A 922,746-nucleotide genomic window follows, 5' to 3' on the forward strand; every position below is an offset into this window, starting at 1 on the left:
ATGCTATCAAAATAACGACCAAAAATTGTCATTGGGCAAAAGACTTTATTATTCCTAATGGTCGTCAATATGCCAATAAAAAAATACTGTTCACGTCTAAGGCACATTATAATAGTGATGTTGTTTACGGGGATAATAAAGTCAGCATCGTCACTAATGATAGTCTTCTTTTTGTCAGTGACCAAAATGGTATTTGGTCCATCGCAGAGACTCAATCCAATACCCAAGAAAACAGCTATTATGATATTCCCAATTCATTTGCTTTAAAGATTAACACCAATAAAGAATTACTAACCCTATCCAGAGATATTGATTATTTTAATAAAATTATCGAAAATAATGATACAATTCATATCGCAACACGCAATGCAAATTGGGCAAGACATTTTACATTAGAAAACAACGTTAAATTTAAAAATAAAAAAATCTATTTCTCTTCTGAGGCGGATTATAGTAGTCATGTTTTTTATGGCGATAAAAAATTAACCATAAAAACGAATGAAAATCAGTTGTTTGTTTGTGATGAAAACGGCTTTTGGCGCACTTCTAAAGATGAGCCACTGATCAATGAGTTAACTGAAGAGATAAAATATATCAAAAATGGTTGGTCTATTTCTCTCCCTAGACACATTATTAAACCCGGCATTGAGCTTGAATTTAATTACAAAAATCAGAAAGGTACTTTATCGGATATTAAAGTTGGAGCTGCTAGTGAGCTCTTATTGCATACAATTGATATTGGAATGTTAACGCCAAACAAAAATCAATTCGCGTTTCAAACAGACCCTGAGCTTCAGCGTCAATACTATCAACAAATTCCTGTCAATCGTATGATTGTATCTAGTTATGCCCCTGTCTATTTAAAAGAAATTGTTTTTCCTAATGGGCAATATTTAATTGAACGTTCAACGGATGAAGGTGGAGGCCATAAAGGTGATATGAGGGAAATAATCGGTAAAGGCCTGATTTCCGATGGCATTAACTTGGCAAATTATGGGGTTAACTCTTCCTCACTAGAAGAAAACCGTTTTTTACCTACCTCACAAATCACTCTCCATCATTCACGTGGTAGGTATAAAAATGGCCTACAAGTACACGGCTGGTCTGGCGGTGCAGGAAAAGCCACATTGTCGAAATCAGTAGATAATGAATTTAGCCATGAACTTGGTCATAACTACCACATAAGCCACTATTTTAAAGGATTCCATGGTGGCGTTCATGCGACAGCCGATAAACCTAATTCAACTTGGGGCTGGGATGCAGACAATAACTTCTTTATTCCAAATTTTGAAAAGGCACAACGAAACCAAACAACCTATTTAAAAGAGAAGAAAGAAGGTGAAATGGCGGCAGAACCCTTTATGCAACACTCTATGGCGAAAGATGCGATGTCTGGCGGAGAAATCTATGATGTAGATTATAACGCCTATACATTACACACGCCTGCAAGTTCAGAAGCTATTCAACAGTATTTCGAAAATAATGCGGTCTTTAGTAAAGAATCATCAACAGGTTATAAAAAATGGAATTCAGATACACAAAAAATGGAAGATTTTTTACTTCCTCATAGCCTAAAGAATATATTCATTGAGGCAAAAATCCAGAACGGTCATGATGTAACCGAAACTCAGCTAATAGACTTACTTAACGTCAATGACCATATAAAAATCAATAGCTATAACGCGCATTACCCACCAAATGTTTATATACCCAAAGCAGATGTAACAAATATCAATAAAGTCATTGAAATCGATTGTACTTCTCAGCTCAGTATAGCGCTACACGTTAATGATCAGGTTGAAACAATCAAAGAAAATACAAAAATTTACTATATTTCAAATGGAAACACATGGGAGACTCATTCTGAATATACTTACAGTAAGACACCTTATAAACAAGGTGTTCCCGTTTTCACCTTGGTAGGTTTTTATGATATCAATAATCAATTAAAGAGTTACATTTACCCCGCTTTAGAAGGATCTTATGGCATGGTGTATGACACTCATACGATTAATAAAACCAAACCTTATATTGCAGTGACATTAGCAGATGGAACTAAAAAGAAATATCAGCTTGATGAAAAACAAACGAATAAAGATTTAATGAATAAATTCCACATCAATATTGAGCGTGATTTAAACCCAATAAAAGCGGAGTTATTTATTGATGATCAGCTTATTTCATCAAGAGATATAGCACTTAGCAATCTCTCTCTTAATACGATGGTAAACGGTATTATTCAATAAATTGATGCCTTCTAGCCCTTTTTATTATTGATAAAGGGCTAGAACATTTCTTGCATTAGCAATAATGGCTATTTTTCCCTCGATAACGACTTTCAAATTGCAGTTTTTACGAGGCTATGCTATTTCCAGTATCTCTATTGATGCTTTTTGAGGCCACTATGCTAAAAATTTTAGGTCGTACTACATCCATCAATGTTAGAAAAGTGCTTTGGACTGTAAGTGAAACTCAGCTACCTTTTATTCATGAACCTGAGTGGGGAAAAGAATTAAGTTTAAAATCAGCTGATTATCTTAAACTTAATCCTAATGGGCTGGTTCCCGTACTTATTCATGACAGTGGCGTGTTATGGGAAAGTAATACGATTTGTCGCTATCTTGCCACAAAGGCACAACGTGTCGATCTTTTACCTGAAAATCCTGAAGCAAGAGCAGATGTTGAAAAGTGGATGGATTGGCAAGCAACAGAACTCAATAGTGCATGGAGAGCCGCTTTTTTAACTCTCGTTCGCAACAGTGACAGTTTTAGTCAATACCCTGAATTAATTGCTAAGAGTACCCATGATTGGAATAGTAAAATGTTACTTCTTGAAAAGGCGCTGGAAAAAAACGGTGACTTTATTAGTGGTCAGCAATTTACTGTCGCAGATATTACAATTGCGTTATCGATTCATCGCTGGTTACTCACGCCTATTACTCGGCCAGAAGCTCCCGCGATCGCTCATTATTATCAAAAAATGTTAGCTCGCCCTACTGCAAAATTATATTTAGACCCGAATATTGCTTAAACCCGTTATAGCAGCAGAATAACCTATATAAAGTGGTAGCAGAGATAACTGCCCCACTTTATTTTATAGAATCAATAATAAATATTTAAATTTATTAATAAAAAATAGACAACTCGTTGAGAGTAATTGCCTACTTCACTAATTTACAGATACGGCCTTTGTCATCAGAAACGCGTTTATTGACGACATCATCTTCAGAAATTGAGGCTAGATTAAACTCATTTTTTCCTTGAGCCCATAACTGCATATTTTCCCCAACATAACGAGCACCACTTGCCGATGGAGCACTTTTTAATACGATAAGTTCATCGCTATAAAGCATCACAGCCGTATCTTCGTCTGGGAATGAAACTCTAATTTTTTGATCTTCGCACTTATAGGTATCTGTCTTTGCTGCAAAAGCAGAAGATGCTGTTAATGCAGATAAAAGCGCTATTGCCGAAACTGTAATAACTTTACGCATAAATTCTCCTTGAAACACTTAGAACCATTATGACTCTACGCCTATATCATTACAAAAATCGTTATTTGATACATAAGATTCATCCGTAATTACTCTTTTTTTGACCTGTAAATTTCGCCCATTAAATTAAAATAAGAATTTATACTTATTAAATTAGTATCATGTATAAACTACATGCTAATGCTGTTCATTTAATGACATTATTGTTATAACGAGAATATGTTTTTAAACGGAATAGGCGAAAAAATAAAAATGAAAACCATTGGTTTAATCGGGGGAATGAGCTGGGAATCAACTTTACTTTATTATCAGCAACTCAATGAGGGTGTCAAACGGCAACTGGGTGGCCTTCATTCAGCAAAAATTGTTTTATACAGTGTCGACTTTGCTGAAATAGAACATATGCAAGCGACAGGTCAATGGGCGCTGGCTGGTCAACATTTGGCGCAAGCAGGAAAAAGTATTGAAAGCGCTGGAGCCGATTTTATTGTGTTATGTACTAACACGATGCATAAAGTCGCCGAATATATTGAAGAGAGCACTAATATCCCACTACTTCATATTGCAGATGCAACTGGAGAAAATATTATCGAGTCTGGAATAAAGACCATCGGTTTATTAGGAACCGCTTTTACAATGGAGCAACCTTTCTATAAACAGCGACTTCAAGATAAATATGGCCTTACCGTGATCACGCCAATGCCTGAAGAACGAAAAATTATCCATGACATTATTTATCAAGAACTTTGCATGGGTGAAGTGAAAGATACATCAAAGAAACAATATCAACAAATCATGGCTTCATTAGTAGAAAGAGGTGCTGAGGGGATCATTTTAGGCTGTACTGAAATAACCCTTTTAGTCAATCAAGACGATACTTCCGTGCCTATTTTTGATACAACCGCCCTACACGCACAAAAATCCATTGAATTGGCCTTAAGCTAAATATTGCGTTAAGTCATATTTGGACTCACTATGATTACATGTCTGCTATTTATTAAAATGGCAGTCACTTTTTTCATCAGACTAAGTAACTAATTGATATTAAATTTCATTTTTAATCTTAGTTTATATTTACAATGAAAAATAAATGAATAAGCATATTTTATATGGTTAATCTAGCGATAGTATCTCCATAATCGTAAATTAGTTTTATTTTCTTCAAATTCACCAATTAGCTATTTTTTTACTTAATTTATGGGTAAATCCAATATTTAATAAAGCGACATTTTATCGCTTTTATTTTTATTTAACATAGGAATTAGACTATTGAATTATCCATTTTATTTCTGATAATAGTATTACTCTTTTATGCTAGGGATAATAGAATCATGAGGCACTCAAATTCTAGAGGGATCGCTTTAGGTAAATATATTAGAGAATTACGTATATCCCGTCGTATTTCAACATTAACAATGGCAACGGCACTGGAGATATCAGAGAGTCACTATATTCAATATGAAACAGGAACTTCTTCTATTTATGTTGAGCATCTTGTGATTATCTCAAGTATTCTTGATATTGATATTAAGCATCTACTTAATGCTTTCGAAGGCGCAGAAAAAAACATATGGATATAAAAAGTCCATCATTCGTTGAATATTATAGAGTGAGCAGTGAGGCCCCCCCCTTACTGTTCAAGCATCATCATATTTATTATCTTTTATAAATCCTCTCCGTACTATTATTAGTCGACATTTTAAAAATTGATGATTCATATATCTTTATATTATCGCTTCACAGAGAATAATAATCATATTTTGAGTAATCGATATAACCCTATGCTATTTTAAAAATAATAATTTTATAAAGCTGTTTTTACTTTAATGACGGCAGATTTTGATAAATACTTGTATTTTATAATAGTATTAACGCTATACTTATTCCGTTATTACACTTCAGAATGGAATACTCAAAAATTTTTTTAAATTAATATAAATCAGTTAGATATAAAATGATCACCCCCACAATAATCATAATACTGGTCTGATAATATTCATTTTTTCATTTGGCTTCTACTTGTATTGCACCCCGATAGAGGCGCAGTGACCCACTACAGCCCCAAAAAAATTGTTCTGTCTAGACTTATCCATACCAAAATCCCCCCTGTATCTGTTATTATGGCCTCCTTTTTGATAATTTAATGGATCGTTTGTCACATGTAACAGCCTATTCTTTCTGTTTGTGAGAGAAAATATTCATAGGTTGTGCAAATTGTTATATCAACTTAGCATCCAAAAAGAACACATAAGCCATTAATTATCATTAAGTTAACGTATAATCAGCAACGGTACAGAACAGCAAAACATGAACGCACAGAAAGAACAATATAACTTCAATAAGCTACAAAAAAAATTACGCCGTGACGTAGGACAAGCTATTGCCGATTTCAATATGATTGAAGAGGGTGATCGCATTATGGTATGCCTATCTGGTGGTAAAGATAGTTATACTTTGCTATCTATTTTGCAAAGCTTACAAAAAAGTGCGCCAATCTCTTTCACGCTGATTGCCGTTAACTTAGATCAAAAACAACCCGGCTTCCCCGAGCATATTTTGCCTGAATATCTCGATAATTTAGGGGTTGAATATAAAATTGTTGAAGAAAATACTTACGGCATCGTCAAGGAAAAAATCCCTGAAGGAAAAACGACCTGTTCATTATGTTCACGCTTACGTAGAGGTATTCTATATCGTACAGCGACAGAATTAGGCGCAACTAAAATTGCGCTAGGACACCACCGAGATGACATATTACAAACACTTTTTCTGAATATGTTTTACGGTGGTAAATTGAAAGGGATGCCCCCTAAACTAATGAGTGATGATGGAAAACATATTGTTATCCGCCCTCTTGCTTACTGTCGTGAAAAAGATATTGAACGTTATTCGCAGGCAAAAGAATTTCCAATTATTCCGTGTAACCTGTGTGGTTCACAACCTAACTTACAACGTCAAGTGATCAAAGATCTGCTTCGTGATTGGGATAAACGTTACCCAGGGCGTATTGAAACGATGTTTAGAGCAACACAAAATGTTGTTCCATCTCACTTGTGTGATACTGAGCTATTTGATTTTAAAAATATTTCTCATGGTGATGAAGTCGTTAATGGCGGTGATCTTGCCTTTGATCGAGAAGAGATGCCTGCTCAAACTCAGCTCGACGACGATGAGCGACCGGCATTCACGGCACAACGTCTGGATGTGATTGAAGTTAAATAACCAGCCCACCACCCTTGATAGAGGGTGGTTGTTTTGCCCATTTGAGCATTTATTTCCTTACTCACAGAATCTATTCACTCCCGATAAGCTATCTGTAAAGTGAACGTTTGCAGCGCTAATGCTTCAAACACCGCTAATGGCTGTGGATTGCGTAAATTTAGAATAAAAAAAAGCCGATGTAACATACATCGGCATTACAGTGGTCAATTATTCTGTATAAGAACTCAATATGAGAAAAACTACAATTATGGAGCACAACGTTCATCGCTCAACGTTGCATTCACCTGCGGGATTAATAGTGCCCCAAAACCATAGGTCTTTTATTGATTTACCTCAAACTAGGGTCGGTTTATGCCAATAACTTGCAGACTACAGCCAGCGACTTTTTCTCAACCACCAGAAAACGGTTCCGATTAATGCAGCAAGTAAAAGACAAAATACACTAAAAGCGAATCTGGATTCACTACCAGGAATACCGGTTAAATTGACACCAAATAGCCCCGTTAAAAAGGTAGTTGGCAAAAAAATCATCGCTAACATAGACATCGTATAAATACGACGATTCATCATCTCGGTGATCATGTTCGTTATTTCATCGGACATAATCGCGGTACGTGCTACAAATCCGTCTAAATCTTCAATACAACGACCTAAACGATCTGAAATTTCTTGTAATCGTCTTCTATCAGTATCGTCAATCCACAATAGTTTTTCCGTCGCTAAACGTGCCAGCATATCACGCTGTGGCGCCATATAACGGCGTATAACAATAATCTGTTTACGCAATAATGCGAGCTCACCACGTTCAGGGATATCACCATTGAGAATGGTATCTTCCATTTCTATCAAACGTTCATGTAAGGTATCTGTAAAATCGCTGATTTCATCGGTAATGGCATCAGCAACTTCCACCAGCCAATCTCCGGTACTTTGTGCACCCACGCCTTCTTTCAGGTCTGTTATCACAGAATCTAATGAATTGACTTTTCGATGGCGACTGGAAATGATGAGGCGGCTGTTAATAAATACTCGAAAGGCAACGAGTTGTTCGGGACGTTGGCCAGCATTCGTATTTAATGTTTGTAACGTTAATAAAACACCATCCCCTACTCGTAAGATCCGCCAACGGCCAGCATGACCGCAAAGTGCCGCTTTGACTTGTTCGCCAAGTAGCTCTGACCGTTGGATCCATTTCTCACTCTCACGATTTTTATAGTCATAATGCAACCAAAAAGGAGATTGCTGAGTTGCACTCGCATTAACATCAATGGGAAGAAACCCACCGTCTCCATTTAATTGAAATGCATGTACGGGGTTTGAGCTCTGAAATAATGAACCATAAATCAGCGCCATGCGGCATTCTCCTTCCATTTAAGCGATTTATTAGTTATAGCATAGAGGGAATACAGCAGGAATATCAAGCAAAGGTTATAAAACAAGCGCATATTGAGAATAACACTGAGACCTAATGTTAAAAAACCTGCAATTAAGGAGAGGTCATGAAATAACGACAAACACCGAACCGCCATAATTGCTAAATAACAACGGCTTTTTGCCACAAAAGAACAATAAATTAACATCGGACTACACTAGTATTCTCTGTGTAGTGTTTATTCCTTTTTTGGTCCTCCTTCTGACTCTCCAGCAGAAGGAGTTTTTTCTTTTTTAGCCGCACAAAGAGACAGCCCATATCACCTATATAGGCTGAATGTACGATTAATGTGCAATAATATAAAAACTATGACTGTAAGCCACATCTTCTGGGTTTTCTATCGGATATCCTTTTAGCCAAGGTTTAATCAATCGCCCATTAGTATATTGATAAATTGGCGCGATTGGCGCTTCTTGTGCAATTATCGCTTCCGCCTGATTATAATAACGATTACGTAAATCTTCGTTAGTTTCTATACTTGCTGAAGCCATCACCGCATCGTAATTTTTATTATTAAATTTTGGAATATTGCCATTATGCTGTGAGGTTAATAGCGACAAAAAGGTTGATGGCTCATTAAAATCACCTATCCAAGATGCCCTAATCACATCAAAGTTACCTGTATTGCGGCTATCAATATAAGTTTTCCATTCTTGGTTAACTAATTTAACCTCAACGCCCAATTTTTTCTTCCACATTGAGGCAACGGCAATCGCAATTTTTTGGTGATTTTCCGAGCTATTGTATAAAAGCACTAATTCAAGTGGTTTTTTGGGCCCATAACCAGCCGCTTGCAATAAGACTTTGGCTTGCTCATCCAATTCTTTTTGAGTGTAATTTTCATAAATACTTTTTTGTGGTTTAAAACCAGCGGTTACATCCGGTGTAAAACGGTTTGCAGGCTTCTCTCCAGTACCTAATACCTTTTTGGCTATCACTTGCCTATCTATCGTCATCGCTAACGCTTTGCGTACACGAATATCGTTAGTCGGTGCTCGCTGCGTGTTGAAGGCATAATAATAGGTGCCAAGTTGATCAGGGGTAAACACCTCATTCGGTATTTCGGCAAGTAATTTTTGATAACGTTGTTTAGGGAATGATTCAGTAATATCTAAATCTCCCGCTAAATAACGATTAGTCGCACTGGACTCTTGGTTTATTGGCACAAACGTCACTTTGGTGATCACCGTATTCGCATTGTCCCAATAGAATGGATTTTGGGTTAAAACGATTTTTTCATTAACCACTCTATCGGTAAGTTTAAATGCGCCATTTCCAACTAAGTGGTTCACTTTTATCCAGTCTGCGCCATATTTTTTAACCGTATTCGCATGAACCGGAAATAAACTAAAGTTAGCCGTTAATGAAGGGAAATAAGGAACTGGTTTATCTAAAACGACTTTAAGCGTCTGTTTATCAACGGCCTCAACGCCTAATTGCTCAGCAGGTAGTTTTCCATCAATAATTTGTTGTGCATTATTGATCCCAGCTAATGCCGCAAACCATGCAAATGGAGAGGTATTTTCTGGCGTCACTAAACGTTGCCAACTATAGACAAAATCTTCCGCTGTTACAGGTTCGCCATTCGACCAGCGCGCTTCTGGACGTAATTTAAAAAGCCATGTTTTATTATCCGTCGTACTCCAACTTTGAGCCACGCCAGGAATCGGTTTGCCATGCTTATCTTGATTCACTAATCCTTCGAATAAGTCACGCATAACTTGTGCTTCGGTCAACCCAACCGATTTTATTGGATCTAATGATGCCGGTTCATCTTTAAGATGACGGGTTACCTCTTGCTTTGTTGCCAGTACTGTTCCGGCAGGAACCTCTGCCGAAATAACAGGAGCTGCTGTAAACATCGCGGTGAAAACAATCGCTAAAGATGAAAGTGTGCGTTTATGCATGTTGGGAATTCTGTCGTATTAGCAAAAGTGAACTAGCAACTCTCTCTTATGGATATAAGTCAATGGACAAACAGAAAGAATTAACTAAGCAAATAAGAAGGTACTTTAAATACCATTAATCAATAAAATACCTCGGTTAAAGGTTGCTGACGTTATAAAACGGCCAAAAAAACCTTTCCAGCATCATATTCTTTCAGCGATTAAAAATCTATACACGATGACTTAATCTGTAAGCAGTTCATACTTTTAAAATTTATCCTAATTTCTTCAAGGTATTATGAACAATTTTTTATCAATTCATATGATTGTTCATCGGCTTAGCTGACTTTTTTTCGCGCAATAATGCGTAAACGCAGCTATCCGCAACGGCATCCCCCCGAAGCCAAAATCACTGTGCTATGTTGATATTGAATGCATCTAGTGCTAGCTTGGTCGTTAACAAATTGATCAATAATAATATCCACGCTTTCACGCACTGACTCATTAATGGGAGAAATCGATATGTCACAGTCAGTTAAATTAAAAGGTAATGATGTCACTGTTAGCGGTGAGTTTTTACAAGCTGGCCAACAAGCAAAAACATTCACTCTAGTGGCTAAAGACCTGTCTGAAGTCACTTTAGAAAACTACAAAGGTAAACGTAAGGTACTGAATATTTTCCCAAGCGTCGATACCGGCGTCTGTGCGGCATCTGTGCGCAAATTTAATCAATTAGCAAATGACCTTAACAACACTGTTGTACTGTGCATTTCAGCTGATTTACCGTTTGCACAAGCACGTTTCTGTGGTGCAGAAGGTTTAGATAACGTCGTTACCCTCTCTGCTTTCCGCAATCCTGAGTTTGCTCAAAACTACGGCGTTGCAATGACCAGTGGCCCACTGAAAGGCTTAACTGCGCGTTCCGTTGTTGTCTTAGATGAAAATGATAAAGTGATTTATAGCCAATTGGTTCCAGAAATTACAGAAGAGCCTGATTACGATAAAGCACTTGATGCATTAAAATAAGTCTATTATGCAGCCAGTTTCAAACTGGCTGCTCATCCCTAATCAATTACTCTACGTAAAGCCAATTGAGGGTTTTATGCTGTTTTGCGTTAACCACATTCGCAAATAACTTATTTTCACTCATCATATTCACGAGTGAGTGAGAACAACAGCTGAGAATTTTCAGTGCCTGCTCTTTATTGGCAGGGCATGACGAGGTGAGAATATCAATAATCAGATCACGGGGTTTGTTACCATTTTTGACCAACGCTTCCCAAGTGAAACGATTTCTTTTTTCTAGGTAACGCACTGCCGCTCTATTCATTAAATATAACTCTGCTGCTGAAGCGGCGGACTCAAACATATCATTTTGATAATGACGTTGATTGAGATATTCTCGCAGTTTGGTATTCACAATAAAGTTAAGAGCAAATTGATCCATAGCAACTCCTTGCAGGCACACGGGCGGCCTTGCTGTTTTCGTTATCATCAATCAAAATATCGCTTTAACACTTCAAATGAATATTCAGTTAATTTAAGTATAGTTTGCTTTCTGTGCTAAAAGATATCACTGTAGTCGAAAAAATCGCCAACGATCACATATTTTCAAAAAATGATGAGTTACTTGCATAGGGCGCAGCCTGATTAATCAGGAAACATCCTTATTTCGAGCTTAGTTCCCTTTGCCTCTTCAGTATATTTGTAAGTTGTTTCTCCACCTTCAAATAGTAAACTGATATCTAGCTGTTTATCATTCGGCCAATAATACTCTGCTTCAACGCAACCACCCTGACTGCATGTCACCTTCATATTTTTATTTCTAACCAGTTTGTTAATAAAGTTAGCGTTGTTTTCAATATCCAGCTGTTTATAGCGTTCAAATGCCGAAGGAATATCTGCCCCATCAAAATGACATTCGATTAAATAACCATTCTCATAAGTCTCTTCAGGTGTTTGTTGTTGATTGCGGCACAGATCCTCTAATACTTGTGAATGTGTTGACTCCTGCCCATAGCTCGGCCCAATGAAGCAGACGAATAAAAAGCCTAATGTGAGGGACTTATTCATTATCCGGCTCTTTTTTCTGGTTTAGCCCATATTCACGTAATTTATTGGCAATCGCGGTATGAGACACTTCAAGACGTTTTGCGAGTTTACGCGTGCTTGGGTAATCGCGGTATAAACGTGATAACACTGAGGCTTCATAGCGTTTGGTTATTTCATCTAATGAGCCATTTAATGAATCAACAGCTACTGCGGGCAAATTATCTGTTTCTGGTAAATCAATATCATGCGAATTTAGCACTTCCCCTTCTAGCTGTATCAATCCTTGATAAATCGCATTTCGTAGTTGTCTGACATTACCAGGCCAATAATAACGGCTTAAATAATCAATTAGAGACGGTGCTAGTCGTGGTTTTGTAATATTCAGTTCTTTAGAAAAGTTAGCTACAAAAGCTTCTGTGAGGGGTAATATATCTTCTTGTCTTTCACGTAGTGGCGGAATAGTTAACGTCAAAACATTTAAGCGATAATAAAGGTCTTCTCGGAATTTCTTCTGAGCGACGAGTTCTGGCAGGTTTTTTTGTGTTGCACAAATAACCCGCACATCCACTTTCACTTCTCGCTCCTCACCCACCCGTCTAAATGTGCCATCATTTAAAAAACGCAGTAACTTGATTTGCATTTGTGGCGACATTTCGGCGATTTCATCTAATAAGACGGTTCCACCATTGGCTTGTTCAAAGAAACCTTTTTTACCATCTACTGCATTTGGATATGCACCAGCCGCATAGCCAAATAATTCACTTTCAACCACATCATCAGGCATTGATGCGCAATTTAAACCTAAGAAAGGCGCATTACCACGCGGACTGTGCAAATGGCATGCTTTCGCTAAAATATCTTTTCCTGTGCCAGTTTCCCCAACCAATAATAATGGTTCATCTAACATGGCAATGCGTTTTGCACGTTCAACCACATGTGACATTGCGGGACTATTGGCGATAATTAAATCGAATCCTTCCGTATCCACACCAACGATTTGTTTTCGTTGCTTTTCGAGTAATGCGACAGATTTTAATAATAAAACAGCACCGGTACAGTGCAACTTACCATTCTCATCCGCCAAAACAATCGGCGTAACTTGCATCAGATAATCATTGCCTTTAACGGTGACTCTTTCTGTGTAAGGTTCGGGATCTTCGCGTTCAAACCAACGTTGTAAACCATGATTGCCAACGAGCTGTGAAAAGGTTTTTTGTTTTATCTTGTTTTCATCAACCCCAAAAATCTGTAATGACATCGGGTTAACTAATTCAATATTCAACTTATTATCAATGGATAGGACAGGCTCAGGGAATGAGTTTAACAGTGCCCATACCGCCTTATGCTCTCGCTCTGACGGCATGAAATAGATGCGACGTACATCAATCACACCATTAATACGACGTATCTCCGCCATTAGTGTGCTGAATACCTGAAAATCAACAGGTGTGAAATTAAGGTAAATCCGTCTCTGTGCTGATATCTCAATACCCTTAAGATCAATATTCTGTAAGACTAATAAGTCAAGCAATTCACGTGTTAGACCGATCCGATCTTGGCAAGTTACTTCGAGACGCATGGATAAAAACCTTTAGCAGAAATGATATAGGCTTATTATTTTAGCTTGATTTACGGTAAGAATACAGCACATGTGTCACATATTGTTGACACCCGTGATTTACAATAAGGAAAAACAGAGAAAATCACTATCAGAACAAGGAATAATAAACGCATTTAATCGGACAAATAACAATTAGGCGTTTTTTTGCTGGAAAGTGTACTTTACTATTCAGTCCACCTACCAGCAATATCGTGATTTATTGGGGTGCTTTTTTACTGGGCATTGCCCTTTTGATTTGGCTCAGTAATTGTCCACGAAAATCGGCTAACCTTGGCTTATCCTCAATCCATGGCAATGGTCGACACAATTCCATCGCCTTGATGCCTAACCGAGCGGTTAATAGTCCTGCACCAATACCTTGTGCCGCACGTGTAGATAAACGAGCCGTAATATCTTGAGATAGCCAATCCATGCCTACTTCACGAATTAATTCCGAAGCTCCCGCAAAAGCGATATTAATCAGTACCATTCTGAATAATCGAATGCGACTGTAATAGCCCAACTCAATACCATAAATGGCTGCAATTCTATTTATTAAGCGAATATTGCGCCAAGCAATAAATGCCATATCAACAATTGCAAGTGGGCTGACTGCAATCATCAAAGCAGACTCTGCCGATGAACGGCTAATTTCTTTACGTGCTTGTTCGTCAAGAACGGGTTGAACTAACTGGCTATATAACTCAACAACTTCACGGTCGTTATGCGAGTCATGAAGCGTGGCCTGCCAATGCTGTACTGCTGGGTGTTGAGCAGAAAGGGCGGATTGTTTGGCCAGTTTTTCACAGAATGCTTTCCCTTGCCCCATGCCATGGCTATGGAGTAACTCACGCGCAATATCACGTTCCTGAGCGCGCTCTTTTAAACGATACAAACGACGCCACTCTGTGACCACAGAACCAACACCAGCAACAACAATTAATCCGCCAGCTGCCGCAGTACCTAGTGCTGTCCAATCTTGAGTTACCCATGAGGTATGGATCCAGATCCCCAATTGCGCGATCACACTCACCCCAAAGATACCTATCGCTGTCCCGACTAGCTTACGCCAAAAACTACGTTTTGGTCTTAGCGCCTCATTGATGAGACTTTCCACTTCCCCTTCCTGAATATCTTGTTCCGCTTCAGCTTCTACGGGGATAAATTTATGTTGCTCTTGTGAATCAAAATGATGGGCTTTTTTTAGTGTTTCAGTCTGTTCAACACGACTATTTTCATTAAAATCGACGCGTTGTTTGATAGGTTCATTCATTTCAATTTATCTCCCAACAAGAACTCAAGCGCACTATCCATTCGAATATGAGGCAACGGCTGGTCAAACGGTGTTTGTCGAGGACGAAAATTTTCAAACTCAAACCGCTGATTTTGCCAAAATGTTTCACTCGGTAATCTTTTCGGTACCTCGCCAGGATAGAATGTCATTGAGTGACCATCACTCAAACGCTCACCTTTTAATGCGGGTAGCTTTTCCCCTTGATAATCAATAATGCCGCTTTCGGTAGCTTGAATTGAGGCTAGCCCCATACAGTCCATGCTGATCCCTTCAAATGCTGCATTTTGCCATGCTTCTTGTACCAGCTGTTGCAATAGCGATACTAAATTAGCATGTTGATCAGGCGTGACATGGTCTGCTTTGCTTGCCGCAAACAAAAGTTTATCAATACAGGGAGAAAATAGGCGTCTTAGTAAAGTACGCTTACCATAATGGAAGCTACGCATCAATTGCGTCAGCGCCATACGCATATCATTAAAGGCATCAGGCCCACTATTTAATGGCTGTAAGCAATCAACTAACACAATTTGGCGATCAAAACGCTGGAAGTGATCTTTATAAAAACCTTTTACCACGTTTTCGCAATAATACTGGTAGCGACGCTGTAACATGCCAAAGTTGGTATGTTTATCAGCCTGAGCAAGTTGTTTTTCACTATATTTTTCAATATTAGGCCATGGAAAAAATTGTAATGCCGGTGCACCTGCTAATTCACCAGGCAGAACAAAACGTCCAGGCTGAATAAAATGCTGTCCTTGTGCTTTACACTGCTCTAAATAAGCAGTGTAGGCTGTCGAAATCGCTGCCAATAAATTCTCATCAGCGGGTGCCAATGGGTCACAGGACTCACACAAAGTTAACCATTCTTGCGCTAATTTACCGCGTTCCCCATTTTGCAGTTTTTGCATTTGAAGTGACCAATCTACGTAGTTTTGGTCAAGCATCGGGAGGTCAAGTAACCACTCGCCGGGGTAATCGACGATCTCAAGGTATAACGATGAGTTATCCACAAACCGCCGGAAAAAAGAGTCATTTGAACGATAATGTAATTTTAAACGTATTTCGCTCACGCCGCGCGTCGGTGTTGGCCATTGAGGTGGATTGCCATATAGTTGCGCAATGCCTTCATCATAGGTAAAACGTTGAATTGAAAAATCACGTTGAGGAATGCGCTTTACCCCAAGTAAACGTTTATCCCGCGCAGCAGAAAATAGCGGTAATCGAGCACCACTATTCACATTCAATAGTTGATTCACAAGAGAAGTAATAAATGCCGTTTTTCCACTACGGCTAAGTCCGGTTACTGCGAGTCTGACATGGCGATCGACACTACGATTTACCATATCGGTCAATTCATTTTGCAGCCGTTTCATAGTTCTCCCACTCGCTCAATATTATTAATGCCTAATTTAGCATAAATTCAGCATTTCTAATTTGTTGAGTGCAAATTGTTTTTATATCGTTCAATAAATAAACACAACATTTAATATGATTATTTCACCATCCTTTTTGTGAAATAGCCTATCACCCATTTACTGCCTACTATTTTTAATATTTTACCAATAATCCCACCGGGCCCATAAGTGATTGCAAGAGTGACAATGATTTTTAACCCTTTACTAATCGCTTGCTTTTTGGCTTGCCGTTTTAATTTACGTTTAATATCCATTTGCATGGTGCTACCACATGAATTTAATGAATCAAGAAAGCCATTTTAGGGAATAAAACCCGAGTTCTATTCCCCGAAAATGTGAGGGCATTCATGTATTATAAATGACGGAACTTACTATTCACGGTATAGGTATCAGACGTGACATAACGTTCTATTTGACGTAGACGTTGTTCTCCCGATTTTAACTGCGCATCAACCTCATTAAATAAATTCGTTACTTCCACACTGATATCTTGTTCGCTTTGATAACCACTCGGTGCTTTTGGCACCACAAAACACATCACAATATAGAGGATCAGTGTTATCCCAAAGCTCATAAACAGTGCTAATACAGCTAATGCTCTGACTAATGCAACCGGTAGGTCTAAAAACTGTGCAATACCAGAGCATACCCCACCAAAAACACGGCGGTCAGTTAAACGATATAATTTACGGTTGCGAAAATCAGTCATTATTTTTGCCTCCAATTAGGATGTTCCGCATCCAGAATATCTTCTAGCGTCTTGATACGTTGTTGCATACGCTGTGATTGTTCTGCAAGCTGCACTAAACGCTGAATTTCATTTTCTGTTAGCTGGCTCCCCTGCCTATTATTTTGCTTGTTGTAATGCAACCACAACCAAAATGGCAGAATAAAAATAAGAAAAACAATTAAGACGAGAGACAGAAAAACATAGCCCATCACATTTCCTTATATCAAATGGTTATATCCGTTTCTCCCTAGTGCAATCGTGAACCGCACTAGGGATTAGGATGATAAATTACTGTTCTTTATTAGTGTTAATTTTAGCCTTAAGAGCAGCTAACTGTGCACTGATTTCATCATCCGCTTTTAATTCAGCGAATTGTTGATCCAACGATTTTTGCTTACCGATACCGTAGCTTTGCGCTTCGCCTTCCATATGGTCAATACGACGCTCAAACTGTTCGAAACGCGCCATCGCTTCATCAAGTTTACCACTATCAAGTTGGCGACGTACATTGCGGCTTGATTGCGCAGCTTCTAAACGAACCACCATTGATTGCTGTTTCGCGCGAGTTTCTTGCAGTTTGTTTTCGAGCTCAGTAATTTCACCTTTTAAGCGAGCCAGCGTTTCTTCAACAATAATAAGCTCATGTTTCAAGGTATCAACCATTGAATTAACTTTCTGTTTTTCAATCAGTGCGGCACGCGCTAAGTCTTCTTTGTCTTTAACTAAGGCTAACTCAGCTTTTTCCTGCCAATCCGCAATCTGTTTTTCGCCCATTTCGATTCGGCGCTCTAAACCTTTTTTCTCTGCCAAAGTTCGAGCCGATGTAGAACGAATTTCAACCAACATATCTTCCATTTCCTGAATCATCAGGCGAATCATTTTTTGTGGATCTTCTGCTTTATCGAGTAAAGATGCGATATTTGCATTAATGATGTCGGCAAAACGAGAAAAAATACCCATTATTTATATCCTCTTGATGGATTTATCATTCAGTAGAGCCTCAACCCACTTTGGCTTCCAACCAATACGTGACGCTCCATAGTAAAACTGACTTAGCCAAATGATGGCAGTGATAGTTTGCTTATTACAATCAGTATATTGCAACCACTGTGCCAACTTATAAAAATAAAATACAACATGTTGATTTATAATGAATTAATTATTTTGGTATCAATCATTCTCGTTCTAGACTATAGTCTTGAACTGGTCAATAAAACCAACTATTGGTGAAAATAACCATGAAAAATACGAACGATATCATTATTGGTAATTCTTCCAACTTTTTAGATGTACTTGAGCGAACTTCAGAACTGGCCAAACTTAATAAACCTATATTAGTTATTGGTGAACGAGGAACCGGAAAAGAGCTCATTGCAGATCGTCTGCATTATCTTTCACCTCGCTGGCAAGAGCCTTTTATCTCTCTCAATTGCAGCGGACTCAATGAGAATTTACTGGATTCTGAATTATTTGGCCACGAAGCGGGATCTTTTACAGGCGCTCAAAAACGACATCAAGGCCGCTTTGAGCGCGCCGATAAAGGCACACTCTTTCTCGATGAGCTGGCTACTGCGCCCATGTCAGTACAAGAAAAGCTCCTGCGCGTTATCGAATATGGTGAATTAGAACGAGTAGGCGGTAGCCAATCATTAAAAGTTGACGTTCGTCTGGTGTGTGCAACTAACGCAAACTTACCGATATTGGCGAAGGAAGGCCGCTTCAGGGCAGATCTACTCGATAGGTTAGCGTTTGAAGTCATCCGCATACCACCATTACGTGAACGAATATCTGACATTATGTTGCTCGCGGAGCACTTTGCTATCGCCATGAGTGGTGAACTAAAACGCCCTTATTTCACAGGTTTTACCTCTACGGCCCAACAGGCCTTAGAGCAATATTCATGGCCCGGCAATATCCGTGAATTAAAAAACGTTGTAGAGCGTTCCGTTTATCGTCATGGAAATAAAGAAGCGCCTGTTGATACTATTATTTTTGACCCATTCGGCGAAAAACTCGCTGAACTTTCAGATACAAATACGCCAATAGTGCATAAGTCTATATCCCTTCCTTCTTTACCGTGTAATTTACGCCTTTGGCAGCAACAAAGTGAAAAACAATTAGTCGAGCAAGCTTTGCAGCAGAGTCAATTTAATCAACGAAAAGCGGCTCAACGATTATCTCTGAGCTACGATCAAATCAGAGGTTTAATTAAAAAGCATCAGATTGAACTTAATTTAAATTTTGATAACGATAAGTTTTCTAATTGAAATCATATTTAATTTATTCATTATTTTTGTAAAATAACACATCAGTTGAGTAAGTCTAAACAATCGGCTTACTCATCATCAATGCATTATTTTTCTTGTAATGTTTTCGTTCTCATTTCTGTTTGCTCTATTTGACAAGCGAGATAAATATCGCCTGCGCCACTCCCCCCTAAAAGGGTATCTGATTGACGTTGGCATTCGCTATTACGATATACGATAAAATCTTTTTGCGATGTCGCCAATGATTCAAGTGCTGGTTTAGTGGCGCTAGAATCAACGGCAGCTAAGCTTTCTCTGGCTTTTAACAGAGATTCATTCATATTTTTTTCTGCAACAACTAATTTGACTTTTAAACAATCCGCTATTTGTGTCCGTGGATTATCACCTATTTCTTGGTAACATTGCGCTAATGAATTCGCTATATTTCCGTTTGCAGCGAATAACATACTTGAATAAGATAATAATAACGTAGTTAAAATAATAGGCATTGTTTTTTTCATATTGTTAATATTCATATATCACTCTACTATTATCTAATATATTGAGATTTAACCACCTCAACACCAAATGAGTAAAATTACGTACAATCAAATAAATATAAAATAATTCATAACGAAAATATATGACATTTACTTTAATTTAATTTATATCGATAACAATTGAATTTCTAACTTACTCATTATTTGCACTTATAACTGCTTATGACTACTATTTGAGGGTAATAAATGAAAATCATTAAACAAGTGACCTTGTTTTTTTTATTTATGGGTCTTACCTACTCTGTCAATGCCAATAGTATTATCGAATCCCTCTCGTTCTGCGATCATCGGTTTTTTGATAAAGTCAAACACGATTCGCAACTTGATACCCTTCCTCAAAATATCACGCTTTCACAATTATTTAGTGATTCCGGCCTCACCATTCCACTGCAATACACGACCGAAGAAGGCATTGAGTTGACTCGTTTTGTGGCTATCGCGATTGACCTCGAGCGTGACAACAAAATTTCGAATAATAAAATTGATGAAACCTTTTATTATTGGGGGTTTGAAACATCGCTACCTGAACAGGAGGTCATTCAACGTTTATCCACCCAGATCCCACTCACTGAGGGAGGTGAGTTTTATGTCGCTAATTCAATGATAAGAGATGCTATTTCAGCGCCTTGGCAAAAAAATCTAACGCCGATTAGTCGTATCTCCCCAACAAATGACTGGGCAGAAAAACTCTTTTTTATTGAAGCAAACAAGGAAAGTGGGATCGTCAGGATAATGTGTACTTTACAGGGTAATGTGAATGAGAATGATTTGAAAACAGTGGGTTTAATCAATTAACTCTCACACAGACTAGCTAAAAACCACTTTAAACCCATAGTTTTTAGATAAAAAAAAGCCAGCACCCATGCTGGCTATAAAAAAACACTGGAAGCAATGTGAGCAATGTCATGCCAGACCGTAAGCTTTTCACTTAGGTGGCAAAGCGAATGATAATAGTTATCAGTACCATTTGTAAAGCTTTTTAATGAGATTTTTTCTCATTAAAAAGTAATAATATGATTTTAAAAATAATTATATTTTCTTTTTAGATAATTTTTCATCATAATCATTGGTATTAGAACGAAAAATAAGCACAATTTTGCTTATACCCTGTTGAACCATTTTTACGATACAATACGTTTTTTAAGGTTAACGATATCAGTGCTATGCGCCTAATAACTCTTTGGCTTCTATATACTCTTTCACTAACAGCTCAGGCTCTTAGTGGCAATATGTCATACAAAGATACCATGGCAAACGATGTTCCTGAGAACATCCGCCAAAATGGCTTTATCTATTGTGTTAATGGCATTGTCACCACATTTAATCCACAGTTAGCGAGCAGTGGCCTGATCGTTGATCCTTTAGCAGCACAAATCTATGACCGTTTACTGGATGTTGACCCTTTTACCTATCGGCTAATTCCGGAGGTTGCCTCTAAATGGGAGGTTCTTGATAATGGTGCCACTTACCGATTAACACTGCGTAAAGACGTAAAGTTTCAAGAGACGCCGTGGTTTACACCAACACGTAATATGAATGCGGATGATGTCGTTTTTAGTTTTTCCCGCATGTTTGAAGTCAATCACCCCTATCACTATATCAGTGGGGGTCATTACCCCTACTTTGATAGCTTGCAGTTTGCTAATAGTGTGCAGAGTGTCCGTAAATTGAATAACTACACTGTCGAATTTCGTCTTAATGCGCCCGATGCTTCTTTCTTATGGCATTTAGCCACACACTATGCCCCCATTTTGTCAGCCGAGTATGCAGACCATCTTTCTCGTATTAATCGACAAGAAATGATTGATTGGCGTCCAGTAGGAACCGGCCCATTCCGTTTTGATGATTACCAAGCAGGACAATTTGTTCGCTTACTGCGTAACAATCACTATTGGAAAGGTCAGCCTCGTATGGAGGAAATTGTTATCGATATGGGAGCGGGTGGCACAGGGCGCATATCAAAATTACTAACGGGTGAGTGCGATGTACTGGCTTATCCCGCAGCTAGCCAACTTTCTGTCTTACGTGATGACCCTCGTTTACGTATTTCGATGCGTTCAGGTATGAACATTGCTTATTTAGCGTTTAACACTAGCAAACCACCGCTTAACCAATTGAAAGTACGTCAAGCGATTGCTTATGCAATTAATAATGAACGTTTAATGCAATCAATCTACTATGGTACCGCGGAAACAGCAGCTTCTATTCTTCCTCGCGCGTCTTGGGCTTATGATAATCAAGCCAAAGTAACAGATTATAATCCTGAGCTATCAAAAAAGATGCTACAAGAACTAGGTCTCGAAAACCTGACCCTTGATTTGTGGGTGCCTATCTCCTCACAATCCTATAATCCCAGCCCACTTAAAATGGCAGAGCTTATCCAAGCCGATCTAGCACAAGTTGGGATTACCATGAACATTCGTTCTGTTGAAGGGCGTTTTCAGGAAAACCAATTAATGGATCGCTCCCATGATATGACCCTCGCTGGCTGGGCAACTGACAGTAACGATCCCGATAGTTTCTTCCGTCCGCTGTTAAGTTGTGCCGCGATAGCCTCTCAAACCAATTTAAGTCATTGGTGTAGCCCCTCTTTTGATGAGATATTGCATAAAGCTTTATTGACAGAACAACTTGCCGCTAGAATTGATTATTATCATCAAGCACAGCAGATATTAAGTGATGATTTGCCTGTTTTACCCCTAGCCTATTCTTTACGTTTGCAGGCATACCGTTTTGATATGAAAGGATTAGTGATCAGTGCATTTGGCAATACCTCGTTTGCTGGCGTATACCGAGATATGAGTGAATATGCTCAAAAAATCAAACCTAAACAGGAGCAGCAACCATGATCATCTACTCGCTGCGCCGTATACTGTTGCTATTAGTTACCGTCTTCTTCCTTTCTTTGGTAAGTTTTAGCCTCAGCTACTTTACGCCTAATGCGCCTTTAAGTGGTGCCTCATTAGTTGATGCTTATTTATTCTATTTCGATGGTTTACTCCATTTCGATTTTGGCGTTTCCAGCATTAATGGCGAACCTATTACCGAGCAATTAAAGGATACCTTCCCCGCCACCATGGAGCTGTGTATTTTAGCCTTCATGTTTGCTCTCATCGTCGGTATTCCTCTTGGTATGATCGCCGCATTTTGGCGCAATAAACCTGTTGATGTCGCAATCAGTACGTTTGCATTATTAGGCTTTTCGGTGCCTGTATTTGTACTCGCATTAGTACTCACACTGTTCTTTTCATTGCGCCTCGGTTGGCTCCCCGTTTCTGGACGTATTGACCTTCTCTATAATTTAAAGCCGATTACTGGCTTTGCATTAATCGATGCTTGGCTTTCTGATTCACCTTATCGCCAACAGATGATTATCAATGTGCTAGAACATATGGTGCTTCCTGTATTAACTCTCGCGTTAGCACCAACAACCGAAGTCATTCGCTTAGTGCGAAACAGTACCGAGGAAATTGCCAGCGCAAACTATATAAAAGCCGCTGCAACGCGTGGGCTATCAAGGCTGACGATTATTCGCCGCCATATTTTTCATAACGCAATTCCCCCCATTATTCCTAAATTAGGCTTACAGTTTTCTACCATGCTAACATTAACCATGGTGACTGAAGTCGTATTTAACTGGCCCGGACTAGGCCGTTGGTTGGTGACAGCGATACGCCAACAAGACTATTCCGCTATTTCAGCAGGTGTCATGCTAATCGGAGCCTTAGTGATTGCCGTTAACGTGTTATCAGACATTTTAGGTGCGATGATGGATCCGTTAAAACATAAGGATTGGTATGTCCTCAGATAATTTTTATCGTGAACAAAAAATGCCTTCCCCAACGCGGGTAGTTTGGAATATTTTTTCATCTGATATTATTTCGATGATTGGCTTCTATGGCGTATTGTTTTTATTAGCCCTTTCTTTTATAGGCAGTTACCTCGCACCTTATACTATCGACCAGCAATTTCTAGGTTATCAATTACTGCCGCCCTCTTGGTCTCATTACGGTAATGTGGCATTTTTTCTGGGTACAGATGACCTTGGAAGAGATATCCTTAGCCGGCTTATTCTGGGTACTAAATCCACTTTCGGTGCGGCTCTATTGGTAACATTTATCGCCACCATGATAGGGCTGGTGCTTGGTTGTCTTGCCGGTATGACACGCGGTTTAAAATCCGCCATTTTTAATCATATACTCGATACCCTTCTCTCAATTCCCTCTCTGCTACTTGCAATTATTGTCGTGGCATTTATGGGGGCGAGCTTACAAAATGCGATGCTGGCTATCTGCTTAGCCTTGATCCCTCGCATGGTCAGAACCATCTATGTCGCCGTTCACGATGAGCTGGATAAAGAGTATATTGTTGCGGCACGTCTTGATGGCGCTTCAAATATTTTTATTTTGTGGTATACCGTATTACCTAACATCACCCCGATATTAGTCACCGAATTAACCCGAGCGCTCTCTATTGCCATTTTAGATATTGCGGCTTTAGGATTTCTTGACCTTGGTGCACAATTACCCTCTTCAGAATGGGGCGCTATGCTCGGTGATAGCTTGGAACTGATCTATGTTGCACCTTGGTCTGTGATTTTACCTGGCGCTGCCATTATGATGAGTGTCTTATTCGTCAACTTATTAGGCGATGGTTTACATCGAGCCATTAATGCGGGGGTTGAATAATGCCTTTACTAGACATCCGCAATTTAACCATTGAGTTTATGACCGCCAATGGCCCCGTCAAGGCGGTTGACCGTATTTCTATGACGCTGACCGAAGGTGAAGTTCGAGGCTTAGTCGGTGAGTCAGGCTCAGGTAAAAGCTTAATCGCAAAAGCCATTTGTGGGGTAACTAAAGACAATATTCGCGTCACGGCAGACCGCTTTCGTTTTCAAGATATCGATTTATTAAAATTGAGTCCGCGTAAACGCCGAAAACTAATTGGTCACAATATCTCGATGATTTTCCAAGAGCCGCAATCTTGCCTTGATCCTGCTGAGGATATTGGCAAACAATTAATACAAGCCATCCCAAGATGGACGTATAAAGGCCGTTGGTGGCAGCGATTTAATTGGCGAAAACGTCGTGCTATTGAACTGTTACATCGTGTTGGTATTAAAGATCATAAAGATATTATGCGTAGCTACCCTTATGAACTGACCGATGGTGAATGCCAAAAAGTGATGATCGCTATCGCTATTGCTAATCAGCCTCGTTTATTAATTGCTGATGAACCCACTAACGCGATGGAATCCACGACGCAGGCACAAATTTTTCGTTTACTCGATAAGCTAAATCAAAACAATAACATGACTATTTTATTGATCAGTCATGATATGGAAATGATGTCAAAACTCGTCGATAGAATTAATGTGCTTTACTGTGGGCAAACCGTTGAAAGTGCCACACCTGAAGATATTCTACAGCGACCTCATCACCCTTATACGCAAGCACTTATTCGTTCAATACCTGATTTCGAAAGCCCTATTCCGCATAAAGGACGGTTAAATACGTTACCCGGTGCGATCCCATCACTGGAGCATTTACCCATTGGCTGTCGCTTAGGCCCTCGATGTCCTTATGCTCAACGAACCTGTATCGTGGCACCCCCTTTACGTAATATTAAAAACCATCTATTTGCTTGCCACTACCCGTTAAATACGGAGGAACCAAACTGATGGATACCTTACTTGAGGTACGTAACCTCACAAAAACATTTCGTTTTCGTGAAGGGTTATTCCGCCGATATGAATTAGAAGCCGTTAAACCGTTAAGTTTTAATCTGCAAGCAGGGCAAACTTTAGCGATTATTGGCGCGAATGGTTCAGGAAAATCAACACTGGCGCGCATGCTATCAGGTGTCACTGAACCGACCGCGGGTGAAATTATGATCCGCGGTCATCGACTTAGCTATGGCGATTATAGCTATCGTAGCCAGCGGGTGCGTATGATATTCCAAGATCCTAGTACCTCATTAAACCCACGACAACGTATTGGGCAAACACTTGAATTACCGTTAAAGCTCAATACTGATTTGACCGGAATTGAACGAGAACGCCGTATTATTCAAACACTACGGCAAGTAGGCTTATTAGCCGATCATGCAGAATATTATCCGCATATGCTAGCATCTGGGCAAAAACAGCGTGTTGCGCTCGCAAGGGCACTGATTTTACAACCCGAAATTATTATTGCGGATGAAGCATTGGCTTCACTCGATATGTCAATGCGTTCACAAATCATTAACCTCATGTTGGAACTACAGGCCAAACAAGATATTGCCTATATTTACGTAACCCAGCATTTAGGGATGATGAAACATATTAGCGATAAAATGCTCGTCATGGATAAAGGCATTGTTGTCGAACGGGGCAATACCGCTGAGGTACTCGCATCACCACTTCATGATGTGACACGCCGATTAATTGAGAGCCATTTCGGTGAACCACTATCCATTGATGCATGGCGCCAGGATATTTGACTGCTCCGAGGAGAACAGCAAAATACCCTTCTTAATGTAATACATGGTAAGATATCGATAATTCGTCAATAAGGAACGCGAAAACTACCCAAGGCACGGTGTCTTCTGGTATATTCGCGCTTTCAATAGAAAATAAACAAGGATAATGCTATGGGTTTTTTAACCGGCAAGCGCATTCTAATCACTGGTGTTGCCAGTAAATTATCAATTGCATACGGTATTGCTAAAGCAATGCATGATCAAGGCGCTGAACTGGCGTTCACTTATCAAAACGAAAAATTAAAACCGCGTGTTGAAGAGTTTGCTGCATCTTTAGGCTCTAACCTCGTTATTGAATGTGACGTTGCTGTTGATGCAAGTATTGACGCTCTGTTTGCTGAATTAGGAAAATCCTGGCCTAAATTTGATGGCTTTGTCCATTCAATCGGCTTTGCTCCAGCAGACCAACTCGATGGTGACTATGTTGATGCGGTCACTCGTGACGGCTTCCGTATCGCTCACGACATCAGTGCTTATAGCTTTGTTGCAATGGCAAAAGCATGTCGTGAAATGCTGAACCCAGATGCCTCTCTGTTAACGCTGACCTACTTAGGTGCTGAGCGTGCGATCCCTAACTATAACGTCATGGGCCTGGCAAAAGCCTCTTTGGAAGCTAATGTGCGTTATATGGCCAATGCTATGGGTCCTCAAGGTATCCGTGTGAACGCGGTTTCTGCCGGTCCAATCCGGACACTAGCGGCATCTGGTATTAAAGATTTCCGTAAAATGCTTGCGCATTGTGAAGCTGTAACGCCAATCCGCCGTACTGTCACGATCGAAGATGTTGGTAATACAGCCGCCTTCCTGTGCTCTAACCTTGCAGCCGGTATTACTGGTGAAGTCGTTCACGTTGACGGTGGTTTCAGCATCGCTGCGATGAATGAGTTAGAACTAAAATAAGTGTCAGTTTATCTTGAAACGCCATCTTATGATGGCGTTTTTCTTATTAACGTCCAATAGCAATCTTTCTTTTATATCGCTAATATATCGCTAAGGTGAACGATAATCATAAAAGTCACGCTCACCAATCATGGCTAAGCCTTCCACTCCCCTGTATACATCATTAATCACGCCTCCATTTAAGCTGGATATCTTCAAGATCAAAGCAAGGAACAATCGTAATTATTTATTGATATCGCGCGATTTATCGGTTTGCATTAAGCCAATTAACTATTTTGCGATTAAACTGACACCTTAAAGCAAATTCTTTCCCGCCAGTCATGATATACTCTATAAAATATGTGTCTTCTGATTGCCAACATAACTATTTAGGAGTTTTATGATGAAATTGTATTATGCTCCCGGTGCTTGTTCTCTTTCTCCTCACATTATCTTGCGCGAAACAGGGCTGGACTTCAGCATTATACGCGTCAATTTAAAAGATAAAACAACGGAAGATGGCCAAGATTTCTTAGCTATCAACCCTAAAGGGCAAGTTCCTACCTTGATTTTAGATGATGGTGAACAGTTGACGGAAGGTGCAGTGATTGTGCAATATCTCGCTGACCAAAAACAAGATAGACATTTAATCGCCCCTGCTGGCACGATGAAACGTTATCATCAACTTGAAGCACTGAATTTTATTTCCACTGAGCTACATAAGAATTTTGCGCCTTTATTCACACCAGGAACCCCTGAAGAATACAAGCAAATAGCCAAAGCAACTCTCTCAAGAAAATTCCAATATGTTGATGATGTATTAGCTAAACAAGCTTTCTTTGCAGATGATAGCTTTACTGTTGCAGATGCTTATTTATTCACCGTGAGCAATTGGGCAAAATTAGTGGGTGTTGATATTACTCACTTGAAACATTTGACTGAATATTGCGGCAAAATTGCTAAACGTCCTAAAGTTCAAGAAGCATTATCGGCTGAAGGGCTGATCTAATTTATCATAGCGCTTCATCACTGGAGCGCTATGTAAACGATAAAAATATTAATCGAGTTCTGTGGCGCAAAATTTATGGTTTGGCGTCACTAATTTATCTTGAGCCGCCACTAACTGAAGCTCATACTCGCCCATTTCTTTGGTGGTTAGCATCACTTCATACACTGCTGCAGTAACATGTTCCAGAGCTTTTGGTAAACTTGCGCCTTTTAATAAATTCACCAACATTAAACCGCTGGTTAAATCACCTACGCCCACGGGCTGTTTTTCGCCAAAATCAACCAGTGGACGACTTACATGCCAACTGTGTTCAGCCGTCACTAAGATCATTTCAAAACGATCAGCACGATAGCCAGCTCGGCTCAAATGTTTGACTAAAACAATTTTAGGTCCTTTACGACACAATTGCCGTGCCGCATGTACCGCCTGCTCTACCGTTACAATCGTTTCACCTGATAACGTTTCTAACTCTAGTAAATTAGGCGCAATCACATCACTCATTTGTAGGGCTTGCAGACAAAGAAATTCAGCCACTCCCGGTGCAACAATACAACCTTTTTCAGGATGCCCCATTACTGGGTCACAAAAATAAATTGCTTGTGGATTAGCCGCTTTGACTTGCTTAACAATCGATAGAATATCCTTACCTTGTTCCGCTGAGCCAATATAGCCACTTAGGACAGCATCACATATTTCCAGTTTATGAATTTTGGCTAAACCACTGGCAATATCTGTCAAATGCTGAGCTGGAAAAACCGTTCCCGTCCACTGTGGATACTGCGTATGATTCGAAAACTGTACAGTGTTAAGTGGCCAAACATCGACCCCCATACGGCACATAGGAAATACCGTAGCACTGTTTCCAGCATGACCGAAAACTACGTGGGATTGAATTGAAAGAATACTTTTCATGGAAAATCCAAGGATTTATTATGACGAATGAAGAGAAATTAGTGATTAGCCATTGTCGATATACGCTAATAATTCAGAGACATAGCATTGGTGACAAACACTGCTTGCTATTGTTATCTTGCCAACTGTCGATGCAAAGCAATCCGTAAAGCACGTTAATACATCACACCTGCCAAGTAGCTTGAACTATCACAAGTACAAATAGCCCGAGATTTTCTCGGGCTATTATCACAACGGTTAGTCAGAGTTATTTCCAGTTGATTAAACAGTCGTTTTTCTTACCACGACGAATCAATGTGAAACGACCGAATAAGCGGTCAGAATCATTAAATACATACATAGGGTCAGTTTGTTTCTGACCATTAATGGCAACGGCATTTGAGCTAATCGCTGTTCTTGCTTGGCCACGTGATGGTGTTAGCTCTGAATCAACTAATGCTTGTTGTAAGTCCGCACCATTTTCAAGCGTAATACATGGCATACCATCTTGAGCAAGCTGTTCAAAATCCGCCTCAGTCAAATCAGAAACAGCGCCTGAGAAGAGACTTTCAGTAATACGACGAGCAGCCGCTAAGCCTTCTTCACCGTGTACCAGTCGCGTGACATTTTCAGCCAAAACATATTGTGCACGTGGAGCTTTACCACTGTTTTTATCTTCTTCTTCTAAGGCGTCAATCTCACTTAACTCCATGAAAGTGAAGAACTTCAAGAAGCGATAAACATCGGCGTCTGCGGTATTGATCCAGAATTGGTAGAATTTATATGGGCTTGTTTTCTTCGGATCAAGCCACACTGCCCCACCTTCTGTTTTACCAAATTTTGTCCCGTCAGCTTTTGTGATGAGTGGCACCGTCATACCAAAGACTTGGTTTTGATGTAAACGACGGGTTAAGTCGATCCCAGAGGTAATGTTACCCCATTGGTCTGAACCACCAATTTGTAATTCTACGCCGTGCTCTTTGTTCAGATTTGCAAAGTCGTAGCCTTGGAGTAAGTTATAAGCAAACTCAGTAAAAGAGATACCTACATCATCACGATTTAGACGCTGTTTAACGGCTTCTTTATTGATCATCTGGTTAACAGAGAAGTGTTTGCCGATATCACGTAAGAAAGTCAGCACATCCATTTTGCCAAACCAGTCATAGTTATTGGCTAATTTAGCGCTGTTATCGCCACAATCAAAACTCAGGAAAGGCGAAACTTGATTACGGATTTTTTCCACCCACTCTTGGACGGTCTCTGCGGTATTTAATTTACGCTCAGAGGCTTTAAAACTCGGATCACCAATCAGACCCGTCGCGCCACCGACCAACGCCACAGGCTTGTGCCCGGCTAGTTGGAATCGTTTTAAACACAGCAAGGGAACCAGATGTCCCAAATGCAAGCTGTCGGCGGTAGGGTCGAAGCCGCAATAGAGAGAGATAGGGCCTTGCGCCAGTCTCTCTGCTAACGCATCCTCATCCGTTACCTGGGCAACGAGGCCCCGCTCTTGCAATTGTTTAATCAGGTTATTGCTAGACATCAATGACTCCATCAGTTGAATTTTGTCTATCTATTTTTAATAAAAAGCCCCTGAGATGAGAAGACTCTCCCGATCTCATGGGGATCGCTTGTCAGTTTTCGTAAACGAAGCTATAGCATAAAGCGCCTAGCTTTTAAGTGCCAGCTAAAAAACAATTTATTACGGCGCTAACCTATCAATTTTCCATCCGTCCCCATCACGCTGGTAAATAAAACGGTCATGTAAACGATTAGCTCCCCCTTGCCAAAACTCAACACTATTAAAGACCACGCGAAACCCGCCCCAAAAACTAGGAAGAGGTACTTCGCCATTTTGGAATTTTTGTTTTAGCTCTAAAAACTTACCTTCTAAAATACTCCGAGCCGAAATTCTCGATGACTGTTGAGATGCCCAAGCTGCAATTTGGCTATCTTTTGGCCGACTATGAAAATACTTCACCACTTCAATCGGATTCAAACGTTCTGCCACACCTAAAAAACTCACTTGTCGCTCAAGTGGATACCATGGAAAATGTAAGCTCACCTTATTATTTTTTTCTAGATGCTGAGCTTTACGGCTCCCCATATTCGTGTAAAAAACTAACCCTTTTTCATCGAAGTGCTTCAATAACACAATACGTTGATAAGGTTGACCTGTTTCATCAACCGTCGCGACGCACATAGCCGTTGGATCACTGAGATTTGCCTCACAGGCCTGTTTTAACCATCGTTCAAATAATGCCAGAGGTTCTGGCGTTAAATCGGTTCGTCTTAAGCCGCCTTGAGTGTATTCACGGCGTAGTGCTGCAAGCTTTAAGTTTTGTGCGTCGTTCATCGTTGTCTCATTTCCTTAACGCAATTATTTTTCATCGGTATTGGCAGGGTAAATCGCGCCAAGAACAGTGGCACGCTCAGCACCTGTCACTGACGCAAGGTTACCCGGTAGATTCGCGATCGTTCGTGCAGCGAGCCAAGCAAAAGCCAGCGCTTCCATATCATCACCACTTAATCCATATTTATCGCTTGGGCCAACTTCTGTTCCCGGCAGTAACGCAGCAAGGCGCTGCATTAAAAAGGTATTTTTTGCTCCGCCACCGCACACGATTAAACGCTCACAGCCACCACAAAGCAATATTTGTTCAGCAATGGACACCGCGGTTAATTCACATAAGGTGGCTTGCACATCTTGAGGTAACAGTGCGGGGAAATTCGCTAAATGTTTATCTAACCATTGCATATTAAAATATTCTCGCCCCGTGCTTTTAGGCGCCGAACGTCTAAAATAGGGATCGCGTAACATCGCTTTAAGTAGTGGTTGATGCACAATTCCCGAGCTTGCCCAATTACCGTTTTCGTCATAGCCACATTGTTTATGACGCCATACCCATATATCCATCAACATATTCCCAGGCCCGGTATCATAACCTTTGACATAAGCGCCTGGCAGTAAAGCTGTAATATTCGATATGCCACCAATATTTAATATAATTCTTTTTTCTATCGCATGACCCAATACCGCTAAATGAAAGGCAGGCACAAGTGGTGCCCCCTGCCCGCCATACGCCATATCTCGCCGTCTAAAGTCACCGACTGTCGTAATACCCGTTAATGCGGCGACCCGATTATTATCACCAAGTTGCATTGTGAAAGGTGCTTCACCATCAGGCTCATGCCAAACTGTTTGCCCATGACAACCTATTGCAATGATATCGGTAGCCGCGACTCCCGTTTTAGCTAGCAACTGGTTCACAGCATCTGCATAAAGAGAACCTAACTCACGATCAATTTTTCCAACTTCAGATAATGTGGTTTCCTGACCTTGGCATATATTGAGAATTCTTTTTTTCAACTCAACAGGAAACGCAATACTAATACTGGATTGCTCAGCAACAAATTTATCGCTGATCGCTGCAAGAACAACATCGACCCCATCTAAGCTGGTTCCTGACATGATCCCTATATAACGACCTTGCTTTATCATTATCGTTCCTTTAGTTAGCGTTACGGCTTGTGAGTTTAAACCTAAAAAGATTGTGCTTTGATGGAAGTTTTTGTCAACCAGACATTGTGATTTCTCGGGCTGACTCGCAGAAAAAAAGAGAGTTAACGAAATAATCCCCTTCTATGTTTAAAATATACGCAAATCTCATTATTTGAACGTGTAATCCCCCCACTTTTCACAGTAACTATTTATAGAGTTTAAGCTACCTGTAATCGCTGTCTCGGGGGTATTCCTCCAATCGCCGTATTCGGCCGCTCATTGTTATAAGTCCAAAGCCACTGTGTGGCAAGTTCTTGAGCGTGCTCAACGCTCTCAAATATATTTAAATCAAGCCATTCATGACGAGCTGTTCGGTTAAAGCGTTCAATGTAAGCATTTTGTGTAGGCTTGCCAGGCTGAATATAAAGTAAGGTAATTTGCTGCCGTGTTGCCCAGTTTATTAGCTCTCCTGAAATATATTCTGGTCCGTTGTCGCATCGTATCGCTTTGGGTTTACCGCGCCACTCGATGACTTGTTCTAACGACCGAATAACTCGTGCGCTAGGCAACGATAAATCAACATCAATCGCTAAGCATTCACGATTAAAATCATCAATGACATTAAAGGTTCGAATGCTGCGGCCACTGGCTAAGCTGTCTGACATAAAATCCATAGACCATACTTGGTTAATGGCTACAGGCACACTGAGGGCATCAGGCTTATCGCGTTTTAAGCGTTTGCGAGGCCTAATTCTAAGATTAAGCTCCAACTCACAATAAATTCGATAAACGCGCTTGTGGTTCCATGCGAAGCCCTTTACGTTGCGTAAATACAAGAAACATAGACCAAACCCCCAACGTTTTTTGTTTTCGGTTAGGCGTATTAGCCAGTCAGCAATCTGATCGTTTTCAGCATTAAGTTTACTTTGATAGTAAAAGCAGCTTTCGCTCACATTCATGCACAAGCAAGCAAAGCGAATGCTTATGTCATACTTAATTGCGGCAGCCTTAGCCATCTCCTTACGATGAGATGGCTTTATAACTTTCCCTCAAGCGCCTCCAAACGAATCTCAGCTTTGAGACGTTCTTCCGCATACATTTTTTTGAGCCGACGGTTTTCGTCTTCGAGTTCTTTCATTCGCTTCATCAACGAAGCATCCATACCGCCGAATTTAGCTCGCCACTTATAAAATGTTGCAGAGCTAACACCATGTTCTCGGCAGAGTTCTGGAACGGGCATACCACTTTCATTTTGTTTAATGATTGCCAATATCTGGCTATCAGTGAATTTTGATTTACGCATAGAAAACTCCTTGAGTTTATTTTAATAGAATTTTCTATAAATAACTGCTGCGATTTTTCGGGGGGATTACAAACGCACTGATATCTATATCTCACTAATTATAATTTAGTGTATAATTACTAAACTGAATTTAATAAAGACAAAGATAATTGATCGTAAGAACATATTTTTTTGTATGATTAATACTCAATTATGATTGTTCATGAATTTGTGTCATGCAAGAATTTAACAAAGTGTGCCTTAGTTTATGAAATATTTCCTACTTTGAGATATTTTACCTAGTGTTTACACTCTGTTTAAATCAGAATCAGTAGTCTTATACCCGTTTTAACTTGACCCAAATGTAACATTCATATTGCGAATATGGTTAAAACAACTATCCAATGCTATGTTAGTGCCACAGACAGCAAGTCTCATAGGAGTAATTATGCTTAAGAAAGTTTTCGTCGGTGTTGTAGCAGTCGTTGTATTATCTGGCTGTGTCAATACCAGTACACTTTCTGGTGATACTATTTCAGCTAAAGACGCTAAACAAGTACAGACTGTAACTTACGGTACTGTATTGAATGCACGCCCTATTACCATCCAAGCTGGTGAAGATGAAAATGTTATCGGTGCGATTGGTGGTGCAGTACTAGGCGGCCTATTGGGTAATACCATTGGTGGCGGTTCTGGTAAAACGCTTGCTACCGCAGCGGGAGCAATTGCGGGTGGCTTAGCCGGCCAACAAGCTCAAGGTGCGCTGAATAAGAGCCAAGGTGTACAATTAGAAATTCGTCTTGATAGCGGTAAAAATATCGTCGTTGTTCAAAAACAAGATCCAAGTGTTTTCCGCTCTGGCCAACGTGTCATGATTGCGAATAGTGGCGGCACAGTCACTGTATCACCACGTTAATAATAATGAGTATATGTTCACCGGTACCCTACCGGTGAACATACTTTTTATCTTAGGGAATTTATAAACTATTTCCGTATAGCCTCTTCATACCTCTAGTTGTCTATATACTCACCTAATTTGTATTTACATCATCTTGGATTCTAATAACCGATTGATAATGTATAAGTGATTTACCACCATCAATTGCTAATCCTATTTGATTTATTGTTTGTTTGCTCTGTGTGACTTATTCCTTAAAAACCAGTTAATCTTACAAACGTTTATGAATACTAAAGCTTGTCATGAATACTGCTTTGAATAACTTTTCATCTTTAATTGGTCAATTTAGTTAAAAACGAGTTATTACTAAACAATAAGCTTAATCAATAATTAAATATCAAAAAACATCTATTTAGCAAAAACTCAGAACAATAATGGCCCAGCAAAATAGAAAATTAATTCTGCTGTAATAATTGAAACACTAATAATACACTTAATTTATTATTAAACTCTAACTACAAATCTCCTTGTAATCTTAAGATATTTTTTTCTAGCTTTAACAACAGAACGGATAATTGACCAAGCTCATCTTGAGATATATTGCCTAAAATTTCTTTCCTTGTGTTATCAATAACTTCATCTACTTTCTTAATAAAAGGTTCAGACTCCTCCGTTAACTTTATTCTTTTCGCACGTCTATCATTGACACAAGTGTGTCGAGATATCAGTTTTTTTTCTTCTAACTGATCAAGTGTTCTCACTAATGATGGCTGCTCAATACCGATAGCTTTTGCGAGTTGAATTTGAGACTGTTCAGGTGGTAATTGACTAATATTGTGCAATGTAATCCAATGCGTTTGCGTTAACTTAAGCGGTTTCAAACGATGATCAATGAGTGATCTCCACATGCGTACTACACGTGATAAATCAGTTCCTATTTGTGACTCCAATGTTCCCTCCTTATATAACACTATTCTGCCTAACAAATATACAACCAATAAATTATTTTTTAAATTATATATTCACTCCCTCTCGCTATGACAACTAATTATTAAAAATAACCATGATAAATACCCATTTATGGTCATAGTCAATCATTTGATTTGTGATTTCCATCATAAATCAAATTCAATTTTCTTATATATTAAATATCATTTTATTCACTAATATGAACTCTCAATTATCTTGTTAATAAGAATAGCCTTACTCTTCTTTCAAATCTATCTATTTTAACCCTTATAGTAATTACAATTAACAATAAAAAAGACAATTCCAAATTACTTCTTAAAAAACAATTAAATATAGTTATTCTTAAAATCATGCTATTTTTAATCACCGACACTTTATTTAATAATTATTTTGAATAACTAAAATTTAATTGAAGAATATGTGTGGTTATTAACTTTTTTGAATTAATTAGAATTGAAATTAATTATATTCGAATAAAATTTACTTTTTAAAATAGTTACTCTCTATTTCAGTTTAGATATCGACTAAAACAGTTCTTGTTGCGTTGAAGGTGGCTCATCTTTTTGTGTTTTAACCGAGATTGAACGAAGGTAGCGCTGGCGACATAAACGTAGAATATTGCGTTTTTGGCTATCTGTAAATTTTAACCACTGAAAGCGTTCTTCCCTCGAACGAAAACAGCCTCGACAATAACCTTGTTCATTGGTTTGACAAATTCCACGACAAGGGCTTTGAATTTCAAAAAACTCGAGTTGCTCCGCCATATTGATATCACCTAACTAAAAACACCCATTAATGATATACTCCATGAATTAGATTATATCTACTATTTGGTTAATAAATAAACCTATTTCATTGTGTTCGATACTATAGGTGCGTTATATTGATCGTTAAACGATTCAGTTTCACTTAGTTACTTTTAAGGGAGTTCTTTATGCGCTTACTACATACTATGTTACGTGTGACAGATATGCAGCGTTCAATAGATTTTTATACTAAGGTTTTGGGTATGCGTCTACTGCGTACCAGTGAAAACCCTGAGTATAAATATTCGTTGGCATTCGTCGGTTACAGTGACGAAAGTGAAGGTGCAGTCATTGAGCTAACCTATAACTGGGGTGTTGATAGCTACGAGATGGGAACCGCTTTTGGCCATATTGCGCTTGGTGTCGATAATGTTGCTCAAACCTGCGAAGATATTCGTCACGCGGGTGGTAACGTCACTCGAGAAGCAGGCCCTGTAAAAGGGGGCAGCACGATTATTGCTTTTGTTGAAGATCCCGATGGCTACAAAATCGAGTTGATTGAAAATAAAAGTGCCAGTAAAGGCCTAGGTAATTAATTTACCTTGATGAGTGAATCACTAGGCAGTGTGCTTCCTGCCTAGTTTTAGTTTATCTGCAAAATTTTTTTGGCTTTGGCATAATAGCCACTAACCAGAAACCTAATATAAAAACCTAATGTCTGATAAAAATAATCCCAATGCACTCGTTAACCGCTTCAGAGGATACTATCCTGTCGTCATTGATGTGGAAACGGGTGGGTTTAACGCCAAAACGGATGGCCTACTTGAAATTGCCGCCATTACTTTAAAAATGGATAAAGACGGCTGGTTATCCCCTGATGAGACCTTACATTTTCATGTAGAACCCTTTGAGGGAGCAAATTTAGAACCAACAGCTTTAGCCTTCACCGGCATTGATCCCACTAACCCATTACGTGGTGCAGTTAGTGAATACGACGCTTTGCACGCTATTTTTAAAATGGTACGCAAAGGGATGAAAGCTACCGATTGTAATCGAGCCATTATTGTTGCTCATAATGCGACATTCGATCATAGTTTTGTCATGAATGCAGCTGAACGTGCAGGCTTAAAACGTAATCCATTCCACCCATTTGCCACATTCGATACTGCGGCATTAAGTGGTCTGGTTTTCGGACAAACGATTTTAGCGAAAGCTTGTGTGACAGCGGGTATTCCATTTGATGGCAAGCAAGCTCACGGGGCCTTATATGATACGAATCGTACCGCACTGTTGTTCTGTGAATTAGTAAATAAATGGAAAAAGCTAGGTGGTTGGCCACTCGCAGAGCAAGAGTAACCCCGCCCCCTTAAGCCCCTTAAGATACAAAAAAACCGCATTAGCTTAACCTATGGGGCTAATACGGTTTTTTAGATTTACTCGGCGTTCTTAACTAAGCAGATACTTACTCCGCACGAGTCTCATCCGCAGAGCGATACTTATCAGCAGTTTCTTTAATCAGTGACTGGAGTTCACCGCGCTGATACATTTCCATGATGATATCGCAACCGCCTACTAGCTCACCATCAACCCATAATTGTGGGAAAGTTGGCCAATTAGCGTATTTTGGTAGTTCTGCACGAATATCTGGATTTTGCAGAATATCGACATAAGCGAAACGTTCACCACAAGCAGATAAAGCTTGAACTGCCTGAGCAGAAAAACCACAGCTAGGGAGCTTAGGAGAGCCTTTCATGTACAGAAGGATTGGGTTTTCTTTAATTTGGCGCTCGATTCTTTCAATTGTCGTCATTTTTACTTCCTTAGAACATGGGTGCTGATTTGCAGTCAGTCGCCATCGTCAGCCATTTTCTCAACGATGGCGACTAAGCTAGAATATTTGACCGGAATGTTAAAACGTGATTGTTTCATACAATATGCCAGTTTTACAGGGGTATTACTATAGCACTCCAAGCTGGAAAAAGGGATTTTTTCTAGAATCCTGTTTTAAGTTACACGAACTTCCTTCAACAAGGCAGAAAAGCGCGATCTTAAACTCTATTGATTAAGATAATTATCTCTATGATTTTAAGGTGTTTTTGTTGAAAAAATTTGGTAATATATGACGCAGAATATCCATGCCTATAACTCGGCAAGCATCTCATGCTATTATTAATCTATTAAAGAATAAGCAAGACCGCATGAACGTTCGGTTCGTGTATAACTCATAGCAAGATATACGTATTAAATTATTTGCTCACTTTTATGAGCACCACACCCATATGTGTTGTTTTAAACGCAAACAAGGAGTACGCAATGTCATTTGAACTTCCCGCTCTACCTTATGCTAAAAATGCGCTAGAACCTTATATCTCGGAAGAAACCTTAGAGTATCACTATGGTAAACACCATAATACCTATGTTGTTAATCTCAACAATTTAGTCAAAGGTACGGCTTTCGAAGGTAAATCACTGGAAGAGATCATCAAGACTTCAGATGCGGGTATTTTTAATAACGCCGCACAGGTTTGGAACCATACTTTTTACTGGCACTGCTTAGCACCAAATGCGGGTGGAGAACCAACCGGTAAAGTTGCTGAAGCCATTAATAAAGCTTTTGGTTCTTTCGCTGAATTCAAACAACAGTTCACAGATGCTGCGATTAAAAATTTCGGTGCCGGTTGGACTTGGCTGGTTCAAAAAACCGATGGCAGCTTAGCTATTGTGAATACATCAAATGCGGCAACCCCTATCTCTGGTGATGATAAACCTATCCTCACTGTCGATATTTGGGAACACGCTTATTACATTGATTACCGTAATGCGCGCCCTAAATACCTAGAGAACTTCTGGGCCTTAGTCAACTGGAAATTCGTTGAAGAAAACCTCGCTTAATCATTTTCTTTAGAGAATAGCTAAAGGGCGAGTCAACACTCGCCCTTCTTAATTTCACCTTTAATTAAACAGTAAAATTAAAAAATATGTACTGCAAAAGCAATGATCACAGCCAAAGAACCTAACGCTGCTAATAGTCCAAATTTAAAATCTGTATCCATGAGTCCCTCTCATCATAACGAACAGTTAACCAGCAAAATAACCATAACTTATACATGGTTAAATAAGTATGACATGACGATTTATAAAAACCAGTGTCTATATCACAGGTTATAACATCAATTATTTCTTTTGTTTTTGCGCTAGATCAGACAAAATCGATAACTAATCGCTAAATTATTGCCAGTTAAGGCACTATGCCTCAATATGTAGGTAATATTAGGTAATTTTTTAATAAGAATTCATAACAAGACCGATTATTGGTCAGGAGTTTTTTTTTCCCATGGCAACGATTAAAGATGTGGCGAAGCGCGCTGGCGTCTCCACCACAACCGTATCCCATGTAATAAACAAAACGCGCTTCGTAGCTGATGATACTAAAGCGGCTGTTTGGGCTGCGATAAAAGAACTCAACTATTCACCGAGTGCTGTTGCTCGTAGTTTGAAAGTTAATCATACAAAATCAATTGGCCTACTCGCGACATCAAGTGAGGCGCCTTATTTTGCTGAAGTGATTGAGTCAGTCGAGAATAGTTGCTATGAGAAAGGTTATACCCTTATTTTATGTAACTCTCATAATAACTTAGGTAAGCAACAAGCTTACTTACAAATGCTTGCGCAAAAGCGTGTTGATGGGCTACTCGTCATGTGTTCTGAATATCCCGATAAACTAATCCATATGCTGGAAGATTATCGCAATATTCCTATGGTCGTCATGGACTGGGGCACTTCCCGTGGTGATTTTACCGACAGTATTATTGATAACTCTTTTCATGGCGGTTACCTCGCAGGTCGTTATTTAATTGATCGGGGTCACCGTGACATCGGCGTGATCCCTGGCTCTTTAGAACGCAACACCGGTATTGGTCGACTGACGGGTTTTAAAAAAGCCATGGAAGAAGCGAAAGTGACTTTACGTGATGAATGGATCGTGCAAGGCGACTTTGAACCAGAATCTGGTTATAAAGCAATGATGCAGATCTTAAGTAATAAGCAAAAACCTACTGCCGTGTTCTGTGGCGGTGACATTATGGCGATGGGCGCAATTTGCGCTGCGGATGAGATGGGATTGCGTGTTCCTCAAGACATTTCTATCATTGGCTATGATAATGTGCGCAATGCGCGTTATTTTACTCCCGCGTTGACGACTATCCACCAGCCTAAAGAGCGTCTAGGCCAGATGGCATTCGCTATGCTGCTTGATCGTATTGTGAACAAGCGCGAAGATGCACAAACGATTGAAGTCCATCCTCGCCTAGTTGAGCGTCGCTCTGTCGCTGACGGACCATTTATTGACTACCGTCGTTAATTAAGGCGCTAACCATTCGGCGTTGAGTGTTTCACTATCCCCAAGATATTCAAGTAACCAACTCAACGCCGGTGATGTATTCTTTTCCACCCACGTTAAACAGCAAGGACTCGGAGGGAATGGCTGAGATAGCTGCAATTGGGCTAATTTCCCCTCATCACAAAAGGGCTTTGCTCGGTGCTCAGGTACCATGCCAACACATAAGCCATTAACAAGACATGTCATACCATTTTCCCAAAATGGCACCACTAAACGCCGCTGATTATCTAATGCCCATGTATCTCTTTTCGGCAAGTTACGTGAGGTATCTTCAAGGCATAAACTTGGGTATTCGCGCATTTGATCGTCTGTCAATTTTCCTTTTAGCTGTGCCAGAGGGTGGTTTGGACTGGCCACACAACGCCATGACATAAACCCCATATCACGAAAACTATAACGCTCTCCGATGGGTGAAGCACGCGTCGCACCAATCGCAACATCAACACGCCCATCGGCGAGTGCATCCCATACACCGTTAAACACTTCAGGATGAATATATAATTCGATATCAGGAAAATGACGATAGAAATCTAAGATCAGTTGCTCTGTTCGCTGAGGTTTGACAATACAATCTACCGCGATACTAAACTGCCCTCGCCAACCATTTGCTGCCTGTTGACATTGGTGACGCGTTTGTATCATTTTTTTGATAACGGAGCGACTTTGTTTGATGAAAATCTCCCCTGCCTCAGTTAAGGCAACATCGCGGTGACGACGTTCAAAGATAGGTACAGCAAGCCATTCCTCTACTTGCTTAACCGTATAGCTAATTGCTGAAGGAACACGATGCAGTTCTTCCGCAGCGCCACTAAAACTTCCCGTTCTTGCAACGGCATCAATAACTTCTAGAGCATGAGCTGACCACATAATGATACCTTTCAAAAATTTTGATAGCAGATTCCAAATATTACCGTTTCACAATGTAAAAATACAACCTATAAAATAGAGTCTCTGTTAACAATTATGTAAATTCTGGATAAGTAAGCTTCCATGACAAATTCTGCGACAAAAAACTCCCCAGGCTTTATGCTTTACCTTGCTGGTTTGAGTATGCTTGGTTTTTTAGCCATCGATATGTACCTGCCTGCATTTGGTTCAATGCAAACGGCATTAAACACTTCTGAAGGTGCGATTAGTGCTTCTTTGAGCATTTTCTTAGCTGGTTTTGCCTTTGCACAACTTTTGTGGGGGCCATTATCTGACAAACTGGGACGCAAACCGATATTGATCGCAGGTTTATCGTTATTCATTGTGAGCTGTTTAGGCATTTTATGGGTAACGGATGCGACTCAACTCCTTATTTTGCGTTTTTTACAGGCGGTTGGCGTCTGTAGTGCGGCTGTGCTCTGGCAAGCTCTGGTCATTGACCGCTATGATGCTGCGAGCACTCAAAAAGTCTTTGCTTCGATTATGCCTTTAGTGGCTCTTTCTCCGGCTTTAGCACCGTTATTAGGTGCATGGGTTCTTGAACATTATGATTGGGAAATTATTTTTATTGTCTTAATGGCTGTTGGTATTTTATTGTTAATTCCAACCCTGTTATTGAAAAAGAATCCTTCAAAAGACATGACGGTGGATTCCCATGACCAAGAATCTATTTCGTTTTTAAAACTACTGGGTTCACGTATCTATAGTGGTAACGTGTTAGTCTACGCTTCATGTAGTGCGGGTTTTTTTGCTTGGTTAACAGGTTCACCATTTATTTTAAGAAATATGGGTTTTAACCCTGCTGATATTGGTTTGAGCTACATCCCACAAACGCTAGCATTTATTATTGGTGGCTATGGCTGCCGTTTTCTATTAATCAAAATTCGTGCTGAAGTATTATTTCCATTACTGTTGGTCGGTTATGCGGTGAGCATGTCGATACTCTTTTTGATGGCGATATACACAACACCGAGCCTCACCATGATCTTAATTCCATTCTGTTTTATGGCAGCAATGAATGGGGCGTCTTATCCAATCGCGGTGTCAAAAGCACTCAATACCTATCCACAGGCTAGCGGTAAAGCCGCTGCATTACAAAATGCTTTGCAACTTGGTTTATGTTTTTTAGCCAGTTTATTGGTTTCAGCGTTACCTTTCGATCCTTTATTGTCGACAACCGGTGTCATGGCGGCAACCATCATACCGATGATTATTGGTTATTTTATGCAATATACAAAAGATTGCACTAAACAGACTAATGAAAGAACAAGTTATCAGAATTAACAACCAGTTAACTCATCAGCCACTGCTTTGTCGTGGCTGATTTCCTCAAAAAACCCTCTTCCGACCATCTTTCTATGATTATCCACACTTTATCTGATACTCTAATTCAGTGTTATCGTTTAAAATTCTCCTTTTTTACCAAAAGTGACATTTTTCGCCATTGTTAAATAAAATTATCACTTCTATACTCGGATAATACTTAGTCCGAAGTGATTTTTGAGTTAATACGATATTCATGGTTTAAACTCAGGGCGCGACGGTATAAATGCGTTCCTGTCTTTGTGAAGCAATTCTTCGCAATCCTACACCTTCAGCAAGCTGAAATTCTATCTCAAAAACCTTCATCTCAAGTTGGAGAGCATATGAGCACTTGTGTAGATGAAACCAAAACTAAAGTTTCTAATTGGCAAAGAATCGCAGAATCTTTATTAAATCAAGCTGGAATTGAAATAAACGGCTCTAGACCGTTCGACATCCAAATACATAATACTGATTTTTATAAAAGGGTTCTGCAAAAAGGTTCTCTCGGTCTAGGCGAGAGTTACATGGACGGTTGGTGGGACTGTGAACGCTTGGATATCTTTTTTTATAAAGTTTTAAAAGCCAAGCTTGATACAAAGCTGCCAAATAACCTCACAGATATCATGAAAATCGCCATGGCGCGCCTACGAAATTTGCAAACAGAGAAACGCTCTTGGATTGTTGGGGAAGAACATTATGATTTGGGAAATGATCTTTTTACCCTAATGCTAGATCCTTATATGCAATATTCTTGTGGCTATTGGAATAATGCAACGACACTTGAGCAAGCACAAGAAAATAAATTAGATTTAATCTGTCGCAAATTGCAAATTGAGCCGGGTATGCGTCTGTTAGATATTGGATGCGGATGGGGTGGCCTAAGTGCTTATGCTGCACGCCATTATGGCGCATCTGTTACCGGTGTTACCATTTCTAAAGAACAACAAAAATTGGCTCAAGAACGTTGCGCTGGCCTAGATGTTAATATTATTTTGCAAGACTATCGCGAACTAAATGATAAATTCGATCGTATCGTTTCTGTCGGTATGTTCGAACATGTTGGACCTAAAAATTATGCAACCTATTTTGATGTAGCACGCCGCAATATTAAAGACGATGGCTTATTTTTGTTACATACCATTGGCTCTAATAAAAATAAGGTAAATGTCGACTCATGGATCGGTAAATATATATTCCCCAATGGCGTACTTCCTTCCATTCAAAATATAGGTCAATCCAGTGAAGGAAAATTTGTCATGGAAGATTGGCATAATTTTGGTGCTGATTATGACAAAACGCTCATGGCTTGGTATGAGCGCTTTTTAAATAGCTGGCCTGAATTAAGCGAGAATTATACGCCTCGCTTTAAACGTATGTTTAGCTATTATTTAAATTCCTGTGCTGGTGCTTTTCGAGCCAGAGATATTCAGCTATGGCAAATTCTCTGGAGCCCTAATGGGGTCAGCGGCGGAATGAGAGTACCACGTTAATTAACCAAGCGAGTATTCTTTAAAACCGTCGTTAAGGCTCTATTATTGAGAAAAAATCTCTTGATAGAGCCTTAATTTCGTCGTGAGTATTAATTTATTAGTCTTTCGACTAAAAAACGTTATTATATGTTATCTTAATAACTCTTTACGTATAGACTATGCTCAAACAGTATTATCCACCAGCTGAATTGAATGGTTTTATTAGCTCCATCTTAATTTTTAAAAAATTTACTAAACCCATTAAAATTTTTCCTGGTACTGGCGCTGAGATTTGGGTTTCCACCAAAGAGTTACATTTATCAACAGCACACCAACAACAAGTTAGCCAATATCAACTTGTCATTCCCCGAGTCGAGACATTTACAGCAAAACCGAATCAAGGAAAATTAATTATATTACGTGTGCGTCATGATGCGGTGCGTTTTTTACTGCCTGAACGTACTTTAGCTTACACGGATAATCCCACCTCGCTTGAGAGCATATGGTCAGAACCTTGGTATCAAAACTTAATCAATGCTTCTTTTAAAGAGTTATTAGAATGTTTTACTGTGACTAAGGCCTCAAAACAGCATCAATTAGTCGATGATATATTGGCTATTCTCTATCGCCATCCAAACAAAAAGATTAACGATATTGCCGATGAAATGGGATATAGTGCACGTTTTATCCAAAAAGAATTTGTCAAAGAATATGGGATCACGCCTAAAAGATATCAGATAAATTGCCGTTTAGAACAATTACTTAAATGCATGCTTCACGAGCAAGATACCTATCGTTGGCTGGAAACAGGCTATTATGATCAGTCTCACTTTTACCGTGATTTTAAGCGTTATTTCACCATGACCCCGTCCGCCTTCTTAAAGTCCAGCTATTCGTTTTTTTACAATACAAAAGTCAAGTACCCTTTAAGATAGTTCTCAATACACATTAAGGAGAACGGAATGAGTATTGTTGTATATGCACAAATCACAACGGAAAATAAGGATGGGTATTTAACCAAGGATATTATCAAAAATTTAGCTAAATTAAGTCGACGTGAACAAGGGTGTATCAAATACGACCTCTTCACTAAAGATGATGGCTACATTGTTTTTGAAGAATGGGAAAGTGCTGATGCTCTTGAGATGCATAAAAAATCAGCGCATTTTAAACTGTTGGTTGAAGCTATTGAACGTGATAATGCAAGCATCTCGATTAATTTTAGTGAAAATTATCAATGCAAAGATTAATTAAGTAAGTTAATGGCAAGGGCTGCAAAGCGCCCCCTCACCGTTAACTTTTCAAACAAATAGGTTTTCACGCTAATGCATAACACCTTTAATTTGTTTGAATTTTTTAATGCTATAACCGCCGTTGATCTTACGGTGTTATAGCATTTTAAGTAAGCCTCACAGCCTACCCCGCTCGGGTATTTAACTATCGCTCTCTTGTGTAAGCGCTTCTTGGGCTTTCTTTTCTTGTTCTTTCTGCGCTAAAACCCTTTCCACTGTATCTACAATGGCTTGCGTTTGTGGGTCTATTTCTATATTCACTTTGTCCCCTAAGCGTTTTTTACCTAATGTCGTTCTTGCTAGGGTTTCAGGAATTAAATGAACACAAAAACGATTATTGATAACATCGCCTACCGTTAGGCTTATACCATCAATCGCAACAAACCCTTTGTGCAAAATATATTTCATCAGCGATTTGTCATAAATAGACAGCCAAATTTGATGGTTATCTTCTGAGGTGAAAATTTTGCTAATTTCCGCGGTCGTCACAATGTGTCCTGATACCACATGACCACCTATTTCATCACCATATTTCGCGGCTCTTTCGATATTAACGACATCGCCAACTTTCAATTCGCCAAGATTGGTCAGCCTTAATGTTTCCTTGATGAGATCAAAACTAACATACTCGCCATCTATTTTTGTCACGGTCAAGCAACAACCATTATGCGCAACTGAAGCGCCGGTTTCTAACCCGACAAGTAGTTCTGGTGTAAATTTCATCACATGGGTACGAAAATTCGCTCTTTCCGTGACCTCAATAATTGGGGCTGTGCCTTGAACAATACCTGTAAACATAATGATTCTCAGTGCTGTGAATTGATAGACTCAGTTTACCTGACATTTCTTAGAGATCTACCTAATTTGAGTGGTTTTATCTAACCTCGTAATGAATTCTTCTAGACCATCACACTTGTCTATTGATGACTTTATTTGATATTCAGACTTGCGAGCCATTGGATTAAATTATTAAAAGAGTTAAAATATAACGTTGCTATTAACTATTTGATATATCAAAAATCATTAGCATTTCTTTCTCTAAATTCTATTAATCAGTGTTTATTACTCTAAAGGTGTATGCGTGCAGAAATATTTTACAGAAGCGCGTAGCTTGCTAGCTCTCGGCATTCCGATCATTCTTGCCCAATTTTCACAAACTGCAATGGGTTTTGTGGATACCGTCATGGCAGGTAGCGTCAGTGAAACTGAGATGTCAGCAGTTGCAGTCGGATTTTCTATCTGGCTGCCAGCTATTCTTTTTGGTCAAGGGCTATTAATGGCATTGACACCTATCGTCGCTCAGATGAATGGTTCCGGTCGTCGTAATTTAATTGGCAATCAAATTCAGCAGGGATTATGGCTCGCCTTCTTTCTTTCACTTGGCGTGATTTTTTTACTTTATAATAGCAAGTTAATCATCGGCAACATGCCACATATTGATGAAGAACTGGCAGATAAATCGGTTCGTTTCTTGCATGCCATTATGTGGGGGGCGCCTGGTTATTTATTTTATCAAGTGTTCCGTAGCCAGTGTGAAGGCCTGTCAAAAACCAAACCGGGGATGGTGATTGGTTTTCTGGGTCTAATGGTTAACATTCCGATTAACTACATCTTTATTTATGGCCATTTTGGTGCGCCTGCGTTAGGTGGCGTGGGTTGTGGTGTTGCAACGGCGTCGGTTTATTGGGTTATGTGTTTAATGATGCGTTGGTATGTTCGAAGAGCGCCGACACAACGTGATATTAGAGCGACCCAACGATTTGCGTCCCCTAACCCACAAATTATGAAACGTATTTTTGTATTAGGTGTACCTATTGGTTTAGCGTTGTTCTTTGAAGTGACATTATTTGCCATCGTTGCCTTGATGGTCGCGCCATTAGGTGTTGTCGCTGTAGCGGGTCACCAAGTTGCATTAAACTTCAGCTCAGTGATGTTTATGTTCCCATTGTCATTAGGCATTGCAGCGACGATTCGTGTTGGCTATAACCTTGGGCAGCAATCCACTGAAGCCGCCAAAGTCTCCTCTTATACCAGTTTGGTTGTTGGGTTATTAGTCGCTTGCATGACGGCGATCCTCACTGCAACCTTACGTGAACCTATCGCCTTAATGTATAACAAGAGTCCTGAAGTCGTCGTACTGGCTTCAAGCTTAATGCTATTTGCAGCCATTTATCAGTTATCGGATTCAGTACAAGTTATCGGTGCAGGTATCCTACGTGGCTATAAAGATACTCGTTCTATTTTCTTTATTACTTTTACCGCCTATTGGATTTTAGGGTTACCTATTGGATATGTGCTCGCTTTAACAGATATCCTCTTGCCAGCGATGGGGCCTCAAGGTTTTTGGATTGGCTTTATTGTTGGCCTGAGCGCTGCCGCTATCGGTATGGCAACGCGTATTTGGTGGATCCATAAACAACCTGATAGCGTTGTGCTGTTACGATCAACGCGCTAGTTGAGCGAATAATCAGCAAATTATCGTATTGGGGAATGTATTTTCGACTTAGTCGCCGTAAATACGAGCAAACTATCACGAAAATACATTTTCCCCTTGCCAGAACGGCGACAGAAAGTTAATATTCGTTCCCGTTGTCACCCAGACAATTTTGAAATGCGTCCGTAGCTCAGTTGGTTAGAGCACCACCTTGACATGGTGGGGGTCGGTAGTTCGAGTCTACTCGGACGCACCATTCAAAAACGTCAATGAAATCATAATGCGTCCGTAGCTCAGTTGGTTAGAGCACCACCTTGACATGGTGGGGGTCGGTAGTTCGAGTCTACTCGGACGCACCATTTCAAAGACGTCAACGAAATTGTAATGCGTCCGTAGCTCAGTTGGTTAGAGCACCACCTTGACATGGTGGGGGTCGGTAGTTCGAGTCTACTCGGACGCACCATCTTATCGTTCTCTAGTATCATCAATATCCGCTTATATTCATGCATTAGTGCACATAACTTGATTTTGTTGCGCAACTTCCCATCTTAAAACCATCATTTTTTGATCTGAAATATCCCTTCGCTCAATTTTGTAAAATTTGATTTGTCTCACAGTTTTTTGTTGTCTATAATAAGCTCACTAGCTGAAAGGTTTCATCAAAAATAAATCAGTAAGTTAGCTTTAGTGATTTAGGTTACAATAACAATAATTTGCATAAAAAATGAGATCTAATTCACAACATAATTGGATTAAACACCAGACCGTCGCCTATTCTTAATACAATGTGTTGCGCAACTTTTAATATTCTGCGCACCGTAAATAAGCCGGCGACGATACCGATTTCCTTTATAACCTTTAGATAGACTGCCATGAAAAAAACCAAAATTGTTTGTACCATCGGCCCAAAAACCGAATCAGAAGAAAAATTGAGTCAACTTCTTGATGCAGGCATGAATGTCATGCGTCTTAACTTCTCCCACGGCGACTATGAAGAACATGGTCAACGTATCAAAAACCTACGCGCAGTCTGTGCGAGAACAGGCAAACAAGCCGCTATCCTGCTTGATACTAAAGGACCAGAAATCCGCACAATGAAACTCGAAGGCGGTAATGACGTTTCTTTAGTCGCTGGTCAAACTTTCACATTCACGACAGACACCTCAGTCATCGGTAATAAAGATAAAGTTGCCGTAACCTATGCGGGTTTAACGTCTGATCTGAATGCTGGTGATACCGTTTTAGTTGATGATGGTTTGATTGGTATGAAAGTGAAAGATGTCACCGCAACAGAAGTTATCTGTGAAGTCTTAAATAATGGTGACTTAGGCGAGAAAAAAGGCGTTAACCTACCAGGCGTATCTATCGGCCTACCTGCTCTCGCAGAAAAAGATAAAGAAGACTTGGTGTTTGGTTGTGAACAAGGCGTTGATTTTGTCGCTGCCTCTTTTATCCGTAAACGTTCTGACGTTGAAGAAATTCGTGCGCATCTGAAAAAACATGGCGGCGAGAATATTCAAATTATCTCAAAAATTGAGAACCAAGAAGGTTTAAATAATTTTGATGAGATCCTTGAAGCTTCTGACGGTATCATGGTTGCTCGTGGGGATTTGGGTGTTGAGATCCCAGTAGAAGAAGTCATTTTCGCGCAAAAAATGATGATTGAAAAATGTATTACTGCACGCAAAGTGGTTATCACAGCGACACAAATGTTAGATTCAATGATCAAAAACCCTCGCCCTACTCGTGCCGAAGCGGGTGACGTAGCGAACGCTATTCTCGATGGTACCGATGCCGTGATGCTTTCTGGTGAAAGTGCGAAAGGTAAATACCCTATTGAAGCAGTCACTATCATGGCAACGATTTGTGAGCGTACTGACCGTGTTATGCCTTCACGAATCGATAACCAAAAACCTGGTCAGCGTTTACGCGTCACCGAAGCCGTTTGCCGTGGTGCAGTAGAAATGTCACAAAAATTGGAAGTACCACTGATCGTTGTGGCAACTTTCGGTGGTAAATCTGCAAAATCGGTCCGTAAATATTTCCCTACCGCACCAATTTTAGCATTGACCACCAATGAAGAGACGGCGCGTCAGCTGTTATTGGTAAAAGGGGTTATTCCAATGATGGTCGGTGGATTCACGTCAACAGATGACTTCTATCGTGAAGGTAAACGTGCAGCGCTAAATAGTGGTCTCGCAAAAGAAGGTGATGCCATTGTCATGGTTTCTGGCGCACTCGTACCAAGTGGAACAACAAATACTTCATCAGTACACGTTTTATAATCGTAATATTACCTATAGCATGACTTTACTATAGGTACTCCGATTATCTTTGAAACGGGAAAAACTCACTTTTTCCCGTTTTTTTATTTATCTCCGACATTTCAATAACACAATTCACAGGACTTTGTCCTAGCGCAATAAACAGGTCGTCGTTATCCGCTAATTTCAGACTAATACTATTCGTCTAATATAGAAGGCTATTTTGGTTTAACATAAAATGCTTTCATTAGATAACTTTTTAATTTATGACATTATTGCAATCTATTATTCATTTGCTATATTAGACTAATATCTGAGAGCTAACTGAGTTCTACCGAATAATAGCCTTGAGAGTTAAAAATTAATTTTCTTATTTTTCCTACTATCTGGCGTAAAGTATTTCTAGCAAAACTGGAAATTAAGTACTAGCATAAGACTAAGTGGGTACCATTCCACAACACATTAAGTGTTAAAGTGGATAAGTAGATGTGGAGCAATCTAATATCTATTTTGTTGGTAGCTTACTTTGATATTTTCAAGATAAATCTATCTAGAGGGTAAAATAATGATTCGTACTAAAATTGTACTGGGCTCTATCGTATTAGCTTCAGCATTACTGGCGGGTTGTTCTAACAGCACTGAAGTGCAAAAACTCTCTTCAGACGTGCAAACTCTGAATGGTAAAGTTGATCAACTGAGCAACGATGTTCAGACTATCCGTGCTGAAGTACAAGCTGCACAACAAGAAGCAGCTCGTGCTAACCAACGTCTTGATAACCAAGTTCGTTCTTACAAAAAGTAAGTTTAAATTAGCTGCGATATAGCAAGTATGTTTTGATATCGTACAATAAATAATAATAAGAGGGCCTAATTTTTAGGCCCTTATTTTTTGTACTTTAAAACCCCAATCAGTGGCTTTCAGACTCCTGATACACAGGCTGAGGCTGTGTAATGGTAAACTGATCGATCGGTTTTAATTCAGGGTAATGCCCCTGATCAGAAGCTTCCTCACTCTTTTCTGGTTCGTTGACTGCGTATTCAGGTTCATATTGTCTCTCTACGCCCTGCTCTACATTCACCTTCACAGGCAACCCTGAACGTCTTGCCAGCTCTTTTTCCACTAAGGATTTATCAATGCCTTCATTCTCAAGGAAACGTTTGAAATCATCAGATAGCGGGATAGGCATCGTTTGGGGATCATCTGTCGCTTTCTTCGAAAGGGGTTGGTGTACTTCAATATAGTAGCTACCATCTGGCTCTTTGGAATACTTAACAGGCTGGTTAATAACCTGAACGCGCGTTCCTTTAGGTACCGTTTTAAACAAGGCTTCAATATCATCAGGGCGTAAACGAATACATCCCGAGCTCACACGCATACCAATCCCAAAATCGGCATTAGTCCCATGAATTAAGTATTCACCTCTGCCGTAGGCTAAGCGTAGTGCATAGAGTCCCATTGGGTTATCTGGCCCAGCAGGTACTACCGCTGGTAATGTAATACCTTCTTTTGCATAATTTTTACGAATATTGGCTGTAGGTGTCCACGTCGGATCTTTAATTGATTGACTAACCGACGTCACCATTTCCGGTGTGTCACGACCTAATTGACCAATACCGATCGGGTAGACGACCACTTCTTGGCTACCAGCAGGATAGTAATAGAGCCTTAATTCAGCAAGGTTGATAACAATGCCCGTTCTAGGCGTGGCGGGGAGTAACATTTGAGTTGGGATAATCAACTCTTTTCCCGCTTCCGGTAAATAAGGATCAGTACCTGGGTTCGCTTCTAACATCGCAAGTAAACCGATTTGATATTCACTGGCGATCATTTCTAGCGAACGCCCATCATCAGGTACGACATAACGCGCATTTTCCCCGATAAGACGCGTATTGCTATCTGGTAATGGATAATCCATTGCTTGCACTGGCGACAGCAATGCACTCGCTATAAACAAACTTGCTACAGTTAACGCTTTCTTCATACCGACTCCAGGGAATAATACCATATGCATACTCTAATTATTCAAGGTGCAACTTAAAGCCTCATGAGTATACCGTTTAGTGAGAGATGTACATAATAGCAACTATATTACATATCTTTAATAGCTATTAAATATTTTAGGCTGTAACCGCTGCCGTGGGCTGACGAAACGACATACAATCATTAATGAATAGGTTAACAATTCACTTAAGTACCGTTGATAGGAATAACACGAAAAAAGAGCAGGGAAATGCATTCCCCTGCTTACCGCTTATTGTAACTCGGTTGCTCGAGACAAAATGGTACGGATCATTGCATTTAACCCTTGAGTGCGTGACGGGGTTAAATGCTGCTCTAAAGCAAGTTGCGAAAAAAATGCTTTTACATCTAACGACAGAATATCTGCTGCTGTTTTATCCTGAAAAAGAATAATGACTATTGCCACTAACCCTTTCACAATAGCTGCATCACTGTCACCAGCAAAATGAATGCGGCCATCCGCTTGCTTTTGCATGTCTATCCATACTTGGCTCTGACAACCTGCAATCAGGTTCTTGTCACTACGCTGTTGCTCTGTTAATGCCGTTAAACGTCCACCAAGCTCTATCATATACAGATAACGCTCTTCCCAGTTTTGGCAACGTGCAAAATTCCGTAGCAATTTATGTTCATCGGGTAAAGCAGGCATACTTCTTTCCTTAATAAGTCACAAATGTATCTAAGCTTAGTTGGCCTGATTAACGCTTTGTTTATTATCGATTCATGATGGAGATAAGGCTAACTCAGTACAAAACTCGTTATGCTAATAATTAAAAAAGCCAATCGTGATTGGCTTTTTCAGTCAATAATAACAAAAAATCATCAGGCGTTAATGCTTAGCCTAATAATTTTTTAATGCGCAGTAATGCATCACATAAAGAGTCTATCTCTTCTTTCGTCGTATAGATACCCACGGATGCCCGACACATTGCAGGAACATTATAGCGCTCCATTAATGGCAGTGCACAATGATGCCCAGTTCGAATGGCGATACCGTATTGATCTAAAAAAGAACCGACGTCATAAGCATGATGAACTCCCAGATTGAAAGCGATCACCCCTTCACGCTGGTCGTTACCATATAACGTTAACGATGGAATCTGTTTCAGCTTTTCGGTGGCATACTCCATCACTGCTTTTTCATAAGCAAATGCGTCAGCGCTTCCTAAAGCATTCAGATAATCAAACGCTGCACCTAGGCCAATAATTGCGCTGACATTCGGGGTTCCTGCTTCAAAACGCCATGGCGCATCGGCATAGGTAATACCTTTCTTAAGGCTAACATGGCGGATCATCGCTCCACCACCTTCCCATGGCGGCATCTTATCAAGAAGGGATTTTTTGCCATAAAGGATACCTATCCCTGTTGGCCCATACAATTTATGTCCAGAAAAAGTATAAAAATCACAATCTAAATCCTGCACATCAACAACACTGTGCATTGCGCCTTGAGCACCATCAACCAGTACATAAAGCTTTGCACCACGCTCGGCGGCAATCGCTCTTGCATCTTGAATAATGGTTTTCACAGGATTGACAGTACCGAGCACATTAGAGATATGAGTAAAGCTCAACAAGCGCGTATTCGCATCAATCAATGCGTCAAGTTTTGCTAACTCTAACTCACCATGATCAGAAACAGGAATGAGGCGAATTTCACAGCCGATCTGCTCTGCCAATAAATACCAAGGAACGATATTGGCATGATGTTCCATCTCGGTAATGACAATATTGTCGCCTTTACCGATAAATTTGCGGCCAAAGGTGTTCGCTACCAAGTTAATTGCTTCTGTTGTTCCTTTAACAAAAACAATTTCCTCTGCTGAGGCGGCATGAATAAAATCCGCGGCATTTTGGCGAACGTTTTCCATCATCGTTGTGGCTTGAGCACTAAGCGTATGTATGCCCCGATGTACCGCAGCATATTGATGCAACGTAAACTCGCTCTCTTTTTCAATCACCTGAAGAGGCTTTTGTGCACTAGCCGCGCTATCAAGATAAACCAAAGGATGATTATGGATACTTTGGGATAAGGCAGGAAAATCCTGCCTAACTGCTGCTACGTTGAATGTCATACGCGTATTAGACCTCTGCTAAGCGCTGACGAATATTCGCCATAACCGCTTGTTTGAGTTCTTCAGATTCGATCGATTCTGTCAATTCAGCTGCAAAAGCAATAATAATCATATGTTTTGCTGCTTTACCGTCGATCCCTCTCGAACGCAGGTAAAACAATTGTTCATCATCGATACGACCAACCATTGCACCATGTCCGCATTTCACATCATCAGCATAGATTTCTAACTGAGGCTTAGTATCAACTTCGGCCTTATCACCCAATAATAAGGTGTGATTACTCATTTGACCATCTGTTTTCAACGCATCCGGAGCAACTTTGATCATGCCGTTGAAGACGGCTTTACTGCTATCCATCGCAATAACTTTATGTAACTGACGGCTTTCGCAGTGACCGACATTATGTTCGAGATAGGTACGAGTATCGACAATTTCATTATCTTTAGGCAATAACATGCTATTCAATGAAAAGTCAGCATTTTCACCCGATAACTGTGCGCTAGTATGGTGGCGAGTCAAAGTACCGCCAAGCAGAAAACTGCTGCTCAACACTTGGCTATCACGACCAACGACGATGTCATTATGCGCAAAATGTTGTGCTTGGTTATTCTCGTTATTCAATTTGAAGTGCTGATATTGTGCGTTATCGCCCACCTCAACCGTTAAACGACCACCCGTAAAGTGCGGTTTATCATTCACACTGACATAGTGCTCAATCACTTGTGCCTTGCTATTGGTATCCAATGTCATGTGATAACGATAATGACTGTGATTCACGGTTTCCTCATCATCACCACTCGAAATATTCAGCAGATAAAGTGGTTTTGGTGCGATTTGGTTTGCACCGAGGTGAATAACAATCGGTTGTTGCGCAAGACTTTCTGTTAAATGCAAGAAAACCTCTCCATTAACAGCATCTGGTAACATATCTTGGCTGTCTAATAACGCAACTTTGAACGGCCCCATATCAATTGAACTGAGTGTCGAATTATAACGACCGTTAACAAGTACAATTCGGTAAGCATCGATAGGTAATGCCAATAACTCACATGCTTTTTCATCAACAACGTTTTCAGCAAAGCGATATTGAGTATTTAAGACCGTTTGCAATGGCGTATAATGCCAATCTTCATGACGAAAGGCAGGTAAGCCAACGTGGTTCGCTTTTTCCCAATGTGCTGCTGCATGCTGGGATTTATCCCCAGAACGTTGTTCGAAAAGTGTTGCAAAACGCGCCATTGCTTGCTCATTTAGTGCAGCGACCTGAGCACGTTTGTTTGCTCTTTCACTGTTGGTCAATAAGCCAGCCATAACCTTGCTCCTCCAGTTTTTTCGCCAAGCTGAAATCACCTGATTTGATGATTTTCCCCTGATACAGTACATGCACGAAATCAGGTTTGACGTAATCCAGAATGCGCTGGTAATGCGTCACGATAATAAAAGAACGTTCTGGAGAGCGCAGTGAGTTAACACCATTTGCAACAATCTTCAATGCATCAATATCCAAACCTGAATCGGTTTCGTCTAAGATACACAGCTGTGGCTCAAGAGCTGCCATCTGTAAAATATCATTACGTTTCTTTTCCCCCCCCGAAAAGCCAACATTCACTGAGCGAGTCAGTAGATCTTGTGGCATTTCAAGTAAGTCGATTTTATCTTCAATAAAATCTTGGAAATCAAAACGATCTAAGGGTTCTTGCTGACGATATTCACGTACCGCATTCACGGCTGTTTGCAAGAAAAACTGGTTACTCACACCCGGAATTTCAACCGGATATTGGAACGCTAAAAAGATACCTTCCCCTGCACGTTCTTCAGGGTCTAACTCGAGTAGATCTTTCCCTTTAAAGATCACCTCGCCGCCGTCAATCTCATATTCTTCACGGCCAGCTAACGTCGCAGATAACGTACTTTTACCGGAACCATTTGGGCCCATAATGGCGTGAACCTCACCCGGTTTAACTTCCAGTGATAAGCCCTTTAAAATTTCATTACCTTCTACACTTACATGTAAATTTTTAACACTTAACATATCAACATGCCTTTGGCGCTTTTGCGCATATAAACCTGATTGTGATCAGCCGACGCTATGTTCTAAGCTGATTGCCAGCAATTTCTGTGCCTCTACCGCAAACTCTAATGGAAGTTCCGAGAAAACATCTTTACAGAAACCATTTACGATCATTGAAATCGCATCATCTTCACTAATTCCACGCTGTAAGCAGTAAAATAGCTGATCTTCCCCAATACGGGAGGTGGTTGCTTCGTGCTCGAGTTGCGCAGTGTTGTTTTTGACTTCAACATAAGGGAAGGTATGTGCTCCACACTGAGTTCCAATTAACATTGAGTCACACTGAGTGAAATTGCGTGCATTATGAGCGCTTGGTAATATTTTGACTAAGCCGCGATAGCTGTTTTGACTTTTACCGGCGGATATACCTTTAGAAATGATCGTAGAACGGGTATTTTTCCCGATATGGATCATTTTTGTTCCCGTGTCCGCTTGCTGATTACCGTTCGTGAGTGCGACAGAGAAAAATTCACCAACAGAGTTATCCCCTTTTAAGATAACGCTTGGGTATTTCCATGTGATAGCCGAGCCTGTTTCAGACTGCGTCCATGACATTTTCGAATTTTCACCTTCACATAACGCGCGCTTGGTCACAAAGTTAAGGATGCCCCCTTCCTCACTGTCTCCACCTGAAAACCAGTTTTGTACAGTTGAGTATTTGACTTCGGCATCTTTATGAATAATAACTTCCACGACCGCGGCATGCAGCTGATAGCTATCACGCACAGGTGCAGAGCATCCTTCGATGTAGCTAACATAGCTACCTTCGTCGGCAATCAAAATAGTCCGTTCGAATTGCCCTGTTTTTGCGGCATTAATACGGAAATAAGTCGAAAGTTCCATAGGGCAGCGTACCCCTTTCGGGATATAGACAAAGGTGCCATCTGATGCAACTGCTGCATTTAAAGCGGCAAAGAAGTTATCGTGACTGGATACGACAGTACCTAAGTACTTTTGTACCAGCTCAGGATACTCTTGAATTGCTTCGCTGAATGAACAGAAAATAATACCGTGTTTCGCAAGATCATCACGATATGTAGTAGAAACAGACACTGAGTCAAAAATCGCATCCACAGCAACGGCTTTCCCCTCACGTACAGGAACCCCTAACTGATTAAATGCTTCTTCAACTTCAGCTGTCAGGTAATTATTCGTTTCTGTCATGCCAGTTGCTTGTGTCGCACCGGTTTGCGAGCCACAACTATCGTCACACGAACCACAAGACGGTGCTGAGTAATAACTGTAGTCTTGATAATCTAAATTTGGGTAATGGGCTTTTAACCAATGTGGCTCTTCCATACCTTTCCAATGATGATAAGCATCAAGGCGGAATTTTAGCATCCACTCGGGTTCATTACGTTTCGCGGAAATAGCCCGGACAACATCTTCGTTGATCCCTTTGGCCATTTCATCTGTCGCGACATTTGTAAAAAAGCCTTCTTTATAACGCTGGTCATTAAGCCAGCTTTGAACTTCATCGCCAATTTCTACATTGCTCTGAGACATAATCTGACTTCACATATTAAATACCAAAGCTTTCACCACACCCACAGGCATGTTGCGCTTTCGGATTATTGAATTTAAATATACGATTAAGACCTTCTTGGACATAATCGATCACTGTGCCATCGATAAATGGCATTGCTTCTTTAGGTACAAATAGACATGCACCATCGTGCTCAAAGAGTAAATGGTTCTCTGTTGGGTTTTCTATCATTTCGAAAACATAGCCAAAACCGGCGCAGCCTGACTGTTTAACTCCCAGCGAAAGCCCTTTAGTTTCAGGATGTTGTTCCATCAATTTTTTGATTTGTTTCGCTGCGCTATCAGTCAGGTTAACACCCTGCCAATTCGTTTCATCTATAGAAAAAGTTTCTACATTGTCATTCATTTTTGCAGTCATATTGACCCCACAATTTTCATGGCTTTTCAGCCAGTTATCAGGAGAATTCACTCCGTTTGTACTATGGTAGCGATAACCCTTGTCACTTCAACCATTTGTTTTGAAAGGTTATACCTATTTCAGTCTATTTTTTAGGCATTATGAGCCTATTTATTAGGCAAGCAGAGCAAGAAGCTATTCTAACTTATTAAATATTAACGATTAAAAAAAGTTACATTTTTTTTAATATTATGTACTCATCAATACATTTAAATGGCACAAATTAATAAACATACATTTATTATACAACTTAATTTACTCAACAAGAATTGAAATTATAATGAAATAGTTGAAGTAACCTCAACTCGATATGAATTGAGGTTAACGAGGATTAATCAGAGAGTACTGCTGTTGTTAATCGAGAAGTACAACACAGTTGCCCTTTCTCATTGAAAATATCAATGTTCCAGACCTGCTGACGACGTCCAAGGTGAATCGGTTTACAAATACCTTTAACCGTACCTTGTGTCGCTGAACGAATATGATTGGCATTAATTTCAAGGCCAACAACACGCTGTTCACCTTCACTGCACAGATAACCTGCTATTGACCCCAATGACTCCGCCAAAACCACTGAGGCGCCACCATGTAATAATCCAAATGGTTGCTTGGTACGCTGATCAACAGGCATCGTTCCTTCAATATAATCATCACCATAACCTGTGATTTCAATGCCGAGATGGCCTAACATACAGTTTTTTGCCATTTCCGACATATGGTCAAGCGTAAATTTACGTTTCCAAATCATTCAACTATCTCCAATAGCGCCTGTATAGGGTGCTTAATTTGCGTATTTTCCATCCGCTTCACTTGGCTACGGCATGAATACCCAGTACTCAGACAACGTTCTTTAGGTAACTTCTCTATTGCTGGCTTCCACGACAAATTATAGATGCCTTTTGAGTTTTTGATATTCGCAACTTCATGACCATATGTTCCCGCCATGCCACAACAACCCACGCTGATATTCTTCAACTCTTGCCCATAACGTTTAAATAAGTTTGCCCATTGGGAACCACTGTTTGGCAGTGCTGTGGTTTCAGTGCAATGAGCAAAGAAGTACCACGGCTCCGACGGTGCTGTTTGGCGTTGTGGCGGCTCTGGCAATGTAGCAAGCCATTCATGCGCAAGTTGCACAGTAAACTGACACTGCTGTTTTCCTAAGATTTCATGATATTCATCGCGATAACACAGTACCAACGCAGGATCCACACCCACCATAGGCAGTTCTAACTTAGCCACTCTATTGAGAAACGTTGCTGTTTTTTGTGCTGTTTTAGCAAAACGAGATAAGAAACCTTTGATATGTTGGGCTTTACCATTTGGAGAGAATGGTAACAATACTGGTTTAAAGCCCAATTTTTCGACTAATTTAACAAAATCCGCGACAACTTTGGCGTCGTAATAACTCGTAAAGGGATCTTGTACAACCAAAACATAATGTTCACGTTGTGATGCAGACATCGCTTCTAACTGCTCGAGCGTCACAGTTATCGCAGCATGGCCGGAGAGTTGCTGTTTCAATGTTGGCTGTGAGAATAAAGGCAAATCGACCATGCCAATGGTTTGTTCACTTAACTTTTGTACCCAAGGTTGACGCAAGAAGAAATTAAATACGCTAGGGGCCTTAGACAATAAAGGGGCGCTATTTTCAACTCCCGCAACGATATGATCACGAATCGGCCTCAAATAACGCCCATGATATAACGCCAAAAATTTTGCTCTAAATGAAGGTACATCAATTTTAATCGGGCATTGCGTTGAACAGGCTTTACAGGCTAAACATCCCGACATAGCCGCTTTAACTTCATGAGAGAAATCATAATCCCCTTTTTGTGCCCGCCATGTGTTACGAGTTTTATCTATTAATCCACGTAGTGATGGGCGATCTTCTTTGATACCTTTTTCAAGGCTTTCAGGGGTTACTCCCTGCTCGGAAAGTAATCGTAACCATTCACGCACTAAGGTCGCACGACCTTTCGGGGAGTGAATTCGCTGCCCACTGATTTTCATCGATGGACACATAGGGCTTTTTACATCGAAATTAAAACACAAGCCATTACCGTTGCAATCCATAGCGCCACGAAACTCTTGACGTACTGATATGGGTATTTGGCGATCATAAGTGCCTCGTTTCGCCGCATCAACTTGCTTCATCGGCGCATCGAGACCAGCGGGAGGACAAATTTTTCCGGGGTTAAGGCGATTGTCTGGGTCGAAAGCGGCTTTAATATTTCGCAGCTCACCGTACAGCACTTCACCAAAGAATTCAGGACTGTATTCTGCCCTAAAGCCTTTACCATGTTCTCCCCATAGCAAGCCGCCATATTTTGCGGTGAGCGCAACAATTTCATCCGAAATTTGTTTCATCAATACTTCTTGCTGTGGATCACACATATCTAGGGCTGGGCGAACATGTAACACCCCAGCATCCACATGACCAAACATACCATAGTTTAAACTATGGCTATCCAAAAGCGCCCTAAACTCAACAATATAATCGGCTAAATGCTCTGGGGGCACGCAGGTGTCTTCAACAAATGGAATTGGTTTCGCCGCGCCTTTACTGTTCCCTAATAAGCCAACGGCTTTTTTACGCATATTATAAATACGGTTGATATCATCTAGGTCATCACAAATTTGGTAACCAATCACACCCGCTTTATGCTGCTCCATTAACTCATCTAGACGCTGGCACAAGCTCATTGTCAAATGATTAATTTCGTCTTCATCATCACCACTAAACTCGACAATATTCAGGCCAAGCATCTCTTTATTAGGCACATCGGTAATCAATGCTTTTACTGAATGCCAAACGATATCTTCCCGCGCTAGGTTTAATACTTTTGAGTCGACCGTTTCAACAGATAGTGCTTTCGCTTGCACCATAAAAGGGGCATTACGCAAGGCGGATTCAAATGAATCATACTTTACGTTAACCAAACGGCGCACTTTTGGTAAAGGCGTAATATCTAACGTCGCTTCCGTAATAAAAGCTAACGAGCCTTCTGAACCCGTTAAAATACGCGTTAAATCAAATTCGCTAAGATCGTCATTAAAGACATGACGTAAGTCGTACCCAGTTAGAAAACGATTGAGTTTGGGAAATTTTTCTTCAATCAAAGGGCGTTGCTCCAAACAACGCTCAAGTACAGTTTTATAAATACGTCCCGTCACAGAATCTTCTGACGCAATCGTTTGGGCAAGCGCAACAGGCATAGCGCGAGTATCGATGCATTCGCCCCCCAATAAAATTGCTTTAACGCCGAGAACGTGGTCAGAGGTTTTGCCATACACCAAAGAGCCCTGTCCAGACGCATCGGTATTGATCATGCCACCTAACGTCGCGCGGTTACTGGTCGATAACTCAGGTGAGAAAAAATAGCCATAAGGCTTGAGGAATTGGTTTAGCTGATCTTTGATCACCCCCGCTTCCACCTTCACCCAACCTTGCTCAGGATTAATCTCTAATATGCGGTTCATGTAACGGGACATGTCCACCACAATCCCTTCCGTTAGCGATTGACCATTGGTGCCCGTTCCCCCACCTCTTGGAGTGAAAGTCAGCTCACGGAATTTCTCTAGCCCAGCGACCCGAGCAACAATTTGCACATCGGCACTGGAGCGTGGAAAGACGACCGCCTGAGGTAATAATTGGTAAATACTATTATCCGTTGCCATTGATAGACGTTCTGCATAACTAGTACCATTATCACCGGTAAAACCGTGCTCTTGCAGTTGATGTAGAAATTCAATGACAAGCTTACTTAAATTAGGTGCTTCTATTATACGCGGGATCATTATTAACGATGACTCTTGTTGTTTAGTGTTCGCATTACTCGTTATGTACTATCTTTACTTTAAGTAGCACAATAGTGCCTGATTGGTTTGCAGAGTTTCGCCTGCAAAACCTGTTGTTGATAGAGAGAGTACAACCGCTGATGACATTGTCAGTGATGAACCATATCACAATATTGTTTTTTTTTGATCGTGAAAAAAAATTACATTATTTTCACCTAAAAAAACGGCTCACTTGCAGTGTTTTTATTTGTTAAGGATTAGGCATTAATGGAAAAATCGCAAAAACGACTCGACTTACCCAAACTTATCTTTGGATTGGCATCTATCATTTTAATGATAGCCGCCTGCTTTTGGGTACTAAATCCCTTTATTCTTGGCTTTGTGTGGGCTGGTATGATGGTGATTGCTACATGGCCTTTACTGTTACGTATCGAATCTCGATTATGGAATAAGCGCTGGCTTGCAGCCTTGATCATGGTCTCATTAATACTCCTTCTATTTGTAATACCTCTCGGTATTCTCATTGGTAGTATCATTCAAAATAGCACCCCGCTTGTTGAATTGGCGAAATCGCCAAACAGCTTACGCTTACCGGATTTAGAATGGCTTAATACAGTCCCCTTTATTGGTGAAAAAATTTATTATGCTTGGCATAGCTTAGTGGCTAGCGGAGGCAACGCATTATTAGCGAAAGTTCAACCTTATTTTGGCCAAGCGGCTGGCTGGTTTCTCGCTCAAGCCATCAATGCAGGACGCTTTATGTTCCATCTTGCATTAATGCTGCTCTTTAGTGGATTACTGTACCTAAAAGGGGAATCCGTGATGCTTGGTATCCGCCATTTTGCGGTTAGGTTAGCGGGGATCCGGGGTGATGCAGCGGTGGTATTAGCCGCACAATCTATTCGAGCAGTGGCATTAGGTGTCGTTGTAACGGCATTAATTCAAGCCATTGTCGGCGGTATCGGCTTAGCACTATCAGGTATCGGCTACGCGGCTATCCTCACCGTATTATTGTTTATCTGTTGCGTCGCACAACTCGGCCCCCTTTTGATTATGGTTCCTTCTGTGATTTGGTTATTTTGGACGGGGGATACAACATGGGCGATTATCCTTGCTATATGGGCTGCCGTTGTCGCAACCATGGATGGTGTGTTACGCCCGTGGCTAATAAAAATGGGTGCTGACTTACCTATGGTACTCATTCTTGTCGGCGTGATCGGCGGCATCCTCTCTTTTGGTATGATTGGATTATTTATCGGTCCTGTCGTACTTGCCGTTTCATATAGCCTATTAAAAGCGTGGATGAATGAAGTCGCAATGCCAAATGAAAACCTTGAAGAAACCGAAAAGTTTCTTGAGGAAGAGTTTATGAGTAAAAAATAAATTAAAGTAAAATTCACCAACAGTATGCTTGCTATTAAGCATACTGTTGGATTAATGTTTATTCTCATTAATATTTAGAAACAATATTTAACAGACTTATATTAGTATTCAAACTTATTTGTGATATTATCCTTTGCGTTGAAACGAATTCTATTTATCTTACAGTCACTAAAGTTTACATTAAGAGTCTTCTTAATGAATATAAATTTTAAATAAATTATTATTAGTAAGCTAATGATTTACGTTTTGATTAATACAGATCTCAAAATCATGCCTCTTTTTTAAGCGTGATTGTCTCAATAGAATTGCTGTGTGTAGTCTTTGCCTGTCAGCCCATGATAGGCTTTTTTTTTATCTCCCCATTCAACATGAAGTTTATTCATATTCCCTAAGCGAACACGTTTCCATAGCAATAATTTCCCCCATGACATTACTCTAATTTAGAGTAAAGCATTATCGCATTGGGTTTATATGTTTATTTACTTATTCAATTCGAATTTTACTTAAAATGATTAACACTAATGGATCGGTTTATTAACCTTCTTAGGATTCTAATATGAGTAGTTCTAATTAAATTTTTTATGACTTATCAAATAGCTTCTTTTATTTTAAAACCAATAACGGCAATGAAACCTATCGATAGATTTTATTAATTTCTTTAATTGGTATATTCAATTTGATTTATAAAAAAGCCGACAATAAATTTGTCGGCTTGAGACTCTCGTCTTAAATAACGTATTAAGTTATTAAGAATCCGCTAATGTTAACCAAGTTTGGACAACAGTATCTGGATTTAAAGAGAGGCTATCAATCCCCTCTTCAACCAACCATTGTGCAAAATCTTGATGATCTGAAGGACCTTGCCCGCAAATACCGACGTATTTATTTTGACGTTTAGCGGCTTGAATTGCCATCGATAGCATTGCTTTCACGGCATCATTACGCTCATCGAACAATTCAGATACCACACCTGAGTCACGGTCTAAGCCTAACGTTAGCTGTGTCATATCGTTAGAGCCAATTGAGAAGCCATCAAAATGCTCAAGGAATTGATCAGCCAATAACGCATTAGATGGGATCTCACACATCATAATCACTTTCAAGCCGTTCTCGCCACGTTTAAGGTCGTGCTTCGCTAATTCGTCTACAACCGCTTCAGCTTGAGCAACGGTACGCACAAATGGGATCATAACCTCAACGTTCGTTAAGCCCATATCATTACGTACTCGTTTAACTGCTGCACATTCAAGTGCAAAACAGTCACGGAAGCTGTCAGACACATAGCGACCTGCCCCACGGAAGCCCAACATTGGGTTCTCTTCTTCAGGCTCGTAAATATCCCCCCCCACAAGGTTGGCATATTCATTAGATTTGAAGTCAGACAGACGCACGATCACACGTTTTGGCCAGAACGCAGCGGCTAGCGTTGAGATCCCTTCGGTCAATTTACCCACATAGAATTCAATAGGGTCATCATAACCTGCCATCATGGTCCGTATTTCATTTTGTAGCGCTGGTGTTTGAGCGTCAAACTCCAGTAATGCTCTTGGATGAACACCAATCATGCGGTTAATGATAAACTCCAGCCTTGCTAAACCAACACCTTCATTAGGTAAGCAAGCAAAGTCAAATGCACGATCAGGATTCCCCACATTCATCATGATCTTGACATCAAGGGCAGGCATTTCATCTACAGCGGAACTATGAATTTCAAAGCCAAGTTCACCTTCATAGACAAACCCCGTATCGCCTTCTGCGCAAGAGACAGTGACTGGGCTATTTTCAGCTAGGCGTTCTGTTGCATCACCACAACCCACAACAGCAGGGATACCTAATTCACGCGCAATAATTGCAGCGTGGCAAGTACGCCCCCCACGGTTAGTGACGATCGCGGCGGCTTTTTTCATGATAGGTTCCCAATCTGGGTCAGTCATGTCCGTCACTAATACATCACCAGGTTGGATACGATCCATTTCATTTAAGTTATGAATCACTTTAACTCGCCCTGCACCTATGCGATGACCAATTGCACGCCCTTCAACCAAAACATTACCTTGCTGCTTTAATTGATAGCGTTCCATCACTTGCTGATTTGAACGAACCGTTTCCGGACGAGCCTGAACAATGTACAGACGACCATTATGACCATCTTTTGCCCATTCAATATCCATCGGACGGCCATAGTGTTTTTCAATCTGCAACGCTTGGCGAGCTAACTCTTCCACTTCCTGATCAGTTAAAGAGAAACGATTGCGCAATGCTTCTGGTACATCTTCAATCTGTACCTGTTTGCCATGTTCTTGGCTATCTGCATAAACCATTTGCAGTTTTTTAGAGCCAAGGGTACGACGGACGATCGCTGGACGCTGATTGATTAACGTCGGTTTATGAACATAAAACTCATCAGGGTTAACCGCGCCTTGTACAACCATTTCACCTAGACCATAGGCGGAGGTAATAAACACGACTTGATCAAATCCTGACTCAGTATCAATGGTAAACATCACGCCAGAAGACGCTAAGTCTGAACGAACCATCCGTTGAACACCCGCAGAAAGCGCAACGCCACGGTGGTCATAACCTTGGTGAACACGGTAGGAAATCGCACGATCATTAAACAAGGAAGCAAAAACATGTTTAATCGCGACCAATACCGCATCAATACCTTGAACGTTCAAGAAAGTCTCTTGCTGCCCAGCGAATGATGCATCCGGCATATCTTCTGCCGTTGCAGATGAACGCACAGCAAATGAAGCATCCTTTTCGCCTTCCGACAACGTTTGATACGCGGCGCGAATATCACTTTCTAACTGTGGTGTGAGAGGTGTATCAATTACCCATTGACGGATCTTTTCACCCGCGGCAGCGAGTTGATTAACATCATCAATATCCGTTTCATCTAGCAGCTGATAAATGCGTTGATTGACGCCGCTCTGCTCAAGAAAATCATTAAACGCCTGTGCGGTTGTCGCAAATCCGTTAGGTACGGATACACCAAGATCGGACAGGTTGGTAATCATTTCACCGAGCGAGGCATTTTTGCCGCCAACACGGTCAACATCATTCATCCCTAATTGGTTATACCAAAGTACATTACACGGAGTGAGGCCATTTGTGGACATTGAAAGCGATCCTTTATCTTTATCTAGCAATTTAGTGACAAGGTACAAATCGTAAAAAAATCTCATTGGCGATAATTCGCCTCACGAAATAGACTAGCACAGACAATATATGAAGATAGATAGGTGAATCGTTCCAACTAACAAGAAAAAATTTTTGTTCTAAAAATTGTTCAAATATTGGCTATACTTGTAATCCCCCCGAAAAATCGCAGCAGTTATTTATAGAAAATTCTATTAAAATAAACTCAAGGAGTTTTCTATGCGTAAATCAAAATTCACTGATAGCCAGATATTGGCAATCATTAAACAAAATGAAAGTGGTATGCCCGTTCCAGAACTCTGCCGAGAACATGGTGTTAGCTCTGCAACATTTTATAAGTGGCGAGCTAAATTCGGCGGTATGGATGCTTCGTTGATGAAGCGAATGAAAGAACTCGAAGACGAAAACCGTCGGCTCAAAAAAATGTATGCGGAAGAACGTCTCAAAGCTGAGATTCGTTTGGAGGCGCTTGAGGGAAAGTTATAAAGCCATCTCATCGTAAGGAGATGGCTAAGGCTGCCGCAATTAAGTATGACATAAGCATTCGCTTTGCTTGCTTGTGCATGAATGTGAGCGAAAGCTGCTTTTACTATCAAAGTAAACTTAATGCTGAAAACGATCAGATTGCTGACTGGCTAATACGCCTAACCGAAAACAAAAAACGTTGGGGGTTTGGTCTATGTTTCTTGTATTTACGCAACGTAAAGGGCTTCGCATGGAACCACAAGCGCGTTTATCGAATTTATTGTGAGTTGGAGCTTAATCTTAGAATTAGGCCTCGCAAACGCTTAAAACGCGATAAGCCTGATGCCCTCAGTGTGCCTGTAGCCATTAACCAAGTATGGTCTATGGATTTTATGTCAGACAGCTTAGCCAGTGGCCGCAGCATTCGAACCTTTAATGTCATTGATGATTTTAATCGTGAATGCTTAGCGATTGATGTTGATTTATCGTTGCCTAGCGCACGAGTTATTCGGTCGTTAGAACAAGTCATCGAGTGGCGCGGTAAACCCAAAGCGATACGATGCGACAACGGACCAGAATATATTTCAGGAGAGCTAATAAACTGGGCAACACGGCAGCAAATTACCTTACTTTATATTCAGCCTGGCAAGCCTACACAAAATGCTTACATTGAACGCTTTAACCGAACAGCTCGTCATGAATGGCTTGATTTAAATATATTTGAGAGCGTTGAGCACGCTCAAGAACTTGCCACACAGTGGCTTTGGACTTATAACAATGAGCGGCCGAATACGGCGATTGGAGGAATACCCCCGAGACAGCGATTACAGGTAGCTTAAACTCTATAAATAGTTACTGTGAAAAGTGGGGGGATTACATACTTTCCCCTATAAACTATTTTTTAAACTTTAATCAAATATAATATCTCTCTAAAACCAACGAAAAATACAATAAAAGATAAAATATATGAGTGAAATAACCGCAACTAATCGTAAAACAAACCTCGCAGAACGAACGGTTTTCTTTATTTCTGATGGAACAGCCATTACCGCAGAAACATTAGGGCATGCTGTTTTGTCGCAATTCCCTTTAGTTTTCAACTCTTATACGCTGCCCTTCGTCACGACAGAAGCACGTGCTCAAGAGATAAAACAGAAAATAGATACCATTTATCAAGAAACACAAAATCGCCCCCTCGTGTTCTATTCCATTATTTCACCTTCTGTTAAAAAAATTATTACTGAAAGCGCCGGTTTTTGTCAGGACATCGTACAAACCTTAGTTGCCCCCATCCAACAAGAAGTGGGCCTTGAACCAGAACCTAAACTGAATCGCACTCACGGTTTATCCCTACAAAATATCAACCAATATGATGCCCGTATTGCCGCTATCGAATATACCTTAGCGCATGATGATGGCATTTCATTACGTAATTTGGATCAAGCCCAAATCATCTTGCTGGGTGTCTCCCGTTGTGGCAAAACGCCCACCAGCCTATATTTAGCCATGCAATTCGGTATTCAAGCAGCAAACTACCCTTTTACTGCCGATGATATGGATAATTTACAACTGCCAGCCGCATTACGTCCGTATACTCACAAATTATTTGGTTTAACCATTAGCCCAGAACGATTAGCTGCCATTCGTGAAGAACGTCGGGAAAATAGTCGTTACGCCTCATTGAGGCAGTGTCGTATTGAAATTGCAGAAGTAGAAGCATTGTTTCGACAAAACAAAATTAACTACCTCAATACAACCAATTATTCTGTAGAAGAAATTTCAGCCAAAGTCATTGATACAATGGGCTTACAACGACGAATTTTTTAATTCGTCAGCATTTTTAAAAAAATCTTTCATTCAATCTCATGTTGTTGGTTGAATTTGAGCCATTTTCGTTTATTGTGATCTCAATCACTGATATGGCTCAGCCTATTACCGCTTTTGAGAAAAAAGAATGCAAAAAACTGATGAACTACGTACTCAGCGTGTTGATAGCTTGATTACACCACAAGCACTCGCTGATGAATTTCCTATTTCTGAAAAAGTCGCACAAAACGTGACAGCGTCACGTCAACGCATAGAAAAAATATTATCGGGTGAAGATCCTCGTTTATTGGTAATCGTGGGTCCTTGCTCTATTCACGACATTGATGCCGCTCTAGAATATGCAAATAGGCTTAATGTATTACGTGAACGTTACCAAGATCGCCTCGAAATTGTCATGCGGACCTATTTTGAAAAACCACGCACTGTTGTTGGCTGGAAAGGATTAATCTCTGACCCCAATTTAGATAATTCTTGCCAAGTTAATACCGGGATCCGTCTCGCGCGAAAACTGCTTATTGATGTTAACCAACTTGGGCTACCGACTGCGACAGAATTTCTCGATATGGTCACTGGACAATATATCGCCGACTTAATCAGCTGGGGGGCAATTGGCGCGAGAACAACCGAAAGCCAAATCCATCGCGAAATGGCATCGGCCCTTTCCTGTCCGGTTGGTTTCAAAAATGGCACTGACGGCAATATTCGAATTGCTATTGACGCTATTCGTGCGGCAAAAGCACAACATATGTTTTTGTCCCCAGATAAACATGGCCAAATGACCATCTACCAAACCAGCGGTAATCCTCATGGTCACATCATCATGCGTGGTGGTAAACAACCAAATTACTCTGCTGGTGATATTGCCGCCGCTTGTGATACATTGCGTGAGTTTGAATTAGCTGAGCATTTAGTCATTGATTTTAGCCATGGCAACTGTCAAAAAATTCATCGTCGCCAACTGGAAGTGGCTCGAGATATCGCGGAACAAATCAAAGGAGGCTCTACAGCCATTAGTGGGGTTATGGCTGAAAGCTTTTTAATCGAAGGTACTCAGAAAATTATACCTAACCATCCTCTCACTTACGGTCAATCCATTACTGATCCTTGCTTAAGTTGGGATGATACTGAACAACTAATCGACGTTTTAGTGGAAGCGGTAGAAAGCCGATTCAAATAATATCGACGAATGATTTAACCACATCGGCTTTTTTCATCCTATCCTGAGTAAAAAAGCCGATTTCTCTCAAATTTTCTGAACAAATCCCCCAGCTATTCAACTAGGTAAACGATTAACATACCGATTGTCGCCATTTTGTCACCTAAATGTAAAAACCTCTTGATGTTACCAAACAACTTAAAGATAATGATTCTCACTATGAGTTTTATTATCACTTGGGTTGATTATGACTGATAACATGACAAAACCAGCCGTTAAAAATATCGCCAAACCCGTGGTTCAACCAGTCAAAGTTGATGTTGTCGATAGCCTGCAACTATTAGGTTCTGAAGGTAAACTGACCATTCAACATCATGGAGAGATTTACCAATTAAGGCAAACTCGCGCTGGAAAACTTATTCTCACTAAATAGTTTTTTATTCAAAATTTGTTCATAGCAAGCCACCCAGATCTCGTATCAAGGCAGCCAGCTTAATTCACCACATAAGGAAAGGATTTCCTATGGAGTTTAAACTGATGTCTGCTACACCTACCCTATCGTTAAATGGATCAAAACTCACCGCTTCCGCCATTGCGACAACACTTGCTATTTCAGGATTTAGCGCGGTGGCAACAGCAAAAAAAACGATAGGTGATACTGTTCATGTCACCGCCCCCCCTTATCATCACGAAAACATTGCCGTCGCCGAGCAAGTTGATGTCATTGATGCGCAAACCCCTGAATATCAATCAGCAACTTCTGCACTCGATTTGCTCAAAGGCCAAGCAGGTATCTTTGTTTCAGGTACTGGGGGAACTTATGGCCAAGAAATTCATATGCGTGGCTACGATTCTCGCGCAGTAAAAATCACGGTGGATAACGTTACTCAAGATTTTAATTCTGGGTTATATAACGCGACATTTATTGACCCGTCACTGGTAAAAAACGTCTTTATCCATAAAGGTGCATCCTCTGTTGCACACGGTAGCGGCGCATTAGCAGGTGTTGTGGCCATGAAAACCGTTGATGCTGCCGACTTATTAAAAGAAGGTCAGCGTGTAGGTGGTCGTTTATTCAGTGGGATCAACCGCAATGACCATAGCTACCTTGCTGGGGCATCTGTATACGGATATACAGGCCCTCTGGATATGCTATTGAGTTATAGCCAACGTAAAAAATACTCACTCGCATCTGCGGATTTTCCGACCCAAGATAATCACGAGAAAGTGCATAACTGGTTATTAAAAACCACTTGGTATGCACAGCCTAATTATCATTTAGCCCTACAACTACGTGAATATCGCAATGATGGATTGGGTCTCAAACAACCGACAGTAAACAATTTCGCAGATACGCGTTTTAAAAACACGCCCCACGAGCGCAATAGTCACCAGCGTGATGTTTCAATTAGTCAGTATATTACGTCAAACCGTTTTCCTAACTGGCAAACAAATTGGGAGCTGTACTATACCGACCTCGCTTTGAGCCAGTTAGATAGAGAAAAAGCAAAAGCCGATCATCAATATCAACGCGAAAAGCGGATGCAATATACCTATGGTACAAAATTGACGAATCACGTTATCGTCCCTATTGAGAGTTGGGTGAACAACCAAATAGAAAGTGGTCTCGAGTATTATCAACAACAACAAAAACCCAATCAACACGCAATCAGCTATCCCCCGACTCGACTCGCTAATATTTCGGGCTGGATTAACAACGATATGACGTTGCACCACCTGCCTATTACGCTTTCAACGGGAACCCGTTTCACAAGCTATGAAGCTTCACGCCAAGGGTTTGCAAAAAATAGAGACACGAATTGGTCGTCACGTTTTGCGGTCAGTATCACGCCGGCACATTGGTTAAACCTATACTCCTCTTACTCCGAAGGTTATCGGACGCCTCGTATGGCAGAGCTGTATAACAATTCTAATCACTTTTCGGTGATGGGCGGCTGGCTAACTTCCGATTTTAGACCTACGCCTGACTTACAACCTGAGACAAATAAAACAGTAGAAGTTGGTTTAAAAGCAAGTTTTGATGATCTGTTATCAAATGGCGACGAGCTGCAATTCGGATCCACGTATTTTGATACCAAAGCGAAAAATCATATTGCCGTTGAAGGTCGTTACACCAAAAAATACCATTTCATGAAAGGGCAATATCAATGGTTCCCTAATGAAATTTATTTTAGCAACATTCCTTCCGCCACCATTCGAGGTATTGATAGCTTTATTCGCTATAAAACCCACTGGTTTGATTTAAATATCAGTCATAACAAAACAACAGGTAAAGAGGACGGCACAGGCTATTCCCTCTCTTCCATTCGCCCTGAAACGTTACTTGTTCGCTTCAATGCCCCTATTGCAACCACTGGCCTTAGTCTTGGCTGGGTAGGTGAATTTGCGGCTAAAACACAGTTCCAAGGCAATGCTAAGTACCAATTAAAACAACACAAATCTCAGCATGGACTCGATCGTTACCATAAAGAAGTCATCCAGTATGCAGGCTATAGCCTTCATGACTTTTATATGCACTATCAAGCTGACCAATTTATAAAAGGGTTGAATACGACATTAACGATGAAAAACGCCTTTGATCGTCAATATGTCTCTTCGATGGGGGTTCCCCAAGAAGGCCGTAATTTCTATTTCAATGTGAGTTATCAATGGTAACCATTTAATAATTATAAAATAAATAATACTCGCCGGTTTGTTTCCCTGCATACGGCTTTAGGCAAAATCGAAACTTAGGGAGCAAACCGGTAACACTTTATGGAGTATAACTATATGTCTCATGTTTTACGTTTATCCGTTCTGACAAGCGCAATACTTTCCGTTATGGCAAGCGCTCATGCAGAAACAACAACATCAAATCGCAATGATGTGATGACCGTCTATGCTACAGGTACTGAAAGAGATAGCTTCGATGCCCCTATGATGGTGACTGTTATCAAAAATAATTCACCTGAAACACAAACGGCAAGTACTGTAAATGACATCTTACGTAAAGTTCCGGGTATTGGTGTCACAGGCACCAGCCGTGTAAATGGGCAAGATATCTATATGCGTGGTTTCGACCGTCGCGGTATTTTGACATTAGTCGATAATGTGCGCCAAGGTACTGATACTGGCCATGTAAATGGTACTTTTATTGATCCGGCATTGATAAAACAAGTTGAAATTGTTCGCGGTCCTTCAGCTCTACTGTATGGTAGCGGCGCGATGGGCGGTGTGATCGCTTGGGAAACCGTAGACGCTAAAGATCTATTACGCGAGGGTCAAAACAGCGGTTTCCGTGTTTTTAGCCAAGCGGCGACAGGGGATCATAGTTTTGGTTTCGGTGGTACATCTTTTGGGCGAACTGAACAATTTGATGGTTTATTCAGTTTTGTCACCAAACAAGTGGGTGATATTCGCTTGAGTAATGGCGATGATATGGAAAACAAAGAAACCATAGCCAACATGCTTGCCAAAGGCACATGGCAGGTGAATGATGACCAAAAGTTATCAGGGCAATTACGCTATTACAATAACAATGCTTATGAACCCAAAGACCCACAACAAATCGATATTACTAAGGATAATCTAAAGGTTAACCGCACTACACGTCAACGTGATGCCCAAGCGACTTACCAGTTAAATCCAGAATCAAACGATTGGTTAAATCTTAAAGCGACCACTTACTATTCTGACGTTAATATTACCGCTAAAGGTAAAAATACTCACTATGAAGGCCGTACCCAAAAAACTTATGGTCTGAAAGTTGATAATAAAACACACTTGTATGACTTACCTATCGCAGCCCATAACTTTACTTATGGCGGCGAAACATACAAACAAAATCAAACACCTTACGCGTCAACAACGCAATTCCCTGATGCTGATATCACCTTTGCATCCGGTTTCTTGCAAGATGAAATCGCCTTAAAAGATTTACCTGTATCGTTTATTGTTGGCACTCGCTATGACCATTATAAAGCAACCGCTAAAGATAATGAGGACGTGAAAGAAGGCAAATGGTCTTCTAAAGGCGCCGTTAGCATTACCCCAACAGACTGGTCAATGTTATTTGCCTCTTATTCAGAAGCTTTCCGAGCACCTTCTATGATGGAAATGTATAACGATGAAATTCATTTCCAAATGGGCCCAATAGTCAATAGATGGCGACCAAATCCCAACCTCAAGCCAGAGTCTACGCGTACTGCTGAATATGGGTTTGGGCTAAGGTTTGATGACCTCCTAACTGAGCGTGACAATCTACAATTTAAAGCTAGTTATTTTGATACTAAAGCAAAAGACTATATCAATACCTATGTGAACGTTGACTTTAGAAATCCTCAGAATAACTACACAACCTCCATCAATACAAAACGAGCTAAAATTTGGGGTTGGGATGCTTCAATGGACTATAAAAACGACTATTTTGGTTGGAATTTGGCTTACAACCATACCGAAGGTAAAGACGAATCAAATGGTAAATCAATTACCTCCATTAAACCTGACTCGCTAACCAGCAACCTTAACGTCCCCATTTCAGACAGTGGTTTTTCTGTGGGTTGGTTAGGTGAATTTACTCGTCATACCGATTTCAACGATGCATCCAAAGCACCACGCCAAGCAGGCTATGCAGTTCATGATTTTTACGTTAGCTATCAAGGTGAAGGCCAATTAAAAGGTCTAGGAACCAGTGTCGTTTTAGGCAATGCTTTCGATAAAGAATACTACTCATCACAAGGCGTCCCGCAGGATGGACGTAATGCGAAGCTATTTGTCAGTTTTCAATGGTAATTTATTGTTAATTAAGGAGATACACTGTGAGTTCAACACTGTTTGAGCGTTATCAACAAGCAAAAGTAGAAAACAAAGCCAAATATGCTCGTGATCTAGCTGCTTATCTCAATGTTTCGGAAGGCGAACTTTTACATAGCCGTGTTGGCCATGACAAAGCGCAAAGACTGAATGTTGATGCCCCTACACTACTCAAAGCGTTAGCGGCGGTTGGCAATGTTAAAGCCATCACTCGCAATGAATATGTTGTTCATGAACAAATTGGTCGTTATGACAATGCTAAATTCAGTGCGCATGCCGGATTGATTTTAAATCCACGCGCACTCGATTTACGCATGTTTTTCAGCCATTGGGATTCGGTTTTCACCTTGACTGAAGACGCTAAAAACGGTGAACGTCATAGCATTCAGTTTTTTGACAAACAAGGTGATGCGCTACATAAGGTCTATACTACAGATGAGACCGACATGGCTGCTTGGCATGCATTGATTGAACAATATGCAACCGCTGATAATCCTCCATTGGTTATTGAAGCCGCAGAGCCTTTCTCTGAACAGCCTATCAGCGATGAATTGAAACAACAGCTTGAGCAAGAATGGCGCAACATGACCGATGTTCACCAATTCTTTATCTTACTGAAGAAAAACAATTTAAGTCGCCAACAAGTCTTTCGCGCTGTCAGTGATGATCTCGCGTGGCGAGTGCCTGCTGATTCATTTAACCAATTGGTTAATACTGCGTTTAACGATCAAAATGAAATTATGATTTTTGTCGGTAACCGCGGTTGCGTACAAATTTTTACAGGCCAACTCAAACGTTTGATGCCATATCAAGCTGAAGGTTCTGATATTAAATGGCTGAATATTTTCAATCCAGATTTTACCTTACATATGATTGAAAATGGTGTTTCAGAGTGTTGGGTAACGCGCAAACCAACTCAAGATGGTTTCGTAACAAGCCTTGAAGTCTTCGATAAAGACGGTCATCAAATTGTACAGATGTATGGGCAACGTACAGAAGGTACGCCTGAGCAAGAACAATGGCGTAATCAGGTTATGGCGCTACCGCACATTTAATCGTAGGTAAATAAAATGAAACAATGGCTTCTAATTGCAGTCACTTTAATCATGAGCTTCACTGCTCACTCGGCAGAACGTATCATCACACTTGGTGGTGATGTCACTGAAATTGTTTTTGAGCTTGATGCAGGTTCACAAGTTGTTGCTCGGGATAGCACCAGCCTTCATCCCGCTCAAGCTGTTAAGCTACCCGATGTCGGTTATATGCGAATGCTCAACGCTGAAGGCGTACTTTCTATGCGCCCAACGCTTGTGCTAGCCAGTGAACTAGCAAAACCCTCAATCGCACTTTCCCAAATAGAAAAAAGTGGCGTAAAGATTATCAAAGTCACTGGTAAACCTGCATTAGAAGCCATTCCAGAAAAAATTACGACTGTTGCCAACGCAGTTGGCAAAACAGAACAAGGTCAACAGTTGGTGGAACAATTTAATCAACAAGTTGCCGCCGTAAATACGTCACCAATAGATAAAAAAGTATTATTTATCATGAGTCATGGTGGTGTACTCCCTCTTGCCGCTGGACAACAAACTGCCGCAGATAGCCTGATCAAAGCAACAGGGGCTAAAAATGCAATGACAGGCTTTAATAGCTATCGACCTTTATCACAAGAAGGCGTTATCGCGAGCCAACCTGACCTCATTATCGTGACTCATGAAGGCATTAAATCGTTAGGTGGAGAAGATAACGTTTGGAAACTCCCCGGATTAGCCATGACTCCGGCAGCAAAAAATAAAGCACTGATCGTTGTTGATGATATGGGAATGCTTGGTTTTAGTCTCGGTACGCCAAAAGTCATGCAGCAAATGCGAGAGGCATTAGAGAAGTTTCAATGAATCGAATTAAACACCCAAGGTTAGCTATTGTTGTCCTTTTACTGCTTTTGAGCGTCATTGCCTTACTCGCTTCCAATGCGGGTGCAATGAATGTTTCCTTTAAGACTCTGTGGCAAACACCAGCCACAGACCCCGTTTGGCAAATTTGGCTTAACATTCGCCTACCGCGTATCTTATTGGCTATTTTAGTCGGCTTAGCGCTTGCCGTTTCTGGCGCTATTATGCAAGGACTCTTCCGTAATCCTCTCGCCGACCCAAGCTTATTAGGGATCAGTAGCGGTGCGGCTTTATGCGTTGCCGCTTTTATCGTTTTTTCATTTTCATTGCCAAGTGTCTTACTTAACTATGGGCATATCGGTGCGGCTTTCATTGGCAGCCTTATTGTTTCAGTGATTATTTTTAGCTTGAATCGTTACTCTCATGGCAACCTGTCACGCTTATTACTTGCTGGTATTGCTATCAATGCATTATGTATGTCATTCATTGGGGTGTTAAGTTATATCAGTGATGACCAACAATTACGTACCTTTAGTTTATGGATGATGGGAACACTGGCGAATGTCGATTGGTCCTCACTGGCCATTGCCGCTAGTGTGATTTTACCTACCTGCTTTGTCTGCCTTTGGCAAGGTAATAAACTTAACCTACTTCAACTGGGTGATGAAGATGCGCACTATCTCGGATTAAACGTTGAACGCTCAAAATTTATTTTGCTTTTCCTCAGCGCTCTACTTGTCGGGTGCGCTGTCGCAATGAGTGGTGTGATTGGGTTTGTGGGATTAGTCGTGCCTCATCTCATTCGCATGACTCTGGGTCCAGATCATCGTTGGCTGATCCCTGGTTCCGCAATTGTTGGCGCAACGTTACTCCTAGTCGCAGATACTCTTGCACGGATCGCGGTTTCCCCCGCTGAAATCCCAGTTGGGTTACTTACCGGTTTAATTGGTGGCCCTTACTTCTTATGGCTAATTTTACGTCAACCAACAGGGAGGGTTTAAAAACCATGACGACATCATCTCTCCTAGAGGCACGCAATCTCAGTTACCAAATCGGTGATAAGCGACTAATACAGGACATTAGTCTATCCATACAACCGCATGAAATGGTTGTCATTATTGGGCCTAACGGTGCAGGTAAATCCAGTCTACTAAAGCTACTAACTGGATTTACGCCCCCAACCACCGGCGAATGCTTATTAGAAGGCATAGCGCTGGGCCAATGGCAACACAAGGCATTAGCAAAAAAACGTGCGGTGATGAAGCAGCAAAATAGCCTATCATTTGCTTTTACCGTTGAAGACGTCGTTGCCATGGGGCGAAGCCCTTACGGTTCAGAGCATAAGCAACAAGCCATCGAAGAAGCTTTAACACAAACAGATTGTCTTGAACTACGCCAGCGTGATTTTCGCCAACTTTCAGGCGGTGAACAGCAACGGGTTCAACTTGCGCGAGTACTGGCGCAAGTGTGGCAACCAAATACGACGCCAGCCTGTTTATTTCTGGACGAGCCAACATCTGCTCTTGACCTTTATCATCAACAACATAGCTTACGTTTATTGCATCAGCTAACTCGTGAGCGCCCATTTGGCGTATGTTGTGTTTTGCATGATCTCAACCTCACTGCACTTTATGCTGATCGGGTTTATTTAATTCATCAAGGGCAACTCGTTGCAACAGGTACACCTGAACAGGTACTCACTACCGCAAATTTAACTCAATGGTATAAAGCCGATCTCGGTGTGATCTCACACCCAGAAATTGCAACACCTCACGTATACCTACGACGCTAACAATCTCTTAGGTTTCTTGGCGCATTTTATTCAAGAAACCTTCTTTCCTTTTTATCAATTTATCACGCCATACAGTCGCGACAAATATGCGTCATGACCGCTTCCCCCTCTCCCATCACTGACCTTTTATTATCATCGATAAATGACTCTTTAGGTTGTTACCAATAAGTTAATACGAATTACTTGTCAAATTAACTTCCTAAAATTAAAAATACAGTTAATAACATTGAAAGATAAAAATTATAAAGCATTTACATCCATTACTATTAGCTCGGTATTTCCTAACGATTGATGGTTAAAATCGCGTCTCACTACAGATTTAAGCAAAATTAATTTTTCAATATTTTACTTGGTTAATAATTTCGAATGCTTCCGACAAAAAATTTGAATAAGGGGTCAAATAAGGATACAGATTGATTAAAATAAAACACACAATTCATATCATATTGATTTGAAATAATAAATAACATACGCTAATGTATGTATAAAATTGACCGATTGGTAAAAACTATCGAAGTTATTATTATTCTCATTAAAAAAAAGCACGTTATGCCTATCGATATATCGGAAAAATAGGAAGAATAGATACTAATTTCTTTAGTTATTATTAGTTATTAATGAACAATAACCCATAGCAGTGGGAGGTAAATATGTCTGAGAGTGTAGTCAACGATATCGTTAAATGGCTGGAAAGTCAGTTACAACGCAATGAAGGCATCAAAATCGACACTATTGCCGATAAAAGTGGTTATTCTAAATGGCATTTACAGCGTGTTTTCAAAGAAATGAAAGGCTGCACGCTTGGCGAATACGTCCGTAAACGTCGTTTACTCGAAGCAGCAAAATCATTACGTGATGGTAATCTACCTATTTTAGATATTGCTCTACAGTATGGCTTTAGCTCACAAGCGACATTCACACGTATATTTAAAAAACATTTTGATATCACTCCAGCAAAATTTCGCCAAAGTGGTCAAATGCCTGAGTGTAAAACCTTTATGTCTTGCAATTGTAATAGCTAAGTAAATTTCAGTTGTATAGTTGAGTATTATTAATCCCCTTAACAATTTTTTCATTCCCTAAACATTGAAGTCTATGTCCGAGCCGGTAAATACCGGCTCTTTTTTATACCGCGTCAGCCCCACACTAACGTTGAATCTTTCTTTAAAAAGAGAAAAATTTCCGCCTGCTACTATTACGTTCGTTCCAATAATCGCTTAAGTTCGCTTTCTTTTTAAATAAAACGCTCGCTATGATCTTTTGACATTCTACAAAAAAAGCAATAACCTTCTTTCAATTATTCTACAGCGTTATAATTAAGTTACTCTTAAGTATATTTTAAAGGCTATTTGTGAAACACCCCAGATTATCTGAATGGTATAAAAATAAGTTACAAGATAAGATTGTAAAAATAAAAAACTTACTTATCTACATTATCCCTCTTATCATACTTATTATTTCATCTAAATTAATGTTGAAGGGATCAGGCTACGCCCATCCAACCCCTAGAGATATTACTCTCGTTTGTGCTCTTTATATTATTCTCTATGCATCCAAGAAAGCCTATGTATGGATAGGAATACCAATTGCTATTCTGTATGCAATTTATACGCCCATTGGCTTAACATTTGATAAACCGACATATCAATATTTTGCATCGGTTATTGCAACCGATGCGATCGAAGGGATTGAATTTTTTACACAGATTTCAATAGTAAATTATTTTTATGCCATATTAATTATTATTGGTATTTTAGCCTTTAAAAAATTATGCTCTAAGCTAAATATTAATTACTATCGCAACAAAACATTAATGATTGTTTTAGTCATAATCGCTTTGATTAATCAATCTCCATTTGAATATTTCTATAACGTTTATGAATCTGCCACCAAGGTGAAAGAAGAAATTATCACACTACGTGATTTTACTAAATCTAGTGAGTGGGGAAAATCGACATTAGATAATAACCAACATTATGATGATTATGTGTTAATCATTGGTGAAAGTGTGCGCCGTGATTATATGGGAATTTACGGATACCCGATAAACAATACGCCATTTTTGAATCGCGTGAATAGTACCATTATTGATGGTTTAAACAGCGCAGATAACAACACCATTGGTTCATTGCGGTTAATGCTAACGTTATCGGATAAAGAAACAGTTAAACCAAATTACGGACTTAATATTGTTGGATTAGCTAAATCAGCAGGTTTTAAAACGTACTGGATATCTAATCAAGGTTATATTGGTCAACATGATACACCGATTACGTTTATCGCAAAACATGCCGATGTCAAAAGATTTAATAAACTTGGCGCATTTAATTCTAATGATGAGAGTGATTTTTCACTGATCCCTCTCTTTAAAAAAGAATTGACTAGCCCGACTCAAAAAAAGCAAAAAAGGCTTTTTATTATACATCTCTATGGCTCTCACCCGAACCCATGTGGCAGAATTGAGGACTATGATAATCCGTTTACCACTAAAGATATTAAATATCACAATATCTCGTGTTATGTCGCTAGCATCAATAAAACAGATGAAGTGATTGAGGCAATTTACTCATTACTAGAAAAGCAATACAAACAAAAAGATCGTACATTCTCAGTGATTTATTTTGCTGACCATGGTCTTTCTCATCAAGACACAGAAGAACAAATAAAAATTATGCATGGAAAAACGAAATATGCGTATCGCGTACCTTTAATTCAGCTTTCTTCAGATCAGGTATCGACACAATATATTATCGCTAAAAAATCAGGCATGATGTTTATTAATGGATTAGCAAGTTGGCTTGGTATTTCTAACCCACATTTAAAGGAAAGCTATCATTTATTTACTCCAGAGAGCGATGAAGAAGATTTTGGCTTAAGTGAAAAAATCGAAGCTAGAATGGATGATGCGATTAATATTCAAGGAAAATAAATAACGTTAACGGTTACTTGGCCTCCATTTATTTAGGTTCAATGGCTAAGTAACCGTTAACGAAAAGTGAATTTTATTTAGCTTAATTCGTGTATTAACCAACCTTCTAGGTCTGAAATTTGTTCAGCCAGTTCAGGCCACATCTGACGCATTTGTACAATCAGTTTACGGATAGTGTCAGTTTGATAAACTTGTTCGCTCAACTGCTGACTAAGCCATTCTAACGGTGATGGTTCAAGACTATCTGTGAAAAATTGACAACGTTTAATGACCCCTTTCTCGATATCAAAATGAAACTCAATACCTCCCCAAGGGAAACGAGTATCACTGTAGTGAGTAAAAGCAGGTGCTTGCCCAAAATTCCACTCCCAACGACTTTGTTTCGCAAAAGTGTCACTAAAATTGGGTAAATCTGGCAGTTTTTCAGGGGAAATAAATTCAGCGTCAACAGTTTCGCCGTAATAATCGAAGAAACTTTGTATAATGCCTTCACACACCTTTTCATGGCTAATATCCGCGACCAATTCGCACAAATTAGCCACTCGTGAGCGAACCGAGGTGATCCCTTTCGCCTGTAATTTTTTGGGATCGGGATTGAGGTAATCAGCTAAACGGTTTAAATCTGAATTAATTAATAAAGTGCCATGATGAAAGCCTCTATCTTTTGTTTCACGGTACGCTGAGCCGGAGATTTTACGCGGCCCATCAATCGTATTTAAGATTAAATCATTGCGTCCAGAAACTTCAGCGTCGATCCCCACACGCATCAAACCATCAACAATAATTTTTGTCGATATACTTTTATCATATTCAGGTTTGCCCGCCATAAAGGTGAAACAGGTATTGCCTAAATCCTGAAAAACAGCCCCTCCTCCACTACTACGGCGAGCTAAGCGGACATTATCTTCTTCCATACGACGCGTGTTACATTCTTTCCATGGGTTCTGCGCGCGTCCAATGACGACGGTATCCGCATTGCGCCATAAAAACATGACCCGCTGGTCTGCTGGCATTTGGCGAAAAATAGTTTCTTCTACAGCAAGGTTAAACCAAGGATCGAACGATTCAGATATCAATAAACGTAAGCTAGACATAGTGCTACCTTAAAAGCAAAATTTGCTCTTAAGATAGCATAAATGAAGATAAAAATGAGGCAATAACAATGAAATCAGATGCGGCGAGCTTGCCAAAACACTTTTCGCCAATAGACGTTATCCATTGAAGAACGGATGACACCTTTACTGGTTGAAGCGTGAATAAAGGTATTATCTGTATCATAAATCCCAACATGTAAGCCATTTTCACCTGAACCGGTTTTGAAAAAAACCAAATCACCTGGCATTAAATCTGATTTATCAATACGGGTACCTAATCGGGTTTGATCTATCGTGGTACGGGGTAATTGAATGGCAAAACGATCATTAAAGGTTCGATAAACAAAACCAGAGCAATCAATACCGCTTTGACTCATCCCACCATAGTTATAAGGCGTGCCATACCACTGTTGTAATTGCTCCTTAAGTTGAGCAATTGTCATAATGGGATCCGATAATTGTGTTTTTAATGGCGGGGGCGGCGTCTTTTTTACCGATGTAGACGAACAGCCGATTAACACCAATGAAAACAATAATGGTAGATACTGCCATTTTATTATCATGCTGCACCCTGTGAATAAATCAGTGACATGTTTAATTTATTATCATAGCCGCTGAAAGATGAAAAATAAATAATCAGAAGTTTAAACTACCTCATTCTATTATTGAGACTTTGCTTTCACAGGTCGACTAATCAACCAGACGCCCAGAATAATAAAAGCAATTCCCCCTGCTTTTAGCCATGTCGCAGGCTCATTATACCAAGGCAAAATAACGGCTAATAGATAAACAAAAACATAGCTTAAGCTAATCAATGGATAGGCTTTATTAAGTGGAATTGATTTTAATGCCAATAGCCAACACAGCATCGATAAGGCATAACAAACTAAACCAACGCATACAATACTCAGATTAACCACATTGGTGATTAACCATTCGAGTTGCAACCAATGCCAGCCTAAAGTAAATGAAGGCAATCCCACAACGCCAGCTTTTAAGCTTAATTGTGCAATCGTGACTAATAGTGCGCTACCTATTACCCAAAAATAGCCTTTATTCATCCACTTATACTCATCAAGAAAATACCAAACATAATTGCCGCTACCCCTAACCAATGATTAAGACCTGTAGGTTCATGGTAAACAAATTGGCCAATTAAGGTAACTAACACAAAATTAATACTGAGCATAGGGTAAGCAATACTGAGTGGCATGCTTTCCAGTAGTTTTAACCAAAACAACATACCTAACCCAAGCATCAATACTGCTAGCAGCAGCCAACGAATGGCCGCTGCTGTTTTATTATGTTTATCACCTTGCCAACAGACAACGGCTTGTTTTTGTGCAATTTGCCCAAGACACGTTAGTACGCTGACGAAAAGCAATAGGAATAATTGTGCAATCATTGTTTGTGATATACCACTATCGCAATACGCGAATTACTAATGACTTCATCAGGTTTAGGAATGTCAGGTAATCCCTCTTTACGGCCGAGTAAGAAGACGACCGTTACTTGACCTTCTTGACGCGCTTTTGCTAGCCAAGCTGCAAATTGATCCGGTTTCACCAAACGATGTTGACTGTCTGGATACTCTAGGCCGTAAGTCAATTCACCACTGCTATTATACAAGTAAATATTTGAGTTTTTAGTTTCCCAAGCCAGTCCAGCCGCAATACCAACGTTACTTGCCATTAAGTATTTGCTATCCATTAATAAATCATGATGCTTATGAATAAAACTTTGTGGCAACTTTGAATTAATGGTGTTGTTTGGCAGAGCACTACCGATACATAAGCTTACTGCGAGTGAACAAGATGCAGCCCATAACCAATACTTCGCATTTAACACGGTACATAGGTAACCAATGATGCCCCAAATGGAGAAAGCAACGATACCAAGCACCATTTTCGACCACTCATCCGCTTCATACAAAGGACGCTTAATCACCGTTCCCGCCACAATAATTGCGATCACTGCTAGAACACCAATTGCAACATTGATGATCCCATTGGCTTTTAAAGCTTTCATTTTACCGCTACGCACACAATCCACACCATATTTGGCCATAAGTAATGCGAGCGGAGCCATAAATGGCAACATATACGTAGGAAGCTTACCGCGCGAGATACTGAAGAAAATAACTGGCACAATAAACCAACAAAACAAGAAAAACATATCTGGATTGGATTTACGCTCTTTCCAACCTTTAATTAGCGAGCCTGGTAGCAGACCGGCCCAAGGGATACTTCCTAACAGGATAATAGGAATGTAATACCAAAATGGGGCGATATGCTGAGCATCATCAGCGGTAAAACGCTTAATATGTTCTATCCAAAAGAAGTAATTCCAATAATCAGGCTCTTGCTTGGCGATAGATAGTGCCCAAGGTAAGCTAATGATTACTGCGGAAATAATCGCCAATGGCCCATACTTCACCATCTCTAAGAAGCGTTTTTGATAAAGGGTAATCGGTAACATCACAATCACAGGAATCGCTAATGCTAAGAAGCCTTTTGTCATAAAGGCCATCCCACACGCTAAACCAAGGCATATCCAAGCGCCTAGTTTTTCTTTTATCCCTCTCGCCTTCATCGCCCATAGGCAACAGTACATACTTGCCGCAATCCACAATGATAACATCGGGTCGAGTACACTGTATGTTCCTACGGCAAATACGAGAAACATAGACACATAGATGAAGCTGGCAACATAAGCTACATGATTGTTACGCCACATCATTTTTGCCATGCGATAAATCAGTAGCGCACTGAGCAAGATACAGAATACTGAACCAAAACGAACCGCAAAGTTAGTATCACCAAAGATCATTTGGCTGATATTGTTAATCCAATAGCCCGCAACAGGCTTTTCAAAATAGCGTATATCCAGCATATACGGCACGATCCAATCACCGCGTTGCAGCATTTCACGGCTAATTTCTGCGTATCGTGTTTCGTCTGGTTGCCAAAGTAAACGGCTATTTAACGGTAGCAAATAAGTTAAGATAAAAAAAAGAGCCAGCAGAGAGGCTCCTACTTTGCTCGCTCGGTTATTCAACATGCTTATACTATCCCTCTTCTTGGTAGCCAAGCCAGCCCTCACGCCCTGGGAATGGTGCACGAACCACTTTTCCTTTAGGCAGTGTGTTTATGTCTTCTGGCAGTAAATCACTCAATGTACAGAATTGGATTTCTTCTTGGGCAATTCGTTCCAATAATTGTGAAAATTGTTGTGATTTCGACATCCCTTCAACTTCGGTATGAATGGTGTAAACAGGCACACCTAGATCATCTTTAATGGCCTGTAGGATAAAATCATTAAAATCCTCATCACTCACAACAGTCCCAACAACTTCATCATAAGTGGGTAATGTGACAGGAATTTGCACTGTACCTATTGAACCATCTCGTAAAACAGGTCGAAATGGGTATTTACCACGACAGTCACTGTTGTAGTGAAACCCAAATTTTTGTTTAACGTCCAAGACACGCTCATCGCCTCGCCACCCTGCAACAGCCGAACAGGTCACTGGTTGCCCAATCGCTTGCTGCAATGCATCGACCCCCAATTTAACTTGCTCAGTCAATTGAGCATCGCTCCATTTGGCGACTTTAGCTTGCCAACCTTGATGATCCCAAGCATGTAATCCAACCTCATGGCCTTCATCTAAGGTTTGTTTCATTAAATAGCCTAAATCTTTAGCTATTTTTTTGCCGGGCCACGCCGTACCCGCAAGTAAAATATCGAGTCCATATAAAGAAGCTGCATTCGACCTTAGCATTTTCCACAGGAATTTAGGACGCAAAAGGCGCCATAAATGGCGCCCCATATTATCGGGTCCTACACTGAAGAAAAAGCTGGCCTGAATATTATGCTGTTTAAGCACTTTGAGTAGCTGTGGTACACCTTCTAATGTGCCTCGATAGGTATCCACATCAATTCTCAAGCCAACTTTTTTCATTAGTTCTTACCTAATTCTTCCACTGCACCTTGCAAGAAGAAATCCAGCGTTTCTTCAATGGTATCTTTCATGTCAATGGTTGGCACCCACTCTAGCAGGCGACGCGCATTTTCAATACTTGGTTTACGATGCTCAACGTCTTGATAACCTTTACCATAGTAGCTGCTACTTTCAATTTCACGGAAGCCCGCAAACGGAGGGAAGTGGCCACGTAATGGGTGATTTTCAAAGCTTTCAAGCAACATTTCCGCTAACTGACGAATGCTCGCTTCGTTCGTTGGGTTACCGATATTGATAATCTGACCGTCACATTTACCATCTTTGTTTTCAATGATACGGAACAGCGCTTCAATACCATCTTTAATATCAGTAAAGCAGCGTTTTTGTTCACCACCATCCACCAACTTGATTGGCGAACCTTCAACTAAGTTCAAAATAAGTTGCGTGATAGCGCGTGAACTACCGATACGAGCCGAATTCAAGCTATCTAAACGTGGTCCCATCCAGTTAAATGGACGGAATAGTGTAAACTTCAAGCCTTCTTTCGCACCGTATGCCCAAATCACTCGGTCTAACAATTGTTTAGACACGGAATAGATCCAACGTTGTTTGTTGATTGGGCCAACAATCAAGCGTGATTCGTCCTCATCAAACTCTTTATCATCACACATACCATAAACTTCAGAGGTCGATGGGAAGATAATACGCTTGTTATATTTCACACAGTAACGCACAACTTTCAGGTTTTCTTCAAAGTCTAATTCAAAGACACGCAGTGGGTTACGCGTGTATTCAATTGGCGTTGCAATGGCCACCAACGGCAAAATGACATCACATTTTTTGATGTGATATTCGATCCATTCAGTATGAATGCTGACATCGCCTTCAATAAAGTGGAAACGTGGGTTACCAATGAAACGATCAATCGCCGATGAACTGATATCCATACCGTAAATATCATAATTATCATCTTGCAATAGACGCTCAGTTAAATGGTTACCGATAAACCCGTTAACACCAAGAATCAGAACACGCTTACGACGCTTGATTTGAGCGGTTGGCTTTGGTCCTACACGAACATCGGTGACGATGCCCATTTCGTTCGCCAGACGGTTTCCTTGCATATATAAGCCGGAATCGCCTTGTCCGCTAACGACTTCAATCGCACCTTCACCACAAGCGATACGCAGAGGATCGCTTGAGAGTACCGTTCCCGCACGTTTACCTTGATTGTCATCTAATACACGGGCACGCCAAATAACCATTTTACGCTCACCTAAATAGGTGAATGCTCCTGGATATGGTTCAGTCACTGCACGAACTAAGCAATCAATCTCTTTTGCAGAACGATTCCAATCGATCAAACCATCTTGCGCAGTACGACGACCAAAATAGGTTGCTTGGCTCTCATCTTGAGCGATCGCTTTATAGCTGCCCGCTTCAATTAATGGTAATGTTTTGTCTAACAAAACTTCAGCAGCTTCACGAACTTTGGCATGTAAAGTCAATGCGGTATCTGTGTCAGTAATCGCGACTTTTTCTTGCGCAATAATGTCACCAGCATCCGCTTTCGCAACCATTTTATGTAACGTGACGCCAGTTTCTTTCTCACCGTTCAATAGCGCCCAGTTAATAGGTGCACGGCCACGGTATTTAGGTAATAAAGAACCATGTAGGTTAAATGCCCCCTTAGGAGCGAGAGCCAACAGTTCTTCACTCAACATATCACGATAATAGAATGAGAAAATCACATCTGGTTTTAATTCACGAATACGTTCAATCCACAGTGGATGGTTCACGTTTTCTGGCGCGTAAACAGGAAGTTCCATGTCTGCGCTGACACGCGCTACTGAAGAGAAAAAGTGGTTTTCGTTAGGATCATCAGTGTGAGTAAAGACTGCCTGAATGTCGAAACCTGCTTTTTTAAGCGCTTTCAGCCCTACACAGCCAATATCATGATAGGCAAAAACAATAGCTTTCATTAGTTTTCTTCCTGATTTTTGTCAGTCTTATCACTAGCACCGACGACTTTTTGAATAAAATAACGGGGTCTCGCGCGCACATCATTATAAATTCTGCCGATATACTCACCTAGTAAGCCCATCGCGACAAATTGTGCACCGATAAACATAAACAGTATGGCGAACAGTGTGAATACGCCGTCGGCAGCCCAAGTTGCACCGAAGAGTAGACGTAATACAATTAACAACACTGCTAGCAAGAAACCACCGACTGCAATAATACTACCAACGACACTTAACAAACGTAGAGGCGCCGTTGTTAAACAAGTCAGTAGGTCATACATTAAATTAATCAGCTTCATAAAGCTGTATTTTGAATCACCAAACTCACGTTCAGCATGAGCGACATCAATTTCAATGGTTCTACGCGCAAACGTATTTGCTAAAATTGGAATAAATGTGCTTCTTTCATGGCATTGCAACATCGCATCAATAATGTGACGACGATAAGCGCGTAACATACAACCGTAATCGCCCATTGAGCGGCCAGTTGCTTTCGTGATCATCGCATTAATCATTTTAGATGCGGTTTTACGGAACCAAGAATCCTGACGATTTGCTCGGCGCGTACCAACTACATCATAACCTTGAGCCGCAGTTTGGACTAAACGTGGGATCTCTTCTGGAGGGTTTTGCAAATCTGCATCCAGAGTGATAACTAAATCACCATCTGCCTGATTAAAACCAGCCATAATTGCAGAGTGCTGCCCATAATTACGATTCAAAATAATCGCGATAACGTGGTTATCAGGATTTTCTGCCGCCTCAGTTAACATTTTAGCTGAACGGTCGCTACTGCCATCATCAACTAAAATTAACTCATAATCTTGCGTAAGTTGTTTACATGATTTAATTGTACGCTCAAGTAACTGAGGAAGACTTTGCTCTTCATTATAAACAGGGATTACAACAGAGACCTTTTTGATCTCTTCAAATTCATCTACAAATGACACTATTTTGACTCCAAAAGGATTTCATTTATCGCTTTAACAACCCGGTCAACATCTGCATCAGACATATCAGGGAAGAGAGGCAGAGAACAAAGCGTCGCGGTGTTCCATTCTGACTCTACAAGTGAGAGTTGCGGATATTTCTCACGGTAATATTTCTGTGTATGTGCTGCACGGAAATGCAAACCTGTACCGATATCATACGCTTTCAATTTTTCCATAAAGCTATCTCTATCAATACCACAGACATTTTTATCAACACGCACCATAAATAAGTGATTGGCGTGTAAATGCGGGTATTCAGGAACTGAAAGCATTTGCAATGGCGAATTTTTCAGCGCTTCACGGTAACGTGCCACCAATTGTGCGCGTCGTTGATTCATCTCTTCAACACGGGACAACTGAACAACAGCTATCGCAGCATGAATATCAGATAAATTATATTTTAGACCGGGTTCAACCACTTCGGCTTGTGGTTTTCGTCCTTGCATTTGTCTATCAAAAGCGTCAACACCAAGTCCATGGAATTTCAATGTACGAACACGTTGCGCCAGCTCGTCGTCATCAGTAACAACAAGACCACCTTCTGCACAGGTGACATTTTTAATGGCATGGAAAGAAAAAATGGCCGTGCCGTGTTGACCAACCCATTCCTCTTTATAACGGGTGCCGACCGCATGGGCAGCATCTTCAATTAATGGAACCCCCGCTTTTTGCGCAATAGCGCGTAAAGCGTCGAGATCACAAGGAGCACCTGCATAATGCACAGGAATTATCGCTTTCGTTTTCGCAGTGAGCGCTTTTTCTACCGCGTCAGGTTGCACCATTAGTGTATCACGGTCGACATCGATCATAACCGGTGTCGCACCTAGTAACTCAATCATATTGAGGGTGGATACCCACGTTTGTGAAGGCGTGATAACTTCATCGCCGGGACCAATCCCCAATGCCATTAACACAACGTGCATACCCGCAGTGGCTGAAGCTAATGCTATGGCATGCTTGCAACCATAACGCTCACAAAAATCTTGCTCTAACTGGTGGTTCTGAGGACCCGTAGTGATCCACCCCGAACGCAGAACTTTCTCTACTGCCTTAACCTCTTCGTCACCGATTGCCGGTTTTGAAAACGGAAGGAAATTGCTCATATAGTTTGCAGCCTAATTTTTTTATTAAGAAGAGAGTATTCTAGTCAAAGTTACTTTAACCGAACATCAACACCTGAAAACATTTATTATTACATAAAGCATAACCAAACAGACGATTAAAACAATTTTTCTACTCATCGTCAAAACTAATTACTCGCCAACTTTTGGCATCATTATTTGTGATTAAACTTATTTTACTTGCAAATATCTCAGATAAATTAACCTCAGTCATAACTTGCTCAGGTTTACCTGAAAAAATAATTTTACCTTCTTTTAACATCCAAATTCGGTTGGCATGTTGATAAGAGTGGCTAAGGTTATGACCACTCATTATAACCGTTCCTTGGCAATCACAAAAATATTTCGCCCATTTATCGAATCTGGATTGTTGAATAATATCCAAATTGTTCGTTGGCTCATCAAATAGGATAAATTTTCCACTTAAATCTTGACGCTCCCAAACTTGCAAAAAAGTTGCAATAATACGTACTCGCTGCCACTCACCACCTGAAAGTTGTGCAATAGGTTTCATGAGCAACGATGTTAACTGAAAATCTCGGCATAGTTCCTCAAACAGTGCAATTTGATAATCCGTTGACGAATGGAAAAGGGTTAAATATTGAAACACCTTTAAAATAGGCTGTGTCGCAACTTGCTGAGGAAAATAGGCTCGCTGTTGACGTAGATCTTGAGTTCGATACTCTTTAAGTGCCCTACCATTGATATTTAACTGACCTGTAAAATTCAAAAAACCGCTCATCCCATTCAACAGCGTACTTTTACCAGCCCCATTTGCGCCGAGTATATGGATTTGCTCACCCGGAAATACGGATTCATTAATATTGATAAGTCGATGGTCTATTGAAAATTGAATTAGCTCAATGGTAGGTTGTTCATTCATGCTCATATTTATCGCCATTGGTTATTACGCGCTAAAAGCCAAATAAAAATAGGGGCTCCTAAGGTTGCCGTTATCACGCCAATTGGCACTTCGGCATTAGCAATTAATATGCGGGACAAAATATCGGCTAATAATAACCCGCCTGCCCCCGCAATAGCACATCCTGGTAATAATGTGCGATTATCCGTCAAGCCAATTAAACGTAAAACATGTGGGATCACCAAACCGACAAAACTGATAGCCCCTGCAATAGCAACACTCAATCCAATTAAAACCCCCGTTACTATAATTAATACAAGGCGCCAACGATGATGAGAAAAACCAAGTTGATAAGCTTGTAACGAACCGAGGGACAAATAATTAAGTGTATTACCTTGGCAAATAGCCCATAACAAAAAAGGAGCACATGCCACAATTAATCCAAATTGACGCCAATCGATACCGCTAAAACTGCCCATCATCCAATAAAGTAGCTGACGCAAATCCAAGTTACTACTCATGTAAACCATCCATGTCATGATGGCACCGCATATTACGCCAAGGGCAACCCCTACAAGCAACAAGCTACTATTATTAAAATGTTTTACACGTGCGAAAAAAGATAATAGTAAGGTTAATAATAATGCACCAATAATGGCACCAACACTGATTAACCCATACTGAGTGATGCCATGGGATAATAAGACGGTCAATACGACTGCTACCCCCGCCCCATTACTGATACCCAATAGCCCTGGTTCCGCCAATGGGTTTTCAAATAGGGCTTGCATAATAGCCCCCGTCACCGCCAAAGATGCACCAATCGTAATAACAGCCAATAAGCGAGGAAAACGAATTTGCCAAACAAATAATTGCGCTGCCTCTTCACGCCATTGATGAGGCCATAACCACACTTCCCCCGCACAAAGAGAAAATAGTGCGATCACTATCAGCAATAGCCCTAGTACAGCAATACGTCGGCAGTCTGTTTTACGCTGTTTGGCCTGTAAGTATTCAACCGATTGATTCATTTAAAAATTATCTGATTTTTCCAATGGATTAAAGGATTATAGCTTTTTATGAAAGCAAAACCAAAGCAACGATTTTATGCTCCAGCTTAGTTCTAAGATCATTATTAAATAAGGTATTATATGGCTATAAAAACTTCAAACACTCCAATAAATAACCCCGTATCGTTGATTGAATCCGTCTTTCATCATGAGCAGAAAGGCTTTCTGGCTTCTATTCGCAAGATCATTAATTGTTGTAAAAATTACTTTGGCATTCCTGCTCAATATCAGCATGAGTTAATAGAACAAAAAAATAAATCTATTGAGCCAATAAGTATCAAACGATTAGATATACAGGAGCAAGAATCTTTGTTGCCACCTTCGCATTATAAAACATTTGATGAATTACAAGAGATGGAATCAAGAATAACACAGCAACAAACAGCAAAACGGATTGAAAAACAGAATGTATGCGCTATCAATGAATATATTGGTATCGCTTATGAAGATCGCCTTAAATACCAACAAATTAATGAGATTGGTACGGCTATTTTATCTCATCCAAATTACTTACATGAAACAGGACCCTTTCGAATCTCAGGCAACAAACAGAGAGTTGAAATAATATTGCAGCATCTCGCTAGTAATAAATCTATTGATTCCTTTTTTATTCAACAAAATAATATTGAAGTATCTGATCTAACATCAGCATATAAAAAATTAGTTGGCAACGTGTTAGATGGCTCATCGAGTGAACGAAAAACATTATCGACTCTCTTCACAAAATATCATGATGCCGTCGTAAACAAAGCCACCGTTAAACGTTTTATTGAAACAAAACCAACATTAGCAACAAGCGAAAATCATATTTTAGCCGTTTCTGATACAAAAATTGCAGACTCACTGCCACCACTAAAAAAACAGCCATTGATATTACAAATAGCAGTACCTCTGCTGATCGAAATTGGCCGTCATGCAGAAAAACACCAGATGACCCCAGAAAATTTATCGATTGCCTTTGCCCCGACTCTCGATAGAACCGATTATTCTAAAACAACGGGAAATCCGCTTGATCAACTCAAACAAATAGAACTTGCACAATTACCGATTCATTATTTTAGCGCATTATTGCATAGATAGACGTCTGAATATAAATTTTTGCACCTTTAAATCTATAGCTACCGATACCATTGGTAGCTATTTAAAATATCGATAAATACATTCGTGTTATCCATTCTCAATAACCTCTAACGATTTTTTAACTGACCGTCTGAAAGTCCTCTTCTGCCTCAATATAGATAGATAAAATTTATTGAGATAATGCTTTGCTATTAAAAAAACAAAAGACCGCCTAGGCGGTCTTTTATTAGCACTGCAAGTTTGCAATTACTCTTTCGGTGTTGCTTTTTCCACACGGCTTTTCAATTTTTGGCCAGGGCGGAAAGTAACAACACGGCGTGCAGTAATTGGAATATCTTCCCCAGTTTTTGGGTTACGTCCGGGACGTTGATTTTTATCACGTAAATCAAAGTTACCGAATCCAGATAATTTTACTTGCTCACCATTTTCTAAGGAAAGGCGGACCTCTTCAAAGAAAGTTTCCACAAGGTCTTTAGCATCACGTTTGCTAACACCCAGTTTTTCGAACAAATTTTCTGACATTTCAGCTTTAGTAAGCGCCATAGGTTTAGTCCCTCAAGGAGGCTTGGAATCGCTGTTTTAACGCAGCAACACACATATCAACGGTCGCGGTTATCTCTTCTTCTTCCATGGTACGAGCGGTATCTTGGAAGATGAGACTGATAGCCAGACTCTTGTAACCATCTGCTATCCCTTCACCACAATACACATCAAACAAGTTTATGCCAACTATATGATTTATGCCAACTTTTTTACACTCTGCCAGAACATCTGCGGCGGCAACGTCTTCTGGCACAACAACAGCGATATCACGGCGGTTCGATGGATAGCGTGAAATCGCCTTTGCATCAGGGATTACACGTTCTGTTATCGCATCACAGCGAACCTCAAAAATCACTGTACGACCATTTAAATCAAGTTTACGTTCTAACTCAGGATGAACAACACCAATGATACCAATATGTTCATTTTCCAGATAAATCCCAGCACTTTGTCCAGGATGCAACGCTGGATGTGCCTCAGGTTTAAATGTAATTTGATTCAGTTTGCCAGTCAATTCTAAAACAGCTTCGAGATCACCTTTTAAATCAAAGAAGTCCACAACTTGCTTATCTAATGACCAATGTTCTTCGAATCGATTTCCCGCGATCACGCCCGCCAGCATGGTTTCTTGGCGTATTTGATATTCTGCTTGATTATCAGGGATAAAGCGTAGGCCTGTTTCAAATAATCGAATTCTATTTTGCTGACGATTTTGATTATAGACGACGGTTGTCAAAAGTCCGGTTAACAGCGACAAACGCATCGCTGACATATCCGCTGAAATTGGGTTTGGTAACACTAACGCTTCTTGTTCAGGGTGAAGCAAGGCTTGTACTTTAGGGTCGACAAAACTATAAGTAATCGCCTCTTGGAAGCCACGGTCAACCAACAGCGCTTTGATACGCTTAAGTGGCAATTTTGCCTCTTTGTGTTCGGTCATGACAAGATCGGCACGTAACGGTACATCAGGAATATTGTTATACCCATATACCCGTGCAACTTCTTCGACCAAATCTTCTTCAATCTGCATATCGAAACGCCAGCTAGGTGCAACAACATCCCAACGGCCTTCAGACACCGCAACTTGGCAACCTAATCGCGTCAAAATATCGGTCACGACATCATCGGCAATAACATAACCAATCAATCGATCGAGTTTATTGCGTGTTAACGTAATATTTGCCGCTTTTGGTAAATATTCTGCATGGGTCGCATCGATAATTTCACCGACTTCCCCACCACAGATATCTAAAATTAATTGTGTCGCACGCTCAATTGCTTTGAATTGCAATTCAGGATCAACACCACGCTCAAAACGATGAGACGCATCCGTGTGCAAACCATAATTACGCGCACGACCCGTAATAGATAGTGGATTGAAAAATGCACATTCTAAAAGAATATTTTTCGTTTCACTGTTAACACCAGAATGTTCACCACCAAAAATACCCGCGATACCAAGTGCTTTTTGCTCATCGGCAATGACTAATGTATCCGTTTTCAGTGTCGCTTCACTACCATCTAGCAAGACTAGCTTCTCATCCTGCTTCGCCATACGAACGACGATAGCGCCGTTTAAGCGGTCAAGATCATAAGCATGCTGAGGTTGACCTAATTCGAGTAGTACATAATTGGTAATATCAACAACCGCATCAATTGAACGGACACCACCACGACGTAATTTTTCTTTCATCCACATCGGAGTTGGTGCGGACACATCAATATTTTTGATGACACGACCAAGAAAACGAGGACAAGCTTCTGGTGCTTCAACACGGATTGGGAATGTCTCTGAAGTGGTTGCTTTCACTGCGTTAATTTGCGGTTCGATCAGCTCATGCTTATTAATCACCGCAACATCACGAGCAACACCGAGAATACTTAAACAATCCGCTCGGTTCGGTGTAATGCTAATTTCAATAACACGGTCATCAAATTTCAAATAATCACGCAAATCAGTACCAATTGGCGCATCAAGTGGCAATTCTATGATACCACTATGATCATCAGAAATACCGAGCTCAGAGAATGAGCAAAGCATCCCTTCTGAAGGCTCACCACGCAATTTTGCTGCTTTGATTTTGAAATCACCAGGCAACACGGCACCTACCGTTGCAACTGCGACCTTCAAACCTTGACGGCAGTTTGGGGCACCACACACGATATCGAGTAGACGCTCACCACCCACATTGACTTTTGTGACACGTAATTTGTCCGCATTTGGGTGTTGGCCACACTCAACCACTTCACCAACAACCACACCTGTGAATTGCCCTGCCACCGGTTCAACACCATCAACTTCCAAACCGGCCATCGTGATTTGTTCAGATAATGCTTCACTGCTAATGGCTGGGTTTACCCATTCACGTAACCAAAGTTCACTGAATTTCATGAGAAAGTCCCGCCTTATTTAAACTGTTTGAGGAAACGAAGGTCATTTTCGAAGAATGCGCGTAGATCAGAAACACCATAACGCAGCATTGTAAGGCGCTCCATTCCCATTCCGAATGCAAAGCCAGAGTAGACTTCAGGGTCAATCCCCACATTACGCAGAACGTTTGGATGAACCATACCGCAGCCCAACACCTCTAACCATTTGCCATTTTTCCCCATAACATCCACTTCAGCAGAAGGCTCTGTGAATGGGAAATAGGACGGACGGAAACGAACCTGGACTTCTTCTTCAAAGAAGTTATTCAAGAAATCGTGCAATGTGCCTTTAAGGTTAGTAAAGCTGATATCTTTATCCACAATCAGCCCCTCTGTTTGGTGGAACATTGGGGTATGCGTTTGGTCATAGTCGTTTCGATAGACACGGCCTGGGGCAATGATACGAATTGGCGGTTGCTGACCGTTCATAGTACGAATTTGTACACCCGAAGTCTGGGTACGCAATAAGCGTTTAGCATCAAACCAGAAAGTATCATGGTCTGCTCGTGCTGGGTGATGAGCAGGAATATTCAAGGCATCGAAATTGTGGTAATCATCTTCAATTTCTGGCCCCGTTTCCACACTAAAGCCTAACTCACCAAAAAATTCTTCAATTCGCTGAATGGTACGGGTAACTGGATGTAATCCACCATTTTCCATACGACGGCCAGGTAATGAGACATCGATCTTCTCCGATGCCAAGCGTGCATTCAATATATCAGCCTGCATGGCTTCTTTACGCGCATTTAATGCATCTTGTACCTGTACTTTGGCTTCATTAATCACAGCCCCTGCTGCTGGACGTTCATCAGCTGGCAGATCACGCAACGTTTTCATCTGTAGTGTGAAGTGGCCACTTTTGCCTAAATATTCAACACGAACTGACTCTAACGTAGCAACATCTTGGGCCTGTTCAATGGCTGCTTTTGCCTGTGCAACCAACTCAGCGAGATGTGGCATTGTTTCCCCTTTATGACCTTCTGGTCGTTTTGCTAGTTATTCACCGATTTATTAAGTTATCACTTGCCATTCGTTAAATGGATAAGCACTTAACTGATTTTACTGCATTTTTCTTCAATCAAAAACAAAAAAGCCTCCTAGCGGAGGCTTTAGCGTAACTTTTAGTTTCTTTTCTTACGCGCGAAAGCCCCCGACATTCAGGTGCTAAAGTAAAAGAAGAAACGAAAAGCGACGATTAGCATATAATTAACTCGGTAAATAATGTGTACTATTAATGTAGTAACATAAAACAACATAAATGAAAAGAGGAAGTTACCTTCCTCTTTTCAAGCAAACATTAAGCTAAAGCGCCTTTCGCTTTTTCAACTAAAGCAGTAAATGCTGCTTTATCGAATACGGCGATGTCTGCTAGGATCTTACGGTCGATTTCAATAGATGCTTTTTTCAAGCCATTGATGAAACGGCTGTAAGACAGACCGTTCTGACGAGCCGCAGCGTTGATACGCGCGATCCACAGTTGACGGAACTGACGTTTACGTTGACGGCGGTCACGGTAAGCGTATTGACCAGCTTTGATTACCGCTTGAAATGCTACGCGGTAAACACGAGAACGTGCACCATAGTAACCTTTCGCCTGCTTCAGAATTTTTTTGTGACGTGCACGGGCGATTACACCACGTTTTGCGCGAGCCATAGCTATCTCCTATCGTCTTTAATCTTATTAACCAATGTTTACTTATGCGTAAGGCAGGCAGGCAACTACCAGACCCAGATCGCCCTTAGATACCATTCCTTTCGGACGTAAATGGCGTTTACGCTTAGTAGACTTTTTAGTCAGAATGTGACGAAGGTTTGCATGCTTGCGCTTAAAGCCACCGCCTGCAGTTTTTTTAAAGCGCTTTGCTGCGCCACGTACAGTTTTAATCTTTGGCATTTCTTTAATTTCCAACTTCGCATTGTGATAAACTACGAATTAATTAGGCGAATAATCGTGCATTACTGCACAGTTACTACTTGATGGCCTAATTATTTCTTCTTCGGTGCCAGCACCATGATCATCTGACGTCCTTCAATTTTTGAAGGGAATGACTCCACTGACGCCAGCTCATCTAAATCAGCCTTAATACGGTTAAGTACTTCCATGCCGATTTGTTGGTGAGCCATTTCACGACCACGAAAACGTAGTGTAACTTTGGCTTTGTCACCATCTTCGAGAAAGCGAATCAGGTTGCGTAGTTTGACCTGATAATCACCTTCATCTGTACCAGGGCGGAATTTAATTTCCTTCACCTGAACAACTTTTTGCTTCTTCTTCTGTTCTTTTTGAGATTTGCTCTTCTCATAAAGGAATTTGCCGTAATCCATGATACGACAAACTGGCGGTTCGGCATTTGGGCTGATTTCAACAAGGTCTACCCCTGCTTCTTCTGCTTTTTCTAGCGCATCGCGCAAGCTCATAATGCCAAGCTGTTCGCCGTCTAAACCGGTTAAACGGACTTCAGTCACACGAATTTCGTCGTTAATACGATTTGGACGTGCTGTTGGGATTCTTTTTCCGCCTTTAATACTTTATTCCTCCAACTGGATAAAGAGAATTGCTAATCTTCTCTAAAGCATACATTTCAATAATCATTAAAGGTAACATATTCAACATGTTGATTACTAAAATGTCATATTCATTTGCCTATATGGGTTCCAATCTCTACGGACCGATATGGCGATTCGACCGCGGATTTTAATGCTTATTGCCCGATTACTCAAGTAGATAATCAATTTTTTCGCATTAATCGTTGCCTTTTGTTATTACCAATAGGGCCTAACAGAACGAAATATAAACAAATAAACACGTTTTAGGTTATTTGGTCTGCCGTGGCATCGCGTCATTCAATATACCACTAGCGTATAGGCAAAAAGGCTATTAACGCCGGTATACTCAATAACCTTGCTAATGACAATAAGGCAGTATAGCACCCACTTTTACTGTGGGTGCTGGTCATTATGACTTAATTATTTTTTCTTTGGTGCTAATACCATGATCATCTGGCGACCTTCAATTCTTGAAGGAAATGATTCCACTGACGCCAGTTCATCCAGATCAGCTTTAATGCGGTTAAGCACTTCCATACCAATCTGTTGGTGAGCCATTTCACGACCGCGGAAACGCAATGTCACTTTGGCCTTGTCACCATCTTCCAAAAAGCGAATGAGGCTACGCAATTTAACTTGGTAATCACCTTCATCTGTTCCTGGACGGAATTTAATTTCCTTCACTTGAACAACTTTTTGTTTTTTCTTCTGCTCTTTTTGAGATTTACTCTTCTCATAAAGATACTTACCGTAATCCATGATTCGGCAAACAGGTGGCTCAGCATTAGGGCTAATTTCAACTAGGTCAACACCAGCCTCTTCCGCTTTAGCGAGTGCTTCACGAACACTCATTACACCGAGTTGCTCACCGTCTAAACCGGTGACACGGATTTCAGTTGCACGGATTTCTTCGTTAATACGATTTGGACGTGCTGTTGGGAGTTTTTTTCCGCCTTTAATACCTTATTCCTCCATCTGATTGAGCTGACGACTGCGAATTTCTTCCAGCAGTTTGCTTGTAAATTCATTAACATCTAGGCTGCCTAAATCTTTACCACGACGGGTACGAACAGAGACTTTACCTGATTCAACTTCTTTATCACCACAAACTAGCATGTAAGGAACACGACGCAAGGTGTGTTCGCGAATTTTAAAGCCGATTTTCTCATTACGTAAATCCGCTTTCGCACGAATGCCAACACTTTGTAGCTTGCTAACTAATTCTTGAACATAATTTGATTGAGCATCCGTAATATTCATCACAACGACTTGTTGCGGCGCTAACCAAGTTGGGAAGAAACCTGCATATTCTTCTGTCAAAATACCGATAAAACGCTCAAGAGAACCTAATACCGCACGGTGAATCATCACAGGAACGATACGTTCGTTGTTTTCACCGACATAAGATGCATTGAGACGCCCTGGTAAGAAGAAGTCCAACTGGACAGTTCCGCATTGCCAAGCACGGTCTAAGCAGTCATACAGCGTGAATTCAATCTTAGGACCGTAGAATGCCCCTTCCCCTGGTTGGTATTCAAATTCAATACCTTGATCTTTTAATGCCTGAGCCAGATCCGCTTCTGCGGTATCCCACATATCGTCAGTACCGATACGTTTCTCTGGGCGTGTAGACAATTTAACAACTATTTTTTCGAAACCAAAAGTTGCATAAACGTCATAAATCATTTTAATGCAGTTAGTGACTTCACCTAAAATTTGCTCTTCGGTACAGAAAATATGCGCATCGTCTTGTGTGAAACCACGTACGCGCATTAATCCATGCAGTGCACCTGATGGTTCGTTACGATGGCAGCTACCGAATTCCGCCATTCTTAACGGCAAATCACGATAAGATTTCAAACCTTGGTTGAAAATTTGCACATGTCCTGGGCAGTTCATTGGTTTAACACAATATTCACGGTTCTCTGAAGAGGTTGTAAACATCGCGTCTTTATAGTTTTCCCAGTGACCTGTTCTTTCCCAAAGTACGCGATCCATCATGAATGGACCTTTCACTTCTTGATAGTTATAAGCTTTTAATTTAGTACGTACAAAGGTTTCCAATTCACGGAAGATAGTCCAACCGTCATTGTGCCAGAATGCCATACCAGGCGCTTCTTCCTGCATATGGTATAAATCTAATTGCTTACCAATTTTACGGTGGTCACGCTTAGCGGCTTCTTCAAGACGAAGCAAATAGGCATTCAATTGTTTTTTATCTGCCCATGCGGTGCCGTAAATGCGTTGCAACATTTTATTATCGCTATTACCACGCCAATATGCGCCTGCCACTTTTTGTAATTTAAAGTGGTGACAAAAACGCATGTTTGGCACGTGTGGACCGCGACACATATCAATATATTCTTGGTGGTGATATAACCCAGGACGATCATCTTGACTAATATTTTGATCAAGAATTTCCACTTTATAATCTTCACCACGCGCAACAAATGTTTCACGAGCTTCAGCCCAAGAAACACGTTTTTTAATTACGTCATAATCTGTTTTGGCAAGCTCCAGCATGCGCTTTTCAAGCTTCTCCAAATCTTCCTGCGTCAGCGCATAGTCCAGATCAATATCATAGTAAAAACCGTTATCAATCACTGGACCGATAGCCATTTTGGTATTTGGCCAAAGTTGCTTAATGGCATGACCTAACAAGTGAGCACAAGAGTGACGAATAATTTCAAGGCCATCGTCATCTTTACTTGTGATGATGGATAGATTGGCATCATTTTCGATGATTTCACAAGCATCAACTAGCTCACCGTTTACACGACCCGCGATACACGCTTTTGCTAGACCTGCGCCAATATCGCGCGCAACATCCATGACAGAAACGGCATGGTCGAACTGACGCTGACTTCCATCAGGAAGAGTAATAACAGGCATTAATAAATCCTTATCAGCAGTGGTGACCCACACGAAAGATCACTTGCTTGATTATTCCAAAGTTTATAAATCAATACGTTACCTTTAATTTCTCGCTGCACAATGCGAGGTATGCACACCAGTCTGTACACAAATGACAAAAATACTATGCACATTAAATGCAACTCAAAGACAATAATAACACAGACATATTTTAAGGCGATAGAGAGATAAGATTATTAATCCATTATATAAAGCCGCTAAAAAAGATATGCCTGTATAAAAAGGACCGAAAATTTAATCAATACTGCACAAAATTATTCAGCAACTCACCCCATTGAAAAGCGTAAATATAAAGTTGCTGATATTCATCATCGCTAGCCTAGCCGTATACTCAGCGACAAGTCAGCAAACAGTAATTATCTAACTGACATTGACTCCAAATAAATTAGGTTGTGCTTAGACAACACATAATCAGATCTGATAATCGTTAATAGTGAATTAACTCAGATAGCGTCGTTGCCAATCTTATTATCTGCACAACTTGACTTATAAGGAGCATAAGTGAGGTGTAATATGAAAAGCTTATGTAACGCTATACTATCGTTCTGTGCTATTGGTGTTATGTTACTCCTGTCGTCATCCCAAGTGAGTGCTCATGGTTACGTGTTAAGCCCTGAAAGCCGTGCTTACCAATGCTATAATGGCTATGGAAATGGCAAAGAACCAACCAACTTTGATTGTGGTATTAGAGGCACATCTGACCCACAAAGTATTGAAGGTTATAAAGGTTTTCCAGAAGCTGGCCCTCCAGATGGTCATATTGCAAGCGGAAATATTTCAACCTATTCTGAGTTGGATGTACAAACCCCAGATCGTTGGACAAAAGTTGATATGAAAACCGGCGAGAATACTTTCGTTTGGTATCTAACAATGAGCCATACATCGGCTTCATGGCGTTTTTTCATCACTAAAGCAGATTGGAACCAATCAGAAGCTTTAACTCGAGCAGCATTTGATTTAGAAAACTCTATTTGTGATCCTGAGCCAATCAGTGTGAGTGGCATTAATCCACCCACAAAAGAAAATATAGAGTTTAAATGTTATATTCCGACGGACCGAGAAGGCTACCATGTTATTCTCGCAATATGGGATGTTGCTGATACCAATAATGCTTTCTACCAAGTTATTGATGTTAATTTAAGCAATTAACGCAATAATGACTCTCTTTATCCCTTTATTAAGAAGAGAGGCTCTTTAATGTAAGAGCCTCTCTACACTCAAATCATGATGGATTAACCAACAGATTATCTCAGTATCGACTTAGCGTTATTGATATCCTTAAAAACTATCAATAATCAGCAATATACTTTGTCACCGTTAATTTCTTGCCGCCGCGAGATAGATCTCTATCATCGGGTTTTTTATGGGGTGTTTTTATGAAAAAAATTATACTGTTACTGACTTTTTTTGTATCAACAGCCTCTTTAGCTGATTGCCATTTAAAAAAGCCGCTAGGAATAAAATGTTGGATCAAAAAATTGGAATCTCCGGCCGTTGTGACACACAAAAAGCGATTAAAGATCAAGCAACCAAGCAACCAAGCAAATCGATGAACGTTTGGGTATTCATTCTCAAAACATCAAGCAAAATATCAGCGATAAAAAAGAACATATCGAGATTCAAGCCACTCGCGTTAATATCAATAAAGCTACCGACAAAACAACATAGTTTAAATATGAGTACTATTTAACCATCCCATCATGGACAATAGTACTCGTATGATTTGATTATTGAAAAAGAACAGATATTGCACTGGCTGCTAATAATAACCCCATCACTAGGTTAAATTTTTTCAATACCTGTGGATTTTTCAATCGCTCTCTTAATTCACTACCAAACATTGCCCAAATCGTCACACACGGAAAATTAATCAAACTAAAAATAATGGCGACTATCAACATGGAGCTATAAGGATTCATAGATTCTGTATACAAAGCCATCCCTGACACGGCCATCATCCAGGCTTTAGGGTTAACCCATTGAAAGAGTGCGGCTTCTAATAGAGTTAATGGCTTTTCATTACCGTCTTTCGGTGAGCCAACTGAACGGCTAATCGTCGTTTTCCATGCCAGCCACAATAAATAAATAATGCCTATATATTTCAGAATATTGTAAACCACTTCTGAAGATTGAATTAAGGCCCCTACACCTAGGCCAACAGCAACCAACATCACAAAAAAGCCAAGGGATACCCCTAAAGCATGCGGCATAGTCCGTTTCAATCCAAAGTTCATTCCTGACGCAAGCAACATAATATTATTGGGTCCAGGCGTGATGGAGGTTACGAAAGAAAACATCGATAAAGATAAGAAAGTTTCAATATTCATAGTGTGTGCATCTATTGAGCAAATTATTAATAAAAAATAACCACAGAACCTTTACTCAATGCAGCAACTTTTATCCCGCTGAATACTGAGTAACTCGCAGTGTAAAGCGGTTTGATTTCAACTTTTTTATCTCTACGTGCGCATGCTTAGCTTAACCCCATTAATTCACAAACAGATATAACTGGTCATTGCTTTTTCTACCTATCTATAAATCAAACTATGTGGTCAATCGCGATATATTTCTCTAGCTGTCATAAAGAGAAATAATATTTAGTCGCTATTTTAGTCACGATTCTATTGTGTATGGTTACAACCAGCGCCGAGTCTGTTGGCGATAACGTTGCCACTCTGCTTTAAAGTGTTCCGCTAAACATTTTTCTTCTTGCGGGATGGTATACAAATCGGTGATTAACCAAAACACTAGGCCAGACACCAAAAAATAGGGGGATTGAGTGAATAGCGCTAAGCTAACGCACATTGAAGTAAAAGCGAGATAGAGAGGGTTGCGAGAAAATCTAAATGGGCCTTCGGTAATTAAAGCTGTCGCAGGGCTGATAGGATTAGGAGACGTTTTGAAACGATAAAAATAATATAAACTGGCGGCTATCCATCCAAAACTTTCTAAAGCAACTAAGATACCTAGAACCCCCGTCCAACCAGAAAAACTCCACGCCAATATATTTTTTGCGTAGAGCGCATAGAAGGCAATTGTGTTTAAAATTAACCAATTTAAGAAGGGCAATCTAAATATGCTCATGACAATCTTCCTGAATCAACCTAGCATACGTAGACTAACATAAATCAATTAGCTTGTTTTAAGTCGCCAATCATATTTTTTGATCTTGGGGGGATAAAGCGGCTGTGCGTTTGTACCATCAACGCTGATTATGTCCTAAAAAGAAAACACTTTTTAATCCTTCAAGACGAGCATATTCTTGCTGACAGACTAATTTACGCACTTGCATTGGCATACTATCAATACGCGAGCGAATTCCATTGAGTTGATCATCTAGCCCATTCATCCCTTTGATACTGACGATATCTTCATTGGTCTTTAAATAGTCTGCGAACGTTTGTAGGTTACTTTCTAAACTATCGCATACATTATTATTGACATCCCGACTTGGTATTAATGAGCTAATGGATTCCGGCAAAAGGTTTGCAACACTAGGATAAATATTTTGTTTCCATTGTTGTGGGAAAACAATAAATAGTGCAGCCATTGAGATACCAATCAGCATCACTAAGGCTGTTAGAGCCGTCATTACATTTTTCATTTACAACCCCAAACTGTCCTGTTTCACTGTCTCTAGGATACTGCATAAGGCGTAAAGCAATTTTTATAATAAAAAATTGTTTGTAAAGAAAACTTTAGCTAGCGTATTTTACTAATAAAAGCAGACAAATTAAGATGATACGTTATTGTCCAATAATTTATAGAAGAGTGTTGTACTTTCAAATTCATGCTGTGCATTTGTCACAAAATGAGGGATTTCTCCCGCTTTAATATAGCCTTGTTTACAATACAAATGAGACGCGGTATCCCCCGTTCGGGTATCCAGTACCAATAATGTCCGTTTATGATTAAGCGCTAACTGCTCAATATTCATCAACAACTGTTTCGCCATACCATGCCCCCGAAAAGCAGTATGTACCATGAGTTTTTCAACTTCTGCTCGATGACGTCCATTTGCTTTTAAACATAAAGAGAGTTGAATGGCGCCAACTAACTGTTGATCAATATATTTCACCACTAATAGGCGCTCACCTTTACGTAAATCATTATCGACCTTTTGCCAATACTGTCGGGCGTCCTTCGGCATTAATGGTGCAATAAATCCGATTGATGCTCCACTATTAACACTATCGATTAATAGAGACTCTAACTGCTGTTCTATGCCTTCTATAGATGTCATTTCTTTGATAGACATTGTATTTTTCCTTAATACCTTATTTTGTTATTAGCATCAAAAATAGTTATTTTGTAAAGGCCAGTTAACAAGGACACTAATCGTAAAACACCATATTCTCATAAGGTGCTTTTTGGCAATGTGCTAAACGCCCTATTAATGAACCAACATGAATTTCTAGCTTATGGCCATCCGGATCCAAAAAGTAAAACGAATCCCCTTCGCTACGATTATCTTTCCAAACGGTAACATCTGCACGTTGTAGCTTTTCAACTACCGTAGAAAAGTCTTTTGATGATACGGTGAAAGCATAATGCGTATAGTCTGTCTTCTCTGGTCGTTGGGCCTTTCGGGTGGGATCGACTGAAAGACATACCCATAACTCCCCGCATGTGAGGTAAGCACCATTTTTCCATCTTGCATGAAGCTTCATTCCTAATATTGAATGATAGAAGAACAGGCTGCTCTTAATATCTGTGACTGCCAGAGTCAAATGATTAATCCCCGTAAGCATATAACCTCTATATTAAATTGCCAGAAAAAATATGTTTTTTATATATATTCAATTAGTTAAATAATATACGGATGGGTATTTCGATAATAATAAACAATAAATGTTTATTCTTTTAATGAATTTACATAACCAATAGTTAACTAACATAATTAAGCGTATAACTTAAAGCATATCGAAATTTTGACAACCTACTAATAGATGCCCTTTCCCTTTTTATGTCCCCCATAAAAAGGGTTTTTTTTACCCTAAAAATTGAACACTTTTAAAACACAAGCCTATCTAACTGTTATATAAGAAATAAGATAAGTTATTCACAATGGAATGCTAATGTTATCCACAGTTAATGTGAACAACTGCTCTTATTTCATATTATTTGAATACACCTCTTTGTAATTTAGAAATGTCATTATGAGACTCGTCATGGCAATATTTTATCGTTAACTTCACTAGCAAACAGCAGTCGGAGTGCTTTTACGGGGCATACAATAATAATTTTTGTTATAGTGCTCATTCATACTCAAAATTGTTAACATCTATAAGAGCTTAATTTGCCTATTATGAATGATATTTTGGAACTGTTTCAGGCCATCGGTATTGGATTGGTTTTATTACTACCACTTGCCAACCCTCTGACAACAATCGCTGTAATGCTCAGTTTGTCTGGCAATATGACCAAAGAACAACGAAACCATCAATCACTTTTGGCTGCCATCTATGTTTTTGCAATCATGACAATTGCCTTTTATGCTGGGCAGTTAGTCATGAATACATTCGGTATATCCATCCCCGGTTTAAGAATTGCAGGTGGGCTCATTGTGGCCTTTATCGGATTTGGAATGCTATTCCCTAGCAGTGAAAATAACGATGACACTAGTGCATTAGCGCCTGATGATTCGACTATTTCTAAAAAACGTCAACGATCTCCAAATATTGCCTTTGTTCCCCTCGCCATGCCAAGTACTGCTGGACCAGGAACTATCGCTATCATCATTAGTTCTACGGCATCTTTGCAAGGTGATGTCGGATTTGCACCTTGGATCTTAAAAGTTGCTCCTGTTTTGACATTTTTTATTGTCAGCCTAATCGTGTGGTTAGCGCTAAGGGGCGCAACTTCAATTATGAAATGGTTAGGTAACGGTGGGATTGATGCTATTTCTCGTATTATGGGATTCTTATTAATTTGTATGGGAGTCCAGTTCGTGATCAACGGTATCGTTGAAATAGTCGCACAACTCCCACATTTAATCGCAACACATCAATAGTTTATGGCTAATGCATTATAGGCATTTTTTACTTTCCACAAATAGCGCGGAGCTTGAGGCGCTGGATGCTTAGATTGAACGTGCTGGTAGAACTCTTCAGGCGTCAAACTATTAATCATCGCAATAGCTCTGCCCTTATCATTATCAAATGTTCGCAATAACGCCCCTGCACCATTAACGTAAGCAACAACAGTCGCATAGTACATGGTTTGTGGATGATTAATCCCCGCTAGGTGCTGCTCTTTAAGTATACGAATATAAGTGGTACCGATATCAATATTGGTTTTTGGGTCTTTTAATTCATGACTTGACGGTTCCCCCGACTTACCCTGATAACGATAAGCATCCCGACCCGCTGTCGATGCTTTTATTTGCATTAGGCCAATAGCATTGGATTTACTCACCACTTCAGGTCTAAAGTTGGATTCGACCTCAATTATCGCTCTAATCAACGTTTCATCGACATTATACCGATTTGCTGATTCTCGAATAAATTCATCAAATGGCGTGCGAGGGAATGAAATATTTTGCTGTACGGTTGATAAATTGCTACTTTTATTTAACATCCGTTGTGTTGATACTTGTTTTTCTGGTTCACTGGAGCATCCCGCCAGTAACAGAAATACCAATGCGCCACCGATATTTTTTTTCACCGAGATATCCTCTGCTAACAAAACTGACGGAAGAATAACTAATCGTAAGAAAAATAAAACAATTTTTACTTAACTTTTACTTTAAGACATGTTCTATTCATACCAATATATAATCACAATAATTGATGAATCACACACTTTTTGTCTTGACTTTATCCAATTGATATTGATAATCATTATCAATTGAGTTTTAATCCTGTTATGCTTTTTTGTTAATAACAGTACAATTAAAAAATCCACTAAGCCAATGATGTCAGGGTCTGAACTATGAACAAAAAATTTTCGCTCTTTTCTAAACCACTGCTTTCTGCTCTCTTTGCTTTATCCGCTATTCTACTAGTCAGTCAACCTGCTTTGGCTAAAAAGTTTAAGGTCGTCACAACTTTTACTATTATTCAAGATATCGCACAAAACGTGGCGGGTGATGCCGCAATCGTAGAGTCCATTACTAAACCTGGGGCAGAAATCCATGGTTATCAACCTACCCCGAAAGATATTATGAAAGCTTATGATGCTGACTTAATCTTATGGAATGGTCTAAACCTTGAAGTGTGGTTTCAACGTTTCTTTGAGAATTTCCAAAACGTTCCTGCCGTCGTAGTCACTGAAGGTATAGAACCTATGCCAATTCGAGAAGGTGAATATAAAGGAAACCCAAACCCTCATGCTTGGATGTCTCCTGCCAATGCCAAAATTTACATCGAAAATATTCGCAAAGCCTTGGTAAAGTATGATCCAGAAAATGCAGAAATCTATAACGCAAACGCTAAAAAGTATGCTGAAAAAATCGCACAACTTGATACACCGCTTCGCGAACGTCTTAACCGTATCCCTGAAGATAAGCGTTGGTTAGTATCCAGTGAAGGTGCATTTAGTTATTTAACAAAAGACTACGGTTTAAAAGAAGTGTATCTATGGCCTATCAATGCTGAAGAGCAAGGCTCCCCACAGCAAGTTAAAAAAGTTATCGATACCGTACGCGAATATAATATCCCTGTTGTTTTTAGCGAAAGTACTATTTCAGATAAACCCGCACGCCAAGTTAGCAAAGAAACTGGGGCAAAATATGGTGGGGTACTGTATGTGGACTCATTATCAACTGCTGATGGCCCTGTACCCACCTATATTGATTTGCTAAATACAACAGTAGACACCATAGCGAAAGGATTTGGTCAGTAATGATGAGTAGCTCAAACCGCTTTGAACACCCTAAATTGATTGTTGATGATGCCACTGTAACGTATAACAACGGTCATACCGCTATTTATGATGCAAGTTTTAATATTACTGGTGGCTCAATTTGCGCACTCGTTGGCGTCAACGGTAGTGGCAAATCAACCTTGTTTAAAACGATCATGGGGTTAGTCACCCCATCATCTGGTAGCGTCACTTTAAATGGCGAGCCAATTAAAGCTGCGCTAAAAGAAAATATTATCGCCTATGTTCCACAAACAGAGGAAGTTGATTGGAACTTCCCTGTGCTCGTTTCTGATGTAGTGATGATGGGACGTTACGGTAAAATGGGCTTTTTCCGTATCCCCAAAAATGAAGATAAAGAAGCAGTCAAAAAAGCGCTAGAGCGCGTGGACTTAGCAGGGCTTGAGCATCGCCAGATAGGTGAGCTGTCTGGAGGCCAAAAAAAACGGGTCTTTCTCGCTCGTGCTCTTGCTCAACAAGGTAAAGTTCTGTTGCTCGACGAGCCTTTTACTGGGGTTGATGTTAAAACTGAAAATGCCATCATTGATTTACTACGCAGTTTACGCGATGAAGGCCACCTGATTTTAGTATCAACCCATAACTTAGGTAGCGTACCCGAATTTTGTGACCAAGTGATTTTGATTAATCGTACAGTACTGGCCAGTGGCCCAACTGAAACCACCTTTACCCAAAAGAATTTACAAGTTGCTTTTGGTGGCGTACTGCGTCATATCAATCTCTCCGGACAAGAGCTTCATGATGATGATGACCCCCGCTCTATCACGGTCATTACCGATGATGAAAGGGCTGCTGTCTTCTATGGTCACGACCACGATGCACCCGTTAGAACGAACCAACCTAAGGATTCAGAATGATCGAGTTGTTACTTCAGCCTTTCGAGTACAACTATATGGTTAAAGCCATCTGGGTAAGTGCCATTGTAGGTGCCGTCTGTGCATTTCTGTCCGCTTATTTGATGCTCAAAGGCTGGTCATTAATGGGGGATGCCCTTTCCCATTCTGTTGTTCCTGGGGTAGCAGGCGCTTATGCGTTAGGGTTGCCTTACGCCGCTGGTGCTTTTTTTACTGGGATCTTGGCAGCTCTTGCGATGACGTTTATCAAGCATATCACCCGTTTGCGTGAAGATGCCGTAATTGGCTTTATCTTTTCCACCTTCTTTGCTGCGGGCTTATTGATCGTATCGTTAAACCCCACTTCAGTGAATGTGCAGACTATTATATTTGGTAATATTTTAGGTATTGCAGATGCCGATGTGCTGCAAGTTGAAATCATTATTGCCGTCTCTTTCATTGTATTACTCGCGCTTTGGAAAGATCTACTCGCAGTATTTTTTGATGAAAGCCACGCGCGTTCAATTGGGTTAAATCCACTACGTTTAAAAATAATCTTCTTTACCTTGCTGAGCGCCTGTACTGTTGCTGCGTTACAAACAGTTGGGGCAATTTTGGTTATTGCAATGGTCGTGACACCTGGGGCAACCGCCTACTTACTGACTGACCAATTTAAACGTTTATTGATCATTGCGGTGGCTATTGGTACAGCAACCAGTGCAATTGGTGCTTATGCGAGTTATTTCCTCAATGGTGCAACTGGTGGATTAATTGTTACTTTACAAACAATTATTTTCTTGTTGGCTTTCTTCTTTGCACCCAAACACGGTATTTTTGCATCACGACGCAAAGCAAAACAAGAAGTGGAGAATTTGCATAAAATAAAGCAACAAGGAGCCTCTAATGAGTGATTTTATTGACTTACTAACGGCACCGTTTCTCTTCCCTTTTATGCAAAAAGCGATCATCACCGCCATTGTGACAGGTGCTGTATGCGCCATTTTATCTTGCTTTTTAGTCCTAAAAGGCTGGTCATTGATGGGGGATGCTATCTCTCATGCCGTATTACCAGGTATCGTCATCGCTTCTGTGGCAGGTATTCCTCTTGCTATAGGCGCCTTTATTTCAGGGCTATTTTGCGCATTCGCGACGGGTTATTTAAAAGAGAACAGTCGAATAAAAGAAGATACCGTGATGGGAATTGTGTTTTCCGGCATGTTTGCCGTCGGTTTAGTGATGTTTGCTAAAATCGATACAGAACAACACCTTACCCATATTTTATTCGGTGATATTTTGGGAATTACTGATGCCGAGTTTAAACAGAACTTATGGTTCGCAGGTATCACGATCGCCATAATCTTACTAAAACGTAAAGATTTTATGTTGTACTGTTTTGACCCTAATCAGGCAAGGGTCATTGGACTCCCCGTTAAACTCATCCATTATGGTTTACTGTCCTTACTTGCTTTAACTATTGTCGCCTCGCTACAAGCCGTCGGGATCATTTTGGTTATTGCCATGTTGATTTCACCGGGGATCATCGCATTCGTGCTATGTCGAAGTTTTGGATGGATGTTGGTGGTTGCCGTCATCGCCTCCGTCACTTCCAGCGTGATTGGTACTATTATTAGCTTCCACATTGATGGGGCAACCGGCCCTTGTATCGTGATTACCCAAGCGGTTTATTTCATTATTGCTCTGCTCTACAGCAAAATGGTATTAACACGCAAAAGAGCTAAAATGCCGCAAGAAAAGTTACAATCAGCCTAAAAATTCTTTTGTTATTAAAAAATAAAGGCCGCTTCCTATAAGAAGCGGCCTTTGACTATGCAGAGTAATCATGAGTACTTAAGAAGCTACATCAACTTTTTCCAATACGATTGGAATATTTTTATAAGCAGGAATACCGCTTTGTGGATCAAAATTATCCAAAGCGATTAAGTTATTCGCTTCAGGAAAATAGGTCGCAACACAACGGTCTGCCATATCATAAATCACGACTTTCAAGTTATCTAAACGGCGATGAGTGCGTTTTTGATCACTATCAAGTGCGATAATGTTGACCCTATCACCAGCTGCCAAGTTTTGTTTTTTCGCTTGCGCTTCACTGATAAACATCACGTCACGTTGACCAAACACGCCTCGATAACGGTCATTTAATCCATAAATCGTGGTGTTATATTGATCATGGCTGCGAACTGTCGCTAAGATTAACTCGCTGTTCACGGCTGATTTAGGATCTTCAATCACCCCTTCTGTGGTCATGAAATTTGCTTTACCAGACTTCGTTAGCCAGCGTCGTTCTGACGCCGCGTTAGTGAGGTGAAAACCGCCAGGCACACGAATACGCGCGTTATAATCGTCAAAACCAGGTAAAACAGCTTCCATTGCGTCGCGGATTTTATCGTAATCATCAATAAAATCATCCCATTCCACTTTAGTATTTGGCAATGTGGCTTTTGCCATACCAGCAACAATGGCACATTCTGATTTTAAATGTGGGCTAGCTGGTTTTAACTTACCGTGAGAAGCATGTACCATCGACATGGAATCTTCTACTGTAATACTTTGTGGCCCTGTTTTTTGCATGTCACGTTCAGTACGCCCTAATACAGGGAACAAAAAGGTATTTTTTGCCGTTAATAGATGTGAGCGATTCAGTTTTGTCGCTGCATGTACCGCCAAATCTAATTTTTTCATGCCATTAAAACAAGCATCTTGATCAGGCATTGCTACTGCTAGATTTCCTCCCATGCAGATCAGTGCGCGAGCTGTTCCCTCCGCGATTGCCTGCATGCTTGCAACTGCGGCATGACCAAACTGAGCTGGTGGTTTAAATCCAAAGCGCTGCTCAAGTTTATCCAAGAAAGATTGGCTTGGTTTTTCGGTGATCCCGACAGTACGGTCACCCTGAACATTGGAGTGCCCACGTAAAGGACAGATACCCGCCCCTTCACGACCAATATTGCCTTTTAGCAAGAGTAAATTGACCAATTGTTGAATATTTTGCGTACCATGTTGATGCTGAGTGATCCCCATGCCATAGCAAATGATCGTTCTGTCCGCCTCAATATATAACTGTGCTATTTGTTCAATGTCTTCTTTTGAGAGACCACTAACACGTAAAATATCTTCCCAGCCTGTTGTCATGACATCATGCTTAACGGCCTCAAAACCAACGGTATGAGTTTGAATAAATTCGTTATCCAAAATAGGTGCTTTTCCTTGTGCAATCGCAGCTTCATGCTGCTCAATCACACAACGCATCACGCCTTTTATCAAAGCGGTATCACCACCAATGCGTACTTTATAATAGTGCTCAGCTAACCGCGTTGATTCAAACGTTAACATTTCAATCGGGTCTTGAGGGTACTCAAAACGCTCCAATCCACGCTCTTTCAACGGATTAATGGCAATGATTTTAGCGCCTCGTTTTGACACCTCACGCAATGAACTTAACATTCTTGGGTGATTCGTTCCCGGATTATGACCAATACAAATGACTAAGTCGGCCTTATCAAAATCCTCCAGCAATACCGTACCTTTACCAACACCTATCGATGCAGCAAGCCCAACACTCGTTGGTTCGTGGCACATATTGGAGCAATCGGGAAAATTATTAGTACCGTATTCTCTCGCAAACAGTTGATAGAGAAACGCGGCTTCATTTGACGTACGACCTGAAGTATAAAACTCTACACTGTTTGGATCAGGATAACTTGATAAAAGCTGACCTATTTGTGCAAACGCGTCTTCCCATTCAATCGGCTCATAATGGTCAGTTTGTGCATTATATTTCATTGGAAGCGTTAATCGACCTTCGTTTTCTAAATCGTAATCATCCCATTTTAATAATTCGGAAACAGAATATTTAGCGAAAAATTCAGGTGTGGTTCTTTTTGATGTTGCTTCCCATGACATGGCTTTTGCGCCATTTTCACAGATATCAAATGAGGCATAATGTTTTGGATCAGGCCATGCACAACCTGGACAATCAAATCCTTGAGGTTTATTCATTTCAAACATTGCTATCACATCATGACCAATATCCATTTGGCCTCTAATGGCTTCCGCGACGGCTTTTACCGCGCCCCAGCCCGCAGCCGGGCCAGTGTAATTTTCAATTTTTTCTTTCATTTTCATTACTCTTTTAAATTTAAAATATTACAAATAATGAACATCAAATAATTACAATCTAATTTTGATTAAACTTTATTTAATTATATACACAGAAAAATATAGCAAATAATATTAATAACAATAAGCCATTATTTTTATTAATAGGCAAATAGAATTAAAAATATGTCATTATTACGACTCAAATTTAATTCACTCTATTTATTGTCATATTTCAATATTTAATTACGATGATTTATCAACGTCATAATGATTATTTAATTACAACACATTTTCAAAAAAGCCATATTCCATCAAATGTTATCACTGGGTAATTTCGTGATAGGCTCTTCTTTTTAAATAATTATTGCTGTTAATTCCTAAACTGTCGCTATAGAATTGTGTTAATGAAGACCAAAGCAAAGCGAGGTGTGTCATGTGGCAAGCAATGTATCGTTTATTAAGCGAACACTTGGGTGAAGCAGAACTTCATAACAAAGAGATCCTGTCTGGAGGAGACATTCATCACACGATGAAAATCGATTATGGTGAACATACCATTTTCGTCAAACAGAACCTGCGTGAATTTTTGCCTTTGTTTAAACAAGAAGCTGAGCAGCTTGAGATGCTTGCCAAAAGCAATACTATCACCGTGCCAAAAGTCTACGGCGTCGGGAGTAATAAACACCATAGCTTCCTGCTACTCGAATATTTTCCGTTGAAAAAATTTGATGCAACCAATGCATGGCGCTTTGGTCAACAATTAGCACAACTTCACCAATGGGAAGAGCAGCCTAGTTATGGTTTTGACTTTGACACCATGTTAGGGACCATCACTCAGCCAAACGGATGGGAAAAGCGTTGGAACTCGTTTTTTGCTGAAAAACGCATTGGCCTACAATTACAACTTGCAGCAGAAAAAGGTATGGTATTTGGTGATATTCAACAAATCGTTGATATTGTCAAAAAACGCCTTGCAGGACATCAGCCTCAACCCTCATTGTTACACGGTGATTTATGGCCCGCCAATTGCGCTATTACCTTGGAGCAAAACGGTATTTTATATGATCCCGCTTGTTATTGGGGGGATAGAGAATGTGATATCGCAATGTTACCGCTGTATCAAGAATTACCAATCCAGATTATAGATGGCTATCAAAGTGTTTGGCCATTACCAAACGGTTTTCTCGATAGGCAGCCCCTTTATCAACTGTACTATTTACTTTGTCAGTCAAACATATTTGGGCTTGAAAAGAGCTACTTGCATGCTCGAACGATTACCGATGAGTTACTTGGTGAAAAGTAACGACGTGTTTTGGCCCAGTTTTGTTTGACTGGGCCTGACTGATTACCAATTCAAAAATTTTAACGCGAAATAAATTGCGACACCTAACACGATCGGCCAAAAATACAGAATAAAGAACTGAGTAAAAATGGTATGACGAGGGATCGTAACCTTGGCTTCCAATTCCTCTTTCGAAACGTCGTTACCTTTCGCCTTTTCTAAAATCACATGGTCTTCAATACTTTCACGAATAAACTTAATTTGTCGATACATTCGTAGGCCCGACGCACTTAGCGCTATACCAACAAAGATAAAAATAAAAATGATTATAAAACCGATATTCGCCCCGACAAACCCTTCAGAGACTCGGGGAATGGGAGAGTTATGCCAAAACAGATTGAGAAATGGTGTACTTTGACGGGTCATTTCAGCCATTAATTTAATAAAATCATTGGCGACCGCGTTAATTCCCTCACCTTCCAGCCCTTTTATTGCTGCAAGTTTGATGAGTGAAGCTAAGGTAGAAAGCAATGCTACAAGAAAAACAATCCAACCGAGAATACGTTTGCCGATTGCGACATAACTTGCAGTCTGGTAATTCATTATTAACCCTCAAAAAATTTTTTTTATAACTAATCATAACTGAATTTTCATAAACCCACCAAATTTACAACACTGAATAATAGTGTTCCGACTATTTTCAGATTTTTTAACTTGTTATTTATTAAGGCTATTAACAAAGATCCCCGTTCTGATATATATAATCAAGTAATGACTTGCTACAATATCTCGTCACACGAAAGGGCTAAGCATTTCAAGTTGTATGCCACTCATTAACCAAGTGACCAGTGAAATCAATCCATCATTTCACTGCATACAACGGATTGAAGCATGGCAAGGTCACACATACATGAATGGAGTTTTGACATGTACCATAATTTAACCATCCAATCTGTTATTTTTGATATGGATGGCTTGCTGATTGATTCTGAGCCTTTTTGGGCACAGGGAGAGCGAGAGGTGTTTTCTCAGTTAGGCATCGACTTGTCTATTGCCGATAAATTACCTGATACTCTCGGTTTACGTATCGACCATGTTGTAGAGCTTTGGTACCACGCTTCTCCATGGCAAGGCCATAGCCTCAAAGAAGTTGAGCAAATGATTATTGACCGTGTCATTGGATTAGTTGAGGAACAACGTCCTCTCCTACCTGGTGTGCATCATGCCCTTGAACTGTGCCGTTCAATGGATCTCAATATCGCGCTCGCTTCAGCATCCCCACTCTATATGCTGGAAAAAGTCTTAAACTTATTTGATATTCGCGATTATTTTTCTGCGGTCGTCTCTGCTGCTGATTTACCTCACAGCAAACCACACCCAGAAGTTTATCTGAATGCCGCAGCGTTGTTAGACACCAAGCCTATTCATTGTGTGTCATTAGAAGATTCCTTTAATGGCATGATTGCCGCTAAAGCAGCACGGATGCGCTCGATCGTCGTACCCGATAAACAACATTTTAATGACCCGCGTTGGGGCCTCGCTGATGTTAAGCTATCTTCACTCAATGAATTAACTGAAAAACATTTGCGTTAATTTTTATTCATTTCTTTTTTTATCTAATCCCTATCATTTTTTGATAGGGATATTACGAAAAAGTATAAAGCTCTGATGTTATTCGCTAATAAATAAGCGTTTTTTTCGCTACTCACCTATCATATTCCTTGTAAACACTTTATACTTCCCGCCTAACTGTATAGATAAACAGATGGTAATTTATCCACCATGACTGCTGAAGGGCACCTGCTATTTTCTGTCGCCTCATTAATAATGGCACATAAGCTAGAAATCACGACTGAGCTTGCTCAAGGTGACTGGCTACATATGGTGCCAGGCGTTCTGTTGGGTGCCTTATTGCCAGATATCGATCACCCTTCTTCTATTCCAGGGCGGCTATTAAGGATTTTATCAATACCGATTTCTAAATTATGCGGACACCGTGGATTCACGCATAGCTTGATTGCTTGGCTACTATTAATGATCGCCTGCTACCAGTGGTTACCATCACAATGGGCTATCCCGAATGATTTACTGCAAGCATTCTTACTCGGTTATATCAGCCACTTAATTGCAGATATACTAACGCCTTCTGGAGTGCCATTCCTATGGCCACTGCCGTTACGTTTTTGCCTGCCACTACTGCGTAGTAAGTCAAATAAACGGGCTGAGCGCTTTGTTGCTATTGCATTGACGGTTTGTGCTTGCCTTCTACCTGCTGGCTACAACTTTGATCTGCACTCACAATTTGATAGCGTCATAAAATATATTCATAATCAAATAGATACATACTTACCTACCTAATCAATCGTTTTGTAATATACTGTAAGTATCAATCTTTATATGTTATTACTTTTCATTATAAGAATTGTATTTTATCTACTGTTAACATATAACCAGTTGTTAGGATAAGCTAATCCCTTATAACCTTTAAGGTTTACAGTGCTAATAACATAATTCAAAAACTGCGATTGGAGTTCGGAATGAATATTCCTTTAATAATTAATGTGCTCATCTTTGTAGCACTGCTTATACTGCTAGCAAAATTAGGGGCAAAGGGCTGGAGTCTATCTAAAAAAGTTTTATTAGGCTTGGTTTTCGGTGTTGCTTATGGTGTAGCGCTACACTATGTGTATGGTACTGGTCACCAAACGCTGAAGGATTCCATTCTCTGGTTTAATATCGTCGGTAATGGTTATGTGCAATTATTACAAATGGTTATTATGCCATTAGTATTTGCCTCAATACTCAGCGCTGTTGCACGCCTACACAAGGCTTCCTCTTTGGGAAAAATTAGTTTTTTAACGATTGGTACACTACTATTAACGACAGCCATTGCCGCACTGATTGGTATTTTGATGGCTAATCTGTTTGGCTTAACGGCCGAAGGTTTGGTTCAAGGCCAGCAAGAAACCGCACGTCTTGATGCGATTCAAAATAACTATGTCGGTAAAGTATCTGATCTAGCTGTTCCACAGTTAATTTTATCCTTTATTCCAAAAAATCCATTTGCTGATCTGACTGGGGCTAGCCCAACGTCAATTATTAGCGTCGTGATTTTTGCAGCCTTCTTAGGTGTCGCTGCCTTACAATTATTCAAAGATGACCAAGAGCGTGGTGAGAAAGCATTAGCGGCTATCGATGTGTTACAAGCTTGGGCGATGAAACTGGTTCGTTTAGTGATGCGTTTAACACCGTATGGTGTAATGGCACTAATGATAAAAGTTGTCGCAAGCTCTAACTTATCTGATATCATCAACTTAGGTACTTTTGTTATTGCCTCTTATGTCGCAATCGGATTAATGTTTATTATCCATGGTATTTTCATTGCGGTAACTGGCCTAAGCCCGATTAAATTTTTCAAAAAAGCAGGTCCAGTATTAACGTTCGCTTTCACAAGCCGTTCTAGTGCAGCGAGTATTCCATTAAATATTGAGACGCAAACTCGCCGTTTTGGTGTGCCAGAGTCTATCGCTAGCTTTTCCGCTTCCTTTGGTGCCACTATCGGCCAAAACGGTTGTGCAGGTATTTATCCTGCGATGTTGGCGGTAATGGTTGCGCCAACAATGGGAATTAACCCATTTGATCCTCTATGGATTGCCACCTTGGTTGGTATCGTCACAATCAGTTCCGCTGGGGTTGCGGGTGTTGGTGGTGGTGCAACATTTGCGGCATTAATTGTATTGCCAGCGATGGGTCTCCCCGTCACGCTTGTGGCATTATTGATTTCCGTTGAACCATTGATTGATATGGGCCGTACCGCATTAAACGTGAGCGGTTCAATGACTGCGGGTACCGTAACCAGTCAGTTAATGGGTGAAACCAACAAAACAATTTATAACCAGGAAGAGGATGGCGAACTAAAACACGTCTAATCTTCGCTCATGATTAACTACTCACCGTCCTATCGGGCTCGGTTAGTAAAATAACAATCACACCCTGTGAGTCTTAGGCTGACAGGGTGTTTTTTTATCTCACGCCTTTAATTAAATTTATTTATCGTATGGATAACGATAAATTTCAGTGTTTAATTCTAAAATACCTTGCCAATAGTCAATAGTACGTAAGATAATAGCGGCTGAGTAACGATTCTAGGCTATCTGCCTATGTTACGTCAGCCCGTGTTCTGCGGGTCACCATCATCAATATTTTTTAGTGATTTTATATATGACCAATATTCATATACTAAAAACTGATCCTGAAAATAACCCATGTGTAAGTTGCGGTGCATGTTGCGCTTATTTTCGCGTCTCTTTCTATTGGGCTGAGAGTGAAAGTGGTGGTGGGTTAGTCCCTCAAGAGTTAACTGAGCAGATCACCCCCTTTATGAGTGCAATGAAAGGGACGAACCAAAAACACAATACGCGCTGCACCGCATTGACAGGTACCATTGGCGAATGTGTCTCTTGCTCAATTTACACACAACGACCAACGCCTTGCCGCGAGTTTGAACAATCATGGTTATCAGGAGTTCACAATGAAGCTTGTGACCGAGCTCGAGCAGCCCATGGCCTTCCGCCTTTAGAACCTCACTTGCCACAGATCGCGTGTTAACCGTCTATGACCCAGGTCACTCTGGGTTATCTCTTTGAATCCATTGATGATACATCTTACTTCGATGAAGAAATTGAGCTTATTCATCTCAATAGATTAATTGAATAACAATGAAAAATGGTCATCTCCTTTAGCCACACCCCCTCTTCTTTAATGCCTCTGAATGATATTCAGATCGACTGTTTATCTAACGTCAATCAACATAACCCGAATGGGTTATGTTGAGGATTTAAATGGCTTCCAAGGACTATTTCTTTGTTTTACGGATGTTAAAGCGTTATCTACGCAAAAAAACGCTAATATGTTTATTCTTCCCTTAACTCTGTCATGGCTTCCATTGCTAATTCAAATGAATATAAGCGAGCCTGATGGTCAAAAATTTGCCCATTAACCATGATTTCATCGGCCTGAGTTTGCCGCAATATAGACGCTATCCCATGACGAACTTTCGCCTTATCTCCTACCAATGACATCCCTAGGGCTTGCTGCACCCCCAATTGCTCGGCTGGAGACCAAATTTTATCCATATCTTGAACAGGCGGTGGCAATTGAGCAGGATGTCCTCTACGCAACATAACAAAAGCTTGCTGCATTGATGTAAATAAAAATTCAGCATCACGCACCGTATCAGCTGCAATTATATTGATACAAACCATTGCATAAGGCTTCTCAAGCCTTGCTGAAGGCTGAAAGTTTTCACGGTATACATGCAGTGCCTGTAGTAACAAATCAGGTGCGAAATGTGATGCAAAGGCGAAAGGTAAGCCCATCTGAGCAGCAAGCTGTGCGCTGTATAAACTTGAACCTAATAACCAAACTGGAATTTTTTCGCCATAACCGGGAACAGGCCTAACAGGTGGGTTAGGATCTATTGCATCAAACCAATTGACTAATTCAGCCACATCTCGCGGAAAATTATCAATATCCTGACTCATGTGCCGACGTAGTGCCCTCATGGTCTGTTGATCGCTTCCCGGAGCACGCCCTAGTCCTAAATCTATTCGATTTGGATATAAGGTATTCAATGTTCCAAATTGCTCAGCGATCACCAGAGGTGAATGGTTAGGTAGCATAACGCCTCCCGAACCTACACGTAACCTTGTGGTATTCGCAGCAAGATAGCCAATCAGCACTGATGTGGCAGCACTTGCTATCCCAGTCATATTATGATGTTCCGCTAACCAATATCGATGATAGCCGAGTTTTTCAGCTAATTGAGCTAAATCGAGAGAATGAGAAAAGGCTTCCTTAGCGGTAGCACCTTGAGGGATAGGCGCAAGATCTAACACGGAAAAAGGCATATTGATATCAGACATAATGACTCACTTTGTTATCATTTTGTTCGTTATACAACATGCTAATCGATTACTCTCTCACCTGCCAGTCACTCTGTTTCCTACAGCACAAGTGATGCTATCTCGCTATACGAACACCCCATAATAAAGCCTTAATTGACTCTGCTATTTGTGTTAGGAAGCTAAATAAGTAGAAAATATGGAAAAAGTGCAGCAATTGTGAAGCTTCAGTCAAAGCAGGTAAAACCGATTGCGGTAAAAAACCAATTCATTGATTATTCAAATCAGTGCAAATAAGAGGATATATCAATGACAAAATTAAATTCTGGTTTACTTGCTATCATGTTGATGTCAATTGGATTTTCGGCTGCTGCTAATGGCCCTAATAATAAAGTGCCACGCAGCCATATGGGGAATCACCCTAATATGCTATTCAGTGTGACTCAACAGACAACAACCCCAAATGAAACATTGAAAAAACTTGCTAATGATGCACCCAAAGTGGCAGAAGGTAAACGTTACATGGTTAAAATGAGCATTGTAGAAATGCCTGAGTATGCCCCCATGAAACGAGGTGCAGCACCGCAACCGGCCAATGCAGCTACAACGACTCCAGCACAATAGTTTTTTAAGATAAAATACCTCATAGGTATTACCTTTTAGACTAATACGCAGAATCAAATAGCATCTCTTGCAAATGTTCGTTATCTTAAGCGAATAACAAGTAGATCTATTAATCCTACGAATTGCCTCTATTTATAGAGGCTTTTTTTTATCCTAATTAAATTTAGTCTAAAACTAGTAAATTTCCTTATTTATTTCTAATCTTAATAAGCAACAAACAGTATTGTGTAGACTTGAGTATCTATTTTTATACAACCGTTGGAGCAAATCATGGGTTATTTCGAACTGAAAAAATCGACAAAAGATACGGCTCAGCCATACTATTTTGTTCTTAAAGCTGCAAATCATGAAATCATCGCAAGTAGCGAGATGTATTCGACGAAGCAAGCTGCATTAAAAGGAATTGCATCTGTCCAAAAAAATGCCGCAACAGAGGAAATCAAAGATCTCACCGCTTCATAGCGTCAAAAAAGGTTTTTCGACTTAACGGCTGAAACGCCTTGTGAACCTACGAGGCGTTTTATGCGCAACTCGCCTAATAAAGCACACTCATTCAGTCACGACAAAGACTCATCGTATAGGGGTAATAAAAGGATTCTGATATCACCAACCGAAATTGCCATGACTTTGTTATGTCAGAAAAGTGTTCGTCTTCAAAAGCCATTGATGTCATTGCTTCTGGAAATAACGTCATAATAGCCATAGCTGAAATCGTGCTTTCCTATTATCAAATCCCTCCAATGCACCTATCCAGTCAGTTTCCAGCAGCGATAATAAAATACCACTTCACTGACAGAGATAATCTCCATGTAACGTTATAAATAGTCACACACGATCACTTGCCACAGCGATAAGAATTAAAGCCCTAATGATGATAAGGGCTTTGTGATAAACTTCACTGAACCTACACTTTATAATGCAAGAAACGTTTACGACTGATAATGCAAGAAACGTTTACGACTGCCAAAAATAATCGTTTTTTTCTTGCCAGCCTTTACGTTTCATACAACGAACATATTCTTGACGACGACTCTCTTTATTAACATCTAAAACATAGCTCTCTGTCTTCGGTACTTTCTCTTCATAAGTTTTTTCTTTACCGCATTCATCGTCTTTCTTGCACTTTTTTGAAATGGTTTCATACACAGTGTGCTGGGCGACTTCGTTACGAACGGGAAATCGTTTAAAGGCATCAAATTCACATTGTGAATCCGCCTCCTGATATGTCCATTCAGATAAACCTACGGGTTCCCATTTTGACGTGCAGGCAAATAACAACAAACACATCAACATAACGGTTAATTTCAATATCTTATTCCTATGCTTGTCTTAATATAAAAATACGCTAATCACTACTTATAATAAATAAGGAGACCGACATTCCATATGTTATAATCTTTTCATCACAACGATTGGAGGATGCTATGCAACACTATAAAAATATCGTTAAACACGTCGATTCGCTATTAGAAGAGAATTCGATCCCTAATATGAATGCGTTACTTATGCAACTTTCCCACGATGAATTGTTAACACAAGAGCAACGCTTCGAACAACAGCAACGCTTAAGAAACGCAATTTTTAAACATCATGAATCGTAAAGCCAATGTGATGAGTATAAAATAAAACATTTATTACCCATCACATGCTTAATCGAATTTTGTCTAATTAAATTGGTCATGTCAATATATAGCATCAATTACGCTAAATATATAATCGATTGTTTAAATTAAATCAGTTTATTAATATCATTGTATATTAAAAACAATAATAATTATTTTATTTATTCGTCATTTCAGCGCAGCTTTGTCTCTATAAATAATCATAAATAACTGTTCCCTTAAACTCTCACTCTTTATTTTACTTGCTTAGCAACCTCTAACTTGATTAGCTTACCTATTTAAATTCAATAAGTTATAGTGATGATAGGTTTTATTTTAAACAACCCTGAATACCCCCAATAATAACACCCTATATAGTAAGGCAATTCCCTAAAAATTAAACACATAAAAACCATTAGCACCTTTAAATTCAAAAAAACCATCTAGCATTACCTATTTTTGAAATTTAATTATCGACAATTAAATAATCAATAGATTGTATATGAGAATTTTTATGTTCATTTTTAAAAGTAACCGCACTATTTTTACTCATTTACGCCTAACTCACCTCAATAGCATTTTACTTGATGACAAGAATCCTTCTTTTCATATGTAGGATAAAGTGTGATGATTGTCATAGCGCGATCATGAGTTTGAAAATAGGCAGTGGAGAGACGTTTTTGAGAAGGGAATCGGCTTATATTGTCAAAAATATAAACCTTGTCGCTATCGTCACGACAAGGTTAACGCGGTTAATTAAAATTCATCTTGTTGCAAATAAGACCAAGCGTATTGAGCATAAAGTTCAGCACCTGTCACCATTGCATCTTCATCAATATTAAAACGCCCATGATGATGTGCCCATTGTGTATCTTTATCTGGATTACCTGATCCCAATAAAGCGAAACAGCCAGGAATGTTTTCAATATAAAAACTGAAATCTTCACCACCCGTTGTTGGTTTCTCAAACATCAACGTGTCTTCACCAAATGCTTGCGTAATAACAGATTGCGCCAACAATGCACTACGTTCCTCATTAATCACAGGAAGTGTGCCATAAGTATAAATAACTTCCGCTGTCGCGCCATACATTGCGGCGGTATGTTCTGCATAACGTCTGATTGCCGCTTCAATACGACTGCGAGTTTCAAGATTAAAACAGCGAACAGTTCCGTCTAATACCGCATTTTCAGCAATCACATTAAAGCGAGTACCAACCTCCATCTTCCCAATACTGACCACTGCTGATTCCAATGGCGATGTCTCACGAGAAATAACTGATTGTAGATTCATCACAAAAGAAGATGCCACGACAGCGGCATCAATTGTGGCTTCAGGCATTGAACCGTGACCACCACGCCCTTTAAACTTCACGACTAACAAATCAGCGGAGGCAAATGTCCCCCCTACGTTACAAGAGACTTTTCCGGAAGGCGTCGTTGACCAGATATGCATGCCAAATACATTATCCACATTTTCCACGGCACCTTGTTTCACCATTTCTTTAGCGCCTTGGGCTATCTCTTCAGCCGGCTGAAAAATCAACCTCACATTGCCTTTCAAATCCGCGCGGACATCGTATAGCGCTTTTGCGGCTGTCAATAACATCGAGGTATGTGCATCATGTCCGCATGCATGCATTTTTCCTTGATTCTGTGATTTATATTCCAAAGAATCATTCAATTCCAGCACGGGTAACGCATCAATATCAGCACGTAACGCCACCGTTTTGCCTGGTTTTCCGCCCTTAATTTCAGCAATAATCCCTGTTGGCTCTGTTAGTCGATATTCGATACCAATCTTAGTTAACTCTTCTGCAATCCGTTTTGTTGTCCGTATTTCTTCCCACGGTAATTCAGGATGCGCATGCAGGTCTCGACGAAAGGCAATCATCGCTGTTGTGTATTTTTTGATTGCTTCAGTAATTGTTGTATTTACCATTGTTCTACCTTTACCTCAGAGCAGAGATCTCTTCATCTGCTTAATCACGATAAGACTGATTATGAGTTCAACATTCGGTTAATGACCGCACAGTCTCAAACATAACGTCAACACCACGAGCGATTTGCTCATAATCCGTCCATTCATCTGGATGATGACTTAATCCATTACGACTCGGTACAAAAATTAGCCCTGTGGCTGTGATACCGGCAAAAATCATCGTGTCATGCCCTGCACCACTTACCATCGTTCGATAACGTAATCCCTGTTTTTGTGCATGATTTACCATCAATTGATGAATTTCAGGGGCTAATTTTGTGGGTGAAACATAAAGAGGCTGAATAACATCACTTTGAATATTCCTCTTAGTACTTTCCTGCTCAACCAGCGCGATGATTTGTGCAATGGCTTGACGTAACGCCGTTTCATTTCTCGAACGAATATCAACACTGAATGTGACTTCACTCGGGATCACATTTGCCCCATTAGGTAACACATTCAATCTTCCGACTGTTGCAACCGTACTTTCACCTACTGTTATCGCTATGTTCGCAATTTGGCTGATAATGTGACTCGCGCACACCAATGCATCAGCACGCATATGCATTGGTGTCGTTCCTGCATGCCCCGCTTTACCCGTTAATTTGACTTCAAGCTGAGCAATACCAACAATGATATCAACAATGCCAACGTCTTCATTTGCTTGCTCTAAGACGGGGCCTTGCTCAATATGCAGTTCTAAGAAAGCTTTCACTGTCGACGGTACAAGTACGGCTTCTGCTGCTTTATCGGCATTAAATCCCGCATCAGCCATACGTTGTGCCGCAGAAATACCTTGTCTGTCAGTTAATTGGTGCAACTCTTGGCGACCAATCAGACCTGTTATCACACTCGAAGCCATCAAACCACGCCCAAAGCTGGTTCCTTCTTCTTCAACCAATGCAATGACTTCAAGGGGATAACGTGGTTGAAGTTGTTGCTCACGAATACGCGCCACAACATCCAACCCTGCCACAATCCCTGCTGGCCCATCGAAAGCGCCACCATGGGGTACAGAATCAAAATGTGAACCAATCATAACGGCAGGCAACCCACTTTCCGTGCCTTCTAATCGTCCATAGAGATTACCGATGGCATCCTCACGTACCTGTAAGCCAAGCAGATGCATTTGCTCTTTTAAATATGCTCTAGCTTGCTTATCTTGCTCACTATAGCTCATACGAGTCGTTCCTTGACCCGGTGTCGATGTAAATTCGGCCAACTGCTCTAAATGCCGTTGAATTCTGAATGTGCTTGTTTCCATCATCATTTACCCTGCAAGTGGTGTAATAAAACCAACCATAATTCCAGCAAGTACCACAGAGACCATGGTCACTGAAATAAATCCACCGACTAACATGGGTCCTAACATATGGCCGGTCAGAATTTGCCTTTCTTTCTCATCTTTCGTCAGCGCATTAATCGCTTCATTCGTAATGATATAATCGGCTGGAAAACCATAGAGTGCGGTTAACGATACGGCGAATGCCATTTCTTTAGAGACACCCAGTATCTTTCCGACTATCCAAGAAGCGAGATACATCCCAATTACTGCGGCAGCAATTAAAACAATCATTGGATAAACCAGTCGTAATAACATGTCTGGAGTCGCATGGTTTAAGGTATCGAAAATAAACAGCATCAACGCCATAATGGCAAAGCCAAACCCATTGGCTTTTTGTAAAGGTTGCCTTTCTAAAAAGCCGAGTGAAGAAGCGATAACCCCAAATAACAGACATAATACAAATGGGCTAATGCTCACAATAGGGGCAGCCCATGTTGAAACTAAATAGGCAAGATACCCAACCGCGGCTAAGCGTAAAAACTTAAAATAACTGGTATTGTAATGTGAAGGTATTTTCTTGAATAAACGCGGCATCTCTTCTTCAGAAACCACCGTTTTTACTGCAACATCTTTTGCCCCTTCAACAGATAATGACGCGTTCCATTGACCATTACGGTATTGTTCAAGAACTCTGCGCCCTTCTCTTTTTAACATGACCGCTGTTAATGGGTATCCGGCAAAACCTTGCATAACATAAATTAAAATAGCAAACACGGATAAATCAATCAGGCCAGCATCCGCTGCCCCTTTAGACATAATAAGTGAAGAAACAATTCCCCCCACTAAGGGTGGAATAGCAACCAAGATTGTATTGAGATCAAATAACACCATTCCCACAGCGAATATAAATATAATAATGCCTAAAATTCCAGATAAGGAAATTAAAATGGTTTTCCACTGCCGTAAAAGTTCCTTTAGCGATAACAGTGTTCCCATATTGGTTATTAACAGATACATCAACATCACTGCAACCACTTGCGGTATTCCAGCAATACTTACAATATCCTTTGGAAAGAATGTCCAATAACCGAATAGGAATAAAACGGCACACACGAATACAGAAGGGATCCAAGCTTTGGTTCTCACCGCAATTGCATCGCCGATATACAATATCAAAACTATGATAAACAGAGCTAACATCTGTGACATAACTTTTCCCCGTCAATATCTTTTTCTAATTCAATTTTTTTAAGGCTATACGTTTTATTATTTTTTATAACGCGCGATATAACTTCATAATTAGTTTGATATATAGCCAAATATGAGATTATTTCGCTATCGATAATGGAAAATAGCAACAAAAATCATAATATCATCGAAAATCAATATGTATAGATAACGCTCTGGAAGACTAGGCAAATTGCCAAATAGAAAACTCATTATTAAAATAGTGATAAATAATAAAAAATCTATTGCAACATCAGGAATACGCTGATAATGGCGTGATTTTTTAGCGATATATTTCACAAAATACAGAGTTAATAATAAATAATTTCTTGGTTTATTTTTTGTTCAACGAGATTATATTCTGTTGTCGACCGCCATAATTCCAAAAAATACACTTATGATTTAGGAAAAAAGGTTGTTTTTCTCATAATAGAATCAAATTACTCCAAACAATCTACTTTATTAGCATTTTGTTAAAATTAGTGTGTAAAAAGTGTTTTTTTGCTAAAAGCCATTCTGAAATAATGCGTTCTTCATTTTAAAGATACGATGTGAGGATAATTGATCATATTTTTAACTAGACAAAATTTCACTCATTGAGAAACGTAAATACAATATAAAGAGATTCAATATCGTCTCCTTTAAAATAACTGATCGTAATTAGGGATTAATAAGGAATATTCATTTATAAAAATTATCTTAATATTTATAAATACCCACCTTACCCGTTGTCATTAACAAATAAGCGCCTAGTTTTTGCAACCAGAGTAAGGCGGTGATATCAATACTTTTCTTCTAAGCAGCCCTTGTGAGCTTACTCCTATTTTTCGCCTATTATGCATCCAGCCGAAAATATTCAATTTATCGTTAATCATCATCCACAATGGAAGAGCCGTTTTCAGGCATTACTGTTGCAATAGCCAATGATGACAAAGCATGCCTAAGAAGGTAAAAAATAACGCTCCTACAACATGAATTGCGATAGTACTCAGCGCAATCATCAATTTTCCTTCTTGAATCAGCATCAAAACTTCCCATGAAAACGTTGAGAACGTCGTAAAGGCACCACAAAAACCAGTCACAATAAACAATTTATAAGCTGGATTTAAATTTGAGCTAGCAAAATAAGCAATAGCAAAGCCAATAACAAAGCCCCCGACTAAATTCACAAACACTGTGCCCATTGGAATGTTTGGATAAAGATGATTAAGCCTTAAACTGACAAACCACCTTAGCCAACCGCCCAAGACGGAACCTAACGCAATAGAAAAAAGTGATGCATACATAGACAATCCCTTATAGCTGTAAACAGGGGATAAATGAGAAGGAAACGTTGAAAGCATTTATGCCCCAAAATATTCAGGGCGCATAATCGCTACGCCCCCTATCAATTGAAAAGGTTAACGTAGGCATCATTAGCCCTTTTTCTTTGGGCGGTTTTTGATAGGAGGAATGCCATCTCCTATCAATAGGATATCCATAATGAATATTAAGGTAAAGCGCCGAGTCTTGCAGTCATATTAACTCAACAATAAAACGTAAATTTTATTAATATCTTTTTCCGATTGGCATTCTATTTCGTCTTAATATGTAAATTTTAACGTAAATGGCGCATAATGTTTTGCACTGCAAAGCATATAACGGCTTATATCGTTTCATGTCACTATTGAGATCGATAATCAATGATAAAATTTCCACATGAAGTCAGATTAATTTTCATAGGATAAATCTAAAATGGATAAAAAACGCACACTATTGACCGCGGAGAATATTGGATACGTCATTGATAATAAAGTCATACTAGACAAAGTAGATTTTCGTTTATATGAAGGTGAATTCAAATTAATAACAGGGCCTTCTGGTTGCGGAAAAAGCACACTACTAAAAATAATCGCTTCGTTACTCTCGCCAACTTCTGGACGTCTGCTTTTTAATGGTCATGATTATACGACTCTCTCACCGGAAGAATATCGCCAACAAGTTTCTTACTGTACACAAACTCCCTCTTTATTTGGTTCTACTGTTTACGACAACCTATTTTTTCCTTATCAAATACGTAAGCAAACTTTTAATAAAAACAAAGTGCTTCAAGATCTAAGCTATTTTTCTTTACCCGAATTGTAATCCCCCCACTTTTCACAGTAACTATTTATAGAGTTTAAGCTACCTGTAATCGCTGTCTCGGGGGTATTCCTCCAATCGCCGTATTCGGCCGCTCATTGTTATAAGTCCAAAGCCACTGTGTGGCAAGTTCTTGAGCGTGCTCAACGCTCTCAAATATATTTAAATCAAGCCATTCATGACGAGCTGTTCGGTTAAAGCGTTCAATGTAAGCATTTTGTGTAGGCTTGCCAGGCTGAATATAAAGTAAGGTAATTTGCTGCCGTGTTGCCCAGTTTATTAGCTCTCCTGAAATATATTCTGGTCCGTTGTCGCATCGTATCGCTTTGGGTTTACCGCGCCACTCGATGACTTGTTCTAACGACCGAATAACTCGTGCGCTAGGCAACGATAAATCAACATCAATCGCTAAGCATTCACGATTAAAATCATCAATGACATTAAAGGTTCGAATGCTGCGGCCACTGGCTAAGCTGTCTGACATAAAATCCATAGACCATACTTGGTTAATGGCTACAGGCACACTGAGGGCATCAGGCTTATCGCGTTTTAAGCGTTTGCGAGGCCTAATTCTAAGATTAAGCTCCAACTCACAATAAATTCGATAAACGCGCTTGTGGTTCCATGCGAAGCCCTTTACGTTGCGTAAATACAAGAAACATAGACCAAACCCCCAACGTTTTTTGTTTTCGGTTAGGCGTATTAGCCAGTCAGCAATCTGATCGTTTTCAGCATTAAGTTTACTTTGATAGTAAAAGCAGCTTTCGCTCACATTCATGCACAAGCAAGCAAAGCGAATGCTTATGTCATACTTAATTGCGGCAGCCTTAGCCATCTCCTTACGATGAGATGGCTTTATAACTTTCCCTCAAGCGCCTCCAAACGAATCTCAGCTTTGAGACGTTCTTCCGCATACATTTTTTTGAGCCGACGGTTTTCGTCTTCGAGTTCTTTCATTCGCTTCATCAACGAAGCATCCATACCGCCGAATTTAGCTCGCCACTTATAAAATGTTGCAGAGCTAACACCATGTTCTCGGCAGAGTTCTGGAACGGGCATACCACTTTCATTTTGTTTAATGATTGCCAATATCTGGCTATCAGTGAATTTTGATTTACGCATAGAAAACTCCTTGAGTTTATTTTAATAGAATTTTCTATAAATAACTGCTGCGATTTTTCGGGGGGATTACAGAATCTATCTTAGAAAAAAGCATCAATGAGCTATCTGGAGGAGAAAAACAACGCATCTCATTGATTCGTAACCTTCAATTTTTACCTAAAGTTTTATTATTAGATGAAATAACCAGCGCTTTGGATGAGGCGAATAAAGTGAAAGTCAATGAATTAATCCATCAATTAGCAACACAACAAAATATTGCCATCTTATGGGTTACACATGACCAAGATGAAATTTCACATGCAGATAACATGATTACCCTTCCCGCTCATCATACCGAAAAATAGGAATAAGCCATGCACCAACCTAATATTACCAATGAATCCTTGGCTTTCTCTATCATGCTTGTTCTGGTTGCCATTTTTATTAGCCACAAAGAAAAACTCACTCTAGAAAAAGACATCATTTGGAGTACATGCCGTGCGATCGTCCAGCTATTAATTGTTGGTTATATTCTAAAGTATATTTTTCATGTTGATCATGAAATTCTCACTATCGCTATGGTTATGTTTATCTGCTTTAATGCTGCCTGGAATGCGAGAAAGAGAAGTAAATATATAGAAAAAGTTTTCGTAACCGCTTTTATCGCCATTACCTCCAGCACACTTTTAACCTTATTGATCTTGATTATCACCAAAGCCATTGTCTTTACACCTATGCAGGTGATTCCAATTACAGGCATGATTGCCGGCAATGCGATGATTGCTGTCGGTTTATGTTTTAATAATTTAGGGCAGCGTTTTAGTAATCAACAACAGCAAATACAAGAGATGCTAAGCCTAGGTGCAACCCCAAAAACGGCCTCTATTTCTATCATTCGTGATAGTATCCGAGCATCACTCATCCCAACAATTGACTCAGCAAAAACAGTCGGTATCGTCAGTTTACCCGGAATGATGTCTGGATTAATTTTTGCTGGTGTTGATCCATTGGAAGCAGTTAAATATCAGATCATGGTAACATTTATGTTATTAGCTACGGCCAGTTTATCGACCATTTTAACGGGATATATGACCTACCTTAAATTTTATAATAATCGTCATCAGCTACTTATAAACACGCTAAATAAGTAATCACAGAGGAAACACTGGGTAACAGCGCAATTATCCAGTGTTTTCTTATAAAGCGAATTTTCGCAATTTCCGATTTGGCTATTAGATCATAAAAATAAGTTATTTGAGTGGTTATATACTATTCTCTATTACAGCTAAATTCACTAAGCATTAATTTAGCTGCAATATCGCTTCCATAACGATTCCATCACTGACAACGGTAACAGATCATAATCCCCTTCAACTAATGGAATTGACAATACTGTTCTGCCGTCTTGATTTTTGTAAACCTTTACCGTGAACCGTTTATATCCTTCTATTTTTGCATTTTTTACCCTTAATACTTCCCCACAAACATAACCGACTTCCCCTTTGTCAGTTGTTGCACGAATAAAATTATATTTTATATTTCTAAATGCCGCTGACTCAGGATAAGACAAATAATCCACTACACTATATTTAACCGATTTGATCAGGTCCGGTTGAGGCTTATAATTAAAAATAACCCCTAATAGAAATGCACCACCGACAATCAGCACGATCGTGAGCAATTTGACTATATTCATACTTTACGCTCTTAAAAAACCAACACATTGATAATTAAACAAAAAGATATTTAACAAGCGTGTTAATTAAAGCATCTCTAAATAGTATAAGGTAGAGTACAGCTTTAGGTAACGATACGTCTCACATTAATAACTTAAATTTTTCTTACTATTATCTATTAAAAATAATTATGATAAGGCGAGAAACAGCGATGAAAATATAACAGTTAAAAATAACTCAGTTTAATAAAATTAAATTATTTTAACTCGTCTCACACAATCAAAGAGTAATCCTATCAGTAATAACGATTGAAAATAAGAGTTATTGCCCCACCAAACTGTTACAGTTTGTTTCTTTTAGCGAAAAAGAATATTTTCAGCATAATCACCATAAAACATTTAACTTAAGAACAAATAATATGGCATTTTAAAACATGAATAAATAAAAATATTTCCTTCAATAAGCAAATATTTGTATCTAAATATTTACACTCCCGCAAAAGGAGTAAATGAAGGATAAAAAATAGAAATCATAACGATAATTCATAATACAATCTAAATTTGTTATCTGTCGTTCGGCTATATCACCAGTACCGGCGGTCTTTAATTTATACAGATGAATCAATAAACCACTTTTTTCTATTTTGTGCTATTTTACCTTTCTCGTCGACTAGACTAATCGCGCTTCACTCATCTGGGAAAATATGACTCTAATCTCACATCACCATAGCGCGTCAAAACACGACATAGTGAGAAACTCAGTACATCAATAGAATAAGAGGTTAGCATTCAACACGCTTTTAAGGTGCAATTTGCGCCAGATACCCCTTAAAAATATACTTAAAAGCCCAATAGAAATAGTGAATACACCATGCCTTATTGATTGCGGACACAAAATAGCAGGCGTACCAATACAGAATATTCCTATAAATCTATCTTGAATGAGAAAACTAAAATTTTACGGCCAATTTTGACAATGGATTTCATTTTAGTCAGGTAGCATTTATACGTCTCTGTGATAGGGTGTATTATGACAAATACTCAATTGCTCTTACTTGCAATCAACAATATAAATGCAAATATCGATCTTTCAGATACACAAGCATCATATGTATATCAGTTTTACCATACACAAATTGCTCATAAGAATCTAAGTATTGATGATTTTTTAAAACAATTTATCGAACAAGTGGAACCCACTTTGGCGAGCAATAGCAATTTATGCCATAAATCTGAGCAGATCTATCAACTCATTCTGAGTTATTTGCAACAAGCGGAAGCGCGTTTTATTTATAATAAAACGTTGATTAATAAAAAATAAGAAATCAAACGCCTCTTTAACTTGCCCTAAAGAGGCGTTCACCGGAGATATAGCGCATTTCATTCAAAGGACAGCAACTCAGAAATCATCAATCCTTACGACCATATCGATAACTGTCACACTCACTTATCACTTAAGCGGTGAGTTATTTACCTTCCCCTTGAACCTCATAGAATTGTGTTTCAATCACTAAAGACTGCTTTTGAGTTTGCATTTTTCCATCAACATCATAGGTCGTTAAAACTTGGCAAGTTGTTGGTGCTCCCGACGGATTATATTGACATTTTCTGTCAACGCTATACCCCAAATCACCAAGCATTTTCTGTTCTATCCGAATATCCGCATAACGCTCACTATCGGCTATTGGCGTGTAGATCGTCTGCATATACAATTGATTGTTATCATAGTAATTCATTTCCTGAAGCTCACCTAAATGACTATAAACTAATGTATCAATGGTATCGCTACTGCTATTGGTAATACTCTTGATATAACCCCGTTCATTGTATTCAAAATACGCAGTACCATAATGATCTTTTTGAGAGATAAAACGACATTGGTCGTCTAAATTAATAATAATCTCCCCTTGAGCGCTACGACCTTTTAATTGGTTATCTTCTCTTGCTAATTGTATATGCTGGTTAGCGGCAGAAGAAATGGACTCAAAACTCTCAATACAACTGTTTTCGTCCAATTTTAAGTTAATCTCATGAGCGACTATATTATTTTCAGTATAAAACGTCGCATTTATTTCTTTTACAGGCCCCTTTATTAATACACCACTGTACAATGCGTATATATTTTGTATTGCTGGCAGATATCCCTTTTCTGCTGATGCCGTCGACATTAATAAACTCGCTAATGTGAAAGCGAAAGTTATAAACTTCATCATTATGCACTTTGCCTTGCTTCAAATTTATAAGGAAAGATGATCTCTTCGTGTTGATTCGAGTAATCACTATCAGGATCTGCTAACCATTTTTGTAGTTTCTTCGCCGTCTCTTTTGCCATTTTGCTATAATCAATACGCACAGAGGTTAATGACGGATGAATATAATCACAATTAGATGATCCTTCAACGCAAGCAACCGCTAACATAGACGGTACTTTTACGAGTCTTCTTTGACATTCAAATAACACACCTAATGCAATCATTTCATGGCTACATATGACGGCATCAAGCTCAGGCTGCCGTGTTAGCATTTCGCTAATCGCTTGGCGCCCAAAATCCATCGTCGCAACATAGGGCGTCGTAATACTTTGTTCAGCGCTATGATAGTGACTGAGCATGGCTTTTGTCCAACCACTCAATTGCTGACTTTGTACTTTGCTATCCATCTGGGCGCCTATATAACCAATTCTTTGATACCCTTTTTGCAGCATATAGTGGGTTAAAAAAAACACGGCTTCACCAATATTACTTCTGATGTTTAATGACAGCGGATAATTCGATTCACCTGCAACACCGATGACGGGAATATCAATATTTTTAAGGTAATTAAAAACGCTCTCGGAATTAATTGCCCCAAAAATCACTACAGCGGCAGGATTACTTTGTAATAACGTAAATAGAACCTCTGCTTCTTTTTTTTGCTGATAATCATGACTACCAATAACAACCTGATAACTATTTTTATTCAGCACGTCTTGTAATGGTTGCAGGAATGCCGAACTCGCGTAGTCCCTTAATGACGGTACTAACACTGCTATGGTTCTGCTTTGGCCTGATGCTAATATTCCAGCCGCAGAGTTTGGTATGTATCCCAACTCGGCAACGGCTTCATTAATTTTTTCTCGCAGTTTATCTGATACCAAATCAGGAGTACGCAACGCTCTCGATACAGTCATTGATCCCACACCTGCATATTTGGCCACATCCTGAAGCGTTACCCGTCCTGTATTTTTTCTTTTGCGTATTTTTTCCATAAAAGGTTTTTTTGCTCTATTTCATTCTCTATCTGGCTATAAGTTACCACAGGTTAGTTTTGTTAATGAGCGGACTTTTATGCTCTTTGCTTTTTATTCGCTTTATTTTTGCGAAATGATAGCGCTATCACGAAAATGAATAATTCAACTAGATAGCGCTACCATTGATCACTACTATGCTCTTAGTTAGAAGAAAAGCTAAAAAAAGAGTTTTACATTACCAGGAGCAAATTTAATGCTAACGACATTACTGACCCCCAATGTTATTCAGGTTGTCGAAAACGCCACTGATTGGCGAGAGGCGATTAATATCGCTTGCGAACCCTTGATTAAAAACAATTCCATTCAACCTTCTTATATTGATGCCATCATTCATTCACATGAAAAAATTGGTCCTTATTATGTGCTAGGTCCAGGCATTGCAATGCCCCATGCTCGCCCGGAAGACGGTGTTAACCAATTATCACTGGGTTTAACCGTTATCAAGAATGGTGTGGAGTTTGGATCTGAAGGCAACGACCCAATCAAGCTGTTAATTGTTCTTGCTGCAACTGACAGTGATAGCCATATTGGCGCCATTGCTAAACTTGCAGAACTTTTTGATAATCAAGAAGATATTGACAGCATTATGCAATCAGAAAACATCGATGACATTCTCAATATCATCGCTCGTTACTAATTATTAAAAGGAAATCACATGAAAATCACAGTCGTATGCGGAAATGGTTTAGGTACTAGCCTAATGATGGAAATGAGCATCAAAACAATTTTGAAAGACTTGCAAGTCAATGCAGATGTTGATCATGTTGATCTTGGTTCAGCAAAAGGAACTGCAAGTGATATTTATGTCGGAACTAAAGATATCGCGGAGCAATTAGTCGCACAACACGTTAATGGTGAAATTGTTGCGCTAGAAAATATGATCGACAAAGTTGCAATGAAAGAACATTTGAGTGTCGCTCTGCGTAATCTCGGCGCACTATAAACGGAGGCGGTATGTCATTTTTTCGTTTTCTGATGGAAGATGTGCTATCAGAACCCGCTATATTAGTGGGTCTGATCGCACTTATCGGTCTGATTGCTCAAAAAAAACCGGTGACCGAATGCATTAAAGGCACCATCAAAACCATCATGGGTTTTGTCATTTTAGGTGCAGGTGCTGGTTTAGTCGTTAGTTCACTCGGTGATTTTTCAGCGATTTTCCAACATGCCTTTGGCATTAACGGTGTCGTTCCAAACAATGAAGCGATCGTCTCTATCGCTCAGAAGAGCTTTGGCCGTGAAATGGCGATGATTATGTTCTTTGCCATGTTAATCAACATACTCATTGCACGCCTGACACCATGGAAATTTATTTTCCTCACCGGCCATCACACATTATTCATGTCAATGATGGTTGCCGTTATTCTAGCAACTGCTGGAATGCAAGGAACAATGCTAGTCGTCGTTGGTTCACTGATTGTCGGCTTTTGTATGGTGTTTTTCCCAGCCATCGCGCACCCATACATGAAAAAAGTCACGGGTTCTGATGATGTCGCCATTGGTCACTTTTCCACTATTTCATATGTCCTCGCTGGTTTTATTGGCAGTAAATTTGGTAATAAAGAACATTCAACTGAAGATATGAATGTGCCAAAGAGCTTGCTTTTCTTACGTGATACCCCAGTGGCTATTTCATTCACTATGTTCATTATTTTCATTATTACCTGCCTATTCGCGGGTGGTGATTATGTACGTGAAGTGAGTGGCGGTAAAAATTGGTTCATGTTCTCATTAATGCAATCTATTACATTTGCTGCGGGTGTTTATATTATCCTGCAAGGTGTTCGTATGGTGATTGCTGAGATCGTACCTGCTTTTAAAGGTATTTCGGATAAATTAGTACCAAATGCAAAACCAGCTCTAGACTGCCCTGTCGTCTTCCCTTATGCGCCAAATGCTGTATTAGTCGGTTTCTTAAGTAGCTTTGCTGCCGGCATAATCGGTATGTTTATTCTCTATGCGCTCAATATGACCGTCATTATTCCAGGCGTTGTGCCACACTTCTTCGTTGGTGCAGCAGCTGGCGTATTCGGTAATGCAACAGGCGGACGTCGAGGTGCCATTTTAGGTGCCTTTGCGCAAGGTTTATTGATTACCTTCTTACCTGTATTCCTATTACCTGTTCTTGGTGATATCGGTATCGCAAATACAACATTTAGTGATGCTGACTTTGGAGCTATCGGTATTCTGTTAGGTATTATTGTACGCTAGAAATAAAATCCCCATAGCCACCTTGGCTACGGGGATTTTTCACTTCATTAAGCAATCAATTTCCAAATGCTATTAGCCCAACTTACCCACTAACGCCCCTTCTTTAAATAAGAACTCCTGCAAAGAAATCAAATCATCCGGAGTCACATGAATAACCCCTTCTCCCGGAATATCAATCTCTGCAATCATAAATAACGCTAATGTTGTTAAGGAAGGCAATATTAAAATTAACCCGTTCTTTCCTTTCGTGCCTCGGATGTTGTATCCAATCAAGATATTAGAACAAATCGCAAAGAAAATGAGTAAAAACCAAGCTGCGTTTGGTATTTGATGACGCCAACTTGCCATGGTTTTTTGCTGTGAAAGATAGAGGTCACTAAACGCAGTGAGTACAGAAGCAATGACTGGGTTGGGAGATTGGTTCGCTTCCTTAACGGCGATATCCCAGAGTGCGGCTTGCTTTTCTAAAGATACCCTTCGCCATTGATTATTTTCATCACTGATACCCGATTTAAAAAATTCAATTCTTGCTTCTAAATACTGCTGTAATAGATGGATTGCATCATTTTTATCGCTATTGTTGAGTATTTGTATCCGTTGATAAGCATTGCCAATCGCAATCGCTTCATTTTCCTCAGTTTGTTGGCGGTTATTATAGCCATTGATTGAAATTGACAACACAAAACCAATCAATAACCCCAGTAAGGATAAAATTGCGCCTAATATTATTTTCGCTTCGTCATCCGCAATGTCTTCATGTGCATTCCTACGCTTAAATATAAATTTACCGATGTAAGCTGAAATCACTAACAAAATAAACGTAATAACAAATAAGAGAATAGAGTCAATAGGTGTGTCATTAATTAATTCAGAAAGGCTAAACATAGAGAAGTTCCAGATAAGAAATTTCTCGATGATATAACATATCCAGAATAACACTTTCTAGCTTTTTAACGACCAAAAACAAGTTCAGATTTTAACGCTAAAATGCCATCTAAAAATGATTATTTGCTTGCCATTACTCATGTTCACACCTAAAAAAACAGCTAGTTAACCTACTGTTTTTTAATTGGTTTTTGATGTTCAAATTCAAGCTTTGGCATACACTCCTCGAGTTTCCCCAATTAAATCCCAGTGTGTCATCGTGAATTAACCCAAGTCCCTTTTAATACAAAATTTCATCAACCTAGTTTTAGTGTTTGCATATAGTCAGAATATCTACCGCCACGTGTATGCAATGAGGTAACATCGTTCCCTTGGCAAAGTCGATTAGCTCCGCAGATCAAATGCCCTACGCTTTTCTCTACAATAAGATAATTTTGACCGGATCTCTGACGCGTTGTTCACACACATGACCGCACGTCTGGAAAACGCATAAATTGAATTATAAATCTTAACAAGAATAACCCAATGAAAGGAATGAATTAATGGATTAATGGATTAATGGATTAATGGATTAATGGATTAATGGATTAATGGATTAATGGATATAAGTTATCTCTGTTGATGAGACGGGCCAATTAAGTTTTATATTAGCGATTACTCTTTTTATGAATAACAATATACTTCGATAAGCCTCATTAGGGCTTATCGTACTACTCAGTTTTCATTCTTCATTACTCGGAAACTAAAATGACACGTTACTCTTTATCTCCATAGCGTTTTTTTATTGAAATTAAAAAAGAATCAATAATCCAACTTAATTTTTTTGTCCCAAGAAAACCTATCATCGCTCCACAAAACTCCGCAAGGGATGACCAAGCCTCAGAATAATTCATATATACAAGTAACCATTGTAGAGTACGAATAGCACTAACGGTAATAGCACCACATATGACTGCTTCGGCTAATGATTGCCATGCGCTGTTACCATCTCGCCATTCTCTAATAAATGCAATTAGCGTTGCCAACATAACACCACTTAATAAAGGAAAATTGAGTTGAATCCAGCGAAAAACCTGCTCCCAAAAATCAATATTTTTCTCATGCATAATGAAACCTCCTAAATGGAGTGAAAATTATTATCAATAAATGAAGCCCCCTTATCATTGATATCAAGTCGTAATTAATCTCAATTACCCTTGATATTTTTTATCGCTACTGACACAGAAAAATCTCCCAAATGACATTATTGCAAAAACCTCCTTTTAACTTTGAGAAATAAAACTAAAAGCATTAATTGAAAACATATTTAACTTTATATTATTTTTATATATAGCAGCTGATAGATTTGTATCCTCACACACACAAAAGCCAAATTAAAGACGTTAATTTTTTAGTCATTAATAATAATTACGCTTACCGAGAAAATGTAAAAAACGCTATTATTTATATACCATGCAGCTCTCTAATAATTAAAGGTATTTCCTTGTAATTATGACTTTCAATTATCATTTTTAATGTGAATCAAGTACTCAAAAACGCCGATAACTTGCTATATTAGTAAAACCTAATAAATTTATTTATTGAAACAGAATGGCCAGCACGAATTTATTCACTGAGTCATCGCCAAAATATAGCTATTATTGTATAAAATCAAATTGTTATAAAATTATACATCTGATTAACTCAATAACATGATGTCGGATTTAAATGTGCAACTTAGCATTGTAAAAGTGACTAAAAACATCAGTGTTATCACGACAACGACAGAATGGTATATGACCAAGCCAATGGCGAGTCAATCGATTCATACAGTCAAAAGTCTGTTAGACGTGATGTTATTCTACTGTCAATGCAGCATATTAACTTGAGTGAAATCAGTAAAATCAAACTGAGCTTTTAACAGCAACGCATTCCCTTAGTAAATAAAGGAATAAATAGACAAAAAGCCGCATAAGCGGCTTTTTACACTCATTTTCGCTCTATTAGAGGTGATGTTTAGCGACATAAGCCTTTTCTTCATCGCGCAGGGTTAGCACTTCATAACCTGTTGCTGTCACTAAAATCGTATGCTCAGATTGTGCTGACAACTTCTTGTCTCGAGTCACCACAGTCCAACCATCTTTTTTAGTTTTAATTTTCATGCCACCTTGGTTAATCATTGGTTCGATTGTAAATGTCATCCCTTCTTTCAACACCGCTCCTTGACCCCGTACGCCATAGTGGAGGACCTGAGGATCTTCGTGCATTTCGCGGCCTATACCATGACCACAGTATTCACGCACAACACTGTACCCGTTGGCTTGTGCATGGTGTTGAATTGCGGCACCAATATCTCCCAAAGTTGCACCAGGTTTGACCTGCTTGATCCCTTCCCACATCGCTTCATAAGTATCTTTAACTAGTTTACGCGCAAGTGGAGAAGCCTCTGGCATGACATACATTTTGCTTGAGTCAGCAATAAAACCATTTTTTTCTAATGTAATATCTACGTTGATAATATCTTTGGCTTTTAAATATTCATCAACTTTCGGTACGCCATGGCAAACGACCTCATTCAACGAGGTATTTAACACATATTGGTAATCATACTGCCCTTTACTGGCCGGCCTAGCTTGTAGATCGTTTACAATATAGTCTTCAACCTTATTATTGATTTCCATGGTGGTAATACCTGGCACGATAAACGTATCCAGCATGGCAAATACTTTAGCTAGCAAGCGGCCTGACTCACGCATCAATTCAATTTCTTCCGCTGTTTTGATTGTGATATTACTCATGCTACTTCCCTTTATGATTAACAGATTCTTTTTCTAACATTTCACTAATCAGTGTCGTGAAGGTTTTGTCTGGATTTAATTCTGCTTGAATACCTATTTTTATCCAAAATTCCGCCTGAGAATTAATAGAACGTGACATAACATGGCTAGCTCGACGCAAATAGTCATGTAATTCATCTGAAATTTTGACAATTCCCAAAATAGTCCCTCAAAGCATATAAAACGTTATGGTTTATATATAAACCATATAATATCTACCATGATAAAGATAGGTGTTAAATAACTATCTAGAAATAAATCGCACGAATGAACCTGTTTAAAACAGCCAATTTTAATTTTCTGACTTGAATCCTCCGTCAAAGTATCAAACGTTATCATGTTGTACTCTAATTGTTAGTTAGCGCTATATTTATACTTGTATTAAGAGAGAGTTTTTTACCGTGCAAAAGCTAGGGTGAATGTTGTTTCCAGCGATTGTTTTAATCAGATAAGTTTTGAGCATACTATTCATGATTGTTCGGAGAACAATATGTACAAAAAAATCTTAGTCCCCATTGATATCACAGAAAAAAATTTAGCGAACCTTGTCCTTCCTCACATTCAATACCTTTCTGAGGAAGAAAATGCTCACGTTCATTTTTTAGCCGTCATTCCAACCATTCCTTTTTATACTTCTATGGGATTTGGTTTTGCTGAAAAAGCGGATAGTGAACAAGATAAAGTGACCAATCAATTGATTGATATAATTAAAGATTTCAAATTATCAAAAGAAAAATATACGGCTCAAGTTGTCATGGGCACACCGAGAGATGAAATTTTACGTATTGCAGATCAGATACAAGCAGATTTGATTGTTATCGGCTCAAAACGGCCCGGTATGTCCACCTACTTCTTAGGTTCTACCGCCTCAATGATTATCCAAAACTCTAACATTTCTGTTTTAACTATACGTTAATATTTGCACCCACTTTATCGGTGGGTGTTAATACCTATCAGTTAACGAATAATACAATACATGGTGTTATCAACCCGTCTTTGCTGACAAGTTTCACCTCCCTACCCGTGGGATATACGCCAAAATAATATTCAGAATCGTTCTACCGCCTCATCGTTTAAACCTTTCTTAACCACCTCTTTTTACAGTCATTATTCCTTGCTGTAGGCACGCTAGCCTAAACTGAATACTCGACAATTCAATGTATAAGCGACCCTTATGCTGTATTTCCCGATACGGTTTCTTATATGAAACCAGAAATAACGATAAGCTCGACACAACGCACATTTTAAAACAAATATTTTACATATCCGCAACATTAGATTGACTGTTTATCGCTCAGCCCATTAGTCTGGTTTTAAATAATAAACAATGTTTTATATATGAAACAAACTGTCTTGCTGTGGAGGAAGTAATATGAGTTGGGTCGCCGTATGTAATGTCTCACAAGTACAAGAAGAATTTCCTTATTCCGCCAGAGTCAATGATGCAGAGATTGGTATTTTCTTAGTGGAAAACCAGTACTACGCCATGGAGGACGTTTGCCCCCATGCTTACGCTTTACTGAGCCAAGGTTTTGTTGAAGATGGCAAAGTTGAATGCCCACTGCATGAAGCGGTATTTGATATCAAAACAGGAAAATGTCTGCGCGAGCCTGGGGGACGTGACTTAAAAACTTATCAAACTCGCGTTAATAACAACCAAATCGAAATTAGCTTCATTGAGGAGTAGAAATGGAACCGATACAGAATTTCAACCCTTATTTACCTGCTAATCATCAGATTATACCTGCACGTGAAGGCGGTAAAGGGCAAATCCAGTCGCCTGGTACAGCACCCAATATTATTTGGCAAACTCGTTCACGGCTCCCCGATGAATACGAAATCGCACTCATTGCCGCATTAGAGACCCTATTTGATTCCGGTATTGAGGCTCTCGAACAAATCATCAGTGCACTCAATCAAAAGCACGTGTTTGATAGGCAAGGCCAACCATGGAATGAGGCAAGTTTCCGCGAATTTCTCCAAGTAAATGGGTATTAATTCACTGCCGCTAGCGCAGAAATAATAATAAAGAATGATACCGCTGATAACAGGAAGCAAATTATGACAACTAATACACAACCTCAGAACTATCAAGATTATTTAGACATTGGCCTTAGAGGCCAGTGGTACCCTGTTTTATCCAGCTGGGAAGTCACCAGTAATCCGATCGGAATTACTCGCTTAGAAGAGCAAATTGTTTTATGGCGAGACCAACAAGGTCAAATTCACGCATTGGAAGACCGTTGCCCACATCGCGGCGCTCGTTTATCGATGGGATGGAACCTTGGTGAACGTATCGCTTGCTGGTATCACGGTGTTGAGGTGGGAGGTGATGGCGTTGTTAAAGATGTGCCGGCTGTTAATCAATGCCCATTAGAAGGCCAAAAATGCCTAAAAACTTATCCAGTTCAAGAGTGTCATGGCGCGATTTTTCTTTATTTCGCCATCGCCGATGAAACACCACCGCAGCTCGCATTCCCTGAAGAGCTTGCTGATAGTGAAAACCATAGCCACTTTTTATGTACTGCAACTTGGCATTGTAATTATCAATATGCACTGGAAAACGTCATGGATCCAATGCATGGCACTTATTTACACTCCTCTTCACATTCCATGGCTGACGGTGACAAACAGTCTGAAATGATCTTAGAACCGACCCAAAATGGTTTTATCTTTCGCAAAAATGACCAAATGGGTGTCAATTTTGACTGGGTAGAGTTCGCGAGCACCGGCGCTAATTGGCTTCGACTCTCGATCCCTTACCAAAAGCGCTTCGGGCCCGGTGGCCATTTTTGGATTATCGGTATGGTCGTGCCTGAAGATAGAGACAATACCCGAGTCTTCTTCTGGCGTATCCGTAAAGTTAAAGATTGGCAACGAGATCTTTGGCGTTTTATGTACCGCAACCGCCTAGAGGGTTTGCACTGGGATGTTTTAGAGCAAGACAGAGTTATTCTTGAAAATATGGCGCCTAATGCACGTCAGCGTGAATTCCTCTACCAACATGATGTCGGGTTATCGCGTCTTCGTCGAATTATGCAACGTGAAGCCAAAAAACAATTTGACCAAATCTACAAAGAGGAAACGTCAAATGCATGATTTGTTGGCAGGCAAACGTATTGTGATCACCGGCGCAGCGAGAGGGCTAGGGTTTGATTTTGCCAAAGCGATTGCTCAACAAGGAGCGCAAGTGGTGCTTTGCGATATCCTCAGTGATCGTTTGCAACAAAGCGTTGCTCAGCTACGTCAAGAAGGTTTGGCTGCCGATGGATTGACTCTGGATATTGCCGATCCCAAAGCGATAGAGGATGTATTCCAGACTATTGGTCAGCAAGGCAAGATAGACGGCTTGATTAATAACGCAGCCCTCGCAACAGGCGTAGGGGGTAAGACATTAGAAGAGTACGACCTAGAGTTATGGGATCGTGTTATGACGGTCAATGTGAAAGGAACTTGGCTCGTGACCAAAGCCGCGCTGCCTTTTTTGCGCCAGAGTAACAATGCCAAGATCGTGAATATCGCCTCCGATACGGCATTATGGGGTGCCCCTAAACTCATGGCTTATGTTGCGAGCAAAGGAGCCATTATCAGCATGACACGTTCTATGGCAAGAGAGCTGGGTGAACAACGAATTTGTGTCAATGCTATCGCCCCTGGGTTAACCAAAGTTGAAGCCACCGAATATGTTCCTGTGGAGCGCCACCAGCTATACGAAAATGGACGAGCTCTTCAAGGTGAACAAAAACCTGAAGACGTCACTGGTACGGTTTTATATTTGCTGTCACCGCTGGCCAATTTCGTCACTGGGCAACTCATCCCTGTGAATGGTGGTTTTGTATTTAACTAAAGGCGCCGCTTTAATGCGGGGAGGTTAAGGATTTGAGTTCAACATGCAAGTATTTGATCCCGGGTCTGGAAAAAGGATTGCAGCTTTTGTTACTCCTCGCACAACAGCACCGCGAGCTAACCTTCGCTGAGATTTTACGCCTAGTTGATATGCCAAAGGCCACTGCTTATCGCGCGATACAGACGTTAGTACATTTAGATTTTATTGAGCAACACCCACGCACTGGGGCTTTTTCACTTGGTCGCAAAGTACTTAGCTTAGGGTTGGGCTATATCGCGTCACTGGATCTTACACAATTAGGTCAACCCATTATTGAACAATTGCGTGACCGTAGCCAATGTAACAGCCATTTAGTCATACGTGATGGGCGTGACATTATTTACATTGCTCGGGTCAGTGGCGCAGAGTCAAAAATTAACCATGTCAGCGTGGGAACACGTTTATTAGCTCATCGAACATCACTTGGACGTATGTTACTCAGTGGATTGAGCCGAGAGGAATTTGATGCTCTCTACCCCGATGATGAATTACCGGATGATGCAGGCAGTAAACAAGCGTTTTGGGCAATGATCCAAGCGGATAGATTACGTGGCTACGTGATTGGAGAATCATTTTATCGCCGAGGCATCTCCTCGATTGTTTATCCTGTTTTTAATCGTGATAACGGTGTGGAAGCTGTGATCAGTATTATGGTTCCTATGGATACCATCCCTGTACAGGAACGACAACGGCTACAGAATGAAGTGAGCAGCGCCGCGCAAAAACTTACTGAGTTTATAGGTGGTATGACATCCGCTAAAGCGATATAGCGTTACCCATAAAAAAATCAAACATTAGGTTTATTGCCATAAGCCTCGGGTTTCTGCTTGCCCAAAATCAAGGTGGGCAATAACAAATGCATACATAGAGGGTCAAATTATGTCAGTCATTGGTATTGAAAAATTAGAATTTGGTGTGGATAACATTGCCGATTGCCAGCAATTTTTACAGGATTTCGGTCTGCAAGCATCACCCAATACCCCTTCTTATTTTACAACACTGTCCGGTGCTAGCGTGACATTATCAGCCATTGATGATCCCCGCTTACCCACCCCATTTGAATCCGGTTCGACCTTACGCCGAATCACTTGGGGCGTGAATACTCGTACAGAACTTGAACACATTATTCAACAAATCGAAAACAGCCCCAATTTCCAATTGACGCCTGATGGCGCACAATGCCTTGATCCGAATGGAATGACTGTCGCTTTTTGTATCACGCAACAACAACAAGTCTCCGTTGATATTTCGCCCATCAACCAATGGGGGGATATTCGTCGTATTGATGCACCAAGCCCTGTTTACGACAAAGCCACCCCTATTAATATTGGTCATGTCGTCTTTTTTGTTGATGACCTAGCAGCAACAGAAGCGTTTTATTGCGATAAGCTCGGTTTTCAAGTCTCTGATCGCTATATCGATCGTGCCGTTTTTTTACGCACGCAAGTTAATGGCTGCCATCACAATTTATTTTTACTCAAACTCCCTCATCGTGGGCGTGGCTTGAATCACGTAGCCTTCACCGTTCGCGATATCCACGAGGTTATTGGCGGCGGTCTCGCAATGAATCGGCAACAATGGAGCACCTTTATCGGTCCCGGTCGTCACCCTATTTCGTCAGCCTATTTCTGGTATGTCAATAGCCCAACTGGCGGGGCTTTTGAGTACTACACCAATGACGATTATTTAACCGAAAAATGGCAACCACGTGAACTTGAACATTCCCTCGTTTCCTTTACCGAATGGGCTGTGGAAGGCGGTATCGATCATGAAACTCGTCGACAAGTGAAAAAAGGTCAGGGGTGAAGCGATGAAACCATTAATTGAAGGCGGTATCGTGATTATCGGTGGTGGACAAGCCGGAGGCTGGGCAGCCAAAACATTACGGGACCAAGGTTATCAAGGGCGTTTATCCGTCATTAGTGATGAACCACATGATTTCTATGAACGACCACCGTTATCAAAAGCAGCCCTTGTTCAAGAAAACACCACATTATCACGTCTATTCAGTGAAGAAGAAACCAAGGCGTTAAATTTAACGTGGTATCGCCCTATTCGGGCCACTGGTATTGATAGCGAGAAAAAACAGGTTCAACTCAGTGATGGACGCGGCTTAACATTTGATAAGCTATTGATTGCTACAGGCGGGCGGCCTCGCTACCTTTCCTCTGCTTGGCAGTCCCACCCACGAGTATTTGCCCTTCGCTCTTGGGATGACGGGCAAAAATTACGCCGCGCGCTATTATCAGCCAAAAAAATTGCCATTATTGGTGGTGGATGGATAGGTTTAGAAGTCGCTGCCTCCGCACGCCTAATGGGGATCGATGTCACTATTTTTGAACGCCAAGAGCGTTTATGTCAGCGAAGTGTGCCCAGCAGCGTATCAAACGCATTAGCCCTACGCCACCAACAAGCTGGCGTGAATGTTATTACCGATTGCGGTGAAATTTTACTTGATGAAAATACAGACGAACTCTGTATTCGCTGTGCAAAGCGGCCTAACCAATCATTTGACCTTGCCGTCATGGGAATTGGTGTTGAATTAAATCTTGAATTAGCGGCTCAGGCAGGCCTTGAATTAACCCATGGCATCGTTGTCAACGGACAGGGGCAAACCTCACACCCTGATATTTATGCCGCTGGCGATGTCGCTTGTCACCCCACGTTATCCCTTTGTTTGCAATCTTGGGCTTATGCACAGAACCAAGCCATTAGCACCGCAAAGGCCATGCTTAACCACCATAGTGAAGGGTTTAATGAGCTCGCGTGGCTATGGTCAGACCAATACCAAGATAATATCCAGATTTTAGGAGTCCCTACTTCACAGGCAACCCAACATATTCAACGAATAACGCCAACGTCCGAAGTGCATTTTTCACTGAATAATGACAATGAATTAGTTCAAATGGTCGCATTTAACGATGCTCGCACCATTAAATTAGGCAAAAGGTGGATGCAAAACAGCCGTCAATTATCCCCTTTAGCGCTAGCTGATCCTCAATTTTCACTCATGTCACTGAAGTAAATGTACAGACAGGAGACATACTATGGCAAATCAATCAATATCTGTGCCCTCAGTGACACAAACCGGTGAAACAGCTACCCAACACACAGAAAAAGTGAATTGGCTCATCCCAATCGCTCTATTTTCCTGTGTATTGCTAGCCTTTTTCGACAAAATCAGCATCGCCGCTTTATTTTCTGATGAACAATTCCAAAAAGCATTAGGGATTGATTTTGATCCAACTCGTCTTGGATTGTTGATGAGTGCTTTTCTGTTTTCTTATGGTATTTCATCCATGCTACTCAGTGGTATTGGCGATAAATTTCATCCAACAAAAATGCTACTGTTTATGATTAGCAGTTGGTGTATTTTGATGATTTTTATGGGCTTTACCCATCACTACACAACGATGGTTGTCTTACGTGTCTTACTGGGCATTGCTGAAGGCCCCTTACTGGCGATTTCTTATGCCATTGTTCGTCGCACCTTTCCACAAAAAATGCAAGCAAGAGCGACAATGCTTTGGTTATTAGGTACACCGATTGGTGCCGCACTCGGTTTTCCTATTTCTATCTATTTACTGCACAGTTTTGGCTGGCAAAGCACCTTTTTTGTTATGGCGGCTTTCACGGTGCCTGTGTGGTGGCTTGTCGTTATTGGTATTCGCCACCCTAATTTAGTCAATCAACACGCTAAAAAAGTTGATGGAAAAGTATCCATTACCGAGCTTGCTGAAGCCAAAACACAACGCAACATCCTCTTACGCAATAGCCATTTTTGGATTATCTGCTTATTTAATATTGCGTTCCTCGTTTATCTATGGGGAATGAATGGTTGGTTACCCAGTTATTTAATCAAGGGTAAATCCATCAATTTAGAGCATGCAGGGATCCTTTCTTCTCTCCCCTTTATCGCCATGTTGTTTGGTGAAGCAATAGGCGCATGGCTTTCAGATCGTTATGACCGTCGCGCTCTGGTTTGCTTTATCTCATTGCTAGGCGCCGTCGCTGGATTGGCAGGCGTGTTATTCCTAAGTACGACCTACAGCATCATTTTAATGATGGCTTTTAGCATGTTCATGTGGGGGGCGGGAGCACCCAATATTTTTGCACTACTCGCCAAAGCCACACAGAAACAAGTCAGCGCACTCGCTGGTGGCATATTTAATGGACTCGGCAATCTTGCTGGCGCGGCAGCACCGTTATTGATGGGGGTATTAATCACACTGACCCACGATATGGATAGCGGCCTACTATTTATCGTCATTATCGGTTTAATCGGTAGCGTCTTGTTGCTACCTATCATCAAAAAATACTGATTTTACTACTCAATATCCGGAGATATCACTATGTCACAACAAGCCCAAATAAAACCACAAGACACCTCGATGGCAGATTGGGTTGAATCACGCATCGCCCGCTTCGAAGGTCGTAAATATGATTGGAACGCGTTGAAATTTCAGGCTGATTTTGATCCCAAATATCGCCGTGCACAGATGCGCTACATCGGTACAGGCGCGACAGGTGTTGCTAACGATGTAAATACCGTTCCCGCTGAAAATTTTACCTTTTCAACAATGGTTCTTCCCTCAAAATGTGAGGGCCCTCTTCACTTACACCCTGATGTTGAAGAGGTTTTCTTCATGCTAAAAGGAACAATTACCCTATTCATTAAGGATGGTGATGAAGAATATGAAACGATACTTAAAGAGCGCGACCTGATTTCAGTTCCAGCAGGTATTTATCGCGGCCTATTCAACCATGGTGAAGAAGAAGCATTAATGTGCGTCATGATTGGTACACCAAAACCTGCGATTCCAACCTATCCAGACGATCATCCATTATCAAAAGTGAAACGTGGTTAACAGGAGAATTGAGTGATGAAACTGCCTATTGAACAATTGCCAACTATTCGGTCCGCTGATTTTGGTCAATATCATGTTAACTGGCGTGAAGCAGGTGAAGGAGAAACTATCATTTTACTTCACGGTATCAGCTCTGGATCTGCATCGTGGATTTATCAACTGGCGGATTCATCACTGACTCAACAATACCGACTACTCGCATGGGAGGCGCCGGGTTACCTCAATAGTCTAGCCCTGACGACCGACACACCAACAGCTAACGATTATGCAGAGGCATTAGTGGCTTTGATTGACGGTTTAGCTATTTCGCAAGTGGTGCTCGTTGGTCATTCCCTTGGTGCCATTATAGCCAGTGCATTTGCGGCAAAATACCCACAGCGTATTAAAGGATTACTATTAGCTAACCCAGCGCAAGGTTATGGAACTAAAGACAAAACGGAACAAAAACAAGTTTATGAACAAAGACAGACTATCGTCTTCAATTCCGGTATTGAAAATTATGCGCAACAACGTGCAGCCGCCTTGTTAAGCCCAACAGCCAGTGAGCAACAAATAGATTGGGTTAGGCAGACGATGCGTAAACTCAATCCTAAAGGATTCTTAGCGGCGGCTTGGATGCTGGCATACGATGATATTAATCGTTATCTCAGCCATTATTCTGGTCCGCTCCAGATGCTAGTAGGCCTTGATGATACCATTACGCCGCCTCAAAAAGTCCAAGCGATCGCTCAACAACAAGGTTGTTCACTCGTCTATATCGAACAGGCTGGACATGCAAGCTATCTCGATGCATCTCAGCCATTTAATCATTACCTGAAACAATTTTTGGCGACTCTGCCGTTGTAGAAGTTTAATTAAGGAAAGCGCTATGAATTTACAGCTAAAAAATCGTGTTGCCGTCGTCACCGGTGGCAGTTCAGGGATTGGATTATCAACCGTTCAATTATTGCTCGAAGAGGGATGTAAAGTGGCTTTCTGTGGGCGTAATCAAGACAAATTGATGCAAACACTCACGATGTTACAAGCTGATTATCCACAAGCGGAGCTTCTTGCTGTCTGCTGTGATGTTATGGATAAAACACAAACAGAAGCCTTTGCACAACAAGTACAATCGCACTTTGGCCAAGCTGATTTACTGATCAATAATGCGGGACAAGGGTATGTCGCTCACTATGCCGACACGCCCGAAGAGGCATGGTTACACGAGGCCCAACTAAAATTATTTGGTGTCATTAACCCCGTTAATGCATTTATGACATTATTGGAGCAATCTGAGATTGCCTCCATTACTTGTGTCAATTCACTGTTAGCCTTACAACCAGAACCTCACATGGTAGCAACCTCTGCTGCACGTGCAGCATTACTCAACCTCACTCTAAACCTATCAAAAACCCTCTTACCAAAAGGCATCCGTGTGAATTCTATTTTGCTCGGCATGGTTGAATCAGAGCAGTGGCGGCGCCGTTTTGAACAGCGCAGTGATAAAAGTCTTAATTGGGAAAGTTGGATTGGCGAGATTGCCCAAAAACGCGGTATTCCAATGCAACGCCTTGGTAAACCTGAAGAGCCAGCTAGAGCTCTCGTCTTTTTAGCTTCACCAATGGCTTCTTTTACCTCAGGTGCGGCATTGGATGTTTCAGGTGGTTTCTGCCATCACATTTAAAGGAATTATGATGAAAACATTAATGCTGATCGGATATGGTGCAATGGCCAATGAAGTAATTAGTCGCTTACCCAAAGGCATTGAATTGCGTTGGATAGTGGCAAGAGAACATCATCATCCTGATATCCAACAACGCTTTCAAAACCGTGTGACGCCACTCAGCTCGCCGACTCAGGCCATACAACAACCTGATTTGGTTCTAGAGTGTGCAAGTCAACAAGCTGTAAAACAATATGCTGCCAAAATATTAGAAAAGGGGTGGACACTCGCGATTATTTCAACCGGTGCTCTTGCTGATGCGCAATTCGCTGACACTCTCCGTCATCAAGCTCACCAGCATCAAGGCACATTGATACCCTTATCAGGTGCGGTTGCTGGATTGGATGGCCTACGCTGCGCAAAAGAAGCCACGATCAATCAAGTGACCTACCAATCAAGAAAGAGCCCTGCCAGTTGGCGTAATGGCCCCGCTGAAAATTATATCGACCTTGATGCGGTTTCCGAACCGACGGTGTTTTTTAGTGGAACTGCACGAGAAGCGGCGTTGAAATTTCCTGCCAATGCCAATGTCGCAGCAACTGTCGCTCTTTATGGTATTGGCATGGATGAGACTAAAGTTGAGTTAATGGTTGATCCAATCACCACCCAAAATAGTCATCGCATCGATGTCTCGGGGGATTTCGGCCATTTTTGTATCGAACTAAACGGCAATCCGCTGCCTTTAAATGCCAAAACATCTTTGTTATCAGCATTAAGCGCCGTCGAAATTTGTCGTCGCATTGCAGAACAAAAAGCCATTATCTGACTGGAGTAGGACCATGAAAAAAATCGATATCTTTGTCGGGGGAAAATGGCAACTAGGCCGTGGTCACGAAATGCATTCACGTTTCCCTGGTGATCAACATATTGTTGCAACACTTAACAGCGCCAGTTTAGACGATGTTGAAGAGGCTGTTCTCGCCGCGGATAACGCATGGCGTGACCCCGATTGGCGCTATATGCCCGCCCACCAGCGAGCCACAATTCTGCTGAAAGTCAGTGCACTCATTGAAGAACGCGCTGAGGAATTAGTACGTTTACAAACTCTCGATAACGGTAAACCCTGGGCAGAAGCCCGTGGCTTAGTAATGAGTGCAGCGGCAACAGCGCGCTATTTTGCTGCCGTTTGTGAGGTCAGTGGTGGCGAATTACCCCCTCGCCGCCAACCTGATATGATGACATTAAGTACCTACCAACCTCTTGGCGTTATCGCCGCGATAACGCCATGGAACTCCCCTATTGCCAGTGATATGCAAAAAATTGCTCCAGCAATAGCGGCGGGAAATGCGGTGATATTAAAACCAGCGGAAGCAACCCCATTAATTTCGTTAAAACTAGCCGAATTATTTGAAGAAGCCGGATTGCCCTCAGGGCTACTCAGCGTGTTGCCCGGTAAAGGCTCTGTTGTGGGTGATGCCCTTGTTCGTCATCCATTAGTCAGAAAGATATCCTTTACTGGTGGTACCAATACCGGCAGACAACTCGCTCATATCGCTGCTGACAAATTGATCACCACCTCATTAGAGCTTGGAGGCAAATCACCTACCATCGTCTTAGAAGATGCGGATCTCGATCTTGCTGCACATGGTGTTTGCTACGGCATCTTTAGCTCGATGGGTCAAGCATGTATCGCAGGCTCTCGACTCTTTGTTTCACGTGCAATTTATCAACCGTTTTTAGAAAAGTTAACTGCACTCACACAACAATTAATTATTGGCGACCCCCGTCAAGAGCGTGTGCATGTTGGCCCATTAATATCACCAGCGCATCGAGAAAGTGTAATGCGCTATGTCGCTCAAGCAATAACAGAAGGCGGCAGTATCCGCTTGGGCGGAACAATACCTCAAGATCCTCACTTACAAGAAGGTAATTATTTCTTACCGACCATTATTGAAGGACTAAATAATCAAGCTTCTGTATGCCAAGAAGAAATATTTGGTCCTGTATTAGTCGTGATCCCTTTTGATAATGAAGCGGAGTTGATAGAAGAAGCCAACGACTCGCTTTATGGCCTCGCAGCAGGTATTTGGACTAAAGACTATACACGTGCATTTAAACTCGCAGATGCATTAGATGTTGGCACAGTTTGGATCAACACCTACAAAGTTTTCTCCATTTCAACACCTTTTGGTGGGTTCAAAGAGAGCGGACTCGGTAGAGAAAAAGGCTTAGAAAGCCTAAAAGCTTATATGCAACAAAAAAGTATTTTTCTGGCACTAAACCCACAACCAAACCGTTGGTGTGAATAAATGACCATTGATATGCAGCCCTACACACGTCGCTGTTAATTGGTTATCAAATTCTTAAGGAGAACACTATGCATGAGACAATCACGGTTGGCGAGGCGATCGCCAGAACATTAGAACAATATCAAGTTAGCACTGTTTATGGCGTTATCTCAATCCACAATCTCCCCATTGCCGATGCCATTGGTCGACGAGGCCTTATTGATTTCACACCTAGTCGTGGGGAAGCGGGAGCCGTTACCATGGCTGATGCACATAGCCGCTTTACAGGATTAGGCGTTGCCTTAACCAGCACAGGTGCGGGTGCGGGGAATGCTGTAGGCTCTATGATTGAAGCAATGAACGCGTGCTCACCACTCATTCACATAACTGGGCAAGTTGAAAAAGCCTATCTCGACATGGATGCTGGCTTTATTCATGAAACACGTGATCAACTCGGTTTTTTAAGAGCCAGTTCTAAACAGGCTTTTCGTGTTCACAGCGCTGCCCAAGCAGTCGCAATTTTGCATAAAGCGATTCAAGTGGCTCAAACCATCCCTTGCGGACCTGTTTCTATCGAAATTCCTATTGATATTCAAAATACCCCCGTTCCCTTATCAATACTCAGTACTCCCCTGACCACTCAACCGCTACCCGCCGCAACCACAGATCAAGTTGATGCGATTTGGCAAAGATTACAACATGCACAACGCCCTTTATTATGGATTGGAGGCGGCGCTCTCCATGCTTCAGCAGCGGTTAAAAAACTAGCCGATTTAGGCGTCGCCGTGATAAGTAGTACCCATGGTCGAGGCATTTTATCTGATGACCATCCATTCAGTTTACGGGCTTTCCATAATGCGGATTCAATTGATAAATTAATGCGCACTTGTGATATCACACTCGTTGCAGGTTCACGATTACGCAGCAATGAAACCAAAACCTGGTCATTGCCATTACCGCAACCTTTAATTCAAATTGATATTGATCCTCAAGCGGCCAATCGCAACTATAGTGCAGACCTTGTCGTTACCGCGGATTGCCACAGCATTCTAAGTGCATTGGCTGAAAGACTTGAAAAAGCGAATAGTGTGATTTCACCGCAATGGCGACAACAAGTACAAGAGGCGACTCATTTAGCAGAACAACAACTTAGAGAACAGTGTGGCCCCTACAGCCAACTCAGTGATGCCGTCGAACACGCCTTACCGACTCAAGGTATCTTTGTTCGAGATATTACAGTTTCGGGTAGTTTATGGGGGAGCCGATTATTAAAGGCCACTCAACCACGGCATAATATACATTCGTTAGCTGGAGCTATAGGCCTTGGTTTAGCCATGGCGATTGGCAGTGCCAAAGCCAACCCACAAATTCCAGTTATTGGTTTAGTCGGTGATGGTGGTTTGATGTTAGGTGTCGGTGAACTCGCCACCATGGCCCAAGAACAATTACCCATTGTCTTAATTATCATGAACGATCATGGATACGGTGTTATGCGCGGGATCCAAGAAAAATATTTTGCTGACCGCCAATATTATAATGACCTACTGACACCTTCATTCACTCGATTAGCCGAATCAATGGGAATTAAAGCATTAACTATTGATAAAGCAGACGATTTTAAGTCAACTTTACAGCTTGCCGTCGACTTAAAACAACCTGTTGTTATCGAGGTTTTAATGGAAAATATTGGTAAAATGAATTTCTCTGGGCCTCCTCAGAAAAAATTATTTTAATCATTTATTATTAACGTTATTCATCTACAACGATTTCTGATGATCACACCATAGAGTGAGTCTTATCGCCTCACTCTATTTTACTTAATTGATGGATTTTTAGCTTTTCTGTATGTTACACAGCCTAATGTGGTTCGTTTAAAATAGCTGGTATATGTTAAAACTGAAATTAATCAAGATATTATAAGAGTAAAAATGGGTTGTTTAGATTCACTTTAAACGATTTCAATACTGAAAGATGAAAAATCGTTTAAAATAATCATCATTTATACTGCCCAAAGTAACACCAAATAAATAACCTTTATTTTAAAGTTATTTTTGTTTGTCAGATTACAATATTCTAAATAAAGATCTAAAAGGAATATAACCGCGAAAACATGTCACATCGCTTGATGGATAACATAACGCATCAACCACAGCGCTTTGAAGGTACAGAAAATACGGTCAATGTCGCCCTACATGCTGAAAAATTAACATGAAATTTTTACACTTCATGCAACCCCGTAGCGGTTCTCAATAAAGTTGAGCGACAGATATTACCTAGTTGAGTATCTTCTTTTATCGTAAAAAGTTATCTCTTTCCTAGCCGTTTCTCGACCATAAAAAGCCTTCGGTTTACTCGCATAATTAAGATATAAGGTTACAAATATTTACCTATTTTATTTCACTGTCATTAAAGGTAGATGTTATATTATGAGTAATAGGAAAACAAACACCTCTGCTATAGTAATAATTTTTAAGGGAATATAATGAAAAAATATTTACTACCCATTAGCCTCTTCATCAATCTCGTTTTACTTATCGCTATTATCGTGATGGCAACACTATTTTTTAACTTAAAAGGCAAAATTGATACAACGGTTGCACAAATAAAAAATGGTCAATATGCTGAATTAATTAAAGATAATACAGCCAAATTAATTCCTGAGGGGTTAAAGCGCATCGATACAATTCAACCTGGCCAAAGTCAGTGTGCCTATTTCTACCAAAATATAGACTCAATAACTGAATATTTAACAGCAAACCCAACAATTGCTGGTGCTGAGACCTATATTAAACAATTAAATAATTTAAAAAAATCAGCAGAAAAAGCCCCTTCTGCACTCAAAGAAACAGCGTGTGAAAAAGGTGTTTCAACGATTAATTATATCAGTGAAAAAATATCTACAGTGACAGATTGATGACTCTAGCCCTTTACTATTAGTATCAGCGATCTAAATTCAACCTCAAATAGCGCCAGATGATTAAAGCCAACAGGGGGAGCACCCGCTGATTGGCTTGTTTGTACCGCAATAAGCCCTGCATTATCAATGCCATTGTATCGCTCTTCTCAGCAAGACCCACATTAAACAATCCGCTATCTTCACCACCCTATATCGAATTAAAAATTCACAATCAATTCATATGTAAAATAAGTTAAATTTGTTATAGGGCCAATTGACCTTAACCTTAGGGGAAGCTTTATGGTTACTTCCGTTTAATCTATCATTTCATAAGGACATTACCATGAAAAAAATACTTCCTATCGCCACACTTATTGCCGCTAGCGTTTCATTGAGTGCTTTCGCTAACTCAGGTCATTCAATGCATATGTCTTCTTCAACAACAAATGAAATGCAGAAGGAGTTAAACCAATCTATGAATAAAATGCATTCAGATATGGCCAAAAGCATGAATGAACAAAATGCAGATGTCGCCTTTGCTCAAGGCATGATCGCTCACCATTTAGGGGCAATAGAGATGGCTAAAATTGAACTAAAATATGGTACAGATCCTGAAATGAAAAAACTCGCAGAACAAATCATTAATGCCCAAGGCCCAGAAATAGAGCAAATGCAAAAGTGGTTAGAAAAAAATAAAGATAAAAAGTAATAGACATTATCTTTATCACTAAGAGTCCAATAAGCGAGTATTAATCGTAGTATCCATTTAAGAGTGTTTATCTAAAAAACCAATAGTGGCTATTTATCTCTCGCTTTAATTAGATTTCTGCGTGTTTAATCACTGAGTCACCAAGATGTATGCCTAAGGCATATTGCAAACAATAAAGCCCCCATTTAATTTATCTAAATTAAACGGGGGCTATAAAATAATTATTGAATCGCTAACCCACTATTTAAAGTTAATTAATCAAAAACATCATTAATAATTGTAGTCACGATTGCTGTACTCAACGCTATTAATACTAAGTCATTACCTACAATATTCCATTCATATCCTGGATAATGTGGCAATTGAAGTAGCATGGATTGAGGAACGGCTTTCTTAGCAATTCCCGGAGGCAATGGTTTACCTCTTGCGAAATTTTTGGCGATACCCGGCGGTAAGGCATTATAACCTGTAATACCACTATCTAAAGCCAATGCTCTCGCTTCATTGTATGTCAACGCCACTGATAAGGTATTATTTTTATCTGAAGAAGCATCATGCCTTTTATCTTTACCGTTCCCCTGATTACTCTTATTTCCTTTATTTTTAGGGTGCTCTTTATTTTGTCCATGACCTTGGCCACCATTTGGATCCGCGTAAGAGACGTACGGCGCTAATGATAAGCTTGTCGCTAAAATCAATAGGCCTGACAATTTAGTCATTTTATTCATGATGATACCCTCATTGACGCTGTAGCATCCAAAATACACCTCAATAGACCTTGCCTCTATAGGTAATATTACTAGAATAAAGCCCTAATTAAAGAATATTATCATCCATAACCCTGACATAGCACATTAATGCAGTCATTTACTCTAAAATCGGCAGCTAACTAAGACAGATTTATAAAGTGAATATATCAATAAGACTAACAATATCATTTTGTGCTGATTACGTTAGCCTATTACCCTACAATTGACACACCCTAATTTAGTCACATAAAATCAGACTAATCTTGTTATAATATCTTTAACAAAGACTAACGCGCTTTAAATATCATTTTTAGAAATCGTAATGAAAGCCATACTTAATTTATTATTTAATGTCCCTAAGCAACGTGCATAAATTGGAATAAGTGTTGGATTTTCTAATTGTAGTATAATGTTTGAATAAGTCTCACCTCGCTGAATAGGCTCTTGCACTCGCACGGTGCCACTGCTTATGACATCCTGACAAGCAAATTCGATAACTGTTCCATCCATAATAGCGTCATTACTTGCCGCTTCTTCTTTACTGAAGATATAGGCGTGGCTATAGATTTGATTCATTAATATCGCTTTTTCTGGTAGAACTCTCTCCACCGTATTTTTCTGGGATAGAAATTTTTCAAACGAATCATCTAACCAATCATGATAAACTGCGGTTACTTGCATATCATATAAGTTTAATAATTCGTTCACTTCCTCAATAGCTAATGACATAAGTTGCTGAAAATCTTCGTCATCCAGCATTTCTTTTGGTAGATGTTTACCGTGAAAGTAGATTTGGACAGAGTTATGACCTGATTGCCTTGCAACTAAAATTGATTCTCTAAGTTTTTGAGTAGGTCCATCAGCCATATTAACAACTAGGATGATACTTTCTTGGCTAAATGCCTGTTTAACATCTTGAATTAGCGAATTACTAACTTTAGGTGCCACAAATTTTTTGTTCGGGAACGCGTTAACTAAATTGTAGCGGTAATCATCCCCAAGAAGCATAACAGAATTGACAGATGAAAATGCTAAGGATGAAAATAACAATCCTCCTAAGAATACAACGAACGCCTTCATGGAAACCAACACCTATGACGAGATAATCTCTACAGTTTCTTTGATATCATGCTCTGCTACAGAAACTGCCCCCACCACTATATACTAACAATATAAACGAAAGAGTAAATCGTGATAACCGTTTATTTCATCAAGGATTTCGTCTCCTCTGATCATATATTGCTCTTAATATACCAAACACTTTAAAAGTGTAAATTAAATTATCTTTTTTATTTATATTACCTTATCAATAACATTGTATTTCATTCACTAAAACAGTTCAAAACAGTACATTCCATTCAGTATTTGGTAACATATTCTTGTTATGCAATTAATTAAAACTACTGTACTATACTTATCACATTCTCCCCCTACGAGAGAATGCATTGATTACTGGATTTTCCCTGTAATGCTGATTTTAAGCTTCGCCCCAATATATCTTGGGGCTATTTTTTACTATTTATATCAATAGCAATGTTATTTAGCGAATATTTACAAATACGCTAAACATTATCTAAATCATAACAACTAAAACGTAAATTTGACTATTATCAAATAATATCATTCTATTTATTAGGTTACGTATTTGATGTGCAGTATTATTTACCGCTCTATTGATAGATTCTTTTTATATATTATCTTCAGCTTTAACTATTAATGGGATGATATCTCACAAACAACACTAGCGACTATAAGTTCCCATTTTTATGATGATGGTATATTTCACTTATTTAAAACACCAACAAGCTACCTATACGGCAGTGGATCGTTTTGGTTACCATTGGCTCATAAAAAGCCATTTCTAAGCTGCCTACACGGCAGTGAACATATAAAACGTGACGACCAACGATATTCTACATTTCTAAGCTGCCTATACGGCAGTGAACTTAATTATTGTCAGTGGTCTTATATATTGTGTTTTCTAAGCTGCCTATACGGCAGTGAACAGGGGTTGCGCTCCTAATATCCAATTTGTCATTTTCTAAGCTGCCTATACGGCAGTGAACACATAATGGGTCTTAATCGCACCTCTTGTTGATTTCTAAGCTGCCTATACGGCAGTGAACGCTCTGAATCCCGGAGCTTGCGATTCTGTGACTTTCTAAGCTGCCTATACGGCAGTGAACAACCGGCAGGCTAACTGGATCTTAATTATAGGTTTCTAAGCTGCCTATACGGCAGTGAACGCGAGCTTATCAAATAAAAAATAAGTTACAACAAACAGTTAGTGATATTTTAGAGAAAATACCTTCTTTTTTACCGTTAATTGTAACTCATTGTTTTATAATTTTATTTTTAAAGAGCAAAATAATAAGGTTAAAAATGAGGAACTGTCGCTAACTCAACATCTCTTCCGACTTGCTGACTTAATCCATAACAGTTAAACCCACATAATTGTGCTTTTCCCGCAGAAATACAGCGAATAAATAACGGAAACGGGCGATGAATTGCTCCTTCATATTTAGATTTACTCTGTTGACTCTCCATCCAGATAAAAGGCAATCGACTAAATTCATTAACCTGATTTTTCCTCAACACATGTAAGCAAACTTCCGCAGGCTGCCCCGATTTTATTGAGAGAAATTGCGCTTTCTTTTGTATATCCAGTTCAGTCCGTTTTTTACCTTTCACATGTTGTCGTACATAACTGACTGGTATGGCATTTTCCGGTACTGTCAGAATCGACTTAACATGCACATAATCAGATAACCGTGCTAGCCAATGATTGACATTGAGCTGGGCAAGCATAGCTTCTGTATTTGCAATCAATCGTATCTTTTTACCTAAACGGAACCCGACACTCCCATATTCAGGAAAAGCAACAGCAACCTCACTATGACCCGTTTCAGACTTATTTTCTACCAATGCGATATGTATTTGTTGGTAAACCCTTTGCCATAGAAAGTCCAACGGTATCGTCGAATCAGGTAGTAGTGTAATCTCCTGATAATAGTTCATAGTTCACCTTATTTGTCACTTTCGCCAAAGACACCACCACGCACTAATACCGCCATAACATAGTGTTCATCTTCAATGCGTGCCAACTTTTCACCACGAGCCCATTTATCAAAATGAGTATAAAAATCTTGTTTTGCTCCTGGTGTTCGATAAGCCCGACCAAGATTAGTCACCGCTCCATAAGGTTCAATAGCGATAGCACCACCACTATTCACGTCATCATGATAATCGGGATACCAAGTATCAATGGAACGTAATGCATTACCTATCTTTTGTGAATGCATTGCGGCATGCCCATTCACATGGTAAAGAATTTTACTTTTACTCCCTTTACCTTTATCTAATACCAACTCTTCACTGGGATAAACTTCTTGAGATTGGCCTAACAGAGTATAAGTTGTTATTTCAAGAAGTAATGCTCCCTCACTGTTTGCTAAGGCAGCAGCAATTTTAGCGCCGAGTTCATTCACCTTTTCATCTTGCTGGTCAAAGCTACGAATGCTGTATTGCGTTGCATCAAAAGTCCATTGTTGCTCGAGACCTTCACTCAAGATTTTTACCTCAACCTCTATTTTTTCAGCGCCGACTCGGTTGCGCCATAAAAAACGTGCATTCGCAATATTATGGGCATAACGGCGGCCAAGTTCACGGAAGCCTTCTTTTTCAATATATTCTTTTGCCGCTTTTGTGTAGCTTTCTTTAAACAGTGCGTTATTACAAGCGGATGGCGTTTCTACTCCACCTAAGATTTTCAAGGTGAATTGATGTTTTAAGGTATCTTGCTGTGTACCTAATGCACAAGCATCGACCGTTTGTAAGTTCGCCTTTTCAACTTCAGCATTTAATTTTAGCGGATCGTTTTTGACAGGGCCTTTGAGACGATTTGAGATTGTTCCTCGGACCGATTTTTCTTGCAAAGCAAGCGGTATACACTCTGTTCTATTTTTCCAACTCGTACCATAAAAATACCCGTCCGATGGAACCAATTTTTTTTCAAATGCCAATACGGATGCTACATCATTATTCTTTGCCATTTTTACTCTCCGCGCGTAAAATATTGAGATTCAACTTGTTGACATAAATAGAGATTATTTTCTAAATCAGTGTGATATTCCCACAGCATTTCATTTAGATGGCCAATTTTGTTTACCATGACAAATTGTCCTAGCGTTACAACGCTTTCTGCAAACCGATGGGGAACATTGGGGTCACGCTGATTTTTAGCGATGCCTAAAGAGGAAATACCTTGATAACCCGTCGCGATGGGAACAATCCAACCATTCGTTTTACGTTGTGTTTTCCATTCAAACGACTTATCTTTTGATTCGTTTTTACTTTCTATTTCAATACATTGGTTATTAACTGTCACATAATCCAATAGTGTATCCATTGCATCTTGCCCCTCCTCCATTGAAGCCACCATTAAATCCCTACGTTCAACCAAAGCATAACCAGGCATTAAGCTATTGAGTAAGTTACGCTTATAACTACCGTTCCTATCATTGGCAGGTAAATAATATATTTCAGGTTTTTTAGCCGATAAAATATCTCCACCCGCTAACTTCATAGTAGAAAGAATTTCAGTAACACGATGTACATTGGCGGTATCTAATAACACGTCACCTTGCTCGTTATCAGCATCAGAAAAGTGAATCACCAATGAAACATCTAAATGGCAGCGCGCTTCTTCAATAAATGCAGAGCGGTTACCCTCTTTATCCAGAGGATTACCCGTTCCTATAATTGAATTCACAAAGTCATCACGACCACGATATGTCTGTAAATTACACTCGTGACTAATCACAGCGATTGATTCAAACTCTAACGCCGAAAAACCAATTTTTCTTAATTTAAGTTCCAATGCATGCATAAACCCTAGCCACGCAGTCATTGCAGGAAATCCGATTGTAAATGGGCTTGATAATGCGTTGGCGTTGTGCACTTTCAAATGTGGGAGCTTCAGTAAATTCATTGGCTTGCTCATCTCAGCAGCTCCTTATTTTTCGCAACAAGATCCTTAATGAAATTAAACTCATCATTACCTAAGAATAATGCTTTCTTGCCATTAACAGCCTTATAGCCTGCTATAAATTGACGAGCGATTTCAGGAATTAATATTTCAAGCCAATCCTCCATATTATTTCGTTGCTCTTCAGTATCAGGGAATAGCCAGATTTGTTGGTACTTCGCAATATTCACAGGAAGAACGACTTTTTCTTGTTCTAATATACGGCGAATTTTCCACATCATGACGATGATATAATCCACATATTCTTGAATGCGGTTATCACGATATTCAGCAAAGTCGCTATTTCTTTTTTCTTTAGGAAGTGTGATTAATCCGTGAAATGCTTGAAATGTTTCCTTGCTATGCCATGGGTTTATCACATCAGTAAAGAAATTAGTTTTAGGTAAACGCGTTTCGCGAATATTTAATACCGGAGGCAAAGAAGGCAATAGATGCGCTTTCCCTGCATTTTGGTTATTTAAAACGGAAATATTTTGTGGCTTAGTACCGCCAAAGCCGATCGTGGTGATCCCATAGATTTCTTTGAAGCCAATCTCACTATATTCCCTTTTACGTTTTAATTCCCGCAGCTCCTTGGTTTGCTCTGAAAAACGAATATCATCAATACGACGACGCATTTCAAATAATAATCCAGAAGGCGTCAAAGGTGAGAGTAGATGGTAATCATCTTCATCCGTCCAAACAGGAAAATAAACCTGTTTAATTTTTGAACTTGTCACGACTGAATCATCTGCTGCACTCATTGCTAAAAAACCTTCTCTTAATTGTTCGTAAGGCATCCCCTCGAAAGTAAGCAACGATTTAGCAAGTGAAGTTTCTGCTTCAATATGTGCCAACAGTGTTTTTCCATCATATATTTGTAAGGTCAAGAACTTATAAACATCTAATGCAGCAGCATTGCCTAATGCATCGGGTTCGACTTCCACATTACCTGAACGTAAAAAACCGTCATTAGCGGCCTTTGCATTAGCAATGATTGCACTCACAGAGCCATTTTTGTTTTTACGGGCGCTTGGATGGCTGAAAGTACAAGGATGAGTCGAAAGTGATATCTGTCCAGCACGTTTTGCAGCATTTGGTAACCACTGTGATAGCGCAAATACCTCCTCACACTTCTGCTTTATTTGACTAACCTCATCCTCACTCATTGATGCCTTTAAAGTCTTTTTAAGCCAACCTTCTTTACGTTCTTCAAAAAAGGCCTCTATTGCTGGATCTAACATATCTAGGGTCCTTGTGACTAAACTTATACATTAATCTAGCTGAACAAAACATTGACTCTTCATACCACAAATAACATAACCACCATGGTTTTCATCTATCTACATCGAATAATTTCATTCAGTTAAATGTAATTATTTATCATCTATATAACGCTTTTAGATTTACATCACCGTCCAACATCGAATGATCAAAAGGTATCTTTTATCTTCATTATCTTATTACCGGATAGATCCCCATTTGGTCATCATAATGATAGATAACGTCTCTATTCTGCTGTTTTAAAAATGTTAACTCACCATAAAACCGTGACAGTGAAGTCGCTTGTTTCCCATCCATTCCCTGCGATTGAATGGATTGTTCATAGTCCCGAACCAACCATAATCGTTTTTTTATCGACTCAGGAAATTTGTTGTAATAGATGCCATTTTGAGGCCCTACCGATATCCACCCACTTTCTCGAGTATATTCACTAAATTGTATTGTGCCTTTTGGTGATATTTCCAAAACAAGCCGAAAAGATGGCATTTGACTGCGAAAAGAGGCGAGTTGCTGGGACACTGCGGTCATCCACCAGCAACCATGGGTGTATCCCCAAATATGCGATGCCGCATTACGGGGTAACGTATGATAATTTTTACTTTGCGACCGTCTTTTTGTAGCCACCGGTTTTTCTACCTGTTTAGGAGGGAAAATATATTCAGTTTTAAGTGTATACTTGATTGCCGCATGTTCTAGACAAGCTAGATCCCTGTGCTTTTTATTTTCATAATTAGTTTGCTGTTGTATCCGTGGTGTCGCATCAACTGATTTGAGTAACTGTTGCTCATCAACAAGATCACAAAGGTTATGAGTAGATAAGCCAAGTCCAATATGATTATTTTCATAGCCAGGGCGAGAAAAAGGATTATCTATCCCACCTTCAAACCCTTTCTTGTTGTATTGCAGTAATGCGATGTTAGGCTGCTGAACTTCGCCTTCTCGATGTCGGCGAACGCGCCCTGCCATTTGAATAACAGAACGATAAGATGATGGCTCTACAACTGCCCAATCAAAGTCATGGTCACGCCCTACTTCTTCCACCGGAGTTGCAACTAAAATAAATAGCAAATGCTGAGCTTTCCCTTCTATGCTCACATTTTCTAGATGCTGGCGAATAATTGGATTATTGAGTGCATTCGCCTCTTCTCCGACCTGCTCTTTACGTTTTAAAACGCTATCTAAATGTTGCTCCTGCTCATGACGTAGTAAAAGAACTTGCTGGCTGTGATAAGCCATGGTGCGAATTTCAACACCTTCAGGACATGCACATTCAAGTAAGAAACGTGTTAAATCAACGCAAGGTAAAATATTCGCAACACGTATCGCACCAAATGAAACTTGAATACCCGTACGTTTATCGAGAAAGGCATGCTGGTCATGTTGAGCTAATGCTGCATTGAGGATGTGATTAAAATAACATTGTTGACTATCTTGAGTATTATCCTTCGGTGTAGGTACTATTAATGCTTTACGACGTGTAGGCTGTTGCGCTAACACATTGACTCTTCTCTTAATAAACTTGTCATGGTACTGCTGGTATAAATAAGGCGTATTGTCATCATTAGCGACTAATGTCGCCGCCAAGGTTGAAGATTGACATTTATCTTTTATTGAGTCGTATTCACCTTCATCCACCCATAGACAACCAACCTCTAAGGGCTGTTGACGGCTTTTAGCGTAGGCATACCACCCAGACTGATACGCATGAAAGTAAGCTAACGCAGTATCTGGGGTTATCGTAGCAGAGGAGATCATGACTTTACGCCCTAATAGTCCAGCCATATAGATAAGACGCGCTACGGCTATCGAGTCACTATCAGTAAAGTCATCCACTTCATCAATGACAAGGTCTGAAGACATTAACCGCAAACAAGGTAAAATGTAGCGACCTCCACGAACTGTTTCAGTGGCTCCCATGATATGGTCAATAGTACAAGCTAAAACAGGTGCATAGAGTAGAGCCCGATCTTTTGCTCTAGTAAGCACCGTTGATAACAGTTCCTCAGGGAGAACTCCCTGCCATTTATCTTCTGCCCATCTCAGTTCTTCTTCATTTTCATCGAACAACATTTCTTGTGATTCAGAACCGGTTTGATAAGGCAATAAGTTATTCGAGCTGGTATTAAGCTGCGGCGATGAATCTTGATCATGGGCTTTTAAGTTATCGTCATTCTCTTTTGCTTGTTGGTGTAACTGAGCGACCGCTTTAGAGCCAATTAAAACCGCAATATCCCCCTCATTTAACCCAATACTATTTTTATCTTTATATTCATCCCCTGTTTGTAATGCTAACGTACGTAGCCCCAGCGCTAAAATAAAACGAAAACTTTGCTTATCTTCTGATAACGCCTGCATAATTTTGACATTCGCGCGTGTTTTACCACAGCCAGTACTCGCCATATTGACAATAAAATAACCTTTTATCTCATCATCGCGCTTTTTACGATATTGATAGATTGAATTAACTGCATCTTCTTGCCAGCTAAATTTCCCTTTACTGTTTTTATCATAAGCTAACTGAGGAATATCACTGACAGGAGATGGCTCGCTTTCAAAATAAGGTAACGTTTCTGCAATATCACCGGCTATTTCTGCTACTTTCACCAGATGTTCATCAAGTTTTTGTTTAAATTGGGGGATATGATTAATTTTATGGGTATTAGCATATAGCGCTATCTCACTGCGCCATTGAGGATCATTCCCTTTGGATGAATAATTATGATCCCCCAACATTAAGCAAAGGCGTGCATGATGGGCAATCACTCTCCAACTTCCATCGGCCATTGCTTGTCGAAATAACGGTAATTGATTTTTTAGCTCATTTGCGACTTTCTGAACGGTGCGAATCCAAACAGTCGAGTGACTTAATAAACCATTAGGGAACTCAAAACACATCTTAATACGTCGTTGAAATTGAGATATATCATCATTATTTTCATAACCCCAATTTTGCCTTATTTCAGTTAGTAACTGATTATGTGTATTAAGCGCGATGTCTTGCCAATTTTTAAGTTCTTGTTCATCAAGAAAAGGCAACCGATGATGAGATAATATCAACCATGCTAGCAAAGCTGCGGCATCAGGCAAATTAGCCAACGGTGATTGTAATAAATAATTTTCAGTTGCCCCTTGCTGTAATTGCAGTTCATCCCATTCATTCTTAATGAGGGTTTCAAGCCATTGCTCATCGCTCTCACCCCCTTGGTTTTTAACTAATAAACTAAACAATATTGTGGATACCCATTCATGACGAACAGGGTCACCTTTAAATGTCGTTTTAATTGCAGGATTGAGCTTATCTTGAAATAAGCGTGACGCTTTACCCCAGTCATGAAATAAAGCGGCTAATTTTGCAAAAGTACTAATTAAAGAAAGGTATTTCCAATCATTTTCATCTTCTCGCCCCAAAAATGATTTTTCAGTGCGATTTACTGGCACATATCCTTGTGAATTAAATTTATTTCGATTTCCAACAATCCAGAGAAGTTGCGAACGTGAGCGAGAGCGTATCCAGTGACAACTGACAGCAGTACTGCGACTCGCGCTTTGCTTCAACATTTTTTTTACGGTAAGTAACCCTACCTCCGTAATAAGCGTTTGCCATGTATTATCTCCAATACGATTGGCAAATGCGTCTAATACACGCCGAGTTCTTTTTAAAGCATGTTTTTCACATTGTGAAACAAAAGTCACCATCATAATTCTGACCTTTGTATGTGTTGCTGTGATCCCGCTTGTAATGCAATAGCTTTAACGGTATCAAACAGAAAATCTAAAGCGTGATTATCAATAAAAGACTGTAAAATTTGCTGACGAAATTCTTGTTCTGTAGCCCCTTCTTTAGCGCAAATAAATGCCCATGGCAGTACAATGGCATCTTTAATTAAATCTGCAATATCAAATATTAACGCACCACGGCGCGTTTTTCCATGCATCACTGCAAAGCCATGAGGGATCCCCAGAACCCATAAACAGCTTGCAGCTAAACCGTACGCTAAATAATTGCCATGGTTTAAAAAAGTATTCGCTTTATCTATTGCTTGATGCTGACGGGTAAAATTGTTTTGCCCAGTATTATTTGCCGCATATTTATATAGCACTTTAGTCAACTGTGCTTCGATTAATAATAATATTTGTGTGTCATTGGCTTCATCAGTTCGCGTTTGAAAGGTTTTTAATGCGTTTTGAATAACTGTGTCGTCATAAATAAACCCTTCGCTTTTCAGTTCCCGAGAGTTTTGCCATATTTTCTGTAAATAGTTAATACGTGAACACTGTAACGTTTTCGCAGCGGATAAGCGTTTCTGTTCATCAAACCAAAAGCTCATCCAACCTTGTAAATATTCCGTTGGCCGATATTCGCTTTGTGGTGTAAACCACTCAACTTCGGTAGCCATATATAAAGGCGTTCCACCACCGCCGCAAAACCCCACCAGTACCCCTGCTTGTGATAACATTCTCATCGCCGCTTGAGTAATAGAGGTGCCGGTTCCTAATAGTAAAACCGTTGTGTTCGCTATCGGAATATTAAAGTAAAGATTTTCATTTTTTGCTTCAGTAAAATAGAGAACTCGCCCCTCTTTTTGCATCACTCGGCAATGCTCCAAGTAATACATATTGGCACGTTTAGAATGAAGGATTGTTTTTAAATCTGACGGAGAGAGATCATCCATGCTAAGCCAACCTTCCGTTTGTTTTGATAAGCCACCTTGCTATATTAATACAATTTAACTTAGGCTACGTCTATCGTTACGCCTTTAATTTCATAGTGTATAAGGTAATTTTGGGAAGCAGATCCCAATCCATATCATAAAAATAACTTATATGTTGTATTAAGACTAACAGATAATAATTTTTACAGTATTGCAGGCATATAGTGATAAGAGGATTTTGAGCCACTGATATAATCGCACACTAGTGACCTACGGCCTTCTATGCCGTAGGTCACATTTCTAAGCTGCCTATACGGCAGTGCACTAGATACATTCACGGAATCCCCGTTAATTTCATTTCTAAGCTGCCTATACGGCAGTGCACGCATTACTTAACTCATCGACAACTCGCAGCATTTTCTAAGCTGCCTATACGGCAGTGCACCCAACCACGGTGAGTCTCTTTTGCTACAGCGTTTTCTAAGCTGCCTATACGGCAGTGCACATAATTTTACTGTTAACATTCACTGCCGTGTATTTCTAAGCTGCCTATACGGCAGTGCATGAAAACCATGTGGTTATCAATGGTCGATTAATTTTCTAAGCTGCCTATACGGCAGTGCACGAAACGCCCCGAGATTGTTACTGCAAGCGCGGTTTCTAAGCTGCCTATACGGCAGTGCACTATAAATTATCAGCAAAAAATCTAAGTTCAACAATATATTACATCTGATTTTGTGGAAAATACCTTTTATTTTTTAATGACATATAACCAGTTGATTTTTAATAGAAACATTTCAGCAAGAAAAATAAAGGGGTAAAAAATACTGAACCTTATATAAACTGATATCATCCCCTCAAAAAAGATAGAAATACGTTAAGAATTTTCAATTTTGAATAGTACACGCCCTTCTGCCAATTTTTCGATTTTCATCGGTTGCATAAGTCGGCTCGCTAAGTTAGCTATCAAAAGAATAGTCACCTAACGTAATTCTTTTGTCTCTTGTATTTAAACTCTACTAGATAAATACTTTTGTTTATGTGTAAAAGCAATCCATATCATCTTGTGAATAACCTCTTCATTAACAAATAGAAGCAATTTATCATCAGAAATAAAATATAATCACTGGAATACGAAGAGTATGCTTTTGAATATTAACAGTATTACGCTTCACAAAATATAAAAATAGGACATAAATGGTATATTCGCCTCTCTCCATTCCCTATCCCCTCAAACACTCACGCTGACTCTATCATTTCTTCTTTAGCAACCATTAATTTCAGGCAATGAGTTAGTATTGTTAGTAACAAATATATTACCTAGCAGAACATAAACCACCTTTATTTGTTAATAATGAATTTTGAAAAACATTTATTATAAAAGTAAAGTTGTTATTTTATAACTATCTAAATAATCGACCTTATATTCGCTATCGCCGATAGCTTACTCTAATATTAGATGACGACTCAAACGCTAGAATATAGCGTATTATTGCTAGTTTGAATTTAATTTATTATTGGTAGGAAAATTTTTCAGCACAGCCTCATAGAAAATTCGCACTATATCTTTACGTTCTACCAATATCGAATATTGGGAACGAGTGGAATTAATCTTACCTACAATAATGAGGTTACTATGAGCTCAAATGACATTACCAATACATCCCTTGTCGATGATGCAGCCACTATGCCTGATATATCCAATAAAAAAATCATGATGGGTTTTTGGCATAACTGGGCCGCAGGGACTAGTGATGGTTATCAACAAGGCCAATTCACCAACATGGATCTCACTGATATTCCCGTAGAATATAACGTTGTCGCCGTCGCCTTCATGAAGGGAGAAGGCATTCCAACCTTCAAGCCTTATAATCTGACTGACACCGAATTTCGTCGTCAAGTCGGCGTACTAAATAGCCAAGGTCGTGCGGTGTTGATCTCTCTCGGTGGCGCAGATGCACATATCGCGTTGACATCTGGCGATGAAGACAAGCTGACTAATGAAATTATCCGTTTGGTAGAAGTCTACGGTTTCGATGGTCTGGATATCGATTTAGAACAGGCTGCCATTGGTGCTGCCAATAATAAAACTGTTTTACCTGCCGCGTTGAAAAAAGTAAAAGCACATTATGCGGCAGAAGGTAAAAACTTTATTATTAGTATGGCGCCTGAATTTCCTTATTTACGTATTAATGGGACTTATCTTGACTATATTACCGCGCTCGAAGGCTATTATGATTTCATCGCACCGCAATATTATAACCAAGGTGGTGACGGTATCTGGGTCGATCAAACAACAGCTGGTACAGGTGCTTGGCTCGCTCAAAATAACGACGCCATGAAGGAAGATTTTCTGTATTACCTCACCGAAAGTTTAGTAACGGGTACTCGCGGCTACACTAAGATCCCAGCGTCAAAATTTGTTATTGGCTTACCAAGTAATAATGATGCCGCTGGTAGCGGTTATGTCGTCGATAAGCAAGCAGTTTATAACGCTTTTTCACGTCTTGATGCTCAAAACCTATCCATCAAAGGCTTAATGACTTGGTCAGTGAACTGGGACAATGGAAAAAGTAAGGCTGGCGTAGCGTATAACTGGGAATTTAAAACTCGTTACGCTGCACTACTCTGAATAAATAGCTCTCGAAACTAGCAAGCTAGCTGCCAAATAATGTATTTGATACTTATCAATATAACATTCCCTCGCCTCCGGCCATTCGGAGGCGAGTCATTTTTGCTTTCGCTTAACTAGCATCATAGACCAGACCACATCAGCAAATACAACCAACCTGATAGGGTTTATCTCTCTTCTTTGAGAGCTAATTTTTTAGTCATTCTCTTGCTACCCGTTAATTTTTCATGATGAAAGAGATTAAGCTAAATGAATAACTCAACTCTTTCATCCTAATGTCATCAGTGCACAGAACAGAAATGCTCGATAGATAGCTCATCGACTCTGGCGCCATCTAAGTTTGCCCAGAATGCGATTGTTGAGAGAACATCTTTTTCACTTGTTGCAATAAAAAGAGTTATGAAAGATTTTTCGTTCCATAAACCGCTAGCTTTATAAACCGACTTTTTCATTTTCACTCCAACTCACTACATTCAATAACCTTACGACAAAACGGCTGTCTATCCGGTATAAAATATGTAGTTATATGATGGGAGCGATTTTACTTTTTCCAAGTGTATCGTCAGTCATATTCTCATAACCTATTGCTGATAACTCACCAACCTCTAGAACATGTCCCATGCCGCATTAGCGATTTTTCAATTTTTTCTCTGTAAACGCATCAAACTTTTAAGATATCGAACAAACTGGCTAGCTAATAATCAAATTATTTCTAGTTATAACGTATGTTTGATTTATTTGAATGGCATGCAGGACTATCAACTGTAATTTGTCTCATACCGCTATGGCGAAGTGAGCCGCCTTGATGCCTATCTCAACCGATAAACTCAATGTACCTCCATAGTAGATTTAATCCCACTAACCAAAAACCAAAGAGGAAGCTGGAAACAGCTCATCTAATTAGATTTTAACGTTTCATGTTTTGAAGGTGAAACGAATATTAGGCCTAGCAGGCATTATTGATGAGAAACAATGTCTTTCTAACCACAAACGTCATCAAAAACAACTTAGTTTGCTCGAAGAGTACTGCTCCTAAAGCGGTTGGAGAGAAAACCATTCATGAATGGTTAAGTGAGTAGCGAAAGAGGATTTCAATGAACAAAAAAGCCACCTAAAAGGTCGCTTTTTCTTCCCTAACCCTTTATTATTAAAAGCTATTTCATTTGACACACAAGACAGGAGAAGCCCCTTCACGACTTTGCATCAAGAGATTTTAAATTCACTTTTAACTGTATATTTCAAATAATGATATAACGCCTTCACTACAATCATTTAACTCAATAAATAATTAAATCAATAGGATAGTAAAACACTATAACAACAACTCTGAAAGGTTATTACGCCCATACACAAGTGGCTGCTTATTTCTCGTAAAAGTTTTATTTGCCGTCATTGGTTATGCTTTTTGATTATGCTTTTTAATTATGTCGCAATTTTCATCATCTAACTTGTATATTGAGCCATAGCCTTGATCACAGAGGTCTTGTAGAAATATCAACGCTTTTTTAGCATACTCATAACTTTTAGGATCAAGCTCAATTAATAGTTTTTTGATCATTTCTCTTTTTTCTCGTTCTGACTGATCAAAATTTAATATCCTGAGTTCTTTTTCTGGAACCGTTTCTATTTCATATATACCAATCGCTTGCGCCATGATAACCTTTTTTAAAAGAGGCGTGTTCAAGTCTTGATTCTCGCGAAAAAAATCATCAAATTTAAGATTTTCAGCGCTAGCCAGTCCTGACGTTAATAATAAGATATACATGAACTTCTTAAACATACTAAGGTACCTTTATTTATTTTCTGAATATCTATTTTCCTTTTTATTCTCTAATAACACAAACATTTTCATTAACCACCGATGGCTACCACTTTTTGCATTTTATTTCAGTAAATTATCATCATCAGTAATGTTCCTATTTTATCCATTTTATATTCCGTCACCCTAACACTTAAGTTGAAAAATATTTTTAGAAAAGCCAAATAGTTAGACCAAATAACTAGACAGCTATGACTATAAATGAGCGATGATAGATAAAGACCTTTTCAAGCAAAAATCACTACCAGAAACTGCAATTGATAAAAAAGGTGATAAGCACTTTAGAAGACGTAATGATTGACATTAGAACCGTGTAGAAATATGAGTATCTAATTCAAAGAATCACTAAAACAGTTAGCCCCATATATCGTTTCGTTAACTAAGCACATAATTGACACATTATTCAATAATTAAATGGATGTTTTTTGAAAAATTAAGTCACTGGCTGACTAATAAGACAAATACAACATAGGAAAAATGAGAACTATAGCCAATCAGGATGGTACATAGTGTTAAAATTAACTTACGGCTGCCCTAGAAAGGTTGATAAGGTTACTGTTACTGCAAAAAAACACATTTTACTGATATATTTTGAAAATCTTTTCATCATATGACCTCCCATTGAATTCAGTTCGTTAGCACTATTATTTTCAGATATCATTTCAAAGATTACAGCTACGACTAAAGCAATGCCGAAGATTATACAAAATAAGATAGGGTCAGTTATTATCACTTTTACTAGAACTCCGGCCGCAGCCGTAAGTTAACTTAGCAATGCTTATTATACATTACTAAACCGCTTTTATAAACAATGCATGACACGCTGTCATTTCGCCTCTCCTCTTTTCAATTCAACCACTATTTAAATAAAAATCGAGAAAATTTAAGTTAAACTCATTTCTTTAGTAAAAGAGCTTTCTTTATCCCGATGTTTTATTGATAAAAATGACATTACCTGCTCCTCGTTTTCATAAAGGTGTTTTAAAAATGGAAACAGTTAATAAAGAACTTCTTTAGTCTTTTATACATTAACAGATAGCTAAAGATTGATTGAAACAACTGGAAAAGCATTTTTATGGTAACCCTGAAACAGAGGAATTAGGCCATAAAAAACACTTTATGTGATTTGAAAATGCGCCAACTACTCCCGTTGGCGCTTTATACTGAAGCTTATATCAGTTTACGATCAACCGACCATGTAATGGCTGAACGGGCCGATTGTTTGAATGCCCCAAGGCTTGTTGAAATTTCTTTATTTGTTCTTTTGATGCTTTTATTGGCTGTTTCATCACTAACCATACCACGCCTTCAGTACACGGTGGTGTCGTTAAAGAACCGCTAAAACGGTAATAGCTTTTGTCTTCTGGATAAAGAGCAGCTAAGTTAATATTTGTACCTAACTCTTTTTCCTGATTTTTTTCTTCCGGTATATTACTCAACACTTGCTCGATGGCAGGATTCGCATCACCTTCCTCTAACATAATTGCGAGTACAGCAACTCCACCATCATTTTTGGAATGAACAAAATGCAACTCCAATGGATATTGCTTACCTTTTATTTCATTTTCGCTTGGGCTATGAAAGTGAAATTGTTTTAATTGGTAAGTTGCTCCATCAATAGAAAAGTCATCATCATCATTAACATTGATTTGTATTGAGTGCCCATTATTGATGATTTTTTGTGCGTGGGTGTGTATGTTTATAGATAATGGCTTTAATTTGCCATCAATCACCTTATCAATATTAATCGGGGATTGGTTAAATCCATTTTCACAAACTTTGAATTCGTCGCTCAGCTTCCCCCAATTTTCAGGTGCCCCACTACCTTCGTAAGTCCATAATGAATTAGCTTGTGATGAAAAAGTGAGAGTAGCTAAGATATATAACATAGCCTTATTGTAACTCATGTGATAGTAACTCAAGTTGTCAATGTGAGTTCTAAAGCTACACCTTGGCTTACACAAATATCATTAGGATTTATCTTATAATAACAATTAATAGCACATCTTATCTAAAATAAAACATACTATATTCCATTATTTCTACCCTCAGTTGCAGATTGTTGTGCACCTTTAATGGCAGTAATAATGTCATCTGTTGGGAACCGAACACGATCAGATGCTCCACCGGCTTGGCGTGTATCAAACTCAAAAATCTGAACAGAATATATCCATTAATGATGTCACGCCTCCTTTAGAGATAAAAAAACCGCCAATTAGGTGGTCTAAATTATGATGGAGATATCATTACTGCTGGTATTTGACTCACAACCATCTCTCCTAAATAAAAAAAGGCTACACAATGTGTCGCCTTTGCGTAATTTTTTGAATAAAAAGGAAAAGCTACTGACAGAAGATAATCAACGTACAACCCCCCACAAACAAAGCAACGGTACCATGTAAAAATGTGGCTATCATTGCCTTTTCAGTATTAACATGACTCTTTTTCCTGTTATCTAACCACTCATTTATAGCAATTATGAAACAAAAAAAGCAATAAACGCCAGCACCAAAAATAATAAATACCATCGACAACCCTCTGGAAAGGGTTGACCATCCTCCATAGTGACTATGTGGGTTAACATGATTGATGGTCAATGCAATGATGAATACGATAAGCCCGAACCAGAATGCATTTAAAATTCCTTTTCCAACTACTTTATATTCTACTTTTTCCGTACTCATATATTTTCACTTGTATTGAAATTTAGGTTAAGTACACTATGGTTCTAAATTTTAAAAAGGAAAATAGTTAATAGCAAAATATAGCGGTTGTGTCTTTTATTCATGCATGATAGAACACAATCACTTAAATGGGATTTACTATGCTTGATGGTATTGTTCAATTATTAGTCGCCGCCCCTATAATTGGGTTTGCGATCTCATTCATAATTATTATTTCGTCCAGCCAAAGCAAAGGAACTTTCGGTATATCTGTTGGTGTAATACTCGCATTTCTTTCATTTATGTTGCTCATGTGGACCTCTAAATTCTACTGATATTTAGCCAATTAGCTTTGGCATTCTCCACAATGAAAAGATAGCTCCCAGTTTTTCGAATGGATTTCAAGAGCAGCAGGCCTACTACTTAAAGTTACCTTATCGTTATAGAAAATAGCTACACTTTCGCAGTAACCTTCCTCATGACATTGAGTTCACCATACCAGTTCATCTCAGCTCCCCTTTGGATCTAACCAATGCATATTGGCTATCATGCTTCCTCACAGATGCCCGTAGCCACCCACGCGCTTTATTTGCTAACATGGCTTTTTTCACAGCATCGTCATATTCGACCGCATCACGCCACTGATAATTAAAGCCAAAGCCCCAACACTAACGACGACATAATCGGCGATATTCAGTAAGTTCGTTAGCGTCCGCAGTCGCAATATCCCACCACATTTTTAATACGCCATCTTGGGTGATTTAAGCTCTACGTTCCCTATCCGCTAGTGCGTCTGTAATTGCGCGATTGGCCTTAGCATTTCTGTACATCCGGCTGGCGCCAACATATGCAGTATTACCTCCACCTTTCCACTGGCTCTCTTATATGCGGCAGTTCTATTTAAGTCGATTAGATACTCATTAACGAATTTGGCTTGTAGGTCACTAAGCCCGTAATTGCGCACATCAAAGGTATTTTTCATCATCATGCGTACTATCTTGTTCTCTACTCCGCGTAATTGATATATCACTATTGTGTGATGGTTCTTTTGCACATTCATTTTCGTGCGCAGTGCGCAATTTCTTTTGCGCAGTTTTTTGCGCAGATTGCGCAGCTGGCTTTTTAATATATCGTCGTGCAGTTGCGTAATTAAGTCCCTGGTCTTCACACCACTCTTTAGGGGATATTCCTGATTTAGCATGAGCGGCGAGGAACTGTTGCTGTAGCGTCCCCCAATCCGGTTTAGCCATCGTGTTTATCTCCTTAGCCTATTAAAAAGCCCACTAGTTCTTTTAAGGTAAGCTTTATGATAGTTTTGATAATTTCCTCTAAAACTATATATTGTTATTAGATTTAGAACTTTCCCTACTCGTAAGTTAATACCATAAGGACACTAATGAATGTCTAAATTTCAATGTAGTTGTGGTCACATAATTAGGGATAATACTGATTACCTCAGTTACAAGGCTCATTACATAGCTGACCAAGACTTGTACGACTTTATTGACGAGCTAGAAGAAGGCTCCAAAGATAACTTTGCTTCTATATTATTCAAATATATTAGAGATATATATCAATGTACCCATTGCAATAATATATTCCTTTTTAAAGGTAATTTTTTTTATGAATTTAAGCCAATAAAAGAAAATAGTCATAGCTTATTAATGTCTAAAAAAAATGAGAAGTGGTCAGGTATTTTAAGAGGGCATTTCATCCAAGGTAAAGGAGAAATCTACTGGGAAACAAACCAACAACAAGATTTCCTCACTGGTCTTTCTCGCGAACAAGTAGAGCTTACTTACTATCAGAAATTTAATGAATTACTGTCCCTTGGAATATTAAGAGACGCATTCCTAAATGTTGATGGTGTTATGATCCATAAATATGAAAATTAACTAATTCACCAGATACACTCTGTTCTTATAGAGCTCTGCAATCCTTTAATCATCTGCTCTGTTTCTGCAATTCGCTCTCTGAGTAACCAATAATTTCGGATAGCGGAATCAGTAGGTCGGGCGGTGGCTGCATCATCCATGCCGGAGGTGGTAGTGCCTTCGGCTTTTTTACAACTTGCTTTGATGTACACCCGCTCAGGATGACGCTCAGCAGCAATACGCAACTGGTCAATTTCAGTTCTTGCATTTGTTAGCTCTTGGGTATGTTTAGTGTCGAGTTCATGAAGGGAGTTAATACGCTGTTCGTAGTCTTGAATACTATCAATCAATTCAGCATTTTCTTTTTTCAATAACTTATTGCTATCGTGAACAGTAACAACCCACCAGCCCAGACCAACAACCATAATGAATAGCCAGAATGATTTATCGAATTTCATAATTAACCTGCCTGCCCTTATAGTGGTCGATAGCTTTTTGACAACGCTTTTCTAAACTGGCTTTATCAATACCGCATGTGTTATCTGTCATACGATAAGCACCGAAAGCAATTATTGATATCGCAAGTAGCATAAAGAAAATGACTACAACTATAGGTTTCCATGACATATAGCTGCCTCCGCCTCTCTGCGATTAACTAACCCACGCCAAACCTTTCCACCAGCATAAACCCACTTTTTAAGCTCTTCACAAGCACCATATTGATCACCTGCATTTAGCTTTTTAAGCATTGTCGACTTAGCAAATGCGCCGGTACCAACATTGAATGCAAATGAATACAGAGCAGCTTTGGTATGTTCACTTACAGGAACTTTAACCAGGCGATCTACCTGAAGTTTAGTTCTCATAAAATCAAGCTCTAACAGCTCATTGCATTCTTCTTTTGAATAAACTTTGTTGGGAACAATGTCCTTTCCTGTATGCCCATAGCAAACTGTTAAAACCCCACCCACATCTTCATACGGCTCATACCTAACACCTTCAAAATACGCAATCACTGTTAACGCGATAGCCGAAGCCCCTGCACCAACAAGCACAGTTAATTTTTGTTTGAGTGACATTAGATATCCTTAGGGGCTTTCGCCATAAGTTCGGTGGCTTTTCGTGCAGTGGCTGAAGGGTTTAGAGGGTCTGTTTTGTTAACCAGTTCTTCAAATAATCGAGTTCGCTTTCTCTGTTCTCGCCTATTCATAAAGAAAGTCGCTAAACCAAGGATGATGCTAAACGCCATCCCGATAATAAAGCCCCACTCATAAAGCGATAAGCTTGCAAAGAATGCTGTGAGCCCAGCACTACCGTAGGCTGCGTTGCTATATTTATCCATACGCATGATTTCACCCCCTACGGAGTGCCCGATATTTAGTTAATAGGTAGCCACCAGCAAATTAATTGCAGTAATTAAACATGTTGAGTGTGATTTGCGGGGGCTGTATACGAAAAAAGGCCGCACTAGGCGACCTCTTGGTTAGATGTTTTGCACTATAATAATGAAAGGGTTAGTCTATGCCCCATTGCAATAATAGCTTGATTAATAGTGTCAATTTTAGTTGAGTGTTGAAGATTAAAAAGCCGGGTGATTTCCTGCTTTTTAACTCCCATCTCTCTCGCTAGATCTGACTGTGTTAATTTTGAATCAACCAATCAATCAATCAATCAATCAATCAATCAAAGATACTCACTTAAATACAAAAAACACATTCCATTAAATATTTTAATATTAATTAGCTTTTGTTGCTTTAATTAACTACAGTTAAATTGAATTTCAAAAACTTAGTCTATTAATAAAATTTAAGCGAGGTTTTTATGGAAAGGCGCCGTTATATAGTTTTCAATGTTAAAGGGTTTTCTAGTATATATAATGACTTTGCGGGGGAGGATATTCCTTTTAGGTTAATGCTAGAAAGAGCTAGCGGAGGGACAGAGGTGGTTAATTTAAATCTACACTCAAAACTTGACATGATGTTCTACCAAACACTGCTCTCATATTGCTATGGATCGCCATCTTTTTCAAACCCTAATAATTTATTAGGCCCTAAGTATCTAAGGGCTGGAATTTCGTTAGATGATAGCGGCCTGATTGGCTTTGATATGTCAAACAACATTGTACCAGACAATGATGTATATGACGATAATTAATAATTAACAATAAACAATCAACTTTCGATATTTAAGCCATTTGATACTGAATGGCTTTTTTCTTTAATTCATCTAATTACTAACTTTAATCATATAGATATGCTTAATTCAGCAATAAGCCACTTAACAATATCAATAAATTAAACCCACTCGAACTCATCAAACCCCTCAAAATAATCAAACATATATAAACCTCTATAGTGCGAAAAACCCCGCGATTGCGAGGCCTTGAATTTGTTTAATGCGACTAGGTATAGAAAATCCATTATTAGAAGATAATAAGCCAATTTTATGCAAAAATCAAATAAAACACATTATTTTATTACCCTGCTAAATGCCAGTTCTGCCGCACTTTCTTCAATAAAACATTTACTAGCTAACTTTTCATAAAATTGCTTCCAATTTCGTGACCATGACGATTGGGTTAAATCGGGTACTAGGTGCTTTATTGCATTGTAGGCTACTGAAGATGGCACACGGTTGAAACCTTTACCCGCGCAACGAGGGCAGTCCTTAAAAATCGGCCCCCCTTGCAACTCGGTTTGTACTTCATCTAATACTTTACCTCGTCCCTTACAGCGGCATCGATGCGCTATTTGCCCCTTTCCATTACAAGGCATGCATAATTCTTCCACCTTTTCGTTTTCAATCCACGGCTCAATAACCACTGTTCCGTCTAGTCTCGTTATACCAGGATGTTTGACTACGTCCTTACGCTTATAAATAAGGCCCTTACCGCTACATGCTGAACATGGAAAAACTGAACCTGCTGAACGGGCATAATCTTCAAATGCCATTCTGGCCAGAACAATTAGACAGTAACCCAACTTTTTACCTGCAGCTTTAGCCACCAGCTTTGGTGTAATTTTTTTAGCGTATTGGGTCAATGCTTCCACGGTAGAAAATTTATCTTCTTCGCTGATATCATTCTTCGCTAGAAAGGCTGTCATACCGAACTTAGCTTGTGATTCTGCCATCCCCATAGCTGCCATGATATCTGTACCTGTAATTCGGTCAGGAGATGTACAACCTGCTACATTACCGAATGTAGGTGACTTAGGGTGAAAGTTTTTAAGTGTATTTTCGAGTTTCATTGGTTCACCACCTATTACACATCAACAATATTTTTTAATGGCTATCAGATACGACATGCGCGCAGCTCCATGACTTCTCTTTTGGTTTGCTCAAGCAATTCCGCTTCGGTACCGTGAATTTGCTGCCATGTTTTTGGGGCCGCATGAAAGCCGGTGCCATAGCTAGCGCGGTGATGAGGCGGGCATAACGGCAATACATCTTTATGACTAGCACGCTGCGCTATTCCCTGCCCTGTTCGTGTATGATGGATTTCCGCAGGAGTTGCCCCATACCCCATGTTTCTACAACAAATACAGCCGCGTTCTGCTACATCTGATAACCACTGCATCTCTTCTTTGTTCTTTGATTTTTTGGTCATTGGTCTTGCCTCTAGGTAAAATCTAATAACTGAGCCGCCGCATTTTCAGCAGCTTGTTGGGTGGAAAATTTACGGAATAAAATAAAATTCCAAAGCACATCGAGTGTGGCTTTGTAGAGTTCGCCAAATGCTAGATCATCCATTTTGGCAAAGCTGATTGATTTAGCGACACGGCGAAGGCTACCATCTGGCATTTCGAACGTTTCATAATGTCCTGATTGTTCGACCACCCAATAACGAAAGGCATCAAAGGATTTAGTCGCTGAAATATTACGTGCGCGTTTCTGTGCTATCTCATCGAGATAAACATCAGCAGCTGATTGGAGGGCATCGTCGTTATCGGTGTAGTAAGCGAGGAATTTGACGTAGCCGCGAACGAGTTCTTTTTCTTCAGGCGAAATGGTACCGCCGGTAGGTTCCCAGTATTCATACCCTAGATTGAGGAGTGCAAAGTACTTGCGATGGAATCGTGGGTTACGTGCCTTCTTAAAATCAGCCGAAAGCACATCACCACACTTGATTTTTGAATGCAGGAAATCTCTCGCAGCGGGATTAGCCGGTACAAGAGTGTCGTTAGACATTTTAATAAAGCTATGCTGTGCCATACTTTTTTCTCTCAGTAGACACAGCAAGTGTTAAGATTGGGTGTTCAGACCAATAAGTAAATTATATAACCAGTTAGTGTCATCAAACCTTATTTTTTAAGTTGCCTATACGATAGCAAACCAGTCTACCGCGGTTTAATTAGCAACATTACTTTTCTAAGCTGCCTATGCGGCAGTAAACTATAACTTATCATGAAAAAAACCATATTCAACAATAAATTACACCTGATTTATGAGAAATACCTTTTATACTTCAACACTATTTAACTTTTTGATTTTTAACCAATATATTCTAAGTGAGAAAATAAAGGGTAAAAAAGAGGAAAACAGCACATCTTGTATCCCCACCTAAAATTAATAGCGATATTTTAAATTTGAACTATTTGTAATGCTTTGTTACATCAACGTTAACTAAGCCATGCTACTTGTGCCTGTCCCGCTGCTCAGCTTTACCATCCTGACGTAATCATTTCATTAGTATTGCCTTTTAATCGTCTTTTGGCGCTACGCACAGATCAACAATGTCTGCAATACAATGCGATATAGCCTCCTCTCGTTCATCTTCATTCACAGAATTCCAATCAGACTCAGTAGTGCCAAGATTGGTACTTCAGTAAATACTGGAGCAATCTAAGTGGCTGTATAGACCATTTCATTGTCGCTCACTGTTAGTTCTCCTATTTCAATATTTGCGTTAAATGTTCACTTATAGTATTTTCCGTACCTCAAATTTATTAAGGGAAATAAATAATGGAGTTGCTAAACGGAATTATTAGAGGCAAATATTCAATTCATTTCTTAGCCATTTCTTGGTATTTGATCACCACTTTTATTAGCTTTGTTTTTGAAAAATTTCCCAGTACAAATCCATCATACAGAATAGAGACTGTGCTTTATCTCACTGCAACATCTAGAACCCTACAGACTTTAGTTTCAGCTTTAATTTTAATAGGACTATTTCGACGACTAACAAATGATTTAACCAAGCTTGGCATTCTTTACTTCCTTACTATAACGGTGATGTTTTCTATTAATATTGCGACTCTTTATGACCTTGTTGGATATATCAATTCCGGTGACTGTGAAATCTCATATTGGTGCATGAGAACTTACTTCAGTAAGTAACAAATGCGACTCTTTCTCTGGCATCACCTTACGTCAATAATTCAGCCTCTCTCTTATACTGCCAGTGCCATCTCAATATACGCTAGCATGCGTTCACTGTTTATTTTTTGATTTTTCAGTTGCCGAATTGGCTGACTCACCAATAAATCAAGCTGCTCCAGCTCTTGATACTTTTCTGGCCACAAAGCACGATTGAGCGGTAACCCATCAGGCAAATATTTGCTTGGCATAACTACCTCGTCGTTTTTTGTGGTTTTAACTTGGGTTGATAAGGTGTTTTCATTCTCGCCCTTGCTGCTACATGAAGGCAGTCGATATGACATTGTGAATAGTCACAACCATCATCAGGAAAAGTAGGCCTGTTATCATTCACGTGTAATTCGTGTGTGATAAGATCTTTGATTATCATGGTCTGTCTCTACTTTATGGGGCAATGGCTTGGCCGAACATTATTAACAGCTTAAAATGCGCTTTGGGTTTTGTTATCCTTTTCGAGAGGAACTTCGATTGTTTTCTTACCCTTTAAATACCAATGGTTCTACATCTCGTTGACTGATATTTTTGATATACAAGTTAGCCAATCAAGCATAAGTAATACTCGCTTTACCATGACGATTTAATCGTAAAATTATCTCCATCAATTTCACCTAAAATTACCACTATTAATATAAACATTAATAACGGTTATACTATAGCTGCCAGATAAGCCTGACTTCATTTTTCAAATACTAAAATAAATGTACTAACTCACTTTTATTTCTAAAAATAATTAACCTCAATAAATAATCAACTAAATAGGCAATGAGTGTTACAAGAAAAACGAATTGAATTATATAAGAGGTTATAAAAGTAGCCGAAAAAATAACGCTAAGCTTCATAGAACCATTTATTACATTATCACTAGAAAGCCAAACAACAATGTTAATCCAATATGGAATTAAAAAATAAACAGTTAATCGATATCTTTTACTGATCATTAATGACTTTTTTGATAAAAACACAATAAAAAAACAAAGCAGCACAAAGTATATAAATAAAGAGTAAGAGATTAATTTTATAGAGGGCATTATTAAACTTGAGTTAACCGAAACAGGATAGAATCGAAAAAAATACTCATGAACTAATTCAAGATAAAAAAATAAAACACTAAAGAACAGTGAAGCATAAGATATAGCTAATTTTAATTTAGCGTCATTCATAACTTTTAAATATTCCTGTAATTTATAAAACACTATTTTACAGTGTAGGTCATAAAACCTCTTGTACTTGGAAAATACAATTCAAGTAATTTATGCCTTAACGTCCATGGGTCTTCACGCATCAGCGAGTTCGCTTCAAGAGAGCTAAAGATGCCACTACTTTGCTTCAAAATAGTAAATACAATATCTGAACACATAGCCCATCCAGCCATACCATGATCATAAATTAATTCTGTGATTTTTTCAGCTTGCGCCCTAGGTACTGTAAACTCAATCAGTTGAATATCTTCACTATCCCATTTTTGAAATGAAAGATAATCATTCCATGTAAACTCAGGATAGCTAAAAAAACTCTCCCGGACTTCTAGGAAGTCGATATGCTTCTATACTACCGAAACAATCATCAGATCCACATTTACTATATTCTCCAGAGGGATCATAAAGAAGCGCTTCTTCGCCTTCCCCTACAACTAAACCTGTGTGGCCTATTCCCCAGTTATAATTTATCATCACAAATATTTTTACTGGATCTTCAATTAAAGAATCTGCGTAGACATTAGGTGAGATAATGAACCTACCCGCATTCGTAGCTCACGCTATATCACCAACGAAACCAAAGAAAATTATAATCAGTGCCAAAATATCAATTGCAGCACCACTTTTGTAAGTCATGAGTCCGTGGCGCGATACATCGTTAAGACTCAACTTATTGATGCTGTAGTTGCACATTATAAAAATGATCAATACACAATGCAGATTTAAGGATTCGTTATGTTAAAAGTTATCTATATTACGGGTTCATTAAAAAAGCGGTTAGCTGTTTCTGCAACGCTTTTTAAATGTGCGTTTGCTGCTCTATTTGGGGTTTACTCTATCAAAGCGGTAATGTATGGCCTCAAAGAAAAAGAAGACAAAGAGCAGTATCAAAAAATTGAAAGTTTATGTGACGTTATCGCCAAACGAGATGACGTTAAGCTAACTTACAGAGATTGGAAGTAAGCCCCTACATGGGGCTGGTCTTAATTGTTGGTAGTTTTATCTGTATTTTTTGTAGGCTTGGTTTTTGCTGGCGGGGATTGTTTTTTCGTTGTTGTTGATGACTTGCTGTTGGCAGTATTTTGCTTTGTATATCCAGAGCAAGTTTTTTTAGATTTACTTATCGAACCATCGTTACAAACAAACTTTCCATTCTCACAATAATTTACCCCTCCCTTACTGCCAGAACAGGGGTAATTTCTTGCATTAGCTGAATTTGTTAAAGAAATGAACATCACTAAAACTGCGGAAATGCCTATAACAAACTTTTTCACTACTCGCATCCTATTTATAAAATTTATTGAACAGTGACTATAATCAATATTTACGTTAAGTCTACTTGGAGCGAATGTTTTTTATCTGAAGAACGTGACAAATATCACTGTTATGAAGAATGACTATTATGAAGAAAGGATACTGTAATTATAAACAGCGCCGCCAAGGTGCCGCCATTCTGCCGCCACTTTTGATTTTCAGCGACAAATTCCAGATGCAAAAAAGCCACCTATTAGGTGGCTTTTTCTTTCCCTAACCCGTTGTTATTCAACGCAGTTTTTATTTGGTGCCCAGGGCGGGACTTGAACCCGCACAGCCTAAAGGCCGAGGGATTTTAAATCCCTTGTGTCTACCGATTTCACCACCTGGGCTAAATTTTGGAGGCGCGTCCCGGAGTCGAACCGAGCTACACGGATTTGCAATCCGGTGCATAACCGCTTTGCTAACGCGCCTTCTTCTTAATCTCTTACTGAGATTGGAGCGGGAAACGAGACTCGAACTCGCGACCCCGACCTTGGCAAGGTCGTGCTCTACCAACTGAGCTATTCCCGCCTAAAGCTTTCGCTTTTCAAACTGGCTGATTTACTTATTTTTTTTCGTAAACCGTGTTGCCGTTCGATGCGTTGCATTCTACTGATTTCACATTTTGAGTCAACACAATTATTTAAAAAAATCACTTAAAACCGTTCGTTCGCTGTTTTTTCAATCATTTCGATCAAGCTTCGCTCAAATCTGCCCATGCAGCCTTCAAATATTGATACATTGACCAGAACGTTAAAATAGCGGCAACATACAATAATGCGATAGCCAGATTCTCAATAAGTAAATTTGGACGCCATAACAACCCAACTAAAGACATCATTTGAGCGGTTGTTTTAAATTTACCTATCCAAGACACAGCGACACTACTTCTTTTACCAATTTCAGCCATCCATTCTCTTAATGATGAAATAATGATTTCACGTGCAATCATTGTGGCGGCAGGTAAGGTAACATACCAAACATCAAAACTTTCAGTGACAAGAACTAATGCCGTCGCCACCATCACCTTATCAGCAACAGGGTCTAGGAAGGCACCGAACTTAGTTGTTTGCTTCCATAACCTCGCTAAATAACCATCAAACCAATCTGTTACTGCGGCAATAACAAAAATTAATGCACAAACAAATGGGCCCCAGCTTACAGGTAAATAAAAAGCTAGCACAAAAAACGGTATCAAGATGACACGAAACAGGGTCAACCACGTAGGAATATTTAATTTCATCATGCTCAGTAACTTTTTGACCAAATTGGATTTAATAAGTATGGTGCCCTAAGACACCTACTGTTTCAATGCATTATAAATCTTTTCTGCCAACGCGTATGAGATCGAGGGCACTTTTGCTATCTCTTCTATGCTCGCATTTTTCAGTGGCTGTAAGCCTCCCATATATTTTAGTAGCATTTGACGACGTTTTGGTCCAACACCTTCAATTGACTCTAACGCGCTGGTATTCTTTACCTTTGCTCTACGCTGGCGATGTCCTGTTATCGCATGATTATGTGACTCATCACGAATATGTTGAATCACATGTAATGCAGGTGAATCAGGCGGTAAAGCTACGCCCTCGCCCTCAGGCTTAAAAAATAGCGTTTCAAGGCCCGCTTTGCGATCGCTCCCTTTTGCAACGCCAATAAGTTGAGGTCTATTTTTATCCCAATCAACATCCAGTGAATCAAAGACATCTTTCGCTTGCCCTAATTGCCCTTTTCCACCATCGATAAAAATAATATCGGGTATTTTACTTTCATCCAGATGCTTACCATAGCGACGGGTTAAAACTTGATGCATGGCTGCATAGTCATCACCGGGAGTAATTCCTGTGATGTTATAGCGTCGATATTCTGATTTAACGGGGCCATTCTTATCAAACACAACACACGATGCGACCGTTTGCTCTCCCATCGTATGGGAAATATCAAAACATTCCATACGTGCTATGGCATCCATACCCACAATTTTTGCTAAAGATGCCATTCTTTGATGAATGGTTGATTGCTGAGCACGCTTAGTTTGTAGTGCAGTAAGCGCATTCGTTCGAGCTAATTTTAAATAGCGCGCCCTCGCCCCTCGAGGTTGCGTTTGGATCTGCACTTTTCGACCTGCAATATGTGATAAAGAGTCCGCTAGTAATTCTTTTTCTGGTAATGAAAAATCTAAGAGGATTTCACCGGGTAATGTTCTATTTTCACTGCCTTGCAAATAAAACTGCCCTAAGAAAGTTTGTACTACTTCTTCAAGTAAAGTGTCTGCTGGAACTTTTGGATAATAGCTACGGCTTCCCAATACTTTACCTTGTCGAATAAATAACACATGAATACAGGCAAGCCCTGATTCGAATGCAACACCGATAACATCAAGGTCTTCACCATCACCAGAAACAAATTGTTGTTCCGTGACTGCACGTACGGCCTGAATTTGATCGCGAAAACGTGCAGCATCTTCAAAACGCAGCTCCTGACTTGCCTTTTCCATCCGTTCTATCAATCCTGTTAAGACCTGTTGGTCTTTGCCTGTTAGGAATAAACGTACGTAATTGACTTGCTGATCATATTCTTCATCGCTAACTAACCCTTTAACACAAGGCCCTAAGCAGCGACCTATCTGATACTGTAAACAAGGCCTTGAACGGTTTTTGTAAACACTATCCTCGCATTGACGAATTGGAAACAATTTTTGCATCAGCGCTAATGTTTCGCGAACCGCGTAGGAATTAGGGAACGGACCAAAGTATTCCCCCTTCGCGTGTTTTGCTCCACGGTGCATAGAGAGTCGCGGATGTGTTTCTTTACTTAAAAAGATATAAGGATAAGATTTGTCATCCCGCAACAAAACATTGTAGCGTGGCTGATAAAGCTTGATATAGTTATGTTCAAGTAACAAGGCCTCGGTTTCTGTGTGTGTGATCGTCACATCAATAGAGGCAATGTTTTTTACTAGCTGCTCAGTTTTTCGGCTACTGACTGTCGTTCGGAAGTAACTGGAAAGCCGTTTTTTTAAATCTTTAGCTTTTCCAACATAAATGACTGTTCCCCCAGCATCATACATTCGATATACGCCAGGTTGATTGGTGACTGTTTTTAAGAAAGCTTTTGGTTCGAACTGTTCTGACACCCTAATAAACCCTGTTTGGCTACGATTAACCCATAGCTGATAGCAATATGAGTTAATTCTACATCACTACGGATATTAAGTTTACCAAACATTCGATATCGATAGGTATTTACCGTTTTAGGGCTCAAATTAAGAAGCTGTGCAATCTGTTTGGTCGAAATCCCCTGAGTGATGAAGAGCATGATTTCAAGTTCACGAGTGGATAATAACTCATAGATATCCGTCTGATCGTTTTGATGAATGCGTTTCAATGCGATGGCTTGTGCAATATCGGGGGAAATAATTTTACTGCGCGCATTGACTATCTGTATGGCTTCTAAAAATTCATTAATTTCAATTTTTGCACTCAACACACCTTGGATCCCAAGCTCAAGAGCCTTCAATAAAAAAGCATAGTGATTGTGTATATTATAAATGATAATTCCGACATCAGGTTGAGTCCGTCTTAAGGTTTGCAAGTTTTTTAATGATTCAAATTGGCAATTATCGCTATTAATTAAGATAATATTGGCTTTTTGTTTTCTATTCCACGAAATGGCTTGCTCGATAAAGGGAAATGACGCGACAACATGACAGCGTTTATGACGATTAAAAATAGCTTCCAGCCCGCGAATTAAAATATTATTATCGTCAATAATTATAATATTAATCATTTATTTCTCTATATGTTATTGCACGTTAATATCCATCTCCATAAATAGCAATTTTATAAGATAAAATACAGTTTTTTTATTTCATCATTAGCCGATGGATTTAATATTCCGCAGTTTAATAAAAATTAAAAATGGATTTTTAAAAACCATACTGAATACAAATAAAATAACCATGCATAAACATGGTTATTTGATAATGAGAGAAACGACTTGTCATAAACTATTTTTGGCCGACTAAGCGGCAAATGCTCTCTGAAACCAAATAGCTTTTCTCGAAAGAACTTAATGGTAAGAACTCAAAACGAGAATGGAAATTCAACGCACCCGTGAAGTAGTTAGGCGTTAAAATCCCTCTTGCTGACAGAGCTGAACCATCAGTGCCTCCACGCATAGGAATAACATTTGGCTCGACGCCTTGAATTTTTAGCGCGTCAAAAATTAAATCAATAGCAGTACGGTCACTACCTAGTGAATCACTAATGTTGCTGTACACATCTTCTATTTTGAATTCAATTTTTGCTTTTGGATGACGTGCTCTTATCAACTCAACCACTTCACCGATATAACGCTTACGAGCTTCATAGCTATTACGGTCAAAATCGCGGATAGCCATTTTAATTTTTGCATTATCCGGATTGGCTACTAAGTCAGTCACATAAAAATAGCCTTCGCGCTGTTCTGTATGCTCAGGCGTATCAAAACGGTCAAAACAACCAATAAAGTCATGCGCCACACGAATTGGATTTAACAACACATTTTTTGCAGACATTGGATGTGCGGTTATTCCTTTAATCGAAACATCAATAGAAGCCGCATTAAAGGTTTCATAAACCACCTCGCCCAATGCACAGCAATCAATAGTGTAAGCGAAATCGACTTTAAAGCGTGACAAGCCCATGATTTTTGAGCCGCGCAACCCAATCTCTTCGTCAGGAACGAAAGCAACGTAGATATCGCCACATGCAAAATCAGCATATTGCAGTTTATCCATTAACTCCATAACAACAGTGACCGCCGCTTTATTATCTGCACCGAGTACACTCGTGCCATCACTAAAAATAATCTCTTCCCCTACATAAGGTGCCGCTTCTGGGTGCTCTGCTGTTTTAAACCAAATATCTTCTTGTGCATTCAAACACAGATCTTTACCTTCATATTTTAAGGTTTGAGGCTTAATGACGGGTGATAATCCAACATCTACGGTATCTAAATGGGTCACAAAACCAATTTTCGGTGCTGAAGGATTATTACCAGGGCGAACCGCGTACAAAATAGCATGATCATCGATATAAATATCTTTTAAACCATAGCTTTCTAGCTCTTTTGCCAGCAATTTTGCTAAGTCACGTTGCCCTTCCGTGCTTGGAACAACCGTTGCTGCTGCATCACTTTGGCTTTCTATTGCTAGATAGCGAAAGAAACGTTGTTCAAGCTGTTTACCTAATTCATTCATTTTTTTGTTCCTTTTACTCAATCCGCCAACTTATTTATGGCGTTGGTTGCCATGTGTAACCACTATCAAAACCAATTGGAATATCAAATGCCCAGAACAGATACAACGTCGCGGTTAATGTTACCAACAAGCCGACCGTGAACGGTATCATCATCGAGCAAAGTGTTCCAATACCAGCATTTTTGTAATATTTTTGGCAATACATCAAAATCAACGGATAGAATGGGAACATCGGTGTACTGACGTTCATCGCTGAATCACTCACGCGGAAAGCCGCTTGCGTTAGTTCCGGAGAGATCCCAACCGCCATCAACATGGGTACCAAAACAGGCGCCATAATCGCCCATTTGGAAGTTGCTGATGTGATCATAATATTCAATATTGCAGTCAATAAAATGACACCGAATACCGTCAATTCTGAAGGCATATCTAAGGTACGCAATAATTCAGCACCCGATAGCGCCAATAATGTGCCGAGGTTTGAGTGCTGAAATGAATATAGAAACTGCGCCGCGAAGAAAGCAAATACAATAAATGGAATTAATGACTTGGTGATATTTTCCATTGCCTTAACCACATCTTTGGTTGAGGTAAAGGATTTAGTCATATAACCATAAACAATACCCGGCAATGCAAAGAAAATAAACAGCAATGGCACAACAATTTGCATTATTGGGGCTTTCGGGCTAGTCAAACTACCGTCAGGACCACGTAATAATGAATTCTCTGGCCATAATAAAGCAAATAAACCAGCAGCCAGTGCAAGCACAACAAGGCCTGATACACGAAATGCTTTATTTTCTAACGGTGTAATTTTGCCTAAATTTTGCTCTGCGTCAGTATCAACTTGGCTTGTTGTAATTGGGCAGTTTTTATTTAGCCAAGGTTCGACAATTTTTTCAGTAATGAACCAACACGTAAAAATAACACCAAACGTACCACCAAGGCTGAAGAAATAGTTACATAAGACATTAACGCTATAGCCTGGAGCCATCATTTGCGCTGCATCTTGTGTAAAGCTCTGCATAATTGGATCAATGATTGAAGGTGTATAACTTGCTGTAAACCCACCCGCTAAGCCTGCAAAGGCGGCGGCTATACCTGCTAATGGATGACGACCACTTGCGTAGAACATCATCGCTGCGACCGGCATTAAAATAACATAAGCGGAGTCAGACGCGATGTGAGAAACGATACCCACAAAAACCACTGTTGGTGTCAGCATTTTTGGCGTAATAAACGAGAGCATTTTTTTCAAGGCTGTATTGATAAAGCCACTACTCTCAGCGATCCCTATCCCCAAAGTTGCAACGATTGTTATTCCAAGAGGTGGGAAGTTAATGAAGTTTTTCACTGCCGACGTAACGAATAATATGATTTCCTCATAGTTAAACATATTTACGACAGATATTTTTTCTTTTGACACTGGATGGTAGTAATTAAAATCTACAAATGAGAGTAAATAAGATAGAAACCAACAGATTATCAAGGCATAAATAAATAGCATTGTAACGTCAGGCATAACGTTACCAATACGCTCAACGCGATTTAAGAAGCCCTTTTTTTTAGGGAGTGTATTTGTTGTCATATTCGCAAGTACTTAAGTTATTAGAGTAATAAACTTTTACACACTAAATAACCCTTTATAAAAAGTAAAATACTTTCTTTCGAATATTTAACAGGATAAACCAGTTGCCCACACTTGCATTAAGATAATTTATCATTGCAAATTACTTAATGTTTTCCACTAAAATAGAACAGGCTTTTGGTAAGGGGAAATTCTTTAGCTAAGATATTAATGGCTATATTTTAACTAAAGAAATATAAGAAAAAGGAATGTGTAACATTCCTTTTTATAAAAAAAATTATTTAAAATATTCTACTCTCGTTTGAGTTTTTCGGTATTGGCGATATAAAGAGCAATCACTAAAACTAAAATCGCGCCAGCGTGAAGTAACGTCGTCATGGGGTCACTGTGATCGACAATAATCAAGCGTATCACGGCAGTAATACCGATATAGATAAAATACCTTAATGGGAAGTGGTAACCAGATAAAAAATATTTAGTTATCAAAGCAATAAACTCAAAATAAAGGAAATAGATGACAATTCCTTCTAATAATTCATAAGCTGTTGCTTCCTTCTGCCCACTAAACATTAAAGATGCCATGGTGTATGTTTCTTTAGCCAAAAAGAAAACAAGTACGATCGCTAATGCTATCAATCCAATATTCAGCACCCATTGCAACACCCATGCGATATTGCTGGCATGTCGCATATTTCTCATACTATTCATTAGTTAAATTTCCTAAACTAGGCGTCATATTACTATAGGGCATTCATCTATCTTTTTTATATCAAATAAACAGCGTTAAATGAATATCTATAACAAGTGATAAGTCTTTTTATTTATTGTAATCGATATTTATGACATTAACAGGATAGAAGGAAAACAAAACCGATAATATTTTGAATAGCTAGCAGCAACGCTCTCTACATAGTCTATTTATTCATCAACTTTATCATATCTTGCTCTGTCAGCATTGGTATTATTTCAATAAAGTAATAATAGTTAGGTTTGCTATCAACAAATATCTGCATAGCAAGATTAGCATGGCGACTTTCTGCAAATAAAGCGGCGGAAACATAATAAGAAGAAGGTGAATGAAAGTGATAAAATAAATGTGTACCACATCGCTGACAAAATGCACGTTCCCCCCACTGCGATGAGGCAAAACGCGTTACGCTATTTTCCCCTTCAATAATCACATCCTCTTTGCAATCAAGAGTAAAACTAGGGCTGCCATTCCAACGTTGACAGCTATTGCAATGGCAGACACTGATTTTATCGATAGGCTGAGACGTGACTATTTTTACCGCCCCACAAAGACATTGCCCCTGATACAGGGTCGTTCCTTTTTATTATTAACGTTGTTGTATCACTATAGAATCGGCTAATGAAAAAAGCGATTTTTTTTATGATGAATACGGAATTGTCGATCACTAAGACGACGGTCTGTATTCATTTCCTCTAGCTCTGCGCGATTGACTTCTACTCGTTCACGTAGTGATTCAATATCACCTGAATCTTGCATTTTATCCTGTTTCAATGAATATACTATTTTCACTTTTTCGTAATCATGCAAATTCACAGTATCCGTTGCTTGTGCAACGATAGAAGCACTAGTTAATAATGCAATAGCGATAAATAGCTTTGAAAAAAAACCTCTTTTCATTGGTCACCCTCCTGTTTCCAAGTATTTGTTTTAGCGCATTACCGCATCAAAATATACTGTCTGAAGGTAATCATTTGGAAAAAATTGTAAATTTTTTGGTGTGGTAGATTTTTTTATTTAAGAATAGGCTGGCCAAATAATAATAAAGTGGATGAAGCCGTTTAACTCACCCACTTTATTGATTCAGGAACACAATTAATGCATTGTGCTATTTTTTAGTCGATTTAGTGTTAATTTCTCTTAAGAGATACCAACAGAAATACAGTAAGGCAATAATCCCAATCCCTAACAGCAACCAGATAACAAGGATCATCCAATCAAAATTATTACCCTCTGAGCCATTGATGGTTAACTGCTCTTCACCACCTAACTCAATAACTTCTTTTGCGAGTGATAATTCAGGATAATTATGCATGAGCTGCTCAACCGTTAATGATTGCCCAATAAGCTCTTGGTAATTTAGCCCATCCATACTGGCGAGGTGACTCCCCCAAACTAATAAATAAGGCGACGCTCCTTGTACATTAAAAACTAAATTAACCGCATCTCGTTTTCCTTCTATATAAGGGGGCTTATCATCCCAGCTCCCTTTCAATGCCGTAATCCTCAGTTTTTTAATCATTAAGTCATTTAACGCTATCTCTGGGTTACGAGTTTGTTCTCCATTATTCACTTGATGGTAAGCAACCATATTTGTCAACGGTAGCCAATTTTCGCCTGAATTAGAGGCATATTCAATTTGTAATGGAATTACGCGATTTGTTTGTTGTAACTGAATGACAATTGAGCTCAATGGCTGAGGTGAAGGTAAACGGTAGATTAATTGATTTAAAGAGACACCTTCATTCTGAGTAATAAAACGACAAATTTCTTGCTGTCTTGTTGCATGGAATGTTTTACCAATTCCCTGTACTGTCTTGAGTTCAGGTAGGGTTGTATCTTTAGTCGTAACAATAATCACCATTAGATAAGGCGCACTTAGCGCTGAATCATTCCCCTTTAATAATTCAATTGTATTATTTTGAATAACACCGGCATCCGAGCTGAGATTCATCACTGGCTGATAAGCTGAAATATTTACCCAATGTTGTTTGTCATCACTAGCATAAATAAATGCTTTGCCTTGCCAATCTTGATCACTCTTTCCCCACTCTAAATTTAATGTTTGAGCAGGGAAAAGAGCTTGTTGATCCTGTTGGCGAGTTAAAAGATAAGCTTGATACCGTGTATCTTTCGACTGTTGCATAGAGGGTAATTCTAGGCGAGTCAGTTTATTCGGTATGGTTTCCACCAAAAGATACTGTTTATCGTCCTCTGTTTCTTCTTTTAAGTTTAATTGTTCTTCACGCGTCATTAAAGGCTGTAAAGAGAAACGAATTGGTGATGTTTGACTGCTTTCTTCTGAATCGTAAAAGAGCGCAGAAGGCACTTCCTGACCCGTACCGTTAAATACCCTGACATCTTGTAACGTTTTAGGGTAAGCAGAATTAACATAGGCTTCAACGGGAAGTTCAACCCAAGCAAATGGAATGTTATGACTGGACTCTTTTAACTCAACCCCCTGATAAAAATCATAAGGTGTTAATATTTTTTTATTTTCGGCATAAATTGTCCCCGAGAATAAGAGAAAAAAAGCTAGCATCACAAATACCAGCCAACTCCTTGGATTTTTATTTAGTTTCATCATCAGCCTCATTAAGTCCTTTCTCTTGAGCCATTTTTGGTGGTAGTGGAGAAAAATAACCAACAACTAAAATAAGTATTGCGACAACAATAAAGCTTATAGCGCGGAATAAACCGTCCTGCCCATAGATATCAACCAAGAATAATTTCACGACTACACAGGCAAAAATTCCCGCGCCAAACAGCCAACTGAGACGGTTTTGTTTGAGGCTGGCAAAAATCATAAAAGCTAAAGCAGCTAATGACCAACTAATAGAAAGAATAGTTTGCACCAAGCGAGAATCAAAGAGTGCTTGAGCATTCCAGTTAATCTCGGCAAAATCAGATATTGCTCGAAGCATAATGCCATTAAACCATAATATGCTCAGAACAATAGCAGCAAGACTTAATCCCCTAATAACCCAGAGATCGAACACCCTTATTTTTTTCAATTTTTGTACTAAACCACGACGCATCAATAGTAATGATGCGATGCTAAATAACCCAGCTTCATCTAATGGATTAATCAGAGGAACATAATTCCAGAATGTCAGTTTGCCATCCTCTAAATTAGCGACAAATGACAACACAATAAGCACAAGAATAACTGGCAAGAAGCTATACCAATAAATAATACCATTTCGCTTCATTGGTGGCATTTTTTGGCTTTGTAGCCAATACAACACTAGCGTCGTTAAGGTTATCGTCATGACATAAATAAAATAACCTAACTCATTCATCCCCCAAGGGAGGATCGCAACAAACCAATTCACTTGTGCCGCAATAAACGCGATGATTAGCCAAAATGTTGCGCCATGGAGAATACGTTGCATCCAAATATAATGCGCTTTTTGGGCATGCATGGCGAATAACACCGAACTACCCAACATGACGGGCCAAATAAGAGACCCCTCTCCTCTACCCATAGGGTTTTCATCTTGAATAAAATCTACGGCAAGATAGTAATACCCCACCAGCCAAATAAAGGACTGACACAATAATAGTGCAATCCAATCAGCTTTAATGGCTAATATTCGCCAGAGCCAGGCAGAAATAATCACTAATGCCATAATGATGAAGCTTTCAGATTCCCCACTCCAAGACAAAATATCCGTTATGGCTGGGAGCCAAAAATACCAAACGGCTAATCCTAGAAGTAATAACCCATGGCTCACAATATTGAAGTTGGTTGAGGTTTCACGTCGAACATGGAACATAGCCCCTGCACTAAAACAGGCTGCTAACAAAACAGGAACCATATAAACACTGGAACGGCTCCAAGTATATAGTGAGAAACCACCTAATAGCGTTATCGCACTCACTAAAATAAGCAATACTCCAACTGTCGCCAATTTTTTATTTTGTACCGAAAACCCATAATACAGCAGCAATAGCCCTTCAATAGACCAAATAATAGATGTCCATTCGAATGAAAGCGCCAAGGGTATCGCTAACGTGACAAAACTTGCCCCAATAATCATATTTCCCAATGCAAGTTCTTTTCCGGTGGCTGCATATTTTTTATGGATCCGGAAACCGGCCAATAAATAAAATGCGCCTAGCAACAATGCAACAAATGCAGGAACAACATTGATTTGCCAAGAAATAGCATACTGTATCGCAAGGCTAATAAAAGGAGGTACAAATAATAACGTATTATCAACAACTAATTGCTTATCATGTGGGTAACGTAAAGCAAATAGTTGCGTTAACACATTAAAGACAATCAAATTTGCAATAAGAAAAATTTGGCTAGAGACATAATAGTCAGTTTGATAGTATTCCCAACCCCATAGAACCGCGACAAAATAAGTCATAAACATACCGACTAGATTAAGCGGGCGCCAAGCTTGCCAGACACTAATAATTAAGATAGCGGCAGATAGCATCAAATAATAGGAGAAGAGAAATATATGATTACCACCCCCAGTAGACAGCAGGATAGGTGCTAAATATCCGCCGAGCGAGGCTAAAATCGCTAAGCTGATCGCTCGTTGCGATAAGGCAAGCACAATACTGGCGGCACAAATTATCAGCATTGCCACAAATGCCATGCCGTATGGCAGTAGCGAATACATTTTAAATGCTGCAATAACGGTTATATAAAAACACCCTACGGCGCCACCTTGTAATATTAATGCAAATAACGTCTTTTTATGCCGTAAATACCAACCGATACCAAGCAGTAACAAACAACCAATCGAACTGACTATTAAACGTAATTGTGGGGATAATACGTTATTTTGTACGCCAAATTTCAATAAATATGCGATACCAAAAAATAATAATAAAATACCGATTTTAGCAAGCGGATTACCTTTCCAAACCCAGCTAAAAAAGTGACTAAATAAAGACCAATTACTGTCATTTTGTAATTGCGTTTTATTATTTGCACGACGCTCAAAGCGATTAACATCCACGGATGTTTGCGATTCCTGTGCTGACATTATTACGCCAGTTTGCGAATGCGGCTCCAATGATGCATTTGTGGTTGAATGACCAGTTAAACTGTGTGGATAATGAGGAGTTTCTTGAAATAAAATTGGCGGTGTTTGTTTTTTTTCTGACGAGGCCATTTCCGCTGTATGGACTAGCTCCGATTGGCGATTTTCCGAGCTATCAGCATCAGGCTTTAACGCTTGTTCTAATGAAATAACGCGTTGATTTAACTCTGATAGCTGAGATCTCATTCGACTTACGCGATGCATCGCAATAATGGCAAGTATAGGTGAAACTACCATTAAAAGAATAACTACGAACCCTACTAGTATCAAAATATCCACAAATAGGCTTCCCTCATCATTAAATTAGCCAAAAAAAGAGCATCTAAATATTGGACTAGTGTAGATAGCATTCTACCTATTGCCAACTAGCTGTAATAAATTATTACAAATTAAAGCCAAGGCTGAACAATACCTCAAAATACTAGTCAAAAAAAGAGTTATTATGAACAGTAGGTCACTATCCGTAGTCGAGTCAAGACTGTTCTAAAATAGCGTTATTTTATTGTAAAAATGACCCTCATTTTATGTTTACTTATTATTAAGAACCTCTTTTTTTGTCATTAACGACCTTATTTAATAGATAATGATTATTTTTCCATATTTTCTAATTTATTTGTGATATTTATATATTTGCGTTATTAAAAATTAGCGCTAATTAATAATACAGTGAACACTACCACTAAAAGAGGTACTGCCCGTACACTTGAAATCAGCACAAATAAGATTATCTAAATAAGATAGTTTTTTAAGTGGTGAATTTTCGTGCGTCATAATTTGTCTATTCGGGTAATATTTTATTTCATCTCATGAGGACATTATGTTATTACAAGTAATAATGGCCGCACTTGGACCAATCATTCTCGGTTTAGCGGTCGGTTGGCTATCAGGAAAATACGGCTTTATAAAACGTGAATATTCCCAAGCATTTGCTGACTTTGTTGTTAAAATTGCACTACCTTTTGCCCTATTCCTTGCCGCAGCACAAGCCCCACCTTCTGTGCTGCTCAATATTGACTATCTATTAGCATTAGCTGTTGGCTTGATCGTTTCTTATATAATCGGTTTCTTAGTCGGTAAAGTTTTTTTTCGACATAATAAAAAAGACTCAGCGATGCAAGCGCTATCCGTTTCTTTCCCTGATATGGCCTACTGTGGGCCACCGGTGCTTTTAGCAACAGTAGGCTCATCTGGTCTTATTGCGATGGTGCTAGGAAATTTAATTTATACCATTATTATCATTCCTTTTACCCTGTTGCTGATTAGTGGCAAGCAACAAAACAACGGTATTTTAAAATCAATTGGCAAAGCCGTCGCACAACCGTTAGTGTTCCTACCTATTCTAGGTGCCTTATTCGCTATTTTTGGCGTTAAGTTACCTGAAATACTGCAAAACTCAGTAAACGAATTAGGTAAAACAGCGGGAGGGGTCGCATTATTCTTCCTAGGCTTACTACTGTCTGGAATTAAGCTAAAAATTAGCGTCGAGATCGTTTTCAACGTCTTTGTGAAGAACTTTGTGCAAGCTGCCTTAATACTGGGAACCGGTATTGCTCTTGGCTTACAAGGCGATATGTTAAAATCTGCCTTTATTATTGGGGTATTGCCGACAGCGACAGCCGTTCCAGCATTAGCCATCAGTAATAAGGCTTATACTGAGACTGCGGCAGGAACCGTATTACTCAGTACGCTCGCCGCTTTAATTTCGATTATTGGCGGTATTGCGATCGTTGAAGCGCTATAACACACAGGCAGGCTACTAATTAGCCTGCTTTTCTTTTATTTCTCCAGCCGCTTTCCTCACCAACGATTTGCCAGATAGATCACAAAAAAAGTATTATATGTCTAGATATGATGTTTTACTATTCAGGGAATAAATAATGCAAATTAGCGATGAACTAGCGTATGCAATCGCTTCCGTTACAGAAGTTGCAGCTTTAGCAGCTCACGATTGGGTGGGTAAACAAGATAAACATGCGGCAGATAAAGCCGCCGTCGAAGCAATGCGTAATCGCCTTAACGCCATTGATTTTCACGGGCAAGTGGTGATTGGTGAAGGTGAAATTGATGAAGCGCCTATGCTGTATATTGGGGAACAGGTTGGAAACCCTTCTGCAAAACAGAAGTTAGATATCGCTGTTGACCCTATCGATGGTACGCGTATGGTTGCCTGTAATGAACATAATGCGATTGCGGTGCTAGCCGCAGCCCCAACAGGCGCTCTTTTACAAGCACCAGATATGTACATGGAAAAATTGGTTGTCGGCAAAGAGGCTAAAGGTGCGGTCCATCTTGCCAATCCATTAGAAAAAAACCTTGAGAATTTGTCATCTGCACTCAATAAACCCATTGCTGATCTATCAATTGCTATTTTAGATAAGCCTCGCCACCAGCATATTATGCAAACACTACGTCATTTTGGTGTGAATGTTGTTACCATCCCCGATGGCGATGTTTTAGCTTCACTATTAGCTATATTGCCAGAGCAACCTATCGATATGATGTATGGCACGGGTGGTGCCCCAGAAGGGATTATTAGTGCTGCTATTGCACGTGCGCTAGGTGGAGACATGCAAGCCCGCTTAGTTACCCGAACTTTAGCGAAAGGCGATAGCCCAGAAAATAGATTATTAGCCGAACAAGAAGCGTTACGTTGCCAGCAAATGGGTGTCGCTATCGGCGAGATACTGACGTTAGAGACGATGGTCAGTACCGATGATGTTATGTTTGCCGCCACCGCCATTACTCCTACCGTATTAATGTCAGGGATCGCTTATAACGCGAATGGCCGTACTTCAAGTACACTATTAATTAATGGTAATAATCGTTCATTAAAAATAATTAACAACCGTCACTTCAACTAACGACCTCCCCTAAAACTGGTATTTTGGTTAAGTACCAGTTTCTTCACACGCATTTATTGCGTAAAGATAACTATACGATAGACATAATTGGCAATAATTTACGCCTTCACATTTCATCATTAATCTTCTAGTTTTATATAAGGACTCTCTTTAATCAATCTATAATGTCATCTAATAATGGAGTATTTATGAAATTGAAACCTTTTATTGCCGCTATCATTGCGCTGTCTAGTGTTGCGGCGTTCACAGTCCAAGCTAATACAAATTCAACAGCCTCTGTTGGTTTATCAGCTTCTGTCGAAAAGAAACTCAATGCGTATGAAGATATCATGGTAGATAAAGTGTGGGTGACAACAGAAGCACTTGATCAAGACAAAAAACGTGTTGACCCTGCCAATGAGCAAGTGGCTAATTTCTTCGGACTTGCGGAATACTACCCAGATGGTACTTTTAAGATGACCACTTTAGAGGGTAAGCCGAAAATGCAAGGTGACTGGTCATTCAGTGAAGATGGAAAAAGCCGTTCCCTTACCGCCAAAAATGATAAGGGTGAAGTATTATTTACTCGCGTTGTCGAAAACGTGACAGTGACCCCAGAGGAATACACTTACCGCATCTATCCATCACAAGACGATACCTCAAAATATGTTGATATCGTCCATAAAGTGAAAAAATAATTTTTCATAAATAACAAAAGGGCCTGTTTCGGCCCTTTTATTTAATCATCGAGCAATAAAATTCGTTTAATCACGCTCTAATGTCATACGATTTAACATTGGTGCGGTGACGACCATCAAAATCGCGATCACACCTGTAACAACACCTATTTTCAAGAACACATCACTGTACACCGCCAGAGAATCAACAGAACTCGTGAGTTCCCCTTTTGGCACTGCTGCCATAGAAGCAACATAACCAGCAATAAATGCCGCTGCGGAGTTTGTTAAGAACCATGACCCCATGATAAAGCCCATTAAACGTTGTGGAACTAATTGTGCCACCATCGCCAGACCTAAACCAGAAATCATCAATTCACCGATACTTTGGAAGCCGTAGCAGATGATCAACCAATTGACTGACACAATACCCGCTTCGTTAGCGAATTTTGCACCCAATGGCAACACAAGGAACGCCGCTGAGCAAAGCAGCATACCAATAGCAAATTTATGCGGCATCGGTAGATGGTCGCCCATCTTATTATAAATAGCCGCAAGGATCGGACTACCAATCATAATCCACAATGGGTTTAAAGCTTGATACTGTGCAGGCTCAACGCTGAAACCTAAAACTTCATGTTCAACGTTATGTAACGCAAAGAAGTTAAGAGATGTTGGCATCTGACTATACAAAACAAAGAACACAATCGCTTCTAACATCAGGATCAGCGCAACGATCATACGGCGACGTGCTATTCCCTCTAACGCGACCGTTTCTTTAATAAAGATAACAATGATACCTAATGAAATAATCCCTAGCGCTGCACGAGCAATATCCATGTTGTGCAGTAGCCAAGTTGAAATCGCAATCAGTGCAACAATACCAACGAGCGTGGCTAAGAGCTTTGAAATGACCATGGGTACAAAGTCAGGCTTAGAGCCATGAGCCGCGACCCATTTTTTGCACATAAAGAAGTTAATCAAGGTGATAACAAGACCAACAACACTGAGTGAGAATGCAATATCCCAACCATAATGTTTGGCTAACCACGGTGTTGCTAACATAGAGAAGAAGGAACCAATGTTAACAGCCATATAGTACATCGTGAATGCACCATCCAAACGTGGATCGTCTTTAGCATAACAGGTTGATAATAATGATGATGGGTTAGCTTTAAACAAGCCGTTACCTACGGCGATGGTTGCCAAACCGACATATACCATGGAGACATCATGGTCAGAATAGGCCACTAAAGCATAACCGGCGATTAAAACCAGCGTACCAAGCACAATAACACGTTTAGTACCTAGGATTTTATCACCTAACCAGCCTCCTATCGCCACAAAGCCATATACTAAAGCAGCAAAAGCAGAAAACAGCGTAATTGACTCTGTTTCTGACATTCCCAGCACTTGGCTAAGATAAATAGGAAGGATCCCCTGAAGACCGTAATAACCGAAACGCTCCCAGAGTTCGATGGAGAATATAAGATAGAACGAGCGAGGTTGCTTAAACGCGTTAAGACTGATTTCCTCTTTGTTGTTAGTTGTGGACACTAGTTACCTCTATGACAACCTGTACGTAAGCAAAAAGCAAAATGGGGTACTGTCTGTACCCTCAGCATTGTTATTGTCTCAAGAATTAAAGTTGAAAAATCCAAACTTTGCGGGCTAATGACGTCAAAATCCCTGACTTTAGGCTCCATAGATTTAACCTTCAAAATTAACATCTCTGTGTGTAAAACGATGTTTATGAATCACAAACATAAAATTCAATGAGTTAAAGCAGATTTGATTATTTATTCAACATTTATAGGGATAAACACCGCTAGGAATGCGAAAATCAATTAAGCAATATACGCTATTTATGCACCAAAAATAAAGATTTAGCTAGCACTAATTGCCCTATCAATAGTTTTATATCGTGATTAAGCTCACTTATACAGCCAGTTCCCCCATCCAAGATGGACATTAATTAATCAATTGTATATCATATGTTAAGCATATTGTTCTGATTTAAAGCGCATAGCGACAAAATTTATATCTCTTTGGTGCTAATGTGTAAATCAACTACACATTCTTATTTTTACTTCCATAAAACAGCCGTTGAATAGCGCTATTCGTCAAAACGTGTCGTTATCTCACACACAATAATTTGATTAAAAATAAATCAACATAGAATATGAATAACAATGCAGACAACTAAGATGAAAAGGATAACGGGGGTTGTTGAGAGGAAATTTAGATAAAAAAAAGCCCAGCAAATCGGCTGGGCATAATGCATTCTACTTAAGGATCTTCGTTGCTACGAGTGAAACTCTCACTACTTAGATGCATTATTGCATTACTTCATGTAAAGAAATGAATATTGAGGGTAAATATATGAATGTTTACGCAAGCAAACAGATATACTTACTAATAAGACCTCTCACCCTTAATAAAGGTTCATAATTTTTTCTTATTTCCTTGAAAAAATTCTCTGTTGACATCACCGAGCACGCTGTTCACGAAAAACGTCCTAGTTATATTCATTATTGCTTAAGTGAAAACAGCAAGTTAACCTACTCGTAGAAAAAACGATAAAAGGGTCTCCCGTGAAAAATTTTTTGTTATCGCTGTTTATTATTTTCAATGCCTTCGCGCTGCACAGTTACGCTGATCCAGCGCCTCAAGATAAACAAAAACTGTACGAAAATGCACAAAATGGGCAGGCCGAGGCACAATTCAACCTTGCTATGCTATATCAATCCGAAAACCAACTTGCCGATGCGGCTAAATGGTATCGTTTATCCGCAGAGCAAGGATTTACAAAGGCACAAATTAATCTCGCCCTTATGTATCAACAAGGTAAAGGGGTAGATAAGAATGAAGAGCAAATGCTGTTATGGATGAAAAAAGCCGCCACCGCCGGTGATCCACTCGGTCAGTTAAATATGGCCGAATATTCTTTAACGGGGATACATAATTTACTGCCACAAAACAAACAGCACGCTGAAGAGTGGTTAGTTAAAGCCGCAGCACAACATTTCCAACCGGCTGAATTGATGCTGGCTTATTGGTATGAAAAAGGTATTGCAGTCACTGAAGATCCGCAAAAGGCCCAGCAAATCTATCTATCGTTGGCGAAACAAGATCAACCTCAAGCACTTTATCTATTAGGTTATCAGGCCGCGACTGGCATGTATGATAAAGTGAACTATCAACAAGCTTATCACTATTTTTCACGTTCAGCGCAGCTTGGTTTCTCTCCTGCACAAAATAGTTTAGGTATGCTGTATCTGCATGGACAAGGCGTCAAACAGGACATTAAATCTGCTATAAAATGGTTAACTTTGGCTTCTGAACAAGGTGAAATTTCGGCGCAATTTAACCTCGCTTTGATCTATGCTCGAGGCGATGGTGTAACTGCTGATCAAGCAAAAGCTTGCCACTGGTTTATTCGTGCGGCACAACATGGCAGTGCTGACGCGCAGTATGCCACTGGTGCCTGTTACCAATATGGCATGGGCGTCAATCAGGATGATAAAAAAGCACTGTATTGGTACAAACTCGCCGCCGCACACGGCAATGAAAGAGCAGAGAAAAAAGTGTTGATACTTGAAAATAATTTAAAAAAATAGTGTTAGTTGTCTGCATAAAAATCACGTTATGCAGACGCTAATGATAAGCTTATTTTTGAACCGCGCGATAGATACGCTGAGGACGCCCTACCTTACCATACTCAATTTCTGCCTCTATTTTGTGTTGTGCCAAGCAGTACTCTAGATAACGACGCGCTGTAGTACGGCTGAGCTTGATAGTTTCCGCAATTGTTTCCGCAGTATGCTCCGCTTCTGGTTGCGTAAATAGTGACAAGACTTTTTCTAACGTTAACCCATCGATACCCGTTGGCAGTTCCTCTTTCGCTTCACCGCGTGCATATGTGTTAAACATATCATCAATTTGGCTCTGATTCGTTTTACGGCTCGCCTGCAAGACCGATTTACGTTGAATATAGCGATCCAGTGTCTGACCTAATCGCTCATAAGCAATAGGTTTCACCAAATAATCAAAAACCCCTAAACGAATCGCTTCAGAGACGGTTTCCATATCACTCGCCGCCGTTGTAAAAACAATATCTGCACTATTTCTTTCTTGGATTAATTCATGAACCAAATCTATCCCCTTTCCATCAGGTAGATAGTTATCCAGTAAGATCAGGTCAGGCTTCATATATTCGATCATTTTTTTGGCCTGTGCCAAGTCCCCTGCCACCCAAACTTTATCGCAAGCAGGATAGGATTTAATGTATTCGCCATGCATCTCAGCGAGCAGCAGTTCATCTTCCACAATGAGGATTTTTATCTTCATCATTTTATATCTTCACTTTTGGAATAAAAATTGAGAATAGAGTACCATTTGGTTGATTATCTTCAATAATAATCACACCATTACATCTTTTGACATACGAAGCCACCAGATACAAGCCGATCCCATGCCCATCGACAGACTCCGTTTTTGTCGTTATGCCCCTTTCATACCATTTATCTTTTATTTCTGAAGGGAAACCACAGCCTTCATCAGCCACTTCAATAACAAACTCATTACCTTCATCTGAGAGATATAATTCAATCTGCTTGTTTCCTTCCTGACTTTTTAGGCTTGCTTCAAATGCATTATCCAAAAGATTACCTAAAATTGCACAGAATTCAGTACTGCTTAATAACGGTGGGAGTGAACTCAATTGGCAACCCGGCGTGAACACCAACTGCAACCCGAGTTCTCTGGCTCGGTGATATTTTCCAAACAGTAGACCTGCGACCTGTTTATCTGCAAATTGTTGACGTAGCGCATCAATGAGATGCTGTTGTGACTCTGATTCCCCCTTTATCATTGCCAATGCTTGGTCATACTCCTTCATTTGCAATAGACCACTCAGTGTCGACATCCAATTAAGGTGCTCATGACGTAATGAGCGAAGATTCTCAACGTATTGACGCACTTGTGTCAATTGTGAGTTGAGGGATTCAATATCATTTTGGCTACGAAAGCTAATCACCGCACCAATGAGATGATTTTCATCTAATAAAGCAATGCGGTTAGCGATAACATTCAAACCATTAAATGAACAAATAACATCATGCTGCGTTGTTGCGATATCATTAATAAAGAAAGTCTCTGGGGTAATCAACTCACTCACTGAACGCCCAACTAAATGGTTCAAGGGTTCACTTAACGAAAGCATTTTACGTGCATTATGATTGATATTAATGATCTTCCCTGCGCAATCAACAGCAATCACCCCTTCAAAAACCGCTTCAAATATTCCTTTTTGTACGACAACCATTTGTGTAATTTGCTCAGGTTCCATCCCCAACATTTGCCGCTGAATCAAGCGAGTAAAGGCCCATGATAGGAATAACAAAATCACTAACACCCCAAAAAACATGGCTCCCGTCTGAACCAATAATTCACTTCTGGATGTCTCTATTTTATTAGTGAGATAACCAATAGAGACAACACCTATCACTTGATTGTTTTCATCAAATATCGGGGTTTTCGCGCGAACGGCATTGCCTATAGAACCTTCCCCACCGATAAAATAGCTTTCCCCCCGCTCTAATGCACCGGGTTTGTTCCACTGCATCTTGAAGCCAACTTTTTCTTCATTGGGGTGATATAGGCGTAGCGAATTTTCATCCCCGATGACCACATAATCATAGTCAGAATCTTGATTAAGTTTATCCGCAATTATCTTTAATTTTGGGATATCGCGTGTCTTAACAGACTGAATAATACTCTCCATGGAGGCGATCAACTTCGCTTGGCTCATTGCAAGTGAGCGAATATTCGCCATTAAACGATTTTCAGCGGTTTCGGTGAAGTACTTACCCAAACTAAACGTCAACACAACGGAAACGAGTAATAAAAGAAAGAAAACTCGCACAGAAAAGGATATCGAGTGGCTTTTTCTAAATGGAGACCGCGGGTACTCTTTTTTCATGGATATCCTATTACCTACTGAAAAGTAAAAATATTGTTACACGAAAAAACACCGATTAGCGCATTATGAAGCTAATTGAGCTCACGAATAAGAGACATATTAATAATTAAATACATTAAAACCAAGCAATAAACAACATATCCCATAATTAAACACATTAAAACCATAAAACAAATACAAACTCCTTTTAGAAACATGAAATAGGTCAAATATAATAATGAGATAATCTTTAATATTAATATCGAACAGGGTAATTAAATAAAAAGCTAATGAGTTATTTATTAAATTAATATCCGAACTTTTATTTAATTAACTTTAACATTAGTAACAACTTAAAAACATCTCTATATGAGATGCAGGATACTAATATGTTCGAAAACATAACGTTTAACCAAGTAAAACGTCATGAGAACAGAAAACTAGCTGAAATAGCTCAGTTTTTAAAAGAAAACGATTTAGATATAGATTCCAGTATTGACGTTTTTATTACGATTACGCGTAATGATCAATTAATTGCGTGTGGCGGCCTCGCTAAAAATGTTATTAAATGTGTTGCAATTAGTGATCATGTTCGTGGTGAAGGTTTAGCGTTAAAGCTAGCAACCGAATTGGTTAACCTTGCCTATGAAAATAATACGACTCACTTATTTATTTATACTAAAACACAAAATGAAAGTTTATTTCAACAGTGTGGATTCCATACCCTAGCCACCGTGCCGAATATTATGGTGTTAATGGAGAACAGCTGTTGTTATCTAAAACGCTATATTAAAAGTTTAAAAGCCCAGTATAAAGAAGGCAAAAAAATTGGCGCGATTGTGATGAATGCCAATCCATTTACTTTAGGGCACCGCTATTTAATTGAAAAAGCAGCCAAATCCTGTGATTGGCTTCATCTTTTTGTTGTCAAAGAAGATACCTCACGCTTCCCTTACAGCGTCAGATTACAGTTAATTGAAGCAGGCACTCAAGGAATAGAGAACCTTACCATTCATAGAGGCTCTGAATACATTATTTCTCGAGCAACTTTCCCGTGTTATTTCATTAAAGATAAAGCGGTTGTTGATAATTGTTATACCGAAATCGATATTAAAATTTTTCGACAATATATTGCCCCCGCACTTGGTATTACTCACCGTTTTGTTGGAACAGAGCCTTTTTGCAAAGTCACTCATCAATATAACGAAGACATGCGCTTTTGGCTCGAAACTCGCACGCTCAACTCCCCACCTATTGAGCTGGTTGAATCTCCGCGAATGGTCTACGACGGCACGGCAGTTTCCGCCTCACAAGTACGTAGGCTACTTGCTAAAAAAGATCTGGCGGCGATCAAGCCGATTGTGCCTGAAGCAACCTATCACTATTTAGAGAATATGTTAGCTTCCCGCTCACCATCTGCCTCTCACCGCATCGAAAATTCTGAATTAGTCACAGGTGAACTATGAAAATACTCCACGCAGCCGTTGCTGGCACGCTTGAATCAAGTGATGTCATGGTACGAATAGAACCCTTAGAAGACACCCAAGAAGTCTCGATACAAATCAGCAGTAGTGTTGAAAAACAGTTTGGCGATGCAATTGAACACGTGGTGCTTGAGCTAGTTAAACAACACGACATCCAAGGGGCTCAAATTATTGTTGACGATAAAGGCGCTCTGGAATGTGTTCTTAGAGCACGCTTAGAAGCTTTATTTGCCAGAGCTGCTGACATAACTGCCTTACCTTGGGAGGAGCAATAATGACTCCACAACAAAAAAATCGCACCCGTAGAAGTATGCTATTTGTGCCTGGCTCCAATGCGGCCATGCTAAGTAATGCCTTTATTTACAAAGCGGATGCTTTGATGTTCGACCTTGAAGACTCTGTCACACTCCGTGAAAAAGATACGGCTCGTCGCTTGGTTTATCATACGCTACAGCACCCGCTATATCAGGACGTTGAAACGGTTGTACGTGTGAACGCCCTTGATTCGGCCTTCGGTGTCGCTGACTTAGAAGCCGTTGTTCGTGGTGGTGCCGATATCGTACGTCTGCCAAAAACAGATACGGCGCAAGACGTTATTGATATCGAAAATGAAATCTTACGTATTGAAAAAAGCTGTGGTCGTGAACAGGGTAGCACCGGTTTACTCGCAGCAATTGAATCACCCATGGGGATTACACAAGCAGTCAATATTGCTCACGCATCACCCCGACTTATTGGCATCGCATTAGGTGCTGAAGATTATGTTCGCAATTTGCGTACCGAGCGGTCTCCAGAAGGCATTGAACTCCTCTATGCTCGGTGCGCTATTTTACAGGCAGCGCGTTCAGCAGGTATTCAAGCATTCGATACCGTGTACTCTGACGCGAATAATGAACAAGGCTTCTTAAAAGAAGCTGCTCACATTAAACAGCTTGGTTTTGATGGCAAATCCTTAATTAACCCTCGTCAAATCGAGCTACTGCATAACCTTTATGCCCCAACCCAAAAAGAAGTGGATCATGCTCAACGTGTTGTTGATGCAGCTAATGCTGCTGAGCAAGAAGGTCGTGGTGTCGTTTCATTAAACGGGAAAATGGTTGATGGCCCAGTGATTGATCGAGCACGTTTAGTCCTTTCACGAGCGGCATTATCAGGAATTCGGGAAGAGTGAGGCATAAAAAATGACAAATATGACACAGCGTCAGGCTCGCGTATCAGCCTATTTTGACCTTATGACAGACGAATCACATCGTCAGTTTAATGATATTGGCAAGGTTCAGCAGCAGGTGCAAAAACCACGTAATCGTAAACTGTGTGAAGACTTGCAACTCGCTATTCGCCGTGCGGGTTTAAAAGATGGCATGACTATTTCATTTCATCATGCATTTCGTGGTGGCGATTTAACGATTAACCTTGTTATGCAAGTCATCGCAGAAATGGGTTTTCGTCATCTCACACTGGCTTCAAGCTCGTTAAGTGCCTGTCATTCACCATTAGTGGAGCATATTCGCCATGGTGTCGTACGTAAAATTTATACTTCAGGTCTTCGAGGCCCATTAGCTGAAGCCATTTCTCGTGGTGAGCTAACTGAACCCGTACAAATCCACTCTCATGGTGGTCGAGCTAATCTTATTCACAGCGGTGAGCTCAGTATCGATGTCGCTTTTATCGGGGTCCCCTCTTGTGATGAATATGGCAATGCTAATGGTTACACTGGTGAGGCCTGTTGTGGCTCACTCGGTTATGCCAAAATTGATGCTGAAACTGCCAATAAAGTCATCATGTTAACGGAAGAACTACTGCCATACCCACACAATCCCGCAAGTATTAAACAGGATGAAGTGGACTATATTGTCAAAGTGCCACGGGTTGGTGATGCCGATAAAATTGGTGCCGATGCGACCCGCATGACCTCGAATCCTAGAGAACTCTTGATCGCTCGAACTGCCGCCGACGTTATCGAAAAGTCAGGCTATTTCAAAGAAGGCTTTTCATTACAAACAGGTACGGGGGGTGCGTCACTTGCTGTTACCCGTTTCTTAGAAGATAAAATGCGCCGTCACAATATCTGTGCCGGTTTTGCCCTCGGTGGTATCACATCCACAATAGTCGATTTACATGAAAAAGGCTTTATTCGTAAATTAATTGATGTGCAAAGCTTTGACCGTGCCGCTGCAATGTCATTAGCTCGCAACCCAAATCATATCGAGATCAGTGCCAATCAATACGCCTGCTTTGATTCCAAAGGTGCCTCGGTGGATATGCTGGATGTGGTGGTGTTAAGTGCACTCGAAATCGATACAAAATTCAATGTTAACGTACTGACAGGATCCGATGGCGTGATACGTGGCGCATCAGGGGGTCACAGTGACACTGCTGTTGCATCAAAACTGTCCATCATTGTTGCACCGTTAGTACGTGGCCGTATACCAACGCTTGTTGATGAAGTGATCACCTGCGTTACGCCTGGGTCTAGTGTCGACATTTTAGTCACAGACCATGGTATCGCTGTTAATCCAGCTCGCCCCGAATTGAAACAACAATTGGAAAACCAAGGAATCAATACCGTTTCCATTGATTGGCTACGTGAACGGGCTGAGTTATTAACAGGTAAACCTAATCCTATTGAATTCACTGATAAAATCGTCGCCGTTGTTCGCTACCGAGATGGCTCTGTGATTGATATCGTGCATCAAGTTAAGGAGTAACACCATGTTTTACCCACTGCCTGATACCATAGAGCAACCTGAAATTTCTTTACCTGAGCTGCTACAAAGTCGTGATAACCGTCAGGCTAGACAGCAGCAGTGGATTGGTCTCCATCAGGTAACCCTGATTTCATTTACTGTCGTTTTTCCTGGTCCTGTCAAAGATAATCATCTTGTCAGACTGATCTTTAATCAGGGATTAAATGCGCTTAAACAGGTCGCTCAACGCAGGCAGTGGGTACTTTTAGCACAACAATCTTTTGCCTTATCGACGGGGCCTGAATGTTTCGTCGCAGTAGATGCCAATGCCATTGAGGTAAAACATGCCTTAATTGAAGCAGAAGCGTTATCTCACGTAGGTCGTTTATGGGATTTTGATGTCTTTGACGCTGAGGGGCGGCAATATTCACGCGCCAAACTAGGCCTTCCCGCTAGACGCTGCTTGCTGTGCGAAAAAGAGGCCAAAATGTGTGCTCGGGAGCGTATCCATCCGCTGAATGAGATTCTTACTCAAATCGAGGTGCTAGCTAATGCGTCCGCTAACGATTGAGCAAACAGAACGGCTCACACATGAGGCCGTACATTATTATAGCCAACTGGGTTGGCAAGCCATGATGGCTGAGGTGAATCTAACCCCAAAACCCGGCCTTGTTGATGCATGGAATACAGGGGCTCACAAGGATATGGCGTTGACTGATTTTCATCTCAGTGCCCGTGCTATCGCTCAGCATTTTCCTGATTTTCTCTTCGCTGGCGCAAAGTATAAACAACTCCCTGTTCAGCATGTTTTGAAAAAAATTCGCCCAATTGGTATTGCATGTGAACAATCGATGTTTCGTGCGACAAAAGGCGTTAATACGCATAAAGGTTCAATCTTCTCTCTAGGATTAGTATTAACCATCATCGGCCGTCAATTAGCGTTACAGAAACCGGTTTCGGCTGCCTCTATCAGTCAAGACGTATCACTGATGTGCCAAGGTATTACGACTGAATTAATGCAAATAACGGATACGCCTACCGCAGGCCAGCGTTTATACCAATCATTTGGTTTAACAGGTGCTCGTGGTGAAGCGGAAAGTGGTTACCGACTCGTGGTTGATTTATCTCTGCCTTATTATTTAAAACAACTTATTGAAGGTAAACCTCAACAACTCGCATTACTTGAAACACTCATCTTATTAATGGCAAACAATGATGATACCAATGTGGCCAATCGTGGCGGACTAGCCGGTTTATCATGGCTGAAAACCCAAGCACAGGCGGTACTTGACCAAGGTGGATTAGTTGATTCGACAGATTTAGAAAAAATTAAACGCTTCGATAGGCAATGCATTATAAAAAACTTAAGTCCAGGTGGAAGTGCAGACTTATTAATTCTCACTTGGTTTTTAGCTCGCTTACCTTATTCAAAATAAAATTAACACCAATTCAATATTAACCGACACAGGAAAAATAAAATTTAATTAACAAAAATAAAAAACTTAATTATTGATTACTGTTTTAACGAATTTATCCCGTATTTGGCATTGAAGGATTTCCAATATCCATTCAAAGCATAACTGTATTCCAAATACACCAGACACAAATTCATAATATTAAATAATAAATTTTAATATTAACCAAATTTAGTATTCATTAAGGAAATTGGCCTATGCAAAAAGATAAAATATGGAAGCTATTTCTTCTCATAGCGATTCCCATAATCATATCGTTAATCCCAACACCGGAAGGGTTACCCCACATTGCGTGGTTATTATTTGGTCTTTACTTAGCCGCTATCGTGGGGCTGGTATTAAAGCCCTATTCTGAACCTGTTATTTTGTTAGCCACTATCGCTGCCAGCGCAGTGGTCATTGGTGTGACAGGCACTAAAGATGTCAAAGTCAGTGAAGTGCTTAATGGCTATGCCTCCGGTACAACCTGGCTCGTCTTTGCTGCCTTTACGCTCAGTGCGGCATTCGTGATTACAGGCTTAGGTAAACGACTCTCTTATATTTTAATTGGCAAGCTCGGTGGAACAACATTAGGTCTTGGTTATGTCACAGCAATTCTTGACTTAATTATTGCACCAGCAACGCCATCAAATACGGCACGTGCAGGGGGAATTGTCTTTCCAATTATTAACAGCGTAGCGGTGGCACTAGGTTCAGATCCTGAAAAAAGCCCTCGTAAAGCCGGCCATTACCTGTTAGTGAACGTTTATATGGTGACAAAAACCACCAGCTATATGTTCCTAACCGCGATGGCACCAAATGCATTAGCATTAGCCATGATGACTGACATTATGGGGATCCATTTAAGTTGGGGTGGATGGGCGCTTGCGGCTGCTATTCCTGGGCTAATTATGTTGATCCTGACTCCCCTTATCATCTACAAGTTGTATCCTCCTGAGTTGAAAAAAGTCAACAATAAAGAGATTGCTGCGAAAGGATTAGCTGACCTCGGCCCAATGACGGTAAGAGAAAAACTGCTCAGTATTATCTTTATCTTAGCTTTGGCGGGATGGATATTTGCAGGTCAAATTGGCGTTAGCGCCTCCACCGTTGCGATTTGTGTTATGGCCTTAACATTAATTCTAGGCGTGGTGACTTGGGATGATGTGTTAAAAAATAAAGGTGGCTGGAATACCTTAATTTGGTATGGCGGTATCATCGGAATGTCTGGCGTGCTAACGAAAGCTGGCTTTTTCAAATGGTTAGCTGATGTGATGGGGCAACACCTTTCATTTGGCGATCAAACAATGCTGGCCTTCTTTGTGATCATGTTTATCAGTGTTGCGATACGTTATTTATTCGCCTCTGGTGGTGCTTATGTCGCTGCGATGGTTCCTGTATTTGCAACCGTGGGTATGGTGGCTGGGGCACCGCCAATGTTACTAGCACTAGGTTTACTGTTCTCTAATGCATATGGCGGTAGCTTAACTCACTATGGCGGCGCGGCAGCTCCAATTGTTTTCGGTGCTGGTTATAACGACATTCGTTCTTGGTGGATTATTGGGGGTATCGTCGCATTCTTAAGTTTACTGGTACATATGACCATTGGTTTAGGCTGGTGGGAAATCTTAATCAGTGCTGGTTTAATTTAAATAATAACGTTTAGCCTAAACGTAAAAATAACCCATGGGATCCAAGTATTATTTGGGTCCCATATAAATATAAAACCTCCCTCTTCTATTATTTTGCTGTGTTATGGGCAGCGGTTATCTTATTTCATGCCATCAACAGCATAAATAATAATAAGCGATACTCTACAGAGGAAAATACATGAAAAAAATACCTTGTATGTTGATGCGCGGAGGCACATCTAAAGGCGTATTTTTATTAGCGGATGACTTACCCCAAAATATCCAAGAACGTGATGAACTCATATTAGCCATTATGGGGTCAGGTCATGCCTTGCAAATTGATGGTATTGGAGGAGGCAGCCCACAAACCAGTAAAGTTGCGATTATCAGTCGTTCATCTCACCCTGATGCAGATATTGATTATTTATTTGCACAAGTATCGATTACCGATCGTCTTGTTGATACGGCACCGAACTGCGGCAATATACTCTGTGCGGTAGGTTCATATGCGATAGAAAAAGGTTTAATACCGGTTACAGGAGATGAAACGATCATTCGTATTCGCAACATCAATACTCATACCTTCGTCAATGCCACAGTGCAAACGCCAAATGGACAAGTGTTGTACGAGGGAAGTACGACTATCGCCAGTGTTCCGGGCCAGGCAGCACCGATCTCCCTCACCTTTTTAAATGCATGTGGCACCAAAACAGGAAAATTGCTCCCCACTGGGCACGAAATCGATATTTTTGATGGGGTGGAGGTGAGTTGCATCGATATGGCGATGCCCGTTGTTTTAATCGATGCTCCACAACTGAATAAAACAGGTTATGAAACGGCGGAGCAGCTTGAAGCAGACGAGACGTTTATGCAACGCTTAGAAAGCATTCGCCAGCAAGCAGGCCTTGCAATGGGGTTAGGTGATGTGAGCCAAAAAGTTATCCCTAAACCCATATTAGTCTCCCCAGCTATTCATGGTGGAACCGTCAACGTACGCTATTTTATGCCACATAAATGCCATGGTGCACTGGCTGTCACTGGTGCTATTGCCATTGCAACCGGCACTATTTTAGAAAACAGTGTGATAAAACGATATTTATCTCAAAAAGTCGATATGCAGCACATCTCTATCGAACATTTAAGTGGGCATTTTGATGTGTCTCTCAATCAACGAGGACATTTCCCTGAAGGATTACAAGCCTCAATTATCAGAACAGCAAGAAAACTATTTGCTGGGGATGTCTATGTCCCTTAACCCGTCACAATGTAAGTTGAAAAATGGCGCCTACTCATCATAGACGCCACTTCCTTGCGGTATCTCTCTATTGAAACTCACCATTAATAAAATAAGAGACTTGGTGTGCTTCATCGGGTGTCGGTATTTCCAGTTTATCGGCCATACGCGACATCACTTTTTCAGGCACCGCATATTGACGTTGGCGATTTTGTTGCTGCCACTGTTTATAAGGTACTTCTAAATAAATCAGATGAACTTTAGCCTGATAACGCGCAAATAAATCGATCATACTGGCGCGCAATGACGCACTGAGTGACGTAGCATTCCAAATAAAATCCTGCTTTTCACGCAATAACCCTTTGGCTTGCTCTTTTGCCTGCTGTGCCACCCAACCTTGGGCATTTCTATCCGCTGGATTAATTTTATGTTTTCGACGAATTTCATCGAGGCACACAACCTCTTTTTGAGGAAAGTACTGAGAAATAAAGTGATCCTTCCCCATACCAGGTAATCCACACAGCATGATAACTTCACTTCCGGCTTCCTCAAACGGTGCATAATCAGGTGTACCCCGTTGATAATGGAAATAATGAAATTTCCCAGCCATAGAAGCAAAAGCTTTTGGTTGTTGCCAGCAACCTTGTTCACGACAAAATAGCTCAAATAATTCAATGCGAGATAAGAGTTCCGCCTGATCTTCACAGATACGCCCCAATACATCCGCTTTTGCTAACAAACACAGCAGCGACATATCGACACGTAAAGAGGCGGCAAAGAGCGCTCTTTCAGGATCCTTTTTTTCCATCACCCATAATGGTAAGCCATGATAGCGAACTAATGCGGCAATTTGCTCTCGAATAATGAAAGGCGTTTCAACCTGCCGAAAAAGAATTTGCCGCGTTGATAACTCACCTTTTTTAGCATGACCCGGCGAAATAATGCGCCCGTTTTCATCCTCGCGCGTCGTACTTCGCTTTTCAACATCATGCATGAGTGCCGCCGTCCATACGATATTTTTCTGCAAGTCAGAAAGTTGCTGGTATTCAGGCAATGTTTCTAACGCTGCAAGCACCATTTGGGTATGTATCGCAACATCGCCTTCGGCATGATGTAATCCATCTTGAGGAACCCCTCGCATATCACGAACAAACTCAAATTGAGACTCTAACTGTGACCACTCCGTTGTGTCCGTTAATTGCCAATTCATCTCGCCTCCTTTTTGCGCTCGAACGCTAACTTTGCTCGCTGCCAGTTTCTTTTCCAATGAATATCAGTCTTAACATGATTTTTGCGTACATACTTAAACACATGCGACATGAAATCATCGACTAAAAAGCGCTGGCTATCGCGAGTGACAATCCCTTCCATGCTGCAAGGGAGTTGAGTATGCGTATCGCAAGCACCGAAATGGCTATCCTGTGAAGCCGCCTCGATGAGTTGTTGTCCGTACACTTGCGGCCCTTGCTGTTGGCTAATACTCAGAGAAAGCTCAGGCACTGTCGGAAAATCAAACAATGCTGCATAAAACTTGACTTCATCCCAACTTAACCAGTAGCGGCCTTGTCGTACGGCAAAAATATAGAAATAATCTTCAATATGTTGATATTCAATAGAGTGTACGGCGTAGAGATTTTCTCCGAATAGCTCGATATCCCCTAAATCATGCTTGATTAACTGCCAGCGCTGACGTATCTGTTGGCTCCATGCGGACTGCGTTGGCGTCGCATGAGAACGAGCAAACACCCCATATTGGCTTAAGCAATTATTTTCACCATCGAGTTTTTCAGTATGTACCAGCTGCTTAATATTCTGGATGTGTGACCACCAATCGCTATTGATACGATCATCGCTAGTGGTGCCAGGTGAGAACGGATAGTGATACGTTCTACCATACTTTCTTGATTGCATAGTCATTATGCTCTCTCTACAGAAATAGAAAAAACAACAAATCTTTTCGCAAGATTTGCCTCTGCGTTATATGAGAAATCAAGAGTTGGTATTACATATTAATTCCGCGAAACGGCCTCATAATGGAGTGGTATAGATTTAAAACCTTTGTATTAAAGCGGGGGCATTCTAGACTAACAGTGAAGCAAAAAGCGAGGAAATTAATCCGAATTTATACTATTCAACAAATTACCGTAGCCAATTAGGCTACGGTTTGTGAAATATTGGTCAAACGGCTAGCATCTAATAAAGCCCGAGCACAGCACCAATGGCTAAAGTAAAGAAACTGAACAACCAAATCCATCCGAATGAATAACGTAAATGACGTCCCATATCAATTCCTGCTAGCCCCATCGCAAGCCAAGCTGCTGGCGAGAATGGACTCACAAATGTCCCCGCATTATTCCCAATCGCCATCGCATATACGACAGATGAAGGATCGACTCCAGCTGTTTCAGCAATTTGTTGAATGATCGGTAATAGCGCGAAATAATACGCGTCCGTACTGGTGAAAATATCCATCGGCACACCTAAAATTCCAACAAAAATATGAATTTTAGATACCCACTCTGTTGGCAATATTGCCGTTAAGTCTTCCGCGATAGATTTCAGCATGCCTCCCTCGGATAAAATTCCAAGAAACGCGCCAGCAGCTAAGATAATAGCGACCATGCCTAATGCCTGTGGAGCATGTTGTGATAACACCTTCATCTGATCTTTTGGATTAGGGAAGTTAACTAGCAAAGCTATCGATAAGGCGATCATAAAGACATACGGTGCCGAAAGTAGCCCAAAAGCAAGGCAAATCACGGAGGCTAGGATTAACCCACCATTAATCCACGGTTTTTTCGGTTTATGAGTTTGTTCACTAATATCTGCCATCTGTTCATTTGCTGGCAACAAGGAATCCATCATGTATGGCGTAGTGCCTTTAGCGGCAGCGGCAGCAATACGACGTTTTTCACGTACTCCCATTAGTGCAGCGAAAACGGCAGCACCAGCCATGCCAATGATTTGTACTGGAATTAAACTCTGCCATAACGTTGCCGCATCAATACCTGTTACCGCCGAAGCACGTCCCAATGGGCCTCCCCACGGCACCATATTCATAATCCCCATGCTGGCACACATCAATAGCAGCATTAAGTAAGGGCTCATGCCAAGCTGCCGATATAGTGGCAGTAACGCAGGGATAATAATTAAGAAAGTCGCAGCCCCTGAGCCATCTAAGTGTACGAGGCCCGCAATTAATGTGGTCATAACACAGACAATAATGACATTGCCTCGCGTCATTTTAACCATCAAACGAATCAGCGGATCAAAAATATGCAGATCCTTCATCAAACTAAAGAATAAAATGGCGAACAAGAACATCGCAGCCACTTTGGAAACTTTATTAATGCCGCTTTCAAAAAAAGTCGATATTTCTGCTATTGAATATCCCGCAATTAATGCGCCGATAAAGGGGATACATGACATAGCAATGATAGGGCTAACTTTGCCCATCATCAGTAGGGTGACGATAGAAAGAATGATCAAGATACCAATAATTGTTAACACATTGAGTTCCTTATTAGAATTATATTTTCAGGTGAATATTAAAAATTAAATATACTTAAAATGTGTATTGATTTATTTCATTGTTTAATTTCAATCGTGAGACATTTATTTTTAATATGCTCAAGTAAACACATCTACCTATCAGCCCTTATATAAATCAAAATTCAATTTCGCAAGTGTCATTTGTCTTTTTTGCGGAATAAATGATGATAAATCAACAAGTAAAATTAGCATTTAAAATAAAAAAACAGATAAAAAATCTATTAACTCCATTAAAACCATTAATGAAAATTAACGCCAATTAGATTTGTTTTTTATTTATTTAATTGCTAAGCTAGCGAATATCAGACAGTAATTATTTTAAATTATTAAATCAGTTTATATTTTCTATTTTTTTTTAACTTTTTTGTTTTCAAATCACCGGTGAGAAGCAGGAAATTATACTTTTTCACTTAACACTCAAATTTATACTTATTCACTTGCATTATTCCGTTATGACTAGCGCGAGATCATGGATAGGATAAAACCACATGAACAGCACAGAATAAGACTAAACTTATGAGTACTATAGACAAATGACTCACGACCACTAAGGAACAAGACAAATGAGCTTCCTATTTTCTCCCGCCTCTCTTGGGCAGGTCTCCTTAAATAACAGGATCATTGTTCCACCAATGTGCCAATATTCTGCTACCGATGGCATGCCAACAGCTTGGCATAATGCCCACTATATGAACCTTGCCTTGTCAGGGGCTGCTTTAGTCATTATTGAAGCCAGTGCAGTGACGCCTGTAGGACGCATTACCTATAAAGACTTAGGTCTGTGGAATGATGAACAAGCCGATGCATTAAAAAAAATGTTAGAAGATATCAGGCAGTTTGCTGATGCACGCTTAGGAATTCAACTCGCTCATGCAGGTAGAAAAGCCTCTTCCGACCTTCCTTGGCTTGGCGGTCAAAGTTTAGCCAAAGAACAACCCCATGGTTGGCAGACAGTGTCTGCATCCAATTTACCTTTTGGTCATGCACATCCACCGCGTGAACTCAGTCAACAAGAGATCACTGAAACCGTACAACATTTTGTCGATGCCGCTAAACGCGCGGAATATGCTGGGTTTGACGTTATTGAAATTCATGCGGCACACGGTTATTTATTGCATCAATTCTTATCCCCATTATCAAATACACGACAAGATGAATACGGCGGTAGTTTTACTCATCGTAGCCGTTTATTAATTGATGTTTTTCGGGAAGTCAGAGAGGCCATTAGCCCTAATATTGCTGTTGGTGTAAGGATCTCAGCAACGGACTGGGTTGATGGTGGCTGGAATGTGCCTGAATCCATTGAACTTAGCGAATTATTGGAAGAATTAGGTTGCGACTATATCCATGTTTCTTCCGGTGGGTTATCTGAACAACAACAGATCCCAATCAGCCCAAATTACCAAGTCCCACTTGCTCAAGCGATCAATGAGCATACCTTTATGCCTGTTATCGCGGTTGGTTTAATTACGGAGCCTGCTCAGGCAGAAGCCATTATTGCAACAGGGCAAGCTGATTTTGTTTCGATCGGCCGAGGAATGTTGTTTGACCCACGTTGGCCATGGCATGCAGCGACACAATTAGCAGAACACATCAAAGTCGCCCCACAATATTTGCGAAGTGCGCCACATCAATTTAAGCAATTATTTAGCTAAAAAAAGAAGCAATCACAGCGGTAGATGATTTAACCGCCGCTGTGATTGACGCTAATTAACGCTCAGCCTGCGTGCACTGATTAACAAATTCAATCATTGATTTTTGGAAATCAGATTCAGCGGTTGCTGATTTCGCTAATTCACCTTCAATACGTTTGAACTCTTTCAAACCATATTTTTCGATAGTCTTATCATAGGCACAACCACAGATAGCACTAATAGCATCTGCGGTTTCACCGGCTGGGCTACCGGATGCTTTTACACAATCATTCACAAAACTTGCTTTATATTCAGCAATTTCCGCTTTATCATCCGAACATGCTGCCAATAAAGTCATAACGCCTGCCATACCCAAAACTAATGCGATCTTTTTCATCTTTAGCCTATTATAAATTTAGTTTGCATTACGATTAATCTAAAAAACCAAATGAGAAAATCATATTTAGATTAATTCCCCATACCTTTTACATGTGAATAATAATAGCTGCTTTAGATTAAAAAATCTCTAGTATAAAGGCTATTTTTCATTGCCGTCTTATTTCGATAATAAGCGAAAAGAGCGCCATCGATAATAAAACAATGCGCTTAAAATAAGAATACAGCCTAAAATTTGGATGGCAGGCATTCTCTCATGATACCAAATAGCGGCAACAAATACCGTCATAACAGGCTCGAGTATCATAATGATCGCAGCATTTGCAGCAGTCGTATTTTTTTGTCCAATTAACTGCAAAATAAATCGTAAACTCGTTGCGATCACCACACTTGCGATAAACCACATTAAGGTCGATGTGGCTATCGTTGTAGGCCACTCTTCTAAAAAGAAAGACAACATTAGCCCAACGATACCTGTACAAGCTAATTGAATGGTCGTTAGCGGTAAAATAGGCACACTGCGGGCATAAACACTGGTATAACAAAAGTAAATTGCTTGTACGATTGCTGCGGCTAAAAACCAAAGTTGACTACTTTTAAATTGGATTTGCCCTTTAAATAGGGTCAAACAGGCAAGACCTAAGACTGCCACAGGTAGTGCTTGCCAAAAGTAACGTGTAGGACGAATTTTTAACAAAACCCATCCGACTAATGGCACAAACAGCATCGCTAAACTCATAATAAATGCCCCCTCACCTAATGAATCGGTTGTCGCTACCGCATAAATCCATAAGACGAGGTTAAGAGCCATCCATCCTCCGGTCATTAAAATGCTCGGAATTTGCTGTAATTGAATTCGATTTCGTTTACCTAGGCAAAAAGGTAAGAGAATAACCGCTGCAAGTAAAAAACGGCTTCCGAGAAAAGCAAAGATTGGCATACCTTGCACGGACTCACGGGAAAATACCCATCCCCATGCCGCAATAAAGGTAGTCAGCACTAAGAACACTTCCGCTTTTCTTTGTGGCTGCATAATTTATTTTACCTATTGATTATGTTTATTAGTGATAATCATACTGCCTATATGTTTTATGCCAATCGATATTTTATATTCACAATCAAATAAGACCTTTATAGCAACAAAATTTCCTCTTTATAAATGACTCGTCTCACCGAAGTTTGCTTTTTTCGTTGCCATCTCCTCTATTTCCTGTTTTTCATTTCGTAAATGAGGAAATCAGCTCTTTAATCCGTCAATTTTTCTCCTTTTTAAGCATGACATAATATCTTCAGTTTTATGCCAAGACGTGATCAAAACTATATTTGAAAAGGCGGGTCAATATGAGGAATATTCCTAAAAACGCGGATACCGATCCTGCGGCCGTTCAGAATATTAAGCGTGCTATTCAGGCTCGTAAATATGCGTATCCTGCGGAAATCAGTTTATTATGGAAAAACACAAGGGATTCATCATTCAACATCAGTTGGTCAAGCATTATGTTGACAGCTTGTTTAGTCAGTGCCCTGTTAATATTACTGATTAATTATTTGCTGTAATTGTATTATAAAAAAGCCCCCAGTAATTAGTGGTTCAACTACTGGGGGTCTCTTCAAAATGACCAAACTAATTCATTTAATTAATCACCAATAACCTAAGAATTTCCACCAAACGCTACCTAAGCCGATCCAAATAATTAGGTTAACAACACTCATCACAAAACCGGCTTTCCACCATTCACCTAATGTTACATAACCTGAACCAAAAATAATCGGCGCCGTCCCTGTACCATAATGCGTTAATGACATCATTAACGAAGATGAGAATGCCAATGTTAATCCAAGTAACATTGGAGGTGCGCCAAGTGCTAATCCAGCAGCAAAGAAAGCACCAAACATCGCGGTAATATGCGCTGTTGTACTTGCAAAGAAATAGTGCGAATAAACATAAATTAGAACAAGTATTAAGGCTCCCGACGCCCAGCTCAGTCCCATATTATCAATCGAAGTTCCCACTGAGACAGACATCCATTTAATCAGCCCTAATTTACCAAGGAAGCTCGCCATCATCACTAAAGCAGCAAACCAGACGACGGTATCCCAAGCGCCTTTATTTTTTAATACATCATCCCAATTTATTACGCCAGTTGAGAGTAAAATACCTAACCCAATAAATGCCGCTGTTGTCGCATTAACACTGTAGCTTGGGCCAAATAACATTGCCGGTACCCCAGCCCACATTAACAGTAATAATACGAATACCCCGAGTGTAATAACTTCAGGTAATGAAATAGGGCCTAATTGCTGTAAACGCTCTTTGGCAAAGTTAGGCGCATCGGGTGTTGAGGTGATTTCAGGTTTATACATGAAATAGATGACTAAAGGCATCAAAATTAATGAAACTAAAGCGGGCGCAAATGCAGCAATAGCCCACATTGACCATGTTAATTCACTCGCTCCCCCTGCTTCACTGACGATCAAACTGACAATGAGTGGGTTTGGTGCTGTCGCGGTAATAAACATTGCAGAAGTAATAGGGTTAATATTGTAGTTCACTAACGAGAGGTAACGACCTATTTTCCCAGAAGTACCATCATCCGCTTTAGAGCCAAAGCTATCAGCAATTGAGCGCATAATCGGGTGAATGATCCCCCCTCCTCGAGCAGTATTACTTGGCGTTACAGGAGCAAGTACTGTCTCAGCAATGGCAAGTGAATAAGCTATCCCCAACGTTTTTTTACCAAACAATGAAATAACATAATAACCAATTCTAGCGCCTAATCCGGTTTTATTTAGGCTCATAGAGACCATGATTGAAATACCAATTAGCCAAATCAGGTCATTAGAAAAACCACTTAATGCATCTGCAATCGCAGCCTTTGTTGAATTCGGATTAGTCACTCCCGTCACGGCGACTAACGCGATAGCAATAATAGACACACCACCAATTGGTAGTGCTTTACCAATAATAGCGGCAATCGTACCAACAAATAGCGCTAATAAATGCCAAGCATTCGGATTAACGCCTTCCGGTACGGGGATAAGGAACCAAATAATGAGTGTGATTGCAACTGCAATCAATGTAGGTATCGGTTTTAGAGGGGTCAGTTTATTCATATCAGGATATCCATACGAGTTTTAAAAATGGAAATAAAATTTTTTCTAGTCATATATTTTCTATCTTTGTAAACATGTTAGCGAAATATCTCCGCCAGACTTTGATCGTTATCATTGAGTTACTTAGTTTTACATATAAGAAACGATTTTAATTTAGTAACAGAATGTAATTCATGATTACAAAAAATATTATTAACAATTAACAAGTAATTATCATAGAATTAACATATTCCTAATTGAGAAAATGAGATGATTGAAGATAGCCATTTATAAGATCCTCCCTAATCTTTAAATTCATTTTCCCTCATAAAGAATATCGGCTTAATTATTAAAGCAATATGAAAGTGAAACACCACAATATACAAAAAACCAGACTAATTTATATTAAAATTAACAAAAATGAAGGCTGAATCGAATTATTAATATAAACAGCTTTTATTATGCAATAATCACATTAAATAAAAGACTTCAATCTTCATTTACTATAGTGTTCAAATAATAATCTCTTTGTACCTATTTTCTCTTTCATAATTTTGTTTCTCTTACCATCATGATAATTAAGGTATGAAACTATTACTCTCTGCACTACAATTATCTGTTGATTGAATTTCATACCCTGTATGGCTATTTAATCTAACCTTAATCATGAATATACTCCAAATAAACTCACGACTCTGAGGAAATATAAATGACAAAAAATGATGTTAGTTATGATAAAGAACAACAGCCTTGTATTATTTTATGCACGACGAATAGCCAAAACAATGCCATCAAAATTGCTCAGCAATTATTAGATAAACGGTTAGCGGCATGTGTCTCTTTGCTACCCGAGATAACATCGATATATCAATGGAAAAACACGATCGAACAAGATAAAGAAATAATGTTATTCATTAAATCTACGCATAAAAATCAGCCTGAATTATTCGCTGCCATCAAGGAAATTCACCCATACGAAACCCCAGAGTTGATTAGCCTAGATTTAGATAAAATCGATAGCCGTTATCTAGAGTGGTTAATAAAAGCGGTAAAATGAACCAATAATCATCCTAAATAGTGAGTAAGCTCTCAATATTTCAATCACATCTCTCATTATCTAAGGGTAAACAACTGGTCAGCTCTGGTAAGTAAAAAATTAATGTTATACAGAAGTTCTCGTTTTCGATTTATTTGCCCTCTTTTAGGAGGGCTTTTTTATCCTATTAAAACATATCAATAAAAGTATAAAAAAGACCCTCATTTAAAGAGGGGTCACTTGAAAATCAACGGAGTTAAATAAGTAACTTCACCTACTGTGATATACGCTTATTTTTACTGTTCAATAAAACAAGAAACCCCCAATAAATCGGGGGCGAAAATAAAATGAATGATGATTAAATTTGGCGTACAGGCGTATCACCTGCAACATAGTAGTCTGCTTGGCTCGCAGGTAACGGCTCACGACCACGGATTTTATCCGCCATCTTTTCAGCTATCATGATGGTTGTTGCATTCAAATTACCCGTGATAATCAGCGGCATAATTGATGCATCAATTACCCTGAGATTTTCGAGCCCATGAACCCGACCTGCACCGTCAACAACGGCCATTTCATCATATCCCATCTTGCATGAACCACAGGGATGAAATGCTGTTTCAGCACGTTCACGCACAAATGCATCCAGCTCTTCATCCGTTTGGATATGCTTACCAGGGCTAATTTCTTTACCTCGATAAGGATCCAGTGCTGGCTGTGCCATGATTTCACGTGTAATACGAATGGCTGCGCGGAACTCTTCCCAATCCTGTTCACTGGACATGTAATTGAACAAAATACTAGGGTGCTGATAAGGATCCGTGGATTTTAATCTTACACGACCACGGCTAGGTGAACGCATCGACCCGACGTGTGCTTGGAAGCCATGCACATTTACAGCATTACTGCCGTTATAGTTAATGGCTACAGGTAAGAAGTGAAATTGAATATTTGGCCACGCAAATTTATCGCTGGTACGAATAAATCCGCCAGCTTCAAATTGGTTACTGGCACCAATCCCCGTACCTTTAAATAACCATTCAGCACCAATTGCGGGTTGGTTATACCACTTTAATGCTGGATAGAGAGATACAGGCTGCTTACATTCATACTGCAAATACATTTCCAGATGGTCTTGTAAATTTTGCCCTACTCCCGGTAAGACATGTACAGCAGGAATATTAAACTCTTGCAGAACATCTTCAGGCCCAACCCCCGAACGTTGCAAAATTTGAGGTGAAGCTATCGCCCCAGCACATAATAGGACCTCCTTACGTGCTTTTACCTGAACGGCCGTTTTATTATTCCCTTGATAAAACTTCACACCGACTGCTTTTTTGTCTTCAAATTCAATAATATCTGTCGTAGCATGCGTGATAATAGTTAAATTAGGACGTTTTCTGGCTTGATCCAGATAACCACGAGCCGTACTCGCACGACGCCCTTTTGGCGTTACTGTTCTATCCATAGGGCCAAAGCCCTCTTGTTGATAGCCATTCAGGTCATCAGTTCGCGGATAACCCGCTTGAACACCGGCCTCAACCATGGCATGAAACAACACGTTATTGCCATTTTTCGGTGTCGTCACACTCACGGGGCCATCGCCACCATGATAATCATTAGCCCCTATATCACGCGTTTCTGCTTTGCGGAAATAGGGCAAACAATTGAGATAACGCCAATCTTCTAAGCCTGGTGCTTGAGCCCACCCATCAAAATCTAATGCATTACCACGGATATAGCACATGCCATTGATCAGTGATGAGCCTCCTAATCCTTTTCCTCGTCCGCACTCCATACGGCGATTATTCATATGCGGTTCAGGATCAGTTTCATAGGCCCAATTATAACGTCGACCTTGTAATGGATAGGCTAAAGCCGCTGGCATTTGTGTACGAAAATCGAACCTGTAGTCCGGTCCTCCAGCTTCAAGGAGCAGCACAGTAACATCAGAATCTTCTGTCAGGCGGGTAGCAAGAACGTTACCGGCTGAACCAGCACCGATAATAATGTAGTCATAGACCATTGTTATCTCCTCTGTTTCAGTCAAATTTAAAATAAGCGATTAAAATACCGAGGCAAACTCCCCAAGTTCGACTTGTATTGATTTTATTTGAGTATAATTTTGGAGTGTTACTAGGCCATTTTCACGACCCACCCCTGAGTGCTTATAGCCCCCAACAGGCATTTGTGCTGGTGATTCCCCCCAAGTATTTATCCAACAGATACCCGCTTCTAATTGATGGATGACTCGATGCGCTCGTGAGATATCACGAGTGACAAGCCCTGCGGCTAAGCCATATAACGTATGGTTTGCACGTTCGATAACTTCATCTTCCGACTGATAGCTCAAAATACTCATCACAGGACCAAAAATCTCTTCTTGGGTGATTTGCATATCATCAGAACAATCAGTAAAGACGGTTGGCAGCACATAAGCGCCTTGAGCAAATGCCCCTTCAGTCAAACGCTCACCACCACAAAGTAATTTAGCGCCCTGCTGTTTACCTATTTCGATATAGCGCAATACATTTTCCATATGTGGAAAACTCACCAATGGACCAAAGTTAGTTGTCTCATCGAGCGGTGAACCTATTTTGATGCGCGCCACACGTTGTTGAATTTTCTCTTCAAATTGTGCTTTTAAGCTTTCTGGCACAAAAACTCGAGTGCCGTTAGTGCAAACTTGGCCTGAACTATAGAAATTGGCCATCATGGCAATATCTGCTGCGTTATCCAGATCAGCATCATCAAAAATAATAAGCGGTGACTTGCCACCAAGTTCCATCGTGACATCTTTTAATGTCGAACCCGAAGCATTTGCCATCACTTTTTTGCCTGTCGCAACACCACCGGTGAAGGATATTTTTGCAATCCCTGGGTGTTCTGTTAGCCATTGACCCACATCCGCACCAGCGCCTGTCACAACGTTAAAAACGCCTGCTGGCAGTCCGGCTTCCGTATAAATCTCAGCCAGTTTTAGTGCGGTCAGCGATGTGACTTCACTTGGCTTAAATACCATGGCATTACCTGCCGCCAAAGCGGGTGCAGATTTCCAAAGTGCGATTTGAATTGGATAGTTCCACGCACCAATCCCAGCAACAACCCCAAGTGGCTCGGGGCGTGTATAGACGAATGCGCTCTCACGTAAAGGAATTTGCTCTCCTTCTAACGCGGGGATCAAGCCTGCATAGTACTCTAAAACATCAGCACCCGTAACAATATCCACATAGCGTGTTTCAGATAATGGTTTACCGGTATCCAACGTTTCCAAGTGTGCCAATTCGTCATTGCGCTCACGTAAAATATCAACAGCACGGCGCAAAATACGAGAACGCTCCATTGCCGTCATCGCTGCCCATACTTTTTGCCCTTGTTTGGCACTTTCCACAGCCCAATCAATGTCTTCACGCGTTGCAGATTGTAAACATGCGATCACTTCACCATTCGCTGGATTCATTGCATCAAACTGCCCACATTCAGGTTGTGAGCTATCCACATAACCACCATGAATATAAAGTTTATGTAATTGTGGTTGGTGCATAATATCTCCTTTCTGTTAAAACGGTTGGCTTAGCTATCCTTATGCCGAGTAAATTGCATATCGATATATTCATTCGTAATGGTTAAAGCATCTTGCAGGGGAAAAGCCTCATTACTCAAGGCACTACGCAACCATAACCCATCGATCAATGCCGCTAATCCTTTAGCAGCCATACGTGCAGATTGTTTATCAAGTACACGCGAAAATTCATAACTGAGATTGGAATACAGCCGTCTATCATTCACTTGCTGTAACCGATTTAAACTCGGTTGATGCATGCTACTTGCCCAAAATGCCAGCCATGTTTTCATCGCCGCTTCACTTATTTGTGAAGAATCAAAATTACCTTCAACGATGGCTTGAATACGCTGCTTTGGCTGAGCATGACTCAACAGTCTTAAACGCATCGCAACAGCAACGCCTAGTTGGTACTGTATATGGCGCATTGTCGCCTCTAGCAGACCGTTTTTATCACGAAAGTAATGACTAATAATGCCGGTTGATACCCCCGCCTTTCGGGCAATTAAAGCGATACTCGCCTCTTGCATACCGACTTCATTAATCACATCAAGTGTGGCTTGAATTAACTGCTGCTTACGTATCGATTGCATTCCTATTTTCGGCATGATTTCTTAACCCAAAAAATACAGTGAACCTATTTATTAAACTTTTTTTTAATTGAACATTCAATCAATATTAACTATATTTTATCACAATTACTTTACAAACATAAGGAGAGGATAGGCGTAAAAATTCAACTCTTTGCTTTTAATTCAACAAATTAGCAAAGAATGTAACTTTTAACTTTCGAATAAATAAAATTGTGGAAACTGCCGATGACAATTCAAAATAGTCCAAAAAATCAGCAGAAAGACAAATTAAACTCTGTGGTTTTTTTCACTTCTGCTGGTTTAATACTAGCATTTTCATTTTTCACCATACTCATGACAGAAACGGCCAATCAGTGGATCGTTGCCACTCTTGGATGGGTATCAAAAACGTTTGGTTGGTATTATCTATTAGCCGCAACGCTGTATATTGTCTTTGTGATATTCGTAGCGACTTCTCGTTTTGGTAATATCAAATTAGGTCCAGAGCAATCGAAGCCTGAATTTAGTGTACTCAGTTGGTCTGCCATGCTGTTTGCTGCCGGAATCGGTATCGACCTGATGTTTTTCTCCGTCGCCGAACCCGTGACACAGTATATGCTGCCACCTACAGGCGAAGGGGAAACATTAGAAGCAGCTCGTCAGTCGATGGTGTGGACTCTCTTCCACTATGGCCTGACGGGCTGGTCTATGTATGCATTAATGGGAATTGCGCTTGGTTACTTTAGCTACCGCTACAATTTACCGTTAACCATCCGTTCTGCACTTTATCCGATTTTTGGTAAACGTATTTATGGGCCTATCGGTCATACCGTCGATGTCGCCGCGGTTATTGGTACTATTTTTGGCATTGCAACCACACTCGGTATTGGTGTTGTTCAGCTCAATTATGGTTTAAAAGTCCTGTTTGACCTCCCGCAAGGGCTTGGTGTTCAGGGGGGATTAATCTTGCTCTCCGTCATCATGGCCGTGATTTCAGCCACTTCTGGGGTCAATAAGGGGATCCGTATTTTATCGGAACTTAATGTATTGCTCGCATTAGGTTTGATCTTATTCATTTTGTTTGTTGGTGATACTGAGTTCTTACTCAATGCGCTAGTCCTTAATGTCGGTGATTACATTAATCGCTTTATGGGGATGACGCTCAATAGCTTTGCCTTTGACCGCCCAACGGATTGGATGAATAGCTGGACCTTATTCTTCTGGGCTTGGTGGGTCGCATGGTCGCCATTTGTTGGTTTGTTTCTTGCGCGTATTTCACGAGGAAGAACCATTCGCCAATTTGTCATTGGCACACTGATTATCCCTTTTGTGTTTACCCTTCTCTGGTTATCTATTTTCGGTAACAGTGCGTTATACGAAATCATTCATGGCAATAAAGCACTTGCTGAAACCGTTCTAGCGGCGCCTGAAAAAGGGTTTTATTCACTGCTTGAACTTTACCCAGGTTTTGGTTTAACCGCTTCCGTAGCGACAATCACAGGCTTACTCTTTTATGTGACCTCCGCGGACTCAGGCTCATTAGTCCTTGGTAATTTCACGTCAAACTTAAGCGATATCAACAATGATGCGCCGAACTGGTTACGTATCTTTTGGTCTGTCGCAATTGGTTTATTAACCTTAGGGATGTTAATGACCGATGGCGTGGCAGCGTTACAAAACACAACCGTCATTATGGGTTTACCTTTCAGTTTTGTTATTTTCTTTATTATGGCTGGGCTGTATAAGTCACTTAAAGTGGAAGATTTCAGACGAGTAAGTTCACTGACGACCAATGCACCAGCCCCGTTATACGGTAACGGAAAATTAAACTGGAAACAGCGATTAGGTCGTGTGATGAACTTCCCAGGTACCACCTATACACAGCGTATGTTGGATTTAGTCTGTACACCCGCAATGCAAGAGGTAGCAAAAGAGTTATCGCTACGTGGTGCTAACGTTGAATTTAATAGCCTTCCCCCCGTTGGCGATGAACGTTTAAATCACTTAGAACTTGTCGTTGATCTGGCCGAAGAGCAGAACTTTATTTATCAAATTTGGCCTCAGCGTTACTCTGTGCCGGGCTTTACTTACCGAGCTCGTTCTGGAAAATCTCATTACTATCGCTTAGAGACCTTCCTTTGGGAGGGAACACAAGGCAATGACTTAATGGATTACACCAAAGAACAGGTGATCAGTGACATTTTAGATCAATACGAAAAACATCTGAATTTCATTCACTTAAGTAGAGAAGCACCTGGGGCAACATTGACCTTCCCTGAAACTAATTAAGCGTTTTACTGCAAGGGGGCAATGAGTCCCCTTCAGACTGCTGACAAACCTATTATGTTTGGCGGCAAGTCGAATAGGTTTTGAAAACAAACGAGGAAAATCAATTTATTGATTTTCGGCTGATAACACAACGCGGGAAAAACCAGGCTTTTATCCCGCTTTGTCAACCACCTCAAGGGGCCAATTAGGCCCCTTTTTAAATAACAATAACATGCCTGTTTTTGAAATAAATTTCATGACAAGTCATTAATCTGTTCATCATTTAACCAATAAAGATCGCGTATTTTGATCATTAATGGCGCGATGCCAGATGGCTAAAATTCCCCCGACTAAAAGAGAAATGATGATGAATAAGACACTATTTGCACCTTATTTCGATGTTACCGTTGATGCTATTTGGAACGACCCACTTGCTCCTAACGGCAAACCAAACCCTAAATATAGCCAAGCCGCGATAAGTCACAGCGTTGATGGTGTGTACTTGGCTTTTTTAACTGCGGATCCTAATAATAATGCCGCATGGGGAGCATACTCCAGTATGCCTATCTCTTGGGCTAAACCATTTTGTGATGCGTTAATTGAAGCCAATATCAAAGTGATTGTGTCATTCGGAGGTGCGGCTAACTATGATGTCTCTGCAAGGCAAACTGTTGACCAACTGATTGCAACCTACCAAGAAGTCATTGATATTCTTGGCGCCTCACAGCTAGATTTTGATTTTGAAAATGATTTATACGATGCCGATAAAACCTTCACCGCGCTATCAACCACAGTAAAAAATAACCCTGATATCACCTTGAGCCTAACGTTACCGGTGATGCCTTATGGGCTTGTCGAAAAAGGGTTAGCGCTAGTACAAAAATCTGTTAATGCAGGTTTAAAAATGAAAGTGAATGGTATGGCTATGGATTATGGTCAAGGAACTGATAAAAATATGGGGCAGGCCGCCGCAGATGTGGCAACCAGCCTAAAAGGTCAATTAAAAACCTACTACCCAACACTAACAGATGCAGAGCTGTATGATTTAGTACAAGTCACTCCAATGATTGGTCTTAATGATGATAGATCCATGTTTAATTTTAATGATATCAATACATTAAGTAATTTTGCGAAAACCAATGGCGTGAACTTAATTTCAATGTGGAGCTTAACCCGCGATAGGGTCGGCGTCGGCGAATTCGCATCAGCCTCTAATTCAGGCAACCCTGAGCAAACCAAAGATTTTGAATACACGGAACGCTTTACTAACGCACTGAAATAACGGGCCAAGGTGAGGCGATACATTGCCTCGCCTTATTTCTTCGCTTGTTCAATCATGTGCTTCAGTTGTTGCGGGTCATGCAACCAGGCTGGCTCCCTCGAGCATCCCATCGTGGCGAAAGAATGATGACAGACACCATTATTCCAACTATCCCACTCGTCACTTTGTTGTTTTTGAGCCAGTAAGTCTTCATAGCGGCGATCCTCTTCAGCCACTTTCTTTTTCGGATCAAAAATGAAACGTTGTTGCTGCTTGATAATATCAATACCTTGATAATCTTCATTATATACACGGTCAGCAGGCGCTTTTTCTGTGAAGGTATAATCCATTGCTATGGCTTGGATAGGGATAATAAATAGGCTAAATATCAATAAATTTTTAAGCATAATCATATTTTAATCACAAAATAATGCCAAAATTATAGATATGACGAATGAAATGGCGAGTTTTATCAGCCAAAACTTGCGTGACTGCCCTTTTTATCTGCAAAAAAGTGATCATTTAACCAAATTTCAAACGATTGATTTGGTTAAATTTAAAGGTTAAATATTCACTCATATACAGCTTAGTGAAGAATTACAGGTTTAACCCCCTACTATAACGGATAATCGTGATAGCCCATTTTTTCTGAAATATGACGTCCAGCAACCTTTAGCAAACGAATATAATATTCCAACTGCTGTTCATCAAAGCGAATGGTAGGAAAAGATATTGATAGCCCAGCAATCACATGGCCTAAACGGTCATAAACAGGCACTGCGATGCAACGTAGCCCCAGCTCTTGCTCTTCTCTGTCCTGTGCATAATGCAGCTTACGCACTTCAGCAAGCTCTCGCATAAATTGTTCGCTACTGAGGATCGTCGTCTCCGTTTTTTTCACAAACTCCACATTCTCTAAAATGCTGTTTACCGTGGCTTCATCTTGCCAAGCTAAAAGTACTTTGCCGATCGCGGTACAATACAATGGGTTACGCCGCCCGACCCGCGAATACATACGCAAGTTATAGCTAGAATCAATTTTATGAATATAAATAATGGCGTTATCATCGAAAGCACCAAGATGCACAGCTTCATGTGTTAATTGACCAATATGCTGCATTTCTTTATCAGCAATTTCAATTAAATCAACATACTCTAAAGATTTAGCACCTAATTCGAATAGTTTAAGCGTCAATGAATATTTATCCGCCTCCCCTTCCTGCGCCACATAGCCTAATTGTTTCATGGTTTGCAAGAAACGATAGGTGGTGGCTTTTGACATCAGCAGTCGTTGTGAAAGCTCAGACACGCCTATCTCTTTTTGTTCTCCTAATGCATTGAGAATACTGAATACTTTTACTACTGACGAAACGGCATCCGTTTGCGTGACCTTATCCACCATTCACCTTCCTATTTATTCAAACCAATATGATAACCATATCAGATGGTTTGATGTGCCGATTTTATGTTTACTCAACAGCATAAAGATCACTTTCATGAAAAACAAGAACGCTGATTCGATATTTTTAAAACAGCGTTTCATTTTTATTTGAACTTGTCTAAAAAATAGGTTTTAATGCTGTTAGCTAATGAGGTTTTACTCAATTGAGTGATAAAAAATAAAAACGATAGGTGGTAAAAATGGCTACAGCTTTGCAAGTTGCCGTGATTGGCGAATGTATGGTTGAGTTACAAAAATCAGGGGAATTATTTAAGCAAACTTTTGGTGGGGACACGCTAAATAGCGCTCTCTATCTTGCACGTTTAACCCATAAACAAGGTGTTATCACTCGCTATTTAACGGGGCTGGGTCAAGATCCCTTTAGCCAACAAATGTTAGAAAGTTGGCAAGCTGAAGGGATCAATACAGACCATGTACTGATCGCCGAAAAACACCTCCCCGGTATGTATTTAATTGAAACTTCAGAAGAGGGTGAGCGCCGTTTTTTTTATTGGCGTGATAACTCAGCAGCGAAATTTTGGTTAAATGTGCAAACCGCCGAGCGCACCCAACAATTACTGAATCAACAACAATATCTCTATTTAAGTGGCATCAGCTTAGCTATTTTACCTGAAGCCGCTCGCCAATTGCTGTTTACACTGTTAGCAACAGCTCGCCAGTCAGGCGCTAAGGTCATTTTTGACAATAATTATCGTCCGGCATTATGGCCTTCTGTCGAGGCGGCACAGCAAGCCTACCAACAGATGTTATCGCTGACTGATATCGCATTTTTAACTTTTGATGATGAGCAACTGCTGTATGGTGATCAGCAAGAAAGCCAATCCATTGCACGTGCACAGCAGCATGGCGTTGAAGAGATCATTATTAAACGCGGAGCAAAACCCTGCTATATCATTATTCACGACCAACAATTCGAAGTCGCCGCGAATAAAGTAGCGCAAGTCATTGATACCACCGCTGCTGGTGATTCTTTCAGCGCTGGTTATCTTGCCTGTCGAATTCTGGGTGGCTCACCTGAAGAAGCGGCTCGCACAGGCCATTTACTTGCAGGAACCGTGATCCAACACCGAGGTGCCATTATTCCGCGTGAAGCGATGCCCATCATAGAGCTAAACAATATCAAAGGGATCTAAACATGAATCAACTCATCGAGAAATTAAAAAAAATTAATGTCGTGCCTGTTATTACTATCAATAATGCAGAACATGGTGCTCCCCTCGCTAAAGCGTTAATGGAAAATGGGCTGCCGTGTGCAGAAGTGACTTTTCGAACTCCTGCTGCCGTACAAGCCATCAAAAATATGCGAGCGGCATACCCTGAAATTCTGATTGGGGCGGGCACAGTACTGATAACTCAACAGGTTGATCAAGCCATTGATGCAGGCGTGGACTTTATCGTAAGCCCAGGTTTTAACCCTAAAATCGTCGCTTATTGCCAGCAAAAAAATGTCATTATTATCCCTGGGCTCAATAATCCAAGCTTAGTTGAACAGGCGTTAGAATTTAATTTAACCACAGTGAAGTTTTTCCCAGCAGAAGCTTCTGGTGGCGTAGCGATGTTAAAAGCGTTAAGTGCCGTCTACCCTGTGAATTTTATGCCTACGGGGGGAATTGGTCCAAAAAATATCCACGAATATAAGGCGCTACCTTCTGTCCTTATTTGTGGTGGTTCATGGATGGTACCTAATGACCTGATTGATAATGAAAATTGGCATGAGTTAGGGAAGCTGATCGCTGAGGCTGCCAGCCTTTAATGCTCAAGTAAGTGCTCCTGACGCCATGATGTAGGGAGCGCTTATTCAACAAAGAAATGTCATTCTCCACAGCAAAATAGTTAACTAAGCGGACTTTTTAGTCCTATCACCCCATCATCAGTATGCTAACGCGGCTTCTGTGACTATCGCGAATGCGGCGAACGCCGCAATATTACTCGGAAATAGACTTTAAACGACCACGTAAGCGCTTGATAGCTTGGCTATGCAGCTGACTAACACGTGACTCCCCAACCTCTAACACCGCTCCAATTTCCTTTAAATTCAATTCTTCTTGATAATATAGCGTCAGCACAAGCTTTTCTCGCTCAGGGAGTTGCTCGATGGCATCAATCACCTGTGAACGCAAATTCGACTCCATCAAAAAATTCAATGGGTTGCCACCATCACTTTCATTAATGACGGGTTCACAGCTCTCGCCATGAATTTCATGCCACTCATCATAGGAATAGAGTTGGCTGTTATTCGTATCCAGTAAGGCTTGTCGATATTCAGTAATATCTATTTTTAGTGATTGCGCTATTTCACTTTCAGTGGCTGTACGACCCAATGTTTGTTCAAGCTCACCAATCGCTTTTGCCATTTCTCGTGCTTGGCGGCGTACACTACGAGGCGCCCAGTCGCGACTGCGTAATTCATCCAACATGGAACCACGAATACGCTGTACCGCATAGGTGGCGAATGACGCCCCCTGAGAAGCATCGAAACGTTCCAATGCATGTAATAACCCAATACCTCCCGCTTGTATGAGGTCATCAACATCTACACTGGCTGGCAGTCTCACTTGTAACTTTAGGGCCTCATGTCGTATTAAGGGATAATAACGCTCCCATAGGCTATTTTTATTAATTACACCTTCGGCAGTATACAAATCACTCACAACCGGAATCACCCTTTAAGACTGATATAAAGGTATTCATTATGCTAGTGACTTAATAATTCAATCCGTTGAGTAATGAGGTAAATTAGCGCTATTTTCCCTAACACAAATGTTCACTGGCGAAATGGTATCGCGCCGAAATGAAATTCATGCCGTCATCATAATACAAAAAAGGCCAGAATATTCTGGCCTTATAAACGAGAGAGTGAAACGAATTAACGTAACAGGCTCAGAACACCTTGTGGAACTTGGTTTGCTTGTGCCAGAACTGAAGTACCTGCTTGTTGCAGGATTTGACCACGGCTCATGTTAGACACTTCTGTTGCAAAGTCAGCGTCTTGGATACGGCTACGTGCTGCACTCAAGTTGTTGACTGAGTTGTTCAGGTTATTGATAGTAGATTGCATACGGTTTTGGAATGCACCCAGTTTAGAACGGTATGAATCCACATTTTTCAGTGCAGTATCTAAAGTATCTAATGCGTCAGACTTTGCAGCAGTACCACCACCTAGAGCAGTGATCTCACTACCTTTCACATACTCAGTCTTACCACCGGTTGTGTTTTTAGTCGCTTCGTACCATTTATTATCTGTTGTATCCTTGATATAAAATTTATCAGTTTCTGTTTTATCTGCATAAATTTCAGCTGTATTAATTTGTGCACCGCCAGCGGTTTCAACCGCATAGTTATTAGCATCTACGGTGATTGCAGTGCCTTTACCCGCTGGCTCTTTTGGACCAGCCGCAGCCGCGGAAACTTTTTCAACTTTGTCTTTAAAATCTTTGATACCTAATGTATCAAGATCCATTTTTTGCATTTCCATGCTGATAGTTTGACCATCTTTCGCACCCACTTGGTAAGAAACAGTCTCACCGTTTAGAATTTGTGTTCCGTTAAATTCAGTGTGTTGATAGATACGGTCGATTTCATCCAGACGTTGTTGTACTTCATCACGAATTGAAGTGATATCGCTGTCAGAGTTACTGCCGTTAGCTGCTTGAACAGTCAGTTCACGAATACGTTGCAAGTTTTCGTTGATTTCGTTAACTGCACCTTCAGCCACTTGCGCCATTGAAATACCGTCGCTCGCATTACGAGAAGCTTGGGTCAAACCTTTGATGTTAGCAGTGAAACGGTTAGCAATCGCTTGACCCGCAGCATCATCTTTTGCGCTATTGATACGTGAACCTGAAGATAGACGCTCAATTGCAGTACCCAGTACGCTTTGTGAACGGTTTAAATTGTTCTGAGTTGTCAGAGACAGGATGTTAGTGTTGATAACCTGTGCCATAATATATGTCCTTGTTATTCCGTAATAATAAAGTTAGCCAATCTGTTAGGCTTTACAGTTTGTTGCCAGCAATACCATTATCGGCGGCATAAAAAAGGGCTTTAGGGCTTTCAACAAAAATTTTTTATCTGAAAGCAAAAAAACCAGCAACCACAGCACTTCGGGCGATAAATTATTTTGTCAAAATAATTTTATAAACCGCAAATTTTAACTTATTGATTATCAATAGAGACAAATACCCTGTTTTGTAGGGTCAACTCCTGCCATCATTATTTATCGACTTAGTCTAAGATTTCCGTTCTTCTCGCCGATAACCCTGTAAATGAGAATAATTTTTTAGGAGAGAACAATGGCTGGTATATCGACACTCGGTATCGGGGCAAACTTAGACTTAAATAACCAAATGGACCAACTTGAAGCGATGGAAAAACGCCGCCTTGAGCCATTAGCCACTCAAAAAGCCAGCTATGATGCGCAAATCAGTGCCTTTGGTAAAATGCAATCGTCACTCGAAAAATTAAAAAAAGCGGCTGAAGATCTTAAAAAATATGGTGATATCAGTACCACCAAAGTCAATGGCGAATATAAGAGTTTTGATGTAAAAACAGACGGCAAAGCGGTAGCAGGTGTACATGATGTATTAGTCACCCAGTTAGCCAAAGCGCAAACTATCGCCACTAAAGGCCATGATGATAATAAAAAATTATTAGGGAATGGCAGTGCAGAACGCACCATCACCATTACTCAACCCGCTGAAAAAGAACCTATCATTATTAAATTAGATAATGAACATACTTCTTTAATTGAAATAGCAGATGCGATTAATAAGACCGATAAAACGGTTACCGCAGCAGTGATTAAAGATAAAACGAATAATTATCACCTTGTTATCACATCTAAAAAAGAAGGTACAGACCACCGTATTAGTATTAATGTTGAAGGTGATGACGAACTCGCAAAAATACTGAATGTTGAATCTGAATTAAACAGTGATGGTAATGTCGTTTTAAAAGATGAAAAAAACATCGGCATAGAGCAAAAAGTTCCCCCGCAAAATGCCTTGTTAAATATTGATGGTTTTGAACTTGAATCACAAAGCAATGAAGCAAAAGATCTCTTTCCTGGTTTAACTCTGACACTAAAAAAAGAGAGTGAAGATAAAAAACCCGATCATCTGATCGTTTCTGAGGATATTGAACCTGCTAAAGCAAAAATTAAAGCCTGGGTAGATGCCTATAATGAATTCCAAAATCTCGCTAAGGAATTGACTAAATATACGCCAACAACGAAAGGAACTGCGCCAGATAAAACCAATGGCCCATTGATTGGTGATTCTACACTACGAACAATACAAAGCCAGTTACGTACGCAAATACGTTCAGCACAAGATAGTGGTGAGATTAATTTATTGAATAAAATGGGGATCACACAAAAAGTTGATGGCACATTAGAGATAGAAGATAAAAAATTCGAAAAAGCGCTAAAAGATAACCCTGGAAGTGTCAAAAGTTTCTTTATGGGAGATGGTAAAGAAACAGGCTTTGCCACAGAAAACTTTAATTTCTTAAAAGAGACACTCGACGCTCGTGAAGGCACACTGCATAACGCAACTGATGGTGTGCAAAAGAAAAAGAAAAGCCTTGATAAACGCATTGAACAAACAAATAAACAAATTGAAAACACTATGGATTTATACCGCCGTCAATTCCAGAATTTAGATAAAATGATGAGCTCACTCAATAGCACCAGTAACTCATTAGGCAGACTGTTAGGTTAATAATTATGTATCAACAAAAAGCAAAACAAGCCTACCAACAAGTCGATTTGGAAAGTGAAATTACCAACGCGACACCGTATCAATTGATCACTATTCTATATAAAGGGGCGTTAAGCGCCCTAAAACGTGCTGAAATTTTTATGCAACAGAATAATATCGCGGCAAAAGGCCAAGAAATTACAAAAGCCATCGATATTATTGATACGGGTTTGAAACAAGCGCTTAATCATGACGCGGGTGGCGAAATCGCGGAGAACCTTGATCGTCTATATGATTACATGATTATGCGCTTATTAAATGCTAACCTTGAAAATAATGTGGCTTATATCCAAGAAGTTTACCAATTACTCTCCGATATCGCGTCAGCTTGGCAACAGATCGGGGCAAATGTGGATGAAAGATAAACAGGTGAATAATAAAGAACCTATTGATTTATATGAAATCTATCGTGATGTTTTAGTATTAAGCGAAAATTTAGTCGCGCTAGCACAAGCAAAACAGTGGGAACAACTCGTTGCCCAAGAAACAGAGTATGTGTATGCCGTCGAAAATTTAACGCAATTAACACATGAATTCGAAGCGCAGAACCCCATCACAGATGAACTGGTGGGGTTATTGCATCAAATCATCGAAAATGAAAAGATCACTAAAACCTATTTGCAACAACACTTAGATTTTTTAAGTAAAGAAATGAAACAGTTGGATCAAACACGGGTCATCAATAACAGTTATGGCCAATTTAATGAGCCAGATACACCAATGACAATTAAACCCATTGAATAGCCATGTGTGTCAGGCGCCCCTACCTGACACTTATGGATAACTTATTGCCTTAAGCGTTGCTGTTTCTTTAATTTTTTCAACAGCATATTCCGCTTTAGTGGCGATAAATGATCAAGAAACACTTTTCCATGTAAATGGTCGATTTCATGTTGCATCACAATTGCCAAAAACTCGTCAGAATCAAGAGTAAATTCTTTTCCATCTCTATCTAACGCTTTGACTTTCACACGTTTAAACCGCGCAACATCTGCATAAATTTCAGGTACAGATAAGCATCCTTCTTGGTAGCTCGTCTCGCCTTCACTTTCAATAATTTCAGGGTTAACAAATACCATCGGTTGATCGCGATTTTCAGAAATATCAATTACCATTACCGATTGTGTTGCTGCAATTTGCGTTGCTGCTAAACCAATACCATTCTCGGTGCTATACATGGTATCTAATAAATCATCAATTAATGTTTGTACCGCCGCAATGTCAGTCACTGGACTGCATTTGATTCGCAAGCGCTCATCAGGTATCTCAATAATCGTTTTTACTGCCATATCTCAAAAATCCTATCTGTCGTGCTCTTTATTCAAACTATTATCATTATCGTATTTTTAAATTTACGATAAGATGCAAAAAATGGCATTATGACTCAATGAAAAAATCACATAACAATCAATTAGGTTACCGCTACGTCGCCTAAAGTAAAAGAATACATAATGGAATTTCACAGAAAAATAACATGTAATCTGGGAAAAAACACCAAAAATAGACCTAAAACAGCAAAACAATTCAAATTAATGATAAATAACCCAATTTATAATAAGGATTAATCATCTCATTCGCTATGCTGCAATAATAGCCTTACTTATCGAGGGGATTTATCATAATAATATACATCTAAAATCATTTTTAGCCCACAATCAATCTGCTCTATTTTTAGCCTAGATTATTTCCCTCATCAATAGAATGAAATTGGCGGAGTAAGCGATAAAAACATTATCTATGTATAAATTAATAGGGTCGCCAGTAAGACATTACCTGCTTATCGCTTTTTGTTATTTTTTGTGTCATTTGATTGAGCTTCAGGAACCTATCAATGCCTATATCAACAGGATTATATTTAAACCATTTATCATAAAATTAACACTGAATATGCTGCCTCACTCCGGTTATTTCATTCATCAAAATTATCAAATAAATAGCCTTCAATTTAATTCAAATAAAATCACTTTTCACGAGCTAATTAAAAACAAATTCAGAATATTAATAAAAATCAATTAACTTTATTATAAAAAACAGAACGCACTATATTAATTGAGTTAATTAAAGTAGATGGATTTATTTCATTAATAAAGGAATCAAGATGAAAAAACACTTTCCCCTAAAGGCGATGACTTTCCTATCAATCGTTTCTCTTTCAAGTACCACGCTCGCCGCCCCTATTCATTTTTCAACATTATTAATGGATTCAGCCATGACACTCTATGAACTGCAAGAGTTCGGAAAAGAAATCAAACAACATCTCGCTGAAAAAGAGCAAAAATCAAAATTTAAAACCTTTGATGAGCTTCTTTTGGAACAATTTAAAAAAGTAGACAAAAGTTTTACACCCACCATGTCTGAAGTAGATGAAAACATAAAACAATCAATAGAAAATAATAATCATTATATTAATGCTCAGCTAAGCATGTATTCCCATAATAGCGAAAAAAAATGGTTATTACTTAAGAGGAAGCATCATAAAGCTCAGACAGATAATTTGAATCAGTTTGCTAACCTACACCAAAGCATAGATAAAACTCAGAATATCAATAACACACGTTTTACTAAGCTGGATAAAAAAATTGATAAAACCGCCAAGCAAGCTCATTCAGGCATCGCTTCTGTTGCGGCGATGTCGAATATTCCCTATACCATGAATACCCGTTTTAGTGCAGGTGTTGGCCTAGGTCATTATCATGATGGTCATGCTATCGCGGCTGGCGCACAATACCAAGTAAAAGAGAATATTAACCTTCGTAGCTCTATCTCTTGGAATAATTCAGACCGCGCCGTGGTCGGTGCTGGTATTGCCATTGGTTGGTAGTTGGCTACGCCATACTCTTTTTTGATATCTTTAAACGTTCACTTCCCATACCACAGGAAGTGAACGCTTCCATTGCATCATTGATGCCAAAATCCTAACAACGATAAAATTCATATCATCATAATTTAAAAATCATTGTTTAAACGGGGATCGCCATAATTTCTTGATATGCCGCGACCAGTTTATTTCGCACTTGGATACCCATTTGTAAACTTAAACTGGCTTTTTGCATATCCACCATAACATCATTCAGCGAAATATCACTTTTGCCCAATGTAAAATCTTCAATCTGTTTTGCCGATTGATTCCTAACAGAATTAATTTGATTTACGGCAGAAACAAGATGATCAGCAAAACCAACAGGTTCAATCACGGGCTTACTGTGATTTGCAGCTTGTGATGCGGTAATTTGTAGCTGCGATAATACGCCTTCAATAGCTTGGATTGTCATTTTCTTCCCTTCAATTTCTGTGCGAGCCATCGTCGCTGTCTTATTTGGCATGCATACCCTAGCACAGCCTTTTTAACTTGAAGCCGATAAATAACACCAAAATTATGGGCTGATTCCGTCATTAGATTTATCAGAGTCATCAATAATAGCAACGTAAAAAAGTGATGTACGAAGAGGGAATAACATTGTTTCGCCAAAAGTGTTTTCATCTGTTGATTCTGCAAGGCAGGGAATATTTATGAGTGCCGCATCTAAAGAGACCGGAGAAGCTACCAAAGGGTTTGCATCTATTGCATCACGCTTTAAGACTTCCCCAAAAATCCCATTAATGATTGCTGGCGCCGCCGCGATTGCGGTCGTTGTCGCCCTACTTCTTTGGCTACGCAGCCCTGACTACCGCGTACTTCTGAGTAACCTCAGCGCAAAAGACGGTGGTGATATCGTCAGTCAATTAACGCAAATGAACGTGCCGTATCAAATTGCCGATAATGGCAGTGCAATTTTGGTACCGGCCGATAAAGTTCATGAATTGCGCCTAAAATTAGCCCAGTCAGGTTTACCAAAGGGCGGAAATACAGGCTTTGAGCTGTTAGATAAAGAACAGTTTGGTATTAGCCAATTTAGTGAGCAAGTTAACTATCAACGTGCATTAGAAGGTGAGTTATCGCGCACGATTGAATCACTCAGTCCAGTGCAAAATGCTCGCGTTCATTTGGCTATTCCTAAACCGACCTTATTTGTCCGTGAACAAAAATTACCGACTGCATCTGTTACCGTGGGGTTACTCCCTGGTCGTATGCTCGATGAGGGCCAAATCAATGCCATTATCCACATGGTATCGAGCAGTGTAACAGGTTTAACAGCCTCAAATGTGACGATTGTTGACCAAACAGGTCGGTTGCTGACTAACAATGACAATAGCCAGCAATCGGCTAACAATGCGCAAATAAAAATGACGAAAGAGATGGAGTCTCATCTCAAACAACGTATTGAAGACATTATTTCGCCTTTAGTTGGGCGTGCTAACGTTCATGCTCAAGTTACCGCACAGATGGATTTCTCAAAAGTTGAGCAAACCTCTGAAGAATATAAGCCAAACCAAACCCCCAATAGTGCGGCGATACGTTCTCGTCAAAATAGCCATAGCATGCAGAACAATGCTAGTGGTACCGGTGGCGTACCTGGGGCGCTGTCGAATCAACCTCCCAGTGCTCCGAGTGCACCAATAACGACGGATAAAAAAGAACAAACATCACAGCAAAGCAGTGCTTCTCATAATGGTTCAAGTCATTCTCAAAGTGATGAAACCACCAATTATGAAGTCGACCGTAAAATTAGCCATACTCAGCGCCAAATAGGTGTCGTTGAACGGTTGTCCGTTGCAGTGATCATCAACTATTTACCGCAAGAAGGTGAAAATGGTCCACAAATGCAGCCGTTATCACCGGAAATGATGGAACAAATTGAATCACTTACCCGTGAGGCAATGGGCTATTCGACTGATCGTGGTGACTCATTGAGTATTACAAATTCACTGTTCACCAACGATAGCGTCGTAGAAGAACAACCTTCAATGCTTGAGAACCCACAACTTCTCGCACAAGTATTGGATTACGGCAAAATTATCTTAATCGCTATTATTGCTTGGTTTATGTGGCGTTTTGGTATCAAGCCTCAATGGCTCAAATACCGTCAAACACAGCAAGCCCAAGCAGCAGAGGTGTTTGTTGCGGCTCAGCCTAAAACCCCTCTCGTCGTTGAAGAAGAAATTAATGAAGATATGGATGAACAAACACGTCGCCGTCTCACTCGCCAACGTGTCAGCGCAGAAATCCAAAGTCAGCGTATTCGTGAAATGGCAGAAAAAGATCCACAAGTCGTGGCTATGGTCATTCGCCAGTGGTTAGGAAAAGCACAATGATATTAAGTGGAACCGAAAAAAGTGCCGTGATGCTGATGACACTCGGCGAAGATCAGGCAGCTGAAGTTTTCAAGCATTTGAATCCTAAAGAAGTGCAGCAATTGAGTATGGCCGTCTCGAATATGCGCCAAATCTCTAACAATGAGTTGGCGGAGGTTTTAACAGAATTTGAGGAATCCGCCATTCAATTTGCCGCACTCAATATCAATACGAATGATTATTTACGTTCCGTGCTTGTGAAAGCACTGGGTGAAGAGCGTGCCGCTAGCTTACTTGAAGATATCTTTGATAAGCAGGAAAGCACTTCAGGTATTGAAAGCCTCAATTATATGGAACCGCAAACCGTTGCCGATATTATTCGTGACGAACATCCACAGATTATTGCTACGATTTTAGTCCATCTGAAGCGTAACCTGGCTGCGGATGTTTTAGAGCTATTCGAAGAGCGTCAACGCAACGATATTATGCTACGTATCGCAACCTTTGGTGGCGTTCAACCAGCAGCGTTAGCTGAATTGACCGAAGTGCTAAATAACCTGCTTGATGGACAAAACCTCAAACGCAGCAAAATGGGTGGCGTAAGAACTGCTGCTGAAATTATTAACTTGATGAAAAATCAGCAAGAAGAAAGCGTTATTAATGCGATGCGTGATTACGATGGCGAACTGGCACAACGCATTATTGATGAAATGTTCCTATTCGAAAATCTTATCGAAGTCGACAATCGTAGCATTCAGCGCATTCTACAAGAAGTTTCCAACGACTCGTTGGTTATCGCGCTCAAAGGCAGCAATCAAGCTCTACGAGACCATTTCCTCAACAATATGGCTGTTCGTGCTGCTGAAATTGTTCGTGACGATTTGGAGTCCCGTTCACCAGTACGCATGTCTCAAGTCGAAAACGAGCAGAAAGCGATTCTTATGATCGTTCGCCGCCTAGCAGAGAAAGGCGAAATCACCATTGGTGGTGGAGATGATGTCTATGTCTAATTCATCGATTCCTCCGCATGCATGGCAGCCTTGGCAATTACGCGAGTTGAACCAGTGGGACCTTAACTCTTCAGGGTTACCTTCCGCTGATGAACAGCCTGAACCTGATAAACCTAAAGTGCCCTGCCTTGAACCACAAGAGGTACTAGAGCAGATTAATATTCTCGATAACCTAAAAGAAGAAGCGCATCGTGCTGGCTATCAACAAGGTTATGATTTGGGGAAAAAAGAAGGTTATCAAGCAGGCTTTGAGCAAGGGCTTCGCGCGGGTGAAGAACAAGGCCGCCAACAAGCATTAGCGCAAGAGCAACCCATTATTGAAACATGGCAAAAACTACTCTCTGAGTTTAATTATTCATTAGATAGTTTCGATACCGTGATCACAACAAAGCTGTTGCAAATCGCTTTAACCGCTGCAAAACAGGTACTGGGGCAATCAACCATCTGTGACGGTACCGCTCTACTTGAAGAAATCAGCCATTTGCTACAGCAAAAACCTATTTTTACTGGGCAGCCTGAGTTACACGTTAACCCAGCGCATACCGAACTGATCGAACAGCATTTAGGCTCACTGCTGAGCTTAAACGGCTGGCGCTTAGTGGGTGACCCCAAATTACACCTTGGGGGCTGTCGCGTTGTCGCTGAAGAGGGTGAAATCGATATGACCGTTGCAACACGCTGGCAGGAATTGTGCCGCCTTTATGCGCCGGAGACCCTATCATGACAGTACGAATGAGCCGTTGGATTGCCGCACTGGAAGGGTTTGAATCACGTATGAAAGGGATCCCAATGACACGCCATTATGGGCGTTTGACTAAAATTACCGGTTTAGTCATGGAAGCTGAAGGCATCAAAATGCCATTGGGAGCCACTTGTATTATTGAGCGTACTATCAATGGCCGCCATGACGAGGTGGTTTGTGAAGTCGTTGGATTTAATGGTTCGCGCATGTTACTGATGCCGCTTGCGGATCTCGAAGGCATTGCGCCGGGAGCGCGTGTCTATGCACAAACAACGGGAGATGATGGGCAAACTAGCCGTTTATTACCTCTCGGGGATGAGCTATTAGGGCGTATTTTAGATGCGCAAGGCACCCCTCTTGACGGCAAGGGGCCGCTTGATGTTAAGCAACGTGCTCCCTTGATCACTCCACCAATCAACCCACTAGAGCGTACACCTATCCACAGTGTTTTGGATGTGGGGGTTCGAGCGATCAATGCCCTACTCACTGTGGGTCGAGGGCAGCGCATGGGCCTGTTTGCCGGTTCTGGCGTGGGGAAAAGTGTCCTGCTTGGGATGATGGCGCGTTTCACACAAGCTGACATCATTGTCGTTGGCCTCATCGGAGAGCGTGGGCGCGAAGTTAAAGATTTTATTGAAAATATTTTAGGTGCCGAAGGTTTAAAACGAGCAGTGGTTGTTGCGGCGCCTGCCGATGTTTCACCATTACTACGCATGCAAGGTGCCTCCTATGCTACCCGTATCGCCGAGTATTTTCGTGACCTTGGTAAGAATGTTTTACTGATTATGGACTCCCTGACGCGTTATAGCATGGCACAACGGGAAATCGCTTTAGCCATTGGAGAACCGCCTGCGACCAAAGGTTATCCGCCATCTGTTTTTGCCAAATTACCCGCATTGGTTGAGCGCGCAGGTAATGGCAAAAATGGTGGCTCAATTACCGCCTTTTATACGGTGCTAACGGAAGGGGATGATCAGCAAGACCCTATCGCGGATTCTGCTCGCGCTATTCTTGACGGTCATATCGTATTATCACGCTCGCTGGCTGAATCAGGTCACTACCCCGCTATTGATATTGAAGCCTCAATCAGTCGAGCCATGACTGAATTAATTGATAAGCAACATTATCGCCAAATTCAACGCTTTAAGCAGCTGACTTCCAGTTATCAACGAAATCGTGACCTCATTAATGTGGGTGCCTATGCAGCAGGCAGCGATCCGCTGCTAGATATGGCCATTCAATATTACCCTCGTATGTCTAAATTTTTGCAACAAGATATCGATGAGCGCTGCGACTATCAAAGCGCTTGTGAACAATTGGCGCATGCGGTTCCTAATGAGTCATGAGGGTTAGATGAGTAAAAACAATGCGTTAACTACATTATTGAGTTTGGCTATTGAGGCTTCTGAGGAAGCCGCAAAGGTTTTAGCCCAAGTTAGACAAACGCAAGTACAGATGACTCAACAACTCAATATGCTAGAAAACTATCAGACTGAGTACCGACAAAAGCTCAATCAGACACTGCATAGCGGAATAGATGCCGATAAATGGCAAAACTATCAACAGTTTTTAGTGACATTAGAGCTGACAATTGAGCAACAGCAGCAACAGTTATCCCTATGGGAACAACGTGTCAATGAAGCAAACCGTCACTGGCAGGAAAAACAACAGCGGGTCAATGCTTTCGATACTTTAATTCAACGTGCTGAGCAGACTAAAAATCAGCGCTTAAGCCGATTAGAGCAAAAGCAAATGGATGAATATGCTCAACGTGCAACGTTACGGAGAAACCAATAAATGGACGTCAATACGCATAACGCCGCCAAGGCAGCCATCACAAACAGTAAAAATATCGGTAACGCACAACAAAACGAGCCGCGTTTTGAGGATAACCAAGCGCCTGCGGTGCCTTTTCAAGCCGTGTTGGATAACCAGCAGCCAGCGCCACAAAAAACATCGACTAATCATTCTACGTTAGAAAATACGCCTAACAGCACCTCGGTGTCGACAAATACGCCGACAGCAGCAGCTGAGCGTGATACCTCACCGATTAAGGATAAAACTGAACACGCGATTGACCAGCTCAATTATAGCCGCCACATACGCAACGAAGCGAACCAACCGGCGTTACAGGCACAGTTACTGAACCAAGCAGATGCTGTCGAACAAGTGTGGTTAACCAACCTAAAAAGTGATTTAAATCAGCAAGCGCTTGCGTCGGTATCCACGAAGTTTGCCGATGGTCATCGTTCAGCTTTGGTGCCTTTTGCGCAAAAAACATCACCATTCAATAGCCAATTGGTCGCTAACCCCGACGCTGATGAGAGCATTGATTTTCGTGCACAAATGCAGCTAGCTGAAGATGAGGAGTCGACATCAATCGCGGCATTTATTAAAAACGAGAAACAAGAACGTAAAGACCAGCCGCTATTTTCCCTTAACAATAAACGCGAAATATCGGCTAAAGAGTTAACTCACGACTTTATGCCATTAAATAAAAAACTGGCTGATAAAGACCCACTTTCTGTAACACAAAACGTCTCCGTTGTGGATAACAGTCAAAATATCAAAGGAGCATTTACATCAACTGTGGAGAATGGTTCCTTTCAGGTGACACCAACACAAACCGTGGTAGGCACAACTGTCAATTTGGCAGCACCACTCGTTAACTCACATGCAGCTTCCGCCAATATGCCTGTTGTGCCAATGCCATCCGGAGTGCCTTTAGGGAGTGACGCATGGCAACAGCAATTAAACCAACACATGCTGTTTTTCTCACGCCAAGGTATTTCACATGCGCAAATACGTTTACATCCAGAAGAGTTAGGCTCCTTGAATGTTCATCTGCGTATTGAAGATAACCAAGCGGTAATGCATTTTGTTTCGCCACATAGCCACGTACGGGCCGCCATGGAAACGATGATGCCGATGCTACGTAATGCGTTGCAGGAAAGTGGCATTCATCTTGCTCAAGGTTCTGTTGGGCAAGATAACTTTAGTGATCAAAATGGCTCAGATGCACATTCGCAAAACAGCCATGAACACCAACTTCATACCCGCCATTCTGTGGGAGGCGTTGTGAATAGTGACTCGGTAACCGCCACGCATATTACCTCGATTGCTCACTCTCGAGGAGGAATCGACACATTCGCTTAATTTTTAAACAAGAGGTGGTGATTTCCTATTTAAAGCGCCGAGTTACCCCCTTTTTGTTTCGTTTTTCCCCCCTTTAGTCTGGCTCAAGCAAGCCATAATGCTAAAGATACAAAATAAAAAGCCCATGTTGGGTTTGGTCTTCATAAATAGGAATTTTGCTAACATGTCGTCTTCAAGCAATGCATCTAAAAGTTCAAATAAAGGGCTGCTCGTACTGCTTACCCTTCTTGCCATTGCCGGTGTAGGTTTTGGTGGTTATACATGGTGGACAACACAGCAGATAGCAAAATCAGCAAATGAAGAAGACACCCCATCTAACATTAGCCAACCTATTTTTATGGATTTAGAACCTTTTACGGTCAATCTTCCCGGCCTCAATGAAGCCCCTGACCGTGTGTTGTATATCAATATCACATTACGTTTAGGCAATGAAAAATCACGTAAGCAACTGCATGACTACTTACCCGAAGTACGTAGCCGACTGCTATTACTGCTATCGGAACAAAAATCAAAAGTCCTCAGTAGTCATGAAGGTAAATTGCAATTAATGCAATCTATTAAAGACACTTTGTCGCCGACGATGATCCCTGGTGAAAAAGATCAGCAAATCACAGACGTACTATTTACGACATTTATTTTACGGTAATTCAGATGAGCGATAATATTTTATCTCAGGCTGAAATCGATGCGTTGCTCAATGATGACGCACCGGCGTCGAATGAATCAGCGACACAATCGAAAGACAAAGAACACATTCGTCCCTACGACCCAAATACGCAACGTCGCGTTATTCGTGAACGCATGCAATCTCTCGAAATTATTAATGAGCGCTTTGCTCGTCAATTTCGGATGGGGTTGTTTAATATGTTACGCCGTAGCCCAGATATTACTGTTGGGGGAATAAAGATCGAGCCTTATCATGAATTTGCTCGTAACTTGCCAGTTCCTACTAACTTGAACCTGATTCATATGCCGCCTTTGCGCGGTACGGCTTTATTCACTTTTGAGCCGGCCTTAGTGTATATCGCTGTCGATAACTTGTTTGGTGGTGATGGCCGGTTTCCCGTTCGTTCAGAAGGTAAGGAGTTCACCAATACTGAACAGCGCATCATCAACCGAATGCTAAAGCTAGCGCTTAGCGCTTATCGCGATGCTTGGAAACCTATCGCAGATATTGATGTGGAATATGTGCGCTCGGAAATGCAGGTAAAATTCACCAATATCACAACGTCACCGAATGACATTGTGGTGACAACCCCCTTTTTGGTTGAAATCGGCAATACCATCGGTGAATTTAGTATTTGTATTCCTATCGCCATGATAGAGCCTTTACGTGAACGGTTAATTAACCCGCCAGTAGAGCAAGGCCACCAAGAAAATGAGGCTTGGGTGAGTAATTTAGTCACACAAGTCAAACGTTCTGAGTTAGAACTCGTCGCGAATTTTGTCGATATTCCATTACGAATATCTCGCTTACTGCAATTGCAAAAAGGGGATGTTATTCCTATCGAGAAGCCAGATCGCCTCATCGTGAGCGTTGATGGTGTGCCAGTATTAACCAGCCAATACGGCGCGCAAAATGGCCAATATGCATTGCGTGTAGAACATTTGATTAACCCTGTTTTAAACACTCTAGATGAGGAAAGTACCAATGAGTGAGGCGAAAAATTCTCCTGATGCATCAACCAATCACGACAGTGAAGATTTATGGGCTGAGGCATTAGAGCAACAAAAGAAAGCGGAATCCGCCTCTGCCGGTGCACAGGCGTTTGCAAATCTCGATGGCCAAAATGCACTCAATCAGCTGTCTGATATTAACCTGATTATGGATATCCCCGTTCGTCTTTCAGTCGAATTAGGGCGTACCAAAATGACGATCAAGAAGCTATTAAGTTTATCGCAAGGGTCTGTCGTTGCGCTTGATGGATTAGCGGGTGAACCTTTGGATATCCTCATTAATGGCTATTTAATCGCCCAAGGTGAAGTGGTCGTGGTGTCAGATAACTATGGTATTCGCATCACCGACATTATTACGCCATCGGAACGTATGCGCCGTTTAAGTCGTTAATATGGCAATGGGGAGTGACATGAAAACAACACCATTTATTAGCCACACAGAACAGCCTAGCAGCCAAACGCCCCCGGCAATTAGCAACAGTGACAGCTTAGCGCAAATTTCAGGCGCTTTAGGCGGCATCATCTTATTGATACTCGCTGGCGCTTGGTTGGTAAAAAAAATCGGTTTTGCCCCAAAAAGTTTCGGTAAAAACCCATTAGTGAACGTGAAAAGTCACTGTTCACTCGGTAATAAAGAGCGTGTTGTGGTCGTTGAGATAAATAATGAATGGTTAGTGTTAGGTGTTACTGCACAATCCGTGAATTTGTTGCATCAATGCCCTGCTAAGCAAGCAACAACGTTAACATCGGTGACTGAACCACTGACATTTCAGTCTCTTCTGAAGAAAAAACAAGAAGCCGCTCAGCAAGCGGCCTCCAACATCTCCTCTTGTCAATAATTGGAAGCACACATGTTCCCTTTGAAATCTACCACTGTGATCGCTTCATTATTATTCATACTACCAACACACGCTCTGGCGGCTTTGCCTCCCATCATGAGTCAAACGCTACCTGATGGGGGTCAAAGCTGGTCATTGCCCGTTCAAACGCTACTTTTTTTAACTTTGCTTGGTTTTATTCCTGCACTTTTGTTAATGATGACCAGCTTTACACGCATTATCATTGTGTTAGGTCTATTACGTAACGCTCTTGGTACCCCTTCAGCGCCACCAAACCAAGTGTTATTAGGACTTGCGCTCTTTCTGACATTTTTTGTGATGTCACCTGTTGCAGACCAAGCTTATCGCGAAGCTTATCAACCGTTTAGTGAAGATAAGATCAGTTTAGAAACGGCTTTAGAACGGGGAACCGCCCCATTTCGTACCTTTATGCTAGGACAAACCCGTGAAACTGATTTAGCTCTGTTTGCTCGAATAGCAAAAGTCGGTGATATCCAAGAAGCTAAAGATGTTCCTATGCGAATTTTGGTGCCGGCTTTTATTACCAGCGAACTCAAAACCGCTTTTCAAATCGGATTTACCATTTTTATTCCATTTTTAATCATAGACTTAGTGGTTGCTAGTGTTTTGATGGCGCTCGGTATGATGATGGTTCCACCTGCGACAGTTTCGTTGCCATTTAAATTGATGTTATTTGTTTTAGTGGATGGCTGGCAGTTATTACTCGGTTCTTTATCACAAAGCTTTTTTAATTAGCAATAAACATCATTTATTCATTGAGTTATTTAAATAAGGAATAACGATGACACCTGAATCAGTTATGGCAATGGGTACCGAAGCGATGAAGATTGCTTTAATGTTAGCCGCCCCATTATTGCTCGCTGCACTATTCGCGGGGTTGATCATTAGCTTGCTGCAAGCGGCTACACAGGTGAATGAAATGACCCTATCATTTATTCCTAAAATTCTCTCTGTTATCGCTGTCATTATTATTGCGGGTCCATGGATGCTCAATTTATTGCTGGACTATATGCGCACCCTATTCAGTAATTTACCATTCATCATTGGCTAATCATGTTAACGATGACTAGTGAAACACTCACTCTCTGGCTCAGCCAAGGCTTTTATCCTTTCATACGCCTTTTAGCGCTGTTCGGTACAGCGCCCTTTTTTAATGAAAAACAATCGATTACTAAAGTCAGAGTGATATTAGCTTTTTTTGTGATTTTGATCGTATCACCTCAACTTCCTGTCGTGAATATTCCATTATTTTCAGCAATGGGCTTATGGGTGATAGTGCAACAGCTGGTTATTGGCGTTGCTATAGGCTTAACCATGCAGATGGCATTTGCTGCTGTACGCCATGCAGGTGAAGTGATTGGTTTACAGATGGGATTATCTTTTGCCACCTTTTTCGACCCTACAGGTGGCCCTAACATGCCCATTTTAGGTCGAATTCTAAATCTGATTATGTTGTTGTTATTTCTCTCATTTGATGGGCATTTATGGTTGATTTATATTCTTGTTCATTCATTTGAGCTGATCCCAATTCAGGTTTCGCCTCTAAATCGCGATGGATTTTGGTCATTGGTGCAATTTGCCAATAGCATTTTTATCAATGGGTTAATGTTGGCATTACCATTTATTACGCTATTTTTAATTCTTAACTTAGCACTGGGTATTCTGAATCGCATGACACCACAACTTTCTGTATTTGTGGTCGGTTTCCCACTGACACTCACGATTGGCATTAGCATGCTCGGGTTGATTATTTCAATTTTACCGCGTTATAGTGAACGCCTTATCCATCAAGCTTTTGAACAGCTTTCATTAATGTTTGGGTTATTTTCTGGATAAATAATACAGATGAATAATTTTAAAATAAGTAGTACCGCATATAACTACTTATTTGCACACCTATATTTCATTTAAACATTAATAAGAGTAAGTTAAACAGCAGCCTTAATTTAAGGTGCTTTGTTATAATAACTATTTCAATAAACATAATTAGTCCTTAATATACCTTAGTAAATAAAAAATCCATATTAACAGTAAAATTATCGAGGTTAAAATTATAAAAAACAACAGTCATTAAACATATAACCATATACCTATAATTGATATCAGTTGATAAATCATCATTTGTTCATCTGGCTAAAGGCTAACAAGCCTATAATAGCTATCACCTTGATATGGTTTATGTATTAATCTACCTGTACGGCAGTGAACGTTAACAGTAAAATCATCGATTTCTAAGCTGATAAGATATCAGTAAAATTAACATATATAATAAATAGTTAACGAGAAACATTTAAAAAGCGTCTTAAATGTATTATTTTGAACATCAATAAAACCACATAAATTAATTTCAACATATCACGTTAAGTATTGATAAAAGTAACACACTCGCCTTAACATGCCAAATCAAATATTGATAGAGATAAAGTATCTAATAATTGAAATGATCACTCTTATTAATATATATTAACCTCTATATCTCCGACTAAAACCTATTCATTATAAAAGTATTCTAATTATTCATTAATATATAGCGTCGATTTCGTGATTTCTAAGCTGCCTATACGGCAGTGAACAGGTGACGGTGATCAAAGCGACTTACCCTGAATTTCTAAGCTGCCTATACGGCAGAGAACTGATGATGTGGAAGCTGACCCGAAGATTGTGTTTTCTAAGCTGCCTATACGGCAGTGAACGCGTAAATATAAATTAGAAAGGCGTGCTGCTTTTTCTAAGCTGCCTATACGGCAGTGAACTGAAGCGTTCGACATCGAGGCTAATGCAGAGCTTTCTAAGCTGCCTATACGGCAGTGAACTTAAAGCACAATCCGATTAAATGCAAGGAAATTTTCTAAGCTGCCTATACGGCAGTGAACCGATAGAAATTGAAATTATAAAAACAGATGCTTTTCTAAGCTGCCTATACGGCAGTGAACAAGCGACTTGCTCTGGCGCGAATGTCTCGCAATTTCTAAGCTGCCTATACGGCAGTGAACCTCGACTAAACTTAACCGAGGCATCAATGATGTTTCTAAGCTGCCTATACGGCAGTGAACCCAATTTAGCTTTTTCCATTGCCACGCTTTGATTTCTAAGCTGCCTATACGGCAGTGAACTCACCCAGACTTCATAGGCGGAATCACCTTTATTTCTAAGCTGCCTATACGGCAGTGAACCCCCATGTTGCCACGGATTAAGCGAGTAGGAATTTCTAAGCTGCCTATACGGCAGTGAACTTATGCTGTTGACGGGCACACATCCCCAATATTTTCTAAGCTGCCTATACGGCAGTGAACGATAGCCTAGCAAATAAAATGCGTTAGACAACAATAAATTAAGCTAATTATTGGCTAAATACCTTCTTTTTTTACTACCTTAGTAACATCTTGTTTTATCAGAAATTTTTAAAGAGCAAAAATAAAAAGGTAAATAAAGGGTAAAACATACGAAGAAAAATACAATGGTTTGATAGGAAAAATATGAACAAGAGGGAAAAAGAAGTGGGTAAACCAATTAGCCAGCCTCAACCCAATTGAAGCTGGCTAATAAATTAGCGACCGCCAAACAGTGACATGCTATTTAAATCTTTAAAAATATCCTGAGACGCTTGGAACATTGCCATCTCTTTATAATAGTCTGATGTTGCCCCTGTCCAATTTGTATCTAACAAATTACTCATACGCTGACTATTTTGAATACTGCGCGTATCTGCAAGGAAATCTAACTTATCAATTTCTTGCAATTGCAACCCTTGCTTAGCCTCAATGTTTGAAATCTTATCTAACGCCGATTTAATTGCTGAGTTCGCCTCACCCAATGCTTTTTGAGCAGCCTCTCGCTCAGCTTGAGTCGCATTTTCTTGTGGTGTTTTCAATGCAGCAATACCTGCATTTAATCTTTTAAACACCTCAACCGTATTCGTGTTATCTGTTGTAAATACTTGAGCACCAGTGAAATAGGTTGTCATTTCGCGATCGCTCGATACATTCTGCATAATCGCTTTATCGCCGCCTTTATAGATCACTTCACCACTTGCATCGACCTCAAATGGGGGCTTATCCGATTTAAAACCAGCAAAAATATAACGGCCATTACCATCGGTTGTATTACCCAAAGCAACCAACTGGTCCTTTAAGCCACTTAATTGTTCTGCAAGAGATAATCTATCGCTATCGCTTAAACTGGCTTGGTTGGAAGCTTGAATAATAGTTGTATCGATCTGAGTTGTTATATCCGTCATTTGAGTCAAAATACTCATTTGCAACAACATACCGGTTTTTGCAAACCCTCGGCTTGCGACATATTGCTGATTACGGTTTTCTGACTGATTAATTCGTACCGCCTGTGAGGATGCTTGAGGGTCATCCGATGGCTTACTCACTCGTTTTCCCGACGCTAATTGACTGCCTGCATCCATCCAACGTGCTTGTGCATTGTTCATGTCTTGCAAACGTTGGTGATAAATCATATTAGTACTTAAACGCATAATAGAATCCTTTTTAATTCACTGAAACTTAGAACGCTCTCATCAAGGCATTGAACAGGTCATCAACGGTTTTTAGTACCTGTGCATTGGCATTAAAAAACTGTTGGATTTTTTGCATCTGAATACTTTCTTCGTTCATATTGACGCCAGAAATAGCCTGCTGCTGCTCATAGAAGCTTTCTGTCATTTTATTTTGTGTTTCGGAATCAATTTGCGCTTGCTTTGTTTGGTTACCAACATCATTGACGATAGTGGCGTAATAATCTGAGAATGTCGATGTTCCCCCCACTAATTTTTGATCTTGGAGTTTTACTAGCTCTTTTAAATTTTCATTATCACCAGGGCCACTACCTTTACTGCCCGCAGCAGCAAAATTTGCCGCCTCACTCACCAACGTCTGCATACCGTTGATGACACCATTGACTGGTTTTACTAAGAATGCGTCACCACTTTGTGCATTATTATTGCTAATCTTCAACGCAATACCATCAAACTTCAGTGTATCCGCGGTTGACGTATCCACAGTGACTTTAGTCCCTTCTGGTAACCTTGTGACATCCCAATTTTTACCATCGAAGCGCATCTCATAATTATTACCCGTCACTTGAGAGACATCACTGTAGTGAAAATCGAAATCCGCTTGGCCCCGATTAAAGGTATTGCTGACGACATTCCCTTTTCCAATTTCGAAAAAGTCCTTACCTGTATTGCCGTTAGCGTCAAAGCCCTTTTGATGGATCTCATTAAATTTACTCGCAAAGACCAATGCTAATTTATTGATTTTTTGATAAGCAGGATCAATAACTTCTTTGCGTGAACGTAAAACACCACTGAGCTCGCCACCACGAAATGCATCATCCGGAATTTCTCGCGCTTGCCCATTCGCTCCCACAAACCCAATACTGAAACGGCTATCATCTTGTGAGGACGGAACCGCTTCTAAACGGTTAGCGTGTTCCCCTGTGACTAATGGCAAGCCATTTGCGAAGGTAACGTTATAATTCCCATTTTGTTCGATGACTTTTACACCAACTAATGAGTTAATTTCACTGACTAAGCGATCACGTACATCAAGCAGGTCATTCGGTTCGGAACCACTCACAGAGCGTACTCGAGCAATCTGCTGGTTCAGACCTGCGATTTTTTCCGCATAGGTATTAATGTCTCTCACCTTAGTTTCAATTTGGCGATTAACATCACGCTCCATGTCTTGCAGTCGTCGATTTGCTTCTTTAAATTGACCAACTAATGCATTTGACTTACCCAAAAAAACATCAATCAGTGTCTTATCACTCGCATCACTACTCGCAGCATCAAGAGCAGTAAAGAAGCTACCGATATTACTGGAAATATCTTCGATATCATTAGTGAGCAAATCATCAACTTGGCTACTGTTTTTCGCATAAGCCTCATATTCACCACTACGAGCCCGTGATTGACCGTATTGCTGGTTGATAAACTCATCAAATTCGCGGCGAACATGGCTGAAATAGGTGCCGTTACCAAAATAGCCGTTAGGTGTCATTGTGCCGGGATTCTCCCCGAAAACAGCACTTTGGCGGTGATAATAACCGACACCAGCGTTAGCTAAGTTATTAGAAATAACACTTAACCCACCTTGTGCCGCATTCACACCACTAAGCGCATTATTCATTACATTATTCAGCATAAGCTTTTCCTTTATCTGGTGCTTATCGCCATGGCTTATCGATGAAACCGTCGCAATATCAACCCAAATTTTTTCATTGCTTTAGTTATCGGAAAAATGCCGTAAACATTTAGTGCTTACGGCACCTTTCTAATAAAAAATTAAAAAATATCACTGAGATCGACGGTATACGCTTGAACCGCTTTCGAGGCTGTTTTATCGACCCCATGATGACTACGAATTTGGTTAATCAAAGCAATTAACTTATCCGAGTAGTTAGGGTCTGTTGCATAACCGGCTTGATGTAAACGGCGTGCCGCAACTTCCGGTGATTGCGCATGCTTAACGCTGTGATAACGAGGGTTTTCGGTGAGTAAATTAATATAGTCCGCAATCGCTTCTTCATAAGAAGCATAAACGCGAAAATTATCACGCATTTTCATGCTTTTACCGTTAATCACCTCGGTCGTCATAATGTTAGTCACAGGTCCTTGCCAGCTTTTCCCTGCTTTAATACCGAATAGGTTATGACTGGCTTTCCCTTCTGCCGTTAAAATTTCTCTGCGTCCCCAACCACTTTCCAGCGCGGCTTGAGCAAGCACTAACAGAGGCGATATACCACTTTTTTGACTCGCGGCTTTGGCTGGCTCAATAAGCTGACTGATAAAGTTTTGGCTATTTAGCGAGAGGGATTTGACTTTTCCCATTGGTGATGACAATGCATCACCTAATGGCGCAAAACGGCGTACAATTTGAGCCATTGCTGGATTAGGCAGCGAATCCAGTAACTTACTCTCCATACTGAATGGCTTTATTGGTTCTTCGGGGGAGGAAGTCTCACCTTGAGTTTGTTTTAACTGCTGATACATCATTTCGCCGAACCCTAATCCTTTATTCGACAAATCTTGAGCAATTTGTTGATCATACATACTGGTCAGCATGCGTGTTTGATCGCTGGAAAATAAGCCATCTTGAGGTAGCGCATCACGCATACTTTTCAACATCATTTGCACAAATGTCGCTTCCAGTTGTTGGGTGACTTGACGTAACCCTTTATCTGGGGAATCAGCAATTTCACGTTTTAGGCTACTGAGCGACTGCAAATCAAATGCCGCACCTTGCATGAGTTGCATATCATTCATTAGATGATCTCCAACTTAGCACGTAAACAACCCGCGCTCTCCATCGCTTGTAAAATAGACATTAAATCTGTTGGCGTTGCGCCTAAAGTATTCAGCGCCTGTATGACTTGGTTCAGCTGTACACTTGCGTTCACTTTTTGTAGCGCGCCACCTTGCTCACGAAGGCCGATATTCGTATTACGCGTCACTACGGTTTGTCCGCCAGCAAACGGCGTGTCCGGTTGGCTCACTTGCGTTTGCCTATCAACCATCACAGATAAACTGCCATGTGCCACGGCACAGCTTTCTAATGTCACACTGCGATTGATCACGACTGAACCTGTACGCGAGTTAAGGATAACTTTCGCTTCAGCAATCGGCGTGCGAACGTTCAACTCTTGGACTTGTGCAAGAAAACGTACTTGCTCACTATTCGTCATCGGCACACGTAACTGTACTGTGCGAGAATCTAATGGTGTTGCTGTACCTGCCCCACGTAACCGATTGATCGCATCACTAATATCTTGAGCTAATGTGAAACTATCGTCATTAAGTTGTAGATTGATTACACCATTTTGGCCGAAACTCGTTGGGAGCTCACGTTCTATCGTGGCTCCTCCAGTGATCCGCCCACCAGCCAATTGGTTAACTTTGATACTACTCCCCCCCGCACTGGCGCCTGCTCCCCCGACTAAAATGTTGCCTTGTGCCATCGCATAAATTTGTCCATCAACCCCTTTCAAAGGCGTCATTAGCAATGTTCCTCCGCGTAGGCTTTTCGCATTCCCCATTGAAGAAACAACAACATCGAGTGACTGACCAGAACGTGCAAAAGGCGGTAATTTAGCGGTGACCATAACGGCCGCCACATTTTTCAATTGCATATTGGTGCCAGGAGGAACCGTGATCCCCATCTGAGATAACATGTTACTCAAGCTTTGGGTGGTAAATGGCGTTTGCATGGTTTGGTCACCCGTGCCATCCAGCCCGACCACCAATCCATAACCAATTAACGCGTTATCACGCACACCCTGCACCGTAGTTAAATCCTTGATGCGCTCACCATTAACGGGGGCAACAAACACACAGAGTAGTGTCAGCAGAAGGGTCACTAATTTATTCATTCGATTATCTCTACGAGTTTACAGCTCAATTTTCACCTTAATAAGGCGAAACATTTAAGAAAAAGCGTTGCAACCAGCCCATGGTTTGTGATTCGTTAATATAACCATCACCGACATATTCAATACGTGCATCCGCCACTTGTGTGGAACTGACATTATTATCCGCACCAATTGTTCGAGGGTTCACAACACCCGAAAAGCGAATCGATTCTGTACCTTGATTGATAGCAATACGTTTTTCACCAACAACATGTAAGTTGCCATTCGCTAAGAGTTGATCGACCGTGACGGTGATTGTGCCTTTAAATGTATTATTAGCATTCGCTCCTCCCTTCCCCGTAAAATCGCTACTTCCTTTCACATCCAATTCGGTATTGCTACCCCCTAACCAGCCCTGCATAAAACCGGGTAAAATGGCGGCTAAAAAACCTGTTTTGCCACTACGATTCGCATTGGCCGATGAGTTCTTACTGGCGCTAACATTCTCTTGCAAGTTAATCGTTAAAATATCCCCCACATTACGAGGCCGCCTATCTTCAAACAGTGGTTGATAGCCATAATATGCAGGCTGTGCACTTTGAAAAATGGCGCCATTAGGTGCAGGTGCGGTCGGTGCTGTCGGTAACGCACTTGTCTGCGTATCCACCAGAGGACGAGGTTTGACATAAGCGCAGCCACTGATAGCGAATACCAATGTCAGCACGAGAACCTTACTGGGTGAAAATAATGAATTTTCCTTATTTTGAGGGACAATACCGCTTTTCATCATCATGGTGCTCTTTAGCTGCTGTATCTGTTTTATCATCACGTTGAATTCCCTCTCATTCGCCAAATGACAACCTGCAATCATCCGCAAATTGCCATTTAGCTTGTACTGGATTGCTATTCCATCAAATTAAAGTTGTGTTAAACGTTGCAGCATCTGGTCAGAAGCAGAAACCGCTTTACTGTTAATTTCATAGGCACGTTGAGTTTGGATCATATTGACTAACTCCTCTGCAACGTTAACGTTCGAGGTTTCCAGCATATGTTGATACAGCAAGCCAGCACCGTTAGTGCCCGGCGCACTTTCATTTGGAGCGCCTGAGCTGGCAGTTTCCATATAGAGGTTTTCCCCCATACTTTCTAAGCCTGCATCATTAATAAAGGTTGTCAGTGTGATTTGCCCAATTTGTTGTGGTTGGTTATCACCATAAACTGTGATTGAAACGGTACCGTCCGAGGCAATAGAAAGGCTATTTGCATTATCTGGGATGGTAATTGCCGGCACGATCTGGTAACCACTGGAGGTGACTAATTGGCCATCCTGATTAGGCTGTAGAGCGCCATCGCGGGTATAAGCGTCGCTACCATCAGGCATCTGCACGTGTAAAAAACCTTGCCCTTTAATCGCAATATCCGTGGTATTCCCTGTTTTATTCAACGCACCTTGGCTATGTATACGCATTGTTGCGACAGGACGGGAACCCGTACCCAATTGTAACCCCGATGGCAAAGACGTTTGCTCTGAGCTCATTGCCCCCGGTTGACGAACATTTTGATATAACAAGTCTTCAAATACAGCACGCTGACGTTTAAAACCATTAGTACTGACGTTTGCCAAGTTGTTGGAAATAACATCAAGGTTGGTTTGTTGGGTATCAAGCCCAGTTTTCGCAATCCATAGAGAACGGATCATGGTGATTCCTTACTAAAAATTAGCTAACGGCAAGCAGTTGGTTGGCTTTTTGTGCATTTTCATCCGCACTACGTACCACTTTCATCTGCATTTCAAAATATCTCGCATTGGCGATCATCGACACCATAGCTTCAGCCGCATTAACATTGCTGCCTTCAATCACTCCCGATGTGAGTGATGCTCGTTCACTTTGTGCCAGCACATCACCATTCGCGGCTATTGCCTGTGGTGAGAGATGAAATAATCCATCTTCACCGCGTAGCAAATCCTGAGGTTGAGCTTCCACAATTTTCAAACGACCAATTTGACCTAACATGGTTGGCGGATCGGTGGCGAGTAGCGCGGTGACCGTACCATCCTCACCAATGGTTAATTCAGCATTTGGGGGAACGTTAATTGGCCCGCCATCACCTTGTAAACGGTGTTCACCAATCACCAGCTCACCCTCAGATGAAATTTGGATGTTCCCGTTACGTGTATAAGCCTCACTGCCATCGGCAAGTTCAACCGCTAAGAAATGCTTATCGTTCAATGAAACATCCATCGGCCGGCCGGTATAATTAAGCGGCCCTTGGCTCATATCAGCGCCTGGCGTTGAAGCAACGACTAACGTACGTGTTTGCTCGCTATCACCATTAATCGGAACAGCGCGCATCGCCGCTAACTGTGCTTTAAAACCAGAGGTAGAAACATTCGCAATGTTGTTAGAAACAATCGCTTGGTTTTCAAGCGCATGTCGAGCTCCCCCCATTGCGGTATAAATGACGTGATCCATGGCCACCCTCTACTATTAACGTAAATTAACCATCGTTTGCAGCATCTGATCTTGGGTTTTGATTGTCTGCGCGTTCGATTGATAGTTACGTTGCATCACAATCATATTGATCAGCTCTTGGCTCATATCAACGTTAGAAGACTCTAACGCTCCACTCGTCAATTTCCCGAATTGACCAACCCCCGGTACGCCATCCATTGGGTTACCTGACGCATTTGATGATGCCCACACGTTACCGCCTTGTGAAACTAAGCCACTTGGATTAGCAAAAGCAGACAGGGCCACTTGACCAACCACTCGCTTTTGTTGGTTTGAGTAGTTAGCGACAATCAGACCGTTGTCTTCTATTTTAAAATTGGTGTACTCACCGGCAGGATAGCCATTAACATCAATAGCACTGACAGAAGATTCACTGACTTTTTGCTGACGAGTTTTATTTAAGTCAACCTGCAATGTGCCATCATTAGCGCCATTCAATCCGTTGTAATCAAATGCAAAAACGGCATTCGTTGGGCTGGCTAAGCGACCATTACCATCGAATTCTAGGTCACCTAATTTTTTCGCCACCTTATCGCCTGAGTCTCTTCCATAAGCCGTCCATTTATTGTCATCCGTTTTAACAAAATAAACTGAAATTTCATGGGTGTTACCTTGGCTATCAAAGGCACTCATTGTGGTACTAAAGTTATAACTTCCTGTGTCATCAGGGTTATTAACATCAAATGGTTTTGATTTAACTTTATCTTCGGAGTTTAGATTAATAGTGAGCTTTGCCGTATCAGATGCTCTTGCATCCATCATATCCGTTGGGATATTTAATCCTTGAGGTACGCCACCGCTTTGAACAACGATATTGCCATTTTCATCTAAACCCGCTGGGTAACCGGTAATAATCATTCCTTGGTTATTCACCAAATTACCGCTTTTATCGCGCGTAAATTGTCCATCACGGCTATAAAAGATATCGCCGTTTTGATTTTGAACTCGGAAAAAGCCATTACCAGAAATTGCCACATCTGTCGGTCTATCCGTCCGAGTAATTGGACCATCTTTAAAATTTTGAGTGACTGCCGCAACGTTAACACCCAGACCTACGCCTGAACCGGCAAACATATCGGCAAAAGAGGTGGTCGCCCCTTTGAAACCATTGGTTGCGGAGTTGGCAATGTTATTACCAATCGTATCAAGCCCCGCTGAGGCGGCATTTAAGCCACTAACTGCTTGTGAAAAAGACATGTGTTCTCCATGACGGTTTGGGGAATAAAATTAAGATGATGGGTAGACCTTAAAAATGCTGCTAAGTGGCACACTCTGCCCTATCCCAACATCCAATAAAGGCGCATCAGTGCCCGGTGTGACACCATTCACTCGGGTATAACCCAGTTTAGTGACTTCTATCTCAGCACCGTTTTTAATGGCCTTTACATCAAAGAAATATTTACTTTTAGTATCTGCAACTAATTGACCGTTGTTATCACGACCATCCCACGACATATCGTAAATATCGGGTTTTACTTCTGTTTCGTAAGAAATCGTACGAACTACTGCCCTATTTTTGTCACGAATGGTGATCTCAACGCTGTCTGCGTGTTTAGGTAGGAAGAAACCAAATGGTGAAGAAATGTAATCGTCTTGAGATACCTCACTCTCATCACCACTATCATTTAACACCGACAAACTACGGTTGAGTTCATCATCAGGTAGAGGATTTGTTGGCTTAGAAATATCGCTATTTTCACCACTTTCTTGTTTTTTAAGCGGTGCAAGCACAATTTCATTACGCGGTATCAAAACCCCTTTTCCTACTAATTGGGTTGCTTGCAACGATTGACCTGAACCGATTTGACTTGAGATCCCGCTGACTTTATCGCTCAACTTATTCATGCTTTCGAGAGTTGCAATTTGGGCAAGTTGACTCGTCAAGTCCGTGTTTTCCATCGGCTTGGTGGGATCCTGATTTTGCATCTGCGTCACGATCATTTTTAAAAATGTGTCACGCATATCATCTGTTTGACTTTTTGTTGGAATATTACTTTTCAATGGCTCAGGGCCAGTCGTTGTATTATCCAAAGAATCATACATTGTGGCTGCAATGCCCATTTTGCTTCCTCGTTACTGGCCTATGGTTAAGGTTTTTTGAAGCAACGTTTTCGCGGTGTTCATTACTTCTAAATTCGCTTGATAGCTACGGGAAGCAGAAATCGTGTTGATCATTTCACCAACCATATCGACATTAGGCATACGTACATAACCTTTCTCATCGGCTAATGGATGACCGGGCTTATATTCCATACGTGGCGGTGTAGGATCTTCAATCAGTTGGCTGACTCGCACACCACCGACCTCATTGCGACCTTGAGGCGACATTTGAAAGACCACTTGTTTCGCACGGAAAGGTTCACTGTCAGGGCCAACGACACTTTCTGCGTTAGCCATATTGCTGGCACTCACATTGAGGCGCTGTGATTGAGCCGTCAATGCAGATGCTGAAATATCGAAAATACTTAATAAAGCCATAATCATTACCCTTGTTGTAGCACGGCCAACATGCTTTTAACGCGACTATTAATGAATGTCAGATCTGCCTGATATTTCAACGTATTATCTGCAAATTGGCTGCGTTCTATATCCATATCAACCGTATTACCATCCATTGACGTTTGGTATGGCACACGATATTTAAGATCAAGAGCGGGGGCTTTCATGCCTCGACCTTCTATATGGCCCTTTGCTGTCACTGCAAGCGCAACACCTTTACCGTTGATCCCTGCGCGATCGACCGCCTGTTGTAACTGACGACTAAAATCAATATCTCGCGCCTGATATCCGGGTGTATCCGCATTCGCAATATTTGCGGCCAATACAGTTTGTCTTGCCTCGCGTATTGATAATGCCTGCTGCTGAAAAGCAAATGTGGCATTTAATTTATCAATCATGTTCGCCCTCGATAAATATGTGCTTACCTAGCGTTTCAATCTTATCGCTCTAAATAAGCTGGAATATGTCACGTCATTCGCCAACGCGATTCTTCAAAGAATAGCAATGCAGAAAACGCTGAAATTTAAAATTCGACGCGCTTATATTAGCGGTCTGACAAAAAATCTAATGGCAGGATAAAGGCAAAATTATTGACCTATTTGCCCCATTCAATATTGATGGCATGCGTAGAATGCGAGCAACTAAAAAGTGTATGTTGATAAGGTGCCAGTTCGATGAATGGTTTTCAAACAACAATATTCAGTACATTAATTTTACTGACAGCCACCGCTGAAGCCTCTTTACCTCAAGACATTAACGACTATTTTCGTCAAATACACACAAAACCTAATCAAGTTTCTATTGAGATAAAAACCCCAATAGAACGTTGGCCCAATTGTGAAAAACCACACATTTTCCCACCCGTCGGTAGGCGAAATATGGGAAATATTTCATTACCTGTACAGTGCGGTAAAAAGAAGCAATTTATCCAATTAACCGTTAATGTCACAGGGCAGTACCATGTTGCAACACGCAATATCACCCGTGGTGAAAAAATTGAATTTGTTGATATCGGGACCAAAAAGGGGTTATTACACAAATTACCCTCTGGCACGATAAATGATAAAGTCGCAATACGCGGTAGTATCGCACTACGTGATATCAATGCAGGACAGACGCTGACGCAATCCATGATGCGTAAACCATGGGCTATTAAAGCAGGACAAAACGTCTATGTTTTTGCCAATGGAAATCATTTTTCTGTGAAATATGAAGGACGAGCCATCAATAATGCTGCCATAGGTGAAAATATACGCGTGCGTCTCATTAACGGCCAAGTTGTGAATGGCTCGGCCCTCGAAAATGGCAGTGTTCAGATAGCGCTCAAGTAGCGAATTTTAATTGAGATTCAATAACATAATATATAGTATGTACCCGCTAATAATGAATAGTAGCGGCATCATTTCAAATATTAGAATTGTCTTAAAGATAAGCATAACATTAAAGAACTCGTAATTAATGCCGATATTCCATTCATAAAAATATCGGAACAGGAAAAACACTATGGCTATTGAGCAAACATCTGCAATTTCAGCGTTAACGCAAGTCACAAACCGTGACCCTCAAGATCCTGCGGCACAACTTCGTGAGAAAAAAGTCTCAGAAGCCGAATCAGTCAAAGAAAGTACTTTTTCACCAAGTGAACTCAAAAAGAAATTACTCCAGCCTCAGGCGAGCGATATTAATAGTGAAAAGGTTGAAAGAATTAAGCAAGCCATTAAAGAGGGAACATTGCAAATGGATGCAGGAAAAATTGCTGACGGTATTTTACGCGATGCCCATGAATGTATGCTGGCGATGAAATAAGATAGTTAATATGAACGACGAATTATTAATATTATTGGAACAACAGCTCACACATTTGCAGTCATTACAAATTGTGATGAAGAATGAAGAGCTGTTGTTGGGCTACCACCGTGTTCCACCCTCACCTTTTCAGGAAGCGACTGAGCAAAAACGCTATTTAGTCACCACGATAGGCCATGGTGAAACAAATCGGTTACGCCTTGAGCAAGAACTTGGTATTGCCGCACCTTATGATGAACATCCTGCTCTTTATCATCTATGGGCTGAAATTAAAGCGCTAACAACGACGTTAAAAGAGCTTAATTACCGTAACCACCAAATGTTGCAGTTGCACATTGAACTGAATAATCAGCGACTTGCTTTTGTCAAAAAGCATAATAATCAATCAACTTATGGTGCGGATGGTTTAGAAGAGAAACGCCCTGTTTTAGGGAAGAAAATCTCTATTTAATCTCAGTGATATACTGGTCAATTATGACTCGCTAGCTAAAGTCGGTATATCATTGAAGAATCATTTATTTTTATTATCGTCGCATCCCATCATCATCGCGTTTACGAGCCAATAAAAGAGAAGCTATCATTTAAGGCATATCATTGGTTAAACCAATCTCGCCCTTTCGCTGGGCAACTAGATCTATCCAATAGTAATAGATGTCTCATCCAAGCATCTTATTCTATAACTTCACAACAACCAGCAGCCACAAAACATAATAATGATCCAATTGGCATCATACCTATTGGTGATATAACTGTTGGTATGTTTCAAGCCATTAGAATTCAACGTGACATCATCAACGTCACAGAAGCGTTTCTATCAAACATCAACGTTGCGTTTTTTATGTCTTCTGCCAGTGATAGCTGTGTGATATCGATAGGCAATGATTATGGGGAGGTTATTCTTTTATCCAAAGATAAAAATGCCATGGCGGACAGTGTGTGATGCCTGACTGGATTACCCAATAAGGCATCGTACTCTTTTATTAAATACTCATCGCTTTCATAAACGGATTTAGCTGCCACTGATCATGGATGTCATACGAATTTTACGACGATCATTTAGTTCAAGATTTGACATCACGACCAGCTGTGGCAAGCTTCGACGTAAAAAACGAGAAAGAATCAAACGTAAACCATGGTTAACTAACAATACCGTCGGGGCTCCCATGGCTTCTTGATGCCTTATCGCCTCTTCTGCCTGATTTTGAATAAATTGTGCTAAGTTAGGCTCTAACCCGCCGCCATTTTTTGCCGCCTGTAATAAAATTTGCTCAAGACCGGCATCTAATCCAATCACTTGAATTTCTTCTGCATGACCAAACCACTGTTGGGTTATTGCTCGTCCTAGCGCGATACGCACCTGCGATGTTAAATAGTCAGTATCTTTTTGCTCACCATTTTCACCTGCCATTTCAGCGAGTGTTTCAAGGATCGTCCGCATATCTCTGATCATCACCTCCTCCGCCAATAAATTCTGCAATACACGATGCAGTATTGTCAGAGAAATGGTGTCAGGGATCAGGTCATCAGCCAACTTCGGCATCTCTTTTTTCACTCGGTCATACAGCAATTGAGCTTCTTGACGACCAAACAATGTGCTGGAGTTCTGTAGCAGAATTTGATTAAAGTGCGTCGCCACAGCCGTACTCGCGGAGACAACGGTATATCCTTGAATTTGAGCCTGTTCACGTAAATCATCATCAATCCACACAGCTGGCAGACCAAAGGCGGGTTCTTTAGTCGCATCACCAGGTAAGGTACCTGCTGCATTACCGGGGTCAATGGCTAAACTACGCCCTGGTTGAGCTTCACCGCGCCCAACCTCCGCACCTTTGATAAGGATGCGATATTCACAAGGGGAAAGCTCTAAGTTGTCGCAAATATGAACAACTGGAGGCAAATAACCCACCTCTTGAGCAAATTTTTTGCGTAGCCCACGAATACGTCCAAGCAATTCGCCTTGTTGGTCGTTATCCACTAAAGGGATCAACCGATAGCCAACTTCCATTGCCAACAAATCTTCTAATTGAACATCGTCCCACGTCGCTTCAACGACTTTATTTGCCTCTTGAAACTGTTTGAGTTGACCATCCTCAGTTTGGTTTTCAGGCTGTTTTGATTTACGTACTAAATACCAACCCAATCCAGCTAACGCCACCGTAAACAGTAAAAAAACAAAGTTTGGCATGCCTGGGATTAAGCCAATTAACCCTAATACCCCTGCACTGAGCCACATAACTCGTGGGTTATTAAATAATTGGGTGACCATCTGCTCACCCACATCCTCATCGGTCGCCACACGAGTCACAATCACCCCCGCGGCAGTGGAGATAATCAGAGCAGGGATCTGAGCCACTAAGCCATCACCGATAGTCAGCAACGTATAAGCACTGGTTGCATCACCTAGCGTCATATTATGTTGCCCAACACCTATTATCAGTCCACCAACGACGTTGATCACCATGATCATGATCCCCGCGATTGCATCTCCACGCACAAATTTACTCGCACCATCCATCGAACCATAAAAATCAGCTTCTTGAGTGACTTCTGCTCGACGTTTTTTGGCTTCATCATCATTAATAATTCCCGCATTCAAATCCGCATCAATGGCCATTTGTTTGCCAGGCATACCATCGAGTACAAAACGTGCGCCGACTTCAGCGATTCGTCCAGCCCCCTTAGTAATCACCATGAAGTTAATCAACACTAAGATGATAAAAACGACAATCCCGATCGCAAAGTTGCCGCCGACCAAGAAGTGACCGAAGGCTTCAACAACACGCCCTGCCGCATCAGGACCGGTGTGACCATCCAGCAAAATGATACGTGTTGAGGCGATATTCAGTGATAAACGTAATAATGTCGCGAACAGTAAGATGGTTGGGAAAGCGGCAAAATCAAGTGTACGCTTGGTGAACATTGCCACTAATAGCACCATAATGGATAGCGCGATATTAAAGGTAAATAGCAAATCCAAAATAAAGGCCGGTAGCGGCAGTACCATCATTGATAAGATAAGTAAGATAAGCACTGGGCCAGCAAGAATTTGCCACTGTGTACCCTGTAAATTTTTAGGCAATTTTAATAATGCAGCCAAATTAGCCATCGCGATTGTTTTCTCCAGCAAAATCCAGCGCCGGTGGCACTGGTAAATTTTTCGGTTTTCTTGGTTTTAATCCACCCTCACGCCGCCAGCGACGCAGTTGGTAAACCCATGCTAAGACTTCTGCCACCGCAGCATACAGTGCGACAGGAATGCTTTGCCCTATTTCAGCATGGCGATAGAGAGCCCGTGCTAATGGGGGAGCCTCTAGCTGTAAAATTCGATGCTCTTGGCCGATTTCTTTGATGCGTTGCGCTAACACGCCAGCACCTTTTGCCAATACTTTCGGCGCCCCCATATGTTTGTCATCGTATTTTAATGCGACTGCATAGTGAGTCGGGTTGGTGACAATCACATCGGCTTGAGGCACATCCGCCATCATGCGATTACGCGCTATTGCTCGCTGCTGCTGACGAATTTTTGCTTTAATTTGAGGGTCACCCTCTTGCTGTTTAAACTCGTCTTTGATTTCTTGACGGCTCATTCGTAATTTTTTCAAATGAGAGCGAAACTGATAAAACACATCAAATGCCACCATCGGGATCAGCAAAAATACAATTAAATAGCCGGCAAAAATCACCTTGTACATCGCGTTTTCTAACGCACTTACTGGTGATTCGGTTACCAGATGCAACAATGATGGCCAGTTTTGCCATAAAAAAATGGCCGCCCCTAATCCAACAAACATCGACTTTAGGACTGCTTTAAACAGTTCAGAGAGTGCGTTCATCGAAAAAATTCGTTTTAATCCACTGATTGGATTAAGCTTTTTCAAATCAAATTTAATTAATTTACTATTAAATAATAAGCCACCAACAAGTGAAGATGCCGAAATACCAACTAACGCCAACCCGCCAATGACAGGTAAGAGTGCAAATAATGCTTCCCCTACCATTTGTCCAAAGTAACTCACCATCAACAAGGTGTTTTGTATATAGTGCCCATCAAAAATAAAGCCTTGACGAAAAATTTGCCGCAACTCGTCGGCAAGGTGCCCACCACTTAGCCATAATAGGCTGATACCCGCCAACATCATCATTAGCGAACTTAGCTCTTTTGAACGAACTATCTGCCCATCATCTTTTGCTTTCTGTTTTTTATGGGGCGTGGGTTCTTCTGTTTTTTCTACATCACTGTCGTCGGACACGCCATTTCCTTGCTGGTCAGCAGATTGGAAGTTTGGGCTATAGCATGACAGAGTGTAAAAAAATCAATGCAAGAAAATAGACGACGTTCACTAGGGTTATTTACCCATTGAGTAATATTTCAGCTATTTTGCGAAACGTTACGCAAAAAATAACGGCATCGTGCATTAAAAAGATGTCGAAATTACATGACAAAAATAAAGACGAAAATCCTGAGTATGCTGATTAAACGTAGGCATGATCAGTACTGCAAAATAAATACACCGAATCCTATTTTGTTCGGTCATGTCAGAAGGTAAGCTAATCAGCTACTTTCTTGTTTAAAGGTCACCACGATATGGATAGTTGCCATCTTGTCGCCCCAGAGGTTTTAGCTGAAGATGCCAAAAAAGAAGCGGAACGCATGCTAAATTGGTTAAAACAACAAGGTATTATTGACCCTGATTATCAGCAGCTAGAAGATGATGAAGTGTTGTATCGCCCGACGCCAGCGTATAAACAACCCATCTTATATGTGATTGATGATAAAATCGTACCGACACAACTTCCCGAAAACATACTGAAAAACTATTTAACCATTACCACTGAGCGTACGGTTTTCCATGCCGGAGGAAATGGTCTGGGTATCTACTGCCCAACGTGTAAAAATGAGCAAAGCGAGCAAAGTGAACGTTGGATCGATGCGGTGACGGCTTGGTACGAAGGTCATCCTCATGATTTAGAATGTGTCAATTGTGATTATCACGCCCCTATTTCAGACTGGCATTATGACCCACCATGGGCATTTGGTGATTTAGGATTCAGTTTTCATAGTTGGGATATGAGTGATGATTTCATTCAGCAATTTACTGAAGCATTTGGTGGCAAAATTGTTGAAGTCTATCAACATGACTAAGTAATAGGTCGATAGCGTGCTCTGTTTCATGACTTGAGCGACATATTCTCGACATGATGAAATCCCCCTGCATCATAGTTGAAGGGGGATCTACCGCCAGTTAGAAACCTAACTCATCTAACAAATCATCGACTTGCGATTGTGATGCCATCACATTCGCACCGTCTTTATTAATCTGTGGGCCATTTAATAAGCTGTCATTCTGCTGTTTAACTCGCATTTCTGGTGGCGTATTTTCCATTAACAATGCGAGTAGCTGTTTCTCTGCTTCTTCGACCACTTCCATCATTTTTTTAATGACTTGCCCTGTCAGATCTTGAAAGTCTTGTGCCATCATGATTTCAAGTAATTCTGCTTTAGTCGTATTACTATCAGTAATCACTCGACCGAGAAAATCATTCGTAGATTGCTGTAATTCCGCACTAATTTGGTTATTAGTCACACCATTCCATTGCTGCTGCAATGCTAGCGCTTGGTCATGCATCTGGGCTTGCAGTGGTTTGATTACATCAATACCATTTAATGTTTTTTCAGCTGCTTGAGCCGTCATTTGCGCAATATAGCGTAGACGGTCTTTGCCATCAGGAATGCTAGCAACAGCCTGCTGAACACTTTTTTCTAAGCCAAGTTCCCGCATGCTTTCGCGCAAAGTTCTCATCAAGGTACCAATCCGAGTAATGACCTGTTTTAAATCGTCATTACCAGTGGGACTGCTCGCCGTTACTATTTGTTCTGTCATCACACTCTCCTTCAGCAGGTGCGTTTATTGCAATCCCATCTTTTCAAATACTTTGTTCAATTTTTCTTCTAATATCGCCGCGGTAAATGGCTTCACAACATAGCCACTCGCACCCGCTTGGGCTGCTGCGATGATATTTTCTTTCTTCGCTTCAGCAGTCACCATCAAAACAGGAATATGTTTCAACGCTTCATCGCCACGAATAGTTTTCAATAACTCTAAGCCATCCATGTTAGGCATATTCCAATCCGCAACCACAAAATCAATATGTCCGGCACGGATTTTTTCTAAGGCATCAATGCCATCTTCCGCTTCTTCAATTTTATTAAAGCCAAGTTCTTTTAATAAGTTACGAACAATACGTCGCATCGTGGAAAAATCATCTACTACCAAAAAACTCAGATCTTTAGCGGCCATAACCACTCCTTCAAAAATACAATTGTAAATTCTGCAACCGTTATGCGGACACAGATGAAAGTCGAGCCAAAACACTCGGCGCAATTTTGGCAATATCTTGAATTTCGTCGACAGCATTGAGTTCGATAGCTGCTCGCGGCATGCCAAATACCACGCAACTGCTTTCGTTTTGTGCGTAGGTGACCGCGCCTTGTTGACGCAAGTTCAGCATGCCTTTTGCCCCATCCATGCCCATTCCGGTTAATAAAATACCCACACACTTACGACCAACACATTTCGCCACGGAGTCAAATAACACATCCACAGAAGGGCGATGGCGGTTTACAGGTTCAGTTTGCTGTAAACGGATGTGATAACCACGGCCGTTATCGACTACCAACATATGTGAATCACCGGGGGCAATATAAGCATGGCCTTTCTGTAGTGGTTCATTGTGTTCGGCCTCTTTCACGGTCAACGAACACAATTTATTTAACCTTTCAGCAAATGAACGCGTAAAACCGGCAGGCATATGCTGTGTAATCACCACCGGAGGACATTCACGAGGGAGCATTTCTAAAAATTGGCGAATAGCTTCTGTCCCGCCAGTTGATGCCCCTACAGCAATCACTCTGCTATGACAAACATAGGGTGACAGTGGCTTAACCATTTTTGTTGGCTCAGCAACCCCCTTTTCTGGACGCGCAAAACGATTTCGCTGAGTAATTTTTGACATGGCCGCGGCACGGATTTTTTCGCCGATCACATCACGGTAGCTCATCATGGTTTCACGGATACCAATTTGTGGCTTAGTGACAAAATCAACCGCACCAAGCTCTAATGCTTTCAGTGTGACTTCAGAGCCTTTGGATGTAAGCGTAGAAACCATAACAACAGGTAATGGGTGTAACCTCATCAATTTCTCTAAAAAATCAATGCCGTCCATCCGTGGCATCTCAACATCAAGCGTTAAGACATCAGGTTGATGTTGTTTGATTAAATCACGCGCCACATAGGGATCCGGTGCCGTATCAACAACCATCATGTCGGAGTGACTATTAATGATTTCACGCATGATTTGACGCATTAATGCTGAGTCATCAACACAAAGCACTTTAATTTTGTTCATCACCCCCTCCTCGCCGATTGTAAGCTGTAGACTGTTTGTCCTTTAATTACAAATCGTTGTGATAATTGTGATAAATTTTCTGAATGGCCGATAAATAACAAACCGTCTGGTTTGAGTAATGGCGCAAACCGCTCTAATAGTTTGATTTGCATCTCTTTATCGAAGTAGATCATGACGTTACGACAAAAAATTGCATCAAAGCGATGTTGCAGCTGCCAATCGTTATCGCTAAGATTTAAATACCGAAATTCAATCATCTGCCTTAATGTCTGTTTAACACGTGCGTAGCCTTCAAAATCTCCCACCCCTTTCATGAAATAGCGTTGCCGCTGTAATGCACTGAGTGATTTGAGTTCTTCAATGCGATACACACCTTGTTTCGCCTTATCTAATACCTCTGTATCAATATCACTTGCGATGATTTTGGCATTAGAGGCTTGAGCACCCAGCACATCGCTTAGTGTCATCGCAATAGAATAAGGTTCTTCCCCTGTTGAAGAAGCCGCACACCAAATATTGATGTTGCTATTTTTACGAGAACGAACAAAATCGGCCAAAGTGACAAAATGATGAGGTTCACGGAAAAAAGCGGTTAAGTTTGTCGTCAATGCATTCACAAATGCTTGCCATTCAGGATGTAACGGCTCTCGCTCTAACATATGGAGATATTCAGCGAAATTACTGACATTACAGTCTCGTAACCTTTTTAATAACCGGTTATACACCATGTTTTTTTTATTCATGGTAAGAACGATGCCTGATTTTTTATGAATAAATCGGCAAACCCGACCGAACTCTTCATCGGTCAATGGTTCTATCTGTGGCGCAAAAAGCATCGTACTTTGTCCTATTTAATAAAAACCCAGAAGCAGCCGATAAACGGCTGCTTAATGCCTAGCAATGAATTAACGAATGTGTGCGACTTTATTTTCCGATACTTCAAAGAATGCAACGGTATCAACTAAGTTATTGGCTTGGTCTTCCAAGGCCGCTGTTGCACTGGTCGATTGCTCAACCAATGCGGCGTTTTGTTGCGTCACTAAATCCATTTGGCTCACTGCTGTTGCAACCTGTTCAATACCTCGGCTCTGTTCATTAGAAGCAGACGCGATATTCCCCATCAATTCAGTGACCTGATTCACTGCCGCCACCAACTCATTCATGGTTTGTCCCGCTTCGTTAACTAATTGAGATCCTTGGTTGACTCGTCCGACGGATTCATCAATCAATGTTTTAATCTCTTTCGCCGCTTCAGCACTACGCTGAGCCAATGCACGAACTTCACCTGCAACAACCGAAAACCCACGTCCCTGTTCGCCAGCTCTAGCGGCTTCTACTGCGGCATTTAAAGCGAGAATATTGGTTTGGAAGGCAATGCCATCAATCACACTAATAATGGCACTGATTTTTTGTGAGCTGTGTGAAATTTCTGTCATTGTTTCAATAACATCGACAGTAATATCACCGCCTTTAGTTGCCGTTTTTGATGCTGAGATCGCGAGTTCACTTGCTTGACGTGCGTTGTCCGCATTTTGTTTTACTGTCGCAGTTAATTCTTCCATGCTCGCTGCTGTCTCTTCTAATGATGCAGCTTGTTGCTCCGTGCGAGAGGATAAATTGTTATTGCCCAACGCAATCTCACGAATACCGGTATACATTTGGTCAGTGTTGATGCGTAAATTAATAACTGAAGTCGCAAGTGACTCTTGCATCAGTTTAAGTTGTTCAAATACTTCACCAATTTCATCTCGGGTTGTGACGCGAATATCTTGATTCAGTTTGCCTTGCGCGAGTTTCATAAAGTGTTCACTCATGCTCATGAGTGGATAAATGACTTTACGCTTCATCCAAAAATGCGCTAAACCAGAAACGGCTAAAATAATGAAGGTCACAGCAAAGAACATAAACCAGGCCACTTGATTATAGAAATTCGCAGAATCTAGTGAGTTTTTGCTGTCGTTATTCAGTAACTCAAGGTATTGGTCGATAATTTCAGCCATCTGATCTTGATGCTGCTGTGCAGGCAATGCGACATAGCCAGGAATGTCATTACTCTCAATCAACGCTCTTAATTCTTTTAAAATTGCCACAAAAGCTTGGTAACTCTCTTCGATTGCCGCGAGATTTTCATGCTCATTCAATAGCGGCTGAGCTTTAAATTTTTCATAGTCGTCAGCCGCTTTTTGTAGAAATTGATCAAAAACACCTTTCGCCTGCTCAATGCTCTTCGTGTCAGAATCCACTTTCATGTGCACCACGATTTGGGTCAGAGTACTACGGGCTTGCATAAGATCTTCATAGGTGGTTTCGAGTAAATCACGTTTTTTCGAACCGAGATCGATACGTTCTAAAGAAGAGAGTTCGCTAGACACTATTCCCAATGAAAGGGCGCTAGATACTATCTGCATCCCACAAAACATAATAAGCAGTAGATATAAACTGACTGAAATCCTTATACTCTTACCAAACATATTTTATCCCCACATACGCCAGCTAAGATTTCTATGTAACAATCACTATTTCAGTGATGTACAGAAACGCTGCCAAGCGTAAAACTTGGCAGCGCTAAGCTGAGCTGAGTCTTTAGAAAGTTTCCCAATTGTCATCATCTTGATGATTCTTCGATGCTATTTTTTTCAAATCTGGCGTCTTCACGACATTTGAAATTGTTCTTGCCGCAGGCTCTGTCACTTGGCGCTCTGTTTGCTTCATGGCAGGCAAACGGAAAATCGATATCAGTTGAGCAAGCTTAGCAACTTGTTCTTCCAAAACATTTGCCGCAACCGCAGATTGTTCAACGAGTGAAGCATTTTGCTGAGTCACCTTATCCATTTCAGCAACGGCAATACTGACCTGTGAAATTCCCTTGCTCTGCTCATCCGATGCCAATGCAATATGGGACATAATGTCAGTGACACGAGTAACGGACTCAACAATTTTTGTCATTGTTTCACCCGCATCACCAGCTTGACGCGCGCCTGTATCGGTTCTTGATACAGAGTCTTCAATCAATGCTTTGATCTCTTTTGCGGCATTTGCACTGCGCTGCGCGAGGTTACGAACCTCATCGGCCACCACCGCAAATCCACGCCCATGTTCACCAGCACGTGCCGCTTCAACCGCCGCATTCAATGCTAATATATTGGTTTGGAAGGCAATGCTATCGATAACAGCAGTGATATCTGAGATCTTTTGAGAACTTTCAGCGATATTCAGCATGGTATTTACCACATTGGACACCACTTTCCCGCCTTCTTTAGCAATCGCTGAAGCTTGACTTGCATACTCGCTAGCTTGATGCGCGTACTCCGTATTTTGTTTTACTGTCGCGGTCAGCTCACTCATACTCGCGGCAGTTTCTTCTAAACACGCAACTTGTTGCTGAGTACGAGAAGAAAGATCATTGTTACCTGCGGCTATCTCACTGGTTCCTTGATAAATAGTCTCACTACCATCACGAACCCCACGAACCGTATTAATCAGTTCTTGTTGCATATGTTCGACACCCCGAGCCAATTCACCAATTTCATTGGTCGCCTTGGTATCAACGATTGGTGTTAAATCACCCGCAGCAAAAATTTTGATTCGTTGAATTAAATGCCCTAAAGGTTCAATAATTCCCTTACGTACATAGCGGTAACTCAAGAAGCCAATAAGTGCTAATACAACTGATAAAAAGATAATTAAATATAAGGATTCGCGATAATTAGCATCGGCACGTTTAACTTCACTTTGGAAATCCGCTGAAATGTCAGCAAAATAAGCATTAAATTGTTCTTCAAATTTAATTTGATGTTCTGACGTACGATGTGCATAGAATTGCTCTAATTGACCTTTTTGAGCGTATTCCCCTAATTTAATTAACGCATTACGGTAAGTTTCATAAGTTGAAAAGAGCTTTTCAAATTTAGCCTTATCATAATTTGTTTCTGACATCAGCTTGTTATAACGCTGATAGGCAGCATCCGCGGCTTTAAAATTACGATTTGCTGCCTTAATCAGGTCGTCAGCGGAAGCATCATCCTGATAGGCACGCCCTTCCAATAAATAGGCATTGACTGAGCGATTAAGATTAGCGCGAGCTTGTAAAAGATTAACCCAACTTTCGGTTAATACTTGTCTTTGGCGTTGGAGCGAATTCAAATAATTAATACTGTCACTGTTATCGCCCAGTTTATTAAACATCAAACTGCTGGATATTAACTGCAACAGAATAAAGACAACAATGACGGACAAAAGTCCTGATACGATTTTAATTCGGCTGTGCATGACGTTTTACTAACATAATGTTGTTGTATTTTTGGTATCGGTCGTAAGGCTAAAAACTTTAGCCGTTGAAACGAGAATATTTATGGCTGAGGGTTACTCAGCCATGCTGTCAATCAGCGCCATTTCGTCACTGGTTAACAGTTTTTCAATATCCACAAGAATCAACATACGCTCTCCCACAGTACCAAGCCCTGTCAGATATTTCGTTGATAATGTGACGGCAAAATCTGGCGGAGCAGCAATTTGCTCTTCATTCAGCACTAATACGTCGGATACACCATCAACAACAATGCCAACAACCCTGTCTTTTAAATTCACAACAATCACCACCGTGTTGTCGTTATAGGTGACGTTTTGATGGGAAAATTTAATGCGTAAATCAATAATAGGGATAATCACTCCCCTTAAATTGGTAACCCCTTTAATGAAATCAGGTGTATTAGCAATACGAGTAACTTGCTCATATCCTCTAATTTCTTGTACTTTTAATATTTCGATGCCGTATTCTTCTTCGCCTAACGTAAAAATGAGATAACCTTCCCCATTTTTTTCTTCATCAAGCTTATTTAAATCATCATCCAACATTGACATAGTGTTTAGCCTCTATCTCTATTTAGTGCAGAACGGGTTGTGCAATTTGCTGCTTCTTTTTCAGCAAGATGCTGTTATTCATCTGTTGTAACTCAGCCACATCTAAAATCAGTGCGACAGAGCCATCTCCCATAATGGTAGCGGCAGAAATTCCCGGAATTTTGCGGTAATTACTTTCAATATTTTTAACAACGACTTGCTGCTGCCCCACCAACTTATCAACCAATAATGCAAAACGATGTCCGGCATGTTGAATGATCAGCACGATACTATTGGCCAAGTCGCGCTCAGCGCCAGTGATACTAAACACTTGATGTAATTCAACTAAGGGAAGGTATTCGCCGCGGACCAATAACATTTTTTCTTCGCCCGCAAGGCGATAAATATCTTCTTGGCGTGGTTGTAACGTACTGATAATGGCACTTAGTGGAACGATAAATACATCCTCTGCAACTTTCACTGACATACCATCTAAGATGGCTAAAGTAAGCGGCAGTAAGATACGAATGATGGTGCCTTTTCCTTCGGTGAAACCAATCTGAATGCGTCCGCCCATGTCTTGAATATTGCGTTTTACAACATCCATACCGACACCACGCCCAGAAACATCGGTGACAACTTCTGCGGTTGAAAAGCCCGGTGCCATAATCAGCATGGCAATCTCTTCATTGCTCATGCCATCATGAACACTCATGCCTTGAGAGCGAGCCTTTGCAAGAATACGTTCACGATTGAGACCTGCGCCATCATCCCGAACTTCAATACAAATATTGCCACTTTGATGTGATGCCGAGAGTGTTAATGTACCGGTTTCAGGCTTGCCATTAGCAACCCGAACATCAGGCTTTTCAATACCATGGTCAAGGCTGTTACGAACGAGGTGATTAAGGGGATCAACAATACGTTCAATTAAACTTTTATCGAGCTCTGTCGCACTACCTTCGACTTTTAACTCAATTTTTTTATTGAGCTTAGTGGCAATATCACGCACCATTCGAGGAAAACGGCTAAAAACGTAATCCATCGGCATCATACGAATCGACATAACGGACTCTTGCAATGCACGAGAGTTACGTTCCAATTGCACTATCGAACTCAGTAAATCACCATATTCATTGTGGTCGAGCTGCTGACTGTGTTGAGTCAGCATGGACTGAATAATCACTAACTCACCCACTAAATTAATAAGCTGATCAACCTTTTCCACGGCGACACGAATACTACTAGAATCGGCTTTTGTTTTTGAAGAGACAGCTTTGCGAGAGTCTGCATTTGCTTTAGGCTTGACTGCCGCGGTTGAAGGCGCTTCCTTGTTAAGGTCCTGTTCAACCTCTTTTGCAGAATCAACCGCTTCTGAAGCAACATTTGCTGAATCAACCTCATTATTACTGTCTGCGAGTAGGTAAGCTAAACAGGTTTGTGCATTGGTTAATTGATGACTGATCTGTGACTCATCAACAACAAAACATAACACGCCACAAATATCTTCAATTGCTGTATTGGTTCCAACCCAAGCCGTTAAACTATCTGCTGTTTTTTGTGTGTTATACAGGGTGCCAAATAGCGCTAACTCCTCCGCTAATAGCTCTACCTCATTCTTTTTCAATTGATTAAGCGTGATGATAAAATAATGCTCGTATTCACTTTTTATCGTGTCTTCAGCAACTTGAACAGAGGTTGATTGGTTCAAGGGTAATGCGATGCTGGTTTCTTCAACAACCACTTCTTCGGCTTTCTGCTCTACACGTCCAAGTACTTCACAAATATGCTTAAATGATTCTTCATCCGGTAATGAATCATTTTTATAAGCTTCAAGTTGTGCGGCCATCACATCCTTTGCATCAAGAAAAATATCAATGATATCAGGTGTTAATGTCAGTTCATCATGACGTGCCTTATCGAGCAGGTTTTCTAATGTATGCGTGGTGTTTTGCAACTGTGTGAAACCAAAGGTCGCAGCTCCACCTTTTATTGAATGAGCACTACGGAAGATTGCATTTAACTGTTCGCTATCTGGGTCGACAGGATCGAGCTCAAGCAAATGTTGTTCCATATCCCTAAGTAACTCATCAGCTTCATCGAAAAACGTTTGATAAAACTCAGTAATATCCATGGTTCTTATCCAATTTAGCTTAGGTTTCACTTCATGTTGTAGGCCGATAAATGGCGATACAACTCAATCAGTTTGAAGGTGTTGGTGTTGATATTGATGATGAATGAGCGTCCTCATTGGTTGCATTTTCTGCATTTCCAATTGAGGAAGGCTCAGGCCTTGATGAAGATTTATGTAACACTTCACTCAAGGTTGTTGCGCCATCGTATTCATGTAAGATCTGCTCCGTTTCACTTTCATTTAATACAATGATGCTAATACGGCGATTGATCGGCGCTAATCCGTTGCTTTTATCGAGATGAATACTGGAAGCCATACCAACAACCCGTAAAATCTTATCTTGGGTGAGTCCGCCAGCGATCAATTCACGGCGTGAGGCATTTGCCCTATCCGCGGAAAGTTCCCAATTGTTATAGTTTGCGCCATTGGCATACGGCAGATCATCCGTATGGCCTGAGATGCTGATCTTATTAGGAACGTCATTAAGTAACGGAGCAAGCGCGCGCAAAATATCACGCATATAAGACTCGACATGTGCCGAACCGACCATAAACATAGGACGATTTGCGCTATCAACAATTTGAATACGCAACCCCTCATCAATCATATCGATCAACAAGTGAGGCTTGAGTTCATTTAATCGAGGGTCTTTGAGGATGGCTTGCTCAAGCGAACGCTTTAGTTTTTCAAACTGAAAATTAGCATGACCTTGAATCTCATTATTCGGTTCAGGCAAAACATCTCCATCACGAAATATGATGTCCTTGCCCCCTCCTGGTATTGGATTTGTCGCATCACCACTTTTCGCACCCGGATTAATCGCTGTTTTTAATGGGGTACGAAAATATTCCGCTATCTGAGTTAGCTCTTGTGGACTTGATATAGAAATCAGCCACATAACTAAAAAAAATGCCATCATCGCCGTCATAAAATCCGCATAGGCGATTTTCCAAGAGCCACCATGTCCACCTTGATGGCTTGAAACACGCTTTTTAACACGAATAATATGGGCGTTATTTGCTCTCATCGGCTGCTCACTCCTCGTTCTGAACTTGTGAACGATTACCCACTTTCACTTCACGAACCCTCTCTTCTAACTCAATAAAAGAAGGACGATCCGTGCTGTATAAAACCTTACGTCCAAATTCGACAGCGATTTGTGGTGCATACCCTTGCAATGCAGATAGGAATGTCACTTTGATGCATTCCATCATTTTGAGTTGCTCACTCGTACGTAAACGAATAAGTGCGGCAAGCGGTAAAATAAATCCATAAGCCACTAAAATACCTAAAAAAGTACCAACCATGGCATGCGCAATTAATGCCCCCAGTTCACCAGCGGGTCGATCCGCTGAACCTAATGCATTCACCACACCTAATACTGCCGCAACGATACCGAATGCTGGCATCGAATCACCGACCATATTCAGCCCAGAAGCGGGGACTTCACTTTCTTGGCGAAAAGTTTCTAACTCTTCATCCATCAGAGCTTCTATTTCATGACTTTGAAGATTACTCGTCACCATTAGGCGCAAATAATCCACCACGAACATCAGCGTAGTTTGATCTTTTAAAACGCGGGGATACTGAGAGAAAATTTCGCTTTCTTGAGGATTTTCAATATCTTTTTCAAGTGCGAGCAAGCCTTCTTGGCGTGACTTATTTAATAACTGAAACAACAATGCCATCAAATCCATCGACATTGCTTTGTTGTAGGAAGAACGGCGAAATAAGCGTGGTAACACTTTGCATAAGGCGATAATCGATTTACCACTGTTACCAACAACGAATGCACCGAAGCCAGCACCTAAAATAATAACGAATTCCGCAGGTTGATAAAGCGCTCCTAAATGCCCACCGAGCATCAAATAGCCGCCGATAACTGTACCTGTAACAATGATATATCCGATGAGTATTAACACAATATTCCCTTCAACTCAGTTATGTAACAGATGGCAGTTAAAGGGAATATAAGGAAAGTCAGGTAATCTTAACGACCTGTTGACCAAATCAATCCAATCACATTACCGCTTTAGTAATGCCATCCTGTCGATATACCGTTATATCGGCGAGATGTTCGGAAAGTTTACGTTTTTTTATTGCCCTTGATGGCGGTTGGCATAAACTGCAAGTAAAACTATTTTCGGGTATATGTGCATAAGTAATAAAAGAGCCATGGCAACAGCTACATACAGAGCTTTGCAGCATGCCGCTTTCAACAAAACGAACAAGTGTCCACGCGCGTGTTAAAGCTAATAATGGTTCTTCTGATTGTGGTGCGCATTGTTCCAAGTACAAACGATAAGCCTTTACAATGGCATCCACACCTTTGCAACGCCCTGTATTGATTAAAAACTGATAGGCGTTATAAAACATGGATGAATGGATATTCTGTTCCCATGTCATAAACCAATCTGTTGAGAACGGTAACATTCCCTTGGGTGGTGGGCACCCTCTTAACTCTTTATATAAACGAATTAACCTCCCGCGGCTAATTTGAGTCTCACTTTCTAGCATTTGGAGACGAGCACCTAAAGAAATCAGTTCCATCGCAAGGCGAATATCGCTAGCTTCTTTAACAATACTTTTTTCAGTAATGCTACTCATCATTTTCTCGCTGTTTCATTGTCATTTGCCTTGTGCGTTTGCAACAAGTGAGTTGAAAGTAATATACCTGTATGAATTTGTTGTAATTCATCTACCCTTGAGTCACGAGTTAATTTCTCTATTGTGCCACTGTTTTCAAATCTAAATTGACAGATAAGCTGGTTTGTCTCTGCTAATTTGACCAATTGAGGGAGAGAAAGATCTGCTAATGTATTCGCCATTGATTCAGAAATACCAAGCCGGAACATAGCAGAGGCCTTTTCCTGGGAGATAAGTTTTTGAGCAAGCAGTAGATATGAAAGATTAATATCGTATATATGCTTCAGAAAATCAGTTGTTGAGGTCATTTTTTTTCCTTTTAAATATTACCTACATCTACGTTCAAATAGGACAAACATGAAGTTTAAATGTGTTTCTATAACCTAATTTTTAATAATTAGAAAAATATACTAGGTGACAGTCTCCATTGCCTTTTCATGTGATTCATTAAGCGAATACCTAGTAAGGGGTATAAAATACTCAAAAATTAAAACTTAAATTAAATCTATTTCCTGAATACCTACAGACAATAATGGCAAAGCTAAAATTTGAATAAATGTCGGAATTTACCGATATCAATTTCAGTCGGTATTTATTATGCACCACTGGATTAACTATTCAAGATGCTTATGTTTCTTTTTATTCCTTTAGGGTAACAATCCATCGATTCATAAAGATTTCTTCATTATATCTTTATCTTACTCTTCCATATCTCAAATAACCGCGACACATAAGATCAACTTAAACCAAATGATAGGATTTTAGTTGATTTTTTCACTCCTATTTATTGAATAAACAACGCAAATAACCAATCACAACATACAAAACAGGATATTGATCCATATCAAACAAAGTTATTAAGAAAGTCCAGACCAACTTCGTGGTAGGTCAAAATAACAGCTACAACAAATTTCACTTTATCTATTAAATTTCAATTAGTTCGATAAACCCAATATTATTCATTCAAAATTTCTCAACATAGAGTGGCTATTTTAAATACAGAATATTAAATGATGCATTATTAATTCCACTTAATATTTGATAAGTAAAATTTATGAATAAGATGCTATTGATTATTATTCACCCTTACTTTTTAGGGTGATTTTTACTCATAAAAGAGTGGCTCATTTTTCATATAAAACTGAATTTCTATATATGTAAATTCAGCCGACTAATATTTATTTCGGTTAAGTTAATTATTTAAAGTATTACACTTTTATTCATTACATAATAAATTCCCTTTTTACGAGTAAATTATTCTAGGCTGTTTTTTTTAATGAAATGATCAACCTACATTTCCAAAGCTACTGTCATTAAAGCTAAAAAGACAAATTATTCGCATGTTAAAAATACATTTTTTATTAATTTTTTGTTTCAATTGTTATTTCACTGTTTGTGAAAAATCATAAATTTTCAAGGATTATCCGATTAACGCTTTTTTTTAATAGAGATAAAATTTGCCTTCATAGTGGACACCAAATAGTAACCAAAAGAGATTATCAATATATGTTACTATATATTTTTATTTTAACAATCCACTCATTTCCTCAAAGGCAACATAAGTAAAATTTCTTAGTCACCATTCGACCTAACCATCAACTCTCTCTTTTCATTTCAAATTTTCATTTGAAGCGTAAATTTTGATTTTAAGACTAAATTGCTAGCTTTTTAGACATAAAAAGTGATGATGAAAATGTGAATGACATCACAATCCATTTTGGAGTTTCTGAAAATTTTCTAATTAATTCGCTCATTTTGATGAAAACTCGTGACGCAAATTCACCTTGTCATGCCCCAAAGCATTAACAAAATATTCTGCTGCTGAGTTACGCTAACTGCCATGGAAAGCTATCTACTTTACGAAACGCTTGCTATTTAATCGATTAAAAATATAAAAAAACCAAATAAAAACATAGACAAACATAAACAAGAAAATCCCCTAATAATCAGCTTTATTTGCAAACCAAAATTCAAACAACTGATTTAGTTTTCATTTTTTACTGCTTAAAATCACAACGCCGCTCAAGCGGTGTTCGTTTTTTAAACAATAAAAATGTAAACATTATTAATACGTTATCTAGAGCCTCAGGATGATCAAAGATTAAAATACAAAAAATAATGGATAATAATATTGCCTTTACTCCAATTATGATTAAACAATTAACACATCTGAGTTGTTAAAACAGAAAAATCCATGATTAATATATATCTATGCCAGAGACGGCTATGCGAGGTTTTCTATGCTATTGACAGTGAAGAAAACACAATTTCTTATTGGGTTAGCTTTTGTATCATCGCCATTTTATGGTGCTAACTTAGCAACAACGTCCTTTCAAGTACTCATGACAGTCACCAGTACTTGTCAGATCAGTGTTGGCTCAAATATCAACTTAGGATCAGTCACTTCAAATACCACCAATTTATCTTCAAGTAATATACTCAGTGTCACTTGCTCAAAAAACACACCATTTAATATTGGACTCGCTCCCTCTCTTGCAAATAAAGGTACTGACGAAGGTAGTGGCTATTTAGCACCACTCACCAATCCAACAGGCAATACAGATAGGATCCCCTATCAATTAAAGCAAACCTCTGCAACTGGCACTAATTGGGGAAATACAACAACATTATTTGATGAAGGAAATGGGGTGTCTGGAACAGGTAATGGAGAAACGCAAACTTTCACCGTTTATGCCGTGGTGACGAATGCCAATTTTACACCGGATACCTATTCTGATGTAGTTACGGTCAACGTTAATTACTAAACGTGACTGTTTCAGTATAAGGAAGAGCAAATTGATTAAATGCCCCCTTATTCTACTGTTCATCAACCTACTCGCTACTATCAGTTTTTCCAACCAGATAAGTGCGAGTGGGTTGCAAGTCACACCCGTGACATTGACATTCACCGCGCAACAAAAAGCAGCCGGAATTTGGTTAAGTAATAATGGAAAAGACCTTATACAAGTTCAGGTGAGAACATTTATCTGGCAACAAAAGAATTTAGGTAACCAATTAACACCAACTCGAGATATCATTATTAGTCCACCAATGATAAAGCTTCTCCCCAATGAACAACAGCTTATCAGGGTTATTCGTAACAACAACCTACTAGGGAGCCAAGAACAAGCATATCGACTCTCAATTAATGAAATTCCATTACCTCAGAAAAACAGCAGTCATTTACGACTTGTTTTACATTATTCATTGCCTATTTTTATTCAACCTTTAAACATGCCTCCTCCCAGCACGTTATTAGAATGGCAAATAAAAAAATTCCAATCCCAAAGCTATCTAGTTGTACATAACAGAGGCAATACGCATGCCCAGCTGTCAGATATTCGTTTGATAAATTGCAGAGGTAAAACGACGGTAATTAATTCAGGTTTATTAGGATACGTCTTACCGCAATCCACTATGCAATGGAATATTAAACTGACTGACCTATGCTCCGCCCCCAACAACCAAATAAAAGTTATGATCAATGGTGAGCGACAATCCTACCCCCTCTAATCGCTTTCATCATCATTACTTAGCAGATATCTCACTGCTATACGTGATGTTTTATCCCCTATTTGTTATCGCTCAATCCGATATCACCTCTACGACAGTTGAATATGTGTTCAATGACACAACGCCATTATCAGGTACCGAACTGTATCTTGAAGTCACAATTAACCAAACTCATTTTGGTATTGCTCGTTTTGGCTACGATAATGATCGGCTGTGTACCACGACAGAAACACTGAAACAACTGCGTTTCAAAGCAATAAAAACGCATGCTAAGACTATTTGCTTGGATGAATTAACCGGCCTTAGCTACCACTATGATCCCAACCAACAAGCCGTTGCAATTCATTCTCCTCTTTCATTATTAGAACTCGGCTCGACAACAATCGAACTTATCCCATCGGAACAAGTGCAGGCAAAATCCTCCTCTGGTGCTTTACTCAACTATGATTTACGTGTTGTAAAAAATAAAACCACTGCATTAAGTAGCTTTTCAGAATTGAGATTATTTAATCAACAAGGCTTATTTAGTACGACACAACAAACCCAAAACACGTTTGGGCACAGCGAGTTCAGCCAACCTTTTATTCGTTTAGACACAACTTGGCGTTCTTCTTTTGAAGATAAAAAACTATTTTTAAATATCGGCGATACCATAACTCGTTCACTAACTTGGTCACGAGCAACTCGGATAGCAGGGCTACAAATAGCGACTGACTTTTCTTTGCAGCCTTATATTCCAACCGCCCCGTTAATCGCTTTTTATGGATCCGCCACACTTCCTTCAAATGTTGAGTTATATATTGATGGTATCAAACGCTATAGCGGTGAAGTTCCTATAGGTCATTTTACCTTGAACAGTTTGCCGAGCGTTAATGGAGAGGGAAATGCACAAATCATCCTAACTGACTCTCTAGGTAGAGCAAACGTGCAAAACATTTCATTCTATAATGACCAAACATTACTACGTGAAGGCATTTTTGATTGGTCCACTGAATTTGGTGTCGTACGCGAAAATTATGCCCTCCGATCTTTTGACTATGCCAATTCACCGATTGCAAGTACCACATTGCGTTATGGTATGAATAATCACTTCACTGCAAGTGCCCATTCTGAATTAACAACTGATTTAATCAATTTAGGTATTGAAGGTGATTGGATCCCAAAAATGGGAGGCGGCACAATCTCAACGGCTGTTGCCGTAAGCTCTGATTTAAATAGCCAAGGCTGGCTTTATTATGCAAGTTACTATTGGTCAAATAATCACTTTAATTTCGGGGCATCCGCCACCACTACCACCTCTAAATATCAAGATATTGCCGCAACCTATTCATCCCCACCCTATGCATTTAACGGTAATACCACTATAGGTTATCACTTTGAAACCCTTGGCAATATTAATCTATCCTATTTAGGTTTTCGTCCTCAGCATGATCATGCCATTCGTTATTTAGGAGTGAGTTGGTATAAATCCCTCGGTGATAATCTATATCTTAGCGCCAGCATGAATAAAAAACTCAATGATGATAAAGAAAGCCTTTTTTATCTTGCCGCGACTCTGCTATTTGAAAATAACAAGAGTATCCGCATGACTAGCCAACACAATAAAGATGGATTCCTGCATCAAATTAATACCAATAAATCGATCACTAACGAAGGTGGATTAGGTTGGGATATAACCGCAAGTAAACAAGGTGATGAAAGCCATCATCAAATAGATATTCGTTATCTTACCGATAAAATAGATGTCAGCGCGGGTATGAATAAAATAAACCAAATGAATTCACAATATCTTGGCGCGAGTGGCGCTATAGCAACTATCGGTAATGGTTTATTTATTTCAAAATCCATCATGAACAGTTTCGCTATCGTTTCAACTAACGGTATCAGCCATATTCCAATTAAATTAGAAAACTCTATTGTTGGTATTACTGATGATGACGGGTTACTGTTAATACCGTCACTCAATAGTTATCAAAAAAATATTCTAGCTTTAGATTCCACAGACCTTCCAGCCAATATACAGGTCAAGCAATCGAGTATACAAGTCATACCTAAATACCATTCCGGTGTTTTCGCAACATTTGAACTATTAAAAACACATTCCGCACTCGTTATTCTTTCAGATGCTGAAGGAAGACTGTTGCCCGCAGGTAGCCTAGTTCAATTAAATGATCAAAAAGAAAATCTAATCACAATTGGATACGATGGAATGGCTTATTTCGATACATTACAAGAAAGCAATACGCTTTTCATTAATTACGGTAAAGAGCAATGTAGCCTCACTTTCCACTATCCCAAAACGGAGGAACTTATTCCTCAAATTGGGCCATTACGCTGCCATTCAGAGTAAGTATCCTAATACTTACTCACTATATTCAATCACAAATTGAATAGGAGATAAAAAATGTTAACTCTTCATAGAAAATATAAAATATCTTGCATTGTTTTTTTCTTATCTCTGTCTTTAAATTTACCTCGTCACGCTTATAGCCTAGCTTGCTCCATTTCAAATATTAGCACATTGAATTTTGGTCACATAATGCCTTTAACGAATAACGTGGCAACCACCTCTTTGACCTTTAATTATAGCTGCACTAAAGAAACTCTCGAAACACTTGTTGGTGCCACACTTTGTTTAAATATTGGTATCTCCAGCGTTTCTGGACAAATTACCTCTCGCCAAATGTTACCAGTTGGATTAAATAGTCCCATTAATTATCAGCTCTATCAAAATGCAAATCATAGTCTAATCTGGGGGAGTCAACATATTTCTGGCTCCAGTCCAATTATGATTAAATTAAGCTTAAACCAAGGACTAACACCTGCGACTGGTTCAGTGACTATTTACGCTCAACTATCAGTTAATCAATCAAGTGTTATTCCTGCAACTTATATTGACACTTATACCTCACTAACAGCCACCTCAACCTTAAATCTTGGTATCCTTAGTACGCCTAATAGCTGTGGTTCAATTGTTGGCCCTAGTTTTCCTTTTGTCGTAACCGCAACAATTACTGATCAATGCCTAGTATCAAGTAATGGAGACATTAATATTGGCAGTGTACAGAGCTCAACAAATAATGTAGCGGCTAATGGCCATATTTCGGTCACTTGTACAAATACAACACCGTTTAGTATCGGACTCTTACCCTCAAATAATAATTTACAAGGTTCAGGGGTTTTACAAAGTATTTCGACTACTGAAAAAATCCCTTATCAATTAAGCTCAACACCGGGGTTAAATGGCGCAACGTGGGGAAATAATCCTTTAAATTTAATTACCGATATTGGCTCGGGGATCACTAAAGACTACCCGGTTTATGTCACGGTACCATCAACAAATTATCCTCCAGGCAGTTATAGCGATACCGTCACTATTAATGTAACCTATTAAAATACCAGAGAATCATTAGCGTATTTTGCGTCACCCAGATAAGAAAAAAACAGTTCCCAAAGGTTATTCTCAAGTAATTTGTTACTTAATACACATAGATTTTTTCTAATATTTTCGCTCTTGGTTGGAAAAATTAATATTATGAGAATTGAATAATAATTGAATGATAATTGAATGAGAATTAGCCTTGTTGGTATCATATTGCGATTTGTGGGATGCGCAAGCAAGCCGGAATTTGATAATACATAATCTAATTATCCGGCAATTGGCTTATTTATTATCAAAACGGTCATTACAAGGGGAGCTTCTTAGCAATCATTGCGTTGTTGCGAAAGAAGAGCAGCGTTTGGCGGGCGCTCACTTTTTTATGCGGACATTGAATGGATAATTAACCGCTATTTTTCGTAGTCGGTGTGAGTATTTTTTATATCCCATTTAACTTTTATAACCGTGTCGTTTTGCTGCATCAAGCAGCAAAGATTTTTTCAAGGTTAACAAAGGTATTACTCTTTAGAGTTATCAGTCATATGAAGATGACTGATTCAATAGCCCTAGTTTAGAAACATTAGTCACTCTCCCATTAGAACATTTTATGGGAATACAATATCAAGTAATCATAAACAATCGATTGCTTAATGTATTAACTCCTGATAAACGCTGAGGCTAATATTCCTGAATCTGTAGGCGATCAGTGTGATTGAAAACTAAGTAATATAACGCTTGAAATTAAGTTAAAATATCCATCAAGAATAGAACTATTCATTTCAAAAAATACTTTCGCGATTCGATTATCGACCTCAATACTGTTTGGCTGTCGCTCAAAACCAATCGCTCTACCTACTGAGCTGACAATCCGATAAATTTATTTAATCTCTCTCATTTAGCAGAATCTACATTATTCTGCTATTTTATTTATATAATTAAATTTTGGTTATTGATGTTAATTTGGTGTTATCTTTGGATTAAGATATCACCACTCTACTTACAATCAGTTAAGTTTTCCTTACACTGACTGAGATTTGTGTCACAATATTTATGCAAACACTGTCACACAACTAAAAATATACTGTGACCGCACTAACCAACCTCTTTGGATAAATACCGATGGAAGAAAATCAATCCACAACATCAACACGCTCGTCTGCTGATCGGCAACAGCTAAAACGTAGCCTGAGTAACCGCCATATCCAACTTATCGCTATCGGTGGCGCGATCGGAACTGGGCTATTCATGGGTTCTGGGAAAACCATTTCACTCGCGGGCCCTTCAATCATATTTGTCTATATGATTATTGGCTTCATGCTCTTCTTTGTCATGCGAGCCATGGGCGAATTATTACTTTCCAACCTCAATTACAAATCCTTTAGTGATTTTTCATCCGACCTCATTGGTCCTTGGGCTGGCTTTTTTGTCGGCTGGACTTATTGGTTTTGTTGGGTCATTACAGGTATTGCCGATATTGTCGCCATTACATCCTATGTCAGTTTTTGGGTCCCCGATTTCCCTGAATGGGTAACCTCTTTTATTTGCGTTGTCGTTCTATTAACGCTGAATTTAGTGTCTGTCAGGCTATTTGGTGAACTCGAATTCTGGTTTGCCATGATCAAGATTGTTGCCATTGTCACGCTCATCGCCGTTGGTGGCACCTTAATCGCCATGAACTTTCAATCACCGGCAGGTCATACTGCATCATTAAGTAATATTTGGAATGATGGCGGCATGTTCCCGATGGGAATGAGTGGCTTTTTCGCGGGCTTCCAAATCGCCATTTTTGCCTTTGTAGGAATAGAATTGGTCGGCACTGCCGCAGCAGAAACCCGTGATCCTGAGAAATCTCTGCCAAAAGCAATTAATGCTATTCCTTTTAGGATCATTACCTTTTATGTGTTATCGCTGATTGTGATTATGGCGGTAACGCCATGGCGCACAATTTTAGCGGATAAAAGCCCATTTGTTGAAATGTTTGTATTGATTAGCTTACCGGCAGCTGCGAGTATTGTTAACTTTGTTGTACTGACATCGGCAGCCTCTTCGGCTAATAGTGGCGTCTTTTCAACCAGCCGCATGCTATTTGGCCTATCAAAAGAAGGCGATGCACCAAAACAGTTTAGTCGTTTATCAAAAAAAGCTGTTCCAGCCACGGGACTGATCTTTACCTGTATTTGTCTCAGCTTTGGTATCGTACTGATCTATTTCATTCCTGATATCATGCATGCTTTTACATTAGTCACGACTGTATCAGCAATCCTATTTATGTTTATCTGGAGTATGATCTTATACAGTTACCTTAAATTTAGAAAACATCGCCCACAGCTCCATAAAGCTTCACTTTATAAAATGCCGGCGGGTATTGTGATGTCTTGGATTTGTTTGGCTTTCTTCGCATTTATGGTCGTGCTACTAGCATTTCAACATGATACAAGACAAGCACTGATCGCGACTCCTGTCTGGTTTATCATTCTATTAATTGGTTACCAAGTCGTTAAACGCCGTAAGAAAACGCATTAAAGACCAGATAGTAAAGCGCTACTATAAAATTGAATATGTTATTCAAATAGCTTAAAAGGCCTGAATTCAAGACACTCCTGAACTCAGGCCTTTTAACTTTTATCGACTTCGTAATACCTTATGCATTCATACCTATAGCCTATCGATATGGCTATTTCTGAACCAAATATCATCAGCTCAAACTTCTTCATCTGTGCTAGTACATTTTCAATGCACTTTTTCCTAACCGTACAAGCACCTTTTATTAATGCCGCCGTTTACTTAAGTTAGTGCAGAAAATAAATATCGACAGATTATTAAGCATTTGAGCTGTTATTTATTAATTTATTTTGTTATTAGATTGAAAGAGATAAGTCATAAACATGCTCGTAAAGTTCACTTTATGTCTAATGAGCAACGTTAAATTAAAGGTAAAAAATGACAAATTTATCCGCATTGACTATTTTTCATGATCCTACCTCAGAGCCAAGTAGAGCAGTTCACTGGCTTTGTATTGAGGCTAATATTCCCATCGATATCAAATACACGTGGTTGACGCGAGGAGAACATCTTTCTAAGGCGTTTTTAGCCGTCAATCCGTTGCATCAGATACCCGCAATGCAGCACAACGACTTTTGCCTTTCCGAAGCAACGGCAATCATGAACTACCTTACCGATATTCACGGTTGTAGTGATAAATGGTTTGGAGCGAACCATAGATCTAAGGCTGTCATCAATAAACATTTATCTTGGTATCATACGAATCTTCGTAAAATTTCAACATTGGAATATTTTCTTCCCGTACTATTAATGCCTGCATATCTTGGGATAGCAAAACCCTCAGCAATTGAGATTGAAGCTAAATTAAATGCACTTCATGCTATGTTTAAAAATTTAGATTTTCTGCTTGAAGGCAAAGATTTCTTATCTGGAAATGATATTTCCGCCGCAGATTTACTCTATGCTTGCGATATTTTTGCTTTAAGGATTGACCCCAATTTTAAGCAAATAATAGAAAGATACCCTAATATCTGTGGCTGGTTAACAAAGCTCGAGTCAAGGCCAAGTTATAGGCTTTCACATAAAGCATGGGATTACATTGTTCCACAAATACTGGCACTAAACGGGGGTTCTAAAGGGTCTCCAGCGTGGATAGCTGATACTTGTGAACAAGTCATCGGGTAACAAAAGCGGATAAGCGGTTTAGACAAGTCTAAAGGAAACAAACTGAGCGCCTTACTCAAAGTTGATTATTTTTACCATCACTTGCGGTGAATGAACATCCCCACAAGCTCAGATTTGAATGCTCAAAAAATAAGGCTATACAAAATAAAATCAATGAACAATATTCAATAGTCATTTTCTATTTGCTCATAAAAAACCCCCAGCAGTTGATTACCCAACTACTGGGGGGACTTTATTTTATAAATTACTTCGTTTTATATTCCGCCTCAGCTTGTTCGAAACGCGCCTGAGCAGCAGCACTTGGTGCCTTTGTTAATAGGCTAACAAGGACAATTGCAATAGTCGCAAGAATAAAGCCAGGAATAATTTCATACAGTGCAAACCACTTGTACTTCATCCAAACTAATACTGTGACAGCTCCAACTATCATCCCTGCAAGAGCCCCTGTTCGTGTCATGCGCTTCCACAATACTGACATTAAGACAACGGGACCAAAAGCAGCACCAAAACCAGCCCATGCATTACTAACCAGTGCCAGAACTTTGCTATCAGGGTCTCTTGCGATGTAGATCGCAATCGCTGCCACTAACAGAACCATTAAACGACCAACCCAAACGAGTTCTTTCTGGCTTGCTTTTTTACGAATGAATGGCTTATACAAATCTTCAGTTAAAGCACTTGCGCATACTAATAATTGGCAACTTAATGTACTCATAACCGCGGCTAAAATAGCGGATAATAAGATACCGGCAATCCAAGGATTAAAGAGTATCCCCGCTAGCTCCATGAAAATACGCTCATTATTCCCCATAACCGAAGAGGCTAATGCAGGATTCATTTCAAAATAAGCAATACCAAAGAAACCAACAGCCGTCGTTCCACCAAGACACAAAATCATCCAAGTCATACTGATACGACGAGCAGAACGGATAGTACGATGAGAATCCGCCGCCATAAAGCGAGCTAAAATATGTGGTTGCCCGAAATAGCCTAGCCCCCACCCTAATAGCGAGATAATGGCAACAAAATTCAACCCTTTAAACATATCTAAATATTCAGGGTTTTTAGCTTTAATCACCTCAATTGCGGTATCGGCACCGCCTAATGAGAAGATGATCACGATAGGCGTTAAAATCAATGCGAATATCATTAACGAGGCTTGGACGGTATCTGTCCAACTTACCGCTAAGAATCCCCCTAGGAATGTATATGCGATTGTTGCTAATGCCCCAAGCCACATTGCTTTTTCGTAGCTAATATTAAAAGTACTTTCAAACAATAGGCCACCAGCGACAACACCAGAAGCACAGTAGATGGTAAAGAACACTAAAATGACAACAGCGGAGATAATACGCAAAATTTTACTATTATCTTCAAAGCGACTAGTAAAATAATCAGGCAAGGTTAACGCATTATTATTTTTCTCAGTTTGAACGCGTAAACGCCCAGCGACAAATAGCCAATTGAGGTAAGCGCCTAAACTCAATCCTATCGCAATCCAAGCTTCCGAAATACCCGCGAGGAAAATAGCGCCAGGTAACCCCATTAGCAACCACCCACTCATGTCGGAGGCACCGGCCGATAAGGCTGTTACCACGCTACCCAAACTTCGCCCGCCTAAAATATAATCATCAAAATTTTTCGTTGAGCGATAAGCTAAATAGCCAATAAGTAACATGCCAGTAATATATACGATGAACATAATGATCATCGGAGTGCTTACAGTCATCCGTCTTCTCCATAGAATAGTTATTCTTTTTTGGTTTGTTGCACTAAATTGCACGTCAACAAATTAAATTATAAATTTATGTGTCTTGTGTTTGTGTTGTGTTGCACTTAATAAAAAATATCACCTTAGCATGCTAGACAAACTCATTTACATTTAACAAGAAATTAACGCCATTTTATTCCATAAACGATACCCATATCACAAATGTTAAATTAGTGGTACTAAAGTTAATAGATTGATTAACATTCCGCTCATTAAGGGGTTAAATTCAACCGATTGATTTTCAATAAAAAATTAATTTGTCATTATTGACCATCTCATTTAACAAATAAAAATACGATATATTTCACAATTCCTTTAGAATAGGCTTTAACAACGTTGCACAAAGTTGCAACATCATGCTATTGATGTGTAACTTTTTTGTTTCTAGTAGCTAATTATTTAGAGGAAATGGGATGAGTAGTACGACAACTATGGGTGTGAGACTTGATGAAGCGACTCGTGAACGCATTAAAACTGCTGCTCAACGTCTTGACCGCACGCCGCATTGGCTAATTAAGCAAGCCATATTCAATTATCTTGAACAGCTTGATAATCAGCAGTTCATCCCTGAGATCTCCGCAGGACAAGATAACAAAGACGGCCAAATATCAGAAGAAGAATCACTAACAGAATCGAATTATCAGCCTTTTTTGGATTTTGCTGAACATATTTTACCCCAATCGGTTAAACGCTCAGCGATTACATCCGCTTATCGCATTCCTGAAACGCAAGCGCTTCCCATGTTATTGCAACAAGCGCAATTGCCCGCTGAACAAGCCGATGCAGCACACCAGTTGGCTTACTCCATAGCGGAAAAACTACGTAACCAAAAAAATGGCATTGGTCGTTCTGGATTAGTTCAAGGCTTATTACAAGAGTTTTCACTTTCTTCACAAGAAGGTGTTGCGCTCATGTGCTTAGCTGAAGCGCTATTACGTATCCCAGATAAAGCAACACGTGACGCACTGATCCGAGATAAAATCAGTACGGGTAATTGGCAATCCCATTTAGGGCAAAGTAGCTCAATGTTTGTCAATGCAGCAACTTGGGGCTTATTGTTCACTGGTAAATTAGTTTCTACACATAATGAAGCAAAACTCTCTAGCTCTTTAAACCGTATTATTAGTAAGAGTGGTGAACCATTAATCCGCAAAGGCGTTGATATGGCGATGCGCTTGATGGGTGAGCAGTTTGTTACTGGTGAAACTATCGCACAAGCATTAGCAAATGCTCGGAAACTGGAAGAAAAAGGGTTTCGCTACTCTTATGACATGTTAGGTGAAGCAGCACTAACAGAAAAAGATGCCCAAGATTATATGGTGTCATACCAACAAGCTATTCATGCAATCGGTAAAGCATCTAATGGCCGAGGCATCTATGAAGGCCCAGGCATTTCTATTAAATTATCTGCCTTGCATCCCCGCTACAGTCGCGCACAATATTCGCGCGTCATGGAAGAGTTGTATCCTCGTTTATTATCATTAGTGCTACAAGCACATCAATATGATGTGGGGATCAATATCGATGCGGAAGAAGCAGATCGCTTAGAAATCTCACTCGATTTACTCGAAAAACTCTGTTTCGAGCCTAAACTTGCCGGTTGGAATGGGATTGGCTTCGTCATCCAAGCCTACCAAAAGCGCTGCCCATTTGTAATCGACTCTATTATTGATCTTGCAGAACGCAGTAAGCGTCGATTAATGATCCGCCTAGTTAAAGGGGCTTATTGGGATAGCGAGATCAAACGCGCACAAGTTGATGGCTTAGAAGGTTATCCTGTTTATACACGTAAGGTCTATACTGACGTTTCATATCTGGCTTGTGCTCGTAAATTATTGTCTGTTCCAAACCTTATCTATCCACAGTTTGCAACACATAACGCTCATACCCTCGCTGCTATCTATCAAATTGCAGGGAAAAATTACTATCCAGGCCAATACGAGTTCCAATGCTTACATGGCATGGGGGAGCCGCTATACGAACAAGTGGTTGGAAAAGTTGCTGACGGCAAGCTTAATCGTCCTTGCCGTATTTACGCGCCAGTTGGTACTCATGAAACGTTGTTAGCCTATTTGGTTCGTCGTCTACTCGAAAATGGAGCTAACACTTCATTTGTTAACCGTATTGCGGATGCAACGATTCCTCTTGATGAGTTAGTTGCTGACCCAGTGAAAGAAGTACTTGAGCTTTCTAAAGTCGAAGGACAAATTGGTTTACCGCATCCTAAAATTGCATTACCTCGTGATCTTTATGGCCAGCGTCGCGTCAATTCAATGGGGCTGGATCTGTCAAATGAGCACCGTTTAGCTTCACTTTCTAGCGCTCTTTTAACGGCTGCAATGCAGGAAAAATTAGCTCAGCCACTGTTAGGAGGGGATTATCAATCTACGGAAGCAGCCGAAAACAGAGTGCCTGTCATTAATCCTGCCTGCCATTCTGATATTGTTGGTCACGTGCGTGAAGCAACGTTAGAGGAAGCTGAATATGCATTAAATATCGCCAGTGATGCCGGTGCGATTTGGTTTGCTACTCCACCTTCAGAGCGTGCGGCGATATTACTACGTGCCGCTGATATCATGGAGCAACAGCTACAGCCATTGTTAGATGTGCTTGTTCGTGAGGCGGGTAAAACCTACGCGAATGCGATTTCAGAAGTTCGAGAAGCCGTCGATTTCCTCAATTATTATGCAACTCAAGTCAGAGATGATTTTGATAACAATACGCATCGACCACTAGGTCCTGTCGTCTGTATTAGCCCATGGAACTTCCCATTAGCTATTTTTACAGGGCAAATAGCAGCAGCATTAGCGGCAGGTAATACCGTATTAGCAAAACCGGCGGAGCAAACTCCTCTTATAGGCTCAATTGCAATATCGATACTCCATCAGGCGGGTATTCCACGTGAAGTATTGCAATTTTTACCGGGTAAAGGGGAAACTATCGGCGCGAAACTGGTTGGTGATACAAGAGTTCGTGGCGTTATGTTTACTGGTTCTACTGAGGTGGCAGGTTTATTGCAACGTAACATTGCAGGTAGGCTGGATGCTCAAGGCCGCCCAACACCACTCATTGCCGAGACGGGCGGGTTGAATGCGATGATCGTGGATTCATCAGCCTTAACGGAGCAAGTTGTCACCGATGTGGTCGCTTCCGCGTTCGATAGTGCGGGTCAACGCTGTTCGGCTTTACGTATTTTGTGTGTTCAGGAAGATGTCGCGGATCGCACAATTCGTATGCTTAAAGGTGCGATGGAAGAGTGCCGTATGGGGAATCCTGAGCATCTGTATACTGACATTGGGCCTGTCATTGATAGCGAAGCTAAAGAGAATATTGAGCAACATATTCAACAAATGCGTAGCAAAGGCAAAGAGGTGTTCCAAGCTGTATTCAATCATAATGAGGATCTCCATGAGCAATCTGAAGGTACTTATGTGAAACCAACATTGATTGAATTGGATAACGTCAGTGAACTGAAAAAAGAAATCTTTGGTCCTGTGCTACATGTTGTTCGTTACAAACGAGAACAACTCGTTGATATTATTGAGCAGATCAATGCTGCGGGTTATGGATTAACGTTAGGCGTTCATACTCGAATTGATGAAACCATCAACCAAGTCGTTGCAAGAGCCAAAGTTGGCAACCTGTATGTTAACCGGAATATGGTTGGTGCGGTTGTCGGTGTTCAACCATTTGGTGGTGAAGGTCTGTCGGGTACTGGACCGAAAGCGGGTGGACCACTCTATCTGTATCGATTATTAAGTGAGCGTCCAGATAATGCTGTCTCTCGTACGCTCGAAAGACAAGATAGTGAGCTTGCACTAGATGCCACTGCACGCCCTATTCTACTTGAGTCTTTCAATGCCCTTTCTACATGGTTAGAGAAACAAGAACACCATATAGAATCTGAAGTATTAGAGCAATTTGCACGCCATGCACAAGCAGGTACATCACGTTTACTACCGGGACCTACGGGTGAAAAGAACACGTATACCTTAACACCACGTGGCACGATTTTATGTCTTAGTGATAATGAAAAAGACTGTTTAGTGCAATTGGCTGGGGTTCTTGCCAGCGGCTGCCAAGCATTATGGCCTGAAAGTGAGATCCACCAAAAGCTCTACAAATCACTGCCTGAAAAAGTGCGTCATGCAGTTGCAATGACAAAAAATTGGCAAGAATATCATGGCCATATTGAAGCCGTTATTTATCATGGTGACAGTGACCAACTCAAAGTTGTCTGCGAGAGTATCGCTCAACGTAAAGGCCCAATCATTTCAGTACAAGGTTTCGAGCGTGGTGAAACCAACTTATTACTTGAAAGATTAGTCCATGAACGTTCATTGAGCATCAATACCGCAGCAGCAGGTGGTAATGCAAGCCTAATGACCATTGGCTAATTAAAAACGCCTGAGCCTAGTTAATATTAGGTTCAGGCGTCGTTTTATTTATTTGCTTCCTACCTTCCCGTCATGCCCTTTATTATTTCAACCCAATCTGTATTGTTCTTTTAATAACCAGATATTCAATATTGGTAATTAATAATATTGAGCTCAGATTGAATCTAAATAATTATCTATTGTGGTTAGTACTTATTCTTAATATGACCATCACAATGGACAGTTCTAATTAACCTCGATTAATGACGAAAAAAATCACTATATTCATTAGAAACAAAAAGGTGCCCATAATGGACACCTGACGTACTATAACCGTATTGCACTGAACAAGTTGTTAACTAGGTTCTTTGCTATGGATTAATTTTTCTCTGATTCCCAATACAAGTATTGCTCATATTTACGTAGCGCAATATTGTAGTTGCTAAAAGCAGATTCAGTCATTTTATCGCTTAATTGCTCTTGAATTTTGCTCGCTGTAAACTCTTTCATTGAAAAATTAGACGATGAGAGAAGTTCATCAAGACGGCGCAAACGAACAACATATTCGCGAACTGTGCTGTGGCTCATTTCAGTCTGTAAGAATAAATACTGTTTAAATGACATGATGTCAAAGAAATCAGTATTACTATTGCAATAAATTTCACTGCAAAAACGACAAAGTGCGGTAAATTTATCTTGTAATTCAACCCATGTATTTTCATCAACTAGCTCGGTCATCTCCGCAATAGCTTCTTTATTCAAGATGCTATCATTAAAGACTAGAGAGATACGATCCAGTGTTTTATGACAATGTGCACAATGAGTTTGGCTGTGTTTAAAGTCTTTGATATAACGACTCAGCGGCCGTTTCTTAACAATAGAAGCAGACATGATGATAAAGCCCTGTGTGTAAGTCTAAAATTAAAATTGTAACGTGGTATCCACGCTACATACTTAGCATGCCCATAGCATTATTATTTATCCGCTATGTTGCATAATAATACAGATTTACCTGTATCAAGCTCTTTTGCTTTCTCTTAAGAGACTAGTTCATACTAAAAATACACGGTATGAGCTATTTTCCCTCTGTGAAATGCATTCTATCGCGTCTATCACTCTTTGGCGAATTTCTGCGAAGACTAGAGTTTGGTACGAATTTGATTTAGCGTCAACCTATTAAACCAGTCATTTATTGCCTTTGCACAGAATAAAATCACAATAAAGCATTATAAGTCGCTAACTATACCAACAGTTAAAGTGATGACTTTACCCGATAATCAACCGAGCATTCAATAAAAATTTAATTTATAAATCAGTTTGATAGTTAAATTGGCGTTAAAATAGTAAAAATGTGAAGTAACTCACCTAACATAACCAAAATTTAACTATTCTCTGCGTAGATATTAATTTTTTAAATAGCTCATAAGCTGATATAAAAGAAAAGTTGTAAATTTAATTTTACATTTATGTGCTTATTAAGCATATGAATTTATTTTTTTAACATATGCAAAAAAGTTATAGCTCATAACCAAAAGATATATCTAATTTATAGATTATAATTTCACCCCAAACAGCCATCTGAGATATTAATTTATTTTTTTAAGTAAATTTACCCATTCACTTATTAAGATCGTTACACTGATATCACTCATACCACATCGCTAATATACGACACCTATAAATTGATACCATCCACATTTTCTGTGGGTAAATTCACGCTCAGTCTGTGGATAACTTTCTTGATTCATGGTGATACCACGCTTTAAGCAAATTGAATAAAAAACACTCGACTTATATTAAAATATTCCCATTACTGCAAATGCCCCGCTTGTGATAACAACAGACAACATTATCTTGTCAATGGCCTATGTTATTACGGCATCTTGTAATATATTTTCAATACATCACACTCACCTTTTAGATTAAAATGCCAAATATCTTGGCTCATAGATTTTAGATATCAGTTTTAAGCTAACTTATAAGGTATTTTTCGAGTTATTTTTTAGGATTTGTTACGTTTGATATCGAGAAAAACTTTTATATACTCCCTCTGCTACTTCAAAAATAAATAATTTAAGGTTGATTATGAAAAAGTTAATTCTAGCTTGCGGTATGGGTTTAATGGCATTAACGATCACAGCTTGTTCTGATGAAGAGAAAAAATCAGAAGTTGCGGGTGCAACAGAAACTTGTAATACCTACTTTGCTGAGATTGATTCTCTGATTGCAAAAGCGTCTGAAAATCCAGAAGCAAAAGCTCAATTAGATGCTATGAAAGGCCAATTAGAAGAAGGTAAAAAACAAGTTGCAGCACTACCTAAAGATCAGCAAGATAAAGCTTGCCAACAAGGTATTGATGCAATGAAACAAATGAAATCTGCTTTAGGCCTACAGTAATAAGATTTCTCTATACCATGGGGCTATAGATATATGGCTCCATATTTTTATAATGAGAGTACAATCGCAAGCCTTCAAATATTGTCTCGTCCTGTCTCCCTTCATACTCAATTATAACAATAAAAATGGCTTATTATAATTTCCTGAAAATCGGCCATTCAATAATGATAAAAAATAGCGTCATCATGCTGAACTGTTGAGTACCCAGAAAATAGTTTCTCAAAGCCTATTCTACCCCCTATCGAAGAGATGTTTCTCATATTATTTTTAATAATCATCCTGTATTCAGTAAAAATGTCCCAGTATAAAAATATGTCACAAATACACTGTTATTATTAAAGCTGTTCAAGGCAGTAAATTGAATGAAGACTCCCCTGTTGTTATTATCTTTCAAAACAAGCAAATGACGCTTTAATCTCTGTATTTAGCTGAGTAGTAAGGCGATTAAAATAGCCTTACTACCGCGTTTTAATTATCTACAACCAAGTACCAAAACGTTTTATGTAAAACTGTTTCATTAGCTGTGCAACAACACAATAACTGACTAACGTTAACACCAGCCAAGGGAAATATTCTATTGGTAATGGTTGTAATCCGATCCATTCACCGAATGGGGAGAACGGAATATAAAGACCAAGCGCCATTATCAACCCTGTGGTTAATAAGACGGGTAACGCCGCAGTGCTTTGAATAAACGGTATTTTTTGCGTACGTAACATATGAACAACTAAGGTTTGTGATAATAGCCCTTCAACAAACCAACCTGATTGGAATAATGCTTCATGAGCAACACTATTAGCTTGGAAAACGTACCACATCAAAGCAAAGGTAGTAATATCAAAAATGGATGATGTAGGACCTATCCATACCATAAAACGACCTATGTTTTTTGCATCCCATTTGCGTGGACGTTTTAAAAACTCTTTATCCATTTTATCCCAAGGCAAAGCCAGTTGAGAAATATCATATAACAAGTTTTGTACTAATAGATGAATCGCTAACATCGGTAAGAATGGAATAAAGGCGCTAGCGATCAAAACAGAAAATACGTTACCAAAGTTAGAACTTGCCGTCATATTTAGGTATTTAATGATATTGCCAAAGGTTTCTCGTCCTTTAATCACACCTTGTTCCAATACCATTAAATCTTTTTCTAACAAAATAATATCAGCAGATTCTTTTGCAATATCAGTTCCTGTATCAACGGAAATTCCCACATCTGCATCACGTAATGCCGGTGCATCATTGATTCCATCACCTAAGAAACCCACGGTATGACCATTGGCTTGCAATATTTTTAAAATTCTGGACTTTTGTAATGGTGTTAGCTTACAAAATACCGAGACTTGCTCAACTTTCTGTTTTAATTCTGTATCTGACATAGCCTCAACTTCAAGGCCAGTCATCATCTCACTCACATTTAAACCTACATCGTGACAGATCTTTTCCGTAATAATGGCGTTGTCACCCGTTAATACTTTTACGGTCACACCATTTTCACGTAAAGCTGCAATCGCTGAAATTGCGCTTTCTTTCGCCGGATCAAGAAACGTTAAAATACCACGCAATTCTAACTGTTGTTCCGCAACGGCAGAAAGTGGCAAACTGGCTTCATCACTATTTAGTGAGCGAGTGGCCAATAGCAACACGCGAAAACCTTGTCGATTATAATCACTGACTAATTCGGTAATCTGTTGTTTCGCTTGGGAGTCAAGTTGCTGAGATTGACCATTGTGTTGATAACTCGTACATACAGCAAGCATCTCTTCTGCTGCACCCTTACATATTAATAGTGCCTCTCCTTCTGGGGTCCTCACCGATACAGAGAGCTTACGACGAATAAAATCAAAGGGAAGTTCATCAATTTTTTGATAAGCACGCAATTGCTCTATTGCATTTTTTCCTCTGCCGCGCCGAATGATCGCTTGGTCCATCATATTCTTAGCACCGCTTTGGTTAAAACTATTCAACCATGCCAGTTGCAAAACTTGATTATCTTTTTCGCCGTTACTTCCTAAATAATGCTCTAAAATAATCCTATCCTGCGTTAATGTGCCTGTTTTATCAGTACAAAGTACATCCATTGCCCCAAAATTTTGAATCGCATTGAGCCTTTTTACAATCACCTTATGTTTAGACATGGCAATTGCGCCCTTGGCTAGATTTGAACTGACAATCATAGGTAGCATTTCAGGCGTTAAGCCAACCGCAACAGCCAGAGAGAATAACGTTGCCTCAAACCAATCACCTTTTGTAAAACCATTAATAAGTAAAACAATAGGCACCATAACCAACATAAAGCGAATGAGTAACCAACTAACGCTGTTGACTCCACGATCAAACGCCGTTTGCGCACGACTACCAACAATCGATTTGGCCAGTGAGCCAAGATAGGTTTTTGCGCCCGTTGCTACAACGATCCCTCTCGCTGTTCCACTGGTCACATTGGTTCCCATCAAACAAATATTAGAGATTTCCAACAATTCATTTTCGGTTGGTGAGATGGGATCAATGCTTTTCGCACTGACATCCCCCAGCGTGTCATATTTTTCTACTGGTATCGACTCCCCAGTTAATATCGCCTGACTAATAAATAGATCGCGAGACTCAACCAGTTTTAGATCTGCTGGAACCATATCCCCAGCAGATAACAAGACAATATCTCCTGGAACCAAACACTTGATGGGAACTTCCTTGCGTACTGAACGCCCTGTTTTATTGTCTCGACGGAACACCGTTGCGGTGGTACGAACAAGGAATTTCAACGCTTCAGCAGCCTTATTGGTTCGATATTCCTGCCAAAACCTTAATAATCCGCTTAATAACACCATGGTGACAATAATAATAACGCCTGTTAAATCAGTTTCTTCACCTTGGCGTTCAGGGATGAAATAGTCAGTGAAAAAACTCACTATTGCCAATGTCATTAAGACAAAAATGAAAGGATTTTTAAATGAGGAGAGGAGCTGCTTCCACGCTGGAGGGGCTTTCTCATGGGCAACTTCATTTTCGCCCTGTTCAACTAATCGATCGAGTGCCTCATTATCTGTCAAACCTAATAAATTAGTTTGATATTCATTAAGCACTTGTTCCATTGTTTTATTGGCTTGTTCGCCAACAATATATTTTTGGCGCGCAGTGGTCTTGGCACTTTTGCGCGGATGCCTGATTTCAGTCATAACGTTTATCTCTAATACGGTATTTACCGTGCTAATTGAACGCTATCTAACTGAAAATAAATTATTTACTCATAGCTAGATAGCTCCCATTTTTTACTCCATGACGGAGGGTGATCGTCCATTTCGGCTCCTTTAGTTAATAATTATTCAGCATTAGGCTGGTAGCTCTGATGCCACTTTCCAGTTAATTGCACTGACACTCTGTTCAATACTGATCCGGCAAACCAATGCTTCAATTTCTTTTTGCTCCGCCGGTGTTGCTAAAAATTCAGCAATAACTTCTAACTGTTCCGGTCTAAGCGTATCGGCACTGCTTAATGATTGCAGCCGGATATGTAATCCATTTATTGCTTGTAAAATTAATGTTCTAACTAAGATTTCATCGTCTTGATGACACATCACACGAATTTTATAACGTTGTTCAACATCAAGCGCTTGGGTTTGTGGTTGTTTATTAATTCTTTGTGCCGCTTCACGCAGTAGAATATTGGCACAAAGGATAAGCATCGTAGCCATCGTCGCTAAAGAGTACTGCCCGAGGCCACATAACACCCCAATACCAGCAGAGCACCAAAGTGTGGCCGCCGTATTCAAACCACGAATATTCATTCCTTCACGCATGATAACCCCGGCTCCCAGAAAACCTATTCCAGATACAACTTGTGCTGCGATTCTTCCTGGACTATCAGGTGAAGTGGTGACCGAACTCAAAATAAATACGGCAGCCCCTGTTGCGACTAACGCATTTGTGCGTAAACCCGCCATGCGCTGACGCCATTGACGTTCCGCACCAATTAAAGCACCTAAGCACATTGCGAAAACTAAATTTAAAATATCGGGAGTAAATAACATGATGATCCCTCCAAAAATAAATTGGATAATAAAAATAGGTAAAATATATTTCACCTAGCCTTAAGCATGAATAATAAAATAATTATTCAACGTTATAGGCTATTACCTGGAGGAAATAATGAATAGAAATAGAGATTCATGACCTTTACTCACAAAAAATACAACCTATTGATAAACAATAGTTATTTAATTAAGGAGTATCGAGAGAGTCAACGCTTGATACTGCCCACCATCGCGGCAAGCAGTTAATAGAAGGAATAATTAATTACTTGCCAATAAAATTAAATTTTTATTACAACTCTGACTGTCCAAGTAATTATCTCCTAACGAAATTTGCAAGAAGTATAGATTGCGTTATTTATGAAGTAAAGCTTTAAAATAATATTTCATAATAATTAGCTTTCTATGGGACTGACAAATATCCCATCTCCCCCTTCTTTTTCATTAAAAAACCAGATACCACCTGGGTATTCAGGTAGAGAAACTAAATACATTATGCCTTCATTAAAAGTTTCAATGAGTAATATTTTGCCTTCACGTCGTTCTTGGCCGTCAGTTTTGACATAAACACGATCATTAATTTTCATCAGATGGCGGTCTCCAGTAAAAGTGTACTGAAACCTAGTGTAGCGGGAATGAAAAAGCCCGTCATTAAAAATGACGGGCTTTAGAAAATCAGTTAAGCAATTAAGCTTAGATTGCAGTTACGTTAGCAGCTGCTGGGCCTTTCGCACCATTTTCAATGGTGAATTCAACTTGCTGGCCTTCTGCCAGAGTTTTGAAACCAGCGCCCTGAATGGCAGAGAAGTGAACGAAAACGTCTTTGCTACCATCAGCAGGAGTGATGAAACCGAAGCCTTTAGACTCGTTGAACCACTTAACTTGACCTTTCATTTTGTCGGACATTTGACTTTTCCTATATAACATCAAAAAAACTTGCCTTTTCGGCATATATGGGCCAGAGTCAGCTATTTAATCAGGAAAAAACCAAGATGAAGCGTCACGGTCAAAGGCTATCTGGGATAACTTTCTTCTTTAGAACACACTAACTCAGTAATCATACATCAAATAGGACTGCTAAACAGGCCGATGACCATTAACTCATGAGTTAAGGATAATAGCAACTATTTTATAGAGATTCCCCTGAAAAAAACGCTGTTTTTTAGGCTACGTCACTTTTCACGCTATTAAATTAACAATTTTTTCGCATTTTGTTGATAGATTGAAAGAATTATTGAGTCAATCCAAACGCTATCAATAAGATAATTCTTATGCCGTGACAATTACACTCAATTTTTTTCGTAACTGATATATAACAATTCGACTTACGCATGATACTCTTCATTGCATAGATGTCTTACAGAGAGCTATCACACCATGGATATCATTAAAAAAATACTTATCGAAGATTTGGACACTATCAATAAAAGCGAAAAGCGTGATGGTAAGCCGTACTTCAACAGTCAATTTATCGCTAACCATCCCTATTTATGTATCGGTATGGTTGCCGCTTATATTCCATTAGCGATTTTAGTCCTCTATGCCCCTTATTTTGGGTTGTACTGGATGCTTGGTTTTACCGCATTATTTATCATTTTAGCGGCTGTTCTGCTATTTGATATTAAACCTGTATATCGTTTTGAAGATATCGGTGTCCTTGACTTACGCGTTTGCTATAACGGTGAATGGTTTGTAACCGAGAAAGTTTCTGATACCTCGATTCAAAAAATCCTTGATTCGAATGATGTTAGTAGTGCAATCAAACAAGAAATTACACGTTTGGTCGAACTTAAAGGGATGGTTTCATTTTATGATATTTATCATATTGCCTATCCGGAAGTTCCTACACGAGTAGAAACACCATTAATGACTCAGAATAAAGCGCAATATCAATAAGCTAGAGTAAAAATCAACCATAATGCACAGTCCGTAACCAAACGAATTATTTTTGTGTTTTTATCGTTGACAGCCTGAGGCGATATCGTTAATATTCGCCTCGTTCTCAGGAACACTGCAATTCCTCCATAGTTCAGTCGGTAGAACGGCGGACTGTTAATCCGTATGTCGCTGGTTCAAGTCCAGCTGGAGGAGCCAAATTTGAAAAGCCCGCTTTATAGTGGGCTTTTTGCTATTAATGTTCGTTTTATTTCAACATAGCATTACGCCAACGCTGCACACCTTGCGCATTTCGCTGGTATTGCCTTATCGGCTCTAACACCAAGCTAAAAAAAGCAAAATATCCCTCACATAATTGATTGCGACCTAATAGGTTTACATGCGCGGGACAACCACCTTGACACACCATTTTCACCGCACATTGCTGGCATTCTTTACGGCGGCTTTTATTTTGTCCAAAAGGGAGCGAAATAGCAGAAGTGACAAATTCACTGAATCCCTGCTGTCCATTAAATTTGCCAAGATAATGGCTTTTATTTGCCTGATGGTCACAAGCATAAATTTCACCTTTTGTTTCCATCATCATATTCGTGCCGCAGCGCTCCGAATGAACACAGCTTGTGCTTACATGGGTAAAATATTGGCTGTATACTTGTTCGATATTCATTACAAAGACTTTGCCAATATGCGCCGACGCCTGCCACTGTCGATACACTGAACTTAAAAACTGTCCCCAGTTGTTTGCACTTAAGGTAAACCCTTGGTTAATCGCATCCCCTTCTAACATCAAGGGCTGAAATTGAATATAATGAGCGCCAAGCTCAACCAGATGGAGATAAATTTCTGTGCCTAAATGAGCAACCCCATCATGAACAACGGTTAATATATTAAATTCAATAGCAAACTGTTGCAGTAATTTAATGCCTTGTAGCACAGCCAGATAGCTTCCGTTATTACCGCGTCTGTCATGGCGATAGCGGTTATGAATATGTTCTGGACCATCAAGACTAACGCCAATGATAAAATCATGCTGTTTAAAGAAACGGCACCATGCCGGCGTTAATAACGTTGCATTTGTTTGCAATGTATTAATAATGCGGACACCTTGAGGCACATATTTTTGTTGTAAGGACATCGCTCGTTTATAAAAATCTAATCCTGCGAGTAGAGGTTCCCCACCTTGCCAGACAAAATTAATTTCTTTGGTATAGATGGGCTGGGATGCAATGTAATTTTTAATAAAAGGCTCCAGCATATCCTTTATCATCGGTGCCGCTTTTTGCTCATTATTTTGTGGATAATAGCAATAGTCACATTTTAAATTACAGCCCGAACCAACGGGCTTTAATAAAATATGAAAAGGAATCGCCGATCTGACCGATTTTTTATCAACGACAGGTGGATCATAAAACGCAATTTTCATTTTATCCTCCTATTACTGCCCTTTTTTCGACTCGATACGTTGGTTCGTTTTAGGATCGATACCAATATAATGCCCCGTTGATTCATCGATGCCGATATAATCTATCGCTTCGCCTTTAGCCTCGATAATCATGCCCGTCTCAGCAAATTGTTGATATTGCCCCTCTAATTTTTTTACAACTTCAGGGTATTTCGACGCTAAATCATGTGTTTCTAGTGGATCCTCTTTTAAATTAAAGAGCTGCCAAGGCGCCATTTCCGCTTTTGACGAACCTTTCACTAAACGTCTTAATTTCCAATCCCCGTCAATTAATGCAGCTTGATTATGTAATTCCACACCAAATAAATGTCGAGGATTAACCGTGCTTTCACCTAGGAAATGGGATTTAAAGCTTGTGCCTAACATCGGTAATGGATGGATATTTTTAATTTGTTTATTTGCATCAATACCTGCAAATTCATATAACGTTGGAGCGATGTCATAAACAGCCATCGGGGTATGGTCAATACTGCCTTTTTTGCCAATACCAGGGCCAGTAATAATCAGGTCAGTATTAATTCCACCTTGCGCGCTGGTTGTTTTATGGAAATTTGCATAAGGGGCATTGCTCACATTTGCCCAGTGAGGCCCAACAGATACAAATGAATTCTTACGACCAAGGTTTTCATAACTATTATCAAATTGTTCCCAATATTGCGGATCCGATTCATAATAAAAACCAGAAGCTGGATTAGCACCATTATCCGTAGCAAAAATAATAATGGTATTTTTCTCTCTACCAGTGGCCTTTAATGTATTTATGACACCGCCAATTTGATCATCCATATAGGCAATCATTGCAGCATATACTTGCATTGTTTTCGCAGCATAACGCTTTTCTTCAGGCGTTAACTGCTGCCATTCTTTATCTAAATCCAAATTGGGCATGGGGGTTTTATCATTGATAATACCCAATTCTTTGAGTCTATTTATACGTTGGCGATAAACTTTGCCAAATCCTTCATCGTATTTTCCATCAAATTTACTGATCCAATCGTCAGGCGCTTGAATGGGGTCATGCGGGGCAGTAAAAGCGAGGTAAGCAAATATAGGTTGGTCTTGCGGCGTTTCTTTTATCCATTGTTCAAGTTGTTGCGCATAATTTTTACTTGAATAAAAATCACTCGGCAATGATGTCTTTTCGCCATTTAACGTATAGTAAGTATGAAAACGTTCAACTGTTCCAAGTGGCATCGCATCATCAAAATGACTGGTTCCGCCTCCCATAAATGCAAATGCTTGATTAAAACCTCTGTCCGTTGGCCTTGCTCCTTTGGTATAACCTAAATGCCATTTACCTGACATCATGGTGTTATAGCCGGCATCTTGGAAACGCTCCGCCATAGTGACCACACGGTCGGTTAAACGCAGCTCATAGCCGGGTTGCCCTACCGTATTTTCATACCACCACATTCCCCCCATTCCTGCTTGTTGGTTGGTTGCCCCCGTCAACAGCATCGAGCGCGCAGGCGCAGACATCGGAGAGGTATAATATTGACTCATCCTAACACCTTGATTAGCCATTTCTTGTAAATTTGGCGTAGGGATTTCCCCTCCAAATGGGCTAATGTCAGAATATCCCATGTCATCGACAATGATGATCAAAACATTAGGCTTATCAATAGGCGCAGCAAATGTTGTACTAGAAATCACAGAGGTTAAAGCGACAGCTAACAGTGTTTTTTTCATTCAAGCTCACTCTCATTGTTAATTTTTTGTAGCTTTAACGTTAAATATAGTTTTCATCAATGACTATCGTTCTTAGGTACGATACCTATTGGTCCTATTTTTGCTGACATAACCGCCATATTGTTTATTTAGCAATCACTTGGCAATTTTTTTCATATTTATGCTTTACAAGCATCAATAGGATGGGTAATATTCGCCTCGTTCTCAGGAACATCGCAATTCCTCCATAGTTCAGTCGGTAGAACGGCGGACTGTTAATCCGTATGTCGCTGGTTCAAGTCCAGCTGGAGGAGCCAAATTTAAAAAGCCCGCTTTATAGCGGGCTTTTGCTATTTGAAGATAACCTCGCTTTTCCTATCACTATTTTTCACTACTATTTTTCACTACTATCGTCGTTTATTCATCACGTCTTTCCCCCTCGAAAGCACGTTACCATGCCCTATTCGATGAAACTTACAGCAATTCGATCACAGAACAAGCAATCAAACTTTTCTTACCGTTTCTTCTTTGACATTTCGATCCAGTAACGCTACTATTCCTCTCGCTTTAAGGAGTTCCTCCATAGTTCAGTCGGTAGAACGGCGGACTGTTAATCCGTATGTCGCTGGTTCGAGTCCAGCTGGAGGAGCCAACTTAATTCACCTACCTTTAGTACACTCCCTGTTTTTTCCTTTATGATAAATCCAAATTGAAAACGCTTATATTTCAAGATAATTGTCAATTAGCGTAGCTATTTTATCGTTTTCGTTTTATTATTCTGCTCCTGCTTGAGCATCTTGCTCATTACTCTATTTCCCCCTTTATGGAGCCGGTTTCATGACAACTGCAACAACTTTAACGATCCGCCGCCCAGATGATTGGCATGTTCATTTTCGCGATGGTGATATGCTGAAAACGGTTGTGCCCTATACTAGTCAGTTTTTCGGTCGTGCCATTGTCATGCCAAACCTTGTCCCCCCAGTTACGACCATTGAAATGGCTAAAGCCTATCGTGAACGCATTATGCAAGCGGTTCCTGTGGGTCATCAATTTACGCCATTAATGACTTGTTATTTAACCGATACGACGAATGCCGATGAACTCATTCGTGGTTTCCAAGAAGGGGTATTTACAGCGTGTAAGTTATACCCTGCTAATGCGACAACCAATTCAAGTCATGGTGTTTCTGATATCAAAAATATCTACTCAGCACTTGCTGCAATGGAGCAAGTTGGCATGCCACTATTGATCCATGGTGAAGTCACTTCAAGTGATATCGATATTTTTGACCGCGAGGCGCGTTTTATCGAGCAAGTCATGGAACCACTCAGAAAAAGGTTTCCTAAATTAAAAATTGTGTTTGAGCACATCACGACAAAAGAAGCTGCTCAATATGTACAAGAGGCAGACAATTATTTAGCTGCAACATTAACACCGCAACATTTAATGTTTAACCGTAATCACATGTTAGTGGGTGGTGTACGCCCTCACCTATATTGCTTACCTATTTTAAAGCGTAATGTGCATCAAGAAGCACTACGTGCAGCCGTTGCATCTGGTAATGAGCGCTTTTTCTTAGGGACCGATACGGCGCCTCACGTACAACATCGTAAAGAGTCATCTTGTGGTTGCGCAGGCGTATTTAATGCACCGACCGCACTCGCAGCTTATGCAACGGTATTTGAAGAACTCGGTGCACTGGCACATTTTGAAGCCTTTTGCTCATTAAATGGGCCTAAGTTCTATAATCTTCCTGTTAATGAGGGCTTTATCCAATTAACAAAAGAAAAAAATATCACTGCCTCATCGATTGATTGCGGTCATGATAAATTGATCCCATTTCTCGCTGATGAAGATGTATCTTGGTCTGTACGCGTTGTTAGCTAATCATTTTGACGGGAAGCTAATCACTTCCCGTTAGTCTATTAATCCCTTTTCTGTGACTTTTTTGCATAATCTGTCATTTAGATGCAAAAAAAACGACTTTCCTCTTTTCAAATGACAAAATCCTTTTATACTAAGTGATACTCGTTATGAGTATCTCGCCCTTAGTCAGTTATCGATATGTATTTATCACGTAGTATGATTAGGAGGTGTCTATGAATAGAAAAAATGATGTGATTCAAACCCACCCTGTTGTTGGTTGGGACATCAGTACCGTTGATGCCTATGATGCAATGATGCTGCGTTTGCATTATTTGCCAGAAAAAAGTGAAAATAGTGACAGTGCTGTTGTTGACAAGACAATGTGGTTAACAACCGATGTAGCAAGGCAGCTGATTAATATTCTACAAGCCGGTATCGATAAAATAGAATCTGGTGATTATGTAGAACCAGATTTTAAAACGCACTAGAGAAAGTAATGGATATTCGGGTTTATCCCCAATATCCATTAGCACATTCAATGCCTTCTTATTCTTAATTTAAATAGATTCAATCTTTATATTTAATATAGTTAATATTAATAGCATAAAATTGATAATTGTTATTTTCGTTTTATTATCAAAAACAAACAAAATTAATTATTTTTTATCATTAGTTTATTGACTTTAATATCCCTTACAATTTATTGTAATATTCTTTTCGAACAAGGATGTTCCTTATGAGAATACTAGTGATTGATGAGTGTTATTATACTCGAATTGGCATTACTGAATATTTATCATCTAATAAAAAATTAGAGTTTATCAGTGTGGGGTGTATTGATGAAGCGATTAGTTGTATTAATGACACCAAGCCGACAATAGTCCTTGTGAATTTAACTTACTATTGCCATCACTCTAATTATTGCTTATCACTAAAAAAACTTTTAACATCATCGAATGAAACAAGGTTTTATATTTATATCAATGCCACCTACCCAATATCAGACAAGCCATTATTATTAAAGGACAACTATTTTATTATGTCTAAAAAAATCATTATTCCTACTTTAGATAAAGTGATTAATGATTCAGAACATATCAAGGAAACAATAAAACTAACAAATAAATCAAACTCATCAATATTTACATTAAAAGAACAGTGCATTATTAATAGTTGGATGAATGAAACACCTAATCACCTTATTTCTAAAAAATTGGGGATCAGTAATAGTACGGTTTATTCACAAAAGAGGCATATCGTCACAAAAGTGTATGTTAAAAATCGTATAGAGCTTTTCTTTATTTATAATATTTTTAAATATCTCTATTAAAAAAAAGCCCTACATAGGGCTTTTTTAAAAATTAATTATCACTATTTAATAAGCCATCCTCTAAACGATGACGTGATTTATTAAATATTTTATTGCTGACTTCACGGCCTGCTCGGCGGGCACGTTGCTGCTCTTCAGGTAATTTCATTTCTTCAGTACATGCAGCGCTACAGCAGCCTTCATATTTCTCAGCACAAGATGGGCATTGGATAAATAATAAATGGCATCCATCATTCCGGCAATTAGTATGTGAGTCACAAGGTTCACCACATTGGTGACAATGCGCTAATACTTCATCAGTGATACGCTCTCCCATGCGGTTATCGAACACAAAGTTTTTCCCTTTGAAACGCAAAGGTAAACCCTGTTCTCTCGCTTTACGCGCATACTCAATAATACCACCTTCAACATGGTAGACGTTTTTAAAGCCATTATGCAGCATGTATGCGCTAGCTTTTTCACAACGGATCCCACCAGTACAGTACATGACAATGTTTTTATCTTTTTGTTGTTGCAACATGTCAACAGCCATTGGTAGTTGCTCTCTGAAAGTATCAGATGGCACTTCCAGTGCATTTTCGAAATGGCCTACTTCATATTCATAATGGTTGCGCATATCCACAAAAACAGTGTTTGGATCATCAATCATCTCATTCACTTGTTCCGCTTTGAGATACTGTCCCGTCTTTGAAGCGTCAAACGAATCATCTGTAATACCATCAGCAACCACACGATCACGAACTTTCATGCGAAGTACCCAGAAAGATTTTCCGTCATCGTCGATAGCAATGTTAAGGCGTAAGCCATCTAATTCAGGGCTAGTCTGATAAATAAGTTCGCGTAGTGCGTCAACCTTTGATGAAGGTATGCTGATTTGCGCATTGATACCTTCTTTAGCAATATACACTCGCCCAAACACATTAAGTGCTTTGAATTTCACATACCAATCATTTCTAAACTCGACCGGATCTTGGATATTGAAATATTTATAAAAAGAAATCGTTGTTCGCGGCTCAGTCTCAGCCAACATACGTTCTTTAAGAATTTTATTCGAAACTTGATTGTGTAACACTGGCATGGTGTTCTCTTTTCCTTTGTAACTAACTCATCGTTAAAGCTTAAAATCAGATGGTGTCCACGAAGTGTCCACACGAGCTCATTCGCCAATATTATCGCTGTTATTTTGTTAATAAAAAACCCCTAATGTTAAGGGGTTTTGTTTTTCAGTAATACAAAAGGGAAACTTGCCGTAATAGATGAGTTTATTTCAACGTGAAATTAAGTTATATTATAACATTAAAATTTGACATTATTTACTCAATCCGACTCATTAACATAGATCGCCTATGAAATTCAAAGCGTTGCTTCTTGTTCTCTGTTTAATATTCACAGCAAAAAGTATTTCTCATCCTCATAGCTTTATCGATATGCAAGTAGTGCCAGATATCAAGCAACAGCAATTTATTGGCCTAACGTTTACTTGGAAAATGGATCCCATGACGTCCGCTGATATTGCTTATGAACTGAAAAATAGTAAGGAAGATGACCCTAAATGGAAAGCTCAGGCAGCAACGCTTATGGCAAATATTCTAGCTCAAGACTATTTCACCGATTTTTATTCGCAAGGCAAAAAAGTGGCCTTCCACACAATACCGAGCCATTACCAATTACGCCGTGAAGGGCTGCAACTAATTTTCTCTTTTAGCATGGTTTTGAAACAGCCTATCGCGATAAAAGGTTCAAATATCGAGTTCATGACCTATGACCCCACCTTTTTTGTCAGCATGACTTACCCCAATCAGCAATCGGTGATTGCCCCACAAGCGCTTAATGCCGCATCATGCCACCTCACCTTGCAAGAGCCTAACGTGTCTGACGAATTACGTTTCTATGCTTATTCACTTGATATTAATCAGACACCTGAAGAGGACACAACCTTAGGGCTGCAATTTGCTCAGAAGGTAAAAATACAATGCCAATAAGTCGATTAGCTCAAGTTTTACGCCCCAAAATTGTTATCAGTCTTTTATTATTCGTAACTCTTAGCGCTGTTGCTTATCAAATTTACCAGTACTGGCCCCTTTGGTTACAAACCAGTGTTGCTTGGCAACGTCAGTTAAATCTTTCTCTGACTGAGTTATTGCAATCAACTCAACGAGCCCCTTTACAAGCAGGAAGCTTACTTGTCGCGGTCAGCTTTCTCTATGGCTTTTTACATGCGGTTGGCCCTGGCCATGGTAAATTGATTATTAGTACTTATATTGCAACACAACCAACTCGCCTAAAACAGAGTGTCCTACTCAGTTTACTGGCCTCCCTGTTACAAGGTGGTGTGGCGATTGTCCTCGTCTCCGTTATCTTAGTCGTTTTCCAATTATCCACCCGCCACCTCAATATAGTCAGCTTATACAGTGAAAAACTCAGCTATGCATTCGTCATCTTGCTCGGTTTTTTGTTCTGTTTAAAGGCGATTCACCAGTGGTATAAAACCGCTCAAAGACGCCCGGCATCTGTATGGAAAATACACACAATTTCACCATCGAAACTAAGCCATGGCGCCGTTCTTAAACCGACACTGTCCACGGATGCTGTTTGCGGTTGTGGTCATCAACACGTTGTTTCAAGTAGTCAATTACAAACGAGTATACGTACACAAATCCTTGTCGTGCTCTCTATGGGGCTACGCCCTTGTTCAGGGGCGATACTTGTTTTGCTATTTTCGTCAGTAATAGGCGTTTATCTGTGGGGAGTACTTGCCGCCCTAGCGATGGCAATGGGGACAGCCTTAACGATTTGTTTAATCGCTTGTTTTGTCTATTTTATGCGTGATAGCGCAATGCGGATAACGAAAACGCGCAGTCCCCCTTTTTCGCCGTATTGGGGAATAGCGATTAGCTTATGTGCTGGGATTGTGTTTATCTTGTTAGGTGTCTTGATGTACCAAAGCTTAACACTCAATGAAGTGAGTTCACCTTTACTTACGCCTCGAATACACTGAGTAATATGCGAAAAAAAGGAGGGCTCCCCCTCCTTGGCATCTGCCGAAGTTACGATGAGGTAGCTACATCGTAAGCGCAATGTCAACTGTCTAAACTGAATGTGACCAGAACCCTCCTCTCTGGCCACCTGTTATTTCTAACCAATAAGTTCAATACGAGCAGGCAATCCTTGTCTTACCGATGCTCCTGAAACCCAATCTAACCACGTGTTTGCCACTTCACGCGTTGGGTCGGCAAAACCTAGGTCATTTAGGTTGATACCTGAACCATTCGCTGCATTCATCGGCATCGGTTCACCATCAAGAAAGTGCTGTTTCGCCCCCATTTCTTTGTGACCATAGCCATGTTCAATCGCAAGTACCCCTGGCATCACACCGTCTAATACACTGATTTGAGCTTCTACATGACCTCCTGGCGTCGTGATTTTGACCCAATCGCCATGTTTAACACCCATTTTTTGTGCATCATTAGGGTGAATAGCCACAAGGTTGGTCGGCTTCACATGGCGTAAGCGTTCAATCATCGTGGTAGAACTGCTCATAACATGTGATTTAAATGACATGAGTTTTAATGGCCATTCGTTTGGTGGGAAGATATTGTTGACATCCTCACCATTAGCTAAACGCGGTGGATAATAGGTTGGACATCCACTGTAACGCTCGCCTGTAATGGCATGGCGATTAACCGCAACCGTTGGGTTCCAAATCTGTAAACCTTTTTTCCATTGTGGTCCTGTCGCATCACCATCCCATGCTTTTTCATAAGGAGCAAAACGACCACCACGTGTATAGATATAGGCTACGCGTCTGATCTCTTCAGGTTTTAGTGTTTTCTCCATGGCTGGCATAATGCGTTCCACACCACTGAGCTGAATGTCTTCGCTTGCCGCTTCTGGTACAGGCTTCTCACCCAACCAAGCCATATTCGCTGCCACACGTAGATAATAATCTTCTGCACTGTTCAATGAATGTTTATTGCCATCCATATCTTCAATAACGTTATCACCAAATCCTGGAAGGTTTAGTTCTTTAGCGACCGCAATACAGAATGCTTCCATCGAAATAGGCTGACCATCCGCCGTTTTCGCGGTACGCGGCTCAACAATCGGCCAGCGAGCTGTACTTGCTTTGACCTGGACACCAGACCAAGGAGCACTGAATCCCCAACTTTCAAAATTATGAGTATCAGGAATGATATAGTCAGCCAATGCGGTGGTTTCATTCATAAAGGCATCAATACCAATGATAAGAGGAAGATGTTTTGGATCTTTCAGTTTCTCTTCCATCACTTGACGGATCCCTGCAATACCGTAAACAGGGTTCGTCATATTGGTGATCCACGCCTTCAATTGATAAGGATATCCCATCAGTGCCGATGCTAATTGCTCTGTTAATTGGCCTTTAGCAAACGGATACCAAGGTGCTTTCGCAGGATAAGGTGATTCACCCGCAGCGACACGAGCCTTGAATTCATCAGATTTTTCATAGACTTCGTTACTACGTGATAATACGACACCCTTTGGTTTCACTTTACCTGCATAGCTCGCTATCTTATAACGAGGACCATCGGTTTCGCCGTTAAATTTGCCGCCACCAACAGAGACTCCCCCTTTGAGGTTTAAGTTACCAATCAGTGCATTCAACATAATGACCGACCAAGCGGTATAAAAACCATTGCCTCCCATCATCCCACCATGGGAAATTACAGCGGCTTGACGATCATAAGAGGTCAAGGCGCGACCCAATGATTCGATCGTCTTCACAGGAACTTGGCAACGTTCGCTATACTCTTCTAGAGTCATGCGCTCAGCCGCTTCTTTTAAGCATTGGAAACTTGATTTCACAGTAACTTCACTACCATCATGTAACGTTACTTTACGCGTCACAAACAGTTGTGCATTCGTTACATCATCAGCAAGTTTTAGCTCACCCGATGCATCCTGTACCAAGTATGCTTTTTTACTTTGTTCATCATCCGCAACTTGTCCATTCAAGTGTGAAGCAAGTAATAATTGTCCTGCTAATGGATGTGCGTCATCAGTGATCACCAAGTGCGTCGAGTTAGTCCAACTCTTCTCCCCCGCTGCTTGCATCGATTTTTCGCTCGGCACACTCAAATAGGCCGCATTATAACGCTCATTTTCGATGATCCAGCGGATCATTCCCATGACGAGCGCGGCATCAGTACCCGGTTGAACAGGTACCCAATGACCATGATCGTTAGCAAGTGTTGTCGTTAACGGTAATGCAGGCGCAACTACGACATAGTTAAAATTATCTCGTAAACGAGCAGACGCTAATTGGCGACCTTGACGTTTAAATGGGTTACCTGACTGTGCTGGTGAGGTTCCAATAAATAAGGCAAAACGAACGTTATCCCAATCGGGTTTGACGTGTGCGTTTTTATCCAAATCATCCATTAATGCACCAGAACCCGCACGATAGGCTAAACCACAATAGGAGCCGTGGGCACCAAAGTTCTTGCTACCAAACGCATTTTGCGCAAAGCGTCGAATGAAACCATCTCGGCCATCATCCCCAGCATTAGTGACTAATAATTGGTTTGCTTTTGGACCTAATTTGGGTTGTGCAGGATCCAGAGGGGTTTCGAGGTCACGAATAGCACGTAGTCCATCAACATGTCCCTCTCCAAATAAATCACCGCCCTCAACCACTTCTTTAATCAGTTGCTCAAAACTAATACGTTCCCATTTACCTTCACCACGCTGACCAACACGCTTCATTGGCTCTAGGATACGTAACGGACTCGTTAGTCCTTCCATCAACGTCGCACCACGTGCACATGCCGTTGAACGATGCTCTAAACCACTTTCTCCCCCCATTTTGTTGAAGGCCGTTTTCAAAGGCATACCGTAAGGAAAATGCTTTTCATGAGAAAGTGGATGGTATGGGTTACCTGCAATACGTAATACTTCATTCTTTGCCGTATCAACACGTGCGCGAATACCACACTGTGTCCAACAACCGAAGCATTGTGTCATGGCAACGACTTGTTCTGGATTTTCCTTCCAGCCACCATTCGCTTGGCCTTCAGGACGTAATGAGTTGCCATTGATACGATCTAATGTCACTTTACCGGAGGTGCCATTGGCGAGGCCATCGACTGCACGCTTAGCAACGTCACGGTAACCTGCACCAAACAGTGCTAATCCACCGACAACTAAACCACCTTTAAGCCATTGACGTCTTGAGAATTTAGCCATGTTGCACTCTCCTTGCAAACCAACGAACACCTTCACGAACGATAATAATTAGTGCAATCCACAATCCGAATGTACCGAGTAATGCGAGTAGCCCATCAGTGCCCATCGGGAAATGATATGGATTAACGATAACGTTGTATTTTGGTACCGCTTGAACTTCCATCAAGAATACCCAACGTAAACTCCAAGTTAGCCCCATCGCGACTAATGCAGCAACGGTGATATAACCTATCGAACGAGTCGCCTTCAGATTGAATACTGACATCAATAACGCGGCAACCCATAGTGCACAAATCCCCATTAACATCCACCAGCCAGGGCTTGCTACATCGAGTTGATGACGTACTGCAATACCTGAAATGGTGTCACCTGATAACCATAATGCGAAGCACACGGCTAATAAAAGTAAGGTGATGACCTGAAAACGTGCTAGACGTTGTTGATATTGTGGCTCACGTCGTGCACCTAAACCGATTAAAGCGGGCACTGCTTGCATTGCACTGAAGAATAGCAATACTGGGATCCACCAGCTAAACCAAATTGGTCGTGCGATTAATACTGACGCTTCACGTCCGGTATACAGCAATAACCCTATGGCGGATAGAGCAGACAATAGCGCAACCCAACGCGTTGCTTTAAACTCTTTTTTCCAAATAAACTTAACCAAGAGTGCGATGAAATACAGGCCAGTAAAGGTCGTAAATAAAGGTAACAGCACAGATCCCCACCACATCCATGACCAAATGGTTGGATGGGCATAGAAATGCCATACACGAGCCGTTTGGTGCAGATCCGCTGTCAATGCTAATGGTGCTGTAATACCCATCGTTATCGTGATAAATACCGCTATCATTTCTAAACGGCTATTTTCACTCTTAGCTTGCCAGTGTAAGTAACAAGCGTACAAGGTTGCACATGCTGCAATACCGATAAAAAAGAAATACTGAACCGCCCAAGGCAACCAAAAAAACTCTTGCGGTTGAGCCATAATTTCTGAGATATAAGCCACTTGTTCACTCATCAGAACACCTCCTGCCACAGTGCTGGTTGCCCTTTGCCGGCTAACGGCTGAACAAAAGCATCATCCAGACCTAAATAAAACACTTGCGGTAATGTGCCACTTTCAGGTTTAAGAACTTTAATTTCTGCTTCATGTTCTGTGAGCATTTTCCGAATAGTACTATTCGGATCTTTTAAATCACCGATAATGCGTGCCCCACCAACACAGGATTCAACACAAGCAGGTAATAATCCCACCTCAAGGCGATGAGCACAGAAAGTACATTTATCTGCGGTTTGTGTTGTGTGGTTGATAAAACGCGCATCGTATGGGCAGGCTTGAACACAATAGGCGCAGCCAACACAGCGTTCATTATCAATCACCACGATGCCATCTTCACGTTGGAACGTTGCTTGCACAGGACAAACAGGCACACAAGGTGGGTTATCGCAATGGTTACATAAACGGGGCAACAGGACGTTTGTCAGCCCTTCTTCACCTTGCAAAGAGACTTGATATTGGTTAACCGTCGTCCGGAATTGGCCTTGTGGCGTCTGATTCTCAACAGCACAGCTAACAGTACATGATTGACAACCGACACAGCGGCGTAAATCGATCAGCATTCCATAACGCTTTTCAGGATTACCTTCACGACGAGTTGGAGCGAAATTAAGTCCTGCTTCAGCAATCGGTATCAACGATGCCCCGGCAGTCACAGCTCCTAATTGTTGTAGAAATTTTCGTTTACTCAGATCCATAATTGGCTCCAGTAGGACATTGCTAATGCTAAAATAGAGGATAAAAATTGCTATTCTTTTGGTTTTACAGGTTTTATTTACCTGTTACATCAAGCTATTTTTGATAACCCCAGTAATTCTTATTTCTCTTTAAAAACGGTGTGTTATCTTTAATTGGTCTTATTGTAAGAGGGGCAGCGTAACGACCCTATTGTGGTTTACCACATACCCGTAGCTAAATTGATCTAACGCAACTAATAAGCCAAATATGTTAAAGAAATACTCTATGTCTTTGTATCGATTACTGATAATCATTCTTATTGCCGGGTCATTTCCGGCCATGGCAGCAGAATGGAAAATTGGGGTGCTTGCCTTACGCGGTGCTAACTCAACCCAAACCCATTGGCAAACATTAATTGATACATTGAATAATGCGCTGCCTGATGAGCATTTCACTTTGCAGCCGCTTAATTTAGATGAGATGCGTAATGCGATTTCAGAACGCAAAATTGACTTTTTACTCACTAATCCCGCGCAATTTATTCAATTAGATAGCCGTTATCATCTACGTTGGTTGCTCTCTTTACGCTCTTCCGTCGAACCCGATAGTACAACACGCAATGTGATTGGTAGCCTTATTTTAGTGCGCGCTGATAGCGACGTTAACGAAATAAAAGACCTTATCGGTAAGAAGGTGGGGGCAATTTCTCCGGATGCATTTGGAGGCTATCTGTTAGGTTATAAAGTATTGCGAGATATGGGCTATGATGCCGAAAAAGATTTTCGCATGCAGTTCCTCGGCTTTCCTGCCGATGCATTATTGTATGCGTTACGGGACGACTCACTTTCTGCGGCCATTATCCCTGTCTGTTTATTGGAGAATATGGATAAAGAAGGGTTAATTGATAAAAACCATTTCCGTCCTTTAATCGAACATGAGAGCAATTTACCCTGTAAAACCAGTACAGAACTCTACCCGAATTGGTCGTTTGCCGCGCTGAATGATGTTCCTGATAATTTAGTTGATAAAGTGACTAAAACACTGCTTTCATCGGATAAGTCAGGTATGCGCTGGGGAGCCCCCGCCTCGGTCAATCAAGTTGAGACGCTATTGCGTGATGTGAATCAACACCCACAACAACGCCAAATTTGGCAAGATATTGTGAGTTGGCTGATCCAGCATCAAATCACTATCAGCATCGCGGTACTGTTTTTTATTCTACTTGGCATCAACCATGTTTGGATCGCATTTTTAGTTCGTCGCAAAAGTCGACAACTCGAAGACGCGCACAATCGCTTACGACAACAAGAAGCCAACTTAGCAAAGGCGCAACGGCTGAATATATTAGGCGAAATGGCTTCTGGGTTTGCTCATGAGTTAAACCAACCTCTTTCGGCAATCCGCCACTATGCCCAAGGCTGTATTTTACGTCTTCAAAAAGAGTCAGATGAACATCCACTGATTAACGCCCTTACTAAAATTGATAACCAAGCGCAGCGCGGTGGTGATATTATTCGCAATCTTCGGTTATGGGCAGGAAAACCAAACCAAGAAGTTGCGTTACCTTTAAGTCAGCAATATGTCATACCGACCATACAACATATCTGGCAGCTACTACGAGTTCCACAGCATTACCCACTCGTCAAACTGATTTTACCTAATAGCCATGATGTCTGCTTGAAGCTCCCAGAAACACTACTTGACCAATTACTCTCCAATCTAATCAGTAATAGCTTACAGGCTGGAGCAAAGACTTTATGTTTTAGTTTTCACTTTGCACCAGAACGATTTTTATTGGTTTTACAAGATGATGCCGGTGGTATGGCGCCTGAACAGCTCACTCAAGGGATTACGCCCTTTGCGACGACGAAAAAAGAGGGACTCGGACTTGGCTTAGTGATTTGTCAGCGGCTGATTCAAAGCCAAGGAGGGGATATTCGTATTGAAAATAATCTGAGTGAGGAGGGGTTAAATGGCCTAAGAGTGACCTTAATCTTTCCTTATGAGGAAAAAGTATAAACACCAACCGCCTTCATACATCGACGGATAACATGAAGGCGAGGGTCATCTATTTTCAAGGTGATGTTCAATGAGAATGGAGTCATATCCCCTCACGCTAAATTTTAATGAATGTCGATTTACTTTCGCATACTATTGATAACATTAATCATGTGAATATGAGACAATCACGCTTCACCCGTTTAGATATTGATACCCCAGTTTGATGAAATGAGGTACTTATTCATGCCTGTTATACATCTGGTGGACGATGATCCTGCTGTCACGGATGCCTGCCAATTTCTTCTTGAAACACTCGGTTATACCGTCGTGGTTTGGAATGACAGTGAACAATTTATCCAACAAGCAAATCTTCATCAAGAAGGTGTGGTACTGCTCGATATGCGCATGCCAAAACTTGATGGCCGCCAAGTCCATCAATTACTCAAAGAACAGCAAAGTACATTAGCAGTCATTTTTCTTTCTGGTCACGGTGACATCCCTATGGCTGTCGAGCAAATCAAACTGGGTGCGGTCGATTTTCTCCAAAAACCCATTGATAGCCAATTGCTCGCTAAAACACTCGAACAAGCTCAAACAAAAACAACGCAAGCGACGGCCAGTTACCTCATCCAGCAACGCTACCAAACACTGACACCGAGAGAGAAAGAGATTTGCAAGTATGTCTTACAGGGCCTAATCAACCGAGAAATTGCAGACGTCGCCTGTGTATCAGTGCGAACTGTTGAAGTACACCGCTCCCGAATGATGGAAAAAATGGCTGTGCGTAATATTGCTGAATTAATGAGTACGCTACAGACGGCTAATTTATTAAATGAATAATTTGTTATAATAAGAACATTATTGATAAATAGGCTAATGTTTAAACTAAATCAGTCATTTCATGATGCTTTAGTCGTCAAAACCATAGATTAATCGTTGTTATAATAACAATGTCAATAACGAACAACGGTATAAAATCACTAACCTAATTTTTGGAAACCAATGATACAAGCTCCAAAGTTTCATAAAAGTTTATTACACCCACGTTACTGGCTCACTTGGTTTGGCATCGGCTTGCTGTACCTGCTCGTTCTGTTGCCCTACCCCATGATCTATTGGATGGGCACACGTTTAGGCATGCTATCGAAGCGATTACTGAAAAAGCGTGCACAGATTGCCGATCGTAATTTAGCACTCTGCTTCCCTGAAATGAGTTTAGAAAAACGCCAACAGTACATTAACAAAAATTTTGCATCTGTTGGCATGGGCGTTTTTGAAACAGGAATGGCTTGGTTTTGGCCTGAATGGCGTATCCGTCGCTGGTTTAAAATTGAAGGACGTGAACATATGCTCGCGGCGCAATCAACAGGTCGTGGCATTATCGTTTTAGGGATCCACTTTTTAACCTTAGAGCTAGGAGCAAGAGCATTCGGTATACTTAATCCAGGCATTGGCGTTTATCGTCCAAATGACAATAAGCTGATGGATTGGTTACAGACTCGCGGGCGTCTGCGTTCTAATAAATATATGTTAGACCGGAAAGATGTTAAAGGGATGGTACGTAGCTTAAAACAGGGGGAAATTCTCTGGTATGCCCCTGACCATGATTATGGTCCTCGAAACAGCTCTTTTGCACCGCTGTTCGCGGTAAAAAATGCCGCAACCACAAATGGTTCAGCGATTTTATTACGCCTTGCCGACCCGTTAATTGTGCCTTTTATTCCTCGTCGATTACCTAACGGCAAAGGATATGAATTAATCATTCAACCGGCTATCGACAACTTCCCCGTTGATAATGAAGTGGCGGTGGCAACAAAAATGAACCAGCTCATTGAACAAGCGATATTATTAGCCCCAGAACAGTACATGTGGCTACATCGACGGTTTAAAACACGTCCCGAAGGAGAACCTTCATTGTACGGTGATTTAGACAAAATCCATCATTGATAAAACACAGCGGCTGTCGGTTTTCTGACAGCCGCTGTGTTTTAAGCATTACAGTTGAGTAAGGAGTCTATGTTAAACAGAAACAGTTATTGGAAACGTAACCTTTATGTGGTCTGGTTTGGTTGTTTTTTAACGGGGGCTGCATTTAGTCTGATCATGCCTTTTCTTCCGTTATATATCGAAGAACTCGGCGTGACCGATCATAGCTCTTTAAACCTTTGGACAGGTGCGGTTTTCAGTATTACGTTTTTGTTTTCTGCGATTGCAGCGCCGTTTTGGGGGCGATTATCTGACCGAAAAGGCAGAAAGTTAATGCTGTTGCGTTCGGCATTAGGTATGGCCATCGTAATGGTATTAATTGGATTTGCTCAAAATATTTGGCAGTTACTCGCCCTTAGGGCGCTATTAGGCTTACTCGGCGGATTTGTTCCCAATGCTAACGCATTAATTGCGACGCAAGTACCGGTTAAGAAAAGCGGTTGGGCGATGGGCGTGCTCGCAACCGGTGCGGTAAGTGGCGCATTAATTGGTCCGCTTATTGGGGGATTACTGGCCGACCAATATGGCCTACGCCCTGTATTCTTTATTACCGCTAGCGTACTCTTTATTTGCTTTATTGTTACGCTATTTTATGTCCGAGAACGTTTTACCCCAGTTTCACGTCAAGATGCCCTTAATAACAAGCAAGTCTTTGCATCGCTAAAAAATAAAAATCTGGTGATCAGCTTATTTTTTACGACCATGATTATCCAAGCAGCAATGGGCTCAATCAACCCAGTTATTACACTGTATGTTCGTGATCTCGCTGGCACAACAGAAAACTTAGCTTTTATTAGTGGTGTCATCGCGTCTATTCCCGGTATCGCCGCCCTGCTTAGCGCCCCTCGGTTAGGTAAATTGAGTGACCGCATTGGTCCTGAAAAAGTTTTACTGGCGGTATTAGCCGCTTCTATTTTTGTGTTATTCCCGATGGGGCTTGTCAGTAATTATTGGGAACTTGGCGCACTACGCTTTTTACTCGGGGCATTAAACGCGGCCTTATTACCCGCCGTACAAACATTAATTATTTACAATATCTCTCACCAAGTGACAGGCCGAATTTTTAGCTATAACCAAGCATTACGTGATGTGGGAAACGTCACGGGTCCACTAATGGGGTCATTTGTTGCGGCAAGTTATGGCTTTAGAGCTGTGTTTTTCTTTACCGCAGCCTTGGTGTTATTCAATTTAATCTATTCATGGTACATCATTAAGCGACAATCCCAAGGTTGTCAGTCTCCCTCTGTTTGAATGTGATAGAAAGCAAAAATTTTTTTTCGCTAAAAAAATTCGTCCCATACCGCCCGCTGATAAATGTAGTTATTTATTCATTTCCCTGATTTATTGTAGGTATAACAGCATTTTATGCAAAAAACAGAGAAAACATAACTTAAGCTTATGTTTTTGAAGGCTATGATTGTTTTATAATCATCTCTTTTCTTGTCAACCAAATTCCTGTATTGTCGCCTACCTTATCGTGAAAAGTGCGATTGATATCGACTTTTCACCTTAAAAATACACTTTTAACAAGAAATATATTCTGTTTATAAGTGTTTTTATAATAATGTATGTTAAAAATATGTTTACAAAATTAAGTTAACATATCTATAAATTTTAACACCTACAGATTCGCTAGGTGTATTTCCAAGCACAACCAATCAAAAAATAATTTATCGGAGTTCACAGATGAGTCATTCTGCGACTAAAACAAAAACCTTTTTTGGGCACCCGTACCCACTAAGTTCACTCTTCCTCACTGAAATGTGGGAACGGTTTTCTTTCTATGGTGTACGCCCTCTCCTCATATTATTTATGAGTGCAGCACTATTACAAGGGGGAATGGGGTTACCCATTGAACAAGCATCCGCAATTGTCGGTATCTTTGCTGGTGGTGTTTATATCACCTCACTTCCTGGAGGCTGGCTTGCCGATAACTGGTTAGGGCAACGTCGAGCAGTTTGGTATGGCTCATTGATCATCGCGTTCGGTCACCTATCCATCGCGATGTCCGCCTTCTGGAGTAATACCTTTTTCTTCGTCGGTTTGTTACTGATTGTATTAGGTACGGGTTTATTTAAAACTTGTATCACCGTCATGGTAGGGACACTGTACAAGAAAGAAGATACTCGTCGTGATGGTGGTTTTTCACTATTTTATATGGGCATTAACATGGGGTCATTTATTGCTCCTTTGATTATTGGCCCTTTACATGAAAAATATGGTTGGCACCTCGGCTTTGGCCTAGGCGGCATCGGTATGTTGATCGCGTTGTTAATTTTCCGTTTCTATGCCATTCCGCAAATGCGCCGATATGATAAAGAAGTTGGATTAGATTCCACTTGGAACCGTCCAACTGTAGAACGTAAAAATGTTGGTAAATGGGTTACTGTTGCAATGGCATTGCTAGCAGTCTTAGCTATCTTAATCGATAATGGCACGATCCCATTCAATGCATCGACAATTGCAAAAAGCTCCGCTTATATCATTGCAACTTGTGTTGGTATCTATTTCTTCTTTATGTTCTTCTTTGCAGGCCTAAATAGCAGCGAACGTTCACGTCTACTGGCTTGTTTAATACTGCTCATTGCTGCCGCATTTTTCTGGTCAGCGTTTGAACAAAAACCAACGTCGTTCAATATCTTCGCGCGTGACTATACCGATCGCCAAATGGGTTCCTTTGAAATCCCAACGATTTGGTTCCAATCTATCAACGCATTATTCATCATTCTGTTAGCGCCGGTATTCAGCTGGTTCTGGCCTTCCCTCGCCAAGCGCAATATGAACCCAAGCAGCATGACTAAATTTGTCATTGGTATCCTATTTGCTGCGGCAGGTTTTGCGGTCATGATGATGGCTGCTAATCAAGTTCTAGCGACACAAACGGGGGTCTCTCCCTTCTGGTTAGTATCAAGTATCTTGTTGCTGACATTGGGTGAACTGTGCTTAAGCCCTATTGGGTTAGCCACAATGACATTATTAGCACCACAAAAAATGCGTGGTCAAGTGATGGGCCTGTGGTTCTGTGCTAGCGCACTCGGTAACCTTGCGGCTGGTATTATGGGCGGTAATATCAATAAAGAACAATTGAATTCAATGCCTGAGCTGTTCTCACACGTTTCAATAGCATTAGTTATCTGTGCCATTGTTCTGGCTGCCTTAATTATCCCAGTCAGAAAAATGTTAAAAAACGCAGATGAGAATGAAGCGAAAGCAGAATAATCCTCATTAACGTCTCTATGCCCGATAGGTTTTTACAGCCTATCGGGCATTTTTATTTCAAGCATTAACCTATTATGTTGATGCTTAATTAGCGCTATACTCCTTTCCCTCTTACTCATTTAGCACCCTATTAAACTTGCCTTTGGAAAACCATTATGAGTACTACAACCTTTCCTGTTTATTATGTTGATGCCTTTACTCAACAACAATTTCACGGTAATCCTGCTGCTATTGTGTTACTCGAAACATGGCTTCCAGATGATCAATTAATGGCTATTGCTGCTGAAATTAATCTTTCAGAAACTGCATTCTTAGTTGGAGAGCATATTCGCTGGTTCACACCTAACGTAGAAGTTAAATTATGTGGTCACGCGACACTTGCGGCGGCATTTATACTGCATCAGTTTAAGCAACACCCGATTTCACCTTTCGTATTTCAATCTCTTTCTGGAGAACTCATCGTATACAAAAATGAAAAAGGGTTTACACTCGATTTCCCTGTGCTAGAAACAAAACAGGTTGCTGTTACCGATCACCCTCAATTAACCGACATTTTAGGGGTCGATATAGAATCATTATGGCTCGCTAAAGACCGCTATGTCTGCTTTTTAAGTGATGCCAATCAAGTTGCCAACTGTACGCCTAATCTGAGCGCGATGGCAGCGCTCCCTCTACCAGGCCTAACCATTACTGCCCTCAGTGATAACCCAAATGCTGATTTTGTATCCCGTTACTTTGCTCCCGCCAAAGGGGTCGACGAAGATCCGGTAACAGGTACCTCGCATTGCGCTATCGCACCATTATGGGCTGCACGTTTAAATAAAAATCAGCTAATCGGTCATCAAATATCTGCTCGTGGTGGTGTCGTGTTATGTTCAGTCGACAATGAGAGAGTCAAACTGACTGGAGAAGCAACGCTATTTTTAACCGGTAACATCCATATTTAAGCTCACGAATATGTGTTTGACTACGTCCCTATATTGACCCAAAAAATAATTATCAATGAAACATCGCCGGTGTAACTCATTTTGGATAGCGTATAACAATAAATTTATATACCCTAAATAAGGGGAATGTGGCGGCAATGAGGTAATCATTCGCCAGCCACATTCAATATGGATGGCTTGGACATATAAACCGAGTCATCACTACGGTGTGAAATATGGCTAATTTAGTCCCATAGCAAATAATTGTAAGGCAACATTATGCGTTCTGACGTTGATGAGATAATCACGCAAAAAATCGAAGATTCTATTACCAGTGTTTCCAAGGTTATTTTTCCTACAACCACAAACCATCATGATACCTTATTTGGTGGAACCGCCCTTGCGTGGATGGATGAAGTCTCTTTTATTACTGCAACGCGTTTTTCTCGTAAACGTTTGGTCACCGTTTCAACCGAAAAAATCAACTTCACTCACCCGATCCCCTCCGGCACAATTGTTGAATTAGTGGGTAAAGTGAGCCGTGTTGGTAGAACAAGTTTGACAGTCAATGTTTCTATCTTTTTAGAAGATATGTATCGTGAAGGCCGCGAAGAAGTGATCCATGGTCAATTTAACTTTGTCGCTGTCGATGATCATGGTAAACCAACACCACTTTTCGATTTTCAATAGAACAGTATTCAATCTGGGTAGCAAGTCTAAAGTCTTACCTCATGAATGTATTGAGGTATTATTCTAAACGCTACCCTATCACACAGAGTAATCAGTCATTAATCCTGCCTTATTGGAAATAAAAAATAATAACCATCTACTTAAAAGATAACTTTAAAAAGCAGCAATGTGACGATATTGCCAGTTTTTCCTTCCATATTTAAAGATGATTCATAGTAAATAACATACCTACACAGCCTGATTAACCTCATTTCACACTACAAAAACCGCAATGACTCACCAATAAAAATACCAAATAAACTATAGGGGTCATTTTTCAAAAAAGTATTTTCTATTTAAATCAATACATTATACTCCACAGTAACTGATTACAAAAAAACGTGATAATTACCACATATAGTCGCGAATTAACTCCCCTGATACCTCCATTTAGTTACATTTACTTAGTCATTAAACGAGTAAAAATAATATAGAGAGGAAATCTATGAGACATGGTGATATTTCGAGTAGTCCTACATCCGTGGGTGTTGCTGTCGTTAATTACAAAATACCTCGCTTGCATAACCGAGATGATGTTATTGAAAATGCAAATAAAATTTCAGATGTCATTGCGGGTATAAAAACAGGCTTTCCAGGTCTTGACCTTATTATTTTTCCTGAATATAGCACCCAAGGGATCATGTATGATCATGAAGAAATGATGGCTACCGCAGCAACGGTTCCCGGTGATGAAACAAGAATATTTTCAGCGGCTTGTAAAGCGAATAAGGTTTGGGGGGTATTTTCTATCACGGGTGAACAACATGAAGAACATCCTTTAAAAGCGCCCTATAACACGCTTATTTTGATCGATGATAACGGTAATATAGTCCAAAAATACCGTAAAATTATTCCATGGTGCCCTATCGAAGGCTGGTACCCCGGCGATAAAACTTATGTTTCTGATGGACCTAAAGGATTAAAAATAAGCCTGATCATTTGTGACGATGGAAATTACCCTGAAATATGGCGTGATTGCGCAATGAAAGGCGCAGAACTTATTGTTCGTTGTCAAGGTTATATGTATCCCGCTAAAGAACAACAGATAATGATGGCAAAAACCATGGCATGGGCAAATAACTGTTATGTTGCTGTCGCAAATGGCACTGGGTTTGATGGGGTTTATACCTACTTTGGGCATTCTGCGATTATTGGTTTTGATGGACATACATTAGGTGAATGTGGTGAAGAGGAAATGGGTGTGCAGTATGCTCAACTCTCAGTAACTGAAATCCGCGATGCTCGCCGATATGATCAATCACAAAACCATCTATTTAAGATTTTACATCGTGGCTATACCGGTATTTATAATTCGGGTGACGGTAATAAAGGGCTTGCTGAGTGTCCTTTTGAATTTTATCGCAGCTGGGTACTTGATGCAGAAAAAACGCAAGAACAGGTTGAAAGCATCACTCGAGATACTATCGGTATTTCAGAATGCCAAGTTTACGATTTACCCACGGATGAAAATAAAATAAAAAATGTTGGTTAACTAAAATCTGAAGTAGTAATTCATTATTGAATAAACGTTAAATATATTAATACTTGCTATTAATTTTCTACATCAAGGATAAATGGAGAGTATTTGGCATCTCTATTAGCCAAATATTATATAAATAGCAACTTGCATGATTAATAGAAATACACTGCTGTTCTTGAATTACTACTTTATCCATTATCATTAATTAGGAACAAACATGCCTTTTATCAATGATATGTTAGCATCGAACCTTCAAGAAAAAAACACTTCATCTCTAAAAATAGAGAAAGGACATTTTCGTTTTATCTTTGACCCAGAAAATGTTATCGAGAATATTGAAAAAACTATCATTGGGCAAGATGAAGTATTAACTCAGCTAAAAGATATTCTTTATTGCATTAAAACCAATATATTTGATCCCAATAGACCATTAACTACATTGTTATTCTTAGGACCCACTGGGGTAGGAAAAACAGAAACAGTCATTGCTTTAGCGAAGGCAATCAATAATGGTAAAGCGCATTATTGCCGAATAAACATGAATACTTTGTCTCAAGATCACTATGCAGCCTCTTTATCAGGTGCACCACCAGGTTATTCAGGAAGTAAAGAGTCCTACTCGTTATTTGATACTGATAAAATAGAGGGCAGCTATAATACTCCTGGCATTGTATTATTTGATGAAATCGAAAAAGCCAGCAAAAGCGTCATCAGAACATTACTGAATATTCTTGATACTGGAGAATTAGAACTTGCCAATGGCCAAAAAACGATTAACTTCAAAAATACAATAATTATTATGACGTCTAATTTAGGATCTAAAGATATTTTAAATGAAAAACAGGGTATAACTAAGTTATGGCCAAAAAAGAGCTATGATAATAAAATCATCTCATTACTTGAAAAACAGTTTGACCCCGAATTTATTAATCGAATAGATAGAAAAATAAGCTTTAAGAAAATAACCTCTGAACAAGCGATTAAAATAATTGATATGCAATTATCCAATCTTAATCAAAGAATAGTACAGTATTCAATTAATATCACACTCGATGTTTTAGCAAAAGTGAAAATAAATTCAATGTGTGACCCACGTTATGGTGTAAGAGATATAAAGCGTATTTTTAAGATACATATAGAACCTTTAGTCGCAAGAGCGATATTCAATAATGAGCACTCAATGCATATAGTGCTCACTGTCGATAATAATCAATTTATCATTAAGAGGTGAACGATGGAGGGGATATTACTTATTTTTATTGGTAGTGTTTTGAGTATAAATGGAATCGCAATTATAAAAGGATATGATGATAAAGAAACGGGAATATTTAATGGTATTATTGGTTGTTTTTGTTTAATTGGTAATATCATTTTAATGATCAATGCTAAAGAGAGTATAGCCTACACTGCAATAGCACAATCTATGCTATTTACCTTCACTTATCTATTTTTAAGTTTTGTGAAAATATATTCCTTATCGGGTAAATTATTTGGATGGTATTGTCTTTTTGTCTTTTTTAATGCCTTATTTTATGCCTATTATGCCAGTTCAGATATTCGCATGGTTGTGCTCTGGTTAGTATGGGCAATATTATGGTTACTGTTTTTTTGTACATTCTCACTGAATATTAAAATTAATCATCTAGGTACGTTAACACTACTCGTTGGTATTGTTACCTGCGCCATACCCGGGCTAATGATGGTGACTAATCACTGGTAATCAACAGCAATAAATAAATCGCTAGTACCCTCTAGATATTGTAGGGGGATTAGCATTATCAGGATTTCACGTTAATTAACCCCTTATAATAGGAAGAACCTCACTTTATACGCCTATCACCGTGTGATAGTTCTATTCTTAACGAGTATGAGATACCGATCGCACTTTCTTAAAATAGAACAACGAAATTGCCTCTTTAAAAATGCAGGATTTTCCTATAAATAAAAATACATCCGTTCACTACAATACTAACCCTGCATAACACACACCTAAAACGAGTAAATTACGATAATGAACGAGATAAAAACAACTTTACGCACATTCTTATTTTAAAAAGCGTTAGCAAAGTGAGATAAAAAACTAAAACACATTGATATTCTATGCCTAGAGACGTAAAGTATTTAAAGTAAAATTTTGTTGCTAACGCTAATCCTGAGTGTTAATGATGTTGTTATTTGTTTGGACTATCATCTTAACATAGCGCGTACAACCACCTTTACCTTGCTCACTGACACAATATAAGATATTCACAACATTATGTATAAAATCTATTCATTCATTTTACTTTTCATTATTTCGGTGCATTCAAGCTTTGCCGCTGTCTCTAACGAAACGATCAAATTGGTTGAAAAAGAGGCTCAAAAAGGTGACATCAAAGCTCAAGTCATGCTGGGTATCGGCTACTACTTGGGAAATGAAGTTAAGAAGGACTACCCGAAAGCTAAAAAATGGTTAACCATGGCCTCTAATAAAGGCAGTGCAGATGCACAGCTTTTTTTAGGCGATATGTACTTAAATGGTAACGGTGTTGAGCCGAATATTGAAACTGCGATTCAATGGTTTGAAAAATCTGCCAACCAAGGTAATCCCGAAGCTCAAAATTATATGGGGCAAATTTATTATCAAGGGATCGGTGTTAAACAAAATTATATCGTGGCTTTTGACTGGTTTAAAAAATCTGCCGATAAAAAATATCCACCAGCACAATTTCAAGTCGGAAAAATGTATGAAAATGGTGAAGGTATCGAAATAGATGATAAAGCAGCCAAACAATACTTGAGTCAAGCCTGCAAAGGCGGTTTAAAAGAAGCTTGTAAAAAATAATTGATACCAAATCGTGCCACAACTCTAGCGAAATTCGTTATGAGTTGTGGATTAAATATATTCTATTTTCCTGATAATATTCCTCTCTATTTTTCATCCTACTCCCCCACTATCTGCTCCATTTTAGTCTAAATAGTTCATTGTCTTTAAAATAGTAATGATTAATTTCAATATGCATGGAAATGTTCTAAACTTATAAAATAAAAGACAAAAAGGAGGATTTATGTACAAAACGATTCTAGTTCCGATTGATGTTAGTGAAGACGCACTTACCGACCTTGTCATCCCTCATGTCACTGCCATCCAGAAATTAAATAATGCCGAAGTGCATTTTCTCGCTGTTAGTGCTCCCATTTCTAACTATTTACGCTACGGTGGAACCATTCTTCCTGGCGATTTTCCCGATGATGAAAAACAAGCGGAAATCATCCTCAATGAATTAAAAGAAAAAGTAAAACGCTTTGCTATCCCTGCTGATAAGGTACATGTTACATCCTCTGTAGGTTCAGTTAAGGATGAAATTTTGGCTATCGCCGAAGAGATCAATGCAGATATCATTTTAATTGGTTCTCGCCACCCAAGCATGTCTACCTATTTACTCGGCTCTAATGCTGCATCAGTCGTACGTTACGCAAAAACATCTGTTTTGGTGATCCGCTGAAATATAGGGTAGTAAAAAATAACATTTTTAGTGAAATGTTTGGATTTTAATCTTATTGAGATCATCTCTTTAAGACCAATTCAAGAGATAATAAATACACACAATTTATAAGACTATTACACAAGATTATAGGTTAGATTGAAGCCTCATAAACATTTTCGTGGCTTTCACGCCCTGCTTTCTAGCAGGGTTTTTTCTTAGATAGTTCGGCTAATTTCAATCTAAATCGTTTGAAAATGACCCCATCAAAACTCACTTCACCTTCTTCCACAAAACCATAACGGTAAATAGCCCCCAGTTTTTTACGACTGAGTGGAAGATGAATGGTTATTGAGGGTAATGACATATGAGTCACCGCTTGTTCAAGCATTTTATTCACGATTTTTTTACCGCACCCCCAATAATCTGGATGCAATACTAACGCTAAATCAGCATCTCCATTTTCATCTTGAAACCCTCCCCATCCAATAAACCTACCATCAACAACCAATGCCCATACACCAAATCCATGTGTATGCCAGTGTTGCTCTTTTTGCTTAACCCATTGGTGGCAAAATGGCTCATCAAACTGGTCATCTCCAAGAGGCATGTGTGCTAATACGAGAGGATGCGTATTGAGTGCGATAATGTCATTACAGTCTATTTGATTTAAGTGCAGTAGTTGAATGTCCATGCTATATAATTTATCCGTGAATTCCGCTAATAAACAGCAATAATAACAACGAGAGTTGCCATTCTTCAAGTCGCCAGTACTCGCTAATAACTCGCTAAATTGAGTATCGTTAAGCCGCATTGACTATCGACTTAACGCAGCACGATAATGATTCAATAAAGTAAAAAGCCCGCTTTTATCACGGGCTAGTGCGTATCAATAAAACCATTATTGCGCTAATGCAGATTGCATCACTTTTTGAAAATCTTCCCAAGAACAATAACCGTTCTTATCGATAGGGCAATTTTTCATAGATAACGTGACGTGTTTAGGTGGGGTTTCTAAAGAAAGGTAGCTATTATCTCTAAGTTGATCTGCTGTTTGATAAACATATTCCACCTTCACATAATCTTTATTATCACTCTTATCATGCCAACGTTGGAAAACTAATTTTCCACCAATTGGGGTATGTTCATATTGCTCTGGCAATTGGTACGGATTGAAATCCATGGCTGACATTAAGGAAGCAATATTTGAATCATGACCAACCAGCATAATAAATTTTGCCGTTTCTCCTTTATCGACAGAAACGAAGCCTTTATTGATGTAATTTAATAAAGGATGAGCAACATTTTTAGCAATTAATTTAGGAGAGAATAAAGTTTCCTGATAGCCATTTTTTAACGTGTTTAGCTTACGCCATTTATCTGCTGTATTTACCATTCCCCATGCAACTTGTTTTTCTGGGAACCCTTCATAATATTGCAAATCGATCGCATCGACTGCTGAGTTCGCAATTTTAAGCGCCCCAGCGACACCTGGCTCTTTATTAGCCTCAATAATAAAACGATTATCTTGTGATGAAAGTTCACACAGCTTATCCGTTTTACATTTTGGCGAGTTTTTAATATCAAGAACAGTATCTAGCTCATCATATCCTGGTTTCAGGTTGAGCTGTTTTAAATGCTCTTCCATCGCTAATAAGGCTTTTTGCTTAAACTCAGAGCTATCGTTAGTAATAATAGGATTAAAGACGGGATCCATGGTGCCAATTTCAGGTTGATGATGAATTTTCACAGTACAACCGGGAAATGCACCCGCGGTGAAAAATTGTGCTGTCGCAATTGTTCTTTGCAAGCTATTTGTATAAACAAATAATTCTTCATTACTCGTTGGGCATAATTCATCGGCGAGTAACTTCTTTTCATCCGCCCATTCCCGAAAATAATGCCCCATATAAACTTCAAGTGCGCCGCCTTTTGTCGTTAAATACCCACTCTTCGCATCCCATGCTGGCCATTTTTTATCGGTAACTTCCGTTAAGATCCCCGTATTAACAATAGGTGTTCGTAAATTATGGCGACTTAATAATAATACTTGGTCGAGTTGCATATTTTCAGCATTATCGGTATTTGCAAATGCAGGCGCGATTGGCGCCAATAGTGCAGCAGATAAACAGAGTGTTAAAACCTTATATTTCATCGAAATACCCCTACCATTTTGTTGTTGTATTTTGTCGCATGACATTAATTTATTGTAAAATAAATAATTTATTCCTATTTCTAGTTGAATTTACTGCTATCTTATAATGAAGTAACTGACTTTTTTTTCTGCGATTAATATCTCAAAAACAGACTTCACTACGAAATAAGAACTAAGCGAGGTCATTAATGGCTATTTATTGTTATAATCGCTTCAACCAAGAATATTAGCGAAACCCTATAAAGGCATGGTTGATATTAACCGCAACGACTGACAATATTCTATTCACCAAATTAGGAGTTTACTCCGATGAGAATTCAAGCCGCTACCCCATCACAATACAATGAAATTATTGATGTTTGGGAGTCATCCGTCAGAGCAACACACGATTTTTTACCTGAAGCAACGTTACAGAAATTAAAAGTCGCCATCTATAAAGAGTATTTACCGCAACTCTCAGTCTATGTTGCGGTTACTGAAGATAATAAAATAACTGGGTTTATCGGTGTTGACCAAAATAAACTAGAGATGCTATTTATTTCACAATCTCATCGAGGTTCAGGGATCGGCAAACAATTACTTCGTTTTGCTATTGAGCAACTCGCAATTACTGACGTTGATGTGAATGAGCAAAATCCACAGGCCATTGGTTTTTACCAGCATATGGGATTTAGGCAATTTGCACGCTCAGAAAAAGATGGTGAAGGTAATCCCTTCCCCATTCTTCATCTGAGGCTACACACAAAATAATATAAGGCTTTTATATGTCAATTATTACACTTGAAACTCCCCGCTTACTTCTACGTGGCTGGACTGAACAAGACAAAGCGCTGTTTTTTGAAATGAATAATTCCCCTGAAGTCATGCGTTATTTTCCTTTCGTATTAAATAAATCACAAAGCGATCACTTTATGGATACGATTATGGCGCGATTTGCCAGCCAAGGAGGATGGGGATTGTGGGCTGTTGAATTAAAGTCGACACATGAATTAATTGGTTTTGTTGGTCTAAATATTCCCGAATATCAATTTCCTTTCTCGCCGTGTACCGAAATTGGATGGCGATTACGTCCTCAATATTGGCGACAAGGTTATACCATTGAAGCGGCTCAAGCTGCAATTCAGTTTGCTTTTAATCAACTGAAATTAAATGAGATCGTTGCTTTCACCGCGGTCGCTAACACACCTTCTGAGGGCGTGATGAAAAAATTGGGCATGACAAAAGACCCTGAAAACTTTGCTCATCCCGCCCTCCCTGAAGGCCATTGGCTACAAGAGCATGTATTATATCGTCTACAAAACCCTTATTTATCAAATTAATCCATCATTATTGGCAAATATCGATCCAAGAACCTTGAGTAAGTTCTAACATGCGCTGAGGTGAAATACGTAATGCACTGTTAACCGACCCTGCGGCAGGTAGTACCTCAGTATATTGTTGTAGCGATATATCACAATATACCGCTAACGCTGAAGGTAAACCAAAAGGACAAACACCCCCAACAGGGTGGCTAGTTAACTCGACCACCTCATCCGCTCTGAGCATTCTTGCTTTCGAACCGAGAGCCTGTTTGACCTTTTGATTATCCAAACGAGCCTCTCCTGCACACACGACAAGGATAACCTCATTTTTTACTTTTAGTGATAGGGTCTTCGCTATCTGATTAGGCTCGACATTATGAACAAGTGCGGCTTGCTGAACAGTGGCTGTCACCCCGTCAGTCTCAATAATCTCGATATCAGGAGCATGTTGGGCGATAAACTTTCTAACAGATTCTATACTCATCGTTGTACTCTTTTGTTATGGTTTGCAAGTGATTATTATTTTTTCGTTTATTGGTTTAGAAATTAAAAAACACCATTAGGTGCCGCAAATTAATGAAAACCACCACCCTAAAATAGGATGATTTTAATGAAAACTTTTCAGAAAATGTGCGTTTTTTAGCTCTCGGTGCTCACATCACAATGATTTGCTGAATAACGGAGAGCATGCTGAATATGATGGTATAATTGGTGAGTTAGCTTATCATACTCAGGTTCTAAGCCTTTTTCATAAGCTAAAAAAGGCGCTGAATCATTCCATGAGCCCATCCCACCAAAAACCCAAGCACCACAAGCCACATCAAATAAGCATTCACAAAGCATTTCATTATTTTTAACTGGTTTTAATAGTTTTTCTGCTTGTGCTCTAAAAATAGCGGCAAAACCTGTTTCCCCAATTTGCATTGCTAGCCGTTCAATTTCTTGTAGCGTCTTTAAAAATGCCTGTTGATTATGTCCTTCATTTTGCAATGACGATATGGATTGTTCCGCCACAGTCTCAATTAAAACTGCATTTTCTCCCGTCCATTCCAAAGTAAACAATTTTACACATACATCACCATCCGCGATGACGATCTGTTGTTGTTGATTGAAATAAACCTGTTTGCTTATCATTCCATCCAGATAATCGCGTAATTTATCAAGGAAATATGTAATTTCTACCGTTCTGATAACCTCAACACCCGCTTGGTTACATAATACCCAATGTTTCACATAAGACATTTTTTGCAATAATAAAATATCTTTTTCCCGCTTCATTGCCCTCACAAAACAGTACGCAATATATTGATCAGCCCGCATTATTTTTCCTATGACAACACTCGTGATAAATAACATTAGCAAAAAAACATACAAAAAAGCCACCGCATAAAATGACGGTGGCTCAAATAACGGCAGTTTATAAGCTTACGGTTTGTTTTTTTCCGCTTCCGTCTCTTTCGCTTCAACTTCACGATACCAACGAGGGTGATGTTTTTTCGCCCAACGTCGGCTGACTTTACCTTCTACCATGCCTTTAATCGACCCTTTAACCCAAAAAGCCATGTACATATGGATCAAAATGGCATGAATTAAGATGATGGCTGCTGCTGCATGAATAAATAAGCTCCAGCGAACCATCCACATTGGGAAGATATGCGCAAAATAAGGACGCCATATTATGATGCCAGTCGCTAAGAGTACAAAAATCATACTCATAATGCTCCAAAACATCATTTTTTGCCCAGCGTTATATTTTCCTACATCCGCTACATGGTGTTCATTACCTTTTAAAACTTCAACGATGTTCTTAATCCAAGGTAAATCCTGTTTATCCGGAATGTTATGTTTCACAAAACGGAAAAACATAAACATCAACACCACAAAAATTAATACACCAAAGAAAGGATGCAGAATCCGTCCCATTTGCGGCGTTCCGAAGGTTTCTGTCAGCCATTGCAATGTTGGGAAAAATAGGGCAATCCCTGACAAAGCAACTAAAAAGAAGCAGATAACCACGGTCCAGTGGCATGCTCGGTCAATAAATTTTGTCCGAACAATCATTTTGCTCTTTTTACTCATGACCATCTTCCTCCTCTTCATCATCCACTTCTTTATTAGGACCAATTCCAACATAGTGGAAAATTAGCCCTGCAAAAGTGGCAATAAAGCCCACCACTGAAAGTGGTTTTAACACCGCCTTCCACAGGTTAATTGGGGTATCAATTTGCGGATTTTTCGGTAAACCATGATATAACTCTGGGTTATCCGCATGTTGTAGCACATACATTACATGAGTACCGCCAACACCTTCTGGATCATAGATCCCCGCATTTTTAAAACCACGTTTTTGTAGCTTATCAACACGTTCGGAAGCGTACTCCAGCATTTCTCTTTTGGTACCGAAATGGATCGCGCCTGTTGGACAAGTTTTCACACAAGCAGGCTCTTGCCCTACCGCAACCCTATCCACACACAGTGTACATTTATAAACACGGTTATCTTTTGGATTTAAACGCGGGATATTGAACGGGCAACCCGCGATACAATACCCACAACCAATACAGTGCTCAGATTGAAAGTCCACGATACCATTTGCGTATTGAATGATTGCTCCCGCCGACGGACAGGCTTTTAAACACCCAGGGTCCGTACAATGCATGCAACCATCTTTACGAATTAACCACTCTAGCTTGCCATTTTCAGTGGTTTCGCTAAATCGCATCACGGTCCATGATTTCGCGCTCAAATCCATTGGGTTATCGTAAACACCAACGCAATGACCGACTTCATCACGAATATCGTTCCATTCTGAACACGCAACCTGACAGGCTTTACAACCAATACAGGATGTCACATCTATCAGTTTCGCAACTTCAAACTTATCATCACGCGCCTGTGGGGGAGGCGTAATGCTATTGGTCGCGGAACGTTTAATAATGTCTTGAGATTGCATTCGTTCCCTCCCTTACGCCTTCTCGATATTAACTAAAAACGCTTTATACTCAGGAGTTTGAGAGTTCGCGTCACCAACAGATGGAGTTAATGTATTCGTAATAAACCCTTTTTGGGTTGCACCTTCAAAGCCCCAATGAATAGGTAGCCCGACCGTTTCGATCGGTTTGCCATCCACCATTAATGTCTGCAATCGTTGAGTGACCACAGCCACCGCTTTAATGAAGCCACGTTTACTGCTGACTTTAACCTTATCGCCATTCACGATGCCTTTCGCTTTTGCCAGAGTTTCGCTAATCTCCACAAATTGCTCAGGCTGTACAATCGCATTCAAACGAGCATGCTTAGTCCATGTATGGAAATGTTCAGTTAAACGATAGGTGGTACCGACATAAGGGAATTGCTCGTGATTTCCGAGGCGTTTTTTATCTTCCTCAAAAATACGTGCTGCTGGGTTTGAAACCACATTCGGGTGCAACGGGTTAGTTCCTAATGGCGTTTCAAATGGTTCGTAATGCTCAGGGAATGGACCTTCCGCCATTTTATCAATCGCAAACAAACGACCTAAACCTTCCGGTTGCATAATAAATGGTCCAGTTCCTACTTCAGGCGCAGAGGCATTGAAGTCAGGAATATCATTACCGACCCATTTTTTGCCATTCCATTCAATCAAGATGCGTTTTTTATCCCATGGCTTACCTTGTGTATCACAAGAAGCACGGTTATAAATGACGCGACGATTGAGTGGCCATGCCCAAGCCCAGCCTAATGTGTTACCAATGCCAGATGGGTCGCTATTATCACGATTTGCCATCTGATTGCCTTTTTCTGTCCAGCTACCTGTATAGATCCAGCAAGATGATGCCGTAGAACCATCATCGCGTAATAACGCAAAAGAACTGAGTAGCTCGCCTTTTTTCGCTTGCAAATTACCATCCGCATCATAGAGGTCAGCCAATGCAATACCGTTATTTTCCTTGGCTACTTCTTCTGATTCTGGATGGAATTGGCGCTTGTAATCCCAACGCATCTGCATAAGCGGGTCACGACCCTGACCACCTTCTTGCTCATAAAGCTCACGGATTTTATACAAAATGCCGGTTAGGATTTGACCATCATTACGTGCTTCACCAGGTGCATCTGCGGCTTTCCAGTGCCACTGTAGCCAACGGCCTGAATTAGCGATCGAACCATCTTCCTCAGCAAAACATGTTGATGGCAAACGGAATACCTCAGTTTGAATGGATGCCGTATCAACATCATTCATTTCACCATGGTTTTGCCAGAAGTTAGCCGTTTCAGTGACGAGTGGGTCAACAACAATTAAATACTTCAGTTTACTTAAGCAGCTAACCACTTTGTTTTTATCTGGGAATGACGCAACAGGGTTAAAGCCTTGGCAAATATAGCCATTGACTTGTTCTTTGCTCATCATGTCAAAATACTTCATCACATCATAAGCTTGATCCCATTTTGGTAACCAGTCATAACCCCATTGGTTATCTTTTTGTGCCGCATCACCATAGAAAGACTTCATCAAGCTAACAAAGAATTTTGGATAATTACTCCAATAGTTAACCTGATTAGGTAAAGTGGCTTTTGGCGTATTCGCGGCCAAATAACTCTCTACCGTCAGCATTTTTTCAGATGGCAAAGTGAGATAGCCAGGTAAGCTAGTCGATAACAAGCCCAAATCGGTAAGACCTTGGATGTTTGAGTGTCCACGTAGCGCATTGACTCCGCCACCTGCCATTCCCATGTTACCCAATAGCAATTGGATCATCGCCATTGTGCGAATATTTTGCGCGCCAACCGTATGTTGGGTCCAACCTAATGCATACAAGAAAGTCGTTGTCCTATCCGCCACACTTGTTGAAGCTAAGATTTCACAAACTTTCAAGAAGTCATCTTTCGGTGTACCACAAATTTGTTCTACAATTTCAGGTGTATAACGAGAAACATGCTGCTTCAGTAAGTTCCATACACAACGTGGGTTTTGTAGCGTGTCATCACGTAGTGCGTGACCATTTTCATCAAATTGGTAGTTCCATGTCGTTTTGTCATAAGCACGTTTTTCCGCGTTATAACCACTAAATAAACCATCCTCAAAGCTGAAATCATCTCTGACCAACAACGCTGCGTTGGTATAGTGTTGAACATACTCCGCATTAATTTTATTATTTTCAATCAGATATAGCAGAACCCCTGATAAGAAAGTAATATCAGTACCTGAGCGAATTGGTATGTAGTGATCGGCCACAGATGCCGTACGAGTGAAACGCGGATCGATCACAATCAGTGTCGCATCATTGTTATTCTTCGCTTCTATCGCCCAACGGAACCCAACAGGGTGAGCTTCCGCAGCATTTCCGCCCATCACAACAACAACATTCGCATTTTTAATATCAACCCAGTGGTTGGTCATCGCACCGCGACCAAATGTTGGAGCAAGACTTGCTACCGTTGGTCCGTGTCAGACACGTGCTTGGTTATCGACGGCTAACATGCCGAGGGAACGTGCAAATTTCTGAGTTAACATACCCGTTTCGTTGCTTGCCGCTGATGCACAAAGCATCCCCGTCGATAACCAACGATTTACGGTTGTACCTTGTTCATTTTTTTCGATGAAATTGGCATCACGATCATCTTTCATTAACCGTGCAATGCGGGTAAAGGCATCATCCCAACTGATGCGTTGCCATTTATCAGAACCTGGCGCGCGATATTCAGGATAACGTAAGCGGTTTTCACTATGGATATAATCCAGTAGCCCAGCCCCTTTAGGACATAAAGCTCCTCGATTGACAGGATGATCAGGGTCCCCTTCAACATGGAAAATAGCAGATTTAGCATTCATGGCACCATCGCCCATGCTATAAATTAATAATCCACAACCTACAGAACAGTAAGTACAAGTATTACGAGTCTCTTTAGACCTGAGTAATTTATATTCACGTACATTAGCCATTGCCATTGAAGGCATAAAACCTAACGCAGCTACTGTCGTACCTGCCATCCCGCCGGCACAGATTTTAAAAAACTTTCTGCGACTGACGTTCATTGCTTCCCTCTTTATATTTATTGTATAAATCGGAGGGAGAATATCAACGTATGATAATTATATATTGCCTAAAATCAATGAATGTGAAAATAAAAGGTAAATTAATATTAACTGAGTAGTTAATCCTCAATTAAATATACTACTAATAGAGTAATATTTTAAAATAATGATACAGATCAAATAACAAGAAAACACATTAAATATAAAAACAAAGTCAGGATCAATTTTTAGCGTATAACACTTGCCTCAATAATAAACGCTTACTTAATTTAAATTAAGTTTTCCTTATCTATATTCACTAAATCATCTCTACTCTGACACGCCTTCTATATTAAAAAAATTTATTAATAATAAAAAAGCACTCAATTCCCATAACTAAAATTTACATTTTTATGTCAAATTAATTTAACTTTATTTCCAACCGCTAATAATAATTCCAGCACCAATAAATACCACCAGCGCACCAATCCAATCGGTTGTCGTCAGAGAGACGCCATCCACCACACGTAACCATAATAATGCTGTAGCAATATAAATTCCGCCATAAGTTGCATAAATTCTGCCGCTAGACTCAGGGTGGAGCGTCAGTAACCACACAAACACCATAAGGCACAGCGCCGCAGGTAATAATACCCATGCACCAGCTTGTTTTTTCATCCACAAATAAGGGAAATAACAACCTGCAATTTCAGCTAACGCAGTTAAGAAAAACAAACCAATAATTTTTAATGACATAATAATATTCTCTAACGTAGGGTCTAGGGCTCAAACACGAGGAACTTTGATGACTTGATTATTTGACTTTAATAATTCGATACATTCCTGTGCACCGCGTTTTAATACCTGCCCTTTTAAACAAACTATATGAATCGGTAACTCTAATCCATTTGGCGTATTTTTAAACTCTAATCGCTTAAGCGTACCGTGTTTTAACTTATCTTTAATTAATGAAATTGGTAAGTTACCCCACCCCATTCCGGCTTCAACTAAACCTAATGCCATTGCAAAGTTATCCGTTCGCCAATAATTACTTGCCACAACGGCACGAATATCACTCAACTCATGTTCAAAACTGGTTATGACGATCTGCCGAGTTTGAACAAGATCTTCCATATATAAAGAAGATGCCTGTTTAATCGATGGATGAGCCGCTGAAATGGTTGCAACCAACAATTCATAACCAATACATTGGAATTGTTCTTGAGCGTTAACAGAAATACCACCAAAGGCAATCGCAAGGTGTAGGCGGTTCTGGTGTAATAACGACAGAATGTCATCTTGGGGGGCCGTCATTAACTCGACGTGCATTAAAGGATAACGCTGACTCAATGTTTTCAATGAATCAAATAATAAATTGGGGTTAATGCCTTCTGCAATCCCGATAGTTAAGATGCTTTCCACCCCTTGTGTTAACTCTCGCGAAAAAACATTTAACTGCCGCAGATTATCGACAATGGTACGCGCATAAGGCTCTAGAGAAAGGGCCTTTTCAGTAGGCTTAGGTTCTCTAGTATGCCTTTCAAACAGCAAAAAACCCAACTCAGCTTCCAAATTAGCGATCGCCATACTCACCGCAGAGGGAACTCGATGCAACGCTCTTGCAGCAGCCGAAAATGAGCCTTTCTCCAGTACAGTCAAAAAGATAGTGAGATTTTCGCTATTAAATGGCATATCCAACCTTTCAATTATATTGATATTAGCTGACTTTTATTATCATCAATGTTGATTTAATTTACCAGACTAAAACACACAGTATGTAGGATAAAAAAATGCAAGGTATCAAACGAAAAGTCGTTTTTATTACCGCCTATGAAGTGATTGGCTGGTTAATTTCATCACTGGCACTTGCCTTTCTTTCTGGTAATTCGGCAGAAACCACAGGGCCATTAGCGCTTGTTATCACGACGATTGCCGTGAGCTGGAATTTTATTTTCAATACCGCATTCGAATATTGGGAGTCAAAACAAACATCGAGGATCAGGACATTCCGTCGACGGTTTGCCCATGCAATTCTATTTCAGCTAACCTTAGTGGTCTTTTTAATTCCACTTATTGCATGGTGGTTATCGGTTAGTTTGCTGCAAGCCTTAATACTCGATTTTGCGTTAATTATATTTATTCCTATTTATACTTTCTTCTTTAATTGGGCTTTTGACAAAATATTTGGCTTACCTAAATCGGCCTTACCACAAGAAGAGAATATAATTCAGTAATATGACGTTAATGAGATGCCATCTTACATAAAGATGGCAAAGTCATTAGCTTTTAACAAAAAATAAAGACACTTTTTTCGCTAGCGGTAAAACAATTAATACTGTCGGAAAAGCTATCATCCATGATAACATCCAAGAACTTAACCAAGGTGCGAATATTTCACTATTCAAGCCCAAGGCTTTTACAATACTAATAAAAGAAACAATACCGCTCATCACTAATGATAAGAAAAAAGGAATAAGAAAAATCAAAGCTCTGGTAGGAAGTTTGGGGATGCCCAAAATTGTATTTTTATTTTCTAATGACATTCTATAGACTCCAAATTACACGCATACAACAGCATATAACTGTTGCATAACAAAGTTATATGCGTTGATTAACGTAAACGCTTACGAGTCTTTTAGACCAATAGAAAGTCATATTTTAAGTATATCTTTCTGCTTGTCAAATAGTATATCTCAACAGTAATTCCGATCTTAATTATCCATGACATGTGGTTGGCTCTTACCTAATGAGCAATTATTCTACAAACCCAACTCTGCTTATTAATTACCATTGATCACCGCCGCGAAAATCACAATACAGTGAAGCACTCAAATCAATTTCACCATCAGCTTTCCAGCCCATAAGCCCACCTTCTTCTTCAATAGAGCGGATATAGTGACCTTGCTTTAATTCGAATAGTTTGCCTTTCCATACTCTCCAGCCAACCGAATGATACAATTTCTCTCCTTCTTCCGAAGCCGATAACAAACCTAACGGATAACATGAACCAATGATTTTATTCGTTTGTAACATCAATTGTCGCCCAATCCCTTGACGTCGATAGTCATGTAAAACCACCATAGCTTCAACATAACCAACAGAAATAGGCGCTTCATTGATTGCCATATGACGCTGAATTATCGCAACATGGCCAACCATTTTTTGTTGGTCAAAGGCAACCACATGCATTCCACCGAGAGTATGTGCAAAATCATCATGCGTAAAATCCCCTTCAAAGCCTTCCACAAGCAAATGATAAAGCCTCTCTTTTTCATCTTGTGATAATTGGGATGTATGCAGATTGCGATATTCGATAGCCATAAAAATCCTATATAAGCATTGATAAAAGTCGTAGTCAGTATATTCAAAACATTTATCAAATAACGGAAAAAATGTGCTGTGCTGTTGAACTCAATGCCTCACGGCTGAGTGATGTGATGCTTTATTTGTGTCCTCATAAACTGATAGAGTTGATTAAACTCTTCTGTTGATGAAACAGCACGAATAGGAAAAATAATAAAATCGTTGTCACTGGTTTGTACAAATATCAGCTCGTTATCTCGTTTGACTTTTTTTACTCGCGGCCAAAACACTTTATAACTACTGTTATCTTGGATGAACTCAATAAAATATCGATTTATTTTGATATGACGTAGATAGGTTTCATCATTCTGTTCTTTATTTTCATATTTTTTCATAAAATAATTTTCTAACTTTTGAGATAGAAAAAATGCGAATAATGCAACAACAACCAAAGCCAAGCCTAACCAGCTCATTCTCTGTAACCGTGCTATTTCAGGGTCGATATCTGTTGATAACATTAGCAGAGATAACACGATAAAAATAATGAATAGGCCACCAATACTCAGGCTGTATAAACCGATCTTTGCTAAATAGAGTACCCACTGATAAGGCTTAGCGATTTCAATTCTTTGATATTCTTTTATCTGTTTTTGGATCTTTCTTATTTCAGAAATAGAAAGTGAAAATTTGACTTCGTAGCGATCTTTCATCTTACAGATACTTAATAGTGATAGTGGCTCTGATACGCTCAAAGTATCATAACATTGCTAACTCTAATAGCCACGATGAAACAGAGATGCCATACCTGTCGCAGTGGGTAAGTCATCGTATAACAATGCATAATACCCACTCGTCGCGAATAGATAGCGTTTAAAATGTATTCGTAAGCTTCCCTCTAACAATAACCTTTGCTGGTTTTGCCGTTTCATCCGATGCTCTTCTCACCGCCATATTAATCACTTGCCACGATATTTCTTGCAAATCGTGTGAAATACAAGGGAAATTAAAACCATAGATTGATGAATAAGAAACTTCATCAATGCTGAACAATGAAACATCATCTCGCAATGATATTTGATTTTTAATACAAGCCTTAATAATTCCTAACGAAATTTGGTTATTACAACCAACAAAAAAATCGGGAGATTTATTTTTTTGAAGATAACTATCTGTAATCTTATAGGCTTCATCCATCAGAAAATCCGCATATAAAATCTCAACATGATTAACACTACCTTGTAAAGCGGCTTTCAGCCCTGTCACCCTATCGCGGGCAACATTTGAATCTTCAGGCCCTGATACGATAACAACACTTTTTGCATCCTGCGATTGGATAAAACGCCCTGCTTGCAGCCCACAATCTAAATTATCGATGTAGACACCACTACATTGTTTAATATCCACTTCCCGATCAACAAGGATAACGGGAATATTAAGCAGTTCAAGTTGCTTAAAGTAAGCGGGCTGATAAAAACGGTCAGAAGAAACAACCGAAAGAATAATCGCATCCACATTGTAACCAATCAGTTTTTCAATGATTCGCGCTTCATTTTCTTTCGATTCGTAAGAGTCAAAAACTAATGTGTCATAACCGACTTGATAGGCTTCTTGTGTCATCAATTTCGCTAACCCCCCGAAAAAGGGGTTTCCCATATCAGGGGTAACGATGCCTATCGTTTTTGATGATTTCGCACGTAGATTACGAGCAACCGCATTAACAACATAACCGATTTTATCCGCCGCTTCTAAAATCCTTTTCAACGTCTCGGGATGAACTTTATCTGGCTGAGAAAAAGCACGAGATGCTGTAATTTTACTTACATTAGCAAGTGCCGCTACGTTTTCTAACGTCACTTTCTGTGACTTATGCTCTGCCAATTTCATCTCCTTATTAAATTAAGTATCATTTCGTACCATTATAGTATCATTTAATCGTTTCAGTCATGTAAAACCCACAATATTATTCAATACCTTCTAAACGACGTACTCGAGGATCCGTAAAAATATCGAACTCATCACGGCTTTCGCTGGAAAACTCTGACACTACCGCCCCCATGCTACCCGCTTTAAACCAGTGTAGTGTATTCGGTTTGATGGTGTACTGCTCCCCCGGCTTCAATAGAATAAAACGGTTACATTGATACCATTGCTCATCCCCTTCCGGTTTATGACAAATGGGTTCACCTGATTCATTTTCATTCAATGTTAATGAGTCATCATCAACAAACAAGTACACCTCCCCCCAACGACAACGAAAGGTTTCTTGCTTACCGATTGAAGAGCCGAACGGTGGGTGCCGATGTTCTGGGCACACTTGATCAGGAAAAAGAACCAATTCTTTAGCACAATAACGTTCGTTATTACAATAAGTTAATAGTTGTAAGCCTGAACGAGGATAATCAGGTAATCCAAAACTCGCAATCTCAATACGTGCTTTTTCTTCTTCAGTGATACGCAGTTGTGCTTTCTCTAGGAAATTAACGACTTGCTGTTGATATTGTGCTTTATTCATCAGATGAATCTCCTTAATGATACCGATAACATTATAGCGGCATCATGGTTACAAAAAATGTGATCCACTAGCCTATTTCCCCCCTTGTATTTACAAAAATGCTACTCATTTAATGAAACTACAACCTACATCACATAAAAATAATAAAATTCGATCTAATATCCGCATCATTAAAATGATATCGATACCATAGAAATGAGCCAGAGGTAATCATGAAAGCATTAGTACTCGAAAAAGCAGGAAAAATTTCTATTCAGGATTGGCAAAGCCCTGAAGTCCTCGGTGAGGATGACGTCGAAATTAAAATTCATACTGTGGGTATTTGCGGTAGTGATGTTCACTACTACCAACATGGGCGTATTGGTCCATTTGTCGTTGAAAAACCGATGATTCTAGGGCATGAAGCATCAGGTGTGATCACCGCTGTCGGTAAAAATGTCACTCATTTAAAAGTCGGTGATCGTGTTTGTATGGAGCCTGGCATTCCTAATTTACAATCAACGCAATCACGTGCGGGCCTCTATAACCTAGATCCTGCGGTTCGATTCTGGGCAACTCCGCCGATTGACGGTTGTCTGCGTGAAAGCGTCATTCATCCAGCCGCCTTTACCTTCAAGCTTCCTGAGAATGTTTCTTTTGCTGAAGGTGCAATGGTTGAACCTCTTGCTATCGGTATGCAAGCTGCGACAAAAGCAGAAATTAAGCCCGGTGATATCGCTCTCGTTATTGGTGCAGGTACCATCGGCATCATCACCGCGTTGTCTGCGCTCGCTGGCGGCTGTTCAGACGTTATTATCTGTGATTTATTTGATAAAAAATTGGAAGTTGCTAAGCAATATCCGGGGCTACACCCAATTAACAGTAAAGACACCCAAGCCATCGCGGATAAAGTTAACGAATTGACGGAAGGTAATGGCGTGAATGTTCTGTTTGAGTGCAGTGGTGCCAAAGCCGTTATTGCCAACATCACTGAACACATGGCGCCGGGTGGAACCGCTGTGCTCGTTGGTATGCCAATCGATCCTGCACCTTTAGATATCGTGTCTGCACAAGCGAAAGAAATTACCTTTAAAACCATCTTCCGTTACGCAAACATGTACCCACGTACTATCCGTTTACTCAGTGCCGGCAAACTTAATGTAAAACCATTATTATCAGCAACCTATAAGTTTAAGGACAGTGTTGAAGCTTATGAGCGCGCTGCCGAAGGTCGCCCAACCGATATTAAGATTGTATTAGAAATGGAGTAATACATGACACTGTATGCTGGGATCGATTGCGGTACGCAAAGTACTAAAGTCGTTATCGTTGATAGCGAAAGCGCACAAATATTGGGTGAAGGTTCCGCGCCTCACCCTCTCATAAGCGAAGCATCTGGGCGCCGTGAACAGCATGCTTCTTGGTGGACAGATGCACTGGAAATAGCATTTCACCAAGCAATTAATAACGCTGGAATTGAGGGTAAAGAAATTGCTGCTGTTGCCGTTTCAGGTCAACAACATGGTTTTGTGCCACTCGATAGTCAAGGTCATGTTATCGCCCCCGTTAAACTATGGTGCGATACTGAAACGGCCGCAGAAAATCAAAACATTGTTGATGCATTAGGTGGCACAGAAGGTGCTTTATCCCAACTAGGGTTAATGCCTCAAACGGGTTATACCATTTCTAAAATTTTGTGGCTAAAAACACATCATCCTGAACTTTGGGAGCAGTTAGACACGGTGTTGCTGCCACATGATTACCTTAATTTTTGGCTAACGGGTGTTCGTATTGCTGAATTTGGCGATGCATCAGGAACTGGGCTACTGAATATTCGCACGCGTGAATGGGATACTCATACCATCAATCTGATTGATGATTCAGGCCGTTTACAGCGAGCGCTTCCTCCGTTGGTTACCGCTGAAACCTGTATTGGTACTGTATTGCCGGAAATTGCTTGTCGATTAGGCATATCGAGCCAAACAAAAGTGGCGACTGGTGGCGGTGATAATATGATGGCAGCCATTGGCACTGGCAATATTGTACCCGGTATCATCACAATGAGCTTGGGGACTTCAGGCACACTCTTTACCTACTCGAAAACGCCTGTTGTCGCAAATTCAGAGATGATTGCTGGTTTTTGTTCATCAACAAATGGCTGGTTACCATTAATTTGTACAATGAATGTGACCTCAGCAACCACGGCAGTACAAAAATTCCTCAATCTTGATTTAAAGAGCTTTAATCAAGCCTTAGAACAGACCGAACCTGGTGCTAATGGTTTGAAAATGTTGCCATTCTTTAATGGCGAGCGGGTTCCACAATTACCGCAAGCTAAAGCCAGTATTCATAATATTGATAGCAGCAATCTCAATGCTCAAAACCTAAGCCTCGCCGTTGTTGAAAGTGCAACTTATGGCCTACGTTTTGGTATTGATTTATTCCGTAAACAAGGAATACATGCTCATGAAATTCGTCTCACTGGCGGTGGCGCGAAAAGTGCCAAATGGCGTCAAATTGTTGCAAATATTATGAATGTTCCTGTTATTTGCGTCACTAACAGTGAAGCGGCGGCGTTGGGCGCGGCAATTCAAGCTATCTGGTGCGATACCTTAACTGAACATGATGATAAAACAGCATTATTAGAAAAAATTTGTCGGCAATTTGTGCATCTTGATGAGAGCACACTCGTCATACCCGACAACCAAAACGTATCTTGCTATGAAGGTTTATATCAAGATTACCTTTCGTTACTCCAAACTGAATATCCAGAGGTGGCAATATGACAAACTCGGTGGACATTCAAGCGGATGAACTTTTACATATCACTGGGGTTAAAAAATCATTTGGGCCTGTAGTGGCATTAAAAAATGCACAATTTAGCCTGAAAAAAGGGTCTATTCATGCTTTATGCGGCGGAAATGGCGCTGGCAAATCGACCTTTTTAAGTATCCTAATGGGGTTCATCCAGCCTGATTCGGGTGACATCATAGTGAAAGGCAAACATTGCCATTTTCATCAACCAAAAGATGCACTTAATGCAGGCATTGCAATTGTTCAACAAGAGCTTAGCTCAATTCCTGATCTCACCATTGCTGAGAATATCTGGTTAGGTCGCGAACCTAAAAAGCTCGGCTTTGTCGATTTCAAAAAAATGAATCAGCTAACGGCTGATTTAATGGCAGACTTGCATTTTGATCTCTCACCCACAGAAAAAGTGCGTAATCTCAGTGTTGCTGAACAACAGCTGGTCGAGATAGCCAAAGCACTGTCTCACTCTGACGCTGATATCATCATTATGGATGAGCCGACATCCGCAATTGGTGAAGAAGATGCACAAAAGATTTTTGACGTTATTACTCGTTTAGCGCAAATGGGGAAAGGGATTATTTATGTTTCCCACCGTCTCTCTGAAATATTTCAAATTGCTGACACTTTTTCTATTTTCCGCGATGGCACATTTATTACGGAAGGTGCAATTGCGGATATCACACGTGAGCAGCTCATTGAACATATTATTGGTGGTGAATTTAAAGATGAATTTGCCAAATTTAATCAACCTACCAATGAAACGATCTTAACTGTCGAACAGTTAAGTTGGCTCGATAAAATCAAAAATATCAGTTTAACCCTTAAAAAAGGGGAGATTCTGGGAATATATGGACTTGTCGGCTCAGGGCGAAGTGAATTTCTCGATCTTATTTTTGGTATTGAGCACGCCTCTGCGGGAACCATTAAAGTTAACAATACTGAATTAGGCAAGCACTCTCCTCAAGATGCGATCAAAGCTGGTATTGCTTATGTAACTGAGGATAGAAAAGAAACAGGTTTAATGTTAGGCCGTTCAATTAATGAAAATATTAACATCGCCTCTTTTTCAGAGATTAGTCGTGCCAGTTTCATTAATGAGAAGAAAGAACAAGCTCGCGCCGATGACATGATCAAATTATTCAACATTAAAACCCCCGATGCCGATCAACTGGCAGGAAATCTCAGTGGCGGTAATCAACAAAAAGTCGTTCTAGGCCGTTGGGCACTGCTTGATCCTGAAGTGATGTTACTTGATGAACCTACTCGGGGTATTGATGTTGGCGCCAAAAAAGAGATCTATCGTTATATGTCGGAATTTGCTCTGAAAGGTAAAGGGATCATCATGGTCTCCTCCGAATTATCGGAAATTATCGGGATGAGCGATCGCATTATTGTCTTCCGTAACGGTGAGCTTGCTGGCGAACTTTCTGCTACTGAAGCAACTCAGACAGAATTAATGAAACTTGCTGTTTAATTCAGTGACATTGATTTTTATTTTAAATAATAAAGAGAAAAACAATGAATAGTACTTACTCTACACCAACACCGGGGATGTCCTTTCTCGCTCGCAATAAGAAGAATATGCATAAGTACGGCATTATTATGGCTTTCTTTGTTCTTTGCCTGATTGTCGCTGTTATTGGTGAAGTGCAAGTGGCGCGCGGCGAATGGACAAATAACTATTTCCTTAGCCAAGACAATATGCTGATTGTCTTACGTCAAATATCCATTAACGGTATTTTAGCGATAGGGATGACCTTCGTTATTATTACTGCTGGTGTTGACTTATCAGTCGGCTCTGTTCTTGCTCTTAGTGGTATTGTTGCTGCTCGTTTTGCCACAACAAATGCTGGCTTATCGATTGGCGATACTGCAAATGCCGTGATGGTGCCCATGATCATTGCCTTAGGCATCGGTATTATCTGTGGCCTGATTAACGGTACTATTTTAGCTAAATTCAATCTCCAGCCCTTTATCGTAACGATGGGAATGCTCTCAGCAGCCCGTGGTTTAACATTATTAACCACTGACGGTAACCCTGTTTCTCAACTTAATAGTGACTTTAGGTGGCTAGGTAACGGCTACATCTTTGATATTCCTGTACCTGTCGTGTTATTGATCGTCATATTCGCACTTGCTTGGGTGCTGCTAAATAAAACAACATTCGGCCGCTATGTTTATGCCGTAGGTGGAAACCCTAAAAGTGCAAGAACATCAGGTATCAGTGTCATCAAAGTAAAAGTCCTAGTTTACACCCTGTGTGGTGCGTTAGCTGGTATTGCCGGATTGATCTTAACGGCAAGAACGGGTTCTGCACAAACCAGTGCTGGTGGTGCTTATGAATTAGATGCCATCGCCGCCGTTGTTATCGGTGGAACCAGTATGTCTGGTGGTGTAGGCACCTTGGTTGGTACTTTCTTTGGCGTATTGATCATCGGTGTCATGAACAATGGATTAGATTTATTGGGCGTTCCTTCTTATTACCAACAAATTATTAAAGGCGCCTTGATCGTCATTGCCGTACTGCTCGACCCTTCACGTAAACAAAGACGTGATTAATTAAAACAACACTGAACCCTAACTGTGAAAGGTATTATAATGAAAAAAATGACTAAAATTGCAGCTCTTACCTCTGCATTATTTATCAGTAATATGGCGATCGCCGCCAAAGAAGATCCCGTCAAAATTGCTATTTTGATGTATGGAATGAAAGCGGAATTCGTGCAATTAATGGAAAAAGCGGCCAAAGAACACCCTGCGGTTAAAGACGGTGAAGCAGTAATTACCGTCTATGATGGCCGTTATGACCCGATGGTACAGAATAACCAAGCAGAAACGGCTATCCAGACCAAGACCGATGCGATTATCATCAATCCAATGGATTATGAAGCAAACATTGATGTCGTCACTATGGCAAATGATGCCAAAATCCCGGTTATTGTGACTAACGCACGCCTTAATACCGATAAAATGACCGCGGAAGTCGTTTCAGATGACGTTTTAGGTGGCTATATGGAAGCCAAAAATGTCCTCGAGAAAATGAACTGTGAAGGTAATGTCGTTATCATTGAAGGCCCTAAAGGGGGTAGCGGTGAAATCCAGCGTGGTGAAGGTAACGATAAAGCTATTGCAGAATGTGGCCCAGGTAAAATCAAAGTATTAGAGCGCAAGACTGCAAACTGGTCACGTGCAGAAGCGATGCCATTAATGGAAAACTGGTTACAAAAACATCGCGGCAAAATCAATGGTGTTATCGCGCAAAATGATGAAATGGCGCTGGGAGCAATCGAAGCAATCAAAGGTGCGGGCCTTGAGGTAAATAGTTTTGCGATTGCCGGGGTTGATGGGGTTTCCGATGCCATCATTGCTGTTCAAAATGGCGAAATGGTATCTATCCTGCAAGATGCAAACGCACAAATGCAAGGCTCTATCGATATTGCCATGAAATCCGTTAAAGGTGATAGCTATCAACCGAAGTCTGCTATCTGGAAACAGTATGCAGATCAATTACAGTGGAACGATGGTAAAGACAAACGTTATCAAATTCCTTGGACTGTTGTCACAAAAGACAACGCACAACAACTCTTAGACGCTCGTCAATAAGCACATCTCATCGTCACTCATCACTTGGGTGACGATGAATTACCCAACATTATGCACTCTTGGTAATTTTGTTATTTCTAATTCCGTTTCCTTTATTTTATTACACTCTACTTTGTGACCATTTTTATAAACAAAATAGTAATGCTTATTATCGCCTGTTGTTTTAACTAACGAATCTCCATTTAAAAAATTATAGATTTTATATTTGATATTATTATCACTATAACGAACGGTTGGATGAGAAATAATAAAACTAGAGCCCCACTTCAATGTCGTAATCAAATAATTGGTATGGAGTATTGTCATCACATCTCTTTCAGGACACTGTAACTGATATTCTTTCATGGCTTGCGCTGGCATATAAGCCGCACACAACATAGCTATCGCAAAAACCCTTTTTATCATTGTGACTCCATATTAAAAATAATCTGAACCATCTTCATCCAAGGTCTGAGAATGGCTTCTATAAAAACATTTCATTCCCTCAATTGCAAAAAATTTTGATGATGAATTGAGCACCTAATGTATTCTTCAATCACACATGTATAAAGCCCCTCATACTGACGGGGCTTTAATATTAAACGAGTTATTTTTCATAGAGCTTATTAGCCATATCAATGCTATCAGCATTGACATCTTTAATATGGTCTCGAGTTAACCGATAAACCACAGGGCTTAGCATGATCAATGCAATCAAGTTTGGAATTGCCATCATGGCATTCAAGGTATCAGCTAATAACCATACAAAATCAAGTGATTGTGTCGCGCCTATAGGTAAAGCAATTAACCATAATATTCTAAATACTTTAATTGCCCTCAAGCCAAACAGGTATTGCACACATTTTTCACCATAGAAGCTCCACCCAAGAATCGTCGTAAACGCAAATATGGCTAAAGCAACTGCAACAATATAGTTCCCACCAGGAATTGCTGATTGGAAAGAAGATGCGGTGAGTGTTGCACCTGTTTCACTTGTCAGCCATCCCCCCGTAATAATGATCGTTAAACCTGTTACCGAACAAACAATAATCGTGTCGATAAATGTGCCTAACATGGCAATCAAACCTTGGCGAATAGGATTTTGCGTTTTCGCTGCGGCATGTGCGATAGGTGCGCTACCTAAACCCGCTTCGTTGGAAAATACCCCTCGAGCGACACCAAAACGAATAGCGGCCCAAACTGCCGCACCAGCGAATCCTCCTTGAGCTGCAACTGGTGTAAATGCAGAAGTCACAACTAAAGAAAATGCAGCGGGAATTTCGCTGAAATTAATCCCTAACACCAACAAGCCAGCACCAAAATAAGCGACTGTCATAAAGGGCACTAATTTCCCTGCCACATCAGAAATACGACGTAAGCCACCAATTAAAACAGCACCAACCAGTATGACAAGCGCCCCAGCAGTTAACCATTTATGTATACCAAAATTACTTTCTAATACATCTGCTACCGAGTTTGCTTGCACTGTATTACCAATACCGAAACTTGCACATGCACCAAAAAGCGCAAAGAGCGTTCCTAACCAAATCCATTTCGGCCCTAAACCGTTTTTGATGTAATACATTGGGCCGCCCACATATTGCCCATATTTGTCAACTTCACGGAAACGGACCGCAAGTACAGCTTCAGAATATTTCGTTGCCATACCGACTAATGCCGTCATCCACATCCAAAATAGTGCTCCAGGCCCTCCCATAACAACAGCAGTCGCAACACCAGCAATATTCCCCGTACCAATGGTCGCTGATAATGCAGTCATTAAGGCATTAAATGGTGAGATTTGCCCTTCCCCTCGGGATTCATTCTTTTGAAATAATAATTTAAACCCTGTCCCGAGTTTACGAATAGGCAAAAATGCTAGCCGTAGCTGCATATAGATCCCAACGCCGAGGATACCTATCAACATCGGTACCCCCCATACAATACTGTTTAACTCACCTAGCCAAGTTGTTATCAGCTCCATCCTACCCTTCCCCCATTTTTTATTGCTCTTTATTTGTCCATTACAAATCCATAACATTTTCTTATAATTTTTAATAAAGACGATAAACAGATTTAGTGCGAGAAAAAATTTCACAAAATGACATTATTAGTGAAAGAATGTGAGTGACGTCACTAGTTACTATTTGAATTTAAATCATACGAGTTATTTTTTGGACGCAGATCATCCTGAATAAATCCATCAGACTCATTCAAGATCATTATTGTGATTCGTTTAATCTACATGACGACAAGAAATGGAAGAATATATTGGATATTTTATTTATTTAAACGAAAATTATTTAAATCGCTCACCGAACTAACTAAGTTTCAATCATAAATTTTAAGCCATAATCTTCGAGGTTAATTTAATAACCTCGAAATGACGTTTAAAATAATACTCTACACTTTTATTCAATATCATCTAATAGCGACGGTGAAGGAACAAAAAACAAAGTACCTGTTACTGCTGTACTGTATTTGAGTAACTCATCTGTTGCACCATTTTCTGTTCCTAGAAACATACTTTCTAACATGCGTCGCGTTGTTGTAAAGTATCTTGCATAGCCAATAAAATAAGTGCCATATTCATTTTTAGAAGGACTAGAAAATGGCATATTGGCTCGAACAATTTTCAGATCTTCACCCTTTTCATCTTTAATATTCGTGACGACATTATGAGAGCTAGGTATTTTTTGCTCATCCGTTAATTCGATATCATTAAACTTATGACGACCAATCACCTTTTCTTGCTCTTCAACACTCAAGTTTTGCCATGCTGTCATATCATGGATATATTTTTGAACAAATGCATAACTGCCACCAGTGAATTGTGCATCTTCATCGCCAATCACTGCATATTCAGCACGTTCATCTTCCATTTCTGGGTTTTCTGTTCCATCAACGAAACCAATAATTGACCGCCCGTCCATATAGCGAAAACCATGAACTTCATCGATGTGAGTCACGATTCCATTTAATTGTTGGCTGATCATTGAGGCTAGCTCATAACAGGCTGAAACATTCAATGCACGGATATGAAAAAAAAGATCGCCCGGTGTTGATACCGCGGTGTAATGCTCCCCTTTAATTTCTTTAAAAGGACTCAATTGCTTAGGTTTAGGCAATTGGGGAAATAATTGTTCCCAAGCTTCTGCGCCAAATCCCATGACACAACTCGTTTCCAGTGCTGGAAAACGTGTTCTCATACTACGTATTAGACCTGATAAGTTATTACAAAAAGACACCAGTTCATCTCGGTTTTTTTCTTTATCTAAGAGATTAAAAACAAGAAAGTAAGAGTTTTCACCTGGGGTTTTAGTCACATCTTGATATTTCATATAATTTATACCCTTTCTATTTTCATTCATTTTAGGATTGTTATTTGATTTAAAAACATCATAATTTATCTCTTTTATTTAAATTAACCTTTATTAAAAACACCTTTAACGCACTTTTAATAAAAAGATAAAAATATTAATCCCCCATAAACAAGCAAAGAAAATCAAATTTCAATCCAAAAAAGATAATCACATTCTAAAAAATCATCTAATCTTAAAAAACATCTTTAAATTATTTTTATTATTGTCAACGAATAAAAATAACTCTATATAAAATGTTATATCATCATCTAAATTAATTAGAAAGGAAGGGCTTCACACTATTCACTATCCTATAAAGCCTTTATAAAACTTTCGCTGTCATGGTTAAAATAGAGACAAAAAAGCCCTGTTAGGGGCTACTGACTGCTGACAAACCTATTATGCTTGGCGGCAAGTCGAATAAATTTTGAAAATAGACTAGGAAAATCAATTTATTGATTTTCGGCTGATAACACAAAGTGGGAAAAACCACGCTTTTATCCCACTTTGTCAACAACCACAAGCCCCGTTAGGGGTTATAGGCTTTCTTTAAGGTATTCACCAACGCCTGTGCCGCAGTAGAAAACTGATTATGTGCTGAATATAGCAAGCCTACACGACGCTCAATAACGGGATTATCCAACTCAAGGCACACCGCACCCAATTCTTTCATCTGAGTACGACACAGAGCAGGAACAGCACTTCCCCCCAAACCATTTGCCACTAATTGACCAACCGTTACCAGTTGATGGCTCTCAAATGCCACTTTCAACGAACGCCCATTTTTTTTCAGTTCTTCTTCTAACATAAAACGTACCGATGACGGACGCTGTAAAGTAATAAAATCAAGGCTGAGCAATTCTCGCCATGAGATACGTTCACGATTTGCTAGATGACAATCAGGGGGCACTATTGCAATAAAACGTTCGAGACCTAAAGGTGTAAAATTAACCTGTTCAGAGCAATTAGGCTCAAAAACGATACCTATCTCAACCCGTCCTTCATGAACCATCTCGATCACTTGTTCATTAATCACATCATGAACCGTAATATTGATCCCAGGATAACGCATACGAAATGTTTTAAGTATTGGTGGTAACACATTCGTCGCAAATGATGGCATAGCCGCGATAGAAACCTTACCACACTGAAGATTAAAGTGTTGGCGCATCGCTTCTTCTGTACTGTCCCAATCAGAGAGTAGCTGACGAGACATCTTCAGCAAAGTTTCACCTTCTGGCGTTAACATCACTTTGCGGGTTGTCCTCAATAATAACGGTCCCCCTAACGTTTCTTCTAACCCCTTAATCGTCAAACTAAGTGCTGGCTGAGACATATTTAATCGTTCACTGGCATGGGCAAAACTTAAAGTGTGAGCTACCGCTGAAAATGCGCGTAGCTGTTTGATACTCATCCTCATGACCAACCTCGTTAACCTTATGAATACATTTAATTAACATTATATTAATAAGAAAAACAAATGAATCCGTCACAAATTTAAAATTAACAAATCATTTTTGGTCATGAATCATGTCTGTAAAGACAACTGAAGGAGTATTTCTATGGCTGGACTCGATAAACGTGTTACCTCCTATCAAGACGCGCTTGAAGGGTTAACTGATAATATGGTCGTGCTTGCTGGCGGCTTTGGGCTATGTGGTATCCCTGAAAATCTCATCTCAGAAGTTCGTCGCCGTAGAGTGAAAGAACTGACTGTTGTATCTAATAACTGTGGTGTTGATGGATTTGGTCTAGGCGTACTCCTTGAGACACAACAAATACGCAAAATCATTGCCTCTTATGTCGGCGAAAATGCCTTATTTGAAAAACAGGTTCTCAATGGGGAGCTTGAAGCATTACTCACCCCACAAGGCACATTAGCTGAGCAATTACGCGCAGGTGGTGCCGGTATTCCCGCTTTTTTCACTGCTACGGGTTATGGAACCCCCGTTGCAGAAGGTAAAGAAGTTCGTGAATTTGATGGGCGTCACTACATTATGGAAAAAGCGATCACCGGTGATTTTGCACTCATTAAAGGATGGAAAGCCGACTGGTATGGCAATGTCATTTACCGTAATACCGCACAAAATTTTAATCCACTTATGGCTGCCGCTGGGCGCATTACCGTTGTCGAAGTCGAAGAAATCGTTCCGCCAGGTGAGCTTGACCCTGCCATGATCCACACCCCCGGCATTTTTGTCGACCGCCTAATACAAGGTCACTTTGAAAAACGCATCGAACAACAAACTCTGCGTAGTTGAGGGCTATAAACATGTTAACACGCGAACAAATGGCAATGCGTATTGCCCGTGAATTACAAGACGGTTATTACGTGAATCTCGGCATCGGTATCCCGACACTGGTTGCTAACTACATTCCTGATGACATCGATGTCATGTTGCAATCAGAAAATGGTTTATTGGGTATTGGGGCTTTTCCAACGCGAGAACAGCTTGATCCAGACATGATTAATGCAGGAAAACAAACTATTACTGCTCGCAAGGGGGCGGCTATTTTTGATTCCGCATTATCCTTTGCCATGATCCGAGGCGGCCATGTTGACTTAACGGTATTAGGTGCATTTGAAGTTGATGTCAATGGCAATATCGCCTCATGGATGGTTCCTGGAAAAATAGTTAAAGGTATGGGCGGAGCAATGGATTTAGTGGCGGGTGCTGACAATATCATTGTTGTGATGACGCATACTGCCAAAGACGGAAAATCTAAATTACTACCTGCCTGCACTCTACCCTTGACGGGAGCTGCCTGTATCAAACGGGTTCTAACGGATTTAGCGTTACTTGATATTGCTGATGGAGCATTTATTTTACGCGAACGCGCTCCAGGAATAAGCATTGATGAAATCGCGATGAAAACGGCTGGAAAATTAATTATTCCAGAACATGTTCCTGAAATGAATGTTGCCTAATTAAGGAGTAAATGATGCAAAACGTCGTTATAGTTGCAGCCACACGTACGCCTATTGGGGCTTTTCAGGGAGCATTATCCTCTCTTTCAGCCGTTGAACTTGGCGCGACCGTGATCCGTTCACTCCTCGAAAAAACGGCTATCTCGGCAGATGAAGTCGATGAAGTCATACTCGGGCAAGTATTAACAACAGGCTGTGGGCAGAACCCTGCCAGACAGGCTGCCTTAACTGCGGGGCTCTCCGAAACAACCCCAGCGATTACAATTAACTTAGTTTGTGGCTCAGGTCTTGCAGCAGTGAAACAGGCAGCTCAAGCGATTCGTTGTGGTGATGCCAACATTGTGATTGCAGGTGGGCAAGAAAATATGAGCAAAGCCCCTTATTATCTTGATGGCGCCCGTTCAGGAATGCGTCTGGGTCATCACACAATAAAAGATAGCCTAGTGCATGATGGATTATGGGATGCTTTCAATGATTACCATATGGGGATCACCGCAGAAAATTTAGCCGAACAATTTAACATAAACCGTGAACAACAAGACCTATTTGCCTTGAATTCTCAGAAAAAAGCGGCAATGGCAATAGAAACCGGTCGCTTTGCCAGTGAGATCACTCCTGTCAATATCCCACAAAAGAATAAAACTACGATAACCGTCGATACCGATGAACAACCGAGACCGCATATTCAAGCTGAAAAGTTAGCCCAGCTTCCTCCCGCATTCCGCGCTAACCATGGTTCAGTGACCGCTGGAAATGCATCTTCAATTAATGATGGTGCTGCCGCCGTCATGCTAATGAGTGAACAAAAAGCTCAAGCACTCGGTCTGCCAATTTTGGCTCGAATTGTGAGTTATGCGGTCTCAGGGGTTGACCCCGCCATCATGGGAATTGGTCCAGTCGATGCATCACGTCGCTGTTTAGCCAAAGCGGGATGGCGCATTGACGATTTAGACCTAATTGAAGCGAATGAAGCGTTCGCGGCCCAAGCGCTCGCGGTGAGCAATACGTTAGGTTGGCATAGCGAAAAAGTTAATGTTAATGGGGGAGCAATTGCACTGGGCCACCCTATTGGCGCATCGGGATGCCGTATTCTTGTCACTCTACTTCATGAAATGGCTCGTCGAGATGTCTACAAAGGGTTAGCCACCCTCTGTGTTGGCGGAGGCCAAGGCATTGCATTAGCCGTTGAACGACCAAAAGGAGCGTCTTATGCAGAATAATCATTTTAGCGTTATCGGTGCAGGCTTAATGGGCGTTGGGATTGCCACGCATTTTGCAAGACATGGACATACAATTTGGTTGTATGACACTGATGATACAAGAATTGCTGAAATCGGCACTGTTGCTAACCACATTCTTGATGAGTTGATTGCCGCTGAACAATGCTCTCCAGATGATAAAGAACAGATTATCCTGCGTTTAAAAGGAACGACTTCATTAAATGACATCGCGCCATCGAATTTAATTATCGAAGCTATACCTGAAAAATTGGACTTAAAGCATGCACTGTATGCCCAACTTGAACAACTTATTTCGCCAAATGCTATTATTGCTAGCAATACCAGCGGTTTTCTTCCCGATGTGCTAGCAGCAAACCTTACCTACCCAGAGCGTTTATTAATCGCTCATTTTTGGCATCCTCCTCATTTTATTCCGCTTGTAGAAATTGTTCCTAGTTCAGCCACACAACCTGAATATCTCAATATGCTGCAAAAGATACTCGTTGGCATGCAATTGGAGGCTGTGGTACTAAACCGTGCTGCACCAGGCTTTGTTGGTAACCGTTTACAATTTGCCTTACTCCGAGAAGCACTACACATCGTGAACAGTGGCATTGCTAACGTTGAAACCGTCGATCAAGTCATGAGAGCGTCATTAGGACGACGCTATGCAATGATAGGTCCATTTGAAGCTACGGATATGACCGGGCTTGCTACTGTGCAAGATATTTATCGTCATTTACTACCTGAATTGGCAAACGGAAGTGACATGGTCGCCTTAATCGATGAAAAAGTTAAGGCTGGGCATATAGGGATACGTAGTGGGCAAGGGTTTTATCGCTGGGATGATTCACGCAAGGAATACATTCAAAAACGCAGAGAACACCAATTACGTTTTGGCTTAAAACCATAACGTCTCTTTGATTTTCCACAAGCACAAGCAAAAAATTGAGGTGCCATAATGAGTGTATTAATTGCCCTAGCCGCACTGTGCCTTCTAATGTTGGCAGCCTATCGTGGATATAGCGTTATTCTATTTGCGCCAATCGCAGCTCTCGGTGCTGTACTACTCACCGACCCTAGTGCTGTAGCGCCAGCCTTCACAGGGCTATTTATGGAGAAAATGGTCGGTTTCGTAAAATTATACTTTCCCGTCTTTCTTCTAGGTGCCGTATTTGGAAAACTAATTGAATTATCTGGTTTTTCTCATTCAATCGTTGCCGCTGCCATCAAAATATTAGGGCAACGCCACACTATTCCAGTCATCGTATTAGCCTGTGCATTATTAACCTATGGCGGAGTTTCCTTATTTGTGGTGGTCTTTGCTATTTACCCATTTGCCGCCGAACTCTTTAGGCAAAGTAATATCCCCAAACGCTTGATCCCAGCAACAATCGCTCTTGGTGCTTTTTCTTTCACCATGGATGCGTTGCCGGGTACCCCACAAATACAGAATATCATCCCAACCAGTTTTTTTGGGACAACCGCTTGGGCAGCTCCTTGGCTGGGTTTAATTGGTTCATTATTTATCATTTTACTTGGCCTTATCTATTTAGAACGTCAAAGACGTAAGGCCAAAATAAAAAATGAAGGTTATGGAACCGAATTACTCAATGAACCAGAAACGCCCAAAAATATTGATCTGCCTAATCCTATTGTCGCTATTTCACCTTTAATTTTAGTGGGTGTCTTAAACTTAGTATTCACTTATCTCATTCCTAAATGGTATGGGCCAGAACACGAATTAATGTTACCGGGGCTTTCTGCGCCCATCATGACTAACTTAAGTAAAATTACTGCAATTTGGGCTGTTGAAGCCGCCCTGCTATCCGGTATTTTATTAGTTATCATTTTGGGGTTCCGTAATATCCGTGGGCGTTTAGCTGAAGGAAGCCGAAGTGCTGTTAGTGGTGCGATTCTTGCCGCTATGAATACAGCGTCTGAATACGGTTTTGGTGCCGTTATTGCCGCATTACCGGGATTCTTAGTTCTCTCTAACGCGCTTTCAACCATTCCGAACCCATTACTTAACGAAGCTATTAGTATCACGACATTAGCAGGTATCACTGGCTCAGCATCCGGAGGAATGAGTATTGCATTAGCGGCAATGGCCGATAATTTTATTGCGGCGGCTCACGCTGCACATATCCCTCTTGAAGTCTTTCACCGTATAGCATCAATGGCTAGTGGTGGCATGGATACCCTTCCTCACAATGGTGCGGTGATCACATTACTCGCTATTACAGGTTTGAGCCATAGGCAAGCTTATGGTGGGATCTTTGCTATTACCATCATTAAAAGTCTCGCCGTCTTTTTCGTCATCGGTGTCTTTTATATGACAGGTATTGTGTAAGCCTCCTGTTCAAAATGAGCCGCATTATGCATGAGTTAGTGCACAGTAAATTGATCGTTAACAATACGGTAGCTCAAAAACACCTTATTGATTTGTTTTATACAGTTCGCTTTATTTGAGGAGAATAATCATGAATTTACATGGAAAAACAGTACTTATTACAGGTTCCACTAGCGGTATAGGATTAGGAATTGCACAAGTATTCGCCCAAACTGGCGCCAAAATTATTCTCAATGGATTTGGCGATATCGAGATGGCAAAAGCCGCGGTGACACAAAAACAAAATGGCAATATACCGGGTTACCACAATGCCGATCTAAGCGATGAAAAACAAATCATCGATATGATGCACTATGCAGATAAGGAATTTGGCGGTGTGGACATTCTGATTAACAATGCAGGGATCCAACATGTCTCCCCAACAGAATCCTTTCCTGTCGATAAATGGAACGCTATCATCGCCATCAATCTTTCGTCTGTATTTCATACCACGCGGCTAGCCCTACCAAATATGCTTAAACATAATTGGGGAAGGATTATCAATATTGCTTCTGTACATGGTCTAGTCGCGTCAAAAAATAAATCCGCTTATGTGGCGGCTAAACATGGTGTCATAGGATTAACCAAGAGCGTCGCTCTTGAAACCGCTCGCACTAATGTTACCTGCAATGCCATTTGTCCGGGATGGGTATTAACCCCACTGGTACAGCAACAGATCGATAAGCGTATCGCTGATGGAGCAAAGCCCGAAGCAGCACTCAAAGACTTACTCGAAGAAAAACAGCCGTCAAGCCAATTTGTTACACCTCAACAATTAGGCGAATTAGCCCTCTTTTTATGTTCTGATAGCGCCACACAAGTCAGAGGCGTTGCTTGGAATATGGATGGTGGATGGGTAGCCCAATAAACACCCATTGAAGTTAGGCAGTCGTTGTGGTTAATTATTCTACTATTAAATAATACTAACCATCCATACCACTGCCTTATTTATTATTTTTGATAACACATGTTCCGCTAATAAATCATTTGAAACTTAAAATAAATCATCAATGAATCCGTTTATTTTTAGTGAATATCACTCTTTAAAATAAAAACATTGATCACACCAAAACATGCTATAGTTTTAATCCTTAAAACTATCTCCATCCTCATAAGGATAGTCGTCGTGACAATAGAAGAAAAAAAGTCTACCTTATTTATCAACCTAGTCCAACACTTGGTAGAGCAGCCTTTACATGGCTAGATGGTTCTAATTTCATCGCCCGTATATTGTCAGGAAATACCGTTGAGCACTATGTCTCTCTATTACAATCCACTATCCAAAAAAAGAATTTAAATTAGATTGTTTATAAAGATAATACAGAGTCAGATATTGAAATGTTGATACAACAAAATGCCTCCCTGCTTATTTGTATTCCAGAATTAAAATACCAATTTTACAAAAAGGATTTTGACACAAAAAATATTATCTACCTGAGTACAATGGAATATGCCAACAGCGATACAACCTCTGTGATAAAAAGAATAGAAGAAATTGAAAGGCAATCATAGCTTGTTACCTAACTCTTTATTGCTCAACAACGCCCTTGTGATAACAAGAGCACACTATTTCCGAGTCAATACTGGCCATCATGACGATTTTTATTTTGCTACACCGTCATAACACTAGCACTCTCAACAATATCATATCTATTACGACCTTTTGATGCTTGCTTGATATGGTGTAAGCGAGCGCTCATTATTTTCTCAACAGGCATAGACAGTTATCATTATCAGAAGTTTTAGAATATTTTTATAAGACTCACATCCAATATCACGAACACATTGTTTGGCTCTTCCGATATCTCTCGTTATAGCTACACTGCTCTGATATTAAGAAACTCACCATGAAAATTCACATGCTAACATCGTGTTATTTGATCAGTTTGAAGCCTTAGATGCCATGACACCCGTTGAAATTGTTGACCCTTTGCCAAACTATCACATCAAGTTTATCTCCCCCGCTGACCGCCATAAAACCAGCTCCAAAGGTATTGTTATTGCAACCATAGCAATATCCAATCCTGAGTTTAAACAGAACTGCTCCTTCAAGGACAAGACACCAGAAAAAACTAACGAAACGTTTTTATAGAGAGCAAGTGCCCTCTAAGCAATTTTTTATTGATTAAAAATCACTTTATCAAATAAAATCAAATAATTACATAAACCGCATTTCCAATTAAACAATCAATTTCACTTTAGCATCATTTAAATGCAAATAATTTATTTTTAGTTAAAATAATAACCTGATCGTCAAAATATAATATTGGAGTTAATAATGCGAGTATTCGGATTAAAAGTTGTTCTATTATCTTTATCAATGGTGGCAGCATACGCTCAAGCTCAGGTTATCAATAAAAATAATCCGCCAGAATATCAATCATTTAAATATAATTATTCTGAAATGATTGAATTAGCTAATGAAAATCGCTTACCTCATAGAATTTTCTATAAAACACCCAGCACAGGCGAAAACGCTGAATGGTTTGATGCAGTAAAACAAGGTGACTTAGTCAAAGTCAAAAAAATGGTCGCTAATGGGCAAAATATCGAAGCAAAAGATACTGGTAGTTTAGACCAAACAGCGCTTGGCTGGGCTGCATTTATCGGTGATGAAGAAATGGTTGATTACCTTATCTCTCAGAATGCGAATCTATGGGCAACTGATAAAGGAGATGTGTATAACGTATTAAAATCCGCAGTGCTTGGGAATAATGTTAATGTCGTTGAAAAAATCCATAACTTAATGAAAAAAGATGTTGATTTAAATGACCAAACGCTTGAAAGCGACGGTGAAACACTTGTTATGGTCGCCGCCAGCAATAACCGCCTTGATATCGTAAAATATCTTTTATCGCAAGGTGCTGATATTAATCGCTCCACGACAACCGATGATAAAACCTACCCTTCCTACGATCAAAGCGCACTAACCTATGCATGTAAGAATAATCTGCCAGATATGCAAAAGTTATTAATTGCTAATGGCGCATTAAATCACCGTACGGGTAAACCATCTTGCGACGAATAACGCTGAAAATACCGTCTACCATAGACGGTATTTTTATCAAAATACCCTTGCTAACATCGTTTTTGCTTTAATATAATACTGCCATCAAAAAAACTAGTTTTTTGATGGTATTTCAATTAATTAATTATTTCTATAACTTTTAATCACGCATCATTATCGCAAAAGAGTATCACAATCGAGTGTTTTTTTAGGTTCTGATAAAGATTCAAACAAAGGTTTCGCCGATGTGATAATGTCTATCACATCATCATTTGTCACAACTAAATAATGTTCAACACACGCATCATGGATATTCGCACTTTGCTCATGGAACCACTGTAAATAGGATGAATTTGCGACTTTATATAACCCTGTCGTCATCTGACCGTCAAAATAGTCAAGCATTTTTAAGAGGTTTCCTTCATCCGTTACCCTAAATGAATAAACCCATTCAAATGTTAATTTGAATATTTCCTCTGCACTACTCAAAATTAAAGAAATAGCGTGCAAGTCATAATGAAAGTTATCTAACTGAATTCTAGACAATGGTCTGTCACTAAGGCTAATTAACCGCTCTTGCATGGTTTAATTTCTCTAATTTAAATAAGCTTCAACCTACAGATATAATATTCCTATTGTACATGACATAAACATGTCACATGACTCAATTTATCAACAACAAGACTCAAGCATTCATCATTATCCCATTGATGACATGATACTGTTATATCGCCACTTTACCGTTATTACCAGCTTGCTATTATCACCAACCCTTCACGTATAATCGTAAGGATATAACCATAAAATCTTCTATTCCTATAACACCCAAAATAATGACCTCAATGTCTGTTAACGCTCAACGAGTCACATCAAGTATATCGCGAGTCACTACAGAGCAGAGGTAAGCCCCGCATACATCAACCCGATGATCAAATAGGCGTTAGCTAATGGTCAATAAAGCGCCATAGTCTCCACTGTAATAGAATGAGGACTCTATAATTCGTCTTTTTCCTTTACCCTGTCTGATATCACTAATGAGCCGATTTTAAACAAACTGGGCATTGATGTTCTACCCACTTTCTACCTAAAAAGAGAGAAAAAATCATTTTTGTTATACAAAACCAATTGATGATGGTAATTAGTCATGAGTTCCGCTAGTCCTGTATAGAGAAATAGTCAAAAATATGAAATCCCGACCATCTGGCTGTAAAAAATTATTCAAGCTTGACCTTTTTAGACCATTTATTGACCGACTACATCGCGATTCGATTAAGCAACCATGTTTCGGCTGAAATGGTAAACGTTCATACTAATTACTTATCTCTATCAACGATAAGAAAGCTTTATACTCAGAAAAATCAAGCAAACTGAGTCAAAAAATATTGGAGAATAGATGCAAAACGAGATACTAGATTCGGTTGGACTCGACGTTCAGGTACACCTCATAAATTCATTTACACGAAATAATTCTGGCGGTAATCCCGCTGGGGTCGTGCTCTATCCCCCTGAGCTAAGCGATGCACAAAAAATAGCCATCGCACGGAAAGTTGGCTTTTCCGAGACAGCGTTTGTCTATCGTGGCGAAAAAACCGATTTCAAGGTGAATTTTTTCACTCCAGAAGCAGAAGTAGACTTTTGTGGGCACGCTACACTAGCCGCATTTTTTACCCTTTTTTCACTTCATCAGCTGACTTCTGGGCATTATACACAGAAAACAAAAGCTGGAATTCTGAGTGTCGATGTCAGTTCTGATGGGATCATCATGGAGCAAGCTTTACCTATCATACGCAAAGGACCTGATGTTGCAGATGTTGCAAGCGCTCTTGGCATACCACAAGAAACTATCGAGGCAACGGGTCTCCCCATAGAGGTGATCTCAACAGGATTACCAGACATTATTATTCCCGTACAGCCCGGTCAATTAGATGACCTACGTCCAAACTATGCGCAAATCACCAACCTAAGTCGCCAATTTAATACGATAGGTTTCCATGTATTTGAACTAAGCAGCGATGCATCTATCACCGCCCACTGCCGTAACTTTGCACCTCTTTATGGCATAAATGAAGAATCTGCAACGGGGAGTTCCAGCGGCGCTTTAGGATGCTATTTAGTCAAGCATGTCTTGCCTAATGACACGCATTTTCTGTTAGAGCAAGGGCGTGCTATGGCATGTTCTTCCCTCCTTCAGGTGATAATTAATAAACAAGGACAAACGATAAATCGTGTCAGAGTTGGTGGGCAAGCTGCGATGGTTGGTACAAAAATAGTTAGAATTTAAAAAGACAAATGAATATTACGTGGGTTTAACTCAGATAATGTCAGTGTAAAAAGCTACGATTATCGCCAAAAGCAATATAAATGCTTTACTCGCATCTTTGCTACATCCGGCCCCGTAATATTATTGTGTTGATAGATTATGCATGTCACGCCTTGTTGATATTGCAACAACCGTACCTGAAAGAAGACTCACCCGAAAACTTGTGATGGCGAAGACTAAAAACACTCATGAGTGGAAAATATTGAGTATACTGATGTGACATAAAATATATTTGCTTAAGTTGGTCTTTATGTCGACAAATTTTCACGTTTACCTCGCGACTAAATCGCTACCATCGCCTTCTAAATGGCAAGCGGAAATAACAAAAATGAATAGCTCGCTGATTATGGATACTGACATTAACTTAGTCACTTTCTCTGGCTTTCTGCCTTTTCAATTTAATCAAGAAGTAACGGGCTTTGAATACTGTTCATGGTTTATAGACCATGAAGAAAAACAAGAGGTTAATATACCTAGTGCTGATTTCTGTATGTGTTTTTCAATCGGTAACAATCCCTTAGAACTAACCATAACGGTGATATCCATATACTGCCTCATAAAATTAACTGATGGCGTACTTTTTGACCCTCAAAAGGGTATATATATCGAGCCTTCTAATATTTTCACTTGGAAAAAAGAAATGTTGACTTAGCTAACCTTAACGCCTCAAAGTTTGGCATTATAGACTTTCATCAATAAACATAAGCAAAGACTCTTTAAAAGTTACTTAGCGAGTATTACCAGATTGTATCTTAGGGATTAATGAATAAACTCAACAGCTATTGAGGTGTTTACACTTCTCCACCCCCCCTAAAGTGAGACAGCTATAATCAGATTTTCTGCCAAAGCTACAACCTGAATTGAACTGAACTAAACTCATAAAAGTTTAATTCCCCCCCAACGGAGAGACATCGAAAACAACGAGAAAACTCTAAATTGCTATGTCTTACTTAATAAGAGTCAACCGTCACTTATGGCTATACCATAGCCCGTTTGATTAAGGAGTGGAGACTCCTTACTGACATGAAAAACAGTCAATCTATATTTCGTTCATCGTACTGAGCCCGATCATGAACCGATAAAGAAACTCATTATTGCCGCAAAAGGTCAAACTCACTAGCGTACTTGCCGAACAATCCAAGGCTTAAAAACGTTGCGAAAAATGAATAAAGGTCAATTATTGACTTAATATTTTCTGTACCCAATCGCACCAACATTTGCAGTTTAAGCTCGATTCAATAGCTTCGGGATGTAATTCATACCACCATTTTTTGACTCCCTCATATTCTTGCTTTGTGAGAATAAAAGGCTTCCATTCCCCCATTCTATAATCTTGGTCACAAGGGTCGCTTCCATGAAATAAAAATTCATTCAAAAAATCACAAGGAGGAAAATAGCCTGAGCTATCAATCATCCCAAAGATTCCGTAAAGAACTTTAGAGTTTTCATCAATGATATTTATTGCTTTAACAATATTAACTTTGTGTTCCATTTTATCCATTGTCATTAAATTGTTATTGCTCTTATTAGCTGATAACCATTAAACCATTCATAGCGACCTGTAACCGTGGCTTTGTTTTCTTTCTGGCAGGTCATTAGCTCCAGCGCGTTAATATGGAATGCCACTAGATTTAATGGGTACGGGCTACGCTTGTCACTCTCCGCCTGAATAGTCATTGTGGCCATAACTTTACCTGTGCGGTTCTAACTCTCTCAGAGGCTTTTATTACCGTTCCTGACGTGTTGATCCTGATTGATTTCGCTTTTCTCATTTTTGGTTTATTCATCTTGATACCATCACAATATAAGCCATCGGTTAAAATATAATTCAGATGGGATTCTGTGTGTATAGGTAATCAATCTAATTATCAGAGGTGATCGAAACGTTAATTTAACCATGATGATACGGGATTATCCTGTATGTGGCTATAACCTGTTGATTATACTTAATTCCGTTAAAACGACGGAATCAAAATACAACTAATTGATAACGTTTAATTCAGTCACAAAACCAGATTAACGCTCATTGGTCATCGTTTCAGTGACCAATGGTAAGAGGTGGCAACACATTGTTTTTATTGCGAGAGGTCACAGTGACCACTAACCTTGTCACAACTCATTGATGTAACTACTAACGGTCAAATTGATCGCCAGAAACCTCACCGTAATCTCACCGTTATCGGCTTAATCCTCCCCGTAACATCCCTGTTTAATCTTGCCGTAGTTCGTTATTGTTGCTATCTATCTTTCCCTCATTAGTGAGGGCAACATCAATTTTATAATATTACGTTATGTCCACTCCCCTTTAATTGAGACACACCAATTTAGCGTTTTCTAACTGTTGTCGATAGGCCTCCGGTGGGAGGTGATTTAAACTTTCATGGGTTCGATTTTGGTTATAATCTTGCAGCCAAAACCACGCTAATTCTCGCACTTGGCTTAATGATTCAAATAAATACGCATTTAAAAACTCACGACGGAACGAACCATTAAAACGTTCGATAACCCCATTTTGCTACGGTTTTCCCTGTTGAATATGGCACAGAAAAATTTGGTTATCTTCACAATAATTCAATAAGTTAACTGAAATGAGTTCAGGACCATTATCGACTCGGGTCTGTTTCGGCAACCCTCTTTCGGCTTTCACGCGTTCCTTCATCAATAATATTGAGGGTTCTGAAGCGTTTGCCGCAATATAAACTGTCGTGCATAAAATCCAATGCCCATTGAATATTCGGGACTTTCTCTATGACTAATGGTCTTTTTTCACGCTTCGGAAGCACTTTTTAACCCGTCGTTTCAGATTTAATCCTAATCCACAATAAACGCGATAAACTCGTTTATGATTAAAAGGATAACCTTGAAATCTCAATCGAAAATAGCATTTCCAGAATCCCGACTGTGGAGATTTAGCTAAAACGGATTGTATGGCATCGATGACGATTTTATCTTTCTCTAATTATAGCTGTCTTATTTTAGGGGAAGTGGACAATGCCAGTAGAAAGCGTGATGATGTAAAGAGATTGTGGGTGGAATGCTCTAAAAATAGCAGGAGCATTTAAGCACCACATCCACAATAATATATGGTGCTTGTGAGTTAGTCGTGTAAGTCAATTAGTATTCATTTTTTTAATTGTTCTTGATAATGCTGAATCTTAAGTTTTAAGTTACTTAAGTGTTCATTCAAAGATAAAATTTGCTTTTCAAGGTTAGCGTAGTGTTCAGTCAGCAAATTCATTCTCTCAAGTGAGGTAGATGAGCCTATATTTCTTAGTATCGAGTATTCTTTAATCTTTTTTAAAGGCATACCCGTTTCTTTTAAGCGAGTAATAAACTTAACCCACTCAATATCGTCTTCAGAATAGTACCTATGATTATTGGTTTGCCTAGATGATTTCAATATTCCTTCTTTTTCATAGTATCTAAGGGTGTATATGGTGAATCCGGTTAGTTGTGCAAACTGACTGATTGAATAATTCATGTATTACCCAGAAATTCCTTGACCTAGAGTTAACTCTATCTTTTACCATTTTGAGACTTTTGTCAAAGAGGGTGTGTTATGAAAAATAAACATTATGCGGTCGTTACAGGTGCGAGTTCAGGTATTGGACGTGAAATTTCAATAAAATTAGCTGAACGCGGGTTTAATATTATTGCAGTAGCGAGGCGAGACTCCTTGTTGAATGAATTGAAAGTCGAATTAGGCAAGATTAATGAAGGCATTGAGGTTGTCACAAAATCATGTAATTTATCTATTATCGATGATGCTATTTCACTTTATGAAGAGCTGAAAGTTTTTGATATTCGAGTATGGGTAAATAACGCTGGTGTTGGGTATTATGGGAAAGCATTTTCTCAGCCAATAAAAGATACAAAAGCTTTATTAAATTTGAATATTAATACACTCGCGATTTTATCGTTAATGTTCGTGCGCGATAACCAGAATATTGATGGTTCACAGCTGATCAATGTAAGTTCAGCAGGAGGATACACTATAGTACCTACAGCCGTTACCTATTGTGGTTCGAAATTCTTTGTCAGCTCTTTTACTGAGGGGGTGGCACATGAATTATTAAACTTAAACGCTAAAATTAAAGTTAAACTACTGGCTCCGGCAGCTACTAAAACAGATTTTGGTCGAGTTGCTAACGGGGTAGAATATTATGATTATGATAAGGTGTTTGGTACATATCATTCTAGCGAGGAATTAGCTGATTTCTTCATTCAGCTATATGATTCAAATAATGTTGTTGGATACGTCGATAGAGAAAGTTTTAGCTTTAAATTACTAGATAATAAAATGCCTTACGCGAACAACAACAAATTTAATCAAAAAATATAAGTACGATGAAACCGCCAAGGCATAAGCCGAGGCGGTTATATATAATTGGCCTTATCAACGAAAGGGAGCACCAAATATCACATGAAAAAATCATGATAAGTGACTTTAAACGTTGATGATTTAGTGACACGTTAGGACAATAGTTTTTTGGACATCGTATAGGGGCTAATGTGGATAGAATTATTTGATTTTAGAGTAATAAATAAAATGAAAATATAAATTTCTATCCTTAGGGTGACGCTAATTATGAAAAGAGAGCTAAAAATAACAAAACAAAATTCACATGCGTTATTAAATTAATAGTGTACGAAACCGCCGGATTGGTACATATAGTTATAACCATGTACGAAAACTAGTATAGTTAATTTCATACTCGAAATATAATTGATACATTCATTTCGTATAGGCAATTTAATTATGTCTCGTGTTTTTGTTTATTGCCGAGTTTCAACCCTTGAACAAAACACCGAAAACCAAAAGCGTGAAATTGAAGCTGCTGGTTTTTCCATCATGCCTCAACGTTTAGTTGAGGAACATATCAGCGGTTCTGTTGCTGCAAGTGAAAGACTGGGATTCAGTCGATTAATAGACCGTATGAAAACTAGCGATGTATTAATCGTTGTTAAACTCAACCACCTTAGGCGTAATGCTATGAATATTAGAAAAGCGGTGGAGCAGTTTGCTGAATCTGGTATCAGGGATCATTGCCTAGCATTAGGTGGCATTGATTTAATAAACCTTGCCGGAAAAATGACTATGCAAGTAATTTCTGCTGTTGCTGAATTTGAGCGTGATTTACTTCTTGAGCGTACTTATTCAGTTATTGAGCGAGCCAAAAATGCAGGTAAGTATTTTGGGTGTCCCCTCGCGTTGAGCGATGACCAAAAAAGGAAGTTATTAAGAGGATTGGCTACGGCCAGAGTATCAGCTAAATAGCTAAAGAATTTGGAGCAACTAGACAAACAATTACGCGGGTTAGGGCAGCTAATCAGGTTCCTATTACCTGACATAGTTTTGCTTCCTGAACTGATCATTATTTGGTGCACACATGGGGATCGATTTTGATTTTCTTTGATCAGGAAGTAGAAAAGGAAATTGCTTGTCGGTGTTTACATGAATTTATCTAGTATATAAACTCTGATTACATAACTAGTCATTTTACTGAAACTGTTTGTAATAAGCTAGATAAGTTCATAGAAAGTATGATTTTATAGGGGTTGTAGATAATTCATTTTAACCTTCGTCTGTGCTAGCCTTTAGTTTTTCATTTTTTAATATGGAGTCATTATGAAATTCAAAAAAATCGCCATTCCTCTCTTTTTCGGTTTATCTTCATTTGCTTTTTCAGAAAGTGCGATTGAATTAAGTAGTAATGAAAATGAAATATTAAACTCTCTGATTAACGATGATATTGAAACTAGCTTAACTGGTGGTGAGAGTTTATTTTCAAATAATATGATCTACAGCTCAGCACATGATATGAGGGAAGTTTATTCTAAAAATGAAGCTAGAGGAGATAAAAAATTCAAAGGAAAAGACATAATAATTAACGGAATAGTTGATAATATCCATTCTGGACTTGGTGATATCCCTCAAGTTCATTTAAAAACAAAAGATAAGTTTCATGGAGTAGTGCTAAGTTTCTCAAAAAACTATCAAGATATACCCATAGATTTAGATAAAAATCAAGAGGTTTTATTTTATTGCAAAGGGGGCAGTGTTGTTGTTGGCTCTCCAACATTAAAAAACTGTGCGCCAATAGAAGTTGCAAAAGAAAAAATTAAAAATGATATTGATAATTCCTTTCAGTATGCATTAAAAAACCCATCGAAAGCAGATAAAAAACAAGCTCAAATAATATCTATGATTAAATACTTATCAGATAAATCTAATGATATGAACGAATGTAAAACTAAAGACACAAATTGCTTTGCTGAATTACACAAAAAATATTTTAAACAAAAAAATGCAAAAGAAGAGTTGATAGAAAAGGCAAAATTATTAGGTTTTTCTACAGAAAATAATGATAACAAAAAGGTATAAAATATATTTAGCCCCTAGATATAGGGGCTTTGCCGCGAAGCATTAGCAACATTACCGAGTTTTCTAAGGTGTTTAAAGCACTTCCGAAATCCCAAATATGATATCTTTCGACGAGCATCGACTTAATTCAGTTTTGCATACCTACGGGTCACCTCGGCTTTATTCGATAACTGTGATTAATGGCTTACCCGACATTACTCATTATCGTCATATAAATGGTTCTGATGTGGTGCCTCGTGTATCACCTGAAGCTAATCTTGAAAGCTATCTTCTGTCTTATAAAACCGCTTTCACTGCGTTATTAAGTGTATTCTCTTTGCATGAGTATGCAAAAATGACACCTTTACGTCGCCAACAAATGGCAAAAACATTCATTTCACTGCGATTCTTCCTGAAGAGATAGAAGCATTACCGCCTTACACGGTATACCGTTCTGAAATTTGTCGTAAAGAGAGTCGAACGGCGAATATAAAATCCTATATGGCTCCGGGATATCATCGAGAGTGGTACCCGTTAACGGTGCTTGCATTAAATAAAGTGGAAGTGGTCACTATCAGAGGGCATAGATAACGGGCGCTTATTACTGAACGAATTAATGAGGCTGGTTATCAAACGAAAGGCGGTAAAGTGTGGGATAAGGATATTTATTCAGCGTGGAAGCGTCACAAGGATATTATAGAGAAACTCATTTAATTATAAAGCATGTAGGGGGCGGTTTTAGCTAACTAACTCGCCCGTCTAACAAAAAAGGATTAGGAAAAACTATATGAACTCTGTTTAATAAAGGCAGTTAGAAGATGACCAGTCTTTAATTAATCCATTTTTATCGGTAATAAAGTTATCTACACATAAGCGAGGGTTATTAAGGTACGGGTCATTAGAACTGTTTTGGGTTTTCTTAAAGGTATATTGAGAGCCCCCATCCTGTCTCTTATGAACTCCAAAAGGACTGCCCCTTTGCATTATTAGGTCATCTATAGATTTACCAATCCAACTTTGGCGGCGATTTTTGAATTCATACTCTTCTTTTTCTCTTTCTAACTGTGCTTTTGATTTCATTGTGGTGTTATTATTCCCATTGTTTTTGTGCTTTGCACCAGGGACACCCGTTAATGCATAAGTTATGTCTGATATGGTATCTCTATGTTTCTGGGTACAACCACTTAATAAGATCAGTGAAACCAAAATAAGACTTAAATTAGATTTTTTATTCATCGAAGATAGCTCAAAATTAATAAATTATAATAATTTCATATATATACGAAATTTAAGTGTATCTTATACTAACTATAGTAATTATTAGACATATAAGAATCGTCCGATATTGATGCAGAAATAACCTAATACCTAATATTACACCAATCAAAACGGTACAAAAGATATTGTCCACTTCCCTTAAAATGAAATAGCGATAATTAAGTTCAACCTGAAGTTTTAAGAAGTAGCAAACTGCGAACAACCTTGATATTTCTCAACAACTCACCATAACAATTGATAACAGGCTATCATTGAATAAAGCCAGCCAGAAAGAGGCTTCAACACTACATTTCTATTTCATGACCAACTGCAAAATTCGCACTTTTGTTCGCAATTTTCAAACTGCGAATTCGCAATTTCGTTCGCAGTTTTAGTGCGCAATTTTGGCATCAATGCGCAATTTTATTTGATACTAAATACTATTTACTTATTAGTATATTACTTAAAAATAGCTCAAATTAACTGTTTAGTGTGAGGGTTTCGTTTTGCACAATAACCTCTAGTTTTCTAGCAAGGCTAGTTTTGGCATGTGGAACAAAGGCACTGGCTAAATCTGGTGCAGGGTTATACTCTGCCCTACCAGTAATAATGGCGTACTTCCACACCTCACCACAACGTTGACGCACTTTCTTTAGCTTCTCGGTTGCTCCGCGCTTTTCCATAATAGAAAGCACTTCAAGTAATTCCATGGGTTTGATTTCGGCAATCGGGCAATGACCTATATAAGGAAATACATCTTTTTTCGAATGCGTCCATCATGTCATCACGATACCCAACAGACCAGCGGTCCTTTCTATCCTCATACCATTCAAGGGCAAGATTTTTAAAGGTGTTTTCAGTTTGATTAATGGTGGTTGCTTTTTCTGCTTTTCTGGATTCATTTGGATTAATAGTATTGACGACCTGTTTTCGTGATTTGTCTCTTTTCGCTCTTGCTTCAATGAGAATGACAACAGGATAGATACCTAACGATATCATTTTAGTTTTGTCAGCAAATTAATAGCGATAACACCAGCCTTTGGAGCCGTTAATTTCAACTAATAAAGATAGCCCGTTGGCATCCGCCAGCGTGTAGGATTTTGCTTTTGACTTGGCACGCTTGATTGCCATGTCTGTTAGCTTTATAAATCACCAATATTGTAGAAGGGAATTCGATACAACAAATTGCAGAGATTTAGAAAGTCGATAGTCGATTTTATTAGCGTGAGATTTTGTTAGGAGATTGGATTATTACTGAATAATAGGAGATTTCAGAAAACGCTAGGAGATGTTGAAATGGCGGAGGAGGAGAGATTCGAACTCTCGGATGGTTTCCCATCGGCGGTTTTCAAGACCGCTGCCTTCAGCCGCTCGGCCACCCCTCCGCAATGACGTGCACTATAAACATCTGGGCTTTCGATGTAAACCCTTATTTTTATCAATTGCTATAAAAATAGACGCTTAGCGTATCGTTGGGCTAAATTATCGGCATATTTAACAGGTTACTTGGGTTATTGACTATTTTTTGCTAAATTTGCACTCTATTTTTGTTTAGGTAGAAATTTGTATGTTGCGTTTTAACGGTCAAGAAATTGAGACTGATTCACAAGGCTACCTTATTGATAGCCAACAATGGAGCGAGGCGCTTATCCCTCTTCTCGCTGAGCAAGAAAATATTACGCTGACAGAAGAGCACCTTGAAATTGTTCGCTTTGTTCGTGCCTTTTACGAAGAGTTTAACACCTCACCCGCTATTCGTATGCTGGTAAAAGCGGTTTCACAGCAATTTGGAGAGGAGAAAGGAAATAGCCGCTACTTGTATCGACTATTCCCTAAAGGTCCCGCAAAGCAAGCCACGAAACTTGCTGGGTTACCAAAACCTGTCAAATGCATTTAACTCATTACCCTAAAATTAATAGCGGACTGAAAAATCCGCTATTTTTTCAGTTGCCCAGTTTTCGCTAAAATAATGGTCTATTTTTGCTCCAGGGGGACCACCTGCATTAAGCCATTCCTCTACAAAGCAGATATCTTGCTCTGAGCCGTAAATGCCTAGCGCAACGCTGCCATCTTCGCGATTACAAACATATCCTTTTATTCCATTCTGATTAGCCCAATGATATGTTTGATAGCGAAAACCAACCCCTTGTACACGGCCATAAATATAAAACAAACGTCCGGCTGCTTTTGTCATTTTTAGCCCCCTTTATCAGTAGATTATTTATAAATAACCTATTTATTACAGTTGTGTTTTATGCGTTGAACAGATAATCTGAGATCGAGGCACTGCTTTTCATGTTACATATAAGACAGTGTATTGCGTTATGAATAATTGTCCATACATTGGCTTGAAAACGCGGAACACTGCCCAGATATAAAGTTATAGCATAAGCAAGGCTTTTAGGAGGTGGCTATGATGATCACCAGTAAATATGGGATCGGGCAACAAGTTAGACATAAATTACTCGGCTACCTAGGCGTTGTAGTAGATGTTGATGCTGAATACTCGCTCGAACAACCGCATGACGATGATGATATTGCTGCAAACAGCACATTACGTGATTTGCCTTGGTATCACGTTGTTATGGAAGACGATAATGGCGAAGCTATTCATACTTATTTGGCAGAAGCTCAAATTACTTATGAAACCGCTGATGACCATCCAGAACAACCCTCTATGGACGAATTAGCTGAATCTATTCGTTCACAATTACAAGCACCACGCCTACGTAACTAATCCTTTATCGTTCATCCACAGTAAAGCAGCGCGTTAGCTGCTTTACTACGTTATGGCGCTTATTTTTCTAAGCCTAACGCCGGAATTTCTTGTTTTGGACACTTATCCATGACAAATTTCATACCAGCAGACAAAGCGATTTGTTGAGCTTCTTCACTGATAACGCCTTTTTGCAGCCATAACACTTTTGCTTTAACGTCTACGGCTTCCCGTGCGACGCCAACGGCAGCATCGGCATTACGGAACACATCTACCATATCTATAGGTTGGGGAATATCGCTCAGCTTTTCATATACTTTTTGCCCTAATAATGTTTGACCCGATAGTTTAGGACTAACCGGAATCACGGTGTACCCCAGCTCTAATAGATATGCCATCACTTCATAACTTGGGCGATTTTGTTTATCACTTGCTCCGACCAATGCGATCGTGTTAACACGCCGTAATATTTCAGCAATTTCTTGACTATCCATCAAAATATCTCCCAAAATCAGTAAACTATTAACTCACAATATGATATACCTTGTCCTGCGTGATCACTCAATTTCTCTATTATAGGCCATCACGCTAAGGTTGCTGGCAATACGGGAAAACGTATTTATTCCACTTTAACCATTTGTTATAAAATAATAAATTGATTTCCCTAATTATTTCCATAACAACCAGCCACAACAGGTAAATAAGCATTATTAATGCTCTTAGCGTGATATCACGCGACTTTTAAGGGAACATCATGGAATCAACAACTCGTAGAATAAAAACCCCGAAAAATATAGCACTGGTTGCCCATGACCACTGCAAATCCTCGCTATTAGCATGGGCGACAAAAAATAGTGAGCAGCTAAAGCCTCATAAACTGTTTGGGACAGGAACGACAGCCAGTCTAATTAGTCACCATACTGGTCTTAATGTCACCGGTATGCTGAGTGGCCCGATGGGAGGTGACCAACAAATTGGCGCAATGATCGCTGAACAAAAGATCGATGTGATGATATTTTTCTGGGATCCACTCAATGCGGTTCCTCATGATCCCGATGTTAAAGCCCTATTACGCTTAGCAACAGTCTGGAATATCCCCGTTGCGACCAACCCCGCAACAGCTGACTTTATCATTACCTCACCATACTTTGATGGTGAAATTGATGTCGTTATTCCTGATTATCAACGATACTTGCAAGAGCGCACCAAATAACGAATCAGTGCCGGATAGTTCGTGTCCGGCACCTATCATCCATTATGGTTTTTTCTGTTTAGGAACACCTAACTGTTTTAAGATATCCACAAACTCTGAAGGCTCATCAGGATGGTAAAGTAGCCATACCTGCTGTTTAGCACGCGTCATTGCAACATATAATAATCGTCGCTCTTCCGCATACTCGAACTCTTCGTGTTTCGGTAGCAAAACCTGTTCCATGATAGATTCTCTCGCCACCGCTGGAAAACTATCTTTCCCACTATTAAGCCCACAAATAATGACATGGTCCGCTTGTTTGCCTTTTGAAGCATGAATAGTCATAAACTCGATATTCAACTTCGGCCAGCGTGTTTTAGCTTTATTTAAAATTTCGGGTCTTAAGTAATGGTAACGTGCTAAACACAAAATAGTTTCATTATCTGTAACGTAGCCACTCATTTTGTCTAATAAACGCTCTAGTGCATTTTCATCGAGCAAAATGACCGATTTCTTACTGCCTTTCACTAAGCTATTGAGCGGTTTATCGAGTTGAGTCGGATTTTGTAATATGAAGCGATTAGCTATTTCGCCAATACGTTCATTAAATCGATAAGTTGTATCTAAAGCGCATAGCGCTCCTTGCCCAAAATTTTGTTCAAAAGATGTTGTGAGATCTAATTCTGCACCACTAAAACGATAAATCGCTTGCCAATCATCACCAACTGCAAAGAGTGAGGTCTGCTTATTTTGCTGACGTAATGCTTGTAACAACTTTGCTCTTAATGGTGAGATATCTTGGAACTCATCAACTAAAATATGCTTCCAAGGACTGATAAAACGCCCTTTCTCCAATAAATTAATTGCTTGGTGAATGAGTCCCGAAAAATCAATAGCCCCTTCCTCTTTTAACGCACTCTTCCATGCTTTTAAAAGAGGCGACATGAGACGAATACGTTTTTGAAATAGGCTTTGTTGCTGTTCATCTGCGGCTTCGATCATCTCTTTTTGGCTGCCACCATGCATGCGCATTAAGCTTAACCAACGATCTAACCGAGTAACGACCCGTTTACTGATTTTTTCATCTTGCCAAAACTCACCTTCAGGAACATCCCACTGTAATTCATCGGTTAACCACTCACGCCACCCCTTGGCTTGTGCTTTTTTACTACTACACTGTTCGCGCCATTCATTAAGTAATAATTCACTGCGTTTTTGTGAATTTGTTTCTAATTCACTGATAACTGGTGATTTGTTACTACCTTCACGAATAATCTGTAGCGCTAATGCATGAAAGGTTTTTGCCTCAATATCCTCTTGTTGCAAGCGCTCATGAATGCGCTCATTCATTTCTTGAGCCGCTTTACGACCAAAAGCCAATAATAAGATTTGCTCAGGCTTAGCGAATCCTCTTAAAAGCAACCAACCTGCTCTGGCAACAAGTACCGATGTTTTTCCGCTCCCCGCACCAGCCAGCACCAAAATATTTTCTTCGCCATTAATCACTGCTAGAGATTGGCTGGGGTTCAGTGGTGATGTTTCAACATGTTGAAAAAAGTCACCATAGCGTGACAATATTGATTCACTCCATTGTTGATTAATATGCTGTCGACAGCGTTCGCCATCTTCTAGCCACTGTAAGCAATAACGATAAGCGGCAGCACAGTTTTCAAATTGGCTAACACGAGCCAATGGCAAAGGGAGAGACGAAAATTTTTCGCTAATTTTTTTCCGAAAGGACGCTAACTCACGTAAGTTGAGCCAACTATCTTGTTGAGTTTGTTGCTGAATAGATTTTGCGAGTGAAGTCAGGACTTCAGCACTGATTTCACTCATTTCTAGGCTCCATTGCTGCCACTTATCATTTAAATAATGATAAAAGCGTTGAGTTTGCTTCCATTCAGTACCATGTAAACGTACGACTTGCTCATCAGAGAGTTCAAACTCTAGCTCTCCCCAGACAATGCCTCTTTTACAATGGATATCAATTAACTGATTAAAAGGTATAAGGTATTGATGTTTTTCCCCACTCACCTCAATGCCAGCATTCAATAAGCGAACCCGATTATAGGGATGCTGAGCCAGGCGCTGCCCAATCTGTGTTGATTTCAGTTCCATACATCCTGCACCTGAGTTGTTCAATTATGAAAATAACGGTAGCTTGATTCCAAACAGTTTTTTATTACTCATAAACACGCTATCCTATATAGACTCTACATAATTCGAGTTGTATCTAGAAAATGTTCAACAATGTGTTGAAAAGAAAACTAGATTATATAGGCACTTAAATTTGCAGGTTGAAAACACATCAACAACTAAGCAACTTGAAATATGACGAGTATAGACTAGGGAATGTTTGCCTTTGAGGTACTTTGTGTTAACGCTGCTTACCAGTTATCGTCGTGTTTTATATAATAGCCATATTTTATATTATATCCGAATCTTAATCGCCCTGACAGGGACGACTCTCATTCCTTGGTTATTAAACCAAGAGCCCAAAGTCACAATTCCCTTAACCTTAGGCATGGTTGCGGCGGCTCTGACGGATCTCGATGATAGATTAACTGGCCGCTTAAAAAACTTAGTTATCACACTATGTTGCTTTTTTATCGCATCCGTCTCTATTGAATTGTTATTCCCACATCCAATACTTTTCTTCTTTGGTCTGGCAATTTCAACCTGTGGATTCATTCTATTGGGCGCATTAGGTCAACGCTATGCTACGATTGCTTTTGGTGCACTATTAATTGCCATCTATACCATGCTGGGTGTGCCTATTTTTGATACATGGTATCAACAACCTGCTTTGCTACTCATTGGTGCTATTTGGTATAACGTCTTGACCTTAATCGGCCATATTCTATTTCCAGTTAGGCCGTTGCAAGATGCCATTACGCAATGTTATCAGCAATTAGCGGCTTATCTTGATGCTAAAGCTAACCTATTCGACCCCGATTTGGAAGATGACTACCCGCAGTCAGTCTACGAGCTAGCACTCGTTAATAGCACATTAGTCAGTACGATGAATCAAGCAAAAATAGCGCTTCTTAGCCGACTAAAAGGTGATCGCGGACAAAAAGGCACCCGTACGACGTTACAATATTATTTTGTGGCGCAAGATATCCATGAACGTGCCAGCTCATCACACATTCAATACCAACAGCTGAGTCGCACCCTGCGCCACAGCGATATATTATTCCGTTTTCAACGTTTACTGAGTATGCAAGCAAGAGCTTGCCAGCAAGTCGCTCAATCAGTCCTATGGCGTAAACAATATCAACATAACCCACGCTTTGAAGGTACTTTCACTTACCTTGAAAACTCACTGCAATTACTTAAGCAACGCTCCCCAGCGATTCATGAAATAAAAGCGTTGTATAACTTACTCAAAAACTTGAAAGGTATTGACGTGCAATTGCGTGGGCTTAGCCTTGAACAGAATTCACGGCAACACCACAATAAACAAATTGAACAATTATCAGATGAGTCCCCTTCAGGTCTCAGTGATATTATTGCCCGCTTTAAACATCATTTAACGCCTAAGTCTGCACTTTTCCGCCATGCCGTTAGAATGTCACTCTTACTCTGTACAGGCTATCTCATTATCCAGTTATTTGATTTAGAAAGAGGATATTGGATTTTATTAACCAGTTTATTTGTTTGCCAACCTAACTATAGTGCAACCAAACGACGACTCGCACTACGGATAATCGGTACCCTCATCGGGATACTCGTTGGGTTACCTTTATTAAATTTTGTGCCTTCAATGGAAGGACAGCTGACCTTAATCGTTATTTCTGGTTTGCTATTTTTTGTTTTCCGTAGCAGCCAATATGCTCAAGCAACCCTATTTATTACCTTGCTTGTTCTCTTTTGTTTTAACCTATTAGGAGAAGGATTTGAGGTTGCTCTTCCTCGGGTCATTGATACTTTAATCGGTTGTTTTATTGCCTTTCTTGCAGTGAGCTTTATATGGCCTGATTGGAAATTTCGCCAATTACCTCAAGTGGTACAAAAAACCATGGACAGCAATTGCCGTTATTTAGATGCGATTTTGCAACAATACTATCAAGGTAAAGATAATAGCCTTGAATACCGAGTAGCACGGCGAGATGCCCATAATAATGATGCAGAATTTGCTTCTATTGTTTCGAATATGGCATCAGACCCGAAGTCCTATCAAGTCACCCAAGAACAGGCATTTAGGCTTCTATGCCTTAACCATACATTGCTGAGCTATATTTCCGCCCTTGGTGCACATCGAGAGCAGATGCAAAATAAGGATAACCTCACGATTTTAAGTGATGCTATTTGCTATGTAGAAACCTCATTGCAAATCCTGACGTTGGACGCTCAAGCCGAAGAGAAATCAGAACAGTTACGAGAAAGTATTACGCGTCGCATTGATAGCATATCCGTCAGTGATGATGAAAAAACAGTACTGATTATGGAACAAGCAAGATTATTACTGGAGCTTATTCCTGAAATCAAGGCTATGATCATACAAATTAATACGTCAGCAAATCATTATGTACACGAGCAAAATTAAGTCAGTTAGCCGATAAATAAAACAGATGAGCGGGTGTCAAAATGTGGCGAAACAGTGACATCCCCTCTCATCGTTTATCTCACCTTAATTAGCCCTACCCCACACTGTTATACCAATTGATCAATTCTTGTTTCATTTGTAATGGTAAAACAGCACTATGATAGCCTTCTATTGCCCCCGCTAATCCAATCAGTAATTTAATACTAGGAGAAAATCGCCCCAACTGTTTTAGCTTCAAAAAGCAAGCTTTCGCACCTATTGCTCGTAAATCATCAACTTTATGAATGCCGATTTTGCCTAATGCTCTCTCTACTGACATATTCATATTCGGTAAATCTTTGATGCGTAATACCGCTGATTGTTTTTGTTTTCGTTCTTCAATCGCAGAACGATAAGCTAACTCAATACAATGGAGCAATAACTCTTCATTTTCCCATATCTGCTCAGGGATCTGATAATAACGCAGTTCTAGCGGTATGCCTTTTTTGCTAAACACTAGCCGCCTAAGTTTAATAGATTCAAAGTAGCTTCTTGCAAAAAGACATCCACGTAAATATAAAAGGCCATCTAATGTTAACCCGATGATGGCACTATCGATGATTAGACAATATCCACCAAAGTGGTTTTTCTTTTTAAACTCACCAAAACGTTTTAATAGCTGATCTAATCGAGGATCATTCTTTTCCAGTAAAGACATACACCCAAGCTCCTTATGAGTATTCATCTACTTCCATCCTTGTATGTGAAACTATAAATATCCTAATTTTACAAACAATTAGCAGAAACCTATTCTGGGATGAACAGCCTAAAACTCCAAGAATATTGCAGATAAAAACACCAAAGTTGCGAAGCGCTTTGAAAAAATAGGCTTGATATTGTATGAATATACAGTTACTGTATATTCATACAGCTTGATTGGTGAGGTGAATTATGGCTATCTATTCTTGGAACAAAGCAACTGAACATTCTGTTAACCACAGTACGCAAGTCATGCCTTCAACACCACATATCCATGATGCCATGCAGCATGGTATGGTGAGTGAACTGGTTTATGATGAAAAACATCCTATTATGGATTACATCCTACTGCCAATGTTGCGCCAATTTGGTGTGCAATCTCGCTGGTTGCTTTGGTTGAGTCCAAATAAAAAGTTGAGTCGCCATTGGCTAGAGCAGTCTGGTTTACCTATAAATAAAATCATGCAATTAAGTAATATGCCGTCAATAACGACAATAGATGCAATGGAAAAGGCATTAAAGAGTGGTAATTACAGTGTCGTACTCGGCTGGCTTCCTGAATTAAATGAACAGGACTTTGCTCGATTACAAAGCGCGGCTCAAGAAGGTCATTCTATTGGCTTTATTATGCGCCCTCAAAAAACACATAATATTGCAAGTATCCATTCTGGACAGCTAAATAACCTAAAAATTCACTCTAACTATTATCACTAGCCAAGATTAAGAATATTCTTAGTAAATTTGACATTTGGATATAACAAGCTCAAAAAATGTAGAAAAAATAATTGAGATCAATGGGATAGATAATAATCAATCTAAAATTAGGTTATGTTTATCTCTCTGATTTATCCACTAAAATATGTTTTTTTATAACGATTTTTGCTTGCTCTACTTGTATCTTTTTAAGTTCGTTGTAGACTTTAGCTTGTTAAGGTTATGGCATTATTTTTTACTTTTTATAAATTTTTGTAGATAATGTCAGCGAAACCTAGCAAGTATTTTAAACCAATGGCGAATAATAAGGCTCATTGAAGCCATGCCTATATTGGATGATAACGAGGCGTAAAAAATGAAAAAGACAGCTATCGCAGTAGCAGTGGCAGTAGCAGCTTTCGCAACTGTTGCGCAGGCAGCTCCAAAAGACAACACTTGGTATACCGGTGCTAAACTGGGTTGGTCTCACTATGAAGACACAAGCTTTACTCCAGTTGATCGTAATGCAACTGTAGGTAACAGTACTGACCGTGATACTTTCGGTGCTGGTGCATACGCAGGTTACCAATACAACCAGTACATGGGCTTCGAGCTTGGTTATGACTGGTTTGGTAAAATGAAATACAAAGGTGCTGGTAACAACGGCGACCTGAAATCAATGGGTGTTTCTCTGACGACCAAACTAAGCTATCCAGTAATGGATGACTTAGACGTTTACACTCGTTTAGGTGGTATGGTATGGCGTACTGATGTTAAAGCACATCAAGAAGGTCAACCAAATTACAAAGAAAACGACACTGGCGTTTCTCCTGTATACGCACTGGGTGTTGAATATGCAATCACTCCAAACTGGGCGACTCGTTTAGACTACCAGTGGGTGAGCAACATCGGTGATAACGATAACTTGGGCGTACGTCCAGACAACGGCATGCTGAGCGTTGGTCTAGCATATCGTTTCAACCAAGAAGCAGCGCCAGTTGTTGAGCCAGCGCCAGTTGTTGAGCCAGCTCCAGTTGTTGAGAACAAACGTTTCACTCTGCGTTCAGACGTTCTGTTCAACTTCAACAAAGCAACTCTGAAGCCAGAAGGTCAGCAAGCACTGAACGAACTGTATAACGAACTGAGCAGCATCGACCCAACTCAAGGTCGCGTACTGGTAGTTGGTTTCACAGACCGTATCGGTTCACAAAACTACAACCTGCCACTGTCACAAAAACGTGCTCAGTCAGTTGTTGACTACCTGGTAGCTAAAGGCGTTCCAGCTAGCGCAATCGCTGCTGAAGGTCGTGGTAAAGAAGATCCAGTAACTGGTAACAAATGTGACAACGTTAAAGGCCGTGCTGCTCTGATCGAGTGTCTGGCACCAGACCGTCGCGTTGAAATCGAAATCCAAGGTACAACTGAAGTTGTAACTCAACCAGGCGCTTAATAACAAGTTCCTCGGTCGAATTTCGATCTGAACACAAAAAACCCCATTTCGATGGGGTTTTTTTTATCTCTAAAGTCACTTAAAGCAGGCGATAGCCTAAGTCTTATCCCATCACAACTAGGCTTTGCTTATATCCCAGTCAGTGAAGCGTCAATGATTACATCTTTTACTCATAGAGCATCGCGATCTTAGTTGATCATTCAATAACAGCAAACGATCAATATTACGGCTTGTTAGTATTTGAATTACCTAAAATCGCTTGCAGATCTTCTTTTAATAAGCTCATTTGGCTTTCATACTTATCCTTATGCTCTGCATCCTCGATCAACTGAATGATCGTTTCCGATAATGTTTTATTGCGCTTAACGGCAAGATTAGACAATCGCTGCCAAACAGAAAAATCAAGGTCAATAGACTTTTTTCTCGTATGCGGATGCTCTGCATTGAAATGGCGTTTACGCCTAGCGCGAATACTCTGTTTCATACGATTATCTAATTGTGGATTCATATGTAAATTAATCCACTTCATAACATCTGTCGGCCGATTCTCCATTTTTAACAGCAAGGCAATCGCTTCATCTTCTGCACTTCTTTCAATATATCGAGTGATTGCCTCACCACTTCTGGACTTCTTCACCAGATAATCCCATTTCCAGCCACATTCTAGATTTTCAAGCTGTTGATATTTCATAATTTTTCCCGACGAAGATCGAATCTAGTTTTATATTAGCAATTTTAACTGAAGAAGCACAATTCAGCGGTAACAACAAACGACCCTTCACAAAGAAGATAACAACTTAGCACAAAATAGTGTACAATCTGCCCTCATCTGTTAACAAATTAATGAATTAGCATGTCCACATTTGAATGCATACTCCTCGTTTATGGAATAGGTGGCGTATGCTCTGCTCTAATAACACTACGCCTAACAAAAGACCCTAACATAGTTATGAGATTACTCAGTGCACTACTTATAGGCGTTACATGGCCAATGTCTTTACCTGTTGTACTGTTATTTGCTTTATTCTAATCGATTATACGTCAATTATTGCTGCAAGATTGACGCTCAGACGCTAATATAGCAACCTTGCCCAATGGGTAATAAATGGACCTGAAAACAATGTAAAATATTCAAACAGGATTCAGGCATACGCGCCCTGCTCACCAACAGGCATTTTACTTATAATCATTTTAATAGCAGAAAAATTATAGTGATCAGTCAAGAACTAACATGGCAAGGCCTAACACCTGACCTAACACCTTATCAGGCAACTTTTGTCTCTTCAGATACCCTGACCCCTGCTACTTTGTCAGAAATTCAACCTAGGCTATTTAATAGCATTGAACGTTTTATCAAAGAAAACTCACGCACGCGTTTCATGTTTATCAAGTCTGAGCAAAGTGAGCATTATTTACAGGTATTTTCTGAAGCGATCAGCCCTTTACTGACCCAATTTTCGCCGATTAAGGGTGATTATCAGCTCACTGACAATAAACTCGCTTTTAAATGGCATCCTGAAATTGACGGACGCTTTTCTAGCCAGACTAAGATTGCATACCGCGACTGGATAGAACCAGAACAATTGTTTGGCTATATCACAGCTTCACTGCATTTAGTTCCTGGATTATTACATCAAATCAACGGTGGTGTCCTAATATTATCGGCATCATCACTGATTGCCCAACCATTGATGTGGCAAAGATTACAGAATATGGTGGCTCGTCGCCAACTTGAATGGTTGCCATTTTCTGATAACCAGCCTCTACCTATAGAAATTGATGCTCAACCGCTTGATATAAAATTGATTATCGTTGGTGATAGGCTGGAGTTAGAAGAATTTGAATATATCGACTCAGAATTATTTGAGAATGCTATCTATGGTGAATATGAACCCATCATGTTCTTTGATGATAAAGAACAATTAGTTCTGTGGATGCGCTATATCAAATCACTTATTGACGCTAATCATTTGCCTGAAATTGCCTCCGATGGCTGGATGACGTTTATTACACAAGCTACGCGGTTTTGTGAAGACAAGTTTAATTTACCTCTTGATAGCCAATGGCTCATCCGTAAATTAACCGATGCGTCTCATTACCAAATCGATAACATGATGGGTGATGAAGCATTCAAACAGGCACTTGAAAATCGCCTATGGCGTCATAGCTTTCTTTCTGAGCGCTCACAAGACGACATCTTACAGGAACAGGTTTTTATCCGAACAGAGGGAGAAGTTATCGGCCAAATTAATGGGTTGTCCGTTTTACAGTACCCCGGTCACCCTGAAGCGTTAGGTGAGCCTTCACGCATTACCTGTGTGGCACATTTAGGTGATGGTGAATTTGTGGATGTTGAAAGAAAAGCAGAGCTTGGTGGTAATATCCATGCTAAAGGCATGATGATCATGCAAGCTTATTTAAATTATGAACTAAAATTAGAGCAGCCACAGCCATTCTCAGCCTCAATTGTCTTTGAGCAGTCCTATGGTGAAGTCGATGGTGATAGCGCTTCTTTGGCTGAACTATGCGCCCTCATTAGTGCATTAGCACTACAGCCTATCGATCAACAAATAGCGGTAACCGGGGCGGTAGATCAATTTGGTTATGTGCAACCTATTGGCGGCGTGAATGAAAAAATTGAAGGCTTCTTCGATATTTGTGCTCAACGTCACTTAACAGGCCAGCAAGGTGTCATCATCCCAATGGCGAATGTCCGCCATCTGTGCCTCAATCAAACCGTTGTTGACGCAGTCAAAGAAGGTCAATTTCATATATGGCCAGTAGAACATGTCGCTCAAGCGATCACCTTACTGACCAAACAAGCTTACTTTGAGCAACAAGCTGAAGGTGACAACGTACACTTGTTAGCTTTAATTCAAGAACGGATAAATCAAGCTAACTCGCCAGAAAAACCAAAGCTTCCTTGGTTTCTGAAATGGCTTGGTTGAGTAAAAAAATATCAGATCGGAGTTGTTCAGCGTACAAGTGTAAGCTATCCTGTATCCTTAAACTTAATTAAGGCTATAAGAAGAACATGGTTGATAAACGCAGTTCCTACACAAAAAGTGATTTAGAAGCTTCTGGAAGAGGCGAATTATTTGGCGAAAATGGGCCACCATTACCTTCTGGCAATATGTTGATGATGGATCGCATCATCACCATGACTGAAGATGGCGGTTCTTTCAATAAAGGCTATGTCGAAGCTGAACTGGATATCAATCCAGACTTGTGGTTCTTTGGCTGCCATTTTGTGAATGATCCTGTTATGCCTGGCTGTTTAGGTCTGGATGCGATGTGGCAGTTGGTCGGCTTCTACCTTGGTTGGCTGGGTGGCGAAGGCAAAGGTCGCGCATTGGGCGTTGGTGAAGTTAAATTCACTGGACAGGTTCTACCAACAGCGAAAAAAGTGACTTACCGTATCAATTTTAAACGTGTTATTAATCGTAAATTGATTATGGGACTTGCTGATGGCGAAGTATTAGTTGATGGTAAAGTCATTTACGTTGCTAATGACCTGAAAGTTGGTCTATTTAAAGACACAAGTGCTTTCTAAACCGACTGACGCTATATGATCTAAAACCTCCGCAATCGCGGAGGTTTAAAATTGTGGTTTAAAGGGAATTAAAAAACCGTTTATCTAGGTTCTCTAATCAGTAAGTTATGCTGTGCTATGCTCTGCCTATGCAGAGAGTGTCGTCCGGTCCTCCATGGCCTTTCGCCAGCCTCCCAACCAATGCGAACGCGCGTCCACCGACTGATAAGGGCATAATTCTTTTGAACGCCCTGCAATACCTGCTTGATAACCTCTTGATAAAGCTCTTTCTAAACGGTCTCGCTTCTGTCTTTTCATGCCTTACTTCCCTCATTGTTTAAATGGAAAAGAAAACAGCACCTAAAACCCTTAATAGCTTTAAGTTAAGTCATTAGTCAGATTGTACTTAACGACGTTCTCTGTGTGCACCTAGAAAACCTAGGTGATAGCTTAGTTTGTTAGCGACAGGAACCTAAAACTACATAGGGCTCTTTATTTAGGTACAGTATAGAAATACCGCTGGCAGGTCAGAAAATCAAGTAAAGAATTTCATATGAATGTCATAAATGTTATAAATGTGATATATACATTCAAAAAGTGACAACTAATTGATATTAAATATATTAATATCATATTCCTTATAGAAGTTCATAGTACGATAATTTATATTTGAATGATTTATAAGCAGTTTTACAAAAAAAATGCGCCTCCGTTGATGAAAACACGAGGCGCATTTATCCGTAATCATAGTGTTAATTAGGGTTTGCTGATCTCTTTCGCTATCCCATCTGCCACTTGCTGCCATCCTTGCGATAAGGTGCGCACCAAATCAGGATAACCATCTTCTTTTTGTTCAAGCTGTATATCAAAGTTACGGCGGATCACTTCACGACCATTCGATAATGTCCAAAAACCTTGTACTAAAACCATCCCATCATAACGCCCATTAAACGCGGTCAGCGTGATATCTAGCGTATCAGGTGAATTCTGTAGCGGCTGTAGAGACACTAAGCGCCCCGGTAACGCAGACGATAGTTCACTGACCATGGATTGTCCTAACTGCTGTTCAAGTGGACTAGCCCATAAGTGTGAGCTTGCATTACTGTAGCTGACATCCGATGTCTGGTAAGTAATGCCGTTTGATGTCAAAACATCAGCCAACATAACTCGTTGCAGCCAAATTTGATTTTGTTGCCCCATCACTACCGCTGTTTGTGTTGCCGGCGCTTTTACCGGCAATTGGTAGTACATTTTTTCAGGGGTGCTGCTACAAGCCGCCAGCATTAAAACAAATATCGATACCAGATATCTCATTATTTTTTCACTCCTTTAGGCACAGGATCCTTCGACGGCTCGGCCTCGAATACTAAGGCATTACTCTTATTATTCAACGTCCGTAATAATGGCTGCACTTCCCTAAGCACCTGATCTAAACGCTGCATATTATCAACCATCTTATTATATGCTGGTGAGCCAGGTTGGAACCCTTGCATTGCTCGATTCATCTCGTTCAAGGTTTTTTGCAAGTCTCTAGGTAAGTTCTGGAACTCTTTACTGCCCATGACTTTATTCAGTTCAGCCAGCATCACCTGCGCTTCTTTAATCGTTTTCTGCCCTTCAGCCAGTGTTTGGGTCGTTTGATTCAACATAGGCTCAATCGGCATACTATTGATTTTATCCAAGACTGAAATCACTTTTTGCTGAATTTGCGCCAAACCACCACTGGTTGTTGGAATCACTTTATAACCAGCCACCACATCAGGCCCTTTATAATCCGGTACGTTAGGCACGAAATCAAGGTCAACAAACAGCGCTCCTGTCAGGAAGTTACCTGATTTCAGTGATGCACGAAGCCCATCTTTCATCGCTAATTTCAGTTCATTTTTCAGATTGAAGTCAGCCCCCACATCTTTCCTGAATCGTTCTGGCTCTATATGGATTAATACCGGAATGCGGAAGTCATTATCCAGTTTCTGATCAAGACCTTCAGTATAGAAAGGCACTTGAGCTACTGTACCTAAACGGATACCACGGAATTCTACAGGCGCCCCAGGCTGTAAACCTCTTACTGAATCCGAGAAGAACAGAACAAAATCTTGATACTCGGTATACAGGGAATTTTGGATACTACTTTGGTTATCAAAGAGTTTAAATTCCGTATTTTCTTTCACCCCTTCACCGGGTACCCAACCTGCTGGCACATCAAAACTAACCCCACCAGCAAGTAAGGTTGCTATTGATCCCAGCTCCACATGAATACCTTGCGATGACATATCGAAAGCGATGCCGCTATCCTTCCAAAAGCGCACATTGGTACTAATGAGCTTATCATACGGCGCATTGATGAATAGCTGATAGCGCATATCACGCTTATCCATGTCAAAATTACTGGTTTCAACAGAACCGACACGATAGCCTCTAAACAAGACAGGGTCCCCAGGATTCAATTGACCAGCACGATCACTCACCAATATCACTCGGATCCCTTTTGCATCAGGAGAAGCTAACGGAGGCGAATCTAACAGCGTAAATTCGTTATGCTCTTTTGATGAACTACCGGGTTGTAATTCAATGAATACCCCTGATAGCAATGTTCCCAGACCTGTCACACCTTCACGGCCGATAGCTGGTTTCACAATCCAAAAAGCAGAATCAGTGCGTAGCAAATCTTTCATATCGCTATTAAGGCGAGCCTTAATGACAACTCGGCTAAAGTTGTCGTCTAATGTCACACTTTCAACGATACCAATATCTACACTACGGCTTTTAATCTTGGTTTTACCGGCTTCAATGCCTTCTGCATTATAAGTAATTAACGTCACTTCAGGGCCTTGATGGCTGAAGTGATAAAATAATATCCAAGCACCAATTAAGACAGTGATGATAGGGATCACCCATACAGGTGACCAACTTTTCAGTTTACTGACTTTGGCATTGGCCTGTGGCGTTTTTTGTTCACTCACCCGATGGCTCCTTCTTGTTCAACAACTTTTATTGCATTTTTCTTTTCGCAGCGATCCCATGTCAGTCTAGGGTCGAAAGTCATCGCAGCAAACATCGTTAAAATGACCACGACGCCAAAGAAAATAACGCCCTGTGCAGGGACGATACTCATTAATTGCCCCATTTGAACTAATGCAGCCAAAATGGTAATAACAAATACGTCAATCATTGACCAACGACCTACATATTCAACTAATTCATAAATAAAGTGCATACGATGGGGGTCTCGATTGCCATACCCCTGAGAATCAAGGCATAGCCACGCAATACCTATCATTTTTAATGAAGGTACCATAATACTGGCAATAAAAATCACTAACGCAACGGGATATGAACCATCCCCCCACAATAGTATTACGCCATCCATAATAGTCGCCGGCATGTCGCTACCCAGCATATTGGTTGTCATGACAGGCAGCAGATTCGCTGGGATATACAATATAAAAGAAGTCAATAACAGTGCGGCTGTCCATTGTATGCTTTGATGCTTACGCACACTACCATGTGCATGGCAGCGAGGACATTGAGATTGCTCAGCGGGCAAAATCGCTGTACACACTAAGCACAACCGAACATTTTGACTGATCCCTGTACGTCCAACCTCTAGCTTTTGTGCCAATTTTGGGGCAGGTTCGATTTTGTTCCACATCCAGTGCCTATCAAGGCATTGAAACGCCCTCACTTGTAAAACACAAAATAAACAATAAGGCAAAAAGCTTAATCCAACACCAATATCCCCATAGGCAATCAGTTTCACGAAACTGACCAGCACGCCCGCAAGGAAAATTTCTGCCATACACCACGATTTCATTTGAAACAGGATACGGCTCATCCACACTTTAATCGGTTTTGGGACATACACTTGCATACCAAAGAGTATGATAGTCACCATACAAAAGGCGGGGATCACTAATGAAAAAAACAGAAAGAATAGAGCCAACCCGCTGTAACGGGTTGTCGCGATAATCTCTATAATTTGAAATAAAGAGATTTCATTTTCGATTCCGGCCGCACTCATTTTGACAAATGGAAACATACATGCAACCAGCAGCATGATTAATGCACTGAATGCATATGCCGCTGGCTGCTTATACGGATAGCGCCACTTTGCAACCAACACAGTATGGCAACGTGGACATGTAGCTTTAGTGCCTTGCTCTAATTCAGGCACTGCAACTAGCATGTCGCACTGTGTACACAGCACATGTTCATGAGACTCATGAGAGCACAAGGTGATTCGCCCCTTCTATTTTTGATCTATAAACTAACTATTTTTTAATAGTTCAAGTTCTTGCCAACGATCAAATGCTTGTTCTAGCGCTTGTTCTTTCTCAGCCAATGCATTTAATGTTTTTTCTGTAACATCATGAGGCTGATTAAAGAAGTCTGCATCACTGATTGTGGCTTGCAGTGTTTCAATTTCGCTCTCAAGTTGCTCAAGCTTTGATGGTAATTGTTCTAATTCACGTAGTAAATGGTAGCTAATCTTATTATTTCGCTTTGTAGGCTCTTTTACTTTAGTGAATTTCTCTTCGTCCGATATTTTACTTTGTTGCGTGGTTTTCAAACTCACGGTTTGTGCTTTTTGCTGCTGAGCGTCAAAATATCCCCCCGCGTAGCGATTGATCACCCCGTTGCCTTCAAAAATCCAACATTCCGTGACGCTATTGTCGACAAACTCACGGTCATGGCTGACTAATAGCACTGTGCCTTGATAGCTGTCCACCAACTCCTCAAGTAGTTCTAGAGTTTCCACATCAAGGTCGTTAGTCGGTTCATCGAGGATCAATAAGTTACTGGGTTTTAAAAATAACCGAGCAAGTAATAGCCTATTACGCTCTCCCCCCGATAACGCACGAACCGGAGTCATCGCACGTTTCGGTGGGAACATAAAGTCTTGTAGATAACCTAAGACATGGCGTGGTTTGCCGTTCACCATCACCTCTTGCTTTCCTTCTGCGAGGTTATCCATTACTGTTTTATCGGGATCGAGAGCCGCACGGTGTTGATCGAAATAAGCGACCTCTAACTTAGTGCCGCAATGCACCTTACCACTATTGGCTTGTAAGTCTCCCAGCATTAATTTCAGCAGCGTCGTCTTACCACAGCCATTTGGCCCCACTAAGGCAATTTTGTCACCGCGCATCACTTGTGCACTAAAATCTTTGACTAAGACTTTGCCATCAATGTGATAGTTCACATTTTCGATCTCAAACACAATTTTTCCTGAGCGAGCCGCTTCTTCAACTTGCATTTTTGCGCTACCCAGTACTTCACGACGCTGAGAACGTTCAACTCGCAAAGCTTTTAACGCACGCACTCGCCCTTCATTACGCGTACGTCTTGCTTTGATGCCTTGACGGATCCACGCCTCTTCTTGGGCAAGTTTGCGGTCAAATTCTGCATTTTGCATCTCTTCTACACGCAAAGCTTCCTCTTTTGCGATCAAATAGGCATCATAATTACCCGGCCACGATGACAATTTGCCTCTATCGAGATCAACAATACGTGTTGCCATATTGCGGATAAATGAACGGTCATGGGAGATAAAGACGATACTACCTTGGAAATCTTTCAGGAAATTCTCTAACCATAAAATGGTTTCAATATCCAAGTGGTTAGTCGGCTCATCAAGAAACAATACACGTGGATTGCTGACTAATGCACGGCCCAATGCCGCTTTGCGTAGCCAACCACCTGATAATGAAGACAACTGCGCGTCCGCAGGAAGATCCAGTTTTTTCAATACGTCACTAATACGAGCATCGAGTAACCATAAATTCCGACTATCAAGAACCTCTTGTAATTCAGCTAATTTGTTTAAATTCTTTTCACTTGGATCGCTTTCCACCAATTTAGACACATGATGGTAATCTTTAAGATACTCAGCTTGCTCCGCAACCCCTTCCGCAACAAAATCAAAAATAGTCCCTTCAATATTACGTGGTGGGTCTTGTTGTAAACGGGCAACAATCAGATCTTGTTGATAAAGAAGCTGCCCATCATCAAGCGGCTGCTCCTTCGTTAATACACGCATTAATGTGGATTTACCTGCACCATTACGGCCAACTAAACAAACACGTTCATTGTCTTCAATATGAAGTTCAGTACTATCCAATAAAGGTGCATCACTAAACGATAAATATGCACCTGACAAATTAATTAAAGCCATTGATTTTATCCTTTACGCTGCGTGGCGTATCAGCCAGCAGTTATGAATCTGACGGTTACGAGCAAAGTCTTCTGAACGTGTTTTCGCTGTAATTTCTTCGGCTTGTAATCCAAGGTCGCTCAGTGCTTCGCTATCCATTTTAAAACCTCGCTTATTATTGGAAAACATAATCGTTCCCCCACGGCGTAACATGCGTTTTAAATGGCTGATCAACTGGATATGATCACGTTGCACATCAAAAGTACCGTCCATTCGTTTTGAGTTTGAAAAAGTGGGTGGATCAATGAAGATCAAATCAAATTGTTCATGACTATTTGCTAACCAATTCAGGCAGTCCGCTTGAACCAAACGATGTTGACGTCCAGTTAAGCCGTTTGCTTGTAAGTTTTTCTCTGCCCATTCTAGGTAGGTACGAGACATATCCACCGAGGTTGTACTTTTCGCACCGCCCAAACCCGCATGGACGGTGGCTGAACCGGTATAACAAAACAAGTTCAAAAAGTCTGCACCGCGGCTCATTTGCCCTAACATACGACGAGCAATACGATGGTCTAAAAATAACCCAGTATCAAGATAATCCGTTAAATTGACGAGCATTTTAGCGTTGTATTCTTGCACTAAAAAGAAATCTTCTTTTTGTGCCAATTTTTCGTATTGCTGTTTCCCCTTCTGGCGTTGGCGCGTTTTTAACACCAGTTGGTTGGATGATAGCTGCAATACGTTCATTGTCGCCGTGATAACATCAAATAGTCGTTGACGAGCTTTGCGCTCATCTACCGTTTTCGGTGGGGCATATTCTTGGATAACGACTTTGTCACCATAGATATCGACGGCAACATTGTATTCAGGCAAATCCGCATCATAGACGCGGTAACAATCAACACCTTGCTGTTTAGCCCACTTGCTGAACTTTTTGTGATTTTTACGTAGACGATTCGCAAAATCTGGTGAAATTTCCCCCACGGTTTCAGACGGAGTTTCAGCCAGAACATAATTTTTTTGTACGCACTCCAATGGCCCATTTTTCGCTTTAAATTCACGTTCTGAACGCAATTGCAAACAGCTTAAAAGCTCTGGGGAAGCACTAAAAATGGATAAACGCCACCCCGGAAAACGTGATTTAACCACACGACCTAATTGGCTATGCAACGCAATCAACGCAGGCTCACTTTCAAGACGTTCACCATAAGGAGGGTTACTTAAAATAGTACCTTTATGATCCGTTTTAACCGGGTTTTCCAGCATCGCCGCATCGCCTTGATTCAAGCTTATCAATTCTTGAACCCCAGCTCTGCGCGCATTAGAACGCGCCATATCGAGTACACGTTTATCAATATCAACGCCATAAAAACGCGAGGTTGTTTCTTTCAAACCTTGACGAAAACGTACCTGAGCTTCTGTGATCAGTTCACGCCATAATTCAGGATTATATTTTGACCATGCATAGAATCCCCAATGTTCACGATATAAACCAGGGGCTCTATCCGCCGCAATCATTGCCGCTTCAATGAGCAATGTGCCTGAACCGCACATAGGATCGACAAGAGGCGTATCTTTTTGCCAACCTGAACGGTTTATAATCGCAGCCGCTAAATTTTCTTTTAATGGCGCTTGGCCCGCTAAATCACGATAACCGCGAATGTGGAGTGCATCACCACTTAAATCAAGCGCGACACTCGCCCTCTCTTTATTTAAATAAACGTTAACACGAATATCGGGTTGTTGCCGTGCAACATCTGGCCGCTGGTCTAATTTACGTACAAAGCAATCGACAATCGCATCTTTAACTTTTAACGCCCCATATTGGCTATTGCGGATTTCGTCATTAGTACCACTAAAATGAACTGAAAATGTATCATTAACCGAGAAGATTTCGGTCCAGTCAATGGCCTGTACACCAAGGTATAAATCTAAGTCGCTGTAAACGTCAAACTCATTCAATGGTAATAAGATACGGGATGCCAGCCTGCTCCAGAGCAGACTCTGATACATCACCCGTTCATCAGCCTGAAAATAGACACCCCCTTGTGCAATTTTGCACTGGCTAGCGCCCAGAGCTTCTAATTCGGATTTCAATAGTTCTTCAAGGCCACGAGCTGTGCTGGCAAACAGAGAATTCATAGTATTTTTTACCAATTTGGATGAAAAATTGTTGCGCATTATAGCTAATCTTATGGAGTTGTCATAAAGTTGCTCAGCAACAATTATAAGGATTAAATAATGATAACGCTTTCACGCCTTTATACCCACCCAGTCAAGTCCATGAGAGGCATACGTTTGTCTCATGCTTATGCTGATACCAGTGGATTAATCTTTGATCGTAATTTTATGGTAACAACGCTGGAAGGTAAATTTATCACCGCGAGAAAATACCCTCAGATGTTACTATTCACACCAGCAATGTTAAATAATGGTCTTTATCTTAAAGCACCCGATGGCGAAAGTGTGACGGTATTGTATCAGGACTTTGATGAGAATCAGAGCCCAACTGAAGTTTGGGGGAATCATTTTCATGCCTTGATTGCACCCGAAACGATTAATTCTTGGTTGAGTCGCTATTTTGAGGAACCTGTTCAACTTCGTTGGATAAGCCCTCATCTGTCTCGCCGAGTCAAAACCATGCCCGATGTTCCAATGTCTTTTGCTGACGGTTACCCCTTCTTATTAATTAATGAAGCCTCAGTGCAGGAACTCCAAAAGCGCTGCCCTGCCAGCATTAAACTTGAACAATTTAGAGGTAACCTGATCATCACAGGTGCGCAACCTTTCGAAGAGGATACTTGGAAAAAAATCCAGATAGGGGATGTCATCTTTACCCTTGATCGCCCATGTAGCCGCTGCATTTTGACCACCGTGAGTCCAGAAAAAGGCATAAAGCACCCTAATAGTGAGCCTCTAGCCACTTTGCAAACGTTCCGCACCGCTGAAAATGGTGATGTCGACTTTGGCCAAAATGTGATTATTCATAATACCGGAGTCATTCGTGTGGGTGATGAAGTTACCGTACTCGAAAAGAAACAACCTAATCGCTATATCCCAAAAGAAAGGGAAACAGGCAGCAAGGCGACCGGTACAACCACACCACTAAGCACAGTGACCATGACTTTTGAACAACATGATTATGAAGGGAATAACCAAGAAGTCATTCTTGAACAATTAGAAGCAAAAGGAGTATCGCTGCCTTATTCCTGTCGCGCAGGCATTTGTGGTCAATGCAAAATAAAGCTGCTCGAAGGAGAAGTGACACCATTAAAACAGAGTGCAATTAAAGGTGATGACTATATATTAGCCTGTAGTTGTATTCCTAAAAGTGCAATTAAATTAGCTTTACGTTAGTTTTTAAACACCATCATATCAATAATTATTTTAATGATGGTGTTATGAGTCATATTAAAAAAACATAAACGATCAAGGATGATCAATTAAATGACATTGCCATACAATAAGCGATTAGACTTGCGCTTATATTCCCTCATACGATCGTTCATGATCTTAATGGGATCACAGAAGCGTAATTTACGATCTGGTAATTCTAATTGTGCTTCTGCCAATAAACATAAACTTGCCGATGCCCCCGCTTCAGCAATAATAAATGTGGCAATATTGCGGGTGCTTTCTAAACAAACTTGAATAAGCTGGCCTTGAGCTGGCTGTTTAATATCGTGAAAAGATGAAAAATACCAACTTTTTGGCATTTGTGGTTTTAGAAAACGAAATGCCACTAAACTATTGAGCACTAATTCGGCTCTTTCTTCATTGGATAAATTTAATCTTTTAGCCTGTTCGTCGAATATATAAAACTCAGCAGCATCTTCAATACTAAAAGGCATTTCATCACGCGCAAACGCAGTTAGCATTTTTGCGGGAAAACATGAGCGAAATATCATGCCGTTGGCGAGATCCAACATCACCCTATCATGGTCATGATCAAAATACCAACGCCAATGATCATCAGGTTTTATTATCATAAACGATCCCTTAGCGATTTATCGGTATACTCACCATACTTGAAGTTGCTAGTTAAGCCGATTCTATTAGCCTAATTATATTATCAGCGCTTTTTAACGAAACGAATAATGTGACTTAACAGCTACGTGCAACTCAAATTAGTCAGAGTACAAATACATTTTTTAGATAGAAATATAAATAATTCGGTTCTAAAAATGTCAAAATGATTTAAAAATAAGCATCCAACTCAATATAGATTAAAAGGGAGCATAAATAAAGCCCCCTTTAGGTAAATTTACAGTTAACTATATATGGTTCACAATATCTTTAATTAACTTTGGACCATTATATATAAAACCTGAATAAATTTGGATCAATGATGCGCCTGCATCCATTTTCTCACGTGCGGATGTTAATGAATCAATTCCACCCACGCCAATAATTGGTAACTTGCCATTTAATTCACGAGAAATGATCCTAATAACTTCAGTACTTTTTAGTTGCACTGGGCGTCCACTTAAACCACCAGCTTCATTACAGTGATTTAAACCTTGGACTAAGGAGCGATCTAAAGTGGTATTCGTGGCGATCACACCATCTATATTATGGCGAACTAAACTATCTGTAACTTGTATTATTTCTTCTTCGCTTAAATCCGGGGCAACTTTAACGGCAACAGGAACATATTTTTGATGTTTCGATTGTAATTCCAACTGCTTTGTTTTTATTCCGCTTAACAAATCGTCCAAAGCTTCTCCATATTGCAGCGTGCGTAAACCCGGCGTATTTGGTGACGAAATATTAATAGCAATATAACCTGCATGTGTATAAACCTTATCCATGCAAATTAAATAATCATCCTTACCTTGCTCTACTGGCGTATCTTTATTTTTGCCAATATTAATTCCAATCACCCCACCGTAGGTTGATTTTTTGACATTCTCAACAAGGTTATCAACACCTTTATTGTTAAACCCCATACGATTGATCAACGCTTCTGCTTCAACTAACCGAAACAGCCTTGGCTTGTCATTACCAGCCTGCGGTCGAGGAGTGACGGTACCGATTTCAACAAAACCAAAGCCCATTGCACCGAAAGCGTCAATACATTCGCCATCTTTATCTAACCCTGCGGCTAGACCAAGTGGATTTTTAAATGACAGCCCCATACATTGAACAGGTTTAGTCGCCACCGATTGGCGAAGAAGACATTTAAGAGGAGAATTATTTAAGCGCTGAAGCTGACGGAAAGTCAGTTCATGGGCTTTTTCTGGGTCGAACTGGAATAGAGCCTTGCGGGCAAGGTGATATAACATATCCAATAACCTATTTCTGTCTATACCTGCCATACTTTAAGCTGAAATGCGCACTGATGCTTAACGCCAACAACTTAAATTACTTTGTGTATAAAGCGATTAAAAGACACAATGTTCCGCGCATCAAAACACCCAACAAATAAAATTTGCTGAGCCTATATTAAGCAAAGGGAACATTTTCATCCGATAAAACGCGACATAGATTACCCTATCTTGCGCTACTTTTTCTATGAAAAAATCAATTTATTGCACACAAGCTGATTAGTCGAGAGTTAACAAAGCGGATTCACCCATTCGAAACGCCCTATCATGAATAACACCCTGCCAGCTTTTTTGTGGCGGATTGAAAAGAACAAGCCCTTGAAAAATATTCTCAAGGGCTTGTATTGGTTACTGATTGGTTATGAGAAACTTAGCTCTCAAGTGCCTTCGTCACTTTTTCAAACAGGTCACCGGATAGGTTATCTAACCCTTTCAACTGTTCTAAAGTATTACGCATTAGACTTTGACGTTTTTCATCAAAACGTTTTAAGCGGATCAACGGCTCAATCAACCGTGATGCAACTTGAGGGTTGCGTGTATTTAAATCAACTAAAATGTCATACAGGAACTGATAACCACTTCCATCTTGTGCATGGAATGCAGACGGATTACCAGAAGCAAACGCACCGACTAGAGAACGAACACGGTTCGGGTTACTCATACTAAACGAACGGTGAGTCAACAAGCTCCGCACTTTTTCCAATACATCGGGCGCTGGGCTAGTGCCTTGCAGCGTAAACCATTTATCCATCACCAAGCCATCATGATGCCAACGTTCATCAAACGCAGTCATCAACGATTCAAGGCAAGGTAATTGAGATTCGCTCGCTGCTGTCAATGCGGCCAATGAATCCGTCATATTGTCAGCCGATGCAAATTGCGTAGAAACTAATTTATCCGCCAGCGCCTGGTCATCCCCTGCTGCAAGATATTGCAAGCACACATTGCGTAATGAACGTTTCGCAATATCACCATGATCAACACGGTAACCATCAATATGAATTGATTGATAAACGGCTAAGAACTCATCCGCCATTTCCACGGCCAATTGATGTGCAATAAAATCAGCGACAATGTGGATAGCATCAGGGTCGATAGTTTGAAAATACTCCGCCATCTCATTCTCAGAAGGCAGTGTTAAAATCAATGCGGCCAATGCTGGATCGATAGAATCACTCAATAACACCGCTCTAAATGCATCAATCACATGCTCTGGCAAAACGAATTCTTTGCCCGCTTGATGATTCGCAACATTGAGCTTCACATAGTTACCGATCAATTGCTGAGCCGCATCCCAACGAGAGAACTCATTGCTTGCATATTGCATCAAAAAGGCAAGTTGCTCATCACTATATGGATAATCTAATTTAACAGGTGCAGAGAATTCACGTAATAATGAAGGAACCGGACGGCTAGGAACTTCATCAAAAGTGAACGTTTGTGATTCTTGTGTGACGTTCAACACTGAATTGATATGGCTTCCCATATGTTTCAACGGGATAATAGAACCGTCTTCAGCATATAATTCAATATCTAACGGAATATGTAACGGCAGCTTTTCCGCTTGATCCGCTGTTGGTGGCGTCATTTGACTAACATGTAATACATATTCTTGTTTTTCAGGGAAATATTCATCACGTACCGTTAAAACAGGCGTACCTGATTGGCTGTACCAGCGACGGAATAACGACAGATCCACATTCGAGGCATCTTCCATGGCTTGCACAAAATCATCACAGGTCGCAGCACTACCATCATGGCGATGAACATACAACTGTATCCCTGCTTGGAACATCTCTTCGCCTAATAATGTGTGGATCATTCGAATGACTTCTGAACCTTTTTCATAAACGGTTAAGGTATAGAAGTTATTCATCTCAATCACTTTTTCAGGACGGATCGGATGTGCCATAGGGCTAGCATCTTCAGCAAACTGAGCAGCACGCATCACTTTCACATTGTTGATGCGGTTGACAGAACGCGAACCGAGATCTGAACTAAATTCTTGATCGCGGAATACGGTTAAGCCTTCTTTTAAACTTAATTGGAACCAATCACGACAAGTAATACGGTTCCCTGTCCAGTTATGGAAATATTCGTGGCCGATCACCGATTCAATATTTAAATAATCTTTATCCGTGGCAGTCTCATTTTTCGCGAGCACGTATTTGGAGTTGAAAACATTCAGACCTTTGTTTTCCATCGCGCCCATATTAAAGAAATCAACCGCGACTATCATGTAAATATCGAGGTCGTATTCCAGACCAAAGCGCTCTTCATCCCACTTCATCGCATTTTTTAGGGATTGCATTGCCCATGGTGCGCGGTCAAGGTTGCCTTTATCAACAAAGAGTTCTAAAGCCACTTCTCTGCCAGTGCGTGTAATAAAAGTATCGCGAAGCACATCAAAGTCACCAGCGACTAACGCAAATAGGTAGCTTGGTTTTGGGAAAGGATCTTGCCACTTAACCCAATGACGCCCATCATCCAGTTCACCTTCAGCGATGCGATTACCATTAGATAATAAATAAGGATAACGTTGTTTATCCGCAGTAATCGTCGTTGTGTAACGCGCTAAAACGTCAGGACGATCCTGATAATAAGTGATATGACGGAAACCTTCAGCTTCACATTGTGTACATAGCGCATCCCCTGAAACATATAAACCTTCTAGCGCTGTATTTTTTTCGGGGCTGATTTCATTCACAATACGTAATGTGAAAGCTTCAGGTAAGGATTCCAATATCAGCTTACCGTCTTGCTCTTGATAATGCGTCCAAGACTGACCATCCACTTCGACACTGATTAATTTCAGGTCTTCACCATGCAGTTCCAGTGTCGATGATTCTGGGTTAAGACGTTTTACTTGGCTAATCGCCGTGACAACCGTTTTTGCTGGGTCGAGAATAAAATCGAGATCAATTTCAGAGATAGTATAATCAGGGGCTTTATAGTCCTGACGATATTTCGCTTGTCGCAATTGGGTCATAAGTAACCTTTTTTATTCGTTAATTCGATACAGTCGTTTATCATTTATTCTTTATATTACTATACGCTGCTGCAACAAAAATGCCTATGAGAAACAATTGCATCATATTATGTTGCCTATTTATGACTATCAGTATCAACAATTGTTAAGAATTGGTTTGCTCGTTGATGCTATAACACTGTTAAATAGAAAATTACGTGTTAGTATCATTTCATACCTGATGACTAGTATAGATATATTAACGCTTGTTAAATAACCATAACAGCCAGTATTCCATCCTAGTCAATCATGTCAATGATGATACGTTCAAGGGGAATCTAAGCGATAAGAAAGGTATCGCAAGGAACAAAATAGCCGTCGATGATGAGTATAGACAAACTTAATCATCACGCTATCACTTGAAATGTGAAGGGTATAAATAAATATTGGAAGAGCTCACATAGATAAGAGTGATGCAATAAGGCTTCTATCTTCTGCTAAAGTGAGTATACTTTTCCAACTTTAAACGATTTAGCTAATAAGTAGATAGCTCCGCGAGGACGCCTGCGCGCCATGAATTTAGACGCTACCCCCATTATTACATCACTGCTTGACACTGATGCTTATAAGCTTCATATGCAGCAGGCCGTATTTCACCATTACAGCCAAGTTCCGGTTGTTGCCGAGTTCCGCTGTCGTAGCCGTGAAATTTTAGGTACTTATGCGAATGAAATCCGCCAGCAAGTCCAATTGATGGCCCATCTTTCACTAACTAATGAAGAAGTTAATTATTTAAGTGGTCTTCCTTTTTTCAAAGACGACTATCTTGCTTGGTTAAAAAACTTCCGTTTTAAGCCAGAACAAGTGGACATTACCCTTGCAGATGATGGGCAGCTCGCTATCCGTATTAGCGGCCCATGGTGCGAAGTCATTATGTGGGAAGTCCCACTGCTTGCTTTGATCAGTGAAATTGTTCAACGCGATAGACACCCACAGATTACCCGCGAGGATGCGGTGAGTCAGTTAAAAAAATTACTGACCGTCTTTTATGCCCAAGCGGCCGAAAATCATATCGACCTTAGCCATTTTAAATTAATGGATTTCGGCACCCGTCGCCGTTTTTCCTATGATGTACAATCCGCTATCGTTTCCATGCTCAAAGATGAGTTTCCTTATCTTGTCGGCACCAGTAACTATAAATTGGCTCATGAATTAGGATTAGCCCCTGTTGGTACGCAAGCTCATGAGTGGTTTCAAGCTCATCAACAAATCAGCCCTGAACTCGCAAATAGCCAACGAGCTGCATTGCAAAGCTGGCTCGATGAATACCCCGATCAACTCGGTATTGCTTTAACAGATTGTATTACGATGGATGCTTTTTTGCGTGATTTCGATGATAATTTTGCGAAGCGCTACCAAGGACTACGTCATGATTCGGGTGACCCTATCGAATGGGGTGAAAAAGCCATCGCACACTATGAAAAATTAGGCATTGATCCAATGACGAAAACATTAGTGTTTTCTGATAGCTTAGACCTGCAAAAATCATTGGAGCTGTATCGTTATTTCCATAAACGTATTAATCTGGTATTTGGGATCGGTACAAGGCTCACGTGCAATATTCCCGGAGTCGTTCCTTTAAATATCGTCATCAAATTGGTTGAATGTAATGGCAAGCCAGTCGCAAAGCTGTCTGATAGTCCAGGCAAAACCATTTGTGAAGATGATGAGTTCGTTAATCAACTGCGTAAAGCTTTCGACCTACCAAAAATGGAAAAAGCCTGTTAATGGCATTTTCAGCCTGTGTGATACTCAAGCGCCTTCTTTTTGAGTATCACACAAAAAGTGCCATCTTCATTAATATTCATAGTAGATGATTATATTTACTTGCTATTAGAGCCCTAACTAAGGTATAGCTAGGGACTACGACCTTTCTGGTAGAAAAGTCACGATTTTTTACTTGTTTCCTGCCTCACGGCAAGTAACATAGAACATCAATCTTGAAATAGAGAATTTCAGGAAAACAAATACTTTCACTGGTCATATCAATATGGTTGATAAACAATCAGAACAGTGGAAATGTCATCGTTAATTTCGTTTATATAAAAAGAGAGTAATTTTTATGATCGTTGCGCCTGTAGTCGATGTACTGCAAGGCCGTGTGGCGGTGGGCTCTGAAGTCACCGTTCAAGGCTGGGTACGTACAAGGAGAGATTCAAATGCTGGTTTTTCTTTCCTCGCCGTTTATGACGGTTCCTGCTTTAACCCATTACAGGCTGTCATCAATAATAATTTATCTAATTATAACGACGAAGTCCTGCATCTGACGACAGGCTGTTCTGTTGAAGTCACGGGGATCGTGAAAGAATCACCAGGCCAAGGCCAATCTTTCGAGTTAGAAGCAACAGCAGTTAAAGTGGTAGGTTGGGTTGAAGATCCTGACACTTACCCAATGGCAGCAAAACGCCATAGCGTTGAGTATCTACGTGAAGTCGCACACTTGCGTCCACGCACTAACTTAATCGGTGCAGTAGCGCGTGTTCGCCACACGCTTGCCCAAGCATTACACCGTTTCTTTGATGAGCAAGGTTACTTTTGGGTTTCAACCCCAATTATTACAGCATCTGATACCGAAGGTGCGGGTGAAATGTTCCGTGTTTCGACACTGGACTACAATAACCTGCCACGTAATGACAAAGGTGAAGTTGATTTCAGTGAAGATTTCTTTGGTCGAGAGTCCTTCTTAACCGTATCAGGACAATTGAATGGCGAAGCTTATGCTACAGCATTAAGCAAAGTTTATACCTTTGGCCCGACTTTCCGTGCAGAAAACTCAAACACCAGCCGCCACTTAGCGGAATTCTGGATGGTTGAGCCGGAAGTGGCTTTCGCTAATCTTGATGATGTGGCGGGTCTTGCAGAACAAATGCTGAAATTTGTCTTCAAGGCAGCACTTGATGAGCGTCGTGATGATCTCGAGTTCTTTGCTCAACGTGTCGATAAAGACGTCATCAACCGTTTAGAAAACTTTGTTAATTCAGATTTCGCGCAAGTCGACTATACCGATGCGATCAAGATCCTAGAAACTTGTGGTAAGAAATTTGAAAACCCAGTGTACTGGGGGGTTGATATGTCTTCTGAGCATGAGCGCTATTTGGCTGAGCAACATTTCAAAGCACCGGTGGTTGTTAAAAACTATCCTAAGGACATTAAAGCTTTCTATATGCGCCTTAACGAAGATGGCAAGACAGTGGCAGCAATGGATGTACTCGCCCCCGGTATTGGTGAAATCATCGGTGGTTCACAACGTGAAGAGCGCCTTGATATGTTAGACGCACGTCTTGATGAAATGGGAATGAATAAAGAAGATTACTGGTGGTATCGCGATCTACGCCGCTATGGCACAGTACCACACTCTGGTTTTGGCCTTGGCTTTGAGCGCTTAGTGGCTTATGTCACTGGCGTTGGTAACGTTCGTGAAGTCATTCCCTTCCCACGTACGCCAAGAAATGCAGCATTCTAAGACTTATTAGCCTTATCTTTTATATCGAATATCGGGTCGCTATAGGCCCGATATTATTTTTAATATCTTTTATTACTTTTATAATATTTTCAAAGGCTATAACCACGTTGACACCAGTGTACAAATTAACACCATTTTTTAAGCCAATTTAATTTAGATCAGAAAAATCTGCTTTTTTCCTCATTTCTTGTCTTATCTATAAGCAAATCTGTCAATTATACTTATCTAAATTGTTCAAAAAAAGCGCAATTTGACCTCTCAAAAAGTTCCCTAAATTTTGTAATTATTTTTAAACTGGTCATACCTGTGGTTGTTTTTTGATCTATTTTTTACATTTTGAAACACCTTGTTACCATTTGTTTCAGAATCTTTATTTTTGTAGCACTTTGAGGGTAGATAAATTTATTTACCAATGGAACACTGGACGCCGACATAGACGACACTAATCTCTCATAAATAGTTCCAATTTTTTTTGAGAATTATTTTTGGCAGTGGCAGGTGTCCGAATAACACCAATGAGGGTAATAATAATGATGAAACGCAATATTCTTGCAATGGTTATCCCAGCTCTGTTGGCTGCAGGCGCAGCAAACGCAGCTGAAGTATACAACAAAGACGGCAACAAACTAGACGTTTACGGTAAAGTTGACGTTCGTCACTATTTTGCTGACGCTGATAAAGGTAAGAAAAGTGAAGATGGCGACGACTCACGTGTTCGTTTAGGCCTGAAAGGTGATACTCAAATCACTGATCAACTGACTGGTTTTGGTCGTTTCGAGTGGGAAACTAAGACTAACAAAGCTGAAGGCCAAGACGAAAACAAAAACCGTCTAGCGTATGCTGGTCTGAAATTTGCTGACTTCGGTTCAATCGACTACGGCCGTAACTACGGTGTGGTTTATGACACGAACGCATGGACCGACGTATTCCCACTGTGGGGCGCGGACACTATGGCTCAGTCTGACAACTTCATGACTAGCCGTAACCGTAACCTGTTAACTTACCGTAACAACAACGCATTCGGTTATGTTGATGGCCTGAGCTTCGCTCTGCAATATCAAGGCAAAAACGGCGACAACAACAAATCATCTTCAGGCGTTGCTAAAGACAACGGTGACGGCTACGGTTTCTCTGCAGCGTATGATTTAGGTTGGGGCGTATCACTGGGTGGTGGTTACTCTAACTCTTCTCGTACTCCTAAACAGCAACGTGATACAACTGCTGGTGGCCAAAAAGCACAAGCATGGAACGTTGGTGGTAAATTCGACGCTAACAACGTTTACTTAGCAGCTATGTACGGTCAAACTCTGAACATGACTCGCTATGGTGAAAATAGTAATATTGCTAACAAAACTGAAAACGTTGAATTAGTTGCTCAATACCTGTTCGACTTCGGTCTGAAACCATCTATTGGTTATAACCAATCTAAAGGTAAAGACCTAGGTGCTTGGGGTAACAAAGACCTCGTTAAATATATTTCTGTAGGTTCTTACTACTACTTCAACAAAAACATGTCTGCAGTTGTTGATTACAAAATCAACCTGCTGAAAGACAACGACTTCACTGATCAAAACGGTATCAACACTGATAACGTAGTTGGTCTGGGTCTGGTTTACCAGTTCTAATTATTGTTTAAACAATAATTCAGACAACAGTGAAATCTGTTTTGAAAAGCAACGCTTCGGCGTTGCTTTTTTTGTTGTGTGACGCGCTATTTTTATCCTTATTTGTCCCTTTACCCTCGTACACTCTCTCCCTAACCACTAAATCCTGCGTTAAGATCAATTATTAATCTAAAGTGTCGATACGTTAGAGAAAATCGCTGCATTTAGTGCGGTTAATGGTCAGATCCCATGCAATTTATACCTACATCACAAGATCTTACCAATTTTTAGTAAAACGGTTGGCAAATTGTTTTCTGCGCGTTAACCTGAGCACTCAACATTTTCGGCTTAACAACTGAGCTTTGGAATCGACAACATGTTTGAAAAAATTACTGCTGCCCCTGCTGACCCTATTTTAGGCCTTGCTGATAGTTTCCGTGCTGACCCTCGTGATAACAAAATTAACCTCGGTATCGGCGTTTACAAAGATGAGTCTGGTAAAACTCCAGTTCTAGACACTGTGAAAAAAGCAGAAAAATTCCTGCTTGAAAATGAAAACACCAAAAACTATCTTGCCATCAGTGGGATGCCAGAATTTGGTCGTGTCACTCAAGAGCTGTTATTTGGTAAAGAGCATGAAATTGTCACTTCTCAGCGTGCTCGTACTGCACAAGCGCCGGGCGGAACTGGTGCTCTGCGTATTGCGGCTGATTTTATCGCTAGCCAAACCAACGCTAAGCGTGTTTGGATAAGCAATCCAACTTGGCCAAACCATAAAAATATTTTTGAAGCTGCTGGCTTAGAAGTCCTGACCTACAACTACTATGATGCCGCTAATCACGGTATGGATTTTGATGGCATGCTAAACAGCCTATCTGCTGCCGTAGCCGGTGATGTTATCGTTCTGCATGGTTGCTGCCATAACCCAACTGGCATCGACCCAACAGTAGAGCAATGGACTAAACTGTCTGCACTATGTGCTGAAAAAGGTTTACTGCCAGTATTTGACTTTGCTTACCAAGGGTTTGCAAAAGGTTTAGATGAGGATGCTGAAGGCCTGCGTATCTTTACTAAACAAAATCCAGAAATGATCGTAGCAAGTTCTTATTCGAAAAACTTTGGCTTATATAATGAGCGTGTTGGAGCTTGCACCATTATTGCTAAAGATAGTGATAATGCAGAGCGCGCATTTAGCCAAGCGAAAGCCGTTATTCGTGCTAACTACTCAAACCCACCAGCACATGGTGCCGCTGTCGTCACAACCATTTTATCTGATGATGCCCTGAAAGCTGAGTGGATCCAAGAATTGACGTCAATGCGTGAGCGTATTAAACGTATGCGTCAGTTGCTGGTAAGCACACTTGAAGAGAAAGGCGCTAAACAAGACTTTAGCTTCATCATTAACCAAAATGGTATGTTCTCCTTCAGTGGTCTGACAAAAGAGCAGGTAGAGCGTCTACGTAGCGAATTTGGTATCTATGCAGTGAGTTCTGGACGTATTAACGTCGCTGGCTTAACACTCGAAAATATGGTTCCACTGTGTGAAGCGATCGTTAAAGTCATCTAAGTTGTAAAACAATCTGAACAGCAAAAAGAACGATACATATGTATCGTTCTTTTTTTTATTAATGAATACCGTGTCTAATTATAAAACGCCCCACTTAATGAGGCGTTTACTGTTCAAACTGTTAATTACCAAACAGGTAAGTCATCCTGCAAGAACGGGTTTGTCTGCCGCTCATGACCTAAATTCGACATAGGACCGTGACCGGGTATAAATTGATAATCATCGCCAAGTGGTAATACTTTATTTTTAATCGATGCAATCAGTGCTTGATGGTCACCACGAGGGAAATCACTACGCCCTACACCCCCTTTAAATAATACATCCCCCATGGAAATCAGTTTATCTGCATGATTAACAAATATAATATGACCAGGTGTATGCCCTGGACAATGCAGAACATCAAAAGTTATTGGGCCACAGCTCACCGTCTGCCCCTCTTCTAACCAATAATCAGGTGTAAAGTCAGGACAGCCTTCAATATTAAACATCGCATTTTGTTGTGCCAACGCCTCAATCCAGAAAGCATCTTCCTTTTGCGGACCATAAATAGGTACCGAAAAATGTTTGGCAATAGCCGCGGTAGCACCGATATGATCGGCATGCCCGTGGGTAAGAAGAATTTTGCTGAGCTTTAAGCCACGTTCTTCAATCGCAGCAATCAGTTTTTCAGCCTCACCGCCTGGATCAACAATCACGGCTTCCATTGAGTTTTCATCCCAAATCACCTGACAATTTTGCATAAAAGGGGTTACTGGGATAATCGTATATTTCATCGAACATTGACTCCGCATCTATGCTACATAGGCTTACGCCGTCTGAGTAACAGAATAATAAAAAAATAATTATTAGGAGCATACAGAAGTCAGAGAGGTGTGTAAATGAAGGGAAGCAATGCGCATAGAAACACAGAAAACAGTCATAACGCTCACCACTTAAAACCAGATAAAGCGACGTTAATTGACTGACAGGTATTCTCAATAATTCGCGTTGCAGCTAGGCGACAAGTAAGGGTATCCCAAGGAGCATACAAAAATGTGGCTCGGGTAACCGAGCGCAGTCAACAATGCTGCGACGTGAATTATGACGAATAACCCAAACCTACCAAGTCCGTGCAGGCCCTGTATCTATATGAACAAAATTACTTCTTGGATAATAACCAACACCACCCGCCTTCATTTTTAAAGCTGCTTTACGAATGTTACTGAGTTGGATACCTTCAATATGGAAATCCATTGCTTGCCCGCGTGTATGGTAGCTCTTTTTCGCCACACCACTACTGCTTCGACGCAATGCATTATTAGTTTCAAGTGAACGATAACCTGAAATCAGCTGAATAGGCTTATTAGTTCCTAACATAACTTGCAGCATATAGATTTGATCAAATAATTTAGGGTCAATCGTTTTGATTTTATCGCTACGGTGATCACGGAATAAATGATTTAATCGGGCTAGTTCTGATTTATTATAATGGCGTCCATCAAAAAACTCTGTTTTTAAAAATTCCCCGGTATTGAGGTTTTGAAAACGCAAAATTTTTGGTCTAGGCGTCGTCATAGCGGCAAAGACATGGTTAGGTAATAAGCTCAGCCCAAAAGCAGCTGCACCAACACCTAACCATTTGCGGCGGTTTTGGTCAATGATATCCATAGGTAGTAGCTCAATTTCAATTAATTAAATATACTGATAATGTTTCAAAGCACTGCGTTATTCACTATCTGTTGCAAGCCGATTGACATAAATACTTATGTTTTCTGACTGACTTCATAGCCGCCTAGCTGAAACTCAAAACAATTAGTATTAGGAACAAAATTTATACTAATAATCAGTCTAACAAATGATATTTAACTTGAATGTATATTAATGTAAATAAATAGGTAAATAAGCGCAAATTTTACATATCATCATCCAAATAGTGACCTGTATCACTAATAATTAGCGAAATATACTCCTTTCATCCTCTGATAATGACTGAAAATTTAGCAGATTAATTTAACGACACACTATCACCTATCTACCAACAATCAATGGTACTACGGCAGGAAGAAAAATCCCCCTGCCGCTAAGCTTAGTGTAAGAAACTTTTAATGACGGGCAATTGCTTTTCCACATTTTCAATACTGTTATCATATTGATAAATATCTGCACGATACTGTGGCTTTTGCTCTTTATCTACCCAAGCTGTTTGATAGTAAAGATAAACAGGGATACGATCTGGAATATTAACATAACGTGTACTGCCTGCTTTTACGGCTCCATCTATACGCTTTTGCTCCCAGCCTGCATCACCTAATAAAATACTTGCCAACTCATTTGCTTTATTGACTCGAACACAACCAGAACTGATAGCGCGTGCGCTACGATTAAATAAACTGTGATTCGGCGTATCATGCAGATAAATCGCATCCGAACTTGGCATATTAAATTTATACCGGCCTAATGAGTTCGTTGGCCCCGGCGCTTGGCGGATCCGATAGGGAAAATTCGCTGGGGTAATTTCATCCCAGTTAATTGAATACGGATCGATTTCAAATGAGTCCTGCCCCCAGCCCGAATAGACGGTGTACCCCTTACGGCTAAAATAACTGGGATCCTGCTTACCACGAGGTGCGATATCTTTACGAGCCATGCTTGTTGGAACGCTCCAAGGTGGATTAATAACAACGTTATTTAATGCACTGCTCATAATCGGCGTCTTCCGGTCGGGACGCCCCACAATCACCTTTGAATCCAAAATAACGTCATCATTTAGATAAAAATTTAATGAGAAAGCGGGAATATTAACTAAAATTCCTGTTCCACTATCTTCAGGAATGATACGTAAACGTTGAATATTCAGCGCCATTAGCCCTGCTTTTTGCTGAGGCTTCATATTGAGCCAAACTTTGGTTCCTTTACCCACCATGCCATCAGCTTCTAGCCCATAGCTTTGTTGAAACTTCTTCACAGGTTCAATCAAGTCTTCACTGTATAAACGGGCTTGGGCAGTTGCTTTTGCTTTCTCTTCCTCGCTTGCTGCTGCATCTATCTCAGTAGAGATAGCGGCAGCATCGATAAATCCTTGGCGGTATAAGATTTCACGCAAAGTGATAACATCATCGCTCGATTGACCCGGTTTCAGTGTTTTAGTCTCCACTAATTCCAGTCCATCATCGTTCATGTTAAGTTGTTTCAACATTTCTTGACGCATAGGTTGATACAACGCATGTTGTGGCGCCTGAGCCTTTACCCATTCGCTTAAATTATTTTCAGCCACTGACTCTAGCCATGGTTTCATTTGCTCAACAGTTGGCGCGCTAATGTTATACGGCTTCTTTTGGTATAACCAAAATTGCCCATTCGCTGAAACCCCTGAAAGGTACTGCAAATACCCCAACATCGCATCAGACAGCATCACATCTCGGCCTAACTCACTTAATTGTGTATTTTCTAATGCGACTAACCATTCACTAAATTGTGGCTGCACCCCAGAAAGAGCCAGCTCTGCTAATTGTTGTTGGAATTGTTCAATAGCCGTTTCATCTTGCCATAACAATTTCATTTGCCGATCTGCGTAGATCTTGGCAATTTGCGATGAAAAAACGGGTTTTACATCAGCAGGTAATGAGGATGTAATTTGCGCTAAGCTTTCAGCCGGTGTCATTACCACGGTAGGTGTCGCAATAACCGCTTGTTGTGGTGCCGTTTCTTCAGCTAGCACTTGCCCATTATCTTGTGCGGAAAGTACTGGGAGCTGTATCGACAATAGCCCACAAATTATTGAGAGTTGCAGCACTTTCACTCTTTTCTTTGCCATAAATCCACCTTAAGTCACGACATGGATAACAATCATTTTTATTATATTGAATATTTATTGTATTTAAATTTGAAAAGAATGTTATAGGAATTAGCTAATTTTGTCTTTAAATAAGCGTCAACATTTTTCTTACTCTGCATGAAAACAGAATAATTTCAGCAAATGAAAAATAGAATTATTTAGCTTTTGAGTTTATGTAGAAGACTGATAAAAAAACTGCTTTTAATTAATCACTCCAATGTCAAAATAAACTTATTCAGTGTATTTGATATTCAATATGACTTAAGAAGAAAAATTTGAACGTGGGATATTGTTACAATGTACTGTCCATTTTTACTATCACAATCGAATGCCGTATCATTTTTTGACTCAAAAAATTAAAGACGCTAAGCGCCTTTAATTTCATTAATATAAGCCAATTAACGCAAATTAGTACTCTGAATTAATCACAACTTCCTCACCAAACTGCCCTGCTTTTGGCAGTGGCTGATAAGAGGAGTTTGCTGCACGTAAGATACGAATACCGCGAATATTTAATTCTCGTGCTGCTGCAATATCGGCATCAGCATCACCATAATAAATTTTTAATTTGTGATCACGCATCCAACTGACTTTATTATTTTGACCAGGCTCATCACCTGCAAAAATGACAGGATTCATTTTATCTTCTGGGATTTTTAGGCCTTCTTGAACATATTTAGTGACGGTTTCTGTTTTTGTTTTAGTACGGCCAGTAATAAAATAAACCGTATCGCCACGTTTTAAGTGCATTTGGACTAAATCGATGCCAACTTTTTTAGGCATACTGAATTTATCCCACTCATTATTCATTTTTTCCCAAAACTCAATATTTTTTAAGTAACTAAAATCATTTGGGGAATATTCCAACTTACCACGATAAAAACCTGGACTAGAAAATAACACGGTATCATCAATATCAAAGCCTACCGCCATTGGAGCTTGACCTTCTAGGCTATTTTTAATTTGCTCAACAGACACCCAATGTATAGGTTTCTGTTCAGCAAGTTCAGCCACCGTCACCCCTGAACTGACGACTTCAGGCATTAATACCTTAGCCTGTGATGTTGCCGTCAAACTGAGTACCAAAGCAACGGCGCTTAAGGTTAATGTCGTTTTTTTCATGTTTAATCCTTATTCATTTATTGACTATGCAGGCATCATGAAAGCAAACCATAACGATATCAAATCTAATTTATTGGGATGCATCACAAGAATTCAGATAATAATGTCTTTCTCTTCATGAAAATGAGACACAAATCTCATTAATATTTTCTGTTTTAGATGATGCGGCCGAAATACAGTAAATTTAGCTTTAGCTTATTAAAAAAAAACGGTGTTAAAAATAACACCGTTTTTCATTTCGCATTAATCAATGAGTGAATTAACTTTGCGATAACTGAGCCTGAATATTTGAATTATCTTGGCCAAAACCTTTAAGACCAACAACATGAACGTGTTCACGGTTATCAAATACTTTACGAACCAATTTATACGTGGTGCCTTTTTCAGGGCTGATATTTTCAGGTGCAGCAATAATTAATTGCATTTCTAATCGTTCACAAAGCTCAAATAAGGTCGCAATAGATTTAGCATCTAGACGAGCCGCTTCATCGAGGAACAACAAACGACAAGGAATAATGTCTTTTGCACGTAAGCGACGTGACTCTTCTTCCCAACTTTGAACGACCATCACCAGTATCGACATCCCCGTACCGATAGCCTCGCCGGTCGATAATGCCCCACTTTCCGCTTTCAACCATCCATCTGAACCCCGGTTGACTTCAACCTCAAGTTCAAGATAGTTACGATAATCAAGCAATTCTTCACCAATAGTCTGTGGTAAGCGTTGCCCCATATCGATCTGAGGATTTAAACGTTGATACAGTTTCGCCATTGCTTCCGAGAAAGTGAGACGCTGGCTAGTAAATAAATCTTGATGCAATTCGCTCTCTTCTGATAACACTGTCAGCATTAATGAGTGACTTTCGCGAATATTAACATTCAGTCTAACCCCTTTAACTTGACCAAATGCAACAGATTGTAAGCCTTGGTTCAACATGCGAATACGGTTTTGCTCACGCTGAATCGTCTTACGAATAATATTCGCCACACTCTTCGAGCTAATCGCCAATTTCTGCTCGCGTGCCGTCAGCTCTTCAGTTAAACGCGCCAGTTCAATTTCCATTTGCTCAATCGCGTCAATAGGATCATCTGTCCGAATGATATCTTGTCGGATACGTTCACGTAGATGCTGATAGACCGCGATAAAGAACTGGATTTTACGTTCTGGACGTTTAGGATCTTCAGACAGGCGTAACACATCTCGCAGATGTTCGTTATCAGCGACCGCGAGACGTAAGGCACCTAATGCCTTATCCGACATAGAACGCAGACTATCGCCATCCGTATACGCTAATTCACGGCGATGTAAGCGACGTTCGACACCATTATCCTTCACTAAACGCATGACAGCACACCAGCCTGCTTTGGCTAAAACCACTTGTTCACGTAAGAGATAATAATCTTTTTCTAACTTACGAATGCGTTTTTGTAAGTTTTCCATTTCAGCTTCGCACAAGGTCAGCTGTTTTTCTAACTGGTTAATACGCGTGCGATTTGCCATCACAGATTGATGCAGCTCATCACGGCGTATACGCGCGCGCTCTTGTGCATCAGGATCCGCTTTCACACCAATATCCTGCATTTCGGCTTCTAACTCTTTCAACATCTCTTGTTTAGTATCAAAAGAGCTGCGTAAAGACGCGAGTACCTGATTAAACTGTGCTGACTGAGATTGTTGCTGACGTAATAATTCACGCGCTCGACTTCTTTCGCCTTCCGCTTGTTCTAAGCGTTGACGCAGCTTATCGTTGAGGTCGGCATTTTCGTTGACCATCCCCGTCGAATCACTGTAGCTAAAGTGAGCTCGACGCTGCACCACTTCGACCAACGCGAATGCCTGCTGTTTCGCAATTTGTTGGCTATGTTTTGCCGTTTCATAGTCTTGGCGCAATTGATCATGTTGTTCAGGATCACTGAGTAGCACGGTCACAATCGGCTCAAGTTTTATCAAAGATTGACCATGCTTATTCAAGAAATGCGCCGCTTCTTCAGCCTCTGAGAGCTCATCGCGAATTTCATCAACACGATCAGCCAGCGTTTCATCCATCAATAACCCAACCAATGGTAATAGTCGGTTCAAGGCTGACACAGACTCTTTACCTTGGACAAATTGTTGGCGCTGCTGCTGAGTTTGCTCCTCAAACTGTGCCAAGCTACGCTCAAGTTCCGTGCGTTTTTGGTTCAAAATACGGATTTCAGCTTCAGGGTCGGCTTCGAAGGCGACTGAAATATGTTGGCCGATAAAACGACTAAATGCTTGGTGCGCACGTTGAATTTTTTGTACATCGAATGATAGCGTTGCATAGCGCTCAGCCAAACTATCACGCTCTAATGTTAAAGCATCAAGATGAGTTTCACGTGCGGCACGGCCAAACAATGGCACTTCCGGATAGCGAGAGAAACGCCACTGTCTATCTGACGAACGAACTAGTACCGCGTTTTCAAATTCTTCTGCATCAAAAACACTATCATCAAAAGAGGATGGATCTCCCTCAATAAAATATACGTCTTCAGGGCAATCCTGTAGTGTTTCTAATTGGCTACGAACTGCGGAGAGATCTTGGACAACGATACCATTACGGGCCGGGCCATACAGTGCTGAGAAGTATGGGGCATCATCAATAGTAATATCATCATAGATTTCTGAAAGTAAAACACCACCAAAACGTTCAGCAAGGGCAAGTAAACGACTATCTTCAGCACCACTCGGTTGGCTAAGACGCTCTATTTGCTTTTCTAGCTCACGCCGTTGCGCGGCGACTTCATCACGTTCAACAGTAATTTCCCTTTCTTGCTCAAGCAATTGCTGCATATATTCAGTAACAGCACTGCTTGACTCAAAGGATTCCCCTGACTGTTCATTCAGCTGAGTCAGCGCTTCTTGAGCCATTAACCAAGCTGGTGCTTTAGTCGTTAATGTTTGAATACGCTGACGGATCTGCTCAATCTCTTGACGCATTTGCATGCGACGTTCGCCGCTTTCATTAACGCCAATACTGAGTTCTTCTTGCTGAGCTTCAATTTCTGCCATTAAGGCATCTAATTCGTCAGGTTCATAGCTTTTGTTATGACGCTTACAAAACTCACTTAATAGACGTTCTGCATTTTGCTGGCTATCTAAACGTTGTTGTAACTCAGATAGCTGCATGCGTAATGGCTGCACACGTTCAGCCAAATGTTGCTGGGAAGACCAGTCACGTAGGAGACTCCTTGCTTGTTGATAAGCATCACTACGGCTGACTTCACCAACGATATTTCTGACGAGTTGATACGCTTGCTCAAACTGACTATGCGCAGCATCGGCAACACTCATTTTCTGCTCTAATGTCAGTAATGCTTCCGTCGCTTGCTGTTCACGGGCTTCAAACGTTTCTAGCCATTCATCTGCATTATCTATTGATAATTCAGGTAATTGGCAGAGTTCACGCGCTCGAGTTAATGCCTGTAAAGCCTGTTGATATTGAATTGCGCGGGTTTGCTGGACATCTAATGCTTGTTGGTAATCGGCCAATTGGCTTTTCAATTCATCAACTTCAATTTCCGCCGCCTCGGAACGTGCTTCAAGTTCTTCCTGCTGTTCAGTCGCTTCAGCAACAACCTCTGATTGTTCTTCCAAGCGATAGGTCAATTCTTCGATATCGGCTTGATAGCGGTCAATTTTTTCTTGTTGGCGTAAAGCGGTTTGCACAAGGTTTAAGTGATCGCTTGCCGCTTGATAATCGGCCTCTAAATCTGAAGACGCGCTGTTTTGCTCATTTAACTCACGCGCAATTTCTACGCTACGAACTTGCTCTTGGCGCAGCTGTTTACGGCTAGCGAATAATTCACTCCGAGCCGCCATTGCCGAATCAAGATGAATACGCCTTTCATTGGAATGACGCATATAATCGGCAGACACATAGTCTGTCGCTTGGCTAATTAAATGCTTAAATAGATCACGGTCGGATTGAGTAACGCGAATGGCTTCAAGTGTGAGTCGGTTTTCACGTAGTGCGGCTTCCATATCTTGGAATGCCTTACGGACGCCACTATTTTCAGGTAATAAATAATCACGTAACGAACGGGTAATCGCACTGGAAATCCCGCCATAAAGTGAGGCTTCGATCAGACGATAATATTTACTACGATCACTCGCTGAGCGTAAACGTTTTGGCAAAACGCCTAATTCAAAAAGAACCGAATGATAATCCGTAATTGAGTTAAATTGTTTAAAATGAATGCCTTCTTGCTGCTCCATGCGTTCTTTTAAATCATTTAACGCAATCACTTTAGCCTGACGTCCATCGAGTACTTCGGTTAGGATTTCCGTCGGTACTGTCGCGATGGGAACCCCTTGGATCATAAAGGGTTTGATATCAACTTTTTTATCACGCCCAGCGACTTGTTGTAGCCTAACCCCTACCATCACCCGTTGGTGTTTCGAGTTCAGCACATCCAAAATGGCATAGCAAACACCGGGGCGTAATTTACCGTGTAACCCTTTATCTCGTGAACCTGACGTTGCACCTGCTTCGGTAGTATTACGGAAGTGAAGTAATGTGAGATCGGGGATCATAGCAGTAATAAAAGCGGCCATGGTCGTCGATTTACCGGCGCCATTTCCTCCTGAGAGGGTGGTAACCAACTCATCAAGGTCAAAGGTACGCGCAAAAAAACCATTCCAGTTAATCAGCGTCAGTGAGCGAAATTTACCACGTTCAATCATACTTGTTCATCCTCATCACTCTCAGGCGCATCTTGATTTTCATCACTCTCGTCATCTTCACTATCTTGTAAGGATAATCCACCTTCAAGGGAAATCGCCTCACCATCACGGATCATGCGTAATTGTGCTTCTTGTACGTTGTCACCACTACGAACATCGGCACCAAAACGGAAGACTGATTCAGAAATAATAAATTTATTCGCGTCATTTTGAATAAAATGCACCATACCTAGGCGGCGTAAACGGTTCAGAGATGTTCTCAACTTTTCTTGCAGTTTTTGTTTATCTAAGTCCGAACCTGTTGAGCGTTGGTTAACAAACTTCAGCAACTTACTCTCATCCGCTAAAGACAATAGTTCTTCAAACAGCTCTTGCGCCGTAAAAATACCTTGGTTAGTTAATCGTTCTGGACTCAAGTAGAGGTAACAAAGAATTTTACCTACCATCATGTCCAGTTCAGATAGCACAGAGCGAGGAATCAAGGTCGTTGAGCGAGGACGTAAATAAAAAAAGCCTTCTGGAGCTCGAATCAATTCTACATTATAGCGTGCATAAAATTGTTCCAGTGCTTCTTGAAAATCCATCAAAAAGGCATGGTTATCAAGATCATCAATACTAATATGACGTCCTGAACGCAACTGGCTATCTAGCTCTGGAAAAATGGGATTAGCCAATGCTTGTGCCATTTTAATTGGCATAAATTGTTCAATATTTGTCGATGACATGTGCCTGCACCTTGGCTCCGTGATCATTAATTGCCTGCCACTCTGACGGAAGCCCCGCCAAATCAGCTTCTGCAATACCTAATTTTACAGCCTGATCAATAATAATTCGTGCAACGTCAAAATGACGTTTCTGAGGATACTGCTTTAAGTACGCTTGTACTACCCGAGCAACATCCAGTGGCTGTTGTTCTCGTTTATAGAATGCCAACTCAGTTTCCATCAATTCTGCAAGTCGATCATTCACTTCACTGAATTCTTCAAATTCAAGCTCTGGAGGCAGCTCTCCCATGACTTCTTCGTCATTTAATGCCAGCTCTTCATCACGCATGTCAAATAAGCGATCAGCGTTGGCATAAGTCAATGCCCATGGACTATCTAAGTATTGTTGAACCGACTGACGTAAACGTTGGGAGAAAATACGGTTTTTATCCATATCAATTGCCGTACGGATAAATTTATGAACATGGCGGTCATAGCCTATCCAAAGGTCGATAGACTGCTGTCCCCAGCTGACGATACGGTCTAATTTATTTTGCAGATCATAAACTAACCGATCAACCATATCGGAAAAGACAGGCGCATTCATATTCGCTTCTTGAATGCGTAATAAATTCGCTTGTAACTTATCGCCTGCGGCCTCTAGTGTATCTTGAAGCTCGCGCAATGTGCCTGACGTTTCTGATAATAATTGTTCACAGTTAGCAATAGCGGCTTGCCAGTCTTGGTTTAACAGTGCCGCAATATCTTCTTTGACGCTGTTTTGCTGCTCATCCATAACGCGCTGAGATAAATCAATACTATCGAATATTTCAGCAACTGAATATTTTAATGGCGCAAAGACAAAACGATGCCAATAGAATTCATCACCACCTTCCTCGGCCGCCTCTGCGGCTCTTTGTAGCTCTCCCGCTACAATGGATAGCTGCATAGACAGCCTTAAAGTGGAAAATTCACGTTGACGAATATAGTAGTCACTAATACCGATACCAAGCGATGTTAAACGGTATATTGCGTTACCTTCCGCAATATCACTTGTGAAACGGTTAAATATTTTCTGGCGAACCATATCGTTGATGGCATTATTCGCTCTGACAGATAACGATTCCGTGGTTTGCTCAAACCCTTTACACACCTCACGAAATGCGTCGATCAATTCCCCTTCACTCATTTCACCGTTAACACGTTCGCTGTTTAATACTGCGACTGCCAACAAAAAAGCCAAACGCTCTGCTGGCAGTGAAATTGAAAAATCATTTTTTCGTGCCCAGGACACGAGTTCAGGGACGGTCTGGGAAAAATCACTCATAAATCGTCCTTTATTATTGGTTTTCGTGCCATGACATGAATATAACGTCCCATACTGATATAGGGCTCCTGACGACAATATTGCTGCTCTAAAGCCAACAGTGCAGGAAAATCTTGTTGCTGTAATTGCCTGCTTTGTAGGTAATCATGAAATACTCTGACACCGCTTTTGCCAATAATATCCATTTTACAATCCGACAGCCACTCATCGACCTGTTGGGGTAATAATGGATTTTGTGGCGATAATGAACGTTTACGTCGACGCTGAATATGCGGTGTAGCAAGATGAAAGTTGCCTAAAATTGCATTTCGCATGACTAAACCATTAGCATTATAGAACATCACAGAAAAGACGCCTTCTGGCCTAATTATATCGACCAACTGTTCAATTGCATATTTCTGATCACTAATCCACTCGAGTACAGCATGAAATAACACTAAATCTACGGGTTCTTCAATATGTTGATCAATATCCTGTACTGCACAATGGATAAAGCGCATATTCTCGCTAATCCCTTGTTGTTGAGCAAGTTCGCTGGCACGCTCTAACATTTCTTCAGATAAATCGCAAAGTATGACTTGATGTCCCATTGCTGCAAGTTTGCGTGAAAAATGCCCTTCTCCACCACCTGCATCCAATATACGCAATGTTTGTCCATCAAACTGAGAGTTAATCAGTTGTGTTAAATCTTGCCAAACAACCGCTTCACGTATTTTACCTTTTGTTGTGCCATAGATATTTTTTGCAAATTTATCAGCAATATCATCAAAGTTGCGGTCTACCATGTATTATCCGGTGGTCCTAAAAATGGGCAATTTATGTCCGTTAACCTAACGCCAATCGCCTAATAAACGCCAAAATCAGCCTGTTCTCATCTTGTAAATGATGAAATAAGATCAAATCCAGAATATGATCCAAAACACGCTCAGCTAAAATAGGCTCGAACATCATGCAAAGTATGCAAGGTGGCTGACGCCTAAATGACATACTCTAACTAATTCGAAGTGCAGTTGGCGACCAGGACATTAGTCGCTGAGAGTTTCGATAACTCTATGACTCATACGTATAAACATAGTCAACAACGCTGCAACTTGAAGTCCTGCGAGTATAACAGATAATAGCCTTATTTTGGCATAGTGCTGTTCTGAATTCAGCAATCGGAACAACGAATTGACGATAAATTCCAAAAAATAGGTTCACTTATGCTATTTCTTTTAAAAAAATACCTTGGGGCATTGCTTATGCCATTGCCTCTGCTGCTGATTCTCGGATTCATTGGCATCCTATTATTATGGTTCACTCGTTGGCAAAAAAGCGGCAAAACCTGTGTTTCTATAAGCTTAATATTGATTACCTTATTAGGCTTACAGCCCATTGCTGACAACTTACTGTCTCCTGTCGAAGAGGGCTTTGATAAACGGTATGAGTTAATTACGAATAATCCACCAGACAATATTCACTATATTGTCGTACTCGGTGGGGGCTTTACCTACAACCCCGATTGGAGTCCAAGCTCTAATTTATTAAATAACAGTCTGCCACGCGTTACCGAGGGCATTCGTTTATACCTAAAACACCCTGGAAGCAAATTGATATTTACGGGGGGGAAAGCAAGTAGCTCGATAAGTAGCGCGGAAGTGGCTGCAATGGTCGCCCAATCGCTAGGTGTACCCGCAGAAGATACCATTGCATTGACCGAACCTAAAGACACTCAAGAAGAAGCATTTGAAGTCGAAAAAATTACCGGTAAAGAGCCATTTTTATTAGTGACATCCGCCAATCATTTGCCAAGAGCCATGTCCATGTTTACTGCCCGAGGTATGCAGCCAATTGCCGCCCCCGCAAATCAGCTCGCCATCAAAAGTGCGTTGAATCCTTGGGAAAAATATATCCCTTCAGCCTATTATTTTAGTCATAGCGAACGGGCCTGGTATGAATTAATCGGCTCTATCTGGTTTTATTTAAAACCCGATAATACTCAACCCCTTGAAACGCCTTTACTCACCCCTGATACCGTAGAGGCTGAATAAATTAAAGCTAACAAAAAAGGTGTGACTCAACGATGAGTACACACCTTATTTCACAATAAGCTATGGGCGGATTATTTGAATTGCTTTCTCACGACTTCAAGGTCTTCGGGTGTATCCACGCCCGCCCCCGGTGCTTTTTCGGCCACCGCGACATGAATTTTCTCTCCATACCACAGCACTCTTAACTGTTCTAGCATTTCGATTTTTTCTAATGGGCTTGTTTCCCATTTAATATAGCGACGGATAAAACCCGCTCGGTAAGCATAGATGCCAATATGACGTAAGAAGTGATCACCAATCGTGTCTTGGTTAATCGCAAATCTATCTCTCTCCCATGGAATGGTCGCTCGAGAAAAATAAAGCGCATAACCTTCATGATCCGTTACCACCTTCACCGCGTTTGGGTTAAAAGCTTCTTGGACATCATGAATAGGAACAGCCAATGTTCCCATTTGTGCCTGACTACCGTGAAGATTTCTAGCGACTTGACTGATAATTTCAGGTGGGATCAAAGGCTCATCCCCCTGTACATTCACGATAATCTCGTCATCAGAAAACCCGTAGGTGTCAATCACTTCAGCTAATCGTTCTGTACCTGATTGATGATTCGGGTCAGTCATGCAGGCTTCACCGCCTGCTTGAATAACCGCATGCGCAACATCAGGATGATCTGTTGCGACAACAACACGTGATGCACCTGATTTAATCGCTTGCTCCATGACTCTTACCACCATCGGCTTGCCATGAATATCAGCCAGTGGTTTACCTGGTAAACGAGTCGAAGCATAACGAGCAGGAATAATGACGGTAAACATAATGATTACTGTCCTTCATCCAGTGCAACTTGGCGTGCTTCCGTTTCTAACAGGACAGGAATACCATCACGAATAGGATATGCGAGGTGATCGAACTTGCAAATAAGTTCAAGGTTTTCTTTGTGATAGCTTAATTTGCCATGACAAACAGGACAAGCAATGATTTCAAGTAAACGGTGATCCATGTTTTCTCCCAAATGGATTTAACTCACTTCCCATCAGGATAGCACAAGCAGATATCACCGTTAACTTTAATCTTTTTGAATAGACTCTCCTGCGAGCGATTGAGAGGATAGGTGCAGGAGATAATAGCTCTGTTAATTATTTAATTAATAAGCGATGACATCAGCAGCCGTTATGCCATCAGAATTGCGAGTAACAGAAAACTCGACGTTTTGACCTTCAGATAATGATTTGATTTTTTTATTTGCAATTGATTTACGTGTAACAAAGATATCGTCACCGCCATTCATTGGTGAAATAAATCCATAACCTTTATTTGCATCAAACCATTTCACTCGGCCCATATGTAATTGAAAATTCATATTAAAACTCCTTTTGTTCTTAGAACAATAATTCTATTTATTGTTTTACTATTACTCTTTACACGTTATACCCCATGATAAATTGCCGATTTATTAAAACGCTTTAAGAGCAAGTAAACTATTACCATTAGATGTGCTTTATCAAATAACACATACAATTAACGACCTTCCACGTACCAATAATCCACTGTAACTTAACAGCACTCTTTGACATTAAGATGACAAAACTGATGAGTAAACGTGGAAATTGCGAGGATATAAAGACTAACTAAATAAACTGGTCGTGAGTCAATTAAATATAGTCTCTATTTATCAATGTATTACATTTATACATGCAATAAGGAGATCTATATCACGTTGTAGATATTATTATCACAGTAAATGGTTAGAGACAAGTTTTTTTATGGCGCTCTATCGTATTTTTTATTTCATTGAGTATTTTTATCTCACCTTGAGCATCAAAAGATGCATCAACAGGTAGATACCACCAATTAGCTTGAGCGAAAGATTGGCATTTAACCGCATCTTTTTCTGTCATTAATAATGGCTCATCATTTGGTGTTAGCGCTGACAGTTGCTGTTTTTGATAAGGATGATGATCTGCAAAAGCGTAAGATTGAATAACTTGTATACCCTTTTTTTCAAGAGAATCAAAAAAACGAGGGGGATGACCAATACCAGCCATAGCAATCACTTGCTTGAGATCGCTAACGGCACATTTTTCACCACTGAGTAAATTAACTGCTGCATCACCTTCTAATGCCATGGTTATTTCATTAGATTTTGGTTGCCCACCATTGACGATCACCGCGTTAACGGAGTTCAAACGCCCTGCTCGTTCACGCATTGGCCCTGCGGGTAGCCACCAGCCATTTCCAAAACGACGCTGACCATCAATCACAACAATTTCATAGTCTCTAGCAAGGGCATAATGCTGTAAACCGTCATCAGTCACGATCACATCTAATGAATAAGCTTCGAGTAATGCTTTCACTGCATCACTACGCTTGGGAGCCACGGCTACGGGGACTTGAGTGCGATAATGAATTAAAATTGGTTCATCACCGGCCTCTGAGGTGGTAGTGGTGGATGAAACGACTAACGGATAGTGTTGAGCTTTCCCACCATAGCCACGAGAAACAACACCAACGCGATAACCTTTTTGGGTTAGTGATTCAACTAACCAAATAACGACAGGCGTTTTACCATTTCCCCCTGCCGTTAAATTACCTACAACAATCACTGGGACGGGTGCCTTCCAAGAAGGCAATAGGCCAACTTTATAAGCCATACGTCTAACTAACGCGATCACACCATATAGTAGTGATAGCGGAAGGAGTAAGATATAAAGCCATGATTGGCCCGCCCAGATTCGTTCTATCATTGGCTAAACTGTATCTTATGTAATTGAGCATAGGCACCATTTTTAGCCAATAATTCTTTATGGTTACCACGTTCAATAATACGACCATCTTGGACAACGACAATTTCATCCGCGTTCTCAATCGTCGATAAGCGGTGAGCAATCACTAAAGATGTTCTATTTTTTTGCAATTCATCTAACGCGGCTTGAATCGCTCTTTCAGATTCCGTATCAAGTGCTGATGTTGCTTCATCCAAGATCAGGATCGGAGCATCGCGCAGTAATGCTCTCGCAATCGCGATACGTTGGCGCTGCCCTCCAGATAACATCACCCCATTTTCGCCAATAACCGTATCTAATCCCTTATCAAGTTTTGAGATAAAGTCCATCGCATAAGCCATCTCTGCTGCTTTTTCAATTTGTTCGCGGCTAAAACGCCCATCGGTAGCATAAGCGATGTTGTTCGCAATAGTGTCATTGAATAAATAAACGTGTTGCGATACTAAAGCAACTTGGCTACGAAGTGACTCCAGCGTGTATTCTTTGATATCGTGGCCATCAATATAAATACTGCCTTTATCAATATCATAAAAACGCGTAATCAAATTGGCGATGGTAGATTTACCAGAACCTGAACGCCCGACTAAAGCAACAGATTTACCTGCGGGTAAAGTGAAAGAAATATCCTCTAATGCTGGATGCTCTTTCGTCGCATAGGTAAAGGTCACATTTTTAAACTCAATATCCCCCTTCACATTCGAGAGTACTTTAGTTCCTTCATCTTTTTCTTGTTCACTGTCTAAAATCGCAAACAGCGTTTGGCATGCAGCCATACCACGTTGAAATTGAGAGTTAACATTAGTTAACGATTTCAAAGGGCGCATTAATGCAAACATTGATGAAAAGACAACCGCAATAGTTCCCGACGTTAATTGCTCACGAATCTCAGGGAAGCTTGCTGCATATAAAACAAATGCCAGTGCAAAAGAGGCAATTAATTGGATGATAGGATCTGAAATCGCCGATGCGGTAACCATTTTCATCGACTGGCTACGCATATTATTACTGACTTTATTAAAACGCTCAGTTTCAACTTTCTGTCCACCAAAAATTAAAACTTCTTTATGCCCTTTTAGCATTTGTTCAGCACTGGCCGTCACATGCCCCATGCCTGTTTGCATATTTTTGCTGATCTTACGAAACCGCTTTGAAACGATACGGATCGTAATCGAGACAATAGGTGCGATAACAATCAAAATGAGGGACAGTTGCCAGCTATAATAGAACATCATCGCAAATAAACCGATGATGTATGCGCTTTCGCGAATAATGGTGATTAATGCACCGGAAGATGATGCTGCAACCTGTTCAGAGTCATAGGTAATACGGGACAGTAGCGTGCCAGTTGATTGCTGATCAAAAAAGCTGACTGGCATCCCCATCATATGGCGGAATAACCTACGACGCATACTCATGACGACTTGCCCAGAAACCCAAGAAACACAATAGGTTGAAACAAAACTGGACAATCCGCGGATAACAATTAGACCTAACACCGCAATAGGGAGCCATTTTAAAACGTCATTATCTGCTTTATCAAACCCTTCATCGAGTAAAGGTTTTAATAAAGAAATCATAAACGCATCCCCTGCTGCGTTGATGATCAAGGCAATAGCTGCAACAACCAAACCCGCTTTAAACGGCGAAATAGTAGGCCATAACCGGCGAAACGTTTGTCGTGTCGAAAGGTCTTTATCAATCATATTATTATTACCAAACTTAATGTAAGCGCACTATTCTACTCGGGAAATGTCAGATCACCAAACCAGAGATGATACCAGCGTGGATGTATTTCCTGTCTATACCGAGCTATTTGTAATTTTTCTTTTTTAAACCAAACGGTTATCTGTCCAGATTCCGCCGTGTTAATCCATTTAATATTACTGTGTTTATACCGTAAATACACTTTATGCGATGGTATTTTCCAAGGGCTGTATCTTGCAGAAGAGACTAATACCACCTTTGGTGAAACGGTTCTAATGAATAATGAGGTTGATGAAGTATTGCTACCATGGTGTGGTGCAAACAGAATATCTGAATCTAATTGATGCTTATAAAGTGCGGTGATCGCTTTTTCTCCCTGATTTTCTATATCACCTGTCAGTAAAACTTTATGCTTTCCATCACTCAACATAATGACACAAGAATCATTATTGTGTGACTTTTTAGATAACTGTTCCGGCCACAGTACTTCAAAATTCAGCTTGCCCCATTGCCAGCGCTGCCCTTTATAACAAGGAAGGTGCTTTTTACCGCCAAAACTGCTGCGTATATTTAACCAAGGGTATTGCCTAGTTAGGAAATTAACACCACCAGTATGATCGAGATGGTTATGACTCAAAATAATCCCCATAGGAATAATTTTTTTTCGTTTGAGGTAAGGGATTATCTGCCGTTGTGCATTATTTCCATCAGCCCAACGGTTTCCTGTATCATAGAGATACGCCCCCCCATTTTGTTGTATAATGACGGCAAGCCCATGGCCTATATCAAGGGTAGTTAAGCTCCATTGTGGCTCCTCTTTATCAGCGTTGTTCTCTGTCCCTATACATATCGCAATAATACAACCTAATAATCCAATATAAGATTTATACCAACCAAATGTGATAAATCCGCCAATTAGCCAACAAAATAAAAAGAGCCATACTGATATTGATGGTAGCTCAAACCAAAAATGACTTAACCCCTTTAATGGCTTTATGCCTAGCGATATGATCCTATCGATAAGCTGTAAAATAAACTGATGGATACCAGGTACTGGAAACGGCAACAATAGAAATGATAACAAAATGAAAGGAACAACTAACCATGACACAATTGGCACTAACCATAAATTAGCCCAAAAATTCATTAAGTTAAAACCTTGAAATAGCATGATTTGTATTGGCGCTAATAAGATTAATAACCCGACTTGTAGATGAATAAAGGGAATAATCCATCGCATCATTTTAGGGTAATGAGAATATGACGCCAAAGGGAATAATTGGAACCAATATAAAATGGCTAACACCGCAAAACTGGACAGCCAAAAACTATCAGACAATATTGCTAAAGGGTCCGCCGCAATAATTAGCCCGATACTCCATATTGCCCATTGCCATGAGAAATAACGGCTATTTTGCTGTGTAATATATATCCATAACCCTAATGCAATTAGAGCTCTTACCGCAGGAATCGCGAAGCCTGAAATCCATCCATAAAGCCCAGCAAAAATAAAACCGATGACAATCGGTATGTTAGGATTAATGAAGTAACGGGGAAGTCGGTAAAGTAAAAGCCGCGCAATCCAATAGCCTAAAAGATAAGATAAACCAATATGTAAACCAGATATCGCAATCAGATGACTCACACCCGTATTTTGCAACAGCGTGGATAACTCTGTTGTTAATAACCCGCGTTCTCCAAACATTAATGCATAAGTGATACCTGCATTTTCTAATATGGATATATTCTTCTTGTACGACTCGATGATATTATGTCTAGGTGAGCACTGGGAATTAATCACTGTAGATTGTGAGCTTTTTAATTTCCCTATAATACGTTGAGATAAGCGATAACGTTGTTGGTCGAATCCTCCTTCATTCAAAGAGGCATGTAATGGGTTTAAACGCGCATGAATCCGCCAAGACTGTCCTTCACAAAGTTTATTATTCGTTTTACCTTTCGCTTGCCATACCGCATAAAGTGGAGGAAAAACAAATTTTCCCTCTATTTTATCTATTCTGACCTTGATTTTCCCTTTCTCTTGATTGAATAAAGGAGAACTGATAATCGTAATATCTAAAGGTTGATACCGTTGAGATAAGAGATTTATTTTTTCGATAACCTCATTTGCATGCCAACATGCCCATATAAAAGAGATGATGATTAAAATAAAAAACTTTAAATTGCGTTGGGCTTTAATAAAAGCGAAGAAAAGCAATAAAATTATTAATAAATAATTTATTTGGGGAATATCATGAATAAATAAAATAGGTAGTGCGCCTATGAAAATGGCTATTGCTGCTAAAGTATAGGAAAGTTTTCCCCCTCGAAAAAGCGCCAACCAACTTTCAAGCATAGTATCGCCTCTCAGTACGCCACGTGAATAATTAGCATACTTAGGCCAATAATATTAATAAAAGTATCATAATCAATGATACGAGCAGCTTCCCAGTTATGAATGTAAATCAGAAAAATGTGATCTTTTTTAAGTGCGCCTTCGCAAATTGCGAATAATTTTCTTATTTAAGATGCAAACCTCTCTACTTACCATTTATTTGTTTAGTTAGTTAGTTAGTTAGTTAGTTAGTTAGTTAGTTAGTTAAATAATAAAAAACGGCGCTACATAATGTAAACGCCGTTTTGAAATAATAATTAAGATTTATAGTCAATTACTGACCATAAATATTTACACGGTCACGTAATTCCTTACCGGGTTTAAAGTGAGGAACGTATTTACCTTCCAACTCCACTTTGTCTCCAGTTTTTGGGTTACGCCCAACACGCGGAGCACGGTAGTGAAGAGAAAAACTGCCGAATCCGCGGACTTCTATACGTTCACCACCAGCCAGGGTATCTGCCATATGCTCGAGAATTTCTTTAACAGCTTCCTCGACCGTTTTTGCTGACAAATGAGATTGCTGGCTAGCCAGTCTTTCGATTAACTCAGACTTGGTCATAGTACCTCCCTAAACTACCGTTACGAAGGGGCAACTTTCGTGCCCCCACCTTAATTATTCGCCTTTAGCTGCTTTGAAAGCTTCAGCCATTGCGTTGTTACCAAAGCTAGTATCTTCTTGCTTGTTCACAGTAGCGATAGCGTCTTTTTCATCAGCTTCGTCTTTTGCACGAACAGACAGGTTGATTACACGGTTTTTACGGTCAACACCCGTGTATTTAGCTTCAACATCATCACCTACTTTCAGAACCTGTGTTGCATCTTCAACACGGTCACGTGAAGCTTCAGAAGCACGTAGGTAACCTTCAACGCCCAGAGTCAGCTCAACAGTTGCACCTTTAGCATCAACTGCGATAACTTTACCAGTTACGATTGCGCCTTTCTTAGTTGCTGCTAAGTAGTTGTTGAATGGATCTTCAGCTAACTGCTTAACACCTAGAGAAATACGCTCACGCTCTGCATCGACTTGCAGAACAACAGCTGCGATTTCGTCACCTTTTTTGTATTCACGAACTGCTTCTTCGCCTGCAACGTTCCAGGAGATGTCAGACAGGTGAACCAGGCCATCGATACCGCCTTCCAGTCCGATGAAGATACCAAAGTCAGTGATTGACTTGATTTTACCTTCAACGCGGTCGCCTTTGTTGTGAGTTTCTGCAAATTGCTGCCATGGGTTAGATTTGCATTGTTTCAGGCCCAGGGAGATACGACGACGTTCTTCATCGATATCCAGAACCATAACTTCAACAACATCACCAACATTCACAACTTTAGATGGGTGGATGTTTTTGTTAGTCCAATCCATTTCTGAAACGTGAACCAGACCTTCAACGCCTTCTTCGATTTCTACGAAGCAACCATAGTCAGTCAGGTTAGTAACGCGACCAGTCAGTTTAGTACCTTCTGGGTAACGTTTAGCGATTGCGACCCAAGGATCTTCGCCCAGTTGTTTCAGACCCAGAGAAACACGAGTGCGCTCACGGTCGAATTTCAGAACTTTAACTGTGATTTCATCACCAACATTGACGATTTCGCTTGGGTGTTTAACACGTTTCCAAGCCATATCAGTGATGTGCAGCAGGCCATCAACACCGCCGAGGTCAACGAATGCACCGTAGTCAGTAAGGTTCTTAACGATACCTTTAACTTCCATGCCTTCTTGCAGATTTTCGAGCAGTTGATCACGTTCTGCGCTGCTTTCAGATTCAATTACAGCACGGCGAGAAACAACAACGTTGTTGCGTTTCTGATCCAGCTTAATAACTTTGAACTCTAGCTCTTTGCCTTCCAAGTGCGTAGTGTCACGAACTGGACGAACGTCTACCAGTGAACCAGGTAAGAACGCACGGATGCCGTTCAGTTCAACAGTGAAACCACCTTTAACTTTACCGTTGATAACACCAGTTACAGTTTCAGCTTCTTCGTAAGCTTTTTCCAGCATCAGCCATGCTTCATGACGTTTAGCTTTCTCACGAGAAAGGATAGTTTCACCGAAACCATCTTCAACTGCATCCAGAGCTACGTCGATTTCGTCGCCAACTTGGATTTCTAGCTCACCCTGAGCATTTTTGAATTGTTCTACTGGGATAGCAGATTCAGATTTCAGACCTGCGTCAACTAGAACAACGTCTTTATCGATGGCAACAACTGTACCACGGACGATAGAACCAGGACGGGTTTCAATATTCTGCAGGGATTCTTCAAAGAGTTGAGCAAAAGATTCTGTCATATTAATGATCTTCAAGGGTTTTTAATTAACGTCCATTCAGCTTCCGGCCAAATGGGGTTGTTTCACATACCCCACAACTTTCCATGTCATAAGGTTGCTACCATGTTGAACTAAAAATCAACATAGTATTAAGTGCGTATACTATCTACATTATAAGCTAAAATACAGCCAATTATTAAGATAATTGTAGAATTTTTTTCGCATAGGCCTGTGCTTTTTCAATGACTTCCCCAATAGACATACTTGTGGAATCCAGTATTAAAGCATCCTTCGCGGCGACTAAAGGCGCAACTTTACGGTTACGATCCCGATAATCACGTTCTTGTATTTCGGTCAAAAGTCGTTCAAAGTTAACATCAAACCCTTTTTCCTGCAACTGCTTCATACGTCGATGAGCTCGCTCTTCGGCAGAGGCATCCAGGAAAATTTTGACTGGCGCATCAGGAAAAACAACGGTTCCCATATCACGGCCATCCGCAATCAGCCCAGGCATAGCCCTAAAAGCACGCTGACGGCGCAGCAAAGCTTCCCTTACGCGGGGGAAAGCCGCTATTTGTGATGCTGTCTTACCGACATCTTCAGTACGAATTTGATTTGAAACATCTTCGCCTTCTAAAATCACTTTTAACTGGTCTTCTTCAGGTACAAAGCGTACATCGAGATTTGCCGCTAAAGGCACTAACGCATCTTCTGACTGAATATCAACATGATGATGCAGTGCTGCTAATGCGAGAACGCGATAAATAGCGCCAGAATCTAAGAGTTGCCATCCAAACTGATTTGCCAGCGCTTGGCATAATGTACCTTTACCAGCTCCGCTTGGTCCATCAACGGTGATTACAGGGGCTACAGCCACCATAAAAGGTCTCCTTCATCTGCAAGTGATTTAAGCACCTGCAATTAAAATCTGTGGCTGTATTATACCTACTCGACGATTTTGTGAAATAAGTGCTTGCCAATGAGTTAAAGAAAAAACCTAGACCAAATAACGTTAGCAACGATGAAATGAAGGCACTGACTGACATTACGGCTATTTATGTCAGTCAGTCGATTGATTAAAATTTAACTCAAACGTGCCAGCTGTTGGAAATAATCAGGGAATGTTTTTGCTGTACAGCCAGGATCAAGAATTGTCACTGGTGTATCGGATAGAGCCACCAGTGAAAAACACATTGCAATTCGATGATCGTTGTACGTTTCAATTTCCGCATGCTGCAATTGTGCTGGAGGAACAATACGAATAAAATCATATCCTTCTTCAACTTCAGCACCGACTTTTCGTAATTCTGTCGCCATTGCATACAACCTGTCAGTTTCTTTTACACGCCAGTTGTAAATATTGCGGATCACGGTTTCCCCTTTCGCAAATAAGGCGACGGTACCAATTGTCATTGCCGCATCGGGGATAGCATTCATATCCATATCAATGCCGCTAAGAGTCCCTCGTTCACACTCAACAAAGTCATCCCCCCAACGGATTGTCGCTCCCATTTTTTCCAGTACATTGGCAAATTTAGTATCACCCTGTAGGCTATTACGGCCAATACCTGTCACCCTTACTGTTCCCCCTTTAATTGCCGCTGCGGCGAGGAAATAAGAAGCGGACGAAGCATCACCTTCAACCAAATATTCACCCGGCGATTGATACTGCTGTTGTCCCTGAATAATAAATTGCTGGTATTGATGATTTTCTACTTTGACACCGAATGTATCCATCAATGCAAGCGTAATATCAATATAAGGTTTTGAAACCAAATCACCTGAAATCGTAATGACGGTATCTTTTTCCGCCAAGGGCGCTGCCATGAGAAGCGCGGTTAAAAATTGGCTGGAAACCGAACCATCCACCGATATTGCGCCACCAGAAAAACCACCTCGTAAACGAATGGGGGGATAATTCTCTTGTTCTAAATATTCAATAACGGCCCCGCCTTCACGTAAAGCATCAACTAGATGCCCAATTGGGCGCTCTTTCATACGAGGCTCGCCGGTTAGAATAATGTTATTCGCGGCTAACGAGAGTGCTGCCGTTAAAGGACGCATTGCCGTACCCGCATTGCCTAGAAAAATATCTAATTGTTCTGGGTGACACAGAATGCCGCCAAGACCTTTAACACTGCAACGGGTTTTATCTTCAGACAATTGATAATCAATACCTAATTGGCTTAATGCATTCAGCATATGGCGAATATCATCACTGTCTAATAAGTTTGTCAGCACCGTTGTGCCGTTAGCCATTGCCGCTAATAAAAGCGCTCGGTTCGATACACTTTTAGACCCTGGCAGGTTGATCGTTCCGTTGATTGAAGAGATAGGTTGTAATGTCAGGGATTGCATAAAGCGCGGGTTCTCCAATACTGTTTTCCTAATAATTTATTATCGTTTTCAAAATAGAAGAGAGTAAAACCCGACCTAGCATTCAATGCTTAGGTCGGGAAATCGATTACGCGTGGCGACGTTCAAAGTCAGCCATAAAGTCAACAAGAGCTTGGACCCCAGCTAATGGCATTGCATTATAGATTGATGCACGCATACCACCAGAAACACGGTGCCCTTTGAGTGACAATAGGCCTTGTGCTTTTGCTTCCTCAAGGAATTTTTCATCCAGTGCAGGGTTTTGCATTTGGAAAGGCACGTTCATCCACGAACGATTTTCCACCGCGACTCGGTTGATATAAAACTCACTGTCATCGATTGCGTTATACAGTAACTGGGATTTTTCATAGTTACGTTTTGCCATCTCTTGCAGGCCGCCCTGTTCTTTTAACCATTTGAAAACCATGCCTGATAAGTACCAAGCAAAGGTAGGCGGTGTATTAAACATAGAGTCATATTTAGCCAGCACCGTATAATCCAGCACGGAAGGGGTTTGTTTTGCTGCTTTACCGAGTAAATCTTCACGAATAATCACAATTGTTAGGCCGGCAGGACCAATATTTTTCTGTGCACCAGCGTAAACAACCCCGTAACGGCTAATATCGATAGGTTTAGAAAGAATGGATGATGAATAATCTGCAATAATGACTTTATCTTTAGGGAAATCAGGTTCTTCATGAATAGCGAGACCATCAATGGTTTCATTAGGGCAGTAGTGAACATAAGCTGCCTCTTGGCTTAATTGCCATTCACTCATCGGTTTAATACCTAAAACACCGTCTTTTTCTTGTTTTACTTGAATAATATTAGGTGAGCAGTATTTTTGTGCTTCTTCTGCTGCTGATTCGGCCCAATATCCACCAACAATATAGTCAGCGGTGGATTTATCGCCTAATAGATTCATCGGCAATGCCGCAAAATGACCGCGGGCACCCCCATGGCAAAATAACACTTTATAATTTTGTGGGATATTTAACAGATCACGTAGATTTTGCTCTGCTTCTTCTGCCACAGCAATAAAATCTTTACCGCGGTGGCTAACTTCCATGACAGAAACGCCCAAACCTTTCCAGTTACAAAACTCCTGTTCAGCACGACGCATGACCTCGACGGGTAGCATTGCAGGACCCGCACTGAAATTATAAACCTGACTCATTGATTTCACCCTATCTTCAATTTCAACAATGTTTGTTAAATTAATTCAGTGACTATGGTTGTATCATCCCCCGTCGCTGGCTGCAACGGTTATTGTCGGGTTAGGCAGAAATAGAATGAGGCGAATGAAAGGTAAAAAAAGAGCGGAATTTTGTTAATCGCGTCACAACAAATACCGTCACAATATTATCAAGCAATCGCAGGCTAAAAAAAAATAAAATCCCGATTATCGCTCGTTGGCCATAATCGGGATTTAAATATTTTTCAGTGAATAACTGAGTGACTAAGCAATCACTTTATTGACAATTTCTATTGCTTCTTGCTCTATTTGACGCAAATGTTCTTCACCACGGAAGCTTTCACAATAGATTTTATAAGCCTCTTCCGTTCCTGATGGGCGTGCAGCAAACCAACCATGCTCTGTAATGACTTTTAATCCGCCAATAGAAGCGCCATTACCAGGAGCCGTTGTTAATCGTTGAATAATTTTATCACCCGCTAAAGAATCTGCGGTGACCATTTCAGGTGATAATTTGCTTAACTTCGCTTTTTGCGCATGAGTGGCTTTAGCTTGGATACGGCTATAGATTGGCGCGCCAAATTTTTCAGCTAATTTATTATAGCGCTGCTGAGGATTTTCCCCCGTTACTGCCGTGATTTCAGCCGCTAACAAACACAAAATAATGCCGTCTTTATCTGTGGACCATGGCGTACCATCAAATTTTAGGAAAGAGGCACCCGCGCTCTCTTCACCCCCAAACCCTAATGACCCGCTAAAGAGTCCATCAACAAACCATTTAAAACCAACCGGAACTTCCACGAGCTCACGACCGTTATCAGCAACAACACGGTCAATCATGGCACTGGATACCAGCGTTTTACCGACAGCAACCTCTTTTCGCCATTGAGGACGATGCTGGAATAGATAATCGATCGCGACAGCAAGGTAGTGGTTTGGATTCATTAAGCCTGCTGGGGTCACAATACCATGGCGGTCATAATCAGGATCATTAGCAAAGGCTAAATCAAACTTCTCTTTCATCCCTAGCAACCCCGCCATCGCCCAACGTGACGAACAGTCCATACGGATCACGCCATCATGATCGAGAGGCATAAAGCGGAAGGTTTGATCTAACTGATCGTTAACCAGTTCTAGGTCTAATTGATAATATTCCGCAATTTTTCGCCAATACTCGATACCTGAGCCACCAAGCGGATCCACGCCTAATTTCAAGCCTGCTTTTTGAATCGCTTGCATATCAATGACGTCACCGAGTGCTGCGACATACGGCATCACTAAATCTTTTTCTGTCACATAATCGCTGGCGAGAGCCTCTTCGAAAGAAATACGTTTCACGCCAGCCAATTTTTCTGCCAATAATTGATTCGCTCTCTTTTCAATAACTGACGTTAAATCGGTATCCGCGGGTCCCCCATTTGATGGGTTATATTTAATACCGCCATCTTCAGGGGGATTATGTGAAGGGGTAATCACAATGCCATCGGCGACATCTTGATGGGACTGGTTATAACTAAGGATGGCATGGGATATGGCAGGCGTTGGGGTAAAACCATTATCTGCTTGGATAACAACGTTAACCTGATTTGCAGTTAACACTTCAATAACAGAAATAAATGCAGCTTCAGACAACGCGTGAGTATCTTTACCAACAAAACATGGGCCAGTTAGACCTTGCTGTTGGCGTAACTCTGCAATCGCTTGAGCAATAGCCAGAATATGATTTTCATTAAAATTCTTTCTACTGGCACTACCTCGATGCCCTGACGTGCCAAACTTGACAGCGTGCTCAGGATTACCGACTTGTGGTTGCAATTGATAATATTGAGCGGTTAGTTGTGCAACATTAATCAAATCTGTTTGAAATGGAAGCTGCCCTGCACGTTCATGAATTGTCACTTGTTATCTCCCAATGCGCTGGTCCTTGGTCATAGCACCAGCGATGCCTCAATTTTTAGATTAGATAGTATTACAAACTTTCTCAATCACATTGGCAGGGAACTGCATCTCCTGCATGATGGCTTCAACCATGCTACGTTTGCGATTGGTATTTGTATTGGTGATTACCCAGAATGGCGTTCCTGGGATATGGCGAGGTTTTGACTGCTTGCCTGCGGCTAGCAGTGTTTGCTCATCGCCAGCAAAATACACGCGGGTACGACCATGCATTGACTCTGTGGCATTAGCAAAGATAGTCGCATCTAAGCTATAGAGTGTCGATAAAATTAGCATAAAACGGTCTATGGCTTTGCCTTTTTCTGCATACGCATCAGAAAGCAGAAGTTCTCTCATGACCCTAACTGGATTTTGCGGCGTAATCGTTGTTTTCTTTGTCTCTTCAACAACCGTTTGTGGCAGTTGTTCATTGCCGAGTTCTTTGGTGGCTTGTACTGGCTGACCGGACTTTAAATTTAACATACGGCGCAAAATATCCGATGCACTTTCACCGATATGCAGTGTATGGCTGGCTATATAGCGGTAAAGCTCTTCATCAACTTCTATCGTTTTCATTTTTTCCCAGTACTTTTTTAACTAAAATTTGCTTTGCGATTATAAGATAGATTTCAAAAAAACAAAACAATTAAAATTTCAATAACTTAAAGTAAACAGCTCGCTAACTTCAGCGATATTTCAGTAAGTTATCACCTGATTGATTATTTTGTGTTTAATTAAGAAAAAAATACATAGATAACTAAATCAATTCCGTTATGTTATGTTTATTCTTTTATTGATAGCATAGATGAATTAATCAGCCAATTTGGTTTTTGATAGCGTACATGTCATCATATCTTTATATAGGATTAAAAGGCTGATTAATAAATTATGACTACCCTGCTAAACCATACCATTCATAAACCTGAAGCTCCAATCTCATCGACCCCCGTTGTTCTTATTCACGGCCTATTTGGTGATTTGCATAATCTCGGCGTGTTAGGTCGCGATTTACAAAAATATTTCGAGACTATCCAAGTTGATGTCAGAAACCATGGCGATTCATTTCGTGCAGATACCATGGAATATCGTCAAATGGCCCAAGATGTCATTACATTATTACAATCCCTCGGCTATAACAGCGCCATACTGATAGGTCATTCAATGGGAGGGAAAATTTCCATGGCCGCAACAGAAATCGCGCCTGATTTTGTTGAGAAAGTTATCGCCATTGACATGGCTCCTGTTGCTTATCAGGTTCGTCGCCATGATACAATTATCGCCGCCCTTGAAGCCGTTCTCCGAAACGGAGCTAAAAACCGCCAAGAAGCCACAGCCATTATGCGTGAATATCTTGATGAAGACAGTGTGATTCAGTTTTTACTCAAATCATTCCGTCAGGGTGAATGGAAATTTAACCTTCCTGCCATCAAAGATGATTATGAATCCATCATAGGTTGGAAAACTGTACCAACCTGGGATAAACCAGTGTTGTTAATTCCCGGTGGCAACTCTCCTTATGTTCAGGCGGAATACCGCGAGCAAATTGCAGCACAATTTCCTAATGCGAAAGCTTGGGTGGTTGCGGATGCTGGACATTGGGTTCACGCTGAAAAACCCGATCATGTGCTAAGAGCCATTCATCGTTTTCTCTCATTGCCTGAATACGAATAAATTCAGGCTTCATTGATAATGAAGGGAATAAATAACCCTTCATTATCAATATCCCCGAAATAAAAATATATAAGACAAACTTTAATACACTGATAATTATTATTTCTGTATTATCTTTGGACAAGCTATTTATTCAACTCAATCTATTGCTATTAATAATTATTTTATCATCAATTTTGATGATAAATAGATGTTATGTATTTTTACAACCAGCAATAACACAAAGGAATGTTCACAGATATAATGGACAATAATAATACTCAATCAATACTACATTTTATTGGTGTGATAATAAGATTAACTCATGGGATGAATCAGGAAGCGTTTAATCAACTCATTGATAATACCAAAGATCTCAATGAGGCATTACACGTCATTAAAAAAAAGGCTCATGTCACCGTTCAATATAAAAATCAAAAAAACAAAAACATTGAAAAAATAGATACGCCCTCTATTATTTACGACCATGATGACACCGCTTATTTATTAGCTAATTTCAATCATGAAAAAGTTCTTATTCAACGATTTGGTCATTATCCACCGGAACTTTGGAGCTTAGCGGAGTTCAAGCAAAAATGGAGTGGGAAATGGCTACACGTTAAATCCAAGCAAAGTCAATTTGATATTACATGGTTTCGAACTGAGTTTTTAAAACATAAAAAAATTATTGCATGTATTTTATTATTTTCATTTATGTTGCAAATACTTGCTTTGATCAGCCCTCTTATGATCCAAGTCATTATGGATAAAGTTTTAGTTCATAATAGTATGATGACCCTAGATGTTCTTATCTTTGGTCTGATTGTCGCCGCCATGATGGAGGTGACTCTCAAAGGGTTGAGAGAATATATCTATAACCATACTGTAAATCGAATCGATATCACTTTAGGATTAAAGCTAGTTAATCATTTGCTACACCTCCCCCTTTCTTTTTTCAAAAATCGTCAAATCGGCGCTATTGTCACAAGAGTTAAAGAACTAGAAACTATACGTGAGTTTTTAACAGGGAGCTTTTTTACACTTTGTGTCGATATTCTCTTCTTATTTGTCTTTATATATGTCATGAGTGTATTGTCTCTGACGCTCACGCTGGTTTTTCTCTGTTCTATTCCTTTTTATCTATTAATTGCTTGGTGGCTAACGCCTAAAATTGAAGCTGCGGCACATGAACAATTTACCAACATAGCGATAAACACTTCATTTTTAACAGAAAGTATTAATGGTATTGAGACCGCTAAAAGCCTGTCTATTGAACCTCATTTTACGCGCCGTTGGGATCAACAAACTTCTGATATGAGCCAGACTTCTTTCACTGCTGGCCAAATCGCTTCTCGTTCCGAATATATTGTGATGGTCATTGAAAAATTAACCAGCGCCATTATTTTATGGCTTGGAGCGACAGAAGTGCTGGCATTACAACTGACTATCGGACAGTTTATTGCTTTTCATCTAATGGTTAATCACGCAAGCCAACCATTACTGAAATTAGTTAAGCTTTGGGGAGATTATATTAGAACCCAAGTGGCTATTGAAAAACTCGCACAAATGATTAATTTACCGATCGAGCAAATACAAGGTCGCGATAATAATCAATTAAACGGCAATATTTATTTACGTAATATTTCTTTCCGTTATCAACCTGATCAAGCTTATATTCTTGATAATTTTAATTTAGCCATTCGTTCAGGTGAAACATTAGGTATCGTCGGCACATCAGGTTCGGGAAAAAGCACCTTAGCACGCTTATTACTGCGGCTATATACCCCAGAAAAAGGCGAGATCTTTTTAGATGATACGCCAATATCATCACTGAACATACACTCTTTAAGAAAACAAATCGGTATCGTTTTACAAGAAAACTTTCTTTTTAACCAGACTGTTTTCGATAATATCGCCCAGACTTATCCCAACGCATCCATGGATGAAGTGATCCATGCAGCTAAAATGGCCGGCGCCCATGAATTTATTTTAAAACTGCCCATGGGGTATGACACTTTATTAGCTGAAGGTGGCGCCTCATTATCGGGCGGGCAAAGGCAGCGAATAGCGATAGCACGAACACTGCTAGCGAATCCTAAAATTATTATTTTTGATGAAGCAACAAGCGCATTAGATGATGAGTCTCAAGCCGTTATACAGGAAAATATGCAGCTTATTGCTCAAGGTAGAACCCTTATTACGATTGCTCATCGTCTCTCTACCATTCGTCATCACCAACGCATTATCGTTATGCAAAAAGGTAAAATTGTCGAGCAAGGTAGTCATCAACAGCTCATTGAGCAAGGCCAATTTTATAAGCATTTTTGGACACTACAACAATCTTTTAAATAATTACATGGATGTTAACCCAATGAAATTAGGATCAGCGAACACTCGGTATCATCATTTTTTACCGTCCCATTTGGCTTTATTAAAAAACCCACCGTCATACCTTGCATTAATAACAGCCATAACCATCAGTATCGGTATTTTATTAGCCATTGTTTGGTCATATATCGGTAAATTGGATATTCAAGCCACAGCACAAGGTAAACTCGTGGTTTCAGGTCATACGCAATTTATTCAAGCTTTTGAGTTGAGTCGTTTACAACATATTTATGTGACTAATGGCCAAACAGTTAAACAAGGCGACCCTTTATTAAGAGTCAATGTGTTAGGGGTAAGCCAAGATATCCTCACTCTCAACTATCAAATTAGTTTTCAAAAAATTGAAAAATTAGTACATCATGCATTGTTAGAGGAAACTCATCCCAAATTCGCTCATGAATTTAGTCAATTATTAGCCCCTGAGCAGCAGCGCGTTTTAAAAAGCTATCAAAATTTAAAAAATGAGTATGACGCATTAATTAAAGAAACCGAAAATGAAATGGCTCTTAATCGTACCCATTATTCCGCAAGAACGCATGAGTTAAAAGATGTGAATGCACTATTAAATAATATTCAAAAACGTCTTGATGCACACCGGACGTTAAGCAAGAAACACCTGATTAGCCAAAAGGAATTTTTAGAACACGAAAAAGAACTGTTAATGGCTAAAAAAGAAAAAACCGCAAAACTGTCAGAACTAACCATTCTCAATAACCAATATGATTCATTACAAGAAAAACGTCATCGGTTACAAACACAAAAAAGACAAGAATGGTATGAAAAATATCGACAAGCAGAGTTTAAACAGGATTCTGCTGAGCAAGAATTACTAAAACATCAAGAAAGAGAACAGTTAAAGATCGTTCGTTCACCAGTGGATGGTACCGTACAACAATTGGCTACCTATACACTCGGCGCGGTACTACAACCTACTCAACAACTGATGGTGATAGTCCCCAACAAAGATGTTCAGCTGGCCGAGGTAAAAATTCTCAATAAAGATATTGGCTTTATTCGAGAAGGCCAAAATGTAACGGTTAAAATCGATGCCTTTCCCTACACTCGCTATGGCACGATTGAAGGAGAAGTCGTTTCTATCTCTAGAGATAGCACTCAAGATGAACAATTAGGCTTAGTCTTTTTAGGACAAATTGCGTTAAAGAAGAAAAATTTATTTGTTGAAGGCGAGAAAATTGAATTAATACCGGGTCTCTCTGTAACGACAGAAATAAAAACCGAAAAACGGCGTATTATCGATTATTTGTTAAGCCCAATCCAAGAATATACGACCACTGCCATGAGGGAAAAATAATCCATGAACGGAATTGAAAATAACTCAGGTCTAGAGGCTCTGGTATGGATTGCAAATTATTACCAAAAAAATGTCACAAAAGATCAGTTGATGCATGCAATTGGTATGCATGCGCTTTCCCCCACAGATTGGGAGCTAAGAGAATGTGCACATATTATAGGCTATGAAACTGAAATCACCCTATTAGATACCTCCAATATCCATGATGTGCCATTACCAGCCCTTATTTATTTAAATGGATTTTGGAGAATTCTGTCCAAAGATAAATCGAATGAATTAATTTTAATTAATCCAATTAATAATGAATTCATTCACTGGCATGAACGTCATTCAACTTATCCTGAAAGCCTAACACTCTTACTCATAAAAGAACAATTTGAAACAGAGAAAAAAACAACGTTTGGTATTAGTTGGTTTATCCCTTCAATACTTAGACAACGGTCGCAATTAAAAAATGTCTTTATTTTGGCAGCAATTGTGCAAATTTTTGCTTTAATTAGCCCGTTGTTTTTTCAAAATGTTATCGATAAAGTTTTAGTCGGACGCAGCTTAAATAGCTTACAGGTGTTAGCCATAGGAATTGTAGGTTTAGCATTCGCTGAACCTATTTATAGTTTTTTGCGTAATAAAATTTTTAGTTATACCAGTACACAGATTAGCGCTGAGTTATCAGGTAAGTTATATCGCCATTTAATGGCGTTACCTCTCGACTATTTTAAACAGCGCCCAACAGGAAAAATTATTGCTCGTATAAGAGAAATGACACGCATTCGCCAGTTTCTAACGGGGTCAACATTAATGTTATTTATCGACCTAGTATTTGTCATTCTCTTTATGGCTGTTTTATTTTCTTACAGTGTTGTCATGTCATGGATCTTAATGGGGTCTTTAGCACTCTTTTGTATTCTATGGATGATACTCGGCCCAATCATTCGTCTACACACTGAAAAATCCTATCAAGCAGATGAAAATAGTCTCACTTTCTTGACTGAGGCAATGACTGGCATTGAAACCATAAAAACCACCGCGACCGAAAAATACGTCTATCGCCGCTGGCAAAAACGGCTCAGTAAACAGCTTATTCAAGGTTTCAAAGTGACTTTACGGAGTATAGTGGCAACACAATTAATGACGCTCGTCAGTAAAATCACCACCGCTTTGTTACTTTGGATCGGGGTAAAAGAAGTGATGAGTGGTGGAATGACTGCGGGTGAATTAGTCGCTTACAATATGTTAAGTGCTCATGTCACTCAACCAGTACTGCGCTTAGCTCAAATTTGGCAAGATTTTCAACATACCATCATATCGCTTCGTCGTGTAGGGGACATCCTTGATGAGCCGATTGAAAATGAAAGAAAAGGGATTACCAGTAGTGCTTCTATACAAGGCAATATTGATTTCCATAATATTCGCTTTCGTTATCACCCAGAAACACCTGAGGTGCTATGTAACCTAACGTTAACCATTAAAGCGGGCGAGTTTATTGGTATTACAGGACCATCGGGGTCTGGAAAAAGTACCTTAACCAAACTGCTACAACGGTTATATATTCCGCAACAGGGACAAGTTATCGTTGACGGTATGGACCTAGCTGTCAGTGATACCATCGCGTTGCGACGTCGCATGAGTGTAGTACTACAAGAAAGCCAGCTATTTGTCGGTACTATTGAGGAAAACATTCGTTTGAGTCACCCTCACGCGAGCCATGAAGAGGTGATTGAAGCTGCCACTCTCGCCGGTGCCTATGATTTTATCATGTCACTACCCGATAATTTTAATTATCCTGTGTCTGAATGCGGGCTTAATCTATCAGGGGGACAACGTCAACGTATCGCACTCGCTAGAGCACTGTTAACAAAACCCGATATTCTGATCCTTGATGAAGCCACATCGGCGTTAGATTATGACTCAGAGGCCGCAATCATGAAGAATATGCCACTTATTACTAAAGGAAGGACAGTCATCAGTATCGCACATCGCTTAAACACGATTCAGTATGCCGATAGGATTTGTGTTATTCGCGATGGCGAAATTGCCGAAATCGATACCCACCCAAATTTACTACAGAAAAATGGCGTTTATGCCCATCTGTGGCGGCAGCAGACCCAGTAAATTGTGCTTAATTAGCACCAATAGAATCTAGATTGGTGCTTTTTCAAGCAAATTATTCTTTTTTTTACTATCAATAACTTTCGCTCCATATACGCTATGGTACAAGGGAGTCAGCTAGGGTATCATTGCGCGCTGGATTATTGGTACACGCCCTTTAGCATTAAAAAAATATGGCAAAAGAACAAACTGATCGCACTACCCTTGATTTGTTCGCTGAGGAACGCAGGCCTGGGCGACCTAAAACAAGTCCGCTATCGCGGGATGAACAATTAAGAATTAACAAACGAAACCAACTTAAGCGTGATAAGGTCAAAGGACTACGCCGCGTCGAATTAAAACTCAATGAAGATGCAGTGGCCATATTGAATCAATTGGCTGATGAAAAAAACATGAGCCGTAGTGAGCTAATAGAAGAAATGTTGATGTCACAACTAGCACTGGTCTACGAGCCTTCTGGTGAATGATTTCCTCTTCTAAATCACACAAATTCGACAGATTTATTCACGCTTTTTCGCCAGAATAGGGCCAAAATTCTCGTTATTTTAGTTCAAATTTAGCCCTATCTGGCTTGAACAAACCAGATTGGAAAAACAAGAGGTTATTCACTTTATGGCAGTCATAGGCATTTTCTTCGGTAGTGACACTGGTAATACAGAAAATATTGCCAAGATGATCCAAAAGAGATTAGGCAGTGAGAACGCTGAAGTTCATGATATTGCTAAATGCAGCAAAGAAGATATTGAAGCATTCGATATTCTACTTCTCGGTATCCCAACTTGGTATTACGGCGAAGCTCAATGTGATTGGGATGACTTTTTCCCAACCCTCGAAGAAATTGATTTTGATGGCAAACTTGTCGCGCTATTTGGCTGTGGTGACCAAGAAGACTACGCAGAATACTTCTGTGATGCAATGGGGACCATTCGCGATATTATTGAACCACGTGGCGCTGTCATTGTCGGTCATTGGCCTACAGATGGCTACCATTTTGAAGTGTCTAAAGGTATGGCAGATGATAATCACTTTATCGGCCTTGCTATTGATGAAGACCGCCAGCCTGAGCTGACTGAAGAACGCGTTGATGCATGGGTACAACAAATTTCAGAAGAGATGTCTCTAGCCGAAATTTTGGGCTAAGCTGACGATAGAAATAAAATGAAACTATTATAATAATGAGACAGAGCATGGTTTCTATTTTTTATTTCCATGCCTATAATTGTAAATCAGTTTCGATGACAACTGAGCTTATGTTAAAAATGTCTCATTATTGTTAAATTTATGATTTAAGATACAGGACAAACCCGCATGACAGACAACAACAAAGCATTGAAGAATGCTGGACTCAAAGTCACTCTTCCAAGATTAAAGATATTGGAAGTACTTCAGGAGCCTGAGTGCCATCACGTCAGTGCGGAAGATCTCTATAAAAAACTCATTGATATGGGCGAAGAGATCGGTCTGGCTACGGTATACCGCGTATTGAACCAATTTGATGATGCTGGCATTGTCACACGTCATAACTTTGAAGGCGGTAAATCCGTTTTTGAACTGACTCAACAGCACCACCACGATCATCTGATTTGTTTAGATTGTGGTAAAGTTATCGAATTCTCTGATAAATCCATTGAAGAACGTCAGACCAATATTGCTGCACGCCATGGTATTAAACTCTCTAACCACAGCTTGTACCTATATGGTCACTGTGCTGATGGCGATTGCCGCGAAAATGCGGATGCTCACGAAGCAAAAGAGTAATTTAATGGTTGAAAAACCATTAACATAATTCATAAAAAGGAACGTATTTAGCTCCTTATATATATACTGATAAACCTCATGAATCACATGGGGTTTTCTTTTATTTATCGCTAAATACTGACGCATGTCTTGCGTCAGCTTGCCTTGTTTATCAAGAAAAACATCCTGAGTCATCATCTCTCCCATCCTTCTATTTTCCAATCATCGATTTCATGACAAAACAGACGTTAATCAAACAGTCGCATCATTATATTGTGTCTATAAACTCAGCTAACTATAAATAGCTAACCAGTTTACGATGAACTTGATGGTGCGATTGTCAGGGAAAGGTGTATTAGAAAAGATAAAGCACCTAAGTGCCAATGACGAGATTACTGAGTCTCCTCAAAATACATGTCGTCTGGATATAGAAAAAAGCGGTGTCTATTGAAGCTGAAAGCGTTAATTTCTTGGCAATCATCGTCTATTAAACATACACGAGTACTGTAATAGGCGGTTAAACCTAGCATTTAAAAAGGTGGTACGCTCTGGCACCACCCTCATAGCCTCTCGTTATTTTTGCACCACCGTTTCTACACGACTTGTTCTTGTTCCTGCTGGGTTTTTGGCTCGTACTTTTACATTACCCTTAACCTTTGGAGGCTTTTGTGCTGAATACGTTTGCCAATGGTCGCTATCTGCTAAAGCATATTCAATCACTAAACCTGGATAACTGATATTGGCGAGTAAAAGGCCATTTTCAATTTTCGCACCAGGCACAGGGATACGATAAGCCACCCCTGCTCTATCTAGACGGGGTAACTCTTTCATACCAACGAGACTCGCAAAACGGCTCCAATCATCTGCCAGTTTTTGCTGTGAAACATAATTGGTTTTACCGCCGATATATTCACGACCTATTTGGTACTGATTTTCCCATTGCGCTTTATGCCATGCCCTTTCAGCTAAAGGCAGGATGCGAGGAAATAGCATGTATTCCGCCTTATCATCCGTCCTTACAGCTTCGCTCCATAGTTGTCCAGAAAGACCATAGACACCTGGCCATGGCTTATCACTTTTCGCACTAAATGAGTTACCATCCCTATCAACGGAAGTTTCCGCATTTTGCGGTAAATTATCAGGCGCAAAAGAAAAGATTTTTTGTTCGTCACTCGCTCGGGTCGCCCAGTAATAGCCACTTTCATTTGGATTGACTTCATAAGGCATATCTAAATACACATAGTCAGGGTTCGAAATGACCACTTGATAACCTTTATTAGCCCAATCATTCGCCGAATCGAATCCTCCCCAATACAGCGTATCCCAGAAGTTAACCCTGACATTATCCGTTGCAAAATCGTTTGCACTAGAAGCATCTTTCAAACCATCCTGCCAAGCCTGCATTGTTGTCACCCCTTTTTGCTGTAAACTTTCACTCACTTGTTTAGCAAAATGGCTGGAGAGATGATCAAAGTCACTCACATCACCTCGCTTGATCAATGCCTGACACGCTTCCGATTTCGCCCATGGCTTATCTTCTATTTGTTTATCGATTATGCCTTTGCCCAGTTCGATATTGCCTGCTTTATCTTGGAAACCCGCACCTAAACGAATATTTTTCGCTTCATCACCACCAAAGTGCCATGTTTTTAATGGAACCCCCGCCTCCTTGTGCATTTGCATAACCTCACTGACCACTTTATTAACAAAGTTTTTAGAGGAATCTAAACAAGGATTTAAATAACTGCGTTTATCGTAGAATTGGACAGAGGTTGTTACTGATGTATCCGATGGATCAACTAAGCGGTATTCACTCGCGGCGGCCTCATTGCCAGCCGCTTTTAATTTGTTATAACGAGCTTCCATTGAAACAACGGCGGCACGGGCATGTGCAGGCATATCTATTTCAGGGATGACCTCAATATTACGATCTTTGGCATAGCGTAAAATGTCAATATAGTCATCACGGGTAAAATAGCCGCTTCCCATATTATTATTCTCTGCCCCCGATCCTAACTGCGGTAATAAACACGTTTGTTCATCCAAATCATGACAGCGTTGGCTTCCCACCTCTGTAAGCTCAGGTAACCCCGGAATTTCAATTCGCCATCCTTCATCATCGGTTAAGTGAAAGTGGAATTTATTTAATTTATAACGAGACATTTGGTCAATTAAACGTTTAACCATCTGTTTACTATGGAAGTTTCTTCCTACATCTAAAAATACTCCTCGATAATCCATACGAGGTTTATCTTTCACAATCATTGTCGCCACACTAGGCCTATCGGCTTCTGTTACGGCAGAAAGCAGTGATTGCATACCATAGAATAAGCCGACATGGTCATAACCAATAATTTCAGCCTGTTGTGGTGTGATCACTAACTCATATGCACCACTGACTTGATTCTCTGGCGCGAACTGTCTAGGTGCGATCTTCCCGAGTATAGGGAATCCCTGAACATTCTGTTTTAATTTGACCTGTTGTAAATGCTCATTAATGACAGCTAATTCTCCCTGAGTCAGGCCATCAAGTTGTAATTTAACACCGTTGGAAAGATCCGCATTCCCTTCTTGTATCTTAATATCGAGTGGCGTCGGTAAGATTTGTCCTCGTAACTGTTGCTCAGATAATGTTTGCAAAGAAAGATTTTTTTGGTAACGATTTTCGGGGGTCATTAAGACATTATTATCGGCTCCCGTTCTTTTCCAGTTTTTCATTTCAAATGGTGCAACGAACATGGTTGAGTCTTGAGTATCTGTGCTTTTCAAATTACGAGGTCGAGCATCACCCGAGGTCGCATACCAACGAGGCATAAAGTCAGAATAGCTCACTTGCCAATATTCCCCCGTCACTGGCAACACAATTTTTTCATGTGCTTTTATGCCATTAAACTGCTCAGTGGGGGTGATTTTATGCAAATCCCCCGTTAAATGGGTGATAGTAAACTGTGGGTTATCTTGTTTGAGTATTTGCCGAATACTATGAAAATAAAGTGCCCAATCAGCCGATTCAATCGCTCGATCACCATTGGTCAACGTAATATCAACGCGATTACAAGCCGCCCAATCCGCCCCAAGTGCAGCGCAATCCATGCCATGCTCACCTGCTTGGTTATCAACCACATTAATTTTTACATCGATATGACTTAATGCATCAACGATTTGATCCGATGTTTGCTCAGCATTCGCCATCGTAGAAATAAAGGTGGCTGAAATTAATAACGCTAAAGGATGTAAATAATGTCTTTTCATTGTGACCTCAATATTAAATTCAATTTAGCCACTGCCACATAATATTTTTAATAGCAGTGACCGTGCTATCAAAAAATAGTGAATGGCATCATCACCATAAACTTAATATCTTTTTCATCCTGAAATATATTACCGAACCCACCACCATAACTTGGAATATCGGTATGGTTATCATATTTAGTAAAGTGCAATTTAAATAAAGTATCTTTAGCTCTACCTGTTTGGATACTATATAAAATATCGATATTCCAAGCGCTTTCTCTTAATTTTACATCTTGGGCATATTGTGTATTGGTACTTGGTTTAGCATCCCAACCATAAATATAAGATGTACCTACTTTCCAACCAGCCAGATCCCAATGAGCTAAATCGTACATGACACCAGCAAAAACCGCTTTTTCATTATTCGCGTTATAATCTGAACGCCCATCCCACCAAATATCCAATCGACCATTTGATGTCGCGTAGCCTGGCGTCATGCGCTGTAAGAAATAGCCTTGATTACCTTTCGCTTTGGCGTAAGTTCCTTCCACGCGAAAATCAAATTGCTCGTAGGTATAACCTAATGTCACCGCCTGTAAGAAAGCGAGGCCATCATAAACATTATTCACTCCGCCATCAGATACCTTATCTTTTGCGCCATAGAATTGATAAGACATTCGTAAATCACGATTAACAATAGGTACCGCATAAGAGGCCTTTGCAAAATATTGATCTATATAGTCTTTAGCTTGTCCATAAGCCCCTTCTAATACCAATGAATTTTTAAAATCATATTTAAAACCAATAGATTGTAGATAGCTGATCCCTGTTTTACTGTCAGCTTCACGGAAGTTGTACATATCACGATACCAAGGGGCTTTATATCGGTCAGTCCACATATAGGACATGCTCAAAGCTCCCTTGTTTTCAAAATCAAATACCGCTCCGACTTCAATTCCTCGATAAGTACCGGGCATATAGCTCCAATGGGAAGCCAACAGTGTTTGTCCTGTGGGTTGGATATAGCCTCCTTTCCCCCAAAATGGACCATATTTCATTTTGGCAGCCGCTTTATAAACACTGACGCCGCTACGATCGCCTGACCATTTTTCATCCCAACGCGTTTTCGCATCACTAAAACCAATTTCATTAGGTGCCGCGGGACCACTATTTGATAATTCAATGGCAGTAAATGCCGCTAAATCTAAACCGATGAGATCCTGAAAATAACCTGAAGAATAATCAAGACTGGCATTTACGGTAGAATGCTTAAGGTTATCGGCATATTTTTTATATTTATCGCTTTCAGGGTTTAACTCTTTTCTAGAACGATCGCGTTGCCAATAATACAAACCGCCTTTAAGTGTTGAATCATCTAAAAATTGCTCAGAAAAACTTATTGGTTGATAACTCATAGGAAGAAGTGCGATGCCTATTTTAAGCACGAGCATCCCCCTGCCACGATTGACATTTTTATTAACCATTCGCTGTTTCCTCAGTTTTTATATTATTTTTTAGTGATAAGTTTCAGTAGTCGCCCATTAGGTAATTATTAATTTCAATAAACAAAATACGAGTACCTACTTAGCCTATTTTTCGCGACGCGAATTATCAAGGTTAAAAATATATTTATTCCTAAAATATGACCCAAGACACATTAATTTTTCTATTCATTCTCAGTGTTAATCATTCAAACCGATAATGTTTTTCGCATTAATATCCTGAATTAAAGATTAAACTTAGATAAAAAACCCTGTATTGAGGGTCCACTTAATACTTATTTCAATATAAAAAATAACATTCTTTGCCTGTAAGCGTTTCAATCAAACTTGCTAAGTTGATGCATAACTGCTTTAGTTGAGAACACGTTTTTTAATCACAAATAAACCAAGTGAATATTTCCATGTAAGCAAAGAAAAATGAAATTAGAGAGATACGATGGAACAATCGCACGAAAATATTGACGGGAAACATCAGGAAGGCTGGCGAACACTCCTTACTGGCAAAAATCTCTGTTTAACACTCGCCTTGTCCGGCGGTATATGCCTTCATGCTATTAACGTTTATATCACCATAACAACGCTGCCTTCTGTTGTACGGGATATTGGCGGCATTGATTTTTATGCCTGGAATACCACACTGTTTATCCTATCTTCGATTATTTCATCAGCATTAACATCACGACTTCTTAATTATTTTGGCCCAAGAAAAAGTTATGGCCTTGCTACATTGATTTTTCTGATCGGCTCAATGGTTTGTGCTATGACGCCTTCCATGCCTATCATGCTATTAGGCAGAGTTATTCAAGGTGTGGGTGGGGGTATTTTACTCACATTATCTTATTCCATGGTGCATATCGTATTTGCTCAGCACTTATGGTCGAGAGTATTAGCCATGATGTCGAGTATGTGGGGAATGGCAACGCTATTAGGCCCTGCTCTAGGGGGAATATTTGCTGAGTATGATGTGTGGCGAGGCGCTTTTTGGTGTCTAGTGGTGGTTGGTATCCCCTATCTATGGCTAACTTGGCGAGTATTACCTGCGCAAAATCCTAATGAACAATGCCCACAGCAACCTATACCACTGCAAGCGCTTTTATTGCTTTCCTTTGCTGTTCTCGCTATCTCTTTAGGAAATTTAAGCCAAGATAAATTTATTCCCATCGGGGGAATGTTAATCGCTATCTTATTGTGTGTACGACTTGTCATTATTGAACGCCGTGGACACAATACACTCTTCCCGCATGGCACATTTCATTTTTCCGCACAGCTCGCGCCAATCTACCTGACCATGGCACTACTTGGCCTAAGCGTACAGACTGAAGTTTTTGTTCCTTATTTTTTACAGATATTGCATGGCGTTGCCCCATTATTATCGGGTTATTTGGCTGCGCTTGTCGGCGCTGGTTGGTCAAGTGCGGCTATCTTGTCATCTTCTTTTAAACCGACTATTGCCGTTCGTATTATTCGTTTAGGCCCCCTATTCACACTTATCGGTTTAATCACACTTGCCTTATTCATGACGAAAATCATTCAGCTAGAGCAATTGCAAATATGGATAATTTGTCTCGCTTTATTTATCACAGGGGCAAGTATTGGCGCGGCATGGCCACATTTATTAACGCGAGTATTGCAAGTGTCAGTTGGCAGTGAATCCCAGAAAGCCTCTTCTGCGATTACAACATTACAGTTATTTTCTACCGCTTTCGGTGCCTCACTGGCAGGGATGATCGCAAATCTTGCAGGGCTTTCTGTACCTGGCGGGATGGATGGTGCAAAATCAGCGTCTCTTTGGTTATTTGTCTTATTTTCGTTAGTACCTTGCTTTGCATTAATCACGGCAAATATTGTCGCAAACAGGGTTAATTTGTCATCTAAAAATGAACAAGAGGGGCATAAATAGCCCCTCTTTGGTGACGTTATATCCGCATTAATATTTTTCAAATAATGATTGGATTTTTTGTGGATCTTGAGTTTCAGTCAGGGCGAGTTGCAATAAAATACGTGCTTTTTGCGGGTTCAATCGTTCTGAAGCCACAAAGCCATATAAGTTATCATCAACTTCGGCATTGCGTGTCGTGTAACCTGTTGGTACACGGCTCGAACGAACAACCACAATATCTTCTTTAGCTGCTGTGGCTAGCGCATCAAAAACCGTTTTATACATATTACCGTTTCCGACACCAGCGCTGACAATCCCTTTCGCTCCCTCTTCACGCAAAGCCTTGACAGGTGCGGCTGAAGCATTTGCATAGTTATAAACAATACCGACTAGAGGTAGCTTATCCAGTTTGCTCACATCAAAAGCTGCCTTCGTTGCCCTTGGTTCGGCTGGTTTATAAAAGGTTACTTTACCGTCATGGATAAAACCTTGTGGGCCAGCATTCACAGCATCAAACGCTTGTACTTCTGTGGTGCTCATTTTCACCACATCCCGTCCCTGAACGACTTTGTCATTCATGGCCATTAACACACCACGTTCACCAGCAGATTTATCCGCTGCCACCACCACTGCATTATAAAGATTAAGAGGGCCATCAGCACTCAATGCAGTTGATGGTCTCATTGCGCCAACTAGCACAATTGGTTTTTGGCAGGATGTTGTTAAATCAAGGAAAAACGCGGTTTCTTCTAATGTGTCTGTGCCATGAGTAATCACAAATCCATCGGTGTTATCACACTCTTGATTGATTTTTTTCGCTAATGTCAGCCACACCTGATCATTCATATCTTGAGAGCCAATATTGACGATCTGCTCACCTGTAAGATTGGCAATTTTTTTAATCTCAGGCACCGCATTAATAAGCGCATCAATCCCCACTTTACCGGCTTGATAGCTAGAAGATGTGGCTGAATCACCACCACCTGCAATCGTGCCTCCCGTTGCTAAGACCGTAATATTAGGTAATGCATACACCGATGCAGTACAGAGTGTGAGCGCTGTCGCCAGTAATACCTTTTTACCTTGTTTCATCCTATGACCTCTATTTTAAATAAACTTACGTTATTATGTGGAATTGAAACAGTATTTCCGTGATGCCTCTATCTATTTTAGATGAAATTATGAATATTTAGATGATTTACTCTAATAAGAATAAAAAGCGTGAGCAGACATGGAAAAATCCGTATCATAGGCCGCCTATACCCCTTTTTAACAAGTGATTGACCATGACCCAAACCTTTATCCCAGGCAAAGACGCCGCCCTTGAAGTGTCTATTGACGCTTTTCAAACTAAATTGAAAAAACTAGGCTTTGATATTGAAGAAGCCTCATGGCTAAATCCTGTGCCTAACGTTTGGTCAGTCCATATTCGCGACAAAGAGTGTCCGCTATGCTTTACCAACGGTAAAGGCGCCAGCAAAAAAGCCGCTCTCGCTTCTGCCCTTGGCGAATACTTCGAACGTTTATCCACTAACTACTTCTTTGCCGATTTTTATTTAGGCAAGTCTATTGCTGAAGGCGATTTTGTTCATTATCCAAATGAAAAATGGTTCCCACTCACCGATGATGATAGTTTGCCAGAAGGTATTTTAGATGCTCGCTTACGCCAATTTTATGATCCTGATGGTGCATTAGCAGGCAGTCAATTAATTGATTTGCAGTCAGGAAATGAAGAGCGAGGTATCTGTGCGCTACCTTTTACTCGCCAATCTGATAATCAAACCGTTTATATTCCAATGAATATTGTTGGTAACCTGTATGTGTCTAATGGCATGTCGGCAGGTAACACGGCAAATGAAGCACGTGTGCAAGGATTATCTGAAGTCTTTGAGCGTTTTGTGAAAAATCGTATTATTGCAGAAAGTATCAGCCTACCTGCAATCCCGACAGACGTTATGGCTCGCTACCCAAATGTTGTTGAAGCCGTTGAAACCTTAGAAAAAGAAGGCTTCCCAATCTTCTGTTATGACGCGTCTCTCGGCGGCCAATTTCCTGTGATCTGTGTTGTGCTATTTAATCCTCAAAATGGCACCTGTTTTGCTTCTTTTGGTGCGCATCCTGATTTTGGTGTTGCCTTAGAGCGTACAGTCACCGAACTGCTACAAGGCCGTGGCCTCAAAGATCTTGATGTGTTTAACGCGCCAACATTTGACGATGAAGAGGTGGCTGAACACACAAACTTAGAAACCCACTTCATTGACTCAAGTGGACTTATTAGCTGGGATCTGTTTAAAGATGAAGCCGATTACCCATTTGTTGATTGGAGTTTCAAAGGCACCACTCAAGAAGAGTTCGCCACATTGATGGGGATCTTTAATCAATTAGATGCGGAAGTGTATATCGCCGATTACCACCATTTAGGCGTCTATGCATGCCGTATTCTTGTGCCTGGTATGTCTGATATTTATCCCGTGGAAGATCTGCATATTGCCAACAATGCAATGGGCGCACATTTACGCGATACCATTATTAACCTGCCTGATAGTCAATGGGAAAAACAAGATTACCTCAATCTTATTGAGCAGCTTGACGATGAAGGCCTAGATGATTTTACTCGTGTACGTGAATTATTAGGTCTTGCCGTAGGCAAAGATAATGGCTGGAGTCACTTACGTATTGGCGAATTAAAGTCTATGTTAGCCTTAGCCGGTGGCGACCTTGAGCAAGCGCTCGCTTGGGTTGAGTGGACACAAGACTTTAACAGCTCCGTATTTACAGCTGAACGAGCGAATTATTACCGCTGTTTACACACCTTACTGTTATTAAATCAAGAAGAGCAGCGTGATAAGTCACAATACTACACTGCATTTGTTCGCATGTATGGTCAAAAAACTGTCGACGCCGCTTCCGCCGCTCTTTCAGGTGAATCATGCTTTTATGGTTTGTGGTCTATCGATGATGAATTAACGGCATTACCAGCACACCAAGCGTTACTTGCAGCCTATGAAAAACTGCAAAAAGCTAAACGTGAAAATGCCTAATCCTATTCTCGATCATCTTTTTAAGATAATGGCCTTTAGGCCATTATCTTCACATAAGCTAAATTAATTAAAAACACGTCTAAATTTGCAATATTTAGATAACAAATAGGCCCGTTTTTTTACTTGTATTTTGGGTTAAACGGTAAAACATAAAAATTTTTAGTAAATTTTAAAATTTATTTAATTTATATAAATCAAGAAGATAAATCAAAAATTAACTATTTTTCAACAATTTAAGTCGATTTCTTACGACAGTTCATGATCCATATCAAATTTCTCTGTTATGCCGTTTGTTACTATGATTGCGTGCTATAATTAATCAACTTTGTAAGAGAGTGTTAGTATGAAAGCTGACAACCCTTTTAATCTTTTGCCTCCTACTGTAATGGCTCAAGTTGCAGATGACTCTGGTGTCTACAAAGCCAACAAACATCCTGCAATTACATACTTGTCAGCATTCACTGCCGGTATCTTTATCTCAATCGCATTTGTTTTTTATATTACTGCGACCACTGGCGCACAAGCAGCTCCCTTCGGCTTTACCAAACTCATTGGTGGTGTCTGCTTCTCTCTTGGATTAATGCTCGTTGTCATATGCGGTGCAGATTTGTTTACTTCCACTGTATTGACCATTGTTTCCAAAGCAACAGGACGAATCACTTGGGGACAAATGTTTCTAAACTGGTTCAACGTGTATATTGGCAACCTGATTGGCGCACTGTTCTTTGTCGCGTTGATTTGGTTCGCTGGGCAATATACTGCGGCAAATGGTCAGTGGGGACTTAATGTCTTACAAACTGCCGATCATAAACTGCACCATACATTTATTGAGGCTGTTTGTTTAGGTATTTTAGCTAACTTAATGGTTTGTTTAGCTGTTTGGATGAGTTATTCAGGTCGTAGCCTAGCCGATAAATTATTGGTTCTTGTGCTCCCTGTCGCCATGTTCGTCGCTAGCGGCTTTGAACATAGCATCGCAAACATGTTTATGATCCCGCTAGGCATCATGATCAAAGAGTTTGCCCCTATTGAATTCTGGACACAGATTGGTGTTTCACCAGAACACTTTTCACAGTTAACTGTTAGTCATTTTATTACAGACAACCTTATACCAGTCACTATCGGTAACATTATTGGCGGCGCACTTTTAGTCGGCCTAATTTATTGGTTCATGCATTTACGTGGTGGCCAAAAACATTAATAGCCACTGACACTCACGAAAAGATTTATTAAGATCCTTAAAAGATCCATTGTTAAAAGGTAAAAGTATCATGTCAGAATTAAATGAAAAATTCGCTTTAGCATGGCAAGGTTTTAACCAAGGTAACTGGCAGGATAACGTCGATGTACGTGACTTCATCCAGAAAAACTATACTCCATATGAAGGTGACGAATCTTTCTTAGCAGGCTCTACCCCAGCAACTGATACGCTGTGGGACAAAGTCATGGAAGGAATCAAAATCGAGAACCGTACGCATGCGCCCGTTGATTTTGACACTGATGTTGCATCAACGATTACTTCCCATGATGCGGGTTATATCGCCAAAGATTTAGAACAAATCGTTGGTCTACAAACTGATGCACCTCTAAAACGTGGACTCATTCCATTCGGTGGGATCAAAATGGTTGAAGGTTCATGTAAAGCCTATGATCGTACTTTAGATCCTAGCCTGAAAAAAATCTTCACTGAATACCGTAAAACTCATAACCAAGGTGTTTTCGATGTCTATACACCAGACATCCTAAAATGCCGTAAATCAGGTATCTTAACCGGTTTACCTGATGCTTATGGTCGTGGTCGTATCATCGGTGACTACCGTCGTGTAGCTCTGTATGGTATTGATTACTTAATGAAAGATAAGTTTAATCAGTTTGGTTCACTGCAAGAAAGATTAGAAAAAGGTGAAGACTTGCAGATGACCATCCAACTGCGTGAAGAAATTGCTGAGCAACACCGCGCATTGGGTCAAATCAAAGAGATGGCTGCAAAATATGGCTATGACATCTCTGGTCCTGCAACTAACGCAAAAGAAGCCGTTCAGTGGACTTATTTCGCTTACTTAGCGGCTGTGAAATCGCAAAACGGCGCAGCAATGTCATTTGGTCGTGTTTCAACCTTCTTAGACGTCTATATTCAGCGTGACCTTGAAGCAGGTAAACTGACTGAACAAGAAGCGCAAGAGCTAATCGACCACTTAGTCATGAAACTGCGTATGGTACGTTTCCTACGTACGCCTGAGTATGATGAACTGTTCTCTGGTGACCCAATCTGGGCAACAGAATCACTGGCAGGTATGGGTCTTGACGGCCGTACGCTGGTGACTAAAAACACATTCCGTTTCCTGAACACGCTGTATACCATGGGCCCATCTCCAGAGCCTAACATGACTATCCTGTGGTCAGAGCAACTGCCGATTAGCTTCAAAAAATTCGCGGCAAAAGTGTCTATCGATACTTCATCGGTTCAGTATGAGAACGATGACCTAATGCGCCCTGACTTCAACAATGACGACTATGCTATCGCATGTTGCGTAAGCCCAATGATCGTTGGTAAACAAATGCAGTTCTTCGGTGCTCGCGCTAACTTAGCGAAAACCATGCTATACACTATCAACGGTGGTGTGGACGAAAAACTGAAAATGCAAGTTGGTCCTAAACATGCACCAATCATGGATGAAGTCCTTGACTTCGATACTGTGATGGATCGCATGGATCACTTCATGGACTGGTTGGCAACTCAATATGTCACTGCGCTGAACATCATCCACTATATGCATGACAAATACAGCTATGAAGCTGCATTGATGGCACTGCATGATCGTGATGTCTACCGTACAATGGCTTGTGGTATCGCGGGTCTCTCTGTTGCAGCTGACTCACTGTCTGCTATCAAATACGCCAAAGTTAAACCAATTCGTGATGAAGACGGTATTGCTATTGACTTTGAAATTGAAGGTGAATACCCACAATTCGGTAACAACGACTCACGTGTCGATGATATCGCTTGCGACTTAGTTGAACGTTTCATGAAGAAAATTCAGAAACTGCCTACTTATCGTAATGCAGTACCAACTCAGTCAATCCTAACCATCACGTCTAACGTGGTTTATGGTAAGAAAACAGGTAACACCCCAGATGGTCGTCGTGCAGGCGCTCCATTCGGACCAGGTGCGAACCCAATGCACGGTCGTGACCAAAAAGGTGCGGTTGCTTCACTGACTTCCGTTGCTAAACTGCCATTTGCTTACGCGAAAGATGGTATTTCTTATACCTTCTCTATCGTACCAAATGCGTTAGGTAAAGATGATGAAGTACGTAAGGCTAACCTAGCCGGTTTGATGGATGGTTACTTCCACCATGAAGCGTCTATCGAAGGCGGTCAGCACCTGAACGTTAACGTGATGAACCGTGAAATGTTGTTGGATGCGATGGAAAACCCAGAGAAGTATCCTCAGTTAACCATCCGTGTTTCTGGTTATGCAGTGCGTTTTAACTCACTGACTAAAGAGCAACAACAAGACGTTATTACTCGTACTTTCACTAGTTCAATGTAATAATGAGCATCATAAATTAATAAAATAACTAAAAAGCCCCAACCATGGGGCTTTTTTAGAACTAAACCCGAATATTTTAAGCTATTGGTCACTGAAAGTTGTTTTCACATAATAAATAACCAATAAATCTACAGTTCAAATTATTAATGATGAATACCTTAAATAATTCGAGTTGTAAGTAAGCGGCCACTCAATAGCCTTATTCTCCACCGCTTGAAGTATGACGGGTCTTTTTTTGGAGTTCCTGCTATGTCGACAACAACCAATACGATTCCAACCACAGATATCAGTACCACTTCACCGCCTGCAACTCTCGGGCGTATCCACTCCTTTGAGTCTTGTGGGACCGTTGATGGGCCTGGAATACGCTTTATTGTCTTCTTTCAAGGTTGTTTAATGCGTTGTTTATACTGCCACAACCGTGATACTTGGGACACTCATACTGGCAAAATGGTCACTGTCGAAGAGTTAATGAAAGAAGCTGTGACATATCGCCATTTTATGAATGCGAGTGGTGGCGGTGTAACGGCATCCGGTGGTGAAGCGATTTTACAAGCAGAGTTCGTTCGTGACTGGTTCCGTGCATGTAAAACACAAAATATCCATACCTGCCTTGATACTAACGGTTTTGTTCGTCGCTATGATCCCGTTATCGATGAGCTTATGGATGCCACTGATTTAGTCATGCTGGATTTAAAACAGCTTAATGATGAGATACACCAAACTTTAGTCGGCGTCTCTAACCATCGTACACTTGAATTCGCGCGTTATCTTGCCAAACGTAACCAAAAAACATGGGTACGTTATGTGGTTGTTCCAGGATGGAGTGATGATGACCATTCCGTACATCTCTTAGGTGAATTCACCAAGGATATGAAAAATATCGAGAAAATCGAATTACTTCCTTACCACGAACTGGGTAAACACAAGTGGGAAACCATGGGGGAAGAATATAAACTCGATGGTGTAAAACCACCTTCAAAAGAGAGCATGGAACGCGTGAAAAGTATCCTAGAAAGCTACGGCCACAAGGTAATGTATTGACAATAATGGCTCTACCCTCGCGTAGAGCCACTCTTATTTATTGTGTCTTGAATAACATACCTATTGCAGCAGCAGCCATCATCAATGCCGTTCCTCTAAATATTATCCTTTGTGATCGTCTACTCGATAAGAACTGGCTCGCTTTCTTAGCTCCCAAAATAAATACCATTCCGACTAAAAGTAATATTGATAATGTAATCGGTATTAATATTGTGCTCCAAATTGTTATGGTAATCTCATTCAAAGAAATCACTAAAGGTAATATCGCCATATAAAAAGCGATTGTTTTTGGATTACTTAAGGTGATCATCAGCCCTGAAGCACCGATTATCGCGAATTGTTTTGTTGAGATAGAATCTGAAGTCTTTAATGGTTGAATATCCTGTCGCCATAATGAATATGCTAACCATAATAAATACAAGGCGGCTCCCCAATAAATAACATTAAAAATAATAGCTAAATGATCTGCGACCAAAACCAAGCCAAATATCGCAAACGAAAGATAAAGAATATCCCCCAATATTAATCCACTCAGTAGTGCAAAACCCATTACAACCCCTCCATTCAAGGTACGTGCGACGACGGCCGTCATTCCAGGTCCCGGAATAATGGCAGCAATAGCCAACGCACTCCCATAAGAGAGTAACTGTGTGATGCTTATCATATTATTAACCTATAAAAGAGTGGTGAGATAATCGCTTATTTAAATAACGATAAATTTCCCGTTAATTTATTTATCTTATTTTTTTTACCCACTAAACCAATAGCCGCTAATTGAATATCTTGATCTAGAGTACTCATTAATCTGAGCTTATACTCATCATAGTTTTTACAGGACTGAGCAATTAGACTAAAAGGTAATAAATAAACATCTTCAATGTCATAACACTCTTTTTGTATTTGTTTAATTCGATCAGCAGAACCTTTTAATATTGGTAATGATGCTAGAATGACGCCGGGATAATGAATATTATCTGCACTCGCCAAATCTTGCCCTATCAGTTGTTCAATTTTATTCCCAATGCCAACACCGATAATACTTGCTGCATTCATAGCTAAGCCTAACGCTAAGTCTTGATTAATAATAATGGCACAACGATGAGTAGATACATCAAATTGCATACTTGCCTCTTTAATTCATAATGGGAAGTGACTTCATACGACAAGGTGTAATACGCGATAATTATGGCATCAATAAATAGAAATTTGTTGTCTATCTTATCTATAGTAGAGTAACAAAAAGAAATAATTGACCGGTGATTCGCCAAATTAAGCAAGGAAATTCCCATTATGGCCATAGATAAGACAGAAATAAAAATTCTTCAGTTACTGCAAGATGATGCCCGCATCACCAATCAGGTATTAGCAGACAAAGTGGGTATGTCGGCCTCGCCATGCTGGCGCCGAGTCCGTAAATTGGAAGAGGATGATGTTATTCAAGGCTATCGTGCTATTCTCAACCGTAAAAAAATTGGTTTAGGCGTGATGGTATTTGTCAGAGTAACAATCGATAGTCATAGTGAAACAGAAGCCAAAAAGTTTGAGCAAGAAGTCAGTGAATTAGAAAATGTGGTTTCATGCTACAGTATTGGTGGTGATGCGGACTTCTTATTACAAGTTGTCTCACATGATTTAGATTCCTATGCCGATTTTGCGATGTCAGTGATCCGCCGACTTCCGGGGATTAAGGAGATGCAAAGTATGTTCGTACTTAAAGAAATTAAGCCATTAGTTTCTTATCCCGTAACAACAGTAAATAGTTAACGAATATTATTACTGATAAATTTTTGTGAGTTGTAAAAACGGCTCACTTTTATTTAGCTTATTCTTCCTCATGTTTAAAATATCCGTTTAGACCTTTTGTCATATTTTTAGTACTAATACTCAAAAAATGCATAAAAAAGGATAAATATTTGTATAACCATCTAATAAAAACCCTATTCCCAACTCTTTACATTGAATTTTTCTTCCCAGAATAGTCTGCTTTGAATAAATTTTATTTAACTACATAATCATGCACGGCACACGGTACTTGAATAACTCAAGTATATTTTTATTTATTATTTAAATTTTGACCATATTTCCATTAAAAACATTACACTTTCATTACACATTACGGGTTATTTTTCTATCATGAATAACGAAAATTTCGATTCCCAAAATGCACCTGCATCTTCTGTAAACAAACAACCCCCTATGGATAATTCTGTATTTCTCGCTGAGCCAAGAGCTGTTGATGCTGGCGAAGGAATTAATTGGATTAGCCAAGCATGGGCTATGGTTAAAGAAAAGTTAGGTATGTGGGTACTGATTAATATTATTTTCTTTGCTTTTATCTTAGTTCTTTCAATGATCCCATTGGTGAATTTCTTTGTGACTTTCGTAAGCCCAATTCTTATTGGTGGTATCATTGCTATCTGTGAAAAACAGCGTACAACAGGTGAAGTCGATATTGGTACCTTATTTGCTGGTTTCCAAACGAAATTTGGTGCTCTATTTGCTGTCGGCGCAATTAACTTTGCTGTGACACTCGTTGGTGGTTTTATTGCAACCATGATCGGGGGTACGGCATTAATGGCTGTTCTATTAGAAGCAGGTCAAGGTGGACAAATTTCACCAGAAGCTATCTTTGCTTTAGGTGGTTCATTCTTCTATATCGCCATCATTATGGCCATCACTGGTATCGTCGCTGCCGCAATGACTTGGTTCGCTCCTGCTCTTATCATGAACCATAATTTCAAAGTAGGTGCAGCGATCTCTGCAAGCCTAAAAGCGGTCAGTAAAAATATCCTTCCAGGTATTCTATTCTTTATCGTGATTACCATCATTCTGTTTGTTTCCGCAATCCCATTCGGATTAGGTCTTTTAATCACGATGCCTATCATGTGTGTTTGTTATTACACTTCCTACCGTAACCTATTCTTTGCACAAAATGATGATAAACAAAAATTAATTAACTAAGTTTATCCTCTTTCGTTTTGACTGAAATTAGAGGCTACAAATCAAAACCACCCACTCGGGTGGTTTTATATTTGAGCCTCTAATAGAATGCAAACGGGCAAATACCGTCAAAATAATAACGCCACTAAAAAGTGGCGTTATTATTTCTAGTTAATTTAACTCAATCAATTAGCCGATATATTCGAGGCCTTTCATGTATGGACGTAATACTTCAGGCACTTCAATACGACCATCTGCTAATTGGTAGTTTTCCAATACAGCAACTAATGTACGGCCCACAGCCAAGCCTGAGCCATTCAGTGTATGCACCAATTGAGTTTTCTTATCACCCTTACTGCGGAAACGAGCTTGCATACGACGTGCTTGGAAATCCCACATATTCGAGCAAGAAGAGATTTCACGATACGTATTTTGAGCAGGCAGCCAAACTTCTAAGTCATAAGTTTTACGCGAACCAAAACCAATATCCCCCGTGCAAAGGATCACTTTGCGATACGGCAGTTTTAGCAGTTGTAGAACTTTCTCAGCATGACCGGTTAGCTCTTCTAACGCTTCCATCGATTTTTCTGGATGAACCACTTGCACTAATTCTACTTTATCGAATTGGTGCATACGGATAAGACCACGCGTATCACGGCCATAAGAACCCGCCTCGGAACGGAAGCAAGGTGTATGCGCTGTCATTTTCAGTGGTAATGCATCTTCTTCAAGGATCTCATCACGAACTAAGTTAGTCACAGGAACCTCAGCCGTCGGGATCAACGCATAAGTGCTTTCTGCTTCTTCTTCCAGCGGCTTAGTATGGAATAGATCTTCACCGAATTTAGGTAATTGGCCTGTACCATAAAGCGTATCATGGTTAACCAAGTAAGGAACATACAACTCTTGGTAGCCATGTTGCTCAGTATGTAGATCCAACATAAACTGTGCCAGTGCGCGATGTAAACGAGCTATTTGCCCTTTCATCACCACAAAACGTGCACCTGTGAGTTTAACCGCAGCTGGAAAATCTAATCCGCCCGCTAGTTCACCGAGGCTAACATGGTCTTTAACCTCAAAATCATATTGGCGAGGTTCTCCCCAACGAGCCACCTCAACGTTATCTGAATCATCTTTACCATCAGGTACAGCATCATCAGGCATATTTGGGATGCTTAATGCAATATCACGGATTTCTTGTTGTAGCTTATCTAGTGCTACCTTCGCGGCATCCAATTTTTCGCCTAACTGATTCACTTCCTGACGTAAAGGCTCAATATCTTCACCGCGCGCCTTAGCGGCACCAATGGATTTCGATCGCGAGTTACGCTCTGCTTGCAGGGATTCAGTTTCAACTTGTAAAACTTTGCGGCGTTCTTCTAATTCACGCAGCTTTTCCACATCAAGGGTAAAACCCCTGCGAGCCAGTTTTTCAGCAACCGCGTCTAGCTCCGTACGCAGTAAATTGGGATCGAGCATGCTTATCCTGTGATTATTGTTAGTAAATATTGAAAGAGAGTATAACACGTTCCAGTATTATACCCTGTACACCTTCAAGTCGCTGGTGACCATGCGACTCAAAAAATTTTATAAAAAATCTTATTTTATAACCTTACCGCATTGCCCACATTAGCGATAGCGTTTTGTTGGGCTATTTTGATCCTGTTGCGCTAACCAGTTTAATTTTTCTGCTATTTTCGCTTCCAGACCCCGATTTGTGGGATGGTAATATTGGGTATGCTGCATTTCAGGTGGAAAATAGACCTCTCCAGCGGCATACGCATTCTCCTCATCATGAGCGTAGCGATATTCTTTTCCAGCTCCCAGCTCTTTCAATAGCTTTGTTGGGGCATTGCGCAAATGAGCGGGAACGTCATAGTCTGGTTGCCTCTGTGCATCTGCCAATGCAGCCTTATAAGCGGTATACACCGCATTGCTTTTCGGTGCACATGCTAAATAAACAATGGCCTGAGCGATTGCTCGCTCACCTTCCGCAGGCCCTACACGGGTAAAACAATCCCACGCCGAAATTGCGACCTGCATTGCTCGAGGATCCGCATTACCAACATCCTCAGATGCTATTGCTAACAAGCGACGGGCCACATATAACGGATCGCCCCCCGCAGTGATAATACGCGCATACCAATATAAAGCAGCATCAGGAGCTGACCCTCTTACTGACTTATGTAAAGCTGAAATCAAGTCATAATAACGGTCGCCTTTATTATCGAAACGTGCGGCGCGTTCTCCACTGACTTCTTTTAACAATTCGGCAGTTAAAACACGCTGACCATGGCTATCACTTTCCGCCATATCCGCCATCATTTCTAGCAAATTGAGGGAGCGTCTTGCATCACCATTCACTAATTCAGCAATTAATTTACGAGTACTCTCAGGCAAAATAATATTTTGTCCACCCAAACCATGTTTTGTATCGCTCATGGCTTGCAACAACACTTTTTCAATATCACTGGCATCTAATGATTTGAGTAGATAAACACGAGCACGAGACAAAAGCGCTGAATTCAATTCAAATGAGGGATTTTCTGTTGTTGCGCCGATAAAAGTGATCGTGCCATCTTCAATATGTGGCAAAAAAGCATCTTGTTGGCTTTTATTAAAGCGATGTACCTCATCGACAAATAGAATCGTTCGACGCCCTGCATCACGGTTTTGCCGTGCTTTTTCGATCGATTCTCGAATCTCCTTAATACCGGATGTAACCGCAGAAATCCGTTCGATATCGGCTTGAGCATAGTGGCCAATAATTTCAGCTAACGTCGTTTTACCTGTTCCCGGAGGTCCCCACAAAATCATTGAATGTAGATGGCCAGCCTTAATTGCCCGCGGTAATGGTTTTCCCTCCGCCAGCAAATGTTGTTGTCCTATATACTGTTCAAGCACCTCTGGGCGCATACGCGCCGCTAGAGGTTGAAATTCATTTTGTGAAAAATCGAGTGATAGGTTACCCACTATTTCCTCTTATTGACCACCAGAGCGTTGATCATCGAGTGTGACACCTTTTGGTACAGTAAAGGTGAATTGACGCTTATCAACAGGCCCATTCTTTTGTTCTTTAAGTTGGTAGGCACTTGTTTGCCCATCTTGTTCAATCGCAGAAAACTTCTCAATGGTACCTTCAGGTGAAACGGTAATAGAAAAGCGTTTCAAAGTGCCATTCGTGAGCTTAGGCTTCAAATCAAACGTATTCCCCTGCTGAATAATCGAATACTGTTTCCAATCTGACGGATTATTGCGGGTAATTAATAAAAATGGCGTATCTTGGGTCGCATCTGCAAGATTTGTCACCGTAACTTGTTCTACAAATGGGTTGTAAAACCATAAGTTTTTACCGTCAGAGACTAAGACACTCTCATCAGGCGATGTCATATTCCAATTAAATAAATTCGGGCGCTGTAACCATAACTCGCCAACACCTTTTTGAACCAAATCACCTTCAGGGCTAGTGACTTTTTGAGAGAAGCTAGCATGAAAGCTATTGACCTTATTCAGACGTTCCTGAAGGTCTTTGCTGGCATCTGCCAGCACTGAGCCGATATGTAAACTTAGGGCTAATGCCCCCAATAACATCATTTTTTTCATCGAACAAAGACCTTTTATTGATACCGTAATAAGCACTACGCTTTGGCCATTGCGCTTGCAACAACCCACACTATAAATTAGTAATCAGCTTGCCGCGGAGAGAGTACCTCACGGTTACCATTATGGCCCGGCTCACTCACAATACCTTGTGTTTCCATCTGTTCGACAATTCGCGCTGCGCGGTTATAACCGATACGGAACTGACGCTGAACACCAGAAATTGAAACACGTTGTTTATCGACAACAAACTCAACGGCTTGGTCAAATAATGGATCGAGCTCCTCTTCCGCACTATCGTAGCCGCCTCCCTCATTTTCATCGCTGCATTTAGTGATGCTATCGATATATTGAGGACGCCCACGTGCTTTCCAGTCATTCACCACCGCATGCACTTCTTGGTCACGAACAAACGCACCATGAACGCGAACAGGAATCGATGAGTTAGGAGGTAAATACAACATATCCCCCATTCCCAGCAAGGACTCTGCACCGCCCTGATCAAGAATGGTTCGTGAATCAATTTTACTCGAAACAGTAAATGCAATTCGAGTTGGAATATTGGCTTTAATCAAACCAGTAATAATATCTACCGATGGGCGTTGTGTCGCCAAGACTAGGTGAATACCTGCCGCACGTGCTTTTTGTGCAAGGCGAGCAATCAGCTCTTCAACTTTTTTACCGGCAGTCATCATTAGGTCGGCAAATTCATCAACCATCACGACAATATACGGCTCTTTTTTCAGCATGGGATGTTCCATTTCCATGCTATCGCTCGGTTTCCAATGAGGATCTGGAATGGGTCTTCCCATCTCCTCAGCGGCTTTAATTTTATCATTGTAGCCTGCTAAATTGCGCACCCCGAGCGCCGACATTAATTTATAACGGCGTTCCATTTCGTTGACACACCAACGTAATGCATTTGCAGCATCTTTCATGTCGGTAACAACTTCCGTCAATAAATGAGGAATGCCTTCATAAATAGACAATTCCAACATTTTCGGGTCGATCATGATAAAGCGTACATCTTCGGGCTTAGATTTATATAGGATACTGAGGATCATGGCGTTGACCCCTACAGATTTACCTGAGCCCGTTGTTCCCGCGACCAATAGATGAGGCATTTTTGCCAGATCTGCGATAACAGGATCCCCTTCAATATCTTTCCCTAACACCATAGTTAATGGTGATGAACTATGCCTAAATTGTTCGCAATCTAACACTTCTCTTAGATAAACGGTTTGCCGTTTCTCATTAGGTAGCTCAAGGCCTACGTAAGGTTTACCAGGGATAACTTCAACCACCCTGACTGCCGTTGTTGAAAGTGAGCGAGCAAGGTCTCGTGATAATGTCGAAATACGTGCGGCTTTTACCCCTGGCGCTAAATCCAGTTCAAATCGGGTAATAACAGGCCCCGGTGAAAAACCAACAACATCAGCTTTAACACGATAATCATTTAAACGCGCTTCAATCAATCTCGCCGTCTGCTCTAATGTAAACATATCCACAGGCTCTTCTTGAGCTGGAGGCGTGGTTAACAAGTCCAAAGAAGGCATTGGCGTTGTTGGTTTAGGCAACGGCTGATCATTACGCACCAAGAATGGGTGAAATAGACTATCTTGTTGTGGCTGTTGTGGCTGTTGCGGCTGTTGCGGCTGTTGCGGCTGTTGCGGCTGTTGCGGCTGTTGCGGCTGTTGCGGCTGTTGCGGCTGTTGCGGCTGTTGCGGCTGTTGCGGCTGTTGCGGCTGTTGCGGCTGTTGCGGCTGTTGCGGCTGTTGCGGCACAACAGTATCAGTCCGGTAAGCAGCGCTGTCCAGCATTGGCGACACATTTTTTACTGTATTGTCGACTGGAGGTGTATTTGAGTTACTCGCCGTTGTTGTCGCGCTAAATGATGGCATAAACAGTGGATCCGCCGGTTCTTCATTAACCAGATCATTAACTGGAGAGAAACTATCCAGCACTGAAATATGTTCACTTAGGTCAAAATTCGGTTCAACGCTATCATTGGCTCTATCATGCTCTGACGGTTGAGTCGATAGGCCATTATCAGGCGTTGTCAATTGATGAACCTGAGGCTCTACTTGCGTTGATGAGGTAGGCCAACGGTGCTCGATGTCCGGTTGAGTATAACGCGTAGCAACTGGCTCAATTTTTTCGCTCCTCGGTTCCGATGGCGTGATATCGAGAGGGATTGATGCATCATCGTCATGGCCACTATCTTCATCAACGCCATAACGTTCACGTTGCTGCTGCAAAAATTGCTCACGTAGCCTATTTTCTTGTTCGTTATCGTCATCTTGCTGCTGATTCTCTTCAGAAGAAGACCATTGCTGATAAACTTGCTCGCGTTGTAATGCTTCTTCCTTGCGACGCTGAAGCTCAGCATCACGCTGTGAAGGAATTCGAATACCATACAGCTCTCTACGCGTTGGCAGGCGCACAGGATTTGGACGAGGTAATTCAGGCTCTAAGTTTTGTTTTACCTGTGCGTGGCGCTCCAGTGCCGCAACAGAAATTCCTGCTGCTGCTAATGCCGCAGGGTCGGCAACCCTATCAGACATCGATTGCCCATTTGCCTGAGATACGGCATCGCTTACCGGTGAAATAGGCATTGTTGGCTCAGGTGTATTTTGTGCACCCGACGGCCCCGAAAATGAAGAAAGTGTGTTCTGTTCAATCGGTGCTTGCTTTTGTTGTTCAGCTTGTTGCTGACTTAATGATGGCGATGCTGTTTGAGGTTGTGCATGATTTAAGGATTGCCAATCAACAGGTTGTTCACGACTTGGATTCGTTGAGTGAGTCAAAACATCATTGAGACTATTTTCAGGTTGCTGTACCGCGTGGCTTGGCGCTTGCGGATTTTCATTCGTTTTAAATTGAAAATCTCTATCGTACACAACTGGTTGATAATCGTCAGGCACTTCAAAGTGATATGCCTCTTGCTGCTCGGTGGCTGAAAATGAGGGTAAATTTTCATCCTCTGCTGCTAGGGATGAGGCCACTGGGGTATCCGTGTGTTCAGTCTGCATTGCCACGGGTTGTGTTGTCGCTTGTGGTTCACCCACGTCAACCGCGGCTAATTCACTAATTGTGGGTGAAGAAAATAATACATCGTCGCTATCCGCATCGAAATTTTCGATGGCCTGACGTTCAGCTTCTTGTGCCCGTTGCAAAGCATCTTCTGCTTCTTCCACGTCATAGTCTACAGTATCATCACCACGTGCACGGTTAGTCATCAGCGTAAGAGGGATTAGCACCGCAGCACCAATTTTTTCCGCTATCGTCAACCAAGACCAGCCTGTAAATAGCGTAAAGCTAATTGCCCATAGAAAAAGCAAGGCAAGTGTGGCACCTAATGCGTTGAACCATGGCATGATAGCGTTACTGAACACACTACCTATCACGCCACCAGAAGAGAAATTGGGCAAATCATCGAAATTAAGTGCAGCGAGGCCACAGGATGATAAGATCAGTGCTAACCCACCAATCAAACGTAATGAGAGTGAGAAAAAATCGATGTAACGACGCTGGCTTTCATAGCGATAGATGCTCCAGCAACCAAGCAACAATAACGGCGGGATGGCAAATGCAAGGATCCCAAAAGCAGAAAAGAGAATATCCGCACTCCATGAGCCAACACTTCCCCCCAAGTTTTTAACTGGCGCATTCCATGTGGTCTGTGACCAGCTCGGGTCTGAAGGGTTGAAACTCAACAATGCGACCATTAAGAATATGGCACTCAAACAAATGGCCAGCAAAATGACTTCGAGTAGTCGTCTGCCGCTACTGAGTTTTTTAAATCGAATGTGTTTGTCTTCTGTATATTCTTGGCTCATTACTGTTTCTTTACTGACTGATGATGTCACCCATGTCGAAACGAATTCATCGGAATTCGCTATGATGATAAGCACATTGTGAAAGCCATTCTAACACCAATCACCGTCTTGTGCGTGACTTGTTGCCACTATGGCAAACTAAACAACTATAGGCACTGCAAGATGCAGTATTTCATCTTACAGTTGATGATTCAATTTCTATTTGATGTTAAAAATCTTAATTATTTATAGCTTTAATATCAATAGATTGAAACTAGAACTTGCGGTTATCTAGGGTATTTTCAGAAAAAATCATATCAACAACGCACGGCGTGACTGAAAGTGGATGGAAAATTACTTAAAAAGAGAGAAAATCCAACACCAAAAACGGAACAACGCTGAGTAAACTCAGCGTTGAAACAGCAGTGCGGCAACAATCTGTTATGTTGCCCAGAAATGAGACTATCGAAGATAGTTAGCGCGTTTTAATAACCAGACGGTTACTTTGCTTCACTTCTTCCATAACTACATATGTACGCGTATCGTTAACACCTGGTAGACGCAGCAGAGTCTCACCGAGTAGCTTACGATAAGCGGACATATCAGGCACACGCGTTTTCAACAAATAATCGAAGTCACCAGAAACTAAATGACATTCTTGGATCTCTTCGAGTTTTTGCACCGCGGTATTAAATTGCTCAAACACATCTGGTGCACCACGGTTTAAGGTGATTTCAACGAAAACCAGTAGTGATGCGTCTAAATAGTGAGGGTTCAGTAGTGCTGTATAGCCAGAAATAAACCCTTGTCTCTCCAAACGACGAACACGCTCCAAACATGGCGTTGGTGACAACCCCACACGCTTAGACAATTCTACGTTTGAAATACGCCCGTCTTTCTGTAGTTCGTTTAGAATATTCCTATCAATACGGTCGAGGTCTTTTCCAGGACGCTTTTTATTGTCAATCATCTCTTTATCTCTCTTTCTCTAATTGTTATTTCCCACACCTATAAAACAGCACCATCCTCGCTCATACTTTATTTATTAGGTATTCGTGTTCAGGAGCAAATTTTATGCGCAATGCTGAGATCGACGTGAACGGAAACCCTGTTCACAATGATTACCTGTTTGTTAAGTTATAAGTGTTGTAAAGTTAACTTTCCGTCTAGAACAAAAATGCACCGTTTACATTGGTTCACTAGATAATTAACTCTTACATAGATGTTTTCGCAAATGCACAGCCGATTGTCAAAGCAAATGAATAAAAATCAGTACAAGATTTCGCTTTTTTTTCTATTCAAACGTTTCGCTAGCCGGATTCAAGAATATTCCTAAAAATCCGCTTCCCCGATGTTACAATACTTGCCATAGCAAATTTTTACTTTAATCACTATTATCTATCGCAAAAATAGCCCAGTTACAATTTACTTAGTATTTAAATCACTTTTTTTAGCTAGCCAATTCTCCTACAATCCCATTATTGCTATTTTTAATTAAAAATGAGGTATTCATGAGCACAGCCATACATCGCAAGTTAATCATTTTGGGTTCTGGCCCTGCCGGATACACAGCTGCCGTCTACGCTGCTCGTGCCAATTTAAGTCCCGCACTGATTACTGGGGTGGAAAAAGGTGGTCAGTTAACCACAACAACCGAAGTTGAAAACTGGCCGGGTGACCCTGAAGGCCTAACAGGTCCAGGTTTGATGGATCGTATGTATGAACACGCGACCAAATTCCAAACAGAAATTATTTCTGATCACATTAATAAAGTTGACCTCAAGCAGCGCCCTTTCCACCTCTTTGGTGATGAAAAAGAATATACTTGTGACGCTTTGATTATTGCGACAGGTGCATCTGCACGCTATATCGGCCTGCCTTCTGAAGAAGCCTTTAAAGGCCGTGGCGTATCCGCTTGTGCAACCTGCGATGGTTTCTTCTATCGTAACCAAAAAGTTGCCGTTGTTGGTGGTGGTAATACTGCTGTTGAAGAAGCACTTTATCTGTCCAATATAGCCTCAGAAGTTCACTTAATTCACCGCCGTGATAGCTTCCGCGCTGAAAAAATCCTAGTTGACCGTTTAATGGACAAAGTGAACAACGGTAATATTATCCTGCATACTGACCGTACACTGGATGAAGTTCTCGGCGATGATATGGGAGTAACAGGCGTTCGCTTACGTAATACAAAGAGCGATGAAACTGAAGAACTGGACGTAATGGGCGCATTTATTGCCATCGGCCACAGCCCAAATACGGGTATTTTTGATGGCCAGCTAGATTTAGAAAATGGCTATATTAAAGTGCAGTCCGGTACTCACGGGAATGCAACACAAACCTCTGTTCCTGGCGTCTTTGCTGCGGGTGATGTTATGGATCATATTTATCGCCAAGCAATTACATCAGCGGGTACTGGCTGTATGGCCGCACTTGATGCAGAACGTTATTTAGATGGTTTAGCGGATAAAAAATAATATTAGCCGAGTATCAACACCATTAGGCACCTTAAACTGGTGCCTTTTTTATTTCTATCTCTCATTCAAATTCATCGAAACATCCGTTTTTTTCAGAACAAGTTCAATAGGTATTTGATGCCTCCAATCTATAATGAACTCATCGCCAATATACGCTTCTACTAAAGGGAACCTCATGGGTCAGCAAACACTGAAAGAATCAGTTAGTCGTTACGCCTATCTTTTTGTTGCCCTACTTGCCATTGTGCAAGCAACGATTATTCTTTACTCAACGAATTATTCAGTACAGCAAGAGATTGGCTTAAGTGAACAATATTTTTATTTGTCATTATTACTCGCGATTTTTGTTCCTTCTGCCACCAGTTACTTATTTACCCAAGTTAAAGCAGGCGTTTTCTATCTTAATATTTTGATCATCATTTTATTAACGATTTGGATCAGTTTATGGCAGGCTAGACACTCAGCATCAAGCAGCGATGCCCACTTCTTTCTCGCATTTTTGACATTAACCATCCTGTTTTTCATCTTATTGCCTTGGATGCAAATGCGTCAATTTTCTGGTACATGGCAGATCAATTATGCCTGTTTGATTAGTTTCTATATCAAAAATACGCTATTAGGCATACTGGCCTCAGTGATTGGCGGATTACTGACCGCACTCATTTTACTGGCCAGTTTCTTATTTCAAACTGTTAACTTATTTTTTTTGCACGATATATTGAGCCATGAATTTACCTTATGGTTAAGCTTTACATTAGGCTTTAACATAGGTCTGATTTTTTTACGCTCCAACTTTGAGCTTCAATTAAGTCATTTCGTAAGTTATATCGCCCGCTTCTTCTTGATCGTTTTACATGTTATTGCCATTGTATTCGTGATTGGCCTTCTCTTTTCATCTTTTACGGAACTGAAATATTCAGATTTTGGTTCTATCACGCTATTGTGGTTTTTACTCCTCAATATTATTTTAATTAACCTAACTTATGGCGATGGTAGTTATCAATATCAGCTCCCTTCATGGCTAACCCCGTTTATGTTATTGAGCATTCTTTTGCTGAATGTTTTCTCCTTCCTATCACTCTACGGTATTTTTATTCGTGTCAATCAATACAGTTGGAGTGTTGAGCGTTTATATGCCTCTACAATCGCACTCTTTTTCACTGCTGTTGTTTTAGCGTATAGCGTTGTGGTGATCCTCAAAAGGCAACGTTGGGTACTAACATTAGGCACCATTAACAAAGTGGCACTCTTAGGCTTAATTGCCACTATTTTGCTCATTAATAGCCCTATTTTTGATTTCCAGCGGATAACGTTAAATAGCCTATTAGCCGGTGTTGAAAAGGGGAAAATTGAAGTTAACCCAATGCTTGCCCGTGATTTAGGTCAATTAGGTCCCGACGGTAAACAAGCCTTAGCACAATTAAAATTGAATCCAGACTATAAAAAACAGCTTGAAATGGTGATGCCTTATGACGAATCCAGCAGATCACTCAAAGATGTGTTAGTGATAGCGAAAAACAGTGCAGATTTGCCTGATAGTTGGTGGAATATCAGTGATAAATCATATGAATGGTACTGTACTGCAAGTGTTGAGCCTAATAACTGTCTTGGTTTTATGACCGATGTCAACCAAGATGGGCGTGATGACGTTGTGATGTGTTATGCATATAAAGAAAGCAATTATTTTGATTGTCTTATTTGGCAGCAAAAAGAAGAAAATTGGCTCGTTGTGGATACACAAACACACCAGTATGATTCGTCAGAATCGCTAAATACGGCTTGGAATAAACTGTTAAATGGGCAATTTGGCTTAGCACCTAAAGAATGGCGCCAAATTGTGCCAAAATAATCAAGTTAACACTGGAGGTAATAGCAATACTGATAAGTAAAGCTATTACCTACTATTATATTTATTCCCAATTAAATATGATGGAATTGCTTAGGCTCCCCTTAGCTTCATATATCAATGGCACGATTAGAGGATACCGATAAATTATTTATTCATTCTCTTGATTTTAATTTCAAATAACCGTCGATTGTTCTTTACCTTTATAAAACATATCAATAACAATTATCTGGACTGTTTTAATAACACACTTTTATTATGCAACATATCGCAAAGAAGCTGTTATGATAGATAAAAAATTCCGTTATGCTGTAACCTATCACTTATTTTAGCTAGCGGCACACTCTCAATATAAAACTATACCTGCACACTGATCATTATGGATAAAACAAGACAGACTGAATTGGTACGTTGGTTAAAACAGCATAGTACATCGGCAAAACGCTGGTTACGCATTTCTATGCTATTAGGCGTTGTTAGTGGCCTGCTCATTATCGCTCAAGCATGGTTCTTAGCGGTGATACTGCAAGCACTGATTATGGATCATATCCCTCGGGAACAATTGGTTACCCCCTTTGTACTGCTCCTTATCGTATTTGTATTACGTGCGCTCGTAACCTTAATTCGAGAACGTGTTGGCTTTCGTTGTGGGCAAGTCGTACGCCAAGAAGTTCGCGCTATGGTCTTGAATAAGTTGCAACAATTAGGTCCTGTGTGGGTAAAAGGTAAACCCGCGGGGAGTTGGGCAACGATTGTTCTCGAACAAATCGAGGATATGCAAGAATACTATTCACGCTACCTACCGCAAATGTATCTGGCAAGTATCATTCCAATGATGATCCTGATTGCCATCTTTCCATTTAACTGGGCAGCGGGTTTGATACTTTTTGCGACAGCGCCATTGATTCCCATTTTTATGGCGCTGGTCGGTCTTGGTGCGGCAGATGCCAACCGTCGTAACTTTATTGCGCTAGGTCGCCTCAGTGGCAGCTTTTTGGATCGGTTACGCGGGTTAGATACTTTGCGGTTATTTTTCCGTGAAAAAGCAGAGGTTCAACAAATTCGGGAATCAACCGAAGATTTCCGTTCACGAACCATGGAAGTACTCAGAATGGCGTTCCTCTCCTCGGGGGTGTTAGAGTTCTTTGCTTCTATTTCAATTGCTATCGTTGCCGTCTATTTCGGTTTTTCTTATCTCGGCGAGCTAAATTTTGGTAGCTATGGCTTACCTGTTACCATGTTTGCGGGTTTTCTTGCCTTAATCCTGTCCCCTGAGTTCTTCCAACCGCTACGCGATCTGGGCACCTATTATCATGCGAAAGCACAAGCAGTAGGTGCGGCCGAAAGCCTCGTGACCTTGTTAGAAAGCGATGGCGAACAGGTAACCGAAACAGGCAATAAAACACCGCTCGACCAACCTATTCGCATCCAAGCCGAAGGATTAGAAATTTTTTCTCATGACGGCCAACGTCTTGTCGGCCCTCTCGATTTTATTATTGAACCACAACAACGCGTTGCCATTGTTGGGCAAAGTGGCGCGGGGAAAAGCTCTTTACTTAATCTATTGTTAGGGTTTCTGCCTTATCAAGGTTCAATTAAAATTAACGGTGATGAACTGAACGAGCTTTGCCATGAAAAATGGCGAGTATTCATTGGCTGGGTCGGGCAAAATCCGCATTTACCTGAGCAAACACTCGTCGAGAATATCTGTTTAGGTAAACCGAACGCTTCAGCAGCAGAGATACAACAAGCAATGGATGACGCTTATGTCTCAGAGTTTCTTCCTATGCTACCTGATGGCTTAAATACCCGTCTTGGAGACTATGCGGCACGGTTATCGGTTGGGCAAGCACAACGTGTTGCGGTTGCGCGTACACTGTTAAAACCATCCCGTATTTTATTGCTTGATGAGCCTGCCGCCAGCCTTGATGCACACAGCGAACAACGCGTTATGCATACTCTAAACCAGCTAGCGCAAAAGCAAACGACAATTATGGTCACCCATTTGCTGGAAGAAACCGTTAATTATGACCAAATTTGGGTGATGGCAAATGGCCAAATCATTCAGCGTGGCAATTATGCAGAACTGAGTCAATCCGCTGGGCCATTTGCCCGTTTATTGACCCATCGTAATGAGGAGCTTTGATAATGCGAGTTCTATTACCTTTTCTGGCACTCTATCGCCGTCATTGGTTTCTGATCCTACTCGGCATGATCTTAGCCATCGTGACTTTACTTGCCAGCATCGGGCTCCTCACCTTATCTGGATGGTTCTTAGCAGGCGCGGCTATTGCCGGCTTCCCCGGTATTTACTACTTCAACTATATGCTGCCTGCTGCGGGAGTGCGAGGCGCCGCAATTTTCCGGACAGCAGGACGTTATGCTGAACGATTAGTCAGCCATGACGCGACATTCCGAGTATTGGCACATTTACGTGTTTTCGCCTTCAGCAAAATATTGCCCCTGTCACCAGGCGGAATTAGTCGCTTCCGTCAAGGGGAGGTGCTTAACCGCTTGGTTGCTGACGTGGAAACCTTAGATCATCTGTATTTACGTGTGCTATCACCTATTTTTGCCGCTTTTGTGGTGATCTTCGTCCTGATTTTTGGTTTGAGCTTCCTTGATCCTCGCTTAGCGTGGACACTTGGTTGCATCATGCTCTTGTTACTGTTTACATTGCCATTCGTATTTTACCGAGCAGGTAAGCCTATCGGTCAAGAACTGACGCATTTACGCGCGCATTATCGCACAGTGCTCACATCGGCCTTACAAGGGCAAGCTGAATTGACCTTATTCGGTGCCCTTCCCCGTTTTCGTAAGACATTGTCTGATATTGAAAGTCAGTGGCAAGTACGTCAACAACAGCAAGCTAGCCTAACGGGGTTATCCCAAGGGATTATCCTGTTTGCTTCCGGCTTTACTGCAACACTCTTGTTGTGGATGGCAGCAGATCATGTCGGAGGGAACACAAACCCTGGTGCGTTGATCGCTCTATTTGTGTTCTGTGCATTAGCCGCCTTTGAAGCCTTAGGGCCTGTGGCCGTTGCATTTCAACATATGGGCCAAGTGATCGCTTCAGCGGAGCGAGTATCTCAATTAATCGATGCCAAACCTGAAGTCACCTTTCCACAAAAAGGTTTATCGCTACCTCAATTGGAAAGCCTTGTCGTCGATAATATTTCTTTTACTTATCCTGAGCAGCCTTTCCCTGTTTTAAGACAAGTGTCACTTTCACTAAAACAAGGCCAACATATTGCTTTATTGGGTAAAACAGGTTGCGGCAAATCAACATTATTACAGCTATTAACCCGAGCTTGGGATGTTGATAGTGGTATGATCTACATTAATGGGCAGGATATCCGTGACTATAGTGAGCAAGCTCTACGCGCGATTATGTCTGTCGTTCCACAAAGGGTGCATATCTTTAGTGATACGCTACGTAATAATTTACTTCTTGCGAATGATAAAGCGACCGATAAGCAACTTAATGAAGTTCTACAACAAGTCGGCCTCGGCAATTTGCTTGAGAATGAACAAAAACTTAATGCATGGATGGGTGAAGGCGGTCGACAATTATCAGGTGGGGAGCAACGTCGTTTAGGTATCGCTCGCGCGCTTCTACATGACACGCCATTAATTTTAATGGATGAACCCACTGAAGGACTTGATGCACAAACGGAACAACAAATCCTTTCGTTGTTGAAAGAGAAATGTGCCGAGAAAACACTGATTGTCATCACGCACCGTATGCAAGGCATAGAACAAATGGATGCCATTTGCGTGATGGATAACGGTGAAATTATTGAGCAAGGTTCGCATCAAGCATTATTAGCGTCAAAAGGACGTTACTTCCAGTTTCGTCAACGCCATTTGCAACAACAGGTTCTGTGAGGCACATCATGTACCAACTCGATGATGACTCCTATTTATTCCCGCCAGTGCATGAAGCCATGCGGGAACCTAATGGCCTGTTAGCAATAGGCGGCGATTTAGCACCTGAACGGCTTAAGGCTGCTTATTATGATGGTATCTTTCCTTGGTTTAATCCCGGTGAAATGCCATTGTGGTGGTCGCCTGACCCCCGAGCTGTTTTAATGGTGGGTGAATTGCATATTAGCCGTTCAATGAAAAAATTATTGAGAAAGCAAAAATATCGCATCACCATCAACCATGCCTTCAACGAGGTTATTGAGGCGTGTGCTATCCGTGAAGAGGGAACATGGATTGTGCCTGAAGTTTGCGTTGGTTATCAGGCTCTACATCAACAAGGGGTCGCACATTCTGTCGAAGCTTGGTATGGTGAAGAGCTGGTTGGCGGCCTATATGGCGTGAACCTAGGGCACCTATTTTGTGGCGAATCTATGTTCAGTAGAATGAATGATGCATCCAAAGTTGCTTTTATTACATTCTATTTTCATTTTTTGCGCTATAATGGGCAGCTTTTTGATTGTCAGGTACTTAACCACCATACCGCCTCATTAGGCGCAAAAGAAATATCCCGTCGGGATTTTTTACATATTCTTTATCGGTGGCGTAACAAAGCGATTGATCCCGCCTGCTGGTTACCGCAATCGATTGAAATACAGTCATTATTCGAATAGCGAATTCTGGCTTTAAGCTATTTTATGCCCACACTGCTCAAGAAAAATCGCTTTAAAATGCGACATTTCTTTACTTAGTGAGGGTTTTTGGGCATTATCTTGCCCGTTAAAAATCATGGTTATTAGACTTAGAGGATTAGATGGCCAAAGAAGACAATATTGAAATGCAGGGCACAGTACTCGATACCCTGCCAAACACAATGTTTCGTGTTGAACTGGAAAATGGTCACGTAGTGACTGCCCACATTTCTGGAAAAATGCGTAAAAACTATATCCGCATCCTGACAGGCGACAAGGTAACTGTAGAGTTAACTCCGTACGACCTGAGCAAAGGCCGTATCATTTTCCGTAGCCGCTGATTCTATCTCTTCAGGCAAGGCCTGATACAGCCACAGGTGGTGTGCTATTGCACAACACACCTGTGGTCTATTTGTCAGAATACCGCATCCTCCGGAGAGGCCTTGTGCACGCTACTGAAGCTATATGTCAGTGTGTTGCTTTTTTCATCAAGCCCGATACTCACCGAGCCACCATTAGTTAGCGAACCGAATAACAACTCATTTGCTAATGGTTTTTTCAGGTTATCCTGAATAACACGTGCCATGGGTCGGGCTCCCATTGCCTTATCATAGCCTTTCTCACATAACCAGCGGCGAGCCGCTTGGCTAACCTCAATAGACACCCCTTTCTCATCCAATTGCGCTTGAAGCTCGACAATAAATTTATCCACCACCTGAGTGATAATCTCAACCGACAATGAGTTGAACCAAATAATGCCATCAAGGCGGTTACGGAACTCAGGCGAAAAGACTTTCTTAATTTCAGATAAGGCGTCAGTACTATTATCTTGCTCAGCAAATCCAATAGAACGGCGTTGTGTTTCTTGAACCCCCGCGTTAGTCGTCATCACAATAATAACATTACGAAAATCCGCTTTGCGCCCATTATTATCAGTCAGAGTACCGTGATCCATGACTTGCAACAGGATATTGAACACATCTGGATGTGCTTTTTCAATTTCATCCAGTAGCACTACTGAATGAGGATGTTTAATCACGGCATCCGTTAATAAGCCACCTTGGTCAAACCCAACATACCCTGGGGGAGCCCCGATCAAACGGCTCACAGTATGTCGCTCCATGTATTCGGACATGTCAAAACGCAATAATTTAATATCAAGCGCTTTAGCTAACTGCACGGTAACTTCTGTTTTACCAACACCTGTTGGACCTGCAAACAAGAAAGAACCAACCAGTTTATGCTCTTGGCCTAAACCAGCACGACTCATTTTTATCGCTTCAGTTAACGCTGCAATCGCATCATCTTGCCCAAACACCAACATTTTTAAACGGGCATCCAAGGTTTTCAAACGCTCTTTATCACTTGAAGAAACGGTTTTTTCTGGAATACGCGCAATACGTGCAACCACAGATTCAATTTCAGGCACCCCGATTGTTTTCTTGCGCTTGCTGGGTGCGACTAAACGAGTCCTCGCCCCTGCTTCATCGATCACATCAATCGCTTTATCAGGTAAATGTCTATCCGTAATATATTTAACGGATAAATCAACTGCCGCCTGAATCGCTTTCGCGGTATAGCGAACATCATGGTGAGATTCGTATTTTGGTTTTAACCCATTAATAATACGAACGGTTTCTTCTGCTGTAGGCTCTACAATATCGATTTTCTGAAAGCGGCGTGCAAGCGCTCTATCTTTTTCAAATACATTGCTGAATTCTTGATAGGTTGTTGAACCAATCACGCGAATCCGGCCGCCTGACAGTAATGGCTTGATTAAGTTTGCGGCGTCCACTTGTCCACCAGACGCTGCGCCAGCACCAATGATAGTATGGATTTCATCAATAAAAAGAATGCTTTTACTGTCTTTTTCCAACATTTTCAACAGTGATTTAAAGCGTTTTTCAAAGTCACCACGGTATTTAGTCCCTGCCAACAAAGCGCCAATATCGAGTGAATAGATAGTGCAGCCTTTCATCACTTCAGGTACATCATTTTGCTCGATACGCCATGCAAGCCCTTCCGCTATCGCGGTTTTCCCCACGCCTGATTCACCGACCAACAATGGGTTATTTTTACGACGGCGGCACAGAACTTGAATGGTTCTTTCTAGCTCGGCCTGACGCCCCACCAGAGGGTCAATATTGCCTTGTTTCGCCAATTGATTGAGGTTCGTCGTAAAGTTATCCATGTGATCATCGGAAACAGGCTGCTCTTCATTGCTAACTTGGCTATTAGCGGCATCTTGCTCAGATTGCGCTGGGTTTTCGCCTTTAATGGTGCCATGAGAAATAAAGTTAACAACATCTAAACGGCTTACGTCATGTTTACGCAATAAATAAGCGGCTTGTGATTCTTGTTCACTGAAGATTGCCACAAGAACATTGGCACCACTCACTTCATGACGCCCAGATGATTGAACGTGGAAAACAGCGCGTTGTAGAACACGCTGAAAACTTAAAGTGGGTTGCGTATCACGATTATCATTTTCAGGTAACAGTGGTGTCGTTTGCGCAATAAAGTGCTCAAGCTCTTGCCTCAAGACAACGAGGTCAACTTTACAGGCATCCAATGCTTCACGCGCTGACGTGTTACTTAATAATGCCAGCAACAGGTGCTCCACTGTCATAAATTCGTGTCGATTATCTTTCGCTTTTGCAAATGCGACGTTCAGACTAAGCTCCAGTTCTTGATTGAGCATAAGCACCTCCCAAAATTGATATTAGCTAGTTCACACTTTTTCTATTGTGCACAACAAAGGGTACTCATGTTCGCGCGCATAGCTGTTAACTTGTGCCGCTTTTGTTTCAGCAACCTCTGCCGTAAAAATACCGCAAACCCCTTTTCCCTGAAAATGAACATCTAACATTATCTGTGTAGCGCGTTCTTCATCAAAAGAAAAGTATTTTTGTAACACTTCAACAACAAAATCCATTGGAGTGTAGTCATCATTATTTAATATAACCTTATACATTGAAGGTGGCTGTAAGACTTGTTCCACTTCATCCTTAATAATGACATCTGTTTTAAATGTACCAAGAAAATCGCTCATTACTTGTCGTGCTCGGAGTTAAGATTCAATTAAGCATAACCTTTATTATCAATGATTTCTATTAATCAAGATAACAATTAAATGTCGTGAGAATCATTTGTTTTATCAATCATTGATTCACTCTAATAACAGTGTAACACGCTATTCAAAGTAACTCATATGACCAATAGTTTGTGACTAACTTCAAAGTTTATAAAGGAAGGAGCGTTAGCCATATCAAATTTTTATCACTTTGCCAAAAATCCGCAAACTGATCGCTTGACGTCCGAAGGCAATTCACTACAGTATGATTTGCAGACAGTCAATATGGGTAATTATACTTAGTCGATGCATAGTGATTATGCATTTATGTCAAACACAACTTGTAAATACGAAGGACGATGTATGGAGACAGGTACAGTTAAATGGTTCAATAACGCCAAAGGCTTTGGTTTCATCTGCCCAGAAAATGGGGGAGAAGATATTTTCGCTCATTACTCCTGCATACAGATGGATGGTTACAGGACATTAAAGGCTGGCCAGAAAGTCAATTTTAGTATTAATACTGGCCCAAAAGGAAACCATGCCAATCTCATCATTCCGATTGAAAATGGTACATTGAATAATACAAGTGCGGAGGCAACGCCTCAAGAATAATTCAGCCTAATAGAGCACAGTTAATTACTTCATGCGTTCAGTAATGATGACATGACAACTTTTGGTAGTTAACTGTGTCTATTTCTAAACAATATGCAGAGATCAGCGCGGGCGGCTGTGTGTTTGCAAAAATGATAGGTCACCGTAAAGTGATTTAAGTAAAGCAAACTGCTCTTCATCATAGAATTGGCAATGCCCGCTACTAAATTCTTTAGCAACTTCAATCATAAACTTCACCGCGGCAGCAATGTCCACTTCATGGCTGGCACCTGTGGAACACCCCGGGACAATCGTTTGTGTGCAAATAGCAACCCCCACCACAGGCGCTGTGGTTGATACCGATGGTTGCATAATACTATTGATGTGGTGTAAGCCATTACCGTAAGGTGTAATATCTTGCACTGCGAGTGGGAAGGTCACCGCATGTTGCCCGCTGCTCCATTCCATTAATCGCAATAAGTCTTCAGCAACCGGTAGGATATAACCTTCTTTAACTGTCGGCGACAATGCATACCCTTTGTGGTTCAGTAAGCGATTTCCCTTGGTTGTATCTACCGATAATATGGCATCAGCTTCAGGAATGGCTTCATGTTGATTCATCGTCTCATCATTAAGAGGGGAATCCATAAAATCAACGGGGCTATGAGGACGGGTCGGTGCTGTTGGGCAGATATGTGTTGTTATAATCACATCCCCCTTCAAAATATCACCGCTTTCACGCATATTGGCGAGTTTTAGCGCCGCCGCAATCGCCGCGATCGCACCATCGGCATCAGAGACAACGCCAATACGCGATGGCCTCGCGCCAATTCCGCCCAAACGACCTATAATGCCAAGTGTCGGTGTGTTTTTACCTTGTAATTTCCCCTGACTTCCTGGAATGACTATACGAACAAAATCACTTTGCCCTTTTTCGTCTTGCACTGTTTTTGAGGATACCTCAACGCCAGTGAAATGCTTAAATAAGGCAACAATATCATCCCCACTAACAACGGCACTATCGATTAACTCGTAAGCGCACAGGGTCTGTTTTAAACTCATATTTTACCCTTGGTATTTTTACAACTTCAGGTCAATTCTGTTGTTATTTCGCAAATCATTGAGAATAACAACAGATAATTGACCCTATTTCCTGGTGAAGGCGTATTCACGCACTATAAAATTTAATTGTTATGTTTATGGTTTAATACTACGTTTTAACCAATAAGAATCGCCTACCATGCTGCCAATATAGGATGCTTTATGACATATTTGTGTGGCTAGCTGGTCTAATAATTCAGGCGTAATCTGTGATGCAGGTAAACTCAAGCACAATGCATAGAGGGTACCTTGCGCTGGGTCATAAACAGTACTCGATACAGAAGCCACTCCTGGAACCGATTCATTAATCGAATATGCCCAACCCCGTTCTTCAATCATATTCAGTTCTTGACGTAACTGATCTTGTTTCTCTTGTGGTTCTTGGCAAATAATCACCTCGCGCTCGCTTAACGAGTTACGAGACAGCAAGGCTTTTCCTGTCGAAGTCCCCGCTATCGGTAACTTAGTTCCCGGTCGAGTGATGACTTGCAACATACTATTACCAATTCGGGCATGCACAACCCGAACCTTATCTTTATCTCTTAAAGAGACATAAGTGGTATAACCCGTTTCTTTCGTCAGCTCATCCAGCGATTCAAGCACCATATCAATAACAGGGTTCATCCCTCTAGCATGATGAGCTAATTCCATAATGATCAAACCCGGACGATAAATAGGCGCATCATTTTTCTTTTCGAGTAAGCCATACTCCGCCATCTGTTTTAATAAACGCGATGCAGAGCTTTTTGGCATTCCCAATTCATTAACTAACGTTGTCACCGTAAGCTCATCGCCTGAGCGAAGAAACAAACGGTATACATCGACAACACTTGAGAGAATACTCATAACTCACCTGTAAACGGAGAATTTTGCACCAATGCCTGATAGCTTTGTGGTTTTCGATCTCTTAAATAAGGAATATTCAGGCGAGTATGTGCCTGAACAAGAAAGTTTACTTCTCCAATGAGCAATGCCTCGCTATCACAGCGAGCCTCATTAAGAAGTTGTCCTCTAGGACCTAAAATTTTACTTCCACCAAACAAATGTAAATCACCTTCATGACCCCAACGATTCACCGCTAGCAAGTGAGTCCCATTTTCAAGAGCACGACAAGCGGTATTAATATCCCACATGTCTCTGTCTTGGATGCACCATGCAGAAGGTGCGATCAATAATTCTGCACCATTTAAAGTCAGAATTCGTGCCACCTCGGGGAAGCCCATGTCATAACAAATCATGATGCCTATTTTGCCGATTGGCGTCTCAAAGACGGGATAGTCACTGCCACAGCTGAACCACTGTTTTTCGATGCCAAATGCATGAACTTTGCGAAAAACACCGCTGATATCTTCACACCCAGGGTTCCAGACACCGACAGAGTTATATACCTCGCCTAAATAATGACCTCTTTCGGCAAAACCACTCACAATCGTGAGATCCAAACGGGTAGCCAGTGAACTGAATAATTGATAGGTTTCACTGCCTGTACTATCGCTAAGATCCCATAATCGCGTAGAGAGCAAATCGCCTCGATAACCTGTTGTTGCCAATTCAGGGAAGCAGATCAGCTTAGCGCCTTGTTCAGCGGCTTGATGACAAAAATCCGTCATACGCTGTAAATTTAGGGTCTTATCACCAAGCGTAGAATTAAATTGTGCAAGCGCAACTTTAACGATGTGATTACTCATCGCTCTCATCCTTAATCTGAGTGACTTACTTTACGGAATTGAACCGTATCAACACCTCTAATGCGAGCTTGCCAACGCATTCCAATCCAATATAGAAGAGCACTTGCAAGCAGTGAATTCAGTGCAGGTACACCAAAGTCGGCATTAAAAGGACCTAATTCAGAACTTAGCCAACCGACGATCACAGCAATGATCCAAACAATTAGCGTAATAGGGTTAAACGCCTCACAAGTCGGTGGGAGTTCCCCTTTCGCTCTTGTTGTCTCTAATTCTTTACGATCACGTTTTAATAAGTAGTAATCAATGACCATGATGCCAGCAACAGGCGGAATCGCTATTCCTAAATAAATCAGAAAACCAATAAAGTTATCTAAAATACCTAGCATTGAAGCAATAGTGCCAAAAATACCAATGACCCATGTGAGATAACGACGATCAAAACGTTTATTAAAAATAGCGTTCAATAAAGTCGAAAAACCTAAAGAGGATGAATATAGGTTAATATCGTTCATTTTGATGGTTGAGAAGATAACAATTGATGCGCCAACTAGCCCAGTTAGTGTCATCATCAAATCGAATACCTGAGACGTATGTAATGCCAGCGCCATCAATACGGCGATCATATTAACTAACAACTCACCAAAAAAAGTCCCGATAAGAGTCATCCAAAAAACCTCTTTTGGGCTTTTCATGAAACGACTAATATCGGGCGTTGTGACAGCGGAAATAATAAACCCACCAGCAACCATAGTAATGGCCACGGGTAAAGTCATAAGAGGCCCTGCTGGTTCAGCACTACTGATGAGGACACTAATATCCTGCCCTGAAAGCAGATTATAAGTTGCCCAGACTAACGCGAGTAAAAATAGCGGCGTTGAAATATTGGCGGTAATAGATAAAAAGCGATACCCATATACCGTAATAATCGTCACCGCAATACCTGTAATAAGCGACCAAGTCCCTGGTGTTAGCACATTCGTCGCTTTATACATACCATCCGCAAAGAAACCGTTTTGTACGCCGAACCACCCCATCAGTGAAATCGCAATAGCGCCACCAATCAGAGCAGATCCTAACTTACCAAACCCAGACCACCGTGACAGTAGACTGATTGACATTCCTTCGCGGCACGCAGCTGCACCTAATGCCCAGCTAACGACTTGTAAAATAACTGAACCTAGCATGGTGGCCCAAAACGCTTGCCAAAAAGTCAGTCCATAACCGAGAGCGGCCCCTAACATCACCTGTGAAACACAGGCCAGTGAACCAATACGGATTATTAGGACTTCATAAAATGGCCGACGGGCACTGAGAGGTACCCTAGCCAGAGAATAATCTTCACCCATTTTATTCGCCATTTTAGTATTCCTGCTGTGAGAATCTTTGCTGTTAAATTTTTTTTGGCTTATTATCCGGTTCCATTTTATGGAACTGGGTTTCATTTATTCCACGAGATGAATGATATCCGCCTTCGCTACCAAATCGCAAGTAAAATTTATCTTTTAAGATATATTTTTAGGTGTCGAAATATTACTAAAGACGGAAAACAAAACCTTTAGAAGGGAAATTAATATAAAAATAAGGATGTTGAAGCACCTCTTTAATGATTAGAGGTGCTTCACAAATTTGAAAAAAGAGGGAAATTATTCTCTGGCTAACGCATCAATAGGGTTTAATCTAGCGGCACTTCTTGCAGGTAAGAACCCAAAAATAATACCGATCGCAGTCGAACACACAAATGCACTAATCAACGCGATTGGCTGAAAAACAAACTCCCAGCCAGGTAATGCCATTTGAGCAAGTAGGCTGATACCATAAGAAAGGGCTATGCCCATTCCTCCCCCCATCAAACAGACGAGCACTGCCTCAATTAAAAATTGTTGCATCACATCACTCGTTCGTGCTCCTACAGCCATACGAATACCAATTTCTCGTGTGCGCTCTGTTACAGACACCAACATGATATTCATTACCCCAATCCCGCCAACAACCAGTGAAATAACAGCCACTAAGGTGAGAAATAGCTGCATCGTACGCGTGGTTTTTTCAGCGGTTTTCACTAGCGTGTCGATATTATAGGTAAAAATATCTTTTTTACCGTGTCGCAGTGTTAACAAACGAGTGATTTGTTGCTCTGCTACTTTGGCATCAATGCCCTCTTTAACCCTAACAACAATACTATCCAAATAAGGTCGGTTTACGATTTTGCTATTGACGGTGGTATCAGGCAACCAAATCGATAATGAATTATCTGAACCAAAAATTGATTTTTGTTCCGCTAATACCCCAATCACCGTTGCTGGCATATTACCAATCAAAATAGTTTCACCAACCACTTGTTTCTGATTAGGGAAAAAACGTCGTTTCGTATTAGCATCAATCACGACCACTTGAGCTCTACGTCTCACCATATCTTCAGTAAAGTTCATCCCCTCAGAAAATTTTTCGGCATAAACTTGAAAATAATCACGCCCAACGCCTAATAATCGTGCTGAAGCATCTAAATTGCCTCGGCGTAATCGAGTTGATTGAGATAACTCACCAGATACCGCTTGAACATAGGGCTGCTTCGCAATGGCATCAACATCGGCTGGTTTTAACGATTGCCGGTCTTGTGCATTATCGCTACCAAAATCCTCGCCTGGATACACTGAGATGGTATTCGTACCAATTGATTTAATATCATTAAGTACCATTCCCTGTGCAGCATCCCCTATCACCATGATAGAGACGACTGACGCAATACCAATAATAATGCCCAGCATCGTCAATAAGGTACGCATTTTATTCACGACCATGGCACGCCATGCCATTAACAGTGCTTCACTGAATCGGCCGTACATTTGTGACAAGGACATTTTTCTCGGTGCGGATTTTTTTAATCGCGGTGGTGCTGACGTTGTCACTGTTCCGGAATCACGAATGATTTCACCATCTTTAATTTCAATGATGCGTTCAGCCTGCTGGGCCACTTTTGGATCATGAGTAACAATGATTACGGTGTGACCTTGTGCGCGCAGGTCTTTGAGGATTTTCATGACCTCTTCACCTGAATGGCTATCAAGAGCACCTGTAGGTTCGTCAGCAAGGATCACTTGACCGCCATTCATTAATGCTCGTGCAATACTGACTCGCTGTTGTTGCCCACCAGACAGCTGATTAGGCCGATATTCTGCGCGTTCTTTAAGCCCTAATTTGGCCAGTAATTCAATCGCTCTTTGACGTCGCTGTGTTTTGCCCACCCCCGCATAAACGGCTGGAACCTCAACATTTTGCTCCGCCGTTAAATGGCTTAACAAATGATAACGTTGAAAAATAAAACCAAAGTGCTCTCGACGCAATTCCGCTAACTGATTATTATCAAGCTGTGAAATTGTTTGTTGAGCAACGAAATACTCGCCTGAACTCGGCTTATCCAAACATCCAATGATATTCATTAATGTTGATTTACCTGAGCCTGAAGCGCCAATAATGGCAACCATCTCCCCTGCTTCAATCTTTAGTGAGACGTCTTTCAGTACGGTAATTTCGGTTTCACCAGCGGGATAACGTCGAGTTATCCCTTTCAGTTCTAATAAGGCCGACATATTAATCCACCGTGCTGCGACTAGTGATAACCTGTTCGCCTTCTTTTAAGCCATCAATGACTTCAACATAAATATCATTGCGACTACCAATTTTTATCTGGCGCTTCTCGGCATTTTCACCGTTAAGGATCTCAACGTCATACACCTGCGGTGAAACTTCTGTGCCTAATGCCGACAAAGGTAAAAGCAGGACATCTTTATGTGATTCGAGATCAATTTGCACCTGTGCCGTCATTTGCAATTTCAGTAAATGCTGAGGATTAGGCACCTCAAAACGCGCGTAGTAAAAGATTGCATCATTAATTTTTTCAGGCGTCGGTAAAATATCTTTCAATACCCCTGAAAAGCGTTTATCGGGAGCACCTAATACGGTAAATGAGGCCGCTTGACCAGGCTTAAGATAAATCACATCAGCTTCTGATACTTCAGTCTTTACTAGCATGGTATCGAGATCGGCTAACGTTAAAATGGTAGGAGCCTCTTGCGCCGCTATCACCGTTTGACCTTGTAATGTTTTAATAAAGGTCACAATGCCATCCATTGGCGCGGTAATCTGCGTGTATTTAAGATTCGTTTTAGCGGTATCTAAAGTGGCTTGATTACGCTTAATCTGTGATTGATACGTTGCTACCTGTGCCTTTTTCACTTCAACATCTGTTTGCGCTTTATCTAAATCTTGTTTAGAAACCGCTTGAAGTTTGGATAGACTCAATTGGCGTTGGTAAGTCACCTCTGCTAAACGTAATTCCGCTTTTGCTAAGGCTAAATTAGATTCTAACTCATGAATCGTTTCTTGAGATTCGGTAACATCGTTTTGTGCTTTTTGGGGATCGATAACAGCAAGTAAATCGCCTTTTTTGACGTTATCGCCCTCTTTCACATACAAGGTTTGTAGTTGCCCGCTAACCTGCGCCCCAACATCAACTTTTCTGACCGCGTCCAGTTTCCCTGTTGCTTGAACTTGCTTATTTAAATCACCTCGCGTCACAGAAACTGTTTGAAAGACTTCTTTTTGTTCTCCCCCAAAAAATAACAATGCGATAACCATCAAAATCAAAATTACTGATAAAGAAATCAGCCACTTTTTTTTACGTGAATTTGCTCTCATTCAATCCATACCTATAACAATAAAGAGAGGGCTACGCCCCCTCAAAAATTCACTCTCTTCAAAACCTGCTTATGATGTTACTTAGTAAGCTTTCCCCCTCGCTAGCCACGCGACTCGTGAAAACATGCTTTTGAGTTGTGATGGTATTGAGTCGGGCCCTAATTCTGCCGCGCGGTTAACAATGGCTATCGCAAGGTCAGGTTTTGAGGCTTTTGAAATCGCTTTAATAATCACTCGTCGCGTGGACACTTTTGCGTTATCAGGGATCCCTGATATTTCGTGGTAAAGATGCCCAAAGCCTTCACGATACAAAAAATGCTCCATATCGGGTGCGGGTAATCGTGTTAATCGGTCGCGCTCTGTATCATGCATTTTTTCAGCAAAACTAATCGCCGTTGCCGCATATTTTTTGCCTGCTTCATCACCATCAACCAATGTATGCCATTCTATACCCATTCCATTGGCAAACTTTAACAAAGGCTTAAGACCACTTTGTGCAAATTCAATCACCTTGATCCCTTCGGTTTCAAAGTAATAATTACATTGTCTGGCTAACTCATTCATCAACCAAATTTCAGTTTCTCCTTCCACCAGTAACCAACAGCGAGCAAACATTGCAGAAGGCCGGTTAAAACGGATATGAAAGGAGATTTTACGAATTTCTTCTGCGGATAACTCATTCTCTCGTAAACGGTAAGCAGAGACTTTGCCGGAATCCCGTACTAAACGGCAAATATTTTCAATGGGAACCTGTGATAAAAGCTCCCCTGAGTTTGTTGTCGTAAGACGTTGTAGCGAAAAAAGATTTAACAGCCCCCAAGCAATCGACAACATAATCGGGTGTAATCGTGTCTCAGGGTCTTCGACAATGACGAGAGGCCGAGCATACTTATCCAGTTGCATATTGCCTTTTGATTGTAGCAGAGAAGAAAACATTCCTAATATAATCAACCGGATATTACGTTGATTGGGTTTAGCAATAATGCGGCTGATATTATCTAAAGCCTGCCAACCTCGTTTGCGAGGCTCAATTTTAATCGTTTCATTCTTTTCTTGAAACATGAATGCGCTTTGCCCAGCAAAATAATGGCTGAGTAATTGCTGCATTGCATCAACGCCTTCAACTAACTCTTCATCGCTCAGCCTTTGTGGGTTATTGATCAAGGCTCGCGTCAGTTCTTCCATACGTACATTAAAAATATCACGAACTTCTTTTTCACCTGACACAATGGTCTCGGTGTTTAATGAGGGGAGAAAACGGGCGTCACGTAAACGGATAACAGGGTACAAACGAATAATTTCTTTAATATACTTACCGACATTATCCAAAGATAACTTGTTTCCTCCCGCATTAAGGAAACTACGATCAACACTAATGCTTCCATCGTCATTTAATACTGCACTAACACGATAAAAAATATGTTTTAAATCATCACCATTATCGACCCAAACAGAACTAAGATGACGAAAACGAAATGAACGATGGCGTCCGGGCCGATTTTCACAAAATTTAAGCACTATCTGTAATGAACGAAACCGCGAAGTGTCATCGCCCGTTGGATGATAAAAGTCGTGCTTATTAAACTGATAATGTTCCTGTTCTGGTGAAAGTAAGAGAGTCAATGCATCTAAAAGACTCGACTTTCCCCACGAGTTTTCACCTACTAAAACCGTATTTTTATTCAAAGCTAATGAGAGCCGGTTAATCCCTCTAAAACCGTATATTTCCACACGTTCCAGATACATACACCCTCTCCTTGCTATTCACTATTTTTAGAGCTTACCTTATTAACCGATAGACTGACTATAAGAGTGCTCAAAAATTAAATATATTTACATCAATATATACTCTAAATAATTCGACACGTAGTAAAACAGTAGATAAATGGATTGGAAAAGCATGTAGAGCCAAATCGCTAACAAAAATGCAGGTAGTCAACCATTCAATACACTTGTAGTATACCGAGTATAGCGAACCATATTGAGCATCTATTTTTAGTGTTATAAAATAGTTAAACTTTATTTTTTAGTCTTTTTATCCTATTTTTTATCGATAGCTAGAGAAAAAGACGTTGCTGTAATAGTTGTTGTAATAAAAGTATTTGGCCTGCTGTTATAAAAACAGGATACAGGCAAAATCATTTTAAAATATAATAATGATTATATAACTCCTTGTTAATGGGATAAATTTAAGGATGCAAAATGTATTCAGGACTACTCATTATTTTACTACCGTTAACACTAGGTTATCTTATCCCTATAAAAAATAAAAAGATCTTAGATATTACCCATCGTGCATTAAATTCAATGGTATATATCATTTTATTTTTAATGGGGGTTACACTCGCCTTACTTGAAAACTTAAGTGTTCACCTCTTTTCCATTTTAATCTACGCACTAACATTTTTTGGTTGTATCTTTTCGCTCAACCTGATTTCACTCTTGCTATTAGATAAGCTTGATCCTTGGAAAATTCCAAAGCATAAACAAGAAAAACCGCCTTCACGTATCAAGATGGTTTTCGAATCACTCCAGCTATGTGGTGTTTTGTTAATCGGTTTCTTGGTCGGCTTAACCGGCTTTGATTTTCTTCACTATGCCGATAAAGGTAGCCAAATAGCTTTAATGGCCCTATTACTCTTAGTTGGCTTGCAACTACGTAACAGTGGCATGAGTATTAAACAGATATTAGTTAACCGTCGTGGTACAACGATTGCCTTTGTAATGGCCGTCAGTGCACTCGCAGGTGGTGCTATTGCTGCAATATTATTGGGTCTACCGGTCAAAATGGGACTGGCATTAGCCTCAGGTTTTGGCTGGTATTCCTTAACGGGTATCGTATTAACCGATGCTTACGGCCCTGTTATGGGAAGTGCCGCGTTCTTTAATGACCTTGCTCGTGAACTTGCCGCAATTATGCTAATTCCTCTAATGATTAATCGCTACCGTTCTACGGCTTTAGGGATATGTGGCTCCACGTCAATGGATTTTACACTTCCCGTTCTCCAGCGTAGTGGAGGGGTTTCTATTGTTCCCGCAGCGATTGTTCATGGCTTCGTGCTGAGTCTCGTTACCCCTATCTTAATGGCCTTCTTTACCTAACCCCCTTTTTCTTTATATCCACCTGCTTATTCATGACTAAGTGAATAAGCAGGTATCCTAAAATGACGATATTTAACAGCGCTTTACATAAGTAGAATTTCAGTCACAATAGCGTTAGATGAGTGCGAAATAGGAAACCAACATGAGTGAAAAACAACGTATTTTAGTCTTGGGAGCGAGTGGCTATATCGGGCAGAATTTAATCCCTGAATTAATTAAACAAGGCCATCAAGTGACAGCAGCAGCAAGACGTGTAGATTGGATGCTCTCCCAAGGTTGGCAAGACACGCAATGCATCTATGTTGATTTACAAGATCCTGAAACACTCAACGATATTATGCAGGAAATCGATATTGTCTATTTCCTCGTTCATAGCATGGCGGATCAAGCCAATCTCATTGAACGTGAACGCACTGCGGCACGTCATGTTCAGCAAGCGCTTGATGAGTCTAATGTAAAACATGTCATTTATCTTAGTTCATTACAGCATGGCCATAGTTATTCACAGCATTTAATCTCTCGCCGTTTAACCGGAGAGATCCTGCGCGAAAGCAAAGTGCCTGTCACCGAAATTCGCTCGGCTATCATTGTTGGCTCGGGTTCCGCCGCCTTTGAAATCATGCGTGATATGGTTTACAACTTAGCCATTTTGACTCCGCCACGTTGGGTTCGCTCAAAATCATCACCAATCGCATTGAGTAATATCCTTTATTATTTAACTGAATTCGCAAAACTGCCTGTCACGGAAGATCATATCTATGATGCCGGTGGCCCAGAATATATGAGCTACCAAGAATTATTTAAACGCTTTATCAAAATCAGCGGCAAACGTCGGTTACTGATCCCTATTCCCATTCCAATCAGTATGATTTCGGTACATTTCATTAGTCTAATCACTTCAGTACCACCTTCCATTGCGAAAGAGTTGATCCAAGGCCTACAACATGATCTGCCAGCGGATGATAAAGCGCTACGCCAATTGATACCACAAACGTTAGTTTCATTTGATGATGCTGTCAGAATGACTTTGTCTCAAGAAGCCGATGCGATCGATAATGCAGATTGGGGATACGATCCTGAAGTTAAAAAACGTTGGCGCCCAGGTTATGGTTTTTATCCTAAACAAGCAGGTTTTACCCTCGGTACCTCCGCCAGCACAGAATCTTTATGGCACGTCGTACAACAAATTGGGGGGAAAGATGGCTACTTTTATGCCAATGCCCTTTGGAAGACCCGTGCGATTATGGATGACATGATGCTAAACAAGGTGAAATATGGTCGGCCTGATCGCGAAGAACTTCAGCTAGGTGATGAGATCGATGGCTGGAGAGTGATTAATATCGAACCAGAAAAACAGCTTAGTTTATTATTTGGTATGAAAGCGCCAGGTTTAGGCCGTCTCACCTTTACGATTCATGATACCGGAAGTCGCCGTTCAATTGATGTGCGTGCTTGGTGGCATCCTGCTGGCTTCAGTGGATTACTGTATTGGTTCGCCATGATGCCAGCACATTTATTTATTTTTAAAGGAATGGCAAAACGCATCAGTGAGCTGGCTTTTGAACGCGATAAACAGCGTGCTCATAAACCACAAACAGAGCAATTATCTTCAAAATAATCATTGATTGAAGATAAAAACCAAATTTTTATGCATGCAATATTGCATAAATATGCTTACAGGATTAATATCTGTGTCAATTAAACAAGGTATTATTGGTAAGCATGAGCATTCAATTAAAAAATATAAACTGTTTTTACGGCTCTCATCAGGCACTTTTTGATATTAACTTAGAGTGCCCAGCCGGAGAAACCATGGTGTTACTCGGTCCAAGCGGCGCTGGTAAAAGCTCTTTATTACGCGTGTTAAATCTGCTCGAGATGCCACGTTCAGGTTTGCTTAACATTGCAGGTCAGCAATTTGACTTTGCATCTACACCCGATGCCAAGGCGATCCGTGCATTGCGCCAAAATGTAGGTATGGTATTTCAACAATACAACTTGTGGCCACATTTGACCGTTTTAGATAACCTTATTGAAGCACCATGCCGAGTTTTAAAGCTGTCACGTCAAGAAGCAAAAGCCAAAGCGGAGAAATTGCTAGAGCGTTTACGCCTAACACAATTCGCAACACGTTTTCCGTTACATTTATCGGGTGGTCAACAACAACGTGTTGCCATTGCCCGTGCACTGATGATGGAACCCCAAGTGCTGCTATTTGATGAACCTACTGCGGCACTTGATCCTGAAATTACGGCACAAGTTGTCGATATTATTCGGGAATTGTCAGCAACAGGAATTACACAGGTTATCGTTACTCATGAAGTAGAGATCGCCCGTAAAGCCGCTAGCCGTGTGGTGTATATGGAAAACGGCCATATTGTTGAACAAGGGGATGCTAGCCACTTCACTGCTCCTCAAACTCAAGCATTTGCAAACTATCTGTCACATTAATAGATATAGGATTAAGCAATGAAAAAAATGATATTAGCTGCACTACTTGGCGCTGTAACCTTATCTGCAACTGCGGCGGAAAAAGAGACTATCCGTTTTGCAACAGAAGCAACATACGCACCATTTGAAATGTTCGATAAAAATAACCAAATCGTTGGCTTTGATGTTGATTTGGCAAATGCTATGTGTGAAAAAATGAATGCGACATGCACATTTACTCACCAATCCTTCGATAGCTTGATCCCAAGTCTAAAATTCCGTCGTTTTGAAGCATTAATGGCAGGAATAGATATTACGCCAGATCGTCAAAAACAAGTTGATTTCACGGATACTTACTATCCTAACTCAGCCGAATTTATCGCCATTAAAGAGAAGGTTTCTTCGGTCGATCAACTGCAAGGTAAAAAAATTGGTGTACAAAACGGAACAACTCACCAAAAATACATCATGGAACAACATAAAGGTATGACAACTGTGCCTTATGATAACTATCAATCTGCCATTCTTGACCTACAAAATGGCCGTATTGATGCCGTGTTTGGCGATACTGCGGTTGCCGACGAATGGCTAAAAGCTAAAGGTAACGAAAACTTAGCACCTGTTGGTGAAAAAGTCACAGACCCACAATACTTCGGCATTGGTCTCGGTATTGCAGTACGTAAAGGTAATAAAGAGTTATTAGATAAAATGAATAAGGCACTCGCAGAAGTCAAAGCAGATGGTACTTATGACGTTATCTATAAAAAATGGTTTGAACAATAATCGATACTGTTAATGAATAATTTTCTTTTTCTAATAAGTGCCGCCGGTCTGACCGTCGGCCTTGCTGTTTCTGCCCTTATATTGGGTTTGATTCTCGCCATGCTATTCACAGCTTGGGAATCCGTTCGATTTAAACCAATCGCATTTTTAGGAACCTGTTGGGTAACGTTAATTCGAGGCTTACCAGAACTGCTGGTTGTCCTGTTTGTTTACTTCGGGACACTGCAACTGATAAACCTATTAGGCGATGGTATTGATATCAACCTTGGTTTCTGGCAAACCACCTTACAAATTGATCCAAGCATTTTCTTTGCGGAAAGTGGTGAGTTCGACTTTACGCCTTTTGCTTGCGGTGTGGTTGCACTGGCTCTACTGTATGCATCCTATGCATCACAGACGCTACGAGGAGCCTTAAAAGCCGTACCTTATGGGCAATGGGAAGCTGGTTTAGCCCTCGGATTAACTAAACGAACTATTTTCTTTCGCTTTATCATGCCTCAGATGTGGCGTCATGCGCTGCCCGGATTAGGGAACCAGTGGTTAGTTTTACTCAAAGATACCGCTTTAGTTTCTTTAATCAGTGTTAATGATTTAATGTTGCAGACTAAAACCATCGTTAACCGTACCCATGAACCGTTTACATGGTATGCGATTGTTGGCTTAATCTACTTAGCGATCACCTTATTGAGCCAAGTCATCCTAAAACGAATCGAGTTGCGTACAACCCGTTTTGAGCGAGGTGAATCGCAATGATCGATTTAATTCTTAATATTCTTCCTGGCTTACCGACCAGTTTATCATTGACGTTCAGTGCATTGTTTATCGCTTTTGTCTTGGCGGTAGTCTTTACATTGATTCTATCGTTGAAAACACCGGTGATTTCCCAAGCGGTGAAGGTTTACATCACGCTATTTACGGGAACCCCATTATTAGTGCAGTTCTTTTTAATTTATAATGGCCCTAGCCAATTTAAATCATTACAGAACTACCCTCTTTTATGGGATTTTATTTCGACACCATGGGTCTGTGCTGTAATTGCGTTGGCATTAAATAGTGCGGCTTACTCAACATTACTTTTCCACGGTGCGGTAAAAGCGATTCCTTCAGGACAGTGGCAATCTTGCCAAGCATTAGGTATGTCTAAAGCACAAACTATGCGCATTATTCTGCCTTATGCTTTCAAACGCTCTCTATCTTCTTATTCAAATGAAGTCGTGTTGATCTTCAAGAGTACATCATTAGCCAGTACCATCACGATGATGGATATTATGGGCTACAGTAGCCAAGTGTTTGGGCAAAGTTGGGATGTTATGGCGTTTGTCGCTGCTGGTATTATTTATCTTGTTGTTAATGCCATCTTAACCATTATTATGCGATTGATTGAGCGCCAAGCACTCGCGTTTGAACAACGAAGTTAAGCTTTTCATGATGGCATATTGCCATATGCCATCATGAAATTAGCGCCATCATATCCAATTCTACGAATTTACGTCGCAGCCACTCAACAGATGGCTGCAACTGTATCGTTCCTGTCTATCAGATACCTATCAAGTCAAAGCGCCATCACTCGCCATTATGCTCGGCGTAGCTTGCATTTCTCGAGGAGCAGTCAGCCACTTGCTAACATGCAAGTGACTGTGAATAAATCAATGCTTGTGTTCTGTGGAGACCTTGGCAAGCAAGGTTAGCACTTCATAATGCGATGTGTGAGGAAACATATCAAACAGCTGAACTTTGCGAACGTCGTAGCCGACCAATTGCTCTATATCTTTTGCCATTGTTTGCGCATTACAGCTCGAATATAAAATATAGTCTGGCTGCATTCTTGAAAGATAATCACACAGCGCTTTACCAATCCCACGCCTTGGTGGGTTGACTAAAACAAGTTGAGGAACACCTTCTTTAGCTGTCGCAAACTGAGTGGAATCTAACGCTTGGAATTCAACCCGCTGTAAACCCAGTTCTTGGGCTGACTGCTTTGCACAAGCGATAGCAGGTGCACTAATTTCAATGCCCGTTAATTTAGTTTGTTTATCAGCACAATGTAAACCAAAGCCGCCAACTCCACAGAAAAGATCCCATAAGCTATCAATCTTAAGTTCCCTTACCCATTCACGCGCTGTTTGATATAGCTGCGCAGCAACAACAGGGTTAGTTTGAAAAAAACTGTGAGGGCGTATAAACAAAGGAACTTGGTTAAACTCTTCCCGTAGAACCTGTTGATCAGTAAGATAGATTTCTTGCTCACCCTCTAAAATCGCCATATGAATAGGCTGTAAATTGACGGTGATAACGGCTAATTGTGGGAGTTGCTGCTTTAGCCAAGGTAATGCCTTTTTTAATTGCTCAACTTTTTTTTCTGAACGCAATACAAAGCGCAACATAAATTGCCCTGTATGCTGGCTCTGAGTTAACAAGATATATTTTAATTCCCCTCGTTTGCGTTCAATGTTATATGGCGTTAAGCCTGCACGCGCAATAAAAGGCTTAAGCACGTCAAACACGGGTTCGAAACCTTCAGTATAGAGAGGGCAATGAGTTAAGCTAACCGCCTGTCCTTGCGGGTTGATGATGCCAAATACAGGCTTTTCAACACTACCGCTAATGACCATTTTTGCTTTATTACGAAATCTGACCGAGGCGCTCGCAACGGGAGGCTGAAATACTGCTGCTGAAAGCGTAGGTAGCAGGAAAAACAAATTGTCTTGTTTTAGTCTAAGTTGTTGCTCAGCCGGTAATTCAAGCCACTGGCAGGAACGACATTCACCTGCCTCATATTTTTCACAATACATAATATAAAAATTTAGTGAAGGATCACGGAAGGATTATCATCAACATCAAGTTCAATGGTTTCTTCATCAAACTCATCTTGGTTAGCATAAAGTAGATTATTACTATAAATTTCAAACACAATTGATGATATTTGCTCTTCGGCTTGCTGTAAAAAATGACAAAACTGACGATAAGTCATCCCAGCTTCAAGAGAAAATGATTGGCTAACAATTAACTTAGGTAGGTTTTCGTTATTAATTTCTAAAAAGACTTTCGCCGTCAGCGAACTCGCATTAATTTGGCTAATATTTGCCACCAAAGTCACTATTGCGGTCGGTTTCAGCTCAGCTAAAGCAGAAAGAACCAGTACATTATTAATAATGTCCAGTTTAGCATCAAAGATACCTTCTATATTTTGCATATGAGGCAAATGCAACGCCGCGCATGAATCACACTCGAAATAGGACGTTTTGAGTTGATCGAGCCATTCACGCAATTGTGAGATGTCTGGGTAACAAATAGAATCCATGGGTAACAACCTTCTTCAACTCAAATAATAACAAATCGCCTGACTCTAACTAAACCAAACCGAACGTTTATGGTTAGAAAAGTGGATAATTTTCACACATCAACCGTGAAAACGCCAGTAAAACCATGCTCACTCATCCTTTTTCTCTTTTTCATCATCGTTATTTCGATTTTTTCTACTTCCCGGCCTTGCCGTTTTTTGACTATCAATCCCAAGAAAGCTTAATCGATGAATCGCACGCCAAACGATGTTAATCGTTGCAGGTATCAAGCAACCAATTCCAACCATCACTATCGCCACCATTGCATTTTTTTGCATCAATGGTTCAGGTAACGTCAAGTAACCATTCATGGCAAGTAATACAACAATGAGTAGCAGAATACCGATAGCTTCTAAAATTAAAATGGGTTTAGGTAGATCAGATAGTGAACGCATTTCACGTTGTGGCTTTTTATTCATCGTATACCCTTTGGTCAATTTTTATCAATAACCTACTCAAATTAGCAGATAGCTATGTCATGTCAGTGGCTGGCGCACATCAACCATCCTGTACTTTAAAATATGACCAACAGCTACTCACCGTATTATATGACAGACCTATACTAACAAAAGGAAAAATCATCTTTTATTTCTTTGCTGTTATAGGCATAGTATTGAGCATTGTGGATAAAAAACAGAATTAGTCATATAGGAGATACTATGTATACTGTGATTTTTGGTCGTCCAGGCTGCCCATACTGCGTGCGTGCGAAAGAGTTAGCGGAAAAACTGAAAAATGATCGTGATGATTTCGACTATCGCTATGTCGATATTCAAGCAGAAGGCCTCACCAAAGAAGATCTTTCAAAAACAGTAGGTAAAGAAGTTCTGACCGTGCCACAAATTTTTATCGATGAAAAACACATCGGTGGCTGCACAGATTTTGAAGCTTATGCCAAAGAGCATCTAGACCTTTATAAATAAGCATTCACTTTCAAGCGGTTCACGCCTTCCTTTGAGCCGCTTTCTTATCCAATTTGTGCTATTCCAGCCAGAAATTCAAAAATAAAGCAAATTTTTTTTCTTACATGCGAACTTTCTTATTGAGAAGGAGTCTTAATTTATGCCACTGCTTTTCTTTGATGTCCCCATATTGAGGAGCCCGATAGCCAACTTTACGTCTTACTGCTATCGGGTTTTTTGTTGCCCATTTTCAAGCGATCCCTCTTATTCCCCTTGTAATGTCAGAACGAGCCTACGCTGACCACCATAATTTCGATGTTCACATAGATAAATCCCTTGCCATGTTCCCATGTTTAATTGCCCCTTGCTCACAGGAATGGTCAAACTCGCCCCTAGAATGCTCCCTTTAAGATGAGCAGGCATATCATCACTTCCTTCATAATTGTGCTGATAGTAAGGTTCATCTTCAGGAACCATACGATTAAAAAAACGCTCAAAGTCCTTTCTTACCGTATAATCCGCATTTTCATTTATCGTCAATGAGGCTGAGGTATGTTGAATGAACACATTCAGTAACCCAATCCGAATCTGTTTTAGCTCTGGTAGCTGCTGTAAAATTTCCTCAGTAACAAGATGAAATCCCCTTTCTTTTGCCATTAGCTTTATTTCTTTTTGAACCCACATCACCTGTCCTTCCCCCATTTCATGTTTTTCATTGATAACCATTGAGCAAATCATCAACAAAACGTCAATTTATCGACTAATTTCACCAATATTAAGATAAAGGTACTTTACCTGTCATGTAAGAGACTTTACTCTCTCGCTTTATTGTCTTTAATATCACCATTTTCAGAGGTATACACTCGTGCTGGAACAACTTAATCTGGATCTTTTTAATCTCATTAATGCGGCCCCAGCGTCTGCAAGTGGTACTATCGCATTTGCAACCGTTATCGCTAAACGCTTAATTCTCCTTTTCCCCTTATTCACCGCAGCATGTTGGTTTTGGGGAGCACAACAAGACATGACTCGTCAAAGAGCCTTTGTGTGTAAAACTGCATATGCATTAGTGATTGGCTTAGCAATTTCATGGTTGATTGGTTTAGTCGCGCCTCACGACCGACCTTTTGTGATGGGTATTGGTACTAACTTCCTTGAACACGAACCGACTTCCTCGTTCCCTAGTAACCACGGAACGATTGTCTTTACCTTTGTATTTGCATTTTTATTCTGGCTAAGAACTTGGGTTGGCGTATTAATGCTTGTTCCCGCCATTGCTATTGCATGGTCACGCATCTATCTCGGGGTTCACTGGCCGTTAGACATGGTTGGCGCATTTATCTTAGGCCTAATCTCATGCGGATTAACTCAGATTTTTTGGTGCCTTATTGGCCATAAAATTCAAGCTCCTCTCACTCGCCTCTACCACATGATATTTGCGTCTCTGATCCGTAAAGGCTGGTTGCAAGCCTAATAATCTTATTAATCGGTACTGGCGTTATTTCCGCCAGTACCTAAGCTATTTAAATATTGCGTTGTATCAATATTTAGTTTTATTTTTTTATCCTTCAAATGAATAAAATAACGCTTTCCTCACAAAAAATAACAACAATTACTTAACAAATATTTCGTTACGTTTTTTAATTATTTTTTGCATCGAAAAATAAGTATTAACCTCTTCCTCTTATCACCTTATCGTTCATTAATGTATTTAGAATTAAAAAACTAAAAAAACAATAATTATTCACTAAGTGAATCACTTAACCACCAATAAAAATACCAATAAAAATCAATTCTTTATATAACTCACCGATTGAGTATAATATTTTTCACATTAACATTTTTTTCTTAAATTAATTTATTTCACTGTTATTTTTTTATATTAATTTAATTTATTAATATAATAATAAATTGCAGACTAAATATAAAAAGGCATATAACGCCCTTATCTTGGTTATTTTTCATTGTCACAAATAGCATTATATCCGTTAATCTTAAGGCAAATTTTTTAACATTTTTATAAAAATCGAAAAAAAGCATCATTAAAGACATTTTTCTCTTTTGAGAGTATGATCACGGTGATTTCTACTAATAATATGTACATTTGCACCATCAAAAACGGTTTATCAAATTTACATATAAAATTAACAAAACTGATTGAAAATAAATTTACTATCAGTTTTATATTTATTTCCAATCAGATTGTTACGTTGAAACAAAAACTGCACATTATATTTGGCGATATTTTGTTCGTACCAAAAGATTAAAACATCAGCGATGACTTATTGTCCTCGCTCAGATGCCTATTTTTTGACTTTTATTTCGGAGACTATTATGGATACAACTCGAGTTGGTTCCATCGATAAAACAGCCTCGCAAACAGTGGATGCCGCGGCTTGGCGTAAAACTGACACAGTATGGATGCTGGGATTATATGGTACAGCAATCGGTGCTGGTGTTCTGTTTTTACCCATTAACGCGGGGATGAGTGGATTAATTCCTGTTCTGTTGATGTTGGTATTAGCCTTCCCAATGACCTTTTTTGCTCACCGTGGCTTAACACGCTTTGTTCTTTCTGGTTCAAAACCCGAAGGGGATATCACGGAAGTCGTGGAAGAGCATTTTGGACGAACTGCCGGTAACTGGATCACCTTGCTGTATTTCTTCGCCATCTACCCTATTTTGCTGGTGTATGGGGTTTCAATTACCAATAACGTCAACAAATTCCTTACTGAACTCATGGGATTCGCCGCGCCACCACGTTGGTTACTTGCGCTGATCTTAGTGGGTGGGATTATGGCAATTGTTTCATTCGGTGAAAAATATATTGTTAAAGTGATGAGCATGCTGGTATTCCCATTCATTGCGGTCCTGCTCGCGTTCTCTTTATATATGATCCCTCATTGGAATGGCGCAGTACTGGATACATTAACAATGGAAGGTATTGCCGAAGCAGCAAAACACAGCGGTGGACAAAGCATGTGGGTGACCATCTGGTTGACAATCCCTGTCATGGTATTTGCCTTCAACCATTCACCGATTATTTCTGCCTTCTCTGTAGCGAAACGCGAAGAGTACGGTGCGCAAGCAGAGAAAAAATGTTCACGCATCCTAGCCTCTGCCCATATCTTGATGGTCTTTACCGTAATGTTCTTTGTGTTTAGCTGTGTGTTTACCCTTTCATCAGCTGACCTAGCGCAAGCAAAAGCTCAGAACATTAGTATCCTTGATTACCTTTCAGGCTACTTTGATCAACCTTTCATCAAGTTTGCTGCCGCTATCATCGCGTTTGTTGCTATAATTAAGTCATTCCTCGGTCACTATTTAGGTGCACGAGAAGGTTTTAATGGCCTAGTTGAGCGCGCATACCGTGCAAAAGGCAAAACAATTGATATCCGTAAGCTCAATCGTGGTACCGCTATTTTCATGTTGGTCACAACTTGGTTAGTCGCAACACTGAACCCTGGCGTATTGGATATCATTGAGAGTTTAGGTGGCCCAGTGATTGCGATCCTCCTGTTCTTAATGCCGGTATATGCGATTAGCAAAGTTCCTGCAATGCATAAGTACGCGGGTAAGTTTAGCAATGTGTTTGTCGTCGTGATGGGTCTGATTGCTATCTCCGCGGCAACTTATAAACTGTTCTTCTAAGCATACCTTTGAGGGAGGCGTGATCCACTCCGGCGGACATACCTCCCCTTCTCAATACAATAAGATGCCGGAATACACGGCATCACATGCCTAAAATATTAAGACTTTATTTTATATAGGAAGCGCTGAATATGATTAGCGTATTTGATATCTTCAAAATTGGTATCGGTCCATCTAGTTCCCACACCGTCGGCCCGATGAAAGCAGGTAAACAATTTGTCGAGGATTTGATCCAGCAAAATCGACTGACCTCAACAACACGAATTGTTGTTGACGTCTATGGTTCTTTATCACTAACGGGTAAAGGACATGCGACTGATATTGCTATTATCATGGGCCTCGCGGGTAATTTACCTGATACTGTTGATATTGACTCTATTCCCAATTTTATCCGTCACGTAGAACAAAGCGGCAAACTTCTGTTAGCCCAAGGCCAACATGAAGTGGATTTTCCTGTTGAAGGTGGTATGAATTTCCATTCAACCAATCTACCTTTGCATGAGAATGGCATGACCATTACGGCATTTAATGCAGATGATGTTGTTTACAAAAAAACCTATTACTCGATTGGCGGTGGATTTATTGTCGACGAAGAGCACTTTGGTCAATCGGATGAGCAATCAGTACAAGTTCCATATCCTTATCAATATGCCGCTGACTTACAAAAACATTGTAAAGAAACCGGCTTATCCCTCTCTGCATTAGTGATGCAAAATGAGCTTGCCTTGCACAGCAAAGAAGAAATTCATGAATACCTATCTGCCGTTTGGGATGTCATGAAAGCCGGTATTGAACGTGGTGTCACTACAGAAGGGTTATTACCGGGGCCACTGCGTGTTCCTCGCCGTGCAGCCGCTTTACGCCGTCAATTAGTCACTAGCGACAATACCAATATCGACCCTATGGCCGTTATTGATTGGATCAATATGTTTGCTTTAGCTGTAAACGAAGAAAATGCCGCTGGCGGCCGTGTGGTCACCGCACCAACGAATGGTGCATGCGGTATTATTCCTGCCGTGTTAGCTTACTACGATAAATTTATTCGCCCTGTTAACGAAAACTCTTACACCCGCTATTTCTTAGTATCTGGTGTGATTGGGTCATTATATAAAATGAATGCCTCTATCTCAGGTGCAGAAGTTGGATGCCAAGGTGAAGTCGGTGTAGCTTGTTCAATGGCTGCGGCAGGACTGGCTGAACTCATGGGTGGAAGCCCTGAACAAGTTTGTGTCGCTGCTGAAATTGCAATGGAGCATAATTTAGGGCTAACTTGTGACCCCGTTGGTGGCCAAGTACAAGTACCTTGCATTGAACGTAATGCGATTGCTGCGGTGAAAGCAGTGAACGCGGCACGTATGGCATTACGCCGCGTCAGTGACCCACGGGTATGTTTAGACAAGGTTATCGAAACCATGTATGAAACAGGTAAAGATATCAATGCTAAATATCGTGAAACCTCACAGGGCGGCTTAGCCATCAAACTAGCACATTGTGAATAATCCATAAAATACAAGTAACCATCTCTACGGAGGTGGTTACTGCTATTTTAAATCAGCAAATTAATGCGTAGAAAATATAATAGCGTCAGAAACTACGCTTTCCTTTTTATCTGGTAGCCCCCCTGTATTTTCCATCAAACGTCATTTAGGCAATCCACACACGCGATTTACTTCCCCCAATATCTTCGATTGTTATGCCAATGACCACGCGCCATTAAAAACCTAAGATATTGATAAATTGAAACTTACCGAGCTACCGTGATTGAGGCATTTGATTTGCTGACGTTAAAACGGGAAGAGATCTCTCCCTTCCCGTTTAGATTGGCGGGCTACTAAACCATAAGGTTTGCTTTTATTTATGTCGTTAACTTCGTTTTCTATCAAGACCATGGTAGAAAACGTTTATTAACACCTCATCTTCACATAGGCTTTATTGATATACCTAACCGTAGTAGCTGCTAATATCTCCCTGATTGAGATGTTTTTAACATAACAGTTTAACCAAAAATAGCCGTCCACCAGCCGCTAACCGTTTTAACGATATAATCCCAAATTCGGCCAAAGAACCCTCCTTCCTCAACAGCTTCTTTTACGACTAAAGGACGCTGCTCAATCACTTCATCATTCAAGATAAAGTTGACCGTGCCTACAGCCTGATTCTTAGCTAATGGCGCCTCAATTGAGGGATCAGACAGTGTATAACTCACTTTCAAATTCTGTAATTGCCCTTTTGGTATGGTAATAGCAGCATCTTTTTCTACGCCGAGTGCAACTTCTGATTTATCACCAAACCAAACTCGTTGAGTTTGTAATGTTTGATCAGCCTTTATTGGCGTGACGGTTTCAAAGAAACGGAATCCCCAAGTTAATAGTTTTTCACTTTCAGAAAAACGCACACGATCACTTGGCGCACCAAGCACAACGGAAATTAAACGCATTGGGCCATCTGTCGCTGATGCCACTAAATTATGCCCTGCCCCACTGGTATGCCCCGTTTTCACGCCATCCACGTTGAGGTTTTGGCTCCACAATAGACGGTTACGATTCGGTTGACGGATTTTATTAAACGTAAACTCTTTTTCTTTGTGTAATGCGTACTCTTCTGGTACATCGCGGATCATGGCTTGCGCTAGGATTGCCATATCATGAGCGGTACTGTATTGCCCTTCGGAGTCTAAGCCATGTACCGTTTTAAAATGGGTATTTTTTAAACCCAACTGCTGTACATATTGATTCATCAAACTCACAAACGAGTCTTGGCTACCTGCGACATAATCGGCTAATGCAATACTGGCATCATTACCCGATTGAATAACAACCCCTTTATTTAAATCCAATACTGACACTCGATCTTTTGGCTTCAAAAACATCAATGATGAACCTTTCAACACTGGGTTCCCCGTTGCCCAAGCATCGACGCCAACCGTTACCATATCTTGTGGGGTAATTTTGCCCGCTTTAATGGCTTGACCTACCACATAGCTCGTCATCATTTTTGTTAGACTTGCCGGATCTAACCGTTCATCTGGGTTGCCCGAGGCCAATATTTTACCGCTATCGTAGTCCATCAAAACGAAAGCTTTGGCATCAACCTGTGGAGCAACCGGTGTCTCTGCTGCATAAGAAAAACTGCTTACAGCAACTAAAAGGCCTAATCCAGTTCCTAGATATTGTGCCTTTAAGGTTAAAAATTTTCTGTTCATCGGTTACTCCTTTACAAATACTAAAACGGTTAATTCATTATTAATGTAGGACTTTTTACGCTATTAAGCTACACACAACAAATAAAGATTGTTCCCATAATGCAATTTCATCTATCTTAGAGACGATAAACAACGAAATATCAAATCATGGGGTAAACTATGCTAACTGTATGGGGTCGTAAAAACTCATCAAACGTCAAAAAAGTGCTTTGGTGCCTTGAAGAACTGAATGTTGCTTATAATCAAAAAGATGTTGGGGGTCCTTTTGGCGGACTTGATACACCTGAATATCAGAAAATGAACCCAAACGGCACTATCCCAACTTTACAGGATGATGACTTCACCCTGTGGGAATCAAATACCATTTTACGATACCTTACGGAAAAATTTGATCACTCTCACTTATTAGTCTCACAAAACCTCCAAGAGAAGGCTGCGGCAGACAAATGGTTGGACTGGGGATGTGGGACTTTATTCGACAGTATTAAACAAATGATGAATAAAATTGTGCGTGTTCCCGTCGCTGAGCGCGATCCTGAAGTCGCGCGTGCAATTTATCATCATCTTGAAAAATTGTTTAAAATTGCCGATGAGGCACTGGCAAATCAGCCTTATTTTAATGGCCAAAAATTTGGTATTGCCGATATCGCCATTGCCCCATTATTTTATCCATGGCATGAAATTGCCACCGAACGCCCTGAATTCCCTAATTTAGAGCGTTGGTATCAGCAATTAAAAACGCGCCCCGCTTTCCAAAAAATTGTGTTGATCCCACTGAAATAATTAAATTGTCATTGGCATATTCATCGGGTTTGGGTATTGATACTCAAACCCGAGTTCTTGGCAAATACGGTTACCGTTCACAATCTTTCCAGTTGTTGCTTCCGTTTCAAGCATAAACTCAGGCAATTCTAAATTTAGAGATTGGGAGGCTTGACGATAAAAATCAGCGCGTTGTGGATGCTCTGGTGCACACAAGTTATAAATATGCCCACCCTGAGGTTGTTTCAACAATAATTTGATTGCCTCAATCACATCATCTTGATGAACAATATTCACCGGCTGTTGCGCCCCTTTGAGTGATTTTTTGCCTGCAAGGAAACGTCCAGCATGGCGCTTCTCACCAACTAAGCCTGCGAGCCGTAAAATATCCACCGAAATATTTGGTAGCGCATGCAGCCAATTTTCAACATCAATCAAAGCTTGTGCTGATGCCGTGGTTGCCTGACGTTCGCTCTCTTCATTAACTTCACCGCTAAGATCACCATAAACCGACGTTGAAGAAGTGAAAATCACGCGGGGGATCCGAAAAGTTATCGCCGTATCGACAAGTAATTCAATTGTTTCAACATAAGCAGATACATTAATTTTTGAAGGTGGTAGTAAAATAATGAGTGCCCCTGCCTCTTCCATTAATTGAGCGAAATCAGTGGGATCACAGTCTAATTCCGGCGTTAATTGTAAATAATAACAATCAATCCCTATAGCACGAGCCGCCGCAATACCATCCGGCGTTGTTTTGGTACCAGAAACATCCATACCAGCAGCTAACAAGGCTCTCGCAAGCGGTAATCCCAACCAACCTAATCCAACAATCGCAACCTTTTTCATCTATCACCTCTGATTACCGATAACGACTTAATTTCATCTAGGTTAACTGAAAACCTTTTAACTTCCGAATATATTATTTATGCGATTATTCACTATGAAACCTCACTATCTAATTATTATTGGTTATTTTGCAAAAAACAGTTGCATTGTAGGGAGGAAATCGGATAGGTTGATAGGTAATGAATGTTTAAGCAACTAACACCATTACTAACGGAAGCTATTATGACTCGTATTTCTCGCAACCATCATCATCACCATCATCCTGATTAGTCTTTCGGGCGATGTGTGCTGGAAGACGATCAACGACTCTTCCGGTGGCTGAAATGCGAATTAGAGAAAACCCTCGGAAGATAATCTTCCGAGGGTTTTTTTATTATTAATCAAAAATATATTACAAAATAAGCAGGGTAAAATTATGTTGGACAAATCACGATTAAGAATTGCCATTCAAAAGTCAGGACGCTTAAGTGAAGACTCACAAGAACTACTTGCACGCTGTGGAATTAAAATCAATTTACAGCAACAGCGACTGATTGCTTATGCAGAAAATATGCCTATTGATTTACTGCGTGTACGTGATGACGATATCCCAGGACTGGTCATGGACGGCGTTGTAGACCTTGGAATTATCGGTGAAAACGTTCTTGAAGAAGAATTATTAAGCCGCCGCGCTCAAGGCGATAACCCCGCATACAAAACACTACGTCGTCTTGATTTTGGTGCTTGCCGCTTGTCATTAGCCGCACCCCTTGACTTTAACTACACAGGTGCAGAGTGCTTAAATGGCGCTCGTATTGCGACCTCTTACCCGAACTTATTAAAACGTTATTTCGATGAAAAAGGCATTCAATTTAAATCTTGCTTATTAAACGGCTCTGTCGAAGTCGCGCCTCGGGCAGGTCTTGCCGATGCCATTTGTGACCTAGTTTCTACTGGCGCAACACTCGAAGCGAATGGCCTCAAAGAAGTTGAAGTGATTTATCGTTCAAAAGCCTGCTTAATCCAACGTGACGGCGAAATTTCTTCAGATAAACAACAACTTATTGACCGCATGATGACTCGTATTCAGGGCGTTATTCAAGCTCGTGAATCCAAATACATCATGTTGCACGCTCCAAGTGAACGTTTGGAAGATATTATTGCATTGCTGCCAGGCGCAGAACGCCCAACTTTGCTCCCATTAGCAGGCGATCAAAATCGCGTAGCTATGCACATGGTCAGTAGCGAAACCTTGTTCTGGGAAACCATGGAAAAACTTAAAGCATTAGGTGCCAGCTCTATTTTAGTTCTGCCTATTGAAAAAATGATGGAGTAAGTGCAATGGAAATGGGATTTAACCAACCGATTCGCTGGTCAGAATGTAATGCAAATGAGCAAACAGCACTGCTGACACGCCCAGCCATTGCGGCATCAGACAATATTCGTCGCGCGGTCACACAGATCATTGAGCAAGTACAAGCTCGTGGCGACAATGCACTCATTGAATTTAGCCAACGTTTTGATAAAACGGCCATTTCTAGCATTCGAGTCATGCCAGATAGCATTGAGCAAGCTGAATCACGCCTCAATGACGACATCAAAGTTGCGATGAAAAATGCTATTGGTAATATCCGTCGTTTTCATGAAGCACAAAAACCTGAAGTTATTCGCGTTGAGACTCAGTCAGGCGTGGTTTGTCAACAAATCACCCGCCCAATTGATTCGGTTGGCTTATATATTCCCGGCGGCTCAGCGCCATTGCTCTCAACGGTAATGATGCTAGGCACCCCTGCACAAATTGCAGGTTGTCGACAAATTATCCTTTGCTCTCCCCCACCGATTGCGGATGAAATTCTCTATGCTGCAAAACTGTGTGGTATTGGCGATATCTTTCAGGTGGGCGGTGCGCAAGCCATTGCTGCAATGGCATTTGGTACAGAGAGTATCCCAGCGGTCGATAAGATTTTTGGCCCAGGCAATGCTTATGTAACAGAGGCGAAACGCCAAGTGAGCCAAAGCCACGAAGGAGCAGCCATTGATATGCCAGCAGGCCCATCAGAAGTGCTTGTTATTGCAGATAGCCAAGCAAACCCTGCATTTACAGCTTCAGATCTGTTATCGCAAGCTGAGCATGGACCTGATTCACAAGTTATTCTACTAACGGATAGCCAAGAATTTGCTATGCAGGTTATTGATGAAACAGAAAAACAACTGGCTGAATTATCACGTGCTGACATCGCGAGAGCCGCACTGAGTGCTAGTCGTGTAATTATCGCCGATTCAATTGCACAATGTGTCGAAATTAGCAATCGCTACGGGCCTGAACACCTGATTTTGCAAACTCGTAATGCCGATGCACTCGTTGACAGCATAACCAGTGCAGGCTCTGTGTTCGTCGGAGATTGGTCACCTGAATCAGCGGGCGATTATGCATCAGGAACTAATCATGTGCTGCCAACTTATGGCTATACATCGACATATTCCAGCTTGGGTCTTGCTGATTTTATGAAACGGATGACAGTACAAAAGCTTTCACCTCAAGGGTTACTCGGGTTAGCAACAACGATTGAAACACTCGCGCAAGCAGAGAGCCTAACCGCCCACAAAAATGCCGTAACATTACGTGTTACTGAACTCAAAAAACAAAGTCAGGAGTAAGTGATGAGCGAAAACTTTAAAGCCGCTAGCCTTGCGCGTGAAAATGTGAAAGTGATGACCCCTTATATGTCTGCTCGTCGCTTAGGTGGTAACGGCGATGTTTGGTTAAATGCCAATGAATACCCTATTGCACCAGAATTCCAATTTAACGAACGTAATCTAAACCGTTACCCAGAATGCCAGCCCGCCAGTGTCATTCTCAACTATGCCGCTTATGCAAATGTTGCTCCTGAGCAAGTATTAGTTTGCCGAGGTGCCGATGAATCTATCGAACTGCTGATCCGTGCATTTTGTGAACCGGGCAAAGACGCTGTGATGTTTTGTCCTCCAACCTATGGTATGTATAGTGTCAGCGCTGAAACTTTTGGCGTAGAACAGAAAAAAATTCCCGCTTTACCAGACTGGTCATTAAATATTGATGCCATTCGTGAAAATTTGCCAAACACCAAATTGATCTATATTTGTAGCCCAAATAATCCAACTGGCAACATCATCGATAATAAGGCACTGCGTGAAGTGCTCGACATGGCGGCGGGTCAAGCGCTTGTGGTTGTTGATGAAGCCTATATTGAATTTTGCCCACAATACAGTGTGGCAGGCTGGCTCGCTAACTATCCAAACCTTGTGGTATTAAGAACATTATCAAAAGCCTTTGCGCTGGCTGGCCTACGTTGTGGTTTCACATTAGCCTCCGCCGATGTAATCGAAATACTCTTAAAAGTGATCGCTCCTTATCCTCTTTCGACACCCGTTGCGATGATAGCCGCAGAAGCATTGAGCGTGGAAGGAATAGCGACAATGAAACACCGTGTCGCAACAATCACGAATGATCGTATTGCCTTGTCTGAAGCGCTAGCGGAACTCTCTATCGTAGAAAAAGTGTATCCCAGTGAGACCAACTATATTTTGGTGCGTTTTACGGATGGAAATAAAGTATTTAAAGCGCTGTGGGAACAAGGCATTATTTTGCGTGACCAAAGTAAACAGCCAGGACTTTCTAACTGCCTACGCATCACTGTGGGTACTGAAACCGAAAACGTGCGTGTTATTGAAGCTATTGAAGCCCTTTGCTAAACCTGAAATAGGAAATATTCATGAGCCAAAAAATTCTTTTTATTGACCGTGATGGTACATTAATCACTGAACCACCTACTGATTTTCAGGTCGATAGCCTAAGCAAATTAGCTTTTGAAAAAGCAGTGATTCCAAGCCTGCTGGCCTTACAAAAAGCCAACTACCGCTTAGTCATGGTCACCAATCAAGATGGTTTAGGTACCGACAGCTTCCCAACCGCTGATTTCGAACCACCACACAACTTAATGATGCAGGTTTTTGAGTCACAAGGGATTAATTTTGACGATGTATTGATTTGTCCTCACAAACCCGCGGATGGCTGTAACTGCCGTAAACCAAAACTAGGCTTAGTGGAAAACTACCTAGTTGAAGGTAAATTAGATAAAGCGAACAGTTATGTGATTGGTGATCGTGAAACTGACCTACAATTGGCCGAAAATATGGGGATCCAAGGCCTACGCTATAGCCCTGATTCACTTGATTGGGTGGCTATCACCGATAAATTAACTCAGCGTGATCGCCATGCAATCGTTGAGCGTGTCACAAAAGAAACCAATATTCGCGTCGAACTCTGGCTTGATCGTGAGGGTGGAAGCGAAATCAATACGGGTGTCGGCTTCTTTGACCACATGCTTGACCAGATCGCCACTCACGGTGGTTTCCGTTTGAATATCCAAGTTAAAGGTGACCTGTTTATTGATGACCACCACACCGTAGAAGATACGGGTTTGGCACTCGGTGAAGCATTACGCGTTGCTCTCGGCGATAAACGTGGTATCGCACGCTTTGGCTTTGTACTCCCAATGGATGAGTGCCAAGCGCGTTGTGCATTAGACATTTCAGGCCGACCACACCTTGAATATAAAGCAGAATTTAAATACCAACGTGTTGGTGACCTCAGCACTGAAATGATCGAACACTTTTTCAGCTCCCTATCCTATGCGATGGGATGTACCTTACACCTGAAAACGAAAGGGAAAAACGATCACCACAAAGCTGAAAGCCTATTTAAGGTATTTGGTCGTACCTTACGTCAAGCTATCCGCGTTGAAGGAGATACGTTACCTAGCTCGAAAGGGGTTCTCTAATGAACGTTGTTATCCTTGATACAGGCTGTGCAAATTTGTCTTCTGTGGCCTATGCCGTCAAACGTTTAGGCTATACCCCACAGATCAGCCGTGATACCAACACCATTTTACAAGCAGATAAAGTTTTCCTACCGGGTGTCGGAACTGCAAGCGCAGCGATGGAACAACTCCAGCAACGTGAACTGATCCCCTTAATTAAAACACTGACTCAGCCTGTTTTAGGTATTTGTTTAGGTATGCAATTAATGGGGAGTGTTAGTGAAGAAGGAAAATCGTTGATCCCACTGCTTGGCTTGATAGATAGCCCAGTCCAAAAAATGAATGCGGATGGTTTACCTGTTCCTCATAGTGGCTGGAATCAAGTCAAACCTTTAGCAGGCCACCCTTTATTTAAAGGGATCCGCGACGATGCTTACTTCTATTTTGTGCATAGCTACTCCATGCCTATTTCAGGCAATACCATTGCACAAACCCAATACGGTAATCCATTTAGCAGTGCTGTCAATCAGGATAATTTTTATGGTGTTCAGTTTCACCCTGAGCGCTCGGGAGCAGCTGGCTCTCGCCTGATCCAAAACTTTTTGGAGATGTAATTGAGATGATCATTCCTGCTTTAGATCTTATTGATGGTAATGTTGTTCGTTTACATCAAGGCGATTATGCCAAGCAAACCGCTTACGGCAGTGATCCCCTGCCACGCTTACAACAATACCAACAAGAAGGCGCAAAATTATTACACTTAGTTGATTTAACTGGGGCAAAAGATCCACAAAAACGCCAAATTCCCCTCCTTAAAAAACTGTTAGCTGGAGTGTCTGTACCCGTTCAAGTCGGTGGCGGGATCCGCACAGAAGAGGATGTAAAAGCACTTTTAGATGCAGGGGCTACACGGGTGGTTATTGGTTCAACCGCGGTGAAACAGCCTGAATTAGTTAAAACCTGGTTCGAACGTTATGGTGGAGAAGCCATCGTACTCGCCCTTGATGTGCGAATTAACCAACAAGGTATAAAAGAGATTGCCATCAGTGGTTGGCAAGAAAACTCTAATCTTTCATTAGAACAAGCCATTGAAATGTATCAACCTTATGGGTTAAAGCACGTTTTATGCACGGATATTTCTAAAGATGGCACATTGGCAGGTTCAAATGTCAATTTATACCAAGAAATTAGCCAAAAATATCCAGCTATTGCATTTCAAGCATCTGGTGGTATTGGCTCTTTGGCGGATATCGCTGCTATTCCAGGGTCAGGCGCCGCGGGGGTGATTGTTGGTCGTGCCCTACTCGAAGGCAAATTCACAGTCGCGGAGGCAATCGCATGTTGGCAAAACGCATAATTCCTTGTTTGGATGTTCGGGATGGACAAGTAGTAAAAGGGGTTCAATTTCGTCATCATGAGATTATTGGTGATATCGTTCCACTGGCACAGCGCTATGCCCAAGAAGGTGCTGATGAACTGGTATTTTACGATATTACAGCATCATCTGATGGAAGAGTGGTCGATAAGAGTTGGGTATCAAAAGTTGCAGAAGTCATTGATATTCCATTTTGCGTTGCGGGTGGTATCAAAAGTGTTGAAGACGCGGCGCAAATTTTATCATTTGGCGCTGATAAAATATCCATTAACTCACCAGCGCTATCGGATCCAACACTAATTAGCCGCCTTGCTGATCGTTTTGGCGTACAATGCATTGTCGTCGGTATCGATACCTGGTTTGACCATGAAACGGGTGACTACCTCGTTTATCAATTTACAGGGGATGAAAAACGGACCACCCAAACACGCTGGAAAACCCTCGATTGGGTCACTGAAGTTCAACAACGAGGTGCCGGTGAAATTGTCTTAAATATGATGAACCAAGACGGTGTACGCCAAGGCTATGATTTAATCCAACTGAAAAAAGTCCGTGATGTCTGCCAAGTGCCATTAATCGCCTCTGGTGGTGCTGGTGAAATGGTACATTTCTTAGATGCTTTTACTGAAGCAAAGGTTGATGGTGCCCTCGCCGCATCCGTCTTCCACAAGCAAATCATCAATATTGGTGAATTAAAGCAATACCTTGCAGAAAATGGAGTTCAAATAAGAGTATGTTAACCACAGAACAATGTCGCCAACTTGCTTGGCAAAAAGTGGATGGATTAATGCCCGTGGTTGTGCAACACGCAACTTCTGGCGATGTATTAATGTTAGGTTATATGAACCCAGAAGCGTTGCAAGCCACATTAGATAGCCGCAAGGTAACCTTTTATTCACGAACCAAACAGCGCTTATGGACTAAAGGCGAAACATCGGGCAACTATCTTAATTTAGTCGATATCTATCCTGATTGTGATAGTGATACGCTACTCGCCCTAGTGCAACCGGTTGGACCAACTTGCCACAATGGTACGGAGAGCTGTTTTGCTCCCGCTCAAAGTGATTGGGGATTCTTATTTGAGCTGGAAACCTTATTAAAATCACGTAAGTGTGCTGATCCGGAAAGCTCATATACGGCGCGTCTATATGCAAGTGGTACTAAACGTATCGCTCAAAAAGTTGGCGAAGAAGGCGTTGAAACGGCACTTGCAGCCACAGTCAATGATCGTGCTGAGCTAACGAATGAAGCCGCCGATCTAATGTACCACCTGCTGGTACTCTTACAGGACCAAGATCTTGATTTAAGCACCATTATCAAACGTCTGAAAGAACGCCATCAATAATAATGCGGTAGCCTGCTTAAGGTGGGCTACCCAATATAACAAAATGCGCTGATACTTGATCGTCGACCAAATCCTCTCTATTCTCTTACCTATAAGTGGCGACTTAGATAACTGAGTCAACCAATTCACGTAAAAGCCTATTTTAATCAACATGCGATATAGACAATGAGTTCGCTATTAACTTAAAAACTCTCTTATTGCGTTGCCTAGCTCCCATTATTTCTTCCAATTTTCATATCATATCCATGGTATTTAGCTTGTTATCTAATTTTGCTACTATCTCAACTGTTTATTTTTATAAAAAAGGAACCGTCGTGTCAGAAAGCCCTATTTTTATTCAATTAACCCAATTACTTGATAAACAGAATGCGCGTTACCGCGTGATGGAACATCCAACGGCAGGTAAATCAGAAGAAGTGGCAAAAATACGTGGCACACAATTAGGTCAAGGTGCTAAAGGCTTAGTTTGCCACGTTAAAGGAAATGGTATTCGTCAACATGTTCTTGCTATCCTTCCTGCTGATAAACAAGCGGATTTAACGAAGATCGCTCATGCCATCGGAGGCACTCGCGCCTCATTAGCAAGCCCAAAAGAAGTGGATGAATTAACTCAATGTGTTTTTGGTGCAATCCCGCCCTTTAGTTTCCACCCATCTCTAAAACTCATTGCTGATCCTTATTTATTTGTTCGTTTTGAAGAGCTGGCTTTTAATGCAGGAACACTTGAGCGCTCAGTTATTTTGAATACAGAAGATTACCGTCGTATTGCTAATCCAACTTTAGTCGATTTTATTCGAGATGATGAATAAAAGTAAAAGTACCTATTTTTAAGTAAAATCAAGTATCATATTTTTTAAGACTGCTACACTTAATAGTGACTGTTATTCACTCTTAAGGAGAATATAATGAGTTTATTCGACAAAGCAGAAAGCAAAGCTAGAGAAGCAACAGGTACAGCAGAACAAGTCTACGGTGAAGCAACGGGTTCTGCTGAGCATCAAATAAAAGGTACTGTCAGAAAATGTGCAGCTCAAGGCTGTGACACGCTCAATTCTGCTGTGGATACAGTAAAAAGTAATCCTCTTGCCGCAGCAACTGTCGCTGCTGGTATCGGATTTATATTCGGTTATTTAGCCGGCAAAAAATAATTCTGATAAATAAAATGCAAAAAGGGAATGATAATAAACTCATTCCCTATGTATTATTTATTTTAAATATTTAGCCAAGGCTATTTTCAAAGCTGTTATATCTGAATTACACAAATAAGGCTTTAAGGCATTAAATTGTGCTTCTGGCCAATCGTAGATCTTTAATGCCAGAAGTTCTGCAATGATATCAGGCGCAAAACGATAGCTAATCCGTTTAGCCGGATTGCCACCCACAATACTGTATGGCTCGACATCCTTCACCACAACACTATTTGCTGCGATAACTGCGCCTTCACCAATGTTTATACCTGGCATAATCAATGCCCGCATTCCAATCCAAGCTCCGTCATCGATAACAGTATCGCCTTTACCTACATAGGCTTCATTAACATATTCAATAAATGGATATAAACAAAACCAATCTGTTCTGTGAGTATGGTTTCCCCCCATCAATATGACGGCTTCTCCCCCAATACACACATAATCGCCAATATAAAGTTGATCGACATCCCAAGGTAATTGCCAATCACGGCTGACTTCATCCCCTTGTAAATAGCGGACTACTGATTGTTCAAACCCATTATCCCAGCAGTCACTATAATAACTATGACGTCCTTTGATATGGATATTCGGATTCTGTACAACTTCGTGTAAAAGTTGATATTTTGACCAATGTTTCTGATTCATGGTAACAATCCTAATTATAAAATTATTATTACCATAGAACGCTGTCTATGGTGATGTATTCGCGCTCAAAAACACATCACCTTTAGCAACCCTTGGCTGCTTTAATAACGGATTTATCATCTATCTTTTCTCTACTTAACGCGTTAATTTTAATCTGGTATTTCGTGCAACCAACGCAATCACTCCGCCTACTAACATTAACATAGCTAATGCCCAATTTGCAGGTAAGGGAGAGCTAATCGCCAATAAACTCAGAGCTGCACCTACTGCCATTTGAATAAAACCCACTAAAGCCGAAGCCGTTCCTGCCTCTTTTTCAAAAGGTTCTAAAGCATAACTCGTTGCGGTTCCCATCATAAAGGCAAGGCCTGTACAGGCACACGCTACAGGTAACATATAAGCTAACCAGTGGTTTTGTAACTCTGTTGGTAAGACAAGCAAACCGAATAACAAGCCTAAACACCCCGCTATCATAAATAGGCTGCCGGCTTTTAAACAGTTAGGGCGACCAATTTTGGGGATATAATAGTTAGCAATGTAACTCGCAAACATAATCCAAAAACCATTAGCACCAAACGCCAATGAAAACTCTAGTGGCGTGAGTCCTGCATCTCCCATTAAGACAATCGGTGCGAATGAAACATACGTCAGAACCATGCCCATACTACCTGCATTCACCAATGCAAAAATAATAAAGTGCTTGTTACGCAAGATATGCAGGTAGTGATTGAGTTGCAACTTCTTCACATTTTGCAAACTCGCTGGGCGAGTTTCGGGCAAAAATGCGATGACTAACATTAAAATGAGTACCGCATAGAGAGCCAAAAACCAAAAAGGGGCTCGCCATCCCCAATATTCAGCGAGAAAGCCCCCCAAAAGCGGAGCTAATGCTGGTACGATATTGAGCGTTCCATTTAAAAAACCAAATGCACGCGCAGCTTCCGTGCCGTTCATCCGATCACGAACACCACTAAAAGCCACAACGCCAGTGCAACAAACAGCGACCCCCTGTAATACCCTAGCGGCAATAAAAATTTCCGGGGTTGTTGATAACGCTGCGACAGTTGAACCGACAATGTAAATTAGGATGCCCACAATCGCGATGGGCTTACGTCCATATCGGTCGATCAAGGGGCCAGAAATTAACTGCCCTATACCAAAAATTAGTATAAATAATGCAATAGTAGACTGGATCAGCGACTCGGGCGCCCCTAACGCAATCGCAATTGTAGGAATTGTTGGCAGATATAAATCAATTGCCAATGGACTCAGCAGCACAAGTAACAGCAGCAAGACAAGGAACTTTCGCATAAATAGAATTCTTACTTATAATCATAAAATGATTAGATAGGCTTACAGTAATAACTGAGACCTAAGAATAAAAACAAGCTTTCGATTCTATCAGTATCATCAATCAAAACCATACTCGATCCAATAATAAAGATAAAAACGACCAATAAGTATTGATAGTACATCCCTATTTTTATACTTAAAAATAAAAAAGGTGCTGGAAAACCAGCACCTTAATAATTTAATACGTTATTTTAACGTATTATTCCATCCATTCGGTATGGAACACACCTTCTTTATCAGTACGCTTATAAGTGTGAGCACCAAAGTAATCACGTTGCGCTTGAATTAGGTTTGCAGGCAATACCGCTGAACGGTAGCTATCGTAATAAGAAATTGCCGCAGAGAAGGTCGGTGTTGGGATGCCGTTTTGTACGCCATAGCACACCACATCACGTAGTGCTTGCTGATATTCATCAGCGATTTGCTTAAAGTATGGCGCTAACAGCAAGTTAGCGATCTGTGCATTATCATTGTATGCATCAGTGATTTTTTGCAAGAATTGTGCACGAATGATACAACCCGCGCGGAAAATTTTAGCAATTTCACCGTAGTTCAGATCCCAATTGTATTCATCTGAAGCGGCTTTCAGTTGTTGGAAGCCTTGGGCATAAGAAACAATTTTACCTAAGTAGAGTGCACGACGAACTTTCTCAATAAATTGTTTTTTATCGCCTTCAACAGGCTTCAATACTGGACCTGTTAGTACTTTAGATGCGGCAACACGTTGGTCTTTCAGGAAAGAGATATAACGTGCAAATACAGATTCAGTGATCAACGTTACTGGGATACCTAAATCCAATGAACTTTGGCTCGTCCATTTACCTGTACCTTTATTCGCTGCTTCATCTAAAATCACATCAACCAAATATTTTCCATCTTCATCTTTTTTCTTGAAGATATCCGCAGTGATTTCGATCAGATAGCTACTAAGTTCGCCTTGGTTCCAATCAGCAAAAATTTCCGCCAACTCTTCATTGCTCAGGTTTAAAGAACCTTTTAGCAATGAATATGCTTCAGCGATCAACTGCATGTCACCGTATTCGATACCATTGTGAACCATTTTCACATAGTGACCAGCACCATCTGGACCGATATAAGTTACGCAAGGCTCGCCTTCGGCTTTAGCGGCAATTTCTTTCAAAATTGGTGCAACCAGCTCATAAGCTTCTTTTTGACCACCAGGCATGATAGATGGGCCTTTTAGAGCGCCTTCTTCACCACCAGAAACCCCTGTACCGATAAAGTTAAAGCCTTGCTCAGACAGTTCACGGTTACGACGGATAGTATCTTTATACAGAGTGTTGCCGCCATCAATCAGGATATCACCTTTGTCTAGATGCGGAGTCAATGCAGCAATCGTTTTATCCGTTGCTTCACCCGCTTTCACCATCAACAGGATACGGCGTGGTTTTTCCAGAGAGTCGACAAACTCTTCAATCGTGTAGCTGGGAACTAATTTTTTCCCTGGATTTTCGGCAATAACTTCATCCGTTTTATCTTTTGAACGGTTGAAAATAGAGACGGAATAACCACGGCTTTCAATATTCAGGGCAAGATTGCGCCCCATGACAGCCATACCGACAACACCAATCTGTTGCTTTGACATGAAAAACTCCTGTCTGATTAGGACCTAAGCCAGCCATTTTTATGCTGGCAATTCTGTTAACAGGATCACATGTTAACTCAGGTTTGTTCTGCTGGGTAGTTATTGATGCAATCGATGACGCAAACGGAATATTATTTGTAGATTATCGTCTCATACGCGACAATTTTTATTGAAATTTAGGGAAACAAACCGCATTATTCACGAGTCGGCATATGCCGTCATATCAGAAGGTAAAACAAACTGTATGGAATGGATCGCAGATCCTTCGATTTGGGCGGGGCTTGCCACCTTAATCGTTCTAGAAATCGTTCTTGGTATTGATAACCTCGTCTTTATTGCCATTTTGGCAGACAAACTGCCGCAAAAATTGCGTGATAGGGCTCGTGTGACGGGTCTCATGCTCGCTCTCGTGATGCGAGTTATTCTGCTATTTAGCTTGTCTTGGCTAATCACTCTCACCAAGCCTTTAATAACATTATTCGATCATCCATTTAGCGCCCGAGATCTCATCATGTTGGTGGGTGGGTTATTCTTGCTATTTAAAGCCACAATGGAGTTAAACGAACGATTAGAGGGGGGGGATGAGCACACCGCTAATCAACGAAAAACATCGAATTTCTGGGCTGTTGTTGCACAAATTATCGTCCTAGATGCGGTATTCTCTCTTGACTCAGTCATTACCGCCGTTGGGATGGTTGACCATATTGGGGTTATGGTTGCAGCAGTGACTATTGCCATGATCCTTATGATATGGGCAAGTAAGCCGCTAACATCGTTCGTCAACAATCACCCAACTATTGTGATCTTATGTCTCAGCTTCTTGCTGATGATCGGCTTTAGTTTAGTTGCTGAAGGCTTTGGTTACGCAATACCAAAAGGTTATCTGTATGCTGCGATTGGCTTCTCTATTATGATTGAAGTCTTAAACCAGTTTGCACAATTTAACCGTCGCAAATTCCTCAAAGGTAGTCGTCCACTTCGTGAACGTACGGCTGAAGCCGTTTTACGTATTCTAAGTGGTAACCACGAACGTGCGGAGCTAGATGCGCACACTTCAGACTTAATCGCGGACAACCAAGCGGTTTTTGACCCTCAAGAGCGCCAGATGATCGCCCGTGTTTTAGGTATGGCTCAACGTAATGTCGAAAGTATTATGACATCACGTCATGATGTGGAATATCTCGATGTCAATAAGTCTGCCAATGAGCTGCTGCAATTGCTGGAAAAAAATCCGCATTCACGTTTTGTTGTTATCGATGAAACCGTGAGTGATGAGCCTGTTGGTGTTGTTCACATGCTCGATTTAGTCAAACAGCAGTTAAGTGGTCAGCCGCTAAACTTACGAGCTTTGATTACTCAACCTCTTATCTTCCCTGAAGGTCTCTCGCTATTAAAAGCATTGGAGCAGTTTCGTAAAGCACAGACTCACTTTGCTTTTGTCGTCGACGAGTTTGGCTCTGTCGAGGGTGTTGTCACCTTAACGGATGTGATGGAAACGATCGCCGGTAACTTACCAGATGGTGAAGAAGAAAATGACTCACGTCATGATATTCAAAAGCTAGAAAATGGGAGTTGGATTGCTAACGGCTTTATGCCATTAGAAGATTTGATCCTATTTGTTCCTATGGAACTGGATGAAAAGCGCGAATATGAAACCATTGCAGGCTTATTGATGGAACACCTACAACGAGTACCTGAAGAAGGTGAACAAATTGAAGTCAATGGCTGCATTTTCCAGCCGCTTGAAATCAAAAACCACCGTATTAGTAAAGTGCTCATTGTTCCGCCGAAAGTACCGGAAGAAGACGAAGAAGAATAATTTTTGTTTATTCATACAATACCGGCCAAATTGGCCGGTATTTTTTTATAGTGCGGATAAGTATTTCCATAACAAGTCACTTGAAGCGCCAAAATAACAGCGTTTTTTAAAAGCATTAATCATTTGATTGTTCAATAATTCGGATAACTTAATAAGGTTATTCGAGGTTAACATGGTCCAGTCAATCACTCATAAAGCATTAAATTACACACAACAGTTACAACAGCCACAAACAACAGCTTACAACTCAGGTATTACTGGAAATATCAAACGTACAACCAATAATGTTCAATCAAATCCAGTTCTAAATCAGCAAAACACGTCTAAAGTTGATAGTGGAATCTTTAAGCTTAAAGAATTAAAAGGAATAGAAAAAGAGGTTAACTCTATTCAGCAAAAAATGAAGACATTATTAGAAAATATAGGTCATGAACGAGGAGCGATGGAGAGAGAAAATAATAAAAAAGAGTTAACAATATTTTCAAACACGCTTCATTCTCTGAAGGCTAAAACAGCAAACTATCAAGAAAGGCTCAATAGCGTAAACTATAAGCAAAATTCTAAAAAACGGGAAATGCTTGCAAAATTTGAAAGTAAATTAAATACAGCAAGCTTAGATAAAGATATGGTTGAATCAAAAGAAGGCTATAAAAATATGAAAGCTACTCAAGAAGCCAATAAAAAATTTGATAACACAACGCCAAAATACGTCACCCCTCGTAGTTTACTCTAATCATTTTATCCCAATAAATGGCATCATGACCTATGATGCCATTTATCAATAGAAAAGCTATAGTGCATTCAGCAAATCACTCAATCCTTTTTGTTCCTCTTTCTTCAAAAAGTTCCCTAATGCCTCTTTGGCTTGTGTCTTTAATTCATTACGTAGCAATCTTTCAACATTAAGTTGATATTGTAAGTTGCTCCAACCGCCATAAATACGTAGCGGTATTGTCATTGATTGCAGTTGTTGAATAAAGCGAGAGTCTCCGCCCCAACCTTGCGTAATTTGCACACCGAGGTTCACATCCAATGTTTCTGCTGGCACATTTGCCCATCCTTGCCCCGTAATTGAAATTAAAGGAGAAGTTGCATTCATGGATGCAATGTTAATCGTGCCTTTATTTAAGCGACCATTAACGGTGAATTGCTCTACTTCAGTATAATTACCTGTATTAACAGGTGCATTGATTTTATTGGTCACCCGTGAAATAGATTGTTGGATTAATAATGGAATATTTAATCCTGCTAAGCGTGCATTTTGTAAACTGAAATTCACAGGGCCTTGCCATAAATTTTTCACCGCATAATCATCATAACCTGGGCCCGATAAATCGGCATTGATTGTCACAATACCACTCAGTTTTTCTGGCATATTAAACGCTTTCAACAATGGCGTTAAATTAATATTTTGAATATTAGGTTTCGCTGTAACTTGCGCTGGAATATTTGAGTAATTAATAGTCACAGGAAGCGAAAACTGGCCATTAAAGGCCTGACCTTCTAATTGGGAAATGGTTAATTGCGGCGCTTGGTTTTGTGCTGCAAATTTTACCGCATTCACTGCCATTCCACGATAAACTAAATTCTCAATATTTAAATTAATATTTCCAGTAAATGATTTTAGGTTAGATAAATCATATTTCTGTGTTTCTTTTCCAGAAATCACCGGTTTAACGCCAACGCGAGTAGAAAGGTTCGTTTCATTAGACGAATTAGCCGCTGTACTTGAATTTGGTGCGCCAATTAATTTATCAAGATTTAACGTTTGAGAAGATAACTGAACATTAATATCTGGAATAGCCCCTAATTTTGCTTCAACGTGACCCGTTAAATCACTGTCATTGGCTTTAATCGCGATGTTATGTAAACTCGCTGTTGCAATATTATCTTTAATATAAGCAAAATCACTGGTCAGTTGTCCGGTGATCCCACCTTCAGGTAAATCAACCCCCGTGAAAGTATAATCAAACTGAGTTAATTGACCATTAATTTGATGTGATAGTTGGGAAAGATCAAGTTCTGCCCGCGCATCAAAACGTAGCTCTTGTTGATTCTTATTTAAGTTGCCGCTGAATTTAGCGCTGATTTTGCGCTTATCACTTTTCTTTAAAGAAAGATCAATATTGCGTAGATTGTACTCATCATTTTGTGTTTTCCAGATCACTAAGCTATTTGATATTTCAACTTTTTCGATATCTAATAACCATTGATTTTTTTCTGGAGAATTTGGTGTTCTTTGGTTACCGGCAGGCGCAATAGGTGAGTTCGCATTCATTTGGGGTTCGCTTTCAGGCGTGTGGCGAATCACTGCACCATCGACAACAATTTGTTCGACGGATAAATGATGAGAAAGTAGCGGCCATAATTCCACATCTAAGCGCATATTCTCCGCACTTAAAACAGGTTGGCTGGCATTGGGAGCGGTAATCGAAACAGGGCCGGTAATAATACTCAGTGTTGGCCAAACATGCCAACGCATATCCCCTTTAAAGTCAATTTGATACCCGCTTTTTTTCTCAACTTTTTCCACAAGATATTGCCTAAAGTCGTTTGGGTTAACCAACATCACTAATGCGGTTAGACCAACCACAATCACGACTAGCAAAATGACCAGTGTCGTCAGAAATCGTTTCATTCTTCCCTCACTAAAATTATGTCTGCTACGCCACACAAAAGGCTCACACTACACCTATCCCTGCGCTATGCGGAATTACCCCATATAAGCAATAATTCCGTCATACATATTACTATCAGTCCTCACTGATACGACTACCAACCGCCCCTTGCTGATTTTTATATTTCGCATCTTGTCGGCTATTATAGGGGCGATCTGCGCTGCCTGATAATGGCTCAAAACTTAACGCACCAATCACCATTCCAGGGCGCAAAGCAAGTGGTAGCTTGCCTGAATTATAAAACTCTAGCACGATTTGCCCACACCAACCGGGATCGATTCGATGTGCTGTCACATGCACCATTAAACCTAATCGCGCCAATGAAGAACGGCCATCTAACCATCCTACGAGGTTATCAGGCAGGGTAACAGACTCAAGAGTGACTGCAAGTGCTAATTCTCCTGGGTGAAGGAAAAATGGCTCATTATCATTGAGAATAATTTCATCGCTCATCACACGGTCAAGCGCTGCATTTACTTCATCTTTCGGGCCACTTAGGTCAATAAAAGCGGCGGTATGTCCTCGAAAAACTCGAAATTGATTTCCTAGGCGCACATCTGCTGTTGCTCCATTGATCCGTTCAATAGGTGGACGAGGGCTAATAACTAACTTTCCTTCATCCATCCATTGAATAATATCGCGGTCACAAAGACGCATGATTATATCCCCCTTCATTATTTTTTATCGCCATGTCGCCTAGCCAAGTTTAGTCTTGGCAAAATTCGCCGATTTTTGCTTTTAAGATATCAATTGCCACACGGTTTTTACCGCCACGAGGCACAATAATATCGGCATACTGCTTCGACGGCTCAATAAACTGTAAGAACATAGGACGCACGGTTTTATTATATTGTTCAATAACCGAATCTAATGTTCTCCCTCTCTCATTTACATCACGTTTTATCCGTCTCATCAAGCAAATATCAAGCGGGGTATCAACAAAGATCGAAAAATCCATCTCTTCACGTAAACGTTTATCCGTAAGCAGTAAAATCCCCTCGATAATAATGACTTTTTTAGGTTTGAAGTGAATGCTGGTTTCTTTACGTGTATGAGCGACATAGTCATATTGAGGAATTTCTACAGATTTACCGCTTTTTAATGCTTTAAGATGTTGATAAAGCAGGCTATGGTCCATGGAGTTTGGGTGGTCGTAATTGACTTTTAACCGCTCTTCCATTGGTATATCTGTTTGATCTTTATAGTAACAGTCTTCTGGTATAACACCGATATTATGATCACCGACCTTTTCCCTTAATTCTCTATATAAGGTACTTGCGATAAGGCTTTTTCCGGATGCAGAAGCTCCTGATATACCTACAATGGTACATTGATGCGCTATGTCAGTCATAAAATGATAACCTGGTTAAATAAATCTGAAATGAAATGCCTAACTTTATCTTCACAAAGTTATGGTTGCCGGAATTATAGGAGTTAATGGCGTGAGGTTCCAGCTTCGCAACACAAACAGACTCAAAAAATACCAAATATTAATGGGAAACATCATAAAAAGTGTATGTCAATATGTGACTAAAATAGTGTGCCCCAAATTGTTATCACTCAACCCGCTAAAATTTTTTACGGCCTTCTAAAGCTGCAATGCGATTTTCTATCGATGGATGCGTCGACAATATCGAATCACCTTTATTAAAGATATAGGCTGCACTACGGTATGCATCACCAATACCCGACTTATCATATTGCTGTTTTTCATGCTGACCCGAAATTTTTTTCAGTGCGCTGATCATAGCTTGATTATCGGTGGTTAAATCAACAGCCGCTGCATCGGCCATATATTCACGCGTTCGCGAAAGATAAAAATAGAGAATTTGGGTGATCCACGGTAAAACAAAGTTAAGAGCTAATAGAATTAGCTGTGCTTTATTAGATGCACTATTTCGGCTACGCCCTGCCGTCCGAATAAATAGTTGGCTAAATATATTCGTAATAGTCAGGATCACATTCGCTAAAATACCAACATACAATGTCAATTTAGAATCACCATGAATAATATGCCCAACTTCATGAGCCATCACCGCTTGAACTTCGTGACGATTGAGTGTTTGCAATAAACCTCGAGTGACACCGACTAAAGCGTTTTTAGCGCCCCAACCGGCAGCAAATGCGTTAGGCTCATCACTGTCTAAAATATACAGCCGAGGCACATAGCGTAAAGTAGCACTTAAACTGAGCTCTTCTAAAATATTATACAGTTGTCTTTCTTCAGGAGTGCTGGCATTTTGCGCTGTAATTTCTTTTGCGTTCAGACCTGCTAACATCATTTTATGGCCACGAAAATGAATATATACCAATCCTAAAACGGTAAGCCCTAAAATAATTAATGTTGCTACTGGTAGTTTTTCAAAAGTCACAAATATGAGCATATTTTCAAAAAATCCAATACGCTCGTCTGAGTGCGTCGCTGTATCTGCTAATAAACCGACGATCAGCATAATAAATATATAACTAATGACCACCAATCGCGTACGAAAATTATTTTTACGTATGATGTTTCTAAAATCCATGAACAAGTACTCTGTATAATTTGTTAGGGGCATCCCCCTAACAAATATCATTAACGATTGTCGTTTTTAATCAAAATTAATACGGCGAGCTTCCTCACTCTTAATCGTTTCTTCATCAAGACGCCAGTAGTCTTTATCGATTTTCAAACTCGGAATAATGCCGACGATAAGCGCTGCTGGCATTGACGCAATATACGCTTTGTAGCTTTCCAATGCGCGATTATAACCGCGTTTCGCAAACGAAAGTTTATTCTCTGATGAAACGATTTCCTCTTGTAAATTGGCCATAATCGCGTCTGATTTCAGCTCTGGATAGGCTTCTACAGCAACATTAATCGCACCACTGGTCACCATTTTTGATAAAGCATCTTCCGCTTCTCGCGCCTGTGCACCTGTTGCGGTTTGAGCTTTTGTTCTCAGCTCAGTAATTTTACTGAAAACCTCTGACTCATGACTTAAATATTTTTTGACCGTTGCCAGCAAACTATCAAATACTTTTCCACGGCGATCTAATTGCACTGAGATTTCAGTTTCGCTCGATATAACAGCTTCACGCATGGCGACAATACGGTTATAAAAGTAAATAACAATCAATACTAAAACGACAATCAAAATTAAAAATTTCATAATCACCTTTTAGGCATCCGCCATAGGAAAAAAATGCAATATTAATGCCCTAACTTAACAGGTATTCATTAAACATTATATATTCAGCATTCTACGCTATCCTCATGAAATAGAGAAATAACCAAATAATAAATCAGAAAAATCGAAATGAGTTAAATCAGGAAGAAGCGGTGTTAGTAAGCTGAAAAATAAGGATCTATCCCATTAAATTGAAATAGATCCTTACAATAAGCAGAGTATTAAACTGCGCGGAATGAGATCTCAGTTGGGATTTTATCCCCTTCCCAGTACATTAGTGACGAAATATTTGACGCAATTTCTCGATAAATATCCGCAAATTCACCTTCAGGGTCACGCATCACCGTTGGTTGACCACGATCTAAGTCTTCACGCAGTGAGATATGCAATGGAATTTGCCCTAACAGTTTAGTGTTATATTTCTCAGCGAGTTTCTCTGCACCACCAGTACCAAAAATCGGCTCGACATGCCCACAATTGCTACAGATATGTGCGCTCATGTTTTCCACAATGCCAAGGACAGGGACATTCACTTTCTTAAACATCACAATCCCTTTCATCGCATCCACCAGCGCGATATCTTGTGGCGTTGTCACAACCACAGCACCTGTAACCGGAATATTTTGTGACAGCGTCAACTGAATATCCCCCGTACCCGGTGGCATATCGATAACTAAATAATCTAAATCTGGCCATAATGTATCTTGCAACATTTGCATCAACGCTTTACTTGCCATTGGGCCACGCCAGACCATTGCATTGTCATCAGTAACCAAATAACCGATTGAGTTTGTCGCGAGGCCATATGCCATAATCGGTGCCATGTGCTGGCCATCTGGTGATGTTGGACGCTCCATGGTAGTTCCCAGCATGTTAGGGATCGATGGACCATAAATATCCGCATCAAGAATACCGACTTTTGCCCCTTCTTGAGCTAGTGCTAACGCAAGGTTGACAGAGGTACTGGATTTACCGACCCCACCTTTACCAGAACTCACAGCCAAAATATTACGCACACCATTAATGCCAGCTAAATCATTTGCACGTTTTAGTGTCGTTATGTCGTGACGTAGTTTCCATTCAACTGCGTGAGCGCCAGTAACTTGTTTCAGTTCTGCCGTTTTTTCGCTGATCAGTGCCTGAAAAGGCCCTTTCCAAACGAATGGCATCACGAGTTCGACATGCAACACATTATCCAACATTGCGCAATGATGTAATGCTTTGATAGAAATCAGATTGCGCTTCAGTGTTGGGTGTGTAAATGAAGCCAAAACAGTGGAGACTTTTTCAGTCAGCAGTTCTGGGTTGTTCTGCTCGGGGGATTTATCGTTCATCCCGGCTCCTTTATTTTATATTTTTAACACTATGATATACCCCAAATAATTCGAGGTGCAGCTCACAACAGGCTAATAAAAGCTAGCCGTATGGAAGGTGTTAAGACTAGTGTGAATATGCTAATCCCCATTCCACAACGTAACGCTACAACTTGAAGTATCACGAGTATACTTTGACTACTGTTCATCATAACAGAGAACCACAAAAATAGTGATCGCCTTCCTAACTAAAAGCCACTGAACAGCAAAAAAACCCTTTTTCGTCTGATTTGACAATTAATATCCTATTACCCTAGCAGCGAAAGTTGTGATCGGGTAACATCAAAGTCCCTTTTTAATTACGGAAGTAAGATCATTACTATGTCTCAAGTCGCGAATAAACTATTGGTAACCTGTGCGTTACCCTATGCTAACGGTTCAATCCATCTCGGTCATATTCTGGAGCACATTCAGGCTGATATTTGGGTCCGTTATCAGCGAATGCGCGGCAAAGAGGTTCACTTTATTTGTGCAGATGATGCACACGGCACACCAATCATGCTTAAAGCTCAGCAATTAGGTGTTTCTCCGGAAGATATGATTGCCGCAGTGAACCAAGAGCATCAGGAAGATTTTGCTGGTTTTTCGATCAGTTACGATAACTATCACTCCACACACAGTGAAGAAAATAAACAGTTATCAGAGCTGATCTACAGTAAATTGAAAAATAACGGTTTTATTAAAAATCGTACTATTTCACAGCTTTACGATCCTGAAAAAGGCATGTTCTTGCCTGATCGCTTTGTCAAAGGCACCTGCCCAACCTGTAAAGCAGAAGATCAATATGGCGATAACTGCGAAGTCTGTGGTGCGACTTATAGTCCGACAGAACTGATTAATCCGCGTTCCGTTGTCTCTGGTGCAACACCTGAAATGCGTGATACCGAGCACTTCTTCTTTGATTTGCCTGCCTTTAGCGACATGCTGCAAGCGTGGACACGCTCAGGCGCGCTGCAAGAGCAAGTTGCGAATAAAATGCAAGAGTGGTTTGAGTCAGGACTGCAACAGTGGGATATCACCCGGGATGCGCCATATTTTGGTTTTGAAATCCCAGATGCGCCGGGCAAATATTTTTATGTTTGGCTAGACGCCCCTATCGGTTATATGGGGTCGTTTAAAAACCTATGTGATAAACGGGGTGATATCAATTTTGATGAGTTTTGGAATAAAGACTCAAAAACCGATCTGTATCACTTTATCGGCAAAGATATCGTTTATTTCCATAGCCTATTCTGGCCGGCAATGCTTGAAGGCAGCGAATATCGTAAGCCAACTAACCTGTTTGTTCATGGTTACGTGACGGTCAATGGGGCAAAAATGTCTAAATCACGCGGCACCTTTATTACCGCGCGTTCTTACCTTGATCATTTGGATGCCGATTGCCTACGTTACTATTACGCGGCCAAGCTTTCATCACGTATCGATGATATCGACTTGAATTTAGAAGACTTTGTTCAACGCGTAAACAGTGACATCGTCAATAAAGTCGTTAACCTTGCCTCACGTAATGCCGGTTTTATTGCTAAGCGCTTTGGCGGGAAGCTGTCAGCTAAATTGGCTGACCCTGAACTATATCAGCAATTTGTTGATGCAGCCCAAACTATTGGCGAGGCTTATACAAGCCGTGAATACGGTAAAGCCGTGCGTGAAATTATGGCACTCGCAGATATTGCAAACCGCTATGTTGATGATAAAGCCCCTTGGGTTGTTGCAAAACAAGAAGGTAAAGACCAAGAGCTACAAGATATCTGTTCAATGGGTATCAATCTGTTCCGTGTGTTAATGACTTATTTGAAACCCATTCTACCAGGACTGGCAAAACGCGCAGAAGCGTTCCTCAATGTTGTTCTGGCATGGGATTCCATTGCAAAGCCATTGACTGACCATGAAGTTGCACCCTTTAAAGCGCTGTTTACCCGAATTGAAATGGCGAAGGTTGATGCTATGGTTGAAGCTTCTAAAGAAAGTATTAAACCCGCTAAAGTCCTGACGGGTCCACTTGCCGATGATCCAATTCAAGAAACCATCTCCTTTGATGATTTTGCTAAAATTGATCTACGCATTGCGTTGATCAAGCAAGCTGACTTTGTTGAAGGTTCTGATAAGCTATTGAAACTACAATTAGATATTGGTGGCGAGACGCGTCAAGTGTTCTCTGGTATTCGCAGTGCCTACCCTGACCCGAAAGCATTAGAAGGTAAACTGACGGTCATGGTGGCAAACTTAGCACCTCGAAAAATGCGCTTTGGTATGTCTGAAGGTATGGTGATGGCTGCGGGTCCTGGTGGGAAGGATATTTACCTACTTAGCCCTGATAGCGGTGCTCAACCAGGAATGCAAGTAAAATAAAATAACGCAACCTACTCTGGAAAGAGTTAATTATTAAGCGAAAAGCGGAGAATGATGAATTCTCCGCTTTTTTTATCACCTTTTAACTGTGATCTGTAGCACAATAATAAAGTTAATTGTATGATGAATGCACTTAGCATAATAGGACGGGTCTCATGTCATTAAAACAAGTGCTGATAACCGGATGGCAGTATTTACGTGCTTTTGTCATACTTTATCTCTGCCTAATCATTGGGAACTTGTTATCAACACTACTGCCATTTTCTGTTCCCGGTAGCATCATCGGTATGTTAATACTGTTTGTGTTACTCGCTTTACAAATTATTCCTGCGCATTGGGCGCAACCGGGTTGCTCACTTTTGCTAAAAAATATGACACTGCTGTTCGTACCCATCGGTATTGGCATCATGAACTACTACAGTCAATTAAGTCAGCAACTGGTTCCCATTCTTGTAGCCTGCTTTATCAGTACGTTAGTGGTGATGGTGGTGGTAGCTTTTAGTTCTCACTACATCCATAAAGAGCGTCAAATCGTTGGGGCAAAGCCAGATGAGGTCCCCCTTCCCCCTGAAGAACCGACAAAAATACCAACAGATAATCAGCAAGATAAGGGGAATGGCAAATGTTAGAGCATATTTGGTGGTCACTACCGTTAACGATCGCTGTTTTTTATCTGGCACGGTTTTTATCGGTTAAATTAAAACTCCCACTGTTGAATCCATTATTAGTTGCGATAGCGATTATTGTGCCATTGCTGATTTTCACTCATACCCCCTATGAGCACTATTTCGCGGGCAGTAAAATTCTGAATGACCTATTGCAACCTGCTGTTGTTGCATTGGCATTTCCACTTTATGAGCAAATGCATCAAATTCGTGCCCAATGGAAATCTTTATTCAGCATATGTTTAGCCGGTAGTTTAGTCGCTATGTTTACTGGTACAGCCATTGCTTTATGGTTAGGTGCAACACCTGATATTGCGGCATCAGTATTACCAAAATCTGTTACAACACCGATTGCAATGGCTGTTGCTGATTCTATTGGTGGTATTCCCGCGATTAGTGCAGCTTGCGTCATTTTTGTTGGGATGTTAGGTGCTATGTTTGGCCATTCATTGTTCGATGCTTTACGTATTCGAACACATGCCTCACGAGGACTGGCTATGGGCACAGCGTCTCATGCTTTAGGAACAGCTCGTTGTGCAGAAATTAATTATATTGAAGGTGCTTATAGTTCTTTAGCATTAATGACCTGTGGGATTATTACATCCTTACTCGCCCCGTTTATCTTCCCTGTCATACTTCATCTTTTCGGCTAGACTCAATACAACGAAGAGAGGCTTATCGCCTCTCTCACTCTTTTTTGCATCAAAAACTTGAGATACATCTCTCAATTATAAAATTTGTTTCATTCATTTCACAAAAATAGTGACTATAGTCACATATGAGGGTATGACTTATTACATATACTCTCAATCATTCGAGGTATAGTTAAACGACGAGAAAAGGAGTCGCTAGGAAGCTAAACACCATACCTCAACATAAAGCGCCGCCATTGAGTATAGAATGTAAGCAAGTCATTAGGAGAGCAACTCATGCATTCAAGATTTAAGTCCGCTTGGTCTCAACTTCCAGAAAAGTTACAAACTGCGCTCAGACCTATTATTGATACACCTGACTTTCAAGCGATGCTGAGTGCCGAACACGTTAATCAGATTAAAACTGATTGCGGTTATAGTGACAGCGAGCTGGCATTTTTATTATTACCCTTCGCCGCCGCCTATGCCGTTACCCCAATTTCACACTTTAATGTGGGCGCAATTGCCCGTGGTGTGAGTGGTAACCTGTATTTCGGTGCAAATATGGAGTTCAGTGGTGTCGCTATCGCTCAAACTATCCACGCCGAGCAGTGTGCGGTGACACATGCGTGGTTAAAGGGCGAAAAACAATTAGCGTCGATCACCGTCAACTATACGCCATGTGGTCATTGCCGACAGTTTATGAACGAATTACGGGGTGGTGGCCAAATCGCAATCCACTTACCAGAACGCCAACCAGCAACATTGCATGATTACTTGCCCGATTCATTTGGTCCATCTGACTTAGAAATCACAACGCTACTGCTGGATACCGTTGATCATGGTTACAGTACGCCTAGCCGTAACCGGTTATTATGTGCTGCTATTGAAGCTGCAAACCAGTCACACGCACCTTATAGTCAATCCCATTCAGGCATTGCACTACAGCTAAAAGATGGCTCATTATTTACTGGCCGCTATGCCGAAAATGCCGCATTCAACCCAAGTCTACCGCCACTGCAAGCGGCATTGATTATGGTTAATTTAGCAGGTAAAGATATGCATGCCATTGAACAAGCGGTGTTAGTTGAAAAACAAGATGCCATCGTTAAGCAGTGGTGTATAACTGAAAATACATTGCAGGCGCTCGGTTGCCAGCAAAAAGAGGTCATTTATCTCGATTAATTGTTTATCTTTTTAACTGCCGCCAAATAAAATAGCGGCAGTTTTATTCATATCGACTTTAACAATCGATAATAAAATCAAGAGAAGATCAACATACTTAAAATATAAGCACATCTCATCATACGTGTATTTCGATATAGCGTAAAAACACCAAAAAAAAATTAAATGCGGCTATAATCGACATATCAAATCAATATGCCATTATATTTTGAGAATTATCAACCTCCTCTTCTTATCTTTAAGCCTTGATAAACGATCGATTAACCATTCTGCCTTTTAACTATTGAGATATCATCAATGGCAGTAATCGCAAAACAAGCCTGTATCAAACCGATAGACAGTGGTCGTAGATAAAATTCAATGAATAACGTAGTTTGACATTATCATACTTTATTTTAATATCGCTATATTCTCTACGAATAAATTAACTTTATCACGCCTTTAAATTCTATTTATCAATATGCATATTTTATGCTTCAGATATTTAGCAACCTATTATCGTCATTCATTATTGAAAGCTAATGACAATATTTTAAATAAATATATACGTTAATGTAGCACAAGGCATCGCACTTTATTATTTGAGCCCTATTGCTCGTTTCCACTGTTCGTCGCTTTTTTGGTGCTTTTGACTCCTCTTAAGCGCACTGTGCTGGCGCTAAGCATCCTAGGTTATCCTTACCCTTTAAGTCGTACAATTTCCCTTTTGGTTTAAGTCTTCTATTATATTGTTTATTATGCAAATAATATAAATTAACATTTATTTTAACTCTTTGTATCAATAATCACTGTACATATTTTTTGTTTGCCTTAGGATCTATCCCGACTGTTGTTTTTTAATCGTCCGAAGAGTGATATTTCATGGAACATGAATACGAAACAAAACGCCCTCTGTACATTCCTTATGCAGGCCCTATCCTGCTCGAGTTTCCTTTGCTAAACAAAGGAAGTGCTTTTAGTGAAGAAGAACGCGCTAGCTTTAACCTTTATGGCCTACTGCCAGAGCAAGTTGAAACTATTGAAGAACAAGTTGAGCGTGCCTATCGCCAATTAATTGATTTCAAAACTGACATCGATAAGCACATTTACTTAAGAAATATTCAAGATACCAACGAGACCTTGTTTTATCGCTTGATTGATGCCCATCTTACAGAAGTGATGCCAATCATTTATACCCCTACTGTTGGTGAAGCGTGTGAACATTTCTCTGATATCTATCGCCGTGCACGTGGTTTATTCATCTCTTATCCAAACCGTGAATATATTGATGATATGCTGCAAAATGCCACCAAACAAAATGTTAAAGTGATCGTTGTCACTGACGGTGAGCGTATTTTAGGTTTAGGCGACCAAGGCATTGGTGGTATGGGTATCCCTATCGGCAAGCTCTCACTTTACACCGCCTGTGGTGGTATTAGCCCAGCGTATACATTACCAATTGTCATTGATGTGGGAACCAATAATCCACAACGCCTCAATGATCCTCTATATATGGGATGGCGCCATCCACGTATTACTGGTGAAGAATACGACCAGTTTATCGATGAGTTTATTCAAGCGGTGAAACGTCGTTGGCCAAATGTTTTATTGCAATTTGAAGATTTTGCACAAAAAAATGCCATGCCATTGCTCAATCGCTATCGCGATGAGCTTTGCTGCTTTAATGATGATATTCAAGGTACTGCGGCTGTCACATTGGGAAGCTTAATTGCAGCCAGCCATGCTGCGGGCAGTAAATTAAGTGATCAACGCGTTACCTTTTTAGGTGCAGGCTCTGCTGGCTGCGGTATCGCCGAGCAAATCATTGCTCAGATGAAATCTGAAGGGCTAAGTGATGAACAAGCGCGTTCACGCATTTACATGGTTGACCGTTTTGGTTTATTGACTGATAAACTGCCTAATCTGCTTGATTTCCAAAGCAAACTAACCCAAAACAGCAATCATTTAAGCGATTGGGATGTCAATAGCGATTCTATCTCTTTATTGGATGTCGTACGTAATGCAAAACCAACGATCCTAATCGGTGTGTCTGGCCAAGCCGGTCTGTTTACAGAAGAGATCATCAAAGAGATGCATAAACACTGTGAACGTCCTATCGTGATGCCACTCTCTAACCCAACATCACGAGTAGAAGCCCGCCCAGAAGATATTATTAATTGGACAGACGGTAAAGCATTGGTCGCAACAGGAAGCCCATTCTCGCCAGTTTCTTATAAAGAGAAAATCTTCCCAATTGCTCAGTGTAACAACTCCTACATCTTCCCAGGTATTGGCCTTGGCGTTATCGCGTCAGGTGCAAAACGTGTCACAGAAGCAATGTTGATGGCAGCAAGCCGTGCATTAGCTGAGTGTTCACCACTGGCAAAAGAAGGTGAAGGCCCACTGTTACCACTATTGTCTGATATCCAACAAGTGTCACGCATTATAGCAAAACAAGTCGCTAAAGAAGCTCAAGTGCAAGGTGTTGCAACAGTAACATCAGATAGTGCATTAGATGAAGCGATCGAGCGTAACTTCTGGAAACCTGAATACCGGACTTATAAACGGACTTCATTCTAAGATAATAAGGGCACCTTAAGGTGCCCTAGATAATTCCACCAATAATTATCTTTTATCATCAACCTAAAAATAGCTTTCATGTCTCAGTGAGTGAATATTGGCATTCATTTATTGATGAGTTGTTATTTGTCATCATAAGATCTCATTATACCTATTTGTACTGAATAATGATCCATCATGTTATGTTCATCAATATCGCTATCCTTCTAGTAGAAAAAGAAAAATCACTGAATTTAATTAAAACGTTTATTGGGTAAGAATAAAAAAGAGAAATGTTTTTTAACGTCGTTAGCGCATAATGATTGATTCATATATAACGTCTAAATCTCATACTTCTTTCTCTAATTCTTGAGCCGACTTAAATTTAAATTCATTACGTATGTACTTTGCTGTGCTAATGATGCTTTTCATCATAAAATAGCCGTGATATACCGCCGTATTTTTATTAAGATCGTTATCTTTAAAGAGGGGGAGTTGAGATGATAGGACAACAAAGGCATACACTAAAATCACGCTCTTTCCTACGGGCAATGGCTCTCACGCTGATCCTTGTCCTGCTGAATATTGCCGTCTATTTCTATCAAATTGCTTTCGCTTCTCCCCTTGAATCACGGGAAAATAACTTAATACTGTTTGGTGCGAATGTTTACCAATTATCATTAACCGGAGATTGGTGGCGCTACCCTATTAGTATGATATTACATTCAAACGGGATGCATTTAGCTTTTAACTGCTTAGCGTTATTTGTGATTGGCATAGAATGTGAACGTGCTTATGGTAAATTAAAAGTATTAGCTATTTATATTATCTCAGGTGTCGGAGCGGCGCTATTTAGCGCCTATTGGCAATATTACGACACGATAAACAATCAAATATGGTCAGACAATACGGTTTATATCATCATTGGTGTAGGTGCTTCCGGTGCAATTATGGGGCTTGCGGCTGCATCCGTCATCTATTTGCTAAAAGCGATTAATAAGCCACACCCTCACCCTGTCATACACTCAAAGCAAAAGCGCCAACTCTATAATATTATTGCAATGATCGCATTAACGCTGGTAAATGGTTTGCAATCTGGTGTTGATAATGCTGCCCATATTGGAGGGGCTATTATTGGTGCACTAATCAGTATCGGCTATGTTTTAGTGTCCAAAAAGTCAGCGATGACGAGTGTTAGCATCACGGTTATTGCCGTGCTCCTGCTTGCGTTAGCGATCCACTCTTTTTCATTTTCTACAGATGAAAATTTACTGTATGAACGTCAATTTATTTATCAAGAGATCAATAAAGAACTTCACATGGCACATAAATAAAGTATTAAAGGAGATCATGCCTGCATGATCGCTTTTAGGGTCATCATAATTGCGCTACATAATATCAGCAACAATGTCATATATTGAAAAGCTCTTTCTGACAGCTTGATTAATAAATATTTAGCTAATGGCATCACCAATAATGCACCGATACACAAAGTTAGCGCCAATTTGAGATTTGTATACCCATTTTGGGCATAAGCCAATGCAGAAGCGCCCGATAAGACTGTTGTAACAACAATTGAAGTTCCAATAGCTTGCTTAATATTTAATTGCATATAACGCAACAACATCGGTAAAACGACAATGCCCCCACCAACCCCCGTTGCACCAAGTACGATTCCCGCAATTACCGCTGGTAATGCCATTGTTTGAAATGGATTTCCTTGAGCAATATTTTTTTGAATCGGTGCAGCATAAAACATTCGATGAACAAATAAATACAATGAAAAAATAATTGCGGCAACAACAAGTAGGTTAATTGCCCATTCAACCGTCTTTTGATATTCAGGGAAACTTCCTAACCAAGCAACCAATAAGCTCGACAAAAATGTGCTTGGCAACATAATTGCTAACACAATAGCCGCGCCCTTTAATGGGATATTCCCTAATCGAAAATGCATATACGAGGATGATACCTTCATCAACATCGACAGAAAATTAGCCGTTGCAACAGCGGCTAATGCATTAAGCCCAAAAAAATAAGTCAAGATGGGCAAAACGATCACACCACCACCGACGCCAGTTGTACTAATAATTAAACCAATCAATGCACCGATGGCTAATTCAGTTAAAATCACGATACCTTATCCTGCTTTACATAAACGCTCATCATTTCTTCTATGATACGTTATTTATATCTTGATTAACGAGCGTTAAGTATTTAAAAAATAAAGTGTCGAATACGACCATTTGCAAAATTTGAGGTGTGATTATGCCAAGTTGAGAAGGCTGTTCATCATAGAAATAAGGCAGTACTATATCCGCTAAACGTGCCGATTCATCTTGCCCAAAACGGGTTATCGCCACGATGGTACAACCTTTTTGTTTAGCTGTTTTTAGCATGCCATTCATATCGGGCTTATTACCCGTTGCAGTGACTGCAATCACAAGATCATGCGCATTCAAATTAACTGAATAGCTAAGTTGCATATAGAGGTCTGGACTAAATAAAACATCTTTATTTGCATTAATCAGTTTATGAAAAATATCATTCGCAACAATAGTCGAAGAGCCAATTCCCAATAACACGACACGTTTTGCGGCAACCATCTGTTGCGCAATACGATCCACTATTTTAGGTTCAAGTAACTCTAATGACTTTTCAATAGCCACAGTAAACATTTGGCCGGATTTAGTAATGATCTGATTTGTATCATCATAATAGGTTAGATTACTATACTCGTTTTTTATTCTATGTTGTTTTTCATCAGATAAGTAATCGACCTTAAACTCGGGATACCCACGATAACCCATTTGACGAGCAAAACGAATCACCGATGCACTACTGACACCCGCTGCCTGAGCAAGTTCAGCAACATTCATTGCAAGATGGCTCATATGACTGCTATCTAACAAAAAACTGGCGATACGTTGTTCAGTGCCTTTTCCCCTAGTGAGTAAACATTCCAACTTTACCCTCATTGTCGACATACCTATTCCTTCTTGTTATTTTTATCAAAAAAACCAGTTTTGACATAGCAACAAGTCCAATACTCTTTTTCTTAATATTATGATTTTAATTACTTTATTTAGTCTACCCCTGAGATTAAGACGCGATTTTTTATACTAAAATACGAATAATATTTTTATATAAGTAGAATATCTAAATGTCGTGATTATGCTGCCTTTCATCGCTCTGACTCTGACAAATAAGCCCTCACAATATTTTCAGCTAGAAACGTATATTATCTCCAAAAGCATTATATTTTATAAACAGAACAAATAATGAGCTTTGATTTAAACACCAAAAAAATTTCTTTTTCTCCTAACTTGCGTACTCCTCTTCATCGCAATCAATGCGGATGCCATTTTTATCTCAAATTTCCTTCAATAGCTGTTTGCGATCTCAATCACGAGTTATTAACGATTTGTTAACTTTTCTGTGATCCAGACAGTTTTTCTTTTCTTTTCTCTCCGAATCCATTTGCTCATTACAATTATCTCATCTATTAATACAATTCATATCAACTAACGATACAGATTAACAAAAAGATTATTTTGCGGCCGATAAAAATAGAATCCTAATAATCAGCCTGCGATTAATAACACTGGAGAAACGGTTATGTTGAGTATCCTAGGTATTATTCTTTCCCTACTGATGTTGATGTATTTTGCTTACCGTGGCGTAAGCGTTTTACTGCTCGCTCCTATCCTAGCGCTATTTGCTGTGGTGATGAGTGGAGATATCACACACTTATTTGGTGTCTACACACAGGTCTTTATGACTGGTCTAGGCGGCTATGTCATAAAGTATTTTCCATTGTTTTTACTGGGTGCCGTCTTTGGGAAGTTGATGGATGATTCAGGCTCAGCTCAATCTATCGCCTATTCATTGGTCAAAAAATTAGGTGGTCACCGTGCGCTACTCGCCGTCGTTATTACTTGCAGTATCTTGACTTACGGTGGGGTCTCATTATTTGTGGTTGGCTTTGCTATCTTCCCTATTGCAGCTGCAATTTTTCATGCTGCCGCTATTCCTAAACGCCTGATCCCTGGTGCTATTGCCCTTGGCTCACTCAGCTTTACGATGACTGCTTTACCAGGAACGCCTGCGATTCAAAACACCATTCCTATGCCATTTTTTGGAACCGATGCTTTCGCGGCTCCCGGTCTTGGCTTGATTGGTTCTGCCGTGATGTTTGCGGCTGGCTATGGCTGGTTGAGCTATCGTGTCCGTAAAGCCAAACATGCCGCAGAAGGCTACGGGGATATTTATCATGCACCAGAAAAGCATACTGATGATGAACACCATCATTTACCTGCACTATGGAAAGCCCTGTTGCCAATCGTATTAGTTGTCTCCAGTAACTATGCACTCAGCAAACTCATTCCTCTAATGAATACCGAATACCTCTCTGATGCTAAATATGGACATGCCAGCTTAAATAGCGTTTTAGGCTTGTGGGCGATTATCGGCGCGCTGGTACTTTCTTGTGTCACGATCATTTTACTGAATTGGTCACGCTGGAAAGATTTGAAAGAAACCATGAACAAAGGTGTGATGGGTTCGTTATTACCTATTTTCAATACCGCGTCAGAAGTTGGATATGGTGCAGTCATCGCCTCGCTCGCGGCATTTGCCGTAATCAGTAATTATTTACTCAGTATCTCCGCTGGCAATGTGCTAATTTCCGAAACAATTGTCATTAGCATGCTTGTCGGTACAACAGGTTCCGCTTCCGGTGGCTTGAGTATCGCTCTTAGTATGATGGGGGAACACTTTTTACAACTTGCTGAAGCAACAGGCATCTCTCCTGAATTACTACACCGAGTTGCAGCTATGGCTTCTGGCGGTCTTGATACCTTACCGCACAACGGCGCGGTGATTTCACTACTTGCTATCTGCGGTCTAACTCACAAACGTTCCTATCTCGATATTTTCATGGTGACCGTCATTGGCAGTCTGTTAGGACTCATTGCTGTTATCTCCCTTGGCTCAATATTTGGCTCATTCTAAAACAAAAGGAAATGGTTATGTCTACGATTGTGCTACCAAGAACACTTGAAATTGGTCATAATTCAATCAAGCGTCTACCGAATATTTTACAAGGCCTAAATTGCCGTAAACCTTTGATTGTAACAGATAAGATGATGGTTAAGCTCGGTTACCTGAGTGATTTACAATCGATATTATCTCAGGCAGGTATTGAAAGTGATGTCTATTCAGACACCGTTCCTGAACCGACTGCGGCCTCTATTCAAGCCGGTATTGATAAAGTCCGAAGTGCCGATTTTGATGCTGTCGTTGCACTTGGGGGTGGCAGCCCAATCGACAGTGCAAAAGCAATTGCAGTGATCGGTAAATTGGGGGGGGTTATCAATGAATACCGGTTTCCTCGACAAGTCGAGGAGCAAGGTCTTCCCATTGTTGCTATTCCTACGACGGCGGGAACAGGCTCCGAATGTACCAGAGTCACCATCATTACGGATGAGAAAACGGATGAAAAACTAATGTGTATGGGCACCGGTTTTATGCCCATCGCCGCTATCGTTGATTACAATTTAACACTGAGTGTTCCTGCCAGAACAACAGCTGATACGGGTATCGATGCAATGACACATGCCATCGAAGCTTATGTAAGCCGTAAGGCGAATTTATATTCAGACAGCCAAGCGCTGTGTGCCATGAAGCTCATCGGCCCTAATTTACGTAAAGTTTATCATAATGGTAACGATAAACAGGCTCGTGAAGCCATGATGCTAGGCTCAACACTTGCTGGCGTTGCTTTTTCTAATGCTTCCGTAGCACTCGTACATGGTATGAGCCGCCCTATTGGTGCCTTTTTTCATGTTCCACATGGTCTTTCTAATGCCATGTTACTTCCTGCCGTCACTCGCTTTTCATTAAATGCAGCAAAAGCACGCTATGCGACATGTGCCCGTACATTAACCTTTGCACAAGAGACAGATAGCGATGATGTCGCCTGCGAAAAGCTGATTAATACCCTTGTCGAACTCAACAACGAACTTTCTGTTCCAACACCAGCGGAATTTGGCATTGATAAGCAACATTTTTTCTCAGTTGTCGACACCATGGCAAAACAAGCGGAAGCCTCAGGTTCACCAGGTAATAATCCGCGAGTTCCAACTGTTGATGAAATGATCGCTATCTACACACAACTTTGGGATTAAAAACTGAATTAATTGGAGAAATAAAATGAATATCGTCGGACACCTCATTCATGGTGCAATCAATGAAACCCATTCACGCTTACAAGATATTTATAATCCAGCTACCGGAGAAGTGAGCCGTCAGGTCGCTATCGCACCAAAAGCTACCGTCGAAGATGCAATCGATGCGGCTCACAAAGCATTCCCACAATGGCGCGATACACCCCCGATGAAACGTGCACGCATCATGTTTCGTTATAAACAGTTACTCGAAGAGCGTGCCGATGAGATTTGTCGATTAATAGGTCAAGAGCACGGTAAAATTGTGCACGATGCTGCCGGTGAGTTACAAAGAGGCATTGAAAACGTCGAATATGCTTGCAGTGCACCAGAGCTCTTAAAAGGTGAGTTTAGCAAAAATGTGGGGCCTGGCATTAATTCGTGGAGTGATTTCCAACCTCTAGGGGTTGTCGCTGGGATCACCCCCTTTAATTTCCCTGCGATGGTGCCATTATGGATGTATCCATTAGCACTCGTTTGCGGGAATACCTTTGTCTTGAAACCTTCAGAGCGTGACCCAAGCGCCACCCTATATATAGGCCAACTGCTAAAAGAAGCAGGTTTACCTGATGGGGTCTTTAATATTGTTAATGGTGATAAAGAAGCTGTTGATACGTTATTGACTGATAAACGCGTCAAAGCTGTTAGCTTTGTTGGTTCAACCCCTGTTGCACAATACATTTATGCAACAGCTACGGCACATGGCAAACGTTGCCAAGCTCTCGGAGGCGCTAAAAACCATGCCATTGTTATGCCAGATGCCGATATGGAAAACGTGGTTAACTCACTCTTAGGTGCTGCTTTTGGATCATCGGGTGAGCGCTGTATGGCTTTATCCGTGGCTGTTGCCATTGGTGATGAAATCGCTGATGAGTTGGTCAGTCAGTTACAAGAACGGATGTCTACCCTAAAAATGGGAGTTTACAGTGATAAACATAACGATTTCGGCCCCGTTATCACTCGAGAACATCAACAAAAAGTCATTGGGCATATCACTAGTGCAGAAAAGCAAGGGGCAAAAATTATTGTCGATGGACGAACTGCCAAGGTAGCAGGCCATGAAAACGGCTTCTTTGTTGGCGCTACACTTATCGATAACGTCACCACCGCTATGGATAGCTATCAAGCTGAAATTTTTGGCCCAGTTCTGCAAGTGATCCGCGCTAAATCGATGCAAGAAGCCATGGATATTATTAATGAGCATGAATATGGTAATGGTACTTGTATTTATACCCGTGATGGTGAGGCAGCGAATTATTTTGCAGACTATATCCAAGTGGGCATGGTTGGGATCAATATTCCATTACCTGTACCAGTTGCCTATCATAGCTTTGGGGGGTGGAAAAATTCACTATTTGGTGACCTGCACGCTTATGGGCCAGATGGTGTCCGTTTCTATACCCGCCGTAAAACAATTACTCAGCGTTGGCCTTCAGCAAACTTACGTGAAGGCGCTGAGTTTTCAATGCCGACAATGAAGTAAAATTTAACGCATAGCTTCTCATCTTTTGCTTGATGAGAGGCTATTTTCTTCCCTCCTTCCCTCTATCACTCTTGCTTCACACCTGCGATAATGCCACCATGGCAAAAAAATTTATGTTAAGAGAAACCGTCTATTGAATACACAGCATGATAAAAGTTCAGCCGTAACACGCGTTTTGGCCATTTTGGAGCACATTGCAAAATCTGATAATCCTCTTTCACCTGCTGATATTGCTCATGATCTGGCTATCCCTAAACCGACTGTTCATCGTCTTCTTGCTCAACTTAAGCAAGATGGTTATCTACAAATGAATTTAAGAGGGCTTTGGGAACCGGGAAATCGCTTACTCCAGATATCGCAAGGTGTTTGGAATAGTGTTCGTTTTAAGTCTGCACGCCAAGTCATACTGAGAACACTGGCAAACAATATCAATGAAACCTGTGGAATTTCAGTGCCGAATGGCTTAGAAATGCTGTACTACGAAAGAATTCAAACCAATTGGCCACTACAAATTAACTTACCGGAAGGCAGTCGTACGCCGCTTTGGTGTACAGCCAGTGGTAAGCTGTACCTTGCAAGCCTTAGCGAAGCCAAACGACAAAGCTTGTTAAAAGCCCTCCCTATTCATCAAATGACACGCAATACGCTAGTTGACATGTTTGAATTAAATGCTCAACTCGATAAAATCGCTCAAACTCAAATCAGTACGGATAATGAAGAGTTTATTGATGGGATGGTAGCCTGTGCAGTACCTGTAAAAGATGAGAAGAATCGGTTAATTGCTTGCATTTATACGCATGCACCATCAATTCGAACCCCTCTAGGATCTCTACTTGAACATGTTCCTGTAATGCAACAATCGGCACTTGCGCTGAGCCAACTCGAACACTGTTAAATCTATTGACAGGATTTTACGTTGCTCAACTTGCTTCCCCCATTTAAGTCAAGTAGCCTTATCATTACGACTATTATTATGAAGGCAAGGACAATGAGGAAACGTCTGCTTTATGGTCTAATAACTATTTTAGGGATAACTTTAGTCACTATTATTTTACTTGACCGCTGGATCGCTTGGGAAACTGCCCCTTATATCTATGAAAAAGTTGAAGAGCTGCCCGCACGTGATGTCGGGATGGTTTTAGGGACATCGAAATATTATTCGACAGGCGCTCAAAATTTATACTACCACTACCGAATCCAAGGTGCCGCAGATGCTTACCATAGCGGAAAAGTAAAATATTTACTGCTAAGTGGTGATAATGGCGCTCATAGTTACAATGAACCGATTACCATGCGCAAAGATTTAATCAAGGCCGGTGTTCCCGCCTCTAAAATTGTTCTCGATTTTGCAGGTTTTAGAACGTTAGATTCTGTTGTTCGTACTCGCAAAGTATTTGATACGGATAATTTCACGATTATCACTCAGCGCTTTCATTGTGAAAGAGCCTTATTTATTGCTAAACATAAAGGTATCGATGCACAGTGTTTAGCTGTACCAACGCCAAAAGCCATGTTTAAGGTAAGAGTACGTGAAGTATTTGCACGGTTAGGGGCGTTGGCTGATCTCTATATTTTAAATCGTGAGCCTAAGTTTCTAGGGGAACAAGAATCCATTCCTGCACCAATCAAAATGTCTGAAGGAATGAAGGGTTATCCTGCCGTTTCACCCGATGAAGTAAATAAAATTTAATCCTCTTTATTCATTAGGCAGTTATCAAACATAACTGCCTAAATGCTTATTTCGGGCTTTCTAAGCAATTGGATATGGTGTCAGTCAGTTTGCGCCATCCCCATTCGATTGGGCCTTGCGTGAAAAAGTGTAACCAATAATAAGAAAACAGTAAGTTGATTAGCCATATTGGCACAATAAACGCTAATAACTCGAGTCGAGAAAACTTATTAAAGTAACTCAAATGATAAAAAATCGTTGTACAAATAAGGGTTTGCAATAAATAATTACTTAATGCCATACGCCCTGTACATTGCAACATCTTAGCAATGACACACGTTTTTATACTTTCCCAGAAACCATAAACTAGCGCAATATACCCTAGTGATTGTAGCGGGATCATCAATTCATTAATAATATAGCCGACAATCGAGGTAGCAAAATACCCCCAACCAAATTGACTTTGTAGATAAAGTGACAAAATTTGCACCAACAAAGCCGGTGTGATCAATAAAATGGCCATACGTCGATAATGCTGCGAACTAAATTGCCCACATAACCATCCATTACGGATTAATAAAAACCCTATTATCATTAATCCAAGTAACTGCCAACCATATTGAATAAATAGCATTTCGAGCATGTTGAGTACAGATCGTGCTCGATATAGCAGGCTAACACTCCCCCCCGTTGTTTTTTGTAAAAATTCAGAGAGTGCTTGTTCTTCAGACACACGCCAGAAGTTATCTGCATCGACCGAAATACCAAGGAAAAATAAAATAATGAGCCCAATGACATAAATAAAACAGGCAAATTTTAACAAATATTGCTGTGTATACTGCTCAAAAATAAATAATGCCATTACTCCCGTAATCGCGTAAGCGAGTAAAATATCACCATCCCAAAGCCCTACACCGTGAATCACGCCTAAAATCGCTAAGATCGCTAAACGGCACATATTCCACCGATAGCCTTTACGATGTAAAAGTGCCAAAGTTGCACCAAATAAAATCGAAAAAATAGCTAAAAACTTGCCTTGGAAAAAGAGATTAAAGACGCCCCAGACGAGGATGTCTGGTTGGCTTACCGATTGAGAATACACAGGATTCATATAGGCCATTTGCGGCAAAGCAAACCCAAAAATATTCATTAATAGAATACCTAAGATTGCAATGCCGCGCGTTGCATCAAGCCTATCAATGCGCCTTTGTTGGGATTCAGGCGATGCCATGACAGCCATAATGCATTACTGATGGCGTACTGCGCGCAAAAACTCTTGGCGCGTATTTTGACTTGATTTAAATAGCCCACCTAAAGAAGTCGTCGTCGTTGCGCTGGTTGCATCACGAATACCGCGAGCTTTGACACAGTAGTGTACCGCATCAATTGATACCGCAACATTATTTGTTCCAAGTAATGTCTGTAGCGCAACTAAAATTTGCTGAGTCAAACGTTCTTGAACTTGAGGACGTTGAGAAAAGAACTGAACAATTCTATTGATCTTCGAAAGACCTATCACTTTATCTTTTGGAATATAAGCAACCGTCGCTTTTCCATCAATAGTGACAAAGTGATGCTCACATGTACTCGTTAATGTAATATCACGTACAGTCACCATTTCGTCGACATTCATTTTATTTTCAATGACGGTGATTTTTGGGAAGTTCGCGTAATCTAGACCTGAAAAAATCTCATCAACATACATTTTAGCAATACGTTTTGGGGTATCTGCTAAGCTGTCATCGGTTAGGTCTAAATTCAGTAACTTCATGATCTCTGCCATATGCCCTTCAATTAGCTGCTTACGCTCTTGCCCAGATTTAGGTTGGATGCGTAACGGCGTTTCAAGCCCTCTCGCTGCCAGAGCAGCATGAACCAATTCGGCTTCTTTACTCAGAGATGACATTAGATTCTCCACAAACGATATAACGATTTTTTATAAAAACGCAGGTGTGCGCCGTACTCTAAAACAGCATGTATCGATAATCCAGCATTACCGCCATGGTTCATATGAAATATTTGCATGAACCAATATTTATTTCATCATGATACACCGTCGAATTCTTTAACGGCTATATTATTATTTCTCTAATAAATAACATATTTACCGCTATAGTCTTTATCTAGAACGGCGATAGACTAACCCACCGGCAATACACAAAGCCATAAATGCGGTATACAGTGCAGGTTCCAGTTTTCCTGTTAGCAAAGTAGAAATGAAGGACAGTGTTGGGCCCACTAATTGACCTATGGCATAAAAAGTAGTGAGTAATCCAGCCATAAAGCGATTATGTTCGGGGGCTAATTCACGACCTAATTGCATTGATAGCTGTACAGCACACATAAAGCCACCACCAATCAATATCGCGGCCATCACTAATCCCGAAATACCTGAAATCACTTCCGCAATGAGAATGCCAACCCCTTGTAACCATAACGTGATGGCTAAACGATTTTGTGTTGTAGATACCGTCCTTAATAGCATGGCGATAAGAATACCAAGTACAGCTGACGCACCAAAAACGGGCCAAACAAACTGGGCAAATAGGCTATCAGGAAAGCGCTGGGAAGCCATTTGCGACAAAAAGGTCGCAGGTAATATATAGCCAAATCCAGCTAATCCATAACTCCATACCAAGCGCTTAATTTCCGGCGTAAGATGCAGCTTTTTCACGTCTCCTGCTGGACGATGCCATTGACCCGTTCGAGGAATATAACGACTGATATACAAGCTAAAAATAAGGGCCAACACACCATAAATCAACCAACCTTGGCTGGCAGATAATTGCCAATCTTGAATCGCAACGGCGAACATACCGCTAATAAATATGCCTGCTCCTGTCCCCGCAAACACCGCGACACTTAACGCCGGGCGATTTAACCTCGCTAAATTTTCATTTGCCCAAGCAACGACCAACACTAATGACATGCCACTCGCCCAGCCAATAACAAAACGCGCGAGACTATGAAGTATGACATCACCAAGAAGTGATGATATTAATGTGATCGCAACTGCTCCCCATATCCCCAACCACATACGGACTTCAATATGCTGACGAGCTCGCATCGCATCAAATGAACCCAATAAATATCCTAGATAATTAAATGCAGCAACGACACTGGCGGTAGAGAGGGTTAGCTGATGCTCTTCAATCATTAACGGAACTTGAGGCGTGAGCGTAAAACGCCCTATTCCCATCACGACAATTAATGAAAGAAATCCGCTAAAAGCAATATGAAAAGCACTAGCGCTACGGCTTGAATGGGGATGTTTCTGCGCTACAGCCATAAAATCCTTTGTTTCATCTCAAATGCAATAATTAATTTGATTACTGGTTTAACATAGCATTCACAAAAAAACAATTTTGTTTATGCCTAATAGCAGATTGTTTTCTGTGTGGTTTTTTCTACGAAATCCAATCAAAAGCTATTCTGAATCAATTTCTATTCATTCACCCATCGCAATATCTCTGCCATAATAAGCAGTACGACAGTATTTTAAGCCTCAATGGCAAAGCAGAAATATAGGGGTAATAATGGACATGTGTCATACCGCGGGATTGATCTCTCTTGAGCAAGCACTAGAAAAAATTCTTTCTCAAACACAAGCTGTGACTAGCTCAGAATCCATTCCGCTCACAGAATCGGCCCAGCGCATCACCGCAGCTGACATCATCTCACCAATGAATGTTCCCCCATTTGATAATTCTGCAATGGATGGCTACGGTCTTCGTTTCGCAGAGTGGGATGGTAAAACCCCTATGCCTGTAGCAGGAAAATCATTCGCAGGCCAACCAATGCAAGGGGAGCTTCCCCACGGTAGCTGTGTTCGCATTATGACTGGCGCACCCATTCCACAAGGTGTCGATACTGTCGTCATGCAAGAAGAGACGGAAGAGACAGCTCAAGGGATCTTATTTACAGGTACTGTCAAACAAGGTAGCAATATCCGCCGAGCAGGCGAAGATATCGCCAAAGGAAGTTGCGTACTCCCTCGCGGCACGCTGCTATCCACAGCCCAATTACCCCTTATCGCGTCTTTGGGCATTGCAACGGTCAATGTACATCGCCGTCTAAAAGTTGCACTATTTTCTACAGGAAATGAGCTGCAAGCAGTTGGTCAACCGTTGCAAGAGGGGCAAATCTACGACACTAACCGCTTTACTGTCCGCTTGATGCTCGAAAAACTCAATTGTGAAATTATCGACTTAGGTGTTATTCCTGATTCCCCTGAAAAACTTAAACAAACCTTTATTGATGCCGATAGCCAAGCTGACTTAGTGATTAGTAGTGGCGGTGTCTCCGTGGGGGAAGCTGATTACACGAAACACATTTTAGAGGAGCTAGGAGAAATCGGCTTCTGGAAACTTGCCATAAAACCCGGCAAGCCATTTGCTTTTGGTAAACTCCATTCAGCGTGGTTTTGTGGATTACCAGGTAACCCTGTCTCCGCGGCACTTACCTTTTATCAACTCGTACAGCCGTTAATTGCTCGCCTTTCTGGAAATAGCCAGTGGCAAGCGCCAATGAAATTTAAAGTTCCTGTGACTACGCCATTGAAAAAAAGCCCCGGCCGTCTGGATTTTCAACGTGGGATCCTAAGCGTCAATGAACATGGGCTGCTGCAAGTTGCAACAACAGGGCATCAAGGCTCTCATGTGTTTAGTTCCTTTAGTTTAGCCAACTGCTTTATCGTCTTAGAAAGAGAACGAGGACATGTCGCCGCAGGCGAAATCGTTGATGTCGAAATGTTCAATGACCTACTCAAAAGTGAATAATGACAGTGCAAGAGCTTACCGATCAAGAAATGTTACGCTATAACCGTCAAATCATTTTGCGTGGATTTGATTTTGACGGTCAGGAGAAACTCAAGGCCAGCAAAGTGCTGGTCATTGGTCTCGGTGGTTTAGGTTGCGCAGCCACACAATACTTAGCGGCTGCGGGTGTCGGTCAACTCACCTTAGTCGATTTCGATACCGTTTCACTGTCTAATTTACAGCGGCAAACCTTGCACCGTGATGCGACGATTGGCCAACCTAAAGTGGATTCCGCTAAAGCTCAATTAACAGCGATCAATCCACATATTTGTATTGATACGATCAATGCACAGTTGGATGATGTGCAACTAAATGAATTAATCACAACACATCATGTAATACTTGATTGCACCGATAATGTCGCTATTCGTGAACAATTAAATCGTCTATGTTTCCAACAAAAAAAACCGCTGGTGTCAGGTGCCGCTATTCGCATGGAAGGACAATTGTCAGTTTTTACCTATGAAGATGACACCCCTTGTTACCACTGCTTGAGCCGCTTATTTGGTGAAAATAGTCTAACCTGTGTAGAGGCAGGTGTAATGGCTCCATTAGTCGGAACGATTGGTACACTGGAAGCGATGGAAACCATCAAACTGCTCACGCAATATGGGAAAGTGAATACGGGTAAGGTGTTATTCTTTGATGCGATGACGATGGAGTTCCGCCAATTTAAACTCACCAAAGACGCCCATTGTGAAGTGTGCTCTCAGCAATAACATTTTTGTCGATGATATGTGGCGGTTATTCAAATGCCGCCCAAATTAAGAATAATCCTAAAAAATAAATTATTTTTGCTTTAACCTTATACTATCCCCTTTCGTGTTGGCTGGCATGGATAATCAGTCATCACTTTACATTACTAAATAAGTTACTGAGAGTATTTAATATGCAATTCCCTCCTTGCCCGAAATGTCAGTCTGAATACACCTATACTGATAACGATATGTATATCTGCCCTGAGTGTGCGCATGAATGGAATGATGCCGAGCCTGTTGAAGAAAACGATGAGTTGGTCGTTAAAGATGCGAACGGAAATCTATTAGCAGATGGCGATACTGTCACTGTCATTAAAGATCTAAAAGTGAAAGGCAGCTCATCAATGCTAAAAATTGGTACTCGTGTAAAAGGTATCCGCTTAGTCGAAGGCGACCACAATATTGATTGTAAAATTGATGGATTCGGCCAAATGAAGCTAAAATCTGAATTTGTGAAAAAGAACTAATGAACTTATTTTGTTAAAAACTAAGACCTAGCTAGGCTAGGTCTTTTTTCAATCATTTATAAACTATAGTCAGTTTATTCAACAACCCCTTGGCTCTTCAAATATTCATCATAAGTGCCTTTGAAATCAATCACTTTATCTTCCTTAATTTCTAAGATACGACTTGCTAATGAACTGACAAACTCACGGTCGTGAGAAACAAAAATCAATGTTCCTTTATAGAGTTCTAACGCAAGGTTTAAGGATTCGATCGATTCCATATCTAAGTGGTTGGTTGGCTCATCCATAATTAAGATATTTGGTTGTTGCATCATGAGCTTACCAAATAACATACGGCCTTGTTCACCACCCGATAAAACAGAAACCTTTTTCTTAATATCATCTTGAGAGAACAGTAAACGACCTAAAATACTGCGGACGGCTTGTTCATCATCCCCTTCGTTTTTCCATTGGCTCATCCAATCAAAAACGGTTAAATCAGTATTAAAATCCTCGGCATGATCCTGAGCATAATAGCCGATAGAGCTATTTTCAGACCATTTTACTGTACCACTTTTAGGTGGTAACTCACCTACCAGTGTTTTCAAAAATGTCGTTTTACCAATACCGTTCGCACCGATAACCGCCATTTTTTCACCAACTTCTAGCAATAAGCTCACATTTTTGAATAGAGAGGATTGCTCATAACCGTTGGTCACAGCTTCAAGTTCCAATGCATTTCGGAACAATTTTTTCTCTTGTTCAAAACGTATGAATGGGTTTTGGCGACTAGAGGCTTTAACTTCTTCCAATTGAATTTTATCAATTTGGCGTGCACGAGAAGTTGCTTGTTTTGATTTAGAGGCATTAGCGCTGAAGCGACTCACAAATGATTGCAATTCGGCAATTTGCGCTTTTTTCTTCGCATTATCGGCAAGTAAGCGCTCTCTTGCTTGTGTTGCGGCAATCATATACTCATCATAGTTACCCGTGAACAAACGCAGCTCACCATAATCTAAGTCGGCCATATGGGTGCAAACTGTATTCAGGAAGTGCCTATCATGGGAAATAATCACCATCGTACAGTTACGGTCGTTCAATACTTGCTCTAACCAACGAATAGTATCGATATCAAGGTTGTTGGTTGGTTCATCGAGTAACAAAATATCGGGATCAGAGAACAGTGCTTGAGCCAAAAGTACCCGCAATTTCCAACCAGGAGCAACTTCACTCATTGGGCCGTAATGCTGCTCGACAGGAATACCAACACCAAGTAGCAGCTCACCCGCACGAGCTTCCGCACTGTAGCCATCCATTTCACCGTAAGCGACTTCAAGGTCTGCAACGCGATAGCCATCCTCTTCACTCATTTCTGGGAGGGCATAAATACGGTCGCGTTCTTGTTTTACATTCCATAGCTCAACGTGCCCCATAATCACAGTATCCAGTACCGTGTATTCTTCAAAGGCAAATTGATCTTGGCGAAGCTTACCAATGCGCTCATTAGGGTCTGTGGTACTTACATTTCCCGCAGTTGGTATAAGATCGCCCCCTAATATCTTCATAAATGTCGATTTACCGGCGCCATTTGCGCCGATTAAACCATAACGATTTCCTGTTCCGAATTTAACGGAAATATTTTCAAACAGCGGCTTACTGCCGAACTGCATAGTGATATTGCTTGTCTGTAACACTTCTATGCCTTTAATTTATGATGTCGAGGATACCCAACCAAATAGCGGCGCATTATGCCACATTCGTTCGCTTAGATCTTGTACTGATTGCGCCACCGAGATCAATAGTCATCCACCTGCTCTGTCTATAATCAAATGAGATAAACATGAATCGGTTATGGACTTATACATCAATACTAATTATTGCTATTATGACGATATAATGAATGGTATTAAAAAGTTGTATAATGAACTTTAAGTTCTAAATAAAAATATTCTTCGTTAAGACAACGGAATATAATCGCAATAAAAAATAGAATATATTGATAATATCGTGATGGCCCCATATTTATTATTAGGCCATCAATGGGCTTTTATAGCTTAATTCCCATGGTACGAGTGATTTCTGTTAACCCTTCTCTCTCATAAAACTTAATAGCTTGATGATTTTGTGATAATACAGAAAGTTCTAAATGACTTAAATTGCGTTCTTTCGCCCATATTTTCATATGCTCAAGAAATTGATGCCCCATTTTTTGACTTCTTAATTCTGGAGCAACGACAAGGTCAAAGATATAACAAAAATCTCTAGGAACCATACAGTTATAGGGAGATGCTGATTGTTGTTGAGCGAGGCAAAAACCTTTAACTTTTCCATCATGCTCTGCCACTAGCAACTGAAATTTTTCATCACTAATGGCATGTTCGACAAACTCTCTAGCCTGTTTTGCTGGTTGCATTCTTTCACTGTCTAAATTCGCCATCTCTGAAAATAATAGCTCGTATAGGGAAAGCACTGCTTCAAGGTCTTGTTTAACCGCACATCGGATCATAAATCCCCTCTTAATAAGTTAGCTATATGTTTTTATTGATGGCGCGATATAGCTCTCAAAGCGATCGAATAATGCCGCTGGAGAAGTTTCAACAATCGCCATGTGACGATATTTTTCCTGCAAAAAAGCCTCATCTGCCATTTTATTGGTCATATCGATTAATGGTTGCCAATAGTTATTAATATTGAACAGGCCGCAAGGTTTGGTATGTAAACCAATTTGGCTCCAAGTAAATACCTCACTAAATTCCTCAAGCGTGCCATATCCTCCGGGTAAAGCAACGAAACCATCAGCTAGCTCTATCATTTTATTTTTACGCTGGTGCATTGTTTCAACTTTATATAATTCAGTGAGGTTTTTATGTGAAATTTCACGTTCTTCAAGTAATGAAGGAATAACGCCAATGGCTTTTCCGCCTAAAGATAAAATGGTGTCAGCCACTGTTCCCATAATGCCTACGCTAGCACCACCATAGACTAAAGTAATATTACGTTTGACCATTTCTTCAGCAAATTGAATAGCCTGCTGCCGATAAACCTCATTCGCCCCCATGCTTGACCCACAATATACCGCGATACTGTTAATTTTTTTCATTTTGTCCTCATTATTATTGTGTTTTTATTGAAAAATAATTATACGTCACATAAAGATAACCTCAATACACATTGTATAAAGCCATAAAGTCGCATATAAATTATTGCCCAAATTTAGTCTATACTTTAGTCGGTATCGGGTTAACAAGATAAACATTAAATGTCATGTATTATTGTGCTTTATATTTTATAAACACATATTATCTATGTTGAATTTATGCCATAATTACGTCCATCTTATTGCTAAGCTATGTGTTTTTCCTTTTGTCGCAAAATTATTCATATTTAAGAATAGCCAAGCATTTTATAGGCTTGATAACGTATTTCTGAGGTTTAATTATTCATGTCTGCCGATACTAAAAAGAGCGCTTTTCCTCTGTTACCTGTAGGGTTGTTGTTGCTTGCAATGACCTCAATTCAGAGCGGTGCATCTCTAGCTAAAACATTATTTCCTGTTATCGGTGCTCCGGGGGTAACTGGGCTACGCCTATTGCTTGCGACCGTTATTTTATTTGTTATTTTTAAGCCTTGGCGATTGAAATTTAGACGCAACTCCCTTGTTCCTCTGCTCACATATGGCCTTTCTTTGGGAACCATGAACTATTTGTTCTATCTCTCTTTAGAACGAATTCCATTAGGGATCGCGGTTGCACTCGAATTTACTGGCCCACTTGCCGTTGCTATGTTTTCATCTCGCCGCCCTATTGATTTCCTTTGGATAGCATTGGTTATCGTTGGCTTGCTATTTTTATTACCTATTGGTGATAATATTAATGCCCTTGATCCGATTGGTGCTTTATATGCGCTCGGTGCTGGCGTGTGTTGGGGCATTTATATTATTTTTGGTCAACGTGCCGGCGCGGGTTATGGTGCTGCAACTGTCGCTATTGGTTCATTTATTTCCGCGTTGATTTTTTTCCCGATTGGATTAATGCAAACTGGTGTTGAAGCCATGTTTGATCCCGCTATTTTACCATTGGCATTAGCGGTTGCTGTTTTATCAACTGCATTTCCTTATACTCTTGAAATGATCGCCCTAACGCGGCTTCCAGCAAGAACCTTTGGTACCCTGATGAGCTTAGAACCCTGTATGGGCGCATTCCTAGGCATTATCTTTCTTCAGGAGCATTTAACTGCAACCCAATGGTTAGCGCTATTATGTATAGTATGTGCATCTATTGGTTCAACATCTACTGCGCGTCCAAAAACTAAAATAGAAGAAGTCACTTAAATATATAACGTTTGAATTTCTTTTATTATTTTTATCTTATTCAAGGTTAATAAAGTTAAAATAACTTTCTTTATTAACCTTATTTATTGTAAATTTTCTTTAACGTCATTGAAATATTACCTTATTAATCCTATATTATTATTTAGTAATAATTAATTTACTTGTAATTCGTTATCAATTTTACCTATCAAAGTAATAGAATATAGCATTATGACAAACTGACTCTGTTGTTTTATATTATTTAACAGAAACAGGATACTGATAAATTAAAGACTTATAAGGGGAAAATTATGAGTACAGCTAAATTAGTTAAAGCACCTCAAGCAAACCTTTTATATACCCGCAATGATGTTGAAGATAGTGTCAAATTAGAAACTATTGATATGTTGAATGTCATGGTGGTTCATTTCACCGATCTATCTTTAATGACAAAACAAGCACACTGGAATATGCGTGGTCGTAATTTCATTGCTGTACATGAAATGCTTGATGGTTTCCGTGCCTCTTTAGTTGAGCACCTTGATGAATTTGCAGAACGTGCAGTTCAACTTGGCGGAGTCGCTATTGGGACCACTCAGCAAGTGAATAAGTTTACTTCGTTAGAGGCATATCCAATTGATATCCATGATGTGCAGGATCACCTCAAAGCACTAGCCGATCGCTATGCTGTTGTTGCTAATGATATCCGTAAGGCTATTGATGAAGTCGAAGATGAAGACACTGCGGATATGTTTACAGCGGCATCACGTGACCTTGATAAATTCCTATGGTTCTTAGAAGCCAATATTGAGTAATGTCGATAACAATAGTCAACCTTGACTGCCCCCTTGGCCACACCATGGTGTGGCCTTTTTCATCCCTATTGGTTATTAAACCCCTTCAATTTTTAGTTCACTTCATGTGACCTGTTTATTTATTGGCATTTGAGGCTGTTCAATAGGAAAAACGGGTAGTGCATTCAATAACCGCTTGCCATAATTTTTGGTGATTAACCGTTTATCATAAATAATAATTTCACCGTAGCATTCATGACTACGGATCAAGCGGCCAGCTTGCTGAATTAGATTAAAAGAAGCACTCGGTAAACTTTGAACTTCAAAAGGATAGCGCTTAAGCGATTTTAGCCACTCCCCCTCTGTGATAATGACTGGGTTCGTTACAGGTGGAAATGCAATTTTATGAATATGCACCTGAGTTAAATATTCGCCTTTTAAATCAAGCCCCTCAGCGAATGATTGCAAGCCAATTAATACGCTAACTAAACCTTTATCGATGCGTTCACAGTGCGTTTCCACTAATCGGTAACGAGGTTGATCCCCCTGTACTAATAATTGTAAACGCAAATCTTTCACATGCTCTAAAAAACCGTCCATAGCGCGTTGGCTACTAAATAGCACCAACATCCCTCGATGCGTTCCTTTCTCTAATTCATGGCGAAAATAGGTTGCCATCTCCGCTAAATGTTGCTCTTCGGTCGCGATAGTTGGCTCATATTTCATTTGAGGAATAACTAATTTTCCCTGTTCAACATGATTAAAGGGAGACGATAAAGTGACAAAACGATCATCACTTTTTTCTGATAACCCACTCAACTCTTGAAAACGCGCGTAACTGTTGAGTGAACGTAACGTTGCAGAGGTCACCACAATATGTGGCACATTGCGCCATAACAGTTGCTGAAGTTGTTCACTCACTCGAATACCAGCACAGTGCATAAATAAGCGAGACTGATTTTTCTCATAACGACGACTAAGCCATTTAGATACCGGAGCGCCTGATGTTTGCTCAAGAGTCGCTAAACGCCACAACTTTGCCATATTTTCAAAATAACCTAACGCTCTGCTAGTTGATAAAATAGCGCGATGTAGGCGAACAATATCTTGTTTCGCGGTCTGTTCGGTTAAATCATTTAAAATCGCTTCAGATAAGCCTTTAAGAGCATCTGTTAATTTGAATAAATCCTGACAGCATAATTGCATTGCCTCAGGTAACTGTCCCAACGGAAATAAATATTCACTGTCCTTCGAGGTTTCTGGCAATAAAGCATTTGTTAATAGTGAAAAATCACGAAATGCCGCCCTTAATTTTTCTGCATGTTGATGCAATCGTTCGGGATTCGCTAACTTCGGTGGTTTAGCCGGGCTAAACTGAGCAACATACTGCCCTACATTATGAATAAAGTTATCCACTTGCGCAGTTAATTGAACAAGGGTGATTTCACCTTCTACTTCTAATGCATCTCTCGCAACATCAGGCACATGATGACCTTCATCGAGTACCAAAAGCAGCTTTTTAGGTTCAGGCAATACGGATTCACTTTCCATCGCTGCCATCACTAAGGCATGGTTTGCCACCACGACATCCGCATCTTCAATTTCTCGGCGGGCAATAAAAAATGGACAGCGCTGATAAAATTGGCAATTGCGACCTAAGCAATTCATTTTATCAGTACTCACCTTTCGCCATAAGCTATCACTAAATGCTCGTTTATGGTGATCCCTCAACCCATCCCATGCAAAGCTATGAAAGTCATTACGTAGCTGCTGACAAATCGCTCTTTCTTCACTATTGGCTATTTCAGCCTTATCTTCGACTAACAACATTAAGTCAATTTGTTCGCCTTCAGCTGCACAAATTGCCTCTAAATTGCGAGGACATACATAACGTGCTCGACCAAAAGCGCCTGTATACTTAAGGTCGGGAATTATTTTACTGAGTAATGGTAAGTCTTTACTGAAAATTTGATCCTGTAACGCGACATTCGCCGTGCTGACGACTAATATTTTGCCTTCTTCACGCCCAACAGCAATACCGGGTATTAAATAAGAGAGTGTTTTGCCTACTCCTGTTGGTGCCTCAATCACCAAATGTCGCCCTTCTTCATCAGACAAATTTTTTGCAACTTCAGCAATCATTTGGCGCTGTGGTGCGCGGGAAACGAACCCGTCAATATGGTGTGATAACCCTTTATACCATTGGGTTATATGTTCTTTAATTTTATTTGACAGAGACATAGGCTCACTGCTGTTTACATTAGAAGGTGTAGAATAACCAATGTGGTTAATAAACCAGACGTTATCAGAAAGTATTTACGATGTGCTTTGCAAAAACTACTGTTTAAAAAACCATTATGCCACAAAATTGGGAACAGGTTGGCAAATTCCCCATTCATCCGCACAAAAAAGAGTATTTAACTTGTCTGCAACACTCATCGAGTTATACTTTGGGTCTACTTCTTCAACTCAGGCTATAAAAAATGAAAAAGGTTGTTATCGCTCTCTTCGCGCTATGTGCATTCGGTTCCGTTGGTGGGATTGTTTTAGCGGGCATGAATATTTATACACGTTCAACGACACCTATTGAACACAGTCAACCACAGCAACCTTCTATTATTCCTGCGGTTAATCAGGCTCAATAATATTTACATTCAGGATGAAGATAATTTATGTATGACGCTTATTTTGTCACACCTCACTGGTTACATGACCACCTGTCAGATACTAACCTTATCGTACTAGATGCTTCATCTCCCCCTCCAACCGCGCCTTATGATTGTCGGCAGCGTTGGTTAGAAGAACACATTCCTCATGCCCAATTCTTTAATCAAGATGAAGTGGCAGATACGCGTATTGCCTTGCCACATATGCTGCCAGATGAAACTACATTTAGTCAGGCCGTCGGTAAAATGGGAATAAATAATGATACTCAAGTAATCATTTACGCTCAGAATAATTTATTCTCTGCGCCTCGCGCGTGGTGGACATTTACAACGATGGGCCACAAAAATGTCAAAATTCTAGCTGGTGGCATTGATGCATGGAAAGCGGCAGGTTTTGAAACTCAGACAGGAGAAGTTATCCCTCCGACACCGCAAACCTACACGGCCAAATGCCAGCGTGAAAATGTTTTAAATCAAGCTCAAGTCCTTGAACTAGTAGAAGAGCAAAAGCAAGTACAGATTATTGATGCCCGTGCCGCCGCACGCTTTTTAGCGCAAGCCCCTGAACCTCGTCCGGGTCTACGCATGGGGCATATCCCTGGTAGTAAAAATATGCCTTGGGATCTGTTAGTCGACAAGGGTGAGTTTAAATCAGAAACAGAACTGAAAGCGCTGTTTGCTAAACAAGGCATTGATATTCATGCCCCTTCTGTCACAACTTGTGGCTCAGGTATGACCGCCGCTGTCGTCTTAATGGCATTAACACTATTAGGTAATACCAATGTTAGCCTGTACGATGGCTCATGGGCTGAATGGGGGCAAGATAACGGCCTACCGATAGAACCTTAGTCACCGTGCTATCACTCCCTTGCACATAAAGCGACTTAACTCACATAAGGGAGTGTTAGCTGAAATCTTGGGAACTCATCAGCCATAATTGAGTGAGCCAAGATATCTACAGTATCAGCATGACGATTTCCATAAAAAATAAACCACCTTATTAACGGTGGTTTATTTTAAGGTTCATTCTGATTGGGTATCAGGTTATTTAGCAAATATTCCAGCTAAAAATAGCACGACTATCGCACCGATCACGGCAACCACAAAGCTGCCAAAGTTGAAACCATCTACCTTACCTTTGCCAAAGAAAGTACTGATATATCCACCAACGACGGCCCCAACAATTCCGAGTACGGTCGTCATGACAAAACCGATTTGGTAGGTTCCTGGCATGATCCACTTCGCCAAAATACCTGCAATAAGACCAAAAATAACCCAAGAAATAACTCCCATCATAGACCTCCATACAAATTAAACACGGTAAAATAGAGTTTAATCCTGTGAATTTGCCATTCTATGACAAACAATTTAAACCCAATTTAACATGACTTAAAAATGATTAACCAATTTAAGTAAAGATCTAATACGCTATTTTGGCAAATAAAATACAATTGAATGATTAAATTTCAAACAATTTAACTTTTATTTAATGTTTGTTTAACTTCTTTTTCGATTATTTCTGCGATCTGATTAGCAGTTTTTAGTGCTCTAATATGTGAAAATAATAGGTTGGCCTGTTCATATTCTTTACGTAAATAACCTAACCACTGTTTGATACGAGCAGCGTGGTAATGCCCTGTATCTCCTTGTTTCTCTAACTCAGTGTACTTTAAGAGTAGCGTCCCAACTTGTTCCCAAGGCATTTTAGGCTGGTTCGCTTTCACCACATGGCTAAGATTCGGCGTATTCAAGGCACCTCGGCCAATCATAATGGCATCACAGCCTGTCATTTCAAGGCAGCGTTGAGCGCTTTCATAATCCCAAATTTCACCATTAGCAATAACGGGGATCGATAAACGCTGACGAATATCACCAATAGCTTGCCAATTAATTTTCTCGGCTCGATAGCCATCTTCTTTGGTTCGCCCATGTACTGTGAGCTCTGTCGCGCCTGCCTGTTCAACTGCATCGGCAATTTCATAGCAAAGCTGGCTACTATCCCAACCTAATCTTACTTTAACAGACACAGGGAGCTCCTTTGGAACAGCCTCACGCATAGCTTTCGCTGCACGGTAGATCAATTCAGGCTGCTTCAGTAATGTCGCTCCGCCACCATGTCCATTGACCGTTTTAGAGGGACATCCACAATTAAGATCAACCCCCCATGAACCTAAAGAAACCGCTCTAGCCGCGTTTTCCGCGAGCCATTGCGGGTGCTGGCCCAATAGTTGTACGCGGACTAATGTTCCCGACGGTGTACGACTCCCATGACGTAGTTCTGGGCATAATCGATAAAACGTTTTCGCAGGAAGTAGAGTATCGACAACACGCACAAACTCGGTAATACAGAGGTCATAATCATTGACCTCACTGAGTAGCGAACGTACCAGAGAATCGAGAACGCCTTCCATTGGAGCCAGAACAACACGCATTAACCTTCACCATGCCCCTGACGCACTTTCTTTTGTGATTTTTTCCACGGTGAACCAGAAGTTGCCGGCTTACTTTTCGTATTCTCGGTGCGTTCACGGCGAGGCTTCGCAGACGTGGTATGGCGCTTACCGCTACCGCTACGTCTCTCATTATTGCGCTGAGGGCCTTTCTGAATAGGTTCAGGCTTAATTGAAGGGTCGGGCTCATAACCATCAATCGCCATAACGGGGATGGATTTTTTCAATAATTTTTCTATATCTTTTAATAACTTAACTTCATCCACACAAACTAGTGATACCGCCATTCCCGTTGCTTCTGCTCGTCCTGTACGACCAATACGGTGAACATAGTCTTCCGCCACATTAGGCAGTTCGAAGTTAACGACGTAAGGAAGCTGTTCGATATCCAAACCACGCGCAGCAATGTCTGTAGCCACTAAGACACGTATGTCACCTGATTTAAAGTCTGCTAGGGCGCGTGTACGTGCACCTTGGCTTTTGTTTCCATGGATTGCAGCGGCTTTTATTCCATCTTTATTAAGATGCTCAGCAAGTCGGTTCGCGCCATGTTTTGTACGCGTAAACACGAGCACCTGTTGCCAATTATCACGACCGATCATGTAGGATAAAAGTTCCGCTTTACGTTTTTTATCAACATGATGCACAAATTGGGTGACTTGTTCAGAGGCTGAATTACGGGGAGCGACTTCAATAGTAATTGGGTTATCTAATAGCTTATTCGCTAGCTGTTTAATTTCATCAGAGAACGTCGCTGAAAACAGCAAATTTTGGCGTTTCTTAGGCAATTTATTGATAACACGGCGAATATCATGAATAAATCCCATATCCAACATGCGGTCAGCTTCATCAAGAACAAAAATTTCAACTTGGGATAAATTAACCGCATTTTGATGTTCTAAATCGAGTAAACGTCCGGGTGTCGCAATCAAGATTTCAACACCACCACGTAATTTCATCATTTGAGGGTTAATGCTGACCCCCCCAAAGACCACAAAGGAGCGAACCTTCAAATGGCGGCTATATTCTTTAACATTTTCAGCAACTTGAGCAGCCAATTCACGGGTAGGCGTCAAAATTAATGCTCGAATGGGTTTACGATCTTTCCCTGTGCGGGGAGTGGAGATCAATTTCTGCAAAATAGGTAACGTAAAGCCCGCGGTTTTTCCCGTTCCTGTCTGGGCGCTTGCTAATAAGTCATGGCCAGCAAGAACTGCCGGGATAGCTTGCTGCTGAATTGGCGTCGGTGATTCATAGCCTAACTCATTGATGGCAAGCAGAATTTCCTCGTTTAATGCGAGGTCTGAAAAACTAGTCAACTTAAATTACTCCGGGCTTCACCACTCTGAATAATCAGAGGCAGTTCGAGGGGAAGGATCATGTAGAAGGATAAAGGTGCAAACTGCCGTGCTATTGCAAAAATTGTAACATTATTTGTTCCTAATAAGTATATTAATTTAGTTTATAAAATAAATTAATACAAAATTACTTGAATATAGTATATATAACTATTACACACTGCAATATATCGTTTTCCGTCAGTGCGGAAAGCAAAAAGCTGCATAGCGCTAGTTAAGTTAATATTTAATTTTAACTGTTTAAGGAAATTTCATGACCATAAATACACCATCAACTCATAGAGGAGAAAACGCCAAAGTGCAGTTGTTATATTCGGCTGCTGATGTCTATGGTGAATTAGGTCTGGATGGAGCAACAACCCGCAAAATTGCTCAGGTTTCAGGCCAAAATATTGCTGCTATTTCGTATTACTTTGGTTCAAAAGAGGGTCTATACCTAGCTGTAGCACAATTGATTGCAGATACAATAAAAGAAAATTTTAGTGAAAATATTTCAGAAATAGATACTTACCTTCGTCAACCGGCACCCTCGCCTGATGAAGCCATTACGCATTTGCAAAAAATCTTAGTAGGTTACAACTACTTCCAATTAGAAAAAAAGAACCTTAGCTTTTCACGGATACTTGCTAGAGAACAGCTCAATCCCACTGAAGCTTATACGATTATCCATGAACAGGCACTAGGTCCTATTTACACTAAATTGAATCGGCTTATTGCTATCTATATAGGCTCCGATCCGAACAAATTAACCACGTTAATTCAGACCCATGCCATTTTGGGGGAAACGCTCTCATTCCGTATCGCAAGAGAGACACTCCTTCGGCAAACAGGCTGGAAACACATTAATGAAGAGGAGTATAAAATTATCAACCAGGTACTGATAGAGCACACCAATATATTATTAGAAGGTTTACGCCATCGCAAAGAAGGTAAAAAGTGATATGATTAATCTATAAAAATTGGTTATAGATTATTGTTCTATCTCTTTTAAATCACAATATTTACACGAAATAAGGTTAATTATGAACAGTAAACGTCGTTCTGTCTTTTTTATTCTTATTGTCATAGTAATCGGGATCGCGGCTGGTGGCTATTATTGGTATCAATCACAACAAGATAAAACATTAACCTTATATGGCAATATTGACGTACGAACCGTTAATCTAGGCTTTCGTGTAGGTGGGAAGCTCGCGTCTTTGAATGTTGATGAAGGCGCGCGCGTTACCCAAGGTCAAACACTCGGGGAGCTTGATAAAGCTCCTTATATCAATGCGTTGAATAAAGCTAAAGGGATCAGGGATAGTGCCAAAGCGCAACTAGCCATGAAGGAAAAAGGTTATCGAACTCAAGAAGTTGCACAAGTTGAAGCGGAAGTCGCACAAAAACAAGCGGCATGGCAATACGCAGAAAGTTTTTATCAACGTCAAAAAGGGTTAGCAGCATCCCACGTTATCTCCGCCAATGAATTGGATAATGCTAAAACGAATCGTAATCAAGCTCTTGCAGCCTTGAAAGCAGCACAAGATAAATTGAATCAATATCAGAGTGGATTCCGTAAAGAGGAAATAGAAGCCGCTCGTGGTGAATGGTTACAAGCGGAAGCGGCTGTTGCACAAGCCGAATTAGATTTACAAGATACCATTTTGACAGCCCCTTCCGATGGCACCATTCTTACTCGAGCAATCGAACCAGGCACTATTGTCGGGGCTGGGAATACCGTCTTTAGTGTCACTCTAACAAGCCCTGTTTGGGCTAGAGCTTATGTGAATGAGCCCAATTTGGGTATGGCCGTTCCCGGCAAAGAAGTTTTACTCTACACAGATAGCCGCCCTGATGCGCCTTACCATGGCACCATTGGCTTTGTCTCGCCAACCGCTGAATTTACGCCGAAAAGCGTCCAAACGCCTGAACTACGCACTGACCTTGTGTATCGATTACGTATTATTGTCAGCAATCCTGATGATGCTTTACGTCAAGGAATGCCTGTCACTATTCGTTTCCCTCAAGAGCAGTAATAAGAGTGTATGATGAGTGAATCAGATTATCATATTCGTCTTCAAGAGGTCGAAAAGACATTTATAGGACTGGATTCGCCGGCAGTAGAACGCTTAACCACTGAAATCTATGGCGGTTCAGTCACTGGGTTAGTTGGTCCTGATGGAGCAGGAAAAACGACGCTGATGAGAATGCTTGCTGGTTTATTAAAACCAGATTCTGGCTCAATCAGCCTAATGGGGTTAGATCCTATCGCGGATAGTGTACAAGTTCATGCTAACTTGGGATATATGCCACAGAAGTTTGGTTTATATGAAGATTTAACCGTCCAAGAAAACCTCGATTTATATGCTGATTTACGTGGCGTTATTGGAGAAGAGCGCCAAAAAACCTATCAACAACTACTCAGCTTTACCGATTTAACCCGTTTTACTCATAGGCTAGCGGGGAAATTATCAGGTGGAATGAAGCAAAAATTGGGATTAGCCTGCACACTGATAGGTAAACCTAAAGTGCTTCTTTTGGATGAACCCGGAGTGGGAGTCGACCCGATAGCACGGCGGGAATTGTGGCAGATGGTTCATACCTTAGCTGATGAGGGCATGTTGATCCTATGGAGTACGTCCTATCTTGATGAAGCCCAGCAATGCAAAAATGTTTTATTACTAAACCAAGGTAAGCTACTTTTTTCAGGACAACCACAAACACTGACCCAAAAAATGGTCGGGCGCTCATATTTATTAGAGGTTCCTGCCGAAGATAAACGCACCGTTTTACAAGATGCCCTTGTACTTCCTGAAACGACCGATGGGGTTATTCAAGGTCGATACATTCGTTTGATTTTAAAAGAAAACGCATCTAAAGAATCACTATTACAAGGCTTGAATATACCTAATGGTAAACTTGTTGAAGCAGAGCCTCGTTTCGAAGATGCCTTTATTGATTTATTGGGTGGAGGGCCATCTCATCGCTCAGTGCTAGCGGCTATCATGCCTCAAATTCCTGCAAACCCCAGTGAAACCGTTATTGAAGCACGTAACCTTACCAAAAAATTTGGTGACTTTGCTGCAACGGACACGGTGAATTTCCAAGTAAAACGCGGCGAAATCTTTGGCTTACTCGGCCCTAATGGTGCAGGAAAATCAACCACTTTTAAAATGATGTGTGGGTTAATGAAACCCACGGAAGGGCAAGCTTTGGTCTTAGGGATGGATTTAAAAACTAGCTCAGATAAGGCACGACAACACTTAGGCTATATGGCCCAAAAGTTTTCTCTCTATAGCAATTTAAAGGTCGGACAAAATCTGAAATTTTTTTCAGGGGTTTATGGCCTACATGGCAAACATCAAGTTCAAAAAATCGCTGAAATGGTTGAAGCTTTTAATTTCACCCCCATACTGCATCAAATAACAGATTCTCTACCACTTGGTTTTAAGCAACGACTGGCACTGGCTTGTTCATTGATGCATGAGCCTGATATTTTATTTCTTGATGAACCAACTTCAGGTGTTGACCCTCTCACTCGGCGTGAATTTTGGTTACATATCAATGGAATGGTAGATAAAGGAGTCACCGTCATGGTCACAACCCATTTCATGGATGAAGCGGAATACTGTGATCGAATTGGGTTAGTGTATCGTGGCAAAATTATTGCAGCAGGTACCCCTGATGCCTTAAAACAACAAGTTGCCACAGAAGCGAACCCGAACCCTTCAATGGAAGATGCCTTTATTGAGCTGATACTCGACTATGATAAACAGCAGGAGGAACAATGACCGCTAATGCGTCTCATTTTTCTTGGCGTAGACTCAAAGCATTATGCATTAAAGAAAGCAAACAGATTGTGCGCGATCCAAGCAGTGCATTAATCGCTGTCGTCATCCCATTGATGCTGCTATTTATCTTTGGCTACGGCATAAATTTAGATTCAAGCCAATTACGAATTGGCATATTAATGGATCAACAAAGCCATGAAGCGAGAGAGCTGGTTGATACTTTCACAGGCTCTCCTTTTATTGATGCCACAGTGAGTGATAACCGACAATTATTGATTGATAAAATGCAAGCAGGAGAAATTCGCGGCATCGTTGTAGTTCCCGTTGATTTTTCACAACAGCTATTACGGCCTGAAGGACATGCCGCCATACAAGTGATTACCGACGGCAGTGAACCTAATACCGCCAACTTTGTGCAGGCCTACACGAAAGGTGTTTGGCATACATGGTTAGTGCAACAAGGTGAAAATAAAGGCTATTCAACAGAACCACTTATTGATCTAAATATGCGTTACTGGTTCAACGAAGCAGCGATTAGCCAGCATTTTATTATACCCGGTGCAATCAGTATTATCATGACCGTTGTCGGCGCGATTTTAACCTCATTAGTTGTAGCTCGAGAGTGGGAACGAGGCACAATGGAAGCCTTACTTTCTACGCAAATTACTCGTACCGAGCTATTACTGTCGAAACTATTACCCTATCAGGTTCTTGGCTCTTTTGTGATGATCCTCTGTATGGTCGTCACGACCTTGGTGCTAGATGTCCCTTATCGAGGTTCTCTCCTAGTCCTGTTTTTGATCACGAGCCTTTATTTAGCGACGGCGCTGGGGATGGGCTTACTGATCTCAACGATCACCCGTAACCAATTTAATGCCGCTATGGTTGCCTTAAATGCGGCATTTTTACCAGCAATCATGCTGTCAGGCTTTATTTTTGAAATATCAAGTATGCCTATAGTTATTCAAATCGTGACCTACTTTATTCCAGCGCGCTATTTTGTCAGTAGTCTACAGACGCTATTTTTAGCCGGTGATATCTATATTGTTTTACTCACCGACTTACTGCTACTTATTGCTTCCGCCATTTTATTTATTGGTTTAACGGCATGGAAAACGCGCCGACGCCTTGATTGATAAGGATTTGCTATGTTTTATCGCTTATACACCTTGATCATGAAAGAGTTGCAATCTTTATTACAAGAAAAGCAAACACGGATCATTTTGATCATGCCGGTTATTTTCCAAATGATCTTATTTCCGCTTGCGGCAACATTAGAGGTAACCAATACAACCATCGCGATTTTTGACCAAGATGGTGGTCAACACGCCATAGAGCTAACTCAACGCTTGGCTAAAGCGGAGGCCTTCTCAAAGGTTCTATTACTTAAAAATGAACATGAGATTCGTGAAACACTGGATAACCGTGAAAGCTTGTTAGTCGTACGCTTTGGGCAGAATTTTAGTGGAAACATAGATAGCCAACATACTGCCAATATGATGTTGCTGCTTGATGGCCGTAATTCTAATAGTGCACAAATTGCGGCTAATTATATCCAACAAATTGTTCAGCAGTATCAACATGAACTGACTGCGGGAAAACCTTTAGCCAATAATAGTGAGTTAATAGTACGCAACTGGTATAACCCCAATCTCGATTACAAATGGTTTATTGTGCCATCATTGGTTGCGTTAATTACTACTATTGGGGTGTTAATTGTTACCTCGCTATCCATTGCCCGTGAAGCAGAGCAAGGCACTCTCGATCAATTACTTGTCTCACCCCTTACCACTTGGCAAATTTTTATCGGTAAAGCGGTTCCTGCGCTGATTATCGCAACAGCACAAGCTACATTAGTCTTAGTGATTGGTATCTTTTGCTATCAAATACCTTTTGCAGGCTCCCTCCCTCTTTTTTATGCGACCATGATTTTCTATGGCTTATCTTTGGTAGGGTTTGGCTTGTTAATTTCAGCATTATGCTCAACACAGCAGCAAGCTTTCATTGGCGTATTTGTCTTTATGATGCCCGCTGTTTTGCTATCGGGCTATATCTCTCCGGTAGAAAACATGCCTGTATGGCTACAAGATATTACTTGGGTAAATCCGATTCGCCACTTTACGGAAATAACCAAACAAATTTACCTCAAAGATGCTGATTTCAATATTATTTGGCACAGTTTATGGCCATTACTCTTCATATCGGTGATAACCAGCTCCATTGCTTATTATCTATTTCGCAAGAAAATAGCTTAGATGCTCTCATTCACTTGTTTTTTATGATCGACAAGCAATAAAAAACCCTTGTTGGTTAAACCATAACAAGGGTTTATGTTCTTTTACTTTATCTATTCACGTATCAGCTAACCACGATACGCAAAACCGCTAAATTAGCGACGGTCTCCGAAAATACGGAGTAACATCAAGAACAGGTTGATGAAGTCCAGATACAGGTTCAATGCACCTAAAATAGCGAATTTACGCATATTTTCTTTATCTTCGACATCAATTTGTGCACCCATTTCTTTCAGCTTTTGAGTGTCATATGCGGTTAAACCAGCAAAAATTAACACACCCGCATAAGTAATCACCCAGTACATTGCAGAGCTTTGCATCCAGATATTAACCAGTGATGCTACGATCAAGCCTATCAATGCCATAAACAGGAAGTTACCCATACCCGATAAGCTGCGTTTAGTGGTATAGCCATAGAAGCTAAGTGCCCCAAACATCACCGCTGTGATAATAAAGGTACCGACAACTGACTCTTGCGTATATACCGCAAGGATCACAGAAAGTGTCACGCCCGTTAGCATTGAGTAGAGCATAAACATGCCCGTTGCAACCATTCCACTCATTTTTGGTAGTAGGAATGATAAGCCAAGTACGAGACCAAACTGAACAACAACTAAGCCGATAATAAGACCTTGGCTTAGCATTATTTTACCTTCGAGTAAAAGACCCAACGTGTACCAAGCGACAAAAGCCGTCAGTAACAGGCCAACGGTCATCCATCCATACACCTGAGACATAAATGTCTGAATGGTGGCACTGCTGCGCTGGACAAGAGAATCATTACGTTGATCGAATCGATCCATGATGGTTACCCTTCATACATTAGTAAGAAACGACCACAGCAATGTGCCGTAGCCAGACAATATCTTGCAAAGTTTATCACAATTTATTGACATTAACATTCAACAAACTCAAAACTCAATAAGAAATCCAGATGATTACCAGCGCTCTGCACTGGCCTCATCACTCTCTTTTGCCTCAACCCAACGTTCATTATTAGGCAACGTTTCTTTCTTCCAAAATGGGGCTTTGGTTTTCAAATAATCCATTATAAATTCAGCAGCTTGGAATGCGGCTGCACGATGAGCGCTAGTGACACCAACAAAAACAATTTCTTCACCCGGTTGTAAAGTTCCCACACGATGGATCACACTAACGCGTTGTAATTCCCAACGTTGTCGTGCTTCTACTACTATCTGGGTTAACGCTTTTTCCGTCATTCCGGGATAGTGTTCAAGTGTTAATGCCGCAACACTGTCGCCTAAATTGTGATTTCTCACTTTACCAGTAAAGGTGACCACTGCTCCGTCGCTATCACACTCTGCAAGCCATTGGTATTGCTCACCCACGCTGAAATTTTCTGTTTGAACGGCAATATGGGTATTTTTCATCTTATCCCCCTGTCACTGGAGGGAAAAAAGCCACTTCATCACCGTCGTTCAAAGGATGATCTGTGGCAACAAAAGATTGGTTTACCGCCGATAGCAACTTACCATCCTCTAACGCGAGTGCCCAGCGATCACCACGTTTAGATAGGGATTGGCGTAGCGCTTCAACAGTTGGATAATGTTCTGATAACTCAAGGCAATCTGTACCAACTAATTCACGCACCTGAGCAAAAAAAAGGACTTTAATCATGCATCCACCTTAAAATGACCTGATTTGCCGCCTGTTTTTTCCAATAAACGAACCGGGCCAATAACCATGTCTTTTTGCACCGCTTTACACATATCATAGATGGTTAAAGCCGCAACAGACGCTGCCGTTAGTGCCTCCATTTCCACCCCCGTTTTCCCTGTCAAACGGCAGCAAGATTCAATACGTACTTGATTTGTTTCAGGCAAGGCTTGGAGAGTTACTTCCACTTTGGTGAGTAACAAAGGATGGCATAGCGGGATCAATTCCCATGTTTTTTTGGCTGCTTGGATCCCTGCGATGCGGGCTGTTGCAAAAACATCACCTTTATGATGACTTCCTTCAATAATCATGGATAAGGTGTCTGCATTCATGGTAACAAAAGCCTCCGCCTTCGCTTCACGGACTGTTTCCGCTTTTGCAGAAACATCCACCATATGCGCTTCACCCGACGCATTGATGTGAGTCAGTTGTGACATATTTTCTCCTGAAAAAATCAAAAATGGGTTAGCCGCCAATTACCGATAAATTAGGGGTAATGCCGCTGTCGCCCATATGCAAGAAATGGGTTTCTCTCTTGAATTGTAATCCACTTTGAATACGTGCTTTCAGTGCTTCATTTTGGTTGTCATCGCTGAGCAAATCACGTAGTGGTATGCCATTCTCACCAAATAAACACAGATGAAGATTTCCCAATGAAGAAACGCGTAAGCGGTTACAACTTTGGCAGAAATCTTTTTCATAAGGCATGATAAGGCCAATTTCCCCTAGGTAATCAGGGTGGCTAAATACTTGTGCGGGACCATCGCTCCGTGCACGGGGTACACTGTACCAACCTTCTTCAATAAGGCGGTCACGAATCGTTTCTCCCGAAATATGGTAACGGTTAAAAAGATCACTGCCTTCCCCCGTTTCCATTAATTCAATGAAACGCAATTGAATAGGACGATGCTTAATCCAATTTAAAAATGATTTGAGTGCGATATCGTTGACGTTTTTCATCAACACCGCATTGACTTTGACTTGCTTAAAACCAGCGTCAAAGGCTGCATCAATGCCTTGCATGACTTGATAAAATTTATCTTGGCCTGTAATGGCCGCAAATTGACGAGGATCTAAGCTGTCGACACTGACATTAATCGCACCAAGCCCCGCCTCTTTCCATTGCTGCACATCACGCGCCATACGATAGCCATTGGTGGTAACCGCAATTTTCTTTATTGATTTATTTTCATTTATCGCAGCGATAATATCGGTAAAGTCTTTACGCATCGTCGGCTCACCACCTGTGATACGGACTTTTTCTGTTCCTAATTCAGCAAAAGCACGGCTAACACGCTGAATTTCACTCAGCGAAAGGAACTCGTGGCGACCACTAGGTTTGTAACCATCAGGGAGACAATAGGTACAACGAAAGTTGCACACATCAGTAATAGATAGGCGGAGATAGTAAAATTTCCGAGCAAATTGATCGACAAGCTGCTGCATAATGACACCTTTCCAAATACGGGAGATGCAGACATTTCTATCTTGCACCCTGGTGGTTCAAAGACCACGGCCAAAGCATCATATTCGTTAGCGCGAACTTAGACACAAAGGCTAGGAGTTTTTATCTATAAGCGAATCAAGTTAACGTGGCGAATGAGCTCTCAACATTGTTTACTTTGTTCACTTATTATATGTAGGGATTTTAGCGTAAATAAAAGCAAAAAGCGAATTTGAATTTCGATATATAATATATTATACAACGACTTAGCATTTAGTTATGCATTTGTTAATCCAATATAAATTTAATGTCATGACGTATGTGGGTAAATGTATTTTGAACATTTTGAAAAGATTTGAAGATGATAAGAAAATCACTTCAATTATCGTTTTTTTAGTTAATTAAGAGCAATCTGAATTTAGGTTTAACACAATTATTGATCCTTTCTTGATTATCACAAATAACCCGATGAGATAATTAATTTTTAACTCATCATAATTTTAAATTTTTACTGTGAATAATGATGATAAATGAACCCAAACCAGGGTTTTGTGATAGATTAACGCGGTTTTGTGTTAAACGTGACAAATCGCGCCGTTTTTCGTTTAAATTACATCTCACTAACGAGAACACTGTATAATAGCCATGGCGCTGGAAAATAACTGATATAGGAACACTATGCCGAATAGTAGTCTGACTGATTTTAGGCATGTTGTCGCTCTTGGGGGCGGACATGGGCTTGGTCGTGTAATGTCTTCTCTCTCATCTTTAGGTTCTCGATTAACGGGCATTGTTACCACTACCGATAACGGTGGGTCGACTGGTCGTATCCGTCGAGCAGAAGGCGGCATCGCTTGGGGAGATATGCGTAACTGTCTCAACCAATTAATCACAGAACCTTCAATTGCCTCAGCTATGTTCGAATATCGCTTTAGTGGGAATGGTGAACTCTCTGGACATAATTTAGGTAACCTAATGTTAAAGTCATTAGATCACCTCAGTGTTCGCCCCCTTGATGCCATCAATTTGATCCGCAATATGCTAAAAGTGGATGCAAAACTCATTCCTATGTCTGAATCCCCTGTGGATTTGATGGCAATAGATGATATGGGGAATGAAGTCTATGGCGAAGTGAATGTTGATGCTTTAGTTGAATTGCCTCAAGAGCTACGTTTATACCCCAGAGTCAAAGCCACCGCAGAAGCGGTTGAAGCAATTCACCAATCTGACTTGATTTTAATCGGCCCAGGCAGCTTCTTTACTAGCCTAATGCCCTTATTGCTGCTTGATGACATCACCGATGCATTACGTGAATGTAAAGCCCCTATGATTTATATTGGCAACCTTGGTAAAGAACTCAGTACCTCGGCTGCCAGTCTAACCTTAAAAGAAAAGTTACTGATGATGGAACAACATATTGGCTGCCAAAAAATTAATGCCGTCATCGTTGGCCCAAGAACCAATATTGAACCTATTCGCCATGAACGTTTAGTAACACAGCGTGTGTTAGAAGCCGACGATATCCCTTATCGTCATGACCGCAAATTGCTTTTGCAAGCGATTGAAGAAACAGTACAACTACTTTAATCATTCGTATAGCCGTCGACAATTTGTCACTCAAACGCTCTGAAGTTAACCACGAGAAAGGCATCTCGTGGTTAACGTTATCTCATCATGAATTAGCAATAAAACGTTCTCTGAGTTCTTGTAATTGATCGCGAACATTTGCAGCCGCTTCAAATTCCAAGTCTTGAGCATGTTTATACATCTGAGCCTCAAGCTGTGAAATACGTTGCTCCAATTCTTTTGTTGATAGCAATTGGATATCATCGCGATGATCAATTTTCGTATTCTCTTTATTGCGCCCTTTCGATTTTCCGCCCACTTTGTGGCCGATTTGTAGAATATCGCCGACTTTTTTATTCAGCCCTTGAGGAACAATACCATGCTGCTCGTTAAAGGCGATCTGCTTAGCTCGGCGTCGTTCCGTTTCTTTGATGGCTTTTTCCATCGAATTGGTAATTTTATCGCCATACAAAATCGCTTTACCATTTAAGTTACGAGCAGCGCGTCCTATTGTCTGAATCAATGAGCGTTCTGAACGTAAAAAGCCTTCTTTATCCGCGTCCAAAATCGCCACTAGTGAGACCTCTGGCATATCAAGACCTTCTCTAAGCAAGTTGATCCCGACTAAAACATCAAATTCACCAAGCCGTAAATCACGAATAATTTCAACACGTTCAACTGTATCAATATCAGAGTGAAGGTAGCGAACGCGCTCCCCATGCTCTTCAAGGTATTCTGTTAAATCTTCAGCCATCCGTTTTGTCAGTGTGGTGACCAACACACGTTCATTTTTCTGGGCGCGTATGCGAATTTCGGAAAGTAAATCATCAACTTGAGTCGCGACTGGACGCACCTCAATAATGGGATCCAATAAACCTGTTGGCCTAACCACCTGCTCTATCACTTCAGAGCCCGATTTTTCTATTTCATAGTTACCCGGTGTTGCTGAGACATAAATCGTTTGTGGCGCCAACGCTTCAAACTCTTCAAAGCGCATTGGCCGGTTATCCAGTGCAGAAGGTAAACGGAAACCATATTCTACCAACGTTTCTTTACGAGAACGGTCTCCTTTATACATAGCACCAATTTGTGGAATGGTGACGTGAGATTCATCCACCACCAATAGGCCATCTGCGGGAAGATAATCAAACAAGGTTGGAGGTGGTTCTCCGGGAGCTCGACCAGATAAATAGCGTGAATAGTTTTCAATCCCAGAGCAATAGCCAAGTTCATTCATCATTTCAAGATCGAACTGAGTTCGCTGGGTAATGCGTTGCTCTTCTAAAAGTTTATTATTTTCGAGTAGCACTTTACGTCTATCAGCCAGCTCCACCTTGATTTGCTCCATCGCTTCTAAGATCCGATCTCTAGGAGTGACATAGTGGGTTTTAGGGTAAACGGTAAAACGAGGCACACGATGTTGGATCTGGCCTGTCAAAGGATCAAATAAAGATAGCCGCTCAACTTCTTCATCAAATAATTCAACCCGTAGCGCATATTCATCTGATTCCGCGGGGAAGATATCGATAACTTCACCGCGTACGCGAAATGTTCCCCGAGTAAAAGCTTGATCATTACGTGTATATTGTAGATCCGCTAAGCGGCGCAAAATAGCGCGTTGATCGATAATCATGCCATCGGTTAGATGCAACATCATTTTTAAATAGCTATCCGGATCACCAAGACCATAGATGGCAGAAACAGAAGCCACAACAATCACATCACGTCGTTCCAGTAAGGCCTTTGTGGCTGACAAACGCATTTGTTCAATATGCTCGTTAACAGAGGCATCTTTTTCAATAAAAGTGTCTGAACTCGGAACATAAGCTTCAGGCTGATAATAATCATAATAAGAAACGAAATATTCGACTGCATTATCAGGGAAGAAAGCTTTCATTTCGCTATACAATTGTGCAGCCAACGTCTTGTTGTGTGCCATCAACATGGTTGGACGGTTTTCTTTGGCAATCACATTGGCAATAGTAAAGGTTTTACCTGAACCCGTTACACCAAGTAAGGTTTGATGAGCTAGGCCATCTTCCAACCCTTCAGAAAGCCGACGAATGGCTTCTGGTTGGTCTCCTCCTGGTTGAAAATCAGAATACAATTTAAATACTTTACTCATTACCCACGCCTCTTAAACGATCATTCCCTTATAATACTGGATAAAAAACCAGCTTCAAGTACTGAATTTAAAATTTCTCTAGCACAAATTTTATTGTGGATAGCGTTAGGTTATCCCCAAAATTTTACTTGACCTAACGTTATTTATATATTTTATGCTGATGCCATTTCTGCTCTTATCTCAAATAAAAAATTGCGTATTGATTTTATTTAACTTATTGTATTTCAATACGATTATTTATGAGTCTGAAATCACATCAAATAAAGGCAAAGCCGCTTGTCACCTTGGATACGGTTGTTTTTTTAGATCTAATTCACAAGGTTATCCACAGAAATAGTGGATAACTCTGCAATCCCTTTAAGATAGTGCGTTTCCGTTCTACTCTAAAAACCACATAGACCAAATAAATGACAGAAAAATGGCAATTCAGTGAAAATTTTTTTACGCAGAATTTATCACAAAAACAATATTTATTCTGGTTTACAGGATCAGAGTTGACAAAAATGGCGGATTAACGATCCAGAATCACTTTTTACACTGCACAAACAGAAACATAAAAAATTATTCAGTAAGATCCATGAGATAGAACATGTCATGCTTTAATGGCAACACGAAACATGCAAGTGTCATGGCGAAACAACTGGTGTTCGTCAGTATGTTTCCAACAATACCTGCGAACACTGCAAAACAAAAAATCCACTTTATTGTGGATTTTTTTGGCATTTAAATATTCCCACTCTTTCTCAGCACTCATCACAACGCTGTCAGCAACCGTCTCACATCAATATACTGACCAACATCCAAAAATGTATCGCTATTTTGATAAGGAATTGTACCAAGAGATGGGGCATTGATCGTGCGGTGTAACGTCTCTAAATATTCTGCTTGATAGGTTCCTGCTGGCTCGACCTCATTAGCTATCCACCCCACCAATTTTAGTCCTGATTGCGCGATGGCCTGCGCTGTTAACAACGCATGATTAATACAGCCTAACTTGATACCAACAACCATGATCACAGGCAATTGTTGCTCAACCACCCAATCGGCATAACTGTGATGTGCTGATAGTGGCGTATACCAACCGCCAGCCCCTTCAACTAACACCCATTGGGCTTTTGATTGCAACTGTTTTAATCCATCAGTCATCACCGAAAACGCGATTGGTTGCCCGACTTTTTCACTAATAATATGCGGAGACGTTGGTGCTTCAAATACAATCGGATTCACTTCTTGGTAAGTTAATGGCAGTGTACTGTTTGCCTGTAAAAAGAGTGCGTCACTATTGCGTAGCCCTTGTGCCGTCTGCTCGCTACCTGAAGCGACAGGCTTATAACCCGCAGTTTGATAACCTAATTGATTAGCGGCTTGTAGCAATGCACAACTGGCTACCGTTTTGCCGACTTCAGTATCGGTGCCAGTCACAAAAAAGGTTTTAATCACGATAAATTATTCCAAATACAGTTTGATAAGTCAGTTCTAGGCCGTTCACTGACGCTGGGTAGGCATGTGTGAGTTGCTGTAATCGTTGCCTTGTCATCAATCCACCTTGGCGTCCTGCCGTAAGATGCGTCGCGCCTATCCCTTTTAATGAATTCAACAAGCGAGCTAAATCAGGAAAATACAGTTTATCGGGCTGAAGCAGTAATTGATGCTTCCATGGCTGGCAGCTCGCCGTAATCAGCTCAAAGCTCAAAAACTCATTCACATGTGAATAGCCATCTAACTTAGCCCAAGCTTGTGATAATTCAGACAGTGAGCCTTTCGCAAGAGTCGTAAATACAATAACGCCCCCACTTTTGGTCACTCGATGTAATTCCGTTAACGCTTGTGATAAGTTTGAGCACCACTGGATCGCTAAATTAGAAAAAACGATATCGAAGGTTTGGTCGGCAAAAGGCAGTAATTCCATATCTGCACAAATATATTGTGCAGCGGCCTTTTTATCGCGAGCAACCTCTAACATGCCTAATGACAAATCTAACGCGGTGACTTCAGCGCCTTGTCTTTTGATAATTTGGCTGAAAAATCCCGTTCCACAGCCAACATCAATCACTTTTTTATCACTTAAATTTACCTGCGCTGAGGCTAATAAATCCAATAATTGGTGACCGCTGTTTTGCTGATAATACGCTATCGAATCATAGCGCTTTGCCGCTTTACCAAACGCAGAGGCAATTTTTTGCTTTTCATCACTTAATGGCAAAACCATGTAGCGCCTCCAACAGTTGGTCTATATCTTGTTGGCGATGAGCCGCACTCAGAGTAATGCGTAATCGTGCACTTCCGGGTGGGACAGTAGGCGGGCGGATCGCTTGCACCCAGAGCCCTTTTTGCCGAAGATAATTAGAAAGCTGAATACTGTCATCATTATCACCAACAATGAGCGGTTGGATTGCCATCGATGAATTCGCTAATTGCATACCACTCAACTGACTATTTTTTCTAAAATACGCAATATGTTGGTTAAGCCGTTCCCTCTCGCCATCAGCGTTACGGATCTGTTGTAGAGCCGCTGATAATGCAATAGCCTGAGCCGGTGGCATTGATGTACTATAAATAAGATGGCGAGCTGCTTGGATAAAATAATCTGCGGTAGCTTCATCACACAAAACCGCGGCACCACTCAAACCAAAAGCTTTGCCGAAGGTGACAATCAGCAGTTCGGGTTTAATACCATCAACATCACAACTACCGCGCCCTTCTCGCCCTCGCACGCCAATACCATGTGCATCATCCACCATAAGCCATGCATTATGCTGTGTGGCAAGCCGCTGCAATTCAGTGAGCGGCGCACAGTCACCGTCCATACTAAAAACACCTTCAGTAATGACAAGCGTTTTCCCTTTTGCTGGAGGAGCGAGCAATTTTTCTAGTGATAGCGGGTTATTGTGGGTAAAACGCCGTAAAGTAGCGCGAGATAACATTGCTGCTTCAAGGATCGATGCATGGCTAAGTTTATCGGCTAAAATGCGGTCATCTTGGGTCATCAAAGCGGTGATTACCGCTTGATTTGCCGCAAAACCAGAGATAAAGAGCAGTGCTCTCGGATAGCCTAACCATTCAGACAGCGCATTTTCTAGCTGGTAATGGGCACGAGAGAACCCTGTAACATGCCCTGAACCACCGCTGCCTGTGCCATATTGAGCAGCGCCTTGCTGCCAAGCCTCAATGACTTTGGGATGGTGACTTAGGCCTAAATAATCGTTGCCTGAAAAATTCAGGTACTGATGGCCATCAACCTGCAATTCACGCCCCGTATTATGCTCAACACAGGTTCGTTTGCGCCAAATCGCATTCTGCTGGCGCTGTTTTAACTCTGCTTGAATAAAAGATTGCCAGCTCATTAGATCGCCGCATTGTAAAACTGTTGGTTGTCTGCGGTAAGGATTTTTTCCGCTAAATGCGCGGCTTGTTGATTGTCGCCTTCATTAACCTCAATACGTTCAGGGTTAATATTCAATTTTCTGAATAGTGCTAAATCTTTATTTTCATCGGGGTTTGGTGTCGTGAGTAACTTACAACCATAAAATACTGAATTCGCTCCTGCCATAAAACACAATGCTTGAGTTTGCTCATTCATGTATTCACGCCCAGCAGATAAGCGTACATAAGAGGTTGGCATCATAATACGTGCAACCGCAATAGTTCGAATGAAATCAAATGGATCGACATCGTCGTTATCAGCCATTGGCGTCCCTTCAACCTTCATCAACATGTTGATCGGCACACTTTCAGGCGGCTTAGGTAAATTGGCAAGCTGTACTAATAATGCTGCCCGATCGCTAATTTTTTCTCCTAAACCTAAAATTCCACCAGAACAAACTTTAATGCCGGCATTACGTACATTGTCTAGGGTATCTAAGCGGTCTTGATAAGTTCTCGTGGTAATAATGTTGCCATAGTATTCTGGTGAGGTATCAAGGTTATGATTGTAGTAATCGAGGCCTGCTTGCGCGAGGCGTTGAGCCTGATGATCGTCAATCATGCCCAATGTCATACATGTTTCCATGCCAAGAGATTTTACCTCTTTCACCATCATTTCAAGATAAGGCATATCTCTTTCACGCGGGTTACGCCAAGCGGCCCCCATGCAAAAACGTGTTGATCCTGCTTGCTTAGCTTTTTTTGCTGATTCAAGAACTTGCTGTACTTCCATTAAACGTTCGGTTTCTAAACCTGTTTTATAGCGAGCACTTTGCGCACAATATTTACAATCTTCAGGGCAAGCGCCCGTTTTGATCGACAGTAAAGTACTCACTTGCACCTGCTGTGGATCAAAATGCTGTCGATGCACTTGCTGAGCTTGAAATAGAAGTTCAAAGAAAGGCATAGAAAACAATTCATTAGCCTGTTTAGTTGTCCACTTTTTTAATTCGCTCACGGCAGTTCTCCATCGTAAAAAGTCGTTGCCAGTTTAAATATTGCGGTTATCATGTCAACCAAATTTAATAAAATAAGTTGACGATAAAATAAATGGACAATTCAGATATTGCTTTCGATGCTAAACATATTTGGCATCCCTACACCTCGATGAGCCAGCCAATCCCAGCCTATCCTATTGTTGAGGCGAGAGGGACAGAACTCATTATGGCTGATGGAAAAAAACTGGTTGATGGTATGTCTTCTTGGTGGGCTGCGATCCACGGCTACAATCACCCTGTGCTCAACCAAGCAGCAACAGAACAACTGCAAAAAATGTCTCATGTGATGTTTGGTGGTATTACGCATCCCCCAGCCGTCAATCTATGCCGTCAACTCGTTGACATCACACCTGAACCTTTAGAATGTGTTTTTCTTGCTGATTCAGGTTCAGTGGCCGTAGAAGTTGCACTAAAAATGGCGCTTCAATACTGGCAGGCGAAAGGAGAAAAACGTCAGCGTATTTTGACGTTACGTCATGGTTATCATGGGGATACCTTCGGTGCGATGGCGGTGTGTGATCCTGACAACTCTATGCATGGCCTCTACAAAGGTTATTTACCTCCGCATATTTTTGTCACAGCCCCCCAATGTGGTTTTCATGACCAATGGGATGATGATGACTTATTACCGATAAAGCAAGCATTGGCAGCGAACCATCGACACATTGCGGCGATAATACTAGAACCGATTGTTCAAGGTGCTGGTGGGATGCGTATTTATCATCCTCAATATCTGAAAGGCGTTCGCGAGCTTTGTGACTACTACGGGATCTTATTGATTGCGGATGAAATCGCCACCGGTTTTGGCCGTACTGGGGCATTATTTGCTTGTGACCATGCCAATATTTCCCCTGATATTATGTGTTTAGGAAAGGCTTTGACTGGCGGCTATATGACACTTTCAGCAACCTTAACCACTCGTCACGTAGCAGAAACGATTAGTGACGGTGAAGCGGGATGCTTTATGCATGGGCCAACCTTTATGGGGAATCCCTTAGCTTGCGCAGTTGCCAACGCGAGTCTGCAATTATTGCGTGAAAGCCCATGGCAGCAAACCATCGCCAATATTGAAAAACAACTTTTTCAAGAACTTACACCACTTGCCCACCATGCCGATGTTAAGCAAGTTCGCGTTTTAGGTGCGATTGGCGTCGTTGAGATGTACCAGTCTGTCAATACTGCTGAGCTACAGAAAAAATTTGTTGCTGAGGGGGTATGGATCCGGCCGTTTGGGCGGCTCATTTATGTCATGCCACCTTATATCATCTCACCAGAACAACTGAGTAAAGTGACAGGGGCAATAAGAAAAGTGATCGAAGGGTAAAAGACCCCTTTATTCGTAAAGGGATCTTTTCATGCAATTTAGCGTGCAAGTACCGTTACCCACATAGGGCCTTTTCCTACTGGGTAGCGGCCAATTTGTGTGAGCTTACCGGTAATTGGGTCGATTTCGCTAACCGAAATACTGTCGGACTTTTGTCCACTCGAAATCAAAAATCGTCCCGTCGCATCGATATTAAATCCACGAGGCTGCTCTTCAGTTGGATAAGTGCCCGCAAAGGTTAATTCACGGCCATCATCAGAAACCAGGAAGTGGCTAATATAACTATCTGAACGCTCACTCGCATAGAGATGACGACCATCTGGCGTAATATGAATATCTGCGGCCCAGCGTTGGCTGTCACTGCCTTGTGGATAGACATTGATATGTTGCGTTTGACGATAGCGTGTAAATTTATGGTAGACATTAATCGTCGAATCCAATTCATTAACACAATAAATCACTTTATGCTGAGGGTGGAAAGCCAAATGGCGAGGCCCTGCACCTTGTGCAGCACTAATTTGATCAGCAGAGGCTTCCGTTAAATAACCGTCAGCATGTAGATCAAATAAACGGATATGATCTTCCCCTAAACAAGGTACCCATAATTGCTGATTGTCTGCATCAACATGTGAAGAGTGCGGGTTACGTAACCCTTCAATAACTTGGATCGCCGTTTGCGGCACACCTGCGCTGTTTATTGGTAATACCGCCAAATTGTGTTGATGGTACGACGGCACAAACAGATACTTACCTGTGTTATCCAATGATAAATGTACTGGTGTACTTGGAATTGAGGTTTCCGCTTTGAAACTTAATGTGCCGTTATCTTCTATACGGTAAGTGATGATGCGAAAGTTGGGTCTTACCCCAATATAAAGATGTTTTTTATCATGGCTTAATACCATTGGCTGTACTTGGCCTGGCGTCGTCACAGTCTGCAACAAAGTAAGTTCACCGACTTCGTTCATAGACCAAACGTGGATCTGATGGCTTTCGGGGCTAGCAATATAGACAACCTGATTCATCCTGTCTCCTTTGTGTTTCATGATAAAGCGCTATTTTGTCATTATGACGGTTAATCTCTAGATACACTAGCGAATAACAATTAATAACGCTTTTTTAACGATATCAAGTTATTAATTTGTCGTAATATGACTAAAACAGTGGATTACCAATAACTTGACTCGATTCGTCAATACGCCACTTTAGTTAATCTCGAATATCCGCTAAGATGGTAAATTATACTCAACCTAGATTATTATCAGGCTAATCAGATTTCCCTTTCTGTTCAGCCTCCGACGTCAAAACCACCATATCGCCATTAAACCATGGCATATGTAACCTCAAATCACGTGGAGCCGTTTATGTCATACCGCGTTATTGCGCTCGATCTCGATGGAACACTACTTGATCCTCAAAAGAAGATTTTACCTGAATCTCTAGCTGCTTTGAATGAAGCACGCCGTCAAGGCGTCAAAGTACTGATTGTGACTGGACGCCATCATGTTGCTATTCACCCTTTCTATCAAGCTCTTAATCTTGATACTCCAGCGATTTGTTGTAACGGAACTTACCTTTATGACTATTTAGGTAAAAAGGTTCTTGCCTCTGATCCAATGACATTAGAGTCAGCAACACAAATGATAGAAAGACTACGTGATACGGATATTCAACATTTAATGTATGTTGATGATGCAATGTTGTATAACGCGCCGACTGAAGGGATCAAAAGAACCCTTAGCTGGGCAGAAACCTTGCCAGAAGCACAGCGTCCAAATATTCAATTTGTCGAAAATTATGCTGATGTCATGCACGATTATCAATCGATCTGGAAATTTGCGGTAAGCTCCGAAAATCTGGATCAGCTTAAAGAAGTTGTCCATGGCATTGAAACTGATTTCGGCTTGGAGTGTGAATGGTCTTGGGTTGATCAGGTTGATATTGGGCGTAAAGGAAACAGCAAGGGCCTACGTCTCAAACAATGGGTTGAATCACAAGGCATGACCATGGATGATGTAGTTGCTTTTGGCGATAACTTCAATGACTTAAGTATGCTAACGACTGCTGGTCTAGGTGTTGCAATGGGCAATGCGGTCGATGAAATCAAACAACAAGCCAAGCTGGTCACTCGCGATAATACCCAACCGGGCATTGCCGAAGTGATCCGCAAGTATGTTTTGTAATTCCCATCAAGAAAATAATAATAAAGTGATCACTCAAAATACGTTAAGTTTTCACTAGGTTGCAATGGCGCGGATCCTGAGAAATCTATGGCTAGGATCCGTGTTCAGCACCAACAATACTATGACTTGGGGCTTGGAGTATGAAGCGTAATCTGCCGGCTGAGCGAAACACTCTTCACTTGAGCATAAACTTTCCGCCCTTTGCGGATAGAAAGCTCATCGCGCGCCCAGCGAGTAATTCGCGCCCATAAATAGTGCTGCTCCCCTAAATCTAACTTCACGTCAACCTGTTCACCATCTTCTATCCACTCAACAACCTCCGCAGATAAAATATTACGAATACTGCTCACTTGAGGTTTTTCTAACACCAACGAGACATCTGAGGCATCAATGCGTAAACGTAACATGTGGTCTTTTTGAGTATCAATACGTGGGATCCACAGTTTTTGGTGACCTACCGTCACGGCGGTCATTGCATAATCAGGATGGTGACCATGGCAGATCACATTCAGCACACTACTTAATGTTTCTTGCTGCAACCAAGGACGTAATGCACTACTTGCCCATACCTCTTCTAACGGGCCGAAAGCTTTTACTTTCCCTTGTGCCATCACAATCACTTTATCAGCTAAACGTAAAATTTCATCAAGGCTATGGCTCACATACAGAATCGGGATTTTGACATCCTGAGAAAGCCTTTCCAAATACGGTAATAATTCACGTTTACGCGGTAGATCAAGAGAAGCCAAAGGCTCATCCATTAATAAAATTTCAGGGGCTGTTAACAACGCACGACCAATCGCAACACGCTGTTTTTCCCCCCCCGATAGCGTAATTGGAAAACGATTCAGTAATTTTTCGATCCCTAACAAACCCACGATTTCATCAAAACGCCCTTTCATCTCTGGCGCCATCCCGTAACGTAGGTTGTTTTTTACGCGATAATGTGGGAAAAGCCGAGCATCTTGAAACACATAGCCTATATGTCGCTGTTCAGGTGGTAAGCAGATCCCTTTTTCCATATCCACCAATGTGCGCCCATTAAGCACAATACGCCCACGATTCGGCTTGGTTAGCCCCCCAATGACATTGATCAAGGAGGTTTTCCCCGCACCAGACAAGCCAAATACTGCCGTTATGCTTTCTGTGGGTAACTCAGTGTTCACTTCAAGCTGTAAATCACCCAGTGTCTGTGAAAAATCAAGTTGTAACATATCAGGCTACCCCTAATCGCTTTTTACCCCAACGGGTTAGCCATTCTGAAATTAATAGTGAGATCAGTGCGAGCACTATCGCGATAACACACAGACGAGCAGCATCAACTTCTGCTCCCGGTGTTTCAATTAGCGTATACATCGCCAATGGTATCGTTTGAGTTTCACCTGGAATATTTGATACGAAAGTGATCGTGGCACCAAATTCACCTAAAGAACGCGCAAAGGCTAATACCGTACCCACAATAATACCGGGTAAAGAGAGCGGAATAGTGATAGTGAAAAAGACACGTAAAGGTGTCGCCCCTAGCGTTCTAGCGGCCTGTTCTAATTTACGGTCGACAGCCTCAAGCGCTAAACGAATGGCTCTCACCATCAAAGGAAATGCAACAACAGCAGAAGCCAAAGCCGCACCACGCCAACTGAACGTGAAGCTAAACCCAAACCAATGATACAACCACTCACCAATAAATCCACGGCGTCCCATACTGATCAACAGTAAATACCCCACTACCACTGGCGGTAATACCAGTGGTAGATGAATAATACTATCAAGCAGTGTTTTGCCAGGAAAATGGCAACGAACCAATACCCATGCAACTAATATCCCTAGCGGTAGGCTAAAGATCACCGCAACACTAGAGACTTTTAAACTTAGGTAAATCGCTTCCCATTCATAAGCACTTAACATCTGCAATACTATAATCTCTTAACGTGGAGTGAAACCGTAACGTTTGAATACCTCTGATGCCGCAGGCGTTTTCAGATATTCATAAAAGTCACGAGTGGCTTTATTATCTTGATCTTTCACAATAGCCATTGGGTATTCAACGGGTTTATGTGAGTCAGATGGAAAGATACCGACAACTTTCACTTTTTGACTGGCAACAGCGTCAGAACCATACACGATACCTAAAGGTGCTTCATCGCGTTCAACAAGCGCCATACCGCTGCGTACGTTGTTTGTTCTCGCTAACATGGGATTGACAGTATCCCATGCCCCTAAGTAGTTCAACGCTTCTTTAGCATAAATCCCAACAGGCACATGATCAGGATCACCTACCGCAAGACGTCCGCCATCGAGCAGTTTTTTCCAATCTGTCTGTTTATTGATATCGACTTTTTCAATTTTCGAATCTTTTGGTGCAATAAGCACTAACTCATTACCTAATAAAGTGTAACGGGTATTTTCAACCATTAACTGCTTATCAATAGCATAATCCATCCATTGTTGATCGGCAGAAATAAATAGATTTGCAGGGGCTCCTTGCTCGATTTGGCGTGCAAGCGTTGATGATGATGCATAAGATGAAACCACTTCTATTTTGCTTTCTTTCTGAAATTGCTCAGAGATTTCATTCATCGCATTTGTCAAAGAAGCGGCAGCAAAAACGGTAATCTTCTCCGCAGCAACACTGTGGCTTGCCATTGAAAGCGTTATCGTGGCACCCGCCAGTAACTTAATTAAGCTTTTTTTCATGTTAATCCATCCTAAAATTTAACTGTCCCGTTATATATAACAGGACACAACGATAACTTAAAGTCATAGGATGCATAAAAGTGTGCTAGCGCAATGAATTGACCAAAAATTGGCGTCAATGGCACAAAATACGGGGAGCCTACACTCAAATCGGATTAGTCAAAGAAAGGATGTTGAGTAGCCTGTTTCTTCACATTATCCGTCAAGAAACAGGCACACTTAAATAAGGAGGGAGAATTATTTATTCTCGGAGTGATGATGCGGAACGTGAGCTTTAGATAACAGGTTAAAGAAAGCCCCAAGGCCATAAATTAGCCCCATAATCAAAAACATCACAACTGGAACCATCAACAGGGCAAAACCCATGCTTTTTAGAATATCTAACATTAAAGCCTCTTCAGTGATACTGTGCCCACCAGCCAACTGATGCGCTGACGAGGGAAAATAAAGCTGAATTTAAATAATAACGTATATAATAGTGATAAAACAGCCACTATTGTAGACAAATTACATTTCAAACGACACACTAAACGTGCTTTTTCGTCGCAGTTTCGTTGTTCATGGCGTCGTTCTTAACAGGAAATAGGAAGGGAGATATTTATGCAGGCAGAAATCTTACTCACGCTAAAACTACAAGGAAATTTATTTGCTGACCCTCGCCGAATTTCACTGCTTAAACAAATCAAAGCCACAGGATCGATTAGCCAAGGCGCTAAATTAGCAGGGATCAGCTATAAGAGTGCTTGGGATGCCATCAATGAAATGAATCAGTTGGCGGATGATATTTTAGTTGATAGAGCGACAGGCGGTAAAGGCGGCGGAGGAACAACGCTCACTCATTATGGTGAAAGGCTGTTACAACTTTACGATTTACTAGCACAAATCCAGCAAAAGGCATTCGATGTTCTCAAAGAGGACAATTTACCCCTTGATAGTCTTCTCGCTGCTATTTCTCGCTTCTCGCTACAAACCAGCGCACGTAACCAATTCTTTGGTACCTTAATTGCAAGAGACCATAGCCAAGTCCAACAACATGTCCAAGTGTTGTTAGCGGATAATAAAACCGTTATTAATGCCGCCTTAACAGAACAGAGTGCCAACCGCCTAGGCCTTGCCGAAGGTAAGGAAGTACTCGCTTTAATTAAAGCACCTTGGGTGAAATTGACTAAGCCGTCAGCAGCAACGGACGAATTTGATAATAAACTTGCAGGTAAAATCACAACACTTGAACGTGGTGACGAAAATAGCGAAGTTATCGTCACCTTATTAGGCGGTGAAACCCTGTGTTCAACACTCAGTAACCAAGAAGTCGATCAACAGCAGCTCCAGATCAATGACGATGTCACCGCCCAATTTAATGCCGATCAAGTGATCATCGCAACGCTTTGCTAATCAAACGCACTTATTTATTGCCACCATCATCCTCAATAAATAAGTGCCCTCATCTTTTTTTATGCTTCATTTCTCAGTGAATTATTGACATTGTCCGCAATCATGATTATTTGTGGGGGAGACAGATAGGTAAATATAACATCGATACTCTAGCTAATTCGAGTTGGCAGCCAAAAAGCAAGTTAATGCATCACTAGGCATAAAGACAACAACCTGACTAGTGAGCGGGAGCTTAGCCAATATTATTCATACCGTGCAGCCGCTTGAAGCAGAGGGGTATATAAGAAGGAAGTATTATGGCTTCAATTACTCTGCGTCACAGTAGCTTTAGGCTCAATGACACGCAAACACTGGATATACCTGAATTAACAATTAATCAGCATGAAAACTGGGCATTTATTGGTGCTAATGGCAGTGGTAAATCCTCTCTTGCCAAGGCCTTATCAGGAGAACTGAAGCCGTTATCTGGTATCGTGGAAAATACGTTTAACACCCCCATTCGTCTCTCTTTTGAACAACTGCAAAAAATTATTAATGAAGAATGGCAACGTAATAACACCGACTTACTCGGCGAAAATGAAGATGACACGGGCTATACCGCCGCTGAAATTATTCAACTCCACCATCGAGATAATGAATATTGTTTAGAATTAGCCGCAAAATTTGGTATCAGTGATTTACTCTCTAGGCGCTTTAAATATTTATCTACGGGGGAAACCCGTAAAGTATTACTCTGCCAAACCTTAATGGCACAACCTGATTTATTGGTGCTTGATGAACCTTTCGATGGACTAGACGTCTATTCAAGAAATAATCTTGGCGAGTTGCTATACAGCCTATCTGAAAAAGGGCTAACCATTATATTAGTGCTTAATCGATTTGATGAAATTCCTGATTTCATTGATAACATGGGCGTTTTAGCTGATTGCAAGCTCAGCGTATCGGGAAATCGTGAGTCAGTACTTGCTAACACCCTAATCACTCAGCTGCAACACAGCGAAAACCTTAAACAGCTCTCTATCCCTGAAATCGAAGACCCAACCGCACAAATTTCATTAGCAGACGATGTGCCACGCGTTATTTTGCGCAATGGCGTTGTCAGTTATAACGATAAACCTATTTTGCACGGTTTAAACTGGCAAGTTAACCCGAAAGAACATTGGCAAATTATTGGTGAAAACGGGGCGGGAAAATCCACATTATTGAGCTTAATTACAGGTGATCACCCGCAAGGCTACAGTAATGATTTAACTTTATTTGGTCGTCGCCGAGGAACGGGAGAAACCATCTGGGATATCAAACGCCATATTGGTTACGTCAGCAACAGTATTCACCAAGAGTATCGCGTCGCAACTAGCGTGATTAATGTCATTATTTCAGGTTTTCACGACTCTATTGGTTTATATCAAACACCTTCAGATCGCCAAGTACAATTAGCTTATGAATGGCTTGCTTTACTAGGATTTTCCGCACAATCCGCACAACAACCTTTTCATAGCTTATCATGGGGTCAACAACGCCTTGTACTCATTGCACGCGCACTCGTTAAACACCCAACAGTGTTAATTTTAGATGAACCCCTACAAGGGCTTGATGGCTTAAATCGTTTATTAGTACTCCGCTTTATCGATATCATGCTGAACCAAGGTTCGACACAACTGCTGTTTGTCAGCCACCACCAAGAAGATGCGCCTAGCTGTATTACGCATCGACTAAAATTTATTCCCGATAACGGCAAATACCGTTATGACATAGAAGTGGTTGAGCATCATCCCGCTTAATATCATGATAATCAGGGTCGATAATATGATTTGATGATTTATCGACCTTAATTAATCTAATGATTGGCTTACCTATTCTAAAACAAAAATGTATAACTTCTTTATTTACGTTTACTTGTACAAATACTGTTTCCATATATTGGATTGATGCCTCGAAAAATGAGTCAAAATCATTACACTGTGCCGCTTTCAATAATTCTCAGTACGATTTAGGAGTATTTATGGCCGGCTGGCTTGTCTTGGCTATTTCACTTGCAACACTGGCAACACATCGATTTATCGCCCTATTTTTATTTTTTATTGCGGTCATTATAGCCTTGTTCACTCATGTCCTTAGCTGGCAAGCTATCTTACTGCTTCTTGTCATAACTATGATTGGAATAATTCGCTGGCGTTTTCAATACCATTTAGTCGTCAAAATCGTCAGTGAAATCGCACTGCTCGCCATTGTAGTTGGTCTATTTCTTCATGTATTCCCAGGTTTTAACAACCTCAAATACCTTGATAAGGTTATTGTCGGTGAGCAAAGCGCCCCTTTTACCCTGTATTTAAATTTCGACAAGGCAATAGTGCCTGTTGCTTTATTATTTTGTCTGCCTAATCTATTTTCTACTCAACCACTTAAAACTGCTAAACCTTGGCAATGGTGGATTTTAATATCCGCCGTTCCTGTATTACTGATTATTGCCGCGATCAGTGGAGGAATTGATGTTGAATGGCATTTCCCCACATGGCTGCCGATATTTATGATCAGTAATCTGTTGTTTGTCTCACTCGCTGAAGAGGCGCTCTTTCGCGGTTACTTACAACAACGATTCACCCAATGGCTAGGCTCCCCCTACCTAGCACTCATGCTCAGTGCCCTACTTTTCGGTGCAGCACACGCTGCTGGAGGCGCTTTATTGATCCTCTTTGCCACCCTTGCGGGGATTATCTATGGTTTAGCGTGGATGTGGAGTGGAAAATTATGGCTTGCTGTATCGTTTCACTTCGGGTTAAATCTATTACATCTATTGTTTTTTACTTACCCAGTCAAAATGGTCTCTGGATGAAAAATAAGCATAGAAGAGGATATTTTGCGGCTTCATCAGCGAAATTTTTGTCTAGTTAACGCGCTTACCATCACTTTTTTGATTTGGTTTGGGTAAAACATCAGTTGTGACTAGCGTTCGGATTGACTATCCCTATAATGTAGGTCAGCAATGATTCATTTTAATTTGAATGTACTGATAGGAGTTTAAGCTATGGCTGTAACTAAACTGGTTTTGGTAAGACACGGTGAGAGTGAGTGGAACAAAGAGAACCGTTTCACTGGCTGGACTGATGTTGAACTGTCAGACAAAGGCCGTGAAGAAGCAAAAATTGCAGGTCAACAGTTGAAAGAAGAAGGTTTTGTCTTTGATTTCGCATATACCTCAGTTCTGAAACGTGCTATCCATACTTTATGGAATATCCTTGATCAGGTTGATCAGCAATGGCTGCCTGTTGAAAAAAGCTGGAAACTGAACGAGCGTCACTATGGTGCACTACAAGGCCTAGATAAGTCTGAAACTGCGGCGAAATATGGTGATGAGCAAGTTAAATTATGGCGTCGTGGTTTCGCAATCACACCTCCTGAGCTGACTAAAGATGATGAGCGTTACCCTGGTCATGACCCACGCTATGCAAAACTATCAAGCGATGAACTGCCAGTGACTGAAAGCTTAGCAACCACCATCGAGCGTGTTGTTCCTTACTGGGAGCAAGAGATCAAACCACGTGTTGCAGCAGGTGAAAAAGTGATTATTGCCGCTCACGGTAACTCACTACGTGCACTGGTAAAATACTTGGATAACATGGGTGAAGAAGAAATTCTCAACCTGAATATTCCAACCGCTGTCCCTTTGGTTTATGAGTTTGATGAAAACATGAAACCAATCAAGCATTACTATCTTGGTAACCAAGAAGAAATCGCGGCTAAACAAGCTGCGGTTGCCAACCAAGGAAAAGCGAAATAATTAACGCTTTATCCCACGTTGTCAACAACCTAAAGGGTTGGCAAATGCCAACCCTTTATATACGACATATCCCAATGAATAACAATGAGTTAATGTTTAAAACAGATATCTCACGCCCAGCACTAGCTCTTGTGATTTAAGATGCGCCTTCATTTGTTCATCCTGTAGGCCACGGGCATTAGCAAAATTGTTCATTCCACTTTCGATCTTACCCAAATCAATATAACGGTAGCCTAAATCAAAATTCAGTCTTTCAATAGGCTCATAGCTGACACCCGCCCCAAGAGAGTAGGCTAAGTTAGTATCGGTGTTACTGCCATATTGGCGTGAAGGGTTGCCTTGCCACCCTGAAGATTTCACTTTTGCAATACCGATACCCGCTGTACCGTACACTGAAACCCCTTGATGGATTTCATAGTCACGATAAACATTCAACATTAAGCGCTGTGATTCCGTTTTATGATGGTTAAAGCTTGTCGAAAAAATTGATGAACCACTCGTGTATTCTGCCTTTTTATTAAAGGTATATTCAGCTTCTGTACGCCAGCCATTACCATACTGATAACCCGCTGCCAGTGAAGCATTATAAAAATCATCTTTATCATCGCCCGAAACAAACTGACCAATTCCTGGGCGAAGACTCGTATCCATGCTATCCGCTTTTTGCCACACTTTCGCGAGTCGTGCAGCTCCGTAATATCCCTCGTGACCTGTTGATGCAATAGCACTACCAATCGAACTAATCAAAGCAAAGGCTAAAGATACAATTTGTACTTTTTTCATTAAATAATCCTATTTAGTTATAATTCCAGATAGTGATTATTTAGCTTGAGTCAAATTAAAGATAGGTGACTTTTTTGAACGATTTGTTCATTTTTATTGAAAAAACAAAATTAAAATCTTGGAAGAAGATAATGTAAAGAATATAAAAAACGAGTAATCTCAGAACATTGATGATTAGGAATGTTCTTAAATATTGATTTTCTTGATTAACCCAAATAATGATAGAAAAAAAACCACCTAGTGGGTTTAATGCTTGTCAGTTAAGTCATTAATATCGCCGTAACGGGTATCGTTGCGGCTTTTTCTTTACCGCCCTAGGGTAATGCCTTTGTCGTCGACTCGGTAGAACAAAACTTCTAGCCATTGCCAATATCCCATTAATGAATTTTGGTATGTTTCCCGGAGCAACCGCGGGAAGCAGGCTCAGTTGGGCACTCAGGTATATCGCAGTTTGTTTAAATCCCATCTGATAGGGCTCTGTATCTTTCAAGCTGTATGCCATCTGAGCCATCATAAACCGCAGTAAGTTATACGCGAGTACCATTCCCCATAACTCTTGATTTACTAAGACGGGCTTTTTGCTCCTCAATGTGAGTTCATTATTCAACATATGCTGCTTCATTTCTCTGAAGCCATGTTCTATTTCCCAACGATGCCCATACAGGTCGACAATATCGGCGTTGGGGTATCGAAGTGGATCACTCATTGATGTTAATATCTGAACCCTCTTCCCATTCACGTCTTTTGTTATCAATCGAGCTCTCAATATCATTGGAGCGTTAGTCCATTTTTTGCGTGCTTGAGGGGATAGACGTAATTCAACTAACTCATCTCCGGAGCCGAGTTTCTCTACGACTAGGTACTGTGAGCCTTTACGTAATGGGAGCATCCAGTGTTTCTCTACGCCAGAGGACTGCCAATGGTGAAGTAACCCCAGAGCATAAAATCCTTTATCAAAAATGGTCAGAGAACTATCCGGGGTTTGCTCTGTCAATTTGGCAGCAAGGCCAATTTCGCTCACCTCGGAAACGCTACCAAAATGTGCGCCCGAAATCAGATGGCTTGTGATCTCCATCTGGCAAACCATGCGAAGTTGCGGCCAATCAGAACGTGAGTGTTCATTGGCTGTTCGCCCAAATACGGCATCATTTTCAGGGGTATCTGGTGTACGCCATAATGTGCCATCGACAGCCATTAGGGTTAATCCGTTCCAGTGTGATAATGGCAGTTTATCAAGCCAGAGCTGACTTGTTTTCTCAAATACTTTACGGACTGCATCTTCCCCTAGCCGTTGACGTGCCTGAACAACGGCACTTGGTGCAACGAAAGGCCGGTTACCTGGTAAAACAATGTCTAAATGAGAAACGAGTTGCGCCATGGAAAGAGAACGAAAAAGGGACATTCCTGTTACAGCCCATACCATCATTTCCATCGGAAGACGGCGTTTTCTTATCGTAACAACCCCAGCATCCACGAGACATTCATCAATAAGTTCAGCGGAAAGGAGGTCCGAAAGGGCTGTAAATTCTGTTGGAGAGAAAGCCTGAACAGTCTCGAGTGCTTGGCTAAGTAACATAAAAAAATCCGTAATTTTTGGAATGATTACGGATTTTTGCAGAACTGTAGGATCGTTCAACTCATTATTTAGTTCTTAACTGATCGGCATTACCTAGTGGGTTGCGTTTTTTTCTGCCTACCATCAAAGAGTGCCAATAAATTTCGATTTATCGCGATAGCACTCGACACCCTACTTTTTTATGGCACAATTTATTTAATGATGAACTAATTGAGAATTTTATGAATAAATTCAATCTCTATGTTTGGGTTGGGCTGGCGCTTAATATTTCACTACTTGGCTCACTGCTGTATATGCTCCAAACAGGTGAACTGATTATTGATGGCTCTGACGGCGCCCAAAATGCACATTTAATGAGAATATTAATGATCATTGCGTGCGTTAGCTTTCCAATCCAGCTGATCAGCATGATGATCATGAGCTACAAACCCAGAGTTGCGATTGGTGTCGCGCTAATAAGTAGCTTAGCACTCATGCCAATCACGATTGTTTTCCTTTGTGGCATGATCTTTTCGGCGATACGTTGGCGTTTCCATCAACTGGAAAGCGTTGATCCAACCATCAAAGTTGATTTCGATACCAACCTTGTCTTTAACAATCGACATAATACACTGCGGGCCATCATCGTTGGCGTACTCGGCGCGGTATTCGTGGTTTTGAGTCAAAGCTTAGGAATGTTCTTGATAGTCCTTGCGATTCTGCTATTTATTTTGGGAAAACGCATTCATGGCACACCTTACGTAGCAACCAAAGGTAGCTATTTTTATATCCGCCCCAGTTTATTTAGTCTCTATTACCGAATCCCATTAAAAGATGTTACTTACTTAAGACACGAAAAAAATACTGTTTTATTGCAAGCTCAAGCAGGACAAGGCAGCCAAAACATGATTCCTTTATCCATTTCACTGTCCCATTTAAGCGAAGAGGATAAAAATAAGTTGGGTGAAATATTAGAAAAAGTCGCTCATTAACCGATAACCCCCTACAAAGCAAAAAGCCCGTGTCGCAAAATACACGGGCTTTTCTTTCGTATTACCGCTATCAGCCAGTTACTTCTGACGACGAGCAATCACAGCATCAGATAATTGACGTAATACTTTTTCAGTATCATCCCACCCAATGCATGCATCTGTGACGCTTTTACCATAAACCAGTGGCTCACCAGAATCTAAGCTTTGGTTTCCTTCTACAAGATGACTTTCGATCATCACCCCTGTGATAGAACGATCGCCTTGGCGTAATTGTTCACTTACATCATCAGCCACAATCATCTGCTTCTCAAACTTCTTACTACTGTTAGCATGGCTGAAATCAATCATAATGCTTGGCGTTAGCCCTGCGTTGGCTAGCCCTTCACGTACCGCTTTAACATGCTCTGCGCTATAGTTAGGCTCTTTACCACCACGCAAAATAATGTGGCAATCCTGATTACCACTCGTATTCACGATAGCTGAATGGCCCCATTTGGTGACAGATAAGAAACAATGCGGCGAACGTGCAGAGTTAATTGCATCAATAGCAATTTTAATTGTGCCATCGGTCCCGTTTTTAAAACCGACAGGACAAGAAAGACCCGATGCGAGTTCTCGGTGAACTTGGGACTCCGTCGTACGTGCACCAATTGCTCCCCAGCTCATTAAATCAGCAACATATTGTGGGCTGATCATATCCAAAAACTCACCCGCCGTTGGTAGCCCCTGATCATTAATTTTGACCAATAGCTCACGAGCAATACGCAATCCTTCATTAATATCAAAGCTATTATCCATATGAGGATCATTAATTAGCCCTTTCCAGCCCACAGTGGTGCGTGGTTTTTCAAAATACACGCGCATCACGATTTCAAGTGAACCTTTAAGTTCTTCTCTTAATTTATTCAGGCGCTCAGCATATTCTAGAGCCGCTTTAGTATCATGAATAGAGCAAGGGCCAATCACAACAACAAGGCGATCATCTTCGCCTGACAAGATATTATGGATGGCGAGACGTGCTTCATGAACGGTAAACGCCGCTTTATCTGTTGCAGGAAACTTCTCCAGCAATGCAATAGGTGGCAATAATTCTTTTATTTGTTTAATTCTGACGTCATCGTTCTGATAATTCATACCCGTTAATCCAATGTTTATTTTTTTATACTGATGATTTACATACCCTATGGATCCCAATAGCAGAGCGATGGTAAACACTTACTTTAAGCGAAAAGATAATAATAAAATCCTTTTACCACTAACAAAGCTGCGATTAGAAAGACGGCAGGTATCGAAATTTTAATCTAACCGTTCAGCCGCCTTCTGTAAACAGCTAAACATGGTATGAAATTATCACTTTTAGGCTTTAAGATTATAAAATGAGGCTAAAGTCAATTAAATGGCGTAATAGCCCCATTTTTAGGATGATTTTTAGAGGAAAAAGAAACAAAAACGGCAAAACATCGATAATGTTACTTTCACCGTTTTATGATTAAATTTTGTCATGATGAGCGAGAAAGTGGCGCTGAACCATTTTGCTTCGCTGATTTCACCCACAATCTTGAACCATTCAACGCAATGCCTAGTAAGATTAAGTACTCTAAAGACATCGCATATACGCCTTGCTTATAGAATACAACAATACTAATCACGTTAATGATTACCCATAAAAGCCAGTTTTCAACATATTTGCGAGTCATTAGGACCATCGCTACCACAGATAAAACCGTCATAGTTGAATCCCAGAATGGAAACGCATCCGGTTCTAAGGCAGGTAACTGCAAGTTAGCGCCAAATAAATTTAATACGTCAACAGCCCATGTCGCCAATACCCCGAAAACCCTATCAATATTGTAAGTTAAGTAAGCGATTACTAACACAGAGACTAATAACGTTATCATTGCTTTCGGTAAACTCAGCCAACGAATTTTTAACTCCGTTTGCTGCTGATTATCAACACGGCTCCATGCGTACCAGCCATAGATATTCGCGATGAAGAAAAACACCTGTAACAGCAAGTTGGCGTAGAGTTGAATTTGAAAAAAGATCACCGCAAACAAGGTGACGTTGATTAACCCAAAAAAGTAATTGATGGTCTTTTCAAAACTGGCCAACAGAATGCATAATAACCCCGCAATCGTCCCTACCGCTTCGATATATGACAACTCATAAATACTACTCCACAACGGAATAGTGACTAAGATATTACTTGTGCTAAAGAAATCCATCCCAAAATCCTTATATTCATCATGTGTGACACTATAAATAGATTGCTCATCATCACGACACAGATAACAAAACGACTCCCTACCTATTTTAGACTCTCTGCAAAATCTAGCATTCTATTTAAGGGAAGCATTGCCTTTTCACGCAAAATATCACTCACATGAATTTGGTGCTGTTCACCATAGCTCTCTAACGCCTGTGTTATTGCCTTAAGTCCATTCATTGCCATCCAAGGGCAATGGGCGCATGTACGACAAGTCGCGCCTTCACCGGCGGTAGGTGCGATGTATAACGACTTATCTGGGCAAGCCTGCTGCATTTTATAAAAGATGCCTTTATCCGTCGCAACTATCATTGAAGGATTCGGTAACGTTTGTGCAGCTTTAATTAATTGACTGGTTGAACCAACGGCATCCGCAAGGTCAACCACGGCTTGAGGCGATTCAGGGTGAACTAATACAGCGGCTTCAGGATATAGCGCTTTCATTTTAGTTAAAGACTGAGTTTTAAACTCATCATGAACAATACAGGCCCCCTGCCAACATAAAATATCTGCTCCGGTTTGCTTTTGAACATAGCGGCCAAGATGGCGGTCCGGCGCCCAAATAATTTTTTCGCCTAAACTATCAAGATGTTCGATCAATTCCACAGCAATACTGGATGTCACAACCCAGTCAGCTCGAGCTTTAACCGCTGCTGAAGTATTTGCATAGACTACCACCGTACGGTCTGGATGCTGATCACAAAAATGCGCAAATTCATCTTCGGGGCATCCGAGATCGAGAGAACATTCTGCGTCAAGTGTCGGCATTAATACCGTTTTCTCTGGGCTTAAGATTTTAGCCGTTTCCCCCATAAAACGCACACCGGCCACCAATAATGTGGAGGCAGAATGGCGGGCACCAAAACGAGCCATTTCTAAGGAATCAGCAACACAACCCCCCGTTTCTTCCGCTAATGCTTGAATATCGGGATCGGTATAGTAATGTGCAACAATAACCGCATTTTTTTCAATCAGTAAAGACTTGATGCGTTCACGATAAAACGCTTTCTCATCAGAGCTTAATCGTGTGGGTTTCGCTGGGAATGGGTAAACCGACTGATTAAAATCAATAAACTCGCTCATCTTCCGCCTCTGTTTAGCATAACGCAATTTTATTTCTAAAATTAGCGATAAAATAAGTAAAACAGCACCTTTTTGTTTTATATACTAAACAAGATACGCTAATTTATCGAGGAAGTCTCGTCGATTTTTCAGCCATTATTTTGTTAATTCAAACCAATAACTAAATAATAACATCTATAATTGTTATGTTTCTTAGCATTTCATTGACTTTACAGGTATCTTAACCGTTTTTATAAATTCGATGGGTTAGTTATGGAATCACCTGCATCTTTAATAAATAAAATTATTTCTGTTTCTTTAATCGATCCTAGAATTGAAGCGGTCATTTTAACGGGCTCTAGAGGAAGGGAACAACATATTGATCGCTATTCAGATATCGATATTGAATTAATCGGTTTAGGCGTAACAGACCTTTTTCATAACCCTAAATGGATTAATACGTTTGCTCAACCTTTGGTTGCATTGCATCTTATGAATGGCGGTGAAAATGAGCCTGAGTGGCCAACTTGTTTAGCGATTTATGAACAGGGCAGAAAGGTCGATTTTACATTCGCAGAACCCTCTCGACTGCAAAAAATGGCTCAACATGGGCTTGATAACACCTATGCACGCGGCTATACCGTGTTACTCGATAAAACGGGTATTACGGAAAAACTCCCTGAAAGTCAGCAAGCTCAACTTCCCCCCAAGCAACTTACCCAGAAGAAGTTTACATTTATCTGTAACGAGTTCTGGTATGAGGCACACCAAGTCGCTATCGCCCTGTCACGTGATGAACTCTGGAGTGCTTGGTCAAGAGATGTTGATATGAAAAAGGCCTTATTAACCATGGTTGAACTCCTCGCCTCTATCAAAAGTCATGGTCAGCAAGATGTGTGGTACCATGGAAAAGCTTATCAATCGTGGATGCCTGAACGGATACAACAGGCCACTCAAACCCTTTTTGACTATCGAACCCCACAGCAAGCGGCTCAATCTTTGCACCTATTGATGTCATGCTTCGATGAAGTCACAACCGAGATTGCTCAACACCTTAACTACCCTATCGATCATACATTGAGCCAAAGGATGCAAACGCTAGTGATTGGTTTATTGCAGGATAATAGCCTACTCCCTGAAAATATTTGATTTAGACGCTTTCTATTAACCTCACCAACCACTTCACAATAAAAAACCGCCTTGCTACAGATAAATCAGCAAGGCAGTTCTGTTTTATCACAACTATTTTTTCAATTTAGCAAACTCATCTTTCGCTTTTTGTAGCTGTTTTTGAAACTCAGGATTAGAGTGCAGCGTTGCTACAGCCCCTGATGCAACAATACGTGCCGCATCAACATCACTTTGCCAATGGTAACCGCAAATCACACGGCTTTGACCGAGTTCATAACCGCGTTTTAAAATTTTGTCTTGGTTTTCAGGGTTAATTTCTGATAGCACTAATGCTGAAGCCCAGCCAATTGATGTATGTCCTGAAGGGTAAGAACCATTTTTAGATAATTTATCTTGGTCTTTCGTGTTACAGGTTTCAACGCCATAGAATGCAAACGGGCGGATCCGCATGTATTTTTCTTTTGCAGAACGAGTCGCTAAATCCCCCGCATCTTCAATCATATTGGTGAGTAATTTATGAATTTCTGGCGAGTCTTTCTCAGTAATAGGGTAACCAAACGCCTCTGAGAATGCATTTGCCACTCCTCCAGCAGCGAGATCAGCATCTGCCGCAGCTTGTTTACCTCGCTCTGTGTTACGCAATAAACGCCCTTTTTCATACATTGCCTGATCATTTAAAAACAGAATACTGCCAACTTCGGGTGGTGGTGGTAGCAATGCTAAGCTATCAATCGCTTGAGCATTTTTTAAATAGTAAAGATCCGGTTTAGTGGTTACATCATTTCCTGGCGGAATGGCCGCAAATACACTCGTTGAAACAAATGCCCCTGCACAGAAAACCGCTAATAATTTTTTCATCCGTTAGTCCTTGCCTATGATTACTTAAAATAAATAACTTATATTTTACAATATGATCAATTATTTATGCTTTATTTAGACTAGTCTAAATCTGTATTCAATACCTTGAGTGAGTTCTCAAAAAAGGAAGCGTCATACGTTCCAATCATCGGGTCGTTGCCACAAGCGCAACGCGGTCTCGCTTCGCTCGGCTCGAACCTCAACGCAGCGTTTCATCGGCACGTTTAGTGAAATCGGTAATTTCAACGTTTGCTGGATGACTTAGAGAAATAAGCGAGAGGGTGGGTCGTGCAGGATGATTTGGCCTTTAGCCTCACCCTTCAGGTCGTTGCGACAAGTGCAACGCGGTCTCGCTTCGCTCGGCTCGAACCTGAACGCAGCGTCTCACCGGCACGTTTAGTGCAATCGGTAATTTCAACGTTTGCTGGATGATTTAGAGGAATAAGTGAGAGGGTGGGTCGTGCAGGATGATTTGGCCTTTGGCCTCACCCTTCGGGTCGTTGCGACAAGCGCAACGCGGTCTCGCTTCGCTCGGCTCGAACCTAAACGCAGCGTCTCACCGGCACGTTTAGTGCAATCGGTAATTTCAACGTTTGCTGGATGACTTAGAGAAATAAGTGAGATGGTGGGTCGTGCAGGATTCGAACCTGCGACCAATTGATTAAAAGTCAACTGCTCTACCGACTGAGCTAACGACCCATCTGATATATCTGGTTTTGAACTTTAAGATGGTGGGTCGTGCAGGATTCGAACCTGCGACCAATTGATTAAAAGTCAACTGCTCTACCGACTGAGCTAACGACCCATCTACTATATCTGATTTTGAATTTTAAAATGGTGGGTCGTGCAGGATTCGAACCTGCGACCAATTGATTAAAAGTCAACTGCTCTACCGACTGAGCTAACGACCCATTTTAAAATACGTTTATCAACACAATTTATTCTTGTGTCAACGGCGGCTTATATTACTGATTTCTGACGATGGTGCAATGATTTTTTTGAAAAAAACGATTGAATGCACACTTATCATACGGTTAACCCCGAAATATTCGGTAACCACTTCTTCGGGGTTAATCATTATAACGAGCTGAGTTTCTTCTCCGCGAGCTTCGCTCCAGAGCTATTTGGATACTGCTTCAATACCTGCTGGTATACCGCTCGCGCTTTATCCTTTTGCCCTTTGTCTTGCATAATCAAACCGACTTTATACAAGGCTTCACTGCTTTTTTGAGATTTAGGGTATTCTTTGACAACAGTGGCAAAATAGAATGCCGCGTCATCTTTGCTACCTTTATTGTAATTAAGTTGCCCTAACCAATAGTTAGCATTCGATTGATAGTTCGATTTAGGATAATTTTTCACAAAGCTTTGTAGTGCACCGATAGCTTCATCGATTTGCGCTTTAGATTTGCTGTTCATCGCCAGTGTAACCGCAGCATTATAATCTTCTTTTTCACCGCCGCCCGATGCTGCTGGTGCAGGGGTGGTCGAAGAGGAAGAATTCGTTGCTGCTGAGTCAGGCGATGCTGCCGCTCCACCACTAACCTGATCTAGTTGCATATACAAATCTTTTTGACGCTCAACAATTTGATTCAGTTTATATTCACTTTCCTGAATTTGCCCACGCAACATATCAATATCGCGTTGGTTGTCAGCAATCTGTTGCTGGATTTGATATAAGATCTGGCCTTGAGAGTTAACTGCTGTCTCAAGCTGAGTGAGGCGGTCACCGGATGATCCGGATCCGACATTAATGATTGGCGCTTGGGCAATAGCGGCCCAAGGGGCCGCTACACCAACCAATAACGACAGACCTACAAATAAATGTCTGAAGTTACTGTTCATAAGAGATAATTCGCTTATTAATTAGTATGCAATTACTGCACGACGGTTTTTAGCGTAATCAGCTTCTGTGTGACCTAACACTGCTGGTTTTTCTTTACCATAAGAAACCAGAGAAACTTGATCGCCTGCTACACCTTTGCTTTGCAGATACATTTTAACTGCATTAGCACGACGCTCGCCCAGTGCGATGTTGTACTCAGGAGTACCGCGCTCATCCGCGTGACCTTCAACAACAACTTTAACAGATGGGTTGTTGCGCAGGAATGCAGCGTGAGCGTCTAACATATCAGCATATTCTGGAGATACGTTGTATTTATCGAAACCGAAGTAAACGATATTGTTATTTTGCAGCTCTTGCATTTGCTGACGTGCCAGCTCTTCCGCAGACAGACCTGAGTTAGTTTGGTTCATTGAAGAATCCGCACCATTTTGGTCATTGTTTTTGTTAGAGCTACAAGCTGCGACTGCCATGATTGGTAATGCGATCATCAGCCCTTTAAGCACTTTATTCAGTTGCATCGTTTTGATCCTTAATAGTTTGCCACACATTATTATTATGCATCACAGATACGGCGACCAAGCAGGGAATTTAACCTGTCCATCGGTAGCCGGAAGACGCGCTTTGAAACGCCCGTCGGTCGAAACTAGCTGCAATATAGTCCCCAAGCCTTGAGAGGAGCTATAAATAACCATAGTGCCGTTAGGTGCGATACTCGGCGTTTCATCTAGAAACGTTTTCGTTAAATATTCAACGTTACCCGTTGCCAGATCCTGTTTGGCGATATGCTGCTGACCGCCACCGGAACTGACCATTACAATGAAAGATCCATCCGGGCTAACATCAGCGTCCTGATTTTGTGTACCTTCCCAGGTCACACGTTCAGGGCTACCGCCATTAATATTAATTTTGTAAATTTGCGGGCGACCCGCTTGGTCTGAGGTATAGACCAACGTTTGACTATCTGGCATCCAAGTAGGTTCAGTGTTGTTACTACGCCCATCAGTCACTTGACGAATTTGGCCGCTCGCTAAATCCATCACATAAAGATTTAAGCTACCTGTTTTTGATAGTGCAAATGCCAGTTTAGTGCCATCTGGAGAAAATGCCGGCGCACCATTATGACGAGGGAATGATGCCACCTGACGAACAGCTCCAGTAGACAGTGTCTGAATAACCAGAGCAGAACTGCCACTTTCAAATGTTACATACGCCAAACGCTCACCATCAGGTGACCATGCTGGCGACATTAACGGTTCTGGAGAACGATGAACTGTAAATTGGTTATAGCCATCATAATCAGAAACGCGTAATTCATATGGGTATTGACCGCCTTTATTTGTGACCACATAGGCGATACGAGTACGGAATGCACCACGGATACCTGTTAGCTTCTCAAAAACTTCATCGCTTGCGGTATGGGCTGCATAACGTAACCACTCTTTGGTCACTTTATACTGATTCTGAGATAAAACAGTGCCTGGGCTACCCGCAACATCAACGAGCTGATAGCTAACCACATAACTACCATCTGCCGCAGGTTGAATCTGACCTACAACAACAGCATTGATTCCAAGTGTTGTCCAAGCCTCTGGCGTAACTTCAGAAGCGGTACCCGGTTGTTGTGGCATACGGCTAGGGTCAATAGGATTAAACTTGCCGCTATTGCGCAAGTCAGCACCAATAATTTGTCCGATTTCTTGCGGAGGCGTACCTGAGCCAGACCATTTAAAAGGCACAACACCTATTGGCTGAGCACTGTTTACACCTTCCGTGATCTCAATACGGATTTCAGCCTGAGCCACTGTTGCCCATAGCATTAAGAACCCGAGAACTACTTTAAAAGCCTGCTTCATCCTTATCTCCCTTACTGTGGAATTCACCGCCACAATAATTCGCTGAATTTTAACAAAGGTATACTAACAAAACTAGATATTGTAAGAACTATTTATGCTATAGCAGACATAAATTCAATACAGACAGCTCCGACTTATCTTATTTTGGACTAAATATAACTGTACTTCCTTGTTTTTTAAATGCTTCATACACATCTGGCGATGGACGCGGTAACGTGGCAAGTTTTGCTGCTCTGATTGCCGCATCACACAGCGCTGGGTCATTAGAAGCATTACTTTTAGGTGTAATGTTTACTAATAAACCATCCGATGCAATTTGTAACTTAAGTTCACACGTCCGTCCACGGTAAGTGTCTGAATCATAAAACTTACTCTGAATCGCTGCTTTTACTTTACCTGCATAACTATCGACATCTGCATTTGATGCTCCTGAGCGTTTTCCACCACCTTGACCAGCGGAAGCAGCACCACCTTGCTTACTTGGACCTGAAGCAGTCAAATCGCCAAGTAAATCATCAACGGAAGCCGAATTTTTAGCGGCCTCTGCTTTCGCTTTAGCAGCTTTGGCTTTTGCTTCTTTTTCGGCTTTAGCTTTCGCTTCTTTTTCAGCTTTAGCTTTGGCTTCTTTATCTGCCTTAGCTTTCGCTTCCTTCTCTGCTTTTTCTTTGGCTTCTTTTTCTGCTTTCGCCTTAGCATCGGCAGCAGCCTTGGCTTTTACAGCTTCGGCCTCTTTTTTCGCTTCAGCTTCCGCTTTTTCCTTCGCGGCAGCCTGCTCTTTAATCAAACGTTCTTTTTCCGCTTTTGCTTTTGCAGCCGCTTCTTCAGCAATTTTTTGCTCTTCCTTCGCTTTTTTCGCTGCTTCTGCCGCTTGCTTTTGTTGCTGCTCAGCTTGTTTTTGTCGTTCTTGAGCTTCACGCTCGCTCTGAATACGTTCTTGTTCAAGCTGTTGCAGGCGCTTTTGTTCCTGCTCTTGCTTTTCCCTTAACTCAGCTTCTTGTTTCTGTTCTTTCTCTTTGCGCTCTTTAGCGGCCTGTTTGGCGCTGTTTTCTTGTTGCTGCATTTGATTATATTGTTGGACAACTGCGCCTGGGTCGACCATTACAGCATCGATAACAGTCCCCTCTTCTCCGCCACCGCCAAGTTTGACGACGGAGACTAAGGAACCAATTATAATTAGGCCAATCAGTAGCACGTGCAGTGCTACTGATGTCAACAAAGAGCGCCTAAAATTATCTTTTTTCTCTTTTGTCTTTCCCACAATTGGTATCCAAAAAAAGAATCGTTACTCACTCAAACTACATGGGTTGAGTCATTAAGCCGACGGATTTGATGCCTGCCTGATGCAAAATATTTAATGCCTTAATCACTTCATCATAAGGAACTTCTTTTGCACCACCGATGAGGAAAATCGCCTTTGGATTTTTCTCTAATTGAGCTTTCGCCTCTGCGGCAATCTGTTCTGGTGGCAGCAAATCTAATCGCTCACCATCAATTAACATATTGTATTGCCCAACGCCCGCCACCTCTAAAATAATCGGTGGATTATCACTTGATGATACAGTTTGGGTATCTGTGGCATCCGGCAGATCAACTTCCACACTTTGAGAGATAATCGGTGCTGTCGCCATAAAAATTAGCAGTAACACCAACAATACATCCAATAATGGAACAATATTGATTTCGGATTTCAGCTCACGTCTGCGACTATTGCGCGCCATTCGCTTATCCCCTCGTATTATTTCTTGTCAGCAGAGAATGCTTGGCGATGTAAGATAGCCAGAAACTCTTCCATAAAGTTATCGTAGCTCTGCTCTAGCTTGTTCACACGCAGGTTCAAACGGTTATACGCCATAACAGCAGGGATCGCGGCAAACAGACCAATTGCAGTAGCAATCAACGCTTCTGCAATTCCCGGTGCCACCATCTGTAGCGTCGCTTGTTTCACCGCACCTAACGCGATAAAGGCATGCATAATTCCCCAAACAGTACCAAACAACCCAATATAAGGGCTGATAGAACCAACGGTACCCAAAAATGGAATATGCGCTTCAACAGATTCAAGTTCACGGTTCATCGAAATACGCATAGCACGAGACGCGCCCGTAACCACCGCATCGGGCGCGTGAATATTAGCTTGGTGTAAACGCACAAATTCCTTGAAGCCCGCATGGAAAATTTGCTCTGCCCCACTTAGCGAATCACGGCGTGCCTGACTTTCTTTATATAAACGCGATAACTCAATACCTGACCAAAATTTATCTTCAAACGCTTCAGCCTCTCGAGTGGCCGCATTTAAAATTTTTGTTCTCTGTATAATGATGGCCCAAGAAGCGATAGAAAAACCAATCAAAACGAACATAATGATCTGAACCAATAGGCTCGCTTTTAGGAATAAATCCAGGATATTCATGTCAGTCACTGTTTAAACTCCGCGACAATAGACTTAGGAAGCGCTGTCGGCTTCATTTTTGATATGTCCACACAAGCAATCAGGGCTGTCGCCCCACAAAGCAGGTTACCTTGTGAATCAATTAACCTTTGTTGAAAGGTTAAAGAGGCACGCTTCATTTCCACGATTTGTGTCTCAATTTCCAATAAATCATCCAGCCGAGCTGCTCTCACAAAATCAGTTGTCATACTCCGAACAACAAATCCAATGTTCTCGGCTAGTAAACTTTGTTGATTGATACCTTTATCCCGTAGCATCTCGGTTCTAGCTCGTTCAAAGAAAGCAAGATAACGTGCATGGTAAACCACACCGCCCGCATCTGTATCTTCATAATAGACGCGAACAGGCCAACGAAATAACATAACAACCACTCCATCCTAGGTTAAATTAATTAACCGTGCCACTATACTCAAGACGGTGTCGCTTTGGAATGACCTAGGGGTAAAGTTATCAAAAAAAAATTATGGATCCGCAGACCCATAATTGACAATTAGATTAGCTGAGGACTTTAACCAAGCCCCAGATAAGGATGATGACAGCAGGTAATGGATGGAAAACTGTTCGCCAAATCAATTTGTTAGGTCTAAAACCAACCCCAAAGATCATCGCGCTACACGTTGCCCAAATAAGTAATAACCCTTGCCAAATTAGGAATGAACTGGTTTTTGCAGCGAATTGGGTCGGATCCCACATAACGCTTCCCGCAATCACCAAAGCTAATAAAAGGATAAGGAACCTTATCGGCCCCTTATCCAATAGCTGATAGCATTTATCCACCAGCATTATTTATTACTCGCCATCTTTAGCTGCGGCTTTGTCTTCCGCATGCTCTAACGCTAGAGCTGCAATCACTGCAAAACTACAAGCTAACAGCGTGCCGAGGATCCAGGCAAAATACCACATATGTTATGCTCCTTAATACAGTGAATGCTTGTTGCCTTCGATAAAGTTTTTGTCCAAACGGCCAAACATTTTGTAGTAACACCACGCTGTGTAAGCCAATACGATTGGAACAAAGATAATAGCAACAACTGTCATAACTTGCAGAGTAAACAGGCTAGATGTTGCATCCCACATAGTCAAACTTGCGTTTGGCATAATGCTTGAAGGCATAATGAATGGGAACATAGCAACACCGCAAGTTAAAATGATACATGCGATAGTCAGTGATGAACTCACAAACGCAAGCGCATTTTTGTCTGCTTTACTAAACAGCATCGTTAACAGTGGTAAAACCACACCCAGCGCAGGCAGAGCCCACAATACAGGGTAGTTGTTAAAATTAGTCAACCAAGCGCCAGATGCAACCTCAACTGTTTTATTCAGTGGGTTTGATACGCTTAATGTATCGATAGTTGACGTCACCACATAACCATCAATGCTCATCACTAACCAAGCACCTGCACCCGCAAATGCGATTAGGGTCAGTAATGCAGTGACATAAGTTGCTTTACGAACGCGTAGGTGTAGTTCACCCGTTGTACGCATTTGCAAATAAGTTGCACCTTGAGTCACAATCATCATTAAGCTAACAACACCCGCTAACAAGCCATATGGGTTTAGCAGACCAAACAGGTTACCTGTATAAGTCAGGTACTGTTGGTTATCGATTTGGAATGGAACACCTAACAGTAGGTTACCAAACGCAACCCCGATAACCAGTGGTGGAACGAAACCACCGATAAACAGACCCCAGTCCCACATGTTACGCCATTTTGGATTTTCCAGCTTAGAACGGTAGTCAAAACCGACTGGGCGGAAGAACAGCGCAGCTAGCACTAAAATCATAGCGACATAGAAACCAGAGAATGCAGCAGCATAAACTTGTGGCCATGCCGCGAACATCGCACCACCGGCAGTGATTAACCAAACTTGGTTACCATCCCAGTGCGGTGCAACCGCATTAATCATGATACGGCGATCAGTATCTGTTTTACCTAAAATTGGTAATAAGAAGCCGACGCCCATGTCAAAGCCATCCGTGACAGCGAAGCCAATCAGCAGAACGCCGATTAGAATCCACCACACAAATCGAAGAACTTCATAATCAAACATAAGTGGACTCCTGTTTACTGAACGTCTTGTGCAGAGCTGTTTTTCTGTTCAAAGTGATAGCGGCCAGTTTTCAGGCTGCTTGGCCCTTTACGAGCGAATTTGAACATTAGGAACAATTCAGCAATTAAGAACAGTGTATACAGACCACAGATCAGAGCTAGAGAGAAAATCAGATCATGGGTTGTCAAGTTTGAGTGTGCAACGGATACAGGAAGAACCTCACCGATAGCCCAAGGCTGACGACCATATTCTGCAACAAACCAACCTGATTCAATCGCAATCCATGGTAATGGGATACCGAACAATGCGGTACGCAGCAGCCATTTGTTTTGGCCGATACGGTTGCGAACAACAGAAAGGAAGGAGAGACCGATGATAATCAGTAGTAAGAAACCGACACCAACCATGATACGGAATGCCCAGAACAATGGACCGACATTTGGAATACTATCTTTAACCGCTTTTTGGATCTGTGCTTCAGTTGCATCAACAATGTTTGGTGCATATTGTTTCAGCAGAAGACCATAACCTAAATCTTTCTTATTTGCTTCAAAAGACTTACGTAATTCAGGATCTTTATTGCCCGCTAACAGCTCTTGCAGTTCACCGTATGCGATCATGCCGTTACGGATACGAACTTCATGCTGCTTCATCAGATCTTTCAGACCTAAGACAGGCGTGTCGAGTGAGCGTGTTGTGATAAGCCCCATCACCCATGGAATTTCAATCGCAAATTTGTTTTCCATTTTTTCGGTGTCAGGCCAAGCAATTAGGTTAAACGCCGCAGGTGGTGCATGCGTTTCCCACTCAGCTTCTACCGCAGCCAGTTTGGTTTTCTGTACGTCACCCATTTCGTAACCTGATTCATCACCAAGAACGATAACAGACAACACAGCCGCAATACCAAAGCTTGCAGCAATCGCAAATGAACGTTTAGCAAATGCAAGGTCACGACCTTTAAGCATGTAGTAAGAACTAATGCCCAATACAAACATCGCACCAGTACAGTAACCAGCAGCAACGGTGTGAACGAATTTAACTTGTGCAACTGGGTTTAAGACTAGCTCAGAGAAGCTAACCATTTCCATACGCATAGTTTCAAAGTTAAAGTCTGCTGCTATTGGGTTTTGCATCCAGCCGTTCGCAACAAGAATCCACAGTGCAGAGAAGTTAGAACCTAAAGCGACTAACCAAGTAACTGCAAGGTGCTGGGTCTTGCTCAAACGATCCCAACCAAAGAAGAATAAACCAACAAAGGTCGATTCAAGGAAGAATGCCATCAAACCTTCGATTGCAAGAGGTGCACCGAAGATATCTCCAACATAGTGGGCATAGTAAGACCAGTTAGTACCGAATTGGAACTCCATAGTCAAACCAGTGGCAACACCTAGAGCAAAGTTAATACCAAATAACTTGCCCCAGAACTTAGTCATATCTTTATAAATTTGCTTACCAGACAGCACATATACCGTTTCCATAATCGCAAGCAAAAACGCCATACCGAGCGTTAATGGCACGAATAGGAAGTGATACATCGCAGTTAAGGCAAACTGTAATCTTGACAGTTCGACAATATCAAACATCTTGACTCCTTGCTCCTAGCAGGAAGACACCGACTTGCGGCAACCCAGCTTCCAATAAAATTAAAGAAAGCCTCTTAACTACCAGCAAAAAATGCCTCAAAACAACAAATAATTAACAAAATTCAAAACTCTAACGACACTATAATAATAGTACGCTTATCTTCACATACAATAAACTTCTTTTGCGTGATTCAGATTTGAATTCTGAATATATATCAATAATTATACCCTATAATAGAAAAACGAGTATTTGATCGAGCACCAATTTAAGCAATTTAGAAAAATAATGCCAGCACTAATGAATTGATTTACGTCAATTTTTTAAGCATTGTTAATTGATTATCCTTATCATCAATTAATGGTTAGTTAAATGTTAATTGAGTGTTATTGAGAATAGTACAAATATTCTTATTTTTCTAAAAGACTACCTAAAAAAATTAACTTTTGATTTGAAACTTCATAAAAAGATAATTTAATTTATAATTTTAGCCTATTTTGTTTTTATTATGACTTTTATTAATTACTAAATAAATTCTGATGACTTGCTATTTCTGATTAATTAATTCTGACCGACACCGTTATTATTAACGAAACACAATTCATCAGCATTATATCTGTTGATTGACAAAAAATAGCTTATTTAGCCCACCAAAATGACGAAATAACCAGCAGTTTATCCTTGATTGACTATCTATTTATTCAAGTAATCACAAGAATACTGCCATCAACGACGTGAGATACTCTTCAACGCCAAAGTATCCACAAGCGCATTCAGTCAGCATTGTAGCCTGTCAATTTACGCCCCCCTTGTTAGGACATCGCACGTAGCTTGCTTCGCTCCTAGCGCTATAGCAAGAATCAGCGGCTTCTTTTTAGCATACTGTTGATTCTGAATGATTGTTTGTGAAATAAATCGCTATTGAATAACGGTTTTATCATTTAAAAGAGAAACCTTCGATCGCCCAAATACCGCCAAACGTGCCACCGTACGGCAGAATACGGCTAGGCTTGCACTCCCTCCCCCACATCACCCAGTAAAACGGTTATCATGAGTGGTAGACATAGGTTCATCGTGTAGAAAGGGATACATACCGCCGTTGGCGGCTTTACTTGCAAAGCCCCTGATTTCACAATCAAAAAATATTCGAGTATTTAGGCGTTGCTCTCAATCATGACGCTTTTTTAAAGCCTATAGGCTAGAAATTTCTCTCGACCATACAAAGCGCGGATACACAAAAAATTGACCAATGGATGGATAACAGTCGCGCGTTTGATGCCAGGATGGATAGCGATAGATAGGTAAGTACGTACTCGAAGATGTTGTCAGCAACTCAACTTATGATTCAGCCACCTGATCTGAGTTCTGAGAATACACACTGACCACAGAGTTAATTGCGCTTGAACAGGAGTTGCAATTTCATCTTTTTAAATAAAAAGCCCGCGATTCGAATTTGAATGCGGGCTTAATTGGGTTTAATCGTCAGTTCAAACGACTAAACTTATTTTGCTAGCAGTGATTTTACTGCATCGCCGATATCCGCTAAGCTACGAACCGTTTTAACACCGGCCGCTTCTAATGCAGCGAATTTCTCATCAGCAGTACCTTTACCGCCCGCGATAATTGCACCTGCGTGACCCATACGCTTGCCTTTAGGTGCAGTTACACCGGCAATATAACCAACAACAGGTTTGGTTACATGGTCTTTAATGTAAGCAGCCGCTTCTTCTTCAGCATTACCACCAATTTCACCGATCATCACGATCGCTTCAGTTTGTGGATCTTCTTGGAACATTTTCAGGATATCAATGAAGTTTGAACCCGGAATAGGGTCACCACCGATACCAACACATGTTGATTGACCAAGACCAGCATCTGTCGTCTGTTTAACCGCTTCATAAGTCAGTGTACCTGAACGAGAAACGATACCCACTTTACCTGGCATATGAATGTGACCGGGTTGAATACCGATCTTACATTCACCCGGAGTGATAACACCTGGGCAGTTTGGACCGATCATACGAACGCCAGCTTCATCTAATTTTACTTTAACAGTCAGCATGTCCAGAGTTGGAATACCTTCGGTAATCGTAATAATCAGTTTGATGCCCGCATCAATAGCTTCAAGGATCGAATCTTTACAGAAAGGAGCCGGAACATAGATCACAGAGGCAGTAGCACCTGTTGCTTCTACAGCTTCACGAACGGTGTTAAATACAGGCAGACCTAGGTGAGTTGTACCACCTTTACCTGGCGTTACACCGCCGACCATTTTTGTACCATAAGCAATAGCTTGCTCAGAGTGGAATGTACCTTGACCGCCAGTGAAACCTTGGCAAATTACTTTGGTGTTTTTATCAATTAAAATAGACATTATTTAGCCTCCGCCGCTGCTACTGCTTTCTTAGCTGCATCTGTCAGGCTATTTGCTGCGATGATATTCAAGCCGCTATCTGCCAGTTTTTTCGCACCTAACTCTGCATTGTTACCTTCTAAACGAACCACTACTGGTACATTTACGCCAACTTCTTCTACTGCACCAATGATGCCGTCTGCAATCAGGTCACAGCGAACGATACCACCAAAAATGTTAACGAAAACAGCTTTCACGCTCTTATCTGAAAGGATAATTTTAAACGCTTCAGTTACGCGTTCTTTCGTTGCGCCGCCGCCAACGTCAAGGAAGTTAGCTGGTGCACCACCGTGCAGTTTAACGATGTCCATCGTCCCCATAGCAAGACCTGCACCGTTAACCATACAACCGATATTGCCATCTAGCGCAACGTAGTTCAGCTCCCACTGAGCTGCTTGTGCTTCACGCGCATCTTCTTGAGATGGGTCATGCATTTCGCGCATTTCTGCTTGACGATATAGCGCGTTGCTATCAACACCTAATTTACCATCTAAACAAACAAGGTCACCCTCGGTATTAATCACTAATGGGTTAACTTCGATGAGTGCAAGGTCACGTTCTAGGAACATCGTTGCTAGACCCATGAAAATTTTAGCGAATTGGCTAACTTGTTTACCCGTTAGGCCTAATTTGAACGCTAACTCACGGCCTTGGAAAGGCATAGGACCCGTTAATGGATCGATAACAGCTTTATGGATAAGCTCTGGCGTTTCTTCAGCAACTTTCTCAATCTCAACACCACCTTCCGTTGATGCCATAAACACAACACGACGTGTGCCACGGTCAACTACCGCACCTAGGTACAGTTCTTTAGCAATGTCAGTCGCGTTTTCAACCAAAATTTGGTTAACTGGCTGACCATTTGCATCTGTTTGGTAAGTGACAAGGTTTTTACCTAACCATTTATCAGCGAACTCTTTGATATCATTGATATCATTTGTCACTTTTACGCCACCAGCTTTACCACGTCCACCCGCGTGAACTTGGCATTTAACAACCCATGGGCCGTTTCCGATTTTTTTTGCTGCTTCTACAGCTTCAGTTGCTGATGTACAGGCATAACCCGTTGGTGCTGGCAAACCATAGCGTGTAAAAAGCTGTTTTGCCTGATACTCGTGTAAATTCATGATGTTCTATCCATAATTGAGTCTGAAGAGGCGTTTATTCGCCTCCTGCAATTGTTACTGATTTAGCAACCGGCGAACCGGTTGCATCGGTTACTTCAGACCGGGCAGGTCATACCCTGCCCTGTTATGTTGCTATACGTCCAGCAGTAAACGAGTTGGATCTTCCAGCATATCTTTGATGGCGACTAAGAAGCCAACTGACTCGCTACCATCAATCAGACGGTGGTCATAAGATAGTGCAAGGTACATCATTGGAAGAATTTCAACCTTACCGTTAACCGCCATAGGGCGATCTTTAATAGCATGCATGCCTAAGATTGCACTTTGTGGTGGGTTAATGATAGGAGTAGACATTAGAGAACCGAATACGCCACCGTTGGTAATGGTGAAATTACCACCCGTCAGATCATCAACAGTCAGCTTACCGTCACGACCTTTGACTGCCAGTTCTTTAATTTTCTTCTCAATATCAGCCATGCTCATTGCATCAACATCACGCAATACTGGGGTGACCAGACCACGTGGCGTTGAAACAGCAATACTGATATCGAAATAGTTATGGTAAACAACGTCTGTACCATCAATAGAAGCATTCACTTCAGGATAACGTTTGAGTGCTTCAACCGCAGCTTTAACATAGAAAGACATAAAGCCTAAACGTACACCGTGACGTTTTTCGAATGCTTCACCATATTGCTTACGCAGATCTTTAATTGGCTGCATGTTAACTTCGTTAAACGTCGTTAACATCGCGGTGTTATTTTTCGCTTCCAATAAACGCTCAGCAATACGCTTACGTAAACGCGTCATAGGAACACGTTTTTCGCTACGATGAGCCAGAGGTGCTTGTGGTGCAGCTGGCGCTTCAGCTTTAGCCGCCGGAGCTGATTTATTCGCTGCTAAGTGTTTCTCAACGTCTTCACGAGTCAAACGACCACCAACACCCGTGCCTTTAATGTCAGCAGGATTGAGATCATGCTCAGCCACTAAACGACGGATCGCTGGAGAAAGTGCATCATTGCTCTCTTCTTCCAAGCTCGCTGTTTGACGTTGTGCAGGTGCAGCTTCTTGAGTGGATTTCACTTCAACAGGCATCCCCGTGCTGTCACCTAAGCGAATACGACCTAACAGCTGTTTAGACAGTACAGTTGCGCCTTCATCTTCAACGATAGCTTCTAATACACCCGCTTCACTTGCAGGAACTTCTAATACAACTTTATCCGTTTCGATTTCAACCAGCACTTCGTCACGTTCAACGCTATCACCTGGTTTTTTATGCCATGTGGCAACCGTAGCATCGGCAACGGATTCAGGAAGATCTGGAACAAGAATTTCTACACTACTCATTTTCTATCCTTTAATTATTCAATGTTCAACGCGTCATTAACCAGAGCTTGTTGCTGCTCTAAGTGAACGGACGTATAACCAACTGCTGGAGATGAAGAAGCAGCACGACCTGCATAACGTAAAGTAGCCCCTGCTGGGATAGCTTCACGGAAGTTGTGTTGGCTGCAATACCAAGCGCCTTGGTTCAATGGCTCTTCTTGACACCAAACAAAATCTTTAACGTGCGCATATTGCGCCAGCGCTTGTTGGATATCTTCGTGAGGGAACGGATACAGCTGTTCAATACGGATAATCGCAACATCTGTTTGTTCGTTCTTACGACGCTGTTCTAACAGATCGTAATAAACTTTACCGGAACACAGAATGACGCGTTTCACGTTTTTCGGATTGATTTCATCTATTTCACCGATAACTGGTAAGAATTTACCATTCGCCAATTCTTCCATACTCGATACCGCTAATGGGTGACGTAGTAAGGATTTCGGTGACATTACAATCAGAGGACGGCGCATGCCACGTAGAGCCTGACGGCGCAGCATGTGGTAAACTTGAGCAGGTGTTGATGGTACACACACTTGCATATTTTGGTCTGCACACAGTTGCAGATAACGTTCTAAACGTGCAGATGAGTGCTCAGGACCTTGACCTTCATAGCCATGTGGTAACAGCATAACTAGACCACACATACGACCCCATTTCTGCTCACCAGAGCTAATAAATTGGTCGATAACCACTTGAGCACAGTTTGCGAAGTCACCAAATTGCGCTTCCCAAATTGTCAGAGCACGTGGTTCTGTGGTTGCATAGCCATATTCAAATGCCAACACTGCGTTTTCAGTCAGAACAGAGTCCCAAACATTAAATACGCCTTGGCCATTATGGATATTTTGCAGTGGCACATAGACCGAACCGTTCGTTTGGTTATGTACAACAGCGTGACGGTGGAAGAATGTCCCACGGCCTGAGTCTTCACCAGACAGACGAACAGGGATACCTTCATCAACTAAGGTTGCATAAGCTAATGTTTCAGCAGCACCCCAATCCAACAGTTTTTTACCTTGCGCCATTTCCGCGCGGTCTGCATAGATTTTTTCTACACGAGACTGGGTAACCACTTCAGCTGGAATAGTACTGGTTTTAACTGCAAGCTCTTGTAAACGTTTTAAATCAAATGTGGATTTATACTCTTCATTCCATTCATGGTTCAGGTACGGTTCCCATGTATAAGAGTGCAGACCCATTTCACGCCATTCTTCAACGACACAATCACCTCTATCCAATGCATCGCGATATAAGTTAACCATTTCAGTCACTTCATCAGCAGTCACAACACCGCTTTCGATTAAGCGATCCGCATAGATTTTACGTGGTGTCGGATGTTTTTTGATTTTTTGATACATAATTGGCTGAGTTGCATTTGGCTCATCAGCTTCGTTATGACCATGACGACGATAACAAACGAGGTCAATCATCACATCACGTTTAAAGGTATTGCGGAAATCCAGAGCCAGACGAGTGACAAAAGCAACCGCTTCAGGGTCATCTGCATTGACATGGAAAATAGGTGCTTGAACCATCTTCACGATATCGGTGCAATACTCTGTTGAACGGGTATCTTTCGGGTTTGACGTGGTGAAACCAATTTGGTTATTGATTACGATACGCATTGTACCGCCAACTTCATAACCACGTGCCTGAGACATGTTCAGCGTTTCTTGAACAACACCTTGACCTGTTACCGCCGAGTCACCATGAATAGTGATTGGCAGAACCATATTACTACGCCCTTCATCAAGGCGGTCGCGACGAGCACGAACAGAACCAATAACAACTGGGCTAACAATCTCAAGGTGAGATGGGTTAAAGGCCAGCGCTAAGTGGACACGTGAGCCCGCGGTTTCAAAGTCAGAAGAAAAACCTTGGTGATATTTCACGTCACCAGCACTTGAATGGTCTTTATGTTTGCCAGCAAACTCATCAAATAGTTCTGCTGGTTTTTTACCTAAGATATTAATTAATACGTTAAGACGACCACGGTGAGCCATACCTAATACGACTTCACGTGTATCTTGTTTACCCGCATGGTGAATCAAATCTTTCAGCATTGGGATCAGTGAATCACCACCTTCCAATGAGAAACGTTTTGCACCTGGGAATTTTGCGCCTAAATAGCGCTCTAGCCCTTCTGCTGCTGTTAGCTCAGCCAAGAAGCGACGTTTTTCTTCTTTAGAGAATTGCTCAGCGACATTCACTGATTCAAGGCGTTGCTGAATCCAACGTTTTTCCTCAGTATTAGTGATATGCATATATTCCGCACCGATAGAACCGCAATAAATGCGTTTCAGCGCGTCATACAAATCGCTCAGTTTCATGGTCTCTTTGCCAATTGCAAAAGAACCCACATTGAATGTTTCGTCAAAATCTTCTTTCGTTAGATTATGGAATGCTGGATCTAAATCTGGAACAGATTCACGTTTCCATAGACCTAATGGATCAAGATTTGCGTTTTGATGTCCGCGGAAGCGGAATGCGTTAATCAGCTGCAAAACTTTCACTTGTTTTGCATCGATTGCAGGATCGCTAACAGAGGTATGATAACGAGTCGAGTCTTTTGCTAAGCGACGGAAATAATCGCGTGCTTGTGAGTGGAATTGCTCAGCGTTGGTGCCTGCTCCAGGCAGTTGCTGGAAGATTTCTCTCCAGCCAGCATCAACAGAATTGGGGTCAGTTAGATAATCTTCATAGAGCTGTTCTATGTAAGTCTGGTTCGCGCCTGCCAGAAAGCTCGAATCCAGCCAGTCCTTCATTACGCCGTTCTGCATTGTGATCCCTTAAGCTTTGATAGCTTTAGTTTTCGCCGTGGTTAACTAATTGCCGCGTTTAGGCGGCCTCGATAAAGGTTCTTCTGGACGTGCTTTATGCATGTTCTCACTTTGGGTTTCCCTTTATCACTCCGGGCTCCCCTTCTAAGGAACCTTTAAAAACTGTCTGCAGTTTTTAAAGGCCCCTCGAGTCAGCTCGCGTCTTCATCATTTGCAGTTTGGCTTATTACTTTCACTTTTTTGCTTTTACTTTGTTACTATTCAACAGCCTGCGGCACTTAGGTGCCGCAGGTAATCACCGGTTTTATGCACTATGTTTTAGTAACATAGATTTAATATGACCGATAGCTTTCGTTGGATTTAGTCCTTTAGGGCATACATTGACACAATTCATGATGCTATGACAGCGGAAAACACTAAAAGCGTCGTTCAGATCATCTAATCGAGCATCTGTTTCAGTATCTCTACTATCAATTAAGAATCTGTATGCGGCTAAAAGACCTGCCGGACCAATAAATTTGTCGGGATTCCACCAGAAAGATGGGCAAGACGTTGAGCAACATGCACACAGAATACACTCATATAACCCATCGAGTTTTTCACGTTGTGCCGGCGACTGTAAATTCTCACGCGCTGGTGGATTCTTATTATCATTAATCAGATAAGGACGAATTTTTTCGTATTGAGTATAGAACTGGCTCATGTCAATAATCAGGTCACGAATCACGGGTAGACCTGGTAATGGACGAATAACAATTTTCTTCCCACCACGAATTAAAGCAGACAGTGGTGTGATACAAGCCAAGCCATTTTTACCATTCATGTTCAGACCGTCAGAGCCACATACCCCCTCACGGCAAGAACGACGGAATGATAAAGTGGGATCTTTTTCTTTCAGTTGGATCAACGCATCTAGCAACATCATGTCACGCCCTTCAGGAACCTCGAGCGTGTAATCCTGCATACGTGGTGCGTTATCTACATCCGGATTATAGCGATAAATCGAAAATTCAAGTTTCATAGTTCATTTCTCCGCAACTGGATTAACACCACGCATTAATAGGTACGTACTTTCGGCGGGAAGGCTTCACGCAACTTAGGTTGCATGTTGACTTCTCGGCGGGTCATCGTTTCAGATTGCGGTAAATACAATGAGTGACATAGCCAGTTAGCATCGTCACGATCTGGGTAGTCGAAACGGCTATGTGCACCGCGGCTTTCTGTACGGAAGTTCGCTGCCTGCGCTGTTGCATAAGCCGTTTCCATCAAGTTATCCAGCTCTAAACATTCAATACGCTGTGTATTAAACTCGGTAGAGGTGTCGTCAAGACGAGCATTTTGCAGACGTTCACGAATCACTTTCAGCTCTTCCAAACCTTTCGCCATTGCATCACCTTCACGGAATACCGAGAAGTTGTGTTGCATGCAGGTTTGCAGTGCTTTACGGATTTCAACAGGATCTTCACCTGTACGCGCATTTTCCCAACGGTTAAAGCGAGTCATGGCAGCATCAATATCCGATTCAGATGCATCACGCATTGAACCTTGCTCCATCAGAGACTCTTTCAAGTGGAGACCCGCTGAACGACCAAATACCACTAAGTCAAGCAGTGAGTTACCACCGAGGCGGTTTGCACCATGTACAGATACACAAGCAATTTCACCCACAGCAAATAGACCTGGAATAACCTCGTCTTCGCCTTTTTCGTTATAACGAATTGCTTGACCTGTTACTTTAGTTGGGATCCCCCCCATCATGTAGTGACATGTTGGAATAACTGGGATTGGCTCTTTAATTGGGTCAACGTGAGCAAAGGTACGAGATAATTCAAGGATACCCGGTAGACGTGATTCCAGAACTTCTTTACCTAAGTGATCTAATTTCAGCTTAGCATGCGGACCCCATGGACCATCACAACCACGGCCTTCACGGATCTCAATCATAATTGAACGAGCAACAACGTCACGACCAGCAAGGTCTTTCGCGTTAGGCGCATAACGTTCCATGAAACGTTCGCCATCTTTGTTCAATAGATATCCACCTTCACCACGGCAACCTTCCGTTACAAGTACACCTGCACCAGCAATACCTGTAGGATGGAACTGCCACATTTCCATATCTTGTAATGGAACACCAGCACGGGCAGCCATACCAACACCATCACCTGTATTGATGTGCGCGTTAGTGGTTGATTGATAAATACGACCTGCTCCACCTGTCGCTAAAATAGTCGCTTTAGCTTTGAAGTAAACCAGTTCGCCTGTTTCCATACAAATTGCAGTACAACCAACGACATCACCATCCTGATTTTTAACTAAATCAAGGGCATACCATTCAGAGAAAATGGTTGTGTGATTTTTTAGGTTTTGTTGATACAAGGTATGTAACAGTGCGTGGCCAGTACGGTCAGCAGCGGCGGCAGTACGCGCTGCCTGTTCACCACCAAAGTTCTTCGATTGGCCACCAAATGGACGCTGGTAGATTCGCCCGTCATCAAGACGAGAGAATGGCAGCCCCATATGTTCTAATTCGAGGATCGCCTCTGGACCCGTTTTACACATATACTCGATTGCGTCTTGGTCACCGATATAGTCAGACCCTTTAACAGTATCGTACATGTGCCACTCCCAGTTATCTGGATGAGTGTTACCTAGTGCAACTGTGATCCCACCTTGCGCTGACACCGTATGAGAACGGGTTGGGAAAACTTTTGACAACAAAGCACAAGATAGGCCAAGTTGTGAAATTTGTAGTGCAGCACGCATACCAGCGCCACCAGCACCAATAACAATAGCGTCAAATTCTCTTATTGGCAGATTCATTTATGCACCCCACACCACAATTGTTCCGTAAATTAAGTAAGCCAGCAGAGCAACAACAATCACAAGTTGCAGCACTAAACGTAATGCTAGTGGCTTAACATAGTCAGTCAGTACTTGCCATAAACCAATCCAGGCATGTACTAAAATCGAGAACAATGTGAGGACTGTGAATACTTTTGTCACAGAAGAGGCAAAGAAACCACGCCATGTTTCATAGGTGATGTCATTAATGGCAATAAAGCCAACGAGATACAACACGTAGAGTACGATAACAATCGCAGAACCACGGATTAACAGCCAGTCCTGAATACCAGTACGGCCTAAAGCTGAAGCATTACTTACCATACTAATATCCCCGCCAGAATTGCCAGAATGACCGTAATAACAAACGTAATTTTTGCAGATGAATTGCCTGCAACAAGCGTTTCATCAATACAGCCGAAATCCATTAACATGTGACGAATACCCCCACAAATGTGGTACGCCAATGCCGTAAGAATTCCCCAAAGAATGAACTTAGCAAAAAAGCCAGTCATTATTTCGGATGCATATTGAAAACCTTCTGGAGAGGAGAGAGATGTCCCTAACAACCAAAGCAGAATACCTACTGCGATGAAAGTGATGACGCCAGAGACACGGTGCAAGATCGAAGAGATCGCAGTGATCGGGAAGTGTATCGTCTGCAGATCAAGGTTGACAGGTCTTTGTTTTTTCACAATTTTGCCCACACAGCTCTTTATTATTTTCCTTCCTCCGGACCTGGGGCGGAAACTGACAGCGACAGGGGTACAAAATGCAACTTAAGCTAAACGCTAATCCATCATGTTCAAATAGAGTTGCATACTGATTACGCTGGAACTCCTACATCAGGGTAATCCGGAGACCTGCCGTCAGTATAAAGTCTTCACATTGCTATTACAATTCCCACACAAAATGTTTGGTGACATTTAGCCCGAACAGTGAGAGGGATCACGATTTAAACATTTTATATAAATGTGCTTATCTTATTTGACAATGATTCAACATTTATCTTACATATATGGCTGGTAGAATTATTTGAACGTCGCCAGTATCTCAACCGGCGTAAAAAAACAAAAGTTATGAAATTCGTTTCCCTTACTAAAAATAATGATATTGTAGGGAAAACAACAAAAAGAACATAACATCTACACACTCGTAAACAACCTAAAAAAACATTGTCGTCGGTCGTACGGTTTCAGAATTTAATGTGATAGCTAGCTGATTTCCACAACACACCGGTAGAACAATGCGCAAAGACACAGTATAACGCTGGGTTCTGGTTGTTGGGTGTTGATTATCAAGCGCTAAGGAGACCGTAAATGGCTGATAACAAAGCTAAGCTAACGACTGAGAGTGCAAGTACAATTGAACTAGACATTCTATCCCCAACTCTCGGTCAAGACGTTATCGATGTCCGAACTTTAGGTTCAAAAGGGTATTACACTTACGACCCTGGATTTACTTCTACTGCTTCATGTGAATCAAAAATCACGTATATCGACGGTGATAAAGGTATTCTGCTACACCGCGGTTTTCCAATTGACCAATTGGCAACCGAAGCCTCTTACCTTGAAGTCTGCTATATCCTGCTCTACGGCGAAGCACCTACTCAAGAACAATATGAAACATTCAAAAACACGGTCACTCGCCATACCATGATCCATGAGCAGATCACTCGCATGCTGACGGGTTTCCGTCGTGACTCACACCCTATGGCTGTTTTATGCGGCGTTACGGGTGCATTAGCCGCTTTCTACCATGATGCTCTGGATGTTAATAATCCGCGCCATCGTGAAATCACGGCTTATCGCCTGCTGTCTAAAATGCCTACCGTTGCGGCGATGTGCTACAAGTATTCAATCGGCCAACCTTTTGTTTATCCACGTAATGACCTGTCGTATGCAGGTAATTTCTTGTACATGATGTTCTCAACACCTTGTGAAGATTATGTGGTTAACCCAGTGCTTGAGCGCGCGATGGATCGTATTTTAATCCTGCACGCTGATCACGAACAAAATGCCTCTACCTCAACGGTACGTACTGCGGGTTCTTCCGGCGCTAACCCATTCGCTTGTATCGCTGCGGGTATTGCCTCTCTATGGGGACCAGCTCATGGTGGTGCTAACGAAGCTTGCTTGCGTATGTTGGAAGAAATTCAAACTGTTGAGCACATTCCTGCCTTTATCGAACGTGCGAAAGACAAAAATGATTCTTTCCGCTTGATGGGCTTTGGTCACCGTGTGTACAAAAACCACGACCCACGTGCAACCGTGATGCGTGAGACCTGCCATGAAGTTCTTAATGAGCTAGGCCTCAATGACAGCTTGCTTGAAGTGGCCATGGAACTGGAACGTATCGCACTGAACGACCCGTATTTCATTGAGAAAAAACTGTACCCAAATGTTGACTTCTATTCAGGTATCATCTTGAAAGCAATGGGTATTCCTTCATCTATGTTCACTGTTATCTTTGCAATTGCCCGTACTATCGGATGGATTGCCCATTGGAACGAAATGCATGATGACGGACTGAAAATCGCGCGCCCTCGTCAGCTATACACGGGTTATGGCAAACGTGATTTTAATTCGAACCTAAAGGCTAAATAATTCAAAGGGCAGCTAAGCGATCATTGAATACACAACGATACACAGGCACTAGCATGTGAATTCGTGTAAACAGATAAAATCGCCAATGCAGCCACTTGAAATATAAAGAATTAGTCAAAAGTAATATTCTAACTAAATAACAAGATACAACCCTACATACCAAAGCCCCATTTTCGGGGCTTTTCTATTTTTTATCCGCAAGGTGCTGATATTCTTTTGGGGTAACACCACTCATTTTTCGAAAGAAACTAATGAAAGCACTATCACTACTCAATCCCAGCTCTTGAGTAATAAAAGAGTAAGTTTTCCCTTGCGCTAATAGCTCAACCGCCTTGATAAAACGCCATTGTTGCCTCCATGCCTGATAACTCATTCCTGTTTCGTGTAAAAATAGACGAGTAATGGTTTTTTCACTCGCGCCTATTGTTTTAGCCAGTTCCATCAAGGGCGGAGGAAGTTGTTCCATGTTTAAATTTTTCATACGACGATCTTGCGGTATCGCTAGTAGCATTGGCTCTTTGCTAGCATGTTGTAATTCATCAATAAACACGGGTAATAAATTAGCAAGCCTTCCCTGCTGCCAATTGCTATCAAATGGAGCCACTGCGATACGCTCAAGTAATTCCCTTAATAATGCGGTTACCGTTAAAATCATCACCTCATCACCTACTTGATGAGCAATTTGTTGGTTCAAATACACTGAACGATAGCCAACCGAAGCCCTCATTTGTGCTCGATGGACAATATTTGCGGGGATCCACGCCACTCGTCCTGGCGGTAATAACGATAAACGATTTTCTAATGAAATAAGAATACAACCTTGCTGAGTGAACAGTAATTGCCCCATGTTGTGAGAATGAAATCCCGAATCATGCCGACCCATTTCTGCTGCAATACCCAAGATAGGCGCCTGATACCAATGGGTTTCAAATTTATCATGCTGATTAAGCCAAGCCATAACATGTCCTATTTTTGATATTTATTGTCTTTATTATTGTAATAAGACAGCGAAAATACAATTAAACTGCCCGCCATTAGTGACAACTATAGGATTATTAACATGAAACATCCTCTTTCATTATGGCTGGCTGTGGCCTTAATGATGTTTCCACAAATCGTAGAGACCATTTACAGCCCCGCATTGACCAGTATTGCCATTGCATTTCAGGTTAATGCCGAACAAGCTTCACAAACGCTTTCATTCTATTTCTTTGCGTTTGCATTAGGCGTGATATTTTGGGGAAGAATGTGTGACACATTAGGTCGCCGTCCAACAATACTTGCGGGACTTTTGTTATATGGCATAGCTTCCATATGTGCTTTATTTATATCACATTTTTATTTATTACTCTTTTTACGTATGGTCTCTGCTTTTGGTGCGGCAGTAGGCTCAATTGGTACACAAACGGCCATGCGCGACAGCTACCAAGGCCATGAATTAGCAAAAGTCTTTTCAATTATGGGGATCGCACTTGCTATCAGTCCTGCGCTTGGCATGTTAGCTGGCGCTATTTTGGTCAGTGGCGGTGGCTACCAAGCCGTTTTTATGGGTTTAGCCGTTTTAGCAATAGGGTTATTGTTATGGTCTTGTTATCGCCTACCAGAGACGCGACCTGAAAATGTGATACGCCACCCATTTTTAAGCACGTTATTGGCCATGATTCAGGATAAAGAAATTATCAGAAATGTGATATTAATAGCATTTTTCAACATTAATTTATTCAGTTATTATCAGTTAGCGCCATTCCATTTTGAACAATTGGCGCTATCGCAACAACAATTTGGTCTAACTGGCATTTTATTAGCGCTAGGCGTAGGCATAGGTTCCATCGTAAATCGTCATTTACTGGCTAAAAATTGGACAGCAGAAAAGTTAGTGAAGCTATCAAGCTTTATTTCACTGCTTAGCAGCTGCTTAGTTTTTATACTTATGCATTCCGTTTGGTTTGTTTTGCCCGTTATTGGGGTCGTAATTGGTTATGGTATTGCCATCCCAAACATTCTTGCTCATGCACTTAATCGTTATTCGAGCAATAAAGGGACTGCTGGCGCAATATTAGGGCTGTTTTACTATGTTGGACTTGCGATAGGTTTACTGATTGCGGGTTGGAGTCAACATTTAGGCGCTACTTTAATCATTTCTAGCATCATACTTGGCGTATCATCATTACGTTATCGAACCCATTAATCTAATCATGTGCAGCACATACTGTCTTGTGCTGCACTTCTTTTATTTTTTATTCTAAAAACCGTTTAAGCTGGATTATCGATATCCACAAACACAGCATCTAACCCATGATTATCGACCAACCATTGGGTGAGTGCTTTAATTCCGTAACGTTCCGTGGCATGGTGCCCTGCCGAATAAAAATGGATCCCCATCTCTCTTGCAATATGAATCGTTTGTTCAGAAACTTCCCCTGTCACAAACGCATCAACACCAAATTCAGCCGCCTGAAGAATAAAACCTTGCCCGCCACCAGTACACCAAGCAATTTGACGGATCTCTTGTTTACCTGTTTCTCCACAATGGAGTGTTTTACGATTAAGACGAGTTTCCAATCGTTCATTGAGCTCAGCAGGCGTAATAGGTTGATCAAAATAGCCAAAAGGCATTAGCGGGTCGATGTGCCCATCAATTTTTACCCCCATGAGGTGCGCTAGCTGAGTGTTATTACCAAGGTGGGGATGTGCATCTAAAGGTAAGTGATACCCGTATAAATTAATATCATTTTCAAGCAAAGTTTTTAAACGCTTCCTCTTCATGCCCTTGATAACCACAGGTTCATTTTTCCAAAAATAACCATGGTGAACAATGACCGCATCGGCATTCATCTCAACCGCTTTATCAAGTAGAGCTTGGCAAGCTGTCACCCCTGTCACTATCTTTTGTACATGTGAACGGCCTTCAACTTGTAAACCGTTAGGTGCATAGTCATGAAACTCGCTAACCTTCAGCTCATTATTGATAAGTTCTTCCAACGCTAAATTACGCATAATCGAGTCCTTTTACAGCATCATTTTGTCTTTACTGGATAAAAATGATTTATTCATTGGCAAAATTCAATACTGCCTAGCTTATAAGCCTATGCCATAAAAGGAAACGGCTATTTTAAACAATTCGTAGAGAGCTGATCTCTACAGAAACTAAAGATGAATCCGTCGTTTATCCTATGCTGCAATCACAAAGCGCTTGTCAATATGTTATCTAGCGCTTTTAAACACAGATAGCCTACCTCAAACACTTGCTCCCATATGACGCGAGCTTATTTCAATAAGAGGAATATTTTATGCAAACACTTTTAACGTCAATAACATTAAGTTTGCCCTGCAACCTCTAAGCAAAAGTAATGTTATTATCTTTAGGCATACCCCTCTTAAATAAGCGTAAAATCAGACTGGGTATTTTACGTCGTTTTTCCTCTAAAGATTATCTACTTTAAATTAACCATTAAAATAAAACCCTTATTACGAGTATATAAATCAACTTATCATAGATTAATTATTTTTTATTTTTAAACAAACGAACATATTAAAAACAGGCAACCTAAACGCTAAAATAAAAACAACAAAAATGTGTTAAACCCATTCTCAATGATAACCCTCTGTTATACAAAACCATTAATAAACACACCAATATAAAATATAAATCAATCTTTTGAATTTATTACCTTCATTATGATAAACAACATAAAAAAAACACAAATTATTTGTGTTTCCCCCGCATATATGTCAGCACCTTTTTATTTTATATTTATAGGGAAATTAAACGAAATTTAAATAATGTGTTATTTTTCGTTGCCATCAAAAACAATCTAAAATATTACTAATAATCCGATTCAGTCTTAATAGGTACTAATAATAATGATTAAATTACCCTTATTGGTGGTATTGTCTTTTTCTTTGGCGGGTTGTTCCTCAAGTGAGAAAATTAAAATTGGTTATCCTATTTTAATAACAGAAAGCACCAAACAAAAAATCAATGATATCATTAATAATGACGTCATACCGAACCAGACGTTGAGTTATGATGAAAAGATCAATCGTATCTCAGCTACATTTTTAGGCACGCCGTATGTTGCGAATACATTAATAGGTGGTCCAGAACAACAAGAAACCCTCGTCGCGAACTTTGAGGGTGTCGATTGTTTTACATATCTGGATTATGTCGTTGCACTTAGCCTTTCTAATAATGAAAAATCCTTTTTAAATTCATTGGTTAATACCCGTTATAAGGATTCCCAAGTCACTTATTATAAACGTAAGCATTTCTTCACAGATTGGTATGCCGTAGCACCTAAAAATGCCATTGATGTTACTGCAACAATTAGCCCAAATAGCATCACGGTAGAAAAAAATTTAAATATAAAATCAGATGGCAGTGAATACATAAAAGGATTAGGCGCTATTCCTAGAACAATCACTTATATTCCGGGTAATATGATCAACCAATCGGTGATTGATAACATAAAAACAGGTGACTATATTGGCGTATATTCACCAATAAGTGGTTTAGATGTCTCTCATACTGGCTTTGCGATTAAGAAGGATGGTCAATTATGGTATCGAAATGCCTCGTCTTTATCTAAAAATAATAAAGTCGTTGATACGCCCTTTCTTGAATATATGAGCACAAGGCCCGGTATTTTAGTTTTACGCTCGATATCTAAATAAATGCATATGAAAGTAAAGAGCCCCTTCACTTTTCACAAGTAATTTAAAACTGATAAAAACACTAAGCGCATTTTATTTTTCAACACCATCATTTCATATATTAAACGCTTTAATTAATACTGTTTGGAGGAATAATGAAATATACAATGTTACTTATATCGACATTTTACCTACTCCCTCTAACGGCAAAAGCAATTACCGTTGAAGGCAATGATGTTAAACCCATCAAAAAGATTGAATATTGTTTTGTCGATTGGGTTAATAACCCACTAAAATTACTCTCTTGTAGCTTAATTGGAGAAGTCCCACCTGATAGTGATAAATAAACCTATTCATCACTCGTCACGATACTCATTCTATCTTATGTTTGATTTATCAAAGAACATAAAAATTCATGATGAAAAATCGTCAGAAAAGGCGTGATAGAAAGAGGGAGATAACGAGTTAAAGTCATCGTTTGATTTAATCCCCTTTCCCCACAATATTTTGTCGTTATTGCGGGGACAGGGTCGCACTAATACGTATCGTTATTAACGATGCGTCTCCATTGTCATTTCAGAACGATCAAGCCAAACAGGCTTATCGCTTGTTTTTGCCCAAACTTTATGGAGATAACTATAAAACTTAGCGCGTTGTGGATAAAAAGCCATAACCGGAAATGCAAGTATGCCAGCGGTTAACGCTGCTGTGCGGCGTAAAAGCACCTGATTACGGGAATATTCGTGATATGTGGACATCGATATCCTCCTGTCAGTAGCCACATTATTTGCCGATTTTAACGTCTCTCTTTCACAACACATCATCTCATTGGAGAGTGACTAAAATCGGACAGATAGTATGAAAGGTAAATTAACTACCTTAATAATACTCTTCATTTGGTAATTTTACTACTGATCTGACCACTTAAATAAGAAAAAAATCACTAATTCACCCGTAAAAATGTAAGTTTATTACAGATATTAACAAAATAACGAACAAAAGAAACAAAATAACCACAGAAAATTAACAATGTATTGTTAACAAATCAGGCCATGACTGCTTTTGATTGCGATTTTTATACTTTTTTTACACCGCTCTCTGGTTTTTTTTCAGCTTATTTACAACGCAATTCTTATGCTGTCTCCATGGGAATAATAAGGAGAAACTACAGTGTCATTACTTTCCATCCTCGGGACAGTCTTCGTTGCTTTACTGTTGGTCTATCTAATTTATGTTCTGCTTAATGCGGAGGAATTTTAAGATGGCCGTAACTGCGCTTCTACTCATCGCCAGCTTTTTGCTGGTTCTTATTGTATTAGCAAAACCATTAGGTTTGTTTATTGCTCGTTTAATTGAAGGTGACATGCCACGTTTTGTTATGAAAACTGAAGCCGTGGTATGGCGTTGCAGTGGACTAAAACAACCAGGTCGAGAAATGACCGAAATGAATTGGTCACGTTACGCTCTGGCGATACTTCTATTTAACCTTTTAGGTTTTATCCTGCTGTTCACTCTATTGATATTTCAAGGGCATCTTCCACTTAATCCACAACAGCTGCCAGGAATGAGCTGGGATCTCGCGTTCAATACTGCGGTGAGCTTCGTGACGAATACTAACTGGCAATCGTACAGCGGCGAAAACAGTTTAAGTTACCTTAGTCAAATGGCAGGCTTAACAGTGCAAAATTTTTTATCTGCCGCGACAGGAATTGCAGTCGTCTTTGCATTAATCCGTGCTTTTGTACGCCACAATAGCAAAACGTTAGGTAATGCTTGGGTAGATATCACCCGCATTACCCTCTATTTACTCTTACCTTTAGCCATTATTTTTGCGCTATTCTTTGTAAGCCAAGGCGTCATTCAAAGTTTTTCCCCATACGCTTTAAGTGATAACTTAAATAGCTCCGCACAATTCATTCCAATGGGGCCAGTTGCATCCCAAGAAGCCATCAAACTATTGGGAACAAATGGTGGCGGTTTCTTCGGTGCTAACTCATCCCACCCTTTTGAAAACCCAACAGCACTGAGTAATTTTGTGCAAATGCTCGCGATATTCTTGATCCCAACAGCATTGTGCTTTGCTTTTGGTCGTACCGTTGGTGATAACAAGCAAGGCAACGCCCTGCTTTGGGTGATGGCCATTATCTTTGTTATTGCCGCAATGCTGGTGATCAATGCCGAATATGTTGGTAACCCTTTCTTAAATGAGTTTTCCGCGAGCAGTACCGCCAATATGGAAGGTAAAGAAAGTCGATTCGGTATTCTTGGCTCTGCATTGTATGCCGTTGTCACTACCGCTGCGTCATGCGGCGCAGTAAATGGAATGCATGATTCGTTCACCGCTTTAGGTGGCATGATCCCAATGTGGTTAATGCAGATCGGTGAAGTGGTGTTTGGTGGTGTGGGTTCAGGCCTATATGGCATGCTGTTATTTGTTTTACTTGCCGTATTTATTGCTGGCTTAATGATCGGACGTACACCTGAGTATTTAGGTAAAAAAATTGAAGTCCGTGAAATGAAATTGGTCGCTATTGCCATTTTAGTCACGCCCACTTTAGTACTTTGTGGTACGACTCTGGCGTTAATGACCGAAACAGGACGTGCTGCCATTTTAAATCCAGGTGCTCATGGGTTTAGTGAAGTGCTGTATGCCTTCTCTTCAGCAGCAAATAATAACGGTAGTGCTTTTGCTGGACTCAGTACTAATACCCCGTTTTATAACACAATATTGGCGATTGTTATGCTACTAGGACGTTTTGGTGTCATCTTACCCGTCTTGGCCATTGCAGGTTCTCTGACCATGAAAAAACCACAAATAGCCAATACGGCAAACTTACCGACTCATGGCCCTGTATTTGTCGGCCTATTGATCTTAACCGTTTTACTCATCGGTGCGCTAACTTTCGTTCCCGCTCTCGCATTGGGACCGATAGCAGAACATTTGCAAATTAAGTTAGCAGCATAATGAGGGTCATTAAAATGAACAGTAAAAAAACTCAATTATTCGATAGTGCGTTAGTTCGTCAATCAATTATTGATGCAGTTAAGAAATGTGCTCCACAGGCGCAATGGCGCAACCCTGTTATGTTTGTGGTGTATATTGGCAGCATTATCACTACCCTGCTATGGCTAGCAATGTTAGCGAATTACGCAGAAGGTAATGCTTGGTTTAGTGGCATGATTACGCTATGGCTATGGTTTACCGTTTTATTTGCTAATTTTGCTGAAGCACTTGCAGAAGGACGCAGTAAAGCTCAGGCGGCGAGTTTAAAAGGCGTTAAAAAACGCAGTAGCGCTATCCGCCTTGCTGAGGCCAATTTAGATTCAGCACAAGAAACGGTAAATTCAGATCAACTTCGCAAAGGTGACATTGTTTTGATCCGTGCGGGTGACATCATTCCTTGTGATGGTGAAGTTCTGGAGGGGGGAGCTTCCGTCGATGAAAGTGCGATCACGGGTGAATCAGCCCCTGTGATCCGTGAGTCAGGGGGGGATTTCTCTTCTGTCACCGGCGGTACTCGTGTCTTATCCGACTGGCTGATCGTGGAATGTACCGTTAACCCTGGTGAAACCTTCCTTGATCGAATGATTTCCATGGTTGAAGGCGCACAACGCCGTAAAACACCGAATGAGATAGCACTCACCATTCTATTAACTGCGCTTACTATTATCTTTTTATTGGCCTGTGCAACACTCTACCCATATACCCTGTTTTCAGCGGAATATGCTGGGGCAGGTAACGCCGTTTCCGTTCTCGTGCTTATTGCGCTATTAATCTGCCTCATTCCTACAACCATTGGAGGGTTACTTTCCTCGATTGGTGTTGCTGGCATGAGCCGTATGTTAAGTGCCAATGTCATTGCCACCAGCGGACGTGCTGTTGAAGCTGCTGGTGATGTTGATGTGTTGCTGCTCGATAAAACAGGAACTATCACGTTAGGAAATCGACAAGCGTCGGCATTTTTACCGTTAACAGGCGTAACCGAACAACAATTAGCGGATGCAGCACAACTGTCCTCTTTAGCGGATGAAACCCCTGAAGGACGCAGCATTGTCGTCCTTGCAAAACAAAAATTTAATTTGCGTGAAAGAGACATTCATTCATTAAATGCTACTTTTGTTCCCTTTTCAGCAATGACACGAATGAGTGGAGTTAATGTGGGTGACAGAATGATACGCAAAGGCTCTGCCGATGCGATACGCCGTTATGTTGAAGCCAATCACAGTAAGTTTCCACTTGAGGCGGATCAACTGGTAGAAAAAGTTGCTCACCAAGGAGGCACCCCATTAGTTGTTGTCGATAACCAAACCGTCCTAGGTATTGTCGCTTTAAAAGATATTGTTAAAGGGGGGATCAAAGAACGTTTTGCTCAGATGCGTAGCATGGGGATCAAAACCGTGATGATTACCGGCGATAACCATCTAACGGCTGCCGCTATCGCTGCTGAAGCAGGTGTTGATGATTTCTTAGCGGAAGCGACCCCAGAAACGAAATTAGCCTTGATCCGCCAATATCAAGCAGAAGGTCGGTTGGTTGCCATGACGGGTGATGGTACTAACGATGCTCCAGCTCTGGCTCAAGCCGATGTCGCTGTTGCCATGAACTCAGGAACTCAAGCGGCAAAAGAAGCGGGTAACATGGTGGACTTAGACTCTAACCCGACTAAATTAATTGAAGTCGTACACATTGGTAAACAAATGCTCATGACGCGAGGTTCGTTAACCACATTTAGTATCGCCAATGATATCGCCAAATATTTTGCCATTATTCCTGCTGCTTTTGCCGTAACTTGGCCACAGTTGAACGTATTGAATATTATGAACTTGCATTCACCTGCTTCGGCACTGTTATCGGCAGTCATTTTTAATGCGTTGATCATTGTCTTTTTGATCCCCTTAGCCTTAAAAGGGATCAACTACCGCCCTATGAGTTCGCAATCACTGCTACAACGAAATCTCAGTATTTATGGTCTTAGCGGCTTACTCGTTCCCTTTATCGGTATCAAGCTTATCGACATGATTATTAGCTTATTTGGTTTTTAAGGAATAGATTATGAACACGATTCGTTCATCAATTGTGGTATTAATTTTATTAGCGATAATAACTGGTGTGGCTTATCCTTTACTTGTTACAGGACTCGCGAATGTACTGTTTCCTTGGCAAGCGCAAGGGTCGCTCATAGAACAAAATGGGCGAGTGGTTGGATCAGCATTAATTGGTCAACACTACCAGTCCGACCGCTACTTTTTCGGCCGCCCTTCAGCAACGGCGGAGTTCCCATATAACTCATTAGCCTCTGGAGGCAGTAATCTTGCGGTAAGTAATCCAGTATTATATGAGTCATTTGAACAACGTCGTGAACAACTGAGAAAACAAAATCCAGATGCTGGGCAAGCCGTTCCCGTCGATCTACTAACCGCTTCTGCAAGTGGCTTAGATCCCAATATTTCGGTTGCGGCTGCACTTTATCAAGCGCCTCGTATTGCGAAAAAAAGAGAGATTGCGCTGAGGGAGGTTGAATCTCTCATTGCAGCACAAACTGAAAACCCCCTCCTTGCCTTTATGGGAGAACCCGTTGTGAATGTATTGCAATTGAACATCGCATTGGATGAGCTTAAACCACAAACGCATCAGCCCACTCACTGAGGTTAATTATGGATAATCAAGACCCAGTACGCCCAAATCCAGATGAGTTGCTCGTAAAAGCAAATGAAACTGGCCGAGGCAAGCTTAAGATATTTTTCGGCGCCTGTGCAGGCGTCGGAAAAACGTATGCGATGTTACAAGAGGCTCAACGCTTACGCACTCAAGGGTTAGATGTTGTGATTGGCGTTGTCGAAACACATGAACGGGAAGAAACGGCGGCATTACTGGATGGGCTATCTCAACTGCCGCCACGTCGGTTAAACCATCGCGGGCGCCGCATGAGCGCCTTTGATATTGATGCTGCAATTGCAAGGCATCCAGCCATTATTTTAATGGATGAATTGGCATTTAGTAATCCAGCCGGTAGTCGCCATCCTAAACGATGGCAAGATGTGGAAGAACTTCTTGATGCCGGCATTGATGTTTTAACGACAATTAATGTACAACATATTGAAAGTTTAAATGATGTGGTCGGTAGCATCACGGGGATCCGTGTGCGAGAAACCGTGCCCGATCATATTTTCGATGCAGCCGATGAAATTGTCTTAGTCGATCTACCTCCCGATGATCTCCGTCAGCGTCTTAACGAAGGCAAGGTCTATATCCCAGCACAGGCAGAACGCGCTATTGAGCATTTTTTTCGTAAAGGGAATTTAATAGCCCTAAGGGAATTAGCGCTACGTCGCACCGCGGATCGCGTTGACGACCAAATGCGAGAGTTTCGCGATGGTAAAGGACAAGCCCCTGTCTGGCATACGCGCGATGGTCTGTTATTATGCATAGGGCATAATCGTGGCAATGAAAAGCTCGTTCGTGCCGCAGCACGACTCGCTGCAAAATTTGGGTCTGTCTGGCACGCCGTGTATGTTGAAACGCCAAAACTGCATCGGCTTCCAGAGGGGTACCGTAGAGCGATTCTTAAAGCATTACGTTTAGCTCAAGACTTAGGCGCTGAAACAGCAACGTTATCTGACCCTTCTGAAGAAAAAGCGATTTTACGTTACGCACGTGAACATAATCTTGGCAAAATTTTGGTTGGACGGCGCATTAAACGCCGTGGATGGTTAGGCTCACGCACTAGCTTTGCGGATCGATTAGGTGCATTAGGGCCAGATTTGGATTTAATCATCGTTGCACTCGAAGAAAAGAGTGATTGGGTGAAAGAGCCTGAACGGAAACCATTTTCTGAAAAATGGCGTACTGACATTAACGGTTTTTTAGTTGCGATCGCGATATGTGCGCTTATCACTGTATTTTCGCGTACTTTTTTACTGGCGCTCGATAAAGCCAACCTAGTTACCCTGTATTTACTCGGTGTGGTTCTTGTGGCGCTCTTTTATGGACGCAGACCATCCATTTTTGCAGCGCTTATCAATGTCATTAGTTTTGACCTCTTTTTTGTACAGCCCCACTTTTCTCTGGCCATTATGGACATGCAATACTTGGTGACCTTTACCGTAATGCTTATTGTCGGTGTGGTGGTTGGTAATCTCACGGCAGGTATGCGATATCAGGCAAGAATTGCCCGTTATCGAGAGCAACGGACTCGCCACCTGTATGAAATGACGAAAGAATTAAGCCAAGCGCTCACCGAGCAAGATATCGGTAAAGCAGGCTACCATTTTATTAACAATGCCTTTCAGGCGAAAACCTGCTTACTCTTGCCAGATGAAAACAATCAATTAATGCCATTGTTATGTGAAGGCCATAGCGCGATGCAAATTGATCAAGCTATCGCTAAATGGAGTTTTGACAAGCGTCAACCCGCGGGTGCTGGTACCGATACACTACCAAGTGTACCTTATCAACTACAACCCATTACCACGGTCGATCAAACGCTAGCCGTGCTCGCTATCGAACCCAATAATTTGCGCCAACTATTGATCCCTGAACAACAGCGCATGCTACAAACATTTACAGGGTTGATTGCTAGCGCGCTAGCGCGTTTACAATTAGCAAAACAAGCGGAAATCGCAAAACTCAACATTGAGCGCGAGCAGTTGCGAAACTCTTTGTTAGCAGCACTATCCCATGACCTAAAAACACCGTTAACGGTACTGTTTGGCCAAGCAGAAATTTTGACCTTGAACCTTAGCGCAGAAAACTCCCCTTATACGGAGCAAGTTAACCAAATGCGCCAGCAAATACTCAGTACTTCCCGTTTAGTGAATAACTTGTTGGATATGGCAAGACTGCAATCAGGGGGGATACAACCGAATTTTGAGTGGCAATCACTGCAAGAGATCACAGGCAGTGCGATAAGAACCCTTGATTACACATTGCATAGTCATCCTTTATCCATTGAAATCCCAGCTAATTTGCTGCTCTACTGTGATGGTAACTTAATTGAACGAGTATTAATTAACTTATTAGAGAACGCCATCAAATACAGCGAAAAAGATACACCAATGGGGATTTGTGCCAATATAGAGGATAACCAAGTACACATTGAAGTTTGGGATGCCAGTAATGCGATTCCCAATGGGCAAGAAAAAACAATTTTTGATAAGTTTTCTCGAGCACAAAAAGAGTCCGCAATCCCTGGTGTTGGCCTTGGATTAGCGATCTGTCGCGCCATTATTCAATTACATGATGGCACCATTTGGGCTGAAAATAACAAAAAAGGTGGAGCCAGCTTCCATTTTGTTTTACCTTTTAAACAACTTCCTGATATTGAAGAGATAGCTGACTATTGTGAACCCCCATCAAATATTGATCATTGAAGATGAAAAAGAGATTCGTCGCTTTGTCCGATTAGCTTTGGAGGGGGAAGGCTGGAAAGTTTTTGAAGCGGAAAATGGCCATCGTGGGTTAATTGAAGCCGGAACTCGCCAACCAGATTTGCTTATACTGGATCTTGGTTTGCCTGATGGTGATGGCCTAAACCTCATTCGTGACCTACGCCAATGGAGCAGCATCCCAATTATCGTACTATCGGCTCGCGAAGAAGAATCACAAAAAGTCGCCGCATTAGATGCTGGCGCAGATGATTACCTCACTAAACCCTTTGGCATTAGTGAGCTGCTCGCAAGAGTAAGAGTCGCGTTACGCCGCTTCAGCAAAAATCAAGAAAGTTCACTATTTCAATTCGGTGATATCTGTATTGATTTTATTAATCGCATCGTCACTAAACAAAATGAAGAATTGCACCTCACCCCCATTGAGTTTCGCTTACTCAGTGAGCTAGTCGCCAATAGCGGTAAGGTTCTAACCCAACGCCATCTGTTATTGCAGGTTTGGGGGCCAAATTATGTTGAACACAACCACTACTTACGCATTTATATGGGTCACTTACGGCAAAAACTGGAAAATGATCCAGCCCGCCCGATTCATTTGCTCACCGAAACGGGGATTGGCTATCGCTTTATGCCATAGCGATTGCATATCAAACGACGGGTTCTGCCGCATTAATACAGTGGAGCGACAGAACGTTAATTAGCTTCTAAGACTAACACCCCAGACGCCGACGATTCGCCAGAAGATAATGCAACACCGGTTAAACTGGCGGTGACATTAATATTGATTGTTTTTAGGGCATTTAATGCAATACCTGAGCCATTCGCGCTAACATTAATATCATTAAGCGCTATTTTAGCTGCGACACCATTTCCAAAACTTAAATTTCCATTTGTATCTACCTTTGAAGAGATTAATTTCAAGGTATAGTCTCTTGCATTACCGCTAGTACAATTTATGGCTAAGTTTCTATTTTGCTTAGCGCTATTTACATCCAATGCGTTCGATAAAAAGTTAAAGTTTAATAATTGATCATTTAGCGTACAGATACTTTTTTGATTTGGCGGATTAATAATCTCAATTTCCCCGTTACGACTATTTCTACCTAGACCTGCTGAAGCTCTATTTATTGCATCATAACAAGCATAAATAAACTCTACATTAATATTTTCCATAAGTTCTAAATTTAGCGGATCACCAAATGATATCGCTGGAATATTTATTCTATTGTTCATGAGATTTGTTATTGTATTTATTGCTGCTGCCCGAGAGCCCAACCGACCATTACACTCATTAGTTGACAGCCTTTCATAATAGGCCGTGTAATTGCCTCTATTTGGAATATAACCAAAAGCTTCCAAACCAACCCTTACCGATGTAGGAAGACCCGTTCCCGGTCTGTTATAAGTTATAAATGTAATCTGTCCTGTACCACCATTACTGACAACCGCGTTCCTATAAGGCCTAGGACCAAAGTCTACCCGTGAATCAGCGAAAGCATCAAAACTGAGGATTAGTGGGAATATTAAACATAGATTGATCTTGATTTTATGCATTGCCATATATCACTTTTCATGAAGTTATAGAATATTGTGTTGCTGATTTATTACCATTAACTTAAACTATATTAAAAATTCACCTTTAATCTTTTTTTTGATTGATGAAAATAAATATCCTCGCGCATCGCTATCAATATTCTCACCGAGAATAAAATCACCTTAAATAAAGAAAATAACTCACATAATTACTAACACAATCTTAATAATAAATGACAGCCAAGCTAGCGTGTATACCCCTCTATTGTTTTCACTATATAATGCGTTATTTATGAATTGCACGGTTATTTATGAATATATTTTAACTTTTTGAGATTTTTTAAAATTAACTTTACGTAATACGTTTTCTTTTTCATATCATGAATAGTTAATCGTTATAATAAATTAAATAATTATTAATAATATAAAATAGATGACTATCCCTCAATAAATGATAAAAAACACTGTAAAAATTATCAGGCATCACCATCAGAAAATCAACACCACCATTTATACCTATGAAAAAAAACACCGAACAAGGGTTTCTTTTTATATCTTAAATTAATATATAACAATGAGTTATATATTAATCGCCATTTATCGTCTTAATAAGATGGTGATAAACGCTATTTGCTATAAAAAAAACAAAAAAGAACAATATATTAATCCAAAAATAATTATTATTAATAACTCCTCACCTTTTGACACATTTTACTCAACTCTAGCGTATTAACAAGCTATCACAACACATCTTAGCGCTTGGTTATTCTTTTGACACAACAAGGGCAACGTATTGTTATTCCGGTGATAGCCAACTATTCCTGCTGAGAACAAACCGCCCTTGATAAAACATTGCCATCCATTCAATCGCCAATAATAGAATTTGTACAGTAGGAAAAATTTTAAATTCCAATATGGTTCGTACCCGCCTTTTAATATTTCGACAGCCTTACCCCGCGGCTATGGCCTAAATAAATCATCCCGCGGTGCAGCGTTAAGTCAGCAACCTAGATATCCCTTCTTCCAGAAAATCTAAGCTCAAAGAATTCGCTAAATAGCACCGGACACATAGTGCAATGATATCGGTTGGATCTTGGAGCCGTGTGAAGGCTTTTGGGTAAGTAAGATATGATATTTCCGTTCAATGGTGGCCCGCTTACCGTTATTGCGTCTTTCTTAGGCCGTCACCTTTAGCCACAATGGTTCTGAATACCGCACTGCCGATGCGGGATCACATCTACGCTTAAAACTGAGCAGAATACAAAAACGTTTGAAAATCCCTAAACAGTTTATCGATAATATTGCCTCAAAATCATCGTTCACTAGGTGAAGAGTATCAAGTTATCGGTGAAAAAAGTCAGGTGACCTTAGGCAACAATGACCTTCATGATTGCTGAAATGAAAAGATGCCGCCCACAGCGCCTTAATGTATTTTATCGCCATAAAAAAATCTCAGGCTCCATTAAGAGTCTGAGATTTTTATTTGTGGCCTTGACATAGCAGACCATCATCGCATTTCCTTTCGATCATTCGTACCACAGCTAAGTGGTCAGCGAAGTCTGAGGAGGAAATTATTGAGCTTCGATCTTAGCCCAAGTATCGCGCAATCCTACTGTACGGTTAAACACCAACTTATCAGCACTGCTTAAACGATTATCGGCACAGAAATAACCTTCACGTTCAAATTGATATGGCTTATCTGTTGCTGCATCACGTAGACTTGGCTCAACAAAGCCTTGTCGAATCACTAATGACTCTGGATTAATCACCGATAAGAAATCATCTTCAGCAGCAGGATTTGGTACAGTAAACAAGCGGTCATAAAGACGAATTTCAGCCGGTAGTGCATGCGCTGCACTTACCCAATGGATAACGCCTTTCACCTTACGGCCATCTGCTGGGTCTTTATTTAGCGTTTGTGGATCGTAAGTGCAGTAAATCGTTGTAATGTTACCTTCTGCATCTTTTTCAACACGTTCCGCTTTAATGATATAGGCATTACGCAAGCGTACTTCTTTACCTAATACTAAACGCTTATATTGGCGGTTAGCTTCTTCACGGAAATCCGCACGATCGATATACAACTCACGGCTAAATGGCACTTCACGAGTTCCCATCTCCGGTTTATTCGGATGGTTAGGCGCGGTTAAGATCTCTTCACCTTCAGGCATATTTTCAATGACTAAACGAACGGGATCAATTACCGCCATCGCACGTGGTGCATTCTCATTAAGATCATCACGAATACAAGATTCTAGCGCTGCCATTTCAACGTTATTATCTTGTTTAGTTACCCCAATACGCTGACAAAATTCACGGATTGATGCCGCTGTGTATCCTCGGCGACGTAAACCGGAAATAGTCGGCATACGTGGGTCATCCCAACCATCAACTAATTTATCAGTCACCAGCTGGTTCAGCTTACGCTTAGACATTACCGTATATTCAAGGTTTAACCGCGAGAACTCATATTGACGAGGGTGGCAATCAATGGTGATGTTATCGAGCACCCAGTCATACAAGCGACGGTTGTCTTGGAATTCCAATGTACATAACGAGTGTGTAATTCCTTCCAGCGCATCAGAAATACAATGCGTAAAGTCATACATTGGATAAATACACCATTTGTTACCTGACTGGTGGTGCTCCGCAAACTTGATTCGATACAAAACAGGATCGCGCATAACGATAAAAGGTGATGCCATATCGATTTTGGCGCGTAAACATGCTTTACCTTCTTCAAAGCCACCAGCACGCATTTTTTCAAACAGCGCTAAGTTCTCTTCAACACTACGATCGCGGTAAGGGCTATTTTTACCTGGCTCTTTTAATGTGCCACGATATTCTCGAATTTGTTCTGGGCTCAGTTCATCAACATAAGCCAAACCTTTATTGATCAGCTCAATCGCATATTGATATAGAGTATCGAAATAATCAGAAGAATAGTGAACTTTACCGCTCCATTGGAACCCAAGCCACTTAACATCTTCTTGAATTGAATTCACATATTCAACATCTTCTTTGACTGGGTTGGTGTCGTCAAAACGTAAGTTGCACTGACCCTGATAGTCCTGTGCGATACCAAAATTCAGGCAAATTGATTTTGCATGACCAATGTGTAAATAGCCATTCGGTTCAGGTGGGAAACGTGTATGTATCGATGTATGTTTCCCGCTCGCCAGATCTTCATCTATGATCTGACGGATAAAATTGGTTGGGCGAGTCTCTGCCTCATTCATTGTCATCATTCCTCAATGCCAAAAGCGCGTAATAGCAAAATATATTCTACCATAATCTGTCAAGAAACAACCGTTTGATCAAATATGTATAATTAAAGATATATTAGCGGATATTTCTCGTACTCATGATGACTTAACCCAATTAATATTCAAATAATTAAGTTAACAACATGACAGCCAATACTATCAGTAATAGCAGTGGATAGCTTTGCGCATGGCGTTTATCACTCAAATATGGCATGAGTAAATTCGCGAAGCGGATCCCTAACCAAGAGCTGACAATTAAGATTAATGCCCCTTTGACATAAATCATTCCAAGAAACCCATCACCTAGCTCAATATGCTGAGTAAAAGCAAAATAGAGATAAGTGAATGTTCCAGTCACTGCCATCGGTAATGTTAGCGGGTTAGCGAAAGCAGCGGCTTGGATCATACTCGCCCCACGACGGCGCATGAGTGGAACGGTCATCACGCTGCCACCTACCCCTAAAAATGCGGCGACAGCGCCAATCAATAAACCAATAGGTGTATCTGCAACATGGTGCCTATGTGAAGGTGTGATGCCCTCGCGCGATGTCTGCATAAACCCAGGCCTCAAGAAGCAATCTAAAATAGTGATAATAAGATAAATAATAAATAACCAACGGATCCATTCACTATTGACAGAAAGAGCAATAAAGGCACCTAAAACGCCCCCTAAAGAAATGGGGATAATAAATGGACGAATAATGTTCCAGTTTAAATGACCTTTGCGATAATGTGCACTCGTCGAAAGTGAAGCCGAAAAAATCATTACACAAGTTGAGGTCGCTACAGCAATTTGCATTGCCACATCATTCGCCTCATTTTGAGGCCCCCATACCAAGGTAATAAGTGCATAAAGTAGCGGAACGGTAATAAAGCCACCACCAAAACCAAACAAAGCGGTAGTGATCCCTGATATAAAGCCAAAAAGACACAATAATAAAACCACAACTAAATCTCCACACATGATTGTTTTATTATCATATCGAGAAGAATTAAAGCCGACTTACGCAAATCAGACAAACTGCATTGAGATTCCGCCAAATTAACATTGGCCTGTCGATCAAAAAAGGGAGGCGATTGCCTCCCTTTGCTCTGTCAATTATATCTTTGCAAACTCTTATTTTAGTACGTTGTAAATAACGGTTTCGCCTGCCGTTACATTACCACTAGCTAAAATTTCAACACCGGCAAAATCATCAATATTACTGATAATTACTGGGCTAATCATGGATTTTGCATTCGCTTCTAAGAAGGCGATATCCAGCTTCAGAATCGGTGTTCCTGCTTGAACTTCACTACCTTCTTCCACTAAACGAGCACAGCCTTCACCTTTTAGAGCAACGGTATCGATGCCCATGTGAACAATTAACTCAACGCCATTATCTGTTTCAATACAGAATGCATGGTTCGTTTCGAAAATTTTCACAACGGTGCCCGCTACTGGTGCTAACACTTCATCACTAGTCGGTTTGATCGCAATACCATCCCCGACAATACGGCTAGAGAATGCTTCATCAGGCACATCATCAAGAGAATAAACTTCACCACTCACTGGCGCAACCAGTGACAGAATAGTTTCACCTTTCGCCTTTGTTGGCTCAGTTACTTTTGTCGTTTGTGCCGCTGCGGCTGGCGCCGAGCCTGCAATGGCCCCTTTCGCCATCACTTCTTTCATGGCAGATGCAACCAACTCAGCACGGGTACCAACAATAACTTGAACGCTTTGTTTGTTCAGACGAATAACCCCTGACGCACCAAGACGTTTTGCCATCGCATCATTAACAACACTAGAATCTTTCACACTTAAACGAAGACGAGTGATACATGCATCAATACCTGTAATGTTGTCACTTCCCCCCACTGCCGCAACATATTGGCGCGCTTCTTTTTGAATGTCGCTTTCTGAGCTATCGGCTGGGCTTAGATTCTCATCATAGCCATCGATAGTTTCATCACCAGCACTCTCTTCACGGCCCGGTGTCATCAGGTTGAACTTACGGATCATGAAGCGGAAGATAACATAATAGATGCAGAAGAAAACAAGCCCTTGAACAATCAGCATCCACCATTGTAATGCAAGAGGGTTACGTGATTGCAGCAGCATATCGACTAAGCCCGCACTGAAGCCAAATCCTGATAACCACTGCATTGATGCAGAAATAAAGACCGAAATACCGGTTAAGAATGCATGGATAACATACAATACTGGTGCCACAAACATGAATGAGAATTCAAGTGGCTCAGTGATACCCGTAAAGAATGCGGCAAAAGCACCGGCCAGCATGATACCAGCGACTTTCGCTTTATTTTCAGGACGTGCACAATGATAGATCGCTAACGCCGCCCCTGGTAAACCGAACATCATGATCGGGAAGAAACCAGCCTGATAACGCCCCGTAATACCTGGAATTGCCAGACCTTCTTCAATTGACTTAGCACCGCCAAGGAAGTTAGGAATATCGTTAATTCCTGCAACATCAAACCAGAACACTGAGTTCAAGGCATGGTGTAGACCGACTGGAATCAGTAAACGGTTAAAGAAGGCATAAACACCAGCACCCACTGAACCTAAATCTTTGATACTCTCACCAAATGAGACTAGACCATTATAAACTACCGGCCAAACATACATCAGCACAAAAGCAAGGATGATCATTAGGAACGATGTCAAAATCGGGACAAGACGGCGTCCACTAAAGAATGACAATGCTTTTGGTAACTCTACCCCGCTATAACGGTTATATAACTCAGCAGAGAGCACACCAACAAGAATACCGACAAATTGGTTGTTAATCTTATTGAAAGCCGCTGGCACATTTTCAAGCGGAACATTCATAATCATGGAGTAAGACGCCGGTGAACATAATGTTGTTACCACTAAGAAACCGACAAACCCCGTCAGTGCAGCTGCACCATCTTTATCTTTTGACATACCATAAGCGATACCGATAGCAAACAGCACAGACATATTATCAATAATAGCTGCACCTGATTTTATCAGTAACGCTGCGATTGCACTATTGGCACCCCACCCATCTGGGTCAATCCAATAGCCAATACCCATCAGGATCGCGGCGGCAGGTAATACTGCCACAGGCACCATCAATGCCCTACCAATCCGCTGTAAGTAGCTAAGAATATTCACAAACTCCCCCTTTATAGCCCAGTATTGCCCCATTTACGGGATCTTATTGTTCATACACCTTGATAATAGTTTAGGTGATTGAGCGTAGCAATTTCATAGTCTAGTTGAATTCTTTCGCGATACAAAATAAATAGGTGTGATTTGTGATAAATGTCAATGATAAATTTCATTATCCGCCTAAATTAGTGGCTATTATTGAAAACTTATTTTATGATTAAAAATAACTTATCCACTGGATTTAGCTTTATAGCTAATAGAGAATCTGTACTCCCTGAAACATCCTATAGTTAATTAATAAAACTCAGGGACATAGCAACTGGAGAGTAGCGAAAGTGCATATCGGCAACGGAAAACAATCACGGAATTGCAACCTATGCCATGTCGATTAAGCTACGCCAGATAAAAAATATTCAAGATTTCATAGAATTAACAGACTGTTACTAGAGGTAAGTATCATGAGGCTTCTGCCACTAAAAACGGCTCACGCCGTTGGGATTTGGTCTGCACAATATATCGTAGACAAAATCAATGCATTTAACCCAACTACCGAGCGTCCTTTTGTGCTAGGTTTGCCAACCGGTGGAACCCCGCTTGCAACCTACAAAGCGCTTATTGCTCTATATCAAGCTGGCAAAGTGAGCTTTAAGCATGTTGTCACCTTCAATATGGATGAATATGTCGGTATCCCAGAAAATCATCCACAAAGTTATCATACCTTTATGTATGAAAATTTTTTCAATCACATTGATATTCAAAAAGAAAACATCAATTTACTCAATGGTAATGCACCTGATGTTGATGCGGAATGTCAACGTTATGAAGACAAGATCAAATCCTACGGCAAAATTAACCTCTTTATGGGTGGTGTTGGTAACGATGGACACATCGCATTTAACGAACCCGGTTCATCATTAAGCTCTCGTACGCGCATCAAGACGTTAACACCAGAGACTCGTATCGCTAACTCACGCTTCTTTGATAACGATGTGAACCAAGTTCCTAAGTATGCATTAACCGTTGGCGTCGCAACGTTAATGGATGCCGAAGAATTGATGGTATTAGCGACTGGTGCGAATAAAGCAAACGCTGTACAAGCCGCGGTTGAAGGTTCAGTCAACCATTTATGGACCGTCAGTTGTGTACAGATGCACCAAAAAGCACTGATCGTCTGTGATGAGCCAGCGACACTTGAGCTAAAAGTAAAAACGCTAAAATATTTCAGTCAATTAGAATCAGACATTATCGAAGCATTTAATTAATAATCATTCGAACACCCGACTTGTGAAAGCAAGTCGGTGACCCGAAGTTTATCTCTCCAGAAGTCAGGAGCCAAAGACTATGTATGCACTAACTCATTGTATTATATATACCGGTCATGAAAGACTAGATAATCACGCCGTCATCATTGATGGTGCTCTTATTAAAGATATCTGCCCATTAAACCAACTCCCAGCAGGTATCGAGCAACATGATTTACAAGGTGCGATTCTTTCTCCCGGTTTTATTGATCTACAAGTCAATGGCTGCGGTGGTGTCCAATTCAATGACAACAAAGAAAATGTGACACTGAAGCATCTGGAGATAATGCAAAAAGCCAATGAACGTACCGGATGCACAAGCTACCTACCAACGTTAATTACTTGTTCTGATGACCTCATGAAACATGCCATTGAGGTGATGACTGAATATCTAAAAACGCATCATCATCAAGCTCTTGGATTACATCTAGAAGGCCCTTACATCAACGTGATTAAAAAAGGTACTCACAATCCTGAGTTTATTCGTAAACCTTCAGCAGAAATGATAGCGCATTTAGTGGCGCATGCTGATGCGATTACCAAAGTCACTTTAGCGCCTGAAATAGTGGATGAGTCCTATATCCGACAACTCACTGACGCTGGTATTGTGGTTTCAGCGGGCCATTCAAACTCAACCTATGAAGAAGCTCGTCTTGGTTTTAAAGCAGGTATTGGTTTCTCGACCCATTTATTTAATGCAATGCCATATATCTCAGGGAGAGGCCCAGGCTTAGTTGGGGCAATTTATGATACTCCTGAAGTGTATGCTGGCATTATTGCAGATGGTCTTCATGTTCAATGGGCAAATATTCGTAACAGTAAGCGCTTGAAAGGTGATAAATTAGTTTTAGTTACGGACGCTACAGCGCCTGCTGGTATTGATCCACAAACTGGTGAAATGGATCATTTTATCTTCGCAGGCAAAACCATATACTACCGTGATGGATTGTGTGTTGATGAGAACGGAACCCTCAGCGGATCATCACTAACAATGATTGAAGCAGTTAAAAATACGGTAGAACATGTCGGTATCGCATTAGATGAAACATTAAGGATGGCAACACTTTATCCCGCAAGAGCCATTGGTGTCGAATCTAGCTTAGGCTCGATTGCACCGGGTAAGGTTGCAAACTTAACTGCGTTTAACCACGACTTCCAAATCCTATCAACTTATGTCAATGGAGAGGAAGTCTACAAAAAATGAGTATATAGCTGATGAACCATAGTCACTCGCTAAAGCAAATTGGTAATATTGATCTGGTAAAACAACTCAACGGTGCCGTGGTATATAGCCTAATTGACCAACAGGGTCCTATATCTCGCATCCAAATTGCAGAACAGAGCCAACTTGCGCCTGCAAGTGTCACCAAAATCACTCGTCAGCTACTCGAACGCGGCTTAATTAAAGAAGTCGACCAACAGGCCTCAACCGGAGGCCGACGTGCCATATCTATCGTATCTGAGTATAAAAACTTTCATACGATAGGTGTGCGCTTGGGTCGTTATGATGCTACCGTCGCACTGTATGATTTAAGCGGCAAACTGCTCAATGATGCCCATTACCCTATCTCAGCACCATCCCAACAAGCCTTAGAGCAAAAACTGACTGAAGCGATTGAAGATTTTATTGCTCTCAATCAGCGACGCATTAAAGAGCTTATTGCAATATCCGTGATCTTACCGGGCCTTGTGAACCCCCATAACGGTATCGTTCACTATATGCCGCATATCAAAGTAGATAATTGGCATCTCATTGATAATTTACAAGCGCATTTTAAAATTACCTGCTATGTGGGTCATGATATTCGCAGTCTCGCGTTAGCTGAAAGCTACTTTGGCGCCACCAAGGATTGTGAAGACTCACTACTGGTGAGAATACATCGGGGTACAGGTGCTGGGTTGGTTATCAACAATGAAATTCTGCTAAATCATCGGGGGAATCTCGGTGAAATTGGGCATATTCAAGTGGACCCTTTAGGTGAGCTGTGTCATTGCGGCAACTTTGGCTGTCTTGAAACAATCGCTTCCAATCAAGCTATTGAAAATCGAGTAAAACAACGCTTAGAACAAGGCTTTGTCAGCTCACTCTCACTGGAGCAATGCACCATTCAACAAATTTGCCAAGCCGCAAATAAAAATGATCCACTCGCAACGGAAGTCATTCAGCATGTGGGCCGCCAAATCGGTAAAGCTATCGCCATTTCAATAAACTTATTTAACCCTGAAAAAGTAGTGATTGCGGGTGATATCACCGAAGCTGAGCAGGTATTGCTACCTGCGATTCAAAGCTGTATTGATACACAAGCTTTGAAGGGATTTCGCGAAAATTTACCCGTTGTGACTTCACAATTGGTTCATAACTCGGCAATTGGCGCATTCGCCCTGACTAAACGTGCCATGCTCAATGGTGAATTACTCCAAAAACTCCTCGATAACTAGTCCTTTTTATCATTGTTCAAAAAAACCAGAATTTGCCCGTTGCACTTCTGGTTTTTTGTGCATTAAATTAGACAAAAAATAAAGACTCAGACGTTTATATCGTGCCATGTTCATGCTAATAAACGTAAAAACTAAGCCTTAATTCGCACAATACCGTTGAGAATTTTGACGGAGACTGTTTGTTTTCTAACTTCATTATTTACATCATAATTTATTACGATATATCGCAGCAGAGATAATCGCCTTCATGTGACACACTTCCGTTATTTTGATGCAAGTCTTGTTTTTTGCTGTCTTTATCGACAAAATGATTATTCATCAAACAAACGGACGCATTTTCACAAAAATAGTGAAAAAAGCAGTTGACTGTCTCAGCTGTAATTAGCATAATGCGCCCCGCAACGCCGATGAAGGTAATGCAAAAAGATGGCTATGTAGCTCAGCTGGTTAGAGCACAACACTCATAATGTTGGGGTCACAGGTTCGAATCCCGTCATAGCCACCATGTTTGCGGGAGTGGCGAAATTGGTAGACGCACCAGATTTAGGTTCTGGCGCCGCAAGGTGTGCGAGTTCAAGTCTCGCCTCCCGCACCATTTTCCTTCTCGGTAATAGAATTTAAGATTGGGGTATCGCCAAGCGGTAAGGCACCAGGTTTTGATCCTGGCATTCCCAGGTTCGAATCCTGGTACCCCAGCCATCTTAAATCAACAAATTTGAAGACATCCTCGGATGGGGTATCGCCAAGCGGTAAGGCACCAGGTTTTGATCCTGGCATTCCCAGGTTCGAATCCTGGTACCCCAGCCATCTCTCCTCTCCAAGGAATGTCTTAAAAATCCCATACAGTAACTTTATAAAGATAGATTAACTGTATAGATGGCTATGTAGCTCAGCTGGTTAGAGCACAACACTCATAATGTTGGGGTCACAGGTTCGAATCCCGTCATAGCCACCATGTTTTGCGGGAGTGGCGAAATTGGTAGACGCACCAGATTTAGGTTCTGGCGCCGCAAGGTGTGCGAGTTCAAGTCTCGCCTCCCGCACCATTCCCTTCTAGGGAATAAAATTAAGTATTGGGGTATCGCCAAGCGGTAAGGCACCAGGTTTTGATCCTGGCATTCCCAGGTTCGAATCCTGGTACCCCAGCCATATTTATATAGCCGGTCTTAGTACGGGTTATAAGAAACCATCCTTTATTAAGGGTGGTTTTTTTTTGCTTATTATTATTCGCCTTCCAATAGAAACACCTAACCCTGACTTTTATTTATTTCACTTCAATTATTAAGTTTTACTCACATTTTCACCAATTAACTTTCAGACTTTTCCCTATTTAAGGTAACTAGCCCCCTCCTTTTAATAACCATAATACTGGGGTTTACCTGTTCTTATTACCTATAAGCATCATAAAATAACAATTAGAACATTTTTTTTACTTTTAATTATCTCTGATATCAATTATGTGATTTTAGTCATTTTTTCATAACGACTAATAGTGGTAATCTCCAGTCAGATTTTGGTTAGTACCGATTAATGGCTTTCGGGAGCCCTCTACCTTCCGCCATGACTCATGCATTATCCAACTCATGACCCCAAATAAATAAAAAGTTCTCACAACCTAATAATTATAAATTGCAGCAATGCAATACTTTACAGAGAAAATTTATGCAAAACATGATGAAACAACCACTCTATAAAATCCTATATGTACAGGTCATTGTCGCCATCGTGCTAGGTATCGCACTTGGTCACTTTTTTCCTGATATCGGAGAATCCTTAAAACCACTTGGTGATGCCTTCATCAAGATCGTTAAAATGATTATTGCACCAGTCATCTTCTTAACCGTCGTGACAGGCATTTCAGGCATGAGCAACATGAAGGCCGTCGGGAGTGTTGCTGGAAAAGCCATGCTCTACTTTATTACCTTCTCAACCATTGCACTTATCATTGGTTTGATCGTGGCTAACATTATTCGCCCTGGCTCAGGTCTAAATATTGACCCTGCAACTCTTGATAGTAGCAAAGTCGCAGGTTATGTAGAGAAAGCTCACGAATCATCGATTGTCAGTTTCTTGATGAATATCATTCCTGATACTGTCATTAGCCCACTTGTGAACGGGAATATCCTTCAAGTGTTATTTATTGCGGTGATTTTTGGTTTAGCACTTGCTGCTACCGGTAAGCACGGTGAGCCAATTGTGAAATTACTGCAAAACTTTTCTGAACCTGTGTTCAAAATGGTTGCCATGCTAATGAAACTGGCTCCTATCGGTGCATTTGGTGCGATGGCATTCACGATAGGTAAATATGGTATCTCTTCTATCGGCAACTTAATGATGCTGATCATGACGTTCTATATTACGTCATTATTGTTTGTGCTTATCGTATTAGGTGCGGTTGCTAAATATAATGGCTTCTCCATTATTGAACTCATCAAATATATTAAAGATGAGCTTTGGCTAGTCTTAGGCACGTCATCCTCTGAAGCAGCCTTACCGAGCTTGATGAGGAAGATGGAGCATGCAGGGTGTGAAAAATCTGTCGTTGGCTTAGTGATTCCAACAGGATATTCATTTAACCTTGATGGCACCAATATTTATATGACCATGGCAGCGTTGTTTATTGCCCAAGCAACAAATATTGACCTAACAATTTGGGAGCAAGTTTCACTGTTACTTGTGGCAATGATCAGCTCAAAAGGTGCCGCAGGCGTTACTGGAGCCGGTTTTATTACTCTAGCGGCAACACTAATGGTCGTTCCAAGTATTCCCGTAGCAGGTATGGCATTAATCTTAGGTATCGACCGCTTTATGTCCGAATGTCGTGCACTCACTAACTTGGTGGGGAATGCTTGTGCCTGTATCGTCGTTGCACGTTGGGAAAAAGAATTAGACACCGACAAACTGGCTAGGGCATTTGCAGCAAAAGGGGAAAGTATCGATTCAATTATTACTGAAGAAAACGTTGAAATCCCTTCCCATCATGCTCAGCCATTTGATGTTGCGAAAGATAAATAATTAGCGCCTCGCGATAACCTCATCGGGGAAGCCTCATTGTGATGAGACTTCCCCTTATGGCTTATTCATTTGAAATGACGCTCAAAGCCCTAAAGCATACTTCAGTGCTAGCTTCTTCGCTTCTCCAGCACGTTGCGCTGCCATCAAACCAAGATTTCTCAGTACTTTCAAACCTGGCAAGTTCTCACTAAACGCCATGTAAAATACATCCATGCCCGCTTGCATGACTAAATTATCAGGTAAACGACGACGCTGATAACGCTTTAGCACTTCAAGAGACGACCAAGGCTCTAGGTATTCTTTCGCTTGCGTCACCACGTTAAGTAACACATCGACATCGCGATAGCCTAAGTTCACACCCTGTCCAGCCAATGGATTGATGGTATGGGCAGCATCACCAACTAATGCAAGCCCCTCGATAACATAGCGATTCGCATGGTGACGGGTGAGTGGAAACGCCCCAGAAGCAACCGCGACGACATTCCCCACACGTTCAGGGAAAGCTTCATAAATGGCCCCCGTCAGTTGCTCCATCGACATTGACTGCAACCGGCGAATTTTGGCAGGGCTATCATACCAAACCAATGACGCCCAGTTATCATAAAGCGGTAGAAATGCTCTAGGCCCCGATGGGAAAAATTGCTGCCATGTTTTATCTTGCTGTGGCTCAGACGTTTTCACTGTAATCAACATGCAAGATTGGCGATACTGCCAACCACGGCTGCCAATCCCTACCAATTTGCGCACTTGAGAATTGGCACCGTCAGCACCAATAACCAGCTTCGCTTGCAAATCACGCCCATCATCCAAAGATATCACCCAATCTTTTTGACCATGAGGTTGATAAAGATGTGTTAACTGTGCCGGACAAATTCGCTCGAGGTTGGTGTATTTTTCGCATTCTCGCCATAACGCTAATTGTAAAACGCGATTCTCTACCATAAAACCCAGTTCAGGTAGCCCCAAGTCATGGGCATCAAAAACAACGTTACTCCCCTGCTCTTCCCACGTTTCTAATTGCCGATAAGGCGCACTACGCATCGCTTCAACATGCTGCCAAGCGCCAAGTTGCTTGAGTAAATCGACAGATGAACGACTAATCGCAGAAATACGAACATCAGGTGAGCTGTTCACATTGAATGCTGCTGGTTCTGCTTTTTCGAGTAATGCAACACTCAGCCCTTCTTGAGCAAACCCCAAAGCTGCTGCTGCACCTGTCATGCCAGCCCCAACCACGACAACATCATAATATTCTGTTAATTTATTCATTACATTAGCTACTATTAACTGTTTGATTTATGTAGTGTACCGAAAAATTGTTACACTGACAGGGAATATCTCTATCACAGACTCTGGTCACTGGTGCTTCAAATGAATACAATACACGTTAATCTTAAAACAATGGGCGATAACCTGTCTTTGAGAGTGCGTATCGCATAGCCTTAGAATTTTCGAGCCTGGCTATTTTGACATTTTTCGTATCATAGAGTGATGTTTGTGATCAAAAATGCGTACGCCTTCCCAAAACGGGACAGGACTTTGGATTTATACACAAAATAATTCGAGCACGCGCGTATAGCACTGCTGCTTGAAGTATAACGGGTATACAACGCGTTTCGGAGTCCATTATACTAAGCCACTTCGAAAACACCGGATATAAACATGTCGACGAATAAAAAGTTATACATTAAAACATGGGGCTGCCAAATGAATGAGTACGACTCATCTAAAATGGCATCATTATTAGAAAGCACCCATGGTTATCAGATCACTGAAATTCCTGAAGAAGCAGACGTCTTACTGTTGAACACCTGCTCGATCCGTGAAAAAGCGCAGGAAAAGGTTTTCCATCAGCTTGGGCGCTGGAAAAATTTTAAAGATAGTAATCCTGATATCATCATTGGTGTCGGTGGCTGTGTTGCCTCTCAAGAAGGGGATTTTATTCGTCAACGCGCACCGAGTGTCGACATTGTTTTTGGCCCACAAACGCTACACCGTTTGCCTGAAATGATTAATCAAGTAAAAGGCACTCGCAGCCCTGTTATTGATATTAGCTTCCCTGAGATTGAGAAATTTGACCGCCTTCCAGAACCTCGCGCTGAAGGCCCTACCGCATTTGTTTCTATCATGGAAGGCTGTAATAAATATTGTACATTCTGTGTCGTACCTTATACACGTGGTGAAGAAGTCAGTCGCCCTTGTGATGATATCTTATTTGAAATTGCACAATTAGCAGCACAAGGTGTACGTGAAGTTAACCTACTCGGCCAAAACGTAAACGCTTATCGTGGTGAAACTTTCGATGGTGAAATTTGTACTTTTGCCGAATTAATTCGTTTAGTGGCGGCAATTGATGGTATCGACCGTATTCGTTTTACCACTAGCCACCCCATTGAATTTACTGACGATATCATCGAAGTCTATGAAGATACTCCTGAGTTAGTCAGCTTCCTGCATTTGCCTGTACAAAGTGGCTCAGATCGCATCTTAACGTTAATGAAACGTGCTCATACCGCACTCGAATATAAAGCCATTATTCGTAAATTACGAAAAGCACGCCCAGATATTTTGATTAGTTCTGACTTCATTGTTGGCTTCCCTGGCGAAACCGATGATGACTTTGAAAAAACCATGAAGCTCATCGCCGATGTCAATTTTGATATGAGCTTTAGCTTTGTTTACTCAGCACGTCCAGGTACACCGGCAGCTGACTTACCAGATGATGTTAGTGAAGAAGAGAAAAAGCAGCGTCTCTATCTCTTACAACAGCGCATAAATCAGCAAGCAATGAGCTATAGCCGTGCTATGTTGGGAACAGTGCAGCGTGTTTTAGTCGAAGGCCCTTCTCGTAAAAATGTTATGGAGCTTTCAGGACGTACTGAAAATAACCGTGTAGTCAACTTTGAAGGCTTACCCGATATGATTGGTAAGTTTGTTGACGTAGAGATTGTCGATGTTTATGCCAACTCACTACGCGGTAAAGTGATCCGCACAGAAGACCAAATGGACTTACGCGTTCACGAATCACCAGCTTCCGTCATCGCACGTACTCGTAAAGAAGATGAGCTTGGAGTGGGTAACTACCAACCCTAAAGATAGGATACTCAGTGACCGATAAAAAACCGTTGCAAATAGCAACACAAGAGATCTTTCTAGAGCCCGCAGATAACCAACGCTTAATGAGCCTTTGCGGGCCATTTGATGATAATATCAAGCAACTAGAACGCAGACTTGCGATCGAAATTAATCGTCGTGATAACCGTTTCAAATTATCAGGCAAGCCATTTAACGTTCAAGCTGCCAGTAAAATTTTACGCCAACTTTATGTTGAGACTGCCCCAATACGTGGCGTGATCCCTGATATTGACCCCGAACAAATCCATCTTGCTATCTCTGAAAGCCGCGTATTAGAGCAAGCCGCAGATAGCATCCCGGATTATGGCAAAGCCGTTAATATCAAAACCAAGCGTGGTGTTATCAAGCCGCGAACACCAAATCAAGCCCAATACATTGCGCATATCTTAGATCATGATATTACCTTTGGTATTGGCCCCGCTGGTACAGGGAAAACGTATCTTGCCGTTGCAGCAGCCGTTGATGCACTTGAACGCCAAGAAGTACGCCGTATTCTCTTAACTCGACCAGCCGTTGAAGCTGGCGAAAAACTTGGTTTTTTGCCGGGCGATCTGAGTCAAAAAGTGGACCCTTATTTGCGTCCACTTTACGACGCACTCTTTGAGATGCTTGGGTTCGAGAAAGTTGAGAAACTCATCGAACGTAATGTCATTGAAGTCGCACCACTGGCTTATATGCGGGGTCGTACACTCAATGATGCCTTCATTATTTTAGATGAGAGCCAAAATACCACCATTGAGCAAATGAAAATGTTCCTGACTCGTATCGGTTTTAACTCTAAGGCCGTAATTACAGGGGATATCACTCAAGTCGATTTACCACGAGGCAATAAATCAGGCTTGCGTCATGCCATTGAGGTTCTCTCCGACGTCGATGAATTGAGTTTTAATTTCTTCCATAGCGAAGACGTTGTGCGTCACCCAGTGGTGGCGAAAGTCGTTATTGCCTATGAAAAATGGGAAGAGCAGGATAGCAAACGTCGTCAGCAACTCAAAGAAGAACGGGAACAACAAAAAGAATTAGAAAAGCAGGAAAACCATTAAATGCGTGAAGTCATTCTCGATTTACAACTTGCTTGTGAAGAAACAACTGATTTACCCAGCGAAGCTCTATTTCAACGCTGGTTGGAAGCTGTATTACCTAAGTTTCAAGCACAAAGTGAAGTCACCATTCGTATTGTTGATGAAGAAGAAAGTCACCATTTAAACCTGACTTATCGCGGCAAAGATAAACCGACTAACGTGTTATCATTCCCCTTTGAATCACCTCCGGAAGTTGAATTACCGTTACTTGGTGATTTAATTATTTGTCGCCAAGTGGTTGAACAAGAGGCCATTGAACAGCAAAAAAGTGCGGAAGAGCATTGGGCACATATGGTGGTACATGGCTGCCTACATCTGCTGGGTTATGACCATATTGAAGATGATGAAGCAGAAGAAATGGAAAGCCTAGAAACAGAAATTTTAGCTGAATTGGGCTATGCTGATCCTTATCTAGTAGAAAAAGAATGACCCATAGTCTATTTTTATGTTAAATATTAGCTGAGTAACTTTAAAGCCTGTCGTTTAGGGTGTAAATGTGAACAATATCACTTTTTGTTGAACACTCGCAGGAGTGTATTATCCCCCTAAACGACTGACTGGTTAACTTAATAAATCTTATTATTAATTGAGGAATAATTAATTAAACGCCATGAGCGACGATAACTCTTCGAGTAGTGACAACCCTGGCCCTAAGAAAGGGTTCTTTGCACTATTAAACCACCTCTTCCATGGTGAACCTAAAAACCGTGATGACTTGGTCGAGCTGATCCGTGATTCTCAGCAAAATGACCTTATCGATCCAGATACTCGTGACATGCTAGAAGGCGTCATGGATATTGCCGATCAGCGGGTACGTGACATTATGATCCCGCGTTCCCAGATTGTGACGTTAAAACGAAATCAAACGCTGGATGAGTGCCTTGATGTCATCATCGATTCCGCACACTCTCGTTTTCCTGTTATCAGTGAAGATAAAGATCATATTGAAGGGCTATTAATGGCAAAAGATTTATTGCCATTCATGCGTACCGATGCCGAGCCATTCAGTATTGACAAAGTGTTGCGCCAAGCTGTTGTTGTCCCTGAAAGTAAAAGGGTCGACCGCTTGTTAAAAGAGTTCCGTTCACAACGCTACCATATGGCCATTGTTATTGATGAATTTGGCGGTGTTTCTGGACTTGTTACCATTGAAGATATCTTAGAGCTTATTGTTGGGGAAATTGAAGATGAGTATGATGATGAAGACGATGTTGATATTCGTCAACTCAGTCAGCACTCCTATTCAGTAAGAGCGTTGACCCAAATTGAAGACTTCAATGACGCGTTTGACACTAATTTTAGTGACGATGAAGTTGATACTGTCGGCGGCCTAGTTATGCAAGCCTTCGGCCATTTGCCATCACGAGGTGAAACTATCACGATAGATGGCTATCAATTTAAAGTTGCAATGGCGGATAGCCGTCGGATTATTTTACTGCATGTAAAAATTCCTAATGGCGCTCCCGTCCCAACCTTAGATGAAGAAAAGAGTTAATGAACTTAGCGCCATCCTATCAAAGTCAGTGGTTACGCCTGCTACTGGCTTTAATTTTCGGAGCCAGTGGTACACTGGCTTTTTCGCCTTTTGATTTATGGCCTGCGGCACTCCTGTCGATTCTCTTTCTCCAATTATTAACCTTACATCGCACTGCCAAACAATCCTTTGCAATTGCCTTTGTCTGGGGCTTTGGCCTATTTGGCTCAGGTGTTAATTGGGTTTATGTCAGTATTGCTGACTTTGGCGGTATGCCGGAAGCCGTCAACGTTTTTCTCGTTATATTGCTCGCCGCATACCTTTCTTTATACACAGGGCTGTTTGGTTATCTACTCAGTCGATTTTTTCCAACAGCAAACGTATGGCGACTCGTATTTGCAGCCCCTGCAATTTGGCAGCTTACTGAATTTCTCCGTGGCTGGGTTCTTACAGGTTTTCCGTGGCTACAATTTGGTTACAGCCAAATCGACGGTCCATTGAAAGCGCTTGCCCCTATTTTCGGCGTGGAAATGATTACCTTAATACTGTTTAGTATTAGTGGATTGATTGTTTTATCTCTCGTGCGTCGTCGTTTTAGTGTACTTGCCATTGCGGCGGTACTACTTTTTGCGCCTTTTGCGCTTAAAAATCTTCAGTGGTATACCCCATTAGAATCAAAAGCGACCGACGTCGCTTTAGTTCAAGGAAATATCCCACAGGCAATGAAATGGGAAGCAAGCTACTTACAACAAATTAAAGATACCTATCTTAAGCTATCTAGCCCGTATATCGGCAAAGCCTCATTAATTATCTGGCCTGAATCAGCGGTTCCGTCCGTTGAGCTTGATAACCAATCTTGGTTAAAATCACTGGATAAAGTGCTGGCAGAATCAAATACTCGGCTCATCACGGGTATTGTCGATGCTCGACCTATTGATGGTGAGTATGAGTTTTACAATACAATCATAGTATTAGGTGACAAAAAACCTTACCTATATCCGTCCCAAAATCGCTACAACAAACACCACTTAGTTCCATTTGGTGAGTTTGTTCCACTAGAAGATATTTTACGCCCTATCGCACCTTTCTTTAACCTACCAATGTCTGGTTTTAGTCGTGGTGATTATCAGCAAGCTCAACTTGCGGTTGGTAATATGCATCTGACTGCTGCAATTTGCTATGAAATTATTCTAGGTACACAGGTTCGCGATAACTTTCAACCTGATAGCGATTACCTGCTCACCATTTCTAATGATGCATGGTTTGGTAAATCGATCGGTCCATGGCAGCATTTCCAAATGGCACGCATGAGAGCCTTAGAGCTTGGGCGCCCGCTATTACGCGCCACCAATAATGGTGTCACCGCCGTTATTCGTGCAGACGGAACTGTTCAAGCTGAATTACCTCAATTTAAAGCGGCAACACTATCGACATCAATTATTCCAACCACAGGTTTAACACCGTATGCGCGCTGGAGTAATTGGCCTATGTGGGGAGTGGTTGTCATATTTATATTCATCGCGCTGTCATTAGATCGCCGGCCAAAAAACAATTCAAATAAATAATAATCAACCCCAATAGTATGCCAAATAAAACTACTGGGGTTATTATTTAACTTGTTTATTACTAAGTATTTAACCAATCAATTGCCCTTTTACCTTTGCAATACCAATAGAGGCAATGCAGCCCGAGTTGAAATGCAAATAATCGTCCTCAATCCCATCTGAAAAAATGATGCCATTTTCTGGCATAAGTGATTCCAGCTGAAGAGGTGAATGGCTATCAATGGCACCGAAAACCAATTTAACCCCTGTAGTTTTGCTCGGAAAAGGCTCCCTAACACTAAATTGCAATTTACTTTCCTCCCAAGAAAATCCTTGAGATAAAGGATGAGAGGTCTCCCCCATCACAGCTAAAGCGCCCGCTAAAATAGACTGGAACCACCCGGTTGAACCTAATCCTGTGGAAACAATGATGCCAGATGAAGATTGAAATTCCTGCTGACCATTCCAGTTAAGTTTATAACGAGCAGATGTGTGACTCTTAGGACCAATAAAAAGATCATTCACGGCTAATAATGTCTGTCCATCGTTGGTTGTCGCCTGCGCAAACGTAATGGATTTACTCGGCATCTTTTCTTTTAATGTCTTTAAAACGGTTTCTCGAAGCTGACTAATCTCAAAGGGCAATAACTTACCATCCCAGCGAGTAGGGTCTGGATTTACTGCAATGACAGGCTGACCATTTAAATATTTTAATGCATTTGCAACCAATCCATCCTGCCCTATGACAATCACAATATCACGATGAGAAAACTGATAGCTTGGCAGCAATGAGCGTTCTAATAGTTGGAATCGCCCCAATGACCTAAGAATCGCTTCAGCCTCAGTTAATTGCTTCAGATACCGATTATGCTCTTCCAGATAATCATTGACCTCAACATGATTGTGTTCTAAATAAAACTTGGCTTGTGACCATGTATTAAAACGTTCAATCAACTCCTGCATACGCGTTTTGCGCATAATCAAAACAAAGCGAACATCATCTAATCTATGCATGTTTAGCGCCCTTTTTAACTATTTGGCTAAATAGATCAGGCGAAATATTTAACTCACCAATTTTTCCCGCATTTAACGCTAATGACTCGAATGCCATTGCCATTAATTGCTCTGGATTCATTTTTGCCAACGCCATTGCTTTTAAGTTTTCCACGGGGAGTTCTCGATAAGCCTTCATTTTTGCTTGGATAGCATACGCATCGGCATCGGATTGAATGCGTTGATTTTCAACGCTTAAAGCCACCAGCTCATTGCGTTTAGCTTCTTCATTAACTTTGGCAGCCAATCTTTCTTGTTCGAGTTCAGCGCTTTCACGCAACAGAGTACGTTCATTTTCTAAGCGCGCCTCTTCAATTTGTTGCTGCTTGTTTTGAATAGATAAGTCTGTTTCAAGTTCAGCCTCTTTCAGCATGCGTTCTTGTTCAACAGAAAATTTACGTCTAGCGTAAATAGCATCGTCGGCTTCTTTAAGAATTGACTCTCTAGCCTCTGCTTCAAGCGCTTTTAAGGTCTCTGGTGAAGGGGTAATTGCGCTTATCGAAATATCCAGAACCTCGATTCCTAATGTTGCTAATGCATCATGGACAGCCAACTGATGAGTTACTTCAGAAACTAATGTTTGCCCCATCAACAATGCATTACGCATTGAAGTGCGTTGAATTTTGGCTTGGATGAGCGTTTGTACACTACGAACGATTCTATCACTGAGCTTTAGAGGATCTTCAGAGGCATAAGACTGACCATCTTGAGCAAGATTATAGTTGAGCACATCCGCCGTTTTTTCAGGATACCTAATTTGAAATGAAACCTGCCCCTGAATCCGTAAACTTTGAAAATCAGCAGATTGCATATTAAAAATAAATGGCGCTTCAAGTGCATTCAGTGGTAATACAGAAATGGATGTTGTCGCGGAGTTATACCAAAAACTGAGCCCCTTACCTTGCTTAATCACTTTGCCATTGACTGATTTGATAATAAAACTCGAAGAATTGGCCTTGAAATAATTAATATTAAACATAGTTAACCTCTTTAGTGTCCTTGTGACAATAATAGATTATTGTCCTATAGACACTAACCTGTCAAGCAATAAGTGTCTTAATGACACAAAGAAAATTTTAACGTATCATCATTACCATCAACATAAATCTGCTTTTATGGTCATAACACTATGAATGAACAAGAATATTTAGCTAAATATGACAAAAACGCCTATCTTTCCCCGCTTGTCACTGTGGATGGCGTCCTGTTTACCTACCATGAAGAAACGCTGAAAGTATTGATTGTTGAACGCGCGAATTATCCGAATAAGGGGATGTGGGGATTACCTGGCGGGTTTATTGATGAAACTCAAGACAAAACTCTTGAACACGCTATTTTACGCAAGCTGAAAGAAAAAACGGGGATCATCCCACCTTACATAGAACAACTCTGCACTATTGGTAATGATAGCCGAGATAAACGAGGCTGGTCAGTAACGGTTTGTTATACCGCTCTTATCGCCTATCAAGCATGCCAACACAATATTGATAGTGTTGAGTCGGCTAAATGGGTGACAATTGACGAAATTGAAAATATGCCACTGGCCTTTGACCATAATGAACTCTATCGACAAGCACGTGAACGATTAAAACAAAAATCGCTATATTCAATTGTGCCAGGGTTTGCCTTACCTGACGTTTTCACACTGACAGAATTGCAACGCGTTCATGAAGTTCTCATTGGTAAAACACTGCAAAAAAAATCTTTTCGTCGTCGCTTAGAACAAGCCGACTTATTAATTGATACCGGAGAGAAACGCCAAGAAACAGGTAGACCAGCAAACTTATATCGTCTAAAACCGGAATCAGCAGATTACCGTTTTATCCGTAATTTGGAGTTTTAATCTTAATACTATAAAACCTTGTGTGTATTTTTAATACAGGGTTTTATATTACCAAACACTATACTGTCATACATCGATAAATATGATGATATATCCCAGTTCATTAATTGATTGGCTCTGGTCGCTCAAATCATTGCAAAAATGATATCGCTCACGAGAAAATTAATTTGCAAATGAGTTTATTATGCTATATTCATTTTTTTATTAAAAATAGTGGCATACTCAATATAAAAATGCGCTCTATTTCCCTCCGCATCATTTATCCACAAATAACATCATCTAATATGGTATTTTTTAAATTAAAGCATTTTTCTCACTCAGCTTAATAAGCTATAATCTTATTCTTTTATTCTTATCGAGTAATGATGACTACTTCCCCCAAGACTAGAAGACTTGTTTAATAAAAGTAGTCATCATCAATTAATTATTTTTTAAAATGATAGTAGTGCTTATTTATATCGACAAATAGCAATACCAACCGTGTTACTCGGTACATTTTCATTAGGTGGAAGGAATATAATTTCTAATTCCATTTTATCTGCTGGTTTTGAGTTTAGTTTACACTCTGTATAATAGTTCCAGTACGCCATAAATACCTCTGCGGATCCACCAAGAAATTTGAGGTCACCTTTAATAGGTGGTGATAAGAACTCACTATCATCCATTTTTTGGTAACTAAATTCAACCACGATCCCCTCAGAAGAAGTACCAGAAATCGAATATATATTTTTAACAATATTAGTCATCTTACATTCCTTTTTTAAATTAATATTTAACTTGCACCATTAACAATAGTATAAGTTGGTAAAATTTAAATTAAATAAAATCAAAAAAGACAATGTTTTTTATTTTCATTTTATTTTTTATCTTTATGCAGTTTGCGCTCTCATTAAGAACGACTACCCTGTTAAAATTCCACCATGATTTTCTTATTTAGATTTTCTATTTACCCATACTGAATTTGTTTATTCAAAATAAAGTTAAATTACTCAATTCCTTTTCGATTAATACTCATAATGTCTAACCAAATTAAATCTGTAACATTCTCTAATTCTGATTAATTAAAGTCGCCCCGCCAAATATTAACTTATTAAAAGCATTTTAATTCATTACTCGATTATTTATCGAGCATGTATTTTGATCAATATTAAAAATAGTCATTTATCTATTATCATTAAACACCTTATCCTGCCAAGTAGTAACCATAAAAACAGATAAGCATTCCTAACAGAATGATGCCATTACCGGTTTAATCAAAAAAAGATAAGTTACGTGGAGACGTGAGATAACAACGTCAATATAGGCGATAAGCAACCGTACCCAAAATACCATTATAGAACACGAGAAAAGCATTGTAACAGTAGGCTTTTCAAGCCCCCAGCTAAGCTTAATGCGCCATTTAAGGATAAAAAAGCCTTACTTAGATTGAATCAAGAAAGGCTAATTTGATAATGAGTCACACCATGATGTATTAGCCGTTTGGGATAAGAGCGATACGTCTATATAAATTAAGGGCATAGTAAAGTAATATTTTTAAGCTGATAACCGCGCTCACTAACGTAAAAAATAATACGCTCCAAATCGCGTTAACACGTTTTAAATTCACTCATACAATGCTTCTTTGCAACGACGTATATCGCTCAGCCTAATCCCTCACGCAAATTTGATAGCACTGTCAAACCTTCTAACGAAGACATTCATTAAAAAGAAGCCATCCACAGGCGTGCTTTAAGTCCCCAATAGCTAGTGTAGCCACTGGTAAAACTGACCATTTCACCTTTATCAATAATCATAAATGTCGGCGTAGCACTTATACCAACGGCATTAGCGAGTTGCCCATTCATGTCATTAATGACAGGAAAATTAAGGTCCTTTTTTTCCATTCCCACCAACAAGCGTTGGCTATCACCTGAACGTATCGCAACAGAAATAACAGGAACACCTGATTTGGCTATATCAGCAACAGTCGGTGAGGTGATTTTACACACCCCACACCAAGTCGCCCAAAAATAAACCAAAACAGGCTGTTTTTTGCTTAATTCTGCTAACGAGACACTATCGCCTGTTGCAAGCATTTGTGGCTCAAGCAAAACGGGAGCTAGGCTTTCAGGTTTTCGCCAAAAATCCATTACCGTAAAGACGATGAACAGAATCACCACCAAACCAATAATTTCTTTTGACCACTTTCTCAGTCTAGCCATATTTTCCTTACTTAACTTTTTCTAATTGCGCTTTAACAATTGCTTCCAGTTGTTGAGTATCAATAGCTCCTGGGATCATTTCATCGCCAACTAGAGTTGCAGGTGTCCCATTAACCCCCAGTTTTTCAGCCAACATCATATTCGTACGGATAGTCTCCATGCTCTTATCATTAGCAACCAGTTTCTCGTTACCCGTTGCCTTCAATGCTTGCTTAATGTTTTCATCCGTTAACATTCCTTGTTTTTGCATAAATTTTTGATGCAAGGCTTGGAATGCTTTTGGATCTTTTTCCCACAATGTCAGCGCTAATTGTGAAGATTCAACAGACGTTTTACCTTTAAATGGTAGTGGCTTTATCACCACCGCAACATCTGGGTATTTCTTCACTATCTCTTCTAACTGAGGGTCAAAACGCTTACAGAATGGACAGTTATAATCGGTAAAGTTAACTAAAACTAATTTAGCGTCTTTAGCACCGATACGAGGGCTTGCAGGGTCATTAAACAGCTTATCATGCTCAGCTTTAAGGGTTTCTTTCATCTGCGCTTGCTGCTTTTCGCCTTGTTTAGCTTGCAACGCAACAATCGCTTCTTCTAGTATTTCAGGATTTTCAACCAACGTATCACGTACCAGTTTGCGAACTTGCGCTTCTTGGTCTGCTGTTAATGGAGCCGCATGAGCAGTTGCACCAAACACTAGCGATGAAAACAGGACAGCTACAATCGTTTTTTTCATTTTTCGGCTCCTTTGGCCTCATTCATAATTGATAATAAAACGTCACGATCAAGTATTGTTGACAGTATTTCACCCTCTGCCAACTTAGGGCCATAAATTTGGTTAAATGGTACGGCCACTTGCCCACGCTTTTGTAAAAACGCGGTAATTTCAGGTGAGGGTTTAGTCCAATCCCCTCTTAATGCCACAACATCTGGCTCGTTTAATAATTGCTGTACATCATCTCTCAACAATACATTATATTTATTTGCCTTACAGGTCACACACCAATCAGCAGTTACATCGATGAACACACGCTTATTTTCTGACAGGGCTTGTGTTATCGCCTCTTCACTTAAAGGCTGCCAATTCACATTATCTTGTACAATATTGCGGCTACCCGTGGTTTGTTCCATGGCCACCCAAGCGAATCCAGCCGCGAGCAACGCAAACAATACAAATGCGACAGATGCCGCTCGTAAACTGTATTTTTTCCAAATAAATGCAACAAGTAATAATAAAAAGACAATAGCGATTATTAATGCAGCTATTTCACCGAAATGCGGGATCAGCAAACTGATCAACCATAAGCATGACAACAGCATCATCATACCAAGGATGATTCTAAGTTTATTCATCCACGCGCCAGGCTTAGGTAGCAGACGTGAAATCGCCGGGAAAGCAGCGATCAGTAGCCAAGGCAAACTCATTCCTAAACCAAGCGCAGTGAAGACAAGCCACAACTCTTCAATAGGTGCCGCCAATGCAAATGCCACTGCTGTGCCCAAAAATGGTGCGGAGCATGGCGTAGCAAGTAACGTCGCAAATACCCCTTGCCAGAAATGTCCACGATTACCCTGTCCCCCCGCAGTTGCTAAACGCGTGTTCGCCTTACTGCCTAAGTGGATTTCGAACAAACCAAACAAGTTAGCCGTGAAGATTCCGGTGATTAAGACCATAAACCCGATAAACCAAGGATTTTGGAACTGGATCCCCCAGCCTACGGCTTGCTGACCTACCCGTAATAACGTCATTAACAACGCGAGTAACCAGAAGGATACCAGGATCCCCGAGGACGATAGGAGGAACTGCCGGCGGATAGTTTTTTGTTCACCTTGCGGCACCATTAAAACTGAACCGAGTTTCATGGCAAGAACAGGCAATACACAAGGCATCAGGTTTAAAATCAAACCACCCAGTAAGGCAAAGGCGAGGATCTGCCACAGTGGAATAGCCTGCCCGCTATTTCCTTGATTAATTACCCCTGAAAAAGGCGTAGCGGGTACATCAATTTGTTGTGAGAGTTCACCCTCTGTGACAACAAAAGAGATATTTTTTCCTGTAAGATCTGGTGCTTTATCTCCCCAGTCATCACTGACGTCAATCATCGCGGTCAATTTTCCATCCGCAACACTCACCTTCGGAACGCCTAACGTTGTTCCTTCTGGTGTGTCCGTGAAGATCCCAGCGTTGTGACGCCAAGGTTCCCCAGAGGCCTTTTGCAGCTCAATCACTAATTTATCGCCAGTGAATCCAACTGTCGGATCTTTCACTAAGCCTTTGGATGGCGGAACACTCCCCATCGCTTGATTAAACGCCCATTCAAAGTTTGAAGGCGCAGGCTCGGTTAAATCAAGCTCAAAAGGGTAATCCGTTAAGATGCAGACATTACTACAAGTCGATAGCGTTAACACACCCGAAAGTTTATTAAGCTTTTCATCCACATCGACAATAATAGGGAAAACAACATCCCCCATATAGCCCTGCGTTGAAATCCCTGCGACATCAAAACGCCCTGGAGCTGGCCACTGCCACTCCATATTCTTGATAGGTGATTGCCAATTGATCTCAGGGGCTATCCCCCCTTCTCCTGGAGAACGCCAATACGTTTTCCACCCATCCTGTAGTTGGACATCCAATAATAAAGCGACTTTCCCATCTTTTTGAGAAGCGCTTAAAAAACGTACTTTTGCGTGATCATTATGTTTATCTGTCAACCAGCCAGTATCCGCAGCATGTATCATGCCAGATAAAAGAGCAGACAAAATAATTAACGCATTAATAAAAAAACGCATAATTCCTCCAGAATAAAAAACACCAACATGCCGAACGCAATGGTGTTCTAATCTCGAAGATTACAATATTGTAGATGAAGTCTAACTTTAGGTGGTGGGTGCTTATCTTCACGATTTGTTCGACGTGAGAATAGATTAGAGCAAAAAAGACTTAATGCAGCGATTGATAGAAATAAAAAGAAAAAGGGTTCAATAACCGCTGGCGTTAATGTTAATAGGGATTTTGCACTCAACTCACAGGTAGACAGGTGAGAGCCTTTATCGTCTATTTGTGGGGTTTGGAAAATAGCTGACGGTGCATTCTGTTGCAGTTGTATAACAGGGGATTGAGGCGAAAAATGGGCGAAAAGACGCTCTCCGAGGGCTCTTTGGTTCATACAAAGTAAAACCATCAGACAGGCGAGTAATACTAATCCTTTGCCTAATTTAAGTTGCCTGTTCATGCGTGTCTCTATCTATTCGTCCTGAAATGCACACTGTTAAATACAGATTAGTTAATCCACTATTAAAATTTAACCAATTTACTAAAGGTTACATCTTACACAGCAAACGTCCTTACACAAGTAACATAATCTAACTTTACAAATCCTCGTCATATTTATCCATTTTCTCTAAAAACTGGTACGTAAAATGCATTATAACTTTACGACATCGAAAAATAAGCTTGTTTTTCACTCTAATGGTGCATAACTCGCTTTTTTAGCGCATTTTTCCCAGCAATAGTGCAACAAATTAGGAACTGCCCAAATAATATGCGAGACAGCTCCCGATTTTGAAACAATTTGTTTTCATTATTTAACATTTTTATTTAGTTTTTAACAATAATAAAACATACAGCCGATGATCGCGACTCCAATTGAATCAACGAGACATCAGCAAGCACAACAAACAAGACAGATACCCGATCTCAGAAAGGAGCTGTAACTATGCGTATGAGCAAGATTGTATTATCTATGATGGTGTTAGGTGCGACCTGTGCCGTTCAAGCCGAAGAATTGACCGGTACACTAAAAAAAATTAACGACAATGGTGTCATTGTTGTCGGGCACCGTGAATCATCAGTGCCATTCTCTTATTACGATAACAGCCAAAAGGTGGTTGGTTATTCTCAAGACTATTCCAACGAGATTGTTAACGCGGTCAAAAAGAAACTTAATAAACCTAATCTTGAAGTTAAACTCATTCCAATCACATCACAGAACCGCATTCCTCTATTACAAAACGGTACCTATGACTTTGAATGTGGCTCAACCACCAATAATTTAGAAAGACAAAAACAAGCCGCTTTCTCAAATACTATTTTCATTGTAGGAACTCGCCTACTGACTAAAAATGACTCCGGAGTCAAAGATTTTGCGGATCTCGCGGGTAAAAACGTTGTCGTCACTTCAGGTACAACGTCTGAAATTTTACTCAATAAACTTAATGACGAAAAAAATATGAAGATGCGCATCATCAGTGCAAAAGACCACGGTGACTCTTTCCGTACACTGGAGTCTGGCCGTGCCGCTGCCTTTATGATGGATGACGCATTACTAGCAGGTGAGCGTGCGAAGGCGAAAAAACCCGATATCTGGGAAATTGTAGGTAAACCACAGTCTGAAGAAGCGTACGGTTGTATGCTGCGCAAAGATGACCCTCAATTCAAAGCACTGGTCGATGAAACTATCGCTAAAGTACAAACAGATGGCACCGCTGAGAAGTCATTTAACCAGTGGTTCAATCAACCTATTCCACCAAAAAATCTTAACTTAAAATTCACGTTATCGGATGAAATGAAAACACTATTCAAATCACCTAATGACAAAGCTCTAAACTAAATAAAAAAGACAAACAGGGTGTTACTGAAGTGAGATTTGCAAGGCGGTCGTTCCCCGCCTTGCACTTTCTTACCAGTAGTAGGGTCAATCTAATTGCCCACAGGAAGTAGAATTATGTCAATTGATTGGAATTGGGGGATTTTCCTACAGGAAGCCCCATTTGGGAATACCACCTATTTAGGTTGGTTATTATCTGGCTTAGAAGTTACCGTCGCACTTTCCATCTGTGCTTGGATCATCGCATTTCTCGTCGGTTCATTTTTTGGCATCTTACGGACTGTTCCAAATCGCTTTCTCGCGATGACGGGAACTGTTTACGTTGAGCTATTTCGCAATGTGCCTTTGATTGTACAGTTTTTCACTTGGTATTTAGTGATCCCAGAGCTGTTACCTCAATCTATTGGTGATTGGTTTAAAATGGATTTAGATCCTAACTATCAATTTTTTATCTCTTCTACGCTGTGTCTTGGTTTATTTACTGCTGCTCGTATGACTGAACAAGTCAGAGCCGCTATCCAATCATTGCCAAGAGGACAAAAAAGCGCCGGCCTCGCGATGGGACTGACTTTGCCACAAACTTATCGCTATGTGCTGTTACCCAACGCATACCGAGTTATTCTGCCACCCATGACGTCTGAAATGCTTAACCTAGTCAAAAACTCGGCCATTGCTTCAACTATCGGCCTAGTTGATATGGCGGCACAGGCAGGTAAATTGCTGGATTACTCTGCACATGCTTGGGAGTCATTCACTGCGATCACCCTCGCCTACGTTGGCATCAATATCGTCATTATGGTGTTAATGACCTTGCTCGAACGTAAAGTTCGCTTACCTGGCACATTAGGAGGGCGATAATATGTTCTATGAATTTGATTGGAGCTCCATCGTACCAAGCTGGCCATTCTTACTCGATGGCTTAATTATCACAGCGAAAATCACCATTACAGCGATTGTGGTAGGGATACTGTGGGGAACCGTTCTTGCCGTAATGCGACTTTCGACATTCAAACCAATTAGCTGGTTTGCGGCACTGTACGTGAACACCTTCCGCTCTATTCCATTAGTCATGGTGTTATTGTGGTTCTATTTAATTGTGCCTAACTTAGTCCAAAATGTTCTAGGCATATCGCCAAAAAGTGATATCCGTTTAATTTCAGCAATGGTAGCCTTCTCGCTTTTTGAAGCAGCCTATTACTCTGAAATTATTCGAGCAGGTATCCAAAGTATTTCACGAGGCCAAGCTTCTGCGGCATTGGCTCTCGGTATGACGAATATGCAAACCATGAGGCTAGTCATACTACCTCAAGCCTTCAAAGCTATGATCCCACTGTTATTAACACAAGGCATTGTGCTATTTCAGGATTCATCATTAGTCTATGTGCTGAGCTTAACGGATTTCTTCCGTACCGCCACCAATATCGGCGAACGCGACGGTACACAGGTAGAAATGATATTGTTTGCAGGCTTGGTGTACTTTATTATCAGTTTCGGCGCTTCAATGCTGGTGAATTATCTTAAGAAAAGGACTGTTTCATGATTACCCTGAAAAATATATCCAAATGGTATGGCCAATTTCAGGTACTTACTGACTGTACAACTGAAGTCAAAAAAGGTGAAGTTGTCGTGGTCTGTGGGCCATCTGGTTCTGGTAAATCCACATTAATAAAAACGGTGAATGGCCTTGAGCCTGTTCAACAGGGTGAAATTTTTGTAAATGGTATCCAAGTCAATGATAAAAAAACTGATTTGGCAAAACTACGTTCTAAAGTGGGTATGGTCTTCCAACATTTCGAGCTATTTCCTCACCTATCTATTATCGAAAATTTAACACTTGCCCAAGTTAAAGTGCTAAATAGAAGTAAAAAAGAGGCTGAAGCGAAAGGGTTGAAATTGTTAGAGCGTGTTGGGTTGGCAAACCATGCTAATAAATTTCCATCCCAGCTTTCCGGTGGTCAGCAACAACGTGTGGCGATCGCTCGTGCTCTATGTATGGACCCTGTAGCGATGCTATTTGATGAACCGACATCAGCACTTGACCCTGAAATGATCAATGAAGTGCTTGATGTTATGGTCGAATTAGCCAACGAAGGTATGACCATGATGGTCGTTACCCACGAAATGGGTTTTGCTAAGAAAGTCGCTAACCGTGTGATTTTTATGGATGAAGGTAAAATTGTCGAAGACAGTAAAAAAGAAGACTTTTTTGCTAATCCAAAATCAGAAAGAGCGAAAGATTTCCTCGCGAAAATACTGCATTAGTGGTGACTAATTCCTATTCCAAGCCATAGGGAGAGACTGTCTCTCTATGGCTTCCTCCCTACACGACACGCTTATCCCTTTCTATTTTTTGTTTATCCAAAAATTGTTGCCCCCCTAATACATACTGATATAGGTTAGAAATCCAATTAATATCAATTTAATAATCTAAGAACCATAATGAAAAATATTCAGCAAATAACAATTACCCCTTTGCAAGATGATGCTGTTCTGGATATTTCGGGCTGTCATTTTACTGTGATGATAACCGATGAGTTACTCCATCCCTATGAGGATATCAACAGGAAAAAAGCAATTAAGCCCTACCTAAAGGATTATCATTTTTCTCCTGAGCAATGGTTGAATGAACAAGAGAGTTTAAGTGCTTTATATGTTGCTAAATTGGGTGATAAAACTATTGGCTATGCCTGTGCAAGTCTTTGTTGGAATGGCATGGCACAACTTGATGAATTGGCTATCGATGAGCCATATAGAGGTAAAGGTATCGCCAAACAATTACTCGAAAAAATTGAAGCTTGGGCAATCGATAATGGCTTAACCCATATCAGATTAGAATCTCAATCCACCAATACCACCGCCGCTAAATTCTACTACAAGCACGGTTTTCGCATTCATGGGTATGATAAGTCACTCTATTTGTGCACGGAAAATGCGCATGAAGTCGCATTATTTTGGTATAAGACATTATAAACATTAACGCACCACGTTTACTTTTATAAATAAGTTGCCCCACCTTTCGGATGGCGATATTCCATCCCTCAAAACGATGCCAAATCAAAAAGAGAGACGCCTTCAGTGCAAGTCACGCTTACGCCTTATTCTTGTGGGCTTGCGCGTCGTTGATGGAAAGTATCAATTTCGCAAATTGAATAAAAAAATGGGCGGTTTGCTTTGTGTTAACCGCGTATTCCGTTCGTTTATCTTTTTCTTCTAAAATAGTGATGCCTCCCTACATCTTCAGCAAGCAGGCAGTGACATCTTTTTGCTCTGTTGTATCTATCTGTCAAAGCAACCTTAAATTTCACTGTACCACAATAGCACTGGGCGTAGATTTCAATCATCACTCTCTCCCTAATAGCATATGCAAAAACGCAATCAATAGATTAAGGCCGTTAAACAGATTAAATGGGTTTTCTTCATTGATTTGATTTATTGATGCTTTATTTGGTTTCTAGGGCATCTTTGCACTTTAGCACTAATAAAATAGAGTGAATAAATACGCCACCCTAGATATTGTGCAACATTTGCTAATTTTTGATTTTTTTTTGCGTAAAACACTACCAATCTTACTGTTTTTTGGTTAAGTTTGATGCTCATCGGAATAAAATATTCTGACTCCGCCCCCCAAAAACAATATCCAGCTTCCCCCACCGGTTCAGCTAATCAACTATTGTTGTTTTAGGGTATGATCCGCTATGCTATGCGGATCTAAATTATAGAAAGACATTAACGCTACTGAGTAGCATTTATTCACCATAGGATTATCGGTGCCATGCAAGAACAATATCGTCCAGAAGATATAGAGCCTAAAGTACAGCGTCACTGGGATGAAAAAGCCACATTTAAAGTGACAGAAGACAACAGCAAAGAGAAGTACTACTGCCTGTCCATGCTACCTTACCCTTCTGGTCGACTACACATGGGCCATGTGCGTAACTACACTATGGGTGATGTTATCTCCCGTTATCAACGCCTTTTAGGTAAAAACGTCTTACAACCTATTGGTTGGGATGCTTTTGGTTTACCCGCAGAAGGCGCGGCTGTAAAAAACAATACAGCTCCTGCACCATGGACCTATGCCAATATCGATTACATGAAAGGCCAGTTGAAAATGCTGGGGTTTGGCTATGATTGGGATCGTGAAGTTACCACTTGTACGCCTGAATACTATCGTTGGGAACAGTGGTTTTTTACTAAGCTGTATGAAAAAGGCTTAGTTTATAAAAAAACCTCCGCAGTAAACTGGTGTCCGCACGATTTAACTGTTCTCGCGAACGAACAGGTTATTGATGGCTGCTGCTGGCGCTGTGATACGCCCGTAGAGCGCAAAGAAATCCCTCAGTGGTTTATCAAAATCACCGATTACGCTGAAGAATTGTTGAACGACCTCGATAAACTCGATGATTGGCCTGAACAAGTCAAAACAATGCAACGTAACTGGATTGGCCGTTCTGAAGGGGTTGAAATCACCTTTAATGTTGCCGACCGTGATGACAAACTAACCGTATACACAACTCGTCCAGATACCTTTATGGGCGCCACCTATGTTGCCGTTGCGGCTGGTCACCCATTAGCCCAAGAAGCCGCAGCAAACAATGCAGAATTAGCTCACTTTATCGATGAATGCCGCAACACCAAAACAGCAGAAGCTGATATGGCAACCATGGATAAAAAAGGTATGGCAACGGGCCTGTATGTTATCCATCCGCTAACTCAAGAGAAATTACCAATTTGGGTGGCTAACTTTGTATTGATGGAATACGGCACAGGCGCAGTGATGGCAGTACCAGCTCATGACCAACGTGACTGGGAATTTGCACATAAATATCACCTACCACTTAAAGCCGTTATTGCTGACGCAGAAGGCAATGAGCCAGATATCTCCCAAGAGGCGATGACTGAAAAGTATGCGTTGATCAACTCAGGTGAATTTAGCGGTCTCGACAATGCAGCAGGGTTCAACGCGATTGCCGATAAGTTAGTGGCTATCGGTGCTGGCCAACGAAAAGTGAACTATCGCCTACGTGACTGGGGCGTTTCCCGTCAACGTTATTGGGGCGCCCCCATTCCGATGGCGACATTAGAAGATGGCACGGTTGTACCTGTTCCTGAAGACCAACTGCCGGTTATTCTACCTGAAGATGTTGAAATGAATGGTATCACCAGCCCAATCAAAGCAGATCCTGAGTGGGCAAAAACAACCATCAACGGTCAACCAGCGCTACGTGAAACAGATACATTTGATACCTTTATGGAATCATCTTGGTACTATGCACGCTATACCTGCCCACAATTTGACGAAGGCATGTTGGATCCGGCAGCAGCAAACTATTGGTTGCCAGTAGACCAATACATTGGCGGCATTGAACACGCGATCATGCATCTAATGTATTTCCGTTTCTTCCATAAATTGATGCGCGATGCAGGTCTAGTCAACTCTGATGAACCGGCAAAACGCTTACTATGCCAAGGCATGGTACTGGCAGATGCATTCTACTATATCGGCAATGATGGTCAGCGCGTCTGGGTTTCACCTACCGATGCGATTGTTGAACGCGATGATAAAGGTCGTATCACCAAAGCGGTTGATAACGAAGGACATGAGCTGGTTTACACTGGCATGAGCAAAATGTCTAAGTCGAAAAATAACGGTATCGATCCACAATTGATGGTCAAAAAATATGGCGCAGATACCGTCCGACTGTTTATGATGTTTGCAGCACCACCAGAGTTAACCCTTGAATGGCAAGAATCTAGCGTCGAAGGTGCAAACCGTTTCGTCCGTCGTGTATGGCGTCTTGTTCACGAACATTCACAAAAAGGGGCCACTCAACCGCTGAATATTGATTCATTAACGACTGAGCAGAAAGACTTACGCCGTGATTTACATAAAATGATTGCCAAAGTCACCGATGACTTTGATCGTCGTTATGCCTTTAATACGGCAATCGCTGCCATCATGGAGTTCATGAACAAACTGGTTCGTGCACCACAAGAAACAGAGCAAGACCGTGCATTAATTCAAGAAGCTCTGGAAGCCATTACCTTGATGTTGTCGCCAATCATTCCACATGCTTGCTTTGAAATGTGGCAAGCACTGGGTCACAAAGAGGATATCGATTTTGCTCGCTGGCCTATTGCTGACGAAAACGCCATGGTTGATGATACCAAGCTGGTCGTGATCCAAGTTAATGGTAAAGTTCGTGGACGTATCACCGTGCCTGCGGATGCCGAACAAGATTTTGTTTTAGATATGGCGAAAAATGAGTATAGCGTCTCGAAATATCTCGAAGGCGTGACTATCCGTAAAGTAATTTATGTACCAGGTAAATTACTCAACTTGGTTGTTGGCTGATAAGGAGGCCAGGTGCGCTATCTGATAACTTTATTGCTGAGCCTGTCGGTGCTAGTCACCGCTGGCTGTGGTTTTCGTCTTCAAGGAACAACACAGATCCCTGACGAGCTGAAAACATTACAGTTAAGTTCGAATGCACCTTATAGCTCTCTAACCAGAGCCGTTAGGGAGCAACTCAGGCTGAATAATGTCAAGCTAGTGGAAAACGGCAGCGCTGATATCCCGATTTTAAAAATTACGGGATCGTCAGAAAAAACGGAAACCGTCTCGATTTATCAGGATGGTAAAGCCGCTGAGAAGCAATTAACTTTCGTTCTCAATGCGCAAGTTATGATGCCAAATGGCTCAGTTTATCCATTACAAACCCAAGTTGAGCGTACCTTCTTTGATAACCCATTAGAAGCTCTTGCAAAAGATGCTGAAAATGAACTGGTTAAACAAGAAATGCGTGAACAAGCTGCACGTATGTTAGTACGTAAGCTGTTAATCGTTCATACCGCAGAACTTGAGAAGGCTAACGCTAAAACGACAGTCCCTGTTGTTGAGCCATAATGATCCGTATCTATCCTGAACAGCTGGCCTCTCAGTTACAAGATTCACTGAAAGGCCGCTATTTAATCTGGGGCAATGAGCCCCTATTAATTCAAGAGAGCCAAGATGCGATTCGAAAAACAGCCCAAAGTCAGGGGTTCGAAGAACATTTTACTTTCTCACTTGAGCCACAGACTGATTGGGATGAAATTTTTAGCCTCTGCCAGGCTCTCAGTTTATTCGCCAGCCGCCAATCGTTAACCTTAATTTTGCCTGAAAACGGGCCTAATGCTGCCATGGCTGAAAAGCTGACTCAGCTAGCTCAGTTACTCCATCCTGATATTCTGTTATTGCTGCGTGGACAAAAACTCACGAAAGCTCAAGAGAATAGCGCTTGGTTTAAAGCTATAAGCAATGAAGGTGTCTATGTCAGTTGCTTAACCCCTGAATACCAACGATTGCCGCAATGGGTAGCTAAGCGCGCCAATACTATGCACCTAACCTTAGAAACAGAAGCGAACCAACTGCTTTGCTACTGTTATGAGGGGAATTTACTGGCATTAGCTCAAGCCCTAGAGCGGCTATCATTACTTTATCCCGACGGTAAGTTAACATTGCCACGCGTCGAAACAGCGGTCAATGACGCGGCTCATTTTACGCCTTATCATTGGGTCGATGCACTATTAGCGGGTAAATCGCGCCGTGCTTGGCATATCTTAGAGCAGTTACAACGCGAAGATACCGAGGCTGTGATTTTACTGCGTGCAATCCAGCGTGAACTAATGCTTTTACTGACTTTAAAGCGCCAGTCAGCGACAGCATCATTAAAATCCTTATTTGACCAACACAAAGTTTGGCAAAACCGCCGCCCATTACTGACGGCAGCATTACAGCGACTGAGTTTACATCAATTACAATCGGCTCTTCTTTTGCTAACCCAAGCAGAACTACATGCTAAACAAGACTTTAGTCACTCGGTGTGGCCAGATTTACAATCCTTGTCTATGTTAATATGTACCAAAGCCTTACCAGAGAGTTTTATACATGACCTTTAAGCACAAAGGCCTTCAAGCGTTATTTGGTGGGACATTTGATCCAATACATTACGGCCATCTACGCCCCGTTGAAGCACTGGCAAAACAGGTGGGCTTGCAAAAAGTGATCTTACTTCCCAACCATGTTCCCCCTCATCGACCACAACCAGAAGCGAGTCCAGCTCAAAGGTTAGAAATGGTGCGCTTAGCGATACAAGATCAGCCACTTTTTACCATTGATACGCGGGAACTTGAGCGTAATAGCCCATCCTATACCATAGAAACCTTAACTGCATTGCGTAAAGAAATGGGCCCAGAGCAACCATTAGCCTTTATTATTGGACAAGATTCACTCTTATCGATTAATACATGGCATGGTTGGGAACAACTGTTGGATAATTGTCATTTATTAGTTTGTTCACGTCCGGGTTATGCCGCAAATTTTAGCGAACCACAAATGCAAGCATGGCTCAACAAACACAAGACAGACGATACCAATAAACTAAGCCAAACACCAAATGGATATATTTTTCTTGGTGATACTCCATTAGTGGATATTTCAGCGACAGAAATCCGTAATAATCTAAATAATGGCAATGTAAATGAAAACCTTATTCCCGCTGCGGTGATGGCTTATATAAAACAACAGCACCTCTATCAAAATTGATGTAATGCTCTGACTTTTTCACATCCAGAGTAAGGGGATAAATAAAATTGCTCACTGAGATAGCTATCAGGATACTGAGTGAGCAATTGTAAAATCATCGATAACGGATTATTGATCGACAAATAGCCTTCTTGGTAATCGTTAATTAGCCATCTTAAACGTGTTTTTTCGTCCTTGGTCGCTTTATATTTAAAATAGCCTTGTATATGCGAAATGGCATTCACCTGTCGTTTCCGTGTGGGGGTCGTGGCTAAAATGCTGAGTAATTGCGTTCGATACTGGCGATAAAAACCCGTCAATTCACTCCCTTTTGGTATACTAGCAACCAATTTTCCTGTCGTTTGATAGCCTTTGGGCGAATATGCCATTAACAAATATTTATACCTGCTATGAAAACGAATCACTTGATGATGAGTCAAATGATGGCTTAATTGAGCTAGACGATGTCCCGTATGCAACTGGATCAGGAAACGATCAAGATGCTCAGGGCATTGCCATTCAACGGTCGTTAATATAGGCGTATTTTCAGGAAGGTGCTCAAGTAGCTGCGCGCGAACGGCCTCACTGCAAATCACCCCGTGATATTTAAGCGGCATATCCAAAAGCTCACCCACGGGCAGTAAATTCATATGCTCGGTGGTTAGTTGAATAATATCCTCTGTGGGATAATCGATATCGCCAAACAAAACTACATCAAACATAATCATTTCCCATCTATTTTTATTTCGCTAAATTAAAACAAACCTTGCTGATTATTACCTGTATGGCTTTGTAAAGTTTGTACAAATCTCTTGCCCTAAGCGCTGGTTATTCATATAAATCACACTCGATAAGGAATATAAAATAATTTAGCCGATTTTTCTGAAAATCTAGGGTAAAATGTTCAAACCTTAACAGGTATATTACAAACAGTGTTTAACGTCGTTATATCCGCCATGCGTCAAGTTGTATCTGTATTGGCAACGCTAAGCTATTCGTTTCATTCAAATGGCTTTGCTTGACCACCAAAACACAACTGATTAGGTTATGTCGTGGCTGAGTATAATTAGAATAAAAGGTGAACCTTTTGCAAGGAACTGAACTCCAACAATTTATTATTAATCAGCTTGACGATGCAAAAGCTGAAGATATTATCTCGATCGATGTGCATGGGAAATCGAGTATCACTGACCAAATGATCATCTGCACTGGCACATCTAGCCGTCATTTAATGTCTGTTGCGGATCGATTAATTGAAGCTTGCCGTAAAAATGGTTTACAGCCTTTAGGCGTTGAAGGTCAAGGGATTTCTGATTGGATTGTCGTTGATCTGGGTGAAGCGATTGTTCATATCATGCAAGATGAAAGCCGTCGTATGTATGAACTTGAAAAACTCTGGAGCTGAGTTTGAAATTACAACTCATCGCTGTAGGAACAAAAATGCCGGACTGGGTTCAGACCGGCTTTATGGATTATCTTCATCGTTTTCCTAAAGATATGCCGTTCGAGCTAATTGAGATTCCAGCGGGAAAACGAGGAAAAAACGCAGATATTAAACGTATTCTCGAAAAAGAAGGTGAGCTAATGCTGGCCGCTGTCGGCAAAGGTAATCGGATTGTCACATTGGATATACCGGGTGAGAAATGGGATACTCCCAAGCTCGCTAACCAACTTGAAAATTGGAAACAAGATGGACGCAACGTTAGCCTGCTGATCGGCGGCCCGGAAGGACTTGCGCCTGCTTGTAAAGAAGCTGCCATACAAAGTTGGTCATTATCTCCACTGACACTCCCCCACCCTCTAGTGAGAGTGCTTGTTGCAGAAAGTCTGTATCGTGCGTGGAGTATTACGACTAACCACCCATATCATCGGGAGTAGTCAGTTTTTAATATGTTCAATATGGCAGTGGGATGAAAAATCAACGCACCCCTTTTCGCGACCATACAGCTGAATCAATGTTATTTATTCGCCGAGCATTAATTGCCTTTGGCGTCATAGTGCTATTAACAGCTGTTCTTGTCACTAACCTTTATCATATACAAGTTGTTCGCCATGAAGATTATCAAACAAGATCGAATGATAATCGGATCAAACTCGTTCCCATTGCCCCTAGTCGCGGTATTATTTATGACCGCAACGGAACTCAACTCGCTTTAAACAGTACTTTTTATCAACTGGAAATCGTGCCTGAAAAAGTGTCTGATCTCCAAGAGACACTCGATAAACTACGTGATGTCATCGGCCTAACCGATGAAGATATCGCCAACTTTGAAAAAGAGCGAAAACGCTCTCGCCGCTTCACTTCTATCCCTCTCAAAACCCAGCTCAATGAAGTGCAAGTCGCACGTTTTGCCGTCAATCAATATAGGTTCCCTGGCCTTGAGGTTAAGAGCTATCAACGTCGTTCCTACCCTTATGGTTCTGCATTAACCCATGTCATTGGTTATGTGGCTAAAATTAACGATAAAGATGTTGAGCGCCTTGATAAAGACGGAAAACTTGCTAATTATGCCGCCAGTCATGATATCGGTAAATTAGGTATCGAACGCTACTATGAAGATGTGTTGCATGGAAAAACGGGCTATGAAGAGGTTGAAGTTAATAGCCGTGGCCGAGTGATTCGCCAATTACATGAGCAACCCCCTCAAGCAGGCCGCGATATCTATTTGACTATCGATCTTGAACTGCAAATTTATATTGAGAAATTACTAACAACCAGTCGTGCTGCCGTTGTTGTCACAGACCCTCGCAATGGTGAAATATTAGCGTTAGTTTCTAACCCAAGTTATGACTCCAATTTATTTGTTAATGGTATCTCAAATAAAGATTATCAGGCACTACTCAATAACCCCGATAGGCCATTGATCAACCGAACAACACAAGGGCTGTATCCACCCGCTTCAACGGTGAAGCCATTTATTTCTGTTGCGGCCCTCAGTGAAAAGGTGATCACGCCTTCCACAACCATTTTCGACCCAGGTTGGTGGCAGCTCCCCGGTTCCGAAAAACGCTACCGTGATTGGAAACGGTGGGGGCACGGTAAATTAAATGTGGTTAAATCGATCATTGAATCTGCGGATACGTTCTTCTACCAAGTCGCCTACGATATGGGAATTGATAGGCTATCTGACTGGATGAGTAGGTTTGGTTTTGGTGATTATACGGGGATCGACCTTGCCGAAGAGAGGGCGGGGATTATGCCAACCCGCGAATGGAAACAAAAACGTTATAAAAAACCTTGGTATCAAGGGGATACTATTCCAGTTGGTATTGGGCAAGGTTACTGGACGGCGACCCCAATTCAAATGTCTAAAGCGCTCATGACACTTATCAATGATGGGCAAGTTAAAACGCCACATCTGCTATATGGCACAAAATTAGGCAATGCGATGGTGCCTTATGAAGATAAAGAGACGAAGCAGATTGGCGATATTCACTCAGGCTATTGGGAATTAGCCAAACAAGGTATGTACGGTGTGGCCAATGCACCAAACGGAACGGGTAGACGTAGTTTTATTGGCACTCCTTACAAAGCAGCAGCTAAATCAGGTACGGCTCAGGTCTTTAGTTACGAAACCTATAATGCGAGCAAATTAGCCGAGCATTTACGTGACCATAAATTAATGATTGCTTATGCTCCTTATGATAAACCGACCGTTGCTGTCGCCATTATTTTAGAAAATGGTGGAGCAGGCCCTGCTGTCGGCGATATCGTTAGGCAGATATTTGACCATGTTCTATTAGGCGACAATAAAACCCAAGTCAACAGCGTATCAACAGGCTCTGAGGAAGACCGTTAACACTATGACTGACGATAAGAAAAAATTATCACTTGCTGCACGTCTACATATTGATGTGCCTATGCTATTAATCATTTTGCTATTGCTTGCCTACAGTGCCTTTATTATGTGGAGCGCTAGTGGTCAAGATCCCGAAATGATGGAAAGAAAACTGGGGCAAATTGCCTCAGGGTTTATCGTCATGCTCATCATGGCTCAAATTCCCCCTCGAGTGTATGAGAACTTAGCGCCTCATTTATATATTTTTTGTGTCATTTTGCTTATTTTTGTCGATGTTTTTGGTCAGATCAGTAAAGGCGCTCAACGCTGGCTTGATCTTGGTATTATACGTTTTCAACCCTCTGAAATTGCAAAAATTGCGGTGCCATTGATGGTGGCTCGCTTTATGAACCGAGATCTCTGCCCACCCTCGTTAAAAAATACGATGATCGCGCTGATACTCATTTTTCTACCTACACTGTTAGTCGCAGCGCAACCCGATTTGGGAACCTCCATCTTAGTCGCGGCATCGGGCATTTTTGTACTCTTTTTAGCGGGTATGAGTTGGCGATTAATTACCATCGCCGTTACCGCCCTTGCCGCGTTTATCCCATTATTATGGTTTTTCTTAATGCACGATTATCAAAGAACGCGTGTGATGATGCTACTCGACCCAGAAAGCGACCCCTTAGGGGCCGGCTATCATATCATTCAATCAAAAATTGCCATTGGCTCCGGTGGTTTGATGGGAAAAGGTTGGCTGCACGGAACCCAGTCACAACTGGAGTTTTTACCTGAGCGTCACACTGACTTTATTTTTGCTGTATTATCGGAAGAACTTGGCTTAATTGGTGTTTTAGTATTACTCGGTCTCTATCTGTTGTTAATCATGCGAGGCCTTTATATTGCAGCCAGCGCCCAAAACACTTTCGGCCGTGTTATGGCAGGTGGTCTGATGCTGATCCTCTTTGTTTATGTCTTTGTTAATATCGGCATGGTCAGTGGGATATTACCGGTTGTCGGTGTCCCCCTTCCCCTTGTCAGTTATGGTGGCTCAGCACTCATTGTTTTAATGGCCGGATTCGGTATTATCATGTCTATTCACACACACAGAAAATTTCTGTCAAAGAGTTTATAAAAAGAGGCTTAGTATGCGTTTTCAATGGATTATGCTTGGCATTACCGCTGCATTACTTAGTGGTTGTGTCACGGAAGAAAACATTAAGCAGCCTAGTAACGTACCGGCTGTTCCTGTTCAAGACGTGCTTGGCGCTGAGCCTCATTATGAACCGTTTCATCCAACAGCCAACAGTGATTATCAACGTAATGGCCAGCAATACCAAATTGTCCGAGATATGTCGCAATTCTCGCAATTGGGTTATGCCTCTATCTTTGGCTCAGAATCAACCGGTAATATGACCGCCATTGGTGAGCGAGTGAATCCGCTTGAGCTTACGGCCGCGCATCCCACTTTGCCAATCCCAAGTTATGTACGCATCACTAATATGATGAATGGCCGCATGATGGTCGTTCGTGTTAATGATCGTGGCCCTTATACACAAGGTAAAAGCATTGCGGTGTCACGAGCAGTCGCTGATCGCCTTAATTTAATGCCAACTACGCGGATCAAAATTGACGCAATTCAAGTGGCACAAGATGGCTCACTATCCGGTCCGGGCACTGTTGGCTCCAACTTTGTTAAGCAAAGTTATGCCCTACCGGGTCGCCCTCAATTAGGCTCAGGTCCTATGGGCACACCTGTGATGGAAAACTTACCCACACCAGAAAACGTCTTACCCGTAAAACAACCCACAGCACCGATGGAGCCCGTTGTTCCTGAGAGTAGCCTCAAGTCACCAGAGCCAGAAGAGCCAGCAGCAGCACCTGTTGCAGCGCCAGCAGTCCCTGAAAAAGGCTATCTCGTGCAGGTTGGTGCAATCGGCAATCAAAACAACGCTAAAACAATGCTAGAGGGTTTAAAAAATCAGTTTGGAGTACCAGGTCGCTTACAGCCTTACAACAATATTTACCGTGTTCAATTAGGGCCATTTGCCGATAGGCAACAAGCAGTTGATTTACAAGGGCGAATTCAATCTGAGTTAAATCAGACGTCGATGGTTATCGCTCCATAATCAATATAAACTCTGAATAATTCAAGGCGCGGCGTGATGATGAACAAACCATTGCCATCAATAACGCTGCAACTTGAAGTATGACGAGTATAAAATTTATGTAAAACATCGGTGCATAGCATTAATCATTGATGACACTTTTGCTACACTGCGCCTCCTTGTGTTAACCGAATTCCGGATGTAACAATACAAACATGAAAAATTTTGCCCCATCATGCACCGTTCGCCATACCTTACTGGGTGCTGCACTGCTATTTACGATGACGAATCTTGCACAAGCTAATGAGCCATTTCCGAATAGCCCGATCCCTGCTGTGCCTGATATTGATGCCGAAGCTTATATTCTGATTGATTACAATTCAGGTAAAGTGCTTGCTGAAAAAAATGCCGATCAACGCCGTGATCCTGCCAGTTTGACTAAGATGATGACCAGTTATGTTATTGGTCAAGCGATCAAGTCAGGAAAAATTGGTGCAGAAGATATCGTCACTGTTAATGAAGATGCTTGGGCTACAGGTAACCCAATATTTAAAGGGTCGTCGTTGATGTTCTTGAAACCCGGCGATCGTGTCAGCGTTTCTCAATTAACTCGTGGTATTAACTTACAGTCAGGTAACGATGCGTGTGTTGCAATGGCCGATTATGTGGCTGGCGATCAGGCGAATTTCGTTCAATTGATGAATGGCTACGTGAGTAAGCTTGGGTTACAAAATACGCATTTTAAAACCGTTCATGGATTAGATGCCGAAGGTCAATATAGCTCAGCTCGTGATATGGCTTTGATTGGTCAGGCGTTAATCCGTGATGTTCCGGATGAATATGCTATCTACAAAGAGAAAGAATTCACTTTTAATAACATTCGCCAAACCAACCGTAATGGACTGTTATGGGATAAAAGTTTGACGGTGGATGGAATTAAAACAGGCCACACGAATGCCGCGGGTTATAACCTTGTTGCTTCTGCAACTGAAGGTGAAATGCGCTTAATCTCTGCCGTCATGGGCGGTAAAAGCATGAAAGGCCGTGATGCCGAAAGCAAAAAATTGCTCACCTATGGTTTCCGCTTTTATGAAACAGTCAAACCATTACAAGCAGGCGTCGAGTTTGCGTCTGAACCCGTTTGGTTTGGCGATGAAAATAACGTCAAACTTGGTGTTACTGAGGACTTATTTTTAACCATCCCTCGTGGACGTTTGAAAGATCTGAAAGCAAGCTATGATATTTCAACACCTGAGTTGGAAGCTCCGCTGAAGAAAGGGCAAGCGGTTGGTACCATTAATTTCCAACTTGATGGTAAAACGATTGAGCAACGACCTCTAGTGGTACTTAAAGATGTCGAAGAAGGTGGCTTTTTCAGTCGTTTGATTGACTACATCAAATTACTCTTCCATCGTTGGTTTGGTTAACCCTTGAATCAAATAAACACCATCCCCATATAAGGTATATCTGACGTTTGAGGGATGTTTTTCCCTCAAACACTATTATTGTTATTAGGAGCGCACATGAAAACGAAATTAAACGAACTACTTGAGTTCCCATGCTCTTTCACTTACAAAGTGATGGGTTTAGCGGAACCTGAGCTGGTTGATCAGGTCGTTGAAGTGGTTCAGCGCCATGCTCCGGGCGACTATTCTCCAGAAGTGAAGCCAAGTAGCAAAGGCAATTACCACTCAGTTTCGATTACCATTAATGCAACGCATATTGAACAAATCGAAAAATTATATGAAGAGCTCGGTGCATTAGAACGCGTACGCATGGTTCTGTAATTTACCTTGTATCTTATAAAAAAGCCGAGTCGCAATAGCCACTCGGTTTTTTGCTATTATCTGCTATTGACATTATTTGTAGATTGCTATTACACAAAGTCTACAGGAATAACCTCTCTTTTTAGCTCGTTTAAAACGCTAATTTATGCTTCACCTTGTAAAAAACAACAAACAGCCGCCACTGTAACATTTTAATAACATGACAGAACTGGCGATAACCCGCGACCAGCGTTATACTACTCGCACATTTCTAATGTGGATGTTAAAACATTGTCAGCACGAACTATTATTGTACGTCAATTAGGGCTTGCCCCTTATCAAAGCGTTTCTGATGCGATGCACCAGTTCACTGAAAACCGCGACAAAGACACTCCAGATGAGCTATGGCTTGTCGAGCACCCGCGTGTCTTTACTCAAGGCCAAGCCGGTAAAGCAGAGCATGTTCTCGCGCCGGGTGATATTCCCGTCATCCAAAGTGATAGAGGGGGTCAAGTGACCTATCATGGACCGGGGCAACAGGTTATGTATGTCATGCTTGACCTTAAGCGTAACAAATTAGGCGTACGCGATTTGGTGACCGCACTCGAAAATACAGTCGTCAAGACGCTCGCTCATTATCACATCGACGCTTACCCGCGCCCTGATGCACCGGGAGTCTATGTCAATAGTGATAAAATCTGTTCTTTAGGATTACGTATACGAAAAGGCTGCTCTTTCCATGGACTCGCACTAAACATCAATATGGATCTTGAACCTTTTAATCGCATTAACCCCTGTGGCTACGCTCAATTGAAAATGACCCAAGTACGTGATTTCATACCTAATGTGACATTACAAGATGTTCAACCCGTGCTAATTGAACAGTTCTGTGACACACTGGGATTTCATATTGTTCAATAATGATGCTATAATTTTTTAACATTTTTAAAAAAAATTTTAATGGATAAGTAACGGCTCCCATACTTTACATTTCTAATAATCGACTTATCCAATGACTCAAAAAGATAACTGGAACCGGTATAATTATGAGTAAACCAATTCAGATAGAACGCGGAATTAAATATCGTGACGCCGATAAAATGGCGCTGATCCCTGTCAAAAACGTTGTCACTGAGCGTGAAGAAATTCTACGTAAACCTGATTGGATGAAAATTAGGTTGCCAGCCGATTCTACTCGCATTCAAGGGATCAAAGCGGCCATGCGCAAAAATGGTCTTCACTCCGTTTGTGAAGAGGCATCCTGCCCTAACCTATCTGAATGCTTTAACCACGGCACTGCAACTTTTATGATCCTTGGTGCAATCTGCACACGCCGTTGCCCATTCTGCGATGTTGCTCATGGTCGCCCGAATGCACCAGATGCTAATGAACCCGTTAAATTAGCCCAAACGATCAAAGATATGGGGTTACGTTATGTCGTCATCACCTCCGTTGACCGTGATGATTTACGTGATGGCGGTGCTCAGCATTTTGCTGATTGCATTAGCGCTATCCGTGAAAAAAACCCATCAATAAAAATTGAAACATTGGTTCCCGATTTTAGAGGAAGAATGGACCGTGCATTAGACATTCTCACGGCCACACCACCCGATGTTTTTAACCATAATCTTGAAAACGTACCACGTATCTATCGCCAAGTTCGCCCGGGTGCTAACTATGAATGGTCTTTAAAGTTACTTGAAAGATTTAAAGAAGCACACCCCGACATTCCAACTAAATCAGGCTTGATGGTTGGATTAGGTGAAACTAACGAAGAGATTATTGAAGTGATGCGTGACCTGCGTCGCCATGGAGTCACCATGTTGACACTCGGTCAGTATTTACAGCCAAGCCGTCATCACCTCCCCGTTAAACGTTATGTCAGCCCTGCTGAATTTGATGAAATGAAAGAAGAGGCACTGGCGATGGGCTTTACACACGCAGCCTGTGGCCCATTTGTACGCTCGTCTTATCACGCCGATCTACAAGCAAAAGGCGAAGAAGTTAAATAATCGCAAAACGTGTCATCATCTCTCTAAGGCCTCGATTTTCGAGGCTTTTCATTTTATATCTAACCATCAATGCTTGAATCTGTCGCCAGCCTCATTAACACATCCCTGAGACAGATGAATAGCTATAAACAATCCATAAACCCCATGCAAAATAAAACTCGCTCCAGTTAAACTGGAGCGAGTTTAGAGGCTGTTCGTTTCTATTTGTTGAAATTACAGAGAGACAACGTTTACAGCAGATGGGCCTTTAGCGCCTTCAGTGATTTCAAATTCAACTTTCTGACCTTCTGCTAGGGTTTTGAAACCTTCGCTCGCAATAGCAGAAAAGTGAACAAACACATCTTTGCTGCCATCTTCTGGAGTGATAAAACCGAAACCTTTAGACTCGTTGAACCACTTAACGTTACCTTTAACTTTAGACATCAAATTATTACCTTTAAAATAGAAATAGACACACCATCAGTGTCAAGCTCAGTACAACAGATATACAACTTACTTGTCTACAACCTAGATCACGAAAATTGACAAAAAGCATAAAAAAATATTATTTATCAGGATAAATTTCTAATTTAGCATGAATTATTCTTTATAATAGCAATTAATCCGAATAATAATATTACTGTTAGCCGACTATTTAGCATATTACTTTTCATGCTCTAATAACCAGCCTTTAATGTCTAAACCACCAGTATAACCGACTAGCTTGCCATCATGTCCTAACACACGATGGCAAGGAACAATCAAAGAAATTGGATTACGTGAATTCGCCATACCGACTGCTCGGCAATAGTTCACCGACCCCAATTTCAGTGCGAGGTCTTTATAGCTCCAGCGTTCCCCAAAAGGAATACTACAGAGATGACCCCATACTTTTTTTTGAAATTCAGTTCCTTGTGGATTTAATTTTACGGTGAACACTTTCCGCTTGTGGTTAAAATATTCTTCAAGTTCTTTTGCACATAATTGAGAATGTTCATTCTTGTGCTCAGGATGACTCTTTTGTTCAACAAAATAGATACTTGTCACCCCTTCATCATCTGCCGTAATTTGTACCCAAGGCTTAGGAAATTTTTCCGGTGTCGCCAAATATTGATGATACATAATATCCCCTTAAGAGAATGCCATTATCTGATCGTATATACAGTTATAAACTGTATTATTTCTACTTGGCAATGATATTTTTTCTTAGTCTTGATAACAGAACTATTCAAAACCTCAAAATTTAATTCCTCAACATAAATAATCACCTAGCCAATAATTAGAATAATTATCATTCAATATTGCCAATCCACTATATATTGTGTGGTTGAAAAAAATTAGATCTATATATAGTCTTTAAATACTAATCATCACACTACTGATAGTCTTCAATACACTTAAAGGTACTCAATATGGCTGTTATTACAATTTATAGTAAACCCGACTGCGTGCAATGTAATGCGACTTACCAAGCCTTAGACCGTAAAAGTATTCCGTATCAAGTGGTCGATCTCACTCAAGATGATGAAGCCTTACAGTTTGTTCGTCAGTTAGGTTATCAACAAGTTCCTGTTGTCGTGGCAGATCAAGAACATTGGTCTGGTTTTCGTCCTGACATAATCAGCCGCCTTTCAGCTTAGGAGAGGGTTATGCAAACGGAATCACTGATCTACTTTTCGAGCCACTCAGGTAATTGCCATCGCTTTGTCGAAAAAGTTGGCCTTCCAGCAACCCGCTTACCTATCGGTGGACAGCAATGCGACATTATTGCGACGACACCATTTGTCCTCTTGCTACCGACTTATGGTGGTGGCGGAAGCCGCGGAGCGATACCAAAAGAAGTGATCCGTTTTCTTAATATTGAATCAAATCGGCAGCTCATTCGAGGAGTTATCGCGGCGGGTAATACGAATTTTGGCGAGGCCTATGCCATTGCTGGCGATATCATCGCGAGCAAGTGCCAAGTCCCCTATTTGTATCGATTTGAATTATTAGGCACGGAGCGCGATGTACAACGTGTCCGTGATGGACTAAACGCTTTTTGGCAACAAAAACATCATTAGAGCAAGTCAATGGAAAATACCAAAACTAAAGCCACTGTTGATTATCATGCACTTAATGCCATGCTGAACTTGTACAACAGTGCAGGCGAAATCCAGTTTGAAAAAGATCGCGAAGCCGCGCATCATTATTTTCGCCAACATGTAAACCAAAACACCGTTTTCTTTCATGATTTAAAAGAAAAACTCGACTTTTTAGTTAACGAAAACTATTACGAGCCACAACTCCTTGAGCAATATGACTTTGCCTTTATTAAAACGCTTTTTAAGCAAGCCTATGCACACAAGTTTCGTTTTCAAACCTTTTTAGGTGCGTTCAAATACTATACAAGCTATACCTTAAAAACGTTCGATGGCAAACGTTATCTTGAGCGTTATGAAGATCGTGTATGTATGGTCGCCCTCACCCTTGCACAGGGAAATCAGGCACTAGCAAGCTCTTTGGTTGATGAAATCATTAGCGGACGCTTTCAACCGGCAACTCCGACGTTCTTGAATTGCGGAAAAAAGCAGCGTGGAGAACTGGTTTCCTGTTTTTTACTGCGCATTGAAGACAATATGGAATCTATTGGTCGCTCCGTTAACTCGGCTCTTCAATTATCCAAACGTGGCGGCGGCGTCGCTTTTCTGATGACCAATTTGCGTGAGCAAGGAGCACCAATAAAACTTATTGAAAATCAGTCATCTGGCGTCGTTCCTGTCATGAAAATGTTGGAGGATGCCTTTTCATATGCCAATCAATTAGGTGCCCGACAAGGCGCGGGGGCCGTGTATTTACATGCCCACCACCCTGATATAATGCGTTTTCTCGATACTAAAAGAGAAAACGCGGATGAAAAAATTCGCATTAAAACATTATCATTAGGCGTCGTCATTCCTGACATTACCTTTCAGTTAGCCAAAGAAAACAAAGAGATGTATCTATTCTCGCCTTATGATATTGAGCGAGAGTATGGTGTCCCGATGTCAGAAATCAGTGTGACTGATAAATATCATGAGATGGTGAATAATAAAGCCATCAAAAAATATAAAATTAATGCTCGCGAATTCTTCCAAACGCTCGCCGAGATACAGTTTGAATCTGGCTATCCGTATATTTTATTTGAAGATACCGCCAATCGTGCTAATCCCATCGCTGGCCGTATTAATATGAGCAATCTGTGTTCAGAAATTCTGCAAGTTAATCGCCCTAGCATCTATGAAGACGATTTAAGCTATCGAGAAATTGGAAAAGATATCAGTTGTAACTTAGGCTCCATGAATATTGCCAAAATGATGGACTCCCCTAATTTTGCCCACTCAATAGACATAGCAATTAGAGCATTAACCGCCGTTTCTGATATGAGCTATATCCGTTCAGTGCCTTCAATCGAACAAGGCAATCATCAATCGCATGCAATCGGCCTTGGGCAAATGAACTTACACGGCTATCTCGCAAGAGAGCGAATTCATTATGGCTCAGAAGAAGCGCTCGACTTTACCAATATCTATTTTTATACCATCACCTATCATGCACTAAGAATATCGAACCAATTAGCGATTGAGCGTAAAGAGGCTTTCAAAGGCTTTGAAGATTCAGATTATGCGAATGGTCGCTATTTCGATAAATATATCAACCAAAGTTGGTTAGCAAAAACACAAACCGTTCAGGAATTATTCCGACGTTCGGGCATCGAAATTCCAACTCAAGAGGATTGGCAATCACTTAAGCAATCCGTGATGGAACACGGTATTTATAACCAAAATCTACAAGCCATCCCTCCAACAGGGTCCATCTCTTACATTAATAACTCAACATCGAGCATTCATCCAATTGTTGCTCGAATTGAAATCCGTAAAGAAGGCAAAATTGGACGTGTCTATTATCCTGCGCCTTTTATGAACAATGATAATCTTGAATATTATCAAGATGCTTACCAAATTGGACCTGAAAAAATCATCGATACCTATGCGGTTGCCACTCAGCATGTCGATCAGGGGTTATCTCTCACTTTATTTTTTAAAGATGACGCGACCACGCGAGATATTAATCGAGCGCAAATTTATGCCTGGCGTAAAGGGATAAAAACACTGTACTACATTCGGCTTCGCCAAACGGCCTTAGAAGGCACAGAAATTGATGGTTGTGTTTCATGTACGCTTTAAAAGGAAAATCAGTATGACTACGCAAATTTCATCTGCTACCGTTAAAGCGATTAACTGGAATCGCATAGAAGATGATAAAGACCTTGAAGTCTGGAATCGGTTAACCACCAATTTTTGGTTACCAGAAAAAATTCCTTTATCGAATGATATTCCTTCGTGGAATACGCTAACGGCTGCCGAGCAACAACTCACAATTAGAGTTTTTACTGGGCTTACACTACTCGACACGATTCAAAATACCGTGGGTGCGCCAAGTTTAATGCCCGACGCCCTTACGCCACATGAAGAAGCCGTTCTGTCAAATATCAGTTTTATGGAAGCGGTACATGCTCGCTCCTATAGCTCTATTTTTTCAACGCTGTGTTCTACCACCGATGTGGATGATGCCTATCGCTGGAGTGAAGAAAACTCTGCGTTACAAAATAAAGCCAAGATTATCTTATCTTATTATTGTGATACTCATCCATTAAAGAAAAAAGTGGCCAGTGTATTTTTAGAGTCATTCTTATTCTATTCTGGCTTCTATTTACCCATGTATTGGTCCAGTCGAGGTAAATTAACCAATACTGCCGATCTCATCCGATTGATTATCCGTGATGAGGCAATTCATGGCTATTATATAGGCTATAAATTTCAAAAATCATTATTCAATTATGATGAAAAAACTCAAGCAGAAATTAAAGAGTTTACCTTTTCATTACTTTTTGATTTATATGAAAATGAAGTGAATTATACGCAAGAATTATATGACTCCGTAGGATGGACGGAAGATGTGAAAAAATTCCTCCATTATAATGCCAATAAAGCCTTAATGAATTTAGGTTATGAGGCATTATTTCCCGATATAGTGACTGATGTAAGCCCGGCTATATTATCGGCACTCTCACCCGATGCTAATGAAAATCACGATTTCTTTTCTGGTTCTGGTTCTTCATATGTGATTGGTAAAGCGGTAAGTACAGAAGATGATGATTGGGACTTCTAATCAATCAATTTAGTTAACCCATCCCTTTATAAACAACAAAAAAACTATCTAGCTGAATAATATGGACTTTATTTTGATAGATAGTTTTTGGTTCAAAAAACGCTCAAATCACTTCGAAATTAACATGCTTTCCTGTTAAATAATTCATTTTTTATAGCCATATCAAATAACATTTCTTCAATAAAGATAGTTACACACAAAAATTGATAAGCAACACTAATCATTTGGCATTTATTTTTAAATTATTTCTATTTTTATTTTCAAAAAGACCTAAGCGTTAAAATAAACACTTTTTCTTTTTCATTATTACTTCAAATTCTGTTTTAAAAACAAAATAACTTCAAACACAACATAAAGTTAACATGTATATCTGAATTCAGGGTATTTATATATTGAAACGAATAAAAGTACCACTTTACTCAATTTAATCGCTAAATAACTCGCTATTTTTTGATTAATAGTCCTTAACCTAGGGTTGTCAGCACAATTTATTATGCTAGGTTATATTGCTTGTTTATTTTTCTAATAATTTAAAATGGAGTCATTCAAATTAAGCCATAATTATTAAATTCACTTTTAAAATAATAGGAATATCTACCCTTAATATTTTCAACCAATAGTCTAAAGCGTTAATTCGAATTTTGAGTCGCCCTATAAAAATCAGCTTCAATTCGATACCAGCTTTGAGTCATTTATTAATTGAAAAATGGGTAATCACTGTATGCCAATAAAATTAGAAGTTAAAAACTTATATAAAATTTTTGGGGAACATCCGGATCACGCGTTCAAACTTTTAGAATCGGGAATGGACAAAGATGACATCTTTGAAAAAACGGGTCAAACCGTGGGTGTTCAAAATGCCAATTTAGCCATTGAAGAAGGTGAAATCTTTGTTGTTATGGGACTTTCAGGATCAGGAAAGTCAACATTAGTACGTTTACTCAATCGACTGATCGAACCCACCAGCGGGCAAGTACTGATTGACGGAGAAGATATCTCTAATATCTCTGACAAGGCCTTACGTCAGGTCAGAAGAACAAAAATTAGTATGGTTTTCCAATCCTTTGCATTAATGCCCCATATGAATGTCATTGATAATACCGCTTTCGGTATGACGCTTTCTGGTATCCCTAAAGAAGAGCGCCATAAAAAAGCGATGGATGCCCTCCACCAAGTCAACCTTGAAAAATGGGCTTATTCTTATCCCGATGAATTATCCGGTGGGATGAGGCAACGTATCGGTCTAGCGCGAGCGCTAGCAAATGACCCAGATATTTTGTTGATGGATGAAGCTTTTTCAGCGCTTGATCCTTTGATTCGAACTGAAATGCAAGACGAGCTACTCTCTCTTCAGGGCGACAAGCAACGCACTATTGTGTTTATTTCTCACGACCTTGACGAAGCGATGCGTATCGGTGATCGGATCGCCATTATGCAAGGCGGCGTTATCGTTCAAACAGGTACACCAGACGAAATATTAAATAATCCCGCTAATGATTACGTCAAAACCTTCTTCCGTGGTGTCGATATTAGCCAAGTCTTTAGTGCCAAAGATATTGCCCGCAGAAGAGCCGATGCATTACTACACATCGCGCCAGGTTTTGGTCCTCGCTCAGCCCTCAAAGTGCTTAATGACGACGACCGTCAATATGGCTATCTACTTTCACGAGGCCATACCTTTGCTGGGGTCGTTTCTATCGAGTCATTAGAAAAAGCATTACAACAGAAACAAGGTATTGAAGCTGCTGTCATCACCAGTATCGAGCCAATCCAAGGTGATACACCTCTCAACGAGGTGATTTCAACGGTTGCGCAAGCTCCCTGTGCTGTTCCTGTGATCAATGAGAAAAACCGCTATCTTGGTGTGATCTCAAAAGGAATGCTGCTACAGGCACTGGATAAGGAGACATCAAATGAGCAATAACACACAAGAGCATAAAAATGACCATCAAGACCCATGGGCAGATGCGCAGGTCGATGAAACCTCAAAGCAAGAGGGGACAACAGAAACCAATACAGAAAGTGACCCATGGGCAATGAGCTCAGACAATCAGGCCTCAACGGATAGCGATCCTTGGGGGAATGCCACAGATACGTCTACACCGGCTGACACAGGGGGGAGTGATTGGCTTGATGCCGCACCAGCTGACAGTATTGTGCCTGAACATTTCAATATCATGGATCCTTTCCAGCAGACACTGATCCCTCTTGATTCTTGGGTTACTGAAGCAATTGATTGGATCGTATTACATTTTCGCCCTGTTTTTCAGGGTATCCGTATTCCAATTGATTTCATCCTCAGTGGTTTTGAACAATTTTTAACCTCCCTACCTTCGCCCGTAGCGATTATCTTATTTGCATTAATAGCATGGCAACTGTCAGGCCGTATGATGGGAGTTGCAACGCTGATATCGATGATTGTGATCGGTGCTATCGGCGCTTGGTCTGAGGCTATGGTGACGCTTTCTTTAGTACTCACCTCTCTCTTCTTTTGTTTGATCATTGGGCTACCACTCGGGATTTGGTTGGCGCGTAGTGACAAAGCCGCCAGCGTTGTTAGGCCAATACTCGATGCCATGCAAACAACCCCAGCCTTCGTTTACTTAGTACCTATTGTTATGCTTTTTGGTATTGGTAACGTCCCGGGCGTTGTCGTCACAATCATCTTTGCTTTGCCTCCGATTATCCGCCTCACCATCTTAGGCATTAAACAAGTTCCTGCTGACCTAATTGAAGCGGCGGAATCTTTCGGTGCAAGTCCTAGCCAACTGCTGTTTAAAGTCCAACTCCCTTTGGCAATGCCGACCATCATGGCCGGGGTAAACCAAACCTTGATGTTGGCGCTTTCGATGGTTGTTATTGCATCGATGATTGCCGTCGGTGGCTTAGGACAAATGGTACTACGCGGTATTGGTCGCCTTGATATGGGACTGGCTTCTGTCGGCGGTGTCGGCATTGTTGTACTGGCTATCGTCCTTGACCGATTAACGCAATCCCTAGGCCAAAAATCGCGTAACAAACAGTCTACTCGCTGGTACCAACACGGCCCAATAGGCCTAATCACCCGACCATTTAGTAAAAAATCGAATTAATTTTTAATTCCCTATTCACGATAGAGCCGTCAATGCGGCTCGTCGCTTGCAAAGGCAAGCCAAAACGACAAACAGAGGTATCAATAATGAAAAAACCGATGATATTGGCAACAGCCCTGACGACCTTACTTGCCGTTCCACTCGCTAATGCAGAAGATCTGCCTGGTAAAGGAATAAAAGTCACGCCAGTTCAAAGTACGATTAGCGAGGAAACGTTTCAAACATTGCTGGTAGCAAAAGCACTGGAAAAACTAGGTTATGAAGTCGAACCCATCAAAGAGGTTGACTATAACGTCGCCTATGCATCAATTGCGAATGGTGATGCAACCTATTTGGCGGTTAGTTGGGTGCCATTGCATGATGCTCAATATAATGCAGCCGGTGGGGATAAAGCCTTTTATCGCCAAGGTGATTATGTGGTTAATGCCGCTCAAGGCTACCTAATCGATAAAAAAACCGCTGAAAAATATAACATCACCAATATTGAGCAACTAAAAGATCCTAAAATTGCCAAGTTATTCGATACTAACGGCAATAATAAGGCGGATTTAACTGGTTGTAATCCGGGTTGGGGGTGTGAAGCCGCAATCAATAATCATTTAAAAGCGTATGATTTAGAAAAAACCGTTGAACACAATCAAGGCAACTATGCGGCCATGATGGCAGATACCATCACACGCTACAAAGAAGGCAAGCCTATTCTCTATTATACATGGACTCCTTATTGGATCAGTGATGTACTCAAACCCGGTCGTGATGTTGTTTGGCTAGAAGTTCCTTTCTCTTCGATGCCTAATAATGACAAAACAGAGACTAAACTGCCGAATGGTAAAAATTATGGTTTCCCACCAAATACGATGCATATCGCGGCAAATAAAAAATGGGCGGAAGATAACCCAGCAGCCGCTAAGCTATTTGAAATCATGAAACTGCCTATTGCCGATATTAATGCTCAAAATTTAAGAATGCATAACGGAGAAGCTTCACAGTCCGACATCCGCCGTCATACAGATGCGTGGATCAAAGCCCATCAATCCACCTTTGATGGTTGGGTCGAGGAAGCGCGAAAAGCGGCTGAAAAATAGTCTCAATCGCTAATCTGACTTCTAAGCCACCGCATTAGGTGGCTTTTTTTCGTTAATGAATAAATGACACTCGCTAACGCTAATCGACTCGTATTCTCATCACTCACCTGAAACCGGCTCATTAATTGATAAAATGTTCCAATGACATCGCTAAAAATTGTTTATAGTAGTGACCTTATGAATAATGAGTAGATAATGAATGAATAAAGCACCACAAGCAGAACTCACGACAGGTTTAGTTATCTTAATGGCCATTGCGACAGGCCTTGTCGTGGCAAGTAACTACTACGCACAACCCCTTCTGGAAACCATCGCAACACAGTTTAACCTGACAACCAACATGGCAGGCTTTATTGTCACCGCCGCCCAGTTAGGCTATGCCGTTGGCTTACTATTTTTAGTGCCTCTAGGGGATATCTTTGAACGCAAGCGTCTCATTTTAGTAATGACCACCTTGTCTGCCATCGGCCTACTCATTACAGCGCTATCTAATAATGTATGGCAAATACTTTTAGGAACTGCGCTTACAGGGCTATTTTCTGTTGTCGCTCAAGTTTTAATTCCCATGGCCGCAACCCTGGCAAAACCGCATCAAAGAGGAAAATCTGTCGGCATTATCATGAGTGGATTACTCTTAGGAATATTACTGGCCAGAACTATTTCAGGGGCAGTAGCAATGATCGGTGGATGGCGAACCATCTATTGGGTCGCTTTTGGGTTATTAATTATTTTGATTATTGTGCTTTCATTTAAGTTGCCACGTTATCACCAAAAAACAGAACTCAATTATTTTCAGCTATTACTTTCAATTGGTCGCCTATTTTGTGGAACGCCTGTGTTAGCCGTTCGCGCACTATTGGGGGCTTTGTCTTTTGCCAACTTCGCACTACTTTGGACGGCAATGGCTTTCTTGCTTGCAAGCCCCCCATTTCGTTTTTCAGAAGGCACCATAGGACTGTTTGGTTTAGTTGGGGCCGCTGGGGCGTTGATGGCTTCACAAGCGGGCCATTTGGTGGATAAAGGTAAAGGCAAGCGAGTCACGACGATTGGATTGATTCTCTTATTTCTGTCGTGGATACCCATTGGATTTGCCAAAGACTCTCTGATTGCTTTTATTATAGGCGTGTTAATTCTGGATCTTGCCATTCAAGCGGTTCATGTCACCAATCAAAGTACTTTGTATCGCATCCTCCCCGAGGCGCGCAATCGTATCACCGCGGGTTATATGACCAGCTATTTTATTGGTGGTGCTCTTGGCTCTTTATTATCTGGCTATGCTTATGAACAAGCCAGCTGGGAAGGGGTTGTGGTATGCGGAGCAGTATTATCTGTCGTTAGTTTGGTGATTTGGGCGATAGGATCGCGCTTCGATCCCGCCATATACCCATCAGATGAATAAAAGGTATTCGTTGAGAGTGACTGCGCTTCAGGAGCTCTCAACGAATTGAAAGCACAAACATCAGTAAATGTAATATATTGAAATACTCCTCTCGTATTTACTCCCCTCATCTTTCTCTATCGCCTCCCCATCACAATCACAAATTTTTACCGATGGTTTTATTTTGTAATAGTTACATAGGCAAAAATCATCAAATAACACAATTAAACAAAAAATGTCGCTCAATATAAAGTTACAATTTAGTTTCTAATTATGACTATTACCCAATGGTATGATGATCAATGAGTTAGTTTCCACTTGATTTTATATAGCTGATAGATGAAAGGTTTACAAATCCTGTTGAATAATGAATGTAACCGTAGTTTAGATCGTAATTACATGATTTTATTTTGTTTTACTCTGTGACTATCAGCCTTAAAAATAAAATAAAATGATTATTTTACTCCTATAAACTAATTTAAAAGGCAGAATGATAGAATTACGCTATACTAAACCGAGTAAATTACATTCATAAAATTTATGAATTATGTATCATTATCAAAATAAATTTGATGATATCAATTAACTACAATTGCTAATTTTAGCTTTTGATATACCATTTAGATGGTTGATGACAGTTGTAATCTTACCAACTGAAACTAATAAGGTATCTAAATAATGGAAAGTTCATTTACTCCGACAGAAGAGCTATTAAATGCTCGTGTCGCACAGCAAAATTCGCATAACAATCCTATTCCCTATCAGGAGATCCTCCTAACGCGTCTTTGTATGCATGTTCATGGTAAACTCCTTGAGTCACGTAACAATATGCTCAAGGCACAAGGGATTAACGAAACACTGTTTATGGCGTTAATGATCCTAGATACAAAAGATTCTCGAAGTATTCAACCTTCTGAGCTAAGTGCAGCTTTAGGTTCTTCACGAACCAATGCAACGCGTATCGCTGATGAGTTAGAAAAAAATGGTTGGATTGAGCGTAAGGAAAGTCACAATGACCGCCGGTGCTTACATCTTCACCTGACTGAAAAAGGCTCTGAGTTTTTAGCTGGGTTACTTCCGCCTCAGCACACTGCCTTAAAAGATATTTGGTCTGTATTAGAGCTAGAAGAGCAACAACAACTCAACAAATTGATGCGTAAGTTACTAATTAAGCTAGATACTGTTAAAGATTATAGCAATTATTAACCACTATAATTTTGTGGGTAATGTATTTGAGGCATTTATAAGCTAAAAGACGAAAAAAGACTTTTCTGTCTGAAAGATTTCGCTATCCTTTCTATCTTGTGCTTAAGATATCCCATCAAGCAAATATATCAGTTGTTGTCTCAGTTTCCAGTGGTTAGCGCTAACTACTGGGAACATTCGTGATCTAAAATGCCGATGAGCGGAGAACACCAGAATGAGTGCCCATGAGGAAATTCAATCAACCCCTAATCAACACCCTAATAAAAAAAGAAAACGCAGAAATGCTTTACTATTTCTCACCTTCCTTTTTATTGTCGTGGGTGTTGGCTGGGCTATCTACTGGTTCTTCGTCTTACGTCATTATGAAACGACTGATAATGCCTATGTAGCAGGCAATCAAGTCCAGATACAGTCACAAATATCGGGGAGTGTTATGACGGTTAACGTCGATAACACAGATTATGTGAAAAGTGGCACAATCTTAGTTGAACTCGATCCTAGAGATGCCCAGCTAGCTTTAGCAAAAGCGAAAACAACGCTCGCAAACAGTGTTCGCCAAACCCATCAACAAATCGTAAATAGCCGTCAATATCAAGCGAACATTGATATGAAACGCTCTGAATTAGTGCGACTGCAAAATGATTTAAAACGTCGTGAAGTTCTTGGCAGCAGTAATCTCATTGGTAAGGAAGAATTGCAACACGCGCGAGAAGCTGTTGTGAGCGCCAAAGCCGCTCTTGAAGTTGCCATTGAACAATTGAATGCAAATAATGCCATCATCCTAGATACCCCATTAGCCAAACAACCTGCCGTCGAAGCTGCCGCCACAGAGGTGAGAAATACATGGTTGGCGTTACAGCGGACAAAAATTGTCAGCCCTGTTGATGGTTATGTTTCACGCCGTAGCGTACAAGTAGGCTCACAAATCACGACCGCAACACCGTTGATGGCCATCGTGCCTTCTGAGGGAATGTGGATCGATGCTAATTTTAAAGAAACTCAATTGGCTGATATGCGCATTGGTCAACCAGCCAAAGTCACTACGGACTTCTACGGCAAAAATATCACTTTCAACGGCACTGTTGTTGGATTAGATATGGGAACTGGTAGCGCGTTTTCTTTACTGCCAGCTCAAAATGCGACAGGAAACTGGATTAAAGTCGTTCAACGTTTACCGGTACGCATTGCATTAGACCCAACACAATTGGAACAATATCCATTACGTATTGGTCTATCCACAGAAGTGACCGTTGATACGCTTAATAAAGATGGCAAAGTGCTTTCAAAAGGTCTGCGTGATGCTCCGGCCTACCATACCTCTGCACTGGCGATTGATATGTCTCCTGCGGACAAAATAGTTACTGATATTATTAATAGTAACTCAGGCAACAAATAATCTGAGGTGTAATTGTGACAAATGCGCCTTTAACAGGATCTAAACTTGCATGGATGACGATAGCCCTCTCGCTCGCCACCTTTATGCAAGTTTTGGACTCAACGATTGCGAACGTTGCCATCCCTACAATCGCGGGTAATCTCGGCGCCTCGAACTCTCAGGGGACTTGGGTCATTACCTCATTTGGCGTGGCCAATGCAATCTCAATCCCTATAACGGGATGGCTTGCTCGTAGAATTGGTGAAGTACGATTATTTTTATGGTCTACGGGTCTCTTTGCTCTTACTTCATGGTTATGCGGCATCTCTGGTAGCTTAGAGATGCTTATTTTATTTCGTGTATTACAAGGGCTTGTCGCTGGCCCCCTCATTCCTTTATCACAAAGTTTATTGCTTAATAACTATCCACCAGCAAAACGTAATATGGCGTTAGCATTGTGGTCAATGACCATCGTGATTGCCCCCATTTGTGGGCCAATACTTGGCGGTTATATTAGCGATAATTACCATTGGGGTTGGATATTCTTTATCAACGTCCCCTTTAGTATTGCAATTATTTTTGCCATCATGCAGACACTAAAAGGTCGTGAAACAAAAATTTCTATTCAACCTATTGATACTATTGGCTTAGTGCTATTAGTGGTTGGAATTGGTGCTCTGCAAATTATGTTAGACCAAGGAAAAGAACTGGATTGGTTTAACTCTACTGAAATTATTGTTCTTACTATCGTTGCTGTCGTTGCCATTTCGTTCTTAATTGTTTGGGAGCTGACTGATGACCATCCAGTCATTGACCTTTCACTCTTTAAAGAGCGGAACTTTACGATCGGTTGCTTATCACTCAGTCTCGCTTATATGCTCTATTTCGGCACCATCGTACTACTGCCTCAATTATTGCAGGAAGTCTATGGCTATACCGCAACATGGGCGGGGCTTGCCTCAGCCCCTGTCGGTCTCTTACCTTTACTGATCACGCCAATCATTGGTCGTTTTGGTAATCGGATTGATATGCGCTATATCGTTACGTTCAGCTTTATTATTTATGCTGTTTGTTACTACTGGCGAGCCTATACGTTTGAGCCTGATATGGGATTTGCCGCGGCAGCATGGCCACAATTCGTACAAGGGCTCGCAATCGCGTGTTTCTTCATGCCTTTAACAACCATTACGTTATCAGGGCTACCCCCTGAAAAAATGGCGTCGGCATCGAGTTTATCCAACTTTACACGTACGTTAGCCGGCGCGATAGGCACATCGATCACCACCACGATGTGGACACAACGTGAAGCCATGCACCATGAGAATCTGACAGAATTTATCAACCCCTATAATCCAAATGCTCAGCATATGTATAGTGAATTGGCGCAAATGGGCATGAATGAACAGCAGAGTGCCGCTTATTTAGCGAAAACAATCACAGACCAAGGGCTGATCCTATCGGCAAATGAAATTTTTTGGTTATCAGCAGGGATCTTTATTTTACTTATGGTGATTGTTTGGTTTGCCAAACCGCCATTTGGTGCAGGTTCCAAAGGTGGCGGTGGCGCCCATTAGTGATGAATTAAGATCCTCGTTATTCCTTTGACTTGGATGACAGGATCTTAATGGTGAATGCCTTCATTTAGAGCAAATTGCGTGATTCTTTCTGCGGCGTCTTATACCCGATTCGCTCGGCCAAGAAATATCATCGTGAGCATGCGCTGCTTTATTGGCTAACGACCTACTTTCTATCTCACTTGCTGTATAGTTATTAGTACTCTTTAGTACAGTATGTTAGCGTTATGCATTCACCTGCTGACGCTAATTTCGAGATTACACTAATAGAGCAACAAGATTGCGTGAATTGGCGTTATCTTTGAAGCCCAACATAACAGGTAGCCGTATATTGGTATTGGCGGCTTATCTCGTGAAGAATTTAGGTAAACACAAGCATTGGCCTTCTTGACGGGTATGATGTTAAACGCCCTGAGACAGAAAAGTCGTTTTGCCATAAAAATACTGCATATAACCAGTCAGTTAAAAACTGTTTATATGCAGCTATATCATAAATGCGCGTGATTATTTGGCTTTATTTTGCTGCCACCATTGCGCCAGCATCACACCTGTCGCAACTGACACATTCAAACTTTCAACTTTACCTGTACCACCAATGTACAGACTCATATCGCCTTCGTTCCATACACTGTCACTTAGGCCATCACGTTCTTGCCCTAACACTAAAACCATTTTTTCAGGGAGCTGTGCTTTCGCAATATCTTGACTACCTTTATGGCTGGATGTCGTCACAATGGTATAACCGGCTTGACGGAAATGGTTCAGTGTATTGCTAAGCCCATCGGCATCAATTGCTTTGATATGCTCGGCCCCACCTTCTGCTGTACGGATCGCCGCTCCCGACTCCAGCATGCCAGCATCTTGTAGAATGACACCTTGTACACCAAAATGGGCGCAGCTACGCATAATGCCACCTAAGTTATGTGGGTTACCCACATCTTCAAGCGCAAGCACACAATCTTTCGCTGGTGCTTGTTGCAAATAGGTTTTAGCATCCATACCACCACGTTTTTTAATGATGAAACAGACACCACCATGATGTTCAGTTCCCGATGCTTTGGTTAGCTCTTCATCATCCACCACGTGGTAAGCTTTACGGTTTGCCGCCATCCATTTTAACGCATCACGAAAGCGTGGGGTCACTGACTGCAAGAACCAAGCTCGCACGATGGCATCAGGGCGGTTCTTAAACATGGCCTGACACGCGTTTTCGCCATAAATACGCGTTTCTTCTAAACGTTGCTTGCGCAATTGCTCAGGATCGATTTGGCTTTTGCCAGAAATACCACCATGATCATTCATCAGCTCATCACTGTTTGGCTTCGATACTGTGCGCCAAGCCGAACGTTCACGAGGTGACTGACCTCTTCTATCATCGGAGCGACCCGTACGTTCATGACGACGCCCGTCTCTTTTATCATGAGATCGCTTATTATCCTGTTGACGCTTACCTTTGCTATTGCCGTCATCTTGGCCTTCGCTACGGACATACATCACTTTTACTTTGCCATTCTTACCATTAAAATCATTCGAGTCGTTCATTGCTATCCCCTACAAAGCTATGGCGCGAAGATTACATGATGTTACCGAGCTACGCCACTGATTCCCACTATTATTGCATCTAAAAGATAGCGAATATACTGCTATCGTCATGCAACAGATTTACGTACAATACGCGCTTTGTTTTATCGATATCGAAAACCAACGCCCAACATGACTAAAAACGCCGTTTATACATTACGCCAAGAACGTTTAGCGACTTCAACAAAACCTTTTAAGGCGCGAGGGTGTCGGGTTAAGCGCTGTCAATACTGCTTGCTACCTATCCCTCAATGTCTGTGTCAAGATATCGCTCCAACTCAAGCCAAAAGTCAATTTTGTTTAGTCATGTATGATGGCGAAGTATTCAAGCCAAGTAATACCGGAAAACTAATTGCAGATATTTTACCCAATACGCTGGCTTTTCAGTGGTCAAGAACGGATCCTGCCCCTCAATTACTCGCTGCCATTCAAGATCCAACACGGCAGCCTTATATTATTTTCCCAGAAAGTTATTCCCAAAATGGCAGAACCGTCGTTAATCAACCGACAATTTCGGATAAACCGGCCTTATTTATTTTATTAGATGGTACATGGCCTGAAGCCCGTAAAATGTTTCGTAAAAGCCCTTATTTCGATAACATTCCCGTGCTGTCGATCAACACTAAAATACGTACTGATTACCTGTTACGCACCCCATCAAAAGAAGACCAACATTGCACCGCAGAAGTTGCAGCTACCCTCTTAGAATTGGCTGGTGACACCTCGGCTTCCGAACAGCTTTTTAAACATTTCAGCTTATTTAGAGATAAATATTTAGAAGGCAAACCTCATCATCCGCTCGCTAAACAGCTACAAGCAGAAAAAAGCTTAACTCATTGTGAGTAGAAAAAACCATTCACACTGTTTTAGGTTCATTAACAAATATGTAATTTGAAGATTGCGGCTGATTTAAAACGTGAACGTCATTAGATTATTCCATTAAATAATCAGGATAAACTGGCACTAATAACCCAATACGGCATAGTATTAGTTGGCATCTCTATATTCGTTGAGGGTGTTTTCGCTCACTAAAGCAAAAGGTTATCAGCCATGGGTTTACTGAGTCAGTTAGAATCGTTATTTAGACCGAAATCAATCGCGGTGATTGGTGCTTCTGAGAATCCGAATCGTGCAGGTTCGGTAATGATGAAAAACTTATTAACTAATGGTTTTAAGGGACCCATTCTCCCTGTCAATCCTAATCGAAGCTCTATACTTGGGGTACTCGCGTATCCCTCGATTGATAAGCTCCCTTTAAAGCCCGACCTTGCCGTTATCTGTACTCATCATTCCAAAAATCCTGATTGCTTAAGGCAACTAGGCGAATATGGCTGTAATGTCGTTATCGTTTTATCATCACCATCGATTCAATTTAATGAACTTAAAAAAATAGCCCAACAATATCAAATGCGCTTACTCGGCCCTAATAGCCTCGGTATTTTAGCGCCATGGCAAGGGCTTAATGCAAGTTTCTCCCCCATCCCCATTCTTAAGGGGAAACTCGCATTTATTTCTCAATCCGCAGCCGTGTCTAACACGGTATTAGACTGGGCTCGCCATCGTGATATTGGCTTCTCTTATTTTATTGCTCTGGGAGATAGCATCGACATTGATATTGACGATCTTCTAGACTATCTGGCTCGTGACAGTAAAACCAGTGCTATCCTGCTTTACCTTGAAAGTATCAGCGATGCTCGTCGTTTTCTGTCTGCGTCACGTAGCGCATCACGGAATAAGCCAATCCTTGTGATTAAAAGCGGCCGAACCCGTAAAGCCCAGCAGCTATTGGGCGAAAAACCGAGCCTTGATGCAGCTTACGATGCTGCTATTCAGCGAGCAGGCTTGCTGAGAGTACAAGATACTCATGAAATGTTTTCTGCTGTAGAAACATTGAGCTATATGACACCATTACGTGGGGAGCGTTTGTCCATTATCAGTAATGGCGCAGCTCCTGCCGCAATGGCGCTAGATGAACTATTACAGCGTAATGGTAAGCTAGCGACATTAAGTCAAGAAACGGAAAATGAACTAAGTTCGCTACTACCACTTGACCTATCAACCCAAAATCCTATTGATTTAGGTGATGATGCGACCGTTGATCGCTACATCGATGTTTTAAATAAAATGCTCGATAGCCATGATCATGATGCCCTATTGTTGATTTATACCCCCAGCGCGATAACAGACAGCAAAACCATGGCTGAAAAAGTGATAAAAACGATCAAACAGCATCCAAGGGGTAAATGGCTAACTATACTGACAAACTGGTGCGGTGAATATTCTTCACAAACGTCGCGTCGCCTCTTTAGTGAAGCCGGTATCCCAACCTATCGAACACCAGAAGGGGCAATAACGGCCTATATGCACATGGTTGAGTATCGCCGTAACCAAAAACAGTTAAAAGAAACACCGGCACTGCCAATTGGAATCACCGCTGATACCCAGCAGGCACATACCTATATTCAGCAAGCCCTACAAAATCACACACTTCATTTAGATACACATGAAGTTCAGCCCATTTTACGGGCATATGGCCTAAATAGCTTACCCACATGGATAGCTCATTCAAGTGAAGAAGCGATTGAAATAGCTGAAAAAATTGGTTATCCCGTTGCTTTAAAACTCCGCTCACCGGATATCGTACACAAGTCAGAAGTTCAGGGGGTTATGCTTTACTTACGTAATGCCAAAGAAGTCGGAGATGCGGCAAAAGCGATTATGGAACGTGTATCAACCAACTTTCCAAATGCGCGTATTGACGGCTTGCTTGTGCAAAGTATGGCAAACCGTGCTGGAGCGCAAGAATTACGTATTGCCGTTGAACTCGATCCGGTTTTTGGACCTTTAATTATGCTAGGTGAAGGGGGGGTTGAGTGGCAACAAGAAAGCCAAGCCGCCGTCGCCCTTCCTCCATTGAATTTGGCACTGGCTCGATATCTGGTCATTCAGGCGATTAAAGGGTATAAAATCAAAGCGCGAAGTGCGCTGGCCCCCTTAAATATTCCAGGTTTAGCAAGCTTACTGGTACGAGTTTCCAACCTAATCATTGATTGCCCAAACATTGCACGCCTTGATATCCATCCTTTGCTCGCTTCTGGTGATGAATTTACTTTGCTTGATGTTTCAATGACTTTAATTCCCGATCACGAAATTCAAAAATCAAGATTAGCGATTCGACCATATCCAAGTGAACTCGAAGAAACGATCGCATTAAAAGATGACCTCAGCTGTTTACTAAGGCCAATACTGCCAGAAGATGAGCCATTACTAAAATCGTTTATAGCGCAGGTTACTAAAGAAGATCTTTATTATCGATACTTTAGTGAAATTAGTGAGTTTACTCATGATGATCTCGCCAATATGACGCAAATAGATTATGACCGCGAAATGGCGTTTGTCGCCGTAAGAAATCAAGATTCAAACCCTGAAATTATTGGTGTCACACGTGCGATGGCGGATCCTGATAATCAAGAAGCTGAATTCGCTGTTCTTGTTAGATCGGATATGAAAGGATTAACACTTGGTTACCAACTCATGAGCAAGCTGCTGAGCTATACGCGCTCACATGGAATTAAAAAGCTTACCGCGATCACTATGCCTGAAAATCGCAACATGATCAGTTTAGCTAAAAAGCTAGGGTTTGACGTTGACCTTCAATTTGATGAAGGGGTTGTAAACTTAACATTACATTTATAAGTTATCGTCTTCGCCAATTTGTACAACAATTAAACGGAATTTTAATTTATACTAAATGGTTTGGCTAAATATGCTATCATCCATGGATCATTCGCTAACCTATACCCTAGCGTATATTTGAATAAAGCGATTTGCTATTAGACTAATAAGAGAAAATTTACACTGTGATGTTGTCAAAATTAAAACAAGCAAAACATCAACAATATTTAGGGAGTTTACCTAAACTCTCCCAATCTATTGCTGATGTTAAAACGCTATATAAGACAGAAGATTTTCGTGATGTTTTGCTTGAGCAAATATCAACCGCTCAACATTGCATCTACATCACTGCGTTATATTTAGAGCAAGATGATGCAGGTAAAGATATTCTTCATGCGCTGTATGCAGCAAAACAAGCGAATCCGTCTTTAGAAGTTAAAATACTGGTTGATTGGCATCGCGCGCAACGAGGAAGGATTGGAGCAGCGGCAAATTCAACCAATGCTGATTGGTACTATAGTGTTTCACAACAGTACCCTGACATTGACATTCCAATTTACGGTATTCCTGTGAATACTCGTGAAGCCTTAGGCGTCTTACACCTTAAAGGTTTTATCTTTGATGATACCCTGTTATACAGTGGTGCGAGTATTAATGACGTCTATTTACAACGTCATGAAAAATATCGTTATGACCGATATCAGTTAATCAAAAATAAACAATTAACTTCATCAATGAAAAACTATATTGATGAAGCATTGTTAAAATCAGATGCTATCCATCTACTCAATTCAGCCAATAGACCCAAAACGGCTGAATTCAAAAATATTATCAAGCAATTTCGCCTTTCACTCAGAGGGTGTTCATATCGCTTTGACGGTAATGCTAACAATAATGAACTGGCAGTTACCCCGCTTGTCGGATTAGGTAAGAAAAATGATCTTAACCGGACCATTACCCATTTAATGGGGTCAACACAGAATAAGCTCATTATCTGTACGCCTTATTTTAACCTCCCTGCGGTATTAGTCAGAATTATTAGTCGACTACTACGTGAAGGTAAACAGGTTGAAATAATTATTGGCGATAAAACTGCTAATGATTTTTATATTCCCCCCGAAGAGCCATTTAAAATTATTGGTGCTTTACCTTATTTATATGAAATAAATCTACGTAGATTTGTTAGCCGCTTACAAAAATTTATTGATAGTCAGCAGCTAACTATTCGTTTATGGAAAGATGGCGATAATACCTATCATTTGAAAGGTATGTGGGTTGATTCACAATGGCAGTTGATCACCGGAAATAATTTAAACCCTCGAGCATGGGGATTAGATCTTGAAAATGCCGTATTGATCCACGATCCAAAGCAAGAAATGCAAGAGCAGCGTCAACATGAACTTGAATGCATTCGCACTCATACAAAAATTGTGAATCATTACCGTGAATTAGATAGTATCCAAACCTATCCAATCAAAGTGAAAAAACTCATTCGCCGTTTAAGACGAATTAGAGTAGACCGCTTAATCAGTCGTATCTTGTAATTTATCGTAGCACCACCCTTGTGGTGCTTTTCATATATCATTATGTTGATAAATAAATTGAAACGATTTAAAAAAATACTTCCTTATTTGCTTATTGGCATATTATTCAATACCGCAAGTTGCTCAAGCTTTCGTGTCGCTAATGATAAATGGACAGGAAAGGATAAGGCCCAACATTTTGCTTTTTCAGCCGTAATGGCAATGGCCGGTAATGCATATGCTGATAAACAAAATTGGCAACATCGAGAAGCTGCACAATTTGGAATATTATTTTCTGTTTCACTCGGAGTAGTCAAAGAATTATATGACAGCCGCCCCAGTGGTACTGGATGGAGTTGGCATGATATCGCTTATGATGTCGCTGGCTCTATCGCCGGTTATAGCTTATATCAAAGTTTAAAATAAAAACCAGTAATGATTTAACCAACTTATGTGCCCCCTACTTTTTATTCGCATATAACGCGTATTCTTCACGAGTCATACCACCAAATTGCCGATTAAAATCATCAAATGTTATCTCTTCAGAGATACCAAAATGGGCAAAAGCCTGTTTTTCCAACGGTGTTTTACATCTCTCTACGGTTTTTATTTCTGAAAAACTGACACCAAAATTAACACCATGTCTCAACAACTCCATATCTTGAATACCACTAGGTAGCATTGATGCATGTTCATTTGGATGGCTTTTTATTCCAACTCCCCAACATAATCGAGTAAAAGAGTCATTAGATAATGATCTTCCCGCTTGAATGGGAAACTCAATATCATCGGCAGTTAAACTCTTATTTCCAATAACCTCATATACACCTCTCATAACATGGTCATCCATCATGAAAAATGAATCCGATAAGCTGTGCTGTATAATTTCCTCAATAGGCATATTTTTTTCTTGGCTTTTGAACTGATACGTTCGGACAATTAAGGGCACCGTCATGAGATCATTCCAAATATGCTCTTGCTTCAGTAGGCCTGCTTTTTTTATTTTGTTGACCTGACCTATAATCAGAGCAAATCCATAATATTCCAGATCTATTTCATAACAAAAAATATCGCCATTCTTATATTTCACATTCTTTCGCGGGGCATTTTTCATGCGTTCCACTCTGGAGAAATAACGTTCATCTCTTGAAGACACGAATGTGCCTAACCATTGGCGAAACGCCTCAACAGTGTCAATTTGCTGGGGAAATGGAATCGGTAGACGAAGACTATTTTGGCTATTCGTCACATTTAACGCCGCACCAATTCCTGAAGTGCTTAAAGTTAAACTAAAACGACACCCCGTACTTTTCATGCCATTAATCGATGTATAATTTAATTTTTTCTCTTTGCCTTTTGCTGTTCTAGGCAAAACGAATTCTCTATTTCTCGTTTTAATTAAATTATCTTCTTCAATATAGAGGGTATTGATAAAACCATCACCAATATGCTCATAGTTATAGATAATTTTACAGATATCATCACCATCAAAATAAACAGCCATCCCTTTTTTAATTTCAATTCTATCCCATTGAGCGGATATCAACTCCAAGCCAAAAAGCGCTCTTTCATCATTGGTGAGGATGATATTTTCCATGTATTGACTCCCCATAACCTATCCCTCTATAAATCTAAATATTTGAACTATAACAATACCTAAAGTGCTGGTCATCAATATCATCAATTCCCCCTATCAATACCAGAAAGTTTTTTTTATTTTTGCTAGTTATTTACCTATAAGTTGATGAGATGGATATCGAGTACTCAGTATGATAAAGCGATCTAAACCATGATGTTATTTCGATACCGATTGCGATTCATAAAAATAAACACCAGTCATCCTATAAAATGGTCTCAACCATGAAAATAAGTCGAATAGTGAGCCATTCCTTTATCTCTACTCAATGTGTTGGTTATCAATATGCGGTTCGCTGGTGCAGGATTGGTGAGGAAGTGCCGTGGATGGGGTTGGTGGTGACAGTAAGGCAGAAGGATGATAAAACGGTATCACATCCCCCAAACGCAAAAAAGCCACCCGATGGGTGGCTTTCTCACTAATTTAATGTCTGGCAGTTCCCTACTCTCACATGGGGAGACCCCACACTACCATCGGCGCTACGGCGTTTCACTGCTGAGTTCGGCATGGGGTCAGGTGGGACCACCGCGCTATTGCCGCCAGACAAATTCGGTTTTTGTTCCCGTTGGCTTGCACCAACCAGAACAGCAATCTTGAACAAGCTAATTTCTCACACTCTACGTGCGCTTCACAACGTTCTCTCTAAAACACCTTCGGTGTTGTCAGGTTAAGCCTCACGGTTCATTAGTACTGGTTAGCTCAACGTATCGCTACGCTTACACACCCAGCCTATCAACGTCTTAGTCTTAAACGTTCCTTTAGGACCCTTAAAGAGTCAGGGAAGACTCATCTCAAGGCAAGTTTCCCGCTTAGATGCTTTCAGCGGTTATCTCTTCCGCACTTAGCTACCGGGCAGTGCCATTGGCATGACAACCCGAACACCAGTGGTGCGTCCACTCCGGTCCTCTCGTACTAGGAGCAGCCCCTTTCAATCTTCCAACGCCCACGGCAGATAGGGACCGAACTGTCTCACGACGTTCTAAACCCAGCTCGCGTACCACTTTAAATGGCGAACAGCCATACCCTTGGGACCTACTTCAGCCCCAGGATGTGATGAGCCGACATCGAGGTGCCAAACACCGCCGTCGATATGAACTCTTGGGCGGTATCAGCCTGTTATCCCCGGAGTACCTTTTATCCGTTGAGCGATGGCCCTTCCATTCAGAACCACCGGATCACTAAGACCTACTTTCGTACCTGCTCGAGCCGTCACTCTCGCAGTCAAGCTGGCTTATGCCTTTGCACTAACCGCATGATGTCCGACCATGCTTAGCCAACCTTCGTGCTCCTCCGTTACTCTTTGGGAGGAGACCGCCCCAGTCAAACTACCCACCAGACACTGTCCGCACCCCAGATAATGGGGCCACGTTAGAACATCAAACATTAAAGGGTGGTATTTCAAGGTTGGCTCCATGCAGACTGGCGTCCACACTTCAAAGCCTCCCACCTATCCTACACATCAAGGCTCAATGTTCAGTGTCAAGCTATAGTAAAGGTTCACGGGGTCTTTCCGTCTTGCCGCGGGTACACTGCATCTTCACAGCGAGTTCAATTTCACTGAGTCTCGGGTGGAGACAGCCTGGCCATCATTACGCCATTCGTGCAGGTCGGAACTTACCCGACAAGGAATTTCGCTACCTTAGGACCGTTATAGTTACGGCCGCCGTTTACTGGGGCTTCGATCAAGAGCTTCTCCTTACGGATAACCCCATCAATTAACCTTCCAGCACCGGGCAGGCGTCACACCGTATACGTCCACTTTCGTGTTTGCACAGTGCTGTGTTTTTAATAAACAGTTGCAGCCAGCTGGTATCTGCGACTGGCTTCAGCTCCATCCGCAAGGGACTTCACCTAGCGCCAGCGTGCCTTCTCCCGAAGTTACGGCACCATTTTGCCTAGTTCCTTCACCCGAGTTCTCTCAAGCGCCTGAGTATTCTCTACCTGACCACCTGTGTCGGTTTGGGGTACGATTAATGATAATCTAGAGCTTAGAGGCTTTTCCTGGAAGCGGGGCATGAGCTACTTCGCCACCGTAGTGGCTCGTCATCAGACCTCAGCATGTAGTGAACCGGATTTGCCTAATTCACCTGCCTACATCCTTAAACCGGGACAACCGTCGCCCGGCCAGCCTAGCCTTCTCCGTCCCCCCATCGCAATTATCACCAGTACAGGAATATTAACCTGTTTCCCATCGACTACGCATTTCTGCCTCGCCTTAGGGGTCGACTCACCCTGCCCCGATTAACGTTGGACAGGAACCCTTGGTCTTCCGGCGTGCGGGTTTTTCACCCGCATTATCGTTACTTATGTCAGCATTCGCACTTCTGATACCTCCAGCATGCCTCGCAGCACACCTTCACAGGCTTACAGAACGCTCCCCTACCCAACAACATCTAAATGTCGCTGCCGCAGCTTCGGTGCATGGTTTAGCCCCGTTACATCTTCCGCGCAGGCCGACTCGACCAGTGAGCTATTACGCTTTCTTTAAATGATGGCTGCTTCTAAGCCAACATCCTGGCTGTCTGAGCCTTCCCACTTCGTTTCCCACTTAACCATGACTTTGGGACCTTAGCTGGCGGTCTGGGTTGTTTCCCTCTTCACGACGAACGTTAGCACCCGCCGTGTGTCTCCCGTGATAACATTCTTCGGTATTCGTAGTTTGCATCGGGTTGGTAAGTCGGGATGACCCCCTAGCCGAAACAGTGCTCTACCCCCGAAGATGAGTTCACGAGGCGCTACCTAAATAGCTTTCGGGGAGAACCAGCTATCTCCCGGTTTGATTGGCCTTTCACCCCCAGCCACAAGTCATCCGCTAATTTTTCAACATTAGTCGGTTCGGTCCTCCAGTTAGTGTTACCCAACCTTCAACCTGCCCATGGCTAGATCACCGGGTTTCGGGTCTATACCCTGCAACTTAATCGCCCAGTTAAGACTCGGTTTCCCTACGGCTCCCCTATACGGTTAACCTTGCTACAGAATATAAGTCGCTGACCCATTATACAAAAGGTACGCAGTCACACCTAAAAGGTGCTCCCACTGCTTGTACGTACACGGTTTCAGGTTCTATTTCACTCCCCTCGCCGGGGTTCTTTTCGCCTTTCCCTCACGGTACTGGTTCACTATCGGTCAATCAGGAGTATTTAGCCTTGGAGGATGGTCCCCCCATATTCAGACAGGATAACACGTGTCCCGCCCTACTCGTCGAGTTCACAACACCAACACCTTCGGATACGGGGCTATCACCCTTTACTGCCGGACTTTCCAGACCGTTCTCCTGATGCTGACGCTGATTAAGACTCTGGGCTGCTCCCCGTTCGCTCGCCGCTACTAGGGGAATCTCGGTTGATTTCTTTTCCTCGAGGTACTGAGATGTTTCAGTTCCCTCGGTTCGCCTCGTTTGACTATGGATTCATCAAACGATAGTGCAACGAATTGCACTGGGTTTCCCCATTCGGACATCGTCGGCTATAGCGGTTCATATCACCTTACCGACGCTTTTCGCAGATTAGCACGTCCTTCATCGCCTCTGATTGCCTAGGCATCCACCGTGTACGCTTAGTCGCTTAACCTCACAACCCGAAATTGTTTCAACGATCACCTAACTGTCATGGCTGTGCGTGGTGAAATTCTTTGTTGCGCGGTGCTCGTCATGCTCACGTACCGATGTACGCTGCGCTGACTGCGCTCCTACGCCGCGAATTTCACACTGCTCGCTCATGCCACTCGTTTGAATGACCGAAAATTTCAGGTTTGAAATTTTGAGAGACTCTCACATTGTTTAAGCGATAAACAATGTGCGTTGTTTCAATTTTCAGCTTGTTCCAGATTGTTAAAGAGCATAATTGTTAAACTAACTCAGTGAATTAGCTTAATCATTATTTATGGCCAGCACTTTCGAGAAAGTGCGAGCTAAGACATTTCAAGGCGTAGGCGCACAGCGAGCGGAATGTACATTCAGTACATGAGCATCGCGAGCACCGCACAACGCTGAAAGGTCGACGCGCAGCCTTTCGATTGACCCACACTGAATGGCGTCCCCTAGGGGATTCGAACCCCTGTTACCGCCGTGAAAGGGCGGTGTCCTAGGCCTCTAGACGAAGGGGACAACAAGGTCTTCAGTCAATCTTAGATTGGCTTTGCTCTACTTTTCATCAGACAATCTGTGTGAACACTTCACAAGAACACTTCAATGGTAAGGAGGTGATCCAACCGCAGGTTCCCCTACGGTTACCTTGTTACGACTTCACCCCAGTCATGGATCACAAAGTGGTAAGCGCCCTCCCGAAGGTTAAGCTACCTACTTCTTTTGCAACCCACTCCCATGGTGTGACGGGCGGTGTGTACAAGGCCCGGGAACGTATTCACCGTAGCATTCTGATCTACGATTACTAGCGATTCCGACTTCATGGAGTCGAGTTGCAGACTCCAATCCGGACTACGACGTACTTTATGAGTTCCGCTTGCTCTCGCGAGGTCGCTTCTCTTTGTATACGCCATTGTAGCACGTGTGTAGCCCTACTCGTAAGGGCCATGATGACTTGACGTCATCCCCACCTTCCTCCGGTTTATCACCGGCAGTCTCCTTTGAGTTCCCGACCGAATCGCTGGCAACAAAGGATAAGGGTTGCGCTCGTTGCGGGACTTAACCCAACATTTCACAACACGAGCTGACGACAGCCATGCAGCACCTGTCTCAGAGTTCCCGAAGGCACCAAAGCATCTCTGCTAAGTTCTCTGGATGTCAAGAGTAGGTAAGGTTCTTCGCGTTGCATCGAATTAAACCACATGCTCCACCGCTTGTGCGGGCCCCCGTCAATTCATTTGAGTTTTAACCTTGCGGCCGTACTCCCCAGGCGGTCGATTTAACGCGTTAGCTCCGGAAGCCACGCCTCAAGGGCACAACCTCCAAATCGACATCGTTTACAGCGTGGACTACCAGGGTATCTAATCCTGTTTGCTCCCCACGCTTTCGCACCTGAGCGTCAGTCTTTGTCCAGGGGGCCGCCTTCGCCACCGGTATTCCTCCACATCTCTACGCATTTCACCGCTACACATGGAATTCTACCCCCCTCTACAAGACTCTAGCTGACCAGTCTTAGATGCCATTCCCAGGTTAAGCCCGGGGATTTCACATCTAACTTAATCAACCGCCTGCGTGCGCTTTACGCCCAGTAATTCCGATTAACGCTTGCACCCTCCGTATTACCGCGGCTGCTGGCACGGAGTTAGCCGGTGCTTCTTCTGTCGGTAACGTCAATCGTTGATGATATTAGCATCAACGCCTTCCTCCCGACTGAAAGTACTTTACAACCCTAGGGCCTTCTTCATACACGCGGCATGGCTGCATCAGGCTTGCGCCCATTGTGCAATATTCCCCACTGCTGCCTCCCGTAGGAGTCTGGGCCGTGTCTCAGTCCCAGTGTGGCTGATCATCCTCTCAGACCAGCTAGGGATCGTCGCCTAGGTGAGCCATTACCCCACCTACTAGCTAATCCCATATGGGTTCATCCGATAGCGCAAGGCCCGAAGGTCCCCTGCTTTGCTCCTTAGAGATTATGCGGTATTAGCCACCGTTTCCAGTAGTTATCCCCCTCTATCGGGCAGATCCCCATACATTACTCACCCGTCCGCCGCTCGTCAGCGGGAAGCAAGCTTCCCCTGTTACCGCTCGACTTGCATGTGTTAGGCCTGCCGCCAGCGTTCAATCTGAGCCATGATCAAACTCTTCAATTAAAAGTAGTCTGATGCTCAAAGAATTAAACTGTTTATCAATTCGCTTCTGTTCGGCTAACCTTGTCGGCTTCGCTCCGCTTTCCTCGCCGTACCTCAGTACTGTCTCGGAAATGCTCACTCGCCTTCGCGTTAACCTTCCACAATCGAATTGCACATTGTTAGTTCATATATGAATTAACGTGTTAGTCACTCTTCAAGACTTAAAATCAAATATTTTTTTGATAGTGTCCTGTGAGTGCCCACACAGATTGTCTGATAAATTGTTAAAGAGCGTTGCGACTTTATCTTTCGATATTAACCGTTTAGGTTGTTGTCGCGAGGTGGCGTATATTACGCTTTCCTCATCGAGAGTCAAGCTTTTTTTTCGCTTATCTTTTCAGATTCTCTCGTCTGCCGTCGTTAGCCTTTTGGGCTTGCCATCACATTCTGTGTTGGCTCATCGTCGGTCAGTGGAGGCGCATTATAGGGAGTCAGAAAATTCTGGCAACCCCTTTTTTTCAATTTTTTTTCGTTTGCTCAGATTGCCATCAAATTTAACTTAATAAGCCTATTTTTTGATGTTTTTTACTATCTGTGGCAGTTCAGCAATACTATCAATCACCATATCTGCATTGCTTATTGCTTCTTCAGTCACTTCTTCACCACTTCTTACTAAGATCGTCGTACCGACTTTTGCAGCTTTACCTGCTTGCATATCAGCTAACTTATCTCCCACCATAATAGAAGAAGCCATATCTATATTAAGAAAAGATTGCGCATCTAATAGCATTCCAGGTTTTGGCTTACGGCAATCACAATCTTGGCGGTACTCAGCTTCTTTAGCATCAGGATGATGAGGGCAAAAATAAATACCATCAAGATCAACGCCACGGTCTGCTAATGACCAATCCATCCATTCTGTTAACTGCATAAAACTATCTTCAGAATAGATACCTCGTCCAATTCCTGATTGGTTGGTGACAACAACGAGCGCGTAGCCCATTTTTTTGAGTTCAGCCATTGCTTCAATCGCACCGTCAATAAAATGAAAGTCATCTATCTTATGTACATAGCCATGGTCGATATTAATTGTGCCGTCTCTGTCTAAAAAGATTGCAGGTATGCCTTTACTCACCGATTTACTCCTCAAACTAAATGAGTTTTAAGTATCTCATGAAAAGAAAATAAATGAGAATAGAATAAATAAAGCAAACTTTATTGACTTAGACGTCTAGACGCCTTAACATCCAACCATGTTAGATTTAACTATCTAAAAATCGAATCCTATATATTTAGAAGAAATAAATGATAAAGCTCTCAAATATTAATAAAGTTTTCCAGCAAGGAAGCCGCAATATTCAGGCATTAACGGATATTAGTCTGCATGTTCCTGCTGGGCAAATCTACGGTGTTATCGGTGCCTCAGGTGCTGGTAAAAGTACTCTAATTCGTTGTGTAAACATGCTCGAGCGCCCGACTTCTGGGCAAGTTATTGTTGACGGCCAAGATTTAACAGCAATGCCTGAAAAATCTTTGACGAGAGCTCGTCGCGGTATTGGGATGATATTCCAACACTTTAACTTATTATCTTCTCGAAATGTATTTGATAACGTTGCGTTACCACTGGAATTAGACAATACGCCTAAAGATAAAATCAAAGCACGTGTCAATGAACTGCTTGATCTTGTTGGGCTGGCTGATAAAAAAGATGCTTATCCCGCTAATCTTTCTGGGGGACAAAAACAACGTGTTGCTATCGCGCGAGCCTTAGCAAATTCACCAAAAGTTTTATTATGCGATGAAGCAACTAGTGCGCTAGATCCTGCCACTACACGTTCGATTCTTGAGTTACTCAAAGATATTAACCGCCGTTTAGGGCTTACTATTTTATTGATCACTCATGAAATGGATGTAGTGAAAAACATTTGTGACCAAGTCGCTGTGATTAGCGGTGGACAATTGATTGAACAAGATAAAGTCAGTGAAGTGTTTTCACACCCTAAAACACCTATCGCCCAAGAGTTTATCAAATCAACATTAGTTATTGATATTCCAGATGACTATAAAGAAAGACTAAAAAGTGAACCCGCAGCAGATTTATCGCCTTTGCTGAAACTGGAATTCACAGGTCAATCCGTTGATGCACCACTTATCTCTATGGTTGTGCGTAAATTTGACATCGATATCAACATATTAAGTTCTCAGATTGATTACGCCGGTGGCGTGAAGTTTGGCGTAATGCTCGCTGAACTCCATGGTATCAATGGCGGTGTTGAAGCAACTATTGAATTTTTGAAAGAGCATCATGTCAAAGTAGAGGTATTGGGTTATGTCTGAGGGAATGATTTCACTACTTATATCGGGAACGATTGATACCATTATTATGACTTTCGTTTCGGCGATCCTCGGTTTTATCATGGGCGTACCTACTGGCGTTCTACTTTACGTGACTCGTCGTGGACAAGTTATGGAAAATACTGTTCTTTATGCTGTAATTTCAGCAATCGTGAACATTTTCCGTTCAATACCATTTATTATTTTATTAGTCTGGATCAGCCCTTTTACCAAGTTTTTAGTCGGCTCGGCAATTGGCATTGAAGGGGCCATTGTTCCCCTAACTGTTGGGGCAATTCCCTTCATCGCCCGTATGGTTGAAAATACCCTATTAGAAGTGCCAAGTGGTTTGATTGAAGCCTCCCGAGCTATGGGCGCGACACCACTACAAATTATTAAAAAGGTTCTATTACCAGAGTCTTTACCTGGGATCATCAACGCGGCAACGATCACCTTAATTATGCTAGTTGGGTATTCAGCAATGGGTGGTGCAGTCGGTTCAGGGGGATTAGGTCAAATAGCAATGCAGTATGGCTACTATACTTATAACCCATTAGTGATGAATACCGTGCTTGTACTGTTAATCATCTTAGTCTTCGTCATTCAATTTACTGGCGAATATTTAATGAAAAAAGTGTCACATAAATAGTCCGTAAAAATAGCAGCGCCGCTTTAAGGTGCTATAAAGAAAGCGTTTAAGGGGTATATCTATGTCTATTAAGTTAAAATCTATTGCCGTTGTTGGCGCGCTATTAGGCTCATTAGTTCTAACGGGTTGTGGCGAAAAAGAGAAAGACCCGAATAGCATCAAAGTCGGTGTTATTATGGGGAAAGAGTTGGAAGTCGCTGAAGTTGCACAAAAAGTCGCAAAAGAAAAATACGGTTTGAATGTGGAACTTGTTGCCTTTAATGATTTCGTTTTACCAAACGAAGCTCTCAGCAAAGGTGATATTGATGCTAACGCATTCCAACACAAACCTTATCTTGACCAACAAATTAAAGATAGAAATTATAAATTGACGCCTGTCGGCAATACCTTTATCTATCCTATCGCGGCATATTCCAAACAAATTAAATCAGTTGATGAACTTGCTGACGGCTCACAAATCGCATTACCTAACGATCCAACGAACTTAGGTCGTTCACTACTTCTCTTACAACAACAAGGTCTCATTAAACTTAAAGATGGAACAGGTTTAATGCCTACCGTTTTGGATGTTACTGAAAATCCTAAAGGATTGAAGTTTGTTGAATTAGAAGCACCACAATTACCACGAGCACTGGATGATCAAAAAATTGCTCTAGCTATCATCAATACCACGTGGGCAAGTAGTGCAACACCTAAATTAACCCCAGCAAAAGATGGTTTATTTGTAGAAGATAAAGAATCTCCATATGTCAATATTATTGTTGCTCGTGATGACAATAAAGATGATGAAAATGTGAAGAAGTTTGTTCAAGCATATCAATCAGATGAAGTTGCTAAGAAAGCAGATGAAGTTTTCGATGGTGGCGCAGTTAAAGGCTGGTAATCTTTTTTATTCGTAAAAAAATGATTAATATACTAGGTGGTGTAATGCCACCTAGTATTTTTTGTATTTTATAAAGATAAAACATAGCAGATGTAATTTTCCCAATACCTATAAGATAAGAAAGGAAAAACTTATGAGATTGTTATTGCTCACCCTAGCAACGTTTATTTTAGCTGGGTGTGGAATGAATCAATACATTCATCAGGGTCCAAATAAAGGCTTCACAAATATGAAGCTATCAAAGCCTGCACCAAAAAAAACGACCAAGCCTGAAACGACTAATGTCAAGCTTATGAATAGCCCTGAAGAATTATTAGGGATGCCGTTTAAAGACTTAGGGATTGTTTCTGGAGAATCATGCCGCGAGAATGTACAAAGCCCGCCAGCCAATCTTAATGTGGCTAAAAAAAGTATGTTATCGAAAGCAGCCTATATCGCAGCCGATGCGGTGTTGTTGCATCAGTGTCAAACCATGACCTCACCGGGGTGCTATCAAGCGACAATCTGTGAAGGTAGCGCAATACAAATTGTTGAATAATAATCAAATGCAATCATTCCAATGTAATGTTATTGGACATATCGAATCCCCCTATAAGGAAAAATTTGCTATCCCACGCCAACCTGGGCTTGTACTAGGTGGCTCGGGACGGCTGCATTTACACCCCCCTTATAATGACCCTAACGCTGTCAGAGGATTAGAACAGTTTAGTCACATTTGGGTGCTATTTATTTTCCATCAAACGATGAATGGGGGATGGAAGCCACTCGTACGTCCTCCAAGACTCGGTGGAAATGATAAAATGGGCGTCTTCGCCACCCGCTCGACCTTTAGACCAAACCCTATTGGTATGTCATTAATCGAATTGAAAGGGGTTATCCAAAAACACAATCAAGTGATTTTGGAGTTAGGCAGTTTAGATTTAGTTGATGGTACTCCGGTTATTGATATTAAACCTTATTTACCTTTTGCAGAAGCTATTCCAAATGCACAAGCCGGCTTTGCACAAGATGCACCATCTGTGGATATGCACGTTATTTTTCACCCGCAAGTTCAGCAAGATTTAGAGAAATACCAAATACGCTATCCGGGAATTGTACAATTTATTCAACAAGTATTAATGCAAGATCCCCGCCCCGCATATAAAAAACAAGCGATGACAGAGCCCCGTGATTATGCCGTCCATTTACTTGATTTTAATGTGCGCTGGAGGGTGATTAATAATGTAACAGAAGTCTTCGCCATCGAGCCTTATGAAAAAATCATCTAACCCCTTTTGGCAAAGCACGGTCACTGGTAGACTAGCTGTTTATCATGCTGCTTTTGCAGCCTAGATTGATTTGGCAATAAAACCTTTTGCCATCACCCGTTGTTCTAATGGAACCTATACAATGCGTACTAGCAAATATCTGCTCTCAACACTAAAAGAGACTCCTGCAGATGCCGAAGTGATCAGCCATCAGTTGATGCTTCGTGCAGGAATGATCCGTAAACTTGCATCAGGCCTTTATGACTGGTTACCGACTGGTGTCCGCGTTCTACGTAAAGTCGAAAACATTGTCCGTGAAGAAATGGAAAATGCGGGCTCAATCGAGGTATCTTTGCCCGTAGTTCAACCTGCCGATTTGTGGCAAGAGAGTGGTCGCTGGGAGCAGTATGGTCCTGAATTACTGCGTTTTACTGATCGTGGTGAACGCCCATTTGTTTTGGGTCCAACTCATGAAGAAGTGATTACTGATTTAATTCGCAATGAAATTACTTCATACAAACAGCTACCACTGAACTTATTCCAGATTCAAACTAAATTCCGTGATGAAGTGCGCCCACGTTTCGGTATCATGCGTTCACGTGAATTTATCATGAAAGATGCTTACTCCTTCCATACATCACAGGAATCATTACAAGAAACCTATGATGCAATGTATGAAGCTTACAGCAAAATCTTTACTCGTATCGGTTTTGATTTCCGCCCAGTACAAGCAGATACAGGCTCTATCGGTGGAAGCGCATCTCATGAATTCCAAGTTCTCGCGCAAAGCGGTGAAGACGATATTGTTTTCTCTACAGAATCTGATTTTGCAGCCAACATCGAGCTTGCTGAAGCGATTGCGCCATTAACACCACGTGCAGCAGCAACAGAAGAGATGCGTCTCGTTGATACACCAAATGCAAAAACAATCGCCGAGCTAGTTGAACAATTCTCTTTACCGATTGAAAAAACGGTGAAGACGCTGATTGTCCGTGCAAAACCAAATTCGGGTCATCAATTAGTCGCTTTATTGATCCGTGGTGATCATGAACTGAATGAAGTGAAGGCGGAAAAACACCCTCTCGTTTCAAGCCCATTGGAATTCGCTTCAGAAGAAGAAATCAAAGCGGCAATTAAAGCTGCACCAGGTTCATTAGGCCCAGTTAATATGCCATTACCAATGATTATTGACCGCAGTGTCGCTGTCATGAGTGATTTTAGCGCTGGTGCTAACATTGATGGTAAACACTATTTCGGTATCAATTGGGAACGCGATGTAGAGCAGCCAGAAACATTCGATCTCCGTAATGTGGTTGAAGGTGATCCAAGCCCAGATGGAAAAGGAACACTGCTTATCAAACGTGGCATTGAAGTGGGTCATATCTTCCAATTAGGCACTAAATATTCAGAAGCGATGAAAGCTTCAGTGCAGAATGAAGAAGGCCACAATCAAATCGTCACTATGGGTTGCTATGGTATTGGTGTTACTCGTATTGTTGCAGCGGCAATTGAGCAAAGCCACGACGAACGCGGCATTATTTGGCCAGATGCGATCGCACCATTCCATGTTGCGATTCTGCCAATGAACATGCACAAATCGTACCGTGTCAAAGAGGTTGCAGAGAAACTCTATGCGGATTTAAAAGCACAAGGCATAGAGGTCATTTTTGATGACCGTAAAGAACGTCCTGGTGTTATGTTTGCTGATATGGAGCTTATCGGTGTGCCATACACGATTGTTATTGGCGATAGAAACTTAGATAACAATCAAGTTGAGTACAAAGCACGTCGCAGTGACGAGAAAGCCCTTGTTGGTCTTGATAACGTAGTGAGTTTCTTAAAAGAAAAACTCGCGAATACCTTACGTTAATGATGCTCTGCCCAACCTGTTTATCCATATAGGTTGGGCATTTTTGTTATAAATCTAAATATGACCCAAGTAAAAAACCCTTCTCAGTAATCGTCTCTTTTAATCTTTTTGAAGTTAAAATTTCTAACTCTTTTAATCTCGGATAAGCGTAACGACTTTTTAATAATTCCTTACCTAGGAACGCTGGATGACACATTATTTCAAGTGAACTATCCCCTCGCTGTTTCGCAGTATCGAGAATATTTAAAAAGAGAGATTCAGATATAGAATGAGGTTCCCCATAAAATTCAGCTGAAAAGTAATCCGTTGTGCGCGCAATATGTGTGGTTTTATCGTCAATATTTCCATCACGAACAACACGCAATGCAACCCCTTTTTTATTGGCAAATTCAACAATGCGAGGAAAGAGAGTCGGTATCATTTGTACATGATGGTGCCCATCAATATGACTTGGCGGATGACCAAAAATTTCACAAAATTGGTCATACTGAAAATGTAATTCCTGCACAATTTCCTCTATCGGTAATTGGCCACGTTTTTCGATTTCCCATAACCATTTCCCAAGTATACCTTGGCGAACTAACGATGGCATTGGCGTAAATGGCATGCCCGCAGTTAATACAAAATGCATACCCACTGTTAATGTTGGTAAGTCCGCGGCAAGTTTGGCGGCATGGTGAACATCCGGCATATTTACCATAGCTGTCGTTGATAACACAATACCGTGATGATGTGCCTCAACAATTCCATAATTAACTGATTTGCATAAGCCAAAGTCATCTGCATTGACGATAAGTAAAGGTGTCATATTCCGCTACCATTTAAAATTTAGCGACGCATTGATTCTTCTTCAAGGCGCTTAATAGCCTCAGCAAAATTAGGCAAATACTCTTTATGCGCTAAAAGTAGGTCTTTAGCCATATTTCGTGCATCATGATCAGAGCTCACTAATGGATTTAGGTTCATCGCTAATAAAATATCATTGAAATTACCACTAATAGCCGCTTCACATGTGGCTATCTCAAATTCTTTTATTGTATAAATGAGTCCCAATACTTTTTCATCGAAATGCGTCATTCTTTTGTGTGGTGTTATGCCATTACGCCCTAATTGACATGTCATCTCTATCACCCAATCCGATGGGATATTATCGATATGTCCATGGTGAGGAATATTGACATAGTGTTCAGTTTGCTTGTCGTTATAAATAGCATTGATGACTTCACAGGCAGCGTCTGAATAATAGGCTCCCCCTCGCTGTTCAAGCTGTTTTGGCTTAACGTTTAATTCAGGATCCTGATATAAATCAAAAAGTGACTTTTCAAGTTTTTTAACCACCTGTGCCCTAGTGCCCGCTTTGTAGAATTCAGCTATCTCAATAGCTAGCATCTCTTTATATTTAAAGTAATACTGCAAGTATGAGCAAGGTATCAATTTTAGAGCGCTTAAAAAACCACTATCGAATGATAACCCCGTAATGTTTTTAACTGAGTTTGTACTGTATGAATGAGCAATAATACCCTTCAATATTTCATCAAACCGGGAGATTCCATCGACAAAAATATCTTTAATAAAGACCATATGATTTAAACCAAAAAGGTCTATCGATAAGTGATTTTTTTCAGTTAATTTAAGTGCCTCTGTAATAAACATTTTCATACCGATAGGCACATTACAGACCCCAACGAAACGCTGAAAATTCGTGTATCTATGCACAGCCTCTGTGATCATACCGGCAGGGTTAGTAAAATTAATTATCCAAGCTTGAGGACAGAGCTCTTCAACATCTTTAATAATGTCAAAGATCACTGGAATAGTCCGTAATCCTTTAAATAATCCGCCAGCACCGTTAGTCTCTTGCCCTAAATAGCCATAGCGTAAAGGTATGATTTCATCTTTTTCTCGTGCATCTAATAACCCGACCCTTAACTGCGTCGTCACAAAATCAGCATCTTTGAGTGCTTCTCTACGATTTAACGTTTTATATAATTTAAGCGGAATATTGGCATTTTTTATCATCCGTAAGCTTAAATCATAGATAATGTCTAACTTTTCCTTTCCTTCTTCAATATCCACTAGCCATAATTCACTAATAGGTAGTTCAGGATAACGTTTAATAAAACCATCAATTAATTCAGGGGTATAACTGCTTCCACCGCCAATAGTCACAATTTTTAATTTATGTTCCATTTAATCCTCTACCTATTTTATTAATAGCGATGAATGGTAGTGTTCAGTTAACTTATACCGCGTTATGTTTCATCCTATCTTCATCATATTTATTAAGTTACTGTAAGCTTTTTCTATATTCACTTGGTGTTAACGATGTTGCCTCTTTGAATTTCTTAACAAATAAACTCGGGCTACTGTAACCAGATTCAAAAGCAATATCTGTAATAGAGTAATTTGTTATTTCCAGCTGTTTTTTAGCAAAGTTAATCCTAATATCATTAATAAGTTGCATGGGCGTCTTGCCGTAATAACGCTTTGTAGCCCTCGTCAAATATTCTTGAGACTTCCCTGTAATTGCGACCATATTTTCTAATGCATGCTCATTAAACATTGCAATTTCATGCATTTCTTCAATGGTATTTTTTAACCATTGAGGTGTATCGTCATGTAATTTTCTTTCTCTGTAGTGACGTAATCGATTAACGACATTGAAAGTGACTACTTCAATAAATTCATTAAACTCACTGTCACGAAAATTTAATGATGCGATGACGGATTCAATATAAGCCATAAATTCACTTTTCAGTGAATAGGCTTGTGAAGCAACAAAAAATGAGGGAAGTAAAGGTGAAAAGTAGCTTTCAAAAAATGCCTTTCTTATTCCAACATTGAAAATTCGAGTTGCTCCAAACTCATAAAAACTTTCATGACTAGAGCCAATGGGTAAAAAAACAAAGTCACCTCTTTCAAGTAACACCTTTCTACCATTCACTTGCTGATAATAGCGCCCAGTGAGAACGATAGTGTATTCATAATAATCATGTTGATGCAGCCCTGTAACGCTTTCAGTTTTATTATAAATAACAACATGAAAATCCTTGTCATTAAATATATCGTTCTCACAAACCATTCTAATATCCATATTAGAATTATCGTTTTTTATTAGTGGCTGCATCATTCCTCCTCAGTTATTGGCTTATTTTTTTATGAAGCTCTATTAGCTCTATGACCAACTCACGCGAAAGTATGGTGTTCATTAAATGATCTTGAGCATGAACCAATATTAAGCTAACTTTAATTTTCCCCTCTCCCATATCAGCTTCAATCATTTTTGTTTGAACTTGATGAGCTTCACTCAATGCATGTTTTGATTGCTCCATTAATTCCATGGCCTCAACAAATTGGCCTTCCTTGGCGCAATTTAATGCCTTATAGGCTAAGCTTCTTGCCATCCCAGAATTAATGATAAGCCCCATCACGACCTCTTCGAGGCCATCAAAAGAAAGAACACCATTATTATCTATATCAATCATAATTTTTTTATTCCCTGCTTTATATTTATCAATTAAAACTTCAGTGCATCTTTAATATCTTCTTCACTTTCATCTTTATCTATCATTCCCTGAGCTTTATTAGAAATAATAACAAAGGGTAAATAAACAAGGATGGAAACTCCGAGGTTAAACAAGGCTAATAATAAAGCCGAAATATTCCCATTTGTATTAAAGAATGCCCCCAAGCCAGCAGGCATTGTCCATGGTCCTATATTGGTTATTGGCGGTATTATCCCCATATAATAAGCAATAACGGTAATTGCAGCTAATAGCGGTTGAATGATAATAAATGGAATAAAAAGTATCGGGTTCATGATAACAGGAATACCAAATATAATAGGTTCATTAATTTGAAATATGCCTGCGGGTAAACCTATTTTAGCAACTTGTCGATAATCAGGACGGCGTGATGCAATAAATATTGCAATGATTAATCCAAGGGTCGCACCTGTCCCTCCCAGAAAGACATAAGAATCTAATAAAGGTTTCGCCCATAAATGGAAAGTGTGCCCAGCGGCAATTGCATTATCAATAGAACCGTATTCATTATATAGTGCCACATTTTCCAACGCCCAAGGAGTCATAATTCCTGAATCAAGGGCTGTCAGCGCTAACGCACCATGAATACCAAAAAACCATAATAAGGAGGTAAAAATGGTGTAAGCCCAACCAACAACACCACCTAAAGAAGCTAATGGCGTTGCGATCGTATCCATAATAAATTGGTGAAAATTAGTTGCTTGAGCTGACAAAATCCATGCAATAATTCCGACAACTAAAAGAATAATAAAACCAGGAACTAATGCTGAAAATGAACGGCTGACAGCAGGTGGAACTGTATCCGGTAATGTAATAACCCATTTACGCCGAACAATAAAAGCAAAAGCTTCGGCAATCACTAAACCGATGACAATACCTGAAATGATATTGGCCCCACCTAACCAATTAGCCCCTATCGCATAAGCACCATTAACATCAAATGGCGTTACCGTAATAAATGCAGCGATACCGATAATCCCTGCCGCTATTGAGTCCACTTTACGTTCTTCAGCCAGGGCCATTGCAATAAAAAAAGGGGTCATTAACGACATAATACCTAATGTTCCATTGTAAATATTACCGCCAATTCCTTTGAACTTATTTAAAAATTCTATTGTTTCAGGTGACAAGCGAACACCTAGCGAATAGAAAAATGACCCTTCACCAAAGCTAAGAAAAACGTTATTAATCAAAACAAACATGGCCCCAATTAATACTAAAGGCATCAATTTAATGAAGCCATTTTTAATTGCATTAATATGAGGTTGATTGCCCAATTTTAATGCAATTGGTAGCAATACTTTTTCAAGAGAAGTGAGCATATGATTCATAGAATATCCTTAGATACTTTAATCACATATCTTGTTTGCTAAAACAACCATAACAAATAGATAAAGAATTGAAGTTATTAAAAACTAAAAATTAATTAACATCATTTATTTTTTATTGCTGCCACTGCTGCTTTTAACACGCCCAGACCATCAACTTTTCCATACAATATCGGATCAATAACTTCAACGAGTTTAGTTGGAAGTATTCTCTGGATTTCAGAACTTTTCCATGCAATCTGAGGACCAAGTAAAACAAGATCCGCATCGATACCTTTTTGTGCTACAAGGGTTTCCGAAAACGCTTCAATAACAACTGGAACATCATATTTTTCAGCTTGTTGACGCATTTTTGATACAAGAAGAGAGGTTGACATTCCCGCCGAACAAAACAGATAAATAAGCTTTTTTTCCACAATAAGCTCTCCCAGTCATACTGCCCACTATAAATATCTATTAGCCTCATGAGATATTTTACGTTTTTATTCTCTAAATTCAGCTGGCGTTATCCGCGAGTTGCTTCTAGTTGAATAAAGTATACGTAATCTCCTTTACTGTTGATATTTCGTGGCTATGGAGAATTGTTTCTCATTGACTTATCGTTATGACGCCCCTCACATTTCAAAAAAATATATTTTTATATATAAATTATCAATTAATTATAATTTACTTGATATCAGTAAATATAATCACTTTACCTTATATTGACTTCAATCCTTACCAATATTTTTATGGCTAAAAAAATATCGACTCTTATTGAGTCGATATTTAGGGTATTTAATTATATAAATTAAATCTATTATTTACATGAGCTAGATTTATCAAACATAATATGACCGGTTTGTACTAATGCAGGGTCAAATTGACCATCTTCCATTGAAGGTCTTACGGTATAATAGCCTTCAATTTCAGCATAAACTGGCGTTCCGCCCGTTACACCTGTCGCACTGTATCCTTTTTCCAGATCAAGGCCTGAAGCAGTATAAGTACGCCCAGTTTTACATTCAGTAAATGTTGCAGCATCAGCTAAATAACGGTATTCACCAACTTTTTTACTTGCTGTGACTTGATTTAATGTGTAATTCAATTGTGATTGAATTTTATTTCCTTCCTGATCAAGCAATACCATTGATTTATCATCAGCAGAAGGTAAGAAATATGAACGTTCACCATTGGCATTGGTCATGCGTAATTTATCCCCTTCTTTTGCCCATGACCCTGTTTCATAAAAAGTTTGGTTTCCATCACGCGTGCCTAAATAAACTAATTGCTCAACATAAGTACCATCTTGGTTCACCAGCAAGGTTGCTTCGATACCAGAGCAATCTGCACATGGCAAAGTGCCCGTATATGCTCTATCAATATAAGTCACGCTAGGTTGTTTGTCCGCGCTTTGGCATCCAGCTAATGCCATTATGCCTGTCGCCATTAATGCTAAAAATAGTGTTTTTTTCATTACCTTTGTCTCCTAACTATTTCATTCTTATATTTTTAGTCTGCATTTACATCATAGCATCTTACACTAATAAAAATGTTGTTATTATTATATTTCGGACTTTGCTGATGTATAGGGGCTCGAGAAGCATTCACGAACTGTCTATTTAAGTTTTCATCTATCACTGATTATTGTTATTAAAATTACTGTGCTATTATCCTATCAAGCACATGATGCTTGGTGAAAATAGTCAAGGCGGCAATAACCGCCACTAACACAGTGGTGAGGGAATATGTCTACAGATACTGAATATCAACCTATCAATTGTGATGATTACGAATATCTTGAAATCGCATGCCAACGTCAGTTGAAACTTGAAATAAAGCTTCATGGCGGCGAAATCATTGAGGGTAAAGCCAGCGATTTGCTCTTACGGAAGAAAGTTGAGTATTTAATTTTAGAAACTCAAGATGGGACGAAAGAGCTGCGATTGGATTATATCAATACCTTCAGTCATCCTGAGATCGGCACTATCGTTGTCGATAGCTCTCACTAAAACTCATACACCATTGAGTCCTTCTATGCCCCTTATGAAAGATCACAGTCATAAGGGGTTTCTTCTTTTCATTTACTGATTAAACCGATATTCATCGAATTTGACCCAATGAAAAGCAATGCCAAGTTTATCATCATCGGCAAGGCCTTCCGGTGTAATAAAACACCCTATTGCAGTAATTAGCTGCTCATTGTAGTAAATCAGGGGAACTCTTTCTCGCATCCACGGAGGAATTCCCAGTTCTTGCCAAATTTTCTTACTGCTTCTTGAATGCATTCTCCCAACAATTTTAAGTGTTCCTTGCAAACCAAAGCGCACGGTGACTTTTTCTGTTGGTAATGGAGGACGGATTTGCCCTTCATCAGCAATGACCTCAATAATGCCTAAAGCTTCAGGTAAAATAAACGGGTCAGGATAATGCCAAGCATACTGCTGCCCCAATAACTGATTGATACGACGCACAACCCATAAAGCGCCTTGATATCGACGGATATCAATATGGCCTAATTGGCAAATAGGCTCAGCATCCTGACGAGCAAGCGCGACTTCCTGCCAAATACGGTGTAATTGATTAAAAGGCGGCATGGGTAATTGATGTAGGCCAATCCAACGTCGTAGCAATGCGTTACGTTTAGCGCTAGAACAAGGCTGTAATGCATCGATGAATAGACCACCACGATAATCCATCATGTCCTCTAGGGCATCTTGTAATAGCTCATCAAGCAAGTTTTCCTGTTCTGCGCACAAAGCCGCGCTACGTGATACGGCTTTCGCGAAATGAGGCCAACGCTGTGCCAGAACAGGCATAATATTCAATCGTAGGAAATTACGGTCATAGCGGTCATCTTGATTACTATCATCTTCTACCCACGGAAGCTGTTCTTCATTGGCATATGTCTCTAAATCATCGCGAGATATCGCTAGCAATGGACGAAGCAGGCAAGTTTGCCCGTAGTGGCCATTAAATGTCGATAATTCTGGCATCGATGAAAGCCCTGCTGGCCCGCTACCTCGTTTTAATGCCAACAGAAATGTTTCTGCTTGATCATCCAGATGTTGTGCCGTCACGATAATTTCATCTTCTAACAGCGCATCACGATAAGCTTGATAGCGAGCCTCTCGCGCAGCCGCCTCAACGCCACTATTTGTAGAATCAACCGTGACATGCGTACAAATAAAGGGAATTTCCCATTGTGCACACAAACTCGAACAGTGCGCTTCCCAAGCGTCTGCTTTCGAATTTAGCCCATGATGAATATGAATAGCGCGCACTTCAAGAAACGGTTGTTGATGTTTCTTTATTTGATAAAGAGCATGCAGTAATACCGTTGAATCAACACCACCACTAAATCCAACCAGTATTTTGCTATAGTTACCAATCTTATTGAATACGTGCTCAATGATTGTTTGTGGTAGTTTCACTCTTCGCTGCCCTTCTAAACGATGATTAATGCTTTTTAGCTTGCCCAACACATAAGATACCGGAAATAATCACTAACAACACCCCGATAATATAAGCAATTTCAAATGGGTCGCTTAGAATAACAACTAACCAAAGTACCGATAATACTGGAGATAAAAACACAATAGAGGCAATTTTAGCGGAGTGCCCCGTATTCATCGCCTTAAACCATAAAATATAGGATACGCCATTAATCAGTACCCCATTCACTATCGTTGGCCAAAGCGATGTCTCCGTGGGCAACTGAAATGCGCTGAATGAGAGTAATAATACCAATGATGTTAAGGTCGAAAAAATAAAGAGCCAAACAGTACTAATATAGGGATCGATAGAATACTGACGAGAGAATACAGACATTAACGCAAAACAAAATGCACCACTAAACACTAATAGTAAAGCTAGAGGATGTTCAACTTGCAGCTGAGTTATATGACCTTTGGTAAAGGTGATAATCACCGCGATAAAGCCGATAATCACACCGGCTATTTGCCGAGTTGCTAGCTTGTCCTTTAATAAAAAAACAGACAATAAGATAATAATTAAAGGCCAACTATACTGAATAACGAGTACGGCAATACCATTTTCAATCGAGTAGCCATAATACAAAAGCAAATAAAACAAGCAATCTAAGACACCTAAAATACACACTTTAATTAGCGTATTAGACGGCAAAATAAATAGCTTAGCAGGTTTATAACCCGCACTCATCGCGACCAATATCACCGCAATTGCTGAAATTAGGTTGGACCAAAATAAAAATTGAAAGCTATCTAAGCCCTCTTGCCCAAAACGAGAAACAATCGGAATAAAGCTCCATATCAGTACACACATTAAGGCATAGATTAAATAGTTATATTGCCTCATCCATCTCCCTTACTTAGGTTTACTTTCAATTGTTCGAGAAATCATAATAAAAAACGGGAGCTGGATAAACCAAACCCCCGTTTTTCGTGACTAGCCAACCTTAATTAGCAATAGCCGTATTCCATTAAACGCTGGTAACGACGATTTTTTAATGCTTCTTCATCAAGCTCAAGCAATTCGTCCAAATCTTCAACAATACGCGCTTTTAAAGAAGCTGAAATTTCATCGTAATTACGATGCGCACCACCTAAAGGCTCTGTCACCACATTATCAATTAATTTGAGTTCTTTAAGGCGAGGTGCGGTGATCCCCATCGCTTCTGCCGCTAATGGGGCTTTATCAGCGCTCTTCCACAGGATAGAGGCACAGCCTTCAGGAGAAATAACCGAATAGGTGCTGTATTGCAGCATATTCACTTTATCACCAACCCCAATAGCCAATGCACCACCAGAGCCGCCTTCGCCAATAACAGTACAAATGACTGGGACAGATAAGCGAGACATTTCACGCAAGTTACGTGCAATTGCTTCGGATTGACCACGTTCTTCAGCACCAACACCAGGATAAGCCCCCGGCGTATCGATAAAGGTAATAATAGGTAAATTAAAACGCTCAGCCATTTCCATTAAGCGCAATGCTTTACGGTAACCTTCTGGAGCTGGCATACCAAAATTACGGCGAATTTTTTCTTTCGTTTCACGGCCTTTTTGGTGGCCAATCACCATCACTGGACGACCATCTAAACGCGCGATGCCACCCACGATAGCTTTATCATCGGCATAAGCACGATCACCTGCCAGCTCTTGGAAATCTGTGAATATACGAGCAATATAATCTAATGTATAAGGGCGACGTGGGTGACGAGCAAGCTTAGCAATTTGCCATGCACCCAGATCAGAGAAAATCTTACGCGTCAGCTCAAGACTTTTTTCACGTAAACGAGCAACCTCGTCATCTAGGTTGACTTCTAAATTGTTGTCTTGACGGCTAACTGCAGTCAGCGAATCAATTTTCGCTTCCAATTCAGCAATTGGCTGTTCAAAATCAAGAAAATCCAGACTCATAATATTCCTATTTTAGTCAAATTCTAATTCTACCTGCTCATTACCCAGCAGAGTTCGCAGAGAGTTCAGAAGGTCATCAACGGGTGTCACACGCCAAATAACCCCAAATTTAAGTTTGGCTCTGGCGTCATCCTTCTGATAATACAAATGAACCGGAATCGTTCCTGAACGATGGGGTTCAAGAGTGCTGCGAAGTCGGTTCAGCAACTGATCATTAATTTGTTTATCTGACAGTGAAATAGCAAGTCCTCGCGCATATTTTTCCCTTGCTTCACTAATATCCATTAACTCCCGTACTGTCATTTTATTACCACCGTTAAAATCATCAAAGCTGACCTGACCGGTGGCAATCAGGATAGTGTCTTTTTCCAGCAAGTGCTGGTATTTATCTAGTGCATCTGAAAATAACATAATATCCAGACGACCGGAACGATCATCAAGCGTACAAATTCCGATTCGATTGCCGCGCTTAGTCGTAATAACTTTGGCCGAAAGTACTAAACCTACCACAGTTGTCACTTGACCACGAGGGGTTGGGTTCACATCTTTTAATCTTAAGCCATTAGTATAGCGCTCGATCTCACTTAAGTAGCGCGTTATTGGGTGCCCTGTCAAGTAAAGCCCCAATGTTTCTCGCTCGCCATCAAGTACGACTTGATCAGGCCATTTGGGTACGCTTGCGTATGAACTTTCTACTTGTTCGGGTGCTTCCGCCAGCACACCAAACATATCCGTTTGCCCGATAGCTTCTGCTTTTGCATGCTGATCAGCCGCTTTCAAAGCATCTTCTAATGAAGACATCAAGGCCGCACGATGGGGACCTAAATGATCAAATGCCCCCGCCATGATCAGTTTTTCCATAACACGGCGGTTAATTTTTTTCAGATCAACGCGAGCACAAAGATCAAATATTTCTTTAAATATACCACCTTTCTGGCGAGCTTCGATAATGGCTTCGATCGGCCCTTCACCAACCCCTTTGATAGCACCAATGCCATAAACAATTTCACCTTCATCGTTAACATGAAAATGATAAAGTCCACTATTAATATCAGGTGGTAATACTTTCAATCCCATCCGCCAACATTCGTCGACGAGACCGACAACCTTTTCGGTATTATCCATATCCGCCGTCATTACCGCAGCCATAAATTCAGCTGGATAGTGAGCTTTCAGCCACAATGTTTGATACGAAACCAGAGCATAAGCCGCTGAGTGAGACTTGTTAAATCCATAACCAGCAAACTTTTCTACCAGATCAAAGATTTTCATCGACAGTTCCCCATCGACTCCATTTTTGATCGCGCCCTCTTCAAAAACAGAACGCTGTTTCGCCATCTCTTCGGGTTTCTTTTTCCCCATTGCACGGCGCAACATATCTGCGCCACCTAGCGTATAACCCGCTAATACCTGTGCAATCTGCATAACCTGTTCTTGGTATAAGATAATACCGTAAGTTGGCTCCAAGACAGGTTTTAATGATTCATGTTGCCACTGTACGTCTGGGTATGAGATCTCTTCACGACCATGTTTACGGTCGATAAAGTTATCTACCATCCCTGATTGCAATGGACCAGGACGGAACAAGGCAACCAATGCGATCATATCTTCAAAACAGTCAGGACGTAGCCGCTTGATCAGGTCTTTCATGCCTCGGGATTCCAGCTGGAATACCGCGGTCGTTTCTGAACGTTGCAACATATCAAAACTTTTTTGATCATCCAGCGGGATTGCGGCAATGTCGATAGGCTCAAGCCCTTTCTTGGCTCGCCTTGCATTGATCATCTCTAATGCCCAGTTGATGATCGTTAGGGTACGTAACCCCAAAAAGTCGAACTTGACCAACCCCGCATATTCGACATCATTTTTATCGAACTGAGTAACTGGGTTATTACCTTCCGCATCACAATAAAGCGGCGCAAAGTCTGTAATTTTGGTGGGGGCAATAACAACGCCCCCCGCATGTTTTCCTGCGTTACGCGTGACACCTTCAAGTTTACGCGCCATATCAATCAGCGCTTTAACTTCTTCATCTGCCTCGTAAATTTCAGGTAACTGTGGTTCGGCTTCAAATGCCTTATCTAGAGTCATACCCGGATCAGGGGGAACCAATTTCGAAATCCGATCCACGAAGCCATACGGATGCCCCAATACTCGCCCTACGTCGCGGATCACCGCTTTTGCGGCCATAGTACCGAATGTAATAATCTGAGAAACGGCATCTCGCCCATACATTTGAGCAACGTGGTCAATCACCTGATCACGTTTTTCCATACAAAAGTCGACGTCAAAGTCCGGCATGGAAACACGTTCTGGGTTTAAGAATCGTTCAAAAAGGAGGTCGAACTCCAAGGGATCCAAATCGGTAATTTTCAGCGCATATGCAACAAGTGACCCCGCACCGGAACCACGCCCTGGACCGACTGGTACGCCATTATCTTTCGACCATTGAATAAACTCCATCACGATCAAAAAGTAACCAGGGAACCCCATTTGGTTAATAACGTTAAGCTCAATGTCTAAACGCTCATCATATTCAGGTCGTCTTTCTGCTCTCACTTTCTCATCAGGGAATAGAAACTCGAGGCGCTCTTCTAATCCTTCTTTTGAGCGCATAACCAAAAAGTCTTCTGTTTTCATGTCCCCAGTAGGGAATTGGGGGAGAAAGTACTCACCGAGACGAATGGTGACATTACAACGCTTAGCAATCTCTACACTATTTTCAAGCGCTTCAGGGATGTCGGCGAATAGCTCGCACATCTCTTCTTCAGTACGTAAGTATTGCTGAGGGCTATATTTTTTAGGCCTTTTAGGGTCAGATAAGGTAAATCCGTCATGGATTGCTACACGTATTTCATGAGCATCAAAATCGCTACTTTCAATAAAGCGTACATCATTCGTTGCAACAACCGGCAAACCACGCTGTGTGGCAAGCTCTACCGCCGCATGCAAATAGCTTTCTTCATCAGGCCTTCCTGTTCTAATTAATTCAAGATAATAACAACCAGGAAAGTGGGTTTCATAAAATGCTAAGCATTCATCAACCAGCGTTTGATTACCACGTAATAAAAACTGCCCGACATCCCCTTGGCGGCCACCAGACAGTAAAATCAGTCCTTCTTTATGTTTTACCAGCCAATCACGGTGAATGGTCGGGCCAATCGCACCGTAACCTTTTTGATACGCTTCTGAGATCAAAAGAGTTAGGTTTTGATACCCTTCATTGTTACGAGCCAACACGGTTAAGTGTGCGATTTCGTCGCCGAGTTGCTCGCTTTCAACAAAAAAGTCAGCCCCAATGATGGGTTTGATACCAGCACCGTGCGCTGCTCCATAGAATTTTACTAAACCGCACAGGTTCGTAAAATCGGTAATAGCAAGTGCTGGCATCCCCATTGCTGCCACTTTTTTGACTAATGGGCCAGTTTTTGCCAGCCCATCAATCATTGAATAATCACTATGAACACGTAAGTGAATAAAACGAGGTTCAGCCATCTAATTTATACTCAATTTTTCGCTTCTAATGCACGACGCACTGGAGCAAAACTCTTACGATGAAATTTTGTTGCACCAAATTGTGCGAGTTTTTCTAAATGATATGCGGTTGGATAGCCTTTATGCTTAGCAAAACCATATTCAGGGTAAGCTATATCCAACTCAACCATTTCACGATCTCTAACCACTTTGGCTAAAATGGAAGCGGCGCTGATTTCCTGAACTAAACTATCACCTTTGACGACGGCTTGTGAAGGCATCGATAATGTAGGGCAACGATTGCCATCCACTAAGACAAAATCCGGTGTCATACTTAAACCAGCAACGGCCCGCTGCATCGCCAACATTGTTGCATGCAGAATATTGAGTTCATCAATTTCTTCTGGTTCTGCTCGGCCAATACACCAACATAAGGCTTTTTCTTGGATTTCAACAAACAGCTTTTCGCGCTTTTTTTCCGTTAATTTTTTCGAATCCGTCAAACCGATGATCGGTTTGGTAGGATCTAATATGACCGCGGCGGTGACAACCGCCCCCACCAACGGACCACGTCCGACTTCATCTACGCCAGCAATTAAGTTGGCTTTAGGGTATATAAAATCCATTAATTTCGAACCAAATCCAATACAGCATCAGCCGCTTGTTTATCTGCATCGCAGCGAATCAATTGGTGAAGCTGTAAAAATGTTGCTTTTAACTGTTCCACCTGCTCCCCCCCTTCCAATAATGGAATTAACTGCTGAGCTAAATTATCAGGTTGGCACTCTTCTTGGAGCAACTCTTTAACTATTTCTTTTTCAGCCAGTAAGTTTGGCAGTGAAACATAAGGTGTTTTCACTAACCGTTTTGCTAACCAAAAAGTGAAAGGCTTCATACGGTAGCCAACCACCATCGGACACTTGGTTAACATGCATTCCAACGCAGCAGTACCCGAGGCAAGTAGGGTCGCATCCGCCGCGATCATGGCATCTCTAGCCTGCCCATCTAACAGATGAATCGTTAACTCAGGGGCGACCTGTTGACGAATCGATTCAAATTGCTCACGACGTTTTTGATTGACGAGAGGTACAACAATATGCAGGTCAATAAAGTGCTGGTGCAAAATTTTAGCGGTTTGTAAAAAATCAGCACTGAGCATTTCGACTTCAGAGTGCCGACTTCCCGGTAATAGCGCTAAACATTTTCCTTCCTCAGGTATACCAAGACGTTGTCTTGCCGCTATTTTATCGACATGAAGAGGAATTGCATCGGCCATGGTATGCCCAATAAAGCGGCACGGAACATTAAAGCGATCATAAAACGCTTTTTCAAAAGGTAAAAAAGCAAGCACTAAGTTTGTCGAGCGCCCAATTTTGAAAACACGCTTTTGTCGCCATGCCCAAACGGATGGACTAACGTAATGAATAGTTTTAATGCCTTTTGATTTTAATTTGCCTTCAAGGGTAATATTAAAATCAGGTGCATCAATACCGACAAAAATATCTGGCTGCAACTGTGTAAAGCGTTTGGTCAGGTCTTTACGAATAGAAAGTAACCGAGGGAGCCGACCTAATACTTCAACGACACCCATCACTGCCAACTCTTCCATTTCATACCAAGCTTCACAACCTTCCGCTTGCATTAAAGGCCCCGCCACGCCAACAAAACGTGCATCAGGAACTTGTTCTTTCAGTGCTCGGATAAGCCCAGCGCCGAGTATATCGCCAGATGTTTCTCCAGCAACAAGGCCGATAGTCAGTGGGCGGTTATGATTCGCCAAAATTCTCTCCTTAGGGGCTGCTTACCTTTGGTGGTCAATTTTTATTCGCATTAAACCGTTTTATCTCGACAAAAATTCTTAACATAAGAAAAACGGTTTTTATCGAACCCGAGGGCTACGCATTCTAATTTTCGGTTTAAATGAACCTAATTTTATTCAATATCATACTTGAATCATCAGCTTATTAATTCCCCTAAATCAGGGTAATAATAAACAACAAAGGTAAACAACCCCCGGCTAACGGCCTGACTTCACTCGCGTAAAGAACAATTAGCGAATAATACCACGGTTAGACTCAGCCGAGTTTTCAAGGAAATCACTGAAAACTTTTACGTGAGGATTTGCTTGAGCAAGCTCGGCAATTTCACTACGTGCTTCTTCAAGTGACTTGCCTGAACGATAAAGGGTTTTATAAGCATTACGGATCGCATGCAAAGACTCTTTATCAAAGCCGCGGCGCTTTAAGCCTTCAATGTTTAGGCCATAAGGCGTTGCATGGTTACCTTGTGCGATAACGTAAGGGGGGACATCTTGTGCCACACCAGAACAACCACCAACCATAACGTGAGCACCAATTTGACAAAACTGGTGAACAGCAGTCATACCGCCAATTATCGCGAAATCACCTAAAATAACATGGCCACCCAATGTACCGTTGTTGGCAATGATACAACGGTTACCAATAATACAGTCGTGAGCGATATGCACGTTGACCATAAATAGGTTGTCATCACCCACTTTGGTCAAGCTACCACCTTGGGTTGTGCCACGATGGATAGTCACACTTTCTCTAATCCGGTTTCTGTCACCGATTTCGACGCGTGTTGGCTCACCTTGATATTTCAGATCTTGGTTAATTTCACCAATCGAAGCAAACTGAAAGATCACATTATCACGACCAATTTTGGTATAGCCATTAATGACAATGTGAGATTTGAGCTCAGTGCCTTCACCTATTTCAACGTTAGCACCAATATAACAAAAAGGGCCAATACGAACATTGGCACCGATAATAGCTCCATCTTCGACAATCGATGAGGGATGAATACAGGCTGTTTTATCAATCATATCAGACCTCACGGCGACGGGCGCACATCATTTCAGCTTCGCAGGCCACTTCTCCATCTACTTTTGCAACACCTTTAAAACGTGCAACGCCACGACGTTCTTTAATGAACTCGACTTCGAGGATCATTTGATCTCCCGGTAATACAGGACGTTTGAAACGCGCATTATCAATCGCTGCAAAATAATACAATTCACCCGGCTCTAGTTTACCGACACTTTTAAATGCCAGAATACCTGTAGCTTGTGCCATGGCTTCTAGAATCAATACGCCTGGGAAAATCGGTTTGCCTGGAAAATGCCCTTGGAAAAATGGCTCATTAAATGAAACATTTTTTACTGCACGCAGAGATTTTCCTTTTTCAAAATCCAGTACGCGATCAACCAAAAGGAACGGATAGCGGTGTGGAAGTAGTTCTAAAATCTCTTCAATATTCAGAGTATGATTATCACTCATCGAAATACTCTTCCTGTCTATAAATACAATTTAATTAACGAATCGGCCTGCTTTAACCATAAACTTAGGTTAACTGGCAGGCCGGAAAAACGTAACTCAGTCACTTATTTTAACCTGAATTACAAAATGATTACTGTTTTTTTTGAGTTTGGCTGTCCAATTCACGTTCAACAGCTTTCAAACGCTTATTCATCTCATTGATATTCAAAACTAACGCTGCTGTTTTACGCCAAACTTTATTAGGCTGTAAAGGAATACCAGAAGAGTATACACCAGGTTCTGTGATTGGTCTCATAACCATTCCCATACCTGTGACGGTCACCTTATCACAAATTTCCATATGACCATTAATGACGCTGGCGCCACCAATCATACAGTAGCGACCTATTTTTAAACTGCCAGCCATGATAACGCCACCGGCGACAGCGGTACCCTCGCCAATATTAACGTTATGCGCTATCTGGCATTGGTTATCAATAATGACATTGCTACCAATAACCGTGTTATCCAATGCGCCACGATCAATCGTTGTGCAGGCACCAATTTCGACGCGATCACCAATAATAACTGTGCCGAGTTGCGGTATTTTAACCCAATTGCCACGGTCATTTGCGTAACCAAAACCATCGGAGCCAATCACTGTACCTGACTGGATCAAACATTGCTCACCGATTTCAACATGATGATAGATACTAACATTCGCCCAGAGACGACTACCGGCACCAATACGGGCATGTTTACCCACAAAACAACCAGCACCAATTACAACGTTATCACCAAGCACAACACCACTTTCAATAACCGCATTTGCACCTATCGCCACGTTGCTACCAACCTGCGCATCTTCAGCGATAACTGCTGAAGGGTGAATGTTTTCTGCTGGACTTGGTGTGGTATCCATGATTTGTGCCATGCGTGCATAAGCAAGGTAAGGATTATCAACCACCAGCGCTGCAACCTTACAAGCACTAAGGTCTTTAGCTGTTAACACAACCGCAGCAGCCTGACACTCTGCAAGTTTATCGCTATAACGGCTATCTGACAGGAATGTGATTTGTTGATTATTTGCTGAATACATCGGAGCAATACCGGTGATGACAATATTGCCATCACCGTGTAACTGTGCATTCAACTGCTGAGCAAGGTCAGCCAATCGAATTGAGGACATCTATTATTTAACCTGCTTTTGAACCTGACTGGTAATGTCTACGCTATCTTTTGCATAAGCAACTGCATTTGCATCGATAACCACATCATAGCCTTCTTTGGCAGCGACAGATTTAATAGAATCCTGAATACGGCTTAGGATTTTGTTACGTTCTTCCATTTGACGACGACGATTGTCTTCTTCAAATTTCTGAGCTTTTTCTGCAAACTGATCACGCTTGGTCATCAGCTCTTTTTCTTGTTTTTCACGTTCGCTTTGCTTCATTGTTGCACCGTCACGACGCAATTTTTCGACACGTGACTGTAGATCTTTTTCCAAGTTCTGCAACTCTGTCGCACGGCTTTTAAATTCGCTTTCAAGCTGTTTAGCAACGGCTTCGCGTGCTGGCATGTTTTGGAAAATTTCACCAACGTTCACGACAGCAATTTTATCTGCATAAGCACCCGCAGACATAGCCAAAGCCAGACTCACACCCGCCGCACACAACAATTTTTTCACACGAAACTCCTTAACCCATATTTATGGCTGGAAATTTTAGCTACCCTCACATTAATGTGTGAGGGCTTTCCTTAAATAGACACAGTCTAGATTACCATGTTCTACCAATATTAAATTGGAACTGTTCTGATTTATCCCCTTCGTAGTCCTTAATAGGCTGCGCATAGGAGAAGACCAGAGGTCCAAGTGGTGACATCCATTGTAAAGCAACCCCAGCGGAAGCTCGAATATTCGTCGCTTTACCATAATCAGGCATGCCTGCACGCCACTCAGGATTAATACTATTCCAATTGGTATCCCACACGGTTCCTGCATCAACAAATAATGATGTTCTCACCGTATTCGCATATTTCTCATCAATGAATGGTGTTGGTGTAATCAGCTCAAAAGACGCTGCATACATTGCGTTACCACCAACAGCATCACTCGATGGGCTACCTGGTTCTGGGCCGACTTTGCCATTCACATTTTTCAGATAAACCGCTTTTGGCCCGATGTTATTAGAGCGGAAACCACGAATAGTACTTGAACCACCCGCATAGAAGTTTTCGTAGAATGGCATTTGCTTACTGCCGATACCATCACCGAAACCTGCTTGTGCACGACCTAAGATAACCCACGTTTCATCTTCGTTGAGTGGAACGTATTGAGCGGTGTCGAAACGCAGTTTATAGTACTCGTTATCAGAGCCTGGAACAGTAATCTTACCTGAAACACTGGTTTTATTACCCGATGTTGGGAAGAAACCACGGTTCAATGAATTATAAGTCCAACCTACGTTAACAGTGAAGTCATCTGCATTAAACTTCTCTTTATTGCGGCCATCATCATTGATTGGTGGTTTATCTCCCATTGAGTAGAGGTAATCCCACATCGCGGCTTGCGGACGCATATCAGACAATGAGTTATGAACATAACCTGCGCCGAGGCGGAATGAGTTATTTTCATTGAATGGGAAGCTTAAGAAGCTATCTAAACCATAAGTCTTATTCGTATAACCAGACAGGTCTGCATCTTTTGCACGGAAGTCATTATAGAATATACGACCGCCTAAACTCACACCGTTAACGGTAAAGTAAGGATCCGTAAATGACATCTCAACGTTGGTTGAGTAATCATTTTTACTTGCGTTGATCCCAACAGCATTACCTGTTCCCAACCAGTTATCTTGGGTGACACCAACTTGGAAACTCACACCACTCTCAGTACCAAAACCGACACCAAAGTTCATGGAACCTGTATTACGTTCTTTCACTTTGTAAACCACATCGACTTGGTCTGGGCTACCTGGGATCCGTTGAGTTTCAACATCAACTGTTTCAAAGAAACCTGTACGATTGAGACGTTCTTTACCTAATTCAACTAAGTCGTTCCCCAGCCAAGCCCCTTCCATCTGACGCATTTCACGACGGAGAACAGAGTCTTTACTCGTATCATTACCTTGGAAACGAATTTGGCGAACATAGAAACGGTTACCTGCATCGATATTAACATGCAGTTTAACTGTTTTATCTTCATCATTGATTTCAGGCTGCGTCATTACACGAGGATAGGCATAACCATAACGACCGAGAAGGTCCTTAATTTTATTTTCCATACTCGTCACTTGGGTGCCGTTATACAATTCACCCGGCGTGATCGTAATGAGTTCTTGAATTTCCGTTAGATGATCTGCGGTATTACCATTAATTTCCACACCAGAGATCTTATATTGATCGCCTTCAGTGACATTAATCGTAATGTAGATATCTTTTTTGTCTGGCGTCAAGCTGACTTGAGTGGAGTCGATGTTGAAACGCGCATAGCCACGATCAAGATAGAAGCTACGCAGAGTTTCTAAGTCACCAGCCAGTTTTTGTTTTTGATATTTTTGGTCTGCCGCTAAGTTCCACCATGGTACATCATCGCGTAATTGGAATTTGTTAACCAATTCTGCCGTCGTGTAATTTTTGTTACCCACAACGTTAATCTGCTGAATTTTTGCAGACACGCCTTCAGAGAACACAAATTTTAAATCAACACGGTTACGCGGCAGTGGCGTAGCAACGGCTTTTACTGTCGCGTTGTATTTACCAACGCTATAGTAGAAGTCTTCTAGACCCTTCTCAATGTTCGCTATCGTCGTACGGTCAAGAGCTTCACCGACACGAATGTTTGATGCTTCCAAGTTTTGTTTGAGCATATCATCTTTAACAGATTTATTGCCTGTAAAAGTGATACTCGCGATGGTTGGTCGCTCTTTAACTTGAACGATCAGCGTGTTTCCATCACGCAGGACCCTAACATCTTCGAAGTTGCCGGTAGAGAATAGAGAACGGATTGAACGGCTAATATCTTCGTTATCAATCGAGTCACCTACCCTAACAGGCATGTTCAATAATGCTGCACCAACGGCGACGCGTTGTAGACCTTCGAAACGAATGTCCTTAACTACGAATCCGTCTGAACCGTATGCAGTGGCGCTGCCAAACAGCAGCGACGCTATGAGCAACTTTTTCATCGCCATCGTTGTTATGCGTATTCCTTACTGGTCCCCAGCTTACTTGTTAGAAGCGAGAGAAATCATTAAAAAGTGCAAGTCCCATTAACAGAATCAATGCCATTGCACCTATCCGATAACTAAAGTCTTGTACTCGCTCAGACACTGGACTCCCTTTAATTTTTTCAATTAACAGGAAGAGCAAGTGCCCCCCATCTAAAACAGGCAATGGAAACAAATTGATAATGCCCAAGTTCACGCTTATCAGCGCAATGAACATCAAATAATATACCAAGCCTGATTCTGCCGATACTCCCGCACCTTTAGCGATCGATATCGGTCCACTCAAGTTGTTAAGTTTGACATCCCCAACAACTAATTTACCCATCATATTGACGGTCAGTTTCATTAACTGCCATGTTTTATCGCTAGCTTGATAGATAGCAGCGAATGGTCCGTATTGCTGTACCATTCTGTATTCATCCGCTAACGGTAACACTGTTAGTTCAACTCCCGCAAATCCAATTTGCTTTCCATTCTTTCCATTTTGGCTGTCTGGCGTCAATACCAGCGCAATGACCTGATTATTTCTTTCAACCTCTAATTTCAATGGCTGATTCGGACTATTACGAATAAATCGAGTCACTGGATTCCACAGATCGACGGCTTCCCCATTTACGCTAACAATTCTATCCCCAGGTTGTAAACCCGCGCGTTCAGCCGCAAGGCCCGGTGACACTTTCGATATCACAGGGTCGATTCGAGCAGAAACAGGCATGAGCCCTATGGAAAGAACAGGGTCTTGTGTTTCAGGATCAAATTGCCATGTGGTTAAATCAACCGTTTTGGTGATAGGTTCATTAAACCCTTGAGGTATCACCTCCATCGTGAGTTCACGATCACCAATTTTTCCCACTAGCGCTAAACGAATTGCATTCCAGTCAGGCGTTTCGATACCATCAATCGATTTTAGTTCCATACCCGGCGAAATATTGGCTGTCGCCGCAATCGATCCGGATTTGACATCTTCAACCACTGGGCGTACTGACGGAATACCAATCATAAACACCACCCAGTAGACAACAATTGCTAGTAAAAAGTTCGCAATTGGTCCTGCGCTAATAATCGCGGCTCTCTGTCCAATGGTTTTATTGTTAAATGCCATATGACGACGTTCAGGTGACACATCACCGACACGCTCATCAAGCATTTTGACGTAGCCACCTAATGGGATCATGGCAATAACAAATTCAGTACCTTGTCGGTCTACCTTACGCCATAACGTTTTCCCAAACCCGATCGAAAAACGTTCGACATAAACGCCACAGCGACGTGCGATCCAAAAGTGCCCAAATTCATGTACGGTAATTAACACGCCAATGGCGATAATAAATGCCGCTAAACTCCAAAAAAAGCCCATGTCTTATCCTAGAGACCAAATCCATTAAAAACTAATAAATTTAAACCCGCAAATACTGGTATCGCTGCTGTTAGACTATCAATTCGGTCAAGAATTCCACCATGCCCCGGAATTAAATGACTACTGTCCTTAATGTCTGATTGGCGCTTAAACATACTTTCAGTCAAATCACCGAATACAGATACTACAACAACAATAATTGATGTAACTAGCAAATAATCCGGCATGACAGGGATTGGCGCGAATAAACTAAATAGCCAAGAGATGATACCTGCCGTGATTAAGCCACCGACTAATCCTTCCCACGTTTTACCGGGGGAGACTCTTGGTGCCATTTTATGGCGTCCCATCGTACGCCCAAATGCGTAGGCGCCAGAATCTGCGCCCCATACCAGCAACATAACATAGAGTAACCACCAAGCACCAAAGAAAGTGTCACTGTGGTAACCAATCGTTCTGAGTACCATCATCCCACAATAGAAAGGAATGATCGTTAACACACCAAATAGTAGGCGTATCACCACTGATTGACCCCATGTTTTTGCCGATGTCGGGAAAGTAACGACAAGCAAAATTGCCACAAGCCACCAAACAAGGCCAGCCCATAAACCATATAATATTAGCGGCTCATTCTCCAAATGTATCATGTCAGCAAAAGAGCATTGCATCGCCAATAACACGACAGCAAAAACAATCGCGAGGCCAATGCGTTTAGGTTGAGTACGCCAACCTGCAAATTGTGCCCATTCCCACGCCCCTAATGCACATACCGCGATCACCACATAACCAAAAGCAGCGGGTGACAGTAAAAAGAGCGCAGCAATGACCAGCGGTATTAACACTATCGCTGTTAGTAAACGATATTTCAGCACAATTGACCCCTTTTATTTAACGAGCTCATCATCTGACTCAGCCCCACCATAACGCCGCTCGCGTTGACTAAAAGCATTAATTGCATCCTGAAACACCATTTCATCAAAATCTGGCCACAGTACATTGGTGAAATAGAATTCCGCATAAGCAACCTGCCATAATAAAAAGTTACTGATACGATGTTCACCACCTGTCCTGATAACTAAATCAACATTATCTTGGTCATGCATGCATACATAACTATTGATTGTTTCTTCATTGATATCATCAATAGACAATTGCCCATTTTGCACGCGCTCAAAAATTTGCTTCATACTATTGGCAATATCCCAACGACCACCATAGTTTGCTGCAATATTTAACCTTAACCCAGTATTATTTGCAGTCAGTTCTTCGGCTTTTTGGATACGTTTTTGAAGGCGTTCACTAAATCGACTTTTATCACCAATAATCAATAATTTTACATTATTCTTATGCAGATTTTTGACTTCATTATCCAATGCAAAAACAAAAAGCTCCATCAGTGAACTGACTTCTTTTTCCGGCCGTCTCCAATTCTCACTACTAAAAGCATACAGTGTGAGTGAATTAATTTTATTTTTTACTGCAAAACGCACCGAATTACGCACAGACTCAACGCCAGCCTTATGCCCAGTTATTCTTAACTTACCTCGCTGTTTTGCCCAGCGCCCATTACCATCCATAATGATAGCAACATGCTTTGGCAACACTGAATTGGAGGAATTTTCACCACTAGAGTTCATTAAATAGTAATCCTTGTGTGCATAGCGTTGAGAATTCAGCATCATCATAACCGCTATTGTTGAATTTGCTGATAAGACACATCCTTAATTCTCCGCTAAATACTGACATTATCTTTCTTTTTTATAAGCGTCACATATTAAAGACTTATTGTGCTTATCAGCAACTAAATAAATCACATACTAGACTGAAAATGTCTGTCTGATTAATTGTTCAGCCTCACGACGCGCCTGATTATCGATGTCTAAGACCTCATCGATTGAAACAGGTTCAGATAAATGCAATTTTTCTAATGTAGCCAAGTTAATTTTTGCAATATCTGTGAAACGGATACGCCCTTCCAAAAAGGCTGCAACCGTTATTTCATTAGCGCCATTTAAAATTGTTGTAGCAGCCTGACCTTGATGGCATGCGTCGATAGCCAGTTTTAAGCAAGGATAACGTTGATAATCAGGCTGAACAAAAGTTAATGAAGATAGTTTAGAAAAATCTAACGGTTCGACCCCTGAAGAGATACGGCTCGGGTAAGCCATACTATAAGATATTGGTGTACACATATCGGGTGTACCTAACTGAGCAATCACACTGCCATCACGGTAACGCACCATAGAGTGAATAACTGACTGAGGATGGATGATCACTTCCATTTGCTGTTGAGATGCATTGAAGAAGTAGCAAGCCTCGATATATTCCAGACCTTTATTCATCATGGTTGCCGAATCAACAGAAATCTTACGCCCCATCGACCAATTAGGATGGTTGCAAGCCTCATCCGGTGTAACATTGTCTAAGTATGACAAAGGCGTCTCTCTAAAAGGGCCACCGGAGCCTGTCAGGATAATACTTGATATTCCAGATGCAAAGAGATCAGCAAAGCCTAAATTCAATTGAATATTTTCAGGCAAACTCTGGAAAATCGCATTATGTTCACTGTCAATTGGAAAGACTGTTGCACCATGTTGACGAATCTCATTAAAGAATAGACGACCGCTGGTAATCAACGATTCCTTATTCGCTAATAAAATTCGTTTACCTTTGCGGATGGCGGCTAGTGTAGGTAAAAGCCCAGCAACTCCCGTAATCGCTGACATAACTTGGTCGGCGTCATCAAGACCGGCTAATTGAATAGCAGCTTCGCTTCCTGAGAGAACCTCTGTTTGGCAATTATTTTCAGACAAAATTGCACGTAGTGATTGTGCGGAGGCTTCATCGGCCATTGAGGCATATTGAGGTTGAAATTCAAGACATTGATGCGCCAGCTCAGTCACATTTCGGCCTGCAACCAACGCGACGATTTGGAATTTATCGCGATTATTTCTAACAACAGAAAGTGTGCTTTTACCAATTGACCCTGTTGATCCTAGAATAGTAAGACGTTTCATTATGCGGATGCTCTGTATTTACTCAATACTGAGATTATATCAGCTTGAAAGGGAAGAAAGGATTTTTATTAGATATTTTGATATGAATGAATAAAGCCATCAAAGATTTTTCTCTTGATGGCTTTATAAGCTACAGGATAGATTAAAATTCCATCAACTCAGCTTCTTTTTGTGCTAACGCCTCATCAACTTTCTTGATGTAGCCATCAGTCAGTTTTTGAATGTCATCTTGTGAGCGACGTTCATCATCTTCGCTGATTTCTTTATCTTTCAACAATGCTTTAACTTTATCGTTAGCATCACGACGAACGTTACGTACAGCGATACGACCTTGTTCTGCTTCAGCGCGAACAACTTTGATCAGATCTTTACGACGTTCTTCCGTCAGTGGAGGAAGCGGAACACGAATAACGGTTCCAGCTGAAGATGGGTTTAAACCTAAATCCGATGCCATAATTGCTTTTTCGATCGCAGGTGACATTGAGCGATCAAAAACAGAAATAGCTAAAGTACGAGCATCTTCTACGGTGACGTTTGCTAATTGACGCAACGGTGTTGCCGCGCCATAGTAATCGACCATAATACCATCAAGTAAGCTTGGTGATGCGCGACCCGTACGCACTTTGCTGATTTGGTTTTTTAGTGCTTCAACGCTCTTTTCCATGCGGTCTTGAGCATCTTTTTTGATTTCATTAATCACGTTTTCAACCCTTAAGAACTGGTTATTAAAGGCTACTATGCAGCCTCGCTTAAATTTTCTGAATTTACATTAGATAATACAGTTAAACTCAGTTGATGTCTCTGAGTATTAATTGTGAGAAATCAGAGTTCCTTCATTTTCACCCATTACAACGCGGCGTAAAGCACCCGGTTTATTCATATTAAAAACACGGATAGGCAAGTTATGATCACGAGCTAGCGTAAATGCAGCCAAATCCATCACTTTTAATTCGCGCTCCAGCACTTCTTGATAAGTGAGAGTTTCGTACAGTACGGCATCTGGGTTCTTTGCAGGATCTGCTGAATAAACACCATCCACTTTTGTCGCTTTCAATACAACATCAGCTTCGATCTCAATACCACGTAAACAAGCAGCTGAGTCTGTTGTAAAGAATGGGTTTCCTGTTCCAGCAGAAAAAATGACAACACGGCCATGACGCAATAAACTAATAGCTTCAGCCCAGCTATAGTTATCACACACGCCGTTTAATGGGATAGCAGACATCAGTCTTGCATTCACATAAGCACGATGTAAAGCATCGCGCATGGCGAGCCCGTTCATCACAGTTGCCAGCATTCCCATATGGTCACCGACCACACGATTCATGCCCGCCTGTGCCAAACCAGCTCCACGAAACAGGTTACCACCGCCAATAACGACACCGACCTGTATACCCAGTTCTATGAGTTCTTTAATTTCCTGAGCCATACGATCTAAAACGCTAGCATCGATTCCAAAACCTTCTGCGCCTTGTAAGGCTTCGCCACTGAGCTTAAGCAGGATACGCTGATAAACGGGTTTTGCACTGGTTGCCATGGTGTTCTGTCCTACACAGATAATTTATTGGGGTAACACACGTAGAATGGTTAAAAACAGCTTCTACGTACCTTAATGATTTAATTCGTTGTCTTACTTATGAGCGATATTAAAACAGAGCCGCCTATTGGCGGCTCCTTTAAAGCTGACGACTTATTTACTCATTGCAGCAACTTCTGCTGCGAAATCAGTTTCAACTTTCTCGATACCTTCACCCACTTCGAAACGGATGAAGTTAGTGACTTTCGCATTTTTCTCTTTCAGTAGGTCACCAACAGATTTGCTTGGGTCCATAACGAAAGGCTGGCCAGTCAGAGAGATTTCGCCAGTGAATTTGTTCATACGGCCAGTAACCATTTTTTCTGCGATTTCGCGTGGTTTACCTGACTGCATAGCGATGTCTAGCTGGATTTGATGCTCGTGAGCAACAACGTCAGCTGGTACATCGTCAGGAGTCACATATTCAGGCTTGCTTGCAGCAATGTGCATCGCGATGTGTTTCAGCAGTTCTTCGTCAGCACCTTCTGCTGCAACGAGAACACCGATACGTGCGCCGTGCAGGTAGCTACCAACTTGAGCACCTTCAAGGATCGCTACGCGGCGAATGTTGATGTTTTCACCGATTTTAGCGACTAAAGCCGTACGAGCATCTTCGAATTTTGCTTTAACAGCTTCAACATCTGTATTTTTGTCAGCGATAACAGAAGCCATCACTTCTTTACCAAATGCCAAGAAGCCAGCATCTTTAGCAACAAAGTCAGTTTCACAGTTCAGTTCGATCAGAGCACCGCTTTTGCCATCAGCAAAAACTTCTGCAAGGATAACACCTTCAGCTGCTACACGGCCTGCTTTCTTAGCCGCTTTAGCCTGACCTGATTTACGCATATTGTCGATTGCTAATTCGATATCACCATTAGCTTCAACCAGCGCTTTTTTACATTCCATCATACCTGCGCCAGTACGTTCGCGCAGTTCTTTTACCAATGCAGCGGTAATTCCAGACATGTGATTTATTCCTCGATATACCTCATAGGAGAATCCCTACAAGGATCATTCTGATTCAGATAGATAAAAAAGGGGCCAGATAGGCCCCCTTCTAACCATATAGCAATACCTGGTTTATAAGGGCTCTTAATTAGAGCAGGCCTTATTATTCAGCTTCTACTAAGCCTTCTTCTGCTTGAACAGCCAGATCCTGAGAACGACCTTCACGAACGGCAGTAGCTACAGCGCTCAGATACAATTTGATTGCGCGGATTGCGTCATCGTTACCAGGGATAACGAAGTCGATACCGTCTGGATCAGAGTTAGTATCAACGATAGCAAATACTGGGATACCCAGGTTGTTTGCTTCTTTGATAGCAATGTGTTCGTGTTCTGCATCGATAACGAACAGAGCGTCAGGTAAACCGCCCATATCTTTGATACCGCCTAAGCTGTTTTCTAACTTACCAAGTTCACGAGAACGCATCAGCGCTTCTTTTTTGGTCAGTTTGTCGAAAGTACCATCTTGAGACTGAACTTCTAAATCTTTCAGGCGTTTGATTGACTGACGAACGGTTTTCCAGTTAGTCAGCATACCGCCTAACCAACGATGGTTAACGAAATACTGATCACAGCTGTTAGCAGCTTCTTGAACGGCTTCGCTTGCTGCACGTTTTGTACCAACAAACAGAATCTTGCCTTTACGAGAAGCAATTTTATTCAATTCAGCCAGAGCTTCGTTGAACATTGGAACAGTTTTTTCCAGGTTGATGATATGTACTTTGTTACGAGCGCCGAAAATGAATGGTTTCATTTTAGGGTTCCAGTAACGAGTCTGGTGACCAAAGTGTACGCCCGCTTGTAGCATATCGCGCATGGAAACAGTTGCCATTTAATACCTCTGTATTTAAGTAATTGGGGTTATGCCTCCACGAATCCCATAACACCGACTCTAAAGCTGCGCCTAAACGCATAAGAGCACCCCGGTGCATGTGTCGACCCGTGTGTGTTATACACAATTGAGTTTAGTTTACGGTATTCCAAAACTCTAATCAGATAAGCTTCTTGGCCTTAGACCGAATAACATTTCGAATAGATAATGGATTTCCGGCGCGCTTTATACCATAAATCGGATTAATAAGCCAACTTTTGTTGTTTTTTTACTGTGCAAAAAAACCTAATTAACGGGCTTGAATGGCTGGGTAGCCTGACCAAAAAGTGTCACTGATTTGATTTTTTATCTTTCCTATTTTTGGCAATTTGTGCTACCCAAAGCTCAAAATGATAAACCGACTAAGCCATCCAGCGTACCCTAAGCCTATGCCAAGCAGCTAAGAGACTTTGATGTTTAGTTGGCAGAAAATGCGGTGCCTGATACCATATAATCATCATTGATGTTGAATAAATGGCGCTATTACCCATTTATTGACCTTTTTTTATTTAAACTATGTCACCTACCAATTGCTGACATAAATGGACTGAATTCATGGCTATTATTATCAAAACTGAAGAAGATATTCAGAAAATGCGTGTTGCTGGTCGTCTAGCAGCGGAAGTACTCGAAATTATTGCCCCCCACGTGAAACCGGGCGTCAGTACGGGGGAGCTTGACCGTATCTGCCATCAACATATTGTCGATGTACAACAAGCCATTCCTGCTTGTTTGAACTACCACGGTTTCCCAAAATCAGTCTGTATTTCAGTTAATGATGTGATCTGTCATGGCATTCCTAGTGATGATAAAATCCTCAAAGACGGTGATGTCGTCAATATTGATGTAACTGTTATTAAAGAAGGTTTTCATGGCGATACCTCGAAAATGTTTATTGTTGGCAAGCCAACGATCCAAGGCGAACGTCTTTGCCACATCACTCAAGAAAGCCTCTATTTAGCGCTACGCATGGTTAAACCGGGTATTCGCCTACGCACTTTAGGTAAAGCAATCCAAGAGTTTGTCGAGAAAAATGATTTCTCCGTGGTTCGTGAATATTGTGGTCATGGTATCGGTGAAGGCTTCCATGAAGAACCCCAAGTTTTGCACTACGATGCCGATGACAGCGGTGTTGTGCTGCAAAAAGGGATGGCCTTTACCATTGAACCTATGGTCAACGTTGGTGACTATCGCATCCGTACCATGAATGATGGTTGGACGGTAAAAACCAAAGATAGAAGCTGGTCTGCACAATATGAGCACACCCTCGTTGTGACCGACAACGGTTGTGAAATTATGACATTGCGTAAAGAAGAAGAGCCTTTTATCTCAGCGGTGTTAGTCAATGCTTAATGAATAATTAAATGAATTGTGGCATGCCATGCATATGGCAACGGCTGATGACCATGACATGTCACCTATTCATTTCCCCTACCAACGACTTCATGTGAAATAATTCAACTTCAGTCTGTTCATCCTCAACAATCCCCAGTAAGCTGTAAATTCCCCTGTTCAGGCTATCGATGCGGAAAGATAATGATGACACCTTCTCCTGTAGCGTTTTTATCACCTTCTTTATTTCAAGCTTCTGACCTTGAGCTACTTCGACTAAAACAACATGTAGAATCGTTCCATAATTACTTAGAAGAAGCCTTCAACCAAGGTGAATCCGCCATTGATTTGGTTCATGCCCGCAGTGATTACTTAGATGCCCTACTAACGCGTTTGTGGAAAGAGTATCAATTTGACCAACAACCAAATATGTCTTTAATTGCGGTTGGCGGATATGGTCGACATGAACTTCACCCGTTATCAGATATTGATATTTTAGTCTTAAGCGCTGCGCCCCTCGCTGACCACATTGCCCTGAAGGTTGGGCAATTTATTACACTTTTATGGGATCTAAAATTTGATATTGGCCATAGTGTGCGTTCGTTACAAGAGTGCATCGATGCTGGTATCGCCGATTTAACCGTCGCGACAAACCTGATTGAATCGCGCCTTATTTGTGGGGATATCACGCTTTTTTTACGCCTACAAAAAACGATTTTCAGTGACAATTTTTGGCCATCAGCCACCTTTTTTGCCGCTAAGCAAGAAGAACAACAAGAACGTCATCAACGCTACCACAGTACCAGCTACAACCTAGAGCCTGATATTAAAAGTAGCCCCGGCGGCTTAAGGGATATCCATACCCTACTTTGGGTCGGTAGGCGCCATTTTGGCGCTACAACCGTTGATGAGATGGTTGGGTTTGGCTTTCTCACTGAGGAAGAGCGTCAAGAGCTGAAAGAGTGCCTTGCCTTTCTATGGAAAATTCGCTTTGCTTTGCATTTAGTCGTCAAACGTTACGACAACCGTCTTTTATTTGATCGTCAATTCAGTGTGGCGCGCTTGCTTGGATATCAAGGCGAAAAAAACCAACCCGTTGAATTAATGATGAAAGATTTTTATCGTGTTACTCGACGTGTTCGTGAACTCAATCAAATGTTATTGCAGCTGTTTGACGATGCCATTCTTGCACTTAACCCAGATGAAAAACCTCGTCCCCTTGATGAGCAATTTCAATTACGTGGCCCATTAATTGATGTCATTGATGATATGCTGTTTATTAAACAGCCCGCAGCCATATTAAAAATGTTCTATTTGATGGCTCGCTACCCAAATATCACAGGAATTTATTCAACCACCTTACGTCAACTACGCTTTGCGAGACGTAATTTGACCGCCCCTTTATGTGAATTACCGGAAGCAAGACAACTATTCATTAAAATATTGCGCCACCCTAGAGCCATTAAAGGCGCATTTGTTCCAATGCATCTACATAGTGTTTTGAGCGCCTATACTCCGCTTTGGAGCAACATTGTCGGGCAAATGCAATTTGACCTTTTTCATGCTTATACTGTCGATGAGCACACCATCCGTGTATTACAAAAAATCGACAGCTTCACTCATGAAGAAAATCGTCGTAACCACCCTCTCTGCGTTAGCGTTTACCCTAAGCTATTACACCCTGAAACCTTGAGACTCGCGGCGCTGTTTCACGATATTGCTAAGGGGCGTTCAGGCGATCATTCCGATTTGGGCGCTGAATTTGTGTATGAGTTTGCTTTACAACATAACTTTCCACAAAAAGAAGCGGAACTGGCGTGTTGGTTAGTTAAAAAGCATTTATTAATGTCGGTCACCGCACAGCGTAGAGATATCCAAGATCCTGATGTGATTAAACAATTCGCTCTGGAAGTCAAAACGGTTCCACGATTGAATTACTTAATGTGTTTAACCGTTGCAGATATTTGCGCAACGAACAGTACCCTATGGAATAGTTGGAAACAGAGCCTGATCCGTGAGCTGTTTCTTTCAACGGAACATCAACTCAATCAAGGTATGCAAAGCACACCTGATTTACGTGAACGTATTCGTCACCATCGTCATCAAGCATTGGCATTACTGCGCCAATCACCCATTAATGAAGAAAAGCTGAACAAATTATGGTCTCGGTGCCATGCCGATTATTTTCTACGGCACACTCCATCACAACTGGCTTGGCACGCTTGTCATTTATTAAAACATGATCTTGAGCAGCCTCTTGTATTGATTAGCACACAACCTAAACATGGTGGAACTGAAATTTTCATTTGGTGCCCAGATAAACCTCACCTATTTGCAGCGGTTGCTGGGGAACTTGATAGGCGCAATCTCAGTATTCATAGCGCGCAAATTTTTACCAATAAAGATAATATGGCAATGGATACCTTTGTCGTATTGGAACCTAATGGTGCGCCATTATCGAAAGATAGGTATGAGCAAATCCGTAAAACGTTACTACACGCGGTTCAACAACCAGCTGTACCATTGCCTCAGACACGCACTCTACCTTCAAAACTACGTCACTTTACGGTTCCCACGAAAGTGAATTTTTTACATTCCACCAATGAACGTCGCAGTTATATGGAGTTATTTGCACTCGATCAACCTGGCCTACTCGCCCGAGTCGGTCATGTGCTAGCGCAGATGGAAATTTCACTGCATGGTGCTCGGATCACAACCATTGGCGAAAAGGTAGAGGATTTTTTCGTGCTGGCTGATAAAAATCACAAAGCTCTCGATAAAAAAATGCAACAAGAGTTATCAGAAAGGTTGACAGAAACCCTTAACTCGAAGGATAAATGATAGGCCATAAAGCAATATTATTACTCGTGTTCTTAAAGGGGAAAAACAATCAATGCAGCATTTACAAGCCATCATTGAACAAGCATTTGAAGACAGGGCTGCCATTACACCGTCTACGGTAACACCCGCTGTCCACCAAGCAGTTACAGAAACTATTGCCCTATTAGATAGTGGCAAACTTCGTGTCGCAGAAAAGATCGCTGGCGTTTGGGTCACCCACCAATGGCTGAAAAAAGCCGTATTACTTTCATTCCGCATTCATGACAATCAAGTGATTGATGGTGCTGAAAGCCGTTATTTTGACAAAGTTCCTATGAAGTTTACCGATTATGACCAAGCTCGTTTTGAGCGTGAAGGTTTCCGAGTCGTTCCGCCGGCAGCGGTTCGTCAAGGCGCTTATATTGCCAAAAATAGCGTATTGATGCCTTCTTATGTCAATATCGGTGCCTATGTTGATGAAGGGACAATGGTTGATACATGGGCTACAGTGGGTTCATGCGCTCAAATTGGTAAAAACGTCCATTTATCTGGAGGTGTGGGTATTGGTGGTGTGCTTGAGCCATTACAGGCAAATCCAACGATTATTGAAGATAACTGCTTTATAGGCGCTCGCTCTGAAGTTGTTGAAGGCGTCATTATCGAAGAAGGTTCTGTCATTTCAATGGGAGTTTATCTCGGTCAAAGCACAAAAATTTATGACCGTGAAACGGGTGAAATTCACTACGGACGTGTACCTGCTGGCTCAGTTGTTGTATCAGGCAACCTGCCATCTAAAGACGGTAGCTATAGCCTTTATTGCGCTGTTATCGTTAAGAAAGTCGATGAAAAAACCCGCGGTAAAGTCGGTATTAACGAGCTATTAAGAAGCATCGATTAATCCTTCCTCCCTATATGGCTAGAGAGAAAAAGACCTCCTCTACCCAATCTAAAAAATGATAGACCTCTTTTTCTTGTGAAGAGGGGTTTGTCAATTTTCTGATTTCGCGCATAATATTAGCTTAGCCATTGTCAGGCTTTTTAGCATATAAACTGTATGATTTTATTTTTTGCCTAGTAAAAGCGCTTATTACCTGCATATTGAAGTATTGTTGACTTTAATATTGGCGTTTTTAATTTATGCCCAAAATAGAATAATATTGTTCCAGTCGACAAGGCTATCGCTCTCTGTGTCTCTACAAATTTTGGTTTCCTATAATTCGGTGAATAACATGTATGATAATCTGAAAAGTTTAGGTATTAGCAATCCTCAAGACATTGATCGTTACACGCTACGCCAAGAAGCAAATAACGACATTTTGAAAATCTATTTTCGCAAAGATAAAGGGGAGTTTTTTGCGAAAAGCGTGAAATTTAAATATCCACGCCAACGCAAAACAGTCGCGGCAGCTGATGGCAGCAACAATTTCAAAGAAATTAACGAAATTAACTCTAATCTTCGCTATGCGATTGAAGAATTAGACCAAATTTGCAAAAACGACACTAATGATATCGACTTGAAACACAAAATTTTGGATGACTTACGCCATCTGGAACATGTCGTATCCAATAAAATTGCTGAAATTGAAGCTGACCTTGAAAAATTAACTCGCAAATAGTTTTTATACGCAAGTTTCAGATCGTTACTGCACCGAGAAATATTTTCACGGTGCAGACATTTACAACAATTCTCCCCAAGACTGAATCCACGGCTTAGCATATTCTTCTGGCACATCGTCTTCCATTGCGTCGATCAACAGCACATCACCGATTCGCGTTCCTGATTGCTCAGTTAATAACTCATCAAAGCGTGTTCCCGCACCACAAAAGTTGTCATAACTACTGTCACCAAGCGCAATTACGCCGTAACGCAGTTCGGGTTGATAGCCTACAACATCTTGAATTTCATAAAATAATGGAGCTATCGTATCAGGTAAATCGCCTTGTCCTGTTGACGATGTTATGACTAATGCGATCCCTTCACCTGCATTATATTGTTGCCAATCACTCAATGTTGGCTCATCAAAAATAGTGACTTCGTGACCCTGTTGTTCCAATATTTCTTGAGCCGATTCCGCAACTGCTAAGGAGTTTCCATAAACAGTACCTACAAAAATACCAATTTTTGACACGAACACCTCCTATTAACTCAGTACCTACATGGATGGGTTCATCCCACTCATTCCCAGTTTATTAGCCTCATTTTGCCAGCCAAACTGATTTATCAATGACAACCATAACGCATCCCACTGCGCAACAAGTGATAGGCGTTCTCCGGTAATGGGATGATCTAATACTAACTGGGTGGCATGTAACATGAGCCGTGAAACGGCAAAATTTTCGCTGACACCGCGATTTTGACGCAAATCACCATGTTTACTGTCACCAATAATAGGGTGACGAATATGCGACATATGTCGCCTTAATTGATGTTTACGACCTGTTTCAGGTTTTAGCTCTAACAGGCTAAAGCGAGCTGTCGAATAACGCCCTATCGCAACGGGGCATTCTACTCGTGCAATTGGCAGGCAATGCGTAATACATTCCTGCAATGCAGGCTCTTTGGTTGCATGCTTATCTGCAATTTTATCCAATTGTTCAAGCAAGGGATAATCAATGGTTTGTGCTTCTTCAACATAGCCGCGAACCACGGCATGATAAATTTTTTCAATCTGATGTGACTCAAATTGCGTCGCCAACTGCCTCGCAACCTCACTTGAGAGGGCAAACAGTAACACCCCAGACGTCGGCCTATCAAGACGATGAACTGGATATACAAATTGGCCAATTTGATCACGTAAGGTCTGCATGACAAAAACCGTTTCTTTGCTGTCTAACCAGCTACGATGGACCAACATTCCGGCTGGCTTGTTCACCGCGACTATAAACTCATCTTGATAAATAATTTCTAACATCAATGAGTTACCTACCTGATTGGCTGTTAAAAAAACTATCTAACTCACGAAGATGCATAAGTAATAATTGATATTGTTCTTCTTCATCATGCTTATAAGCCTCTTCAAAATAAGGGGCAATAGCAAATGCGCTTGGTAAAACCGCGCCTTGCTCAATGATGGCATATAAACGCGGGATCAAAACCCATTGCAACCATTCAATCGCTTCCATCGTATCAATTGAAAAAGGCTCAGTGCTTTCAAATGCTTCAGGACTTGGCGGTAATTCCCGCCAAAGTGCTTTTGACTTCATTTCTTCTTCAATATGACAAAGCTTTTCAATGATACGTTGTTCAATATTCATATAAAAACTCACTTAATAAACGTAGTCTGAAATATACGGCATATTGCTCATTAATTCTGTCGTAAATATGGGGTGCAACACAATCCCAAATCATCAATCACTATCAAAAGCACAATCACTGTTAATTAAAAATTTACATTTCAAGCCCTTTTGTCAGTTTATTTAAAGTTTATTTATCTATTGTTGTAGTTAATAAGTATATGATTAACGTTTTTTGATTCTCTGAATAAAAAATAGTCAACGATAAATATGGTTTATATATGGGCTTATTGAAGCAGTGGCGTAAACAAAATAAATTTTGGCAATCTATTAATAATAGTTATGTACAGTTAAAACGACAGGTACGTATTGCCAAACTCCCCTCTAAACCTTATCAGCAATTCCAAATGATGTGTGAAAACTACACTTGTGCTCGCATGTCTAAACAATTCGACAATATCCCTGATTTTGCTGAACGCCCTTTAAATAAGTATTTACATCGCGAGTGGAATGGGAAGCAGAAGTTACTCACCGCTAGCCATACCTTAGAGCAGATAGAAAAAACATTCACACTTGAGGCCATTAAAGAGATGTTCTCAACAGAACGTCAAGGTCTTAAAGTTGCAGATATTGAATTAAAATCAGGTGATTATGCACAGTTAAGACTCGTATATTCTCAATATCCTCGAGAGGGTGACTTGACCTTACACCTGCTTAATGAAATGGGTGACGATATCTATTTAATGAGCTTTTCGTTTGGAACGGAAGGGCAACTTTATATTTGCTCTCTGCAAGGGCCTTCAACAGAACAGAGCACCGAGCAAGTTAAATCAATTACTAAGCAAATGCATGGCATGCGTCCTAAAAACCTATTGATGTCATCTATTTATGCTGTTGCCGCTTTTTTCCATTGCACATCAATAATGGGTATTTCAAATAACTGCCACATCAAACGTCAGCATCTCAAGTCAAGCTATGACCACTTTTGGCAAGAGTGTAATGGTGTTATTTCCGCTGACGGTTGGTATCACTTGCCTTTAACTGAACCCGTTCGCGATATTGAATCGGTAAAAAGCCAGCATCGCTCCGCATTTCGTAAGCGCGAGGCATTAAGAGAGGCAATGTACCAAAGTGTTTTAGGCTCATTGGCCGCATACTCAGTTTCCTCAAATCGTAATACGAAAACACTCAATTAAAAAAAAGCCAGCCAACAATTGGGTTGACTGGCTTATCTCATGTTTTAAATGGTATACAGCATCCTGCAAAAAACGACTTCCTGCCGTTCGACATCCTGTCTTCTGTAAACAGTTTAGTGAGTCACCTCACTTAGCCATCCTTGACCGCTGTTCTACTGGTAGAAAACGAAAACCCTGTCTTCACACAGCCAATTAAGAATGTATTAAAAACACTAATGAAACAACCTAGTAAAACAAACTAAATAATCGCTGTAAAACTTGAGTTTCTTTAATTGATAGTAACTACATGAAATTAAATATTAAATAATACCGATTTAGATAAATGAAGAAATTTAAAGCGCATTTCCTAATTAATTTGTAAGTTATTTCCTACAAATTCTATCTATAGCTACTTACGCTAATGGCTCTACCACTGGCGATAACTGCTGAATAAAATGGATAAGATCAGGTGCCAATACTTGTTTTTCCTTACTGCCAAATTTTTCTAAAATAATTTCCCCTGTTAAATTACATAAAGAAATCATTTCTAAATCGGACTCTAATGTGGCTATAAACAGTGTGGGGGATAGTTTTAAACGCTTCTGGGTCACTAGGTGCCCAATTAAATTTTCTTGTAACCGTATAAAATCATCCTCATTCCACACTTGCACTAGATTCAGCGTATGACCTTGGAACTGCGCTTTCATATCTCCAGCCAATTGAGTTGTATAAAAAGGATGGATCATCGGCTGTAATTCAATATCGAGTGCAGTCGCCACTTTATTTAAATTTTTATCTTGTAAAGAAAATGATTGAGGCTCCCAATAAACCCAATTTTCACCTGTACGAACGATACAAGGTGAAGGAACCCCATATAGATCGCTAGAAGCAGGCGGTAAGCCTGTTTGTGCCATCCATTTGCTCACATATTGTTCGGTAAACTGAGTCAGTGCTTCAGAGACTGTTATATTCATAATTATTTCATTGTCTAATGATTGGATTTAATTGAAATAGCGGTAATATCACTAATAAGTGATATTATGACAGAAGTTAACCAATGAATGAATTGCTCTTATTTTTAGCTGCTTATAGTAGGTCGCTATCTCAGTAAATGAAGTTTAAGGATCAATATGTCACAATATCAAAATAACCCAGCGCTGGATAAACTGACTCTCGGAAAAAAAACGGCCTATTATGATCAATATGATCCGAGCCTGCTTCAAGCCGTTCCTCGTAGTCTAAATAGAGATCCATTGAATATTCATGCGGGTAACCTCCCCTTTCATGGTGCTGATATTTGGACCTTATATGAGCTTTCTTGGCTAAATAATAAAGGTGTACCGCAAGTGGCTATTGGCTCAGTGCATGTTGATGCGCGAAGTGAGAATTTGATCGAATCAAAAAGCTTCAAGCTCTACCTGAATAGTTTTAACCAAACTCGCTTTGAAACTTGGGAAAATGTGCGAAGCGTTTTGCAAAACGACCTCTGCAATTGTGCTAATGGGGAAGTTAGCGTTACACTCCATAAACTAAATGAATTTTCACAGTGTGCGATTAGCCCATTCGACGGGATCTGTATCGATGAACTCGATATTGAAATTAATCACTATGAATTTAATCGTGATTACCTAACACATTGCACAGAAAATGAACTTGTGGAAGAAACACTGGTTAGCCACTTATTAAAATCAAATTGTTTGATTACTAACCAACCCGACTGGGGTTCAGTACAAATTCATTATCGTGGCCCTAAGATTAACCGTGAAGCTCTACTACGTTATTTAGTCTCTTTCCGCCATCATAATGAGTTTCATGAGCAATGTGTCGAACGTATTTTTAATGATATAACGCAATTGTGTAAACCCGAAAAACTCAGTGTTTACGCGCGCTATACTCGCCGAGGTGGTCTCGATATCAACCCATGGCGTAGCAATACACAATTTACGCCCGACGTAGGACGTTTAGCACGGCAATAAGTACTTTAAGTTCATTGTTATATTTTTATATCAAGATCCCTTTGGGATAAAGGAGAGTTACTTGATTACTCATATCAGTCCATTAGGTTACCAAAGCAACAAAAAGCATTAAATATCAATAGCTTAATTTATTATCAGTTCATTTTTCATACTACAAAACACTACATTTCATTCTAAATGAATCAATAAGTTACCCCTTCATTTCGAACGAAAAAGAGGGGTAATTAACCCCTCACCTCTCATTTTTGCGGCACAGTTCGTCACAGTGATATCTGATAACATTACGACCAATATTGATATCGCGCCATTGTCTGACTGCTTATAATTAACTCCAGACTTTATTGGAGGGTTTATGACCAGTACGCAACTTATCTTACTCGCACTTACTTGCATCAATGAAAATAGAGAGCCGTCTCACGCTGAACAATCACGTATCTATGTTTTCTATAAAACAGAGATAGATGACAAGGCTATTTCGATCAATGAGTTTATACTCTTACTTTCTAATTCATCTTTGTACTGCCAGATAGAGCAACCAAAAAGAGCTCCAGTAATTGAGTTCATAGAAAGTTATCTAAGCAGTTCTGCTGATAAATCACACGCAAGAAAGTAGAATAATCATGCACAATCTCGCAAATCTAACTCAGTGAGTAAGAGATTTCCGCGGGGGTATACAGCAAAGAAGATTAGATGTCTTCCTCGGCTTCAATTTCGGCGTTCTTAGCCTCCTCCTCCGCTTGCCTCTCCGCCTCCTCTTTCGCCAATCGCTCGGCTTCTGCTTGCTTGAGGTTGTAGATGGAATTCACCGGCATTTCGACACGCATATCTATCCAACGAGACTCGGGAACGTCACACGGCTCATAGTTTTCGTAGTAAACGGGGTTGCCGTCTTCATCAATGTGCTTGATGCGCTTGTTCTGAAAACGCTCCGGTAGGTCAGCGTTCTGTTGGTGAAAAACAAAAACTTCAATGTCACCATCAGGTCTCACCTCATAATCAATAAGCACCATGTTTTTACCATTATGGTCTTGAGGAATAACAAAGCCGTTATTGATACCCCATGCTCCATCCGAGTTAAAACCGACAACGCCTTTAATTAAATAGTGCCCTACACCAAGGTGCTCCATTTCAACGCCTTCTGACTCTTCGTTAAGCTCAATGTGATCAGCAAATAATTTCACAATTGGGGACGCCTTTTTAACAAATCCATTATTGTCAGTGGTGACTCCTGTTAAGCGATCATAAGGAATATTTCCAGCAACTAACGTCCCTTTGGTGCTAAAGCTCCACAACCAGCTGTTAGCTTCATTCGACCACATACCACTGACACCAGAATTTTGGATGATTAAACCGTATATCTCATTCGGTCTTATTGAACATTGATAGCTTGTTGTTGTGTACTTGGTGCCATCGGCATAATTCCCAGCCACTTGCTTCCCATCTAGCTGCTTATCCATCTCTTTCGCCGTTCTCAGCTGCTGTGTTGTGCCATCGGGTAACGTCACTGTAATTGTACCGCTTTCTGTAGCCCATCGATTTAAGATATCGCTGAACTGCACATTCGCAACGTTCATTGCTACAATCTTGTTTGCTGCATCTGAAACTGAGTTCACCATCGTTGTCAGTATTTGATACGGCGCATTGCTCACCGATGCAGGCACAGGGAAACTCAGTGTTATCTCTGTGTTGCTCTGAATAGACGCAATGCTGTTGATATAAATCGTTGCGCCATTTTGAATTAAAACAACCTGCTCTGCGGATACTCGCGAGTTGTTATCTTTCCACTTTGTGCCTGTGCCAATTAATTTTGTGCTGTTTGCTGTCGTTGTGACTGTTCCTACGTTGTACATAATATTCTCCGAAATTTAGATACAAAAAAACCGCACTAGGCGGCTTTTGTTTTTGTGGGGATTTTTTATTTAATAAATAACTTCATCTGTTGATGGGAAGACAATAACTCTAGCGCGCATAATGAATCGAGTCGTCTCATTTCTGAATTGAGGGATGCTTATTCCGATTGATGATTCGCCATCGCCGGAGGGCACGTCGACAACAAACTCATTCAGTGCATAGAAATCACTCTCAAGTAAATACGCGTTTGGCCTATTCTGCTTGATGCCATCTACATAAATATCACACAACCCCATATTATTCCCGAGTGATGGAGCTCTGTACGTCATTGCTGCTCGGTTTGGTGTTTTAAAGCCAGTATGACCAGGCACCACATCAATCGGTGTTAATGCTCCCTGTACCCATACATGACATTTTTGAGAGCGTTTTTTAACTTTAAAAAGCTCAACAACGTGTGAGCCAAACCAACTTTTATTTATATAGATATCTTTTGTAACTGAAACAATGTTTCCTTTTATGTTCTCAGCATAAATAGTTCCGTGCACATCACAGTTTTTAGCAATAACGACATTATTAAATGTTCCACTTGTCGCATTAATTTCCCCTCTTGCTTTGATGTTTTGAAATTCAGCAAAACCATTTTTATTGATGTGCCATCCGACCTCACCTGCTTTATAGTTATCTGATTGAATAACATTTCCAATTTTAGCATTAGTAATCGAACCATCTTGAATAAAACCCGAGCCGATGAATACTTGTCCGTTAACCACGGCAAATGGAGTAACAAATTGACCATTGGCATTATTAAAAATAATAAACTCATCAGCGGCAAAAGCGATTTGTGTAACAACTTGTCCGTTTTTAACCTGCGCACTCATCATCATTTTAACATCGTAGTATTGCCCGTTATGCAATACACCCGCTTTAATGCTGAAGTAAGCGCGAGAGTTCCCCTGCTGATCTACAGATGTCTCCGCACGTTTTTCAATCGCTGCTTTATTCTCTCCAATTTCAGACTTGATAAGCTCGTTAATTTCAGCTTGTGATTTTTCATTGTCAGAAACAGTCTTCTTGAGCGTTGTGATGCTCGAATTAACATCATCAAACTGAGTTTCTAGCTTCTCAATTGATTGTGCAAAGGCCTGAAACTTGTTTGCTGTCACAGTATCAAGTCGAGTTATCGACGCCTTGATTCTGAGTTGCTCAGTCGCTTGATTGCCGTATTCTGCTGTCAGCTGCATCCCCATTTCTGCTAGTGAACTTTCAGCATTAGCAAGTGAGCGTGATAACTGATTAATTAACGCTTCATTATCAGTAAATCGAGATTCGGCGGTCTCAATATGTTTCGTTTGAGTTTCATCAACTTTAGCTATCGCCTCTGATTGGTCTGTAATACGAGCATCCATCGGCCCTAACTTGTCATCAACTTGCTTAATCTCAGCTTTGACTTGCGATATGTCTTTTGCCGTTGACTTTTCAAGTGTTGACACTGATTCTTGCACTTTTAGAACAGCCGATGAGGTTTGCTCGTAGTCGGTTTTAACTTGCTGCTGCCAGCGTGCTAGCGCCTCCTGGTCTGAAATTCGCACTTGCTCAAGACGGAATATTTCAGACCTGCGAGTACCTTCCTCTTCTAGTAAGCGAAATGAGACTTGATTCAACATCACAGTGTTGTTAAGTGTCGCTTCTGCCGCTTGCTCAAGTTGCAGCTGAACATTGGATTGATTAAAGTCAATCTGCTCTTGCAGTTTCTGGCCAGCTTCGTTGGTGAGGAAGGTGTCGCCAACCGCGTCCAGAATACCCTCAACATCCGTTGATGATTCACCAAGAACAACACTCGTCCACTCGGATTGATTGCCTGTCTTATCAACTAAACGAGCACGAAAGTAGAAGCGCGCACCTGCTTTAAGGCCAGACATACGATAGGATTTGAGCGGATAAGGTACATCAGCCAGCAGTTGCATAGATTCAGTCGTGTTTTCAGATGAATATTGCAGCTCTGTTTTTAGCGTGTCGCTCGTGTTCGCATCAAAGCCCCAATTGAGAGTAATGCCCCAAACCTCAGAAGTAGCGCGTAAATTTAAGGGTTTTGGTGGATTACCTTCTTTTCCGTTGAGTTGAGTTTCTTCCGCATTAGCCCACACGCTGGAAATTTCAGACGCATTAATCGCACGTACGCGAACTTGATAACGGCCTGCATAAATGCCATTAACTTCAAAACCCAGCGTTGATGTACGCGGGGCATTTATCCAGTTACCGTTGTCACGACGCCATTCCGCCTCATACGCAATCGCACTTTCAGCCGCTTCCCAATCGACCCTTAGCGTTGTAAATGCAATGCCTTGGTCTACTTGTGTGTATGAAGAAATACGAACATTTTTAGGCGCTGGCTGTACTTTGGGTGGTATAACGGTAATGGGTCTTTCGTCAATACGTGCACCAGCATCGATATGATCATAATTATCAGGATTGTGAATCACGCCCGATATGGTGTAAGTATTGTCTCCATTGTCATTGATATTAACGACTCGATATAGCTGAATAGCCAAGTCGTCAGAGTCAACAACCCACACTGCCTCTTTTTGCGGCGCCTGTGAATATTCAACAGAAACGGTGACAACTTTTTGATTCACTGACGTAACAGTGCGCCCTTCTGATTTACCATCGGGCAAGTTCACAATCAGTCTGTCACCAGCTTTAATTGAGGTGGTTCTATCAAGCGTGATCTTACGCTCATCAACCGCGGAAATGCGGCCGCCAGTGTCACGACCTGCCAATGTTGAATCGGCTAACCCGATAATATGACCAGGAGAAGGTATCGCGCCTTCAAGACCTGTCGCAAACGTGACCATACGATCATTCGCGTTCGTCAATAATGCCCAGCGACCACGACGATTGGCTTCACTGCGACGGGTACAGCCAATCGCAGATAACTCTGTTTTTCTCACACCATATCGACGCTGAAGTTTTAAGTCCGCGACGGCTTCAACATCATCATTGCTGTGGTTATCAATATCGGTAAAAGAAACTAATGCCTGAGTATAACGATTTTGAATGCTGCCACCTGAATAAGCTGGTTTACCACCAACAATATTTGCATTGGTAAACGTGCGAAATATAGGTTCAGGCATATCTGCAACGGCATTGACTTTGTTATCTGCCCAAAACGTCATACCTCTAAATATCGCAGCAATATCACGTAAAACGGTATAGGCAGTCTCTTGTGATTGAATATACACATCACACAAGAAGCGAGGCTCTTTGCCGTCACCACCTCGTCCGTCAGGAACTAACTCGTCACAATATTGTGCTATTTTGTATAAATCCCACTTTTCAATCTGCGAAGCTTTAATACGATCGCCGCACCCATAGCGGTTATTTAAAACCAAGTCATAAAATACCCATGCAGGGTTATTAGTCGCAGCTAACTTAAATGTGCCATCCCATACCCCAGAATAGGTCCGGTTAATTGGGTCATAGTTCGTTGGCACCTTGACCAGTATTCCCCCTTTGGGACGTACGCTGATTTTAGGTATGCGGTTATTAAATTGACGGGCATTAAATGTAATGAATAACAGAGCCGTATTCGGGTAGCGTAACTTTGCGTCAATCACTTCCGTGATGGCTGCAATGCTTATTTTATCAGCGATACGTGCATTGTTTTGATTTTTTGTTAATCGACGGACGCGAACCTGCCAACCCGTATTTGCTTTAGGCAAGTCAATGCGGTGTGAGCGTTGGTATTCACTAGTTGTCTTACCGTCAAATGCCGATTTGATAATTTCTTTATAGCCTGAGCCATCTGTCGATAGTTCTATAACGTAATCAATGCGATAGCCTGTAGTGTCGCCGTTATCGTGCTGTTGCAACAGTTGAGGAACAGAAAAGCGAACGCGAACCGCCGACAACTGGGTGTTGTTGATGCTTCTTACATATGGTTGATCATCTTTAAGTTCTATCCCTACCGCAATTTCATTATCAACAGAAGGAATACCTTGAATATATTCTTGATGCTCACTGCCTGGTCTAAACTCTAAAGTAACGCCTTCAAAGTTCTTCGAGCCATCAGCGTTGGCGATCGGGGTATCATCAAGAAATACACGCGTCTCATCTAACCCGCCCGCAATTTCCCCTTCTGAAATCGCCAGTAAAATTTTCGCGGTTGATTCCGCCAATAAACTATCGGGTGACTCGACGGGCGTATGTCCGCCTCCTCCGCCCCCTTTTGCACCTTGAATTTTCACCATATTTCACCCATAAAAAAAGCGGCCATTAGCCGCTATGAAAGTTTAAAGTTATTTACTGCTGGTCTTCGGTATATATCCCTGCTGAAATAATAGCGCCGCCGATTTCGCGTCGGTCTAGTCCGTAAAATAACGGTACTGGGTTACCTTGTGCGGTAGTATTTACCGCCCCACCGAATGCATAGGAGGGTTTGTTATCCGCATCTTGACGCATAGATATCCCTCTAGGCTGCGGTGACAGCATTTGCACTACCCCACCAAGAGCCATCGCAGCACCACCCATCGCCAGTGCCCCGCCCCATGTGCCAGCAGCAGTGAATGCCACAGATAGGCCACCAGATAAAAACGCCGCTGCACCGATCATGGCCACACCTAAAATAGTTTGGAAAAATCCGCCTCGTTTACTACCTTTAATCACTGGCGCTATGCGAATATCTTCGCAGGTATCAAGGTGCAACTCATCTTCACTAATATTGCGCTTACCTTTAAATACGGCAAACTCCAGCCCTTTGAGGTGTGCATTCGCAAGGAATTGCTCAAAGCCCTCATAGAGCACTGATAAAGCTTTGATGGCTTCACGAGGGGAATCAATCGCTAATTTATGTTCTCGCCCAAACAAAGTACCGAGTTGACCATAAAGGCGTACCGTTTTAAGTTCACTCATGCCAATTCTTTCCTCCGAACAATTTTAACCGTCCGATCACGCCAATAATCGCTGTATGGAACAAGTCGACTCAGTTGACCATATAGATGATGAAGTAACATACCGTCGACTATTACCCCTGCATGGTTGGGAACGTCAGCTTGCACTTGCATAATGACCATATCGCCATCTTTTAAATCACCAGTGAACTCCACAAATCCTTCCTTTTCCCAATTATCCATATACAGGTTTTCGCCTTCTTCCCACCAGTGTCGTTCAACGCTGTAGTTATGCAACTCAATGCCGTGCTTTTGTCGGTAGTAGTCCATAATGAGTGACCAGCAATCAGCATACCCCAGTACAAATGGCCGCCCTTCTAATTCGCGCTCACCTCGAGGCTGAATAATTCGCAAGTCACCTTCTGGCCATGATGCAATAACCCACGGCAATCCCGTTGCATCACACTGTAATTTATCTATTTCGCTAGGTTGAGTCGTTACACCATCACCGCAATGGCTGTGCACAATTGCTATTGGCTCACCCCAGTCCTCAGCAAGAGCGTAATCTTCTGGCGACAATTCAAAATGTTCATCGGGGTTATCAGAAATGTTACGACAGGGGAAATATTTTTTGACTCGGATTTTTTGGCAAATAACACCACAGGCCTCTTTGGGATATTCAGCTTTCACATGCTCAAATATCAGTTCAGTTAATTTTTTTGTGATCATCGTATTAACCCTGCTGCTGGGAACCCACCAAAATCCAAGGGTTCATTCTCACCAAAGCGCTTTTTACAATCACTGATAAGCCCACCACATTTATCTAGTGATGGATCATCGACAGGCTCACCCCGTTCATTGAAGTATTTATTACCCGAATAGGAACACCCATTGCCACTGCGGTAATCCCCTTTCATGCACCAATAGCACAGATTATGTTGTAATCCCCCCACTTTTCACAGTAACTATTTATAGAGTTTAAGCTACCTGTAATCGCTGTCTCGGGGGTATTCCTCCAATCGCCGTATTCGGCCGCTCATTGTTATAAGTCCAAAGCCACTGTGTGGCAAGTTCTTGAGCGTGCTCAACGCTCTCAAATATATTTAAATCAAGCCATTCATGACGAGCTGTTCGGTTAAAGCGTTCAATGTAAGCATTTTGTGTAGGCTTGCCAGGCTGAATATAAAGTAAGGTAATTTGCTGCCGTGTTGCCCAGTTTATTAGCTCTCCTGAAATATATTCTGGTCCGTTGTCGCATCGTATCGCTTTGGGTTTACCGCGCCACTCGATGACTTGTTCTAACGACCGAATAACTCGTGCGCTAGGCAACGATAAATCAACATCAATCGCTAAGCATTCACGATTAAAATCATCAATGACATTAAAGGTTCGAATGCTGCGGCCACTGGCTAAGCTGTCTGACATAAAATCCATAGACCATACTTGGTTAATGGCTACAGGCACACTGAGGGCATCAGGCTTATCGCGTTTTAAGCGTTTGCGAGGCCTAATTCTAAGATTAAGCTCCAACTCACAATAAATTCGATAAACGCGCTTGTGGTTCCATGCGAAGCCCTTTACGTTGCGTAAATACAAGAAACATAGACCAAACCCCCAACGTTTTTTGTTTTCGGTTAGGCGTATTAGCCAGTCAGCAATCTGATCGTTTTCAGCATTAAGTTTACTTTGATAGTAAAAGCAGCTTTCGCTCACATTCATGCACAAGCAAGCAAAGCGAATGCTTATGTCATACTTAATTGCGGCAGCCTTAGCCATCTCCTTACGATGAGATGGCTTTATAACTTTCCCTCAAGCGCCTCCAAACGAATCTCAGCTTTGAGACGTTCTTCCGCATACATTTTTTTGAGCCGACGGTTTTCGTCTTCGAGTTCTTTCATTCGCTTCATCAACGAAGCATCCATACCGCCGAATTTAGCTCGCCACTTATAAAATGTTGCAGAGCTAACACCATGTTCTCGGCAGAGTTCTGGAACGGGCATACCACTTTCATTTTGTTTAATGATTGCCAATATCTGGCTATCAGTGAATTTTGATTTACGCATAGAAAACTCCTTGAGTTTATTTTAATAGAATTTTCTATAAATAACTGCTGCGATTTTTCGGGGGGATTACAATGTATCTGGCGAACGGGTATCATAATTCCCTGTAAATCAAACGGGGTAGAAAGCTCGAACTCAACAGCTTCACCAGCCACCTCGCTAGTCTTACGGTCAATGTAATAAACTTGGGTAAAGCACTCGTCGGGGTTAGCTGTTGGGTTGCCATCCGTGAAATTTTTAGCATCAAGATAGTGAGCAAAAGTTTCATAAATAGTGACCTTGGCTAAGGCCATGTCGTCAAATTGCAAACACAGTGACGATATCAGACCATCAATGTTAGCAACCCTCAATGTTGGCCTTGGCGGGCTACCATCGCTATTTTTTGCCATGCCCTCAATTTCATAAGGCCACGCACCGTACTCATTGCCTTGCCACCAAATTGGCTTGGGTTTGATATCACCTTTGGATTGATCTATCTCTTCTGGCGTATGAGGTAAGTTGTAAGCGTGAAACCTAAGCACCGGCCCATCAAATTCAGACCCATCAACTTCGATAAGTTGAACTTTGTTGCCCGATTCTAGTTTTTGAATGTCAGATGTAATATTCATGCGCTAAAGGCCTGATCGAATGTTGCTGTGATAGTGACTGCAAGACCACCAATGGGGGTCATCGTGATTGAATCAGCCTTAACGCGATATAACCCTTTTTCACCAAATGGCGGTGTCCATATAAACGACCTCGTTGTGTGCTCACGGATAAATTTGAATATCGGCATCACCTCATCTTTCATTCCTGTGTAAGTAAAAGGCCATGACTGTGATTCCGTGTTAATTCCATCGCCCGCAACTTGTTTGTACCCATCGCCAAAAGTGACTTCTTTTATTCGATGAGTGAACTCACCCGTTGGCGTTTCTTGCGTTTGCATTCGCCACTTAAATTCTTCAATCATGGTTTACCTCGAAAAAAGACGGCACAAAGCCGCCTAATGATCAAATATCAGGATTTTCAATAGTTAAATTTAGTTTATGGTTAAGAGCCAGCCATATGTAATTTATTGCCGAAGGAATGGCTGACTTACTTCGGTGTGAGGAAATGAAATGAGTAATAAATTTTTAGATCCACTAAAACCATCTCACGAGCAACTTGATATTGCCATACCTAAATTACTAGATGCAAAATCAGTTCTTGATGAAGTGTTACCTTTTTACATTGCCTTTACAGCAAAAACATCCAAAGACCCAGAAGCTTTTTACCCATTAATAATGAAATGCTTAGAGGCTATTTTTGGTGTTGATAAAACCAAAAGGAATATAAAAGATAACGAGATAGCAGACTACGCCTACTCATTGGAAATGAAATCAAAACAAATTTTCGATAAGATAAAAGATATTTAACCATAAAAATAAAGCGTAACAATATCAATTTTGTTGCGCTTTAACCATTGTATGAAAATAATTTCGAGCATATTCCTCCGCCCTACTAAAGAAGTGCCTTAAACCCTCATCAGGATTAAAATCTTCTTCATATCGCAATGTCAGGCTAGAATTATCATCATCAGATAAAATCTTAGTAATAACAACTTTTGATTCCAAGGTGGCTACAGTTCCTGTGGAAAAATTTAAGCTACCCTTAAATTCTTCAATAGCACCATCTGTGAATCTAAATGACTTAATTGGAAATCCCACTTCAATTTTCATAACTACCTCTCTTAATTGCCTTTGATTGTTCTTGATAATGCAGATGCTGGGTTTTTAAGTAAATTATTAACCCCAACTTCTATCATTTGCTGGAATTCACGCTTCAATGATGAAGCATTGGTTTGGTTACTTGAAGGTTGTTGCTGCTGCCCGCTTTCAATGTTAATGCCTCCTAAATTAATCTGCACATTTCCACCACCAGCAACTTGAGGATTGCGAGCGATAAATGCGGTTGGTTGTGTAACTGACATCGGAGCAGAACCACCAACATAGCCGCCAGAAGCGTACCCTTTTTGACCGTAATCCATTAGCCGATAAAGGTTGGCAATGCCTAATCGTTGCGTGGCTTCTTTTGTGAATACAAACTCTCCACCATGAACGATACCTTTGGGTTCGTACTTACCGCCATCCCCAGTGTAGCCGCCTTCCGAGTGACCTTTTAACCCCAAGAAATTACCTACCGCATTACCACCAAATGCCGCTTTCATAGCATTTAGCATAGCCATCTGCATTAACATCTTGGTGGTCATTTCTAAGAATGAGCGAGTGAAATCAGCAAAATTAGCTTTGCCCGTCAATACAAAATCAGAGAGACTGTTACTCATGCCCTGAAATGCAGATTGGCTGATTTGTGATACGTTACCGTAAACATCAGTGGCTCTCTCTTGGAACTCAGCAAAGCCTTTCTTAACACCTAACTCCCAGTTAGCACGAATAGAGTCTTCCTTAGCATAATACTCCTCTAAGGCTTTTCTCTCGTCTGGTGATTTAGCTTTCTCTAGTGCGATATCTCGTTGATACATGCGGTCAGACTTACCAGCTCCCAACTCTAAGGCGCGACTTCTGGCATTAATTTCTTCAACACGTTTAAGTTGCTTATCTAACTCACGATTATGTAACTCCTGAAGCTTAACCTCATCACCCGCTATAGCTAGAGCCTTTTGAGAAGCAAGAATGTAGTCCTTTTTAGCAAGTAACGCCTTTTCGTCCTTGGTTAACTGCCTTGTTTTCTGAGCCTCCTCAAGGATTGATATTTTCGCCTCCATATCCCAAAGTTTTTTACGCTCAGAGCTAATAACATCACTAACTGTTTTATGCTCTTTTAACACCTTCAATTGTGCCTGTAAGGATGTAAGAGCCTTCTGATTCTCCTCATCTAAACGCGTTCCTGCGTCAACTTTATAAGCGCTACTCCGGCCAGAGCCCGGCATTTTCCGATCTCTGAGTCGATAGTTAATCATTTTTTCATATTCTTTATATTGTTCATCGGTCAGTAACGCTCTATCAGAGTTTAATTTTGCCAGTTCCTCCTTTCTTTTTGTTTCCCAACTCGCATATTTATCATGATAGTATTGCCTTACTCTAAATTTATTAGCCTCTTGTTGCTGAAAGTTTTTTTCTGCCTGCTTCTGTGAGTTCAGTAAATCTTGTTGAAATTTCTCTTCTTTTTTCAACTCCAACTCACGACGTAGGTCGTCGGGTGTTTTGCCTGTATTATAAAAATACACCCCAGACGCCGCGGGGTTTATTTGAAAATCAACTAGTTTCTTCTCTATTTCATATATTTGCTGATCTAGAGTTTTCTTTCGTCCGATGTCAAACATAGCGTCCCAAGCATTTTTGGCTGCCCACTGAATGCCTTTCCATGCTTGCTCTAAATAACCAAGGTTTTCTTCTATATCGTTTGCTCCGTCATTAATTGACTGCGCATACGCATCAATTGCTAACCTAGCTGCCTCAGTTTTGTTCCCCTGCATCTCTAGCGTACGTATTTGTTCAAGTTGAGCGACTGTGAGGTGGTGATTCGCTTTTTCTAATTCCAATGACATTTTAAGAGGCTCATCTTGTAACCGCTTAAACTGATCAATAGTGGTATCAATCGCCTGCCCTGTGATGTAATTCATTTGAGCAGCGGCTTTTGACACTCGGGCTATTTCATTGTTTGAAAAAACACCAGTTCCAACAACGCTACTTATAACGTTAGCCATTTCAGAGCGTGTAATTCCAGCACCAGACATAGCTCTAGCCATCTCATTAAGCTGTGATGCAGATTTATTAGCGTAATTCCCCGTCAAAATAAGTTGTTTGTTGAACTTGGTGAACTCTGACTCCGCATCAAACAAAACCTTCATTAAACCAACAACAGACGCACTCACAACGCCGATTATTCCGCCTCTAGCAATGCCGCCTAAACGGGTTGTGGAAAGTAGGTCGTTTAGCGTTCCTTTTAGCCCGCCACTGGTTTTTGCAAGCTCATGCGTTTGCTTGTTGCTTTCTTTGATTTTGTCAATATATTGCTTAGCTGATTCACTGACGCCTAGCTGCGCGGCCTTCATCTCAAGAATTTCAGTCCTCGTCTTACCGATGGATTCAGCTTGCGATTTTAAAGAGGATAAGAATTGCTCTGCTGCCCTTTTGGCTTTATTTGTTGCCGCCTCCTGAGCTAGAAGTGCTTGCCCTTCAGAGGTAAGAGACATTTGAACTCTTGTTAGCTTATCTCTAGTTTGGTCAAGTATCTTGTTGTAATCTAAAAACACATCCCTTGGCAAAAGTCCTTTTTTGCTTGCATCAGACAATGTAATCCCCCCACTTTTCACAGTAACTATTTATAGAGTTTAAGCTACCTGTAATCGCTGTCTCGGGGGTATTCCTCCAATCGCCGTATTCGGCCGCTCATTGTTATAAGTCCAAAGCCACTGTGTGGCAAGTTCTTGAGCGTGCTCAACGCTCTCAAATATATTTAAATCAAGCCATTCATGACGAGCTGTTCGGTTAAAGCGTTCAATGTAAGCATTTTGTGTAGGCTTGCCAGGCTGAATATAAAGTAAGGTAATTTGCTGCCGTGTTGCCCAGTTTATTAGCTCTCCTGAAATATATTCTGGTCCGTTGTCGCATCGTATCGCTTTGGGTTTACCGCGCCACTCGATGACTTGTTCTAACGACCGAATAACTCGTGCGCTAGGCAACGATAAATCAACATCAATCGCTAAGCATTCACGATTAAAATCATCAATGACATTAAAGGTTCGAATGCTGCGGCCACTGGCTAAGCTGTCTGACATAAAATCCATAGACCATACTTGGTTAATGGCTACAGGCACACTGAGGGCATCAGGCTTATCGCGTTTTAAGCGTTTGCGAGGCCTAATTCTAAGATTAAGCTCCAACTCACAATAAATTCGATAAACGCGCTTGTGGTTCCATGCGAAGCCCTTTACGTTGCGTAAATACAAGAAACATAGACCAAACCCCCAACGTTTTTTGTTTTCGGTTAGGCGTATTAGCCAGTCAGCAATCTGATCGTTTTCAGCATTAAGTTTACTTTGATAGTAAAAGCAGCTTTCGCTCACATTCATGCACAAGCAAGCAAAGCGAATGCTTATGTCATACTTAATTGCGGCAGCCTTAGCCATCTCCTTACGATGAGATGGCTTTATAACTTTCCCTCAAGCGCCTCCAAACGAATCTCAGCTTTGAGACGTTCTTCCGCATACATTTTTTTGAGCCGACGGTTTTCGTCTTCGAGTTCTTTCATTCGCTTCATCAACGAAGCATCCATACCGCCGAATTTAGCTCGCCACTTATAAAATGTTGCAGAGCTAACACCATGTTCTCGGCAGAGTTCTGGAACGGGCATACCACTTTCATTTTGTTTAATGATTGCCAATATCTGGCTATCAGTGAATTTTGATTTACGCATAGAAAACTCCTTGAGTTTATTTTAATAGAATTTTCTATAAATAACTGCTGCGATTTTTCGGGGGGATTACAACAACTTTTGCTGCCACTCATCTAACTTTTGAAATGCTTTGTTTGTTGGATTTATTGAGTTGAGTAAGTCATCAAGTTCTTTCTTTTGTCTTTTTAACGCATCCGCTGCTTTTTTTTGATGATCGATACCCCTGTTGAATTGGTCATTCAAGCCCTGAGATGCACTGCTTGCCTTCTCTGCTGTATCGCCGAACTCCTTTAACTTTTGAGTTCCACGTTCTAGATCTGACGTATCAGCCTTTAATGATATTGTTGCTATATCTGCCATTTAGTTTCCTCCAGATATAAAAAAACCACCCGAAGGTGGTTGTGTAGTGATTTATTAGTGCTTATTTGTTTTTCGCATTATTCATATTTTTATCATATTGCCCCTGAATATAATCAAACATTTCGACTGACTCTAAGCACTCTTTTCCTTTTTTATCGCGTAGCTTGCAACCATAATATGTCAGTGTATTGATGCTGGATATCGCACTTAGATTTTCTACTTGCCATTTACAAAAGGTAGGGTCTGTATGTTCTTTGCATGTTTCTTCCACCATCTCTATAAAGAACTTCTTACCCTCACTAGCTATTGCAGAAGATACTCCGACGAAATTAACCCCTAACGTCAATAGCAATCCAACGAATAATTTCTTCATCCCGTCCTCTCAGTTCTTAAATTAGTTTTCTTAATGTTAGCTTAGCGGGAGTGCAAATTGAAGCAAACAAAAAGCCTGCCGAAGCAGGTTAGATGCATTAATAACTTGTGAAGGGTAAAAGCTATACCATTAAAGGATATTCTTCCTCAATCTTCTTAGCTGAATTATCTTCTTTATTGCTCTTAGTATTATTCACTATTGATAATAGATTTTGTGTTTCTCTATATTCTTTTGCAATAGCGAACTCATCAAAGCTAGCATCAAAACCTAATTCTCTTACTTTCTTCTCTATTAGTGATAATGGGACATTAAAAAATTCTTTTCTATTGTTAACCATATTAACACGATGATTTATAAACTCTTGGTGTAAGCTAGTTTCCAGTGCAGGCGCATCATCGGAGTATATTAACGCATGTATATCGAATTTAAATGGAACCGAAGCCGAGCCCAGCTCATTTACCCTTTCTTCAGGCTCTAATCTACGAGTTAAACCAATCTTGTAAATATTTTCACCGAAAGCACCAATATTCGATATAACATAAACGTGCCCGCTTCTAGTAAGTTGCGCTTGTGATTTTGCTCGCTCGGATAACGCTTGAGTTTCAGCTAACTTACTTTCTAATTCTGCTATTTTAGACTCGATCCTCTCTTTTTCTTCAGCATTAGCTTTTTCTAGTTCTTTTCTTGCCTTATCCATTGCCTTTTGGAAATCTTTTTCTGCTTTCTGTTCTTCTTTTATGGCTTTTTCATATTCCCGTTGAGCTTTTTCCTCCTCCCTTTGAAGCTCTCGTTCCTCACGTAAGATATCTTTCTCATCTTGAATTTTTTGCTCTTTCTCATGAGTTAATAGAATTTCTTCAAGTCTGACAGCAAGGTATTCACCCGTAATTCTAATTCCAACTGTTTGACCAAATTTGTTCAATGCCTCAAATGCATTTTCAACGCGCTTGATTAATTGCTCAACATTGCCAGCCCTTACTTTTGCCAGAGCTGCATCACACTCGCTATTAAAAGCCCTAACTAGCAATTTTACATACTGCTTTGTCATTCTCTTGCCTTCTGATTCACTTCCATTAACAGTCCAGCCAGAAGGTGCGTAGCATGCATCGTTACTTCTAATTAACCCTTTTTGTTGTTCTTTATTTCTTAATATCGCCTCTTGATAGGCTATAGAGTCATGATAATCAAAGTGTGGCTTATAAATCCCAAAATCAAGCATTTCTGCGCTGTCATTAACCAATGCTAGCTTTTCAGTCAATTGAATCAGCTGTTTACGCTTTTCGTTGTAGCTTTCCTTTAAAAGCACTAGTTCTTGTTTTTGATTATCGATTTCTACTTGTGATTTATACTCTCTACTTTCAATTGCATCAGTTTTTTCTTTGACCTCATCATCAATAGCTCTTCTTTTTTCTGATACTTCAGCATTTATTTCATCTCTAGCCCTCTGCTCATAAGATTTGATTTTTTCTAACCTTTCATTTTCTTCTTTTGTCACAGCATCTAAGATTTTCTTTGCTTCTTTTTCTGCATCATCTATTAGCTTGAATCGCATTAATTTTAATTCATAATTTTTCTTTTCTTTTTGTTTAAGCACAAAAACAATAACAAGCAGGACAAATAAAAATATTGCAATACCTATTGGTATTAAGTTCATTAGCTCATCCTCTAAGATTGGTTAGCTATATTTAACCATTTATTTTAGGGGAAGCGTTACTGATTTTATTTACAGCGAAGCAAAAAGCCTCAGTTAAGAGGCGTGGTGTGTGATCTGGATTGCAAACCCAAGGACGGGCTAACTAGAATTGCTCTAATTCAGCTAACTCTTTAAGTGATAAAGAATGAAAATGAGCTTCTGCCATATCTGCCAATATTGGAAGCAATGCATCTGAACGAGCATGTGCATCAGGAGTTATGATTGCCAGAATTTGGTAATAATCATCGTACATACAGTGCTTACAAAACACTAAAAAGTTATCGCTCACTCTAACAGCCTGTCGAATTTGGCTATCCCAAGGTTTTTCATTTGGCGTTCTTATATGAACCTTTTCAATGAATGACTGACGCGCTATTGAGCTGTTTCTAAAATCAGCAAATTTACCCACATACCCAGAGAGAGATGAGCCATTAAGAGCCGCTGATAGCTTAGCCGCATACTTCCGATAAACACCGTTATCTTTATATCTAGGCGTGATTGTGACTATTGGCATTGCAAGTTACCAGCAAGCAGATCTCGATTAAATTCAGCAATTGAGGAATTAAATAAGGCTATATCCTCGTCGCTAAACCCATCTTCCTCTACCGTTGCAGGCAACTGGTTAATATGTTGGTTAAATTGTCGATATATTGCTTGCATATGGTTTCTTAATGCAGACATTTTAAGAATAACTTCTTTAAAGTAACCATCAGCTATGCTTTCAAATGGATGAAAAGCCTTAGTAGTTTTAGCAATGCTATACATTGCCTCAATCATCATAACTGCATTATTACCATGCTTAATCACCCGCTCCAACTCATGCATTACATCTTCTGGGTTATTACCTGCATGTTTTTTTATGTCATCTTTTGTTGGGTCATCAAGTAAAGTTATTACTTCATCGATTGAAGCTACAAGGGTCGTTAGCACGGTCTTGCCATCAACAATTAAATCCATAATTTCATCTGGCGATACATCACCTTTTGCCTTTTTATCGACAATAGTAGCTATAGACATAGCTAAATTAGCCAAGCCTGAATCCACATCTTTTTTATCTGTTGGATTTGATAGCATTGCCATCATAATAGCCTCTGAAATCATGGTTTGTTGCCTCATAGATACAAATGTGCATACAAATTATACATCATTTCAAACTAAAGCACATACATTCATCACAAGCCAAAGACGGGCTAGATTCAGACAATAAAAAACCCACCGGAGTGGGTTAGTCTAATTTGAATCTGAATATAGAGCAATATTCGATACCTATTCGCTCTTTACAGAGTTGCCTTGAATCAAAATCTCTTGACCAATTACACAGCCAACTGTCTAGCTCATCAAGTGAATATTCTTTAGTGGCTAATCCGCGAGCCATTTCTACCACTTCATCCTCTGGAGCTGTTAATTCATAACCATTAAGTAATAAAAAAACGTACCCTGCCATCATTGCCGTTCGTTTGTTAGCATTGGCAAAAGGATGATTTTGTATCAGGCTTTCAATTAATACTGCAGTGAGAACAAACATGTCATCTGTCTGCTCGTAATATTTCACTTGACTTGGTCTTGATTGGGATGAGCTAAGGTTATTGAAGTTCAATACTTCGATAGGCTCATTGGGAGTTTGCAGCTCTATCAATGTTCTATTGATGTTTATTAGATCATCAATAGATAGATAGTTAATCCCTTCGACAAACTCCCCTGTGATGCTTATCACTCACTATACCTTAGCTAATTTTTCCATGGCTTTTTCATAGCGAGCGAAACCAAAATCAAAAGCATTCTTGACTTGATTATCGTGAGAACATTGCTCGCTCATGGCAGCTTTTGGCGCTGCAATTTTACTTTTGTCACGAGCAGGTATATTTAAGCGGTTAGGCTTTTGCAGTGCGTGACCCATATTAACCTCGTTATAAACCAATGAGTTATAATTTACATCTAGGTATACGATGCGTATTACCTCTGGTTATAATGTAAGTTAAGTTACATTAAGTCAACAGTTTTGCTTGTATTTTACATTGACGCTCGTATAATTCGCGCCCCACGAGATTTCCAAGCTATGACACCCCTCTTGCTAGCCATACCCCTCCTATTTCAACTTCCCACAGCACCACTTATAGCGAACTCCGCTGCCTCATGGGCACTGCTGGTTACGGGTGGGGGTGACTTTCGTTATGTTCATATATCCTCCTAGGGGCATTGATGCCCTACTTAGTATTATTTCCTACTCACCAACCGACGCTTATCGGTTCATTATTGTGACCTCTTGTGCATTACCTCTAACGCCTTAGCTTCCATAATGCGCAGATCGCTAAATACGGTCGCCCTATCTTTGATGTTGAGCAAGTCCATCACTTGGTTTAACGGGTTGTAATCCAAGCCAGTGATGCCACTCATGCCTACGCGCCATTGTGTCTTCATGGCTGAAAATACTTGATACGATTCCCAAACGTCAGGCCACACCTCAACATCATCAATGTCAGGCGGAAAGCCAAAAGCACGCTCGAACTCAGCCGATTCTTTTGAACTCATTCCGCCATACATCGCCTCGGCGACCGTTAAGAGTTTTTTTCGCGATTACCCAAAAGCTCATGATAATAAGCTGTCGTTATAGCGCCTGCCGCTGCTGGGTAATTATCGAACAATAAATTGAGATTATCTTCGTTATATGGCTCTTCGATAGCCCAATCAGCTATAATTTTCTTGAAAAAGTCATCAACCTTTTCGTCTTTCAACTCTTCCAACTTGCTCATTGGCATGTGATTAAATGTAAACGTCACTATCTCTGGCTTTTCTTTACCAGCGACAGGAATTTTTACATCTGCTTTAAATCTTGGTTCAGGAATCAAAGTAAACTTAGGCATTGTTACCCCTTAAAAAATCCCCCTCATAAGAGGGGGTGTTATTATGCTGTCGCGTAGATTTGCATATCTGACTTGAGAGAAAAGCGAGCTGATACATTCTCAACCTCATTGATGGCTGTGTTCGGCACGCGCTGAAATGAAACACTTGCAGAGTAATAGCGATCTTCACCTGCTCGTTTGTTATAAAATCGTATGGCTGTTAACTGTTTTGTATCATCCAGCTTCATCAGTAACTTACGAATTGGTAATTGAGCGTCATGAGCAAAAGTATAGACCTGAACGATACCCGATTTATATGTATCAATAGTTTCCGCTTGCTCATCTTCAAGAAATTGAATTTCTTGTGTTTGCTGCTCACCGCCTTCGGTGGATAGCGTCATTACCTGCGGCATGACCTCCCACTCTTGGATGGTTTTTAATGTTCCCTTCCCTCCGCCTGCTGGGAATCTTTCTGTGTCCGTGGTATCGACCCCCTCGAGAGTGACACTGGTTTCTGCCGCAGCCTTCACTCGATACACGCCAGACATTCTTTTCCATCCAGATATTACTTGAACAATATCGCCAGCTTTCACGCCGCTAGATGCAGCCACGGTAAGAACCGCCTCTGCGGCGTTGCTTGCTGTAGTAAATTCTACTTCTTTACCATATTTACTTGCCACGTAGACTCGTGAGCCATTAGGAATGTTATAGGCCATTGTTAACCTCTATTTTTAGGTATAAAAAAACCGCAATTAAGCGGCGTTATCGGATTGCGTTACATCGATAGGATGCACGAATAGGAATAGTGTAATTTGCTTCATCTGAAATTGGAGGGAGCTGATTAGGCTCTCCGTTAATGTAGACTCCCTCCCCTAATGTTAATCCATTTTCTAATCTGTTTTTAACGTCATCAGCAATAGTTGATATCTTATCGTCCCCACTCCCTACTTTCCCAACTACGTTAATTTGGATAACACCACGACAAACAGGCATATCCAGAGATAACCCGATGTTATCCGTTTCTGCTGGCATGATATGAAGCTGGAGATAGGGATCGTTGATATCATCAAAATAAAGATTAGGCCATGCGATTTTAAGGTTTAAATCCTTACCAATACTCGCAACCAGCTTTCGTATTTCAGCATTAATTGTCGACTGATTCATGATCTAGCTTCCGATACGGCAGAGTTGAAAAACTGACTAAATTCCTCAGCAGTCACGGCAACCATGCCGTTAGGTGCTTGTTTCGAATGCCCCATTTCGAGGCGGTAAGCATAATGTACATTGTTTGTGAAATAGATAGCTTTCATTCCTACCTTAAATTGTTCAATAACAACGTTGCCTAACGCCTTTGTCATATTGCCTGACTTATCTATGCGACCCGTCTCGCCTTCCGCTGGAGCATCAAATGACACCTGCCAATTACCTCTAAATCGACCACCTGTATAACCAGGAGGAACATAAATATCCATAGAGTCATTAACACGAACACGCTTTTTTAATTGACGTCGCTTTGGTGTTAAATTATTAGGATCTTGTTTTAGATACTCATTATGTTCAAAAACTGCTTTATTGTAGTTTGAGGCAACCCTATTAACTTCCCATAATTCAGGATTTCCAACAGGTGACATATCAACAAGCTTCGCTAATATTTTAAACCCTGTATTTTTGACAACCGTTTCAATATTTTCATTGGCTTTATCGATAAATAAGTTAATCGACTTCATGAACTGATCTGACATATCACCCCCTCAACTGAGACTGATAGCAGATAATAATATCAGCGGGTTTAACAGGGTTCGGTTCATGAACGCGCAACCAAACGCCATCGACAAGCACCTTATCCCCTTTTTGTATATCAACGTCTGGAGGAAGTATCATTTTAATATCCGTAGAGAGAATAAGCGTGCCGTCGATTTCGTAAGGTTTATATTGCGTTTTTACCCCGACAACAGAAAATAACGTTTCTGGCTCAAATCGCTCCTGCCCCTCATCATCAACCCAATGCTTACCATCACGCTTAGCCTGATAGGAAACGCCATATTTTTTCAACATTCGCAATGCTGTGCTTTGCCCACGCTGATAAATGTTCATCGCTACCTCATTGCAAATGTATTAATGGCAAATCCATCTGAGACATCAATCAAGCCAGATAATAAACCTTTTAACCAAGGAAAGTTTGGTGCGCCAGTATTAGTGCCTTCGGCATATTGCACAGTAATAGCCCCCTCAATTCGCTCAGAGGTGATTTCAGCGCCTAACGTTGGCTGTAGGTCATTTTCTACTGATTCAATCGCTAAACGGCATTGAGCTTGGATTAATTGCTTTGGTATCTGATCGCTTGGGATAGCCACGCCATCACGAGATAACCCTGAACGTGGGAAAGATAAAGGCTGGTTTGGATTGGTTCGTTTACCTAACCATTTCTGCGACTCAAGATAATCCATTGCCGTAATTAGTAATGCCTCTAATCCACTATCTGCCAAAGTGATATTTCTATCCTCAGCGTATTTCTTCAAATCATCAACACTGGCGTAGCTATTAAATGTTAGAGAGTTCTTATCAGGATCAATCATGCTCACCTCAAAAAAAAAGAGGGGCACAAAGCCCCTTAAATTACTCATCTGGAGAAGTTTTTTCTGTGAATGTAATTGCATCAGTATTTTGCGCAACACCATCAACAGTGGCCGTGACAATAAATTCACCTTGTGCATCAGAAGTTAATTTCACTGTCGCACCACCAGCTTTGCCCGTCTTAGATGAAGTAACGCTTAATTTACCACCTGTTGTAGACCAATTAACTGTAGCTCCTTCGACTGGAGAGCTACCCTTGGTGTAATTAAGAGTGATCGTTACTGTATCTGTACTGTCAGCGATAGCGGACGTTTTATCCGCTGACAGGGTTACTTTCCCTCTTCGGCAATCAGTTTAATCATGACGCCAGCGGTTAATTTGTTGCTAGTGAAATGCTTCTTCCAGTTACCTGCGGTGCCTAACTGTGTTAAGTCAGGGTTTTTGCCTTTTGATTCATCCCAGCTATAACCCAGAACGCCAACGTTAACCACGCCTTCACCACGATAACCAATTTCCAAGTTCTCCTTGTCATTGATTTCATAAGATCGGAAAGTTGGCTCTTGGGATTCAGTGATGGTCACAGCTCCCGGCACTAAACCAAAGATGGCATCTACTGGCGCTGTATCTGTTACCAATACAGGCTTGCCTAATGTGCCCGGCTGTCCACCGTAGATAACCACACCCGCTTCTTCATACACTTTGTTATCAATGGCCTGATCAACAATATCGAAGTAGGTGGTTGAGTGCATAACAAACAGATTTACGCGGTTGAATTTATCACCATATTTGCGCAAACCTTTTGTCAGTGTTTTCTTACCATCAGTCGCAATATCAGCTGTAACCACCATTTCTTCGTTATTGCCAATAGCGGCACCTAAAGCAGCTAAAGAGTATTTGATATAACCCTCTAGTGAAGCATCTGCCGCATCGGTACCCACCAGCTCAGAGAACTCCGATACATCACGGCCACGGCGTTTAAATGCTTCTTCTGTCGTTGCATAAGGACCATATTTCCAAGGTGCTTTTACATCAACAGATTCGCCCGCGCCTATTTTTTTATTCTCTACTGTGTCCGTAGAATTTACATCACGGTGTTCAATAGAACCGCCAATTTGGTAGAAAGCACGTTTACGGAAGTCACCTTCAATAAACAGATTATCTAGCACGATAGCGCCATTTGACGCCTGATTAAAGACGGCTAAATTATCTTGGCGACGCTCTAAGAACGCCGTTTGTGCCAAATCGTTATAAATCACTAAATCGCTATTAGTTGTCGTAGCCATTACTTATATTTCCTTACTCTTTTGGAAGTTTTAAATATGCGTCACGCCCGTATCGGCGAATATAATCAGCCTTGTCACTGGCGGACATTTGAGAACGTTTAAAATGTGCACCACCTTGTTTATGTTTCCCTGCATCTGTACCAGAGGCTGCGGGGAATAAGTGAGGAGCACTTTCTTTTAGGGATTCAATCCATTCAATAGGTGATAATGGCGTGCGACCATCTTTGCCCATGATTGGATTGCCATCTTCATCAACGGCTACGGCCTGACCTTCATCGTTGATCTCAAAAATGCCTTTGGCACGTAAAATTAAATCTTCTTGAGCGCTGGTTAATGCACCCGCTTTCCCTGCTGCGGAACGAATTTCATCGCCTAATACACGAGCACGGAATTTATTTGCAAACGCCTCAGCCCTTTCCACTCGGCTATTGGCTTCTTTCAGTTGTTTATCAACGTCATTGCGTAAGCGCTCAGTACGTTTATTAATGACTTCATCAATTTTGCCGTCAGCGATTAACTTGGCTTCTTCATCATTTTCAAAACGTTTGAGAATTCCACGTACAGCATCGGGATCAATACCATCAAAACGCTTGAGATTATCGTTTTGCTCTTTGAGCTTGCCTAGCAACTCACTGTTTTTAGCCTTTAGCCCTGAAACCTGCTGGTCGATAATAGCTTGAATTTCTGGAGTGATTTTCGGTGTTCCACCACCTCCACCTTGAGAGCCATCATCAGTATGTGAATAATATTTGCGTTCGATATTCATAAATAACATGTTGTTCCCCTTGGGATTGAATGCGCCTAGCGCGTTGTGATAAATCAGCCCTGAGCTGAATTCGGTTAATAAAAAAGGCCACCGAGGTGACCTTGTTAAATGGTTTATTGATTAGCTATATCCAGCCTCTCTAAATGCCTGCTTGTCTATCTCCCTGAGTTGTTCGAGAGAAATAAACTCACCTTTGTCCGTGTAAAATTCGGATGGATGAATACCACCTTCTTTCATCAATCTAAATCGCGTCTCCCCAAACACCTGTCGCTGTCGCCACTCAGGTTGTCGCTGTATCCAATCAAGAAAATTAGTATCCGCTGGCACTTGCCCGTCCATTGATGCTCTCGTTCCTGCATCCATCTCATCTAAATCAATGCCTAATTCACGCCATGATTTAGTAACCAATGTTTCTGTTGAGCGGCAATTGAAGTGGATTTTCCCGGGGCCTTGTAGATAAGGAACTTTATGACCAATAGGCTTACCTTCCAGCGTGTATTTCAACCTATCCCGAATAATGCAATCGTGAGATGTTTTATTATCGAGGGTAGATAACCATTGCTTACAATCAAGAATGTCTTTATTGGCATCAGCAAACTGATCTCGCGCTGTTGCTTGTAAATGACTAATGGCCGTTTTAGCTATTGTCGTCGCATTAGCTCGGCTTAGTTGCAATACCCCATCCTTATAACCTTGGTTTGCATGTCCTCTGATTTTACGTCCGATTTCTACCGCACTATCACCATTTAAATAACCATTACGAACAGCGTTATTTATGCGTGTCATGCGATCTGACTCTAATCCATCAGCCCATTCAGAAAGTAATTTCCCTTGAAAAGGGCGAGACATGACTGAGGAAAATAGCATTTCCTCTGTAATGCTCATTAGTGGGTATTTGCGTAGAACAACGTCAGGTAGTAGAGAATCAAAAAGGGATGGGTAATAACCAGCCTCATATAATGCATGTGCTCTCATTTCTTCCGTCAGTAGCGAAAAAGCGCTATCAACAGCTCGCTTATTAATACTTCTAACGCTTGATAATAACGACTCCAATCGCCTAGCAGTGAAACTATTAACATCAATGGTGGCATCATCCAACGCCACAATAAGTGAAGCCGTTAATTCAGCATCAAACTCATTGAGCGCCTTTATCATCCGCCTCGCGACACCAGTAGAATAGCGACCAGAAAACAGGGAGTGAGCAATCAATTCATCCATTAACCGCTCATTCACTGATCTCATGTCTCACCTACCATTGTCGGCTCTTGATTATTAAGCTCATCCACCACCACATCCACATCATCAGCGGGGTCGATAACATCATATTTTTGCAAACTACGAACCAAATCAGATTTACGCGTTGCGCCAGATTGCCATGCTGCGACGATTTCACGGATCATCGAACTATCGGCAATATGATTAACGAGGTCTTTGTTAATTTCAAAAGAAATATCTTTCGTGTCTAAACCAATGTATTCAGCACACCACATTAGCGCTTTACTGAATGCATCGGAAACGTTAGAGCAACAGATGCTAAGAATGGAGGTTTGTGCGTTCTGCTCACCGACAGACTGAATAACCGTTTTAACTTTGCTGTCCGCAGAAACTAACTGAGCACCAAGCGCAACCATATAATCGCGTTTACTGTCCATTGCCTCCTTTGCCAGCATGTTAGGCTGAGCCTGAGCGTAACCAAAGAAACCTTTTTCTGGCAACATAATTGGCGAGCGAGAACCAACCATAACGCCTTTCTTTTCTAGATAGTCACGCCATTCTGTTCCTAGTCCACCTAAATAAGGTTGTATTTGCCCACAGAAGAAAACAGAATCTTCATAATCAGCAGAATTTCGATAATGCCCTAAATTGATTTTTGCTAGCCCTAACAATGGAGCTTCATCAATAGTGTGATCGTTATTCTGAGCACCAATAAACGTGAAAGGAATTTCATCCCACGCGCCGTTGCCTGCTCGTTCTGGAATATATTCAGAATCGATAACAAAGACACTGCTTCCACTTGGCTTGCGATAGACACGACAGACAAACTTACCTTCTTCTATCGACAATACCCGGTATTGAACCTCATCCTTAAAACCAAACCCGTCCTCTTCTTCCACCGTCTCTCGCAATACCACCAGCGTTAACATAGTGCGACCATTTATGCGGTCAGTGCGCCAATTAATGATATCTTCAGCTCGATATTGAAATATGTACGGAAGTTTAGAATCACTGTTGTAATCAACATATAGCCCGTGCCGCCCCACCTCTAATACCGACTCAAGCGAGGACTGAGCAAGTTGATAAATACTTGAGCCTGCGCCATCAGCATCATCTTTTAAACACGATAGCTTTTCGACAACCGCAACTAAGGGATCCTTTTTAAATGCCATCCCTATCATGCCGTTGCGAGTATTGCCCGTTATTGGATAGAACACCGCACGGTCTTGATAATCTTTATTGCGCTTCTTTTTGCGTTTGCCATCTTGTTCTTCAAGTTCAGGAAGATAATTTTTTATATCTTCACCGCCTCGGCAAACAGCGCGAACTAGCTCCCACTGAGGAGCAGCCGCTTTATACTCCGGTCGAGTGAAATCTACATTTGTTGTACTCATCAGAAGGTTGTTCCTAGGTTAATTTCGAATGCTGGGCGCTTAGTGTTTCTTCTACTCACTGCAAAATACCTAAACCCATCAGCATCATGTGATGTGTAGTCGTGAAGCGGTTTATCTTTCCAACAGCCCCGTTTGTCATCCCACTCTTTGCGGTAAGCTTCGAGATGAGCAATGCCTTCACTACATTTATGCTCATCAAAAGCGCAGAGAGGCAGAATTTCACGCACCGCTTCGATACCTTCATCAACTGAAAGTTTCGGCACCACTTCAAATCGTATTGAGTAAATTTGCCCGTCGATTTCGTACCCTTCACGCGCTAACTCACGTCGAGATTTCGCATCAGAACCAAACTCGCGGTTATCGATATCATGAGGGCCATTGTGACTTGCATATGTATAGCCTTTGTCTTTCAGCACTTTCATGTAGTGCCGTAGACCTTCACCACTGTTTGAGTAGTGATCAATGACGTGGAACTCCTCGCCCACTTCACGAATAAACCAAATTGATGTTGAATCACCCACACCAATATCCCAGTACGTGTGAACCGGTAAATGCGAGTTATCAGGAAGTGTGCCAATGCGTTTATTTTCGTACAGGAAGCGGAACTGCTTAGCGTAGTAAGCGCCTTCAACCGATTGCTGGAATGCCTCAGACGGTATTGACGGGTATTCTCGCTTCATATCGTCGCCAAGCGTTTTCTCTTTGGCGTAATACCAAGCTTTTTGACGCTCGTTTAATTGAACACCATGTTTGCTGGCTATCTCATCGAAATAATCAACTAACCGTTGCGGTAATGGCTCAACAGGGTTGATGGCATACTCTGGATTCTTCCACCATGAGAAGAAAAAGAACTTCCAGTCTAGGTTAGAGAGAGTCTTATTCTGAATTTGCGCTTTCTCAGCAGACTGGCAATAATCGAAGAAATAACCTGCTCGACCCTCCGCTGTGCTTTCAATCGTCGTAAAACAATCGCTTGATACCGCCTCAAATGCGCCAGTGACAATCTCACGTGCTTTCTCTGGATACTTAGCGCATATCTTACCGAACTCAGAAACGTGCAAATAACGGAGCGTACCGCCACGAAATGACGTGCTGATATAAAGTGACCCGCCTTTACTAAAAACCAACTCACCAGCCGCGTCATTACTCGCTGGATTTGCTGCTTTAATTTCATCAGGTAATTTTTCGTAGGCATACTTTATCTTTTCCCTGAATAGGCGCTTAGCGTCATTTAGCGTATGAGCTATCAGTGCACATTTAGCCGCCTCAAATAACGCTGCATCTAATTGGATGATGCAGACCTCAGTCGTAAAACCTAGTTGCCGAGCCTTTAAGATAATGTTTCGCGTGTGCATCCCTTCAAAGTATTCAAGCTGCTCAGGCGTCATTTTAAATCGAACTGGCTTACCTTCTTTGTTGGTGATCCAGTAAAGATGATTCAATCGCCAGAGCTTATCTCTCAATAATGCAAGATGTTCTGGCTTCATGATTATTCCTTAGATAAGTCGTCCATTAGTTCTGATAGCTGACTAGCTGTCTTATTCGGTTGTACGTCATCAAGCCCGTATGCTTGACGCTCAAGCCCAACCAAGTTTTTGAGTGTTTCACTTAATGCTTTGGCTGACTTAACGCGCTCAGGCAGGGAGATGATTGAGTGATAAATTTCATTGAGTTTGTCGCGTCCGTTGTCATCAGGACTAAACATTAACTCGCCAAGTTTTCTTAAGGCTGGCACATCAGCACATTCAGCAGATAGTTCATCAAATAAGTTGTTGGTTAATTCTCTCGCCCTGCGAATATCGCCTCTATGCTCCATGCGGACATTAGCGATAACCTCGGCATTAGCCTCAATAAGTTGCCGTTCTGAAATAGCCTTTTCGGTGGCAACCAGACTGGCAACCTCCCTTTTGGCAACCAAGTTTTCAGCCCTAGCCTTAACCTTTGCCTTTAAATCTCGCTCCCATCCTTCTTTCTTGGCGCGCTTACTTATCGCCTGATGGGTTATCTCGTATTGAGATGCTATTTCCCTTATGGACATCACGCCAGCTCGGTAAGCCGACTCGATGGCCTCCCAATCTGGTCTTTTAGCCATATCCATTCCTTAAATAAAAAAGGCCACTAGGGCCTATTGTAATGTTGCAGTGTGTGAAGGTTGATTGCTCGATGGATAAAGCAATTGCATTTGCCCTTTAACATCAAAAGCAGCCATACATCTAGCATCAAAGTCTTTATAATCAACAGAACTATTAGCAATATTTGTTACTGCCATCATTTGCTGTTCTACCGCATGCAAGGCATCGCCTTTCAGGTACTGATGGATTTTTTCTCTGTCGCCTTTATTTTCTTTGACTGATTCATAGACATAATCAGGTAATGCAACGCCATAAACCCATTTAGCCGTGATACCAGCGAACAATAATGGACAACCGCCAACATGACCAAAATAAGGAGTCCCTGACATCTTTGATAACGCTCTGTAATAGGGTTCTTGAAATCTCTTTTCCCACTCAGTGGCCTCTTTATATGTCAGTAGCCCAATTACTTGATCTTCAGTTAATGTCATACTCTGTGACATCAACATGTTTTTAATGTGCCGGTCACAAGCGCGAGCAAATTTTGGTGATAACCATCTAGCAAACTCAATTACTAATTCAGGATGGATCCAAGTACCGCCATGTCGTCCTTTTTCTACTCGAACTAAAAGGGGAGAAATCTCCTCTTTAGAATTATACGCTTCAATATCAAGCTCTTTGCCAACCTCGTAGATATACTCTTTAGTTGATGAGACCCTTAACCAGTCTTTGGTTAGTTTTCCAAAGTGCCTAGCTGCTGCTGTAGCATTAACCCAACAATCGCCATTAAACGGGATCAGAGTTTCGTCATACTTCATAGGTACGATTTTAATCATTGCATATTTCCTATAGAAAGAGAGCCTGTAGCACAGAAAAGCCGCCCCAAGAGAGCTTGCCAGCTATAACGGCAGTTCTCAGGCTCACTTTCTGTAGCCTCTTGGTGTTTTAAATGTGCGTGCTATGCACAGAGCGAAATGCGATTTATGTAGATACGGGATAATCCCGTATGTAGATATAACCTGTTGATTATGCTTAATTCTGTCACAAAACTAGATTACCTGCTCATTGGTCATCGAATCAGTGACCAATGGAAATAGATGGTAATGCATTGTTTTTATTACTAACGGTCAAATTGACCGCCTTTACGTGTCGTTGTGGGCTAAATGGCGATTTCCAGCATGCCTATACTGTCATGGCAGAAAGCCCCTGATTTCTCAGAGGCTCATTATTCGCTTGCATATTTTGAATACGTTAACTACATTTAATGTGATATTCATTTGTTCAACAGATGTGCTTAGCCCAACGCTGTGTGGGCTTTTTTTTATTCAATTACCCGCCGTTGTTGTTCAATTTCCCGTATTGCTTTCTTGTCTGACATTAAAAACTAACGCCTAAATCTCGCAATTGAGATTCCACTTTCATTAAGCGACTAGTAAATGTCATCTTGCCGATAATGTCATTCCACGAAATGCCATCTAGAATACGTTGCACCTCGCTTCTTTCGGCAAGTAAAAAAACGACCTCTAAGCTCACTGTAAACACTCCGTTCTAATGTAGTCTTGCAACCCCTTAATCATCTGCTCTGACTCTGCAATTCTGTTTCTGAGTAACCAATAATTTCTGACAGCGGAGTCAGTAGGTCTGGCGGTTGCTCCATCATCCAAGCCGGAGGTGGAACTGCCTTCGCCTTTCGGACAACTGGCTCTGATGTACACCCGCTCAGGATTGCGGTCAGCAGCAATACGCAACTGGTCAATTTCAGCTTTTGCATTTGTGAGTTCCGCTGTGTGTTTGGTGTCGAGTTCGTGAAGGGAGTTAATGCGCTTTTCATAGTCTGCTGTAATAGCTATTTGAGCCGACAACTCACTCTTTAATGACTTATTTTCACTTGTTAGTTTCTGATTCTCAGTAATTGTCCAATTAAGGACACCACCGAGGATCATCACTCCAACCAGTGTAAAAACTTGCATTTTCCAGTTCACAATAAACTCCACGCTTTTTCGAACATCGCCTCATCGTAGGGTTGCGTGCCATTTTCATGACGAATGATTGCCTTGGCCAGTTTAATTGTGGTTGCCTTATCATCAAGACTGATAACATCAGTAGGCAATACACCCAACTCTTTAGCTACACCGTTAATATATGCTCGGGTGTTGTTTTCATTCGTCGGAGCCCAGCGGTCAATCAGGCCTGATACGGTTTTTAATCCGTATTTACGCTGGTAGGTACGAAGTAGTGCCATCAATGCACGAATACCATAAACAGGGCTTTCGAATCGACAGAAGCGAGGCTCAATACTTGGGTCATGCGGCAATTGCCCTTTCCAATTATTGGCTTTGTTGTAATCAATGTTACCAGGGTTGTTATTGCGAATGCCTCGCGCTGGTCTAGTCATTGTTCACCCCCGCCCTGCCTTTAATAATTTTACTCAGACCATCCACGCCGACATACCCAATGAAGACACTCGCTAGGTAAGCCAACTCATGGTTAAGACCAAGCAGTGTTAGAAGGTCTTTTACAAACCATGCAAATAGTGCACACATAGCGCCATCAAATAGCGTCTTCTTCCAACCGCCGCCGTTGTACTTGCCGCGTAGAATCGCCATGCCTGTTGCTAGTGATGCGCTAATACCTTGCTCCTTATGAGCAGCAATAATTTGAAATATGTTATCCCAGAACTCGGGGTTTTCTTTCATATGATCCATACTCACCCCCTATGTTGGAGGAATTTAGTTAATAGATAGCCGCGCACAATCTCTATGCGTCAATTAAGTGTGTGTGATTAGAATTCTGTGGCGGCGTATGAGTGACCATTTCGGTGATATCAACAAAATGGTAGAAACAAAAAACCCCGCCAGAAGGCAGGGTCTTATAGAATTTGATGTAAGTTGATCATTTTTTTGATCTTTTTGTGTTCGAACATATAATGATCGAATATCTGGTGTGTTTATCGAGAACCCTACACTAGATATAGGGAACCCCTAAGTAGTATCGAGCTACAAAGGGGTAAATAAAACTGTCAGGTTTTACATGTGATCACCTTTTCAGTCTATTTCACTTGGTGATCTGTGTAAAGCCCTGTTATTTATACAGGAGTTCTTTATATGGGTAGAAATATCTGTAAAAACCCACATCGTTATGATTCCGCTTTCGATTATCTGTCTGATAACCAAGGGCAAATTGGCCGTCATAAATGCGCAGGCTGTGCATTTGAATTAGGCCGTCAACACGCTCTTATTGGAGCACCAAAAGCCAAAAATGATTCTGTTTTGGAATATATTCCAGATAGTCAGGCTGGCGCAGTTCGACACAAAGATGCATTTGAAGCTTATAACCTCGGGTATAACTCAGTAGTTGATATGGCACTAAGCAAAGCTGCATAAGATTGAAAATAATCAATGGCTACTTCGGTAGCCTTTTTGTGCCTGTAATAAAGGCCGCACTAGGCATAATGCCGATCAGTTAAGAACTAAATAATGAGTTGAACGATCCTACAGTTCTGCAAAAATCCGTAATCATTCCAAAAATTACGGATTTTTTTATGTTACTTAGCCAAGCACTCGAGACTGTTCAGGCTTTCTCTCCAACAGAATTTACAGCCCTTTCGGACCTCCTTTCCGCTGAACTTATTGATGAATGTCTCGTGGATGCTGGGGTTGTTACGATAAGAAAACGCCGTCTTCCGATGGAAATGATGGTATGGGCTGTAACAGGAATGTCCCTTTTTCGTTCTCTTTCCATGGCGCAACTCGTTTCTCATTTAGACATTGTTTTACCAGGTAACCGGCCTTTCGTTGCACCAAGTGCCGTTGTTCAGGCACGTCAACGGCTAGGGGAAGATGCAGTCCGTAAAGTATTTGAGAAAACAAGTCAGCTCTGGCTTGATAAACTGCCATTATCACACTGGAACGGATTAACCCTAATGGCTGTCGATGGCACATTATGGCGTACACCAGATACCCCTGAAAATGATGCCGTATTTGGGCGAACAGCCAATGAACACTCACGTTCTAATTGGCCGCAACTTCGCATGGTTTGCCAGATGGAGATCACAAGCCATCTGATTTCGGGCGCACATTTTGGTAGCGTTTCCGAGGTGAGCGAAATTGGCCTTGCTGCCAAATTGACAGAGCAAACCCCGGATAGTTCTCTGACCATTTTTGATAAAGGATTTTATGCTCTGGGGTTACTTCACCATTGGCAGTCCTCTGGCGTAGAGAAACACTGGATGCTCCCATTACGTAAAGGCTCACAGTACCTAGTCGTAGAGAAACTCGGCTCCGGAGATGAGTTAGTTGAATTACGTCTATCCCCTCAAGCACGCAAAAAATGGACTAACGCTCCAATGATATTGAGAGCTCGATTGATAACAAAAGACGTGAATGGGAAGAGGGTTCAGATATTAACATCAATGAGTGATCCACTTCGATACCCCAACGCCGATATTGTCGACCTGTATGGGCATCGTTGGGAAATAGAACATGGCTTCAGAGAAATGAAGCAGCATATGTTGAATAATGAACTCACATTGAGGAGCAAAAAGCCCGTCTTAGTAAATCAAGAGTTATGGGGAATGGTACTCGCGTATAACTTACTGCGGTTTATGATGGCTCAGATGGCATACAGCTTGAAAGATACAGAGCCCTATCAGATGGGATTTAAACAAACTGCGATATACCTGAGTGCCCAACTGAGCCTGCTTCCCGCGGTTGCTCCGGGAAACATACCAAAATTCATTAATGGGATATTGGCAATGGCTAGAAGTTTTGTTCTACCGAGTCGACGACAAAGGCATTACCCTAGGGCGGTAAAGAAAAAGCCGCAACGATACCCGTTACGGCGATATTAATGACTTAACTGACAAGCATTACGCACTAGGCAGCCTCTTGAATGTGAACTTGTAAGCAATCCTTACAGCTTTAATTGGCGACACCGGAATTCCAGCATCGGAATAATACCAACCAGTTATAAATAGACTGTCAGATAAAGTTTGTTTCTTTTTTTAAATTAGATGATTAGAATAACTCTGTACTTATTTTTCCAGTTTTTGCTGATCGGGAGTTGCTCTCAACGCTCCTTTGCCACCATCCTAAAAAGTTGGTGGCTTTTTTTATGCTCACTCGAATTCATCAAGCATATAAACCTCTAAATTAGGTTGCCACACCAAGCCACAGTACAGGTAGTAACTATTGCCTGCGAGCGGGTGGCGTGGTCTTCAAGCCCCATAAGGGTACATCGAAAGCCCCAAACGTATCGCAAACCAGATTTCTCCGTTCTACGTAGAGGTTATGAGGGGCACTGTTTCGGTAACAAAAAACCCCGCCGAAGCGAGGCTCTATTTTCTTTTGCTTGGGATAATGAAATGCAAAATTCCCATCATTAGAATGATGATAGTCCATAAATCCGAAAAGTCAATAGTTACTTTCTATTTACATTCTAATTTATAGAAATAGATTCTCTTTTTGTTACCATATGTAACATTTTTTCAGCGTGAGTCTCCTCTTTGAAGCAGTATTCCACCAAGAACTCAAATATTGGCTTGAAGTTGTCATAGCATGTGGTTTTCGGGATACCTATGACCGTTTGCAGCTTAATGAATACCTCATTAAATTTAAGCCTTGAATATCCACGCCCTGAGCACTTGCAACATGTTTTATAAACTGGAACACCTTGTTTCTCGGTTTCCTTTTTATCCAACACCTCGCCACGCCCATTGCATCTGCACGAATGACTAACCTCGCCTTTGCCATTGCATGTCTTGCAGATTATTCTAGTAGTGCCTCTAACCTCTCTAGCAGTGTTAGTGATCCGAAGTGGTGTTAGCTCACCTGAAGATACAAATACCTTTGCCCTTGTAGAATATTTAGTATCGAATACCTCAACCTCAATAAACCCTCCATCACAATCAGGACAAGGCTTTTTACTTGCTGCACTTCTCGCATAATCCTGAAATGCATAATTTGCGAGTATTTGCAGAACTGATGCCCTATCATCTTCATCAAGCTTTTGGATAGCGCTGTATTTATGCGCCTGAGTTAGTGCATATTGATAGAGACTTTCCACCGCTTCATCTGGCTTATTGATACCGTGTTTCGCCAAAAACAATTCAATCCCCATTCTCGCTTTAGAGGTCGCCAAACCAAGCGAGGCCATTACATCGGTGATTGTTAGGTTATCTGAAGCTGTAGCGGCTGGAGAGTCACTAAACATTGGACTCTTAGGTGAGAAATATTTTGGTAAATCTTCGAGTCTCATCTTACCTCCGGCAATACTGTGTGATAGCGGTCTTTACCAATTGAATACATGACAGAAAGCCCCTGTCTGATTGCATCCTGACACTCAATCACCTTCATTGCCCCGCTTCTCAATTGAACAACGCACAGGTAACGCTTCTTTTTACCTTTTGGGATTTCGGTTGCTGATCTAAATCTGCATTCTTCAATTGCTGCTTCTATGTCAGTGAACATCTTTCAGCTCCTTAAGCATTCGGTATTTACAAGAAAACAAATGAGCCCTTCTTTTAATCTTTGCTATTCTTGTGTTTCGCCTATACTTAACGTAGTTATAAGGAATCCATACAACAAAAAATATCCCCCAAGTCATCGCGGCAAACCATGCATCGAAAGTCATAAATCCCCCATCTGATAAGTTATTCCATGCTGATACCAATCTGGTAACGTGAACTCAATCCGACCTGTTACGCCCTCACTACGTAGCTCCTGAAGCCGTTTAAGCTCACCTTTCATGTGCTGGTATAATTCATCCATCTGCCACGGTTTTAACTTCACCGCCGTTCCTGCTAAACGAGCCACGCTATCAATGGTCATCTCGCTGTAAGTGATAACAGCATGAGCATTGAATTCGTGTGGGTCTTCGCTTAGTTTTCTGTGACAGCCAGCGCAGTGTGAGAAGGCATTGAGAGGATGGTATCGGGTTGCTTTATGTCGTCGTGATTTGAAGTGGGAACAGTGAAGTTTTGATGGTTCGTGTCTAAAATGTCTTCCGCAGTAGTCGCATTCGTAATCTGTTCGCTCCCTGACTAACTGCGAAAATACAATATCGTATTTATCGCGTTTTAGTGCCATCTACACCCCCACAAGACCTATAACCAAAGTAACAATCGAAAAGAATAGAATGACGTGTCGGGTTCTAATCATTTTATCTGCCTCATAGTCAGCCCGTAGCCGAACACTGCGCCAGTGTCGATATACTCTTGGTTAGCTCGTTTTACAGCACCTTTAATCATTGGTGTGTGACCAAATAGAAATAGGTCAGCGCCTTTAATCTCACGCACATTCTCGTCACCTATACGCTCACGGCTCCAAATCACATACTGCTCATCTACTGGCTTGCCGAACTCGTATTCATCGGATGGGTAATCAGCGTGTGCAATGACTGTCTTTTTATCGTTTGCATTGACTTCGATAATGAGTGGTAGTTGCTTCGCTTTCGCTAGACAGGATCGAGACAAAACTTCGTTATCGTAGTCCTGCATGAAAAACCAATCACCGCCGTTATAGAGCCAGTTATGTGAGGGCGCTCCATTAAACAAAGCATCGATAGCCATTTGCTCATGATTGCCACGCACAGCCCTGAACCATTTTTCATTAATCAGGTCTAGGCATTCTACGTTTCGATCCCCCCTATCTATTAAGTCACCAACTGAAATCAATAAATCTTTTTCTTTATCAAATTCAATCTGTTGCAACTTATCATTTAGTAAATCAAAACACCCATGAATGTCACCTACCACCCAAATATGCCGATATTGATCACCATCGATTCTTAGGTAAATTCCGTTTCTTTCTTCGCTCACTTTCTCGCCCTCCGCTTCTGGGCTGCTGGCTTCTCTTTGGGTTCTTCGTTGTCAATTTGCTTACCTTGTGGCTGCAAACATTGAGGAATGACTTCCACCCACTTTTTCATGCTCTCTAGTGCGTTATTTCTCTTCGCCATTGCTTCCAACCTCCACTTCTTCAACGAGTCGACTCATATACCAGCGAGCCTTTTTTTAAATCTTCGACTGGGTTAATTTTCTTTTCGTATCGCCAGACATACTTTTGAATATTGCCTTTGAGATAGCCTAGAAACGCCTCTCTGGTCATACTGGCTTTAATGGCATCAATGCACTCAATGTCACCTGATGCATAGTGTGGTGGGTTATTTACGTTGTCTGTCATTGCTCTTGTTGCTCCTTGAGTTTCATGTATTTAATTTTTAAAACAAAAAACCCACTATTAAGTGGGCTTTTTATCTAAATCTAATTTATAGAGGGATTTATCTATACTTCAACGTCAAACGGCTCATTGTTCTTTGCCTTCGTCAAGAGCTGCAAAGCCTCTCGCGAGTACTTATGCACCGTTCCTTTTTTACCTGTCGTTACAAGTTGATGGTATTGGTTGTTTGTAGCTTTAATATCAATACCTGAAACTTCTTTTATTTTTTGTAGTAATTGTTGGACATAATTCCAGCTGCTATAACCCATCTGGGATGCCAAATCACTAATGACATAACAATAGTTTGCTGAGAAAGCGTCATATGAATCACCGTCTGTAATGCCGTATAATTTTTCTAATTCCCCATTTTCACACGCAAGAGAGGTCAGCCTCGAATAATCAAGTTGGGCTATATGCTTTGGTATATCACTATTTACTAGCTTGTAATTACGCGCTAAAAGCGCCCTTAACACTTTAGGGCTAACATTCTTCATTGATGGTTGAGCTGCGAATGCCTTGTAGACCCATGTAAAATCATTTGCCACTATATATTTAATTCTTACGTTTTTGTTGTTTTCCGTTGTTATGTTTATTTCAGTTAATGGGTATGATTTATCTGTTATTTGCTCATCTCGCTTGAGCATGTATATGTTAGGAATTATTGTTTCATTATCAGATATAATTTCATCTATATCAGAGATTATACTTTTAATGTTGTCATCCTCAGCACTGTAGCCTATGAATAACAATGGGTGTTCAGCAAAAAATGTAAGTAGTTTTGCACTTAAGTATTTTTTCTTTTTAGAGAAATCGTCATAATCTTCCCTGTCAAACACCAAAGAACTTGGTTTTTCGCAAGATCCATGTATTTTAAATATTTCACCAATACTATCGTAACTGGTTTTTAATACCTCTTGACCAATTATATCTTGATATTCAGGGAAAATTTCATTTATCACATTGTCGTAATTTGTAGTAATTATTGAATGCGGGCAGATTTCTTGTAGCGACTCGATCTCTCTTGCGCATTGTTCGGACTTAATTATTTTTAACTCCTTACAATATTGAGAGATAATATATTTAACATAAATACTGGCTTTGTAGCTCTCGTCAAACAATTGCTTCGGGAAATGTACATTACCATCCCCCCATGCCCAACTCGCGTATTTATCACTCAAAATACTACCAATATCAATTAAGGACTCATTCCTTTGTTTATAGAATGCAAATTGCTTATCAACTTCAGGGCATTCTGATATTAACTTTTTGATTAGACTAGGCCAATCTAACCCATCAGCATATCTACGACTAAATCCAGACCCTACAAACAATATTGGCTGACATTCCAGCGTTTCTATACACGTTTTAATATCATCAGTAATATCTTCTTGGTACTGTTTATAATCTCTATTCATGGCACTATCCATTGATAATGTATACATTGCTATTATCCTTACTTTATTATCGATAAATAGGCAATACTTTTAATAAGTTTGACCATAGTAGTTGTATTCATAACGAGTTGTACGCAGCTTCACGCCGCTTTCTACCGCCCAAGCTGTCGAGTATTCAATTAAGCTACTCATGCGCTTCTTGCCCATCTGAGACGTGCTCTCGCGAATGTTTAATAGCTCGCCTTCAATGCCACGAATTAGTGGTGATTCTTTTGCTCCCGTAGTAACCATCCAGTGACCAGACACAAAGACGTTCTTCCACTGCCATAATTTCAGTGGCTCATTGTTGAGTGTCATTTGCTTTGACACATCACCACATAGCGCATGAAACATGTCATTCTGCGGTAGTGTTCGGCTGGATTCTGAGATTTTTACTTCTAGGGGGAATTCTTCGTTGAGGGGTAGAGCATTTATTGTGGCTATTAGGTTTTCACGTATTCGTTTATTTCTTAGAAGAAACTTTGTGGCTTTCTCCAAGTTAGCCTCCTGTTCATTTTTCCAGAAATACGTTGTTGAATAAGAAAAAACAAATGTACGCCATAGATATTAACCAGAAGATTATCGCTGTTGCTGATATAACCTTCATCGTAATAACGAACCAGTTATTATCCCCATCAAATACCTTCAGCATGATAAATGCCATTGCAAAGCCTAATCCGCAAAACAGGTTCATGCTGATTTTGTACATCAATGTTATTGGATCACTCACTGTTAGCTCTCCAATATGATAAAACCCTGACACCAACACTTAGGGCACATTGAGTTTTTGAATTCAGGCGGATGCAGTCTTTCACCTTTGAGATGGATATGACCACACCCTACACATTTAATTTTCACTGTTAGCTCTCCTGTTCCATTTTTTAGCCTCGCTCATTGCGTCAGGCCAATACACGCCTCGCTTTATGCCTTTGTAAGTTTTTTCTGATATTCCATATTTTTCTTTAATTTTTAAAGCCGTTTCTCCTGCTAGAATTTCCTTACATAATTCAATGGCTAAATTAAAGTTGAGACGTTTTATCTTCATCATTCACCCTCTGGCATTGGTGGGAGTGGCAGGTCGCACCAATGACTTACCTCTGTTTCATCAAACCATGTGCCGCTCTTGATATCGTAAAACTCACCGCCTAAAGTCAGCATCCAACCAACGCGAGTTTTACCTCCTGCATAAAATAAAATGAACTCACAGTTATCTGGACATTGATCACTCACCTTAACCCAATTAGTTCCCTGCATTAGATGCCTCCTCAGGTTCAATCCCTGTTTCAAAGAAACTCAACTTACCTTTCATTGGAATAAATTTAAGCGGTCTTGCGTCAGATAATACGAAGCCTTTTTCACCGAAAAACCATGGCGACTCGCTTTGCTCTACACAATCGGTAATTGTTGCAACTCCAACTATTCCACCTCGCTCAAGATCATCGAAATCAGGAATGTCAATTGGTGCTATAACATCAACAACCTGCATACATGCCTCATCAAATTCTTTTCTAGTCAATCCTTTTGACGCATGAATTAAAACCTGACCGCGGTATTTAGTGCGCCAGCTGCGATTTTCAATGTCTTTGTAACCGTTAACGATCAACCATGCCCACGGCTGACGAATTGATATTGCTTTCATCTAAAAATCCTCACGATTCCCACTCATAGCCGACTTTAATTGCCTTGGCTTGCTCAAGAGTATTTGTCATCACTTTCGTGTTAGAAATATCACCCCAGCAATCACACTCGACTGGCGTTAGGTAATATTCATTTTCTGTTCCATTATCGCTTTTGTAGGTATGGCGAACCGGATCACCTAATACCTTGGTGACGGTATGTGTTAATAGATTCATCTAGAAGTCCTTATGATTTGGTGTGTTAGCACTCGATGTCGGCATCACTGTAGCGATCCATAAATGCCCGGCTTAAATCTGCCGTATCTAAACCACCATGAGTGTTAGTGAAGTAATAGGTTTTCTCTGCACCTGGCGCGTGCCGTGATTTTGTACAGATAACCTCTGTTATTCCTTTCAGTTCAGTATCAGGGTTATATTTCTCGTCACGATAAATCATAAAAATAACATCTGCTTCTTGTTCAATAACTCCTGACTCCCTCAAGTCAGCATTTCCAGGGCGTTTATTGGTTCTCTGCTCCAGGTTGCGGTTTAATTGCGCCAATGCCACCACTGGGCATTTAAGCTCTTTAGCTAAGTTTTTTAACCCTGTAGCAATCTCGCCTACTGACTGGTTCATATTTTCAGGGTTTGACATCTTCATTTTTTGAAGGTAATCAACAATTATCACGCCTAGCCCGCCTGTTTTTTTATGCATCCTCCTGGCATCGGCTCGGATTTCATGAATACTCATTGATGGCTTGTCGTTGATGTAAATTGGTGAGTCTTTGATTTCAGCCAATGAACTAGATAACCTAGCCCAGGCTTCATCCATGTGCATTTTAGATTTCTCTTTGCCTAGAATTGATTCCTTATCAACCCGGGCATGATGAAATGCGACACGTTCAGATATTTGCCAGGATGGCATTTCCAAGCTGTAGAACAAAACAGGTTTAGATTTTGCTAAGCCAACCGACTTTGTGATCGTGGTGCTTAGCATTGTTTTACCCATACCAGGGCGCCCCCCGATAACAATAAAATCAGTGTTGTTGAAACCACCGAAAGCCTGGTCAATGTCTGGCAAGCCGAACTCGGTTTTATACTTCCAAATATCACCGCTGATCATAGACTCAATAATCGATAGCGACTCTTCAACACCTGACATGATGTGTTGAGTCTCAGTAACCTGGTTATTGCTAACGTTGGATATTTCTTCCTGAATTTTCCCAGCAATATCGTGAACATGATTTACCCCTGACTCATTTATCCTGGATATCCCATCTTGAAGAATTGATATTGTTCTCCTAGCTAAAGATAGCTGTTTAACTTTCTCAACATACCCTGGCAGCATATGGATACTAGGCAAGTCTTTGGCGCATTCAGCTAGATATGGGAAACCGCCGCTATTTTTGCTATCACCGCATTGCTCAAGCTCACTGTTAACCATAATCAGGTCAATCTTAGCACCTGCATGGTTCATTCGTTTCAAAGCCCGGAGAATTAATTTATTGCTAACAGCAGTAAAATCATCCTCGGATAAAGTCTCTATGGCACTTGATGCCAGGTCTGTATATTCTCCAGTGGCATTTAAAATCCCGCCAATTACTGACTTCTCAGCGTATAAATCACAAAACTTGCTGTTCATGTTAAATTCCTTTTTTACGCTCTGAGTATTCGCGTTTTGCTTGTTCGTAGGTTTGCGACCATCTAGCAGGAGTTAAGATCCAATCCAGGGTTAACCAACCTTTTTCGCTCAAACCAGAAAATAAACTTGATTGAGATATCAGCTTGAAGCAGGTGTCCATATGTTTTACTTCACGCCATTGCCCTTTGTTAGTCTTCCCATTCCAGACAGCTTCCAAATCTTTGTAAGCAGGTCTGCGAGGCGTCCATTCCTGGATATCAATAGCTCTCTCAGGGATGTATCTATTCCAAATTTTAATCAGCTCTTCGTGTGGGCAATCGACAGGATTGATACCGTCACGGTTTTTCCACTTGAGCGCATCTGAAAGGTAGCCATCGAAGCGAGTCATTCGACACAAGTTCTGAGGTTTCAAGTCCTTCCCTTTAGTCCAAGTCTTAACAGCCCACTCCATCACAAGTTTAATTTCATCAGCTGTGTAGCATTCGCCTTTAGCTTTGATGGTATTAAGCGCTTTTAGGATGGGTTCCGTAGATTGAAATTTAGAATTGGTTAGCTGATTAAAATAATCGAGAATTTCTAGAGCGATATCTTCCCCAGCGGGGGTAAGGGGGATCTTGTCTTTATTGTCTTTTGTATTATTGTCTTTTGTGTTTGACTGTTTCGGTAAAGTGGTTTTTACCGTTTTAGTAAAGCTATTCTTTACCGTTTCGGTAAAACTTTTACTGTTTCGGTCAATGTCGGTTTCCCATTCAGAAATATTCTTATTCATTCCAATTTTTCGACCTTCCTGAATAAAGATTTTCATCCGAACTAATTGATTTTTAGCGGTGGAGCATTTAGTGCTATCAATCTTTGTCATGCTTTCAAGTTGTTCATTGCCAACCCAATCCATTTTTTTATTAAAGCCGTATGTTTTTCTCCACACAGCTATAACCATTAATAATTGGTGCTTGGTCAACCCAGCAAGCATAATCGCATCTAAGAGCTCGTTTGCTATCCTGGTGTACCCATTATCAAGATCTGCCACGTTAGGCCTCTCTTGCCGTCGTTGATTACCAAAATCAGCATATGCAACGTTACTCATGCGTTTTCCCTCCCAATAGTTCTTTCCTGTGAGCATTCCTTAGTTTTGCATCTTCAAAAGCTTCTCTAAGTCGCTTTATCCCTAGTGGGGTAACTTTCCTGAGCTCCCTATCCCGCATGATGTTTTTATGCACTGCATGATAATTAAAGTCATGATTTCGTTTATTTTTCATGATATAATTCTCTTATTCGGTTGTTGTATCAAAAAAGGGAAACGCTAAATTTCCCTTGTTATAATTACTGGTTGTTGATACAGTTGTTTTGATAGTTAAATATCCAAATTGATTTGAGCCTCATTGATTGCCGTCTCTGGGGCTTTTCTTTTAACCTTTCCCTTTCTTTCCAGCGCCTGAATTAACCGTTCTGCATAGTCACCTTCAATCACTACGCTTCTAGAATTCTCAGGCATTGATACAGCCTCCGCAGGTAGCCCGTAATGAGCTATTGCCTTACAAGCTAGTTTGAATATCCGATTCTTTTCTCGGCTTGATGCTGTTGGATGTATTCCCATTTCACTAGCGAACGAGTTATTACCTTCGTCTAGCATTCTCTTAAAAAAGTAACTTTCGAGAATTTCAGGCTTACATGTGATGTTTATAGTTTTTGCGTAGTCCATTTGTTAAATTCCTTTTGACGTAATTAGTCCGTTGCTCACGATCCTGTGAGTTAAGTTTTGAAGTGCGCGTTTTTCAGCGCAGAGATGTTAAAGAGCAGTTAAGTTATGCAGCTTGAGGTGGGAAAACGTCATCTAATGAACATTTCGCACCAAGTTTCTGTAATGCCTCAACGATTACTCGGCAATCATTAAGGCTAGGAGTTCTAATACCTAGCTCGTAGTTTGAAATACGAGATTGACCCCATCCGATTGATGAAGCCAAAACAGCCTGAGAAATTCCTAATTTTTTTCGCTGTTCTGCGATGTTATTCATTGTGTGTATCCTCCATGTCTACACCTCTATTACACACAATATGTGATTAACTGTCAATCACAAATCGTTTAAATACTTGCATCACGTTTTGTGTTAAAAGATAAGCATGAAAAAAACAAATGAAATTATCGGCGAAAGACTGAAGTCTATTCGTGAATCTAGAGGGTTAAGCCAAGCACAACTTGCAAAGCTGTGCGGATATTCCGCGGCTTCTAGAATTGGAAATTATGAACTCGGGGAAAGAAAGATAAGTGCTGATGATGCTTTAGTTATCAGTGAGGCTTTAGGTGTTTCACCTGCGGAATTGATGTTTGGTGATAGGAGCAATCAAATTGTTAGCAACTATGAGTACCCTCTATTTTCCAAGGTGCAAGCAGGTGCGTTTACTGAAAATAGCAATTCATACACAGAGAAAGATGCTATCACATGGATACCTACAGCCAGAAAAGCGAGCGATAGAGCCTTTTGGCTGGAAGTTGAAGGCCACTCAATGACAGCCCCGCAAGGTGGGCGCCCTAGCTTCCCTGAAGGTATGCTGATTCTTATAGACCCAGAAGAGCCTGTAGATATTGGTGATTTTTGTATCGCTAGGCTGCATGGGGATGAGTTTACATTTAAGCGCTTAATTAGGGATTCAGGAACAACTTTTCTTGAGCCATTAAACCCACGTTTCGAGATGATACCAATTAATGGAAACTGCCAGATTATAGGCAAAGTGGTTAAGTCTCAGTGGCCTGACGACACGTTTTAGGAAGCAACATGGCATTTAACGACATTGAGATAGCTAACATTAAGCGGTGTATGGAGTTTTTCATGGAAAAGCGCCGACCTGCTCCATTTATCCGTGATGAAATCGATTTGATGTACGAAATACAAGATCAATCCGTCATCATCAAAGAAATTCGTAACATTATGGGGCGTACTATCGAGTCACCTATCGCCAAGATAACGTTTAATCGCACTAGAGGCGGGTGGAAACTGTTTGCTATGAACCAGAAAGGTGAGTGGGAAAGGCTGTTTAATGACCTCATCCCGACCTTCTCTGATGCAATTAAAGTTGTTGAAGATGAAGATTTGGATTGCTTCTTTGGGTGACGACACGTTTTAGGGTGTGGGTAAATTCGAGATTTTGATTTATGCAAAATAATAATCGATTAGAGGTCACAGAGGCTATTCGCCAAATGGAAGCTGGCTCTACAAAGCCTATTCTATGCTCTTGTGATGATGGAAACCTTTACGTTGTAAAAAGCAGCGCATCTGTATCAAGAAAAGAATTAATTCATGAATATGTTGCGTCAGTCTTAGCAAAAAAAATCAATCTACCGATACCTGATTTTGCTATTGTATACGTTCCTAATGATATTGTTGATTTCTTGCCGCCCGACCTAAAAGGTAAACTTTCATGTGGGTACGCATTCGCTTCTCAGTATATCGAAGACTCAGCAAGTATTGCATTCACCTTGGCTCATCAACTTATTGATATACAAAAGCAAAAAGAAATATATTTGTTTGATAGATTGATAAATAACTCCGACAGGTCGCTTACCAAGCTTGGTGGCAATGTAAATATTATTTATAACGTAAAAAAACAAAGCTATTATTTAATAGACCATAACCTTGCATTTGATCCAGACTGCGACATTGATATGTTTGAACTCCACGTATTCTCACCAAGAAACAGGGATTGGAAATATGACATGCTTGACGCAATCTCCAATAAAGAATTAATAGAATGTATAAACTCTTCATGCGATGATGCTCTATCAGAAATACCAGCCGAATGGATTGATGATGAATTATCAAAAAATAGCATTTCTAACAATATATTACATATTGTAGGCAGAGGAAGAGATGGAGAGTTTAGGAGCACAATAATATGAAAATACCATTACTTTACAGCATTATAAGATATGCTCCATACGCAGAAACCGAGGAATTTGCGAATGTAGGTGTGGTTATTTGCTCTCCGAAAACTAACGAACTTCATTTTAGTTTGACTAAATCAAACGATGCTAGAATACAGAGTTTTTTTAGGGATGACTCTATCTTCAAAGTAGTTAAGCCATTGATAGAAAATGAATTAAGCATAGCTTCAGACATTGCAGCTAGCTTCAATTCTGCGGAAGGGTTAAGAGACTTCTTCTTTAATTTAACTGAAAAGCGTGAGTCTATTTTCTGTTATAGCCCTGTTCGCGTACTAATGGCTCATAATGCAAATGAAGAACTTGATAGACTATATAGCAAATTCATTAAACAAACAGGCAATACAAAAGAGCGCAGAGAAGATATATTAGCAGCAGAATTAAGACATAGATTCCAAGTGCACAGCGAGCTAAAAGGCGCATTTAAAAAAATAAGATTTGGTGGTGAGCTTACTAGTTTTGAAATGCCTCTAGTAGCAGAGACATGCACAAAAGAAGTTCTCTGCGCTATAAAGCCACTCGCATTCAACCAAGTTGAGCCAAGCAAAATGCTTGAACATTGCGATAAGTGGGTAGCAAGAATAAAGCGAGCTGTAGATGAAAAAATTCTTATATTCAATAATGTGCTATTCACTCTTGATCACAAAATCAAATTAAAAGCTCCCGAGTTAAAAGCTATTGATGAAATTAAGTATACTCTTGATAGGCATAAAATAACTCACTTTGAAGCTAAAGATAAAGATTCAGCAATTGAGTTTGCCAAGCAAAAATTAGCCTAATCCCCAGCCCAGCCCTCCCCGAGAGGGCTTTTTTGTGTCCGCAATTCCCCGTCAGTGTGATCTCTGACACAAATCGTGTCCATAAATAAAATATTTTCCATTTCAAATCATCACGTTAATTCAAAAACAACCAAATAAACACATTTTGTGGTTGACATTAAAATCACAATTTGTGAATATACTATCCATCAAAGGCAAGGAGCCATAGATAAACAGGATGTTCGCTCTTTAACAGATAGCGCTGAAAAAGCGCAAACCGAAGACAGTATGTTTTGGGATTGGCTAGCTCTGTCGCTATGAGGATAGCGAGAATTGTAGATAGTTGCATCACAGCCAATCACCAAAACAAACTGTAAGGGGAAAACTATGTGTAACTTTCACGGCTACAACAACGCCAGATCACGCAGAATGGAACGCAGAAAAGCATTGCAGGAAGCGCACGCATTAACTGAAAGCTTAAAAGCTGCAATCCATGGCGAACAAGTAGAAGAAACAAAACGCCCTACCTTATCACTAACACGCAAACCAATTAGCCGAGTTGAAAAAGCAATTTCAATTCGCAGCACTAAAGTTTATGACTCAGTAGACAACTGTTGCTTACCTAATGTAGCAATATTTTCAGGCGTTAAAACAAAACAGCCGAGCAGTGAGTTCGGGGTGACGGCGAGATAGAGCCCAAGTATGGGCTTAGTCATGAAATCCAAGTTTTGTTTTGGTAGCTTCAAGGAATAACTTGGTAGCAATGCTCGCATTAGCAAATGCATAATCAACCATTCTGCTAACAACAGCTTCAGCGCCCTTTTCCCTTACCATATCGAGAAGCGTTTTTTTATCTTCATCAGGTAGGTTAACGGCTCGGATCATTGCTTCTAAGTTTTTAATGGTGCTTTCGTGAATTTTTATGTTAACAACATTTAATTTGTTACCAAGAGTATCGGCATTAGCGCAGTCAACACCATCAGCGGTTAACCCCATTTTGTGAATATTAAAAGAATAGGGTTCATCATCGACAACGCCGATTCTTACAGCACCGTCTTGTACTAACCCTCTTTTTTGCAAGTAGTCCAACTCTCTTGCTAGTTGGTCTTCTCCGAATTCTTTCAGTAACTCGTTAAATTTATCCTGAGTTATTGGTTTCATTAAGAATTCTCTATTATTTAATGCTTGAATAATCATTTCTTGCCTCTCAGATAGAACGTGCATGTTGTTTTCCTTTTTCATTGGTGGGGTGAATACATTATAACCGATTTCTTTGGTGGGGACTAAAGAAACCACTGACGCCCTAAGTGGATAAATAAACGGGCACAGTTAACTAATTACAGTCCATTCTGTGGGCTGTGGTGAGTTGATTGATAGATAGAAGATAGAGATATGACACGTTTAACAAATAGCTTAAAAGAAGTTATCACGCAAAACGCATTAGAGAAATCTGGCGTTGTTCAGCAACAAAAAGAGCTAGACCTAGAATATAACAAGTTAGCTTTAGAGGTTCGCATTGAAGCGCTTGGTGGTGAAAGTAAAGCCAAAGAAATGGATGGCTTATATAGCAAGGCTGCTGAGATTGCAGAAAAACTTCGCCAATCAGTAAATGAAGACATTGATGTTCATTACGCTCTAAGACCCCGCCTTTACGCATCGTTTGGTGGAATGCGGCTTTGGTTGAAGTACGGCAAAAAAGAAAATGGAGATAATACTTACCTGCTAACCCCGTGTGATTCTAAGTGCCTGTTTGCAGCGGATCATCCATTAAGCATTAAATTCTCAGAGCTTGAAGATAAAAAACGCAATATTACCAATAAAGTTAAAGACGTAAAAGCAAACGTGACAGCGGCTTTAAACTCAGTAACTACAGTAAAACGCCTATTAACCATCTGGCCTGAAGCTAAAGAGCTATTACCGAAAGATGTTGAAAAGGCATCGATTCAACTGCCCGCACTTAAAGTTGAAAAGCTAAATGAAATTATCGGATTACCAACTGGAAAAGCGGCTTAACTAGCAATCGCAAAAGCCCTCGGTCAGCAGTAACCCACCGCACCAACACCAGAACACTTTAAATAACTATGTGAGGCATCACATGGGTGATAACTATTACTACGCAGCATTAATCATTATGACTGCAATTCTATTACCTCTATTGACGAGATAAGTCATGCAAATCGATAAACATTTTCTACGTCTGGCTCAGGCACAGGCGCGAATTGCTATAAGCCAACGTTGTGATGATGTTTGGTGGTTAGCAATGGAATTTCTCAAAGCGAGTTACGGGAGGTCTAAGTGAATAAATGCATACAGCTTTTATTGTCAACTTTTGGATGCGACCACTCCTCATCAGGAACAATTATTACTTGTGTCAACGGAAATGACATCAAGCGCATAGACGGTGATTACGGAACAATTATAAGCAAACTACAGTTCACGGAAAAAGAACGCTACGAAAACATTAAGGAAAATGGGCAGCTTGCTGGGTTTATTGATGAAGCCATAGCAGCAGGCGACGGGCAATGGATTGTCGATTACATCAAGGCTAATAGCAAGGAGGCAGCGTGAATGCATATGCAATGAGGGATGCTCAGGAAGAGCGTCGATTAGAAAATGCAGCTTGGCAGGATGCACAAAGCGCATACATAGCAGAACAAACTCACGTACTGATGGAAATGCTAGGAAGCACGCTCACTGATAAATGGACTGACAGTGAATATGATGAAGCTCAGGATCGAGCAAGTGAGTTTATTAAATCACTAATGAAAGAGGCTCGAATGATGTGAAAGAGGGAATTTATTACAACATTTCAAATGAGGACTATCATAATGGATTAGGTATCAGTAAATCACAGCTGGACCTTATAAATGAATCTCCAGCGGACTTTATATGGCAAAGGAATGCGCCAGTTGATGAAGAAAAAACAAAAGCACTAGACATTGGCACTGCATTGCATTGCCTACTACTGGAACCTGATGAATTTCAGAAAAGGTTCAAAGTTGGACCAGAAGTAAATCGTAGAACAAACGCAGGGAAGCAAGAGGAAAAGGAATTTCTCGAAATGTGTGAAAAGGAAGGTATCACACCTATTACTCATGACGATAACAGGAAGTTAATGCTCATGAGAGATAGTGCAATGGCGCACCCTATCGCAAGATGGTGCTTAGAAGCTAACGGAGTAGCTGAAAGTAGCATTTATTGGAATGATGAAGATACGGATATTCTTTGTCGTTGCAGGCCAGATAAACTCATTCAAGAGCACCACTGGATTGTTGATGTAAAAAGCACCGCAGATATTCATAAATTTGAACGTTCTATGTACGAATATAGATACCACGTACAGGACCCTTTTTATTCAGACGGGTATAAATCACTAGTCGGAGAAATGCCTGTTTTTGTTTTCCTAGCTGCAAGCACAACTGTGAATTGTGGGCGTTACCCAGTCAGGGTATTTGTTTTGGATGAACACGCAAAATCAGTTGGTCGAACAACCTACAAACAAAATTTAAGAACGTATGCAGAATGCCTAAAAACGGATGAATGGGCAGGCATACGCACACTATCACTGCCCTATTGGGCTAAGGAATTAAGGAATGAGTAACCCACCATTAGCTCAAGCTGACTTACAAAAAACACAAGGTACAGAGGTTAAAGTTAAAACTAAGGACCAGCAACTAATTCAGTTCATTAATCAGCCCAGCATGAAGGCTCAATTAGCTGCTGCCCTGCCTCGCCACATGACTCCTGACCGCATGATCCGCATTGTAACAACAGAGATTCGTAAAACACCTGCACTTGCAAATTGCGATATGCAAAGTTTTGTCGGCGCAGTTGTTCAGTGTTCGCAATTAGGATTAGAACCTGGCAATGCCTTAGGCCATGCTTACCTACTTCCATTCGGCAATGGTAAAGCAAAGTCAGGTCAATCTAATGTGCAGTTAATCATTGGCTATCGAGGAATGATTGATTTGGCTCGTCGCTCAGGGCAAATAGTAAGCATATCAGCAAGAACGGTAAGGCAAGGTGATAATTTCCACTTTGAGTATGGACTGAATGAAAACCTAACACACGTACCGGGTGAAAATGAGGACTCGCCTATTACTCACGTTTACGCTGTCGCAAGGCTTAAAGATGGTGGCGTTCAGTTTGAGGTCATGACATACAACCAAATAGAAAAAGTCAGAGCATCAAGTAAAGCAGGGCAAAATGGCCCTTGGGTTTCTCACTGGGAAGAAATGGCAAAGAAAACAGTCATTCGCCGACTTTTTAAATACTTACCTGTTTCCATCGAGATGCAAAAAGCCGTCATTCTTGATGAAAAAGCAGAGGCCAATATCGATCAGGAAAACGCTACTATTTTTGAGGGAGAGTATGAGGAGGTAGGCACTGATGGCAAGTAAAGGCGTAAACAAGGTAATTCTCATTGGTCACTTGGGCCAAGATCCTGAAATCCGTTACATGCCTAACGGTGGTGCAGTAGCAAATCTCACACTAGCTACATCGGAAACGTGGCGTGATAAGCAGACTGGAGAACTGAAAGAGCGCGTTGAGTGGCATCGAGTGGTAATTTTCGGCAAATTAGCAGAAGTTGCAGGCGAATATCTGAAAAAAGGCTCACAAGTCTATATTGAAGGTTCTTTGCAGACTCGCAAATGGCAAGACCAAAGCGGTCAAGACAGATACACAACGGAAGTTGTGGTTAACATCGGTGGATCCATGCAGATGTTAGGCGGGAACGGTGGTAATCAGGCAGGAGGCCAGAAACAACAGCAGCAAACGCAGATGTTGGGGCAAAATGAATTAAAACCTCAACGCGCTGATTGGGCTAAAGAGCCGCCCATTGATTTTGATGATGACATCCCCTTTGCCCCTATCGGGCTGCAATACCCACGCCACGCTATTTATGTGATTTAACCAAGGTATATAACCATGAAAACTTTACATGGACGCTGTATTCGTCGCTGGAAATTGCGATTTAAACCTATGTGTGATTCTAAGACTTCACCTCATTACAGAAAGCGTGATTTGAAGGGGTATTTTCGCCAGTACGGAATTATTACAGCTGACTCAATGATTCAAGAAATGGCTTTTAATAATGCCAAATTTGATTATCAAGGAAATTGCCCCGGATGGTCACCTGAATTTTCAAAGTTCTTTGACGAGAATCGAGAGAAGTACATTAACGAAGCACGTTTATTTCTGAATGAAGAAGCCACTAATGAAGAAATAGACGACTTAATCGAAGAAGAAATTTCAAACTGGAATTAACCAAAGGATATAACCATGAAAATAGAAAGCACTATTCTGAATGTGCTAAGTAACGCACGCGCAGAAGAAAATAAATTATATTTAACTGGAGAGCTTGATAGAAATATATATTTAAAAACAAACAAAGTATTAGAGGCCGCAGGAGCTAAATGGAACAAAAAAATAAAGGCTCATTTGTTTGAAAGTGACGCACAAGAAAGAATAGACCAGATTATATTAACAGGAGAAATAACAATACCTAAAGATGATTTTGAGTTCTTCCCTACACCGCCTGAGTTAGCAAAAAAAGTAATTGACCTAGCAGAAATAAAGTCCGGAATGTCAGTATTAGAGCCTAGTGCAGGAATTGGAGCATTAGCGAAAGAAGCCACTGCTGTAGATGGGGTTAGTCTGAGTATGTATGAATTAAATCCTGAACATAACAGGCACTTAAAATCACTAAATATAGGCTTTGTTCATGAAGCATGTGACTTCTTAAAATCAGTTCCCGTTGAAAGTTTCGATAGAGTTATTATGAACCCACCGTTTGGAAAGCAAGCTGATATAAAGCATGTAACGCACGCGCTCAAATTTCTAAAGCCTAACGGAATTCTTATAGCAATAATGTCTTCATCAATAACATTTAGAACAAATAAATTAACTCTTGAGTTTTTGGAATTACTTAAATCTAGAAATCACGAAATTATTTCTCTTCCTGAAAAGAGTTTTTCCAGCTCAGGAACAAACGTAAATACAGTAATATTAAAAGTAATTAACTAAATAAATACGGACTCAGTGCAAGGATGCAAACAGGAGATAGATATGACTATTGAACAGTTACAAGAAGAAAACACAAAGTTAAAACAAGCCATCACTGATATATACCGCAACTGTGAAGAATGTGAATTTGATGGAAGCGGTACTTATTATGCAATAGAGCAAGACCACGTTAATGATGCGTATGAGCTAGTAAACCCAACGTAATAATTTAACTCGCAGGGATGCAATGAAAAGGAATATATATGAGAGATTCATTTAACTTTTTGGCGATCACAATACTGTCATTCATTTTTGGCGGAATTACATTTCTTGCTATCGCGTGGCTTGGTAAAAACTGGCTATAAAAAGGTGGAGTGATGAAATTAACAGAGAAGCAAATTAAAACGCTAGATATTGTGAGAGATAAGTTTGGCGCTGGGGTTGATGGCAGAACGCTTAAATCTTTTGAGAAAAAAGGTTTAATCAGACAAACAATCCTTGGCTGGACATTAACTAAAGATGGAATTCATGAATTAATGAAGGTGGAGTGATGGATAGACCATTAACAGACCGTCAAATTGTCGATATAGCCAACGAGCTGGCGCGTGTTTACTATAAACGCCTAGGTTATGAAGTGCCATTTGGTTATCGATTTGATAAAGCCATTCACCCGCAAGAGATTGCTTTATTCGATATGGCCTGTATTGCTTTTGATGTTCTACGAGAAACTAGCGTAATGGATGCGTTAAGTAACTTTGAGGATGGTGAGTGATGAATAAATCAAGGCAGCAATTTGAAGAGTGGTTTACACCACAAAAAGAAGAAATGAAAAATAATGGGCTTGGTATGATTTCGATAACGAGAATGCACCAGCGCCAATGGATGGCATGGCAAGCATCACGCGAGAGTTTAATTAATAACTTAGAGCCTGTTGGTTATATAACTCCTGTTTCTGGACTTCTTCTTCGTAGAAAACAAAAATCATTTATTTACCCAGAAAAAACAGAAACTAATATCCCACTATATCGATTGGATTAAATAATAATGAAGCTATTTGTACTGTTATTAATTTGGCAGGGATATGTTACGCCTGTAACCGATACATTGTACACACAGCAAGAATGCGAGAGCCGTGCTATGCAAATAATGCAGGTGCGGGATGTTGAGATAGTTTGTGGTGATGTATGGAATGAAAGATAAATATTATGCTGGGATAGAAAACTATAGAGATTCGATTGAAATAGAGCCGACAATAAAAGATTGTTTTGTTTTAAATGTTCCATCTTGGAATATGGACGTTACAAAACAAGACTTAATTGATATTAGAGATACAATTAATGAAATCTTAGAGGCTGACAATGAATAAATATACCGAACTGTCTGACTTGGAAATTAATAAGCGCGTATTTGTTGCTGCAAAAATAGAACATGAAGACACGGACTTGCATAGCAATAAAGTTTTCTATGGCGATGGTGCTAATTGGATTGAATTTAATCCATGCAACAATCCAGCCGATGCAATGCCGATTATTATTGAAAATAAAATAGGGTTATCACCAATGTACCATTCTAATAAATGGACGGCTGACTGTCTTGATTATGATTTTATCTCAGTAAATAAAAACCCACTACGCGCAGCAATGGAATTATTTCTACTAATGAAGGATGCGGAGAATGAGAATAACAACAACGTTTAAAAATAAAGATGATAGTGAATTAATTGATTTCTGCAACACATGCTTAATTAGCTTTATTTCATCGCAAAATATAGATTTTGGGTATACATATAAAGACATGCAGGCTTGGATAGTTAGAAAGAAAAACGGGAATATCTCAGTCAAAGGTTATCGAAAATAATTAAATAGCATAGGTGAATTATGGATATTATCGACTCAGCAAACGAACTAGAACAATTACACATTCAAGCAGCATTATCAAATCGCCAGCCAGTAATTAAGTCAATAAACGGAATGTGCATCTGGTGTGAAGAAATGCCAGCAAAACCAAATAGCGCATATTGCAGTAAAGATTGCGGGGATGATTATGAGAAATATAAAAGGAAGAACGGAGGCGCATAAATGCAAACAGTCAGAGAATTCGCAAAAAAGCACAGAAGAAGTGATGAAACGATAAGGCGGTGGATAAGCGCTGGGAAAATATACCCAGCCCCAACATTTGACGGATATCAATATTTAATACACCCATCCGCACAAAAAATAACAAACTACGAAAATCTTAACCCAAGCATTCTATTAAATAAAAACTGCAAACTGTTAAAAAGGATTGAGACAGATGGCAAGAAACAGAAGTCCCAAAAACGCTCACCTACCACCTAACCTATATTGTAGAAAAGGATATTACAGCTACCGAAACCCCGAAACCGGCATTGAATACGGTATAGGAAGAAATAAAGCCGAGGCGGTAAATGAAGCCATCTCGGCTAACTTGTTTATTTATGGAAAAAAAGAATCATTAATAAACAGAATGGCAAGTAACGATGCAATAAAATTTCATGATTGGATAGACAGATTTGGTGAGATTATACTCCTCCGTGATTTAAAGAAAAAGACCCTAGATGACTACCAAGGACGGTTAAAAAGGATAAAAAATAGCTTCAATAATGTTCCTTTAAATGAAATAAAAACTAAAGATATTGCTGATTACATAAATAGCATTGTTTCTGATGGGAATATAACTACAGCTAGATTGATGCGGAGTATTCTAAAAGATATGTTTAACGAAGCGATGTCGGATGGGGTGATTGATTTCAACCCCGTGGTCGCAACTAGAGTGCCTAGAAATAAAATAGCCAGAACAAGACTCTCAGAAAGTGATTATATTCAGATATACAACACCGCTGTAGAACACTGTCAGCCTTGGGTTAGCATGAGTATGGATTTCGCTATATTAACAGGACAGCGCTCTGGTGATATTAGAAAATTAAAATGGAGTGATATTTATGATGGTTACTTATGGATAGAGCAAGAGAAAACAGGAACTAAAATAGCAATACCGCTCACCATTTCAAATAATATAGCTAATAAAACTTTGCAATCAGTGCTAGATAGGTGCAAGCATGAATTGAACGGAAAGGAATTCGTGCTGGTTTCACAGAAGGGTGATATGCTAGCAGATAAAACCATTGGTAAGGCTTTTTCACTAGCCAGAAGCAAAAGTGGTTTGTCATGGGAGGGTTCTCCGCCGACGTTCCACGAAATCCGAAGCCTGGCATCCAGAGTGTATGGGAATGAAAAATCAAATGAGTTCGCTAACCAGCTTTTAGGACACAAATCAATGGATATGACCAGAATGTATCAGGATGATAGGGGTCTTAGTTGGAAAAAAATCGAAATTTGATATTGGATTTATTTCGAATTATTTCGGAGAGCAGTCCGTAATAAAATGATTTAAAAGGGAAAAAAATGATTACTCATATCAGTCCATTAGGATCCATGGATCTACTATCTCAACTTGAAGTTGATATGTTAAAGCGCACTGCTAGCAGCCATCTTTATCGGCTATTTCGAAACTGCTCATTAGCGGTTTTGAATTCAGGAAGCTTAACAGATAACAGTAAAGATTTATTGGATAAGCATACTGACTTTGATATCAACGTATTACGCCGTGAACGTGGCGTAAAACTAGAGCTCATCAATCCACCTCAAGATGCTTTTGTCGATGGTAAAATCATCCGCTCTATACAAGCAAACCTGTTTGCTGTCCTACGTGATATCCTCTTCGTTCATGCGCAAATTATCTACGCAGAACAAAAACTGCAATTAGATTTGGAAAATGGCGCGCACCTGACTAACATCATTTTCTCTATACTACGTAACGCTCGCACACTTCATCTTGATGAAGATCCCAGCATGATCGTTTGCTGGGGCGGCCACTCAATCAATGAAACTGAGTACCTTTATGGCCGAAAAGTCGGTAATGAACTTGGTTTAAGAGAGCTGAATATCTGTACGGGGTGTGGGCCAGGCGCTATGGAAGCACCAATGAAAGGTGCGGCGGTTGGTCACGCTCAACAGCGTTATAAAAATAGCCGTTTTATTGGCTTAACAGAGCCGTCTATCATTGCCGCTGAGCCACCGAATCCATTGGTGAATGAGTTGGTTATTATGCCTGATATCGAAAAACGTCTTGAAGCGTTTGTACGGCTAGCGCATGGCATTATTATTTTCCCAGGTGGTGTGGGTACCGCAGAAGAACTACTCTATTTATTAGGTATCTTGATGGATCCTGAAAATAGTGCACAGGTTCTCCCTTTGGTGTTAACGGGGCCAAAAGAAAGTGCAGAATACTTCGCTGTACTTGATGACTTTATTCGTCATACCCTTGGTGATGAGGCAAGTAAACACTACCAAATTATCATTGATGATCCCCAAGAGGTGGCTCGTGTTATGAAAAAACACATGCCTCTAGTAAAAGATAATCGCCGTAGTACAGGTGATGCGTATAGCTTTAACTGGTCAATCAAAATCAGCCCAGAGCTACAGCATCCTTTCGAGCCAACTCATGAAAACATGGCATCTTTGAACTTACACCCAGGTCAATCACCAGAGAAACTGGCATCCGACCTGCGTAGAGCGTTCTCTGGTATCGTGGCAGGTAACGTGAAAGAAGTTGGAATGAAAGCTATCGAACAGCATGGACCATTTAAAATTCATGGAGATAAAGAGATCATGCAACGCATGGATACTCTGCTAAGAGGCTTTGTAAGCCAACATCGTATGAAGCTCCCAGGCGGGACTGCCTATGAGCCTTGCTATGAAATTGTGAAATAAATGGATAAAAGCCAAGGATGGCAAAAACATGATGATCCACTTACTTATTATTGATGCACTTAATTTAATTCGTCGCATACATGCAGTACAAGGTAGCCCTTGTGGTGACAGCTGTATATCCGCTGTATTGCAGCTTATTTCGCATACCTCTCCCACCCATATCGTTGCGGTATTTGATGAAGAAGGTAGGCATAATAGCTGGCGGCATGAAAAGTTACCTGACTATAAAGCGGGCCGACAACCCATGCCTGATAATTTACAGGCTGAGCTCCCGACATTAATCAACCAGTTTGAATCCAAAGGTATTCATTGTTGGCAATCACATGGGGATGAGGCCGATGATCTTGCGGCCACCTTAGCAAAAAAAATCGCCGATGCTGGACAAACCGTCACCATAGTGTCGACCGATAAAGGCTATTGCCAATTACTCTCCCCCGCCATTCGCATCCGTGATTATTTTCAAAAACGTTGGCTAGATGTCCCATTTATTGAGAAAGAATTTGGCGTACAGCCACACCAACTACCTGATTACTGGGGATTAGCGGGCATTAGTAGCAGTAAAGTCCCCGGCGTTACAGGGATTGGAGCGAAAAGCGCCACATTACTTTTACAGCAGTATCACTCAATTGAAAATTTATTTGCTAACTTAGAGAATGTTGACGAGAAATGGAGAAAAAAACTCATTGGCCAGCTCGATATTGCCACAACTTGCCGTGATATTGCGACATTAAGAACGGATATCGCATTACAAGGCAACCTAAACCAACTACGTTATCAGATTAAATCATCTTCATAAAAAAACTGCACCTTACTTCGCCATTTATCAGCGTTTGGGGTGCAGTGATAAGTGAGGTGACCCGTCTAATGTTTAATCACGTATTGGCGCATAAGCCGACCAAATTCGCTGAACATGTACGGTGATCTCCTCACGGTCATGGTAAAGCTGTTTTGCTTGAATACGGACATTAATGCCTTGCTCTTTTAACTGAGTAAACATTTTATCCAGAATATGAGAAACTTCCTCATAACGTTTCTTCATTGGCAATTTTAAATTGAAAATGGTTTCTCGGCACCAACCTTCTAATAACCAATGCGTCATTAACGCAGCAACTTTTGCAGGTTTTTCAACCATATCACAGACTAACCAAGTGATATTTTTGGTATTTGGCTCGAATTTAAACCCATCAACCTGATGATGCCTAACCTGCCCTGTATCCATCAAACTTTGTGCCATCGGGCCGTTATCCACGGCATGTACCATCATACTTCGCTTAACTAATTGATACGTCCAACCACCAGGACATGCACCAAGGTCAACCGCATTCATACCACTCGCTAAACGCTCTTCCCACTCATCATAGGGAATAAAGACATGGAACGCTTCTTCTAGCTTCAACGTTGAACGGCTAGGCGCATCCGATGGGAATTTAAGACGCGGAATCCCCATATAAAATGGGGAAGTATTCGAACTATATGAATAGCCTGTATAGCAGCAACCAGGCGCAATAAAGAAAACATGAATAATAGGACGTTTAAAGTTTTCTTTAGCCAGCAAAATTTTTTCTTTACGCAGTGCATTACGCAAAGGCACTGTAAACTTACGGCAAAACTTCAGTAGCTCTTTGCTTTCGTTAGTATCAGCAACTTCAACACGAAGATCACCAGCCCGCTCCACCTGCTGGCTGAGTACACTTACAATCGGTGAAATGCGATCTTCAGGAGGCAAATCTTTCAGCAATTCGCCAACCACAAACATTTGACGTGCAAAAATCAATTCACGAAAAGGCAGCTCACGGGCAAGTTTATCGGCATCTTCAGCCTGATAACACTCAAAAATAACATAGCCGCTATTTTCTTTGACTCGAGCAAAACCAAAAACGTCTTTTTGCCCTGCTTTATCTGTAATTTCTGCCGCACACTCTTTTTCAAATCCAGGACGACAATATAATGCAATTTTATTACTCATGGCGTAACGCCGGTTTCCTTAGACGCATAGCGCCGATAACGACCAACAGCCAGCCAATAAGAAAACAAACTCCCCCTACTGGCGTAAAATAGGAAAAGTATTTTACCTGTAACAAGGCCATACAATAAAGGCTACCACTAAAAAGAAGTATGCCTACAGCAAAAAAAACACCACACCAGTAAAACCAAAGGATCACTTTGCGTAATAAAATAGCCCCCAGTACCATTAAGGCGACTGTGTGTAGCATTTGATAACGCAAACCAATTTCAATCCATTCCATCTGATGGGCACTCATAATCGATGACAGTGCGTGAGTACCAATAGCACCAAAGGCCACCGTAAAAAACCCACTAATCCCAGCAAAAATTAACATCAAACGACTATTCACAGTAACACCTTTTATTTACTATAACCGAAATAACCCCAGTCGCCTTAAGATGACCTAATAACATTCCTATACATTCAATCAACTGAGTGCCGTTTTCACTATGCAACTAACTACAATTTGAAGAATAATGGGCATGTATAATTACTAAATAAGTGCAATATCTTGATCACCTGTAATAAAACCCAATTTTTCTTGTTCGCTTGCCGCTTGAGCCAAAATCCATTGACGAAATGCGGCTATTTTACCTAAATCAGCTTGGTTTTCCTGACACACAAGGTAAAACGCATTTTTGCTCACCAAAACTTCGCTAAATGGGCAAACTAAACGACCTGCGTCTATTTCATTTTTAGCCATAACATTATTCGTTAATGCCACACCCTGCCCGTGAACGGCAGCCTGAATGACCATCGCACTGTGACTAAAAATAGGCCCTTGTTGGACATTAATAACATTATGCAATTCTAATTGGCGAACATAAGCTTGCCAATCCCGACGAGAAGAATCATGCAATAAAGTATGATTCACCAAATCTTCGGGTTGCTTTAATGGATATTGTCCGGTCAATAATACCGGAGAACAAACCGGCATTAAATATTCAGCATATAATCTGTCTGTTCTAAGCCCAGACCAATTCCCTCGTCCATAGAAAATAGCGACATCAACATCATCGGCTAATTTATCTTCTTCTCGATCAACTGCTTGAATCCGCACATCGATCCCTGGATATGCTTGGTTAAAACTAGAAAGACGAGGCACAAGCCATTGTATCGCAAAGCTAGGAGATAAACTGACTGTTAGTGCCCCTTTGGCGCTACGTGCCTGTAATTTCCTTGTAGCCTCATTGATAGAGGAGAATATTTCTTTAATATCAAGGTAGTAGCTTTGCCCCTCTTCCGTTAATAGCAAAGAGCGATTACGGCGGCGAAATAATTTCAACCCAAGGAAATCTTCCAAGCTTTTCATTTGGTGGCTAACAGCAGCTTGGGTTACAAACAACTCTTCTGCCGCTTTAGTAAAACTTAAATGACGAGCGGCTGCATCAAATACTCTTAACGCATTAAGTGGCGGTAATCTTTTAGACATAATCACTTCTACTCGACAGGGTTATATGCATTAGTTTTTTTCATCCGAAGCATTATAAATTGTCCATTGAGGATACGCCAGTAAATACCTATAGTATGCGCACTTCCTAAGCCGGAACGAAAAGTTACAGAGTTTGGTTACTTTGAAACTTTTGGCTTTGTGGTTGTGATGTTGTGTTTGCAAGTTGTCTGGGAATGCCAGACTTTGTAGCTTTAGCTACTGTTTTTTTCACTTCCTGTACATTTACCCTGTCTGTCCATAGTGATTTTTGTGATGCACCGCCTAAGTTGCGGTGCTTTTTTTTGCAGACAAGCAAAAGAAAAAATCTAAAAAAGACAACGTGTAAACAAGTTTACAGAAAATCTTCATCGTTAGATATTTAAGATTAATCTTGAAGTTAACGTAATGAGATATCTCGTCACCAATAATGATAAAAGAAAAGTGATTGCAATCTGTCGCAAAAGACATAATCATTCCAAAATACTTTCTAAATTTCTCGCACCATCACGGGTCACCATCAAAAATTAACACAATAAAAAGTGCAGCGCGTAAATTTAAAAAGTATTAACAACGTCGGTTAAAAAAACACATATTCAGACAAAGAACACATACAATGGATCATTTTTCTGCCAAGCAGTTTCGAGAACAATTTCCCGCTATCCAGTCTCATACCGTTCACCTAGATAGTGCCGCGACAGCCTTAAAACCAATCTCCATGTCTCAAGCCTCAAATGACTACTATCTCCACTCTGGTAGTTCAGTTTATCGCGGGCAATCTCCTGAATCATTGAGAATAACTCAAAATTACGAACAAGGCCGAGTACGTGTTGCGAAATTGATTAACGCAGAAGATGAAAACACAATTATTTGGACACGCGGCACCACAGAATCTATTAATCTTATTGCGCAAAGCTATTTTAGGCATCATTTAAAGCCTAATGATGAAATTATTGTCAGCGAATTAGAACACCATTCAAATTTACTGCCTTGGCTAATCCTCGCTCAGCAAACGGGCGCAAAAATAATCAAATGGCCGATCAATCAAGACCAAACTCTACATATTGAGAAATTGAAGCAATTGCTTACCCCTAATAGCAAGGTGATTGCTATCACTCAAATGTCAAACGTAACAGGCTATCAACCGGATTTAACAGCGATTACTTCACTGGCACATAAGGCAGGTGCTCTCGTTGTCGTTGATGGCGCACAAGGCGTTGTACATAGCCCAATGGATGTTTGTGCCATGGATATCGACTTTTATGCTTTCTCCGCTCACAAACTTTATGGACCGACTGGCCTAGGGGTTTGTTACGGTAAACCTAATTTACTGGCAGCAATGTCTCCTTGGCACGGCGGCGGAAAAATGCTGTCAGAAGTCAGTTTTGACCACTTTACCCCAGCTCCTATTCCCCATTGTTTTGAGGCTGGTACACCGAATATTGCTGGAGTCATCGCTTTTTCAGCGACGCTGGATTGGTTATCTGAAATCGATTTACACCACCGTGAGGCGCATTGCTGCTCATTGATAAATTATGCCCATGAGCAACTGAAATCACTCCCAGGATTTACTTGCTACAGCGAACCCAATACCCCTTTGCTTTCCTTCAATTTTGACGGCATACACCATAGTGATTTGGGCCTATTATTGACTGAACAAAAAATTGCATTACGCTATGGGCAACATTGTGCGCAACCATTAATGGATGCACTCGATATTAGAGGCTGCTTACGTATTTCTGTCATGCCATACAATAATCTGCAAGATATTGATAAATTTATTAATGCGCTAAAGTTTGCACTCTCAATACTGAATGATGAATAAGGAAGCCTAATGACTTCAATAACACCAACATTTGCGCCGCATCCTTTTGGAACAGAACTGAAAATTGAGGCAATAGTAGATCAATTTTCAACACAAAAGGCGTGGGAAGATAAATATCGTTCACTCATCCAACTTGCTCGCCAATTACCAACGCTGACTGAAGAACAGAAACAACACACTCAGGAAGTGAAAGGATGTGAAAATAGAGTTTGGATTGGCGCGAGATTGAATGACGACAACACCTTCCATTTTTACGGTGATAGTGAAGGACGCGTCGTTAAAGGGTTGTTTGCGATTTTATTAGCGGCGGTAGAACACAAAACCAGTCAAGAAATCCTTGCTATCGATTTTAAAGAGATCCTCAATAGCACCGGGTTGTCTGGTCAGTTAAGCGAATCACGACAAAATGGAATAGCCGCATTAATCACGACTATCCGTAATTTTGCTAGCGAAATGACACCTACCGAATAATGCACTAGAGGCTATTGCTATAGCCTCAGTTGTTTGCTCTATTTTCTCGCTCGAATTTTGCAACCATCTTTTTAAGCGCATGTGAAACAGCAATAAATCCAAAACTTGCCGTGACCATCGTTGCCGCGCCAAAGCCTGAGGCGCAATCCATTCTTTTGGAACCGTCGGCAGTACTCTTAGCAGCACAGACTGAGCCATCACTTTGTGGATAGACTAATTGTTCCGTTGAAAAGACACAATCTATGCCTAATTTACCTTTGCTATTTTTAACCACATTAAAATCAGATTTTAAACGTTCCCGTAATTTAGCCGCGAGCGGGTCTTGAATGGTTTTTGCCAAATCGGTTACTTGAATTTGCGTTGGATCGATCTGTCCGCCTGCGCCTCCCGTCGTGATGACAGGAATTTTATAACGACGGCAATAGGCTAACAACGCCGCTTTAGGCCTGACACTATCAATCGCATCAATCACATAATCAAACCCAGTCGAGAGCAATTCTGCCACATTGTCTACCGTCACAAAATCATCAACAATATTCACTGTACATTCAGGGTTGATTTCGAGCAGCCTAGCTTGCATCACTGAAACTTTTGGCTGACCAATCGTTGATTTTAGGGCATGCAACTGGCGATTAGTGTTAGTGACACAGATATCGTCCATGTCAATCAGCGTAATCGCGCCTATTCCAGTTCGAGCCAAGGCTTCAGCAGCCCAAACCCCGACCCCTCCAACGCCAATAACACAAACATGGGAGCGGGCAAAAAGCGATAATGCATGTTGTCCGTAAAGGCGCCCGATCCCAGCAAAGCGCTGCATCCAAGCATCTGAAAGCTTAGTTTGCATAGTCAATAACAACCTTAATAACTACTTGCTACCGAACAGTGGCGGGCTCTTTTTCAAGACCCACACTCTTCCGTAATGATTATAATAACCGGCCATTTTTCCTGCCTCATGGCCTGTTCCATGATAAATATCGAAATGATGACCTTTAATCGCACCACCAACATCTAAGGCAATCATCATACGCATTTCATAGCGTCCCGTAAATTTACCTGTGTTATCAAGTACTGGAATCTCTGCCAACAGCGCTGTGCCTGGGGGGATAAGGGTTTTATCTGAAGCAACTGACGCTTTAGCGATTAACGGAACCGCACTCGCTCCTCTGACTGGCACAAATGATTGTGGCTTAAAGAAGACAAAAGAAGTATTTTCCTCAAGCAATTGGCGCACTTCTTGTTCGCTATGACTATTGGCCCAATCATGGATGGCTTGCAGTGACATTTTTTCTAGGGGTACTTCACCGCGGTCAACAAGCACTTTACCAATACTCTTATAAGCATGGCCATTTTTACCTGCATAACCAAAGAAATTCAAAGGGCTACCATCGCCAAAGTCAACATAACCGCTACCTTGAACTTCCATCATAAAATTATCGATAGCAGAATTACTGTAAGCTAAAATTAAATTGTCACTTAAAGCGCCATTATAAATCGCGGCTCGACTTGGTAAGCGTTTTTTCCCCTTTGGCGGCATTCCATACAAGGGATGCTGAAAAGCGCCCTGCTTTGTGCGGCGCGCTTCAATAACTGGGGTGTAATACCCTGTAAATTGTACGTTGCCATAATTATCGACACCTTCCATTTGGAATGCCGTTAAATTGAAATTAGTCAGCTTTTTCGGGTCTCCTCCTGCCATTAACCAATTTTCGATAGCATGGTAGGTGTCATTGTTATTTTGAAATAAACGCGGCGATGCATTTTTGATTTCATAAACTTGCTGACTAAAATCGTGTGAATTGATAGGGCGTCCTTGAACATTCAGTTGACTGACTTGCTGAAGGTCTTGATTTAAACGTCCATCTTTATATTGCTGTCCTTTGTCTGTCGGATGAGACTGACAGCCAACAAGCAAAGTAACAAGCGCACTTGCTATACACCACTTTTTCCATAATTTCATATGATATCGCCCACATCAATCCAATATGAAGCGCACAATAGCAAACCCCAATAAATAATGAAACGGCTAATCATATATATACTCATGGTCGCTAGAATGGTTTCAACCTAATTTCCCAAAAATGCTACTGAACACAGGCTCTATCGGCATCGTGAATTCATTTTATTGTCGATAAATTATCCAGTTAAACGTTTTTAAGTAGAACCTTAGACAAAACCCATTACGACTTCAATGATTGCCCCTAACGATTAAAAAAACACCACAATGATGATATTTTGTTCTATCTGTGCCGGATTTTGAAAAAAAACACAAAAAAACTTGCATCAGATCTCATCCCGAGTATAGTGCCCGCTATCGGACGCGGGGTGGAGCAGCTTGGTAGCTCGTCGGGCTCATAACCCGAAGGTCGTCGGTTCAAATCCGGCCCCCGCAACCAATAAAAAATCAGCATCAAAAATATTTCAGGCGCGGGATGGAGCAGCCTGGTAGCTCGTCGGGCTCATAACCCGAAGGTCGTCGGTTCAAATCCGGCTCCCGCAACCAATATCCCCTGTTATATTGACCTCTTCAGTCGCGGGGTGGAGCAGCTTGGTAGCTCGTCGGGCTCATAACCCGAAGGTCGTCGGTTCAAATCCGGCCCCCGCAACCACTTGTTATACTTCCCTTATCTTCCCAAACCTACCATGAAAGAAAAAAGGTGACTCACTTTTCAGTTCATCACCCTACACTATTTTAAATTTTGCAATACAGAAACTAATTTCTAATCGCTAACTCACCACCATTACGGAAATAAGCTTTAATTCCTTGAAAAATAGACTCTGCCATTTGTTGCTGGAACTTAGCTGTTTTCAGCTTACGCTCTTCTTCCAAATTACTAATGAAAGCCGTTTCCACGAGAATTGATGGGATCTCTGGTGCTTTTAGTACCGCAAAGCCCGCCTGATCGACTTTGTTTTTATGCAGTCGATTGACTTTTCCCATACGTTTTAAAACTTCATCGCCGAACTTCAAGCTATCATTAATTGTTGCAGTTTGAACTAAGTCGAGCATTGTATGATCCAGATACGCATCACCACTTTTGCTAACACCACCAATTAAATCGGCCTCATTCTGAGTTTGCGCAAGGTAACGTGCAGTATTACTTGTCGCCCCTTTCGTCGATAGTGCGAATACAGAAGAACCATGAGCAGAGCGATTCGTGAAAGCATCCGCGTGAATAGACACAAACAGGTCTGCTTGCATTTTACGAGCCTTAGCGACCCTAACTTTCAATGGAATAAACACATCTTCATTACGGGTCATATAGGCACGCATTTTAGGATCTTTATCAATCAACGCCTTCAAACGCCGTGCAATTTGTAACACAACATCTTTTTCGCGTGTTTTATATTTGCCCATCGCTCCGGGGTCTTCACCGCCGTGCCCTGGGTCAATCATAATGATAATTGGGCGATCAGTTCCTGCTTTACCGGGCTTTTTGGCCTGAGCAGGCATTTTTTCTTCTAAATCACCTTTATTATAATCCTCTAGCAAAGCCAACAGAGGGTCATCGGATGTTTCCACACCTTGCCCTGGATAAAAATCCATCACTAAACGGTTTTTAAACTCGGCAACAGGCCCCATCGTGAAGATCTGTGGACTAACCTTATTTTTTACTTCAAAAACGAGACGTACAGTTTTCGGGTCAAACTGCCCCACTCTAACGAGTTTAAGGTAGGGGTCTCGCGATTGAATCTGAGTTCCCATTTGCTTCAGGATGTTATTCAGTTGTACCCCTTCGAGATCAATCACTATGCGCTCAGGGTTATGCAATACCAACTGACGATATTTTAATGGAGCATTAGATTCTAGCGTTACGCGCGTATAACTTGATGCCGGCCATATACGCACCGCAATAACATTTGTATTCGCAGCGAAACCAAATGGGCTGACACTAAGTAACATAACCGCAGCCGCCCCCTGTATAAGGCGACGTTTAGATGGACAGTGATCTTGGTGACTCATCAATAATTCCGAACCTAAAACTGAATATCAGGTGATTTTAGAATAAAAGCCAAATTGAGGCCAGAAACATAAACTCTAGCGAATCATTCGCATGCTGTCATCAAGAATACACATTTAAATATAGAGATATGTAAACTCAAATAATAAAAATGTTACAAGTCTTGTTCTATCTTTTACTTGATATTTATCGCCAAAAAGAATAAAAATACATTAATTGCGAATAAAAATTCAATTATGAGGATGGTTATGAAAGAGCGCAGCACCGAGCTGGTTGATGAGTTTCGCCATTCGGTACCTTATATTAATGCCCACCGCGGCAAAACATTTATTATTATGCTTGGCGGAGAAGCAATTGCGCATGAAAATTTTCCAAGTATTGTCAATGACATAGGTTTATTACATAGCCTTGGCATCCGCATTGTTGTTGTTTACGGCGCTCGCCCTCAGATTGAGAACATCTTGGCTGAACACAATTATGAAGCGGTTTATCATAAACATACTCGGGTGACAGATTCGAATACACTTGAATATGTGAAACAAGCTTCAGGCGCTTTATTACTTGATATTACTGCTCGTTTATCGATGAGTCTTAGCAATACTCCTTTACAAGGCGCTCACATCAACGTTGTCAGTGGAAACTTTGTCATCGCCCAACCGCTTGGTGTCGATGACGGTATTGATTATTGTCATAGCGGTCGTATTCGTCGTATCGATGAAGATGCTATCAATAAGCAACTTGATAATGGTTCTATTGTATTAATTGGGCCAGTTGCAGTTTCTGTAACAGGAGAAAGTTTTAATCTCACCTCAGAAGAAATCGCAACTCAACTTGCAGTCAAAATGAAAGCAGAAAAATTAATAGGATTTTGCTCTTCGCAAGGGGTTGCCGATAAAGAAGGGAATATTCTATCTGAATTATTTCCCAATGAGGCAGAAAATAGGATCCAAGAGTTGGAAGCTGAAGGCGATTATTATTCAGGAACAGTGCGTTTTTTACGTGGCGCAGCGAAAGCCTGTCGCCGTGGTGTGCGTCGTAGTCATTTGCTCAGCTACCAAGAAAATGGTTCTTTGATTCAAGAGCTGTTTTCACGCGATGGTATCGGTACTCAAATCGTCATGGAAAGTGCAGAGCAAATTCGCCGCGCCAATATTAACGACATTGGTGGTATTCTTGAATTAATCCGCCCACTAGAACAACAAGGTATTTTAGTTAGGCGTTCAAGAGAACAACTTGAAATGGAAATCGATAAATTTACCATCATTGAACGAGATAATTTAGTCATTGCTTGTGCAGCACTCTATCCTTACCCAGAAGAAAAACTGGGTGAAATGGCCTGTGTCGCAGTACATCCTGACTATCGTAGTTCTTCGCGGGGAGAAGAACTGCTACACCGCATAGCGCTACAAGCTAAGCAAATAGGATTAGAAAAATTATTTGTGCTAACGACGCGTAGCATTCATTGGTTTCAAGAAAGAGGCTTTATTCCTGCTGAGATTGAAATGTTGCCATTGAAAAAACAAGCTTTATATAACTACCAACGCCGCTCAAAAATTTTAATGTTAGATTTAAAAGCGCCTACCGACAAATAACGCAAGCCAAACTAACCTGATCCTTTATTGAGATCAGGTTAGTTATTCAGTAAATCAGCTTAAGCAATTTGGACTACTCGTGATTTCTGGCAGAGTGGCGTACTGTCGATAATGGGCTGTAGCAATGCTGACATTTCGGCAAAAGATGAACCATAGAAGTAGAAAGCGGTTTCAGTCGGCCCTTCCCATACCCCATGGATAGCACCAATATCTTCGACAGCCTCATCCATTTTGTCGAAAATATCATTGATATCACTATTCTCATAAACTTCATCAGGCAATTCAGTGCCATTTAAATAGAGTGCTAAGCCTTCTTCATCACCAAATTCAATTACCGTATCTTCTCCATGCACAATCAATCGAGAACCTTTTGGCGCTAACATAGACGAGAACAATTGAATTATCAGACTGATATTTTCGTCGTTAGCCTCAGCCACAGAAAGCTCGATATCACATTCTTCAATTTCACCGCTGTCTGAAAGTAAAGTACCACCTCCAGTCACCTGAATATCTTTATTCATCCCCTGCATGACTTGTGTAAATGCATCTTCTAAATCAGCACGTCTTTCCGGCTCGATTCTCGCTTTCAGTGTTACCGTTAACGCCGTCATAGTTGGCTGGTTATCCATATTATTACCTTTTGCATTTAAGTCTGATTTACGTAGCCACAGCTACTGCTTGTGACTCTATTTTACATTCATTAATTGTATTGCTAAACCACTACGCCGTTTTGTTGGCGTTTCAATAGCTCGACGTAAAATTTTCATATTGCAATACAAAGAAAGCGTTTTTTTAGCTCGCGTTATCGCGGTGTACACCAGTTCACGAGTCACTACTGGTGAATATACCTTCGGTAATACTAATGCGGTATGGGCGAATTCTGAACCTTGAGATTTATGCACCGTCATGGCATATGCCGTTTCATGTAGAGGTAATCGATTAGGCTGAATGCCTTTAATCGAACCATCTGGATACTGAAAGTAAGCTCTAAGAGCCCCTTCCTCATCGGGCAATATTATGCCTATATCACCATTAAATAACCCTAGCGGGCTATCATTTCGGCTAATCATAATTGGCCGTCCTGCATAGTGTTTATTGGTCTGATTAAATGGCCGATAAATAAGCCCTTGACGATGCAGTAGCTTTTCCAGCTTTTCATTTATTCCGATCACACCATAAGGCCCATCTCTTAAAGCGGTAAGTAAGCGGAATTGATTAAATTTAAACAATATCTCTGCTGGGTCATGAGCGGCTTTCACTGATAAGAGGTAATCTTGATAAAACTTCGCAGCGTCCATTAACATCTGAGCGTAATCGTCTTCACTTTCCTGTCCATAGGTCTGCACATCATTGAAGGAACTATTTAAGACTTTCTCAGCACGCTTCACATCCCCTTCATTAACCGCAAACGCAAGCTGCCCTATGCCAGAAGAGGCAGAAAACCGATAACTTTTACGCAATAAGCACAGACTATTTCTGATAAAAGGTCCGTCCTCAGAGACAAAATGCGCCAGTGAATAGCCCGTCAGATCGCTAAGTTCTTGCGCTCTTTGGGGGCTATAACCACAATCAGCAAACTGACAGATATCACCGAGTACTGCCCCCGCCTCGACTGAAGCTAGCTGGTCTTTATCACCTAAAAAAATTAATTTTGCATGAGAAGGTAAAGCTTCGATGAGTTTTCCCATCATAGGTAAATCTACCATTGAAGCTTCATCCACAATTAAGATATCTAGTGATAATAAATTATCGCTATGATAGCGGAATTGCTGGCTTTCCGGCTGAGCCCCTAATAGTCTATGTAACGTCTTAGCTTGATTAGGGAGCATGCCTCGTTCTTCATCACTTAATGATAAACCGTCCAGAGCAGCGCCTAATGACTCAGTCAAACGAGCAGCCGCTTTACCTGTTGGGGCAGCTAATTCAATTTGAACATTATGTTTATTCTCAACAGCAAGTTTCACTAATGCCGCAAGAATTCGAGCAACCGTTGTTGTTTTGCCCGTACCTGGCCCACCAGATATAACCGACACTTGGCTGGTCACTGCCACCGCAGCTGCAATTTTTTGCCAATCTATCTCACGACTGTGAGGGAAAAGCGCATCTAAAATTGATTTAAGATGCAATGAATCATATTGCGCGAATACAGTCTGTGAAAAGTACCTAGAGACACAACGTTCGTATTGCCATAACCGCTGAAAATAGAGAAATTCGCCTGATAATATTAAAGGTGATGGCTGGTTTTCATCCGCTAAAGTAATAAAAGGTGCGTTCTTAACTGCTTGATAAATTGTTTCTTGATCAGGCTTTCCTATTGCACACCAAAATTCATGAGCTAATTCAGGATGACGTCCAGCAAATATCTTTTCCAAACTGACGTCTGCTAAGGATAAACAAACATGCCCCGTCATCGTTTCTGCACTTAATAATGCAGTAATAAAAAGTAATATTGGGCTGCGTTCTTCTGTGATGTTATAGGCAAATTGAATATCAAGAGGCGTAAACAAACGAGCTTCGATCGCTTTATTGAACAGCGCTTTCATCATGATGTGCTCCCTTCTTGTACATTGAGAAATAGCTGATCAAATGCATCTATAAATTCAGGCTCAGGTCGATAGTAAAAAATACCGTTATTTGACTCAGCCTTATCAATACCGCGTAAGAAGAGATAATAAACACCGCCAAAATGGATATCGTACTGATAGTTAGGCACCCGTTGTTTTAGATAACGATGTAATGCTAATGAGTACAATTGATATTGGAGATCATAACGATGATCTATCATGGCCTCAACCATCGCCGATTGCGTATAACAACTGGCATCCCCTCCAAGGTAATTTGATTTATAATCAAGTAGGTAAAATTTACCATTCCACAAAAATGTTAAATCAATAAAACCTTTTAAAATGCCCTGTACTTCTTCAAAACTCAGTGGAGGGCAAGCAGCAGATATAGGATCATATTGATGAGTAACGCGGTCAACGGCTTGGGGGTCTAATAACTTATCTATAGGTAAATAAAATTGCATCTCATCGAGCATATCTTGAGGCGCTAAAGCGGATAAACATAGGCCATCTTCCGCAAGTGGCGCCTGAACAATCGCCATTAACCACTCCTGTAGCATTTCAGCCCATTGCGTATCAAAGCCCGATATTTGAAGCTTTTCCTGCAACCACTCTAGAGGAACGTCTTTTGAAAACTCAATTTCTTCCATTAATTCATGCAGAAATGTTCCGGGTGCGGTCCCTTTAGGGAATTGGTGTGGTGTTAAAATGTGCTCATCCGCTAAGGGTAAAGTGGTATCGATACTGACTTCAATATCCATCTTTGGTGCAAGCGAACTTGCCAACTGCTCTGCACTAATTACTTGCTCACTCTCACCGTAAGACCTGCGATAACTTAACCCCGAATAACTCGTGACTCTCCAGTGATCATCAAAGAAGCGCGTCACATTTCTTGCTGATAGCGCCTCTGAGTCACCTTGATTCAACGCTAGCGAAATTGGCTCTATTTGTTCAATTCGCTCAACATTAATCACTGTATTCGTTAATTCTGCTAGCCCTTTATCGAGCAAAGTAAAATCACCCGCTTCACTTTTTTGAATTAAATAGCCTAAAGCCGATAAATGCAGGTCAGTTTCTCCACTTTTCTTACGGTTGCCTTTGATGATTGGTGCAATACCTACGCTACAATGATAAATCGCTCGAGTTAAGGCGACATAGAGTAATCGTAGATCCTCCGCTAAACGTTCTTCATCTGCCAAAGCAATGTTTTCTTCGTTGTCCGCAAGGTCTAAACGTGTCCGATAATTATCCCTATCATGATAAAGCGCCTTTGATTGAGGTAAAAAATTACTGGCAAAAGGCAACCAAACTATTGGGTATTCAAGCCCTTTCGATTTATGAATAGTACTAATTTGAACAAGGTGTTTATCACTTTCTAAACGCATTTGCTGCGCGTTAGATTGATGGTCAGGATCTGCTATTTGCTGAGTTAGCCAACGAACCAATGTATGCTCCCCTTCGAGTTGAAGAGACATTTCTTGCAGCAACTCACCAATATGCATAAAGTCCATTAGACGTCGTTCACCGTCAACTGAAGAAAGAAAAGTTTCAGCAATATGGCGTTCAGACATTAACACCCTAAGCATCGGTAGAACGCCCTGCTTACGCCAGATAATGGAATATCGGGTAAATTCATCAACTAAAGCTTCCCACGCTTTTTCATCATAGTTGAGAGTATCAATTTCTTTAGCGTTTAATCCTAATGTGCCTGTCGCTAATGCACTACGTAAAACACGCTCTTTCTCAGGTGACAATACGGCCTGAAGGATCCACAGTAAGTCTCGTGCTTCTTGGGTTGAAAACACACTCTCTCGATTCGATTGAAAAACAGATGGGATACTAAGCTGGTTTAAGGCATCGCGTATTAACATTGCCTCGCGCCGACTTCTTACCAGTACCGTAATATCAGCAGCAGAGACGGGTATTTCTTTCCCATCTTGCTGCTGAAAAACGGCGGTTCCCTTCAAGCCACCTTGTAATAGCTGGCTAATCTGTGCGGCACATTGTGCGGCCATCGTGTGTTCATAATCAGCAATAGAAACGGCTTCAGCATTAATTTGCCAAAAAGTTAGCGCTTTTACTGCCTCACCATTATGACAAAGCATCTTACCAGCGTTTCTTTCTGCAAAATTGACGGGATTAAATGGAATTTGTTCAAAAATAAACGGATTGTCACAATAGCTAAAAACATGATTAACCGCTTCCACCATATGTTGTGATGAACGATGGTTAGTTTCTAATGTGTAATGGGCATTGACCTGTTTTTTCGCTTCAATATAAGTAAAAATATCAGCACCACGAAATGCATATATCGCTTGCTTTGGATCACCGATAAACAGCAATGCGCTATTTTCAACACCGCCGTAAATTCGTTGAAAAATACGATATTGTTGGGGGTCTGTGTCCTGAAATTCATCAATCATTGCCACGGGATAACGTTGGCTAATTGCTTCTGCTAAATATTTTCCACCTTGCTGCTTTAGTGCGCTGTCTAAACGAGTAAGTAAATCATCAAACCCCATCTCCCCACGATGATGTTTTTCCTGAATAATATTTTGTCTCACTTCAGTTATTGCCAGTGGGATGATCAAGTCTTTAATTGTTAATGATTGGGAAAGTAGCTCGTCGATACGCGCAAAAACGGCGTGCTCTGGCCCTGAACCACTTTTTGATTTCTCATGCAAAACTGCTTGAGAAAAACGCACAATTTCTTTTGGTAATTGATAATCCTGAGTTTCCTCTTCCGCCCAACGCAGCATTTTTTCTAACCAGCTAGGTAAAAAACGAGAGCTATAGCTCCGCTTATCAACATCTGAATTAGAGATAAGCCGTTCAAATTCAGAACAATTCGCTAGCCATAAAGACTTCACCTGAGTGATCAGCTCAATTAAGCGTTGATGGCGCTCTTCAAACGTTTCCGTACGCTGCTGTTCGTTAACGATATCGGGCATATCACCCTGTAAAAAAGGTTTAATTTCCGCCAGCAGTGCTTCAGGGCTATTCCATTGCGACAAAACAACCTTCGTCATTGAATAATCTAGCGGGTAAAAATGTCGTCGCCAAAAGTCTGCACAAGCTTGCTTTTGAATCGGAAGTTCATCTTGGATCATGGTTTGTTCGAATAAAACCCCTGATTCAAAAGCATTATGCACCAACATTCTTTGGCAAAATCCATGAATGGTATAAATCGCCGCCTCATCCATTTGGCGTTCAGCTGTCAGCAACCAACTAATCGCAAACTCTCGTTGCTCTGGTGTCGTAATTTGTGAAAGCAACTCTAAATATTCAGGTTCTTTTTCAAAACCAACGCCATTACGAATACAAGCAAGACGCATTTTATGGATTCGCTCACGGATACGTCCTCGTAGTTCATTAGTGGCAGCTTCTGTAAAGGTAACAACTAGGATTTCTTCTACAGTAAGAGGCCGAGAGAAGGCATTCTCTCGGCCTAACCCTAATAATAAACGCAGATAGAGGATCCCTATCGTATAGGTTTTACCTGTACCCGCCGATGCCTCAATTAACCGCTGCCCTTGTAAGGGTAGGGAAAAAGCATCTAACAGTTGGGAACTTATCTGCATTTTACTCACTGTAAATCATCCTTAATAGGTAAAATCTTTTGAAATTCTGAAGCGTTAGGATAAAACACCCAGCCTTTTAATGGCGCATAGCCCGTTTTCTCATTCACGTTTTGACCAATGACTTGAGAGGCTAATGCCAATCCCTGACGTTTCATAACAGCACGCTGATAATAATCAATAACCTGTTGCTGAGTTGCTTTTTCAAAAAGCGCCAGAACCTTATCGCGAGTATCAAAAGTAAAAATATTACGACTAAAATCCGATGAATAGCGTCCTACTTCCTCATAGAAAGTTTGAGGAGGCTGTTTCATTTGAGTAATAAGTGATTGTTTATACTGTTCAAACTCTTGAGCCGGTAATTTTTTCAATTTATCAAACGCTGCATTATAAAACTCTTGATAACGAGTATTGAGATAAGCTGGCGTTTGCGCATTACTTTGTAATAAGAAACCAATACCCCACTGATCGCCGATACCGACTTTGAAAGCAAAAACAGCATAGCCAAGTTGCTCATTCGTTCTGAGCTGGTCATAAAACCATGGCTGAATGATATTGGATAGTAATCCCGAGAGAACAGCCCCCTCAATACGGCTATAGCCTTCAGGAATAAAGATCTCTGCTAATGCGCTATCCGAGCTTTGAGCTTGTCGATGGAAATCAGCCAAATAGGCTTGATCAATGGCAACAATATCACCCCGCCACCAGTTGGTACCTTTGCTCTTCAGTAATGCCTGTGCATCTTGAATGACTTTTATGCTTTGCTCTGAAGTCAAATTACCAATTACCATGGCTTGTAGTGCGGCACTGTCCACAACTTTAGTACGATAATCGGTAAGATCTTTTAGCGAAATATCATCCAGTACTGCTAACCGCGCTTCTTGCTCGAAATAAGGTACAGTATCAATTCGACGCAAAGGTTGCATCGCTAACTCATAAGCTTTAGCGTTATTAGCGACTTTAATTTGCTCTTGATACCAAGATTTGGCTTGAGCTAATTCCCTATCAGTGGGTTCAAAGCTAAGATAAAGCTTAGTCATGGATAAAAACAGCTCAGGCAAATGCTGTGTATAACCACTTGCATTAAACTGTAAACCTAACCCTTGTGAGACAGAAACAGACATCCCCGCCACTGAGGCTTGATATTGCAGTTCATCCATTTTTAAAGAGGCAATATATTGCAGTAAGGCGCCTGTGACTTGAGATTTAGCGTCCTGCTCACCAACTTTAGTTTTCAGCAATAAATTAATGGTTGCTTTAGGTTCATCCGCAAAGTACTGACTTGGCATATACAGAACACGGGTATTCTGATCTTGGTACACTAATTCGGGATGTTTATATTCCTTATCCACTTTAATTAAAGACAAATTATCTGGTATATAGGGATTTAGCTCCGGTAATCTAAATTTCATTTTAGATTCAAGCTGCTCCCATTTAGCTAACTGTTGAGCTGTAATCTTATCGACTTGATAAGGTGCATCAACAAAATAAGCTTTTTTATTATGGGGCTCTTCTGGGCTAATAAACCAAATTCTAGCATCCTTAGCGGTCAGCTCAGATAAGCGAGCTTTTATAGCCGCAGGATCATATTTATCGGCAATATAATCGGAATCCAGTACGTGGTTCACAGGAACATTGATCATTTGGTCAGATAACCACTCAATGTAGTTCATGTCCCGAACAATAGAACCATAGCGGAACGAAAGATTTAGTACATTCGCTATTTCATCAAAATAATTTTTATTAACACCTTGTTTTTTCAGCAAATCAATATAAGAAAAAACAGCCGCAATAATTTCATCACGCTCAGCCAGACCTTTGTCCGTTAACGTAATATAGATGGAGAAAGAGCCATAATTACGGTCCGCGTTCGGAAGCGATGATGCACTGATCCCTTCCGCAAGCCCTTGCGATATTAACCAATCAGCAAGTGTACCAGGACTACGATTGCCAATTAGATAGCCAATATATTCATCACTTTTGCTCCGGAAATCAGCCATATTATTTTTGATACTAAATTCAAGCTGAATGGCTTTTTGAGGCTGAGCTGGCACATAATGAATAACAATTCCTTTTTCATTATCAGTAACAGCTGGCACCTCTGTTGAAGGAGCCGTCACCTTATGATCAGGAATACGCCCGAAAGTGTCTGCGGCTATCTTTGCTAATGATTCAATCGATTGGTCACCATAAAGCACCCCATTCATTAAATTTGCTGAGTAATACTTTTTATAAAAATCGACTAACTCAGTTTGTAATTTGCTGTTCGGCTTATCTTTTAGTGTTTCTAAATTTCCACCAGAAAAACGAGAATTTGGATGTTTAGGATTCAATGTTTCTGAACGAACTTGCCATAAACGCATTCCATCTCGAGAACGCGCCATTGTTAGCTCAGCATTGACCGCATTGCGCTCTCTATCCGCATTTGTGGGATCAAGTAATGGTTCAGCTAATGCATCAGCCAACCTATCAGTTGCCTCTTTGAGTGCACTATTTTCAACTTCTAAATAATACGCGGTGCGATGTGCAGCAGTGCTAGCATTATGGCTACCACCATGTTTTTGTAAAAATTCAGATAAGCTGCTTGGCTCTGGGTATTTTTTAGAACCCATTAATACCATGTGCTCCAAATAATGAGCTAAACCTAGCTGGCTGTCTGGGTTTTCTAAGCTCCCAACAGGAATCGACACCGCGGCTAATGATTTTGTCGCTTTTGGATCTGAAACCAATAAAACGATCATCCCATTATTCAGCTTAATGGCTTGATAAGTTCTTGGATCATTTTCACTCTTATTGATAGTTTCAGGCAAAACTTGCCAAAGGGGCTGAGCGATAACCGTCGCCCCCCAAACCATTAAGGTTAACAATAAGAAAAATTGAGCGATACTTTTGGATAAACGTAGCATCCTTTAATGCTCTCCTTTTTTATTTTAAATGTTCTGCCATTGGCAGAAGGTAACGCTGAGTATTCTCTAACAGCGCCTGAATTAAATGTTGGTCGATATTCCTACAGATACGTAAGACATAGTCATCTTCCATTTCACCTCTTTTCATCGAAGACCCCTGAAGGCTCTGCATTAAAATAGACAACGCTTTTTGTTGGATCTCTTCAGAAGCAAAGTCATACTGCTTTGTCTTTTTATCAAAACAAGCTGACAGCCAGTTCCAACCACTCTGGTTCAGTAATAATAAAGGTGTGTTTAACCCTTTACAGTAGCCAGCGATTAGCTGCTCTAAGTAATTCTTCGCATCACTTTGTTTTACACTAGAAAAATGCCAAATGCTATTCTCTCGACCCAAGGCAACGCTTTCACCTTCGTTAATCGCTAAATGAAATAACAGATGTTCTATCCATAACTGAACACCATCGTGTGCTGTTAAATAAGCGGGCCGATATCTGAGTATTCCCTTCTCATGGGCATTTCTTAACACTCCGCTTATTTTGATGCCATTAATTTGAAGATCAATAACATAATCAGTTGGTTGGACATTTTGTTGTTTTATTTTTTCCGCTAAAGGCGCTATATCGTTAATTTGTTGCTCCCAATACAATTGACCAAACTGTTTCGCTGGCAGTTGCCCTGAAGCTTTTAGCGCTTGATATAAAGGCTGCGGATTTTCATCTTTGATTAACAGCGCCAAAATCCGTTCATTCATTTTATAACGCTGCAATTTGTCCAAAAGAAATGGCTCATCTTCTGGTAATTCTGTTTCTTCAATTGTGAAATGAACTTTTAAGCGCTGTTGGAAGAACGCGCGAATAGGATGCCGATAAAAACGTAATAACTGTTCAATAGAGATATCTGTCACTCTTTCACGTTCATCTAGCTCATAGATAAATGGCTTTCCCTCTTGCAGCACTGTTTCTGCTGCGGGTAACCACTCACTAGCAAAGCTTTGATATGGTGAATTAGCCATAAAGTTTTCTTTAGCAAACGGAACTCTGTTATGTTGAAATACAAGATGTTTTTTAAGCCTTAACGCACTTTCATCAATATTCAGTTTGTCATCGCCTTGTAGGCAAAAACTCTGACAAATGTAGTCCAACAATTCAGTCACTAACACCGATGGATTACAAACTTGATTATCCTGTATTGATAAACCGATGTAACTGATATAAAGCTGTTTGGCTGCTGAGTTCAACGCTTCTAGAAATAAATAGCGGTCATCATCTCTACGTTTTCTGTCTCCTCTAGCAGGCTTTTCTGCCATTAAATCAAACCCTAGTGGCGGAATACTTCTTGGATAGATACCATCATTCATCCCTAGCAAACAAACCACTTTGAAAGGTACCGACCGCATTGGCATTAAAGTACAAAAATTAACTGACCCGGCCAGAAAACGCTGACTAATTTTTTCATCATCAAAGCACACCGCCAACTCATCTCGAATTAAACGTAAAGATATTTGCTCATCGTAGCCTGAGTTTATGGCATTTTGCAGTATCTTATGCCATTGCTCTGTCACAAGAGTGAGTACTAACTCTGTCTCACTATCCGTTTGAAAGAAACTCTCAATGAGTTGCTGGCAAATATCTTGCCATTCATCAAGTGTTCTTTCCGTTGCTAATAACGTTCGCCACTCTTTTAATGTGCTAACCAGTAAAGCCAGTTTGCCCGCTAACTGTGCGGCTAAACCACTACATTCATCGTAAGGTAGAACACCATTCCAAGGGCCATATCGACTGTCCATCGCATAGCCTAGTAACATTCGACTTAATCCGAACTGCCACGTATTTTGCCCTATAACAGGCAGTGATAATGCACGCACATTATCATCATCTAACCCCCAGCGAATGCCTGATTCATTCACCCAACGGCGTAGTAACCCTAGCTCACTTTCATCTATATCAAAGCGTTCAGCAAAAGCCGAAACTTCCAGTAACGTCAGGACTTGCTCTGTAGAGAAACGGCTTTGTGGCAGGTCTAACAAGAGTATGAATGCCTGCAAAATGGGGTGAGCCTGCAAGGCTTTTCTATCAGATATAGAAAAAGGGATATATCGCTTAGTCGCGGTATTTCCAAAAACCGCTTGTATGAAGGGGGTATAACTATCAATATCTGAAACCATCACAATGACATCTCTCGGCGTTAAAGTGGGATCTTGTTCAAATAACGCCAATAATTTATCTTGCAATACTTCCACTTCCCTTTGTGCGCTATGACAAGAGTGGAAAGTAACAGACTGATCAGAGAGTGCTAAAACTCGCTTACCGATACTAGTACTATAAGCCCTTAAATCTGTTCCAAGCTGAGCGTGGTTTTCGAGGTCTAAAATGTCTTGCTGCAAATTCTCTAGCAGGCTATTGCGGTTCGTATCGACAAATGCTGAAATCTCATTTGCACTATCAATTTGCGAAATAAAGTAGAGGTTATCTCGCCCTAATTTTCCCCATGAGGCAAGTAATGGATTAGCTAATTCTTGCTCCCCCTCGTCATTGAACAGTTCTTGTGCATGCTCCTCTATTTTAAAACGCGATATTTCATTCTTATCAATATAATGACGTAATTTTCTTTTCTGTAGCTTTGCCAAAAAAGAATGGCTGTGAATATCCCCCCAATAATAACGACAGGGATTGGTAAACATGAGGTGAATATCCGTGTGTTCCGCGATGGCACTTAATGCTTGCAGATAAACGGGGGGTAATGAAGATATACCACAAATAAAAATACGTTTTGGCAGCACATTATGTAGATTTTGACTGTTAGATAACTTATCAATAAAACTCTGATACAGGTTAGCTCGATGCCACGGTGATTGACCCAGTGATTGAGTATAATCGACCAACTGCAACCATAATCGTTTTTGCCATAATTGGTTTACCCCTAAACCATCAATAAGCTCATTTTGCTGCCATTTTTCAATCCATTGAGGCCGATAAACTAAATATTGGTCAAATAAGTCTGCTACTCTCCCTGCAAGCTGGTGTAACTTTCTTTTATCTAAGTCATGCTCAAGGTAATGACGTAACGGCTCAAAGTCATCCTCATCAATCACCGTAGGTAAAATTTTCATTAACTTCCATGTCATTGCTTGCTTGGTATAAGCACTTTCTTTCGGAATATCAGGCAACACCCGCCGAAACATATCCCAAATAAAAGTTGCAGGTAAAGGGTAATGAATATTCGCAGCAATACCAAAACGTTTTGCTAATTCTATCTGAAGCCATTGAGACATACCGGGGCTTTGTACCAAGATGATTTCTTGTGCGAACGGATGAGAAAGCGGTTCATTCTCCATTAAATGAGCTATTAACTCCTTTAGTAGCTCTAATTGATTAGAATGATAAACCTGAAACATTGTTATCTCCTGTTCTACAAAACCAGCGGTTTAGAGAAAATGATTGCTTAGCCGTTGATAGCATGATTGTTGTATCACTACAACTCTCAGACACTGAGAGAGTCTGTAAGTTTATCTGCCAATCGGGAGAAATAAACTCTGTATTTTCAAGCTGTGGCTCCATCAGCACCGCTTGACGCTCTAAATTATTTTGCAACACTCGAAATACGAGCGAATGATGATATATCCAATTGAAATTTAAGGCTATGTGTTGATTATAGCTTAATAACGCCATTAACAGGATAGCAAAAACGACCACAGAAACCATTGATTCTATTAATATAAAACCTCGCTGCTTATCATAGAGAGCTTTCATCAACAAAATCCTTTTTGTGTAACAGGGCAATAATCAATCCAACCTTTTATGCGTGGCCGAATTTTTTGCGATTTTGGAATCGCAGCTACCCAGCGATAAACGGTGACATGATATCGTCCTTGATATTCTCCTCGGCCTAATAAAACAAATTGCCCTCCTTTATAATGTTTAATGCAGCTTGTTCCTCCCTGTATTGGCATGGACTGACATTGCCAAGTCGCCCCCCGATAGGTGCTTAAGCGCCAAGATTGTTGCAACCCCCATGCCAGCGCTGATTCCGCCAGATTGAAAGCTTCTATATATTTCTTTTCACGAAAAAACTCATCACGTGCATTTTCTTGATAAATGTGTAATGCCTTTAACAACAACAGCCCCATCGTCATCAATATCATTACCATCACCAAAGCGATACTGCCTGTTTGGTTGCCGCCTAGACGCATCACAGATTTCTCAACAAAACAGCTGTTTTATAGTGAAAACGTTTATTAGGTAAATTGGGGCTTTCAACGCTTAAATACATTTCAAGTATTGACTCCGCTTCATGCCAATTAAATCGCAATGAATTCACGCTAATCCTTAAAGGATCAAACAAGGATTGCCATCGTTTACCGTCACAATCTTCCACATTTCGATTCGACTCCAATTTGTGACCATTTAATCGATAACCAAAAAAATCAGACTCTTTGCTTCTCGCTCTAACAGGCCGCCATGAACCCGATAAGTTTTGGTCGTAAGCAAAAATAATGCATGAATTAGGATGATGACTTAAAAATTTCGCATCAATTTTCATTGCCTCACCTTGGCATGAGGCGCTACTACAGTACCCAATTCGTCTAAAATCCTTTTCCATATTAATAAGCACTTGTCTGATCTCCCTGTCAATCTCGTATTGAATATACGACTGGTGAGTTTGTTTAAATAGACGAGGAAAAACGGCCGTTGCCGCAATACAAACCAAACTGCTGATTGCCATTGCGAGCAATACCTCTATTAATGAAAACCCTTGCTGCTTATTTATATTCATTGAAAAACCCTAGCAACGAGGAATGCCTACGATTTTGTTATTGCTACAATGTCTCAAGCGCCCTAAAGCTGACAGAACAATGGTTATCTGCCCAAAATTATTTTTTAGCTTGAGACTAAAAGCACGACTTGTTCCTTGTTTACCATAGAAATCGACAGATAAACGACTTACAGATTGTATTTCAACACCTGCATACGGAGTCGATGCTAATACCGCTATTTGCCTCTGGTTTGTGGCTTCTTTAAAGGTAAGCTTCCAATCCCCTTGTGTGGTATCAATGAATAAAACACGGTGCTGATTTAAATAAATACCCTCCATGAAATGGCGATAAATAAATACGCTCACTTGCCGAGCGGCATCAACTAACTGTAATTTTTTCTGTTGTTGTTGCCAGCTATATAAAGCGGGTAGCAATGCTACAGAGCAAATGAACATCACCACTAACATCTCAATAAGCGTGAAGCCTTTGTTATGTTTTTCTATTTCAATATCCATATATTGCTGCAATGTCCTTTGCAAAATGAGTGTTTACTATGGATAGCAAGACGGCATAAAAATAGCCCCAAACGACTAAGTTACGCGATGCTTCGCAATAAAATGTAAAACTGGCAATCATTTTCAGCCATTTTAGGTAGCGCTTCGTAACAAGCAGAACAAGTTAAAGAAAAGAGCATGAAGTGCGTTAGAAATGCGATAAAAAAAGCTAAGGCACGGTAGGAATGACCATCGCCTTAGCTCTCTTAAATCAGTTTAAACTGCGTTATACCGTAAAGGGGTATTTGATAGCTTCGTGACATTGATAGCCTTCAATCGTGAAGTCATCTGTGCTCACCCAAGTTTCAATATCTTCTAATGTTTTAATTTGAGGGTTTATCAGCAATGAAGGCAAAGGGAAAGGCTCACGCTTTAGCTGTACATCACGCATTAGTGGCAATTGGTTTTCATAAATATGTGCATTCACAATTTTATGATAAGCCTTACCCGCTTTATGACCCGTAATTCTCGCCATGAGTGCCAATAGTACAAAACACTGTACTTGGTTAAAGTTCAAACCAAGCGGCACATCACAGCTACGTTGGTAAGAGGTCAAATGGAGAGTATCACCTAATAAAGAAAATGTATGGGTGTGCATGCAAGGACGCAAACACCCCATTTCAAATTCACCAGGATTATAAAAGGTAATAATTTCCGCTCGGTCGTCAATGCCATTTTTTAGGTTGTTCACCACCTTTTTAAGTTGATCGAGGTGTGTGCCATCAGGACGTTGCCAAGAGCGTCCTTGAACACCGTACACACGCCCCATATCATCCTCCCCTTTACGATGAGGATTACTTAACCAAGCTTGGTTTTCATTGGCATTGGCATTCCATGTATTACAACCAATTTCACGAAATTGTGCAGCGTTATCATAGCCACGTAAATAACCTAATAATTCAGCAATCGCTGCTTTATAAAAGCTTTTACGGGTTGTGATTAATGGAAACAGGTTATTCGCGACATCATATTCTAAGTCGGCATTGATCACGGTTAAACAACGTACTCCCGTACGTTTATTTTCAACCCACTGCCCTTCGTCAATGATACGCTGACATAACTCAAGATACTGCTTCATAGTGACTCTCTTACTCGCGAGATAACAAATGTCATCAACATCCGTTACCTTATTGTATTTATAATGCTTTAACTCATCAGCCCCTAGCTAAATGGCAATGTAAGCCACGCAAAACATACTCAAGAATGGGGTAAACATGCATAAACATTTTCAACCACTCGATAACTTGAGTATGGCAAAGCAACCTTTATTTACTGGCTTGCTCTACTTTTTCTGGCTTATGCGCTGGAATATTTTTACCGTATTTGTATGCCCAAATAATCATTAAGATACCAATTATGATCATTGGTATGGATAGAATTTGTCCCATACTAATACCGCCAAATAGACCTAATTGCGCATCTGGCTGCCTAAAGAATTCAACAATAATCCGGAATGCGCCGTAACCAATTAAAAATAAACCTGACACACTCCCCATAGGACGAGGTTTGCGCACAAATAGGTTCAGGATCAGGAACAGAACAATACCTTCTAAAAACATCTCATAAAGTTGGGAAGGATGCCGTGGAAGCACACCATATTGCTCTAAAGTAGGTAGCAATGAAGGGTCTTGTGCCGCAAGCTGAATATCTTCACTGCGCGAATGAGGGAATAAGAAAGCCCACGGTGTATCAAGTGTCACACGTCCCCATAACTCACCATTAATGAAGTTACCGATCCGCCCCATTCCAAGGCCAAAAGGAATTAACGGTGCAACAAAATCAGAAACTTGTAAAAAACGGCGGCGAGTACGGTGTGCAAACCATAACATTGCACAGATCACACCAATCAAACCACCATGGAAGGACATGCCGCCATCCCAAACTTTAAATAAATAAAGTGGGTCATCAAGGAAGACAGGGAGATTATAGAAGAAGACATAACCGAGTCTTCCACCAACAAATACACCTACGAAGCCAACGTAGAGTAAGTTCTCAACTTCATTTTTTGTCCAACCACTGTTAGGTTTATTTGCGCGACGACCTGCCAGCCATAAAGCAAAAACAAACCCTACAAGATACATAAACCCATACCAGTGAAGCGATACTGGCCCAATCGAGAACATTACGGGATCAATTTCCGGAAATGCTAAGTAGCTGTTACTCATCGTTCCCCACTTTATTTGTTAATCTAAAATCATTGCGCATCATAGCACAGCTCATACGCAGGTGAATAAGGCTGATTAGATCCCACCTCGGGCAAAACCACCAAGCCCGTTTTTTTCCATAAATTGGCTAATGATCAACCTGATGTTCTCGCTTGTCTCAGCCTTTAAGATATCAGGAACTAATTTTTCGACCATATCAGACTGTAGCCCACGGATAAGGTACTTAACTCTCGGTACACTTCTTCCACTCATACTTAAAGAACGATACCCCAAAGCAATCAACGCTATCACACCTAAAGGCTGTCCTGCCATTTCACCACACACACTCACCGGCAAATCAAGACGATGACACTCTTCATAAACTTTAGCTAAAAAGCGGAGCATTGCGGGATGAAGGCTGTCATAGATAGCAGCCACATGCGTGTTATTGCGGTCTACGGCAAGCAAATACTGAGTCAGGTCATTTGTACCAATTGAAATAAAGTCTACTCGTTCTTTTAACTCAGGAAGCAAAAACAGTAAAGAAGGAACTTCAAACATTACGCCAATTTTAGGTGTTTGTACCGTTTGGCCGATCGCTAAGCTGACTTCCTCTTTTGCTCTGTTAATCAATGCAATAGCTTCATCGACTTCATTGATACTGGTGATCATCGGCAGCAGTATGCGCAAGTTTTTTGTTAACACGTTTGCATGTAGCATCGCTCTTAATTGGATCAAGAAAATTTCGGGTTGATCCAACATAACGCGTATACCACGCCAACCTAAACAGGGGTTTTCTTCACTGATAGGCATATAAGGCAATTGCTTATCTGCACCGATATCCAACGTCCTGAGTACCACCGGTTTATCTGCAAACAAGTGCAAGATTTCTTGATACAACAGTTTCTGCTCATCTTCTGATGGAAAACCATTGTGCAGCATAAAAGGCAATTCCGTCCGATACAGCCCAACACCATCAACTGCCACATTAATTTGTTGCTCATAACGGGGGCTTAATCCTGCATTTAGGTGAATATGAACTGATTCACCGTTTTTCAGCACAGATTCTTGCTCAAGGGCACCTTCCGCTAAACGGCTAAGCACATCCTCTTCTGCGATGATTTGCTTATATTCCTGAGTAATAATATTTTCAGGTTCAATAAAAACTTCTCCTCGATAGCCATCAAGGATCAAAAAGCGGTTATGCAATAGGGATGGATCAATATCTGCTCCCATGATTGCAGGGATCCCCATCGCGCGGATCAAAATAGCGGAGTGAGAATGTGTCGCACCATCACGAACGATCACCCCAGCCAACTGCTCTAAAGGCATTTCTGCCAATAGGCTAGCACTTAGCTCATCGGCCACGAGGATAAAGCGTTCTGGCCATTGATCTATTGAAGATAAACTATCATCTAGATGGAATAATAAGCGTTGGCCTAATGCACGAAGGTCGGCTCCTCTTTCTCGTAGGTAGAGGTCACGTAAACGAGAGAATTGCTCAACATAATCCTCAATAACTGTCTTCACCGCCCACTCAGCGACAAAGCCTTGTTCTATAGCGGAAAACAGCCTATTTTTCAGTTGAGGATCATGCAATAAATGGTTATATAAATCGAAAATTGCCGCACTTTCTTTTTGAGAATGAGCAATAAAGCGTTTACTAATACGTCGACACTCAGATGCTGCATTTTCGATAGCGGTAATGAGACGCTGTTTTTCATCATTTTGGTCTAATGCACTGGCCTCACAAATACTGTCAAATGAAGGCTGTGAACTATCTTGCCAGCCATAAGCCATCACAATCCCTTGAGAAACAGGAATTGCTTTAATACGGCTCTGCCTATACTGACCAAACACGCCTTTAGCCTGAGCTTGTGATAAGATAACCGCCAGTTGCATTGACAGTGTCACCATGAATGATTCTTCAGTTTCACTGAAAAAACGCCGCTCGTGCTGCTGAACAACTAAAACACCTAATAGCTGACGACGGTAGACAATAGGCACACCTAAAAAGGCTTTTAGTCGCTCTTCTTTTAATTGGGGAAGGTATTTAAATTCGGGATGTTCGCGGATATCAGCGAGGTTTAGCATTTCAGATTGGCGTCCAACCGCCCCCACTACCCCTTCATCAAATCCAAGGCGAATAGCAACACCGCTAGGTTTTCTCAACCCGCGGGTTGCCATTAAGTAATAGCACTGGCGCGAATGGTCGGCCAAATAAATGGAACAAACATCCGTCTGCATCGCATAACAAGTTTCGTTAACTAAGACTTCTAACGCCTCGGTTAAGCTTGTCGCCATTGCTACTTTTTCAACAATATCACGTAGACGCGTCAACATGATTTTATCTCGCCCCGCGTCTACGGTGAGTAAACGCAGGTCTCTGTGCCGGTTTTTGTTCCTGTAATGACATTACAACGGGTGCAAACTCTTTCATGACGCGGCGATACACTTCCCGTTTAAAAGAGACCACTTGTCTTACAGGGTACCAATAACTGACCCATCGCCAGCCATCAAATTCTGGCGATTTACTGCGCTGAACGTTTATATCTGCTTCATTGCATTGAAGTTGTAGTAAAAACCAACGCTGTTTCTGCCCAATACAAACAGGTTTTGTGTCCCAACGCACCAAACGCTTGGGTAATTTGTAACGCAACCAATTGCGAGTTGAAGCCAATAACCTAACATCTTTTCGTTGTAGGCCAACTTCTTCGTACAGTTCACGGTACATAGCCTGTTCTGGCGATTCCCCTGGGTTTATTCCCCCCTGAGGGAATTGCCATGAATGTTGACCATAACGGCGAGCCCATAAAACTTGCCCTTGCCGATTACAAATTACAATTCCTACATTCGGGCGGTAGCCATCATCATCGATCACCAGACTACCTCAATAACCAAATTTGAAAGATGGCTAATTGTTTCACACATACCCAAACTGGTAAACCTATATCAATAGAGTTTGCAGATATGAGCAAAGACACTACAATAGCCTCTGTCTCAACGGGGTGCCGAAATGGTTATTTAGGCTGAGAATTAACCCGTAGAACCTGATCCGGGCAATGCCGGCGTAGGGATTTGAGCTACCAGCAGCATAATATTGCTAAGGTGCCTTCTCAAATCCTGTGTAGTTTTCTCTCTAACGCAGGAAATAAAATGTTAAAAAATTCACTCTTTCGCTCTTTGTTGGCATTCACAACACTCAGTTTGGCCCATTTTGCATGGGCAGAAAAACCAACATTAACTGTTTATACCTATGATTCTTTTGCTGCCGAGTGGGGGCCTGGGCCACAAATTAAAAAGAATTTTGAAGCACAATGTGGTTGTGAACTCAAACTTATGTCACTTGGAGATGGTGTAGCCCTCCTCAATCGCTTACGCATGGAAGGGAAAAAAACGAAAGCTGATATTGTATTAGGCCTCGATAATAATCTTATTGTTTCCGCTGAAGAGACGGGTTTATTCGCACCCGCAGATATCAACACCGATACCATGAAATTACCCATAGCGTGGGATAACACCACGTTTATTCCTTATGACTATGGTTATTTTGCTTTTATCTATGACACCAACAAAATCAAAAATCCCCCCAAGAGTATGAGTGAATTATTAGATAGCACACAACCTTGGAAAATTATCTATCAAGATCCACGCACAAGCACACCGGGCCTCGGTTTAATGTTGTGGATTGAAAAACTTTATGGTGATAAGTCAGCAGATGCATGGCAAAAAATGGCTAGCAAAACCCTTACCGTGACAAAAGGTTGGAGCGAATCCTATGGCTTGTTTTTAAAAGGTGAAGGGGATTTTGTCCTTAGCTATACATCATCACCCGGCTATCAGATCCTTAATGATAATAAAGATAACTATGCCGCAGCCCTCTTCGATGAAGGGCATTACATGCAAATTGAAGTTGCGGCAAGATTAAAGACAAGTTCTCAACCTGAGCTAGCTAAGCAATTCTTAGCCTTTATGTTAACCCCTGAATTTCAAAGTACCTTACCCACCACCAATTGGATGTATCCCGTGATTGATATACCGCTACCTGACGTATACAAGGTTCTTCCTATGCCTAAAAAATCATTACAGTTTAGTGCTCAAGAGGTAGCTAAAGAACGTCAATCATGGATCCGGTTATGGCAATCCGCCGTCAGCCGTTAATTAATTTATCGCTGATTCCGGGGGCGTTAGCCTCCGGTTTATTAGTCACGGTTGCACTATTGGCTTTTGGTGCACTTTGGATTTTTTCGCCCGTCATCTCCGTTAACGACATTTTTAACGACAGCTATTTATGGCATGTCATTGGATTTACTTTTTGGCAAGCTTTTCTCTCTGCCCTATTTTCTGTTCTTCCCGCGATTATACTTGCTAGAGCGCTTTATCGGCGTAGGTTTTTAGGTAGGACCCTGTTATTACGTCTTTGTGCTATGACGCTCGTTTTACCCGTGCTTGTGGCTGTGTTTGGTATTTTATCTATTTACGGAAAAACAGGTTGGCTTGCTCTCGTATTTCAATATGTTGGCCTTGAATATCATTTCACCCCCTATGGCCTTCAAGGCATACTGCTCGCGCATATTTTCTTTAATATGCCACTCGCGACGCGTATGTTGTTGCAATCACTTGAGAGTATATCGATAGAACAACGTCAAATCGCCGCACAACTAGGCCTAAATGAATGGCAACAGTTTCGTCTTTTAGAGTGGCCTTACTTGCGTAGGCAGATGTTGCCTACCGCAGCACTTATTTTTATGCTCTGCTTCGCCAGTTTTGCTACTGTACTGGCTCTTGGCGGAGGGCCAGCAGCAACAACTATCGAGCTTGCGATTTATCAAGCCTTAAACTACGACTTTGACCTTGGACGTGCAGCCATTCTTGCTCTAATCCAGCTTACCTTTTGTGTCGGTTTAATGTTTCTGAGCCAAAAGATAAACAGCCTATTTTCAATAGGCCATAGTCAGCATGCTCAATGGTATGATCCTTCAGATAATAATTTCCGTCGCATACGTGACGCCATTGTGATTATTGCGGCTATTTTATTTCTTGTGCCACCGCTCTTAGCGATTATCGTTGATGGTTTAAACGGGCGTCTACTTGATGTTCTCAGTCAATCCGCGCTTTGGCAAGCCGCTGCTACATCACTATTTATCGCCTTATGTGCTGGCCTACTGTGTGTTTTACTCACAATGATGCTGCTCTGGAGCAGCCGTGAACTTCGTTTACGCCGTGCAATCAAGCTAGGACAGGCAATGGAGCTTAGTGGATTATTGATTTTAGCGATGCCGGGAATTGTCCTCGCCACCGGTTTTTTTATTCTATTTAATGAAACAATCGGCCTACCTGACTCCCCGTATGCGTTAGTGATAATGACCAATGCGTTACTGGCTATCCCTTATGCACTAAAAGTATTGGAAAATCCTATGCGAGACCTCGCAGAGCGTTATAATCCACTTTGCCATTCATTGGGTATTAGCGGTGTTCATCGATTACGTATCATTGAATTGAAAGCCTTAAAGAAACCACTATCTCAAGCCCTTGCCTTTGCTTGTGTCATTTCTATTGGTGACTTTGGTGTGGTGGCACTATTTGGCAATGAAGATTTTCGCACCCTACCCTATTACCTGTATCAACAAATAGGGGCTTATCGAACAAATGATGGTGCCGTTACCGCTATGTTGCTACTTTTAATCTGTTTTGCTTTGTTTAGCCTACTCGAACGTATATCAGGAAAAGATCATGATAGAGTTAAATAAAATTGATTATCAATATGATAGCCTGAATATGCAGTTTAATTTTTCCATACAAGCAGGCGAGCGAGTTGCCATAATGGGGCCTAGTGGTGCAGGAAAAAGCACATTGTTAAGCCTCATTAGCGGCTTTCAATTAGCAAAAAGTGGCGCCATTCTATTAAATGGAGAGGATCATACCTATACGCCCCCAGCGAAACGCCCTGTATCCATGTTATTTCAGGAAAATAATCTCTTTGCTCATTTGAGTGTTAGGCAAAACATTGGATTAGGGCTACACCCCGGTTTACGGTTAAATCAACAACAGGTACAACAAGTCGAATTGATCGCAGCTCAGGTCAGCCTTGATGAATTTTTAGATAGATTACCGGCTCAGTTATCAGGAGGTCAGCGCCAACGAGCCGCATTAGCACGTTGTTTAATCCGCCAACAGCCTATCTTGTTGCTAGACGAACCATTTTCTGCCCTCGATCCCGCCTTACGTAATGAGATGTTGTTACTACTCGATGAAATTTGCCTATCTAAAGCCATAACACTGGTAATGGTGTCGCATAATATAGAAGATGCCTTACAAATAGCACCTAGAACAATGATCATTCATGATGGCGCTATTGCGTACGATGGTAGCACCAAGACATTATTATCAGGGAGCAATCCCGCGTCAGAATTACTGGGTATTACAAAAAATACTGTATAAAACCCCACCTATATCGTATAGTAGGTTCGTTAATTGTTGACGCGAGCCTCTCTATGCCTCAATTTATGTCTCCTGCTGAAAAAGGCTTTATTCTCAGCCGTCATTGGAAAGATACCCGCCAAGGGGTTGAAGTCAGCTATTGGCTGCTGACTGATCATGGCGCTCGCAAGGTCACTGTACCTATCCAACAAGCCATCGCATTTATTCCTATTTCATCGCTCCCCACAATACAACCTTGGTTAGACAAGCAAGCTAATTTGACATATCGCCCCGTCGAACTGCGCGATTTTCATCGTGAAAAAGTGTGCGCAATCTATTGCCATCAATACCGCCAGTTACAAAACCTCGATAAGCATTGCCAAGAGCTGGGCGTAAAACTGCTAGAAGCGGATATTCGCCCTTGCGAGCGCTATCTCATGGAACGTTTTATCACTGCGCCAGTCTGGTTTTCACAAAATCAATATGGTGAATATCACCTTAAACCTTGTGAAAGTTATCGCCCCTCAATTAAAGCTGTTTCTCTCGATATCGAAACCAGTCAACATGGCGAGCTATACTCCATTGGGCTTTCAGGCTGCGGTGATAATGTCGTGTTTATGCTAGGGCCTGAGCAAGGAGCTGCACTCACTCAAGAGCACCGGCTAGTCTATGTGAATAGTCGCCCTCAATTACTGGAAAAGCTCAATCAATGGCTACAACAGTCTGATCCTGACGCCATTATCGGCTGGAATCTCATTCAATTTGATTTAAACATATTACACAAACATGCCGAGCGCTACGGCGTCCCACTGTTGTTTGGGCGCCAAGGAAAAAAGTTAGAATGGCGTGAACATGGCTTTAAACAAGGTGTATTTTTTTCCTCTGCTGAAGGGAGGCTAATTATCGATGGGATTGATGCTCTCAAAGCTGCCACGTGGAATTTCGCTTCATTCAGTTTAGAATTTGTTGCACAAGAATTGCTGGGGGAAGGAAAAGCAATCGATAGTCCTTATGACCGCATGGATGAAATCAATCGGCGGTTTCATCATGATAAACCAGCGCTTGCACACTATAACATTCAAGACTGTATTTTAGTCCATCGCATTTTTGAGAAAACAGATTTAATGGCTTTCTTGCAAGAGCGTTCCACCGTCACAGGACTTGCCGTTGATCGAATGGGTGGCTCTGTCGCTGCATTTTCACATTTATATATCCCGCGTCTGCATCGGCTAGGGTTTGTCGCACCAAATCTTACCGAACAAAAATTACAGCATAATCCCGGTGGTTTTGTGATGGATTCTCAACCTGGTTTATATGACTCGGTTTTAGTTCTTGATTATAAAAGCTTGTATCCATCCATTATTCGCACCTTTTTAATCGACCCCGCAGGCATGGTTGAAGGACTTGCCTCCCCGAATCAACACGCGTCTGTCAGCGGTTTTCGTGATGCATGGTTTTCACGTACCGTTCACTGCTTACCTGATATTGTTAGCCATATATGGCAAGGACGAGATAAAGCGAAACAACAAAATAATGCGCCATTATCGCAAGCGTTAAAAATCATTATGAATGCCTTTGCGGGGGTGTTAGGCGCTGAAGGATGTCGCTTTTTTGATCCTCGCCTTACCGCATCCATTACGATGCGTGGCCATGAAATCATGAAAATCACTAAGCAGTTAATTGAGGAAAAAGGCTACCAAGTCATTTATGGCGATACTGACTCAACCTTTGTGTGGCTAAAAAAGTCGCATACACAAGAGCAAGCACAACAAATTGGCTTTGAACTCCGTGATTACGTGAATAATTGGTGGAAGGAACATTTACGTGATGAATGGCAATTGAATGGGGTTCTTGAACTTGAATTCGAAACGCATTATCGACGTTTTTTAATGCCAACTATTCGAGGGTCAGACTCTGGCAGTAAAAAGCGATATGCTGGACTCAGTGGCGATAACATGGTGTTTCGCGGATTAGAGACAATCCGTTCCGATTGGACACCTTTAGCGCAATATTTTCAAAAAGAGCTCTATACACGTATCTTTCATCGTCAGCCCTATCGTGAGTTTATCCGCGAATATGTACAGTCTATTCGTCATGGCGACTATGATAAACGTCTCATTTACCGTAAACGGTTACGCCGCAAACTATCTGACTATCAACGTAATGTACCACCACATGTCAAAGCCGCCCGCAAGGCAGATGAGTATAACTTGGCACAACAGCGTCCCCAACAATATCAAAATGGCGGTTGGATAAGCTATATCATCACGCTTGCAGGTCCTGAACCCCTTGAGATTATTACAGCTAAACCTGACTATGAGCACTATGTTCTGAAACAGATAAAACCTATCGCCGATGCTATTTTGCCTTTTTTACAAGACGATTTTGATACCATTTTGACAGGCCAGATAAATTTACTGTTTTAAAAGGATTAATTTTTGTGCAATTTTTTGCTAAAATAATGGGCTATCCATCCCGTTTTAAAGTGGGAGCCTCTCTTGTAAATGCAAAGAGAAAACACAATATTAAGCAACAATAAAAAAAATAGTATTTTATAATACGTTGTTGTTTTTTTAACAGGTGACGATAAGCCTTGCTTGAATTAATATAACGCCCCTTTGGTATCTCGCACTTCGTTACTACACAAAAATTTGCGAGACAATTAGCAATAATTGTCCTTCGGGCAACGACTACAATTAATATTCATATTGCCCTTGTTTTACCAACACAAAGTGACGGCAAATATATAATTAGCCTGAAAAAATCTAAAAACAAACTATCAAAATTATGGAATTGAGTTAAACCTATGCCATTTACTCTTGGTCAGCGCTGGATCAGCGATACAGAAAGCGAGCTCGGATTAGGCGCCGTTGTGGCTATTGATGCCCGTATGGTGACTTTACTTTTTCCCGCCAGTGGTGAGAATCGTCTCTACTCACGTCATGATGCACCTATTACCCGAGTGATGTTCAATGAAGGTGATACCATTACCAGTCATGAAGGCTGGCAGCTCAAGGTCGAAAGTGTCAAAGAGGATAACGGCCTACTTATTTACAGTGGTACTCGCCTTGATACAGATGAACAAGATGTTACCCTGAGAGAAGTTTTTCTCGACAGTAAATTAACATTTAATAAGCCACAAGACCGTCTATTTGCAGGTCAAATTGACCGCATGGATCGCTTTGCCTTACGTTATCGTGCCCGCAAGTTTCAAAGTGAGCAAGTGAAACACCAAGCAACAGGTCTACGAGGCATTCGTGCCAGTTTAATACCTCACCAATTGCATATTGCCAATGAAGTCGGTAAACGTCACCATCCGCGCGTATTACTTGCAGATGAGGTCGGTTTAGGTAAAACAATTGAAGCCGGTATGATTATCCATCAACAGTTGATGGCAGGCCGAGCAGAACGTGTTCTGATTATTGTACCTGAGAGCTTACAACATCAGTGGCTGGTTGAAATGTTGCGTCGTTTCAACCTACGCTTTTCTCTGTTTGATGATAGTCGTTATAGTGAAGCGCAACATGACAGCGATAATCCATTTGAAACAGAACAACTGGTTCTGTGCTCATTAGACTTTGTTCGTCGTAACAAGCAACGTTTCGACCTACTTGTCGAGGCTGGCTGGGATATGATGATTGTGGATGAAGCTCACCACTTACAGTGGAGTGAGGCTGCACCAAGTCGTGAATATCAGGTCATTGAAAGCTTAGCTGAACATATTCCATCTGTGTTGCTACTGACGGCAACGCCGGAACAATTAGGCCAAGAAAGCCATTTTGCACGCCTTCGTTTGCTTGATCCAAATCGCTTCCATGACTATCAAGAATTTATCGATGAGCAGGCTAACTATCGCCCTGTCGCCGACGCTGTCTCATTATTGTTATCAGGTGAAACGCTCACGCATGATCAACAAAATCTTCTCAATGAGTTAATCAAAGAACAAGATATCGAGCCATTATTGAAAGCAGCGAATATTGACAGTGCAGACGGCACCGCCGCCCGTCAAGAGTTAATCAGCATGCTAATGGATCGACACGGTACCAGCCGCCTATTATTTAGAAATACACGTAATGGCGTTAAAGGCTTCCCACACCGTGAGTTGCACTCATTAAAAATGCCACTGCCTACCCAATACCAAACAGCCATTAAAGTTGCAGGTATTATGGGGACGAAAAAAGATCTCGAAACCCGCGCTAAAGAGATGTTATACCCTGAGCAAATTTACCAAGAGTTTGAAGGTGAAAACGCAACGTGGTGGAACTTCGATCCTCGGGTTGAGTGGCTGCTCGGCTACTTAATGGCAAACCGCAATGAAAAAGTGCTGGTTATCTGCGCGAAAGCTGCAACAGCGCTACAATTAGAACAGGTTTTACGTGAACGTGAAGGGATCCGAGCCGCGGTATTCCATGAAGGCTTGTCATTGCTTGAACGTGACCGTGCCGCGGCTTACTTTGCTTCTCAAGAAGATGGCGCACAAGTGCTACTTTGTTCTGAAATTGGTTCTGAAGGCCGTAACTTCCAATTTGCGAACCAATTGGTGATGTTTGACTTACCATTTAACCCTGATCTTTTAGAACAGCGTATTGGTCGATTAGATCGTATTGGTCAAACTCGCGATATTATCTTAAGCGTGCCTTATTTAGAAAACACCGCACAAGCCGTGCTATTACGTTGGTATCATGAGGGCTTAGATGCTTTTGAGCACACTTGTCCTACAGGCCGCACCATCTACGATAAATACTATCAACAACTGTTGCAATACATGGCTGAGCCAACAGTCACAGACGGCTTTGATGAGTTTTTAAAAACCTGCCGTGAAGAGCATGAAGCATTAAAATCACAGCTAGAACAAGGCCGTGACCGTTTGCTCGAAATGCACTCTAATGGGGGGGAATCAGGTATTAAATTAGCTGAAACCATCGGTGCTGAAGACAATGATACTGAATTGGTCAATTTTGCACTCAATCTGTTTGATATTGTAGGTATTAATCAAGAAGACAAGAGTGATAACTTACTGATCTTAACCCCTTCAGATCATATGTTAGTACCGGATTTTCCTGGCTTACCACAAGATGGCTGCACCATCACCTTTGATCGTGAGCAAGCGCTATCTCGTGAAGACACTCAATTTATTAGCTGGGAACACCCAATTATTCGCAATGGGTTAGATTTAGTTTTATCTGGTGACACGGGTAGCTGTGCCGTTTCTTTATTGAAAAACAAAGCGCTACCTGTCGGTACATTGCTAACGGAATTAATTTATGTTCTCGAAGCGCAAGCACCGAAAAACCTGCAAATTAGCCGTTTCTTACCAGCAACGCCGATTCGTTTATTAATTGATCTCAAAGGGAATAACCTTTCATCACAAGTTGAGTTTGAAAGTTTTAACCGCCAACTCAATGCGATCAATCGCCATATGGCAAGCAAATTGGTTAATGCGGTTCAAAATGAAGTGCATTCGGTACTAAAATTGTCGGAGCCTATGGTAGAAAAAGAAGCTGAAGTGCTGATTGCTAATGCAAAAGAAGCCGCAGATAAGGCTCTATCACTGGAACTGGCACGACTTGAAGCGCTGAAAGCAGTTAACCCGAATATTCGTGATGAAGAGTTGTCTGTCATTGAAGAGGAACGTAAACAATTGATCGATAATATCGGACAAGCGACATGGCGTCTTGATGCGATTCGATTAGTTGTTGTGACTCATCAATAATCACATCCTTTTAATGTTAAATCGTCAATGATTTCTCCCTCAAATGAGGGAGAAATCATTTTTATAAGACTCAGGAGCTTTATTTTTTATGATGGAACCCTACCATCCCCCTATCGAGCCTTGGCTATATGTTCTGTATCAAGATGAACATATCATTGTCGTAAATAAGCCAAGTGGGTTACTGTCTGTTCCCGGTAAAGCCCCTGAACATCATGATAGTATTATGAGTCGTATCCTTCGAGATCACCCGAATGCAGAATCTGTTCATCGTTTAGATATGGCGACCAGTGGTGTCATGGCTGTTGCTCTGAACAAGCCAGCAGAACGGGAACTTAAACGCCAATTTCGCGAACGTGAACCGAAAAAACAGTATATTGCGCGTGTTTGGGGCCATCTGGAGAAGCAAGAAGGATTCATTGATTTGCCTCTAATTTGCGACTGGCCAAATCGCCCAAAACAAAAAGTGTGTTTTGAGACTGGGAAATCGGCACAAACTGAATACCAAGTTTTGGAATATGAAGAGCAGGCAACTCGTGTAAAACTTTCCCCTATCACCGGCCGTTCACATCAATTGCGCGTTCACATGTTAGCGCTAGGCCACCCTATCCTCGGTGATCGGTTCTATGCTCATGAACAAGCACGTGCACTGGCTCCACGTTTACAATTACATGCGCAAGCGCTTTATATTACTCACCCAGCCTATGGCACTCCTATGCATTTTAGCTGCCAACCCGATTTTTAGGTTTATTTAATCATATGAATAAAAAACCATCATACGTAATGCCAATAGCACCACGTTATGATGGTTTAAAAAGTATTGTTCTGTTTTTGATATAACATGTGCCTTTAACGCGATACTTCATAAATACTCAATATCGGATAGGCATTTTCCTCAATAGTTCGTGCTAAAGCTAAGCATCCTGTGATGCGACTCCCTAGCAGCATATATCAGTATGTGACTAAGGACTCGCCAATGAAAATAACAACGCTATAGAACGAAATATGACGGGAAAAGAGATTATTTGAAATTCCGCTCTCTCTTAATCAAATCATAGGCAGCCTGTATTGACTGCGTTTTCTGTTTCGCGATTTCCATCATTTCTGGAGGCAAACCTTTTGCTATCAGTTTATCTGGATGGTGCTCACTCATTAATTTACGGTATGCGCGTTTAATGGTTGTGGGGTCATCATTAATGGAGACGCCAAGCACTTTGCATGCATCTTCAATTGTTGGCCCATTAGAAGACTGATAATGACCACCTGATTGATGCGAGTAGCCATGTCCAAATTGCCGCCCTCCTTGGATCATGTCTAAAAATTGCTCAAATTGTGTTTTCGAGATCCCCAGTTCTTCAGCGATAATAAACAGGACTTTTCTTTCATTTGGGTGCAGGTTGCCATCGGCAAATGCCGCCTGTAGTTGAATTTCCAGAAACATCTGAATTAAGTCAAAGCGACCATAGCAAGCCATACGTAATTGTTTAAGGACATCACGCAATGGAAAATCAGGTGATTTACCTTCTCTAAATGCTTGTTGAGCCGCCTTACGTGTTTCGCCATGTATCTGCATTCTGTCCATCAAGTTTGATGCTAATTGAATGTCTGTCTCGGTTACACGGCCTTTTGCTTTTGTTAAATGCCCGAGAATTTGGAAGGTACTGGCGAAGAATATGATCTGGCGATCGCGCTTATTCATCGCACCAGAAAATTTACGTTGCGCTGATGCTTTATCAAAACCATGACCTAAAATTAACCCTACAAGTGCGCCCCAGAAGCCTAAACCCGAGACTATTGCGAGTACAACACCTATAATTTTGCCCCAATAGTGCATATATCCCTCAATTCTTCAATGCTCAGAATGCAATTTTGCATTATCATACTATCCATTCTGCTCGGTGCATAACTACAAGCGCGTAAAGTTTTTTACATTATACTGGCGCAATGTAGTTGGCTAAGTTAGTCTTTGAGCGTTTGCCGGCTATGCCAATTACGACGGAACCGCATATTTAATGATGAAAAAAAGCTATCCAACACTACTTGCCACCATGGTATGGGCGGCAATTTACAGTCAGCAAGCGCATGCTGACCTTGCAGCACAATGTATGCTGGGCGTCCCTGTTTATGACAAACCGCTGGTTAAGGGCGATCCTAAAGATTTACCGATACGTATCACTGCTGAAGACGTTCAGGGTGAATACCCTAACTTTGTCGAATACAAAGGTGATGTTGATATTCAACAGGGTAACCAAACGTTAACCGCTGATACCGTAAGATTGACACAAACAAACCCAGATAGTGCTGATCCGATCCGTGAAGTCACCGCAACAGGTAACGTTCACTATGACGACCCACAGATTATTCTAAAAGGCCCAAGCGCATGGTCTAATTTGAATAATAAGAATACCGATGTCGATGATGGCAACTACATGATGGTTGGCCGCCAAGGACGCGGCGAAGCGAAAAAAATGAAAATGCGTGGTGAAAACCGTTATTCCATCATGGAAAACGGCACATTCACCACCTGCCTACCCGGTAATAATAGCTGGAGTGTCGCTGGCTCAGAAGTCATCATTGACCGTGAAGAAGAAGTCGCTGAAATTTGGCATGCCCGTTTTCGCCTTGGCGATGTGCCGGTATTTTATAGCCCGTACATGCAATTACCGATTGGTAATAAACGTCGTTCAGGCTTCTTAATTCCAACAGGCAGTTACTCCAATAATGATGGGCTGGAATTTTCACTGCCATATTATTGGAATATTGCTCCAAACTACGATGCCACGATTACGCCGCAATTTATGACCCATCGAGGTGTAAAATTAAATAATGAATTCCGTTATTTAATTACGCCAGGTACGGGAACAATCGCCTTTGATTTTATTAATCACGACCGTGCTTATATCAAAGACAAAGAGCGTAATAAACGGGATGCACGTGACAGTAATGACCGCTGGTTATTCTATTGGCGCCATTCAGGGACGTATAACCAGCATTGGAACTTCAATGCCGATTATACCAAAGTGAGCGATCGTCAATATTTTACAGACTTTAGTTCTCAGTATGGTAGTACTACTGACGGCTATGCGACCCAAAAATTCAGTACGGGTTATTCCGCTGAAAATTGGAATGCCACTTTAACTCACAAACAGTTCCAAATTTTTGTGGAAGATCCAAATCGACGCGCATACAAAGCCGAGCCTCAACTGGATTTTAACTACTACAAGAATAATTTAGGTGCTTTTGATTTACACACCTATGCGCAAGCCGCGCGTTTCACGAGTGTAGGCAAAAACAACCCAGATGCAACTCGTCTGCATATCGAACCAGAACTCAGCCTACCGCTATCAAACGGTTGGGCAAATATGAATAACAGCTTCAAACTGTTAGCAACACATTATGATCAAGACATCCCTAAATCGAATAAAAATGAGAGTTTAGAAAAAAATGTCACCCGTGTGTTGCCGATGTTTAAAAGCGATGCAAAAGTTGTTTTCGAGCGTAACCTGCTTGAAGGCAGTGATTTTGTCCAAACGTTAGAGCCGCGTGTTCAGTATCTGTATATTCCATATAAAGATCAGGACAATATTAATAACTATGACTCCGCACTGCTTCAATCCGACTATAACGGTTTATTCCGTGACCGTATTTATAGTGGTCTTGACCGCATTGCTTCGGCAAACCAATTTACCACTGGTGTGACGACGCGTATTTATGATGAAACCCTAACAGAGCGTTTTAATTTTTCTGTTGGACAAATTTACTACTTTGAACGTCCTCGCGCAGGTAACTCAAGCCTACAGATCGACGATAAGAGTAATACCGGTTCCTTATTATGGGCGACAGATTCATACTGGCGTATTAATGATAAGTGGGGTGTCCGAGGTGGGCTTCAATATGACCGCCGTTTAGGCAACGTCACGATGGGAAATGCGATTACCGAGTATCGCATTGATGCGGATCGTTTGTTACAGTTAAACTACCGCTTTGTTGACCGTGACTATATTCAAGCAACATTCCGTCGTGATGAATCAGGCGGCTATACTTACACCCTCCCTGAATACCAAAAAGGTATCTCACAGGTTGGTGCCGTATTAAGTTGGCCACTGAGTGAACGTTGGGGCTTTGTTGGCTCTTACTACTATGATACGAAACAACAACAATCCGCCAGCCAATTGGTTGGTTTACAATACAACACCTGTTGTTGGGCGTTTAACGTAGGCTATGAACGTAAGATTGTTGGTTGGCAAGAAGATAAGTTTAGCAGCGAATATGATAATAAATGGTCATTCAATGTGGAACTTAGAGGCCTAAATAACAATCATAGTTTAGGTAGTCAGGAAATGCTGAATAGAGGTATCATGCCTTATCAGCGTGCATTCTGATAATAATTATATAATTACATGTGCTGCTAACTAACTTCAAATACTTCGAGCTATACCCTTTTCAGCTCGCAAACGAGAACGTAAAAGCAGCACGAATCAAACGATTAACCTGCCTTGGGCGGAACCTAAATCAATGAATAGGACCATTATGAAGAATTGGAAAACGCTTATTCTGGGACTGATGTTTACAAGCTCCACAGTATTGGCTGCACCACAGCAAATGGATAAAGTTGCTGCTGTTGTCAATAACGGGGTTGTACTGGAAAGTGACGTCCAGAACATGTTGAACACCGTAAAATTAAACGCACGCAATGCAGGCCAACAAGTTCCTGATGATCAAACGCTTCGCCATCAAATCCTTGATCGTTTGATTACTGATAACATCATGCTGCAAATGGCCAATCAGATGCAGATTAATATCCCTGAAGATGCCGTGAATGCCACGATTGCGGATATTGCACGTCAAAACGGCTTAACTTTCGAACAAATGCAAGCCCGCCTAAAAGCAGATGGCATCGATATGGCCAAATACCGTAGCGAGATCCGCAAAGAGATGTTGATCGCCGAGGTTCGTAATAATGAAGTTCGTCGCCGTGTGACTATTTTGCCGCAAGAAGTGGATTCGCTGGCTAAGCAGATCAGCAACCAAGCTGACTACGAAGCGAATGTGAATTTAAGTCACATCCTGATCCCTCTCCCTGAAAACCCAACCCAAGAGCAATTACAAAAAGCAGACGCTATTGTAACCAAAATCATGGGGGAACTGAAAAAGGGGACGAATTTCGGTAAATTAGCCATTGCCTACTCTGCGGACCCTCAAGCACTGAAAGGCGGCAATATGGGGTGGTCTCGTCTACAAGAACTGCCGGTTGTCTTTGCAGAACAACTGAAAAGTGCGAAAAAAGGCGATATTGTCGGCCCAATCCGTTCAGGTGTCGGTTACCACATCTTGCAGGTGAACGATATTAATAGCGCGAATAAAACGATTTCCGTCACCGAAGTTAAGGCTCGTCACATCTTGATTAAATCATCGCCAATTATGGATGATAACCAAGCGAGACAAAAGCTAGTTCAGATTTCACAAGATATCCGTAACGGCAAAACAACGTTTGAAGATGCAGCAAAAGAAGTGTCTGAAGATCCAGGTAGCGCCTTAAAAGGGGGTGAATTAGGCTGGAACATGCCTGATGTTTATGACCCTGCTTTTCGTGATGCTCTCATGAAACTGAATAAAGGCGAGATCAGCCAACCTGTTCGTTCAAACTTTGGCTGGCATCTGATTCAGTTAGAAGATACCCGTAATGTTGATAAGACAGATGCGGCACAAAAAGATCAGGCTTATCGTTTGCTGTTTAACCGTAAATTTAACGAAGAAGCGCAAAGTTGGATGCAAGAACAACGTGCAGCGGCATACGTTAATGTCATCGATGGACGTGATAACCAATCTAATGACGAAAAATCTCAATAAACCCATTGTTATAACCCCCGGCGAACCCGCCGGGGTAGGTCCGGACTTACTCATCCAGCTCGCTCAAGAGTTTTGGCCCGTCGAGCTTATTGCCTGTGCGGATCCTGAATTACTTCTCACTCGTGCGAAACAGCTTAACCTCCCACTCACATTAAAAATCTATAACCCACACGATGAACATGACACGCAAGTGCCCGGTAGTTTATCGATTATTCCAGTGCATTTAAAAGCTCCCGCACAAGCCGGTGTTTTGAATGTTGCCAATGGTGAGTATGTCACAGAAACACTCGCAAGAGCGTGTGATGGCTGTTTAAGTGGTGAGTTCTCTGCTATTGTGACCGGGCCTGTACACAAAGGGATCATTAATGATGCAGGTATTGCATTTAGCGGGCACACCGAATTTTTTGCAGACAGAAGTCATTGCCAACGTGTCGTGATGATGTTAGCAACAGAAGAGTTACGAGTCGCTCTTGCGACAACTCATCTGCCCTTGAAAGAGGTTTCCGCAGCCATTAGTCAACAAAGCTTACGTGAAGTGATCACGATTTTAGATCATGATTTACGTACAAAATTTGGTGTAGAAGCACCAAATATCTATGTGTGTGGTCTAAATCCACATGCGGGCGAAAATGGCCATATGGGCATGGAAGAGATCGACACCATTATTCCGGCACTAGAGACACTTCGTGCTGAAGGGATCAATCTGATCGGGCCGCTTCCTGCCGATACTTTATTTCAACCTAAATATTTAGAAGATGCAGATGCTGTACTCGCAATGTATCACGATCAAGGCCTTCCTGTGTTAAAATACCAAGGTTTTGGTAGAGCCGTGAACATTACGCTTGGTCTGCCTTTCATTCGTACCTCCGTTGATCATGGCACAGCGCTAGAGTTAGCAGGTACGGGTCGTGCTGATGCGGGCAGTTTTATCACCGCATTAAAGTTAGCTATCCAAATGACATATAAGAATTCATGAATAATAGAGTCCACCAAGGGCATCTTGCCCGCAAACGTTTCGGGCAGAACTTTTTAACTGACCAATTTATTATCGACAGTATTGTGGATGCAATGCATCCGCAACCGGGACAAGCTATCGTTGAGATTGGCCCAGGTCTTGGTGCGCTTACTGAGCCAGTCGGTAGCCGAATTGATAAAATGACCGTTGTTGAGCTAGACCGCGATCTCGCGGCACGCTTGCAAGTGCACCCACAATTAAAAGATAAGCTGACAATTATCCAGCAAGATGCCATGACGGTGGATTTTGGTGAATTAGCAAAACAAGCTGGGCGGCCTTTACGTGTATTTGGCAACCTACCTTATAATATTTCAACACCGTTAATGTTCCATCTATTCACATTTACTAACTCTATTGCAGATATGAATTTTATGCTGCAAAAAGAAGTGGTTAATCGACTTGTCGCAGGTCCTGGAAGTAAAGCCTATGGTCGTTTGAGTGTGATGGCACAATATTATTGCCAAGTTGTTCCTGTGCTAGAAGTCCCACCAACTGCATTTGCACCACCCCCTAAAGTTGACTCAGCAGTGGTTAGGCTTATCCCTCATCGAGAAAACCCTTATTTACTGAAAGATATCAAAATGCTTAGCCGTATTACTACGCAAGCGTTCAACCAGCGCCGTAAGACCATCCGCAATAGTTTGGGGGACTTACTCAGTGTTGAACAGCTCACTGAACTCGGTATTGATCCTGGTACTCGCGCTGAGAATATTTCCGTTGAGGCTTATTGCAAAATGGCAAACTATCTAGCAAATTAGCCAAATGTACTCTGTATAATTTGAGATAACACTGGCCAACAAAAGTCAGTGAAAGTAGTCAACAACAATACTACTACTTGAAAGATAACGAGTATAAAGGATTGAAAAGGAGGCACTATGCTTAACGAACCGAATGTTAGCATTCAAGTACAGAGTGTCTATATCGTCAGTCAGTCTCAGCCTGAAATGGGGCGATATGTATTCGCTTATACTATATCGATCCGTAACTTAGGCCGAGAGGCTCTACAATTAATGAGCCGTTACTGGCTCATTACTAACAGTGATGGTCATAAAACTGAAGTCCAAGGCGAAGGTGTTGTAGGTGAACAACCAATCATTCAACCGGGTACTGTGTATCGCTATACAAGCGGAGCTATACTGGAAACACCGATGGGAACGATGGAAGGATATTACGTCATGTTAAACCATCGTGGGGAGCATTTTCACGTTGATATCCCTGCATTTCGCCTTGCGCTACCAACTTTGATTAATTAATTATGTCAACATATCTTATTGGTGATGTACACGGCTGTTATCGCGAATTACGTGCATTGCTAGAACAAGTCAATTTTGAGCCACAAAAAGATACGCTGTGGCTTACAGGGGATCTCGTTGCTAGAGGCCCTGAGTCATTGCAAGTCCTTCGCTATGTTAAAAGTCTTGGTTCATCGGTACGCTTAGTACTCGGCAACCATGACCTACATCTTCTTGGTATTTATTGCAAAATAAGCCGTAATAAACCCAAAGATCATCTTGATGAGTTACTCCATGCGCCTGACGCTGACGAGTTAATTAATTGGTTGCGTCGCCAACCCTTATTACAAGTTGATGAAGAGAAAAAAATTATCATGGCCCATGCTGGTATCACACCACAATGGGATCTGCCGACGGCTCGTATGTGCGCGCGAGAAGTCGAGTCCGTTTTATCCAGTGATGCTTACCCACTCTTTATTGACGCTATGTATGGCGATATGCCGAATAATTGGTCTGAAAACTTAATGGGGCTCCCACGCCTACGTTTTAGCACCAACGTATTAACTCGTATGCGCTACTGCTTCCCTCATGGGCAACTCGATATGATTTGTAAGGAAAGCCCAGCTAAAGCCCCGTCACCACTGAAACCTTGGTTTGCCCTACCGAGTAAGTTACCTGAAGGCTATTCTGTCTTTTTTGGTCATTGGGCATCCTTGGAAGGTAAACATACCCCTGAAAATATTTATGGTTTAGATACTGGCTGTTGCTGGGGTGGAGAGTTAACGTTGTTCCATTGGGAAACTAAACAATATTACCATCAAAAATCATTGCAAAAGCGCCATAAAGATTAATCGTTTAATTAACTTTATTTCATACTTAAATAAAGTTAATTAAATAACAGTTATTTTACATATCGTAAAATGACGGATAATTTTTTAAATTAAATATATTAATTAAAAAAGACAACATTCATACCGATAATAAAAAACGGAGCAATACGCTCCGTTTTTAAACTGAGAACAAAATTAAATTCTTTTGGTTAATATTTCAAAACAATAACCATGGGAGTTATTTTCATCGGCTTCATGATACTCGGTAAAAATAGAATCCCACTCATCTGGTTCATAAATGGGGAAGTGTGTGTCACCAATCACTTCTGCATCGACATGAGTTAAATACAGTTTACTCGCAAGGGGTAAGAACTGCTGGTAGACTTTACCGCCTCCAATGACAATAATTTCATCATCATCTGAACCCGAGCCAGCTTGTTTAGCGGCAGCTAATGCCTCTTCGACAGAAGAAACCCAGATGACACTATCATCAGCGCCTACCTTGCTGCTTAAGACGATATTGACTCGCTGAGGAAGCGGACGGCCAATTGATTCATATGTTACTCTTCCCATTATCACTGGTTTATTTAAAGTATTACGTTTAAACCAAGCAAGGTCGCCAGGTAAATGCCAAGGCATCGTTTTTTCCATACCGATAACTTGGTCAATCGCCATAGCTGCGATTAAACTAATATTCATTTAGTCACCTTAGAGGCTAATATACAATTTTGTGCCCACTATACGTAAACAGAAATGCTTCGTCGACTAAATTTAATCTTCCTTAAAAAGTGGTTATTAATTTATACTCAAATAGTGATCCGACCGACTAAAAATAACATTAAAAAACAAATTTAGCTTATAGAGAAAACGAATGTACGAAACCTCCATATTAATCGCCACCATCGCTACATTAGGTATGCTTTCCCCTGGACCTGACTTCTTCCTTATTCTTAAAAATGCAGCGCGTTATCAACGCTCAGCAGCCTTAATGACCGCAGTGGGGGTGATTAGTGCAGTTGCGCTCCATATGACCTATTGTGTCGCTGGACTTGCCGTTTTGATTACGACAACCCCTTGGCTATTTAATGTATTGAAATATGCTGGCGCCGCTTATTTAATTTGGATCGGTATCAAAAGCTTAATGCCAAATTCAGGGCAAAAGATAGATCTCAACAACACGCAACATGAGGTTGTTACCTTCAAGAAAGCCTTTATGCAAGGGTTTCTCTGTAATGTCCTCAATCCAAAGGCAACCCTGTTTTTTCTTGCTGTTTTCACGCAAGTTTTAAGTGTTGACTCCACTTTTGGTGAAAAATTATGGTTCGCCTTTATTATTTGGGGATTGGCTGCAATTTACTGGCCTCTGCTGGTTTGTTTAATTCAAAGCGCACCAGTCAGAAAAGGCCTAGCCAAAGTACAAAAGTATGTTGATAAAGTGCTAGGTGCGGTATTAATTGCTTTTGGAATACGTGTCGCACTGAGCTAATTTTGAGAATAAAAAAAGCAGGCTAATTCATATCGCTAGCCTGCTTGTTCACGCAAGAGTGTTTAATTTTCAGGTGCGACAACCAATTGCCCCACTGAGCCTAAATCCGCCTTTTCTAAGTTATTACTGTAGAATAAAAATGGAAAGTGCTCATACGAAGGTTGCATCATCTGGACTAACAACTCGACTTTACCATCAACCCACACCGTATCTTTCCAGCCAAAATCCTCTGGGGGAGTTGGTTTCCCATTATGGTTAATGACTTTAAAGCGTACACCTTCAATATGGAAAGACTGAGGGACATTACTCGTCACCGCCCAACGCTCCCATCCGCCCTGTTGACTGGATAAATCGATACGACGCGTATCTTTTGTCGCATTATTTATTCCATAAGGCTCATTAAGATGGATATCACGATTGCGAATAGATGAGGTAATTTGCGTCTTGTCTTCAACTAATTGAGTAGGCACATCATCGGTCACTAATGACATTAACCCTGTCGCTTTAATAGTTAATACATTCGTAGAGATGAGTGTGGTCGACGGCTCAAATAAGCTTTTCACTCTATCCATAAAAGTCGCTGACTCACCAGCCGTGATCGTCAGCTCTTCTGTTTTGGCCATATCAATTAACACTTCTCGACGCTCACCCGGAGCCAAAGAAAGCTCTGGAATACTAACAGGTGCCGTCAATAATCCTTGGTCAGAGGCAACCATCACGAAAGGGCGCCCATCGCTGATCTTCATAACATAGCGTCTGGAGTTTGAAGCATTCAGTAAGCGCAAACGGATCCAACCACGAGAAACCTCAACATACGGATCTTGAACACCATTAACTAATAATGTATCCCCTAAGAACCCATCTTCATTCGCCTGATACTCTGGAACCCCAAAGTTATCTAATCGTTTGTCTTGAATAATAATTGGAAAATCATCTACACCATAATGTTTTGGTATTCTCAGATTTTTTGTCGCATCATCTTCAATTATCCACATTCCCAGCAGGCCATTATAAATTTGAGGCCCCATTTTGCCTTCAGTGTTGGCATGATACCAAAGTGTGGCTGCTGGCTGCCGAATAGGAATGACAGGAGACCAATCAGCACCTGAAGAAATTAATCTCGCTGCGCCTCCCATTTGCGTGCCGGGCACTTGTAGACCACTGATCGTCATTGAGACAGGATCAGGTAATCGATTACTGTAAATAAGCTTAATATCATCGCCATTTTTAACTTTCACCGTCGGCCCAGGGTAAGTGCCGTTTACCCCCCATACATCGGCCGAATATTTGCCATCAAAAGACCAATGTATCTTTTGTAATGTCAAAAACAGTGGTTGCCCCGATCTAGACTCTAACAATGGAGGAACAGGAAGCGGTGTTTTCCCATTACCGCTTGCAAAAGCACTATTTGGCACATTGACCAAACATAAAACCAACCCAGCCATGAGCAGAAGTTGGCGTCGACTGAATGACATAAATTCTCCACTAAACTAAAAATAGCAGCGCTAATTATTGTTAGAAGTTGGTAATACCCGCTCAATTAAGCATTAATTTTTGGTTCGCGCTAGCATAGCCCACAGTAGGGCTATTACTTTAAACTCGATATAAATAGGTATAATGATATCGCGAAAATAGATGAAACTCTAAAAATATCTATGACGATAAATAAAATTTAATAGTCAAAAATGACAAGAGTAAATACATTTAGGAGAGTAAACAGGATCAAGTAATCACTGGCTAAAGCAGCCCTTTTTTGACGATACTAAAAATACAAAAAAGGGCATGATTAGATATAATGTTTTCTTATTTATTATTCTTCTCTATTTCTTCGACTTCTTTATCAAGCTCTTTGATTTTGGCTTCCATCAAGGTATGACAGTATTCAGCAAGTTCTCTCACTTGATCTCTTGAATAGTTTTTTGTGTCTATTGGCTCTAACATTTCAATAATCACATGACCATTATTCCAACGGTTTAATTTAATCCGTCCTTGGGTGCTAGAAACACATACAGGTACGATAGGAACACCAGCAGCAATCGCGGCATGGAATGCCCCCGTTTTAAAGGGTAATAAACCCCGCCCACGGCTACGTGTGCCTTCTGGAAACATCCACACTGAGATTTGATGTTTTTTAATTTGATCCGCTACTTGTGAAATCGTGTTATGCGCTTTCGAACGATTAGCGCGGTCAATCAAAATATTCCCCGTGATCCAATACAGAAAACCAAAGAAAGGAATAAATACTAAGCTTTTTTTGCCTACGGTAACCGTTCTTGGTACCACACCATTTGACATGGTGACCATGTCATAGTTGTTTTGATGGTTACCAATATAAATACTCGGGCCATATTTTTTCGCTTTTTCAGGTACACGGTTAATAATTTTAATACCAAAAACGACGGATAATCGCCCAAACATATGACCAAATGTCATCACATGTTTTGGATTTCGAGGGCTAAATAAACAATAAATTCCCCCAAACACACACACCAATATTGTATAGATAATCACAATAATGGTACGAATAAGCGCTAACATAGTGACCTCTGTCCTGTTCAAAAATAAGGCGGTAAAATTCCGCCTTATAATAATATAAAATGATTATTGGTCTGTATTGGCAGACTCAACTTCAATTCGCTCAATATTGTGCAAGCCTCGTGGCAATGATGTTCCTTTGCGTCCACGCTCTGCGCGATATTTTTGTAACTCTTCCGCCTTAAGTCTCAATTTCCGTTTGCCAAAATAAAGCGTAATTGAAGCTTGAGCAGGCAAGATGAGTAGCCAAACAAGCAGATCTTCACCGCTTGCGGCTTGAGCGCCTGTAATGTTAATAATTTTATTCCCTTTCCCTTTTGATAATTGCGGTAAATCAGATACAGGGAACATTAACATGCGGCCAGCCTTAGTAATGGCGAGCAACATATCTTCCTGCTCATTATTCACCTCAATAGGGGAAAGAATTTTAGCATTATCGGGTAAATTGATTAGCGCTTTTCCGGTTTTATTTTTAGTGACCAGATCATTGAATGTGCAAATGAACCCGTAACCCGCATCCGATGCCATCAAGTATTTTTGCTCATCTTGAGCCATCAATACATGCTCAACTGTTGCCCCCGGTGGTAACGTCAAGCGTCCTGTGAGTGGCTCTCCCTGACTACGAGCAGAAGGTAACTCTAATGGATCAACGGAATAACTGCGCCCTGTCGTATCTAGGAAAACAACCGGCTGGTTACTTTTACCTCGTGCTGCACCTTTAAAACTATCACCGGCCTTATAATTGAGATTAGAAGGCTCGATATCATGCCCTTTGGCACTTCGTACCCATCCCATTTCAGATAACACAACGGTAATTGGCTCTGAAGGTAGAATTTCATGTTCACTCAGCGCTTTTGCTTCTTCGCGCTCCTGTAATGGAGAACGACGCTCATCACCATAAGTCTTAGCATCAGCCTGAATTTCTTTTTTAATGACGTTATTCAGTTTACGCTCAGACTCTAAGATCCCTTGTAACTCATCACGTTCTTTCGCTAATTCGTCTTGCTCACCGCGAATTTTCATCTCTTCGAGTTTTGCTAAGTGACGTAATTTTAACTCTAGGATGGCTTCAGCTTGTGTCTCAGTAATATTAAAGCGCGACATCAATACTGCTTTCGGCTCATCTTCGTTACGGATGATCTCAATCACTTCATCAATATTCAGATAAGCGATTAATAAGCCATCTAAAATATGCAATCGTTTCAGAACCTTATCTAAACGATGGCTAAGACGATTTCGTACTGTTTGACGGCGATAAACAATCCACTCATTGAGTATCTCAACGAGGCCTTTGACTGCGGGACGATTATCAAGACCAATCATGTTGAGGTTAACGCGATAACTTTTTTCTAGATCTGTCGTCGCGAATAAGTGAGTCATCACTTGCTCAAGGTCAACACGATTACTTCGTGGCACAATAACCAAACGTGTTGGATTTTCGTGATCCGATTCATCACGCAAATCCTCGACCATTGGTAATTTTTTAGCGCGCATTTGGCTCGCTATCTGCTCAAGCACTTTAGCGCCAGAAACCTGATGAGGCAGCGCGGTAATAACAGCATTACCGTCTTCTTTTTCCCACACTGCACGCATACGAACTGAGCCGCGACCATTTTGATAGATCTTACGAATATCATCCTTAGATGAGATAATTTCCGCTTCAGTTGGGAAGTCAGGACCTGGCACATAAGTCATGATGTCATCAAGTGACAACGCGGATTTACTCTCCAGCAATGCCACCAGCGCTTGAGCCACCTCGCGCGCATTGTGGGGAGGGATATCCGTCGCCATCCCGACGGCAATACCCGTTGTACCGTTAAGTAAAATATTCGGTAAACGTGCCGGCAGCATTTTCGGTTCATTTAAGGTGCCATCAAAGTTCGGAACCCAATCAACCGTGCCATGAGCAAGCTCACTGAGTAGCACTTCTGCATATTTTGATAGGCGTGACTCGGTATAACGCATCGCGGCAAAGGATTTAGGATCATCGGGTGCCCCCCAGTTCCCTTGCCCGTCGACCAATGGATAACGATAGGAGAATGGCTGAGCCATTAATACCATCGCTTCATAACAGGCACTATCACCATGAGGGTGATATTTACCTAATACATCACCCACCGTCCTAGCCGACTTCTTATATTTAGCTGTATTGTTTAGCCCTAATTCGGACATGGCATAAACAATACGACGCTGAACAGGCTTTAGCCCATCCCCAATAAACGGTAACGCCCTATCCATGATGACGTACATCGAATAATTCAGATAGGCGTTCTCAGTAAACGCGTGGAGGGGTAAACGCTCTACGCCGTCATGAGTAATTTCACTCATTCGATACTTTCCTTACTCTTTTTGATAGCGTGATGAATGTTAAACTTCAATTTCAGCCATATCGCCTTTTTCTTGTAACCAATTACGGCGATCTTCTGAGCGTTTTTTCGCTAACAGCATATCCATAACGGCCAATGTTTCTTTGTAGTTTTCATCATCTATAGTCAACTGGACAAGACGTCGTGTATTCGGATCTAACGTCGTTTCACGCAATTGAATTGGGTTCATTTCCCCTAATCCTTTAAAGCGTTGGACATTCGGTTTGCCTCTTTTACGGCTAAGCCTATCAAGTACCGCATTTTTTTCGCTTTCATCTAATGCGTAAAAAGTCTCTTTGCCCAAATCGATCCGATACAATGGCGGCATAGCCATGTACACATGACCGGCTTTGACCAATGTCGGGAAATGGCGTACAAACAACGCACATAAAAGTGTCGCAATATGTAACCCATCGGAGTCAGCATCCGCCAAAATACAAATTTTTCCGTAACGCAATTGGCTTAAATCTTCACTATCAGGATCAATACCGATGGCGACAGAAATATCATGGACTTCCTGAGACGCCAGCACTTCGTCAGAGGAGACTTCCCATGTATTCAGGATTTTCCCTCGTAGCGGCATGATGGCTTGGTATTCACGGTCACGAGCTTGTTTTGCAGATCCGCCCGCAGAGTCCCCTTCGACCAAAAACAATTCTGTCATACTTAAATCTTGAGAACTACAATCAGCCAATTTCCCCGGTAGAGCAGGCCCACTGGTTAATTTTTTACGAACCACTTTCTTGGCGGCGCGCATACGGCGCTGAGCACTGGCAATTGCCATTTCCGCTAGCTGTTCCGCTACCTGAACGTTTTGGTTTAGCCACAAGCTAAAGGCATCTTTTACTACGCCTGAAACAAAAGCGGAACATTGGCGAGAAGACAGACGTTCTTTCGTTTGCCCTGCAAATTGTGGGTCTTGCATCTTAACAGAGAGCACATAAGCACAGCGTTCCCAAATATCATCAGCCGAAAGTTTTACACCACGCGGTAAAATATTACGGAATTCACAGAATTCACGCATGGCATCGAGCAAGCCTTGGCGCAAGCCATTGACATGGGTACCGCCCTGCGCAGTAGGTATAAGGTTAACATAGCTCTCGGTGAGTAATTCTCCCCCTTCAGGTAACCAAAGAAGAGCCCACTCAGCGGCCTCAGTTTCCCCAGAAAACTCCCCTGTAAACGGCTGAGGAGGTAACAGCTCTAAGCCGTTTACTGCCTCCATTAAGTAATCCGTTAACCCATCACTGTAGCACCAGCTTTGCTCCGTATTATTAAGCTGATCCTTAAACGTGATCTTCACGCCAGGACATAAAACGGCTTTTGCTTTTAAGTTATGAGCTAACCGAGAAACGGAGAAACGTGGATTATCGAAATAACTTTCATCAGGCCAAAAGTGTACGCTGGTTCCAGTGTTACGTTTGCCACACGTTCCAATGACCTGTAATTCTTCAACCTTTTCACCATTCTCAAAAGCTATTTGATAAATTTGACCATCACGGCGCACTGTCACTTCAATACGTTTAGACAAAGCATTAACAACGGAAATACCTACACCGTGCAAGCCACCTGAGAATTGATAGTTTTTATTGGAAAATTTACCACCAGCATGTAATTGTCCAAGAATAAGCTCAACAGCAGAGACATTCATCTCAGGATGAATATCAACGGGCATTCCTCGCCCATCATCAATCACTTCAAGTGACTGGTCAGGATATAGAATAACCTCAATATGTCCTGCATGCCCTGCCAGTGCTTCATCGACACTGTTATCAATTACTTCTTGTGCTAAATGGTTCGGTCGACTGGTGTCTGTATACATCCCAGGGCGACGACGAACAGGTTCCAAACCACTGAGGACTTCAATGGCCTCTGCGTTATAACTAGATTGAGTCATGTTGTCATTCTGCGGTAATAGGTGATTAATTGAACGATTCAAATCGCTCAATCAGTGATTTACTGTTGATAATAACAGTGTACATACGTTTTGGCATTATTTCTCTGCCAATCTCAGAAAACGAATGATCTGAGGAAAGTAAGTATCAAAGCCAACAAATGCATGATTGCCTTGTGGTTCAACAGTTTGTTTGCATTTTTCAAGATAGGAAACCGCTTGACGATAATCAAGCACTTCATCACCCATTTGTTGTAACAACCAAATTAAATCCGGTTTTTCGACCTGAGGCAGATGCAATGCTTTAAGCTCATGCATATGTTTAGGTTCAAGAAAATAACGCTCATGGGTATAAGGATTGATATTTTCACCAAGATAGTCTTGCAGTAAATCAAAAGGACGAACTGCTGGGTTGACCACAACAGCAGGCAAATTAAAACGTTGCGAAAACCAAATAGAAAAGTAGCCGCCCAATGAGGACCCCACTAGCCCCATTGGGTCATCTTTATGCTGTAATACAATCTCTTCTAACATCGACGCCGCTTGCTGCGGATAATTAGGCAACTGCGGCACAATCATCTTAATATGCGGATAGTGCTCATTAACCCACTGTTTTAGACCATTGGCTTTCACTGATTGAGGTGAGCTATTAAACCCGTGGATATAAAGAAGTGTCGACATTAGTAACCGTCCGAATCAAAATCAGGACTAAATTTTTGTGTATTTAGACGATGTACTTGAGTACTAATATGCCTATGACCTTTTTCATCAACCGTTAGTTCAAGATAACGCCATCCCGGAGCGACAGTATCTAAGGCAAAGTTTGTACAATGAGGCTTAAACTGTACGCAAGTTGAAGGGGTAGCAAGTAAACGAATACCATGCCAATTCTCATCCATTTCTTGATGAATATGACCGCAAAGCATCACTTTCACTTGTGGGTATCCTTTTAAATATTCAGCAAGAATATGCGAATTGCGTAGACTGTGTTGGTCCAACCAAGTACAGCCTGAAGGCAATGGATGGTGATGCAGCATGATAAGTGTGGTGCGCTGTGGCTGTTTATCCAAACACGCTTTCATCCAATCAAGTTGCTGTTCAGATAATTCACCGTGCGGGACATCTTGTAACTGGCTATCAAGCATCAAAATTTGCCAGTCATCGCCAATCAATATTTCTTTCGCGCTGGAAATACCGGCGAGCTTTAAAGAACGAACCATAGCCGGCTGATAGTCATGGTTACCTGGTAACCAAACACAAGGGGCGGGTATCAGCTCAATGCCATCTGCAAAGTGCTGATAGGCTTCCGGTGATTGGTCTTGAACCAAATCTCCCGTAGCCACAATCAGGTCGATAAGCTGATTTTGTTCTAAAATAGCATCAAGGACGGCATGATAGCTCTGGTGCGTGTTAATTCCCAATAAGGTATTCGCTGTATCAGCAAAGAGATGCGTATCAGTAACTTGTAAAATCCTGACTACCTTCGAATTACGAGCAGTCACTTCGAGCTGGCTGTCCAAAAGTTTTCCTTGTTCCCATAAAAAATGTCACTGTTGTTTTGCTATTCTAGCGTTAACGTAAGGTTAATATCTGCTAAATAGCACACATTTCATTAGATTAATGGTTATTTAAGACAGTTTCACCCACTTTTGTTGCAATTTTTCATAATTGAGCTGTAACCACTGAATGACAATAACCGTTGCCGCATTATCAATTACACCATCCTCAACCCACTGATAGGCTTGCTCACGGCTCACCACATGAACACGGATATCCTCATTTTCTGACTGTAAGCCATGAATTCCAGAGGCTTGAGAGCTATCAACCTCTCCCACATAAACATACATACGTTCAGAAGTACCACCTGGGCTAGATAAATAACTTAACGCTTTTTCAGTACGACCGATGGCAAGCCCCGCTTCTTCATCTGCCTCTCTACGGATCACATTTTCAACGGTTTCATTGGGTTCGATCATGCCGGCAACGGCTTCGAGTAGCCAAGGTGTTTCACTGGTTTCAATTGCAGGTAAGCGAATTTGTTCAATGAGCACGACTTTATCTGCCTTTGGGTCGTAGGGGAGAATGACGCCAGCATGCCCTCTTTCAAAAACCTCACGGGTAATTTCTGGGCTCCATCCCCCCTCAAATAACCGATGACGAAAACGATATTCGACCATTTGAAAAAAACCATTAAATAATTTACGCTTAGATATAATTTCAACATCATTTTTATTGTATTTAATTGGCTGTTCTACACGATTTGTCATAACAATCTCCTAAGCTGCTCATTTCCATATTAAGGAAAAATGATGGAATAAAATAGTTTTTAGGGCTTTTTCTCCTTATTTGAGTTAATGTTTAAATAAATTGAGACAAAATGGCACAAAACGCTACCGTTAAGACAAGCGATACTCTGCTACAATAAGCACCATTATTTAAATTTATGGGCAACAACAGAGTCTGTTTTAATATTTTGTTTATAGTGCTGATGATTTAGTTTACGGTGATCGCCCTATTTATCCGTCTTAATCTCAGATGGGCTATGCTCTAAATCATTCAAGATGCTGCTAGGCGACAAGTCAGCGAGTCGCTAGAAGCATACTGAGGTATGTGACTCACGCAAGTGAGCGTCGCCAACAACGCGGCAACTTGAAGTATGGTGAGCATATAGGTAACAGACTCCACCTATTTGCTGTTTAATCAAGGAATCCAAATGAAGAAACTGCTTCCCCTTTTTATTGCATTGAGTTTTGTGGGTCTCAGTACGAATAGCTACGCAGAAGATCTACTTCAGGTTTACCAAAAATCGAAAGAAAGCAACCCTGATTTGAGAAAATCATTAGCAGAACGCAACCAAGCTTTCGAAAAAATTAATGAAGCTCGTAGCCCATTGTTACCACAATTAGGCTTAGGTGCTGGTATGACTTATGGAAGTGGTTATCGAGATGCGAGAGACACTGAAAGCAATGGTTTAAATGCCTCTTTAAAACTGACTCAAGTCGTCTTTGATATGTCAAAATGGCGCCAACTCAGTGTGCAAGAAAAAACAGCTGGTATCTCTGATGTGACGTATCAAACCAATCAACAACAGCTGATTTTGGATACTGCGACCGCTTATTTCAACGTATTAAAGGCGATTGATGCCTTATCCTATATTGAAGCAAATAAAGAAGCTGTTTACCGCCAATTAGACCAAACGACTCAACGTTTTAATGTTGGCTTAGTTGCTATCACTGACGTACAAAACGCCCGTGCTAACTATGACAGCGTATTAGCACAAGAAGTTGCTGGTCGTAATGACTTAGAAAATGCGGTTGAAAAACTTCGTCAAGTCAGCGGCGTCTATTATAACCAGCTAGCATCACTGAATATCGACCGCTTCAAAACGGTAAACCCAGATCAAGTTGAAGCGATCCTAAAAGAAGCGGAAGAGCGTAACCTCAGCCTTCTAAGTGCTCGCTTAGCGCAAGACGTTTCGCGTGAGAACATTCGTTTAGCGGAAACTGGCCATATGCCAACCGTTAATCTTGATGCGGCGACCAGTGTGGCAAATACCCATAACCATGGTAGTAATTACACAGGTCTTGACCGTAATAGCTACACAGGACAAAACTCGATCGGCCTGACATTAAGCCTACCATTATATAGTGGGGGTGCGGTAAGTTCACAAGTAGAACAAGCACAATATGGTTTCCAAGGTGCGAGTGAACAACTTGAAAGTGTGTATCGTAACGTGATTCAGTTAGTCCGTTCTTCTTACAATAACGTGTCATCTTCTATTAGTAGTATCAATGCATATAAACAAGTCGTCGTTTCGGCGCAAAGTTCATTAGATGCGATGGAAGCTGGCTACCAAGTGGGAACTCGTACTATCGTTGACGTGTTAACCGCGACGACTGCCCTCTATCAGGCTAAACAAAACCTGTCTAATGCACGTTATGATTATATGATTAATCAATTAAACATTGAGTTTGCACGTGGCACACTGAATGAAGAAGATATTGCTCGCTTGAATGCAAGCCTAGGAAAAGAGGTTTCAACCTCATCCAGCAGCATCATTCGTAATATCGAAGCACCACAAATTAAGTAATGTGTTGCAAAGGGGGTCAATCAACTGACCCCCTCAGATTTATTATTTCTCGCCTAACTTCCTTTCTCATTTTTACCTCTAACAACGCTATTAATTTATTTTTTATTATTTAATACCTCATAATAATAAGGTTATTCATAAATCTTATGCGAATAGTTTTATAAATAAAATCAATATATTAAACAAGAAATAAGTATAAATTATGGAGTTTATGTCAGTGAGTGCAAAGCCATTTTTATCAAAAATAAGAGAGTGATATAACGCTGGCTTCTGAATAAAGAGATAACAGATGGAAATATTATGAAGAGAGTTATTCTTCTTACTTTATGCACAACACTTATATTACCAACAGTGAATGTACAAGCAGCACCACAACCTCACCATCCTGAGGTAAAAGCGGCTGCATCACCAATGAAAATACATAAAAACAAAAAACCAATACCGCCACCGAAAAAGAAAAAAGCACCGAAAAAAATTAAAGCGAAAACACCACCAAGACCATAGTCCGTTTTCACATGAATGGGTGCACTTATGTATGTAAGTCACCCATTATGTCGCAAGCTAGCCATCTTTCACCCATAAAGCCCCTTCGATTTTGTGGTAACAATCACTTAAACCTACACTTTCAAGGCTCAAAAAAACCTACAACAGCATATCGTCACCATAGAAACTAATATAAATATTCTCTTTATCCTATAAATGTATCTAACATCGCCTTATTATACCTTTCTTAGCCAGAAATCATGAATATCGATAATAAATATTAGGTGATACATCAACAAATAAATAAAATACAATTTATTGAAATCCAACAAAAATAACGCTGTTTTTTCAGAAAATTCTCGTGTTACGTATCACTTGTCCCCATGAATTTGCAAAATTTATTATTAAATCTCATTTCATTGGTATTTCTGCTTTAATTTTCAGCGTATTTCCCCTATCCTAGTGTTAACAAAACTAACATCTTACTCACTCTTAATTCAGGGTAATTACCATGACCATGAAGCGTACCAAGAATATCAATCAAGACGCATTTCGTAAGTCTTGGCGTTCATATCGTTTAGCACCTGTTGCTATCGCTGTCAGTGCTGTATTTATGCTTTCCGCTTGTGAAGAAAGTGATGAAACTGTTTCTTTGTATACTAACGCACAAGATTGTAGCCAAGCTAACCCTTCTCAGGCGGAGCAATGCACACTAGCCTATAACAATGCATTACAAGAAGCAGCAAAGACCGCCCCTAAGTATGCGACTCAAGAAGATTGTATTGCTGAATTTGGTGAAGCTATGTGTACCCAAGCACCAGCACAAGCAAGTTTTTCATCCACGAACACAGGGAATGGGGAACAAACCGCTCAAGCACAAAGCAGCTCAGGTAGCATGTGGATGCCTCTTATGATGGGTTATATGATGGGCCGTATGATGGGCGGAGGTGCACCTTCTCAACCATTATTCAGTTCTAAAAACCCAGCTAGCCCAGCAAACGGAAAATTTGTTGACGCGACAGGTAAAAGCTATGGCCCAGCGGTTGCCGGTGGCCGTTCGATCAGCGTACCAAAAACCGCAATGGCACCTAAGCCACCAACCACATCAACTATCACGCGTGGTGGATTTGGCGATACAGTAAATAAACAAGCAATGGCTCAGAAGTCGTCGTCTTCTAAATCTTCTTCATCTTCCCGTTCAATGGGTGGTTGATAAGTAATGAAACGAGTTCCAATTATTGAGCGCCCTGATTGGCGCGAAAAAGCAGCTGAATTTGGTTTTGGTTTTCACACTATGTATGGCGAACCATACTGGTCTGAAGATGCTTATTACCAATTTTCAATGGCGCAGATTGACGAAATTGAAGAAGCGACGGCTGAACTACACCAAATGTGTTTGAAGGTGGTTGAGCGTGTTATTGACAGCGACGAGTTACTCACCCGTTTTCAAATTCCAAAACATTGCTGGGGCTTCGTACGCCATTCATGGAAAACGAGCCAACCCTCTCTCTATTCGCGTCTTGACCTAGCTTACGATGGTGTTAACCCACCTAAACTGCTGGAAAATAATGCTGATACTCCAACTTCATTATACGAGTCGGCATTTTTCCAATGGATTTGGCTAGAAGATCAATTAGAGGCAGGTAACTTACCTGAAGGTGCTGATCAGTTTAATAGCATTCAAGAACAATTGATCGAACGCTTCACCCAGCTTAAAGATCAACATGGTTTCCGCCTGTTACATATGGCGTGCTGCCGTGATACCGAAGAAGATCGCGGTACCGTGCAGTACCTACAAGACTGTGCTCATGAAGCTGGTGTGGCAACTGAATTTCTCTATATGGATGAAATCGGTTTAGGTGAACGCGGTGAATTTACGGATACACAAGATCAGATCATTAGTAATCTGTTCAAACTGTATCCATGGGAATTTATGCTTAGAGAGATGTTCTCAACCAAATTGGAAGATGCTGGTGTACGTTGGTTAGAACCTGCATGGAAAAGCATTATTTCCAATAAAGCATTATTGCCTATGTTATGGGAGATGTTCCCTGATCATCCTAATTTACTACCTGCCTACTTTGCCGATGGTAATCAGCCAGCATTAGAAAGCTATGTGGTAAAACCATTATTCTCTCGCGAAGGTGCGAATATCCGTGTTATTGAAAACGGTAAAGAAATCGCATCAGCGGATGGCCCCTATGGCGAGGAAGGAATGATCATCCAACAATTCCATCCATTACCACAATTTGAAGGTAACTATACCTTAGTGGGGAGTTGGCTGGTTAATGATCAACCTGCTGGGATTTGTATTCGTGAAGATAAAGAGCTAATCACTCAAGATCTTTCTCGTTTCTATCCTCACGTTATCATTGATTGATTCATCAACGGCATGTGAATGCATGCCGTTGACTTTCATGGCCACGATAAAACACGCAATAATTATTTATCTCGCAACCAGAATAAAATAACGATTATCCATTTTATTCGCCTATCTGCACCGATAGCATACTCAATGAACCAGATACAATGCCTTCTGTCGGTGTTGATATCGGTTCTTTACCATCCCAGCAACCAATAACATACAGCAAAGGTAAAAAATGTTCAGGTGATGGATTTGAACGCTGACCATCTTCTCTTTCAAGAGCCTGTGTTAAAGGATGAGGTGACTGCTTGCTTCCTAAGTGCTCAATCACAAATTGTTCAAATGTACGCGCCCAAGGATAAGGCTTAGCCGCTGCATTTTGCCAATCCATTTCACGTAGATTATGTACCACATTTCCGCTGCCCATAATCATCACGCCCTGCTCCCTTAATAAAGCCAATTTACGCCCTATTTCTAAGTGCCAAGCGGCAGGTTTTGTGCCATCTATACTGAGTTGTACAACAGGGATATCTGCCTGAGGGTACATACGAACAAGGATCTCCCATGTACCATGGTCTAACCCCCATTCATGGTTATCTAAATAAACGGGTAATGGGGCTAATAAATTTGCAACTTGTTGAGCGAGTTCTGGGGAGCCGGAGGCAGAGTATTGCACTTGGTATAACGCCTCAGGAAAACCGCCAAAATCATGTATTGTTTTTGGTTGAGCCATCGCAGTGACAGCAGTTCCGCGAGTATACCAGTGCGCCGATACCATCAATATCGCTTTAGGTTTAGGTAAAGAGCGACCGAGAGCTTCCCATGCCTGAGTATAAGGATTATCTGACACGGCATTCATTGGGCTGCCATGACCAATGAAAAGAGCTGGCATTCTGTTCGTTGACATGATATTTCATGCTCCATCTTACGAATTCTATTGCCAGAATACTCAGTTTTAGGGTGAATGACAGTAAGGTAGGCTTGACTATCTTCATCAAATAAATTGAAAAAGCCACAAAGGTGTGCAACTTTGTGGCTTTCATCTTATAGGCTAAACGTTTCTGTATGTTATCTGATTTAGCTTGCTTTCTTTTCGGCTTGTAAGCGATATGCAACTAAATCTTCAATGGTCAATACCGTCAGGTTGTGCTCTCTTGCGAAAGCGACAACTTCTGGAGCGCGCGCCATCGTGCCATCATCATTCGTCAATTCACACAATACGCCCGCAGGTTTAAAGCCGGCTAATGTTGCAAGGTCGATACTTGCTTCGGTATGACCACGACGTACGAGAACACCGCCATCACGACCACGTAATGGAAATACGTGACCTGGGTGGTGAAGATCCGCAGGCACTGCATTGTCAGCGATAGCGGCACGAATAGTGGTAATACGATCGGCGGCTGAAACCCCTGTCGTGACTCCTTTTGCGGCTTCAATCGTAACCGTAAAAGCGGTGTTATTTTGGCTCGTATTATTTTGAACCATCATTGGCAATTCAAGCTGCTTACGACGTTCTTCAGTAATGCATAGACAAACAATGCCGCTGCTATAACGGATTGTCATTGCCATTTGTTCTGGTGTCATCGTCTCAGCAGCAAAAATAAGGTCACCTTCGTTTTCACGATCTTCATCGTCAAGTACGAGTACGCCTTGACCTTGGCGCAATGCTTCAATAGCACGTTCAACACGTTCGATTGGATTACCGAATTCGGAAAGTAGCGTCTGATTCATGGTAAAAACCTCTTAAGTGATAATTTATTAGTTACCAGAATCAGGGCAGTCTTAGGAGTACGAGAACTGAATAAACACAATAGCCGTAAACGTGCTTTCTGCATATTCAGATATGAAAAGCAATACAGTGCCTCACAGCACAATGATGCTAATACCGTTATTCTCTCCCATCCGGACTATAACCGTCGGCTCCAGATTCACACTGGATCTGCTGACCTTTACCCTCATCGATGATAAAGCGCTCGCGGGCTTCATGCATAAGCATGTTACCGCCGGTGGGGACTTCCACCCCGCCCTGAGATAAGCGTCCCCAATATAGCGCCAATAATTATAACGTGCAACGGGCAAGCCTAAATTTGGCATTCAACTCACATTTTAAGTCAAAAAAATCAATAAAAAATAAGGCGCTAACAAGATAGCTCAATGCTTAATAACAAATTGGGCATGAACTTGTTAAAATGAGTGAATACAGAAACGAAAAGGTATCAAGGGTTAGCTTAACTTGCGATATCGTTAGCCTAACTTCATGTTCGGTAGGTATATGGGCTTTATTACAAAGCATTCTAGTATTACACTATCGGCAAATTGATCTTTTAAAACTTAAGGACCCGCGAATGCTCGATCCGAAAAAAATTGAACAAGTAGCCCGTCAAATTCAAGGCGCTTTACCAAAAGGTGTCCGTGATCTGGGTGAAGACTTTGATAAGAAACTACGCTCACTGCTGCAATCACAGCTTGGCAAGCTTGATCTGGTTAGCCGTGAAGAGTTTGATATTCAAACTCAAGTGTTGCTGCGTACTCGCGAAAAATTAGCGCAAATGGAACAGCGTGTAAAAGCGTTAGAAGAACGTTTTAACGATACAAAAGCGCTTGAAGAGAAACCGTCAGAACATTAATCATTTTCTGTAAGACCTGTGAATTTTCCTATCACAGGCCTTATCTCATGGATATTTAAGGGGTCTTAGCTACTTTTCATTATATTTTTAATGATATTAGTGGTCGAAATACCATCTTCAAAATTCAGGACTTTAACTTCACCACCCGCAGCCCAAACTTCTTCACTCCCTGCAATCTCTTCTGGACGATAATCGCCACCTTTAACCAGTACATCAGGAAGAACTTCACTGATTAAGCGTTGTGGTGTATCCTCTTCAAAAGGAACCACCCAATCAACCGACTCTAGCGCGCCGAGCACGATCATACGTTGTTCCAATGGATTAACCGGACGAGTTTCCCCTTTTAAACGACGTGTCGATGCATCACTGTTAACGGCCACTATAAGCCTATCGCCAAGCTTACGCGCATTCGCGAGATAAGATACGTGCCCTGCATGCAGAATATCAAAGCAGCCATTGGTCATCACAACACGTTCGCCACGCTGCCTCGCATTTGCTACGGCCTGTTTTAATTGGTTTTCATCCATAACGCCAAAACCATTATCAGCACGCCCGCGGATTGCATTTTCGAGTTCGATTGGCGAGACAGTCGAAGTTCCCAATTTGCCGACCACCACGCCAGCAGCGGCATTCGCTAATGCACAAGCTTCATGTAATGGACGACCTGACGCGATAGATGCGGCTAATACACCAATAACAGTATCCCCAGCTCCTGTCACATCGTAAACTTCTTGCGCCTCAGTCGGTAAATGTAATGGGGGTTCATTACGGCGGATCAGACTCATGCCTTGCTCAGAGCGCGTGATCAATAATGCAGTTAAATCGAGAGATTGCAAAAGATGCATTCCCTTCTCTTCAACATCTTGATTATCACGACAGCGACCGACGATCGCTTCAAATTCAGACATATTTGGTGTCAACAGCGTTGCACCACGATAGCGTTCAAAATCGTTTCCTTTCGGGTCGATCAGCACAGGAACACCCGCATTATTTGCCAACGCGATCATTTTCTGTACTTGAGAGAGCGCTCCTTTCGCATAATCAGAGAGCACTAACGCTCCGATATTAGGTAAGGCTTGCTCAATGCGTTCCAGCATTGGTTGTACATCAACATTTTCAAAGCCTTCCTCAAAATCAAGGCGTAGCAATTGTTGATTACGTGATAAAACGCGTAATTTTGTGATCGTGGGATGTGTTGGGATAGGCACAAAGTCACAACGTACTTTAACGGCATGCAAGCTGTCAGTTAGGGCTTTAGCCGCATCATCGACACCCGTTAAGCCGACAAGATAAGATTGCGCCCCTAATGAAGCAATATTCATTGCAACGTTTGCAGCACCACCAGGACGCTCTTCAACCATGTTGACTTTAACCACCGGAACCGGTGCTTCTGGTGAAATACGACTTGCTGGACCATGCCAATAACGATCTAGCATGACATCACCAACAACAAGTACGCCTGCTTGTTTATAATCAGGGAGTATCACTTTCATCCCAAAACTCCAGTTTTCAAAAGGAAGCTATCATTAATTAATGCGATATTATCACAAAGCAATAGTTCGCGTTAATCACGCTGTTCACCTACCCCCAACCATTTTGCCCAACTTGCTAGCACCTGTTCCCGTTCAGCAACAAACCGGCTGATATCAACACGGCTAGGCAACGACTGTAAAGCAAGATGATGCAGTTCATCACGCATGGTGACATAGGCTTGAGTGAGGGCATTCGCTTCATCCGCGGCCATTAAATGATTTTGTACCATCAACTCAAAAATACGGACATTATCCGACCAACGCGTTAATGTGGGATTCTCAGATGCATAGCGTAAAACGAGATATTGTGCGATAAATTCAATATCGGTAATTCCTCCGGGATCGGCTTTTAAATCAAACTGATCCTGTTGATGACTCCCTAAATGCTGATGCATTTTTAGCCGCATATCACGTACTTGTTGACGCAACGTTTCTGCCTCTTGTGGCATACATAAGGTTTCATGACGAATTCGATGAAATTCTTGTTGCAGTTTGGTATCACCAAAAACCATTCGAGCACGAATTAAAGCTTGATGCTCCCATGTCCAAGCTTCATTTTTTTGATAATCATCAAAGGCTTCAATAGTGCTGACTAACATGCCTGACTCACCTGATGGCCTTAAACGTGCATCCACTTCATACAGCACTCCTGAGGCAGTACGAGTGCTAAACAAATGAATAATGCGTTGGGCGACACGCAAATAAAATTGTCTGGCATCGATAGAACGGTCGCCGTTCGTCACAACGCCCATAGGACAATCAAATAAAAACACTAAATCTAAATCAGAACTGTAACCAAGCTCCCATCCCCCCAATTTTCCATAACCTAATACTGCGAAACCATATTGCTTATTTTCTTCTTGGACTAGATGCGCTGGCTCGCCATAGCGTTTGACCATTTTTTGCCAAGCTTGGCGGACAACAGCATCAATAATCGCCTCAGCCAAATACGTTAAGTGATCACTCACTTTCATAACAGGCAAAACACCCGTAATGTCTTCCGCTGCGATACGCAATAATTGCGCTTGCTTAAATTGCCTTAAAGCCTCTAGTTGTTGCTCTTCATCATCTTCAGGCACGCGCATTAAATATTGACGCAATTCATCACGATATGAGGTTAAAGGTAATGGTTGGTAAAGGGATTTAGGATCAAGTAATTCATCGAGCAATAAAGGGTGGCGAGCAAGTTGCTCTGCTATCATCGGAGATGCCGCACATAAACGAATAACATGCGTAAGCACTTCATCAAATTCAAGTATCAACTCTAAGTAAGTTGTTCGACTAACAATACTCAATAGCAAGGGTGTTAAGCGCTCAATGACTTGCCCCGCATCTGCCCTTTCCCCAACTTTTGCCAACAATTTTGGCATTAACTCATCAAGGACGTCTCGCCCTCGAGGGCCTATAGTGCGTTTATTGAGATCATGGCGGAACATCAAAATGCCATGGATGATTTTCTGTGCTATCTCTTCATCTTGAGAAGGCAAATAAGGCGCGAGTTCGTCTTTAGACAACTCGCCTTGCCACAGTGTGATATAAATTTCATCGAACGTATCTTGATTATCGTCTTCGTCATCCTGACCAATTTGCTCAGTAAAAACATGATGAACCATCGCCATTCTTTGCATTAGCGTTTGATAGAAATCATTCCAGCACTCAAACCCCATTCCCCACGCCAAACGCGTTTGATTAAGCGCATCATCAGGAAGCGTTTGGGTCTGTTGGTCATCAATACTTTGTAATAAGTTTTCAACGCGTCGCAAAAATAAATAGCTATCCTCTAGTTGCTCCACTTGCTCATCAGGAAGCAACCCAAGCTCACGGATGCCTTTCATCGCTAATAATAATGATTGAGACTGCAATGCGGGTTCACGCCCACCACGAATTAATTGGAACACTTGGGTAATAAATTCAATTTCTCGAATACCGCCTGCGCCAAGTTTAATGTTATCAACCAAGCCACGGCGTCTGACTTCTCGCTCAATCATATTTTTCATATTACGTAGCGATTGAATCACACTAAAATCAATATAGCGACGATAAACAAAAGGCCGCAGTAGCCGACGCAAGGTGTCTGTATAATGTAGGCTATCTGGCCCCATAATACGGGCTTTGACCATGGCGTAACGTTCCCAATCACGCCCCTGTTCTTGATAGTAATCTTCTAAAGCGGAGAAACTGAAAACCAAAGGCCCACTATCGCCGAATGGACGTAAACGCATATCAACACGATAAACAAAACCATCAACAGTGACTTGGTCGAGTACGCGGATCAATTTTTGTCCTAAACGGGTAAAAAATTGCGCATTATCGAGTTCTTTGCGTCCCCCACGGGTCACGCCATTTTCGGGATAAGCAAAAATCAAATCAATATCAGAAGAAAAATTAAGCTCCCCACCCCCCAGTTTTCCCATGCCTAAAACTAATAATGGCTGTGGATTTCCTTCGCTATCGCTAGGCGTGCCCCATGATTGACAATATTGCTGATATAGCCAATCCCTTGCTGCAACGATCAACGTTTCGGCTAGCTGGCTCAATTGTTGTAATGTTTCATTCTCAGTGCTGACATTTAATGTCTGCATCCAAGCAGCCCTGACTAACATTTGATGACGAAATATTCGTAACACCCGCATCAAATGCTCTTCATCGACAACCGATGCAAGATCCTCGGCCAACCACGATGTGTAATGTTGCCATTCATCAGGCTTTGGCTCGGATTGACGGATATTTTGCAAAAAGCGAGAGTGGGATAACACCTGCTTTAACACAAAATCACTGAAGCTTAAGACCGTCATTTCTTCATCGTTCAATGGCAACAATTCACTTTGCTGATCCGCTAAACGTGCGAGAACGTGTTGACGTTGGCGATGTAATAATTCAGGGAAAGGATGCATATCAACACCTTAATGAATATCAGTATACTTCAAAGCAATTAGCCATTGCGTAAAGGCTAGCTTACATTTTAGCCAACGACTGCTGTAGCAAAAGGCTTCCGCACTTAAGCTTTCATCTGCGAGGTCGGCTCTAAGCTGGTCTAATGGGATATCTTGGATAAACTGTGGTGCAGAATTGCGATAGTGGACTAAGAATGCTTGAACAAAACGCAAAAATACATCAAACCCTTCACGAGCTGCGGTTTCATCTGCCAGCCAATAAGCCTCATGCTGTTGGCATAACTGCTGTATATGCAACAACGCTTGCTCTATTGGCAGCTGTTCATAATCGAATATCGTTTCAGGCTGTTGCAGTGGAGCCTCTTCGGTTTGCATCAAAGAGTATCCTCTAGCCGCTTTCGAGGCGGAAGACAGACGTAGGCCGTCAATATCTGCTAACTTTTTTGCTAAATTCAGTACGTCAGCAACAAAACCTTGTTTGAGTTCCAACTCAAATTCTTGAATAGGCAGTTCACGGGCTCCAGCGGAGATCTCACCTTGGTCAAAAACAATTTCAATTTCACTGTCTTCAAATGTTACCAACCACTTTTCACGCATAAAATGCGTACTAAACAGAATGTGTAATTGAGATTGTAACTGTTGCATATCCGTTCCTTCCGGCCAAATTTCGGTAGGAAAAGCAGCTAAATTCAATTCTGGTACATCAATGTCCACATTATATTCAGGACGTTGATGTAATCCGCCGATAACTTGACCCGCGGTTTTTATCGTCATTTCATAATGCCCATCACAACCACGAATACGTAAGCCCATATCCCATTGACGGAGCAAGCGATCTTCGCTATCGAAATAAATGTTAGTCAGTTTCTTAGGCTCAATATGTTGGTGGGCAAGCGTCGATAAAAATTGGCGTACTGGCTCTATTGCGGCAGTTTGAGCAGCCAATTTAAGTTCAACTTCGATGTGGCTCATACATTTCCTTAATTGATAATGTCTCTGACATCATATTACCCCAATCAGCGTAGAGTGAGAAAATAAAGCGCACTGAAACCAAAAATTCTATCGTCTCTATTTATTCCAGATATTTGTGTCAAGAAATGCAAGGAATTATACGCTATATAGTGAGTTAGGATAGTTCCCATTCTGGTTTTACATTTGCACACGCAAACTTAACTCTTTAGTATCTATACTCGTCGTACTTCAAGTTGTAGCATGAGTTAAACACTTATCGACACGCTGTATCTCGAATTATGTAAAGTAGATCTACACACATATGCCGCATTCATTCACCATAAAGAATAGAAAGTAAATACGATTATGCGAAAAATACCATTATTACTCCTTTCAATCATGGGGCTAAGCCTATCAGTCAGCACCTTTGCGGCTGAAAAACGCTATATTTCTGACGACTTATCAACTTATGTGCATAGTGGACCAGGAACGAAATACCGCATTGTTGGTACGCTCAATGCGGGTGAAAGTGTTGAATTGATTTCAACGGATGGTAATTTCGCTCAAGTCAAAGACGAACGCGGGCGCACAGTATGGCTGCCAGAAAACCAACTTAGTGACACCCCCAGTATGAAAGTTCGTATTCCTGAGTTAGAAGCCGAAAATCAAAAATTACGCCAGCAACTCGAAAACATTGATAGCACTTGGAATACCCGAACCGCTGATATGCAACAACGCGTCGCTGATAACGATAAAATCGTCAATCAGCTGAAAGCAGAAAATGAAAAACTGAAAAACGAATTGATCAAATCAGGTAAGAAATTAGAAATTGCCGAGGTCAATCTGGATGATCGCCGTCGTGAACTTATACTACAATGGTTTATGTATGGTGGTGGTGTTGCAGGTGCTGGGCTTATTTTTGGTCTGATCTTGCCACATATTATTCCACGCCGTAAAAAACGTAATGACCGTTGGATGAGCTAACACGTTAATGATGAAAATATATCTGGTGGGCGGAGCCGTTCGCGATGAATTGCTTGGGCTTCCAGTCTCCGATAGAGACTATGTGGTAGTCGGGTCAACACCCGATGAGATGTTGGCACAAGGTTTTCAACAGGTGGGAAAGGACTTCCCTGTATTTCTGCATCCGAAAACGCATGAAGAGTATGCTTTAGCCAGAACAGAACGTAAAACAGGTTCTGGCTATACTGGATTTAGTTGCTATTCAGCGCCAGATGTCACTATTAAGGATGACCTTTTACGTCGCGACCTCACCATTAATGCCATCGCTAAAGATGACCAAGGCCAACTCACTGACCCCTATCATGGGGTAGATGACCTCAACGCACGTATTCTACGCCACGTTTCCGATGCCTTTGCTGAAGATCCACTACGTATACTGCGTGTTGCACGTTTTGCCGCACGTTTCTCAGCACTGGGGTTTCAGATCGCGCCTGAAACCATGACGTTGATGCAAACCATGACCGCATCCGGTGAGCTAACACATCTCACCGCAGAGCGTGTTTGGGCCGAAACTGAAAAAGCACTGAGGTCAAACTCGCCACAGGTCTACTTTGAGGTATTGCGTCAATGCGGTGCCCTTGCGGTTCTGTTCCCTGAAATTGATAATCTGTTTGGTATTCCAGCTCCAGCCAAGTGGCACCCTGAAATTGATACGGGTATCCACACTCTCATGGCATTAGGTATGGCAGCAGAACTCAGCTCTGACGTCGACATTCGCTTCTCTGTACTCTGCCATGATGTCGGTAAGGCACTCACACCAAAACATCTTTGGCCTAGCCACCCTAATCATGGTGAAGCAGGTGTCGCGCTGATAGATAATTTATGCGCTCGATTGAAAGTTCCCAATAGTGCTAGAGAGCTGGCACGACTCAGTGCCCGTTTTCATGACAAAATCCATGTGATTAATAGGCTAAGCGCGACAGAACTCATTCAATTGTTTGATGGATTGGATAGTTGGCGTAAACCTGAACGAATTATTCAGTTAAGCCTAATCAGTGAGGCTGACGCACGTGGACGAGCTGGCCTTGAACAGCAAGCTTACCCACAAGGAGAATTCCTGCGCCAAGCCTTTGCCACCGCGCAAACAGTCAGTGTTAAACCTATTATCGAGCAAGGCTTTCAAGGGCCACAAATCCGCGAAGAACTCACTCGTCAACGTATTGCACATGTAGAACAGTGGCGACAACAACAAACCACCTTATCACTTCATCCATAATCATTGGCGGTAGTTGACCGCCAATGACAGGAGTTAAGCCCTTTTAGTGCCTCTTTCAATCACTACACCGACACTTTTAGCGCGGGCAACGGCACCGGGTTTAGCGACTTTAATGCGCACCCAAGGACTACAAAAGTCATTTAATAAAAGTTGAGCCACCTCTTCAGCAACTCTCTCTACTAAGCCAAATTTATTTTTGCTAACATGAGTTATGATGGCTTGGCTAATTTGCGCGTAATCGAGACAATCTTTTACTTTATCGCTCCTTGATGCTCGTTTGTTATCCCATCCCATTTCGATATCGAGCACCAGTTTCTGCTCAATTTCTTGTTCCCAGTCATATACACCAATAGTGGTGATGACTGATAATTGTTCAATAAATACGATATCCATCACGTCATTTTCTCGTTTATGTGCTGAATTGATACCACTTCTTGGAAAATGTGCGTATTATCCAAGAAGTGAAATAAATTGTGAATCTACGCTCGTTATACTTCAAGTTGTAGCATTGTTGACTACGCGCATTTTGCACGAGTCACAGACCGATATTGCTCTAAGCGGCTCATTAACTTGTCGCCTAGCTGCAACTCGAATTATTCAGAGTCTTTACACTAACTGTTTTGGAGTTAGCTATGAGTGCAACCGCGCTTGGCATGATAATCTTTGCCTACCTTTGTGGCTCAGTTTCGAGTGCTATACTGATCTGCCGATTGGCAAGATTACCCGATCCTCGTCAACATGGCTCAGGTAACCCCGGAGCAACAAACGTTTTGCGTGTCGGCGGTAAATTAGCTGCTGCTGGTGTCCTCATTTGCGACATCCTCAAAGGGATGATACCCGTTTGGTTGGCTTACTATTTAAAAGTTCCACCATTCTATCTTGGCTTTGTCGCAATTGCAGCTTGCCTTGGGCATATTTATCCCGTTTTCTTCCGTTTTAAAGGAGGAAAAGGCGTCGCGACAGCATTCGGTTCTATTGCGGCTATCGGTTGGGATCTCTCTGGAGTCATCGCTGGTACTTGGCTGCTGACTGTGCTTCTCAGTGGTTATTCATCATTAGGCGCTATTGTTGGTGCCCTACTTGCCCCCTTTTACGTGTGGTGGTTTAAGCCAGAATTCACCTTTCCCGTTGCGATGCTCTCGTGTCTTATCTTGGTACGTCACCATGGTAATATCCAACGACTATGGCGAGGCCAAGAAAGTCGGATTTGGCAAAAACTAAAAAATAAAAAGAAAAAAACGGCGAAAGAGATAGCCCAAGAAGCAAAAGAGCAAGAACAAGAGGATTAATATTAAAAGGCTGTAATAACAGCCTTTTTTTCACATCTCACTGTATTTAACCAAACTCTGTACCAAACTTAAGGCATATTGCAAAAAAAATAAGATAAACTTCAAATAATTCTAAATAATGCCTAATGATAATTTGAAATAAGTCGAAATATACCATTGAGAAACTCAACAATTATAATGGTGTACTTATGACGAGCATTCCTTTTATTACACAAAACGAATATCAACTAGAAGACGATACCACCCTCATGACCACTAGCGACTTAGAGGGAAATATCACACACGCAAACGATGACTTTATAAAAGTTAGTGGTTATTCACTTTCTGAACTCATGCATCAGCCTCACAATATCATCCGCCACCCCGATATGCCTAAAGCGGCATTTGCCGACATGTGGAACACGTTAAAAAATGGCGAACCTTGGACGGGGATAGTGAAAAACCGCCGTAAAAATGGTGACCACTATTGGGTGAGAGCCAATATTTGTCCGATGGTGAGAGAAGGCGTGATGACGGGTTACATGTCAATTCGCACTAAGGCTTCACGCGAGGAAATTGCCGTGGCTGAGCCACTCTATCAATCATTAAATGAAGGTCATCGTCATCGCAAACTTCATAAAGGATTGGTGCTGACGTCGTATTGGTTTAGCCAATACCCCGCCCTGTCAATACGCTGGCGAATTCGCGGACTCATGCTGCTATTATTAACAACGTGGATAAGCTTGGCTGCGTTATCAAGCCTGCAAGGCTCTGCTCTTTTTCTCACGACACTGCTCGCTTTAATCATACTGGGCACCGGTAATTTCTTACTTGAACAGATGATTGCCAAACCTATTGAAAATGTAGCCAAACAAGCACTTGATGTTGCTAGAGGTCAGAAACATAGCATCAATCCTCTACATCGTGTTGATGAAATTGGCATGATGTTACGCTCTATTGGCCAGTTAGGATTAGTCTGTCGTTGGCTAACCAATGATGTGTCTTGCCAAATTGGCAATGTACATCAAGAAAGTGAATTATTAGTAAAAGACTGTGATGAGCTTGAGCAACACACGCAAAAAACCGTTGGCTATGTACAACAAACCGTTGCTGCAATGAACCAAATATCCGTTTCAGTACAAATGAATGCTGAAAATACAATTCGAGCAGATAAACTGTCCAGCGAAACCAGTGATACCGCGTTACATGCGGCAGAAGCCATGAAAAACGTGGTACACACCATGGATGAGATCGTTCACAGTACCAGCAAAATCAACGCCATAACCGATGTGATAAAAACCATCGCTTTTCAAACCAATATTTTGGCACTCAATGCCGCGGTTGAAGCGGCCCGAGCCGGAGAGCAAGGAAAAGGCTTTGCCGTTGTCGCCGATGAAGTGCGTAGTCTAGCCAGTCGCAGTGCCAGCGCGGTTAATGATATCCGAGATCTTATTGATGACTGTGAGAATAAAGTGCACTCCGGCAAACTTCATGTTCATACCACCGGAGACACATTACAAGACGTGGTCAATCAAGTGCAAAATGTGACCCAATTAATTAATCACATCAGCCATGCAACCTCTGAACAAGCCGCTGGACTGACAGAAATCACTCAAGCGGTATTTGAACTTGAGTCGATCGCTCAGAAAAATACCATTTTGGTAGAACAAAGTGCCAACGCATCAGAAATCGTCCAAAAACATGCCATACGACTTGATGATGCCATTGTTATTTTACATTAATCATCAATGAATTAGCGTCATAAAAACGCTATTTTTGATTAAAAACAGAAGGGAAATAACACAGTAAAAAATCAACGGTGACTCAGCATAATACCTAATGTCGCCGTTGATTTTTCTTAATCAATCCGGATGGCTTATTGATCACTTTCCACTAACGGAGGTAATTCTGCCAACGGCCAACGAGGACGAACTGTGATACCTAATCCCGTTGTTGCGCCACCTTTTAAACGAATTAGCCCAGCTAATGCGATCATGGCACCATTATCGGTACAAAACTCAGGGCGAGCATAAAATGCTTCACCGCCGCGTTGTTTCAACACCTCTTCCATTTTGGCGCGTAATGTGCGATTTGCGCTAACCCCGCCCGCCATCACTAAGCGTTTAAAGCCTGTTTTCTCAAGTGCACGCTTACATTTTATTGCTAACGTATCGACAACCGCATCTTCAAAAGCACGGGCAATATCCGCACGTGTTTGCTCATCGTCTGCATTTTCTCGAATGGTATTTGCTGCGAATGTTTTTAAGCCTGAAAAACTAAAATCCAGTCCTGGGCGATCGGTCATTGGCCGTGGAAAAACAAAGCGCCCTTGCGTACCTTGCTGCGCCATACGTGATAACGCTGGACCACCCGGATAATCTAGCCCTAATAGTTTTGCTGTTTTATCAAACGCTTCGCCCGCTGCGTCATCAATCGATTCACCAAGTAATTCATACTCACCAATACCCGTTACGCTAATTAACTGGGTGTGTCCCCCCGAAACGAGCAAAGCAACGAATGGAAATTCAGGGCTTTTCTCTTCAAGCATAGGAGCGAGTAAATGCCCTTCCATATGATGAACAGCAACTGCTGGTACGCCCCATGCAAACGCGAGCGAGCGTCCCACTGTCGCACCAACCATTAATGCTCCAACAAGCCCTGGGCCTGCTGTATAAGCGACAGCATCGATGTCGGCACTTGTCAGGTTGGCTTGTTTGAGCGCAGCTTGAATCAGTGGAACCGTTTTACGAATGTGATCGCGAGAAGCCAGTTCAGGGACCACCCCACCGTAGTCAGCATGGACTTTTATCTGACTGTATAATTGGTTAGCTAATAGACCGGCCTTATCATCATAGATTGCGATTCCGGTTTCATCGCAGGATGTTTCGATACCTAAAACGCGCATTGCACTACCCTTGTTTATTGCATAAGGCAAAGTCTACCATTAAATTCAATCTATCGTATAATTTATGATGCCAAAAGGCTGACTTTTCCTGTTGTATAGTCTATAATCACTACCCTGTAATAAATTTCGTGTGGCTAATTTCATTATTACCCTACTTCGCTGTTTTTTTCATCAAATAAAACAACGAACTGGTAATCTTGTGTGTTTCAATTTTATACGGCACTTTACAAACCCGTACTCATTGAAGTAAAATTCCGCACCATTTTAAATGACGGCTGGTTGAATAAAGCCAGCAACAACCCGATTTCTATTGAGGTGAGAGGCACATGCCGGTAATTAAAGTACGTGAAAACGAGCCATTCGACGTTGCACTGCGTCGTTTCAAACGTTCCTGCGAAAAAGCAGGAGTCTTAGCTGAAGTACGTCGTCGTGAATTCTATGAAAAACCAACGACTGAGCGTAAGCGCGCTAAAGCATCTGCTGTTAAGCGTCACGCTAAGAAACTGGCTCGCGAAAACGCACGCCGTACTCGTCTGTACTAATTTGGACGCGGTAGCCACCGCAACCATAGCAGGCAGTATTAGTTAGCAGTTAAAGGCCGTGCTTTCCTGAGGGAAGCGCGGCTTATTATCGTTCATCAACAGGCGAAAAAGAGGCTTATGGCTGGACGAATCCCGCGTTCATTTATCAATGATTTGTTAGCGAGAACCGACATCATCGATTTAGTCGATGCAAAAGTCCCGTTAAAAAAACAGGGTAAAAATCATCACGCGTGCTGTCCGTTCCATAACGAAAAAACACCTTCTTTCACCGTAAATAGTGAAAGGCAGTTTTATTACTGTTTTGGCTGTGGTGCACATGGTAATGCGATCGACTTTTTGATGAATTACGACAAACTCGACTTTGTCGAAGCCATCGAAGAACTTTCTGCTTTACATGGCCTTGATGTTCCTTATGAAACAGGAACAGGCGCAAGCCAAATCGAACTTCATCAACGGCAAAATCTGTACCAATTGATGGAGAAAATAAACCATTTTTACCACGCTGCCTTAAGTCATCCATCGGCAACTAAAGCTAAAGATTATTTAAGCCAACGTGGTTTAACAGCTGACATTATTGAGCATTTTTCGATAGGTTTTGCCCCAGCGGGGTGGGATAATTTGCTCAAAAAATTTGCTGTAAACCCAGAAAGTCGCAAACAGCTTGATGATGCTGGCATGTTAGTGACCAATGATAATGGCCGTACTTATGACCGATTCAGGGAACGAGTCATGTTCCCAATTCGTGATCGTCGTGGTCGTGTTATTGCTTTTGGTGGCCGAGTTTTAGGTGATGCGTTACCTAAATATTTAAACTCGCCCGAAACCGATATCTTTCATAAAGGCCGTCAATTATTTGGTCTCTATGAGGCGACACAACACAGTAATGAACTTAATAAGTTACTGGTTGTTGAAGGCTATATGGATGTCGTGGCGTTAGCCCAATATGGCATCCGTTATGCGGTTGCATCACTCGGTACCTCGACAACGTCTGAGCATATTCAATTGCTCTATCGTTCAACAGATACTGTTATTTGTTGTTATGACGGTGACCGAGCAGGAAGAGAAGCAGCGTGGCGTGCACTTGAAACAGCACTGCCTTATTTGACTGATGGCCGCCAGTTACGATTTATGTTTTTACCTGATGGTGAAGATCCTGACTCTTTAGTCCGCAAAGAAGGTAAAGAGGCATTTGAATTACGAATGAATGACGCACAAACATTATCGTCATTTCTGTTCGACTCACTCGTACCACAGGTTGATTTAAAGACACAAGAAGGGAGAGCAAAATTTAGTAAACTTGCCATCCCTTTGATAAAACAAATACCTGGTGAAACATTGCGCCTCTATATGGCACAAGAATTGGGAAATTTTATCGGTATACCTGATATTTCTCAGGTTCTTGCTATGATTGATAGAGAGAATGCTGAACCGGTCAGTTACCAAGCACCAAAATTAAAACCAACCACAATGCGAATTTTAATCGCTTTGTTGGTGCAGAATCCGAGTTTTTCGGAATCCGTTCCCTCATTAGAGGGGATCGCCCATATTCAAATGCCGGGGCTTTCTCTATTTCAGGAATTGGTCGATGTTTGCCAATCCAACCCCGGAATGACGACTGGGCAGTTGCTTGAGCTGTATCGTGATAATAAATTTGCGAATCAACTTGAAAAACTGGCAACTTGGAACGATATAGAAATAGAGGAAATAGCGGAAAAGACATTTAAAGATGCTTTAAACCATCTATTTAACAGCGCGCTTGATGAGCGTTTTGACTATTTGATAGCCAAAGAACGAACTGAAGGGCTGACCCCAGAAGAACGCGCCGAAGTCCGCCTTATCACACTGTCACGTGTGAAAATATAATGAATACCAAACGGCTTAAGTGCCGATTTACTAAAGGCAAATGCCTGTAAAATGCTACGAAATTAAAGGGGCGTAGCGTAACAATAAAAATCCCCTTTGAATGTTCTTGTTGGCCGATTGTTTCGCCGACCGACACCAATCTAAATACTCAGAAGTGTGGATACCGTCTTATGGAGCAAAACCCGCAGTCGCAGCTTAAGCTACTCGTAACCAAGGGTAAGGAGCAAGGTTACTTAACCTATGCTGAGGTCAACGACCATCTGCCGGAAGATATCGTCGATTCAGATCAGATTGAAGATATCATCCAGATGATTAATGACATGGGCATCCAGGTCATGGAAGAAGCACCTGACGCCGATGATTTGATACTCGCTGAAACCACTTCCGATACGGATGAAGATGCAGCAGAAGCCGCTGCTCAAGTTCTATCCAGTGTGGAAAGTGAAATTGGTCGTACTACAGACCCTGTGCGCATGTACATGCGTGAAATGGGTACCGTCGAACTCTTAACCCGTGAAGGTGAGATCGACATAGCAAAACGTATCGAAGATGGCATCAACCAAGTTCAGTGCTCTGTTGCAGAGTACCCTGAAGCCATTACTTATCTACTCGAACAGTATGACCTCGTTGAAGCAGGCGAAAGCCGCTTATCCGATTTGATTACTGGTTTCGTCGATCCTAACGCTGAAGAAGATTTAGCACCAACCGCAACACACGTTGGTTCTGAGCTTCCACAAGAAGAGTTGGATAAAGACGATGATGAAGATGATGATGAAGACGAAGACGGCGATGACAGCGATAGCGATGATGATAACAGCATCGATCCTGAACTAGCCCGTGAAAAATTCGGTGAATTGCGTACGCAATACGAAAAAACGCGTCAGCACATTAAGCAGTTTGGTCGTAGCAATGCACAAACAGCACTTGCTATCGAAGAACTTTCTGAAGTCTTCAAGCAATTCCGTTTAGTGCCTAAGCAATTTGACTATCTGGTCAATAACATGCGTGAAATGATGGATCGCGTTCGTTTCCAAGAACGTACTATCATGAAGCTATGTGTTGAACAGTGCAAAATGCCTAAGAAAAACTTCATCACGTTATTCAGTGGCAATGAAACCAGTGAAACTTGGTTAACAGCAGCCAAAGCGATGAACAAGCCTTGGTGTGAAAAGCTGCTAGAAGTTGAAGAAGAAATTTTGCGTTGTCTGCAAAGATTACGTCAAATTGAAGAAGAAACTGGCCTGACAATTGAACAGGTAAAAGATATTAACCGTCGTATGTCTATCGGTGAAGCGAAAGCACGCCGTGCGAAAAAAGAGATGGTTGAAGCAAACTTACGTCTGGTAATTTCTATCGCGAAGAAATATACCAACCGTGGTTTGCAATTCCTTGACCTAATCCAAGAAGGTAATATTGGTCTGATGAAAGCGGTTGATAAATTTGAATATCGCCGTGGTTATAAATTCTCGACCTATGCAACTTGGTGGATCCGTCAGGCAATTACACGTTCTATCGCGGATCAGGCTCGTACCATTCGTATTCCGGTACATATGATTGAAACCATCAACAAACTGAACCGTATCTCTCGTCAGATGCTACAGGAAATGGGCCGTGAACCTTCCCCTGAAGAGTTAGCGGAACGTATGATGATGCCGGAAGACAAGATCCGTAAAGTCCTGAAGATCGCTAAAGAGCCAATCTCAATGGAAACGCCAATCGGTGATGATGAAGATTCACATCTCGGCGACTTTATTGAAGATAACACGTTAGAGCTACCATTAGACTCAGCGACATCAGAAAGTCTGCGTTCAGCAACTCATGAAGTGCTGGCAGGTCTGACGGCTCGTGAAGCAAAAGTTCTACGTATGCGTTTTGGTATCGATATGAACACCGACCATACCTTAGAAGAGGTGGGTAAACAGTTCGACGTTACGCGTGAGCGTATTCGTCAAATCGAGGCTAAAGCTCTACGTAAATTGCGTCATCCAAGCCGCTCTGAAGTTCTACGTAGCTTCCTTGACGAATAATGAGCCTTTAATTAGTCATCAAACACCTGCTTCGGCAGGTGTTTTTTTATGTCACTAAACGATAAATGACCATTTTAGTCATGACGTCATTAATCAGCATGTCATACATCAACACTATTCACTGCTCAGTATTATCTCACAAGCAATTCTGTTAATTTCAATGAATTCATGCCATGTATATTGTTTGTGATAATGAAGCGAATACTGTTTATCGACACGGCAGATATCTGGACGCTCATCATAGATAGTACATAACATATTAGTTTCATTATAATTCTTACAAACGCCATCACCTCGATCAAGAAATTGAGTTTCATGCGCACGATCAACATGGCGGCAGCATGCCCCACATTTATCACAAGGAAATAGCGACTCGGTTTCTAAGCTCATAATGAGTCCAGCCACTCGCTGAATGAATCATCACTTTCTGCATCAAAGGGCAATACAATATTATTTCTCTTAATTTCCTGATTGAGAATAATTTTTCGCTCATATTCTGAATTCGTCACTTGTAATGCATTGGTAAATACCTGCATTTCAGTCACATTAAAGTTAAACTCGAGCAGAACAAGTTTGACAAGATATTCATCTAAAGCCGCATTAACTTCTCGGTAGTACTGTAATGTCAGCTCATATTTATTTCGGAATTTATTCAAAAAATTCCAAATTTTTTGCATGAACTCACTATGCTCTAAAAAATAACACATCGCCAATGTCAATAAGCCGGAAATCAAAACGCCAATAAATACTGCCACATCATTACCGAAGGGAAATGATAATATTCCATTCAAGTATGTTGTTATCATTGAACCTAAAATAACAGAGATACTGGTCGAAATAATTTTAATGGCTGATTTTAGCAAATCGCCTAATGCTAAATTTTCAGGGTTAAAAAATAGTAGCTTAGCCGCTGAAAATAAACTATTTACTGACTCTCGAATTAATTTTACTATCAGTTTTGTGGATGTCAGGAAGATATTCAGCATCGTAGTTGTTACACTCGCTAATAGCCCACCAAACAGCCCATTATTAAACTCAGTCCAAAAATCTTTAAAACGGACCTTTAATCTTTCCCAAATATTTGTGACAACATCCCTCAAATCTTCAATGAAAATTTTAAGTTTAAAGTTTGTTTTATGCTGTTCAATCAACTTCGGGATAGCGTCTTTTAATTCAAACCAAAGCTCTGCAAATACAATCCCTAGCATTTGCCTTGCTCCCATTCTCAACCCAGTGTTAATGGCCGCTGAGGCCGTATTCACAAAAAACTTACTGCTACTGTAGTACTTACGACTAATTTCAGCGTCATACTGTTTTCTGGCCTTTTTATCGATAGCCTCCATGACATCAAAATTGGCTTTTTGCTTATTCTTAAGTGTCTTGAGTTTTTTTAGCTCAATATCGGTTAGTTGCCCTTTACTTTCTAACACATTAATTTCTGTTTTAATCTGTGTTTGCTGTGATTTTAAATTCACCATAAAGTCTGCCATTTTTTGGGCTTTTTTCGACTTATTTAATGTTTCATTCGTAAAGGTCAAATTTGAGTCACGGTTCGCTAAATCCGCACCATCAATTTCAGCAAGAACACGTGCAGGGTCATTATGGACCTCATAAGCGGCAATAATGTGATCAAGATTAGTCACATCTTGCTGACTAAAAGTTTCGCCAGTGTAAGAATCAATTAATTCACCGGATAATTTTTGTTGCTTACCTCTACGGTTTGTTTCTTTGTAGTTTTCATGACTGTGATATTCATGAGAATCGTATTGCCCACGATTCTCATAACGATCTTTTTCTACTTCTGTCGCCCAAATATCGTTTCTGACATTATGGATGGTATCAACATCGCCCCCTTTTTTATCTTTTAATAATAAAAAATCTAAACCAAAAGAAGTCACTAAACTTTGAACAATTGTATCGTTCACTTCCTTTTGCCAATTATAATTTTTCTGCTGCATATGCTTTACCGATAAGTAGCAGCCGAGCACTGCTACTTATAATTTATGATGTCATTAAGATAGAGTAAAACGCTCAGTTTCATCTAACTGTTTATCTAGGCAATCCTGATTGATAACTTTTAGCCCGTGGCTATCCGTTTCAATTTCGATAACTTCATCAACGATAACAACCTCATTATTTTCATTTAATTTTGGCTTAAATAATGGTGTCGTAATTAGATTAGTCATAATAGCGGCGAGCTTATAGCCATTATTAATGGTCAATTTTAATTCATCCGTAATACCATGGGTATTTGTGTTGCCCAATGCTTTATTACGTTGAATTATCTTGTCTGCCTCTATAAGCGCCAATAAATAGGGTTTAAACACATTGAATTGTGCTTCCAAAACATGATAAATAGCGACAACATACTCTTTAGTTTTCGTTAAATTCTCATGTGCTAAAGTCATTTTTGCAACGGCACCATTAACTTCAGAACGAATTTTTCGAGCATTATCTAACGCTTTTTCGGCATGGGAATTATAAGCCCAACCCGCAATAGCTAAGATAGGAGCAACAACGGCACCGCCTAACACCATTGCGCCACCGGCCATCCCCCATCCCCCGGCGGCCAGTGAACCACCACCGATAGCCGCCATTGTCGCATTATAAGCAGCCGCACCTGAAAGCGCTGCAATTGGTGTTCCCGTCGATGCCGCGGCAAATGCCATCACACCGCCATAAACAGCAAAACCTGCCGCAGCACTTGATGCACCGGCACCGACTAAGGTTCCTAGATACTCTGTTGCTGAAATCGCTAAGTTTTCAATTTTATTAATTTCATGACGAGGAATAGAGATAGAAATATCCTGTCCTGATTCATTTAGCTGTTTTAATATTGATTGTGCGATAGTATTAAACTTACTGAAACTTTCACCAATTTGTAATTCAAGCGTACCTAGCTTCTCTAATTCATTGGTCGTACTGACATTAATAGATTCCAGAACCTCTTTATTTTCATCATAACGGCGTTGAGCTTTCGCTAACATATCATCCGCTTCTGATTTTGTTTGGTAACCGTCATAAGCTTTCTTTCCACCAAACGCGGCGGCAGCAATAGCCGCACCTGCAATAATAAATGGTATTGCCATACAATCCTCTCAATTTTGATAAAATTAAAATAACTCGTTACAAGTGACTAATATAATCTTGTAATTTTTTTTCAAACTTTACCTTTAACCATTCTGGCTCTAATATTTTAATATTTGGGATCCAGTATTGGATTAAAGGTAAAATCTGTTTTTCACTCATTGCAGAACATGAAACTGTTAAATACTCACTATTTTCATCAACAATATACTGATTTGGTAACACATCCCTTCTCTTGAAGTAATCAGATATTGATGATGAAACCTGTACTCGAACATTAAAATTATTATGGCTAGTCCATGGGTCCTTACTTCCCATTAATATATTCAAAATATTATCATCTGGTGAAAATGTTACTTTGCTTACATCTAACCATTCAATTCTATTCAATGAAAATGACTTAAGCTTCCCCTCTTCCATTGCATTCAAATACCAAATCGTATTGTGACATACCAGTTTATAGGGATGTATTATCCGATTTTTGTTTTTATAGAGAATATGACATTCTCTTTTATTATCAATTGCATACCTGATTTTTTCATAATGTTTTTTTAAGTAACTCTTAATCTTATGCTCAATACCATTAAATTTAATGAGAACACTTCTATTCTGAATAGTCTCAGGAATACTTTTCAGAAAAGATTGACTAAAATCAGGTAAATACTTATCTATGCCAAAAAAAGAAATCATTTTATAATATTCGACAACTGTCGAAAAACCGTACTTCGAATTCCCTTTATGCTCTAAAATTAAGCTTAATGAATTCAAATCTCGATAAATTGTCCGCTCGCTGACTTTAAAACGAGAAGCTAGCTCACATTTATCGACTTCACCATAAAGATAAGTTTCGAGAATAATTGTCGCTAATCTGACTCCTTGATTTTTTTTATAGTCATCCATTTTATCACCAACTATGATTTAGGTTAAGATTGATTGCACAAAGAATATCAAACTCAGTGACAAATAGCGTCAGTACAAAACTTTTTATCGCATAAGATAATTCTTATTATGCGTTTCTCAATTTTTACCCCCTGTGATTTAAATTGACGATGAGATAAAAACACTTTTACTCAAAAATATTGTCATTTACTGCATGCGCTACAAAAATTAGCGCATTATGTTTTTAAAAAAGACAATCTAAATAAGTCGTTTTTAGTGACACATAACATAACTCATCAAACGAGTCATAATCATCTATTTTGTAATATCTTTATTATTCAAATAAAGAAAATAGGTTAAGTTAACGATAGAAGTGAAATAAGTTCGATTTAAAAAGCAAATTAACGAACGTGTAGTAATGCACTGTAGATAAAATTTGGATGGTATTTATATTGAAATAATGCAAGAAAATAAGCAGAAAAATAGATTAAACAATTAAAAAAATCATCTAGTTAAGTGTTAGCGTTGACTAAAAGCTAACACTTAAACCTATCAATTAATATTTATTGCTGAGGAGTTTCATGTAAGTATACCCAAAGACAATGCTCTCCATCTACCTTAATACATACCGTGGAAGTTCGTAATAGCCATGAATCCGCTGTTTCATGTCGCTCTTGGTATTGTAGCCAACAATACTCCCCTGTATCTAAAATAGGTTTAATATCAGAAAGCGTGATCTTTAATGAAGGTCTTGTTCCCATATTATGATTAAATAAGGTGTTAATCTGTTCTAAACCGATGCGTTCTCCCTTTATTGTCACCATGGCAAAATTTTTATCAAAGCTAGCTAATAAAGGCCCTAATGCATTCTGATCTTTACCAGTAAATACATTTTCAATCGAAATATGCAGATCTATCACACTCTGCAATGCTTTTTCCATGTTACCCATAGTTTATCTCTCTTTTAATAC

Annotated in this window: 833 protein-coding genes, 24 tRNA genes, 3 rRNA genes, 3 other RNA genes, 12 pseudogenes, 3 CRISPR repeat arrays, 4 riboswitches and 2 other annotated features (2 of these 884 only partly in view); of the genes and pseudogenes, 406 read left to right on the plus strand and 469 right to left on the minus strand. The window is 41.0% G+C overall.

Going from position 1 to position 922,746, the window contains the following annotated elements; translation table 11 throughout:
* Positions 1-2,246, plus strand: partial view of a M66 family metalloprotease gene (locus M1F03_RS10900; protein WP_318839929.1) — the 3' portion only. Its footprint begins 1,060 nt before the window's first position; only the last 2,246 of its 3,306 coding nucleotides appear in the window; its start codon lies off the left edge, out of view; the stop codon is at positions 2,244-2,246.
* Positions 2,247-2,404: 158 nt separating this feature from the next.
* The gene (locus M1F03_RS10905) at positions 2,405-3,031 is read left to right on the plus strand and encodes a glutathione S-transferase family protein (protein ID WP_154623612.1); all 627 of its coding nucleotides are present in this window, start codon (positions 2,405-2,407) and stop codon (positions 3,029-3,031) included.
* A 130-nt stretch (positions 3,032-3,161) separates the two neighbouring features.
* On the opposite strand, the gene M1F03_RS10910 is transcribed toward M1F03_RS10905, so the two are convergent.
* Entirely contained in the window at positions 3,162-3,494 is a 333-nt protein-coding gene (locus M1F03_RS10910) for an MliC family protein (RefSeq protein ID WP_154635585.1), read from the minus strand.
* Positions 3,495-3,746: 252 nt separating this feature from the next.
* Here M1F03_RS10910 and M1F03_RS10915 point away from each other — a divergent pair, with 252 nt between their 5' ends.
* From M1F03_RS10915 to ttcA, 3 genes are all read left to right on the plus strand, one after another.
* Positions 3,747-4,439: an aspartate/glutamate racemase family protein gene (locus M1F03_RS10915; RefSeq protein WP_318839930.1), complete on the plus strand. Its 693-nt coding sequence runs from the start codon at positions 3,747-3,749 to the stop codon at positions 4,437-4,439.
* Between the two features lie 386 nt (positions 4,440-4,825).
* Complete coding sequence (locus M1F03_RS10920; RefSeq protein ID WP_154635587.1) at positions 4,826-5,074, plus strand: helix-turn-helix domain-containing protein; 249 nt, start codon at positions 4,826-4,828, stop codon at positions 5,072-5,074.
* Between the two features lie 727 nt (positions 5,075-5,801).
* Positions 5,802-6,716, plus strand: a complete 915-nt coding sequence (gene ttcA / locus M1F03_RS10925) for a tRNA 2-thiocytidine(32) synthetase TtcA (protein ID WP_163861967.1) — start codon at positions 5,802-5,804, stop codon at positions 6,714-6,716.
* Between the two features lie 369 nt (positions 6,717-7,085).
* Here the strand turns inward: ttcA and zntB are convergent, their stop codons facing one another.
* Positions 7,086-8,069, minus strand: coding sequence for a zinc transporter ZntB (gene zntB, locus M1F03_RS10930; protein ID WP_154623848.1), 984 nt, complete (start codon positions 8,067-8,069; stop codon positions 7,086-7,088).
* Positions 8,070-8,432: 363 nt separating this feature from the next.
* A complete protein-coding gene (locus M1F03_RS10935; protein WP_196713035.1) occupies positions 8,433-10,055 on the minus strand; it encodes a peptide ABC transporter substrate-binding protein in 1,623 nt (540 codons plus the stop codon).
* A gap of 501 nt (positions 10,056-10,556) precedes the next feature.
* On the opposite strand from M1F03_RS10935, the gene tpx reads away from it, so the two are divergent.
* Positions 10,557-11,060 (plus strand): thiol peroxidase, encoded by a 504-nt coding sequence (tpx, locus tag M1F03_RS10940; RefSeq protein ID WP_251464308.1) that lies wholly within the window; start codon positions 10,557-10,559, stop codon positions 11,058-11,060.
* Between the two features lie 46 nt (positions 11,061-11,106).
* Here the strand turns inward: tpx and M1F03_RS10945 are convergent, their stop codons facing one another.
* The 9 genes from M1F03_RS10945 to pspA form a co-directional block, all read right to left on the minus strand.
* Entirely contained in the window at positions 11,107-11,481 is a 375-nt protein-coding gene (locus tag M1F03_RS10945) for an ATP-binding protein (RefSeq protein ID WP_154623851.1), read from the minus strand.
* Between the two features lie 203 nt (positions 11,482-11,684).
* Positions 11,685-12,107, minus strand: coding sequence for a hypothetical protein (locus M1F03_RS10950; RefSeq protein WP_251464310.1), 423 nt, complete (start codon positions 12,105-12,107; stop codon positions 11,685-11,687).
* Positions 12,100-13,665, minus strand: a complete 1,566-nt coding sequence (gene tyrR, locus M1F03_RS10955; protein WP_154623853.1) for a transcriptional regulator TyrR — start codon at positions 13,663-13,665, stop codon at positions 12,100-12,102. Before tyrR ends, M1F03_RS10950 begins: the two co-directional genes overlap by 8 nt.
* Before the next feature lie 238 nt (positions 13,666-13,903).
* Entirely contained in the window at positions 13,904-14,959 is a 1,056-nt protein-coding gene (locus tag M1F03_RS10960) for a YcjF family protein (RefSeq protein ID WP_249998849.1), read from the minus strand.
* Positions 14,956-16,353 (minus strand): YcjX family protein, encoded by a 1,398-nt coding sequence (locus tag M1F03_RS10965; RefSeq protein ID WP_163861984.1) that lies wholly within the window; start codon positions 16,351-16,353, stop codon positions 14,956-14,958. The genes M1F03_RS10960 and M1F03_RS10965 overlap by 4 nt, the downstream gene beginning before the upstream one ends.
* Before the next feature lie 119 nt (positions 16,354-16,472).
* On the minus strand, positions 16,473-16,649 hold the full coding sequence (locus M1F03_RS10970) for a hypothetical protein (protein ID WP_318839931.1): 177 nt from the start codon (positions 16,647-16,649) through the stop codon (positions 16,473-16,475).
* A 98-nt stretch (positions 16,650-16,747) separates the two neighbouring features.
* The gene (pspC, locus tag M1F03_RS10975; RefSeq protein ID WP_154623857.1) at positions 16,748-17,104 is read right to left on the minus strand and encodes an envelope stress response membrane protein PspC; all 357 of its coding nucleotides are present in this window, start codon (positions 17,102-17,104) and stop codon (positions 16,748-16,750) included.
* Entirely contained in the window at positions 17,104-17,334 is a 231-nt protein-coding gene (pspB, locus tag M1F03_RS10980; RefSeq protein ID WP_154623858.1) for an envelope stress response membrane protein PspB, read from the minus strand. Before pspB ends, pspC begins: the two co-directional genes overlap by 1 nt.
* Before the next feature lie 79 nt (positions 17,335-17,413).
* Positions 17,414-18,085 carry a phage shock protein PspA gene (pspA, locus tag M1F03_RS10985; RefSeq protein ID WP_154623859.1) on the minus strand — a complete coding sequence of 224 codons (672 nt, stop codon included), beginning with the start codon at positions 18,083-18,085 and terminating at the stop codon, positions 17,414-17,416.
* A gap of 278 nt (positions 18,086-18,363) precedes the next feature.
* Between pspA and pspF the strand changes: the two genes are divergently transcribed.
* Positions 18,364-19,392: a phage shock protein operon transcriptional activator gene (gene pspF, locus M1F03_RS10990; RefSeq protein ID WP_251464312.1), complete on the plus strand. Its 1,029-nt coding sequence runs from the start codon at positions 18,364-18,366 to the stop codon at positions 19,390-19,392.
* Between the two features lie 86 nt (positions 19,393-19,478).
* Here the strand turns inward: pspF and umoC are convergent, their stop codons facing one another.
* Positions 19,479-19,907: a lysozyme inhibitor LprI family protein gene (umoC, locus tag M1F03_RS10995; protein WP_154623861.1), complete on the minus strand. Its 429-nt coding sequence runs from the start codon at positions 19,905-19,907 to the stop codon at positions 19,479-19,481.
* 210 nt (positions 19,908-20,117) lie between these two features.
* On the opposite strand from umoC, the gene M1F03_RS11000 reads away from it, so the two are divergent.
* The 8 genes from M1F03_RS11000 (at position 20,118) to gstA (ending at position 28,344) form a co-directional block, all read left to right on the plus strand.
* Positions 20,118-20,726, plus strand: coding sequence for a hypothetical protein (locus M1F03_RS11000; protein WP_163861993.1), 609 nt, complete (start codon positions 20,118-20,120; stop codon positions 20,724-20,726).
* A 368-nt stretch (positions 20,727-21,094) separates the two neighbouring features.
* Positions 21,095-22,780: an ABC transporter substrate-binding protein SapA gene (gene sapA / locus M1F03_RS11005; protein ID WP_154622756.1), complete on the plus strand. Its 1,686-nt coding sequence runs from the start codon at positions 21,095-21,097 to the stop codon at positions 22,778-22,780.
* Positions 22,777-23,742 carry a putrescine export ABC transporter permease SapB gene (gene sapB / locus M1F03_RS11010; RefSeq protein WP_154622757.1) on the plus strand — a complete coding sequence of 322 codons (966 nt, stop codon included), beginning with the start codon at positions 22,777-22,779 and terminating at the stop codon, positions 23,740-23,742. Before sapA ends, sapB begins: the two co-directional genes overlap by 4 nt.
* Positions 23,729-24,619: a putrescine export ABC transporter permease SapC gene (gene sapC, locus M1F03_RS11015; protein WP_154622758.1), complete on the plus strand. Its 891-nt coding sequence runs from the start codon at positions 23,729-23,731 to the stop codon at positions 24,617-24,619. Before sapB ends, sapC begins: the two co-directional genes overlap by 14 nt.
* Positions 24,619-25,614 (plus strand): putrescine export ABC transporter ATP-binding protein SapD, encoded by a 996-nt coding sequence (sapD, locus tag M1F03_RS11020; RefSeq protein WP_154622759.1) that lies wholly within the window; start codon positions 24,619-24,621, stop codon positions 25,612-25,614. Before sapC ends, sapD begins: the two co-directional genes overlap by 1 nt.
* Positions 25,614-26,417, plus strand: a complete 804-nt coding sequence (gene sapF / locus M1F03_RS11025) for a putrescine export ABC transporter ATP-binding protein SapF (RefSeq protein WP_272661236.1) — start codon at positions 25,614-25,616, stop codon at positions 26,415-26,417. Before sapD ends, sapF begins: the two co-directional genes overlap by 1 nt.
* A 150-nt stretch (positions 26,418-26,567) precedes the next feature.
* Positions 26,568-27,356: an enoyl-ACP reductase FabI gene (fabI, locus tag M1F03_RS11030; protein ID WP_154622761.1), complete on the plus strand. Its 789-nt coding sequence runs from the start codon at positions 26,568-26,570 to the stop codon at positions 27,354-27,356.
* Between the two features lie 382 nt (positions 27,357-27,738).
* Positions 27,739-28,344: a glutathione transferase GstA gene (gstA, locus tag M1F03_RS11035; protein ID WP_251465294.1), complete on the plus strand. Its 606-nt coding sequence runs from the start codon at positions 27,739-27,741 to the stop codon at positions 28,342-28,344.
* A 48-nt stretch (positions 28,345-28,392) separates the two neighbouring features.
* Here the strand turns inward: gstA and pdxY are convergent, their stop codons facing one another.
* The 5 genes from pdxY to M1F03_RS11060 all read right to left on the minus strand — a co-directional run bounded on the left by pdxY (position 28,393) and on the right by M1F03_RS11060 (position 34,040).
* On the minus strand, positions 28,393-29,256 hold the full coding sequence (gene pdxY / locus M1F03_RS11040; RefSeq protein WP_251464314.1) for a pyridoxal kinase PdxY: 864 nt from the start codon (positions 29,254-29,256) through the stop codon (positions 28,393-28,395).
* Positions 29,257-29,503: 247 nt separating this feature from the next.
* On the minus strand, positions 29,504-30,778 hold the full coding sequence (gene tyrS, locus M1F03_RS11045) for a tyrosine--tRNA ligase (protein WP_154622763.1): 1,275 nt from the start codon (positions 30,776-30,778) through the stop codon (positions 29,504-29,506).
* A 159-nt stretch (positions 30,779-30,937) separates the two neighbouring features.
* Positions 30,938-31,591 (minus strand): pyridoxamine 5'-phosphate oxidase, encoded by a 654-nt coding sequence (gene pdxH / locus M1F03_RS11050; protein ID WP_154622764.1) that lies wholly within the window; start codon positions 31,589-31,591, stop codon positions 30,938-30,940.
* Positions 31,592-31,615: 24 nt separating this feature from the next.
* Positions 31,616-32,737 (minus strand): anhydro-N-acetylmuramic acid kinase, encoded by a 1,122-nt coding sequence (anmK, locus tag M1F03_RS11055; RefSeq protein ID WP_196713031.1) that lies wholly within the window; start codon positions 32,735-32,737, stop codon positions 31,616-31,618.
* Between the two features lie 218 nt (positions 32,738-32,955).
* Positions 32,956-34,040 (minus strand): IS3 family transposase gene (locus M1F03_RS11060; RefSeq protein WP_374195714.1). Its coding sequence is split into 2 segments (ribosomal slippage): positions 32,956-33,779 and positions 33,779-34,040, totalling 1,086 coding nucleotides; the frame shifts between segments, so codons are not numbered across the junction.
* 427 nt (positions 34,041-34,467) lie between these two features.
* On the opposite strand from M1F03_RS11060, the gene M1F03_RS11065 reads away from it, so the two are divergent.
* A complete protein-coding gene (locus M1F03_RS11065) occupies positions 34,468-34,935 on the plus strand; it encodes a glycine zipper 2TM domain-containing protein (protein WP_154622766.1) in 468 nt (155 codons plus the stop codon).
* A 497-nt stretch (positions 34,936-35,432) separates the two neighbouring features.
* Here the strand turns inward: M1F03_RS11065 and slyA are convergent, their stop codons facing one another.
* Both slyA and M1F03_RS11075 read right to left on the minus strand, forming a co-directional pair.
* Positions 35,433-35,867, minus strand: a complete 435-nt coding sequence (gene slyA / locus M1F03_RS11070; protein WP_154635589.1) for a transcriptional regulator SlyA — start codon at positions 35,865-35,867, stop codon at positions 35,433-35,435.
* Positions 35,868-36,410: 543 nt separating this feature from the next.
* Complete coding sequence (locus M1F03_RS11075) at positions 36,411-36,650, minus strand: DUF1289 domain-containing protein (protein ID WP_154625076.1); 240 nt, start codon at positions 36,648-36,650, stop codon at positions 36,411-36,413.
* Between the two features lie 170 nt (positions 36,651-36,820).
* On the opposite strand from M1F03_RS11075, the gene gloA reads away from it, so the two are divergent.
* Both gloA and rnt read left to right on the plus strand, forming a co-directional pair.
* Positions 36,821-37,228 (plus strand): lactoylglutathione lyase, encoded by a 408-nt coding sequence (gene gloA / locus M1F03_RS11080; RefSeq protein WP_154625075.1) that lies wholly within the window; start codon positions 36,821-36,823, stop codon positions 37,226-37,228.
* A 118-nt stretch (positions 37,229-37,346) separates the two neighbouring features.
* Positions 37,347-37,988, plus strand: a complete 642-nt coding sequence (rnt, locus tag M1F03_RS11085) for a ribonuclease T (RefSeq protein ID WP_154625074.1) — start codon at positions 37,347-37,349, stop codon at positions 37,986-37,988.
* A 106-nt stretch (positions 37,989-38,094) separates the two neighbouring features.
* Here rnt and M1F03_RS11090 read toward each other — a convergent pair whose 3' ends face one another.
* Complete coding sequence (locus M1F03_RS11090) at positions 38,095-38,442, minus strand: Grx4 family monothiol glutaredoxin (RefSeq protein ID WP_163861998.1); 348 nt, start codon at positions 38,440-38,442, stop codon at positions 38,095-38,097.
* Between the two features lie 503 nt (positions 38,443-38,945).
* Here M1F03_RS11090 and sodB point away from each other — a divergent pair.
* Positions 38,946-39,524, plus strand: coding sequence for a superoxide dismutase [Fe] (sodB, locus tag M1F03_RS11095; protein WP_154625072.1), 579 nt, complete (start codon positions 38,946-38,948; stop codon positions 39,522-39,524).
* Between the two features lie 77 nt (positions 39,525-39,601).
* On the opposite strand, the gene M1F03_RS20040 is transcribed toward sodB, so the two are convergent.
* Positions 39,602-39,685, minus strand: coding sequence for a YnhF family membrane protein (locus M1F03_RS20040; RefSeq protein ID WP_101495216.1), 84 nt, complete (start codon positions 39,683-39,685; stop codon positions 39,602-39,604).
* A gap of 281 nt (positions 39,686-39,966) precedes the next feature.
* Here M1F03_RS20040 and purR point away from each other — a divergent pair, with 281 nt between their 5' ends.
* Positions 39,967-40,992 (plus strand): HTH-type transcriptional repressor PurR, encoded by a 1,026-nt coding sequence (gene purR / locus M1F03_RS11100; RefSeq protein ID WP_154625071.1) that lies wholly within the window; start codon positions 39,967-39,969, stop codon positions 40,990-40,992.
* Here purR and punR read toward each other — a convergent pair whose 3' ends face one another.
* Positions 40,993-41,898, minus strand: a complete 906-nt coding sequence (gene punR, locus M1F03_RS11105; protein ID WP_154625070.1) for a DNA-binding transcriptional activator PunR — start codon at positions 41,896-41,898, stop codon at positions 40,993-40,995.
* 123 nt (positions 41,899-42,021) lie between these two features.
* Here punR and punC point away from each other — a divergent pair, with 123 nt between their 5' ends.
* From punC to M1F03_RS11125, 4 genes are all read left to right on the plus strand, one after another.
* Positions 42,022-43,242 carry a purine nucleoside transporter PunC gene (gene punC, locus M1F03_RS11110; protein WP_251464319.1) on the plus strand — a complete coding sequence of 407 codons (1,221 nt, stop codon included), beginning with the start codon at positions 42,022-42,024 and terminating at the stop codon, positions 43,240-43,242.
* A 362-nt stretch (positions 43,243-43,604) separates the two neighbouring features.
* A complete protein-coding gene (gene cfa, locus M1F03_RS11115) occupies positions 43,605-44,753 on the plus strand; it encodes a cyclopropane fatty acyl phospholipid synthase (RefSeq protein ID WP_154625078.1) in 1,149 nt (382 codons plus the stop codon).
* A gap of 158 nt (positions 44,754-44,911) precedes the next feature.
* Positions 44,912-45,667: a helix-turn-helix transcriptional regulator gene (locus tag M1F03_RS11120; protein ID WP_251464320.1), complete on the plus strand. Its 756-nt coding sequence runs from the start codon at positions 44,912-44,914 to the stop codon at positions 45,665-45,667.
* Positions 45,668-45,694: 27 nt separating this feature from the next.
* On the plus strand, positions 45,695-45,982 hold the full coding sequence (locus M1F03_RS11125) for a putative quinol monooxygenase (RefSeq protein WP_154625067.1): 288 nt from the start codon (positions 45,695-45,697) through the stop codon (positions 45,980-45,982).
* A gap of 183 nt (positions 45,983-46,165) precedes the next feature.
* Here M1F03_RS11125 and M1F03_RS11130 read toward each other — a convergent pair whose 3' ends face one another.
* On the minus strand, positions 46,166-46,822 hold the full coding sequence (locus M1F03_RS11130; protein ID WP_154625066.1) for a riboflavin synthase subunit alpha: 657 nt from the start codon (positions 46,820-46,822) through the stop codon (positions 46,166-46,168).
* A gap of 283 nt (positions 46,823-47,105) precedes the next feature.
* Between M1F03_RS11130 and M1F03_RS11135 the strand changes: the two genes are divergently transcribed.
* From M1F03_RS11135 to M1F03_RS11160, 6 genes are all read left to right on the plus strand, one after another.
* The gene (locus M1F03_RS11135; RefSeq protein WP_163862008.1) at positions 47,106-48,479 is read left to right on the plus strand and encodes an MATE family efflux transporter; all 1,374 of its coding nucleotides are present in this window, start codon (positions 47,106-47,108) and stop codon (positions 48,477-48,479) included.
* A 158-nt stretch (positions 48,480-48,637) separates the two neighbouring features.
* A tRNA-Val gene (locus M1F03_RS11140) sits at positions 48,638-48,714 on the plus strand.
* 26 nt (positions 48,715-48,740) lie between these two features.
* Positions 48,741-48,817: transfer RNA gene (locus M1F03_RS11145), tRNA-Val, on the plus strand.
* A gap of 27 nt (positions 48,818-48,844) precedes the next feature.
* A tRNA-Val gene (locus M1F03_RS11150) sits at positions 48,845-48,921 on the plus strand.
* A gap of 409 nt (positions 48,922-49,330) precedes the next feature.
* Positions 49,331-50,743, plus strand: a complete 1,413-nt coding sequence (pykF, locus tag M1F03_RS11155) for a pyruvate kinase PykF (RefSeq protein WP_251464322.1) — start codon at positions 49,331-49,333, stop codon at positions 50,741-50,743.
* Between the two features lie 544 nt (positions 50,744-51,287).
* Entirely contained in the window at positions 51,288-51,524 is a 237-nt protein-coding gene (locus tag M1F03_RS11160; protein ID WP_004919171.1) for a major outer membrane lipoprotein, read from the plus strand.
* Between the two features lie 106 nt (positions 51,525-51,630).
* On the opposite strand, the gene M1F03_RS11165 is transcribed toward M1F03_RS11160, so the two are convergent.
* The 9 genes from M1F03_RS11165 to M1F03_RS11205 form a co-directional block, all read right to left on the minus strand.
* A complete protein-coding gene (locus M1F03_RS11165; protein WP_251465295.1) occupies positions 51,631-52,704 on the minus strand; it encodes a L,D-transpeptidase family protein in 1,074 nt (357 codons plus the stop codon).
* A 270-nt stretch (positions 52,705-52,974) separates the two neighbouring features.
* Positions 52,975-53,391 (minus strand): cysteine desulfuration protein SufE, encoded by a 417-nt coding sequence (sufE, locus tag M1F03_RS11170; protein WP_154625063.1) that lies wholly within the window; start codon positions 53,389-53,391, stop codon positions 52,975-52,977.
* A 187-nt stretch (positions 53,392-53,578) separates the two neighbouring features.
* Complete coding sequence (gene sufS, locus M1F03_RS11175; protein WP_251464325.1) at positions 53,579-54,817, minus strand: cysteine desulfurase SufS; 1,239 nt, start codon at positions 54,815-54,817, stop codon at positions 53,579-53,581.
* A 7-nt stretch (positions 54,818-54,824) separates the two neighbouring features.
* Positions 54,825-56,129, minus strand: coding sequence for a Fe-S cluster assembly protein SufD (gene sufD, locus M1F03_RS11180; protein ID WP_318839932.1), 1,305 nt, complete (start codon positions 56,127-56,129; stop codon positions 54,825-54,827).
* Positions 56,104-56,850, minus strand: a complete 747-nt coding sequence (gene sufC, locus M1F03_RS11185; protein ID WP_154625060.1) for a Fe-S cluster assembly ATPase SufC — start codon at positions 56,848-56,850, stop codon at positions 56,104-56,106. The genes sufD and sufC overlap by 26 nt, the downstream gene beginning before the upstream one ends.
* 45 nt (positions 56,851-56,895) lie before the next feature.
* A complete protein-coding gene (gene sufB / locus M1F03_RS11190; protein ID WP_318839933.1) occupies positions 56,896-58,395 on the minus strand; it encodes a Fe-S cluster assembly protein SufB in 1,500 nt (499 codons plus the stop codon).
* Positions 58,396-58,411: 16 nt separating this feature from the next.
* Positions 58,412-58,792, minus strand: coding sequence for a Fe-S cluster assembly scaffold SufA (gene sufA, locus M1F03_RS11195; RefSeq protein ID WP_154625058.1), 381 nt, complete (start codon positions 58,790-58,792; stop codon positions 58,412-58,414).
* Positions 58,793-59,162: 370 nt separating this feature from the next.
* Entirely contained in the window at positions 59,163-59,579 is a 417-nt protein-coding gene (locus M1F03_RS11200; RefSeq protein WP_154623916.1) for a hotdog fold thioesterase, read from the minus strand.
* Positions 59,576-62,632: an FAD-binding and (Fe-S)-binding domain-containing protein gene (locus tag M1F03_RS11205; RefSeq protein WP_251464329.1), complete on the minus strand. Its 3,057-nt coding sequence runs from the start codon at positions 62,630-62,632 to the stop codon at positions 59,576-59,578. Before M1F03_RS11205 ends, M1F03_RS11200 begins: the two co-directional genes overlap by 4 nt.
* A 267-nt stretch (positions 62,633-62,899) precedes the next feature.
* On the opposite strand from M1F03_RS11205, the gene ydiK reads away from it, so the two are divergent.
* Together ydiK and rprA are read left to right on the plus strand one after the other, a co-directional pair.
* Positions 62,900-64,015: an AI-2E family transporter YdiK gene (gene ydiK / locus M1F03_RS11210; RefSeq protein WP_154623914.1), complete on the plus strand. Its 1,116-nt coding sequence runs from the start codon at positions 62,900-62,902 to the stop codon at positions 64,013-64,015.
* 244 nt (positions 64,016-64,259) lie between these two features.
* An RNA gene (rprA, locus tag M1F03_RS11215) (antisense sRNA RprA) lies at positions 64,260-64,369 on the plus strand.
* A gap of 392 nt (positions 64,370-64,761) precedes the next feature.
* Here the strand turns inward: rprA and ppsA are convergent.
* On the minus strand, positions 64,762-67,137 hold the full coding sequence (gene ppsA, locus M1F03_RS11220) for a phosphoenolpyruvate synthase (RefSeq protein ID WP_251464331.1): 2,376 nt from the start codon (positions 67,135-67,137) through the stop codon (positions 64,762-64,764).
* Positions 67,138-67,396: 259 nt separating this feature from the next.
* Here ppsA and M1F03_RS11225 point away from each other — a divergent pair.
* The 12 genes from M1F03_RS11225 to M1F03_RS11280 all read left to right on the plus strand — a co-directional run bounded on the left by M1F03_RS11225 (position 67,397) and on the right by M1F03_RS11280 (position 82,047).
* A protein-coding gene (locus M1F03_RS11225) for an IS3 family transposase (RefSeq protein ID WP_374195714.1) occupies positions 67,397-68,481 on the plus strand; the annotation gives its coding sequence in 2 pieces (ribosomal slippage) (positions 67,397-67,658 and positions 67,658-68,481; 1,086 coding nt in all).
* Positions 68,482-68,608: 127 nt separating this feature from the next.
* On the plus strand, positions 68,609-69,469 hold the full coding sequence (locus M1F03_RS11230; protein WP_154622089.1) for a pyruvate, water dikinase regulatory protein: 861 nt from the start codon (positions 68,609-68,611) through the stop codon (positions 69,467-69,469).
* Positions 69,470-69,596: 127 nt separating this feature from the next.
* Positions 69,597-70,646, plus strand: coding sequence for a 3-deoxy-7-phosphoheptulonate synthase (locus M1F03_RS11235; protein WP_196713021.1), 1,050 nt, complete (start codon positions 69,597-69,599; stop codon positions 70,644-70,646).
* Positions 70,647-70,872: 226 nt separating this feature from the next.
* Positions 70,873-71,058, plus strand: a complete 186-nt coding sequence (gene hemP, locus M1F03_RS11240) for a hemin uptake protein HemP (RefSeq protein ID WP_154622091.1) — start codon at positions 70,873-70,875, stop codon at positions 71,056-71,058.
* 89 nt (positions 71,059-71,147) lie between these two features.
* Complete coding sequence (locus M1F03_RS11245; protein WP_318839934.1) at positions 71,148-73,301, plus strand: TonB-dependent receptor domain-containing protein; 2,154 nt, start codon at positions 71,148-71,150, stop codon at positions 73,299-73,301.
* Between the two features lie 114 nt (positions 73,302-73,415).
* Complete coding sequence (locus tag M1F03_RS11250) at positions 73,416-75,416, plus strand: TonB-dependent hemoglobin/transferrin/lactoferrin family receptor (protein WP_154622093.1); 2,001 nt, start codon at positions 73,416-73,418, stop codon at positions 75,414-75,416.
* 26 nt (positions 75,417-75,442) lie between these two features.
* Complete coding sequence (locus M1F03_RS11255; protein ID WP_251464335.1) at positions 75,443-76,492, plus strand: hemin-degrading factor; 1,050 nt, start codon at positions 75,443-75,445, stop codon at positions 76,490-76,492.
* Positions 76,493-76,507: 15 nt separating this feature from the next.
* Positions 76,508-77,329, plus strand: coding sequence for a heme/hemin ABC transporter substrate-binding protein (locus tag M1F03_RS11260; RefSeq protein ID WP_163862032.1), 822 nt, complete (start codon positions 76,508-76,510; stop codon positions 77,327-77,329).
* Complete coding sequence (locus M1F03_RS11265; RefSeq protein WP_251464337.1) at positions 77,326-78,327, plus strand: FecCD family ABC transporter permease; 1,002 nt, start codon at positions 77,326-77,328, stop codon at positions 78,325-78,327. Before M1F03_RS11260 ends, M1F03_RS11265 begins: the two co-directional genes overlap by 4 nt.
* Positions 78,328-78,332: 5 nt before the next feature.
* A complete protein-coding gene (locus M1F03_RS11270; protein ID WP_163862038.1) occupies positions 78,333-79,118 on the plus strand; it encodes a heme ABC transporter ATP-binding protein in 786 nt (261 codons plus the stop codon).
* Between the two features lie 650 nt (positions 79,119-79,768).
* Positions 79,769-80,140 (plus strand): helix-turn-helix domain-containing protein, encoded by a 372-nt coding sequence (locus M1F03_RS11275; RefSeq protein WP_154622097.1) that lies wholly within the window; start codon positions 79,769-79,771, stop codon positions 80,138-80,140.
* Between the two features lie 329 nt (positions 80,141-80,469).
* On the plus strand, positions 80,470-82,047 hold the full coding sequence (locus tag M1F03_RS11280) for a phosphoethanolamine transferase (protein WP_251464339.1): 1,578 nt from the start codon (positions 80,470-80,472) through the stop codon (positions 82,045-82,047).
* A gap of 77 nt (positions 82,048-82,124) precedes the next feature.
* Here the strand turns inward: M1F03_RS11280 and M1F03_RS11285 are convergent, their stop codons facing one another.
* The 11 genes from M1F03_RS11285 to btuC form a co-directional block, all read right to left on the minus strand.
* Positions 82,125-83,141 carry a lipoate--protein ligase gene (locus M1F03_RS11285; protein WP_196713017.1) on the minus strand — a complete coding sequence of 339 codons (1,017 nt, stop codon included), beginning with the start codon at positions 83,139-83,141 and terminating at the stop codon, positions 82,125-82,127.
* Between the two features lie 74 nt (positions 83,142-83,215).
* Complete coding sequence (locus M1F03_RS11290; RefSeq protein ID WP_154623366.1) at positions 83,216-83,704, minus strand: C40 family peptidase; 489 nt, start codon at positions 83,702-83,704, stop codon at positions 83,216-83,218.
* Positions 83,705-83,803: 99 nt separating this feature from the next.
* Entirely contained in the window at positions 83,804-84,202 is a 399-nt protein-coding gene (arnF, locus tag M1F03_RS11295; protein WP_154623365.1) for a 4-amino-4-deoxy-L-arabinose-phosphoundecaprenol flippase subunit ArnF, read from the minus strand.
* Positions 84,199-84,546 carry a 4-amino-4-deoxy-L-arabinose-phosphoundecaprenol flippase subunit ArnE gene (arnE, locus tag M1F03_RS11300; RefSeq protein WP_154623364.1) on the minus strand — a complete coding sequence of 116 codons (348 nt, stop codon included), beginning with the start codon at positions 84,544-84,546 and terminating at the stop codon, positions 84,199-84,201. The genes arnF and arnE overlap by 4 nt, the downstream gene beginning before the upstream one ends.
* Positions 84,543-86,201, minus strand: a complete 1,659-nt coding sequence (arnT, locus tag M1F03_RS11305; protein ID WP_163862041.1) for a lipid IV(A) 4-amino-4-deoxy-L-arabinosyltransferase — start codon at positions 86,199-86,201, stop codon at positions 84,543-84,545. Before arnT ends, arnE begins: the two co-directional genes overlap by 4 nt.
* A gap of 7 nt (positions 86,202-86,208) precedes the next feature.
* The gene (gene arnD, locus M1F03_RS11310) at positions 86,209-87,102 is read right to left on the minus strand and encodes a 4-deoxy-4-formamido-L-arabinose-phosphoundecaprenol deformylase (protein WP_251464341.1); all 894 of its coding nucleotides are present in this window, start codon (positions 87,100-87,102) and stop codon (positions 86,209-86,211) included.
* A complete protein-coding gene (gene arnA / locus M1F03_RS11315) occupies positions 87,102-89,084 on the minus strand; it encodes a bifunctional UDP-4-amino-4-deoxy-L-arabinose formyltransferase/UDP-glucuronic acid oxidase ArnA (RefSeq protein ID WP_154623361.1) in 1,983 nt (660 codons plus the stop codon). The genes arnD and arnA overlap by 1 nt, the downstream gene beginning before the upstream one ends.
* A complete protein-coding gene (arnC, locus tag M1F03_RS11320) occupies positions 89,084-90,076 on the minus strand; it encodes an undecaprenyl-phosphate 4-deoxy-4-formamido-L-arabinose transferase (protein WP_163862047.1) in 993 nt (330 codons plus the stop codon). The genes arnA and arnC overlap by 1 nt, the downstream gene beginning before the upstream one ends.
* Positions 90,076-91,221, minus strand: a complete 1,146-nt coding sequence (gene arnB / locus M1F03_RS11325; protein ID WP_154623360.1) for a UDP-4-amino-4-deoxy-L-arabinose aminotransferase — start codon at positions 91,219-91,221, stop codon at positions 90,076-90,078. The genes arnC and arnB overlap by 1 nt, the downstream gene beginning before the upstream one ends.
* A 130-nt stretch (positions 91,222-91,351) precedes the next feature.
* Positions 91,352-92,128 carry an ATP-binding cassette domain-containing protein gene (locus tag M1F03_RS11330; RefSeq protein WP_251464343.1) on the minus strand — a complete coding sequence of 259 codons (777 nt, stop codon included), beginning with the start codon at positions 92,126-92,128 and terminating at the stop codon, positions 91,352-91,354.
* Positions 92,129-92,130: 2 nt separating this feature from the next.
* A complete protein-coding gene (btuC, locus tag M1F03_RS11335) occupies positions 92,131-93,132 on the minus strand; it encodes a vitamin B12 ABC transporter permease BtuC (protein WP_196713014.1) in 1,002 nt (333 codons plus the stop codon).
* Positions 93,133-93,252: 120 nt separating this feature from the next.
* On the opposite strand from btuC, the gene M1F03_RS11340 reads away from it, so the two are divergent.
* Entirely contained in the window at positions 93,253-94,251 is a 999-nt protein-coding gene (locus tag M1F03_RS11340) for a RhoGAP domain-containing protein (protein ID WP_251464345.1), read from the plus strand.
* Between the two features lie 246 nt (positions 94,252-94,497).
* Here the strand turns inward: M1F03_RS11340 and ihfA are convergent, their stop codons facing one another.
* The 8 genes from ihfA to thrS form a co-directional block, all read right to left on the minus strand.
* On the minus strand, positions 94,498-94,794 hold the full coding sequence (ihfA, locus tag M1F03_RS11345) for an integration host factor subunit alpha (RefSeq protein WP_004263721.1): 297 nt from the start codon (positions 94,792-94,794) through the stop codon (positions 94,498-94,500).
* Positions 94,795-94,798: 4 nt separating this feature from the next.
* Positions 94,799-97,186, minus strand: coding sequence for a phenylalanine--tRNA ligase subunit beta (gene pheT / locus M1F03_RS11350; protein WP_154623357.1), 2,388 nt, complete (start codon positions 97,184-97,186; stop codon positions 94,799-94,801).
* A 14-nt stretch (positions 97,187-97,200) separates the two neighbouring features.
* Positions 97,201-98,184 carry a phenylalanine--tRNA ligase subunit alpha gene (pheS, locus tag M1F03_RS11355; protein WP_154623356.1) on the minus strand — a complete coding sequence of 328 codons (984 nt, stop codon included), beginning with the start codon at positions 98,182-98,184 and terminating at the stop codon, positions 97,201-97,203.
* 123 nt (positions 98,185-98,307) lie between these two features.
* Positions 98,308-98,432 (minus strand) — a sequence feature (Phe leader region).
* 89 nt (positions 98,433-98,521) lie between these two features.
* Complete coding sequence (rplT, locus tag M1F03_RS11360; RefSeq protein WP_004263714.1) at positions 98,522-98,878, minus strand: 50S ribosomal protein L20; 357 nt, start codon at positions 98,876-98,878, stop codon at positions 98,522-98,524.
* 42 nt (positions 98,879-98,920) lie between these two features.
* Entirely contained in the window at positions 98,921-99,118 is a 198-nt protein-coding gene (rpmI, locus tag M1F03_RS11365; RefSeq protein ID WP_004263702.1) for a 50S ribosomal protein L35, read from the minus strand.
* Between the two features lie 92 nt (positions 99,119-99,210).
* The gene (gene infC / locus M1F03_RS11370; RefSeq protein ID WP_163863602.1) at positions 99,211-99,750 is read right to left on the minus strand and encodes a translation initiation factor IF-3; all 540 of its coding nucleotides are present in this window, start codon (positions 99,748-99,750) and stop codon (positions 99,211-99,213) included.
* Positions 99,751-100,191: 441 nt separating this feature from the next.
* Positions 100,192-100,731: a translation initiation factor IF-3 gene (gene infC, locus M1F03_RS11375; RefSeq protein WP_163863604.1), complete on the minus strand. Its 540-nt coding sequence runs from the start codon at positions 100,729-100,731 to the stop codon at positions 100,192-100,194.
* A gap of 3 nt (positions 100,732-100,734) precedes the next feature.
* On the minus strand, positions 100,735-102,663 hold the full coding sequence (gene thrS / locus M1F03_RS11380; RefSeq protein WP_163862056.1) for a threonine--tRNA ligase: 1,929 nt from the start codon (positions 102,661-102,663) through the stop codon (positions 100,735-100,737).
* A 555-nt stretch (positions 102,664-103,218) separates the two neighbouring features.
* Here thrS and M1F03_RS11385 point away from each other — a divergent pair.
* Both M1F03_RS11385 and M1F03_RS11390 read left to right on the plus strand, forming a co-directional pair.
* Positions 103,219-103,854, plus strand: coding sequence for a lytic polysaccharide monooxygenase (locus M1F03_RS11385; RefSeq protein WP_154623354.1), 636 nt, complete (start codon positions 103,219-103,221; stop codon positions 103,852-103,854).
* A gap of 227 nt (positions 103,855-104,081) precedes the next feature.
* Positions 104,082-104,258 (plus strand): hypothetical protein, encoded by a 177-nt coding sequence (locus tag M1F03_RS11390; RefSeq protein ID WP_251464347.1) that lies wholly within the window; start codon positions 104,082-104,084, stop codon positions 104,256-104,258.
* 174 nt (positions 104,259-104,432) lie between these two features.
* On the opposite strand, the gene M1F03_RS11395 is transcribed toward M1F03_RS11390, so the two are convergent.
* The 5 genes from M1F03_RS11395 to fos all read right to left on the minus strand — a co-directional run bounded on the left by M1F03_RS11395 (position 104,433) and on the right by fos (position 107,456).
* Positions 104,433-105,032, minus strand: a complete 600-nt coding sequence (locus tag M1F03_RS11395) for a LysE family translocator (protein ID WP_154623091.1) — start codon at positions 105,030-105,032, stop codon at positions 104,433-104,435.
* A 307-nt stretch (positions 105,033-105,339) separates the two neighbouring features.
* Positions 105,340-105,789, minus strand: coding sequence for a methyltransferase family protein (locus tag M1F03_RS11400; RefSeq protein WP_154623092.1), 450 nt, complete (start codon positions 105,787-105,789; stop codon positions 105,340-105,342).
* Positions 105,790-105,907: 118 nt separating this feature from the next.
* A complete protein-coding gene (locus M1F03_RS11405) occupies positions 105,908-106,309 on the minus strand; it encodes a hypothetical protein (RefSeq protein ID WP_154623094.1) in 402 nt (133 codons plus the stop codon).
* Positions 106,310-106,438: 129 nt separating this feature from the next.
* Positions 106,439-106,963: a GNAT family N-acetyltransferase gene (locus M1F03_RS11410; protein ID WP_196713010.1), complete on the minus strand. Its 525-nt coding sequence runs from the start codon at positions 106,961-106,963 to the stop codon at positions 106,439-106,441.
* Between the two features lie 76 nt (positions 106,964-107,039).
* Complete coding sequence (gene fos / locus M1F03_RS11415) at positions 107,040-107,456, minus strand: fosfomycin resistance glutathione transferase (RefSeq protein WP_251464348.1); 417 nt, start codon at positions 107,454-107,456, stop codon at positions 107,040-107,042.
* 557 nt (positions 107,457-108,013) lie between these two features.
* On the opposite strand from fos, the gene M1F03_RS11420 reads away from it, so the two are divergent.
* Positions 108,014-108,718, plus strand: a complete 705-nt coding sequence (locus tag M1F03_RS11420; RefSeq protein ID WP_154622290.1) for a MarC family NAAT transporter — start codon at positions 108,014-108,016, stop codon at positions 108,716-108,718.
* Here the strand turns inward: M1F03_RS11420 and M1F03_RS11425 are convergent.
* On the minus strand, positions 108,712-109,371 hold the full coding sequence (locus M1F03_RS11425) for a transglycosylase SLT domain-containing protein (protein ID WP_163862070.1): 660 nt from the start codon (positions 109,369-109,371) through the stop codon (positions 108,712-108,714). The two genes, M1F03_RS11420 and M1F03_RS11425, sit on opposite strands and share 7 nt — an antisense overlap.
* Before the next feature lie 267 nt (positions 109,372-109,638).
* On the opposite strand from M1F03_RS11425, the gene M1F03_RS11430 reads away from it, so the two are divergent.
* From M1F03_RS11430 to M1F03_RS11445, 4 genes are read left to right on the plus strand one after another with little or no spacing between them, the layout of a single operon-like run.
* Positions 109,639-110,550 carry a metal ABC transporter substrate-binding protein gene (locus M1F03_RS11430; protein ID WP_251464349.1) on the plus strand — a complete coding sequence of 304 codons (912 nt, stop codon included), beginning with the start codon at positions 109,639-109,641 and terminating at the stop codon, positions 110,548-110,550.
* Positions 110,551-110,552: 2 nt separating this feature from the next.
* A complete protein-coding gene (locus tag M1F03_RS11435) occupies positions 110,553-111,443 on the plus strand; it encodes a manganese/iron ABC transporter ATP-binding protein (protein WP_154622295.1) in 891 nt (296 codons plus the stop codon).
* Entirely contained in the window at positions 111,440-112,330 is an 891-nt protein-coding gene (locus M1F03_RS11440) for a metal ABC transporter permease (protein WP_154622293.1), read from the plus strand. The genes M1F03_RS11435 and M1F03_RS11440 overlap by 4 nt, the downstream gene beginning before the upstream one ends.
* Positions 112,323-113,189, plus strand: a complete 867-nt coding sequence (locus M1F03_RS11445) for a metal ABC transporter permease (protein WP_154622294.1) — start codon at positions 112,323-112,325, stop codon at positions 113,187-113,189. The genes M1F03_RS11440 and M1F03_RS11445 overlap by 8 nt, the downstream gene beginning before the upstream one ends.
* Before the next feature lie 78 nt (positions 113,190-113,267).
* On the opposite strand, the gene M1F03_RS11450 is transcribed toward M1F03_RS11445, so the two are convergent.
* Entirely contained in the window at positions 113,268-115,556 is a 2,289-nt protein-coding gene (locus tag M1F03_RS11450) for an FdhF/YdeP family oxidoreductase (protein WP_251464351.1), read from the minus strand.
* Positions 115,557-115,971: 415 nt separating this feature from the next.
* Here M1F03_RS11450 and M1F03_RS11455 point away from each other — a divergent pair, with 415 nt between their 5' ends.
* Positions 115,972-116,841 (plus strand): fructosamine kinase family protein, encoded by an 870-nt coding sequence (locus M1F03_RS11455; RefSeq protein WP_251464353.1) that lies wholly within the window; start codon positions 115,972-115,974, stop codon positions 116,839-116,841.
* A gap of 42 nt (positions 116,842-116,883) precedes the next feature.
* On the opposite strand, the gene M1F03_RS11460 is transcribed toward M1F03_RS11455, so the two are convergent.
* Positions 116,884-117,423: a YniB family protein gene (locus tag M1F03_RS11460; protein ID WP_154621831.1), complete on the minus strand. Its 540-nt coding sequence runs from the start codon at positions 117,421-117,423 to the stop codon at positions 116,884-116,886.
* 324 nt (positions 117,424-117,747) lie between these two features.
* On the opposite strand from M1F03_RS11460, the gene hxpB reads away from it, so the two are divergent.
* From hxpB to M1F03_RS11480, 4 genes are all read left to right on the plus strand, one after another.
* Positions 117,748-118,413 carry a hexitol phosphatase HxpB gene (hxpB, locus tag M1F03_RS11465; protein ID WP_154621830.1) on the plus strand — a complete coding sequence of 222 codons (666 nt, stop codon included), beginning with the start codon at positions 117,748-117,750 and terminating at the stop codon, positions 118,411-118,413.
* Positions 118,414-118,602: 189 nt separating this feature from the next.
* On the plus strand, positions 118,603-119,178 hold the full coding sequence (locus tag M1F03_RS11470) for a metal-dependent hydrolase (RefSeq protein WP_154621829.1): 576 nt from the start codon (positions 118,603-118,605) through the stop codon (positions 119,176-119,178).
* Positions 119,179-119,357: 179 nt separating this feature from the next.
* The gene (locus M1F03_RS11475; RefSeq protein WP_154621828.1) at positions 119,358-120,749 is read left to right on the plus strand and encodes an L-cystine transporter; all 1,392 of its coding nucleotides are present in this window, start codon (positions 119,358-119,360) and stop codon (positions 120,747-120,749) included.
* A gap of 292 nt (positions 120,750-121,041) precedes the next feature.
* Positions 121,042-121,428, plus strand: coding sequence for a YkgJ family cysteine cluster protein (locus tag M1F03_RS11480; RefSeq protein ID WP_154621827.1), 387 nt, complete (start codon positions 121,042-121,044; stop codon positions 121,426-121,428).
* Between the two features lie 305 nt (positions 121,429-121,733).
* Here the strand turns inward: M1F03_RS11480 and M1F03_RS11485 are convergent, their stop codons facing one another.
* The gene (locus tag M1F03_RS11485) at positions 121,734-122,744 is read right to left on the minus strand and encodes a luciferase-like monooxygenase (RefSeq protein WP_251464355.1); all 1,011 of its coding nucleotides are present in this window, start codon (positions 122,742-122,744) and stop codon (positions 121,734-121,736) included.
* Between the two features lie 288 nt (positions 122,745-123,032).
* On the opposite strand from M1F03_RS11485, the gene M1F03_RS11490 reads away from it, so the two are divergent.
* Together M1F03_RS11490 and M1F03_RS11495 are read left to right on the plus strand one after the other, a co-directional pair.
* Positions 123,033-123,347: a hypothetical protein gene (locus M1F03_RS11490; protein WP_154621825.1), complete on the plus strand. Its 315-nt coding sequence runs from the start codon at positions 123,033-123,035 to the stop codon at positions 123,345-123,347.
* Positions 123,348-123,617: 270 nt separating this feature from the next.
* On the plus strand, positions 123,618-123,809 hold the full coding sequence (locus tag M1F03_RS11495) for a YegP family protein (protein ID WP_154621824.1): 192 nt from the start codon (positions 123,618-123,620) through the stop codon (positions 123,807-123,809).
* A gap of 492 nt (positions 123,810-124,301) precedes the next feature.
* On the opposite strand, the gene M1F03_RS11500 is transcribed toward M1F03_RS11495, so the two are convergent.
* On the minus strand, positions 124,302-124,655 hold the full coding sequence (locus tag M1F03_RS11500) for a hypothetical protein (protein WP_230085767.1): 354 nt from the start codon (positions 124,653-124,655) through the stop codon (positions 124,302-124,304).
* 116 nt (positions 124,656-124,771) lie between these two features.
* Between M1F03_RS11500 and M1F03_RS11505 the strand changes: the two genes are divergently transcribed.
* Positions 124,772-124,948: a DUF2526 family protein gene (locus M1F03_RS11505; protein ID WP_154621823.1), complete on the plus strand. Its 177-nt coding sequence runs from the start codon at positions 124,772-124,774 to the stop codon at positions 124,946-124,948.
* A 756-nt stretch (positions 124,949-125,704) separates the two neighbouring features.
* On the opposite strand, the gene M1F03_RS11510 is transcribed toward M1F03_RS11505, so the two are convergent.
* From M1F03_RS11510 to crcB, 4 genes are all read right to left on the minus strand, one after another.
* The gene (locus M1F03_RS11510) at positions 125,705-126,889 is read right to left on the minus strand and encodes a M20 family metallopeptidase (protein WP_154623351.1); all 1,185 of its coding nucleotides are present in this window, start codon (positions 126,887-126,889) and stop codon (positions 125,705-125,707) included.
* A 67-nt stretch (positions 126,890-126,956) separates the two neighbouring features.
* Positions 126,957-128,195: a Zn-dependent hydrolase gene (locus M1F03_RS11515; protein WP_251464357.1), complete on the minus strand. Its 1,239-nt coding sequence runs from the start codon at positions 128,193-128,195 to the stop codon at positions 126,957-126,959.
* A 3-nt stretch (positions 128,196-128,198) separates the two neighbouring features.
* Positions 128,199-129,422, minus strand: a complete 1,224-nt coding sequence (locus tag M1F03_RS11520; protein WP_251464359.1) for a hypothetical protein — start codon at positions 129,420-129,422, stop codon at positions 128,199-128,201.
* A 923-nt stretch (positions 129,423-130,345) separates the two neighbouring features.
* Positions 130,346-130,726: a fluoride efflux transporter CrcB gene (gene crcB / locus M1F03_RS11525; protein ID WP_196713006.1), complete on the minus strand. Its 381-nt coding sequence runs from the start codon at positions 130,724-130,726 to the stop codon at positions 130,346-130,348.
* Between the two features lie 113 nt (positions 130,727-130,839).
* A riboswitch (Fluoride riboswitch) is annotated at positions 130,840-130,912 on the minus strand.
* Positions 130,913-131,174: 262 nt separating this feature from the next.
* On the opposite strand from crcB, the pseudogene M1F03_RS11530 reads away from it, so the two are divergent.
* Positions 131,175-131,558: pseudogene (locus tag M1F03_RS11530) on the plus strand (ATP-binding cassette domain-containing protein); the annotation flags it as partial.
* A 40-nt stretch (positions 131,559-131,598) separates the two neighbouring features.
* Here M1F03_RS11530 and M1F03_RS11535 read toward each other — a convergent pair.
* A protein-coding gene (locus tag M1F03_RS11535) for an IS3 family transposase (protein ID WP_374195714.1) occupies positions 131,599-132,683 on the minus strand; the annotation gives its coding sequence in 2 pieces (ribosomal slippage) (positions 131,599-132,422 and positions 132,422-132,683; 1,086 coding nt in all).
* Positions 132,684-132,748: 65 nt separating this feature from the next.
* On the opposite strand from M1F03_RS11535, the pseudogene M1F03_RS11540 reads away from it, so the two are divergent.
* Together M1F03_RS11540 and fetB are read left to right on the plus strand one after the other, a co-directional pair.
* Positions 132,749-133,027, plus strand: a pseudogene (locus M1F03_RS11540) (ATP-binding cassette domain-containing protein); the annotation flags it as partial.
* 9 nt (positions 133,028-133,036) lie between these two features.
* Positions 133,037-133,813 (plus strand): iron efflux ABC transporter permease subunit FetB, encoded by a 777-nt coding sequence (fetB, locus tag M1F03_RS11545; protein ID WP_154621971.1) that lies wholly within the window; start codon positions 133,037-133,039, stop codon positions 133,811-133,813.
* Positions 133,814-133,968: 155 nt separating this feature from the next.
* Here fetB and M1F03_RS11550 read toward each other — a convergent pair whose 3' ends face one another.
* The gene (locus M1F03_RS11550; protein ID WP_154635772.1) at positions 133,969-134,358 is read right to left on the minus strand and encodes a hypothetical protein; all 390 of its coding nucleotides are present in this window, start codon (positions 134,356-134,358) and stop codon (positions 133,969-133,971) included.
* A 1,009-nt stretch (positions 134,359-135,367) separates the two neighbouring features.
* Between M1F03_RS11550 and M1F03_RS11555 the strand changes: the two genes are divergently transcribed.
* Entirely contained in the window at positions 135,368-135,658 is a 291-nt protein-coding gene (locus tag M1F03_RS11555) for a hypothetical protein (protein WP_154624729.1), read from the plus strand.
* Positions 135,659-135,803: 145 nt separating this feature from the next.
* On the opposite strand, the gene M1F03_RS11560 is transcribed toward M1F03_RS11555, so the two are convergent.
* Complete coding sequence (locus tag M1F03_RS11560) at positions 135,804-136,550, minus strand: YnfC family lipoprotein (protein ID WP_163862093.1); 747 nt, start codon at positions 136,548-136,550, stop codon at positions 135,804-135,806.
* A complete protein-coding gene (locus M1F03_RS11565) occupies positions 136,550-137,584 on the minus strand; it encodes a LacI family DNA-binding transcriptional regulator (RefSeq protein ID WP_154624731.1) in 1,035 nt (344 codons plus the stop codon). Before M1F03_RS11565 ends, M1F03_RS11560 begins: the two co-directional genes overlap by 1 nt.
* Positions 137,585-137,819: 235 nt before the next feature.
* On the opposite strand from M1F03_RS11565, the gene M1F03_RS11570 reads away from it, so the two are divergent.
* Genes M1F03_RS11570 through M1F03_RS11580 form a run of 3 tightly spaced genes read left to right on the plus strand, consistent with a single transcriptional unit; the run spans position 137,820 to position 139,837 of the window.
* On the plus strand, positions 137,820-138,263 hold the full coding sequence (locus tag M1F03_RS11570; protein WP_154624732.1) for a PTS sugar transporter subunit IIA: 444 nt from the start codon (positions 137,820-137,822) through the stop codon (positions 138,261-138,263).
* An 18-nt stretch (positions 138,264-138,281) separates the two neighbouring features.
* The gene (locus M1F03_RS11575) at positions 138,282-138,569 is read left to right on the plus strand and encodes a PTS sugar transporter subunit IIB (RefSeq protein WP_154624733.1); all 288 of its coding nucleotides are present in this window, start codon (positions 138,282-138,284) and stop codon (positions 138,567-138,569) included.
* Positions 138,570-138,580: 11 nt separating this feature from the next.
* Positions 138,581-139,837: a PTS ascorbate transporter subunit IIC gene (locus M1F03_RS11580; RefSeq protein ID WP_154624734.1), complete on the plus strand. Its 1,257-nt coding sequence runs from the start codon at positions 138,581-138,583 to the stop codon at positions 139,835-139,837.
* 72 nt (positions 139,838-139,909) lie between these two features.
* Here the strand turns inward: M1F03_RS11580 and M1F03_RS11585 are convergent, their stop codons facing one another.
* The 4 genes from M1F03_RS11585 to M1F03_RS11600 form a co-directional block, all read right to left on the minus strand.
* Positions 139,910-140,722 (minus strand): hypothetical protein, encoded by an 813-nt coding sequence (locus M1F03_RS11585; RefSeq protein WP_251464362.1) that lies wholly within the window; start codon positions 140,720-140,722, stop codon positions 139,910-139,912.
* 755 nt (positions 140,723-141,477) lie between these two features.
* Positions 141,478-141,828, minus strand: coding sequence for a phage holin family protein (locus M1F03_RS11590; protein ID WP_154624736.1), 351 nt, complete (start codon positions 141,826-141,828; stop codon positions 141,478-141,480).
* Positions 141,829-142,704: 876 nt separating this feature from the next.
* The gene (gene map, locus M1F03_RS11595) at positions 142,705-143,499 is read right to left on the minus strand and encodes a type I methionyl aminopeptidase (RefSeq protein ID WP_154621902.1); all 795 of its coding nucleotides are present in this window, start codon (positions 143,497-143,499) and stop codon (positions 142,705-142,707) included.
* A gap of 1 nt (position 143,500) precedes the next feature.
* Positions 143,501-143,698 (minus strand): ParD-like family protein, encoded by a 198-nt coding sequence (locus M1F03_RS11600; RefSeq protein ID WP_154621903.1) that lies wholly within the window; start codon positions 143,696-143,698, stop codon positions 143,501-143,503.
* Between the two features lie 330 nt (positions 143,699-144,028).
* Here M1F03_RS11600 and M1F03_RS11605 point away from each other — a divergent pair, with 330 nt between their 5' ends.
* From M1F03_RS11605 to M1F03_RS11685, 17 genes are all read left to right on the plus strand, one after another.
* The gene (locus M1F03_RS11605) at positions 144,029-144,454 is read left to right on the plus strand and encodes a universal stress protein (RefSeq protein WP_154621904.1); all 426 of its coding nucleotides are present in this window, start codon (positions 144,029-144,031) and stop codon (positions 144,452-144,454) included.
* Positions 144,455-144,910: 456 nt separating this feature from the next.
* Positions 144,911-145,225: a Rieske (2Fe-2S) protein gene (locus M1F03_RS11610; RefSeq protein ID WP_154621905.1), complete on the plus strand. Its 315-nt coding sequence runs from the start codon at positions 144,911-144,913 to the stop codon at positions 145,223-145,225.
* Positions 145,226-145,227: 2 nt separating this feature from the next.
* Complete coding sequence (locus M1F03_RS11615) at positions 145,228-145,536, plus strand: recombinase-like helix-turn-helix domain-containing protein (protein WP_251464364.1); 309 nt, start codon at positions 145,228-145,230, stop codon at positions 145,534-145,536.
* Between the two features lie 63 nt (positions 145,537-145,599).
* On the plus strand, positions 145,600-146,637 hold the full coding sequence (locus M1F03_RS11620) for an aromatic ring-hydroxylating oxygenase subunit alpha (protein ID WP_154621907.1): 1,038 nt from the start codon (positions 145,600-145,602) through the stop codon (positions 146,635-146,637).
* Positions 146,630-147,385 carry an SDR family oxidoreductase gene (locus M1F03_RS11625; protein ID WP_154621908.1) on the plus strand — a complete coding sequence of 252 codons (756 nt, stop codon included), beginning with the start codon at positions 146,630-146,632 and terminating at the stop codon, positions 147,383-147,385. Before M1F03_RS11620 ends, M1F03_RS11625 begins: the two co-directional genes overlap by 8 nt.
* Positions 147,386-147,417: 32 nt before the next feature.
* Positions 147,418-148,194: an IclR family transcriptional regulator gene (locus M1F03_RS11630; RefSeq protein ID WP_154621909.1), complete on the plus strand. Its 777-nt coding sequence runs from the start codon at positions 147,418-147,420 to the stop codon at positions 148,192-148,194.
* Between the two features lie 109 nt (positions 148,195-148,303).
* Complete coding sequence (locus M1F03_RS11635; RefSeq protein WP_251464366.1) at positions 148,304-149,230, plus strand: VOC family protein; 927 nt, start codon at positions 148,304-148,306, stop codon at positions 149,228-149,230.
* A gap of 4 nt (positions 149,231-149,234) precedes the next feature.
* A complete protein-coding gene (locus tag M1F03_RS11640; protein ID WP_251464368.1) occupies positions 149,235-150,449 on the plus strand; it encodes an NAD(P)/FAD-dependent oxidoreductase in 1,215 nt (404 codons plus the stop codon).
* A gap of 22 nt (positions 150,450-150,471) precedes the next feature.
* Entirely contained in the window at positions 150,472-151,746 is a 1,275-nt protein-coding gene (locus M1F03_RS11645; RefSeq protein ID WP_154621912.1) for an MFS transporter, read from the plus strand.
* Positions 151,747-151,776: 30 nt separating this feature from the next.
* Positions 151,777-152,292 carry a cupin domain-containing protein gene (locus M1F03_RS11650; RefSeq protein WP_154621913.1) on the plus strand — a complete coding sequence of 172 codons (516 nt, stop codon included), beginning with the start codon at positions 151,777-151,779 and terminating at the stop codon, positions 152,290-152,292.
* Between the two features lie 15 nt (positions 152,293-152,307).
* Positions 152,308-153,138 carry an alpha/beta fold hydrolase gene (locus M1F03_RS11655; protein ID WP_154621917.1) on the plus strand — a complete coding sequence of 277 codons (831 nt, stop codon included), beginning with the start codon at positions 152,308-152,310 and terminating at the stop codon, positions 153,136-153,138.
* Positions 153,139-153,160: 22 nt separating this feature from the next.
* Positions 153,161-153,955, plus strand: coding sequence for an SDR family oxidoreductase (locus M1F03_RS11660; protein ID WP_247047561.1), 795 nt, complete (start codon positions 153,161-153,163; stop codon positions 153,953-153,955).
* A 10-nt stretch (positions 153,956-153,965) separates the two neighbouring features.
* Positions 153,966-154,760: an aspartate dehydrogenase gene (locus M1F03_RS11665; protein ID WP_154621918.1), complete on the plus strand. Its 795-nt coding sequence runs from the start codon at positions 153,966-153,968 to the stop codon at positions 154,758-154,760.
* A gap of 13 nt (positions 154,761-154,773) precedes the next feature.
* Complete coding sequence (locus M1F03_RS11670) at positions 154,774-156,243, plus strand: aldehyde dehydrogenase (protein ID WP_251464370.1); 1,470 nt, start codon at positions 154,774-154,776, stop codon at positions 156,241-156,243.
* A gap of 68 nt (positions 156,244-156,311) precedes the next feature.
* Entirely contained in the window at positions 156,312-157,955 is a 1,644-nt protein-coding gene (locus tag M1F03_RS11675; protein WP_196713000.1) for a thiamine pyrophosphate-binding protein, read from the plus strand.
* Between the two features lie 749 nt (positions 157,956-158,704).
* Positions 158,705-159,136, plus strand: coding sequence for a hypothetical protein (locus tag M1F03_RS11680; protein ID WP_154621785.1), 432 nt, complete (start codon positions 158,705-158,707; stop codon positions 159,134-159,136).
* A gap of 325 nt (positions 159,137-159,461) precedes the next feature.
* Positions 159,462-159,827: a DUF305 domain-containing protein gene (locus M1F03_RS11685; RefSeq protein WP_318839935.1), complete on the plus strand. Its 366-nt coding sequence runs from the start codon at positions 159,462-159,464 to the stop codon at positions 159,825-159,827.
* Between the two features lie 254 nt (positions 159,828-160,081).
* Here M1F03_RS11685 and M1F03_RS11690 read toward each other — a convergent pair whose 3' ends face one another.
* The 8 genes from M1F03_RS11690 to cas1f form a co-directional block, all read right to left on the minus strand.
* Positions 160,082-160,555, minus strand: a complete 474-nt coding sequence (locus M1F03_RS11690; protein ID WP_251464374.1) for an anti-virulence regulator CigR family protein — start codon at positions 160,553-160,555, stop codon at positions 160,082-160,084.
* 318 nt (positions 160,556-160,873) lie between these two features.
* Positions 160,874-161,656, minus strand: a complete 783-nt coding sequence (locus tag M1F03_RS11695) for an elongation factor Tu (protein ID WP_154622575.1) — start codon at positions 161,654-161,656, stop codon at positions 160,874-160,876.
* Positions 161,657-162,434: 778 nt separating this feature from the next.
* A CRISPR array of direct repeats spans positions 162,435-162,822; the repeat unit is 28 nt; unit sequence TTTCTAAGCTGCCTATACGGCAGTGAAC.
* A gap of 130 nt (positions 162,823-162,952) precedes the next feature.
* Positions 162,953-163,594 (minus strand): type I-F CRISPR-associated endoribonuclease Cas6/Csy4, encoded by a 642-nt coding sequence (gene cas6f / locus M1F03_RS11700; protein ID WP_318839936.1) that lies wholly within the window; start codon positions 163,592-163,594, stop codon positions 162,953-162,955.
* An 8-nt stretch (positions 163,595-163,602) separates the two neighbouring features.
* A complete protein-coding gene (gene csy3, locus M1F03_RS11705; RefSeq protein WP_196712996.1) occupies positions 163,603-164,628 on the minus strand; it encodes a type I-F CRISPR-associated protein Csy3 in 1,026 nt (341 codons plus the stop codon).
* 2 nt (positions 164,629-164,630) lie between these two features.
* The gene (csy2, locus tag M1F03_RS11710; protein ID WP_251464376.1) at positions 164,631-165,578 is read right to left on the minus strand and encodes a type I-F CRISPR-associated protein Csy2; all 948 of its coding nucleotides are present in this window, start codon (positions 165,576-165,578) and stop codon (positions 164,631-164,633) included.
* Positions 165,575-166,846 (minus strand): type I-F CRISPR-associated protein Csy1, encoded by a 1,272-nt coding sequence (gene csy1, locus M1F03_RS11715; protein WP_251464378.1) that lies wholly within the window; start codon positions 166,844-166,846, stop codon positions 165,575-165,577. The genes csy2 and csy1 overlap by 4 nt, the downstream gene beginning before the upstream one ends.
* 211 nt (positions 166,847-167,057) lie before the next feature.
* On the minus strand, positions 167,058-170,585 hold the full coding sequence (gene cas3f / locus M1F03_RS11720) for a type I-F CRISPR-associated helicase Cas3f (RefSeq protein ID WP_251464380.1): 3,528 nt from the start codon (positions 170,583-170,585) through the stop codon (positions 167,058-167,060).
* Positions 170,582-171,559 carry a type I-F CRISPR-associated endonuclease Cas1f gene (cas1f, locus tag M1F03_RS11725; protein ID WP_154623414.1) on the minus strand — a complete coding sequence of 326 codons (978 nt, stop codon included), beginning with the start codon at positions 171,557-171,559 and terminating at the stop codon, positions 170,582-170,584. Before cas1f ends, cas3f begins: the two co-directional genes overlap by 4 nt.
* Before the next feature lie 276 nt (positions 171,560-171,835).
* A CRISPR array of direct repeats spans positions 171,836-172,222; the repeat unit is 27 nt; unit sequence TTTCTAAGCTGCCTATACGGCAGTGCA.
* 952 nt (positions 172,223-173,174) lie between these two features.
* Here cas1f and M1F03_RS11730 point away from each other — a divergent pair.
* Positions 173,175-174,167, plus strand: a pseudogene (locus tag M1F03_RS11730) (chitinase); the annotation flags it as partial.
* 284 nt (positions 174,168-174,451) lie between these two features.
* Here M1F03_RS11730 and M1F03_RS11735 read toward each other — a convergent pair.
* From M1F03_RS11735 to M1F03_RS11755, 5 genes and pseudogenes are all read right to left on the minus strand, one after another.
* Positions 174,452-174,622 carry a hypothetical protein gene (locus tag M1F03_RS11735; RefSeq protein ID WP_167520921.1) on the minus strand — a complete coding sequence of 57 codons (171 nt, stop codon included), beginning with the start codon at positions 174,620-174,622 and terminating at the stop codon, positions 174,452-174,454.
* 944 nt (positions 174,623-175,566) lie between these two features.
* Positions 175,567-175,950: a hypothetical protein gene (locus tag M1F03_RS11740; RefSeq protein WP_195848632.1), complete on the minus strand. Its 384-nt coding sequence runs from the start codon at positions 175,948-175,950 to the stop codon at positions 175,567-175,569.
* 1,214 nt (positions 175,951-177,164) lie between these two features.
* Positions 177,165-177,878: a carbonic anhydrase gene (locus tag M1F03_RS11745; RefSeq protein WP_282560523.1), complete on the minus strand. Its 714-nt coding sequence runs from the start codon at positions 177,876-177,878 to the stop codon at positions 177,165-177,167.
* Positions 177,879-178,331: 453 nt separating this feature from the next.
* Complete coding sequence (locus M1F03_RS11750) at positions 178,332-178,673, minus strand: hypothetical protein (protein WP_251464384.1); 342 nt, start codon at positions 178,671-178,673, stop codon at positions 178,332-178,334.
* Positions 178,674-179,236: 563 nt separating this feature from the next.
* Positions 179,237-179,902: pseudogene (locus M1F03_RS11755) on the minus strand (terminase small subunit); the annotation flags it as partial.
* 150 nt (positions 179,903-180,052) lie between these two features.
* Here M1F03_RS11755 and M1F03_RS11760 point away from each other — a divergent pair.
* Positions 180,053-180,547 (plus strand): hypothetical protein, encoded by a 495-nt coding sequence (locus tag M1F03_RS11760; RefSeq protein WP_154635773.1) that lies wholly within the window; start codon positions 180,053-180,055, stop codon positions 180,545-180,547.
* A 5-nt stretch (positions 180,548-180,552) separates the two neighbouring features.
* Here M1F03_RS11760 and M1F03_RS11765 read toward each other — a convergent pair whose 3' ends face one another.
* The 5 genes from M1F03_RS11765 to M1F03_RS11785 all read right to left on the minus strand — a co-directional run bounded on the left by M1F03_RS11765 (position 180,553) and on the right by M1F03_RS11785 (position 182,185).
* Positions 180,553-180,984, minus strand: coding sequence for a lysis protein (locus tag M1F03_RS11765; protein ID WP_251464386.1), 432 nt, complete (start codon positions 180,982-180,984; stop codon positions 180,553-180,555).
* Complete coding sequence (locus tag M1F03_RS11770; protein WP_251464388.1) at positions 180,971-181,153, minus strand: hypothetical protein; 183 nt, start codon at positions 181,151-181,153, stop codon at positions 180,971-180,973. Before M1F03_RS11770 ends, M1F03_RS11765 begins: the two co-directional genes overlap by 14 nt.
* Entirely contained in the window at positions 181,135-181,605 is a 471-nt protein-coding gene (locus tag M1F03_RS11775; protein WP_004918815.1) for a lysozyme, read from the minus strand. The genes M1F03_RS11770 and M1F03_RS11775 overlap by 19 nt, the downstream gene beginning before the upstream one ends.
* A complete protein-coding gene (locus M1F03_RS11780; protein WP_163862130.1) occupies positions 181,605-181,874 on the minus strand; it encodes an HP1 family phage holin in 270 nt (89 codons plus the stop codon). Before M1F03_RS11780 ends, M1F03_RS11775 begins: the two co-directional genes overlap by 1 nt.
* A 149-nt stretch (positions 181,875-182,023) precedes the next feature.
* Complete coding sequence (locus M1F03_RS11785; RefSeq protein ID WP_163767551.1) at positions 182,024-182,185, minus strand: helix-turn-helix domain-containing protein; 162 nt, start codon at positions 182,183-182,185, stop codon at positions 182,024-182,026.
* 162 nt (positions 182,186-182,347) lie between these two features.
* Between M1F03_RS11785 and M1F03_RS11790 the strand changes: the two genes are divergently transcribed.
* Complete coding sequence (locus M1F03_RS11790) at positions 182,348-182,680, plus strand: hypothetical protein (protein ID WP_196712989.1); 333 nt, start codon at positions 182,348-182,350, stop codon at positions 182,678-182,680.
* A gap of 314 nt (positions 182,681-182,994) precedes the next feature.
* On the opposite strand, the gene M1F03_RS11795 is transcribed toward M1F03_RS11790, so the two are convergent.
* The 5 genes from M1F03_RS11795 to M1F03_RS11815 form a co-directional block, all read right to left on the minus strand.
* Complete coding sequence (locus M1F03_RS11795; RefSeq protein WP_251464390.1) at positions 182,995-183,774, minus strand: antitermination protein; 780 nt, start codon at positions 183,772-183,774, stop codon at positions 182,995-182,997.
* A gap of 44 nt (positions 183,775-183,818) precedes the next feature.
* Positions 183,819-184,133 (minus strand): Ref family recombination enhancement nuclease, encoded by a 315-nt coding sequence (locus M1F03_RS11800; RefSeq protein ID WP_251464392.1) that lies wholly within the window; start codon positions 184,131-184,133, stop codon positions 183,819-183,821.
* Between the two features lie 11 nt (positions 184,134-184,144).
* Positions 184,145-184,738, minus strand: coding sequence for a DUF1367 family protein (locus M1F03_RS11805; protein WP_251464394.1), 594 nt, complete (start codon positions 184,736-184,738; stop codon positions 184,145-184,147).
* Between the two features lie 1,178 nt (positions 184,739-185,916).
* Positions 185,917-186,093, minus strand: coding sequence for a hypothetical protein (locus M1F03_RS11810; RefSeq protein ID WP_251464396.1), 177 nt, complete (start codon positions 186,091-186,093; stop codon positions 185,917-185,919).
* Positions 186,094-187,094: 1,001 nt separating this feature from the next.
* The gene (locus M1F03_RS11815; RefSeq protein WP_251464398.1) at positions 187,095-187,274 is read right to left on the minus strand and encodes a hypothetical protein; all 180 of its coding nucleotides are present in this window, start codon (positions 187,272-187,274) and stop codon (positions 187,095-187,097) included.
* A 370-nt stretch (positions 187,275-187,644) separates the two neighbouring features.
* Here M1F03_RS11815 and M1F03_RS11820 point away from each other — a divergent pair, with 370 nt between their 5' ends.
* Positions 187,645-187,824: an ogr/Delta-like zinc finger family protein gene (locus tag M1F03_RS11820; protein WP_250000507.1), complete on the plus strand. Its 180-nt coding sequence runs from the start codon at positions 187,645-187,647 to the stop codon at positions 187,822-187,824.
* A gap of 9 nt (positions 187,825-187,833) precedes the next feature.
* Positions 187,834-188,061 (plus strand): hypothetical protein, encoded by a 228-nt coding sequence (locus tag M1F03_RS11825; protein WP_196712986.1) that lies wholly within the window; start codon positions 187,834-187,836, stop codon positions 188,059-188,061.
* A 20-nt stretch (positions 188,062-188,081) separates the two neighbouring features.
* On the opposite strand, the gene M1F03_RS11830 is transcribed toward M1F03_RS11825, so the two are convergent.
* From M1F03_RS11830 to M1F03_RS11895, 14 genes are all read right to left on the minus strand, one after another.
* A complete protein-coding gene (locus M1F03_RS11830; protein WP_249998971.1) occupies positions 188,082-188,372 on the minus strand; it encodes a hypothetical protein in 291 nt (96 codons plus the stop codon).
* 285 nt (positions 188,373-188,657) lie between these two features.
* Positions 188,658-188,744, minus strand: a tRNA-Leu gene (locus M1F03_RS11835).
* A gap of 7 nt (positions 188,745-188,751) precedes the next feature.
* A tRNA-Cys gene (locus M1F03_RS11840) sits at positions 188,752-188,825 on the minus strand.
* Positions 188,826-188,849: 24 nt separating this feature from the next.
* Positions 188,850-188,925, minus strand: a tRNA-Gly gene (locus M1F03_RS11845).
* Between the two features lie 163 nt (positions 188,926-189,088).
* Entirely contained in the window at positions 189,089-189,637 is a 549-nt protein-coding gene (pgsA, locus tag M1F03_RS11850; RefSeq protein WP_154624726.1) for a CDP-diacylglycerol--glycerol-3-phosphate 3-phosphatidyltransferase, read from the minus strand.
* A 57-nt stretch (positions 189,638-189,694) separates the two neighbouring features.
* Positions 189,695-191,527 carry an excinuclease ABC subunit UvrC gene (gene uvrC, locus M1F03_RS11855; protein ID WP_163862268.1) on the minus strand — a complete coding sequence of 611 codons (1,833 nt, stop codon included), beginning with the start codon at positions 191,525-191,527 and terminating at the stop codon, positions 189,695-189,697.
* Entirely contained in the window at positions 191,494-192,180 is a 687-nt protein-coding gene (locus tag M1F03_RS11860) for a LuxR C-terminal-related transcriptional regulator (RefSeq protein WP_154624725.1), read from the minus strand. Before M1F03_RS11860 ends, uvrC begins: the two co-directional genes overlap by 34 nt.
* A 220-nt stretch (positions 192,181-192,400) precedes the next feature.
* A complete protein-coding gene (pepT, locus tag M1F03_RS11865; protein ID WP_318839937.1) occupies positions 192,401-193,633 on the minus strand; it encodes a peptidase T in 1,233 nt (410 codons plus the stop codon).
* Positions 193,634-193,667: 34 nt separating this feature from the next.
* Positions 193,668-195,221 carry an AbgT family transporter gene (locus M1F03_RS11870; RefSeq protein ID WP_251464400.1) on the minus strand — a complete coding sequence of 518 codons (1,554 nt, stop codon included), beginning with the start codon at positions 195,219-195,221 and terminating at the stop codon, positions 193,668-193,670.
* 291 nt (positions 195,222-195,512) lie between these two features.
* Entirely contained in the window at positions 195,513-195,929 is a 417-nt protein-coding gene (psiE, locus tag M1F03_RS11875) for a phosphate-starvation-inducible protein PsiE (protein WP_154624556.1), read from the minus strand.
* Positions 195,930-196,135: 206 nt separating this feature from the next.
* A complete protein-coding gene (locus M1F03_RS11880) occupies positions 196,136-196,540 on the minus strand; it encodes a GFA family protein (RefSeq protein ID WP_154624557.1) in 405 nt (134 codons plus the stop codon).
* 47 nt (positions 196,541-196,587) lie between these two features.
* Positions 196,588-196,869, minus strand: coding sequence for a hypothetical protein (locus M1F03_RS11885; RefSeq protein WP_154624558.1), 282 nt, complete (start codon positions 196,867-196,869; stop codon positions 196,588-196,590).
* Between the two features lie 208 nt (positions 196,870-197,077).
* Positions 197,078-198,556, minus strand: a complete 1,479-nt coding sequence (locus tag M1F03_RS11890; protein ID WP_247047951.1) for a DUF3999 family protein — start codon at positions 198,554-198,556, stop codon at positions 197,078-197,080.
* A complete protein-coding gene (locus M1F03_RS11895; protein ID WP_318839938.1) occupies positions 198,540-201,221 on the minus strand; it encodes a DUF2339 domain-containing protein in 2,682 nt (893 codons plus the stop codon). The genes M1F03_RS11890 and M1F03_RS11895 overlap by 17 nt, the downstream gene beginning before the upstream one ends.
* 631 nt (positions 201,222-201,852) lie before the next feature.
* On the opposite strand from M1F03_RS11895, the gene M1F03_RS11900 reads away from it, so the two are divergent.
* The 3 genes from M1F03_RS11900 (at position 201,853) to M1F03_RS11910 (ending at position 204,573) form a co-directional block, all read left to right on the plus strand.
* Positions 201,853-202,776, plus strand: coding sequence for an AEC family transporter (locus tag M1F03_RS11900; RefSeq protein WP_154621835.1), 924 nt, complete (start codon positions 201,853-201,855; stop codon positions 202,774-202,776).
* A gap of 136 nt (positions 202,777-202,912) precedes the next feature.
* On the plus strand, positions 202,913-203,896 hold the full coding sequence (glpX, locus tag M1F03_RS11905; RefSeq protein ID WP_154621836.1) for a class II fructose-bisphosphatase: 984 nt from the start codon (positions 202,913-202,915) through the stop codon (positions 203,894-203,896).
* Positions 203,897-204,084: 188 nt separating this feature from the next.
* On the plus strand, positions 204,085-204,573 hold the full coding sequence (locus M1F03_RS11910) for a DUF4822 domain-containing protein (protein WP_154621837.1): 489 nt from the start codon (positions 204,085-204,087) through the stop codon (positions 204,571-204,573).
* A gap of 66 nt (positions 204,574-204,639) precedes the next feature.
* On the opposite strand, the gene dtpA is transcribed toward M1F03_RS11910, so the two are convergent.
* Positions 204,640-206,109 (minus strand): dipeptide/tripeptide permease DtpA, encoded by a 1,470-nt coding sequence (gene dtpA, locus M1F03_RS11915; RefSeq protein WP_251464402.1) that lies wholly within the window; start codon positions 206,107-206,109, stop codon positions 204,640-204,642.
* 1,037 nt (positions 206,110-207,146) lie between these two features.
* Here dtpA and M1F03_RS11920 point away from each other — a divergent pair.
* Positions 207,147-208,172 (plus strand): SEL1-like repeat protein, encoded by a 1,026-nt coding sequence (locus M1F03_RS11920; RefSeq protein WP_251464403.1) that lies wholly within the window; start codon positions 207,147-207,149, stop codon positions 208,170-208,172.
* A 49-nt stretch (positions 208,173-208,221) separates the two neighbouring features.
* On the opposite strand, the gene dpiA is transcribed toward M1F03_RS11920, so the two are convergent.
* Together dpiA and dpiB are read right to left on the minus strand one after the other, a co-directional pair.
* Positions 208,222-208,905: a two-component response regulator DpiA gene (gene dpiA / locus M1F03_RS11925; RefSeq protein WP_154621838.1), complete on the minus strand. Its 684-nt coding sequence runs from the start codon at positions 208,903-208,905 to the stop codon at positions 208,222-208,224.
* Position 208,906: 1 nt separating this feature from the next.
* The gene (gene dpiB / locus M1F03_RS11930) at positions 208,907-210,535 is read right to left on the minus strand and encodes a sensor histidine kinase DpiB (protein WP_154621839.1); all 1,629 of its coding nucleotides are present in this window, start codon (positions 210,533-210,535) and stop codon (positions 208,907-208,909) included.
* Between the two features lie 368 nt (positions 210,536-210,903).
* Here dpiB and citC point away from each other — a divergent pair, with 368 nt between their 5' ends.
* The 8 genes from citC to M1F03_RS11970 all read left to right on the plus strand — a co-directional run bounded on the left by citC (position 210,904) and on the right by M1F03_RS11970 (position 219,025).
* Positions 210,904-211,980, plus strand: a complete 1,077-nt coding sequence (gene citC, locus M1F03_RS11935; RefSeq protein WP_163862286.1) for a [citrate (pro-3S)-lyase] ligase — start codon at positions 210,904-210,906, stop codon at positions 211,978-211,980.
* Positions 211,977-212,273, plus strand: a complete 297-nt coding sequence (citD, locus tag M1F03_RS11940) for a citrate lyase acyl carrier protein (RefSeq protein ID WP_154622461.1) — start codon at positions 211,977-211,979, stop codon at positions 212,271-212,273. Before citC ends, citD begins: the two co-directional genes overlap by 4 nt.
* On the plus strand, positions 212,273-213,169 hold the full coding sequence (citE, locus tag M1F03_RS11945; RefSeq protein ID WP_154622462.1) for a citrate (pro-3S)-lyase subunit beta: 897 nt from the start codon (positions 212,273-212,275) through the stop codon (positions 213,167-213,169). Before citD ends, citE begins: the two co-directional genes overlap by 1 nt.
* A 10-nt stretch (positions 213,170-213,179) precedes the next feature.
* A complete protein-coding gene (gene citF, locus M1F03_RS11950; protein ID WP_154622463.1) occupies positions 213,180-214,706 on the plus strand; it encodes a citrate lyase subunit alpha in 1,527 nt (508 codons plus the stop codon).
* A gap of 4 nt (positions 214,707-214,710) precedes the next feature.
* Entirely contained in the window at positions 214,711-215,256 is a 546-nt protein-coding gene (citX, locus tag M1F03_RS11955; RefSeq protein ID WP_251464405.1) for a citrate lyase holo-[acyl-carrier protein] synthase, read from the plus strand.
* Positions 215,237-216,121 carry a triphosphoribosyl-dephospho-CoA synthase CitG gene (citG, locus tag M1F03_RS11960; RefSeq protein ID WP_154622465.1) on the plus strand — a complete coding sequence of 295 codons (885 nt, stop codon included), beginning with the start codon at positions 215,237-215,239 and terminating at the stop codon, positions 216,119-216,121. Before citX ends, citG begins: the two co-directional genes overlap by 20 nt.
* A gap of 236 nt (positions 216,122-216,357) precedes the next feature.
* Positions 216,358-217,791 carry an anion permease gene (locus tag M1F03_RS11965; protein ID WP_154623068.1) on the plus strand — a complete coding sequence of 478 codons (1,434 nt, stop codon included), beginning with the start codon at positions 216,358-216,360 and terminating at the stop codon, positions 217,789-217,791.
* 178 nt (positions 217,792-217,969) lie between these two features.
* The gene (locus M1F03_RS11970; RefSeq protein ID WP_249998984.1) at positions 217,970-219,025 is read left to right on the plus strand and encodes a 4-oxalomesaconate tautomerase; all 1,056 of its coding nucleotides are present in this window, start codon (positions 217,970-217,972) and stop codon (positions 219,023-219,025) included.
* 67 nt (positions 219,026-219,092) lie between these two features.
* Here M1F03_RS11970 and M1F03_RS11975 read toward each other — a convergent pair whose 3' ends face one another.
* From M1F03_RS11975 to M1F03_RS11985, 3 genes are all read right to left on the minus strand, one after another.
* Positions 219,093-220,214 (minus strand): AAA family ATPase, encoded by a 1,122-nt coding sequence (locus M1F03_RS11975; RefSeq protein WP_154623070.1) that lies wholly within the window; start codon positions 220,212-220,214, stop codon positions 219,093-219,095.
* Positions 220,211-220,921 (minus strand): RNA ligase family protein, encoded by a 711-nt coding sequence (locus tag M1F03_RS11980; protein WP_251464406.1) that lies wholly within the window; start codon positions 220,919-220,921, stop codon positions 220,211-220,213. The genes M1F03_RS11975 and M1F03_RS11980 overlap by 4 nt, the downstream gene beginning before the upstream one ends.
* Positions 220,922-221,197: 276 nt before the next feature.
* Positions 221,198-222,514, minus strand: coding sequence for a CitMHS family transporter (locus M1F03_RS11985; protein WP_163862299.1), 1,317 nt, complete (start codon positions 222,512-222,514; stop codon positions 221,198-221,200).
* A 605-nt stretch (positions 222,515-223,119) separates the two neighbouring features.
* Here M1F03_RS11985 and M1F03_RS11990 point away from each other — a divergent pair.
* On the plus strand, positions 223,120-224,211 hold the full coding sequence (locus M1F03_RS11990) for an NADH:flavin oxidoreductase/NADH oxidase (protein ID WP_154622928.1): 1,092 nt from the start codon (positions 223,120-223,122) through the stop codon (positions 224,209-224,211).
* A gap of 55 nt (positions 224,212-224,266) precedes the next feature.
* On the opposite strand, the gene M1F03_RS11995 is transcribed toward M1F03_RS11990, so the two are convergent.
* Positions 224,267-224,587 carry a hypothetical protein gene (locus tag M1F03_RS11995; protein WP_154622929.1) on the minus strand — a complete coding sequence of 107 codons (321 nt, stop codon included), beginning with the start codon at positions 224,585-224,587 and terminating at the stop codon, positions 224,267-224,269.
* A 159-nt stretch (positions 224,588-224,746) separates the two neighbouring features.
* A complete protein-coding gene (locus M1F03_RS12000) occupies positions 224,747-225,619 on the minus strand; it encodes a DMT family transporter (protein WP_154622930.1) in 873 nt (290 codons plus the stop codon).
* A gap of 308 nt (positions 225,620-225,927) precedes the next feature.
* Between M1F03_RS12000 and M1F03_RS12005 the strand changes: the two genes are divergently transcribed.
* A complete protein-coding gene (locus M1F03_RS12005; protein ID WP_154622931.1) occupies positions 225,928-226,143 on the plus strand; it encodes a 3-oxoacyl-ACP synthase in 216 nt (71 codons plus the stop codon).
* Positions 226,144-226,227: 84 nt separating this feature from the next.
* On the opposite strand, the gene M1F03_RS12010 is transcribed toward M1F03_RS12005, so the two are convergent.
* Positions 226,228-227,700, minus strand: a complete 1,473-nt coding sequence (locus M1F03_RS12010; protein ID WP_154622932.1) for an anion permease — start codon at positions 227,698-227,700, stop codon at positions 226,228-226,230.
* A gap of 688 nt (positions 227,701-228,388) precedes the next feature.
* Between M1F03_RS12010 and cutA the strand changes: the two genes are divergently transcribed.
* Entirely contained in the window at positions 228,389-228,736 is a 348-nt protein-coding gene (gene cutA / locus M1F03_RS12015; protein ID WP_154624575.1) for a divalent-cation tolerance protein CutA, read from the plus strand.
* 337 nt (positions 228,737-229,073) lie between these two features.
* On the opposite strand, the gene betA is transcribed toward cutA, so the two are convergent.
* Genes betA through betI form a run of 3 tightly spaced genes read right to left on the minus strand, consistent with a single transcriptional unit; the run spans position 229,074 to position 232,885 of the window.
* A complete protein-coding gene (gene betA, locus M1F03_RS12020; RefSeq protein WP_251464408.1) occupies positions 229,074-230,741 on the minus strand; it encodes a choline dehydrogenase in 1,668 nt (555 codons plus the stop codon).
* Between the two features lie 39 nt (positions 230,742-230,780).
* Positions 230,781-232,259: a betaine-aldehyde dehydrogenase gene (betB, locus tag M1F03_RS12025; protein WP_318839939.1), complete on the minus strand. Its 1,479-nt coding sequence runs from the start codon at positions 232,257-232,259 to the stop codon at positions 230,781-230,783.
* A 29-nt stretch (positions 232,260-232,288) separates the two neighbouring features.
* Positions 232,289-232,885 carry a transcriptional regulator BetI gene (gene betI / locus M1F03_RS12030; RefSeq protein WP_154624572.1) on the minus strand — a complete coding sequence of 199 codons (597 nt, stop codon included), beginning with the start codon at positions 232,883-232,885 and terminating at the stop codon, positions 232,289-232,291.
* A 210-nt stretch (positions 232,886-233,095) separates the two neighbouring features.
* Between betI and M1F03_RS12035 the strand changes: the two genes are divergently transcribed.
* On the plus strand, positions 233,096-235,138 hold the full coding sequence (locus M1F03_RS12035) for a choline transporter (RefSeq protein WP_154624571.1): 2,043 nt from the start codon (positions 233,096-233,098) through the stop codon (positions 235,136-235,138).
* Between the two features lie 310 nt (positions 235,139-235,448).
* Positions 235,449-236,399 carry a chitinase gene (locus tag M1F03_RS12040; protein ID WP_249998987.1) on the plus strand — a complete coding sequence of 317 codons (951 nt, stop codon included), beginning with the start codon at positions 235,449-235,451 and terminating at the stop codon, positions 236,397-236,399.
* A 32-nt stretch (positions 236,400-236,431) separates the two neighbouring features.
* Here the strand turns inward: M1F03_RS12040 and M1F03_RS12045 are convergent, their stop codons facing one another.
* Together M1F03_RS12045 and kdgR are read right to left on the minus strand one after the other, a co-directional pair.
* Positions 236,432-236,785, minus strand: a complete 354-nt coding sequence (locus M1F03_RS12045) for a hypothetical protein (protein WP_251464410.1) — start codon at positions 236,783-236,785, stop codon at positions 236,432-236,434.
* A 209-nt stretch (positions 236,786-236,994) separates the two neighbouring features.
* Entirely contained in the window at positions 236,995-237,780 is a 786-nt protein-coding gene (gene kdgR, locus M1F03_RS12050) for a DNA-binding transcriptional regulator KdgR (RefSeq protein WP_154624568.1), read from the minus strand.
* Positions 237,781-238,019: 239 nt separating this feature from the next.
* Between kdgR and M1F03_RS12055 the strand changes: the two genes are divergently transcribed.
* The gene (locus M1F03_RS12055; protein ID WP_251464412.1) at positions 238,020-238,973 is read left to right on the plus strand and encodes a sugar kinase; all 954 of its coding nucleotides are present in this window, start codon (positions 238,020-238,022) and stop codon (positions 238,971-238,973) included.
* Between the two features lie 2 nt (positions 238,974-238,975).
* Entirely contained in the window at positions 238,976-239,593 is a 618-nt protein-coding gene (locus M1F03_RS12060) for a bifunctional 4-hydroxy-2-oxoglutarate aldolase/2-dehydro-3-deoxy-phosphogluconate aldolase (RefSeq protein ID WP_251464414.1), read from the plus strand.
* Between the two features lie 172 nt (positions 239,594-239,765).
* On the opposite strand, the gene M1F03_RS12065 is transcribed toward M1F03_RS12060, so the two are convergent.
* The gene (locus tag M1F03_RS12065; RefSeq protein WP_251464415.1) at positions 239,766-240,491 is read right to left on the minus strand and encodes an RNA polymerase sigma factor FliA; all 726 of its coding nucleotides are present in this window, start codon (positions 240,489-240,491) and stop codon (positions 239,766-239,768) included.
* A 215-nt stretch (positions 240,492-240,706) separates the two neighbouring features.
* Positions 240,707-241,783, minus strand: a complete 1,077-nt coding sequence (locus M1F03_RS12070) for a FliC/FljB family flagellin (protein ID WP_272657444.1) — start codon at positions 241,781-241,783, stop codon at positions 240,707-240,709.
* 349 nt (positions 241,784-242,132) lie between these two features.
* Between M1F03_RS12070 and fliD the strand changes: the two genes are divergently transcribed.
* From fliD to fliT, 3 genes are read left to right on the plus strand one after another with little or no spacing between them, the layout of a single operon-like run.
* Positions 242,133-243,560 (plus strand): flagellar filament capping protein FliD, encoded by a 1,428-nt coding sequence (fliD, locus tag M1F03_RS12075; protein WP_154624564.1) that lies wholly within the window; start codon positions 242,133-242,135, stop codon positions 243,558-243,560.
* Positions 243,561-243,565: 5 nt separating this feature from the next.
* Positions 243,566-243,964 (plus strand): flagellar export chaperone FliS, encoded by a 399-nt coding sequence (gene fliS / locus M1F03_RS12080; RefSeq protein WP_154624563.1) that lies wholly within the window; start codon positions 243,566-243,568, stop codon positions 243,962-243,964.
* Positions 243,954-244,343 (plus strand): flagellar protein FliT, encoded by a 390-nt coding sequence (gene fliT, locus M1F03_RS12085; RefSeq protein ID WP_154624562.1) that lies wholly within the window; start codon positions 243,954-243,956, stop codon positions 244,341-244,343. Before fliS ends, fliT begins: the two co-directional genes overlap by 11 nt.
* Before the next feature lie 41 nt (positions 244,344-244,384).
* Here the strand turns inward: fliT and def are convergent, their stop codons facing one another.
* On the minus strand, positions 244,385-244,888 hold the full coding sequence (gene def / locus M1F03_RS12090; protein ID WP_154624561.1) for a peptide deformylase: 504 nt from the start codon (positions 244,886-244,888) through the stop codon (positions 244,385-244,387).
* A gap of 809 nt (positions 244,889-245,697) precedes the next feature.
* Here def and M1F03_RS12095 point away from each other — a divergent pair.
* Complete coding sequence (locus M1F03_RS12095) at positions 245,698-246,420, plus strand: YadA-like family protein (protein WP_251464419.1); 723 nt, start codon at positions 245,698-245,700, stop codon at positions 246,418-246,420.
* A gap of 139 nt (positions 246,421-246,559) precedes the next feature.
* Here the strand turns inward: M1F03_RS12095 and fliE are convergent, their stop codons facing one another.
* Positions 246,560-246,871 carry a flagellar hook-basal body complex protein FliE gene (fliE, locus tag M1F03_RS12100; protein WP_154623808.1) on the minus strand — a complete coding sequence of 104 codons (312 nt, stop codon included), beginning with the start codon at positions 246,869-246,871 and terminating at the stop codon, positions 246,560-246,562.
* Between the two features lie 238 nt (positions 246,872-247,109).
* On the opposite strand from fliE, the gene fliF reads away from it, so the two are divergent.
* The 13 genes from fliF (at position 247,110) to fliR (ending at position 258,052) form a co-directional block, all read left to right on the plus strand.
* Positions 247,110-248,792 carry a flagellar basal-body MS-ring/collar protein FliF gene (gene fliF / locus M1F03_RS12105; protein WP_163862325.1) on the plus strand — a complete coding sequence of 561 codons (1,683 nt, stop codon included), beginning with the start codon at positions 247,110-247,112 and terminating at the stop codon, positions 248,790-248,792.
* Complete coding sequence (fliG, locus tag M1F03_RS12110) at positions 248,789-249,781, plus strand: flagellar motor switch protein FliG (protein WP_154623795.1); 993 nt, start codon at positions 248,789-248,791, stop codon at positions 249,779-249,781. The genes fliF and fliG overlap by 4 nt, the downstream gene beginning before the upstream one ends.
* Positions 249,774-250,505 carry a flagellar assembly protein FliH gene (fliH, locus tag M1F03_RS12115; RefSeq protein ID WP_154623796.1) on the plus strand — a complete coding sequence of 244 codons (732 nt, stop codon included), beginning with the start codon at positions 249,774-249,776 and terminating at the stop codon, positions 250,503-250,505. The genes fliG and fliH overlap by 8 nt, the downstream gene beginning before the upstream one ends.
* Positions 250,502-251,869, plus strand: a complete 1,368-nt coding sequence (gene fliI / locus M1F03_RS12120; RefSeq protein ID WP_163862329.1) for a flagellar protein export ATPase FliI — start codon at positions 250,502-250,504, stop codon at positions 251,867-251,869. The genes fliH and fliI overlap by 4 nt, the downstream gene beginning before the upstream one ends.
* Positions 251,870-251,876: 7 nt before the next feature.
* Positions 251,877-252,320, plus strand: coding sequence for a flagellar export protein FliJ (gene fliJ, locus M1F03_RS12125; protein ID WP_154623798.1), 444 nt, complete (start codon positions 251,877-251,879; stop codon positions 252,318-252,320).
* Positions 252,321-253,679, plus strand: a complete 1,359-nt coding sequence (locus M1F03_RS12130) for a flagellar hook-length control protein FliK (protein ID WP_251464421.1) — start codon at positions 252,321-252,323, stop codon at positions 253,677-253,679.
* 163 nt (positions 253,680-253,842) lie between these two features.
* The gene (gene fliL / locus M1F03_RS12135; protein ID WP_163862334.1) at positions 253,843-254,325 is read left to right on the plus strand and encodes a flagellar basal body-associated protein FliL; all 483 of its coding nucleotides are present in this window, start codon (positions 253,843-253,845) and stop codon (positions 254,323-254,325) included.
* Between the two features lie 5 nt (positions 254,326-254,330).
* Positions 254,331-255,338: a flagellar motor switch protein FliM gene (fliM, locus tag M1F03_RS12140; protein WP_154623801.1), complete on the plus strand. Its 1,008-nt coding sequence runs from the start codon at positions 254,331-254,333 to the stop codon at positions 255,336-255,338.
* Positions 255,331-255,747, plus strand: coding sequence for a flagellar motor switch protein FliN (fliN, locus tag M1F03_RS12145; protein WP_154623802.1), 417 nt, complete (start codon positions 255,331-255,333; stop codon positions 255,745-255,747). The genes fliM and fliN overlap by 8 nt, the downstream gene beginning before the upstream one ends.
* Positions 255,748-255,766: 19 nt before the next feature.
* Complete coding sequence (gene fliO, locus M1F03_RS12150; protein WP_154623803.1) at positions 255,767-256,195, plus strand: flagellar biosynthetic protein FliO; 429 nt, start codon at positions 255,767-255,769, stop codon at positions 256,193-256,195.
* Positions 256,196-256,207: 12 nt separating this feature from the next.
* Positions 256,208-256,951 carry a flagellar type III secretion system pore protein FliP gene (fliP, locus tag M1F03_RS12155; RefSeq protein ID WP_154623804.1) on the plus strand — a complete coding sequence of 248 codons (744 nt, stop codon included), beginning with the start codon at positions 256,208-256,210 and terminating at the stop codon, positions 256,949-256,951.
* A 46-nt stretch (positions 256,952-256,997) separates the two neighbouring features.
* Positions 256,998-257,267: a flagellar biosynthesis protein FliQ gene (gene fliQ, locus M1F03_RS12160; protein WP_163862337.1), complete on the plus strand. Its 270-nt coding sequence runs from the start codon at positions 256,998-257,000 to the stop codon at positions 257,265-257,267.
* Between the two features lie 2 nt (positions 257,268-257,269).
* Positions 257,270-258,052, plus strand: a complete 783-nt coding sequence (gene fliR / locus M1F03_RS12165; RefSeq protein WP_154623806.1) for a flagellar biosynthetic protein FliR — start codon at positions 257,270-257,272, stop codon at positions 258,050-258,052.
* A gap of 709 nt (positions 258,053-258,761) precedes the next feature.
* Positions 258,762-259,509: direct repeats of the CRISPR family, unit length 28 nt; unit sequence TTTCTAAGCTGCCTATACGGCAGTGAAC.
* A 254-nt stretch (positions 259,510-259,763) separates the two neighbouring features.
* On the opposite strand, the gene flgL is transcribed toward fliR, so the two are convergent.
* From flgL to flgB, 11 genes are all read right to left on the minus strand, one after another.
* The gene (gene flgL / locus M1F03_RS12170) at positions 259,764-260,699 is read right to left on the minus strand and encodes a flagellar hook-associated protein FlgL (RefSeq protein WP_251464425.1); all 936 of its coding nucleotides are present in this window, start codon (positions 260,697-260,699) and stop codon (positions 259,764-259,766) included.
* A gap of 28 nt (positions 260,700-260,727) precedes the next feature.
* On the minus strand, positions 260,728-262,368 hold the full coding sequence (gene flgK / locus M1F03_RS12175) for a flagellar hook-associated protein FlgK (protein WP_154622984.1): 1,641 nt from the start codon (positions 262,366-262,368) through the stop codon (positions 260,728-260,730).
* 140 nt (positions 262,369-262,508) lie between these two features.
* Positions 262,509-263,489, minus strand: a complete 981-nt coding sequence (flgJ, locus tag M1F03_RS12180; RefSeq protein WP_163862343.1) for a flagellar assembly peptidoglycan hydrolase FlgJ — start codon at positions 263,487-263,489, stop codon at positions 262,509-262,511.
* Positions 263,489-264,592 (minus strand): flagellar basal body P-ring protein FlgI, encoded by a 1,104-nt coding sequence (locus tag M1F03_RS12185; protein WP_154622982.1) that lies wholly within the window; start codon positions 264,590-264,592, stop codon positions 263,489-263,491. The genes flgJ and M1F03_RS12185 overlap by 1 nt, the downstream gene beginning before the upstream one ends.
* A gap of 37 nt (positions 264,593-264,629) precedes the next feature.
* Positions 264,630-265,397 carry a flagellar basal body L-ring protein FlgH gene (locus tag M1F03_RS12190; protein ID WP_375097498.1) on the minus strand — a complete coding sequence of 256 codons (768 nt, stop codon included), beginning with the start codon at positions 265,395-265,397 and terminating at the stop codon, positions 264,630-264,632.
* Between the two features lie 90 nt (positions 265,398-265,487).
* Positions 265,488-266,270 carry a flagellar basal-body rod protein FlgG gene (flgG, locus tag M1F03_RS12195; RefSeq protein WP_154622981.1) on the minus strand — a complete coding sequence of 261 codons (783 nt, stop codon included), beginning with the start codon at positions 266,268-266,270 and terminating at the stop codon, positions 265,488-265,490.
* 19 nt (positions 266,271-266,289) lie between these two features.
* Entirely contained in the window at positions 266,290-267,045 is a 756-nt protein-coding gene (locus M1F03_RS12200) for a flagellar basal body rod protein FlgF (protein WP_154622980.1), read from the minus strand.
* A gap of 15 nt (positions 267,046-267,060) precedes the next feature.
* Positions 267,061-268,281 carry a flagellar hook protein FlgE gene (gene flgE / locus M1F03_RS12205; RefSeq protein ID WP_154622979.1) on the minus strand — a complete coding sequence of 407 codons (1,221 nt, stop codon included), beginning with the start codon at positions 268,279-268,281 and terminating at the stop codon, positions 267,061-267,063.
* Between the two features lie 30 nt (positions 268,282-268,311).
* The gene (locus M1F03_RS12210) at positions 268,312-269,145 is read right to left on the minus strand and encodes a flagellar hook assembly protein FlgD (protein WP_154622978.1); all 834 of its coding nucleotides are present in this window, start codon (positions 269,143-269,145) and stop codon (positions 268,312-268,314) included.
* A gap of 12 nt (positions 269,146-269,157) precedes the next feature.
* Positions 269,158-269,562, minus strand: a complete 405-nt coding sequence (gene flgC / locus M1F03_RS12215; RefSeq protein WP_154622977.1) for a flagellar basal body rod protein FlgC — start codon at positions 269,560-269,562, stop codon at positions 269,158-269,160.
* Positions 269,563-269,567: 5 nt separating this feature from the next.
* Entirely contained in the window at positions 269,568-269,981 is a 414-nt protein-coding gene (gene flgB / locus M1F03_RS12220; protein ID WP_154622976.1) for a flagellar basal body rod protein FlgB, read from the minus strand.
* Positions 269,982-270,257: 276 nt separating this feature from the next.
* Here flgB and flgA point away from each other — a divergent pair, with 276 nt between their 5' ends.
* The 3 genes from flgA (at position 270,258) to M1F03_RS12235 (ending at position 271,840) form a co-directional block, all read left to right on the plus strand.
* Positions 270,258-270,914: a flagellar basal body P-ring formation chaperone FlgA gene (gene flgA / locus M1F03_RS12225; RefSeq protein WP_251464427.1), complete on the plus strand. Its 657-nt coding sequence runs from the start codon at positions 270,258-270,260 to the stop codon at positions 270,912-270,914.
* A gap of 172 nt (positions 270,915-271,086) precedes the next feature.
* Positions 271,087-271,389 (plus strand): flagellar biosynthesis anti-sigma factor FlgM, encoded by a 303-nt coding sequence (flgM, locus tag M1F03_RS12230; RefSeq protein WP_154622974.1) that lies wholly within the window; start codon positions 271,087-271,089, stop codon positions 271,387-271,389.
* 10 nt (positions 271,390-271,399) lie between these two features.
* Positions 271,400-271,840, plus strand: coding sequence for a flagella synthesis protein FlgN (locus M1F03_RS12235; protein WP_154622973.1), 441 nt, complete (start codon positions 271,400-271,402; stop codon positions 271,838-271,840).
* Between the two features lie 558 nt (positions 271,841-272,398).
* Here M1F03_RS12235 and flhA read toward each other — a convergent pair.
* The gene (flhA, locus tag M1F03_RS12240) at positions 272,399-274,495 is read right to left on the minus strand and encodes a flagellar biosynthesis protein FlhA (RefSeq protein WP_154622987.1); all 2,097 of its coding nucleotides are present in this window, start codon (positions 274,493-274,495) and stop codon (positions 272,399-272,401) included.
* A complete protein-coding gene (gene flhB / locus M1F03_RS12245) occupies positions 274,488-275,639 on the minus strand; it encodes a flagellar biosynthesis protein FlhB (RefSeq protein ID WP_163862351.1) in 1,152 nt (383 codons plus the stop codon). Before flhB ends, flhA begins: the two co-directional genes overlap by 8 nt.
* 335 nt (positions 275,640-275,974) lie before the next feature.
* Here flhB and M1F03_RS12250 point away from each other — a divergent pair, with 335 nt between their 5' ends.
* Positions 275,975-276,532 carry a hypothetical protein gene (locus M1F03_RS12250; protein WP_318839940.1) on the plus strand — a complete coding sequence of 186 codons (558 nt, stop codon included), beginning with the start codon at positions 275,975-275,977 and terminating at the stop codon, positions 276,530-276,532.
* Positions 276,533-276,632: 100 nt separating this feature from the next.
* On the opposite strand, the gene M1F03_RS12255 is transcribed toward M1F03_RS12250, so the two are convergent.
* The 12 genes from M1F03_RS12255 to flhD form a co-directional block, all read right to left on the minus strand.
* A complete protein-coding gene (locus M1F03_RS12255) occupies positions 276,633-277,271 on the minus strand; it encodes a protein phosphatase CheZ (protein ID WP_154622970.1) in 639 nt (212 codons plus the stop codon).
* A 24-nt stretch (positions 277,272-277,295) separates the two neighbouring features.
* Complete coding sequence (gene cheY, locus M1F03_RS12260; protein ID WP_154622969.1) at positions 277,296-277,688, minus strand: chemotaxis response regulator CheY; 393 nt, start codon at positions 277,686-277,688, stop codon at positions 277,296-277,298.
* Positions 277,689-277,728: 40 nt separating this feature from the next.
* Positions 277,729-278,796 (minus strand): protein-glutamate methylesterase/protein-glutamine glutaminase, encoded by a 1,068-nt coding sequence (locus M1F03_RS12265; protein WP_154622968.1) that lies wholly within the window; start codon positions 278,794-278,796, stop codon positions 277,729-277,731.
* Positions 278,796-279,632 (minus strand): CheR family methyltransferase, encoded by an 837-nt coding sequence (locus M1F03_RS12270; protein ID WP_154622967.1) that lies wholly within the window; start codon positions 279,630-279,632, stop codon positions 278,796-278,798. Before M1F03_RS12270 ends, M1F03_RS12265 begins: the two co-directional genes overlap by 1 nt.
* A 69-nt stretch (positions 279,633-279,701) precedes the next feature.
* Positions 279,702-281,267, minus strand: a complete 1,566-nt coding sequence (locus M1F03_RS12275) for a methyl-accepting chemotaxis protein (RefSeq protein WP_249999006.1) — start codon at positions 281,265-281,267, stop codon at positions 279,702-279,704.
* Between the two features lie 112 nt (positions 281,268-281,379).
* Positions 281,380-283,065: a methyl-accepting chemotaxis protein gene (locus M1F03_RS12280; protein WP_251464429.1), complete on the minus strand. Its 1,686-nt coding sequence runs from the start codon at positions 283,063-283,065 to the stop codon at positions 281,380-281,382.
* A gap of 93 nt (positions 283,066-283,158) precedes the next feature.
* The gene (gene cheW / locus M1F03_RS12285; RefSeq protein WP_154622964.1) at positions 283,159-283,656 is read right to left on the minus strand and encodes a chemotaxis protein CheW; all 498 of its coding nucleotides are present in this window, start codon (positions 283,654-283,656) and stop codon (positions 283,159-283,161) included.
* Positions 283,657-283,678: 22 nt separating this feature from the next.
* Positions 283,679-285,769, minus strand: a complete 2,091-nt coding sequence (gene cheA, locus M1F03_RS12290) for a chemotaxis protein CheA (RefSeq protein WP_251464431.1) — start codon at positions 285,767-285,769, stop codon at positions 283,679-283,681.
* A gap of 67 nt (positions 285,770-285,836) precedes the next feature.
* Positions 285,837-286,796, minus strand: coding sequence for a flagellar motor protein MotB (motB, locus tag M1F03_RS12295; RefSeq protein WP_154622962.1), 960 nt, complete (start codon positions 286,794-286,796; stop codon positions 285,837-285,839).
* Between the two features lie 7 nt (positions 286,797-286,803).
* Positions 286,804-287,691 (minus strand): flagellar motor stator protein MotA, encoded by an 888-nt coding sequence (gene motA, locus M1F03_RS12300; RefSeq protein WP_163862359.1) that lies wholly within the window; start codon positions 287,689-287,691, stop codon positions 286,804-286,806.
* A 97-nt stretch (positions 287,692-287,788) separates the two neighbouring features.
* Positions 287,789-288,376 (minus strand): flagellar transcriptional regulator FlhC, encoded by a 588-nt coding sequence (flhC, locus tag M1F03_RS12305; protein ID WP_154622986.1) that lies wholly within the window; start codon positions 288,374-288,376, stop codon positions 287,789-287,791.
* Positions 288,376-288,723, minus strand: coding sequence for a flagellar transcriptional regulator FlhD (gene flhD / locus M1F03_RS12310; protein ID WP_154622961.1), 348 nt, complete (start codon positions 288,721-288,723; stop codon positions 288,376-288,378). The genes flhC and flhD overlap by 1 nt, the downstream gene beginning before the upstream one ends.
* A 1,932-nt stretch (positions 288,724-290,655) precedes the next feature.
* Between flhD and M1F03_RS12315 the strand changes: the two genes are divergently transcribed.
* The 6 genes from M1F03_RS12315 (at position 290,656) to M1F03_RS12340 (ending at position 298,994) form a co-directional block, all read left to right on the plus strand.
* Positions 290,656-291,180 carry a spore coat U domain-containing protein gene (locus M1F03_RS12315; RefSeq protein ID WP_154623039.1) on the plus strand — a complete coding sequence of 175 codons (525 nt, stop codon included), beginning with the start codon at positions 290,656-290,658 and terminating at the stop codon, positions 291,178-291,180.
* 31 nt (positions 291,181-291,211) lie between these two features.
* The gene (locus tag M1F03_RS12320) at positions 291,212-291,928 is read left to right on the plus strand and encodes a molecular chaperone (RefSeq protein ID WP_249999012.1); all 717 of its coding nucleotides are present in this window, start codon (positions 291,212-291,214) and stop codon (positions 291,926-291,928) included.
* Complete coding sequence (locus M1F03_RS12325; protein ID WP_251464433.1) at positions 291,900-294,278, plus strand: fimbria/pilus outer membrane usher protein; 2,379 nt, start codon at positions 291,900-291,902, stop codon at positions 294,276-294,278. Before M1F03_RS12320 ends, M1F03_RS12325 begins: the two co-directional genes overlap by 29 nt.
* Positions 294,279-294,332: 54 nt before the next feature.
* Positions 294,333-295,322 (plus strand): spore coat protein U domain-containing protein, encoded by a 990-nt coding sequence (locus tag M1F03_RS12330; RefSeq protein WP_272661249.1) that lies wholly within the window; start codon positions 294,333-294,335, stop codon positions 295,320-295,322.
* A gap of 1,104 nt (positions 295,323-296,426) precedes the next feature.
* Positions 296,427-297,830 (plus strand): D-serine/D-alanine/glycine transporter, encoded by a 1,404-nt coding sequence (cycA, locus tag M1F03_RS12335; protein WP_154624124.1) that lies wholly within the window; start codon positions 296,427-296,429, stop codon positions 297,828-297,830.
* A 417-nt stretch (positions 297,831-298,247) separates the two neighbouring features.
* Positions 298,248-298,994 (plus strand): glutathione S-transferase family protein, encoded by a 747-nt coding sequence (locus M1F03_RS12340; RefSeq protein ID WP_154624123.1) that lies wholly within the window; start codon positions 298,248-298,250, stop codon positions 298,992-298,994.
* A gap of 244 nt (positions 298,995-299,238) precedes the next feature.
* Here the strand turns inward: M1F03_RS12340 and putP are convergent, their stop codons facing one another.
* Positions 299,239-300,723, minus strand: a complete 1,485-nt coding sequence (putP, locus tag M1F03_RS12345) for a sodium/proline symporter PutP (RefSeq protein ID WP_154624122.1) — start codon at positions 300,721-300,723, stop codon at positions 299,239-299,241.
* A 455-nt stretch (positions 300,724-301,178) separates the two neighbouring features.
* On the opposite strand from putP, the gene putA reads away from it, so the two are divergent.
* Complete coding sequence (putA, locus tag M1F03_RS12350; RefSeq protein WP_247047962.1) at positions 301,179-305,162, plus strand: trifunctional transcriptional regulator/proline dehydrogenase/L-glutamate gamma-semialdehyde dehydrogenase; 3,984 nt, start codon at positions 301,179-301,181, stop codon at positions 305,160-305,162.
* Between the two features lie 357 nt (positions 305,163-305,519).
* Here the strand turns inward: putA and fliZ are convergent, their stop codons facing one another.
* Positions 305,520-306,032 carry a flagella biosynthesis regulatory protein FliZ gene (gene fliZ / locus M1F03_RS12355; protein WP_154624120.1) on the minus strand — a complete coding sequence of 171 codons (513 nt, stop codon included), beginning with the start codon at positions 306,030-306,032 and terminating at the stop codon, positions 305,520-305,522.
* Positions 306,033-307,226: 1,194 nt separating this feature from the next.
* Here fliZ and M1F03_RS12360 point away from each other — a divergent pair.
* Positions 307,227-307,538, plus strand: a complete 312-nt coding sequence (locus tag M1F03_RS12360) for a DUF5339 domain-containing protein (protein ID WP_154621816.1) — start codon at positions 307,227-307,229, stop codon at positions 307,536-307,538.
* A gap of 476 nt (positions 307,539-308,014) precedes the next feature.
* On the opposite strand, the gene mgtA is transcribed toward M1F03_RS12360, so the two are convergent.
* From mgtA to cspE (M1F03_RS12380), 4 genes are all read right to left on the minus strand, one after another.
* A complete protein-coding gene (mgtA, locus tag M1F03_RS12365) occupies positions 308,015-310,717 on the minus strand; it encodes a magnesium-translocating P-type ATPase (protein WP_318839941.1) in 2,703 nt (900 codons plus the stop codon).
* 153 nt (positions 310,718-310,870) lie between these two features.
* Positions 310,871-311,569: an MgtC family protein gene (locus tag M1F03_RS12370; protein WP_154621814.1), complete on the minus strand. Its 699-nt coding sequence runs from the start codon at positions 311,567-311,569 to the stop codon at positions 310,871-310,873.
* A 395-nt stretch (positions 311,570-311,964) separates the two neighbouring features.
* Complete coding sequence (gene dsrB, locus M1F03_RS12375) at positions 311,965-312,156, minus strand: protein DsrB (protein WP_195848191.1); 192 nt, start codon at positions 312,154-312,156, stop codon at positions 311,965-311,967.
* A gap of 106 nt (positions 312,157-312,262) precedes the next feature.
* The gene (cspE, locus tag M1F03_RS12380) at positions 312,263-312,475 is read right to left on the minus strand and encodes a transcription antiterminator/RNA stability regulator CspE (RefSeq protein ID WP_008911725.1); all 213 of its coding nucleotides are present in this window, start codon (positions 312,473-312,475) and stop codon (positions 312,263-312,265) included.
* Between the two features lie 471 nt (positions 312,476-312,946).
* On the opposite strand from cspE (M1F03_RS12380), the gene M1F03_RS12385 reads away from it, so the two are divergent.
* Both M1F03_RS12385 and M1F03_RS12390 read left to right on the plus strand, forming a co-directional pair.
* Positions 312,947-313,465 (plus strand): YlaC family protein, encoded by a 519-nt coding sequence (locus M1F03_RS12385; protein WP_154624497.1) that lies wholly within the window; start codon positions 312,947-312,949, stop codon positions 313,463-313,465.
* 122 nt (positions 313,466-313,587) lie between these two features.
* A tRNA-Asn gene (locus M1F03_RS12390) sits at positions 313,588-313,663 on the plus strand.
* A 49-nt stretch (positions 313,664-313,712) separates the two neighbouring features.
* Here M1F03_RS12390 and M1F03_RS12395 read toward each other — a convergent pair.
* Both M1F03_RS12395 and M1F03_RS12400 read right to left on the minus strand, forming a co-directional pair.
* Positions 313,713-314,888, minus strand: coding sequence for an anaerobic sulfatase maturase (locus M1F03_RS12395; RefSeq protein WP_251464437.1), 1,176 nt, complete (start codon positions 314,886-314,888; stop codon positions 313,713-313,715).
* A 12-nt stretch (positions 314,889-314,900) separates the two neighbouring features.
* Positions 314,901-316,616 (minus strand): arylsulfatase, encoded by a 1,716-nt coding sequence (locus tag M1F03_RS12400; RefSeq protein WP_251464438.1) that lies wholly within the window; start codon positions 316,614-316,616, stop codon positions 314,901-314,903.
* Positions 316,617-316,836: 220 nt separating this feature from the next.
* Here M1F03_RS12400 and M1F03_RS12405 point away from each other — a divergent pair.
* The 5 genes from M1F03_RS12405 to M1F03_RS12425 all read left to right on the plus strand — a co-directional run bounded on the left by M1F03_RS12405 (position 316,837) and on the right by M1F03_RS12425 (position 319,791).
* Positions 316,837-316,912 (plus strand) — tRNA-Asn (locus tag M1F03_RS12405).
* Positions 316,913-317,171: 259 nt separating this feature from the next.
* Positions 317,172-317,247, plus strand: a tRNA-Asn gene (locus M1F03_RS12410).
* 185 nt (positions 317,248-317,432) lie between these two features.
* Positions 317,433-318,482, plus strand: coding sequence for a dihydroorotase (pyrC, locus tag M1F03_RS12415; protein WP_154624502.1), 1,050 nt, complete (start codon positions 317,433-317,435; stop codon positions 318,480-318,482).
* Positions 318,483-318,694: 212 nt separating this feature from the next.
* Positions 318,695-318,949 (plus strand): biofilm formation regulator BssS, encoded by a 255-nt coding sequence (gene bssS, locus M1F03_RS12420; RefSeq protein WP_251464439.1) that lies wholly within the window; start codon positions 318,695-318,697, stop codon positions 318,947-318,949.
* 248 nt (positions 318,950-319,197) lie between these two features.
* Positions 319,198-319,791, plus strand: a complete 594-nt coding sequence (locus M1F03_RS12425; RefSeq protein WP_163862390.1) for a LuxR C-terminal-related transcriptional regulator — start codon at positions 319,198-319,200, stop codon at positions 319,789-319,791.
* A gap of 31 nt (positions 319,792-319,822) precedes the next feature.
* Here M1F03_RS12425 and M1F03_RS12430 read toward each other — a convergent pair whose 3' ends face one another.
* Entirely contained in the window at positions 319,823-320,869 is a 1,047-nt protein-coding gene (locus M1F03_RS12430) for a rhodanese-related sulfurtransferase (RefSeq protein ID WP_154623002.1), read from the minus strand.
* Between the two features lie 268 nt (positions 320,870-321,137).
* Here M1F03_RS12430 and M1F03_RS12435 point away from each other — a divergent pair, with 268 nt between their 5' ends.
* Positions 321,138-321,773 carry a DUF1007 family protein gene (locus M1F03_RS12435; protein ID WP_154623003.1) on the plus strand — a complete coding sequence of 212 codons (636 nt, stop codon included), beginning with the start codon at positions 321,138-321,140 and terminating at the stop codon, positions 321,771-321,773.
* Positions 321,764-322,789: a nickel/cobalt transporter gene (locus M1F03_RS12440; RefSeq protein WP_251464440.1), complete on the plus strand. Its 1,026-nt coding sequence runs from the start codon at positions 321,764-321,766 to the stop codon at positions 322,787-322,789. Before M1F03_RS12435 ends, M1F03_RS12440 begins: the two co-directional genes overlap by 10 nt.
* 137 nt (positions 322,790-322,926) lie before the next feature.
* Here M1F03_RS12440 and ttrA read toward each other — a convergent pair whose 3' ends face one another.
* From ttrA to ttrB, 3 genes are read right to left on the minus strand one after another with little or no spacing between them, the layout of a single operon-like run.
* On the minus strand, positions 322,927-326,013 hold the full coding sequence (gene ttrA / locus M1F03_RS12445; protein WP_163862398.1) for a tetrathionate reductase subunit TtrA: 3,087 nt from the start codon (positions 326,011-326,013) through the stop codon (positions 322,927-322,929).
* On the minus strand, positions 326,006-327,034 hold the full coding sequence (gene ttrC / locus M1F03_RS12450; protein ID WP_154623006.1) for a tetrathionate reductase subunit TtrC: 1,029 nt from the start codon (positions 327,032-327,034) through the stop codon (positions 326,006-326,008). Before ttrC ends, ttrA begins: the two co-directional genes overlap by 8 nt.
* Positions 327,034-327,771 carry a tetrathionate reductase subunit TtrB gene (ttrB, locus tag M1F03_RS12455; protein ID WP_154623007.1) on the minus strand — a complete coding sequence of 246 codons (738 nt, stop codon included), beginning with the start codon at positions 327,769-327,771 and terminating at the stop codon, positions 327,034-327,036. The genes ttrC and ttrB overlap by 1 nt, the downstream gene beginning before the upstream one ends.
* 265 nt (positions 327,772-328,036) lie before the next feature.
* On the opposite strand from ttrB, the gene ttrS reads away from it, so the two are divergent.
* The 12 genes from ttrS (at position 328,037) to M1F03_RS12515 (ending at position 341,577) form a co-directional block, all read left to right on the plus strand.
* Complete coding sequence (gene ttrS, locus M1F03_RS12460; protein ID WP_251464441.1) at positions 328,037-329,770, plus strand: tetrathionate respiration histidine kinase TtrS; 1,734 nt, start codon at positions 328,037-328,039, stop codon at positions 329,768-329,770.
* A gap of 225 nt (positions 329,771-329,995) precedes the next feature.
* A complete protein-coding gene (gene ttrR, locus M1F03_RS12465; RefSeq protein WP_154623009.1) occupies positions 329,996-330,592 on the plus strand; it encodes a tetrathionate respiration response regulator TtrR in 597 nt (198 codons plus the stop codon).
* Positions 330,593-330,754: 162 nt separating this feature from the next.
* Entirely contained in the window at positions 330,755-331,699 is a 945-nt protein-coding gene (locus M1F03_RS12470) for a Kdo(2)-lipid IV(A) acyltransferase (RefSeq protein WP_154623010.1), read from the plus strand.
* A gap of 69 nt (positions 331,700-331,768) precedes the next feature.
* A complete protein-coding gene (mdtG, locus tag M1F03_RS12475) occupies positions 331,769-332,989 on the plus strand; it encodes a multidrug efflux MFS transporter MdtG (RefSeq protein ID WP_154623011.1) in 1,221 nt (406 codons plus the stop codon).
* Positions 332,990-333,424: 435 nt separating this feature from the next.
* The gene (locus M1F03_RS12480) at positions 333,425-334,957 is read left to right on the plus strand and encodes a peptide MFS transporter (protein ID WP_318839942.1); all 1,533 of its coding nucleotides are present in this window, start codon (positions 333,425-333,427) and stop codon (positions 334,955-334,957) included.
* Between the two features lie 155 nt (positions 334,958-335,112).
* Positions 335,113-335,904: a PhzF family phenazine biosynthesis protein gene (locus tag M1F03_RS12485; RefSeq protein ID WP_163862408.1), complete on the plus strand. Its 792-nt coding sequence runs from the start codon at positions 335,113-335,115 to the stop codon at positions 335,902-335,904.
* Between the two features lie 258 nt (positions 335,905-336,162).
* Positions 336,163-336,573 carry an acyl-CoA thioesterase gene (locus M1F03_RS12490; RefSeq protein WP_154624630.1) on the plus strand — a complete coding sequence of 137 codons (411 nt, stop codon included), beginning with the start codon at positions 336,163-336,165 and terminating at the stop codon, positions 336,571-336,573.
* A gap of 484 nt (positions 336,574-337,057) precedes the next feature.
* Positions 337,058-338,104, plus strand: a complete 1,047-nt coding sequence (locus M1F03_RS12495) for an aliphatic amidase (RefSeq protein WP_154624631.1) — start codon at positions 337,058-337,060, stop codon at positions 338,102-338,104.
* A 205-nt stretch (positions 338,105-338,309) separates the two neighbouring features.
* A complete protein-coding gene (locus M1F03_RS12500) occupies positions 338,310-339,323 on the plus strand; it encodes an AAA family ATPase (RefSeq protein ID WP_251464442.1) in 1,014 nt (337 codons plus the stop codon).
* Positions 339,324-339,326: 3 nt separating this feature from the next.
* On the plus strand, positions 339,327-339,812 hold the full coding sequence (locus M1F03_RS12505) for an AmiS/UreI family transporter (protein ID WP_154624633.1): 486 nt from the start codon (positions 339,327-339,329) through the stop codon (positions 339,810-339,812).
* A 537-nt stretch (positions 339,813-340,349) separates the two neighbouring features.
* Positions 340,350-340,916, plus strand: coding sequence for a tetratricopeptide repeat protein (locus tag M1F03_RS12510; RefSeq protein WP_251464443.1), 567 nt, complete (start codon positions 340,350-340,352; stop codon positions 340,914-340,916).
* 223 nt (positions 340,917-341,139) lie between these two features.
* The gene (locus M1F03_RS12515) at positions 341,140-341,577 is read left to right on the plus strand and encodes a universal stress protein (RefSeq protein ID WP_154624635.1); all 438 of its coding nucleotides are present in this window, start codon (positions 341,140-341,142) and stop codon (positions 341,575-341,577) included.
* Between the two features lie 181 nt (positions 341,578-341,758).
* On the opposite strand, the gene M1F03_RS12520 is transcribed toward M1F03_RS12515, so the two are convergent.
* Positions 341,759-342,370: a GNAT family N-acetyltransferase gene (locus M1F03_RS12520; protein WP_251464445.1), complete on the minus strand. Its 612-nt coding sequence runs from the start codon at positions 342,368-342,370 to the stop codon at positions 341,759-341,761.
* An 87-nt stretch (positions 342,371-342,457) separates the two neighbouring features.
* Complete coding sequence (gene agp, locus M1F03_RS12525) at positions 342,458-343,711, minus strand: bifunctional glucose-1-phosphatase/inositol phosphatase (protein WP_251464446.1); 1,254 nt, start codon at positions 343,709-343,711, stop codon at positions 342,458-342,460.
* Between the two features lie 309 nt (positions 343,712-344,020).
* Here agp and M1F03_RS12530 point away from each other — a divergent pair, with 309 nt between their 5' ends.
* Both M1F03_RS12530 and M1F03_RS12535 read left to right on the plus strand, forming a co-directional pair.
* Positions 344,021-344,461: an acetyltransferase gene (locus M1F03_RS12530; RefSeq protein ID WP_154624637.1), complete on the plus strand. Its 441-nt coding sequence runs from the start codon at positions 344,021-344,023 to the stop codon at positions 344,459-344,461.
* Between the two features lie 14 nt (positions 344,462-344,475).
* The gene (locus M1F03_RS12535; protein ID WP_249999032.1) at positions 344,476-345,030 is read left to right on the plus strand and encodes a GNAT family N-acetyltransferase; all 555 of its coding nucleotides are present in this window, start codon (positions 344,476-344,478) and stop codon (positions 345,028-345,030) included.
* A 7-nt stretch (positions 345,031-345,037) separates the two neighbouring features.
* On the opposite strand, the gene M1F03_RS12540 is transcribed toward M1F03_RS12535, so the two are convergent.
* The 7 genes from M1F03_RS12540 to M1F03_RS12570 all read right to left on the minus strand — a co-directional run bounded on the left by M1F03_RS12540 (position 345,038) and on the right by M1F03_RS12570 (position 352,696).
* Positions 345,038-345,496, minus strand: a complete 459-nt coding sequence (locus tag M1F03_RS12540; RefSeq protein ID WP_154624639.1) for a YbaK/EbsC family protein — start codon at positions 345,494-345,496, stop codon at positions 345,038-345,040.
* 155 nt (positions 345,497-345,651) lie between these two features.
* Positions 345,652-346,332 (minus strand): hypothetical protein, encoded by a 681-nt coding sequence (locus M1F03_RS12545; protein WP_272661252.1) that lies wholly within the window; start codon positions 346,330-346,332, stop codon positions 345,652-345,654.
* 105 nt (positions 346,333-346,437) lie between these two features.
* A complete protein-coding gene (fdnI, locus tag M1F03_RS12550) occupies positions 346,438-347,091 on the minus strand; it encodes a formate dehydrogenase-N subunit gamma (protein ID WP_251464451.1) in 654 nt (217 codons plus the stop codon).
* Complete coding sequence (gene fdxH / locus M1F03_RS12555) at positions 347,084-347,965, minus strand: formate dehydrogenase subunit beta (RefSeq protein WP_154624642.1); 882 nt, start codon at positions 347,963-347,965, stop codon at positions 347,084-347,086. Before fdxH ends, fdnI begins: the two co-directional genes overlap by 8 nt.
* 12 nt (positions 347,966-347,977) lie before the next feature.
* Positions 347,978-351,025: a formate dehydrogenase-N subunit alpha gene (gene fdnG / locus M1F03_RS12560; protein WP_154624643.1), complete on the minus strand. Its 3,048-nt coding sequence runs from the start codon at positions 351,023-351,025 to the stop codon at positions 347,978-347,980.
* Between the two features lie 411 nt (positions 351,026-351,436).
* Positions 351,437-351,760: a YnfA family protein gene (locus M1F03_RS12565; protein ID WP_196712951.1), complete on the minus strand. Its 324-nt coding sequence runs from the start codon at positions 351,758-351,760 to the stop codon at positions 351,437-351,439.
* Between the two features lie 30 nt (positions 351,761-351,790).
* Positions 351,791-352,696 (minus strand): LysR family transcriptional regulator, encoded by a 906-nt coding sequence (locus M1F03_RS12570; protein ID WP_154622956.1) that lies wholly within the window; start codon positions 352,694-352,696, stop codon positions 351,791-351,793.
* 98 nt (positions 352,697-352,794) lie between these two features.
* Here M1F03_RS12570 and M1F03_RS12575 point away from each other — a divergent pair, with 98 nt between their 5' ends.
* Positions 352,795-353,238 (plus strand): PACE efflux transporter, encoded by a 444-nt coding sequence (locus tag M1F03_RS12575; protein ID WP_251464458.1) that lies wholly within the window; start codon positions 352,795-352,797, stop codon positions 353,236-353,238.
* Positions 353,239-353,283: 45 nt separating this feature from the next.
* Here M1F03_RS12575 and M1F03_RS12580 read toward each other — a convergent pair whose 3' ends face one another.
* The 5 genes from M1F03_RS12580 to M1F03_RS12600 all read right to left on the minus strand — a co-directional run bounded on the left by M1F03_RS12580 (position 353,284) and on the right by M1F03_RS12600 (position 356,819).
* Positions 353,284-353,547: a DUF2798 domain-containing protein gene (locus tag M1F03_RS12580; RefSeq protein WP_251464460.1), complete on the minus strand. Its 264-nt coding sequence runs from the start codon at positions 353,545-353,547 to the stop codon at positions 353,284-353,286.
* A 241-nt stretch (positions 353,548-353,788) separates the two neighbouring features.
* Positions 353,789-354,325 carry an aminoglycoside N-acetyltransferase AAC(2')-Ia gene (gene aac(2')-Ia / locus M1F03_RS12585; protein ID WP_251464462.1) on the minus strand — a complete coding sequence of 179 codons (537 nt, stop codon included), beginning with the start codon at positions 354,323-354,325 and terminating at the stop codon, positions 353,789-353,791.
* 98 nt (positions 354,326-354,423) lie between these two features.
* Entirely contained in the window at positions 354,424-355,017 is a 594-nt protein-coding gene (locus M1F03_RS12590; protein WP_251464464.1) for a YcxB family protein, read from the minus strand.
* A gap of 160 nt (positions 355,018-355,177) precedes the next feature.
* Complete coding sequence (locus M1F03_RS12595) at positions 355,178-356,191, minus strand: LacI family DNA-binding transcriptional regulator (RefSeq protein ID WP_195848154.1); 1,014 nt, start codon at positions 356,189-356,191, stop codon at positions 355,178-355,180.
* A gap of 76 nt (positions 356,192-356,267) precedes the next feature.
* Positions 356,268-356,819 (minus strand): D-lyxose/D-mannose family sugar isomerase, encoded by a 552-nt coding sequence (locus M1F03_RS12600; protein ID WP_196712949.1) that lies wholly within the window; start codon positions 356,817-356,819, stop codon positions 356,268-356,270.
* Positions 356,820-357,031: 212 nt separating this feature from the next.
* On the opposite strand from M1F03_RS12600, the gene M1F03_RS12605 reads away from it, so the two are divergent.
* The 5 genes from M1F03_RS12605 (at position 357,032) to M1F03_RS12625 (ending at position 363,212) form a co-directional block, all read left to right on the plus strand.
* Entirely contained in the window at positions 357,032-358,069 is a 1,038-nt protein-coding gene (locus M1F03_RS12605) for an NAD(P)-dependent alcohol dehydrogenase (protein WP_154622949.1), read from the plus strand.
* Between the two features lie 3 nt (positions 358,070-358,072).
* Entirely contained in the window at positions 358,073-359,584 is a 1,512-nt protein-coding gene (gene xylB, locus M1F03_RS12610) for a xylulokinase (RefSeq protein WP_196712948.1), read from the plus strand.
* A complete protein-coding gene (locus M1F03_RS12615; protein WP_251464469.1) occupies positions 359,581-361,083 on the plus strand; it encodes a sugar ABC transporter ATP-binding protein in 1,503 nt (500 codons plus the stop codon). Before xylB ends, M1F03_RS12615 begins: the two co-directional genes overlap by 4 nt.
* Positions 361,084-361,127: 44 nt before the next feature.
* On the plus strand, positions 361,128-362,168 hold the full coding sequence (locus M1F03_RS12620; RefSeq protein ID WP_154622946.1) for an ABC transporter permease: 1,041 nt from the start codon (positions 361,128-361,130) through the stop codon (positions 362,166-362,168).
* A gap of 93 nt (positions 362,169-362,261) precedes the next feature.
* Complete coding sequence (locus tag M1F03_RS12625; RefSeq protein WP_375097499.1) at positions 362,262-363,212, plus strand: substrate-binding domain-containing protein; 951 nt, start codon at positions 362,262-362,264, stop codon at positions 363,210-363,212.
* A gap of 39 nt (positions 363,213-363,251) precedes the next feature.
* On the opposite strand, the gene M1F03_RS12630 is transcribed toward M1F03_RS12625, so the two are convergent.
* The 4 genes from M1F03_RS12630 to M1F03_RS12645 form a co-directional block, all read right to left on the minus strand.
* A complete protein-coding gene (locus tag M1F03_RS12630) occupies positions 363,252-363,617 on the minus strand; it encodes a hypothetical protein (protein WP_196712947.1) in 366 nt (121 codons plus the stop codon).
* A gap of 181 nt (positions 363,618-363,798) precedes the next feature.
* Positions 363,799-365,175: an alanine/glycine:cation symporter family protein gene (locus M1F03_RS12635; RefSeq protein WP_154623233.1), complete on the minus strand. Its 1,377-nt coding sequence runs from the start codon at positions 365,173-365,175 to the stop codon at positions 363,799-363,801.
* Between the two features lie 427 nt (positions 365,176-365,602).
* A complete protein-coding gene (locus M1F03_RS12640; protein ID WP_251464471.1) occupies positions 365,603-366,532 on the minus strand; it encodes a Dyp-type peroxidase in 930 nt (309 codons plus the stop codon).
* Positions 366,533-367,082: 550 nt separating this feature from the next.
* The gene (locus M1F03_RS12645) at positions 367,083-367,973 is read right to left on the minus strand and encodes a LysR family transcriptional regulator (RefSeq protein WP_154623977.1); all 891 of its coding nucleotides are present in this window, start codon (positions 367,971-367,973) and stop codon (positions 367,083-367,085) included.
* 142 nt (positions 367,974-368,115) lie between these two features.
* Between M1F03_RS12645 and M1F03_RS12650 the strand changes: the two genes are divergently transcribed.
* From M1F03_RS12650 to M1F03_RS12685, 8 genes are all read left to right on the plus strand, one after another.
* Entirely contained in the window at positions 368,116-368,814 is a 699-nt protein-coding gene (locus tag M1F03_RS12650) for a CoA transferase subunit A (RefSeq protein ID WP_154623978.1), read from the plus strand.
* Between the two features lie 11 nt (positions 368,815-368,825).
* Positions 368,826-369,482 (plus strand): 3-oxoacid CoA-transferase subunit B, encoded by a 657-nt coding sequence (locus tag M1F03_RS12655; protein WP_154623979.1) that lies wholly within the window; start codon positions 368,826-368,828, stop codon positions 369,480-369,482.
* Positions 369,483-369,496: 14 nt separating this feature from the next.
* Positions 369,497-370,702 (plus strand): acetyl-CoA C-acetyltransferase, encoded by a 1,206-nt coding sequence (locus tag M1F03_RS12660; protein WP_251464473.1) that lies wholly within the window; start codon positions 369,497-369,499, stop codon positions 370,700-370,702.
* Complete coding sequence (locus M1F03_RS12665) at positions 370,692-371,615, plus strand: 3-hydroxyacyl-CoA dehydrogenase family protein (protein WP_318839943.1); 924 nt, start codon at positions 370,692-370,694, stop codon at positions 371,613-371,615. Before M1F03_RS12660 ends, M1F03_RS12665 begins: the two co-directional genes overlap by 11 nt.
* A 45-nt stretch (positions 371,616-371,660) precedes the next feature.
* Positions 371,661-373,055 (plus strand): GntP family permease, encoded by a 1,395-nt coding sequence (locus M1F03_RS12670; protein WP_251465297.1) that lies wholly within the window; start codon positions 371,661-371,663, stop codon positions 373,053-373,055.
* 130 nt (positions 373,056-373,185) lie between these two features.
* Positions 373,186-373,962: a 3-hydroxybutyrate dehydrogenase gene (locus tag M1F03_RS12675; protein ID WP_251464476.1), complete on the plus strand. Its 777-nt coding sequence runs from the start codon at positions 373,186-373,188 to the stop codon at positions 373,960-373,962.
* Between the two features lie 1,002 nt (positions 373,963-374,964).
* Positions 374,965-375,186, plus strand: coding sequence for a hypothetical protein (locus M1F03_RS12680; protein ID WP_251464478.1), 222 nt, complete (start codon positions 374,965-374,967; stop codon positions 375,184-375,186).
* Positions 375,187-375,372: 186 nt separating this feature from the next.
* Positions 375,373-376,122 (plus strand): ankyrin repeat domain-containing protein, encoded by a 750-nt coding sequence (locus tag M1F03_RS12685; RefSeq protein WP_251464479.1) that lies wholly within the window; start codon positions 375,373-375,375, stop codon positions 376,120-376,122.
* Positions 376,123-376,275: 153 nt separating this feature from the next.
* On the opposite strand, the gene M1F03_RS12690 is transcribed toward M1F03_RS12685, so the two are convergent.
* The gene (locus tag M1F03_RS12690) at positions 376,276-376,506 is read right to left on the minus strand and encodes a hypothetical protein (protein WP_231131744.1); all 231 of its coding nucleotides are present in this window, start codon (positions 376,504-376,506) and stop codon (positions 376,276-376,278) included.
* A 988-nt stretch (positions 376,507-377,494) separates the two neighbouring features.
* Between M1F03_RS12690 and M1F03_RS12695 the strand changes: the two genes are divergently transcribed.
* Both M1F03_RS12695 and M1F03_RS12700 read left to right on the plus strand, forming a co-directional pair.
* Complete coding sequence (locus M1F03_RS12695; protein ID WP_251464480.1) at positions 377,495-378,382, plus strand: PhzF family phenazine biosynthesis protein; 888 nt, start codon at positions 377,495-377,497, stop codon at positions 378,380-378,382.
* 367 nt (positions 378,383-378,749) lie between these two features.
* Positions 378,750-379,073 (plus strand): hypothetical protein, encoded by a 324-nt coding sequence (locus tag M1F03_RS12700; protein WP_230085868.1) that lies wholly within the window; start codon positions 378,750-378,752, stop codon positions 379,071-379,073.
* A 525-nt stretch (positions 379,074-379,598) separates the two neighbouring features.
* Here the strand turns inward: M1F03_RS12700 and M1F03_RS12705 are convergent.
* From M1F03_RS12705 to M1F03_RS12720, 4 genes and pseudogenes are all read right to left on the minus strand, one after another.
* Positions 379,599-379,913 carry a hypothetical protein gene (locus M1F03_RS12705; RefSeq protein WP_251464481.1) on the minus strand — a complete coding sequence of 105 codons (315 nt, stop codon included), beginning with the start codon at positions 379,911-379,913 and terminating at the stop codon, positions 379,599-379,601.
* Positions 379,914-379,927: 14 nt separating this feature from the next.
* Positions 379,928-380,107 (minus strand): hypothetical protein, encoded by a 180-nt coding sequence (locus M1F03_RS12710; RefSeq protein ID WP_318839944.1) that lies wholly within the window; start codon positions 380,105-380,107, stop codon positions 379,928-379,930.
* Positions 380,108-380,726: 619 nt separating this feature from the next.
* A pseudogene (locus tag M1F03_RS12715) lies at positions 380,727-381,377 on the minus strand (transposase); the annotation flags it as partial.
* Positions 381,378-381,542: 165 nt separating this feature from the next.
* On the minus strand, positions 381,543-381,902 hold the full coding sequence (locus tag M1F03_RS12720) for a MerR family transcriptional regulator (RefSeq protein ID WP_154624582.1): 360 nt from the start codon (positions 381,900-381,902) through the stop codon (positions 381,543-381,545).
* Between the two features lie 78 nt (positions 381,903-381,980).
* On the opposite strand from M1F03_RS12720, the gene M1F03_RS12725 reads away from it, so the two are divergent.
* The 4 genes and pseudogenes from M1F03_RS12725 to M1F03_RS12740 all read left to right on the plus strand — a co-directional run bounded on the left by M1F03_RS12725 (position 381,981) and on the right by M1F03_RS12740 (position 385,209).
* Positions 381,981-382,763 carry an SDR family NAD(P)-dependent oxidoreductase gene (locus M1F03_RS12725; RefSeq protein WP_318839945.1) on the plus strand — a complete coding sequence of 261 codons (783 nt, stop codon included), beginning with the start codon at positions 381,981-381,983 and terminating at the stop codon, positions 382,761-382,763.
* A 417-nt stretch (positions 382,764-383,180) separates the two neighbouring features.
* Positions 383,181-383,770: pseudogene (locus tag M1F03_RS12730) on the plus strand (recombinase family protein).
* 280 nt (positions 383,771-384,050) lie between these two features.
* Entirely contained in the window at positions 384,051-384,806 is a 756-nt protein-coding gene (locus M1F03_RS12735) for an OB-fold protein (RefSeq protein ID WP_318839946.1), read from the plus strand.
* Between the two features lie 97 nt (positions 384,807-384,903).
* On the plus strand, positions 384,904-385,209 hold the full coding sequence (locus M1F03_RS12740; RefSeq protein WP_318839947.1) for a hypothetical protein: 306 nt from the start codon (positions 384,904-384,906) through the stop codon (positions 385,207-385,209).
* Between the two features lie 374 nt (positions 385,210-385,583).
* Here the strand turns inward: M1F03_RS12740 and M1F03_RS12745 are convergent, their stop codons facing one another.
* The 3 genes and pseudogenes from M1F03_RS12745 to M1F03_RS12755 form a co-directional block, all read right to left on the minus strand.
* Positions 385,584-386,021, minus strand: coding sequence for a hypothetical protein (locus tag M1F03_RS12745; RefSeq protein ID WP_196714079.1), 438 nt, complete (start codon positions 386,019-386,021; stop codon positions 385,584-385,586).
* 551 nt (positions 386,022-386,572) lie between these two features.
* Positions 386,573-387,188: pseudogene (locus M1F03_RS12750) on the minus strand (tyrosine-type recombinase/integrase); the annotation flags it as partial.
* 151 nt (positions 387,189-387,339) lie between these two features.
* Positions 387,340-387,427, minus strand: a tRNA-Ser gene (locus tag M1F03_RS12755).
* Positions 387,428-387,609: 182 nt separating this feature from the next.
* Here M1F03_RS12755 and tusE point away from each other — a divergent pair.
* Positions 387,610-387,939, plus strand: a complete 330-nt coding sequence (tusE, locus tag M1F03_RS12760; protein WP_154623215.1) for a sulfurtransferase TusE — start codon at positions 387,610-387,612, stop codon at positions 387,937-387,939.
* 15 nt (positions 387,940-387,954) lie between these two features.
* On the opposite strand, the gene M1F03_RS12765 is transcribed toward tusE, so the two are convergent.
* Entirely contained in the window at positions 387,955-388,236 is a 282-nt protein-coding gene (locus tag M1F03_RS12765) for an acylphosphatase (protein WP_154623216.1), read from the minus strand.
* Between the two features lie 219 nt (positions 388,237-388,455).
* Here M1F03_RS12765 and hspQ point away from each other — a divergent pair, with 219 nt between their 5' ends.
* Entirely contained in the window at positions 388,456-388,779 is a 324-nt protein-coding gene (hspQ, locus tag M1F03_RS12770; RefSeq protein ID WP_195848159.1) for a heat shock protein HspQ, read from the plus strand.
* Positions 388,780-388,838: 59 nt separating this feature from the next.
* On the opposite strand, the gene M1F03_RS12775 is transcribed toward hspQ, so the two are convergent.
* Positions 388,839-389,252 (minus strand): CoA-binding protein, encoded by a 414-nt coding sequence (locus M1F03_RS12775; protein WP_318839948.1) that lies wholly within the window; start codon positions 389,250-389,252, stop codon positions 388,839-388,841.
* A gap of 260 nt (positions 389,253-389,512) precedes the next feature.
* Between M1F03_RS12775 and M1F03_RS12780 the strand changes: the two genes are divergently transcribed.
* The gene (locus tag M1F03_RS12780; protein WP_154623218.1) at positions 389,513-389,971 is read left to right on the plus strand and encodes a methylglyoxal synthase; all 459 of its coding nucleotides are present in this window, start codon (positions 389,513-389,515) and stop codon (positions 389,969-389,971) included.
* 42 nt (positions 389,972-390,013) lie between these two features.
* Here the strand turns inward: M1F03_RS12780 and helD are convergent, their stop codons facing one another.
* Positions 390,014-392,068 (minus strand): DNA helicase IV, encoded by a 2,055-nt coding sequence (helD, locus tag M1F03_RS12785; protein WP_251464492.1) that lies wholly within the window; start codon positions 392,066-392,068, stop codon positions 390,014-390,016.
* 256 nt (positions 392,069-392,324) lie between these two features.
* Here helD and yccS point away from each other — a divergent pair, with 256 nt between their 5' ends.
* Complete coding sequence (yccS, locus tag M1F03_RS12790; RefSeq protein ID WP_249999117.1) at positions 392,325-394,499, plus strand: YccS family putative transporter; 2,175 nt, start codon at positions 392,325-392,327, stop codon at positions 394,497-394,499.
* Between the two features lie 94 nt (positions 394,500-394,593).
* Here the strand turns inward: yccS and M1F03_RS12795 are convergent, their stop codons facing one another.
* Positions 394,594-395,196: a TfoX/Sxy family DNA transformation protein gene (locus M1F03_RS12795; RefSeq protein WP_230085824.1), complete on the minus strand. Its 603-nt coding sequence runs from the start codon at positions 395,194-395,196 to the stop codon at positions 394,594-394,596.
* Positions 395,197-395,429: 233 nt separating this feature from the next.
* Here M1F03_RS12795 and sulA point away from each other — a divergent pair, with 233 nt between their 5' ends.
* Both sulA and ompA read left to right on the plus strand, forming a co-directional pair.
* The gene (sulA, locus tag M1F03_RS12800) at positions 395,430-395,951 is read left to right on the plus strand and encodes an SOS-induced cell division inhibitor SulA (RefSeq protein WP_154623222.1); all 522 of its coding nucleotides are present in this window, start codon (positions 395,430-395,432) and stop codon (positions 395,949-395,951) included.
* Between the two features lie 355 nt (positions 395,952-396,306).
* Positions 396,307-397,380 (plus strand): porin OmpA, encoded by a 1,074-nt coding sequence (gene ompA / locus M1F03_RS12805; protein WP_163862600.1) that lies wholly within the window; start codon positions 396,307-396,309, stop codon positions 397,378-397,380.
* 223 nt (positions 397,381-397,603) lie between these two features.
* On the opposite strand, the gene matP is transcribed toward ompA, so the two are convergent.
* Entirely contained in the window at positions 397,604-398,071 is a 468-nt protein-coding gene (gene matP, locus M1F03_RS12810; RefSeq protein ID WP_154623224.1) for a macrodomain Ter protein MatP, read from the minus strand.
* Positions 398,072-398,233: 162 nt separating this feature from the next.
* Here matP and M1F03_RS12815 point away from each other — a divergent pair, with 162 nt between their 5' ends.
* The 3 genes from M1F03_RS12815 (at position 398,234) to fabA (ending at position 400,933) form a co-directional block, all read left to right on the plus strand.
* On the plus strand, positions 398,234-398,410 hold the full coding sequence (locus M1F03_RS12815) for a GhoT/OrtT family toxin (RefSeq protein WP_154623225.1): 177 nt from the start codon (positions 398,234-398,236) through the stop codon (positions 398,408-398,410).
* A gap of 181 nt (positions 398,411-398,591) precedes the next feature.
* Positions 398,592-400,328, plus strand: coding sequence for an AAA family ATPase (locus M1F03_RS12820; RefSeq protein WP_163862603.1), 1,737 nt, complete (start codon positions 398,592-398,594; stop codon positions 400,326-400,328).
* A gap of 86 nt (positions 400,329-400,414) precedes the next feature.
* Positions 400,415-400,933 (plus strand): bifunctional 3-hydroxydecanoyl-ACP dehydratase/trans-2-decenoyl-ACP isomerase, encoded by a 519-nt coding sequence (gene fabA, locus M1F03_RS12825; RefSeq protein WP_154623227.1) that lies wholly within the window; start codon positions 400,415-400,417, stop codon positions 400,931-400,933.
* A gap of 126 nt (positions 400,934-401,059) precedes the next feature.
* Here the strand turns inward: fabA and rmf are convergent, their stop codons facing one another.
* The 6 genes from rmf to rlmKL all read right to left on the minus strand — a co-directional run bounded on the left by rmf (position 401,060) and on the right by rlmKL (position 409,208).
* Positions 401,060-401,230, minus strand: coding sequence for a ribosome modulation factor (gene rmf / locus M1F03_RS12830; RefSeq protein ID WP_154623228.1), 171 nt, complete (start codon positions 401,228-401,230; stop codon positions 401,060-401,062).
* Positions 401,231-401,668: 438 nt separating this feature from the next.
* Complete coding sequence (pqiC, locus tag M1F03_RS12835; RefSeq protein ID WP_154623431.1) at positions 401,669-402,226, minus strand: membrane integrity-associated transporter subunit PqiC; 558 nt, start codon at positions 402,224-402,226, stop codon at positions 401,669-401,671.
* Complete coding sequence (pqiB, locus tag M1F03_RS12840) at positions 402,226-403,875, minus strand: intermembrane transport protein PqiB (protein WP_196714088.1); 1,650 nt, start codon at positions 403,873-403,875, stop codon at positions 402,226-402,228. The genes pqiC and pqiB overlap by 1 nt, the downstream gene beginning before the upstream one ends.
* Positions 403,872-405,146 carry a membrane integrity-associated transporter subunit PqiA gene (pqiA, locus tag M1F03_RS12845; protein WP_154623430.1) on the minus strand — a complete coding sequence of 425 codons (1,275 nt, stop codon included), beginning with the start codon at positions 405,144-405,146 and terminating at the stop codon, positions 403,872-403,874. Before pqiA ends, pqiB begins: the two co-directional genes overlap by 4 nt.
* A 33-nt stretch (positions 405,147-405,179) precedes the next feature.
* A complete protein-coding gene (locus M1F03_RS12850; RefSeq protein WP_163862610.1) occupies positions 405,180-407,087 on the minus strand; it encodes an ABC transporter ATP-binding protein in 1,908 nt (635 codons plus the stop codon).
* Positions 407,088-407,099: 12 nt separating this feature from the next.
* A complete protein-coding gene (gene rlmKL / locus M1F03_RS12855) occupies positions 407,100-409,208 on the minus strand; it encodes a bifunctional 23S rRNA (guanine(2069)-N(7))-methyltransferase RlmK/23S rRNA (guanine(2445)-N(2))-methyltransferase RlmL (RefSeq protein ID WP_154623428.1) in 2,109 nt (702 codons plus the stop codon).
* Between the two features lie 99 nt (positions 409,209-409,307).
* Here rlmKL and M1F03_RS12860 point away from each other — a divergent pair, with 99 nt between their 5' ends.
* Complete coding sequence (locus M1F03_RS12860) at positions 409,308-410,423, plus strand: YcbX family protein (RefSeq protein ID WP_251464493.1); 1,116 nt, start codon at positions 409,308-409,310, stop codon at positions 410,421-410,423.
* An 86-nt stretch (positions 410,424-410,509) separates the two neighbouring features.
* On the opposite strand, the gene M1F03_RS12865 is transcribed toward M1F03_RS12860, so the two are convergent.
* The 3 genes from M1F03_RS12865 to pepN all read right to left on the minus strand — a co-directional run bounded on the left by M1F03_RS12865 (position 410,510) and on the right by pepN (position 415,382).
* On the minus strand, positions 410,510-411,055 hold the full coding sequence (locus M1F03_RS12865; protein WP_154623426.1) for a cell division protein ZapC: 546 nt from the start codon (positions 411,053-411,055) through the stop codon (positions 410,510-410,512).
* Positions 411,056-411,340: 285 nt separating this feature from the next.
* Entirely contained in the window at positions 411,341-412,351 is a 1,011-nt protein-coding gene (gene pyrD, locus M1F03_RS12870) for a quinone-dependent dihydroorotate dehydrogenase (RefSeq protein ID WP_154623425.1), read from the minus strand.
* A gap of 412 nt (positions 412,352-412,763) precedes the next feature.
* Positions 412,764-415,382, minus strand: coding sequence for an aminopeptidase N (pepN, locus tag M1F03_RS12875; protein ID WP_251464494.1), 2,619 nt, complete (start codon positions 415,380-415,382; stop codon positions 412,764-412,766).
* Between the two features lie 552 nt (positions 415,383-415,934).
* Here pepN and pncB point away from each other — a divergent pair.
* From pncB to M1F03_RS12895, 4 genes are all read left to right on the plus strand, one after another.
* Positions 415,935-417,149 (plus strand): nicotinate phosphoribosyltransferase, encoded by a 1,215-nt coding sequence (gene pncB, locus M1F03_RS12880; protein ID WP_154623423.1) that lies wholly within the window; start codon positions 415,935-415,937, stop codon positions 417,147-417,149.
* Positions 417,150-417,483: 334 nt separating this feature from the next.
* Entirely contained in the window at positions 417,484-418,884 is a 1,401-nt protein-coding gene (gene asnS / locus M1F03_RS12885; protein ID WP_154623422.1) for an asparagine--tRNA ligase, read from the plus strand.
* 533 nt (positions 418,885-419,417) lie between these two features.
* Positions 419,418-420,509 (plus strand): porin, encoded by a 1,092-nt coding sequence (locus tag M1F03_RS12890; protein ID WP_318840138.1) that lies wholly within the window; start codon positions 419,418-419,420, stop codon positions 420,507-420,509.
* A gap of 355 nt (positions 420,510-420,864) precedes the next feature.
* Positions 420,865-422,055, plus strand: a complete 1,191-nt coding sequence (locus M1F03_RS12895) for an amino acid aminotransferase (protein WP_154623295.1) — start codon at positions 420,865-420,867, stop codon at positions 422,053-422,055.
* Between the two features lie 125 nt (positions 422,056-422,180).
* On the opposite strand, the gene M1F03_RS12900 is transcribed toward M1F03_RS12895, so the two are convergent.
* The 8 genes from M1F03_RS12900 to cmoM form a co-directional block, all read right to left on the minus strand.
* Positions 422,181-422,828 (minus strand): MBL fold metallo-hydrolase, encoded by a 648-nt coding sequence (locus tag M1F03_RS12900; protein WP_154623294.1) that lies wholly within the window; start codon positions 422,826-422,828, stop codon positions 422,181-422,183.
* A 325-nt stretch (positions 422,829-423,153) separates the two neighbouring features.
* Complete coding sequence (locus M1F03_RS12905; RefSeq protein ID WP_154623293.1) at positions 423,154-423,702, minus strand: YcbK family protein; 549 nt, start codon at positions 423,700-423,702, stop codon at positions 423,154-423,156.
* A gap of 418 nt (positions 423,703-424,120) precedes the next feature.
* Positions 424,121-425,848 (minus strand): L,D-transpeptidase, encoded by a 1,728-nt coding sequence (gene ldtD / locus M1F03_RS12910; RefSeq protein WP_163862615.1) that lies wholly within the window; start codon positions 425,846-425,848, stop codon positions 424,121-424,123.
* Positions 425,849-426,277: 429 nt separating this feature from the next.
* Positions 426,278-426,991: an acid phosphatase AphA gene (gene aphA, locus M1F03_RS12915; RefSeq protein WP_154622459.1), complete on the minus strand. Its 714-nt coding sequence runs from the start codon at positions 426,989-426,991 to the stop codon at positions 426,278-426,280.
* Between the two features lie 259 nt (positions 426,992-427,250).
* The gene (mukB, locus tag M1F03_RS12920) at positions 427,251-431,696 is read right to left on the minus strand and encodes a chromosome partition protein MukB (protein WP_251464495.1); all 4,446 of its coding nucleotides are present in this window, start codon (positions 431,694-431,696) and stop codon (positions 427,251-427,253) included.
* Entirely contained in the window at positions 431,693-432,421 is a 729-nt protein-coding gene (gene mukE / locus M1F03_RS12925) for a chromosome partition protein MukE (protein ID WP_154622457.1), read from the minus strand. Before mukE ends, mukB begins: the two co-directional genes overlap by 4 nt.
* Positions 432,402-433,727, minus strand: a complete 1,326-nt coding sequence (gene mukF, locus M1F03_RS12930; RefSeq protein WP_154622456.1) for a chromosome partition protein MukF — start codon at positions 433,725-433,727, stop codon at positions 432,402-432,404. Before mukF ends, mukE begins: the two co-directional genes overlap by 20 nt.
* Positions 433,724-434,512, minus strand: a complete 789-nt coding sequence (cmoM, locus tag M1F03_RS12935) for a tRNA uridine 5-oxyacetic acid(34) methyltransferase CmoM (protein ID WP_154622455.1) — start codon at positions 434,510-434,512, stop codon at positions 433,724-433,726. The genes mukF and cmoM overlap by 4 nt, the downstream gene beginning before the upstream one ends.
* Before the next feature lie 417 nt (positions 434,513-434,929).
* Here cmoM and elyC point away from each other — a divergent pair, with 417 nt between their 5' ends.
* On the plus strand, positions 434,930-435,757 hold the full coding sequence (gene elyC / locus M1F03_RS12940) for an envelope biogenesis factor ElyC (protein ID WP_154622454.1): 828 nt from the start codon (positions 434,930-434,932) through the stop codon (positions 435,755-435,757).
* Positions 435,758-435,828: 71 nt separating this feature from the next.
* Here elyC and kdsB read toward each other — a convergent pair whose 3' ends face one another.
* The 13 genes from kdsB to seqA form a co-directional block, all read right to left on the minus strand.
* Entirely contained in the window at positions 435,829-436,572 is a 744-nt protein-coding gene (kdsB, locus tag M1F03_RS12945; RefSeq protein ID WP_154622453.1) for a 3-deoxy-manno-octulosonate cytidylyltransferase, read from the minus strand.
* Between the two features lie 5 nt (positions 436,573-436,577).
* Positions 436,578-436,757, minus strand: a complete 180-nt coding sequence (locus tag M1F03_RS12950) for a Trm112 family protein (protein WP_154622452.1) — start codon at positions 436,755-436,757, stop codon at positions 436,578-436,580.
* Positions 436,758-436,901: 144 nt separating this feature from the next.
* Positions 436,902-437,117: a cold-shock protein gene (locus M1F03_RS12955; protein ID WP_154622451.1), complete on the minus strand. Its 216-nt coding sequence runs from the start codon at positions 437,115-437,117 to the stop codon at positions 436,902-436,904.
* A 385-nt stretch (positions 437,118-437,502) separates the two neighbouring features.
* Positions 437,503-438,501, minus strand: a complete 999-nt coding sequence (gene lpxK / locus M1F03_RS12960; protein ID WP_251464496.1) for a tetraacyldisaccharide 4'-kinase — start codon at positions 438,499-438,501, stop codon at positions 437,503-437,505.
* A complete protein-coding gene (gene msbA, locus M1F03_RS12965; RefSeq protein ID WP_154622449.1) occupies positions 438,498-440,243 on the minus strand; it encodes a lipid A ABC transporter ATP-binding protein/permease MsbA in 1,746 nt (581 codons plus the stop codon). The genes lpxK and msbA overlap by 4 nt, the downstream gene beginning before the upstream one ends.
* Positions 440,244-440,278: 35 nt before the next feature.
* The gene (locus tag M1F03_RS12970) at positions 440,279-442,600 is read right to left on the minus strand and encodes a DNA internalization-related competence protein ComEC/Rec2 (RefSeq protein ID WP_318839949.1); all 2,322 of its coding nucleotides are present in this window, start codon (positions 442,598-442,600) and stop codon (positions 440,279-440,281) included.
* Between the two features lie 313 nt (positions 442,601-442,913).
* A complete protein-coding gene (ihfB, locus tag M1F03_RS12975; protein WP_042846474.1) occupies positions 442,914-443,201 on the minus strand; it encodes an integration host factor subunit beta in 288 nt (95 codons plus the stop codon).
* A 54-nt stretch (positions 443,202-443,255) separates the two neighbouring features.
* The gene (gene rpsA, locus M1F03_RS12980) at positions 443,256-444,929 is read right to left on the minus strand and encodes a 30S ribosomal protein S1 (RefSeq protein ID WP_154624625.1); all 1,674 of its coding nucleotides are present in this window, start codon (positions 444,927-444,929) and stop codon (positions 443,256-443,258) included.
* 175 nt (positions 444,930-445,104) lie between these two features.
* Positions 445,105-445,788 carry a (d)CMP kinase gene (gene cmk / locus M1F03_RS12985; protein WP_154624624.1) on the minus strand — a complete coding sequence of 228 codons (684 nt, stop codon included), beginning with the start codon at positions 445,786-445,788 and terminating at the stop codon, positions 445,105-445,107.
* Positions 445,789-445,991: 203 nt separating this feature from the next.
* Positions 445,992-447,266 carry a 3-phosphoshikimate 1-carboxyvinyltransferase gene (gene aroA, locus M1F03_RS12990; protein ID WP_154624627.1) on the minus strand — a complete coding sequence of 425 codons (1,275 nt, stop codon included), beginning with the start codon at positions 447,264-447,266 and terminating at the stop codon, positions 445,992-445,994.
* Positions 447,267-447,372: 106 nt separating this feature from the next.
* The gene (gene serC, locus M1F03_RS12995; protein ID WP_154624623.1) at positions 447,373-448,461 is read right to left on the minus strand and encodes a 3-phosphoserine/phosphohydroxythreonine transaminase; all 1,089 of its coding nucleotides are present in this window, start codon (positions 448,459-448,461) and stop codon (positions 447,373-447,375) included.
* Positions 448,462-448,743: 282 nt separating this feature from the next.
* The gene (gene pgm, locus M1F03_RS13000; protein WP_163862632.1) at positions 448,744-450,378 is read right to left on the minus strand and encodes a phosphoglucomutase (alpha-D-glucose-1,6-bisphosphate-dependent); all 1,635 of its coding nucleotides are present in this window, start codon (positions 450,376-450,378) and stop codon (positions 448,744-448,746) included.
* Positions 450,379-450,438: 60 nt separating this feature from the next.
* Complete coding sequence (gene seqA / locus M1F03_RS13005; RefSeq protein ID WP_154624622.1) at positions 450,439-450,990, minus strand: replication initiation negative regulator SeqA; 552 nt, start codon at positions 450,988-450,990, stop codon at positions 450,439-450,441.
* Positions 450,991-451,302: 312 nt separating this feature from the next.
* Here seqA and M1F03_RS13010 point away from each other — a divergent pair, with 312 nt between their 5' ends.
* The 7 genes from M1F03_RS13010 to fur all read left to right on the plus strand — a co-directional run bounded on the left by M1F03_RS13010 (position 451,303) and on the right by fur (position 459,631).
* Positions 451,303-452,085, plus strand: a complete 783-nt coding sequence (locus tag M1F03_RS13010; protein WP_154624621.1) for an alpha/beta fold hydrolase — start codon at positions 451,303-451,305, stop codon at positions 452,083-452,085.
* Positions 452,086-452,328: 243 nt separating this feature from the next.
* Positions 452,329-454,416 (plus strand): peptidase domain-containing ABC transporter, encoded by a 2,088-nt coding sequence (locus M1F03_RS13015; RefSeq protein ID WP_251464498.1) that lies wholly within the window; start codon positions 452,329-452,331, stop codon positions 454,414-454,416.
* 19 nt (positions 454,417-454,435) lie between these two features.
* Complete coding sequence (locus M1F03_RS13020; RefSeq protein WP_251464499.1) at positions 454,436-455,764, plus strand: HlyD family type I secretion periplasmic adaptor subunit; 1,329 nt, start codon at positions 454,436-454,438, stop codon at positions 455,762-455,764.
* Positions 455,765-455,767: 3 nt separating this feature from the next.
* Positions 455,768-457,876: a type I secretion system permease/ATPase gene (locus M1F03_RS13025; RefSeq protein WP_251464500.1), complete on the plus strand. Its 2,109-nt coding sequence runs from the start codon at positions 455,768-455,770 to the stop codon at positions 457,874-457,876.
* A 170-nt stretch (positions 457,877-458,046) separates the two neighbouring features.
* Positions 458,047-458,340: a LexA regulated protein gene (ybfE, locus tag M1F03_RS13030; protein WP_154624617.1), complete on the plus strand. Its 294-nt coding sequence runs from the start codon at positions 458,047-458,049 to the stop codon at positions 458,338-458,340.
* Positions 458,341-458,485: 145 nt separating this feature from the next.
* Positions 458,486-459,013, plus strand: a complete 528-nt coding sequence (gene fldA, locus M1F03_RS13035) for a flavodoxin FldA (protein ID WP_154624616.1) — start codon at positions 458,486-458,488, stop codon at positions 459,011-459,013.
* 168 nt (positions 459,014-459,181) lie between these two features.
* A complete protein-coding gene (gene fur, locus M1F03_RS13040; RefSeq protein ID WP_154624615.1) occupies positions 459,182-459,631 on the plus strand; it encodes a ferric iron uptake transcriptional regulator in 450 nt (149 codons plus the stop codon).
* Positions 459,632-460,183: 552 nt separating this feature from the next.
* Here fur and M1F03_RS13045 read toward each other — a convergent pair.
* Together M1F03_RS13045 and chiP are read right to left on the minus strand one after the other, a co-directional pair.
* Entirely contained in the window at positions 460,184-462,862 is a 2,679-nt protein-coding gene (locus M1F03_RS13045) for a beta-N-acetylhexosaminidase (RefSeq protein ID WP_318839950.1), read from the minus strand.
* A 68-nt stretch (positions 462,863-462,930) separates the two neighbouring features.
* The gene (gene chiP, locus M1F03_RS13050) at positions 462,931-464,328 is read right to left on the minus strand and encodes a chitoporin ChiP (protein ID WP_410240739.1); all 1,398 of its coding nucleotides are present in this window, start codon (positions 464,326-464,328) and stop codon (positions 462,931-462,933) included.
* 454 nt (positions 464,329-464,782) lie between these two features.
* On the opposite strand from chiP, the gene M1F03_RS13055 reads away from it, so the two are divergent.
* The gene (locus tag M1F03_RS13055) at positions 464,783-466,246 is read left to right on the plus strand and encodes an MFS transporter (RefSeq protein WP_251464502.1); all 1,464 of its coding nucleotides are present in this window, start codon (positions 464,783-464,785) and stop codon (positions 466,244-466,246) included.
* Between the two features lie 27 nt (positions 466,247-466,273).
* Here the strand turns inward: M1F03_RS13055 and ansB are convergent, their stop codons facing one another.
* Entirely contained in the window at positions 466,274-467,317 is a 1,044-nt protein-coding gene (ansB, locus tag M1F03_RS13060) for an L-asparaginase 2 (RefSeq protein ID WP_154624610.1), read from the minus strand.
* 194 nt (positions 467,318-467,511) lie between these two features.
* Here ansB and ycaO point away from each other — a divergent pair, with 194 nt between their 5' ends.
* The 4 genes from ycaO (at position 467,512) to pflA (ending at position 473,864) form a co-directional block, all read left to right on the plus strand.
* The gene (gene ycaO / locus M1F03_RS13065; protein WP_154624609.1) at positions 467,512-469,266 is read left to right on the plus strand and encodes a 30S ribosomal protein S12 methylthiotransferase accessory factor YcaO; all 1,755 of its coding nucleotides are present in this window, start codon (positions 467,512-467,514) and stop codon (positions 469,264-469,266) included.
* A gap of 343 nt (positions 469,267-469,609) precedes the next feature.
* Positions 469,610-470,467, plus strand: a complete 858-nt coding sequence (gene focA / locus M1F03_RS13070) for a formate transporter FocA (RefSeq protein ID WP_251464503.1) — start codon at positions 469,610-469,612, stop codon at positions 470,465-470,467.
* A gap of 70 nt (positions 470,468-470,537) precedes the next feature.
* A complete protein-coding gene (pflB, locus tag M1F03_RS13075) occupies positions 470,538-472,820 on the plus strand; it encodes a formate C-acetyltransferase (protein ID WP_154623618.1) in 2,283 nt (760 codons plus the stop codon).
* 249 nt (positions 472,821-473,069) lie between these two features.
* Positions 473,070-473,864, plus strand: coding sequence for a pyruvate formate lyase 1-activating protein (gene pflA / locus M1F03_RS13080; protein WP_154623617.1), 795 nt, complete (start codon positions 473,070-473,072; stop codon positions 473,862-473,864).
* 37 nt (positions 473,865-473,901) lie between these two features.
* Here pflA and M1F03_RS13085 read toward each other — a convergent pair whose 3' ends face one another.
* Both M1F03_RS13085 and M1F03_RS13090 read right to left on the minus strand, forming a co-directional pair.
* A complete protein-coding gene (locus M1F03_RS13085; RefSeq protein ID WP_251464504.1) occupies positions 473,902-474,528 on the minus strand; it encodes a LysE family translocator in 627 nt (208 codons plus the stop codon).
* A 35-nt stretch (positions 474,529-474,563) separates the two neighbouring features.
* The gene (locus M1F03_RS13090; protein ID WP_154623615.1) at positions 474,564-474,986 is read right to left on the minus strand and encodes a DUF2000 domain-containing protein; all 423 of its coding nucleotides are present in this window, start codon (positions 474,984-474,986) and stop codon (positions 474,564-474,566) included.
* A gap of 168 nt (positions 474,987-475,154) precedes the next feature.
* Here M1F03_RS13090 and M1F03_RS13095 point away from each other — a divergent pair, with 168 nt between their 5' ends.
* Together M1F03_RS13095 and M1F03_RS13100 are read left to right on the plus strand one after the other, a co-directional pair.
* Positions 475,155-475,628 (plus strand): Lrp/AsnC family transcriptional regulator, encoded by a 474-nt coding sequence (locus tag M1F03_RS13095; RefSeq protein WP_154623614.1) that lies wholly within the window; start codon positions 475,155-475,157, stop codon positions 475,626-475,628.
* Positions 475,629-475,997: 369 nt separating this feature from the next.
* Positions 475,998-476,825, plus strand: a complete 828-nt coding sequence (locus tag M1F03_RS13100) for a BPSS1780 family membrane protein (RefSeq protein WP_251464505.1) — start codon at positions 475,998-476,000, stop codon at positions 476,823-476,825.
* A 168-nt stretch (positions 476,826-476,993) separates the two neighbouring features.
* On the opposite strand, the gene serS is transcribed toward M1F03_RS13100, so the two are convergent.
* From serS to lrp, 6 genes and pseudogenes are all read right to left on the minus strand, one after another.
* On the minus strand, positions 476,994-478,283 hold the full coding sequence (serS, locus tag M1F03_RS13105; RefSeq protein ID WP_154623158.1) for a serine--tRNA ligase: 1,290 nt from the start codon (positions 478,281-478,283) through the stop codon (positions 476,994-476,996).
* Positions 478,284-478,433: 150 nt separating this feature from the next.
* Positions 478,434-479,777: a replication-associated recombination protein A gene (locus M1F03_RS13110; protein ID WP_196714107.1), complete on the minus strand. Its 1,344-nt coding sequence runs from the start codon at positions 479,775-479,777 to the stop codon at positions 478,434-478,436.
* Positions 479,778-479,786: 9 nt separating this feature from the next.
* Positions 479,787-480,407: an outer membrane lipoprotein chaperone LolA gene (gene lolA, locus M1F03_RS13115; protein ID WP_251464507.1), complete on the minus strand. Its 621-nt coding sequence runs from the start codon at positions 480,405-480,407 to the stop codon at positions 479,787-479,789.
* A 77-nt stretch (positions 480,408-480,484) separates the two neighbouring features.
* A pseudogene (locus tag M1F03_RS20045) lies at positions 480,485-482,182 on the minus strand (DNA translocase FtsK); the annotation flags it as partial.
* A gap of 366 nt (positions 482,183-482,548) precedes the next feature.
* A pseudogene (locus tag M1F03_RS20050) lies at positions 482,549-484,243 on the minus strand (DNA translocase FtsK 4TM domain-containing protein); the annotation flags it as partial.
* A 454-nt stretch (positions 484,244-484,697) separates the two neighbouring features.
* On the minus strand, positions 484,698-485,192 hold the full coding sequence (gene lrp / locus M1F03_RS13125) for a leucine-responsive transcriptional regulator Lrp (RefSeq protein ID WP_004918089.1): 495 nt from the start codon (positions 485,190-485,192) through the stop codon (positions 484,698-484,700).
* A 541-nt stretch (positions 485,193-485,733) separates the two neighbouring features.
* On the opposite strand from lrp, the gene trxB reads away from it, so the two are divergent.
* The 6 genes from trxB to infA all read left to right on the plus strand — a co-directional run bounded on the left by trxB (position 485,734) and on the right by infA (position 493,502).
* Positions 485,734-486,696: a thioredoxin-disulfide reductase gene (gene trxB, locus M1F03_RS13130; protein WP_154623163.1), complete on the plus strand. Its 963-nt coding sequence runs from the start codon at positions 485,734-485,736 to the stop codon at positions 486,694-486,696.
* A 175-nt stretch (positions 486,697-486,871) separates the two neighbouring features.
* The gene (locus M1F03_RS13135; RefSeq protein WP_251464511.1) at positions 486,872-488,545 is read left to right on the plus strand and encodes a DUF4153 domain-containing protein; all 1,674 of its coding nucleotides are present in this window, start codon (positions 486,872-486,874) and stop codon (positions 488,543-488,545) included.
* Between the two features lie 376 nt (positions 488,546-488,921).
* Positions 488,922-490,688: a heme ABC transporter permease/ATP-binding protein CydD gene (cydD, locus tag M1F03_RS13140; RefSeq protein WP_154623166.1), complete on the plus strand. Its 1,767-nt coding sequence runs from the start codon at positions 488,922-488,924 to the stop codon at positions 490,686-490,688.
* 2 nt (positions 490,689-490,690) lie between these two features.
* Positions 490,691-492,433, plus strand: a complete 1,743-nt coding sequence (gene cydC, locus M1F03_RS13145) for a heme ABC transporter ATP-binding protein/permease CydC (protein WP_196714110.1) — start codon at positions 490,691-490,693, stop codon at positions 492,431-492,433.
* Between the two features lie 8 nt (positions 492,434-492,441).
* Positions 492,442-493,143 carry a leucyl/phenylalanyl-tRNA--protein transferase gene (aat, locus tag M1F03_RS13150; RefSeq protein WP_154623170.1) on the plus strand — a complete coding sequence of 234 codons (702 nt, stop codon included), beginning with the start codon at positions 492,442-492,444 and terminating at the stop codon, positions 493,141-493,143.
* Positions 493,144-493,283: 140 nt separating this feature from the next.
* Positions 493,284-493,502, plus strand: coding sequence for a translation initiation factor IF-1 (gene infA / locus M1F03_RS13155; RefSeq protein WP_004244560.1), 219 nt, complete (start codon positions 493,284-493,286; stop codon positions 493,500-493,502).
* 74 nt (positions 493,503-493,576) lie between these two features.
* On the opposite strand, the gene clpA is transcribed toward infA, so the two are convergent.
* Both clpA and clpS read right to left on the minus strand, forming a co-directional pair.
* Complete coding sequence (gene clpA / locus M1F03_RS13160) at positions 493,577-495,862, minus strand: ATP-dependent Clp protease ATP-binding subunit ClpA (RefSeq protein WP_318839952.1); 2,286 nt, start codon at positions 495,860-495,862, stop codon at positions 493,577-493,579.
* 30 nt (positions 495,863-495,892) lie between these two features.
* Complete coding sequence (gene clpS, locus M1F03_RS13165; RefSeq protein WP_154623173.1) at positions 495,893-496,213, minus strand: ATP-dependent Clp protease adapter ClpS; 321 nt, start codon at positions 496,211-496,213, stop codon at positions 495,893-495,895.
* A 384-nt stretch (positions 496,214-496,597) separates the two neighbouring features.
* Between clpS and cspD the strand changes: the two genes are divergently transcribed.
* On the plus strand, positions 496,598-496,849 hold the full coding sequence (gene cspD, locus M1F03_RS13170) for a cold shock-like protein CspD (protein ID WP_154623175.1): 252 nt from the start codon (positions 496,598-496,600) through the stop codon (positions 496,847-496,849).
* 102 nt (positions 496,850-496,951) lie between these two features.
* Here the strand turns inward: cspD and M1F03_RS13175 are convergent, their stop codons facing one another.
* The 7 genes from M1F03_RS13175 to M1F03_RS13205 form a co-directional block, all read right to left on the minus strand.
* Entirely contained in the window at positions 496,952-497,890 is a 939-nt protein-coding gene (locus tag M1F03_RS13175) for a DUF1177 domain-containing protein (RefSeq protein WP_154623177.1), read from the minus strand.
* 135 nt (positions 497,891-498,025) lie between these two features.
* Positions 498,026-498,775, minus strand: coding sequence for an IclR family transcriptional regulator (locus M1F03_RS13180; protein ID WP_154623178.1), 750 nt, complete (start codon positions 498,773-498,775; stop codon positions 498,026-498,028).
* Positions 498,772-499,617, minus strand: coding sequence for a nitrilase-related carbon-nitrogen hydrolase (locus M1F03_RS13185; protein WP_251464513.1), 846 nt, complete (start codon positions 499,615-499,617; stop codon positions 498,772-498,774). Before M1F03_RS13185 ends, M1F03_RS13180 begins: the two co-directional genes overlap by 4 nt.
* A gap of 11 nt (positions 499,618-499,628) precedes the next feature.
* A complete protein-coding gene (locus M1F03_RS13190) occupies positions 499,629-500,975 on the minus strand; it encodes a purine-cytosine permease family protein (RefSeq protein WP_272661209.1) in 1,347 nt (448 codons plus the stop codon).
* A 285-nt stretch (positions 500,976-501,260) separates the two neighbouring features.
* Positions 501,261-503,204: a macrolide ABC transporter ATP-binding protein/permease MacB gene (macB, locus tag M1F03_RS13195; protein ID WP_154621786.1), complete on the minus strand. Its 1,944-nt coding sequence runs from the start codon at positions 503,202-503,204 to the stop codon at positions 501,261-501,263.
* Position 503,205: 1 nt separating this feature from the next.
* Entirely contained in the window at positions 503,206-504,312 is a 1,107-nt protein-coding gene (macA, locus tag M1F03_RS13200; RefSeq protein ID WP_154621787.1) for a macrolide transporter subunit MacA, read from the minus strand.
* A gap of 81 nt (positions 504,313-504,393) precedes the next feature.
* Positions 504,394-506,058 carry an ATP-dependent nuclease gene (locus M1F03_RS13205; RefSeq protein ID WP_154621788.1) on the minus strand — a complete coding sequence of 555 codons (1,665 nt, stop codon included), beginning with the start codon at positions 506,056-506,058 and terminating at the stop codon, positions 504,394-504,396.
* A 456-nt stretch (positions 506,059-506,514) separates the two neighbouring features.
* On the opposite strand from M1F03_RS13205, the gene M1F03_RS13210 reads away from it, so the two are divergent.
* The 6 genes from M1F03_RS13210 (at position 506,515) to artM (ending at position 512,045) form a co-directional block, all read left to right on the plus strand.
* Entirely contained in the window at positions 506,515-507,414 is a 900-nt protein-coding gene (locus tag M1F03_RS13210; protein WP_154635650.1) for a lysine exporter LysO family protein, read from the plus strand.
* Positions 507,415-507,556: 142 nt separating this feature from the next.
* Positions 507,557-509,032 (plus strand): DUF2867 domain-containing protein, encoded by a 1,476-nt coding sequence (locus M1F03_RS13215; protein WP_163862669.1) that lies wholly within the window; start codon positions 507,557-507,559, stop codon positions 509,030-509,032.
* Positions 509,033-509,136: 104 nt separating this feature from the next.
* Entirely contained in the window at positions 509,137-509,865 is a 729-nt protein-coding gene (artP, locus tag M1F03_RS13220) for an arginine ABC transporter ATP-binding protein ArtP (RefSeq protein WP_154622379.1), read from the plus strand.
* 18 nt (positions 509,866-509,883) lie between these two features.
* Positions 509,884-510,627 carry an arginine ABC transporter substrate-binding protein gene (gene artJ, locus M1F03_RS13225; protein ID WP_154622378.1) on the plus strand — a complete coding sequence of 248 codons (744 nt, stop codon included), beginning with the start codon at positions 509,884-509,886 and terminating at the stop codon, positions 510,625-510,627.
* Positions 510,628-510,639: 12 nt separating this feature from the next.
* Positions 510,640-511,380 (plus strand): arginine ABC transporter permease ArtQ, encoded by a 741-nt coding sequence (artQ, locus tag M1F03_RS13230; protein ID WP_251464526.1) that lies wholly within the window; start codon positions 510,640-510,642, stop codon positions 511,378-511,380.
* Positions 511,377-512,045, plus strand: a complete 669-nt coding sequence (gene artM, locus M1F03_RS13235) for an arginine ABC transporter permease ArtM (RefSeq protein WP_196714116.1) — start codon at positions 511,377-511,379, stop codon at positions 512,043-512,045. Before artQ ends, artM begins: the two co-directional genes overlap by 4 nt.
* Before the next feature lie 228 nt (positions 512,046-512,273).
* Here the strand turns inward: artM and rlmC are convergent, their stop codons facing one another.
* The 3 genes from rlmC to M1F03_RS13250 all read right to left on the minus strand — a co-directional run bounded on the left by rlmC (position 512,274) and on the right by M1F03_RS13250 (position 514,387).
* Positions 512,274-513,419, minus strand: a complete 1,146-nt coding sequence (gene rlmC / locus M1F03_RS13240) for a 23S rRNA (uracil(747)-C(5))-methyltransferase RlmC (RefSeq protein ID WP_251464527.1) — start codon at positions 513,417-513,419, stop codon at positions 512,274-512,276.
* Between the two features lie 11 nt (positions 513,420-513,430).
* Entirely contained in the window at positions 513,431-513,928 is a 498-nt protein-coding gene (locus M1F03_RS13245) for a YbjN domain-containing protein (protein WP_154622374.1), read from the minus strand.
* A 129-nt stretch (positions 513,929-514,057) separates the two neighbouring features.
* On the minus strand, positions 514,058-514,387 hold the full coding sequence (locus tag M1F03_RS13250; protein WP_154622373.1) for a YbjC family protein: 330 nt from the start codon (positions 514,385-514,387) through the stop codon (positions 514,058-514,060).
* A 240-nt stretch (positions 514,388-514,627) separates the two neighbouring features.
* Between M1F03_RS13250 and M1F03_RS13255 the strand changes: the two genes are divergently transcribed.
* A complete protein-coding gene (locus M1F03_RS13255) occupies positions 514,628-514,891 on the plus strand; it encodes a GrxA family glutaredoxin (RefSeq protein ID WP_004918038.1) in 264 nt (87 codons plus the stop codon).
* A 243-nt stretch (positions 514,892-515,134) separates the two neighbouring features.
* Here M1F03_RS13255 and M1F03_RS13260 read toward each other — a convergent pair whose 3' ends face one another.
* Positions 515,135-515,554 carry a secondary thiamine-phosphate synthase enzyme YjbQ gene (locus tag M1F03_RS13260; protein ID WP_163863635.1) on the minus strand — a complete coding sequence of 140 codons (420 nt, stop codon included), beginning with the start codon at positions 515,552-515,554 and terminating at the stop codon, positions 515,135-515,137.
* Between the two features lie 181 nt (positions 515,555-515,735).
* Here M1F03_RS13260 and ybjG point away from each other — a divergent pair, with 181 nt between their 5' ends.
* The 3 genes from ybjG to M1F03_RS13275 all read left to right on the plus strand — a co-directional run bounded on the left by ybjG (position 515,736) and on the right by M1F03_RS13275 (position 520,020).
* On the plus strand, positions 515,736-516,344 hold the full coding sequence (ybjG, locus tag M1F03_RS13265) for an undecaprenyl-diphosphate phosphatase (protein ID WP_196714118.1): 609 nt from the start codon (positions 515,736-515,738) through the stop codon (positions 516,342-516,344).
* Between the two features lie 860 nt (positions 516,345-517,204).
* Positions 517,205-518,521: a serine/threonine transporter gene (locus M1F03_RS13270; RefSeq protein WP_154622052.1), complete on the plus strand. Its 1,317-nt coding sequence runs from the start codon at positions 517,205-517,207 to the stop codon at positions 518,519-518,521.
* A gap of 131 nt (positions 518,522-518,652) precedes the next feature.
* Positions 518,653-520,020: an L-serine ammonia-lyase gene (locus M1F03_RS13275; RefSeq protein WP_154622053.1), complete on the plus strand. Its 1,368-nt coding sequence runs from the start codon at positions 518,653-518,655 to the stop codon at positions 520,018-520,020.
* A gap of 497 nt (positions 520,021-520,517) precedes the next feature.
* Here M1F03_RS13275 and M1F03_RS13280 read toward each other — a convergent pair whose 3' ends face one another.
* Positions 520,518-521,723, minus strand: coding sequence for a serine hydrolase (locus M1F03_RS13280; RefSeq protein WP_163862675.1), 1,206 nt, complete (start codon positions 521,721-521,723; stop codon positions 520,518-520,520).
* Positions 521,724-521,882: 159 nt separating this feature from the next.
* Between M1F03_RS13280 and M1F03_RS13285 the strand changes: the two genes are divergently transcribed.
* Positions 521,883-522,506 carry a glutathione S-transferase family protein gene (locus tag M1F03_RS13285; protein ID WP_154622055.1) on the plus strand — a complete coding sequence of 208 codons (624 nt, stop codon included), beginning with the start codon at positions 521,883-521,885 and terminating at the stop codon, positions 522,504-522,506.
* Here M1F03_RS13285 and M1F03_RS13290 read toward each other — a convergent pair whose 3' ends face one another.
* A complete protein-coding gene (locus M1F03_RS13290; RefSeq protein WP_251464529.1) occupies positions 522,507-523,334 on the minus strand; it encodes an SDR family oxidoreductase in 828 nt (275 codons plus the stop codon).
* 245 nt (positions 523,335-523,579) lie between these two features.
* Positions 523,580-523,708: a sequence feature (His leader region), on the plus strand.
* Between the two features lie 41 nt (positions 523,709-523,749).
* Here M1F03_RS13290 and hisG point away from each other — a divergent pair.
* The 10 genes from hisG (at position 523,750) to M1F03_RS13340 (ending at position 531,980) form a co-directional block, all read left to right on the plus strand.
* Positions 523,750-524,649: an ATP phosphoribosyltransferase gene (hisG, locus tag M1F03_RS13295; RefSeq protein ID WP_163862678.1), complete on the plus strand. Its 900-nt coding sequence runs from the start codon at positions 523,750-523,752 to the stop codon at positions 524,647-524,649.
* 5 nt (positions 524,650-524,654) lie between these two features.
* Positions 524,655-525,971: a histidinol dehydrogenase gene (hisD, locus tag M1F03_RS13300; RefSeq protein WP_251464530.1), complete on the plus strand. Its 1,317-nt coding sequence runs from the start codon at positions 524,655-524,657 to the stop codon at positions 525,969-525,971.
* Positions 525,972-525,974: 3 nt separating this feature from the next.
* Positions 525,975-527,045, plus strand: a complete 1,071-nt coding sequence (gene hisC, locus M1F03_RS13305; RefSeq protein WP_154624469.1) for a histidinol-phosphate transaminase — start codon at positions 525,975-525,977, stop codon at positions 527,043-527,045.
* 20 nt (positions 527,046-527,065) lie between these two features.
* The gene (gene hisB / locus M1F03_RS13310) at positions 527,066-528,133 is read left to right on the plus strand and encodes a bifunctional histidinol-phosphatase/imidazoleglycerol-phosphate dehydratase HisB (RefSeq protein WP_154624470.1); all 1,068 of its coding nucleotides are present in this window, start codon (positions 527,066-527,068) and stop codon (positions 528,131-528,133) included.
* Positions 528,133-528,726: an imidazole glycerol phosphate synthase subunit HisH gene (gene hisH, locus M1F03_RS13315; RefSeq protein WP_251464531.1), complete on the plus strand. Its 594-nt coding sequence runs from the start codon at positions 528,133-528,135 to the stop codon at positions 528,724-528,726. Before hisB ends, hisH begins: the two co-directional genes overlap by 1 nt.
* 5 nt (positions 528,727-528,731) lie before the next feature.
* On the plus strand, positions 528,732-529,469 hold the full coding sequence (gene hisA, locus M1F03_RS13320; RefSeq protein ID WP_154624472.1) for a 1-(5-phosphoribosyl)-5-[(5-phosphoribosylamino)methylideneamino]imidazole-4-carboxamide isomerase: 738 nt from the start codon (positions 528,732-528,734) through the stop codon (positions 529,467-529,469).
* A complete protein-coding gene (gene hisF, locus M1F03_RS13325; RefSeq protein WP_154624473.1) occupies positions 529,451-530,227 on the plus strand; it encodes an imidazole glycerol phosphate synthase subunit HisF in 777 nt (258 codons plus the stop codon). The genes hisA and hisF overlap by 19 nt, the downstream gene beginning before the upstream one ends.
* Entirely contained in the window at positions 530,221-530,832 is a 612-nt protein-coding gene (hisIE, locus tag M1F03_RS13330; RefSeq protein WP_154624475.1) for a bifunctional phosphoribosyl-AMP cyclohydrolase/phosphoribosyl-ATP diphosphatase HisIE, read from the plus strand. Before hisF ends, hisIE begins: the two co-directional genes overlap by 7 nt.
* 383 nt (positions 530,833-531,215) lie before the next feature.
* Entirely contained in the window at positions 531,216-531,641 is a 426-nt protein-coding gene (locus M1F03_RS13335; protein ID WP_230085899.1) for a YbaK/prolyl-tRNA synthetase associated domain-containing protein, read from the plus strand.
* 96 nt (positions 531,642-531,737) lie between these two features.
* The gene (locus M1F03_RS13340; RefSeq protein ID WP_251464532.1) at positions 531,738-531,980 is read left to right on the plus strand and encodes a DUF883 C-terminal domain-containing protein; all 243 of its coding nucleotides are present in this window, start codon (positions 531,738-531,740) and stop codon (positions 531,978-531,980) included.
* Positions 531,981-532,037: 57 nt separating this feature from the next.
* Here M1F03_RS13340 and M1F03_RS13345 read toward each other — a convergent pair whose 3' ends face one another.
* The 3 genes from M1F03_RS13345 to gndA all read right to left on the minus strand — a co-directional run bounded on the left by M1F03_RS13345 (position 532,038) and on the right by gndA (position 535,626).
* Positions 532,038-532,667, minus strand: a complete 630-nt coding sequence (locus M1F03_RS13345) for a CatB-related O-acetyltransferase (protein ID WP_251464533.1) — start codon at positions 532,665-532,667, stop codon at positions 532,038-532,040.
* A 135-nt stretch (positions 532,668-532,802) separates the two neighbouring features.
* A complete protein-coding gene (locus tag M1F03_RS13350; protein ID WP_318839953.1) occupies positions 532,803-533,978 on the minus strand; it encodes a multidrug effflux MFS transporter in 1,176 nt (391 codons plus the stop codon).
* A 241-nt stretch (positions 533,979-534,219) separates the two neighbouring features.
* Positions 534,220-535,626: an NADP-dependent phosphogluconate dehydrogenase gene (gene gndA, locus M1F03_RS13355; protein ID WP_154624480.1), complete on the minus strand. Its 1,407-nt coding sequence runs from the start codon at positions 535,624-535,626 to the stop codon at positions 534,220-534,222.
* A gap of 244 nt (positions 535,627-535,870) precedes the next feature.
* Here gndA and M1F03_RS13360 point away from each other — a divergent pair, with 244 nt between their 5' ends.
* Both M1F03_RS13360 and M1F03_RS13365 read left to right on the plus strand, forming a co-directional pair.
* A complete protein-coding gene (locus M1F03_RS13360) occupies positions 535,871-537,445 on the plus strand; it encodes a TerC family protein (protein ID WP_251464534.1) in 1,575 nt (524 codons plus the stop codon).
* A gap of 172 nt (positions 537,446-537,617) precedes the next feature.
* Complete coding sequence (locus M1F03_RS13365) at positions 537,618-538,178, plus strand: hypothetical protein (protein ID WP_251464535.1); 561 nt, start codon at positions 537,618-537,620, stop codon at positions 538,176-538,178.
* Between the two features lie 57 nt (positions 538,179-538,235).
* Here the strand turns inward: M1F03_RS13365 and asmA are convergent, their stop codons facing one another.
* From asmA to apbC, 6 genes are all read right to left on the minus strand, one after another.
* Positions 538,236-540,083 (minus strand): outer membrane assembly protein AsmA, encoded by a 1,848-nt coding sequence (gene asmA / locus M1F03_RS13370; RefSeq protein ID WP_251464536.1) that lies wholly within the window; start codon positions 540,081-540,083, stop codon positions 538,236-538,238.
* Positions 540,084-540,198: 115 nt separating this feature from the next.
* Complete coding sequence (gene dcd / locus M1F03_RS13375; protein ID WP_154624485.1) at positions 540,199-540,780, minus strand: dCTP deaminase; 582 nt, start codon at positions 540,778-540,780, stop codon at positions 540,199-540,201.
* 49 nt (positions 540,781-540,829) lie between these two features.
* Positions 540,830-541,474, minus strand: coding sequence for a uridine kinase (udk, locus tag M1F03_RS13380; protein WP_154624486.1), 645 nt, complete (start codon positions 541,472-541,474; stop codon positions 540,830-540,832).
* A 217-nt stretch (positions 541,475-541,691) separates the two neighbouring features.
* Positions 541,692-542,648, minus strand: coding sequence for a zinc metalloprotease HtpX (gene htpX / locus M1F03_RS13385; RefSeq protein WP_163862687.1), 957 nt, complete (start codon positions 542,646-542,648; stop codon positions 541,692-541,694).
* 66 nt (positions 542,649-542,714) lie between these two features.
* A complete protein-coding gene (locus M1F03_RS13390; protein ID WP_154624489.1) occupies positions 542,715-543,275 on the minus strand; it encodes a LemA family protein in 561 nt (186 codons plus the stop codon).
* Between the two features lie 239 nt (positions 543,276-543,514).
* On the minus strand, positions 543,515-544,627 hold the full coding sequence (apbC, locus tag M1F03_RS13395) for an iron-sulfur cluster carrier protein ApbC (protein ID WP_154624490.1): 1,113 nt from the start codon (positions 544,625-544,627) through the stop codon (positions 543,515-543,517).
* 360 nt (positions 544,628-544,987) lie between these two features.
* On the opposite strand from apbC, the gene metG reads away from it, so the two are divergent.
* The 6 genes from metG to M1F03_RS13425 all read left to right on the plus strand — a co-directional run bounded on the left by metG (position 544,988) and on the right by M1F03_RS13425 (position 553,369).
* Positions 544,988-547,015 carry a methionine--tRNA ligase gene (metG, locus tag M1F03_RS13400; protein WP_251464537.1) on the plus strand — a complete coding sequence of 676 codons (2,028 nt, stop codon included), beginning with the start codon at positions 544,988-544,990 and terminating at the stop codon, positions 547,013-547,015.
* A 155-nt stretch (positions 547,016-547,170) separates the two neighbouring features.
* Positions 547,171-547,644 carry a CidA/LrgA family protein gene (locus tag M1F03_RS13405; RefSeq protein WP_154624492.1) on the plus strand — a complete coding sequence of 158 codons (474 nt, stop codon included), beginning with the start codon at positions 547,171-547,173 and terminating at the stop codon, positions 547,642-547,644.
* A complete protein-coding gene (locus M1F03_RS13410; RefSeq protein WP_154624493.1) occupies positions 547,638-548,333 on the plus strand; it encodes a CidB/LrgB family autolysis modulator in 696 nt (231 codons plus the stop codon). The genes M1F03_RS13405 and M1F03_RS13410 overlap by 7 nt, the downstream gene beginning before the upstream one ends.
* A 276-nt stretch (positions 548,334-548,609) precedes the next feature.
* The gene (gene cdd / locus M1F03_RS13415) at positions 548,610-549,497 is read left to right on the plus strand and encodes a cytidine deaminase (protein WP_196714060.1); all 888 of its coding nucleotides are present in this window, start codon (positions 548,610-548,612) and stop codon (positions 549,495-549,497) included.
* 861 nt (positions 549,498-550,358) lie between these two features.
* Positions 550,359-552,056: an NAD-dependent malic enzyme gene (locus M1F03_RS13420; protein ID WP_154622547.1), complete on the plus strand. Its 1,698-nt coding sequence runs from the start codon at positions 550,359-550,361 to the stop codon at positions 552,054-552,056.
* A gap of 479 nt (positions 552,057-552,535) precedes the next feature.
* Positions 552,536-553,369: a rhomboid family intramembrane serine protease gene (locus M1F03_RS13425; RefSeq protein ID WP_163862698.1), complete on the plus strand. Its 834-nt coding sequence runs from the start codon at positions 552,536-552,538 to the stop codon at positions 553,367-553,369.
* 14 nt (positions 553,370-553,383) lie between these two features.
* Here M1F03_RS13425 and M1F03_RS13430 read toward each other — a convergent pair whose 3' ends face one another.
* Positions 553,384-554,172: a sulfite exporter TauE/SafE family protein gene (locus tag M1F03_RS13430; RefSeq protein WP_318840139.1), complete on the minus strand. Its 789-nt coding sequence runs from the start codon at positions 554,170-554,172 to the stop codon at positions 553,384-553,386.
* 37 nt (positions 554,173-554,209) lie between these two features.
* Positions 554,210-555,022, minus strand: a complete 813-nt coding sequence (locus M1F03_RS13435; protein WP_163862702.1) for a MurR/RpiR family transcriptional regulator — start codon at positions 555,020-555,022, stop codon at positions 554,210-554,212.
* Between the two features lie 631 nt (positions 555,023-555,653).
* Between M1F03_RS13435 and M1F03_RS13440 the strand changes: the two genes are divergently transcribed.
* From M1F03_RS13440 to sanA, 5 genes are all read left to right on the plus strand, one after another.
* The gene (locus M1F03_RS13440) at positions 555,654-557,048 is read left to right on the plus strand and encodes a GntP family permease (protein WP_154622700.1); all 1,395 of its coding nucleotides are present in this window, start codon (positions 555,654-555,656) and stop codon (positions 557,046-557,048) included.
* Positions 557,049-557,065: 17 nt separating this feature from the next.
* Positions 557,066-558,223: an iron-containing alcohol dehydrogenase gene (locus M1F03_RS13445; RefSeq protein ID WP_251464538.1), complete on the plus strand. Its 1,158-nt coding sequence runs from the start codon at positions 557,066-557,068 to the stop codon at positions 558,221-558,223.
* Between the two features lie 25 nt (positions 558,224-558,248).
* The gene (locus M1F03_RS13450) at positions 558,249-559,745 is read left to right on the plus strand and encodes a CoA-acylating methylmalonate-semialdehyde dehydrogenase (RefSeq protein ID WP_251464539.1); all 1,497 of its coding nucleotides are present in this window, start codon (positions 558,249-558,251) and stop codon (positions 559,743-559,745) included.
* Positions 559,746-559,878: 133 nt separating this feature from the next.
* Positions 559,879-560,640, plus strand: coding sequence for an IclR family transcriptional regulator (locus M1F03_RS13455; RefSeq protein ID WP_196714056.1), 762 nt, complete (start codon positions 559,879-559,881; stop codon positions 560,638-560,640).
* Between the two features lie 93 nt (positions 560,641-560,733).
* Entirely contained in the window at positions 560,734-561,435 is a 702-nt protein-coding gene (gene sanA, locus M1F03_RS13460; protein ID WP_251464540.1) for an outer membrane permeability protein SanA, read from the plus strand.
* A 46-nt stretch (positions 561,436-561,481) separates the two neighbouring features.
* Here the strand turns inward: sanA and yeiB are convergent, their stop codons facing one another.
* The 3 genes from yeiB to M1F03_RS13475 form a co-directional block, all read right to left on the minus strand.
* On the minus strand, positions 561,482-562,654 hold the full coding sequence (gene yeiB, locus M1F03_RS13465) for a DUF418 domain-containing protein YeiB (protein WP_251464541.1): 1,173 nt from the start codon (positions 562,652-562,654) through the stop codon (positions 561,482-561,484).
* A 6-nt stretch (positions 562,655-562,660) separates the two neighbouring features.
* Entirely contained in the window at positions 562,661-563,320 is a 660-nt protein-coding gene (gene folE / locus M1F03_RS13470; protein ID WP_154622694.1) for a GTP cyclohydrolase I FolE, read from the minus strand.
* Between the two features lie 213 nt (positions 563,321-563,533).
* The gene (locus M1F03_RS13475) at positions 563,534-564,703 is read right to left on the minus strand and encodes a YbfB/YjiJ family MFS transporter (RefSeq protein ID WP_163862709.1); all 1,170 of its coding nucleotides are present in this window, start codon (positions 564,701-564,703) and stop codon (positions 563,534-563,536) included.
* A 247-nt stretch (positions 564,704-564,950) separates the two neighbouring features.
* On the opposite strand from M1F03_RS13475, the gene moeA reads away from it, so the two are divergent.
* From moeA to M1F03_RS13490, 3 genes are all read left to right on the plus strand, one after another.
* Entirely contained in the window at positions 564,951-566,192 is a 1,242-nt protein-coding gene (moeA, locus tag M1F03_RS13480) for a molybdopterin molybdotransferase MoeA (RefSeq protein WP_251464543.1), read from the plus strand.
* Entirely contained in the window at positions 566,192-566,950 is a 759-nt protein-coding gene (gene moeB, locus M1F03_RS13485; RefSeq protein WP_251464544.1) for a molybdopterin-synthase adenylyltransferase MoeB, read from the plus strand. The genes moeA and moeB overlap by 1 nt, the downstream gene beginning before the upstream one ends.
* A 170-nt stretch (positions 566,951-567,120) precedes the next feature.
* Positions 567,121-567,456 (plus strand): zinc ribbon domain-containing protein YjdM, encoded by a 336-nt coding sequence (locus M1F03_RS13490; RefSeq protein ID WP_251464545.1) that lies wholly within the window; start codon positions 567,121-567,123, stop codon positions 567,454-567,456.
* 74 nt (positions 567,457-567,530) lie between these two features.
* Here M1F03_RS13490 and M1F03_RS13495 read toward each other — a convergent pair whose 3' ends face one another.
* The 3 genes from M1F03_RS13495 to M1F03_RS13505 form a co-directional block, all read right to left on the minus strand.
* Positions 567,531-569,129: an ABC-F family ATPase gene (locus tag M1F03_RS13495; RefSeq protein ID WP_163862717.1), complete on the minus strand. Its 1,599-nt coding sequence runs from the start codon at positions 569,127-569,129 to the stop codon at positions 567,531-567,533.
* Positions 569,130-569,482: 353 nt separating this feature from the next.
* Positions 569,483-569,941: a GNAT family N-acetyltransferase gene (locus tag M1F03_RS13500; RefSeq protein WP_154622689.1), complete on the minus strand. Its 459-nt coding sequence runs from the start codon at positions 569,939-569,941 to the stop codon at positions 569,483-569,485.
* 18 nt (positions 569,942-569,959) lie between these two features.
* On the minus strand, positions 569,960-570,535 hold the full coding sequence (locus tag M1F03_RS13505; RefSeq protein WP_154622688.1) for a TIGR00730 family Rossman fold protein: 576 nt from the start codon (positions 570,533-570,535) through the stop codon (positions 569,960-569,962).
* Positions 570,536-570,877: 342 nt separating this feature from the next.
* Here M1F03_RS13505 and rhtA point away from each other — a divergent pair, with 342 nt between their 5' ends.
* Positions 570,878-571,765 carry a threonine/homoserine exporter RhtA gene (gene rhtA / locus M1F03_RS13510; protein ID WP_154622687.1) on the plus strand — a complete coding sequence of 296 codons (888 nt, stop codon included), beginning with the start codon at positions 570,878-570,880 and terminating at the stop codon, positions 571,763-571,765.
* A gap of 290 nt (positions 571,766-572,055) precedes the next feature.
* Complete coding sequence (gene dps, locus M1F03_RS13515) at positions 572,056-572,559, plus strand: DNA starvation/stationary phase protection protein Dps (RefSeq protein WP_154621974.1); 504 nt, start codon at positions 572,056-572,058, stop codon at positions 572,557-572,559.
* 102 nt (positions 572,560-572,661) lie between these two features.
* Here the strand turns inward: dps and dinG are convergent, their stop codons facing one another.
* Entirely contained in the window at positions 572,662-574,779 is a 2,118-nt protein-coding gene (gene dinG, locus M1F03_RS13520; protein WP_154621975.1) for an ATP-dependent DNA helicase DinG, read from the minus strand.
* Positions 574,780-575,021: 242 nt separating this feature from the next.
* On the opposite strand from dinG, the gene M1F03_RS13525 reads away from it, so the two are divergent.
* Both M1F03_RS13525 and sseA read left to right on the plus strand, forming a co-directional pair.
* Positions 575,022-575,183, plus strand: a complete 162-nt coding sequence (locus M1F03_RS13525; RefSeq protein WP_167520925.1) for a hypothetical protein — start codon at positions 575,022-575,024, stop codon at positions 575,181-575,183.
* 27 nt (positions 575,184-575,210) lie between these two features.
* Positions 575,211-576,053 (plus strand): 3-mercaptopyruvate sulfurtransferase, encoded by an 843-nt coding sequence (gene sseA, locus M1F03_RS13530; protein ID WP_154621976.1) that lies wholly within the window; start codon positions 575,211-575,213, stop codon positions 576,051-576,053.
* 195 nt (positions 576,054-576,248) lie between these two features.
* Here sseA and M1F03_RS13535 read toward each other — a convergent pair whose 3' ends face one another.
* The 3 genes from M1F03_RS13535 to rhlE all read right to left on the minus strand — a co-directional run bounded on the left by M1F03_RS13535 (position 576,249) and on the right by rhlE (position 578,973).
* Positions 576,249-576,497, minus strand: a complete 249-nt coding sequence (locus M1F03_RS13535; RefSeq protein ID WP_154621979.1) for a GlsB/YeaQ/YmgE family stress response membrane protein — start codon at positions 576,495-576,497, stop codon at positions 576,249-576,251.
* Between the two features lie 182 nt (positions 576,498-576,679).
* Positions 576,680-577,636, minus strand: coding sequence for a tRNA dihydrouridine(16) synthase DusC (gene dusC / locus M1F03_RS13540; RefSeq protein ID WP_251464546.1), 957 nt, complete (start codon positions 577,634-577,636; stop codon positions 576,680-576,682).
* Positions 577,636-578,973: an ATP-dependent RNA helicase RhlE gene (gene rhlE / locus M1F03_RS13545; protein WP_163862722.1), complete on the minus strand. Its 1,338-nt coding sequence runs from the start codon at positions 578,971-578,973 to the stop codon at positions 577,636-577,638. Before rhlE ends, dusC begins: the two co-directional genes overlap by 1 nt.
* Before the next feature lie 292 nt (positions 578,974-579,265).
* Here rhlE and cecR point away from each other — a divergent pair, with 292 nt between their 5' ends.
* The 5 genes from cecR (at position 579,266) to M1F03_RS13570 (ending at position 585,037) form a co-directional block, all read left to right on the plus strand.
* Positions 579,266-579,952, plus strand: a complete 687-nt coding sequence (cecR, locus tag M1F03_RS13550; protein WP_154624720.1) for a transcriptional regulator CecR — start codon at positions 579,266-579,268, stop codon at positions 579,950-579,952.
* Positions 579,953-580,034: 82 nt separating this feature from the next.
* Positions 580,035-581,027, plus strand: a complete 993-nt coding sequence (gene hlyD / locus M1F03_RS13555; RefSeq protein WP_154624719.1) for a secretion protein HlyD — start codon at positions 580,035-580,037, stop codon at positions 581,025-581,027.
* A gap of 12 nt (positions 581,028-581,039) precedes the next feature.
* Positions 581,040-582,782: an ATP-binding cassette domain-containing protein gene (locus tag M1F03_RS13560; protein WP_251465309.1), complete on the plus strand. Its 1,743-nt coding sequence runs from the start codon at positions 581,040-581,042 to the stop codon at positions 582,780-582,782.
* Positions 582,779-583,918 (plus strand): ABC transporter permease, encoded by a 1,140-nt coding sequence (locus M1F03_RS13565; protein ID WP_154624717.1) that lies wholly within the window; start codon positions 582,779-582,781, stop codon positions 583,916-583,918. The genes M1F03_RS13560 and M1F03_RS13565 overlap by 4 nt, the downstream gene beginning before the upstream one ends.
* Before the next feature lie 12 nt (positions 583,919-583,930).
* Complete coding sequence (locus tag M1F03_RS13570; protein WP_247046995.1) at positions 583,931-585,037, plus strand: ABC transporter permease; 1,107 nt, start codon at positions 583,931-583,933, stop codon at positions 585,035-585,037.
* A 134-nt stretch (positions 585,038-585,171) separates the two neighbouring features.
* Here M1F03_RS13570 and M1F03_RS13575 read toward each other — a convergent pair whose 3' ends face one another.
* The 5 genes from M1F03_RS13575 to moaA form a co-directional block, all read right to left on the minus strand.
* The gene (locus tag M1F03_RS13575; protein ID WP_154624715.1) at positions 585,172-585,879 is read right to left on the minus strand and encodes a Bax inhibitor-1 family protein; all 708 of its coding nucleotides are present in this window, start codon (positions 585,877-585,879) and stop codon (positions 585,172-585,174) included.
* A 135-nt stretch (positions 585,880-586,014) separates the two neighbouring features.
* Positions 586,015-586,467, minus strand: coding sequence for a molybdopterin synthase catalytic subunit MoaE (gene moaE, locus M1F03_RS13580; RefSeq protein WP_163862725.1), 453 nt, complete (start codon positions 586,465-586,467; stop codon positions 586,015-586,017).
* Position 586,468: 1 nt separating this feature from the next.
* Positions 586,469-586,714 carry a molybdopterin synthase sulfur carrier subunit gene (gene moaD / locus M1F03_RS13585; RefSeq protein ID WP_251464547.1) on the minus strand — a complete coding sequence of 82 codons (246 nt, stop codon included), beginning with the start codon at positions 586,712-586,714 and terminating at the stop codon, positions 586,469-586,471.
* The gene (moaC, locus tag M1F03_RS13590) at positions 586,711-587,190 is read right to left on the minus strand and encodes a cyclic pyranopterin monophosphate synthase MoaC (RefSeq protein WP_154624712.1); all 480 of its coding nucleotides are present in this window, start codon (positions 587,188-587,190) and stop codon (positions 586,711-586,713) included. The genes moaD and moaC overlap by 4 nt, the downstream gene beginning before the upstream one ends.
* Positions 587,191-587,218: 28 nt before the next feature.
* Complete coding sequence (gene moaA, locus M1F03_RS13595; RefSeq protein WP_154624711.1) at positions 587,219-588,199, minus strand: GTP 3',8-cyclase MoaA; 981 nt, start codon at positions 588,197-588,199, stop codon at positions 587,219-587,221.
* A riboswitch (molybdenum cofactor riboswitch) is annotated at positions 588,189-588,329 on the minus strand. It overlaps the preceding gene by 11 nt.
* A 546-nt stretch (positions 588,330-588,875) precedes the next feature.
* Here moaA and yvcK point away from each other — a divergent pair.
* A complete protein-coding gene (gene yvcK, locus M1F03_RS13600; RefSeq protein WP_154624710.1) occupies positions 588,876-589,784 on the plus strand; it encodes a uridine diphosphate-N-acetylglucosamine-binding protein YvcK in 909 nt (302 codons plus the stop codon).
* Between the two features lie 85 nt (positions 589,785-589,869).
* Here yvcK and uvrB read toward each other — a convergent pair whose 3' ends face one another.
* The 5 genes from uvrB to bioB form a co-directional block, all read right to left on the minus strand.
* The gene (uvrB, locus tag M1F03_RS13605; protein ID WP_154624709.1) at positions 589,870-591,888 is read right to left on the minus strand and encodes an excinuclease ABC subunit UvrB; all 2,019 of its coding nucleotides are present in this window, start codon (positions 591,886-591,888) and stop codon (positions 589,870-589,872) included.
* A gap of 753 nt (positions 591,889-592,641) precedes the next feature.
* Positions 592,642-593,328: a dethiobiotin synthase gene (gene bioD / locus M1F03_RS13610; RefSeq protein ID WP_163862728.1), complete on the minus strand. Its 687-nt coding sequence runs from the start codon at positions 593,326-593,328 to the stop codon at positions 592,642-592,644.
* Positions 593,321-594,097 (minus strand): malonyl-ACP O-methyltransferase BioC, encoded by a 777-nt coding sequence (gene bioC / locus M1F03_RS13615; protein ID WP_163862731.1) that lies wholly within the window; start codon positions 594,095-594,097, stop codon positions 593,321-593,323. The genes bioD and bioC overlap by 8 nt, the downstream gene beginning before the upstream one ends.
* The gene (gene bioF / locus M1F03_RS13620; protein WP_247046988.1) at positions 594,078-595,232 is read right to left on the minus strand and encodes an 8-amino-7-oxononanoate synthase; all 1,155 of its coding nucleotides are present in this window, start codon (positions 595,230-595,232) and stop codon (positions 594,078-594,080) included. The genes bioC and bioF overlap by 20 nt, the downstream gene beginning before the upstream one ends.
* Positions 595,232-596,269: a biotin synthase BioB gene (gene bioB, locus M1F03_RS13625; protein ID WP_163862735.1), complete on the minus strand. Its 1,038-nt coding sequence runs from the start codon at positions 596,267-596,269 to the stop codon at positions 595,232-595,234. Before bioB ends, bioF begins: the two co-directional genes overlap by 1 nt.
* A 92-nt stretch (positions 596,270-596,361) precedes the next feature.
* Between bioB and bioA the strand changes: the two genes are divergently transcribed.
* Positions 596,362-597,633 (plus strand): adenosylmethionine--8-amino-7-oxononanoate transaminase, encoded by a 1,272-nt coding sequence (gene bioA / locus M1F03_RS13630; protein WP_251464549.1) that lies wholly within the window; start codon positions 596,362-596,364, stop codon positions 597,631-597,633.
* Between the two features lie 38 nt (positions 597,634-597,671).
* Here the strand turns inward: bioA and pgl are convergent, their stop codons facing one another.
* On the minus strand, positions 597,672-598,658 hold the full coding sequence (gene pgl, locus M1F03_RS13635; protein ID WP_251464550.1) for a 6-phosphogluconolactonase: 987 nt from the start codon (positions 598,656-598,658) through the stop codon (positions 597,672-597,674).
* A gap of 339 nt (positions 598,659-598,997) precedes the next feature.
* On the opposite strand from pgl, the gene M1F03_RS13640 reads away from it, so the two are divergent.
* Positions 598,998-599,816, plus strand: a complete 819-nt coding sequence (locus M1F03_RS13640) for a pyridoxal phosphatase (RefSeq protein WP_154624704.1) — start codon at positions 598,998-599,000, stop codon at positions 599,814-599,816.
* A gap of 119 nt (positions 599,817-599,935) precedes the next feature.
* Here M1F03_RS13640 and modC read toward each other — a convergent pair whose 3' ends face one another.
* The 4 genes from modC to M1F03_RS13660 form a co-directional block, all read right to left on the minus strand.
* Positions 599,936-601,030, minus strand: coding sequence for a molybdenum ABC transporter ATP-binding protein ModC (gene modC / locus M1F03_RS13645; protein ID WP_251464551.1), 1,095 nt, complete (start codon positions 601,028-601,030; stop codon positions 599,936-599,938).
* A 1-nt stretch (position 601,031) separates the two neighbouring features.
* Positions 601,032-601,721, minus strand: coding sequence for a molybdate ABC transporter permease subunit (gene modB, locus M1F03_RS13650; protein WP_154624721.1), 690 nt, complete (start codon positions 601,719-601,721; stop codon positions 601,032-601,034).
* Between the two features lie 18 nt (positions 601,722-601,739).
* The gene (gene modA, locus M1F03_RS13655) at positions 601,740-602,510 is read right to left on the minus strand and encodes a molybdate ABC transporter substrate-binding protein (protein WP_272661203.1); all 771 of its coding nucleotides are present in this window, start codon (positions 602,508-602,510) and stop codon (positions 601,740-601,742) included.
* Positions 602,511-602,747: 237 nt separating this feature from the next.
* The gene (locus M1F03_RS13660; RefSeq protein WP_154624701.1) at positions 602,748-602,897 is read right to left on the minus strand and encodes an AcrZ family multidrug efflux pump-associated protein; all 150 of its coding nucleotides are present in this window, start codon (positions 602,895-602,897) and stop codon (positions 602,748-602,750) included.
* Positions 602,898-603,110: 213 nt separating this feature from the next.
* On the opposite strand from M1F03_RS13660, the gene modE reads away from it, so the two are divergent.
* The 4 genes from modE (at position 603,111) to gpmA (ending at position 607,680) form a co-directional block, all read left to right on the plus strand.
* Positions 603,111-603,902 (plus strand): molybdenum-dependent transcriptional regulator, encoded by a 792-nt coding sequence (gene modE / locus M1F03_RS13665; RefSeq protein ID WP_154624700.1) that lies wholly within the window; start codon positions 603,111-603,113, stop codon positions 603,900-603,902.
* Positions 603,903-604,198: 296 nt separating this feature from the next.
* Positions 604,199-605,683 (plus strand): molybdate ABC transporter ATP-binding protein ModF, encoded by a 1,485-nt coding sequence (gene modF, locus M1F03_RS13670; RefSeq protein ID WP_154624699.1) that lies wholly within the window; start codon positions 604,199-604,201, stop codon positions 605,681-605,683.
* Positions 605,684-605,904: 221 nt separating this feature from the next.
* Positions 605,905-606,735 (plus strand): CPBP family intramembrane glutamic endopeptidase, encoded by an 831-nt coding sequence (locus tag M1F03_RS13675; protein WP_196714043.1) that lies wholly within the window; start codon positions 605,905-605,907, stop codon positions 606,733-606,735.
* A 192-nt stretch (positions 606,736-606,927) separates the two neighbouring features.
* Positions 606,928-607,680, plus strand: a complete 753-nt coding sequence (gene gpmA, locus M1F03_RS13680; RefSeq protein ID WP_154624697.1) for a 2,3-diphosphoglycerate-dependent phosphoglycerate mutase — start codon at positions 606,928-606,930, stop codon at positions 607,678-607,680.
* Positions 607,681-607,776: 96 nt separating this feature from the next.
* Here gpmA and M1F03_RS13685 read toward each other — a convergent pair whose 3' ends face one another.
* Both M1F03_RS13685 and M1F03_RS13690 read right to left on the minus strand, forming a co-directional pair.
* The gene (locus tag M1F03_RS13685) at positions 607,777-608,463 is read right to left on the minus strand and encodes an outer membrane protein (RefSeq protein ID WP_154624696.1); all 687 of its coding nucleotides are present in this window, start codon (positions 608,461-608,463) and stop codon (positions 607,777-607,779) included.
* 268 nt (positions 608,464-608,731) lie between these two features.
* Positions 608,732-610,039: an IS4 family transposase gene (locus tag M1F03_RS13690; protein WP_251465252.1), complete on the minus strand. Its 1,308-nt coding sequence runs from the start codon at positions 610,037-610,039 to the stop codon at positions 608,732-608,734.
* 221 nt (positions 610,040-610,260) lie between these two features.
* On the opposite strand from M1F03_RS13690, the gene M1F03_RS13695 reads away from it, so the two are divergent.
* The gene (locus M1F03_RS13695; RefSeq protein WP_154624695.1) at positions 610,261-611,010 is read left to right on the plus strand and encodes a hypothetical protein; all 750 of its coding nucleotides are present in this window, start codon (positions 610,261-610,263) and stop codon (positions 611,008-611,010) included.
* Positions 611,011-611,088: 78 nt separating this feature from the next.
* On the opposite strand, the gene aroG is transcribed toward M1F03_RS13695, so the two are convergent.
* From aroG to nadA, 3 genes are all read right to left on the minus strand, one after another.
* Complete coding sequence (aroG, locus tag M1F03_RS13700) at positions 611,089-612,144, minus strand: 3-deoxy-7-phosphoheptulonate synthase AroG (RefSeq protein ID WP_154624694.1); 1,056 nt, start codon at positions 612,142-612,144, stop codon at positions 611,089-611,091.
* Positions 612,145-612,509: 365 nt separating this feature from the next.
* Positions 612,510-613,235 carry a nicotinamide riboside transporter PnuC gene (gene pnuC / locus M1F03_RS13705; protein WP_154624693.1) on the minus strand — a complete coding sequence of 242 codons (726 nt, stop codon included), beginning with the start codon at positions 613,233-613,235 and terminating at the stop codon, positions 612,510-612,512.
* 83 nt (positions 613,236-613,318) lie between these two features.
* The gene (gene nadA, locus M1F03_RS13710) at positions 613,319-614,359 is read right to left on the minus strand and encodes a quinolinate synthase NadA (protein ID WP_247048004.1); all 1,041 of its coding nucleotides are present in this window, start codon (positions 614,357-614,359) and stop codon (positions 613,319-613,321) included.
* A 252-nt stretch (positions 614,360-614,611) separates the two neighbouring features.
* On the opposite strand from nadA, the gene M1F03_RS13715 reads away from it, so the two are divergent.
* The gene (locus M1F03_RS13715) at positions 614,612-615,487 is read left to right on the plus strand and encodes an aminoglycoside 6-adenylyltransferase (protein ID WP_154624691.1); all 876 of its coding nucleotides are present in this window, start codon (positions 614,612-614,614) and stop codon (positions 615,485-615,487) included.
* 93 nt (positions 615,488-615,580) lie between these two features.
* On the opposite strand, the gene phoC is transcribed toward M1F03_RS13715, so the two are convergent.
* From phoC to sdhC, 25 genes are all read right to left on the minus strand, one after another.
* On the minus strand, positions 615,581-616,327 hold the full coding sequence (gene phoC, locus M1F03_RS13720) for an acid phosphatase PhoC (protein ID WP_154624690.1): 747 nt from the start codon (positions 616,325-616,327) through the stop codon (positions 615,581-615,583).
* A gap of 279 nt (positions 616,328-616,606) precedes the next feature.
* A non-coding RNA gene (locus tag M1F03_RS13725) (RtT sRNA) lies at positions 616,607-616,735 on the minus strand.
* A 43-nt stretch (positions 616,736-616,778) separates the two neighbouring features.
* A non-coding RNA gene (locus M1F03_RS13730) (RtT sRNA) lies at positions 616,779-616,907 on the minus strand.
* A 43-nt stretch (positions 616,908-616,950) separates the two neighbouring features.
* A tRNA-Lys gene (locus M1F03_RS13735) sits at positions 616,951-617,026 on the minus strand.
* Positions 617,027-617,056: 30 nt separating this feature from the next.
* Positions 617,057-617,132 (minus strand) — tRNA-Lys (locus M1F03_RS13740).
* Positions 617,133-617,162: 30 nt separating this feature from the next.
* A tRNA-Lys gene (locus M1F03_RS13745) sits at positions 617,163-617,238 on the minus strand.
* 166 nt (positions 617,239-617,404) lie between these two features.
* Positions 617,405-618,172: a cell division protein CpoB gene (cpoB, locus tag M1F03_RS13750; protein ID WP_154624838.1), complete on the minus strand. Its 768-nt coding sequence runs from the start codon at positions 618,170-618,172 to the stop codon at positions 617,405-617,407.
* A 21-nt stretch (positions 618,173-618,193) separates the two neighbouring features.
* Entirely contained in the window at positions 618,194-618,691 is a 498-nt protein-coding gene (gene pal, locus M1F03_RS13755; RefSeq protein ID WP_014657760.1) for a peptidoglycan-associated lipoprotein Pal, read from the minus strand.
* Between the two features lie 42 nt (positions 618,692-618,733).
* Complete coding sequence (gene tolB, locus M1F03_RS13760) at positions 618,734-620,026, minus strand: Tol-Pal system beta propeller repeat protein TolB (protein ID WP_154624837.1); 1,293 nt, start codon at positions 620,024-620,026, stop codon at positions 618,734-618,736.
* Positions 620,027-620,165: 139 nt separating this feature from the next.
* Complete coding sequence (gene tolA, locus M1F03_RS13765; RefSeq protein ID WP_163862758.1) at positions 620,166-621,284, minus strand: cell envelope integrity protein TolA; 1,119 nt, start codon at positions 621,282-621,284, stop codon at positions 620,166-620,168.
* A gap of 37 nt (positions 621,285-621,321) precedes the next feature.
* The gene (gene tolR / locus M1F03_RS13770; protein WP_154624836.1) at positions 621,322-621,744 is read right to left on the minus strand and encodes a colicin uptake protein TolR; all 423 of its coding nucleotides are present in this window, start codon (positions 621,742-621,744) and stop codon (positions 621,322-621,324) included.
* A 17-nt stretch (positions 621,745-621,761) separates the two neighbouring features.
* The gene (gene tolQ, locus M1F03_RS13775) at positions 621,762-622,445 is read right to left on the minus strand and encodes a Tol-Pal system protein TolQ (protein WP_163862761.1); all 684 of its coding nucleotides are present in this window, start codon (positions 622,443-622,445) and stop codon (positions 621,762-621,764) included.
* Positions 622,442-622,837, minus strand: a complete 396-nt coding sequence (gene ybgC, locus M1F03_RS13780; protein ID WP_154624834.1) for a tol-pal system-associated acyl-CoA thioesterase — start codon at positions 622,835-622,837, stop codon at positions 622,442-622,444. The genes tolQ and ybgC overlap by 4 nt, the downstream gene beginning before the upstream one ends.
* A gap of 133 nt (positions 622,838-622,970) precedes the next feature.
* Positions 622,971-623,258 carry a cyd operon protein YbgE gene (gene ybgE, locus M1F03_RS13785; protein ID WP_154624833.1) on the minus strand — a complete coding sequence of 96 codons (288 nt, stop codon included), beginning with the start codon at positions 623,256-623,258 and terminating at the stop codon, positions 622,971-622,973.
* Positions 623,259-623,264: 6 nt separating this feature from the next.
* The gene (gene cydX / locus M1F03_RS13790) at positions 623,265-623,378 is read right to left on the minus strand and encodes a cytochrome bd-I oxidase subunit CydX (RefSeq protein ID WP_008912071.1); all 114 of its coding nucleotides are present in this window, start codon (positions 623,376-623,378) and stop codon (positions 623,265-623,267) included.
* A 12-nt stretch (positions 623,379-623,390) separates the two neighbouring features.
* Positions 623,391-624,530, minus strand: coding sequence for a cytochrome d ubiquinol oxidase subunit II (gene cydB, locus M1F03_RS13795; RefSeq protein WP_154624832.1), 1,140 nt, complete (start codon positions 624,528-624,530; stop codon positions 623,391-623,393).
* A gap of 14 nt (positions 624,531-624,544) precedes the next feature.
* Positions 624,545-626,113, minus strand: coding sequence for a cytochrome ubiquinol oxidase subunit I (gene cydA / locus M1F03_RS13800; RefSeq protein ID WP_154624831.1), 1,569 nt, complete (start codon positions 626,111-626,113; stop codon positions 624,545-624,547).
* 1,499 nt (positions 626,114-627,612) lie between these two features.
* Complete coding sequence (sucD, locus tag M1F03_RS13805; RefSeq protein WP_096618019.1) at positions 627,613-628,485, minus strand: succinate--CoA ligase subunit alpha; 873 nt, start codon at positions 628,483-628,485, stop codon at positions 627,613-627,615.
* The gene (gene sucC, locus M1F03_RS13810; RefSeq protein WP_154621928.1) at positions 628,485-629,651 is read right to left on the minus strand and encodes an ADP-forming succinate--CoA ligase subunit beta; all 1,167 of its coding nucleotides are present in this window, start codon (positions 629,649-629,651) and stop codon (positions 628,485-628,487) included. The genes sucD and sucC overlap by 1 nt, the downstream gene beginning before the upstream one ends.
* A gap of 132 nt (positions 629,652-629,783) precedes the next feature.
* Positions 629,784-630,998, minus strand: coding sequence for a 2-oxoglutarate dehydrogenase complex dihydrolipoyllysine-residue succinyltransferase (odhB, locus tag M1F03_RS13815; RefSeq protein WP_154621927.1), 1,215 nt, complete (start codon positions 630,996-630,998; stop codon positions 629,784-629,786).
* 14 nt (positions 630,999-631,012) lie between these two features.
* A complete protein-coding gene (gene sucA, locus M1F03_RS13820) occupies positions 631,013-633,820 on the minus strand; it encodes a 2-oxoglutarate dehydrogenase E1 component (protein WP_154621926.1) in 2,808 nt (935 codons plus the stop codon).
* A gap of 304 nt (positions 633,821-634,124) precedes the next feature.
* Positions 634,125-634,841: a succinate dehydrogenase iron-sulfur subunit gene (locus M1F03_RS13825; RefSeq protein ID WP_154621925.1), complete on the minus strand. Its 717-nt coding sequence runs from the start codon at positions 634,839-634,841 to the stop codon at positions 634,125-634,127.
* A 35-nt stretch (positions 634,842-634,876) separates the two neighbouring features.
* Complete coding sequence (sdhA, locus tag M1F03_RS13830) at positions 634,877-636,643, minus strand: succinate dehydrogenase flavoprotein subunit (RefSeq protein ID WP_154621924.1); 1,767 nt, start codon at positions 636,641-636,643, stop codon at positions 634,877-634,879.
* Positions 636,644-636,988, minus strand: a complete 345-nt coding sequence (gene sdhD, locus M1F03_RS13835; protein ID WP_154621923.1) for a succinate dehydrogenase membrane anchor subunit — start codon at positions 636,986-636,988, stop codon at positions 636,644-636,646.
* A complete protein-coding gene (sdhC, locus tag M1F03_RS13840; RefSeq protein ID WP_163862765.1) occupies positions 636,982-637,371 on the minus strand; it encodes a succinate dehydrogenase cytochrome b556 subunit in 390 nt (129 codons plus the stop codon). The genes sdhD and sdhC overlap by 7 nt, the downstream gene beginning before the upstream one ends.
* 612 nt (positions 637,372-637,983) lie before the next feature.
* Between sdhC and M1F03_RS13845 the strand changes: the two genes are divergently transcribed.
* Positions 637,984-639,270, plus strand: coding sequence for a citrate synthase (locus M1F03_RS13845; RefSeq protein WP_154621922.1), 1,287 nt, complete (start codon positions 637,984-637,986; stop codon positions 639,268-639,270).
* Between the two features lie 184 nt (positions 639,271-639,454).
* Here M1F03_RS13845 and M1F03_RS13850 read toward each other — a convergent pair whose 3' ends face one another.
* Positions 639,455-640,228 carry an AraC family transcriptional regulator gene (locus M1F03_RS13850; protein WP_154621921.1) on the minus strand — a complete coding sequence of 258 codons (774 nt, stop codon included), beginning with the start codon at positions 640,226-640,228 and terminating at the stop codon, positions 639,455-639,457.
* Positions 640,229-640,330: 102 nt separating this feature from the next.
* Here M1F03_RS13850 and M1F03_RS13855 point away from each other — a divergent pair, with 102 nt between their 5' ends.
* Entirely contained in the window at positions 640,331-641,458 is a 1,128-nt protein-coding gene (locus M1F03_RS13855) for a multidrug effflux MFS transporter (RefSeq protein WP_154621920.1), read from the plus strand.
* 65 nt (positions 641,459-641,523) lie between these two features.
* Here the strand turns inward: M1F03_RS13855 and M1F03_RS13860 are convergent, their stop codons facing one another.
* Positions 641,524-642,267, minus strand: coding sequence for a type 2 GTP cyclohydrolase I (locus tag M1F03_RS13860; RefSeq protein ID WP_154621919.1), 744 nt, complete (start codon positions 642,265-642,267; stop codon positions 641,524-641,526).
* Positions 642,268-643,134: 867 nt separating this feature from the next.
* Between M1F03_RS13860 and M1F03_RS13865 the strand changes: the two genes are divergently transcribed.
* Together M1F03_RS13865 and M1F03_RS13870 are read left to right on the plus strand one after the other, a co-directional pair.
* Positions 643,135-643,944 carry a DUF1460 domain-containing protein gene (locus M1F03_RS13865; protein WP_196714035.1) on the plus strand — a complete coding sequence of 270 codons (810 nt, stop codon included), beginning with the start codon at positions 643,135-643,137 and terminating at the stop codon, positions 643,942-643,944.
* A gap of 134 nt (positions 643,945-644,078) precedes the next feature.
* Positions 644,079-644,270, plus strand: coding sequence for a hypothetical protein (locus M1F03_RS13870; RefSeq protein WP_154622182.1), 192 nt, complete (start codon positions 644,079-644,081; stop codon positions 644,268-644,270).
* Between the two features lie 204 nt (positions 644,271-644,474).
* Here the strand turns inward: M1F03_RS13870 and M1F03_RS13875 are convergent, their stop codons facing one another.
* The gene (locus M1F03_RS13875) at positions 644,475-644,681 is read right to left on the minus strand and encodes a YbfA family protein (RefSeq protein WP_154622181.1); all 207 of its coding nucleotides are present in this window, start codon (positions 644,679-644,681) and stop codon (positions 644,475-644,477) included.
* Positions 644,682-645,093: 412 nt separating this feature from the next.
* Between M1F03_RS13875 and M1F03_RS20055 the strand changes: the two genes are divergently transcribed.
* The 6 genes from M1F03_RS20055 to kdpE are packed head-to-tail and all read left to right on the plus strand — an operon-like array spanning position 645,094 to position 652,945.
* Entirely contained in the window at positions 645,094-645,183 is a 90-nt protein-coding gene (locus tag M1F03_RS20055) for a potassium-transporting ATPase subunit F (RefSeq protein WP_163862769.1), read from the plus strand.
* 1 nt (position 645,184) lies between these two features.
* Positions 645,185-646,888 (plus strand): potassium-transporting ATPase subunit KdpA, encoded by a 1,704-nt coding sequence (gene kdpA, locus M1F03_RS13880; protein WP_251464553.1) that lies wholly within the window; start codon positions 645,185-645,187, stop codon positions 646,886-646,888.
* A gap of 14 nt (positions 646,889-646,902) precedes the next feature.
* On the plus strand, positions 646,903-648,966 hold the full coding sequence (gene kdpB, locus M1F03_RS13885) for a potassium-transporting ATPase subunit KdpB (RefSeq protein ID WP_154622179.1): 2,064 nt from the start codon (positions 646,903-646,905) through the stop codon (positions 648,964-648,966).
* A 10-nt stretch (positions 648,967-648,976) separates the two neighbouring features.
* Positions 648,977-649,570 carry a potassium-transporting ATPase subunit KdpC gene (gene kdpC / locus M1F03_RS13890; RefSeq protein ID WP_251464555.1) on the plus strand — a complete coding sequence of 198 codons (594 nt, stop codon included), beginning with the start codon at positions 648,977-648,979 and terminating at the stop codon, positions 649,568-649,570.
* Between the two features lie 8 nt (positions 649,571-649,578).
* Positions 649,579-652,293, plus strand: coding sequence for a two-component system sensor histidine kinase KdpD (kdpD, locus tag M1F03_RS13895; protein ID WP_251464556.1), 2,715 nt, complete (start codon positions 649,579-649,581; stop codon positions 652,291-652,293).
* Positions 652,265-652,945, plus strand: coding sequence for a two-component system response regulator KdpE (kdpE, locus tag M1F03_RS13900; RefSeq protein WP_163862776.1), 681 nt, complete (start codon positions 652,265-652,267; stop codon positions 652,943-652,945). The genes kdpD and kdpE overlap by 29 nt, the downstream gene beginning before the upstream one ends.
* A 56-nt stretch (positions 652,946-653,001) precedes the next feature.
* Here kdpE and M1F03_RS13905 read toward each other — a convergent pair whose 3' ends face one another.
* The gene (locus tag M1F03_RS13905) at positions 653,002-653,868 is read right to left on the minus strand and encodes a hypothetical protein (protein ID WP_154622175.1); all 867 of its coding nucleotides are present in this window, start codon (positions 653,866-653,868) and stop codon (positions 653,002-653,004) included.
* A gap of 1,216 nt (positions 653,869-655,084) precedes the next feature.
* Between M1F03_RS13905 and M1F03_RS13910 the strand changes: the two are divergent.
* Positions 655,085-655,171, plus strand: a pseudogene (locus M1F03_RS13910) (hypothetical protein); the annotation flags it as partial.
* Positions 655,172-655,412: 241 nt separating this feature from the next.
* Here the strand turns inward: M1F03_RS13910 and glnS are convergent.
* From glnS to nagE, 3 genes are all read right to left on the minus strand, one after another.
* Entirely contained in the window at positions 655,413-657,080 is a 1,668-nt protein-coding gene (gene glnS / locus M1F03_RS13915; protein ID WP_154624770.1) for a glutamine--tRNA ligase, read from the minus strand.
* 157 nt (positions 657,081-657,237) lie between these two features.
* Positions 657,238-658,053 (minus strand): sulfite exporter TauE/SafE family protein, encoded by an 816-nt coding sequence (locus tag M1F03_RS13920; protein ID WP_163862778.1) that lies wholly within the window; start codon positions 658,051-658,053, stop codon positions 657,238-657,240.
* A 171-nt stretch (positions 658,054-658,224) separates the two neighbouring features.
* On the minus strand, positions 658,225-660,210 hold the full coding sequence (nagE, locus tag M1F03_RS13925) for an N-acetylglucosamine-specific PTS transporter subunit IIBC (RefSeq protein ID WP_231131860.1): 1,986 nt from the start codon (positions 660,208-660,210) through the stop codon (positions 658,225-658,227).
* A 497-nt stretch (positions 660,211-660,707) separates the two neighbouring features.
* Here nagE and nagB point away from each other — a divergent pair, with 497 nt between their 5' ends.
* From nagB to M1F03_RS13980, 11 genes are all read left to right on the plus strand, one after another.
* Positions 660,708-661,511, plus strand: a complete 804-nt coding sequence (gene nagB / locus M1F03_RS13930; protein WP_251464557.1) for a glucosamine-6-phosphate deaminase — start codon at positions 660,708-660,710, stop codon at positions 661,509-661,511.
* A gap of 79 nt (positions 661,512-661,590) precedes the next feature.
* Entirely contained in the window at positions 661,591-662,754 is a 1,164-nt protein-coding gene (gene nagA / locus M1F03_RS13935; RefSeq protein ID WP_154624766.1) for an N-acetylglucosamine-6-phosphate deacetylase, read from the plus strand.
* Positions 662,755-662,765: 11 nt separating this feature from the next.
* Positions 662,766-663,989 carry a DNA-binding transcriptional regulator NagC gene (nagC, locus tag M1F03_RS13940; protein ID WP_154624765.1) on the plus strand — a complete coding sequence of 408 codons (1,224 nt, stop codon included), beginning with the start codon at positions 662,766-662,768 and terminating at the stop codon, positions 663,987-663,989.
* Between the two features lie 428 nt (positions 663,990-664,417).
* Positions 664,418-664,494 (plus strand) — tRNA-Met (locus tag M1F03_RS13945).
* A 5-nt stretch (positions 664,495-664,499) separates the two neighbouring features.
* Positions 664,500-664,584: transfer RNA gene (locus M1F03_RS13950), tRNA-Leu, on the plus strand.
* A 29-nt stretch (positions 664,585-664,613) separates the two neighbouring features.
* Positions 664,614-664,688: transfer RNA gene (locus M1F03_RS13955), tRNA-Gln, on the plus strand.
* A gap of 33 nt (positions 664,689-664,721) precedes the next feature.
* A tRNA-Gln gene (locus tag M1F03_RS13960) sits at positions 664,722-664,796 on the plus strand.
* Positions 664,797-664,867: 71 nt separating this feature from the next.
* A tRNA-Met gene (locus M1F03_RS13965) sits at positions 664,868-664,944 on the plus strand.
* A 6-nt stretch (positions 664,945-664,950) separates the two neighbouring features.
* Positions 664,951-665,035 (plus strand) — tRNA-Leu (locus M1F03_RS13970).
* Between the two features lie 28 nt (positions 665,036-665,063).
* Positions 665,064-665,138: transfer RNA gene (locus M1F03_RS13975), tRNA-Gln, on the plus strand.
* Between the two features lie 525 nt (positions 665,139-665,663).
* Positions 665,664-667,004, plus strand: a complete 1,341-nt coding sequence (locus M1F03_RS13980; protein WP_195848205.1) for a dicarboxylate/amino acid:cation symporter — start codon at positions 665,664-665,666, stop codon at positions 667,002-667,004.
* An 81-nt stretch (positions 667,005-667,085) separates the two neighbouring features.
* Here the strand turns inward: M1F03_RS13980 and ubiF are convergent, their stop codons facing one another.
* Positions 667,086-668,273: a 3-demethoxyubiquinol 3-hydroxylase gene (ubiF, locus tag M1F03_RS13985; protein WP_251464558.1), complete on the minus strand. Its 1,188-nt coding sequence runs from the start codon at positions 668,271-668,273 to the stop codon at positions 667,086-667,088.
* A gap of 393 nt (positions 668,274-668,666) precedes the next feature.
* Between ubiF and miaB the strand changes: the two genes are divergently transcribed.
* The 5 genes from miaB (at position 668,667) to lnt (ending at position 674,260) form a co-directional block, all read left to right on the plus strand.
* Complete coding sequence (miaB, locus tag M1F03_RS13990; protein ID WP_154625082.1) at positions 668,667-670,097, plus strand: tRNA (N6-isopentenyl adenosine(37)-C2)-methylthiotransferase MiaB; 1,431 nt, start codon at positions 668,667-668,669, stop codon at positions 670,095-670,097.
* Positions 670,098-670,183: 86 nt separating this feature from the next.
* On the plus strand, positions 670,184-671,182 hold the full coding sequence (locus M1F03_RS13995) for a PhoH family protein (protein WP_230085934.1): 999 nt from the start codon (positions 670,184-670,186) through the stop codon (positions 671,180-671,182).
* The gene (gene ybeY / locus M1F03_RS14000) at positions 671,183-671,650 is read left to right on the plus strand and encodes an rRNA maturation RNase YbeY (RefSeq protein ID WP_154625083.1); all 468 of its coding nucleotides are present in this window, start codon (positions 671,183-671,185) and stop codon (positions 671,648-671,650) included.
* Between the two features lie 181 nt (positions 671,651-671,831).
* Positions 671,832-672,716: a CNNM family magnesium/cobalt transport protein CorC gene (gene corC, locus M1F03_RS14005; RefSeq protein ID WP_154625084.1), complete on the plus strand. Its 885-nt coding sequence runs from the start codon at positions 671,832-671,834 to the stop codon at positions 672,714-672,716.
* Positions 672,716-674,260, plus strand: a complete 1,545-nt coding sequence (lnt, locus tag M1F03_RS14010; protein ID WP_154625085.1) for an apolipoprotein N-acyltransferase — start codon at positions 672,716-672,718, stop codon at positions 674,258-674,260. The genes corC and lnt overlap by 1 nt, the downstream gene beginning before the upstream one ends.
* A gap of 69 nt (positions 674,261-674,329) precedes the next feature.
* Here the strand turns inward: lnt and M1F03_RS14015 are convergent, their stop codons facing one another.
* Together M1F03_RS14015 and M1F03_RS14020 are read right to left on the minus strand one after the other, a co-directional pair.
* Complete coding sequence (locus tag M1F03_RS14015) at positions 674,330-675,253, minus strand: sugar kinase (RefSeq protein ID WP_154625086.1); 924 nt, start codon at positions 675,251-675,253, stop codon at positions 674,330-674,332.
* Positions 675,246-676,271, minus strand: a complete 1,026-nt coding sequence (locus M1F03_RS14020) for an SPFH domain-containing protein (protein WP_251464559.1) — start codon at positions 676,269-676,271, stop codon at positions 675,246-675,248. The genes M1F03_RS14015 and M1F03_RS14020 overlap by 8 nt, the downstream gene beginning before the upstream one ends.
* A gap of 150 nt (positions 676,272-676,421) precedes the next feature.
* Between M1F03_RS14020 and M1F03_RS14025 the strand changes: the two genes are divergently transcribed.
* Complete coding sequence (locus tag M1F03_RS14025; RefSeq protein WP_251464560.1) at positions 676,422-677,135, plus strand: NUDIX hydrolase; 714 nt, start codon at positions 676,422-676,424, stop codon at positions 677,133-677,135.
* A gap of 449 nt (positions 677,136-677,584) precedes the next feature.
* Here the strand turns inward: M1F03_RS14025 and M1F03_RS14030 are convergent, their stop codons facing one another.
* The 5 genes from M1F03_RS14030 to M1F03_RS14050 form a co-directional block, all read right to left on the minus strand.
* A complete protein-coding gene (locus tag M1F03_RS14030) occupies positions 677,585-677,881 on the minus strand; it encodes a hypothetical protein (protein WP_251464561.1) in 297 nt (98 codons plus the stop codon).
* Between the two features lie 954 nt (positions 677,882-678,835).
* A complete protein-coding gene (locus M1F03_RS14035; protein WP_154622632.1) occupies positions 678,836-679,336 on the minus strand; it encodes a protein disulfide oxidoreductase in 501 nt (166 codons plus the stop codon).
* Positions 679,337-679,343: 7 nt separating this feature from the next.
* Positions 679,344-680,072 carry a DsbA family protein gene (locus tag M1F03_RS14040; RefSeq protein ID WP_154622631.1) on the minus strand — a complete coding sequence of 243 codons (729 nt, stop codon included), beginning with the start codon at positions 680,070-680,072 and terminating at the stop codon, positions 679,344-679,346.
* Positions 680,069-682,126, minus strand: a complete 2,058-nt coding sequence (locus M1F03_RS14045) for a protein-disulfide reductase DsbD family protein (protein ID WP_251464562.1) — start codon at positions 682,124-682,126, stop codon at positions 680,069-680,071. The genes M1F03_RS14040 and M1F03_RS14045 overlap by 4 nt, the downstream gene beginning before the upstream one ends.
* 47 nt (positions 682,127-682,173) lie before the next feature.
* Positions 682,174-682,569 carry a metal resistance protein gene (locus M1F03_RS14050; RefSeq protein WP_154622629.1) on the minus strand — a complete coding sequence of 132 codons (396 nt, stop codon included), beginning with the start codon at positions 682,567-682,569 and terminating at the stop codon, positions 682,174-682,176.
* Between the two features lie 483 nt (positions 682,570-683,052).
* Here M1F03_RS14050 and M1F03_RS14055 point away from each other — a divergent pair, with 483 nt between their 5' ends.
* From M1F03_RS14055 to nadD, 9 genes are all read left to right on the plus strand, one after another.
* Complete coding sequence (locus tag M1F03_RS14055) at positions 683,053-683,946, plus strand: glutamate/aspartate ABC transporter substrate-binding protein (RefSeq protein ID WP_154622628.1); 894 nt, start codon at positions 683,053-683,055, stop codon at positions 683,944-683,946.
* A gap of 114 nt (positions 683,947-684,060) precedes the next feature.
* A complete protein-coding gene (locus M1F03_RS14060; RefSeq protein WP_251464563.1) occupies positions 684,061-684,801 on the plus strand; it encodes an amino acid ABC transporter permease in 741 nt (246 codons plus the stop codon).
* A gap of 1 nt (position 684,802) precedes the next feature.
* The gene (gene gltK, locus M1F03_RS14065; protein WP_154622626.1) at positions 684,803-685,483 is read left to right on the plus strand and encodes a glutamate/aspartate ABC transporter permease GltK; all 681 of its coding nucleotides are present in this window, start codon (positions 684,803-684,805) and stop codon (positions 685,481-685,483) included.
* Positions 685,480-686,205, plus strand: a complete 726-nt coding sequence (locus M1F03_RS14070; RefSeq protein WP_154622625.1) for an amino acid ABC transporter ATP-binding protein — start codon at positions 685,480-685,482, stop codon at positions 686,203-686,205. The genes gltK and M1F03_RS14070 overlap by 4 nt, the downstream gene beginning before the upstream one ends.
* Positions 686,206-686,382: 177 nt before the next feature.
* Complete coding sequence (locus M1F03_RS14075) at positions 686,383-686,913, plus strand: GNAT family N-acetyltransferase (RefSeq protein WP_154622624.1); 531 nt, start codon at positions 686,383-686,385, stop codon at positions 686,911-686,913.
* An 802-nt stretch (positions 686,914-687,715) separates the two neighbouring features.
* Positions 687,716-690,298 carry a leucine--tRNA ligase gene (leuS, locus tag M1F03_RS14080; RefSeq protein WP_251464564.1) on the plus strand — a complete coding sequence of 861 codons (2,583 nt, stop codon included), beginning with the start codon at positions 687,716-687,718 and terminating at the stop codon, positions 690,296-690,298.
* A gap of 12 nt (positions 690,299-690,310) precedes the next feature.
* Positions 690,311-690,850: an LPS assembly lipoprotein LptE gene (gene lptE / locus M1F03_RS14085; RefSeq protein ID WP_163862806.1), complete on the plus strand. Its 540-nt coding sequence runs from the start codon at positions 690,311-690,313 to the stop codon at positions 690,848-690,850.
* Positions 690,850-691,884 carry a DNA polymerase III subunit delta gene (gene holA, locus M1F03_RS14090; protein WP_154622622.1) on the plus strand — a complete coding sequence of 345 codons (1,035 nt, stop codon included), beginning with the start codon at positions 690,850-690,852 and terminating at the stop codon, positions 691,882-691,884. The genes lptE and holA overlap by 1 nt, the downstream gene beginning before the upstream one ends.
* The gene (gene nadD, locus M1F03_RS14095) at positions 691,874-692,530 is read left to right on the plus strand and encodes a nicotinate-nucleotide adenylyltransferase (protein ID WP_154622621.1); all 657 of its coding nucleotides are present in this window, start codon (positions 691,874-691,876) and stop codon (positions 692,528-692,530) included. The genes holA and nadD overlap by 11 nt, the downstream gene beginning before the upstream one ends.
* Here nadD and M1F03_RS14100 read toward each other — a convergent pair.
* Positions 692,521-693,231, minus strand: a complete 711-nt coding sequence (locus M1F03_RS14100; RefSeq protein ID WP_154622620.1) for a YbgA family protein — start codon at positions 693,229-693,231, stop codon at positions 692,521-692,523. The genes nadD and M1F03_RS14100 overlap by 10 nt on opposite strands.
* 356 nt (positions 693,232-693,587) lie before the next feature.
* Here M1F03_RS14100 and rsfS point away from each other — a divergent pair, with 356 nt between their 5' ends.
* From rsfS to lipA, 9 genes are all read left to right on the plus strand, one after another.
* Positions 693,588-693,914 carry a ribosome silencing factor gene (rsfS, locus tag M1F03_RS14105; protein WP_163862811.1) on the plus strand — a complete coding sequence of 109 codons (327 nt, stop codon included), beginning with the start codon at positions 693,588-693,590 and terminating at the stop codon, positions 693,912-693,914.
* A gap of 2 nt (positions 693,915-693,916) precedes the next feature.
* Entirely contained in the window at positions 693,917-694,387 is a 471-nt protein-coding gene (gene rlmH, locus M1F03_RS14110) for a 23S rRNA (pseudouridine(1915)-N(3))-methyltransferase RlmH (RefSeq protein WP_251464565.1), read from the plus strand.
* 32 nt (positions 694,388-694,419) lie between these two features.
* On the plus strand, positions 694,420-696,309 hold the full coding sequence (mrdA, locus tag M1F03_RS14115; RefSeq protein ID WP_154622617.1) for a peptidoglycan DD-transpeptidase MrdA: 1,890 nt from the start codon (positions 694,420-694,422) through the stop codon (positions 696,307-696,309).
* Between the two features lie 4 nt (positions 696,310-696,313).
* Complete coding sequence (mrdB, locus tag M1F03_RS14120) at positions 696,314-697,426, plus strand: peptidoglycan glycosyltransferase MrdB (protein WP_163862812.1); 1,113 nt, start codon at positions 696,314-696,316, stop codon at positions 697,424-697,426.
* A gap of 13 nt (positions 697,427-697,439) precedes the next feature.
* The gene (gene rlpA / locus M1F03_RS14125; protein WP_154622615.1) at positions 697,440-698,420 is read left to right on the plus strand and encodes an endolytic peptidoglycan transglycosylase RlpA; all 981 of its coding nucleotides are present in this window, start codon (positions 697,440-697,442) and stop codon (positions 698,418-698,420) included.
* 194 nt (positions 698,421-698,614) lie between these two features.
* Positions 698,615-699,826 carry a D-alanyl-D-alanine carboxypeptidase DacA gene (gene dacA, locus M1F03_RS14130; RefSeq protein WP_154622614.1) on the plus strand — a complete coding sequence of 404 codons (1,212 nt, stop codon included), beginning with the start codon at positions 698,615-698,617 and terminating at the stop codon, positions 699,824-699,826.
* 96 nt (positions 699,827-699,922) lie between these two features.
* A complete protein-coding gene (gene ybeD, locus M1F03_RS14135; protein ID WP_004917614.1) occupies positions 699,923-700,186 on the plus strand; it encodes a DUF493 family protein YbeD in 264 nt (87 codons plus the stop codon).
* Positions 700,187-700,441: 255 nt separating this feature from the next.
* Positions 700,442-701,086 carry a lipoyl(octanoyl) transferase LipB gene (lipB, locus tag M1F03_RS14140; RefSeq protein ID WP_163862816.1) on the plus strand — a complete coding sequence of 215 codons (645 nt, stop codon included), beginning with the start codon at positions 700,442-700,444 and terminating at the stop codon, positions 701,084-701,086.
* Positions 701,087-701,211: 125 nt separating this feature from the next.
* Positions 701,212-702,177, plus strand: coding sequence for a lipoyl synthase (gene lipA, locus M1F03_RS14145; protein WP_154622612.1), 966 nt, complete (start codon positions 701,212-701,214; stop codon positions 702,175-702,177).
* A gap of 213 nt (positions 702,178-702,390) precedes the next feature.
* On the opposite strand, the gene cspE (M1F03_RS14150) is transcribed toward lipA, so the two are convergent.
* Positions 702,391-702,600 (minus strand): transcription antiterminator/RNA stability regulator CspE, encoded by a 210-nt coding sequence (cspE, locus tag M1F03_RS14150; RefSeq protein ID WP_014657708.1) that lies wholly within the window; start codon positions 702,598-702,600, stop codon positions 702,391-702,393.
* A gap of 219 nt (positions 702,601-702,819) precedes the next feature.
* Complete coding sequence (locus tag M1F03_RS14155; protein WP_154622611.1) at positions 702,820-703,278, minus strand: methylated-DNA--[protein]-cysteine S-methyltransferase; 459 nt, start codon at positions 703,276-703,278, stop codon at positions 702,820-702,822.
* Between the two features lie 290 nt (positions 703,279-703,568).
* On the opposite strand from M1F03_RS14155, the gene nrdH reads away from it, so the two are divergent.
* From nrdH to emrB, 11 genes are all read left to right on the plus strand, one after another.
* The gene (gene nrdH / locus M1F03_RS14160) at positions 703,569-703,796 is read left to right on the plus strand and encodes a glutaredoxin-like protein NrdH (RefSeq protein ID WP_154622610.1); all 228 of its coding nucleotides are present in this window, start codon (positions 703,569-703,571) and stop codon (positions 703,794-703,796) included.
* A gap of 9 nt (positions 703,797-703,805) precedes the next feature.
* Positions 703,806-704,219: a class Ib ribonucleoside-diphosphate reductase assembly flavoprotein NrdI gene (gene nrdI, locus M1F03_RS14165; protein WP_251464566.1), complete on the plus strand. Its 414-nt coding sequence runs from the start codon at positions 703,806-703,808 to the stop codon at positions 704,217-704,219.
* A 9-nt stretch (positions 704,220-704,228) separates the two neighbouring features.
* Positions 704,229-706,361, plus strand: coding sequence for a class 1b ribonucleoside-diphosphate reductase subunit alpha (gene nrdE / locus M1F03_RS14170; RefSeq protein ID WP_154622608.1), 2,133 nt, complete (start codon positions 704,229-704,231; stop codon positions 706,359-706,361).
* Between the two features lie 13 nt (positions 706,362-706,374).
* Complete coding sequence (gene nrdF, locus M1F03_RS14175) at positions 706,375-707,346, plus strand: class 1b ribonucleoside-diphosphate reductase subunit beta (protein ID WP_154622607.1); 972 nt, start codon at positions 706,375-706,377, stop codon at positions 707,344-707,346.
* Between the two features lie 721 nt (positions 707,347-708,067).
* Positions 708,068-709,270 carry a glycine betaine/L-proline ABC transporter ATP-binding protein ProV gene (gene proV, locus M1F03_RS14180; protein WP_154635681.1) on the plus strand — a complete coding sequence of 401 codons (1,203 nt, stop codon included), beginning with the start codon at positions 708,068-708,070 and terminating at the stop codon, positions 709,268-709,270.
* On the plus strand, positions 709,260-710,438 hold the full coding sequence (gene proW, locus M1F03_RS14185) for a glycine betaine/L-proline ABC transporter permease ProW (RefSeq protein ID WP_154624420.1): 1,179 nt from the start codon (positions 709,260-709,262) through the stop codon (positions 710,436-710,438). Before proV ends, proW begins: the two co-directional genes overlap by 11 nt.
* 86 nt (positions 710,439-710,524) lie before the next feature.
* Positions 710,525-711,523 (plus strand): glycine betaine/L-proline ABC transporter substrate-binding protein ProX, encoded by a 999-nt coding sequence (gene proX, locus M1F03_RS14190; protein ID WP_154624421.1) that lies wholly within the window; start codon positions 710,525-710,527, stop codon positions 711,521-711,523.
* 199 nt (positions 711,524-711,722) lie between these two features.
* A complete protein-coding gene (locus M1F03_RS14195; protein ID WP_154624422.1) occupies positions 711,723-712,922 on the plus strand; it encodes an MFS transporter in 1,200 nt (399 codons plus the stop codon).
* Positions 712,923-713,579: 657 nt separating this feature from the next.
* Positions 713,580-714,107 carry a transcriptional repressor MprA gene (gene mprA, locus M1F03_RS14200; RefSeq protein ID WP_154624423.1) on the plus strand — a complete coding sequence of 176 codons (528 nt, stop codon included), beginning with the start codon at positions 713,580-713,582 and terminating at the stop codon, positions 714,105-714,107.
* 214 nt (positions 714,108-714,321) lie between these two features.
* Entirely contained in the window at positions 714,322-715,503 is a 1,182-nt protein-coding gene (emrA, locus tag M1F03_RS14205) for a multidrug efflux MFS transporter periplasmic adaptor subunit EmrA (RefSeq protein ID WP_318839956.1), read from the plus strand.
* 14 nt (positions 715,504-715,517) lie between these two features.
* Positions 715,518-717,056 carry a multidrug efflux MFS transporter permease subunit EmrB gene (gene emrB / locus M1F03_RS14210; RefSeq protein ID WP_163862822.1) on the plus strand — a complete coding sequence of 513 codons (1,539 nt, stop codon included), beginning with the start codon at positions 715,518-715,520 and terminating at the stop codon, positions 717,054-717,056.
* 504 nt (positions 717,057-717,560) lie between these two features.
* Here emrB and M1F03_RS14215 read toward each other — a convergent pair.
* Complete coding sequence (locus M1F03_RS14215; protein WP_318839957.1) at positions 717,561-718,598, minus strand: tRNA/rRNA methyltransferase; 1,038 nt, start codon at positions 718,596-718,598, stop codon at positions 717,561-717,563.
* 171 nt (positions 718,599-718,769) lie between these two features.
* Between M1F03_RS14215 and M1F03_RS14220 the strand changes: the two genes are divergently transcribed.
* From M1F03_RS14220 to M1F03_RS14235, 4 genes are all read left to right on the plus strand, one after another.
* On the plus strand, positions 718,770-719,483 hold the full coding sequence (locus tag M1F03_RS14220) for a tRNA-uridine aminocarboxypropyltransferase (RefSeq protein ID WP_318839958.1): 714 nt from the start codon (positions 718,770-718,772) through the stop codon (positions 719,481-719,483).
* Positions 719,484-719,696: 213 nt separating this feature from the next.
* Positions 719,697-722,333, plus strand: a complete 2,637-nt coding sequence (locus M1F03_RS14225; RefSeq protein ID WP_251465311.1) for a bifunctional acetate--CoA ligase family protein/GNAT family N-acetyltransferase — start codon at positions 719,697-719,699, stop codon at positions 722,331-722,333.
* Between the two features lie 167 nt (positions 722,334-722,500).
* Entirely contained in the window at positions 722,501-723,856 is a 1,356-nt protein-coding gene (pssA, locus tag M1F03_RS14230; RefSeq protein WP_251465312.1) for a CDP-diacylglycerol--serine O-phosphatidyltransferase, read from the plus strand.
* A gap of 42 nt (positions 723,857-723,898) precedes the next feature.
* Positions 723,899-724,261 carry a YfiM family lipoprotein gene (locus M1F03_RS14235; RefSeq protein ID WP_196714017.1) on the plus strand — a complete coding sequence of 121 codons (363 nt, stop codon included), beginning with the start codon at positions 723,899-723,901 and terminating at the stop codon, positions 724,259-724,261.
* 34 nt (positions 724,262-724,295) lie between these two features.
* Here M1F03_RS14235 and M1F03_RS14240 read toward each other — a convergent pair whose 3' ends face one another.
* Positions 724,296-725,432, minus strand: a complete 1,137-nt coding sequence (locus tag M1F03_RS14240) for an immunity 26/phosphotriesterase HocA family protein (RefSeq protein ID WP_251464570.1) — start codon at positions 725,430-725,432, stop codon at positions 724,296-724,298.
* A 263-nt stretch (positions 725,433-725,695) separates the two neighbouring features.
* Between M1F03_RS14240 and M1F03_RS14245 the strand changes: the two genes are divergently transcribed.
* Positions 725,696-725,893: a hypothetical protein gene (locus M1F03_RS14245; protein WP_251464571.1), complete on the plus strand. Its 198-nt coding sequence runs from the start codon at positions 725,696-725,698 to the stop codon at positions 725,891-725,893.
* Positions 725,894-725,899: 6 nt separating this feature from the next.
* On the opposite strand, the gene rrf is transcribed toward M1F03_RS14245, so the two are convergent.
* From rrf to gmhB, 5 genes are all read right to left on the minus strand, one after another.
* Positions 725,900-726,015: ribosomal RNA gene (gene rrf, locus M1F03_RS14250) — 5S ribosomal RNA — on the minus strand.
* A 119-nt stretch (positions 726,016-726,134) separates the two neighbouring features.
* Positions 726,135-729,040, minus strand: a 23S ribosomal RNA gene (locus M1F03_RS14255).
* A 460-nt stretch (positions 729,041-729,500) separates the two neighbouring features.
* Positions 729,501-729,576 (minus strand) — tRNA-Glu (locus M1F03_RS14260).
* Positions 729,577-729,664: 88 nt separating this feature from the next.
* Positions 729,665-731,204, minus strand: a 16S ribosomal RNA gene (locus tag M1F03_RS14265).
* The 16S, 23S and 5S rRNA genes sit together here with 1 tRNA gene alongside, the layout of an rRNA operon.
* A 547-nt stretch (positions 731,205-731,751) precedes the next feature.
* The gene (gene gmhB / locus M1F03_RS14270) at positions 731,752-732,318 is read right to left on the minus strand and encodes a D-glycero-beta-D-manno-heptose 1,7-bisphosphate 7-phosphatase (RefSeq protein WP_163862830.1); all 567 of its coding nucleotides are present in this window, start codon (positions 732,316-732,318) and stop codon (positions 731,752-731,754) included.
* A 170-nt stretch (positions 732,319-732,488) separates the two neighbouring features.
* Here gmhB and metN point away from each other — a divergent pair, with 170 nt between their 5' ends.
* The 6 genes from metN to proS all read left to right on the plus strand — a co-directional run bounded on the left by metN (position 732,489) and on the right by proS (position 738,166).
* Positions 732,489-733,520, plus strand: a complete 1,032-nt coding sequence (gene metN, locus M1F03_RS14275; protein ID WP_154625055.1) for a methionine ABC transporter ATP-binding protein MetN — start codon at positions 732,489-732,491, stop codon at positions 733,518-733,520.
* Positions 733,513-734,166, plus strand: coding sequence for a methionine ABC transporter permease MetI (metI, locus tag M1F03_RS14280; protein WP_163862832.1), 654 nt, complete (start codon positions 733,513-733,515; stop codon positions 734,164-734,166). Before metN ends, metI begins: the two co-directional genes overlap by 8 nt.
* Positions 734,167-734,227: 61 nt before the next feature.
* The gene (locus M1F03_RS14285) at positions 734,228-735,049 is read left to right on the plus strand and encodes a MetQ/NlpA family lipoprotein (protein WP_154625053.1); all 822 of its coding nucleotides are present in this window, start codon (positions 734,228-734,230) and stop codon (positions 735,047-735,049) included.
* Positions 735,050-735,182: 133 nt separating this feature from the next.
* Positions 735,183-735,587, plus strand: a complete 405-nt coding sequence (gene rcsF / locus M1F03_RS14290) for an Rcs stress response system protein RcsF (protein WP_154625052.1) — start codon at positions 735,183-735,185, stop codon at positions 735,585-735,587.
* A 7-nt stretch (positions 735,588-735,594) separates the two neighbouring features.
* Positions 735,595-736,317, plus strand: a complete 723-nt coding sequence (gene tsaA, locus M1F03_RS14295) for a tRNA (N6-threonylcarbamoyladenosine(37)-N6)-methyltransferase TrmO (protein WP_154625051.1) — start codon at positions 735,595-735,597, stop codon at positions 736,315-736,317.
* A 121-nt stretch (positions 736,318-736,438) separates the two neighbouring features.
* Positions 736,439-738,166 (plus strand): proline--tRNA ligase, encoded by a 1,728-nt coding sequence (gene proS, locus M1F03_RS14300; RefSeq protein WP_154625050.1) that lies wholly within the window; start codon positions 736,439-736,441, stop codon positions 738,164-738,166.
* Positions 738,167-738,212: 46 nt separating this feature from the next.
* Here the strand turns inward: proS and chbG are convergent, their stop codons facing one another.
* From chbG to nlpE, 7 genes are all read right to left on the minus strand, one after another.
* Positions 738,213-738,974, minus strand: coding sequence for a chitin disaccharide deacetylase (gene chbG, locus M1F03_RS14305; protein ID WP_154625049.1), 762 nt, complete (start codon positions 738,972-738,974; stop codon positions 738,213-738,215).
* Between the two features lie 20 nt (positions 738,975-738,994).
* A complete protein-coding gene (locus M1F03_RS14310) occupies positions 738,995-740,356 on the minus strand; it encodes a 6-phospho-beta-glucosidase (RefSeq protein ID WP_251464572.1) in 1,362 nt (453 codons plus the stop codon).
* A gap of 97 nt (positions 740,357-740,453) precedes the next feature.
* A complete protein-coding gene (gene chbR / locus M1F03_RS14315) occupies positions 740,454-741,260 on the minus strand; it encodes a transcriptional regulator ChbR (RefSeq protein ID WP_154625057.1) in 807 nt (268 codons plus the stop codon).
* A gap of 46 nt (positions 741,261-741,306) precedes the next feature.
* Positions 741,307-741,651 carry a PTS N,N'-diacetylchitobiose transporter subunit IIA gene (chbA, locus tag M1F03_RS14320; protein ID WP_154625047.1) on the minus strand — a complete coding sequence of 115 codons (345 nt, stop codon included), beginning with the start codon at positions 741,649-741,651 and terminating at the stop codon, positions 741,307-741,309.
* A gap of 32 nt (positions 741,652-741,683) precedes the next feature.
* Entirely contained in the window at positions 741,684-743,042 is a 1,359-nt protein-coding gene (chbC, locus tag M1F03_RS14325) for a PTS N,N'-diacetylchitobiose transporter subunit IIC (protein WP_154625046.1), read from the minus strand.
* A 101-nt stretch (positions 743,043-743,143) separates the two neighbouring features.
* Entirely contained in the window at positions 743,144-743,455 is a 312-nt protein-coding gene (locus tag M1F03_RS14330) for a PTS sugar transporter subunit IIB (RefSeq protein ID WP_163862843.1), read from the minus strand.
* 383 nt (positions 743,456-743,838) lie between these two features.
* A complete protein-coding gene (gene nlpE / locus M1F03_RS14335; RefSeq protein WP_154635704.1) occupies positions 743,839-744,495 on the minus strand; it encodes an envelope stress response activation lipoprotein NlpE in 657 nt (218 codons plus the stop codon).
* 271 nt (positions 744,496-744,766) lie between these two features.
* Between nlpE and rof the strand changes: the two genes are divergently transcribed.
* Positions 744,767-745,030: a Rho-binding antiterminator gene (rof, locus tag M1F03_RS14340; RefSeq protein ID WP_154623766.1), complete on the plus strand. Its 264-nt coding sequence runs from the start codon at positions 744,767-744,769 to the stop codon at positions 745,028-745,030.
* Positions 745,031-745,102: 72 nt separating this feature from the next.
* Here the strand turns inward: rof and tilS are convergent, their stop codons facing one another.
* From tilS to rpsB, 19 genes are all read right to left on the minus strand, one after another.
* On the minus strand, positions 745,103-746,452 hold the full coding sequence (tilS, locus tag M1F03_RS14345) for a tRNA lysidine(34) synthetase TilS (RefSeq protein ID WP_196713509.1): 1,350 nt from the start codon (positions 746,450-746,452) through the stop codon (positions 745,103-745,105).
* A gap of 25 nt (positions 746,453-746,477) precedes the next feature.
* Entirely contained in the window at positions 746,478-747,356 is an 879-nt protein-coding gene (locus M1F03_RS14350; protein WP_154623765.1) for a DMT family transporter, read from the minus strand.
* Positions 747,357-747,460: 104 nt separating this feature from the next.
* Positions 747,461-748,420 (minus strand): acetyl-CoA carboxylase carboxyl transferase subunit alpha, encoded by a 960-nt coding sequence (gene accA / locus M1F03_RS14355; protein WP_154623764.1) that lies wholly within the window; start codon positions 748,418-748,420, stop codon positions 747,461-747,463.
* A gap of 12 nt (positions 748,421-748,432) precedes the next feature.
* On the minus strand, positions 748,433-751,915 hold the full coding sequence (dnaE, locus tag M1F03_RS14360; RefSeq protein ID WP_163862849.1) for a DNA polymerase III subunit alpha: 3,483 nt from the start codon (positions 751,913-751,915) through the stop codon (positions 748,433-748,435).
* Positions 751,916-751,926: 11 nt separating this feature from the next.
* Positions 751,927-752,520 (minus strand): ribonuclease HII, encoded by a 594-nt coding sequence (gene rnhB, locus M1F03_RS14365; RefSeq protein ID WP_154623762.1) that lies wholly within the window; start codon positions 752,518-752,520, stop codon positions 751,927-751,929.
* Positions 752,520-753,674 carry a lipid-A-disaccharide synthase gene (gene lpxB, locus M1F03_RS14370; protein ID WP_154623761.1) on the minus strand — a complete coding sequence of 385 codons (1,155 nt, stop codon included), beginning with the start codon at positions 753,672-753,674 and terminating at the stop codon, positions 752,520-752,522. The genes rnhB and lpxB overlap by 1 nt, the downstream gene beginning before the upstream one ends.
* 270 nt (positions 753,675-753,944) lie before the next feature.
* Positions 753,945-754,742, minus strand: coding sequence for an acyl-ACP--UDP-N-acetylglucosamine O-acyltransferase (gene lpxA, locus M1F03_RS14375; protein ID WP_154623760.1), 798 nt, complete (start codon positions 754,740-754,742; stop codon positions 753,945-753,947).
* A gap of 1 nt (position 754,743) precedes the next feature.
* A complete protein-coding gene (gene fabZ, locus M1F03_RS14380) occupies positions 754,744-755,196 on the minus strand; it encodes a 3-hydroxyacyl-ACP dehydratase FabZ (protein ID WP_004916757.1) in 453 nt (150 codons plus the stop codon).
* A gap of 130 nt (positions 755,197-755,326) precedes the next feature.
* Positions 755,327-756,364: a UDP-3-O-(3-hydroxymyristoyl)glucosamine N-acyltransferase gene (gene lpxD, locus M1F03_RS14385; RefSeq protein ID WP_154623759.1), complete on the minus strand. Its 1,038-nt coding sequence runs from the start codon at positions 756,362-756,364 to the stop codon at positions 755,327-755,329.
* A gap of 3 nt (positions 756,365-756,367) precedes the next feature.
* Positions 756,368-756,862 (minus strand): molecular chaperone Skp, encoded by a 495-nt coding sequence (gene skp, locus M1F03_RS14390; RefSeq protein WP_163862850.1) that lies wholly within the window; start codon positions 756,860-756,862, stop codon positions 756,368-756,370.
* Between the two features lie 91 nt (positions 756,863-756,953).
* Positions 756,954-759,368 carry an outer membrane protein assembly factor BamA gene (gene bamA / locus M1F03_RS14395; protein ID WP_154623758.1) on the minus strand — a complete coding sequence of 805 codons (2,415 nt, stop codon included), beginning with the start codon at positions 759,366-759,368 and terminating at the stop codon, positions 756,954-756,956.
* A gap of 40 nt (positions 759,369-759,408) precedes the next feature.
* Complete coding sequence (gene rseP, locus M1F03_RS14400) at positions 759,409-760,761, minus strand: sigma E protease regulator RseP (RefSeq protein ID WP_154623757.1); 1,353 nt, start codon at positions 760,759-760,761, stop codon at positions 759,409-759,411.
* Between the two features lie 8 nt (positions 760,762-760,769).
* On the minus strand, positions 760,770-761,633 hold the full coding sequence (cdsA, locus tag M1F03_RS14405; protein WP_163862851.1) for a phosphatidate cytidylyltransferase: 864 nt from the start codon (positions 761,631-761,633) through the stop codon (positions 760,770-760,772).
* Between the two features lie 12 nt (positions 761,634-761,645).
* Positions 761,646-762,398 carry a polyprenyl diphosphate synthase gene (uppS, locus tag M1F03_RS14410; RefSeq protein ID WP_154623756.1) on the minus strand — a complete coding sequence of 251 codons (753 nt, stop codon included), beginning with the start codon at positions 762,396-762,398 and terminating at the stop codon, positions 761,646-761,648.
* A 180-nt stretch (positions 762,399-762,578) separates the two neighbouring features.
* Positions 762,579-763,778 carry a 1-deoxy-D-xylulose-5-phosphate reductoisomerase gene (gene ispC, locus M1F03_RS14415; protein WP_154623755.1) on the minus strand — a complete coding sequence of 400 codons (1,200 nt, stop codon included), beginning with the start codon at positions 763,776-763,778 and terminating at the stop codon, positions 762,579-762,581.
* Between the two features lie 142 nt (positions 763,779-763,920).
* A complete protein-coding gene (frr, locus tag M1F03_RS14420; protein ID WP_163862852.1) occupies positions 763,921-764,478 on the minus strand; it encodes a ribosome recycling factor in 558 nt (185 codons plus the stop codon).
* A 108-nt stretch (positions 764,479-764,586) separates the two neighbouring features.
* Positions 764,587-765,315 carry a UMP kinase gene (gene pyrH, locus M1F03_RS14425; RefSeq protein WP_154623754.1) on the minus strand — a complete coding sequence of 243 codons (729 nt, stop codon included), beginning with the start codon at positions 765,313-765,315 and terminating at the stop codon, positions 764,587-764,589.
* Positions 765,316-765,468: 153 nt separating this feature from the next.
* Positions 765,469-766,320, minus strand: coding sequence for a translation elongation factor Ts (gene tsf, locus M1F03_RS14430; protein ID WP_154623753.1), 852 nt, complete (start codon positions 766,318-766,320; stop codon positions 765,469-765,471).
* A 145-nt stretch (positions 766,321-766,465) separates the two neighbouring features.
* A complete protein-coding gene (rpsB, locus tag M1F03_RS14435) occupies positions 766,466-767,191 on the minus strand; it encodes a 30S ribosomal protein S2 (protein WP_154623752.1) in 726 nt (241 codons plus the stop codon).
* 594 nt (positions 767,192-767,785) lie between these two features.
* Between rpsB and map (M1F03_RS14440) the strand changes: the two genes are divergently transcribed.
* The 4 genes from map (M1F03_RS14440) to M1F03_RS14455 all read left to right on the plus strand — a co-directional run bounded on the left by map (M1F03_RS14440) (position 767,786) and on the right by M1F03_RS14455 (position 772,998).
* Positions 767,786-768,583: a type I methionyl aminopeptidase gene (map, locus tag M1F03_RS14440; RefSeq protein ID WP_163862853.1), complete on the plus strand. Its 798-nt coding sequence runs from the start codon at positions 767,786-767,788 to the stop codon at positions 768,581-768,583.
* A gap of 183 nt (positions 768,584-768,766) precedes the next feature.
* Positions 768,767-771,403, plus strand: a complete 2,637-nt coding sequence (gene glnD / locus M1F03_RS14445) for a bifunctional uridylyltransferase/uridylyl-removing protein GlnD (protein ID WP_251464574.1) — start codon at positions 768,767-768,769, stop codon at positions 771,401-771,403.
* A gap of 52 nt (positions 771,404-771,455) precedes the next feature.
* On the plus strand, positions 771,456-772,280 hold the full coding sequence (gene dapD, locus M1F03_RS14450) for a 2,3,4,5-tetrahydropyridine-2,6-dicarboxylate N-succinyltransferase (protein WP_154623749.1): 825 nt from the start codon (positions 771,456-771,458) through the stop codon (positions 772,278-772,280).
* A 331-nt stretch (positions 772,281-772,611) separates the two neighbouring features.
* A complete protein-coding gene (locus M1F03_RS14455; protein WP_154623748.1) occupies positions 772,612-772,998 on the plus strand; it encodes a DUF3461 family protein in 387 nt (128 codons plus the stop codon).
* A 60-nt stretch (positions 772,999-773,058) separates the two neighbouring features.
* On the opposite strand, the gene M1F03_RS14460 is transcribed toward M1F03_RS14455, so the two are convergent.
* From M1F03_RS14460 to M1F03_RS14470, 3 genes are read right to left on the minus strand one after another with little or no spacing between them, the layout of a single operon-like run.
* The gene (locus M1F03_RS14460) at positions 773,059-773,511 is read right to left on the minus strand and encodes a flavodoxin (protein WP_163862854.1); all 453 of its coding nucleotides are present in this window, start codon (positions 773,509-773,511) and stop codon (positions 773,059-773,061) included.
* A gap of 24 nt (positions 773,512-773,535) precedes the next feature.
* Complete coding sequence (gene truC, locus M1F03_RS14465; RefSeq protein ID WP_154623747.1) at positions 773,536-774,294, minus strand: tRNA pseudouridine(65) synthase TruC; 759 nt, start codon at positions 774,292-774,294, stop codon at positions 773,536-773,538.
* A 7-nt stretch (positions 774,295-774,301) separates the two neighbouring features.
* Positions 774,302-774,637 carry a YqcC family protein gene (locus M1F03_RS14470; protein ID WP_154623746.1) on the minus strand — a complete coding sequence of 112 codons (336 nt, stop codon included), beginning with the start codon at positions 774,635-774,637 and terminating at the stop codon, positions 774,302-774,304.
* 260 nt (positions 774,638-774,897) lie between these two features.
* On the opposite strand from M1F03_RS14470, the gene M1F03_RS14475 reads away from it, so the two are divergent.
* Positions 774,898-775,812 (plus strand): VirK/YbjX family protein, encoded by a 915-nt coding sequence (locus M1F03_RS14475; RefSeq protein ID WP_196713512.1) that lies wholly within the window; start codon positions 774,898-774,900, stop codon positions 775,810-775,812.
* Positions 775,813-776,204: 392 nt separating this feature from the next.
* Here M1F03_RS14475 and syd read toward each other — a convergent pair whose 3' ends face one another.
* Positions 776,205-776,765 (minus strand): SecY-interacting protein, encoded by a 561-nt coding sequence (gene syd, locus M1F03_RS14480; protein ID WP_154623744.1) that lies wholly within the window; start codon positions 776,763-776,765, stop codon positions 776,205-776,207.
* A gap of 156 nt (positions 776,766-776,921) precedes the next feature.
* Here syd and queF point away from each other — a divergent pair, with 156 nt between their 5' ends.
* Positions 776,922-777,767, plus strand: coding sequence for an NADPH-dependent 7-cyano-7-deazaguanine reductase QueF (gene queF / locus M1F03_RS14485; protein WP_154623743.1), 846 nt, complete (start codon positions 776,922-776,924; stop codon positions 777,765-777,767).
* A gap of 352 nt (positions 777,768-778,119) precedes the next feature.
* Positions 778,120-778,380 carry a hypothetical protein gene (locus tag M1F03_RS14490; RefSeq protein WP_004915371.1) on the plus strand — a complete coding sequence of 87 codons (261 nt, stop codon included), beginning with the start codon at positions 778,120-778,122 and terminating at the stop codon, positions 778,378-778,380.
* 73 nt (positions 778,381-778,453) lie between these two features.
* Here the strand turns inward: M1F03_RS14490 and M1F03_RS14495 are convergent, their stop codons facing one another.
* The 8 genes and pseudogenes from M1F03_RS14495 to M1F03_RS14530 form a co-directional block, all read right to left on the minus strand.
* A complete protein-coding gene (locus M1F03_RS14495; protein WP_318839959.1) occupies positions 778,454-779,617 on the minus strand; it encodes a hypothetical protein in 1,164 nt (387 codons plus the stop codon).
* Positions 779,618-779,686: 69 nt separating this feature from the next.
* The gene (locus M1F03_RS14500) at positions 779,687-783,865 is read right to left on the minus strand and encodes a phage tail tip protein (RefSeq protein ID WP_318839960.1); all 4,179 of its coding nucleotides are present in this window, start codon (positions 783,863-783,865) and stop codon (positions 779,687-779,689) included.
* Between the two features lie 52 nt (positions 783,866-783,917).
* Complete coding sequence (locus tag M1F03_RS14505) at positions 783,918-784,526, minus strand: tail assembly protein (RefSeq protein WP_251464577.1); 609 nt, start codon at positions 784,524-784,526, stop codon at positions 783,918-783,920.
* Positions 784,523-785,233, minus strand: a complete 711-nt coding sequence (locus M1F03_RS14510) for a C40 family peptidase (RefSeq protein WP_251464578.1) — start codon at positions 785,231-785,233, stop codon at positions 784,523-784,525. The genes M1F03_RS14505 and M1F03_RS14510 overlap by 4 nt, the downstream gene beginning before the upstream one ends.
* Positions 785,230-785,442, minus strand: a pseudogene (locus M1F03_RS14515) (phage minor tail protein L); the annotation flags it as partial. The pseudogene M1F03_RS14515 and the gene M1F03_RS14510, both read right to left, overlap by 4 nt.
* A gap of 40 nt (positions 785,443-785,482) precedes the next feature.
* Positions 785,483-786,567 (minus strand): IS3 family transposase gene (locus tag M1F03_RS14520; RefSeq protein WP_374195714.1). Its coding sequence is split into 2 segments (ribosomal slippage): positions 785,483-786,306 and positions 786,306-786,567, totalling 1,086 coding nucleotides; the frame shifts between segments, so codons are not numbered across the junction.
* Between the two features lie 71 nt (positions 786,568-786,638).
* Positions 786,639-787,172, minus strand: a pseudogene (locus M1F03_RS14525) (phage minor tail protein L); the annotation flags it as partial.
* Positions 787,169-787,513 (minus strand): phage tail protein, encoded by a 345-nt coding sequence (locus tag M1F03_RS14530; RefSeq protein WP_251464580.1) that lies wholly within the window; start codon positions 787,511-787,513, stop codon positions 787,169-787,171. The gene M1F03_RS14530 and the pseudogene M1F03_RS14525, both read right to left, overlap by 4 nt.
* A 148-nt stretch (positions 787,514-787,661) precedes the next feature.
* On the opposite strand from M1F03_RS14530, the gene M1F03_RS14535 reads away from it, so the two are divergent.
* A complete protein-coding gene (locus M1F03_RS14535; RefSeq protein WP_112843561.1) occupies positions 787,662-787,958 on the plus strand; it encodes a hypothetical protein in 297 nt (98 codons plus the stop codon).
* A gap of 24 nt (positions 787,959-787,982) precedes the next feature.
* Here M1F03_RS14535 and M1F03_RS14540 read toward each other — a convergent pair whose 3' ends face one another.
* From M1F03_RS14540 to M1F03_RS14675, 28 genes are all read right to left on the minus strand, one after another.
* On the minus strand, positions 787,983-788,261 hold the full coding sequence (locus tag M1F03_RS14540; protein WP_251464582.1) for a hypothetical protein: 279 nt from the start codon (positions 788,259-788,261) through the stop codon (positions 787,983-787,985).
* An 11-nt stretch (positions 788,262-788,272) separates the two neighbouring features.
* Positions 788,273-790,837, minus strand: a complete 2,565-nt coding sequence (locus M1F03_RS14545) for a phage tail tape measure protein (protein WP_318839961.1) — start codon at positions 790,835-790,837, stop codon at positions 788,273-788,275.
* A 39-nt stretch (positions 790,838-790,876) separates the two neighbouring features.
* A protein-coding gene (locus tag M1F03_RS14550; RefSeq protein ID WP_374195714.1) for an IS3 family transposase occupies positions 790,877-791,961 on the minus strand; the annotation gives its coding sequence in 2 pieces (ribosomal slippage) (positions 790,877-791,700 and positions 791,700-791,961; 1,086 coding nt in all).
* A gap of 66 nt (positions 791,962-792,027) precedes the next feature.
* On the minus strand, positions 792,028-792,300 hold the full coding sequence (locus M1F03_RS14555) for a hypothetical protein (protein WP_318839962.1): 273 nt from the start codon (positions 792,298-792,300) through the stop codon (positions 792,028-792,030).
* Positions 792,301-792,361: 61 nt separating this feature from the next.
* Positions 792,362-792,673 (minus strand): hypothetical protein, encoded by a 312-nt coding sequence (locus M1F03_RS14560; protein WP_251464584.1) that lies wholly within the window; start codon positions 792,671-792,673, stop codon positions 792,362-792,364.
* 121 nt (positions 792,674-792,794) lie between these two features.
* On the minus strand, positions 792,795-794,327 hold the full coding sequence (locus M1F03_RS14565) for a DUF4041 domain-containing protein (protein WP_251464585.1): 1,533 nt from the start codon (positions 794,325-794,327) through the stop codon (positions 792,795-792,797).
* Positions 794,328-794,469: 142 nt separating this feature from the next.
* A complete protein-coding gene (locus M1F03_RS14570; RefSeq protein WP_272661116.1) occupies positions 794,470-794,880 on the minus strand; it encodes a type II toxin-antitoxin system YafO family toxin in 411 nt (136 codons plus the stop codon).
* On the minus strand, positions 794,871-795,467 hold the full coding sequence (locus M1F03_RS14575; protein WP_318839963.1) for a hypothetical protein: 597 nt from the start codon (positions 795,465-795,467) through the stop codon (positions 794,871-794,873). Before M1F03_RS14575 ends, M1F03_RS14570 begins: the two co-directional genes overlap by 10 nt.
* Before the next feature lie 124 nt (positions 795,468-795,591).
* Positions 795,592-796,071 (minus strand): type II toxin-antitoxin system death-on-curing family toxin, encoded by a 480-nt coding sequence (locus tag M1F03_RS14580; protein WP_042848061.1) that lies wholly within the window; start codon positions 796,069-796,071, stop codon positions 795,592-795,594.
* 12 nt (positions 796,072-796,083) lie between these two features.
* The gene (locus tag M1F03_RS14585) at positions 796,084-796,263 is read right to left on the minus strand and encodes a hypothetical protein (RefSeq protein WP_042847844.1); all 180 of its coding nucleotides are present in this window, start codon (positions 796,261-796,263) and stop codon (positions 796,084-796,086) included.
* Between the two features lie 353 nt (positions 796,264-796,616).
* A complete protein-coding gene (locus tag M1F03_RS14590; protein WP_081045588.1) occupies positions 796,617-796,895 on the minus strand; it encodes a DUF1799 domain-containing protein in 279 nt (92 codons plus the stop codon).
* A 26-nt stretch (positions 796,896-796,921) separates the two neighbouring features.
* Entirely contained in the window at positions 796,922-797,227 is a 306-nt protein-coding gene (locus M1F03_RS14595) for a phage tail assembly chaperone (protein WP_060561429.1), read from the minus strand.
* A gap of 41 nt (positions 797,228-797,268) precedes the next feature.
* Complete coding sequence (locus M1F03_RS14600; RefSeq protein ID WP_060561428.1) at positions 797,269-797,922, minus strand: phage tail protein; 654 nt, start codon at positions 797,920-797,922, stop codon at positions 797,269-797,271.
* Positions 797,923-797,968: 46 nt separating this feature from the next.
* Positions 797,969-798,370, minus strand: coding sequence for a phage tail terminator-like protein (locus M1F03_RS14605; protein ID WP_318839964.1), 402 nt, complete (start codon positions 798,368-798,370; stop codon positions 797,969-797,971).
* Positions 798,367-798,948 carry a hypothetical protein gene (locus M1F03_RS14610; RefSeq protein ID WP_318839965.1) on the minus strand — a complete coding sequence of 194 codons (582 nt, stop codon included), beginning with the start codon at positions 798,946-798,948 and terminating at the stop codon, positions 798,367-798,369. The genes M1F03_RS14605 and M1F03_RS14610 overlap by 4 nt, the downstream gene beginning before the upstream one ends.
* A gap of 1 nt (position 798,949) precedes the next feature.
* A complete protein-coding gene (locus tag M1F03_RS14615; RefSeq protein WP_318839966.1) occupies positions 798,950-799,300 on the minus strand; it encodes a hypothetical protein in 351 nt (116 codons plus the stop codon).
* 2 nt (positions 799,301-799,302) lie between these two features.
* Entirely contained in the window at positions 799,303-799,782 is a 480-nt protein-coding gene (locus tag M1F03_RS14620; RefSeq protein WP_105874194.1) for a DnaT-like ssDNA-binding protein, read from the minus strand.
* 40 nt (positions 799,783-799,822) lie between these two features.
* A complete protein-coding gene (locus tag M1F03_RS14625; protein ID WP_115353767.1) occupies positions 799,823-800,107 on the minus strand; it encodes an Ig-like domain-containing protein in 285 nt (94 codons plus the stop codon).
* Positions 800,108-800,109: 2 nt separating this feature from the next.
* Positions 800,110-801,063 (minus strand): major capsid protein, encoded by a 954-nt coding sequence (locus tag M1F03_RS14630; protein ID WP_318839967.1) that lies wholly within the window; start codon positions 801,061-801,063, stop codon positions 800,110-800,112.
* A 13-nt stretch (positions 801,064-801,076) separates the two neighbouring features.
* Positions 801,077-801,838 carry a hypothetical protein gene (locus tag M1F03_RS14635; RefSeq protein ID WP_318839968.1) on the minus strand — a complete coding sequence of 254 codons (762 nt, stop codon included), beginning with the start codon at positions 801,836-801,838 and terminating at the stop codon, positions 801,077-801,079.
* 111 nt (positions 801,839-801,949) lie between these two features.
* Positions 801,950-803,071: a phage minor head protein gene (locus M1F03_RS14640; protein WP_154623722.1), complete on the minus strand. Its 1,122-nt coding sequence runs from the start codon at positions 803,069-803,071 to the stop codon at positions 801,950-801,952.
* Entirely contained in the window at positions 803,068-804,438 is a 1,371-nt protein-coding gene (locus tag M1F03_RS14645; protein ID WP_318839969.1) for a DUF4055 domain-containing protein, read from the minus strand. Before M1F03_RS14645 ends, M1F03_RS14640 begins: the two co-directional genes overlap by 4 nt.
* A complete protein-coding gene (locus tag M1F03_RS14650) occupies positions 804,438-805,925 on the minus strand; it encodes a terminase (protein ID WP_318839970.1) in 1,488 nt (495 codons plus the stop codon). The genes M1F03_RS14645 and M1F03_RS14650 overlap by 1 nt, the downstream gene beginning before the upstream one ends.
* 2 nt (positions 805,926-805,927) lie before the next feature.
* On the minus strand, positions 805,928-806,530 hold the full coding sequence (locus M1F03_RS14655; RefSeq protein ID WP_004247495.1) for a hypothetical protein: 603 nt from the start codon (positions 806,528-806,530) through the stop codon (positions 805,928-805,930).
* Positions 806,531-806,563: 33 nt separating this feature from the next.
* The gene (locus M1F03_RS14660; RefSeq protein WP_251464598.1) at positions 806,564-807,346 is read right to left on the minus strand and encodes a KilA-N domain-containing protein; all 783 of its coding nucleotides are present in this window, start codon (positions 807,344-807,346) and stop codon (positions 806,564-806,566) included.
* A 693-nt stretch (positions 807,347-808,039) separates the two neighbouring features.
* On the minus strand, positions 808,040-808,492 hold the full coding sequence (locus tag M1F03_RS14665) for a lysis protein (RefSeq protein WP_375097474.1): 453 nt from the start codon (positions 808,490-808,492) through the stop codon (positions 808,040-808,042).
* Positions 808,489-808,905 carry a structural protein gene (locus tag M1F03_RS14670; RefSeq protein ID WP_318839971.1) on the minus strand — a complete coding sequence of 139 codons (417 nt, stop codon included), beginning with the start codon at positions 808,903-808,905 and terminating at the stop codon, positions 808,489-808,491. Before M1F03_RS14670 ends, M1F03_RS14665 begins: the two co-directional genes overlap by 4 nt.
* Positions 808,898-809,206, minus strand: coding sequence for a phage holin, lambda family (locus M1F03_RS14675; protein WP_275258199.1), 309 nt, complete (start codon positions 809,204-809,206; stop codon positions 808,898-808,900). Before M1F03_RS14675 ends, M1F03_RS14670 begins: the two co-directional genes overlap by 8 nt.
* A gap of 408 nt (positions 809,207-809,614) precedes the next feature.
* On the opposite strand from M1F03_RS14675, the gene M1F03_RS14680 reads away from it, so the two are divergent.
* Both M1F03_RS14680 and M1F03_RS14685 read left to right on the plus strand, forming a co-directional pair.
* On the plus strand, positions 809,615-809,893 hold the full coding sequence (locus M1F03_RS14680) for a hypothetical protein (protein ID WP_251464600.1): 279 nt from the start codon (positions 809,615-809,617) through the stop codon (positions 809,891-809,893).
* A gap of 158 nt (positions 809,894-810,051) precedes the next feature.
* A complete protein-coding gene (locus M1F03_RS14685) occupies positions 810,052-811,359 on the plus strand; it encodes an IS4 family transposase (protein WP_318840140.1) in 1,308 nt (435 codons plus the stop codon).
* Between the two features lie 587 nt (positions 811,360-811,946).
* Here M1F03_RS14685 and M1F03_RS14690 read toward each other — a convergent pair.
* From M1F03_RS14690 to M1F03_RS14765, 16 genes are all read right to left on the minus strand, one after another.
* A complete protein-coding gene (locus tag M1F03_RS14690; protein ID WP_115113588.1) occupies positions 811,947-812,765 on the minus strand; it encodes an antitermination protein in 819 nt (272 codons plus the stop codon).
* Complete coding sequence (locus tag M1F03_RS14695; RefSeq protein WP_251464601.1) at positions 812,762-812,977, minus strand: hypothetical protein; 216 nt, start codon at positions 812,975-812,977, stop codon at positions 812,762-812,764. Before M1F03_RS14695 ends, M1F03_RS14690 begins: the two co-directional genes overlap by 4 nt.
* A 159-nt stretch (positions 812,978-813,136) precedes the next feature.
* The gene (locus M1F03_RS14700) at positions 813,137-813,337 is read right to left on the minus strand and encodes a hypothetical protein (RefSeq protein WP_230494594.1); all 201 of its coding nucleotides are present in this window, start codon (positions 813,335-813,337) and stop codon (positions 813,137-813,139) included.
* 326 nt (positions 813,338-813,663) lie between these two features.
* A complete protein-coding gene (locus M1F03_RS14705) occupies positions 813,664-814,326 on the minus strand; it encodes a metallophosphoesterase (RefSeq protein WP_318839973.1) in 663 nt (220 codons plus the stop codon).
* Positions 814,327-814,486: 160 nt separating this feature from the next.
* Positions 814,487-814,690: a DUF3310 domain-containing protein gene (locus tag M1F03_RS14710; RefSeq protein ID WP_318839974.1), complete on the minus strand. Its 204-nt coding sequence runs from the start codon at positions 814,688-814,690 to the stop codon at positions 814,487-814,489.
* 101 nt (positions 814,691-814,791) lie between these two features.
* Positions 814,792-816,168 carry an SIR2 family protein gene (locus M1F03_RS14715; RefSeq protein WP_239505101.1) on the minus strand — a complete coding sequence of 459 codons (1,377 nt, stop codon included), beginning with the start codon at positions 816,166-816,168 and terminating at the stop codon, positions 814,792-814,794.
* Positions 816,169-816,210: 42 nt separating this feature from the next.
* A complete protein-coding gene (locus M1F03_RS14720; RefSeq protein WP_163754083.1) occupies positions 816,211-816,657 on the minus strand; it encodes a recombination protein NinB in 447 nt (148 codons plus the stop codon).
* Positions 816,658-817,006: 349 nt separating this feature from the next.
* A complete protein-coding gene (locus M1F03_RS14725; protein ID WP_318839975.1) occupies positions 817,007-817,204 on the minus strand; it encodes a hypothetical protein in 198 nt (65 codons plus the stop codon).
* Positions 817,204-817,413 (minus strand): DUF551 domain-containing protein, encoded by a 210-nt coding sequence (locus M1F03_RS14730; RefSeq protein WP_318839976.1) that lies wholly within the window; start codon positions 817,411-817,413, stop codon positions 817,204-817,206. The genes M1F03_RS14725 and M1F03_RS14730 overlap by 1 nt, the downstream gene beginning before the upstream one ends.
* Positions 817,400-817,798 carry an ASCH domain-containing protein gene (locus M1F03_RS14735; protein WP_318839977.1) on the minus strand — a complete coding sequence of 133 codons (399 nt, stop codon included), beginning with the start codon at positions 817,796-817,798 and terminating at the stop codon, positions 817,400-817,402. Before M1F03_RS14735 ends, M1F03_RS14730 begins: the two co-directional genes overlap by 14 nt.
* A 10-nt stretch (positions 817,799-817,808) precedes the next feature.
* Positions 817,809-818,012: a hypothetical protein gene (locus tag M1F03_RS14740; protein ID WP_318839978.1), complete on the minus strand. Its 204-nt coding sequence runs from the start codon at positions 818,010-818,012 to the stop codon at positions 817,809-817,811.
* A gap of 25 nt (positions 818,013-818,037) precedes the next feature.
* Positions 818,038-819,417 (minus strand): replicative DNA helicase, encoded by a 1,380-nt coding sequence (locus M1F03_RS14745; protein ID WP_318839979.1) that lies wholly within the window; start codon positions 819,415-819,417, stop codon positions 818,038-818,040.
* Between the two features lies 1 nt (position 819,418).
* Complete coding sequence (locus M1F03_RS14750; protein ID WP_318839980.1) at positions 819,419-820,501, minus strand: replication protein; 1,083 nt, start codon at positions 820,499-820,501, stop codon at positions 819,419-819,421.
* The gene (locus M1F03_RS14755) at positions 820,494-820,673 is read right to left on the minus strand and encodes a hypothetical protein (RefSeq protein WP_141173751.1); all 180 of its coding nucleotides are present in this window, start codon (positions 820,671-820,673) and stop codon (positions 820,494-820,496) included. The genes M1F03_RS14750 and M1F03_RS14755 overlap by 8 nt, the downstream gene beginning before the upstream one ends.
* 95 nt (positions 820,674-820,768) lie before the next feature.
* The gene (locus M1F03_RS14760; protein ID WP_318839981.1) at positions 820,769-821,116 is read right to left on the minus strand and encodes a hypothetical protein; all 348 of its coding nucleotides are present in this window, start codon (positions 821,114-821,116) and stop codon (positions 820,769-820,771) included.
* A 103-nt stretch (positions 821,117-821,219) separates the two neighbouring features.
* Complete coding sequence (locus M1F03_RS14765; protein ID WP_272667610.1) at positions 821,220-821,429, minus strand: helix-turn-helix transcriptional regulator; 210 nt, start codon at positions 821,427-821,429, stop codon at positions 821,220-821,222.
* Positions 821,430-821,535: 106 nt separating this feature from the next.
* Here M1F03_RS14765 and M1F03_RS14770 point away from each other — a divergent pair, with 106 nt between their 5' ends.
* From M1F03_RS14770 to M1F03_RS14795, 6 genes are all read left to right on the plus strand, one after another.
* A complete protein-coding gene (locus tag M1F03_RS14770) occupies positions 821,536-822,180 on the plus strand; it encodes a LexA family protein (protein ID WP_318839982.1) in 645 nt (214 codons plus the stop codon).
* 62 nt (positions 822,181-822,242) lie between these two features.
* Complete coding sequence (locus M1F03_RS14775) at positions 822,243-822,524, plus strand: DUF3024 domain-containing protein (protein ID WP_318839983.1); 282 nt, start codon at positions 822,243-822,245, stop codon at positions 822,522-822,524.
* A gap of 41 nt (positions 822,525-822,565) precedes the next feature.
* Entirely contained in the window at positions 822,566-823,309 is a 744-nt protein-coding gene (locus tag M1F03_RS14780) for a HipA family kinase (protein WP_094963045.1), read from the plus strand.
* Entirely contained in the window at positions 823,306-824,130 is an 825-nt protein-coding gene (locus tag M1F03_RS14785; protein ID WP_094963046.1) for a DUF3037 domain-containing protein, read from the plus strand. The genes M1F03_RS14780 and M1F03_RS14785 overlap by 4 nt, the downstream gene beginning before the upstream one ends.
* Positions 824,131-824,277: 147 nt before the next feature.
* Positions 824,278-824,430: a hypothetical protein gene (locus M1F03_RS14790; RefSeq protein WP_318839984.1), complete on the plus strand. Its 153-nt coding sequence runs from the start codon at positions 824,278-824,280 to the stop codon at positions 824,428-824,430.
* A gap of 66 nt (positions 824,431-824,496) precedes the next feature.
* A complete protein-coding gene (locus M1F03_RS14795; RefSeq protein WP_269723685.1) occupies positions 824,497-824,802 on the plus strand; it encodes a hypothetical protein in 306 nt (101 codons plus the stop codon).
* A gap of 15 nt (positions 824,803-824,817) precedes the next feature.
* Here M1F03_RS14795 and M1F03_RS14800 read toward each other — a convergent pair whose 3' ends face one another.
* Positions 824,818-825,333 carry a hypothetical protein gene (locus M1F03_RS14800; protein WP_272661137.1) on the minus strand — a complete coding sequence of 172 codons (516 nt, stop codon included), beginning with the start codon at positions 825,331-825,333 and terminating at the stop codon, positions 824,818-824,820.
* Between the two features lie 168 nt (positions 825,334-825,501).
* On the opposite strand from M1F03_RS14800, the gene M1F03_RS14805 reads away from it, so the two are divergent.
* From M1F03_RS14805 to xni, 19 genes are all read left to right on the plus strand, one after another.
* Entirely contained in the window at positions 825,502-826,122 is a 621-nt protein-coding gene (locus M1F03_RS14805; protein WP_251464612.1) for an Nmad5 family putative nucleotide modification protein, read from the plus strand.
* A gap of 282 nt (positions 826,123-826,404) precedes the next feature.
* A complete protein-coding gene (locus M1F03_RS14810) occupies positions 826,405-826,677 on the plus strand; it encodes a hypothetical protein (protein ID WP_251464613.1) in 273 nt (90 codons plus the stop codon).
* On the plus strand, positions 826,674-826,895 hold the full coding sequence (locus M1F03_RS14815; RefSeq protein ID WP_251464614.1) for a hypothetical protein: 222 nt from the start codon (positions 826,674-826,676) through the stop codon (positions 826,893-826,895). Before M1F03_RS14810 ends, M1F03_RS14815 begins: the two co-directional genes overlap by 4 nt.
* The gene (locus tag M1F03_RS14820) at positions 826,892-827,710 is read left to right on the plus strand and encodes a PD-(D/E)XK nuclease-like domain-containing protein (RefSeq protein ID WP_251464615.1); all 819 of its coding nucleotides are present in this window, start codon (positions 826,892-826,894) and stop codon (positions 827,708-827,710) included. Before M1F03_RS14815 ends, M1F03_RS14820 begins: the two co-directional genes overlap by 4 nt.
* Positions 827,703-828,509, plus strand: a complete 807-nt coding sequence (gene recT / locus M1F03_RS14825) for a recombination protein RecT (protein ID WP_251464616.1) — start codon at positions 827,703-827,705, stop codon at positions 828,507-828,509. The genes M1F03_RS14820 and recT overlap by 8 nt, the downstream gene beginning before the upstream one ends.
* Positions 828,499-829,023: a single-stranded DNA-binding protein gene (locus M1F03_RS14830; protein ID WP_318839985.1), complete on the plus strand. Its 525-nt coding sequence runs from the start codon at positions 828,499-828,501 to the stop codon at positions 829,021-829,023. Before recT ends, M1F03_RS14830 begins: the two co-directional genes overlap by 11 nt.
* A gap of 15 nt (positions 829,024-829,038) precedes the next feature.
* Positions 829,039-829,377 carry a hypothetical protein gene (locus tag M1F03_RS14835; protein WP_196713568.1) on the plus strand — a complete coding sequence of 113 codons (339 nt, stop codon included), beginning with the start codon at positions 829,039-829,041 and terminating at the stop codon, positions 829,375-829,377.
* Between the two features lie 15 nt (positions 829,378-829,392).
* Positions 829,393-830,136 carry a methyltransferase gene (locus tag M1F03_RS14840; protein WP_154635705.1) on the plus strand — a complete coding sequence of 248 codons (744 nt, stop codon included), beginning with the start codon at positions 829,393-829,395 and terminating at the stop codon, positions 830,134-830,136.
* Between the two features lie 42 nt (positions 830,137-830,178).
* Positions 830,179-830,340, plus strand: a complete 162-nt coding sequence (locus M1F03_RS14845; protein ID WP_154622819.1) for a hook protein — start codon at positions 830,179-830,181, stop codon at positions 830,338-830,340.
* A 152-nt stretch (positions 830,341-830,492) separates the two neighbouring features.
* Positions 830,493-830,666 carry a hypothetical protein gene (locus M1F03_RS14850; RefSeq protein ID WP_249998684.1) on the plus strand — a complete coding sequence of 58 codons (174 nt, stop codon included), beginning with the start codon at positions 830,493-830,495 and terminating at the stop codon, positions 830,664-830,666.
* Positions 830,666-830,887, plus strand: a complete 222-nt coding sequence (locus M1F03_RS14855; protein ID WP_249998682.1) for a hypothetical protein — start codon at positions 830,666-830,668, stop codon at positions 830,885-830,887. Before M1F03_RS14850 ends, M1F03_RS14855 begins: the two co-directional genes overlap by 1 nt.
* Positions 830,884-831,153, plus strand: a complete 270-nt coding sequence (locus M1F03_RS14860) for a hypothetical protein (RefSeq protein ID WP_318839986.1) — start codon at positions 830,884-830,886, stop codon at positions 831,151-831,153. Before M1F03_RS14855 ends, M1F03_RS14860 begins: the two co-directional genes overlap by 4 nt.
* A gap of 151 nt (positions 831,154-831,304) precedes the next feature.
* Positions 831,305-831,481: a hypothetical protein gene (locus tag M1F03_RS14865; RefSeq protein WP_272578257.1), complete on the plus strand. Its 177-nt coding sequence runs from the start codon at positions 831,305-831,307 to the stop codon at positions 831,479-831,481.
* Positions 831,474-831,812 carry a phage protein NinX family protein gene (locus M1F03_RS14870; RefSeq protein ID WP_272578258.1) on the plus strand — a complete coding sequence of 113 codons (339 nt, stop codon included), beginning with the start codon at positions 831,474-831,476 and terminating at the stop codon, positions 831,810-831,812. Before M1F03_RS14865 ends, M1F03_RS14870 begins: the two co-directional genes overlap by 8 nt.
* A 180-nt stretch (positions 831,813-831,992) precedes the next feature.
* Positions 831,993-832,193, plus strand: coding sequence for a hypothetical protein (locus tag M1F03_RS14875; protein ID WP_150376421.1), 201 nt, complete (start codon positions 831,993-831,995; stop codon positions 832,191-832,193).
* Positions 832,194-832,451: an excisionase gene (locus tag M1F03_RS14880; RefSeq protein WP_071599637.1), complete on the plus strand. Its 258-nt coding sequence runs from the start codon at positions 832,194-832,196 to the stop codon at positions 832,449-832,451.
* The gene (locus tag M1F03_RS14885) at positions 832,408-833,472 is read left to right on the plus strand and encodes a site-specific integrase (protein ID WP_318839987.1); all 1,065 of its coding nucleotides are present in this window, start codon (positions 832,408-832,410) and stop codon (positions 833,470-833,472) included. The genes M1F03_RS14880 and M1F03_RS14885 overlap by 44 nt, the downstream gene beginning before the upstream one ends.
* A 65-nt stretch (positions 833,473-833,537) precedes the next feature.
* On the plus strand, positions 833,538-834,905 hold the full coding sequence (gene ppnN / locus M1F03_RS14890; RefSeq protein ID WP_154622487.1) for a nucleotide 5'-monophosphate nucleosidase PpnN: 1,368 nt from the start codon (positions 833,538-833,540) through the stop codon (positions 834,903-834,905).
* A gap of 31 nt (positions 834,906-834,936) precedes the next feature.
* Positions 834,937-835,701, plus strand: a complete 765-nt coding sequence (xni, locus tag M1F03_RS14895; protein WP_247046717.1) for a flap endonuclease Xni — start codon at positions 834,937-834,939, stop codon at positions 835,699-835,701.
* 72 nt (positions 835,702-835,773) lie between these two features.
* Here the strand turns inward: xni and rlmM are convergent, their stop codons facing one another.
* The 3 genes from rlmM to M1F03_RS14910 all read right to left on the minus strand — a co-directional run bounded on the left by rlmM (position 835,774) and on the right by M1F03_RS14910 (position 838,342).
* Positions 835,774-836,871, minus strand: coding sequence for a 23S rRNA (cytidine(2498)-2'-O)-methyltransferase RlmM (gene rlmM, locus M1F03_RS14900; RefSeq protein ID WP_154622488.1), 1,098 nt, complete (start codon positions 836,869-836,871; stop codon positions 835,774-835,776).
* Positions 836,864-837,259, minus strand: coding sequence for a DUF423 domain-containing protein (locus tag M1F03_RS14905; RefSeq protein ID WP_163862859.1), 396 nt, complete (start codon positions 837,257-837,259; stop codon positions 836,864-836,866). Before M1F03_RS14905 ends, rlmM begins: the two co-directional genes overlap by 8 nt.
* Before the next feature lie 144 nt (positions 837,260-837,403).
* Complete coding sequence (locus tag M1F03_RS14910; RefSeq protein WP_154622489.1) at positions 837,404-838,342, minus strand: transcriptional regulator GcvA; 939 nt, start codon at positions 838,340-838,342, stop codon at positions 837,404-837,406.
* Positions 838,343-838,955: 613 nt separating this feature from the next.
* Between M1F03_RS14910 and csdA the strand changes: the two genes are divergently transcribed.
* Both csdA and csdE read left to right on the plus strand, forming a co-directional pair.
* A complete protein-coding gene (csdA, locus tag M1F03_RS14915; RefSeq protein ID WP_154622490.1) occupies positions 838,956-840,164 on the plus strand; it encodes a cysteine desulfurase CsdA in 1,209 nt (402 codons plus the stop codon).
* 9 nt (positions 840,165-840,173) lie between these two features.
* Positions 840,174-840,635 carry a cysteine desulfurase sulfur acceptor subunit CsdE gene (csdE, locus tag M1F03_RS14920; protein WP_251464619.1) on the plus strand — a complete coding sequence of 154 codons (462 nt, stop codon included), beginning with the start codon at positions 840,174-840,176 and terminating at the stop codon, positions 840,633-840,635.
* Between the two features lie 25 nt (positions 840,636-840,660).
* On the opposite strand, the gene tcdA is transcribed toward csdE, so the two are convergent.
* A complete protein-coding gene (gene tcdA, locus M1F03_RS14925) occupies positions 840,661-841,479 on the minus strand; it encodes a tRNA cyclic N6-threonylcarbamoyladenosine(37) synthase TcdA (RefSeq protein WP_251464620.1) in 819 nt (272 codons plus the stop codon).
* 21 nt (positions 841,480-841,500) lie between these two features.
* The gene (gene mltA / locus M1F03_RS14930; RefSeq protein WP_251464621.1) at positions 841,501-842,592 is read right to left on the minus strand and encodes a murein transglycosylase A; all 1,092 of its coding nucleotides are present in this window, start codon (positions 842,590-842,592) and stop codon (positions 841,501-841,503) included.
* A 359-nt stretch (positions 842,593-842,951) separates the two neighbouring features.
* On the opposite strand from mltA, the gene M1F03_RS14935 reads away from it, so the two are divergent.
* The 3 genes from M1F03_RS14935 to M1F03_RS14945 all read left to right on the plus strand — a co-directional run bounded on the left by M1F03_RS14935 (position 842,952) and on the right by M1F03_RS14945 (position 843,241).
* Positions 842,952-843,028: transfer RNA gene (locus M1F03_RS14935), tRNA-Met, on the plus strand.
* A gap of 30 nt (positions 843,029-843,058) precedes the next feature.
* Positions 843,059-843,135: transfer RNA gene (locus M1F03_RS14940), tRNA-Met, on the plus strand.
* 29 nt (positions 843,136-843,164) lie between these two features.
* Positions 843,165-843,241, plus strand: a tRNA-Met gene (locus M1F03_RS14945).
* Between the two features lie 104 nt (positions 843,242-843,345).
* Here the strand turns inward: M1F03_RS14945 and amiC are convergent.
* Positions 843,346-844,596, minus strand: coding sequence for an N-acetylmuramoyl-L-alanine amidase AmiC (gene amiC / locus M1F03_RS14950; protein WP_154622494.1), 1,251 nt, complete (start codon positions 844,594-844,596; stop codon positions 843,346-843,348).
* A gap of 246 nt (positions 844,597-844,842) precedes the next feature.
* Here amiC and argA point away from each other — a divergent pair, with 246 nt between their 5' ends.
* Positions 844,843-846,186 (plus strand): amino-acid N-acetyltransferase, encoded by a 1,344-nt coding sequence (argA, locus tag M1F03_RS14955; RefSeq protein ID WP_154622495.1) that lies wholly within the window; start codon positions 844,843-844,845, stop codon positions 846,184-846,186.
* 59 nt (positions 846,187-846,245) lie between these two features.
* Here the strand turns inward: argA and M1F03_RS14960 are convergent, their stop codons facing one another.
* The 13 genes from M1F03_RS14960 to rppH form a co-directional block, all read right to left on the minus strand.
* A complete protein-coding gene (locus M1F03_RS14960; protein WP_154622496.1) occupies positions 846,246-846,815 on the minus strand; it encodes a hypothetical protein in 570 nt (189 codons plus the stop codon).
* Between the two features lie 57 nt (positions 846,816-846,872).
* Positions 846,873-848,729, minus strand: a complete 1,857-nt coding sequence (recD, locus tag M1F03_RS14965; protein WP_195848142.1) for an exodeoxyribonuclease V subunit alpha — start codon at positions 848,727-848,729, stop codon at positions 846,873-846,875.
* Positions 848,729-852,331 (minus strand): exodeoxyribonuclease V subunit beta, encoded by a 3,603-nt coding sequence (gene recB / locus M1F03_RS14970; RefSeq protein WP_251464622.1) that lies wholly within the window; start codon positions 852,329-852,331, stop codon positions 848,729-848,731. Before recB ends, recD begins: the two co-directional genes overlap by 1 nt.
* Positions 852,332-852,336: 5 nt before the next feature.
* The gene (gene ptrA, locus M1F03_RS14975; protein ID WP_251464623.1) at positions 852,337-855,234 is read right to left on the minus strand and encodes a pitrilysin; all 2,898 of its coding nucleotides are present in this window, start codon (positions 855,232-855,234) and stop codon (positions 852,337-852,339) included.
* A gap of 19 nt (positions 855,235-855,253) precedes the next feature.
* Positions 855,254-858,628, minus strand: coding sequence for an exodeoxyribonuclease V subunit gamma (gene recC, locus M1F03_RS14980; protein WP_251464624.1), 3,375 nt, complete (start codon positions 858,626-858,628; stop codon positions 855,254-855,256).
* Positions 858,606-858,983 (minus strand): prepilin-type N-terminal cleavage/methylation domain-containing protein, encoded by a 378-nt coding sequence (locus M1F03_RS14985; RefSeq protein ID WP_251464625.1) that lies wholly within the window; start codon positions 858,981-858,983, stop codon positions 858,606-858,608. The genes recC and M1F03_RS14985 overlap by 23 nt, the downstream gene beginning before the upstream one ends.
* Positions 858,983-859,423, minus strand: coding sequence for a YgdB family protein (locus M1F03_RS14990; RefSeq protein ID WP_154622521.1), 441 nt, complete (start codon positions 859,421-859,423; stop codon positions 858,983-858,985). Before M1F03_RS14990 ends, M1F03_RS14985 begins: the two co-directional genes overlap by 1 nt.
* Positions 859,423-860,007: a prepilin peptidase-dependent protein gene (locus M1F03_RS14995; RefSeq protein WP_154622502.1), complete on the minus strand. Its 585-nt coding sequence runs from the start codon at positions 860,005-860,007 to the stop codon at positions 859,423-859,425. The genes M1F03_RS14990 and M1F03_RS14995 overlap by 1 nt, the downstream gene beginning before the upstream one ends.
* Positions 860,008-860,016: 9 nt before the next feature.
* Positions 860,017-860,502, minus strand: a complete 486-nt coding sequence (locus M1F03_RS15000) for a prepilin-type N-terminal cleavage/methylation domain-containing protein (RefSeq protein ID WP_154622503.1) — start codon at positions 860,500-860,502, stop codon at positions 860,017-860,019.
* A 265-nt stretch (positions 860,503-860,767) separates the two neighbouring features.
* Entirely contained in the window at positions 860,768-861,619 is an 852-nt protein-coding gene (locus M1F03_RS15005) for a thymidylate synthase (protein WP_154622504.1), read from the minus strand.
* Between the two features lie 187 nt (positions 861,620-861,806).
* Positions 861,807-862,706: a prolipoprotein diacylglyceryl transferase gene (lgt, locus tag M1F03_RS15010; RefSeq protein ID WP_154622505.1), complete on the minus strand. Its 900-nt coding sequence runs from the start codon at positions 862,704-862,706 to the stop codon at positions 861,807-861,809.
* Between the two features lie 75 nt (positions 862,707-862,781).
* A complete protein-coding gene (ptsP, locus tag M1F03_RS15015; RefSeq protein WP_154622506.1) occupies positions 862,782-865,028 on the minus strand; it encodes a phosphoenolpyruvate--protein phosphotransferase in 2,247 nt (748 codons plus the stop codon).
* Positions 865,029-865,032: 4 nt separating this feature from the next.
* Positions 865,033-865,566, minus strand: coding sequence for an RNA pyrophosphohydrolase (gene rppH / locus M1F03_RS15020; protein WP_163862869.1), 534 nt, complete (start codon positions 865,564-865,566; stop codon positions 865,033-865,035).
* A 113-nt stretch (positions 865,567-865,679) separates the two neighbouring features.
* Positions 865,680-865,780, plus strand: a riboswitch (TPP riboswitch).
* A 61-nt stretch (positions 865,781-865,841) separates the two neighbouring features.
* Here rppH and thiB point away from each other — a divergent pair.
* The 6 genes from thiB (at position 865,842) to rluA (ending at position 875,560) form a co-directional block, all read left to right on the plus strand.
* Positions 865,842-866,846, plus strand: coding sequence for a thiamine ABC transporter substrate binding subunit (thiB, locus tag M1F03_RS15025; protein ID WP_251464626.1), 1,005 nt, complete (start codon positions 865,842-865,844; stop codon positions 866,844-866,846).
* On the plus strand, positions 866,822-868,435 hold the full coding sequence (gene thiP, locus M1F03_RS15030; protein WP_154622522.1) for a thiamine/thiamine pyrophosphate ABC transporter permease ThiP: 1,614 nt from the start codon (positions 866,822-866,824) through the stop codon (positions 868,433-868,435). Before thiB ends, thiP begins: the two co-directional genes overlap by 25 nt.
* Positions 868,419-869,126 carry a thiamine ABC transporter ATP-binding protein ThiQ gene (thiQ, locus tag M1F03_RS15035; RefSeq protein ID WP_163862871.1) on the plus strand — a complete coding sequence of 236 codons (708 nt, stop codon included), beginning with the start codon at positions 868,419-868,421 and terminating at the stop codon, positions 869,124-869,126. The genes thiP and thiQ overlap by 17 nt, the downstream gene beginning before the upstream one ends.
* Positions 869,127-869,179: 53 nt before the next feature.
* Positions 869,180-871,531, plus strand: coding sequence for a DNA polymerase II (locus tag M1F03_RS15040; protein ID WP_251464627.1), 2,352 nt, complete (start codon positions 869,180-869,182; stop codon positions 871,529-871,531).
* A 380-nt stretch (positions 871,532-871,911) separates the two neighbouring features.
* Positions 871,912-874,818, plus strand: coding sequence for an RNA polymerase-associated protein RapA (gene rapA / locus M1F03_RS15045; RefSeq protein WP_163862875.1), 2,907 nt, complete (start codon positions 871,912-871,914; stop codon positions 874,816-874,818).
* A gap of 88 nt (positions 874,819-874,906) precedes the next feature.
* Positions 874,907-875,560, plus strand: coding sequence for a bifunctional tRNA pseudouridine(32) synthase/23S rRNA pseudouridine(746) synthase RluA (gene rluA / locus M1F03_RS15050; RefSeq protein ID WP_154622512.1), 654 nt, complete (start codon positions 874,907-874,909; stop codon positions 875,558-875,560).
* A 276-nt stretch (positions 875,561-875,836) separates the two neighbouring features.
* Here rluA and djlA read toward each other — a convergent pair whose 3' ends face one another.
* Positions 875,837-876,649: a co-chaperone DjlA gene (djlA, locus tag M1F03_RS15055; protein WP_247046685.1), complete on the minus strand. Its 813-nt coding sequence runs from the start codon at positions 876,647-876,649 to the stop codon at positions 875,837-875,839.
* A gap of 181 nt (positions 876,650-876,830) precedes the next feature.
* Here djlA and lptD point away from each other — a divergent pair, with 181 nt between their 5' ends.
* From lptD to apaH, 6 genes are all read left to right on the plus strand, one after another.
* Entirely contained in the window at positions 876,831-879,197 is a 2,367-nt protein-coding gene (gene lptD / locus M1F03_RS15060; RefSeq protein WP_167520935.1) for an LPS assembly protein LptD, read from the plus strand.
* A 148-nt stretch (positions 879,198-879,345) separates the two neighbouring features.
* The gene (gene surA / locus M1F03_RS15065; protein ID WP_154622515.1) at positions 879,346-880,665 is read left to right on the plus strand and encodes a peptidylprolyl isomerase SurA; all 1,320 of its coding nucleotides are present in this window, start codon (positions 879,346-879,348) and stop codon (positions 880,663-880,665) included.
* Positions 880,646-881,641, plus strand: a complete 996-nt coding sequence (gene pdxA, locus M1F03_RS15070) for a 4-hydroxythreonine-4-phosphate dehydrogenase PdxA (protein ID WP_196713584.1) — start codon at positions 880,646-880,648, stop codon at positions 881,639-881,641. The genes surA and pdxA overlap by 20 nt, the downstream gene beginning before the upstream one ends.
* Complete coding sequence (gene rsmA, locus M1F03_RS15075; protein ID WP_251464629.1) at positions 881,638-882,438, plus strand: 16S rRNA (adenine(1518)-N(6)/adenine(1519)-N(6))-dimethyltransferase RsmA; 801 nt, start codon at positions 881,638-881,640, stop codon at positions 882,436-882,438. The genes pdxA and rsmA overlap by 4 nt, the downstream gene beginning before the upstream one ends.
* Before the next feature lie 117 nt (positions 882,439-882,555).
* Entirely contained in the window at positions 882,556-882,933 is a 378-nt protein-coding gene (apaG, locus tag M1F03_RS15080; RefSeq protein ID WP_154622518.1) for a Co2+/Mg2+ efflux protein ApaG, read from the plus strand.
* Between the two features lie 2 nt (positions 882,934-882,935).
* Positions 882,936-883,763, plus strand: a complete 828-nt coding sequence (gene apaH, locus M1F03_RS15085; protein WP_154622519.1) for a bis(5'-nucleosyl)-tetraphosphatase (symmetrical) ApaH — start codon at positions 882,936-882,938, stop codon at positions 883,761-883,763.
* A gap of 174 nt (positions 883,764-883,937) precedes the next feature.
* On the opposite strand, the gene folA is transcribed toward apaH, so the two are convergent.
* Complete coding sequence (gene folA / locus M1F03_RS15090; protein WP_154623784.1) at positions 883,938-884,441, minus strand: type 3 dihydrofolate reductase; 504 nt, start codon at positions 884,439-884,441, stop codon at positions 883,938-883,940.
* Between the two features lie 172 nt (positions 884,442-884,613).
* Here folA and M1F03_RS15095 point away from each other — a divergent pair, with 172 nt between their 5' ends.
* Positions 884,614-885,228 carry a LysE family translocator gene (locus M1F03_RS15095; RefSeq protein WP_251464630.1) on the plus strand — a complete coding sequence of 205 codons (615 nt, stop codon included), beginning with the start codon at positions 884,614-884,616 and terminating at the stop codon, positions 885,226-885,228.
* Between the two features lie 62 nt (positions 885,229-885,290).
* Here the strand turns inward: M1F03_RS15095 and ftsP are convergent, their stop codons facing one another.
* The 7 genes from ftsP to nudF all read right to left on the minus strand — a co-directional run bounded on the left by ftsP (position 885,291) and on the right by nudF (position 894,290).
* A complete protein-coding gene (gene ftsP / locus M1F03_RS15100; RefSeq protein ID WP_154623786.1) occupies positions 885,291-886,703 on the minus strand; it encodes a cell division protein FtsP in 1,413 nt (470 codons plus the stop codon).
* 328 nt (positions 886,704-887,031) lie between these two features.
* Positions 887,032-887,766 carry a 1-acylglycerol-3-phosphate O-acyltransferase gene (locus M1F03_RS15105; protein ID WP_196713585.1) on the minus strand — a complete coding sequence of 245 codons (735 nt, stop codon included), beginning with the start codon at positions 887,764-887,766 and terminating at the stop codon, positions 887,032-887,034.
* Between the two features lie 63 nt (positions 887,767-887,829).
* Complete coding sequence (gene parC, locus M1F03_RS15110) at positions 887,830-890,091, minus strand: DNA topoisomerase IV subunit A (RefSeq protein ID WP_269723661.1); 2,262 nt, start codon at positions 890,089-890,091, stop codon at positions 887,830-887,832.
* A 39-nt stretch (positions 890,092-890,130) separates the two neighbouring features.
* Positions 890,131-892,026 carry a DNA topoisomerase IV subunit B gene (parE, locus tag M1F03_RS15115; RefSeq protein WP_154623789.1) on the minus strand — a complete coding sequence of 632 codons (1,896 nt, stop codon included), beginning with the start codon at positions 892,024-892,026 and terminating at the stop codon, positions 890,131-890,133.
* Between the two features lie 96 nt (positions 892,027-892,122).
* Entirely contained in the window at positions 892,123-892,704 is a 582-nt protein-coding gene (gene yqiA / locus M1F03_RS15120) for an esterase YqiA (RefSeq protein ID WP_163862880.1), read from the minus strand.
* The gene (gene cpdA / locus M1F03_RS15125; RefSeq protein WP_318839988.1) at positions 892,704-893,543 is read right to left on the minus strand and encodes a 3',5'-cyclic-AMP phosphodiesterase; all 840 of its coding nucleotides are present in this window, start codon (positions 893,541-893,543) and stop codon (positions 892,704-892,706) included. The genes yqiA and cpdA overlap by 1 nt, the downstream gene beginning before the upstream one ends.
* A gap of 108 nt (positions 893,544-893,651) precedes the next feature.
* Entirely contained in the window at positions 893,652-894,290 is a 639-nt protein-coding gene (gene nudF / locus M1F03_RS15130; protein WP_154623792.1) for an ADP-ribose diphosphatase, read from the minus strand.
* Positions 894,291-894,736: 446 nt separating this feature from the next.
* On the opposite strand from nudF, the gene tolC reads away from it, so the two are divergent.
* From tolC to M1F03_RS15150, 4 genes are all read left to right on the plus strand, one after another.
* The gene (gene tolC / locus M1F03_RS15135; protein ID WP_154623793.1) at positions 894,737-896,113 is read left to right on the plus strand and encodes an outer membrane channel protein TolC; all 1,377 of its coding nucleotides are present in this window, start codon (positions 894,737-894,739) and stop codon (positions 896,111-896,113) included.
* Positions 896,114-896,413: 300 nt separating this feature from the next.
* Complete coding sequence (locus M1F03_RS15140; protein ID WP_163862882.1) at positions 896,414-896,617, plus strand: hypothetical protein; 204 nt, start codon at positions 896,414-896,416, stop codon at positions 896,615-896,617.
* Positions 896,618-897,107: 490 nt separating this feature from the next.
* Positions 897,108-897,809: a DUF1190 family protein gene (locus tag M1F03_RS15145; RefSeq protein ID WP_163862884.1), complete on the plus strand. Its 702-nt coding sequence runs from the start codon at positions 897,108-897,110 to the stop codon at positions 897,807-897,809.
* Positions 897,810-897,815: 6 nt separating this feature from the next.
* Positions 897,816-898,976 (plus strand): glutathionylspermidine synthase family protein, encoded by a 1,161-nt coding sequence (locus tag M1F03_RS15150; RefSeq protein WP_251464632.1) that lies wholly within the window; start codon positions 897,816-897,818, stop codon positions 898,974-898,976.
* A gap of 103 nt (positions 898,977-899,079) precedes the next feature.
* Here M1F03_RS15150 and ygiD read toward each other — a convergent pair whose 3' ends face one another.
* Together ygiD and ribB are read right to left on the minus strand one after the other, a co-directional pair.
* Positions 899,080-899,868, minus strand: coding sequence for a 4,5-DOPA dioxygenase extradiol (gene ygiD, locus M1F03_RS15155; RefSeq protein WP_247046678.1), 789 nt, complete (start codon positions 899,866-899,868; stop codon positions 899,080-899,082).
* A gap of 170 nt (positions 899,869-900,038) precedes the next feature.
* Positions 900,039-900,692 (minus strand): 3,4-dihydroxy-2-butanone-4-phosphate synthase, encoded by a 654-nt coding sequence (gene ribB, locus M1F03_RS15160; RefSeq protein WP_251464633.1) that lies wholly within the window; start codon positions 900,690-900,692, stop codon positions 900,039-900,041.
* Positions 900,693-900,847: 155 nt separating this feature from the next.
* Positions 900,848-900,998: riboswitch (FMN riboswitch) on the minus strand.
* 308 nt (positions 900,999-901,306) lie between these two features.
* Here ribB and ubiK point away from each other — a divergent pair.
* The gene (ubiK, locus tag M1F03_RS15165; RefSeq protein WP_154624206.1) at positions 901,307-901,588 is read left to right on the plus strand and encodes a ubiquinone biosynthesis accessory factor UbiK; all 282 of its coding nucleotides are present in this window, start codon (positions 901,307-901,309) and stop codon (positions 901,586-901,588) included.
* A gap of 65 nt (positions 901,589-901,653) precedes the next feature.
* On the opposite strand, the gene hldE is transcribed toward ubiK, so the two are convergent.
* From hldE to M1F03_RS15180, 3 genes are all read right to left on the minus strand, one after another.
* Positions 901,654-903,081, minus strand: coding sequence for a bifunctional D-glycero-beta-D-manno-heptose-7-phosphate kinase/D-glycero-beta-D-manno-heptose 1-phosphate adenylyltransferase HldE (gene hldE / locus M1F03_RS15170; RefSeq protein ID WP_154624205.1), 1,428 nt, complete (start codon positions 903,079-903,081; stop codon positions 901,654-901,656).
* Between the two features lie 71 nt (positions 903,082-903,152).
* A complete protein-coding gene (gene glnE / locus M1F03_RS15175) occupies positions 903,153-906,014 on the minus strand; it encodes a bifunctional [glutamate--ammonia ligase]-adenylyl-L-tyrosine phosphorylase/[glutamate--ammonia-ligase] adenylyltransferase (protein WP_251464634.1) in 2,862 nt (953 codons plus the stop codon).
* 9 nt (positions 906,015-906,023) lie between these two features.
* Positions 906,024-906,986 carry an inorganic triphosphatase gene (locus M1F03_RS15180; protein ID WP_251464635.1) on the minus strand — a complete coding sequence of 321 codons (963 nt, stop codon included), beginning with the start codon at positions 906,984-906,986 and terminating at the stop codon, positions 906,024-906,026.
* Between the two features lie 345 nt (positions 906,987-907,331).
* Here M1F03_RS15180 and M1F03_RS15185 point away from each other — a divergent pair, with 345 nt between their 5' ends.
* Together M1F03_RS15185 and M1F03_RS15190 are read left to right on the plus strand one after the other, a co-directional pair.
* A complete protein-coding gene (locus tag M1F03_RS15185; RefSeq protein ID WP_154624202.1) occupies positions 907,332-907,949 on the plus strand; it encodes a TIGR04211 family SH3 domain-containing protein in 618 nt (205 codons plus the stop codon).
* A gap of 10 nt (positions 907,950-907,959) precedes the next feature.
* Entirely contained in the window at positions 907,960-909,204 is a 1,245-nt protein-coding gene (locus M1F03_RS15190) for a multifunctional CCA addition/repair protein (protein ID WP_251465239.1), read from the plus strand.
* A gap of 33 nt (positions 909,205-909,237) precedes the next feature.
* Here the strand turns inward: M1F03_RS15190 and folB are convergent, their stop codons facing one another.
* The gene (folB, locus tag M1F03_RS15195) at positions 909,238-909,597 is read right to left on the minus strand and encodes a bifunctional dihydroneopterin aldolase/7,8-dihydroneopterin epimerase (protein ID WP_154624212.1); all 360 of its coding nucleotides are present in this window, start codon (positions 909,595-909,597) and stop codon (positions 909,238-909,240) included.
* A 239-nt stretch (positions 909,598-909,836) separates the two neighbouring features.
* On the opposite strand from folB, the gene plsY reads away from it, so the two are divergent.
* Together plsY and M1F03_RS15205 are read left to right on the plus strand one after the other, a co-directional pair.
* Positions 909,837-910,493, plus strand: a complete 657-nt coding sequence (gene plsY, locus M1F03_RS15200) for a glycerol-3-phosphate 1-O-acyltransferase PlsY (protein WP_154624201.1) — start codon at positions 909,837-909,839, stop codon at positions 910,491-910,493.
* A 188-nt stretch (positions 910,494-910,681) separates the two neighbouring features.
* Positions 910,682-912,214 carry a methyl-accepting chemotaxis protein gene (locus tag M1F03_RS15205; RefSeq protein WP_154624200.1) on the plus strand — a complete coding sequence of 511 codons (1,533 nt, stop codon included), beginning with the start codon at positions 910,682-910,684 and terminating at the stop codon, positions 912,212-912,214.
* 134 nt (positions 912,215-912,348) lie between these two features.
* On the opposite strand, the gene tsaD is transcribed toward M1F03_RS15205, so the two are convergent.
* On the minus strand, positions 912,349-913,377 hold the full coding sequence (gene tsaD, locus M1F03_RS15210; protein WP_154624199.1) for a tRNA (adenosine(37)-N6)-threonylcarbamoyltransferase complex transferase subunit TsaD: 1,029 nt from the start codon (positions 913,375-913,377) through the stop codon (positions 912,349-912,351).
* 326 nt (positions 913,378-913,703) lie between these two features.
* Here tsaD and rpsU point away from each other — a divergent pair, with 326 nt between their 5' ends.
* The 3 genes from rpsU (at position 913,704) to rpoD (ending at position 917,809) form a co-directional block, all read left to right on the plus strand.
* Positions 913,704-913,919, plus strand: a complete 216-nt coding sequence (gene rpsU / locus M1F03_RS15215) for a 30S ribosomal protein S21 (RefSeq protein WP_001144069.1) — start codon at positions 913,704-913,706, stop codon at positions 913,917-913,919.
* Between the two features lie 117 nt (positions 913,920-914,036).
* Positions 914,037-915,782, plus strand: coding sequence for a DNA primase (gene dnaG / locus M1F03_RS15220; protein WP_154624198.1), 1,746 nt, complete (start codon positions 914,037-914,039; stop codon positions 915,780-915,782).
* Between the two features lie 116 nt (positions 915,783-915,898).
* Positions 915,899-917,809, plus strand: a complete 1,911-nt coding sequence (rpoD, locus tag M1F03_RS15225; protein WP_257759871.1) for an RNA polymerase sigma factor RpoD — start codon at positions 915,899-915,901, stop codon at positions 917,807-917,809.
* Between the two features lie 114 nt (positions 917,810-917,923).
* Here the strand turns inward: rpoD and M1F03_RS15230 are convergent, their stop codons facing one another.
* The 6 genes from M1F03_RS15230 to M1F03_RS15255 form a co-directional block, all read right to left on the minus strand.
* Positions 917,924-918,199 carry a YkgJ family cysteine cluster protein gene (locus tag M1F03_RS15230; protein WP_249999276.1) on the minus strand — a complete coding sequence of 92 codons (276 nt, stop codon included), beginning with the start codon at positions 918,197-918,199 and terminating at the stop codon, positions 917,924-917,926.
* Positions 918,196-919,767, minus strand: a complete 1,572-nt coding sequence (locus M1F03_RS15235) for a cobalamin adenosyltransferase (protein ID WP_318839989.1) — start codon at positions 919,765-919,767, stop codon at positions 918,196-918,198. Before M1F03_RS15235 ends, M1F03_RS15230 begins: the two co-directional genes overlap by 4 nt.
* A gap of 54 nt (positions 919,768-919,821) precedes the next feature.
* Complete coding sequence (locus tag M1F03_RS15240) at positions 919,822-920,898, minus strand: chemotaxis protein (RefSeq protein WP_154624194.1); 1,077 nt, start codon at positions 920,896-920,898, stop codon at positions 919,822-919,824.
* Between the two features lie 37 nt (positions 920,899-920,935).
* A complete protein-coding gene (locus M1F03_RS15245) occupies positions 920,936-921,796 on the minus strand; it encodes a helix-turn-helix transcriptional regulator (RefSeq protein ID WP_318839990.1) in 861 nt (286 codons plus the stop codon).
* Positions 921,797-922,338: 542 nt separating this feature from the next.
* Positions 922,339-922,725, minus strand: a complete 387-nt coding sequence (locus M1F03_RS15250; protein WP_195848168.1) for a hypothetical protein — start codon at positions 922,723-922,725, stop codon at positions 922,339-922,341.
* A gap of 3 nt (positions 922,726-922,728) precedes the next feature.
* Positions 922,729-922,746, minus strand: the final stretch of a protein-coding gene (locus M1F03_RS15255) for an MFS transporter (protein ID WP_249999282.1). The gene runs 1,314 nt beyond the window's last position; only the last 18 of its 1,332 coding nucleotides appear in the window; its start codon lies beyond the right edge, outside the window — the gene reads right to left on this strand; the stop codon is at positions 922,729-922,731.

Source organism: Providencia sp. PROV080, assembly GCF_033688105.1.
Taxonomy (GTDB): Bacteria; Pseudomonadota; Gammaproteobacteria; order Enterobacterales; family Enterobacteriaceae; genus Providencia; species Providencia zhejiangensis.

What these genes read in the sequence shown, in the direction of transcription:
- M1F03_RS11090 (WP_163861998.1), bottom strand. Translation starts at nt 38,442, where the DNA reads ATGACGACAATTGAAAGAATCGAGCGCCAAATTAAAGAAAACCCAATC.
- sapA (WP_154622756.1), top strand. Translation starts at nt 21,095, where the DNA reads ATGCGCCTAATAACTCTTTGGCTTCTATATACTCTTTCACTAACAGCT.
- M1F03_RS11910 (WP_154621837.1), top strand. Translation starts at nt 204,085, where the DNA reads ATGAAATTGAAACCTTTTATTGCCGCTATCATTGCGCTGTCTAGTGTT.
- M1F03_RS11290 (WP_154623366.1), bottom strand. Translation starts at nt 83,704, where the DNA reads ATGATAATAAAATGGCAGTATCTACCATTATTGTTTTCATTGGTGTTA.
- ttrR (WP_154623009.1), top strand. Translation starts at nt 329,996, where the DNA reads ATGCCTGTTATACATCTGGTGGACGATGATCCTGCTGTCACGGATGCC.
- htpX (WP_163862687.1), bottom strand. Translation starts at nt 542,648, where the DNA reads ATGGATTTTAGAAACATCATACGTAAAAATAATTTTCGTACGCGATTG.
- M1F03_RS12235 (WP_154622973.1), top strand. Translation starts at nt 271,400, where the DNA reads ATGAACGACGAATTATTAATATTATTGGAACAACAGCTCACACATTTG.
- ptsP (WP_154622506.1), bottom strand. Translation starts at nt 865,028, where the DNA reads ATGTTGACGCGTCTACGTGATATTGTTGAAAAAGTAGCAATGGCGACA.
- M1F03_RS14070 (WP_154622625.1), top strand. Translation starts at nt 685,480, where the DNA reads ATGATTACCCTGAAAAATATATCCAAATGGTATGGCCAATTTCAGGTA.
- M1F03_RS12045 (WP_251464410.1), bottom strand. Translation starts at nt 236,785, where the DNA reads ATGCTTAAAAATTTATTGATATTTAGCCTATTTATTATCCCTATCCAA.
- lnt (WP_154625085.1), top strand. Translation starts at nt 672,716, where the DNA reads ATGAACTTAGCGCCATCCTATCAAAGTCAGTGGTTACGCCTGCTACTG.
- M1F03_RS10960 (WP_249998849.1), bottom strand. Translation starts at nt 14,959, where the DNA reads ATGAATGAACCTATCAAACAACGCGTCGATTTTAATGAAAATAGTCGT.
- M1F03_RS15145 (WP_163862884.1), top strand. Translation starts at nt 897,108, where the DNA reads ATGACCATGAAGCGTACCAAGAATATCAATCAAGACGCATTTCGTAAG.
- M1F03_RS14870 (WP_272578258.1), top strand. Translation starts at nt 831,474, where the DNA reads ATGAATAAATATACCGAACTGTCTGACTTGGAAATTAATAAGCGCGTA.
- M1F03_RS11555 (WP_154624729.1), top strand. Translation starts at nt 135,368, where the DNA reads ATGACAAATACTCAATTGCTCTTACTTGCAATCAACAATATAAATGCA.
- M1F03_RS11965 (WP_154623068.1), top strand. Translation starts at nt 216,358, where the DNA reads ATGCAAAAAGATAAAATATGGAAGCTATTTCTTCTCATAGCGATTCCC.
- M1F03_RS13020 (WP_251464499.1), top strand. Translation starts at nt 454,436, where the DNA reads ATGAAATTAGGATCAGCGAACACTCGGTATCATCATTTTTTACCGTCC.
- M1F03_RS14745 (WP_318839979.1), bottom strand. Translation starts at nt 819,417, where the DNA reads ATGAACAGCAAGTTTTGTGATTTATACGCTGAGAAGTCAGTAATTGGC.
- M1F03_RS12190 (WP_375097498.1), bottom strand. Translation starts at nt 265,397, where the DNA reads ATGATAAAACAGATACAGCAGCTAAAGAGCACCATGATGATGAAAAGC.
- M1F03_RS14985 (WP_251464625.1), bottom strand. Translation starts at nt 858,983, where the DNA reads ATGAAAGCTCTCTATGATAAGCAGCGAGGTTTTATATTAATAGAATCA.
- cas3f (WP_251464380.1), bottom strand. Translation starts at nt 170,585, where the DNA reads ATGATGGTGACTTTTGTTTCACAATGTGAAAAACATGCTTTAAAAAGA.
- M1F03_RS11515 (WP_251464357.1), bottom strand. Translation starts at nt 128,195, where the DNA reads ATGATGGAAACAAGCACATTCAGAATTCAACGGCATTTAGAGCAGTTG.
- M1F03_RS13435 (WP_163862702.1), bottom strand. Translation starts at nt 555,022, where the DNA reads ATGTCGACAATGAGGGTAAAGTTGGAATGTTTACTCACTAGGGGAAAA.
- M1F03_RS11775 (WP_004918815.1), bottom strand. Translation starts at nt 181,605, where the DNA reads ATGTCACTCAAACAAAAATTAACTGTGCTTGTTGGTGCAGGGGCTTCG.
- M1F03_RS14910 (WP_154622489.1), bottom strand. Translation starts at nt 838,342, where the DNA reads ATGTCTAAAAGATTACCGCCACTTAATGCGTTAAGAGTATTTGATGCA.
- M1F03_RS13825 (WP_154621925.1), bottom strand. Translation starts at nt 634,841, where the DNA reads ATGAAACTTGAATTTTCGATTTATCGCTATAATCCGGATGTAGATAAC.
- M1F03_RS15230 (WP_249999276.1), bottom strand. Translation starts at nt 918,199, where the DNA reads ATGAGCTTAGAAACCGAGTCGCTATTTCCTTGTGATAAATGTGGGGCA.
- dnaG (WP_154624198.1), top strand. Translation starts at nt 914,037, where the DNA reads ATGGCTGGACGAATCCCGCGTTCATTTATCAATGATTTGTTAGCGAGA.
- M1F03_RS12745 (WP_196714079.1), bottom strand. Translation starts at nt 386,021, where the DNA reads ATGAATAAAAAATCTAATTTAAGTCTTATTTTGGTTTCACTGATCTTA.
- M1F03_RS12010 (WP_154622932.1), bottom strand. Translation starts at nt 227,700, where the DNA reads ATGAATAAACTGACCCCTCTAAAACCGATACCTACATTGATTGCAGTT.
- M1F03_RS14455 (WP_154623748.1), top strand. Translation starts at nt 772,612, where the DNA reads ATGTATGATAATCTGAAAAGTTTAGGTATTAGCAATCCTCAAGACATT.
- M1F03_RS14060 (WP_251464563.1), top strand. Translation starts at nt 684,061, where the DNA reads ATGTCAATTGATTGGAATTGGGGGATTTTCCTACAGGAAGCCCCATTT.
- M1F03_RS11580 (WP_154624734.1), top strand. Translation starts at nt 138,581, where the DNA reads ATGTCATTTTTTCGTTTTCTGATGGAAGATGTGCTATCAGAACCCGCT.
- fliP (WP_154623804.1), top strand. Translation starts at nt 256,208, where the DNA reads ATGTTCCCTTTGAAATCTACCACTGTGATCGCTTCATTATTATTCATA.
- folB (WP_154624212.1), bottom strand. Translation starts at nt 909,597, where the DNA reads ATGGATATCGTATTTATTGAACAATTATCAGTCATCACCACTATTGGT.
- M1F03_RS13875 (WP_154622181.1), bottom strand. Translation starts at nt 644,681, where the DNA reads ATGTCCACATATCACGAATATTCCCGTAATCAGGTGCTTTTACGCCGC.
- fliO (WP_154623803.1), top strand. Translation starts at nt 255,767, where the DNA reads ATGAAAACAACACCATTTATTAGCCACACAGAACAGCCTAGCAGCCAA.
- tsaD (WP_154624199.1), bottom strand. Translation starts at nt 913,377, where the DNA reads ATGCGCGTTTTAGGTATCGAAACATCCTGCGATGAAACCGGAATCGCA.
- fos (WP_251464348.1), bottom strand. Translation starts at nt 107,456, where the DNA reads ATGCTTACGGGGATTAATCATTTGACTCTGGCAGTCACAGATATTAAG.
- M1F03_RS10970 (WP_318839931.1), bottom strand. Translation starts at nt 16,649, where the DNA reads ATGGATATTAAACGTAAATTAAAACGGCAAGCCAAAAAGCAAGCGATT.
- M1F03_RS15040 (WP_251464627.1), top strand. Translation starts at nt 869,180, where the DNA reads ATGCCTCAATTTATGTCTCCTGCTGAAAAAGGCTTTATTCTCAGCCGT.
- M1F03_RS14535 (WP_112843561.1), top strand. Translation starts at nt 787,662, where the DNA reads ATGAGTAATAAATTTTTAGATCCACTAAAACCATCTCACGAGCAACTT.
- rlmM (WP_154622488.1), bottom strand. Translation starts at nt 836,871, where the DNA reads ATGAGTAATAAAATTGCATTATATTGTCGTCCTGGATTTGAAAAAGAG.
- M1F03_RS14640 (WP_154623722.1), bottom strand. Translation starts at nt 803,071, where the DNA reads ATGAGATCAGTGAATGAGCGGTTAATGGATGAATTGATTGCTCACTCC.
- arnB (WP_154623360.1), bottom strand. Translation starts at nt 91,221, where the DNA reads ATGAGCAATTTCCTTCCGTTTTCAAAACCGGCAATCGGTGACGAAGAG.
- aat (WP_154623170.1), top strand. Translation starts at nt 492,442, where the DNA reads ATGTACCAACTCGATGATGACTCCTATTTATTCCCGCCAGTGCATGAA.
- M1F03_RS14555 (WP_318839962.1), bottom strand. Translation starts at nt 792,300, where the DNA reads ATGGCAGATATAGCAACAATATCATTAAAGGCTGATACGTCAGATCTA.
- sufC (WP_154625060.1), bottom strand. Translation starts at nt 56,850, where the DNA reads ATGTTAAGTGTTAAAAATTTACATGTAAGTGTAGAAGGTAATGAAATT.
- citF (WP_154622463.1), top strand. Translation starts at nt 213,180, where the DNA reads ATGACAAATATGACACAGCGTCAGGCTCGCGTATCAGCCTATTTTGAC.
- flgM (WP_154622974.1), top strand. Translation starts at nt 271,087, where the DNA reads ATGGCTATTGAGCAAACATCTGCAATTTCAGCGTTAACGCAAGTCACA.
- flgG (WP_154622981.1), bottom strand. Translation starts at nt 266,270, where the DNA reads ATGATCCGTTCTCTATGGATTGCGAAAACTGGGCTTGATACCCAACAA.
- uvrB (WP_154624709.1), bottom strand. Translation starts at nt 591,888, where the DNA reads ATGAGTAAAGTATTTAAATTGTATTCTGATTTTCAACCAGGAGGAGAC.
- M1F03_RS11675 (WP_196713000.1), top strand. Translation starts at nt 156,312, where the DNA reads ATGCATGAGACAATCACGGTTGGCGAGGCGATCGCCAGAACATTAGAA.
- M1F03_RS13270 (WP_154622052.1), top strand. Translation starts at nt 517,205, where the DNA reads ATGGATACAACTCGAGTTGGTTCCATCGATAAAACAGCCTCGCAAACA.
- M1F03_RS13175 (WP_154623177.1), bottom strand. Translation starts at nt 497,890, where the DNA reads ATGAGTTTAAAACAGACCCTGTGCGCTTACGAGTTAATCGATAGTGCC.
- pspC (WP_154623857.1), bottom strand. Translation starts at nt 17,104, where the DNA reads ATGACTGATTTTCGCAACCGTAAATTATATCGTTTAACTGACCGCCGT.
- M1F03_RS14735 (WP_318839977.1), bottom strand. Translation starts at nt 817,798, where the DNA reads ATGAAAGCAATATCAATTCGTCAGCCGTGGGCATGGTTGATCGTTAAC.
- surA (WP_154622515.1), top strand. Translation starts at nt 879,346, where the DNA reads ATGAAGAATTGGAAAACGCTTATTCTGGGACTGATGTTTACAAGCTCC.
- flhD (WP_154622961.1), bottom strand. Translation starts at nt 288,723, where the DNA reads ATGACCTCAACAACTGATTTTCTGAAGCATATATACGATATTAATCTT.
- M1F03_RS11245 (WP_318839934.1), top strand. Translation starts at nt 71,148, where the DNA reads ATGGAGTTTAAACTGATGTCTGCTACACCTACCCTATCGTTAAATGGA.
- dpiA (WP_154621838.1), bottom strand. Translation starts at nt 208,905, where the DNA reads ATGATGAAGATAAAAATCCTCATTGTGGAAGATGAACTGCTGCTCGCT.
- M1F03_RS12250 (WP_318839940.1), top strand. Translation starts at nt 275,975, where the DNA reads ATGGATAGTTGCCATCTTGTCGCCCCAGAGGTTTTAGCTGAAGATGCC.
- folA (WP_154623784.1), bottom strand. Translation starts at nt 884,441, where the DNA reads ATGAATATTAGTTTAATCGCAGCTATGGCGATTGACCAAGTTATCGGT.
- hisD (WP_251464530.1), top strand. Translation starts at nt 524,655, where the DNA reads ATGGAAATGGGATTTAACCAACCGATTCGCTGGTCAGAATGTAATGCA.
- sulA (WP_154623222.1), top strand. Translation starts at nt 395,430, where the DNA reads ATGGCTATCTATTCTTGGAACAAAGCAACTGAACATTCTGTTAACCAC.
- macA (WP_154621787.1), bottom strand. Translation starts at nt 504,312, where the DNA reads ATGAGAGCAAATTCACGTAAAAAAAAGTGGCTGATTTCTTTATCAGTA.
- M1F03_RS11665 (WP_154621918.1), top strand. Translation starts at nt 153,966, where the DNA reads ATGAAAACATTAATGCTGATCGGATATGGTGCAATGGCCAATGAAGTA.
- nrdF (WP_154622607.1), top strand. Translation starts at nt 706,375, where the DNA reads ATGACTACGCAAATTTCATCTGCTACCGTTAAAGCGATTAACTGGAAT.
- M1F03_RS14240 (WP_251464570.1), bottom strand. Translation starts at nt 725,432, where the DNA reads ATGGAAAATATCATCCTCACCAATGATGAAAGAGCGCTTTTTGGCTTG.
- yqiA (WP_163862880.1), bottom strand. Translation starts at nt 892,704, where the DNA reads ATGTCGACACTTCTTTATATCCACGGGTTTAATAGCTCACCTCAATCA.
- modB (WP_154624721.1), bottom strand. Translation starts at nt 601,721, where the DNA reads ATGTTAAGTGCTTATGAATGGGAAGCGATTTACCTAAGTTTAAAAGTC.
- M1F03_RS12955 (WP_154622451.1), bottom strand. Translation starts at nt 437,117, where the DNA reads ATGAATTTTCAATTACATATGGGCCGAGTGAAATGGTTTGATGCAAAT.
- cycA (WP_154624124.1), top strand. Translation starts at nt 296,427, where the DNA reads ATGGAAGAAAATCAATCCACAACATCAACACGCTCGTCTGCTGATCGG.
- ptrA (WP_251464623.1), bottom strand. Translation starts at nt 855,234, where the DNA reads ATGCTACGTTTATCCAAAAGTATCGCTCAATTTTTCTTATTGTTAACC.
- ybfE (WP_154624617.1), top strand. Translation starts at nt 458,047, where the DNA reads ATGGCAAAAGAACAAACTGATCGCACTACCCTTGATTTGTTCGCTGAG.
- moeB (WP_251464544.1), top strand. Translation starts at nt 566,192, where the DNA reads ATGACAGTGCAAGAGCTTACCGATCAAGAAATGTTACGCTATAACCGT.
- thrS (WP_163862056.1), bottom strand. Translation starts at nt 102,663, where the DNA reads ATGCCTGTTATTACTCTTCCTGATGGAAGTCAGCGTCAGTTCGACCAT.
- M1F03_RS14605 (WP_318839964.1), bottom strand. Translation starts at nt 798,370, where the DNA reads ATGAATCAGTCGACAATTAATGCTGAAATACGAAAGCTGGTTGCGAGT.
- lolA (WP_251464507.1), bottom strand. Translation starts at nt 480,407, where the DNA reads ATGAAAAAAATGATGTTATTGGGGGCATTAGCCCTAAGTTTACATATC.
- M1F03_RS12660 (WP_251464473.1), top strand. Translation starts at nt 369,497, where the DNA reads ATGCAAAACGTCGTTATAGTTGCAGCCACACGTACGCCTATTGGGGCT.
- M1F03_RS12315 (WP_154623039.1), top strand. Translation starts at nt 290,656, where the DNA reads ATGCTATTGACAGTGAAGAAAACACAATTTCTTATTGGGTTAGCTTTT.
- M1F03_RS12385 (WP_154624497.1), top strand. Translation starts at nt 312,947, where the DNA reads ATGGATATCATTAAAAAAATACTTATCGAAGATTTGGACACTATCAAT.
- M1F03_RS12565 (WP_196712951.1), bottom strand. Translation starts at nt 351,760, where the DNA reads ATGTCATTAAAAATTATTGGTTTGTTTTTCTTAACTGCGTTAGCTGAA.
- fliQ (WP_163862337.1), top strand. Translation starts at nt 256,998, where the DNA reads ATGACACCTGAATCAGTTATGGCAATGGGTACCGAAGCGATGAAGATT.
- M1F03_RS10910 (WP_154635585.1), bottom strand. Translation starts at nt 3,494, where the DNA reads ATGCGTAAAGTTATTACAGTTTCGGCAATAGCGCTTTTATCTGCATTA.
- M1F03_RS14285 (WP_154625053.1), top strand. Translation starts at nt 734,228, where the DNA reads ATGTCTATTAAGTTAAAATCTATTGCCGTTGTTGGCGCGCTATTAGGC.
- M1F03_RS11450 (WP_251464351.1), bottom strand. Translation starts at nt 115,556, where the DNA reads ATGAAAGAAAAAATTGAAAATTACACTGGCCCGGCTGCGGGCTGGGGC.
- M1F03_RS14155 (WP_154622611.1), bottom strand. Translation starts at nt 703,278, where the DNA reads ATGTATCATCAATATTTGGCGACACCGGAAAAATTTCCTAAGCCTTGG.
- leuS (WP_251464564.1), top strand. Translation starts at nt 687,716, where the DNA reads ATGCAAGAACAATATCGTCCAGAAGATATAGAGCCTAAAGTACAGCGT.
- flhC (WP_154622986.1), bottom strand. Translation starts at nt 288,376, where the DNA reads ATGAGTAGCATTACTGAAAAAAGTATTGTTAAAGAAGCTAGCGATATT.
- M1F03_RS11445 (WP_154622294.1), top strand. Translation starts at nt 112,323, where the DNA reads ATGAGTGATTTTATTGACTTACTAACGGCACCGTTTCTCTTCCCTTTT.
- M1F03_RS14475 (WP_196713512.1), top strand. Translation starts at nt 774,898, where the DNA reads ATGGGCTTATTGAAGCAGTGGCGTAAACAAAATAAATTTTGGCAATCT.
- M1F03_RS11645 (WP_154621912.1), top strand. Translation starts at nt 150,472, where the DNA reads ATGGCAAATCAATCAATATCTGTGCCCTCAGTGACACAAACCGGTGAA.
- fabA (WP_154623227.1), top strand. Translation starts at nt 400,415, where the DNA reads ATGGTTGATAAACGCAGTTCCTACACAAAAAGTGATTTAGAAGCTTCT.
- M1F03_RS11200 (WP_154623916.1), bottom strand. Translation starts at nt 59,579, where the DNA reads ATGATTTGGAAACGTAAATTTACGCTTGACCATATGTCGGAAATGGCA.
- M1F03_RS12650 (WP_154623978.1), top strand. Translation starts at nt 368,116, where the DNA reads ATGGCTGGACTCGATAAACGTGTTACCTCCTATCAAGACGCGCTTGAA.
- M1F03_RS13365 (WP_251464535.1), top strand. Translation starts at nt 537,618, where the DNA reads ATGGTCCAGTCAATCACTCATAAAGCATTAAATTACACACAACAGTTA.
- M1F03_RS12530 (WP_154624637.1), top strand. Translation starts at nt 344,021, where the DNA reads ATGAGAATTCAAGCCGCTACCCCATCACAATACAATGAAATTATTGAT.
- M1F03_RS10915 (WP_318839930.1), top strand. Translation starts at nt 3,747, where the DNA reads ATGAAAACCATTGGTTTAATCGGGGGAATGAGCTGGGAATCAACTTTA.
- betA (WP_251464408.1), bottom strand. Translation starts at nt 230,741, where the DNA reads ATGGTCTATGACTACATTATTATCGGTGCTGGTTCAGCCGGTAACGTT.
- metN (WP_154625055.1), top strand. Translation starts at nt 732,489, where the DNA reads ATGATAAAGCTCTCAAATATTAATAAAGTTTTCCAGCAAGGAAGCCGC.
- serS (WP_154623158.1), bottom strand. Translation starts at nt 478,283, where the DNA reads ATGCTCGATCCCAATTTACTGCGTACGGAGCTAGACGCGGTTGCTGAA.
- M1F03_RS14795 (WP_269723685.1), top strand. Translation starts at nt 824,497, where the DNA reads ATGTGTAACTTTCACGGCTACAACAACGCCAGATCACGCAGAATGGAA.
- sanA (WP_251464540.1), top strand. Translation starts at nt 560,734, where the DNA reads ATGAGGAAACGTCTGCTTTATGGTCTAATAACTATTTTAGGGATAACT.
- M1F03_RS12200 (WP_154622980.1), bottom strand. Translation starts at nt 267,045, where the DNA reads ATGGATCACGTCATTTATACCGCAATGGGGGGAGCTCGACATGCGCTT.
- hisIE (WP_154624475.1), top strand. Translation starts at nt 530,221, where the DNA reads ATGTTAACCACAGAACAATGTCGCCAACTTGCTTGGCAAAAAGTGGAT.
- moeA (WP_251464543.1), top strand. Translation starts at nt 564,951, where the DNA reads ATGGACATGTGTCATACCGCGGGATTGATCTCTCTTGAGCAAGCACTA.
- rcsF (WP_154625052.1), top strand. Translation starts at nt 735,183, where the DNA reads ATGAGATTGTTATTGCTCACCCTAGCAACGTTTATTTTAGCTGGGTGT.
- M1F03_RS11655 (WP_154621917.1), top strand. Translation starts at nt 152,308, where the DNA reads ATGAAACTGCCTATTGAACAATTGCCAACTATTCGGTCCGCTGATTTT.
- lpxK (WP_251464496.1), bottom strand. Translation starts at nt 438,501, where the DNA reads ATGATAGAACGAATCTGGGCGGGCCAATCATGGCTTTATATCTTACTC.
- sodB (WP_154625072.1), top strand. Translation starts at nt 38,946, where the DNA reads ATGTCATTTGAACTTCCCGCTCTACCTTATGCTAAAAATGCGCTAGAA.
- M1F03_RS11435 (WP_154622295.1), top strand. Translation starts at nt 110,553, where the DNA reads ATGAGTAGCTCAAACCGCTTTGAACACCCTAAATTGATTGTTGATGAT.
- lgt (WP_154622505.1), bottom strand. Translation starts at nt 862,706, where the DNA reads ATGAGTAACAGCTACTTAGCATTTCCGGAAATTGATCCCGTAATGTTC.
- M1F03_RS13010 (WP_154624621.1), top strand. Translation starts at nt 451,303, where the DNA reads ATGACTACCCTGCTAAACCATACCATTCATAAACCTGAAGCTCCAATC.
- M1F03_RS12070 (WP_272657444.1), bottom strand. Translation starts at nt 241,783, where the DNA reads ATGGCACAGGTTATCAACACTAACATCCTGTCTCTGACAACTCAGAAC.
- elyC (WP_154622454.1), top strand. Translation starts at nt 434,930, where the DNA reads ATGCTATTTCTTTTAAAAAAATACCTTGGGGCATTGCTTATGCCATTG.
- agp (WP_251464446.1), bottom strand. Translation starts at nt 343,711, where the DNA reads ATGAAATATAAGGTTTTAACACTCTGTTTATCTGCTGCACTATTGGCG.
- arnD (WP_251464341.1), bottom strand. Translation starts at nt 87,102, where the DNA reads ATGAAAAAAGTTGGCTTGAGAATTGATGTGGATACCTATCGAGGCACA.
- cutA (WP_154624575.1), top strand. Translation starts at nt 228,389, where the DNA reads ATGACAAAAAATGATGTTAGTTATGATAAAGAACAACAGCCTTGTATT.
- fliD (WP_154624564.1), top strand. Translation starts at nt 242,133, where the DNA reads ATGGCTGGTATATCGACACTCGGTATCGGGGCAAACTTAGACTTAAAT.
- M1F03_RS15005 (WP_154622504.1), bottom strand. Translation starts at nt 861,619, where the DNA reads ATGAAGCAGTATCTTGAGTTATGTCAGCGTATCATTGACGAAGGGCAG.
- modF (WP_154624699.1), top strand. Translation starts at nt 604,199, where the DNA reads ATGGCTTCAATTACTCTGCGTCACAGTAGCTTTAGGCTCAATGACACG.
- macB (WP_154621786.1), bottom strand. Translation starts at nt 503,204, where the DNA reads ATGTCGGCCTTATTAGAACTGAAAGGGATAACTCGACGTTATCCCGCT.
- M1F03_RS11860 (WP_154624725.1), bottom strand. Translation starts at nt 192,180, where the DNA reads ATGATTAATATTATAATTATTGACGATAATAATATTTTAATTCGCGGG.
- M1F03_RS13280 (WP_163862675.1), bottom strand. Translation starts at nt 521,723, where the DNA reads ATGAACAGAAAATTTTTAACCTTAAAGGCACAATATCTAGGAACTGGA.
- lpxA (WP_154623760.1), bottom strand. Translation starts at nt 754,742, where the DNA reads ATGATTGATAAAACAGCCTGTATTCATCCCTCATCGATTGTCGAAGAT.
- thiB (WP_251464626.1), top strand. Translation starts at nt 865,842, where the DNA reads ATGTTAAAAAATTCACTCTTTCGCTCTTTGTTGGCATTCACAACACTC.
- M1F03_RS15105 (WP_196713585.1), bottom strand. Translation starts at nt 887,766, where the DNA reads ATGTTAGCGCTTATTCGTACCATTATTGTGATTATCTATACAATATTG.
- M1F03_RS14840 (WP_154635705.1), top strand. Translation starts at nt 829,393, where the DNA reads ATGAAAATAGAAAGCACTATTCTGAATGTGCTAAGTAACGCACGCGCA.
- nadD (WP_154622621.1), top strand. Translation starts at nt 691,874, where the DNA reads ATGACCTTTAAGCACAAAGGCCTTCAAGCGTTATTTGGTGGGACATTT.
- M1F03_RS13685 (WP_154624696.1), bottom strand. Translation starts at nt 608,463, where the DNA reads ATGAAAAAAGTACAAATTGTATCTTTAGCCTTTGCTTTGATTAGTTCG.
- M1F03_RS11980 (WP_251464406.1), bottom strand. Translation starts at nt 220,921, where the DNA reads ATGACTATGCAATCAAGAAAGTATGGTAGAACGTATCACTATCCGTTC.
- rlmC (WP_251464527.1), bottom strand. Translation starts at nt 513,419, where the DNA reads ATGTATTGTGAAAAATATGAGGCAGGTGAATGTCGTTCCTGCCAGTGG.
- fetB (WP_154621971.1), top strand. Translation starts at nt 133,037, where the DNA reads ATGCACCAACCTAATATTACCAATGAATCCTTGGCTTTCTCTATCATG.
- cspD (WP_154623175.1), top strand. Translation starts at nt 496,598, where the DNA reads ATGGAGACAGGTACAGTTAAATGGTTCAATAACGCCAAAGGCTTTGGT.
- recB (WP_251464622.1), bottom strand. Translation starts at nt 852,331, where the DNA reads ATGCAGATAAGTTCCCAACTGTTAGATGCTTTTTCCCTACCCTTACAA.
- M1F03_RS14635 (WP_318839968.1), bottom strand. Translation starts at nt 801,838, where the DNA reads ATGTTATTTATGAATATCGAACGCAAATATTATTCACATACTGATGAT.
- aphA (WP_154622459.1), bottom strand. Translation starts at nt 426,991, where the DNA reads ATGAAAAAAACGACATTAACCTTAAGCGCCGTTGCTTTGGTACTCAGT.
- M1F03_RS13405 (WP_154624492.1), top strand. Translation starts at nt 547,171, where the DNA reads ATGTCATTAAAACAAGTGCTGATAACCGGATGGCAGTATTTACGTGCT.
- M1F03_RS11765 (WP_251464386.1), bottom strand. Translation starts at nt 180,984, where the DNA reads ATGAAATTCGATAAATCATTCTGGCTATTCATTATGGTTGTTGGTCTG.
- rnhB (WP_154623762.1), bottom strand. Translation starts at nt 752,520, where the DNA reads ATGGATTTTATATACCCTAAAGCCAACTTAATTGCTGGCGTAGATGAA.
- M1F03_RS13855 (WP_154621920.1), top strand. Translation starts at nt 640,331, where the DNA reads ATGAAACATCCTCTTTCATTATGGCTGGCTGTGGCCTTAATGATGTTT.
- M1F03_RS14740 (WP_318839978.1), bottom strand. Translation starts at nt 818,012, where the DNA reads ATGAATCTATTAACACATACCGTCACCAAGGTATTAGGTGATCCGGTT.
- M1F03_RS14845 (WP_154622819.1), top strand. Translation starts at nt 830,179, where the DNA reads ATGACTATTGAACAGTTACAAGAAGAAAACACAAAGTTAAAACAAGCC.
- fliR (WP_154623806.1), top strand. Translation starts at nt 257,270, where the DNA reads ATGTTAACGATGACTAGTGAAACACTCACTCTCTGGCTCAGCCAAGGC.
- fliH (WP_154623796.1), top strand. Translation starts at nt 249,774, where the DNA reads ATGTCTAATTCATCGATTCCTCCGCATGCATGGCAGCCTTGGCAATTA.
- M1F03_RS14245 (WP_251464571.1), top strand. Translation starts at nt 725,696, where the DNA reads ATGAAAATAAGTCGAATAGTGAGCCATTCCTTTATCTCTACTCAATGT.
- bioA (WP_251464549.1), top strand. Translation starts at nt 596,362, where the DNA reads ATGGACAATTCAGATATTGCTTTCGATGCTAAACATATTTGGCATCCC.
- M1F03_RS15235 (WP_318839989.1), bottom strand. Translation starts at nt 919,767, where the DNA reads ATGCAGCAGAAAAATTATAATTGGCAAAAGGAAGTGAACGATACAATT.
- M1F03_RS11460 (WP_154621831.1), bottom strand. Translation starts at nt 117,423, where the DNA reads ATGAATTACCAGACTGCAAGTTATGTCGCAATCGGCAAACGTATTCTC.
- M1F03_RS11560 (WP_163862093.1), bottom strand. Translation starts at nt 136,550, where the DNA reads ATGATGAAGTTTATAACTTTCGCTTTCACATTAGCGAGTTTATTAATG.
- M1F03_RS11065 (WP_154622766.1), top strand. Translation starts at nt 34,468, where the DNA reads ATGCTTAAGAAAGTTTTCGTCGGTGTTGTAGCAGTCGTTGTATTATCT.
- M1F03_RS11470 (WP_154621829.1), top strand. Translation starts at nt 118,603, where the DNA reads ATGACTGCTGAAGGGCACCTGCTATTTTCTGTCGCCTCATTAATAATG.
- bioC (WP_163862731.1), bottom strand. Translation starts at nt 594,097, where the DNA reads ATGGTTTTGCCATTAAGTGATGAAAAGCAAAAAATTGCCTCTGCGTTT.
- M1F03_RS14600 (WP_060561428.1), bottom strand. Translation starts at nt 797,922, where the DNA reads ATGGCCTATAACATTCCTAATGGCTCACGAGTCTACGTGGCAAGTAAA.
- M1F03_RS12515 (WP_154624635.1), top strand. Translation starts at nt 341,140, where the DNA reads ATGTACAAAACGATTCTAGTTCCGATTGATGTTAGTGAAGACGCACTT.
- M1F03_RS13245 (WP_154622374.1), bottom strand. Translation starts at nt 513,928, where the DNA reads ATGGATTCTATTTGTTACCCAGACATCTCACAATTGCGTGAATGGCTC.
- M1F03_RS12485 (WP_163862408.1), top strand. Translation starts at nt 335,113, where the DNA reads ATGAGTACTACAACCTTTCCTGTTTATTATGTTGATGCCTTTACTCAA.
- dps (WP_154621974.1), top strand. Translation starts at nt 572,056, where the DNA reads ATGAGTACAGCTAAATTAGTTAAAGCACCTCAAGCAAACCTTTTATAT.
- M1F03_RS14750 (WP_318839980.1), bottom strand. Translation starts at nt 820,501, where the DNA reads ATGAGTAACGTTGCATATGCTGATTTTGGTAATCAACGACGGCAAGAG.
- cecR (WP_154624720.1), top strand. Translation starts at nt 579,266, where the DNA reads ATGACCATAAATACACCATCAACTCATAGAGGAGAAAACGCCAAAGTG.
- M1F03_RS12325 (WP_251464433.1), top strand. Translation starts at nt 291,900, where the DNA reads ATGGTGAGCGACAATCCTACCCCCTCTAATCGCTTTCATCATCATTAC.
- M1F03_RS12595 (WP_195848154.1), bottom strand. Translation starts at nt 356,191, where the DNA reads ATGAAATTGGCAGAGCATAAGTCACAGAAAGTGACGTTAGAAAACGTA.
- M1F03_RS15000 (WP_154622503.1), bottom strand. Translation starts at nt 860,502, where the DNA reads ATGGATATTGAAATAGAAAAACATAACAAAGGCTTCACGCTTATTGAG.
- M1F03_RS14765 (WP_272667610.1), bottom strand. Translation starts at nt 821,429, where the DNA reads ATGAATAACATCGCAGAACAGCGAAAAAAATTAGGAATTTCTCAGGCT.
- M1F03_RS12950 (WP_154622452.1), bottom strand. Translation starts at nt 436,757, where the DNA reads ATGGATCACCGTTTACTTGAAATCATTGCTTGTCCTGTTTGTCATGGC.
- M1F03_RS11395 (WP_154623091.1), bottom strand. Translation starts at nt 105,032, where the DNA reads ATGAATATTGAAACTTTCTTATCTTTATCGATGTTTTCTTTCGTAACC.
- flgL (WP_251464425.1), bottom strand. Translation starts at nt 260,699, where the DNA reads ATGCGTTTAAGTACTAATATGATTTATCACCAACGTTTGCAAGACATG.
- M1F03_RS14470 (WP_154623746.1), bottom strand. Translation starts at nt 774,637, where the DNA reads ATGAATATTGAACAACGTATCATTGAAAAGCTTTGTCATATTGAAGAA.
- M1F03_RS11440 (WP_154622293.1), top strand. Translation starts at nt 111,440, where the DNA reads ATGATCGAGTTGTTACTTCAGCCTTTCGAGTACAACTATATGGTTAAA.
- M1F03_RS11430 (WP_251464349.1), top strand. Translation starts at nt 109,639, where the DNA reads ATGAACAAAAAATTTTCGCTCTTTTCTAAACCACTGCTTTCTGCTCTC.
- M1F03_RS12600 (WP_196712949.1), bottom strand. Translation starts at nt 356,819, where the DNA reads ATGAATAAAGCACAATATCAACAGCAAGTCGTTAATTTCCTAGAGAAA.
- rpsA (WP_154624625.1), bottom strand. Translation starts at nt 444,929, where the DNA reads ATGACAGAATCTTTTGCTCAACTCTTTGAAGAATCCCTGCAGAATATT.
- M1F03_RS14725 (WP_318839975.1), bottom strand. Translation starts at nt 817,204, where the DNA reads ATGAAGATAAAACGTCTCAACTTTAATTTAGCCATTGAATTATGTAAG.
- fliT (WP_154624562.1), top strand. Translation starts at nt 243,954, where the DNA reads ATGAAAGATAAACAGGTGAATAATAAAGAACCTATTGATTTATATGAA.
- rpsU (WP_001144069.1), top strand. Translation starts at nt 913,704, where the DNA reads ATGCCGGTAATTAAAGTACGTGAAAACGAGCCATTCGACGTTGCACTG.
- pgsA (WP_154624726.1), bottom strand. Translation starts at nt 189,637, where the DNA reads ATGAAATTAAATATTCCTACGTGGTTGACCCTGTTTCGTGTCATCTTG.
- fliE (WP_154623808.1), bottom strand. Translation starts at nt 246,871, where the DNA reads ATGACAATCCAAGCTATTGAAGGCGTATTATCGCAGCTACAAATTACC.
- parC (WP_269723661.1), bottom strand. Translation starts at nt 890,091, where the DNA reads ATGAGTGAAATTACTCATGACGGCGTAGAGCGTTTACCCCTCCACGCG.
- M1F03_RS12520 (WP_251464445.1), bottom strand. Translation starts at nt 342,370, where the DNA reads ATGCGGCTTAACGATACTCAATTTAGCGAGTTATTAGCGAGTACTGGC.
- M1F03_RS11690 (WP_251464374.1), bottom strand. Translation starts at nt 160,555, where the DNA reads ATGAATAAAATGACTAAATTGTCAGGCCTATTGATTTTAGCGACAAGC.
- M1F03_RS11610 (WP_154621905.1), top strand. Translation starts at nt 144,911, where the DNA reads ATGAGTTGGGTCGCCGTATGTAATGTCTCACAAGTACAAGAAGAATTT.
- M1F03_RS14850 (WP_249998684.1), top strand. Translation starts at nt 830,493, where the DNA reads ATGAAATTAACAGAGAAGCAAATTAAAACGCTAGATATTGTGAGAGAT.
- sdhD (WP_154621923.1), bottom strand. Translation starts at nt 636,988, where the DNA reads ATGGTAAGTAATGCTTCAGCTTTAGGCCGTACTGGTATTCAGGACTGG.
- rlpA (WP_154622615.1), top strand. Translation starts at nt 697,440, where the DNA reads ATGCGTTTTCAATGGATTATGCTTGGCATTACCGCTGCATTACTTAGT.
- M1F03_RS14585 (WP_042847844.1), bottom strand. Translation starts at nt 796,263, where the DNA reads ATGGGTCACGCACTGCAAAAGCCTAACCGCTTAAATATACCTGCTCGT.
- hldE (WP_154624205.1), bottom strand. Translation starts at nt 903,081, where the DNA reads ATGAAAGTGATACTCCCTGATTATAAACAAGCAGGCGTACTTGTTGTT.
- M1F03_RS13850 (WP_154621921.1), bottom strand. Translation starts at nt 640,228, where the DNA reads ATGGCTTGGCTTAATCAGCATGATAAATTTGAAACCCATTGGTATCAG.
- cspE (WP_008911725.1), bottom strand. Translation starts at nt 312,475, where the DNA reads ATGTCCGACAAAATGAAAGGTCAAGTTAAGTGGTTCAACGAGTCTAAA.
- M1F03_RS11275 (WP_154622097.1), top strand. Translation starts at nt 79,769, where the DNA reads ATGTCTGAGAGTGTAGTCAACGATATCGTTAAATGGCTGGAAAGTCAG.
- M1F03_RS11735 (WP_167520921.1), bottom strand. Translation starts at nt 174,622, where the DNA reads ATGAAAAAGTCGGTTTATAAAGCTAGCGGTTTATGGAACGAAAAATCT.
- cydX (WP_008912071.1), bottom strand. Translation starts at nt 623,378, where the DNA reads ATGTGGTATTTTGCCTGGATCCTCGGCACGCTGTTAGCTTGTAGTTTT.
- M1F03_RS13475 (WP_163862709.1), bottom strand. Translation starts at nt 564,703, where the DNA reads ATGGCTGTAGCGCAGAAACATCCCCATTCAAGCCGTAGCGCTAGTGCT.
- M1F03_RS12695 (WP_251464480.1), top strand. Translation starts at nt 377,495, where the DNA reads ATGCAAAACGAGATACTAGATTCGGTTGGACTCGACGTTCAGGTACAC.
- pdxA (WP_196713584.1), top strand. Translation starts at nt 880,646, where the DNA reads ATGACGAAAAATCTCAATAAACCCATTGTTATAACCCCCGGCGAACCC.
- flgK (WP_154622984.1), bottom strand. Translation starts at nt 262,368, where the DNA reads ATGCTGAATAATGTAATGAATAATGCGCTTAGTGGTGTGAATGCGGCA.
- queF (WP_154623743.1), top strand. Translation starts at nt 776,922, where the DNA reads ATGTCACAATATCAAAATAACCCAGCGCTGGATAAACTGACTCTCGGA.
- helD (WP_251464492.1), bottom strand. Translation starts at nt 392,068, where the DNA reads ATGGAACTGAAATCAACACAGATTGGGCAGCGCCTGGCTCAGCATCCC.
- map (WP_163862853.1), top strand. Translation starts at nt 767,786, where the DNA reads ATGGCTATTATTATCAAAACTGAAGAAGATATTCAGAAAATGCGTGTT.
- M1F03_RS13690 (WP_251465252.1), bottom strand. Translation starts at nt 610,039, where the DNA reads ATGTTACTTAGCCAAGCACTCGAGACTGTTCAGGCTTTCTCTCCAACA.
- lrp (WP_004918089.1), bottom strand. Translation starts at nt 485,192, where the DNA reads ATGATTGACAATAAAAAGCGTCCTGGAAAAGACCTCGACCGTATTGAT.
- M1F03_RS12620 (WP_154622946.1), top strand. Translation starts at nt 361,128, where the DNA reads ATGAATAGTACTTACTCTACACCAACACCGGGGATGTCCTTTCTCGCT.
- cfa (WP_154625078.1), top strand. Translation starts at nt 43,605, where the DNA reads ATGAGCACTTGTGTAGATGAAACCAAAACTAAAGTTTCTAATTGGCAA.
- M1F03_RS12605 (WP_154622949.1), top strand. Translation starts at nt 357,032, where the DNA reads ATGAAAGCATTAGTACTCGAAAAAGCAGGAAAAATTTCTATTCAGGAT.
- hisB (WP_154624470.1), top strand. Translation starts at nt 527,066, where the DNA reads ATGAGCCAAAAAATTCTTTTTATTGACCGTGATGGTACATTAATCACT.
- M1F03_RS14020 (WP_251464559.1), bottom strand. Translation starts at nt 676,271, where the DNA reads ATGTTTAATATTAATTATTTCAAGGCCAATTCTTCGAGTTTTATTATC.
- M1F03_RS11770 (WP_251464388.1), bottom strand. Translation starts at nt 181,153, where the DNA reads ATGTCATGGAAACCTATAGTTGTAGTCATTTTCTTTATGCTACTTGCG.
- M1F03_RS11750 (WP_251464384.1), bottom strand. Translation starts at nt 178,673, where the DNA reads ATGAGTACGGAAAAAGTAGAATATAAAGTAGTTGGAAAAGGAATTTTA.
- M1F03_RS14830 (WP_318839985.1), top strand. Translation starts at nt 828,499, where the DNA reads ATGGCAAGTAAAGGCGTAAACAAGGTAATTCTCATTGGTCACTTGGGC.
- M1F03_RS11235 (WP_196713021.1), top strand. Translation starts at nt 69,597, where the DNA reads ATGCAAAAAACTGATGAACTACGTACTCAGCGTGTTGATAGCTTGATT.
- M1F03_RS15245 (WP_318839990.1), bottom strand. Translation starts at nt 921,796, where the DNA reads ATGGATGACTATAAAAAAAATCAAGGAGTCAGATTAGCGACAATTATT.
- flgB (WP_154622976.1), bottom strand. Translation starts at nt 269,981, where the DNA reads ATGATTGATAAATTAAATGCCACATTTGCTTTTCAGCAGCAGGCATTA.
- M1F03_RS15190 (WP_251465239.1), top strand. Translation starts at nt 907,960, where the DNA reads ATGAAAATATATCTGGTGGGCGGAGCCGTTCGCGATGAATTGCTTGGG.
- pspA (WP_154623859.1), bottom strand. Translation starts at nt 18,085, where the DNA reads ATGGGTATTTTTTCTCGTTTTGCCGACATCATTAATGCAAATATCGCA.
- M1F03_RS13500 (WP_154622689.1), bottom strand. Translation starts at nt 569,941, where the DNA reads ATGATCCGATGTGCGGTTAAACAAGACCTTGAAGCAGTGCTTTCCCTA.
- csy3 (WP_196712996.1), bottom strand. Translation starts at nt 164,628, where the DNA reads ATGGCAAAGAATAATGATGTAGCATCCGTATTGGCATTTGAAAAAAAA.
- M1F03_RS11900 (WP_154621835.1), top strand. Translation starts at nt 201,853, where the DNA reads ATGTTATTACAAGTAATAATGGCCGCACTTGGACCAATCATTCTCGGT.
- M1F03_RS12895 (WP_154623295.1), top strand. Translation starts at nt 420,865, where the DNA reads ATGTTTGAAAAAATTACTGCTGCCCCTGCTGACCCTATTTTAGGCCTT.
- M1F03_RS14770 (WP_318839982.1), top strand. Translation starts at nt 821,536, where the DNA reads ATGAAAAAAACAAATGAAATTATCGGCGAAAGACTGAAGTCTATTCGT.
- M1F03_RS13445 (WP_251464538.1), top strand. Translation starts at nt 557,066, where the DNA reads ATGTCTACGATTGTGCTACCAAGAACACTTGAAATTGGTCATAATTCA.
- M1F03_RS13190 (WP_272661209.1), bottom strand. Translation starts at nt 500,975, where the DNA reads ATGGCGAATAAAATGGGTGAAGATTATTCTCTGGCTAGGGTACCTCTC.
- M1F03_RS13490 (WP_251464545.1), top strand. Translation starts at nt 567,121, where the DNA reads ATGCAATTCCCTCCTTGCCCGAAATGTCAGTCTGAATACACCTATACT.
- mrdA (WP_154622617.1), top strand. Translation starts at nt 694,420, where the DNA reads ATGAAAAATCAACGCACCCCTTTTCGCGACCATACAGCTGAATCAATG.
- M1F03_RS11000 (WP_163861993.1), top strand. Translation starts at nt 20,118, where the DNA reads ATGAAAATCATTAAACAAGTGACCTTGTTTTTTTTATTTATGGGTCTT.
- M1F03_RS14690 (WP_115113588.1), bottom strand. Translation starts at nt 812,765, where the DNA reads ATGAGACTCGAAGATTTACCAAAATATTTCTCACCTAAGAGTCCAATG.
- M1F03_RS12890 (WP_318840138.1), top strand. Translation starts at nt 419,418, where the DNA reads ATGAAACGCAATATTCTTGCAATGGTTATCCCAGCTCTGTTGGCTGCA.
- phoC (WP_154624690.1), bottom strand. Translation starts at nt 616,327, where the DNA reads ATGAAAAAATTATTAGCGGTTTTCTGTGCAGGGGCATTTGTTTCAACG.
- M1F03_RS14540 (WP_251464582.1), bottom strand. Translation starts at nt 788,261, where the DNA reads ATGAAAATTGAAGTGGGATTTCCAATTAAGTCATTTAGATTCACAGAT.
- pyrD (WP_154623425.1), bottom strand. Translation starts at nt 412,351, where the DNA reads ATGTTATATCACCTTGCCCGCAAGGCTCTATTCCAGTTCGACCCAGAA.
- M1F03_RS14670 (WP_318839971.1), bottom strand. Translation starts at nt 808,905, where the DNA reads ATGACTAGACCAGCGCGAGGCATTCGCAATAACAACCCTGGTAACATT.
- M1F03_RS12055 (WP_251464412.1), top strand. Translation starts at nt 238,020, where the DNA reads ATGGCTACAGCTTTGCAAGTTGCCGTGATTGGCGAATGTATGGTTGAG.
- modA (WP_272661203.1), bottom strand. Translation starts at nt 602,510, where the DNA reads ATGAAAAAAAGCTTAATTAAGTTACTGGCGGGTGCCACGATAACGCTT.
- thiP (WP_154622522.1), top strand. Translation starts at nt 866,822, where the DNA reads ATGGCAATCCGCCGTCAGCCGTTAATTAATTTATCGCTGATTCCGGGG.
- M1F03_RS12675 (WP_251464476.1), top strand. Translation starts at nt 373,186, where the DNA reads ATGAATTTACATGGAAAAACAGTACTTATTACAGGTTCCACTAGCGGT.
- dpiB (WP_154621839.1), bottom strand. Translation starts at nt 210,535, where the DNA reads ATGAAAAAAGAGTACCCGCGGTCTCCATTTAGAAAAAGCCACTCGATA.
- M1F03_RS11590 (WP_154624736.1), bottom strand. Translation starts at nt 141,828, where the DNA reads ATGCATGAGAAAAATATTGATTTTTGGGAGCAGGTTTTTCGCTGGATT.
- ihfA (WP_004263721.1), bottom strand. Translation starts at nt 94,794, where the DNA reads ATGGCGCTTACTAAAGCTGAAATGTCAGAAAATTTGTTCGAAAAACTG.
- M1F03_RS12665 (WP_318839943.1), top strand. Translation starts at nt 370,692, where the DNA reads ATGCAGAATAATCATTTTAGCGTTATCGGTGCAGGCTTAATGGGCGTT.
- M1F03_RS14530 (WP_251464580.1), bottom strand. Translation starts at nt 787,513, where the DNA reads ATGATTGAAGAATTTAAGTGGCGAATGCAAACGCAAGAAACGCCAACG.
- M1F03_RS14780 (WP_094963045.1), top strand. Translation starts at nt 822,566, where the DNA reads ATGCAAAATAATAATCGATTAGAGGTCACAGAGGCTATTCGCCAAATG.
- M1F03_RS20040 (WP_101495216.1), bottom strand. Translation starts at nt 39,685, where the DNA reads ATGGATACAGATTTTAAATTTGGACTATTAGCAGCGTTAGGTTCTTTG.
- moaA (WP_154624711.1), bottom strand. Translation starts at nt 588,199, where the DNA reads ATGCAGCAGCTTGTCGATCAATTTGCTCGGAAATTTTACTATCTCCGC.
- M1F03_RS14775 (WP_318839983.1), top strand. Translation starts at nt 822,243, where the DNA reads ATGGAAAAGCGCCGACCTGCTCCATTTATCCGTGATGAAATCGATTTG.
- pepN (WP_251464494.1), bottom strand. Translation starts at nt 415,382, where the DNA reads ATGACCCAATTGCGACAAGCGAAATATCGTCAGGACTATAAAGCCCCT.
- flhA (WP_154622987.1), bottom strand. Translation starts at nt 274,495, where the DNA reads ATGGCTAATTTGGCTGCATTATTAAAATTGCCTAAAAATTTACAGGGT.
- sufA (WP_154625058.1), bottom strand. Translation starts at nt 58,792, where the DNA reads ATGACTGCAAAAATGAATGACAATGTAGAAACTTTTTCTATAGATGAA.
- apbC (WP_154624490.1), bottom strand. Translation starts at nt 544,627, where the DNA reads ATGAACGATAAATCCCCCGAGCAGAACAACCCAGAACTGCTGACTGAA.
- M1F03_RS12780 (WP_154623218.1), top strand. Translation starts at nt 389,513, where the DNA reads ATGGAATCAACAACTCGTAGAATAAAAACCCCGAAAAATATAGCACTG.
- hspQ (WP_195848159.1), top strand. Translation starts at nt 388,456, where the DNA reads ATGATGATCACCAGTAAATATGGGATCGGGCAACAAGTTAGACATAAA.
- M1F03_RS10935 (WP_196713035.1), bottom strand. Translation starts at nt 10,055, where the DNA reads ATGCATAAACGCACACTTTCATCTTTAGCGATTGTTTTCACCGCGATG.
- M1F03_RS11330 (WP_251464343.1), bottom strand. Translation starts at nt 92,128, where the DNA reads ATGAGCATGAATGAACAACCTACCATTGAGCTAATTCAATTTTCAATA.
- psiE (WP_154624556.1), bottom strand. Translation starts at nt 195,929, where the DNA reads ATGAATAGTATGAGAAATATGCGACATGCCAGCAATATCGCATGGGTG.
- citG (WP_154622465.1), top strand. Translation starts at nt 215,237, where the DNA reads ATGCGTCCGCTAACGATTGAGCAAACAGAACGGCTCACACATGAGGCC.
- rplT (WP_004263714.1), bottom strand. Translation starts at nt 98,878, where the DNA reads ATGGCTCGCGCAAAACGTGGTGTAATCGCCCGTGCACGTCACAAAAAA.
- chbG (WP_154625049.1), bottom strand. Translation starts at nt 738,974, where the DNA reads ATGACACCTTTACTTATCGTCAATGCAGATGACTTTGGCTTATGCAAA.
- M1F03_RS13100 (WP_251464505.1), top strand. Translation starts at nt 475,998, where the DNA reads ATGAATAACGAAAATTTCGATTCCCAAAATGCACCTGCATCTTCTGTA.
- pyrC (WP_154624502.1), top strand. Translation starts at nt 317,433, where the DNA reads ATGACAACTGCAACAACTTTAACGATCCGCCGCCCAGATGATTGGCAT.
- M1F03_RS12270 (WP_154622967.1), bottom strand. Translation starts at nt 279,632, where the DNA reads ATGCTTTTTGCGCCACAGATAGAACCATTGACCGATGAAGAGTTCGGT.
- xylB (WP_196712948.1), top strand. Translation starts at nt 358,073, where the DNA reads ATGACACTGTATGCTGGGATCGATTGCGGTACGCAAAGTACTAAAGTC.
- M1F03_RS11160 (WP_004919171.1), top strand. Translation starts at nt 51,288, where the DNA reads ATGATTCGTACTAAAATTGTACTGGGCTCTATCGTATTAGCTTCAGCA.
- pncB (WP_154623423.1), top strand. Translation starts at nt 415,935, where the DNA reads ATGAATTTAGACGCTACCCCCATTATTACATCACTGCTTGACACTGAT.
- M1F03_RS14700 (WP_230494594.1), bottom strand. Translation starts at nt 813,337, where the DNA reads ATGACCATTGATAGCGTGGCTCGTTTAGCAGGAACGGCGGTGAAGTTA.
- M1F03_RS11265 (WP_251464337.1), top strand. Translation starts at nt 77,326, where the DNA reads ATGAATCGAATTAAACACCCAAGGTTAGCTATTGTTGTCCTTTTACTG.
- M1F03_RS10965 (WP_163861984.1), bottom strand. Translation starts at nt 16,353, where the DNA reads ATGAAACGGCTGCAAAATGAATTGACCGATATGGTAAATCGTAGTGTC.
- djlA (WP_247046685.1), bottom strand. Translation starts at nt 876,649, where the DNA reads ATGCACTATTGGGGCAAAATTATAGGTGTTGTACTCGCAATAGTCTCG.
- M1F03_RS13440 (WP_154622700.1), top strand. Translation starts at nt 555,654, where the DNA reads ATGTTGAGTATCCTAGGTATTATTCTTTCCCTACTGATGTTGATGTAT.
- gloA (WP_154625075.1), top strand. Translation starts at nt 36,821, where the DNA reads ATGCGCTTACTACATACTATGTTACGTGTGACAGATATGCAGCGTTCA.
- csdA (WP_154622490.1), top strand. Translation starts at nt 838,956, where the DNA reads ATGGATCATTTTTCTGCCAAGCAGTTTCGAGAACAATTTCCCGCTATC.
- M1F03_RS14660 (WP_251464598.1), bottom strand. Translation starts at nt 807,346, where the DNA reads ATGATTAAAATCGTACCTATGAAGTATGACGAAACTCTGATCCCGTTT.
- M1F03_RS12495 (WP_154624631.1), top strand. Translation starts at nt 337,058, where the DNA reads ATGAGACATGGTGATATTTCGAGTAGTCCTACATCCGTGGGTGTTGCT.
- clpS (WP_154623173.1), bottom strand. Translation starts at nt 496,213, where the DNA reads ATGAGCGATTTTCTTGGTACATTTAAAACAGATGTCATTATTAAGGAT.
- M1F03_RS13570 (WP_247046995.1), top strand. Translation starts at nt 583,931, where the DNA reads ATGTTTTATCGCTTATACACCTTGATCATGAAAGAGTTGCAATCTTTA.
- folE (WP_154622694.1), bottom strand. Translation starts at nt 563,320, where the DNA reads ATGTCATCTCTGAGTAAAGAAGCCGAATTGGTTCATGCTGCTCTGGCA.
- M1F03_RS12575 (WP_251464458.1), top strand. Translation starts at nt 352,795, where the DNA reads ATGCAAGGTATCAAACGAAAAGTCGTTTTTATTACCGCCTATGAAGTG.
- citC (WP_163862286.1), top strand. Translation starts at nt 210,904, where the DNA reads ATGTTCGAAAACATAACGTTTAACCAAGTAAAACGTCATGAGAACAGA.
- mukE (WP_154622457.1), bottom strand. Translation starts at nt 432,421, where the DNA reads ATGTCATCGACAAATATTGAACAATTTATGCCAATTAAAATGGCACAA.
- asnS (WP_154623422.1), top strand. Translation starts at nt 417,484, where the DNA reads ATGATCGTTGCGCCTGTAGTCGATGTACTGCAAGGCCGTGTGGCGGTG.
- glnS (WP_154624770.1), bottom strand. Translation starts at nt 657,080, where the DNA reads ATGAATGAGGCAGAGACTCGCCCAACCAATTTTATCCGTCAGATCATA.
- ppnN (WP_154622487.1), top strand. Translation starts at nt 833,538, where the DNA reads ATGATTACTCATATCAGTCCATTAGGATCCATGGATCTACTATCTCAA.
- flgC (WP_154622977.1), bottom strand. Translation starts at nt 269,562, where the DNA reads ATGGCTTTATTAAGTATTTTCGATATTTCAGCATCTGCATTGACGGCT.
- pgl (WP_251464550.1), bottom strand. Translation starts at nt 598,658, where the DNA reads ATGAATCAGGTTGTCTATATTGCTAGCCCCGAAAGCCATCAGATCCAC.
- M1F03_RS14575 (WP_318839963.1), bottom strand. Translation starts at nt 795,467, where the DNA reads ATGATTTCAGAGGCTATTATGATGGCAATGCTATCAAATCCAACAGAT.
- M1F03_RS11075 (WP_154625076.1), bottom strand. Translation starts at nt 36,650, where the DNA reads ATGGCGGAGCAACTCGAGTTTTTTGAAATTCAAAGCCCTTGTCGTGGA.
- tolB (WP_154624837.1), bottom strand. Translation starts at nt 620,026, where the DNA reads ATGAAGCAGGCTTTTAAAGTAGTTCTCGGGTTCTTAATGCTATGGGCA.
- dnaE (WP_163862849.1), bottom strand. Translation starts at nt 751,915, where the DNA reads ATGGCTGAACCTCGTTTTATTCACTTACGTGTTCATAGTGATTATTCA.
- arnA (WP_154623361.1), bottom strand. Translation starts at nt 89,084, where the DNA reads ATGAAAGCTATTGTTTTTGCCTATCATGATATTGGCTGTGTAGGGCTG.
- thiQ (WP_163862871.1), top strand. Translation starts at nt 868,419, where the DNA reads ATGATAGAGTTAAATAAAATTGATTATCAATATGATAGCCTGAATATG.
- M1F03_RS11485 (WP_251464355.1), bottom strand. Translation starts at nt 122,744, where the DNA reads ATGTCTGATATCAATATGCCTTTTTCCGTGTTAGATCTTGCGCCTATC.
- rapA (WP_163862875.1), top strand. Translation starts at nt 871,912, where the DNA reads ATGCCATTTACTCTTGGTCAGCGCTGGATCAGCGATACAGAAAGCGAG.
- M1F03_RS12685 (WP_251464479.1), top strand. Translation starts at nt 375,373, where the DNA reads ATGCGAGTATTCGGATTAAAAGTTGTTCTATTATCTTTATCAATGGTG.
- flgJ (WP_163862343.1), bottom strand. Translation starts at nt 263,489, where the DNA reads ATGAATGATATGCAACTCATGCAAGGTGCGGCATTTGATTTGCAGTCG.
- ttcA (WP_163861967.1), top strand. Translation starts at nt 5,802, where the DNA reads ATGAACGCACAGAAAGAACAATATAACTTCAATAAGCTACAAAAAAAA.
- M1F03_RS11340 (WP_251464345.1), top strand. Translation starts at nt 93,253, where the DNA reads ATGGCTATAAAAACTTCAAACACTCCAATAAATAACCCCGTATCGTTG.
- tolR (WP_154624836.1), bottom strand. Translation starts at nt 621,744, where the DNA reads ATGGCGCGCAATAGTCGCAGACGTGAGCTGAAATCCGAAATCAATATT.
- odhB (WP_154621927.1), bottom strand. Translation starts at nt 630,998, where the DNA reads ATGAGTAGTGTAGAAATTCTTGTTCCAGATCTTCCTGAATCCGTTGCC.
- mprA (WP_154624423.1), top strand. Translation starts at nt 713,580, where the DNA reads ATGGAAAGTTCATTTACTCCGACAGAAGAGCTATTAAATGCTCGTGTC.
- M1F03_RS14595 (WP_060561429.1), bottom strand. Translation starts at nt 797,227, where the DNA reads ATGCCTAAGTTTACTTTGATTCCTGAACCAAGATTTAAAGCAGATGTA.
- accA (WP_154623764.1), bottom strand. Translation starts at nt 748,420, where the DNA reads ATGAGTCTGGATTTTCTTGATTTTGAACAGCCAATTGCTGAATTGGAA.
- proX (WP_154624421.1), top strand. Translation starts at nt 710,525, where the DNA reads ATGAAAAAACCGATGATATTGGCAACAGCCCTGACGACCTTACTTGCC.
- M1F03_RS11510 (WP_154623351.1), bottom strand. Translation starts at nt 126,889, where the DNA reads ATGGTAAATACAACAATTACTGAAGCAATCAAAAAATACACAACAGCG.
- M1F03_RS10945 (WP_154623851.1), bottom strand. Translation starts at nt 11,481, where the DNA reads ATGGATCAATTTGCTCTTAACTTTATTGTGAATACCAAACTGCGAGAA.
- cas6f (WP_318839936.1), bottom strand. Translation starts at nt 163,594, where the DNA reads ATGAACTATTATCAGGAGATTACACTACTACCTGATTCGACGATACCG.
- M1F03_RS14885 (WP_318839987.1), top strand. Translation starts at nt 832,408, where the DNA reads ATGGCAAGAAACAGAAGTCCCAAAAACGCTCACCTACCACCTAACCTA.
- sapD (WP_154622759.1), top strand. Translation starts at nt 24,619, where the DNA reads ATGCCTTTACTAGACATCCGCAATTTAACCATTGAGTTTATGACCGCC.
- M1F03_RS11125 (WP_154625067.1), top strand. Translation starts at nt 45,695, where the DNA reads ATGAGTATTGTTGTATATGCACAAATCACAACGGAAAATAAGGATGGG.
- pyrH (WP_154623754.1), bottom strand. Translation starts at nt 765,315, where the DNA reads ATGGCAACCAGTGCAAAACCCGTTTATCAGCGTATCCTGCTTAAGCTC.
- M1F03_RS12000 (WP_154622930.1), bottom strand. Translation starts at nt 225,619, where the DNA reads ATGCAGCCACAAAGAAAAGCGGAAGTGTTCTTAGTGCTGACTACCTTT.
- sufB (WP_318839933.1), bottom strand. Translation starts at nt 58,395, where the DNA reads ATGTCTCAGAGCAATGTAGAAATTGGCGATGAAGTTCAAAGCTGGCTT.
- M1F03_RS13205 (WP_154621788.1), bottom strand. Translation starts at nt 506,058, where the DNA reads ATGTATCTGGAACGTGTGGAAATATACGGTTTTAGAGGGATTAACCGG.
- bssS (WP_251464439.1), top strand. Translation starts at nt 318,695, where the DNA reads ATGAATAGAAAAAATGATGTGATTCAAACCCACCCTGTTGTTGGTTGG.
- amiC (WP_154622494.1), bottom strand. Translation starts at nt 844,596, where the DNA reads ATGAGTCACCAAGATCACTGTCCATCTAAACGTCGCCTTATACAGGGG.
- M1F03_RS12095 (WP_251464419.1), top strand. Translation starts at nt 245,698, where the DNA reads ATGAAAAAACACTTTCCCCTAAAGGCGATGACTTTCCTATCAATCGTT.
- putP (WP_154624122.1), bottom strand. Translation starts at nt 300,723, where the DNA reads ATGACTGTAAGCACTCCGATGATCATTATGTTCATCGTATATATTACT.
- M1F03_RS13340 (WP_251464532.1), top strand. Translation starts at nt 531,738, where the DNA reads ATGAGTTTATTCGACAAAGCAGAAAGCAAAGCTAGAGAAGCAACAGGT.
- M1F03_RS14835 (WP_196713568.1), top strand. Translation starts at nt 829,039, where the DNA reads ATGAAAACTTTACATGGACGCTGTATTCGTCGCTGGAAATTGCGATTT.
- def (WP_154624561.1), bottom strand. Translation starts at nt 244,888, where the DNA reads ATGGCAGTAAAAACGATTATTGAGATACCTGATGAGCGCTTGCGAATC.
- M1F03_RS12970 (WP_318839949.1), bottom strand. Translation starts at nt 442,600, where the DNA reads ATGCTTGAAAGTTGGTTGGCGCTTTTTCGAGGGGGAAAACTTTCCTAT.
- M1F03_RS14590 (WP_081045588.1), bottom strand. Translation starts at nt 796,895, where the DNA reads ATGAGTTCAAAAGAATCGGCTGAGTTCGAGCGTGCTTTTGGCTTTCCG.
- sapF (WP_272661236.1), top strand. Translation starts at nt 25,614, where the DNA reads ATGGATACCTTACTTGAGGTACGTAACCTCACAAAAACATTTCGTTTT.
- M1F03_RS11790 (WP_196712989.1), top strand. Translation starts at nt 182,348, where the DNA reads ATGGAAAGGCGCCGTTATATAGTTTTCAATGTTAAAGGGTTTTCTAGT.
- kdpB (WP_154622179.1), top strand. Translation starts at nt 646,903, where the DNA reads ATGAACAGTAAAAAAACTCAATTATTCGATAGTGCGTTAGTTCGTCAA.
- M1F03_RS14865 (WP_272578257.1), top strand. Translation starts at nt 831,305, where the DNA reads ATGAAAGATAAATATTATGCTGGGATAGAAAACTATAGAGATTCGATT.
- pheT (WP_154623357.1), bottom strand. Translation starts at nt 97,186, where the DNA reads ATGAAATTCAGTGAACTTTGGTTACGTGAATGGGTAAACCCAGCCATT.
- M1F03_RS11795 (WP_251464390.1), bottom strand. Translation starts at nt 183,774, where the DNA reads ATGAAACTCGAAAATACACTTAAAAACTTTCACCCTAAGTCACCTACA.
- rpsB (WP_154623752.1), bottom strand. Translation starts at nt 767,191, where the DNA reads ATGGCAACTGTTTCCATGCGCGATATGCTACAAGCGGGCGTACACTTT.
- M1F03_RS12690 (WP_231131744.1), bottom strand. Translation starts at nt 376,506, where the DNA reads ATGCTTGACTATTTTGACGGTCAGATGACGACAGGGTTATATAAAGTC.
- M1F03_RS11670 (WP_251464370.1), top strand. Translation starts at nt 154,774, where the DNA reads ATGAAAAAAATCGATATCTTTGTCGGGGGAAAATGGCAACTAGGCCGT.
- M1F03_RS13055 (WP_251464502.1), top strand. Translation starts at nt 464,783, where the DNA reads ATGGAACAATCGCACGAAAATATTGACGGGAAACATCAGGAAGGCTGG.
- M1F03_RS10920 (WP_154635587.1), top strand. Translation starts at nt 4,826, where the DNA reads ATGAGGCACTCAAATTCTAGAGGGATCGCTTTAGGTAAATATATTAGA.
- pspB (WP_154623858.1), bottom strand. Translation starts at nt 17,334, where the DNA reads ATGGGCTATGTTTTTCTGTCTCTCGTCTTAATTGTTTTTCTTATTTTT.
- M1F03_RS12430 (WP_154623002.1), bottom strand. Translation starts at nt 320,869, where the DNA reads ATGCCAGTGTTACACAATCAAGTTTCGAATAAAATTCTTAAAGAACGT.
- recC (WP_251464624.1), bottom strand. Translation starts at nt 858,628, where the DNA reads ATGTTTCAGGTTTATCATTCTAATCAATTAGAGCTACTAAAGGAGTTA.
- nudF (WP_154623792.1), bottom strand. Translation starts at nt 894,290, where the DNA reads ATGACAAATCGTGTAGAACAGCCAATTAAATACAATAAAAATGATGTT.
- M1F03_RS13565 (WP_154624717.1), top strand. Translation starts at nt 582,779, where the DNA reads ATGACCGCTAATGCGTCTCATTTTTCTTGGCGTAGACTCAAAGCATTA.
- M1F03_RS14015 (WP_154625086.1), bottom strand. Translation starts at nt 675,253, where the DNA reads ATGCATAGATTAGATGATGTTCGCTTTGTTTTGATTATGCGCAAAACG.
- M1F03_RS11390 (WP_251464347.1), top strand. Translation starts at nt 104,082, where the DNA reads ATGAAAAAAATTATACTGTTACTGACTTTTTTTGTATCAACAGCCTCT.
- ubiF (WP_251464558.1), bottom strand. Translation starts at nt 668,273, where the DNA reads ATGAATAAATTAACAGAATATTATGATGTTGTCGTGGTTGGGGCTGGC.
- M1F03_RS12775 (WP_318839948.1), bottom strand. Translation starts at nt 389,252, where the DNA reads ATGGATAGTCAAGAAATTGCTGAAATATTACGGCGTGTTAACACGATC.
- M1F03_RS11740 (WP_195848632.1), bottom strand. Translation starts at nt 175,950, where the DNA reads ATGTTTAAGAAGTTCATGTATATCTTATTATTAACGTCAGGACTGGCT.
- sucA (WP_154621926.1), bottom strand. Translation starts at nt 633,820, where the DNA reads ATGCAGAACGGCGTAATGAAGGACTGGCTGGATTCGAGCTTTCTGGCA.
- M1F03_RS14050 (WP_154622629.1), bottom strand. Translation starts at nt 682,569, where the DNA reads ATGAACAGGCAACTTAAATTAGGCAAAGGATTAGTATTACTCGCCTGT.
- M1F03_RS13045 (WP_318839950.1), bottom strand. Translation starts at nt 462,862, where the DNA reads ATGAAAAGACATTATTTACATCCTTTAGCGTTATTAATTTCAGCCACC.
- purR (WP_154625071.1), top strand. Translation starts at nt 39,967, where the DNA reads ATGGCAACGATTAAAGATGTGGCGAAGCGCGCTGGCGTCTCCACCACA.
- uppS (WP_154623756.1), bottom strand. Translation starts at nt 762,398, where the DNA reads ATGAACTCTAGTGGTGAAAATTCCTCCAATTCAGTGTTGCCAAAGCAT.
- fliF (WP_163862325.1), top strand. Translation starts at nt 247,110, where the DNA reads ATGAGTGCCGCATCTAAAGAGACCGGAGAAGCTACCAAAGGGTTTGCA.
- pheS (WP_154623356.1), bottom strand. Translation starts at nt 98,184, where the DNA reads ATGCCACATCTCGCTGAGTTGGTTGCACAGGCAAAAGCAGCCATTGAA.
- M1F03_RS12395 (WP_251464437.1), bottom strand. Translation starts at nt 314,888, where the DNA reads ATGAAAATTGCGTTTTATGATCCACCTGTCGTTGATAAAAAATCGGTC.
- yeiB (WP_251464541.1), bottom strand. Translation starts at nt 562,654, where the DNA reads ATGGCTGTCATGGCATCGCCTGAATCCCAACAAAGGCGCATTGATAGG.
- M1F03_RS10905 (WP_154623612.1), top strand. Translation starts at nt 2,405, where the DNA reads ATGCTAAAAATTTTAGGTCGTACTACATCCATCAATGTTAGAAAAGTG.
- M1F03_RS11480 (WP_154621827.1), top strand. Translation starts at nt 121,042, where the DNA reads ATGACCAATATTCATATACTAAAAACTGATCCTGAAAATAACCCATGT.
- M1F03_RS13865 (WP_196714035.1), top strand. Translation starts at nt 643,135, where the DNA reads ATGATTAAATTACCCTTATTGGTGGTATTGTCTTTTTCTTTGGCGGGT.
- nrdI (WP_251464566.1), top strand. Translation starts at nt 703,806, where the DNA reads ATGCAAACGGAATCACTGATCTACTTTTCGAGCCACTCAGGTAATTGC.
- M1F03_RS12900 (WP_154623294.1), bottom strand. Translation starts at nt 422,828, where the DNA reads ATGAAATATACGATTATCCCAGTAACCCCTTTTATGCAAAATTGTCAG.
- M1F03_RS11975 (WP_154623070.1), bottom strand. Translation starts at nt 220,214, where the DNA reads ATGAATTGGCAATTAACGGACACAACGGAGTGGTCACAGTTAGAGTCT.
- M1F03_RS14710 (WP_318839974.1), bottom strand. Translation starts at nt 814,690, where the DNA reads ATGACAGACAACGTAAATAACCCACCACACTATGCATCAGGTGACATT.
- M1F03_RS14655 (WP_004247495.1), bottom strand. Translation starts at nt 806,530, where the DNA reads ATGGCTAAAAGACCAGATTGGGAGGCCATCGAGTCGGCTTACCGAGCT.
- proS (WP_154625050.1), top strand. Translation starts at nt 736,439, where the DNA reads ATGCGTACTAGCAAATATCTGCTCTCAACACTAAAAGAGACTCCTGCA.
- M1F03_RS14995 (WP_154622502.1), bottom strand. Translation starts at nt 860,007, where the DNA reads ATGAATATAAATAAGCAGCAAGGGTTTTCATTAATAGAGGTATTGCTC.
- clpA (WP_318839952.1), bottom strand. Translation starts at nt 495,862, where the DNA reads ATGCTCAATCAAGAACTGGAGCTTAGTCTGAACGTCGCATTTGCAAAA.
- pepT (WP_318839937.1), bottom strand. Translation starts at nt 193,633, where the DNA reads ATGAATGAATTAGGTAAACAGCTTGAACAACGTTTCTTTCGCTATCTA.
- M1F03_RS12615 (WP_251464469.1), top strand. Translation starts at nt 359,581, where the DNA reads ATGACAAACTCGGTGGACATTCAAGCGGATGAACTTTTACATATCACT.
- sapC (WP_154622758.1), top strand. Translation starts at nt 23,729, where the DNA reads ATGTCCTCAGATAATTTTTATCGTGAACAAAAAATGCCTTCCCCAACG.
- csy1 (WP_251464378.1), bottom strand. Translation starts at nt 166,846, where the DNA reads ATGTTAGATCCAGCAATAGAGGCCTTTTTTGAAGAACGTAAAGAAGGT.
- M1F03_RS14235 (WP_196714017.1), top strand. Translation starts at nt 723,899, where the DNA reads ATGTTGATAAATAAATTGAAACGATTTAAAAAAATACTTCCTTATTTG.
- M1F03_RS14045 (WP_251464562.1), bottom strand. Translation starts at nt 682,126, where the DNA reads ATGCGTTTTTTTATTAATGCGTTAATTATTTTGTCTGCTCTTTTATCT.
- M1F03_RS11495 (WP_154621824.1), top strand. Translation starts at nt 123,618, where the DNA reads ATGGGTTATTTCGAACTGAAAAAATCGACAAAAGATACGGCTCAGCCA.
- fliS (WP_154624563.1), top strand. Translation starts at nt 243,566, where the DNA reads ATGTATCAACAAAAAGCAAAACAAGCCTACCAACAAGTCGATTTGGAA.
- recT (WP_251464616.1), top strand. Translation starts at nt 827,703, where the DNA reads ATGAGTAACCCACCATTAGCTCAAGCTGACTTACAAAAAACACAAGGT.
- flgE (WP_154622979.1), bottom strand. Translation starts at nt 268,281, where the DNA reads ATGTCTTTTTCACAAGCAGTTAGTGGCTTAAATGCCGCCTCAGCGGGG.
- map (WP_154621902.1), bottom strand. Translation starts at nt 143,499, where the DNA reads ATGAGTAATATCACAATCAAAACAGCGGAAGAAATTGAATTGATGCGT.
- M1F03_RS12035 (WP_154624571.1), top strand. Translation starts at nt 233,096, where the DNA reads ATGACAATTCAAAATAGTCCAAAAAATCAGCAGAAAGACAAATTAAAC.
- arnE (WP_154623364.1), bottom strand. Translation starts at nt 84,546, where the DNA reads ATGATTGCACAATTATTCCTATTGCTTTTCGTCAGCGTACTAACGTGT.
- fliJ (WP_154623798.1), top strand. Translation starts at nt 251,877, where the DNA reads ATGAGTAAAAACAATGCGTTAACTACATTATTGAGTTTGGCTATTGAG.
- fur (WP_154624615.1), top strand. Translation starts at nt 459,182, where the DNA reads ATGACAGACAACAACAAAGCATTGAAGAATGCTGGACTCAAAGTCACT.
- moaD (WP_251464547.1), bottom strand. Translation starts at nt 586,714, where the DNA reads ATGATTAAAGTCCTTTTTTTTGCTCAGGTGCGTGAATTAGTTGGTACA.
- M1F03_RS11165 (WP_251465295.1), bottom strand. Translation starts at nt 52,704, where the DNA reads ATGAAGAAAGCGTTAACTGTAGCAAGTTTGTTTATAGCGAGTGCATTG.
- fliZ (WP_154624120.1), bottom strand. Translation starts at nt 306,032, where the DNA reads ATGTCTGCTTCTATTGTTAAGAAACGGCCGCTGAGTCGTTATATCAAA.
- M1F03_RS11505 (WP_154621823.1), top strand. Translation starts at nt 124,772, where the DNA reads ATGCAACACTATAAAAATATCGTTAAACACGTCGATTCGCTATTAGAA.
- M1F03_RS14560 (WP_251464584.1), bottom strand. Translation starts at nt 792,673, where the DNA reads ATGAAGAAATTATTCGTTGGATTGCTATTGACGTTAGGGGTTAATTTC.
- M1F03_RS14035 (WP_154622632.1), bottom strand. Translation starts at nt 679,336, where the DNA reads ATGGCTAGACTGAGAAAGTGGTCAAAAGAAATTATTGGTTTGGTGGTG.
- M1F03_RS13410 (WP_154624493.1), top strand. Translation starts at nt 547,638, where the DNA reads ATGTTAGAGCATATTTGGTGGTCACTACCGTTAACGATCGCTGTTTTT.
- apaH (WP_154622519.1), top strand. Translation starts at nt 882,936, where the DNA reads ATGTCAACATATCTTATTGGTGATGTACACGGCTGTTATCGCGAATTA.
- arnT (WP_163862041.1), bottom strand. Translation starts at nt 86,201, where the DNA reads ATGTTGAATAACCGAGCGAGCAAAGTAGGAGCCTCTCTGCTGGCTCTT.
- M1F03_RS11970 (WP_249998984.1), top strand. Translation starts at nt 217,970, where the DNA reads ATGAAAAAAATACCTTGTATGTTGATGCGCGGAGGCACATCTAAAGGC.
- M1F03_RS11490 (WP_154621825.1), top strand. Translation starts at nt 123,033, where the DNA reads ATGACAAAATTAAATTCTGGTTTACTTGCTATCATGTTGATGTCAATT.
- M1F03_RS12740 (WP_318839947.1), top strand. Translation starts at nt 384,904, where the DNA reads ATGATATCTTTCGACGAGCATCGACTTAATTCAGTTTTGCATACCTAC.
- M1F03_RS11230 (WP_154622089.1), top strand. Translation starts at nt 68,609, where the DNA reads ATGAGTGAAATAACCGCAACTAATCGTAAAACAAACCTCGCAGAACGA.
- M1F03_RS14505 (WP_251464577.1), bottom strand. Translation starts at nt 784,526, where the DNA reads ATGAGTGAACTTAAAACGGTACGCCTTTATGGTCAACTCGGTACTTTG.
- dcd (WP_154624485.1), bottom strand. Translation starts at nt 540,780, where the DNA reads ATGCGTCTTTGTGACCGCGATATTATTCAATGGATGGATGAAGGAAAG.
- M1F03_RS11550 (WP_154635772.1), bottom strand. Translation starts at nt 134,358, where the DNA reads ATGAATATAGTCAAATTGCTCACGATCGTGCTGATTGTCGGTGGTGCA.
- M1F03_RS13090 (WP_154623615.1), bottom strand. Translation starts at nt 474,986, where the DNA reads ATGCAATTTGATGTATCTACTCATCGTTGTGCCATTATTATTAATCAA.
- ybgE (WP_154624833.1), bottom strand. Translation starts at nt 623,258, where the DNA reads ATGCTGGTGGATAAATGCTATCAGCTATTGGATAAGGGGCCGATAAGG.
- M1F03_RS11400 (WP_154623092.1), bottom strand. Translation starts at nt 105,789, where the DNA reads ATGAGCATATTTAGATTGCCCTTCTTAAATTGGTTAATTTTAAACACA.
- arnF (WP_154623365.1), bottom strand. Translation starts at nt 84,202, where the DNA reads ATGAATAAAGGCTATTTTTGGGTAATAGGTAGCGCACTATTAGTCACG.
- rseP (WP_154623757.1), bottom strand. Translation starts at nt 760,761, where the DNA reads ATGGGCTTTTTTTGGAGTTTAGCGGCATTTATTATCGCCATTGGCGTG.
- M1F03_RS12725 (WP_318839945.1), top strand. Translation starts at nt 381,981, where the DNA reads ATGAAAAATAAACATTATGCGGTCGTTACAGGTGCGAGTTCAGGTATT.
- sapB (WP_154622757.1), top strand. Translation starts at nt 22,777, where the DNA reads ATGATCATCTACTCGCTGCGCCGTATACTGTTGCTATTAGTTACCGTC.
- gltK (WP_154622626.1), top strand. Translation starts at nt 684,803, where the DNA reads ATGTTCTATGAATTTGATTGGAGCTCCATCGTACCAAGCTGGCCATTC.
- M1F03_RS14760 (WP_318839981.1), bottom strand. Translation starts at nt 821,116, where the DNA reads ATGGACTACGCAAAAACTATAAACATCACATGTAAGCCTGAAATTCTC.
- fliI (WP_163862329.1), top strand. Translation starts at nt 250,502, where the DNA reads ATGACAGTACGAATGAGCCGTTGGATTGCCGCACTGGAAGGGTTTGAA.
- sucC (WP_154621928.1), bottom strand. Translation starts at nt 629,651, where the DNA reads ATGAATTTACACGAGTATCAGGCAAAACAGCTTTTTACACGCTATGGT.
- M1F03_RS13215 (WP_163862669.1), top strand. Translation starts at nt 507,557, where the DNA reads ATGAGTGAAAAACAACGTATTTTAGTCTTGGGAGCGAGTGGCTATATC.
- M1F03_RS11205 (WP_251464329.1), bottom strand. Translation starts at nt 62,632, where the DNA reads ATGATCCCGCGTATAATAGAAGCACCTAATTTAAGTAAGCTTGTCATT.
- pdxH (WP_154622764.1), bottom strand. Translation starts at nt 31,591, where the DNA reads ATGAACGACGCACAAAACTTAAAGCTTGCAGCACTACGCCGTGAATAC.
- pnuC (WP_154624693.1), bottom strand. Translation starts at nt 613,235, where the DNA reads ATGGATTTCTTTAGCACAAGTAATATCTTAGTCACTATTCCGTTGTGG.
- M1F03_RS14990 (WP_154622521.1), bottom strand. Translation starts at nt 859,423, where the DNA reads ATGCGTCTAGGCGGCAACCAAACAGGCAGTATCGCTTTGGTGATGGTA.
- hisH (WP_251464531.1), top strand. Translation starts at nt 528,133, where the DNA reads ATGAACGTTGTTATCCTTGATACAGGCTGTGCAAATTTGTCTTCTGTG.
- M1F03_RS12255 (WP_154622970.1), bottom strand. Translation starts at nt 277,271, where the DNA reads ATGACAGAACAAATAGTAACGGCGAGCAGTCCCACTGGTAATGACGAT.
- M1F03_RS11120 (WP_251464320.1), top strand. Translation starts at nt 44,912, where the DNA reads ATGCTCAAACAGTATTATCCACCAGCTGAATTGAATGGTTTTATTAGC.
- ttrC (WP_154623006.1), bottom strand. Translation starts at nt 327,034, where the DNA reads ATGAGTGAACAAGTGGCTTATATCTCAGAAATTATGGCTCAACCGCAA.
- M1F03_RS13695 (WP_154624695.1), top strand. Translation starts at nt 610,261, where the DNA reads ATGAATAAATTCAATCTCTATGTTTGGGTTGGGCTGGCGCTTAATATT.
- M1F03_RS13085 (WP_251464504.1), bottom strand. Translation starts at nt 474,528, where the DNA reads ATGATAAGCATCACACAGTTACTCTCTTATGGGAGTGCGTTGGCTATT.
- M1F03_RS11520 (WP_251464359.1), bottom strand. Translation starts at nt 129,422, where the DNA reads ATGTCACAGATGTTAGCTCTGTTTATCATAGTTTTGATATTGTATATC.
- M1F03_RS12440 (WP_251464440.1), top strand. Translation starts at nt 321,764, where the DNA reads ATGCCAATAAGTCGATTAGCTCAAGTTTTACGCCCCAAAATTGTTATC.
- artP (WP_154622379.1), top strand. Translation starts at nt 509,137, where the DNA reads ATGAGCATTCAATTAAAAAATATAAACTGTTTTTACGGCTCTCATCAG.
- chiP (WP_410240739.1), bottom strand. Translation starts at nt 464,328, where the DNA reads ATGGTTAATAAAAATGTCAATCGTGGCAGGGGGATGCTCGTGCTTAAA.
- M1F03_RS11895 (WP_318839938.1), bottom strand. Translation starts at nt 201,221, where the DNA reads ATGAGATCTCAGCTATCAGAGTTAAATCAACGCGTTATTTCATTAGAA.
- M1F03_RS14875 (WP_150376421.1), top strand. Translation starts at nt 831,993, where the DNA reads ATGGATATTATCGACTCAGCAAACGAACTAGAACAATTACACATTCAA.
- fldA (WP_154624616.1), top strand. Translation starts at nt 458,486, where the DNA reads ATGGCAGTCATAGGCATTTTCTTCGGTAGTGACACTGGTAATACAGAA.
- pdxY (WP_251464314.1), bottom strand. Translation starts at nt 29,256, where the DNA reads ATGAAAAGTATTCTTTCAATTCAATCCCACGTAGTTTTCGGTCATGCT.
- M1F03_RS11130 (WP_154625066.1), bottom strand. Translation starts at nt 46,822, where the DNA reads ATGTTTACAGGTATTGTTCAAGGCACAGCCCCAATTATTGAGGTCACG.
- ygiD (WP_247046678.1), bottom strand. Translation starts at nt 899,868, where the DNA reads ATGTCAACGAACAGAATGCCAGCTCTTTTCATTGGTCATGGCAGCCCA.
- emrA (WP_318839956.1), top strand. Translation starts at nt 714,322, where the DNA reads ATGAGTGCCCATGAGGAAATTCAATCAACCCCTAATCAACACCCTAAT.
- M1F03_RS14510 (WP_251464578.1), bottom strand. Translation starts at nt 785,233, where the DNA reads ATGATCACAAAAAAATTAACTGAACTGATATTTGAGCATGTGAAAGCT.
- M1F03_RS13350 (WP_318839953.1), bottom strand. Translation starts at nt 533,978, where the DNA reads ATGCGAAAGTTCCTTGTCTTGCTGCTGTTACTTGTGCTGCTGAGTCCA.
- kdsB (WP_154622453.1), bottom strand. Translation starts at nt 436,572, where the DNA reads ATGTTTACCGTCATTATTCCTGCTCGTTATGCTTCGACTCGTTTACCA.
- rluA (WP_154622512.1), top strand. Translation starts at nt 874,907, where the DNA reads ATGATGGAACCCTACCATCCCCCTATCGAGCCTTGGCTATATGTTCTG.
- M1F03_RS11810 (WP_251464396.1), bottom strand. Translation starts at nt 186,093, where the DNA reads ATGCCAAGCAAATATTTGCCTGATGGGTTACCGCTCAATCGTGCTTTG.
- fliL (WP_163862334.1), top strand. Translation starts at nt 253,843, where the DNA reads ATGTCGTCTTCAAGCAATGCATCTAAAAGTTCAAATAAAGGGCTGCTC.
- proV (WP_154635681.1), top strand. Translation starts at nt 708,068, where the DNA reads ATGCCAATAAAATTAGAAGTTAAAAACTTATATAAAATTTTTGGGGAA.
- M1F03_RS11455 (WP_251464353.1), top strand. Translation starts at nt 115,972, where the DNA reads ATGTGGCAAGCAATGTATCGTTTATTAAGCGAACACTTGGGTGAAGCA.
- M1F03_RS12265 (WP_154622968.1), bottom strand. Translation starts at nt 278,796, where the DNA reads ATGAACAAAATTAAAGTGCTTTGTGTTGATGACTCAGCATTAATGCGT.
- proW (WP_154624420.1), top strand. Translation starts at nt 709,260, where the DNA reads ATGAGCAATAACACACAAGAGCATAAAAATGACCATCAAGACCCATGG.
- fliN (WP_154623802.1), top strand. Translation starts at nt 255,331, where the DNA reads ATGAGTGAGGCGAAAAATTCTCCTGATGCATCAACCAATCACGACAGT.
- M1F03_RS13420 (WP_154622547.1), top strand. Translation starts at nt 550,359, where the DNA reads ATGGAACATGAATACGAAACAAAACGCCCTCTGTACATTCCTTATGCA.
- M1F03_RS12510 (WP_251464443.1), top strand. Translation starts at nt 340,350, where the DNA reads ATGTATAAAATCTATTCATTCATTTTACTTTTCATTATTTCGGTGCAT.
- M1F03_RS12540 (WP_154624639.1), bottom strand. Translation starts at nt 345,496, where the DNA reads ATGAGTATAGAATCTGTTAGAAAGTTTATCGCCCAACATGCTCCTGAT.
- M1F03_RS12640 (WP_251464471.1), bottom strand. Translation starts at nt 366,532, where the DNA reads ATGAAATATCAAGATGTGACTAAAACCCCAGGTGAAAACTCTTACTTT.
- M1F03_RS11285 (WP_196713017.1), bottom strand. Translation starts at nt 83,141, where the DNA reads ATGTCTAGCTTACGTTTATTGATATCTGAATCGTTCGATCCTTGGTTT.
- artQ (WP_251464526.1), top strand. Translation starts at nt 510,640, where the DNA reads ATGAATAATTTTCTTTTTCTAATAAGTGCCGCCGGTCTGACCGTCGGC.
- M1F03_RS12370 (WP_154621814.1), bottom strand. Translation starts at nt 311,569, where the DNA reads ATGTTATTTACTCCCGATATTTTAAATTTAGTTTTCGCAATGTGCTTA.
- M1F03_RS12490 (WP_154624630.1), top strand. Translation starts at nt 336,163, where the DNA reads ATGCGTTCTGACGTTGATGAGATAATCACGCAAAAAATCGAAGATTCT.
- modC (WP_251464551.1), bottom strand. Translation starts at nt 601,030, where the DNA reads ATGTTACAACTTGATTTTTCACAGACACTGGGTGATTTACAGCTTGAA.
- dinG (WP_154621975.1), bottom strand. Translation starts at nt 574,779, where the DNA reads ATGTCTCTGTCAAATAAAATTAAAGAACATATAACCCAATGGTATAAA.
- M1F03_RS14855 (WP_249998682.1), top strand. Translation starts at nt 830,666, where the DNA reads ATGGATAGACCATTAACAGACCGTCAAATTGTCGATATAGCCAACGAG.
- M1F03_RS11870 (WP_251464400.1), bottom strand. Translation starts at nt 195,221, where the DNA reads ATGACAACAAATACACTCCCTAAAAAAAAGGGCTTCTTAAATCGCGTT.
- M1F03_RS11270 (WP_163862038.1), top strand. Translation starts at nt 78,333, where the DNA reads ATGACGACATCATCTCTCCTAGAGGCACGCAATCTCAGTTACCAAATC.
- betB (WP_318839939.1), bottom strand. Translation starts at nt 232,259, where the DNA reads ATGCACCAACCACAATTACATAAACTTTATATTCATGGTGGTTATGTG.
- tusE (WP_154623215.1), top strand. Translation starts at nt 387,610, where the DNA reads ATGTTGCGTTTTAACGGTCAAGAAATTGAGACTGATTCACAAGGCTAC.
- M1F03_RS12005 (WP_154622931.1), top strand. Translation starts at nt 225,928, where the DNA reads ATGAGGAATATTCCTAAAAACGCGGATACCGATCCTGCGGCCGTTCAG.
- cheW (WP_154622964.1), bottom strand. Translation starts at nt 283,656, where the DNA reads ATGTCAATGTTGGATGATGATTTAAATAAGCTTGATGAAGAAAAAAAT.
- msbA (WP_154622449.1), bottom strand. Translation starts at nt 440,243, where the DNA reads ATGATTGATAAAGACCTTTCGACACGACAAACGTTTCGCCGGTTATGG.
- chbC (WP_154625046.1), bottom strand. Translation starts at nt 743,042, where the DNA reads ATGAATCATATGCTCACTTCTCTTGAAAAAGTATTGCTACCAATTGCA.
- M1F03_RS13135 (WP_251464511.1), top strand. Translation starts at nt 486,872, where the DNA reads ATGGGTCAGCAAACACTGAAAGAATCAGTTAGTCGTTACGCCTATCTT.
- M1F03_RS14220 (WP_318839958.1), top strand. Translation starts at nt 718,770, where the DNA reads ATGACTAAAAACGCCGTTTATACATTACGCCAAGAACGTTTAGCGACT.
- zntB (WP_154623848.1), bottom strand. Translation starts at nt 8,069, where the DNA reads ATGGCGCTGATTTATGGTTCATTATTTCAGAGCTCAAACCCCGTACAT.
- M1F03_RS14785 (WP_094963046.1), top strand. Translation starts at nt 823,306, where the DNA reads ATGAAAATACCATTACTTTACAGCATTATAAGATATGCTCCATACGCA.
- M1F03_RS13025 (WP_251464500.1), top strand. Translation starts at nt 455,768, where the DNA reads ATGAACGGAATTGAAAATAACTCAGGTCTAGAGGCTCTGGTATGGATT.
- truC (WP_154623747.1), bottom strand. Translation starts at nt 774,294, where the DNA reads ATGTTAGAAATTATTTATCAAGATGAGTTTATAGTCGCGGTGAACAAG.
- citD (WP_154622461.1), top strand. Translation starts at nt 211,977, where the DNA reads ATGAAAATACTCCACGCAGCCGTTGCTGGCACGCTTGAATCAAGTGAT.
- M1F03_RS13015 (WP_251464498.1), top strand. Translation starts at nt 452,329, where the DNA reads ATGGACAATAATAATACTCAATCAATACTACATTTTATTGGTGTGATA.
- cydD (WP_154623166.1), top strand. Translation starts at nt 488,922, where the DNA reads ATGGATAAAACAAGACAGACTGAATTGGTACGTTGGTTAAAACAGCAT.
- seqA (WP_154624622.1), bottom strand. Translation starts at nt 450,990, where the DNA reads ATGAAAACGATAGAAGTTGATGAAGAGCTTTACCGCTATATAGCCAGC.
- M1F03_RS14495 (WP_318839959.1), bottom strand. Translation starts at nt 779,617, where the DNA reads ATGTACAACGTAGGAACAGTCACAACGACAGCAAACAGCACAAAATTA.
- M1F03_RS12655 (WP_154623979.1), top strand. Translation starts at nt 368,826, where the DNA reads ATGTTAACACGCGAACAAATGGCAATGCGTATTGCCCGTGAATTACAA.
- pqiC (WP_154623431.1), bottom strand. Translation starts at nt 402,226, where the DNA reads ATGAGATATCTGGTATCGATATTTGTTTTAATGCTGGCGGCTTGTAGC.
- M1F03_RS14565 (WP_251464585.1), bottom strand. Translation starts at nt 794,327, where the DNA reads ATGAACTTAATACCAATAGGTATTGCAATATTTTTATTTGTCCTGCTT.
- M1F03_RS14880 (WP_071599637.1), top strand. Translation starts at nt 832,194, where the DNA reads ATGCAAACAGTCAGAGAATTCGCAAAAAAGCACAGAAGAAGTGATGAA.
- ispC (WP_154623755.1), bottom strand. Translation starts at nt 763,778, where the DNA reads ATGAAACGTCTTACTATTCTAGGATCAACAGGGTCAATTGGTAAAAGC.
- infA (WP_004244560.1), top strand. Translation starts at nt 493,284, where the DNA reads ATGGCCAAAGAAGACAATATTGAAATGCAGGGCACAGTACTCGATACC.
- M1F03_RS11410 (WP_196713010.1), bottom strand. Translation starts at nt 106,963, where the DNA reads ATGTCTATCAAAGAAATGACATCTATAGAAGGCATAGAACAGCAGTTA.
- M1F03_RS11890 (WP_247047951.1), bottom strand. Translation starts at nt 198,556, where the DNA reads ATGATGAAACTAAATAAAAATCCAAGGAGTTGGCTGGTATTTGTGATG.
- M1F03_RS13905 (WP_154622175.1), bottom strand. Translation starts at nt 653,868, where the DNA reads ATGGCAATGCATAAAATCAAGATCAATCTATGTTTAATATTCCCACTA.
- glpX (WP_154621836.1), top strand. Translation starts at nt 202,913, where the DNA reads ATGCAAATTAGCGATGAACTAGCGTATGCAATCGCTTCCGTTACAGAA.
- aroG (WP_154624694.1), bottom strand. Translation starts at nt 612,144, where the DNA reads ATGAATTATCAGAACGATGACGTCAGAATTAAACAAATAAAAGAATTA.
- M1F03_RS12340 (WP_154624123.1), top strand. Translation starts at nt 298,248, where the DNA reads ATGACAAATTTATCCGCATTGACTATTTTTCATGATCCTACCTCAGAG.
- M1F03_RS12545 (WP_272661252.1), bottom strand. Translation starts at nt 346,332, where the DNA reads ATGCGGGCTGATCAATATATTGCGTACTGTTTTGTGAGGGCAATGAAG.
- tcdA (WP_251464620.1), bottom strand. Translation starts at nt 841,479, where the DNA reads ATGCAAACTAAGCTTTCAGATGCTTGGATGCAGCGCTTTGCTGGGATC.
- punC (WP_251464319.1), top strand. Translation starts at nt 42,022, where the DNA reads ATGACAAATTCTGCGACAAAAAACTCCCCAGGCTTTATGCTTTACCTT.
- M1F03_RS14610 (WP_318839965.1), bottom strand. Translation starts at nt 798,948, where the DNA reads ATGTCAGATCAGTTCATGAAGTCGATTAACTTATTTATCGATAAAGCC.
- nadA (WP_247048004.1), bottom strand. Translation starts at nt 614,359, where the DNA reads ATGAGCGAGTTTATTGATTTTAATCAGTCGGTTTACCCATTCCCAGCG.
- tsaA (WP_154625051.1), top strand. Translation starts at nt 735,595, where the DNA reads ATGCAATCATTCCAATGTAATGTTATTGGACATATCGAATCCCCCTAT.
- M1F03_RS13185 (WP_251464513.1), bottom strand. Translation starts at nt 499,617, where the DNA reads ATGAGTAATCACATCGTTAAAGTTGCGCTTGCACAATTTAATTCTACG.
- nagA (WP_154624766.1), top strand. Translation starts at nt 661,591, where the DNA reads ATGTATGCACTAACTCATTGTATTATATATACCGGTCATGAAAGACTA.
- ansB (WP_154624610.1), bottom strand. Translation starts at nt 467,317, where the DNA reads ATGAAACAAGGTAAAAAGGTATTACTGGCGACAGCGCTCACACTCTGT.
- trxB (WP_154623163.1), top strand. Translation starts at nt 485,734, where the DNA reads ATGAGCACAGCCATACATCGCAAGTTAATCATTTTGGGTTCTGGCCCT.
- M1F03_RS15180 (WP_251464635.1), bottom strand. Translation starts at nt 906,986, where the DNA reads ATGAGCCACATCGAAGTTGAACTTAAATTGGCTGCTCAAACTGCCGCA.
- nagB (WP_251464557.1), top strand. Translation starts at nt 660,708, where the DNA reads ATGAGGCTTCTGCCACTAAAAACGGCTCACGCCGTTGGGATTTGGTCT.
- corC (WP_154625084.1), top strand. Translation starts at nt 671,832, where the DNA reads ATGAGCGACGATAACTCTTCGAGTAGTGACAACCCTGGCCCTAAGAAA.
- ompA (WP_163862600.1), top strand. Translation starts at nt 396,307, where the DNA reads ATGAAAAAGACAGCTATCGCAGTAGCAGTGGCAGTAGCAGCTTTCGCA.
- M1F03_RS13180 (WP_154623178.1), bottom strand. Translation starts at nt 498,775, where the DNA reads ATGAGTATTCTCTCAAGTGTTGTCGATGTATACCGTTTGTTTCTTCGC.
- M1F03_RS12435 (WP_154623003.1), top strand. Translation starts at nt 321,138, where the DNA reads ATGAAATTCAAAGCGTTGCTTCTTGTTCTCTGTTTAATATTCACAGCA.
- flgA (WP_251464427.1), top strand. Translation starts at nt 270,258, where the DNA reads ATGAATGGTTTTCAAACAACAATATTCAGTACATTAATTTTACTGACA.
- rhtA (WP_154622687.1), top strand. Translation starts at nt 570,878, where the DNA reads ATGTCTGCCGATACTAAAAAGAGCGCTTTTCCTCTGTTACCTGTAGGG.
- M1F03_RS13275 (WP_154622053.1), top strand. Translation starts at nt 518,653, where the DNA reads ATGATTAGCGTATTTGATATCTTCAAAATTGGTATCGGTCCATCTAGT.
- M1F03_RS14100 (WP_154622620.1), bottom strand. Translation starts at nt 693,231, where the DNA reads ATGTTTGATGTAGTTTTGTTTGGCGATATCGATTATCCCACAGAGGAT.
- M1F03_RS15185 (WP_154624202.1), top strand. Translation starts at nt 907,332, where the DNA reads ATGCGAAAAATACCATTATTACTCCTTTCAATCATGGGGCTAAGCCTA.
- M1F03_RS11695 (WP_154622575.1), bottom strand. Translation starts at nt 161,656, where the DNA reads ATGAAGGCGTTCGTTGTATTCTTAGGAGGATTGTTATTTTCATCCTTA.
- pykF (WP_251464322.1), top strand. Translation starts at nt 49,331, where the DNA reads ATGAAAAAAACCAAAATTGTTTGTACCATCGGCCCAAAAACCGAATCA.
- fabI (WP_154622761.1), top strand. Translation starts at nt 26,568, where the DNA reads ATGGGTTTTTTAACCGGCAAGCGCATTCTAATCACTGGTGTTGCCAGT.
- cydA (WP_154624831.1), bottom strand. Translation starts at nt 626,113, where the DNA reads ATGTTTGATATTGTCGAACTGTCAAGATTACAGTTTGCCTTAACTGCG.
- M1F03_RS12130 (WP_251464421.1), top strand. Translation starts at nt 252,321, where the DNA reads ATGGACGTCAATACGCATAACGCCGCCAAGGCAGCCATCACAAACAGT.
- M1F03_RS10950 (WP_251464310.1), bottom strand. Translation starts at nt 12,107, where the DNA reads ATGAATAAGTCCCTCACATTAGGCTTTTTATTCGTCTGCTTCATTGGG.
- M1F03_RS12535 (WP_249999032.1), top strand. Translation starts at nt 344,476, where the DNA reads ATGTCAATTATTACACTTGAAACTCCCCGCTTACTTCTACGTGGCTGG.
- M1F03_RS14310 (WP_251464572.1), bottom strand. Translation starts at nt 740,356, where the DNA reads ATGGAACATAAATTAAAAATTGTGACTATTGGCGGTGGAAGCAGTTAT.
- aroA (WP_154624627.1), bottom strand. Translation starts at nt 447,266, where the DNA reads ATGCAATCCCTGACATTACAACCTATCTCTTCAATCAACGGAACGATC.
- csy2 (WP_251464376.1), bottom strand. Translation starts at nt 165,578, where the DNA reads ATGAGCAAGCCAATGAATTTACTGAAGCTCCCACATTTGAAAGTGCAC.
- M1F03_RS11620 (WP_154621907.1), top strand. Translation starts at nt 145,600, where the DNA reads ATGACAACTAATACACAACCTCAGAACTATCAAGATTATTTAGACATT.
- M1F03_RS11800 (WP_251464392.1), bottom strand. Translation starts at nt 184,133, where the DNA reads ATGACCAAAAAATCAAAGAACAAAGAAGAGATGCAGTGGTTATCAGAT.
- M1F03_RS13980 (WP_195848205.1), top strand. Translation starts at nt 665,664, where the DNA reads ATGAAACAACCACTCTATAAAATCCTATATGTACAGGTCATTGTCGCC.
- M1F03_RS13290 (WP_251464529.1), bottom strand. Translation starts at nt 523,334, where the DNA reads ATGAAAAAGGTTGCGATTGTTGGATTAGGTTGGTTGGGATTACCGCTT.
- betI (WP_154624572.1), bottom strand. Translation starts at nt 232,885, where the DNA reads ATGCCGAAAATAGGAATGCAATCGATACGTAAGCAGCAGTTAATTCAA.
- hisG (WP_163862678.1), top strand. Translation starts at nt 523,750, where the DNA reads ATGTTGGACAAATCACGATTAAGAATTGCCATTCAAAAGTCAGGACGC.
- kdpA (WP_251464553.1), top strand. Translation starts at nt 645,185, where the DNA reads ATGGCCGTAACTGCGCTTCTACTCATCGCCAGCTTTTTGCTGGTTCTT.
- pflB (WP_154623618.1), top strand. Translation starts at nt 470,538, where the DNA reads ATGTCAGAATTAAATGAAAAATTCGCTTTAGCATGGCAAGGTTTTAAC.
- M1F03_RS12815 (WP_154623225.1), top strand. Translation starts at nt 398,234, where the DNA reads ATGTCCACATTTGAATGCATACTCCTCGTTTATGGAATAGGTGGCGTA.
- M1F03_RS14650 (WP_318839970.1), bottom strand. Translation starts at nt 805,925, where the DNA reads ATGAAGCCAGAACATCTTGCATTATTGAGAGATAAGCTCTGGCGATTG.
- M1F03_RS12635 (WP_154623233.1), bottom strand. Translation starts at nt 365,175, where the DNA reads ATGGAGCTGATAACAACTTGGCTAGGTGAGTTAAACAGTATTGTATGG.
- motB (WP_154622962.1), bottom strand. Translation starts at nt 286,796, where the DNA reads ATGAGAGCAAATAACGCCCATATTATTCGTGTTAAAAAGCGTGTTTCA.
- M1F03_RS14055 (WP_154622628.1), top strand. Translation starts at nt 683,053, where the DNA reads ATGCGTATGAGCAAGATTGTATTATCTATGATGGTGTTAGGTGCGACC.
- M1F03_RS13425 (WP_163862698.1), top strand. Translation starts at nt 552,536, where the DNA reads ATGATAGGACAACAAAGGCATACACTAAAATCACGCTCTTTCCTACGG.
- ldtD (WP_163862615.1), bottom strand. Translation starts at nt 425,848, where the DNA reads ATGGCAAAGAAAAGAGTGAAAGTGCTGCAACTCTCAATAATTTGTGGG.
- umoC (WP_154623861.1), bottom strand. Translation starts at nt 19,907, where the DNA reads ATGAATATTAACAATATGAAAAAAACAATGCCTATTATTTTAACTACG.
- M1F03_RS15250 (WP_195848168.1), bottom strand. Translation starts at nt 922,725, where the DNA reads ATGGGTAACATGGAAAAAGCATTGCAGAGTGTGATAGATCTGCATATT.
- M1F03_RS14195 (WP_154624422.1), top strand. Translation starts at nt 711,723, where the DNA reads ATGAATAAAGCACCACAAGCAGAACTCACGACAGGTTTAGTTATCTTA.
- argA (WP_154622495.1), top strand. Translation starts at nt 844,843, where the DNA reads ATGAAAGAGCGCAGCACCGAGCTGGTTGATGAGTTTCGCCATTCGGTA.
- anmK (WP_196713031.1), bottom strand. Translation starts at nt 32,737, where the DNA reads ATGATAAAGCAAGGTCGTTATATAGGGATCATGTCAGGAACCAGCTTA.
- M1F03_RS12500 (WP_251464442.1), top strand. Translation starts at nt 338,310, where the DNA reads ATGCCTTTTATCAATGATATGTTAGCATCGAACCTTCAAGAAAAAAAC.
- M1F03_RS12570 (WP_154622956.1), bottom strand. Translation starts at nt 352,696, where the DNA reads ATGCCATTTAATAGCGAAAATCTCACTATCTTTTTGACTGTACTGGAG.
- pssA (WP_251465312.1), top strand. Translation starts at nt 722,501, where the DNA reads ATGTTGTCAAAATTAAAACAAGCAAAACATCAACAATATTTAGGGAGT.
- moaE (WP_163862725.1), bottom strand. Translation starts at nt 586,467, where the DNA reads ATGAAAAATACCCATATTGCCGTTCAAACAGAAAATTTCAGCGTGGGT.
- mdtG (WP_154623011.1), top strand. Translation starts at nt 331,769, where the DNA reads ATGTTAAACAGAAACAGTTATTGGAAACGTAACCTTTATGTGGTCTGG.
- ybeY (WP_154625083.1), top strand. Translation starts at nt 671,183, where the DNA reads ATGCGTGAAGTCATTCTCGATTTACAACTTGCTTGTGAAGAAACAACT.
- lptD (WP_167520935.1), top strand. Translation starts at nt 876,831, where the DNA reads ATGAAAAAAAGCTATCCAACACTACTTGCCACCATGGTATGGGCGGCA.
- M1F03_RS14675 (WP_275258199.1), bottom strand. Translation starts at nt 809,206, where the DNA reads ATGAAAGAAAACCCCGAGTTCTGGGATAACATATTTCAAATTATTGCT.
- nrdH (WP_154622610.1), top strand. Translation starts at nt 703,569, where the DNA reads ATGGCTGTTATTACAATTTATAGTAAACCCGACTGCGTGCAATGTAAT.
- sdhA (WP_154621924.1), bottom strand. Translation starts at nt 636,643, where the DNA reads ATGAATCTGCCAATAAGAGAATTTGACGCTATTGTTATTGGTGCTGGT.
- M1F03_RS12185 (WP_154622982.1), bottom strand. Translation starts at nt 264,592, where the DNA reads ATGAATAAATTAGTGACCCTTCTGCTGACACTACTCTGTGTGTTTGTT.
- asmA (WP_251464536.1), bottom strand. Translation starts at nt 540,083, where the DNA reads ATGAAACGATTTCTGACGACACTGGTCATTTTGCTAGTCGTGATTGTG.
- M1F03_RS13285 (WP_154622055.1), top strand. Translation starts at nt 521,883, where the DNA reads ATGCTAACTGTATGGGGTCGTAAAAACTCATCAAACGTCAAAAAAGTG.
- M1F03_RS14025 (WP_251464560.1), top strand. Translation starts at nt 676,422, where the DNA reads ATGAATGAACAAGAATATTTAGCTAAATATGACAAAAACGCCTATCTT.
- rpmI (WP_004263702.1), bottom strand. Translation starts at nt 99,118, where the DNA reads ATGCCAAAGATTAAAACTGTACGTGGCGCAGCAAAGCGCTTTAAAAAA.
- M1F03_RS14215 (WP_318839957.1), bottom strand. Translation starts at nt 718,598, where the DNA reads ATGAACGACTCGAATGATTTTAATGGTAAGAATGGCAAAGTAAAAGTG.
- M1F03_RS13505 (WP_154622688.1), bottom strand. Translation starts at nt 570,535, where the DNA reads ATGAAAAAAATTAACAGTATCGCGGTATATTGTGGGTCAAGCATGGGG.
- rlmKL (WP_154623428.1), bottom strand. Translation starts at nt 409,208, where the DNA reads ATGAATTCTCTGTTTGCCAGCACAGCTCGTGGCCTTGAAGAACTATTG.
- M1F03_RS13095 (WP_154623614.1), top strand. Translation starts at nt 475,155, where the DNA reads ATGGCCATAGATAAGACAGAAATAAAAATTCTTCAGTTACTGCAAGAT.
- ribB (WP_251464633.1), bottom strand. Translation starts at nt 900,692, where the DNA reads ATGAATCAGACGCTACTTTCCGAATTCGGTAATCCAATCGAACGTGTT.
- M1F03_RS13640 (WP_154624704.1), top strand. Translation starts at nt 598,998, where the DNA reads ATGTCATACCGCGTTATTGCGCTCGATCTCGATGGAACACTACTTGAT.
- M1F03_RS13335 (WP_230085899.1), top strand. Translation starts at nt 531,216, where the DNA reads ATGGAACATCCAACGGCAGGTAAATCAGAAGAAGTGGCAAAAATACGT.
- nrdE (WP_154622608.1), top strand. Translation starts at nt 704,229, where the DNA reads ATGGAAAATACCAAAACTAAAGCCACTGTTGATTATCATGCACTTAAT.
- M1F03_RS13260 (WP_163863635.1), bottom strand. Translation starts at nt 515,554, where the DNA reads ATGTGGGTTCAAAAAGAAATAAAGCTAATGGCAAAAGAAAGGGGATTT.
- hxpB (WP_154621830.1), top strand. Translation starts at nt 117,748, where the DNA reads ATGTACCATAATTTAACCATCCAATCTGTTATTTTTGATATGGATGGC.
- chbR (WP_154625057.1), bottom strand. Translation starts at nt 741,260, where the DNA reads ATGGATATTAGAATGGTTTGTGAGAACGATATATTTAATGACAAGGAT.
- recD (WP_195848142.1), bottom strand. Translation starts at nt 848,729, where the DNA reads ATGAAAGCGCTGTTCAATAAAGCGATCGAAGCTCGTTTGTTTACGCCT.
- M1F03_RS13390 (WP_154624489.1), bottom strand. Translation starts at nt 543,275, where the DNA reads ATGAAATTTTTAATTTTGATTGTCGTTTTAGTATTGATTGTTATTTAC.
- M1F03_RS11625 (WP_154621908.1), top strand. Translation starts at nt 146,630, where the DNA reads ATGCATGATTTGTTGGCAGGCAAACGTATTGTGATCACCGGCGCAGCG.
- bamA (WP_154623758.1), bottom strand. Translation starts at nt 759,368, where the DNA reads ATGGCGATGAAAAAGTTGCTCATAGCGTCGCTGCTGTTTGGCAGCGCC.
- M1F03_RS11995 (WP_154622929.1), bottom strand. Translation starts at nt 224,587, where the DNA reads ATGAAAAAGATCGCATTAGTTTTGGGTATGGCAGGCGTTATGACTTTA.
- sucD (WP_096618019.1), bottom strand. Translation starts at nt 628,485, where the DNA reads ATGTCTATTTTAATTGATAAAAACACCAAAGTAATTTGCCAAGGTTTC.
- hisF (WP_154624473.1), top strand. Translation starts at nt 529,451, where the DNA reads ATGTTGGCAAAACGCATAATTCCTTGTTTGGATGTTCGGGATGGACAA.
- sufS (WP_251464325.1), bottom strand. Translation starts at nt 54,817, where the DNA reads ATGACATTCAACGTAGCAGCAGTTAGGCAGGATTTTCCTGCCTTATCC.
- pal (WP_014657760.1), bottom strand. Translation starts at nt 618,691, where the DNA reads ATGCAACTGAATAAAGTGCTTAAAGGGCTGATGATCGCATTACCAATC.
- fliM (WP_154623801.1), top strand. Translation starts at nt 254,331, where the DNA reads ATGAGCGATAATATTTTATCTCAGGCTGAAATCGATGCGTTGCTCAAT.
- M1F03_RS14350 (WP_154623765.1), bottom strand. Translation starts at nt 747,356, where the DNA reads ATGAGGCAATATAACTATTTAATCTATGCCTTAATGTGTGTACTGATA.
- M1F03_RS14615 (WP_318839966.1), bottom strand. Translation starts at nt 799,300, where the DNA reads ATGAACATTTATCAGCGTGGGCAAAGCACAGCATTGCGAATGTTGAAA.
- M1F03_RS13845 (WP_154621922.1), top strand. Translation starts at nt 637,984, where the DNA reads ATGGCTGATAACAAAGCTAAGCTAACGACTGAGAGTGCAAGTACAATT.
- btuC (WP_196713014.1), bottom strand. Translation starts at nt 93,132, where the DNA reads ATGAATCAATCGGTTGAATACTTACAGGCCAAACAGCGTAAAACAGAC.
- M1F03_RS14500 (WP_318839960.1), bottom strand. Translation starts at nt 783,865, where the DNA reads ATGGTGAAAATTCAAGGTGCAAAAGGGGGCGGAGGAGGCGGACATACG.
- M1F03_RS11825 (WP_196712986.1), top strand. Translation starts at nt 187,834, where the DNA reads ATGTTAAAAGTTATCTATATTACGGGTTCATTAAAAAAGCGGTTAGCT.
- cspE (WP_014657708.1), bottom strand. Translation starts at nt 702,600, where the DNA reads ATGTCTAAAGTTAAAGGTAACGTTAAGTGGTTCAACGAGTCTAAAGGT.
- rnt (WP_154625074.1), top strand. Translation starts at nt 37,347, where the DNA reads ATGTCTGATAAAAATAATCCCAATGCACTCGTTAACCGCTTCAGAGGA.
- M1F03_RS11780 (WP_163862130.1), bottom strand. Translation starts at nt 181,874, where the DNA reads ATGCGTATGGATAAATATAGCAACGCAGCCTACGGTAGTGCTGGGCTC.
- mltA (WP_251464621.1), bottom strand. Translation starts at nt 842,592, where the DNA reads ATGAAATTATGGAAAAAGTGGTGTATAGCAAGTGCGCTTGTTACTTTG.
- cheY (WP_154622969.1), bottom strand. Translation starts at nt 277,688, where the DNA reads ATGGCCGCTAAAGATCTGAGTTTTTTGGTAGTAGATGATTTTTCCACG.
- M1F03_RS14075 (WP_154622624.1), top strand. Translation starts at nt 686,383, where the DNA reads ATGAAAAATATTCAGCAAATAACAATTACCCCTTTGCAAGATGATGCT.
- M1F03_RS12765 (WP_154623216.1), bottom strand. Translation starts at nt 388,236, where the DNA reads ATGACAAAAGCAGCCGGACGTTTGTTTTATATTTATGGCCGTGTACAA.
- M1F03_RS11680 (WP_154621785.1), top strand. Translation starts at nt 158,705, where the DNA reads ATGAAAAAATATTTACTACCCATTAGCCTCTTCATCAATCTCGTTTTA.
- crcB (WP_196713006.1), bottom strand. Translation starts at nt 130,726, where the DNA reads ATGTATGCATCACTTTTTTCTATTGCGTTAGGTTCCGTCTTGGGCGGT.
- hlyD (WP_154624719.1), top strand. Translation starts at nt 580,035, where the DNA reads ATGAACAGTAAACGTCGTTCTGTCTTTTTTATTCTTATTGTCATAGTA.
- M1F03_RS14630 (WP_318839967.1), bottom strand. Translation starts at nt 801,063, where the DNA reads ATGGCTACGACAACTAATAGCGATTTAGTGATTTATAACGATTTGGCA.
- M1F03_RS12865 (WP_154623426.1), bottom strand. Translation starts at nt 411,055, where the DNA reads ATGATAATAAAACCTGATGATCATTGGCGTTGGTATTTTGATCATGAC.
- M1F03_RS13715 (WP_154624691.1), top strand. Translation starts at nt 614,612, where the DNA reads ATGGAATCACCTGCATCTTTAATAAATAAAATTATTTCTGTTTCTTTA.
- tsf (WP_154623753.1), bottom strand. Translation starts at nt 766,320, where the DNA reads ATGTCTGGAATTACCGCTGCATTGGTAAAAGAACTGCGCGAACGTACT.
- lpxD (WP_154623759.1), bottom strand. Translation starts at nt 756,364, where the DNA reads ATGTCCTCAATTCGATTGGCTGACCTTGCTCAGCAGTTGAATGCACAG.
- chbA (WP_154625047.1), bottom strand. Translation starts at nt 741,651, where the DNA reads ATGATTGATATAGATAATAATGGTGTTCTTTCTTTTGATGGCCTCGAA.
- bioF (WP_247046988.1), bottom strand. Translation starts at nt 595,232, where the DNA reads ATGAGCTGGCAATCTTTTATTCAAGCAGAGTTAAAACAGCGCCAGCAG.
- gpmA (WP_154624697.1), top strand. Translation starts at nt 606,928, where the DNA reads ATGGCTGTAACTAAACTGGTTTTGGTAAGACACGGTGAGAGTGAGTGG.
- dsrB (WP_195848191.1), bottom strand. Translation starts at nt 312,156, where the DNA reads ATGAAAATTAATGATCGTGTTTATGTCAAAACTGACGGCCAAGAACGA.
- mukF (WP_154622456.1), bottom strand. Translation starts at nt 433,727, where the DNA reads ATGAGTGATTTTTCCCAGACCGTCCCTGAACTCGTGTCCTGGGCACGA.
- ubiK (WP_154624206.1), top strand. Translation starts at nt 901,307, where the DNA reads ATGCTCGATCCGAAAAAAATTGAACAAGTAGCCCGTCAAATTCAAGGC.
- yvcK (WP_154624710.1), top strand. Translation starts at nt 588,876, where the DNA reads ATGCCGAATAGTAGTCTGACTGATTTTAGGCATGTTGTCGCTCTTGGG.
- M1F03_RS14620 (WP_105874194.1), bottom strand. Translation starts at nt 799,782, where the DNA reads ATGATTGATCCTGATAAGAACTCTCTAACATTTAATAGCTACGCCAGT.
- M1F03_RS11385 (WP_154623354.1), top strand. Translation starts at nt 103,219, where the DNA reads ATGAAAAGCTTATGTAACGCTATACTATCGTTCTGTGCTATTGGTGTT.
- mrdB (WP_163862812.1), top strand. Translation starts at nt 696,314, where the DNA reads ATGACTGACGATAAGAAAAAATTATCACTTGCTGCACGTCTACATATT.
- M1F03_RS12735 (WP_318839946.1), top strand. Translation starts at nt 384,051, where the DNA reads ATGAAATTCAAAAAAATCGCCATTCCTCTCTTTTTCGGTTTATCTTCA.
- M1F03_RS11570 (WP_154624732.1), top strand. Translation starts at nt 137,820, where the DNA reads ATGCTAACGACATTACTGACCCCCAATGTTATTCAGGTTGTCGAAAAC.
- M1F03_RS13535 (WP_154621979.1), bottom strand. Translation starts at nt 576,497, where the DNA reads ATGGGAGTTATTTCTTGGGTTATTTTTGGTCTTATTGCAGGTATTTTG.
- M1F03_RS14755 (WP_141173751.1), bottom strand. Translation starts at nt 820,673, where the DNA reads ATGAAAAATAAACGAAATCATGACTTTAATTATCATGCAGTGCATAAA.
- M1F03_RS14030 (WP_251464561.1), bottom strand. Translation starts at nt 677,881, where the DNA reads ATGACTAATATTGTTAAAAATATATATTCGATTTCTGGTACTTCTTCT.
- M1F03_RS14680 (WP_251464600.1), top strand. Translation starts at nt 809,615, where the DNA reads ATGGGTAGAAATATCTGTAAAAACCCACATCGTTATGATTCCGCTTTC.
- M1F03_RS12850 (WP_163862610.1), bottom strand. Translation starts at nt 407,087, where the DNA reads ATGGCTTTAATTAATTTGTCAGGTGCATATTTATCGTTTAGTGATGCA.
- M1F03_RS13660 (WP_154624701.1), bottom strand. Translation starts at nt 602,897, where the DNA reads ATGTTAGATATTCTAAAAAGCATGGGTTTTGCCCTGTTGATGGTTCCA.
- glnD (WP_251464574.1), top strand. Translation starts at nt 768,767, where the DNA reads ATGATGACACCTTCTCCTGTAGCGTTTTTATCACCTTCTTTATTTCAA.
- M1F03_RS12470 (WP_154623010.1), top strand. Translation starts at nt 330,755, where the DNA reads ATGATACAAGCTCCAAAGTTTCATAAAAGTTTATTACACCCACGTTAC.
- M1F03_RS13560 (WP_251465309.1), top strand. Translation starts at nt 581,040, where the DNA reads ATGAGTGAATCAGATTATCATATTCGTCTTCAAGAGGTCGAAAAGACA.
- M1F03_RS11250 (WP_154622093.1), top strand. Translation starts at nt 73,416, where the DNA reads ATGTCTCATGTTTTACGTTTATCCGTTCTGACAAGCGCAATACTTTCC.
- M1F03_RS15240 (WP_154624194.1), bottom strand. Translation starts at nt 920,898, where the DNA reads ATGGCAATACCATTTATTATTGCAGGTGCGGCTATTGCTGCCGCCGCG.
- cheA (WP_251464431.1), bottom strand. Translation starts at nt 285,769, where the DNA reads ATGGATATTACTGAGTTTTATCAAACGTTTTTCGATGAAGCTGATGAG.
- ybgC (WP_154624834.1), bottom strand. Translation starts at nt 622,837, where the DNA reads ATGTTATTTCGTTGGCCTGTTCGCGTCTATTATGAAGATACAGATGCG.
- udk (WP_154624486.1), bottom strand. Translation starts at nt 541,474, where the DNA reads ATGACTGACATAGCGCATCAATGTACCATTGTAGGTATATCAGGAGCT.
- fdnI (WP_251464451.1), bottom strand. Translation starts at nt 347,091, where the DNA reads ATGAGTAAAAAGAGCAAAATGATTGTTCGGACAAAATTTATTGACCGA.
- M1F03_RS14800 (WP_272661137.1), bottom strand. Translation starts at nt 825,333, where the DNA reads ATGCACGTTCTATCTGAGAGGCAAGAAATGATTATTCAAGCATTAAAT.
- M1F03_RS12860 (WP_251464493.1), top strand. Translation starts at nt 409,308, where the DNA reads ATGATAACGCTTTCACGCCTTTATACCCACCCAGTCAAGTCCATGAGA.
- hisA (WP_154624472.1), top strand. Translation starts at nt 528,732, where the DNA reads ATGATCATTCCTGCTTTAGATCTTATTGATGGTAATGTTGTTCGTTTA.
- M1F03_RS14715 (WP_239505101.1), bottom strand. Translation starts at nt 816,168, where the DNA reads ATGTATACATTATCAATGGATAGTGCCATGAATAGAGATTATAAACAG.
- M1F03_RS13860 (WP_154621919.1), bottom strand. Translation starts at nt 642,267, where the DNA reads ATGCGTAATTTAGCGTTGGAAGAACTTATCAATAATGAGCTGAAGGTT.
- M1F03_RS11260 (WP_163862032.1), top strand. Translation starts at nt 76,508, where the DNA reads ATGAAACAATGGCTTCTAATTGCAGTCACTTTAATCATGAGCTTCACT.
- tyrR (WP_154623853.1), bottom strand. Translation starts at nt 13,665, where the DNA reads ATGCGTCTCGAAGTAACTTGCCAAGATCGGATCGGTCTAACACGTGAA.
- ttrA (WP_163862398.1), bottom strand. Translation starts at nt 326,013, where the DNA reads ATGGCTAAATTCTCAAGACGTCAATGGCTTAAAGGTGGTTTAGTTGTC.
- hemP (WP_154622091.1), top strand. Translation starts at nt 70,873, where the DNA reads ATGACTGATAACATGACAAAACCAGCCGTTAAAAATATCGCCAAACCC.
- fliG (WP_154623795.1), top strand. Translation starts at nt 248,789, where the DNA reads ATGATATTAAGTGGAACCGAAAAAAGTGCCGTGATGCTGATGACACTC.
- M1F03_RS15140 (WP_163862882.1), top strand. Translation starts at nt 896,414, where the DNA reads ATGAAGAGAGTTATTCTTCTTACTTTATGCACAACACTTATATTACCA.
- M1F03_RS12040 (WP_249998987.1), top strand. Translation starts at nt 235,449, where the DNA reads ATGGCTAAAATTCCCCCGACTAAAAGAGAAATGATGATGAATAAGACA.
- M1F03_RS11745 (WP_282560523.1), bottom strand. Translation starts at nt 177,878, where the DNA reads ATGTTATATATCTTAGCTACTCTCACTTTTTCATCACAAGCTAATTCA.
- dapD (WP_154623749.1), top strand. Translation starts at nt 771,456, where the DNA reads ATGCAGCATTTACAAGCCATCATTGAACAAGCATTTGAAGACAGGGCT.
- M1F03_RS14040 (WP_154622631.1), bottom strand. Translation starts at nt 680,072, where the DNA reads ATGAAAAAAACGATTGTAGCTGTCCTGTTTTCATCGCTAGTGTTTGGT.
- tpx (WP_251464308.1), top strand. Translation starts at nt 10,557, where the DNA reads ATGTCACAGTCAGTTAAATTAAAAGGTAATGATGTCACTGTTAGCGGT.
- M1F03_RS13675 (WP_196714043.1), top strand. Translation starts at nt 605,905, where the DNA reads ATGGCCGGCTGGCTTGTCTTGGCTATTTCACTTGCAACACTGGCAACA.
- ttrB (WP_154623007.1), bottom strand. Translation starts at nt 327,771, where the DNA reads ATGGATCTGAGTAAACGAAAATTTCTACAACAATTAGGAGCTGTGACT.
- moaC (WP_154624712.1), bottom strand. Translation starts at nt 587,190, where the DNA reads ATGTCACAACTGACTCACATCAATGCGTCGGGTGAAGCGCATATGGTG.
- M1F03_RS11615 (WP_251464364.1), top strand. Translation starts at nt 145,228, where the DNA reads ATGGAACCGATACAGAATTTCAACCCTTATTTACCTGCTAATCATCAG.
- cas1f (WP_154623414.1), bottom strand. Translation starts at nt 171,559, where the DNA reads ATGGATGATCTCTCTCCGTCAGATTTAAAAACAATCCTTCATTCTAAA.
- M1F03_RS15150 (WP_251464632.1), top strand. Translation starts at nt 897,816, where the DNA reads ATGAAACGAGTTCCAATTATTGAGCGCCCTGATTGGCGCGAAAAAGCA.
- M1F03_RS11885 (WP_154624558.1), bottom strand. Translation starts at nt 196,869, where the DNA reads ATGAAAAGAGGTTTTTTTTCAAAGCTATTTATCGCTATTGCATTATTA.
- M1F03_RS12360 (WP_154621816.1), top strand. Translation starts at nt 307,227, where the DNA reads ATGAAAAAGTTAATTCTAGCTTGCGGTATGGGTTTAATGGCATTAACG.
- pspF (WP_251464312.1), top strand. Translation starts at nt 18,364, where the DNA reads ATGAAAAATACGAACGATATCATTATTGGTAATTCTTCCAACTTTTTA.
- ppsA (WP_251464331.1), bottom strand. Translation starts at nt 67,137, where the DNA reads ATGTCCACAAATGGCCTCACTCCGTGTAATGTACTTTGGTATAACCAA.
- M1F03_RS11815 (WP_251464398.1), bottom strand. Translation starts at nt 187,274, where the DNA reads ATGGCTGGATGGGCTATGTGTTCAGATATTGTATTTACTATTTTGAAG.
- M1F03_RS11420 (WP_154622290.1), top strand. Translation starts at nt 108,014, where the DNA reads ATGAATGATATTTTGGAACTGTTTCAGGCCATCGGTATTGGATTGGTT.
- putA (WP_247047962.1), top strand. Translation starts at nt 301,179, where the DNA reads ATGAGTAGTACGACAACTATGGGTGTGAGACTTGATGAAGCGACTCGT.
- cmoM (WP_154622455.1), bottom strand. Translation starts at nt 434,512, where the DNA reads ATGGTAGACCGCAACTTTGATGATATTGCTGATAAATTTGCAAAAAAT.
- gstA (WP_251465294.1), top strand. Translation starts at nt 27,739, where the DNA reads ATGAAATTGTATTATGCTCCCGGTGCTTGTTCTCTTTCTCCTCACATT.
- rof (WP_154623766.1), top strand. Translation starts at nt 744,767, where the DNA reads ATGTCTACAGATACTGAATATCAACCTATCAATTGTGATGATTACGAA.
- M1F03_RS12275 (WP_249999006.1), bottom strand. Translation starts at nt 281,267, where the DNA reads ATGTTTGGTAAGAGTATAAGGATTTCAGTCAGTTTATATCTACTGCTT.
- M1F03_RS12505 (WP_154624633.1), top strand. Translation starts at nt 339,327, where the DNA reads ATGGAGGGGATATTACTTATTTTTATTGGTAGTGTTTTGAGTATAAAT.
- M1F03_RS11475 (WP_154621828.1), top strand. Translation starts at nt 119,358, where the DNA reads ATGAATATTCCTTTAATAATTAATGTGCTCATCTTTGTAGCACTGCTT.
- miaB (WP_154625082.1), top strand. Translation starts at nt 668,667, where the DNA reads ATGTCGACGAATAAAAAGTTATACATTAAAACATGGGGCTGCCAAATG.
- ftsP (WP_154623786.1), bottom strand. Translation starts at nt 886,703, where the DNA reads ATGTCATTCAGTCGACGCCAACTTCTGCTCATGGCTGGGTTGGTTTTA.
- cmk (WP_154624624.1), bottom strand. Translation starts at nt 445,788, where the DNA reads ATGGTGGCTGTAGCCCCTGTAATCACCGTTGATGGACCAAGCGGAGCT.
- M1F03_RS12210 (WP_154622978.1), bottom strand. Translation starts at nt 269,145, where the DNA reads ATGGGCATTGCAGCCACAATGTATGATTCTTTGGATAATACAACGACT.
- M1F03_RS14730 (WP_318839976.1), bottom strand. Translation starts at nt 817,413, where the DNA reads ATGCAGGGAACTAATTGGGTTAAGGTGAGTGATCAATGTCCAGATAAC.
- kdgR (WP_154624568.1), bottom strand. Translation starts at nt 237,780, where the DNA reads ATGGTGGATAAGGTCACGCAAACGGATGCCGTTTCGTCAGTAGTAAAA.
- M1F03_RS12905 (WP_154623293.1), bottom strand. Translation starts at nt 423,702, where the DNA reads ATGGATATCATTGACCAAAACCGCCGCAAATGGTTAGGTGTTGGTGCA.
- M1F03_RS12720 (WP_154624582.1), bottom strand. Translation starts at nt 381,902, where the DNA reads ATGAATTATTCAATCAGTCAGTTTGCACAACTAACCGGATTCACCATA.
- M1F03_RS13255 (WP_004918038.1), top strand. Translation starts at nt 514,628, where the DNA reads ATGTATACTGTGATTTTTGGTCGTCCAGGCTGCCCATACTGCGTGCGT.
- M1F03_RS13345 (WP_251464533.1), bottom strand. Translation starts at nt 532,667, where the DNA reads ATGAATCAGAAACATTGGTCAAAATATCAACTTTTACACGAAGTTGTA.
- M1F03_RS11585 (WP_251464362.1), bottom strand. Translation starts at nt 140,722, where the DNA reads ATGTTTAGCCTTTCTGAATTAATTAATGACACACCTATTGACTCTATT.
- plsY (WP_154624201.1), top strand. Translation starts at nt 909,837, where the DNA reads ATGAGTGCAACCGCGCTTGGCATGATAATCTTTGCCTACCTTTGTGGC.
- tolC (WP_154623793.1), top strand. Translation starts at nt 894,737, where the DNA reads ATGAAGAAACTGCTTCCCCTTTTTATTGCATTGAGTTTTGTGGGTCTC.
- apaG (WP_154622518.1), top strand. Translation starts at nt 882,556, where the DNA reads ATGCTTAACGAACCGAATGTTAGCATTCAAGTACAGAGTGTCTATATC.
- gndA (WP_154624480.1), bottom strand. Translation starts at nt 535,626, where the DNA reads ATGTCAAAGCAACAGATTGGTGTTGTCGGTATGGCTGTCATGGGGCGC.
- parE (WP_154623789.1), bottom strand. Translation starts at nt 892,026, where the DNA reads ATGACTCAATCTAGTTATAACGCAGAGGCCATTGAAGTCCTCAGTGGT.
- sseA (WP_154621976.1), top strand. Translation starts at nt 575,211, where the DNA reads ATGTATGACGCTTATTTTGTCACACCTCACTGGTTACATGACCACCTG.
- nagC (WP_154624765.1), top strand. Translation starts at nt 662,766, where the DNA reads ATGAACCATAGTCACTCGCTAAAGCAAATTGGTAATATTGATCTGGTA.
- ydiK (WP_154623914.1), top strand. Translation starts at nt 62,900, where the DNA reads ATGGAAAAATCGCAAAAACGACTCGACTTACCCAAACTTATCTTTGGA.
- M1F03_RS14685 (WP_318840140.1), top strand. Translation starts at nt 810,052, where the DNA reads ATGTTACTTAGCCAAGCACTCGAGACTGTTCAGGCTTTCTCTCCAACA.
- cpoB (WP_154624838.1), bottom strand. Translation starts at nt 618,172, where the DNA reads ATGAACAGTAACTTCAGACATTTATTTGTAGGTCTGTCGTTATTGGTT.
- M1F03_RS12425 (WP_163862390.1), top strand. Translation starts at nt 319,198, where the DNA reads ATGAGAATACTAGTGATTGATGAGTGTTATTATACTCGAATTGGCATT.
- citX (WP_251464405.1), top strand. Translation starts at nt 214,711, where the DNA reads ATGTTTTACCCACTGCCTGATACCATAGAGCAACCTGAAATTTCTTTA.
- metI (WP_163862832.1), top strand. Translation starts at nt 733,513, where the DNA reads ATGTCTGAGGGAATGATTTCACTACTTATATCGGGAACGATTGATACC.
- M1F03_RS13870 (WP_154622182.1), top strand. Translation starts at nt 644,079, where the DNA reads ATGAAATATACAATGTTACTTATATCGACATTTTACCTACTCCCTCTA.
- M1F03_RS12710 (WP_318839944.1), bottom strand. Translation starts at nt 380,107, where the DNA reads ATGGCCACAATGACTATTCAGGCGGAGAGTGACAAGCGTAGCCCGTAC.
- cdd (WP_196714060.1), top strand. Translation starts at nt 548,610, where the DNA reads ATGCATTCAAGATTTAAGTCCGCTTGGTCTCAACTTCCAGAAAAGTTA.
- M1F03_RS12795 (WP_230085824.1), bottom strand. Translation starts at nt 395,196, where the DNA reads ATGTCTTTACTGGAAAAGAATGATCCTCGATTAGATCAGCTATTAAAA.
- syd (WP_154623744.1), bottom strand. Translation starts at nt 776,765, where the DNA reads ATGAATATAACAGTCTCTGAAGCACTGACTCAGTTTACCGAACAATAT.
- M1F03_RS13250 (WP_154622373.1), bottom strand. Translation starts at nt 514,387, where the DNA reads ATGAATAAAAAGCCACAACGTGAAATGCGTTCACTATCTGATCTACCT.
- fabZ (WP_004916757.1), bottom strand. Translation starts at nt 755,196, where the DNA reads ATGAGTGATAATCATACTCTGAATATTGAAGAGATTTTAGAACTACTT.
- M1F03_RS11760 (WP_154635773.1), top strand. Translation starts at nt 180,053, where the DNA reads ATGTCTAAATTTCAATGTAGTTGTGGTCACATAATTAGGGATAATACT.
- metG (WP_251464537.1), top strand. Translation starts at nt 544,988, where the DNA reads ATGTCTCAAGTCGCGAATAAACTATTGGTAACCTGTGCGTTACCCTAT.
- focA (WP_251464503.1), top strand. Translation starts at nt 469,610, where the DNA reads ATGAAAGCTGACAACCCTTTTAATCTTTTGCCTCCTACTGTAATGGCT.
- artJ (WP_154622378.1), top strand. Translation starts at nt 509,884, where the DNA reads ATGAAAAAAATGATATTAGCTGCACTACTTGGCGCTGTAACCTTATCT.
- M1F03_RS11605 (WP_154621904.1), top strand. Translation starts at nt 144,029, where the DNA reads ATGTACAAAAAAATCTTAGTCCCCATTGATATCACAGAAAAAAATTTA.
- M1F03_RS13995 (WP_230085934.1), top strand. Translation starts at nt 670,184, where the DNA reads ATGAGCCTTTGCGGGCCATTTGATGATAATATCAAGCAACTAGAACGC.
- M1F03_RS12630 (WP_196712947.1), bottom strand. Translation starts at nt 363,617, where the DNA reads ATGATAAAAAGGGTTTTTGCGATAGCTATGTTGTGTGCGGCTTATATG.
- kdpC (WP_251464555.1), top strand. Translation starts at nt 648,977, where the DNA reads ATGAACACGATTCGTTCATCAATTGTGGTATTAATTTTATTAGCGATA.
- M1F03_RS12645 (WP_154623977.1), bottom strand. Translation starts at nt 367,973, where the DNA reads ATGAGGATGAGTATCAAACAGCTACGCGCATTTTCAGCGGTAGCTCAC.
- M1F03_RS14960 (WP_154622496.1), bottom strand. Translation starts at nt 846,815, where the DNA reads ATGGATAACCAGCCAACTATGACGGCGTTAACGGTAACACTGAAAGCG.
- cydC (WP_196714110.1), top strand. Translation starts at nt 490,691, where the DNA reads ATGCGAGTTCTATTACCTTTTCTGGCACTCTATCGCCGTCATTGGTTT.
- M1F03_RS12280 (WP_251464429.1), bottom strand. Translation starts at nt 283,065, where the DNA reads ATGCACAGCCGAATTAAAATCGTATCAGGACTTTTGTCCGTCATTGTT.
- M1F03_RS13360 (WP_251464534.1), top strand. Translation starts at nt 535,871, where the DNA reads ATGGAATGGATCGCAGATCCTTCGATTTGGGCGGGGCTTGCCACCTTA.
- cydB (WP_154624832.1), bottom strand. Translation starts at nt 624,530, where the DNA reads ATGTTTGATTATGAAGTTCTTCGATTTGTGTGGTGGATTCTAATCGGC.
- M1F03_RS11635 (WP_251464366.1), top strand. Translation starts at nt 148,304, where the DNA reads ATGTCAGTCATTGGTATTGAAAAATTAGAATTTGGTGTGGATAACATT.
- M1F03_RS11405 (WP_154623094.1), bottom strand. Translation starts at nt 106,309, where the DNA reads ATGAAAAATGTAATGACGGCTCTAACAGCCTTAGTGATGCTGATTGGT.
- nlpE (WP_154635704.1), bottom strand. Translation starts at nt 744,495, where the DNA reads ATGAAAAAAACACTATTTTTAGCATTAATGGCGACAGGCATAATGGCA.
- M1F03_RS11640 (WP_251464368.1), top strand. Translation starts at nt 149,235, where the DNA reads ATGAAACCATTAATTGAAGGCGGTATCGTGATTATCGGTGGTGGACAA.
- kdpD (WP_251464556.1), top strand. Translation starts at nt 649,579, where the DNA reads ATGGATAATCAAGACCCAGTACGCCCAAATCCAGATGAGTTGCTCGTA.
- sufD (WP_318839932.1), bottom strand. Translation starts at nt 56,129, where the DNA reads ATGGCTGGCTTATTGACCAACAGTGAAAGAGCAAACAAACGTGCTCAG.
- M1F03_RS11990 (WP_154622928.1), top strand. Translation starts at nt 223,120, where the DNA reads ATGAGCTTCCTATTTTCTCCCGCCTCTCTTGGGCAGGTCTCCTTAAAT.
- fdxH (WP_154624642.1), bottom strand. Translation starts at nt 347,965, where the DNA reads ATGCAATCTCAAGACATTATTAAACGTTCCGCGACCAATAGCATTACG.
- ycaO (WP_154624609.1), top strand. Translation starts at nt 467,512, where the DNA reads ATGACCCAAACCTTTATCCCAGGCAAAGACGCCGCCCTTGAAGTGTCT.
- rmf (WP_154623228.1), bottom strand. Translation starts at nt 401,230, where the DNA reads ATGAAAAGACAGAAGCGAGACCGTTTAGAAAGAGCTTTATCAAGAGGT.
- holA (WP_154622622.1), top strand. Translation starts at nt 690,850, where the DNA reads ATGATCCGTATCTATCCTGAACAGCTGGCCTCTCAGTTACAAGATTCA.
- rsmA (WP_251464629.1), top strand. Translation starts at nt 881,638, where the DNA reads ATGAATAATAGAGTCCACCAAGGGCATCTTGCCCGCAAACGTTTCGGG.
- pflA (WP_154623617.1), top strand. Translation starts at nt 473,070, where the DNA reads ATGTCGACAACAACCAATACGATTCCAACCACAGATATCAGTACCACT.
- dacA (WP_154622614.1), top strand. Translation starts at nt 698,615, where the DNA reads ATGAAAAATTTTGCCCCATCATGCACCGTTCGCCATACCTTACTGGGT.
- hisC (WP_154624469.1), top strand. Translation starts at nt 525,975, where the DNA reads ATGAGCGAAAACTTTAAAGCCGCTAGCCTTGCGCGTGAAAATGTGAAA.
- M1F03_RS11685 (WP_318839935.1), top strand. Translation starts at nt 159,462, where the DNA reads ATGAAAAAAATACTTCCTATCGCCACACTTATTGCCGCTAGCGTTTCA.
- glnE (WP_251464634.1), bottom strand. Translation starts at nt 906,014, where the DNA reads ATGCATCCTTTCCCTGAATTATTACATCGCCAACGTCAACACGTTCTC.
- ttrS (WP_251464441.1), top strand. Translation starts at nt 328,037, where the DNA reads ATGTCTTTGTATCGATTACTGATAATCATTCTTATTGCCGGGTCATTT.
- M1F03_RS15095 (WP_251464630.1), top strand. Translation starts at nt 884,614, where the DNA reads ATGTACGAAACCTCCATATTAATCGCCACCATCGCTACATTAGGTATG.
- M1F03_RS12400 (WP_251464438.1), bottom strand. Translation starts at nt 316,616, where the DNA reads ATGAAAAAAACACTGTTAGCTGTCGCTTTAACCTCTGTGATTTCTAGT.
- lipA (WP_154622612.1), top strand. Translation starts at nt 701,212, where the DNA reads ATGAGTAAACCAATTCAGATAGAACGCGGAATTAAATATCGTGACGCC.
- artM (WP_196714116.1), top strand. Translation starts at nt 511,377, where the DNA reads ATGATCGATTTAATTCTTAATATTCTTCCTGGCTTACCGACCAGTTTA.
- M1F03_RS12705 (WP_251464481.1), bottom strand. Translation starts at nt 379,913, where the DNA reads ATGGAACACAAAGTTAATATTGTTAAAGCAATAAATATCATTGATGAA.
- M1F03_RS14695 (WP_251464601.1), bottom strand. Translation starts at nt 812,977, where the DNA reads ATGTTCACTGACATAGAAGCAGCAATTGAAGAATGCAGATTTAGATCA.
- M1F03_RS12590 (WP_251464464.1), bottom strand. Translation starts at nt 355,017, where the DNA reads ATGAAAGATCGCTACGAAGTCAAATTTTCACTTTCTATTTCTGAAATA.
- M1F03_RS12480 (WP_318839942.1), top strand. Translation starts at nt 333,425, where the DNA reads ATGAGTCATTCTGCGACTAAAACAAAAACCTTTTTTGGGCACCCGTAC.
- M1F03_RS12060 (WP_251464414.1), top strand. Translation starts at nt 238,976, where the DNA reads ATGAATCAACTCATCGAGAAATTAAAAAAAATTAATGTCGTGCCTGTT.
- modE (WP_154624700.1), top strand. Translation starts at nt 603,111, where the DNA reads ATGCAGGCAGAAATCTTACTCACGCTAAAACTACAAGGAAATTTATTT.
- M1F03_RS14570 (WP_272661116.1), bottom strand. Translation starts at nt 794,880, where the DNA reads ATGCCAATAGTCACAATCACGCCTAGATATAAAGATAACGGTGTTTAT.
- matP (WP_154623224.1), bottom strand. Translation starts at nt 398,071, where the DNA reads ATGAAATATCAACAGCTTGAAAATCTAGAATGTGGCTGGAAATGGGAT.
- M1F03_RS14805 (WP_251464612.1), top strand. Translation starts at nt 825,502, where the DNA reads ATGACACGTTTAACAAATAGCTTAAAAGAAGTTATCACGCAAAACGCA.
- dusC (WP_251464546.1), bottom strand. Translation starts at nt 577,636, where the DNA reads ATGCGTGTTGTTCTGGCTCCAATGGAAGGCGTTCTCGATTCTCTGGTA.
- M1F03_RS11575 (WP_154624733.1), top strand. Translation starts at nt 138,282, where the DNA reads ATGAAAATCACAGTCGTATGCGGAAATGGTTTAGGTACTAGCCTAATG.
- punR (WP_154625070.1), bottom strand. Translation starts at nt 41,898, where the DNA reads ATGTGGTCAGCTCATGCTCTAGAAGTTATTGATGCCGTTGCAAGAACG.
- M1F03_RS12330 (WP_272661249.1), top strand. Translation starts at nt 294,333, where the DNA reads ATGTTAACTCTTCATAGAAAATATAAAATATCTTGCATTGTTTTTTTC.
- M1F03_RS15205 (WP_154624200.1), top strand. Translation starts at nt 910,682, where the DNA reads ATGACGAGCATTCCTTTTATTACACAAAACGAATATCAACTAGAAGAC.
- M1F03_RS12700 (WP_230085868.1), top strand. Translation starts at nt 378,750, where the DNA reads ATGAATAGCTCGCTGATTATGGATACTGACATTAACTTAGTCACTTTC.
- M1F03_RS12580 (WP_251464460.1), bottom strand. Translation starts at nt 353,547, where the DNA reads ATGTCATTAGAAAATAAAAATACAATTTTGGGCATCCCCAAACTTCCT.
- tyrS (WP_154622763.1), bottom strand. Translation starts at nt 30,778, where the DNA reads ATGTCTAGCAATAACCTGATTAAACAATTGCAAGAGCGGGGCCTCGTT.
- ihfB (WP_042846474.1), bottom strand. Translation starts at nt 443,201, where the DNA reads ATGACCAAGTCTGAGTTAATCGAAAGACTGGCTAGCCAGCAATCTCAT.
- M1F03_RS14645 (WP_318839969.1), bottom strand. Translation starts at nt 804,438, where the DNA reads ATGAGTACAACAAATGTAGATTTCACTCGACCGGAGTATAAAGCGGCT.
- M1F03_RS11805 (WP_251464394.1), bottom strand. Translation starts at nt 184,738, where the DNA reads ATGGCACAGCATAGCTTTATTAAAATGTCTAACGACACTCTTGTACCG.
- M1F03_RS13575 (WP_154624715.1), bottom strand. Translation starts at nt 585,879, where the DNA reads ATGGATCGATTCGATCAACGTAATGATTCTCTTGTCCAGCGCAGCAGT.
- M1F03_RS11565 (WP_154624731.1), bottom strand. Translation starts at nt 137,584, where the DNA reads ATGGAAAAAATACGCAAAAGAAAAAATACAGGACGGGTAACGCTTCAG.
- M1F03_RS14490 (WP_004915371.1), top strand. Translation starts at nt 778,120, where the DNA reads ATGACCAGTACGCAACTTATCTTACTCGCACTTACTTGCATCAATGAA.
- mgtA (WP_318839941.1), bottom strand. Translation starts at nt 310,717, where the DNA reads ATGACTGAAATCAGGCATCCGCGCAAAAGTGCCAAGACCACTGCGCGC.
- M1F03_RS13525 (WP_167520925.1), top strand. Translation starts at nt 575,022, where the DNA reads ATGAAAAAGGTTGTTATCGCTCTCTTCGCGCTATGTGCATTCGGTTCC.
- sufE (WP_154625063.1), bottom strand. Translation starts at nt 53,391, where the DNA reads ATGCCTGCTTTACCCGATGAACATAAATTGCTACGGAATTTTGCACGT.
- xni (WP_247046717.1), top strand. Translation starts at nt 834,937, where the DNA reads ATGATCCACTTACTTATTATTGATGCACTTAATTTAATTCGTCGCATA.
- M1F03_RS12625 (WP_375097499.1), top strand. Translation starts at nt 362,262, where the DNA reads ATGGCGATCGCCGCCAAAGAAGATCCCGTCAAAATTGCTATTTTGATG.
- citE (WP_154622462.1), top strand. Translation starts at nt 212,273, where the DNA reads ATGACTCCACAACAAAAAAATCGCACCCGTAGAAGTATGCTATTTGTG.
- serC (WP_154624623.1), bottom strand. Translation starts at nt 448,461, where the DNA reads ATGAGTCAGGTTTATAATTTCAGTGCGGGTCCTGCAATGCTACCCGTC.
- M1F03_RS11660 (WP_247047561.1), top strand. Translation starts at nt 153,161, where the DNA reads ATGAATTTACAGCTAAAAAATCGTGTTGCCGTCGTCACCGGTGGCAGT.
- mukB (WP_251464495.1), bottom strand. Translation starts at nt 431,696, where the DNA reads ATGATTGAACGTGGTAAATTTCGCTCACTGACGCTGATTAACTGGAAT.
- M1F03_RS13210 (WP_154635650.1), top strand. Translation starts at nt 506,515, where the DNA reads ATGTATTCAGGACTACTCATTATTTTACTACCGTTAACACTAGGTTAT.
- nagE (WP_231131860.1), bottom strand. Translation starts at nt 660,210, where the DNA reads ATGGTGCCTGTGGCAGTATTACCTGCCGCCGCGATCCTGATGGGTATT.
- csdE (WP_251464619.1), top strand. Translation starts at nt 840,174, where the DNA reads ATGACTTCAATAACACCAACATTTGCGCCGCATCCTTTTGGAACAGAA.
- M1F03_RS13450 (WP_251464539.1), top strand. Translation starts at nt 558,249, where the DNA reads ATGAATATCGTCGGACACCTCATTCATGGTGCAATCAATGAAACCCAT.
- ybeD (WP_004917614.1), top strand. Translation starts at nt 699,923, where the DNA reads ATGAAAACGAAATTAAACGAACTACTTGAGTTCCCATGCTCTTTCACT.
- M1F03_RS11650 (WP_154621913.1), top strand. Translation starts at nt 151,777, where the DNA reads ATGTCACAACAAGCCCAAATAAAACCACAAGACACCTCGATGGCAGAT.